The 922,746-nt window shown below is 71.9% G+C and carries 756 protein-coding genes, 7 tRNA genes, 3 rRNA genes, 10 pseudogenes and 2 riboswitches (2 of these 778 cut by a window edge); of the genes and pseudogenes, 317 read left to right on the top strand and 459 right to left on the bottom strand.

Annotation, left to right across the window (positions count from 1 at the left end; translation table 11 throughout):
- Window positions 1-895: the 3' portion of an FAD-binding oxidoreductase gene (locus ACMXN5_RS29025; RefSeq protein WP_439677715.1), read on the top strand. It extends 533 nt beyond the left edge of the window; only the last 895 of its 1,428 coding nucleotides appear in the window; the start codon falls outside the window, past its left edge; its stop codon occupies window positions 893-895.
- Between the two features lie 51 nt (window positions 896-946).
- On the opposite strand, the gene nirD is transcribed toward ACMXN5_RS29025, so the two are convergent.
- Together nirD and nirB are read right to left on the bottom strand one after the other, a co-directional pair.
- Complete coding sequence (gene nirD, locus ACMXN5_RS29020; RefSeq protein WP_439677714.1) at window positions 947-1,318, bottom strand: nitrite reductase small subunit NirD; 372 nt, start codon at window positions 1,316-1,318, stop codon at window positions 947-949.
- Window positions 1,319-1,374: 56 nt separating this feature from the next.
- Window positions 1,375-3,885, bottom strand: coding sequence for a nitrite reductase large subunit NirB (gene nirB / locus ACMXN5_RS29015; protein ID WP_439678109.1), 2,511 nt, complete (start codon window positions 3,883-3,885; stop codon window positions 1,375-1,377).
- Window positions 3,886-4,164: 279 nt separating this feature from the next.
- Between nirB and ACMXN5_RS29010 the strand changes: the two genes are divergently transcribed.
- Together ACMXN5_RS29010 and ACMXN5_RS29005 are read left to right on the top strand one after the other, a co-directional pair.
- The gene (locus ACMXN5_RS29010; RefSeq protein WP_439677713.1) at window positions 4,165-5,292 is read left to right on the top strand and encodes a uroporphyrinogen-III synthase; all 1,128 of its coding nucleotides are present in this window, start codon (window positions 4,165-4,167) and stop codon (window positions 5,290-5,292) included.
- Between the two features lie 277 nt (window positions 5,293-5,569).
- Window positions 5,570-7,456, top strand: a complete 1,887-nt coding sequence (locus ACMXN5_RS29005; RefSeq protein WP_439677712.1) for a helix-turn-helix domain-containing protein — start codon at window positions 5,570-5,572, stop codon at window positions 7,454-7,456.
- A gap of 32 nt (window positions 7,457-7,488) precedes the next feature.
- Here the strand turns inward: ACMXN5_RS29005 and ACMXN5_RS29000 are convergent, their stop codons facing one another.
- The 3 genes from ACMXN5_RS29000 to ACMXN5_RS28990 all read right to left on the bottom strand — a co-directional run bounded on the left by ACMXN5_RS29000 (window position 7,489) and on the right by ACMXN5_RS28990 (window position 9,658).
- A complete protein-coding gene (locus ACMXN5_RS29000; RefSeq protein WP_078974137.1) occupies window positions 7,489-7,713 on the bottom strand; it encodes a hypothetical protein in 225 nt (74 codons plus the stop codon).
- Between the two features lie 400 nt (window positions 7,714-8,113).
- Window positions 8,114-8,959, bottom strand: coding sequence for a DUF4097 family beta strand repeat-containing protein (locus ACMXN5_RS28995; protein WP_439677711.1), 846 nt, complete (start codon window positions 8,957-8,959; stop codon window positions 8,114-8,116).
- Between the two features lie 156 nt (window positions 8,960-9,115).
- A complete protein-coding gene (locus tag ACMXN5_RS28990; protein ID WP_439677710.1) occupies window positions 9,116-9,658 on the bottom strand; it encodes a hypothetical protein in 543 nt (180 codons plus the stop codon).
- Window positions 9,659-10,637: 979 nt separating this feature from the next.
- On the opposite strand from ACMXN5_RS28990, the gene ACMXN5_RS28985 reads away from it, so the two are divergent.
- Window positions 10,638-11,486, top strand: a complete 849-nt coding sequence (locus ACMXN5_RS28985; protein WP_439677709.1) for a helix-turn-helix domain-containing protein — start codon at window positions 10,638-10,640, stop codon at window positions 11,484-11,486.
- 52 nt (window positions 11,487-11,538) lie between these two features.
- Here the strand turns inward: ACMXN5_RS28985 and ACMXN5_RS28980 are convergent, their stop codons facing one another.
- The 3 genes from ACMXN5_RS28980 to ACMXN5_RS28970 all read right to left on the bottom strand — a co-directional run bounded on the left by ACMXN5_RS28980 (window position 11,539) and on the right by ACMXN5_RS28970 (window position 14,152).
- Window positions 11,539-12,222, bottom strand: coding sequence for a L,D-transpeptidase family protein (locus ACMXN5_RS28980; protein ID WP_395790507.1), 684 nt, complete (start codon window positions 12,220-12,222; stop codon window positions 11,539-11,541).
- A gap of 203 nt (window positions 12,223-12,425) precedes the next feature.
- Window positions 12,426-13,889 (bottom strand): MFS transporter, encoded by a 1,464-nt coding sequence (locus ACMXN5_RS28975; protein ID WP_439677708.1) that lies wholly within the window; start codon window positions 13,887-13,889, stop codon window positions 12,426-12,428.
- Window positions 13,886-14,152, bottom strand: coding sequence for a hypothetical protein (locus ACMXN5_RS28970; RefSeq protein ID WP_439677707.1), 267 nt, complete (start codon window positions 14,150-14,152; stop codon window positions 13,886-13,888). The genes ACMXN5_RS28975 and ACMXN5_RS28970 overlap by 4 nt, the downstream gene beginning before the upstream one ends.
- A gap of 121 nt (window positions 14,153-14,273) precedes the next feature.
- Between ACMXN5_RS28970 and ACMXN5_RS28965 the strand changes: the two genes are divergently transcribed.
- From ACMXN5_RS28965 to ACMXN5_RS28955, 3 genes are all read left to right on the top strand, one after another.
- Window positions 14,274-14,960 (top strand): TetR/AcrR family transcriptional regulator, encoded by a 687-nt coding sequence (locus ACMXN5_RS28965; RefSeq protein WP_439677706.1) that lies wholly within the window; start codon window positions 14,274-14,276, stop codon window positions 14,958-14,960.
- Between the two features lie 459 nt (window positions 14,961-15,419).
- On the top strand, window positions 15,420-17,198 hold the full coding sequence (locus tag ACMXN5_RS28960) for an LCP family protein (RefSeq protein WP_439677705.1): 1,779 nt from the start codon (window positions 15,420-15,422) through the stop codon (window positions 17,196-17,198).
- 505 nt (window positions 17,199-17,703) lie between these two features.
- Entirely contained in the window at window positions 17,704-18,147 is a 444-nt protein-coding gene (locus ACMXN5_RS28955; protein ID WP_439677704.1) for a CBS domain-containing protein, read from the top strand.
- A 151-nt stretch (window positions 18,148-18,298) separates the two neighbouring features.
- Here the strand turns inward: ACMXN5_RS28955 and ACMXN5_RS28950 are convergent, their stop codons facing one another.
- A complete protein-coding gene (locus ACMXN5_RS28950; RefSeq protein ID WP_439677703.1) occupies window positions 18,299-19,414 on the bottom strand; it encodes an alkene reductase in 1,116 nt (371 codons plus the stop codon).
- Window positions 19,415-19,464: 50 nt separating this feature from the next.
- Entirely contained in the window at window positions 19,465-19,926 is a 462-nt protein-coding gene (locus tag ACMXN5_RS28945) for a RidA family protein (protein ID WP_439677702.1), read from the bottom strand.
- 130 nt (window positions 19,927-20,056) lie between these two features.
- On the opposite strand from ACMXN5_RS28945, the gene ACMXN5_RS28940 reads away from it, so the two are divergent.
- The gene (locus ACMXN5_RS28940) at window positions 20,057-20,482 is read left to right on the top strand and encodes a MarR family winged helix-turn-helix transcriptional regulator (RefSeq protein ID WP_395790522.1); all 426 of its coding nucleotides are present in this window, start codon (window positions 20,057-20,059) and stop codon (window positions 20,480-20,482) included.
- 70 nt (window positions 20,483-20,552) lie between these two features.
- On the opposite strand, the gene ACMXN5_RS28935 is transcribed toward ACMXN5_RS28940, so the two are convergent.
- Window positions 20,553-21,605 carry an alpha/beta hydrolase family protein gene (locus tag ACMXN5_RS28935; RefSeq protein WP_439677701.1) on the bottom strand — a complete coding sequence of 351 codons (1,053 nt, stop codon included), beginning with the start codon at window positions 21,603-21,605 and terminating at the stop codon, window positions 20,553-20,555.
- A 161-nt stretch (window positions 21,606-21,766) separates the two neighbouring features.
- Here ACMXN5_RS28935 and ACMXN5_RS28930 point away from each other — a divergent pair, with 161 nt between their 5' ends.
- The 8 genes from ACMXN5_RS28930 (at window position 21,767) to ACMXN5_RS28895 (ending at window position 30,995) form a co-directional block, all read left to right on the top strand.
- Window positions 21,767-22,420 carry a GNAT family N-acetyltransferase gene (locus ACMXN5_RS28930; RefSeq protein ID WP_439677700.1) on the top strand — a complete coding sequence of 218 codons (654 nt, stop codon included), beginning with the start codon at window positions 21,767-21,769 and terminating at the stop codon, window positions 22,418-22,420.
- A gap of 38 nt (window positions 22,421-22,458) precedes the next feature.
- The gene (locus ACMXN5_RS28925; protein WP_439677699.1) at window positions 22,459-23,328 is read left to right on the top strand and encodes a PaaX family transcriptional regulator C-terminal domain-containing protein; all 870 of its coding nucleotides are present in this window, start codon (window positions 22,459-22,461) and stop codon (window positions 23,326-23,328) included.
- Between the two features lie 100 nt (window positions 23,329-23,428).
- Window positions 23,429-24,001 (top strand): GNAT family N-acetyltransferase, encoded by a 573-nt coding sequence (locus ACMXN5_RS28920; protein WP_439677698.1) that lies wholly within the window; start codon window positions 23,429-23,431, stop codon window positions 23,999-24,001.
- Between the two features lie 27 nt (window positions 24,002-24,028).
- Window positions 24,029-25,411 carry a PLP-dependent aminotransferase family protein gene (locus ACMXN5_RS28915; RefSeq protein ID WP_439677697.1) on the top strand — a complete coding sequence of 461 codons (1,383 nt, stop codon included), beginning with the start codon at window positions 24,029-24,031 and terminating at the stop codon, window positions 25,409-25,411.
- A gap of 215 nt (window positions 25,412-25,626) precedes the next feature.
- A complete protein-coding gene (locus ACMXN5_RS28910; protein ID WP_439677696.1) occupies window positions 25,627-26,544 on the top strand; it encodes a branched-chain amino acid transaminase in 918 nt (305 codons plus the stop codon).
- 123 nt (window positions 26,545-26,667) lie between these two features.
- Entirely contained in the window at window positions 26,668-26,868 is a 201-nt protein-coding gene (locus ACMXN5_RS28905) for a hypothetical protein (protein WP_395790536.1), read from the top strand.
- A 477-nt stretch (window positions 26,869-27,345) separates the two neighbouring features.
- Window positions 27,346-29,079, top strand: a complete 1,734-nt coding sequence (locus ACMXN5_RS28900) for an ABC transporter ATP-binding protein (RefSeq protein ID WP_395790538.1) — start codon at window positions 27,346-27,348, stop codon at window positions 29,077-29,079.
- Complete coding sequence (locus tag ACMXN5_RS28895; protein WP_439677695.1) at window positions 29,076-30,995, top strand: ABC transporter ATP-binding protein; 1,920 nt, start codon at window positions 29,076-29,078, stop codon at window positions 30,993-30,995. Before ACMXN5_RS28900 ends, ACMXN5_RS28895 begins: the two co-directional genes overlap by 4 nt.
- 43 nt (window positions 30,996-31,038) lie before the next feature.
- Here the strand turns inward: ACMXN5_RS28895 and ACMXN5_RS28890 are convergent, their stop codons facing one another.
- A complete protein-coding gene (locus ACMXN5_RS28890) occupies window positions 31,039-32,307 on the bottom strand; it encodes an MFS transporter (protein WP_439677694.1) in 1,269 nt (422 codons plus the stop codon).
- A 177-nt stretch (window positions 32,308-32,484) separates the two neighbouring features.
- Here ACMXN5_RS28890 and ACMXN5_RS28885 point away from each other — a divergent pair, with 177 nt between their 5' ends.
- Window positions 32,485-33,225, top strand: a complete 741-nt coding sequence (locus tag ACMXN5_RS28885; protein WP_439677693.1) for a FadR/GntR family transcriptional regulator — start codon at window positions 32,485-32,487, stop codon at window positions 33,223-33,225.
- An 11-nt stretch (window positions 33,226-33,236) separates the two neighbouring features.
- A complete protein-coding gene (locus tag ACMXN5_RS28880) occupies window positions 33,237-34,478 on the top strand; it encodes a threonine synthase (protein WP_439677692.1) in 1,242 nt (413 codons plus the stop codon).
- A gap of 22 nt (window positions 34,479-34,500) precedes the next feature.
- On the opposite strand, the gene ACMXN5_RS28875 is transcribed toward ACMXN5_RS28880, so the two are convergent.
- The 3 genes from ACMXN5_RS28875 to ACMXN5_RS28865 all read right to left on the bottom strand — a co-directional run bounded on the left by ACMXN5_RS28875 (window position 34,501) and on the right by ACMXN5_RS28865 (window position 36,576).
- On the bottom strand, window positions 34,501-35,115 hold the full coding sequence (locus ACMXN5_RS28875; RefSeq protein ID WP_439677691.1) for a DJ-1/PfpI family protein: 615 nt from the start codon (window positions 35,113-35,115) through the stop codon (window positions 34,501-34,503).
- 101 nt (window positions 35,116-35,216) lie between these two features.
- Window positions 35,217-35,618, bottom strand: coding sequence for a pyridoxamine 5'-phosphate oxidase family protein (locus ACMXN5_RS28870; protein WP_439677690.1), 402 nt, complete (start codon window positions 35,616-35,618; stop codon window positions 35,217-35,219).
- A 130-nt stretch (window positions 35,619-35,748) separates the two neighbouring features.
- Entirely contained in the window at window positions 35,749-36,576 is an 828-nt protein-coding gene (locus ACMXN5_RS28865; RefSeq protein ID WP_439677689.1) for an isocitrate lyase/PEP mutase family protein, read from the bottom strand.
- Window positions 36,577-36,732: 156 nt separating this feature from the next.
- On the opposite strand from ACMXN5_RS28865, the gene ACMXN5_RS28860 reads away from it, so the two are divergent.
- Window positions 36,733-38,313 (top strand): class I adenylate-forming enzyme family protein, encoded by a 1,581-nt coding sequence (locus tag ACMXN5_RS28860; RefSeq protein WP_439677688.1) that lies wholly within the window; start codon window positions 36,733-36,735, stop codon window positions 38,311-38,313.
- 1 nt (window position 38,314) lies between these two features.
- Here the strand turns inward: ACMXN5_RS28860 and ACMXN5_RS28855 are convergent, their stop codons facing one another.
- Both ACMXN5_RS28855 and ACMXN5_RS28850 read right to left on the bottom strand, forming a co-directional pair.
- Window positions 38,315-39,016 (bottom strand): helix-turn-helix transcriptional regulator, encoded by a 702-nt coding sequence (locus tag ACMXN5_RS28855; protein ID WP_439677687.1) that lies wholly within the window; start codon window positions 39,014-39,016, stop codon window positions 38,315-38,317.
- A 106-nt stretch (window positions 39,017-39,122) separates the two neighbouring features.
- Complete coding sequence (locus tag ACMXN5_RS28850; RefSeq protein WP_078974164.1) at window positions 39,123-39,731, bottom strand: superoxide dismutase; 609 nt, start codon at window positions 39,729-39,731, stop codon at window positions 39,123-39,125.
- A 138-nt stretch (window positions 39,732-39,869) separates the two neighbouring features.
- Here ACMXN5_RS28850 and ACMXN5_RS28845 point away from each other — a divergent pair, with 138 nt between their 5' ends.
- The 3 genes from ACMXN5_RS28845 to ACMXN5_RS28835 all read left to right on the top strand — a co-directional run bounded on the left by ACMXN5_RS28845 (window position 39,870) and on the right by ACMXN5_RS28835 (window position 42,128).
- Window positions 39,870-40,919 (top strand): questin oxidase family protein, encoded by a 1,050-nt coding sequence (locus tag ACMXN5_RS28845; RefSeq protein WP_395790558.1) that lies wholly within the window; start codon window positions 39,870-39,872, stop codon window positions 40,917-40,919.
- 131 nt (window positions 40,920-41,050) lie between these two features.
- Window positions 41,051-41,329 (top strand): hypothetical protein, encoded by a 279-nt coding sequence (locus ACMXN5_RS28840; protein WP_439677686.1) that lies wholly within the window; start codon window positions 41,051-41,053, stop codon window positions 41,327-41,329.
- 157 nt (window positions 41,330-41,486) lie between these two features.
- Window positions 41,487-42,128, top strand: a complete 642-nt coding sequence (locus ACMXN5_RS28835) for a uridine kinase (protein ID WP_439677685.1) — start codon at window positions 41,487-41,489, stop codon at window positions 42,126-42,128.
- Window positions 42,129-42,146: 18 nt separating this feature from the next.
- Here the strand turns inward: ACMXN5_RS28835 and ACMXN5_RS28830 are convergent, their stop codons facing one another.
- Window positions 42,147-42,980: an aldo/keto reductase gene (locus ACMXN5_RS28830; protein WP_380001398.1), complete on the bottom strand. Its 834-nt coding sequence runs from the start codon at window positions 42,978-42,980 to the stop codon at window positions 42,147-42,149.
- Between the two features lie 56 nt (window positions 42,981-43,036).
- Complete coding sequence (locus ACMXN5_RS28825) at window positions 43,037-44,308, bottom strand: MFS transporter (protein ID WP_439677684.1); 1,272 nt, start codon at window positions 44,306-44,308, stop codon at window positions 43,037-43,039.
- Window positions 44,309-44,457: 149 nt separating this feature from the next.
- Here ACMXN5_RS28825 and ACMXN5_RS28820 point away from each other — a divergent pair, with 149 nt between their 5' ends.
- Window positions 44,458-44,904: a MarR family winged helix-turn-helix transcriptional regulator gene (locus ACMXN5_RS28820; RefSeq protein WP_439677683.1), complete on the top strand. Its 447-nt coding sequence runs from the start codon at window positions 44,458-44,460 to the stop codon at window positions 44,902-44,904.
- A gap of 112 nt (window positions 44,905-45,016) precedes the next feature.
- Here ACMXN5_RS28820 and ACMXN5_RS28815 read toward each other — a convergent pair whose 3' ends face one another.
- Together ACMXN5_RS28815 and ACMXN5_RS28810 are read right to left on the bottom strand one after the other, a co-directional pair.
- Complete coding sequence (locus tag ACMXN5_RS28815; protein ID WP_439677682.1) at window positions 45,017-46,066, bottom strand: lactonase family protein; 1,050 nt, start codon at window positions 46,064-46,066, stop codon at window positions 45,017-45,019.
- Between the two features lie 178 nt (window positions 46,067-46,244).
- Window positions 46,245-46,901: a TetR/AcrR family transcriptional regulator gene (locus ACMXN5_RS28810; RefSeq protein WP_439677681.1), complete on the bottom strand. Its 657-nt coding sequence runs from the start codon at window positions 46,899-46,901 to the stop codon at window positions 46,245-46,247.
- A 79-nt stretch (window positions 46,902-46,980) separates the two neighbouring features.
- Here ACMXN5_RS28810 and ACMXN5_RS28805 point away from each other — a divergent pair, with 79 nt between their 5' ends.
- The gene (locus ACMXN5_RS28805) at window positions 46,981-47,766 is read left to right on the top strand and encodes an ABC transporter ATP-binding protein (RefSeq protein ID WP_380001392.1); all 786 of its coding nucleotides are present in this window, start codon (window positions 46,981-46,983) and stop codon (window positions 47,764-47,766) included.
- A gap of 15 nt (window positions 47,767-47,781) precedes the next feature.
- Entirely contained in the window at window positions 47,782-48,561 is a 780-nt protein-coding gene (locus ACMXN5_RS28800) for an ABC transporter permease (RefSeq protein WP_439677680.1), read from the top strand.
- Window positions 48,562-48,602: 41 nt separating this feature from the next.
- Here ACMXN5_RS28800 and ACMXN5_RS28795 read toward each other — a convergent pair whose 3' ends face one another.
- On the bottom strand, window positions 48,603-49,580 hold the full coding sequence (locus tag ACMXN5_RS28795; RefSeq protein WP_439677679.1) for a helix-turn-helix transcriptional regulator: 978 nt from the start codon (window positions 49,578-49,580) through the stop codon (window positions 48,603-48,605).
- Window positions 49,581-49,751: 171 nt separating this feature from the next.
- Here ACMXN5_RS28795 and ACMXN5_RS28790 point away from each other — a divergent pair, with 171 nt between their 5' ends.
- Entirely contained in the window at window positions 49,752-49,985 is a 234-nt protein-coding gene (locus ACMXN5_RS28790) for a hypothetical protein (protein ID WP_439677678.1), read from the top strand.
- 91 nt (window positions 49,986-50,076) lie between these two features.
- Here the strand turns inward: ACMXN5_RS28790 and ACMXN5_RS28785 are convergent, their stop codons facing one another.
- The gene (locus tag ACMXN5_RS28785) at window positions 50,077-50,814 is read right to left on the bottom strand and encodes a DedA family protein (RefSeq protein ID WP_439677677.1); all 738 of its coding nucleotides are present in this window, start codon (window positions 50,812-50,814) and stop codon (window positions 50,077-50,079) included.
- A 157-nt stretch (window positions 50,815-50,971) separates the two neighbouring features.
- Between ACMXN5_RS28785 and ACMXN5_RS28780 the strand changes: the two genes are divergently transcribed.
- Window positions 50,972-51,445 carry a GNAT family N-acetyltransferase gene (locus ACMXN5_RS28780; protein ID WP_439677676.1) on the top strand — a complete coding sequence of 158 codons (474 nt, stop codon included), beginning with the start codon at window positions 50,972-50,974 and terminating at the stop codon, window positions 51,443-51,445.
- Window positions 51,446-51,672: 227 nt separating this feature from the next.
- Here the strand turns inward: ACMXN5_RS28780 and ACMXN5_RS28775 are convergent, their stop codons facing one another.
- The gene (locus ACMXN5_RS28775; protein ID WP_439677675.1) at window positions 51,673-52,077 is read right to left on the bottom strand and encodes a PPOX class F420-dependent oxidoreductase; all 405 of its coding nucleotides are present in this window, start codon (window positions 52,075-52,077) and stop codon (window positions 51,673-51,675) included.
- 114 nt (window positions 52,078-52,191) lie between these two features.
- Between ACMXN5_RS28775 and ACMXN5_RS28770 the strand changes: the two genes are divergently transcribed.
- Window positions 52,192-52,707 (top strand): GNAT family N-acetyltransferase, encoded by a 516-nt coding sequence (locus tag ACMXN5_RS28770; RefSeq protein WP_395790580.1) that lies wholly within the window; start codon window positions 52,192-52,194, stop codon window positions 52,705-52,707.
- Here the strand turns inward: ACMXN5_RS28770 and ACMXN5_RS28765 are convergent.
- Entirely contained in the window at window positions 52,691-53,362 is a 672-nt protein-coding gene (locus tag ACMXN5_RS28765; RefSeq protein WP_439677674.1) for an SDR family oxidoreductase, read from the bottom strand. The genes ACMXN5_RS28770 and ACMXN5_RS28765 overlap by 17 nt on opposite strands.
- A 191-nt stretch (window positions 53,363-53,553) precedes the next feature.
- On the opposite strand from ACMXN5_RS28765, the gene ACMXN5_RS28760 reads away from it, so the two are divergent.
- Both ACMXN5_RS28760 and ACMXN5_RS28755 read left to right on the top strand, forming a co-directional pair.
- A complete protein-coding gene (locus tag ACMXN5_RS28760) occupies window positions 53,554-54,060 on the top strand; it encodes a GNAT family N-acetyltransferase (protein ID WP_439677673.1) in 507 nt (168 codons plus the stop codon).
- A gap of 179 nt (window positions 54,061-54,239) precedes the next feature.
- The gene (locus tag ACMXN5_RS28755) at window positions 54,240-55,562 is read left to right on the top strand and encodes a hypothetical protein (RefSeq protein ID WP_439677672.1); all 1,323 of its coding nucleotides are present in this window, start codon (window positions 54,240-54,242) and stop codon (window positions 55,560-55,562) included.
- Between the two features lie 45 nt (window positions 55,563-55,607).
- Here ACMXN5_RS28755 and ACMXN5_RS28750 read toward each other — a convergent pair whose 3' ends face one another.
- Window positions 55,608-56,930 carry a bifunctional folylpolyglutamate synthase/dihydrofolate synthase gene (locus ACMXN5_RS28750; protein WP_439677671.1) on the bottom strand — a complete coding sequence of 441 codons (1,323 nt, stop codon included), beginning with the start codon at window positions 56,928-56,930 and terminating at the stop codon, window positions 55,608-55,610.
- 1,027 nt (window positions 56,931-57,957) lie between these two features.
- On the opposite strand from ACMXN5_RS28750, the gene ACMXN5_RS28745 reads away from it, so the two are divergent.
- Both ACMXN5_RS28745 and ACMXN5_RS28740 read left to right on the top strand, forming a co-directional pair.
- On the top strand, window positions 57,958-58,854 hold the full coding sequence (locus ACMXN5_RS28745; RefSeq protein WP_439677670.1) for a polyprenol monophosphomannose synthase: 897 nt from the start codon (window positions 57,958-57,960) through the stop codon (window positions 58,852-58,854).
- 4 nt (window positions 58,855-58,858) lie between these two features.
- Window positions 58,859-59,419, top strand: coding sequence for an FxsA family protein (locus tag ACMXN5_RS28740; RefSeq protein WP_439677669.1), 561 nt, complete (start codon window positions 58,859-58,861; stop codon window positions 59,417-59,419).
- A 148-nt stretch (window positions 59,420-59,567) separates the two neighbouring features.
- On the opposite strand, the gene ACMXN5_RS28735 is transcribed toward ACMXN5_RS28740, so the two are convergent.
- The 5 genes from ACMXN5_RS28735 to ACMXN5_RS28715 form a co-directional block, all read right to left on the bottom strand.
- Window positions 59,568-59,942, bottom strand: coding sequence for an RNA polymerase-binding protein RbpA (locus tag ACMXN5_RS28735; protein ID WP_126640085.1), 375 nt, complete (start codon window positions 59,940-59,942; stop codon window positions 59,568-59,570).
- Between the two features lie 265 nt (window positions 59,943-60,207).
- On the bottom strand, window positions 60,208-62,727 hold the full coding sequence (locus ACMXN5_RS28730; protein ID WP_439677668.1) for an ATP-binding SpoIIE family protein phosphatase: 2,520 nt from the start codon (window positions 62,725-62,727) through the stop codon (window positions 60,208-60,210).
- Window positions 62,728-62,928: 201 nt separating this feature from the next.
- Complete coding sequence (locus ACMXN5_RS28725; protein WP_439677667.1) at window positions 62,929-64,512, bottom strand: ATP-binding protein; 1,584 nt, start codon at window positions 64,510-64,512, stop codon at window positions 62,929-62,931.
- 216 nt (window positions 64,513-64,728) lie between these two features.
- Entirely contained in the window at window positions 64,729-64,923 is a 195-nt protein-coding gene (locus ACMXN5_RS28720) for a DUF2304 domain-containing protein (protein ID WP_439677666.1), read from the bottom strand.
- A 23-nt stretch (window positions 64,924-64,946) separates the two neighbouring features.
- Window positions 64,947-65,324, bottom strand: a complete 378-nt coding sequence (locus ACMXN5_RS28715; RefSeq protein ID WP_439677665.1) for a hypothetical protein — start codon at window positions 65,322-65,324, stop codon at window positions 64,947-64,949.
- Between the two features lie 264 nt (window positions 65,325-65,588).
- Between ACMXN5_RS28715 and ACMXN5_RS28710 the strand changes: the two genes are divergently transcribed.
- The 3 genes from ACMXN5_RS28710 (at window position 65,589) to ACMXN5_RS28700 (ending at window position 66,880) form a co-directional block, all read left to right on the top strand.
- Window positions 65,589-66,047 (top strand): flavodoxin family protein, encoded by a 459-nt coding sequence (locus ACMXN5_RS28710; RefSeq protein WP_439678107.1) that lies wholly within the window; start codon window positions 65,589-65,591, stop codon window positions 66,045-66,047.
- 106 nt (window positions 66,048-66,153) lie between these two features.
- Complete coding sequence (locus ACMXN5_RS28705) at window positions 66,154-66,714, top strand: hypothetical protein (protein ID WP_439677664.1); 561 nt, start codon at window positions 66,154-66,156, stop codon at window positions 66,712-66,714.
- Window positions 66,715-66,730: 16 nt separating this feature from the next.
- A complete protein-coding gene (locus tag ACMXN5_RS28700) occupies window positions 66,731-66,880 on the top strand; it encodes a hypothetical protein (RefSeq protein WP_439677663.1) in 150 nt (49 codons plus the stop codon).
- Window positions 66,881-66,926: 46 nt separating this feature from the next.
- Here ACMXN5_RS28700 and ACMXN5_RS28695 read toward each other — a convergent pair whose 3' ends face one another.
- Entirely contained in the window at window positions 66,927-67,340 is a 414-nt protein-coding gene (locus ACMXN5_RS28695; protein ID WP_395790602.1) for a winged helix-turn-helix transcriptional regulator, read from the bottom strand.
- Window positions 67,341-67,443: 103 nt separating this feature from the next.
- Between ACMXN5_RS28695 and ACMXN5_RS28690 the strand changes: the two genes are divergently transcribed.
- Window positions 67,444-68,295, top strand: a complete 852-nt coding sequence (locus tag ACMXN5_RS28690; protein WP_439677662.1) for an alpha/beta fold hydrolase — start codon at window positions 67,444-67,446, stop codon at window positions 68,293-68,295.
- A 406-nt stretch (window positions 68,296-68,701) separates the two neighbouring features.
- On the opposite strand, the gene ACMXN5_RS28685 is transcribed toward ACMXN5_RS28690, so the two are convergent.
- Window positions 68,702-70,189, bottom strand: coding sequence for a PLP-dependent aminotransferase family protein (locus ACMXN5_RS28685; protein ID WP_439677661.1), 1,488 nt, complete (start codon window positions 70,187-70,189; stop codon window positions 68,702-68,704).
- Window positions 70,190-70,358: 169 nt separating this feature from the next.
- On the opposite strand from ACMXN5_RS28685, the gene ACMXN5_RS28680 reads away from it, so the two are divergent.
- Window positions 70,359-70,982 carry a YczE/YyaS/YitT family protein gene (locus ACMXN5_RS28680; protein WP_439678105.1) on the top strand — a complete coding sequence of 208 codons (624 nt, stop codon included), beginning with the start codon at window positions 70,359-70,361 and terminating at the stop codon, window positions 70,980-70,982.
- Between the two features lie 40 nt (window positions 70,983-71,022).
- On the opposite strand, the gene ACMXN5_RS28675 is transcribed toward ACMXN5_RS28680, so the two are convergent.
- Window positions 71,023-72,639, bottom strand: a complete 1,617-nt coding sequence (locus ACMXN5_RS28675; protein WP_439677660.1) for an amidohydrolase — start codon at window positions 72,637-72,639, stop codon at window positions 71,023-71,025.
- Between the two features lie 124 nt (window positions 72,640-72,763).
- Entirely contained in the window at window positions 72,764-73,204 is a 441-nt protein-coding gene (locus ACMXN5_RS28670) for an Lrp/AsnC family transcriptional regulator (protein WP_020549917.1), read from the bottom strand.
- 199 nt (window positions 73,205-73,403) lie between these two features.
- Here ACMXN5_RS28670 and ACMXN5_RS28665 point away from each other — a divergent pair, with 199 nt between their 5' ends.
- The 3 genes from ACMXN5_RS28665 (at window position 73,404) to ACMXN5_RS28655 (ending at window position 75,998) form a co-directional block, all read left to right on the top strand.
- Window positions 73,404-74,369 (top strand): hypothetical protein, encoded by a 966-nt coding sequence (locus ACMXN5_RS28665; protein WP_439677659.1) that lies wholly within the window; start codon window positions 73,404-73,406, stop codon window positions 74,367-74,369.
- Between the two features lie 131 nt (window positions 74,370-74,500).
- Window positions 74,501-74,872, top strand: coding sequence for a hypothetical protein (locus tag ACMXN5_RS28660; protein WP_439677658.1), 372 nt, complete (start codon window positions 74,501-74,503; stop codon window positions 74,870-74,872).
- 199 nt (window positions 74,873-75,071) lie between these two features.
- Entirely contained in the window at window positions 75,072-75,998 is a 927-nt protein-coding gene (locus ACMXN5_RS28655) for a nitroreductase/quinone reductase family protein (protein WP_439677657.1), read from the top strand.
- 4 nt (window positions 75,999-76,002) lie between these two features.
- Here the strand turns inward: ACMXN5_RS28655 and ACMXN5_RS28650 are convergent, their stop codons facing one another.
- On the bottom strand, window positions 76,003-76,425 hold the full coding sequence (locus ACMXN5_RS28650; RefSeq protein ID WP_439678104.1) for a MarR family winged helix-turn-helix transcriptional regulator: 423 nt from the start codon (window positions 76,423-76,425) through the stop codon (window positions 76,003-76,005).
- Between the two features lie 217 nt (window positions 76,426-76,642).
- On the opposite strand from ACMXN5_RS28650, the gene ACMXN5_RS28645 reads away from it, so the two are divergent.
- Window positions 76,643-78,118, top strand: coding sequence for an MFS transporter (locus tag ACMXN5_RS28645; RefSeq protein ID WP_439677656.1), 1,476 nt, complete (start codon window positions 76,643-76,645; stop codon window positions 78,116-78,118).
- Here ACMXN5_RS28645 and ACMXN5_RS28640 read toward each other — a convergent pair.
- The 6 genes from ACMXN5_RS28640 to ACMXN5_RS28615 form a co-directional block, all read right to left on the bottom strand.
- Window positions 78,087-79,235: an acyl-CoA dehydrogenase family protein gene (locus ACMXN5_RS28640; protein ID WP_439677655.1), complete on the bottom strand. Its 1,149-nt coding sequence runs from the start codon at window positions 79,233-79,235 to the stop codon at window positions 78,087-78,089. The genes ACMXN5_RS28645 and ACMXN5_RS28640 overlap by 32 nt on opposite strands.
- Window positions 79,236-80,030: 795 nt before the next feature.
- Window positions 80,031-81,158: a M24 family metallopeptidase gene (locus ACMXN5_RS28635; protein WP_439677654.1), complete on the bottom strand. Its 1,128-nt coding sequence runs from the start codon at window positions 81,156-81,158 to the stop codon at window positions 80,031-80,033.
- A 39-nt stretch (window positions 81,159-81,197) separates the two neighbouring features.
- On the bottom strand, window positions 81,198-82,046 hold the full coding sequence (locus ACMXN5_RS28630) for a DUF3050 domain-containing protein (RefSeq protein ID WP_439677653.1): 849 nt from the start codon (window positions 82,044-82,046) through the stop codon (window positions 81,198-81,200).
- Window positions 82,047-82,249: 203 nt separating this feature from the next.
- Entirely contained in the window at window positions 82,250-83,359 is a 1,110-nt protein-coding gene (locus tag ACMXN5_RS28625) for a CaiB/BaiF CoA transferase family protein (protein ID WP_439677652.1), read from the bottom strand.
- Window positions 83,360-83,555: 196 nt separating this feature from the next.
- Window positions 83,556-85,298 (bottom strand): pyruvate dehydrogenase, encoded by a 1,743-nt coding sequence (locus tag ACMXN5_RS28620; protein ID WP_439677651.1) that lies wholly within the window; start codon window positions 85,296-85,298, stop codon window positions 83,556-83,558.
- 116 nt (window positions 85,299-85,414) lie between these two features.
- The gene (locus ACMXN5_RS28615) at window positions 85,415-87,211 is read right to left on the bottom strand and encodes an AAA family ATPase (protein ID WP_380002053.1); all 1,797 of its coding nucleotides are present in this window, start codon (window positions 87,209-87,211) and stop codon (window positions 85,415-85,417) included.
- Window positions 87,212-87,893: 682 nt separating this feature from the next.
- On the opposite strand from ACMXN5_RS28615, the gene ACMXN5_RS28610 reads away from it, so the two are divergent.
- Window positions 87,894-89,042 carry a PucR family transcriptional regulator gene (locus tag ACMXN5_RS28610; RefSeq protein WP_439677650.1) on the top strand — a complete coding sequence of 383 codons (1,149 nt, stop codon included), beginning with the start codon at window positions 87,894-87,896 and terminating at the stop codon, window positions 89,040-89,042.
- A gap of 1,490 nt (window positions 89,043-90,532) precedes the next feature.
- On the opposite strand, the gene ACMXN5_RS28605 is transcribed toward ACMXN5_RS28610, so the two are convergent.
- The 8 genes from ACMXN5_RS28605 to ribD form a co-directional block, all read right to left on the bottom strand.
- Window positions 90,533-91,000: a PH domain-containing protein gene (locus ACMXN5_RS28605; RefSeq protein WP_380001320.1), complete on the bottom strand. Its 468-nt coding sequence runs from the start codon at window positions 90,998-91,000 to the stop codon at window positions 90,533-90,535.
- A gap of 64 nt (window positions 91,001-91,064) precedes the next feature.
- Window positions 91,065-91,928, bottom strand: a complete 864-nt coding sequence (gene hisG / locus ACMXN5_RS28600; protein ID WP_078974258.1) for an ATP phosphoribosyltransferase — start codon at window positions 91,926-91,928, stop codon at window positions 91,065-91,067.
- Between the two features lie 120 nt (window positions 91,929-92,048).
- Entirely contained in the window at window positions 92,049-92,312 is a 264-nt protein-coding gene (locus ACMXN5_RS28595; RefSeq protein ID WP_371863190.1) for a phosphoribosyl-ATP diphosphatase, read from the bottom strand.
- Between the two features lie 55 nt (window positions 92,313-92,367).
- Window positions 92,368-92,859: a 6,7-dimethyl-8-ribityllumazine synthase gene (gene ribH, locus ACMXN5_RS28590; protein WP_126642970.1), complete on the bottom strand. Its 492-nt coding sequence runs from the start codon at window positions 92,857-92,859 to the stop codon at window positions 92,368-92,370.
- Between the two features lie 192 nt (window positions 92,860-93,051).
- Window positions 93,052-94,362, bottom strand: a complete 1,311-nt coding sequence (locus ACMXN5_RS28585) for a bifunctional 3,4-dihydroxy-2-butanone-4-phosphate synthase/GTP cyclohydrolase II (protein ID WP_439678102.1) — start codon at window positions 94,360-94,362, stop codon at window positions 93,052-93,054.
- Window positions 94,363-94,415: 53 nt separating this feature from the next.
- Window positions 94,416-95,078, bottom strand: a complete 663-nt coding sequence (gene pnuC / locus ACMXN5_RS28580) for a nicotinamide riboside transporter PnuC (RefSeq protein WP_380041995.1) — start codon at window positions 95,076-95,078, stop codon at window positions 94,416-94,418.
- Window positions 95,075-95,701, bottom strand: a complete 627-nt coding sequence (locus tag ACMXN5_RS28575) for a riboflavin synthase (RefSeq protein ID WP_439677649.1) — start codon at window positions 95,699-95,701, stop codon at window positions 95,075-95,077. Before ACMXN5_RS28575 ends, pnuC begins: the two co-directional genes overlap by 4 nt.
- A gap of 3 nt (window positions 95,702-95,704) precedes the next feature.
- Window positions 95,705-96,781 (bottom strand): bifunctional diaminohydroxyphosphoribosylaminopyrimidine deaminase/5-amino-6-(5-phosphoribosylamino)uracil reductase RibD, encoded by a 1,077-nt coding sequence (gene ribD, locus ACMXN5_RS28570; protein ID WP_439678101.1) that lies wholly within the window; start codon window positions 96,779-96,781, stop codon window positions 95,705-95,707.
- Window positions 96,782-96,946: 165 nt separating this feature from the next.
- Window positions 96,947-97,091, bottom strand: a riboswitch (FMN riboswitch).
- 187 nt (window positions 97,092-97,278) lie between these two features.
- On the opposite strand from ribD, the gene rpe reads away from it, so the two are divergent.
- On the top strand, window positions 97,279-97,953 hold the full coding sequence (gene rpe, locus ACMXN5_RS28565) for a ribulose-phosphate 3-epimerase (protein WP_380001312.1): 675 nt from the start codon (window positions 97,279-97,281) through the stop codon (window positions 97,951-97,953).
- A 108-nt stretch (window positions 97,954-98,061) separates the two neighbouring features.
- On the opposite strand, the gene ACMXN5_RS28560 is transcribed toward rpe, so the two are convergent.
- The 5 genes from ACMXN5_RS28560 to def form a co-directional block, all read right to left on the bottom strand.
- Complete coding sequence (locus tag ACMXN5_RS28560; protein ID WP_439677648.1) at window positions 98,062-98,895, bottom strand: class I SAM-dependent methyltransferase; 834 nt, start codon at window positions 98,893-98,895, stop codon at window positions 98,062-98,064.
- Window positions 98,896-98,931: 36 nt separating this feature from the next.
- On the bottom strand, window positions 98,932-99,657 hold the full coding sequence (locus ACMXN5_RS28555) for a hypothetical protein (protein WP_439677647.1): 726 nt from the start codon (window positions 99,655-99,657) through the stop codon (window positions 98,932-98,934).
- Window positions 99,658-99,830: 173 nt separating this feature from the next.
- Window positions 99,831-101,225 (bottom strand): RsmB/NOP family class I SAM-dependent RNA methyltransferase, encoded by a 1,395-nt coding sequence (locus tag ACMXN5_RS28550; protein WP_126642974.1) that lies wholly within the window; start codon window positions 101,223-101,225, stop codon window positions 99,831-99,833.
- A 5-nt stretch (window positions 101,226-101,230) separates the two neighbouring features.
- Window positions 101,231-102,163 carry a methionyl-tRNA formyltransferase gene (gene fmt, locus ACMXN5_RS28545; protein ID WP_395790637.1) on the bottom strand — a complete coding sequence of 311 codons (933 nt, stop codon included), beginning with the start codon at window positions 102,161-102,163 and terminating at the stop codon, window positions 101,231-101,233.
- Between the two features lie 6 nt (window positions 102,164-102,169).
- Window positions 102,170-102,715, bottom strand: coding sequence for a peptide deformylase (gene def / locus ACMXN5_RS28540; protein ID WP_380001302.1), 546 nt, complete (start codon window positions 102,713-102,715; stop codon window positions 102,170-102,172).
- A 336-nt stretch (window positions 102,716-103,051) separates the two neighbouring features.
- Between def and ACMXN5_RS28535 the strand changes: the two genes are divergently transcribed.
- Window positions 103,052-103,660 carry an RNA polymerase sigma factor gene (locus ACMXN5_RS28535; protein WP_439677646.1) on the top strand — a complete coding sequence of 203 codons (609 nt, stop codon included), beginning with the start codon at window positions 103,052-103,054 and terminating at the stop codon, window positions 103,658-103,660.
- On the top strand, window positions 103,657-104,856 hold the full coding sequence (locus ACMXN5_RS28530) for a hypothetical protein (RefSeq protein ID WP_439677645.1): 1,200 nt from the start codon (window positions 103,657-103,659) through the stop codon (window positions 104,854-104,856). Before ACMXN5_RS28535 ends, ACMXN5_RS28530 begins: the two co-directional genes overlap by 4 nt.
- A 262-nt stretch (window positions 104,857-105,118) precedes the next feature.
- Here the strand turns inward: ACMXN5_RS28530 and ACMXN5_RS28525 are convergent, their stop codons facing one another.
- Both ACMXN5_RS28525 and ACMXN5_RS28520 read right to left on the bottom strand, forming a co-directional pair.
- Window positions 105,119-107,347, bottom strand: coding sequence for a primosomal protein N' (locus tag ACMXN5_RS28525; protein ID WP_439677644.1), 2,229 nt, complete (start codon window positions 107,345-107,347; stop codon window positions 105,119-105,121).
- A gap of 176 nt (window positions 107,348-107,523) precedes the next feature.
- The gene (locus ACMXN5_RS28520; RefSeq protein WP_439677643.1) at window positions 107,524-109,602 is read right to left on the bottom strand and encodes a restriction endonuclease; all 2,079 of its coding nucleotides are present in this window, start codon (window positions 109,600-109,602) and stop codon (window positions 107,524-107,526) included.
- A 255-nt stretch (window positions 109,603-109,857) separates the two neighbouring features.
- Between ACMXN5_RS28520 and ACMXN5_RS28515 the strand changes: the two genes are divergently transcribed.
- Entirely contained in the window at window positions 109,858-110,271 is a 414-nt protein-coding gene (locus ACMXN5_RS28515) for a hypothetical protein (RefSeq protein WP_439677642.1), read from the top strand.
- A 53-nt stretch (window positions 110,272-110,324) separates the two neighbouring features.
- On the opposite strand, the gene ACMXN5_RS28510 is transcribed toward ACMXN5_RS28515, so the two are convergent.
- Window positions 110,325-110,837 (bottom strand): excalibur calcium-binding domain-containing protein, encoded by a 513-nt coding sequence (locus ACMXN5_RS28510; RefSeq protein WP_439677641.1) that lies wholly within the window; start codon window positions 110,835-110,837, stop codon window positions 110,325-110,327.
- A 163-nt stretch (window positions 110,838-111,000) separates the two neighbouring features.
- On the opposite strand from ACMXN5_RS28510, the gene ACMXN5_RS28505 reads away from it, so the two are divergent.
- The 3 genes from ACMXN5_RS28505 to ACMXN5_RS28495 all read left to right on the top strand — a co-directional run bounded on the left by ACMXN5_RS28505 (window position 111,001) and on the right by ACMXN5_RS28495 (window position 114,192).
- Entirely contained in the window at window positions 111,001-112,413 is a 1,413-nt protein-coding gene (locus ACMXN5_RS28505) for a WS/DGAT/MGAT family O-acyltransferase (RefSeq protein ID WP_439677640.1), read from the top strand.
- A 222-nt stretch (window positions 112,414-112,635) separates the two neighbouring features.
- Window positions 112,636-113,331, top strand: coding sequence for a hypothetical protein (locus tag ACMXN5_RS28500; RefSeq protein ID WP_439677639.1), 696 nt, complete (start codon window positions 112,636-112,638; stop codon window positions 113,329-113,331).
- Between the two features lie 84 nt (window positions 113,332-113,415).
- Window positions 113,416-114,192 carry an alpha/beta hydrolase family protein gene (locus ACMXN5_RS28495; protein ID WP_439677638.1) on the top strand — a complete coding sequence of 259 codons (777 nt, stop codon included), beginning with the start codon at window positions 113,416-113,418 and terminating at the stop codon, window positions 114,190-114,192.
- Window positions 114,193-114,220: 28 nt separating this feature from the next.
- Here ACMXN5_RS28495 and ACMXN5_RS28490 read toward each other — a convergent pair whose 3' ends face one another.
- A complete protein-coding gene (locus ACMXN5_RS28490; RefSeq protein ID WP_439677637.1) occupies window positions 114,221-115,204 on the bottom strand; it encodes a DMT family transporter in 984 nt (327 codons plus the stop codon).
- A 99-nt stretch (window positions 115,205-115,303) separates the two neighbouring features.
- On the opposite strand from ACMXN5_RS28490, the gene ACMXN5_RS28485 reads away from it, so the two are divergent.
- On the top strand, window positions 115,304-115,864 hold the full coding sequence (locus tag ACMXN5_RS28485; protein WP_439677636.1) for a CGNR zinc finger domain-containing protein: 561 nt from the start codon (window positions 115,304-115,306) through the stop codon (window positions 115,862-115,864).
- Window positions 115,865-115,942: 78 nt separating this feature from the next.
- Here ACMXN5_RS28485 and ACMXN5_RS28480 read toward each other — a convergent pair whose 3' ends face one another.
- Both ACMXN5_RS28480 and ACMXN5_RS28475 read right to left on the bottom strand, forming a co-directional pair.
- Entirely contained in the window at window positions 115,943-116,446 is a 504-nt protein-coding gene (locus tag ACMXN5_RS28480; RefSeq protein ID WP_439677635.1) for a MarR family winged helix-turn-helix transcriptional regulator, read from the bottom strand.
- A 72-nt stretch (window positions 116,447-116,518) separates the two neighbouring features.
- A complete protein-coding gene (locus ACMXN5_RS28475) occupies window positions 116,519-118,498 on the bottom strand; it encodes a hypothetical protein (RefSeq protein WP_439677634.1) in 1,980 nt (659 codons plus the stop codon).
- A 309-nt stretch (window positions 118,499-118,807) separates the two neighbouring features.
- Between ACMXN5_RS28475 and ACMXN5_RS28470 the strand changes: the two genes are divergently transcribed.
- Window positions 118,808-119,536 (top strand): ZIP family metal transporter, encoded by a 729-nt coding sequence (locus tag ACMXN5_RS28470; protein ID WP_439678099.1) that lies wholly within the window; start codon window positions 118,808-118,810, stop codon window positions 119,534-119,536.
- 43 nt (window positions 119,537-119,579) lie between these two features.
- On the opposite strand, the gene ACMXN5_RS28465 is transcribed toward ACMXN5_RS28470, so the two are convergent.
- Window positions 119,580-119,984, bottom strand: coding sequence for a VOC family protein (locus ACMXN5_RS28465; RefSeq protein ID WP_395790663.1), 405 nt, complete (start codon window positions 119,982-119,984; stop codon window positions 119,580-119,582).
- Window positions 119,985-120,189: 205 nt separating this feature from the next.
- Between ACMXN5_RS28465 and ACMXN5_RS28460 the strand changes: the two genes are divergently transcribed.
- Together ACMXN5_RS28460 and ACMXN5_RS28455 are read left to right on the top strand one after the other, a co-directional pair.
- On the top strand, window positions 120,190-120,717 hold the full coding sequence (locus ACMXN5_RS28460) for a hypothetical protein (RefSeq protein WP_439677633.1): 528 nt from the start codon (window positions 120,190-120,192) through the stop codon (window positions 120,715-120,717).
- Window positions 120,718-120,914: 197 nt separating this feature from the next.
- Entirely contained in the window at window positions 120,915-121,265 is a 351-nt protein-coding gene (locus tag ACMXN5_RS28455) for a YrdB family protein (RefSeq protein WP_439677632.1), read from the top strand.
- Between the two features lie 28 nt (window positions 121,266-121,293).
- On the opposite strand, the gene ACMXN5_RS28450 is transcribed toward ACMXN5_RS28455, so the two are convergent.
- Complete coding sequence (locus ACMXN5_RS28450) at window positions 121,294-122,292, bottom strand: aminoglycoside phosphotransferase family protein (protein WP_439677631.1); 999 nt, start codon at window positions 122,290-122,292, stop codon at window positions 121,294-121,296.
- A 251-nt stretch (window positions 122,293-122,543) separates the two neighbouring features.
- Between ACMXN5_RS28450 and ACMXN5_RS28445 the strand changes: the two genes are divergently transcribed.
- On the top strand, window positions 122,544-123,380 hold the full coding sequence (locus tag ACMXN5_RS28445; protein ID WP_439678098.1) for an undecaprenyl-diphosphate phosphatase: 837 nt from the start codon (window positions 122,544-122,546) through the stop codon (window positions 123,378-123,380).
- A 130-nt stretch (window positions 123,381-123,510) separates the two neighbouring features.
- Here ACMXN5_RS28445 and ACMXN5_RS28440 read toward each other — a convergent pair whose 3' ends face one another.
- The 5 genes from ACMXN5_RS28440 to ACMXN5_RS28420 all read right to left on the bottom strand — a co-directional run bounded on the left by ACMXN5_RS28440 (window position 123,511) and on the right by ACMXN5_RS28420 (window position 128,336).
- Window positions 123,511-124,248, bottom strand: a complete 738-nt coding sequence (locus ACMXN5_RS28440; protein WP_439677630.1) for a hypothetical protein — start codon at window positions 124,246-124,248, stop codon at window positions 123,511-123,513.
- Window positions 124,249-124,396: 148 nt separating this feature from the next.
- On the bottom strand, window positions 124,397-124,834 hold the full coding sequence (locus tag ACMXN5_RS28435) for an ATP-binding protein (protein ID WP_439677629.1): 438 nt from the start codon (window positions 124,832-124,834) through the stop codon (window positions 124,397-124,399).
- Between the two features lie 451 nt (window positions 124,835-125,285).
- Entirely contained in the window at window positions 125,286-125,927 is a 642-nt protein-coding gene (locus ACMXN5_RS28430) for a hypothetical protein (protein ID WP_439677628.1), read from the bottom strand.
- Window positions 125,924-126,739 carry a hypothetical protein gene (locus tag ACMXN5_RS28425; protein WP_439677627.1) on the bottom strand — a complete coding sequence of 272 codons (816 nt, stop codon included), beginning with the start codon at window positions 126,737-126,739 and terminating at the stop codon, window positions 125,924-125,926. Before ACMXN5_RS28425 ends, ACMXN5_RS28430 begins: the two co-directional genes overlap by 4 nt.
- Before the next feature lie 142 nt (window positions 126,740-126,881).
- Entirely contained in the window at window positions 126,882-128,336 is a 1,455-nt protein-coding gene (locus ACMXN5_RS28420; protein WP_439677626.1) for a benzaldehyde dehydrogenase, read from the bottom strand.
- 159 nt (window positions 128,337-128,495) lie between these two features.
- Between ACMXN5_RS28420 and ACMXN5_RS28415 the strand changes: the two genes are divergently transcribed.
- Window positions 128,496-129,302 carry a GNAT family N-acetyltransferase gene (locus ACMXN5_RS28415; RefSeq protein ID WP_439677625.1) on the top strand — a complete coding sequence of 269 codons (807 nt, stop codon included), beginning with the start codon at window positions 128,496-128,498 and terminating at the stop codon, window positions 129,300-129,302.
- Window positions 129,303-129,319: 17 nt separating this feature from the next.
- Here ACMXN5_RS28415 and ACMXN5_RS28410 read toward each other — a convergent pair whose 3' ends face one another.
- Entirely contained in the window at window positions 129,320-130,120 is an 801-nt protein-coding gene (locus ACMXN5_RS28410; protein ID WP_439677624.1) for a family 1 encapsulin nanocompartment shell protein, read from the bottom strand.
- The gene (locus tag ACMXN5_RS28405) at window positions 130,117-131,250 is read right to left on the bottom strand and encodes a Dyp-type peroxidase (RefSeq protein WP_439677623.1); all 1,134 of its coding nucleotides are present in this window, start codon (window positions 131,248-131,250) and stop codon (window positions 130,117-130,119) included. The genes ACMXN5_RS28410 and ACMXN5_RS28405 overlap by 4 nt, the downstream gene beginning before the upstream one ends.
- Window positions 131,251-131,401: 151 nt before the next feature.
- Here ACMXN5_RS28405 and ACMXN5_RS28400 point away from each other — a divergent pair.
- The 3 genes and pseudogenes from ACMXN5_RS28400 to ACMXN5_RS28390 form a co-directional block, all read left to right on the top strand.
- A pseudogene (locus ACMXN5_RS28400) lies at window positions 131,402-131,479 on the top strand (DivIVA domain-containing protein); the annotation flags it as partial.
- Window positions 131,480-131,506: 27 nt separating this feature from the next.
- Window positions 131,507-131,620 (top strand): annotated as a pseudogene (locus ACMXN5_RS28395) (DivIVA domain-containing protein); the annotation flags it as partial.
- Window positions 131,621-131,893: 273 nt separating this feature from the next.
- Window positions 131,894-132,037, top strand: coding sequence for a DivIVA domain-containing protein (locus tag ACMXN5_RS28390; protein ID WP_439678096.1), 144 nt, complete (start codon window positions 131,894-131,896; stop codon window positions 132,035-132,037).
- A 473-nt stretch (window positions 132,038-132,510) separates the two neighbouring features.
- On the opposite strand, the gene ACMXN5_RS28385 is transcribed toward ACMXN5_RS28390, so the two are convergent.
- On the bottom strand, window positions 132,511-133,248 hold the full coding sequence (locus ACMXN5_RS28385) for an SDR family oxidoreductase (protein WP_439677622.1): 738 nt from the start codon (window positions 133,246-133,248) through the stop codon (window positions 132,511-132,513).
- 71 nt (window positions 133,249-133,319) lie between these two features.
- Here ACMXN5_RS28385 and ACMXN5_RS28380 point away from each other — a divergent pair, with 71 nt between their 5' ends.
- On the top strand, window positions 133,320-134,264 hold the full coding sequence (locus tag ACMXN5_RS28380; protein WP_439677621.1) for a LysR family transcriptional regulator: 945 nt from the start codon (window positions 133,320-133,322) through the stop codon (window positions 134,262-134,264).
- A gap of 25 nt (window positions 134,265-134,289) precedes the next feature.
- Here ACMXN5_RS28380 and ACMXN5_RS28375 read toward each other — a convergent pair whose 3' ends face one another.
- From ACMXN5_RS28375 to ACMXN5_RS28345, 7 genes are all read right to left on the bottom strand, one after another.
- Window positions 134,290-135,438 carry an alcohol dehydrogenase catalytic domain-containing protein gene (locus tag ACMXN5_RS28375; protein ID WP_439677620.1) on the bottom strand — a complete coding sequence of 383 codons (1,149 nt, stop codon included), beginning with the start codon at window positions 135,436-135,438 and terminating at the stop codon, window positions 134,290-134,292.
- Window positions 135,435-135,734, bottom strand: coding sequence for a putative quinol monooxygenase (locus ACMXN5_RS28370; protein WP_439677619.1), 300 nt, complete (start codon window positions 135,732-135,734; stop codon window positions 135,435-135,437). The genes ACMXN5_RS28375 and ACMXN5_RS28370 overlap by 4 nt, the downstream gene beginning before the upstream one ends.
- 18 nt (window positions 135,735-135,752) lie before the next feature.
- Window positions 135,753-136,418, bottom strand: coding sequence for a glycerol-3-phosphate responsive antiterminator (locus ACMXN5_RS28365; RefSeq protein ID WP_439677618.1), 666 nt, complete (start codon window positions 136,416-136,418; stop codon window positions 135,753-135,755).
- Between the two features lie 29 nt (window positions 136,419-136,447).
- A complete protein-coding gene (locus tag ACMXN5_RS28360) occupies window positions 136,448-137,989 on the bottom strand; it encodes an FAD-binding oxidoreductase (protein WP_439677617.1) in 1,542 nt (513 codons plus the stop codon).
- Entirely contained in the window at window positions 137,986-139,701 is a 1,716-nt protein-coding gene (locus ACMXN5_RS28355; protein WP_439677616.1) for a glycerol-3-phosphate dehydrogenase/oxidase, read from the bottom strand. The genes ACMXN5_RS28360 and ACMXN5_RS28355 overlap by 4 nt, the downstream gene beginning before the upstream one ends.
- A 66-nt stretch (window positions 139,702-139,767) precedes the next feature.
- A complete protein-coding gene (locus ACMXN5_RS28350) occupies window positions 139,768-141,291 on the bottom strand; it encodes an FGGY family carbohydrate kinase (RefSeq protein ID WP_395790701.1) in 1,524 nt (507 codons plus the stop codon).
- A gap of 82 nt (window positions 141,292-141,373) precedes the next feature.
- Window positions 141,374-142,837, bottom strand: a complete 1,464-nt coding sequence (locus tag ACMXN5_RS28345; RefSeq protein ID WP_439677615.1) for an MFS transporter — start codon at window positions 142,835-142,837, stop codon at window positions 141,374-141,376.
- A gap of 174 nt (window positions 142,838-143,011) precedes the next feature.
- Here ACMXN5_RS28345 and ACMXN5_RS28340 point away from each other — a divergent pair, with 174 nt between their 5' ends.
- Window positions 143,012-144,004, top strand: coding sequence for an aldo/keto reductase (locus ACMXN5_RS28340; RefSeq protein ID WP_439677614.1), 993 nt, complete (start codon window positions 143,012-143,014; stop codon window positions 144,002-144,004).
- Window positions 144,005-144,071: 67 nt separating this feature from the next.
- Here the strand turns inward: ACMXN5_RS28340 and ACMXN5_RS28335 are convergent, their stop codons facing one another.
- Window positions 144,072-144,440 carry a VOC family protein gene (locus ACMXN5_RS28335; protein WP_439677613.1) on the bottom strand — a complete coding sequence of 123 codons (369 nt, stop codon included), beginning with the start codon at window positions 144,438-144,440 and terminating at the stop codon, window positions 144,072-144,074.
- A 63-nt stretch (window positions 144,441-144,503) separates the two neighbouring features.
- Here ACMXN5_RS28335 and ACMXN5_RS28330 point away from each other — a divergent pair, with 63 nt between their 5' ends.
- A complete protein-coding gene (locus tag ACMXN5_RS28330; RefSeq protein ID WP_439677612.1) occupies window positions 144,504-144,962 on the top strand; it encodes a MarR family winged helix-turn-helix transcriptional regulator in 459 nt (152 codons plus the stop codon).
- A gap of 125 nt (window positions 144,963-145,087) precedes the next feature.
- On the opposite strand, the gene ACMXN5_RS28325 is transcribed toward ACMXN5_RS28330, so the two are convergent.
- Together ACMXN5_RS28325 and ACMXN5_RS28320 are read right to left on the bottom strand one after the other, a co-directional pair.
- The gene (locus ACMXN5_RS28325) at window positions 145,088-145,279 is read right to left on the bottom strand and encodes a DUF397 domain-containing protein (protein ID WP_439677611.1); all 192 of its coding nucleotides are present in this window, start codon (window positions 145,277-145,279) and stop codon (window positions 145,088-145,090) included.
- On the bottom strand, window positions 145,276-146,133 hold the full coding sequence (locus ACMXN5_RS28320; protein ID WP_439677610.1) for a helix-turn-helix domain-containing protein: 858 nt from the start codon (window positions 146,131-146,133) through the stop codon (window positions 145,276-145,278). Before ACMXN5_RS28320 ends, ACMXN5_RS28325 begins: the two co-directional genes overlap by 4 nt.
- A 527-nt stretch (window positions 146,134-146,660) precedes the next feature.
- Here ACMXN5_RS28320 and ACMXN5_RS28315 point away from each other — a divergent pair.
- From ACMXN5_RS28315 to ACMXN5_RS28300, 4 genes and pseudogenes are all read left to right on the top strand, one after another.
- Entirely contained in the window at window positions 146,661-146,864 is a 204-nt protein-coding gene (locus ACMXN5_RS28315) for a hypothetical protein (RefSeq protein WP_439677609.1), read from the top strand.
- Between the two features lie 246 nt (window positions 146,865-147,110).
- A complete protein-coding gene (locus ACMXN5_RS28310; protein ID WP_439677608.1) occupies window positions 147,111-147,899 on the top strand; it encodes a phosphotransferase in 789 nt (262 codons plus the stop codon).
- A gap of 422 nt (window positions 147,900-148,321) precedes the next feature.
- A pseudogene (locus ACMXN5_RS28305) lies at window positions 148,322-149,180 on the top strand (IS5 family transposase).
- Between the two features lie 61 nt (window positions 149,181-149,241).
- Window positions 149,242-149,541 (top strand): hypothetical protein, encoded by a 300-nt coding sequence (locus tag ACMXN5_RS28300; protein WP_439677607.1) that lies wholly within the window; start codon window positions 149,242-149,244, stop codon window positions 149,539-149,541.
- A gap of 34 nt (window positions 149,542-149,575) precedes the next feature.
- Here the strand turns inward: ACMXN5_RS28300 and ACMXN5_RS28295 are convergent.
- The 6 genes and pseudogenes from ACMXN5_RS28295 to ACMXN5_RS28270 all read right to left on the bottom strand — a co-directional run.
- A pseudogene (locus tag ACMXN5_RS28295) lies at window positions 149,576-150,376 on the bottom strand (IS481 family transposase); the annotation flags it as partial.
- A gap of 87 nt (window positions 150,377-150,463) precedes the next feature.
- Window positions 150,464-151,129 (bottom strand): HAD family hydrolase, encoded by a 666-nt coding sequence (locus tag ACMXN5_RS28290; protein WP_439677606.1) that lies wholly within the window; start codon window positions 151,127-151,129, stop codon window positions 150,464-150,466.
- Between the two features lie 162 nt (window positions 151,130-151,291).
- On the bottom strand, window positions 151,292-152,377 hold the full coding sequence (locus ACMXN5_RS28285) for a WD40/YVTN/BNR-like repeat-containing protein (RefSeq protein ID WP_439677605.1): 1,086 nt from the start codon (window positions 152,375-152,377) through the stop codon (window positions 151,292-151,294).
- Window positions 152,378-152,484: 107 nt separating this feature from the next.
- A complete protein-coding gene (locus ACMXN5_RS28280) occupies window positions 152,485-152,847 on the bottom strand; it encodes a DUF2203 domain-containing protein (protein ID WP_439677604.1) in 363 nt (120 codons plus the stop codon).
- Window positions 152,848-152,971: 124 nt separating this feature from the next.
- Complete coding sequence (locus ACMXN5_RS28275; RefSeq protein ID WP_439677603.1) at window positions 152,972-153,232, bottom strand: hypothetical protein; 261 nt, start codon at window positions 153,230-153,232, stop codon at window positions 152,972-152,974.
- A complete protein-coding gene (locus tag ACMXN5_RS28270) occupies window positions 153,220-154,419 on the bottom strand; it encodes a helix-turn-helix domain-containing protein (protein ID WP_439677602.1) in 1,200 nt (399 codons plus the stop codon). The genes ACMXN5_RS28275 and ACMXN5_RS28270 overlap by 13 nt, the downstream gene beginning before the upstream one ends.
- Window positions 154,420-154,632: 213 nt before the next feature.
- On the opposite strand from ACMXN5_RS28270, the gene ACMXN5_RS28265 reads away from it, so the two are divergent.
- From ACMXN5_RS28265 to ACMXN5_RS28250, 4 genes are read left to right on the top strand one after another with little or no spacing between them, the layout of a single operon-like run.
- Window positions 154,633-157,299, top strand: coding sequence for a nitrate- and nitrite sensing domain-containing protein (locus ACMXN5_RS28265; protein ID WP_439677601.1), 2,667 nt, complete (start codon window positions 154,633-154,635; stop codon window positions 157,297-157,299).
- On the top strand, window positions 157,296-157,754 hold the full coding sequence (locus tag ACMXN5_RS28260) for a roadblock/LC7 domain-containing protein (RefSeq protein WP_078974301.1): 459 nt from the start codon (window positions 157,296-157,298) through the stop codon (window positions 157,752-157,754). The genes ACMXN5_RS28265 and ACMXN5_RS28260 overlap by 4 nt, the downstream gene beginning before the upstream one ends.
- Window positions 157,751-158,185: a DUF742 domain-containing protein gene (locus ACMXN5_RS28255; protein WP_439677600.1), complete on the top strand. Its 435-nt coding sequence runs from the start codon at window positions 157,751-157,753 to the stop codon at window positions 158,183-158,185. The genes ACMXN5_RS28260 and ACMXN5_RS28255 overlap by 4 nt, the downstream gene beginning before the upstream one ends.
- Window positions 158,166-158,783 (top strand): GTP-binding protein, encoded by a 618-nt coding sequence (locus ACMXN5_RS28250; protein WP_126643058.1) that lies wholly within the window; start codon window positions 158,166-158,168, stop codon window positions 158,781-158,783. The genes ACMXN5_RS28255 and ACMXN5_RS28250 overlap by 20 nt, the downstream gene beginning before the upstream one ends.
- A 22-nt stretch (window positions 158,784-158,805) precedes the next feature.
- On the opposite strand, the gene ACMXN5_RS28245 is transcribed toward ACMXN5_RS28250, so the two are convergent.
- A complete protein-coding gene (locus ACMXN5_RS28245) occupies window positions 158,806-161,127 on the bottom strand; it encodes a terpene synthase family protein (protein WP_439677599.1) in 2,322 nt (773 codons plus the stop codon).
- Window positions 161,128-161,315: 188 nt separating this feature from the next.
- Here ACMXN5_RS28245 and ACMXN5_RS28240 point away from each other — a divergent pair, with 188 nt between their 5' ends.
- Both ACMXN5_RS28240 and ACMXN5_RS28235 read left to right on the top strand, forming a co-directional pair.
- Window positions 161,316-161,741, top strand: a complete 426-nt coding sequence (locus tag ACMXN5_RS28240) for a RidA family protein (protein WP_439677598.1) — start codon at window positions 161,316-161,318, stop codon at window positions 161,739-161,741.
- 109 nt (window positions 161,742-161,850) lie between these two features.
- Entirely contained in the window at window positions 161,851-162,222 is a 372-nt protein-coding gene (locus ACMXN5_RS28235) for an effector-associated constant component EACC1 (protein WP_439677597.1), read from the top strand.
- A 100-nt stretch (window positions 162,223-162,322) separates the two neighbouring features.
- On the opposite strand, the gene ACMXN5_RS28230 is transcribed toward ACMXN5_RS28235, so the two are convergent.
- The 3 genes from ACMXN5_RS28230 to ACMXN5_RS28220 form a co-directional block, all read right to left on the bottom strand.
- Window positions 162,323-163,594, bottom strand: a complete 1,272-nt coding sequence (locus tag ACMXN5_RS28230) for a VWA domain-containing protein (RefSeq protein WP_439677596.1) — start codon at window positions 163,592-163,594, stop codon at window positions 162,323-162,325.
- A gap of 140 nt (window positions 163,595-163,734) precedes the next feature.
- Window positions 163,735-165,066, bottom strand: a complete 1,332-nt coding sequence (locus ACMXN5_RS28225) for an aspartate aminotransferase family protein (protein WP_439677595.1) — start codon at window positions 165,064-165,066, stop codon at window positions 163,735-163,737.
- 515 nt (window positions 165,067-165,581) lie between these two features.
- Window positions 165,582-166,004, bottom strand: a complete 423-nt coding sequence (locus tag ACMXN5_RS28220; RefSeq protein ID WP_439677594.1) for a secondary thiamine-phosphate synthase enzyme YjbQ — start codon at window positions 166,002-166,004, stop codon at window positions 165,582-165,584.
- A 145-nt stretch (window positions 166,005-166,149) separates the two neighbouring features.
- Between ACMXN5_RS28220 and ACMXN5_RS28215 the strand changes: the two genes are divergently transcribed.
- The 3 genes from ACMXN5_RS28215 (at window position 166,150) to ACMXN5_RS28205 (ending at window position 168,794) form a co-directional block, all read left to right on the top strand.
- Entirely contained in the window at window positions 166,150-166,518 is a 369-nt protein-coding gene (locus tag ACMXN5_RS28215) for a winged helix-turn-helix transcriptional regulator (RefSeq protein WP_439677593.1), read from the top strand.
- Between the two features lie 190 nt (window positions 166,519-166,708).
- Entirely contained in the window at window positions 166,709-167,899 is a 1,191-nt protein-coding gene (aroB, locus tag ACMXN5_RS28210; protein WP_439677592.1) for a 3-dehydroquinate synthase, read from the top strand.
- Window positions 167,892-168,794 carry a carbohydrate kinase family protein gene (locus ACMXN5_RS28205; protein ID WP_439677591.1) on the top strand — a complete coding sequence of 301 codons (903 nt, stop codon included), beginning with the start codon at window positions 167,892-167,894 and terminating at the stop codon, window positions 168,792-168,794. Before aroB (ACMXN5_RS28210) ends, ACMXN5_RS28205 begins: the two co-directional genes overlap by 8 nt.
- On the opposite strand, the gene ACMXN5_RS28200 is transcribed toward ACMXN5_RS28205, so the two are convergent.
- Genes ACMXN5_RS28200 through ACMXN5_RS28190 form a run of 3 tightly spaced genes read right to left on the bottom strand, consistent with a single transcriptional unit; the run spans window position 168,760 to window position 171,955 of the window.
- Window positions 168,760-169,869: a sugar phosphate nucleotidyltransferase gene (locus tag ACMXN5_RS28200; RefSeq protein WP_439677590.1), complete on the bottom strand. Its 1,110-nt coding sequence runs from the start codon at window positions 169,867-169,869 to the stop codon at window positions 168,760-168,762. The two genes, ACMXN5_RS28205 and ACMXN5_RS28200, sit on opposite strands and share 35 nt — an antisense overlap.
- Window positions 169,866-171,005, bottom strand: a complete 1,140-nt coding sequence (locus ACMXN5_RS28195) for a sugar phosphate isomerase/epimerase family protein (RefSeq protein ID WP_439677589.1) — start codon at window positions 171,003-171,005, stop codon at window positions 169,866-169,868. Before ACMXN5_RS28195 ends, ACMXN5_RS28200 begins: the two co-directional genes overlap by 4 nt.
- Window positions 171,006-171,040: 35 nt before the next feature.
- Window positions 171,041-171,955 (bottom strand): BadF/BadG/BcrA/BcrD ATPase family protein, encoded by a 915-nt coding sequence (locus ACMXN5_RS28190; RefSeq protein WP_439677588.1) that lies wholly within the window; start codon window positions 171,953-171,955, stop codon window positions 171,041-171,043.
- A 133-nt stretch (window positions 171,956-172,088) separates the two neighbouring features.
- Between ACMXN5_RS28190 and ACMXN5_RS28185 the strand changes: the two genes are divergently transcribed.
- The 6 genes from ACMXN5_RS28185 to ACMXN5_RS28160 are packed head-to-tail and all read left to right on the top strand — an operon-like array spanning window position 172,089 to window position 178,588.
- Window positions 172,089-173,426 carry an MFS transporter gene (locus ACMXN5_RS28185; RefSeq protein WP_439677587.1) on the top strand — a complete coding sequence of 446 codons (1,338 nt, stop codon included), beginning with the start codon at window positions 172,089-172,091 and terminating at the stop codon, window positions 173,424-173,426.
- Window positions 173,423-174,385: an SDR family oxidoreductase gene (locus ACMXN5_RS28180; protein WP_439677586.1), complete on the top strand. Its 963-nt coding sequence runs from the start codon at window positions 173,423-173,425 to the stop codon at window positions 174,383-174,385. Before ACMXN5_RS28185 ends, ACMXN5_RS28180 begins: the two co-directional genes overlap by 4 nt.
- Window positions 174,385-175,821, top strand: coding sequence for a trehalose-6-phosphate synthase (locus ACMXN5_RS28175; protein WP_439677585.1), 1,437 nt, complete (start codon window positions 174,385-174,387; stop codon window positions 175,819-175,821). The genes ACMXN5_RS28180 and ACMXN5_RS28175 overlap by 1 nt, the downstream gene beginning before the upstream one ends.
- The gene (locus tag ACMXN5_RS28170) at window positions 175,814-177,160 is read left to right on the top strand and encodes an aspartate aminotransferase family protein (protein WP_439677584.1); all 1,347 of its coding nucleotides are present in this window, start codon (window positions 175,814-175,816) and stop codon (window positions 177,158-177,160) included. The genes ACMXN5_RS28175 and ACMXN5_RS28170 overlap by 8 nt, the downstream gene beginning before the upstream one ends.
- Window positions 177,157-178,167, top strand: a complete 1,011-nt coding sequence (locus ACMXN5_RS28165) for an alcohol dehydrogenase catalytic domain-containing protein (protein ID WP_439677583.1) — start codon at window positions 177,157-177,159, stop codon at window positions 178,165-178,167. Before ACMXN5_RS28170 ends, ACMXN5_RS28165 begins: the two co-directional genes overlap by 4 nt.
- A gap of 10 nt (window positions 178,168-178,177) precedes the next feature.
- The gene (locus ACMXN5_RS28160) at window positions 178,178-178,588 is read left to right on the top strand and encodes a PPOX class F420-dependent oxidoreductase (RefSeq protein WP_439677582.1); all 411 of its coding nucleotides are present in this window, start codon (window positions 178,178-178,180) and stop codon (window positions 178,586-178,588) included.
- Between the two features lie 27 nt (window positions 178,589-178,615).
- On the opposite strand, the gene ACMXN5_RS28155 is transcribed toward ACMXN5_RS28160, so the two are convergent.
- A complete protein-coding gene (locus ACMXN5_RS28155) occupies window positions 178,616-179,200 on the bottom strand; it encodes a histidine phosphatase family protein (protein WP_439677581.1) in 585 nt (194 codons plus the stop codon).
- A 263-nt stretch (window positions 179,201-179,463) separates the two neighbouring features.
- On the opposite strand from ACMXN5_RS28155, the gene ACMXN5_RS28150 reads away from it, so the two are divergent.
- From ACMXN5_RS28150 to ACMXN5_RS28140, 3 genes are all read left to right on the top strand, one after another.
- Window positions 179,464-179,676: a CbtB domain-containing protein gene (locus ACMXN5_RS28150; protein WP_126643036.1), complete on the top strand. Its 213-nt coding sequence runs from the start codon at window positions 179,464-179,466 to the stop codon at window positions 179,674-179,676.
- A gap of 95 nt (window positions 179,677-179,771) precedes the next feature.
- Complete coding sequence (locus ACMXN5_RS28145) at window positions 179,772-180,530, top strand: CbtA family protein (protein WP_439677580.1); 759 nt, start codon at window positions 179,772-179,774, stop codon at window positions 180,528-180,530.
- Between the two features lie 436 nt (window positions 180,531-180,966).
- Entirely contained in the window at window positions 180,967-181,461 is a 495-nt protein-coding gene (locus tag ACMXN5_RS28140) for a topology modulation protein (protein ID WP_439677579.1), read from the top strand.
- Between the two features lie 18 nt (window positions 181,462-181,479).
- Here ACMXN5_RS28140 and ACMXN5_RS28135 read toward each other — a convergent pair whose 3' ends face one another.
- The 3 genes from ACMXN5_RS28135 to ACMXN5_RS28125 all read right to left on the bottom strand — a co-directional run bounded on the left by ACMXN5_RS28135 (window position 181,480) and on the right by ACMXN5_RS28125 (window position 185,324).
- A complete protein-coding gene (locus tag ACMXN5_RS28135; RefSeq protein WP_439677578.1) occupies window positions 181,480-182,082 on the bottom strand; it encodes an Lrp/AsnC family transcriptional regulator in 603 nt (200 codons plus the stop codon).
- A gap of 44 nt (window positions 182,083-182,126) precedes the next feature.
- Window positions 182,127-183,524, bottom strand: a complete 1,398-nt coding sequence (locus ACMXN5_RS28130) for an NAD(P)/FAD-dependent oxidoreductase (protein ID WP_395790775.1) — start codon at window positions 183,522-183,524, stop codon at window positions 182,127-182,129.
- 351 nt (window positions 183,525-183,875) lie between these two features.
- Window positions 183,876-185,324, bottom strand: coding sequence for an aldehyde dehydrogenase family protein (locus tag ACMXN5_RS28125; protein ID WP_380009892.1), 1,449 nt, complete (start codon window positions 185,322-185,324; stop codon window positions 183,876-183,878).
- Window positions 185,325-185,617: 293 nt separating this feature from the next.
- Here ACMXN5_RS28125 and ACMXN5_RS28120 point away from each other — a divergent pair, with 293 nt between their 5' ends.
- Complete coding sequence (locus ACMXN5_RS28120; RefSeq protein ID WP_439677577.1) at window positions 185,618-187,078, top strand: APC family permease; 1,461 nt, start codon at window positions 185,618-185,620, stop codon at window positions 187,076-187,078.
- 67 nt (window positions 187,079-187,145) lie between these two features.
- Here the strand turns inward: ACMXN5_RS28120 and ACMXN5_RS28115 are convergent, their stop codons facing one another.
- A complete protein-coding gene (locus ACMXN5_RS28115; protein ID WP_439677576.1) occupies window positions 187,146-187,751 on the bottom strand; it encodes a CGNR zinc finger domain-containing protein in 606 nt (201 codons plus the stop codon).
- Window positions 187,752-187,822: 71 nt separating this feature from the next.
- Window positions 187,823-192,451, bottom strand: coding sequence for a HEAT repeat domain-containing protein (locus ACMXN5_RS28110; protein ID WP_439677575.1), 4,629 nt, complete (start codon window positions 192,449-192,451; stop codon window positions 187,823-187,825).
- A gap of 202 nt (window positions 192,452-192,653) precedes the next feature.
- On the opposite strand from ACMXN5_RS28110, the gene ACMXN5_RS28105 reads away from it, so the two are divergent.
- Entirely contained in the window at window positions 192,654-193,553 is a 900-nt protein-coding gene (locus ACMXN5_RS28105; RefSeq protein WP_439677574.1) for a GNAT family N-acetyltransferase, read from the top strand.
- Between the two features lie 34 nt (window positions 193,554-193,587).
- On the opposite strand, the gene ACMXN5_RS28100 is transcribed toward ACMXN5_RS28105, so the two are convergent.
- Window positions 193,588-194,763: a chitinase gene (locus ACMXN5_RS28100; protein WP_380010404.1), complete on the bottom strand. Its 1,176-nt coding sequence runs from the start codon at window positions 194,761-194,763 to the stop codon at window positions 193,588-193,590.
- A gap of 654 nt (window positions 194,764-195,417) precedes the next feature.
- Between ACMXN5_RS28100 and ACMXN5_RS28095 the strand changes: the two genes are divergently transcribed.
- The 3 genes from ACMXN5_RS28095 to ACMXN5_RS28085 all read left to right on the top strand — a co-directional run bounded on the left by ACMXN5_RS28095 (window position 195,418) and on the right by ACMXN5_RS28085 (window position 198,511).
- Window positions 195,418-196,164, top strand: a complete 747-nt coding sequence (locus ACMXN5_RS28095) for a GntR family transcriptional regulator (RefSeq protein WP_078974328.1) — start codon at window positions 195,418-195,420, stop codon at window positions 196,162-196,164.
- A gap of 112 nt (window positions 196,165-196,276) precedes the next feature.
- Window positions 196,277-197,440: an ROK family transcriptional regulator gene (locus ACMXN5_RS28090; protein WP_439677573.1), complete on the top strand. Its 1,164-nt coding sequence runs from the start codon at window positions 196,277-196,279 to the stop codon at window positions 197,438-197,440.
- A gap of 117 nt (window positions 197,441-197,557) precedes the next feature.
- Complete coding sequence (locus ACMXN5_RS28085) at window positions 197,558-198,511, top strand: IS481 family transposase (protein ID WP_439677572.1); 954 nt, start codon at window positions 197,558-197,560, stop codon at window positions 198,509-198,511.
- Window positions 198,512-198,582: 71 nt separating this feature from the next.
- Here ACMXN5_RS28085 and ACMXN5_RS28080 read toward each other — a convergent pair whose 3' ends face one another.
- Window positions 198,583-199,221, bottom strand: a complete 639-nt coding sequence (locus tag ACMXN5_RS28080; RefSeq protein WP_439677571.1) for an NAD(P)-dependent oxidoreductase — start codon at window positions 199,219-199,221, stop codon at window positions 198,583-198,585.
- Window positions 199,222-199,322: 101 nt separating this feature from the next.
- Between ACMXN5_RS28080 and ACMXN5_RS28075 the strand changes: the two genes are divergently transcribed.
- On the top strand, window positions 199,323-199,724 hold the full coding sequence (locus ACMXN5_RS28075; protein ID WP_439677570.1) for a winged helix-turn-helix transcriptional regulator: 402 nt from the start codon (window positions 199,323-199,325) through the stop codon (window positions 199,722-199,724).
- A gap of 44 nt (window positions 199,725-199,768) precedes the next feature.
- Here the strand turns inward: ACMXN5_RS28075 and ACMXN5_RS28070 are convergent, their stop codons facing one another.
- From ACMXN5_RS28070 to ACMXN5_RS28045, 6 genes are all read right to left on the bottom strand, one after another.
- Window positions 199,769-200,818 (bottom strand): SIS domain-containing protein, encoded by a 1,050-nt coding sequence (locus ACMXN5_RS28070; RefSeq protein ID WP_439677569.1) that lies wholly within the window; start codon window positions 200,816-200,818, stop codon window positions 199,769-199,771.
- A gap of 215 nt (window positions 200,819-201,033) precedes the next feature.
- Window positions 201,034-202,098, bottom strand: a complete 1,065-nt coding sequence (locus ACMXN5_RS28065; protein WP_439677568.1) for a hypothetical protein — start codon at window positions 202,096-202,098, stop codon at window positions 201,034-201,036.
- Between the two features lie 627 nt (window positions 202,099-202,725).
- On the bottom strand, window positions 202,726-203,961 hold the full coding sequence (locus tag ACMXN5_RS28060) for an ABC transporter permease (RefSeq protein WP_395790799.1): 1,236 nt from the start codon (window positions 203,959-203,961) through the stop codon (window positions 202,726-202,728).
- Window positions 203,955-204,725 (bottom strand): ABC transporter ATP-binding protein, encoded by a 771-nt coding sequence (locus tag ACMXN5_RS28055; RefSeq protein WP_439677567.1) that lies wholly within the window; start codon window positions 204,723-204,725, stop codon window positions 203,955-203,957. Before ACMXN5_RS28055 ends, ACMXN5_RS28060 begins: the two co-directional genes overlap by 7 nt.
- Window positions 204,722-206,173 (bottom strand): peptidoglycan-binding protein, encoded by a 1,452-nt coding sequence (locus tag ACMXN5_RS28050; RefSeq protein ID WP_439677566.1) that lies wholly within the window; start codon window positions 206,171-206,173, stop codon window positions 204,722-204,724. The genes ACMXN5_RS28055 and ACMXN5_RS28050 overlap by 4 nt, the downstream gene beginning before the upstream one ends.
- 10 nt (window positions 206,174-206,183) lie before the next feature.
- Window positions 206,184-206,771: a hypothetical protein gene (locus ACMXN5_RS28045; protein ID WP_439677565.1), complete on the bottom strand. Its 588-nt coding sequence runs from the start codon at window positions 206,769-206,771 to the stop codon at window positions 206,184-206,186.
- 243 nt (window positions 206,772-207,014) lie between these two features.
- Here ACMXN5_RS28045 and ACMXN5_RS28040 point away from each other — a divergent pair, with 243 nt between their 5' ends.
- The 4 genes and pseudogenes from ACMXN5_RS28040 to ACMXN5_RS28025 all read left to right on the top strand — a co-directional run bounded on the left by ACMXN5_RS28040 (window position 207,015) and on the right by ACMXN5_RS28025 (window position 211,732).
- Complete coding sequence (locus ACMXN5_RS28040) at window positions 207,015-207,668, top strand: response regulator transcription factor (RefSeq protein ID WP_395790807.1); 654 nt, start codon at window positions 207,015-207,017, stop codon at window positions 207,666-207,668.
- Window positions 207,665-208,987, top strand: coding sequence for a sensor histidine kinase (locus tag ACMXN5_RS28035; RefSeq protein WP_439677564.1), 1,323 nt, complete (start codon window positions 207,665-207,667; stop codon window positions 208,985-208,987). The genes ACMXN5_RS28040 and ACMXN5_RS28035 overlap by 4 nt, the downstream gene beginning before the upstream one ends.
- A 260-nt stretch (window positions 208,988-209,247) precedes the next feature.
- Window positions 209,248-209,673 (top strand): annotated as a pseudogene (locus tag ACMXN5_RS28030) (SDR family NAD(P)-dependent oxidoreductase); the annotation flags it as partial.
- 343 nt (window positions 209,674-210,016) lie between these two features.
- Entirely contained in the window at window positions 210,017-211,732 is a 1,716-nt protein-coding gene (locus ACMXN5_RS28025; RefSeq protein ID WP_439677563.1) for an FG-GAP repeat domain-containing protein, read from the top strand.
- 52 nt (window positions 211,733-211,784) lie between these two features.
- Here ACMXN5_RS28025 and ACMXN5_RS28020 read toward each other — a convergent pair whose 3' ends face one another.
- Window positions 211,785-212,126 carry a VOC family protein gene (locus ACMXN5_RS28020; protein ID WP_439677562.1) on the bottom strand — a complete coding sequence of 114 codons (342 nt, stop codon included), beginning with the start codon at window positions 212,124-212,126 and terminating at the stop codon, window positions 211,785-211,787.
- 41 nt (window positions 212,127-212,167) lie between these two features.
- Window positions 212,168-212,602, bottom strand: a pseudogene (locus ACMXN5_RS28015) (transketolase-like TK C-terminal-containing protein); the annotation flags it as partial.
- Between ACMXN5_RS28015 and ACMXN5_RS28010 the strand changes: the two are divergent.
- Window positions 212,586-212,936 carry an FCD domain-containing protein gene (locus ACMXN5_RS28010; RefSeq protein WP_439677561.1) on the top strand — a complete coding sequence of 117 codons (351 nt, stop codon included), beginning with the start codon at window positions 212,586-212,588 and terminating at the stop codon, window positions 212,934-212,936. The pseudogene ACMXN5_RS28015 and the gene ACMXN5_RS28010 overlap by 17 nt on opposite strands.
- An 89-nt stretch (window positions 212,937-213,025) precedes the next feature.
- Here the strand turns inward: ACMXN5_RS28010 and ACMXN5_RS28005 are convergent, their stop codons facing one another.
- Complete coding sequence (locus tag ACMXN5_RS28005) at window positions 213,026-213,412, bottom strand: hypothetical protein (RefSeq protein WP_439677560.1); 387 nt, start codon at window positions 213,410-213,412, stop codon at window positions 213,026-213,028.
- 161 nt (window positions 213,413-213,573) lie between these two features.
- Entirely contained in the window at window positions 213,574-213,780 is a 207-nt protein-coding gene (locus ACMXN5_RS28000; protein WP_078979074.1) for a DUF2191 domain-containing protein, read from the bottom strand.
- 263 nt (window positions 213,781-214,043) lie between these two features.
- Here ACMXN5_RS28000 and ACMXN5_RS27995 point away from each other — a divergent pair, with 263 nt between their 5' ends.
- The 4 genes from ACMXN5_RS27995 to ACMXN5_RS27980 are packed head-to-tail and all read left to right on the top strand — an operon-like array spanning window position 214,044 to window position 217,265.
- Window positions 214,044-214,790, top strand: a complete 747-nt coding sequence (locus ACMXN5_RS27995; protein ID WP_439677559.1) for an amino acid ABC transporter ATP-binding protein — start codon at window positions 214,044-214,046, stop codon at window positions 214,788-214,790.
- A 13-nt stretch (window positions 214,791-214,803) separates the two neighbouring features.
- Complete coding sequence (locus tag ACMXN5_RS27990) at window positions 214,804-215,799, top strand: glutamate ABC transporter substrate-binding protein (RefSeq protein WP_439677558.1); 996 nt, start codon at window positions 214,804-214,806, stop codon at window positions 215,797-215,799.
- 15 nt (window positions 215,800-215,814) lie between these two features.
- A complete protein-coding gene (locus ACMXN5_RS27985) occupies window positions 215,815-216,459 on the top strand; it encodes an amino acid ABC transporter permease (protein ID WP_439677557.1) in 645 nt (214 codons plus the stop codon).
- Window positions 216,456-217,265 carry an amino acid ABC transporter permease gene (locus ACMXN5_RS27980; RefSeq protein WP_439677556.1) on the top strand — a complete coding sequence of 270 codons (810 nt, stop codon included), beginning with the start codon at window positions 216,456-216,458 and terminating at the stop codon, window positions 217,263-217,265. Before ACMXN5_RS27985 ends, ACMXN5_RS27980 begins: the two co-directional genes overlap by 4 nt.
- Before the next feature lie 18 nt (window positions 217,266-217,283).
- On the opposite strand, the gene ACMXN5_RS27975 is transcribed toward ACMXN5_RS27980, so the two are convergent.
- Together ACMXN5_RS27975 and ACMXN5_RS27970 are read right to left on the bottom strand one after the other, a co-directional pair.
- Complete coding sequence (locus ACMXN5_RS27975) at window positions 217,284-218,537, bottom strand: MFS transporter (protein ID WP_439677555.1); 1,254 nt, start codon at window positions 218,535-218,537, stop codon at window positions 217,284-217,286.
- 283 nt (window positions 218,538-218,820) lie between these two features.
- Complete coding sequence (locus ACMXN5_RS27970; RefSeq protein ID WP_439677554.1) at window positions 218,821-220,425, bottom strand: alpha/beta fold hydrolase; 1,605 nt, start codon at window positions 220,423-220,425, stop codon at window positions 218,821-218,823.
- Window positions 220,426-220,632: 207 nt separating this feature from the next.
- Between ACMXN5_RS27970 and ACMXN5_RS27965 the strand changes: the two genes are divergently transcribed.
- Entirely contained in the window at window positions 220,633-221,961 is a 1,329-nt protein-coding gene (locus ACMXN5_RS27965; protein ID WP_439677553.1) for a CHAT domain-containing protein, read from the top strand.
- A gap of 200 nt (window positions 221,962-222,161) precedes the next feature.
- On the top strand, window positions 222,162-223,529 hold the full coding sequence (locus ACMXN5_RS27960) for a purine-cytosine permease family protein (protein ID WP_439677552.1): 1,368 nt from the start codon (window positions 222,162-222,164) through the stop codon (window positions 223,527-223,529).
- Between the two features lie 24 nt (window positions 223,530-223,553).
- Here ACMXN5_RS27960 and ACMXN5_RS27955 read toward each other — a convergent pair whose 3' ends face one another.
- Window positions 223,554-224,192 (bottom strand): NADPH-dependent F420 reductase, encoded by a 639-nt coding sequence (locus ACMXN5_RS27955; protein ID WP_439677551.1) that lies wholly within the window; start codon window positions 224,190-224,192, stop codon window positions 223,554-223,556.
- 60 nt (window positions 224,193-224,252) lie between these two features.
- Window positions 224,253-225,065, bottom strand: coding sequence for an inositol monophosphatase family protein (locus ACMXN5_RS27950; protein WP_439677550.1), 813 nt, complete (start codon window positions 225,063-225,065; stop codon window positions 224,253-224,255).
- A 115-nt stretch (window positions 225,066-225,180) separates the two neighbouring features.
- Between ACMXN5_RS27950 and ACMXN5_RS27945 the strand changes: the two genes are divergently transcribed.
- Window positions 225,181-226,092: a LysR family transcriptional regulator gene (locus ACMXN5_RS27945; RefSeq protein WP_439677549.1), complete on the top strand. Its 912-nt coding sequence runs from the start codon at window positions 225,181-225,183 to the stop codon at window positions 226,090-226,092.
- A 151-nt stretch (window positions 226,093-226,243) separates the two neighbouring features.
- Here the strand turns inward: ACMXN5_RS27945 and ACMXN5_RS27940 are convergent, their stop codons facing one another.
- Window positions 226,244-227,425, bottom strand: coding sequence for a hypothetical protein (locus ACMXN5_RS27940; protein ID WP_439677548.1), 1,182 nt, complete (start codon window positions 227,423-227,425; stop codon window positions 226,244-226,246).
- 720 nt (window positions 227,426-228,145) lie between these two features.
- Here ACMXN5_RS27940 and ACMXN5_RS27935 point away from each other — a divergent pair.
- Window positions 228,146-228,403: a S26 family signal peptidase gene (locus tag ACMXN5_RS27935; RefSeq protein WP_439677547.1), complete on the top strand. Its 258-nt coding sequence runs from the start codon at window positions 228,146-228,148 to the stop codon at window positions 228,401-228,403.
- Window positions 228,404-228,537: 134 nt separating this feature from the next.
- On the opposite strand, the gene ACMXN5_RS27930 is transcribed toward ACMXN5_RS27935, so the two are convergent.
- Together ACMXN5_RS27930 and ACMXN5_RS27925 are read right to left on the bottom strand one after the other, a co-directional pair.
- Window positions 228,538-228,732, bottom strand: coding sequence for a DUF397 domain-containing protein (locus ACMXN5_RS27930; RefSeq protein WP_439677546.1), 195 nt, complete (start codon window positions 228,730-228,732; stop codon window positions 228,538-228,540).
- Window positions 228,639-229,676, bottom strand: coding sequence for a Scr1 family TA system antitoxin-like transcriptional regulator (locus tag ACMXN5_RS27925; protein ID WP_439677545.1), 1,038 nt, complete (start codon window positions 229,674-229,676; stop codon window positions 228,639-228,641). The genes ACMXN5_RS27930 and ACMXN5_RS27925 overlap by 94 nt, the downstream gene beginning before the upstream one ends.
- 176 nt (window positions 229,677-229,852) lie before the next feature.
- On the opposite strand from ACMXN5_RS27925, the gene ACMXN5_RS27920 reads away from it, so the two are divergent.
- Both ACMXN5_RS27920 and ACMXN5_RS27915 read left to right on the top strand, forming a co-directional pair.
- A complete protein-coding gene (locus tag ACMXN5_RS27920; protein WP_439677544.1) occupies window positions 229,853-230,260 on the top strand; it encodes a PPOX class F420-dependent oxidoreductase in 408 nt (135 codons plus the stop codon).
- Between the two features lie 67 nt (window positions 230,261-230,327).
- Window positions 230,328-230,702, top strand: a complete 375-nt coding sequence (locus ACMXN5_RS27915; RefSeq protein ID WP_439677543.1) for a VOC family protein — start codon at window positions 230,328-230,330, stop codon at window positions 230,700-230,702.
- Between the two features lie 18 nt (window positions 230,703-230,720).
- Here the strand turns inward: ACMXN5_RS27915 and ACMXN5_RS27910 are convergent, their stop codons facing one another.
- The 4 genes from ACMXN5_RS27910 to ACMXN5_RS27895 all read right to left on the bottom strand — a co-directional run bounded on the left by ACMXN5_RS27910 (window position 230,721) and on the right by ACMXN5_RS27895 (window position 234,963).
- Window positions 230,721-231,863: an FAD-dependent monooxygenase gene (locus ACMXN5_RS27910; protein WP_439677542.1), complete on the bottom strand. Its 1,143-nt coding sequence runs from the start codon at window positions 231,861-231,863 to the stop codon at window positions 230,721-230,723.
- A 67-nt stretch (window positions 231,864-231,930) separates the two neighbouring features.
- Window positions 231,931-233,376, bottom strand: a complete 1,446-nt coding sequence (locus ACMXN5_RS27905; protein ID WP_439677541.1) for a hypothetical protein — start codon at window positions 233,374-233,376, stop codon at window positions 231,931-231,933.
- A gap of 118 nt (window positions 233,377-233,494) precedes the next feature.
- Complete coding sequence (locus ACMXN5_RS27900; RefSeq protein WP_439677540.1) at window positions 233,495-234,058, bottom strand: ATP-binding protein; 564 nt, start codon at window positions 234,056-234,058, stop codon at window positions 233,495-233,497.
- The gene (locus ACMXN5_RS27895; protein ID WP_395790859.1) at window positions 234,055-234,963 is read right to left on the bottom strand and encodes an MEDS domain-containing protein; all 909 of its coding nucleotides are present in this window, start codon (window positions 234,961-234,963) and stop codon (window positions 234,055-234,057) included. Before ACMXN5_RS27895 ends, ACMXN5_RS27900 begins: the two co-directional genes overlap by 4 nt.
- A gap of 452 nt (window positions 234,964-235,415) precedes the next feature.
- Between ACMXN5_RS27895 and ACMXN5_RS27890 the strand changes: the two genes are divergently transcribed.
- A complete protein-coding gene (locus ACMXN5_RS27890) occupies window positions 235,416-237,641 on the top strand; it encodes an SDR family oxidoreductase (RefSeq protein ID WP_439677539.1) in 2,226 nt (741 codons plus the stop codon).
- Between the two features lie 85 nt (window positions 237,642-237,726).
- On the opposite strand, the gene ACMXN5_RS27885 is transcribed toward ACMXN5_RS27890, so the two are convergent.
- Both ACMXN5_RS27885 and ACMXN5_RS27880 read right to left on the bottom strand, forming a co-directional pair.
- On the bottom strand, window positions 237,727-238,305 hold the full coding sequence (locus ACMXN5_RS27885; RefSeq protein ID WP_439677538.1) for a maltokinase N-terminal cap-like domain-containing protein: 579 nt from the start codon (window positions 238,303-238,305) through the stop codon (window positions 237,727-237,729).
- 57 nt (window positions 238,306-238,362) lie between these two features.
- The gene (locus ACMXN5_RS27880; RefSeq protein ID WP_439677537.1) at window positions 238,363-239,583 is read right to left on the bottom strand and encodes a hypothetical protein; all 1,221 of its coding nucleotides are present in this window, start codon (window positions 239,581-239,583) and stop codon (window positions 238,363-238,365) included.
- A 245-nt stretch (window positions 239,584-239,828) separates the two neighbouring features.
- On the opposite strand from ACMXN5_RS27880, the gene ACMXN5_RS27875 reads away from it, so the two are divergent.
- Window positions 239,829-240,047: a hypothetical protein gene (locus ACMXN5_RS27875; RefSeq protein WP_439677536.1), complete on the top strand. Its 219-nt coding sequence runs from the start codon at window positions 239,829-239,831 to the stop codon at window positions 240,045-240,047.
- A gap of 41 nt (window positions 240,048-240,088) precedes the next feature.
- Here the strand turns inward: ACMXN5_RS27875 and ACMXN5_RS27870 are convergent, their stop codons facing one another.
- Window positions 240,089-240,514: an EboA domain-containing protein gene (locus tag ACMXN5_RS27870; RefSeq protein WP_395790869.1), complete on the bottom strand. Its 426-nt coding sequence runs from the start codon at window positions 240,512-240,514 to the stop codon at window positions 240,089-240,091.
- 238 nt (window positions 240,515-240,752) lie between these two features.
- Between ACMXN5_RS27870 and ACMXN5_RS27865 the strand changes: the two genes are divergently transcribed.
- The gene (locus tag ACMXN5_RS27865; RefSeq protein ID WP_439677535.1) at window positions 240,753-241,187 is read left to right on the top strand and encodes an SRPBCC family protein; all 435 of its coding nucleotides are present in this window, start codon (window positions 240,753-240,755) and stop codon (window positions 241,185-241,187) included.
- Window positions 241,188-241,197: 10 nt separating this feature from the next.
- Here the strand turns inward: ACMXN5_RS27865 and ACMXN5_RS27860 are convergent, their stop codons facing one another.
- Window positions 241,198-241,485 (bottom strand): VOC family protein, encoded by a 288-nt coding sequence (locus tag ACMXN5_RS27860; RefSeq protein ID WP_439677534.1) that lies wholly within the window; start codon window positions 241,483-241,485, stop codon window positions 241,198-241,200.
- A 223-nt stretch (window positions 241,486-241,708) separates the two neighbouring features.
- Between ACMXN5_RS27860 and ACMXN5_RS27855 the strand changes: the two genes are divergently transcribed.
- Complete coding sequence (locus ACMXN5_RS27855; RefSeq protein ID WP_160161830.1) at window positions 241,709-241,864, top strand: hypothetical protein; 156 nt, start codon at window positions 241,709-241,711, stop codon at window positions 241,862-241,864.
- A 342-nt stretch (window positions 241,865-242,206) separates the two neighbouring features.
- Here ACMXN5_RS27855 and ACMXN5_RS27850 read toward each other — a convergent pair whose 3' ends face one another.
- Window positions 242,207-243,151: a hypothetical protein gene (locus tag ACMXN5_RS27850; protein WP_439677533.1), complete on the bottom strand. Its 945-nt coding sequence runs from the start codon at window positions 243,149-243,151 to the stop codon at window positions 242,207-242,209.
- A 322-nt stretch (window positions 243,152-243,473) separates the two neighbouring features.
- On the opposite strand from ACMXN5_RS27850, the gene ACMXN5_RS27845 reads away from it, so the two are divergent.
- The 3 genes from ACMXN5_RS27845 to ACMXN5_RS27835 all read left to right on the top strand — a co-directional run bounded on the left by ACMXN5_RS27845 (window position 243,474) and on the right by ACMXN5_RS27835 (window position 246,227).
- Window positions 243,474-244,061: a hypothetical protein gene (locus ACMXN5_RS27845; RefSeq protein ID WP_439677532.1), complete on the top strand. Its 588-nt coding sequence runs from the start codon at window positions 243,474-243,476 to the stop codon at window positions 244,059-244,061.
- Between the two features lie 142 nt (window positions 244,062-244,203).
- The gene (locus tag ACMXN5_RS27840) at window positions 244,204-245,532 is read left to right on the top strand and encodes a sensor histidine kinase (RefSeq protein WP_439677531.1); all 1,329 of its coding nucleotides are present in this window, start codon (window positions 244,204-244,206) and stop codon (window positions 245,530-245,532) included.
- Window positions 245,529-246,227: a response regulator gene (locus ACMXN5_RS27835; protein ID WP_439677530.1), complete on the top strand. Its 699-nt coding sequence runs from the start codon at window positions 245,529-245,531 to the stop codon at window positions 246,225-246,227. The genes ACMXN5_RS27840 and ACMXN5_RS27835 overlap by 4 nt, the downstream gene beginning before the upstream one ends.
- A gap of 8 nt (window positions 246,228-246,235) precedes the next feature.
- On the opposite strand, the gene sigJ is transcribed toward ACMXN5_RS27835, so the two are convergent.
- Together sigJ and ACMXN5_RS27825 are read right to left on the bottom strand one after the other, a co-directional pair.
- Window positions 246,236-247,129, bottom strand: coding sequence for an RNA polymerase sigma factor SigJ (sigJ, locus tag ACMXN5_RS27830; protein WP_439677529.1), 894 nt, complete (start codon window positions 247,127-247,129; stop codon window positions 246,236-246,238).
- Between the two features lie 264 nt (window positions 247,130-247,393).
- Window positions 247,394-247,642, bottom strand: coding sequence for a hypothetical protein (locus tag ACMXN5_RS27825; RefSeq protein ID WP_439677528.1), 249 nt, complete (start codon window positions 247,640-247,642; stop codon window positions 247,394-247,396).
- A gap of 481 nt (window positions 247,643-248,123) precedes the next feature.
- Between ACMXN5_RS27825 and ACMXN5_RS27820 the strand changes: the two genes are divergently transcribed.
- Window positions 248,124-249,761, top strand: a complete 1,638-nt coding sequence (locus tag ACMXN5_RS27820; RefSeq protein WP_439677527.1) for a TROVE domain-containing protein — start codon at window positions 248,124-248,126, stop codon at window positions 249,759-249,761.
- Between the two features lie 92 nt (window positions 249,762-249,853).
- On the opposite strand, the gene ACMXN5_RS27815 is transcribed toward ACMXN5_RS27820, so the two are convergent.
- The gene (locus ACMXN5_RS27815) at window positions 249,854-250,318 is read right to left on the bottom strand and encodes a hypothetical protein (protein ID WP_439677526.1); all 465 of its coding nucleotides are present in this window, start codon (window positions 250,316-250,318) and stop codon (window positions 249,854-249,856) included.
- The gene (locus ACMXN5_RS27810; RefSeq protein ID WP_439677525.1) at window positions 250,315-250,881 is read right to left on the bottom strand and encodes a hypothetical protein; all 567 of its coding nucleotides are present in this window, start codon (window positions 250,879-250,881) and stop codon (window positions 250,315-250,317) included. The genes ACMXN5_RS27815 and ACMXN5_RS27810 overlap by 4 nt, the downstream gene beginning before the upstream one ends.
- Before the next feature lie 341 nt (window positions 250,882-251,222).
- Here ACMXN5_RS27810 and ACMXN5_RS27805 point away from each other — a divergent pair, with 341 nt between their 5' ends.
- A complete protein-coding gene (locus tag ACMXN5_RS27805; RefSeq protein ID WP_439677524.1) occupies window positions 251,223-252,140 on the top strand; it encodes an NAD-dependent epimerase/dehydratase family protein in 918 nt (305 codons plus the stop codon).
- A 25-nt stretch (window positions 252,141-252,165) separates the two neighbouring features.
- On the opposite strand, the gene ACMXN5_RS27800 is transcribed toward ACMXN5_RS27805, so the two are convergent.
- Window positions 252,166-252,930: a GNAT family N-acetyltransferase gene (locus tag ACMXN5_RS27800; protein WP_439678095.1), complete on the bottom strand. Its 765-nt coding sequence runs from the start codon at window positions 252,928-252,930 to the stop codon at window positions 252,166-252,168.
- 183 nt (window positions 252,931-253,113) lie between these two features.
- On the opposite strand from ACMXN5_RS27800, the gene ACMXN5_RS27795 reads away from it, so the two are divergent.
- Window positions 253,114-253,335 (top strand): hypothetical protein, encoded by a 222-nt coding sequence (locus tag ACMXN5_RS27795; protein WP_439677523.1) that lies wholly within the window; start codon window positions 253,114-253,116, stop codon window positions 253,333-253,335.
- 40 nt (window positions 253,336-253,375) lie between these two features.
- On the opposite strand, the gene ACMXN5_RS27790 is transcribed toward ACMXN5_RS27795, so the two are convergent.
- Window positions 253,376-254,647 (bottom strand): PrsW family intramembrane metalloprotease, encoded by a 1,272-nt coding sequence (locus tag ACMXN5_RS27790; protein WP_439677522.1) that lies wholly within the window; start codon window positions 254,645-254,647, stop codon window positions 253,376-253,378.
- Window positions 254,644-255,282 (bottom strand): hypothetical protein, encoded by a 639-nt coding sequence (locus tag ACMXN5_RS27785; protein ID WP_439677521.1) that lies wholly within the window; start codon window positions 255,280-255,282, stop codon window positions 254,644-254,646. The genes ACMXN5_RS27790 and ACMXN5_RS27785 overlap by 4 nt, the downstream gene beginning before the upstream one ends.
- A 243-nt stretch (window positions 255,283-255,525) precedes the next feature.
- On the opposite strand from ACMXN5_RS27785, the gene ACMXN5_RS27780 reads away from it, so the two are divergent.
- Together ACMXN5_RS27780 and ACMXN5_RS27775 are read left to right on the top strand one after the other, a co-directional pair.
- Window positions 255,526-256,551: an alpha/beta hydrolase gene (locus tag ACMXN5_RS27780; protein ID WP_439677520.1), complete on the top strand. Its 1,026-nt coding sequence runs from the start codon at window positions 255,526-255,528 to the stop codon at window positions 256,549-256,551.
- A 40-nt stretch (window positions 256,552-256,591) separates the two neighbouring features.
- Window positions 256,592-257,686: an alpha/beta hydrolase gene (locus ACMXN5_RS27775; protein WP_439677519.1), complete on the top strand. Its 1,095-nt coding sequence runs from the start codon at window positions 256,592-256,594 to the stop codon at window positions 257,684-257,686.
- Window positions 257,687-258,408: 722 nt separating this feature from the next.
- On the opposite strand, the gene ACMXN5_RS27770 is transcribed toward ACMXN5_RS27775, so the two are convergent.
- The 3 genes from ACMXN5_RS27770 to ACMXN5_RS27760 all read right to left on the bottom strand — a co-directional run bounded on the left by ACMXN5_RS27770 (window position 258,409) and on the right by ACMXN5_RS27760 (window position 261,476).
- The gene (locus tag ACMXN5_RS27770; RefSeq protein ID WP_380010080.1) at window positions 258,409-259,218 is read right to left on the bottom strand and encodes a PaaX family transcriptional regulator; all 810 of its coding nucleotides are present in this window, start codon (window positions 259,216-259,218) and stop codon (window positions 258,409-258,411) included.
- A gap of 37 nt (window positions 259,219-259,255) precedes the next feature.
- On the bottom strand, window positions 259,256-260,908 hold the full coding sequence (locus ACMXN5_RS27765; RefSeq protein ID WP_439677518.1) for an AMP-binding protein: 1,653 nt from the start codon (window positions 260,906-260,908) through the stop codon (window positions 259,256-259,258).
- Between the two features lie 115 nt (window positions 260,909-261,023).
- Window positions 261,024-261,476 (bottom strand): PaaI family thioesterase, encoded by a 453-nt coding sequence (locus ACMXN5_RS27760; RefSeq protein WP_439677517.1) that lies wholly within the window; start codon window positions 261,474-261,476, stop codon window positions 261,024-261,026.
- A 94-nt stretch (window positions 261,477-261,570) separates the two neighbouring features.
- On the opposite strand from ACMXN5_RS27760, the gene ACMXN5_RS27755 reads away from it, so the two are divergent.
- Window positions 261,571-262,044 (top strand): hypothetical protein, encoded by a 474-nt coding sequence (locus tag ACMXN5_RS27755; RefSeq protein ID WP_439677516.1) that lies wholly within the window; start codon window positions 261,571-261,573, stop codon window positions 262,042-262,044.
- Between the two features lie 113 nt (window positions 262,045-262,157).
- Window positions 262,158-263,249 carry a Gfo/Idh/MocA family protein gene (locus ACMXN5_RS27750; RefSeq protein ID WP_439677515.1) on the top strand — a complete coding sequence of 364 codons (1,092 nt, stop codon included), beginning with the start codon at window positions 262,158-262,160 and terminating at the stop codon, window positions 263,247-263,249.
- 13 nt (window positions 263,250-263,262) lie between these two features.
- On the opposite strand, the gene ACMXN5_RS27745 is transcribed toward ACMXN5_RS27750, so the two are convergent.
- Window positions 263,263-263,895: a hypothetical protein gene (locus tag ACMXN5_RS27745; protein WP_439677513.1), complete on the bottom strand. Its 633-nt coding sequence runs from the start codon at window positions 263,893-263,895 to the stop codon at window positions 263,263-263,265.
- A 231-nt stretch (window positions 263,896-264,126) separates the two neighbouring features.
- Entirely contained in the window at window positions 264,127-266,274 is a 2,148-nt protein-coding gene (locus tag ACMXN5_RS27740; RefSeq protein ID WP_439677512.1) for a heavy metal translocating P-type ATPase, read from the bottom strand.
- 175 nt (window positions 266,275-266,449) lie between these two features.
- Here ACMXN5_RS27740 and ACMXN5_RS27735 point away from each other — a divergent pair, with 175 nt between their 5' ends.
- The gene (locus ACMXN5_RS27735) at window positions 266,450-269,179 is read left to right on the top strand and encodes a hypothetical protein (protein ID WP_439677510.1); all 2,730 of its coding nucleotides are present in this window, start codon (window positions 266,450-266,452) and stop codon (window positions 269,177-269,179) included.
- 220 nt (window positions 269,180-269,399) lie between these two features.
- Here the strand turns inward: ACMXN5_RS27735 and ACMXN5_RS27730 are convergent, their stop codons facing one another.
- Window positions 269,400-269,828, bottom strand: a complete 429-nt coding sequence (locus ACMXN5_RS27730) for a DUF5709 domain-containing protein (protein WP_439677508.1) — start codon at window positions 269,826-269,828, stop codon at window positions 269,400-269,402.
- 730 nt (window positions 269,829-270,558) lie between these two features.
- Here ACMXN5_RS27730 and ACMXN5_RS27725 point away from each other — a divergent pair.
- From ACMXN5_RS27725 to ACMXN5_RS27710, 4 genes are all read left to right on the top strand, one after another.
- Window positions 270,559-270,837: a hypothetical protein gene (locus ACMXN5_RS27725; protein WP_395790925.1), complete on the top strand. Its 279-nt coding sequence runs from the start codon at window positions 270,559-270,561 to the stop codon at window positions 270,835-270,837.
- Between the two features lie 90 nt (window positions 270,838-270,927).
- Window positions 270,928-271,590 (top strand): nitroreductase family protein, encoded by a 663-nt coding sequence (locus ACMXN5_RS27720; protein ID WP_380010113.1) that lies wholly within the window; start codon window positions 270,928-270,930, stop codon window positions 271,588-271,590.
- A gap of 135 nt (window positions 271,591-271,725) precedes the next feature.
- Window positions 271,726-272,253, top strand: a complete 528-nt coding sequence (locus tag ACMXN5_RS27715) for a hypothetical protein (RefSeq protein ID WP_439677506.1) — start codon at window positions 271,726-271,728, stop codon at window positions 272,251-272,253.
- Between the two features lie 75 nt (window positions 272,254-272,328).
- Complete coding sequence (locus ACMXN5_RS27710; RefSeq protein ID WP_078974389.1) at window positions 272,329-272,559, top strand: hypothetical protein; 231 nt, start codon at window positions 272,329-272,331, stop codon at window positions 272,557-272,559.
- Window positions 272,560-272,711: 152 nt separating this feature from the next.
- On the opposite strand, the gene metK is transcribed toward ACMXN5_RS27710, so the two are convergent.
- Together metK and coaBC are read right to left on the bottom strand one after the other, a co-directional pair.
- Window positions 272,712-273,905: a methionine adenosyltransferase gene (gene metK / locus ACMXN5_RS27705; RefSeq protein WP_380039436.1), complete on the bottom strand. Its 1,194-nt coding sequence runs from the start codon at window positions 273,903-273,905 to the stop codon at window positions 272,712-272,714.
- A 234-nt stretch (window positions 273,906-274,139) separates the two neighbouring features.
- The gene (gene coaBC / locus ACMXN5_RS27700) at window positions 274,140-275,348 is read right to left on the bottom strand and encodes a bifunctional phosphopantothenoylcysteine decarboxylase/phosphopantothenate--cysteine ligase CoaBC (protein WP_439677504.1); all 1,209 of its coding nucleotides are present in this window, start codon (window positions 275,346-275,348) and stop codon (window positions 274,140-274,142) included.
- A gap of 206 nt (window positions 275,349-275,554) precedes the next feature.
- Here coaBC and ACMXN5_RS27695 point away from each other — a divergent pair, with 206 nt between their 5' ends.
- A complete protein-coding gene (locus tag ACMXN5_RS27695) occupies window positions 275,555-278,947 on the top strand; it encodes an SCO7613 C-terminal domain-containing membrane protein (RefSeq protein ID WP_439677502.1) in 3,393 nt (1,130 codons plus the stop codon).
- A gap of 18 nt (window positions 278,948-278,965) precedes the next feature.
- On the opposite strand, the gene ACMXN5_RS27690 is transcribed toward ACMXN5_RS27695, so the two are convergent.
- From ACMXN5_RS27690 to pyrR, 13 genes are all read right to left on the bottom strand, one after another.
- Complete coding sequence (locus ACMXN5_RS27690) at window positions 278,966-280,024, bottom strand: TIGR03617 family F420-dependent LLM class oxidoreductase (protein ID WP_395790933.1); 1,059 nt, start codon at window positions 280,022-280,024, stop codon at window positions 278,966-278,968.
- A 102-nt stretch (window positions 280,025-280,126) separates the two neighbouring features.
- Window positions 280,127-280,390, bottom strand: a complete 264-nt coding sequence (rpoZ, locus tag ACMXN5_RS27685) for a DNA-directed RNA polymerase subunit omega (protein ID WP_020551792.1) — start codon at window positions 280,388-280,390, stop codon at window positions 280,127-280,129.
- A gap of 91 nt (window positions 280,391-280,481) precedes the next feature.
- Window positions 280,482-281,054 (bottom strand): guanylate kinase, encoded by a 573-nt coding sequence (gmk, locus tag ACMXN5_RS27680; RefSeq protein ID WP_439678094.1) that lies wholly within the window; start codon window positions 281,052-281,054, stop codon window positions 280,482-280,484.
- Between the two features lie 13 nt (window positions 281,055-281,067).
- Window positions 281,068-281,391, bottom strand: a complete 324-nt coding sequence (mihF, locus tag ACMXN5_RS27675) for an integration host factor, actinobacterial type (protein WP_026218483.1) — start codon at window positions 281,389-281,391, stop codon at window positions 281,068-281,070.
- Window positions 281,392-282,312: 921 nt separating this feature from the next.
- Complete coding sequence (gene pyrF, locus ACMXN5_RS27670) at window positions 282,313-283,008, bottom strand: orotidine-5'-phosphate decarboxylase (RefSeq protein ID WP_439677500.1); 696 nt, start codon at window positions 283,006-283,008, stop codon at window positions 282,313-282,315.
- 151 nt (window positions 283,009-283,159) lie between these two features.
- Window positions 283,160-284,197, bottom strand: a complete 1,038-nt coding sequence (locus tag ACMXN5_RS27665) for a dihydroorotate dehydrogenase (protein ID WP_380010137.1) — start codon at window positions 284,195-284,197, stop codon at window positions 283,160-283,162.
- Window positions 284,197-285,048, bottom strand: a complete 852-nt coding sequence (locus tag ACMXN5_RS27660) for a dihydroorotate dehydrogenase electron transfer subunit (protein ID WP_380039426.1) — start codon at window positions 285,046-285,048, stop codon at window positions 284,197-284,199. The genes ACMXN5_RS27665 and ACMXN5_RS27660 overlap by 1 nt, the downstream gene beginning before the upstream one ends.
- An 8-nt stretch (window positions 285,049-285,056) precedes the next feature.
- On the bottom strand, window positions 285,057-288,368 hold the full coding sequence (carB, locus tag ACMXN5_RS27655) for a carbamoyl-phosphate synthase large subunit (protein WP_439677498.1): 3,312 nt from the start codon (window positions 288,366-288,368) through the stop codon (window positions 285,057-285,059).
- On the bottom strand, window positions 288,361-289,494 hold the full coding sequence (carA, locus tag ACMXN5_RS27650) for a glutamine-hydrolyzing carbamoyl-phosphate synthase small subunit (protein ID WP_395791119.1): 1,134 nt from the start codon (window positions 289,492-289,494) through the stop codon (window positions 288,361-288,363). Before carA ends, carB begins: the two co-directional genes overlap by 8 nt.
- A 5-nt stretch (window positions 289,495-289,499) precedes the next feature.
- Window positions 289,500-290,123 (bottom strand): PH-like domain-containing protein, encoded by a 624-nt coding sequence (locus ACMXN5_RS27645; RefSeq protein ID WP_439677496.1) that lies wholly within the window; start codon window positions 290,121-290,123, stop codon window positions 289,500-289,502.
- Complete coding sequence (locus ACMXN5_RS27640) at window positions 290,120-291,406, bottom strand: dihydroorotase (protein WP_380010149.1); 1,287 nt, start codon at window positions 291,404-291,406, stop codon at window positions 290,120-290,122. Before ACMXN5_RS27640 ends, ACMXN5_RS27645 begins: the two co-directional genes overlap by 4 nt.
- The gene (locus tag ACMXN5_RS27635; protein ID WP_380010152.1) at window positions 291,403-292,437 is read right to left on the bottom strand and encodes an aspartate carbamoyltransferase catalytic subunit; all 1,035 of its coding nucleotides are present in this window, start codon (window positions 292,435-292,437) and stop codon (window positions 291,403-291,405) included. The genes ACMXN5_RS27640 and ACMXN5_RS27635 overlap by 4 nt, the downstream gene beginning before the upstream one ends.
- A 3-nt stretch (window positions 292,438-292,440) precedes the next feature.
- Complete coding sequence (gene pyrR, locus ACMXN5_RS27630; protein WP_380039416.1) at window positions 292,441-293,076, bottom strand: bifunctional pyr operon transcriptional regulator/uracil phosphoribosyltransferase PyrR; 636 nt, start codon at window positions 293,074-293,076, stop codon at window positions 292,441-292,443.
- 386 nt (window positions 293,077-293,462) lie between these two features.
- Between pyrR and bldD the strand changes: the two genes are divergently transcribed.
- Window positions 293,463-293,966, top strand: coding sequence for a transcriptional regulator BldD (gene bldD / locus ACMXN5_RS27625; protein ID WP_126643439.1), 504 nt, complete (start codon window positions 293,463-293,465; stop codon window positions 293,964-293,966).
- Window positions 293,967-294,077: 111 nt separating this feature from the next.
- On the opposite strand, the gene ACMXN5_RS27620 is transcribed toward bldD, so the two are convergent.
- Window positions 294,078-295,094, bottom strand: a complete 1,017-nt coding sequence (locus tag ACMXN5_RS27620; protein WP_395790942.1) for a LacI family DNA-binding transcriptional regulator — start codon at window positions 295,092-295,094, stop codon at window positions 294,078-294,080.
- A 407-nt stretch (window positions 295,095-295,501) separates the two neighbouring features.
- On the opposite strand from ACMXN5_RS27620, the gene ACMXN5_RS27615 reads away from it, so the two are divergent.
- On the top strand, window positions 295,502-296,863 hold the full coding sequence (locus tag ACMXN5_RS27615; RefSeq protein WP_439677494.1) for an MFS transporter: 1,362 nt from the start codon (window positions 295,502-295,504) through the stop codon (window positions 296,861-296,863).
- Between the two features lie 2,590 nt (window positions 296,864-299,453).
- Here ACMXN5_RS27615 and ACMXN5_RS27610 read toward each other — a convergent pair.
- Entirely contained in the window at window positions 299,454-300,113 is a 660-nt protein-coding gene (locus ACMXN5_RS27610; RefSeq protein WP_439677493.1) for a TetR/AcrR family transcriptional regulator, read from the bottom strand.
- 142 nt (window positions 300,114-300,255) lie between these two features.
- Between ACMXN5_RS27610 and ACMXN5_RS27605 the strand changes: the two genes are divergently transcribed.
- Window positions 300,256-301,887, top strand: a complete 1,632-nt coding sequence (locus ACMXN5_RS27605; RefSeq protein ID WP_439677492.1) for an MFS transporter — start codon at window positions 300,256-300,258, stop codon at window positions 301,885-301,887.
- Between the two features lie 228 nt (window positions 301,888-302,115).
- Complete coding sequence (locus tag ACMXN5_RS27600; protein WP_161500608.1) at window positions 302,116-302,616, top strand: MarR family winged helix-turn-helix transcriptional regulator; 501 nt, start codon at window positions 302,116-302,118, stop codon at window positions 302,614-302,616.
- Window positions 302,617-302,628: 12 nt separating this feature from the next.
- Here the strand turns inward: ACMXN5_RS27600 and ACMXN5_RS27595 are convergent, their stop codons facing one another.
- The 6 genes from ACMXN5_RS27595 to ACMXN5_RS27570 all read right to left on the bottom strand — a co-directional run bounded on the left by ACMXN5_RS27595 (window position 302,629) and on the right by ACMXN5_RS27570 (window position 306,447).
- Window positions 302,629-303,381: a class I SAM-dependent methyltransferase gene (locus ACMXN5_RS27595; RefSeq protein ID WP_439677491.1), complete on the bottom strand. Its 753-nt coding sequence runs from the start codon at window positions 303,379-303,381 to the stop codon at window positions 302,629-302,631.
- A gap of 45 nt (window positions 303,382-303,426) precedes the next feature.
- Window positions 303,427-303,774: a DUF202 domain-containing protein gene (locus tag ACMXN5_RS27590; RefSeq protein ID WP_439677489.1), complete on the bottom strand. Its 348-nt coding sequence runs from the start codon at window positions 303,772-303,774 to the stop codon at window positions 303,427-303,429.
- The gene (locus ACMXN5_RS27585) at window positions 303,774-304,148 is read right to left on the bottom strand and encodes a YidH family protein (RefSeq protein WP_439677487.1); all 375 of its coding nucleotides are present in this window, start codon (window positions 304,146-304,148) and stop codon (window positions 303,774-303,776) included. Before ACMXN5_RS27585 ends, ACMXN5_RS27590 begins: the two co-directional genes overlap by 1 nt.
- Before the next feature lie 104 nt (window positions 304,149-304,252).
- On the bottom strand, window positions 304,253-304,681 hold the full coding sequence (gene nusB / locus ACMXN5_RS27580) for a transcription antitermination factor NusB (RefSeq protein ID WP_078974409.1): 429 nt from the start codon (window positions 304,679-304,681) through the stop codon (window positions 304,253-304,255).
- Entirely contained in the window at window positions 304,681-305,247 is a 567-nt protein-coding gene (gene efp / locus ACMXN5_RS27575) for an elongation factor P (RefSeq protein WP_380039400.1), read from the bottom strand. The genes nusB and efp overlap by 1 nt, the downstream gene beginning before the upstream one ends.
- Before the next feature lie 72 nt (window positions 305,248-305,319).
- Window positions 305,320-306,447, bottom strand: coding sequence for an aminopeptidase P family protein (locus tag ACMXN5_RS27570; protein WP_439677485.1), 1,128 nt, complete (start codon window positions 306,445-306,447; stop codon window positions 305,320-305,322).
- A gap of 217 nt (window positions 306,448-306,664) precedes the next feature.
- Here ACMXN5_RS27570 and ACMXN5_RS27565 point away from each other — a divergent pair, with 217 nt between their 5' ends.
- Complete coding sequence (locus ACMXN5_RS27565) at window positions 306,665-308,608, top strand: trypsin-like peptidase domain-containing protein (RefSeq protein WP_439677484.1); 1,944 nt, start codon at window positions 306,665-306,667, stop codon at window positions 308,606-308,608.
- Window positions 308,609-308,684: 76 nt separating this feature from the next.
- On the opposite strand, the gene aroQ is transcribed toward ACMXN5_RS27565, so the two are convergent.
- The 12 genes from aroQ to rpsD form a co-directional block, all read right to left on the bottom strand.
- A complete protein-coding gene (aroQ, locus tag ACMXN5_RS27560; protein ID WP_439677482.1) occupies window positions 308,685-309,128 on the bottom strand; it encodes a type II 3-dehydroquinate dehydratase in 444 nt (147 codons plus the stop codon).
- Window positions 309,125-310,219, bottom strand: coding sequence for a 3-dehydroquinate synthase (gene aroB, locus ACMXN5_RS27555; protein ID WP_439677480.1), 1,095 nt, complete (start codon window positions 310,217-310,219; stop codon window positions 309,125-309,127). Before aroB (ACMXN5_RS27555) ends, aroQ begins: the two co-directional genes overlap by 4 nt.
- Window positions 310,216-310,842, bottom strand: coding sequence for a shikimate kinase (locus ACMXN5_RS27550; RefSeq protein WP_439677479.1), 627 nt, complete (start codon window positions 310,840-310,842; stop codon window positions 310,216-310,218). Before ACMXN5_RS27550 ends, aroB (ACMXN5_RS27555) begins: the two co-directional genes overlap by 4 nt.
- Before the next feature lie 4 nt (window positions 310,843-310,846).
- Window positions 310,847-312,031: a chorismate synthase gene (gene aroC, locus ACMXN5_RS27545; RefSeq protein ID WP_380010196.1), complete on the bottom strand. Its 1,185-nt coding sequence runs from the start codon at window positions 312,029-312,031 to the stop codon at window positions 310,847-310,849.
- A gap of 185 nt (window positions 312,032-312,216) precedes the next feature.
- On the bottom strand, window positions 312,217-312,951 hold the full coding sequence (locus tag ACMXN5_RS27540) for a prepilin peptidase (protein ID WP_439677477.1): 735 nt from the start codon (window positions 312,949-312,951) through the stop codon (window positions 312,217-312,219).
- Window positions 312,952-313,084: 133 nt separating this feature from the next.
- Window positions 313,085-313,930 (bottom strand): shikimate dehydrogenase, encoded by an 846-nt coding sequence (locus tag ACMXN5_RS27535; RefSeq protein WP_439677476.1) that lies wholly within the window; start codon window positions 313,928-313,930, stop codon window positions 313,085-313,087.
- Entirely contained in the window at window positions 313,927-315,087 is a 1,161-nt protein-coding gene (gene mltG, locus ACMXN5_RS27530) for an endolytic transglycosylase MltG (RefSeq protein WP_439677475.1), read from the bottom strand. Before mltG ends, ACMXN5_RS27535 begins: the two co-directional genes overlap by 4 nt.
- Window positions 315,084-315,581 (bottom strand): Holliday junction resolvase RuvX, encoded by a 498-nt coding sequence (gene ruvX, locus ACMXN5_RS27525; RefSeq protein WP_439677474.1) that lies wholly within the window; start codon window positions 315,579-315,581, stop codon window positions 315,084-315,086. Before ruvX ends, mltG begins: the two co-directional genes overlap by 4 nt.
- Before the next feature lie 133 nt (window positions 315,582-315,714).
- A complete protein-coding gene (alaS, locus tag ACMXN5_RS27520; protein ID WP_395790970.1) occupies window positions 315,715-318,384 on the bottom strand; it encodes an alanine--tRNA ligase in 2,670 nt (889 codons plus the stop codon).
- Window positions 318,384-318,743, bottom strand: coding sequence for a DUF6167 family protein (locus ACMXN5_RS27515; RefSeq protein ID WP_395790972.1), 360 nt, complete (start codon window positions 318,741-318,743; stop codon window positions 318,384-318,386). Before ACMXN5_RS27515 ends, alaS begins: the two co-directional genes overlap by 1 nt.
- Window positions 318,744-318,746: 3 nt before the next feature.
- Window positions 318,747-319,181: a DUF948 domain-containing protein gene (locus ACMXN5_RS27510; RefSeq protein ID WP_126643356.1), complete on the bottom strand. Its 435-nt coding sequence runs from the start codon at window positions 319,179-319,181 to the stop codon at window positions 318,747-318,749.
- Between the two features lie 185 nt (window positions 319,182-319,366).
- Window positions 319,367-319,978, bottom strand: coding sequence for a 30S ribosomal protein S4 (gene rpsD, locus ACMXN5_RS27505; RefSeq protein ID WP_439677473.1), 612 nt, complete (start codon window positions 319,976-319,978; stop codon window positions 319,367-319,369).
- Window positions 319,979-320,211: 233 nt separating this feature from the next.
- On the opposite strand from rpsD, the gene ACMXN5_RS27500 reads away from it, so the two are divergent.
- The 3 genes from ACMXN5_RS27500 (at window position 320,212) to ACMXN5_RS27490 (ending at window position 324,857) form a co-directional block, all read left to right on the top strand.
- Window positions 320,212-320,985, top strand: a complete 774-nt coding sequence (locus ACMXN5_RS27500; protein WP_439677472.1) for a DUF2470 domain-containing protein — start codon at window positions 320,212-320,214, stop codon at window positions 320,983-320,985.
- Between the two features lie 312 nt (window positions 320,986-321,297).
- Window positions 321,298-322,797 (top strand): threonine/serine ThrE exporter family protein, encoded by a 1,500-nt coding sequence (locus ACMXN5_RS27495; protein WP_439677471.1) that lies wholly within the window; start codon window positions 321,298-321,300, stop codon window positions 322,795-322,797.
- A 1,322-nt stretch (window positions 322,798-324,119) separates the two neighbouring features.
- A complete protein-coding gene (locus ACMXN5_RS27490) occupies window positions 324,120-324,857 on the top strand; it encodes an alpha/beta hydrolase (protein ID WP_439677470.1) in 738 nt (245 codons plus the stop codon).
- 19 nt (window positions 324,858-324,876) lie between these two features.
- On the opposite strand, the gene ACMXN5_RS27485 is transcribed toward ACMXN5_RS27490, so the two are convergent.
- The 8 genes from ACMXN5_RS27485 to ACMXN5_RS27450 all read right to left on the bottom strand — a co-directional run bounded on the left by ACMXN5_RS27485 (window position 324,877) and on the right by ACMXN5_RS27450 (window position 336,812).
- The gene (locus tag ACMXN5_RS27485) at window positions 324,877-327,402 is read right to left on the bottom strand and encodes an ABC transporter permease (RefSeq protein WP_439677469.1); all 2,526 of its coding nucleotides are present in this window, start codon (window positions 327,400-327,402) and stop codon (window positions 324,877-324,879) included.
- A 963-nt stretch (window positions 327,403-328,365) separates the two neighbouring features.
- The gene (locus tag ACMXN5_RS27480; protein ID WP_380010239.1) at window positions 328,366-329,727 is read right to left on the bottom strand and encodes a replication-associated recombination protein A; all 1,362 of its coding nucleotides are present in this window, start codon (window positions 329,725-329,727) and stop codon (window positions 328,366-328,368) included.
- 1,163 nt (window positions 329,728-330,890) lie between these two features.
- Window positions 330,891-331,706 carry a vWA domain-containing protein gene (locus tag ACMXN5_RS27475; RefSeq protein ID WP_380010242.1) on the bottom strand — a complete coding sequence of 272 codons (816 nt, stop codon included), beginning with the start codon at window positions 331,704-331,706 and terminating at the stop codon, window positions 330,891-330,893.
- A 105-nt stretch (window positions 331,707-331,811) separates the two neighbouring features.
- Window positions 331,812-332,324, bottom strand: a complete 513-nt coding sequence (locus ACMXN5_RS27470) for a hypothetical protein (protein WP_380010245.1) — start codon at window positions 332,322-332,324, stop codon at window positions 331,812-331,814.
- A complete protein-coding gene (locus ACMXN5_RS27465; protein ID WP_439677468.1) occupies window positions 332,321-332,815 on the bottom strand; it encodes a hypothetical protein in 495 nt (164 codons plus the stop codon). The genes ACMXN5_RS27470 and ACMXN5_RS27465 overlap by 4 nt, the downstream gene beginning before the upstream one ends.
- 213 nt (window positions 332,816-333,028) lie before the next feature.
- A complete protein-coding gene (gene aspS, locus ACMXN5_RS27460; RefSeq protein WP_439677467.1) occupies window positions 333,029-334,846 on the bottom strand; it encodes an aspartate--tRNA ligase in 1,818 nt (605 codons plus the stop codon).
- Window positions 334,843-336,102, bottom strand: coding sequence for a histidine--tRNA ligase (hisS, locus tag ACMXN5_RS27455; protein ID WP_395790988.1), 1,260 nt, complete (start codon window positions 336,100-336,102; stop codon window positions 334,843-334,845). The genes aspS and hisS overlap by 4 nt, the downstream gene beginning before the upstream one ends.
- 14 nt (window positions 336,103-336,116) lie before the next feature.
- Window positions 336,117-336,812 (bottom strand): MBL fold metallo-hydrolase, encoded by a 696-nt coding sequence (locus ACMXN5_RS27450; protein ID WP_439678093.1) that lies wholly within the window; start codon window positions 336,810-336,812, stop codon window positions 336,117-336,119.
- A gap of 315 nt (window positions 336,813-337,127) precedes the next feature.
- Here ACMXN5_RS27450 and ACMXN5_RS27445 point away from each other — a divergent pair, with 315 nt between their 5' ends.
- Window positions 337,128-337,970: a peptidylprolyl isomerase gene (locus tag ACMXN5_RS27445; RefSeq protein ID WP_439677466.1), complete on the top strand. Its 843-nt coding sequence runs from the start codon at window positions 337,128-337,130 to the stop codon at window positions 337,968-337,970.
- Between the two features lie 106 nt (window positions 337,971-338,076).
- Window positions 338,077-339,306, top strand: a complete 1,230-nt coding sequence (locus tag ACMXN5_RS27440) for a DUF349 domain-containing protein (protein WP_439677465.1) — start codon at window positions 338,077-338,079, stop codon at window positions 339,304-339,306.
- Between the two features lie 605 nt (window positions 339,307-339,911).
- Here the strand turns inward: ACMXN5_RS27440 and ACMXN5_RS27435 are convergent.
- From ACMXN5_RS27435 to ruvC, 8 genes are all read right to left on the bottom strand, one after another.
- The gene (locus tag ACMXN5_RS27435) at window positions 339,912-342,611 is read right to left on the bottom strand and encodes a RelA/SpoT family protein (protein ID WP_439677464.1); all 2,700 of its coding nucleotides are present in this window, start codon (window positions 342,609-342,611) and stop codon (window positions 339,912-339,914) included.
- 153 nt (window positions 342,612-342,764) lie between these two features.
- Window positions 342,765-343,313 carry an adenine phosphoribosyltransferase gene (locus ACMXN5_RS27430; RefSeq protein ID WP_395790996.1) on the bottom strand — a complete coding sequence of 183 codons (549 nt, stop codon included), beginning with the start codon at window positions 343,311-343,313 and terminating at the stop codon, window positions 342,765-342,767.
- On the bottom strand, window positions 343,313-344,476 hold the full coding sequence (secF, locus tag ACMXN5_RS27425) for a protein translocase subunit SecF (protein WP_439677463.1): 1,164 nt from the start codon (window positions 344,474-344,476) through the stop codon (window positions 343,313-343,315). The genes ACMXN5_RS27430 and secF overlap by 1 nt, the downstream gene beginning before the upstream one ends.
- The gene (gene secD / locus ACMXN5_RS27420; RefSeq protein WP_439677462.1) at window positions 344,476-346,179 is read right to left on the bottom strand and encodes a protein translocase subunit SecD; all 1,704 of its coding nucleotides are present in this window, start codon (window positions 346,177-346,179) and stop codon (window positions 344,476-344,478) included. The genes secF and secD overlap by 1 nt, the downstream gene beginning before the upstream one ends.
- Window positions 346,180-346,415: 236 nt before the next feature.
- The gene (gene yajC, locus ACMXN5_RS27415) at window positions 346,416-346,880 is read right to left on the bottom strand and encodes a preprotein translocase subunit YajC (protein ID WP_439677461.1); all 465 of its coding nucleotides are present in this window, start codon (window positions 346,878-346,880) and stop codon (window positions 346,416-346,418) included.
- Between the two features lie 150 nt (window positions 346,881-347,030).
- Window positions 347,031-348,119 carry a Holliday junction branch migration DNA helicase RuvB gene (ruvB, locus tag ACMXN5_RS27410; protein WP_439677460.1) on the bottom strand — a complete coding sequence of 363 codons (1,089 nt, stop codon included), beginning with the start codon at window positions 348,117-348,119 and terminating at the stop codon, window positions 347,031-347,033.
- Window positions 348,120-348,228: 109 nt separating this feature from the next.
- The gene (gene ruvA, locus ACMXN5_RS27405) at window positions 348,229-348,828 is read right to left on the bottom strand and encodes a Holliday junction branch migration protein RuvA (protein WP_439677459.1); all 600 of its coding nucleotides are present in this window, start codon (window positions 348,826-348,828) and stop codon (window positions 348,229-348,231) included.
- 55 nt (window positions 348,829-348,883) lie between these two features.
- A complete protein-coding gene (ruvC, locus tag ACMXN5_RS27400) occupies window positions 348,884-349,432 on the bottom strand; it encodes a crossover junction endodeoxyribonuclease RuvC (protein WP_439677458.1) in 549 nt (182 codons plus the stop codon).
- 330 nt (window positions 349,433-349,762) lie between these two features.
- On the opposite strand from ruvC, the gene ACMXN5_RS27395 reads away from it, so the two are divergent.
- The gene (locus tag ACMXN5_RS27395) at window positions 349,763-351,064 is read left to right on the top strand and encodes a mannosyltransferase family protein (protein WP_439677457.1); all 1,302 of its coding nucleotides are present in this window, start codon (window positions 349,763-349,765) and stop codon (window positions 351,062-351,064) included.
- Window positions 351,065-351,218: 154 nt separating this feature from the next.
- Here the strand turns inward: ACMXN5_RS27395 and ACMXN5_RS27390 are convergent, their stop codons facing one another.
- The 7 genes from ACMXN5_RS27390 to pgsA all read right to left on the bottom strand — a co-directional run bounded on the left by ACMXN5_RS27390 (window position 351,219) and on the right by pgsA (window position 357,104).
- Complete coding sequence (locus ACMXN5_RS27390; protein ID WP_439677456.1) at window positions 351,219-351,974, bottom strand: YebC/PmpR family DNA-binding transcriptional regulator; 756 nt, start codon at window positions 351,972-351,974, stop codon at window positions 351,219-351,221.
- 75 nt (window positions 351,975-352,049) lie between these two features.
- A complete protein-coding gene (gene pdxT, locus ACMXN5_RS27385; RefSeq protein ID WP_439677455.1) occupies window positions 352,050-352,661 on the bottom strand; it encodes a pyridoxal 5'-phosphate synthase glutaminase subunit PdxT in 612 nt (203 codons plus the stop codon).
- Window positions 352,662-352,751: 90 nt separating this feature from the next.
- On the bottom strand, window positions 352,752-353,696 hold the full coding sequence (gene pdxS, locus ACMXN5_RS27380; protein ID WP_078974445.1) for a pyridoxal 5'-phosphate synthase lyase subunit PdxS: 945 nt from the start codon (window positions 353,694-353,696) through the stop codon (window positions 352,752-352,754).
- Window positions 353,697-353,783: 87 nt separating this feature from the next.
- Entirely contained in the window at window positions 353,784-354,320 is a 537-nt protein-coding gene (locus ACMXN5_RS27375) for a hypothetical protein (RefSeq protein WP_380010413.1), read from the bottom strand.
- A 38-nt stretch (window positions 354,321-354,358) separates the two neighbouring features.
- Window positions 354,359-355,480, bottom strand: a complete 1,122-nt coding sequence (locus tag ACMXN5_RS27370; RefSeq protein WP_439677454.1) for a glycosyltransferase family 4 protein — start codon at window positions 355,478-355,480, stop codon at window positions 354,359-354,361.
- Entirely contained in the window at window positions 355,477-356,403 is a 927-nt protein-coding gene (locus ACMXN5_RS27365; RefSeq protein WP_439677453.1) for a phosphatidylinositol mannoside acyltransferase, read from the bottom strand. The genes ACMXN5_RS27370 and ACMXN5_RS27365 overlap by 4 nt, the downstream gene beginning before the upstream one ends.
- Window positions 356,400-357,104, bottom strand: a complete 705-nt coding sequence (gene pgsA / locus ACMXN5_RS27360) for a phosphatidylinositol phosphate synthase (RefSeq protein ID WP_439677452.1) — start codon at window positions 357,102-357,104, stop codon at window positions 356,400-356,402. Before pgsA ends, ACMXN5_RS27365 begins: the two co-directional genes overlap by 4 nt.
- 236 nt (window positions 357,105-357,340) lie before the next feature.
- Here pgsA and ACMXN5_RS27355 point away from each other — a divergent pair, with 236 nt between their 5' ends.
- On the top strand, window positions 357,341-359,500 hold the full coding sequence (locus tag ACMXN5_RS27355; protein WP_439677451.1) for an elongation factor G-like protein EF-G2: 2,160 nt from the start codon (window positions 357,341-357,343) through the stop codon (window positions 359,498-359,500).
- Window positions 359,501-359,601: 101 nt separating this feature from the next.
- Here ACMXN5_RS27355 and ACMXN5_RS27350 read toward each other — a convergent pair whose 3' ends face one another.
- From ACMXN5_RS27350 to thrS, 5 genes are all read right to left on the bottom strand, one after another.
- A complete protein-coding gene (locus ACMXN5_RS27350) occupies window positions 359,602-360,897 on the bottom strand; it encodes a hypothetical protein (RefSeq protein WP_439677450.1) in 1,296 nt (431 codons plus the stop codon).
- Window positions 360,898-361,096: 199 nt separating this feature from the next.
- Window positions 361,097-362,368 (bottom strand): glycosyltransferase 87 family protein, encoded by a 1,272-nt coding sequence (locus tag ACMXN5_RS27345; protein WP_439677449.1) that lies wholly within the window; start codon window positions 362,366-362,368, stop codon window positions 361,097-361,099.
- A complete protein-coding gene (locus tag ACMXN5_RS27340) occupies window positions 362,365-362,769 on the bottom strand; it encodes a thiol-disulfide oxidoreductase DCC family protein (RefSeq protein WP_439677448.1) in 405 nt (134 codons plus the stop codon). The genes ACMXN5_RS27345 and ACMXN5_RS27340 overlap by 4 nt, the downstream gene beginning before the upstream one ends.
- Window positions 362,770-362,833: 64 nt before the next feature.
- A complete protein-coding gene (locus tag ACMXN5_RS27335; RefSeq protein ID WP_380010319.1) occupies window positions 362,834-363,394 on the bottom strand; it encodes an HIT family protein in 561 nt (186 codons plus the stop codon).
- A 100-nt stretch (window positions 363,395-363,494) separates the two neighbouring features.
- Window positions 363,495-365,474, bottom strand: coding sequence for a threonine--tRNA ligase (thrS, locus tag ACMXN5_RS27330; protein ID WP_439677447.1), 1,980 nt, complete (start codon window positions 365,472-365,474; stop codon window positions 363,495-363,497).
- Window positions 365,475-365,756: 282 nt separating this feature from the next.
- Between thrS and ACMXN5_RS27325 the strand changes: the two genes are divergently transcribed.
- From ACMXN5_RS27325 to ACMXN5_RS27315, 3 genes are all read left to right on the top strand, one after another.
- Window positions 365,757-366,167: a hypothetical protein gene (locus tag ACMXN5_RS27325; RefSeq protein WP_395791028.1), complete on the top strand. Its 411-nt coding sequence runs from the start codon at window positions 365,757-365,759 to the stop codon at window positions 366,165-366,167.
- A 62-nt stretch (window positions 366,168-366,229) separates the two neighbouring features.
- Entirely contained in the window at window positions 366,230-366,949 is a 720-nt protein-coding gene (locus tag ACMXN5_RS27320) for a DUF3105 domain-containing protein (protein WP_439677446.1), read from the top strand.
- A gap of 23 nt (window positions 366,950-366,972) precedes the next feature.
- The gene (locus ACMXN5_RS27315; RefSeq protein WP_439677445.1) at window positions 366,973-367,638 is read left to right on the top strand and encodes a DUF305 domain-containing protein; all 666 of its coding nucleotides are present in this window, start codon (window positions 366,973-366,975) and stop codon (window positions 367,636-367,638) included.
- 109 nt (window positions 367,639-367,747) lie between these two features.
- On the opposite strand, the gene ACMXN5_RS27310 is transcribed toward ACMXN5_RS27315, so the two are convergent.
- The 7 genes from ACMXN5_RS27310 to ACMXN5_RS27280 all read right to left on the bottom strand — a co-directional run bounded on the left by ACMXN5_RS27310 (window position 367,748) and on the right by ACMXN5_RS27280 (window position 377,310).
- On the bottom strand, window positions 367,748-368,368 hold the full coding sequence (locus tag ACMXN5_RS27310; RefSeq protein ID WP_395791032.1) for a DedA family protein: 621 nt from the start codon (window positions 368,366-368,368) through the stop codon (window positions 367,748-367,750).
- A 278-nt stretch (window positions 368,369-368,646) separates the two neighbouring features.
- A complete protein-coding gene (locus tag ACMXN5_RS27305; protein WP_439677444.1) occupies window positions 368,647-369,675 on the bottom strand; it encodes a LacI family DNA-binding transcriptional regulator in 1,029 nt (342 codons plus the stop codon).
- Window positions 369,662-371,158 carry a GH1 family beta-glucosidase gene (locus ACMXN5_RS27300; RefSeq protein ID WP_439677443.1) on the bottom strand — a complete coding sequence of 499 codons (1,497 nt, stop codon included), beginning with the start codon at window positions 371,156-371,158 and terminating at the stop codon, window positions 369,662-369,664. The genes ACMXN5_RS27305 and ACMXN5_RS27300 overlap by 14 nt, the downstream gene beginning before the upstream one ends.
- 51 nt (window positions 371,159-371,209) lie before the next feature.
- Window positions 371,210-372,103 carry a carbohydrate ABC transporter permease gene (locus tag ACMXN5_RS27295; RefSeq protein ID WP_439677442.1) on the bottom strand — a complete coding sequence of 298 codons (894 nt, stop codon included), beginning with the start codon at window positions 372,101-372,103 and terminating at the stop codon, window positions 371,210-371,212.
- Window position 372,104: 1 nt separating this feature from the next.
- Window positions 372,105-373,139 (bottom strand): carbohydrate ABC transporter permease, encoded by a 1,035-nt coding sequence (locus ACMXN5_RS27290; RefSeq protein WP_439678092.1) that lies wholly within the window; start codon window positions 373,137-373,139, stop codon window positions 372,105-372,107.
- A gap of 1,535 nt (window positions 373,140-374,674) precedes the next feature.
- Complete coding sequence (locus tag ACMXN5_RS27285; protein WP_439677441.1) at window positions 374,675-375,979, bottom strand: ABC transporter substrate-binding protein; 1,305 nt, start codon at window positions 375,977-375,979, stop codon at window positions 374,675-374,677.
- Between the two features lie 338 nt (window positions 375,980-376,317).
- Window positions 376,318-377,310 (bottom strand): protein NO VEIN domain-containing protein, encoded by a 993-nt coding sequence (locus ACMXN5_RS27280; protein ID WP_439677440.1) that lies wholly within the window; start codon window positions 377,308-377,310, stop codon window positions 376,318-376,320.
- Between the two features lie 661 nt (window positions 377,311-377,971).
- Here ACMXN5_RS27280 and ACMXN5_RS27275 point away from each other — a divergent pair.
- Window positions 377,972-378,235 carry a hypothetical protein gene (locus ACMXN5_RS27275; RefSeq protein WP_439677439.1) on the top strand — a complete coding sequence of 88 codons (264 nt, stop codon included), beginning with the start codon at window positions 377,972-377,974 and terminating at the stop codon, window positions 378,233-378,235.
- Window positions 378,236-378,255: 20 nt separating this feature from the next.
- Here the strand turns inward: ACMXN5_RS27275 and ACMXN5_RS27270 are convergent.
- A tRNA-Val gene (locus tag ACMXN5_RS27270) sits at window positions 378,256-378,330 on the bottom strand.
- Window positions 378,331-378,433: 103 nt separating this feature from the next.
- Window positions 378,434-378,922, bottom strand: coding sequence for a TIGR02611 family protein (locus ACMXN5_RS27265; protein WP_439677438.1), 489 nt, complete (start codon window positions 378,920-378,922; stop codon window positions 378,434-378,436).
- A gap of 365 nt (window positions 378,923-379,287) precedes the next feature.
- Here ACMXN5_RS27265 and ACMXN5_RS27260 point away from each other — a divergent pair, with 365 nt between their 5' ends.
- Complete coding sequence (locus ACMXN5_RS27260) at window positions 379,288-379,701, top strand: SsgA family sporulation/cell division regulator (protein ID WP_026218464.1); 414 nt, start codon at window positions 379,288-379,290, stop codon at window positions 379,699-379,701.
- A gap of 498 nt (window positions 379,702-380,199) precedes the next feature.
- Here the strand turns inward: ACMXN5_RS27260 and ACMXN5_RS27255 are convergent, their stop codons facing one another.
- The 5 genes and pseudogenes from ACMXN5_RS27255 to ACMXN5_RS27235 all read right to left on the bottom strand — a co-directional run bounded on the left by ACMXN5_RS27255 (window position 380,200) and on the right by ACMXN5_RS27235 (window position 384,840).
- Entirely contained in the window at window positions 380,200-380,739 is a 540-nt protein-coding gene (locus ACMXN5_RS27255; protein ID WP_439677437.1) for a hypothetical protein, read from the bottom strand.
- Window positions 380,740-380,951: 212 nt separating this feature from the next.
- The gene (locus tag ACMXN5_RS27250; protein WP_439677436.1) at window positions 380,952-381,692 is read right to left on the bottom strand and encodes a GNAT family N-acetyltransferase; all 741 of its coding nucleotides are present in this window, start codon (window positions 381,690-381,692) and stop codon (window positions 380,952-380,954) included.
- Window positions 381,693-381,832: 140 nt separating this feature from the next.
- Window positions 381,833-382,657 carry an aminotransferase class IV gene (locus tag ACMXN5_RS27245; RefSeq protein WP_439677435.1) on the bottom strand — a complete coding sequence of 275 codons (825 nt, stop codon included), beginning with the start codon at window positions 382,655-382,657 and terminating at the stop codon, window positions 381,833-381,835.
- Window positions 382,658-382,929: 272 nt separating this feature from the next.
- Window positions 382,930-383,943, bottom strand: a pseudogene (locus tag ACMXN5_RS27240) (chorismate-binding protein); the annotation flags it as partial.
- A gap of 597 nt (window positions 383,944-384,540) precedes the next feature.
- On the bottom strand, window positions 384,541-384,840 hold the full coding sequence (locus ACMXN5_RS27235; RefSeq protein WP_439678125.1) for a hypothetical protein: 300 nt from the start codon (window positions 384,838-384,840) through the stop codon (window positions 384,541-384,543).
- On the opposite strand from ACMXN5_RS27235, the gene ACMXN5_RS27230 reads away from it, so the two are divergent.
- From ACMXN5_RS27230 to ACMXN5_RS27210, 5 genes are all read left to right on the top strand, one after another.
- The gene (locus ACMXN5_RS27230) at window positions 384,806-386,371 is read left to right on the top strand and encodes a DUF4328 domain-containing protein (RefSeq protein WP_439678091.1); all 1,566 of its coding nucleotides are present in this window, start codon (window positions 384,806-384,808) and stop codon (window positions 386,369-386,371) included. The genes ACMXN5_RS27235 and ACMXN5_RS27230 overlap by 35 nt on opposite strands.
- Window positions 386,372-386,658: 287 nt before the next feature.
- A tRNA-Gly gene (locus ACMXN5_RS27225) sits at window positions 386,659-386,731 on the top strand.
- A 49-nt stretch (window positions 386,732-386,780) separates the two neighbouring features.
- A tRNA-Cys gene (locus ACMXN5_RS27220) sits at window positions 386,781-386,854 on the top strand.
- A gap of 36 nt (window positions 386,855-386,890) precedes the next feature.
- Window positions 386,891-386,962 (top strand) — tRNA-Val (locus ACMXN5_RS27215).
- Window positions 386,963-386,994: 32 nt separating this feature from the next.
- Window positions 386,995-387,066 (top strand) — tRNA-Val (locus ACMXN5_RS27210).
- A 48-nt stretch (window positions 387,067-387,114) separates the two neighbouring features.
- Here the strand turns inward: ACMXN5_RS27210 and ACMXN5_RS27205 are convergent.
- Complete coding sequence (locus ACMXN5_RS27205; protein WP_439677434.1) at window positions 387,115-388,104, bottom strand: helix-turn-helix transcriptional regulator; 990 nt, start codon at window positions 388,102-388,104, stop codon at window positions 387,115-387,117.
- A gap of 104 nt (window positions 388,105-388,208) precedes the next feature.
- Here ACMXN5_RS27205 and ACMXN5_RS27200 point away from each other — a divergent pair, with 104 nt between their 5' ends.
- Window positions 388,209-389,798: an MFS transporter gene (locus ACMXN5_RS27200; protein WP_439677433.1), complete on the top strand. Its 1,590-nt coding sequence runs from the start codon at window positions 388,209-388,211 to the stop codon at window positions 389,796-389,798.
- A 77-nt stretch (window positions 389,799-389,875) separates the two neighbouring features.
- Here the strand turns inward: ACMXN5_RS27200 and ACMXN5_RS27195 are convergent, their stop codons facing one another.
- On the bottom strand, window positions 389,876-391,699 hold the full coding sequence (locus ACMXN5_RS27195; protein WP_439677432.1) for an MDR family MFS transporter: 1,824 nt from the start codon (window positions 391,697-391,699) through the stop codon (window positions 389,876-389,878).
- A complete protein-coding gene (locus ACMXN5_RS27190; RefSeq protein WP_439677431.1) occupies window positions 391,696-392,136 on the bottom strand; it encodes a MarR family winged helix-turn-helix transcriptional regulator in 441 nt (146 codons plus the stop codon). The genes ACMXN5_RS27195 and ACMXN5_RS27190 overlap by 4 nt, the downstream gene beginning before the upstream one ends.
- A 1,556-nt stretch (window positions 392,137-393,692) precedes the next feature.
- On the opposite strand from ACMXN5_RS27190, the gene ACMXN5_RS27185 reads away from it, so the two are divergent.
- The 4 genes from ACMXN5_RS27185 to ACMXN5_RS27170 all read left to right on the top strand — a co-directional run bounded on the left by ACMXN5_RS27185 (window position 393,693) and on the right by ACMXN5_RS27170 (window position 399,676).
- On the top strand, window positions 393,693-394,949 hold the full coding sequence (locus ACMXN5_RS27185) for a CaiB/BaiF CoA transferase family protein (protein ID WP_395791121.1): 1,257 nt from the start codon (window positions 393,693-393,695) through the stop codon (window positions 394,947-394,949).
- A gap of 143 nt (window positions 394,950-395,092) precedes the next feature.
- Complete coding sequence (locus tag ACMXN5_RS27180) at window positions 395,093-396,550, top strand: OB-fold domain-containing protein (RefSeq protein WP_439677430.1); 1,458 nt, start codon at window positions 395,093-395,095, stop codon at window positions 396,548-396,550.
- 2 nt (window positions 396,551-396,552) lie between these two features.
- A complete protein-coding gene (locus ACMXN5_RS27175) occupies window positions 396,553-397,746 on the top strand; it encodes an acetyl-CoA acetyltransferase (protein WP_439677429.1) in 1,194 nt (397 codons plus the stop codon).
- A gap of 289 nt (window positions 397,747-398,035) precedes the next feature.
- Entirely contained in the window at window positions 398,036-399,676 is a 1,641-nt protein-coding gene (locus ACMXN5_RS27170; RefSeq protein WP_439677428.1) for a PP2C family protein-serine/threonine phosphatase, read from the top strand.
- Between the two features lie 281 nt (window positions 399,677-399,957).
- On the opposite strand, the gene ACMXN5_RS27165 is transcribed toward ACMXN5_RS27170, so the two are convergent.
- Together ACMXN5_RS27165 and ACMXN5_RS27160 are read right to left on the bottom strand one after the other, a co-directional pair.
- A complete protein-coding gene (locus ACMXN5_RS27165; RefSeq protein WP_439677427.1) occupies window positions 399,958-401,376 on the bottom strand; it encodes a DNA-binding protein NsdB in 1,419 nt (472 codons plus the stop codon).
- Between the two features lie 230 nt (window positions 401,377-401,606).
- Window positions 401,607-401,828: a hypothetical protein gene (locus tag ACMXN5_RS27160; protein WP_143657823.1), complete on the bottom strand. Its 222-nt coding sequence runs from the start codon at window positions 401,826-401,828 to the stop codon at window positions 401,607-401,609.
- Here ACMXN5_RS27160 and ACMXN5_RS27155 point away from each other — a divergent pair.
- Window positions 401,827-402,714 (top strand): aminoglycoside phosphotransferase family protein, encoded by an 888-nt coding sequence (locus tag ACMXN5_RS27155; RefSeq protein ID WP_439677426.1) that lies wholly within the window; start codon window positions 401,827-401,829, stop codon window positions 402,712-402,714. The two genes, ACMXN5_RS27160 and ACMXN5_RS27155, sit on opposite strands and share 2 nt — an antisense overlap.
- A gap of 58 nt (window positions 402,715-402,772) precedes the next feature.
- Here the strand turns inward: ACMXN5_RS27155 and ACMXN5_RS27150 are convergent, their stop codons facing one another.
- Together ACMXN5_RS27150 and cspE are read right to left on the bottom strand one after the other, a co-directional pair.
- Window positions 402,773-403,255: a hypothetical protein gene (locus ACMXN5_RS27150; protein ID WP_126643306.1), complete on the bottom strand. Its 483-nt coding sequence runs from the start codon at window positions 403,253-403,255 to the stop codon at window positions 402,773-402,775.
- 224 nt (window positions 403,256-403,479) lie between these two features.
- The gene (gene cspE / locus ACMXN5_RS27145; RefSeq protein ID WP_020557813.1) at window positions 403,480-403,683 is read right to left on the bottom strand and encodes a transcription antiterminator/RNA stability regulator CspE; all 204 of its coding nucleotides are present in this window, start codon (window positions 403,681-403,683) and stop codon (window positions 403,480-403,482) included.
- A gap of 1,662 nt (window positions 403,684-405,345) precedes the next feature.
- On the opposite strand from cspE, the gene ACMXN5_RS27140 reads away from it, so the two are divergent.
- Window positions 405,346-406,728, top strand: a complete 1,383-nt coding sequence (locus ACMXN5_RS27140) for a hypothetical protein (RefSeq protein WP_439677425.1) — start codon at window positions 405,346-405,348, stop codon at window positions 406,726-406,728.
- A 173-nt stretch (window positions 406,729-406,901) separates the two neighbouring features.
- A complete protein-coding gene (locus tag ACMXN5_RS27135) occupies window positions 406,902-408,584 on the top strand; it encodes an acyl-CoA synthetase (RefSeq protein ID WP_439677424.1) in 1,683 nt (560 codons plus the stop codon).
- A 102-nt stretch (window positions 408,585-408,686) separates the two neighbouring features.
- Here ACMXN5_RS27135 and ACMXN5_RS27130 read toward each other — a convergent pair whose 3' ends face one another.
- Together ACMXN5_RS27130 and ACMXN5_RS27125 are read right to left on the bottom strand one after the other, a co-directional pair.
- The gene (locus ACMXN5_RS27130; protein ID WP_439677423.1) at window positions 408,687-410,228 is read right to left on the bottom strand and encodes an acyl-CoA synthetase; all 1,542 of its coding nucleotides are present in this window, start codon (window positions 410,226-410,228) and stop codon (window positions 408,687-408,689) included.
- A gap of 141 nt (window positions 410,229-410,369) precedes the next feature.
- Window positions 410,370-411,221 (bottom strand): oxygenase MpaB family protein, encoded by an 852-nt coding sequence (locus ACMXN5_RS27125; protein ID WP_439678090.1) that lies wholly within the window; start codon window positions 411,219-411,221, stop codon window positions 410,370-410,372.
- Window positions 411,222-411,575: 354 nt separating this feature from the next.
- On the opposite strand from ACMXN5_RS27125, the gene ACMXN5_RS27120 reads away from it, so the two are divergent.
- Both ACMXN5_RS27120 and ACMXN5_RS27115 read left to right on the top strand, forming a co-directional pair.
- Window positions 411,576-411,728 carry a hypothetical protein gene (locus tag ACMXN5_RS27120; RefSeq protein WP_439677422.1) on the top strand — a complete coding sequence of 51 codons (153 nt, stop codon included), beginning with the start codon at window positions 411,576-411,578 and terminating at the stop codon, window positions 411,726-411,728.
- Window positions 411,722-411,997 (top strand): hypothetical protein, encoded by a 276-nt coding sequence (locus tag ACMXN5_RS27115; protein ID WP_439677421.1) that lies wholly within the window; start codon window positions 411,722-411,724, stop codon window positions 411,995-411,997. Before ACMXN5_RS27120 ends, ACMXN5_RS27115 begins: the two co-directional genes overlap by 7 nt.
- Before the next feature lie 1,739 nt (window positions 411,998-413,736).
- Here the strand turns inward: ACMXN5_RS27115 and rrf are convergent.
- From rrf to ACMXN5_RS27090, 5 genes are all read right to left on the bottom strand, one after another.
- A 5S ribosomal RNA gene (gene rrf, locus ACMXN5_RS27110) occupies window positions 413,737-413,853 on the bottom strand.
- A gap of 126 nt (window positions 413,854-413,979) precedes the next feature.
- Window positions 413,980-417,107, bottom strand: a 23S ribosomal RNA gene (locus ACMXN5_RS27105).
- 345 nt (window positions 417,108-417,452) lie between these two features.
- Window positions 417,453-418,976 (bottom strand): 16S ribosomal RNA (locus tag ACMXN5_RS27100).
- The 16S, 23S and 5S rRNA genes sit together here, the layout of an rRNA operon.
- 679 nt (window positions 418,977-419,655) lie before the next feature.
- Window positions 419,656-424,422, bottom strand: a complete 4,767-nt coding sequence (locus ACMXN5_RS27095; protein ID WP_439677420.1) for a DUF4082 domain-containing protein — start codon at window positions 424,420-424,422, stop codon at window positions 419,656-419,658.
- Between the two features lie 204 nt (window positions 424,423-424,626).
- Window positions 424,627-427,860 carry a DUF4082 domain-containing protein gene (locus tag ACMXN5_RS27090; RefSeq protein ID WP_439677419.1) on the bottom strand — a complete coding sequence of 1,078 codons (3,234 nt, stop codon included), beginning with the start codon at window positions 427,858-427,860 and terminating at the stop codon, window positions 424,627-424,629.
- Window positions 427,861-428,086: 226 nt separating this feature from the next.
- Here ACMXN5_RS27090 and ACMXN5_RS27085 point away from each other — a divergent pair, with 226 nt between their 5' ends.
- Complete coding sequence (locus tag ACMXN5_RS27085) at window positions 428,087-429,022, top strand: NAD-dependent epimerase/dehydratase family protein (RefSeq protein ID WP_439677418.1); 936 nt, start codon at window positions 428,087-428,089, stop codon at window positions 429,020-429,022.
- Window positions 429,023-429,038: 16 nt separating this feature from the next.
- Here the strand turns inward: ACMXN5_RS27085 and ACMXN5_RS27080 are convergent, their stop codons facing one another.
- Window positions 429,039-429,650, bottom strand: coding sequence for a NeuD/PglB/VioB family sugar acetyltransferase (locus tag ACMXN5_RS27080; RefSeq protein ID WP_439677417.1), 612 nt, complete (start codon window positions 429,648-429,650; stop codon window positions 429,039-429,041).
- A 153-nt stretch (window positions 429,651-429,803) separates the two neighbouring features.
- Between ACMXN5_RS27080 and ACMXN5_RS27075 the strand changes: the two genes are divergently transcribed.
- From ACMXN5_RS27075 to ACMXN5_RS27065, 3 genes are all read left to right on the top strand, one after another.
- Window positions 429,804-430,829 carry an O-antigen ligase family protein gene (locus tag ACMXN5_RS27075; protein WP_439677416.1) on the top strand — a complete coding sequence of 342 codons (1,026 nt, stop codon included), beginning with the start codon at window positions 429,804-429,806 and terminating at the stop codon, window positions 430,827-430,829.
- Between the two features lie 581 nt (window positions 430,830-431,410).
- Window positions 431,411-433,423, top strand: coding sequence for a hypothetical protein (locus ACMXN5_RS27070; RefSeq protein WP_439677415.1), 2,013 nt, complete (start codon window positions 431,411-431,413; stop codon window positions 433,421-433,423).
- 31 nt (window positions 433,424-433,454) lie between these two features.
- A complete protein-coding gene (locus ACMXN5_RS27065) occupies window positions 433,455-438,008 on the top strand; it encodes an FtsK/SpoIIIE domain-containing protein (RefSeq protein ID WP_439677414.1) in 4,554 nt (1,517 codons plus the stop codon).
- A 69-nt stretch (window positions 438,009-438,077) separates the two neighbouring features.
- Here the strand turns inward: ACMXN5_RS27065 and ACMXN5_RS27060 are convergent, their stop codons facing one another.
- From ACMXN5_RS27060 to ACMXN5_RS27050, 3 genes are all read right to left on the bottom strand, one after another.
- Window positions 438,078-438,404 (bottom strand): hypothetical protein, encoded by a 327-nt coding sequence (locus ACMXN5_RS27060; RefSeq protein WP_395791964.1) that lies wholly within the window; start codon window positions 438,402-438,404, stop codon window positions 438,078-438,080.
- 44 nt (window positions 438,405-438,448) lie between these two features.
- The gene (locus ACMXN5_RS27055; RefSeq protein WP_078974492.1) at window positions 438,449-438,760 is read right to left on the bottom strand and encodes a hypothetical protein; all 312 of its coding nucleotides are present in this window, start codon (window positions 438,758-438,760) and stop codon (window positions 438,449-438,451) included.
- Between the two features lie 79 nt (window positions 438,761-438,839).
- Window positions 438,840-439,646, bottom strand: coding sequence for a hypothetical protein (locus tag ACMXN5_RS27050; RefSeq protein ID WP_439677413.1), 807 nt, complete (start codon window positions 439,644-439,646; stop codon window positions 438,840-438,842).
- 196 nt (window positions 439,647-439,842) lie between these two features.
- On the opposite strand from ACMXN5_RS27050, the gene ACMXN5_RS27045 reads away from it, so the two are divergent.
- The 3 genes from ACMXN5_RS27045 to ACMXN5_RS27035 are packed head-to-tail and all read left to right on the top strand — an operon-like array spanning window position 439,843 to window position 450,922.
- Window positions 439,843-447,162 (top strand): hypothetical protein, encoded by a 7,320-nt coding sequence (locus tag ACMXN5_RS27045; protein WP_439677412.1) that lies wholly within the window; start codon window positions 439,843-439,845, stop codon window positions 447,160-447,162.
- Complete coding sequence (locus ACMXN5_RS27040; RefSeq protein WP_439677411.1) at window positions 447,159-449,783, top strand: right-handed parallel beta-helix repeat-containing protein; 2,625 nt, start codon at window positions 447,159-447,161, stop codon at window positions 449,781-449,783. Before ACMXN5_RS27045 ends, ACMXN5_RS27040 begins: the two co-directional genes overlap by 4 nt.
- Before the next feature lie 2 nt (window positions 449,784-449,785).
- Window positions 449,786-450,922, top strand: a complete 1,137-nt coding sequence (locus ACMXN5_RS27035; protein ID WP_439677410.1) for a hypothetical protein — start codon at window positions 449,786-449,788, stop codon at window positions 450,920-450,922.
- 141 nt (window positions 450,923-451,063) lie between these two features.
- Here the strand turns inward: ACMXN5_RS27035 and ACMXN5_RS27030 are convergent, their stop codons facing one another.
- The 5 genes from ACMXN5_RS27030 to ACMXN5_RS27010 all read right to left on the bottom strand — a co-directional run bounded on the left by ACMXN5_RS27030 (window position 451,064) and on the right by ACMXN5_RS27010 (window position 457,173).
- On the bottom strand, window positions 451,064-451,828 hold the full coding sequence (locus ACMXN5_RS27030; protein WP_439677409.1) for a sugar transferase: 765 nt from the start codon (window positions 451,826-451,828) through the stop codon (window positions 451,064-451,066).
- A gap of 90 nt (window positions 451,829-451,918) precedes the next feature.
- Window positions 451,919-453,076 (bottom strand): glycosyltransferase, encoded by a 1,158-nt coding sequence (locus ACMXN5_RS27025; RefSeq protein ID WP_439677408.1) that lies wholly within the window; start codon window positions 453,074-453,076, stop codon window positions 451,919-451,921.
- The gene (locus ACMXN5_RS27020) at window positions 453,069-453,884 is read right to left on the bottom strand and encodes a polysaccharide deacetylase family protein (protein WP_439677407.1); all 816 of its coding nucleotides are present in this window, start codon (window positions 453,882-453,884) and stop codon (window positions 453,069-453,071) included. Before ACMXN5_RS27020 ends, ACMXN5_RS27025 begins: the two co-directional genes overlap by 8 nt.
- Window positions 453,881-455,452 (bottom strand): GNAT family N-acetyltransferase, encoded by a 1,572-nt coding sequence (locus ACMXN5_RS27015; protein ID WP_439677406.1) that lies wholly within the window; start codon window positions 455,450-455,452, stop codon window positions 453,881-453,883. Before ACMXN5_RS27015 ends, ACMXN5_RS27020 begins: the two co-directional genes overlap by 4 nt.
- The gene (locus ACMXN5_RS27010) at window positions 455,452-457,173 is read right to left on the bottom strand and encodes a GNAT family N-acetyltransferase (RefSeq protein WP_439677405.1); all 1,722 of its coding nucleotides are present in this window, start codon (window positions 457,171-457,173) and stop codon (window positions 455,452-455,454) included. Before ACMXN5_RS27010 ends, ACMXN5_RS27015 begins: the two co-directional genes overlap by 1 nt.
- Window positions 457,174-457,564: 391 nt before the next feature.
- Between ACMXN5_RS27010 and ACMXN5_RS27005 the strand changes: the two genes are divergently transcribed.
- The 3 genes from ACMXN5_RS27005 to ACMXN5_RS26995 are packed head-to-tail and all read left to right on the top strand — an operon-like array spanning window position 457,565 to window position 460,746.
- A complete protein-coding gene (locus ACMXN5_RS27005) occupies window positions 457,565-458,479 on the top strand; it encodes a polysaccharide deacetylase family protein (RefSeq protein WP_439677404.1) in 915 nt (304 codons plus the stop codon).
- A 48-nt stretch (window positions 458,480-458,527) separates the two neighbouring features.
- Window positions 458,528-459,604: a GNAT family N-acetyltransferase gene (locus ACMXN5_RS27000; RefSeq protein WP_439677403.1), complete on the top strand. Its 1,077-nt coding sequence runs from the start codon at window positions 458,528-458,530 to the stop codon at window positions 459,602-459,604.
- The gene (locus tag ACMXN5_RS26995; protein WP_439677402.1) at window positions 459,601-460,746 is read left to right on the top strand and encodes a glycosyltransferase family 4 protein; all 1,146 of its coding nucleotides are present in this window, start codon (window positions 459,601-459,603) and stop codon (window positions 460,744-460,746) included. Before ACMXN5_RS27000 ends, ACMXN5_RS26995 begins: the two co-directional genes overlap by 4 nt.
- Window positions 460,747-460,802: 56 nt before the next feature.
- On the opposite strand, the gene ACMXN5_RS26990 is transcribed toward ACMXN5_RS26995, so the two are convergent.
- From ACMXN5_RS26990 to ACMXN5_RS26965, 6 genes are all read right to left on the bottom strand, one after another.
- On the bottom strand, window positions 460,803-460,946 hold the full coding sequence (locus ACMXN5_RS26990; protein ID WP_439677401.1) for a hypothetical protein: 144 nt from the start codon (window positions 460,944-460,946) through the stop codon (window positions 460,803-460,805).
- Between the two features lie 65 nt (window positions 460,947-461,011).
- Window positions 461,012-462,091 carry a glycosyltransferase gene (locus ACMXN5_RS26985; RefSeq protein ID WP_439677400.1) on the bottom strand — a complete coding sequence of 360 codons (1,080 nt, stop codon included), beginning with the start codon at window positions 462,089-462,091 and terminating at the stop codon, window positions 461,012-461,014.
- Window positions 462,088-463,350, bottom strand: coding sequence for a glycosyltransferase family 4 protein (locus tag ACMXN5_RS26980; protein WP_439677399.1), 1,263 nt, complete (start codon window positions 463,348-463,350; stop codon window positions 462,088-462,090). The genes ACMXN5_RS26985 and ACMXN5_RS26980 overlap by 4 nt, the downstream gene beginning before the upstream one ends.
- A gap of 6 nt (window positions 463,351-463,356) precedes the next feature.
- On the bottom strand, window positions 463,357-464,580 hold the full coding sequence (locus ACMXN5_RS26975) for an ABC transporter ATP-binding protein (protein ID WP_439677398.1): 1,224 nt from the start codon (window positions 464,578-464,580) through the stop codon (window positions 463,357-463,359).
- Entirely contained in the window at window positions 464,570-465,691 is a 1,122-nt protein-coding gene (locus ACMXN5_RS26970; RefSeq protein ID WP_439677397.1) for an ABC transporter permease, read from the bottom strand. The genes ACMXN5_RS26975 and ACMXN5_RS26970 overlap by 11 nt, the downstream gene beginning before the upstream one ends.
- Window positions 465,692-465,844: 153 nt before the next feature.
- Complete coding sequence (locus ACMXN5_RS26965; protein ID WP_439677396.1) at window positions 465,845-466,978, bottom strand: glycosyltransferase family 4 protein; 1,134 nt, start codon at window positions 466,976-466,978, stop codon at window positions 465,845-465,847.
- A 122-nt stretch (window positions 466,979-467,100) separates the two neighbouring features.
- Between ACMXN5_RS26965 and ACMXN5_RS26960 the strand changes: the two genes are divergently transcribed.
- From ACMXN5_RS26960 to ACMXN5_RS26930, 7 genes are all read left to right on the top strand, one after another.
- Window positions 467,101-468,300: a glycosyltransferase family 4 protein gene (locus ACMXN5_RS26960; protein ID WP_439677395.1), complete on the top strand. Its 1,200-nt coding sequence runs from the start codon at window positions 467,101-467,103 to the stop codon at window positions 468,298-468,300.
- A 147-nt stretch (window positions 468,301-468,447) separates the two neighbouring features.
- On the top strand, window positions 468,448-470,352 hold the full coding sequence (locus ACMXN5_RS26955; protein WP_439677394.1) for an AAA family ATPase: 1,905 nt from the start codon (window positions 468,448-468,450) through the stop codon (window positions 470,350-470,352).
- Window positions 470,352-471,455 carry a glycosyltransferase gene (locus ACMXN5_RS26950; protein WP_439677393.1) on the top strand — a complete coding sequence of 368 codons (1,104 nt, stop codon included), beginning with the start codon at window positions 470,352-470,354 and terminating at the stop codon, window positions 471,453-471,455. The genes ACMXN5_RS26955 and ACMXN5_RS26950 overlap by 1 nt, the downstream gene beginning before the upstream one ends.
- Window positions 471,452-472,540 (top strand): GNAT family N-acetyltransferase, encoded by a 1,089-nt coding sequence (locus tag ACMXN5_RS26945; RefSeq protein WP_439677392.1) that lies wholly within the window; start codon window positions 471,452-471,454, stop codon window positions 472,538-472,540. Before ACMXN5_RS26950 ends, ACMXN5_RS26945 begins: the two co-directional genes overlap by 4 nt.
- Window positions 472,541-472,637: 97 nt before the next feature.
- The gene (locus tag ACMXN5_RS26940; protein ID WP_439677391.1) at window positions 472,638-474,131 is read left to right on the top strand and encodes a hypothetical protein; all 1,494 of its coding nucleotides are present in this window, start codon (window positions 472,638-472,640) and stop codon (window positions 474,129-474,131) included.
- On the top strand, window positions 474,122-475,303 hold the full coding sequence (locus tag ACMXN5_RS26935) for a DegT/DnrJ/EryC1/StrS family aminotransferase (RefSeq protein WP_439677390.1): 1,182 nt from the start codon (window positions 474,122-474,124) through the stop codon (window positions 475,301-475,303). The genes ACMXN5_RS26940 and ACMXN5_RS26935 overlap by 10 nt, the downstream gene beginning before the upstream one ends.
- Before the next feature lie 1,067 nt (window positions 475,304-476,370).
- On the top strand, window positions 476,371-478,545 hold the full coding sequence (locus ACMXN5_RS26930) for a hypothetical protein (RefSeq protein ID WP_439677389.1): 2,175 nt from the start codon (window positions 476,371-476,373) through the stop codon (window positions 478,543-478,545).
- A 144-nt stretch (window positions 478,546-478,689) separates the two neighbouring features.
- Here the strand turns inward: ACMXN5_RS26930 and ACMXN5_RS26925 are convergent, their stop codons facing one another.
- Both ACMXN5_RS26925 and ACMXN5_RS26920 read right to left on the bottom strand, forming a co-directional pair.
- Complete coding sequence (locus tag ACMXN5_RS26925) at window positions 478,690-479,352, bottom strand: hypothetical protein (protein ID WP_439677388.1); 663 nt, start codon at window positions 479,350-479,352, stop codon at window positions 478,690-478,692.
- A gap of 34 nt (window positions 479,353-479,386) precedes the next feature.
- Window positions 479,387-480,136, bottom strand: a complete 750-nt coding sequence (locus ACMXN5_RS26920; RefSeq protein WP_439677387.1) for a PIG-L deacetylase family protein — start codon at window positions 480,134-480,136, stop codon at window positions 479,387-479,389.
- A 116-nt stretch (window positions 480,137-480,252) separates the two neighbouring features.
- Here ACMXN5_RS26920 and ACMXN5_RS26915 point away from each other — a divergent pair, with 116 nt between their 5' ends.
- The 3 genes from ACMXN5_RS26915 to ACMXN5_RS26905 all read left to right on the top strand — a co-directional run bounded on the left by ACMXN5_RS26915 (window position 480,253) and on the right by ACMXN5_RS26905 (window position 483,582).
- Complete coding sequence (locus ACMXN5_RS26915) at window positions 480,253-481,890, top strand: ABC-F family ATP-binding cassette domain-containing protein (protein ID WP_439677386.1); 1,638 nt, start codon at window positions 480,253-480,255, stop codon at window positions 481,888-481,890.
- Between the two features lie 117 nt (window positions 481,891-482,007).
- Window positions 482,008-482,895 (top strand): CAP domain-containing protein, encoded by an 888-nt coding sequence (locus ACMXN5_RS26910; protein WP_439677385.1) that lies wholly within the window; start codon window positions 482,008-482,010, stop codon window positions 482,893-482,895.
- Between the two features lie 195 nt (window positions 482,896-483,090).
- Window positions 483,091-483,582: a hypothetical protein gene (locus tag ACMXN5_RS26905; RefSeq protein ID WP_395791906.1), complete on the top strand. Its 492-nt coding sequence runs from the start codon at window positions 483,091-483,093 to the stop codon at window positions 483,580-483,582.
- 274 nt (window positions 483,583-483,856) lie between these two features.
- Here ACMXN5_RS26905 and ACMXN5_RS26900 read toward each other — a convergent pair whose 3' ends face one another.
- The 5 genes from ACMXN5_RS26900 to hppD all read right to left on the bottom strand — a co-directional run bounded on the left by ACMXN5_RS26900 (window position 483,857) and on the right by hppD (window position 488,945).
- On the bottom strand, window positions 483,857-484,321 hold the full coding sequence (locus tag ACMXN5_RS26900; RefSeq protein WP_439677384.1) for a hypothetical protein: 465 nt from the start codon (window positions 484,319-484,321) through the stop codon (window positions 483,857-483,859).
- 84 nt (window positions 484,322-484,405) lie between these two features.
- Window positions 484,406-485,635 (bottom strand): fumarylacetoacetase, encoded by a 1,230-nt coding sequence (gene fahA / locus ACMXN5_RS26895; protein ID WP_439677383.1) that lies wholly within the window; start codon window positions 485,633-485,635, stop codon window positions 484,406-484,408.
- A gap of 40 nt (window positions 485,636-485,675) precedes the next feature.
- Window positions 485,676-486,560: a hypothetical protein gene (locus ACMXN5_RS26890; protein ID WP_439677382.1), complete on the bottom strand. Its 885-nt coding sequence runs from the start codon at window positions 486,558-486,560 to the stop codon at window positions 485,676-485,678.
- Complete coding sequence (locus tag ACMXN5_RS26885; RefSeq protein WP_395791900.1) at window positions 486,557-487,759, bottom strand: homogentisate 1,2-dioxygenase; 1,203 nt, start codon at window positions 487,757-487,759, stop codon at window positions 486,557-486,559. The genes ACMXN5_RS26890 and ACMXN5_RS26885 overlap by 4 nt, the downstream gene beginning before the upstream one ends.
- Window positions 487,760-487,865: 106 nt before the next feature.
- Window positions 487,866-488,945 carry a 4-hydroxyphenylpyruvate dioxygenase gene (hppD, locus tag ACMXN5_RS26880; protein ID WP_439678089.1) on the bottom strand — a complete coding sequence of 360 codons (1,080 nt, stop codon included), beginning with the start codon at window positions 488,943-488,945 and terminating at the stop codon, window positions 487,866-487,868.
- Window positions 488,946-489,145: 200 nt separating this feature from the next.
- On the opposite strand from hppD, the gene ACMXN5_RS26875 reads away from it, so the two are divergent.
- Window positions 489,146-489,724 (top strand): Lrp/AsnC family transcriptional regulator, encoded by a 579-nt coding sequence (locus ACMXN5_RS26875; protein WP_439677381.1) that lies wholly within the window; start codon window positions 489,146-489,148, stop codon window positions 489,722-489,724.
- A 398-nt stretch (window positions 489,725-490,122) separates the two neighbouring features.
- Window positions 490,123-492,582 (top strand): Tex family protein, encoded by a 2,460-nt coding sequence (locus tag ACMXN5_RS26870; RefSeq protein ID WP_439678088.1) that lies wholly within the window; start codon window positions 490,123-490,125, stop codon window positions 492,580-492,582.
- Between the two features lie 125 nt (window positions 492,583-492,707).
- Here the strand turns inward: ACMXN5_RS26870 and ACMXN5_RS26865 are convergent, their stop codons facing one another.
- Together ACMXN5_RS26865 and ACMXN5_RS26860 are read right to left on the bottom strand one after the other, a co-directional pair.
- Window positions 492,708-493,283, bottom strand: coding sequence for a Clp protease N-terminal domain-containing protein (locus tag ACMXN5_RS26865; RefSeq protein WP_439677380.1), 576 nt, complete (start codon window positions 493,281-493,283; stop codon window positions 492,708-492,710).
- Entirely contained in the window at window positions 493,283-493,492 is a 210-nt protein-coding gene (locus ACMXN5_RS26860; RefSeq protein ID WP_026218136.1) for a helix-turn-helix domain-containing protein, read from the bottom strand. Before ACMXN5_RS26860 ends, ACMXN5_RS26865 begins: the two co-directional genes overlap by 1 nt.
- A gap of 97 nt (window positions 493,493-493,589) precedes the next feature.
- On the opposite strand from ACMXN5_RS26860, the gene ACMXN5_RS26855 reads away from it, so the two are divergent.
- Window positions 493,590-494,546, top strand: coding sequence for an NAD-dependent epimerase/dehydratase family protein (locus tag ACMXN5_RS26855; protein ID WP_439677379.1), 957 nt, complete (start codon window positions 493,590-493,592; stop codon window positions 494,544-494,546).
- Between the two features lie 68 nt (window positions 494,547-494,614).
- Here ACMXN5_RS26855 and ACMXN5_RS26850 read toward each other — a convergent pair whose 3' ends face one another.
- Genes ACMXN5_RS26850 through ACMXN5_RS26835 form a run of 4 tightly spaced genes read right to left on the bottom strand, consistent with a single transcriptional unit; the run spans window position 494,615 to window position 502,984 of the window.
- Window positions 494,615-495,874, bottom strand: coding sequence for a TIGR02679 family protein (locus ACMXN5_RS26850; protein ID WP_439677378.1), 1,260 nt, complete (start codon window positions 495,872-495,874; stop codon window positions 494,615-494,617).
- Window positions 495,871-500,001 carry a TIGR02680 family protein gene (locus tag ACMXN5_RS26845; protein ID WP_439677377.1) on the bottom strand — a complete coding sequence of 1,377 codons (4,131 nt, stop codon included), beginning with the start codon at window positions 499,999-500,001 and terminating at the stop codon, window positions 495,871-495,873. The genes ACMXN5_RS26850 and ACMXN5_RS26845 overlap by 4 nt, the downstream gene beginning before the upstream one ends.
- Entirely contained in the window at window positions 499,998-501,320 is a 1,323-nt protein-coding gene (locus tag ACMXN5_RS26840; protein WP_439677376.1) for a TIGR02678 family protein, read from the bottom strand. Before ACMXN5_RS26840 ends, ACMXN5_RS26845 begins: the two co-directional genes overlap by 4 nt.
- Window positions 501,317-502,984, bottom strand: coding sequence for a TIGR02677 family protein (locus tag ACMXN5_RS26835; protein ID WP_439677375.1), 1,668 nt, complete (start codon window positions 502,982-502,984; stop codon window positions 501,317-501,319). The genes ACMXN5_RS26840 and ACMXN5_RS26835 overlap by 4 nt, the downstream gene beginning before the upstream one ends.
- A 179-nt stretch (window positions 502,985-503,163) precedes the next feature.
- Between ACMXN5_RS26835 and ACMXN5_RS26830 the strand changes: the two genes are divergently transcribed.
- Window positions 503,164-503,247: transfer RNA gene (locus ACMXN5_RS26830), tRNA-Leu, on the top strand.
- Window positions 503,248-503,919: 672 nt separating this feature from the next.
- Here ACMXN5_RS26830 and ACMXN5_RS26825 read toward each other — a convergent pair.
- From ACMXN5_RS26825 to ACMXN5_RS26815, 3 genes are all read right to left on the bottom strand, one after another.
- Window positions 503,920-504,618 carry a sigma-70 family RNA polymerase sigma factor gene (locus ACMXN5_RS26825; protein ID WP_439677374.1) on the bottom strand — a complete coding sequence of 233 codons (699 nt, stop codon included), beginning with the start codon at window positions 504,616-504,618 and terminating at the stop codon, window positions 503,920-503,922.
- 172 nt (window positions 504,619-504,790) lie between these two features.
- Window positions 504,791-507,565: a helix-turn-helix transcriptional regulator gene (locus ACMXN5_RS26820; RefSeq protein WP_439677373.1), complete on the bottom strand. Its 2,775-nt coding sequence runs from the start codon at window positions 507,563-507,565 to the stop codon at window positions 504,791-504,793.
- A 44-nt stretch (window positions 507,566-507,609) separates the two neighbouring features.
- On the bottom strand, window positions 507,610-508,524 hold the full coding sequence (locus ACMXN5_RS26815; RefSeq protein ID WP_439677372.1) for a sigma-70 family RNA polymerase sigma factor: 915 nt from the start codon (window positions 508,522-508,524) through the stop codon (window positions 507,610-507,612).
- Between the two features lie 102 nt (window positions 508,525-508,626).
- On the opposite strand from ACMXN5_RS26815, the gene ACMXN5_RS26810 reads away from it, so the two are divergent.
- Window positions 508,627-509,739 (top strand): PP2C family protein-serine/threonine phosphatase, encoded by a 1,113-nt coding sequence (locus ACMXN5_RS26810; protein ID WP_439677371.1) that lies wholly within the window; start codon window positions 508,627-508,629, stop codon window positions 509,737-509,739.
- 154 nt (window positions 509,740-509,893) lie between these two features.
- Window positions 509,894-512,662 (top strand): helix-turn-helix transcriptional regulator, encoded by a 2,769-nt coding sequence (locus ACMXN5_RS26805; RefSeq protein ID WP_439677370.1) that lies wholly within the window; start codon window positions 509,894-509,896, stop codon window positions 512,660-512,662.
- 97 nt (window positions 512,663-512,759) lie between these two features.
- Here ACMXN5_RS26805 and ACMXN5_RS26800 read toward each other — a convergent pair whose 3' ends face one another.
- From ACMXN5_RS26800 to ACMXN5_RS26790, 3 genes are all read right to left on the bottom strand, one after another.
- Window positions 512,760-513,482, bottom strand: a complete 723-nt coding sequence (locus tag ACMXN5_RS26800; protein ID WP_439677369.1) for an alpha/beta fold hydrolase — start codon at window positions 513,480-513,482, stop codon at window positions 512,760-512,762.
- A gap of 58 nt (window positions 513,483-513,540) precedes the next feature.
- On the bottom strand, window positions 513,541-515,331 hold the full coding sequence (locus ACMXN5_RS26795; protein ID WP_439677368.1) for a ferritin-like domain-containing protein: 1,791 nt from the start codon (window positions 515,329-515,331) through the stop codon (window positions 513,541-513,543).
- A 215-nt stretch (window positions 515,332-515,546) separates the two neighbouring features.
- Window positions 515,547-516,296, bottom strand: a complete 750-nt coding sequence (locus ACMXN5_RS26790; protein ID WP_439677367.1) for an SDR family oxidoreductase — start codon at window positions 516,294-516,296, stop codon at window positions 515,547-515,549.
- 180 nt (window positions 516,297-516,476) lie between these two features.
- Here ACMXN5_RS26790 and ACMXN5_RS26785 point away from each other — a divergent pair, with 180 nt between their 5' ends.
- Window positions 516,477-517,679 carry a low temperature requirement protein A gene (locus ACMXN5_RS26785; RefSeq protein ID WP_439677366.1) on the top strand — a complete coding sequence of 401 codons (1,203 nt, stop codon included), beginning with the start codon at window positions 516,477-516,479 and terminating at the stop codon, window positions 517,677-517,679.
- Between the two features lie 77 nt (window positions 517,680-517,756).
- Window positions 517,757-519,487 carry an L-aspartate oxidase gene (locus tag ACMXN5_RS26780; protein WP_439677365.1) on the top strand — a complete coding sequence of 577 codons (1,731 nt, stop codon included), beginning with the start codon at window positions 517,757-517,759 and terminating at the stop codon, window positions 519,485-519,487.
- 31 nt (window positions 519,488-519,518) lie between these two features.
- Here ACMXN5_RS26780 and ACMXN5_RS26775 read toward each other — a convergent pair whose 3' ends face one another.
- From ACMXN5_RS26775 to ACMXN5_RS26720, 12 genes are all read right to left on the bottom strand, one after another.
- Window positions 519,519-521,066 carry an MFS transporter gene (locus tag ACMXN5_RS26775; protein WP_439677364.1) on the bottom strand — a complete coding sequence of 516 codons (1,548 nt, stop codon included), beginning with the start codon at window positions 521,064-521,066 and terminating at the stop codon, window positions 519,519-519,521.
- A gap of 202 nt (window positions 521,067-521,268) precedes the next feature.
- Complete coding sequence (locus ACMXN5_RS26770) at window positions 521,269-522,600, bottom strand: serine hydrolase domain-containing protein (RefSeq protein WP_439677363.1); 1,332 nt, start codon at window positions 522,598-522,600, stop codon at window positions 521,269-521,271.
- Window positions 522,601-522,713: 113 nt separating this feature from the next.
- Window positions 522,714-524,228 (bottom strand): histidine kinase, encoded by a 1,515-nt coding sequence (locus ACMXN5_RS26765; RefSeq protein WP_439677362.1) that lies wholly within the window; start codon window positions 524,226-524,228, stop codon window positions 522,714-522,716.
- A 179-nt stretch (window positions 524,229-524,407) separates the two neighbouring features.
- Window positions 524,408-525,205, bottom strand: coding sequence for a maleate cis-trans isomerase family protein (locus ACMXN5_RS26760; protein WP_379997119.1), 798 nt, complete (start codon window positions 525,203-525,205; stop codon window positions 524,408-524,410).
- An 83-nt stretch (window positions 525,206-525,288) separates the two neighbouring features.
- A complete protein-coding gene (locus ACMXN5_RS26755; RefSeq protein WP_439677361.1) occupies window positions 525,289-526,194 on the bottom strand; it encodes a fumarylacetoacetate hydrolase family protein in 906 nt (301 codons plus the stop codon).
- Window positions 526,195-526,270: 76 nt separating this feature from the next.
- Window positions 526,271-527,386 (bottom strand): cupin domain-containing protein, encoded by a 1,116-nt coding sequence (locus ACMXN5_RS26750; RefSeq protein ID WP_439677360.1) that lies wholly within the window; start codon window positions 527,384-527,386, stop codon window positions 526,271-526,273.
- On the bottom strand, window positions 527,383-528,441 hold the full coding sequence (locus ACMXN5_RS26745) for a carbon-nitrogen hydrolase family protein (protein ID WP_439677359.1): 1,059 nt from the start codon (window positions 528,439-528,441) through the stop codon (window positions 527,383-527,385). Before ACMXN5_RS26745 ends, ACMXN5_RS26750 begins: the two co-directional genes overlap by 4 nt.
- A gap of 56 nt (window positions 528,442-528,497) precedes the next feature.
- The gene (locus tag ACMXN5_RS26740) at window positions 528,498-530,888 is read right to left on the bottom strand and encodes an FAD-dependent monooxygenase (protein WP_439677358.1); all 2,391 of its coding nucleotides are present in this window, start codon (window positions 530,886-530,888) and stop codon (window positions 528,498-528,500) included.
- Window positions 530,889-531,014: 126 nt separating this feature from the next.
- On the bottom strand, window positions 531,015-531,515 hold the full coding sequence (locus ACMXN5_RS26735) for an acyl-CoA thioesterase (RefSeq protein ID WP_439677357.1): 501 nt from the start codon (window positions 531,513-531,515) through the stop codon (window positions 531,015-531,017).
- Between the two features lie 11 nt (window positions 531,516-531,526).
- Window positions 531,527-533,185, bottom strand: coding sequence for an AMP-binding protein (locus tag ACMXN5_RS26730; protein ID WP_439677356.1), 1,659 nt, complete (start codon window positions 533,183-533,185; stop codon window positions 531,527-531,529).
- A 312-nt stretch (window positions 533,186-533,497) separates the two neighbouring features.
- Window positions 533,498-535,327 carry a glutamine--fructose-6-phosphate transaminase (isomerizing) gene (gene glmS, locus ACMXN5_RS26725; protein WP_439677355.1) on the bottom strand — a complete coding sequence of 610 codons (1,830 nt, stop codon included), beginning with the start codon at window positions 535,325-535,327 and terminating at the stop codon, window positions 533,498-533,500.
- Window positions 535,328-535,447: 120 nt separating this feature from the next.
- On the bottom strand, window positions 535,448-535,777 hold the full coding sequence (locus ACMXN5_RS26720; protein ID WP_439677354.1) for a hypothetical protein: 330 nt from the start codon (window positions 535,775-535,777) through the stop codon (window positions 535,448-535,450).
- Window positions 535,778-536,043: 266 nt separating this feature from the next.
- On the opposite strand from ACMXN5_RS26720, the gene ACMXN5_RS26715 reads away from it, so the two are divergent.
- A complete protein-coding gene (locus ACMXN5_RS26715; protein ID WP_439677353.1) occupies window positions 536,044-536,403 on the top strand; it encodes a hypothetical protein in 360 nt (119 codons plus the stop codon).
- 36 nt (window positions 536,404-536,439) lie between these two features.
- Window positions 536,440-536,664, top strand: a complete 225-nt coding sequence (locus tag ACMXN5_RS26710) for a DUF6247 family protein (protein ID WP_439677352.1) — start codon at window positions 536,440-536,442, stop codon at window positions 536,662-536,664.
- A gap of 21 nt (window positions 536,665-536,685) precedes the next feature.
- Here ACMXN5_RS26710 and ACMXN5_RS26705 read toward each other — a convergent pair whose 3' ends face one another.
- Complete coding sequence (locus tag ACMXN5_RS26705; protein WP_439677351.1) at window positions 536,686-537,375, bottom strand: nitroreductase; 690 nt, start codon at window positions 537,373-537,375, stop codon at window positions 536,686-536,688.
- 91 nt (window positions 537,376-537,466) lie between these two features.
- On the opposite strand from ACMXN5_RS26705, the gene ACMXN5_RS26700 reads away from it, so the two are divergent.
- Together ACMXN5_RS26700 and ACMXN5_RS26695 are read left to right on the top strand one after the other, a co-directional pair.
- A complete protein-coding gene (locus tag ACMXN5_RS26700; RefSeq protein ID WP_439677350.1) occupies window positions 537,467-538,057 on the top strand; it encodes a TetR/AcrR family transcriptional regulator in 591 nt (196 codons plus the stop codon).
- A gap of 237 nt (window positions 538,058-538,294) precedes the next feature.
- Window positions 538,295-539,107 carry an SGNH/GDSL hydrolase family protein gene (locus tag ACMXN5_RS26695; RefSeq protein ID WP_395792020.1) on the top strand — a complete coding sequence of 271 codons (813 nt, stop codon included), beginning with the start codon at window positions 538,295-538,297 and terminating at the stop codon, window positions 539,105-539,107.
- A gap of 49 nt (window positions 539,108-539,156) precedes the next feature.
- Here ACMXN5_RS26695 and ACMXN5_RS26690 read toward each other — a convergent pair whose 3' ends face one another.
- Window positions 539,157-539,948: a GNAT family N-acetyltransferase gene (locus tag ACMXN5_RS26690; protein WP_439677349.1), complete on the bottom strand. Its 792-nt coding sequence runs from the start codon at window positions 539,946-539,948 to the stop codon at window positions 539,157-539,159.
- Window positions 539,949-540,231: 283 nt separating this feature from the next.
- On the opposite strand from ACMXN5_RS26690, the gene ACMXN5_RS26685 reads away from it, so the two are divergent.
- Both ACMXN5_RS26685 and ACMXN5_RS26680 read left to right on the top strand, forming a co-directional pair.
- Window positions 540,232-543,747, top strand: coding sequence for an indolepyruvate ferredoxin oxidoreductase family protein (locus ACMXN5_RS26685; protein WP_439677348.1), 3,516 nt, complete (start codon window positions 540,232-540,234; stop codon window positions 543,745-543,747).
- Window positions 543,748-543,804: 57 nt separating this feature from the next.
- Window positions 543,805-544,953 (top strand): acyl-CoA dehydrogenase family protein, encoded by a 1,149-nt coding sequence (locus ACMXN5_RS26680; protein WP_395791828.1) that lies wholly within the window; start codon window positions 543,805-543,807, stop codon window positions 544,951-544,953.
- A gap of 52 nt (window positions 544,954-545,005) precedes the next feature.
- Here ACMXN5_RS26680 and ACMXN5_RS26675 read toward each other — a convergent pair whose 3' ends face one another.
- The 5 genes from ACMXN5_RS26675 to ACMXN5_RS26655 form a co-directional block, all read right to left on the bottom strand.
- Entirely contained in the window at window positions 545,006-545,239 is a 234-nt protein-coding gene (locus ACMXN5_RS26675; protein ID WP_379997087.1) for a hypothetical protein, read from the bottom strand.
- Window positions 545,236-545,562: a DUF6247 family protein gene (locus ACMXN5_RS26670; protein WP_379997085.1), complete on the bottom strand. Its 327-nt coding sequence runs from the start codon at window positions 545,560-545,562 to the stop codon at window positions 545,236-545,238. Before ACMXN5_RS26670 ends, ACMXN5_RS26675 begins: the two co-directional genes overlap by 4 nt.
- Before the next feature lie 93 nt (window positions 545,563-545,655).
- Window positions 545,656-546,624 (bottom strand): non-homologous end-joining DNA ligase, encoded by a 969-nt coding sequence (gene ligD / locus ACMXN5_RS26665; RefSeq protein ID WP_439677347.1) that lies wholly within the window; start codon window positions 546,622-546,624, stop codon window positions 545,656-545,658.
- Window positions 546,625-546,816: 192 nt separating this feature from the next.
- A complete protein-coding gene (locus ACMXN5_RS26660; RefSeq protein ID WP_439677346.1) occupies window positions 546,817-547,578 on the bottom strand; it encodes a thioesterase II family protein in 762 nt (253 codons plus the stop codon).
- 46 nt (window positions 547,579-547,624) lie between these two features.
- Window positions 547,625-548,407, bottom strand: coding sequence for an AfsR/SARP family transcriptional regulator (locus tag ACMXN5_RS26655; protein ID WP_439677345.1), 783 nt, complete (start codon window positions 548,405-548,407; stop codon window positions 547,625-547,627).
- A 186-nt stretch (window positions 548,408-548,593) separates the two neighbouring features.
- Here ACMXN5_RS26655 and ACMXN5_RS26650 point away from each other — a divergent pair, with 186 nt between their 5' ends.
- Together ACMXN5_RS26650 and ACMXN5_RS26645 are read left to right on the top strand one after the other, a co-directional pair.
- Window positions 548,594-549,493 (top strand): metallophosphoesterase family protein, encoded by a 900-nt coding sequence (locus tag ACMXN5_RS26650; protein ID WP_439677344.1) that lies wholly within the window; start codon window positions 548,594-548,596, stop codon window positions 549,491-549,493.
- 2 nt (window positions 549,494-549,495) lie between these two features.
- Window positions 549,496-550,143 (top strand): 4'-phosphopantetheinyl transferase family protein, encoded by a 648-nt coding sequence (locus tag ACMXN5_RS26645; RefSeq protein WP_439678087.1) that lies wholly within the window; start codon window positions 549,496-549,498, stop codon window positions 550,141-550,143.
- 63 nt (window positions 550,144-550,206) lie between these two features.
- Here ACMXN5_RS26645 and ACMXN5_RS26640 read toward each other — a convergent pair whose 3' ends face one another.
- The 7 genes and pseudogenes from ACMXN5_RS26640 to ACMXN5_RS26610 form a co-directional block, all read right to left on the bottom strand.
- The gene (locus ACMXN5_RS26640) at window positions 550,207-550,689 is read right to left on the bottom strand and encodes a nuclear transport factor 2 family protein (RefSeq protein WP_439677343.1); all 483 of its coding nucleotides are present in this window, start codon (window positions 550,687-550,689) and stop codon (window positions 550,207-550,209) included.
- Window positions 550,686-551,150: a nuclear transport factor 2 family protein gene (locus ACMXN5_RS26635; RefSeq protein WP_439677342.1), complete on the bottom strand. Its 465-nt coding sequence runs from the start codon at window positions 551,148-551,150 to the stop codon at window positions 550,686-550,688. Before ACMXN5_RS26635 ends, ACMXN5_RS26640 begins: the two co-directional genes overlap by 4 nt.
- Before the next feature lie 79 nt (window positions 551,151-551,229).
- Window positions 551,230-556,149: pseudogene (locus ACMXN5_RS26630) on the bottom strand (acyltransferase domain-containing protein); the annotation flags it as partial.
- A 346-nt stretch (window positions 556,150-556,495) separates the two neighbouring features.
- Window positions 556,496-564,823 (bottom strand): annotated as a pseudogene (locus tag ACMXN5_RS26625) (type I polyketide synthase); the annotation flags it as partial.
- A 163-nt stretch (window positions 564,824-564,986) separates the two neighbouring features.
- Window positions 564,987-574,541: a type I polyketide synthase gene (locus tag ACMXN5_RS26620; protein ID WP_439677341.1), complete on the bottom strand. Its 9,555-nt coding sequence runs from the start codon at window positions 574,539-574,541 to the stop codon at window positions 564,987-564,989.
- A gap of 140 nt (window positions 574,542-574,681) precedes the next feature.
- Entirely contained in the window at window positions 574,682-584,269 is a 9,588-nt protein-coding gene (locus ACMXN5_RS26615; protein WP_439677340.1) for a type I polyketide synthase, read from the bottom strand.
- 388 nt (window positions 584,270-584,657) lie between these two features.
- Window positions 584,658-587,624, bottom strand: coding sequence for a helix-turn-helix transcriptional regulator (locus ACMXN5_RS26610; RefSeq protein ID WP_439677339.1), 2,967 nt, complete (start codon window positions 587,622-587,624; stop codon window positions 584,658-584,660).
- 648 nt (window positions 587,625-588,272) lie between these two features.
- Between ACMXN5_RS26610 and ACMXN5_RS26605 the strand changes: the two genes are divergently transcribed.
- Genes ACMXN5_RS26605 through ACMXN5_RS26590 form a run of 4 tightly spaced genes read left to right on the top strand, consistent with a single transcriptional unit; the run spans window position 588,273 to window position 593,617 of the window.
- Entirely contained in the window at window positions 588,273-589,937 is a 1,665-nt protein-coding gene (locus ACMXN5_RS26605) for an ABC transporter substrate-binding protein (RefSeq protein ID WP_439677338.1), read from the top strand.
- Entirely contained in the window at window positions 589,934-590,965 is a 1,032-nt protein-coding gene (locus ACMXN5_RS26600) for an ABC transporter permease (RefSeq protein WP_439677337.1), read from the top strand. The genes ACMXN5_RS26605 and ACMXN5_RS26600 overlap by 4 nt, the downstream gene beginning before the upstream one ends.
- A 4-nt stretch (window positions 590,966-590,969) precedes the next feature.
- Complete coding sequence (locus ACMXN5_RS26595) at window positions 590,970-591,830, top strand: ABC transporter permease (protein ID WP_439677336.1); 861 nt, start codon at window positions 590,970-590,972, stop codon at window positions 591,828-591,830.
- The gene (locus tag ACMXN5_RS26590; protein ID WP_439677335.1) at window positions 591,827-593,617 is read left to right on the top strand and encodes a dipeptide ABC transporter ATP-binding protein; all 1,791 of its coding nucleotides are present in this window, start codon (window positions 591,827-591,829) and stop codon (window positions 593,615-593,617) included. The genes ACMXN5_RS26595 and ACMXN5_RS26590 overlap by 4 nt, the downstream gene beginning before the upstream one ends.
- Here the strand turns inward: ACMXN5_RS26590 and ACMXN5_RS26585 are convergent.
- Window positions 593,595-594,341 (bottom strand): TetR/AcrR family transcriptional regulator, encoded by a 747-nt coding sequence (locus tag ACMXN5_RS26585; RefSeq protein WP_439677334.1) that lies wholly within the window; start codon window positions 594,339-594,341, stop codon window positions 593,595-593,597. The genes ACMXN5_RS26590 and ACMXN5_RS26585 overlap by 23 nt on opposite strands.
- Before the next feature lie 80 nt (window positions 594,342-594,421).
- On the opposite strand from ACMXN5_RS26585, the gene ACMXN5_RS26580 reads away from it, so the two are divergent.
- The gene (locus tag ACMXN5_RS26580; protein WP_439677333.1) at window positions 594,422-595,909 is read left to right on the top strand and encodes a DHA2 family efflux MFS transporter permease subunit; all 1,488 of its coding nucleotides are present in this window, start codon (window positions 594,422-594,424) and stop codon (window positions 595,907-595,909) included.
- Window positions 595,910-595,960: 51 nt separating this feature from the next.
- On the opposite strand, the gene ACMXN5_RS26575 is transcribed toward ACMXN5_RS26580, so the two are convergent.
- The 3 genes from ACMXN5_RS26575 to ACMXN5_RS26565 all read right to left on the bottom strand — a co-directional run bounded on the left by ACMXN5_RS26575 (window position 595,961) and on the right by ACMXN5_RS26565 (window position 597,994).
- Window positions 595,961-596,284: a hypothetical protein gene (locus tag ACMXN5_RS26575; RefSeq protein WP_439677332.1), complete on the bottom strand. Its 324-nt coding sequence runs from the start codon at window positions 596,282-596,284 to the stop codon at window positions 595,961-595,963.
- 18 nt (window positions 596,285-596,302) lie between these two features.
- Window positions 596,303-596,848, bottom strand: a complete 546-nt coding sequence (locus ACMXN5_RS26570; protein ID WP_439677331.1) for a UGSC family (seleno)protein — start codon at window positions 596,846-596,848, stop codon at window positions 596,303-596,305.
- Window positions 596,849-596,911: 63 nt separating this feature from the next.
- Entirely contained in the window at window positions 596,912-597,994 is a 1,083-nt protein-coding gene (locus ACMXN5_RS26565) for a hypothetical protein (RefSeq protein WP_439677330.1), read from the bottom strand.
- 124 nt (window positions 597,995-598,118) lie between these two features.
- Here ACMXN5_RS26565 and ACMXN5_RS26560 point away from each other — a divergent pair, with 124 nt between their 5' ends.
- From ACMXN5_RS26560 to ACMXN5_RS26530, 7 genes are all read left to right on the top strand, one after another.
- Window positions 598,119-598,958: an amidohydrolase family protein gene (locus ACMXN5_RS26560; protein WP_439677329.1), complete on the top strand. Its 840-nt coding sequence runs from the start codon at window positions 598,119-598,121 to the stop codon at window positions 598,956-598,958.
- 270 nt (window positions 598,959-599,228) lie between these two features.
- Window positions 599,229-600,845 (top strand): hypothetical protein, encoded by a 1,617-nt coding sequence (locus tag ACMXN5_RS26555; protein WP_439677328.1) that lies wholly within the window; start codon window positions 599,229-599,231, stop codon window positions 600,843-600,845.
- Between the two features lie 109 nt (window positions 600,846-600,954).
- Entirely contained in the window at window positions 600,955-601,383 is a 429-nt protein-coding gene (locus ACMXN5_RS26550) for a GNAT family N-acetyltransferase (RefSeq protein WP_439677327.1), read from the top strand.
- 167 nt (window positions 601,384-601,550) lie between these two features.
- Window positions 601,551-603,068 (top strand): CYTH and CHAD domain-containing protein, encoded by a 1,518-nt coding sequence (locus ACMXN5_RS26545; protein WP_439677326.1) that lies wholly within the window; start codon window positions 601,551-601,553, stop codon window positions 603,066-603,068.
- A gap of 211 nt (window positions 603,069-603,279) precedes the next feature.
- The gene (locus ACMXN5_RS26540; RefSeq protein WP_439677325.1) at window positions 603,280-604,809 is read left to right on the top strand and encodes an ATP-binding protein; all 1,530 of its coding nucleotides are present in this window, start codon (window positions 603,280-603,282) and stop codon (window positions 604,807-604,809) included.
- A complete protein-coding gene (locus tag ACMXN5_RS26535; RefSeq protein WP_439677324.1) occupies window positions 604,806-605,867 on the top strand; it encodes a PD-(D/E)XK motif protein in 1,062 nt (353 codons plus the stop codon). The genes ACMXN5_RS26540 and ACMXN5_RS26535 overlap by 4 nt, the downstream gene beginning before the upstream one ends.
- A complete protein-coding gene (locus tag ACMXN5_RS26530) occupies window positions 605,864-608,785 on the top strand; it encodes a Z1 domain-containing protein (protein WP_439677323.1) in 2,922 nt (973 codons plus the stop codon). Before ACMXN5_RS26535 ends, ACMXN5_RS26530 begins: the two co-directional genes overlap by 4 nt.
- Before the next feature lie 85 nt (window positions 608,786-608,870).
- On the opposite strand, the gene ACMXN5_RS26525 is transcribed toward ACMXN5_RS26530, so the two are convergent.
- Complete coding sequence (locus ACMXN5_RS26525) at window positions 608,871-609,092, bottom strand: hypothetical protein (RefSeq protein WP_439677322.1); 222 nt, start codon at window positions 609,090-609,092, stop codon at window positions 608,871-608,873.
- Between the two features lie 267 nt (window positions 609,093-609,359).
- Between ACMXN5_RS26525 and ACMXN5_RS26520 the strand changes: the two genes are divergently transcribed.
- Window positions 609,360-609,746 carry a DUF427 domain-containing protein gene (locus tag ACMXN5_RS26520; protein ID WP_439677321.1) on the top strand — a complete coding sequence of 129 codons (387 nt, stop codon included), beginning with the start codon at window positions 609,360-609,362 and terminating at the stop codon, window positions 609,744-609,746.
- Here ACMXN5_RS26520 and ACMXN5_RS26515 read toward each other — a convergent pair.
- The 6 genes from ACMXN5_RS26515 to ACMXN5_RS26490 form a co-directional block, all read right to left on the bottom strand.
- Complete coding sequence (locus ACMXN5_RS26515) at window positions 609,709-610,824, bottom strand: amidohydrolase family protein (RefSeq protein ID WP_439677320.1); 1,116 nt, start codon at window positions 610,822-610,824, stop codon at window positions 609,709-609,711. The two genes, ACMXN5_RS26520 and ACMXN5_RS26515, sit on opposite strands and share 38 nt — an antisense overlap.
- A 73-nt stretch (window positions 610,825-610,897) precedes the next feature.
- Window positions 610,898-611,482, bottom strand: a complete 585-nt coding sequence (locus ACMXN5_RS26510; protein WP_395791782.1) for a 3-hydroxyanthranilate 3,4-dioxygenase — start codon at window positions 611,480-611,482, stop codon at window positions 610,898-610,900.
- Window positions 611,479-611,988 (bottom strand): RidA family protein, encoded by a 510-nt coding sequence (locus ACMXN5_RS26505; RefSeq protein ID WP_439677319.1) that lies wholly within the window; start codon window positions 611,986-611,988, stop codon window positions 611,479-611,481. Before ACMXN5_RS26505 ends, ACMXN5_RS26510 begins: the two co-directional genes overlap by 4 nt.
- Window positions 611,985-612,770 (bottom strand): 2-keto-4-pentenoate hydratase, encoded by a 786-nt coding sequence (locus ACMXN5_RS26500; protein WP_439677318.1) that lies wholly within the window; start codon window positions 612,768-612,770, stop codon window positions 611,985-611,987. Before ACMXN5_RS26500 ends, ACMXN5_RS26505 begins: the two co-directional genes overlap by 4 nt.
- Window positions 612,767-613,564 carry a 2-keto-4-pentenoate hydratase gene (locus tag ACMXN5_RS26495; protein ID WP_439678086.1) on the bottom strand — a complete coding sequence of 266 codons (798 nt, stop codon included), beginning with the start codon at window positions 613,562-613,564 and terminating at the stop codon, window positions 612,767-612,769. Before ACMXN5_RS26495 ends, ACMXN5_RS26500 begins: the two co-directional genes overlap by 4 nt.
- A 109-nt stretch (window positions 613,565-613,673) precedes the next feature.
- A complete protein-coding gene (locus ACMXN5_RS26490; RefSeq protein ID WP_439677317.1) occupies window positions 613,674-615,137 on the bottom strand; it encodes a 2-hydroxymuconic semialdehyde dehydrogenase in 1,464 nt (487 codons plus the stop codon).
- Between the two features lie 247 nt (window positions 615,138-615,384).
- Between ACMXN5_RS26490 and ACMXN5_RS26485 the strand changes: the two genes are divergently transcribed.
- The 3 genes from ACMXN5_RS26485 (at window position 615,385) to ACMXN5_RS26475 (ending at window position 618,022) form a co-directional block, all read left to right on the top strand.
- Window positions 615,385-616,254 (top strand): alpha/beta fold hydrolase, encoded by an 870-nt coding sequence (locus ACMXN5_RS26485; protein ID WP_439677316.1) that lies wholly within the window; start codon window positions 615,385-615,387, stop codon window positions 616,252-616,254.
- Between the two features lie 134 nt (window positions 616,255-616,388).
- A complete protein-coding gene (locus ACMXN5_RS26480) occupies window positions 616,389-617,540 on the top strand; it encodes a cytochrome P450 family protein (protein WP_439677315.1) in 1,152 nt (383 codons plus the stop codon).
- Between the two features lie 248 nt (window positions 617,541-617,788).
- The gene (locus ACMXN5_RS26475; protein WP_380038116.1) at window positions 617,789-618,022 is read left to right on the top strand and encodes a hypothetical protein; all 234 of its coding nucleotides are present in this window, start codon (window positions 617,789-617,791) and stop codon (window positions 618,020-618,022) included.
- A gap of 69 nt (window positions 618,023-618,091) precedes the next feature.
- Here the strand turns inward: ACMXN5_RS26475 and ACMXN5_RS26470 are convergent, their stop codons facing one another.
- Complete coding sequence (locus ACMXN5_RS26470) at window positions 618,092-618,706, bottom strand: TetR/AcrR family transcriptional regulator (protein ID WP_439677314.1); 615 nt, start codon at window positions 618,704-618,706, stop codon at window positions 618,092-618,094.
- 83 nt (window positions 618,707-618,789) lie between these two features.
- Between ACMXN5_RS26470 and ACMXN5_RS26465 the strand changes: the two genes are divergently transcribed.
- Both ACMXN5_RS26465 and ACMXN5_RS26460 read left to right on the top strand, forming a co-directional pair.
- Complete coding sequence (locus tag ACMXN5_RS26465; protein ID WP_439677313.1) at window positions 618,790-620,271, top strand: MFS transporter; 1,482 nt, start codon at window positions 618,790-618,792, stop codon at window positions 620,269-620,271.
- A 203-nt stretch (window positions 620,272-620,474) separates the two neighbouring features.
- Window positions 620,475-621,203 carry a polysaccharide deacetylase family protein gene (locus ACMXN5_RS26460; RefSeq protein ID WP_439677312.1) on the top strand — a complete coding sequence of 243 codons (729 nt, stop codon included), beginning with the start codon at window positions 620,475-620,477 and terminating at the stop codon, window positions 621,201-621,203.
- A 105-nt stretch (window positions 621,204-621,308) separates the two neighbouring features.
- Here the strand turns inward: ACMXN5_RS26460 and ACMXN5_RS26455 are convergent, their stop codons facing one another.
- The gene (locus ACMXN5_RS26455) at window positions 621,309-621,773 is read right to left on the bottom strand and encodes a Fur family transcriptional regulator (protein ID WP_395791765.1); all 465 of its coding nucleotides are present in this window, start codon (window positions 621,771-621,773) and stop codon (window positions 621,309-621,311) included.
- A gap of 101 nt (window positions 621,774-621,874) precedes the next feature.
- On the opposite strand from ACMXN5_RS26455, the gene ACMXN5_RS26450 reads away from it, so the two are divergent.
- From ACMXN5_RS26450 to ACMXN5_RS26440, 3 genes are all read left to right on the top strand, one after another.
- Window positions 621,875-623,173, top strand: a complete 1,299-nt coding sequence (locus ACMXN5_RS26450) for a cobalamin biosynthesis protein CobG (RefSeq protein WP_439677311.1) — start codon at window positions 621,875-621,877, stop codon at window positions 623,171-623,173.
- A 110-nt stretch (window positions 623,174-623,283) separates the two neighbouring features.
- The gene (locus ACMXN5_RS26445) at window positions 623,284-623,910 is read left to right on the top strand and encodes a precorrin-8X methylmutase (RefSeq protein ID WP_379997013.1); all 627 of its coding nucleotides are present in this window, start codon (window positions 623,284-623,286) and stop codon (window positions 623,908-623,910) included.
- A 68-nt stretch (window positions 623,911-623,978) separates the two neighbouring features.
- On the top strand, window positions 623,979-625,523 hold the full coding sequence (locus tag ACMXN5_RS26440) for a precorrin-2 C(20)-methyltransferase (protein ID WP_439677310.1): 1,545 nt from the start codon (window positions 623,979-623,981) through the stop codon (window positions 625,521-625,523).
- A 56-nt stretch (window positions 625,524-625,579) separates the two neighbouring features.
- On the opposite strand, the gene ACMXN5_RS26435 is transcribed toward ACMXN5_RS26440, so the two are convergent.
- The gene (locus ACMXN5_RS26435; protein ID WP_439677309.1) at window positions 625,580-626,371 is read right to left on the bottom strand and encodes a cobalt-precorrin-6A reductase; all 792 of its coding nucleotides are present in this window, start codon (window positions 626,369-626,371) and stop codon (window positions 625,580-625,582) included.
- Window positions 626,372-626,388: 17 nt separating this feature from the next.
- Between ACMXN5_RS26435 and ACMXN5_RS26430 the strand changes: the two genes are divergently transcribed.
- On the top strand, window positions 626,389-627,483 hold the full coding sequence (locus ACMXN5_RS26430) for a cobalt-precorrin-5B (C(1))-methyltransferase (RefSeq protein ID WP_439677308.1): 1,095 nt from the start codon (window positions 626,389-626,391) through the stop codon (window positions 627,481-627,483).
- A gap of 14 nt (window positions 627,484-627,497) precedes the next feature.
- Here the strand turns inward: ACMXN5_RS26430 and cobM are convergent, their stop codons facing one another.
- The 6 genes from cobM to ACMXN5_RS26400 form a co-directional block, all read right to left on the bottom strand.
- Window positions 627,498-628,262, bottom strand: a complete 765-nt coding sequence (gene cobM, locus ACMXN5_RS26425) for a precorrin-4 C(11)-methyltransferase (RefSeq protein WP_439677307.1) — start codon at window positions 628,260-628,262, stop codon at window positions 627,498-627,500.
- Complete coding sequence (cbiE, locus tag ACMXN5_RS26420; RefSeq protein ID WP_439677306.1) at window positions 628,259-629,560, bottom strand: precorrin-6y C5,15-methyltransferase (decarboxylating) subunit CbiE; 1,302 nt, start codon at window positions 629,558-629,560, stop codon at window positions 628,259-628,261. Before cbiE ends, cobM begins: the two co-directional genes overlap by 4 nt.
- Window positions 629,553-633,200, bottom strand: coding sequence for a cobaltochelatase subunit CobN (gene cobN, locus ACMXN5_RS26415; RefSeq protein ID WP_395791751.1), 3,648 nt, complete (start codon window positions 633,198-633,200; stop codon window positions 629,553-629,555). The genes cbiE and cobN overlap by 8 nt, the downstream gene beginning before the upstream one ends.
- 219 nt (window positions 633,201-633,419) lie before the next feature.
- Window positions 633,420-633,521, bottom strand: a riboswitch (cobalamin riboswitch).
- Window positions 633,522-633,668: 147 nt separating this feature from the next.
- Window positions 633,669-634,796: a threonine aldolase family protein gene (locus tag ACMXN5_RS26410; protein WP_439677305.1), complete on the bottom strand. Its 1,128-nt coding sequence runs from the start codon at window positions 634,794-634,796 to the stop codon at window positions 633,669-633,671.
- A 92-nt stretch (window positions 634,797-634,888) separates the two neighbouring features.
- Window positions 634,889-635,089 (bottom strand): cold-shock protein, encoded by a 201-nt coding sequence (locus ACMXN5_RS26405; protein WP_439677304.1) that lies wholly within the window; start codon window positions 635,087-635,089, stop codon window positions 634,889-634,891.
- A 239-nt stretch (window positions 635,090-635,328) separates the two neighbouring features.
- Window positions 635,329-636,528: a CaiB/BaiF CoA transferase family protein gene (locus ACMXN5_RS26400; RefSeq protein ID WP_439677303.1), complete on the bottom strand. Its 1,200-nt coding sequence runs from the start codon at window positions 636,526-636,528 to the stop codon at window positions 635,329-635,331.
- A 95-nt stretch (window positions 636,529-636,623) separates the two neighbouring features.
- Here ACMXN5_RS26400 and ACMXN5_RS26395 point away from each other — a divergent pair, with 95 nt between their 5' ends.
- Window positions 636,624-637,406 (top strand): ArsR/SmtB family transcription factor, encoded by a 783-nt coding sequence (locus ACMXN5_RS26395; protein WP_439677302.1) that lies wholly within the window; start codon window positions 636,624-636,626, stop codon window positions 637,404-637,406.
- Here ACMXN5_RS26395 and ACMXN5_RS26390 read toward each other — a convergent pair.
- Entirely contained in the window at window positions 637,393-638,358 is a 966-nt protein-coding gene (locus tag ACMXN5_RS26390; RefSeq protein ID WP_439677301.1) for a GlxA family transcriptional regulator, read from the bottom strand. The genes ACMXN5_RS26395 and ACMXN5_RS26390 overlap by 14 nt on opposite strands.
- 119 nt (window positions 638,359-638,477) lie before the next feature.
- On the opposite strand from ACMXN5_RS26390, the gene ACMXN5_RS26385 reads away from it, so the two are divergent.
- Window positions 638,478-639,407, top strand: coding sequence for an NAD-dependent epimerase/dehydratase family protein (locus tag ACMXN5_RS26385; protein ID WP_439677300.1), 930 nt, complete (start codon window positions 638,478-638,480; stop codon window positions 639,405-639,407).
- A 68-nt stretch (window positions 639,408-639,475) separates the two neighbouring features.
- Window positions 639,476-640,024 (top strand): NUDIX hydrolase, encoded by a 549-nt coding sequence (locus tag ACMXN5_RS26380; RefSeq protein WP_439677299.1) that lies wholly within the window; start codon window positions 639,476-639,478, stop codon window positions 640,022-640,024.
- Window positions 640,025-640,097: 73 nt separating this feature from the next.
- Here ACMXN5_RS26380 and ACMXN5_RS26375 read toward each other — a convergent pair whose 3' ends face one another.
- Window positions 640,098-640,739, bottom strand: coding sequence for a DUF4240 domain-containing protein (locus ACMXN5_RS26375; RefSeq protein ID WP_439677298.1), 642 nt, complete (start codon window positions 640,737-640,739; stop codon window positions 640,098-640,100).
- 115 nt (window positions 640,740-640,854) lie between these two features.
- Here ACMXN5_RS26375 and ACMXN5_RS26370 point away from each other — a divergent pair, with 115 nt between their 5' ends.
- From ACMXN5_RS26370 to ACMXN5_RS26345, 6 genes are read left to right on the top strand one after another with little or no spacing between them, the layout of a single operon-like run.
- Complete coding sequence (locus ACMXN5_RS26370) at window positions 640,855-641,283, top strand: TOBE domain-containing protein (RefSeq protein ID WP_078974592.1); 429 nt, start codon at window positions 640,855-640,857, stop codon at window positions 641,281-641,283.
- A gap of 33 nt (window positions 641,284-641,316) precedes the next feature.
- Window positions 641,317-642,153, top strand: a complete 837-nt coding sequence (gene modA, locus ACMXN5_RS26365) for a molybdate ABC transporter substrate-binding protein (RefSeq protein ID WP_439677297.1) — start codon at window positions 641,317-641,319, stop codon at window positions 642,151-642,153.
- Window positions 642,150-642,980 carry an ABC transporter permease gene (locus ACMXN5_RS26360; RefSeq protein WP_439677296.1) on the top strand — a complete coding sequence of 277 codons (831 nt, stop codon included), beginning with the start codon at window positions 642,150-642,152 and terminating at the stop codon, window positions 642,978-642,980. The genes modA and ACMXN5_RS26360 overlap by 4 nt, the downstream gene beginning before the upstream one ends.
- A complete protein-coding gene (locus tag ACMXN5_RS26355; RefSeq protein ID WP_439677295.1) occupies window positions 642,977-644,089 on the top strand; it encodes an ABC transporter ATP-binding protein in 1,113 nt (370 codons plus the stop codon). Before ACMXN5_RS26360 ends, ACMXN5_RS26355 begins: the two co-directional genes overlap by 4 nt.
- Before the next feature lie 39 nt (window positions 644,090-644,128).
- Window positions 644,129-644,560, top strand: coding sequence for a very short patch repair endonuclease (locus ACMXN5_RS26350; protein WP_395791733.1), 432 nt, complete (start codon window positions 644,129-644,131; stop codon window positions 644,558-644,560).
- A gap of 9 nt (window positions 644,561-644,569) precedes the next feature.
- On the top strand, window positions 644,570-645,673 hold the full coding sequence (locus ACMXN5_RS26345; RefSeq protein WP_439677294.1) for a DNA cytosine methyltransferase: 1,104 nt from the start codon (window positions 644,570-644,572) through the stop codon (window positions 645,671-645,673).
- Between the two features lie 50 nt (window positions 645,674-645,723).
- Here ACMXN5_RS26345 and ACMXN5_RS26340 read toward each other — a convergent pair whose 3' ends face one another.
- Entirely contained in the window at window positions 645,724-646,386 is a 663-nt protein-coding gene (locus ACMXN5_RS26340) for a hypothetical protein (protein WP_439677293.1), read from the bottom strand.
- 130 nt (window positions 646,387-646,516) lie between these two features.
- Window positions 646,517-647,893 carry a tetratricopeptide repeat protein gene (locus ACMXN5_RS26335; protein ID WP_439678085.1) on the bottom strand — a complete coding sequence of 459 codons (1,377 nt, stop codon included), beginning with the start codon at window positions 647,891-647,893 and terminating at the stop codon, window positions 646,517-646,519.
- A gap of 292 nt (window positions 647,894-648,185) precedes the next feature.
- Here ACMXN5_RS26335 and ACMXN5_RS26330 point away from each other — a divergent pair, with 292 nt between their 5' ends.
- From ACMXN5_RS26330 to ACMXN5_RS26315, 4 genes are all read left to right on the top strand, one after another.
- Window positions 648,186-650,711, top strand: coding sequence for an ABC transporter permease (locus ACMXN5_RS26330; protein WP_439677292.1), 2,526 nt, complete (start codon window positions 648,186-648,188; stop codon window positions 650,709-650,711).
- A gap of 85 nt (window positions 650,712-650,796) precedes the next feature.
- The gene (locus ACMXN5_RS26325; protein ID WP_439677291.1) at window positions 650,797-652,005 is read left to right on the top strand and encodes a sensor histidine kinase; all 1,209 of its coding nucleotides are present in this window, start codon (window positions 650,797-650,799) and stop codon (window positions 652,003-652,005) included.
- Window positions 652,002-652,652, top strand: coding sequence for a response regulator (locus tag ACMXN5_RS26320; RefSeq protein WP_439677290.1), 651 nt, complete (start codon window positions 652,002-652,004; stop codon window positions 652,650-652,652). Before ACMXN5_RS26325 ends, ACMXN5_RS26320 begins: the two co-directional genes overlap by 4 nt.
- 259 nt (window positions 652,653-652,911) lie before the next feature.
- A complete protein-coding gene (locus ACMXN5_RS26315) occupies window positions 652,912-653,139 on the top strand; it encodes a hypothetical protein (protein ID WP_439677289.1) in 228 nt (75 codons plus the stop codon).
- Between the two features lie 7 nt (window positions 653,140-653,146).
- On the opposite strand, the gene ACMXN5_RS26310 is transcribed toward ACMXN5_RS26315, so the two are convergent.
- The gene (locus ACMXN5_RS26310) at window positions 653,147-653,710 is read right to left on the bottom strand and encodes a hypothetical protein (protein ID WP_439677288.1); all 564 of its coding nucleotides are present in this window, start codon (window positions 653,708-653,710) and stop codon (window positions 653,147-653,149) included.
- A 220-nt stretch (window positions 653,711-653,930) separates the two neighbouring features.
- Between ACMXN5_RS26310 and ACMXN5_RS26305 the strand changes: the two genes are divergently transcribed.
- From ACMXN5_RS26305 to ACMXN5_RS26295, 3 genes are all read left to right on the top strand, one after another.
- A complete protein-coding gene (locus ACMXN5_RS26305) occupies window positions 653,931-658,886 on the top strand; it encodes a tetratricopeptide repeat protein (protein WP_439677287.1) in 4,956 nt (1,651 codons plus the stop codon).
- 159 nt (window positions 658,887-659,045) lie between these two features.
- Window positions 659,046-659,468, top strand: a complete 423-nt coding sequence (locus ACMXN5_RS26300; protein WP_439677286.1) for a hypothetical protein — start codon at window positions 659,046-659,048, stop codon at window positions 659,466-659,468.
- 486 nt (window positions 659,469-659,954) lie between these two features.
- Entirely contained in the window at window positions 659,955-660,746 is a 792-nt protein-coding gene (locus ACMXN5_RS26295) for an SDR family NAD(P)-dependent oxidoreductase (RefSeq protein WP_395791703.1), read from the top strand.
- A gap of 66 nt (window positions 660,747-660,812) precedes the next feature.
- Here ACMXN5_RS26295 and ACMXN5_RS26290 read toward each other — a convergent pair whose 3' ends face one another.
- On the bottom strand, window positions 660,813-662,402 hold the full coding sequence (locus tag ACMXN5_RS26290; RefSeq protein ID WP_439677285.1) for a PucR family transcriptional regulator: 1,590 nt from the start codon (window positions 662,400-662,402) through the stop codon (window positions 660,813-660,815).
- Between the two features lie 252 nt (window positions 662,403-662,654).
- Between ACMXN5_RS26290 and pruA the strand changes: the two genes are divergently transcribed.
- From pruA to ACMXN5_RS26275, 3 genes are all read left to right on the top strand, one after another.
- Window positions 662,655-664,283: an L-glutamate gamma-semialdehyde dehydrogenase gene (pruA, locus tag ACMXN5_RS26285; protein ID WP_395791699.1), complete on the top strand. Its 1,629-nt coding sequence runs from the start codon at window positions 662,655-662,657 to the stop codon at window positions 664,281-664,283.
- Between the two features lie 31 nt (window positions 664,284-664,314).
- Window positions 664,315-665,244 carry a proline dehydrogenase family protein gene (locus ACMXN5_RS26280; protein ID WP_380038195.1) on the top strand — a complete coding sequence of 310 codons (930 nt, stop codon included), beginning with the start codon at window positions 664,315-664,317 and terminating at the stop codon, window positions 665,242-665,244.
- A 132-nt stretch (window positions 665,245-665,376) separates the two neighbouring features.
- Window positions 665,377-665,850, top strand: coding sequence for a GNAT family N-acetyltransferase (locus ACMXN5_RS26275; RefSeq protein WP_439677284.1), 474 nt, complete (start codon window positions 665,377-665,379; stop codon window positions 665,848-665,850).
- A gap of 37 nt (window positions 665,851-665,887) precedes the next feature.
- On the opposite strand, the gene ACMXN5_RS26270 is transcribed toward ACMXN5_RS26275, so the two are convergent.
- Window positions 665,888-666,637, bottom strand: coding sequence for an SDR family NAD(P)-dependent oxidoreductase (locus ACMXN5_RS26270; RefSeq protein WP_439677283.1), 750 nt, complete (start codon window positions 666,635-666,637; stop codon window positions 665,888-665,890).
- A gap of 103 nt (window positions 666,638-666,740) precedes the next feature.
- On the opposite strand from ACMXN5_RS26270, the gene ACMXN5_RS26265 reads away from it, so the two are divergent.
- Complete coding sequence (locus ACMXN5_RS26265; protein WP_439677282.1) at window positions 666,741-667,352, top strand: TetR/AcrR family transcriptional regulator; 612 nt, start codon at window positions 666,741-666,743, stop codon at window positions 667,350-667,352.
- Between the two features lie 288 nt (window positions 667,353-667,640).
- On the opposite strand, the gene ACMXN5_RS26260 is transcribed toward ACMXN5_RS26265, so the two are convergent.
- On the bottom strand, window positions 667,641-668,828 hold the full coding sequence (locus ACMXN5_RS26260) for an MFS transporter (protein WP_439677281.1): 1,188 nt from the start codon (window positions 668,826-668,828) through the stop codon (window positions 667,641-667,643).
- Window positions 668,829-669,046: 218 nt separating this feature from the next.
- Between ACMXN5_RS26260 and ACMXN5_RS26255 the strand changes: the two genes are divergently transcribed.
- Entirely contained in the window at window positions 669,047-669,379 is a 333-nt protein-coding gene (locus ACMXN5_RS26255; protein ID WP_439677280.1) for an ArsR/SmtB family transcription factor, read from the top strand.
- Window positions 669,380-669,527: 148 nt separating this feature from the next.
- Here the strand turns inward: ACMXN5_RS26255 and ACMXN5_RS26250 are convergent, their stop codons facing one another.
- The 4 genes from ACMXN5_RS26250 to ACMXN5_RS26235 form a co-directional block, all read right to left on the bottom strand.
- The gene (locus ACMXN5_RS26250) at window positions 669,528-670,691 is read right to left on the bottom strand and encodes an acyl-CoA dehydrogenase family protein (protein WP_379996934.1); all 1,164 of its coding nucleotides are present in this window, start codon (window positions 670,689-670,691) and stop codon (window positions 669,528-669,530) included.
- Window positions 670,692-670,790: 99 nt separating this feature from the next.
- A complete protein-coding gene (locus ACMXN5_RS26245) occupies window positions 670,791-671,813 on the bottom strand; it encodes a hydroxymethylglutaryl-CoA lyase (protein ID WP_439677279.1) in 1,023 nt (340 codons plus the stop codon).
- Complete coding sequence (locus ACMXN5_RS26240; RefSeq protein ID WP_439677278.1) at window positions 671,810-673,810, bottom strand: acetyl/propionyl/methylcrotonyl-CoA carboxylase subunit alpha; 2,001 nt, start codon at window positions 673,808-673,810, stop codon at window positions 671,810-671,812. The genes ACMXN5_RS26245 and ACMXN5_RS26240 overlap by 4 nt, the downstream gene beginning before the upstream one ends.
- Before the next feature lie 12 nt (window positions 673,811-673,822).
- The gene (locus ACMXN5_RS26235) at window positions 673,823-675,427 is read right to left on the bottom strand and encodes a carboxyl transferase domain-containing protein (protein WP_439677277.1); all 1,605 of its coding nucleotides are present in this window, start codon (window positions 675,425-675,427) and stop codon (window positions 673,823-673,825) included.
- A gap of 77 nt (window positions 675,428-675,504) precedes the next feature.
- On the opposite strand from ACMXN5_RS26235, the gene ACMXN5_RS26230 reads away from it, so the two are divergent.
- Together ACMXN5_RS26230 and ACMXN5_RS26225 are read left to right on the top strand one after the other, a co-directional pair.
- The gene (locus ACMXN5_RS26230) at window positions 675,505-676,065 is read left to right on the top strand and encodes a TetR/AcrR family transcriptional regulator (protein ID WP_439677276.1); all 561 of its coding nucleotides are present in this window, start codon (window positions 675,505-675,507) and stop codon (window positions 676,063-676,065) included.
- Between the two features lie 354 nt (window positions 676,066-676,419).
- Entirely contained in the window at window positions 676,420-676,668 is a 249-nt protein-coding gene (locus ACMXN5_RS26225; protein WP_439677275.1) for a hypothetical protein, read from the top strand.
- Between the two features lie 1,234 nt (window positions 676,669-677,902).
- On the opposite strand, the gene ACMXN5_RS26220 is transcribed toward ACMXN5_RS26225, so the two are convergent.
- On the bottom strand, window positions 677,903-678,094 hold the full coding sequence (locus ACMXN5_RS26220) for a DUF397 domain-containing protein (protein ID WP_439677274.1): 192 nt from the start codon (window positions 678,092-678,094) through the stop codon (window positions 677,903-677,905).
- A complete protein-coding gene (locus ACMXN5_RS26215; RefSeq protein WP_439677273.1) occupies window positions 678,091-678,900 on the bottom strand; it encodes a helix-turn-helix domain-containing protein in 810 nt (269 codons plus the stop codon). The genes ACMXN5_RS26220 and ACMXN5_RS26215 overlap by 4 nt, the downstream gene beginning before the upstream one ends.
- A gap of 333 nt (window positions 678,901-679,233) precedes the next feature.
- Here ACMXN5_RS26215 and ACMXN5_RS26210 point away from each other — a divergent pair, with 333 nt between their 5' ends.
- Window positions 679,234-679,413, top strand: a complete 180-nt coding sequence (locus ACMXN5_RS26210) for a hypothetical protein (protein WP_439677272.1) — start codon at window positions 679,234-679,236, stop codon at window positions 679,411-679,413.
- A gap of 286 nt (window positions 679,414-679,699) precedes the next feature.
- On the opposite strand, the gene ACMXN5_RS26205 is transcribed toward ACMXN5_RS26210, so the two are convergent.
- A complete protein-coding gene (locus ACMXN5_RS26205; RefSeq protein WP_439677271.1) occupies window positions 679,700-679,903 on the bottom strand; it encodes a hypothetical protein in 204 nt (67 codons plus the stop codon).
- 9 nt (window positions 679,904-679,912) lie between these two features.
- On the opposite strand from ACMXN5_RS26205, the gene ACMXN5_RS26200 reads away from it, so the two are divergent.
- Window positions 679,913-680,119 (top strand): hypothetical protein, encoded by a 207-nt coding sequence (locus tag ACMXN5_RS26200; RefSeq protein WP_439677270.1) that lies wholly within the window; start codon window positions 679,913-679,915, stop codon window positions 680,117-680,119.
- A gap of 16 nt (window positions 680,120-680,135) precedes the next feature.
- Here ACMXN5_RS26200 and ACMXN5_RS26195 read toward each other — a convergent pair whose 3' ends face one another.
- Together ACMXN5_RS26195 and ACMXN5_RS26190 are read right to left on the bottom strand one after the other, a co-directional pair.
- Window positions 680,136-680,615: a polyketide cyclase gene (locus tag ACMXN5_RS26195; RefSeq protein WP_439678084.1), complete on the bottom strand. Its 480-nt coding sequence runs from the start codon at window positions 680,613-680,615 to the stop codon at window positions 680,136-680,138.
- 93 nt (window positions 680,616-680,708) lie between these two features.
- Window positions 680,709-680,897: a nuclear transport factor 2 family protein gene (locus ACMXN5_RS26190; RefSeq protein WP_439677269.1), complete on the bottom strand. Its 189-nt coding sequence runs from the start codon at window positions 680,895-680,897 to the stop codon at window positions 680,709-680,711.
- A gap of 30 nt (window positions 680,898-680,927) precedes the next feature.
- Between ACMXN5_RS26190 and ACMXN5_RS26185 the strand changes: the two genes are divergently transcribed.
- Complete coding sequence (locus ACMXN5_RS26185; protein ID WP_439677268.1) at window positions 680,928-681,257, top strand: hypothetical protein; 330 nt, start codon at window positions 680,928-680,930, stop codon at window positions 681,255-681,257.
- Here the strand turns inward: ACMXN5_RS26185 and ACMXN5_RS26180 are convergent.
- Complete coding sequence (locus ACMXN5_RS26180) at window positions 681,217-681,879, bottom strand: alpha-ketoglutarate-dependent dioxygenase AlkB family protein (protein WP_439677267.1); 663 nt, start codon at window positions 681,877-681,879, stop codon at window positions 681,217-681,219. The genes ACMXN5_RS26185 and ACMXN5_RS26180 overlap by 41 nt on opposite strands.
- A gap of 52 nt (window positions 681,880-681,931) precedes the next feature.
- Window positions 681,932-682,771, bottom strand: coding sequence for an enoyl-CoA hydratase family protein (locus ACMXN5_RS26175; protein ID WP_439677266.1), 840 nt, complete (start codon window positions 682,769-682,771; stop codon window positions 681,932-681,934).
- A 376-nt stretch (window positions 682,772-683,147) separates the two neighbouring features.
- Here ACMXN5_RS26175 and ACMXN5_RS26170 point away from each other — a divergent pair, with 376 nt between their 5' ends.
- Together ACMXN5_RS26170 and ACMXN5_RS26165 are read left to right on the top strand one after the other, a co-directional pair.
- Complete coding sequence (locus tag ACMXN5_RS26170) at window positions 683,148-683,879, top strand: response regulator transcription factor (protein ID WP_439678083.1); 732 nt, start codon at window positions 683,148-683,150, stop codon at window positions 683,877-683,879.
- Window positions 683,879-685,288 carry a sensor histidine kinase gene (locus ACMXN5_RS26165; RefSeq protein WP_439677265.1) on the top strand — a complete coding sequence of 470 codons (1,410 nt, stop codon included), beginning with the start codon at window positions 683,879-683,881 and terminating at the stop codon, window positions 685,286-685,288. Before ACMXN5_RS26170 ends, ACMXN5_RS26165 begins: the two co-directional genes overlap by 1 nt.
- Before the next feature lie 190 nt (window positions 685,289-685,478).
- On the opposite strand, the gene ACMXN5_RS26160 is transcribed toward ACMXN5_RS26165, so the two are convergent.
- From ACMXN5_RS26160 to ACMXN5_RS26140, 5 genes are all read right to left on the bottom strand, one after another.
- Window positions 685,479-685,787 carry an antibiotic biosynthesis monooxygenase family protein gene (locus ACMXN5_RS26160; protein WP_439677264.1) on the bottom strand — a complete coding sequence of 103 codons (309 nt, stop codon included), beginning with the start codon at window positions 685,785-685,787 and terminating at the stop codon, window positions 685,479-685,481.
- A gap of 147 nt (window positions 685,788-685,934) precedes the next feature.
- Window positions 685,935-686,732 (bottom strand): peptidase, encoded by a 798-nt coding sequence (locus tag ACMXN5_RS26155; protein ID WP_395791662.1) that lies wholly within the window; start codon window positions 686,730-686,732, stop codon window positions 685,935-685,937.
- Window positions 686,729-688,003 carry a VWA domain-containing protein gene (locus ACMXN5_RS26150; protein ID WP_379996898.1) on the bottom strand — a complete coding sequence of 425 codons (1,275 nt, stop codon included), beginning with the start codon at window positions 688,001-688,003 and terminating at the stop codon, window positions 686,729-686,731. The genes ACMXN5_RS26155 and ACMXN5_RS26150 overlap by 4 nt, the downstream gene beginning before the upstream one ends.
- 67 nt (window positions 688,004-688,070) lie before the next feature.
- Window positions 688,071-690,206, bottom strand: coding sequence for an ArnT family glycosyltransferase (locus ACMXN5_RS26145; RefSeq protein ID WP_439677263.1), 2,136 nt, complete (start codon window positions 690,204-690,206; stop codon window positions 688,071-688,073).
- A complete protein-coding gene (locus ACMXN5_RS26140; RefSeq protein WP_439677262.1) occupies window positions 690,203-691,510 on the bottom strand; it encodes a glycosyltransferase in 1,308 nt (435 codons plus the stop codon). Before ACMXN5_RS26140 ends, ACMXN5_RS26145 begins: the two co-directional genes overlap by 4 nt.
- A gap of 214 nt (window positions 691,511-691,724) precedes the next feature.
- Here ACMXN5_RS26140 and ACMXN5_RS26135 point away from each other — a divergent pair, with 214 nt between their 5' ends.
- Entirely contained in the window at window positions 691,725-692,621 is an 897-nt protein-coding gene (locus ACMXN5_RS26135) for an alpha/beta fold hydrolase (RefSeq protein WP_439677261.1), read from the top strand.
- Between the two features lie 75 nt (window positions 692,622-692,696).
- Here the strand turns inward: ACMXN5_RS26135 and ACMXN5_RS26130 are convergent, their stop codons facing one another.
- The 3 genes from ACMXN5_RS26130 to ACMXN5_RS26120 all read right to left on the bottom strand — a co-directional run bounded on the left by ACMXN5_RS26130 (window position 692,697) and on the right by ACMXN5_RS26120 (window position 695,606).
- Window positions 692,697-694,118 (bottom strand): selenium-binding protein SBP56-related protein, encoded by a 1,422-nt coding sequence (locus ACMXN5_RS26130; protein WP_439677260.1) that lies wholly within the window; start codon window positions 694,116-694,118, stop codon window positions 692,697-692,699.
- Between the two features lie 66 nt (window positions 694,119-694,184).
- Window positions 694,185-694,694 (bottom strand): hypothetical protein, encoded by a 510-nt coding sequence (locus ACMXN5_RS26125; RefSeq protein ID WP_379996888.1) that lies wholly within the window; start codon window positions 694,692-694,694, stop codon window positions 694,185-694,187.
- A gap of 120 nt (window positions 694,695-694,814) precedes the next feature.
- Window positions 694,815-695,606: a dioxygenase family protein gene (locus ACMXN5_RS26120; protein ID WP_439677259.1), complete on the bottom strand. Its 792-nt coding sequence runs from the start codon at window positions 695,604-695,606 to the stop codon at window positions 694,815-694,817.
- Between the two features lie 126 nt (window positions 695,607-695,732).
- Here ACMXN5_RS26120 and hrpA point away from each other — a divergent pair, with 126 nt between their 5' ends.
- A complete protein-coding gene (gene hrpA / locus ACMXN5_RS26115) occupies window positions 695,733-699,686 on the top strand; it encodes an ATP-dependent RNA helicase HrpA (protein WP_439677258.1) in 3,954 nt (1,317 codons plus the stop codon).
- 18 nt (window positions 699,687-699,704) lie between these two features.
- On the opposite strand, the gene ACMXN5_RS26110 is transcribed toward hrpA, so the two are convergent.
- The 3 genes from ACMXN5_RS26110 to lon form a co-directional block, all read right to left on the bottom strand.
- Window positions 699,705-699,995, bottom strand: coding sequence for a YiaA/YiaB family inner membrane protein (locus tag ACMXN5_RS26110; RefSeq protein ID WP_078974632.1), 291 nt, complete (start codon window positions 699,993-699,995; stop codon window positions 699,705-699,707).
- A 107-nt stretch (window positions 699,996-700,102) separates the two neighbouring features.
- Window positions 700,103-700,720: a hypothetical protein gene (locus ACMXN5_RS26105; protein WP_439677257.1), complete on the bottom strand. Its 618-nt coding sequence runs from the start codon at window positions 700,718-700,720 to the stop codon at window positions 700,103-700,105.
- A 264-nt stretch (window positions 700,721-700,984) separates the two neighbouring features.
- Entirely contained in the window at window positions 700,985-703,402 is a 2,418-nt protein-coding gene (gene lon, locus ACMXN5_RS26100; RefSeq protein WP_439677256.1) for an endopeptidase La, read from the bottom strand.
- A 548-nt stretch (window positions 703,403-703,950) separates the two neighbouring features.
- Here lon and ACMXN5_RS26095 point away from each other — a divergent pair.
- The 3 genes from ACMXN5_RS26095 to ACMXN5_RS26085 all read left to right on the top strand — a co-directional run bounded on the left by ACMXN5_RS26095 (window position 703,951) and on the right by ACMXN5_RS26085 (window position 706,203).
- Entirely contained in the window at window positions 703,951-704,082 is a 132-nt protein-coding gene (locus ACMXN5_RS26095) for a hypothetical protein (RefSeq protein WP_439677255.1), read from the top strand.
- The gene (locus tag ACMXN5_RS26090) at window positions 704,079-705,743 is read left to right on the top strand and encodes a hypothetical protein (protein WP_439677254.1); all 1,665 of its coding nucleotides are present in this window, start codon (window positions 704,079-704,081) and stop codon (window positions 705,741-705,743) included. The genes ACMXN5_RS26095 and ACMXN5_RS26090 overlap by 4 nt, the downstream gene beginning before the upstream one ends.
- Before the next feature lie 142 nt (window positions 705,744-705,885).
- A complete protein-coding gene (locus tag ACMXN5_RS26085; RefSeq protein ID WP_439677253.1) occupies window positions 705,886-706,203 on the top strand; it encodes a hypothetical protein in 318 nt (105 codons plus the stop codon).
- Between the two features lie 290 nt (window positions 706,204-706,493).
- On the opposite strand, the gene ACMXN5_RS26080 is transcribed toward ACMXN5_RS26085, so the two are convergent.
- From ACMXN5_RS26080 to ACMXN5_RS26060, 5 genes are all read right to left on the bottom strand, one after another.
- Window positions 706,494-707,102, bottom strand: coding sequence for a dihydrofolate reductase family protein (locus tag ACMXN5_RS26080; RefSeq protein WP_439677252.1), 609 nt, complete (start codon window positions 707,100-707,102; stop codon window positions 706,494-706,496).
- A gap of 91 nt (window positions 707,103-707,193) precedes the next feature.
- Window positions 707,194-707,631: a DUF488 domain-containing protein gene (locus tag ACMXN5_RS26075; protein ID WP_439677251.1), complete on the bottom strand. Its 438-nt coding sequence runs from the start codon at window positions 707,629-707,631 to the stop codon at window positions 707,194-707,196.
- Window positions 707,628-708,218 (bottom strand): DUF488 domain-containing protein, encoded by a 591-nt coding sequence (locus ACMXN5_RS26070; RefSeq protein ID WP_439677250.1) that lies wholly within the window; start codon window positions 708,216-708,218, stop codon window positions 707,628-707,630. The genes ACMXN5_RS26075 and ACMXN5_RS26070 overlap by 4 nt, the downstream gene beginning before the upstream one ends.
- 10 nt (window positions 708,219-708,228) lie before the next feature.
- Window positions 708,229-708,972, bottom strand: a complete 744-nt coding sequence (locus tag ACMXN5_RS26065; protein WP_439677249.1) for a dual OB domain-containing protein — start codon at window positions 708,970-708,972, stop codon at window positions 708,229-708,231.
- A gap of 85 nt (window positions 708,973-709,057) precedes the next feature.
- Complete coding sequence (locus tag ACMXN5_RS26060) at window positions 709,058-709,435, bottom strand: hypothetical protein (RefSeq protein ID WP_439677248.1); 378 nt, start codon at window positions 709,433-709,435, stop codon at window positions 709,058-709,060.
- A gap of 185 nt (window positions 709,436-709,620) precedes the next feature.
- Here ACMXN5_RS26060 and ACMXN5_RS26055 point away from each other — a divergent pair, with 185 nt between their 5' ends.
- From ACMXN5_RS26055 to ACMXN5_RS26045, 3 genes are all read left to right on the top strand, one after another.
- On the top strand, window positions 709,621-710,850 hold the full coding sequence (locus tag ACMXN5_RS26055) for an MFS transporter (RefSeq protein ID WP_439677247.1): 1,230 nt from the start codon (window positions 709,621-709,623) through the stop codon (window positions 710,848-710,850).
- Between the two features lie 139 nt (window positions 710,851-710,989).
- Window positions 710,990-711,616, top strand: a complete 627-nt coding sequence (locus tag ACMXN5_RS26050) for an NADPH-dependent FMN reductase (protein ID WP_439677246.1) — start codon at window positions 710,990-710,992, stop codon at window positions 711,614-711,616.
- Window positions 711,617-711,684: 68 nt separating this feature from the next.
- On the top strand, window positions 711,685-713,199 hold the full coding sequence (locus ACMXN5_RS26045; protein ID WP_439677244.1) for a DHA2 family efflux MFS transporter permease subunit: 1,515 nt from the start codon (window positions 711,685-711,687) through the stop codon (window positions 713,197-713,199).
- A 79-nt stretch (window positions 713,200-713,278) separates the two neighbouring features.
- Here the strand turns inward: ACMXN5_RS26045 and ACMXN5_RS26040 are convergent, their stop codons facing one another.
- Both ACMXN5_RS26040 and ACMXN5_RS26035 read right to left on the bottom strand, forming a co-directional pair.
- Window positions 713,279-713,992: an HdeD family acid-resistance protein gene (locus ACMXN5_RS26040; protein ID WP_439677242.1), complete on the bottom strand. Its 714-nt coding sequence runs from the start codon at window positions 713,990-713,992 to the stop codon at window positions 713,279-713,281.
- Window positions 713,993-714,131: 139 nt separating this feature from the next.
- Window positions 714,132-715,973 (bottom strand): class I adenylate-forming enzyme family protein, encoded by a 1,842-nt coding sequence (locus ACMXN5_RS26035; protein WP_439677240.1) that lies wholly within the window; start codon window positions 715,971-715,973, stop codon window positions 714,132-714,134.
- 377 nt (window positions 715,974-716,350) lie between these two features.
- Between ACMXN5_RS26035 and ACMXN5_RS26030 the strand changes: the two genes are divergently transcribed.
- Together ACMXN5_RS26030 and ACMXN5_RS26025 are read left to right on the top strand one after the other, a co-directional pair.
- The gene (locus tag ACMXN5_RS26030; protein WP_395792006.1) at window positions 716,351-717,523 is read left to right on the top strand and encodes an acyl-CoA dehydrogenase family protein; all 1,173 of its coding nucleotides are present in this window, start codon (window positions 716,351-716,353) and stop codon (window positions 717,521-717,523) included.
- Window positions 717,520-718,665, top strand: coding sequence for an acyl-CoA dehydrogenase family protein (locus ACMXN5_RS26025; RefSeq protein WP_439677239.1), 1,146 nt, complete (start codon window positions 717,520-717,522; stop codon window positions 718,663-718,665). The genes ACMXN5_RS26030 and ACMXN5_RS26025 overlap by 4 nt, the downstream gene beginning before the upstream one ends.
- A 79-nt stretch (window positions 718,666-718,744) precedes the next feature.
- Here ACMXN5_RS26025 and ACMXN5_RS26020 read toward each other — a convergent pair whose 3' ends face one another.
- The 6 genes from ACMXN5_RS26020 to ACMXN5_RS25995 all read right to left on the bottom strand — a co-directional run bounded on the left by ACMXN5_RS26020 (window position 718,745) and on the right by ACMXN5_RS25995 (window position 725,169).
- Window positions 718,745-718,891 carry a hypothetical protein gene (locus tag ACMXN5_RS26020; RefSeq protein WP_379996862.1) on the bottom strand — a complete coding sequence of 49 codons (147 nt, stop codon included), beginning with the start codon at window positions 718,889-718,891 and terminating at the stop codon, window positions 718,745-718,747.
- Between the two features lie 107 nt (window positions 718,892-718,998).
- A complete protein-coding gene (locus ACMXN5_RS26015; RefSeq protein ID WP_395791620.1) occupies window positions 718,999-719,523 on the bottom strand; it encodes a hypothetical protein in 525 nt (174 codons plus the stop codon).
- Between the two features lie 59 nt (window positions 719,524-719,582).
- Window positions 719,583-720,326 (bottom strand): ABC transporter ATP-binding protein, encoded by a 744-nt coding sequence (locus ACMXN5_RS26010; protein WP_395791618.1) that lies wholly within the window; start codon window positions 720,324-720,326, stop codon window positions 719,583-719,585.
- Entirely contained in the window at window positions 720,323-721,084 is a 762-nt protein-coding gene (locus tag ACMXN5_RS26005) for an ABC transporter ATP-binding protein (protein WP_395791616.1), read from the bottom strand. Before ACMXN5_RS26005 ends, ACMXN5_RS26010 begins: the two co-directional genes overlap by 4 nt.
- Window positions 721,074-723,302, bottom strand: coding sequence for a branched-chain amino acid ABC transporter permease (locus ACMXN5_RS26000; protein ID WP_439677236.1), 2,229 nt, complete (start codon window positions 723,300-723,302; stop codon window positions 721,074-721,076). Before ACMXN5_RS26000 ends, ACMXN5_RS26005 begins: the two co-directional genes overlap by 11 nt.
- A 295-nt stretch (window positions 723,303-723,597) precedes the next feature.
- On the bottom strand, window positions 723,598-725,169 hold the full coding sequence (locus ACMXN5_RS25995) for an ABC transporter substrate-binding protein (RefSeq protein WP_439677235.1): 1,572 nt from the start codon (window positions 725,167-725,169) through the stop codon (window positions 723,598-723,600).
- A 470-nt stretch (window positions 725,170-725,639) separates the two neighbouring features.
- Here ACMXN5_RS25995 and ACMXN5_RS25990 point away from each other — a divergent pair, with 470 nt between their 5' ends.
- The 7 genes from ACMXN5_RS25990 to ACMXN5_RS25960 all read left to right on the top strand — a co-directional run bounded on the left by ACMXN5_RS25990 (window position 725,640) and on the right by ACMXN5_RS25960 (window position 735,237).
- Window positions 725,640-726,320 carry a spermidine synthase gene (locus ACMXN5_RS25990; RefSeq protein ID WP_439677233.1) on the top strand — a complete coding sequence of 227 codons (681 nt, stop codon included), beginning with the start codon at window positions 725,640-725,642 and terminating at the stop codon, window positions 726,318-726,320.
- A gap of 159 nt (window positions 726,321-726,479) precedes the next feature.
- On the top strand, window positions 726,480-726,965 hold the full coding sequence (locus ACMXN5_RS25985; RefSeq protein WP_439677232.1) for a nuclear transport factor 2 family protein: 486 nt from the start codon (window positions 726,480-726,482) through the stop codon (window positions 726,963-726,965).
- Window positions 726,962-728,449 carry an MFS transporter gene (locus tag ACMXN5_RS25980; RefSeq protein ID WP_439677231.1) on the top strand — a complete coding sequence of 496 codons (1,488 nt, stop codon included), beginning with the start codon at window positions 726,962-726,964 and terminating at the stop codon, window positions 728,447-728,449. Before ACMXN5_RS25985 ends, ACMXN5_RS25980 begins: the two co-directional genes overlap by 4 nt.
- A 94-nt stretch (window positions 728,450-728,543) precedes the next feature.
- Window positions 728,544-729,755 (top strand): sensor histidine kinase, encoded by a 1,212-nt coding sequence (locus ACMXN5_RS25975; protein WP_439677230.1) that lies wholly within the window; start codon window positions 728,544-728,546, stop codon window positions 729,753-729,755.
- Complete coding sequence (locus ACMXN5_RS25970) at window positions 729,752-730,423, top strand: response regulator (protein ID WP_439677229.1); 672 nt, start codon at window positions 729,752-729,754, stop codon at window positions 730,421-730,423. The genes ACMXN5_RS25975 and ACMXN5_RS25970 overlap by 4 nt, the downstream gene beginning before the upstream one ends.
- Before the next feature lie 3,108 nt (window positions 730,424-733,531).
- Window positions 733,532-734,443 (top strand): ABC transporter ATP-binding protein, encoded by a 912-nt coding sequence (locus tag ACMXN5_RS25965; protein WP_439677228.1) that lies wholly within the window; start codon window positions 733,532-733,534, stop codon window positions 734,441-734,443.
- On the top strand, window positions 734,440-735,237 hold the full coding sequence (locus ACMXN5_RS25960; protein ID WP_439677227.1) for an ABC transporter permease: 798 nt from the start codon (window positions 734,440-734,442) through the stop codon (window positions 735,235-735,237). Before ACMXN5_RS25965 ends, ACMXN5_RS25960 begins: the two co-directional genes overlap by 4 nt.
- Window positions 735,238-735,379: 142 nt before the next feature.
- Here ACMXN5_RS25960 and ACMXN5_RS25955 read toward each other — a convergent pair whose 3' ends face one another.
- Window positions 735,380-736,141: a DUF4239 domain-containing protein gene (locus tag ACMXN5_RS25955; protein WP_439677226.1), complete on the bottom strand. Its 762-nt coding sequence runs from the start codon at window positions 736,139-736,141 to the stop codon at window positions 735,380-735,382.
- A gap of 166 nt (window positions 736,142-736,307) precedes the next feature.
- Between ACMXN5_RS25955 and ACMXN5_RS25950 the strand changes: the two genes are divergently transcribed.
- The gene (locus tag ACMXN5_RS25950; protein ID WP_439677225.1) at window positions 736,308-736,799 is read left to right on the top strand and encodes a hypothetical protein; all 492 of its coding nucleotides are present in this window, start codon (window positions 736,308-736,310) and stop codon (window positions 736,797-736,799) included.
- Window positions 736,800-737,133: 334 nt separating this feature from the next.
- Here the strand turns inward: ACMXN5_RS25950 and ACMXN5_RS25945 are convergent, their stop codons facing one another.
- The gene (locus tag ACMXN5_RS25945; RefSeq protein ID WP_439677224.1) at window positions 737,134-738,822 is read right to left on the bottom strand and encodes an amidohydrolase; all 1,689 of its coding nucleotides are present in this window, start codon (window positions 738,820-738,822) and stop codon (window positions 737,134-737,136) included.
- A gap of 222 nt (window positions 738,823-739,044) precedes the next feature.
- Here ACMXN5_RS25945 and ACMXN5_RS25940 point away from each other — a divergent pair, with 222 nt between their 5' ends.
- The 4 genes from ACMXN5_RS25940 to ACMXN5_RS25925 all read left to right on the top strand — a co-directional run bounded on the left by ACMXN5_RS25940 (window position 739,045) and on the right by ACMXN5_RS25925 (window position 742,977).
- A complete protein-coding gene (locus ACMXN5_RS25940; RefSeq protein ID WP_395792004.1) occupies window positions 739,045-740,016 on the top strand; it encodes a FecCD family ABC transporter permease in 972 nt (323 codons plus the stop codon).
- Between the two features lie 173 nt (window positions 740,017-740,189).
- Window positions 740,190-741,149 (top strand): FecCD family ABC transporter permease, encoded by a 960-nt coding sequence (locus ACMXN5_RS25935; protein ID WP_439677223.1) that lies wholly within the window; start codon window positions 740,190-740,192, stop codon window positions 741,147-741,149.
- Entirely contained in the window at window positions 741,146-741,943 is a 798-nt protein-coding gene (locus ACMXN5_RS25930; RefSeq protein ID WP_395791588.1) for an ABC transporter ATP-binding protein, read from the top strand. The genes ACMXN5_RS25935 and ACMXN5_RS25930 overlap by 4 nt, the downstream gene beginning before the upstream one ends.
- 77 nt (window positions 741,944-742,020) lie before the next feature.
- On the top strand, window positions 742,021-742,977 hold the full coding sequence (locus ACMXN5_RS25925) for an ABC transporter substrate-binding protein (protein ID WP_439677222.1): 957 nt from the start codon (window positions 742,021-742,023) through the stop codon (window positions 742,975-742,977).
- A gap of 161 nt (window positions 742,978-743,138) precedes the next feature.
- On the opposite strand, the gene ACMXN5_RS25920 is transcribed toward ACMXN5_RS25925, so the two are convergent.
- Together ACMXN5_RS25920 and ACMXN5_RS25915 are read right to left on the bottom strand one after the other, a co-directional pair.
- Entirely contained in the window at window positions 743,139-744,005 is an 867-nt protein-coding gene (locus ACMXN5_RS25920; protein WP_439677221.1) for an ATP-grasp domain-containing protein, read from the bottom strand.
- Window positions 744,006-744,021: 16 nt separating this feature from the next.
- Window positions 744,022-744,963, bottom strand: coding sequence for an ATP-grasp domain-containing protein (locus ACMXN5_RS25915; protein ID WP_439677220.1), 942 nt, complete (start codon window positions 744,961-744,963; stop codon window positions 744,022-744,024).
- A 1,057-nt stretch (window positions 744,964-746,020) separates the two neighbouring features.
- On the opposite strand from ACMXN5_RS25915, the gene ACMXN5_RS25910 reads away from it, so the two are divergent.
- Window positions 746,021-746,872: an acyl-CoA thioesterase gene (locus ACMXN5_RS25910; protein WP_439677218.1), complete on the top strand. Its 852-nt coding sequence runs from the start codon at window positions 746,021-746,023 to the stop codon at window positions 746,870-746,872.
- A 66-nt stretch (window positions 746,873-746,938) separates the two neighbouring features.
- On the opposite strand, the gene ACMXN5_RS25905 is transcribed toward ACMXN5_RS25910, so the two are convergent.
- The gene (locus ACMXN5_RS25905) at window positions 746,939-747,553 is read right to left on the bottom strand and encodes a zinc ribbon domain-containing protein (protein ID WP_379996810.1); all 615 of its coding nucleotides are present in this window, start codon (window positions 747,551-747,553) and stop codon (window positions 746,939-746,941) included.
- Between the two features lie 347 nt (window positions 747,554-747,900).
- Between ACMXN5_RS25905 and ACMXN5_RS25900 the strand changes: the two genes are divergently transcribed.
- Both ACMXN5_RS25900 and ACMXN5_RS25895 read left to right on the top strand, forming a co-directional pair.
- Window positions 747,901-749,325: an aminopeptidase P family protein gene (locus ACMXN5_RS25900; RefSeq protein ID WP_439678081.1), complete on the top strand. Its 1,425-nt coding sequence runs from the start codon at window positions 747,901-747,903 to the stop codon at window positions 749,323-749,325.
- Window positions 749,322-752,378, top strand: a complete 3,057-nt coding sequence (locus tag ACMXN5_RS25895) for a LuxR C-terminal-related transcriptional regulator (RefSeq protein WP_439677217.1) — start codon at window positions 749,322-749,324, stop codon at window positions 752,376-752,378. The genes ACMXN5_RS25900 and ACMXN5_RS25895 overlap by 4 nt, the downstream gene beginning before the upstream one ends.
- Here the strand turns inward: ACMXN5_RS25895 and ACMXN5_RS25890 are convergent.
- From ACMXN5_RS25890 to ACMXN5_RS25835, 12 genes are read right to left on the bottom strand one after another with little or no spacing between them, the layout of a single operon-like run.
- Window positions 752,368-753,621, bottom strand: coding sequence for a hypothetical protein (locus ACMXN5_RS25890; RefSeq protein ID WP_439677216.1), 1,254 nt, complete (start codon window positions 753,619-753,621; stop codon window positions 752,368-752,370). The two genes, ACMXN5_RS25895 and ACMXN5_RS25890, sit on opposite strands and share 11 nt — an antisense overlap.
- A complete protein-coding gene (locus ACMXN5_RS25885) occupies window positions 753,608-755,119 on the bottom strand; it encodes an amidase (protein WP_439677214.1) in 1,512 nt (503 codons plus the stop codon). The genes ACMXN5_RS25890 and ACMXN5_RS25885 overlap by 14 nt, the downstream gene beginning before the upstream one ends.
- Window positions 755,112-755,324, bottom strand: coding sequence for a hypothetical protein (locus tag ACMXN5_RS25880; RefSeq protein ID WP_439677212.1), 213 nt, complete (start codon window positions 755,322-755,324; stop codon window positions 755,112-755,114). The genes ACMXN5_RS25885 and ACMXN5_RS25880 overlap by 8 nt, the downstream gene beginning before the upstream one ends.
- Window positions 755,321-756,796, bottom strand: a complete 1,476-nt coding sequence (locus tag ACMXN5_RS25875) for an aminopeptidase P family protein (RefSeq protein WP_439677211.1) — start codon at window positions 756,794-756,796, stop codon at window positions 755,321-755,323. The genes ACMXN5_RS25880 and ACMXN5_RS25875 overlap by 4 nt, the downstream gene beginning before the upstream one ends.
- Window positions 756,797-756,841: 45 nt before the next feature.
- A complete protein-coding gene (locus ACMXN5_RS25870; protein WP_439677210.1) occupies window positions 756,842-757,729 on the bottom strand; it encodes an ornithine cyclodeaminase family protein in 888 nt (295 codons plus the stop codon).
- The gene (locus ACMXN5_RS25865) at window positions 757,726-758,952 is read right to left on the bottom strand and encodes an aminotransferase class I/II-fold pyridoxal phosphate-dependent enzyme (protein WP_439677209.1); all 1,227 of its coding nucleotides are present in this window, start codon (window positions 758,950-758,952) and stop codon (window positions 757,726-757,728) included. Before ACMXN5_RS25865 ends, ACMXN5_RS25870 begins: the two co-directional genes overlap by 4 nt.
- On the bottom strand, window positions 758,949-759,869 hold the full coding sequence (locus ACMXN5_RS25860; RefSeq protein WP_439677208.1) for an alpha/beta hydrolase: 921 nt from the start codon (window positions 759,867-759,869) through the stop codon (window positions 758,949-758,951). The genes ACMXN5_RS25865 and ACMXN5_RS25860 overlap by 4 nt, the downstream gene beginning before the upstream one ends.
- Window positions 759,866-760,768 (bottom strand): hypothetical protein, encoded by a 903-nt coding sequence (locus ACMXN5_RS25855; RefSeq protein ID WP_439677207.1) that lies wholly within the window; start codon window positions 760,766-760,768, stop codon window positions 759,866-759,868. The genes ACMXN5_RS25860 and ACMXN5_RS25855 overlap by 4 nt, the downstream gene beginning before the upstream one ends.
- Window positions 760,769-760,813: 45 nt before the next feature.
- Complete coding sequence (locus tag ACMXN5_RS25850; protein WP_395791558.1) at window positions 760,814-761,662, bottom strand: HpcH/HpaI aldolase/citrate lyase family protein; 849 nt, start codon at window positions 761,660-761,662, stop codon at window positions 760,814-760,816.
- A complete protein-coding gene (locus ACMXN5_RS25845) occupies window positions 761,659-762,612 on the bottom strand; it encodes an isopenicillin N synthase family dioxygenase (RefSeq protein ID WP_439677206.1) in 954 nt (317 codons plus the stop codon). Before ACMXN5_RS25845 ends, ACMXN5_RS25850 begins: the two co-directional genes overlap by 4 nt.
- Complete coding sequence (locus tag ACMXN5_RS25840) at window positions 762,609-763,112, bottom strand: MaoC family dehydratase (RefSeq protein WP_379996786.1); 504 nt, start codon at window positions 763,110-763,112, stop codon at window positions 762,609-762,611. Before ACMXN5_RS25840 ends, ACMXN5_RS25845 begins: the two co-directional genes overlap by 4 nt.
- Complete coding sequence (locus ACMXN5_RS25835; RefSeq protein ID WP_439677205.1) at window positions 763,109-764,749, bottom strand: 2-isopropylmalate synthase; 1,641 nt, start codon at window positions 764,747-764,749, stop codon at window positions 763,109-763,111. The genes ACMXN5_RS25840 and ACMXN5_RS25835 overlap by 4 nt, the downstream gene beginning before the upstream one ends.
- A 325-nt stretch (window positions 764,750-765,074) precedes the next feature.
- Between ACMXN5_RS25835 and ACMXN5_RS25830 the strand changes: the two genes are divergently transcribed.
- Together ACMXN5_RS25830 and car are read left to right on the top strand one after the other, a co-directional pair.
- A complete protein-coding gene (locus tag ACMXN5_RS25830; RefSeq protein ID WP_439677204.1) occupies window positions 765,075-766,499 on the top strand; it encodes an MFS transporter in 1,425 nt (474 codons plus the stop codon).
- A gap of 67 nt (window positions 766,500-766,566) precedes the next feature.
- Window positions 766,567-770,106 (top strand): carboxylic acid reductase, encoded by a 3,540-nt coding sequence (gene car, locus ACMXN5_RS25825; RefSeq protein ID WP_439677203.1) that lies wholly within the window; start codon window positions 766,567-766,569, stop codon window positions 770,104-770,106.
- An 18-nt stretch (window positions 770,107-770,124) separates the two neighbouring features.
- Here car and ACMXN5_RS25820 read toward each other — a convergent pair whose 3' ends face one another.
- The 9 genes from ACMXN5_RS25820 to ACMXN5_RS25780 form a co-directional block, all read right to left on the bottom strand.
- A complete protein-coding gene (locus ACMXN5_RS25820; protein ID WP_439677202.1) occupies window positions 770,125-771,105 on the bottom strand; it encodes an NADPH:quinone reductase in 981 nt (326 codons plus the stop codon).
- Between the two features lie 260 nt (window positions 771,106-771,365).
- The gene (locus ACMXN5_RS25815) at window positions 771,366-772,502 is read right to left on the bottom strand and encodes an IS701 family transposase (protein WP_439677201.1); all 1,137 of its coding nucleotides are present in this window, start codon (window positions 772,500-772,502) and stop codon (window positions 771,366-771,368) included.
- A gap of 968 nt (window positions 772,503-773,470) precedes the next feature.
- A complete protein-coding gene (locus ACMXN5_RS25810; RefSeq protein ID WP_439677200.1) occupies window positions 773,471-774,856 on the bottom strand; it encodes a class-II fumarase/aspartase family protein in 1,386 nt (461 codons plus the stop codon).
- Window positions 774,853-776,838, bottom strand: a complete 1,986-nt coding sequence (locus ACMXN5_RS25805) for an FAD/NAD(P)-binding protein (protein WP_439677199.1) — start codon at window positions 776,836-776,838, stop codon at window positions 774,853-774,855. Before ACMXN5_RS25805 ends, ACMXN5_RS25810 begins: the two co-directional genes overlap by 4 nt.
- Entirely contained in the window at window positions 776,835-778,787 is a 1,953-nt protein-coding gene (locus ACMXN5_RS25800; RefSeq protein WP_439677198.1) for an anthranilate synthase family protein, read from the bottom strand. The genes ACMXN5_RS25805 and ACMXN5_RS25800 overlap by 4 nt, the downstream gene beginning before the upstream one ends.
- A complete protein-coding gene (locus tag ACMXN5_RS25795) occupies window positions 778,784-779,485 on the bottom strand; it encodes an isochorismatase family protein (protein WP_439677197.1) in 702 nt (233 codons plus the stop codon). The genes ACMXN5_RS25800 and ACMXN5_RS25795 overlap by 4 nt, the downstream gene beginning before the upstream one ends.
- Window positions 779,486-779,498: 13 nt before the next feature.
- Entirely contained in the window at window positions 779,499-780,269 is a 771-nt protein-coding gene (locus ACMXN5_RS25790; RefSeq protein ID WP_439677196.1) for a 2,3-dihydro-2,3-dihydroxybenzoate dehydrogenase, read from the bottom strand.
- Window positions 780,266-781,507: a 3-deoxy-7-phosphoheptulonate synthase gene (locus ACMXN5_RS25785; RefSeq protein ID WP_439677195.1), complete on the bottom strand. Its 1,242-nt coding sequence runs from the start codon at window positions 781,505-781,507 to the stop codon at window positions 780,266-780,268. Before ACMXN5_RS25785 ends, ACMXN5_RS25790 begins: the two co-directional genes overlap by 4 nt.
- A 334-nt stretch (window positions 781,508-781,841) precedes the next feature.
- Window positions 781,842-782,237: a YybH family protein gene (locus ACMXN5_RS25780; RefSeq protein WP_379996762.1), complete on the bottom strand. Its 396-nt coding sequence runs from the start codon at window positions 782,235-782,237 to the stop codon at window positions 781,842-781,844.
- 201 nt (window positions 782,238-782,438) lie between these two features.
- On the opposite strand from ACMXN5_RS25780, the gene ACMXN5_RS25775 reads away from it, so the two are divergent.
- The 3 genes from ACMXN5_RS25775 to ACMXN5_RS25765 all read left to right on the top strand — a co-directional run bounded on the left by ACMXN5_RS25775 (window position 782,439) and on the right by ACMXN5_RS25765 (window position 784,524).
- A complete protein-coding gene (locus ACMXN5_RS25775; RefSeq protein WP_439677194.1) occupies window positions 782,439-783,107 on the top strand; it encodes a flavodoxin family protein in 669 nt (222 codons plus the stop codon).
- Between the two features lie 77 nt (window positions 783,108-783,184).
- A complete protein-coding gene (locus ACMXN5_RS25770) occupies window positions 783,185-783,982 on the top strand; it encodes a VOC family protein (RefSeq protein WP_439677193.1) in 798 nt (265 codons plus the stop codon).
- Between the two features lie 182 nt (window positions 783,983-784,164).
- Window positions 784,165-784,524 carry a transposase gene (locus ACMXN5_RS25765; protein WP_439677192.1) on the top strand — a complete coding sequence of 120 codons (360 nt, stop codon included), beginning with the start codon at window positions 784,165-784,167 and terminating at the stop codon, window positions 784,522-784,524.
- 151 nt (window positions 784,525-784,675) lie between these two features.
- Here ACMXN5_RS25765 and ACMXN5_RS25760 read toward each other — a convergent pair whose 3' ends face one another.
- The gene (locus tag ACMXN5_RS25760) at window positions 784,676-785,476 is read right to left on the bottom strand and encodes an arylamine N-acetyltransferase family protein (RefSeq protein ID WP_439677191.1); all 801 of its coding nucleotides are present in this window, start codon (window positions 785,474-785,476) and stop codon (window positions 784,676-784,678) included.
- Window positions 785,473-786,489, bottom strand: a complete 1,017-nt coding sequence (locus tag ACMXN5_RS25755; RefSeq protein ID WP_439677190.1) for an amidohydrolase family protein — start codon at window positions 786,487-786,489, stop codon at window positions 785,473-785,475. The genes ACMXN5_RS25760 and ACMXN5_RS25755 overlap by 4 nt, the downstream gene beginning before the upstream one ends.
- Before the next feature lie 264 nt (window positions 786,490-786,753).
- Between ACMXN5_RS25755 and ACMXN5_RS25750 the strand changes: the two genes are divergently transcribed.
- The 4 genes from ACMXN5_RS25750 to ACMXN5_RS25735 all read left to right on the top strand — a co-directional run bounded on the left by ACMXN5_RS25750 (window position 786,754) and on the right by ACMXN5_RS25735 (window position 791,509).
- Window positions 786,754-787,776, top strand: coding sequence for a 3-oxoacyl-ACP synthase III family protein (locus ACMXN5_RS25750; RefSeq protein ID WP_439677189.1), 1,023 nt, complete (start codon window positions 786,754-786,756; stop codon window positions 787,774-787,776).
- Window positions 787,777-787,854: 78 nt separating this feature from the next.
- On the top strand, window positions 787,855-788,394 hold the full coding sequence (locus ACMXN5_RS25745) for an SRPBCC family protein (protein ID WP_439677188.1): 540 nt from the start codon (window positions 787,855-787,857) through the stop codon (window positions 788,392-788,394).
- 53 nt (window positions 788,395-788,447) lie between these two features.
- On the top strand, window positions 788,448-790,034 hold the full coding sequence (locus ACMXN5_RS25740; RefSeq protein WP_439677187.1) for a class I adenylate-forming enzyme family protein: 1,587 nt from the start codon (window positions 788,448-788,450) through the stop codon (window positions 790,032-790,034).
- A complete protein-coding gene (locus ACMXN5_RS25735) occupies window positions 790,031-791,509 on the top strand; it encodes an FAD-dependent monooxygenase (RefSeq protein ID WP_439677186.1) in 1,479 nt (492 codons plus the stop codon). The genes ACMXN5_RS25740 and ACMXN5_RS25735 overlap by 4 nt, the downstream gene beginning before the upstream one ends.
- A gap of 107 nt (window positions 791,510-791,616) precedes the next feature.
- Here the strand turns inward: ACMXN5_RS25735 and ACMXN5_RS25730 are convergent, their stop codons facing one another.
- From ACMXN5_RS25730 to ACMXN5_RS25700, 7 genes are all read right to left on the bottom strand, one after another.
- A complete protein-coding gene (locus ACMXN5_RS25730) occupies window positions 791,617-792,561 on the bottom strand; it encodes a hypothetical protein (RefSeq protein ID WP_439677185.1) in 945 nt (314 codons plus the stop codon).
- A 250-nt stretch (window positions 792,562-792,811) separates the two neighbouring features.
- Complete coding sequence (locus ACMXN5_RS25725) at window positions 792,812-793,681, bottom strand: transposase (protein WP_439678080.1); 870 nt, start codon at window positions 793,679-793,681, stop codon at window positions 792,812-792,814.
- Window positions 793,682-793,726: 45 nt separating this feature from the next.
- Window positions 793,727-794,455, bottom strand: a complete 729-nt coding sequence (locus ACMXN5_RS25720; RefSeq protein ID WP_380030005.1) for an NAD(P)-dependent oxidoreductase — start codon at window positions 794,453-794,455, stop codon at window positions 793,727-793,729.
- Between the two features lie 70 nt (window positions 794,456-794,525).
- Window positions 794,526-795,290, bottom strand: coding sequence for a class I SAM-dependent methyltransferase (locus tag ACMXN5_RS25715; RefSeq protein ID WP_161500628.1), 765 nt, complete (start codon window positions 795,288-795,290; stop codon window positions 794,526-794,528).
- Between the two features lie 91 nt (window positions 795,291-795,381).
- Window positions 795,382-796,377 carry an isopenicillin N synthase family dioxygenase gene (locus tag ACMXN5_RS25710; RefSeq protein WP_379996738.1) on the bottom strand — a complete coding sequence of 332 codons (996 nt, stop codon included), beginning with the start codon at window positions 796,375-796,377 and terminating at the stop codon, window positions 795,382-795,384.
- 335 nt (window positions 796,378-796,712) lie between these two features.
- Complete coding sequence (locus ACMXN5_RS25705) at window positions 796,713-797,720, bottom strand: isopenicillin N synthase family dioxygenase (protein ID WP_379996736.1); 1,008 nt, start codon at window positions 797,718-797,720, stop codon at window positions 796,713-796,715.
- A 39-nt stretch (window positions 797,721-797,759) separates the two neighbouring features.
- On the bottom strand, window positions 797,760-799,259 hold the full coding sequence (locus ACMXN5_RS25700) for an MFS transporter (protein WP_439677184.1): 1,500 nt from the start codon (window positions 799,257-799,259) through the stop codon (window positions 797,760-797,762).
- Between the two features lie 433 nt (window positions 799,260-799,692).
- Between ACMXN5_RS25700 and ACMXN5_RS25695 the strand changes: the two genes are divergently transcribed.
- Entirely contained in the window at window positions 799,693-800,421 is a 729-nt protein-coding gene (locus ACMXN5_RS25695; protein WP_439678079.1) for a TetR/AcrR family transcriptional regulator, read from the top strand.
- A 167-nt stretch (window positions 800,422-800,588) separates the two neighbouring features.
- Here the strand turns inward: ACMXN5_RS25695 and ACMXN5_RS25690 are convergent.
- A tRNA-Leu gene (locus ACMXN5_RS25690) sits at window positions 800,589-800,672 on the bottom strand.
- Between the two features lie 244 nt (window positions 800,673-800,916).
- Between ACMXN5_RS25690 and ACMXN5_RS25685 the strand changes: the two genes are divergently transcribed.
- The 5 genes from ACMXN5_RS25685 (at window position 800,917) to ACMXN5_RS25665 (ending at window position 804,618) form a co-directional block, all read left to right on the top strand.
- The gene (locus ACMXN5_RS25685; RefSeq protein WP_439677183.1) at window positions 800,917-801,084 is read left to right on the top strand and encodes a hypothetical protein; all 168 of its coding nucleotides are present in this window, start codon (window positions 800,917-800,919) and stop codon (window positions 801,082-801,084) included.
- On the top strand, window positions 801,081-801,743 hold the full coding sequence (locus tag ACMXN5_RS25680) for a hypothetical protein (RefSeq protein ID WP_439677182.1): 663 nt from the start codon (window positions 801,081-801,083) through the stop codon (window positions 801,741-801,743). The genes ACMXN5_RS25685 and ACMXN5_RS25680 overlap by 4 nt, the downstream gene beginning before the upstream one ends.
- Window positions 801,740-802,090 (top strand): hypothetical protein, encoded by a 351-nt coding sequence (locus ACMXN5_RS25675; RefSeq protein ID WP_439677181.1) that lies wholly within the window; start codon window positions 801,740-801,742, stop codon window positions 802,088-802,090. Before ACMXN5_RS25680 ends, ACMXN5_RS25675 begins: the two co-directional genes overlap by 4 nt.
- Window positions 802,091-802,218: 128 nt before the next feature.
- Window positions 802,219-803,334 (top strand): FAD-dependent oxidoreductase, encoded by a 1,116-nt coding sequence (locus ACMXN5_RS25670; RefSeq protein ID WP_439678077.1) that lies wholly within the window; start codon window positions 802,219-802,221, stop codon window positions 803,332-803,334.
- A gap of 168 nt (window positions 803,335-803,502) precedes the next feature.
- The gene (locus ACMXN5_RS25665; protein ID WP_439677180.1) at window positions 803,503-804,618 is read left to right on the top strand and encodes a terpene synthase family protein; all 1,116 of its coding nucleotides are present in this window, start codon (window positions 803,503-803,505) and stop codon (window positions 804,616-804,618) included.
- Between the two features lie 54 nt (window positions 804,619-804,672).
- On the opposite strand, the gene ACMXN5_RS25660 is transcribed toward ACMXN5_RS25665, so the two are convergent.
- Genes ACMXN5_RS25660 through ACMXN5_RS25640 form a run of 5 tightly spaced genes read right to left on the bottom strand, consistent with a single transcriptional unit; the run spans window position 804,673 to window position 811,724 of the window.
- Window positions 804,673-805,575: a DUF4231 domain-containing protein gene (locus ACMXN5_RS25660; protein ID WP_439677179.1), complete on the bottom strand. Its 903-nt coding sequence runs from the start codon at window positions 805,573-805,575 to the stop codon at window positions 804,673-804,675.
- The gene (locus ACMXN5_RS25655) at window positions 805,572-806,906 is read right to left on the bottom strand and encodes a TIR domain-containing protein (protein ID WP_439677178.1); all 1,335 of its coding nucleotides are present in this window, start codon (window positions 806,904-806,906) and stop codon (window positions 805,572-805,574) included. The genes ACMXN5_RS25660 and ACMXN5_RS25655 overlap by 4 nt, the downstream gene beginning before the upstream one ends.
- A complete protein-coding gene (locus ACMXN5_RS25650; protein ID WP_439677177.1) occupies window positions 806,903-809,788 on the bottom strand; it encodes a hypothetical protein in 2,886 nt (961 codons plus the stop codon). The genes ACMXN5_RS25655 and ACMXN5_RS25650 overlap by 4 nt, the downstream gene beginning before the upstream one ends.
- A complete protein-coding gene (locus tag ACMXN5_RS25645; RefSeq protein WP_439677176.1) occupies window positions 809,785-810,786 on the bottom strand; it encodes a hypothetical protein in 1,002 nt (333 codons plus the stop codon). The genes ACMXN5_RS25650 and ACMXN5_RS25645 overlap by 4 nt, the downstream gene beginning before the upstream one ends.
- The gene (locus ACMXN5_RS25640; RefSeq protein ID WP_439677175.1) at window positions 810,783-811,724 is read right to left on the bottom strand and encodes an AAA family ATPase; all 942 of its coding nucleotides are present in this window, start codon (window positions 811,722-811,724) and stop codon (window positions 810,783-810,785) included. Before ACMXN5_RS25640 ends, ACMXN5_RS25645 begins: the two co-directional genes overlap by 4 nt.
- Before the next feature lie 145 nt (window positions 811,725-811,869).
- On the opposite strand from ACMXN5_RS25640, the gene ACMXN5_RS25635 reads away from it, so the two are divergent.
- A complete protein-coding gene (locus tag ACMXN5_RS25635; protein ID WP_439677174.1) occupies window positions 811,870-812,436 on the top strand; it encodes a prepilin peptidase in 567 nt (188 codons plus the stop codon).
- Window positions 812,437-812,514: 78 nt separating this feature from the next.
- Here the strand turns inward: ACMXN5_RS25635 and ACMXN5_RS25630 are convergent, their stop codons facing one another.
- The 12 genes from ACMXN5_RS25630 to ACMXN5_RS25575 all read right to left on the bottom strand — a co-directional run bounded on the left by ACMXN5_RS25630 (window position 812,515) and on the right by ACMXN5_RS25575 (window position 826,886).
- On the bottom strand, window positions 812,515-817,314 hold the full coding sequence (locus ACMXN5_RS25630) for a LysM peptidoglycan-binding domain-containing protein (RefSeq protein ID WP_439677173.1): 4,800 nt from the start codon (window positions 817,312-817,314) through the stop codon (window positions 812,515-812,517).
- Window positions 817,311-817,778, bottom strand: coding sequence for a pilus assembly protein TadG-related protein (locus ACMXN5_RS25625; RefSeq protein WP_439677172.1), 468 nt, complete (start codon window positions 817,776-817,778; stop codon window positions 817,311-817,313). Before ACMXN5_RS25625 ends, ACMXN5_RS25630 begins: the two co-directional genes overlap by 4 nt.
- Window positions 817,779-817,783: 5 nt before the next feature.
- Window positions 817,784-818,233 carry a TadE family protein gene (locus ACMXN5_RS25620; protein WP_439678076.1) on the bottom strand — a complete coding sequence of 150 codons (450 nt, stop codon included), beginning with the start codon at window positions 818,231-818,233 and terminating at the stop codon, window positions 817,784-817,786.
- 5 nt (window positions 818,234-818,238) lie between these two features.
- Window positions 818,239-818,598, bottom strand: a complete 360-nt coding sequence (locus ACMXN5_RS25615; protein ID WP_439677171.1) for a TadE family protein — start codon at window positions 818,596-818,598, stop codon at window positions 818,239-818,241.
- Window positions 818,599-818,698: 100 nt separating this feature from the next.
- Window positions 818,699-818,995 carry a hypothetical protein gene (locus ACMXN5_RS25610; protein ID WP_078974721.1) on the bottom strand — a complete coding sequence of 99 codons (297 nt, stop codon included), beginning with the start codon at window positions 818,993-818,995 and terminating at the stop codon, window positions 818,699-818,701.
- A 44-nt stretch (window positions 818,996-819,039) separates the two neighbouring features.
- Window positions 819,040-819,915, bottom strand: coding sequence for a type II secretion system F family protein (locus ACMXN5_RS25605; RefSeq protein WP_439677170.1), 876 nt, complete (start codon window positions 819,913-819,915; stop codon window positions 819,040-819,042).
- Window positions 819,912-820,883, bottom strand: coding sequence for a type II secretion system F family protein (locus ACMXN5_RS25600; protein WP_439677169.1), 972 nt, complete (start codon window positions 820,881-820,883; stop codon window positions 819,912-819,914). Before ACMXN5_RS25600 ends, ACMXN5_RS25605 begins: the two co-directional genes overlap by 4 nt.
- A gap of 4 nt (window positions 820,884-820,887) precedes the next feature.
- Complete coding sequence (locus tag ACMXN5_RS25595; protein WP_439677168.1) at window positions 820,888-822,795, bottom strand: ATPase, T2SS/T4P/T4SS family; 1,908 nt, start codon at window positions 822,793-822,795, stop codon at window positions 820,888-820,890.
- Window positions 822,785-823,777, bottom strand: coding sequence for a hypothetical protein (locus tag ACMXN5_RS25590; protein WP_439677167.1), 993 nt, complete (start codon window positions 823,775-823,777; stop codon window positions 822,785-822,787). The genes ACMXN5_RS25595 and ACMXN5_RS25590 overlap by 11 nt, the downstream gene beginning before the upstream one ends.
- Window positions 823,774-824,526 (bottom strand): SAF domain-containing protein, encoded by a 753-nt coding sequence (locus tag ACMXN5_RS25585; protein WP_439677166.1) that lies wholly within the window; start codon window positions 824,524-824,526, stop codon window positions 823,774-823,776. The genes ACMXN5_RS25590 and ACMXN5_RS25585 overlap by 4 nt, the downstream gene beginning before the upstream one ends.
- A gap of 520 nt (window positions 824,527-825,046) precedes the next feature.
- Window positions 825,047-826,336: a cytochrome P450 gene (locus ACMXN5_RS25580; protein ID WP_439677165.1), complete on the bottom strand. Its 1,290-nt coding sequence runs from the start codon at window positions 826,334-826,336 to the stop codon at window positions 825,047-825,049.
- Window positions 826,337-826,502: 166 nt separating this feature from the next.
- Window positions 826,503-826,886: a hypothetical protein gene (locus tag ACMXN5_RS25575; protein WP_439677164.1), complete on the bottom strand. Its 384-nt coding sequence runs from the start codon at window positions 826,884-826,886 to the stop codon at window positions 826,503-826,505.
- A 302-nt stretch (window positions 826,887-827,188) separates the two neighbouring features.
- On the opposite strand from ACMXN5_RS25575, the gene ACMXN5_RS25570 reads away from it, so the two are divergent.
- The 4 genes from ACMXN5_RS25570 to ACMXN5_RS25555 all read left to right on the top strand — a co-directional run bounded on the left by ACMXN5_RS25570 (window position 827,189) and on the right by ACMXN5_RS25555 (window position 828,864).
- Window positions 827,189-827,698, top strand: a complete 510-nt coding sequence (locus tag ACMXN5_RS25570) for a SigE family RNA polymerase sigma factor (RefSeq protein WP_439677163.1) — start codon at window positions 827,189-827,191, stop codon at window positions 827,696-827,698.
- Between the two features lie 8 nt (window positions 827,699-827,706).
- Entirely contained in the window at window positions 827,707-828,177 is a 471-nt protein-coding gene (locus ACMXN5_RS25565; protein ID WP_439677162.1) for a hypothetical protein, read from the top strand.
- Between the two features lie 154 nt (window positions 828,178-828,331).
- Window positions 828,332-828,622: a hypothetical protein gene (locus tag ACMXN5_RS25560; RefSeq protein ID WP_126639535.1), complete on the top strand. Its 291-nt coding sequence runs from the start codon at window positions 828,332-828,334 to the stop codon at window positions 828,620-828,622.
- Window positions 828,619-828,864 carry a hypothetical protein gene (locus ACMXN5_RS25555; protein ID WP_078974732.1) on the top strand — a complete coding sequence of 82 codons (246 nt, stop codon included), beginning with the start codon at window positions 828,619-828,621 and terminating at the stop codon, window positions 828,862-828,864. The genes ACMXN5_RS25560 and ACMXN5_RS25555 overlap by 4 nt, the downstream gene beginning before the upstream one ends.
- Here ACMXN5_RS25555 and ACMXN5_RS25550 read toward each other — a convergent pair.
- Entirely contained in the window at window positions 828,833-829,132 is a 300-nt protein-coding gene (locus ACMXN5_RS25550; RefSeq protein ID WP_379996684.1) for a hypothetical protein, read from the bottom strand. The genes ACMXN5_RS25555 and ACMXN5_RS25550 overlap by 32 nt on opposite strands.
- Before the next feature lie 983 nt (window positions 829,133-830,115).
- Between ACMXN5_RS25550 and ACMXN5_RS25545 the strand changes: the two genes are divergently transcribed.
- The gene (locus tag ACMXN5_RS25545; RefSeq protein ID WP_439677161.1) at window positions 830,116-830,676 is read left to right on the top strand and encodes a restriction endonuclease; all 561 of its coding nucleotides are present in this window, start codon (window positions 830,116-830,118) and stop codon (window positions 830,674-830,676) included.
- A 216-nt stretch (window positions 830,677-830,892) separates the two neighbouring features.
- Window positions 830,893-831,975 carry a hypothetical protein gene (locus ACMXN5_RS25540; protein WP_439677160.1) on the top strand — a complete coding sequence of 361 codons (1,083 nt, stop codon included), beginning with the start codon at window positions 830,893-830,895 and terminating at the stop codon, window positions 831,973-831,975.
- A 1,010-nt stretch (window positions 831,976-832,985) separates the two neighbouring features.
- On the opposite strand, the gene ACMXN5_RS25535 is transcribed toward ACMXN5_RS25540, so the two are convergent.
- The 3 genes and pseudogenes from ACMXN5_RS25535 to ACMXN5_RS25525 all read right to left on the bottom strand — a co-directional run bounded on the left by ACMXN5_RS25535 (window position 832,986) and on the right by ACMXN5_RS25525 (window position 835,025).
- Window positions 832,986-833,582: a pentapeptide repeat-containing protein gene (locus ACMXN5_RS25535; protein WP_439677159.1), complete on the bottom strand. Its 597-nt coding sequence runs from the start codon at window positions 833,580-833,582 to the stop codon at window positions 832,986-832,988.
- A gap of 56 nt (window positions 833,583-833,638) precedes the next feature.
- Window positions 833,639-833,875: pseudogene (locus ACMXN5_RS25530) on the bottom strand (hypothetical protein); the annotation flags it as partial.
- 664 nt (window positions 833,876-834,539) lie between these two features.
- Complete coding sequence (locus tag ACMXN5_RS25525; protein ID WP_439677158.1) at window positions 834,540-835,025, bottom strand: hypothetical protein; 486 nt, start codon at window positions 835,023-835,025, stop codon at window positions 834,540-834,542.
- A 116-nt stretch (window positions 835,026-835,141) separates the two neighbouring features.
- On the opposite strand from ACMXN5_RS25525, the gene ACMXN5_RS25520 reads away from it, so the two are divergent.
- The gene (locus ACMXN5_RS25520; RefSeq protein ID WP_439677157.1) at window positions 835,142-835,882 is read left to right on the top strand and encodes a maleylpyruvate isomerase family mycothiol-dependent enzyme; all 741 of its coding nucleotides are present in this window, start codon (window positions 835,142-835,144) and stop codon (window positions 835,880-835,882) included.
- A gap of 403 nt (window positions 835,883-836,285) precedes the next feature.
- Here the strand turns inward: ACMXN5_RS25520 and ACMXN5_RS25515 are convergent, their stop codons facing one another.
- Entirely contained in the window at window positions 836,286-837,032 is a 747-nt protein-coding gene (locus ACMXN5_RS25515) for a DUF7873 family protein (protein ID WP_439677156.1), read from the bottom strand.
- Window positions 837,033-837,122: 90 nt separating this feature from the next.
- Entirely contained in the window at window positions 837,123-837,446 is a 324-nt protein-coding gene (locus tag ACMXN5_RS25510; RefSeq protein ID WP_439677155.1) for a hypothetical protein, read from the bottom strand.
- A 246-nt stretch (window positions 837,447-837,692) separates the two neighbouring features.
- On the opposite strand from ACMXN5_RS25510, the gene ACMXN5_RS25505 reads away from it, so the two are divergent.
- Window positions 837,693-838,055 carry a YbjQ family protein gene (locus tag ACMXN5_RS25505; protein WP_379996666.1) on the top strand — a complete coding sequence of 121 codons (363 nt, stop codon included), beginning with the start codon at window positions 837,693-837,695 and terminating at the stop codon, window positions 838,053-838,055.
- A gap of 56 nt (window positions 838,056-838,111) precedes the next feature.
- On the opposite strand, the gene ACMXN5_RS25500 is transcribed toward ACMXN5_RS25505, so the two are convergent.
- Window positions 838,112-838,705 (bottom strand): TetR/AcrR family transcriptional regulator C-terminal domain-containing protein, encoded by a 594-nt coding sequence (locus tag ACMXN5_RS25500; RefSeq protein ID WP_439677154.1) that lies wholly within the window; start codon window positions 838,703-838,705, stop codon window positions 838,112-838,114.
- Window positions 838,706-838,708: 3 nt separating this feature from the next.
- Window positions 838,709-839,407 (bottom strand): TetR/AcrR family transcriptional regulator, encoded by a 699-nt coding sequence (locus ACMXN5_RS25495; protein ID WP_439677153.1) that lies wholly within the window; start codon window positions 839,405-839,407, stop codon window positions 838,709-838,711.
- A gap of 253 nt (window positions 839,408-839,660) precedes the next feature.
- On the opposite strand from ACMXN5_RS25495, the gene ACMXN5_RS25490 reads away from it, so the two are divergent.
- Entirely contained in the window at window positions 839,661-841,946 is a 2,286-nt protein-coding gene (locus tag ACMXN5_RS25490) for a hypothetical protein (protein WP_439677152.1), read from the top strand.
- A 66-nt stretch (window positions 841,947-842,012) separates the two neighbouring features.
- Here ACMXN5_RS25490 and ACMXN5_RS25485 read toward each other — a convergent pair whose 3' ends face one another.
- Window positions 842,013-842,741 (bottom strand): hypothetical protein, encoded by a 729-nt coding sequence (locus ACMXN5_RS25485; protein WP_439677151.1) that lies wholly within the window; start codon window positions 842,739-842,741, stop codon window positions 842,013-842,015.
- 463 nt (window positions 842,742-843,204) lie between these two features.
- On the opposite strand from ACMXN5_RS25485, the gene ACMXN5_RS25480 reads away from it, so the two are divergent.
- A complete protein-coding gene (locus ACMXN5_RS25480; RefSeq protein WP_439677150.1) occupies window positions 843,205-844,959 on the top strand; it encodes an MFS transporter in 1,755 nt (584 codons plus the stop codon).
- A 90-nt stretch (window positions 844,960-845,049) separates the two neighbouring features.
- On the opposite strand, the gene ACMXN5_RS25475 is transcribed toward ACMXN5_RS25480, so the two are convergent.
- Window positions 845,050-845,253, bottom strand: coding sequence for a cold-shock protein (locus tag ACMXN5_RS25475; protein WP_078974744.1), 204 nt, complete (start codon window positions 845,251-845,253; stop codon window positions 845,050-845,052).
- 1,202 nt (window positions 845,254-846,455) lie between these two features.
- Between ACMXN5_RS25475 and ACMXN5_RS25470 the strand changes: the two genes are divergently transcribed.
- Window positions 846,456-847,865 carry a VWA domain-containing protein gene (locus tag ACMXN5_RS25470; protein WP_439677149.1) on the top strand — a complete coding sequence of 470 codons (1,410 nt, stop codon included), beginning with the start codon at window positions 846,456-846,458 and terminating at the stop codon, window positions 847,863-847,865.
- Here ACMXN5_RS25470 and ACMXN5_RS25465 read toward each other — a convergent pair.
- Window positions 847,858-849,087: a DUF418 domain-containing protein gene (locus tag ACMXN5_RS25465; RefSeq protein ID WP_439677148.1), complete on the bottom strand. Its 1,230-nt coding sequence runs from the start codon at window positions 849,085-849,087 to the stop codon at window positions 847,858-847,860. The two genes, ACMXN5_RS25470 and ACMXN5_RS25465, sit on opposite strands and share 8 nt — an antisense overlap.
- Before the next feature lie 178 nt (window positions 849,088-849,265).
- Window positions 849,266-849,880 carry a TVP38/TMEM64 family protein gene (locus ACMXN5_RS25460; protein WP_439677147.1) on the bottom strand — a complete coding sequence of 205 codons (615 nt, stop codon included), beginning with the start codon at window positions 849,878-849,880 and terminating at the stop codon, window positions 849,266-849,268.
- 272 nt (window positions 849,881-850,152) lie between these two features.
- Between ACMXN5_RS25460 and ACMXN5_RS25455 the strand changes: the two genes are divergently transcribed.
- Both ACMXN5_RS25455 and ACMXN5_RS25450 read left to right on the top strand, forming a co-directional pair.
- Window positions 850,153-851,967 carry a glycoside hydrolase family 3 protein gene (locus tag ACMXN5_RS25455; protein ID WP_439677146.1) on the top strand — a complete coding sequence of 605 codons (1,815 nt, stop codon included), beginning with the start codon at window positions 850,153-850,155 and terminating at the stop codon, window positions 851,965-851,967.
- Window positions 851,968-852,115: 148 nt separating this feature from the next.
- Window positions 852,116-852,694 (top strand): hypothetical protein, encoded by a 579-nt coding sequence (locus ACMXN5_RS25450; protein ID WP_439677145.1) that lies wholly within the window; start codon window positions 852,116-852,118, stop codon window positions 852,692-852,694.
- Between the two features lie 45 nt (window positions 852,695-852,739).
- Here ACMXN5_RS25450 and ACMXN5_RS25445 read toward each other — a convergent pair whose 3' ends face one another.
- On the bottom strand, window positions 852,740-853,327 hold the full coding sequence (locus ACMXN5_RS25445; RefSeq protein WP_439677144.1) for a DUF1707 and DUF4870 domain-containing protein: 588 nt from the start codon (window positions 853,325-853,327) through the stop codon (window positions 852,740-852,742).
- A 268-nt stretch (window positions 853,328-853,595) separates the two neighbouring features.
- On the opposite strand from ACMXN5_RS25445, the gene ACMXN5_RS25440 reads away from it, so the two are divergent.
- Window positions 853,596-855,881, top strand: coding sequence for a beta-propeller domain-containing protein (locus ACMXN5_RS25440; protein ID WP_439677143.1), 2,286 nt, complete (start codon window positions 853,596-853,598; stop codon window positions 855,879-855,881).
- A 93-nt stretch (window positions 855,882-855,974) separates the two neighbouring features.
- The gene (locus ACMXN5_RS25435) at window positions 855,975-856,433 is read left to right on the top strand and encodes a MaoC family dehydratase (RefSeq protein WP_439677142.1); all 459 of its coding nucleotides are present in this window, start codon (window positions 855,975-855,977) and stop codon (window positions 856,431-856,433) included.
- 157 nt (window positions 856,434-856,590) lie between these two features.
- Here ACMXN5_RS25435 and ACMXN5_RS25430 read toward each other — a convergent pair whose 3' ends face one another.
- From ACMXN5_RS25430 to fxsA, 9 genes are all read right to left on the bottom strand, one after another.
- A complete protein-coding gene (locus ACMXN5_RS25430; protein WP_439677141.1) occupies window positions 856,591-857,763 on the bottom strand; it encodes an NADH:flavin oxidoreductase in 1,173 nt (390 codons plus the stop codon).
- On the bottom strand, window positions 857,760-858,374 hold the full coding sequence (locus ACMXN5_RS25425) for a TetR/AcrR family transcriptional regulator (protein ID WP_439677140.1): 615 nt from the start codon (window positions 858,372-858,374) through the stop codon (window positions 857,760-857,762). The genes ACMXN5_RS25430 and ACMXN5_RS25425 overlap by 4 nt, the downstream gene beginning before the upstream one ends.
- A gap of 91 nt (window positions 858,375-858,465) precedes the next feature.
- Complete coding sequence (locus ACMXN5_RS25420; protein ID WP_439677139.1) at window positions 858,466-859,359, bottom strand: universal stress protein; 894 nt, start codon at window positions 859,357-859,359, stop codon at window positions 858,466-858,468.
- A gap of 135 nt (window positions 859,360-859,494) precedes the next feature.
- Complete coding sequence (locus tag ACMXN5_RS25415; RefSeq protein ID WP_379996634.1) at window positions 859,495-859,689, bottom strand: DUF2304 domain-containing protein; 195 nt, start codon at window positions 859,687-859,689, stop codon at window positions 859,495-859,497.
- A 335-nt stretch (window positions 859,690-860,024) separates the two neighbouring features.
- Window positions 860,025-863,915, bottom strand: a complete 3,891-nt coding sequence (fxsT, locus tag ACMXN5_RS25410) for an FxSxx-COOH system tetratricopeptide repeat protein (protein ID WP_439677138.1) — start codon at window positions 863,913-863,915, stop codon at window positions 860,025-860,027.
- Between the two features lie 4 nt (window positions 863,916-863,919).
- A complete protein-coding gene (locus ACMXN5_RS25405) occupies window positions 863,920-864,678 on the bottom strand; it encodes a hypothetical protein (RefSeq protein WP_439677137.1) in 759 nt (252 codons plus the stop codon).
- Between the two features lie 130 nt (window positions 864,679-864,808).
- Entirely contained in the window at window positions 864,809-866,170 is a 1,362-nt protein-coding gene (locus ACMXN5_RS25400; protein WP_439677136.1) for an HEXXH motif domain-containing protein, read from the bottom strand.
- Window positions 866,167-867,324, bottom strand: coding sequence for an FxsB family cyclophane-forming radical SAM/SPASM peptide maturase (locus ACMXN5_RS25395; RefSeq protein WP_395791438.1), 1,158 nt, complete (start codon window positions 867,322-867,324; stop codon window positions 866,167-866,169). The genes ACMXN5_RS25400 and ACMXN5_RS25395 overlap by 4 nt, the downstream gene beginning before the upstream one ends.
- 14 nt (window positions 867,325-867,338) lie before the next feature.
- A complete protein-coding gene (gene fxsA, locus ACMXN5_RS25390) occupies window positions 867,339-867,605 on the bottom strand; it encodes an FxSxx-COOH cyclophane-containing RiPP peptide (RefSeq protein ID WP_395791436.1) in 267 nt (88 codons plus the stop codon).
- Between the two features lie 298 nt (window positions 867,606-867,903).
- Between fxsA and ACMXN5_RS25385 the strand changes: the two genes are divergently transcribed.
- From ACMXN5_RS25385 to ACMXN5_RS25375, 3 genes are all read left to right on the top strand, one after another.
- Complete coding sequence (locus ACMXN5_RS25385) at window positions 867,904-868,959, top strand: TIR domain-containing protein (protein ID WP_439677135.1); 1,056 nt, start codon at window positions 867,904-867,906, stop codon at window positions 868,957-868,959.
- A gap of 137 nt (window positions 868,960-869,096) precedes the next feature.
- Entirely contained in the window at window positions 869,097-870,185 is a 1,089-nt protein-coding gene (locus ACMXN5_RS25380) for an effector-associated domain 2-containing protein (protein ID WP_439677134.1), read from the top strand.
- A gap of 70 nt (window positions 870,186-870,255) precedes the next feature.
- Window positions 870,256-871,218, top strand: a complete 963-nt coding sequence (locus ACMXN5_RS25375; protein WP_439677133.1) for a TIR domain-containing protein — start codon at window positions 870,256-870,258, stop codon at window positions 871,216-871,218.
- A gap of 27 nt (window positions 871,219-871,245) precedes the next feature.
- Here the strand turns inward: ACMXN5_RS25375 and ACMXN5_RS25370 are convergent, their stop codons facing one another.
- The 7 genes from ACMXN5_RS25370 to ACMXN5_RS25340 all read right to left on the bottom strand — a co-directional run bounded on the left by ACMXN5_RS25370 (window position 871,246) and on the right by ACMXN5_RS25340 (window position 878,511).
- Window positions 871,246-871,908, bottom strand: a complete 663-nt coding sequence (locus tag ACMXN5_RS25370; protein WP_439677132.1) for a hemerythrin domain-containing protein — start codon at window positions 871,906-871,908, stop codon at window positions 871,246-871,248.
- Between the two features lie 185 nt (window positions 871,909-872,093).
- Window positions 872,094-872,771, bottom strand: coding sequence for a uracil-DNA glycosylase (locus ACMXN5_RS25365; RefSeq protein ID WP_395791426.1), 678 nt, complete (start codon window positions 872,769-872,771; stop codon window positions 872,094-872,096).
- Window positions 872,772-872,906: 135 nt separating this feature from the next.
- Window positions 872,907-873,485: a DoxX family protein gene (locus ACMXN5_RS25360; protein ID WP_439677131.1), complete on the bottom strand. Its 579-nt coding sequence runs from the start codon at window positions 873,483-873,485 to the stop codon at window positions 872,907-872,909.
- 786 nt (window positions 873,486-874,271) lie between these two features.
- Window positions 874,272-875,081, bottom strand: a complete 810-nt coding sequence (locus ACMXN5_RS25355; RefSeq protein WP_395791422.1) for an ABC transporter ATP-binding protein — start codon at window positions 875,079-875,081, stop codon at window positions 874,272-874,274.
- Between the two features lie 81 nt (window positions 875,082-875,162).
- The gene (locus ACMXN5_RS25350; protein ID WP_439677130.1) at window positions 875,163-876,173 is read right to left on the bottom strand and encodes a hypothetical protein; all 1,011 of its coding nucleotides are present in this window, start codon (window positions 876,171-876,173) and stop codon (window positions 875,163-875,165) included.
- A 994-nt stretch (window positions 876,174-877,167) separates the two neighbouring features.
- Window positions 877,168-877,683 carry a putative immunity protein gene (locus tag ACMXN5_RS25345; RefSeq protein ID WP_439677129.1) on the bottom strand — a complete coding sequence of 172 codons (516 nt, stop codon included), beginning with the start codon at window positions 877,681-877,683 and terminating at the stop codon, window positions 877,168-877,170.
- 348 nt (window positions 877,684-878,031) lie between these two features.
- Window positions 878,032-878,511, bottom strand: a complete 480-nt coding sequence (locus ACMXN5_RS25340; RefSeq protein WP_439678074.1) for a MarR family winged helix-turn-helix transcriptional regulator — start codon at window positions 878,509-878,511, stop codon at window positions 878,032-878,034.
- 289 nt (window positions 878,512-878,800) lie between these two features.
- On the opposite strand from ACMXN5_RS25340, the gene ACMXN5_RS25335 reads away from it, so the two are divergent.
- Both ACMXN5_RS25335 and ACMXN5_RS25330 read left to right on the top strand, forming a co-directional pair.
- A complete protein-coding gene (locus tag ACMXN5_RS25335) occupies window positions 878,801-880,240 on the top strand; it encodes an MFS transporter (RefSeq protein ID WP_439677128.1) in 1,440 nt (479 codons plus the stop codon).
- Between the two features lie 233 nt (window positions 880,241-880,473).
- A complete protein-coding gene (locus ACMXN5_RS25330; RefSeq protein WP_439677127.1) occupies window positions 880,474-881,163 on the top strand; it encodes a PIG-L deacetylase family protein in 690 nt (229 codons plus the stop codon).
- A gap of 482 nt (window positions 881,164-881,645) precedes the next feature.
- On the opposite strand, the gene ACMXN5_RS25325 is transcribed toward ACMXN5_RS25330, so the two are convergent.
- Together ACMXN5_RS25325 and ACMXN5_RS25320 are read right to left on the bottom strand one after the other, a co-directional pair.
- Window positions 881,646-882,533 carry an RNA polymerase sigma factor SigF gene (locus ACMXN5_RS25325; RefSeq protein ID WP_379996598.1) on the bottom strand — a complete coding sequence of 296 codons (888 nt, stop codon included), beginning with the start codon at window positions 882,531-882,533 and terminating at the stop codon, window positions 881,646-881,648.
- 414 nt (window positions 882,534-882,947) lie between these two features.
- A complete protein-coding gene (locus ACMXN5_RS25320; protein ID WP_439677126.1) occupies window positions 882,948-886,322 on the bottom strand; it encodes a pyruvate carboxylase in 3,375 nt (1,124 codons plus the stop codon).
- A gap of 440 nt (window positions 886,323-886,762) precedes the next feature.
- Here ACMXN5_RS25320 and ACMXN5_RS25315 point away from each other — a divergent pair, with 440 nt between their 5' ends.
- Both ACMXN5_RS25315 and ACMXN5_RS25310 read left to right on the top strand, forming a co-directional pair.
- Window positions 886,763-887,317, top strand: coding sequence for a DUF3558 family protein (locus ACMXN5_RS25315; protein ID WP_439677125.1), 555 nt, complete (start codon window positions 886,763-886,765; stop codon window positions 887,315-887,317).
- A 390-nt stretch (window positions 887,318-887,707) separates the two neighbouring features.
- Window positions 887,708-888,292, top strand: coding sequence for a sigma-70 family RNA polymerase sigma factor (locus tag ACMXN5_RS25310; protein WP_379996593.1), 585 nt, complete (start codon window positions 887,708-887,710; stop codon window positions 888,290-888,292).
- Between the two features lie 71 nt (window positions 888,293-888,363).
- Here ACMXN5_RS25310 and ACMXN5_RS25305 read toward each other — a convergent pair whose 3' ends face one another.
- The 3 genes from ACMXN5_RS25305 to ACMXN5_RS25295 form a co-directional block, all read right to left on the bottom strand.
- Window positions 888,364-888,945 (bottom strand): TerD family protein, encoded by a 582-nt coding sequence (locus ACMXN5_RS25305; protein ID WP_439677124.1) that lies wholly within the window; start codon window positions 888,943-888,945, stop codon window positions 888,364-888,366.
- Between the two features lie 164 nt (window positions 888,946-889,109).
- On the bottom strand, window positions 889,110-889,961 hold the full coding sequence (locus ACMXN5_RS25300; RefSeq protein WP_439677123.1) for a hypothetical protein: 852 nt from the start codon (window positions 889,959-889,961) through the stop codon (window positions 889,110-889,112).
- A gap of 2,048 nt (window positions 889,962-892,009) precedes the next feature.
- Window positions 892,010-893,281 carry an IS256 family transposase gene (locus ACMXN5_RS25295; protein ID WP_439677122.1) on the bottom strand — a complete coding sequence of 424 codons (1,272 nt, stop codon included), beginning with the start codon at window positions 893,279-893,281 and terminating at the stop codon, window positions 892,010-892,012.
- A gap of 267 nt (window positions 893,282-893,548) precedes the next feature.
- On the opposite strand from ACMXN5_RS25295, the gene ACMXN5_RS25290 reads away from it, so the two are divergent.
- From ACMXN5_RS25290 to ACMXN5_RS25280, 3 genes are all read left to right on the top strand, one after another.
- Complete coding sequence (locus ACMXN5_RS25290) at window positions 893,549-894,880, top strand: acyl-CoA synthetase (RefSeq protein WP_439678073.1); 1,332 nt, start codon at window positions 893,549-893,551, stop codon at window positions 894,878-894,880.
- Window positions 894,881-895,084: 204 nt separating this feature from the next.
- Window positions 895,085-895,408, top strand: coding sequence for a hypothetical protein (locus tag ACMXN5_RS25285; protein WP_439677121.1), 324 nt, complete (start codon window positions 895,085-895,087; stop codon window positions 895,406-895,408).
- On the top strand, window positions 895,405-896,529 hold the full coding sequence (locus ACMXN5_RS25280) for an NUDIX hydrolase (RefSeq protein WP_439677120.1): 1,125 nt from the start codon (window positions 895,405-895,407) through the stop codon (window positions 896,527-896,529). The genes ACMXN5_RS25285 and ACMXN5_RS25280 overlap by 4 nt, the downstream gene beginning before the upstream one ends.
- Window positions 896,530-896,544: 15 nt before the next feature.
- Here the strand turns inward: ACMXN5_RS25280 and ACMXN5_RS25275 are convergent, their stop codons facing one another.
- The gene (locus tag ACMXN5_RS25275) at window positions 896,545-896,949 is read right to left on the bottom strand and encodes a hypothetical protein (protein ID WP_439677119.1); all 405 of its coding nucleotides are present in this window, start codon (window positions 896,947-896,949) and stop codon (window positions 896,545-896,547) included.
- A gap of 194 nt (window positions 896,950-897,143) precedes the next feature.
- Here ACMXN5_RS25275 and ACMXN5_RS25270 point away from each other — a divergent pair, with 194 nt between their 5' ends.
- The 4 genes from ACMXN5_RS25270 (at window position 897,144) to ACMXN5_RS25255 (ending at window position 899,257) form a co-directional block, all read left to right on the top strand.
- A complete protein-coding gene (locus ACMXN5_RS25270) occupies window positions 897,144-897,548 on the top strand; it encodes a hypothetical protein (RefSeq protein ID WP_439677118.1) in 405 nt (134 codons plus the stop codon).
- Between the two features lie 17 nt (window positions 897,549-897,565).
- A complete protein-coding gene (locus ACMXN5_RS25265; RefSeq protein ID WP_439677117.1) occupies window positions 897,566-898,432 on the top strand; it encodes a helix-turn-helix domain-containing protein in 867 nt (288 codons plus the stop codon).
- A complete protein-coding gene (locus tag ACMXN5_RS25260) occupies window positions 898,429-898,605 on the top strand; it encodes a DUF397 domain-containing protein (RefSeq protein ID WP_439677116.1) in 177 nt (58 codons plus the stop codon). Before ACMXN5_RS25265 ends, ACMXN5_RS25260 begins: the two co-directional genes overlap by 4 nt.
- A gap of 82 nt (window positions 898,606-898,687) precedes the next feature.
- Window positions 898,688-899,257 (top strand): DUF6879 family protein, encoded by a 570-nt coding sequence (locus ACMXN5_RS25255; RefSeq protein ID WP_439677115.1) that lies wholly within the window; start codon window positions 898,688-898,690, stop codon window positions 899,255-899,257.
- Window positions 899,258-899,264: 7 nt separating this feature from the next.
- Here ACMXN5_RS25255 and ACMXN5_RS25250 read toward each other — a convergent pair whose 3' ends face one another.
- Window positions 899,265-899,750, bottom strand: coding sequence for a nitroreductase/quinone reductase family protein (locus ACMXN5_RS25250; protein ID WP_439677114.1), 486 nt, complete (start codon window positions 899,748-899,750; stop codon window positions 899,265-899,267).
- Between the two features lie 50 nt (window positions 899,751-899,800).
- Entirely contained in the window at window positions 899,801-900,697 is an 897-nt protein-coding gene (locus ACMXN5_RS25245) for a LysR family transcriptional regulator (RefSeq protein WP_439677113.1), read from the bottom strand.
- A 164-nt stretch (window positions 900,698-900,861) separates the two neighbouring features.
- Here ACMXN5_RS25245 and ACMXN5_RS25240 point away from each other — a divergent pair, with 164 nt between their 5' ends.
- Both ACMXN5_RS25240 and ACMXN5_RS25235 read left to right on the top strand, forming a co-directional pair.
- Window positions 900,862-901,752 carry an NAD(P)H-binding protein gene (locus tag ACMXN5_RS25240; protein WP_439677112.1) on the top strand — a complete coding sequence of 297 codons (891 nt, stop codon included), beginning with the start codon at window positions 900,862-900,864 and terminating at the stop codon, window positions 901,750-901,752.
- A gap of 112 nt (window positions 901,753-901,864) precedes the next feature.
- Entirely contained in the window at window positions 901,865-902,590 is a 726-nt protein-coding gene (locus ACMXN5_RS25235; RefSeq protein ID WP_439677111.1) for an SDR family NAD(P)-dependent oxidoreductase, read from the top strand.
- 45 nt (window positions 902,591-902,635) lie between these two features.
- Here the strand turns inward: ACMXN5_RS25235 and ACMXN5_RS25230 are convergent, their stop codons facing one another.
- Complete coding sequence (locus tag ACMXN5_RS25230; protein WP_439677110.1) at window positions 902,636-904,915, bottom strand: MMPL family transporter; 2,280 nt, start codon at window positions 904,913-904,915, stop codon at window positions 902,636-902,638.
- Between the two features lie 175 nt (window positions 904,916-905,090).
- Between ACMXN5_RS25230 and ACMXN5_RS25225 the strand changes: the two genes are divergently transcribed.
- The gene (locus ACMXN5_RS25225) at window positions 905,091-906,263 is read left to right on the top strand and encodes a sensor histidine kinase (protein ID WP_439677109.1); all 1,173 of its coding nucleotides are present in this window, start codon (window positions 905,091-905,093) and stop codon (window positions 906,261-906,263) included.
- Window positions 906,238-906,900 (top strand): response regulator, encoded by a 663-nt coding sequence (locus ACMXN5_RS25220; protein WP_439677108.1) that lies wholly within the window; start codon window positions 906,238-906,240, stop codon window positions 906,898-906,900. The genes ACMXN5_RS25225 and ACMXN5_RS25220 overlap by 26 nt, the downstream gene beginning before the upstream one ends.
- 33 nt (window positions 906,901-906,933) lie before the next feature.
- Here the strand turns inward: ACMXN5_RS25220 and ACMXN5_RS25215 are convergent, their stop codons facing one another.
- The 9 genes from ACMXN5_RS25215 to hpnC form a co-directional block, all read right to left on the bottom strand.
- A complete protein-coding gene (locus tag ACMXN5_RS25215; RefSeq protein WP_439677107.1) occupies window positions 906,934-908,172 on the bottom strand; it encodes an amidohydrolase family protein in 1,239 nt (412 codons plus the stop codon).
- Window positions 908,172-909,047 (bottom strand): amidohydrolase family protein, encoded by an 876-nt coding sequence (locus ACMXN5_RS25210; protein ID WP_439677106.1) that lies wholly within the window; start codon window positions 909,045-909,047, stop codon window positions 908,172-908,174. The genes ACMXN5_RS25215 and ACMXN5_RS25210 overlap by 1 nt, the downstream gene beginning before the upstream one ends.
- A gap of 93 nt (window positions 909,048-909,140) precedes the next feature.
- Window positions 909,141-910,520, bottom strand: coding sequence for an aspartate aminotransferase family protein (locus ACMXN5_RS25205; RefSeq protein WP_439677105.1), 1,380 nt, complete (start codon window positions 910,518-910,520; stop codon window positions 909,141-909,143).
- On the bottom strand, window positions 910,501-911,130 hold the full coding sequence (locus ACMXN5_RS25200; protein WP_439677104.1) for a phosphorylase family protein: 630 nt from the start codon (window positions 911,128-911,130) through the stop codon (window positions 910,501-910,503). Before ACMXN5_RS25200 ends, ACMXN5_RS25205 begins: the two co-directional genes overlap by 20 nt.
- Before the next feature lie 11 nt (window positions 911,131-911,141).
- Window positions 911,142-913,055, bottom strand: a complete 1,914-nt coding sequence (shc, locus tag ACMXN5_RS25195) for a squalene--hopene cyclase (RefSeq protein ID WP_439677103.1) — start codon at window positions 913,053-913,055, stop codon at window positions 911,142-911,144.
- A gap of 4 nt (window positions 913,056-913,059) precedes the next feature.
- Window positions 913,060-914,088 (bottom strand): polyprenyl synthetase family protein, encoded by a 1,029-nt coding sequence (locus ACMXN5_RS25190; protein ID WP_380042064.1) that lies wholly within the window; start codon window positions 914,086-914,088, stop codon window positions 913,060-913,062.
- Entirely contained in the window at window positions 914,085-915,458 is a 1,374-nt protein-coding gene (gene hpnE / locus ACMXN5_RS25185; RefSeq protein WP_439677102.1) for a hydroxysqualene dehydroxylase HpnE, read from the bottom strand. Before hpnE ends, ACMXN5_RS25190 begins: the two co-directional genes overlap by 4 nt.
- Window positions 915,459-915,548: 90 nt before the next feature.
- Window positions 915,549-916,430, bottom strand: a complete 882-nt coding sequence (gene hpnD, locus ACMXN5_RS25180; protein WP_395791374.1) for a presqualene diphosphate synthase HpnD — start codon at window positions 916,428-916,430, stop codon at window positions 915,549-915,551.
- 10 nt (window positions 916,431-916,440) lie between these two features.
- Window positions 916,441-917,340 carry a squalene synthase HpnC gene (hpnC, locus tag ACMXN5_RS25175; protein ID WP_439677101.1) on the bottom strand — a complete coding sequence of 300 codons (900 nt, stop codon included), beginning with the start codon at window positions 917,338-917,340 and terminating at the stop codon, window positions 916,441-916,443.
- Window positions 917,341-917,912: 572 nt separating this feature from the next.
- On the opposite strand from hpnC, the gene ACMXN5_RS25170 reads away from it, so the two are divergent.
- Window positions 917,913-918,353 carry a pyridoxamine 5'-phosphate oxidase family protein gene (locus ACMXN5_RS25170; protein WP_439677100.1) on the top strand — a complete coding sequence of 147 codons (441 nt, stop codon included), beginning with the start codon at window positions 917,913-917,915 and terminating at the stop codon, window positions 918,351-918,353.
- A 49-nt stretch (window positions 918,354-918,402) separates the two neighbouring features.
- Here ACMXN5_RS25170 and ACMXN5_RS25165 read toward each other — a convergent pair whose 3' ends face one another.
- The 4 genes in view from ACMXN5_RS25165 to ACMXN5_RS25150 are tightly spaced (each overlapping or abutting the next) and all read right to left on the bottom strand, a layout consistent with a single transcriptional unit that may run on beyond the window.
- Window positions 918,403-919,380: an oligopeptide/dipeptide ABC transporter ATP-binding protein gene (locus ACMXN5_RS25165; protein ID WP_439677099.1), complete on the bottom strand. Its 978-nt coding sequence runs from the start codon at window positions 919,378-919,380 to the stop codon at window positions 918,403-918,405.
- A complete protein-coding gene (locus ACMXN5_RS25160; RefSeq protein ID WP_439677098.1) occupies window positions 919,377-920,345 on the bottom strand; it encodes an ABC transporter ATP-binding protein in 969 nt (322 codons plus the stop codon). The genes ACMXN5_RS25165 and ACMXN5_RS25160 overlap by 4 nt, the downstream gene beginning before the upstream one ends.
- On the bottom strand, window positions 920,345-921,928 hold the full coding sequence (locus ACMXN5_RS25155) for an ABC transporter substrate-binding protein (protein ID WP_439677097.1): 1,584 nt from the start codon (window positions 921,926-921,928) through the stop codon (window positions 920,345-920,347). Before ACMXN5_RS25155 ends, ACMXN5_RS25160 begins: the two co-directional genes overlap by 1 nt.
- Window positions 921,925-922,746 carry the 3' portion of an ABC transporter permease gene (locus tag ACMXN5_RS25150; protein WP_439677096.1) on the bottom strand. 111 nt of this gene lie beyond the right edge of the window, so the window shows 822 of its 933 coding nt (coding positions 112-933); its start codon lies beyond the right edge, outside the window; the stop codon is at window positions 921,925-921,927. The genes ACMXN5_RS25155 and ACMXN5_RS25150 overlap by 4 nt, the downstream gene beginning before the upstream one ends.

Genomic DNA, 922,746 nt, shown 5'->3' with positions numbered 1-922,746 from the left:
CACCGCCGACGCCACGCTGCGCCACGTCACCGCCGAGAGCGACCCGGATCTGTTCTGGGCGCTGCGCGGCGGGCGGGACAACTTCGGCATCGTCACCTCGATCGAGGTCGAGCTGGTGCCGGTGGCACGGGTGTACGGCGGCTCGCTGATCTTCGACGCCGACCTGGTCGAGGCGGCGACCGCGGCGTATCTGGCCTGGACCGAGACCGTCCCGGAGGAGCTGACCTCCTCGATCCTGTTCATCGGCCTGCCCGACATCGAGCAGGTGCCGCCGCCGCTGCGGGGCCGGCACACCGCGGCGATCAAGATCGTGTACAGCGGCGACGCCGCCGACGGGGAGCGCCTGGTGGCCCCGCTGCGGGCGGTCGGCCCGCGCCTGGTGGACAACCTGGCCGACCTGCCGTACGCCGACTCGCACACGATCCACGCCGACCCGACCTACCCGCACGCCTACCTCGGCGACAACGTCCTGGTCCGCGACCTGGACGCCGCCGTGGTGGGCAAGGTGTACGAACTGACCGGTCCGAACGCGCCGATGATGGTCGTGCACGAGGTGCGCCACCTCGGCGGCGCGCTGTCCCGGCAGCCCTCGGTGCCCAACGCGGTCGGCGGGCGCGACGCGGGCTACATCGTGCGCGTGGTGGCGATGGTCGAGGGCCCGGGGCCGGACGCCGCGCGCGCGTTGCTGGCCGACGTCCACGCCGTGCTCGACCCGCTGTCCGTCGGGCGCAACCTCAACTTCGTCTACGGCGACGGGGTCCCCAGCGACCCGGACAAGGTCGCGTCGATGTACGACCCGCGGAGTTGGACCCGGCTGCGCGACCTCAAGGCGGCGCACGATCCGGGCAACCTCTTCACCGGCAACCACAACATCGCGCCCGCCGACGCGTCGTGACACCGGGCCGCCGGGCGAGCGCGCGACGCTGCGCCCTCGCCCGGCGGCGATTCAGGAACGGGCCCGCACCCGCCACGTCGGCAGCGCCGCCGGCGTCCCGTCCGGGGTGGTCGGCTCGTCCAGGCACTCGCCCGTGCGCAGGTCGAACGCCTGCTGGTACATCGGCGACGTGACGATCGGCACCCCGCCGCGCCGACCCACGATGCCGCGCGACATGACGTAGGCGCCGCTGAACGGGTCGCGGTTGCCCAGCGCGTACAACTCGCCCGCACGCGTACGGAAGACGGCGACCTGCTCGCCCTCGATCAACGCCGCCACGCCCCGCCCCGGGGTCAGCCGGTCGTACGGGCAGATCGTGACCCACCCGGTCCCGGCGGCGATCTCGACCGTCGTCTCGAAGGCGGCCCCGGTCGTACCCGTCACCCGCACACCTCCCATGTCCCCGACGCCACGGATCCGCCCCGCTCCCGCTCGGCCGCTCATCGCCCGCGCACCTCCAACCTCTCGAACAACACCGGCTTGATCTGCTCGCGCTCCGCGGTGAACCGCACGGTCGGGTCCGGCACGCCCGGCGCGTTGGCGAACGACACGAAGCGGCGCACCCGTTCCGGGTCGGCCAGCGTCGCGGCCCATTCGTCCTCGTAGGTCTCCACGTGCCGGGCCATCAACTCGTCCAGGTCGGCGCAGATCCCCAGTGCGTCGTCCATGACCACCGCGCGGACGTGGTCGAGGCCGCCCTCGATCCGGGTCAGCCACGACGCGGTGCGCTCCAGCCGGTCGGCGGTGCGGATGTAGAACATCAGGAAGCGGTCGATGGTGCGGATCAGCGTGTCGTGATCGAGGTCGCTCGCGAGCAGTTCGGCGTGGCGCGGGGTGGTGCCGCCGTTGCCGCCGACGTACAGGTTCCAGCCCTCGGCGGTGGCGATCACCCCGAAGTCCTTGCTCTGCGCCTCAGCGCACTCCCGGGTGCAGCCGCTCACCGCGGACTTGAGCTTGTGCGGCGAGCGCAGGCCCCGGTAGCGCAGTTCCAACTCGATCGCGAGCGCCACCGAGTCCTGCACGCCGTAGCGGCACCAGGTCTGCCCCACACACGACTTCACCGTGCGCAGCGCCTTGCCGTACGCGTGGCCCGACTCGAATCCGGCCGCCACCAGGCGCTGCCAGATGCTCGGGAGCTGGTCGACGGTGGCGCCGAACATGTCGATGCGCTGACCGCCGGTGATCTTGGTGTAGAGGCCGAAGTCCCGGGCGATCTCACCGATCGTGATCAGCCCTTCGGGGGTGACCTCGCCGCCGGGGATGCGCGGCACCACCGAATAGGAGCCGTTGCGCTGGAGGTTGGCCAGGAAGTGGTCGTTGGTGTCCTGGAGCGCGGCCTGTTCGCCGTCCAGGATGTGTCCGCCGGACAGGCTCGCCAGAATCGAGCCGACGGCGGGTTTGCAGATCTCGCAGCCGTCCGCGTCGGGGCCCTCGGCGCTGCCGTGTTCGTCGATCAGCCGGGCGAAGCTGCCGATCCCCTTGACCCGGACGATCTCGTACAGCTCGGCCCGGGTGTGCCGGGCGAAGTGCTCGCACAACCCGCGCCGGGTCTCGATGCCCGCCGCGGCCAGTTCCTCCGTGACGATGCTGCCGATCACCTTCACACAACCGCCGCAGCCGGTACCGGCCTTGGTGCACCGCTTGACGCCGGGTACGTCGACCACGTCGTGCTCGGTGACCGCGGCCCGGATGGTGCCCTTGGCGACGCCGTGGCAGGAGCAGACCACGGCCGTGTCGGGCAGCGCGAGTCGCACGCGCGGGCCGGCGGCGGCGGGCAGCACCAGCTGTTCGGGCGGGACGGGGAGCGGGCTGCCGGTGAGCGGGCGCAATTGGGCGTACGCGTCGGCGTCGCCGACCAGGACGCCGCCGAGCAGCCGGCCGTCGGCGCCGATCACCAGCTTCTTGTACACGCCGGCGAGCGGGTCCGAGTACAGCACCTCCACACAGTCCTCGGCGACTCCGTGCGCGTCGCCGAAGCCGGCCACGTCCACGCCGAGCAGTTTGAGGCTGGTGGACAGGTCGGCGCCGGTGAAGGTGCGGTCCGGGTCGGGCGGGCCGGCGACGAGTTGTCGGGCGGCCACCTCGGCCATCGCATAGCCGGGCGCGACCAGGCCGTACACCCGCCCGTCGACGGCCAGCGCGCATTCCCCAATGGCCAGCACGTGCGGGTCGTCGGTGCGGCAGTACTCGTCCACCACGATCCCGCCGCGTTCGCCGACCGCCAGTCCGGTCGCGCGGGCGAGTTGGTCGCGGGGGCGTACCCCGGCGGAGAAGACCACCAGGTCGGTGGCCAGTTCGGTGCCGTCGGAGAGCACCATGCCGGCGACCCGACCCGCCCGGTCCACGATCGCCTGGGTGCCGGCGCCGGTGTGTACCGTCACGCCCAGGTCCTGGATCTTGCGGCGCAACACCCGGCCACCGCCGTCGTCGATCTGCAACGCCATCAGGCGTGGCGCGAACTCGACCACGTGGGTGTCCAGGCCCATCGCGGTCAGCGCCCCGGCGGCCTCCAGGCCGAGCAGCCCGCCGCCGACCACCACGCCGATCCGGGCCTGCTCGGCGGCGGCCTTGATCGCCTCCAGGTCCTCGATCGTGCGGTAGACGAAGCAGCCGGGGGTGTCGTGTCCGGGCACGGGCGGTACGAACGGGTAGGAGCCGGTGGCCAGGACGAGCGTGTCGTAGCCGACGGTGTGGCCGGCCCTGGTGGTCACCGTGCGGGCGTCGCGGTCGATCGTCTCGACCGGGTCGCCGAGCCGGATGTCGATCCCGTGCTCGGCGGCGAACCCGTCGCCGCACAGGGACAACTCCTCGGCCGTGGTGCCGGAGAACCACGACGTCAGGTGCACCCGGTCGTAGGCGCGCCGGGGCTCCTCGGCCAACACCGTGATGCGCAGCCCCGGCGGTCGCGGCTCGGCCTCGGTCAGCGCTTCGAGGAAGCGCTGACCGACCATGCCGTGGCCGACCAGGACCACGTGCGTCTGTTGGGCGTCGGTCACGAATGGACTCCTTCGAGGCGGGAACGGGGCGGGCGACTGCTGCTCACCGAAGCGTCCCGAGCCGCTGTTACGGGTCCTGGTCCCCGATGTTGCGCGAGCGGTACGGCCGGCTCACCCGGGGCGCCGGCGACGGTGAGAAGCCCGACACGATCGGGTGCCATTCGGGCACGCGGCCTTACCCCGGGGTGATCGCCCGGCAATACGTCCGTAACACCGGTCCGTCAATCTCACGACATGGTTACTCGTACAGGTGCGACCGAACCCCTCGTCGGGCTCACGGTCGGGGTCACGGCGGCCCGGCGGCGCGACGAACTCGTCGCGCTCCTGGAGCGCCGGGGCGCGAAGGTCGTGGGCACGCCGACGATGAGCATCGTGCCGCTGCGGGAGGACAAGGAGTTGCGCCGGGCGACCGAGCGCTGCCTGGTCGAGCCGCTGGACTACGTGGTAGCCACCACCGGGGTCGGTTGGCGCGGGTGGATGAACGCGGCGGAGGGGTGGGGGCGTTCCGGCGAGGTGCGGCGGGTGTGCGCGGCGGCGACGGTGATCAGCCGTGGGCCCAAGGCCACCGGCGCGGTGCGTGCGTCGGGGCTGCGCGAGATGTATTCGCCGGGTTCGGAGGCCAACGACGAGTTGCTGCACTGGTTGTTGGCGCGCGATCTGCGCGGGCGGCGGATCGCGGTGCAGGAACACGGCGCGCCGCTGGAGGGTTTCGCGGCGGCGCTGCGCGAGCGCGGCGCCGAGGTGATCGAGTTGCCGGTGTATCGGTGGGGGCCGCCGGAGGATCCGGCGGCCGTGCGGCGCCTGGTCGAGCAGGTGGTCCGGGGCGAGGTGCACGCGATGACGTTCACCAGCGCGCCGGCGATCGACGCGTTTTTGGCCGCGGCGGCCGAGTCGGGTCGGCGCGAGCAGGTGCTGGCCGCGCTGCGCGCCGACGTGTTGCCGGTGTGCATCGGCGCGATCTGCGCGAAGCCGCTGTCGGAGGAGGGTGTGCCGGCGTTGTGGCCGGAGCGCGGGCGGCTGGGGTCGATGGTGCGCACGGTCACCGAGACGCTGCCGGCGCGGGTGCGGCGCGAACTGGACACCGGGACGGACCGGCTGGTGCTGCAGGGCAACGCGGTGCTGGTCCGGGGCGGGGTGATCGCACTGTCTCCGGTGCCGGCAGCGGTGTTGCGCGCGCTGGCGGAAAAGCCGGGATGGGTGCTCAGCCGCGCCGAACTGCTGCGCCGCGTCTGGCAGGGCGCGAGTGCGGACGAACACGCGGTCGAGGCCGCGGTGGCCCGGCTGCGGAGCGCCCTGGGGCCGCACAAGGGGCTGGTCAAGACGGTGACGAAGCGGGGATATCGGTTGGCCGTGCCGGTGTGATGGGCGGCGGGGCCGGCGCGCCGTGGGGGCGTTTTTCGGCCATCGCCGGGAGCGGGCGCGGTCGTCGACGCCACGTTGTATTCCCTCGGACGGCCCGGCGACGATCGGCCCGAGAGCCGCCTGCCGTGGCGGCCGAGCCGGCTGTCGGCATCGGCCGGATCCGGCCGAAGGGTGGAAGGCCCCTATCCGGAGCGCCGCGTGTTCATACGATCATTCGAACGATATGGACGGCGACGGGCTTGGGGGCACGGCGGTGCGGGTCGAGGATTTGTTGGGCATGCCCGAGCTGCGACTGGCCCTGCTGGCGGGTACGGGGCGGCTCGGCCGCGAGGTGCGGCGCGTGTCGGCGTACGATCCCACCGCCCCGGGCCGGGGTCTGGCCGGCGGCGAACTCGTGGTGGCCGGCGAAGTGCCCGCGTCCCCCGCCGAGTCCGCACACCTCGTCCGCGCCCTCGCCACGAACGGCGCGGCGGCCCTGGTGCTCTCGCCCCGGCCGCCGGTGGCCGAGCCCGGTCCCGACGATGTGCCGTATCCCCTGGTCGAGGCCTGTGTTCGGGCCGGCCTGCCGCTGTTCCTGGCGCCGCACTCGATCCCGGCGGTCCGCATCGCCGAGGTGGTCGCCCACCGCATGGCCCGAGAGTCCGACCCCACCACCGAACACTCCCCCAGCCGCCAAACCCGCCTGCTCACAGCCCTGACCAACGGCGCCGACACCCAGGCCTTGCTCACAATACTGTCCACCGAACTCGCCACCCCCTGCCACGTAATCACCCCTGCGGGCCGCCTCTTGGCCACCGCAACCCCAACGCCGGAGGGCACGACGGCGACGGGGTGGAACGGGTCGGCCGACGCCGGCGGGGCGGGGTCGGGCAGGGACGTCGGGGCGAATGGGGCGGTCCGGCCGAGCGAAGGGCCGAGGGCGGGTGGGTCGGCCGAGGTGACGCCGTTGGAGCGATTGCCTCGAGGGGCATCGGGCGAGGCGGGCGGGATCGCGGGACCGCCCGACGGCGCAGGGGGGCGCGCCTCGATCGCGCCGCCCGAAACGACGGGTTCGCGCGACGTCGTGGGAGCGGTCGGGGCCGGTGCGGCGGTGGGGGTCCGCGTGGCGGGTCGCTCCGGCGCGGTTGCCCGGTCGGAGGGGGCGGCGCTCGGGGAGGGCTCGCCGGGGGGCCGTTCTCTCGGGAGGTCTGGGTGCCGGGAGGTGGCTCAGGTTATGGCCCGGGGTGGTGGTGGGGTGCCGGTTCTGGTGGGTGGGGACACCGTGTTTGCCGTGGGGCGCGGGGCCGGGCCGGTCGGGTATCTGGTTTGCGGTGGGGATCGCCGTACCGACGAGGCCCTGGCGCGTGTGGCCGACCTGTTCGTGCTCGGCGATGCGCGGCGCGCCGAGCGGGCGGCCGTGGAGGCGGCCCACGCGTGGGAGTTGGTCGACCTCGTCGAGTCGGATGCGGCCCCGGACACGATTCGGGCCCGCCTGAGTGCGGCCGGCCTCCCGCCCGACGCGGCGCCGATCGTCTGCTCGGCCGCAGGCCACGGCGCCGACGCCGCAACCGCACGCCTGGTCATCGACCTGATCGAGCACGCACTGGACGAGGAGCCGACCGCGCGGTGGGTGGTGGCCGTCGGCAAGGCCGAGGTGGTCGTGTTCGCCTCGGCCGGAACCGGCCCCGGCGGCGCGACGCGCGTCGCTCGCGCGCTGGAGCGGGCGGCCGACTGGTGGGAGCCCCTCCTCGGGGCCGAGCGCCTGGCGATCGGCATTGCCGGGACGTCACCCACGTGGGGGACGGCATTGGCCGAGGCCAGGGGCGCGCGGGACCTCGCATGGACGCGCCCCGGCCGGCTCACCGTGGCCGAAGGCCCCGAGATCGACGCCTACCCGGCACTGCTCACCACGGTCCCCTCACCCGTGCGCGCCGCGTTCGCGGAGCGGGTGCTGGGCGGGCTGCGGGCGTACGACGCGGAACACGGCACCGACCTGATCGACACCCTGGCCGCGTTCCTGGCCGCCAACGGCGCCTGGCAGCGCTGCGCCGGGGCGCTCGGCGTACACGTCAGCGCACTGCACCAACGCATGGGCCGGGTAAGGGATCTGACGGGCCGTGACCTGTTCTCCGCCCGGGATCGGGTGGACCTGCTCCTGGCCCTGGAAACCGACCCGGCCGGCTGACCCCGGGCCGAGCAACGGCGCCGACGGCTCGGCTACTTGGCGCCGCTGTCCTGGAGGTCGGCGAGCGACGCGGCCCAGCGGAAGTACTTGTTGCGGCCCAGGTCGCCGATGGTGGTGATCTTCAACGACGCCAGGTGCTCGGCGTGCGCGTCGGTGATCCCGGCCAGTCCCGCGACCGGCGCGGCCAGGACCTCGCTGAGCGTCTTGTTCTCGTATGCCTTGTCGAGCAGCTTGTCGAGGTCGGCGGTCACGGGCATGAGTACTCCCTGCGGGTTCGTCGCGGCCGTTCGCCGCGATTCGCCCCCATGTTCCGTCGTAATTGTCATTGATTCCGACATTTGCCCGATCACGCGTGTCGCAGATCGAGCACCGGACCGAGTATGGGATCGAGCGCCCGATCGCGCATCCGACCGCATGGCGCCACATGGCACGGCAGATCGGGCACCCACCGGCGCAACCTCCCGACCGGCGAGTCGATCGGCGCGACGCTGCGCGATCTCCCGCTGCCGACGCCACCGCTCCAACGGCGCCAGGGCCGCGAGGATCAGTACCGCACACAGCAACGGAATCGGCACCGGATGCGGCAACGGCCAGACGCCGCCGGACACTTCGGGTGCGGCCCACATGAGCTGTCCTCTCCGCTGCGCGCTTCGGACGTCAGGACCGACGAATCACGATGTCGCCCGAAAGCGTGCGGGCACGCACCTCGACCGTGTCGTCGGTCGGCGCCGGGCCGTCGACCGAGTCCAACGAGGTGTGCACCTTGCCGGCCATGGAGTTCAGGTCGAGCCAGGCGGCGGTGCCCTCGCGGATCCCCACCTCCAGCTCGCCGGACGCGGTCTCCAGCCGGATCGCGCCGTGCACCACCTCGCCGATCCGGACGCTGCCGGACACGGTCTTGGCGCCGACGGTGGTCAGCGCCCGGTCCACGGTGATGTCGCCGAGTGTGCTGTTCAGGCGCAGGTCGCCGCTGACCGCGCCGAGCGAGATGCCGCCGGCGGTGTTGCGGACCACCGCCGTGCCGTCGATCTTGCCGACCCGGATCTCGCCCGTCGCCGCGCTGATGTCGGTGTGGCCCACCGAATGCGCCACCGAGACGTCACCGGAGGTGGAGTTCAGCCGCAGTGCGCCGGTGCGATCCAGTCGGATGTTCCCCGAGGCGACCGAGAGCCGGGTCTCGCCGACCCGCCCCTCGACGTGGATGTCCGCGGCGGCCGCCTGGCCCTCGATCCGGGAGCCGGTCGGCAACTCGATCGTCACGTCCACCGAGGCACTGCGCCCGAAGAACGAACGGCTCTTGTTCCTGGGCACGCGCACCGACAGGCGCCCCGAGGAGCAGGTGACCGAGGTCTGCTCGGCGGCCTGCACGGACGCGGTGTGCGACGGGTCGGTGGGGCGTACCTCGACGACCGTGTCGACGCGGTCGCTCGCGCTGACCCGAAGGCTGCCGACGACCAGGTCGACGGTGGCGAAGATCGGCTTGGGAGTATCGAAAGTAGGCATGACATCCCGTCCTGGGGAGTTGAAGGTCGTACTCCGTAGGGGCGTACTCGGTTGCGCGCACACGCCGCCCGCAGGACGCGTGCGGCGCGCGTCTCGCGGCAGCCGCCGTCGGGCGCCACCTGCCGGCGCGTCCCGGGGCGCCGGCCGCGCATCGGGTCAGCGCACCCAGCCCGTGTACCGCTGCCTGCTGCGCGACGTACCGCGTCGTTCGCGTCCGCGCTCCTCGGCGGGGTCGAGCGCGGCGGTCACCGTACGGGCCAGCCAGGCGTTGACGGACAGGCCCGCCCGACCGGCGGCCTGTTCGATCCGAGGCTTGATGTGCTCGGCGAGCCGCAGTGTGATCCGCGCCGTACCGCCCTCCTCGGGCCCTGGCGCGGACGCGACCGGCGGCGGCTCGGGGGCCTCGTCCGGCTCGTCGTCGAAGGCTCCTCCGCCGGCCTCCTCGAACGAGCGCGCGACCGCCGGCGACACCACGAAGTCCGGGTCGAGCCCCCGCAATCGCATGTCGACCGACCCCGGCGCCAGGTCGCGGCTGATCTCGTCGGCGGCGGCGGACAGCGCACTCAGCAGCGCGAGCCTGGTCGCCGATTCGAGCGGCCCGATCAACCGCTCGGCAAGCGCCCGCGCCTCCGCACCGTTCGCCTCGGCGGCAACCGCCAGTTCACGGCAGAGCTTGTCGACATACGGCGTGAGGTCCATGACGTCATCATGACGCCATAATGACGTCATGGCAAGCAGGCCACGCCACAACTTGACGTCACGTGACATCAAAGCTCCCCAGACGCCACCCCAAAGGCTCGGCGGTATCGCCGCCCGCACCCCCCTTCGCTCCGCCACAGCCGACGCCACGACCCCAACGCGCCACCCCGGCCCCTTTCCCACTCACCCGCCACCTCGGCACCCTGACCACCCCGCCGAACACCGGGCGAACGCCACCGAGCCGAGTCGACACGCCCGGGAGCCGAACCGACGGGCAACGCACGGGCAGAACCGGCCCGACAACCTGAACGCCCGTCCCGCATCGACCCACGACACCGCCGACACCTCGCACGCACACGTCGGCACGTCGGCACGTCGGCACGTCGGCCACGAAATCGCCCGCCGCCGGGGACCGGACAAGCCGTAACACCGCCAACTCCCTCCGGGTCGCCGACGACGACACCGAGGCGGCGATCAAGCCCGAACAGAACCGCACCAACGCAGCGCCTCCACAACTCTGGCGCGCCGACGCCCCGCCCGGCTCAGCAGGCAGCCCCGCCAGAAAACGGCTACCAGGCAGCTCCTCGCCGAGTACCGCCACCACCGACCGGCCAACCGCGCCGAGGCGCCCCGTCACACGCCCACCACCGCCCCGACGCCGCCCACGACTTCGTGCGAACCCGTCGTTTCACGCGGCCCCGTCCGAGGCACGCAGCCCCGCGCAACCGGGCCGCCCCACGGCCCCACCCGCCTTGCCCGACGCCCCCGACCGACCCACCGCAGCTCCGGCCCGTCCCGGTCGCCGGCAACTCCCGCTTGCAGCACCCCACTCGACCTCACACCCCCGGCGCCCCGCCCCGCTCACCCCATGCCTCTCCGCCGCCCCACGCAACCCACCGCGCGCGCCGGCCCCACCCCCGCGCGCCATCGGCAACAAGCGGCAACCGCCCCGGTGTCGGCGCGCCTTAGACTTCGGGCCGTGAGTGAGAACGAGCTTGGTGGCTTCCTCCGTGACCGTCGCGCGGCGGTCACGCCTGCCGAAGTCGGGCTGCCCGACGGGCCCCGGCGCCGTGACCCGGGGTTGCGGCGGTCCGAGTTGGCGGGCCTGGCGGGGGTCAGCGTGGAATACCTGACGCGGTTGGAGCAGGGGCGCGACCGACGCCCCTCCGGCCAGGTACTGGCCGCGCTCGCCGACGCGCTGCGGTTGACCTCGGAGGAGCGGGTCCACGTGCGCCTGCTCGCCCGGGCCGCCGGCGGCAACGCGTTCTCGTACGCGGCGGTCGAGCCGCCCACACGCACGATCCGGCCCACCGTTCGCGCTCTGCTCGACCGGCTCGAACCGGCCCCCGCGCTGCTGGTCGACCGGCTCGGCGACGTCCTGGCGTTCACCAACGGCTACGAGCGGCTGGCCCGCCCCCTCGGCATCCTCGACCCGGACCAACCCAACCTGGTGCGCTACGTGTTCACCGATCCCCGGGCCCGCGCGGCCTACCCCGACTGGGAGCGGATAGCCGACGAACACGCCGCGATCCTGCGCACGGCCGCCTCGTTCGCCGATCCCTACGTCCAGGACTTCCTGGACGGCCTCGCGATCACCGCCGGCACCGTGTTCAGCCGCCGACTGGCCGCGCCGGCCACCCCGCCGCGCCGGGTCGGCGTGGAGCGGCTGGCCCACCCGGAGGCGGGCGAACTGCGCCTGGAGCGCGAGATCCTGGATCTCGCCGACGTCGACCAGACGCTGGTCGTCTACCTCCCCTGCGACGAACCCACCTCCGCCGCCCTCGACCACCTCACCGGCCGCCACCCGGGCGCGCTGCGCGCGGTCTGACCACCGCCACCGCCTTCCCCGCCAGGCACTCGGGGAAGGCGCAACGCAGCGATCAGGTACCGGACTTGCGGCCGTACACATACACCTCGTCACCGGTGTGCAGCAGGTCCCAGTAGGCCTTCGCGTCCGCCGGCCGCATGTTGACGCAGCCGTGCGAGCCGGGCGGCGAGGTGACCGAGCCGTCGATCGCGTGGAAGGCGATGCCGCCGTCGAAGAACTGGCTGTACGGCATCGCCACGTCGTAGAGCGTCGACCAGTGGTTCAGCGCCCGGTAGTAGACCTTGTGCAGCCCGGTGCGGGTGGCGAAGTCGGCCCGCCCCGAACGGATCTGCACCGGCCCGTACACCCGCTTCGCGCCGTCCTGGATCCAGCTGACCTGCCGGCCGAGGTCCACACACGCGATCCTCCCGACATCGGTCGGACACCCGCCCTCCCCGCCGGCGGACCGCCGCTTGAGCGCCGTGTAGGTGACCGGACCGGCGTAACCGGCCGCCGGGCGAATGCCGTTGTCGGCCTGGTACGTCCGGATGGCCCGGCAGTCGGCCGCGGACTCCCACCCGTCCACGGGCAGTCCGAGCGCCGCCTCCACCTGCCGCTGATACGGCCCGGTCCGCGAGGTACACGCCGTAGGCGCCGCACTCGTCGGCGCCGCGACCACCACCCCCAGCGGCATCACGACCCCGGCCGCGACCACCACCGTCCCCACCCGCCGACACACCCGCCCGAGCACACCCATCGCCGCCCCCTTCGCAGTCGACTCCGCCCGCCCGCACCGCCGTTCGACCCGCGGACGTCCCGGTCACCGGCAGGTACGCGACCTGCCACACTCCGTCAATCCTGCCCGCGCCCGACGGTGCCGCACACCCACCAACAGGTCTTTTCACCACGACCCGGCAGGACCACGCACCTCGACGACCCCGGCGTGACGCCCGAACTCTCCTACGTCACCGTCGACTTCGTCGGCACCAGCAGCACCGCGACCACCGCGGCGACCAGCAACAATCCACCCGCCGCACCGAGCGATACCGCGTAGCCGTGGGCGAGTTCCCGCTTCGACGCGCCCTCGTCGGGTCCGGTCACCGAAGCGGCCAGGGTGACCAGCGCGGCCAGCCCGATCGAACCACCGATCTGGCGCGAGCTGTTGATCAACCCGCCCGCCATGCCCGCCTCGTGCGCGGCCACGCCGGAGGTGGCGGCGGTACCCAGCGGTACGAAGCACAGGCCCGCGCCGATGCTCGCCACCAGCGACGGCCCCAGGATCGAGCGCAGGAACGTACCGTCCGCGTCGAAGGCCAGACCGAACCACCCGAAGCCGACCCCCACCAGCACCCCGCCCAGCGCGAGCAACCGCCCGAGGCCGACTCGGGCCACCACCTTGGTGGCCAGCACCGAACCGATCAACACCCCGAGCGAGAAGGGCAGGAACGCCACCCCGGCGGCGGCCGGACCGTAGCCGAGCACCTGCTGGAGATACAGCGAGGTGAAGTAGAACGCGGCGAACTGCCCGGAGAACAACAACATCATGAACAGGTTCGCACCCACCACCGGCCGACGCCTCAACAGTCCCATCCGCAACAGCGGTGTGGGGACCCGTAGTTCGACCAGGACGAAGGCAACAAGCAACACCACCGCGGCCGTGAGCGTAGCGATCGTGACCGCCGAGCCCCAGCCCTGCCGTTCGGCCCGCACCACACCCAGGACCAGTGTGGTCGCCCCGGCGGTGACCAGCAGCGCCCCCGCCGGATCGAGCCCGCCGCCGGCGCCCCGCGTGGGCCGGTCGCCGGGCAGTCGCCGGGCGGCGAGCAGCGCGAAAGCCACGATCGGCACGTTGATCAACATCACCGCCTGCCACCCCGCCGACTCGGTCAGCAGTCCGCCGATCAGCACCCCGCACGCACCCCCGGCCGCCGCCGTCGCACCCCACAGGCCGAGCGCCCGGGAACGGGCCGGCCCGGCCGGGAAGGTCACCGTGATCAGCGCGAACGCCACCGGCGCCAGCGCCGCGGCGCCGACCCCCTGTACCGCACGGGCCGCGATCAGCGCCGCGGGCGAGGAGGCGAAGCCGCCCGCCAGCCCGGCCAGGCCGAACACGGTCAGGCCGCCGATCAGCGTGCGCCGCCGACCCACCAGGTCACCAACGCGCCCGCCGAGCATCAACAACCCGCCGAAGCTCAGCGCATACGCGTTGACCACCCACGGCAGCCCGTCTACGCCGAAGCCCAGGTCGTCACGGATGTCCGGCAGCGCCACATTGACCACCGACATGTCCAACGCGACGGTGAACTGCACGGTCAACACGACCAGCAGCAACAACCGGGTACTCGGCTGCCCCCGCCCCGCCCCACCCGAAGCCGCGATCGTCCCGGTCGCCCCGGTCGCCGTCCCACCCCTCGCCCCGGTCATCCCCGCACCCCGACCCCGTCGGCGCGCGGCTCCAGGCACGTGCCGGCACGCACCCCGATGGACATCACCTCGGCGGGCCCGTCCGCCTCCAGTCGGTGCCACCGCCCCCGCAGATCGGCATGCAGGTCGGCATCGGTCTCCACGCGGAAGACGGCCACCTGCCGGCCTGCCGCGTCCCCGGTCATCCGGCGCTCCCCGACCTCGATCCGGCCACCGACTTCGACCAATCGCACCGCGGATTCGAACAGGTCGACATACGTCATCGAAACTCCTTGCCCCAGGGAAAAGCGCGCCGGGAAACACACCGGCAGCGCATTGACGTACTCTGTACGTGAACAGCCTCAGTCGAACACGTACGCCGTACGTACGTCAAGGAGGAGCAGCATGCCCGCGCCCCGAAAGTTCAGCCGCGAACAACTGCGGACCGCGGCCCTGACCCTGGTCGACACGCACGGCCTGGCCGCGCTGACCATGCGCAGCCTCGCGGCGGCACTCGGCACCGGGGCGATGACCATCTACAACTACGTGGACGGGCGCGAGGGCCTGGAGGGACTGCTCGTCGAGGCCGTCCTGGCGGACGCGCTCCCCGCGACCGAACCCGGCGCCGAGGCGGACGACTGGCAGGCTGAGGTCCGCCGGCTGGCCGAGGCGAACTGGCGCGCCGTCCGCGCCCACCCGGACGTGATCCCGCTGATCCTCACCCGCCGGATCACCGACGAGGCGACCCTCGTACACGGCGAGGCCCTGCTGCGCGCCCTGGCCCGCAGCGGTCGCCGAGGCGTCGAACTGCTGTACGCCTTCCGCACCGTGACCGGCTTCGTCACCGGCTTCGCCCAAGCCGAACTCGCCGGTCCGCTCTCCATCGCGCCCGACGAGGACGTGCGGGCCATCACCGACCGGGCCCGAGCGCTGCCCGCCGACCGTTTCCCGTACCTGATCGAGATCGCCGGCGCGGCGGCCGAGAGCTCACCGTCCGACGAGTTCCGGGCGGGCCTGGACCTGCTGCTCGCCGGCCTGGAGCAGCCCTCGGCCGGATCGGACGCCCGCCGACTCGACCCCGGCGCCGCATAGGGCGTGTCTTCCAACCCCGCCGAATACGCACCGAAATCGCCGGGAATGACCCCGGCGGCTCGCTCGTTGTACGGAGCAGTCGGTGAGCGGGTGTCCCCGGGCCCAATCATTGCCGCCGCGAGTTACCGTTCGGCTGGAATCGCGGTGTGCCACCCGCCGAGAGGTGATCCCGTTCACCGACCCGAAGACGACGGCGTCGCCCCCTCCCCCCGAGGGCGGCGCCGTCCCTCGTCTTTCCGGCCCCGCGCAACCGGCGCCCGGGCCGACCCCTCCCCGGCATCCGGGACAATCCGCGCTGCAACCGTCCCGCGCCCGGGATCGTCCGTCTTCCCGAAGGCCACCGGCGCACAATGATCCGCGACCGGTACATGTACGGTCCGTTCCGGCCGCCCGATACGGTGTCGAGCCAGTCTGCGGCAACGCGACGCCGGTCCGACGACAGCACTCTCGGGGGTTGGTTTGAATTCCGTTCCGGAGCACGGCGGGCGCCGCCGGCGTACTCCCGAGTCCGCGTCCCCCGACCCGGTCGTGCCCACCGGTTCCGCGGTCGAGGGCGACCCCGGGACGGCCGGAGCCGACGACACCGGTGCGGGCGTACCGCGCCCCCGGCGCGCCGACGGCCGGGGCCGCTCCCGCGCCCGCTCCGGACGCAAGGCCAAGTCCACCGGCCACGGCAAGCCGCGCCGCTTCCGCAAGCTCAAGATCACCGCGATCGTCTTGTCGTTGGCGCTGGTCGCGATCGGGATCACCGGCTTCGTGATCTATCAGAAGCTGAACGGCAACATAAAACACAGCAAGCTCAACATCAGCGATGTGGACGTGCCCAAGGAGGCCCCGGACGCGTTCGGGCGCACCCCGATGAACATCCTGATGATCGGCTCGGACGGCCGGGACAACCCGAACGACTGCAAACTCGGCGGCGCGTGCGACGGCGGACCGCCGCGCGCCGACGTACAGATGTTGCTGCACGTGTCCGCGGACCGGAGCAACGCGTCGGTGATCAGCATCCCGCGCGACACCCGGGTGCAGGTCCCGACCTGCACCGACCCGAAGACCAAGCAGCGGTTCAACCCGATCAACACCACGATCAACGAGTCGCTGGGCCGCGGCGGACCCGGCTGCGTGGTCGGGACCTGGCAGTCGCTCACCAAGATCCACATCGACCACTTCATGATGGTCACCTTCTCGGGCGTGGTCTCGATGGCCGACGCGGTCGGCGGGGTCGAGGTCTGCGTGCAGTCCAACATCCAGGACGAGCAGATCGAGTACGTCAACGGCGTGCGGCACGAGTACGGCTCGCACCTGAAGTTGACCGCCGGCAAGCACAACATCCAGGGCGAGGACGCACTGAAGTGGCTGCGCACCCGGCACGCCTTCGAGGACGGCGGCGACGTCGGCCGCACCCACGCGCAGCACATGTACCTCAACTCGATGGTGCGCACGCTCAAGTCCAACAGCACGATCACCAACCCGATCAAGCTGTTCAAGGTCGCCGACGCGGCCTCCAAGGCGCTGACCGTGGACGACGGCCTCAACGGGATCCCCAAGCTGACCTCGCTCGCGAACACGCTGAACAAGGTGAACACCAACCGGATCACCATGACGACGATGCCGCACACGCCGGACCCGCAGGCGCCGAACGAGCACCTGATCCCGGCCGCGTCCGCGGAAACCCTGTTCAAGATGGTGCGTTCCGATGTGGCCTTCGACAAGAACGGGCCGCCGCCCGGTAGCGAGACCAACCCGCCGGCCACGCCCGATGCGCCGCCCGCCCCGACCCTGGACAAGGCCGCGGTCCAGGTCACGGTGGTCAACGGCACGACCAGGACGAGCCTGCCGGGCCTGGTCACCGACCGGCTGATCGCCCAGGGCTTCACCAAGGCAGTCCGGGACTCGACCCCGCTCAAGCGGCAGACCAGTACGGTGATCCACCCGGCCGACGCCAAGGACCAGGCCCAGGCCGTCGCGGACTCGCTCGGCCTGCCGGCGAGCGCCCTGTCCGCGCAGCCGAACGCGACGCACATCACGGTCCAGATCGGCACCGACTGGGGTTCGGAGGCGACCTTCAAGGGCGGCAAGGGCAGCACGACCTCCGCGCCTCCGTCCGCCCCGCCGCCTCCGCCGGCGGGCGAACTCCCCAAGGATTCGGCCGCGTTGAACGGTGCCGACGAGGGTGCGTGCATGAAGGTCTACACCGACGCCAAGGACCGCAACGGAAAGCCGATCTACACCTGGTGATCCGGCGACCCCGGTGACCCGACGGGCCGGTGGCGAATCGCCGCCGGCCCGTTCGTCGTATGGTCGCGCCCGGCCCCGACGCACCGGCCCGATCGCGCCGTTTCTTCGTTCGCCATCCCGAACACGGCTGCACATAAAGCCGGTTCGGGATGTTTTGTACCGACGCCATGTCGGCCTCCCGTCGAAATGACGGTAAGGTGGTTCCACCGAAGACATTCAGTACGTCGGCTTCCTTGTCGACGCCGTCCTCGGTGGGCGACGACGCCGGCCGTGCCGGCGGGTCCGAAGGCGAGTGCACCGACTGTCCGTGCAGCCCGCCTTGCGTCCGCCGACCAGCGCACAGCGCCATCACCCGGCGCGGGCCCGGCCGCCCGCATCGAGTCCCGTGACCTCGCCGCCTCTTCGGCCCCGCGCGCCTTCGCGCGGCCGTGCGACGACACGGGCCCGGGTGCCCCGCCGCCCGACTCCGGTCCCACCGGACGACTCGAAACCAGGTGCATACCCGATGATCAACCGCCCCCACCATCCCCACACCGCCCCCGGCATGCCCACCGTCGCCCACGCCATGCGACCTGCCGTGGTGCGGATCTACGCGAACACGATGGTCGACAAGGCAATCGACCTCGTACACGCCGCCGACGCCGACCACGCGATCCTGCACGCCGAGGACGGCCGCTGCCTGGGCATCGTGCGCCGCGCGCAACTCGCGCCGTACCAGACCCGTTCCTGGTACACCGCACGTACGCCGATCCGGAACATCACGCACGAACGCGGCCCCTTCGCCCGGCCCACGACACCCGCCGCCGAGGCGCTGGCCACGATGCGCGCCCGCGGCCTGCGGGTATGGGCGGTGACGGACCCGGAGGGCCGAGCCGTCGGCGTACTGACTCCCGAGTCCCTGCGCGCCGTGCTCGCCGACACCGACCGCTCGATCGGCGCGGCGGCGTAACCCCCAGGCATCCGACGGCGGTTCGTTCGGTACGGCTCCCGTACCGGCCGAACACCCGCCCGCCGCACCGCGATCCGCCATCGATGCGCGCATCGCCCCCCGGACCGTGCGCTTTTGCGAACTCCGAGCCCGACTCCGACCCGACCCGTCCCTAGACCCGCTCCGGGACGGTGATCGCCGGATAGTCCACGTAGCCGCGCGCACCGCCGCCGTACACATCCGCCACCGGCGGCGGGGCCGGCGCCAAGCCCCGGGCGATCCGCTCCGGCAGGTCGGGGTTGGTGATGAACAACCGGCCGAACGCCACCACGTCGGCGAGGCCGTCGGCGATCAGTCGCTCGCCGGTGGCCGGATCGACCGGGGTGGGGCCGTTGTGGTTCGCGATCAACATGCCGGACCAGCGCGGCCGCAGGTCGGCGAGCGCCGCGTACGCACCACGTTCGAGGATGTGCAGGTAGGCCAGGCCGATCGGGTCGAGCGTGTCGACCAGCGCCCGGTAGGTGCCGCGCGCGTCCGGCTCCACGAGTTGGTTCTCCGGGTTGTCCGGCGAGATCCGCAGCCCCACCCGGTCCGCGCCGATCTCCGCCGCGACCGCCTCCACCACCTCGAACACGAAACGCAGCCGGTTCTCCCGCGAGCCGCCGTAGCGGTCGGTGCGCAGGTTGCTGTTCTCGGCCAGGAACTGCTGGAAGAGGTATCCGTTGGCGCCGTGGATCTCGATGCCGTCGAACCCGGCCTCGATCGCCCGGCGTGCGGCGTGCGCGAACGTGGCCACCACCTCGGCGATTTCGGCAACGGTCAGCGCCCGCGGGACGACATGCGGGAGCAGGCCCTCGCGGGTGTAAATGGGCGCCTCGGTAATCCGCACCGCCGACGGCGCGGTGGGCGTCTCGCCATCCAGCGTCACCGGGTGGGTCATCCGGCCGACGTGCCACAGCTGGGCGAAGATCCGCCCACCCGCGTCGTGCACGGCGGCGGTGACCTCGCGCCACCGGGCCACCTGTTCGTCCGTACGCAGCGCCGGAACGCCCGGTCCGGCCTTGCCGAGCGGGTGCACCGAGATGCCCTCGGTGATCAACAGCCCGGCGCCGGCGCGCTGTCGGTAGTAAGTGGCGGCGAAATCGCTCGGCACGCCGGTGGCGTCGTCGGCGCGGCCTCGGGTCATCGGGGCCATCGCGATCCGGTTGGGCAGATCCAGGCGGCCGTGGCGATAGGGGGCGAGCAGCGGGTTGGCGGTGCGGGTCGAAGAGGTCAACGCGGTATCCATTCCTGTGGTGGGCGTGGGTCGGGTGGGCCGGTGGCGGCGGTTTCGCGGACTCAGCGGTCCAGCGCGGTGACCTCGACCTCGATCAGCCAGTCGGGCCGAGCCAGCGAGGAGACCTCGACGAGGGTGTCCGCCGGATACGGCACGGACAGGAACTCCTCGCGCAGCCGGATCACCTCGTCCAGGTTCTCGGCCATGTTCCGGACGTAGATGCCGACCTTGACCACGTCGGCGAAGGTCACCCCCGCCTCGGCGAGCACCCGCTCCACGTTGCGGAAGGCCTGCCGGCCCTGGGCGAGGAAGCCGCCGTCGACGGTGCCTCCGCTCTCGTCGAACCCGGCCTGCCCGGATACGAAGATCAGGCCGCCGGCGCGGATGGCCTGGGAGATCCGGTACGGCTCGTACCAGTCGGGGGTGGTCGCGATGCGCTCGATCCGGGCGCGGGTGGTGTCGCCGGCGGCGTCGTGGGTGGTGGTGACGGTCATCGCATACTCCAGGGTGAAAAGAATCTGCATGCACATGCATGATTTGCTTGCGCATGCATAATCTGGCACTGCATGTAATCTGCTGTCAACAGCGGATCGATCCGCGCTCGGCCCACAACGGCCGGACACGGGTTCGACCGACCGGAGAAAGGACGGGGTCATGGACGCGAAGCTCTGGGAGCAGGTCGTCGTGCTGCACGCGCGCGTCGAGCACGACCTCGGCCGGACACTTCAGCGGCGACACGGCATCGGCCTGTCCGAGTACCGCGCGCTGTCCCGACTCGCGGTGGCGCCCGACGGCGAGCTGCGCATGCAGGAGCTGGCCGACTCGATCGGCCTCAACCAGAGTTCGGTCAGCCGCCTCGCGGTCCGCCTGGAAACCGACGGCCTCACCCGACGCGACCTGTGTCCCAAGGACCGCCGAGGGGTGTACACGGTAATCACCGACGACGGCCGCACCCGCCTGACCGAGGCCGCCCAAACCTACGCCCAGGCCCTGACCACAGCCCTGGAAAAGGCCGCCGGCGACCCCCAACTGACAGAAATCGCCACAGCCCTGGGAGCCATCCCAACCCCGGTGGGCTGAGCACCCGGCGCCCGCCGGGCCGGGAGGCACCTTCTCGGCGCCCGGCTCCGCGCCCACCCCCGCACCGGGCTCAGCGGCCCACTCGGCGTCCGGCCAAAAATCGCCGCTGGTCGGCGAGATAGCCGTCGACGAACAGGTCGCGCGGTGCGAAGACCGCGGTGAGGAAGGTCTTCGTCTCCGAATCCTCGATGTCCGCGTCGACCATCGAGTGCGCCGCGTCCGGGTAGTGACGTACCGTCAATTCGGCCCGCCCGGCGAGCAGCTTGCGATACTCCGCCTCGGTCTCGACCACGTCCACGTTCACGTCGCGCCCCCCGAGCATCAGCAGCACCGGCACCCGCACCCCGGCCAGGTCCGCACTCGCGTCGGCTCCGGCGTTCTTGCGGACGAAGCTCCACCGGTCCGCCGACATGGTCGCCGCCGAGCCCAGCGCGGCGCGGTACCGCTCGTACCCGGCGCCCTGCACGATCAGCCGCCGAATCTCGTCGCTGCGCCGGACCTCGGTGTCGATCCGGGCCTGCGACGCATGCTCCGCGCGCAACTCGGCGAGCAGGTTGAACCGGCCCTGTCGCAGCCAGTTGATCGCGGGCGACACCGCGATCACGAATTTCACGTCGGGCGTGCGCGCGGCCACCTTCGGCAGCACCCAGCCCGCCTGACTGGCACCCCACAGGCCGACCCGCGCATGATCCACGTCCGGCCGCGACCGGCTCCAGGCGATCGCCGCCTCGGTCTCCCGGGCCCGATCCTCCATGCTCTGGTCGAGCCAGTTGCCCGGCGACCCGGACACGCCCGGCTTGTTCCACGAAAGCGTCGCGTAGCCGGCCCGCGCGTACGCCTCCATCTGCGGCCGATAGAAGCCGTCGTTGGTGGCGTTCCGCGCACCGTCGCCATGCACGAGGACCACCAGGCCGTACGGTCCCCGCCCGTCCGTGGGCTTGGCCAGGACGCCGTCCAGCCGCTGCGCGCCTTCATGGAAGGCGATCCGCTCCTCCTTCAGGTCATAGGTGTTGGCCTGGTCCGCGTACACCACCGCGCCCAGTCCCACCGTGAGCAGCAGAGCGAGGATCGCCGCGCACGTACTCAGCACCCGATGGCGTCGAACGAACCCGCGGATCCCCAAGTCGTCATCTCCCTTCGAACAACGTCTGCGGTATCGTAGCTATCAAATCATAAACGCTCGTTACAGCAACGAACGTTATCGTTTGCATATACTGCTCTCGGACAACCCGGCCGCGGCCCCGCTCGCCCGCCGGGCGTCACCCACCGGCCTCGGAGGCGGCAATGGACCAGGAACAGGCAGCACCCGCGCACGACAGCCCGAAGCCCCCGGCCCCGGTCATCGGTCGCGGGCTGCCGGAGGGTGCGCGGCGGCGGGCGGCCGAGCTGTACTGGGAGGCGTTCGGTCGCAAGTTGGGCGCCGGGCTGGGTCCCGCCGAGGCCGGGATCGGGTTCCTGGCCGAACACATGCACCCGGACCGCGCCGTGGTCGCGACCCGGGACGGCGAGCTGGTCGGCCTGGCCGGCTACGCCCACGGTGGCCGCGGCCTGACCGGCGGAACCGCGGGCGACGTGCTGCGCGCCTACGGCGGCATCCGCGCGCTGCCCCGACTCGCCGTCCTGACCCTGTTCGAACGTCGGCCGGGGCGTGGGGAGTTGGTGATGGACGGTATCTGCGTCGATGCCGCGCAGCGCGGCACGGGCATCGGCGGCCTGCTCCTCGACGAGGTCGCCGCCGTGGCCCGCGAGCTCGGCTGTCGGCGGATCCGGCTCGATGTGATCGACGTCAACCCACGAGCCCGGGCGCTCTACGAGCGACACGGCTTCGTAGCGACCTCGACCCAGCGAACTCCCTTTCTGCGCGGGCTGATGGGCTTCGGCGCAGTGACCACGATGGTCCGCCGGGTCGGGCCCGCGCATCCGGGCGGGCGCGGGTGAGCACGAGGGCGCGGGTGCCGCGCTCGTATGCTCGGGACATGCCAGGAACGCCGGACACGGGCCGCGTCGAAATCCCCACCCGCACCCTCGTACACGCGCTCGTACGCGGCGACGGCAGCGTCGACACCGGGGAGCTGTACACCGTCGCGGGCGCGCTCGGCATGTCCGACCAGCAGGTGCGGCTGTGCGTCAAGCGCCTGGTCGCCGAGGGCCGCTTCACCCACGAAGGGCGCGGACGCAGGGCGGTGCTCAGGGCGACCGAGGATGCCCGACGCACCCTCGAACCCAACGTCGAGTTCGTACGGCACGCGTTCCGCCAGGACCGGGGCGAGGTGCCGTGGGACGGCGCATGGCGGCTGGTCGCGTTCGCGATCCCGGAGTCCGCACGATCGGCGCGCGACGCGCTGCGCGACACCATCGTGTGGCTGGGCGGCGCGGCACTGCACGGCGGGCTGTACGCGTGCGCCAACGACTGGACGGAGCTGATCTCGGCCGAGGCACACCGCCTGGGCGTCTCCGCCGCGGTCACCCAGCTCACCAGCCGAGACCTGCGCATCGGCACCATCGACCAACCACGCGCCCTGGCCGCGAAGTTGTGGCCCCTGGACGAAATCGCCGGACGCTACACCCGGTTGCTCGAAATCGTCCGCCCCCGCCTGACCCGCCTGGAGTCCGGCACCGACTTCACCGACGTCGAACTGCTCACCATAGGCGTCGAGTTGGGCGTCGAATTCACCCGCGCCATCGAACCGGACCCCCTCCTGCCCCCGGAACTCCTACCCACCCCATGGCCCGGCCGGCAGGCCCGCACCCTGCTCACCCAAACCTGGTCAACGCTGTCCGAGCAGGACCAAACAAACACAACAAACCGGCTGTACCGCCTCTACGAGAACCTGTCCCACCCCTGACGCACCACGCGCTTCGTGGCCGTCGAGTCCGTATCCGGCACCGGCATCCGGGTCGGATATTCGGTGTCTGTGCGTGTCGTGAGGACACAGGATGGGGCGCATGACTTTGGCCACCCCCGTGCTGCATACCGCTCGCCTGCGGCTGCGGCCGTTCACCGATGGCGACGCGGACTCGCTCTTCGCACTGCACAGCAGCACCTACGTGATGCGCTACTGGGACTCCCCACCGTGGACCGAACGGGCCCGTGCCGAGCGGTTCGTCACGATGTGCCGGACGATGGCGAACGACGGCACCGGGGCCCGGGTGGCCATCGACCGTGCTTCCGATGGGGCCTTCGTCGGCTGGTGCGGTCTGACCGCGTGGGACGAGGACTGTCGCAGCGCGTCGTTGGGCTACTGCCTCGGCGACGCGATGTGGGGCCACGGCTTCGCGACGGAGGCCGCGCACGCCGTGCTGCGGTGGGCGTTCGACACGCTGGACCTGAATCGGGTTCAGGCCGAGACCGATACGCGCAACGTGGCGTCCGCCCGGGTCCTGGAGAAGATGGGATTCGTGCGGGAAGGGACGCTGCGGGAGGACTGCGTCGTGAACGGCGAGGTGTCCGACTCGTGGATATTCGGGTTGCTCAGGCGAGAGTGGCAGCCGTCGGCCGTGCAACCATCGAGGCCGTGAGGCCCCGGTGCAAAGGGAGTAGTGGTCGTGGACGTCGAGCAGTTCGCCGTGGTGCTCGGGGAGCGTATGGGGCGTCCACGACGCAACGAGCGCCGCTCCCGTGGTGAACGGCTGTCCGACGCGCTGCGCGACCTGGTCGAGGGCGGCGAGTTGCTGGCCGAGACCCGACTGCCGTCCGAGCGGGCGCTCGCCGACGCCCTCGGGTTCAGCCGCGGCACCGTCGCGACCGCCTACCTCTCGCTGCACCGGATCGGCCTGGTCGAGCGCCGCCACGGCAGCGGGTCCTACGTGCGCGCCGGCGGCCGGCCGACCTTCGCCCGCTGGCTGCGCGAGGGCACCATCGTCGTGGACCTGGCCAAGGCCGCCGTACCCGACACCACGCTCCTGCCGCACACCGCGCTGCGCGTCGAGGACCTGCTCGACTCCCGTCCCCCGGACGGCTACGGCCCCACCGGCGACCCGCGGCTGCGCGAGCTGATCGCGGCGCACGAGTTGCCCGCCGGCTTCACCGCCGACGACGTCGTGGTGACCTCGGGGGCGCAGCAGGCGATCCACCTGATCGCCGACGCGCTGCTCGTACCCGGCGACCGGGTCCTGGTCGAGGCGACCACGTATCCCGGGATGCTCGCGGCGGTGTACCGCTTCGGCGCCGAGGCGATCCCGGTCCCGGGCGATCGCCACGGTTTCGACCCGGAGGCGCTGCGCGCCGCGATCCGCCGGCACCGGCCCGCCTTCGTGTTCTCGCTGCCGGTGCACAACCCGACCGGTGCGGTGGTCTCGGCCCGACGGGCGAAGGCGATCGCCCGAGTCGCCGCCGAGGAGGGCGGGCTCCTGGTCGAGGACCGCACGCTCGCGAGCCTGGCCGAGGGGCCGGTGGCCTCGGCGATCGAGCACGTGGCGGACCGTACGGTCTGCCTGGGCTCGTTGTCCAAGACCACGTGGGGCGGCCTGCGCCTGGGCTGGATCGCCGCGCCCCCGAGCGTGCGCTCGCTCCTCGTCGAGGCCAAACAACGCACCGACCTGGCCACCTCGACCCTGGACCAGCAACTGGCGATCCACCTGCTGCGCGACCCGGGCCGCCCGGCCCGGGTCGGCGAGTGGTTCGCCGATCTGACCCGGCGCCGCGACCACTTCACCGCCGAACTCGCCGAGCGCCTGCCCGAATGGGAGTGGACGACGCCCCTCGGCGGCCTGTCCCTGTGGGCCCGACTGCCCGGCGTGGACGGCGAGGACTTCGTCGCCACCGCGCTGCGCCACGGCGTCGCGGTCTCCCCCGGCGCGGTCTTCGCCCCCGCGCCGCACACCGCCGGCGACCGCATCCGGCTCAGCTATGCCTGGCCCGAACCGGTCCTGTCCCAGGCGGTGGACCTCCTCGAAGCCGCCTGGCGCGAGACCCCCAAGAAAGCCTGACCCGCCCGTTCCGACGCGGACCACGAACGCCCGTACCCCCGGCGCTCCTTCGGGCTGCCCGAACCGAATCGGCGCCCGCCCGTCCGATCCGTGAACATCCCCTAGTGGACCAATATCGATACGGCTAATGTGCCACTTGGCAAGTGGCACATCGACATGCTTGCCAACGATCCACTTTCTCGGCATCGAGTCGAGCGACCCCGGTGGGAGCAGCCATGGCACTGATCGAAGCGGACCGGATCTGGATGAACGGCACGCTCGTGCCGTGGGCCGACGCCAAGGTGCACGTACTCAGCAACGGTCTGCACTACGGCACGGGCGTGCTCGAAGGCACCCGCGCGCACGCCACCCCGCGCGGCCCCGCCGTGTTCCGCCTGGACGACCACCTGCGCCGGTTCCGGGAAAGCGCGCACATCCTGGGCTTCGAACTGCCCTACGACCCGGCCGCGCTGCACACCGCGACGCTGGAGTTGATCGCGGCCAACGGACACGACGAGTGCTACCTGCGCCACCTCGCGCACCTGGGCTACGGCGAGATGGGTCCGGGCTTTCGCCCCGGGCTTCCGGTCGAGGTGAGCATCGCGGGCTGGGAGTGGCACGCCTACCTCGGCGACAGCGCCGAGCGCGGCATCCGGCTCGCCACCAGTTCGTGGCGGCGCAACGACCCCAACGCGATGCCGCCGGCGGCCAAGGCCACGGCCGGCTACCTCAACTCGGCGCTGGCCAAGACCGCCGCGCTGCGCGCCGGTTACGACGAGGCGCTGCTGTTGAACGCGGACGGGTACGTCAGCGAGTGCAGCGCGGCCAACGTGTTCGCGGTGCGCGAGGGCGTGCTCTGCACTCCGCCGCCGAGCGCCGGCGCGCTGCGCGGGATCACCCAGGACACCGTGCTCACCCTGGCCCGCGACCTGGGCCTGGAGGTGCGGGTGCAGAACCTGCTACGGAGCGATCTGTACACCGCCGAGGAGGTGTTGGTCACCGGCACCGCCGCCGGGGTGATCCCGGTGGCGTCGCTGGACGACCGCGAGGTGGGCAGCGGTCCGATCACCCGCAAGATCCAGGCCGCGTACACCGCGGCGGTCACCGGCAGGGACGAGCGGTACGCGCACTGGCTCACCCTCGTGGACCAGTGACGGCGACCGAACGGGTCGCACCCGGCGGTCGACACACCCCCAAATAGGGGAAATCTCCCATGATGTGCAGTTTTTCGGATATTCATACCTCGCCCCGCTCGCGCACACTCCATGGGAGATGACATGCGTATCCGTACCACCCTGGTAGCCGTCGCCGGCGCCGCCCTCTTCGCGTTCGCCGGTGCCGGTACCGCCCAGGCCCACGAAAGCGGCGTCGAGGTCGACCACACCACCGTCTCCGGAGTGCTCATCGGGCACGGCTGTGGCCACGGCGGCAAGGTCGCCGCGTTCCACGCCTCGCACACGCACGTCTCGATCCGCTGACATACGCCCGCAGCGAACGCGGAAAGCGGCCCGTCCACCCCCAAGGTGGGCGGGCCGCTCTGCTGTGTACGGTGCACAAGGGCCGGCGACGACCCCAGGGCATCGACGCATCCCGATCGCCCGCACCTTGACTTCAAGTCGACTTGAAGTTCTACGGTTCGAACCGAAGTCTCCACGGTTTCGACGTGTCGCCCGGGCACCGTCGCCGGCCCGCGTCCGGCATCCTGGACCACCCACGGGGAGATCCGCCATGCAGAGCCCGCCGTCCACCGACGTCCGCCCGCGCCGCCACCCGACCGTCGTGCACAATCCGATCGACCGTTCCGGCCACGGGCACTACCGTCGGGAGCAGGACCCGCCCCGACGACGCGCGCCCGACCCATGCCCCGGACCGGCGCCCCGCACGAGCCCCGGCCCGAGGTCGCTCCCGGCCGCCGCCTCCTGTCGGCCGCGCTCCCTTGACCCGAAGAGGACATCGTGCTGATCCGACTGCTGCGCGCACATCTGCGCCCCTACGCCAAGCCGATCGGCCTGGTGGTGCTGCTGCAACTGGTCCAGACCCTCGCCACCCTCTACCTGCCGACCCTCAACGCCGACCTGATCAACCACGGCGTGGTCGAGGGCGACACCGGCTACATCCTGCGCGTCGGCGGCGCGATGATCGGCGTCACCCTGGTCCAGATCGTCTGCGCCGCGGTGGCCGTGTACTTCGGTGCCCGCATCGCCATGGGCGTGGGCCGCGACATCCGCTCCGCCGTGTTCGACCGGGTGCAGACCTTCTCCGCGCGCGAGGTCGGCCGGTTCGGCGCCCCGTCGTTGATCACCCGCACCACCAACGACGTGCAACAGGTCCAGATGCTGGCGCTGTTGTCGCTGACCCTGATGGTGTCCGCGCCGATCATGTGCTTCGGCGGCATCCTGATGGCGGTCAACCAGGACGTCCCGATGTCCCTGCTGTTCCTGCTGATCGTGCCCGCGCTGATCCTCGCCGTGGGGTGGATCGTACGGGCGATGCCGCCGCTGTTTCGCACGCTGCAGGGCCGGATCGACAACGTGAACCGGATCATGCGCGAGCAGATCACCGGCATCCGGGTGATCCGCGCGTTCGGCCGCGACGGCCACGAACAGGCCCGCTACGCGGACGCCAACGCGGACATCCGCGACGTGTCGCTCTCCGTCGGCCGGCTGATGGCGTTCATGTATCCCTCGGTCCTGCTCGTGTGGGAGACCTCGGCGATCGTCATCGTGTGGATTGGCGGACACCGGATCGGCGACGGGTCGATGGACATCGGCGCACTGGTCGCCTTCCTCAGCTACCTGATGCAGATCCTGACCTCGGTCATGATGGCCACCTTCATGACCATGATGATCCCGCGCGCGGCGGTGTGCGCCGACCGGATCACCGAGGTCCTGGACACCGAGACCAGCCTGACCGTGTCGAAGGCACCGGTGACCGCGCTGCACGCGCACGGCCGGCTCGAACTGCGCGACGTGAGCTTTTGCTACCCCGGCGCGGAGGAGCCGGTACTGCGCGGCATCGACCTGATCGCCCGGCCCGGCGAGACCACCGCGGTGATCGGCAGCACCGGCGCGGGCAAGACCACGCTGCTCGGACTGATTCCGCGCCTGCTGGACGTGACCGGCGGCTCGGTGCTGATCGGCGGTGTGGACACCCGCGAACTCGAGGCCGGGCTGCTGTCGCGCACGGTGGGCCTGGTCCCGCAGAAGCCGTACCTGTTCTCCGGCACCGTCGCCTCCAACCTGCGCTACGGCAATCCGGACGCCACCGACGAGGAGTTGTGGCGGGCCCTGGAGATCGCCCAGGCCCGCGACTTCGTCGAGGCCCTGCCCGAGAAGCTGGACGCGCCGATCGCCCAGGGCGGCGGCAACGTCTCCGGCGGCCAGCGGCAACGCCTGGCGATCGCCCGGCTGTTGGTGGTCAAACCGGAGATCTACCTGTTCGACGACTCGTTCTCCGCGCTCGACTACGCCACCGACGCGGCGCTGCGCGCGGCGCTGCTCGCGGAAACCGCCGAGGCCACCGTGGTGATCGTGGCCCAGCGGGTGGCCACCATCCGGCACGCGGACCGGATCGTGGTGCTGGACGAGGGCCGTGTGGTCGGCACCGGCACCCACGCCGAGTTGATGGCCGACAACGACACCTACCGCGAGATCGTGCTGTCCCAGCTCACCGAGGAGGAGGCGGCGTGACCACCACCGACGAGGGCACCGGCCCGCGCGAGACCGAGACCGAGAGCGACACCGGGACCGAGGCCGCCGTCCCCGCCCGCCGCCCGGGACCGCAGGCCGGCGGTGGGCCGATGACGCGGATGATCGGCGGCCCACCCGTCGAGAAGTCGATGCACTTCAAGGCCAGCAGTCGGCGACTGCTGCGCATGATGGCCCCCGAGCGCGCCCGGCTGTACGCACTGCTGTTCTGCGGCATCGCGGGCGTCGGCCTGTCGGTGCTCACCCCCCGGCTGCTCGGCAAGGCCACCGACACGATCTTCACCGGCGCGGGCCGCGGCGGAGGCATCGACTACGACCACGTCCGCGACATCCTGCTCGTCACCTTCGCCGTGGTGGCCGGCTCGGTGCTGTTCGCCTTCCTCCAGGGCCGACTGACCGCGACCATCGTGCAGCGCACCACCTACCGGCTCCGCGAGCAGGCCGAGACCAAACTGTCCCGGCTGCCGCTGAACTACTTCGACAAGCAGCCCCGGGGCGAGGTGCTCTCGCGCACCACCAACGACATCGACAACATCGCCCAGACCCTCCAGCAGGCGATGGGCCAGATCGTGCGCTCGCTGCTGACCATCGTCGGCGTGCTGGTGATGATGTTCTGGATCTCCCCGCTGCTCGCGCTGGTCGCGCTGATCAGCGTGCCCACCTCGATCCTGGTCACCGTGGTGATCGGCAAGCGCGCCCAGCCGCAGTTCGTCAAGCAGTGGTCGAGCACCGGCAAGCTCAACGCGCACATCGAGGAGATGTACACCGGCCACGCGCTGGTCAAGGTGTTCGGCCGGCAGAAGGAGTCCGCCGAGGTCTTCGACAAGCACAACGAGGCGCTGTACACGGCCGGGTTCAAGGCCCAGTTCATCTCCGGCCTGATCCAGCCGGCGATGTCCTTCGTGGGCAACCTCAACTACGTGCTGGTCGCGGTGATCGGCGGGCTGCGGGTGTCCTCGGGCGCGATGACACTCGGCGACATCCAGGCGTTCATCCAGTACTCGTACGAGTTCAACGGACCCGTCACCCAGGTCGCCGCGATGTCCAACCTGCTCCAGTCCGGGGTGGCCTCGGCGGAGCGGGTGTTCGCGCTGCTCGACGCCAAGGAGCAGTCCCCCGACCCGGAGCCGGCCGTACGCCTGGAGAAGGTGACCGGGCACGTCGCCTTCGAGGGGGTCTCCTTCCGCTACGAGCCGACCAAGCCGCTGATCGAGAACCTGGACCTGGAGGTGCACCCGGGCCAGACGGTGGCCATCGTCGGGCCGACCGGCGCGGGCAAGACCACGCTGGTGAACCTGCTGATGCGGTTCTACGAGGTCACCGAGGGACGGATCACCGTCGACGGTGTGGACATCGCCACGATGACCCGCGAGGACCTGCGCGCGCCGATCGGGATGGTGCTCCAGGACACGTGGCTGATCGGCGGCACGATCGCGGACAACATCGCGTACGGCGTCGGCGACGTCTCGCGCGAGCGCATCGTCGAGGCGGCCCGGGCCACCCACGCCGACCGCTTCGTGCGCACCCTGCCCGACGGATACGACACCGTGCTCGACGACGAAGCCGGCAACCTCAGCGCCGGCGAGAGGCAACTGCTCACCATCGCCAGGGCGTTCCTGACCGAGCCGCAGATCCTGGTGCTCGACGAGGCGACCAGTTCGGTGGACACCCGCACCGAGGTGCTGATCCAGAAGGCGATGAACTCGCTGCGCCGGGGCCGGACCAGCTTCGTGATCGCGCACCGGTTGTCCACGATCCGCGACGCGGACGTGATCCTGGTGATGGAGTCGGGATCGATCGTCGAACAGGGCACGCACGAGGCGCTGTTGGCCTCGGACGGCGCCTATGCCCGGCTGTACGCGTCGCAGTTCGCCCAACCGGCGGCGGAAGTCCTGTAGTCCTGTAGTCCTGTGACCCGGTGGGCGGTCCGGTGCCGGTGGGTCAGGCGCCGGGCCGCCTGGCGGGTTCGGGGGCGGCCGGGGCGGCCGCGCCGCGGCCGCCGGACAGCACCAGGCCGACCAGGAGTTGGCCGACGGCGGTGACCACGAGGGCCGCCATCGGCACCGTCCAGCCGCCGGTGGCGCCGTGCATCAGGCCGAGCGCGAACGGGCCGGTCGCGGCGACCCCGTAGCCGAGCGATTGGGCCAGCGTGGACAGCGCGGTCGTCTCGACGGCGCCGGCGCCACTGCCGCCGATCACCGAGAGCACCAGCGGGAACGAGCAGAAGCCCACCCCGACCGCCACCGCCCACACCACCGGCGCCGCGACCGGCGCGATCAGCAGGCCGGTGAAGCCGATCAGCATGCTCACCGAGACCAGCACGAACGCCGGCCGCAGCCGCCCGGTGGCCCGCACGAACGCGAGCAGCGCGAACGTGGCCGGGATACCCGCACCCTGCGTGATCGCCAACATCGCACCCGCGCCGCCGTGGCTCATCCCCCGGTCCGACAGCAGCGTGGGCAACCACCCCACCAGCGCATAGCAGTTCAACGCCTGCAACGCGAAGTAGGCGGTGACCAGGCGGCCCAGGCGGGTGCGCGCCATCGCCCACGGCGACACGTGCCCCGGGGCCCCGGTGCCGCCGGCCGCCGCGTGCGGGGCGCGGACCAGCGACCACACGAGCAGCGCCGCCACCGCCGGGATCGCCCACACGGCCAGGCCCAGCGAGGGCGAGTCGAGCCCATCGGCCACCGGCACGGCCACCGCCGCGGCCAAGGTCGCGCCGAGCGCCATCACCGTGGTGTACACCCCGGTCAGCACCGACACGCGGTGCGGGAAGTGTCCGCGCAGCAGGGCGGGCAGCAGCACATTGCCCACGGCCAGCCCCGACATGCCCACGACGGTGCCGGTCAGCAGCGCCCAGGTGGCCGGCACCATCCGCAGGCCCAGCCCGGCGGCGAGCGCGACCAGCGCGACCAGGACCGCGTGCTCCGTGCCGAACCGGCGGGCCAGCGGCGAGGCGGTCAGCCCGGCGGCGGCGAAGCACAGGGTCGGCAGGGTGGGCAGCAGCGATGCGGTCACCGAGCCGAAGCCCAGCGTGTCGCGCAGCGCCTCCAGGAGCGCCGCCGCGCTGCTGATGCCGAGCCGCAGGTTGAACGCGATCAGCACGATGCCCACACCGGCCAGCCACGCGGCCCGCCGACGGGCGGCCGAATCGGCGGCGGCGGTCGGCGCCGCGAGCGAGGTGGGGGTGGGGGCGGCGGAAGTCATGGGTCAAAGGTAAGACGTCTGATGAATCCTGTCCAGGTGACGTCCGATCATCGGACGTGTGCGGAGGTATCCTGAGGTCCGGCGACGGTATCGGGGCCGGTCGTCGGATTCCCGTCGTCGCCCGAGGGGCGGCCGTCCCGCCGGCCGCCGAAGTCCCAGGTCAGGAGCCCGCGCGCGATGAGCAGTCTCGAATCCGTGCGCCGGCCGGCGTTGTCCGCCGAGGTGATCGCCCGGCTGCGCGAGCGGATCACCTCCGGTGACTGGCCGGTCGGCGGCCGCATCCCCGCCGAGCCCGAACTGATGACCCAGCTCCAGGTGGCCCGGGGCACGCTGCGCGAGGCGGTGCGCGCGCTCGCTCACGCGGGCCTGCTCGACGTGCGCCAGGGCGACGGCACGTACGTCCGCGCGGTCAGCGAACTCTCCGGCGCGGTCGAACGCCTCTACGGCGGCAGCGACATCGGCCAGGTCCTGGAGGTCCGCCAGGCGCTCGACCTCCAGGCCGCCCGGCTCGCCGCGATCCGCGCCGAGGAGGGTGACCTGGCCGCGCTCGACGACGCGCTGCGCCGGCGCCGGGCGGCGTGGGACGCGCGCGACTTCGACGCGTGGATCGCCGCCGACTGGGAGTTCCACCTGGGCGTCGCCGACGCCGCGCACAATCCGCTGCTGGCCGAGCTGTACCGCAACCTGTCCGGCCCGGTGCGGGCCTCGGTGGCCGACTCCTGGACCGACCCGGGCTACCAGGGCGCGGCCCCGGCCGGCCACGAGGACCTGCTCCGCGCGCTGCGCGACCGCGACCCGGCCGAGGCGGCGCGCCAGGCCGATGCCAACCTGACCGACACCCACGACTGGCACGCGGTGCGCTCGACGAACCACCCGGCGCCGCAGGCGAGTCGCCCGGAGGCGGAGCCGCGGCGTTAGGCTCGACGGTCATGATCTCCGAAGACTCCTCGCCCCGGTCGAGCCCGGCCGGCCCGGGGGAATCGCTGGCCACGGTGCAGCGTTCGCTGGGCGATCCGAGTGTCGAGTTTCCGCTGTGGCCGCCGCTGGTGTCCGGGTGTCCGGTGACGAGCACCGACGAGGTCGCCTATCCGGTCGAGGTGGACTACGCCTACGATCGGGTCCGGCCGGAGCTGTTCGCGCCGGGTGGCCCGCGCGCCGGACTGGCCCGCTGGGCACCGCTGTTGCCACCGCTGCTCGGGTCCGGTCTGGGCGAGGGCGACACGCCGCTGATCGAGCTCGGCGACGGGGTGTACGTCAAGGACGAGTCGCGCAACCCCACCTGGAGCCACAAGGACCGGATCAACCGCTGTACGGTCTCCGCCGCGCTCGCCGTGGGCGCGCCCGGCGTCGTGGTGTCCTCCTCCGGCAACCACGGCGCGTCCGCGGCGGCCTTCGCCGCCCGGGCCGGGCTGCCGGCGGTGGTGTTGGCGTCCTCGGACGCGCCGCCGGCGGTGCACTCGTTCCTGGAGGCGTACGGCGCGAACGTGCTGCCCGTACCGGCCGAGGCGCGGTGGGGGCTGATGCGCGAGATCGTCGACCGGCTCGGCTTCCATCCGCTGAGCAACCTCACCACCACGCACACCGGCCACGCCTTCGGCCCCGAGGGCTACAAGACCATCGCGTACGAGATCCACGCCGAACTCGGCACCCCGGCGGCGGTGTTCGTCCCGACCGGCTACGGCGAGCTGCTGTTCGGGGTGTGGAAGGGCTTCGCCGAACTGCGCCGCCTCGGCCTGACCGACCGCACACCCCGGCTCTTCTCGTGCGAGCCGGCCGCCGGCGGACCCCTGGCCGCGGCGGTGCGGGCGGGCCTGCCGGCCGCACACGTCCCGGTCGGCCGGACCACCGCGTACGCGATCGACTGCCCCGTCGGCGGCTACCGGGGCGTCCTGGCCCTGGAACACGACGAACGGCGGGCCCTGCTCCTCACCGACGCCCAACTGGCGGCGGCCCGCGCGGAGTTGAGCCGCCAGGGCATCTGGGTGGAAACCTCGGCCGCGGCGGGCCTGGCGGGCCTGCGGGCACACGGGCCGATCGACGGCCCGGTGGTCTGCGTGACCACGTCCAGCGGCTTCAAGGACCTCGACGTCGGCACCCACCGACCGGACCCCGTGGAGCCGACGTGGGCGGGGGTCGAGGCCCGCCTGCGGGCGGCGGGAATCGCGGCGTAACGGCGGCGGCGCCGGGGCCGGGTCAGCCCGTCGGCACACGCTCGCCCGCGCGCAGGACGCGGAACACGTGCTCCACGGTGGACTGCTTCTCGCCGACCGGGGCCACGTAGTCGATCGCCGCCCGGGCCGCCGCCTCGCCCAGTGTGCGGGAGATCGTCCAGGCGGCCAGATACTGCGAGGCCATGCAGCCGCCGGCGGTGGCGATCGGGCCGGACGCGTGGAACGGGGCATCCAGAACCTCGACACCGGCCGCCTCGACCCACGGCCGGGAGGTGGCGTCGGTACAGGCGGGCAGGTCGGTCAGCAGGCCGAGTCGGGCCAGGACCAGGGCACCGGAGCACTGGGAGCCGACGAGTTGCCGGCCGGGGTCGAGCGGCAGACTCGCGAGCAGCGTGTCGTCGGCGACCACGTCGCGGGTCCTGATGCCGCTGCCGATCAACACCACGTCGGCCTCGGGGATGAAGTCGAACGCGCGTTGCCCGGTGATCTCCACGCCGTTCATCGAGGTGACCGTCGGCGTGGGCGTGGTGATGTATGCCGTCAGACCGTCGTGTCGACAGCGGTTGACGATGGCCGCCGCCACGAAGCTGTCCAGTTCGTTGAAGCCGTCGAAGGTGACCACGGCAACCTGTGTCATCGACCCATCCCCGTTCGCATCGTGGTACCCACACTCTCCCGGCAGGCTACGCCTCGACGGCCCGTACACCCCCACGACCCCACGGCGGTCGAGCGCGCCCCCTACACGGTCCCCATCCGCCGAGTCACCGCGATCTCGATCACCACCCGCTCCGGATTCACCCTCGGCTCGCGATAGCGCTCGGTGTACCGCCGCACCGCCTCGGCGACGGCCTCCGGATCACGGTTGACCGTCGCGATCCCCTCCAGCGTGGACCAGCGCCGCCCGGCGACCTGGGAGAGCGAGACGCGGGCGCCCGCAGCCGCCGCGAGCACGTTGCGGACCTTCTTGCTCGCGCCGTGCGAGATGACCCGGGCGATCCCGGACACGTCGTCGTACGTGGCGCCGACGGGCACCTGGTGCGGCGTGCCGTCGGGGCGATGGGTGACCAGCAGGCACAGGTGTCGTTCCCGCCAGAAGTCCCGGAAATCCGCGGTGATGGTCGGCGGAACGTGCAACGTCATCGAAATCAGGTCTTTCACGATCGAACCGGCCGAATCCGGCGAAGCCGTCCCGACCCCACCGCCCAGCAGTATGCCGCCCACCGCATGGGCCCGCGCCCGGGGTGGGCCCGCACGGCCATACGACGCGGCCTCAGTCCGTTCGGTAGACCTCCGACATCGCCTGGGCCTGCGCGTACGTCGGCGCGTCGCCCGCCGTCGCCTCCCCGTCGCGGGCGACCGACCACGCCAGGTCCACCGCGCTCTGCACCGCGACCCGGAACAGCAGCGACCCCGTGCTGATCCGCCGCACGCCGAGCTGCGCGAGGCGGGCCCGGGACAGGCCGGTGGGGCTGTAGAGGATGTTCAACGGCGCGTCGGTGGCGCCCACCAGCTTCTCGATCACGGCCTCGTCCTGGACACCCGGTACGAACACGCCGTCGGCTCCCGCCGCCCGGTAGGCCCGGATCCGCCGCACCGTCTCGTCGAGCGAGGCGCCCGGGCCGCCCACCCAGTACGTATCCGTGCGCGCGTTGACGAACAGCGTCGGCGCGGCCTGCTTGATCGCGGCGATCACCGCGACCTGGTGGTCCGCGTCGGTCAGCGTCCCGTCGGCCCGCCCGTCCTCGATGTTGATCCCCGCCACCCCGGCCCGCACCAGCTCGGCGCCCAACGCCGCGACGTCCTCCGGGCGCTCGGCGAAGCCGCCCTCGACGTCGACGCTGACCGGCACCGGCAACCGCGCGATCCCGACCCCCAGGCGCATCGTCTCCTCGCGCGTGCCGCCGACCCCGTCGGGCTTGCCCACCGCGATCGCGACGCCCAGACTCGTCGTCCCGATCGCCGGGAACCCGCGCTCGACCAGCGCCGCCGCCGAAGCGTGGTCCCACGCGTTCGGCAACACCAGCGGCGTGCCGGCCCGATGCAGGGCCAGGAATTCCGCGTAACGATCGGCGTTGGCGGCCTGGTTCACAGTACTCATCGAGCATGCCCTCCGGATCGACGACGACCGCCCGATCGCGGCCGGCCCCGATGATCCTCCCCCACCTCCCCGGGTCCCGATAGCCGAAATCCCGGCCCGCCCCCCGAACCCGCCGCCCACCTGCGGTAGCGTCCCGGCGAGAAGGTCGGAGGCCCCATGCTGCTGCACGAGATCCTGGTCGCCGCGGCTCGGGAGGTACCCGATCGCACCGCGCTGATCGTCCCCGGACACCCGTTCCGCACCACAGCGGCCGCGGCGATCGCCGACCCGCCCACGACGTCCTGGACGTTCGCCGAGCTGGCCGCCCGCTCCCGAGCCCTGGCCACGACCGCGGCCGAGCGCACGTCGCCCGGCGCCCGGGTCGGGATCCTCGCGCACAATCGGGCCGAGTACGTCGCCGCCTACTACGGCGTCCCGTGGGCCGGGCGCGTCCTGGTCCCGCTCAACCCCCGGCTGCACCCGCGTGAATGGGCCGACCAACTCGCCCGCTCCGGCGCGGAACTGCTCCTCGGCGACGCCGATCTGCTGGCGACACTCGCGTGGCCGGGCGGCCCGAGCCTGGAACTGGCCGCGGCCGTCACCGCCGAGCACACCGGTGCCGGCGACCCGCGGGCCGACGCCGCCTTCGCCCCCGCCGCCGACGAATCCGCCCTAACCTGGCTGCTGTTCACCTCCGGCACCACCGGCCGGCCCAAGGGCGTCCGGCTCACCCACCGCAGCCTGACCGCGGCCATGCGCGCCTCGCTGGCCTGCCGCCCCGTCGACCCGGACACCGTCGTACTGACCCCCTTTCCGCTCGCGCACGTGGCCGGCTACCAGGTGTTGGCACACCACCTGGCCCGCCGCCCGGTGGTCGTGCTGCGCCGCTATCTCCCGGCCGAACTGGCCGCCGTGGCCCGCGAGTTCGAGGTAACCAGCCTGTCCCTGGCGCCGACCATGATCGACGCGCTCCTCGACCACGTGCGAGAGGGCGACGGGTTGCGCGAGCGCATCCGCTCGATCAGCTACGGCGCCTCGCCGATCACCCCCGAGCTGATCCGCCGGGTCGACGGCCTGCTCGACTGCGGCCTGGGGCAGGGGTACGGGATGACCGAGTTGTCGGGAAACGCGGTGTTCCTGAACGCCGCCGACCACCGCAACGCCGCGAACGATCGCCCGCACCTGTACAGCGCCGCCGGGCGCCCCGGCCCGGGAGTGGAGATCCGGATCGTCGACGACGCGGGCCGCCCGCTGCCCGCCGGCGCCGTCGGCGAGATCTCGGTCCGCTCCGAGCAGGTCGCGGACGGCTACTGGCAGGTGGACACCGGCGAGTTCGCGGCGGGCTGGTTCCGCACGGGCGACCTGGGCCGCCTCGACGCCGAGGGTTATCTGTACGTCCTGGACCGCAAGAAGGACGTGATCATCACGGGCGGCGAGAACGTCAGCGCCCGCGAGGTGGAGGCGGTCCTGCGCGAACACCCCGGCGTACGCGAGGTCGCGGTGGTCGGCGAACCCGACACCCGGTGGGGCGAACGGGTGGTCGCCGTGGTGGTCCAGGCCGCCGGACACACCGTCGACCCGGACGAGTTGGTCACGCTGTGCCGCGCGCACCTGGCCGGCTTCAAGGTCCCGCGTCGGGTGGTGTTCACCGACGCGCTGCCGGTCACCGGCACCGGCAAGATCAGCAAGCCCGCCCTGCGCGAACGCGTCGTGGAATGGAGCCGCGCCGACTCCCCGGTCGGGCCCAGGGGCTCCTGAACTACTCCGTGCCCGACGACCCCGCGTCGGCCCGCGTCGACCCCGCCTCGGGCCAGGTCCCCCGCGGCCGGATCTCGTACGCGCAGTGCGGCGCGCCGGCCACCATGTGGCTCACCCGCCGCACCTCGGTGTCCGGCAAAGCCTCGCGCAGGAACGCCAGTTCCGACGAGCACGCGGTGCCGCAGCGGATCGCCACGTCGAAGATCGCGCAGTTCTGCTCGACGATCAGCCAACCGCCGCCGTCCGCCAGCGGTCGCGCGGCGGCCAGGTAGCCGTCCTCGTCGAGGATGGCGGCGATCGCGGCCACCCGATCGGCGAGGTCGGGCGCGGTGGTCCGGGTCCGGGCGCGCTCCAGGCGCCGCTCCCGGCGCCGGTCGAACAGGCGGTCCACAAAGCCGGGTTCCTCGGCCTGCGCGGTCTCCAGGAGGTCCCCGACCAGGTCGCCGTAGCGCCGGGGGAACAGGTTCTCGCCGGCCGTGGTCAACCGGTACACGTGCTTCGGCCGGCCCGGCCCCAATCGGGCCTGCCGGTGGGTCACATACCCCTCGGCGACCAGCCCGGACAACTGCTGGCGCATGCCGCTGGCGGTCATCCCGACCGCCTCGGCCAACTCCTCCGCGCGCAGCTCGCCGGCGCCCTTGAGGCGCCGCAATATCTCCCGCCGGGTCTCGGGCAACAGTGCGAACGCGTCCTGCTCGCTCACCCCGCTCGCCTCCCTCGTTCGTCCCGAGTACCCCGAGTGCGTGTCACCTCCACCGGACGGGGCCGCACGGGAAACCCCCGCGCGGCCCCGGACCGGACGTCGTTCCTCAGGCGCCCTTGGCGGCCGAGAGGCGCGCGGCGACGTCGTCCCAGTTGAAGACGTTCCACACGGCCTTGAAGAAGTCCGCCTTGACGTTCTTGTACTGGAGGTAGAACGCGTGCTCCCACGCGTCGATCGCCAGCAGCGGCACGGTGCCCTGCGGGATGTTGCCCTGGTGGTCGTAGACCTGGGTGACCACGATGCGCTGCGACAGCGGCTCCCACGCGGCGACGGACCAGCCCGACCCCTGCACGGTCATCGCGGTCTGCGTCATGTGCGCGCGGAACTGCTCGAAGCCGCCGAAGTCGACGCCGATCTGCTCGGCCAGGTCGCCGGTGGGCTCACCGTTGCCGGTCGGGCCCAGGTTGGTCCAGAACAGGCTGTGCAGCACGTGGCCCGAGACGTGGAAGGCCAGGTCCTTCTCCAGCTTGGAGATGGTGCCGTACGCCTCCTTGTCGCGGGCGTCGGCGAGCTGCTCGAGGGCGGTGTTGGCACCGGCCACGTACGCCGCGTGGTGCTTGTCGTGGTGCAGCTCCATGATGGCGCCGCTGATGTGCGGCTCCAGGGCGGCGTAGTCGTAGGTCAGGTCGGGGAGCGTGTAGACCTTGTCGGCCACGGGAGTTCCTCCTGCGCAGTGGTTGCGGTGACAGAGTCGACCCTATGCTTCTCCCGGGAATACCGGCAAGTTAGGCAAGACTTAACTGTCCTAACCGGAAGTCCCCGGTCCACACTCGGCACACGAAGGAAACGAACGATGCGACAACAAGCCGCCGACGCCTTGGACGAAGCATTCGCACGTCTGCACCGCACCGGCTCCGAATTCGACGACAAGCTGTCCAATCACGGGCCGATGGCCGTCGAAGCCCTCGTGCACGCGGGCCAGTGGGAAGCCGTGCCCGCTTGGCTCGACTCCTACACCCGCCGGCTCGAACCGGTTTCGCGTCCCACCGAGCGCATCGCCCGCGACGCGTGGCGCGAGGCGCTGGGCGACCGCGCCCGGGACGGCGACTGGATCGCCCTGTTCACCGACGAGATCGCCGAACGGCCGTGGCGCGAGGTGCTCGCGCTGTGGTGGCCCAGGCTGCTCCCCGGACTGCCCGGCGGCGCCACCCACGGGGTGATCCGGGTCGGACACGCGGTCCGCGCCCTGCTGGACCTCGGCGAGAGCCCGGTCCGCCTTGCCGAGTTCGCCCACGCCATGGCCTACTTCGCGTCCAGCAACCAGGCCCTGCCCGAACTGCCGCGGCTCGCGGGGGGCCGCACGCCGTTCGAGGCCCTGGACGCCGTCCCGCCCCTGCCGATCGAGGAGAAGGACCACATCAGCCGCCGGCTCGACTTCCTCGCCGGATGGGACGCGTGGCTGACCCCGACCCTGTCGGTGCAGGAGGCCACGACCCCCGAGCAGGCGCAGGCGCTGCTCGCCGACACCGTGCACGCGGCCACCCTGCGCTACCTGCGCCGCGGACACGGCAGCGGGGTGATGAACGTGCACGCGGTGACCGCCCCGAGCGCGGTGTTGCGGGTGCTGCCGGCGCTGCCGCGCGAGCAGTGGATCCCCTCGTACACCACGGCCTGGGCCACCAGCAGTGCGGTCTTCGCGGTCTACTCGGGCCGCGAGGACGCGACCGGTACGCCCGCTCCCGCGCCCGATCCCGTCGAGGCCGGACAGCGTGCCCTCGCGCACGGCGACGAGCACGTGATCAAGCTCGTGGACACCGCGGTGGACGTGTTCGCCCGCTCCGGCGACACCCGCGCGCTGGCCGCCGGCACGCTCGCGGCGGAGTTGATCACGCCGGAGCACTGACCGGTCGCGCCGGGCAAGGCGACACGCCCTCGAACGGGTGAGATTCCCCCACTCGGCGCAGCCGATTGCGTTCGCTGGTGCCGCGCACACGCCGTGCGGCACCAGCGAACCATCCAGTGAACGGAGCCCCCATGCGCATCACACCGCTGCTCACCGCCGCGACGGTCGGCGCCCTGCTCGCCCTGACCCCGGCCGCACCCGCGCTCGCCGACGGCAACGCGGACACCGTCACGAGCGAGACCAGCCGCATCGGCCCGGGCGGCCCGGTCGGCATGATCGGCGAGGACGACGTGCTGCACGACCTGCGGCCGGCCGTGGTGGGTGTGCACCAGGGCATCTCCGGCGGCTTCGTGGAGGTGCCCGCACCGGTGGTCCAGGCCCCGCAGATGCCGCCCATGCCCACCTTCTGAGGCCCGCCCGCCTTCCCACGCGCACCACCCGGACGGCCGCCGCCGGCCCGAACCGCGCGGACCGGCACGCCGCGACCCGGGTCGGGCGCACCCGCTCGATCGGCGCGGTCGACAATGGCCCCATGACCGCACCGAACGCACCCCGCCCGGCGCGCCGATGGTGAGCGTACGACCGATCACCCCGACCGCCCTGGTGGACGAACTGGTCGAGGCGATCGCCCGGCGCGCCGCCGACCGGCCGTGGACCCGGGTGGCCCTGGACGGCGCGGACGCCGCCGAACCGGGCACGCTCGCCGACGCGTTGGTGGCGCCGCTGCGCCTGCGCGGGCATCCGGTGTTGCGGGTGGGGGCCCGCGACTTCCTGCGGCCTGCGTCGGTGCGCCTGGAGTACGGGCACACCGACGCCGAGTCGTACCTGTGGGGCTGGCTGGACGACGCCGGGCTGCGCCGCGAGGTGTTGGAACCGCTGGCGCCCGGCGGCACCGGGCGGGTGTTGCCGAGCCTGTGGGACGCGGCCCGGGACCGGGCCACCCGCGCCGACTACACCGTGCTGCCCGAGGGCGGGGTGCTGCTCCTGGACGGGCCGCTGCTGCTCGGCAAGGGCCTGCCGCTGGAGTTGACGGTGCATCTGTGGTTGTCCCCGGGGGCGCTGCGCCGGCGCACCCCCGCCGAGGACGCCTGGACCATCGAGGCGCTGACCCGGTACGCCGAGGAGATCGTGCCCACGACCGAGGCGGACCTGACCGTGCGCTACGACCATCCCGCGCATCCGGCGCTGGTCGAGCCGCAACGCCGCTGACCGTCGGCGCGGTCGGCCTCAGTCGACCTCGTCCGGGTCCGGGCCGAGCCGCTCGCCCCGGTCGAGCCGGCCGATCGCGTCCAGTTCGGCCGCGTCCAGGTCGAAGTCGAACACTTCGAAGTTCTCCCGGATCCGCGCGGGCGTGACCGACTTGGGGATGACGATGTTCCCCAGGTGCAGGTGCCAGCGCAGCACCACCTGGGCGGGCGATTTGCCGTGCGCGCGGGCCGCCTCGGTGATCACCGGGTCCGCCAGCAGCGCGCCGCCCTTGCCCAGCGGGCTCCACGCCTCGGTCGCGATCGCGTGCGCCCGGTCGTACGCGCGGACCCGGCCCTGCTGGAGGTAGGGGTGCAGTTCGACCTGGTTGACCGAGGGCATCACGGCGGTGTGTTCGAGCAGTCGGGTCAGGTGCTCGGGTTGGAAGTTGGACACCCCGATCGTGCGCACCCTGCCATCCGCGAGCAGCTTCTCGAACGCGCGCCAGGTGTCCAGGTAGCGGTCCCGGCTCGCCGCCGGCCAGTGGATCAGGTACATGTCCACGTAGTCCAGGCCGAGCAGCCGCGCGCTCTCCTCGAACGCGGCGAGCGTCGAGTCGTATCCCTGCTCGGTGTTCCACAACTTGGTGGTGACGAACAGTTCCTCGCGCGGGACGGAGGAGGCGGCCAGGGCCCGACCCACACCCGCCTCGTTGCCGTAGATCGCGGCGGTGTCGATGCTGCGGTAACCCACCTCGATGGCGTTCGTCACCGCGGCGGTGGCCTCGTCGTCGCCGACCTGGAAGACCCCGAAGCCGAGCTGCGGGATGGTGACGCCGTTGTTGAGGGTGACGTCGGGTACGGGGGTGGAACTCATGATGGGGACGGTCCTTCGTGATGGGGGGTGGGGATGGGGGATGGGAGGGCTCGCGGTCAGCCGGGAAGCCGGATGGGCCGAGGGGTCGCCGACTCCGGCACGCCGGAGCCACCCTGCCCGCTCTGCCCGCCGGCGGCCTCGGCCACACCGGGGAGGTGTCCGGCGACCGTGCGCGAACGGGTGGGCGTACGCCGTTCCAGCGCCCGGGCCAGTACCGCCAGGGCCAGTGCGCCGAGCGCCAGCCCGGCGCCGACCCAGTTCGCCGACGCGTAGCCGTGGCCGGCGTCGATCACCAGGCCGCCCAGCCACGCCGCGATCGCGTTGCCAAGGTTGAACGCGCCGATGTTGACTGCGGAGGCCAGGGTCGGCGCGCCGGCGGCGTTGTCCATCACCCGCTTCTGCAGCGGTGGCACGGTGGCGAAGCCGAGCGCGCCGATCAGGAACAGGGTGAGCACGGATCCGACCCGGTCGTGCGCCGTCACGGTGAACAGAGCCAGGACGCCGGCGAGCGCGATCAGCGAGCCGAACAGCAGCGACATCGGGTGCCGGTCGGCCAGCCGGCCGCCCACCGCGTTGCCGACCATCATGCCCAGGCCGACCACCACGAGCAGCCACGTGACGGCGCCCTCGGAGAAGCCCGCGACGTCGGTCATCATCGGCTTGACGTAGGTGAGCGCGGCGAAGACCCCGCCGAAGCCGAGCACCGTCATGCCCATCGCGAGCAGTACCTGGACGTTGCGGAACACCGCGAGTTCGTGCCGTAGGTGTACACCCTCGGGCCGGGGTTGTTCGGGCACCAGGCGGGCGATGCCCACGGCGCCGAGCACGCCGACCGCGGCGACCAGGAGGAAGGTCAGCCGCCAGCTCACCGACTGCCCGATCAGCGTGCCCAGCGGCACGCCCACCACGTTGGCCAGCGTCAGGCCGGTGAACATGGTGGACAGCGCCGCCGCCTTGCGGTCCGGCGCGACCAGGTCGGCGGCGACCACGGAGCCGATCCCGAAGAACGCGCCGTGGGTGAAGGACGCCACTACCCGGCCGAGCAGGATCACCCCGAAGGCCGGGGCGAGCGCGGTCAGCACGTTGCCGAGCACGAACAGACCCATCAGCAGGATCAGCATGCGTTTGCGGGAGACCCGGGTGCCCAGGACGGTCATCAACGGGGCACCGAGGAGCACGCCGATCGCGTATCCGCTGACCAGGAGGCCCGCAGTGGTGATCGAGACCTCGAAGGTGCCGGCGACCTCGGGCAACAGGCCCAGGATGACGAACTCGGTGGTTCCGATGCCGAAGGCTCCGATGGCCAGGGCCAACAGTGCGAGAGGCACGACGTACCCCTTTCCGGGGAGAGCGTGTGGACGGTCGGCGGGGAAGGCCCCGCGAAACCTTGCAGGAACGACTTACGAGCGTCGACAATAATTGCAGACGCCGATCCATGCAAACGCGGGCTATTTCGATTCGGGGGTATCCTCGGGCCATGGGACAACAGAGGCAGGCGATCCAACCGAGGCTGGCGCAGGGCTGGTGCGCGCTCGCCGCGCTGCACAATCGACTCGAGGCGCACATCGAGCGCGCGCTGCAGAGCGAACACGACCTGAGCGTGCGGGAGTTCTCGGTCCTGGACGTGCTCGACCGGCAGGACGGCTTCCACCTGCGGATGAACGAACTCTCGGACGCGGTGGTACTGAGCCAGAGCGCGACCACGCGCCTGGTCACCCGGCTGGAGGAGCGCGGACTGCTCTCGCGCTATCTGTGCGACACCGACCGTCGGGGCATCTACACCGAGGTCACCGCCGCGGGCTGCACACTGCTCTCCGCCGCCCGCCCCACCCACGACCGAGCCCTGCGCGAAGCCCTCGCCAAGGCCGAGGAGCACACCGAACTGGCCCCACTGGTCGACGTGGTCAAGTCGCTCGGCGCTTAGCGCGTGGGCGCGGCACGGAACCGGGGCACATCCGGCCCGACGCCGGACGGATCGAGGCGACCCGTCCGGCGGCCAGGCGGGCCCGGGAGCGGCCGGGCCCTGTCCGGCGGACCTAGGCCAGCACGCTGGTCGGGCTTCCGGTCGCGAGCGCGACGCCGAGGGCGGTGAGCCGGCCCGTGCCCGGGTCGCAGCGGAATGCGGTGATCGTGTCGCCGCGCTGGTTCGCCACGTACAACACGTCGCCGACCAGGGTCAGATCACGCGGCCAGGCCCCGCCCGTCGGGATCTCCTCGACCAGGGACAACTCCGTGCCGTCGACGGCGAGCACCGAGATCGTGTCCGGCCCCCGGTTGGCCGCGTACACGAAGCGCCCGTCCGCCGAGGCCACGATCCCCGACGGCGCGCCTTCGCCGCCGGACAACACGAACGGCTTGCCCGCCACGGTCAGCGCCCCCGTCCGCGGATCGCCGCGCAGCGGGGTGACCGTCGTGTTCAACTCCCCCGCCAGCCAGGCCAGGTCCTTCGGCCCGTACGCGATGTGCCGAGGCCCGGTCCCCGGCGGCAGGGTCACCTTCGGCCCCTCGGCGATCGTCCCCGCCTCGGCGTCGAAGTTCAGGTGGTACACGGTGTCCGAACCGAGGTCACACACCACCAGCCACCCGCCGCCGGCGGCGAACGTCACCTGGTGCGCGTGCGAGGACGCCTGTCGGTCCGCCACCGGCCCGGACCCGGTCAGCCGTACGTGCGTGGCGGCCTCGCCGAGCGTGCCGTCGTCGGCGATCGGGTGCACGGTCACACTGCCGCCGCCGTAGTTGGCCACCACCACGAACCGCCCCGTGGGGTCGGCCGCCAGATGACACGGTCCGGCGCCGAGCGTGGAGACCTCGCCCAGCGGCACGAGCCGTTCGTCCTGCACCGAGTACGCGCCGACCGCGCCCTCGCCGGCCCGCTCGCTGACCGCGTACAGGAAGCGGCCCGAGGGGTGCCGGGTCAGATACGACGGCGAGATCGCGGGAATGGCCGCGGACGGCGTACCGAGCAGTCCGCTCTCCGGGTCCTGCCGGCACACGGTGATGCCGGTGCCGTGCCCGTCCATGTCGGGGGTGTACGAGCCCACGTACACCAGCGGTCCGCGTCGGTCGGAAGCATTTGGTGAGGTCACACGGTTCTCCTGTGGTCCGGCCGGTGGCGGCCGATCATCGGTCGACTCCTGATCCATCGACCGAGCCGGCGACGCCGACCACGCAGATCATCGCGGATCGAACGCGCCGCCGCGGCCGATGTCATGCTCCTCCCCGACCCCACCGCCGGCACACCCCCGCCGAAGCGCCGGAGCCGGCTCACTCGGATCCGCGAACCGCGTAGCCCAGCACCTCGGCGCTCAACAACGTTTCGACCGCGTCCAGTTGCTCCAGCGCGCGGTCGGCCGTCTCGTCCGGATCGACGCCGTCGGCCAGGCGGCGACCGATCCCCCGGAAGACGGCCTGCTGGATTCCGGCGAGTTGGCCGGCGATCAACTCCGGTACCGGGTCGGTGGGCGCCACCCCGGCCTCCTCGGCGAGGGTCCGCGCCAGCGCGTCGGCGCCGGCCTGCTGCATCCGCCACAGCCGGCCCACCAGCACCGGCGATTCCAGCATCACCCGCGCCCACCGCTCGTAGCCCGGAACCAGCCCGGCGTAGGGCGAGCGCTCCTCCACGTCCCGGCGCAGCACCGCCAGCACCGCGCGCGTGGCCGACTCGCCCACCGCGCGCTCGCGCACGATCCGGGAGAGGCGGTCCACCAGTTCCGACTCGCGGTCGAAGAACAGGTCCTCCTTGGCCGGGAAGTAGTTGTACACGGTGTTCACCGAGACCTCGGCGGTTTCGGCGATCTGCGCGACGGTGACCGCGTCGAACCCGCGTTCCATGAACAACCCGGTCGCGATGTCCGAGATGTGCGTCCGGGTGCGGCGCTTCTTGCGCTCACGCAGACCCTCGGCGGGTTCGGTCTCCGTCATGTCGCCATTGTAGTCATCTTGGGGGTTCTTAAATTTTGGGGTCGTTGCAAAAATTAAGCGACTGTGTTTCGGTGGTCCCATGACACCGGTCATCCACACCACCGGGCTCGCCCGGACCTTCCGAACCAAGCGCGGCACGGTCGAGGCCGTCCGCGGCATCGACCTGACCGTCCCCGCCGGCGAGATCCTGGGTTTCCTCGGGCCCAACGGCGCCGGGAAGACCACCACGCTGCGCATGCTCACCACGCTGCTCGCCCCCACCGGCGGCAGCGCCACGGTGGCCGGTCACGACCTGCTGCGCGATCCGGCGGGCGTACGCAGACGGATCGGCTACGTCGCCCAGTCCGGCGGCCTCGACCCGGGCGTGTCCATGCGCGAGGAACTCACCACCCAGGCCCGGCTGTACCGCCTCGACCGGGCCGCCGCCCGGGCGCGCACCGCCGAACTGGCCGCCGCCCTGGACCTGGCCGACCTCCTGGACCGCCCCTGCGCCGCGCTCTCCGGCGGCCAGCGCCGCCGGCTCGACATCGCGATGGGCCTGCTCCACCGCCCCGAGGTGCTGTTCCTGGACGAGCCGACCACCGGCCTGGACCCGGGCAGCCGGGTCGACCTGTGGGACCTGGTCCGACGGATCCGCGACGAGTGGGGCACCACGGTCTTCCTGACCACGCACTACCTCGACGAGGCAGACGCGCTCGCCGACCGCCTCGTGGTCGTCGACCACGGCCGGGTCGTCGCCGAGGGCACCGCACACGCGCTCAAGACCGAGTACGCCGGCTCCCCCGACGCCTCGCTCCAGGACGCCTTCATCGCCATCACCGGCCGGCGCGCCCCCGCGCCCGCCGAGACCCCGATCGCCGTCTGACCCGCCGAGGTGAGCATGTCCACGCCATCCGCGCCTTCCGCGCCGGCCGCGTTCCTGGCCGACACCCTGCTGATCTTCGGCCGCTACTTGCGCCAGACTCTGGCCGCCCGGGTCGGGTTGGTGTTCGGGCTGTTGCAACCCCTGCTGTTCCTGGTCCTGTTCGGGCCGCTCCTGCGCGAGGTCCCACTCGGCGGGAAGGGCGACTCCTGGCAGACCCTCGTCCCCGGCCTCCTGGTGCAACTCGGGCTGTTCAGCGCCGCGTTCGCCGGTTTCGGCATCCTGATCGAAAAGCAGCAGGGCATCCTGGAGCGAATGCGGGTGACCCCGGTGAGCCGCGTGGCGCTGCTGCTCGGGCGGGTGCTCAAGGACATCGTGCAACTGCTGGTCCAGTCGCTGCTGCTGGTCCTGGTCGGGGTGGCCTTCGGGCTGCGCGCGCCGATCCTCGGGATGCTGGTCGGATTCGGCTTCGTCGCGCTGATGACCGCGTCGATCGCGTCGCTGTCCTACGCGTTGGCGATGCGGGTGGACAGCCCGCAGGAGTTCGCCCCGGTGGTGAACTCGGTCAACCTGCCGGTGATGCTGCTGTCCGGGATCCTGCTGCCGATGTCGCTGGCCCCGGACTGGCTGGACGGACTCTCCCGGGCCAACCCGCTGCGGTACGTGGTCCTGGCGGTGCGCTCGGCGTTCGTCGGGGACTACGGGGGCACGGTCGGCACGGGGGCACTGGCCGCGCTGGGCCTGACCGCGGTGTCGGTCCCGGTGGCGGTACGGCTGTTCCGGCGGGCCGGGGCGTAGCGGTCGGCCGGTCCGGGGCCTCGGCGGCGCGGCGCGGGTGCCTACCCGTACCGCGCCGCCGTCGCGCGTGCGCCGGCGGCGATCGCGGCGCGCAGCTCGGGCGGGCCCAGGACCTCCACCTCCGGCCCCAGTCGCAGCAGTTCGGCCACCCCCACCTCGATCGTCTCGATCGGGAGCCGGGCCCGCACCCGACCGTCGGGCAGCGGCTCCCCCGCGCTCGCCTCCACGACCTCGGCGACGTGCGCACCGAACAGGGGCCGCACCATTCCCCGCGCGCCCTCGGTCAACAACACCTCGGCGTCGATCGGCCGCAACCGCGCGGCGAACTCCCGGGACGAGTCCTCCCAGTAGGCCGCCAGATCGAAGTCCGGATCACGCTCGAACACCTCGTCGAGCACGTGCAACTCCTCGATCCGCACCACCCGATAGGTGCGGTCGCGACGCTCCCCCGCCCCGGCCGAGCGCGCCACCAGGTACCACTGCCCCGCCTTGAGCACGAGCCCGTACGGTTCCAGCTCGCGGGTGACCTCGCCGGCCCAGCGCCGGTAGTGCACCCGGATCCGTCGGTCGGTCCACACCGCGCCCGCGATCCGGGAGAGCTCGGGCGAGCGGTCCGCCTCCCGGTACCACCCCGGCGCGTCCAGGTGGAAGCGCGGTCGGGCCCGCTCGACGCGCTCGCGCAGTTCGGCGGGCAGTCCGGCCCGGACCTTGAGCTGCGCGGAGGCGACCACCGCACCCAGACCCAGTTCCGCCGCCGGGCCCGGCAGCCCGGCCAGGGACAGTGCGTGGGCCTCGTCGTCGGTGAGCCCGTTGATCCGGGTCCGAAAGCCCTCCAGGAGCCGATAGCCGCCCGCGGGGCCGCGCTCGGCAATGACCGGCACCCCGGCCGCCGCCAGCGCCTCCACGTCCCGGTAGACGGTCCGGACGGACACCTCCGACTGCTCGGCCAACTCGGTCGCGGTGACGAGCCCCCGGTTCTGCAGGGTCAGCAGGATGGTCAACAACCGACTCGCACGCATGGTCGCAATTGTGGCGGAGCGGACCCCGGCGGCGCCGAACGGGTGAAATGCCCGGCCGAACCGGTGCACTCGGCTCCTGGATCCTCGATCGTGCGCCGTTCGTTGATCGAATATCGAGTGGACTCTGCACGACTGGGATCTCGGGGCCGGAACGAAACGGAGAACGGCGCCATGAGCGGCTTCCTCGACAAGGCCAAGAAGATGGCCGAGGACACGATGAACACCGGCAAGCAGAAGGTCGAAGAGGTCCAGGTCGGCCGGGACGCGTCGGCACTGCTGAAGAAGTTGGGCGCCGCGTACTGGAAGGAGCAGCGCGGCGGCGGCTCGCACGAGGAGGTCACACGGGCCCTGGCGGCACTCGACGAGCACGTGGCCAAGCACGGCGATGCGGCGCTGCCCGGCTGAACCGCCGTCCGGGCCGGGGCCCGGGCACAACGAAGGGGGCCGGGTCCACGACCCCGCCCCCGCTTGTCCGTCGCGTATGCCCGCCGGCCGATCAGGCGACGCTGTCCTCCCGGGTCGCCGACGTGGCCCCCGCGAAGTCGCGGCGCGCGTCACCCGACGCGGCGTCGGCGGTGGGGTCCGCGAACGCCGAGGAGCCGTCCTCCTCGGCGCTGCGCCGCCGCCGGCGCCGAATGAGGGTGACGGTCCCGGCGACGATCCCGATCGCCACGATCGCGGCCCCTATCCAACCGGGCACGCTCGCCGCCGACGGGTACGCGCTGCCCGCGAGCCGGCCCAGCATGATCGAGCCCGGCACCCACACCACGATGCCGACCGCGTTCCACGGGGCGAACCGTCGATAGGGCATCCCCGCCGCCCCGGCCAGTCGCGGCAGCAGTGTGCGGGCGAAGGCGACCCAACGACCCAGCATCACCGTCACGCCGCCCGCGCCCCGGCCGCGGGTGAACATCTCCTCCGCCCGTTCCCACCGATGTTCACCCACCCTGCGCCCGATGCGCCCGGTTCGTATGCGTTCGCTGCGATGTCTGCCGGAGAGGTAACCGAGAGTGTCCCCGGCGAGCGCGGCCGAGGTCGCGATGATCAGTACCGGCACCAGTGCCAGGTGTCCGGTCGAGGTGAGCAGTCCACCGAGTAGGAGTACCGGTTCCGCGGGGGCGAAGACGCCGAGCAGCAGACCCGTCTCGATGATGGCGACCAGTGCGATCACGACATAGGCGTATAGCGGCGGGAGATCCCCCAGCCGATCCACCCACTCGTGCACGGCATCCACGTGGAACCTCCCCGTTAGGCCGCTTGCCATGTGGCCTGACAAGCATCCGCCTTCAATGGTGTCAACGGATCCTGCGCGCGGCCGAATTCCCGCCTACTCCCCTGGCGGTATGGACCTGACAAAAGTCATCCGATCCCGCACGTCTACGTTGGGCACCATGAACGACATCCAAATCCGGCCGGCGAACCGCGACGACCTGGCCGCCATAGTCGGCCTCCTGGTGGACGACACCCTGGGTTCGGGACGCGACTCGCAGGAGGACATGACCCCATACCTGGCCGCCTTCGACCGCCTGTCGGCCGACCCGAACCAGGAGGTGGTGGTGATGACCCGCCCGGACCCGGAAACCGGCGCCCCGAAGGTGATCGGCACCCTACAACTCACCATCATCCCGGGCCTGTCCCAACGCGGAACGACCCGGGCCCTGGTGGAAGCGGTCCGCATCCACAGCGCCGAACGCGGCAACGGCCTCGGCACAACGTTGATGCACTGGACCATCCAACGCGCCCGAGAACGAGGCGCCACGCTGATCCAACTAACCTCCAACAACACCCGAGAAAACGCCCACCGCTTCTACCGAACCCTGGGCTTCACAGACTCCCACGTAGGCTTCAAACTCCCCCTGCGATAACCCCAAAAGCCCCACCCGCCAACCCACCCCCAAAACCAAGCCCCCACCCCAGCCCACAAGCCCACCCAGCCAAGCCAACACGCACCCAAGCAGCCCAACCGCCGCTGGAAGCCCCCAGCCGGGTCAACGCTTGAAGCCAGACAGCCCGGCCGGCGCTTGAGGCCAAAGGCCGCCGCACGGCCCGAGTGCGCTCAAGGCCGACCCGGGGTGCCACCAGGCTCGGGCGCCTACTCGCGCTCCCCAAGCACAATTCGCACGCCCACCGTCCCCGCCACCCCCCGCCGCACCCGGCTCCCGAGCAGCGTCACCCACCCCACCACGCCGAACTTGCGCCGAATCAACCCCCGATACCGCTCCGTCCCGGCCGCATCCAAGAGCGACGCGGTCCCCGGCACCGCCTCCCCCCGCACGCGCCCCCGCGCATCACACTCGGCGACCGTGACCCGCCCGCTGTTACGGATCCGCTTCACCTTCCCGGACGACCGCGCCGTCCACACCCCGAGCGCATCGCCGTCGCGGAACACCCACACCGGAGTGCCCACCGCCCGCCCGTCCCGGCGAAACGTGGTCAGCAGGACGTATTTGCCCGCCGCGAGTCGATCCAGATCCTCGGGCGTTCCGGGCGAAGTCATGCGCGCGAGTCTAGGGCGCACGCGCGGCGCGGAGGCGGCGCACACGAAGCCGTAGCCAAGATCGTCCGCCGCCCGACCTGCCCGGCGCGCCGCCGCGGATGGGACGATGATCCGATGTCGCGCACATCGGAGGAAACCCGCGTCCAGGTCCGCCCCGCCGTCGAGGCCGACGGGACCAGTCTTGCCGAGATAGACCACCTCACGTGGTCCCCCGACGTCACGCCCGCCCCCCGCTGGGCGGTCGACAAGGTCTTCTTCCGCGACGCCGACCACGTGCGCGACACCCTCGTCGCCCACGAGGACGACATCGTCGTCGGCTATGTGCAACTCGAACGCTCGACCCTGTGCCCGGCCTCCGGCCACGTACAGATCATCAACGGCCTCGCGGTACACCCCGACCACCAGGGCCGCCGGATCGGCCGACTGCTGCTGACCGCGGCCGAGGCCGAGGCGCGCCGGCGCGGTGCCCGCCGCATCACCCTGCGGGTGCTCGGCGGCAACGCGTCCGCGCGCGCCCTGTACACGGCCTGCGGCTATCGCATCGAGGGCGTCCTGGAGGGCGAGTTCCTGCTCGCCGGGCGTTATGTCGACGACGTGCTGATGGCGCTCGACCTCACGAACGAGGCCTAGCCGCCGCGTACTTGACCGCCTCGGCGACCGGCACGTCGCCGCCGACCGCTTCCAGCGTGCGGCCGATGGTCCCGGGCTCGTCGAGCAGTTCGGCCAGGATCGCCGCCACGTCGTCCCGACGGATCGCGCCGCCACCCTCGCGTTCGGACAGCGCGATCAGTCCGGTGCCCGGGTCGTCGGTGAGCCGGCCCGGGCGCAGGATGGTCAGATCCAGCGCGCCGCGCGAGCGCAGGTCCTCGTCGGCCTCGCCCTTGGCGGTCAGGTAGAGCGCGAAGTCCGGGTCGGTGTCGGGCGGCGGCGCGGTCGAGGCGCCCATCGACGAGACGATCACGTAGCGCCGCACCCCCGCGTCCTCGGCCGCGTCCGCCAGCAGGACCGCGCCGCCGTAGTCGACGGTCATGGTGCGCTCGCGGGTGCTGCCCGGGCCCGCGCCGGCCGCGAACACCACCGCGTCCGCGCCCGCCAGGTGCTCGGCGACCTCCTCGACCGGGGCCCGCTCCAGATCGCACACGACGGGCTCGGCACCGGCCGCGACCAGGTCGTTCGCGTGATCGGGGTTGCGAATGAACCCGACCACCGTGTGTCCGCGATCGGCGAGCAGGCGCTCCAGCCGAAGGGCGATCTTTCCGTGTCCACCCGCGATGACAATGCGCATGTATGACACGGTAAATTCACAAACCGGGACATTCACCACCGCCGACCCGCGACACGTCCAGGTTCCACTGATCGGCCGCGCCCCGGACCACGCCCCGGACCCACACCCCCACCCAGGCCCCCGCACACTCACGCCCGCACCGCACCACCCTCGGCCGGCGCGACTCCCATCCGCCCCTACAGTCACATGCCATGACAATCACCCCGGGCCCGACCATCGACACCGACCTCACGCACACCCGCGACCTGCTCTTCGCGTACTACAACGCGACCGCCGAGGAGGTCGGCCACGCCGGCTGGGCGTCCCCCGACCTGCTGCCCGAGTGGTGCCGCACCGATCACGACGACCCGGCCGACTACTACGCGCACCCCGGCGCCTACTTCACCGCGCACCTGGCCGGCCGGCCCGCGGGCGGCGTCGGCGTACATCTGCTCGACCCGGGAACGGCGGAGGTCAAGCGCCTGTACGTGCTCCCGCACGCCCGGGGCTACGGCACGGCCCGGGCGCTGATGACCCGCCTGCACGCACACGCCCGCGCCGTCGGCGCCGACCGCTGCGTCCTGGACTGCCTCCCGCAGCGCACCGGCGCGATCGCCCTGTACGAAGCCCTCGGCTACCGGCCCATCCCGCCGTACCGGGAGTACACCGCCCACGCGCCGCTGTCCTGCTTCGAACTCCGCCTCGACGCGCGGGGGTGAACCCGACTTCAGGTCGACGCCCGCCGACTGCCGAAGTCGCCCATGATCCCCCATTTGCCGTAACTTGCCACGTCGCTTCCCCGCACGATCGGGCGGATTTCGCCCTTTGACCTCCCCCGCGCCCCGCAGCCGTTCTATCGTCGCCCCGTTCGGTGTCACCCGTACGGAAGGGGCCGGTCGTGACCCGAGGAGGCATCGGTGCGGCGCGCGTCGGCAAGGCACTGGGGCTCGTCCCCCGCCAGGTCCGCCTCGCCGCCAGAACAGGACTGCTCGCCCAACACCAGGACGGCACCTTCGACGCGGACGCCGTCGCCCGCGCCGCCGCCGACCCGGGCCCCTTCCTCACCGCGCTACAACGCGAGGAACCGCTGACCGCCACCGAGGCCGCGCATCGCCTCGGGATCAGCCGCGAGCGCTTCCGCCGGGTCGCCCGGGCCGCCGGGCTGGCGGTGGTCGACCGGGTGCGGGTCTCGCGCTACGGCCGCGACCTGGAGGTGCGCTACTACCGCACGGCCGACGTGGACACCCTGCACCCGCACATCGCCGCCGACCGCGAACTGCGCGAGGCCGCCCGTACCGTGTCCCGCTCGCTGGCCGCCACCAAGGCCGCCGCGACCCGCGCGCACAACCGCGAACGGGCGCACCACGCGCGCGGCTACCTGGCCACGCTGTCCCCCGACCAACAGACCGACCCGGCCGACGTGATCGCCTTCGCCTGCGCGCTGGCCCGCCTGCACGGCACCGCGCCCGCCCGGCTGCGCCGCTTCATGGCCGACCCGCGCGTACGCGACATCGCCGAGATCGCCGACCAGTGCCGCTACAAACCGGAAGAAATCGCGGAACTGCTCACCGCCGCCACCCCGCGCGCGATCGCCGCGCTGCGCGCCCTCGCCCGGCCGCACCGGGTCTGGGCCACGCTCGGCGTGCCCGCCGAGGACATCGCCCACCGGGTGCCCTCGATCGATCACCACATCAGCGTCGACCTGCTGCACGAACTGGCCACCGACCCCCCGCGCTGGCTGCTCGAACTGCACGCCGACCGCGAGCTCGAACACGCCTCCGCGGCGGTCACCCGCTGGTTGGACCGGGAGTGGCACGCCCAGCAGCGGCGCGCCGAGGCGGTGTGTCGCGCGGCCGAGGCGGTGATCGACCAGCTCGCCGACGACGCGGTCGCCGAGCTGTTCGCGCTGCCCGTGGAGGTGGTCGTGGAACTGCGTCCGCGCAGCAACAAGTGGACGACCGCGTACGTCGAGGAACTGCTGCACACCCGCCCGCTGTGGTTGCGCAGCCTGGCCCTGGCCCATGCCGAGATCGCCCGCCGCGCCGCCGCCCGCACGCGCCGCGAGGCGGCCCGCACCCAACGCCGCCTCAACTGGCGCCGCACCTGGGCGAGGGCCCTGTCCGTCCCCCTGGACACCGTGCCCGACACGGTGGAACGCCCCACACCGGCAGCCCTGCACACCGCGCAGACCGACCCCCCGCCCTGGGCCCGCCCCCACTGACCGACCCGGAACCGGGCCGGCCGGGCCGCTGCGAGCCGTAGCGGTTCAGGCGGGGGCCAGGCCCAGCGCGGTGCGGGCCTCGCCGACCAGTTTGTGCGAGCCCAGGACCACCACCAGGCCACCCTCCCCGGCCAGCTTCCCGGCGCGGCCCAGCGCCGCCGTCAAGTCCGGCTCGACCCAGTCCGAGCGCGCCGCCCCGGCCGCCGTGCGCAGCGCGAACAGCGCCGCCGGGTCGGCCGCGTCGCCGGAGCCGCTCCGGGTCATCACCACGGGCCACTCGACCGGCAGCGCGGCCAACATCCGCGCCGCGGGCTTCTCCCGCATGACGCCGAAGACGACCACCGGCGGCACCCGATCCGCGGCGCGCGCGTGCCGGGCGATCTCCGGCGCGACGGTGGCCAGCCCCTGGACGTTGGTCGCCCCGTCCAGCAACACCCGCCCCGACCACTGCCCCACGCGCGCCGACGCGACCAGTTCGAGCCGTCCGGGCCAGCGGGTCGTGGCCAGCCCCGCGCGCAGGCGCTCGTCGCGGTACGCGGGCACATGGCCGCGCTGTACGAGCGCGTCCACGCCGGCCACCGCGAGGGCGAGGTTGTCGTACTGGTGCGCGCCCGGCAGCGTGCACACCAGGTCGCGATGCACCCCCAGCGGCGTCCGTACGTCGAGGAGCGGCGCACCGCCCGGGCCGCCGTCCCGCGCCTCGACCAGGATCTCCCGCCCCAGCCGCCACACGGTCAGCCCCGTGTGCCCGGCCAGCACCTCCTCGGCCGCCGCGGCCGCCTCCGCCGACAGGCGGCCGAGCAGCACGTGATCCCCGTCCACGGTCGCGCCGACCTTGGCCCGGGCGATCTCCGCCTCGCTTCCGCCCAGCCGCTCGGTGTGGTCCAGGCCGACCCCGGTGAGCACCTTCACGTCGAGCCCGAACTTGCGCACCACCGTGCGCTGCCCGCCGATGTTGGCCTCGGCCGCGACCAGTTCGACCCCCGCCCGCCGAAAGTGCGCCGCCGCCGCGGCCGCGTGCAACGACGAGGCGTTGTAGGCCAGTCCGGTGGCCCGGATCGCGTCCACCGCCTCCGTACAGGCCGCCGCGTACTCCTCCTCCGAAACCGGCACCCCGTCGACCCGGATCCGCTCGCGCGGTTCCTGCAGATGCGGACTCGGCATGCTCCCCACCCGCAGCCCCATCCCGTTCAACGCCGCGACCGCGAACGCGCAGGTGGACCCCTTGCCGTTGGTCCCCACCACCTGCATCCCGCGCAGCGCCCGCTCCGGATGCCCCATCGCCGCCAACAGCTCCGGAAAGTGCCGCCCGTTCCCCCGTACGCGGTGATACTCCTCGACCACGTGCGCGCACTCGCGATAGTCCATGACCCCCGATCGTGTCACCCCGAGCCACCCCTCGGCCACCCACCGTCGCGGTCCTCGGCGACCCGCAACGGCCGGGCCCCGTCCGGCCGCGGCTCGATCCCGGCGCCTTTCGAGGCTCCTCGTCGGTGTGGCAATGGAGGGAGGCCGCTCGCGTGGTGGGGCCTCGTACGTGTACAACTCCTACAGCACCCCCGTACGGCCCGCGCGCACGACACGCCGGGACTCCGGACGAGCACGGTGCCGCGCCGCGACGCCTCGAAGCGGTGTCGTCGGCGGGGGCGAAATGGTGCGACGCGACCCATTGGGGGAACGATTGCGCCACCCGGCGGGCGCACACCACCCACACCCGTGTCACACCACCCCGGGGCCTGACCTGCACCGATACCACGTTTGCCCAGGTCAGTGCATTGTTGACACCGCGCCCGCATCGCCCAGTACGTTCGACCCGGTCCACCGCAGGACGACCGGCAGGAGAACACCCTCCCCGAGCACGCGCACGCCTCCGGGCCACAGGTGGCACAGCCACCGGGCGCCAGGTCCGGAACCGACGTGACACGCGCCCGGGAGGCCGCCCCACGCGGCCACGAACGGCAGAGCGGCACCCGTGCAGCCGCCCCGCCGGACGCGAGCACACCCCACGCCGGAAGGTGAGACCGCGGCAGAGCCCGGTCGCCCAGTAGACAACGACCACCGCGACCGACAGCCAGCCGGTCCGGGGCCGGCCCGAAGGGCGACCGGGTTCCCGCTGCCATCCACCCCTACCGTCGAGCCACCCCTACCGTCGAGCCACCCGCGCCGTCGAGCGGGCCACGGGTCTGTCCCAGGGCGAAACCGAATGGCCGGCTCGTCCGTTGTACCGTCACTGCATCACCCGCCCGGCGCACCACCGTGTCGAGCACGACCGCAGCGATCCACGACGACCCGGCGAGGGGGCCACACGGTGCCGCAGTTCGACCGCGACGCGGCGCCCCGCGCCGGCCACGCGGATCGACAACGCCATCGAAGCCAACGCCATCAAGGAGATGATGTGACCGACCGCGAGCAGACCAGCTTCGCCGATCTCGGCAAGGTGCTCGTCATCATCCCCACCTACAACGAATCGGAGAACATCGAGCCGATCGTTGCGCGCCTGCGCGCCGCGGTGCCCGACGTCGACGTGCTCATCGCCGACGACAACAGCCCCGACGGTACCGGCGACATCGCCGACACCCTCGCCGAGCACGACCCGCACGTCCAGGTCATGCACCGCGCGGGCAAGGAGGGGTTGGGCGCCGCCTACATCGCCGGCTTCCGCTGGGGCATCGATCGCGGTTACGACGTCCTGGTGGAGATGGACGCCGACGGATCGCACCAGCCCGAGCAACTGCCCCGACTGCTCGAAGCGGTCCGGGACGCGGACCTGGTGCTCGGCTCGCGCTGGGTGCCCGGCGGCGGCGCGGTCAACTGGCCCGGCCACCGCAAGCTCATCTCCCGGGGCGGCAGCACCTACTCGCGGCTGATGCTCGGCGTCGACATCCACGACGTCACCGGCGGCTTCCGGGCGTTTCGCCGGGACACCCTGCTGGGCATCGGCCTGGACGAAGTCGCCTCGCAGGGCTACTGCTTCCAGGTCGACCTGGCCTGGCGCGCGATCCGCAAGGGCTACCGCGTCCTGGAGGTGCCGATCACCTTCATCGAGCGCGAACGCGGCAACAGCAAGATGAGCAACACCATCGTCGCCGAGGCGCTGTGGCGGGTCACCGCGTGGGGCGTCGGCCGCCGGGTCGGCAAGTACGCGGACGAGCCGACCCCGGAACCCGCCCCGGGCAAGGCCGCCGATCGGGCCCCGGACGCCGCCCCCGTGCCGGCCCCCGCCGGCCCGACCGACGCCGAAGCCGCCAGTACCTCCGGCACCACCACCGGTGCCACCCCGCCGAGGACGTGATCTCGTGAGTACCCCGCTGCGCCGAGCGGTCAAGCTCCTGCCGATCGTCGTCCTGCCGCTGGCCGAGATCTACGTGATCACCCTGGTGGGCGGCGCCATCGGCGCGAGCGAGACCTTCCTGCTGATCCTGGCCGGCATCGCGGTGGGCTCGCTGGTGATCCGGTACGAGGGCCGCCGGGTGCTGAACCGGCTTCGCGCGCTGGGCGAACGGGCGCAGCGCGAGGGCCAGTCCGACCCGGCCGTGATCGCGGCCCAGGGCAAGGAGGCGACCAAGGCCGCCGCCGACGCCGGTGTGGTCATCCTGGGCGGCGTGCTGCTGATCATCCCGGGCTTCATCAGCGACGCGCTGGGACTGCTGTGCGTGCTGCCGTTCACCCGGCCGCTGGTCCGCCGGCTGATCGGCACCGTGGTGGCGGCGAAGGTGGCGAGCAGCACCCGGTTGAGCGGCATGACCCGGCAGGCCCGGATCCATCGCCCCGACGGCAAGATCATCCAGGGCGAGGTGATCGACCCGGACCCGCGGCGGGACGACGAACCACCACCGCCGCCGCGCCCGCTGCCCTGAGCGTGCCCCGGGCGGTCGGCCGTTCGAAGACACGCGCCAACACGACGCCCGGGGCGCCACGACCGTGAAGGTCGTCGGCGCCCCGGGCGTCGGTGCCACCTGTCGACGGGATCCGCCCGGGCCCGGAGCGGGCTCGCGCGGGGATCGCTCAGGCGCTCTTGCGGTTGTCGCGCGGATCGTGGTGGAGGTTGATCCCACCCGACCGCAGTACGGCGAGGCGCTCGGCGAGCACCTCTTCCAGCTCTTCCCTGGTCCGCCGCTCCATGAGCATGTCCCAGTGCGTGCGTGTCGCCTTGTTCTTCTTCTCCTCGGGCGGCGCGCCGTCCACCAGCTGCGCCACGGCGCCGCAGCTGCGGCACTCCCACGTCGACGGGATCTCCGCCTCGACGGAGAACGGCATCTCGAAGCGGTGCCCCCGGGGGCATTCGTATTCCACGGTGCGACGCGGCGCCAGATCGATACCGCGATCGGTCTCGTAGCTGGTGGCGCCAAGGCGTGTGCCGCGGAGAGCTCGCTCACTCATGAATCGTGCCTCCTGGCTGGTAACCCACATCGACAGGTCTTGCTGTCTCGTCCGATTGCAGAACGCGTGACGGGCCCCGAAGATTCCCGACCGAGGGGTCGACGGGGACGGCTCGGGGTCCGTGACGGTGGGTAGCTACCCGAAAACGGATGATTCATCACATCGCCGGGAGAAAGTGACATAAAACTCGCTCGGTCCACCGGAATCGCCCCGCGAACGCGCCGTCGGCGACGTATACCGCCACGCAGCGAAACCCCACGGGGTGTCACCGGTCGCGGATCTCCGCCCAGACGATCTTCCCGGTGTCGGTGGGCCGTACTCCCCAGTCGGTACTGAGGCCGGCCACGATGCACAACCCGCGATGCCGCTCGTCGTGGCCGGGAGAGGCGATCTCCTTGGGCAGTCGCCCGTCGTGGTCGACCACCTCGACGATCAGCCGGCCCGGATGGTGGCGCAGTCTCAACTCCATCGGCGTGCGGGCGTGTTCGGCCGCGTTGGAGACGAGTTCGGTAACCACCGAGCAGGTGGTGTCGCTGTGGTCGACCAGGCCCCAGCGGGCCAGCGTGGCGCGGACGAAGTCGCGCGCCTCGCGGGCCGAGCGCGGGGTGGGCGGCAGGTCGAGGCCGGCGGTGCGCTCGACGCTGTGCCGGGCGCGCACCAGCAGCAGCGCGACGTCGTCGGGCTCCTGGCCGGTGAGCATCGTCTTGGCCAGCAGGTCGGCCACGTCGGCGACGGTGCAGGTGCCGCCGGTGGTGCCGTCGATGTGCTCGGTGAGTTCCTGGAGCCGGTCGGTGAGCGAGGCGTCGTGCGATTCGACCAGGCCGTCGGTGTACAGCAGCAGCTGGTCGCCGGCGTCGAAGCCGACCATCGCGTCCTCGAAGGTGGTGCCGTCCAGGCCGAGCGGGACGCCGAGGTCGTCCTCGAGGAGTTCGACCTTGCCGTCGGCGCTGATCAGCGCGGGCGGCAGGTGTCCGGCGTTGGACCAGTGCACGGTGGCGTCGCCGGGGTCGTAGACGGCGTAGACGCAGGTGATGATCTGGTCCTCGCCGCCGAGCCCGGTCACCAGCCGGTTCAGATGGCGCATCACCTGCGCCGGCGGCAGGTCCATGACCGCGTACGCCCGGACCGCGGCGCGCAGTTGGCCCATCACGGCGGCGGCCTGCAGGCCCCGGCCCATCACGTCGCCGACCACCAGGGCGATCCGCCCGGCGGACAGCGGGATCACGTCGAACCAGTCGCCGCCGACCTGCTGGCCCTTGGCTCCGGGCAGGTAGCGGAAGGCGATGTCCAGCTCGTCCAGGTCGGGCGGGACCTGTGGGAGCAGGCTGCGCTGGAGTTCCACGGCGGTGTCGCGGACGCTGCGGAACAGCCGGGCGTTCTCGATCGCGGTGGCGGCCTGGGCGGCGATGCCGAGGGCGAGTTGTTCGTCGCGTTCGGTGAACACGTCGGGCCGGGTGTGGCAGAAGGAGAACGCGCCCAGGTCCTCGCCGGTGGCGGTGGTCACCGGGATGGTCAGCAGGCTGCGGACCGGGGGTTGCCCGGCGGTGCTGACCCGGTAGGGCAGCAGTCGGGCGGCGCCCGGGTCCTCGGTGAGGTCGCCGCGGCGCACGGTGGCCGGCGGCACGACGGTGGTCTGCGGGCGGGTCCGCGCCGCGAGGGTGGGGCGCGGGCGCGGGAGACGGTCGATCAGGGTGGGGTCGGGGCTGGTGACCGCGTAGCGTGTGTCGGCGACGCCGCCGGTGTCGTAGTCGATGTAGCGGAAGATGCCGTGTTCGGCGGCGATCACCGAGGTGGCGGCGTCGGTGGCGGCCTGGACCAGGCGTTCGAGGTTGAGTTCGCGGGTGAGCTTTTGGCCGACGCGGTAGAGCGTCTCGACGATCCGGGTCTCCTGGTCGAGCCGGCGCTGCTTGTAGGCGAGTTGTTCCTGCTGCGAGCGCACCCGGTCGCGGGCGTCGGCGGCGACCAGGGCCGCCTGCGCGGAGGTGTCCTCGTGGGCGGCCAGGAGTTGTTCGAGCGCGTCCAGGCGGGCGGCGGCGAGGTGTGTGACGGGGGTGTGCCGTCCCGGGCCGCCGGCGAACAGGGGCGCGGTGTTGAGCGGGAGCAGGGCCAACCGGGTGGAGACGGCGACGGTGCGGAAGAGTTCGGCGATCCGGGCCGGGACGTATACGCGGGTGAACATCAGGACGGTGAACAGTTCGCCGTCGGGAAGCTTGCCGGCGTAGCCGACCACGGATTTTATGCCGTGGCTCCGGATGAACTCCTTGTCCGGGACGGCGCTGCCGGCCAGTGCGTCGGGGATGTGGGTGATGTCGTGCCGGTCCCATTCGGTGTCGCCGCTCAGCGGGCCGGCCACGATCTCCTCGGCGGTGACCCCGAGTTGGGCCAGCATGGCGCTGATCATCGGCGCCCGGCGAACCGCCTCGGCGCTGGGGAAGGCGACCACCTGGTGCTGGCGCGAGCGGGTGCGGTCGCACCAGTCGGGGTGGTCGCCGGTGGTGGCGAGGAGGGTGAGGCAGCGCAGGTCGGGGTGCGGGACGAGGTCGGGTTGCCGACGCAGGGCGCGCTGTTCCAGGTCCGGGGTGAGGTTGCGCCAGGGCATGGTCTGGAACAGGCGGGTGAGGACGAGTTGGGACCGTCCGGTGTCCGGGTCGCGAAAGGTGGTGCGCAGGTGCTGCACGATCGCCCGGGCGGCGTCCTCGGTGGTGGCCGATTCGGCGGTGACCCGGCGCAGTTCGGAACTGCACACCACCATGTCGCTGACGGTGAAGTTGGCGAGGTCGAACACTGGGCGTCCACGTCCTCCGTGGGGGTGCGGGGCACCATCATGGCGCGGCGGTGCGGGTGAAGTGATGTGTTTTGTGTATTTGGTGGCGTGCCGGGCGAAGACCGGGTACACGTCGAGGCCCTCCGAGCCGTGGTCGCTCGGAGGGCCTTCGGAAGCGTGGGGGCGGCGCGGCGTCCGGGGCAGGGGGCGCGCGCCGGGTGGTCAGGCGGTCGGTTCGGGCTCTCGCCGGCGTTCCTTGGCGAGCGAGATGGTGGGGTCCTCGACGGTGAGCGTGTCGGCGTGGTGCGGCAGCAGCGCGAGCAGGCGCCGGCGTTCGGCCTCGGGGGTGTCCTCTTCGAGCGGATCCGGGGTGTGCGGGACCTGGATGCGCACCACCGGGCCGTTGCCGATCCGTACGTAGCCGCGCCCGGGTGGCATGTCCTCGCCGCCGGAGACGCCGGGGCCGGTGCCCAGGACGGTCCGGATGGTCTCGGGATCGAGCGGGCCGAGGACGACGCGCGCGTGGGTGTCGGCGATCAGCGCGGGGCGCAGCCGGTCCAGGTGGGTGGGGCGGGTGCTGGTGATCACGCCGATGTGGGTGGCCCGGCCCAGGCGCAGCGGCAGGTCGAGCAGTTCCTGGGGGTCGGTGGTGCCCTGGCCGGCGGCGAGGTCGCTGAGTTCGGTGATCTCGTCCAGGATCACCCACAGCGGACGCCGGGCGTTGTCCGGGACCGGCGTGCCGTGTTGTTTGGCGTGGGTGACGGCGGCGATCCGGCGCTCCGTCTCGTGCCGCAGCCAGGTCAGCGTCTCCAGGGCGCCGTGGTAGCCGGTCTCGATGCGCAGGATGTTGCGGCGCCCGGCCAGGCAGGCGTAGTCGCCGGAGCCGCTGCCGTCGATCACCACGATGTCGCCGTCGCGGGCGGCCTGGAGGGCGATGGTGCGCAGCAGGTTCGACTTGCCCGCGCCGGGGGCGGCGACGGCGAGCAGGTGCGGGTCGGTGCTGCGGTTGCCGGTGCGCCAGATGACCGGCGGGAGTTGGTGGGTGGCTCCGTCGACCCGGATCGGGGTGCGGCGGTTGGTGCTGTCCGCGTCCGTGATGCCGAGGAGGATCTCGCAGGGCGCGGTGACGAACTGCTGGGCCGGGACGGCGGGGGGCAGCGGAGGCAGCGCGGCGACGGTGAGGCGGTTGTTCTCGGTGTCCCAGTCGTGGAAGTACTCGCGGCCGCGGCCGAGCTTGGCCTGGAGCACCCGCTCGATCCGGGCACGGGCGCCGGGGTCGTCGTCGGTGAAGTAGGGGCTGTAGGTGAGTTCGAGGCGGGTGATCCGGTCGCCGTCGAGTTCCCAGTCGCGGAAGGCGTCGCGGTAGGCGCCGCCAGGGCGGAAGAACCTGGCCGGGTCGTGGTCGTCGGCGAGGTGCGGTACGAGGCCGTTGTAGACGGCCTGGAGCCGGAGTTCGGTGGGGTCGGGGCCGGGCTCGGCGGCGGGGGGCTTGTCCGCGTGGCCGAGCCAGGCGGCGGCGGCCAGGATCAGCAGCAGGGCGATCAGCGGGGCATACGGCAGAAAGTAAAGGGCGAGCACCGCGCCGGCGACGACCGCGGCCCCGGCCTTGCGCTTGTCCGCGGAGGCGTTCTTCCACCAGGTCCGGGCCCAGGCGAGTTGCCGGTTCAGGCCGCGGCCGAGAGTGAGCACGGGCGAGAAGGTGTCGCGCGTGTGCTGCTGGATCCGCGTGGCGCGCGAGCGGGTGGTGCCGATGCCGTCCTTGGCGCGCTGGGCGATGGCGGCGAGGGATTTGGGGCCGGGGGACATGAGGTCTCCGTGGGGGGTTGGTGCGGGTAGGCGGGAGGCCCCGGTTCGGGGGACGATCCGGGGCCTGTGCGTGACGTTGGGAGCGGTCCGCCCGCCGCGCTCGCCTCGGCGCACGGGTGAGGCACTCGAAGGCGGCGCCTGTGCGAGGGCTTCACCGGTGCGCCGAGGCGCGGCGCCGGGGGTGCGGGCGCGGCGGCGGACCGGCGGGGCGGCGGTTCAGAAGGTGATGCCGCTGAGGAGGTTGGCGATGCTGTTGGTGCTCGCGGTGATGTGGGGGGCGATCGAGCTGCCCGCCAGATAGAACCCGAAGAGGGCGCAGACGAGGGCGTGCGGGATTCGCAATCCGTCCTTGCGGAACAGGACGTAGGCGATGACGCCGAGCAACAGGACGCCGGAGATGGACAGAACCATGGGGACTCCTTCGGGCGGTGCACTCAATGCGTGGGGGTTGGGGTGAGGATCCCGGTCCGGGCGATCCCGTAGAGGACCAGAACGGTGACGCCGAGGCGACCGGGGGTGGACAACGCCCAGAGGGCGAGGTGCAACGCGATCACCAGCGGGAGCGTGGCGATCGCGTAGACGGTGTGGAACGCGCGGGACTGCGCGTTCGTGGCCCGGACGGCCGGGGCGACTGTGCGACGGACGACCGAGACGAGGGTGGGCGCCGCGGGGGCGGCGGGGGCGGGAACGGGCGGTGGGACGGGGGTGGGGGCGGGCGCGGGCGTGTGGCCGGCGGTCTCGGGGGCCGGGTCGGCCGGGGACGTGGTGCGGGGGTAGGGCAGTAGTCGTTGCCGCAAGGGGGTGAGGCGCATGTGGGTGGTTTCTCCCCGAGGTGCCGGGCGGTTGGCCTATCGATGTATTACTTAAAGTCCTCTTATCGTGACAAATGGTGCGCACGTGTCAAAGCATCAAACGGGTGGAATCACCATCTTTTCCTTGACGAACCACCCGTATGGAGGACGCGCGGAACCGCTGGACGCGGGGACGCGGCGGCGCCGCGGCGCGGGGCGCGGGGCGCGGGGCGCGGGGCGCGGGGCATGCCCGCCGGCGCGGCCGGCTTCTGGCAGCGTGTGGCCATGGCCATCCTGCTCGTGGTGCACCACACGCCCTCGCCCACGCTCGCCGAAATGCTGGAGGCGACCCTCGCGGGCGCCCGCGATCCGGAGATCGAGGGGGTGGAGGTGCGGGTACGAGCCGCCCTCACCTGCTCGCCGGTGGAGGTCCTGGAGGCGGACGGCTACCTCCTCGGCACACCCGCGAACCTGGGCTACATGTCGGGGGCGTTGAAGCACTTTTTCGACACTGTTTATTACGTGTGTCAGCAAGAGACGACGCGGCGGCCGTATGGGCTGTACGTCCACGGTGGCAGCGACACCACGGGGGCGGTGCGTTCGGTCGAGGCGGCGGCGACCGGTCTGCAGTGGCGTCGGGTGCGGCCACCGGTGGAGGTGGCGGGGCCGCCGACGCGGGAGTCCCTGGCGGGCTGTACGGAGTTGGGCGCGGTCGTGGCGGCCGAGTTGATGTCGCAGGAGTAGCGCGGCCCGCCCCGGGAGGCGTCCTCCCCCGACCCGGTCGCGGGCTACTCGGGGATACCCCGACGGGCTATCGACCTTGGGGCGGCGCGGGTGGGAGGTTGATTCGGTGGCAGATTTCGCGAATCCGCACAAGACGACGGCCGACGACATCGCGCGGGCGCTGCGCCGCGCGGAGGCGGAGCGGCTTCGTGGGGTCGAGGCGGCTCGGGGGGACGGGCCGGGGGTGGCGCGGGAGGCGTTGCGGCGTGTATTGGTCGCGCGCGAGCCGGCTCGGATCGCGGGGAGGCGACGCGACGGGGGGACGGCTGCGGGCGCCAACGCGACGGCGGGTGGGGCGACCGGGTCGACGGGCGCGGCCGGGGGCGGTGTGCGCCACGGCGGCGGGGCCGTACTCGACGCGCTGCGTGGCCGATCCGCGGCCGCCGCGCCGGGCAAGGCCCGCAGCCGGCCCGGCCGGCAACCCGCCGCCGTGCCACAGCCCGCGCGGCCGGCCGGCAAGTCGCCCGCCGGGCCGCGGCACACGGCACCCGCCGCGCCACACCCGGCCGCGCCGCAGCCCGCCCCGGCGGGCGACGCCACTCCCGATGCCGGAGTGCCGTGCGTCGACCTGGCCGAGACGGTACGCACGGCCCCGAGCAAGGCCGCCGTCATCGAGCGCGCACGGTGAGGGCAATTCCCTGGGCATGTACGCCCCGGTCCCCACCTCCGCCCGGCAGGGCGCGACCACCATCACCGTCGAGGTTCCGGAATTCCCGACGAAGGCGGCCCTGGACCAGGTCACCGCAGCCCACGCCGAGGCGATCGACGGAATCATCCTCCGCAACCCCACCTGACCATTCCCACCCCACCCCACCGCGACCGGCACATTCGGTCCACGCGCTAATCGGGGGGCGACTCGTCGGCGAGCCGGTTGTTGCGGTCGATCTCCGCCATGTGCGTCTCGGCCCAGACCCGTAGGACGGAGAGCGGTCCTTCGAGGGACAGGCCCAGCTCGGTGAGCCGGTAGTGCACGGCGGGCGGCACGGTGGGTTCCACGCGGCGCGCGACCAGGGCGTCACGGACCAGGCTGTGCAGGGTGACGGACAACATCTTCTGGGAGATGCCCGGGATACGGCGCCGCAGTTCCGCGAAACGGAGCTCACCCGGAGCCTCCTCGGCCAGCACCTTGACCACCATCGACGTCCACTTGGTGCCGATACGGTCCAGCAACCGGCGGGTCGGGCAGCCCGGATCCAGCAGGTCCCCGCGCTCACCGGGTCGCGGGTCACGTGCGCCGGGCCTCGACGTGGTCACCTGGGGCTCACCACCTGAAGCGAAAGTGCCGTCTTGGGCGGACCAGCGTAGTTCCCTAGCGTGACCTGGTCACCATCACTCACCAAGTACCCGGAGTTCCGCCATGCCCGAACTGCGCCGCGTCCTCGCCAACGGTGTCGAACTGAACGTCGCCCTCTGCGGATCGGGCCCGGCCGTCCTGCTGCTGCACGGTTTCCCGCACACCTGGGAACTGTGGACGGACGTCATGGCCGATCTGTCCGGCCGCTACCGCGTCATCGCGCCGGACCTGCGCGGGTTCGGCGCGAGCGGCCGGGCCGCCTCCGGGTACGACGCGGGCACCCTGGCCGAGGACGCCGCGACGCTGCTCACCACGCTCGGCGTGTCCTCGGCCGCGGTGGTGGGCATCGACGCGGGCACCGCGCCGGCCTTCCTGCTCGCCCTGCGCCGCCCCGATCTCGTCCGGCGCCTGGTCGTCATGGAATCTTTGCTGGGCAGGCTGCCCGGCGCCGAGGACTTCCTCGCCGACGGGCCGCCGTGGTGGTTCGGCTTCCACTCCGCCGCGCCCGACCTGGCCGAGACCGTGGTGGAGGGCCACGAGGCCGCCTACGTCGACTGGTTTCTCAATGCCGGCACGCTCGGCGACGGTGTGCGCCCCGCCCTCCGGGACGCATTCGTCCGCGCGTACACCGGCCGCCAGGCGTTGAGTTGCGCGTTCTCGTACTACCGGGCGCTGCCCGAGAGCGCGGAACAGATCGAGCAGGCGGTCGCCGGCTCGCGCCTGACGGTGCCGACGATGGCGCTGGGCGCCCGGCCCGTCGGTCCCGCGCTGGAACGCCAACTCCGCCCGATCACCGACGATCTCACCGGACACGTCATCGAGGGCTGCGGCCACATCATCCCGCTGCACCGACCGCACGCCCTGCTCACGCTGCTGCACCCGTTCCTGGCCGGCGACGCCGCGCAGACGGCGTGACCGGGGCGGGGCCGACGTCGGCCCAAGTCACGGGTCCCGGCCGGGGGAGTCGGTGTGGCGGCGTGGGCCCACGCGCGGTTGAGGGCGGGGGCGGGGGCGCGGGGTGGGACGTCGCCGGGCGGCCGTGGCGCGGCGGGTGGGGTCGTGCCCGGGGCGGGGTGGGCGGCGTGGGCGGTGGCCCCTGGTCGAGCCGGCGCGGCCGTGGGTTGCCGCCAGGGCCGCCGCGACCGAGCCCATCGCGCCGACCAGTGCCGCCAGCACATCCCGCATGACCCCTCCCGAGGTGCGGAACCGGGTGTTCCGCACAGGGCCCACAGTGCCGAGGGTCGGCGGTGAGGCGCGGAGGGGGCGGGCCGGCTGTGGACAAGTCGGGGGTTGTGGAAACGCGCTTTGGGTGTGGCCCGGCTCAGGCCATGATGGCCGCGCCGGAGAAGCCCGCGTAGGTGGTGGGGCGGGTGCGTTCGGTCTCGGCCACCGCGGCGGACAGGCGGCGGATGGCTTCGGTCAGGGTGGCCGGGTCGTGCGCGTAGGGCAGACGGACGTGGTGTTCGAAGGTACCGTCGGTGCCGAAGTGGGTTCCCGCCGCCACCCGCACCCCGTGTCGGGCGGCGGTTTCGGCCAGGGTCAGGCTGGAGGTGCCGTCGGTGCGTACCCACAACGACAGGCCGCCCAGGGGCATCGAGAAGGTCCAGTCGGGCAGGTGCTCGGTCAGCGCGTCGGCCAGCGCCCCCCGGGCGGCGCGCAGCGCGGGCAGGCGCGTCTCCAGGATGGCGTCCTCGTGGTCGGTGATCAGGTGGTGGGTGACCAACTGGTCCAGCACCGGGGCGCCGACGTCGAAGGACGCACGGGTGGCCGCGATGCGCCGGACCAGGTCCGGGGTGGCCCGGATCCAGCCGATCCGCAGGCCGCCCCAGAAGGTCTTCGAGGTGGATCCGATGGTGACCACGTTGTTGGTCCGGTCGAACGCGGCCATCGGCAGCGGCCGGTCCGCCGGGGCGAGGTCCAGGGCCAGGTCGAAGCAGGTCTCGTCGATGATCAGCGTGGTGCCGGTGTTGCGGGCCAGGTCCGCCAGCGTGCGCCGGATCCCGGGGTCGGCGAGGTGGCCGGTGGGATTCTGGTAGTCCGGGATCAGGTAGGCCAGTCGCGGCGCCGCGGTGCGCAGCGTGTCGCGCCAGGTCTCCACGTCCCAGCCGGTGTCCGTCATCGGCACCGGGACCGGACGGTTCCCGGCCTGCCGGATCGCGTCCAACACATTGGCGTAGGTGGGTGATTCGACCGCGACCCGGTCGCCGGGGCCGGCCAGCGTACGCAGCACCAGGGTCACCGCGGCGAGGGCGCCGGGGGTGACCAGGATCTGGTCGGGCGTGGTGGGCACGCCGCGGCGGGTGTAGCGCTGGGCGAGCGTGTCGCGCAGCACCGGCAGGCCGCCGGGGAGGTAGCCGTGGCCCGTGGTGTAGGTGGGCAGCGAGTCGGTGGCGTCGGCGACCGCCTGGTGCAGCGCGCGGCCGGGGCCGGGCAGGGCCGCCACGCCGAGGTCGATCACGCCGGTGGTGGTGCTCGGGCTGAGGCCTCGGGTGGGGATCTCGGTGTGCGTCCCGGGCAGGGTGGTCCAGCTGCCGGAGCCGCGGCGGCTGGTCAGGTAGCCGTCGGTGCGCAGCAGCTCGTACGCGGCGGCGACGGTGGTCCGGCTGATCCCGAGCCGGTCGGCGAGGCCGCGTTCGGCGGGCAACCGCGCGGTCAGCGGGATCCGACCGTCCAGGAGCAGGGCGCGGATGCGGTCGGCGAGCGTGCGGTACGCCGGGCCGGTGCGCGCGGCGGACTGGGTCGCGGTGGTCCAGGGGTGCAGGAGGTCGGCGAGGCGGGTGCTGCTGACGGTCAGGTGAGGCGCGCTCATCAGTCCACTCCTGTCGAATTGGCTATGGATCCGTGATCCGGTGTCCGCGATTCTTTCACCGTTGGCTCTTTTTTGGCAGTCAGGCGCGGAACAGAGGTGCACGGTGGCTTGGTCGTGGGTCCGACGTTTGGTCCAGTTGTACGCGGGGCTCACGCTGTACGGGTTCAGCATGGCGTTGATGATCCGGGCCGAACTGGGCCTGGACCCGTGGGACGTGTTCCATCAGGGTCTCGCCGAGCGCACCGGGTGGAGCTTCGGCGTGGTGACGATCGTGGTGGGCGCCGCGGTCCTGCTGCTGTGGTTGCCCATGCGGCAGCGTCCGGGGCTCGGCACGGTGAGCAACGTGGTGGTGATCGGCCTCGCGGTGGACGCCTCGCTGCGGTGGTTGCCCTCCCCCGACGCGTGGGCCTGGCGCGCGGCCTTCCTGGTCTCGGGTGTGGTGCTGAACGCGGTCGCCGGCGGCGCGTACATCGGCGCCCGGCTCGGGCCGGGGCCGCGCGACGGCCTGATGACGGGGATGGTGCGGCGGACCGGGCGTTCGGTGCGGTTGATCCGGACGAGCATCGAGGTCGCGGTATTGGCGGTGGGCTTCGTGCTCGGCGGCTCGGTCGGGCTCGGCACGGTGTTGTACGCGCTCACGATCGGCCCGCTGGTGCAGGTCTTCCTGCCGCTGCTGACCGTGCCGGAGCGCGCGACGGATCGCACGGTCGCGGCGGGCGGATCCGGCTCGGGTGAGCCGGCCGAGCCGGCGCCGGGGTCTTCGGGGACCCCGGCGCCGACGCCGGCCTGCTGACCTCGGTCGCGCCGGGGTGCTCGCTCACGCCGGTGTTCGCTCACGCCGGGTCGAGCGCTCCCTCGGCCGCGTACACCGTGGTGCCGCGTACGGCGGTGCGCAGGCAGCGCGGCAGCGGCAGTTCGGGATCCAGGTCGGGCAGGCCCGGGGTGCCCGAGCGCGGGTCGGTGGACCAGCCGGAGAGCCGGGTGTCGGGGGCCTGGACGACCAGCTCGGTGGTGTCCCACACCGCGTAGGTGGCGGGCGCGCCGGGGACGAGCACACCCGCGTCGTCGCGCCCCGCGGCGCGGTGACCGCCGCGCGTGTGGGCGGCGAACGCGGCGCGCACGCTGATCCGTTGCCCGGGCGTGCGGTGGAAGGCGGCGGCGCGGATCGTGCCCCACGGGTCGAGCGGGGTCACCGGCGCGTCGGAGCCGAAGGCGAGCGGGACGCCGGCGGCGCTGAGCGCGGCCAGCGGGTTCATCAGCGCGGCGCGTTCGGCGCCGAGGCGGCGCGCGTACATTCCGTCCGGGCCGCCCCACGCGGCGTCGAACGCGGGCTGTACGGACGCGGTCAGGCCGAGTTCGGCGAACGCCTTCACCGCGTCGGCGTCCAGGAGTTCGGCGTGTTCGACCCGGTGTCGCAGGGCCCGGAACGCAGCCGCGTGCGGTCCTGCGATGAGGTCGCGCGCGGCGGCGAGGATCGCGCCGATCGCGGCGTCGCCGATGGCGTGGAAGCCGGCCTGGATCCCGGCCCGGGTGCACGCGGCGAGGTGTGTGGCCACCTGCTCGGCGTCCAGATGGGTCAGCCCGGTGCCGGGGTCGTCGGCGTAGGGCGCGTGCAGGCACGCGGTGTGCGAACCGAGCGAGCCGTCGATGAACAGGTCGCCGCCGAGCCCGTGCGCGCCCAGGTCGGCACGCAGCGCGCGGGCGTGCTCGGCGTCGTGCGCGAGCGCGCCCCAGTAGCCCACGACGTCGGGGCCGGCCTCCTCGGCGGCCAGCGCGGCCAGCGCGCGGAAGTCGGCCTCGCCGGCGATCTCCGGCCCACCGCACTCGTGCAGCGTCCCGATCCCGAGCGCGGCGGCCCGCTCCCGCGTGACGCGCTGCGCGGCGAGCCGGTCGGCCGGGGTCAGCGCGGCGTAGGCGGCGGCCCGCGCGACGTGGTGCGTGGCACCGGTGAGCGGCGTGTCGCCGTGTTCGCCCGGGACCAGCGCGAGCAGCGCGGGCGAGCAGGCGGCGGAGTGCACGTCGGTCCGGGACAGGTACACGGTCGCGCCGCCGGCGGCCCGGTCCAACTCGGCGGGCGTGGGCGGGCGTCCCTCGGGCCAGCCGGTGTCGTCCCAGCCGTGCCCGAGCACGACGCGGCCCGGCCCGTACAGCCCGCGCGCCTTCGTGTACTCCGCCAGCGCGGTCAGCGCGTGGGCCAACGACGGGGCGCCGGTCAGGTCGAGCCCGGTCGCGGCGAGGCCGGTCGCGGTGGCGTGCACGTGCGCGTCGACGAACGCCGGGGTGACCAGCGCGCCGCCGAGGTCGAGCACCGCGTCGACGGCGTCGACGTGCGCCGCGGCCGCCCCCTCGGCGCCGATCCAGGCGACGGTGTCGTTCTCGACGACCATGGCGGTCGCGAAGGGATCGGCGGGACTGTGCACGGCGCCGTTGCGCAGGAGGAGCGTGGTCATGCCCCCCAGTGTGGCCCGCCCCGAGGCAACGCCGAGCCGGAGGTCACCCCTTCGAGCGGCGCGGGCCTCGCCACGAACCGCGTCCGGGGCCGCCCGGACCCGCCCCGCCGCCGTCGGGGTCGGCTCAGAAGCGGGGGGCGCGGGCCTCGTACGGGGTGGACAGGACCACCGTGGTGCGGGTCGATACGCCTGCCTGAAGGCGGATCCGGGCCAAGAGCGTCTCCAGGTCGCCCGGGGTCGGGACGCGGACCTTGAGGATGTAGCTCTCGTCGCCGGCCACGCTGTGGCACGCCTCCAGCTCCTCGAGGTCCGCCAGCCGTTCCGGGGCGTCGTCGGGGGCGCTGGGGTCGATGGGTTTGACCGAGATGAACGCGGTCAGCGGCAGGCCGATGGCCTCGGTGTCGACCACGGCGGCGTAGCCGCGGATGATGCCGCGTTGTTCGAGTCGGCGTACGCGCTGGTGGGCGGCCGAGGTGGACAGGCCGGTGGCCTTGCCCAGGTCGGTGTAGCTCATCCGCCCGTCCTGCAGCAGCAGTTTGACGATCTGTCGGTCCAGGTCCTCCACATGAGGAACCTATGGCATCGGAGGTGGGAAGTGCCGCCCCGGTGCGGTTCGGGCGCGCTCCGGGCGCGGTGCCGGTCGTGCTCCGGGCGCGCTCCGGTGTCGGCGCGTCGCCGCCGAGTGCGCCCCTCGCGCCGCGAGTCCCCCGTCCGGCGGTGGTCGACGCGGCCGGTTCGTCGGTGGCGCCGGCTACAGTGCGGACATGGCCACCGAGGAGCGCGCCCCCGCGCTCGATCAGCTCGACCGGGCTCTGCTGCGCGTCACCGCACGGGCCGACACCTCGGCCGCACGCGCCCGGCAACTGCGCTGGGTGGTGGGTGAGTTGCGCCGCGCACTGGTACAGGAGGGCTTCCCGGCCGAGGCCCGTGCCTCGCTCGCGGCGCTGCTGTCCGCCGAGCCGACGCGGTGCTATCTGGAGCTGGCCCGACGCGGCCGGCTGCGCACCCGCGCGGTCGCGGGCGCCGGCATCTCGACCACGGCCAGCATGCGCGTGCGGATGGACTGCCTGGAGATCCTGGCGCGGGCCGGATCGGTGCCGGTGGAACTGCCGGAGCGGCCGGCGATGCCCGAGCTCAAGACGCCGGTGGGCGCCCGGCAACGCTCGCTCCTCCTGAACTGGCTCGGCGAACACGCCGACCGGGCGGGTGCGGACGCGGGCCGAATCCGACTGTTCGCCCTGATCGGGGTGGTCCTGGACACCGGCGCGCGGGCGGGCGAACTGTGCGCGATGCGACTGGACGACCTGGGGCCCGACGAGCGCACCGTCACGATCGTGCGACACCCGCAGGCCCGCACCGTCAATCCGGCCGTCACCGAGGTACTGCCGCTGTCCGGCCCGACCCGCGCGGCACTGCGCCGCTGGTTGGACGTACGCGCCGACCTGGTGTGGCCGCTGCGCGGCGAGGTGGCCGCCGTGTGGGTGTCGGTGCGGGGCAACCACTCGGGCATCCCCGACGAGGACGGCAACTCCCGGCCCCGCCCCGCCGGAATGCCGCTGATGCCGCGCGGCCTGGCCCGGGCGTACACCCGCACAGTGGTGCGCCTGAACGTGGACATGGTCGGCCGCCCCGGCTGGGAACCCCTCCCCTATCGCCTGGAACAACTGCGCCGCGCGATCGACGCCGCGCCGATAGCGGCCACCGTGCCCGACACGGCGGCGGCCACGTAGCCGACACGGGTGTGCAACGCGGCTCGTGAGCGCGGAAATCGACCCGGATCAGTACTGCAACGTTCCGGTCGGGCGGACTATCGTCGGCGGAGCGCGCCGTCGCCTCGGCGCCGTGGCGACAGGGGGAGCCCATGAGCATCGCCGTCGACCCATGCTCCGCAACGGTGCAGCGGGACCTCGTCGAGGACTTCGACGACACGACCCACCCCGACCGGTCCTCGGACACCCCCGCCGCCCCGAGCGTGCGGCGCGCGTGCCCGGAGTGCGGCGTCGTACTGGTCCTGGACCCGGTCGCCGACGGCGCGACGGTGCCGGACCACGTGGTGTGCCCGAGCGTGCGGGACCCGTTCGGCATCCGCCCCTGCCCGGGCTCCGGCGCGACCGCCACCACCCCGGCCGACCGCCTCGTCGCCGGACCGCCCCCGGCGCTCCCGAAGCCACCGATCCGGACGCTGCCCCCGGGCCTGGACTGGCGCGCGCAACCCTTCTCGCACACGGCCTGACCCACCCGGGCACGCGGCCGACTCGGGCGCCGGCACACACCACCACCTCCGCCGGGCGTGGCACACCGTCGCCCGGCGGCCGTGGCATGCCCGCGCCCACGCGGCGTTGACAGTGCTTCGGAGGCGTTACTAACCTTCAAATAGATTTGCTTTCAAAGCAAAGCTACTTACGAAGCCTGCGCCGATCCCGGAGACACCCATGCCCGAAACCACCACCCGCACCGACCCGAACGCGCCGATCATCGCCGAGTTCCGAGCCCACAACGGCCGCGTCGGCGGCATGTTCGAGGGCGTCACCCTGGTCCTGATCGCCACCGCCGGCCGGCACACCGGCAAGCCGTGGACCACCCCCGTCGTCGCCGAGCGGGACGGCGATCGGTGGCTGGTCTTCGCCTCCAACGCGGGCGGCCCGCGCGACCCACACTGGTACCTCAACCTGGTCGTCAACCCCCAGGTGACCATGGAGATCGGCACCGACGAGGGCCGCGTGAAGCCGTTCGCCGCCCGGGCCGTCCCGCTCACCGGCGACGAACGCGATCACCAATGGGATCTCCAGTGCACGCGAAACCCGGCCTTCCGCGACTACGCGGCGGCGACCACCCGAACCATCCCCGTGGTCGCCCTGCATCCCCTCGACCTGACCGGGGACCCGGCCCGCGCGCGGCTGATCGCGGAGCAGTTGATCCGTCACCACGAGGATCTGCGGGCCGAGATCGACCGGGTCCGGAGGCGGTTCGAACACGCCCTTGCCGGCGAACCGGTGCCGGACGCCCCCGACAACGACACCGACGACCCCGACGACCCCGCCCGCCGACTGCGCCGCCACTGCCTGGCCTTCTGCCGACACCTCCAGCTGCACCACATCCGCGAGGATGGCGCCTTCTCCGCCTTCGAACGCGAATACCCCGAGCTGGTCCCGGCGATCACCCGCCTGCGTGCGGAACACGCGGTCGTGGAACGGGCGTTGGCCGCCTTCGCGGCACTCCTCGAACGAGCCGCCGGGCCGAACCGGGGGCCGGACGCCGAACCGGCCCACCTGCGCGCGGAGTTCGAGGCGGTGTCGGCCGGCCTGGAGGAACACTTCGCCTACGAGGAGGCCCACCTGCTTCCGGCGCTCCGGGGCTGACCCCTCACCCCTCCTCGCGCGCGGCCCCGTTCTCATAGGCCCCGATCGTCCGCACGAACATCGCCCGATCGGCCGGCGACAGCGGGTCGAAGGCCCGGCGCCAGGCGTCGGCGCCGTTCGCGAGCCAGTTCTCGATCGCCATCCGGGTCTCCGGGTCGTCGGTGATCGCCACGATCGACCGCCGGCGGTCGGTCGGATCCGTACGTCGTTCCAACACCCCCTGGCGGCCCAGGTCGCTGACCATCAGGCTCACCGTGGTCGGCGCAACCTCGAGGCGCGCGGCCAGCTGATTGACCGGCATCGGGCCGTCGAAGAGCAGGTACGCCAGCAGCGACAGGTGTCGCGGCGCCAGGTTCATCGACCGCAGCCGCTCGGGGATCCGGGTGCGCTTGAGCCGGGCGGCCACCCGCGGCATCAGCAGCAACATCGCCCGAATCGCCTCGTCGGTGCTGAGCCCCGCGTCGGGCCCCTCGCCCGCCGCCGACCCCGCGTCGGCCGCCGGCTCGGACCCCGCGGCGTGCTCCGTCGTCATCTCCGCGGCCTCCTCGCCTCGACCCGTCCGGCTTCGAATGCGAAGCGCGACCCCCCGGATCCCGCCACCGTACCCGACCCCCGCGACCCGATCCCGAAAGGCGCAAACCATCATGCCCGGATCACCCCCACCGGCCCCGAGCGACTACTCTCCCCGCCGCCTGGCGGCCTTCGTCGTCACTCTGGCCGCGACCTTCGTGGACCTGGTCGACGCGAGCGTGCTCAACGTCGCGTTGCCCGCGCTGCGCGCCGACCTGCACGCCTCGACCACCCGACTGGAGTGGGCGATCGCCGGGTACACGCTCGCCTTCGCGGCAGGCCTGATCACCGGCGCGCGCCTGGGCGACCGGCTGGGCCGGCTGCGGGTGTTCCAGGTCGGCCTGGCCGCGTTCACGCTCGCCTCGGCGCTCACCGGCGCGGCCGGCGCGCCCGGTCCGCTGATCGCCGCCCGGGTCGCCCAGGGCGCGGCGGCGGCGTTGATGGTGCCGCAGGTGTTGGCGATGTTGCGGGTGGAGTTCCCACCCGAGGAGCAGTCCCGCGCGGCCACGCTGTACGGGCTGGTGTTCTCCGTCGGCGGGATCGGCGGCCCCCTGCTCGGTGGAGCCCTGTTGCACGCCGACCTGTTCGGGCTCGGCTGGCGGCCGATCTTCTACGTCAACGTGCCGATCGGCGTCGCCGCGCTGATCGGTACGGCCGTGCTCGGTCGCGAGTCGCGGGCCGAGCGGGCGGCCGGCGCGGACGGGCGCGGCCTGGTGCTCTCCACCGCCGCGCTGCTCGCGTTGCTGTTCCCGCTGGTGGAGGGTCGGGCGCTGGACTGGCCGTGGTGGTGTGCGCCCGTGGCCGCGCTGTGCCCGGTCCTGCTGTACGCACTGCTGCGGCACGAGCGCGCGCTGGCCCGCCGGGGTGGGGCGCCGCTGTTCGAAGCGGCGTTGTTGCGGCTGCGCGCCGCCGCCGGCGGGGTGGCCGCGGCGACGTTGTTCTTCGCCGGTACCGCCTACACCCTCGTGCTGAGCGTGCACCTCCAGACCGGGGTGGGTCTGTCGCCGCTGCGGGCCGCGCTGGCCATGGCGCCGTTCGCGGTGGGGGTGGGCCTGTTCTCGCCGTTCGCGACCCGCCTGCGGCCGCTGGGGCGGCGGTTGGCGGTGTCGGGCTCGCTGGTCCTGGCCGGGGCGATGGGCGCGGTGCTGGTCGTGGTCGGGCACGAGGGCGAACGTTTGCGGCCCTGGCATCTCGCCCCGTGGCTGCTGATCGGCGGCGTCGGCATGTCGATGGCCTCCGGCGTGCTGGTCGCCACCGTCCTGGCCCGTACTCCCGCCCGACACGCCGGCGCCGCGGCGGCGCTGGTCGGAACCGCGATCCAGGTCGGCGTGGCGGCGGGCGTGGCCCTGGTCGGCACGGTCTACTTCGGCCTCCTCGACGCGGGCCACTCGCCCACCGAGGCGGCGGTCGGCGGTCTGTCGACCGTGGTCGCCCTGTACCTGCTCGCCGCACCGGCCGCCCTCATCCTCCCCGGCGGCCGGCTCACCTTCACGACGGCCGCTGCCGAGCCGCCGCCGCTCACCCGTTCCGCAGCAAGTCCTTCGCGATGACCATGCGTTGGATCTGGTTCGTGCCCTCGACGATCTGCAGGCATTTCGCCTCGCGCATGTATCGCTCGGCAGGGAAGTCGGTGGTGTAGCCGTAGCCGCCGAGGATCTGTACCGCGTCGACGGTCACCCGCATCGCCGTGTCGGTACAGAAGAGCTTGGCCATCGCCGCCTGTCGGCCGAACGGCAGCCCCGCGTCGCGCAGGCGGGCGGCGGCCAGGTACAGCGCGCGGCCCGCCTCGATCGTGGTGGCCATGTCGGCGAGCATGAACCGGATGCCCTGCTTGTCGGCGATCGGGCCGCCGAACTGGGTGCGGTCCTGCGCGTACTCGGCCGCCACGTCCAGCGCGGCCTGGGCGACACCCGTGGCACACGCGGCGATGCCGAGCCGGCCGCAGTCGAGGGCGGCGAGCGCGATGGAGAATCCCTGGCCCTCCGCGCCGATCCGCCGCTCGGCCGGAACCCGGGCGCCGTCCAGGTGGATCTGCGCGGTGGGCGAGGAGCGCATGCCCATCTTGTGCTCCGGCGCGGCGGCGGCCAGGCCCGGGGTGCGCGCGTCGACCAGGAACGCGCTGATCCCGCGCGCGCCTTCGGGCGAGGTACGGGCCAGGACGGTGTAGAAGTCGGCGACCCCGCCGTGGGTGATCCATGCCTTGGTCCCGGTGAGCGTGTACCCGTCGGCGTCGGCCGCCGCCCTGGTGCTCAGCGCCGCCGCGTCGGAGCCGGAGTGCGGCTCGGACAGGCAGTAGGCGCCGAGCAGTTCGCCGCCCAGCATCGCGGGCAGGTGCGCGGCGCGCTGCTCGGGCGTGCCGAACGTGGCGAGCGGATGGCAGGCCAGCGTGTGCACCGACACGCCGAGGCCGACAGCCAGCCACCCTGCGGCCAGTTCCTCCAGGACCTGGAGGTAGACCTCGTAGGGTTGCGCGCCCCCGCCGTACTCCTCCGGATAGGGCAGCGACAGCAGTCCGGCGGCGCCGAGGGTGGCGAACACCTCGCGGGGGAACCGTCCGTCGGCCTCGTCGTGGGCGGCACGTGGCGCGATCTCCCGGGCGGTGAGGTCCCGGGTGAGGTCGAGCAGGGCACGGGACTCGTCGGTGGGCAGCGTGCGCGGGACAGCCATGGGAGACGTCCTTCCGTGCGGTCCGGGGGTGGCCGGACCCGGCGGGTGGCCGGCGGCGGACCGGGTGGGGTTCGCCCCCCGGCCGTTGCGCACGATCGTACGGTGACGCCGCGCGCCCGCCGGGCACCGACGCGGCGCACCCGCGTGATGGGCTCGCCGAGCGCGTCGGCCGCGCCCGAGCCCGACCACCGGCGCCGGCAACCGGCCTCCGGCCCGGGGTCCGCAAACGCCGGACAGGCTGATGTCACCCGGACCACGCACACCGGCCACCCACGCAGCAGCAACCGGCCTCCGGCCCGGGGTCCTCAAACGCCGGACGGGCTGATGTCGCGTGGGCTTTGCAGGTCGGGCTGATGTCGCATGGGGTGTGCACACCGGGCTGTTGTCGCGTGGGTCATGCACGCCGAGTTGATGTCACGAGGGCCTTGCGTGCCGAGCTGATGTCACGAGGGCCTTGCATACCGAGCTGATGTCGCGTGGACCATGCGCGCCGGTTGCCCATCACGCTCGGTCTCCGGCGGAACCCACGATCTCCAGCCCGTCCGGCGTTTGAGGACACCAGGCCGGAGGCCGGCCGAAGCGACATGGCCGCGCACCACGAGTGTGCCCCGAACCCGGCCGGCCCGTCCTCGGCGTCCGTCCCCGGACGCCGGGCCGCCGTGCCCGAGCGGCCGGAGTCCGGGGACGGTGGGCCGAGTGGACCGGCCCGCCTCGGAAAGGTCTGAACCGCTTCGAAAGCCCGTCGGATCTGCGCGGAGCACAGGCGGCCCCGAAGCCCCGAAGCCTCGGCGGAGCCTAAAGCACCGTCAGGCCGTGCGGCCGCACGTTCATCGGGTCGCCGCCGTTCTCCCCGCAGATCACGATGTCCTCGATCCGCGCCCCGTGCGTGTCGGGGATGTAGATGCCGGGCTCGATCGAGAAGGCCATGCCCGGCTCCAGGGGCAGCTTGTTGCCCTGGACGATGTACGGGTGCTCGTGGCTCTCCAGCCCGATGCCGTGACCCGTGCGGTGGATGAAGTACTCGCCGTAGCCGGCCTCGGTGATGATGTCGCGGCCCACCGCGTCCAGTTCCTCGCAGGTCAACCCGGGCCGTACGGCCGCGAGTTGGGCGGCCTGGGCGCGCTCCAGGACGTCGTAGTAGGCGCGGAACTCGGCCGGCGGCTCGCCGACGGCGTACGTCCGGGTCTCGTCCGAGCAGTAGCCGTCCTCGGTAGTGCCGCCGATGTCGACCACGACCACGTCGCCGGTCTCGATCACCCGGTCGGACAACTCGTGGTGCGGGCTCGCGGCGTTGGGGCCGGAGCCGACGATCACGAAGTCCACCCGGATGTGCCCCTCGGCGATGATCGCGTCGGCGATGTCCGCGCCCACCTCACGCTCGGTACGACCGGCCCGCAGCCACTCGCCCACCCGCGCGTGCACCCGGTCGATCGCCGCGCCGGCCCGGCGCAGCGCCTCGACCTCGGCGGCCGACTTGCGCATCCGCAACTCGCGCAACACGTCGCCCGCCAGGCTCTGTTCGGCGGTGGGCAGCGCGGTGCGGAAGGCGAGTACCTTCTCCGCCCACATGTGGTTGTCCAGGCCGACCCGGGCGACCTGCGCGGGCAGTCGCTGCGCGATCAGCGCGTACGGGTCGTCCGTCTCGGCCCAGCCGAGCACGTCGATCCCGAGCGCGCCCGCGGGTGACGCGAGGGCGGCGGGTCGTTCCAGGCCCGGGACGACGAGGAAGGGCTCGGCGGTGACGGGCACCACCAGGCACGTGAGGCGTTCCAGCGGAAGCGCCTCGTAGCCGGTGAGGTAGCGCAGGTCGGCGCCGGGCGAGACGAGCAGGGCGTCGAGTCCCGCGTCGGCGGCTGCCTTTTGAGCGCGGCCGAGGCGGTCGGTGGGGTAAAGGTTCGGGTCGTGGGTCACGCGCCCAAACATATGACATATCACCGGGCGTCCGGCAGACCCGACGCGGGTTCAGTGCGCGGCGGCGCGTCCCGCCGCGACCGCGTCGCGCACCGCGTCCCACAGATCGGCGCGGGCCCGCAGCGACACCGTGACGGTACCCGCGCTCTCGCGCCAGGCGCGGACCGGGTCGGGGCCGGCGGCGCACAGTTGGGCGAGCAGGCGCAGCGCCATCGGGCCGTGGTCGTCGCCGTCCACCTCGATGTGCCGGGCGAGGTATTCGCGGAACACCGCGAGCCGGCCGTCGTGCATGTCGTCGAGCGTGGTGAGGTGGTCGAACATGCGCGGGATCAGCTCTTCGCGGCCGAGCGCGAAGGACGCGGCGACGCAGTGCAGCGGAGCGTGGGCGACGACCTGCCAGGTACGGCACACGAACGCGGCGGCGCCGGCGGGCGCGCCGCACGCGCCGACCGCCTCGGGGACGGGGACGCCGTCGGCGATCAGGCCGAGGAAGCGGCGGGCCGGGCGGGTGTCGGCGCCGGCGCCGTCCATCGCGGCGAGGTAGAGCTCGAAGTGGCTGAGCGGGCCGAGCGAGGTGGTGTCGCTCTCCTCGCCGAGCACGATCTCGTTGACCATCCGCCGGATCTCCGCGTCGCCGCGCGGCACCCACGGCACCTCGACGCAGGTGAGCCGCCGCTGCAGGCTCTTGAGCAGGGACATGAAGTCCCAGACGGCGAAGACGTGATGCTCCATGAACACCCGGATCGCGGCGAGGTCGGTGAGGTCGCGGTAGACCGTGTGCCGGAGCACTCGTTGCCGTACGGGGGCGGTTTCGCCGAGCAGCCGCGCGATGTGGTCGGCCGGGAGGGTGTTCGCGCGGGCGCGCGGGAGGGTGGTGTCGGTGAGCGCGGTGGTGTCCATGACGACCGATCGTAGAGATTTCACCACTCGGTGAAACATTTGTGCCGGAATGCCGGACACGCCGGGGGTGCGCGTGCCACGATGTGCGGTTGCGCGGGCGTGCGTTGCCGGCTGGGCGCGGTGGGATGCCGGGGCCCGGCGCCGAGGCCGATGCCGGGCGCCGGGTACGTCCGTCCGGGTGACGGCCGAACCGCCCGCCGGGATCAGTCCTTCGGCGCGAGTGCGGCGGCCTGCTCGGGGGTCAGCCCCCAGCCCTCCAGGAGCGCCGCGTCGACGCGGCCGGACGCGTCCCGGGCGACCGAGGGGGTCTCGGAGAGCCGGGGCGCGGCGGCGGGCTGGAGGGTGCCGTCGGGGCGGACGAAGGTGGATCGGGCCCGGTTGTGCGGGTGTTCGACCGCCTCGTCCCAGGTCAGCACGGGCGTTACGCAGGCGTCGACGGGCTCGAAGATCGCGGTCCACTCGTCCCGCGTGCGGCCGGCGATCACCTCGGCGAAGCGTTTGCGCAGGAGCGGCCAGCCGGCGCGGTCCGACTGTTCGGGCAGGTCCTCGTCGGCGAGGCCGAGGCCGGCCAGGAACAGGGCGTAGAACTGCGATTCGATCGCGCCGACGGCGAGGTGGCGGCCGTCGGAGGTGGTGTACACGTCGTAGAACGGCGCGCCGGTGTCGAGCAGGTTGGCGCCGGGCTCGCCGTCCCAGCTACCCATGCCGCGCATGCCGTGGATGAAGGTGCTCAGCGTCGCCGAGCCGTCGGTCATCGCGGCGTCGACGACCTGGCCGCGTCCGGTGGTTCGGGCGGAGATCAGCGCGGCGAGGATGCCGAACGCGCAGAACATCGCGCCGCCGCCGTAGTCGCCGACCAGGTTCAGCGGCGGCACCGGGCGCTCTCCGGCGCGGGCGAAGGAGTGCAGCACGCCGGAGATCGAGATGTAGTTGATGTCGTGTCCGGCGCGCGGCGCGAGCGGGCCGTCCTGGCCCCAGCCGGTCATCCGGGCGTAGACGAGGCGGGGGTTGGCCGCGAGGCAGACGTCCGGTCCGAGGCCGAGCCGTTCGGCCACGCCGGGCCGGTAGCCCTCGACGAGCACGTCGGCGCCGGCGATCAGCCGCAGTACGGCCTCGCGCGCGGCGGGGTCCTTGAGATCGGCCTCGATCGTGCCGAGCCGGCCGCGCCCGACCGCCATCGAGGGCATCGAGGCGCCGCCGGGCCGGTCGACCCGGACGACCCCGGCACCGGCGTCCGCCAGCATCATCCCGACGAACGGCCCGGGCCCGATTCCGGCCAACTCGACCACTTTGACGCCATCCAACGCACCCATGCCGACTCCCAGCCCGAGCCCCCACCAAGAATTACGCGGCACAGTCAAGCAGATCGGTCATGATCTGTCCCGAGGTCGGCCACACCGAGATGCGATTCGGGCCGTCCCGCGCCGGGCCGCCCTTCTCCGAGCCGCCGCTCCGGGGTGTCTTCCGTGCCGTTCGGGCGCGGGCTCGGGCGGCGGGCTCGGCTTGGCCCTACGGCCTCGGGATGTTGCGGAGGTTGGTCCGGGCCATTTGGATCATCTGCCCCACGCCGCCGCTGAGGACCGTGCGACCGGCGCTCAGGGCGAAGCCCTGGATCTGGTCGGCGGTGATCTTCGGCGGAATGGACAGCGCCTTCGGGTCGGTGACGATGTCGACCAGGGCCGGGCCCTTGTGGGCGAACGCCTCGCGGAGCGCGCCGCGGACCTTGTTCGGCTTCTCCACCCGCACCCCGAAGGCACCGGCCGCGCGGGCGATCGCGGCGAAGTCCGGGTTCTTGTTGGTGGTGCCGAACGGGGTGAGGCCGGCGACCATCATCTCCAGCTCGACCATCCCCAGCGACGAGTTGTTGAACAGCACGATCTTCACCGGCAGTTCGGACTGCACCAGGGTGAGCAGGTCGCCCATCAGCATGGAGAATCCGCCGTCGCCGGACATCGACACGATCTGCCGGTCCGGGTACGGGAACTGCGCGCCGATCGCCTGGGGCAACGCGTTGGCCATCGAGCCGTGCGAGAACGAACCGATCACTCGGCGCCGCCCGTTCGGGGTCAGGTAGCGGGCCGCCCACACGTTGCACATGCCGGTGTCGACGGTGAAGATCGCGTCGTCGTCGGCCTCCTCGTCCAGGATCGAGGCGACGTACTCCGGGTGGATGGGCACATGCTTTTCCACCTTGCGGGTGTACGCCTTGACCACCCCTTCGAGGGCGTCGGCGTGCTTGTTCAACATGCGGTCCAGGAATCGGCGATCGGTCTTGGCCCGCACCATCGGGGTCAGCGCGCGCAGCGTCTCGCGCACGTCGCCCCACACCGCCAGGTCCAGCTTCGTGCGCCGGCCCAGGTGTGCGGGCCGTACGTCCACCTGCACGGTGGCCACGTCCTGCGGCAGGAAGGCGTTGTACGGGAAGTCGGTGCCGAGCAGGATGAGCAGGTCCGCCTCGTGCATCGCCTCGTACGCCGCGCCGTAGCCGAGCAGCCCCGACATGCCCACGTCGAACGGGTTGTCGTACTGGATGTGCTCCTTGCCGCGCAGCGCGTGCCCCACCGGAGCCTTGACCCGCTCGGCGAACGCCATCACCTCGGCGTGCGCGCCTGCCGTGCCCGCGCCGCAGAACAGGGTGACCCGCCGGGCCTCGTCGACCATCCGGGTCAACGCGGCCAGATCCGCGTCGCCGGGGCGCACCGACGGCAGCGAGGTGGGCAGCGTCACCGGATAGCCCCGCTCCGGCGCCGGCCGCGCGGCCACATCGCCCGGAAGGGTGACGACGGACACCCCGCCCAGGCCCACCGCGTGCTGGATCGCGGACTGGAGCACCCGGGGCATCTGCTCGGGTGTACCGATCATCTCGCTGTAGTGGCTGCACTCGACGAACAGCCGGTCCGGGTGCGTCTCCTGGAAGAAGGCCGTGCCGATCTCGCCGCCCGGGATGTGCGACGCGAGCGCCAGCACCGGCGCGTGTGAGCGGTGCGCGTCGAACAGGCCGTTGATCAGGTGCAGATTGCCCGGACCGCAACTGCCCGCGCACGCGGTCAGCCGACCGGTCAACTGCGCCTCCGCGCCCGCGGCGAACGCGGCCACCTCCTCGTGCCGTACGTGCACCCAGTCGATCGCGGCATTGCGGCGCACCGCGTCCACGATCGGGTTGAGGCTGTCGCCCACCACGCCGTACAGCCGGCGCACCCCGGCCTGGGCGAGGATGTCCACGAACTGCTCGGCGACGCTCTGCTTGGCCACGGGGAGACCCTTCCGTCCGGCGACGACCGGGTCGGACCGGATCGGGCCGGGTCGGACCGCATCCGCCCGCCTCGGTGCGAGTGGTGACCGAATACGCCTACCCGTGCCGCGCCGGGCTATCCACGGCCGTCGGCCAGATCCCCGTACGCCTGGAACAGATCGGACAGCCGCAGCGTGGTCAGCTCGGCCAGATCCGGGCCCTCCGGCAACTCGACCAGGCGCACGTCCCGATACATGCAGCACTTCTCGTACAGGGTCCGAACGAATCGGGCGTTGCCCAGTTCGTCGATCCAGCCCTGCTCGCGGACGTGCCCGGTGATGCTGCGCAACTCGGCCGCCGCGTCCTCGTCCCAGGTGTCGCCGCCGCCGGCCGCCATCACCTCGGCGATCCGGGCCAGGTCCTCCGCGCCGTAGGAGGGGAACTCGACCCGGGTGGTGAAGCGCGACGTCAGGCCGGGGTTCGAGGTGAGCAGCCGGTCCATGCCCTCGGGGTAGCCGGCCAGGATGATCACCAGCCGGTCGCGGTCGTCCTCGGCCCGCTTGAGCAACACCTGGAGCGCCTCGTCGCCGTACGCGTCGCCCTTGGAGTAGCCCACGTTGGTGAGGCCGTACGCCTCGTCCACGAACAACACGCCGCCCAGCGCCGAGTCGATCAACTCGCTGGTCTTGACCGCGGTCTGGCCCAGATACTCGCCGACCAGGTCGGAGCGCTGCGCCTCGACCAGGCGATCGCTCTCCAGCAGGCCGAGCGCCGCGAAGACCCGGCCGAGGAGGCGGGCCACGGTGGTCTTGCCGGTGCCGGAGGGTCCGGAGAAGACGAAGTGCCGCTTGGGCGCCTGCGCGGGCAGGCCCTGCGCCTCGCGCAGCCGGGCCATCCGCATTTGCGCGGACAGCGCCCGGACCTGGCGTTTGACCGGCTCCAGGCCGACCATCGACTCCAATTCGGCGAGCACGAGGGCGAGTTCCTCGGGGGCCGCGGCGGGGCGCATCGGCGCCGCCCGGTCGGCCGCCCGCGCGTCGACGTCGGCCTGCGGGTCGGCCTCGCCGTCCGGGACGGGCTCCGGCTCGCGCTCGGTCTCCACCGCCGGCGGCGGCCCCGCGGGCGGGGGCGCGGTCGCGGGTATGGGCGGGAGCACGTCGGGCAGCGGGCCGCGACCGACCACGGGGCCGGCCAGGCGCGCGGTCATCCCGCCGTACTCGTCCAGCGGCTCGCCCGCCGCCAGCGAGGACAACCTCGCGGCGGTGTCCATGAACGACGGGTCGGCCTGGTGCACCGCGCGGTACAGGGGCAGCGCGGCCGGAGTGCGGCCGGTCTCCTCGTACGCGCGGGCGAGCCAGTAGCGCAGCTCCTTGCGCTGCGGGTGCTCCGAGCGGCAGCGCACCAGGGCGGTGGCGAGCACCTGTTCGGCCTTGGCGTACAGCCCCAGGCGGACCCGGGCCATGCCGGCGAACAAGCCCGCCTCGACGCCGAGCAGCGCGTCGTCGTCCAGACCCGCGGTGTGCCGGAGCAACTGCTGCCAGTCCTTGCCCAGATAGGCCCGACAGGCGAGCAGGAAGCGGGTGGCGGCGTCCTGTTCGGCGGGCGGGCACAGGGCGAGCGCGGCGTCCAGCTCGGGCAGGTGCCGGCCGTCCAACCAGTGCGAGGCGTGCGCGAGCGCGAGGTCGCGCGGGGTCTCAAGCACGAGCTGGACCCACCAGCCCAGCCAGTACCAGGAGTTGAGCGGCCGGCCGTACTTCGCGCGCTGCTCCCCGAAGCGCTCGCGATGGGTGTGCATGGCGACCACCGCGGTGGCCACCTCGACCTTGAGCGCGTGCAGCCCCAGCCACGCGTCGGCCATTCCCGGGTCGGCCTCGACCGCGGCCCGGAACTGCACCTCCGCCTGGCCGTACTCGCCGGCGACATAGGCGTCCATGCCGCGCAACCAGGCCAGTTCGGCCGGACTACCGGTGCGTGCGCCACGTTCGGTCTGTCCCACGGTGGACCCCCCTTCCCCCGGCCGGTCCTCTCCGCGTGCCCGTGTCCCCGAGGGGACTTCGAGAGGATGTCGGCCCGCTGCCGATGAATCCCGGTGCGCCCATTCCGCTCGATCGGCGACGCCCCTTAAAGCCTCTCCCGTTCCGCTGTCCGTCACGCACGCATCGGTCACGGATGGTGTCCGTTTCGCCACGCGTTCGCCCCCCCCGGGGCATCGTACCGAGCGGGGGCGGTCAAGCCGAGGGGCGAATGAGACTCGAGGTGGTGAGTCGCGGCCGGCGGATGCGAGCCGGGGTTGCGGCGGGGGCGGTGAAGTCCCCCGGGGCGGACGCGAGTCGGCCCGGCGCACACGAGGAAGCCCCCGGTCGCGGGGGAACGACCGGAGGCTTCGTCTCGGCGCGGGACCCGGGGCCGTCCCCGGTGTCGCCGCTGTACCGCAAGCTATGGCGATCCGGACACAACGGTCAAGCGCGCCACGCGGGTAAATCCCGGGACGGAATCCGATGTTGCCGGGACGGCCTTCGCAGGGGGATCGTGCGCCGGGCGCACTCCGGGGGTGCACTGCCCGCACGCTCTCGGTGGTGCTGACGCGCTCGTGTTCGTAACGCTACGGTCGGTATATGGGCAACCTCGGGGACGCGGGCGGAACGGCAACCGGGGGCGAACCGCAGTTTCGTCCCGGGGACAAGAGCGGCGGAGCCGGCCGCGCGACGGTGGCCGGAGCGGCGCCGCGCCGGTTGCCGCCACGGCGCCGCAAGGTCGTCGGGGGCGGCGCGAGCGCCCCCGAGTCCGACTCGACCCCGCGCGCCCGGGTCGCGGGCGCCTCGACCGCGTGGGAGGCGGGCAAGGACCCGCGCCCGCTGCCCACGGTCCCGGCACCCGCCGCGCCCCCGGACGCGGGCGGCCCCGGGCAGGCGGTACGGCCGGGCGGGCGGCCGCTCGTGGACACCGCGATCGGCTTGGCGGGGCGGCTGGCGCAGGCCGCCGCCGACGCCAAGTACCGCAGCGACCTGATGCGCGACCTGCTGACGGGGCGCGGCACGGACCTGACGGGCTGGGCGGTACTGCCGACCGGACCGCTCCTGGTCGTGGTGGCCGAGACCGACCCGCCGGCGGCCGGCCGCGACCCGAGGGCGATCCGGGCCGGGCAGGAGGCACTGGCCCTCGCCTGGTCCGGCGCGGTCGGCGCACGGGCCCCGGAGGCGGCGGTCGCCGCGTATCCGCGCGAGGTGGTCACCCTGCTCGGCGCACCCGCCGACGGCCAGGCCGCCCGGCTGGTGACCGAACTCGCGGCCGTGGTGCACGCGGATTGCGGCCCGGCGATCCGCTCGTTCACGACGGGGGTGAGCCGACCGGCGGAGTCACTCGACGCGCTGCCGGCGGCGTACGAGCAGGCCCGCCGCGCGGTCGCCGCCGGTCGGCGCATCCACGGCCCCGGCGCGGTGGCCGACTTCGACCAGCTCGGCGTCTTCCGACTGCTCAGCCTGATCCCCGATCCGAGTGAACTCGACCGCTTCGCCCGCGAGGCCCTGCGCACACTGGCCCACCCCCGCGACCCGGAGGCAGCCGACCTGCGCAACACATTGCAGGCGCTGCTCGACACGAACCTGAACGTGGCCGAAACGGCACGGCGGCTGTACGTGCACTACAACACGCTGCGGTATCGAATCACCAAACTGGAGCGCCTGCTCGGCCCGTTCACGCAGGATCCACATCTGCGCCTGAACCTGATGATCGCACTACAAATCGTCCGCATGCAGGGTCGCTGACGCTCCGGAGGGGCGGGGGCAGGCTCGCGGTACGCGTCGGCTGCGCCGGGCCTGGAACGGGGGCGGCCGGCCTCCGGCCCGGCTGTCCTCAAACGCCGGACGGGCTGAGGGGGTTCGGGCGCGGGCGGGCGCGGCACGGTCCGTTGCGGGTGCGGGGGCGGCAGCGTCCGGTCGGGTCGAGTGCGTCCGGCGGCGGTTGCGCAATTGGTTGCGCGGCCCGGTCCGGAACCGATCTGGGTCGCGAGGTGAGCCGCCGCCGACGCGCGGGGCTCCGAGACCGGGGGCTCCCGACGAGACGGGCATGTTGGTCGGCGAAAACCGGCCGGTAACGGCCGAGCGCGGACCGGGTCGGGTCGGGTCGGGTCTGCCGGGGCCTTCCCAGGTGGGTCAGGTGGTTTCCGGCGAGCGTTGCGCCTCGGTCGGCTGCGGGGGCCGGTCAGAGTCTCCGGGTTGGCCGCCGCCGGCGTGCGGGGCTCTGGACCCGAAGCCCCCGACGAGACAAGCGCTTTGCTCGGCAAAACCCGGCCGGCAGCGGCGGGCAGGGTGAGGGGTCGGGTCGAGTCGCCAGGGGGCGTCCGGAGTGGGTCGGGTGCTTCCGGCGGGCGTTGCACTTGTTGTTGCGTGGGCTGGTCCGGGGCCGGTCAGAGTCGCCGGGTCGGCCGCCGCCGGCGTGCGGGGCCCCGAGACCAGGGCTCCCCACGAGATGGCTGCGTTGCTCGGCGAAAACCGGCCGGCAGCAGGGGAACGGGAGGGTGGTCGCGTCGAGTCCTCCGAGGGGCCTTCCCCGGTGGGTCGGCTGCTTCCGGCGGGCGTTGCGCTCTTGGTTGCGTGGGGTGGTCCGGGGCCGATCTGAGTCGCGGGGTTGGCCGCCGCCAGCGTGCGGGGCTCCGGACCAGCCACCCGCAACCAAAGGCGCAACCCCCGCCGAAAGTGTCCGGCCCACTCGCGAAGGCTCCCCGGCGGACTCGACCCGAGCACCCACCCGCTCCCCCGCTGCCGGCCGGTTTTCGCCGAGCAACACACCCGTCTCGTCGGGGGCTTCGGGTCTCGGAGCCCCGCACTCCGGCGGCGGCCGACCCGGCGACTCTGACCGGCTCCTCAGCCGACCGACGCGCGACCCTCGCCGGAAGCGCCCGGCCCACTCGGGAAGGCACGTCGGCGAACACGACCCGAGCGCCCCTACCGCCGCTGCCGGCCGGTTTTCGCCGAGCAACACACCCGTCTCGTCGGGGGCTTCGGGTCCCAGAGCCCGCACGCTGGCGGCGGCCAACCCCGCGACTCAGACCGCTCCGGACCAGCCCACGCAACAACGGCCCCCCGGACGACTCGACCCGACACCTCACCCTGCCGGCCGGTTTTCGCCGAGCAACATGCCCGTCTCGTCGGGAGCCCCGGTCTCGCCGCCCCGCACGCCGGCGGCGGCTCACCACCGACTCTGACCCGCCCCGGTGAGCCCCACGTGACCAGCCTCCCCCGTGCCGCGCGTCGCGCTACCGGGCCTCGGGGGCTGTGCCGTAGTGGTCGGCCAGGGTTCGGAGTTCGCGGGCTGCGGTGATGGCGGCGGATTTGCCGTTGGAGGTTTGGATGCCCATTACCGGCAGCGTGTCACCGTTGGACATGTCGATGTAGACCCACGGGTCGCCCTGGCGGAGGTACACCCGGACGATCTGGGCCCATTCCAGATGCGTGGTCCGCAGCAGGTTGACCACCGTCACGCCGTCCGCGGCGGCGACCACCTTCGGGCGGCCCAGCATCACCATCGCGCCGAGTCCCAGGACGCCGGTGGCCGCGACGCCCATGCGTGAGCCGAATCCCCAGCCGCCCTTCTCCGGCAGCATCACCGCCAGCACGCACAGCCCGACCAGGATGATCGCGCCGAGCACGCCGGTGATCAGCCGACTGCGCCTGGCATACCAGGTCCGCGGGAGCGGGGGGTCGACGGGGGTGGGCTCGCTCATAGGGAAACGGTTCTCCGGAGGTGGCGGTGGTCGGCCCGCCGGGTGACGGGCCGACCGGACGGGGTCAGAGGCGGCAGGCGTGGATACCGGTGACCAGGATCGCCCGGGCGCCGATCTCCCAGAGGTCGTCCATGATCTGCTGGGCGTTCTTGCGCGGCACCATCGCCCGCACCGCGACCCAGCCCTCGTTGTGCAGCGGGCTGACCGTCGGCGACTCCAGGCCCGGGGTCAGCGTGACCGCCGCCTCGACCCGCTCGACCCGGATGTCGTAGTCCATCATCACGTAGCTGCGCGCGACCAGGACGCCCTGGAGTCGGCGCACCAACTGCTCCAGCGCGGGCGAGGTCTCCGCGCCGGCGCGGCGGATCAGTACCGCCTCGGAGCGCAGGATCGGCTCGCCGAACACCTCCAGGCCCGCCTGGGCCAGCGTGGTGCCGGTCTCCACCACGTCGGCGATCACGTCGGCGACGCCCAGCTGGATCGCGGTCTCCACCGCGCCGTCCAGCTTGACCAGTGCCGCGGCCTCGATGCCGTGCTCGGCGAAGTCGCGCTGGACGATGCCGATGTAGGAGGAGGCCACCCGCAGCCCGGCCAGCCCCTTCTTGCCCTGCTCGGCCAGCTCGCGCGCGATCGGCGCGGGCGCGGCGTAGCGGAACGTGGCCGGGGCCAGGCCCAGTTGCAGGATCTCCTCGGCCTCGGCGCCGGAGTCCATCAGCAGGTCGCGCCCGGTGATCCCGGCGTCCAGCCGGCCGGAGCCGACGTAGATCGCGATGTCGCGCGGGCGCAGAAAGAAGAACTCGACGTTGTTGTCGGGGTCGGTGAGGACCAGTTCCTTGGAGTGCTTGCGCTGGCGGTAGCCGGCCTCATGCAGCATCGCCGACGCAGGCTCGGAGAGGGAACCCTTGTTGGGGACGGCGATGCGCAGCATTGGATGACCCTTCGGGATGGTGCTGAACCGAGTGGAGCTGAACCGAGTGGAGCGGAACCGGTGGATCTCAGGGGTACGGCTTCGCCCCCGGCCCGGGCGGTGGGCCGGGGACGGCGGCTGTCACAGGTGAGCGTATACGTCCTGGAGGGAGATGCCGCGGGCGACCATCATCACCTGGAGGTGGTAGAGGAGCTGGGAGATCTCCTCGGCGGTACGGTCGGCGCCCTCGTGCTCGGCGGCCATCCACACCTCGGCGGCCTCCTCCACGACCTTCTTGCCGATCGTGTGTACGCCGGCGGTGACGAGCTCGACCGTGCGCGAGCCCTCCTGGCCCGATTCCGCCTTGGCCCGCAGCTCGTCGAAAAGCTGTTCAAACGTCTTCATGGTGCCCATCGCGTGGTTGTGGGTGGCGTCCCGAACGGCCCGGCCGACCTGCCGGTCAGGCCGAACGCCACGGTTCGGAGAGCGTACGCAACGCCATCGCGGTCGCGACGGCCGCCTCTACCGCTTCGCGGCCCTTGTCCTCGCGCGAGTGTGGCAGGCCGGCCCGGTCCAGGGCCTGCTCCTCGGTGTCGCACGTGAGCACGCCGAAGCCGATCGGCACGCCGGTGTCGAGCGCGACCCGGGTGAGGCCGTCGGTGGCGGCGGAGCATACGTACTCGAAGTGCGGAGTGCCGCCGCGGATGACCACGCCGAGCGCGACCACCGCGTCGTAGCCGCGGCCAGCCAGCGCCTTGGCGAGCACGGGCAATTCGAACGCGCCGGGGGCGCGGATCAGCGTGGGTTCGGTGATGCCCAGCTCGCTCAGGGCCTTGACGGCCCCGTCCACGAGGCCGTCCATCACGGCGGTGTGCCACTGCGCGGCGACCACGCCCACGCGCAGGTCACGGCAGCCCTCGACGGTCAGTTTCGGGGCTCCTGCGCCACTCATGTCTGTCGTTGTCCTTCGGCTGGAACGGCTCGATGCCCGGTTTGTGCTGCCCGGTTTGTGCACGACTGCGAGCCTGGTTGCGAGATGAGGATGGAGCGGTTCGAACGAGACGAACCTATCGGCGCGGCCGGGACCGCACCGCGCCCGTGTCACCGGTACGGGTGACGTCGGCGGCTCGGGAGAGCCGAGGGGTCACGCGCTGCTGACCGCGCGCCCCTTCGCGTCGACGGCCTCCGCGACCTCGGCGACCGACGGCAGGTCCGCGGTCGGGTCGCTCGGGTCCAGCCAGGGCAGGTCGTGGCCCATCCGGTCGCGCTTGGTCTGGAGGTAGCGCAGGTTGTCCGCGGTGGCGTGCACCGGCAGGGCGACCCGGCCGGTGATCTCCAGGCCGTAACCCTCCAGGCCCGCCCGCTTGGCGGGGTTGTTGGTGAGCAGCCGCATCGAGCGCACGCCCAGGTCGACCAGGATCTGCGCGCCGGTGCCGTAGTCGCGGGCGTCGGCCGGCAGGCCCAGTTCCAGGTTGGCGTCCACCGTGTCGTGGCCGGCGTCCTGGAGTTGGTACGCCTGGAGCTTGTGGATCAGCCCGATCCCGCGCCCCTCGTGCCCGCGCATGTACAGCACCACGCCCCGGCCCTCGGCGGTGACCCGGTCCAGGGCGGCGTCCAGCTGCGGGCCGCAGTCGCAGCGCAGCGAACCGAACACATCGCCGGTCAGGCACTCGGAGTGCACCCGGACCAGGACGTCCTCTCCGTCGCCGATGTCGCCGGCGACCAGCGCGATGTGCTCGACGTCGTCGACCGTACTGCGGTAGCCGATCGCCCGGAACGTGCCGTGCTCCGTGGGCAGTCGGGTCTCGGCGGCGCGCTCGATCGTGCGCTCGGTGCGGCGGCGGTAAGCGATCAGGTCGGCGATGCTGACGATCTTGAGGCCGTGTTCGCGGGCGAACGGGATCAGCTGCGGCAGCCGGGCCATCGTGCCGTCGTCGTTGACCACCTCGCAGATCACCCCGACCGGCGCCAGACCGGCCAGCTCGGCGAGGTCCACGGCCGCCTCGGTGTGCCCGGGGCGCACCAGCACGCCGCCCTCGACCGCGCGCAGCGGGAAGATGTGGCCGGGTCGGGTCAGCTGGGTGGGCAGCGTGTCCGGGTCGGACAGCAGTCGCACGGTGTGCGTGCGGTCGGCGGCCGAGATGCCGGTGTCCACGCCGTCCTTGGCGTCGACCGAGACCGAGTAGGCGGTGCCCTTGCGGTCCTCGTTGACGGCGGTCATCGGGGGCAGCTTGAGCCGGTCCAGGTCGGCGCCGCGCATCGGCACGCAGACCACACCCGAGGAGTAGCGGATCATGAAGGCCATCAACGCCTGCGTGGCCAACTCGCCGGCGAAGATCAGGTCGCCCTCGTTCTCCCGGTCCTCGTCGTCCACGACGACGATCGCCTCGCCGGCGGCCATCGCCTTGATCGCGTCGTCGATGGTGTCGAGGGCCGACTCGGTGGGCGCGCCCATCTGCGCCGGCACCTCGATGGTTTCGCTGCTGGTCTTGGTTTCGCTGCCGGTCTTCACGCCGTTGCCCCTTCCAGGTGCCGTTCTGCCCCGCGGGCAGCCCCCTTGTCCCGGTACCGCCGGGAACGGTTCCACCAGTCGACGAGTCCGGCGACGCACATCACGAGGAAGACGCCGTAGACCAGTCCGCTGAACACCAGACCGTGCTGCCAGGCGAGGGGGACGCCGACCAGGTCGACCGCGATCCACACCAGCCAGAACTCGAACAGCCCTCGGGCCTGCGCGAGCATCGCCACGACCGAGCCGACGAAGATGTACGCGTCCGGCCAGGGCGCCCACGAGATGCCCGTGTGTTCGAGCAGTTGCGCGAAGCCGACCGTGCCCGCCGCCATCAGCGCGACCAGTGCGATCCGCTCGTGGGTGGTGCCGAAGCGGATCTCCACCTCGCCGGTGTCGCGCCGCCCGCGCGCCCAGCGCCACCAGCCGTATGCGGCGGCAACGATGATCACCACGTTGCGCATCGCGCTGCCGCCCAGGTGCACGGAGGTGTTGGCGGCGATCAGCAGCGCCGCGCCCACGATCTGTACCGGCCACGCCCACAGGTTGCGGCGCAGCGCGAGCCAGACGGTGGCCAGGGACGCGATCTGGCCGAGCAGGTCGGACCACGGCACCGGCTTGTTCGCGACGGTGAACGCGGCGTCGTTGAGCCAGCCGGTCACGATGCCCTCACCCCTGTGCCCGGTCCGTGGGTGCCCAGCCGCTCGACGTACTTGGCGATGATGTCGACCTCGAGATTGACCGGGTCGCCGACGGTTTTCACGCCGAGGGTGGTGAGCGCGAGCGTGGTGGGGATCAGGCTGACGGTGAAGCTCGCGTCGTGCGCCTCGACGACGGTGAGGCTGATCCCGTCGACGGTGATCGAGCCCTTGTCCACCACGTAGCGGGCCAGGTGCGCCGGGAGGGCGATCTCGACGATCTCCCACTCCTCGCCGGGGGTGCGGGCCAGGATCTCGCCGGTGCCGTCGACGTGCCCCTGGACCAGGTGTCCGCCGAGCCGGCCGCCGAGCACCATGGGGCGCTCCAGGTTGACCCGCGAGCCGGTGCTCAGCGCGCCGAGGCTGGACTTGTCCAGCGTCTCCTGCATCACGTCGGCGGTGAAGGTGGCCACCTCGGGGTCGACCTTGTCGTCCACGACGGTCAGACACACACCGTTGACGGCGATCGAGTCGCCGTGTCGGGCCCCGGCGGTGACGACGGGGCCGCGGATGGTGATCCGGGCCGAGTCGGTCAGCCGCTCGATGGCCACGATCTCGCCGAGTTCCTCAACGATTCCGGTGAACATGCGTCAGGACTCCTTCGTACGGCCGGCGGAGTGCGGCCGTGGGCGGGCGGTGATGCGGATGTCGGTGCCGAGGCGCGTGACGTCGTCGACGTCCAGTCGCAACATCTCGGAGATGGTGCCGATTCCGGCCGGGCCCAGGGCGGTGGGTCCGGCGCCGAGCAGGGCGGGGGCGAGATAGCCCACGACGGTGTCGATCAGGCCGGCCGCGGCGAACGCGCCGGCGAGGGTGGGGCCGCCTTCGAGCAGCACGGCGCGCACGTCGCGGGCGTAGAGCTCCTTGAGCAGCGCGGGCAGGTCCAGGCCGGCGTCCGCGAGCGGTACGCGCAGTACGGCGGCCTCGGGCAGGTGTGTGGCGACCGCGTCGGGGCCGACCGCGATCAGGGTCGGCGCCGCGTCGTCGAGCACCCGGGCGTCGGCGCGGGTGCGGGCGTGGGTGTCCACGATCACCCGCAGCGGTTGCCGGGCGCCAGGTACGTCGCGCGCGGCCAGGTGCGGGTCGTCGGCGAGCTGCGTACCGGAGCCGGCCAGCACCGCGTCGACGCTCGCCCGCAGCAGGTGGGTGTCGGCACGGGATTCGACGGAGCTGATCCAGCGGGCGCTGCCGTCGGCGGCGGCACTGCGGCCGTCGAGCGTGGCCGCGTACTTCCAGGTCACGTGCGGGCGGCCCAGGCGGATGGCGGTCAGCCAGGCCCGGTTGCCCGCCTCGGCCTCGGCGGCGAGCAGGCCGCCCTCGGCGTCGATGCCCGCCGCGCGCAGCACCGCTCCGCCGCCGGCCGCGGCCGGGTTGGGGTCGGCGACGGCGTAGCGCACCCGGCGGATGCCGGCGTCGATCAGGGCCTGCGTGCAGGGGCCGGTGCGGCCGGTGTGCGAGCAGGGTTCGAGGGTGACCAGGGCGGTGCCGCCGCGGGCCGCCGAACCGGCCGCGCGCAGTGCCTCGACCTCGGCGTGCGGGGCGCCGGCGCGGGTGTGGAAGCCCTCGCCGACCACGGTGCCGTCGGGGCCGAGCACGACACAGCCGACCAGCGGATTGGGACTGGTGTGGCCGAGCGCACGGCTCGCCAGCGAGATGGCCCGGCGCATCGCCGAGGTCTCCTCGACCGGCGGGGTGGTGTTGCCCTCCACCTCGTGCCTCCTCGCGTTCGACGCGGGGCAACCGGGGTGTTTTCGGGCACAACGACACGACGAATCGACGCGCGGGGATGTCGGCGCACCTTGGGGTACGCGGGCATGCCGCAGTCGCTCGCCGCGCGCCACCTCCCATCCGGACTTTGACCGTCGGTACCGGAATTCCACCGGTTCAGCCGGCCGTCGCTCCACGTGATGCGGGGCGTCGACCGGGTCGCGGACTGTAACCGCCGGTTCGGATTTTCACCGACCCCGGAGCGCGCGTACGTGACTTTCGTACACCTCGAAGTGTGCCACGGCGGCCGACAACGTTGACCGTGGGCAACCTGTGCCGTCCGTCACGGTGCGTTCGTATATCCGAACGCGACTGCGGCGAGGATGATCTGACGATTCGTCAGGTCACTGGTCGAGGCGGTGCCCGCGGCGGGCCGCTTCGATGAGATTCTGTGCGCATGACCGTGCAGATCAATCCGAGCATCCTGTCCGCCGACTTCGCCCGCCTCGCCGACGAGGTCGCGCAGGTGCGCAACGCCGACTGGCTCCACGTGGATGTCATGGACAACCACTTCGTACCGAACCTCACCCTCGGCCTGCCCGTGGTGGAGAGCCTGATGAAGGCCACCGACACCCCCATCGACATGCACCTGATGATCGAGGACCCGGACCGCTGGGCGCCCGCCTACGCGGAGGCCGGCGCGGGCAGCGTCACGTTCCACGTGGAGGCCGCGACCGCCCCGATCAAGCTCGCGCGCGACCTGCGGGCCAAGGGCGCGCGGGCCTCGATGGCGCTGCGGCCGGCCACGCCGATCGAGCCGTACGAGGACCTGCTGCCCGAGTTGGACATGCTCCTGGTGATGACGGTCGAGCCGGGATTCGGCGGGCAGAGCTTCCTGGACGTGATGTTGCCGAAGATCCGCCGGACCCGGCAGCTGATCGCCAAGCACGGTCTGCAGATGTGGCTGCAGGTGGACGGCGGGGTCTCCGCCAAGACGATCGAGATGTGCGCGGAGGCCGGGGCGGACGTGTTCGTGGCGGGCTCGGCGGTCTTCGACGGGACGGACCCGGGTGCGGCGGTGGACCGGCTGCGGGCGCTGGCGACGGGGGCGGCGGAGCGTTGCGCCCATTAGGGCGAGGTTGTTGTGCCCACCCGCCCACCCGCCCCACCCGTTGCGCTGCGTGAGCACGCCGCGGTTTTGCGCACTCGGGCGGGGCCCGACAGGGCCCGTCGATCTTCGTCACAACGAGTGAAGAGCTGAGCCGTTGGGGTCTCTCGTCGTCCTCGCCGGGACGGGAGACCTCGCGGACCAGACCGTCCAGTGGTCGACCTCGTGGATCGGGCCCTCGTCGGGCAGTCTGGCCTCGATGTAGGCCGCCAGCGTGTCGAGTTCGCTGTCGGTCAGTTCGTGCAGGATCGAGCGGCCCGTGCGGGCGCGCAGGTCGGCGCCGACCTCTCGGGCGTCGGTGTAGGTGCGGCGGGTTTCGGCGAGCGCGGTGGTGCGTACGGCGGTGAAGCCGGCCTCGCGCAGTGCCGCCTCGACCGTGGCGCCGGTGGGGCGCCGGGCGGTCTCGACCGTGAGCAGCGCGGGGAACCGCTCGAAGAACCAGCCGCGCAGGTGGGTGGGCGTGCCGGGGCGGGCTACGTCGGCCGGGGTGCGGTCCTGGACGATCAGCGTGCCGCCGGGCGCGAGCAGCCGCCGGGCCTCGCGGAAGCATCCGGGGAGGTCGTCGAGGTGGTGGATCAGCGCCCGCTCGAACACGATGTCGGCGCCGCCGTCGGGCAACCCGGTGGCGTATGCGTCCCCTTCCCGAAACGACAGCCCTTCCCGCGGCGACAGCCCGGCCCGCTCCCGGGCGCCGGAGAGGATCGCGGCCGAGAAGTCCACCCCGACCGCGCTCGCCGCCCCCAGATCCAGCCACGCGGTGGTGTACACCCCGCCGCCGCAGCCGACGTCCACCACCCGCGCCCCGACGGGGTCCACGAGGTCGCCGACCAGCCGCGCCCAGTCCGCGCCGGCGGTGCGGTGGGTGTACGTGAGGCGGTTGGCGTGGCTGTGGAAGTCGATCGGCATGGCGGCCTCCCGGAGGCATGGCAAACTATCTCGACATCAAGATACTTCACGACGAGAGGACGCTTCAAGGTCTCGCCGGCGCCGCCGGATCAGGTACACGCCGGTACACAGGGTGACCCCGGTCAGCGCGGCGATGTGCTCGCGGCCGGCCAGATTCGGCTTGACCACCACCTCGGCGATCATCAGCGCCCACACCCCCACGAACAGGATCGGCGCCCGGCGCACCATCGCGATGCACACCACCAGGCCGACCACCGCGGCCGAGGGGCCGGTGTCCATGATGTCGCCCTGGTGCGCGTCGATGCCGAGCAGGTGGTCCGGGCCGAGGCCGACCATCACGCGCGCGGCCAGCGTGCCGGACAGCGTGGCGACGTACGCGATCACCAGGGTCCGACGGGCGCCCAGGTCGAGTTCGGCCAGTCCGAACAGGATCAGCACCTGGATCAGCGCCCCCCACACCGGCAGGTCCGGCGCGGGCACGAACAACGACACGGGGGTGCGCAGCAGCGCGAGCGGCAGCGGGATGCCCGCGCTCACCCCGCCCAGCACCCGCACCACGTCGCCGCCCCACGAGGTGCGCCAGGCCAACCAGAAGCCGAGGCTCAGGAGCACCGCACACACCGTGAGCGGAATCGCTTTCGGCCCGTGCGCGCGCAGTTCGCGCACGGGCCGCGCGGTGAGCCTGGTCCATTCGCCGCGCACCGCCGCCCCCGTGCGGACGAGCAGGCCGGGACGCGGGGTGCTGCGGGCGAGCGTGGACATGGGTACGGCGGCTCCTGCGATGGCGGGATGTCGCGACCGCCCGCGGTGCGCGTGGAACCCGAGGGACGGCCGGTGCGGCCGAGCCCGAAGTGACGACCACCCTCGCCGTTATGCCCCATTCAACCGGATTCAGCCGCGCATCACCCCATTCGGCGGGGCAACCGTCGACCCGGTCATCCCCTCCGACGCAGCAGGGCCAGATACATCGCGTCCGTGCCGTGCAGGTGCGGCCACAGTTGTACGTCCGGCCCGCTGCCCAGGTGCGGTACACCCGGGAACAGGGGGCGGGCGTCGATCAGCTCGGCCTCGTCCGCGCGCAGGATGTCGTCGACCACCACACGGGTCTCGGCCGGGTGCGGTGAACAGGTGACGTAGGCGATCACCCCGCCGGGACGGGCCGCCGCGACCGCCGTGCGGAGCAAGGCGCGCTGGAGTTCGCCCAGTTCGGGGATGTCCTCGGGCTTGCGGCGCCAGCGCGACTCGGGGCGGCGGCGCAGCGCGCCCAGGCCGCTGCACGGGACGTCGGCGATCACCCGGTCGAAGCTGCCGGGTCGCCAGGCCGGCCTGGTGCCGTCGGCGGTGATCACCTGATGGTGGGTCAGGTGACCGATCGCGTTGCGGACCAGGCGGGCGCGGTGGTGGCGGCGTTCGACCGCGAGCAGCGACACGTCGCGGCCCGTGGCGATCGCGGCGAGCAGGCCCGCCTTGCCGCCGGGGCCGGCGCACAGGTCCAGCCAGCGGCTCTCGGCGCCCTCGACCTCGGCGTTCGCCAGCGCGGCGGCGACGAGTTGGCTGCCCTCGTCCTGGACGGCGGCGCGGCCGTCGCGGATCGCCTTGATCGCGGCGGGGTCGCCCTCGGGCAGCGTGGCGGCGTACGGCGACCAGCGCCCGGGGGTGGCCCCGGCCTCGTACAGCTCGGCCAATTCCACCCGGCCCGGGCGGGCGACCAGGGAGATCACCGGGGCGAGGTTGTCGGCGGCGAGCAGCGCCTCCATCGCGGCGCGGTCGTGCGGGTTGCCGCGCGCGCCCAGCGCGTCCCACAGCGCCTGCACGATCCAGCGCGGGTGCGAGTGCAGGACCGCGAGGTGGCCCTCGGGGTCGTCCTCGTAGGGCGGCGCGATCTGCCGCAACCACGTGTCCAGGTCCTGCTTGGACACCCGGCGCAGGATCGCGTTGACGAACTTGGCCCGGCCGTCGCCGAGTACCGCGCGGGCCAGTTCCACGGTGGCCGAGACGGCCGCGTGTACGGGGGTGCGCATGCTCAGCAGCTGGTGCACGCCGAGCGCGAGCACGTCCAGGACCGGCGGGTCGATCTCCTGGATCGGCCGGTCGGTGCAGGCCGCGACGATCCGGTCGTAGGTGCCCTGGCGGCGCAGCGTGCCGTGTACCAGCTCGGTCGCGAAGGCGGCGTCGCGGGGGATGATCCGGCGCTCGCGCAACAGCGCGGGCAGCACCAGGTTGGCGTAGGCGTCGCGTTCGCCGACCGCGTGCAGGACGTCGTAGGCGGCCAGGCGCGCGGCGTCGGGACGCGGGCGGCGGTAGGGGCGTGCGGCGGGGGCGTTGGTCACGGTGCTCAGTTCGTGCCGAGGGTTTCACCGGGCTCGGGGTGTGCGCCCCGGGCCCAGTCGGTGGCGGCCATCATGCGTTTGCCCTGGGGCTGGACCCGGGTGAGTTCGACCGCGTGGCTGCCGGTACCCACGCGGACCACCTTCTTCTCCACCGCGATCTCGCCGGGGGCCAGCGCGTTGTCGCCGGCGCGCAGCCGGACCGGGGCGAGCTTCAGCCGCTCGCCGCGGAAGGTGGTCCAGGCGCCAGGGGCGGGGGTACAGCCGCGCACCACGCGGTCCACGCGCAGCGCGGGTGCGGTGAAGTCGACGCGGGCGTCCTCGACGCCGATCTTGGGCGCGAGGGACACCCCCTCCGGGGACTGCGGGCGCGGGGCGAGGCTGCCGTCGGCGATCCCGTCCATGGTCGCCACCAGCAGGCGCGCGCCGGAGCGGGAGAGCCGGTCGAGCAGGTCGCCGCTGGTGTCGGTGGGCCGGATCTCGTCGGTGACCATGCCGTAGACCGGACCGGAGTCCAGGCCCTGTTCGATCTCGAAGGTGCACGCGCCGGTGATGTCGTCGCCGGCGAGCACGGCGTGCTGCACCGGCGCCGCGCCGCGCCAGGCGGGCAGCAGCGAGAAGTGCAGGTTGACCCAGCCGCGCGCGGGGATCTCCAACGCGGCCTTGGGCAGCAGCGCGCCGTAGGCGACCACGGGGCAGCAGTCGGGGGCGATCTCGGTGAGCCGGGCCAGAAATTCCGGGTCGCGCGGCTTGGCCGGGCGCAGGATCTCGATCCCGGCCTCGGCGGCCCGCTCGGCCACCGGACTGGCGACCAGCCTGCGACCGCGACCGGCCGGGGCGTCGGGGCGGGTGACCACCGCGACCACCTCGTGCCGGGACTCCAGGAGGGCTTCGAGTGCGGGGACGGCGACCTCGGGGGTGCCGGCGAAGACTAGGCGCATGGGGTTTTAGAGGGCCTTCCCGAAGGTGGAGTGGGGGGAGAACTTCACCTGGGGCGGGGCCTGCCCCGCCCACTCCGCCTCGCGTAGCGCACGCAGCGCGGACTTGCGCTGTTCGCGGTCGAGCCGGTCGATGAACAGGATGCCGTCGAGGTGGTCGGTCTCGTGCTGGATGCAGCGCGAGAGCAGCCGGGTGCCCTCGATGACGACGGGGTCGCCGTGCATGTTGAAGCCCTTGGCGACCACGCCGTACGCGCGCTTCGTGTCGTAGCGCAGACCCGGCAGGGACAGGCAGCCCTCGGGGCCGTCCTGTTCGTCCTCGGACAGGTCCAGGTCCGGGTTGATCAGGTGGCCCACCTCGCCGTCCACCTGGTAGGTGAACACCCGCAGGGCGACGCCGATCTGCGGCGCGGCCAGGCCGCTGCCGGGCGCGTCGCGCATGGTGTCGGTGAGGTCGGCGACCAGTCGACGCAGTTCCTTGTCGAACACGGTGACCGGGTCGGCCTTGCTGCGCAGGACGGGGTCGCCGAACAGGCGGATCGGCTGGACTGCCACGGGTGTGCTCCCCCATCGGTGGTCGGTCGGTGGTCGGTCGTACGGCTGCCGGCCGCCGGCGACCGCCGCGCGTGGTGGCGCGGCACACGAGGTGTGCCGCTCGGCGGTGTCGGTCGATCGGAACCGGAGAGCGGCAAGTCTACTGAGCGGGCGCGGCCCGGCTTCCGCATCCCGGGCGCGGGTCGCGGGCGGGGCGGGGCGCGGTACGTGCGGCGACCGTCCGCGTCGGCTTCCGGTCGTGGACGGGGCGGGGTGGGCGTACCTGCGGCGACCCCGGCGGGGCGGGGCCGGCGTACCTGCGGCAACCCCGTTGGAGGTGGCGGACACTCTCCGGGTGTGACGACCGAACAGGAACATCAGGACGGGGACCACGTGTTGTGGGCCCGGGTCCGCGCGGGGGATCGCGACGCGTTCGCGGTGGTGTTCGACCGGCACGCGGGGGCGGTCTACGGCCACGTCCTGCGGCGGACCGGTGACGGCGGTGAGGCCGAGGACCTGACGTCGGCGGTGTTCCTGACCGCCTGGCGCCGCCGTGCGGAGGTGACCTTCGACCGGGACAGCGCGCTGCCGTGGCTGCTCGGCACGGCGAACCGCACGGTGGCCAACCGGCGGCGCGCGCTCAAGCGTTATCGGGCGCTGGCCGCGCGCGTGCCGCTGCCCGACCACGAACCCGACCACGCGGACGAGGTGGCCCGGCGGATCGACCGCGAGCGGACGGCGCAGGCGTTGCGGCGTTCGGTGGCGAAGCTGCCCCGGCACGAGCGCGACGTGGTGGAGCTGTGCGTGTGGGGCGGCCTGGATCAGCAGGCGGCGGCCACCGCGCTGGGCGTGGCGCTGGGCACGGTCAAGGCGCGGATGCATCGGGCCCGGAAGCGGTTGAGCGGCCTGCTGGCCGAAGAGGGTGTGCACGCGAGCACGCACACAGGCATCGAGGAGGCACGATGAGCCCGTACGACGAGGACCGGCTGCCCGGACACGACCGGCGCCGGCGCGAGTTGCTGGCCATGCTCGACACGGAGCCGTCCGGCCGGCATCGGGCGCTGGTACCGGGGATCGCCGCCGGCGCGGTGCTCGCGATGTGCGCCGTGGGGGTGCTGGCCGCACAACCGTGGCGGGGGCTGGAGAACCTGTCGGCCGCGGGGCCGGTGGCCGGCCAGGACTCGTCCCAGGGGGTGCCGAGGGAGTCGGCCAAGGCGGGCGACCCGGTGCCGTGGGACGTGGCGAGCCGAACGCTGGCGACGTGTCTGGACAACGGCCGGCAGGCCGCGGTCCCGCCCGCGCCGCCGACCGGATTCGGGACGTCGACGCCGACGTGGCGACCGCCGGGGGCGACGATGTCGCCGGGGTCGGGATGGTCGCTGCCGCCGGGGATGCCGTTGTCGGAGGCGACCGTGCCGCCGTGGTCGGGCAATCCGGTGCCGCCGGCCGGAACGGGCCGGCCGACCGGGCCGGACGTGTCCCCGCCGTCGTCCGGGGGGCCCGCGATCGGGTCCGGGTCGCTGTACTGGCCGGACAAACCGGCCACGTTCCCGCCGGGCGCCACGGTGGACGGGGGGCCGCCGCCACCGCTGACGGCGAGCCCGACGGCGCACGGGACGCGGACGCCGAGTCCGGCCGGGCCCGACGCGGTGATGTGGAAGGTGCGCGAGCCGGATTCGGCGTTCAAGCCGTACTTCACCGCCTGGGAGGAGGTCGGCGGCGGCGTGCTGCGCCCGATGGTCGTGGGCAAGGCGACCAAGCCGGGTCTGGTGGTCTGCCACGGAGAGGCACCACCGGACTTCCCGGCCCCGACGGCGGCCGACGGCACCCTCGCGGGCCCGTTCGAAGTCCGTCGCAGCATGCTCATCGGTCCGGTGAACGACCCGCCTCCGGCCCCCGAGGTGTCGACATGGTGGGGCAGGACCACGGCCTCGGTGGCCCGGATCGTGGTGGAACTGCCGAACGGAAGCACGATCGGCGCGGTGGTCCGCAACGGCGTGTGGTTCGCTGGCATCCCCGGCAACCTCGACGCCCCACCGCACATCCGCGCCTACGACGCGGCCGGCACCCTCCTGGCCGACCGCACGGGCGACACGGAGTCGCTGCGCTGCGCCATGACGCCGACGACGAAGGGCTGCGGAAGCCGCACGCGCTGGGGGTAGCGCCACCACCCGCGAGACGGGCGAACGCCCGAGTGCTCGCGGGTCTGCGGGGCGGGGGGGCGGGGGCCGCGGGTTTGCCGGGCCGCCGGGCCGCAACCGACGAGAAACCCGCGCGGGCATGGCGTCACTCGCGTCGGCGGGTCACACCGGGTGGGCTCGTGGCCACCCGGCGCGGCCTCCGGAGCCGGGCCACGAGCCGGGCGCCCGGGGTGCCGCCGGGGCGCGCGCCGTCCGGGCGTACCCGGCGCCGCGCGCGACCGCGTCAGCCGATGTCCGGCGGATCGACCCTGATCAGTACCGGATCGGCGGTGCCCCGGGCCAGACGCAACGTCTGTGCCGCCTTCAGCGCGTGTGCCAGTTCCGCGCCGCGGCCCGGTTCGATCCGGAGCAGGACCCGTTCGTGGCGCGGCGGTTCGGGCGTCGGCCGGGCCGACGCGGGGGGCGGCGGCGTGGTGCCGAACAGGGCGCGGGTGAGTTCGGCGCGGGTGTCGGCGGCCCTGGGGTCGGGCCGGGCCGGCGCCGGCGGCGGGGTGCGGGCGACGGTCGGGGCGACCGGGACGGGCCCCAGTACGTCCACCCCGTCCGGCAGCCGCAACACCGCCAGGAAGTCGGCGATCCCGGCGGGCGGCCCGGTGACCGACGCCATCCGCGACACCGGCGGCAGGTTCAGGTCGGCCCGCTCGCCGAGCTCGGTCAGCGCGTACCCCTGCGGGTCCCACCGCACCAGCGCCTGCACCGGGCGCAGCGTGGACTCGGCGACCACGACCAGCGTGCCGCCCTCCCCCGCCGGGCGGACCAGGCTCGCCGCGTCCAGCCAGCGGCGCAGGGCCTCCTCGCCGGCGCGCAGGTCGGGGCGGGTGAGCAGGGCCCAGCCGTCCAGGAGCAGCGCCGCCGCGTAGCCGCTCGGCGCGACCGGTTCGGCTCCGGGCGTGGCGATGATCAGCGCCGGCAGGTCCGGCACGGTGGTCAGGATCGCGTCCCGACCGGAGGTACGCACCGGCACGGTCGGGAACGCGCGGCCCAACTCCTCCGCGGTCCGTCGCGCGCCGATCACGCCCGCCCGGATCCGGTCCCCGCCGCACACCCGGCAATGCCAGTTCGGCGCCGGCCGGGTACACCAGCCGCAGGTCAACACCCCGTCCCCGGAGGGCAGTTCGAGCGGCCCGGAACAGTGCACGCAGCGCGCCGGCTCACGGCAGCGCTGACACGACGTGCGCACCAGGTAGCCGCGTCGGGGCACCTGGACCAGGACCGGACCGCTGCGCAACGCGGTGCGCGCCACGTCCCAGGCCAGGCTCGGCAACCGCGCGGCGCGCGCCGCCTCGTCCCGGGCCAGGTCGAAATCGCTGCCGATGGTGCGTACGAGCGGCGCGGCGGCGCGGACGGCGGCGCGGTCGGCGTCCAGCGGCCGGGCCCAGCCGGTGCGGACCAGTTGCGCGGCCTCGACCGTGGTCGAGTGCCCGCCGACGGTGAACGCGGCGTGCTCGCGGGCGGCGCGCATGGCCAGCACCTCGCGCACGTGCGGGTGCGGCGCGTTCTGGTCGGCGTGCGAGTCGTCGCCGTCGTTCCAGACCAGGGCCAGGCCCAGTTCCACCACCGGCGCGAACATCGCCGCGCGCGTGCCCACGACGGCGCGGACCGTGCCCCGGTTGACCGCCAGCCAGCGTCGGTAGCGCTCCTCCGGTCCCAGTCCGGCGGTCAGCGCGACGTGCCGGCCCGGACCGAGCAGCGCGGTCAACGCCGCGTCGACCCGGTCCACGGCCTTGGCGTCGGGGACGACCGCGAGCGCTCCCCTGCCACCGGCCAGGGTGGCGGCCAGCGCGCGGGCGATCTCGTCCGGCCAGTGCGGCCCGGGCAGCGCGGTCCACACCGTGCGCGGCGACTCCCCGGCGACGAGCGCGGCCAGGTGCGCGGCGCCGGCCGGGTAGCGCGACCACGGCCCGGGCGCGGGGGGCCCGGGACGCGCCAACGGCTCCCCCGAGGATTCCGCCTCGGCGCGCGCGTGCCGGGCCGGCAGCGCGAGCTGCACGACGTCGGCGAGGCTGCCCGCGTACCGGTCCGCCACCGCCCGGGCCAGCTCGACCATCGGCGGCGCGAGCACGATCTCGGGCGAGACGACGCTCGCCAACGGGGCCAGCGGCCCGGCATAGGTGCTGCGCTCGACCCGCTCGACGATCACCCCGTCGATCAACCCGCCACCGCGCCGCCGCCCGTCCACGACCTTGGCCCCGAACCGCACCCGCACCCGCACCCCGGGCTGGGCCTGCTCGTCCAGCTTGGCCGGCACCGAGTAGTCGAACAGCCGGTCCAGGTGCACGAGCCCCTTGTCCACGACGACCCGGGCCACCGGTAGCCGCTCGGCCTGCGCCGGCGGCTTCGGCTTGCGCCCCCGCGCAGCCCGCACGGCCCGCCGAGCCCCCTCGACCCCGAGCGCCAGCTGCCCGTCCTCGCCGCTACCCCCACCAGGATCGTTCGTCGCCACATCGATCATCCTGACAGACGGGTACGACGCATCCACGCGGGTACGACGACAGCCGGGCCGCGACCGAAACCACAGGTCGCGCCCGGAATCGCGCCGGACTGGAGCACCCGACCCGCATCGATCGCGCCAGTGCCGCGACGACACCGCCGATCAGCGCGTGGCGCCGCAGTGCCTGCGGCCGGTGGCTACTCCACCTCCACGCCGTGTGACTCGGCGACGCCCAGTAGGCCGTTGCGGAAGCCGTTCGTGGTGGGCGAGAAGGTCCAGCCCGTGTCGGTGCGGACGAAGGCGCCCAGGACCATGGCGGTTTCGCCGGGGCGGCGGGTCGGGATCGGGTTGGTGCCGAGGTTGCGGCCGTTCGCCTGGTCGAGGCAGGTGAGTTTGGTGCCGCGCAGGGTGCTCAGGTCGCGGCCGGGGGCGTGTTCCTCGTCGACGGCCGCGGCCAGGACCAGGCGGTCGGCCTCGCGGGGCAGCAGGGCCAGGTCGATCAGAAAGGCCACCCCGTCGCCGATCCGCACCGCCCCTTCCGGACTGGCCGGGTTGTTGAAGAAGACGAAGTGCTCGTCGCCGAGCACCCGTCCGCGTCGGCATACGAACGCGCACGGGTCCAGCGGCGGCGCGGTCCCCGCGTCCCAGGCCACCTGGACCAGGAGCCGGCTGCCGGGCGCGGCGGCCGTGCCGGTGCCCGGGCCCAGCCGACCGCGCAGGCCGTGTCGGGCGAGCAGGCCGACCAACTCCGGCCCGGTGACCAGGCCCAGGGGCTTGTTGCGGATGAACTCGTGGCTGCCGGGCCCGAATTGGGACGTGGTGACCAGCAGGCCCTTGTTCGCGCCGTGGTGCTGTACGGTCCCGGCCAGGTCGCGTACGGCGGTCGGCGGGACGGTGTGCCGGTAGCGCTTGACCTGCACCACGATCGTGCCGCCGCGGATCGGGTCCGGGTCCACCGCGACCACGTCGACGCCCTGGTCGCCGCTGCGCGCGGTGGTCGCGACCTCCATGCCCATGCGCTGGAACAGCTCGGCGATCAGGTTCTCGAACTCGATCGGGTCCATCACGAACAGGTCCGGATCGTCGTCGGCCCCGGGCCGCGCGGGCAGCGTGGGGGTGGGCGCCGGCGTCGGCGCCGAGGCGACACTGTCCGCGAGCCGGGTCGTGCGTACCGGGGTGGGCCGGTCCGGGCGCGTCGACAGCGTGCCCTCCATCGCCTCCAGGCACGCGACGGCGTCCACCCGGTCCAGGCTGATGTGCCGGAAGTCCTGCGCGCGGGCGGTCACCGTCACCAGGTACGTGCGCCCGGGTCGGCCCGTCGCCGGGTCGATCGCCTGGACGAAGCCGTTCAGCACCACCGAGTCGAGGATGCCCTCGTGGTCGGCGAAGAACAGCTCGGCGAGAATCCGCAGCGCGCTCTGCGCGAGCACGTCGCGGTGGATCGTGCGCCGGTCGGTCGCCGTACGGGCGACCTCCTTCTCCTGGTCGTCGGTCTTCACGTAGCGCATCCGGGCCACCGCCGGCACCACGTCGACGGTCGGGAGTTCGTGGTCGACCACGAGTTGGCGCCGCGCGGCGTCGAAGGCCACCGTCGACTGGTCGGAGAAGCCCTCGGGCCAATCCGGCGAGGCGAGCAGGACCCCCTCGAAGTAGTCCTCGATCGCCTCCGGATCGCGCGCCGCGAGCCGGCGCACCAGGTCGTCGACCTGCTCGTTGCGCTGCGCGGCGAGCGCCCGCTGACCGTGGGCCCACTCCTCGAACTGTCGGCGGTAGTCGTTGTATCGCTGCTGCCGCTCGTATTCGGCGGCCTGCGCGGCCCGCAGGTCGTGCTCGTAGCGGGCCTGTGCCTGCGCCCGGTCCTGCTCGTAGCGCGAGTGCGCGCCGGGCGCGAACGAGCCCAGGCCGGACGGTGCGGCGACCTGATAGCGCGCCGGATCGGGCATCGGGATCGGCCGGGCCAACTCCCCCGGCTGGAACGGCGGGATCTCCACGGCGGCGCGCAACCGGTCGATCCGGAATCCCGGCGCGCTCAGCCGGGCCCGGAGCACGCCCTGGAGTTCGGCGACCCGCTCCTCGATCTCGGCGGTCCGGCGGGCCACTTCGGCCTCGCGGGCCTGCTGGTAGGCGCGCTGCGCCTCCCGGTCCGCGCGGGCGGCGGCCTTCTGCGCCTCACGGCGATTGCGCTCCTCCGCCCGCAGCTGTTGCTGCCGCGCGCGCAACTCGGCCTCGCGCTGCCGCTGTTGCTGCCGCTGTAGTTCGGCCCATGTCCCCAGCACGCCGGTGCTCCGCCGACTCGCCACGCTATCGCCCTTCCGCCCTGCACCCGTCCGCCCCCACGCCGGATGCCATCCTGCCGTGTCCGGCCGGTCGGCGCGAAGGCGGTCGGCGGGTCGATCCGCAGGTGGTCGGGCGAGGGGGCGGGCGGGCGGCGGAACGGGGCCGGACCGCCCCCCTCACGCGCCCGGGTCACGCCGAGCCGTTACCGGCCCCCGCGTGAACCGCCACCCCTCGAACCGCTGGACGAACCGCCCTTGGAGCCGCTGCCGGACGAACTGCCGCCCTTGGACCCGCTGGTCGAGCCGCCCGTCGAACCGCCGGACGAGATGCCCGACGTGCCGCCCGTGGCCGAACCGCCCGTGTTTCCCGTCGTGGCCGATCCGGAGCTCGTGAAGCGCGCGGGATCGGGCGTGTCCGTCGCTCCGGTTCGGGAGGCGGTCGGCAGCGCGGCGCCGGGGTTCGTGGCCGTCGCGCTCGGGACGGAAACGTTCGTGCGCTTCGGCGGTTTCGGCCGCTTCGACGACTTGCTCCCACCGCCGCCGCATCCCGCCAGGACCAGTACGCCGGCGGTGGTCGCCGCGACGGCGACCGTCCCGGCCCGGAAGATTCGTTTCTTCGTACGTCGCATGCTGCACACGCCCCCGTGGTCGACTGTCATAGGACTGTAGCCGGCCCGACCGGCCGCCGCCGGCATCCCCCTCCCCACGGCGGCCGATTCGGCTCATTCGCAGGCGATACCGTCCCCGTCCCGGTCCAGGTGCGCGCCGTAGCCGGGTTCGCCGCGATGGATCGGCGCGGCGCCGGCGGCCCGAACCGCGGTGCAGTTCTTGTAGTAGACCGGCCCGTCGCCACCGGTGCTGCTGCCGCCCGTCGTGCCGGAGGTGCCGGAGCCGCCCGACGAACCCGTCCCCGCCGAACCGCCGCTCGACCCCGTGCTCTTGCTCCCCCCGGTGCCGACCGAGTCGCCCGCCGGCGTGGCGGGTGCCTTCGACGGTGTCGGCGTGGAGTTCTTCGACGCCGCCGACGGCGACGGCGACGAGGACGGCGGCGCGGAAGGTGTCGGCGAACCCGACGCGGTGGCGGTGGCCGTCCCGCCGCCGCTCTGCGAGGGCTTCGGCGAGCCGGACTTGCCGCCCCCGTCCCCGTCGCACCCCGCCAGTGCCAGGGTCAGCACCACCGCCAACGCCGGCACGACCACCCCCGCACGCCGCCGCGTGGATCCTATTTTCGGCATGCCTGTACCCGATGTGCCCATCTGCGAGTTCCCCCCTCGATATGTGCCGCCCGGACTCTAGCCGCCATCCCCGCCGCTGTCCGCCGGACCCGGGAGCCGGCACCGCTTATCACGTTTGGCCGGGTATCTGGACCGGGCCCCGGAACGCACCTACGGTGCCTGGATGGACCGATTGAGCGCGATGGATGCCGGGTTCTACTTCGTCGAGGACGAGAACGTGCCGATGCACGTCGGATCCGTGCTGATCTTCGACGGGCCCGCCCCGTCGTACGGCGACGTGATCCGGCTGTTCGTCTCGAAGTTGCCGGACGTACCGCGCTACCGGCAGCGGGTACGCACACTGCCGCTGCATCTGGGCCGCCCGGTGTGGGTGGACGACGAACACTTCCAGATCCTCTACCACGTGCGGCACACCGCGGTCCCCGCGCCGGGCGGCGCCGATCAGGTGCGCAACCTCGCCGGCCGGCTGTTCGCGCAGCGGCTGGACCTGACCAAGCCGCTGTGGGAGGTCTGGCTGGTGGAGGGCCTGGCCGACGGCCGCTGGGCGATCATCTCCAAGGTGCACCACTGCCTGATCGACGGCATCGCCGGCACCGACCTGCTACAGATCCTGCTCGACTGGCGCAAGGACCCGGAGCCGCCCGGAGCCGACGAGTCGGCGGACCTCGACCCGTGGCTCCCGGAGCCCGCGCCGAGCACCATGGATCTGATCGCGGACAGCCTGCGGGACACCGTCGCGGCCCCGATCAAGCACCTGGCGGCGGTACCGGCGCTGGCCCGGGAGATGCGCAGCGGCTCGGAGGTGACCGACATCGTCCGGGCGCTGGCCCGCAGCCTGCCCGGCACCGCGCATCGACTCCTGGAGACCTCGGCCGGCTCGCTCAACGGCTCGATCGGGCCGCATCGGCGCTGGGTGTGGGCCGATGCGGAGATCGCCGAGATCAAACGGATCCGGAAGGAGTTCGGCGGCACCGTCAACGACGTGATCCTCACCGCGATCACCCGGGGCTTCCGCGATCTGCTGGCCGGGCGGGGTGAGTTGACGTCGGATCAGGTGGTCCGCTCGCTGGTCCCGGTGTCGGTGCGAGCGCCGCGCGAGCGCAAAACGCTCAACAACCGGCTCAGCGCGATCCTGGTGAACCTGCCGGTCGGCGAGGACGATCCGGCGGCCCGGCTCCGCTCGATCCGCGAGCAGATGGACGACCTCAAACGCAGCCGACAGGCGGCCGGCGCCGATGTCCTCACCAATCTGGGCAACTTCGCCGCGCCGACCCTGCTGGCCCTCGGCTCGCGCACCGCGCTGCGCTTCCCCCAGCGCTTCTTGCAGACGCTCACCACCAACGTCCCGGGCCCGCGCGTCCCGCTGTACATGCTGGGCCGCCCGCTGCGCGAGCTATACCCGTACGTCCCGATCGCCAGCACGATGCGCATCGGTGTCGGCGTCTTCTCCTACCTGGACCACGTCACCTTCGGCATCACCGCCGACTTCGACGCGGTCCCCGACGCCCAATCCCTCGCAGACGGCATCCGCGCGGGCATCGACGAACTCCTCACGGCGGCCGGCGATTCCCCGTGAACTACGCACCGGCGCTGCGCCCGTCCCCCGCCCGCGCCCACCACCCGAGGCACCGCCCGGGCGACCCGCTACGGTACCGAACGGGGTGGAACGGCGGGGGGCGGCACGGTGCGACGCGACGTGGAACCGGCAAGCGCGGCGACGGAGGCCGACGCGCCACGGGAGACGACACCCGAGGGAAGACCGGGGCCGAGCGGACGTACATCCGCCGCGCGCCGTCGCGTGTGGGGCATCGCGGCCCGCGCAGTAGCCGCCGCGGTGCTCGTACTCACCGTCGTGATGGCCCTGATCGCCCGCGATCCCACCCCGGGCGACACCGACGACCTGCTGAGCGGCCTCCGCTCCGGGCGGGTCGACGCGGTTGCCTACGACGCCGACCCGCGCGGCTTCACCGTGCGCTGGTCGGACGGGTGGTTCTCGCTCCGGGAGACGGAGTTCGACTTCGCGGCGCCTTTGTCGCATGGATCCGACGCTCACGTCCCGGAGCCGGGATTCGATCCGGCGACCGAGTTCCGTCGGGTGGTCGAGGCCGCGACACCGGCGGGTGGGCACGTCTCCGTCGACACATACACCAGTGCCCGCCGTCGTGGACCCGACGATCTGCTGCTGATCCCCGCGCTCCTGGGCTATCTCCCCTGGTTGTGGTTGACCCTCGCCGCATTCCTGGTCGGCTTCGGTCTGCTCGTGTCGATGGTGTACGGCGGCCCGCCGCAACTGATGGGCCGGGGCTGGTGGTTCTGGCTGTCCGTACTGACCGGGTTCGGATTCCTGGCCTATCTGCTGTTCGAACGGCGTCTGGGCGGCATGGCGCGCGCCGCGCCGCGTGAGGACACGATCGGGCGCCGGCCCACCGTCGCCGGGTGGGCGATCGTCGTGGGCTGTTGGGGCGTGGCGATCCCGTTCGTGTGGTGCACCTGATCGGTCGTGACCGGCGGGGCGATCACCCGGTGGCGTGTGGGTGGCGGTACGCCGGGGAGTTCGCGGGAACGGCACAATGCCGGGATGAGTGCTTCGCGGGACATTCTTGATCGGTCGGCTGCCGGGCCGGATCGTACTTTGCGGTATGGGTCCGGAGAGGAGCAGGTTGTCGATCTCTGGCAGGCGGCGGGTGGGTCGCGTGGGCTTGTCGTGGTGTTGCACGGGGGGTACTGGCGGGCGCGGTACGACCGGGGGTACACGTACTCGATGTGCGTCGCGTTGGCGGCCGAGGGGTATACGGCGGCGACCGTCGAGTATCGCCGGGCCGGGCAGGCGGGGGGTGGCCGGCCCGGGACGTTCGAGGACGTGGCCGCCGCCGTCGATCTGCTGGCGGCGCAGGTCCCGGAGCCGATGCTGCTGCTCGGCCACTCCGCCGGCGGGCACCTCGCGGTGTGGGCCGCGCTCCGCGATCGGGTGCCGGCGGGTGGCCCGGGTCGGCTGTCCGCGCCGCCGGCCCTGGCGGGGGCGATCGCGCTGGGCGGCGTACTGGACCTGGACGCGGCGCTGAAGCTGAACCTGGACGACGGCGCGGCGGCCGAGTTCCTGCCCGACCACTCCGAGCCTGTGCTCGCCGAGACCGACCCGGTCCGGCTGGCGGCGGGCGGGGTCGGCGGGCGCCGGCTGATCCTGCTGCACGGCGACGCCGACGAGCAGGTCCCGATCGCGCTGAGCCGAACGTTCGCGGCCGTCTCGGGAGCGGACCTGCGCGAACTCCCGGGAATCGGCCACTTCGAGCCGGTAGACCCGCTCTCGACGGCCTGGCCGGAGGTCACCCGAGCGGTCGCCGACGTGCTGGGCTGATCAACAGCGGCCCCGAGCCCAAGGCTCGTCAGCCGCGATTCGCCAGCAACACCCCGACGCCGCCGATCGCGATCCCGGCCAGCGTGGTCACCCGCAACGACTGGTCGAGCAGGAGCCACGCGAGGAGCGCGGTCGCGGCCGGCGTCAGGAAGAACAGCGTGCCGACCCGACTGGCCGAGGACCGCCGCAACATCAGGTTGAGCAGCGTGAACACCCCGATCGAGTTGACCAGCACCATCCACGCGAGCGTGCCGAGGAACGGTCCCCACGCGCCGATGTGCGGCGTCTCGAACAGCAGCGACCCCAGGCCGATGAACGGCGCGCTGACCAGGAACTGCACGGCCGTACCGGTGCGCAGGTCGACGTCCTGCACATAGCGCTTCTGGTACACCGTGCCCACGCTGAGCCCGAGCAGCCCGACCACGGCCAGGACCAGCGCCGGGATCGACGTACCGGCCGGACCGGAGACGGCGAGCACGACCCCGATCGTGCCCAGGCCGAAGCCCAGCCACTGCCGCACGCTCACCCGCTCGCCGAGGACGCGCCCGGCCAACAGCGCGATCAGCACCGGATTGAGCCCCTGGACGAGGGCCGCCACCGCTGCGGACATGCCGAGCGACAGCGCCGTGTACAGCGCGCCGAACTGGACCGCCTGGAACAGCAGTCCGGCCACCATCACGTGCCCGAGCCGTCGACCGCGCGGCCACGGCGCCCGCACGACCAGGGCGAATACCCCGAGCAACGCTCCGGCGAGCACGAACCGGAAGAACATCAGCAACAACGGCGGCGCCGCGTCCACCCCGATCGCGGCGACGATGAACCCGCTGCTCCACAGCAGCACGAACAGCGGCGGAACCGCCTTCCCGGCCGCGTCCCTCCGCCGCTCCCGCCCGGCTTGCCGCCCGGGTTCCCGCCCGGTCCGATCCGGCGGGTGACCGACGGCCGTGGGTGCCGACCGGACGCCCGGAGCGACGTGCTGCCTGCTGTCCTGGGTGGTGTCTGCGACGGTCACTGGGACCCACTCCCGATCGACGAGAAGAATAACTGCCCAATCCGGTTACTCAGCCTGACCCGTCCGACACTAACCTGTCAAACGGGTTATCCTGAGGGGGTGGCCTACACCTTCAGCGGCGGCGACGTCGCACTCGACCTGATCGGCACCGTCCAGGCGCGCCGCACCGAGGCGCGCGACCTTCTCGACACGCCGACCTCGCTCGCGTCCTGGACGGTCGCGGCCGGCCTCGTGGACACGCTTCCGGCGGTGGACGAACGCGGGCTCGCGGACACGATCGAGTTGCGCGAGGCGATGTACCGACTGGCCCTCGCCCGCGAGACACCGCAGGGGTACCCCGGGCCCGACCGCGCGACGCTCAACCGCTTCGCGGCCGGCGAGCCGGTCCGAGTCGCGCTGACCGCGGAGGGCCGAGTGGAGCGCACCGGCGACCTCGCGGCGGTGCTGGCCGAGATCGCCCGCTCGGCGATCACGTTGTTCGGCGGCCCGGACGCGGACCGCATCAGGGAGTGCGGGGCGCCGCTGTGCACCCGGCTCTACGTGGACACCTCACGCCACGGCAGCCGCCGCTGGTGCGACATGCGCGGCTGCGGCAACCGGGCCAAGGCCGCCGCGTTCCGCGCCCGCCACCGCGGCGAGCCGGAATCCGCCGACGCCTGAGCGGAGTCGGCGCGCGCCGGCTCCGCGGGCGCGCACGCGACCGGCCGGGTCAGGCCCGAGCGCGCGACCGCCCCCGCGTCAGCGCCCGCCGAGCGTCGACGCCAGGATGCGCAGCGCCCGGTCCACCACGTCCCGATCCGCGCCCGCGATCGGCTCCAGGAGCCCGTCGAGCGCGTCGATCCGCGCCCGCATCGCCGTCCGGGCACAGCGCCGGCCCGCCTCGGTGAGGCAGACCAGCACCGAGCGGCCGTCCTCGGGGTTGGGCCGGCGCTCGACCAACTCCTTGCGCGCGAGCCGGTCCACGCAGTGCGTCATGCCGCCGGAGGAGTACATCACCAGCGGCCGCAACTCCCGCAGTGTCAGGCCCGGTTCGTCCGGCCGGGTGGCCAGCACGGCCAGCACCATGTACTCCGGCGCGGTCAGGTCCAGCGCGCCGATGCTGCGCCGGTCGAACTCCTCCATCGCGATCATCGCCTGATGCATCCGCACCACGAACCCGACCGAGGACGCCTGCACGTCCGGCAGCACCGCCGACCACGCGGCCACCACGGAGTCGGCGTAGTCGGCCTGTGCATCGCTCACGTCGTACTCCCTGGCAGCGCAACCCCACTCGGTCCCGGCCGCCACGGTAGCGGCGAAGGCCCCGGGCCGGCGCTAAGCGGCCGGTGCCGTGCACGGCGCGCCGCCGCACACGTCGACGACCCACCCGCCGGCCAGGAAGATCGCCTTCTGCTGCCGCGCCACCGGCGAATTGCGCGGGTCCGAGTGCGGATCGTGCCCGTACTCGGGCCCGATCGGCGGCGTATTGGTCACCGGCGGAGCGGGCGAACGGCTGTCCCAGACGACCAGCGCGGAGCCCCGGTACCGCCCGTGCGGCAGCGGCCGGATCCCCCAGTACGGGTCCCGGTCCGGGTTGCGCCCGGCGGCGATCGCGGGTTCGTGGATCCGCGCGCCGATCGTGCGCGCCTCGACCTCGGCGGTCACCGTGGAGACCTGGTGGTCTCCGAACGCGATCTGCATCAGCACGTCGTGGCGCGGCGTACCGGGCAACGATCCCCGGCCGAGGCCGCTCGCGTAGCCGTTGGTCTCGCCTCGGTCCCAGAGCATCTGGAACAGCGAAAGCACCACCTGCTGATCGAGCCTGTCCGGATAGGTCGCGTCCAGGATCCGTCCGTACGGCCCGAAGTCGGAGCTGCGGTTGAGCAGCACGCTGTAGTTCATCCCGGTGACCCCGAGCACGCCGCGTTTGATGTCCCGGGACACCGCGACCAACGATCCGCCGAGGATGCCGCCCTGGCTGTTGCCGTCGAAGACCAGCCCCTTCGAGGTGTCGATCAGCGGTCGGCCGGCATCGGTACGAAACGCCGGGTCGGCACTGAAGCCGCGCTCGTGGATCATGTCCCGGCCGAGGAACAGCGCGTTCAGGAACCCCTGTTGGGTGCGATCCGGCACCGCGCCGAAGCTGCCGAGGTCGGCCAACGCCCGGGCTACGGTGGGCAGATCCTCGTCGGCCATGCCGATCCACTTGGTCGCGCAGAACGTGATGCCGTGCTCGGCGGCCATCGCCTTGACGTTGCCGCCGCCCACCTCGTTGTTGCTGCCGAGCAGGCCGTGACCGTACAGCGACGCCTGCGACGGGGTGTCGAACGCGCTGCGCGGAATCTCGCAACGGAACTGTGCCTGCTGGGTGTTGCCCGGCAGTTGGCGCGGCAGCCCGTCCCGCCCGAGATTGAGCGTGGAACCGGTGGGCCCGCCGGGGCGGTCGAGGTAGCTGGGCACGGTGACCGTCCCGGTGACCTCGCGCGCGATCCGCGAATCCTCCTGCGGCGTGGTGTTCTTGACACCCGTTACGGTGAACCGCGGAGCCTGGTCGCCGAGTCGGCCGAAGGCGTCGTCGCGCATCCGCAACATGCCCGCGGTGAGGTTGTGTTCGCTCGCGACGGTGAAGTCCCAAGCCAGGTACAGGTCACGGCGCTCGACACCGGCCCGGTCCAGCCGGTCGAGGACCGGCCGCAGGCGCGCCTGGCGAGCCGCCAGGGGGTCGCGGCGCGGGAGGGTGCGGCCGGCGACCTTGGCGAACGTCTCGGGCGCGGCGAGCGGTCGGCCGTCGGCGCCGCGCAGGTTGCGCAGGCCGACCACGTAGTGGTGGCCCGGTACGAAGTTCCGCGCGGGGTGGACCAGCAGCGCCTGCCGGGTCGGTTCGACGGCGTTGGCGTCGAGTTCGGCCCAGTACGGCCACCGTTCGCCGGTATCGGTGTCCAGGACGACGATCGGTGCGTCGTGGGCGAGCGAGGCGCCGACGTCGGTGACCGGGGCCGCGCCGCTTCGGCCGAGGTCGACGCCGGGGACCCGGGTGGTCAGCGTCGAGCCGGGCGAGAAGCCGTCGTTGCGATTCCACGCGTCGGGGGTGGCGCCGTGCGGCATCATCGCCGCCGAGAAGGCGACCCGCCGCCCGGTCTCGGTGTGCCGATCGGCTTGCGTGTACCAGCCGTTCGGGAACGGCAGCAAACACGCCCCCGGGTCGATCGGGTCGCACCCCGGTTCGCCGCCGGGGCCGTCCGGATGGGCCTCGGCGGCCGGTGGCACCAGGAACACCAGGAGCAGCGCGGCCACGGCGACGATCGTCGCGGGCATCCGGCGTCGGGAACGCACGCGGGGGCGGGGCAAGGTTCGGCTCACTATTCCTCCAACTCCTACGGCGAGGGCTGTGCAGGAATATCAACCGACATCTTGCAGGGCGGGCGGCACGAGGGGAACGGGCAACGCGGGACCCGGCGATCGGCGCGTGGGCATCGCCGATCCACACTCGTACGGCGCAGCCCCGAGCGCGGTCGCCCATCCGCTCGACGACGATGGTTCGATGACGCCGTCCCGGACGCAGCCGCGCAGGCCAGGGCAGGCGCGGGCGTGACCGCCGTACTGGTCGCCGCCGGCGCCTTCCTGATGACCCTGCTCGGCGGCTGGGTGGCGCAGCGCATCGGCGATCGCCGGCATCTCGTACTCGGCCTCGCCGCCGGACTGATGCTCGGCGTGGTCGCGTTCGACCTGCTGCCCGAGTCGTTGTCGGCGGCGGGTGGGCGGATCGGCGGGGTGCCCCAGGCGCTGCTGATGTTCGTCCTGGGCTTTCTCGTGCTGCACGTGGTCGAGCGTTCGGTGGCGATGCACCGGGGCCACGAGAGCGAGTACGCCCCGCACGCCCATCACCACGGCCCGACCATGGGCACCGACGGCCGGGTCAAGGGCATCGGACTGACCGCCGGCATCGCGCTGGTCGGGCACAGCGTGATGGACGGCTTCGCGATCGGCGCCGCGTTCCAGGCCGGCACCACCGTCGGCACGACGGTGGCGATCGCGGTGGTGGCGCACGACTTCGCCGACGGCTTCAATACGTTCACCGTCACCCGCATGTACGGCAACGGCCGCCGCCGGGCCCTGACCCTGCTGGGCGCGGACGCCCTCGCGCCGGTGGCGGGCGCGGCCCTCACGCTGGCGTTCACCATCCCGGAGCACGCGCTCGGCCTGTACCTGGGTTTCTTCGCCGGCTTCCTGCTCTACCTCGCCACCGCCGACATCCTCCCCGAGGCGCACAGCCCACACCCGTCGGGCTCGACGCTGCTGTGCACGGTGGCGGGTGTGGGGTTCCTGTGGCTGGTCATCTCGTTGGCGCAGTAGGCGGCGCGGAGGGCGCGGGTCGGCTCGCCGCCCGCCCCCGTGTTCAGCGGATCGGGCCCATCCGTTCGATCAGGTCCCAGCGGTTTCCGTACAGGTCGCGGAAGACGGCCACTATCCCGTACTTCTCCCGGCGCGGCGGCTCCTCGAAGACCACGCCCGCCGCCAGCATGCGGGCGTGCTCGCGCGCGAAGTCGTCGGTGTACAGGAACAGTCCGACCCGGCCGCCCGTCTGGTCCCCCACCCGGGAGCGCTGCTCGTCGTCCACCGCCTTGGCCAGCAGTACGGCCGCCTCGTTCGGTCCCGTGCCGGGCGGGGCGACCACGACCCAGCGCTTCCCGTCCGCCATCGGGGTGTCCTCGCGCAGGTCGAACCCGAGCGCGCCGGTATAGAACGTGATCGCCTCGTCGTAGTCCCGCACCACCACCGCGACCAGCCCGAGCCGATTCATCGGCCCACCCCGACCGGTACCCGTGTGGCAACGCCCTCGATGGTCATGCGGCCCAAGCTACCTTCCGGGTCTGCCATCCGACCGGGACGGGTCGTCGACACACCGGCGGGTTGGTCCCGGCGGGCGCGGGACCGGGCGCTCCCCTCGGATTCCGCTGTGGGCGGACCTTCTTGCCTTCCCCTCGTATCGGCGTAACTTGAATTACATGATTACAACGAAGCAGGAAGCAGTGCGCGGCTGGTTCACCGGACGCCTGCCGGAGGGCCTGTTCACCGCACTGGTCGAGGTGACCGTGGACCGCGAGGAGATCACCGTCATCGGCCGCATCCCCGAGCCGGAACTCGCCGAGGAGGTCTCGGCCGACGAGCGGGAGGCCGCGCTCGACGGGCGGATCGCCGAGTTCCGCGAGCGCACCCGCGAGGACCGCATGGCGGTGGCCCGCGAGGCCGAACGCCGCTTCGGCCGCAAGGTGTCGTGGGGCGTCGAGTGCGGCGGCACCCGCGCCCTTTACACCAACGTCTCCGTACCCGTGATGACCCGGCTCCGCCAGCCCGAACGTCAGGTCCTGGACACCCTGGTCGCGGGCGGCGTCGCGCGCAGCCGCAGCGACGCGCTGGCCTGGTGCGTGCGCCTGGTGCAGCGCAACACCGACACGTGGCTGACCGACCTGCGCGACTCGCTGGAGCACGTCGAGCGGGTCCGCTCCCAGGGGCCCGACACCCCCGGCGAGTAGAGCCCCCGGACCCACGCGCGCCGTGCCCGTCGCCCACCCGCGACGCGGCACCGGGTATGGCGCGCGGCGGCGGCTTCCCTCGACCCGAGTGAGATCGGCGCTCGCAAACGAGAGCAGTGCTCTTGACTTGGAGCACGGGACGCAGAATGATGCTCTCGGGTGAGAGCGGTGCTCTCGCAAGCCACGGGGAGGCTCGCATGATCGTGCTCTATTGGACCGCGATGTTGTTTCTGTTCCTGGCCGAGTTGGCCGCCGTCGCGGCCACCGCCTACTGGGGCTTCACGCTCGCCGCCGGGTGGGCGGTGCGGATCCTGGTCGGGTTGGCCGCACCGACCGTGATGATCCTCCTCTGGGGTCGGTTCGCCGCCGCCAACAACGCCGATGCGCTGACCGGGCTTCCACGCGTGTTGTTCGAGATCGTCTGGTGGGGCGCCGGCATCGTCGCCTTCGTCGCGGCGGGCCTGCTCCCCGGCGCGATCGGCGTCGCCGTCGCCCGCCTCACCGGCCTCGGCGCCCAGCGCGGCAAGGCCCACGCGGCACGCCGCTGAGCCGCGCCCCGGGGCCCTGTCCGGCGGCTCAGGCCAGGCGCCGGCGCAGCCAGTGCAGCGCGCCGTGGGCCTGGGCGCGTTGGAACGGACGCAGGGTCGGGAGGCCGTCCGGGGCCGGCCGCAGGGAGTTCGCGGCGAAGAATCCGGCGGCGGCGGCCAGTACGGCGGTGACCCGGTCCGGGTCCACCCCCCGGCGGGCCAGATGGGCCTCGATCGGGTCGACGGCGGTGTCGCCGTTGTGCATGATCACGCTCGGCGCCATCAGGACCACGTCGATCCAGGACGCCCCGCGCACGGCCCACGGCCAGTCGACGAACACGACCCGGTCCGGGGTCAGCAGCATGTTGTCCGCACGCAGGTCGCCGTGCACCAGGGCGGTGCCCTCGGCGGCGGTCGGCCAGTACGCCTCGTGCGCGGCGATCCGGTCGACGTTGGCGCACGTCCACGCGCCGAACGACTCGGGATCGAAACCGCGTCGCCACGCCCCGAAGGTGACACCCAGCGCCTCGGCGACGGTGGGCACCTCGATCGGGGACGGGTCCAGGACGGCGCCCAGGTCGGCGCAGGCGGCCAGGACCCGGGTCAGGTCCTGCGGGCGCCACGGCTGAGCCGGCGTGTGGCCGTCGATGTCCTCGAAGGCCAGCGCCACCCAGCCGTCGAGGTCGACGTCGGCGAGCAGGCGCGGCACGGGGGCGGCGGGCGGGAGGGCGGCGGCGACCCTGGCCTCGGCCCGGTGCAGGCCGGGCGCGTCGGGGTTCGCCTCGGCGCCGACGGCCTTGACGAATGCCCGCCGGCCGTCCGCGAGTTCGACTCGGGCGGCGATGCCGGGCGAGAATCCGCCGACCTGGGTAACGGCCCGCACGACCCGGGCGCCGAGCCGCGCCTCCACCGCCGCGCGCAGCCCCTCCGGTGCGGCCTCCCACGGCACGCGCACCCCGGAGGCCACGGGCGCGGCCTCGGACATCCCGGGCGCCTCCGCCTCGGGCGACCTTGTACCGGCCCGCTGCGCGCTGCTCTCGCTGGTCATCGGACCAGGATTTCCGTCCGCCGGCGCCCGGGCAAATCGTTATCCATGTCCGCACCGCGACCGGAATCGACGACCCGGGTCCGCGCCGGGCCCGATCCGTGTCGTTCCGCGCCCGGATCCGCGCCGGCGGCTCCGCCGTTACCGTTCCGTCCAACTTCGGACATGTGATGTCCACCTGGCACACCGTGGGCCGCCGCTACCGTGACGGCCATGATCCGCATCCCTGTTTCCCACCCCGGAGTCGTCCGGTGATCGGTTGGTTCGAAGCCGTCGTACTCGGCTTGGTCCAGGGACTCACCGAGTTCCTGCCGATCTCCTCCAGCGCGCATCTGCGCATCGTGTCGGCGTTCGCCGGCTGGGAGGACCCGGGTTCGGCGTTCACCGCCGTGACCCAGATCGGGACGGAAAGCGCCGTCCTGATCTACTTTCGCAAGGACATCGGCAACATCGTCGGCACGTGGGTGAAGTCCCTCTACACGCCGTCGCTGCGCGGTGAACTCGACGCGCGCATGGGCTGGTACATCATCGTCGGCACGTTGCCCATCGGCGTACTCGGCCTGATCTTCCAGGACACGATCGAGACCACGTTCCGCGATCTGCGGCTGATCGGCACCACGCTGATCGTGTTCGGTCTGATCCTGTTGGTCGCGGACCGAATAGCGCTGAACAACCGGGGCATGGAGAAGCTCAACGGCAAGGAGTCGCTGATCTACGGCTTCGCCCAGTCGCTGGCGCTGATCCCCGGTGTCTCGCGCTCGGGCGGCACGGTCACGGCGGGTCTGCTGATGGGGTATCGCCGCGAGGTCGCGGCGCGCTACTCGTTCCTGCTGGCCATCCCGGCGGTACTGGCCTCCGGCGGCCTGGAGCTGTTCAAGATCGGCGAGGGGCCGGCGCCGGCGTGGGGGCCGACGATCGTGGCCACGCTCGTGGCGTTCGTGGTCGGCTACGCGGCGATCGCCTGGTTCCTGAAGTTCATCAGCACGCACAGCTTCACCGTGTTCGTGGTGTACCGCGTCGTCCTGGGGCTGGTCGTGCTCGGCCTGGTGATCTTCGGCGCCCTCGAACCGACGGCGGGCGCGGCGAAGTAGGTCCGCGCCGATCCGGAGAGCCGTCCGGCCCCGCCGTGTCCGCCCGTACGCCGGAATCGAACATCGTGTTCGAACACCACCGCCATACACCGCGCACACGGCGAGGCCGAACGGGCCGGCGTCGCTCGCGTCACTCGTCCCCGAGCATCGCGAACACGAAGGCCAGCCGTCGGTCGACCCACGGCGCCAGGATCCGGACCGGCTTCCCGCGCCCGTCCGTCGTCATCACCAGGTCGCCGGCCGCCTTCCAGGCGAGGACGCGCGGGCGTACCGGACCGATCGAACCGTCGGGGCCGCCGAGCACCGTGTCGAAGGTCAGGCTCAGCGCGGTGTCCGCCGTGTGGGCGGCCAGGCGGCGCGGATCGGTCGTCGCGAAGAGGTTGCGGCCGACGATCTCGGGCCGGCCGGGCTGGTCGATCCGCCACGTGTGCTTGAGCGGTCGCCGGGTGGGCGGAATGCGCCGGATGGTGCCGACGGGTTCACCGTCGGCGGCGCGGACCCGGTCGTGTCGTACGTCGTCGATCGTCTCGGCGGGGTCCACCGTGCAGAGCAGGTCGCCGTTGGGGAGGTACAACGAGCGGCGGTCGTTCCCGGCGAGCGCACACGGGGTGAAGAAGTCCTCCGGGCCGCCGCCGCGCAGGATCCGCACGCCGACCGCAGAGCCGGCCGCACGCTTGTTTGTCCCGTCGCTCGACAACGAGCCGTAGCGGAACGCGGTGACGCGCTGCCAGTCGGGCGCGTCGGGGTCGAACCCGGCACCGGAGTCGGTGTCGAGACCCGGTTCGGCGTCGGCGCCCGGTTCGGAGTCGCGACCCGGATCGCCCGTCGCGACGGGATCCTCCGAGCCCGGTACCGACGCCGTATCCACCCCGGCCGTCGGCTCCGCCTCGCCCCGTCCCCTGCGCCGCCCGAACACCATCCGACCCCCGGTCCTCCTCCGTCACGACACGTCGACCCGCGCGCCGGTCGCACCGTCGTACGACCGGACCATCCGCGCTCGACCGTATCGGGCGGGCTCAGTCCACCCCGAAGTCGTCCCCCGCGTCGTCCTCCACCTCGTCGCCGAAGTCGTCCTCGAAATCCGCGCCGTAGTCCTCGCCGAAGTCCTCCTCGAACCCGGCGCACACCGCCTTGCGGCCGCCGCTGCGCAACTCGACCCGGAAGCGCCGGCTCAACGCGGCGACCACGAGCAGACCGCGCCCGGCCTCGGCGTCTTCCAACACCTCCACCGGGGACGGCAGCGAACACGGCAGGTGATCCAACACCTCGACCCACAACATCCGGCCGTGCAGCGAGGCGGACACCTCGTAGTCGCCGTAGTCGCCGGCGTGTTCGACCGCGTTCGAGGCCAGTTCGGAGGTGACCCGGACCGGGTCGTCGGACTCGAACCCGACCCGCTCGCAGAAGCGCCGCACGTGGGCCCGCGCGGCGGAGACGGTCTGCGGTTTCGACACGAGCCGTACGGTCGAACGTGTCCTGGACACGGTGGTGGCCACGTCTCCCCCTCCAGTCGGTCGGGCTGCTGAGAGCACCGTGATCGAATACTTCCTGGAAACGGGCCCGAACTGCGATTTCCGGTCACCGACCGACCGCGATCTGGTAGAAACCGCGGCAAGATCGATGGACTACTTGGAAGTTACCGAATCCGAGGCGCTTCCGGGCGGATCGTTTGGCAAAGAAAACCGCGCGTCGGACCGGACATCCCACACCCGGGCCGGCAACCAGCCGTCGTACCCCGGGAGTTCGTCGAAATCCCAGGTCAGCCTACCGAGCCGAGGGAGGTGGGCGCGGCGAAACGCGGACAACGACGCGTCGACGGAGCATCGAATCGCCGACGACGAACGACCCGACCCCCGCTGGGGATCGGGTCGTTCGTCATCCGGGCGAATGTTCGAGGGGCCGGGCTCAGAAGCGGATCGAGCGCTCGATCGACTCGAGGTCCCGCAAGCGTTCGGTCGCGCTGCTCGGGGCCGAGGACAACATGTAGATCGGCACCACGCCGGTGTCGATCACGGTGACCCGGAGCCGGAACGGCGCCACGTCGCGGTCCTCGGGGGTGCTCTCGATGTCCATCAGCCACGCGTTGCGCCCGTCGAGGCGGGTCGCCTCGCTGGAGCGCACCACGTCCTGGGCCTTGGCCGGGTAGATCAGTTCGAGTTGGGCCCGGCCGACGGTCTCCGCCGTCTCCGGCATCGATCGCGGCTTGGCGGTCACGTACGCCTTGGTGTCGACCACGCCGACCATGAACGTGCCGAGCGGGTTGTTCGGGTCGGGCGTGGGCTTGGCCGTGGGGTCGCTCGTCCTGGGGTCGACGGTGGAGGCGACCGAGGAGTACAGGCCGACGTACGGGTCCGGGGGCTTGGCGTACCAGCCCTGGGGCAGCACGTACGACACGTGCGCCTTCTCGTCGCGGATCTCGCCGGGCCGGGCCGAGCGGGTGGCCGCGGGGGGCGCCGACTCGCCGTCGCCGGCGTTGTCGTCGCCCGGTCCGCACGCGCCGACCGCGATCAGCGCGGCCAGCGTCGCTCCGAGGGCCGCGCGCCTCATCCCAGGACCTCCGCGTCGCCCCCGTCGACCTCCACGTCGCCCGCCTCGACCGCGGCCCGGTAGGCCGCCTCGACCTCGCTCGTGGCCGCGCCCTCCCGGTCGAGCAGGTGCGCGTACAGCAGGCGCGAGCCGGCCAGGTCGGCGTCGAGCGCGCGCCGGATGTGCTCCCGGGCGGCCTCGGTCCGGCCCGCGTCCAGTTCGGCGTCGCCGAGGTCGACCAGCGCGTCCTCCTGGCCCGCCTCGACCGCGCGGGTCAGCCAGGCGATGCCGTCGTCGACGGCGTCACCGTTGAGCAGCAGCCGGCCGAGGTTGGCCATCGCGAACTCGTCGCCCGCCTCCGCCGCCGGGCGCAGCAGCGCCTCCGCCTCGGCGGCCCGGTCGAAGTCCTGGAGGAAGGCCGCGAAGTCGTTCGACGCGTCGGGGTCGCCGGCCTCGATCGCCGAGACGTACCAGCGCTCGGCCGCCTCCGGCTCGTCGAGCGCGTCGGCAAGCAGGTTGGCGATCGGCAGCGCCCAGCGCGTCTCGCCCAGCCGGTGCCGGTCGATCAGCAGGTCGACCGCCGCCTCCGCCCGGCCGGTGACCTCCAACAACTCGCTCAGCGCGTCCACAGCCTCCGCGTCGCCCTCGGCCAGCGACTGGCGCAGCACCACCTCGGCGGTCTCGTCGCCGCCCGCGAACATCAGTTCGCCGGCCTTGCGCCGGGCTTCGGGCGCACCGGCGTCGGCGGCTTCGAGGTAGAGCTTGACGGCGACGTCCATGCGTCCCTCGCGCACTGCTTGGTCGGCCTGGGCGAGGTGGTTCGTGCCGGACATGGTCCTGCTTTCGGATCGCGGGGCGTAGGCCCACGAGCCTGCCACATCACCGGGCTTTCGACGTGGTCGGCACGGACGGCGCCCGCCGGGGCCGGGCACTCGGCCGGTGCGTGCCGCCGCTCGGAGACCGGCGTGCCTGCGCTCAGAACGGATGCGGCGCGATCTCCCCCCGCATCGTCACCCACTGCGTCTCGGTGAACGCCTCGATGTTGGCCTCCGGGCCGCCGAACCGGGCGCCCGTACCCGATGCCGCCTGGCCGCCGAAGGGGGCGTTGGCCTCGTCGTCGACCGTCTGGTCGTTGATGTGCACCAGGCCGGTGGGGATCGCGTCGGCGACCCGCATCGCCTGCCCGACGTCGCCGAGGATGCCGAGCGAGAGGCCGTACTCGCTGTCCCGGGCCAGCGCGATCGCCTCCTCGACGGTGCCGAACGGGACGACCGGTGCCACCGGTCCGAACACCTCGTCGGCGTACGCGGGCATCGTCGGCCGCACGTCCGCCAGCACGGTCGGCCGATAGAACAGCCCCTCGTACGTGCCACCGGCGGCCAGGCGCGCGCCCGCGGCCACGCTGTCCCGGACCAGGCCGTCGATGCGGCGCAGTTGCCGCTCGTCGATGATCGGGCCGAGCGCCACGTCCTCGGTCGCGGGGTCGCCGACCGGCAGGTGGTCGGCCTTCGCGGCCAGGGCGGCGACGTAGTCCGGGTACAGGCTCTCGTGGACGAGGTGCCGGCCGGTGGCCATGCAGATCTGGCCCTGGTGCAGGAACGAGCCCCAGGCGCCGGCCGCCGCGGCGCGGTCGAGGTCGGCGCCGGGGAGCACGATCAGCGCGTTGTTGCCGCCCAGTTCCAGGTGGGCGCGCTTGAGCAGGCGTCCGCAGGTCTCGCCGATCCGGCGGCCGGCGGCGGTGGATCCGGTGAACGAAACGATCCGTACCTCGGGGGCGGACACCAGGGCCGCGCCCGTATCGGCTCCGCCGGGCACCAGGTGCAGTACGCCGGCGGGCAGTCCGGCCTCCTCCAGGATCCGGGCGAGCACCACGCCGCCGCCGATCGCCGTGCGCGGGTCCGGCTTGAGCAGGACGGCGTTGCCGAGCGCGAGCGCGGGCGCGACCGAGCGGATCGACAGGATCAGCGGGTAGTTGAACGGCGCGATCACGCCGACCACGCCCGCCGGACGGCGGCGGGCCAGGCTCCAGCGCGGCTGGGTCGACGGGAGCACCAGGCCCTGCGGATGCGCCGCGAGCGCCGACGCCTCGAAGCACTCGGCCGCGGCGAAGCCCACCTCGACGGCCGCCTTGGCCGGGACCGATCCGGACTCGCGGACCAGCAGGTCCCGGATCTCCTCGGCGTGCCGCTCGAACAACAGCCCCGCGCGACGCAGTACGGCGGCGCGCTCGTCGTACGGCCGGGCCGCCCAGTCGCCCTGAACCGCGGCGGCGGCCGTCGCCGCGCGGGCGACGTCGGCGGGGTCGGCCGCGCCGACCACACCCAGCACCTTCCCGGTCGCGGGCGCGACCGCCTCGTACGTCCCTCCCGACCCGGGCGTCCACCGCCCGTCGAAGATCTTCCCGGTCCACGTGCCGTCGGCAAGCAACATGCGGCGTCCTCCCAGGCGATCGGCCGCGCGGGTCGCGGCGGACCTGCTCGCGACCTCGACGTGCCGGATACGCCCGGATGTTGCTACGGATTCCTCGCCCGCGAACCGATTCCTTCCACCCACCGGAAGGGTGGACGTGTCGTGTGATGGGGTGTCCTCATGACCACCGCGACCTCGCCCGTGATCTCCCTCGGCTTCCGCACCGACCTGATGCTGCTCACCCTCCAGGGCAGCCGCGTCGAGGAGCGGGACGGCTACCGGGTCGTCCATACGCCCGCCAACCCCACTTTCCACTGGGGCAACTTCCTCCTCCTGCCCGCTCCCCCGGCCCCCGGCGCCGCGGCCCGCTGGGTGGACACCTTCCGTCGGGAATTCCCCGACGCGGACCACGTGGCGCTCGGCGTCGACGGCACGGACGGTGCCGCCGGCGACCCGGCCGACCTCGCCGGCGCCGAGCTGCACGTCGAGCGCGGCACGGTCCTGACCGCCGCGTCCCTGCGCCCGCCGGCCCGCCCCAACACCACCGCGACCTACCGCGTCGCCTACAGCGACGACGACTGGGCCCAGGCGCTCGCGCTCAACGAGGCCGGCAACACGGACTTCGAACCCACCGCCTACCGCGAGTTCGCCGCCCGCCGCCTGGCCGGCTTCCGCGCGCTGCAAGAACGCGGCCACGGCGCCTGGTTCGGCGCCTTCGAGGACGGCCGACTCCGCGCCGGCCTCGGCCTGTTCACCGACGGCCGGGGCCTGGCCCGCTACCAGACCGTCGGCACCCACCCGGATCACCGCAACCGCGGCCTGGCCTCCGGCCTGGTACACGCCGCCGCCGAGCACGCCGCGACCCACTGGTCCGTGACCACCCTGGTCATCGTCGCCGATCCCGACTACGTGGCGATCGACCTCTACCGCCGCCTGGGCTTCGCCGGCACGGAAACCCAGATCCAACTCCAGATCGTCCCCACCTGAGCCCGCCGGGCATTGCGTCAGGGGCGGGCGAAACCGATGGCGGCTTCGCCGGTGTACATCAGGAACGTGAGGGTTTCCTGGAAGTAGAGGTGGATGCCCGCGTCGTCGTGGGACAGGTAGCCGATGGACAGGTCCTGGCCCAGGCGCAGTTCGTAGTCGCCGCCCCGGGTGGACAGCACGAACGCGCCGTCGATGGCCGGAGCCCAGATCGGTTCGCCGGCCAGGATTCGGGTCAGGTGTTGGCGGATCGGGTAGCCGTGGTCGGCGGCCTCGTTGACCGCGGTGTACGCCTCCGGGCCGAGCACCAGGTGGTACGGGCCGTTGACGCCGGCCAGGCGCAGTTCGGTCAGCGCCCGGCTGACCGCGTCCGGATAGTCGCGGGCGTCGGTCGGGAGCGATACCGGCACGTTCGTGGACGCCCGGCGGATGCCCTCGATCGACGCCGCCGGGTAGCCCTCGAAGATCAGCCGGTCCTCGGTGAACCCCATCTTGCGCGCCGCGTCCTTGACCGGCTGCCAGTCCGCGTCGGCGGCGCCGCGCTCGACCGCGTCGACGGCGCTGCGGGCCACGGTGAACGGCACGCGCAGTTCGATCAGGGGGCGGGATCGGCGGCTGCGGGCGAGGACTCCGTCGGCGGGCGGCTCCAGGTCGGTCAGGTGGCCGGTGCCCACGCCGGCCGCCGCGCTCCCGTCCGGCCCGGTCACGTCGACGACGCGCCGGCCCGCGACGTGCTGCTTGAACGTACGCCTGGCCTCGTCCTCGAGGTCGGCCCACGCGGCGTCGGAGATCGGGGCGAGTTCGCGGTGGAGGTTGTTCATGGGGTGAGGCTCCTGGTTTCGGGGGCTGGTGCGGGGTGGGCTGCGGGGTCGACCGAGTCGTCCGGATCCGGGTCGGCCGCGCCGAGTGCCCCGATGCCGAGCGAGCCGTCCGCGCGCAGCGCCGCCGGTGCCGGGTCGGCCGGGGCCGCGCGCTCGATCAGCGCGTCCGGCGGGCCCGGCGGGTCGTCCAGGAAGTCCGCCGTCGGCACGAAGAACAGCCCGCCGGTGACCGCCGTCGAGAAATCCAGGATGCGGTCGTAGGTGCCGACCGGGCGGCCGATGAACATGTTCTCCAGCATCTGCTCGGTGACGCTCGGCGTGCTGGAGTAGCCGATGAAGTAGGTGCCGAACTCGCCGCTGCCCACCGACCCGAACGGCATGTTGTCGCGCAGGATGTCGCGCTCGGTGCCGTCCGGGTCGGTGATCGTGGTGAGCGCGACGTGCGAGTCGATCGGCTTGACGTCGTCCGGCAGTTCGAGGTCGGACAGCTTGGTCCGGCCGATCACCTTCTCCTGCGCCTCCACGGGCAATGCGTTCCAGGCCCGCATGTCGTGCAGGTACTTCTGGACCATCACGTAGCCGGCGCCGACGAAGTTCGGGTCCTCCTCGGCGGTGATCGTGACCGCCTCGAACGCGTCCCGCCCCTCCGGGTTTTCGGTGCCGTCGACGAAGCCCATCAGGTCTCGCTGGTCGAAGTAGCGGAATCCGTGCACCTCGTCGACCACGGTCGCCGCACCGGCCAGCCGGTCGGTCAGCACGGTGGCCAACTCGAAGCACAGGTCGATCGACCGCGCGCGCAGGTGGAAGAGCAGGTCGCCGGGTGTGGACACGGCCCGGTGCTTGGCGCCCACCAGTTCGCGGAACGGGTGCAGTTCCGCCGGGCGCGGGCCCGCGAAAAGCCGATCCCAGGCGTGTGAGCCGATGCCGACGACACACTTCAGGTCGCGCTCGGGGAGCCGGAAGCCGACCGAGCGGCGCAGTCCGGCCAAGTCGGCGAGCAGGTCGCGGACGGTGGCCTCGGCCGCAGGGTCGGTGTCGATGGTCAGGACCAGGAACATCGCCGTCGTGGCCGGCAGGCCCAAGATCTCCTGCGGCCGGGGCGGCGGCGTCGCGTCGGTCTGTACGCACATGCCGTGGCAGATCGACGGATCGCGCGCACGGCAAACCTGATTCGGCCGAGGCGATCATGGGTGGGGCGCGCCCGCGTGGGGGCGGGTGGGGCGACGATAGCCTTCCCGAGCGGGTCGAAAACGGGTGCGGCGGCGAGTGGTTGGGGGCGGGATGGAGTGGAGTTTCACTCGGACGCGGCTGCGTGAGGGGTACGCGATCGCCGAGGTGGACGCGTTTTTGGCGCGGGTGCGGGGCAGCCTGGACGGCACGGCGGCGGTGCCGGTGACGGCGGCTCAGGTGCGTGAGCAACGATTCGCCACGGTGCGGCTGCGTGAGGGGTACGACGAGCACGAGGTGGACGCGGCGCTCGACGAGATCGAGGCGAGGTTGGCCGCGCGGGCGGGGTCGTGGGGGTCGGCGGGGGCGGTGGTGGACGCGGGCGCGGGCGCGCCGGCGGCGGGCGGGGCGGCTTCGGGTTGGGCTTCGGCTTCGGCGGACACCCACGTGGGGGTGAACCGGTTCGCCGAGGCTCGGGCGGAGGCCGATGTGAAGGCGGTCGCGCTGCGGCCGGCGGGCGAGCGGTTCGACGTGGTTCGGCGCGGCTACGGCCGGGACGAGGTGGACGCGCTGGTGGGTCGGGTCGATGCCGCGCTGGGGGGGCGGATGCGGCTGGCCCCGGAGCAGGTGCTGGCCGACCGCTTCGACATCGCCCGACGCGGCTACGACCGCGCGCAGGTGGACGCGTGGCGCGACCGGGCCGCGGACCTGCTGGTGCGCCGGGGGCTCGGCGAGACGACGGCGGGCTGAACCCGGTGCGGTGGCCTCAAGCGCCGGCCGGGCTTTTTGGCCTCAAGCGCCGGCCGGGCTGAGTGACCCGGCCTCCGGCCGAGGTGGCCTCAAGCGCCGGCCGGGCTGATTCGCCTCAAACGCCGGCGGGGCTGATTTGGCTTCAAGCGCAGGCCCGGCTGTTCGCCTCAAGCGCCCGCCGGGCTGAGTGACCCGGCCTCCGGCCGAGGTGGCCGCAAACGCCGGCCGGGCTGATTCGCCTCAAACGCCGGCGGGGCTGATTTGGCTCAAGTGCCGGCGAGGGTGATTTGGCGCCCGGTCGGGCCGATTTGGCTTCACGTGCTGGTTGGGTTGATTGGTGGGCTCGGGGTGTTGGCGGCGTCGTTCGGCGAGTTGTTTTGGGGGATGAGGTAATGGTCCCGGCCGGTGCCGAGTCGTGCGTCGGCGGTGAGGTGGGGGCTGCCGCAGGTGGGGTGGGTCGGGGTGGCTTGGGGTTACCAGGGGATTGGGCCGTTTTCGGTCAGGAAGGTGGCTGTTGGGCCGTACTTGTCCGCCGTTGCCATGTCGACCGCGATGGTTGCGCCCTCTTCTGCCGTGCGTGTACCGGTGTGGCGGTTGAGGTCGGTTGCGCAGTAGCCGGGGCTTACCGCGTTGACCAGGATCCCTTCGGTGCGCAGTTCGTTGGCGTAGAGCGCGGTGATCGCGTTCAGGGCGCTTTTCGAGGTGCAGTACGGGAGGAGCATCGAGGAGTACGGGGACCATGGGCTGCCCGGGTCGGCCAGGTGGGTGAGGGAGCCGAGTTCGCTGGACATGTTGACGATCCGTGCGGCGGCGGAGCGGCGTAGCAGCGGGAGCATCGCGTGGGTCACCGCGATGACGCCGAACACGTTGGTCTCGTAGACCTGCCTGACGGTGGCGGCGACGGTTTCACTCGGCTTTTGCGGTCCGGCGGCGATCGCGGCGTTGTTGACGAGGATGTCGAGGCGGCCGAACGTGGCGTCGATGTACTTGGCGGCGGACTCGACCGACATCTCGTCGGTGACGTCCAGCGGTATGAACCGTACGTCGGCGCCGTCGGCGCGAAGCTCCTCGGCCGCCGCCTCGCCCCGCTCGGCATCGCGGGCGCCGATCAGCACGGTGATGCCGAGGGCCGCGAGCCTGCGCGCCGTTTCCTTGCCGATGCCCTTGTTCGCGCCGGTGATCAGGGCGGTCTTCTGCGAAGTCGTCGTCATGACACCCAGCCTCCCCTGGCCCATGGGCGGCAGGGAAAGACCGGGCGACTCTGGATCTATAGTCCACGGATATGAATGAGCTGGAGGTGCGGGAGCTGAGGTACTTCGTCGCGGTCGCCGAGGAGTTGAACTTCAGCCGGGCCGCGGAACGCCTTGGCATGGCACAGCCCCCGCTGTCGAAGGCGATCGCTCGGATGGAATCCCGGCTCGGTGTACGCCTGTTGGAGCGCACCACCCGGCAGGTGCGGCTGACCGCCGCCGGTGGGGTGCTGCTCGACCAGGCCCGGATCGCGGTCGACGCGGTGCACGCGGCGGCCCGGCGGGCACGTCGGGCCGGTCAGCCGACACCCCGGCTCGTCGTGGCGGTCAAGCCGGGAGGCGATGCGGGGTTGTTGCGGGAGATCCTCGACGCCTACCGGGGAACGGGTGCGCATCTGCCGCCGCCCGAAGTCGTCGTCGGCGGCAGCGGGGAGCCGATCGCCATGCTGCGGGACGGCCGTGCCGATGTGGCGCTGCTGCGCAGCCCGTTCGACGGCCGGGGGCTGGATTCCCAGACGCTCGTGGTCGAGCCGCGGCTGGCCGTACTCCCCGCCGCGCACCGCCTGGCCAAACGCCGGCGACTGCGGCCGGCCGACCTGGCGGGCGAACCGATCCCGCGCTGGAAGGGGGCCGCCCCCGCCGCCCTCGCCTACTACACGGGAAGCGACGAAGCGGAAGCAGGCGATGGCCGCGCGGCCTCGGCGCCGGCCGACCCGCCCGAGGGGCCGCTCGTGGCGAGCGTCGAACAACTCCTGGAGGTGGTCGCGCTGGGCCAGGCGGTGGCGTTCCTGGCGCTGTCCACCACGAAGCGGTACCAGCGCCCGGACATCGCATACCGGCCGGTCACCGGCCTCAGCCCCAGCGCGGTCGTGGTCGCCTGGCCGGAGACCTCACGATCCCCGGCCGTCGCCGCCTTCGTCCGAGCCGCCCACGACGTCGCCGCCGACCACCCCGACCACCTGAGCGCGCCGGCGTAGTGACCGGGGCACTCACCCCCGGGGCTCACCGCTCAGCCGCCACCGCCGCTCCCGTGCGGATCACCTGGCGGATGGCCTCGCCGCTTGCCAACGCCTCCATCGCCTCGTTCAGGTCGTCCAGTTCGACCGTGCCCGTGTGCAGCAGTTCGACCGGCATCTGCCCGGCCCGCCACAGGGCCAGGTAGCGGGGGATGTCGCGGCGGGGCACCGCGTCGCCCATGTACGAGCCGATCAGGGACTTGCCCTCGCCGGCGAAGGCCAGCGCCGGCACCGCGTCCAACCGCCGACCCGGCGCGGGCAGGCCGACCGAGACCACCCGGCCGCCTCGGCCCACCGCCGCCAGGCAGTCCGCGATCACGCCGGCGCTGCCGACCGCCTCGATCACCACGTCCAGGCCGTCGCCGACCAGGTCGCCGATCGCGCCCACCGCCTCGTCCGGGTGGTACGCGTGCGACGCGCCGAGCCGCAGCGCCAGGTCGCGCTTCGCCGGGACCGGGTCGACCGCGACGATCGGGTACGCCCCGGCCGCCCGCGCGCCGAGCACGGCGGACAGGCCGACCCCGCCGAGGCCGAACACCGCGACCGACTGGCCCGGACGTACCGCCGCCGTGTTGATCACCGCACCCGCCCCGGTCAACACCGCGCAGCCGAACATCGACGCCACCTCGAACGGCACGTCGCGCGGGATCGGCACCACCGACTCCTGCGCCACCACGGCCAATTCGGCGAACGCGGACACCCCGAGCTGGTGGTGCACCACCGCGCCGTCCGCGTCCCGGAGCAGGGCCGGCCCGTGCAGCAGCCCGCCCGAGCCGTTGGCCGCCGCGGCGGCCGAGCACAGCGCCGGCCGGCCCTCGTCGCACCGCACGCAGTGGCCGCAGCTGGGCACGAACACGAGCGCGACGTGCTCCCCCGGCGCGACCCGGTCCACGCCGGGCCCGACTGCCTCGACCACGCCGACCGCCTCGTGCCCGAGCGCCATCGGCAGCGGCCGGACCCGGTCGCCGTTGACCACGGACAGGTCGGAGTGGCACAGGCTCGCGGCGGCGATCCGCACCAGCACCTCACCCGCACGCGGCTCGCCCAGTTCCACGTCCTCGATCGCGACCGGCCGGCTCGTCCCGTACGGCCGGGCCTGCGAGGTCGCGCGCAGCACGGCCGCCCGCATCCTCACGGCGCGACCTCGCGCGAGGTGAGCCGGACCACGTCCCGGCTCACCAGCAGCGGCACCACCTTGCCGAGCACGATCTCCCGAAAGTGCGCGGAGGCGCAGTGCGCGGTGAAGTCGGCCTCGGCGTCGTACTCCTCGACGAGCACGATCGTCCGAGGCTCCTCCGTGCCCTGGTGTACGCGATAGCTCCGGCAGCCGGGTTCGGCCAGCGAGTGGCGGGTCATCTCGTCGAGCAGGGTCAGTACCTCGTCCTGCGCGTCGGGGTGGGTGAGATAGCGGGCGACGACTACGTAACTCAAGGGTGGTTCTCCTACGGACTACGGAGCGGAGGAAGCAGAGGAAGCAGGGGGCGGGGGCGGCGCGGTCGCGCCGAGCCGGTCGCGCCGCAGGTCCCACAGCCGGGGGTCGGACGTGGCCACGGCGACCGCGCCGAGCGCGAGCGCGGCGGCCGCGTCCTCGGCGGTCTCCACGAAGCCGGCCGCGACGAACGGCGACATCGCGCGTTTGGCCTCGGGGGTCATCCGGGCCACGATCGGCGACGGCATGATCTCGACCAGGTCGGGACCGCCACGCGCGATCGCGTCGGTGCTGCGGCGCATGTTGGAGCGGTCGGTGACGAACACCTTCTGCATGGTCAGCAGCCCGAGCGGGCGGCCCTTCTCCATCAGCGAGAGTCGGGTGCTGACCATGCCGTGAGCGCCCATCGCCTTGAGGAATTCCAGCGCGCCCTTGTCCTGGGCCAGGCCGGGGCAGCTGTCCACGTTGACGAACACCGTCTTGCCCGCCCTGCCGAGCAGCTGCACGATGTTCGGCAGCTGCCCGACCGGGATGGACGCGAGGATGCACACCTGTGCGGGCGCGCCGAGGAAGTTCTGCAGTCGCTGGGGTCCGATGATCGACGCGATCACGGGTACCTCGGCGAAGGCGGACGAGAGCACGGAGGACATCCGGGGCGCGCTCGCGGGGCGTCGGCTGGCGTTCATGACCTACCTGGGACTGGGTCTCGGCCGCCTCACGCGTCGAAGCGGTTGGGCAGGCCCAGTTTGCCAGGATTGAGTATTCCGGCCGGGTCGAGGGTGGCCTTGACCTTGGCGAACGTGTCGAACCCGGCACCGAGCGCGGCCGGCAGATACGGGCCGCGCAGCAGTCCGCAGCCGTGGTGGTGGCTGAGCGCGGCGCCGTGCCGGATGAGCACCTCGTTGGCCGCGTCCCACACCGCGCGGTACCAGTCGCGGCGCCGAGGCCGGTCCACGTCGCCGCGCAGCGAGAAGTAGACGCAGGCGCCGTCGGTGTACGCGTGCGACTGGTGCGCGGAGGCCGCGAGCGTGCCGGGCACCGCCTGGATCGCCGCGACCACCTCGTCGTACACCTCGCCGAGCGCCGTCCACGACCCGGCCATCTCCAGCGTGTCGGCGACGAAGCCGGGCCCCGGAGTGAAGCCGTCGGAGGACTTGCCGACCAGCATGCGGTCCCGCAGCCAGCGCTCGAACACCGCGTCGCTGTCCAGTTCGGGGCCGTAGCTCAGGCAGACCTCCTCGCTGACCTTGAGCATCGCGTCGACCAGGATCGGGTCGCCCTCGTCGGCGATCAGCAGGAGGTTGGTCTCGGGGTGGTCGAAGTGCACCCCGCTCTCCAGCTTGTCGTACAGGCGCAACACCGCCGGGGTGGCGCCGCGCTGCATGATCTTGCGGCACGCGTCCAGGCCCTCGGCGAAGGTGTCGAAGCCGAACGCGAGCGCCTTGGCGTAGGTGGGCAGCGGGTGTACCCGGATGCGCGCGGAGACGATCACGCCGAGCGTGCCCTCCGAGCCGATGAAGATCTGCCGCAGGTCGGGGCCGGTGGCGGCGCGCGGGTAGTCGCCGTAGGTGGCGCGGGTGCCGTCGGCGTGCACCACGTCGATGCCGACGACCATGTCCTCGATCTTGCCGTAGCGGGTGGAGAGTTGGCCCGCGCCGCGGCAGGCGATCCAGCCGCCGACGGTGGAGACGGCGAAGGCGGACGGCCAGTGGCCGGTGGTGACGCCGTAGGTCTCCTGGAGTTCCTTTTCGAACAGGTCGCCGAACATGCCGGCCTCGACGTCGACGACGAGCGATTCGGCGTCGAAGGAGACGATGCGGTTCAGGCCGCACAGGTCGAGCACGACGCCGCCGTGCACGGGCAGCGCGGCGCCGGTGACGTTGCTGCGGCCGGCGGAGGCGGTGACCGGGATGCCGGAGGCGTGGCAGATCCGCAGTACGGCGGCCACCTGGTCGGCGTCGACGACCTCGACGATCACCGCGTCGGGGGTGGCGGGGCGGCCGTCGGTCTCGCCGATCATGGTGCCGGCCCACCAGTCGCGGGTACGGGCGACCACGTCGTCGCGGTCGGTGTACACGGCCTTGGCCACGCCGCGCAGGTCCTCGATCACGGGGGCGGGCACCTCGACCACGGTGCCCTGGAGCGACGCGTCGCCGGTGCCGATCGGGGTGTTCCGGGCCCACTTCGCCGGGGTGGGCGCGCCCACGATGTAGTCGCCGCGGTTGAACGGGTTGGTGATGGTCTGCCTGCTGATCACTTCGCGGCTCCTTGGGATGCGATCACTGTGGATGTGGGTTCTTCGGGCTCGCCGAGCAGGACCGCCTTCTCGTGCCGCACGGCGGCGAGGTAGTCGGCGACCTGGCGGTCGATCTGCGCGGCGGTCAGGCCCAGTTCGGCGCCGAGCAGCCGGCCGACCTCGGGGGCCGCGGCGGCCGAGGCGTCACGGGCGAACAGGCGCGAGCGGGTGCGCCGGGAGAGCACGTCGTCCACCGAGCGGGCCATCTCGGAGCGGGCCGCGTAGACGACCTCGGCCCGGATGTACGGCATGCCGGCGACCACCGGCTCGGCGAGCGTGGGGTCCTCGGCGAGCAGGTCGGAGACGAAGCGGGCCTCGGTGCCGTAGCGCTCGCCCAGGTGTGCGGCCAGGCCGCCGGACGCGGCGACCGCCTCGGCGTCGTAGCCGGCGCCGCCGATCAGCGGCAGGTTGGTGGTGCGGCTGCGGCCCTTGCGACCCAGGACCTGCATCACCTTGTCGATCACCAGTTCGCCCATGTGCCTGCTGGTGGTGAGCTTGCCGCCGGTGACGGTGACCATGCCGCCGGGACCGACCGAGATGTGGTGGTCGCGGCTCATGTCGAGGGTGGCGCCCTCCTTGCCGCCGACCAGCGGACGCAGGCCGCCGATGCTGCCGATCACGTCGTCCGGGGTGAGCCGGCCCTCGAACGCGGTGTTGGCGCCTTCGAGCAGGAACTCCATCTCCGGGCGGGTGCAGTGCACGTCGTCGATCGAGCCGCGGTAGTCCTCGTCGGTGGTGCCGAGCACGACCGCGTCGCCCCAGCGGGTGCAGGTGGCGCGGCGCGCCCGGCCCGGGATGGGCACGGTGACCGTGCAGTCGATCCGGACCTTGTGCCACGGCACCACGATGTGTACGCCCTTGGCGGGTCGTACCTGCGGCCGGTGGTCGTCGTCGGCCAGTCCGTCGACGGTGTCGCTCCACACGCCGGTGGCGTTGACCACCGCGGAGGCGCGCACGTCGAAGCGCTCGCCGTCGACCTCGATCCGGGCCCCGGCGGCCCGGCCGCGCTCGGTCAGGATCCGGTCCACCGTGGCGCCGTTGAGCACGGTGGCGCCCAGCGCGGCGGCGGTGCGCACGATGGTCAGCACCAGGCGGGCGTCGTCGGCGCGGCCGTCGAAGTACATCAGCCCGCCCTGGAGGTGGTCCGCGCGCAGCGTCGGCGCGTGGGCCAGTACCTCGTCGACGGTCAGCCGCTGGTGCAGTTTGCCGATCCGCCAGCCGCCGACCAGGTCGTAGGTCCACAGCAGGCCCTCGAAGCCCTTGGCGAGGCGGGCGTCGAAGACGCCCTCCTTCTCCAGGATCGGGAACAGGAACGGCAGGCGGTGCACCAGGTGCGGCGCGTTCTTGCGGAAGCGGTGTCTTTCCAGGAGCGAGTGGCGGACCAGGTTGACGTTGCCCTGCTCGATGTAGCGCAGGCCGCCGTGCACCATCTTCGACGACTTGGAGGAGGTCCCGGAGGCGAAGTCGTCCTTCTCCACCAGGGCCACGTCCAGGCCGCGCGAGGCCGCGTCCAGCGCGGCGTAGGCGCCGGTGACGCCGCCGCCGACGACGAGCACGTCGAAGCGGTGGTCCGCGAGTCGGTGCTTGGCCCGGCCGCGGTCGAGAAGCAGCGGAGTGCCTCTCGTGGCCGCCGCCGACGCCCGTCGTGGCTTGCGGGCGGGCATCGAAATCACAATCAACTCCTGGGGTCTGTCCGGCGGTTCACGGTTCGCGCCGCCGGGTCGTACGGGCGGTTCGGCTCAGGCGGGGTAGCCGGCGAGCACGCTTCGCCAGGCGGCGCGCTGTGCGGCGCGCCGGTCGGGGGTGGTGGTCGGTTCGAAGATCCGGCCGCGCGGTTGGGCCTCGACCACCTCGTCGAGCGAGGACCACAGGCCCTCGCGTACGCCCGCCAGGTAGGCGGTGCCGCGCAGGCTGGCGGTGGCCGAGTCGGCGGCGCGCTCGATCGGCAGGCCGACCAGGTCGGCCTGGATCTGCATGAGGGTGTCGCTGCCGGCCACCCCGCCGCCCACCCGAAGGCGGGCGAACGGGGCCTGCATGGTGGCGGCGACGCCGTCGATCAGGTCGCACACGGAGTGCGCGATCCCGTCCAGTACGGCCCGGGCGACGTCGGCCCGGGTGGTGGCCAGGGTCAGCCCGCCGAGCGCGGCCCGTGCCTCGGGCCGCCACTCGGGAGTGCGGATCCCGGCCAGCGCGGGCACGAACCACTCGCGCGGGCCCGCGCCGGAGACGCTCGCGGCGAGTTCGCCGATCTCCGCCGGCGAGGCGAACAGGCCCAGGTCGTCGCACAACCAACGCAGCGCGGACCCGGTGGTCGAGCAGTACGCCTCCAGGCTGAAGTGCGTGGTGTCGCCCTGGCGCCAACCGGGCTGGGCAAGCACCCCGGCGATGCCCGGGATCGGCATCGCGGGGGTGCGGCCGGTGGCCGCGTCCACGAAGGTGCCGGTGCCGTACATGCACATCCCCTGGCCGGCGGCCAGTCCGCCCAGCGCGATCAGCGCCGCGTGCTGGTCGCCCATCACCGCCGCCAACGGCAGTTCCACGCCGAGCAGTTCGGGGTCGGTGCGGCCGTAGCCGAGGTCGTCGTCGGCGAACAGGTCCGGGAGCAGTTCGAGCGGGTAGCCCAGGTGCTCGATCCACTCGCGGTCCCAAGCGTGTTCGCGCAGCAGGTAGGCGCCGATCGAGCCGGCGTTGCTCGCCGAGACCGCGTGCGCGGCCCCGCCGGTGAAACGCCAGGCCAGCCAGGTGTCCACGGTGCCGAACACGAGCGTGCCGGCCTTGTACGCCTCGGCCACCTCGGGCCGCTCGGCGATCTGCCGCGCGGCCCAGTGGAACGGCGCCCTGCTGCCCACCGGGCGGCCGAGCCGGGCGAGCAGCCGCTCGTCCCACTCGGCCTCGTAGCCGAGCAGGTCCCGGGCGTAGCGCCGGTCCTGCCACACACACGCCGGCACCAGCGGCAGGCCGGTGCGCCGGTCCCACAACATGGCGGTGGCCCGCTGCGTGGACAGCGCGAGCGCGACGATCTCCACGCCGTCGGCACGGGCCCCGGCCAGGGCCTCGCGGCACACGTCGAGGGTGGCGGACCAGATCTCCATCGGGTCCTGCTCGACCGAGTCCTCGTCGGGGTGGTCCACCGCGATCGTGCGATACGCCAGGTGGGTGACCGCCCCGGAGTCCTGCACGACTCCGGCGCGGGTCCCGGTGGTGCCCTCGTCCACGGACAGGATGCCCAGGCGCCGGCCGGGGTGGTGCAACGTCTTCGTCATCACAGCCCTTTCGGTGCGATATCTCCGCTTGATCCGCTTGATCCGCTTGATCCGAATGCGAGTCTCGCGTAACGGACCGACTTCAGCGGGTGACCAGCGCGGGGTTCGCGGGCCCGGCCGACGGCGCGGCGATGATCGGCACGTTCGGGTCCTCGTCGGGCGAGACGGCCCGGGTCGGGTCCCACCGGATCGCCAGGCAGGTGAGCAGGCCGAGCAGCGGGACGACGGCCAGGACCATGAAGGTCTTGTCCAGCCCGATGCCGTCCTTGATCTGCGGGAACAGGTACAGCCCGGCCACGCTGCCGAAGCTGCCGATCATCCCGGTCACGCCGGTGCCCAGGGTGCGCACCTCGCTGCGGTAGGACAGCGCGGCGATCGACTTGCCGTTGGCGCCGGGACCGGCGGAGTGACAGAAGATGAACAGCGCCGGGAGGATGAACGCGATCCAGGTCGGCACCCGGTCGAACGTCAGCCCCATGCCGAGCAGCATCACGAACACGCCGCCGAAGCCGATCGCCGAGCTGATCCGCAGGCCGAGCCGGCGGGCGAAGTACGCGGAGAGCAGGCCGCCGACGATGCCGAAGGCGTTGAACACCATCGAGCCGATGGTGGCCTTCTCGAAGCTGTTGCCGAAGATGGCCAGGCTGATCACCGGCAGATACCAGCCGACGGCGAAGTACTGCATGGACTGGCCGAGCGAGATCGCCGAGGACAGCAGGGTGCGCGGCAGGTACGAGCCGCGGAACAGGATCCCGGCCTGCTTGATCCCCACGTTCGGCGGCGCCTCCTCGGCGTCCGCCTTGTCCGGCACGGCGCCGGCGACGGTGGGGGCGGCGGCGACCGCCTCGATGCCGTAGATGCGGCGCAGGTTGCGGACCGCGTCCTCCAGCCGGCCCTTCGTGGCCAGCCAGGTGGGGCTTTCCACCAGGAACGCCCACTGGAGCAGGAACAGGGCCAGCGCGATCACCCCGGCCGAGCCGACCGACCAGCGCCAGATGTCGGCGCCGACGTCGAACTTGAAGCAGATCAGGGTGAGCAGCAGGTTGCCGGTGGTGGCGATGTACCAGATGCCCTGCCACAGGTTGAGCCGGCCGCGCAGCGACTTGGGCGTGTATTCGGCGAGCAGCGCCATCGCCACCGCGAAGTCGACGCCGTAGGCCACGCCGACCAGGACTCGGCCGATCCACACCACGAGGAAGTCGTCGGCGGTGGCCGCGATCACCGCGCCGGCCAGCGCGAACAGCTTGGCCAGCAGCAGCGGGGGCACCCGGCCGATCCGGGTGGCCAGCCAGCCGCCGATGGGGTTGAACAGGATGGCCAGCGCGGGTGCGGTGGCGGTGAGGATGGAGACCTGGGTGCTGCTCAGGTCCATCTGCTTCGTCATCGGGGCGAGCCCGGCGCCCAGTGCGGCGTTGGAGTACGCGTCGAGGAAGAGTCCCCCGAACACGAGGAACCAGATGACCCGGGACCGGCCGGAGATGGTCCCCTGCCGGTCGATGAGCGCGACGACGTCCTTGACGCCTCTGACGCTCGGCTGCTGTGCCATGTTCCCGTCCTCGGAAAAAAGGACCGGTCGGTGACACGCGAGCGCTAACGCGTAGGAGGGCACAGCGAAGCCACCGACAGGTGGTCTTCGTCTGTTCCTGCCAAAGAATGCTCTGGACCCTAGGAGGGACATCCGGGGGTGTCAAGGGTGGCGGTCGAGGGCCAAGATGGGGAAATGATCCACTCTGCCGCCGAGAACCGTTACCAATCCATGCGCTATCGCCGTGCCGGACGCAGCGGGGTCGAGTTGCCCGCGGTGTCGCTCGGGTTGTGGCACAACTTCGGGGACACCCAGCCCATGGAGGTCCAGCGCGCGGTGTTGCGACGCGCCTTCGACCTCGGGGTGACGCACTTCGACCTGGCGAACAACTACGGGCCGCCGTACGGGTCGGCCGAGGCCAACTTCGGGGTGCACTTCCGGGCCGACTTCCGGCCCTATCGCGACGAGCTGTTCATCGCCTCCAAGGCCGGCTGGGACATGTGGCCCGGGCCGTACGGCAACGGCGGTTCGCGCAAGTACCTGCTGGCCAGCCTGGACCAGTCGCTGGGTCGGATGGGGCTCGACTACGTCGATGTCTTCTACTCGCACCGCTACGACCCGGACACCCCGTTGGAAGAGACGATGGGCGCGCTGGACACGGCCGTTCGGTCCGGGCGCGCGCTGTACGCCGGCATTTCCAACTACGGTCCGGAGGAGCACCGCCGGGCCGTGCGGATCCTGCGCGACCTCGGCACTCCGGTACTGCTCAACCAGTCGGCGTACTCGATCCTGGACCGCGAGCCGGAGCGGGGCGTGCTGGACGCGGTCGGCGAGACCGGGACCGCGCTGATCGCGTATTCCCCGTTGGCCCAGGGCCTGTTGACGGACCGCTACCTGAACGGCGTGCCGGCCGACTCGCGGATGGCGGTGGGCCACTTCCTCACCGAGGACGCCCTCACCGAGGAGCGCGTGACCCTGCTGCGCGCGCTGAACAAGCTCGCCGGCGACCGCGGCCAGACCCTGGCCCAGCTCGCCCTCACCTGGATCCTGCGCGACCCGAGGGTGGTTTCGGTCATCGTCGGAGCAAGCAGCGTGCGGCAGTTGGAGCAAAACCTGTCCGCGGTCGGTCAACCCGACCTGACCGAGGCGGAGATCGCCGAAATCGACCGCCTCTGCGCACAGCTCTGACCGAGCCCGACCCCCGCTGCCCCGACTCGTCGGCCGCCCGCCGTCGGGTCGGGGCGTCGGCGCCTTGTCAGGTGCGGTCGTGGAGGGTGACGTGGTAGCCGTCGGGGTCGGCGAAGGTGAACGTCCGCCCGAAGGGGCCGTCGATCGGCGCGGCGACGATGGGGCGACCGTCGGCGACGAGGGCGTCGTGGATGGCCTGGACGTCGGTGGCGTGCAGCCAGATCGCGGCACCGATGCCGGGCCGGGCGGCGGACGCGAGATCGGTACCGGGCACGATGTCGCGCAGGGCGAACGCGATCGGCTTGGTCTCGAAGACGACGGCGTGCGGAGGTCCGGCCGGCGAGCGGACGAGGCCGAGGTAGTGCTCGTAGAAGGCCTGCGAAACGTCGAGGTCACGCACCTGGAGCGAGATGAAGTCGGGGCCGGTGGCGGGCATGGCGATACTCCTTCGTTGCATGTCAGATTCCTGACACGCACCAAGGTATGTCAGAATCCTGACATGAGTCAAAGCGGAGCGGGCGTCGACCTGGACACATCCCTGGGCTACCTGCTGAAAGAGGCTTCGAGCGCCCTGCGCACGGCCATGGAGGAGGTACTGCGCCCCCTCGGGATGAGCGTGACGCACTACTCCTGCCTCGAACTGCTGGCCCAACGCCCGGGCCTGTCCAACTCCGAACTCGCACGCGGCGCGTTCGTGACCCGCCAGACGATGAACGTCCTGCTCCAGGCCCTGGAACGAGACGGCTACGTCACCAGGCCGGCGGAGGCCCCCGTCGGCAAGGCCCTCCCCGCGAGACTCACCCCCCGAGGCCGCCAAAGCCTGGAAAAGGCGACCACGGCGGTGCGCTCCGTCGAACTCAAAATGCTGACCGGCATGACCGAGCAGGAACAATCAGCCGCATTCCGCAGCTTGCGAAGCATGATCAACGCCCTGAACAACCCCACCGAAGCCCCATAGCCCACCCGACCCCACACGACCCACCCGAGGCAAGCCAAGCAACCACGCGACGCGTCGCGCGTAACGATGCCCCGACTCGACGGCGGCTCTCCATCAAGTCGGGGCACGTCGCGTCCCGGGACGCTTCAACCACTCACCGTGGCATCCAACAACGCCCGCCAGGCCCCGGGCGGCACGCTGATGTACCCCCGGCCGGGATCCTTGCTGTCACGAACAACGGTTATCGCGCAATCGAACGGCGCAACCTCGACACATTCGGCGTTGGTGGCGCTGTAGGACGATGTGCGCCACTGCAAGGAACGAACGTCGGCGTTCATTTCGTACTCATCTCTGCGTGATACTTGATTATCTGCATGGACTCGACGTAGGAAGCCGCCGCTGCCGAAAGCGTCCGGAACTGCTCTTCGTAGATCGCGACTTCCGACGGATCCTCGATGTACAGCGTGCCGCTCAGGCTGTCCACGTAGGCCACATCCGTTTCGGGTGGGTCCAGGAAGCGCAGCATCTGGAACGACCCGATCACTGCGGCGTGCATGGCAGCGTCCTCACGCAGAATCTGCACATGCACATTCGGCATACGCGCCATGTCAGCGAGGTGTTCCAACTGCGCGCGCATGACCGCGCGACCGCCGACCACGTGCCGCAAGGCCGATTCAGAGATCACGGACCACACTCTGAGCGGATCGCGTCGAGTCAGAACCGATACTCGTTCCTGCCGAACCTTCGTCAACAGGTCGATGCGATCCGGTGCGACATCGGGCCGTTGAATCTCCACCACGGCTCGGGTGTAGTCCTCGCTTTGCAGGAGTCCCGGAATCAGTATCGTTTCGATGCTGTACTGATCGGAAGCATCGGATTCCAAAGCGATGTATTCCGCGTGCGTATGCGTGAGTTCATATTGGTCCCACCATCCACGACGCCGTCCATTGCGTGCCAAGTCCTCCAAGTGGGCACGGTGCGCTGAGTCCTTGACGTTGTACGCGTCCAGGAGCAACCGGAGATCAACAACTCGCACACCCGATTGCGCACTCTCGATCCGGCTCACCTTGGCATCCGAACAGGCCAGAACTTCCGCCGCTTGCACGAGCGTCATTCCGGCAGCCACTCGGTACTGCTTCAGCGTCCGTGCAAGTCTCCGCTGCCGCACGGTCGGATTCTTGTTGACCGCCACCCGTCCCCCTTCTTCGACGTGCCCCAGGTGGGCGTGGCACCGGCCAGTCTGCCCGTCATCAGGTGCAGTCGCCAACGAGGGGAAACCTAGCCCATGTCGCCCTACAAGGTGATGCACTTGCACCTAGTGGAGCTACAAGTGCTGACTACGTAGTGCGACAATGTCGATACTCACTGGTGATCGTGGGATTGCCGCGTCCTGCCGAGCGGCTGTTTCGTCGCGTCTTGAACTGCCCCGGCGTCGGTCTCGACCGCGCGTGGTCCCGGCGCCGGGGCGCTTGGTCCCGACGGGAGTGGCATGGCGAAGTCGACGCAACCGCCCGGTGTGCTGCGGACGTTGAGCCCGGATCAGTACACCATTCGGGGGTGGATCATCCGCCGGGTTCGGGCCCGGTATCCGCGCCTGACTGTTCGGCCCGTCCCCTGCGGGCGGGGGCCGTGAGGCGCGAAGCGGGGTTCGTCGTCCGGGCGGACGGGGAGGCCGTCCGGGTTGTCACGGCGCGTGAACTGCCGTCGCGTGAGCGGCCCTTGCCACTGAGGTATGCGCTCGGTGAATGGGTCGCCTCGCTGCCCGGGCACGGCCACGACGCCTGCCCCGCCGGGCGGGTCGAACGGGCAGAGGACCGCGCGGGGCTCGCGGACGACCAGGTCGTCATGGTGCTTCCGCCCGGCGGCATGCCGTATGTGCTGAAGGGCTCCGAGTTGTATCGGGTCAAGCCGCCGCCGCGTTGACTCCCGCGTTCGTCCTGTCCGGCTGCCGGGGGAAGAGCGGCGGGCGGGGTCCGCACCATCCGAGCACTACCGACACGAGAGGTAGGGCACATGGCACGCGACGAGGAATACGAGATCACCGGCGGTACCGCCGGGTGTGAACACGAGTGGTGGCACTGGTCCGGCGAGGACAGGTGCAGGAAGTGCCCGGCGGTCCGCAAGCAGAAGTAGGCGGCACCGACCCGTGACCGACGCGAAAGGCAACGCATGGAACGCCGCTGGACGTGGGGCGAACTGCCCGAACCGGTCCGCGTGGAAATCGAGTCGGTCACGGGTGCGGTGCGCGAGGCGGAACCGCTCCCCGATGGGCTGACATCGCCGTTCGCGGCCGTGCTTCGGGCGCCGGGGCGAAGGGTGTTCGTCAAGGGCACGCCGACCACGAACGGCAAAGCCGTCACCCACCAGCGGCGGGAAGCACTGGCGGCTCCGTCGGTCGGTGGTCGCGTGGCGCCGACCCTGCTCGGCCACCTCTCGCCTCCCGGCTGGGACGTGCTCCTGTTCACCCACGTGGCCGGACGGCATGCCGACCTGGCCCCCCACGGGAAGGACCTGTGCTCCTTCGCGTACGCCCTGAGTCGAGCGGGCCGTATCCGCGCGCCACACGGGCTCGAACTGCCGCCGCTCGCCGACCGATGGGCCGAATACCTCACCCCGGGCGAACGTTCGCTGCTCAGCGGAACACACCTGCTGCACACCGATCTGAACCCGTGGAACGTGATCGTCGGAGACCACGGAAACGGCACACAAACCTGCTTCGTGGACTGGGGCATGTCCGCCATCGGACCCGCGTGGTCGGAACTCGCCTACGTCTACATGTTGTTGCTGTGGTCCGAACACACACCGGATTCGGCACACACGTGGTTGCGACAGTTCCCGGCATGGCGGGCCGCATCCAACGCGGGCATCAGAGCATTCGTCACCGGCGCAACCGCCGAGGCACACGCCCGCGACCTACCCGACCAGGCCGCCCGGTGGACCTCGCTACTCACACGGTGACCCACGAATAAAGTTCGGCCGACAGCTTGTAGGAGTTGCCGCGTGACCCGCTTTATCGCCGCCGTCTTCGAAAGGCTGCGCCGATCGCCCACCCCGCCGAAGCCAACAGACAAGCCCCCTCGGCCCGCCGAACCGAACCGACCGACCAGGCCCAAGCCCCGGGCACACCCCGCATGGCGAGACTTCGTACCGCCCACCCCCGCAGCCGACACCCCACCGACGCAGGATTCGGCAACGGTCGTAGGGCCTTACCTCATGACCCCAAAAGAACTCGCCGAACGCCGCCGACATCGCCGCACCGAGGCCCCAATCAGCCCGGCCAAATCAGCCCCGCCGGCGTTTGAGGCGAAACAGCCCGGCCGGCGTTTGAGGCCAACTAGGGTCTGTTTCATAGGTGGATCAAGGTCTGCCATGATCCACTCGTGGGGCGTGGAGATCTGACGAGCGAGCAATGGACCAGACTGGCGCCGTTGTTGCCGGTGGGCAAGAAGCCGGGTCGGCCTCCGATCTGGTCCAAGCGGCAGCTGATTGACGGCATACGCCGGCGGACTCGAACCGGCGCCCCCTGACGCGACGTTCCCGCACGCTACGGCGAGTGGGAGACCGTCTACGGCCTCTTCCGCCGTTGGCAGCGCGACGGCACCTGGAGCCGGATCGTCACCCGGCTGCAGACTGAGACCGACGCGAAGGGCCTGATCACCTGGGATGTGAGCGTGGACTCCACGATCGTGCGAGCGCATCAGCACGCGGCCGGTGCCCGCAAAAAGGGGATCTGCAGCGGGACAAACCAGGCGGAGTCGTAGACGAGCCCGCCGACCACGGACTCGGGCGCTCACGCGGTGGACTGACCACGAAGGTGCACTTGGCGGTCGAGCATGGACAGAAGCCGCTGTCCTTCCTGGTCACCGCCGGCCGGCGGCACGACAGTCCCCAGTTCCAGCAGGTCTTGGAGCGCATCCGGGTGCCCCGCGTAGGCGTCGGCAGGCCACGCTGTCGACCGGATCGGGTGCGGGCCGACAAGGCCTACGGGCCCCGGGCCAATCGCCACTACCTGCGCAAACGAGGAATCTGCTGCACGATCCCGGAGATCCGCAACCGCAGGAAGCTGGGCGCCCACGGCGGCCACCGAAGTTCGACAAGGCCGACTACCGCGAGCGCCACGCTGTCGAGTGCGGGATCAATCGTCTCAAGCGCCACCGAGCGGTGGCCACGAGATACGACAAACTTGCCGTCCGCTACGAGGCCACGGTCACCATCGCGGTCATCAACGAGTGGCTGTGACCCACCAGCGTGCTCGGGAAACGAAGTCGCTGTACGTCGTGGCGGACACTACGGTGATGCCATGCCGATCAGCGTGAACGTGCGGACCTATACCGGCGAGACCCTGGCAATCTGCACCCACCCGGCGATCGGCGACCTGTGCCGGCGAGCCGAGACTTTGGCCTTGCCGATGCTCGGCTACGTCGACCCCTATGACGACACTTGGTTCAACAAGTCACAGATGCGGCTCTTGGTCCCTGAGTTGGAGGCGCTGATCAACAGCGCCTCGGTACCCGAGGCCGATGCCGCAGCCGAAGTGCTTGCCCTCGCCGAACAGCTCGAACACAAGCCACACCGCTATCTCATCTTCGTTGGCGACTGAAGATCACTTCTGAAACACGGCCTAGCTGTATTCACCCGTTGGTCTGCGGTCGATACGGACGCTTGTGCTTGTGTGAAATCTCTTGTCCCGCAAGGGCGTTGCGCCAGTCGTGCGATTTGTAGCAGGAGCCGTTGTCGGTCAGGACCCGTCGGACGGTGATGCCGCACGAGGCGAAGTAGGCGTGTGCCCTGGCCCGGAAGGCGACGGCGGTCTCCTTCTTCTCGTCGGTGAGGATTTCGGTGTAGGCGAGGCGGGAGTGGTCGTCGACGGCGTTGTGGAGGTAGGCATATCCGGCGCCGGAGCGGGTCTTGCGTCCGGCGGCGCGGCCGAGCGTCTTGTGGCCGCCGCCGTCGGGGATGTTGCCGAGCTTCTTGATGTCGACGTGGACCAGGTCGCCGGGGGCCGCGTGTTCGTAGCGGCGGATCACCCGTCCGGTCGCCCGGTCGAGGTGGGCCAGGCGGGCGAGGCCATAGCGGGTCAGGACGCGGTGGACGGTCGCCGGGTTCAGCCCGAGGAGGTACGCGATCCGCGCCGGGCCCCAACGGCGCAGGACGCGGACCTTGACGATGCGGCGTTCGGTGCGGGTCGGGGTGCGGCGCGGGCTGCGGTGCGGCCTGGAGGAGCGGTCGACCATCCCGGCCTCGCCGGACTCGCGGTAGCGGGCGGCCCATCGGGCGGCCGTGGGGACCGACACCTGGAAGCGTTCCGCGGCCCGTCGCAGCGGCCATCGGTCGTCGACGACGCAACGAGCCAGGCGCAGGCGTCCGGTCTCGGTCAGCGGTGCATTACGGTGGGGCGTGAGGGCCTTCTGATCGTTCGGTGGAGATGTCGCAATCCACACCGAACCCGGAAGGCCCTCACTCGTTCAAGATCAAGCCCGGCCGGCGTTTGAGGTCGTCGTGGTCGCGCCGGGGGCGCGCCCTCACGCCCTCGCGAGCGCCGCCGGGCGCAGGTCGGTCAGGTCGACCGCCGCGAGCGAGGCGACCACGCGGCGGCCGGGTGCGGGGTGGATCGGGGCGGTCGTGCGCACCGCGACCACCGCACAGCCGGCCGCTTCCGCCGACGTGACGCCGACCACCGTGTCCTCGACCGCGACGCACGCGCTCGGCTCGACCCCGAGCGCGGTCGCCGCGGCCAGATAAGGGGCGGGGTCGGGCTTGGTCCGCGCGACGTCCTCCGCCGCGACGGTGACCGCGAAACGCGCCGACCCCAACGCGTCCCGCACCAGGTCCACCACGTGCCGCGGCGACGCGGACACGATGGCCAGCGGCACCTCGGCCTCGGCCAGCGCGTCCAGCAGCGCCACGACGCCCGGCAGCGGCTCGATCCGACCCCGTACCCGGTCGGTGAACGCCGCGTCCAACGCGTCGGACAACTCGTGGACGCACGGCCCCTCGGGCACCACCGCGTGCAGGTAGGTCGCGGTGTGTCCGATGGCGTGGCCCACCACGTCGGCCGTGTCGGTCGGTCCCAGCGCGTAGCCGACCCGGCCCGCCACGTCCTCGACCGCCTCCCACCACAACTGCTCGGTGTCGACGAGGGTGCCGTCCATGTCGAACAACACGGCGGCGGGCAGAACGCTGGACACACGGACTCGTTTCGACGCACGATTCGCTGCGTGGAGCGCGGACGTCCCGACCCTCTCAGCCCGACGTGAGCGCAGTGCCAAGGCCGGGTTGCGGGCGCGTGAACGTGTGCGAACCCCGCCGTCACAGAGCGCGAGCGCCAGCGCGCGGCGATCACACCGCCGCTACACCACCGCGGCGCGCAACGACAGGACGTCGGGCAAATGCTGGGCGATGCGCTCCCAGTGGTCGCCGCCGTGGTGCCCCCGGTAGATCTCGCCGCTGCGCGAGCCGAAGTACAGGCTGGTGACGTCGGCGTCGTCGGCGCACATCGCGTCGCGCAGGACCGCCGTCCAGAACCCGTCGGGCAGGCCGTCGGACAACGCGGTCCACGTCTCGCCGGCGTCGTCGCTGCGATAGACCCGACAGCGCCCGTCGATCGGGAAGCGCATCGCGTCGGCGGTGAGCGGGACCACATACACGGTGTCCGGTCGGCGCGGGTGCACCACGATCGTGAAGCCGAAGTCGGCGGGCAGGCCCTCGGCGATCGACTGCCACGTCGCGCCCGCGTCGTCGCTGCGGTAGACCCCGTGGTGGTTCTGCAGGAACAGCCGGTCGGGCCGCTCCGGATGCCGGGCCACCTTGTGGACACACTGGCCGTATTCCGGATACTCGTCCGGCTGGAAGGTGACGCGGATCCCGGTGTTGGACGGATGCCAACCGGCCCCGCCGTCCTCGGTGACGTAGACCCCGCCGGTGGACATCGCCACCACGATCCGGCGCGGGTCGGTGGGGTGCGGCAGCACGGTGTGGATCGCCTGACCGCCGAATCCGGCCCCCCAGTGCGGACGGTGCGGGTGGTCCCACAACGCGCGGACCAGTTCGAAGGAGCGCCCACCGTCGGCGGAGCGGAACAGCGCGGACGGCTCCACGCCGGCGTAGACCACATCGGGCTCGGAACTCGCCCCCGGCACCAGTTGCCACACCCGCTCGACCGACGCGCCGGCGTCCGCCGGGAAACCGACCCGCCCCAGATCCGGCTCACGCCACGTCGCGCCGAGGTCGTCGCTGGTGACCACGACCGGGCCGAAGTGCTCGTTCACCACGCCCGCCATCACCCGGGGCGCCGACCCCCGCGTATCGATCGCGACCGAGTAGACGCCGGTCATCGGATGGTGCGGCCCGGTGAACTCCCAGGGCTCGGCGCCGTGCGAGCGACCGATCCACAGACCCTTGCGAGTGCCGACGGCAAGCAGGACGGACTTCGTCACGATGACCTCCAGGCAGCGATTCCCAGGTGGGAAACGCTACGCGCCACCGGTGACATTCGCCCGATTCGACGCTCTTGTCGGCCTGATTCCCCTACCCGAGCGCCGCACTACGGCAGCGGACGCCGGCCCGCGAAGCCCAGGTCGGTGCGGTGGTACCAGCCCAGTTCCCGGTCCCCCTCCAACCAGCACAACAACACCGGTACACCGTCCAGGTCGGCGGGGAAGTCGACGAGCAGCGGCGCGAAGCCCTTGAGTTCCGCGCCGGTCTGCTGGATCCGGGTCATCAGGTCGTCGAGCCGCGCCTGCATGCCCTTCAGCTCCGGCAAACCGCCCAGTTCGGTACGGGTCCCGCCCGGCTCCAGCGCCGCGGCCAACTCCGCCGCGTCCGCGCGGACCGCGATCAGTTCGTCGAGTACCGGCATCAGCCGGGCCAACTCCGCGCGTGCCTCGTCCACCGTGAACAGACCCATGGCGCACAGCCTCCCATGCCCGCCGGGGACCGACGTCGGCGCCGGGTCACCGCTCGGCGCGACCAGGGGTTCGGCCCACGCACGCGCCACGCGCCCCGCGCCCCGCCGTTCCGTCGGACGGAAGCTAGACGCCCGGCCAGGAACCGTGGTTGGTGTGCACGCCGAGCACGCCGCCGGCGGCTTCGGCGCGCATCGTGTTGTCCCGCTCGATGCGCAGACCGTCGTGCGTCGCGGTCCGGGTGCGCGCACGATCGCGCAGATTGAGGAAGACGATCAGCGCACCTACGACGAGGAGCAGGTCGGTGACGAGAAAGACGGTGATCACGGCGGCTCCCGAGGAGTGGATCGGCGGCCCGGCAACCCGGACCACTCCTACATGATCCATGCCCGCTCCGACCGGGTCGACCCCTGTCCCGTACAGCGTGCGGCCAGCGCGCGCAATCGGGCCTCGTCGCCGTCCACCGACGAGTCCAGGCGCAGGATCTCCTGGACGAAGGTCCGGTTGATCGGCCGGCAGCGGATCTCCTGGGCCGCCGTGACCTCGGCGTCCAGCAGCGCGGTGACCGCCTCGCCGCGCCGGCCCAACGCGGCCAGGGCCCGGGCGAGGTCGATCAGGTGCCGGGCCTGCCTGCCGCGCGGCAGCACGGCGAGCGCGGCCGGGTCCAGCCGACCGTCGACGGCCCGCCCGTACTCGCCGAGCAGCACCTGCGCGGTGACCCGGCACAGCGGCACCTGGATCGCGCCGGGATCGATCCGCTCCGCCGCGTCCAGGAGGTCGCGCGTGCCCGAACGGTCGCCGAGCCGCGCGGTGGCCAACGCGGCGCCCAGCCGCAGGGTACGCAGCGCCGCCCGCCCGGCCGCGCCGCGCGGGCCCAACGCGGCGGCCAGATCCGCCCCCACCTCCAGGGCGAACTCGGCGGCGGCCCCGGCCCCTTCGTGCCCCACCATGGCCGCGGTCAACCGATCGGCCGCGCGCGCGAGCACCACCGCGTCGCCGCTGCGCCCGGCCGCGGTGACCGCCCGGTCGGCGGCGCGCCAGGCCAGATCGGCGTCGCCGAAGACCTGCGCCGCGGCGGCCGCCAGGGTCAGCGCGCCGGCGCGCACCACCATCGTCGCGAGCGGATCCGCCGCCTCTCCCACCGCCGCGGCCCCGGTCCCGACCAGCATCGGCGGCACCACCCGGTCCAGGCACAGGTAGTCGGCCGCGGCGTACGCGGTCCAGCCGTACGCCAACTCCCGCCGCATCACCGCGAGATCGGGCGGCTCGACGGGAGCGCCCGTGGTCGGCGCGAGGTCCGCCCGGCGCAGCGCGACCCGGACCGCCGCGAGCGGATCGTGGTCGACGCCCTCCCGGTTCGGCTCGGGAGGCAGCAGGCGGTCGATCCCGATGCGCAGGACCACCGCTGCCCGGGCGAGTACCGACAGCCGTGGGTCGGCCTGCCGGTGGCCGGCCTCCACGTCCTCGACCCAGCGCACCGATCGGCCCATCAGACGCGCGAATTCGGCCTGGGTCAGGCCCCTGCGCGTGCGCCAGTACGCGATCTGCCGGCCGATCCCACCCACCGTGTGCATGCCGTACCCACTCCTTTGGGTAGCGCCGAATGCGCGTTCGGTAACCTATGTACGGAATTCGCTCCGCCGCCCGCCGCTTGTGCGCTGTATGTGACGCACGGGTAGGAAGTTCCCCACGCACACTGCGTGGATTGTGTCGGGTGCCTCACCGGTACCTTCGGCCGGGTCGCGGCAACCGCAATTTCGGGCCCGGTTGCCCTTGCGGGAGAGTCGATGAGAAAACTGATGCGCGCCCCTCGGGCCGACCGGACCGGGGCGGCTCGCTCGCGGCCGCGTCGGACCTTCACCATTCGGACCCTGCTGGTCCTGCTGACCGTGGTGCCGCTGGTGTCGATGGTCGCCCTGTGGGCGATCGCGACCTATCGGCTCGCGGATCACGCGAGCGGTTTGGACAACGAGGTCTCCGTGGCCGAACGGGCGGGCACGCCCAGCTACAACACGATGATCTCGCTCCAGGCCGAACGGCGGCTGACCGCGGCCTGGATGGGCAAGCCCACGCCCGCCGCGGCCGACGCGCTGCGCGGGCAGCGGGTCAAGACCGACGAGGCCGTGAAGCAGTTCGTCGCCTTCGCCAAGAGCGGCGCGCGCGAGACCCCGGGCAACGCGGTGCGCCGCGCCCGCGAGGTGGCCGCGGAGTTGGCGCAACTCCCCGACGCGCGCCGCCAGGTGGATGCCATCGGCGCGATCGGCCGGGACCGCTGGATCAAGTTCTATACGAGCCAGATCGCCGATCAGATCTCGGTGGTCCAGGCGTTGGCCGAGACCTCCGACACCGACGTCACCTACGCCGGGCAGTTCCTCGTCATCCAGTTCCGCGCCGGGGAGGCGCTGGCGCAAGAGGACACGCTGGTGTCGTTCTCGTTGCCCGCCGGGCGGCTGAGCCAGCCGGACTACGCCGCGTTCGTACAGAACGTGGGTGTGCGGCGGCACTCGATCGACGACGAGATCGAGCCCTTCCTGCCGCCGGCGTCACGGGCCGGCTATCTGGCGCTGACCCAGACACCGGCCTGGCACGACCTGGTCTCGATGGAGAACGCGATCATCGCGACCGTCGACGCGCCGCGTGAGGCGCGCGCCACCGGCAGCGGTATCCCGATCCCGGCCGAACTGGCCAGCTGGCGCAGCGTGCTCGACCGACTCGCCGAGCCGGCCTCGGCCTTCGACTTCGCCCGTGTGGACCAGGTGTTCGCGGCCGGCGACGACGCCACCTCGGACACCTGGAACCAGGTGTACCTGCTCAGCGCGATCGGCCTCGCCTTCGTGGTGCTCGGCGGCGTGTTGTGCTGGCGGATCACCCGGGCGGTGCGGCGGCGGTTGTTCCTGCTGCGCGACGCGACGGTGGAACTGGGCACACAGCGACTGCCGATGGTCATCGAGCGGCTGCAACGCGGCGAGCGGGTCGACCTCGCGGTCGAGGCGCCGGAGGTGGAGGCGGGTCGGGACGAGATCGGCCAGGTCGCCTCCGCGTTCAACGCCGCGCAGCGCGCGGCGCTGGACGGCGCGGTGCAACTGGCCCGACAGCGCGAGGGTTTCGCGAAGGTCTTCGTCAACACGGCGTTGCGCACCCAATCGCTGGTGAACCGTCAGATCGGCGAGTTGGACACGATGGAGCGCCGGCACCAGGACCCGGAGCTGCTGCGCGAGTTGTTCACCATCGACCATCTGGCCACCCGACTGCGGCGATACGAGGAGAACCTCGTGGTGCTCACCGGCAACCGACCGGGCCGACGCTGGAGCCGCCCGGTCCGCATCGTGGACGTGGTGCGCGGCGCGGTCGGCGAGGTGGAGGACTATCACCGGGTCGAGGTGTACTCGGATCCGGATGTGCTGCTGTCCGGGCCGGCCGTCGGCGGGGTGATCCACCTGCTGGCCGAACTCGTGGAGAACGCCACGATGTTCTCGCCGCCGGACACGCCGGTGCATGTGCGCGCGGCGGCGGTGGCCAAGGGGTTGGTCATCGAGATCGAGGACCGCGGCCTGGGCATGGCCGAGACGGAATACGAGGCGGCCAACCGGCAGTTGGCGGTGCCGACCACGTTCGACGTGATCGCGCTCGCCGACGACGTGCGGATGGGCCTGTTCGTGGTCGCGCAGCTGGCGGACCGGTTGGGCGTCGGCGTGACGTTGCGTCCGTCGCCGTACGGCGGCACGCTGGCCATCGTGTTCCTGCCCGACGAGCTGATCACCCGCGAGGGCGGCGTCCCCGACGAAGCGGACCGCGCGGCGGGGCCGTTCGAGTCGGCGACGGCGATCGGGGCGGCGGTACAACCGGCTTCGGTGCCGGATTCGGCCTCGACGCACGAGGCGGACGAAGGCCCCGATTCCGTACCGGAGTCGCCGGGCCGGCCGCACCCCGAGCCGGTGGTGCGCTCACTGGACCGGGTACCGATGCCGGCCGAACACGCCGAGCCCGCGCCCGCCGAACCCGACGTGTCGGTACGCCCGACCGCGCCGACGGGCACCGACCCCGGCCCGGTCGCCGCCCCGGAGCCGGTCTCGACCCCGGCTCCGTCTCCGAGGCACGCACGCGCGGCGACCGCACCCGCGACCGCGCCCGCCGTCGAGGAGACCACCCCCGACGGCCGCCGCGCGCTGCCCCGCCGGGTGCGCCAGCGCAACCTGCCGATGCCACTGCGTACCGAGACCGCCACCACGAGCGAGGGAGGGACCCGAACCGAGACGAAGCCCTCCTCACCGCGGGAAGCTGCGGCTACCTTGTCCTCGTTCCGATTCGCGAGCCAACGTGCGCGCGAGGCATCCGAACCGACCGCGGCCGACGACGAGTCCGCGATCGCGACCGAACCCGGAACCGGGACCGAGCCCGCTCCGGGCGCGCGCCCCGCCGCCGGAAGCACCACGCACCCTGGGGAACCGTCATGACGAACACGCACGATCTCGCCGGCGGCATGGCCACCACCGCGACCGACAGCCGCCTGGACTGGTTGTTGACCGACCTGGTCAAGCGCGTCCACCAGACGCGGCACGCGATCGTGCTGTCCGAGGACGGCCTGCTGATGAGCCGGTCCGAGACCATCCCGCGCGACGACGCCGAGCAGTTGGCCGCCGCCGCGGCCGGCCTGCAGAGCCTGGCCCGCAGCATCGGCCGGGGTTTCGCGGGGGGTTCGGTGCGCCAGACGCTGGTCGAGATGGACGACGCCTTCCTCTTCCTCACCGCCGCGGGCACCGGCGCGCATCTGGCCGTGCTGGCCGAACAGAGCGCGGACGTGGGCGTGGTCGCGTTCGAGATGAACATGTTGGTGAAGAAGGTCGGTGAATACCTCGGCACCCGACCACGCGGTGACGAGGGCGGCACGCGAACCGGCGGTCGAGCGTGAGATCCGGGTGGGATCAGTCCTGGGACGAGGACGCGAGCCCGGTGGTGCGCCCGTACACGCTCACCCGGGGGCGGACCAAGGCGGTCCGCGACGCGGACCTGACCCTGATCACCCTGGTGACCACGGTCGACCCGGACGAGCCCGCGGTCCGGGCCCCCGGGTCCGACGAGTCGTCCCCGGGGCCGCGGCGCAAGCCCCGCGACGGGCGCGGCCGCCAACCCGAGCATCAGCGGATCCTGGAGCTGTGCCGGGAACCGCAGGCCGTCGCCGAGGTGGCGGCCCTGATCGATCTGCCGGTGAGCATCACCAAGGTGCTCGTCGACGACCTGCTCCGCGACGGCCTGGTGACCGTGCGCGCCCCGCTGGCCCTGGCCCGCACCCCCGATACCGCCCTGCTGAAAAAGGTACGTGATGGTCTCCTTCGGCTCTGACCGACTGCCCGAGCGCGCGGCGGCGGTCAAGATCCTGATCGCGGGCGGATTCGGGGTCGGCAAGACCACGCTGGTCGGCACGGTCAGCGAGGTTCCGCCGCTGCACACCGAGGAGATGATGACCGAGGTCGGTGTCGGCGTGGACGACACCGTCGGCATCGAGGCCAAGTCGCGCACCACGGTCGCGCTCGACTTCGGCCGCATCACGCTGTCCGAGGAACTGGTGCTGTACCTGTTCGGCGCGCCCGGACAGGAGCGGTTCTGGTCGTTGTGGCACGACCTGGCGATCGGCGCGCTGGGCGCGATCGTGCTGGTGGACACCCGCCGCCTGGAGGCCGGTTTCGGCAGCATCGACTTCTTCGAGCGGCGCGGCATCCCCTTCGTGGTCGCGATCAACCGCTTCGACGAGGCGGTGGAGTACACCGTCGACGAGGTCCGCGACGCGCTCGACCTCGACCCCGAGGTGCCGATCGTGCCGTGCGACGTGCGTACGCGCGGGTCGGGGCGCGACGTACTGCTCGCGCTCGTCGACCACCTCCTCGGCGTTCCGGTGCCGGCCGGTGCCGGTCGGGCACCGGCCGGCGCGGCCGGCGGGTGAGATGTGATCGATCGCGTCGGGGTCAGTGCACCGTGACCCCGACGCGGAAGACCGGTCGGGCGGCCGAAGTGCCCAGCCCCTTGGGCCCGTAGCCCAACCGGGGTACCGCGGCCGGTTCGACCGGCGCCCGGGCCGCGCCCGACCGCACGCCCTGTGCGATCGCGCCGATACCCGGCCGCGGCGCGGTCGGCAACCCCGTCCCGACCTGCCACGGGAACGGCACCAGCGGCCTGGGGTCGGCATAGCGCTTGCACTCCCGATGCCACTTCAGGATCGCCGCGTTCCAGTCGCCGAGCGCCACGGCGTAGCCGTCCAGCGCTTCCCTGGCCGCCGAACTCAACTCCAGGTCCCGGTACATGGCGGGGAGTTCGGTCGCCACCACCCGCTCGAACTCGCGCATCCGAGAGGTCATCAGGTCGTTGACGATGGTCAACGCGTGGTCGAAGTCGCAGCCGAAGAAGTTCTGCACGACCAGGAGCAGGTTGTGCAGCTCCCCCTCGACCTCGATCTCCTTGCGGTAGGAGAACACGTCGTTGATCATCCAGCCGAAGTCGGCCGCCGAGTTCTCCATCGCCCGCACCGCCCGTGAGCGGTAGGCCTGTTCGGGCACCACGTCGCCATGCGTCAGCCGGGACAGGCTCTTGGTCAGGTCGGCGCCGAACGTGAGCCGACGCATCTCGATGTAGTCGACCGGATCCGGGATGCGGTTCTGCGCGGTGTTGGCCAACTCCCACAACCAACTGTCCAGCATGTCGTCGACGGTGCATCGGAACCTGCGTCGCGACGCGAGCGGCATCGGGCCCGCCGTGCGTGACCACAGGTCGGCCAGGGCGCGCTCGAGCGCGTCCGTCGGCGCGGGCGCGGCCTCGCCGTCGACCGGCATCAGGGTCTTCAGCCGTTCGGTGTAGGCCTTGGCGCGGGCCTGGTCGCCCGAGCGTCCGAAGACGATCGGGTAGTAGTCGTCGCCGTAGGTCCCCCACGCCAACCACTGGGCACCGAGGTCGAGTTGCTCCGGTGAGGCGGCCGGCGCGATGCCCGCCGCACACAGCGCCAGATCGAAGTCGCGCAGTGCCCGCTCGTCCCAGATGCCCTCGTCGAGGATGCCGGTGCGCCGACTCCACTCGACGAGGTTGTCCCGGGCGCCGTCCAGGTGCGGGTTCAGGCGCGCCTCGAACGGGATGTGGAAGTCCGGGATCTCGTACGGCGCGACCGGCTGGAACGGTACGTGCGTATAGCCGCGCAGGCCGCTGTTCAGTCCGGCCACCAGGCCCGGCACCAGGCGCGCCGCCGAGGTGCCGATGCCCTGCGGGCCGGCCAGCACCCCGGGGACCGTGGGGGTGCCGCCCACCTCGGTGGCGCCGTTCATGTACCGGCTGGAGCGCATGTGCCACTCGTGGCCGCCGGACTGCCAGTCCTGGAGGCCCTTGACGTAGGCCATCACATCGATGCGGGACTGCGGGTCCAGGCCGTATTCGGCGAACAGCGGTGGGAGTTCGGTGAAGGTGGTGTGCTCGAACTGGTGCAGGCGCGAGGTGAGCAGTTCGTTGACCGAGTCGGCCGCCTCCTGGGTGGCGCAGTCGAGGAACTTCTCGAAGACCAGGACGGCGTTGGCGTTCTCGCCCTCGTTCTCCACCTCGCGCTGATACGAGAACAGGTCGTTGCGCAGGTGCACGGCGTCGGCGAAGGTGTCCTTGAGCACCCGCATCGGCCGGCTCGCGGCGATCACGGCGGGCACCTCGGCGTTCGCGGCGTATTCCACCAGGTTGGCCGACCACGGCGCGCCGCCCACCTTGCGGCGCATCTCGATGTATTCGACCGGGTTGGCCACCCGTCCCTCGTTGATGTTGGCCAGTTCCCACAGCGACTCCTCGAGCAGCGCCTGCGTGCTCGCGGCGAACCGCTCGCGCCAGGCCGGCGACATGCTCGGCACGGTCCGCGCCCACAGATCGGCCAGGCCCTCCTCGACCTGGTTGATCGGCTCGGGGATCGGCGTGCCCGGGTCGACCGGCATGAACGCGCGCAGCCGCTCCAGGTATGTCTTGGCACCGGCCGTGTCGTGGGTGCGCTTGAACACGTCCAGGAAGTGGTCGTCGAAGAAGAAGACCCAGACGTACCAGTCGGTGACCAGGTCGAGCTGCGGGCCGCCGCAGTCGGGATGGGTGTACGCGCACAGCAGCGCGTAGTCGTGCGAGTCGAAGTCGTGCTCGTCCCAGATGTTCGAGCCCTCGATCATCCGCATCCTGCGGGCCCACGCCTTGGAGTGCACGCGCGCGCCGTCGAGATGCGGATTCAGTCGTGCCGGATACGGCACGTAGAACTCCGGGAGTTCGAAGGGTTGTGACATCGATGCGCCCCTTTCGCCAGGGCACACCGTAGGGTCACGCGCGGTCGAACGGGCCTTCGTCACGCCGGTTCTCCCTCGATCAGGTGAAACCGGAGCGGCACAGGATTGACGATCTTCACCGGCAGGCATAGGGCGCGCACGCCGGGGCGCGTGGCGGGTGCACGGCGCGGCGGGTGAGGATGGGACGCATGACGACATCGCAGCGGCTCACCCGTATCCCCGCGCCCGAGGGCGTCGCACCGGGCCGGGGGTACACCAACGTGGTCATCGGCACCGGCCGAGTGGTCGCGGTCTCCGGACAGATCGCCCTGGACGAACACGGCGACCTGGTCGGCAAGGACGACCCGGGCGCGCAGGCCCGACAGGTGTTCGAGAACCTGCGCCGCTGCCTGGCGGCGGTGGGCGCGACCTTCGACGACGTGATCAAACTGACCTACTTCCTCACCGACATCGCCGACCTGCCGGCCGTTCGGGCGGCCCGGGATGCGTACATCGATCCGGAGCGGCTGCCGGCGAGTTCGGCGATGCAGGTCGCGGCCCTGGTCCGGCCGGATCTGCTCCTGGAGATCGAGGCGTTCGCGGTGCTTCCCGAGCCCGAACCGGCCGCCGAATAAAGCTCGGCGCCGGCCCGCGGCCGGGTGCGAATCGATGCCGGCATCATGGCCGGGCAGGTCGGCCCGCCGTGCGCGCGGGCTCCCGGCGGTTCCCGAAGGGTGGCGGCAAGTGCTCGTGCAGGTGCGCGTGGTCGGCGACGAAGGCATCGAAGTAGCGGCGTTGCAGCGGTGGTTGGCGATGGACCCCGATCTCCGTGGCGGCGCCGTGACCAGCTACGCCGAGGACGACACGACCGACACCATGGGCGCCACCCTCGACGTGGTCAACGTCGTGCTGAGCAACGGCATCGGCCTGTCCGGCCTGCTGGTGGCGATCGCCGGCTGGCGCCGCTCGCGCGCACCGATCACGGGCGCGGGCGGCCCCGACATCGTGGTGCGCCGGGGCGATGTGGAGGTCGTGCTGTCGGGGGCGACGGAGGACGACATCGCTCGGGCCGTACGGGCCCTGGAGGCTGCCGACGGCTCCGGAAGCCCCGCGTGACGGCGCGCTCCGGCTCCTGACGGGCCATCAAAAACGCCCGACGGCCGACCGTTCGGCCGACCGTCGGGCGTGCTCGGGGATACGCCCGGCGCAGACGCGGCTAGACCAGCGCGTCCACCGGGTCCGCGGCCAGGACGCCGGCCGTGATCGCCTCGTTCAGCCATTCCGGGAATTCCAGGAGGAGTTGGTCGTACAGCTCCGCGTCGCCGAGCGTCCGCGGATCCTGCCCGGCGTGGAAGAAGCCCGCGTTGTCCACCACACGCTGCTCCGGCACGGTGAGTTCGTCCAGCTTGCGCAGGAAGTCGAAGCCCTTGGACTCGGGGTCGCCGAAGCCGAGGAACTGCCAGAAGATCGGCAGCCCGGCCGCGTCGCACAGCGCCTTCGCGGCGGCCGGCCGGCTCGTCGGCGCGCCGTCGGTCTGGAAGATCACCAGGGCCGGGTCGGTGCTGCCGGACGCGCGGTAGTGCTCGACCACCCGGGCGATCGCCCAGTGGTAGTTGGTCCGGCCCATGTGCCCGTAGGAGCCGTGCAGTTCCTCGATCCGGCCCACGTGGTTGCCGGGGTCGAGGTCGGCGACGCCGTCGATGTCGGTGGAGAAGAACACCATCGGGACGACGGCCTCGCCCAGTTGCCCGGACAGCGCCAGGGTCTGGTCGGCCAGGTGCTGGACGGTGCCGTCCTTGTAGTAGGAGCGCATCGAACCGGAGCGGTCCAGGACGAGGTAGACCACGACGCTGCGGCCGGTGAGGCCGCACTTGGCCACGGCCGCCGCGGCGGCCTCGGCGCGGCCCGAGGTCGCGGGCGCGGGCTCCTCGGCGCGGGCGGACGGGACGGGGGCGACCGCGGTGGGCGTCGCGGCCGGGGTCGGCTCGGTCTCGGCGGCGGGCGCGGCGGGCGTCGCGGCCGGGGACTCGACCTCGGCGGTCGGCGTGACGACCACCTCGGCCTCGGTCGGCTCCGCCTCGTCACGGGTGGTGATCGACTGTGCCGGTACGGGAATCGACACCGGGGCGGGCTCGGCGGCGACCGACTCCGCCCGGGACTCGGGGATGACCACGGGCTCGGCCACGACGGGCTCGGGCTCGGGTACGTGTACCCGCACCGACTCGGGCTCGGGGACCCGCACGGGCTCGGGTTCCGGCGCCGGTTTCGTCAGGGCCGGTGGTTCCGGGACGAACTCCGGCTCCGGCGTGGTCGGCGCGTCCGTCGTGTGGTTCGCCTCCGCTGCCGTGCTCGCCTCGACCGCCGTGGCCGGCTCCGGTGCGGGGCGTGCCGCCGGCTCCACGACCGCGTCCGTCGCCCGGGGTGTCTCCGCCGTCTCGCGGGACGCCCGCGAACGAAAGACGTTGCGCAGCAGACTCCTCAAACCCATCGGCGAATCCTTACCTGTGTGAGGGACGCCGCCCCGATCATCAGGACGGTTACGTAAGGCTAGTCATGGCGTCCGCCGCCCGGCGGCCGACCCGCGCGTACGACACCCGACCGCCCCCCGAACAGCCGAAGGATTCCCCCTCACACGCCGGCGAGCAGCACGAACGCCGCGTCCACGGCGGCGCAGGCGGCGGCCACGTCGTCGTCGGTGAGCGCCGCCGAGACGAACCAGCACGCCGAACCGGCCGCGTTGACATGGATTCCGCGCTCCAACAACGCGTATCGGAACAGCGCGTAGCGTGCGTCGTCGTTCGCGGCCGGGCCCCCACCGGCCCGGGTCGACGCACCGTCGGCAAGAAAGACCACCTGGAACATCGCGCCGACGCCCTGCACCACACAGGGAATTCGCCGATCCCGGGCGGCCCGTCGGATCGCCTCCATCACCCGGGCACCGGCCGCGTCGATGTGCGCGGTCACCGCCGGATCCCCGAGTTCGCCGAGCGTGACCAGCGCGCCCGCCGCGCACAGCGGCGAACCGTTGTACGTGCCACCGTGCTTGATCCGATTGGCGCCGATCTCGCTCATCACGTCCTGTCGGCCGACGAACGCCGCGATCGGCAGGCCGCCGCCGAGTGCCTTGCCGTAGACGGCGAGATCGGGGATCACGCCGAACAACCCCTGGGCTCCGCCGGGTCCGGTGCGAAAGCCGGTACACACCTCGTCGAAGATCAGCAGGATCCCGCGTCGGGTGCACTCCTCGCGCAGCGTCTCCAGGTATCCGGGCACGGGCATGGTGCACGCGTTGTTGGCCATGATCGGCTCGCAGATCACCGCGGCGAGTTCACCCCGATGCGCGTCCAGCACCTCACGCAGGATCTGCGGGTCGTTCCAGGGGCAGACCACCACGTCGGCGAGCACGCCCTTCGGCACGCCCGGCGAGTACGGGTGGGCGCGCGGCCGCGCGTACGGTCCGGCCTCGGCGGCGGGCGGCTCGGTGGAGACCGCGAGCGTGTCGGCCCATCCGTGGCAGTGGCCCTCGAACTTCAGCACCCGGTCCCGGCCGGTGAAGCCGCGCGCCGCGCGGATCGCCCCCTGGATCGCCTCGGATCCCGAGTTGGCGAACCGGACGAGGTCGGCGCACGGGATCATCGCCCGCATGGTTTCCGCCAATTCGATCTCGGGCACGGTGCCCGCGCCGAACATGGTGCCGTTGGCCAACACCTCGGCCACCGCCGAGGCGATCCGCGGATTGGCGTGCCCCACCACCGCACAGCCGTACGAAATCAGGTAGTCGACATACTCGTTCCCGTCCACGTCCCAGATGTGCGCACCCTTTCCGCGCGCGATATACAGCGGATAGGGATAGGACCCGGTGGTGGTGATCCGGCCGGACGAGGCCGTTCCGCCCGCCAGGGATCGTCGGGCCCGATGGAAAAGCGCCCGGCTGGTTTCGGTCGACTCGGCCGAGATCACGAAATTCGCCACCTTCGCTCGCGACGCCCGCCGGGGACACCGCGTGGGTTTTCTCCGCCGCCGCCGGCGCTCTCGGGAGCCCGGGATCCCGCGCTCGCCCGGTCCGAGCGCGCGCGGTCCGGGATCCGCCCGGCGGTCGGCTTCGAGCCGGGACATCGGCCGGTCCGGCGAAAAGCCCGGTGTCTCCGGATATTCGGGCTCGGCCCATCCGTCGATTCGGTGTTCGGCATATGGAATTCCCCCGCGTCGGTCGTGTCTCTCGGTCGGCCGGGCGGGTGGTCGCGGAAAGCGGAGGGTCATCTCGCATTTCCTGGTGAAAACCACGTGACCGAACGGAAAACGGAGCCTGATCGAACCGATACGAGAAATATCCAGAAGGGGACCGATCCATGCGCGGGTCGGACGGATTGGCCGGATCACTCCCCCGGCCGGCCGCGCCGACCGCGCGCCCCGGGGCGGATTCACGCCACGCGGCGAGGACCCGCCACCGGCCGTCGGGCCCGGCCGGCGGGGGTTCAGCCGAGGAAGGTCAACCGCACCGTGCGGTCCGGGTTGTCCCGGTTGGTGTCCACCATCGTGACCGACTGCCAGGTGCCCAGCGCGAGTTCGCCCGCGATCACCGGCAGGGTCGCGTGCGGCGGGACCAGCGCGGGCAGCACGTGATCGCGTCCGTGGCCGGGGCTGCCGTGTCGGTGTCGCCATCGGTCGTCGGCCGGCAGCAGATCCGCGAGCAGTGCGAGCAGGTCCTCGTCGCTGCCCGCGCCGGTCTCCAGGATCGCCACCCCCGCGGTCGCGTGCGGCACGAAAACGTTCAGCAGTCCGTCCCGCCCCGCCGCCGTCTCGCGCAGGAATCGCGCACACATCCCGGTCAGGTCGTACACCCGCTCCCGCTGCCCGGTACTGACCTCGAACACCCGCGACACATTCGTCTCCGCCATCCCCCCATGCTCACCCGAACCCCGGCCGCCGCCGCGCAGCCACACGCTCTCCCGGCGGATTCCTTTGCTTTCGGCCGAATACGTACGGACAATGTGCGGCAGTACCTACCTGTCGGTAAGGAACTGTCCGAGGAGGGGGAGGCGCATGGTTCGGCGCTACCAGTGCGGTCTCGACGCCGCCATGGACGTCATCGGCGGCAAGTGGAAGGCGCTGATCCTGTGGGCGCTGCACACCGAGGAGCGGCGGTTCGGGGAGTTGCGGCGCGCGGTGCCCGGGATCAGCGAGAAGATGCTGATCCAGCAGTTGCGCGAGATGGAGACGCGGGGCATCGTGCACCGCGAGGTGTATCGGGAGGTCCCGCCGAAGGTGGTCTACTCGCTGACCGCGCTGGGCGAGTCGCTCAACGAGGCGCTGTTGCCGCTGGGCGTGTGGGGGCAGGACCACGAGGAGCACATCACCGCCACCGCACGCTCGGCCACCGCGGCGCCGGATCCCGCGCGGCCCGCCGCCTAGCGGTTGTTTCCGGGCGAAGTTTCCGGAATCGGCGAATGCCCGGGAATGGCGTCGAACGGTCTGCTATACCCGCGCGGGCGCACTCTGGGTGAGTCGTTGTTGACTTTTCGTAGCACCCGCCGTAATTATTTCGGCAGCGAATATCCGGATTGTCTGCGACGTCTTCGTTGAGCCGCCGGGGTGTGAATATATGACCGAATACGTCCGAGTGTCCGAACAGCTGGCGCTGCCTCGCGGCCGGGTCGATCCGATCATGGCGACCGCTCGGCGGCTCGACACATATCCGGTCCATGTCTGCCTCGACGAGAGCACCGCGCTCGCGCGCCTGTGCGCCGAGATCGACGGCCGCCGGGTCGCGCTGGTCACCGACGACACCGTGCTCGCGTTACACGCACACCGCCTGACCGAACGACTGATCGCCGCCGGACTCGACGTGGTCGCCACCTCCTTTCCGGCCGGCGAGGCCAGCAAGAGCCTGCGCACCGCGAGCACGCTGCTCGACTGGCTGGCCGAAACCTCGCTGGTACGCCGGGACATCCTGCTCGCGGTCGGCGGCGGCGTGGTGATGGACACCGTCGGCTGGGTGGCCAGCGCGTACATGCGCGGACTGCCGTACATCAACGTGCCCACCACGCTGCTCGCGCACGTGGACGCGGCCCTGGGCGGCAAGGTGGCCATCGACCACCCGTCCGCGAAGAACCTGATCGGCGCCTTCTACCAACCCCGCGCGGTGGTCTCCAACGTCGGCTATCTGAGCACCCAGGACGATCGTGGGCTGCGCGCCGGACTGGCCGAGGCGATCAAGACCGGGATCATCGCCTCGCCCGAGTTGTTCGAGCTGATCGAGCACCGGCACGCGGCCTTACTCGCCGCCGAACCCGGGCCCACCGCCGCCCTCGTGCATGCCTCCAGCGTGATCAAGTGCCGCCTGATCGCCCGCGATCCGTACGAGCGGGACCTGTGCCGGCCGCTGAACTTCGGGCACACCATCGGACACGCGGTGGAGACCGCGACCGGCTACGGGCCGGTCCTGCACGGCGAGGCGGTCGCGTTCGGGATGGCCTGTGCGGCGCGCATCGCCGAACGCCGTGGGCTGCTCGACCCGGCCCTGCTCGCCCGGGTGATCGCACTCCTCGACCGGGTGCGGCTGCCCACCACGCTCGCCGCGTTGCCGGCGCCGCTCGATCCGGGGCCCACCGTCGAGGCGCTGGGGCAGATCCGCAAGATCCGGGACGGCCGGCTGCGTTTCGTGCTGCCCACCGCGCTCGGCGAGACCGTGATCACCGACGACGTCACCGACGAGGAGATCCACGCCGCGCTCGTGGTCTCCACCGGATCCGAGGCCACCCTGGCGCGCACCCACGGAGGTACCGATGGCTGAACCCGCCGGGCTGGATGTGTTCGTGGTCGGCGGGGTCGGCGTGGACGTCATCGTTCGGGTGCCGGAACTCCCGTTGCCGATAAGCGATTTCAAGGTGCCGCCGATCCGCAGCTATGTCGCGCACACCGGCAACGGCGTGGCCCTGGGCTGTCGGGCGTTGGGGCTGCGCACCCATCTCGCCGCCGTGCTCGGCGAGGACCCGGAGGCGGACTTCGTGCTCGCGCACTACGCGCGACACAGCCTGTCCTTCGCGCATGCCACCGACCCCGCCGGCACCCCGCGCAGCGTGAACCTGGTCGGCCCGGACGGCGAACGACTCTCGCTGCACGACAGCCGGCTGCCGAAGGAGCTGGTGGTCGACCCCGATCTGTACCGCCCCGCGCTGGCCCGGACCCGGCACGCGCACGTGTCGATCGGCGGCTGGTCGCGGACCGCGCTGGCGGAGGCGATCGAGGCGGGCGTGTCCACCTCGACCGACCTGCACGGCTGGGACGGGAAGGACCCCGACCGGGCCGACTTCGCCTACGGCGCCGAACTGGTGTTCACCTCCACCAACCGGCTCGGCGACCGGGTCGAGGAGGCCGCGCGGGACCTGCTCGCCCGGGGCCGGGCGAAGATCGTGATCGCGATGGCGGGCGGTCGGGGCAGCTATCTGGTGGTGCCGGATCGGCCGCTGTGGCACGTACCGGCGTTGGCCATGCGGGCCGACGAGGTGGTGGACACCAACGGGGCCGGGGACAGCTACGTCTCCGGATTCCTGTACGCCTACCTCGCCGGCCGCGACTGGGCCGCGTGCGCCGCCGCAGGCACCCATGCGGGGGCGCACGCGGTCCGCACGGCCGGTACGCACACGTCGTTCATCACGGCGGAAGAGCTGGATCGTGCGGTGTCCTGACCGGCGAGGCCGGGGTCAGGATCCCGCCCGGGGTGACGATGGCGTCGCGGACCGTACTGCCGGCGGCGACGGTGGCGCCCGGCAGCACCACCGAGCGCAGTACGGTCGCGCCCGGTTCGAGGTGGCAGCCCGGGTGGAGCACACTGCCCTCGACCCGCGTCCCCGGTGGTATCCCGGTGCCCAGCAGACTCCCGCCGGAGTACCGGGGGAACCCCTCCCCCAGGCCCGCGAGGGTGCGCGGCAGCAGGTCGGCGGGGATCGGGTGCGGCGGGTCGAGCAGCCGCAACTGCTCGTCCCGGTAACGCTCGACCGTCCCGATGTCGGCCCAGTGGTCGGCCACCCGATACGCCGTCACCCGGTCGCCCCTCGCGATCATCGCGGGCAGTACGTCGCGGCTGATGTCGTGTTGCCAACCCGCCTCGCCACGCGCCGCCAGTACCGCCAGCACCTCGCGCAGCGCGGCGATCCGGAACACGCAGAACGCGGTGAACACCAGGTCGGAGGTCGGCCGCGCGGGCTTCTCGACCAGCGCTCGGACCCGGCCGTCGGGATCGGTCTCGACCATGCCGAACAGGTGCACCCAGCGGCGCTCGATGCGCTGTACGCCGATCGTGCAGTCGGCCTCGGCGGCACGATGCGCGGCCAGCATCGGCGCATAGTCGAACACGTAGACGTGGTCCGCGTGTTGGATCAGCAGATCGCGCGCGCCGGGGGCGAACAGGTATTCCGCGTTGGCCAGCAGCGCGTCGGCGGTGCCGCGTTCGGCGGGCCGGGCGGGCAGGATCGCGCCGGGGCCGGATCGGGCCAGGGCGTCGTGCGGGCCGAAGTGCAGCCGGGTACCCGGGTGTTCGTCCCAGTGCGCGATCAGGTGCCGGACCAGGTCGGACTCGCGGTGCTGGGAGAGCAGGACCAGCTCGGGCAGGCCGGAGCGGATCGCGTTGGCCACGCTGAAGTCGACCAGGCGGCAGCTCGCGGCGTACGGGACGAGCGGTTTGCAGACGGTCGCGGTGAGCGGGCCCATACGCTCGCCCAGGCCGCCCGCGAGCAGCCCGCCGCGTACTCCGTCGAGCGTCACCAGGTCCGCCCCGGAGCGACACCGGCGGGGATCAGCGTGCGCAGCAGCGTCAGCGAAGTGGTGATGCCCTGCTCCGTCGGCAGTAGGGCGTCCTCGTGTTCCACGTAGATCACTCCCCGGTAGTCGTCGTCGAGCAGCGCGGCCACGATGGCCGGCCAGGGCAGGGCGCCGGCGCCGAGGGCACGGAAGCGGATCGCCGGGCCCGGGCCGTAGCGCGACCAGCCCGCGCCGCGCGGCGGTTCGGTGTCGGCCCAGCGCTGGAGGTCCTTGGCATGCACCGCGGCCAGTCGCCGACCCCAGCCGCGGACACAGGCCACCGGGTCGTATCCGACGGCGGCGAGGTTGGCGGGATCCACGCACACATGCACCCCGCTCGCGGCGGACAGCAGCGCCCGCGTGCTGGCCGGGTCGTACGCGACCTGCTTGGGATGCGGCTCGATCACCACGCGTACGCCCAGCGTGTCCGCCAATTCCAGCGCCGGGCGCGCGGCGTGCACCCACGCGTCCACGTTGTCCTGCCAACTCACCTCGCTGCCCGACCAGGACAACCAGCGGGCCAGATCGGGCACGCCGAGCATGAGCCGCACCAGCGGTGCGCCCACCCCGGCGGCGAAGCGCACCGTCCCGAGCGCGGCGCGCAGCCCGAACGCCCGCTTGGCCTCGGCACCGCCGACCAACACCGCGTCGGTATGCGGCCCGTGCGGCCCCAGTACGAGCTGGGTGTCCCGGCTGTTGCTCACACACCCGACCTCGATGCCGGCCGCGGCGCAGCGCTCCCGCACGTCACGCTGATGGCGCGGATCCTCGAGGCGGGCCGCGTCCACGAGCGCGAAGGCGCGGTCGACGGGCAGGTCGACGATGTCCACCCCGACGTCGCGGGCCACCGCCAACGCCCCCGCCAGTCCGGAGGGCGCCAGCGCGGCGAGACAGATCCCGAGCCGAATGGGCGCGGTGGCCGGGGCGTTTCGGGCCGTGAGCGGAGCGGATGGGGCCGGTGGGGTGGGGTTGTGGTGCTCGGCTCCGGTGGGGCTCCGGTCCTCGGGTCCGGTGGGGCTCTGGTCCTCGAGTCCGGTGGGGTTTCGGTCCTCGGCTCGGGCGGCGTTCCGGTCCTCGGCTCCGGTGGGGCTTCGGGTCATCGGCGGTCCCCCTCGTTCGGTTGCGGCTCGCTTCCTCACAGGTGGCGGATGTGTGCCCAACCCTTGGGCGGTGAACCCTCGTTCGCCCGCAGGGCGGCGTACACCGCGTCCACGGGATCGGCGATCACGGTCGGCGATTCGGCCGCGCCGAGTTCGGTGACCACGCGCCGGCTCAGCTCGGCCGCGTACGGCGGACACCCCCGGAACACGCCGCCGTTGAGCACGACGCGCCAGGTGCCGCTCAGGCCCGCCGCGTCCCGGGCCGCGCGGACCCCGTCGACCAGATCGTCGAGGCCGGCCCGCACCACCTCGCCCGCGACCGCGTCGCCCGCCTGCCACGCCGCGCACACCTCGGGCGCCAACGCGGCCACCGCACTCTTGGGAAACGGCTCCGCGGCCAGCCGGCGGGCCAGTTCGCGCGGACCCCGGGCGGCGAACAGCGTGGTCGGCCGCCCGCGCCCGTCCGCGCCGCGTACGGCGGCCCGCAATCCGGCCGCGCCGAGCGCGTACGCGCTGCCCTCGTCGCTGCCCAGGTACTCGCAGCCCCCGATCACCACCGGCGGCCCCGCGTCCGGCCCGGAGCCCGCCACGCAGGCCGATCCGGTCCCGGCCACCACGACCACCCCTCGCCCGGCCGTCGGCGGCGCGAGCAGCAGCGGCGGTACGTCCCCGGAGACCACCAACCGCCCCGCCAGGCCCTGTTCGCGCGCCAGCACCGCCAATCGATCGATCTCCGTCGGCGCGGTGTCCATGGTGATCGTGGAGCTCGCGAACCAGCCCAGCGCGGGTGCCCCGGCCAGGTCCGCGGCGATCTCGGCCAGCAGCCGCGCCAGCGTCTCCTCGGCCGCCGCGCCCGCCGACGCGGGGTTCACCGACTCCCGGGTGTACCGCGCGTCGCCCACCCTGGCCGTGGTGCGTGTGCCGCCGGCGTCGATCGCCCAGTACTCCACCGTCGAAAGCCTCCGCAGTCCGTCGAAATCGCCCGCCGCCGGTCACGCTATCGGTGCGGAAGGCCGGCTCGGGGTAGTGGTGGGGAGATACGGTGGGCGACACTCTCGGTCACCTGTGACGGACGGAGTGTGCATGCGATACGGCGGCGGTGTGCTCGGTCTGCTTGCCCCGGCGACGAGTTGGGGGCTGTTCTGGGGTGGTTGGGCCGCGCTGCTGCCCACCCTCCAGGACGAACTCGGGTTGGACGACGGAAATCTGGGCCTGGCGCTGTTCGCGGTCCCGGTGGCGGCGGTGCCCGCGATGTTGCTGACCGGGCCGCTCGCACGGCGGCTCGGCCCGCGTACTTTGCCCCTGGTCACCCTCGGGTTCGCGCTCGGCACGCTCGCGGTCGCGGTGGCCGGGTCGCGCTGGACGTTCGCCGCCGCGCTGTTGCTGGTCGGCGCGACCAGCGGGGCGATCGAGGTGGCGCTCAACGCCACCACCGCGGCGCGCGAGGCGCTGACCGGCGAGCGGCTGTTCCACCGGGTCCAGGCGGCCACCCCGCTCGCGATGGTCCTGGCCGCCCCGGCGGTCGGTCTCGCGCTGCACGCGGGGGTGTCGGCGCGGGCGATCCTGGTGACGATCGCCGTACTGGTCGCGCTGAGCGCGGCGGCGGCGATCGACCGCCGGCACTGGCAGGAGGAGGCGGCCGGACCACCCGGATCGGAGCGCGCCGAGCGGGCGAACGGCCGTCTCCTGATCGCGCTTTCGGTGGTCGGCGCGGTCGGCGGCACGGTGCTGCTGATGGAGAACACCGTCGAGCAGTGGGGCGCGATCCACCTCACCGACAACCTCGGCACCGGCCCGTTCCTCGCCTCGTGCGGCCCGGCGGTCTACATGGCGGGCCTGTCCGCCGGCCGCCTGCTCGCCCAGTGGCGCGGCGAACGGGTCGGCGACGCCCCGCTGATCGTCGGCGGCGGCGCGCTCGGGGGCCTGGGCCTGGCGCTCGCGGCGGCGGCCTGGTCCACCCCGACCACCCTCGCCGGCTTCGCGCTCGCCGGCGTCGGCCTGGCGCCGGTGGTGCCCACGCTGCTCGCCGCGACCGGTCGCGCGGTCGCCCCGAGCCTGCGCCCGCAGGCGATCTCGCTGGTCACCACCGTGTCCTATGCCGGCTTTCTCGGCGCCCCGCCGCTGGTCGGCACCCTGGCCGGCCGGCTGGGCCTGGGTACGGTCCTCGGCATCGTGGCGCTGTGCGGGGTGGTGGTGATGGTGGGCGCGCGGTCGTTGCGGCTGCTGCCCGCCGAGACCGGCCCGGACGGCGATCCCGGTGATCCCGACGATCCGGGCGGCTCCGGCGGCTCCGGCCGTCCCACCGACGGTGATCGCTCCACCGAAGGTGACCGTTCCACCGAAAGTGACCGTTCCGAAGGTGACCAGTCCGACCCACCGCACCGCCCACGTCCGCCGCACCGGAAGGGAGTCGCCCGATGACCCGGGTCCTGCTGTTCGGATCGGGGTACATAGCCGGCCACGTCGGCGCCCGGTTGACCCGCCTCGGCCACGGCGTCGTGCTCGGTTCGCGGCGCCGCCCCCGCACCCCGGAGACCCGGGGGCTGCGCTGGCTTCCGGTGGACGTGGCCGATCCGCGCGAGGTGCGCACGGTGGTCGACGCGGTCCGCCCCGACGCGGTGGTGGCCGCGCACGGGCCCTCGGACATCACCCGGTGTGAGGCCGATCCGGCGGGCGCGGCGGCGGTACACGTCGCCGGGGCCCGACACGTGGTGGCGGCGCTGGCCGGGCGGGCCGCGCGGATGGTGCTGATCTCCACGGACAACGTCTTCCCGGGCCACGCGGACAGTTGCGCGGAGTCCGCGCCGACCTCGCCCGCCAACGCCTACGGGCGGGCCAAGCTCGCCGCCGAGGCCGCCTACCTGGCCGGCGGCGACGCGCTCGTGTTGCGGGTCAGCCTGGTGTACGGCTGGGACCGGGCCGGACTGCGGCCGAACTTCTTCACCACGTGCGCCGAACGGCTCGGCGCGGGCGAGCCCGTGGCAGTGCCGGACGAGCACTGGAACACCCCGGTGCTGATCGACGACGTCGCGGCCTGGACCGCCGCGCTGCTCGACTCGCCGCACACGGGCGTGGTGCATCTGGGCGGGCCGCGGCGGCTGTCCCGGGTGCAGTGGGCCCGGCACATCGCGGCGGTGCACGGCGTGGACCCGGCGCTGGTGACCGCCGTGCCGCAGCGGGACACCGGGTACGCCTGCCGCCCGCGCAACGCGTGCCTGCACAGCGAACGCGCCGCGCACCTGCCCGAATTGCACGGCCTGGACCCGGTCGACGTGTTCGCGGCCGACGCGGCGCTGATCGCGGCCGTGGTCGGGCCGACCGGATCGATCCCCTCAGCCGCTCTCGACGCTTCAGCCGCTCTCGGAAGGGACCAGCCCTGATGGACCGTCATCTGTTCCTGGCCAGCAAGCGTGCCGCAGTCAGCTTCGCCCCCGATCCGGTGACCGGCGCGCTGCGTCCCTGGCTCGCGCCCGGCGGCACCGGCAACGTGGTCGCCGAACAGGCAGGCGTGCTCGACGTGACCTGGATCGCCAGCGCGGACACCGACGACGATCATCGGGCGGCCCGGGAGAACCCGAACGGCCTGAGTCTGCGCCTGCGTTCGGGCCGCGACATCCGGGTCCGTCTGCTGCGGCACGACCGGGAGACCTTCGACGTCGTGCAGAACTTCATGACCGCGCAGCTGATGTGGGCCGCGAACAACTACGGCTGGGACCGGTGGACCACGCCGACCTTCGGCGCCGAGACCTATTCCGCTCTGGAACGATTCACCGAGTTCACCGAGGACTTCGCCGGTGCGCTGCTCGCCGACTCGGCCGATGTCGCCGATCCGGTGTACCTGGTGCACGACTACCAACTCGTCGGCGTACCGGCCCGGTTGCGCGCCGTGCGGGCGACCGCGCCGATCCTGCTGTTCGTGCACATCCCCTGGCCCTCGCCCGACTACTGGCGGATCCTGCCCCGGGCGCTGCGGGTGGGCCTGCTCGAAGGCATGTTGCCGGCGACCACGATCGGCTTCTTCGCCGAGCGGTGGTGCCGCAACTTCCTGGACTGCGTGGCGGATCTGATACCCGACGCCGACGTGGACCGCAACGCGGGCGTGATCCGATGGCGCGGCCGGCGCACGGGCGTGCGCACCATGCCGCTCGGCTACAGCCCGCGCGCGCTCGACGCGGACCATCCGCGCCTGCCGGCGGGGATCGCGGAGTGGGCGGGCGACGCGCCCCTGGTGGTGCACAGCGGCCGGACCGACCCGATGAAGAACGCCGAACGCGCCGTCCGGGCCTTCGTGGCCGCCCATCGCCGCGAGCCCGCGGTGCGCTCCTCCCGGATGCTGGTCCGGATGAATCCGAACCGGCTCTACGTCGAGGCGAACGCCGACTACGTCCGGCGTGTGGAGTACACGATCGCCGAGGCGAACGCCGAACTGGGCCCGGACACCGTGCGATTGCACTGCGACAACGAGGTGGAGCACACCATCGGCTGCTTCCGCCGGGCCGACGCGCTGATCTTCAACTCGACGGTGGACGGCCAGAATCTGAGCACCTTCGAGGCCCCGTTGGTCAACGAGCGCGACGCGGACGTGATCCTGTCCGAGATGTGCGGCGCGGCGGAGATCCTGGCCCCGGTGTGCCGCACGATCAACCCGTTCGACCTGGTCGAGCAGGCCGACGCGCTGATCGGCGCGTTGACCGCGTCCCCCGCCGAACGGGCGGCGGCGGCCGAGCGGCGACGCAAGGTGGCCGAACCCTGGACGCTCGAAGCCTGGGTCCGCACCCAGTTGGAGTGGCTCGACGCGGACCACCGCGATGACTGAGTCGGCCGAGGAGCGCACCGCCGCGACCGCCCGGGTCGCGCAATACCGGCTGGGCGACGAGCAGTTGGTGCGCGGCGAGGGCATCCGCTCGTGGGACGCGAGCGGCCGGGAATACCTGGACTGCGTGTCCGGGACGTTCAACCTGATCCTCGGCCACCACCATCCCGAGGTGATGGCCGCCGTCCGGGCGCAGACCGAGGAACTGGTCTTCGCCTCCTCGTCGTTTCGCACCGAGTCCACCGACCGCCTGATGCGCGACCTGGCCGCGCTGGCCCCGGCCGGTCTGACCCGGGTGAACCTGCGCAGCAGCGGCGGCTCGACCGCCAACGAGGGCGCGATCCGGATCGCCCAGCACCACACCGGTCGGCGCGACGTGATCGTGCCGTTCCGGGGCCACGTCGGCCAGACCATCGCCGCCGCCGGGTACAACGGCAGCAGTCGGATGCGGGCGCCGTTCCACATGCCGCCGCTCGGCGCGGTACACGTGCCCGACGCCTACTGCTTCCGCTGCTTCTACCGGCAGACCCCGGACAGTTGCGGCATGTTGTGTGTGAGCCGGATCGAGGACTTCATCACGTACGCCAGTTCGGGCAGCGTGGCGTGTGTCCTGATCGAGCCGATCAGCGGAATGGGCGGCAACATCGTGCCTCCGCCGGACTACTTCCCGGCCCTGCGGGCCCTGTGCGACGAGCACGGGATCGTGTTGATCTTCGACGAGATCCAGACCGCGTTCGGCCGCACCGGGCAGATGTTCGCGGCCGATCTGTTCGGCGTGGTGCCGCACATGATGACCGTCTCGAAGGGGCTGACCGGTAGCGGACTGCCGCTCGCGGCAATTCTGACCGAGGAGCGCATGGCCGACTGGGACCGTTCGTTGCACGGCTTCACCTACGGTGGCCACAACCTGGCCGCCGCGGCGGCGGTCAAGACGCTGGAGATCGTCCGACGGCCGGGTTTCCTGGAGAACGTACGCCGGACCGGCGCGATCCTGACCGAGCGGCTGTGCGCTCTGCAACGGGAGCACCCGATGCTCGGCGACGTACGCGGGCCCGGGCTGATGCTCGGCCTCGAACTGGTGCGCCCGGACGGGGGCAAGGCCCCGGAACTCGCCCACACGTTCCAGCGCGCGCTGCACGCCCGGGGTGTACTGACCCGGGTATCCGAGCACGGGCTCGGCAATGTCATCGAGTTGCGTCCGCCGCTGATCCTGACCCCCGCGGAGGCGCATCTGATCGCCGACCGATTCGGCGAGGCGCTCGCGATGGTGGCCGCCGAAGCGGTCGGGCGGACCACACCCGCGCCCCGCGTCGGCACCGCTCGCCCGGATCGGGCGGGATGAGGGTCGAGTTGGGCCCGCACGGCCCGCACCTGCGGCTCGGCCGACCACACCCGCCGGCGGGCGAACACCGGGTGCGGATCCGGATCGCGTTGGCCGGTCTGTGTCGCTCCGACCTCAAGGAGGTGGCCCGCGAGCGGCACGGTCCCAGTCAGTTCGGCCACGAACTGGTCGGCGTGGTCGCCGAGTCCACCCTGCCCGAGGCGCTGCCGGTCGGGGCCCGGGTGGGCCTGGATCCCAATGTGCCGCTCGCGCGCACCAGCGGCTTCGCCACCGAGATGTACGCGGCCGGCCCGGCCGGCCGGCTGACCGCCGCGCTGCCCCGGATCCCGGCCGAACTCTCGGACCGGCAGGCGGTCTTCGCCGAACCGCTGGCCTGCGCCGAGCACTGCGTCGCCGCCCTGGTCGGGCACACCGGCATCCCCCTGCTCGGTCGGCGCGTGGTGGTGTTCGGCGCGGGCGCGGCCGGACTGTGGATCGCCCGCCTTGCCGAAGTCGCGGGCGCCGAGGTCACGTTGGCCAATCGCAGTGCCGACCGCACCGAATTCCTGCGGGCGCGCGGCTTCGAGGTGCGGCCGAGCGCGGGGCTGCCGTCGTCGGCCTTCGCGCTCGCCGTGATCGCGACCAGCTTCGTGCGCCCGGAGATTCTGACCGAGGCCCTGCGCACACTCGTCCCCGACGGGCTGGTTCTGCTCTACGGCGGCACCGCCCCGGGCGATCGACTCCCGGACCTGGCCTGCGATCTGGACCGGGTCCGACGCCGCGAGCAGGCGGTGCGCACCACCTGGGCGGGCCGGCCGGTCACCGTGGCCGGCAGCTACGGCACCGGCCGCGCCGACTTCGCCGCCGCGCTGGCGGTATTGCCGAAGCTGCCCGTGGAGCGCCTGGTGACCGCGGAGATCACCCTCGCCGAACTCCCGGCCGTACTGCGCGAACAGGTGAGTGGTCGGCCGCTGGGCAAGACGCTGATCCGACCGCGAGCCGCGACCGCTCCCACGAACGCGACGTAGGATCCGGGACATGACGATCTCTCTGGGTGATTCCGCCCGCAAGCTCCTCGACGCGGCGCACCCGGCCGTACTGGCCACCGTGAACCGGGACGGCAGCCCGCAGACCTCCGTGGTGTGGGTGGGTCGCGACGGCGACGACGTCCTCGTCTCCACCCAGGCCGGCCGGCTCAAGGACCGCAACCTGCGCCGCGACCCGCGCGCGAGCCTGACCATCTACGACCCCGCCGACTCCGAGGTCTACGTCGAGATACGCGGCACCACCACGATCACCGAGGACGTCGGCCGCCGGCTCGCGGTCGAGTTGGCCGAGAAGTACGAGGGCCCGGGCGCCGGCGACGAATACCTGAACCTCCCGCCGGAGTCGGTGCGCGTGGTCGTGCGCCTGACCCCGACCCGGATCACCGGCACCGCGACCGACTGAGTACAGCTCAACGGCCCCGCGCGGGTTTCACGCCCGGCCCGGCACGCCGAAGCCGCGCAGGGCCCAGCGGGGGCCGTTGCGGGTGAGGTCGACCCGGGCCAACGGGCCGGCGTCCAGGTGCCAGAGCACGCTCGCGGGGGCCCGCAGCGCGTGCACCGCGACGGCGCGCGCGACGGTCGGGTGGGTCACCGCGATCACCCGCGCGTGCTCCGCCGCCCGGCCCAGCTCGTCCAGCCACTTCCCGGCCCGCGCCGACACCGAGGCCAGGGACTCACCGCCGTGCGGGGCCGCGTCCGGATCGGCCAACCACGCGGCCACCCCGGCCGGATCCGCGGCCAACACCTCGTCGAGGGTGCGGCCCGCCCAGTCGCCGTGGTCGCAGTCGCGCAGTGCCGGCTCGACGCGTACCTCGGCCAGACCGAGCGCGGCGGCGGTCTCGGCGCAGCGCAACTCCGGCCCACGCAGCGCCCGCGGCGCCCGTCCACTCGGCGGCCGGGCCTGTTCCCGGGCCGCCGCCAGGCCGGCCGCGGTCGGCGGCTCGTCCAGCGGGAAGGCCGCGCGCGCGGTGGCCGCGGTCGCGGCATGGCAAACCAAGGTGACCCGTGTACTCATATCCGTGTACTCACCCCAGTCCGCCCGGTTCAAGACTTGCACAAGTCTGCCGTCCGGAGCCCCGCGCCCGTTGACCCGCTCACGCGGCGGCCCCTAGATTCCGATCGACCTCGCGTCGCGACGAGGAAGCCGGTGAGACCCCGGCACGGACGCGCCACTGTGATCGAGCCGTCGACCCGCGCAAGCGGGGTTCCGGCGGCCGTGAGTCAGACCCTCCCGCGACGCACCCCGCACACGGGCGCGTTGCCCCGAAGGAGGATTCCGTGGCTCAGGCTGCCGTTCCCCGCCCCGCCGCCACACCGATCGCGATCCCGGTCCGGGCGATCGTGCCCTGGGCCGCGTTCGCCGGGGCGTTCCTGCTGTTCCTGATCTACTTCGTCGCCTCCGAGCAGGGCGCGGTCGCGCTCTTCTCGGGTACCGGAGTGCACGAGTTCGTGCACGACGGGCGCCACCTGCTCGGCTTCCCCTGCCACTGACGGCCGCGCGATCGTGCGGCCGCACGGTCGCGCCGTGAGGCACGTTCGGCGCGGCCCTCGGTCGAGGGCCGCCGCACAGGGAGTCGACATCACGCATGGTGCGAAATCTGTTGATCCGCGGCATGCTCACCGGCGTTCTCGCCGGGGCACTGGCGTGGGTGTTCGCGTGGGTCTTCGGTGAGCCGCAGATCCGCGACGCGATCGCGTTCGAGGAGCACGGGCACGAGGGCGGCGCGGCCGGCGATCATCCCGAGGAGGAGGTCGTCGGTCGGGGCGTGCAGAGCACGATCGGCATGCTGACCGGGGTCGGTGTGTACGGGATCGCGATCGGCGGCCTGTTCGCGCTGGTCTTCGCGTTCGCGTACGGCCGGATCGGCCCGTTCCGGCCCAGGGCCACCGCCGGGTTGTTGGCGCTGCTCGGCTTCGTGGCGGTGATCGTGGTGCCGTTCCTGAAGTATCCGGCGAATCCGCCGGCGGTCGGCGACGCGGACACCATCGGGCGGCGTACCGCGCTGTACTTCGGCATGCTCGCGCTGTCCGTGCTGTTCGCGGCGGCGGCGGTGATTGTGGCCCGGCGGCTGACCGACCGGCTCGGGGCCTGGAACGCCGTCCCGCTCGCGGTGGCCGGCTTCCTCGTCGCGGTGGGCATCACGATGTGGGCGATGCCGACGGTGAACGAGGTGCCGGCCGAGTTCTCGGCCACGCTGCTCTGGCGTTTCCGGGTGGCCTCACTCGGCGTGCACGCCATCATCTGGACCACGTTCGGCCTGGTCTTCGGCCTGTTCGCGGAACGCGTTCTGCGGCCCGCGGCCGATCCCAGGCCCGAACCCCGAGTCCCGGCCGCCGCCGGTTGACCGGGCCGGTCCACCACGGTGTCGCGACCGAACCCCGGCCGCGACCCCGGCCGCCGGTCGGGCCATCCACGGCCCGACCGGCGACCCGCCGTCACCCCCGCCAAGCTCCGCCGGACAAGACCGGTCCCCTCCCGGCCCGCACACGCCGGCCGGGCAGCCAACGGCGGCCCCGCGAAATCCAGCCCGGCCGACACTTGACGCCACCTCGGCCGAAGGCCGGGCCACCCAGCCGAGCCGGGCGCACGACACCAAGAGCCGAGCGGGACCGGCCCGCGAAATCCAGCCCGGCCGGCGCTTGAGGCCACCTCGGCCGAAGGCCGGGTCACCCAGCCGAGCCGGGCGCACGACACCAAGAGCCAGGCGGGACCGGCCCCGCCCGGCAAACTCCCGGTAATCCACGCGCGTGGCGCCCGCCGCCTCCGTACGCTGCGAGACCATGCGCAAGATCGTCGTCGTCGGCGTCGGCGGAACCGGCAGGCCCGAGTTGGCCGACGCCCTGGGTACCCGACTCGACCTCCCCGTCACCCACCTGGACACCCTGTACCACCGCGAGGATCGAACCACCGCTCCGGCCGAGGAGTTCGCCGACGCGCAGCGCGCGCTGGTCGCCCGGCCCGGGTGGATCGTGGTCGGCAACTACGCCTCCACACTGCCGATCCGGCTGCGGGCGGCGGACACCGTGGTCTTCCTCGATATCCATCCGCCGGCCGCGATCACCGCGATACTGGCCCGCCGCCGGCATCCCGAAGCGGGCGATCACGACCGGCTCGACCCGAGCGTGCTGCGCTCGGTCCTGGCCTACCGGCACTCGGTCCGCCCCCGGGTGCGCCGACTTCTCGCCGCCCACTCCGCGCCGGACGTCCCGGTGCACACCTTCACCACCCGTCGCGCCGCCGACCGCTGGCTCGCCGGCCTGCCGGCGAGCGGCTGAGCCGCAACGGGCGGGCGGTCAGCGGCTGTCCCGCTGGTCCAGGCCCGACCCCGGCGCTATCTCCGGCGCGTCGAGCAGCGAGGACTCGACGCCGCCGACGCCCCAGCCGTACGCGAGCTTGTGCACCTCCAGTACGAAGAAGGAGTCGGTGGAGAGCACCCCGTCGATCAACAACAGGCGCCGGTTGAGCAGATCGGTGAAGTGGTCGGTGTCCCGGCAGATCACCTCCACCATCACGTCGTACTGTCCCGCGACCATCACCACGTACGACGTCTCGGGCAACTCGCGCAGCTCCCGGCACACTTCCCGGGCGCTGCCGGGCCGTACCCGCATGCCGATCATCGCGAGCCGGTCGAACCCGATGGTGAGCGGGTTGGCGATGCCGACGATCTGGAGCGTCCCGCTCTCCTCCAGGCGCTGCACCCGATAGCGCACCGAGGACGCCGGGATGCCCAGGTCCTCGGCGATCTGCTTGTACGCACGCCGGCCGTCGGCCTGGAGGATGGCGATGATGCGCCGGTCGATGTCGTCCAGCGGGCCTGCAGGGGTCATGCGGCTGCTCCGGGTCTGCTGCGGCGCCGGGTTCGGCGCGTGTGCCTGGTCCTGTTCTCCGGCGGCCATCTTCCCCTGTTCCTCCCGGCCTTCGGGTCCGGCACCCGGGTGGTTCACGAGTCGAAGCCCAGTCCGAGTCGGTCCAGCGAGCGCAGCCACAGGTTGCGGCCGCCGTGCGCGTCCTCGCGGGCCATCGACCAGCGGGTGGCCTGGATGCCGATCCAGCGCGCGGGCTCGGGCGGGAACGGGATCGGCTTGCGCTTGATCATGGTGAGTTCGGTACGTTCCGACCGGGTGCCGGCGAGCAGGTCCAGCATCACCTCGGCGCCGAACCGGGTGGCCCCGACGCCGAGTCCGGTGAAGCCGAGCGCGTAGCCGACCCGGCCGGCCGCGGCGGTGCCGGCGAACATGCAGAACCGGGTGGTCGAGTCGATCACGCCGCCCCACGCGTGCGAGAAGGCGACGTCGGCGAGCGGCGGGAAGGTCGCGGCGAACTGCTCGGCGAGGATGTCGAACGTCTCCGGGCGCTGGGTCAGCGCCTCGTCGACCCTGCTGCCGAACGGGTAGATGGCGTCGTAACCGCCCCACAGGATGCGGTTGTCGGCGGTCTTGCGCAGGTAGTGGAACTGGTTGCCCGCGTCGGTGACGCCGTGTTCGCCGGTCCAGCCGATCGCGGCGAGTTGTTCGTCCGTCAGCGGCTCGGTGGTGAGCGCGTAGTCGTACACCGGGACCATGCTCAGGCCGAGCCGGCGCAGCAGCGGCGGGTAGATGTTGGTGGCGAGCGCGACCCGACGGGCGGCGACGAGCCCGTAGGCGGTGCTCAGCCGGACCGCGTCGGCGGGCTTGGTGTCGATCGAGGTGACCTCGGTACGCTCCACGATCCGCACACCGGCGTCCAGGCAGGCTCGGCGCAGCCCCCAGACCAGACGCGCGGGATCCAGGAGCGCGTAGTCGGGCTGCCACACGCCCGCCGCCCACAACGGCGAGTCGACGTAGGCGCGCAGCGCGTCCCCTTCCAGGTATTCGGCCTTCTCCCCGTAGCGATGGGCAACCCCCACCGACGCCCGCAGGGACTCGGCCTGCCAGGGGGTGGCGGCAACGGCGACCTTGCCGAAACGCCCGAACCCACAGTCGATCCCATGCGTGTCCAAGTCACGCTCGAACGCATCGAGATTGCGCGCACCCAGGCGCTGCAACGTATCGATCTCATCCGGCCACCGTTGCAGCCCGTTGGCCAACCCATGGGTAAGACTCGGCGAGCAGAACCCCCCGTTGCGCCCACTGGCGGCATGCCCACAGGTGCCCTGCTCCAACACCAGTACATCCCGCCCGGGATCCCGCTGCTTGGCGATCAACGCGGTCCAAAGCCCGGTGTACCCGCCACCAACCACGGCCAGATCAACCCGAACATCCCCCACGAGCCGCGCCAACGGCTCGGGACACTCGATCCGATCCAACCAAAACGGCTCCTGGGCAGCATTACGCAAGGCAATGCGGTGACTCGGGGTCATGCGGTTCCCTACGGGGTAGTGACCGGTATTCGTAAAGGCAAGCCAACAATCGGCCTCAACCGCCGGCCGGGGCTTTCGGCCTCAAACGCCGGCCAGGCTGACTGGGCCCGGCCTTCGGCCGAGTGGCCTCAAACGCCGGCCGGGCTGGATTTCCCAAACCAAGCCATCGACAGCCCGGCCGGCGTTTGAGGCCAACTAGCCGGGCCGGCGCTTGAGGCCACCTCGGCTGAAGGCCGGGTCACACCCAGCCCGGCCGGCGCTTGAGGCCAAGCAGCCCGGCCGGCGCTTGAGGCCACCTCGGCTGAAGGCCGGGTCACACCCAGCCCGGCCGGCGCTTGAGGCCAACGGCGGCTACAGGTTGATCACGCCCGTGCGGAGATCGGACATGTCCAGGAGCGTGTGCTTGCCCCCGATCCGCCCCCACCCCGTACCCCGATTCCCGGCCCCGCCGAACGGCATGTTCACGTCCCAAAAACACGTGCTGTCGTTCACCACGACCTGCCCAACCGCCATCTCCTCCACAAACCGATACGCCGCCCGCATGCTCCGCGTGAACACGGCCCCCTGAAGCCCCAACTTGTCGTCGTTGGCCAGCCGCAGCGCATCGTCCTCGTCCACGGCAGTGATGATCGGCACGACCGGCCCGAACGACTCCTCCCGCGACAACAGACTGTCCACGGGAACCTCGTCCACCACGGTGAACTCGTAGTACAACTCCGTCGGCATCCCCACCCGGCGCTTGCCGCCCAAAAGCACCTTCGCGCCCCGCTCGTGCGCATCCGCGATGTGCCGATCCATCTTCGCGGCGACACCCTCGTTGTTCAGCGACCCCAAATTCGTGGCGGCATCGAACGGGTCACCGAGCACCACGTCCTCGGCGGCCCGCAACACGGCTGCCACGAACGCGTCGTGTACCGCGTCGACCACGATCACCCGCTCGGTGGCGCAGCAGACCTGCCCGGCGCACAGGTACGCGCCGTACACCGCGGCCTTGGCCGCCGCGGCCAGGTCGGCGTCCTCCAGCACGACCAACGGCCCGTTGCCGGAGCACTCCATGATCGAGCGCTTGAGCCCGGCGGCGGCCTGGATCTTGGCGCCGGTCGCGGAGGACCCGATGAAGCCGATCGCGTCGATGCCGTCGTGCCGCACGAGCGCGTCGCCCGTGGCGCCCTCGCCCGGAAGGATGTTGATCAGACCCTCCGGCACCCCGGCCGCGACGAACGCCTCCATCGCCTTGAGCACCGTCAGCGGCGTGTTGGCCGGCGGCTTGACCACGTGCGCGTTGCCCGTGGCCAGCCCCGGGGCGACGAACTCGGCGAGCATGAGCAGCGGGAAGTTCCAGGGGGTGATGATGCCCCAGGTGCCGACCGGCGCGTAGAAGGTCCACATGCGCTTCGTGCCGTCGGTGGAGGGCATCGTCTCGCCGTGCAGCCGGACCGCGTCCTCGGCGTGCAGGTGGAAGAGCTGCGCGGCCTCCTCGATGTCGGCGACCGACTCGGCGAGCGGCTTGCCCTGCTCCAGGGTCTGGAGGCGGGCCAGCTCGTCGACCCGCTTGGTGATCTCGTCGCCGATGCGGTGACACAACTCCGCGCGCTGCCAGACGTTGACCCTGGCCCACGCGCGCTGCGCGGTGTTGGCGGCGGCGACGGCCCGGTCCAGGTCGGCGGCGGTGGGCACCGGGACGGTGGCCACATGCTCGCCGGTGACCGGGCTGATCACGTCGTAGCCCTCGGTGCCGGAGCCGTCGACATAGGCGCCGTTGATGAAGAACTGGTGGCGGGCGGGGCCGTTGCTGCTCATGCGGGGGGATCCCTCTCTGTCCTCGGGCGGCGTGTGCTCAGACTTCATCAGCAACTTTGACCTGTCAATAGATCTCAATGAGCAACTTCGACAGCTCTCATTTGTCGAACGAACAAAGAAGAACCCTTGACGTGGTTGAAAACCCGGATCTATAACAGGGCCATCAGCAGGGCCACCGGCAGGGCCGACGACGGCGTCGACAGCAGCGCGTCCGGAGCCCGCGACCCCCTCCCCCAAGCGGCCGTCCCCCGGGAACCTCCACCGGCCGCTCCCACCCCGCGAAGGGGAAACGTATGTCCGCAGCACCTCACCCGGCCGCCCCCGGCTCGACCGGTACCGCCGCCGACACTGTGGCCGGCCCGCCCGCGCTCGCCAAGAAGATGCGCTGGTACGACGGCTTCGCGATGTCCCTGACCATGCCCGCCGCGCTGATCGCCTCGCTCGGCGCCTCGATCGGCGGCCTCGGCGCGTGGGGCGCGATCGCCCTGTGGGCCGGTTCGATGCTCCTGGCCACGATCGCCAACTGGATCTACACCGAGTTGGCCGCGATGTTCCCCGAGTCGTCCGGCGGCATCGCGCACTACGCGACCGAGGGTTGGAAGAAGCGCGCGCCGTTCGTCGGCCCGCTGGCCAGCATCGGTTATTGGTTCCCGTGGACCACCGCGCTGTCCGTGTACGCGGGCATCATCGGCTCGCTGGTCCAGGCCCAGTGGTTCCAGGGCCAGGACTGGACCCTGGACCTGGGCTTCGCCGAGCTGACCTTCCCGATCGTGGTCGGCATCGCGGTGATCGTGCTGCTCTTCGGCGCGGCCATGTTCGGCCTGCACGTCGCGATGTGGGTCGTCTACGTCACCGGCGGCATGCTGCTCGTGCCGCTCGTGGTGTTCATCGTGCTGCCGTTCGCCAGTGGCGACTGGAGCGCGAGCAACCTGCACTGGAACCTGCACGGCGCGGCCGGCATCCGCGAATCGTTGGTGTGGCTGTACGTGATGGCCTGGACGTCGTTCGGCGTCGAGGTCTGCGCGACCTTCGCGCCGGAGTACAAGGACACCGTCAAGGACACCTCGCGGGCGCTGCGCGCGGGTGTGCTGTTCTCGCTCGGCGTGTTCATCCTGCTGCCGCTGGCGCTGGCCGGCTATGTCGGCGAGGAGAAGATCGGGCTCGACCCGACCACCTTCTACGTCGGCGCGTTCAACGACCTGGTGGGCGGCGCGGCCGACCTGATGGTGGTCTTCCTGATCGCCTCGCTGCTGCTGATCATGATCACCGGCCTGGCCGACGGTTCGCGTGTGCTCTACAACATGGGCAAGGAGGGCACCACGATCAAGCAGGTCGGCGTGCTCAACCGGCGCGGCGTGCCGGCGCGGGCGCTGATGATCGCCCTCGTGGTCAATGTGGTCATCCTGATCGCGCTCAAGACCCCGCTCGCGATCATCGTGACCGGCAACCTGGGCTACATCCTGACCCACGTACTGGCCATCTCGGGCTTCGCGATGTTGCGCCGGGACCGCCCGGACCTGGCCCGGCCGATCCGGCTGCCGAACTTCTTCGTGCCGCTGGCCTGGCTGCTGGCCGCGTTCCTGGCCGTGGTGTTGGTGGTCGGCGCGACCGGGTTCTCCATCACCGGCTACGGCGGCTTCAAGGAACTGGGCATCGCCTGCGGCGTGTTGGTCGTCGGCGTGGCGCTATGGCTCTACCGCACGAGGGTCCAGGACCCCCGCGACACAGCGCGTGTGGACACGGGCAATCACTAGATCCGCAAGGCGTTGCCGGGTACGGGGTCATCGCGCACGTCGCGGTGGCCCCGTGCTCGCTGCCGGGCTACGAGCCGGTGTGCAGTTTTTGTTTTGCGGCTCGGTTGGTTTGCTTCTTCGCCCGGTTGCCGCAAGTGTTCATCGAGCACCAACGGCGGGTGCCGGGGCGGGATTCGTCCAGGAACAGCACGCCGCAGAGCGGGCCGGCGCAGGCCCTGACCCGGGTGATCGCGGCGGAGTCGACCAGGTCGATCGCGTCCCGGGCGACCAGCGACAGGGTGGCGGCGACCGGGTCCGGCGCGCTCCAGCGCACTCGGCCCCACGCGTCCACCGCCGGGATCGGCGTCGGGGCGGCGGCGGCGCGGTTGACCCGCTCCCGGGCCAGGGATCGCCAGGCGGCCAACCCCTCGCCCCGGCAGGCCACCACGATCAGTTCGTGGATGGCCTCGCGCAACTGCCGGGCGTCGGCAACCGATACGGCGGCGAAGGGGGCGACGGCGACCACCCCGCCGCCCGGGCAGAACTGCCGTACCCATGCGAATAGGGCTTCCGCGTCCGGTAGTTCCTCGTTCTCCTGCGGTGTGCCCCGGCGGTTGAGCGTGCGGATGAAGTCCAGGGCGAGCCTGCCCGCTCCGTGGCGGAATCGACGGGTGTCGGCGGCGGATCGCGGCATACCCGCCAGCGTACTCGCGAACCGGTTTGACCAATATGGCCTGGAACGACGGCGCGGGGTGCCGTGGCCCGCTATTCGGGGGCCGCCGCGATCCGGTCGCGCAGTTCCAGATAGCGGCCGCGGCGGTCCGGGCGGGCGTGCGCGGCGGCCTTGCGCAGCGCGGGCAGGACCGCGACGCCGATCCGGGCCAAGCCCTCGCCGGCGGCTTCGCGGATCACCGGGTCGGCGTCCGTGAACAGGACGATCAGGGACGGTACGGCCGGCTGCCAACCGGCGTGCGACAACGTGCGGATCGCGCCCCGGACGACGTCCCGTCGCGGGTCGTCGAGCAACTGCTCGGTGTGTCGCAGGTATTCGGCGCGGTCGAGCACGCGTCGCGAGATCCGGTGTGCGTGCAGACGCACACGCGGGTGTGCATGGCCGAGCAACTCGGCCACCAGGGCGCGCACTTGTGGATCGGCGCCGTGTTCGTCGGCGAGCCGGGACAGGGCCCGTCGGGCCTGCTCGGGCGCGTCCGCCCGTACCGTCGCGATCAGTTCGTCGCGGGTGGGGCGCTCGGCACCGGGCGGCAGTGTCCGGGTGCGCAGGGACACCAGGGCAAGGCCGTTGCGATCGGGGCCGGGTGCACGGAGTACCCCGCCGACCAGGGTCAATCGGTCGGCGAGTGCCGTGCGCCCTTCGACGCGCAGCCGACGTACGGTCTCGGTCAGTTCCGGGGTGCGCCGCATGGTGCGGTCGAGCAGCAGGTCGAGGCAGCCCAGGGCGCCGGCGTCCAGGCGGGTCCGGAGGGCTTCGGCGAGGACGTCGGCGGACATGGCGCGGGTGGCGGAGAGTACCGCCGCCCGGGCCGTGGGTGTGCCGTGCTCCCACCACGAGACGAGGTGCGGGGCGGCGCGTTCCAGGTGCTCCGGGGCCATGATCGCGCACAGCTGCGCGGCTCGGGTGCGGGCGAGGTCGGCGTCCGGGTGGGCGAACACGCCTGCGGGGTCGGTGTCGTCGGCGAGGTTGATCAGGGTGGGGGCGAGGGGCCGCAGGAGGTGCGCGGGCAGGTCGACGGCGCCGCGCAGGTGGGCGTCCAGGACGACGCGTCGGGTGGCCGGCTCGGCCCAGGTGCACAGGATCTCGGCGGCGGCCCTGCGGCGGCGCGGGTCGGCGGCGGCGAGCAGGGTCACCAGACGCTCCCGTTGCGGGGTCGAGCGTGGTTGGTCGAGGTCTTCCGCGTGCGGGAGACGGGCTGCGGGGCCGGTGCGGTCGAACCGGCGGGCCCGGGCGGCCCGTTCGGCGGACACCCACGGCGGCGCGTCGATCGGTTGGAGTTCGGTCAGCCAGTCGAGCAGGGGCACGCGGGTGTCGGGCGCGGCACTCGGGAAGACGTCGATCAGGGCGGCGATCCGCGCCCGGGAGTCCGGGACGGCGCTGGCCTCGGCCTCGGCGCCGGCGCCGGCCTCGGTCGCGGCCCGGAACGCGGCAAGCGCCTGCGGCGAGCGCACGGCGGCATCGAGCCCGGACCGCCAGGCGTCCAGCAGCGCGACCCGCTCGGGATCCTCGGCCTCGGCCCCCTCGGCATCCGCCCACCCCTCCGGCCGGAACGCCTCGCCGAGCACCGCGACTTCGGCCTCCCAGGGGTTCGGCCCCGGACGCACCCCGGCCAGTGCGCGCTCCACGTCCTCGCGGGTGCGAACGGCTCCGCAACAGCGCAGTACGGCCAGTGGGGTCGGGCCCGCGAAGGCCGGGCCCGGCAAGGCGCGGATCCGGCGGGCGAGGTCGAAGGCGGCGATTTCGGCCGACGAGCCCGCGATCGCCTCCAGGATCGCGCCGACGCCGTCCACCGTGCCGAGTTCGGCCGCGAGCACGTCGTACGCCTCGGCAAGGGCGGCGCGCTCTGCGTCCGACCACGGTGCGGCACAGACCGCCACCACGAACCGCAACACCGCCGCCCGATCGGCCGGCCGCCACCGCGCCAGCCCGAGCAGCTGCGGCAACGCTCCACGCAGGGCGCCGTGTTGATCGGGCGGCGACGCCTTCGGCCCGCGCCGGACCAACCGCAACACGGCCGGCAGGTCGTAGTCGGGCCGAGCCCGGCGGGTCATGGTGAGCAGATCGGCCCGGAGCTCCCGGTCCTCCTCCGACGCCTCGGCCACCGGCTTCGGCACCGCGATCCCGTGGGCCGCGAACTCCTCGGCCAGATCCGGGATCCCGCCGTCCCGCACGGCGAAGTCCCCCCGCGCCAAACCGACAAGCATCGGCTCCGCGACCACCGAACCTCGACGAACCAGCGCCGCCATGGCACCGGTGGACCACTCCCGGTCCAGGGCCTGGATCAGCAGCGCACGCTCCCGCGCGTCCGTCGCCCGCTCCGCCGCCGCCAGGACCCGCGCCCGGTACGCCGGTCCGAGCAACTCCCGGAGCGCCGCCGTCAAGGAGTCGCGCAGACCCGGATTGTCGTGCCGCCCGAGCCACCCCAGCAGCACCGGAATCTGCCTCGGCGTGCCGGCGTCGATCAGTGCCTCCGCCGCCGACTTCCCGACGTTCATCACCGGGTGCTCCAGGCACGCCGCGATCGCCTCCCCCGCCCACCGGGCCCGCATCCGGCCCAGCGCGCGCAGGGCCTGACGCACGGTCCGGGGATCCGGGGAGGTCGTGAGCGGAATCAGGCTCGCGGACAACGAACGGGCCGCGTCCGGGTCCCGGGCGATCAGCGCGATGGCGTGCTTCCGCACGTCCGGGTCGCGGTGCCGGATCAGGTGGTGGATACGGTCCTTGACGCCGGGCTCCGCCTGACGTGTACCGCACCCGGTCGCCTCCTGGCCTCGGGACAGGAGTTCGAGCAGGACGACCAGTTCGGCGTCGGTGACGCCTTCGCGGTCGATCAGGTCCAGGGTGATGTCGCGGACGAGTTCGGCGCGCGCCGCCTTCGGGTCGGTCGCGGCGAGCAGGCACACCGGGCGCAACACGCGGCGCCGGTAGAGGCGTTCGCCGAGCGCGCCGATCGCCTCGACCACCTCGTCCGGCACCACCGGCTCGGCGATCTCCTCGCCCCGGTTCGCCACCAGGTCGCTCACCACCCGCAGCAGCAGGTCGGCAAGCGCCGGAAGGGTCCGGGCGTCGCCGTTGCGGGCGAGCCGGCACAGGGCGGCGACCGGGTGGTCGGCGTCGATATCCGCGGTGAGCAGGGCGAGTTCGTCCGGGTCCGGCATCCCGAGGTCGGCCGCGATCCGCTCGGGCAGTGCTCGTCGGTCGAGCCGGGCCCGCAACTCCCGGCGCCGGTGCGGGTCGTCGGTGAGGTGCCACAACACCTCCAGCGCGAGGTCGGCCACCCCGCGCAGATGCGGCACCACCACGCCGCCCGGGTCGGCCACCCCCAGCCCGTCGCGCAACACCGCGACGGTACGCGGCCCGCCGATCGCCTCCAACGCGCGCAACGCGGCCCGAGGCGCCCGGGGCAACGCGGCCAACACGGCCTCCTCCGCGCCCGTGTGCCGCAACGCGCGAAGGGCGGCCAATACGGGCTCCGGCTGGCCGGCACCGGCCAACCGAGCGGCCAACACCTCGCCGACCGGCAGATCGGGGGCACCCTGCGCGGCCAGCGCGGACAGCAGTTCCACGCATCGCGGCCAGTCCGGGTGGTCGTCCGCAACCGAGACCAGCACGCGCAGCGCCTCGTGCCGCACCGTGTACAGCACGACCGCCACGTCGACCGCGGCAACGCGGTGGTCGGCGAGCGCCATGGCGATCACGGTGGGCACATCCTCGTCCCGGACGAAGTGCCCGCGCCGATGCATCGCCCCCAGGCAGGCCACGATCGACTCGGCGAACAACAGCTGATCCGCCTCGGCGATCACCAACAACCCGCCCACATCGCCCCGTTCGGCAAAGTCGCCGATCGCGGCGAGGGCCCGCTGCCGCTGCCGCCCCGGCAGTCCGGGATCCGCGGCCACCTCGCGCAGCAGCCCGATCGCCCCGAACCGCGCGGCGACCTCCACCGCGTCCGGAAACTCCGGCAGCAGTCGGCGCAACGCCCGCTCCATCCCGGCTGGGATCTCCTCGGCGGCCCACGGCGCGGCCAACTCCGCCAACGCCCCCGCCACCACCTCGGCACCGGCGGCCGTATCCAACAACTCGACCAACCGGTCGCGGGCCTGCCCCGGCCCGATCAACGCATCGGCCAACGCCCGCCGCACCACCCGCAACGCCGCCGCGCGCAACACCGAATCCGGCCGCGCCGACAACCCGTCCAGCAGGGCCTCGACGTCGTCCACCGCACCGGCGTCGATCCCCTCGACCGCCCGGTACAGCTCCTCCCCCGCCGGCTCGGCCCGCGCCGTCGCCTCGGGCCGGGCCACGATCTCCGCCCGCAGCCAGGCGATCCGCACCCGAGCCGGCCACCCCGCAGTGCGCCATTCCGGGACGGGGACACGCAACCGCGCGTACACCTCGGCCAGCACCAGGGCCGCCTCGGCCGATCCGGCCGGCACATGCGGCAGCAGAGCAGCCGCGTCGCGATCCGCACCACCCCCGCGTCGCCCGACCCGTTCCCGCAGCAACACCACGCCGAGGTGTCGCAACGTCGGATCCTCGTGCGCGACCAGACCCCGAAGCACGGGGATCGGGCACGGCACCCCGTCGAAGTACGCCGAGAGCCACGCGGCGTCGGCCCGCGCCACCGCATCCGACACGGCGTCCTGCTCCGGGATCGTCATCGCTCGATCCTAGGCAGGCCCCACGGCACGCGACGAACGGGTTTTCCCACCCACCCCGATGCTTGCCGTCGACACACCGGGCCGGCTAGGTTCGCCGTCCGACCGCCGAAAACCCGCATCACCACGCACAAAGCACACCCACCAAAACACCAAGCACGAAGCACCGAGCACCGAGCACCGAGCACCACTCCATGGAGCCCCCTTGCCGACGACCTACCTCACCCCGCTCACCGACCCGAAGCGGAGCCCCAGCGCCCACCGCCTGGCCTGGCTGGCCGCCGACACCCACGGCATCCCACGCGGCTCCGCCTTCCTGCGGCTGTTCGACAAACCCGGCCAGGACCACCTGGCCGAGGTGGAGGTGCACGTACACCCGGCCGAACGCCGCGACGGCGTCGGTACCGCTCTGCTCCACGCGGCCGTCGAAGCCGCCCGGGAGGCGGGCCGCCGCTCACTGCTCGCCCAGGCCAAGGCGGACTCGCCGGGCGCGGCGTTCCTGTCCGAGCGGGGATTCCGGGACGTGCTGACCCTGATCTACACCCGGCTGCCCCTGACCGACCACGAGCCGGGCGACGCGGCGTGGGCCGCGATCGCCGAGCGGGACCACCCCGGCTACCGGCTGCACTCCTGGGACGGCACCGTCCCGGACGCACTGGCCGAGACCTTCGCCGCCTCCCGCCGCGCGATGGACGACATGCCGATGGGCGAGACCGACTACGGAACGGTCCTCTGGGACGTGGAACGCCTCCGCGCGGCGGCCCAGGCCATCGCCGATCGCGGCGAGCTGCTGCACACCGTCGTTGCGATCGACACCGCCGACGACACCATCGCCGGCTTCACCGAACTGGTCGTTCCCGGCGACGGCAAGGGCGACGGTCAGCACTACAGCACGGGTGTCCTGCCCGAACACCGAGGCCACGGCCTGGGCCTGTGGATGAAGGCCGAGGCCATCCGGCAGGCCCGGGAACGCCACCCGAACCTCACCGCGCTGCTGACCGACACCGCCGACGCCAACCACGCGATGCGCGCCATCAACGACGCTCTCGGCTACCGACCGACCCACCGGTCGACCGAGTACCAACTCGACCTACCGGTGGGTTGATCACACCGACGAGCACAGCCGGCGCGGCGGAGAATCAGCAGGGCCCCAGGTCCTGCCACACCCCCCACTGCCCGGTCGTCCCCGGCTCCTCACCCTGCGTCCACCACTTGGCCTTCCACGAATGGCCCTTGTGGGAAACGGAGTTGCCGCTCTGGTAGACCGCCGCCCGATCCCACGCCGCGATCGTGCAGTTGCCCGGCGGGGTGGTCGTCGGAGGGGTCGTGGTCGGCGGTGTCGTGGGCGGCGTGGCGCCCGCGAACCGTACCGAGAACTTGGTGAAGTCCCAGGGCGCCTGCGGAACGCTGCTGCACACGCCCGACGTTCGCCCGCCGTTGTCCGGTGGCGTGCACTGCCGGTCGCGGTTGACCGACCAGTTCGTGAAGCGCGCCATGTGGTGGCTGATCGCGTAGTCGTAGACCGTCTGGAAGTCCGCCTGGTAGAAGTACTCGCCGGTGTCGCTGCGCCCGTTCATCTGCGAAATGCCCTCGTGGGCATAGGCGGTGGCGGCGTCCCAGCCGAACGTGCTGCGCAGGACGGAGTTGAAGTTGGTCAGCGCGGAGGTCTGCGCCGCCGCTCCGTTGAAGCCGCCGTCGAACGGCATGATCGAGAAGTTGTCCGGCGTGAAGCCCTGCGCCTTGGCCTCGTTGAGCATCTGCTTGCCGAACCAGCCGGTGCCGTCGGCGGTACCGGCCGTGGTCACCGAGATGTAGATGCCGGGATTCTTCTGCTGGAGAATCTTGGCCGCGCCGATCTCGTTGTGGATGGCCGCGCTGTTCTCGTACTCCGGCTCCTCGAGGTCGAAGTCGAGCGCCTTGAGGCCGTACTTGTCGACCACCTGCTGGTACGCGGCGGCGGTCGCCTCCGGTGTGCCGCAGGTCTGACCGAGCTTGGTGCCGCCGTAGCCGCCGATGGAGACCGAGACGTCACCGCCCTTGGCCCGGATCGCGGCGATCACGCCCGCCACCGCGGTATCGGTGGAGACCGGCTTCGTTCCGTCCCAAGTCGGCGTACAACCACCGCCGTTGGGCGCGAGGACGAATGCGAGCTGGAACGCCTTCAGGCCGGTGGCGTCCATGACCGCACCGGCGTCCGGCGGGTCGTTGTCGAGCGGCATGAGGTAGGGGGCGGCGGCATACCAGTTGCTCCCGACGCCGCCCGGCGCGGACGCGGCGGGCCCGGCGGCGGTGGCTCCACCGGTGAGCGCGAACATCGAAAGCAACCCGGCGGACGCGGCGGCAGCGGCAAGTATGGGGACGAAACGACGTGCCACGGGGGACTCCTGTGGGGGACTTGGTATAGACCAATGGCCAAAGCGTGGCCCTCCCCTCCCGCACCGTCAATACATTGGACTGGACCAATTTTGCCGCCGCCCGCCGCCCGCGCCCGCGCCCGCCGACCGTCGGGGCCGCCGAGGCAGACGGAGGCGGACCGACGCGACGCCTGGCGACGTGCTACGCGCGCCTCGGCCTCGACGGCTCGTCCCCGAATGTTCGTCCGGGCGTTCCCGGCGTGAGCAAACCAAGTCGTCGGGTGGTTCCCGCCGTGCCGCAGGGTGGGGGCGTGAGGCCGCGTCGGGGGTGTGGCCCGAGCGTGCTGCCCGCCGGAATCCGACCCGGCCTTCGGCTCCCCCGCGATTCCCTCACCCCCACGCCCACCCCGGCGGGGTGCGTGCTTCGCGCAGGTCGAGCAGGAGGTATCGCGTCGCATGTGGCGATGTGAGACAGGTCACCGGGAAGTTCATCCGACTTGGTCTGGACCTTTCGTGGTCCGACGCGGTTATATTCAACCGTCTTTAGTAAACCGAGCATGCAATAAATCCGCGCCGAGCAGGCGTCGGAGAGCCGAGGGGGCGTCCGTGAGCAGCATGGCGACAATGCCGGACGAGACGGCGGTCTTCGGCGAACCCAAGTACTGGCAACTGCGCACCTCCCTGCTCAAGGCGATCGACGAGGACTTCAACTCCGGCGACATCCTCCCCAACGAGCGCGACCTCGCCGCGCGCTTCGGGGTCGCCCGGGCCACCCTCCGACACGCCCTGGAGCAGCTCGAGCTGGAAGGCCGCCTGGTCCGCAAGCGCGGCGCGGGCACCACGGTCGCCGGCCCTCGCGTCGACGTCTCCCTCGGCGCCGACGGCGAGGGCTGGCCGGGCGTGGACCTGCGCGACCGCGAGGTGATCGACTGCGCCACCGTGCCGGTCACCGAGGAATTCGCCGACACCCTCAAGGGCCGCCCCTCGGCCCTGGTCCACCGCCTGCGCCGGCGCCAGTTCTCCATGCGCCAGGTGGTCGGCCTGGAGTGCCTCTACGTCTCGCGAGCCGTCGTGCCCTCCCTCTCCACCCGCGTCCCGAACTTCGAGCGGGCCTCGCTGATGTTGCGTCAGCTGCGCGGCCACCGCCTCGAAGGACGGCACCGCGCGGTCGAGTTGGCCGTGGCCGAGGCTGAGGAGGCGCGCTACCTGGAGCGTCCGCCGGGTACCGCCGTCCTGGTCGTGACGACGACGTACACCGCGCTCGGCCGCACCGCCGCGGTCACCGTGGCCACCTACCGCGCCGACACCTGCCGGCTCGCCTTCGCCGAGGCCGGGCCGACCGCGCTGCGGCCCGCGTCCTGATCCCGACCCGAAATCTGGGTACCATCCGCGCCTGAGCGACGACGGCGTGCATGACGGGCGCGGCGGCCCGGACGAACGTCCCGTGTGACGACGCGGGGAGAGGACAAGAGCTGTGGCACAGGCGACCGGCGGGGATTCCTCCGTGGTCCGGCGGATCAATTCCGCGGCGACCCTGCGTGCGTTGCGCGGCGGCGAGGTGCTGACGGTGACCGCCCTGATGGAGGCCACCGGTCTGTCCCGACCCACCGTCGAGGGCGTCGTCGACGGTCTGCTCGCCGAGGGCCTGGTCGTGGAGACCACCACCGCCGAGGGCGAGGACGGCAGCCGTCCGCGCGGCCGTCCCGCACGGCGCTTCCGGTTCCACGCGGAGGCCGGCCACCTGCTCGGCATCGACGTCGGCGTACACCGCATCCGGGTCGTCCTCGCCGACCTCGGCGGCACCATCATCGGCCGCGCCGCCCGCACCGTCGAGGAGGGCTGCGAGGCCGAGGACCGCCTGGAACGGGTCCGCGCCACGGTCAGCGAGACGCTGCGGCGGGCCCAGGTCTCGCGCAATTCGCTCTGGGGCGTGGGCGTCGGCACCCCCGGCATCGTGGACACCGAGGGTGTGGTCACCCTGTCGTCGGCGATGCCCGGCTGGACCGGCCTGGACCTCGGCGGCCGGCTCGGCCGCTCGTTCAGCTGTCCGGTCCAGGTGGAGAACGACGCCAACCTGGCCGCGATCGGCGAGCGCTGGAAGGGCGTGGCGGTCGGCTCCGACGACATCGTCTACGTGATGGCCGGCCTCAGCCCCGGCGCCGGCTCGTTCATCAACGGTCGGCTGCACCGCGGCTTCGGCGGCGCGGCCGGCGAGATCGGCGCGCTGCACCTGCTCGGCCGCCAGGTCACCCCGGAGAACCTGCTCTCCACCACCGGCACCCCCCTGCCGCCGCTGGACGAGGCGGCCGTCGGCGAGGTGTTCCGGCACGCGGCCGAGGGCGACCGCACCGCGGGCGAGGCGGTGGACCGGTTCGTCCAGCGCCTGATCCACGACGTCACCGCGCTGGTCCTGGCCCTCGACCCGGAGATCGTGGTCATCGGCGGCTGGGCGGCCGGCCTCGCCGACGCCGTACCGCCCCTGACCGCCGAACTGGAACGCCTGTGCCTGCGCATGCCGCGCGTCGAACTGTCCGCCCTCGGCGCCGACGGCGTGGCCCTGGGCGCCGTCCGCGTCGCCCTCGACCGCGCCGAACACCGCCTCTTCGCCGTCGAACACACCGGCTCGGCAAGGGCCTAGGTGTATTGCCCACGGAGGTTGGTGACGGATCGCACGTCGTTGTGATCTTGAACGAGTGAGGGCCTTCCGGGTTCGGTGTGGATTGCGACATCTCCACCGAACGATCAGAAGGCCCTCATGCCCCACCGTAATGCACCGCTGACCGAGACCGGACGCCTGCGCCTCGCTCGTTGCGTCGTCGACGACCGATGGCCCCTGCGACGCGCGGCCGAACGCTTCCAGGTGTCGGTGACCACCGCAGCCCGATGGGCCGCCCGCTACCGCGAGTCCGGCGAGGCCGGGATGGTCGACCGCTCCTCCAGGCCGCACCACAGCCCGCGCCGCACCCCGAGCCGCACCGAACGCCGCATCGTCAAGGTCCGCGTCCTGCGCCGTTGGGGCCCGGCGCGGATCGCGTACCTCCTCGGGCTGAACCCGGCGACCGTCCACCGCGTCCTGACCCGCTATGGCCTCGCCCGCCTGGCCCACCTCGACCGGGCGACCGGACGGGTGATCCGCCGCTACGAACACGCGGCCCCCGGCGACCTGGTCCACGTCGACATCAAGAAGCTCGGCAACATCCCCGACGGCGGCGGCCACAAGACGCTCGGCCGCGCCGCCGGACGCAAGACCCGCTCCGGCGCCGGATATGCCTACCTCCACAACGCCGTCGACGACCACTCCCGCCTCGCCTACACCGAAATCCTCACCGACGAGAAGAAGGAAACCGCCGTCGCCTTCTGGAGCAGAGCGCACGCCTACTTCGCCTCATGCGGCATCGTCGTCCGACGGGTCCTGACCGACAACGGCTCCTGCTACAAGTCGTACCTGTGGCGCAACTCCCTTGCGGCACAAGGGATATCGCACAAGCGCACGCGCCCGTATCGGCCGCAGACCAACGGCAAGGTCGAGCGGTTCAACCGCACCCTCCTCGACGAATGGGCCTACGCGCAGCCCTACCGCACCGAGACGGAGCGACGCGAAGCCTTCCCCGCCTGGCTCCACTCCTACAATCACCACCGCGGACACACCGCACTCAAGGGCCAACCACCCGCCAGCCGCGTCACCAACCTCACGGGTGAATACACCTAGGGCGTGTCTTCAATCCCCACCCGCCCACGGGTCGGGGCTGTCCGCCGCCCGCTCGCCGAGCGCCCGCCCGGTCATCGGCCGTCCGCGATCCCGACGTGCACGCCGTGCAGGGTGGGGGTGTCCAGCTCGTCGAGCAGCGCGATGGCGAAGTCGGGGTAGGAGACCCGGCTTTCGGCGTCACCGTCGGCCCGCCGCCACACGCCGGTGCGCGTACCGGCGTGATCGAAGTCGCCGGCCGGACTCAACACGACCCAGTCCGGCCCGCCGCCCGCCTCGCGCAGCACCGCGTTGCCCTCCCCGTGTGCCAGGTAGAACTGCCGGTGCTCCTGCGGATATCCCGCCGTGTCCATCAACAACACACCGGACGCCGTCGGCAACACCGAGGCCAGCCCCACCCACACCAGCCGCCGCACGCCCGCCCGGTCGAGCCCGTCGCGCAGCGCCCGCACGGCGCGTGTGAAGAAGTCCGCCGTCGGCGCCGCCGGGTCGTACACCGCCGCGATCGCCCCGTCGTGACCCGCCGCGAGTTCGGCCACCGCGTCCGCGTCCGTCACGTCACCGGCGACCACGCGCACCCGCGCCTCGGCCAGGTCCCCGTACTTCGCCGGTTCACGCACCACCGCGGTCACCCCGTACCCGCGCCGCAACGCCTCCGCGATCGCGGCCCGACCGGTTCGACCACCTGCGCCGAAGACGATGATCTCGCTCATCGAAAACACCCCGTATCCCCGGGTCGATCCCTGTGTCGACCACCGCCGCGCACGCTATCCGGGGTCGTGGTTACCTCCTGGGTACCGACTACGGTGCACACATGAGCGAGGCCACGAGGGAACTCACAGGGGAACCACTGCGCGCGGACATGTTCGACCCGGTCTGCCCGTCGAACCTGCCCCCGATCCGGTTCGGCGACAAGTGGGCGGGGATGATCATCCGCTGCCTGGAGGGCGGTCCGCGCCGCTTCTCCGAGTTGCGCGTACCGATGCACGGCGTCACCGCGAAGGTGCTCACCCAGTCCCTGCGCGCGCTCGAACGCGACGGCCTGATCAGCCGTACCGCGTCCGAGACCCCGGTCCGTCGGGTGACCTACGCCCTCACTCCGCTGGGGCGCGGCATGCTGGTCCCGATGGCCGCCGCCTGCGAGTGGGCCGCGGCCCACTGGGACGAACTCCTGGACGCCCGCGAGGCGTCGATGAACCTGGACCGCACGGCCTGACAACGGCGCGGGCCCGGGGTAGCGCCACCCGAGCCCGCCCCCGACTACCGCGTCTCCGTCACCTTCGCCAGCGCCCGCGGCGCGTCCGGGTCGCACCCGCGCCCCAACGCGATCTCGCGCGCGAGCAGTTGCAGCGGCAGGATCTCCAGGATCGGCAACACCTCCTCGGCCACCCCGCCCGGCAACACGAAGCCCCGGCCGTACTCGGCCACCGGCTCGGCCGCGCCGACCACGAACAGGTCCGCGCCGCGCTCGCGCAGCCGGTCCAGCACCGGCCGCAGCGCTCGGCCGCCCGCACCCTCCGGCGCCACCGCCAGTACCGGCCAGCCCCGGTCCACGATCGCGAGCGGCCCGTGCATGAGGTCCGCGCCGGAGAACGCCTGGGCGCCGATGTAGCTGGTTTCCATGATCTTCAACGCCGCCTCGCACGCGGTCGGATACCCGTAGCCGCGCGCGGTCGCCACGAGCCGGTCCGCGAACCGGTACCGCTCGGCCGGCGCCTCGATCTCCGCCTGCCGCTCCAGGATCGCCCGAGCCGCGGCGGGCAACCCGAGAGCCGCCTCCCCCGTACCGCCCCGGATGTGGTCCACGAGCAGGAACAGCGTGAGCAGTTCGGCCGTGTACGTCTTGGTCGCGGGCAGCGCGAGTTCGGGGCCGGCCAGCACGTCCAGGTGCAGATCGGACTCCTGCGCCAGCACCGAATCGGCGTTGTTGGTCACCGCCAGGGTGAACGCGCCGTCCTCGCGGGCCTGTCGGGCGGAGGCGATCAGGTCCGGCGAACCCCCCGACTGGCTCACCGTCACGACCAGGCAATCGGCGAGCCGTTGCCGAGCACGGTACGCGGTCGTGGTGGACATCGAGGTGAGCCCGGCGGGCAGGCCGAGCAGGACCTCGGTGAGGTAGCGCGCGTACAGCCCGGCGTTGTCGGACGTCCCGCGCCCGGTGAACAGGACGAACCTCGGGTCGCGGGCCCGGATCTCGGCCGCGGCGGCCCGGATCGGCCCGAGCCCGTCGGCCAGGATCCGCGCCAACCCCTCGGGCTGCGCCGCGATCTCACGGGCCATCACCGACCCGGGCACGGGGGAATCGAGCATGCGGGTGCTACCTCCGGACTGCGGCGACCCGCCCCGGAACGGCCTCCGGCGCGGTGTCCCGAAGGTATCCACCGCGCCGAGCACCGGGCAATATTGGTCTAGACCACTATCGAGGGCAGCCGAAAGCCACACGAAGGCCATACGAAGGCCACACGAAAGGCAAACGAAAGGCGGGCACGCGCCCCGCGCATGCCCGCCGCTTTCGCCCGATCCGGCTACGCGTTCTCGCGCGCCCGCCCGGCGACGACCCCGTTCAGGTCGGCCTTGCGCAGGTCCACCGTGCCCACCGGCACCGGCACCGCCGTCGCCTCGCGTCGCACGTCCCGCCTGGCCCGCAGCCACACACCCGGCATCGCGCCGAGCATGCGCACCTTGGCCACCGGTACCGCCAGCACGGCCCGCACCCGCTCCCGGGGCCCGTCCGTCCAGGCCAACCACCCCGGCCGGGTCCGCCCCGCGAGCAGACCGAGCACGATCGCCGCACCCACCGCGATCAGGTGCTCACGGCCGGCGAGGTTGGGCAGGATGATCGACTCCAGGACCATCGACCCGCCGGTGATGGTGAAGAGTATGGGCGCGCGGTGGATGATCGAGAGATACGTGAACAGGCCCACCACGGCCGCCGACGGACCGGTGTCCAGCACGTGCGCCGCCGAGGACGGCAGGCCGAGCGCGTGGTCCGGGCCGATCGCGATCATGATCCGGGCGCCCATCGTGCCCGCGAGCGTGGTCACGTAGGCGACCATCAGCGTGCGGCCCGCGCCGAGCGAGAGCTGGGCGATCGCGAACGCCAGGAAGAGCTGGGTGATGCCGGCCCACACCGGCAGGTTCAGCGCGGGCACGAACAGCGAGATCGGCGTGCGCAGCAGCGCCAACCACAGCGGCAGGTCGGCGCTGACGCCACCGACGAGCCGGACCACGGTCTTGCCGGCCGGGGTCTGCCCGATCGCGTGGAAGAAGATCACCGCCGAGCTGGCCACCACGGCGAGCGCGAGACCCTTGCCGCGACTGCGCCACAACTGGCGCACCGGGTCGGCCACGATGCCGCGCCACTCGCCGCACAACGTCCGCCACAGGAACAGGAGCAGTTGCCACGGAGCGGACCACAACACGCCGCGGACACCGCCGCGGTCCACCTTCGAGGGGGTCGTCGTCTCGGTTCCGCCGGTCGTCTCCGCCGCGTCGGGCCGCCGTGACTCGATGAGGGTGCCCGCAGGCGCGGACCCGCCGGCGGCGATATCCTCGCCGTCGTCCCGGCGATCGTCGAGAACGCGCAACACTGCTGATCAACCCCCAACGACTCGTCGAGTCCGACAGCACCGGACCCGAGCCGGTGGTGATGTGGTGTTCACCACGCCCTGCCCTCTGCTGCGTCATCGTAGGACGAGGACACGACACACCGGTCGGGTGGGTTGACGCAGGGCGGGCGCTCCGCGGTTGCGACAGATTCCGGTCGACCGGGCGATGCGGGGGTGGTGAACCGCTTTTCCGTCTCAAAGATTACCGACTTTCGCCGTCGGCCACTGTCAACCGAATCGATGACATGACCGGGGCGACGTCATCATCTGGTCGTACGTTGCGCCTCCTCTCCCGCTCCCACCTGCACTGATGCGGAACGCACCGCTTCGGTAACGCCGGAATCGACCGACCCATCCGATCGGTTGGCCGGCCTCCGGCAGCACGGGAATCACCAACTCGGGCCCACACATGGCGAAACCGTCCGAACGCGGAGGGTGATATCCGCAGTCGGACGGTCTCGTCGACGGTCGGTGGCTCGAGTCTGTGGGAGCGGGGGTGAAATCTTGCCCAGCCAACACTCAGGAATTGCCCAGCCTTTGCCCAGCTCCACCCGATCGGCGGCCGGCCCGGGCCGCGTCCGCACCTCCAGGCTCCGTTCAGCGCCTCCGTCAGGCCCCGTTCAGCGCCTCCGTGGGTGGCAGCCGCGCCGCGCGTCCGGCCGGGTACAACCCCGCCAGTGCGCCGATCGCCACCGATGCCGCGACGCCGCCCAGGATGGCCGGCCACGGCAGTACCAGCGGCCACCCCTTCGCATGCGCGTACCCGCTCGTCACGATCAGCCCGAGCAGCACGCCGGCCACCCCGCCGAGGCCGGACAGGGTCACCGCCTCGGTCAGGAACTGGAGGCGGATCTGCCCGCGCCCGGCGCCCAGTGCCCGCCGCAGACCGATCTCCTGGCGGCGTTCCAGTACCGAGATGACCATCGTGTTGGCCACCCCGACCCCGCCGACGAGCAGTGCCACCGCGCCGAGTCCGACGAACAGGCCGGTGAAGGTGTTCTTGGCGGCCAACTGCGCCTCCAGCGCGTCCGACGGACGGCTCACCTTGACCGCGCCGGGATCGGCCGGGTTGGCCGTCGCCGCGAGCACGTCGCGGACGTTGTTCACCGCGTTCTCGTCGGAGCGCTCGTAGATCCGGGTCGGGTGCCCGTCGAAGCCGAGCAGGTCCTTGGCGCCCTGCCAGCCGACCAGCGCGGACCGGTCCACCTCGGGGGCCAGCGGTACCGGCTTCAGCACGCCGATCACGGTGAACCAGCGGTCGCCGATCCACACCTGCCGGTTCGGCCCGTCGACCCCGAGCAGTTCCGCCGCCCGTGCGCCGAGCACGACCGTGGGGTAGCGGGAGGTGGCCGCGTTGAACCACTGCCCCTTGCCGACCCGGCCGCCGATCGTGCCGAGCAGATCCTCGCGGGCCGCCGCGACGGTGATGCCCTTGGTCTCGCGCGGGTCGATCCGATCGGTGCGGCGTACGCTCCGGCCCTCGAGTTGGGCGGTCGCGCTCGCCGAGGTCACCGGACCGATCCGGCGCACCATGTCCACGGCCTCCTCGGGCAGTTGCAGCCGGGTACCGAACATGTTCTCGCCCGGTCCGACCGAGAGCATGTTCGTGCCCAGGCTGCGGATCTGGTCCATCAACCGGGCCTGACTGGCCGCGCCGATGCCCAGGACGGCGACCATCGCGGCGATCCCGATGGCGATGCCCAGACCGGACAGGATCGCGCGCATCGGCCGACCGCGCACACCGAGCAGGCCGACCCGGACCACGTCGACCGGACCGAGCCGGGCGGTGTCCGGCAGCGGGACGAGTGTGGACCGGGGGCCCCGGTCCCGGCCGAGGATCACCATCCGGCCACCCCCGCCGGCTGCGCGCTCGGCACGCCGCTGTCCGCGTGGATCCGGCCGTCCAGGATCTCCACCCGCCGGGGCAACGACCGGGCGATGCCCGGGTCGTGCGTGATCACCACGATCGTGGTGCCGTCCGCGTGCAGTTCGTGCAGCAGCCGCATCACCGTGGCGCCGGAGCGCGAGTCCAGCGCACCGGTCGGCTCGTCCGCCAACACCAGCGCGGGACGGGCCACCAGCGCGCGGGCGATCGCCACCCGCTGCCGCTCGCCGCCGGACAACTCCCGTGGCACGTGGTCGAGTCGACTACCGAGACCGACCCGGTTCAGCGCCTCGGCCGCGCGTTCGCGCCGCTCGCGGACCGGAATCCCGTGGTAGTAGAGGCCGTTGGCCACGTTGTCCACGGCGGTGAAGTGTTCGGTGAGGAAGAACTGTTGGAACACGAAGCCGATCCAGTTCGCCCGCACGCCGGAGAGTTGACGATCCGTCAAGCCGGCGATGTCGTGGCCGAGCAGGCGCACCACACCCTCGGTCGGCCGGTCGAGGGTGCCCATCAGTTGCAACATCGTCGACTTGCCGGACCCGGACGGCCCCACCACCGCGAGCAGTTCGCCCGCCTCGATGGTCAGGTTCGCGTCGATCAGGGCATGCACGCCACCCGGGTAGGACCGGCCGACGCCGTCGAGTTCGATCACGGGCGCCGCGCCGCCGGGGCCGGGGGCCGTCGACTCGGCCCCGCCCGGCGAGCTTTTGCGGTACCTCCTCATGCCTTGGGCACCCCGACCTTCAGTCCCTCGGTCACGCCGTCGCCGGTGACCTCGACCCGTCCGTTGGCGAACATGCCGAGTTCCACCTTCAACAGCCGGGTGCCGCCGTCGGGTTCGACCGCCTCGACGGCGTAGCCGCCCTCGGCGAGGGCGAGCAGCGCGTTGACCGGGACGGTGAGCACGCCCTTCTTCTCCTTGCCGGTGAACCCGACGGTGACCGGCGCGCCGTCCAACGTGCCGGCGTCCTTGGGCTGGTCGAGCGCGATGTCGACGGGAATGGTGGCCTTGTCGCCGCCCGAGGGCGCGCCCGGGGACTGGTCGCCCTCCTTGGCCACCGTGCCGACCTGGGTGATCGTGCCGCTCGCGGTCTTGCCGCCGGGCAGGGTGACCTGGACCTTGGCGCCCTTCGTGGCGAGCGTCTGCTTGTTCACGGGCAGGTTCACGGTGACCCGGCGGCCGGTACCACTGGCCTTGAGCAGGGATCCCTGCGAACTCGCGCCGAGCGTGGCGTTGACCTCGCCGACCCGGACCGAGTCGGGCAGCACCACCGCGTCACCGGGATCGAACCGGCCGGTCTGCTTGTGACCCATGTCCTTCTGCCACTTCTTCAACGCGGCGGCCGTCGCGTCGGTGAACTTCTCGTCCACGGTGAAGCCACCGTAGCCCAGCGCCTGGAGGTTCTGCTCCAGTTCGCGGACGTCCACGCCCTTGTCGACACCGACCGACAACGCCCGCCAGAACGGCGTCTCGCCGTAGAACAGCGGCACCTTGGTGCCGTCCCGGCCGTAGACGCGGTCGCCGCGCACAAGGGTGTCGCCGACGCCGGGAAGCCAGGTGATGGTGCCGGGGCCGGGGTTGTTGCCGCCGTCGGGGGGTGCGTTGCCGGTGCCGGAGGAATTGCCGGTGCCGGGAGCGTTGCCGGTTCCGGACGAGTTTCCGCCGCCGGTCGACGAGTTGCCGCCGCCGGTTGCGGAGCCTCCACCTCCACCTGAGGTCGAGCCTGTGCCGGGGCCCTTGCCCGTGCCCGGGTTGGCGCCGGGGTTGTTGCCCGTGCCCGCGTTCTGGCCGGAGTTGCCCCCGTTGCCGCTCTGCGGCTTGTTCGCACCGCCGCCCGGCGTCTCCGGGTCCGCGCCGGGCGGCGCCGCGTTCACCGAGTAGGTGCCCGCGTAGCCGAGCTTGCCGTCCACGTTCTGCCGGTCGACCAGATCGGCGCGGGTCACCGGTACGGCGTCCAGTTTCGTGCGGTTGGCGGATGCGTCGGAGCCATCACCGCCGTCCGACAGCAGTACCGCGGCCGCGCCGCCCGCCGAGGCCAGGACCAGCGCCGCCGCCAGTGCGCGCCGCCGCCGGCGCCGGCGCCGCTCGCGCGGGTACGCCGTACGATCCGGGGCCACCGGCTGCGACGTGCTCTCCTCCTCGAACTGCTGCGGGGTGTCGATCGAAACCACGAGGCGGCCCCTACTTCTGCTTCTCGAACGGCGGGACCTTCTTGCTGCATATCTCGATCGCCTTCATGACCTTGTCGTCACTCCCGTCGATCGTCACCGCGACACCACCACCACCGCCGTCGTCCATGTTCTCCACGCCGTTCTCCCGCATGCAGGCCGCCCGCTTGGCCTGCCACTCCTTGTACTTGGGGTCGTTGGGGTCGAAGTCCTGCTTGGGCTGGAACTTCTCGCACGCCTTCATCGCGTTCTCGGTCTTGCCCATGTCGCCGTTCACGGTCATCGCCGGCATCCGCATCGCGCCGCCCTCGCCCTGCTCCGGGTCGGGCATGTCGATGCCGTTCTCGCGCATGCAGCTCGCGAACTTGACCATCTGCTCGTAGCGCGCCTTGGCGTCCTCCTTGCCGGCGCCCGGCTGACCGCCCGCCTTCTGGTCCTTGCCGCCGGCGCCGCCGCCCGAGGCCACCTTGTTCTTCGCCGACCCGCCGTCGTCGCCCCCGCACGCGGCCGTGGTCAAGGCGAGGCCGCCCACCAGAACCATGCAGGCCGCCCACCGCAACACCAGGGGCCGTCCCGATCCCGTGCGCCCGAACCTCGTCATCACTGCCGCTCCCGCCTGTGGTCCCGCCGTCGTCCGGCCCGATGGTCCGGACGTCCGGTCGCACGCACCGCCCACGGCGTCGTGGACGGGATGTGTGCGACAGCAGGTCTACGTGGCGGCGGGTTTCCCGGCCGTCACCCGAATTGGTTATCCGGAGCTAACACGGGGTCGCGTATAAACGGTGGGGGTCGATTCGAAGTCGCCCATTTCCCCCCATCGGCCCCGAAGCGGAGCGACGAAACCTTGCGAGTCCTGGTGACCGAGGACGAGGAACTGCTGGCCGACCTGGTAGCCCGAGGGCTGCGCCGGGCGGCGATCGCGGTCGATGTGGCGTACGACGGCGAGAGCGCGTTGGAGCGGCTGGCGGTCAACGACTACGACGTACTCGTGCTCGACCGCGACCTGCCCGGCACGCACGGTGACGAGGTCTGCCGGCGGGTGGTGGCCGGGCGGCTGCGTACCCGGATCCTGATGCTGACCGCCGCCGGGACCGTACCCGAACGGGTGGCCGGGCTGCGCCTCGGCGCCGACGACTACCTGCCCAAGCCGTTCGAGTTCGCCGAACTCCTCGCGCGTGTACAGGCATTGGGACGCCGGGCGACGCCGGCGGTGCCGCCGGTGCTGGAGAAGCACGGCATCGTGCTGGACAGCGCGCGGCGCCAAGTCACTCGCAACGGCGAGTACGTTCGGCTCGCGCACAAGGAATTCGCCGTGCTGGCCACGCTGATGGCGGCCGACGGCGCGGTGGTCAGCGCCGAGGAACTGCTGGAGCGGGTCTGGGACGAGAACATCGACCCGTTCTCCAACACCGTACGGGTGACCATGTCCAAGCTGCGGGCCAAGCTCGGCGACCCCCAGGTGATCCGGACCGTGCCCGGCGCGGGATACCTGATATGAGCGGCGTGGTGACGGTGCGCGGCCTCGCGGGCGATCTGCGACTGCTCCGACGGGCGGTGTTCCGGCGGCCGTCGGCGCGGGCGCGGCTGGCGCTGATGTACGGCGGCATGTCGCTGGTGGTCGGGACGGTGCTGTTGGGCATCGTGTACTGGTTCGTCGATCAGCGTGTGTCGCAGCGGCTGCCGACGGCGATGGCCAGGACGTTGTCGATCGACGCCTCGGGCAACGTGGCCCCGTACAGCCCGGGCACCTCCATCCAATACGCGCCGGCGCAGGTGGCCGAGCCGGGGGCGTACGCCCAGTACGCGCTGCCCGTGGAGCGGATTCGCCGGGCCAGCTCGGTCGGCCAGGAGGTGACGATGAGCCAACTGCTGACCGTACTCGGCGCCGCCCTGCTCCTCCTCGCGGCGGCCTCGATCCTGGTCGGGTGGTGGATGTCGGGCCGCGTACTGCGCCCGGTGCACGGCATCACCGCGACCGCGCGCCGGTTGTCCGAGCACAATCTGCACGAGCGGATCGCGATGTCCGGGCCGGACGACGAACTCAAGGAACTCGCCGACACGTTCGACGGGATGCTGGATCGACTGGAGAAATCCTTCGACAGCCGGCGGCTGTTCGTCGCCAACGCCTCACACGAGTTGCGCACCCCGCTCACGATCCAGCGCACGGCGATCGAGATCGGCCTCGCCGATCCGCACTCGCCGGCGGACATCGTCGAGACCCGCGAGCACCTGCTGGCGCTGAACCGGCGCACGGAGCGGCTGATCGACGGCCTGCTGAACCTGGCGGTGAGCGAGCGCGGGAACGTCCGGGCGTCGCCGGTCGCGCTGGACGAACTGACCGCCGACGTCCTGCGCCAAACCCGCCCGGCGGCCGAGCGGGCCGGGGTCCGGGTGGACGCCAACCTGGCCGAGAGCACGGTCGCAGGCGACCCCCTGCTCCTTCGCCAACTGGTCACCAATCTCATCGAAAACGCGGTCCGCCACAACCACGCGGGCGGCTTCATCACGATCGGCGTCTCCCCCGGCTCGTTCCGAATCCGCAACACGGGCCCGGTAATCCCCGCCGCCCGCATCCCCGACCTCTTCGAACCCTTCCACCGCTTCCGCCCCAACCGCACCGGCTCCGCCAACGGCTCCGGCCTGGGCTTGTCCATAGTCCAAGCCATAGCCCACGCCCACGCGGCCCAAATAACCACAAAAGCCAACCAACACGGCGGCCTGTCCATAGCAATAGCCCTCCCCACACCCCCAGCCCGGCAAGCACCCCCAGTCGGCCCACTCACCACGCAACCCACACCCAGCCCGGCCGCCGCTTGAGGCCACCCCAACACAACCAGACACCCGACGCCGGACGAAGCGCCCAGCCCGGCAAGCACCTCCGGCCGGCCCACTCACCACGCAACCCACACCCAGCCCGGCCGGCGCTTGAGGCCACCCCAACGCAACCAGACACCCGACGCCGGCCAAAACCCCCAGCCCGGCAAGCACCTCCGGCCGGCCCACCCACCGCGCAACCCCATCCAGCCCGGCCGGCGCTTGAGGCCACCCCAACGCAACCAGACACCCGACGCCGGCCGGTCACGCGCGAGGCCCTGCCCGCGCTCCTGGAGACCGGCAACGGCGTCGTGGTCAACTTCAGCTCGACCTCCGCGGCCTTCGCCCACCCGTACATGGCGGCCTACGCCGCCAGCAAGGGCGGCATCCAGTCCTTCACGCACGCCGTCGCCCTGGAATACGGCAAGCAGGGCCTGCGCGCGGTCCATGTCGCCCCGGGCAGCATCAAGTCCGGTATCACCGACGCGACTTCGGGCTACTTCCCCGCGGACACCGACTGGGAACTGTTCGCCAAGCTCTCCCCGATCCTGGCCACCGACCTCGAATCGGGCGGCGCCCCGATGGCCGGCCCCGACACCATCGCCGGCGTCATCGCGATGCTCGCCTCCGACGACGGCGCATTCATCACCGGCACCGAAATCCGAGTGGACGGCGGCACGCACGCCTGACGGCCCACGCGTCGGCTCAGCCGTCCACGCCCACGCGCCGCGCCACCGCTGGCAGGGGGTACAGCTTCTCCGGCGGCAACAGGCGCCGCGCCTGGGCGACCCTCCCGTAGCCCACCTCGATGTGCCATCTCTCACTACAACCTTCGGCCCGCCTCGAATGTCCAACGCACCGGCAAATCAATCGAATCAGCCGATCCCGCCTCCCTTGCGGCACCCAGCGAACCCATCTCACCACCCTCCGTGAAACCGCGGATCAACGCCGGCTCTATTCCCGTTGCGGGTGTCCCAGTCGACTGGTTGCCTTCCTTCGCCCGGTGATCCCGGCGACACGAGGAGTGCATCCATGGCCATGTTCCGAAGGAAACCCACACACGACCGCCGCCGTCGACGCCCCGCCCTGGTGGGCGGCATCGCCATCGCGGTCCTGGCCGGCGGCCTGCTGACGGTTTCGGCGACCCCCGTGTCGGCGGCCGGCGGCCCGACGAACCTGCGGATGAACCCGGTGCCGATCAACGGCTCGACGGGAACGTGCGGTTACGTCGGCGCGATCAACCCTGTCAGCACCCTGGACCTGTTCGCGACGGTCGGCGAGGCCAACGGTCCGCTGATCGGCGCCCGCTTCGAACTGCACGAGGTCGGGAACGGCGACCAGACCACCTTCGACAGCGGATGGGTGTCGGAGTCGTCCGGCACCCACGAGGCCCAGGCGTACATCCCGGCCACCCTGCTCTCCGACGGCAAGACCTACGCCTGGAGCGTCCAATCCGGCCGCGCCGACGCCCCCGACCCGGACCGCGCCGCCGGCTGCACGTTCACCTACGACGCCACCGCCGCCGCCCCACCATCCGTCACCAGCACCGACTTCCCGGTCAACGGCGGCGGCAAATACGCCGGACAGGCAGGGGTGTTCGTCTTCGGCACCGGATCCGACACGGACGTGACCGCCGTCGAATACTCCCTCAACGGCACCATCCCCGTCGGCGGAGCCGCACGAGCCGTCTACGACGCGGCCTCCGGCACTTGGCGCACGCCGCCGCTCACGGTGGCGCAATGGGGAGCCAACCGCCTCTACGCCCAAACGGTGGACCGCGCCGGCAACCGCTCGCAACAAACGACCTACACGTTCTCGGTCCCCAGCGATCCCAACCCGCCCGCGCCGAAGCCCGGCGACATCTCCGGTGACGGCAAGATCGACGTGCTCAGCGTCGACCCGACCGGAGCCCTGCGGTTCCACAGCGCGGGAGACGATCCGGCAGCGGGCGGCAGGGTCGCCTCCTCGAACATCCACGGCCCGATGACCGATTACACGTGGACCGGCGCCCTGGTCAGCCACCGTGGCGGTGGCTCACGCGCGGACAACCTGTACGCCTTCAACGGCACGGGCATCTCGATGTATCGCAACACGTCGAACCCGGACACGGGCTACTTCCAGCGGGGTCAGAAGTCGGTGGTCAACCGGCCTTCCCGTTGCGCGGATCCCACCCAGCCCGATGGCAAGTGCGTCGGCTACGCGCCGACCTGGTCTCGGGTCGGGCAACTCGTGGCCGCCGGCGACGTGGACGGCGTCGCGACAGGGGGTGAACTCGGCGTATTCACCAACGATTTGTTCACCATCGAAGACGACGGCGCCGGAAACGTGCGCCTCTTGCTGTTCATCGGCACAGTGAGCTCCAGCTCCTTCGACCGGGCCGTCGCCGTCGGCCCCGCCACCCGGCAAAACCAGGACATCATGGTCCCCGGCGACGTCACCGGAGACGGTCTGCCCGAGCTGTGGGTCCGTGACCGCACCAACGGCAACGTCTACCAATACGCCTCCGTGAAGAAGGCCGACGGCACCGCCGACCTCGACGCCTACACCGCCACGCCCACCCTCATCGGTACCGGCTTCGACACCACCGCCTACCCCCAGGTCTCCACCGACGGCGACTTCGACGGCGACGGCAAAGCCGACCTGTGGGCCCGCACCCCCAACGGCAACGTCCACACCTTCCCCGGCGGCAACACCCCCGACGCCACCGGCAACACCTTCGGTCCCCCACAACTGATCGCCGGCAACTGACCCGCCACCGGGGCCGCCCCCAACCACGGAGGCGGCCCCGGTCGCGTCGGCGTCAGATGCCGACGTACTCGAATACCGCGCCGTCCGGGTGCCGCAACACCGCGCGGCGGCCGTTCGGGGTCGGGGTCGGGGCGGCGATCGATTCGGCGCCGGCGGCGATCAGGTCGGCGATCGTGGCGTCCAGGTCGGCGACGCCCAGGGTGGCGGCAACGGCGCTGAAGCGGGCCGCCGGCTCGTCCGGGCCGGTGAACACCAGGAACGGGCCGGTCGCCGCCAACTCCAGGCCGGCGAAGGCGAACCGGGTGGCCGGTTCGCCGCTCAGCCGCTGGTAGAACTCGATCGCCGCGTCCAGATCCGGAACGTGACGCCGCACTGTCACCGATGTGATCGTCATGCCCACAGTCTCCCGTGCGGGCAGGACGACCACCTCACCGGTCACCCCGACGACCGGCCGTAGCGCCGCATCGCCTCCTCCGGCGCCTCGGGCTTGACCCTGCCCCGGCGGGCCAGCATCCGCAGGGTGCGGATCACGATCGACGGCGCGTCCACCGCGAAGTGGGCGCGGGTCGCGGCCCGGGTGTCGGACAGGCCGAACCCGTCCGTGCCGAGCGAGGTCCACTCCTGCCGGGCCCACGGCGCGATCTGGTCGGGGACGGCGCGCATCCAGTCGCTCACCGCCACCACCGGCCCGGTCGCGTCCGCCAAGGCCCGCGTGATGTACGGGACTTGGCCCTCCCCGCCGGCCAGCGCCTCGCGGCGCAGTTCGGTCCACGAGGTCACCGACCACACCTGGGCCCGCACGTCCCAGTCCTCGGCGAGCAGCCGCCGCGCCTCCAGCGCCCACCGCACCGCCGTGCCACTGGCGAGCAGTGACGACGAACGGCTCGCCGCGCTCGATCGCCACGTCGCCGCGTTGCACGCGGCCTCGACGGCCGGTGACGCCGCCGCGCAGGTCCGGCACGGGGTGGCCTTCCACCGCGAGATCGTCGCCGCGTCCGGGAACGCGCTCCTCGGCTCGGTATGGGAGGCGCTGGGCATCGAGGTCTGGACGACGCTGTCGATCCGCGTGTACCGCATGGACCTGCACGAGAACGCGGCCGACCACGAGCCGATCGTCGCCGCCTTCCGCCGCCGCGACCCGGCCACGGGCGAACTACTGCGCGAACACGTACTGGGCTACGGCGGCTGCGCGTTGTTGCCGTAGGCACAGCCGGGTACAGCGCGCCGGGGCGCGTCGGGTCCGCGCGGGCCCGTCCGCCCCCAGGCGCCCGCCCCCGAACCCGCCCCGCGCCCTCACCCCAGGACGCCGCGCTCCGCGCGCATGTGCGGCGCGACCACATTGCGCGGCCGGTTGAACAGGATCACCGTCAGCTCGACCACGGCGACCGCGAGCGCCACCACGAACGCGACCAGCGACAGGTAGCCCCCGAACGCCGCCGGGCTCTCCCCGTCCGCCGAGAACCAGGGCGACACCGCGATCACTATGGACATGCACCACATCTGGATCGCCACCAGCGCCATCGCCCGCACCAGCCCGCGCCGCGCCGGGTCGCCCAGCGGCAGCGCCCGGAACGCGAGCACGACGTCGTCGGCCACACGCGCGCTGCGCCACAGGTCGCTCGTACGGTTCGTCAGACCCACCGAGGACATGAACGCGAAATAGGTCAGCCACAGCCGCATGCGCACAACCTCTTCCCCCGCGACCCGACGTGTGGCTTCGTGTCACACGTGTCACCGCCATTCTCGCCCAGCCCCTTCGGCCCGTGTACGGGGCCTCCGGTCATAAAGGACAACGATGCGGTGGGTGAGGGTGGTGAGGCCACCGCCGGGAGCGGTGCGCGCTACTCGGTGACCGGGTTGCGCCGCTCGCGCTCCTCGACCGTACGCCGGTGCTCCTCGACGTTGCCGGTCAGCGCCTCGGTGCGATGTCCGCGGGCGATGTAGTCGAGGACGACCGCCTCGATCGCGTCCTGTGCGTTGCGGACGCCGGACAGGACCATGACCTCGATCACGGCGTTCGCGTCCAGGCTGATGTTGACCTTGGCCATCGACGGCTCCCTCGACTCGACCCGCTCCACACGATCGCACCTCTGCCCGCCCGTCGGCGCGACCGCTCCGCCGCCGAACCGCCGCGGATCCCCGGGGTATCGCACCGCACGACCGTCGGATCACCCGCGAGAGGGGACTCTATCGGCCGTTAGGGGGGTTGGCGTCGTCGGCGCGACTGAATTCGTCCCGAACAGGTGGATCCTCCGGGCATGTGCGCTTGCGTACGGTCCCTGCCCCCGTGTCGAAGGCGAGTCGGATACCTGTGACCTCGGAAGACCCCCTCGTCGTTCTCTCCGGCGTGAACAAACACTTCGGGTCGCTGCACGTGCTCCGCGACATCGACCTGACGGTGGCCCGCAACGAGGTGGTCGTCCTGATCGGCCCCTCCGGCTCCGGCAAGTCCACGCTGTGCCGCACGATCAACCGGCTGGAGCCGATCGACTCCGGCACGATCACCATCGACGGCCGGCCACTGCCCGCCGAGGGACGCGGACTGGCCCGGCTGCGGTCCGAGGTCGGCATGGTGTTCCAGTCCTTCAACCTGTTCGCGCACAAGACGGTGCTGGAGAACCTGACGCTCGCTCAGCTCAAGGTGCGCAAGCGCAGCAAGGCCGAGGCGGAGAAGAAGGCCCGCGAACTCCTGGCCCGGGTCGGACTCGCCGACCAGGCGCCCAAGTACCCGGCGCAACTCTCCGGTGGCCAGCAGCAACGGGTCGCGATCGCACGGTCGTTGGCGATGGATCCCAAAGTCATGCTGTTCGACGAGCCGACCTCCGCACTGGACCCGGAGATGATCAACGAGGTCCTGGAGGTCATGCGCACGCTCGCCGTCGAGGGCATGACGATGGTCGTGGTCACCCACGAGATGGGCTTCGCGCGCTCGGCGGCCAATCGGGTCGTGTTCATGGCCGACGGACAGATCATGGAATCGCGTACGCCCGAGGAGTTCTTCGACCACCCGGAGACCGACCGGGCCAAGGACTTCCTGTCCAAGATCCTCAAGCACTGACGGGGGATCGGACATGCGCACCCACACCGCCATCGCGACCGGCCCCGACACCGGCACCGGCACCGCAGCCCGCACCGGCACCGCAGCCCGCACCGGCGCGCCGCCGCGCCGCCGGCCCCGGTCCGCCGTGGTGCCGCTCGCGGCCCTGTTCGCCGTCGTGTTGCTCGCCTCGTGCGGCAAATCCGGTACGCCCCCGCCCAAGGGCCCCAAACCCAAGGACCTGCCGTCGTATCAGGTCGCCACCGACGTGAGCATCGACTCGCCCACGTTCCGATCGGCCAAGTCGCGCGGCAGGTTGGTCGTCGGCACCAAGGCGGACCAGCCCTATGTCGCGGCGCAGGACCCGGCGACCGGCTACTACTCGGGCTTCGACGTCGAGATCGCCAAGATGATGGCCGCGTCACTGGGCTTCGGGGTGGACCGGATCGAGTTCAAGACGATCACCTCCGCCAACCGCGAGACCTCGTTGCAGAACGGCGATGTCGACTACTACGTCGGGACGTACACGATCAACGACAACCGCAAGAAGCTGGTCGGCTTCGCCGGGCCGTACTACATCGCCGGTCAGGCGCTGCTGGTCCGCAAGGACGACAAGTCCATCAACGGCCCCCAGGACCTGGCGGGCAAGAAGGTCTGCTCGGTCGCCGGTTCCACGCCGTACCAGCGGATCAAGGCCAACTACCCCAAGGCCACCGCCGTCGCCTACGACAGTTACTCGGTCTGCGTGGACAACCTGATCAGCCTTCAGGTCGACGCGGTGACCACCGACGACACCATCCTCAAGGGTTATGCCGCGAAGGTGCCGGACCAACTCCGTCTCGCGGGCGAGCCGTTCTCCAAGGAGCCGTACGGGATCGGCGTACCGCGCGGGGACCGCACCTTCCGGCTCGCGCTGGACGACGCGATCGTCGCGCACGAACAGAACGGCGACTGGAAGCGCGCCTACGACTCGACTCTCGGCCTCTCCGGCGTACCGGCACCCCCGCCGCCGCCCGTGGACCGGTACTAGCGGAAGGCGTCGACCATGAATGTCCTGCTCGACAACTTCGCCCTGTTCCGCAAGGGCTTCGTCGGCACCGTCGAACTGACCCTGGCCGCCGGGCTGATCGCACTGGTGGTGGGCGTGCTGATGGCCGGGTGCCGGGTCTCGCCGGTGCGGCCGATGCGGCTGATCGGCGGCGCGTGGGTGACCGTGCTGCGCAACACCCCGCTCACCCTGCTGTTCTTCGCGGTGGTCCTGGGGCTGCCCCGATTCGGCGTGGTGCTCCCGTTCTTCACCCTCGCCGTGCTCGCCCTGGGCTGCTACACCTCGGCGTTCATCTGCGAGGCGGTGCGGGCCGGCATCAACACCGTGCCGGTCGGTCAGGGCGAGGCGGCCCGGAGTCTGGGCATGAACTTCGGCCAGACGCTCAGCCTGATCGTGCTGCCGCAGGCGGTGCGCGCGGTGATCCCGCCGGTCGGCAGCACGCTGATCGCACTCGCCAAGAACACCGCCATCGCCGGTTCGTTCAGCGTGGTCGAACTGCTCGGTACCTACCGCACGCTCAACGAACTCGGCTACGACATCGTCGTCACGTTCCTGTGGATCGCGGTCGGCTATCTGATCATCACGCTGACGATCAGCGCGGTGTTCCGGTTCCTGGAGAAGCGTCTGGAGGTGGCCCGATGAGTGTCGAGACATCGGCGCTGTACGACGTCCCCGGCCCGAAGGCCCTGGCCCGGCACCGGACTTACGGCTTGATCGCGACCGCCGTGCTGCTCGGCGTGCTGGCCTGGGTGATCTACAAGCTGATCGACACGGACCAGTTCGCGGCCGACAAGTGGGCGCCCTTCCAATACGTGGGCGTGCAGAAGCTGTTGCTGCGCGGTCTGTGGCACACGCTCCAGGTATTCGCGTGGGCGGCGGTGTTGTCCCTGGCGTTCGGCGCGTTCTTCGCCGCCGGGCGGCTGTCCGAGCATCGGGCGATCCGCTGGGTCGCGGGCCTGGTGGTGGAGTTCTTCCGGGCCATGCCGGTGCTGGTGATGATCTTCTTCATCTTCATCGCGATGAAGGTCGAACCCCGCCTGGCACTGATCGCCGGCCTGACCCTGTACAACGGCTCGGTACTGGCCGAGGTCTTCCGGGGCGGAGTCAACGCGGTCCCCAAGGGCCAGAGCGAGGCGGCCTACGCGCTGGGGATGCGCAAGACCTCGGTGATGATCCACGTGCTGATCCCCCAGGCCGTGCGCACCATGCTGCCCACGATCATCAGCCAGTTGGTGGTCACGCTCAAGGACACCTCGCTCGGATACCTGATCTCCTACGAGGAATTCCTCTACGCCGGCAAGCAGATCGCCACCAACCTCGACTACAGCCTCCCATTCATCCCGGTGGTCATGGTGATCGCCCCCATCTACATCGGCATGTGCATGCTCCTGTCCGGCCTGGCCCGCTATCTCGAAAGCCGCCGGCGTCGACAGCACAAAGGCACGTGACACCAGCGAGCCGGTGGCTCAACGTGCTCCGGAGCCTTTCAGGACGGCGGCTTCCTTCCCCACGGGCGATGGGTGTGCCTGCTGATGGTGCTGGTGGCGTTGCGCCCAGCGGACGGCGAATGGTGCTGCCAGGCCCGTCAGGGTGAACAGCGCTCCCACGACGTACCATCCGGGGCGGCCCCACGTAATGCAGAGTGAGATGAGCAGAGCCGGGCCGAGGGCTTCGGCCAGTCCTGCGCCGAGGCCGAACACACCGAGATACTGACCTGTGGCGTGCTGCGGGGCCAAGGCGAAGGACACTTCGAAGCCTGCGGCGGAGTGCCACAGTTCGCCGATCGTGTGGATCACCATCGCGGTCACGAGCAGCGCGGCGGCGGCCCACGCCGGTATCCCTGCGGACAGGGAGATCAGCGAGCAGGAGACGAGAAAGGCCACGCCCGCTCGACGGTATGCGGCTCCGCCTGCCGTTGGGGAATTGATGCTGCGGCCGGCTCGCATCTGGAACGCGATGACGATGACGGTGTTGGTGAGCATGACGCCCGAGAGGAGCCAGCGCGGGGCGGTGGTGGCTGTGACCAGCCAGAGTGGGACGGCCACCGTGAGCACCTTGAACTGGACAGCCATGATGCCGTCGAGAACGGTGAGCAAGAGGTAGGGCCGGTCCCGCAAGGCAATCCAGCGGGGACCGTCGGTGGTGGGGACCGGTGCGACCGACGGCAGGTGGATCAGGATCGCCGCGGAAGCCGCGAAGGCGACCGCGTTGCCGATGACCAGGAGTCGATAGGCGGGGAGGGTGCCCACCTGGACGGCCCAGCCCGCCAACAGCGCGCCGAGCGAGATCCCCACGTTGGTCACGGCTCGGAGATAGGCGCGGAACGCCTGCGGCCGGTCCCCTCCGTAGTGCCTGATGAGTGGACTGCGTGCGGCCAGTCCGGCTGCTTTGGCGCCCATGGTCGTGCCTACCGCAAGGGCGAACAGCCAGAAGCTGTCTGCCAGCAAGAAGCCGGCAGTGGCCAACGCCTGGACGACAAGGGTGACCGCATAGACACCACGTGCTCCATGCCGGTCCGCGAGATGACCGACAGCGATGCCCGCGGCCAGCGAGAGGACGCCGGCGATGCCGAGACCGAGGCCCACCTGGGTTGCCGGTAGCCGGACGGCCTCGGTGAAGTACAGGACTCCAGCGGTCAGATAGAGCCCGCTGCCGAGCGTGTAGACGAAGTTCGAGGCGGCGAGGACGCGCTGTGGTCCGGGTTCCGGCATCAGGGGCATGAGGGCGGCTCCGCATCCCGAGTCGACAGTATGGGCCGGCCCAGCTTTCTGCCTACAACTCGCAATTGCAAGATCTATGCAATAGGGAGGGCGCGGATACTGTCCACCTTGGGAGCGGGGCGCGCTCCGGCTGCCCCGCGCAGGGCGATCGGCCGGCGGCACCACCACGGCTGAAACGTCGGCGACCCGGCCCGCTCGGGCATCGGCCGGCACCCGGGTCGGGGCTGTTCCGGTGCCCTCGGGCGAAGCGCGCCGGGGGCACCGGAACCGTCGGGATGTGGCCTCAGTCGCGGGTCGGGATGCTCAGCGTCGAGGGGTCGTTCCGGGGGGATGTGAAGGTGAGTTGGCTGCCGAGGGGGTTGTGTTGGAGGTAGAGAGGGTCGACCGTGTCGATTACTACGGCCAGGCTGTGGCCGGCCGGGACGTCGTAGGACGTGGCGGTCAGGTCGAGGTCGATCGGGAACGGGGTGCCTGGGGTTTTGGCGTGGAAGGTGTATGGGGCGTGGGTGACGAGTTTGCCGATGCCCAGCGGGCCTACGTCGTACAGGTAGGCGAAGATCGTTCCGCTTTCGTGGGATGCCGTGATCGTGGTGTGTAGCTTGGTGGTGCCGCGGACCCTGGTTGCCGTGGGGTGGCGGTCGGATTGCCAGACGGCGGCGAAGGCCCTGGGCAGGAGCGGGATCGAGGCGGTCGGTGGGGTCCGCAGGAACTGGTCGAGGATGCTGGACAGGAAGATCGTGCCGCCGTCGGCCCCGGAGTCGATGCCGGTCAGGATGCGGCGGGTGTCGGTGAGCGCGAGGGTGCGGGTCGCGTTCGCCGCGGCGGGCCAGTTCGGGTAGCCCTCGTAGCCGCCGCCGGTGCGGGACTTCAGCTGTACCGCCGGCTCCCGGTCGATGCCGTTGTCGATGCCCCTGAGGTGGTGGTCGAGCCAGCGGGTCGAGTCGGCCCAGACGTCGTTGGGCAGGCCGAACAGGCCGCCCGCCTCGGCGGTGGCGTGGTCGCCGGGGCGGAATTCGAGGCGCTTGGGACCGGTCAACCCCCCGAAGAAGTCGGCGTATTGGTCGGGCGGGAAGAGCGAGTCGCCCCACGCGTTGCCGAGCATGATCGCGGGGGCGTTGGCGTTGATCCGGTCGAGGTAGCCGGCCGGGGAGCGTTTGGCGCCCCACGCCAGCATCTCGGGCTCCTTGGCGAGATTTCCGGAGAGGAAGTCCTTCAGGATTTCGGTGAGTTCGGCGCTGGGTCGGCCGGTGAGGAAGCCGGCTCCGCCCAACAGGGTTGCGGCCTGGGCGTGTTCGGTCCGGCCGGCGTAGATCGACTGGATCAGGTCGGCCCAGCCGCTCATCGCGACGACGGCCTTGATCCTGGGGTCGAACGCGGAGGCGAGGAGGCTGATTCCGGCGCCGTAGGAGACGCCGGCCATGCCTATTCGGGTCGGGTCGGCGGACGTGTTGGCCAGCGCCCAGTCGATCACCCTGGACGCGTCGGCGATGTCCGGCGGCCCGGCGGTCTCGATCTCGCCGCCGGATTGCCAGAATCCGCGCGAGTTGTAGCCGATCACGACGTAGCCGCGGTCGGCGAGCTGTTGTGCGGGGACGACGTATTCGATCTGGGGCATCGCCCAGCTGGTCGGCAGTACGACCACCGGGTAGCGGGTGCCGGGCGCGCCGCCGATGGGGGTGATGACGTTGGCGGCCAGCTTGGTGCCGCCGTCGCCGGGGATGTCGACGAAGCGCAGGGAGGAGCCGGCGGCGGACTGCACGACCGTCGCCGCGGTGGGGATGGGGACGGCGCCGGCCGAGGCGACCGGGCCGAGGGCGGTCCCGGCGAGGACCGCGGCCGAGACGACGGCGGCCGCACGAGCGCGTGGGCGCAGGCGGAATCGACCCATCAGGGTCTCCTGACGTCATGGTCGGGGCGTGACCCGACCCGCGAGAATGCATGGTGAGACGACGCCAGGGGACGGCGTCGGGGGGTGACTCACGAGTAAGTTACGCGCCGGTAAACCAAGACGGAAGTGCCACGCGGCGATCGACTGAGGCACCGCCCCGCACCCGAGTACGGTGGTCCCGGCACGTGGGGGCAAGCGGGGGTGAACGTGGAGCGTGCGCAACACACCGAACGCGCAGCGCGGGTCGAACACATCGACACCGACGCCGACACCGAAACACGCCGCGCCCGGGACCGAGGCGAACGCGGCCTGCTCCGCTGCATGGAGGCCTTGGCGGACGACGCGGCCCGCCGCACCCTGCCCGGGGCCTCGGAGGCGACCGGCGGGCCGGCCCCGGTCGGCGGGCCGCACACGACCGTCCGGCGAACCACACCCGGCAGGGCGGACCCGAGCGCCGGCCCCCACGCCCTCCCCGAAGCTCTCACCCTTCTCACCGAAGCTCTCGCCGCGCTCCCCGCCACTGATCCGCGCTGGCCGGAATTCGCCTACGCGGCCGGCGTCGCCCATGGCGCTCTGGCGGACCACGAGGGCGATGCCGACGCCCGGGACCAGGCTCGGGTCTGCTTCCGGCGGGCCCGTCGTGCCGCGGCGGCGGACGCCCACCTCTTTCGGGCCGCCACCCACGTGGGTGACGCTCGCGTCGGCGCCGGCCCCGCCGCCGGCGAGTGGCGTGCCCTCCTCGACCCGCCCCCCGCCGCCGAGATCGCCGTCGCGCTGCGCCGCCTCGGCGCCGACGCGCTGGTCCAACTCGTCCCCGGGGCCGCCGTGGTCAGCGGCGTCGACGGTTCGACCCGGCTGCTCGACCTGCCCGAACTCGACTACGGCCTGGACCTGCCCGACGGCGACCGGGAGCACCTGTCAGACTTCCTCGACGCCCTCTGTGCCTGGGCCTGGGATGCGGTGATGGCCCCCGTACTCGCCGCCGTCACCGGCACGTTCGGCCGCACGCCGTCCCTTGTTCTGCTGCCCACGGGCCCGTTCGCCTCGGTGCCCTGGCACGCCGCCTGCTCGACCGTCGACGGCCGCCGCCGATACGCGCTCCAGGTCGCGCAGATCTCGTACACCGCCTCGCCCCGCCTGCTGTGCGACATCGCCGCGCGCCCGACGGCCGACCCGTACCGGAACCGGCACCACCCGATCGAAATCGGCCACACCGCCGGCGACCCGATCGTGTTCGCCCCCGACCGCGCCGCCGGATCCGCCGCCGAGCACCTGGCCGCCGGCGCCCACACCGTGGTGTCCACCCTCTGGCCCGTGGACCCGACCACCGCCGCGCTGGTCCTGTACATGGCCCACCACTACCTCAACCGCCGCGACCTCCCGCCGGCCCAGGCGCTCCGCACCGCCCAGCTCTGGATGCGCGACCCCAAACGCGGGATCCCCACCGCGATGCCCGCCGAACTCGCCGCGCAGGCCCGGGAGATCACCCCGAACGACCTCACCGGCTGGGCCGCCTTCACCCACTCCGGCCAGTGAGCCGCCGCACGCCGACCCCCACCCCGCCTTCCCAAGCCCCCCGCCGGGAGCGTACTGTTCGCCACGCCATCGCGGGAGCTCGGACCAACCGGGCTGAGAGGGCGGCATGGGGTGTCGGCGGCGAGCCGGCGCGCACCCCGGGGCCACCGACCGCTTGAACCTGTCCGGGTAATGCCGGCGTAGGGAGAGCAGGTAGAGCCATGTCGGCTCCAGCAGTGGACGACGCACGCCCCGCCGCGACACACCCGGCGACCGAGGCCCCGCTGGTCCTGGACACCGCGCCGCCGCGCACCCTCGGCTTCCGCGACCAGGCCGCGTTCTGGGCCAACCTCGGGGTGAGCCTCCTCGGCTTCTCCGGCGCCCTGTTCGTGCTGGCCCCGGCGGGCTATCCGCAACTGTCCATGGTCGCCGCGATCGTCGCGGCGATCGGCGGCACGCTGCTCGGCACGCTCATGGTCGCCGTCGCCGGCATCCCCGGCGCCCGCAGCGGCGCGCCCGCGATGACGGTGCTGCGCGGGTTGTTCGGCACGAAGATCTCGTACGTGCCGACCGTGTTCAACATCGTCCAGTGCATCGGCTGGGGCACCTTCGAACTTCTGGTCATCTCGCTGGGCATCGAGGCGATGACCGACGGCGACGGCCCGCACTGGCTCTACATCGTCGCCGCCGGCACGGTCACCACCGCGATGACCCTGCGCCCGCTCGGCATGCTGCGCATCCTGCGCCGCTACGTGACGATCGCGGTGGGCATCGCGATGCTCTACTTCTCGGTCCAGCTGTGGCGCGAGGGGCTGCCGCCGATGACCGAGGGCTCGTGGTCCGGGTTCTTCCCGGCGATGGACGCCGCGCTCGCGGTCGCGGTCTCGTGGGTACCGCTGGCCTCCGACTACACCCGCCATTCGCGCGGCACCAAGCCGGCGTTCTGGGCCGCGCTGAGCGGATTCTCCGTCACCAGCATCTGGTGCTACCTGCTCGGCCTGGTCGCCCTCGCCCAGGTGGGCGGCGACGCGGACAAGATCTTCGACTCGTTCCTGGGCGTCACCGCCGGTTGGGTCTTCTTCGCTGTCCTGGTCATCCGCGAGGTCGACCAGAGCTTCGCCAACGTCTACAGCACCGCGATGTCGATCCAGAACCTCGCGCCGCGCGTCGACCGCCGGATCCTCTGCCTGGGCGTGGGCGCGCTGGTCACTGCGTTCGCGCTGATGGTGAACGACTTCGACACCTACGCGAGCTTCCTGTCCCTGATCGGCTCGATCTTCATCCCGCTGCTCGGAGTGCTGGCGGTGGACCTGTTCGCCGGTCGCGGCCGCGCCGGCTGGGATCTGGGCGACCACGCGCCGGCCCGCTGGGTGATGCTCGCCCCGTGGCTGCTCGGCTTCTGCATGTACCAGCTGATCAACCCCGGCACGGTCGAGTGGTGGGTGGACTTCTGGACCCCGATCCAGGACACGCTCCACATCCACGCCCAACGCTGGACCTCGGCCTCCCTGTTCTCCTTCGCCCTCGCCGGCGCAACCGCGTACATCGCGGTCGCGTGGGACCGTCGGCGAGCGCCCGCCACGCGCTGAGCCAAGCCGGCCGGGTCGACCGGGTCAGCGGGCGATGGCAACGGCGAACGGCCGGAAGCCGTGTCGGCGTATGACGTGCGGCACCACCAGGATCATCGCCTCGGTGGCACGAGCCGTGCCGATGCCACCGAGGTCCTCGATCCATCCGGACCGCCATCCCAGGTCGCCGAGCAGACCCGCCACGGTCTTCTTCGCCTGCTCGTCGTCGCCCGACAGATAGGCGGTCGGCGGAGTGGCCAGGGTTTCGGGCGCGGTCATGACCATGAACAGCATGGTGTTGAGCGTCTTGACCACCCGCGTGTCGGGCAGCGCGGCCTGAAGTCGCTCGGCGAGGCTGCCGTCGGGATAGACCAGCTCACCGGGCAGCCCGTCGTCGGCATCGCGGGTCGCGTTGGAGACGTCGACCAGGATCTTTCCGGCGAGTTCGGCGCGCAGGTCGGACAGCCGCCTCAGGGCGGTGTCCCCGGGCGTCGCGTTGATCACGACATCGGCGGTGCGGGCAGCGGTGCGCTGGTCGGCGAAGGAGATGCGGGGGTCGGCGGCGCCGGCGGCGTCCTCCGACGGGCTCCGGTGGCCCAGGGTGACGCGGTGCCCGGCCGCGGCGAACTTGTGGGCCAGGTTCGCGCCGACGCGGCCGGCGCCCAGGATGCCGATGTTGGTCATGAGGTGATGCTCCTTGCGGTATTGGTGGGAAACGAACAGCAGTGATGCCCGGGGACCCGCTCAGGCGACCGCCGACAGCACCCCAAGCGCCGCAGCGTGAATACCGGGCGCAGCGGCCAGGAAGTCCGGACTGCCCGTCGTCCACGGCTCACCCGCCAGGTCGGTGACGACACCCCCGGCTTCGGCGACCAACAGAGCGCCGGCGACCAGCCCGGACCGAACATCGGAGAACTGCCAAAACGCGTCCATGCCCCCGCCGGCAACGTGGATGAGCTGCAACGTCGCGGGCACGGACACCCGTACGACAAGGCCGTTGACCAGCATCGCGGTAACCGATTCACCGATCCGCCGGAACGTGTTCCCGTCCTCCCCCGGCCTGGCCTGACCGGTCCCGGTGAGCGCGGCGCCGAGGTCGGTCTTGGCGGACACCTTCAAAGGACGCCCATCGAGCCACGCGCCACCGCCCGCGGTGGCGGTGTACGTGTCACCGGTCAGCGGCAGGTGGACCACGGTCAGCACCGGCCGGTTGTCGCGCACCAGGGTGGCCGTGACGCCCCAGTCGGACATCCCGTGTACGTGGTTGATGTTGCCCTCGGCCGGATCGACGACCCACCACTCCCCGGCCGGGAGCGGACCGCCGGCCAGCTCGTCCTCGGCCCACCGCGATCCGGGCCGCGCCCGCAGCAGCGGTTCGCGCAGCACGTTCAGCACCGCGTCGTCGTTGGCGTGGATCTCCTCGACGATCTCGCTCGGGCTCACGGCCCGGGCGTGCGGGGTGTACCGGTCGCGCAGGATCGCACCGGCGGCCCGCACCGCGGCGGTCACCGCCGGCATCAGCGTCGTGTCGGCGTCGAAGGGCAGGGCTGTACTCATGATCGGCTCCCGGGTCTCGGTGGTTGCGGCGCGGCTTCCGCTCGCCCGCACTTCGAAGCTAGAACCCCCACCGATTAACAACAAGTGCATGCTTATCACTCGTAGAGTTACTCTCATGCAACTGGATCTGAACCTGCTCACGGCCCTGGACGCGCTCCTCGAAGAGGGCAGCGTCGCCGGCGCCGCCGCCCGCCTCCACGTCACCGCGCCGGCGATGAGCCGCTCACTCGGCCGTATCCGCAAGGTCACCGGCGACCAGATCCTGGTCCGCACCGGCCGCAGCATGGTCCCCACCACCCGCGCGCTGGCGATGCGTGCCCAGGTCCACGTCCTCGTGCAGCAGGCCCACCAGTTGCTGTCCGCCCGGCAGGAACTCGAACTGCCGGCCCTGCGACGGGTGTTCACCGTGCGCTGGCACGACGCCCTGACCGACGCCTGCGGTACCGACCTGATCACCGCCGTACACCGCCAGGCCCCCGGCGTGCAGGTGCGGCTGTCCGCCGAACCCGGCACGGACACCCCCGAACTGCGCCGGGGCGAGGTCGACCTCGAATCCGCCTCCGCCCGGCCGACCCTGCCCGACATCCGCGATCGGCTCATCGGCCGGGACCGGCTCGTCGTCGCCGTCCGCCCCGGCCACCCGCTCACCGAAGGCCCCGTGAGCGTCGAGCGCTACTCGGCCGCCGACCACGTCACCGTCTCGCGGCGGGGGCGCCTGCGCGACCCGATCGACGACGCCCTGGCGACACTCGGCCACGAACGACGCGTCGTAGCCGCCGCGCCCACCGCCGCCCTCGCGATGCGGCTCGCCCTGGACACCGGCCTGGCGGTCTGCCTCCCGGACGCGGTCACCCACACGGCCCGCGAGCGACTCGGCCTGATCACCCTGCCGCTACCGATCCCGATGCCGGCCACACCGCTGTACCTGCTGTGGCACCAACGCCACGACGACGACCTCGCCCACACCTGGCTGCGAGACCTGGCCACCGAAACCATCCGGGCGCTGTTCCCGCCGACGACGGATTAGCGGCACGAAACACGGCCGCCCGGCGCGAAGCCGTCGACGCCTGCCACCGCTACCTCACCGGCCACCTCGACCCTCCGGACCACGACGCCGCCCTCGAAGCCGGCCGGCCGATCGCCACCGGCGCCGGACGGGGGCGCCGCTGCGCGCGGCGTCACATGGGGGCGTACATGGTGATGATGCCGACGCGTTCACACCCGACGAGTACAAGCATCCCGTAGTCGTTCATGTCAGAGGCGTCATCGTCGGCGTCGCAGCCGCTCATGGGCAGGCCGACGGCATAGGCCAGCAGCGGCGTGCGATCCGTGCCACCGAGCACACGAGTGGTCCATTGTTCGACGACATCGCGGATGAGCCAGGGAACGAGATGGTCATCGTCCGTGTCGACGTTGCCGTCTTCCGCGGTCCAACCTGCCGCGTCCAGGAACCCGCGGACGGTGTCGCCTTCGCTGTCGGCGAGGAGTTCGGTCAGTGCCGATCCCTTGAGTCGGCTCTCGGGAGCGACCGGTTGCCCCTCCCCTTCCAACCAGTCGACTTCGTCGCGAAGCCGGTCCCCCACGCTCGAGGTGTTCAGCCAGGCACGGAACATCTCGTCGGCGGCGTCGGGGTCGACAGGCAGGTCGAGCCGGTGGCGTCCCACGATGACGCCGAAAGTCATGCGGTCGCCGTTGGTGAGGCACAGGAACTCGCCGAGCAGACCGGTGGCGCATGCCACCCGGGTACGGAAGACCGCCCCGTCGAGATCCTCGCCGGTCAAGGAGGCGCAACCACGGTGGCCGGCGAGGAGGCAGGCCGGATCGGGGCTGGGCGTTCGTGCTTCGGGGGCAACGGCTGCCATTGCCAGGCGTACCGTCCGGTCCCTGCGGAAACGCAGCAGCAGGTGGTGCTCGTGCTCGATCGGTTCACCGTCGGGCTCGGCGGCGACGCGAACGTTCCAGGCTTCCTGACAGCCGTCACGGACGAGCAGCCAGGCGACGTGTTCGACCAACAGGCGAACCCTGGGCGGCAACGCGGCACCGTCGGGCGCGAGCGCCGCGGTGAGCATGCCGGCCACGTGGTCGACGAGCCGGCGCTCGAGGTGCCCGGTGTCCGGCCCCGGCGACGCGGGGACAAAGGCCTCCGCCCGGACCGGGTACCGGTTCCCGTCCTCGCCGTCGGCCGTCCACACGTGCGGGTAGCGGCCCCGGCGCCGAACCTCCGCCATGGAAGGCGCGTCGGGCCCGTCCTGGCCGGAACCGGCGGGCCTGCCCGCGGCCGCCGCGAAACGCCACACACGACTTTCCCCGCCCGGAGCCGGCGGCGCCCACGCCTCCAGCAGGCCCAGGCCGGCCGGCACCTCCTTGTCCCAGTCCACCCACCCCGGCACCGCCGTCTCGATCTCCGGACTTCCGCACACATGACCGAGCTGCCGACACACTCCCCGGCATGTGGACACTGTCGGTATCGCGCCATGCTCGGGTTGCCGCTCGCCGCCTTGATCCGCCAATTTGCTTGTGGCCATACCGTGTTCGGGGATCGCGTCACGCATCCCGACAGCGTAGCCGGGGCTGTCGATGACGCGCGGGGCGCGATCGCCAGCGCGAACGGGACCTCGGGACGTCAGGACTCGTTTTGCCTCTTCCCTCGAGAAGAACCACACCCAACGCCTTTGTCAGGACCCCTTGATCCACGCCTGATCGACCGTTCTTTCGTCATCGATGAACCGAGCCCACAGGTGGTCCGGTCCTGTGGGATGGGGTCGACCTGCGCGACCTGGATCCGGTCGCGCTGCGGACCCGGATCGGCGCGGTGTTCCAGAACTACATGGAGTACGAACTCACAGCCCTCGACAAGGGCGTATTGGGCGTTCTCGTGCTGGTCCGGACGCGGGGGCGGGTGTTGCGGGTCAGGGTGGTCGGCTGGAGTATGCAGCCGACGATCGAACCGGGGGACGAGGTGCCGGCCCGCCGGGTCCCGCCGGAGAGCTTGGCCGTCGGCGACATGGTGGTCCTGGCCGGACCGCACCTGGCGCCCGACCTGCGGATCGCGCTCGCCGAGGGCCGCCCCGCCCGGGAGCATGGTGTGGGATCCACCGAACGGGTCGGCCCGTCGGCGGATCGACACCGTCGGCGGCCCGCGACCGTCGGGTGCCGACGGCGAACACCCGCCGCCGGCGCACCTGTTCCTGCTCGGCGACAACCCCGAGTGCAGCGTCGATTCCCGGCACTACGGCAGTGTTCCCGCCGATCGCATCCTGGGCCGGGTGGTACGCCACCTGGGATCGGTCCCGACCGACCCGGGGGCGGCCGGCGCCGGGCCGAGCTTCGGTGGATGAGGCTCCGCTTCCCCAATCGGCCGCTGCGGCAGTGCAACCACTCGGGTGTCGACACCGGCCACATGGCGGAGGCCAAACAGGTCCCCGCGGACCTCACCCGGACATAGCCGATCCACGGACCGACACACCAGCCATCACAAGGCGCGCGCCGGGCTCAGTGGCCGGCGCGCTATGAGGTGGGCCCAGGCCGCCGGGTGGACGGCGATCGTCGGAGAGTCGACGACCTTGGTGTCCCTCACTCCGATGGCGTGTCCCAGGGATGCAACCGCGACGCAGTTGTTTCCACCGCTGTAGCTGCTGGTTCGCCATTGCGCGATCCCACCGACCATGCCGTCTCCACCTCTACGAGCCTCTGCGCAATTCGCGCGATCGACGCCTCGGCGCCAAGCGCCTCGGCTTGCAACCGATCGTAGGCGAGGGAGTAGGCGGCCAGGCAGGACGGCCGGCAAGTCCACGAATCTCCGGTCAACCCTTCGCACGCAACTACGCGGCGTCCACCCAGGTCATAGACGGTGAACATGCCCGCCATTCCCGGATGCGCGCCGACGTCGCGCGGCAGAACCTGCACGGTGATATCGGGCCGGCGGGTCAATGTCACCAGGAGCTGGGCCAGTTGGGCATGCAATACGCCCGGCCCTCCCACTGGACTGTACAGCGCGGACTCGTCGAGGATGCACCAGAAGCTCCGCGCTCCATTGCGCCGGGCTTCCAACTCGCGCTGTCGCTTCATGCGCAGATCCGCGCGACGGATGATCTCTTCCTCGGAAACCGCCGGACAGTACGCCCGAAGCACGGCGCAGGCATATTCAAAGGTCTGGAGCAGCCCCGGCACGAGCCCAGCCGTGTAATCGCGAATCGATATTGCCGCACACTCGATAGTGACGAGCCGTTCGAATCGCACTCCCGTTGTGCCCCCGTGCGGTGTGGCACGCCACCAACCCGGGACGTCGTGCTGCTGCAGTCCGTGGATGATGTCATCGGCGACGTCGTCCATCTCGTCCTGATCGGGTTCCGGAGCCGCTTCCATGCGGAATCCGAGTTCGTTCAGGGGACGCTGGAACAACTCCTCCAAGACGAGTTGGTAGTCAGGAGTAGGCCGTGGTGGCGTCGCGCTCTCCCAACGGCGGACCTGACGGACACTCACCGCCAGACACAGGCCACACTCCCGCGCCTTCGCCTCGAATGCCTCGGCGAATTGCCGCTGCGAGTGCAGTTGAAGGGCCTTGCGGGCCGCGACGAACGTCGGGTTCCCGGGCTTGATCGGGCGGGTCATCTCACCCCCAGGGTGGTCACTGAGCCCAAGCTAGCCATACCGGCCGGCGATATTCCCCGGTTTCGGATGGATCACCCATGGCGAACGGTGGCGTTCGGCCCTTGACATCAAGTTTGCTTGAAGTTCTACGTTCGAGACGAACGCTCCCAGCGGGGGAGCCTCCGGACGGAGCGGTGATGGCGAGCTATACCGAAGTCGAACGTGCGTACCTGGTGGGGCAGAGCATCGGACGACTGGCCACCGTCGGCCCGAAGGGCACCCCGCATGTGCGGCCCGTCGGGTTTCGGCTGAACGACGACGGGACCATCGACATCGGTGGGCCCAACCTCAGCTCCAGCCGGCGGTGGCGCAACGTCGAGCGCAATCCGGGCGTCTCCTTCGTCGTCGACGACATGACGCCGGACGAGCCGGGTGCCTACAAGCCGGGCTGGGGGCGCGGCGTCGAGATCCGGGGCCGCGTCGAACTGCTGCGCGATCACGAACCGCCGCTGCCCCTCGACTTCTTCAGCAACGAGGTGATGCGCATCCACCCCGAACGCGTCATGGGCTGGAACCTGGAGGACCCGCCGGGCGACCACTCCTGACTGACCGGACGCGCCGACATCGCCCGCTTCCACGTGCGATGTCGGCGCTCGCATCTACCCTGGCCGCATGAAGATCCGCCGCGTCGTACCCAGCGTCACCGCCACCGATCTCGGCCCCAGCCGGGCGTTCTACCAGGACTTCCTCGGCTTCGAGGCCGGCATGGACGAGCCCGGCTTCCTGATGTTGCGCTCGTCGAGCAACGCCACCGCCCAGGTGATGGTGGTCGTCCCCGACGAGTGCGACTGGGACGCGCAGTCCGGCCGCACGGCGATGTCCATCGAGGTCGAGGACGTCGACGCGGCCTACGCGCAGGCGCGCGAGCGGGGCTACGAGATCGTGTACCCGATCACCAACGAACCCTGGGGCGTACGCCGCTTCTTCGTCCGCGACCCCAACGGCAAGGTCCTCAACATCAACATGCACATCGAGCAGCCGAGCTGACGCGGGCCAGACCCCGCATCACCGCGCGCCGATCGCCGCCCCCAGCGCGTGGCCGCCGAAGCCGTCGTCGGCATGCTGGGCCGCCCACCAGTCGACCATGCGTTCGGGGGTCATCGTGGTCCAGTCCGGGGTGTCCTCGACCATCGCGTAGCCCATCGAACGGGCGACCCGCACCAGGTCCGCGCCCGCCGGGTGGCGCTCGGCCTCATAGCGCGCCAACACGTCCTCCCACGAACCGGCCGGCCCCACCTCCCGGCACGCCGCCTCGAACGCCACCGCGTCCTGGATGCCCTTGACCGCGCCACTGGCCACATGCGGCCGGGCGATCGCCGCCGCGTCCCCGGCGACCAGCATGCGTCCGCTCGTGAACCGGTCCACCACGAGGTCGTTGATCGGCTGGATCAGCGTGTCGCTCTCGGGCGTCGAGGTGACCAGGTCGGCCCAGAACGGCGGAAAGTACTTGCGGGTCAGCGCCAACAACGCCGGACGCGGGTCGGCCGTGCCGCCCACCGCGCTGTACAGGCCCCACGAGATCCGGTCTCCCCCACTGCTCGGGATCCGGTACATCACGCCCTGGCCGTTCGGGATGCAGATCGAGATCAGGTTGTCGATCGGCTCGTGGTTCCACGCGCAACTGCCGCGCCACATCGCATAACCGGCGTACTGCGGTTGGATCTGCGGGAACACCGCCGCACGCACCGCCGAGCCGTAGCCGTCCGCGCCCACCACCACGTCGTAGCGCTCGCTCGTACCGTCGGGCAGGTAAATCTCGCCGTCCGTACCGACGGTGACCGGTGTACCGCCGCGATAGTCGACCTCGGCCGGCACCCGGCGGCGCAGTCCGGCCCACAGCTGGCCCCAGTTGTACATCCGGAACGCGGCGGGCTGATCCCACAACGATCGCCCGCGTGCCGACTCGCCGTCGTCGAGCAGCCAGGTGCGCCCGTTGACGTCGCGCCAGGGCGTGGTGTCGTCGAGGTAGCCGGCCGCGACCAGTTCGGCGTAGCGGTCCACGTGCAGCGCGATACCCACTCCCCGATCGGCGAGTTCGCCGGTGGTGCGCTCGTACACGGTGACCTCGGCCCCGCCGCGCGCCGCCGCGAGCGCGAAAGCGCAGCCCGTGATGCTTCCGCCGACCACTGCGACCCGACCTATCGGCATGCCCATCTCCCTTGGTTCACGTCCGACTTCGCACAGACGTCCGGACCGGGCCGGACCCCGAAGGACCCTACGGGATGGCGGTCGCGATCCGATCACGTACACCGACCAGTTGTGCCCGGCGCGTCTCGTCGAAGGCGATCTCCGCCTCCGCGCTGCCCTCGTACGCGGGCAGTCGGGCGTGGTCGTCGATCAACGCGGTCAGGCGCGGCAACGCACCGATGGCGTGTGCGCCCATGTCGGCCAGCACCTGGAGCGCGAGTTCGCCGACGAATCGATCGCCCGCGACGGCCGACATCTCGGCGACCAGGCGCGCGGTGAACTCGGCGTCGTCGGGCCCCAGATGCCGCCACAACACGCCGGCCACCTCATACTTGCGCTTCGATTCCCGCTCGAACAGGAACATCGCCTGCCGGCCCTGGCGTTCGGTCGGACCACCGTGCGCGACCAGCCCCATCAGCGTGTGTGCCTTCCGGCGCCCGGAGGCGTCGGCCTCGACGGGCTGTGCGGCCAACCAGGCGTCGGCATCGGCGCGCCCCTCGGGCAATCGACGCGCCGCGAAAACCACCTCCAGATCCGGCAGGGGCAACAGTCCACCGGGTGAACCGAGTTCGTCCGACAGTCGCCGCCCGACGCCGTCGGTGCGCCCGGCCCAATGCCCGGCCGCCGCCCCCCACATGTCACGCGACAGGCGCAACACCCTCAGGCTTTCGGCACGCAGCGCGCTGTCAGCGTCGTCGGCCTCCTCCGCCACCCCCACCAACGCAGGCAGCAGTTCCGTCGGCCCGGTACGCCACAGCCTGATCGCCTCCGCCGCCATGTCCAGGCCGATCCACCGCACGTCCCGATCCTCGGCGGCCAACAACGACCGCGCGATCTCGTGGCACGCCTCCTCGTCCCCGAGCAGCCGCCAGGCCCACACCGAGCCCACCCGCACGTCCATCGGCCCACCATCGCGCCGCAACCGCCGCACCGCGTCCCCGAGATCGGCCAGGATCGCCTGGCACAACGCCTGCCGCCAGGCCCAGGGAAGGTCCCCGTCCCCGAGCAGGATCAGCGCCGCCGTCACCCGCACCGCCGGATCGGCGTCCTCGGTCAGGACCATGGCCGAGTCGTCGAACTCCCGCCCACGGCCGAGCAGCGCGATCGTGCCCGCCACCCGCACATCCGGATCGGCCGCCTCCGGCAACCACGCCGCCACGGCCTCGACCTCGGCCGTCGCCACGAACAGCCGGGCCGCCGCGACCCGAACGGCCGGCTCGGCATCGGTCAGCCACGACCACGCCCGCTCGGCCACCGGCGGCCAGGCCACCGCGAACTCCACCACTTCAAGCAGCAGTTCGACCGCGAGCAAACGCGTCCCGACCGGTCCCGCGTCGGCAAGTCCCAACAGCAGCCGCGCCGTCGGACCGTCAGGGTCGGCCCCTACCGCGTCGAAGATCGCCGCCCGCTCCGGCCCGAAGCTCGCCGCAGCCCCCGAGGTCACCGCCCGCACGCACGCTTGTTCGTCGATCACCGGCCGACCGTGTCACACCACCCCGGCCGAGCCAAGCCGTTTCCGACCATGAACCCCCGCACGAGTCACGGCCGTTCAGGCATCCAACGACACCCGACGTCGCCCGACCGCCGCCCCCTCAGTGCAACTCACCCTCCGTCTCCACGTGCCCCACAACCTCGCTCGCCACCACCCCCGTCGACGTCGACGCCGTCAAATGCATCGTCATCCGCACCACCACGCCCTCCGCGCACTCGGCCACCTCGACCTCGTCGCACAGCGCACGCGCTATCCACAGCCCCCGCCCCGGCGTCTCCTGCTTGTCGGTCAGCCGAGGAAACGCGCGTCGACGGCAACCACCGTCGGCATGGCCGCCGTCGGCACGGCCACCGTCGACACCGCCGCCGTTCGCCCCGCCCCCGTCGTCCCCGGCCGCGTGGATCTCGCAGACCACCTGCCCGGCCCTGGGCACACAACGCAGCAGCGCGGGCCGGGAGTCCGAGGTGACGGCGCACGCGGCGATCTCGTGTACCGCGAGCACCAGGCAGTCGGGGCGGTCGTCGCCCAGGCCGACGGCGTCGGCGTGCCGGCGCACCACGGCACGGACCAGGCACAGGTCCGACGCGCCGAACGGCAGTACCTCCACCGGTCCGGCACCGATCCGCGCACGGGCGTGGGCGCGATCACGGTTCGGGCCGGTCACTGCACTCCCCCACTGCACTCCCCGGAAGGTCGGTCCTCGTCCACGATCAGGCCGCCGACCCCGCTCCACCCGAGCAGGTCGACCACCTTGCGGACCGCCGGTCCCGCGGCGCGCAGGACCAGGTGCCGGTCCGGGCCGAGGGCGGTGGCGGCCCGATACAACGATTCCATCGTGCCGAGGTCGGCGAACTCCAGTGCGGACAGGTCGACGACCAGGTCCCGGCCCGAGTGGGCCATCGCGCGCCGCAGCGCGTCCTCCAGCAGGTCCCGGGTGCCCACGTCGGCCTCGCCGACCAGGCGCAACCCCTTGGTGGTGTCGGTGACCTGGAGGGTGGGCGGACGTGCGCGACCGGTGCCGGCGACGAGCGGGTGCAGCCGTTCCTGGGCGTCGATCTGTACCGAACTGAACTCGCGCGGATCGTACAGGCAAATGCCCATCGCCCGGCGGCTCGGCAGGCCGAGGCCGGCGAGGCGTTCGAATTCGAGCAGGTCCGCGTGTTCGACGCCGCCGGCCCGACCCCACGTCATGTCGCCGCACACGCGCAGGCCGCGAAAGCCGTCGGCGAGGGCCTGATCCACGGCCGCGAAGAACGTCTCCGCCATCCCCTCGGGCGTGAACTCGCCCTCCCACAACGGCGTTCGGCCGACATCGACGACCACGAGCGAGCCGTCGGCCTCGCGGTCGTCGGGCCGGGTGGGTCCTTCGGACAGCGCACTCATCAGCCAGGCCCGGTCGCGCCTGCCGAGCAGGCACATCACCCGGTCCTCGGCGGACAGTCCGTCCCTGATGTAGCTGTGCACCGCGAGCCGCGTGACGGCCTCGTCGGCCGACACGAAACAGCAATGGCTGCCGTACTCCATCGCTCCCACCGCGGCCACCGTGGCCCCGGCCTGGGAAGTGTCCATCTGCGTATGCCCCCTGGTCGTGACACGCCTCGGGCCGGACCCGGGCCCTCGTCTCGCACCAGACCGTAGTACCCGAAGACCACATCACCGGGCGCAAACGGTCAAGAAAGCTTCTTTGGGGGGTACCAACCCACCGGACAGGGCACAATTTTTGGTTTCCGGCCGGGGCCTCGGCCCTCCCGGACCGCCCGGCGGCCGTCGCGTCGTCGAGCGCGCCGGCCGGCCGATCGTGAACCCGATCGGGTGACACCGGCATCGGTTGGCCCAATACCGCGTGGGTGATGGTCGTACGGCGACTAGCGTCCTGACGAAACCCACTCGTCCCAGGGAAGACATTGACCACGCGTGCCCCGGCGCAGCGCGCCATCGGGCCCGACTCGCCGCGCGTCGACACCGTCGACGCGACGTCCCGTCAGGCCACTTGTGAACACCTGCAAGGAGTTGGCTGAGCCATGCGCGTCGCCATCACCGGAGCCACCGGATTCCTAGGTCTCCATCTGCTCCGCGAACTGCTGGACCGCCACCGCACGATCACCCTCCTGTCCCAGGCGGGCTCGCGCGGCGTCCTCGACCGGATCCGGGCCTTTCTGGAAGCCACCGCCGCTCCCGACGAGTTGGTGCGGCGACTCCCCGAGCGGCTGCGGATCGTCGAGACCGATCCGAGGTTGCCGCGACTGGGCCTGGCCGGGCCCGAGTTCACCTCGCTGGCCGATTCGATCGACGTGATCTGGCACTGCGCGGGCGACCGCCGACCCGACGCCACGATGGCCGAGTTGTGGCCCGACACGGTCGACGGCACCCGCCATCTGCTCCAGCTGGCCGAGGCGGGTCGGCGGCGACCGCGCGTGTTGCACATCGGATCCGCATTTGTCGCGGGCGCCCGTCGCGACGGCACGATCAAGGAGCAACCGGCCGACGACTCGGCGGGTTTCGAGAACGACTACGAGCGGGCCCAGTACGAGGCGGAGACGCTGGTCCGGGACTGGGCGGCGCGGCTGGGGCGTTCGGCGTTGATCCTGCGGCCGACCACGCTGGTCTCGGATCGTCCCGGGGTGCCGGCGAACTCGCTGCGGCACGTGGTGGAGCGGGCCGCGGTGACCAGCGGGTGTGCGGCGTTCGGCTGGGCGGCGCGGCTGCCGGGGCGGATGCGACCGGTGTTGCGGCTGCCGGCGGCGCCGGACGGCCGGCTCAACTTCATGCCGGTGCACGAGGCGGCGCGCATGATGACGCGGCTGGCCGATCTGACCGGCTCCGGCGGCGTGGACACCTACCACGTACGGCATCCGCACGACGTCCCGGTCGAGGTGGTGCGCGAGGTGCTGGCCGAATTCCTCCCGGTACGCCTGCGGTTCGTCGCCGAGCCGCCCGCGCGGCCCACCGGCGTGGAACGGCTCGCGGAGGCACACGCGGCGTGCACGCCGTATCTGACGCACCGTCGGGGCTATGACGACTCAGGGGTACGGGCGTTGCTCGGCGAGCCGAGGTCGGCGACCGCGGTGGATCGGGACTACCTGGTGGACTGTGTCCGGCCGGGGCGCGGCGGGCGGCGCGACACCGCGTTGGAGCGGGCGTATCGCGATCCCGGTCGGGCCGGCCGGGCCGGGTCGGTCGAACTCGGCGCCGTACTGCGGTTTCGCGGCCTGGCGCCGACCGTGGCGGACCTGCGTCAGGCGGTGGCGGCCCGGTTGTGGCGGGTGCCGGTCCTGGCCTACCGCTCGGATGGCACGTTCCGGCGGCGCGGGCCGGTGGACCCCGATCGGCACGTGCACGTGTACCCGGTCGGCCCGGGACGACTCGGCGCGGCGGTCGACGCGTCGTTGGCGGATCGGCTGCCCCGGGACCGCCCGGCGTGGGAGGCGCGTCTCGTACACGGCTACGCGGGCGACGAGTGGGCGGTGGTGTTCAAGGCGCACCACACGCTGCTCGACGACGCGTCGGTGGTCGAGGTGGCCCGGCGGTTGTTCGGGGTGGAGCCGATCGAGGCGGCGGCGGTGACCCCGCACGGGCCCGCCGTGCTCGGCGTCCGCGACCACGCGCGCCGCCTGTCGCCGCCGTCCACCCGGCCGTTCACAACCCGGGGGGCGACCGGCACGCGGCGGATGGCCTGGCTGGACCTGGACCCGGAACGCCTGCACGCGGCGTCACGGCACGGTCGCGGGGTCGGTCCGGACGACGTCTTCCTCGCCGCGCTCGCGGGCGCGCTGCGCACCTGCCCCGGCGTACCGTGGCGGCGCGGCGTGCGGCCGGTCTGGGCGCTGGTGCCGTCCCCGTCCGGCACGATGGGCGCCCCGGAGCCGGGCAACCACGCCCGGCCGGCCCGGGTCCGCCTGCCGTGCGATCAGGCCGACCCGATCCGTCGCCTGCACCTGGTCGCGCAGGACAAGGCCCCGCCCGTCGACCGCTGGGGCCTCCGTACCGCCATGTCCCCCTGGCAGATCGACCTGGCCGCCGGCTCCGCCCACCACTGGCCCCGCCACTCGTACGCCTTCCGCGGCTCCCCGGTGTTCGACGCGATCCCCCTCGGCGGGGTGCCGCACAGCGCCCCGATCGGCGTCTTCCTCGGCTCCTTCGACGACACGATGCACATCACGGCCCTGGTCGACACGTGTCTCCCGGCCGGGTTGGCGGACGATCTGTGCGCGGCGTGGTCGGACTCCCTGGCCGAGCTTGCCCCGTAGACACCGCGCGCCGGGTTCGACGGCACCGACCGGGTCGGTGCCGTCGAACCCGGTGGTCCCACGCCGTGGCCCGGTCGTCCCGCGACTACCGCGACGCGAAGGTGGCCAGCACGCCCCGCACGGTCGTCCCGTCCGGCCGGGTCCAGCCCGCGACCAAGCGCCCCGGCGCCCCCTCCTCGGCCCCGACGGGCCGCAGCACCCGGTTCACCCGAACATCGAGCACACCGGCCGCGCCACCGCCGTACACCGTCACCGTCGGGTCCGGCGTGTCGCTCTCGGTCTGATGCTGCGGCGTCGCCTCCCCGCGCAGCACCGCGTGCAACTGTCCCATCACCACCGGGTCCCGCACGCCGTCGTAGATCCACCGGGTACCGAGCACGCCATGCTCGGAGACGCCGATCAGCGCGTCGTCGGAGGCACCGTCGAGCGCCGCGCCGCGATAGGCCATCGGCACGAGATACGCGGCCGACTCCGGGGCGCCGGCCTCCACCACGATCATGAACTCGATCCCGACCTCGCCCGCCGGGTCGTCCAACCGGAATCCACCGGCCCGGATCCGCTCCGGCGCTTCGGCCCCGCCCGCGTACCAACTCTGCCGGGGCAGCCAGTCGGCGAGCAGTTCCAGTTTCCCGGGCGTCATGGTGGTGTGGTGGATCGAGGCCATGCGTACTCCCTCACACATCGGTTCGTGATCGAATCCGATCGAATCTATCCGGCCCCGCTACACCAGCAATCGCCACACGTCCCGGTCGGCGGTGCCGCTCCAGGCCGGGTCACCGTGGCCGTAGTCGGGGATCACCGTGAAGGTGACCTTCGGATTGCCGCCGTCGCGGATCAGGTTCGCGCCCTTGGGGTGGTCGCCGCGTCCCAGGGCGGTGTTGATCCAGGTGACCTCGGCGGTGATCGCCGGCCAGTCGACGCGGTACACCGATTCCTCGCCCGCCCAGATCGCGGCGAGGTCGCGCAGCAGTGCGATCGGGATCAGACCGCTGCCGAGACGGGCGGTGGCGTCGGCCCAGGTCGCGAGTGGGCTGTGGGTCAGCGTGAACCGGTCTTCGGACGGTGTCGCGCCGAAGGCGAAGGTGCCTGCGGCGAAGCCCTGTTCGTAGATCCAGTTGGTCGCCCCGGGCAGCTTGGCGGTGTGGATCAGGGCGAAGTGCGCGAGCGCGGCGTTGGTGAACCGACTCGTCGGATCGACCGGTCGCGGGACCGCGGAGGCGCCGTTCGGGTCGCCCACGGCACGCGCCAACAGCCCTTTCAGACCCGGGTCGTTCGTGTACACCCCGCCCGCGAGCTGCGCGTCCGACGCCGCCCTGGTCTGCGCGGCGCGGACCGCGAGGTCGCCCTCGTACGGCCCGGTCGTGTCCAGCACCATGACCCGGCCCGGCCTCGGCGCCCGATCCGCCGCCAGGTCCAGGGCGAGCGCGGCGCCGGCGGAGTGGCCGAGCAGGTCGTACGGCACCCGCAGCGCCGCGTCGACCGCGTCGATCACCGTGCGGGCGTCCCGCTTGTGCGCGGCCAGGCCCCACTCGGCGGTGAGGTCGGCGGCGGTCGCGCCGTTCTCGCGCGGCGAGATGCCGATCACCAGGTATCCGTGCGTGCGCAGGTGATGGGCGAGGTTGTGGGCGGTGGGGGTGAAGAAGTTCGACGCGAAGTCGAGGCCGCCGCCGGGCAGCAGGTAGGCGACGCGCCGTGGCACGTACCCGGTGTCCGCGACCACGTCGACCACCAACGGCACGGCCGCGTCCCGCAGTTCGAGGGTGGTACGGATCCAGCCCGGCCCGTGTTCGCGCCCGCGCACGACGATTTCGCCGCCCGAGTCGCCCAACGCGCCCCCGATCCGCTCGACCGCGGATGCCGCCGGATCCCGCGTCCCGGCTCGTGCGCTGCCCATGCCCAAACCGAGCAGCACCGGTGCCGCCAACACTGTTCTTCGCCGCATGTGGGTCCCCCGACTCCCGATCCGACCTGCCCGCCCGCGCGCGGGCCGGCCTTCAGCCTGCCGACTGCACCCGATCGTGGTCAACGACCGGGCCCGGGACATCCGCCCGGCGGGCCGGCATCATCACCACCATGGACAGACCTGGTGACGGGTGGTTGACGATCACGGCGTATCGGAACGTGCGGGGCTGCCTCGGACCGGCGGCGGCCGTACGCGCTTGACTGCGTGAACGCGGCATCGACTGGATGCCCTTCGCCGACGAGGAGATCTACATCGGGCTCCTGTGCGGGGCCGGTCCCGACGGCGGTCGGCAATGCTGGTACGACATCCGCGTACCCCCCGAGGCGCTGCGCCGGCTCGGCCTGCATCCCGATCAGCCGTCGGCCGAGGTCATCGGCCCGTCGCCGCCGCGCTGGTGGCACGCGGCGGCCGAACACCGCGCCCGGGGGCACGGCGGCTGGTAGGTGGAGACGGCATCCCGGGCCGGGTCACGCGACCCCGCCGGCTACCCCGGCTCGTGGCCGTCGTCCGTCCCCGCGAAGCGGGCCGCAGCGATCAGGTGGGGGTCGCCGGTGCGGAGGGCGTCGGCGACCAGGGACGTGGCCAGCGCCGGATCGTGCCCGGTGACCTCGAGGTAGGGCAACGCGCGCAGTACGGCGCGGCGTTCGTGGGCGTCGCCGCGCCAGTACAGGGTGCGCAGGTGGGCGGACAGATCGTGGTGGGGCGTACGCGCCGCCAGTTCGGCCAGGGCCAGGACCCGTGCCGCGTCGTCGCAGGTCCAGCCGGGCAGGCCGATCAGCGGGGCCCGGCCGCAGGTGCGCCCGGCGGCGGCGAACACGGTGAAGTCGGCGAGGCTGGGCCAGTCCTGACTGCCGGGTTTGGCGGAGGCGGTGAACGCGCTGCGCAGATCTGCGATCGGCGGGTGCGGCATGGGCGGATCCTCCCGAGGGCCGGTGACGCGGGGTACGCACGTGTCCTGTGCAGTGCGTTCCCCATCCGGGAAGCTCCCCAATCGACAAACCCCGGGATCCCCGCGCCCACGATGTCGCCCGCCGGAGTCGGCTCACCTTCCGGGGGGCGCGCGGGGGCGCTCGGGGGTGGTGCAGTCTTGACCTTCAGCGGACCGTTCGTGGGCTGACGTGGGCGTTCGTGAGATCTACGGTTGGTTCATGGTCCGTGAACCGCTCGTCGAGGTCAGTGTCGTGATCGCCGCGCCCACCGAGGCCGTGTGGCATGCCCTCGTGGATCCGGACTCGCGCGCCATGTGGTGGAGCTATCTCGACCTGGACGCACGCGTGAACGGCCGGCTCTCGGAGCGCTGGAGCGGGGCCGACGGCGAGGCGCGGTTGACCACCGGTCGGGTCGAGGCGCTCGATCCCTGTCGGCTGTTGCGCTTCACCTGGGCCGACGACGACTGGGCCGTGTCCACGACGGTGACCATCGAGCTGACCAGGGCCCGCCCCGGCACCCAGCTCCGGGTCCGCGAGACCGGCTGGAGCCGCCTGCCCGACGGGCCGAACCTGGCCGCCGCCCACCGCGACGGCTGGGGTACGCACGTCGAGGACCTGCGCCGCTTCGCCGAGGCCACCGGCGGCCCCCGCTGACCCGGTCGGTTCACCCCACCCGTACGTCCACGCTCCGCCCGTCGGGATCGGTCAGCAGATGGCGCCCCCTCGGGAGCGGCGAGTCGGCGGTCAGCACGAGCCCGATCCGCAGATAGCCGGTCAACCGGTCCGGCCGCGCCGGATACAGCTCCATCACGGTGCCGTCGTCGAGGGTCGCGGCGTAGTGCTCGGGGCCGCTCCCGTGCCGCTCGCGGACCAGGGCCAGGCCGAGCGACGCGTAGAACTCGCGGCACGCGTCGAGGCGCGACGTGTAGACAACGATGAGGCCGAGCGACACGCCGGCGAGTCAATCACGATCGTGGCCCGCCCGGTAGCCGGGGCTCGCGCGCCGGACCGGGTCCTCCGTCCGAGGTACACGGTCGCCGGTGGTTGACGCGAGGACGGGCGGTAGGGTTGTCCCGCCGCTCGGACGACGAACGGCGGAGCGAGCCGTCCCCGGTTCGTGCCCTCGGTGCTGCCGAAGGCGCGGTCGGCCGGCTGCACCACCCTTGGGAGTCATCGTGTTGGACGCACTCGGCGCATTCGCCGAACTCACCCCTTTCCTCGCGGTCGCGGTCGGCTTCACGTTCGTGATCCGAGGCATCCTGCGCGCGGATCGGCGCGAGCGCGAGCACTACGCGAAAAAGGACGCCGAGACCCGCGCACACTCCTCCTGACCGTCGGGAGGGCCGCGCCCGTGGGGGCCGCCGTGTCGGGCCACCGTGTCGCCCCTACACATCGGCCCCGTCCGCGCCCGGGCGGATAATCCGCGCGCGCCGGATCGCACACCCGCGCTACGGTTTCGCCCGACCCCCGGTGCGCAGGTCGCGGATACTCCATGGAGCCCGCAAGGGCGGTGAAATGTACGGGACTTCGAGTCCCGGTCTCCGCTGCCGCCTCGATCTCGGCGGGTCATCCACTCTTCCGGTATCGGCGGCCTGAGGCCGAAACCGACCGCGGCCGCCGGGTCAACCGACCCGGCGGCCGCGTGCGTTTTCGCGATGACACCCGGTCCCGGGTCAGGCCGCCTCGGCGCCGCCCCGCTCCTTGTCGATGAGCTCCCGGAAGTCCACCGTCGCGCTCGCCGGCGGCGGCGTCACGTCGACCTTGGTGCCCCAGTCCCGGTAGTCCACCGTGCTGCCCACCTCGCCGACCTTGGTCGGCGTGCGCACCGACTGCCGGACCGGGAGGTCGGTCTTGGCGTCGATCCACACCTCGATGGTCGACGACGTGGCGCCGATCGCCTCGTTCGCCGCGCGCAGGCTCTCCAGGGTCTTGGGGCTCAACCCGAGTGCGTCCGCGCCCAGTTGATTGGCCTTGGCCATGTCGACCGTGCCCTTGTAGTGCACGGTCGGCCGACCGTCCACGTCCTCTTTGCCGACCTCGGCGATGTCGCCGGACCCCTTGAGCAACGACAGTTGGCTGGTGGGGTCCTGCTGGCCGAAGCCCTTGTTCATCAGTTCGCCCACCGCCGAGAGGGCACCGGTCTTGTCCAGCGAGCCCAGCGCGGTGAAGTCCATCTTGAGCCAGGACTTGCCGCCGGATTCGGCGGCGAGCGCCGAGCCCATGTTCATGTACATCGCGGTCGGCGTCACCAGCGTCTCGATCTTCGCCGGCATGCCCGGGGTGCCCTGTGGCATCGCCATGGTCATCCGCAGTCCGCCCGCGTCACCGAACCTGATCGCGCCCTGCGCGCTCGAGCCCTTGCCGCCGGGCAACTTCTGCTGCACCGTGATCGCGACCGATTCGGTGCCGTGCACCTTGTCCACCGCGGCGAAGACCGCCGCCGCGGCTCCCGCGTAGGCCTTGGTCCCGCCCCCGTCCCCGTTCGACCCCTCCGCGACCGGGCCCCGATCGCCGGATCCCGACTCGTTTCCGCATGCGGCGGTCACCAGCAGCAGCGCCGCGCCGCCGATCGCCGTACCCAGCCCCCGCCGCAAACGTGGTCGCGTGCGTCCGCTCATGTGTTCATCCCCCTGATGATCGACTACACCGATCAACCTACCAACGTGTTCGCCGGATGGTGCGGGATAGGTACCGGGGTCACCGGGGCCGGGTGCGGCGGACCGGCGCCCGCGTGACGAGCGGCACCCCGCGGCGGGCCGTCGACCCCCTACCCCGGTATCACTCGCGGGTTGGCGCCGCGGTGTGATGCCCACCCGGTGGCCCGCCTCCTAGCGTGGAGTCCACGGCGCCCACCGAGCGCCCGCCGGCAACGAACCGGTACCCCCGGCCCCCGCCGAAGCCCACGTGCCCGGCTCCCGGCGCCCACCCCAAGGACCCGCCATGGCATCCACCGTCGTCCGTCCCGCCCCCGGCACCCGGCCGGCCGCCTCGACCCCGGCCCGGCGCCGTCGCCCACTCCGCCGGTTCGCGCCGGCCTCGGTGTCCGAGGCCGCCCGGCGCTCCGCGTACGCGTTCCTCGCGCTGCCGCTCGGCCTGATCGGCATCGCCTCGACGCTCGGCGGCCGTTCGTCCCGCGTCGCGCGCCTGCAACTCGCCGCGGCCCGCCGATTCCTGGACCCGCACACCGGCGACGGCCGGCACAGCGGCGCCACGACCGACCGGGGCGCCTCGCCCTGCGCCGTCCGGGTGCTCCGCCACGCCGTCCTCGACACGGCGCTGGGTGTGCCGATGCTGGTCCTGGCCGGGTACGCCTACGGCAACACGATCCGCAACCTGACCTACCCGATCCGGTACGGCGACACCGACTACCACGACGCGTGGGGCGGACCCTCCTTGGCCGGCGTCTGGGCCGTACACGCGATCGGCGGCCTCGCCTTCTTCGCCGTCTGCCTGTGCCTGATCCAGGGCCTCACCCATCTCCGGGCAGCCGGTGCGCGTCGCACCTTCCGCACCGAAAGCCGAGCCTGAACCCACCCGAACCAACACAACCCCCATCCGGCCGCCTCTCCCGCGCCGACCCCCGGACGCCACCATGCACAACACCCTCGACGCCGACTCCACCCCCGCCCCGTCCCACCGACCACCCGTTCCCGGCATACCATCACCAACCGTGAAGATCGTTCGGCCGGCGACGATCCGGTCCGCGCTGCGCGAGGCGGTGTCGCCCTCCTCGGTGGCCCCGCTCCCGCCCACGCGCCGCACGGTGCGGGTGCTGACCCTGGCCGCCCTCGTGCTCACGGTCGTGGGGTGGCTCGACCTCCACCAGCACTACGACATGGGTGCCGCCGGGACGACGATCGCCGCGATCGCCCGCGCCGTCCCGGTCCTGCTGTGCCTGTATCGCCCGCTGCCGGCCTGGTGGTTGGCCCTGGCCGCGGCGATCGCCACCGCCGTACCCACCCACCCGGTGTCCTCCGCCGAACCGTGGCCGTGGGCCGTGACGTCGGTGTTCTCCCTCGTCGTGGTGCTCACCGTGGTCGCCCTGCGCGCCCCGCGCCGCGTGCTCCTCGTGTTGTGGCTGGCCCTGCTCGCGTCGGGCACCGTGCTCGCCGCGACGCGCGGCCCGATCCGGATCGACGAACTGCTGCCGATCACGATCCTGTCCGCACTGGCCCCGCTCACCGCCGAGGCGATCGGCAGCCGGGGCGACGCGCAGCGCCGACTGGTCCTGGTCGAGGAGGTCGGCCGGGCCGAACACGCCCGGCGCGCCCTCCTGGAGGAACGCGCCCGCATCGCCCGCGAGTTGCACGACGTGGTCGCCCACCACATGTCGGTGATCACCGTGCAGGCGGACAGCGCGCCCTACCGGATCGCCGACCTGCCGGCCGCCGCCGTCGACGAGTTCGGCACGATCGCCGCAGAGGCACGTCGTTCGCTCACCGAGATGCGCCGACTGCTGCACGTGCTGCGCCAGGACGCGGACGCCGGCGCGGGAGACGGCGGCCCCGCGGCGGAGCACAGCCCGCAACCCGGCCTGGCCGACCTGCCCGTACTGATCGAGACCGCACACCGCGCCGGCCTGGACGCGCACCTGTCCATCGCGGACACCGTGCCCGCGCCGGACCGGGTCCCGGTGGGCGTACAACTGTCCGCGTACCGCCTGGTCCAGGAATCGCTGAGCAACGTGGTCCGGCACGCGCCCGGCGCCACGGTGCGGGTGACCCTGTCCGGCGACGCCTCGGCGCTGCGCATCGACGTCCGCAACTCCGCGCCCACGCACGGCGGTCGGCCCGTCGAACCCGCCTCCGCCGAGGCCGACTCGGACCGGGGGCCGGCCGCCGGCGGCCAGGGTCTGATCGGCATGCGCGAGCGAGTCGCCATGCTGGCCGGGGAGTTGCGTACCGAGGCGCTACCCGACGGCGGCTTCCACGTCGCCGCCATGCTACCCCTGCCGCCGGCCGGCACCGGCTCGGCCCCGTCGACCCCTGGAGTGGCATGACCACCGTATTGATCGCCGACGACCAGTCGATGATCCGCGCCGGCTTCGCCGCGTTGCTCGCGGCGCAGCCGGACCTGGAGGTGGTCGGCGAGGCGGCCGACGGGCGCGAGGCGATCCGGCTGACCCGCGAGACGCGGCCCGACGTGGTGTTGATGGACGTACGCATGCCGGTCCTGGACGGCCTGGCCGCGACCCGCGAACTCCTGCGCACGCCGGGCGAGTCCGGCCCGCTGCCGAGGGTGCTCATGCTCACCACGTTCGACATCGACGACTACGTGTACGAGGCGCTGCGCGCGGGCGCCAGCGGCTTCCTGCTCAAGGACGCGTCCCCGGCCGACCTGATCGCGGCGGTGCGCGTCGTCGCGGCCGGCGACGCGCTGCTCGCGCCCTCGATCACCCGTCGGCTGATCGAGGACTTCGCCCGCAACCGTCCGATCACCCGGCCGAGTTCGACCCGCCTGGGCAAGCTCACACCGCGCGAGACCGAGGTGCTGGGACTGGTCGCGCAGGGGCGCTCCAACGGCGAGATCGCGGCCCACCTCTTTCTCGCCGAGCAGACCGTCAAGACCCACGTCAGCCGCATCCTCGACAAACTGGACCTGCGCGATCGGGCCCAGGCCGTCGTCTTCGCCTACGAGAGCGGCCTGATCGCCCCCGGCGGCACGGGCCTGTCCCGGCCGCCGCAACAGGGATAGCCGGCCCGCTACTCCGACTGCACCCCCAGGTCCCGAAGTTCCGGGCGCTCCAGTCGCCCCGGGTCGGCGAGGATGTTGATCTCGACGATCTTGTCGCCCACGATGGTGAAGTCCATGACCCCCATCGGCCGGCCCTTCGGCGCGGTGAACAGCCCCGGTGAGCCGTTGACCAGCACCGGGCGCGCATACTGCGCCATGCGGGCGAAGGAGAGCGCCTGGGCGACCACCGCACGGGCGCCGCGGACGAGTTGCGACACCCCGAGCGCGCCGTCCCCGGTGTCGGCGCGCAGCAGCACGTCGGGGTCGAGCAGATCGAGCAGGGCCTGGAAGTCGCCGCCGCGCGACGCCGCGAGGAACGCGTCCACCACCCGGCGCCGGCGCTCCAGATCGGGCTTGGGCGGCGCCGCGCCCTGGACCCGACGGCGGGCCCGGCTGGCGAGCTGGCGCGTCGCGGCGGTGGACTTGTCCACGATCGGCGCGATGTCGTCGAACGGCATCGCGAACATGTCGTGCAACACGAACGCGAGCCGCTCGGCCGGCGGCAACGTGTCCAGTACGACGAGCATGGCCAACCCGACCGAATCGGCCAGCACGGCCGAATGCTCGGGGTCGGCGCCGTCCGCATCGGTCACGATCGGGTCCGGAACGTGCGTGTCCCACTCGTCCTCGCGCCGCGACTTGCGCGAGCGCAACATGTCGAGACACACCCGGCCGACCACCGTGGTCAACCAGCCCGCCAGGTTCTCCACGCCGGAGATGTCGGAACGATCCAGCCGCAGCCACGCCTCCTGCACGGCGTCCTCGGCCTCGCTGAGCGAACCGAGCATGCGATAGGCCACCGCCCGCAGATGCGCCCGGTTCTCCTCGAACCGCTCGGCCACCAATCCCTGCTCCGTGATCATCCGCTTTCTCCCGTCCGGTTCCACCGCCATCACGATCACCGATTTCCAGACGATATGACACCAGCCCCCACGTCCCGAACAGCCCTCCCAACCCCCCACGAATGCCGCGTCGGCGCCGCGCCCAACCCACGCCCCGACCCGGGCGCGCCGATGCACGGACGAAGGTACGCCCGCCACCGGAGGCCGCTCCGCGCAAACGGGACCACGGGGCTGCCAGAGCCGGCCGGGCCGGGTGCCACGCCCGACGGTCGAACCCCACCCGGCTCAGCCGATCCACACCAGGTTGATCACGCTCACCATCACCCGCTTCTCCTGCACGATGTACGTCGCGAACCCGTGCGCAGCGAAGGCCGCCTCCAGGGTGTCGCGCAACCCGCCGCTCATCCGCGCCCCCACGGTCCAGGGGTCGGACCGCAGCCGCCGCTCCAACTCCGCCCAGGCCCGCCGCGCGGCGGCCGGGAGCGTACGCCGGATCGCCTCCGCCTCGACGTGGTACTCCACGCCGTAGCTCACCCCCGCACCCGCAACCACCGGCCGTCGGGGCGGATCGCGCGGCCGGCGGCACCCGGATCTGCGGAAACGCTCATACACCCAAGCGTCGCACCACCCACACGGTCGCCCACCCGAGACCCGGAATCCCATCCGGCACGCCTCCGCGCCGCCGCGAAAAATGGATGTCGCCCACCCGGCCCGCACCCTTAGGCTCCGGACACGAAGAAACGCACCTCCCGGTGCGCAGACGAGCGGCTACTTCCTTTCCAGAAGTGGGACCTGGTCCCACCGCCGCGCGTCATCTCGATCTCGGGAGGTTCAACGTCGGGGTGCCCGGTGCGCAGACCGGGAATTCTTCCTTTTGTTGGGGTGGTCCCGGGTTCGAATCCCGGTCGCCGGTTCGCCGGTGGTAGCTCAGCGGTAGAGCACCTTGAAAGCCCGGTCGCCTCGATCTCGGGCACCTCGGCGTTGTCACCTCCCCCACATTCCACGGGGGATCACCATGTCTCGATTCAACCGGCTCCGAGGCCGCCCGGCCGCCGTCTCGCCGGTGCGCAGCACGGGCTCGAAGACCGTCACCCACCAGGGCGGCACCGGCTACACCCGCGACGCGCGCAGTGAGTTGTTCCTGCTCGCGGTGGCGAACTTCGTCGGCACCGACACGTTCTACGAGAGCGGCGGCACCCGCGACGACCGCTTCACCCAGCTCGTCCACGAACTGGCGGTCTACGACGGCGAATGGCTGCTCGGCCTGCTCACCTGGCTGCGCCGCGACGCCAACATGCGTACCGCCGCCATCGTCGGCGCCGCCGAAATGACGCGCGCCCGCCTGGAGTTCGGACTGCCGGGCCTGTCCCGCCGGGCCGTGGACGCGGTGTTGCGCCGCGCCGACGAGCCCGGCGAACTGCTGGGCTACTGGACCTCGCGCTACGGCCGGGCCATTCCCAAGCCGATCAAGCGCGGCATCGAGGACGCCGTGCGCCGGCTGTACACCTCGCACGCGCTGCTCAAGTACGACACCGCGAGCAAGGGCTATCGTTTCGCCGACGTGCTCAACCTGACCCACCCGCGCCCGGCGGCGGACAAGCCGTGGCAGGGCGCGCTGTTCGGCTACGCGCTCGACCGCCGGCATCACCCCGACACAGCGACCCCGCCCGCGTCGGACCCGGTGCTCACCGCGCGCGCCGAGCTGATGGCCGTGCCCGCGGCCGAGCGCGCGGCGCTGCTGCGCGCTCCCGACGCGGCCGAGCGGCTGCGCGCCGCCGGCATCACCTGGGAGGCGCTGGCAGGTTGGCTCCAGGGGCCGATGGACGCGGCGGCGTGGTCGGCGGTGATCCCGTCGATGGGCTACATGGCGCTGCTGCGCAACCTGCGCAACTTCGACGAGGCCGGTGTCGACGACGTCCTCGCCGCGCAGGTCGCGGCTCGGCTGGCGGATCCCGAAGAGGTCGCGCGTTCGCGGCAGTTGCCGTTCCGGTTCCTGTCCGCGCACCGCGCCGCGCCGTCGCTGCGCTGGGCGTACCCGCTGGAGCAGGCCCTCGGTCACGCACTGGCGAACGTCCCGAAGCTGCCCGGGCGCACGCTGATCCTGGTGGACACCAGTTCCAGCATGGAGTCGGGCTTCTCCCGCGACGGCACGCTGATGCGCTGGGACGCGGCGGCACTGTTCGGCATCGCGATCGGTCAGCGCTGCGGGTTCGCCGACGTGGTGTCCTTCTCCAGCACCCGGCGGTACTGGGAGGACCAGCCCGGCGCGCACACGAAGACCTATCCGATGCGTCGCGGCGAGTCGTTGCTGCGCTCGCTGGATCGTTGGAAGCAGGACGGCTACTTCCTGGGCGGCGGCACCGACACCGCGCTGGCGCTGCGTCGGGAGTACCGGGCGCACGACCGGGTGCTGATCGTCACCGACGAGCAGGCCGGGCACGACACCCAGGAGGTGACCAGGTCCATCCCGGAGAACATTCCGCTGTACACCTGGAACCTGGCCGGCTACCAGGCCGGGCACACCCCGTCGGGCAGCCGCAACCGGCACACGTTCGGCGGCCTGACCGACGCCGCGTTCACCATGATCCCGCTCCTGGAAGCGGGCCGGGACGCGCGGTGGCCTTGGGAGGCGACGGCCGGCACCGCCGGCTGAGCCGTGCCGGGCGTCGCACGACACAACGCCCGGCCCGGCCCGATCCGACACGCGGCGTCCGCGCGCCCACCTCGGGCCCGCGGACTCTTCGTTCACGCGCGCAACTTCGCCCGCGCCCCGCGCAGTTGCTCCAGTTCCCGACGCGGGAAGGGCCGTCTCCAGTCCGCGTACCACCCGTCCTCGCCACGATCGGCGTGCACCCGGTCGAAGCCGCGCAGCACGCAGCGGGCCAGCACCTCGATCGGGTGCCGCGCCTCCCACAACACCGTGCCCTGCCGCGAGCGCCGCGAGGTGTCGGGGTATTCGACGATCCGGATCTCGACCGCGTCGCCGTCCGGACTCAGGTGCCACAGAAAGCCGTTCGGCTCGGCCTCGAACATCACCTTGTGGTCGCCCGACTCGCCGAGTGCGAGCCGGGTCACCGCACCGATCAACTCCTCGGGAGCGGGGCTGATGTACGAGACGAGCATCTGCGCCTCCGCATCCGCGTCCGCGATGACGCAGTCGGCCCAACCGGCGCCCGACAGGGTCCACGTGAACGACAGCGATGCCTTCATTCCGGACATGTTGCCGGCCACCGGGGCACCGGGGCGCGAATCGCTCGAATCCGACCCGCGCCATCGGTCTCGCCGCGGATCCGTACGTCGAGCACCGCCGCCGCGCCCACCCGCGCGTCCCGAACCGCCTCGGCCCGCACCGCCGCGTAGTACAGCCCGGACACCGCGTCGGCGGCCCCACCCGACCCCGCCGCGGCCTGCCCGGCGGCCAACGGGCCCGGGTCGCGCGGGACCCGATACCGAACCGTCCACACCACCTCGGCCCCCGGCCCGATCGGCGCGCCCGGCTCCGGCTCGGTGACCGCGACCCGTTCCGTGTCGAACACCCGGATCCGGAAATGCTCGGCCCGCCGGCCCCGGTTGCGCACCAATAGTCGTGCCTCGACCACCTCCCCGGGCCGAGCCGCCACCCGCGCGCGCTCGAACCCGACCTGCACGGCGACCCCCGGATCGCCCACCCGCTGTCCGGCCAGATCGGCTCCGCACAGCGGCCCTTCGCAATAACCGTGACGCTCGTCCGGGACCTCGGTCCCGCACAGTCGGCAGTGCCCCGTAGCACTCATCGCTGCCCCCGAAAAGTCGATCCCCCCGTCCGCAGAGACGGCCGCCCGACCATCCCCGTTCCGTGTCCACCCCCGGATAAGGGAAGGCCCTCGTTCCCTCACCCGTTCCCGCACGGTTCCGGCCCGTTCCCCGCCGGTTCCCTTCCCGCCCGCCGGGCCCTTCCCGCTCCCCCTTCCCCGCTTTCTCTCCCTTCCACCTGATCGCAACCTGCACTAACGTGCCGCCACGCCCGCCCCGACCACCCCCACGGCCCCGGCCGGACCGGCATTTCCGGCCGTACGGCGCCCGGCGAACCGCCGGCCGCGGGACACGAAGCACCAGACACGACAACGGAGTCCCCATGGCAACCCCCCTCAGCGGCGCCAAGATCGTCGTCACCGGCGTCACCGGCCAGGTCGCCGAACCCGTCGCCAAGATCCTCGCGCGCGACAACGAGGTCTACGGCGCCGCCCGCTTCCAGGACGACGAGGCCCGAGCGCGCCTGGAGGCCGCGGGCGTCACCTGCGTGCGGATCGACCTGGCCGCCGGCGACGTCGCCGCCCTGCCCGCCGACGCCGACTACGTGGTCAACTTCGCGGTGGCCAAGAACGGCGACTGGAACCTGGACCTGGACGCGAACGCCGGCGGCGTACTGTCGCTGATGGAGCATCACCAGGCGGCCCGCGCGTTCCTGCACTGCTCGTCCACCGCCGTCTACCAGCCCGCCGGCCACAAGGAGTTGGCCGAGCACGCGGCGCTCGGCGACAACCACCGGGTCTGGTCGTTCCTGGAGACGTACAGCATCTGCAAGATCGCCGCGGAGGGCGCCGCGCGGTGGGGCGCGCGCCGATTCGCGCTGCCGACCACGATCGCGCGCCTGTCCGTGCCGTACGGGGACAACGGGGGCTGGCCCGGCATCCACCTGGAGATGATGCTCGGCGGCGTGCCGATCGACGTGCACTCCAACACGCCCAGCATCTACCACCCGATCCACGTCGACGACATCGCCGGCACCCTGCCCGCGCTGTTCGCGGCGGCGACGCCCGAGGTCACCACCGTCAACTGGGGCGGCAGCGACCCGGTGAGCATCGAGGAGTGGTGCGGCTATCTCGCCGAACTCACGGGTGTGAAGCCCGAGTTCAACGCGACGAACGAGACCATCGACTCGGTCACCCTCGATCTGACCGCGATGCACACGATCACCGGCCGCACCACCGTGCACTGGAAGGACGGGATGCGCCGGATGGTCGAGGCACTGCACCCGGAACTGCTCGCGTAGCGCCGGGCGGCTCCCGCCGCCGGGATCAGGTGACGATCGGATGCTCGGTGACGGGCCCGAGTACTTGGAAGCCCAACTTCCGGTACACGGGCTCGCCTTCCGCCGACGCCTGGAGCACCGCGACCGAGTGCCCCTCCGCGACCGCCGTGTCGAGCGCGGCCCGGGTCAGCGCCGCGCCGTAGCCGCGCCGGCGCTCGGCGGCCACGGTCGCGATGTTGTACACACCCGCGACGCCGGCGTGCGGGAACACCTCGGCGGTGGCCACCGGACGGTCGTCCACGTAGCCCACCAGGTAGCGCGCGGTGGACACCAGGGCCGCGTCGGCGGTCAGTTCGGCGAAGCGCACCACGTCCGGCACGGCCGGTGTCCACAACGACGCGAGCACCCCCGCGTAGTCCAGCAACCCCGCACGCGTACGCACCGCTTCGATCCGCAGCCCCGCCGGCCGCTCCGCCGCGCCGGGCTCGCTCGGAGCCAACGCCGCCCACATCGCCACCTCGCGCTCGCTCACCGGCAGCCCGTACGCCGGCAACCGCTCGGCCAGATCCCCCGGCCGCGACCCCTGGGTGACCCACCACGAGAACGGCCGCCCGGTCTCGGAAACCCGGCGGACCGTGCGTTCGACGACCGCCCCCACCGTCTCGGCGCTCGCGCGCGTGCCCGCGACGATGTTGTACGTGTCGTGCCCCAGACCGCTGTCCGCGACGATCACCTCGTCGTCCTCGAACACGCGCATCCCCGGGGTGACCCGGTGCAGGTGGCACGCGTGCTCGGCGAGATTGCGATCCATGGCTTCGATGTGCGCATGCATGCGAGCATTCTCGCCGGTCCCGAATGCCGCACGGTGATCCGATGCCCGCTATTCATCTCCGGTCGGTTCACATTGCCCGCCGCACACGGGACGATAGAGAGCAACTGCCTCATGGCGGCTGCCCGATGGCGACCGCCCTACAGGCAGGTAGGGAGGAGCACCATGGACGGACTCGTCGTACTCGCCGTGTCCGTGTGTCTGCTCGGCCTGACCGTGCTCCTGGTGGTGCGCTCGCTCGGCCGACGCGACCTCGGCACCGCACCCCCGGATCTGCTGCGCGAGGACGCACTCGCCGACCTCGAAGAGGCCGAGTGGACACCGAGGGACGAACAACCCCGACGGACCGACACCGCCGTCACCCCGGACCCGCGCACCTGCCGGTGATCGCGGGCCCGGGGCCGGTCCGGCGGTTCGCCACGACCCGCTACGGCACCTCCGGTACCTCCGGTACCTCCGGTACCTCCGGTTCCGGGGGTGTCTCGGGTCGGGTCTGGGCCCGGCCGGTCGGGGCGTTCGGCGGCGGTTCCGCGTCGGCGGCCACCACCTGGGCCCGGGCCCGGTCGATCCGCCGATGCCAGCGCGCCACCCCGGGGTCGTGGGCCGGGTCGGCGGACCGGGACAGCGCCACCCCGTAGCCCAGTTGCGCGCGCTGGAGCCGACTGCGCGCCCGGGCCGCCTTGCGCCCGTGCTCGCGCCGGGCCGCTTCCACCGCGTCCTTGCGGGTCTTGTTCGACGCGAGCGCGGCCAATTCGCCCAGCGGCAGCAGCTCCGGCTCGTCGCCCACCGCGCGGGCGAACCGCCGGAACTCCTGCCGGGCCGCGAGCCGGTAGACGTAGCTCGCCACCGCCAGCACGACCAGGCCGTTGAGCACGATCTGCACGATGGTCAGGTACCAGTCGGTGCGCCGCAGCACGATCTCCACGAGCGGCGAGTTGTTCACGAAGTGCAGGCCCCAGGCGACCACGTACAGCGCGATGGCGGCGGCCACGCGCACCGGCGGCGACCGCCGCACTCCGACCAGCACGTACGCCACGCCCGCGCCGGTCATCGCGGTGAACGCCGCGTGGCTCCACAACCCGTTGACGACGGCCCGGACGAAGAAGCTGGCCACGACGCCGCCGGTCCAGATCTCGCCGGACTGGATCGCCGCGTTCAGCCCGTACAGGATGTTCTCCACGACCTGGAAGCCCAGGCCGACCAGCGCGCCGATCACGAAGCCGTCGAGCACGCTCTCGAAGACCCGGCGGTTGATCAGGATCAGCGTCACCACGCCGAGCAGTTTCAGCGTCTCCTCGACGATCGGCGCGGAGATCGAGGCGCCCCAGTCGGTGGAGAACTCCGGGTCCAGCTTGGCCAGATAGCTGAGCAGGTTGTCGTTGGCCACCAGGGCGAACCCGGTCGCCACCAGGCCGCCCCACAACACCGCCGCCACACAGAACGACAGCGGCTCGCGCTCGAACAGGTCCAGGTGGGTGATCACCGCGAGCGCCGGGATCAGCCACAGCGTGTTGATCACCACGCTCAGCACCAGCGCGCCCGACGGAGCCGCCGAGGACAGCCGGACGAAGTTGGGCACCACGCTCGCCGCACCGAGCGCGAGCACGATCGGATACAGCCAAAACGCCGCCCGCCTGGGCTGCACGATGCCGCCCGCGTCCCGGCGACCGCGCCGGTCGGTCAGCGGAGCCACACTCACGACGCGGTCACCTCCACCGAGTCGAGCATGGTCACCACGTCGTCGGCGATCGCGGCGGTCAGCGGCGCGGTGTGCCGGGCGGTGAGCGACACGCCCAGTCCCTGGCCGCCGGCGACCAGGACGGTCAGCGTGCCGGCCACGGTGTGTCCGGTGATCGGCGCGACCAGGCCGGTGAGGCCGCGCGCGGTGGTCACCTTGGCGGGGTCGCCGCCGACCCGCCCGCGCCCGGTCGCCGCGTAACGGCGCGCCGCCGCCCGGAACGCGCCCGCCGCCGAGGACTGCCGGCCCAGCGGGGTCAGCCGATACGTGGTCGCCCCCTTGACCAGCACGCTGACCAGATCGGCCTGGGACGCGCCCCGGTCCACCTGCCAGCCGAGCGCGGGTTGGTACCGGAAGGTGCCCAGCGTGACCACCTGCCCGGCCCGCACCGGCGCGGCGCCGACCACGGAGCGGTTGAGCAGGTAGGGAACCGCGATCAGGATCACCATCACGACGGCGACGACGCACGTCGCCCGCAGCCCGTGCGGCCCCCGCATCAGGCGTGACCACAACCTGCCGGGATCCGGTTTCGAGGAGTTCGACGAGTTCGCGGAGTCGGGGGAGGGCGGTCGCGGGACCGGTGCTGTGACGGACAAGCGCGGCTCCTGTCGGTGGGAAACCTGCGGGGGCAGGGTCTGCGCCGGTACCCCCACCACTTCGGAAAGTCACTCCGCCATCGGCCGAAGGAGTGATCCGGGCACGGGGAAATCACGACAACGCTGTTTACGTCCCGCCGATTGATGGACGGCTGTTACAGAGCAGCCCGATCACCGTTTCGCCGCCCGGTTAAGGTCGTTTTTGTCAACAGCACCCCCCTGACGCCTGCCGGAGCTCTTCCTTTGAACCCCCTTTCCGCACGCCGTCCTCGCGCGACGGCGCTGCTCGGCGCCGTACTGCTCGCGGTGACCGCGGTCGCGTGCGGCTCCTCGTCCGGCGACTCCACGGTCGACCACGCCAAGAGCACGGCCACGCCCCGGCAGTCCGGGCAGTCCTCCGGTCAGCCCGCGAAGCCCGCCGCCCCCAGCAAGGTCGTCATGCCGACCGGGCCCACGACGAACTTCACCACGGCGACGAACACCACCGTCGGGCCGATCATGATGACCAGCTACACCGGCCCCAAGTCGGGCGTCACCGGCAAGGTGTGGGTGTGGCTGCCGCCGGAGTACAACGACCCGGCCTTCGCCAAGCACGGCTTCCCGGTCCTGACGCTCTACGCCGGCGGACAGAGCAACGGCTACAACACCTGGACCGACAACCAGCTGCCGATCCAACAGATGGCCGTAGCCGAGACGAAGGCGGGCAAGACCCACCCCTTCATCATGGTGATGCCGGTGCAGAACCTGGAGAAGGACGAGAAGCGCAGCCTGGAGTGCAGCGACATCCCCGGGCAGCCGAAGATGGGCACGTGGATGTCACAGGACATCCCCGACCTGGTCAAGGCCAACTTCCGCACCCTGCGCGACCCGGCGGGCTGGGGTCTGATGGGTGCCTCCACGGGCGCGTTCTGCAGCGTGAAGCTCGCACTCCAAAACCCCCAGCAGTTCAAGGTCGCGGTGCCGATCGACGGCTACTTCAACCCGGACAGCCCGCTGTGGAAGGGCCACGAGGCGGAGCGGCTGGCCAACAGCCCCGATCACATGATCGCGGAAGGCAAGGCGAACATCGACGTGCTCGCGACCGCGGGCGGCGGGGACCCGGCCGAGGTACGCCTGGTCAAGGCCTTCGTCGCCAAGGCGGCGGCACCCGTTCGCATCGAGTATTACGAGCAGCCCGCCGGCAGGCATCTCACTTCGCACTTCAAGAAGATGATCCCCGACCTGCTCGGCTGGCTCGGCCGGCACATGTCCCCACCCACCGCCGACTGACCGTGTCCGGATCGTCGCTGAATCACCCTGGAAGACGACAGTGAGTCTGACCGGTACCCCCTTCTACATAACGACCATCGTGCTGGCGATAGCGGCCGTGGTGCTGGCGCTGTTCGCGTGGAACCACATCCCGGGCCCCAACCCGGTGAAAATCATCGCCCGGCTGTTCATGCTGGTCACCTGCCAGTTCACCGCCATCCTGATGGTCTTCGTCATGGTCAACAACGCGAACAGCCTCTACGACACGTGGGACGACTTCCTCGGCACGGGCGGCAGCCACGTGGTCGAGGCGCGCGAGCCCGCTCCGCCGCCCGCGCCCGAGCAGAAGCTGCTCACCAAGTTCGATCCGGCCGGTGACGGCAAGATGGGCGAGGGCGTCCAGGAGACCACCCTCAAGGGCCCGCAGTCGGGGGTCGAGGCCGAGGTCTACGTGTGGCTGCCGCCGCAGTACAAGGACCCGGCGTTCGCGGACAAGAAGTTCCCGGTCGTCGAATTGCTGCCCGGCTACCCGGGTTCGGCCAAGGCCTGGTTCGGCACGCTGGACGTCAACAAGCAGCTCAAGAGCATGATGGCCAAGGGCGAGGTGGCCCCGTTCATCCTGGTCTCACCGCGCACCAAGCTGCTCGCGGGCCAGGAGGACACCGGCTGCGCGGACGTCCCGGGCAAGGCCAACGCCGACACCTGGATCTCGGGCGACGTGCGGCGCATGGTGATCGACAACTTCCGCGCCGAGTCCGACCCCAAGCACTGGGCCATCGCGGGCTACTCGGCCGGCGCCCACTGCGCCACCCGAATGGCCCTCCTCCACCCGGACCGCTACGGCGCCGGAGTCAGCCTGTCCGGCTACAACGACCCCAAGGGCGAGTCCGACTCGGTCACCTCAAAAGACCCGGCCCTGCGAGTCTCCTCCAACCCCCTGACCATCCTCAAAAACGCCCAACAACCCCCCAAGATCGCCCTCTACATGGCCGGCGAAAAGGGCGACGGCTTCGGCGACGCCCAAGCCCTCAAAGCCGCCGCCAAGCCCCCCACGGCCATCACAGTCGCCGAAATCTCCGGCGGCGGCCACGGCACAGACGTCTGGCGCCGAATGGTCCCCGACGTCTTCCGCTGGCTGACCAAAACGATGGTCTGAACAAAGTCAACGTAAACTCAGCCCGGCCGGCGCTTGAGGCCAAACAGCCCGGCCGGCGCTTGAGGCCAAACAGCCCGGCCGGCGCTTGAGGCCAAACAGCCCGGCCGGCGCTTGAGGCCAAACAGCCCGGCCGGCGCTTGAGGCCAAACAGCCCGGCCGGCGCTTGAGGCCAAACAGCCCGGCCGGCGCTTGAGGCCAAACAGCCCGGCCGGCGCTTGAGGCCAAACAGCCCGGCCGGCGCTTGAGGCCAAACAGCCCGGCCGGCGCTTGAGGCCAAACAGCCCGGCCGGCGCTTGAGGCCAAACAGCCCGGCCGGCGCTTGAGGCCAAACAGCCCGGCCGGCGCTTGAGGCCAAACAGCCCGGCCGGCGCCTGAGGCCAAACAGCCCGGCCGGCGCCTGAGGCCACACAGCCCGGCCGGCGCCTGAGGCCACACAGCCCGGCCGGCGCCTGAGGCCACACAGCCCGGCCGGCGCCTGAGGCCAAACAGCCCGGCCGGCGCCTGAGGCCACACAGCCCGGCCGGCGCCTGAGGCCACACAGCCCGGCCGGCGCCTGAGGCCACACAGCCCGGCCGGCGCCTGAGGCCACACAGCCCGGCCGGCGCCTGAGGCCACACAGCCCGGCCGGCGCCTGAGGCCACACAGCCCGGCCGGCGCCTGAGGCCACACAGCCCGGCCGGCGCCTGAGGCCACACAGCCCGGCCGGCGCCTGAGGCCAGGCGTTACACCTCGCGTACGTGGACCCCCGCCCCCTCCGCCAGGAGCGAGTGCAGGGACAGGAACACCTTCCGCGCCTCCACCGCGTTCCAGTCCGCCGGCAACAACTCCGCCGGCAACCCCGGGTCCAGATACGGCAACCGCCGCCACTGGGTGAGCATCGGCACATAGGCCCGAAACGCCTCCCCCGGCGAAATCACCGCCCGCCCCCCAAGCTCCGCCGCAACCGGCCCATACGCGTCCGTGAACAGCGCGTACTGCTCCTCGATCGCCTCGAAGTCCCACCACTCCCCGACCGCCTCGCCGAGCCGCGTCGCACTGGCCGCATCCCCCGTGAACAGGTGTACGTAGTCCGCCAGTTCAACCCGCTCCAGCGTCCGCCGAGCGTCCTCCAACAACCGCGCCGGCGCGATCCACACCCCCGGCGACACATTGCCGAACCCCAGCCACGTCAACCGCGACCGCAACTGGTGCCGATGCGCCCGCTCCGACTCCGGCACCGAGAAGATCGCCAGCACCCACCCGTCCGACAGCCGCGCCGGCTCCAGATTGCCGAAGATCCGCCGATCGCCCTCGTCGAAGATCGACTCCATCGCCGGACTCAGCCGATAGCCGGTCCCCTCCCGCCGCTCCTGGATAAGCGTGCCGCGCTTCTTCAGCCGCGAGATCGCCGACCGCACCGCCGGTGCGTCCACGCCGAGTTCGCCCATCAGCACGATCAGGTCGGCGATCGAGATCCACCCGCCGAGCCCACGCACGAACGCGCCGTACACGGTGTTGATCAGGGAACTGGGCCGGGCCGAGGTCTCCGCCATGGTCGCCTTCCTCGCGGAGTCTGGTTCGGCGGTGATCCTATCCGGGCGCAGGCCCCGCCCCGGCGACCGGCGTACCCTCGGCCGCGCGCCGCCGCAGTTCCCCGCGCCGCAGCTTGCCGGTGTTCGTACGCGGCAACTCGTCCACGAACTCGACCAGACGCGGGTACTTGTACGGAGCCATCGTCTGCTTCACGAACCCCTGCAACGCCCGCGCCGTCGCCTCGTCCGGGCTCACCCCGGGGTGCAGCACCACATACGCCTTGACTACCAGCCCCCGCCGCACATCCGGCGCCCCGACCACGCCGCACTCCGCGACGTCCGGATGCGCACCGAGCACCGCCTCGACCTCGGGCCCGGCGATGTTGTACCCGGAAGAGACAATCATGTCGTCACTACGCGCCTGATACCAGAAATAACCATCCTCATCCCGCACATACGTATCACCGGTGATATTCCACCCATAACACACATAATCCACTTGCCGAGCGTCATCGAGATAGCGACACCCCGTCGGCCCCTTCACCGCCAGCCGTCCCGGCGTCCCGTCCGGCACGGGCGAGCCGTCCGACCCGAGCACCACGGCCCGAAAACCCGGCACCGGCAGCCCGGTCGCCCCCGGCCGGATCGCATCGTCGGCCGCGGAGACGAACACGTGCAGCAGTTCGGTGGCGCCGATCCCGTCGATGATCCGCGTCCCGATCGCGTCGTGGTACGCCTGCCACACCCCGACCGGCAACGCCTCCCCCGCCGACACGCACCGCCGCACGCCCGCGAGCAGGTCGACGAGCCCGGCGCCGAGGATGGCCCGATACGCGGTCGGCGCGGTGAACAGTACGGTGACCCGCCGCTCGGCCACCACGGCCGCCAGCTCCTCAGGCGTCGCCCGCTCCAGGAGCAGCGTGGCCGCGCCCACCCGCAGCGGGAACACCACCAGCCCACCGAGCCCGAAGGTGAAGCCCAGCGGCGGCGTCCCGGTGAACAGGTCGGTCGGCTCGGGCCGCAGCACATACGCGGAGAACGTATCGGCGATCGCCAACACGTCCCGATGGAAGTGCATCGTCGCCTTGGGCCGCCCGGTCGTCCCGGACGTGAACGCGATCAGCGCCACGTCGTCGCACGCGGTGTCGACCGCCTCGAACACGGTGCTCTTCGCGGCGCAGCGGGCGGCCAACGTACCCTCCCCCGCCCCGCCGTAGTCGATCACGCGCAGCCCGGGGGTGTCGGCGGCCTCCAGCTCGGCGGTGAAGCGGTGGTCGCACAGGGCCACGACGGGTCGGGCGATCCGGTGGATGGTGTCGAGTTCGTGCGCGCGCAGCAGTGGCATGGTGGTCACCACGACCGCGCCGGCCTTCAGCGCGCCGAACCAACTCGCGACCAGCCAGGGGTTGTTGGGGCCGCGCAGGAGGATCCGATGACCGGGCAGCACGCCCAGGTCCTCGGTCAGCACGTGCGCGATCTGGTTCGCGCGGGTGAGCAGGTCGCCGTAGGTCCAGGTCTCCGTCGCGGTGACCAGGCACCGCCGTTCGGCCCCGTGTCGGGCGATGGTGTCGTCGAGCAGGGCCGAGGCGCAGTTGAGCCGGTCGGGATAGCGCACCTCCGGCACATCGAAGACCAGTTCGGGCCACTGCTCGGCGGGCGGCAGCCGATCCCGGCAGTACGTGTCGACGTGCGCGGAGGGACGGAGCTGCATGAGGGCACCTCATCCTGTTGCCATCGTGACGACAGTCAACGGTACGCGACACCCGCACGGGATGACATCCCCTCGGCGCACCCGCAGCCGCCTCGGCCCACCACCCGCCCCACCCTCAGGCCGACCCCCCGTTCACCACCAGCACCGTGCCGCGCCCGATCGCACAGACCGTCTCGGTGCCATCCTCCGCGCACATGATCAACGTGCAGTCGCACACCGCCTGCCGCCGCCCCGCATGCACCACGTGCGCCTCGGCCCGCAACATCACCCCCTGCGCCGGCCGCAGATATTGGACCTGGACACTGCCGGTCAGCACCGCCGCCCCCAGCGTGCTGCCCGCAGCGAACGTGATCGTGTTGTCCGCCGCATACGCCAGCACGCCGCCGTGCAAGTAGCCGTTCTGCTGCCGGAGTTCGTCCCGCACGTCGACCTCCAGGACGGCCCGCCCGGCGCCGAACCCGGTGACCCGGGCACCGACGAGCCGGCTGAACGGCTGGGCCGCGAGCACCTTCTCGGCGAAGTCGAGCCCGAGGGGGCCGGTCGACGGGCCGGCGGGGGTGTCGGTCATGGCGCTACCACCGTTCGTTCGGGAGCCGGATGCCCGACCATCGATATCAGAGTCGGCCCGCCCGCCACCGTGCGCCCTCGGGCACAATCGGGACGTGTTCGAACTGCTGCCGGGCGTGGGCGTGGTGCTGCCGCGCGGCGCCGGCATGTTGCGCTTCGGGATGAGCGAGCAGCGGGCCCAGTGGACGTTGTCCACGGTCCTGGACGTACGCGCCTACTGGTCCTGCGCCGGCACCCGCTACCACGACGACGGCCACCGGAGGTTCTGGAGCTTCGGCGGCTCCCTGGGCACCCTGCGCGTGGACGTGACCGGCTCCGAACACGGGTGCCGCACCATCGCCTTCGAACGACTGCCGGGCACGACGACGGATCCGGTGGTGTGGCGGGACGTGGACCTGTTCGGGTATCCGGCCGACGAGGTCGAGGCGGCGCTGCCGGGGGCGGCGGAGCGCGAGCGGATCGGGCTGCTGCTGGACCCGCCCGCCGCCGGGACGGCCGCGTCGACCGACGACCGGCCGACCCGGGTGCGCCTGACCACCGAGGACGTGTCGGCGTACCGCCCCGGCTGATCGCCCCCACCCGCCGGATGCGCTTCGTCACACGGCACCACGATGGCGAATTTGGACAGCTTCCCTTACCGTAGGCCCCCGTTTCGGCCCGGCCCACAACAAGGAGCGACGTCATGGCGCAGGAAAAGCTGGGTGTGGCGATCGTCGGGACCGGATTCGGGTGCATCACCCACCTGCCGGCGTTCCGGGACGCGGGCTTCGAGGTACGCGCCCTCGTCGGCCGGGACCCCGCCCGCACCGCCGAGCGCGCCGAGCGCTTCGGCGTCCCGCACGCGTACACCGACCTCGACGCGGCGCTCGCCCTCGACGGCGTGGACGCGGTGAGCGTGGTCACTCCCCCGCACGCCCACGCCGAGATCGTGCTCGCCGCGATCGCGGCCGGGAAACACGTGGTCTGCGAGAAGCCGTTCGCGAGCGACGCGACCGAGGCGGCCCGGATGCTGGCCGCCGCCGAACAGGCGGGCGTGGTGCACCTGTTGGGCACCGAGTTCCGCTGGCAGTCGTCCCAGGCGCTGCTCGCCCGGCTGATCGCCGCCGGTGCGATCGGCGAACCCCGGCTCGCCACCTGGCTGTTGCACATCCCGGTACTGACCGGCCCGGCCGCCGAGGTGCCCGCGTGGTGGGGCCGGGCCGAGGACGGCGGCGGCTGGCTCGGCGCGCACGCCTCGCACTGGATCGACCAGATCCGGCACACGCTGGGCGAGTTCGAGGGGGTCAGCGCCGGCCTGCCGCTGGTCGCGGATCGGCCGGGGCAGAGCGCGGAGGACACCTTCAATGTGCGCTTTCGCACGGTGACCGGGGTGGAGGGCACGCTGCAGAGTTCGGCCGGCGTCTACGGTCCGCCGCTGATGACCACGCGCGTGGCGGGCACGCACGGCACGGCCTGGGTCGAGTTCGACGACGTGTGGCTCGGCGACGCCGGCGGCGACCGCCGGGTGGACATCCCCGAGGACCTGGCCAACCCGGACCCGATCGCGCCGCCGTCCGACCTGATGCACACCGCGTACGACCTGCTGCACTCGATGGGCATCGACCGCGCGCCCTACGCCCGCCTGGCCGGCACCTTCGCCGCGCTGATCGCCGGCGACCCGATCCCCGACCACCCGCGTCCCGCCGACTTCGCCGACGGCGTGGCCGGCCAACGTGTCCTCGACGCGATCCGCGCCTCCGCCGCGTCGGGCGGCGCGTGGGTGGCCTGCGGCTGAGCACGCCCGCGGCTCAATCGCCCCGGGTGTGCGAGTTCAGCGGAGTCGGGTGGGCGTGATGCAGCGCGGCCAGGCCGTACAGCACCCGTACGTCCGGCCAGTCGACCTCGACCAGGTACCGGTTCTCGAAGTCGTCGTCGAAGAAACGGAACACGTCCGCTCCACCGCGCGTCCACCGGGTCTTGATCGGCATCCGGGGAAACTCGCCGCCGAACAGGATGGCCGCCGCCATCACCGCCCACACCGGTGAGAACAACCACCACCAGCACCAACCGACCACCTCGCCCTTGACCGCGTACAGCGTTCCCCCGTCGGGCAGTTCGACGTGCCACGAGGTCCGCCGCGGGGGCAGCACGCTCCCGCGGCGACGGGTGACCCGCCCCAGCGGCTCACCCGCCGGGCCGAGGATGCGGTAGACGGCCCCGGTGTCGTCGGCCGACTCGGTCTCGACCGTGATCGCGGCCGACTCGCGCCGGGGGTCGGCCCACAACGTCAGGTGCCGCCAGTCCTTGTGCCGCCCGCCCCCGTCCGGCCGGGCGTCGTCGATGTACAGCAGGTCCTCGAAGCTGTCGTGCCGCCCGGAATCCCGCCGCATCCCCAGCGCCGAACCCCGCCAGACGTCCTCCGGCAACTTACGAAGCGCCATCGAACCGTGCCGTCCCCGAATCCCGAACACGGCACCTCGCGCGACACCGACCGCAGACCTCATCCGCTCCCCCGAAAAGCCCCGGCGACCCGCGCCGACCCCATGGCGACTCCATGGCGCCAGACGGATGGTACGGCCTACGGAATCGTTCGTTCCGACCGGAGCGGGTCGGGTCCGCCCGACCCGCCTTTCGAGCCAACAGGCCCTCGGCGTGCCGGAGAAGGAACGGTTTCACTCCTCCAGTGCCTCCGGGCGCAGGTCCAGCCGGCGCAACAGCTGGGCGTTGAGGGCGACCACGACCGTGGACAGGCTCATCAGGATGGCTCCCACCTCCATCGGGAGCACCACGCCCGCCCAGGCCAGCACGCCGGCGGCGAGTGGGACGGTGACGATGTTGTAGCCGGCCGCCCAGACCAGGTTCTGCCGCATCTTGCGGTAGACCGCGGTGGACAATCGGCGTACGCCCAGCACCGCGCGGGGGTCGTCGGAGGCCAGCACCACGCCCGCCGACTGCACCGCGACGTCCGTGCCCGCACCGATCGCGATGCCGACGTCGGCCCGGGCCAGCGCCGGGGCGTCGTTGACACCGTCACCGACCATGGCCACCCGCAGGCCCCGGGACTGGAGTTCGGCCACCTTGGCGTCCTTGTCGCCGGGCAGCACCTCGGCGAAGACCTCGTCCACCCCGAGATCCCGGCCCACCCAGGCGGCCACCTGGCGCGCGTCCCCGGTGAGCATCCCCACCCGTACCCCGGCCGCATGCAACTCCCGTACCGCGTCCCGGGATTCGGGCCTGATCTCGTCCTCCAGGGCCAACGCCCCGACGACCTCGTCGTCGGCCGACACGTACAACACCGCCGCACCGCGCTCGACCCACTCATCGGTGGTCGCCGCCACCTCGTCGGGCACCCGGACCCCCGTCTCGCGCAGCAGTGCGGGCCCGCCGACCCGGACCCGGGCGCCACCCACGTCCGCCTCGACCCCGCGCCCGGTCATCGACCGGAACCCGGTCGCGGCGTCCGGCCGCCCGCGCTCCTCGGCGGCCCGTACGATCGCCCGGGCGAGCGGGTGTTCGCTCTCCCGCTCGGCCGCACCGGCGAGCAGCAGCACCTTCGATTCGTGCCATCCGGGCGCCGCGACGGCCCCGGTCACCGCCGGCGCGCCGCGCGTGAGGGTGCCGGTCTTGTCGAACAGCACCACATCGACGTCACGCATCCGTTCCAGCGCGATCCGGTCCTTGATCAGGATGCCCTGCCGCGCCGAGAGTTCGGTGGAGATCGCGATCACCAGCGGGATGGCGAGGCCGAGCGCGTGCGGGCAGGCGATCACCAGGACGGTGACCGTACGCTCGATCGCCGATCCACCTTCCCCGAGCAACGACCAGGCGAGCAGGGTCAGTACGGCCGCGCCCGCCGCGTAGTAGAACAGCAGCGCCGCCGCCCGATCGGCCAACGCCTGGGCGCGCGACCGGGATTGTTGCGCCTCGGCGACCAGCCTCCGGATCCCGGCCAGTTGGGTGCCCTCGCCGGTCGCGGTCACGGTGACCCGTACCGCGCTGTCCATTGCCACCGTGCCGGCAACCACGGTGTCCCGCACCTTGTGCGGCACCGGCCGGGATTCGCCGGTGATCATCGACTCGTCGAACTCGGCGGCGCCTTCGGTGATCGTCCCGTCCGCCGGTACGCGCCCACCGGAACGCACGAGCACGGTGTCACCGATCTCCAGTTCGGCCGCCGGGACGCGCTCGAACTCCCCGTCCGGGCCCACTCGTTCCGCTTCGTCGGGGAGCAGTGCGGCGAGCGCGTCCAGGGCTCCCGAGGCGGCGCCGAGGGCCCGCATCTCCAGCCAGTGGCCGAGCAGCATGATGTCGACCAGCAGGACCAGTTCCCACCAGAAGTCCAGGTCGTGCGAGGCGATCCCCAGGGTGGAGGCCCAGGACGCGCCGAACGCGACGGTGATCGCCATCGCGATCAGGGTCATCATCCCCGGCTGTCGCGCGGCCAGTTCGTCGCGGGCGCCGGTGAGGAACGGCCATCCGCCGTAGCCGAACACGACGGTGCCGAGCAGCGGCGGAATCCAGGAGGATCCGGTGAACGAGGGCTCGTGGTAACCGATTACGTCCGCGAGCATCGGGCTCAACACGAGCACCGGGACGGAAAGCAGCAGACTCAGCAGAAACTTCCGCCGAAACATCTCGGCGTGCCCGGCGTGCCCGGCGTGCCCGCCATGCCCCTCGTGCTCGGCGTGCCCGCCATGCTCGGCGTGCCCGGCACCATGCGTAACGTGCCCCACCCGCCCCGCCCCGTCGGCGAGTTCCGCGTCGCTCGGATCCCCGTCCCGGCTCGCATGCTCGTCCCGGTCGATCCGCCCGCGCTCCATCGTGATCCCTTCCCTCGACTCCTCGGCCGCCACCCATCCGTCACATATACCACCCAGGGGTATATACAACACCGACCGACCCGCGCTGATTCCTTGTGATTCCGACAGAACCGTCCGCATCTCGGGCCCGCGGCGGTATAACCAGAGACCAGCCCCTCTCCCCCGGGAGGCCAAAATGGTGCGTCAACCCCGGTCCCGCAGCGTCGACTGGTTGTGGTGGGCGACCTCGTCGGGTGAACTGCAGCCCTTCCTGGACCATCCGGACCACGATCAACAGGAGATAGCCCGGGAAAAATCGGCGGTCGCCGTACAACTGGCCCGCCTCGGCGACCCACTCGTCGACTGTCTGGCGGCAATCGCCCCCGACGTCCTCGCCGACGCCCTGTGGCGGTTGCCGAACCCCACCCGTACCGACACCCTGCGTGCCCTGCGGGTGCCGCCCGCCCGGCGCCCCACCCCCGCGATCGCGGAACACGCGCTCAAGCGGCTGCGCAAGCAGACCGCGAGCGTGCGCGGCTACACCGCCCAGGTGGTCACACTGCCCGTACTGCGGGTGTTACTGCCCGCGACCCTCGACACCGATCCGGGCGCCCTTGACGGCGAGATCCTGGAGAGCCTGAAGACCTCGGGGTTCACCCCCGACCTGGTGCGGCTCACCGCGCTCGCCGACTGGGGCTTCAGCTGCCAGGCCGCCGCGCTGCTGCGTCTCGCCCTCACCGAGGCCGATCTCGCGCTGCCCGGCTGGCCCGCCGACGTGATCACCGACATCGTGGCCGCCTGCCGCCGGTTCGAGGAGTTCTGCCGAAACCGGATGTGTGGCGGCGAGGAACCCCCGTCCCCGCTGCGCTCGCTCGACGACGCGCTCGGCCGGGCCCGGGCCGCCGCCGACTCGATCACCGCCGCCGTCGCCGCCGGTCGGGCCCCGGAGGACGCCGACCTGACCATGCTCACGCACGTGGGCCCGGCGTTGACCGAGGCCCGCGAGGCGGTCGGCGCGCTGGTCGGCGCCGAACCGGACACCCTGCCCGAGGACCGACCGGGCCTGGCCGCCACGATCACCGCGCACGAGGCCGCCGTACACGCTCGCGAACTCGCCGACGTGGATCGCTTCCGACACCTGGCCGGCCCACCCGCGCACGAGCCGGCGATCAACGAACTCCGCGAGCTGGCCGCCGACCTGAGCGAGCGTCACGAGAACTGGGAACCGGACGACCGACGCCGCGTGTGCGCCCTGGCCGACCTCGGCGCGCTGATCGACGCGATCGCGGCCGACCGGGACGACGGCGTGGACGAGTTGGCCGAAACGGTCCGCCCCCACCTGCCCGACCCGACCATCGTCAACGCCGCGTTACGCGGCCGGTTGTCCTGGCACCGGACATCGGACCCCACCCCGAACACCGAGGCCGAGACCGAGGCCCCCTCCGAACCGGCCGGCGACACCGAAGAGCCGCCGCAAGCCCCGCCCCCGGCAGCCGACACCGCGTCACCCGAAACGGAGGACACCCGGGAGGACCGGGTCGACCCGGTCGAGCGAGACGAGAAAGCCGCATCGGGCGCCGGCACTGACGAGACGACGGCGCGGCCCGACGAACCCGAGCACACCGAGGGGACCGGGCAGCCCGGCCGAACCGGCCCGGTCCCACACAGCGACTCCGCCGACCCAGCACCTCCGACCACCCCCGACCCCGAATCCGTCGTCCTGCTCGGCGAGCTGATCGGTCGCGGCGACTACGCCTCCGCGCACGCCCACGGCGCCGACGATCCGGAACGCCTCTCCGCGCTGCGCGCCCTCGCCCTCGCCGACGGCGCGCGTTCGGACACCGGCGCGCTCGCGATGTCGCTGCGGGACGAACTCGACGAGATGGCGATGCGCTCGCCCAGCCACGACCGCGCGACCCAGCTGCTGACCGTGGCCGCCGCCGCCCGCGCCGCCGTGTTGTGTGGGCACAGCACGTACGGCCTGCTCCAGGAGGCCGCCGCCGGCCTGAGCGACCTGCCCGCCGTGGCCGGCCTGGCCCGACACATCGCCACCGGCTCCGCCCAGGGCCTGCTCGGCGGCTCGCGCAACCTCGGAGCCCTGGCCGCCCTGGCCGAGGCCGAGGCGGGCGCCGCGACCTGTGCCGCCGACGCCGCCGAGGCCCTGCGGCATCCGCGCCACCTGCGCTTCCCGCGTGCGACCTCGATCGCCCAGCTGTGGTGGCGTCCCGAGGACGGCCTGCTCGGTCGCATGTTGCGGCTCGCGGGCGGCAACGACCGGCGCGATCTGGAGGAGGTCGCCGAGACGTTGCGCCGGCTCACCAAGCATCACGAGCTGGAGAACCGGCTGTCCGCGATCGACGAGGAGTTCCGCAACGGCAAGGGCCACCGCCTGGAGGGCCCGGCCCGCCGGCGACTGCTCGAATACGCGCGCGAGTCGCTGGGCACGATCGGCCGCTGGGTGGACGCGATGCGACGGGTGGTCGAGACCGAGGCGGAGGCCGAGTCGTGGATCGCCGGCCCGCTCACCGATCTGCGCCACACCCTGATCGCCGACCGCCCCGAGGCCGAACGCGAACTCGCCGACCTCGCCGCGCACACCGGCGACCCGGTCGTCGCCGGCGCCGCCCGAGCCGCCGCCGCCAGCCTGGCCGCAACCCTGGACCTCCTCGACGGGCGTCCGCTCACCGGCCCCGAACCCGCTCCTGCCTCGATCCTCGGCACTCCTCCGGAGCCCGCCACGTCCGCGGACCACCCCACCGAGCCACCACCCACATCCGCGACCCTCCCCCGAACAACCCTCGACCCCGGGCTCGACGAAACCCCGCCCACGGGACCGGCCGCGGCCCGAATACCACCCCGCCCCACCGACCCCCCACCGTCCAACCCGACCGCCGCGACCCAGCTACTCCCCCCGGACGCCCACTGACCCACGAGGACGCCGGGCCGACCAGCACACAACCCCGAGCCCGCACCACACCGAGCACGCACGTCCGGGCCCGCGCCCCCATCAGGCGCATCCCACCCTGGGCCCACACCACATCCGCACCACCGCACGCAGCCACACCATCGGTCCCAGGGGTCCCGCCCACCCTTGGCTCACCGATCACCGACCCCGGCCGCCCGAGCGCAGCCGCCCACCGGCGGCCCTACGGGACCTCTTCCTCCGGGATGATGTGCATCGCCGCCTCCTCGGCCCCGGCCGCGCCGCCGTCGATGCCGACATCGTGGGCGATCGCCTCCGACTCGGTGTCCTCGTGCGCGCCCTCGTCCGCCGCGACCAGCCGGCCCGCCCTGGGATCGGGGCCGCCCTCCCACTCGTCCGACACCGCGTCGTCGTCGGCGATGTCCGGCTCCTCCTCGGCCAGCAGCTGGTCGAGCGATTCGCCGCGTCGGGACTCCTCGGGCGTATTGCCGTACCGCTCCGCCGCCGACCAGCGGTCGGGCGGCACGATCCCGGTGTCGAGCGGGTCGTACGACAGGTCGTCGGTGGACAGTGTGTCCTCGGGGCCGAGGACGCCGTCGTCGCCGGGAGTGTCCGGGGAATCCTCGACCGGGTCCCACGTGTCGTCGCTCATGGCCTGTCACCTTCCCTGATGTGCTCGTGCCCGCGTGCCCGGGACACAACCCTGTCCCCGGCGATCCGAGTACGGTGCCCAGCGTCCGCCGGTTCATTCGAACCTGTCCGGCGACGCCCCCGCCTGGCAGCATCTACCCGTGCCAACGAGTCGGGGACGTATCGCCATCGCCGGCCGCCGCCTGGAGACGAGCCGGACGGCCGGGGCCGGGTCGACCCACCCCCTGTTCGCCAAGTCCGGCCTGGTGGTGCGCGGCGGCACGGCGGTCGACCTGGAGGTGGTACCGACCCCCGGCCGCGGCGCGGCGATCGGCTGGGGCAATCGCGACACCATGGCCGGCGCGATCCGCATCCCGTACTGCGCCGACGGCACAAACGTCGCCGGCGAACCGGCCTGGGTCGCCTTCGCCGGCGGTTTCCACGTCGACCGCCCCGGCTGCGTAAACGCTGATCGTGCGCTCGCGCGGCCTCCAGACCGGGGCCCACGTCCCGGTCGGCGCCGACTGCTGAGCGGACCACACCCGTCCGGCCGGTTGGAGACGGCTCGCGAATCCATGGCCTACGGCCCACCCGAGCGCTCGTTCCAACGAAGTAGGCGGCTTCACCCGTCTCATGCCTGAGGCTGATTTTTCCTGACGGATTTGGACGATCTTTGACCGCCGGCGCAGGGTGGTCCCGGGGGTCAGGGACGGAAGGCCCGGTCCTGCACGGCCGGGGAGGGAGCGGACACGATGCACGAGGCAGCGAACGGGATGCACGAGGCGCAGACGCGCGAGACGAACCGCGACGATTGGCGGACCCTGCACACCGGGACCCGGGAGTCGGCGGCCCGAGCGCTGCGCGCCGACCTGCTGCACGCGGGCATCAGCGAGGCCGACCTGTCCCGACGGGTGACCGAGGCCTGGGCGGGCTCCGTGGTGACCGTCGCGAGCACCGGCCGGCAGTTCCGCGTCACCCGCACCGTCGCCGCCGCGCCGACCGTCTCACTGGGCGACCGCGGATCGAACTGACCGGACGGGGCCACCCGAAGCCGAGACGGTCCGAGACGATCCGAGGCGGGACCTTCCACCGCACCCCCCTGCCGTGCTGTGCTGTGCGCCATGGTCGATGAACCCACATACCCCACGGTTCCGCACCGGCACCGAGGCGTCCCCGCTCACGAGGCGGAAGCCCGCAGCCGTGCCTTCCACGACGTGATGGCCGAGCGTCGAACCGTCCGCGACTTCTCGTCCCAACCGATCCCGGACAACGTGGTCGAATGGGCGATCCGTACCGCCGGCACCGCGCCCAGCGGCGCGAACGTCCAGCCCTGGCGCTTCGTCGTGCTCACCGATCCCGAGCGCAAGCGGCGGCTGCGCGAGGCCGCCGAGCAGGAGGAGCGCGAGTTCTACGCACATCGCGCGTCCGAGGAGTGGTTGGCCGCGCTCGCCCCGATCGGCACCGACTGGCACAAGCCGTTCCTGGAGGACGCGCCGGCGGTGATCGTGGTGTTCGAGGTGCACAAGGGACCCGACTCGCCGCGCCCGTACTACACGAAGGAGTCGGTCGGCATCGCCGTCGGCCTGCTGCTCGCCTCGCTGCACCAGGCCGGACTGGCCACGCTGACCCATACGCCGAGCCCGATGCGCTTCCTCAACGAGGTGTGCGACCGCCCGCCGGAGGAACGGGCCGCGGTGGTCATCCCGGTCGGCTACCCGGCCGAGGACGCCCGCGTCCCCGACATCCACCGCAAGCCGCTGGACCAGGTCCTGGTCCGCCTCTGACCGCGGGCGCGGTCCGGTCCGAACCATCCCCGGGAGCCCTCGGCGCGACCCGAACACCTGCGCCGAGGGCCGCCCCTCTGCGATCCTGAACCGGCACGTTCGGGTCCGGATCAGCCGTACGAACGGGGGGCGTTGATGAGTGTCGTCGCGGGGAAGATCATCGACGAATCGATCGTCGTGGCCGCCGACTCCCAGGTGACCTGGGGCCAGGCCAAGACCGAGGGCACCAAGCTGTACAAGATCGGCGAGAACCTGATCTTCGGCGGTGCCGGACTGTTGCGCGACATCAATCTGATGCGCCTGTTCCTGGACACGCACACCCCGTCGTCCGCCGAGGAGCGCGACGTCCTGGAGTTCTACGCCGAGTTCGTCGAGTGGGGCAAGCGCAAGCTGTCCAGCTTCGAGCCCAAGTCGGAGTTCATGTTCGCCTTCGACGGCAAGCTGTTCGAGACGGGCGGCGACTTCGACGTCTTCTACTACGACTACGGCGCGATCGGCTCGGGGTGGGAGTACGCCCGGGCCGCACTGCACCTGGGCCACACCCCCACGCAGGCGGTCGGCGTCGCGTGCGACCTGACCATCTTCTGCATGCCGCCGGTGACCGAGTTCCGCATACCGCGCCATCCGCAACAATCCGCCGGTCGGGAGCACGAGGTCATCTGAGGACGATCTTCCGTGGGGCCCGCCGCAATCCGGAGCTAACCCTGTGTTTACGTGGACTCTCGTAAGCTCTTACACATGTCCGAACAGCCCATCCCGGCGGACCTGATCGAACTGCAACGCGCGCGTGACGCCGCTTACGAGGCGATCGCCCGATCCGCGGGGCAGGTGTCCGAACACGAGCTCGCCCGCCTGTGGGCCGCGGCCCACGACGCGGTCGCGGCCCTGCACGCCCATCCGGCGATGATCACCAACGCCGACCGCACCCACCTGATGACCCGCCTGCGCCGCGCCGCCCAGGCCGCCTGACCCACCGGCGCGCCCCTGGCCATCGCCGCCCGAGGACGCGGCCGGCTCACCGCGGCCACGCTCGGCGCCGAGCCCACAAACGCCGCCGGCCGCGACGCCGACCCCCGAAAGGGTCGGTGTCGCGGCCGGCGGCGTGCGAGAAATCCCCGGGCTCAGAGGCCCGCGGCGGCCTTGAGCGCGTCCACGCGGTCGGTGCGCTCCCAGGTGAAGTCCGGGAGGTCGCGGCCGAAGTGGCCGTAGGCCGCGGTCTGGGCGTAGATCGGGCGGAGCAGGTCCAGGTCGCGGATGATCGCGGCCGGGCGCAGGTCGAACACCGTGCCGACGGCGGCCTGGATGGTCTCCACCGGCACCGCCTCGGTGCCGAAGGTCTCCACGAACAGGCCGACCGGAGCGGCCTTGCCGATCGCGTACGCGACCTGCACCTCGCAGCGGCGCGCCAGTCCGGCGGCCACCACGTTCTTGGCCACCCAGCGCATCGCGTACGCGGCGGAGCGGTCCACCTTCGACGGGTCCTTGCCGGAGAACGCGCCGCCACCGTGGCGGGCCATGCCGCCGTAGGTGTCGATGATGATCTTGCGGCCGGTCAGCCCCGCGTCACCCATCGGGCCGCCGATCTCGAACCGGCCCGTCGGGTTGACCAGGAGCCGGTAGCCCTCGGTCTCGATGCCCAGTCCGGTCAGCTCCGGCTCGACCACGTATTCGCGGATGTCCGGCGCCAGCAGCGAGTCCAGGTCGATGTCGGCCGCGTGCTGTGAGGAGACCACGACCGTGTCCAGGCGGATCGGCCGGTCGCCGTCGTACTCGATGGTGACCTGGGTCTTGCCGTCGGGACGCAGGTAGGGGATGGTCCCGTTCTTGCGCACCTCGGCCAGGCGCTTGGACAGCCGGTGGGCGAGCGTGATCGGCAGCGGCATCAGCTCGGGCGTGTCGTCGCACGCGTAGCCGAACATCAGGCCCTGGTCGCCCGCGCCCTGGCGGTCCAGCTCGTCCTCGTCGCCGTCGACCCGGTTCTCGTACGCCGTGTCGACGCCCTGGGCGATGTCGGCCGACTGCGCGCCGATGGACACCGAGACACCACAGGAGGCGCCGTCGAAGCCCTTCTTCGAGCTGTCGTAGCCGATCTCCAGAACGCGCTCGCGCACGATCGTGGGGATGTCGGCGTAGCCCTGGGTGGTGACCTCTCCGGCCACATGCACCTGACCGGTGGTGATCAGCGTCTCGACGGCGACCCGACTCTTGGGGTCTTCCTTGAGGAGAGCGTCCAGGATGGAATCGCTGATCTGGTCGGCGATCTTGTCCGGGTGACCTTCGGTCACGGACTCAGAGGTGAACAGGCGGCGGGACACATCGCTCCCTGGGGTTGCAGCGGCTGCTGGCTCTGACAAGTGGGCCCGACCATCCCGACGAGTCCGCACCGGAAGACACGGACGGGAAGGAACGGACGGGTCCACCGAAATGCTGGAGCCGAGTTTATCCCCCCGACCCCCGCAAGCGGGCGGGGTGCCCCCCGAGAACATGGGCGTGGCGTTGCTCACTTTGTGTCAAATTGCAGCCATCAAGCGTAGGGATCGACCGGCGAACTAGCCGAAACGGGACACGACGAGGTCCCAGACGACCTCCGCCAGGTCCTCCTTCGGGCCGTGCGGAACGGGTGTCTCGGCGCCGTCGGCGGCCAGGATCACCGCCTCGTTGACATCCGTGCCGAACGTCAACTCCTCGCCGACCCGGTTGACCACGAGCAGGTCGCACCCCTTGCGCGCGAGCTTGGCGCGCCCGTTGGCGAGTACGTCGTCGGTCTCCGCGGCGAAGCCGACCACCACCTGGCCGGCCCGGGACCGGTCCCGGGAGATCTCGGCGAGGATGTCGGGATTCTTCACCAGCGCGATCGGCTCCGGCTCCGCGTCGGTCTTCTTGATCTTGCCGCCCACCCGGTTCGCCGGGCGGAAGTCGGCGACGGCCGCGGCCATCACCACGCAGTCGGCGTTCTCGGCCGCCTTGGTCACGGCCTCACGCAGCTCCACGGCGGTGCCCACGTGCACCACGTCGGCGCCCGCGGGGTCCGGCAGGCCGGTGTTGGCCTCGATCAGGGTGACCCGCGCGCCGCGGGCGATCGCGGTGCGGGCCAGCGCGTACCCCTGCTTGCCGGACGAGCGGTTGCCGAGGAAGCGGACCGGGTCCAGCGGCTCGCGGGTGCCGCCGGCGCTGACCACCACGTGCCGCCCGACCAGGTCGGGCGCGGTGACGCCGCGGGCCAGGGCGCGCCGGACCACCTGGAAGATCTGCTCCGGGTCGGGCAGCCGGCCCTTGCCGGTGTCCTTGCCGGTCAACCGGCCCACCGCGGGCTCGATCACGATCGCCCCGCGTCGGCGCAGCGTCGCGACGTTGTCGACGGTGGCCGGGTGCTCCCACATCTCGGTGTGCATCGCGGGCGCGAACACCACCGGACATCGCGCGGTGAGCAGCGTATTGGTGAGCAGGTCGTCGGCCAGCCCGTGGGCGGCCTTGGCGAGCAGGTCGGCGGTGGCGGGCGCGACCACGACGACGTCGGCGCTCTGGCCGATCCGTACGTGCGGGACCTCGTGCACCGCGTCCCAGACACCGGTGGCCACCGGCTGCCCGGACAGCGCCGACCACGTGGCCGCGCCGACGAAGTGCAGCGCGGACTCGGTCGGCACGACCCGGACCTCGTGGCCCGACTCGGTCAACCGGCGCAGGAGTTCGCATGCCTTGTACGCGGCGATGCCGCCGGCGACGCCGAGGACGACGCGGGGTCGGGGTCCGCTACTCATCGCTGCTCCTGCTCCTCCGACGCGGCCGGCCCGGGTGCGACCGGCACGGCGAGCCTACGTCACGGCCCGGGACGGCCCGATCTCGCCTCGCGCGGGCCGGTGTTGCGGCCGCGATGCCGGGCGGGATCCGAGTACGAAAGCGGATGTCCCGCCGGGAATCCGCTGCCGGCATCGGTGGCCACGAACCCATCGGGGAGACGACGTCGATGCTGAACGAACAGGTCCTGGACGACCCGACACGGTGTCCCGGCTGTGTGGTGCATCTGGACGATCCGCGCACCGAGCGCTGCCGGCAGTGCGCGATCCTGCTCACCGGACCGGCCGCCGATCAGCTGTGGCAGATCAGCGTGTCGGCCGCACGACTCCTGCGCCAACGCGAGGCCCTGCTGACCCGGATGCGGGCGAAGGCGCGGCGGACGCGGCACACGCCGGCGCCGGCGCGGTCGACACCGGCGGGCGCGCCGACGGCCGTCGCCCCGGATCCGGCGCTCCCGGCCCAGCGCACCCCGGCGCCCGCATCGCCCGCCGCCGCGCCGACGCCGACGCCGGCTCCGACGCCCGTCGGTCGGGTCCGGGAGAGTGCCGAGGTCGGGCGTCGACGGGTCGCCCGGATCGTGCTGGGCTCGGGAGTACTGCTCGTGGTGCTGGCCGCGCTGGTGTTCGTGGCCGTCACCTGGAACCACACCGGGACGGCGGGTCGCGCGCTGGTGATGGGGCTGGCGCTGGTCCTGGCCGCGGCCGGCACCGGGCTCGCCGAGCAGCGCGAACTGCCCGCCACCGCCGAGGCGATGGCCGCGCTGACCGTGGCGATGGGACTGCTCGACGGGTACGCGGCGTGGACCGCCGACCTCGCGGGTCTGCGCAGCGGGGACGCGCTGCTCGTGTCGGCCGGCTCGCTGGTCGCGCCGCTGCGCGCGTTGCGGATCTCCGCCGCGCTGCTGTTGCAGGGGCCGCTGCCGCTGGTGATCGCCTGGTTCGGGGTGGAGCGCGGGTCGGTGCTGCCGCTCGCGATCGGGCTCGGGGCGCAGGCCGCGGTCGATGTCGTGCTGCTGCGCCGGACCTACTCCGACGCCGCGCGCGGGTTGCGGATCGTGGCCGAGGTCGGGGTGCTGTGCTACTGGCCGGCCGCGGTCGGGCTGACCCTGGACGAGGACGCCGGCGGGGCACCGGCGGGCACGATGCTGGCGCTGGCCGCGCTCGCCGGCGGGATCGCGTACACGCTGCGCGAGGCGCCGGTGGTGCGGCATCTGGCGTCGGGGAGCGCGATGGTGGGCGCGCTGGCGGCGGCCGTGCTGCTGCTCGCGTCGCTGCCGGGGCGCGACTCGGGCGAGTCGGACACCCCGGTCGCGTGGGTGGGCGTGGTGCTGCTCGCGGTGGTCCTGGTCGCGATGGCGCCGCTGTTCGCGGTGCCGCGCGAGTTCCGGGCCGGGCCGCTCGCGGTGCTGGTGCCGCTCACCGTGGTGCCGGCGTTCTGGGTGGCCGCGGCGCCGCTGGTGGCCGTGTTCGGCCCGATGACCTGGCTCGGCCGGCCCTGGAGCCTGTACCCGGTCGACGCGCACGCCCGGGACGCGCTCCTGTCCGGCACCGCCGGCTGGAGCTTCGGCGCGGCGCCGCTCGCGCTGCTGCCCCTGGCGGCGCTGACCGGGTTCACCGCGCTGACCCTCCTGCGCGGCCGGCCCGGTGCGACCACGACCCGCATGATCGGCGCGATCGCCGTCGGGGCGCTGCCGGTGGTCGTGCCGCCGGCGCTGGACCTGCCGCTGTGGGCGGCGCTCGGCTGGCACGTGGCGGTCGCGATCGGGTGGGCCTGCGCGGGGCGGGTGCGGCCGTGGTTGCCGCTGCTCGCCCTGGGCCACGGTGTGCTCGCCCTCGTGTGGGCGACGGCGTACTGGCAGACGTCGATCGTGGTCTGGGCCGTGGGCGCCGCCGGCCTCACTCTGGTCGCCGTCCTGTCACCGGGACGCCGCGCGAGCGAGCCGAACGCGGCGCCGCAGCCGGCGGATTCCACGCCGACGAGTGAAACGAACAACTCGGATGAACCAGCACAAGCGGGCGTCGACTTCGACAAAGAGCCACAAGCGGCTCCATCCGCCGCACCCGCCGGCACCCGCACCTCCTCCGGCTCCGGCTCCGGTCCCGGTTCCGCCGTCGTCCTGTGCGTGCCCGCGCGCCGGCTCGTCCGTCCGCTCGCGGCCGGGGCCGCGCTCGCCCTCGCCCTGTCCGACGTGGCGATGGCGACCGGGCACGCGGGCGTCCGGACCACGCTGGTCGCTCTCGCCCCCGCCGTGCTCGGCGCGCTGGTCACGCTGATCGCGGTGGCGCTGCGGCCCACCGCGCGGACCACCCGGGCACTGACCCTGGTCGGCGGCGTCGGCTGGATCATCGGCGGCCTGGTCGCGGCCCGCGCCCCGGGCCCGTTGGCCGTCGTGCTCGCCGCGGGCCTGGCGACGTGCCTGGTCGGCGCGCTCCGCGACCGGCCGGTGCCGCGCACCGCCTGGGCCGCGGTCGCCGCGCTGTGCTGGGCCAGCGCGAGCGCGGCCGGCGCAGCCGCCTTCGGCGCGGATCGACCCGCCGTGGCAGTCGCCGCCGTGCTCGCCGCCGCCCTGCTGTTCCCGCTCGCCGCCACGCTCGCCGGCCCCCTCGCCTGCCCGTCCCCGATCGTGCTCGCCGTCGAGGCCGCGGCGGGTACGACCCTGCTGGTCGCGCTGTCGGCCGGCGCGCCGACCTCGCCCGTCGCGTTGGCCGTCGCGACGGCGGCGGCCCTGTGCGGCGCGCGGTTCGGCCACGCGGCGCTGCGGCCCGTCTGGCCGCCCGCCGCCGTCGTGCTGTTCACCGCGACGGTGCCGGCCGCGCTGTACCGGCTCGACGCGTCGAACGGCGCGACCGCCCTGGCCGCGGCCGGCACGGCAATGCTCCTGTACCTCGCCGGCGCCCGGCTCCCCCGCCTCGGCATGGCCGTCCCGATCGCCGCCGCCGCGGCCGGGTGCGCCGCCGGCACCGCGACGCTGTCCATGGCCCCCGAGCTGATCTGGCTCGTCCTGGCCGGGGCCGGCCTCACCGCGCTGACCACGCCGGCCGGGCCGCTGCGTGGGCCGGCCCGGATCGCCGCGGTGCCGCTGCTGTTCGTCGCCTACTGGGTCCGGCTCGCCCTGTTCGACGTGCCCCACCCGGAGGCCTACACCGTGCCGCTCGGCCTCGCCCTGCTGGTCGAGGGGCTGCGCCGGCGGCGGGCCGACCCCGACACCACGTCGTGGGCGGCCTACGGCGCTCCGCTGGCGGTGCTGCTGCTGCCGTCGTTTCCGCTCGCGGTGGGGCAGGGCGAGCCGGTCCGGCCGAGCCTGCTCGGGATCGCCGCGATCGGCACGCTCCTGGTCGGCGCCCGATTCCGGCTCCGGGCGCCGCTGTTCCTGGGCGCGGGGGTGCTCGCGATCATCGGCCCGGTGCACCTGGCGCCGCATCTGGCGCCGGTGTACGACGCGGTACCGCGCTGGGCGGTCCTCGGCACGGCGGGGCTGCTGCTGATCGTGGTCGGCGCGGGCTACGAGCGCCGGGTCCGCGACCTCAAGCGGCTGCGCCGCGCGGTGGGCCGGCTCCGGTAGCCCGGGGTCCGGTCCGGCTCAGGTCCGGGCGCGCAGTTCGTCCAGGACCTCCGCCACACACGCCGGGTCCGCCCGGTACGGCAGATAGAAGCCCAGTCGATCGGCGACCCCGTAGGCGCGCGAGGCCAGTTCGGCCGCGACGTCCTTGGGTTCGCCGATCGCCACCACCCGGCTCAGCAACGTGTCGTCGACCGCGTGCGGGATGTCCGACCAGCGGCCGGCCCGGATCAGCGCGTGCAGTTCGACCTGGAGCGCCCCGTATCCCTCGACGTCGAGCACCGGCCGATAGGCGGGCGTGGAGGCGTAGAACGCGACCATCGCCCGCGCGCCCTTGATCGCGGCGCGCATCTCCTCCTCGGTGCGCCCGGCGGCGACGATCACGTCGAGCATCACCGAGAACCGCTCGCGGGTGCGCTGCGACAAGACCAGGCCGTCGTTCACCGCGTCGGTGAGCGGGCCGCGCACGAACAGGTCGGTGTTGAGCGGGTGCACGAGCAACCCGTCGGCGTGCTCGGCGACCGTGGTGATCATGCGCCGACCCACCCCGCCCGCGAGCAGCGGCGGCAGCCCGTACGGGTTCGGCCCGGGGCGCAGTGTCGGCGGCATCAGGGTCAGGTCGAAGAACTCGCCGTGGAAGTCCAGCGGCGTCTCCCGCTGCCAGCAGGTGAGCACCGCCCGCACCGCGCGCAGCGTCTCGGCCATCCGGGCCGCCGGGCGCGACCACTTGGCACCGTAGCGGCGTTCGATGTGCGCCTTGATCTGGGTGCCCAGGCCGAGCCGGAAGCGGCCGTGCGAGGCCAGGTGCAGGTCGTACGCGGTGTGCGCGAGGTGGGTCGGGCTGCGCGGGAAGGCCACCGCGATGTTGGTCATGATGTCCACGCCCGCCGCGGCGGCGGGCACCAGCGGCAGGAAGACGTCGTTGGGGCCCTCGAAGGTGAAGACTCCGTCGAAGCCGGCCTCGCGCAACTCCCTGGCCCGATCGCCGGCACGGGCCAACGGCGCGTCCAGGAGGGTGTCCACCGCCAGTCGGCGCGGGTTCGGTTGCGGCGTCGGCGTGTCGCCCTCGATCCGGTCCACCCTGCTCCCCCACCCTCCGGCTCACCCGCGTGTGCGGGCCGAAATACACCGAGGGCCCGACGGTTTCCCGTCGAGCCCTCGGCGATGCGTCGCGTGACGCGCTCAGCCCTCGATGGGCTCGGCGGTCAGCATGCCCGAGTTGATCTCGCGAAGCGCGATCGACAGCGGCTTCTCGTGCACGTGCGTGTCGACGAGCGGACCCACGTATTCGAGCAGGCCCTCGCCGAGCTGCGAGTAGTAGGCGTTGATCTGCCGAGCACGCTTCGCCGCGTAGATGACGAGGCTGTACTTGGAGTCGGTCGCCTCCAGAAGCTCGTCGATGGGCGGGTTGATGATGCCCTCGGGTGCGGTGGAAGAAGCTGACAAGGCAGGGGCCCTTCGAAAAGCTGTGAAAGCTGTGGGTGAAAGTCGGGCTGCCTGGTGCCGTCTGGCGACTACTGCCGGGCAGCCCGAACGATCAAGATACGTTCATCAAGGCTAGCAGTTCGCGTACGACGTCTTCGACGGACGTGTTGACCAGCGTCATGTCGAATTCGGATTCCGCGGCCAGCTCGACCTTCGCGGCGGCCAGGCGCCGCTCGATGACCTCGGGGGATTCGGTCCCCCGGCCCACCAGACGGCGGACCAGTTCGTCCCACGAGGGCGGGGCGAGGAACACCAGGCGTGCCTCGGGCATCGCCTGCCGCACCTGCCGGGCGCCCTGCAGGTCGATTTCCAGCAGGGTCGGAACATCGGCGTCAAGCCGTTCGAGCACGGGCTGTCGCGGGGTTCCATAACAGTTCCCGGCGAATTCGGCCCATTCGAGCAATTCATCCGAGGCGATCAGTTTGTCGAACTGATCGCCGTCGGTGAAGTGGTACTCCACACCGTCGGTTTCCCCGGGACGGGGTCTACGTGTGGTCGCGGACACAGACAGCCAAACCTCGGGGTGACGGCGGCGCAGGTCGGCGACCACCGTGCTCTTGCCGACCCCGGAGGGGCCGGAGAGCACGATGAGTCGACGGGTGCCGTGCACGGTACGGGGATCGATGCCGGCGCCCGCGTCAGGACGCGGAGCCACCGAATTCCCGTTCGAGTGCTGCGATCTGGTTCGTGCCGAGACCGCGGACGCGCCGGGTCTCGGAAATGTTCAGCTTCTCCATGAGCTGCTTGGCGCGCACCTTGCCGACGCCGGGGAGGGATTCCAGGAGGGCGGAGACCTTCATCTTGCCCACTACCGGATTGTCCTTGCCCTCCTTGATGACGTCGCTGAGCGAAGCACCGGAGTTCTTGAGCCGGTTCTTCACCTCGGCGCGCTCCCGCCGAGCCGCAGCGGCTTTGGCGAGCGCATCCGCGCGTTCTTCGGGGGTCAGGGGTGGGAGAGCCACGCCGTGTCACCTCGGACTTCGTTGCGATCCTCAAGGCCGCCCGGCTCGGACGGCCACCAACAAACAGTGGAACCTAGCTGGTCAGAGCGTCCGCGGCAACGCGCGACACTCCACCGGGCCGGCTCACGAGGGAGCCTAGTCGGCGAATCGGTCTGCGTCGCCCGAATCGATGGGAAAAGCCCGGCTACCTGCACCAAAACCCAAACCTGACGGAGCGTCGAACGAATCCGGGCCCCCGAGAAGCACATCCACGCCCCCGCACCCCCTCCCACCACCCTTGCGCAACGGCACCACGATCGACCCCATGCAATCGACGAGCCATCCGGCCGGTCGGCGGAGCAAGCGGGTCGACGCGCACGAAGCCGGTCGGCGCAGAGGAAGCGGACCGACGCGGCGGGAGCCGGACGGCGCGGTCGACGCGGCGGGAGCCGGACGGCACGGCGGGAGCCGGACGGCACGGACGGGGGTCGGTCGGCACGGACGGGGGTCGGGAGTGGGAGCCGGTCGGCACGGCCGGCGCAGGCGGCGGGCGCCGACGCGGGCTCGCGCGGACGGATCGGCGCGAACAGGAGCGGCGCGGACGGAGCGGGTCGGCGCGGAGAGAGCCGGTCGGCACGGACGGCGGGCGCCGACCCGGGCGGGCTGCAGGCGGCGGCGCGGCCGGCCCGCAGCGCGGGGGTACTTCACGCCGAGGTGGGCGTGCTCGGCCGGCGCAGGCGTCCGGGGCGGCCCTCGGGGGCCCGGTGGCCGGGTTCGGTGCCCTGGGGCCCGGAGGGGTGGGCGGGCTCCGCACGGCCGTCCCAGTGGCATCCGTGGGCCATCCCACGTTTGAGCTCCGTCCACCGGGTGCCGGTAGGGGGCGACGAGTGCGGACAAGCGGGACGAACGGGGCTCCGCCGCCCCCGCCGCCCCGCCACGCCGCTACCGCGCCGCCAGGCCCGCCGCGATCGTGCGCGCCGCCTCGGCGACGTCCGCCGCACCGGTGATCGGCCGGCCGATCACCAGCAGGTCCGCACCGTCCGCCAACGCCCGCTCCGGCGTGGCCACCCGACTCTGGTCGCCGAGCGCCGCCCCGGCCGGTCGTACGCCCGGCGTGATCAGCACGATGCCCGCCCCCACCTCGGCCCGCACCGCCGCCACCTCGCGCGGCGAGCACACGATCGCCCGGGCGCCCGCCGCGACCGCGAGCCCCGCCAGCCGCCGGGCCGCCTCGATCGAGGGACCGGCCAGCCCGACCGCGGCCAGGTCGGCCTCGGCCATCGAGGTCAGCACGGTCACCGCGACGATGTTCACGTCGGGCGCCGCGTCCGCCGCGGCCCGGATCATCGCCGTCCCGCCGCTCGCGTGCACCGTCAGGTAGGTCGGCGCCAGCCGGGCCACCGAACGCACCGCGCCGGCCACCGTGTTCGGGATGTCGTGCAGCTTCAGGTCCAGGAACACGTCCCGGCCGCCGCTGGCCTCCCGGGCGCCCGCCACCGCGTCCGCACCATCGCGCAGGAAGACCTCCAGGCCGACCTTGACCGTGCTCACGTACGGGCCCGCGGCCTTGGCCCACGCGAGCGCGCGGTCCAGGTCCGGGGCGTCCAGGGCCACCGCCACGGGTGCGAGGTTGCTCATCGGAATCCCACTCTCCTCGACATCGAAAATTCGTCCGCCCACAGGTCCGGACACGGACCACGCCCGGGGCCGGACCACACCCGGGCCCGGACACGGCGATGCCGGCACGAACCCCGTCCGTACCGGCATCGCCCCCACCCACGTCTCGCGCTCAGCGGTGCGCGTACCCGATCGCCGCCTCCAGCGATCCGAAACCGCGGGCGATCAACGCCGCCCGCAACTCGTCCAGGATCCGCACCGGCGAGGACGGATCGTTGAAGATCACCGTGCCCACCGACACGGCCGCCGCGCCGGCCAGGATGAACTCCAGCGCGTCCAGACCGGTCCGGATGCCGCCCATGCCCACGATCGGCACCTGCGCCATCTGCCCGTCCAGCATCGCCGCGTGCACCTGGTAGACGCAGCGCACCGCGACCGGCCGCACCGCCGGGCCGGAGAGCCCGCCGGTGATGCCCGCGAGCACCGGCTTCATCGTGTCCGGGTCGATCGCCATGCCGAGCAGCGTGTTGATCATCGACAGGCCGTCGGCGCCCGCCTCGACGCACGCCCGGGCGATGTCCACGATCGACGTCACGTCCGGCGAGAGCTTGGCCAGCACCGGCACCTGCGGGTCCGCCACGTCGCGGACCGCCCGGATCACGTCGTAGGACGTGGCCGGGTTGCAGGCGAACACCTGGCCGCGGTTGGCCACGTTCGGACACGAGATGTTGGCCTCGATGCCGACCACGCCGGGCGCGCCCTTGAGCCGCTCGGCCAGCGCCACGAAGTCGTCCACGTGCCCGCCCGCGATGGACACGATCGTGCGCCCGCCGCGCGCCGCCAACCACGGCAGGTCGCGCTCGACGAAGGCGTCGATCCCGGGGCCCTGGAGGCCGATCGAGTTGAGCATCCCGGACGGCGTCTCGGCCATCCGCGGGGTGGCCCGACCCGAACGCGGGTACGGCATGATCGTCTTGGTGACCACCGCGCCGATCGCGGCCGGCTCGAAGAACTTGGCCAACTCCTTGCCGTACCCGGCGCAGCCCGAGGCCGTGGTCACCGGGTTCGGCAGCAGGGTGGAGCCGATCCGGGTGGCCAGGTCGATCCCGCCGCCCGGCAGCATGATCGTGGACGGCGGCGCGTCGTCGAAGTCGCCCGCGTCCTCGTTGTCGGCGAAATTGTCGGCGAAACCGCCGTAGCCGTCGGTCATCAGTGCGCTCCCATCGCCGCTGCGCCCTCGATGTCCGCCGGAATCGTGCCGGCGTCGTCCCAGCGCACCTTGGTGCCGTCGAAGCACGGGCCGTCCACACACGAGCGGACGAACCGGCTGACGCCGTCGTCGCCGACCACCGGGAGCACGCACGTCATGCATACCCCGACGCCGCACGCCATCGACTCCTCGACCGCGGTGAACACACGCGCGTCGTGCGCGCTCGCCACCTCGGTGACCGCGCGCAGCATGCCCATCGGCCCGCACGCGTAGACGACGTCGGCCTCCACCGCGGTCAGCACCTCGGGCAGCGGCCCGGTGACGAAGCCGCGCACACCCTCCGAGCCGTCGTCGGTGGTGACCACCACGTCCTCGGTGATCGCCTGCGCCTGGTCCACGCCGTACAGCCGCTCCGCCGTCGCCGCGCCGAGCACGAAGGCGACCGAGCCGCCGTCGGCGACGATCCGCTCGGCGAGCGCGAACATCGGCGCGCTGCCGTAGCCGCCGGCCACCATCACCGCGCTGACCGGCTCGGCCGGAAGCGGGAACGGCGTGCCCAGCGGCGCGACCACGTTCACGCTGTCGCCCACCCGAAGCCGGGCCAACTCGCGGGTGCCGCGCCCGGCCTCGGCGAAGACCACGTCGATGGTCTCGGCGGCCGGGTCGGCGCGGTGGATGGAGAACGCGCGGCGCAGCAGCATCGCCGAGTCCACGCCGCCGATCGCCACGGCGACGAAGTGACCGGGTTCGACGCGGGCGGCGATCCCGGGGGCGCGCAGCACCAGGCGGTGGTACGCGCCCGCGGGTTCGCGGCCGACGATCTCCGCCTGCACCTGCAGGGGAAGTGCCATCGGTGTCGTCAGCCCTTTCGGTGGGACGTGATGTGGTCGGCGTGCTCCTGGAGCGAGCGGACCCCGATGTCGCCCGCGATCAGCGACTGGATGCCCTGGACCGCCGCGGCGAAGCCCTGCACCGTGGTGATGCTGGGGATGCCCCGGGTGACCGCGGCGGTGCGGATCTCGTAGCCGTCGAGTCGACCGCCCGTGCCGAAGGGGGTGTTGACGATCAGCTCGACGTCGCCGTCGTGGATCAGCTGCACGATGGTGCGCTCGCCGTCCGGGCCCGGGCCCTCGCTGTGCTTGCGCACCGAGGTGGCGGGCACGCCGTTGCGGCGCAGCACCTCGGCGGTGCCCTCGGTGGCCAGGATCTCGAAGCCCATGTCGTGCATGGCCTTGACGGGGAAGACCATGGAGCGCTTGTCCCGGTTGGCGAAGGACACGAACGCGCGCCCCTTGAGCGGCAGCGAACCGTACGCGCCGGCCTGGGACTTGGCGTAGGCGGTGCCGAACACCGCGTCGATGCCCATCACCTCGCCGGTGGAGCGCATCTCGGGGCTGAGCACGGTGTCCACGCCGCGGCCCTTGGTATCGCGGAAGCGGTTCCAGGGCAGGACCGCCTCCTTGACCGCGATCGGCGCGTCCATCGGCAGCGTGCCGCCGTCGCCCTCGGCCGGAAGCAGGCCCTCGGCGCGCAGTTCGGCGATCGTGGCGCCGAGCGAGACGCGCGCGGCGGCCTTGGCCAGCGGCACGGCGGTGGCCTTGGACACGAACGGCACGGTCCGCGAGGCGCGCGGGTTGGCCTCCAGGACGTAGAGGATGTCGCCGGAGAGCGCGAACTGGATGTTGATCAGGCCGCGGACCCCGACGCCGTGCGCGATGCCCAGGGTGGCCGCGCGCAGTCGCTTGATGTCGTGCGCGCCCAGCGTGATCGGCGGCAGCGCGCAGGCCGAGTCGCCGGAGTGGATGCCGGCCTCCTCGATGTGCTCCATCACGCCGCCGAGGTACAGGTCCTCGCCGTCGTAGAGCGCGTCCACGTCGATCTCGATGGCGTCGTCGAGGAAGCGGTCGACCAGGACCGGGTGCTCGCTGACCAGGCCGGCGTTCTGCTCCAGGTAGGTCGCCAGGGAGGGTTCGTCGTAGACGATCTCCATGCCGCGCCCGCCGAGCACGTACGAGGGGCGCACCAGCACCGGGTAGCCGATCTCGGCGGCGATGGCGCTGGCCTCGCCGAAGGAGAACGCGGTGCCGTGCTTGGGCGCGAGCAGTCCGGCCTCGGCCAGCACCCGGCCGAACGCGCCGCGCTCCTCGGCGAGGTGAATCGCCTCGGGCGAGGTGCCCACGATCGGCACGCCCGCGTCCTTGAGCTTTTGCGCCAGGCCCAGCGGGGTCTGCCCGCCGAGCTGGACGAGCACGCCCGCGACCGGTCCGGCCTGGGTCTCGGCGTACACGATCTCCAGCACGTCCTCCAGGGTGAGCGGCTCGAAGTAGAGCCGGTCGGAGGTGTCGTAGTCGGTGGAGACGGTCTCCGGGTTGCAGTTGACCATCACGGTCTCGTAGCCCGCGTCGTGCAGCGCGAAGGCGGCGTGCACGCACGAGTAGTCGAACTCGATGCCCTGCCCGATGCGGTTGGGCCCCGAGCCGAGGATGATCACGGCCGGCTTGGTGCGCGGCGCGACCTCCGTCTCCTCGTCGTAGGACGAGTAGTGGTACGGGGTGCGCGCGGCGAACTCGGCGGCGCAGGTGTCCACGGTCTTGTACACCGGCCGCACGCCGAGCGCCTGGCGCACCTCGCGCACGACCTCCTCGCGCATCCCGCGGATCGCCGCGATCTGCCCGTCGGACAGGCCGTGCCGCTTGGCCAGGCGCAGCACTTCGGGGGTGAGTTCGGCCGCGTCGCGGACCTCGCCGGCGATCTCGTGGATCAGGTACATCTGGTCCAGGAACCACGGGTCGATCCCGGTCGCCTCGAACAGCTCCTCGGGCGTGGCACCGGCCCGGATGGCGTCCATGACCACGTTGATGCGGCCGTCGGTGGGCTTCTCGGCGGCGACCAGCAGCTCGTCCTTGGCGCCGACCTCGGAGACGAAGTCGAACTGCGAGCCCTTCTTCTCCAGCGAGCGCAGCGCCTTGTTCAGCGCCTCGGTGAAGTTGCGGCCGATCGCCATCGCCTCGCCGACCGACTTCATGGTCGTGGTCAGGCGGTCGTCGGCGGCCGGGAACTTCTCGAAGGCGAAGCGCGGGACCTTGACCACGACGTAGTCGAGCGTGGGCTCGAAGCTGGCCGGGGTCTCCTTGGTGATGTCGTTGGGGATCTCGTCGAGCGTGTAGCCGATGGCGAGGCGGGCGGCGATCTTGGCGATCGGGAAGCCGGTCGCCTTGGAGGCCAGCGCCGAGGAGCGGGAGACGCGCGGATTCATCTCGATCACGATCACCCGGCCGTCGTCCGGGTTGACCGCGAACTGGATGTTGCAGCCGCCGGTGTCCACGCCGACCTCGCGGATGACCGCGATGCCGATGTCGCGCAGGTTCTGGTACTCGCGGTCGGTCAGCGTCATCGCCGGCGCCACGGTGATCGAGTCGCCGGTGTGCACGCCCATCGGGTCGAAGTTCTCGATGGAGCAGACGACCACGACGTTGTCGTGCTTGTCGCGCATCAGCTCCAGCTCGTACTCCTTCCAGCCGAGGATGGACTCCTCCAGGAGCACCTCGGTGGTCGGCGACAGGGTCAGGCCCTGGCCGGCGATCCGGCGCAGGTCGTCCTCGTCGTGCGCGAAGCCGGAGCCGGCGCCGCCCATGGTGAAGGAGGGGCGCACCACGACGGGGTAGCCGCCGAGGGTGTCCACGCCCGCGAGTACGTCCTCCATCGAGTGGCAGATCACCGAACGGGCCGACTCGCCGTGTCCGATCTTCTCCCGCACCCGCTCGACCACGCCCTTGAACAGGTCGCGGTCCTCGCCCTTTTGGATCGAGTCGAGGTTGGCGCCGATCAGTTCGACGTTGTACTTCTCGAGCACGCCGTTCTCGCTGAGCGAGACCGCGATGTTGAGCGCGGTCTGCCCGCCGAGGGTGGGCAGCAGCGCGTCGGGGCGCTCCTTGGCGATGATCTTCTCGACGAACTCGGGGGTGATCGGCTCGACGTAGGTGGCGTCGGCGATCTCCGGGTCGGTCATGATCGTGGCCGGGTTGGAGTTGACGAGGATCACCCGCAGGCCCTCGGCCTTGAGGATGCGGCACGCCTGGGTGCCGGAGTAGTCGAACTCGGCGGCCTGGCCGATGACGATCGGGCCCGAGCCGACGACCAGGACGGACTTCAGGTCGTTGCGCTTAGGCACTCTTGGTCTCCATCAGCGTGACGAAACGGTCGAACAGGTAGGCGGAGTCGTGCGGTCCGGCCGCGGCCTCCGGGTGGTACTGCACGCTGAACGCGGGCCGGTCGAGCAGCCGCAGGCCCTCGACCACGTCGTCGTTGAGGCACACGTGGCTGACCTCGGCGCGCCCGTACGGGGTGTCCGAGACGGTGTCCAGCGGCGCGTCCACGGCGAAGCCGTGGTTGTGCGCGGTCACCTCGACCTTGCCGGTCGTGCGGTCCTGCACGGGCTGGTTGATGCCGCGGTGGCCGTACTTGAGCTTGTAGGTGCCGAAGCCGAGCGCACGCCCGAGCAGCTGGTTGCCGAAGCAGATCCCGAAGAACGGGGTGCCCTGGTCCAGGACCGCGCGCAGCAGCTCGATCTGGTGGGTCGCGGTGGCCGGGTCGCCGGGGCCGTTGGAGAAGAACACCCCGTCGGGGGCGACGGCGTTGACGTCCTCCAGGGTCGCGGTCGCGGGCAGCACGTGCACCTCGATGCCGCGCTCGGCCATCCGGTGCGGGGTCATACCCTTGATGCCCAGGTCGAGCGCGGCGACGGTGAAGCGTTTGGCGCCGATCGCGGGGACCACGTAGGCGGCGTCGGTGCTGACCTGTTCGGCGAGGTCGGCGCCGGCCATCTCGGGGCTGGTGCGCACCCGCTCGAGCAGCGCGGCCTCGTCGGCGTGCGCGGCGTCGCCGGAGAAGATGCCGACCCGCATCGCGCCGCGCTCGCGCAGGTGCCGGGTCAGCGCGCGGGTGTCGACACCGCTGATGCCGACCACGCCGTAGCGCGTCAGTTCGTCGTCGAGTGAGCGGCGCGAGCGGTGGTTGGAGGGCACCCGGGCGGGGTCGCGGACGACGTAGCCGGAGACCCAGATGCGCGACGACTCGGGGTCCTCGTCGTTGACGCCGGTGTTGCCGACGTGCGGGGCGGTCATCACCACGACCTGGCGGTGGTACGAGGGGTCGGTCAGGGTCTCCTGGTAGCCCGACATGCCGGTGGAGAACACCGCCTCGCCGAACGTCTCCCCCACCGCGCCGTAGGCGCTGCCGCGGAATGTGCGTCCGTCCTCGAGGACGAGCACCGCAGGCGTCGTGGCCCGTCCGGTCATTGCGGTCACGTGACCGATCCTTCCTGGTGGTTCATTACAGCCGCGCCGGCGGTCGCCGGCGGATCCCCGGCGATCAGCCGGGTGATGGTCTCGATCCACGCGTCGTGGTCGTCGGGGTGGTCGCCGCGAAAGCCCGAATCGAGCGTGGTGTCGCCGTGCGTCCAGGTGATCACCAGCAGGCCGCCCTCGGGCAGCACCTTCCCGGCGATGCCCTTCTCGTGCCGCACACCGGTGAGCGCGGCGGCGGGGACGAAGAAGTCGGTCGCGGCGGGTCGCTCGACCACCAGGCCGTCGGCGCGCAGGGTCAGCTCGACCGGGCTGCGGGTGCCCAGACCGTGAGCGACCACCCGGTCCAGCCAGTCGCCGGCGGTGGTGCTGCCGAAGTAGCGGCCGACCAGCGGCGGCAGCAGCGGCGCGGCGCCGGACTCGGGCGCGGTGTGCAGCTCGGGAAGCGCGGCCTGGCGTTGACCGCGCTTCTTCCAGGCGCGCCACATCAGCAGGTAGATGCCGAGGACGAAGACGAGGCAGATGCCGATCCAGAGGATGCGACCGCCCCAGTCCGTCACCTCCGCCGACTTGCGGTCGGCGGCGAGCAGCAGCAGGTCGTGGTGGGCGTTGCCTGAGGTCACGCGAGCTTCCCGTCGATCACCGTGGGTACGCCGCGCAGAAACGTGGCGACCACCTTGCCGGGCAGGACCAGACCGGCGTAGGGGGTGTTACGGCTGCGCGAGGCGAGTTCGGACGGTTCGACCGTACGCCGTGCGCCCGGGTCGACCAGCACCAGGTTGGCGGGCTCGCCGACGGCGATCGGGCGGCCGTGCCCGTCGAGCCGGCCGATGTCGGCGGGGCGGGTGGACATGCGGTCGGCCACGCCCGCCCAGTCGAGCAGGCCGGTGTCGACCATGGTCTCCTGCACGATCGACAGCGCCGTCTCCAGGCCGAGCATGCCCATCGCGGCGACCGCCCACTCGCAGTCCTTGTCCTCGCTGGGGTGCGGGGCGTGGTCGGTGGCGACCGCGTCGATCGTGCCGTCGGCGAGGGCCTCGCGCAGCGCGGTGACGTCGGCGGCGGTGCGCAGCGGCGGGTTGACCTTGTAGACCGGGTCGTAGCTGCGCACGAGTTCGTCGGTGAGCAGCAGGTGGTGGGGGGTGACCTCGGCGGTGACGTTCCAGCCCTTGGACTTGGCCCAGCGCAGGATCTCCACGGAGCCGGCGGTGGAGACGTGGCACACGTGCAGGCGCGAGCCGACGTGCGCGGTGAGCAGCACGTCGCGGGCGATGATCGACTCCTCGGCGACGGCGGGCCAGCCGCGCAGGCCCAGTTCGCCGGAGACGGTGCCCTCGTTCATCTGGGCGCCCTCGGTCAGCCGGGGCTCCTGCGCGTGCTGGGCGACCACGCCGTCGAACGCCTTCACGTACTCCAGGGCGCGGCGCATGATGACCGCGTCGTCGACGCACTTGCCGTCGTCGGAGAACACCCGCACGCGGGCGGCGGAGTCGGCCATCGCGCCGAGTTCGGCCAGGCGCTTGCCTTCAAGGCCGACGGTGACCGCGCCGACCGGGTGCACGTCGCACCGGCCGCTCTCCTGGCCGAGCCGCCACACCTGCTCGACGGTGCCGGCGGTGTCCGCGACGGGGTCGGTGTTGGCCATCGCGTGCACCGCGGTGAAGCCGCCCAGGGCCGCGGCGTTCGCGCCGGTGGCCACCGTCTCGGCGTCCTCGCGGCCGGGCTCGCGCAGGTGGGTGTGCAGGTCGACCAGGCCCGGCAGGAGGATCTGCCCGGCGGCCTCGACGACGGTGGCGCCCTCGGCGGTGAGGCCGGCGCCGATCCCGGCGATCAGGCCGTCGCGGATGAGCACGTCCTGCGCGTCGCCGCCGAGGACCTTGGCGTCCTTGATCAGGTAGGTGCTCACTGGGCGATCTCCTCGGTGCCGGTGCCGCCGTTCGACGCGCTCGCGGCGCCGGGGGTGCTGGGGGTGCTTGCGGTGACGCTGCTGGGGGTGCTCTGGGCGGGTTCGTTGCCGCCCAGGAGCAGGTACAGGACCGCCATGCGCACGCTGACGCCGTTGGTGACCTGCTCGACGATGGTCGAGCGGGTCGAGTCGGCGACCTCGGCGGCGATCTCCATGCCGCGGTTCATCGGGCCGGGGTGCATCACGATGGCGTGCTCGGGGAGCATCGCCATGCGACGCAGGTCCAGGCCGTAGCGGCGGGAGTATTCGCGCTCGGTGGGGAAGAACGCGGCGTTCATGCGCTCGCGCTGCACGCGCAGCATCATCACCGCGTCGGACTTGGGCAGCGGCGCGTCCAGGTCGTAGGAGACCGTGCAGGGCCAGGTCTCCACGCCGATCGGGAGCAGCGTGGGCGGCGCGACGAGGGTGACCTCGGCGCCGAGGGTGGCCAGCAGGAGCACGTTGGAGCGGGCCACGCGGCTGTGCAGGACGTCGCCCACGAGGGTGATCCGGCGGCCTTCGAGGTCGCCCCGGCCGCCGGCCAGCCTGCGGCGCATGGTGAACGCGTCGAGCAGGGCCTGGGTGGGGTGCTCGTGGGTGCCGTCGCCGGCGTTGACCACCGAGCCGCGCAGCCAGCCGGAGCCGGCCAGGCGGTGCGGCGCGCCGGAGGCGTGGTGGCGGATGACGACGGCGTCGGCGCCCATCGCCTGCAGGGTCAGCGCGGTGTCCTTGAGCGATTCGCCCTTGGAGACCGAGGAGCCCTTGGCGGAGAAGTTGATCACGTCGGCGGACAGGCGCTTGGCGGCGGCCTCGAAGGAGATCCGGGTGCGGGTGGAGTCCTCGAAGAACAGGTTGACCACGGTGCGGCCGCGCAGCGTCGGCAGTTTCTTGATCGGCCGCTCGGCGATGTGCGCGAGTTCTTCGGCGGTGTCGAGGATCAGGATGGCGTCGTCGCGGGTGAGGTCCGCGGCCGAGATCAGGTGGCGCTTCACTGGCTACTTCTCCGCGTCGGTGTGGGCGGCGGGGTCGGCCGCGCGGGTGCCGAGCAGGACCGCGTCGCGGCCGTCGTACTCGGCGAGGTGGACCTTGACGGTCTCGCGCTGTGAGGTGGGCAGGTTCTTGCCCACGTAGTCGGCGCGGATCGGGAGTTCGCGGTGGCCGCGGTCGACCAGGACGGCCAGTTGCACCGCGCGCGGGCGGCCGATGTCATTGAGCGCGTCCAGCGCGGCGCGGATGGTGCGGCCGGAGTAGAGCACGTCGTCGACCAGGACCACGAGCTTGCCGTCGATGCCCTCGGCGGGGATCTCGGTGCGCTCCAGCGCGCGGGCCGGGCCCAGGCGCAGGTCGTCGCGGTACATGGTGATGTCGAGTGCGCCGACGGGGACCTTCGTGCCGTCCTCGATGGAGGCGAGTCGTTCGCCGAGCCGGCGGGCCAAGGCCACGCCGCGGGTCGGGATGCCCAGGAGCACCACGTCGTCGGCGCCCTTGGCGCGTTCGACGATCTCGTGGGCGATGCGGGTCAGTGCCCGGTTGATGTCGGAGGGATCCAGGACCGTACGGGCGGTGGCCGGGTCGAGGTCCTTCGGACGGGCGGCCGACGTGCCGCCAGGGGTGTTTCGGGGTGCTGTCATGGAAAACAGACCTCCTTCCCCGTCTCACAGGACGGGCTTTAAAGGACGCCGGGGTACGTCCCTCACAGTATCAGCCAACATCATCAGTCTTTCGGCGGCCCGGACCGGCGGATCGAGCCGGGGCATATGCCGTGGAAGCTCGCGTAAAGGTGCCTCTCACCTGCATGAATCCGGCTTTGTAGGCCGTTCGGCTTGACGGACGCAAATTACTCTGCGTAACCTCACAATGAGTCACCACCGGGCCAAACGCGACAGTCGCGACGTGCCGAACCTCGCAGCTTCGGGGAGAGTTCGAGGTACAGAAAGCCGGCCCGGAGGTAGCCACCCCATCGGTTCGGCCAACCACCGGTGGACCTTCACGGTCAGTCACCTGTTTTGGGAGCGAGATGTCCAGCGACTACGCCAAGCAGCTCGGGGCGAAGCTCCGCGCGATCCGGACCCAGCAGGGCCTGTCCCTGCACGGCGTCGAGGAGAAGTCCCAGGGCCGCTGGAAGGCCGTCGTCGTCGGTTCGTACGAACGCGGCGACCGTGCGGTAACCGTGCAGCGCCTGGCCGAGCTCGCCGACTTCTACGGCGTTCCCGTGCAGGAGCTGCTGCCCGGCGGCACTCCGAACGGCGCCGCCGAGCCGCCGCCGCGCCTGGTGCTCGACCTGGAGCGGCTGCAGACGGTCCCGTCGGACCAGGCCGGCCCGCTCCAGCGCTACGCGGCCACCATCCAGAGCCAGCGCGGCGACTACAACGGCAAGGTGCTGTCGATCCGCCAGGACGACCTGCGCACCCTGGCCGTGATCTACGACCAGTCGCCGAGCGTGCTGACCGAGCAGCTGATCGGGTGGGGCGTGCTCAACCCGGAGGCGCGTCGGGCCGTGGAGCACCAGAGCAACGCGTGACGATGTGACGGCGGAGCGTGACTTCGCCGGGCGGGAAACCTTGCGGGAACCTCGAAGGGTCCCGGAGCCGATCGGCTCCGGGACCCTTCACCTTTTGTACGCTCGGCGGCCTCAGCCGGATTCGCGGACCACCACGCGCGGGTGCACGACCATGCGCCCGCCGGGCCGGTAGTCACGGCCCCGGATCAGCGTGGTGATCGCGTCCGAGGCGCCGGAGCCCATCGTCCGGGTGTGCATCGAGACGCTGGTCAGCCGGGGCCAGACCAGGTCGCAGAACGGCAGGTCGTCGGCACCGACCACGGCCATGTCCTCGGGCACCGACCAGCCGCACTCGCGCAGCGCCGAGATGATCATCAGGGCGAAGTCGTCGTTGCCGGCGAAGACCGCGGTGGGCGGCTCGCTCTCGCGCTGCCACTGGCGCACGATCGCCAGTACGTCATCGCGCACGTAGCCCACGTCCACCCGGCGCAGCGACACACCCGCGTCCTCGGCGGCGGCCTGGGCGCCCGCCCAGCGCTCCTCGCCGAGGAAGGCCAACGGTCCGGACGGGACCAGGCAGGCCAGTCGGCGGTGGCCGCGGTCGATGAGGTGGCGGACCGCGACGCGGCCGGTGTCGCGGTTGTCGAAGATCGCGGTGGGCACGTCCGGGTGTTCCTCGCGCCCCCACGCGAAGATCGCCCGCACCCCCGCCCGCTTGAGCACGTCGACCGCGCCGCCGGTGAGCCGATTCGATTCCGCCATCACCGCGAGCGGGCGCAGCGCGGCCCACTGACGGGCCGCGTCCGCGCCGCGCGAAGTGCGGTCGGCGTGGATGAGAAGGCTCAACTCGTGCCGGTTCAGCGCCTCGGTGAGTTCGTCGATGAACGCCTCGAGGAGTTGCCCCATGGGTTGCAGCGGCAGCGGGAAGAGCACCACGTCGCTGTTGCCCGAGCGCAGCGACCGGGCGGGCGCGCTGGGCGCGTAGCCCAGTTCGCGCACGGCGAGCATCACCCGCTCGCGGGTCTGCGCGCTGACCCGGACCCCGGGCGGCGAGTTGAGCACGTAGCTCACGGTGGACCTGGACACGCCGGCGAGTCGGGCGACGTCCGAACTGGTGGGGGGTTTGGCCCCCGCCTCCGGCACGCTCATCCGCGACCCCCCGGGCGGCAAGTGACCGACTTCGTGCTCGTCATCTCGACGACACCCCCTACCGCACCCGCGCGCGGGGCCGGCCCGCGCGCAACCGATGACCACCGGATCACGGGGACGCGCGATCCGTTACCGCTTGGTTAGCCGGCACAACCTTGGCCGTAATCGCTCGAATGCGCTACTGACACGTGTCGGTCGTTACAAGATCACTCGCAGTGACGATTCGCTGCACAGCGCACTTCGTTCACCTCTTGAACGATCAAATCGTTATCTAGTCGGGCTGATTTCACGTTGTGGACCCATTCCCCTGCTTATTCGTGTCACCTAGGCTCCGATCCCAACACCACGTCAAACGATTCGGGACCTCCGTGCAGGGAGGTTCGAGTCCCCTCCATCGGACGGTCCACATGAGTTCGACCACCACAGAGGAGCCCGGCTCCTCGTCGCCGGCACCGGTGTCCGCCGCGAAGTCCGCGGACGCCGGGACCACCGGGTACAAGGTCGCTCCGCTCTACGCGACGTTGCCCATCGCCAACATCGCGCTCTACATGTTGTGGCTGGGCGTGGGGGTGTACCTGCTCCCGATCCAGGTCATCCACATCAAGGGCGTGCCCGACCAGGAAGCGCTGAAGTGGCCGATCTTCTGGGGCGCGCTGTTCGCCACGGTCGGCAATCCGCTGTTCGGCAAGCTCTCCGACATCACCCGTTCGCGGTTCGGCCGGCGCTCGCCCTTCATCCTGTTCTGCGCGCTCGTCGGCGCCGCCGCCCTGTGCTTCCAGGCCAACGCGAACTCGATCGCGGTGGTGGGGCTGACCTGGGGTCTCATCCAATTCATCATGAACGGCTACCAGGCCGCGGTGACCGCGGTCATGCCGGACCGGGTGCCGGCGAGCAAGTACGGCCGGCTCTCCGCGATGATCGGCCTCGGTATCCCCGTGGGCACGATCGTGGCCTCGTTGCTCCTTGCCGGCGTCGACCTGAGCATGATCGGGATCGACGCGCAGATCGGCGGCTTCGACGGCCGCTTCGCCGACCCGTCCGACGGCGGGGCCAAGGGCTTCTACCTGATCGCCGCGATCCTGGTGGCCGCCGCGCTGATCTTCGTGATCGTCAGCCCCGACCGCTCCACCAAGGACCTGCCGCGCGAGCCGTTCGCGTTCGTCGCCTTCGTCAAGGGCTTCTGGGTCTCGCCGCGCGAGCACGCCGACTTCTTCATCGCCCTGCTCTCGCGCCTGGGCGTGATGCTCGGGTACATGGTGGTGCTGCAGTTCAACTTCTTCATCCTGCTGATGTACGTGAAGATCCCCCAGGACGAGGTCGTCTCCAAGCTGGGCACCCTGACCGTGATCAACGCGGTGGTGACCATCGTCGCGGCCGTGGTGATCGGCCCGATCGTGGACCGCGTCGGCCGCGTCAAGCCGTTCGTGATCGCCTCCGGCGCCGGCGCGGCCCTGTCCCTGGCCATCCCGATGATCTGGGCCACCGAGGACGGCATGATCGCCTTCCAGGTCGCCAACGGCCTCTTCTTCGGCATGTACATGGCCGTCGACATGGCCCTGATCACCCAGGTCCTCCCCCGCCCCCAGGACGTCGGCAAGGACATGGGCCTGATCAACATAGCCAACGCCGGCCCCCAGATCGCCGCCCCGTTCCTGGCCCCCTTCCTGGTCGACGACCTGGACTTCGGCTACAAGGGCCTCTTCGCCTTCGCCGCCGCGATCTCACTGATCGGCGCCCTGCTGGCCCTGCTGGTGAAGCGCGTGCGGTGAGGGGGCGGGGCCGGGGCTGCCGCCGGCAGGCGGCGGGAGCGGCTGCGGGCGGAGGGGTGAGCCGGGCAAGGGGTGGGCGGGCCGGCCAAGGGGGCGGGCCGGGCAAGGGGGCGGGCCGGGCAAGGGGGCGGGCCGGGCAAGAAGCGGCCCAGCCGAGGGGCGGCCCGGCCAAGGAGCGGGTCGCCCAAAGGGCAGGCCGGCCGAGGGCCTGCCCGGCCAAAAGGCAGCCCGGCCAAGGAGCGGGTCGGCCAAAAGGCAGCCCAGCCGAAGGCAGCCCGGCCGAGGGCAACCCCCGGTCAAGGAGCAGCCCGGCCGAAAGGCGGGTCGGCCGAGTGGCAGCGCGGCACCGCCGAACCCCCGGCCCTCCCCGACCCGGCCGAGCCACATCCCCCGTCTGCCCCAACCCGGCTGCTGCGGCCGACGATCGGTTGGGCGTCGGGCCGGGCCAGGCGGGCCGGCCAAGGGCAGCCCAGCCGAGAGGCGGCCCGGCCGAGGGGCAGGCCGGCCGAGGGGCAGGCCGGCCAAAGGGGGCAGGCTGGCCGAGAGGAAGCCCGGCCAAGGGGCGGAAGGGCCGGCCGAGGGGCAGCCGGCCGAAGCCAACCCAGCCAAGAGGCGGCCCAGCTGCGAGTCTCGGCCCAGCCGAGAGGCGGATACCAACTGGGCTTGCCGACCTCGCCGAGGGTGTCGGCGAGGGGGTACAGGAACGCCTCGACCAGGCCCCGGGCGTCGTATCCGCCCCCGGTGGGGCCCAGTCGAAGGGCACCGGCCGAGGACAGTGCGGCACAGCCGAACCCCAGGTCACCCCGACCCGGCCGAGCCACATCCCCCGTCTGCCCCGACCCGGCTGCTGCGGCCGACCATCCGTTGGGCATCGGGCCGGGTCAGGCGGGCCGGCCAAGGGGCAGCCCAGCCGAGGGGGCCAGCCGAGGGGGCGGGCCAGCCGAGAGGAAGCCCAGCCAAGGGGGCGGAAAAGCCGGCCGAGGTGCAGCCCGGCCGAAGCCGGCCCAGCCGAGAGGCGGCCGAGTCAAAGGGCACCCGGCCGAGGGCAGCGCGGCACAGCCGAGCACCGGGCCGCCCAGACCTGGCCGAGCCACATCCCCCCGTTGCCCGATCCGGCCCCCCAACCCGGCTGCGGCTGACCATCGGTTGGCAGTCAGGCCGGGTCCGGCGGGCCGGGACAGCGGAATACCGTGGCGATCTCGCTCCGGACGGCGTGGGACGCGGGCCCATCGACGCGCCTGGCCCTGCGAAGTGCGGCAGGACCGCTGAGGATGACGCGGGCCCACGGGCGGGCCCTGCGCCACGAAGTGCGGCAGGACCACCGAAGGTGCTGCGGGCCCATCGACGGGCCTGGCCCTGCGAAATGCGGCAGGACCGCTGAGGATGACGCGGGCCCACGGGCGGGCCTTGCGCCACGAAGTGCGGCAGGACCACCGAAGGTGACGCGGACCCATCGACGAGCCTGGCCCTGCGAAATGCGGCAGAGCCCCCGGGCGTGATGAAGGTGAGTAGTGGCGGGCGTGATGGAGTGGTTTCTCCTCCGCTGCGCTCCGTCGGGGGGCGGAAGGGGGAGAGGAGGTTGCCGCTGCGCGGCGCCCGGGGTGGTTCCGGCTCCGCTGCGCTCCACCGGTGTCGGAGGGAGTTGCGGCTCCGCTGCGCTCCACCGTTGCCTGGGTCGGCGCGGCCATGGGTTGTGAGTCGACCCCGGCCGGGGAGCGGGTCGCGGGAGCAGCGCCCTCCAGACGCCCCACTTCCGCGCCCAGGAGCTACGTGCAGGCTCTAGACCGATGACCGGGTCTGGACCACTTCCGGGTTCCGGACCCACTGCTGCGTCCTGGACTCGCGCCTGTGCCTTGGACCCGCCTCCGGGCTCATGGCCCACCGCTGTGCCCGGGATCCACTTCTGCGCCCTGGATCCACTCCGGGCTCTGAGCCCACCCCTGTGCCGTAGACGCACCTCCGGGCTCGAGGTCCACTGCTGTGCCCTGGCCCCATCTCCGTGGGCAAAACATCCAAGCCCACCACTGCGCTCTGGACCCGCTACCGCGCGGGCTCACCCTGCTCCGTCCCCGGCCTGGCCCACTCCTCGACCCGGCCCGGAGGGTCCAGGCAAGCGGTGGAGCGCAGCGGAGCCGCAACTCCCTCCGACACCGGTGGAGCGCAGCGGAGCCGGAACCACCCCGGGCGCCGCGCAGCGGCAACCTCCTCCGCCCCTTCCGCCCCCGACGGAGCGCAGCGGAGGAGAAACCACTCCATCACGCCCACCCCGCGACTCGGCCCCCAGCGACTCGCCCCCAGCCACCCGGCCACGCCCCCCGGCCCGGCCCATTCCTCGACCCGGCCCGGAGGGTCCAGGCAAGCGGTGGAGCGCAGCGGAGCCGCAACTCCCTCCGACACCGGTGGAGCGCAGCGGAGCCGGAACCACCCCGGGCGCCGCGCAGCGGCAACCTCCTCTCCCCCTTCCGCCCCCGACGGAGCGCAGCGGAGGAGAAACCACTCCATCACGCCCACCCCGCGACTCGGCCCCCAGCGACTCGCCCCCAGCCACCCGGCCACGCCGCGCCCCCGACGGCCCGCCCCCGGCTCCGGCTCAGCCCCCGTGCAGTTCGCCCGCCGTCCAGCGGTCGGCGAGCAGGGTGGCCATGTCGTCCCAGGCGGCCTCGACGATTCGGGACAGGCCGGCGGTGTCCATGACCTCGCGCTCGGTCCATTCGTCCATCGCCACCCGCATGACCGAGTGGTACAGGGTCACCAACAGCGCCGGGCGACGGTCGAGTTCCGGGTTCAGGCCCTCGCGGCGGGCGATCTCCGACGCCATCCGCCGCTCCAGCTCGATCGCGTTGCGCAGCGAGGCGGCCAGTAGTACCGGGGTGCCCTCGATCAGTCGGCGCATCCGCAGGAACTCGTGGCCCCCGCCGTCGTCCGGCTCGTCGCCGAACTCTGACAAGACCTCGGTACCCGCGCGGCGCAGCGCGGTCAGCGGCGCCTCGTCCGCCGGTCGGGTGGCCAGCGCGGACAGGAACAGCTGCTCGAACTCCATCGCCCGGGCCAGCGCCACCTCCTCCTTGCCCGCGAAGTAGCGGAAGAAGGTGCGCCGGGAGACCTCCACGGCGGCGACGATCTCGTCGATGGTCGTGGCGTCGTACCCCTTGCGCAGGAACAGCTCCTGCGCGGCGTCCACCAGGGCCTCGCGCGTGCGTTCCTTCTTGCGCTCGCGCAAACCCGTCGCGGCGCCGGCCGTGTCCCGCACGTTGCGTCTTCCTCTCCTTGGTCCCTGCACAGTATGGCACTTGTCACTGCGTGCAACTTGAGTGATTTGGCTACTTGGCACACAGTGCCATATCGTTCGATGGTTCGATACGACGCTGAACACGGATGGATGTAGGGGACGTATGAGCCAGACTTCGACGGCGGCGACACCGGACGCACCCCCTCCGGATCCCTCCGCACCCCCCGCCCGCAAGGGCATGCAGGGCCACCCCTGGCTCACCCTCCTCGCGGTCGCCTTCGGCGTGATGATGGTGGCCCTCGACGGCACCGTCGTCGGCATCGCCAACCCGGCCATCTCCAAGGACCTCGACGCCTCGCTCGCCGACCTGCAATGGGTCACCAACGGCTACCTGCTCGCGCTCGCGGTGTGCCTGATCCCGGCGGGCAAGCTCGGCGACCGCTACGGGCACAAGACGATCTTCCTGATCGGCGCGGCCGGCTTCGCCGCCACGTCACTGCTCATCGCGTTCTCCCAGTCGGTCTCGATGCTGATCGCCTTCCGGGTGCTCCAGGGCGTGTTCGGCGCGCTGCTCCAGCCCACCGCGCTCGGTCTGCTGCGCAACAGCTTCCCCGGCAACAAGCTGAACATGGCCATCGGCATCTGGGGCGCGGCGATCTCCACCGCCACCGCCGCCGGTCCGATCGTCGGCGGCCTGCTCGTCGAACACGTCAGCTGGCAGTCGGTGTTCTACATCAACGTGCCGATCGGCGTACTGACGCTGGTGGTCGGCATCTGGGCACTGGCCAACAGCCGGGTGGCCGGTGCGAGCAACCGGATCGACTATCTCGGCGTGGTGTTGTTGTCGGTGGCGATGTTCTGCCTGGTGTGGGGTGTGATCAAGAGCGGCGAGAAGGGTTGGGGCAGCGCCTACACGCTCGGCTTCATGGCCGCCGCGGTGATCCTGCTCGTGCTCTTCGCGCTGTGGCAGACCCGGGCGGCCGAACCGCTGATGCCGATGGGGATGTTCCGCAACCGGTCGTTCTCGATCGGCATCGTGCTGATGATCTTCATGGCGTTCGCGATGTTCGGCGCGATGTTCTTCATCACCTTCTACCTCCAGGGCGTCAACGGGCTCAGCCCGACCGAGACCGGCGTACGGATGTTGCCGATGTCGGTGGTGATGATGATCGGCTCGCCGATAGGCGGCCTCGCGATCACCAAGCTGGGCCCGCGTATCCCGATCATCGCCGGCCTGGCGCTGTCCGCGACCGCGATGGCGCTGCTGGCCCGGCTGGGCGAGGACGCGAGCTTCGGCGCGACCATGGTGCCGTTCGTGCTGCTCGGGTTCGGGCTCAGCCCGATCATGGTGGGCGCCACCGACATCATCGTCGGCAACGCCTCGCTCGAACTCTCCGGCGTGGCCTCCGGGATCCAGCAGGCCGCGATGCAGGTCGGCGGCGCGCTCGGCACGGCCGTGCTCGGCGCGGTGGTGGCGGCCAAGGTCTCCTCCGTACTGCCGGACCGGTGGCCCGCGGCGGCCGGCGACTACGCCACGATGCCGCACGGGCAGCGCGAGGGCATCGAGGGTTCGGTCGCCCAGGGATTTCCGCCGCTGCGCCCGGACCTGCTGGGCGACAAGCAGCTCGACGGCCCGGCGATGGCGGCGATCCGACACGCCTCGGACACCACGTTCCTGGACGGCATGCAACTGGCCTTCACCATCGCCGCGATCACGATGGCGGTCGGCATCGTCCTGGCCCTGTTCGTGCGCCAGGGGGAAAAGCGCGAGGGCGCGGTCGCCGTACACGTGTAGCGGCCGGCCACTCCTCCCGTGCCGGTGGCCGCCCATGGGCGCCGGCAAGCGGCGGCCGCGCTCGGCGTACCGGGCGCGGCGTGCCGATCGGCATGGCCTGCCCTGCCCCACCGGCTCGTTGCGGCATGATCCATGGGTAACGGTCATTCGACCTGCGCGCCGCTCCCGACCTCGGTCGGGGGCGGCGTCGTGGGTTTCCCCGGCAAATTAGACAGGTATTCTTACTTCGTGCAGCAAGACACCTCCTCCGGGCCCGAACTGGTGACGTTGCTGGTCACCGCCGTGCGCGGGATCAGCCAACTGTTCTCCGACCGCATGACGGCCGCGGGCTTCGACGAGATCCGGCCCACGCACGGCTTCGCGCTGACCCTGATCGGCGAGGACGGCACCACCGCCACCGAACTGGGTCGCCGACTCGGCATGACCAAGCAGTCGGCCGGCGAGGTGGTCTCGCACCTGGCCCGACACGGCTACGTCGACCGCAAACCCGACCCCGCCGACCGCCGCGCCCGCCGGATCACCCTCACCGAACGGGGCCGCGAATGCCTGCGGGTGATCTGGGCCGAGCTGTCCTGGATCCAGGGCGCCTGGACCAAGGCGGTCGGCGACGACGGGGTCGAGGTGCTCAAGGACGGCCTGCGCGCGGGCATGCGCCAACTCGGCGCCTCCGGCGAACTGCCCGACAACCTCAGCCAGGCGTGGTGGTGGCGCGACGCCCGCAGCCTGTAGCCCGCGCCGCCCTCACCCCGACGCCGGCACCTTTCGGCGCCGGGCCAGGTATGTGTCGGTGACATGGGCCAGTTCCACCGGCTCCGCGTACTCCCCGACGAACTCCCGTACCCGCGCCAGCACTTCGCCGCGCTGCCGGTCCCCCATCGCGCTCACGTAGCTGAACGTGGCGATCCGCTCCACGATCGCGTCGTGGGTCAACGACTCGCGGCGCCGGAACAGGGTCCGCTTCGCGGGCTCGAACCAGGGGCTGCGGGCGATCGCCGGGCGGTAGTCGCACAGGCCGCCGAACGGCCACTCGGCCACCTCGTACAGCCGGTCCACCAGCGCGTTCTCCTGATCCCGCTCGTTCCACAGCAGCGCCAGCACCCCGTCCGGCCGCAACACCCGCGCGATCTCGCGCAGCGCCGGCTCCGGCTCGAACCAGTGGAACGCCTGGGCGACGGTGACCACGTCGACCGCGCCGTCCGGCAGCGGTATCGACTCCGCCGTACCGGCCAGCACCGGCACCCCCTCGACCACCCGGGCGAACGTCTCGCGCATCGCGGCCGACGGCTCCACCGCCGTCACCCGCGCCCCGCGCTCGGCCAGCAACCGGGTCAACTTGCCGGTACCGGCGGCCAGATCGAGCACCGGGGTGCCCGGACCGATCCCCGCGCCGGCGCACAGATGATCCATCGCCTCGTTCGAGTAGGACGGTCGCGCCCGCTCGTACCGATCGGTGCCACGGGCGAATCCACGGATGCCGAGATCGTCGGTCGTCATGGCGCGCATTCTCGCCGCGGCCCCGCGCCGCCGACAAGGGCTCCGTCAGGGCCGGCCGACCAGCACCACGGCGGCCAGCACACACGCCGCCAGCACCGTCAGCAGCGTCGCGCGAATCGCCCGATCGCCGACCGCGGCGGTGCCGCCCCGAACCGCGTGGTCGACCTGTCGATGCCGCAGCAGCCCCACCACGTACACCCCGAAGCCGGCCGCCATCACCACGAACCCCGGCACCATGAACCACCAGCGCCCCGGCACATGGCCGGCCCGTACCAGCAGCGCGCCGTTGGCGACGAACGCCAGCGACGTGCGCGACCACGCCATCCGGGTGCGTTCGGGCTGCAGCCCCGGATCCAGGGGCGCGCCCGGCAGCGCGACGGGGCGGCGGGCCATCAGGACACGAGCATGAGCACGACGCTCACCACGATCACGATCGCCAGACCCGTCGAGACCACCAGCGGCAACGCGGAGAACGGCAGCGCGCGGCCCAACCGCATCGCCCGCTCGACCTGGTACCAGCGCCGGTACGCGGTGGCCGACAGGGTCAGCGCCAAACCGACCAGGGCCAGGCCGAGCACCAGGCGCTGCGCCCTCGGGGCCAGGTCCGGCACCAGCTGCACCACCGCCACGCCGCCCGCGAGCAGGGAGAGCGCGGTGCGGATCCAGGCCAGGAACGTGCGTTCGTTGGCGAGGGTGAACCGATAGTCGGGCTCGTCGCCGATGTCCCGCAGCCGGGAGCCCTTCCGATCGGATTTCATGATCTTCATTATCGGCACAGGACACCGGCCGCCTCATCCGGGCCGGCGCGAACGCAGCGAGCCGCCCACCCGGGCGGGGTGGGCGGCTCGACGGGTCCGGCGGCGGACGCCGGCTAGCGCAGCAGCGTCGGCTTGAGATCCTTTATCCGGGCCAGCAGGCCGTTGACGAAGGCCGGCGACTCGTCCGTGGAGTATTCCTTGGCGAGTTCGACCGCCTCGTCGATGGCCACGACATCGGGGACGTCGCTCTCCCAGAGCAGTTCGTAGATGCCCAGGCGCAGGACGTTGCGGTCCACGCCGGGCATCCGGTCCAGCGTCCAGCCCACGGCGTAGGTGCCGATCAGGTCGTCGATGCGCTTGCGGTGCTCCTGGACGCCCTCGACCAGTCGCATCGTGTATTCGGCGACCTGCGGCTCCGCCTTGTCGGCCCGGAAGCGGCCGACCCAGTCCGCGAGGATGGTCACCGGATCGACACCGCGCTGGTCGGCCTCGAACAGGATCTGCAGCGCGCGCTTCCGGGTCTTGCTGCGGGCACCGGCCACTAGCTGTTCACGCGGCCCAGGTAGTCACCGGAACGGGTGTCGACCTTGACCTTCTCGCCCGTGGTGATGAAGAGCGGAACCGCGATCTCGAAGCCGGTCTCCAGCTTCGCGGGCTTGGTGCCACCGGTGGAGCGGTCGCCCTGGACACCCGGCTCGGTGTACTCGATGAGCAGTTCGACCGAGGCCGGCAGCTCGACGTAGAGCGCGGCGCCCTCGTAGATCGCCACCGTCGCGTCGAAGCCCTCGAGGAGGTAGTTGGCGGCGTCGCCGACGGTCTCGGGCGAGATCGGCAGCTGCTCGTAGGTGTCCGTGTCCATGAACACGAAGTCGGCGCCGTCCTTGTACGAGAACTGCATGCCGCGCTTGTCCACGGTGGCCGTCTCGACCTTAGTGCCGGCGTTGAAGGTCTTGTCCACGACCTTGCCGGAGAGGACATGCTTGAGCTTCGTACGAACGAACGCGCCGCCCTTGCCGGGCTTGACGTGCTGGAACTCGACGACGGACCAGAGCTGGCCGTTGTCGAGCTTGAGCACCATGCCGTTCTTCAGGTCGTTGGTCGTGGCCACGAGTGTGGTGTCTCCTGCGTGCTTCTGGGACCGGATTCTCGCTCGTCGGACGAGGCGGCGGGCGCCGGCCCGCTACAGGACGAGCAATTCCTTGGTCGTGATGGTGAGTAGCTCGGGCCCGCCGTCTTCGAGCGGACGAACCACAAGGGTGTCCTCGATGCGGACACCGCCGCGACCCGGGAGATAGATCCCCGGTTCGACGGTGACCGGCATGCAAGCGTCCAGCTTACCGGTCGCCGTCGGACCCAGATGCGGGTCCTCGTGGATCTCCAGGCCGACGCCGTGTCCGAGGCCGTGTCCGAAGAAATCCAGGAAGCCGGCCTGCGCGATCACATCGCGCGCGGCCTTGTCCACCGCGACCGCCTCGACCCCCGGCATCAGCGCCTCGCGGCCCGCCTTCTGGGCGGCGAAGACCACACTGTAGATCTCCTGCTGCCAGGCCGCGGGCTCGGTGCCGATCACGAACGTGCGGGTCATGTCGCCGTGGTAGCCGCGGTAGCGCGCGCCGAAGTCGATCTTGAGGAAGTCGCCGTCCTCGACCCGGCGGTCCCCGGGGTCGTGGTGCGGAATCGCCGAGTTCGGACCGGTGGCCACCACCGTGGGGAAGGCCACCGCGTCGGCGCCGTGGTCGGCCATGCGCCGCTCCAGCTCCATCGCGATGTGCCGCTCGGTCCGGCCGACCAGGATCGACTCGATCATCTCGCCCAGCGCCCGGTCGCCGATCTCACAGGCGATCCGCAGCGCGGCGATCTCCTCGGGATCCTTGATCCGACGCAGGTCCTCGACCACCCGGCCCAGGTTGACCAGTTCCCCGGCGGCGCTCTCCTCGGCGAGTACCCGACCCAGCTCGCGGTACAGCTCGACCGTGACGTGCTGCTCCTCGATGGCCAGGCGGACCGCGCCGGAGCGGGCGGCGCGGGTGGTCAGCGCCTGCGCGCAGGACCGCTCGACCAACAGTTCGACGCCCGGCGACTCCTCGGCCGCCTGGGTCGCGTAGCGGCTGTCGGTGCACAACACCGCGCCCGGGCCGCTCCCCTCGCCCGGTGCGCCCGGTGTGTACACGAGCAGCGCGGCGTTGGAGCCGGTGAACCCCGTCAGGTATCGCACGTTGACGAGGTTGGTGATCAGGGCGACGTCGGCGCCGGCACCGGCCAGGCGGGAACGCAGTCGATCACGGCGTCGATCATGGGCCTCGGGCATGGGAACAGCGTAGTCCCGTGAGGTGGGGGTAGCCCGGTGTGACTCGGCGGGACTGCATCCTTCGGGCTCGGGTCTGCGTCCCGCGGGCGCGGACCAGCGCAATCGCCCGTTATCCGGACAGCGGCCGGGGCCCGGTTCTACCCTTCCTGCGAGGGGGTGGGCTTCTGTGGAAATCAGCGGAAATGACGGAACTGCCACATCTGCGGCGGATGAGCGGTTGGCGGGTCGACTGCGCGCCGCCGCGGCGCGCTACGCGGCGGCCGAGGCGGACCGGACCACGATCGAGCGGCGGCGCGCCGACGGTCGGCGATTCCCCGACGACGACCACCGGCTGCAACTACGCGCGGCCCGGCTGGTGGAGCAGCACGAAGTGCCCGGGCAGGTGCTGCTGGCCACGTCGCCGCAGGAGAGCGGGCCCGGGCTCGCCGAGCGCATCATCGGCGCCACCAACGATCTGCAGAGCCTGAACTTCCTCGCCCGCGGCATGCGCGCCGCCGCGTGCGTCGCGCGGATCTGGTACGCCACGGGCGGGCCGGTGCAACCGCAGGCGACCGGCTTCCTGGTCTCACCGCGCCTGCTGCTGACCAACCATCACGTCTTTCCCGACGCGGCGACCGCGCGCGGCGCGTTCGCCGAGTTCGGCGCGGAGATGGGCATCGACAACGACCTGCCCTTGCACACCACCCGCTTCACGCCGGACCCGGACACGCTGTTCCTGACCGACGAGGATCTGGACTTCGCCCTGGTGGCGCTGCGTCCGGGCGGCGACGGGCGGCCGGCCGGGCAGGTCTTCGGGCATCTGTGGCTGCTCGCGGCCGAGGGCAAGCTGGTGATCGGCGATCCGGTGAACGTGATCGGGCACCCGGACGGGCGGCTCAAGGAGATCGCCATCCGGCAGAACCGCTTCACCCAGCGCTTCGACGACTTCATTCAGTACGAGACCGACACCGAGCCGGGCAACTCCGGCTCGCCGGTGTTCAACGACCAGTGGGAGGCGGTCGCGCTGCATCACAGCGGGGTGCCCGCGCACGACGCGTCCGGGGCCGTGCTGAACCTGCACGATCAGCCGTGGGGGCCCGAGCAGGGGCAGGCCGAGATCAAGTGGATCGCCAACGAGGGGGTGCGGATCAGTGTGATCCTGGCCCGCCTCGCGGCGCTGACCACGAGCGACGCGCAGCGGGCGCTGCTCGCCGAGCTGGGTCCCGGCTCGGGCCTGGGCTCGGCGCCGGCGCTGCTGTCCACGGTGCCCGCTCCCCGGCCGCCGATCGAGGTCACCGAGGCGGTTCCGGTCGCCGGGGCGACCGGGCGGCCGGAGGCGTTCGGGGGCCGGCTGCGTCTGGTGTTCGTCCACGGGCGCAGTCAGCAGGGGCGCGATCCGGACGAGTTGCGGCGCGGCTGGGCGGCGGGGCTCAACAGCGGGCTGACCCTGGCGGGGCTGGCGACCGTCGATCCGGCCGACGTGTGGTTCCCCTATTACGGCGACCGGCTCGTGCAGGTGATGGAGTCGGCGCTGCCGGGCGAGGCGCCGCTGTCCGCGTCGGCGCAGGAGTTGTACGACCGGCTGCTCGACGAGGCCGCGCGGCGGGCGGGCATGCCTCCTCCGGAGGCGGCGGAGCCGGCGACCGAGAGCATCTGGGACCACGTGGTGCGCACCACGCGTGAGCCGCTGGGCTGGATCGCCGCGCACACCGGGGTGGACCGGCTGGTGATCAAGGCCGCGTTCAAGGACGTCGCCGCCTACCTGGATCAGGACGACACGCGCACGGCCGTGCTCGACCAGGTGCTGGCCGGGATGCCCGCGGACGGTCCGGTGGTGCTGGTCGCGCACAGCCTGGGCACGGTGGTGGCGATGGATCTGCTGACCCGGCTGGGGCCGGCGGTGCCGGTGGCCGGGTTGATCACCGTGGGCAGCCCGTTGGGGATGGACACCGTCTATTCGCGGCTGCGGATCGGCGGGCCGCATCTGCCGCCAATCGCGGGGCCGTGGTTCAACGCGTGGTGCCCGACCGATCCGGTCGCGATCGGGTGTCCGCTGGCGGACGACTGGAGTGGGCTGGTCGCGGAGTGCGCGGTGGCCAATCCGCTCGATCGTGCGCACGACATCGGCGCGTATCTGGGGCACCCGGAGGTGGCGACGGCGATCGGGCGGCTGCTCGGGTGAGGTCTGCGCGGGCGCGGCGCGGCGGCCCTGCCCGGGGTGTCACCCACGTGGGTGACACCCCGGCCGGGAGCGGTGCTCAGCTGTCGAGTTCCTCGGCGAGCGCGCGCAGCGCCAGGCGGTAGGAGCCGAGGCCGAAGCCGGCGATCGTGCCGCTGGCGACCGCGGCGACCACGCTGGTGTGCCGGAAGCTCTCGCGCGCGTACGGGTTGGAGATGTGCACCTCGATGAACGGCGCGGTGCGCTGGGCGACCGCGTCGCGCAGCCCGTAGGAGTAGTGGGTGAACGCGCCGGGGTTCATCACCACCGGGATGCGGCCGTCGGCGGCCTCGTGCATCCAGCGGATGATCTCACCCTCGTCGTTGGTCTCGCGGACCTCGACGGCGAAGTCGAGTTCCGCGCCGAGGCGTTCGCACTCGGCGACCAGGCCCTGGTACGAGGTCGCGCCGTAGACGTCCGGCTCGCGGCTGCCGAGCCGGCCGAGGTTGGGGCCGTTCAGGACCAGCACCCGGCGCGCGCTCACGCCGAGACCTCGGCGTAGGCGGCGACCAGGAGCGTCGGGTCGGGGGCCTCCAGGACGACCGGCTTGGCCAGGCCGTCCAGGACGATGAAGCGCAACATGTCGCCGCGCGACTTCTTGTCCACGCGCATGGTCTCCAGGAGCCGGGGCCACGCGTCGCCGCGGTAGGTCAGCGGCAGTCCGACCGCGGCCAGCACGGTGCGGTGCCGGTCGGCGGTGGCGTCGTCGAGGCGACCGGCGAGCCGGCCCAGCTCCGCGGCGTAGACCATGCCGACACTGACCGCCGCGCCGTGCCGCCACTTGTACCGCTCGGCCTTCTCGATCGCGTGCGCGAGGGTGTGCCCGTAGTTCAGGATCTCCCGGCGGCCGGCCTCCTTGAGGTCGCCGGAGACCACGTCGGCCTTGACCCGGATGGCCCGGGTGATCAGCTCGGCGGTGTCCTTGCCGAGCGGGTCGCGGGCCGCCTCGGGGTCGGCCTCGATCAGGTCCAGGATCACCGGGTCGGCGATGAATCCGGCCTTGATCACCTCGGCCAGGCCGCTGACGTAGTCGTTGCGCGGCAGCGACTCCAGCGTGGCCAGGTCGGCGAGCACGCCGGCGGGCGGGTGGAACGCGCCGACCAGGTTCTTGCCCTCGGCGGTGTTGATCCCGGTCTTGCCGCCGACGGCCGCGTCGACCATGCCGAGCAGCGTGGTGGGCATCGCGATCCAGCGCACGCCGCGCAGCCAGCTCGCCGCGACGAAGCCCGCCAGGTCGGTGGTGGCGCCGCCGCCGATGCCGACGATCACGTCGGAGCGGGTGAAGCCGGTCTGGCCGAGCACCGACCAGCAGTAGGCCGCGACCGCGACGTCCTTGGCGTCCTCGGCGTTGGGCACCTGGATGGCGATCGCCTCGTAGCCCTGCGCGGCCAGGTCCTCGCGGACCGCCTCGCCGGTGGCGGCCAGCGCCTCCGGGTGCAGGATCGCCACCCGGCGGGCGGAGGTGCCGATCAGCGCGGCGAGTTCGCCGAGCAGGCCGGTGCCCACGAGCACGTCGTAGGGCTCCGAGGTGCCGCCGACACGGATCCGGACGGGTTCGACGGGGGTGCCGCTCATCGCTTCACGTCTTTCTCGGGCGTGGTGGGCTCGGGTCGGGCCCGGTGGGATGCGGTCTCAAGGGTGCGCCCGATCTCGGCGGCCACGTCCTCGGGAGTGCGGCCGGCGGTGTTCACCGTGACCGCGGCGACCTCGGTGTACAGGGGGCGGCGCGCGGCCATCAGCTCGCGCCAGCGGGCCCTGGGGTTGCCCATCAGCAGCGGGCGCGGCGCGTCGAGGCCGACCCGCTTGACCGCGTCGGCCAAGTCGACGTCGAGGAAGACCACGTGGTGGCCCGCCAGGAGGTCGCGGGTGGCCGGGTCCAGGATCGCGCCGCCGCCGAGGGCGAGCACGCCGGGGTGGCCGGCCAGCGCGTCGGCGACCGCCCGGTGTTCGAGCGCGCGAAAGTGCGGCTCTCCCTCGTCGACGAAGATGTCCGGGATCGGCTTGCCCGCCCGCGCCTCGACGTCGGCGTCGGTGTCGCGAAAGCCCACCCCGTGCGCCGCGGCGAGCAGCAGACCCACCGTCGTCTTGCCCGCGCCGGGCGGACCGACCAGGACCACCAGTGGGCGCTCGCCCCCGTCCCGGCCGTGCGTGGTGTTCACGCCGTCGGCGATGTCCCCGGCGTCCCCGATGTCTGCCATGGCGCTACCGAATCTCCAGCGCGTCCAGGTAGCCGCGCACGTTGCGGGCGGTCTCGTCGACCGAGTCGCCGCCGAACTTCTCGGTGACCAGGTCGGCCAGCACGAGGGCCACCATCGCCTCGGCCACGATGCCCGACGCGGGTACCGCCGCGACGTCGGAGCGCTGGTGGTGGGCCTGGGCCGGCTCGCCGGTGCGCACGTCGAAGGTGGCCAGGGCGCGGGGCACGGTGGCGATCGGCTTCATCGCCGCACGCACGCGCAGCACCTCGCCGGTGGACATGCCGCCCTCCACGCCGCCGGAGCGGTGCGAGGTGCGGCGCGCGCCGTCGGCGGTGTTGACGATCTCGTCGTGCGCCTTCGAGCCGCGCACCCGGGCCAGCTCGAAGCCGTCGCCGAGTTCGACGCCCTTGATCGCCTGGATGCCCATCAGCGCGCCCGCGAGGCGCGAGTCGAGCCGGCGGTCCCAGTGCACGTGGCTGCCCAGGCCCGGGGGCAGTCCGTAGGCGAGCACCTCGACCACGCCGCCGAGTGTGTCGCCGGCCTTTTGCGCGTCGTCCACCTCGGTGACCATCGCGGCCGAGGCCTCGGGATCGAAGCAGCGCACCGGATCGGCGTCCAGGCGGGCGGTGTCGTCGGGGCCGGGGAACACGCCGGCGGGCGCCTTGGCCGCGCCGAACTCGACCACGTGGCTGACGATCCGGATGCCGGCGACGCGCTCCAGGAACGCCTTGGCGACCGCGCCGAGCGCGACCCGGGCGGCGGTCTCGCGGGCACTGGCCCGCTCCAGGATCGGCCGGGCCTCGTCGAAGCCGTACTTCTGCATGCCCGCCAGGTCGGCGTGGCCGGGGCGGGGGCGGGTCAGCGCGGCGTTGCGGGCCTGCGCGGCCAGCACCTCCGGGTCCACGGGGTCGGCCGACATGACCGTCTCCCACTTGGGCCACTCGGTGTTGCCGACCATGATCGCGACCGGGCCGCCCTGGGTGAGACCGTGCCGGACGCCGCCGAGGAAGGTGACCTCGTCGCGCTCGAACTTCATCCGCGCGCCGCGCCCGTAGCCCAGTCGGCGGCGCGCGAGCGCGTCGGCGACCAGGTCGGTCGTGACGGGCACGCCGGCGGGCAGCCCCTCCAGGGTGGCCACGAGTGCGGGGCCGTGCGACTCCCCGGCGGTCAGCCAGCGTAGGTTGCCCACGAATGCTCCTTCTTGCGCGTCACGCGTGCCTGCTCCGGACGGCGGCACGAAGGCCCGGCACGATGCATCGAGCACCACCGGACAGGATCCGCCCGGCGAATCTCCACCCGAATCCTTTCATGCCCGAGGCGGGCCCCCATCCCCGCGTCCATCTTCCGGACAGCGCCGCATGGACCGGCGCCGTCTCACCAGGCGAGATGCAATCGGGACAACTCGGCGCCGCACAACACGCCGCCGAGCGCGCCGAGCAGCAGCCAGGGGCCGAACGGCAGCCGGCTGTCCCGGCGGGCGCGGCCCACGAGTATCAGCGCCCCGGCGGTCAGCCCCGCGAGCAGCACGGCCAGGAACGCGCCGGTGACCAGCACGCCCCAGCCGAGCCAGGTCAGATGTATGCCGAGCACGCCGGCGAGCTTGACGTCGCCCATGCCCAGGGCGCCGCGGAAGAGCGCGGCCAGGCACAGGTGGTAGCCGGCCAGCGTGACGCCGCCGAGCAGCGCTCTTCGGTAGGCGGTGAAGTCGCCCAGGGCCAGCGACTCCATGCCGAGCAGGGTCAGGCCGGTGGCCAGGGTGACCAGCAGCACCGGGTCGGGCAGCCGCAGGGCGCGCACGTCGACCACGGCGAGGGTGACCCCCGCGACGGCGAGCACCAGGAACGCGAGCAGGTCGAGTCCGGGCCCCAGGCGCCAGGCGAGCAGGGCGCAGACGAGCCCGGTCAGCGCCGCGAGCGGCAACGCGCCGAACCGCCCGCTCGCGGCCGACACGGGCTCGACGGGCAGGACCGGTGGGCGACCGGGCGGGGCGATGCCGCCGACCGAACCGGAGCCGGGGCTTCGGGCGAGCAGGAGATGGATGGGACGGGGCAGCCCGAGCCCGGCAACAAAGCCGAGCAACGCGCACAGGAGAGTGAGTCCGAGGAACACGCCTGCGACGATACGCAGGATCGTACGCCGGTCACGTTCCGTCGTCCCCAACCCCGGTCGGACGATCACACCACATCCGAAACCTGGGGACAACGCGTCGCCACGCCCACCCGGGCGCGGCTCGCCGCGTCCGTCAGCCCCGGCCCGCCAGGGCCGCCTCGCCGGCTGTGCGCATCGCGGTGAGGGGGCCCGGGTGGCCCGTCATCAGTTCGACCTGGAGGACCGCCTGGTGTACGAGCAGGTCCAGACCGCCCACCACCGTGCCGCCCGCGTGTCCCCACGCGCCCGCGAGCGCGGTGGGCCACGGGTCGTAGAGCACGTCGAAGAGCACGCCGGGATCGGCCGGCACCTCGATCGCGAGATGGTCGACCGCGCCCTTGGGCGTCGTCGCCACCACCAGCGGCGCGGCCAGCGCCTCGGCGGCCTCCGTCCATGGGCGCACGGTCACCGCGACGCCGAGCCGTTCGCCGGCCGCGTACATCTCGCGCTCCCGCTCCGCGCCCCGCACGTACACCCGCACCGGCCCGTCCGTGACCTCCCGCAACGCGGCAAGCGCCGAGGCCGCGGTGGCACCTGCGCCCAGCACCGCCGCCGACCCGACACGCTCCACGCCGCGCTCGCGCAACGCCGCGACCAGGCCCGGCACATCGGTGTTCTCGCCCACCCGGCGGCCGTCGGCGGTGCACACCACGGTGTTCACCGCGTCCACGTCCCGCGCGACCGCGCCGATCTCGTCGAGCAGCGGCCGGATCGCCCGCTTGAGCGGCATGGTCAGCGAGAGCCCGGCCCACGACGCGTCCAACTCGGCGACGAAGCCCGGCAGGGCCGCCTCGTCGATCTCGAACGCGCCGTAGGACCAGTGGGTCAGACCCAGTTCGGCGTACGCGGCCCGATGCAGGACCGGGGACAACGAGTGCCGGATCGGCGAACCGAGCACGGCGGCGCGGCGCGGGGGCAGGGGTGGGGTCGAGGGCGTCACGAGGTCGGATGTTCCTTGATCCACTTCGCCAGCTCGGCCTTGAAGTCCTGGAACTCGGAGTCCTTGTCGGTGAACTTGGTGGTGCCCACGATCGGGTCGACGGTGACGAAGTAGAGGTACTTGCCCGCCGGCGGCGCCAGCGCCGCGTCGATCGCGGCTTTGCTCGGGCTGCCGATCGGCCCGGGCGGCAGACCCTTCTTCACCCGCGTGTTGTAGGGGTTGCTCGCGTCGGTGAGTTCCTTGTTGGTGAGCTGGATGTTGCTCTTGCCGAGGTAGTAGTTGACCGTCGAGTCCAGACCCAGCGACATGTTCTTGCCGAGCCGGTTGTAGATCACCTGGGCGACCTTGCCCTTGTCATCGGTCGTCTTGCCCTCGGCCTCGACCAGGCTGGCGATGATGATCACGTCGTACGGCTTCTTGCCCATCGCCTGCGCCTTCGCGGCCAGACCTTCCTTGTCGTACTCCTTCACCGCCCGAGCCACCATGTCCTTGAGCACCACCAGCGGGTCCATCCCGGGCGCGGCGATGTAGGAGGCGGGGAACAGGAAGCCCTCGATGTTGCCGCCGGCGTAGTCCGGCAGTCCGAGCGAGGGATCCTTCGCAGCCGCCTCGACCTTCTCCTTCGGCACCTTGAGCGTCTTCGCCAGGGACTCGAAGACCTGTGCGGAGCGCATGCCGGGCCGCAGGATGAAGTCCTGCTTGTTCTTCGGGTTCACCAGGATCTCGAAGGCCGACTTCGCGGACATGTGCTTGGCCATCGTGTACGCGCCGGGCTGGATCTTGGACGCGCGCTGGTCCTTGTCCTCCCGGGCGACCTTGGTGAACGCCTCGACGCTCTTGGTGACCCCGACCCGCTTGAGTTCGTTGGCCATCTGCGGGGTGGCCCACCCCGGCTTGATCTCGACCACGAGCGAACCGGAACCGTTGCCGCTGTAGTCCGGCGGAGGGCCGAAACGGTCCTTCAGGAAACCGTAGGCCCAGTAACCGCCGCCGCCGAGGATGGCGAGCACGACCACGAGGGCCAGGGAGACCGCACAACCGCTGCGGTTCTTCTTCTTGCGGCCCCGACCGCCGCGCCGCCCGCCGCGCGAACCGTCGTCCTTGCCCCGTCGCCGACTGCGCGGCTCCGACTCCATGCGCAGTCCGAGATCGCTCATGCCATGGGCCTTTCAGAGTCGGAGACGGACCCGGCCGGAGCGGGAGGCACGGCCTGGCCCGGAGGACGTCCGGAACCTCGCTCGGTGTCGAGCGCGTTTTGCAGGATCACGATCGCGGCCGCCTGGTCGACGACCCCGCGGGCCTTCTTCGCCTTGACGCCGGAGGCCTGGAGCCCTCGGGTCGCGGTGACGGTGGTCAGTCGCTCGTCGACCATGCGCACCTCGATCGCCGGGTCGAGCCCGGCCACGAGCCGGCCGGCGAACAGCCGTGCCTTGGCCGCGGCCGCGCCCTCCTTGCCGGAGAGCGAACGCGGCAGCCCGACCACGACCTCGATCGCCTCGTACTCGGCGACGATCTCCAGGACCCGGGCCACGTCGCGCCGCCCGGCGGGCACGGTCTCCACCGGGGTGGCGATCAGTCCGTGCGGGTCGCTGGCCGCGACGCCGATGCGAACGTCTCCCACGTCGACCGCAATTCGTACTCCGCGTCTCAAGGTCGGCTCTCCGTCACAGACTCTGCGTCACTGACTATTCGGGCATGACGCCCCGGCATGCAAGTCCCCCGGGGGTGCGGGAGTCCGGTTCCAGACTTCCACACCCACCGGGGGAACGAGGGTAGGGGACGACTCAGGATGTACGTTCGGCGACTGTCCGGGTGACCGCGGCCAGCGCGTCGGCCACCTTCGTCGGGTCCGAACCGCCGCCCTGGGCCACGTCGTCCTTGCCGCCGCCGCCTCCGCCGAGGGTCTGCGCCGCGACACGAACCAGCTCGCCGGCCTTGACGCCGCGCTCGCGCGCGCCGTCGTTGGCGGCGACCACGACCATCGGCTTGCCGTTCACGACCGACACGACCGCGACCGCGGCCGGGCGGGTCGCGAGCCGGCCGCGTACATCCAGCGCCAGCTTGCGCAGGTCGTCGGGCGTGGTGCCGTCGGGCAGCCGGCCGACGGCCAGCGCCACGCCGTGCACGTCCTGCGCGCCGTCGACCAGACCGGCGGCGGCCTGGAGCACTTGGGCACCGCGCAGCGCGGCGATCTCCTTCTCCGCGTCGCGCAGCTTGGCCATGATCGAGGCGACCCGCTCGGGCAGCTCCTCCGGCCGGCCCTTCACCACGTCGGTGAGCTGGTTGACGATGGTGTGCTCGCGCGCCAGGAACTTGTACGCATCGGCGCCCACCAGCGCCTCGACCCGACGCACACCGGCGCCGATCGAGGACTCGCCGAGCAGCTTGACCAAGCCCAGCTGCGCGGTGTTGTGCACGTGTGTGCCGCCGCACAGCTCCTTGGAGTAGTCCCCCATGGTGACCACGCGGACCCGGTCGCCGTACTTCTCGCCGAACATCATCACGGCGCCCTGCTTCTTCGCCTCGTCCATCGACATCACCTCGGCGGTGACGTCGAGGTTGCGCGCGAGCACCTCGTTGATCTTCTGCTCGACGTCGGTGAGCACGCTGCCCGGCACCGCGCCCGGCGCGCCGAAGTCGAAGCGGAAGCGGCCCGGCGCGTTCTCCGAGCCGGCCTGCGCCGCGGTGGGGCCGAGCGCGTCGCGCAGCGCCTGGTGGGTCAGGTGCGTGGCGCTGTGCGCGCGGGCGATGGCGTTGCGCCGGTCGGTGTCGATCTGCGCCAGCGCCTTGGCGCCGACCACGACCTCGCCGACCTGGACCCGGCCGCGGTGCACGGTGACACCGGCGACGGGGGTCTGTACGTCGCGGACCTCGACCACGGCGCCGGTCTCGAGCCGGATGCGGCCGGTGTCGGCGAGCTGGCCGCCGCCCTCGGCGTAGAAGGGGGTGTGGTCGAGCACGACCTCGACCTCGTCGCCCTCCTGCGCGGCGGGCGCGGGCACGCCGTCGACGAGCAGGCCGACCACGGTCACCTCGTTGGCGGTGTCCAGGTAGCCGGTGAACACGGTGCCGCCCGCCGAGTCCGCGACCTCGCGGTACACGGACAGGTCGGCGAGGCCCTGCTTGCGCGCCTGCGCGTCCTTCTTGGCCCGCTGGCGCTGCTCGTTCATCAGCCGGCGGAAGCCGTCCTCGTCGACCGCCAGGCCCTGTTCGGCGGCGATCTCCAGAGTCAGGTCGATCGGGAAGCCTTCGGTGTCGTGCAGCAGGAACGCCACCTCGCCGGGGAGCACGCGCGAGCCGGCGCTCTTCGCCTTGACGATCGACTCGTCGAGCAGCGCGGTGCCCTCCTGGAGCCGGGCCAAAAAGCGCTTCTCCTCCGCCACCGAGACCGCGTCGATGCGCTCGGCGTCCTCGACCAGGTTCGGGTACTGCGGACCCATCGCCTTGATCGTGGTCTCGACCAGGTCGTGCAGCGTCGCGCCCTCGGCGCCCATCAGCCGCATGTTGCGGATCGCCCGGCGCATCATCCGGCGCAGCACGTAGCCGCGGCCCTCGTTGCCCGGCACCACGCCGTCGCCGATCAGCATCACGGCGGTGCGCACGTGGTCGGCCACCACACGCAGCGACACGTCGGTGGTGTGGTCCTGCCCGTAGACCTTGCCGGTGAGTTCGGCGGCGCGGTCCAGGATCATCCGCGAGGTGTCGATCTCGTACAGGTTGTCGACGCCCTGGAGGATGCACGCCAGGCGCTCCAGGCCGAGCCCGGTGTCGATGTTCTTCGCGGGCAGGTCGCCCAGGATCGGGTAGTCGTCCTTGCCGGTCCCGGCGCCGCGCTCGAACTGCATGAAGACCAGGTTCCAGATCTCCAGGTAGCGCTCGCCGTTGACCGCCGGGCCGCCCTCCTCGCCGTACGCGGGGCCGCGGTCGTAGTTGATCTCCGAGCACGGGCCGCACGGTCCCGGCACGCCCATCGACCAGAAGTTCTCCGACTTGCCCAGGCGTTGAATGCGCTCGGGGGGCACGCCGATGACGTCGCGCCAGATGCGTTCGGCCTCGTCGTCGTCGAGGTAGACGGTGATCCACAACTTCTCGGGGTCGAGCCCGTAGCCGCCGTCGGCGACCGAGTTGGTCAGCAACTCCCAGGCGAGCGCGATCGCGCCCTCCTTGAAGTAGTCGCCGAACGAGAAGTTGCCGCACATCTGGAAGAACGAGCCGTGCCGGGTGGTCTTGCCGACCTCCTCGATGTCCAGCGTGCGCACACACTTCTGCACGCTGGTGGCCCGCTTGAAGCTCGGCTTGACCTCACCCAGGAAGTAGGGCTTGAACGGCACCATGCCGGCGTTCACCAGGAGCAGCGTGGGGTCGTCCGCGACCAGCGACGCCGACGGGACGACGGTGTGTCCGCGTTCTTCGAAAAAGCGCAGCCAGCGCTTGCGGATCTCTGCCGACTCCATCAGGTGCCGTCCCTTCGGTCGTACCGTGCCTTGCCTTCGTACAGCTCGCGCGGGTCGTAGTGGTCCCGCCCGTCGTGCCGGTGCTCGTGCGGCTCGCGCGCCCCGGGCAGTATCCGCCGGCTCGGGGCGGGCGGCAGGGCCGCGGCGGCGACGTCGGCGCCGATCGCCCGGTACAACTCCTGCTCGCGCTCCGCCATGCCCGCGCGGACCTCGTCCGCGAAGTACTTGATCGCCTCGCCGATGCCTGTGACATTGTCGGCGACGCCCTCGGGCGTGTACTTGTACGCCTTGTCCTTGACCTTGCGCGCGGCCCAGACGCCGGCGCCGGCGCCGACCGCGATCCAGAACAGTCTCGCCATCGGTCAGCCCCTCCCGCGCATGCTGCGCTGTCGCGCGACCTTCTGCGCCTTCGCCGCGGTACGCACCCGGCGGCTGAGCTCGGCGCGCTGCTGCGCGGACAGCGCGCGGCGCACACCGTAGCTGAACGCGGCGGTCTTCACGAGTGGCCCGCCGAGCGTGGCGGCGACCGTGGAGGACAGCGCGGTGGCGTTCGTGGTCATGGTCTGCACGTTGCCCGCGATCTGGTCGACGCGGCCCATCTGGGCGTTGGTCGCCCGGACCGTCTCGGTGACCTCGTCGAGCAGCGGGACCGCCCGGTCCGCCACCCCTGCGACCAGGGTCGTGGCCTCCTTGAGCACCTTCGCCAGCTTCACCAGAGCCACCGCGAGAAAGGCGACCAGGATCGCCCAGAAAACGGCGATGATCATCAGCGCGACTTCGCCACCCGACACCGTCATGCGCTCCTTGATGAGTGGGATCAGTCGAGGCGGCGGATACGCGTCGCCCACCTCGGAAAACCCGACCCTACCGCGACCGCGCGGGTCCCCTCGTCCGAGGAAACCCGCGCGGTGGGCGTGGCGTGTGTCGCGACCCGGCGTCGTGTGGGGATCGACCTTCGGTGTCGGTTTGTCGACGTCGTCGATCAGCGAGAGTAGTACTCCACGACCAACTGCTCGTCGCAGATCACCGGGACCTCGCGGCGCTGCGGGAGGCGGTCGAGGCGGGCCATCAGCTTGTCGAGGCGGGCCTCGATGTAGCGCGGGGTCTCGGCGGCGGCGAAACCGCCGGCCTGGACCACCTGGAACAGCGGCTTGGCGCGGCTGCGCTCGCGCACGGCGACCACGTCGTCGGGCTTGAGGCGGTAGGAGGGCTTGTCCACCTTGCCGCCGTTGACCTCGATGTGGCCGTGGGTGACCATCTGCCGCGCCTGGTAGACGGTGCGCGCGAAGCCGGCCCGGAGCACGAAGGCGTCCAGGCGTCGCTCGAGGTCGACCACCAGCTCGTCGCCGGTCTTGCCGGCGTGCTTGTTGGCGCGGTCGAACGCGGCCCGCATCTGGACCTCGGAGATGTCGTACTGGAAGCGCAGGCGCTGCTTCTCCACCAGCCGGGTCTTGTAGTCGGAGGTCTGCTTGCGACCGCGGCCGTGCTCGCCGGGCGGGTAGGGCCGGTTCTCCAGGTACTTGGCGGCCTTGGGGGTGAGCGCCACTCCGAGCGCGCGGCTGCGGCGGATCTTGGGGCGCGTCTGGTTGGTCAAGGTCGGGTCCTCCGTGCGGGGCCGTTCGGGCGGTTCGGGTGGTCGGGGCGATGCGGGTGTGGCCGGTCCGGTCCCGGGTCGAGGCGCCGGGCCGGGGTGGTGGGCCGCCGGTCGGGCCGTCTTGCCAAGATCGGGGTACTTAGGTAAGCCTAACCTTAACGAAGACGCGGCCGGTAGCCCACTCGGGGGTCGCAAACGAGCGCCGTACCTGAGCGCCACACCTGGAGGACGCCATGTCTGTTCCCACCGAGGCCAACGCCGGGCGCACCGATGTCTCTTCCCGGCGGCCGCGCACCGCGGAGCGGGCCCGCACCCTGGCCGCCCACGCCGGGTCGGCCACCCTGGACCTGCCCGGCGACCGGGAGGAGCATGTGATCCCCGCCGCACGGGCCGTCGAGGCCGACGGCTCGCTGCTGCTGCTCGTCCCGAGCGAGACCGCCGCGGTGGTACTGACGTCCCGGGACGACGTGGCCGCCGTGCTGCACCTGGTCGACGTCGCGCCGGTCGCCGTGCCGCACCGGGTCCGCGCGCACTGCTGGATCGCGGGCTGGCTGAGCATCCCCACCGGCCCCGACGCCGAACGGGCCTCCGCGCTGTTGGCCGAGGCGGCCCCCGACCCCACCGCGTCCGAGCGCGCCGGAACGGTCCTGCGGCTGGAGGTCGGCGAGGTGCTGGTCGACGACCTGTGGGGCACCGGACACGTCGAACCCGACGACTACGCCGACGCCGCGCCCGACCCGCTGGCCGGACACGAGGCCGAACTGCTCCAGCACCTGGCCGCGGCGCACGGCGACGACCTGTGCCGGTTGGCGAACGTGGCGGGCGCGCCGGCCTGTGCGGACCGGGTGGCGCCGGTGTCGCTGGACCGACACGGCATCCGGCTGCGCACCGGCGGCCCGGACCGCACCTGTGACGTGCGCTTCGAATTCGAGCACCCGGTGGCCGACCCGACGGAGTTGGGGGGTGCGCTGCGCCGGCTGCTGCATGGGGTGCACGGGGAGGGCTGAGGCTTTCGGCCGCTTCGGGGCGGGCGCGGGGGGCGGTCGTCCGGCTCACGCGTCTCGCACGAGGTGATTCGGCTCGGGCTTCGTCCGCCGATACCGCCCGGCCGTGGCCTCGCATGATGCGGCGCCCGCCGGGCAGTCTCCTCCTCCGTGATCGACTGTGCCGGGCCCGGGCCCGGGTCGGGAACCGGCTAACGTTTCCGGTCGCGGCACCGGGTGGCGATCCACCCGGACGGATCGCCACGGCGGACCGGTCGACGGTGCCGCCGCGCGCGGGCCGGATCGCGGCGGGAACGGCGGAAGGGACGACACGGGGTGTCGGAGCAGCACTCGCGACACGAACCGGAGGGATCGGCGGACGAGGTCGGCCGCGCCCATCCGGGCCCTCGCGCACCCTGGGAGCCGGAGCGGCCGGCGACGCCGCGATCCGGCGCCAGCCCGTGGCAGGACCGGCTGCGCACCCAGCTGCGGTTCAGCGGGCACACCGCGAGCATCCCGATCGTGCCCGCCCCGGAGAAGCCCGAGGCCGGCCCCTCGGTCCCACGCGTACTCGATCTCGCGCTGCGCACCGGCGAGTTGCTGCTGGCCAGCGGCGAGGGCGGGGAGGACGTCGAGGCGGCGATGCTCGGCATCACCGACGCGTACGGCCTGGAACGCTGCCAGCCCAATGTGACCTTTGTCGCGATCACCCTGTCCTACCAGCCCTCGCTGGTCGAACCGCCGGTCACGGGCGAGCGGGTGGTGCGCCGCCGCGCCGTCGACTACACCCGGCTCGACGAGGCACACCAGCTGGTCGAGGCGATCACCCGGTCCGAGTTGACCCTGGAGGAGGCGTACCACCGCCTCGCCGACATCCGCCGCAACCGACACCCCTACCCGCGCCCGCTGTTGCTGCTGTCCGCGGGGCTGATCGCGGCCTTCGCGAGCGTGATGGTCGGCGGTGGACCGATCGTGGCCGTCGCGGCCTGTGTCGCGGCGCTGATCGGCGAGCGGTTGGCGCAGCTGCTCGCCGAGCGCGGCGTCCCGGAGTTCTACCAGTTCGTGCTCGCCTCGATGCCGGCCGCCGCGATCACGGTGGTGATGATCAAACTCGGCGCGGGGATCAACCCGTACGCCGTGGTCACCGGCGGCCTGTTCGCGCTGCTGCCGGGGCGGGCCCTGGTCGCGGCCGTGCAGGACGGGCTGACCGGCTTCTACATCACCGCCGCGGCCCGGTTGCTGGAGGTCTTCTACCTGATCGTCGGCATCATCGTGGGCATCTCGATCGTGCTGTACATCGGCGACCAGGTGGGCGTGAAGTTCACCGTCGAGGGGACGTTCAACCCCAACGGCAATCCCCGCATCGTGCAACTCCTCGCGGCGGGCGGGGTGTCGCTGACCTTCGCGGTGCTGGTCCAGGTGCGTCGGGTGCTGCTGCCGATGGCGGCGGCAGGCGGCGCGGTCGGCTGGGCGGTGTTCCAGGTGCTGCGCGAGGCGGGCGCCGCGCCGGTCCTGGCCACGGCGGTGGCCACCGGGCTGCTGGGGCTGCTCGGGCAGTTGCTCGCCCGGTGGGGCGGGACGTCGGCGCTGCCGTACGTGATCCCGGCGATCGGCCCGATGTTGCCGGGCAGCGCGATGTATCAGGGCATGCTCGGCCTGGCCCTCGGCCACACGGACAGCGGCTGGCGCAGCCTGGTGAACGCGGCGTCCCTGGCCCTGGCGCTCGCGGCGGGCGTCAACGTCGGCTCCGAGGCGGCCCGCTTCGTCCTGCCTTCCCCGCCGCCGCGCACGGGCCGCGAAATGCGCCCGGCATCGAAGCGCACCCGGGGCTTCTGAACGACGGAGGCGGCGGGGGTGCGGGCGGCCGGGGGCGGGCGGCCGGCTCGGCGACACCCATCGGCGCCCGCGCGATTCAGGCAATCGGGGCCACAGCCGCAGGTGCCACAACGTGAACCCCGGCAATATGAAGGCGCGGCCCTGCGGGCCCGTCAGGCATCTCGACGGACGCGGGGAGCGGTTAGACCGGTTCGGCGACGGTGGGTGTCGGCCATGACGACGTAGCAGGCTCCGAGGCGCTCGGCGCAGGGTCACCGGCCGGCGACCACAGGGCCCGTGCACTCGGTCGCGGTCGCAGGGGGTGGGGCGCAGGCGCTATCCCGGTCGCGGTCGCAGGTGCAGGCGCTCGGTCGCAGGCGCTGCCCCGATCGCGGGCGCGGTCGCACGGTCGCAGGCACTGTCCCGATCACGGGCGCGGGCGCGGGGTCGCAGGCGCTGCCCCGATCACGGGCGCGATCACGGGTGCGATCACGGGCGCGGTCGCACGGTCGCAGGCGCTGCCCCGCTCGCGAGCGCGGGCGCAGGGTCGCAGGCACTGCCCCGATCACGGGCGCGGGCGCAGGGTCGCAGGCACTGCCCCGATCACGGGCGCGGTCGCGGTCGCGGGCGCAGGCGCACGGTCGCAGGTGCAGGCGTCGACCTGGTCGCGAGCGGGGGCGGCCGAAGGCGTGGTGCGCGCGATTGCACTCGCGGGCGGGGGCGCCCATGCGGGCCGGGCTCGGGTGAACAGGGACGTGCTCCTGGAGAGCGGGGGCGGAGGCGGGGGCAAGTCGTGTACACGTGCGTGGACGTTGGCGGAGCGTGGACGTCGGCGCGGGCACAGACGTAAGCGTCGGCGTGGGCATGCCCATCGGCGCGGACCTGGACGTGAGCACGTACCAGGCGTCCGCATTCGCGTTGGCGTTGGCGTCGGCGCCCGTGACCGCGTCGGCGCTCGTGTCTGCGTCGTAGCGCGCGTCTGCGTCCGCGTCCGCGTCCGCGTCGTGGCGCGTCGGCGTCCGCATTGGCGCCTATGACCGTGTCCGCGTTGGCTTTGGCGCTCGTGTCGGCGTCCGCATGGGCGCCCGCGACCGTGTCCGCGTCGACGTGGGCGCCCGCGCCCGTGTTTATGTCGACGTGGGCGCCCGCGCCCGCGACCGTGTCCGTGTCCGTGTCGGCGTCGGCGTGGGCGCCCGCGACCGTGTCCGTGTCCGTGTCCGTGTCCGCGGGAACGACCCGGGTGGTGGGGGCGTTCGGGTTTTGGGGCTGTGGTCGTGGAGGCCCCGTTTCGACGCGAGTGGGCCTGGGTGCCGGGGCCACGCCGACAGCATGGAGGGCTCCGCATGCCGGACGCGCACGCATCCACCGGGCCGTTCGCCGCGCTGCGCAGCTGGTCGCCGCCGCGCGACACGCCCGTGCGCGCGGTCGTCCTGGTCCTGCCCGGTGGCCGCGCGCACGGTCGGCAACCCGCCTCCCCCCGCAACCTGGCCTATCGACGCATGGTGCCGATAGCTCGCTCCATACACCGCGCGACCCACGCGGCAGGCGCCGAGACCTGGCTGCTGCGCTACCGGGTGCGCGGCTGGAACGAACCCGATCGCGATCCGGTCCAGGACGCGTGGTGGGCCCTCGACGGCATCCGTACCCGATACCCCGACGCCGAGGTCACCCTCGTCGGCCACTCGATGGGCGGCCGCACCGCGTTGCGGGTGGCCGGCCACGAGAGCGTGCGTACGATCTGCGCGCTGGCGCCCTGGATCGAGGACGACGAACCGTACGCACAACTCGGCGGCCGGGACCTGGTCGTCGTACACGGCACGGCCGACCACACCACGAGTCCGAAGGCCTCGCAGCGCTACGCGCTGGCCGCGCGCGAGGTCTCCGACCGCGTCTGCCGATTCGAACTCCCCGACGGCCACGCGATGATGCGCCGCGCACCGGCCTGGACCGAACTGATCCGCCGCACCGTGGTGGGCGCGGTCACCGGCCGCCTGGACCCCGAGATCGCCCGCGCCATGCAAACGCCGGCCCCGGACGGCCTCCGCGCCCCCGCCATCGGGGCGATCGGCGCGAGCAGCTAGGACCTGGCTTCAGGCCCCGTCATTCGGCACCGATAGCGGTCAGGATGTCGGTGCGGGCCGCGGTGCGGGCCGGCCAGACGGCTGCGACGACGCCCACGACGACCCCCAGAGCGAGGAATCCGGCGACGCCGGCCCAGGGCACGACCAGCACCAGATTCGGCAACTTGTCGCGCAGCGTGCCCAGGATCCCCCAGGCCAGGAACGCCCCGACCAGCAGACCGAGCACCGCGCCGAACACCGAGATGACCGTCGACTCGACCCGGACCATCGTGCGCACCCGCGAGCGGTCCAGTCCGATCGCGCGCAACATGCCGATCTCCCGGCGCCGTTCGAACACCGACATGGCGAGGGTGTTGATCACCCCGAGCACCGCGATCAGCACCGCCATGGCCAGCAGCCCGTACATGATGTTGAGCAGCAGGTCGACCGTGCGGCTGAAGGAATTCCGGATGGCCGCACGATCCTCCACCTGCACGAGCGGGTTGTCGCCGATCGCGCGCTCGATCGCCCGCGCGGTCGCGGCGCTGCCGCCGCCCTCGACGCGCACCATGATCGAACGGATGTCGCGGTCGACCGTGTGCCGCTCCAGCAGCGCGGCCGGCACCGTCACCTTCGTCAACTGTTCGAGGTCGCCCTGGATGCCGCCGACCTTGACGGTGCCCCGGGCGCCGTCGGGGTAGCCGATCGGAATCACCGAGCCGACGCCCCATCCCCGCCGCTTCGCGGTGTCCGCGCTGATCAGGATCTCGCCGCGGCGCAGCGCGTCGGCGGCGGCGGTACGACTGCCGGCCTCCGGAGCGGCGAGGCCGTCGAAGTCGATCAGGTGCTCGATGCCCTTGGGGTCCACTCCGATCACCGCCGCCTCGTGGCCGTCCAGCAGCACCGAGTCCCGGATCAGTGGCGAGATCGCGGTGATCCCGGGCACGCGGGCGACGGCGGCCGGCACGCCGGCGTCGAGCGAGGCGCCGTTGACCGTGCCGATCCGGTAGTCCGCCGCGATCTCGGCGATCGCCCGTTCCTCGACGGCCTGCCGGATCGACGCGCCGAGCATGGTCAGGCCCGCGATCAGGGACAGGCCGATGGTCAGCGCGGACGCGGTGGCGGCGGTACGTCGGGGATTGCGTACCGCGTTGCGCCGGGCCAGCCGACCGGCCACGCCGAACACACGATCCAGCAGCGGCGCGCCCACGGCGATGGCGGGGCGGGCCAGCGACGGGGTGAGTACGAGGACGCCGATCAACAGCAGGAACGCACCGAGCGCGACCGGGATCCGGCCGCTGTCGCCGGCCGCCGAACGCCCGTACACGGTGAGCGCCGCACCGACCGCCGTCACCAGCGCCCCCAACGCACCGCGGCCGCGCAGTCCGCCGCGGCCGGCCGGTCGCTCTACCGCGTTCAGCGCGGCGACCGGGGGGATCCGGGACGCCCGCCGAGCGGGCAACCACGCGGCGAGGAGGGTGACCGCACCGCCGACGAGCAACGCGACCGCGATCGTATGGCCCTCCACGATCAGCGGGCCGGCGGGCAGGTGTGCGCCGAACCGCTCCAGTAGCGCCCGGAGCGCACCGGCGAGCGCGATGCCGGTGGCGAAGCCGAGCAGGGAGGCGATCACGGCGACGGCCGCGGCCTCGAACAGCACGATCCGGGTGACCTGTCCGCTGCGGGCGCCGACCGAGCGCAACAGGGCCAGTTCGCGGGTACGTTGGGCGACCAGCATGGTGAAGGTGTTGGCGATGATGAAGGTCGCGACGAACAGCGCGATGCCAGCGAACGCGAGCAACGCGATCGTCATCTGCCGGGTGCCGGCCTCGATCATGTCCACCTGCTCGCGCGCGAGCGTACGTCCGGAGGCGACCCGCAGATTGTCCGCGTCCGGCACCACCCGCCGGGCCGCGGCGCGCAATGCCGCCTCGCTCGTACCGGGGACCGGGACCAAGTCGATCTCGGCGTAGCGCCCCGGCTCGAGCAGCAGCCGCTGTGCGGTCGCGGTCTCGAACAACACGAGCGAACCACCCGACGACACGCGCGGATCGTCGGTCGTGAACACCCCGGTCAGCCGGGCCGCGATCATCGGCCCGCCGAGCGCGACGCGCACGGTGTCGCCGACCCGGAAGCCGCCCTTGTCCGCGGTCCGCACGTCGAGCGCGATCTCGGCGGCGGCGGCCGGTCCGCGCCCGGACCGCATCGGAAAGCGGGGATCGGTGCCGTCGCCGAGCGGCACGAAGTTCGTCCCGATCGTCGTCCACCCCGACCCGAGCAGGTCACCGTCCCGGTCCACCACGCCGGTGAACCCCTCCAGCACACCACGCGCCCGCGCGACACCGGGCAGCGCGCGCAGCCGGGCGAGGGTGTCGTCGGTGAGCGTGGGCTCGGGCCGACCGTGCGCGCGCGAGCCGGTGCGGTCGACGTTGTCGTCCAGGACGGCGACGGACACGTCCGCGAAGCTCTTGGAGGCGGTGTTCTTGAACGCCCGCCCCAGGGTGTCCGACAGAACGAGCGTGCCCACGACGAACGCCACACCGAGCAACACCGCGACGGCGGTCATCGCCAATCTGGTCCGGTGTGCAACGACATTGCGCAGCGCGAAACGAAACACGGGCAACTCCAGGAGGACCGAGCACGAACAGCGGAATCCCGCTCATCCTCACCCGCCCCCACCAGCACGGACGTCCCCCACGGGTAGCCCTTCGCACCCCCCGATCCATCCCCCTGAAGCCCGACCCGACCCCCACAAGACGGACCCCACACACACCGCCCGAACGCCCGTCCCGAACGCAGGTCCCGACGCCGGTACGGGGCCACCGAAGCGGCAAACGCGAGGCGACCAGCACGACGCGCGGTCGCGTAGACCCGAAGCGGGCCGCCGCACACCGGTGTCCCACGACAGCCCGCCCGCAGTCCGGGCGGACCGCGTGCGCCGGCACGGGCCTTCTCCGCGAGATCCGCACCATCCGGGACGCCCCACCCGGAGTCATCACCTCGCGCAACCACCTCCACCACACCGACCACCCGACGCGCATCGCCCCACGCGTATGGGGCGGTCGCGAGTCGGTCCAAAGGCACCCACGAAGGCACACGCCCACCGTCGCGGACGCGGACGCGGGGCGGGGCGGACGCGGACGCGGGGCGGGGCGGACGCGGCGCGGAGCGGGCGCGGCGCGGGGCAGGCGCGGCGCGGGGCAGGCGCGGCGCGGAGCGAGCGCGGCGCGGGGCAGGCGCGGCGCGGGGGCGAGCGCGGCGCGGGGCAGGCGCGGCGCGGGGGCGAGCGCGGCGCGGGGCAGGCGCGGCGCGGGGGCGAGCGCGGCGCGGGGCAGGCGCGGCGCGGGGGCGAGCGCGGCGCGGGGCAGGCGCGGCGCGGGGGCGAGCGCGGCGCGGGGCAGGCGCGGCGCGGGGGCGAGTGCGGAGGCCCGCCGCCCCGAGTGGGGGCGCCTTCACCTCTGTCAGGGCGGACGCGGGCCCCTCCCGCCGCGCCGAGGGGGCGCGGCGTGGGGTCGGGTCCTCGCGTCGGTCAGGACTTCGGCGGGGTCGGCGTGTTCAGGCGGGTGCGGAGCCACGTGGTGATGTCGGCGTAGCGGGCCTCGGCGCCGTGGCGGGTGGGCTCGTAGTAGGTGCGGCCGTGGATGGCGTCGGGCGCGTATTGCTGCGCCGCCACGCCGTCGGGGTCGTCGTGCGGGTAGAGGTAGCCCTGCGCGTGGCCGAGTTTGGCGGCGCCCTTGTAGTGCCCGTCCCGCAGGTGCGGCGGGACGGGCCCGGCGAGTCCCTTCCGGACGTCGGCGAGCGCGGCGTCGATCGCCAGGTAGGCCGCGTTCGACTTGGGTGCGAGGGCAAGGTGGATGACCGCCTGGGACAGCGTGATCCGCGCCTCGGGAAAGCCGATCAGCGCAACCGCCTGCGCGGCGGCCACCGCGACCTGGATCGCGGTCGGATCGGCCATCCCGATGTCCTCGCTCGCCGAGATCATCAACCGCCGGGCGATGAAGCGCGGGTCCTCCCCCGCCTCCACCATCCGCGCGAGGTAGTGCAGCGCCGCGTCCACGTCCGAGCCCCGGATCGACTTGATCAGCGCGCTCGCCACGTCGTAGTGCTGATCCCCGTCCCGGTCGTACCGCACCGCCGCCCGGTCCACCGCGCTCTCCAGCGTGGCCAGGGTGATCGATTCCTCGCCCTTGTCGGCGGCCGACCCCGCCCCCGCCTCCAACGCGGTCAGGACACGCCGCGCGTCACCGCCCGCGATCCGCAGCAGGTGCTCCTCGGCGTCCGAGTCGAGGGTGAGCGTCCCGGCCAGGCCTCGTTCGTCGGTGAGCGCGCGCTGCACCACCTCGCGCAGGTCGTCGTCGGTCAACGACTCCAGGGTCAGCAGGAGCGACCGGGACAGCAGCGGGCTGATGATCGAGAAGTACGGGTTCTCGGTGGTCGCCGCGATCAGCGTCACCCATCGGTTCTCCACGGCCGGCAGCAACGAATCCTGCTGGGCCTTGGAGAAGCGGTGGATCTCGTCGAGGAACAGCACCGTGTCCCGCCCCTGGGAGCCGGCGTGCCGACGCGCGTCCTCGATCACCGCGCGCACTTCCTTGACGCCCGCCGTGATCGCGGACAGTTCCACGAACCGCTGACGGGTGACATGGCTGACCACATAGGCGAGCGTGGTCTTGCCGGTACCGGGCGGCCCCCACAAAATCACCGAACTCGGCGCGGTGACCCGACTCTCCGACGCCACCAGCCGACGCAACGGCGACCCTTCACCCAACAGGTGCCGCTGCCCGACCACCTCGTCCAGATCACGCGGCCGCATCCGCACGGCAAGCGGCGCAAGCGAGGGGTCCTTGGCCTGCCGCGCCTCGGCGGCAGCAGTAAAAAGATCGGCATCCACCCAACGACCCTAACCCCCACCCCCGACCCCGCCCCCTCACAGCAACCACCCACGAAAACCCACCGGCCGGCCAGAATGCCGCTCCGGGGCCTGCCCGAGTCGATGATGACCCGCCGCCGGCGTGCGGGGCTCCAAGACCCGGGGCCTCCGGCGAGACGAGTGCATTGCTCGGCGAAACCCGGCCGGCAACGAGGGCACGGAGGTGGTCGAGTCGAGTCGAGTCGAGTCTGCCAAGGACCGTTCAGGAGTGGGCCGGGCGTTCCCAACGCGCGTCGCACCTTTGGTCCCGGGTAGCCGGTCCGGGGCCGGCCCGAGTCGACGATGAGCCGCCGCCGGCGTGCGGGGCTCCAAGACTCGGGGCCTCCGGCGAGACGAATGCATTGCTCGGCGAAAACCGGCTGGCAGCGGGGAGCGGGAGAGCGCTCGGGTCGGGTCTGCCGGGGAGCGTTCCCGAGTGGGTCGGCATTTCGGGGGCGTTTGGAAGGAGGGTTGGGGTCCGGAACCGGATCTCGGCGGGTGGTTGGTGGGCCTCGAGCTTCGGTGACCTGCGGTTTTGCGTAGCCGGGGTGAACGGTCGGGCGCCGAGTGCCGGTTTCGTGTGCTGCGCCCCCCAACGCCGGAGCAGAGACCGGAAGCACCCGATCGGAGCCGGCTTCGGGTGCCGCAACCCCCATAGATGCCATCGAAGAGACCGAAAGCGCCAAGCAGAGGCCAAACCCGGGCCCCAAGGCACCCCAAACACTCCCCCGCCCGCACTGACCTGCGGTTTTCTCTCACACCGAGGCAACAGCACCCCACGCAATCCAGGTTCGTGAACCTCCGTCACCCACACGCCCACCGCCCGCCGGAAACACCCGGCCCCACGGGAAGGCAGCCCGGAGAACTCAACCCGACCACCACCCTGCCCGCCGCTGCCGACCGGTTTTCGCCGAGCCACACACTCGCCTAGCCGGAAGCCCCAAAAAATCGCGGAGCCCCGCACGCCGGCGGCGGCCCACCGCCGACTCTGACCAGCCCCGCACCAGCCACCCGCAACCAAAAGCACAACGCCCGCCGGAAACGCCCCGACCCACCCGGGAAGGCTCCTCGGAGGACCTGGCCTGTCGCGATGGCCCGCCGCCGGCCCGGCCCGGCGTTGGGCCGGGGGGTCGCCGGCGGCGTGGTCAGCGTAGGACGCCGGCTGATTTGGCTGTTTGGAGCCATTCGGGGAATTCGTTCATCAGGTTGTCGTAGAGGGTGGCGTCGGGCATGCGGCGGGGGTCGGCGCCTGCTTCGAAGAAGCCTGCGTTGTCGACGACGCGGTACTTCGGGGCGGGCAGGTCGTCGAGGCGGTGCAGGAAGCGGAATTCGTCTCGGCCGAAGCCGATGAACTGCCAGAAGATGGGCAGTTCGGCCGCCTTGCACAGAGCCTTCTCGGCGGCCTTGGCGTTGTTCGGCGCGCCGTCGGTCTGGAAGATCACGAAGGCCGGGTCGGTCGCGCCGCACGAGCGGTAGTGCGCGATCACCGCCTCCATCGCGGACACGTAGTCGGTGGTGCCCATGTGGCCGAGCTTCTTGTGCAGCGCGGCGATGCGGCCCCCGTAGTTGTCCAGCGAGATCTCCTCGGCCGCGTAGGCCTTCGTGTCGAAGAAGATCACCGGCACGGTGCCGTCGTCGTCGAAGTGCGCGGCTGCGGCCAACACCCGGTCGGCGAGCGCTTGGACGCTGCCGTTCTTGTAGAACGGCGCCATGCTGCCCGAGCGGTCGAGCACCAGATAGACCGCCGCCCGCACGCCGGCCAGCCTGTTCTTCTCCAGGCTGACCCCGGCCGCCTTGTAGAGGCTGACCAGGCCGGGCGCGGAACGCTCGATCTTGTCGAGGCTGACCGCCGAGCCGCTGCCGCTGCGCACGGTGGCCGAGGGTGTCGCGCCGACCGGGGGCGGGGCCGCCGGGGCCGGTGCGGGCTTCGACTTCTTGCGACCGAACAGCGAGAAGGGCATGGCGAGGCTCCCAGCAGTCGAACGAGTCGGGTGGCCGCCCCCTCCCGGGGGCTTCCCGCGCCTACGCTCCCAGATGCCCCGCCCCCACGAACAGGGGCAGATCCCTCACGAATCGGCCATGTCGCACCCCGCCCGCCCGCGCCGAACCCGGTCGGCCGTCCACCCCGGCGGTACCACCACCACCTCGCCCACGTCCCCGGCCCACATCACCTGCGGCCCGAACGCCTCGGCCAGCGCGACCACCGCCCGCTCCACCGCGCCCTCCCCCGGAGCCCGGCAGGTCAGCCCGGACGCCGGCTCGTCGGCGCCGATCCGCTTGCGCTCACCCGCGACCGCCAGCGCGAGCCCGCCCAGATGATCGCCGTCACCACCCCCGGGCCGCTCCGGGAGCGGATCGGCCACCTCTGCGCCGTCGACCCACAGACTGAACCAGCAGCGCGCCGACAACCCTTCGCCACGCAACACGCCCAACAGATCGCCGACTTGCGGATACGACGCGGCGCGCGCCTCCTCCAGGAGGTCGGCCGGCACCGGCGTGCCGAACGACTCGACGAACTCCAGGCCCCCCTCGCCGTCGGTGAACCACCGCAGCGGATTGATATGCACGGTGTGGCTCATGCGACCTCCCGATTCGAGCCCCGACCTCGACCCGCTCCAGCATCCCGCCCGCCTCCGACATGCGAGGCGACCCGAACTCCCGCCTCGGCCTCGGTCCCGGCCCCCGCCCCGACGGCAACGGGCGCACCACCTCCGCCCGTTGCACCGTCGCCGGCCCCGCCGCTCGCCGCCCGCTCCAACGCCGCCGCGCGCCGCCGCCGCGACGCGTAGAACCACTCCTGCCATTCCCGCGTGCCCTCGATCGCCTGCACGCGCGCCATCGCGTACAACCGCACCGGCGGCGAGCCGCGATATCGCATGTTGGCCATCGTCCCGTCGGGCTCGGTCAGGAAGCGCCCGATGGCGCCCTGCGTCCAGCCGCGCCCCAGCACGGTCGACCGCGTCACGTACTCCGCCGGCACCCGCCGCTTGGTCAAGTCCACCGCCGTGTCGGCCTCCCCGAGGTAGTGCGAACCGATCCCGACGACCGGCTCGACTTCCAAGGTAGGCACCGACGCCCGCGCTTGCTTCTCCCCTGTGCAGAAGCGTTTTTCCTACGCCCGCTCTCGTCTCCACATGCCCCGTCTCGTCTCCACATGCCCCGTCCCATCTCCACATGCCTCGCCCGGGCCTCCACACACCCCGGCCCCGCCCCACACACCCCCCAACGCCGAAGGGCGGCCGAGCCATTGGCCCGACCGCCCCACAACATCCACCGACAGGCGTTACGCCTTCTCCGCACCCGCGTCAGCAGCCGCGCCCGCGCCCTTGGCACCGGCGTCCCCCGCCCCCGACTTCGGCTTCGCGTCGATCCCCGCCTCCCGCCGCTGCTGCACCGTGATCGGCGACGGCGCCCCGGTCAACGGATCCCCACCGGAAGCCGTCTTCGGGAACGCGATCACATCGCGAATCGACTCCGCCCCGCCCAACAACGCCACCAACCGGTCCAACCCCAGCGCGATCCCACCATGCGGCGGCGGCCCATACGCGAACGCGTCCAGCAGGAACCCGAACTGCGACTGCGCCTCCTCCTCCGACATCCCGATCGCCGCGAACGCGCGCTCCTGCACGTCCCGACGGTGGATACGGATCGAACCGCCGCCGATCTCGGTGCCGTTGAGCACGATGTCGTACGCGTTCGACAGCGCCTCGCCCGGGTTCTTGTCGAACCCGTCCAGCCACTCCGCCGTCGGCGCCGTGAAGGGGTGGTGGATCGCGTGCCAGCCCTGGTGGTTGCCGGCCGCGTCCTCGATCGGCTCGAACATCGGGAAGTCGACGACCCAGAGGAAGTTCCACTTCGACTCGTCGATCAACGACCCGCGCCGGGCGATCTCCAACCGCGCCGCGCCCAGCAGTTCGAGCTGCGCCGTGCGCCGCCCGGCCGCGAAGAAGATGCAGTCGCCCCTGCTCGCCCCGGTCGCCTCGACCAGCCCGGCCAGGTGCTCCTCGGACAGGTTCTTGGCCACCGGGCCGCGCAGTTCGCCCGTCTCCGCGTCGACCAGCACATAGGCGAGCCCGCGCGCCCCGCGCGCCTTGGCCCAGTCCTGCCAGCCGTCCAACTCCTTGCGGGTCTGCGCGGCGCCGCCGGGCATCACCACCGCGCCGATGAACTCGGCCTGGAACACCCGGAACGACGTGCCCTCGAAGTAGGCCGTCAGGTCCACCAGTTCGCACCCGAAGCGGGTGTCCGGCTTGTCCGAGCCGTAGCGCGCCATCGCCTCGGCGTAGGGCAGCCGGGGCAGCGGCAGCGCGATCTCCACGCCGTGCACCTCGCGCCACACCCGCGCGATCAGCTTCTCGGTCAGCGCCAGGATGTCCTCTGCGTCGCAGAACGACATCTCGACGTCCAGCTGGGTGAACTCCGGCTGCCGGTCGGCCCGGAAGTCCTCGTCCCGGAAACAGCGCGCGATCTGGTAGTAGCGCTCCATGCCGGCCACCATCAACAGCTGCTTGAACAGCTGCGGCGACTGCGGCAGCGCGTACCACGAACCCGGCTGCAACCGCACCGGCACCAGGAAGTCGCGGGCGCCCTCGGGGGTGGAGCGGGTCAGGTACGGCGTCTCGATGTCGAGGAAGTCGTGGTCCTCCATCACCTCGCGGATCACCCGGGTGACCTTCGAGCGCAGCCGCAGGTTGCGCGCCATCGACGCGCGCCGCAGGTCGAGGTAGCGGTGCTTGAGCCGCACCTCCTCGTTGACCGTGCCCGGGGTGTACTCCTCGATCGGGAACGGCAGCGGCGCCGCCTCCGACAGGATCTCGAAGTCGTCCACGACGACCTCGACCGCCCCGGTGGGGATCTCGGTGTTCTCGTTGCCGTCGGGACGCACCCGCACGTCGCCGGTGACCCGTACGCAGAACTCGGAGCGCAGGTTGTGCACCGTCTCCAGGTCGCGGAAGACCACCTGCACGGTGCCCGAGGCGTCGCGCAGGTCCACGAACGCCACGCCGCCGTGATCGCGCCGCCGGGCCACCCAGCCGGCGAGCGTCACGGTGTGGCCGGCGTGCTCGGCGCGGAGCGTCCCGGCGTCATGGGTGCGGATCACTGAAGCTTCTCCTTCAAGACGGTGACGACCTGGTCGAGCGGAACCGGGGTCTGGTCCCCGTTCGACAGGTCCTTGATCTGGGCGACGCCCTCGGTGAGGTCACGATCGCCGACGACGATGGCGTAGCGGGCGCCGGATTGCGACGCGGCCTTCATGGCGCCCTTGAGCTTCTTCCCGCCGAACGCCATGTCGGCGGGGATGTCCTCGATCCGCAGTTGGGTGACCATGGCGAACACCGCGCGGCGGGCCGCGTCGCCGATCGCCACGCCGTAGACGTCGCAGTCGGCGGGGGTCTCCACGGTCTGGCCCTCCGCCTCCATCGCGAGCATCGTGCGGCCGATGCCCAGCGCCCAGCCCACCGAGGGCAGGTCGGGGCCGCCGAGGTCCTCGGACAGACCGTCGTAGCGCCCGCCGCCGCCGATCGCCGACTGCGCGCCGAGGCCGTCGTGCACGAATTCGAACGTCGTGCGGTTGTAGTAGTCGAGGCCCCGGACCAGCCGCGGGGTGTCCTCGTAAGCGATCTCCAACTCGTCGAGCATGCCGCGCACGAACGTGTGGTGTTCGGCGCACGCCTCGCACAGGTGGTCGGTGATCAGCGGGGCATCGGCGATCAGCGCCTGCACCTCGGGCCGCTTGTCGTCGAGCACGCGCAGCGGGTTGATCTCGATCCGCGCGTGCGTCTCCGCGTCCAGGTCGAGCGCGCGCAGGAACTCCTGCAGCTTGGCCCGGTAGACGGGGCGGCACTCGCGGCAGCCGAGCGAGTTGAGCAGCAGCCGGAAGTCGCGCAGGCCGAGCTTTTGGAAGCCCTCGGTGGCCAGCGCGATCATCTCGACGTCGACCAGCGGGTCGTCACTGCCGATCGCCTCGGCGCCGACCTGGGTGAACTGCCGGGTGCGGCCGGCCTGCGGGCGCTCGTAGCGGTAGTACGAGCCGAAGTACCACAACTTCACCGGCAGTCGGCCCGCGTACAGGTTGTGCTGGAGCACCGAGCGCATCACCGCCGCGGTGCCCTCGGGGCGCAGCGTCAGCGAACGGCCGCCGCGGTCCTCGAAGGTGTACATCTCCTTGGTCACGATGTCGGTGGACTCACCGACGCCGCGCAGGAAGAGGCCGGTCTCCTCGAAGGTGGGGGTCTCGATGTACTGGAAACCGGCGTCGCGCAGTTCCAGGCCGAACTGGATCCGGATCCGGTTGAACGTCTCCGAGTACGGCGGGAGCATGTCGAAGGTGCCCTTGGGGGCGTTGAAGGTACTCACGGTATGAAAATCCGTCACATTCCTCGGTGCGGTCCCGCGGGCGGCGTCAGCTCTTGCAGATACGGATTGCTCGCGCGCTCGCGGCCGATCGTCGTCTGGGGGCCGTGGCCGGACAGGACGACGGTCTCGTCCGGCAGGGGCAGACACACCCGGGACAACGAGCGCAACATCTGCGCGTGATCGCCGCCGGGCAGGTCGGTGCGTCCGATGGAGCCGGCGAACAGCAGGTCACCCGAGTACAGGATGGGCGGGACGTCCGCGCTTCCCTGGGTGCCGAAGGCCACCGACCCCTGTGTATGGCCGGGCGCATGATGGACCGTCAGCTCGAGGCCCGCGAGTTCGAGCACGGCGCCGTCGGTGAGCAGGCGCACGTCCTCGGGTTCGGTGAAGGTCATCCCGCCGAACAACTGCTGTCCCACGCCGAGCGACAGGCCCTTGGCCGGGTCGGAGAGCAGGTCGCGGTCGTCGGGGTGGATCCACGCGGGCACCTTGTGCTCGGCGCACACCGGCACCACCGAGAACATGTGATCGATGTGCCCGTGGGTCAACACCACCGCCACCGGGCGCAGCCCGTGCTCGCGGACGATGTCCTGTACGCCGTCGAACGCGTCCTGCCCGGGGTCGACGATCACGCACTCCTCGCCGGCGCCCGGAGCGACCACGTAACAGTTGGTCTGGAAGGACCCTGCGGGGAACCCGGCGACGATCACGTTCGTCCTCTCGGTCTCGGGGTCTTCCGGCGACGGGGGCAAGCACGGAAGTATGCGGCGGACGTGGGAATCGGATACGAGACTACCGGCGCGCGGGGGCGGATCGCGAACCGGTTCCGGGGGTGCGTGCCTAGACTGTGCGCGAGCTGCGGCCGGTTCCGCACGTGTGGGATCACCGCAGGTCGGGACCGGTGCACCGATCCCGTCACGGTGCCGGAAGCCGTCGTCCGGCGCAGGCTCGGTCGCACGGCCGTCCGGGTCGAGTCCCATCCACATCGAGTCCGTTCGAACCATTCGAATCCAGGAGAGCACGCGGTGGTCACCAAACAGCAGCGCCAGCGACAGCTCGCGCGCGAGAAGTTCGAGCGCCAGCAGCAGCGACGCGGGACCGCGCACGCACGCCGGCGCCGACGCAATCAGGTCGTCGCCGCGGTCGCGGCGGTGGTCGTGGTGGCGGGTGGCGGGGCGTGGCTCGCGGTGGCGACGAGTGACGACGACAAGGACGACAAGAAGACCAACGCGGCCAACACTCCGCCGAGCACGCAGCCCTCCGCGCCGCAGTCGCCGCCGCCCGCCGCCAAGCCGAAGACGTGTGCGGCGCCGGCGCCGGGCGAGCCGACGAAGGAGCAGTTCACCGCGGAGCCCGCGATGTCGATCGACACCGCCGGCGCGTACACGATGACGCTCAAGACCACCTGCGGCGAGGTCAAGGTCGCCCTGGACGCGGCCAAGGCGCCGCACACGGTGAACTCGTTCGCGTTCCTGGCGGGCAAGAAGTTCTTCGACCACACCAAGTGCCACCGGCTGACCACGGGCGGCCTGGCGGTGCTCCAGTGCGGCGACCCGACCGGCACCGGCACGGGTGGTCCGGGATACAAGTTCGTCGACGAGAACCTGGGCACCGCCGGCGCGGACGGCACCGCGGCCTACCCCGCGGGCACGGTGGCGATGGCGAACTCCGGTCCCGGCACCAACGGCAGCCAGTTCTTCCTGGTCACCGGGGACAGCAAACTGCCGCCGAACTACACCCCGTTCGGCAAGGTCACCGGCGGGATGGACGTCCTGCAGAAGATCGCCGCCGCGGGCACCGAGGACGGCGGCAGCGACGGCGCGCCGCACGAGAACGTGGTCCTCGACAGCGTGACCGTGGCCAAGTAGCAACCGACCGCACGCGTGTTCCACCGCGACTCCCCGGGCACGGCCCGGCCCGTGCCCGGGGGGTCCTGTGTAGAGTGCGCCGCATTCAGCATCGAAGGAGGCCGCTGTGAGCAGCGACCCGTGGGGCCGCGTGGACGAGCAGGGAAACGTCTTTGTCAAGACGGCGGACGGTGAACGCTCCGTCGGTTCGTGGCAGGCGGGTTCCCCGGACGAGGCCCTGGCCTACTTCCGGCGCAAGTACGAGGGACTCGCCGTCGAGGTGGAGTTGCTCGCGCGGCGGGTACGGACCACCGACCTCGCGCCCAAGGACGCCCACCACGCGATCGAGCGCCTGCGCGCGAGCATCGTCGACGCGAACGCGGTCGGCGATCTGGAATCGCTGGTCAAGCGCCTGGACGCGCTGGTGACCGTGGTGGATTCCAAGCGCGAGGAGCGCAAGGCCACCCGCGCGAAGGCGCAGGAGGAGGCGCAGGGCGCCAAGGAGCGGATCGTCGCCGAGGCCGAGCAGCTGGGCCAGAGCACGGACTGGCGACCGGCCGGCGAGCGGCTGCGCGCGCTGGTGGACGCCTGGAAGGCCGTGCCGCGCCTGGACCGCAAGGCCGACGACGAACTGTGGCACCGGTTCTCCCAGGCCCGGTCCAACTTCGCCAAGCGCCGCAAGGCGCATTTCGCGGAGCTGGACGGTCAGCGCGACAGCGCCAAGCGGGTCAAGGAGAAGTTGGTCGAGGCGGCCGAGGCGCTGTCCACGTCCACCGACTGGACCGACACCGCCGCGCGCTACCGCGACCTGATGAACGACTGGAAGGCCGCCGGCCGGGCCCAGCGCGACGTCGAGGAAGAGCTGTGGCAGCGCTTCCGGGCCGCGCAGGACGTGTTCTTCGCGGCGCGCAGCGAGGTGTTCGCCGAGCGCGACTCCGAGCAGCGGGAGAACCAGGCCGCGAAGGAGCTGCTGCTCGTCGAGGCCGAGACGATCCTTCCGGTGAAGGACGTCAAGGCGGCCCGGGTGGCGCTGCGCTCGATCAACGATCGCTGGGAGGCCATCGGCCACGTCCCGCGCGATGCCCGGCCGAGGATGGAGGCCCGGCTCCAGACGGTCGAGCGGGCGATCCGCGAAGCCGAGGAGGAGCTGTGGAAGCGCACGAACCCGGAGGCCCGGGCTCGCGCGCAGGCGGCGGTGGACCAGATCCAGGCGTCCATCGACAAGCTCACCCAGCAGGCGGAGAAGGCCCGCGCGGCGGGCAACGAGCGCAAGCTGCGCGAGGCCGAGGAGTCGATCGCGGCCCGCGCGGAGTGGCTGGCCGAGGCGAACAAGGCGCTGGAGGAGTTCTCCGGCTGAGCGGGTCGAACGGCCGGCCCACCGGGCCGAGCGGTTCGAGTCGCGCGGGCGCGCGCGTACGCGGATCCCTCGCGTAGGCGCGGCCGGCGCCGCGACGCGGCGACGTACACCAGGCACGGGCGGACCCGGATCGGCGATCAGCCGGTCCGGGTCCGCCCGTGCCTGGTGTCGGCCCGTTATCGAGCCGACCACGTCCGACGCGCGGGTGCCGTACCGACCTGCTGCTCGCTCGCGCGGCGAGGCACGGAGCCTCGCGGCGCGTGCACCCCCAGCGCGTGGTCTCGGCCGTCGAGACGACGCACTCGCCCGTGTCCCTCGCAGGTCCGCCTCACCGGTCGGCGCGCGCCAAGCGGTTCGACCACGCGCCGGCACCCCGGGCACCTCGCGGCCGGCGATCTTGATCCGCAAGTCCCGGCGCGACCGAACCCACCGCGCTCGCGGCCCGCCTGCGGTCACACCCCGATCGACCGCTCCCAAGCCGCCTCGCCCGCAGGCATCGCTGCGGCCCCGAGCGGCGCCCACAGCCCCCCGCCCCGCTCCCCCGGATGACAAGACCGAGCGGCGCCGGAAAACCCTCCCGACGCCGCCTCCCGCCCCGTGACGGGCTACTGCTGCCGCCCGCTGGTCACCCGGTACGCGTCGAACACGCCCTCGACCCCGCGCACCGCCTTGAGCACGTGCCCCAGGTGCTTCGGATCGCCCATCTCGAAGGTGAACCGGCTGACCGCGACCCGGTCGCGCGTGGTGGCCACCGACGCGGACAGGATGTTCACGTGCTGGTCGGACAACACGCGCGTGATGTCCGACAACAACCGGGACCGATCGAGCGCCTGCACCTCTATCGCCACCAGGAACACCGAGGACGCGGTCGGCGCCCACTCGACGTCGACGATGCGCTCCGACTGCCGGGACAACGACTCCACGTTGCCGCAGTCCTGGCGGTGCACCGAGACGCCGTTGCCCCGGGTGACGAATCCGATGATCGGATCGCCGGGCACCGGCGTGCAGCAGCGGGACAGCTTGACCCAGATGTCGTCGACACCCTTGACCACCACACCCGGATTGCCGGTCGAGCGCGGCCGGCGCCGGGTGGTGGTCGGCCGGGTCGCCTCGGCCAGGTCCTCGGTCGCGCCCTCCTCGCCGCCCAGCGACTCGACCAGGCGCTGCACGATGGTCTGCGCCGAGACGTGCCCCTCGCCGATCGCCGCGTACAGCGAGGAGATGTCGGAGTAGCGCAACTCGTGCGCCAGCGTCACCAGCGTGTCTCCGCCGCCCGACATCAGCCGCTGCAGCGGCAGGCCCTGCTTGCGCATGGCCCGGGTCAGGCCCTCCTTGCCCTGCTCGATCGCCTCCTCGCGGCGCTCCTTGGAGAACCACTGGCGGATCTTGTTGCGCGCCCGGGGCGACTTCACGAAGCCGAGCCAGTCGTGGCTGGGCGCCGCGGTCTCGCTCTTGGAGGTGAACACCTCCACCAGGTCACCGTTGTCCAACCGGCTCTCCAGCGGCACCAGCCGCCCGTTCACCCGGGCGCCGATGGTGCGGTGCCCCACCTCGGTGTGCACCGCGTAGGCGAAGTCGACCGGGGTCGAGCCGGCCGGCAGCGCTATCACGTCGCCCTTGGGCGTGAAGACGAAGACCTCCTGGCTGGAGAGGTCGAAGCGCAGCGACTCCAGGAACTCGCCCGGATCCTCGGTCTCCCGCTGCCAGTCCAGGAGTTGGCGCAGCCACGCCATGTCGTTGGCCGGGTCCTCGCCCTTGCGCGCGGACTTGGTGTCGGTCTTCGCGGCGCCCTTGGCGCCGACCGCCTCGGCCTTGTACTTCCAGTGCGCGGCGATGCCGTACTCGGCGCGGCGGTGCATGTCGAAGGTGCGGATCTGCAGTTCGACGGGCTTGCCCTCGGGCCCGATCACCGTCGTGTGCAACGACTGGTACATGTTGAACTTGGGCATCGCGATGTAGTCCTTGAACCGCCCGGGCACGGGGTTCCAGCGCGCGTGGATCGTGCCGAGCGCCGCGTAGCAGTCGCGGACCGAGTCGACCAGGACCCGGATGCCCACCAGGTCGTAGATCTCGGTGAACTCGCGGCCGCGCACGATCATCTTCTGGTACACCGAGTAGTAGTGCTTCGGCCGCCCGGTCACCGTCGCCTTGATCCGCGCCGAGCGCAGATCGCCCTGCACCTGGTCGGTGACCAGGGCCAGGTATTCGTCCCGCTTGGGCGCGCGCTCGGCGACCAGGCGCACGATCTCGTCGTACATCTTGGGGTAGAGGATGGCGAAGGCCAGGTCCTCCAGCTCCCACTTGATCGTGTTCATGCCCAGGCGGTGCGCCAGCGGGGCGTAGATCTCCAGCGTCTCGCGGGCCTTGCGCTCCTGCTTCTCCCGCTTGAGGTAGCGCATGGTGCGCATGTTGTGCAGCCGGTCGGCGAGCTTGATCACCAGCACGCGCGGGTCCTTGGCCATCGCGATGACCATCTTGCGCACGGTCTCGGCCTGCGCCGCCTCGCCGAACTTGACCTTGTCCAGCTTGGTCACGCCGTCCACGAGCATCGCGACGGTGTCGCCGAAGTCGCGGCGCAGCGCGTCGAGCCCGTAGTCGGTGTCCTCGACGGTGTCGTGCAGCAGTCCGGCCATCAGCGTCGGCGGGTCCATGCCCAGCTCGGCCAGGATGGTGGCGACCGCGAGCGGGTGGGTGATGTATGGGTCGCCACTCTTGCGCCGCTGGCCGCGATGCCAGCGCTCCGCGGTGGTGTAGGCGCGCTCGATCTGGCGCAGGTCGGCCTTGGGGTCGTTGACCCGAACCACCCGCAGCAGCGGCTCCAGGACCGGGTTGTAGACGCTGTTGCGCTGCACACCCAGGCGGGCCAGGCGGGCGCGGACCCGGCTGGGCCCGTCCACCCGCAACGAGCGCGAGCGCTCGCCGGTGCGCGAGGCGCCCGCCGCGCCGGGTGCCGCCTTGGCGACCGGTCGCGGGCCTCGAGCCTCGGGTCCGGCCGCACCGGCGGCGGGGCCGCTGTGGCCGTCGCTGCCGCGGGGACCGTCGGCGCTGTCCTCGGACGCGGGGCCGCGGGTGTCACCCGCGCCGGGCCGGTTCGCGGGCGGCTCGGCCGAAGCCGCGGGCCGCTTCTGCGGCGGTTCGGCGTGCGCGTCGGCGCGGGCCCGGGCGGGAGCCTCCTCGGCTCCTCCGGCGCTCACCGGCGGATGACCCGCGGGTCCCGGTGTGGCACGTGTGGCGTCGTCCGAGGGAGCCGCGTGTTCGACGGCATCCCCCGAGGACGACGCGACGGGCGCGACCTCGTCCGGCAAGGGAACTCCTCCCACAGATGACGGAAATTCCATCGTACTGACCCGCGCCGTCGACACTCGGCCATCCGGTTCGGCGGCCGCCGAAACGGCGGAGGCCGGAGGCTCCCCACCTGGGGCGCCTCCGGCCTCCGGACACCGGCCGCGGGCGGCGTGTCACACGACGATGAACGACTCCAGCGCGCCGTCCGGCAACACCGGCGCGAGCCGGGCCCGGCCGGCCAGGAAGCCGAGTTCGAGCAGGACCTCGACCCCGACCACCTCGGCTCCGGCGCGCCGGATCAGGTCGATCGTGGCCTCGACGGTCCCGCCGGTGGCGAGCACGTCGTCGATCACGAGCACCCGGTCACCGGCCTCGAACGCGTCCTGGTGCACCTCGAGGGTGGCCGAGCCGTATTCCAGCTCGTAGGACTGCGCGTAGGTGGCGCACGGCAGCTTGCCCGCCTTGCGCACCGGCACGAAGCCGGCCCGGGCCCGCAGGGCGACCGGAGCGGCGAGGATGAAGCCGCGGGCCTCGATCCCCACCACCTTGTCCACCCGGCCGGCGCAGCGCTCGGCCAGCGCGTCGACCAGCGCCGCGAACGCGACCGGGTCGGCGAGCAGCGGCGAGATGTCCTTGAACACCACGCCCGGCTTCGGCCAGTCCGGCACGTCCCGGATCCGGCTGTCGAGCAGCTTGCGCAGCTCGTCGGGGTCGGTGGCCATCAGCGCTTCCTCTTGCCGCCGGGACGGGTGCGCGCCCGGCCGCGCGCGGCGCCGGCGCGAGGCGCACCGCCCTGCGCGGGTACGGTCTCGTCCTCGTCCGCCTCGGTCTCCTCGTCCACGTCCGGGTGACCCTCGGCCTGGTCCGCGGGGATGCCCGCGGCCTCGGCGGCCTTGGCCGCCTTCGCCTCGGACGCCCGACGCTGGGCCACCTTCTTCGCGAGCAGCCGCATCTCCGGCGACCGCTCCTTGAGGTCGGCCAGTATCGGCGTGGCGATGAAGATCGACGAGAACGCACCGGCGGCCAGACCCACGAACAGCGACAGCGCGATGTCCTTGAGCATGCCCGCGCCCAGCAAGCCGCCACCGACGAACAGCAGCGAGGCGACCGGAAGCAGGGCGACCACGGTGGTGTTGATCGAGCGCACCAGGGTCTGGTTCAGACCCGCGTTGGCCGCTTCGCTGTAGGTGCGCTTGGTCTGCTTGGTGATGTTCTTGGTGTTCTCCTTGACCGTGTCGAATACCACGACCGTGTCGTACAGGGAGTAACCGAGAATCGTCAGCAGACCGATCACCGTGCCCGGCGTCACCTCGAAGCCCACCAGGGCGTACACGCCGATGGTGATCACGATGTCGTGGATGAGCGCGACCAACGCCGCCACGGCCATACGCCACTCGAAGGCGAAGGTGAGGTAGATCACCACCAGGATCATGAAGATCACCAGGCCCTGGAGGGCCTTCTTGGAGATCTCCTTGCCCCAGCTGGGACCGACCACCTGCGTGTTGATCTTGTCGGGCGCGACCTTCAGATCCTTGGCGATGGCCGCCGCGATCTGCTTGGTCTTGTCCGCGTCGGACTCGGCGAGCTGGATCCGCAGGCCGCTGCTGCCGAGCTTTTGCACTATGGCCTCGGTGCCGTCGGTGAACGGCTCCACCGCCTTGCGCGCGTCGCTCTGCGAGGCCGGGGTGTCCTGGATGGTGTAGACGGACCCGCCCTTGAACTCGATGCCCTCGTGCAGCCCGCGGCCGAGCAGGCCGCCGACCGCGAGCACCAGGATCAGCGCCGAGATCGAGTACCAGATCTTCTTGCGACCGACGAAGTCGAACGAGACGTCACCGTGGTGCAGCCGGACGCCGATGTTCTTGATGTCACCGAAGCGACTCATCACGCCTCCTTCACGCCGGCGGCGCGCCCACGGGGGCGACGACCGCGGTACGACTGGCGCTGATTGGCGCCGAGCGCGACGGGGTCGAGGCCGGACCACTTGTGGCCGTCCGCGAAGAACCTGCGCCGGGCGAGGATCGTCATGAGCGGCTTGGTGAACAGGAACACCACCACGACGTCGAGCAGCGTGGTCAGGCCGAGGGTGAACGCGAAGCCCTGGACCTTGCCGACCGAGACAACGTAGAGCACCGCGGCGGCCAGGAACGACACCGCGTCGGACACCAGGATGGTGCGCCGGGCACGAGGCCACGCCTTCTCCACGGCGGGTCGCAACGTGCGACCCTCACGGATCTCGTCCCGGATGCGTTCGAAGTACACGATGAACGAGTCCACCGTGATACCGATCGCGGCGATCGCGCCGCAGACCGCCGGCAGGTTGAGTGCGAAGCCGATGCTTCGGCCGAGCAGACACATGATGGCGTAGGTCAGGGCCGCCGAGACCACCAGACTCGCGATGCTCACCAGGCCGAGGCCGCGGTAGTAGAACAGCGAGTACAGGATGACCAGGACGATGCCGATCGCACCCGCGATCAGACCGCCCCGAAGCTGGTCGCCTCCGAGCGAGGCGGACACCGTGGTCACGTCGCTCTTGGTGAAGGACAGCGGGAGCGCGCCGTACTTGAGCACGTTCTCCAGGTCCTTGGCCGAGCTGCGCGAGAAGTCGCCCGAGATCACCGCGCTGCCGCCGGGGATCTCCGACTTCACCGACGGCGCGGAGACGACCACACCGTCCAGGTCGATCGCGAAGCGGTTGGTCGGGTACTTGCCCTGCGCCAGGTCACCGGTGATCTTGGTGAACTTGCCGGTGCCGGAGTCGCTGAACTTCAGCTCGACTTCCCAGCCGCCGACGGAACCGTTCTGCGGCAGCTGCGCCTTCGACGAGGACACGTCGGTGCCGGGGATCAGCACCGGGCCCAGGATGTACTTCTCAGCGTTCTCGCCCTGGGTGCGGCTGCACGCCACGGTGGGCTTGTCCTCCGGAATGGGCTCCGTACCCAGGCCCCGGTTCTCCGGGAGGTTGCAGTCCAGATTGGTGTACTTCGCGCGCAGCTCGGGCGTGATGCCGTTCGCGTCGGCGCCGGCCGGTGGGGTGTTCGCCGGAGGCGTCGCGGGCGGAGTGGTCGCGGGCGGAGTCGTCGGCGGCGGCGTCGGGGCACCGGACGCGTCCTTCAGGTTCGGGATCACCCGACCCTGCGGCTTGTTCGACTCGGCCGCCGGCGGCGTACCCGCGGGCGGGTTGCTCGCCGGCGGCGCGCTCGCGGGCGGCGTCGACGGCGGGGTCAGCGGCAGCTTGGTCCCGCTCTGGGGAGCGACCGGCCCCGCCTCGAGCACGGGACGGAAGAACAGCTTCGCGGTCTGACCGACCTGCTCCGCCGTCTCCTTCTCGTTCTTGCCCTTGGGGATGCTGATGACGATGTTCTTGTCGCCCTCGGTCTGCACCTCCGCCTCGGACACACCGAACGCGTTGACGCGCTGGCGGATGATCTCCACCGCGGTCTGCATGTTCGTCTTGTTGACCGCGCCGTTACGGCCCTGGTCGGCCTTTGCGGTGAGCGTGACACTCGTGCCGCCCGCGAGGTCGATGCCCAGACGTGGGGTCTTGTCCCCGGTCGAGAACATGATCGCGTACAACGCCACGATCACGACCCCGATGAAGGCAAGGACCCGTCCCGGGTGCCCTCGGGAACTCGATTTCGGTGCTGCCACCTTCGCCCAATCTCCCTCTCGATGCCGCCGCGTCGGGATTGCCCCACGGTCGCCGGCACGGCACGGCGCCCGACGGATGGTCGGGCGCTCTCGTATCCGGGGTGTCACCCCCGGTCACATGACTGTATTGCTCCGCGGCGGCCCTGGGACCACCGCGGCCACCACGAGCCGAGCTAGTCCTGCTTGTCGTCCTTGCGCAGCCGGTCGCCGGTCTCGGGCGCCTTGCTCGCGCCCTCGGCCTTGGTCACGTCCACGGTCTTGCCGTCCGCGGCGTCGGCGTCCTCGCCGACCTCGGGCTTCTTGTCCAGACGTACGGCGTCGTCGCCGCCCTCGGCGGCGTCGTCGTGCTCGTCGTCGGCGTCGTCGTCCTCGGGCTCGTCGCCGGAGGACAGGACCGCCGCGATGGCGCTCTTCACGAAGCGGCAGTGCACGTCGGGGGCCACCTCAAGGATGACGGAATCGTCCTCGACCTCGGTGACCGTCGCGTACAGACCCGCGATCGTACGGACCTCGGCCCCCGGAACCAGCGAGTTCTGCGTTTCCATGGCCTGTCGCTGGCGTGCCTTCCCGGGCTTGATGATCAGGAAGTAGAACACCACGACGATGATTACTGGCAGGAGGAGGGTAAGCGGGTCCACGGCTTGAAACGATTCCTTCCCAAGGCCGCGCGGCGGCCCGGACGGTGACACTCGGCCGGCCACGGCGCGGCAGCCTCGGCGGAGTCTAGACGGGTACTTACTACAGGAACAACGACTACCGGCCGCGTGCGTTCCCGACACGCAGCGGCCTCACTCGGTTGCATCCTTACCGGTCACGGCGCCGTTGTCGAACAACACGCTCTGTTGTGCGCCGTGCCGATTGGGCAGCGCCCCCTGTGGGGGGTTGAGTCCCAGATGCGACCACGCCTTGGCGGTGGCCACCCGGCCGCGGGGCGTGCGGGCCAGGAAACCGCTGCGGACCAGGAACGGTTCGGCGACCTCCTCGACCGTCTCGGTCTCCTCCCCCACCGCCACGGCCAGCGTGGACAGGCCCACCGGACCGCCGCCGAACAACGTGGTCAGGGCCTGGAGCACGGCCCGGTCCAGCCGGTCCAGGCCCAGTGCGTCCACCTCGTAGACGTCGAGCGCGCGGGCCGCGATGTCGCGGTCGACCTTGCCGTTCGCCCGCACCTGCGCGTAGTCGCGGACCCGGCGCAGCAGCCGGTTGGCGATCCGCGGCGTGCCCCGCGAGCGGCCGGCGATCTCCGCCCCGCCCTCGGCGGACAACTCGACGTCGAGCAATCTTGCCGAACGATTCAGCACCCGTTCGAGTTCGGCGGGCGCGTAGAAGTCCATGTGTCCGGTGAAGCCGAACCGGTCGCGCAGCGGCGGCGGCAGCAGTCCGGCCCTGGTGGTCGCGCCCACCAGGGTGAACGGCGGCAGGTCCAGCGGGATGGCGGTGGCCCCGGGTCCCTTGCCGACGATGATGTCGACCCGGAAGTCCTCCATCGCCATGTACAACATCTCCTCGGCGGGCCGCGACATGCGGTGGATCTCGTCGAGGAACAACACCTCGCCCTCGGACAGCGAGGACAGGATCGCGGCCAGGTCGCCGGCGTGCTGGATGGCCGGGCCCGAGGTGATCCGGATCGGTACGCCCATCTCGGCCGCGATGATCATCGACAGCGTGGTCTTGCCGAGCCCGGGCGGGCCGGACAGCAGCACGTGGTCCGCGGTCGCGCCGCGGCCGAGCGCCGCGGTCAGCACCAGGGACAACTGCTCGCGCACCCGCTCCTGGCCGATGAACTCGTCCAGGTTCTTCGGGCGCAGCGCGGCCTCGACGGCCTGCTCCTCGCCGTCCGCCTCGGCGGTCACCAGGCGTTCGCCGTCCTGCGTCATCGTGTTCCGCCCAGGGTCGTGGTCGTACGGCCTGCGTTCATCCTGCCGGACGCCGGCGACATCCCCGGCACCGCGCGTGCCGCGTCGTGGCCGGCTCGCCGGGCGGGGTTCATCGGCGGTTCAGGCCGCGCAGGGCCGATTTGAGCAGGGCGCCGATGTCGGGGGTCGCGGCGCCGTCCGCCTCGGGGGCGACCGCGTCGACCGCCTCCTCCGCCTCGCGGGCGGCGTAGCCCAGGCCGACCAGCGCGGCGTGCAGCTGGTCGCGCCAGCCCGCGCTCACCGGGCTGCCGACGCCGACCGCGCCGGTGGGCGCGCCGAGCTTGTCCTTCAGGTCCAGGAGCAGCTTCTGCGCGCCCTTGGGGCCGATCCCGGGCACGGCGGTCAGCGCCTTGGCGTCCTTGGCGGCGACCGCGGCGCGCAGCGCGTCGGGGCTGTACACGGCGATCATCGCGAGGGCCAGCTTCGGGCCCACCCCGTTGGCGGTCTGCAGTACCTCGAACGTGCGCTTCTCGTCGTCGTCGGCGAAGCCGAACAGGGTGAGCGAGTCCTCCCGGACCACCAGCGACGTGGCCAGTCGGGCGGGTGTGCCGACCCGCAGGCCGGCGAGCGTGGTGGGCGTGCACTGCACGGCCAGCCCGACCCCGCCGACCTCGACGACGGCGGTGTCGGGGCCGATGCCGGCCACCGTTCCGGAGACGAACGCGATCACCCGAGTGCTCCTGCGTGGTTGGTGAGGTGGGGCGGTACGGCCGGGGCGGCCCCGGTCAACGGCGGGTGCCGCGCGGGAGCCGGCCGGCCGGGGTGCGGGCCGCGGCGACCGCCGCCGCGAGCCGGTCGGAGGCGCCGCCGCGCCAGATGTGGCAGATCGCCAACGCCACCGCGTCGGCGGCGTCGGCCGGTTTCGGCGGACCGTCCAGGCGCAGGATACGCGTCACCATGGCGCCGATCTGGGCCTTGTCGGCGCGCCCGCTGCCGGTCACCGCGGCCTTGACCTCGCTGGGCGTGTGCAGCGTGACCGGCAATCCGCGCCGCGCGGCGCACACGATGGCCACGGCGGAGGCCTGCGCGGTGCCCATCACGGTGCTCACGTTGTGCTGACTGAACACCCGCTCGACCGCGACACAGTCCGGGCGGTGCCGCTCCAGCCACTCGTCGATGCCCTGCTCGATACCCAGGAGCCGGGCGTCGATCGTGGCATCGGCGGGTGTGCGCACGACACCGGCCTCGATCATCCGCAGCGGTTTGCCCACCGCGCCGTCGACGACCCCCACGCCGCATCGGGTCAGACCGGGGTCGACCCCCAAGACCCGCATGCCGCGCCCCTCTCGTGTCGTACTCGCGTCGCGTTCGCGGCGTTCCCGTGTGGTTGCCGCGTCGGTGCCGGTCGCGCCGCGGCGACCGACACCCGATACGAACACGTGTTCGCCCGAGGAAACCCTAGTGCAGCCGCGCCGATCCCCTCGGTATCGCCACTCCGTGATCACTCGTTCGAGCGACACGTAGGCTTGTCCCGGTCGATAACGCCCCGATGACAGCCCTGTGACGATCGTTCCCCAAGCGGCCCGGTCGCCGACGGGGAGCCCGCACGGGCAGCGCTAGGGTCGCTTGCAGACTGCTCCCCGCTCGCCGCCCGGAAGGTTTTCATGCCGTCGCCGTCCATGCCGGTCGTGGTGACCCCGCCGGCCGCCGAGAAGGGTGCGACCAGGATGCCGGCGGCGCCCGACACCGTGTTCGCGGACGGCTTCGCCGAGCGTGTGCGACTCGGCGGCGCCGAAGTGCTCGGCCGTGCGCGGGCGTCCTTCCGCCCGGCCCGCACCGCGGTGTTCGGGTATCTGATCGCGCGCGCGATCAACCTCGTGGTGCTCGCCCTGATGGCGCTGGCGACGGGCAAGCCGTTCTGGTCGAAGCTCGGTTCCTGGGACGGTGCGTGGTTCCGCGACATCGCCGACTTCGGCTACGTGGACAAGATCCCGGTCTCCCCGACCGGCAAGCCGTACTGGACCAACGTCGAGTTCTTCCCCGGCTATCCCTGGGCGATGCGCCTGGTCTGCGACCTGACCGGGCTGTCCGCGCTCAACGCCGGGATGGTGGTCACCGGGGTCGCCGGCGTGGTGGCCGCGTGGGGGTTGTACGCGCTCGGGCGCGAACTGACCGGCAGCCACCGGGTGGCCACCTTGTTCGCGTTGCTCTGGGGGGTGGCGCCGGGGTCGATGGTGCTCACCATGGTCTATTCCGAGGCGCTGTTCGTGGCGTTCGCCTCGTGGGGCCTGCTGGCGGTGGTGCGCCGGCAGTGGACCCTGGCCTGTGTGTTGTGCCTGTTCGCGGGGCTGACCCGCAACACCGCGTTCGCGCTGGTCGCGGCGCTGGGGGTGACGGCGCTCGCGATCGTGCTGCGGCGGCGGGAGGACGGCGCGCGGGTGGGCCTGTTGGCGCCCGAGGCACGGCGCCCGGTGCTGGCCACGCTGATCTCGCCGCTGGCCTGCGTGGGCTTCATCGCGTGGGTGGGCTGGCTGGCCGGGCGCCCCGACGGGTGGATGTGGATCCAGGACAAGGCGTTCAACCTGCGGTTCGACGCGGGCATAAGCACCGTCCAGTGGATGAACAAGTACCTCACCCACCTGGGCCGACCGATCTACGTGGTCTGCACGTTCGTGATCATCCTGTCGGTGGCGCTGATGATCTGGTCGTTCCGCGACCGCCGGATCCCGCTGTCGGTGCACGTCTACGGCGCCGTGGTGATGTTCCTGGCGCTGACCACGAGCAACGGCTGGTTCTTCCACTCCAAGCCGCGCTTCATGCTGCCGGCCTTCACCATCCTGCTGCCGCTGGCCCGCCTGATGGTCAAGTGGCCGCGCGGGGTGGTGATCTCGATCCTGGTGGCCGGGGCGGCGTTCTCCGGGTGGTACGTGGGCTTTTTGCTGTACGTGATAAACACCAACCCGTAGCCGGCGGTCGCGCCCGAACGTGCGTGGGGCCGACGGCAACCGCCGTCGGCCCCACGCACGTTCGGGAAAATCCGACTACTCGTCGATCCTCGCCATGACCTCGTCCGGCACGTCGTTGCGATCCCCGCCGGCCGTACGACCGGCGCCACCGCCCCTACTCGGCGTTCAGATTCTCCAGGACCTCGTCCGGCACGTCGAAGTTCGCCCAGACCTCCTGGACGTCGTCGCTGTCCTCCAGGGCCTCGATCAGCCGGAAGATCTTGCGCGCGCCGTCCTCGTCCAGCTCGACCGAGACGCTGGGCAGGAAGTTGGCGTCGGCCGAGTCGTAGTCGATCCCGGCGTCGACGAGCGCGGTGCGCACGGCGACCATGTCGGTGGCCTCGCTGACCACCTCGTAGGTCTCGCCCAGGTCGTTGACCTCCTCGGCGCCGGCATCGAGCACCGCGCCCAGGATGTCGTCCTCGCTCAGGCCGTTCTTCGGCACGATCACGACGCCCTTGCGGGTGAACATGTACGACACCGACCCCGGGTCGGCCATCGAGCCGCCGTTGCGCGTCATCGCGACCCGCACGTCGGACGCCGCGCGGTTGCGGTTGTCGGTCAGGCACTCGATCAGCACCGCGACACCGTTCGGTCCGTACCCCTCGTACGTGATCGACTGGTAATCGGCGCCGCCGGCCTCCGCACCGGAGCCGCGCTTGACCGCGCGGTCGATGTTGTCGTTCGGGACCGAGGACTTCTTGGCCTTCTGAATGGCGTCGTAGAGCGTCGGGTTGCCGGCGACGTCACCGCCGCCGGTGCGGGCCGCCACCTCGACGTTCTTGATCAGCTTGGCGAAGAGCTTTCCGCGCCTGGCGTCGATGACGGCCTTTTTGTGCTTGGTGGTCGCCCACTTCGAGTGGCCGGACATCCGCCTCTACTCCTTCGGGTCGCGGGTGCGCTGCACGGACCTGTACAGGCTGGAAGATCCTACCGGCGCGCGGACTCAGAGCGTGGCACGGACCATGTCGACGAAGTACGCGTGCACGCGCCGGTCGGGGGTGAGCTCGGGGTGGAAGGACGTGGCGAGCAGGTTGCCCTGGCGAACGGCCACGATCCGGTCGCCGTACGGCTCGGCGCTCAGCCGGGCCAGCACCTCGACCTCGGCGCCGACCGACTCGACCCACGGGGCCCGGATGAACACGCCGTGGATGGGGTCGTCGCCGTCGAGGCCGGCGAACGGGACGTCGGCCTCGAACGAGTCGTTCTGGCGCCCGAACGCGTTGCGCCGCACGATCATGTCGATCCCGCCGACCGTCTCCTGGTCCTCGCGGCCGTCCAGGATCTTGTCCGCGAGCATGATCATGCCCGCGCACGAGCCGTAGACCGGCATGCCCTCGGCGACTCGCGCGCGCAGTGTCGGGAACAGGCCGAAGGAGACCGCGAGCTTGGACATCGTGGTCGACTCGCCACCGGGTATGACGAGCGCGTCGAGGTCGGCGAACTCCTCGACCTTGCGCACCGGGCGCGCGATCGCGTCGAGTTCGGCCAGCGCGATGGCGTGTTCGCGCACGTCACCCTGGAGGGCGAGGACACCGATGATGGGAGTGGTGGACACGTCAACCTCGTCCGGTCGTAGGTACCGAGCCGGGCCCGAACGCGGATCGCGTTCGGGCCCGGCCCACGGCATGTGCGAAGTGCTGCGGGACTACCAGCCGCGGCCGGCGTAGCGCTGCTCGGCGGGGAGGGTGTCGATGTTGATGCCGACCATCGCCTCGCCCAGACCGCGCGAGACCTTGGCGATCACGTCCGGGTCGTCGAAGTGCAGGGTGGCGTCCACGATCGCCTTGGCGCGCTTGGCCGGGTCGCCCGACTTGAAGATGCCGGAGCCGACGAACACGCCCTCGGCGCCGAGCTGCATCATCATCGACGCGTCGGCGGGGGTGGCGATGCCGCCCGCGGTGAACAGCACCACCGGCAGCTTGCCGGCCTCGGCGACCTCCTTGACCAGCGCGTACGGCGCCTGGAGGTTCTTCGCGGCGACGAACAGCTCGTCCTCGTCGAGGACCGAGAGCGCCTTGATGTCCTTGAGGATGGTGCGCATGTGGCGGGTGGCCTCGACCACGTTGCCGGTGCCGGCCTCGCCCTTGGAGCGGATCATCGCCGCGCCCTCGGTGATCCGGCGCAGCGCCTCGCCGAGGTTGGTCGCGCCGCACACGAAGGGGGTGGTGAAGCGCCACTTGTTGATGTGGTTCGACTCGTCGGCCGGGGTGAGCACCTCGGACTCGTCGATGTAGTCCACGCCGAGCGACTGGAGCACCTGGGCCTCGGCGAAGTGGCCGATGCGGGCCTTGGCCATCACGGGGATGGACACGGCGCCGATGATGCCGTCGATCATGTCGGGGTCGGACATGCGCGCGACGCCGCCGTCCTTGCGGATGTCGGCCGGCACGCGCTCGAGCGCCATGACGGCGACCGCGCCCGCGTCCTCGGCGATCTTCGCCTGCTCGGCGTTGACGACGTCCATGATCACGCCGCCCTTGAGCTGCTCGGCCATGCCGCGCTTGACCAGGTCGGTGCCGGTCTGGGGGGTTGCGGGGGTGGTGGACACGGATGACCTCACACAGATGCGATCGACGACGGTTGGCTCCATCGTACGGGTGATGTGGATCCTAATGTCATGCCACCCCGGCGAATTACCCGGGCCAATCTGTCCATGGTGGCCTGCACGTGGCTCCTGTCAGGACCCACCGGGCTGCAATGTGCGGGGTTCCTCGTCGTCCATCTCGAAGGTGACGGGGTACGGGGCGTGGCCGGCCAGCCGCAGGTAGCGCACCAATCGGTGCCGGCGCACCGCCCGCGCACCGCGCACCGCGTCGTTGTGGAATCGCCGCGCCATCGGCACGCGGCGCACCGCGGTCTGCAGTTCCGCGACCAGTTCCTCGCCGCCGGGTCGGGCCCGGAGGTCGTCCGCCTGGGCCGGGTCCTCGAACAGGAACCGCAGCGCCCGGGTCAGATCGCTTTCGGCGACCTCACGCTCCTCCTCGGCGGCGTTGCGCGCCTCGTGCGCGGCGCCGGCCAGCACGAGCGAGGACGCCGGATCCAAAAGCCCCGAGGTGGCGATCTCCTGCGCCACGGCCGAGCGCCGCAACAACTGCGCGTCCAAGGCCGCCCGACTGGAGTCCACCCGCGCGTGCAGCCGATCGAGCCGCCCGGCGGTCCAACTCAGGTACACCCCGACCGCGAGCACGGCGATCAAGATCCAGATGACAGTCATCACCCGGCGACCCTAGTACGCGCCGCCGGGGGCGCTTACTACGCCGCGGGTGCTCCGGCGGTGACGGTTTCGTAGACGCCGAGGATGTCCGTGCCGACGGTCTCCCAGTCGTAGCGCCGCACGTGCTTGCGCCCGATCTCGCGCAACTCGTCGCGTCGCGCCGGATCCCGCAACAGGCCCACCGCGGCGGCGGCGAGCGCCTCGGCGTCCTCCACCGCGAACAACTCCCCCGCCCGCCCGCCGTCCAGCACCTGGCGAAACGCGTCCAGGTCGCTCGCCAGCACGGGCGCCGCCGCCGACATCGCCTCGACCAGGATGATCCCGAAGCTCTCGCCGCCGGTGTTCGGCGCCACGTACACATCGACGCTGCGCAACAGCCGCGCCTTGTCCAGGTCGCTGACCATGCCGAGGAAGGTGACCTGCCCGCGCAGCGCCTCCGGCAGATCCTCCACGGCCTCCTCCGCGTCGCCGCGCCCCGCGACCAGCAGCCGCACGCCGGGAAACGCCTCGACGATCCTGGGGAACGCCTCGATCAGGGTGGGAAGTCCCTTGCGCGACTCGTCGATTCGCCCGATGAAGCCGATGGTGGGCGCCTCGGGCGTGCCCTGCCACGCGGGCTCGACGGGCGCGTCGGCGAAGAAGCCGACATCGACCCCGTTCGGGATCACCACCGCGTCGCCGCCCAGGTGTTCGACCAGCGTGCGGCGCGCGTACTCGCTGACCGCGATCCGCGCGCTGATCTTCTCCAGCGCGGGTTGCAGGATCGGGTAGGCCGCGATCATCGCGCGCGAGCGGGCGTTGGAGGTGTGGAATGTGGCCACCACCGGCCCGGACGCCGCCCAGCACGCGAGCAACGACAGGCTGGGGGTGGCCGGTTCGTGGATGTGCAGCACGTCGAAGTGCCCGTCGTGGATCCACCGCCGTACCCGCGCGGCGGACAGGAACCCGAAGTTGAGCCGGGCCACCGAACCGTTGTAGCGCACCGGCACGGCCCGCCCGGCCGGCACCACGTAGTCCGGCAGCGGGGTGTCGTCGTCGGCCGGCGCCAGGACCGAGACCTCGTGGCCCCGGGCGATCAGGTTCGCCGCCAGGTCCCGCACGTGGTACTGGACACCGCCCGGCACGTCCCACGAGTAGGGGCAGACGACGCCGATCCTCACTTGGCCCCCTCGATCCGGGCGAGCCGGCGTCGGTCCAGGTCGGCGAGCCACAGCGGCTGAAGCATGTGCCAGTCCTGCGGGTCGCGCGCGATCGCCCGCGCGTAGGCGTCGGCGACCTGCTGCGTCATCACCGCGATCTTCTCCCGGCGGGTGCCCTCGGCCGGCACCTCGATCTCCGGGTGCAGCGTGCCGCGGATGACCTTGCCGTCCCACGGGAGGGTGACCGGGATCAGCGCCGCGCCGGTCTGGACGGCCAGCGCGGCGGGCCCCGCCGCCATCCGGGTCGGCTCGCCGAAGAACGTCACCGGCACCCCGGCGGCGGTCAGGTCGCGGTCGGACAGCAGGCACAACAACCGGCCCTCGCGCAGCCGGCGCGCCAGCGTGCCGAACGTATTGCCGTCGCCGCCGGTCAGCGGCAGCACCTCCATGCCCAGCGACTCGCGATAGGCCACGAAGCGCTGGTAGAGCGACTCGGGCCGCAGCCGCTCGGCGACGGTGGTGAACGGGTAGCCCTTGAGCGTGATCCAGGCGCCGGCGTGGTCCCAGTTGCCCATGTGCGGGAGCGCGAAGATGACGCCCTTGCCGCGCGCGCTGCACTTGTCGAGCAGCGTGACGTCGCACTCCATGCGGGACAGCACCGTCTCCTGGTCCCATACCGGCAGGCGGAACGCCTCCTGGTAGTAGCGCAGGTAGGACCGCATGCCCTCGCGCGAGACCTCGCGAACGCGCTCTGGTGTGGCGTCGGGCCCGAGCACGCGGCGCAGGTTGGCCTCGAGTTGCCGCACTCCGCCGCCGCGCCTGCGCCACGCGACGTCGGCGATGCGACGGAAGATCGCGGTGGCGACCGGTTCGGGCAGCCGCTTGACCACGGACCAGCCCAGGGCGTACCCGGTGTCGGCCAGTCGCTGCCCGACCTCGGTCATGCCTTGTCACCTCCGGGCAGCGCGTTGTCGATCGCGGACGCCGAACGATGCACCGCGATCATCCGCTGGAAGACGGTGATCACGCTGCCCACGGCGATGAACCAGAGCGCCGCCTCCTGGATGTACGGCACACCGAGCCCGTCGAGGCCGGTCGCCACCAGCGAGATGACCAGCCGTTCGGCCCGCTCGATCACTCCGGACACATCGCACGCCAGGCCCAGGCTCTCGGCGCGGGCCTTGCAGTACGACACCACCTGGCCGGAGCCGAGGCAGACGATGGCCAGGATCGACATCCGCAGGTTGTCGCCGTCGCCCGCGAACCAGATCGCCAGCGCGCCGAAGATCGCGGCGTCCGCGACCCGGTCGAGCGTGGAGTCGAGGAACGCCCCCCACTTGGTCGAGCGCCCCAACTGGCGCGCCATGTTGCCGTCGACCAGGTCGGAGAAGATGAACGCGGTGATGACGAGCGTGCCGGTGAGGAACCAGCCGATCGGGAAGAACACCAGCGCCGCGACGACCACCCCGAGGGTGCCGATCAGCGTCACCGTGTCCGGACGCACGTTGTGGCGCAGCAGGAAACTCGCGAACGGGGTGAGCACACGCGTGAAGAAGGCACGAGCGTATTTGTTGAGCATCGCCTTCCCGAAGGATTGCCGGGGCGGCGGGGGATCCGAGGGACTCGACCCGCCTGGTGCGCCCATCGTACTGACGCGGTCGCACGTCCCGAGCCCCCCGTCGTCCGGGCGTGCCCCACCCGGGCGTGCCGCGTTGGAGAAGGGCGCGTACGGCGAGGACACTTGTACTCGGTCCGGCGTCGGGGCAATGCTGCCGTTCAGGAATCGATTTGCGGACGTTGGCGTACCGACGACCGACTTTGCACCTGCGCGTCCGGGACGTCTGCGACGACCGCACCAGATGGACAACCAGGAGGTGGCACATGGCGGATAAATCCGGAGCTAGCGCCGGAACCGTCGGCAGGGTAACCGCACCCGCGGGCCCGAACGCGGTACGCAACGTGGTGCTGGTGGGCCACACGGGGGCGGGCAAGACGACGTTGGTGGAGTCCCTGCTCGTGGCGACCGGGACGATTCCCCGGGCCGGTCGCGTCGAGGATGGGACGACCGTCTCGGACTACGAGGACATCGAACACCGCCAGCACCGGTCGGTGGCGTTGTCGCTGTGCCCCGTCGAGTACGAGGGTGTCAAGATCAACCTGCTCGACACCCCGGGCTACGCGGACTTCGTCGGCGATCTGCGGGCCGGTCTGCGCGCCGCGGACGCGGCGCTGTTCGTGGTCTCGGCCGCCGACGGTGTGGACGGCTCGACCCGGATGATCTGGGACGAGTGCGCCTCGATCGGCATGCCGCGCGCGATCGTGATCACCAAGCTCGACCAGGCCCGCGCCGACTTCGACGAGATGGTGCTGATCTGCCAGCGCGTGTTCGGCGACCCCGACTCGGACACCGTGCTGCCGCTCTACCTGCCGCTGCACGGCGAGGACGAGAGTGTGGCCGGTCTGATGGGCCTGCTCACCCAGCGCGTCTACGACTACTCCTCCGGCACCCGGCAGAGCCTGGACCCCGATCCGGAACACCTGCCGCTGATCGAGGACGCCCGCAACCGGTTGATCGAGGGCATCATCGCGGAGAGCGAGGACGAGTCCCTGATGGACCGCTACCTCTCCGGCGAGCGGATCGATGTGGACACGCTGATCGGCGACCTGGAGACGGCGGTCGCCCGCGGCTCGTTCTATCCGGTGCTCGCGGTCGCGCCGGACGGGCTGGGCACCATCGAGCTGCTCGAGGGCATCATCCGGGCCTGTCCCGCACCGCCCGAGCACGAGGTCCTGCCGGTCACCACGCCCGACGGCAAGCCGCGCGACCCGCTGACCTGCGACCCGGAGGGCCCGCTTGCGGCCGAGGTGATCAAGACGACCTCCGACCCGTACGTGGGCCGCATCTCGCTGGTCCGGGTCTTCTCCGGCACGCTGCGCCCGGACATGACGGTGCACGTGTCCGGACACGGGATGGCCGATCGCGGCCACGAGGACCACGACCTGGACGAGCGCATCGGCGCCATGTCCGTGCCGCTGGGCAAGCAGCAGCGCTCGTTGAACCGGGGCATCGCCGGCGACATCGTCGCGATCGCCAAGCTGACCCGGGCCGAGACCGGCGACACCATCTCGGACAAGGACGATCCGCTGCTGATGGAGCCGTGGATGATGCCCGACCCGCTGCTGCCGGTCGCCATCCGCGCGCACAGCAAGGCCGACGAGGACAAGCTCTCCCAGTCGCTGGCCCGCCTGGTCGCCGAGGACCCGACGCTGCGCCTGGAGCACAACACCGACACCCACCAGCTGGTCCTGTGGTGCATGGGCGAGGCGCACGTCGAGGTGCTGCTCGACCGGCTGCGCAGCCGCTACGGGGTCGCGGTGGACGCGGTGGCGCACCGGGTGTCGCTGCGCGAGACGTTCGCGGAGAAGGCGAGCGGGCGCGGTCGACACGTGAAACAGTCCGGCGGGCACGGGCAGTTCGCGATCTGCGAGATCGACGTGGAGCCGCTGCCGGGCGGGAGCGGGTTCGAGTTCGTGGACAAGGTCTTCGGCGGCTCGGTGCCGCGCAACTTCATCCCGTCGGTGGAGAAGGGCGTGCGCGCGCAGATGGACAAGGGCGTCGCGGCCGGCTATCCGATGGTGGATCTGCGGGTGACGCTGACCGACGGCAAGGCGCACTCGGTCGACTCCTCCGACATGGCCTTCCAGATGGCGGGCGCGCTCGCGCTGCGCGAGGCCGCCGCGAGCACCCGGATTCACCTGCTGGAGCCGGTCTCCGAGGTGCGGGTCACCGTCTCCGACGAGTACGTGGGCGGCGTGCTCAGCGACCTCAGCTCGCGTCGCGGCCGAGTCGTGGGCACCGAGCCGATCGGCTCGGGCCGCACCCTGATCCGGGCCGAGGTCCCGGAGATCGAGATCAGCCGCTACGCGATCGACCTGCGCTCGATCAGCCACGGCACGGGCCAGTTCGCCCGCACCTACTGCCGCCACGACCCGATGCCCCCGCAGTTGGCCGCGAAGGTCACGGAGGACGCGGAGTCCTGACGCTCGACCGCGCGCGGCACGACCGGCCGGTACGACGGGCCGGCCGGTCGGGTCGGCGCGCTGCCTTGGCACCCCGCCGCCCGCCGTCCCGCCCGCTCCCGTCAGGGGATCGGCAGCGGGCGGTCCAGGGCGGTCAGGGTCAGCAGTACGCCGGCCGACGTCCAGGCCAGGGGGGCCACCGAGGCGGGTTTGCCGTCGGCGGAGACCTTCTCGGGAAGGGAGCCGGCCGCGGTGCGGTGGTCGGCCAGCCAGTCGAGCCGCTGCCGCGCGCCGGCCCGGTCCCCGCTCGCCGCGCTGAACAGCGCGAACGACGCGGTCTCCGGGGTCCACGCCGCCGTCGGGTCGCCGGCCCAGTGCTCGCCCGGCAGGATGCCGCCGTTGGGCAGCGTCAGCCGTTGGGCGGCGCCGCGAACCGCGCTCGCGACCCCGGCGTCGGCCGGCGCGAACGGCGGGCCCAGCCACGTCACCGCCGTGTCAGCGCCGCCCTTGGCCGAGGCCGTGCGCGGGTAGTCGTGCCGACCGAAGGTGTCCCGGATCGCGCGGTCGAGCCGTTGTGAGGGTGCGGCCCAGCGTTCGGCCGCGACCGGGTCGGTCCGGCGGGCCAGGTCGACGGCCGCCCGCAACCCGGCCGACAGCGGCGCGGCGGTGCCCAGGGTGACCTGGTCGGTCCGGGTCTCCCAGTAGTCCGGGCCGCGTGGCGGCAGCCCGTTCGGCCGCAGCCGCCCGGTCACCGCGTCGCCGGCCGCGCGCACCATGGGCCACAGCTCGGCGAGCGCGGCGGTCGTCTCGGGGGCCTTCGGGTCCTGGTGGACGTACCAGAACCAGACCGCCCACGGCACCCAGCCGTTGCCGTCCAACTGGGCGGCGCGCTTGTCCCCGACGGGGCCGCCGTCCAGCCGATAGCGCGCCTCCCAGGTGCCGTCGGGGCGTTGCAGCGTGGCCAGTCGGCGCAGTACGTCGAGCGCTTCGCGGCCGTGCCCGGTGGCGGTGTAGGCCGCCGCGACCCACGCGGCGTCGCGCGGCCAGACGTACTTCCAGATGCCGTACCAGGCGGCGGCGACCGACCCGTCGGGCTGGGTCAGGACACGCATGTCGAGCAGTGCGCGCTCGGCCATCTCGCGGTCGCGCGGCGTCGCCCCGGGGACGGTGCCCCGGGCGAGCCAGGCGCCGTCGGCCTCGGTAGGCGCGGCGCGCGGCGCGTCGGTGGGCAGTGCGATCGGCCCGTCGGGGCCGGATATGACGCCGCCGAGGAGCAGCGGCCGGGTAGTGGGCGGGGGTGGGGCCGCGCCGCCGACGAAGACGACGATGCCGGTGGCGAGCAGTACGCCGATCACGGCGATGCCGAGGGAGCGGGCCCTGCCGAGCGAACGCCCGAGTCGGGGCCTCCTGTTCGCCACGTTCGCCGTCTCCGCCCCCGGGCCCCCCGTCGCCTTCGTGGCAACCGGGCCGTTACTCGTTCGGCCCAGTCTAGGCATCGTCGGATCATCGTTCGAACACGCGTCGGCAGACGTCCCGACCCTCCACCGCGCCCTCGCCCGCATCGCGCCCGCCTCGCCGTACGACCCGTGACCACGAGCCGGAGCGGGCGGGTACGGATCAGCTGAAAGTACGACGAGTGTACGAAGTCGGATCCGGGTCGGGCTCGGCGACCGGCGTCAAACCGGTCGAACAGGTGATTCGTCGGCGTTCCGCGACCAGGGACCAGACGCCGGCGACCAGCACGGCCAGGCCGACCAGGACATATGCGTTGCCCACGAGCAGCTGCCACCCGTGCAGGTTCAGCTCCCCACCGTCACCGAACGGCACCGTCCACACGATCCCGCTCGGCAGCACCCCGGAGACCCGGGCCCGGTGCATCGGATAGGCGGCGGCCACGGCGAGCACCGCGACCAGCGCGAGCGTGGCGGCCGGGGCGCGGGTGCGCCGGACCCGTTCGATCAGCACCACGACCAGCGGCAGCGCCCACGCCCAGTGATGGGTCCAGGAGATCGGCGACACCAGGAGCGCGGTCAGCGCGCACAGGCCCACCCCCGTGAGCGCCGCCCCGCGCCGGGCCGCCCGCACCGCGAGCGTCATCCCGACCGCCGCGACTGCCAGCGCGAGCAGTGGCCACAACCACCCGGGCGGCGACTCGGCGCCGAACTGCCGGGTCACCGCGCCGTGCACGGACTGATTGCCGGGGAACTGGGCCAGTCCGATCCGGGTGTCGTCCAGGAACAGGCCGCCCCAGTAGTCCGCGCACTCCCGGGGCAGTACCGCGAACGCCGCCGCGAAGGTGGCGACGAACACGCCCAGTGCGGTCAGCCCCTCACGGACCCGGCCGGTCAGCAGCAGATACGGGATGAAGATCGCCGGCGTCAGCTTGAGCCCGGCCGCCAGACCCACCCCCACACCGGCGAACCGGGCCCCGCGCGCCCGCGCGAAGTCGGACAGCACCAGGACGAGCAGCAGCAGGTTGATCTGGCCGAAGCGCAGGTTCTCCTGGACCGGCTCGGTCCACAACAGCACGGCGGCGGTCAGCGCGGTCGCCTTCACCCGGTCCACGCTCGACCCGACGATCCCCCACGCGAGCCACGTCGCAACCACGAGCAGCACGAGGTTGCCCGCCACCCCGATCACCTCGACCGCGCCCCACGGCAACCACGCCAGCGGGGTGAACGTCAGCCCGGCCCACGGCGTGTAGGTGAACGGCAACCGGCCGGGCCGGATCGTGTACAGCTCGCCGTCGCCGGCCAGCACCTCCAGGCCGCCCTGGCGATAGACCTTCAGATCGCCCAGCCACCACATGTCGGCGGACCCGAACGTGCCCAGCAGCAGATACGCGGTGATGGAACACGCGGCCACCGCGAGGGCCGTCCGGCGAGTCACCCTGCGGCGTTGACGGTGTCCGGCCGCAGGTGGGCCGGCATCGCACACGCGGGCGTCCCGCCGGGCATGCGGTCGCGGTTGTCGGCCACCAACCGGTACACCCCGTGCGCCGCGATGCTGACCGGCTGCACGCGCAGCGCCGCGCCGGCCAGGGCCCACGGGCCGCCCGCGTTCATCAGCAGCTTGGCCACCGCGTGGTGGCCGCCGTACACGGTGCCGACGGGGGTCACCCACAACACCTCGTGCTCGGCGCGGTGCTGCTCGACGCCCAACTCCTCCAGCTCGGCGAACTGCCAGGCCACCACGTCGGCGTCGAACGGAATGTGCTTTCGCGCGAACTCCACCGACCGGGTGCAGAAACCACAGTCGCCGTCGTACACGAGAACCGGTCGTGCGCTCAAAGCTCTTCTCCTCAACAACCGCTGACAACCACTGACAACCGCTCGGATCCTGCGGGTGGACGGGTCAGTCGACCGGCCAGGCGGTGGCCAACATCTCGCGGGTGTCCGCGAGCAGTTGCGGCAGCACCTTGGTATGCCCGACCACGGGCATGAAGTTCGTGTCCCCGCCCCACCGGGGCACCAGATGCTGGTGCAGGTGCGCGGCGATGCCGGCCCCGGCGACGTGGCCCTGGTTCATCCCGATGTTGAAGCCCTGCGCCCCGGAGACCTTGCGCAGTGTGCTCATCGCCAGCTTGGTGAACCGGGCGAGCTCTATCGTCTCGGCGTCGTCGAGGTCGGTGTAGTCGGCGACGTGCCGGTAGGGCACCACCATCAGGTGACCGCCGTTGTACGGGTACAGGTTCAACACCGCGTAGACCTGCTCACCCCGGGCGACGACGAGCCCGTCGACATCGCTCAGCGAGGGAATCCGGCAGAACGGGCACCCGTCGTCGGGCGTCGGCCCCGACGGCTTGTTCTCACCCTTGATGTACGCCATCCGATGGGGAGTCCACAGCCGGGCGAAGGCATCCGGCCCCCCAACCCCATCCTGGATCTCGGGCTCGCTCGTCATGCCAGGAAGCATATGCCGTGGGCACACACCGACCACGACCCGGTGACGGGCCGGCGGCGGCCCGGTGATCGCACTGCCGCGCGATCACCGGGCCGCCGCCGACGACATCGCGTCAGACCTGGACGCGCTCCCGGACGGCCTTGACGATCTCGGCCACCGCGGCGTCGACCGGGACGCCGTTGTTCTGCTCGCCGTTGCGGTAGCGGAAGCTCACCGCGCCGGCCTGGACGTCCTCGTCACCCGCGAGCAGCATGTACGGGATCTTGTCGCGGTTCGCGTTGCGGATCTTCTTCTGCATGCGGTCCGCGGAGTCGTCGATCTCGACCCGGATGCCCTGCGCCCGGAGCTTGGTCGCGACTTCCTCCAGGTAGGGCACGTGCTCCTCGGTGATCGGGATGCCGACCACCTGGACCGGCGCGAGCCACGGCGGCATCTTGCCCGCGTAGTGCTCGAGCAGGACCGCGAAGAATCGCTCGATCGAGCCGAACAGCGCACGGTGGATCATCACCGGCTGCTGCCGCGTGCCGTCGGCGGCGGTGTACTCCAGGTCGAAGCGCTCGGGCAGGTTGAAGTCGACCTGGATGGTCGACATCTGCCAGGTCCGCCCGATCGCGTCCTTGGCCTGGACCGAGATCTTCGGCCCGTAGAACGCGGCGCCGCCCGGGTCGTCGACCAGTTCCAGGCCCTGCTTCTGCGCGGCCTGGCGCAGCGTCTCGGTGGCCTCGGTCCAGTTCTCCTCGGTGCCGATCGACTTCTCCGGGTTCCTGGTGGACAGCTCCAGGTAGAAGTCGTCGAGGCCGTAGTCGCGCAGCAGGTTGAGCACGAACGTCAGCAGCGAGTCCAGCTCGCCCGCCATCTGGTCGCGCGTGCAGTAGATGTGCGCGTCGTCCTGGGTGAAGCCGCGCGCGCGGGTCAGCCCGTGCACCACGCCCGACTTCTCGTAGCGGTAGACGGTGCCGAACTCGAACAGGCGCAGCGGGAACTCGCGGTAGGACCGGCCCCGGGCCCGGTAGATCAGGTTGTGCATGGGGCAGTTCATCGGCTTGAGGTAGTAGTTCTGCCCCTCGTCCAGCTCCATGGGCGGGTACATGCCGTCGGCGTACCAGTCCAGGTGGCCGGAGACCTCGAACAGCTTGCCCTTGGTGGCGTGCGGCGTGTAGACGAACTGGTAGCCCGCCTCCTCGTGCCGGCGCCGCGAGTAGTCCTCCATCGTGCGGCGGATGATGCCGCCCTTGGGGTGGAAGACGGCCAGGCCGGAGCCGATCTCCTCGGGGATGGAGAACAGGTCCAGTTCGGCGCCGAGCTTGCGGTGGTCGCGCTTCTCGGCCTCCTCGAGGAAGGTCGTGTAGGCCTTGAGCTCGTCCTTGCTCGGCCATGCGGTGCCGTAGATGCGCTGGAGCTGCTTGTTCTTCTCGCTGCCGCGCCAGTAGGCGGCGGCCGAGCGCATCAGCTTGAACGCGGGGATCAGCCGGGTGGTGGGCAGGTGCGGGCCTCGGCAGAGGTCCTTCCAGCACAGCTCGCCGGTCTTCGCGTCCAGGTTGTCGTAGATGGTCAGCTCGCCGGCGCCGACCTCGGCGGACGCGCCCTCGGCGGCCTCGGCGGCGGAGCCCTTGAGGCCGATCAGCTCCAGCTTGTACGGCTCGTCGGCCAGCTCCGCGCGCGCGTCCTCGTCGGTGGTGACCCGGCGGGCGAAGCGCTGCCCCTGCTTGACGATCTCCTGCATCTTCTTCTCGATGCGCTTGAGGTCGTCGGGGTGGAACGGGGTCTCGACGTCGAAGTCGTAGTAGAAGCCGTCCTTGATCGGCGGGCCGATGCCGAGCTTGGCCTCGGGGAACAGCTCCTGTACGGCCTGCGCCAGCACGTGCGCGGCGGAGTGGCGCAGGATGTTCAGGCCGTCGTCGGAGCCGATCAGGACGGGCTCGACCTCGTCGCCGTCGACCAGGACGTAGGCCAGGTCGACCAGTCGGCCGGCCACGCGCGCGGCGACCACCGAGCGGTCGCCGTCGAAGAGCTCGGCGGCCGTCGTGCCCGTGGTCACCACCCGCTCGTCCCGGTCCGGGTCGCGGCTGATGGTCACTCGGGCTTCGGACACCGTTCGTCTCCTGACGTGTGGTTGGCGGATGTCGCGCGGCGCGGCTCGGCTCGCTGGTACGCCGATGCGCTCGCTCGCACACCGATGCTATCGAGCCGGGAGCGGGAACCTTGCCTCGGTTTCCCCATGCCGGGCGGGCGCCGGCCCGGCGTGGGGGCGCCGGGGCGAAGGTGTCGGCGGAGGCACCTGCGCAGTCGTGTCGCCGTCGCGGCGCGATCGCGACGACGAAAGATCGCGCCCCGACTTCCCACAGGGTCACTCCTTCGGGTGAGAATAGGGCCCGTGACGCAACGGATGGCCTCGCTGGCAGTCCCGCTGCGGCCGGTCATCCGGCTGTTGGCCGGGGCTGTGCTGGCGTGCGCCGCGCTCCTGGGCAGCGCGTTCCCGGTCCACGCCGAGTCGCTGCCGTCGACCGCGACCATTCCGACGGTGTGTCCCTTCCATCACTCGGCGCACGAGCAGCGGGACGCGGGCGGTCCGGACGACAAGGGCGACGGTTCGGGACGCTGCGGGGATCGCTCGCACGCGTGTGTGCCGGCCACCGTCCCGCCACTGCCGCCGGTTGTCGCGCCCTCGCCGTGCTCGATGTTGCCGCCGTGGTTGGCCGATCCGGACGCCGTAGGCATCGCGCTCGCGCCCACGCCCGCCAAGGACGCCCCCGATCTGACGGTGCTCTGCGTCAGTCGTACGTGATCCGCGCGGCACACCCTCGCACGGTCCACAGACGTATCCCGGAATCGGAATAAGGCGGAGCCATGGGGCAACAGTCCCCCAACACCTCGAAGAAGCAGAGCAAGGCACAGCGATCCGCCAGGATGGCGGCGACGCGTGAGCGGGTGGCCGCGCAGCGCGAGGCGGAGCGCAAGGCCGCCAAGCGTCGTTCGGCGATCATCTTCGGCGCTTCCGGCATCGCGGTCCTCGCCCTGGTGGCGGGGTTGACCGCCGTGGTCATGTCGTCGAGCGACGACGACAAGAAGTCGAGCGCGAACAACGTCATCGCCGACGTGCGGCCCAACCCCAACGAGAAGAGCGACATAGCCGGGGTGAGCACCTACACCGCGGCGCAGGGGCACATCTCCAAGCCCAAGGAGGTCACCTACCGGCAGGTTCCGCCGGTGGGCGGCGAGCACGACCCGGTGTGGCAGAACTGCGGGATCTACGACGCGCCGATCCCCAACCGCAACGGCGTGCACTCGCTGGAGCACGGCACGGTCTGGATCACGTACCAGAACAACCTGCCCGCGGACCAGCTGGAAGTGCTGAAGTCCAAGGTCAAGGGCAAGACGTACATGATGCTGAGCCCGTACGACGGCATCGACAAGCCGATCGTCGCCTCGGCGTGGGGTCTGCAGCTGAAGCTGGACAACGCGAGCGACCCGCGCTTGGACCAGTTCATCAAGGAGTACAAGGAAGGCAAGCAGACTCCGGAGCCCGGTTCGCCGTGCACGGGCGGGGTCGGGAAGCCGACCTCGTGAGGCCGCGCGCACGTGTCGCGACGATGATCGCGACCGGGTTGCTGGCCGTTCCGGTCCTGGCCGCCTGTTCCTCGGACGACTCCGGCACGCCGGCCGCCCCGCCCGCGCCCACGCGCGCGCTGGGTCCGGCGCCGGCGGCGGTGCCGAATCCGCCGGCGGACGACTCGGTGGACGCGGGGTTCGCGCGCGACATGCGCACGCACCACGCGCAGGCCGTGCAGATGGGGATGATGATCCGCGATCTGACCCAGGACGACGCGACGCGCAAGCTCGCGTACGACATCGCGCTGACCCAGCAGGAGCAGATCGGCCGGATGGCGTCGTGGCTCCAGATGTGGGGCCTGACGCTCGGCTCGACCCGGCCGGTCATGCAGTGGATGACGCCGGGTTCGATGCCGGGCCACTCCGGGCACGGCACGCCGGCCGCCGGTGCGGACACCCAGCTGATGCCGGGGATGGCCACGCAGGCGCAGTTGGACAAGCTGGCGACGTTGCACGGCAAGGACGCCGAGGTGATGTTCCTCCAGCTGATGATCGCGCACCACGAGGCGGGTGTGGCGATGGCCCGCGAGGGCCAGGCGCGCGCGCAGGTCCAGCAGGTGAAGGATCTGGCGAACACGATGGTCGTCGGGCAGAGCTCGGAGATCGACCTGATGCGCTCGATGTTGACGGAGCGCGGGGCGGGTTAGGCGCGGTGCGGGTGGGACGAGCCGCGGTGTACGCCCGGCTCGTCCGCCCGCCCGACACGCGTGCGGGGCACGGGATGTGCGTCCCGTGCCCCACACGTGTCGGATCGGGTCACGCCTCGGCGGTCGCCTCGCCGGCGTGGCGTCGGCGGCGGACCTCGCGCACGACACGTGCCGGTACGCCGACGATCAGCGGGACGGAGGCGCCCAGCGCCATGCCGCCGAGGGCGACCAGGAGCGGGCTGTCCTCGACGATGTGGCCGGCCAGCGTGCCGACCGTCATCGCGTACGACACCGAGATGATCGCGCCGACCAGGGTGGCCGCGCGGAACTGCGGCGGCGGGTAGCCGAGTCGGCCGGCGAGCATGTTCACCGCGGTCCGCCCGCCGGGCAGGAATCGGGCCGCGATCAGCGCCGACATGCCGCCCTTGGCGAGCGCGTTGCGGGCCAGGTCCATCGCCTTTTGTCGGCGCGGTCCGAGTACGGCGTCGCCCCCGCGGCGAAGTCGTGCGCGGCCGACCGCGTAGGCGCACTGGTCCCCGACGAAGGCACCGATCGCGGCGGTCAGCAGGACCATGGCCACATAGCGCACGTCTCCGTCGGCGACCGCCGCGGCGGCCATCACGAGTTCGTCGCCGGGCACGATGGGCACTACGGCGTCGATGGAGACGATCAGTGGCATCACCAGCCACAACCAGGGCGAGAACAGCAGCCCGGTCCCGGCGCCGGTCACTGGAGTACCCCCGACCACGCGCAGCGGATCGGGGGACGGGTATCGGTCACCGGGAGATCATCGCGCGATCGCCCATCCGGTGGAACATCGGGTCCGGGTCACCGACGCTCACGGGACGTGATACGGCCGGAAAAACACCGATCTCGGCCCTCGGTTCGCACCGAAATTCGGGTCCTCACCATGTCGACTTCCCGACATCGGCGCGCTTCGGGCGTTCGGGGTGGGACCCCGTCACGACGCCGCGGCGTCGCGGCCCGATGGCATCACGGCGTCACGGCTCACGACGAACGCCGCTCGACCAGCGTCGTGCCCAACACCGCGGAAGTCCCCGGACCCCCGCCGCCGACCCGTTCCAGCAGCAACCGCGTCATCAACCGACCCTGCTCCGCGACCTGTTGCCGCACCGTCGTGAGCGCGGGCTCGGCCCATCCCGCGATATCCGCGTCGTCGAAGCCGACCACCGCGACATCGTCGGGCACGCGCCGACCCGCCGCCGCCAACGCCGCCATCGCGCCGACCGCCATCAGGTCGGACGCCGCGAACACCGCGTCCAGGTCCGGCGCCTGGGCCAACAGCGTGCGCATCGCGGCGGCCCCGCCGGCCCGACCGAAGTCCGCGTGCGCGACCAGCGCCGGCCCGGGTACCGCGTCCAGATAGCCGCGCAGCCGGTCCACGCCCGCACACATGTCCTGAGGGCCGGCGATCGTGGCGATCCGCCGTCGTCCGCGCGCACTCAGGTGCTCCACCGCGGCGCGCGCACCGCCCACGTTGTCCGCGTCCACGTAGACGAAGTCGGCATCCGGACCGAGCGGTCGCCCGCCCACCACCACGGGCATGCCCGCGTCGTGCAGCCGACCCGCCAGCGAGTCGTCGCCGTGCAACGACACCAGCAGCGCCCCGTCCACGTGGCCGCCGCGCAGATACCGCTCCAACCGGTCCTGCTGCGCGGCCGTGCGCACCATCATCAGCACGAGCTGGTTGTCGGTGTCGGCCAGTTCGGCGCCCACGGAACGCACGATCGCGGACAGGTACGGATCACCGAAGAGCCGGGTCTCCGGCTCCTGGACGACCAGCGCCACCGAGTCGGTGCGCCGGGTGACCAGCGTGCGCGCCGCGCGGTTGGGTACGTAGCCGGTCCGCGCGATCGCCGCCTCGACCACCTCGCGCACCCGCGGGCTGACCTTGGGTGAGCTGTTGATCACCCGGGAGACGGTGGCGCGGGACACCCCGGCCACCGCCGCCACCGTCTCCAGGGTCGGCGGTTCGGCCGCCGAGGCGACCTTGCTCCGACCGTCAGTCCTGGTCAATGCTCCCCAATCCGTCCGAGGCCGGCTCGGCTTCGGGCACCCGATCGCCGGCGATCAACGCCGCGTACCAGCGTGCGCTGTGCTTGGGCGTACGCCGACCGGTCGCGAAGTCCACGTGCACGATGCCGAAGCGTTTGGCGTAGCCGTACGCCCACTCGAAATTGTCCAACAAGGACCACACGAAGTAGCCCCGGACGTCCACCCCGTCGTCGACGGCCCGGCCCACCGCCGCGATGTGCGCCGCGATGTAGGCCGTGCGTTCGACGTCCGCGATCGTGCCGGCCGGGTCCATGCGGTCCTCGTAGGCCGCGCCGTTCTCGGTCACCATCAGCGGCAGCCCCGGCGCCTCGGCCCGCAACCGGCTCAGCACGTCGTACAGCCCGCTCGGGTCGACCCCCCAGCCCATCGCGGTGCGCTCCCCCGGCACCTGCGCGAAGCGCACATCCGCGCACGCGGGCCACGGGGAGTACGCGCTCGCACCGTGCCCGTCGTCCCGGCCGGCCTCGGTGCCGCCGTCCTCGGCGGCACCGACCAGGAGCGGCGTGTAGTAGTTCACCCCGAGCACGTCGATCGGCCGGGCGATCTCGGCGAGATCGCCGTCGCGCACGAACGCCCAGTCGGTCACCGAGGCGGTGTCGCGGAGCACGTCCGCCGGGTACTCGCCGCGCAGCAGCGGGCCGAGGTGGATCCGGTTGGCAAGGCCGTCCACCCGACGCACCGCGTCCAGGTCCGCGGGCCGGTCCGAGAGGGGGCGCACCGCCGCCGGATTGAGCGTGATCGCGATGCGATGCCCGGCGGGCAGTTCGGCCCGCAACGCCGCGACGCCGAGCCCGTGGGCGAGCAGCAGATGGTGGTTCGCACGCAGCGACAACTCCTGGTCGGTCGCCCCCGGTGCGTGTACGCCCGACCCGTGGCCCAGGAACGCGGAGCACCAGGGCTCGTTGAGCGTGGTCCAGTCGCGCACGCGGTCGCCGAGCCGCGCCGCCACCAGCCGCGCGTAGTCGGCGAACCGGGCCGAGGTGTCGCGCGCGCCCCATCCGCCCGCGTCCTGGAGCGCCTGGGGCAGGTCCCAGTGGTACAGCGTCGCGTACGGATCCACGCCGTGCGCGAGGAGTTCGTCCACGAGCCGATCGTAGAAGTCCAGCCCGGCCGCGTTGACCGGTCCGCTTCCGGTGGGCCACACCCGCGCCCAGGCGATGGAGAACCGGTAGGCGCCCAGGCCGAGTTCGGCCATCAGGGCGACGTCCTCGCGATAGCGGTGATAGTGGTCGGTGGCCACGTCGCCGGTGTCGCCGGCGTGCACCCGACCCGGGACCCGGCTGAATGTGTCCCAGATCGACGGCGCCCGTCCGTCCTCGGCCGCGGCCCCCTCGATCTGATAGGCGGCGGTGGCGGCGCCCCAGACGAATCCGGGCGGGAAGCGGTCGGCGAACCGGGTCGACGAGGTCGGGGCGTGGTCGGTGGTGAGGGCGTGGTCGGTCATGATCGGATTTCCTTACGTAGGAGATGGGTCGGCCGGCTCGACGGCGTGTCCTCAGCCCTTGACCGCGCCCTGCATGATTCCGCCGACGATCTGCCGGCCGAGCAGGCCGAAGACCACCAGGACGGGCAGGGTGCCCAGCAACGTCCCGGCGAGGATGATCGATTGGTCGTGCACGTATCCCCCGCCGAGCGAGTTGATCGCGACCTGCACGGTCGGATTGCTCGACGACAGGGCGATGATCGGCCAGAAGAAGTCGTTCCACGTGGTCATGAAGGTGAGCAGGCCGAGGACCGCCATCGCCGGACGGGCGATCGGTACGACGATCGACCAGAAGATCCGCGCGTAGGACGCGCCGTCCACCCGGCCGGCCTCGATCAGTTCGTCGGGCAGCGCCTCCATCAGGTACTGCCGCATGAAGAACACGCCGAACGCGGTGACCAGCGTGGGCAGTACGACGGCCTGCAACTGGTTCACCCACTGCAACTTCGCCATGATCATGAACAGCGGGATCAGCCCGAGTTGCGGCGGGATCATCATCGTCGCGACGGTGATTCCGAGCAGCGCGCCGCGCCCCCGGAACCGCAGCTTGGCGAAGGCGAACCCGGCCAGCGTCGAACACAACACGGTGCCGGCGGCGACGGTGACCGACACGATCGTCGAATTGATCAACGCCTGGACGATGTCGGCCTCGTCGAGGGCCTTGTCGAAGTTGGAGAGCAGGTTGCCGCCGGGTGTGAAGGGCGGCGGCACGTGGTTGATGTCCGCGTTGCTGCGGGTGGCGGCGACGATCGACCAGTAGAAGGGGAAGATCGAGAGCAGGGTCGCGAAGCCCAGGATCAGGTATACGAGCGGCCCGCCGTGGAGTTGACGCGAGCGCCTGGACCGACGGACGCGCCGGACCCGCCGGGTGCGATCTCGCGGCGTGGCAACCGATGTACCGGCCATGTCAGCGGCCCTCCCGGATTTCGCGACGCGAACGGCGCCCGGCGACAAGCGCGTTGGCCCCGATGACGAGAAGAATGATCAGGAACGTGGTCCACGCGATCGCGGACGCCTTGCCGAGCGCGTAGTTGCTCCACCCGGTCTCGTACATGTAGAGCCCGATGGTCTGGTACTGGTGCGAGGCCCCGCCGCGCACCCCGATCGGGCCGCCTTGGAGCAGCAGCGGCTCGGCGAAGATCTGCATCGCGCCGATCGTCGAGACCACGACGGTGAACACGATCGTGGGCCGCAGTCCGGGAATGGTCACGTGCCGGAACTGATGCCAGGACTTCGCCCCGTCGAGCGCGGCGGCCTCGTAACGATCGTGTGGAATGGCCTGCATCGCGGCGAGATAGATCAGCGCGTTGTAACCGACCCAGCGCCAGGTGACGATGGTGGAGATGGCGATCTGCGAGGTCCAGGTGCCGTTGTACCAGTCGACGTTGTCGACGCCGAACAGGCCGAGGAACCAGTTGACCATGCCGTAGTCCCGCCCGAACAAACCGCCGAACACCATCGTCGCGGCGGCGACGGACGTCGCGTAGGGCATGAGGATCGCGACCCGGAAGAAGGTCCGCCCCCGCAACCGACGGTTGAGCAGATGCGCCAGGCCGAGCGCCATGCACAACTGCGGCACGGTCGAGATCACGCCGATGGTGAAGGTATTGCGCAGCGCCTTCCAGAAGAAGGGGTCGTGCCAGAGGTTGGTGTAGTTCTCCAGCCCCAGCCAGGTCATCTCATCCGGGTTCTGCAACCGGACGCGGTGCAGCGAGATGTAGCCGGTATAGAGCAGCGGGAACAGCCCGAAGGCAACGAAGAGCACAAAGAACGGCGCAACGAACCCATACGGGGACGCGGCATCGACCCGCCGCCGCCAAACCTGACGGGACGTCGGCAAATCGCCGGCCGCCCGAGAACGCGAGCCGGACCGGTATCGGGCCCCGGACCGACGCGGGGATCGAGTCGAAGCCGCAGGAGCGGAAGGTGGTGGAGCCGCCATCAGGATCACTCCGGACAGGGTGAGGTGGGTGGGCGGTCGTGGGGGCGAGTGGGTCGGGGTCGGGCGGGGGCGAGCGAGCGTCGAACGGGCGTCGGGCGCGGGATCGTCGGGCCAGGCGTGGAGGCGGGCGGGCGAGACGGGTGTGCGGCGGGCGCCGGGAACGGGCGTGGGAGCGGGCAGGCGTCGGGAACGAGCGTGGGTCGGGTGGGCGTCGGGAACGAGCGTGGGTCGGGTGGGTGTCGGGGACGGGCAGTGCGGGCGGGCGGGTGTCAGAAAGAGGTGTGCGGGCGAGTGGCCCGACCGAGGAGGGACGGCCGGGCCACCGAAGGGAGCAGACCCCGCAGCGACTCCAACTCGGCGCACACCCGCGAGCGCCACACCGCCGCCCCGCGATCCGACGCGGAGCCACCCACCCACCTCGGCGCGAGGGCCGACCGCAGACTCAGCGCGGCTGACGCCTCGGGGCTCAGCGCGAGCCTCGACCACCGGCCGGGCCCGGCGGGGGGCCACTCACTCGACACGGGAACCCACTACCAACTCAGCACAGGTGGTGCCCTCTGTCTCAGCGCGGGACCGACCCCCAACTCGGCGCAAAGGTCGGCCACTTGCCTCGGCACCGGGAACCGGCCGCCTATTCCACACGGGACCTGCCCCCCGACGCGTCGCGGCGGGCGCCCACGCCTCGGCGCGGGGGCCGGCCACCCACCCGGCACGAAGGTCAACAACTCACTCGACATGGGCACCCCCTGGCTCAGTACCGACGTCGCCCACCCGCGCAGCGCGGAGGTCGGCCACCCGCTCAACAGGCGAAGCCACCACCAACCCGACATGGGCACCCCCTGGCTCGGTCCGGATGCCGACCACTCGCTCAACACGGCAACCGGCCACCCACTCGACGCGGACGCGCACCCCTCGCTCGGTTCAGCTACCGACCACCCGCTCCGCACCGACGTCGACCACCCGCTCGACACGGAAACTGGCCACCAACTCGACAAAGGCACTCCCAGGCTCGGTACAGGGGCCGACCACCCACTCAGCCCGAAGGTCGACCACCCACTCGACACGGAAGCCCGCCACTGACTCGAGGTGGGGGCGCTCCTCTAGCTCGGTGTGGGGGGCGACCGCCGGATCAGCGCAGAAGTCGGCCACCCGCCTCGGCACCGGGCCCGGCCGGCCGCTCGACGCGGGACCGGCTGCCGATTCGACGCGAAGGACGTCGCGCCCCGGCTCGGTACGGGTCCGCCGGCGGCCGGGCACGGTGGTCGGCCACCCCCGCTCGGTGCGGGGACTGGCCACCTGCCTCGGCGACGGGGTCGGCCGTCGCTCGGCGTAGGGGCCTGCCACCGGCTCGGCGCGAGGATCGGCCACCGACCCGCCACGGCGGTCGGCCACCCCGCTCGGCGCGGGAATCGCCCACCGGCTGGCCGTGGCGGTCGACCACCCGGCTCGGGTGCCGGGGGGGTCGGCCGCCGCCCGGGGTCGGCCTTCGTACCCGGCCCCCGCCGCGCGCACGTCGCCGGGCGTTGCCGCCGTCGTCAGCTTGCGAGGGCGTTTTTGACCGCGTCGCGTGCCCGCTTCCACGCGTCGTCCGGTTTGACCCCCTGGGCCTCCACGGACGTCAGCGCGGTGGTGATGTTGTCCTTGATGTCGTTGTGCCGAACCCCGGTGACCTGTACGGGCATCCGCTCCGCCGCCGCGCTGAAGATCGCACCGATGGGCGCGTTGTTGAAGTAGGGATCCATCGTCGCCTTGACGCTTTCGATCGCCCCGGTCTTGGACGGGAAGTTCCCCTGCTTCCGGAACATCTTCGCCTGCTGCTCGGGCGCGGTCAGCCAGGCGACCAGTTCGGCCGCTTCCTTGTGGTGCTTGCCACCCTTGGGGACGGCGAGGTACGAGCCGCCCCAGTTCCCCGTACCGCCGGGCCCCGCGGCGACGTCCCACTTGCCCTTGCCCGCGTCACCGGCCTGGGTCTTGATGTACCCGATCATCCACGCCGGGCACGAGAGCGAGGCGAAGCCGTCGGCCGAGAACGCCTGGTTCCAATCACTCTGGAACTGCTGCAAAGCGGCCGACAGTTTCCCGTCGGCGGCCTGCGCGGCCAGGTCCCACGCATGCTTCACGGTCGGATTGGTGTCGTAGATCGGCTTGCCGGCCGCGTCGTAGTAGGACTCCTGCTGCTGCCCGATGATCGCGTTGTACAACCCGGTCACACTGTCCAGGTAGTGCGTCTTCTTCGGCGCGTTCGCCTGGAACTGCCGCCCCAGTTCGACGTATCCCTCCCACGTCGACCAGCGCCGCGCCAACTCCTCCCGATCGGTGGGCAGTCCGGCCGCCCGGAACAGATCGCTGCGATAGCAGATCGCCATCGGCCCGATGTCCGTCCCGGCCCCCAGTACCTTCCCGTCGGCGGTGGTCGCCGCCTTGCTCTTCCACGGCAGGTACTCGGCATTGCCACCCGCGAGGCCCAACGAGTTCAGATCCACCCACTTGTCGGCCTGGTTCCGCACGACGTCGGCGATCCGCCCGACCTCGATGCCCTGGATGTCGTCGATCCCGCCCCCACCGGCGAGCCGGGTCTGCACGGTACGCCAGTAGTCCTCCTCCTTCTCGGTGTCGTGCTGAACGATCTTGATGCCCGGGTGCGCCTGCTGATACTCGGCGTACAACCCGGCCTCCTCGAAGCCGAACGTGCCGAACAACCCGACGTTCAGGGTGACTTTGCCGTCCCCCGAACCGGACCCCCCGTCACCCCCGCACCCGGCGAGAACGGATCCGACCAACAGCGCGGTACACAGAGCGGACAGGGCTCTGACTCGACCACGAACGTAGCGCGTGCGCATGGAAAGACCTCCTGGTGACCCTGCGTCCGGGACGGCGATGAGCGAGGTACATCGTGCGGCGGTACGAAAAACTGCGGCGGTGCGGTCGTCCATGGCGGCCCGACACCAACGGCACGGCAACACGGAACACGCGTCATCGACGCGGCCGGGCCCACGCCGTGAGAGCGCTCTCACAACGTGCTCAGGAGCCTGTCCTGCCCCATCACCCTTGTCAATACTCCAAAGACCCCACACCCACCCGAGCCCACAAACCCACCGAACGCCCGGAGCCCCGGGCTGCCTTCGTGATCCGGGACCTCTCGGCCCCGCACGACACGGTCGACTTGGACCACAGGAGCCTAGGCAGGGCCGTCGAGGCTGTAGTGGTACTGAGTCGCTGTGGCTCGCTCGAGAGCGATGACCCAGGGGTCCCACCACAGTTCGGTGCCACCGTCGGCGGTGACGTCGTCGCCGGAGCGGTCCACGACGATCCCGTGAACGACGAAGAGAGCGGGATTCGGGTAGGAGAGCGCGTGCCGGACTTCGTTGGCGGTCAAATGGACACCTTCAGGGGCGCCGGTCATGCCCTTGACCTCGACGTGCTTTTCGATGCCGTCCTTGTGGCACGTGAGATCCCAACTGCTGGTGTTCGCGACTACGCTCACAACCCAGCCCTCAGCGCGATAGTGGGCCTCGGCCAGCAGCATCGCCCGCATCTCGACAGCTCGATTCGCCGCACTGTCCGACGAACGCCCCTGCCCTCGAGCCGACTTACGCCCCGGGGCATCCGGTTCCCCCGATCGGTACGGTGCGGGGTCGGGAGCAACAGCGGCCCCGACGCCTGCCTCGACCTCCACTTCGAGCGGCTCCGAGATCTCGACGGTCTCCGGCCGGATGAGCATCTGCTCGAGCCGTTCGGCGTCCCCGGCAGCCGGGACGTTCACAGTGAGTCGGAGACGTCGGCGCTCGTTGCCCCCTTTCGCACCCGGCTTCGCTCCGATCCTCTTCTGCGGACCCGTCAGAGACAGACGCAGTCCCCTGAAGTCTTTGACGGTGTACAGGTCGACGGCACGCCAGGCAGGCGAGAGCACACGCCGCTCTTCCAAGGGAAGGTTCTTGAGCGCGGTGTTCCTGCTGTCGACCGCAGCATCGAGCAGTCGGCCGTGTAGACCGCCTAGTCGGCGAAGCAGTATCTCGAGCGCCTGGGTGTAGTCCCGGTTCCGAGGAACGCCCTTGCCGCCACCCGCCGAAGCAAGCACCACGTCGTAGTGGTGAGGCTCCGCATGTCCCGGCGTTGGTTCGACGCTGAAGCCGGCAACGAGCGGACGACCGAAGTCGTCGAACACGGCCATGTTGTCTCCTCCGAAACTGCCAGGCGATACGTCCCTCGGCTATTCGACACGACGGCTCCGACAGCCCTCACGGCTCCGCATGCCTCGACACCGGCAAAGCCACGCCTCATCACCCTCCTGGTGCGGCGGAACCGGCCCCGGCCGGCAAGCACGTCAACGCCCGGCAGCGCATGCCTGAACTCACGCAGGACAGCGCCCGGAACACCCGAACCGAACGGTGGTCCGGCAAGTCGCCGAGACGCCGATACTTCCGCTGCGGGCCGGGAGGCTCCCGTTCGGCAACCGCCTCACCTGCGCGCGCTCGGACTGCGGCGGCCGCCCGCACATACCGGCCGCCGGGCCCTGCACGTGCCCCCGGGTTTGCCCTGCACGGCTGCCTCAACCACCGACCGGACCGGCAGCGCCCCCGCCCTGGGCCCGGGCCCAAGCGCACGCAGTCGCCGTTGCCCCGCCCTCGTAGCCGCCACCACGCGCGGCGAGCACCCCGACGGCAGACCTGACGGACGCCCGAGGTCGCCACCGGACACCGCCCGCGCGGTCGTCCAGCACCTGGAGCAGACAAAAAAGCCGTCGCAGTCGGCATCGACGGGGATCCCGGGCCATCGTGAAGCGGGTCCGCCTGGCTGCGGAGTGAACCCCGCGCGAGCTTCGACCGAGCTTCGTGGCGCTGCTGTCCGAGCACGGTATCTCGCTGGAGGTGATCGCCCTGATGGCCGGTCGCGGCAGCACAACCACCACCGAGCCGGTCCACCGCAAGCAGCCGACGCCGGATATTGCGCAAGGAGCCGAAGCCATGGATGCCATCTTCGGCGAGGCTTCGGAGGACGCGTCGGACGAGGGCGGCGCGGCACACGACAAGGGCTGGCCTCCGCCTCGGTGGCTCCCTGTTCGGCTCCCGAACACGCAGAAGGGGTATCCGCTTTGACGCGTATACCCCTTCTGAGCTGGTGGGCGATACTGGGATCGAACCAGTGACCTCTTCGGTGTGAACGAAGCGCTCTCCCGCTGAGCTAATCGCCCGGGTGCAGGGAGAACATTACCGCATGGGTGGGGGCGGTTGTGACCGCCCTCCGCGGGTGGGGTGCGGGGGCCGCCCGGGGTCTGGGGGCGGCTCGCTCGGGGGTCAGAACGGGAGGGCCATGCCGTATTTCCACAGGTACAGGGCCACCGCGGCGGCGATCAGGAGCAGGCCGATCGCGAGCATGATCATGTTGCGGCGGCGGGTCTTGGGGTCGAGGGCGCGGGTGGCGGCCCTGGTGACCTTGTCCTTGGTCCACAGCAGCGTGCGCTGGGCCCAGACGAATTCGGTGCCCAGGACGGCGAGGCCGAGGAAGATGACCGCCCAGCCGGGGCCGGGCAGCGGGAGCATGATGATGCCGCCCACGATGATCGCGAAGCCGATGATGGCGACGCCGATCTGCCAGGTCATGTGCAGCGGCTTGGAGCGCTTGATGAAGGCCGGCGCGCGGGAGCCGAATGGTTTCGCCTCGGGCGCCCCGGTGGGTGTGCCGGCGTTCGTCGCGCCCTCGGGTGCCGCCGCGGCCGGGTCGTCCCGGTCGGCGGTGGGCTTCCCGGCGGCGTGCGCGCTGTTCTCCGCGACCCCCGTGTCCATCGTGCGTCTTCCTCTCTCGTCGTACCGGCCGTCGTCCACCGGATGCCTCCGTTCGCCCGGGGCCGGCGCCGACCTCGGCCCGGCCTGGCTTGACAACGCTACAAGGGGGCAGAGGTTCGGTGCAGACCTTACGGCCGGGGACCGACCCGGGCGGGCCGGTCCGGGCGATCGGAGCGACCCGATCCGATCGCCTGTTCCCTTCCGGAAATCATGCGGGCGAACGTTACACCTCCGCATCGCTCTTAAGGAGTACCCAGACGCCCGTATATCGGGCAGAGACGTTTACAAGAGGTCCGCAGGTGGGATGTTGCGAACGCCGACGTGCGAATCCCCGAGCGCACACTGAGCGAAAGGCCATGGCGCTTATGAACACCACGGTCAGCTGTGAGCTGCACCTGCGCCTCGTCGTCTCGAGCGAGTCCTCATTGCCGGTCCCCGCGGGACTGCGCTACGACTCGTCGGACCCGTACGCCGTGCATGCGACCTTCCACACGGGTGCCGATGAGACGGTCGACTGGGTCTTCGCCCGCGACCTTCTCGCCGATGGGCTGCGTCAGCCCTCGGGCACCGGCGATGTTCGTGTGTGGCCCTCTCGGAGCCACGGACAGAGCATCGTCTGCATCGCCCTCAGCTCTCCGGAGGGCGAGGCCCTGCTCGAAGCGCCCGCACGGGCCTTGGAGTCGTTCCTGAAGCGTACGAACGCTGCCGTGGCCCCCGGCAACGAGCACCGCTTCTTCGATCTCGACCGGGAACTGTCGCAGATCCTCGCCGAGAACTGAGCTCTGGCACGGCGGACACGCCCCTGTCCGCGGCGCCGGGTTCACACGTCAGCGCTCCGCCGCACCCATCGTCCACACGGTGGGAGCGGCGGAGCGTTTTCACGTCCCGACCGGTGGAACGGCCACGCCGACGACCCCGGACCGTCCCGCCCGCCCGACGAACGAACGGTCGGACGAGCGAGCAGACGAGCAAACGAGCGCACGAGCGGCCCGGCGATCCGAATACGCATCCGACCCGGGCGCGCCACAAAGAAAGCGCGCATTCGAACACATTTTCCGGCACGGCGCGCGCCGCATAGGCCGCGACTCGGGCAGGACTATCCCGCCGCATAGGCATCGCATCGGCACGGCCACAACCGCACACAACCGCATGGGAATGCGTTCACATTCACCATGCCCGACCGCTCCCGTTCTGCGCGGACACGGATTAGCACCTCACGCTGACCCGCGGTAACCGACGGTATCCCGAGGAAATCCGCAAATCGGGATTCCCCGACTTCAGATCCCGCGCCTGCGCAACAGTTCCTCGATCTCCGCGAACTCGTCGTCGCCCCCGCTCGCGCGCGACGATCGCCGTGAGCGCGGCGCGGCGGCCGGCTTCGGCTCTCGGCTGCGCGGCGGCGCACCGCCCGAACCGCCCGCTCCCGCCGCCGGACCGCCGTCGCCGAGCAGCGCCGCCAGGTCGGACGAGATGGCGGAGGTGGTGGACGCGGTGCCGCTCGACTCCGGGGACTTCTTCTTTCCGCCGACCATGCGGGTGATCATCAGCAGGATCACGGCGAACGCGAGGATCGCGACGCCGCCCCACGCCTTGAGGCCGAAGGCGAGGTCGGTCGCCCAGTCGGCGACCGCGCTGCCCACCCGGCGGCCCAGTGTGGCCAGGCCGGTCAGGTACAGGCCGATCGGGAACAGCGCCGCGGCGGTCCACCGCGTCGCGCTCAGGAAACGTCGTTGGCGAGCCTTTTGTACCGCGGTGACCAGGCCCAGGCCCGTCAGCGCCATGCACAACGCGCCGGTCACCACATCTGCGCCGGACATGCGCTCGGCCTCCTCGTTCGAAACCTACGAAGCTTCGTTGTCGGTCGGCGTCGATCGGGATCGGTCGACGGCCGTTGCCGTCCTGTCTCCATCGTGGCCGTCTCGCTCCTCGAACACCACGATCGACGGTCGGTTCGGTACTCGGGGAGGACTCCGACCGACTCGTCTCCTCCCCGTGGAGTAGACCCAGGATCAGGGATGTTCCCGACTTCTCACAGGATGGGTTTCCCCCAATAACGCGTACGCGGCGCGAATCGAGCCCCGGTGAGCACCTTCGTGAACTCCGGGGTACGGGCCTCGTCGGGCAGGTCGATGGCCAGCTCGGGCAGTCCCTGGGTCGCCGCCACGTGGCCGGCGGCGCGCAGGAGCGTCGCGGCGGCCTCCGGGTTGCGCGCGGTCAGGGCCAGGACGACGCCGTGCGCCACCCACACCGCCGCACCGTCGCCCAGCGTGTACGGGGCGGGCGCGGTGGGGTGGTCGAGGCGGGCGTGCGCGCGGGCCCTGGCGGCGGGTTCGGACCACCCGGCCGCGCGCAACGTCGCCGCGCAGCGGTGCAGTTCCGCGCGGCACCACGCCTCGCGTTCGTCGGTGTCCATCATCCGCACCCCGTGCGGCAGGCCGGTGGCGCGCACCGGGGCCACCAGTCGGGTGCTGTCGGGCGCGTAGCCCAGGGCCGAGACCAGGCCGGTGGCCGCGCGGTTGCCCTCGGGCACCGCGGCGGCCATCCGGGTACAGCGCCGGCCGCGCATGATCTCCTCGGCCGCGAGCATCGCCACGCACCCGTGTCCTCGGCGGCGGCGCGACGGCAGCACCTGGATGTGCAGGATCCATCCGGTGCCGGTGCCCCACGGGCCGAGCGGGGTCAGGTGTACGCCGCCGACGGATCGGCCGTTGGCGCAGATCGAGTACACGCCGTCCCGGCCCGGTCCGGCCGGTCGCAGAGTGGTGGTCATCGCGTCCCCCCGCCTTGCCGATGTCGCGCCCCGTCATCGGCAGTGCTGCCCGCGCGCGGACCCGGTCAACCTGCGCCGGAGCGCCGACCGCGAGATCGGCGCACCGGCGCGGCCGGGGCCGGGGCGGGCCGGCGTCCGGGTCAGGGGTCGATGTCGGCGGCGGCGCGGGTGGCGAAGATCTCCATCGCCTTGCGGGTGAACGGGCCGGGCGCGGTGCGGGTGTGCTCGTCGATCCGGTGCACCGCCTGGATGTCGCGCAGCGACGAGGTCAGGAACACCTCATCCGCGTCGGCGAGCGCGGTCAGCGGCAGGTCGGTCTCCTCGGCGCCGACCCATTCGAGGACCAGCGCGCGCGAGACGCCGGCCAGGCAACCGGCCGACAGCGGCGGGGTGACCAGGCGGCCGTCGAGGACCACGAACACGTTGGAGCCGGTGCCCTCGCACAGGTTGCCCGCGGTGTTCGCGAACAGCGCCTCGCTCGCGCCGTGCCGGGCGGCGTGGCCGAGCATCACCACGTTGTCGGCATAGCTGGTCGTCTTGAGCCCGGTGGTCGGCGCGTTCTCGTTGCGGGTCCACGGGACGGTGACCACGGCGGTGCTCTCGCCGCGCGGTTTGGCCGGGGCGAGGGCGACCACCAGGGTCGGTGTCGCCCCGCCGCGCTCGGAGCCCAGCGGCGAGCGGCCCCCCGTGTAGGTGATCCGCAGTCGAGCGATGCCCGGCAGCGGGTTGGCCGCCAGCACCTCGGCGCACGCGTGGCGCAGCAGGTCGAGGTCGGGGTCGGGCAGCCCGAGGCCGCGCGCGGAGCGGGTCAGCCGGTCCAGGTGCCGGGTCGTCGCGAATGCCTGTCCGTCCCGCGCCTTCAGCGTTTCGAAGACGCCGTCGCCGACGGTCAGCCCGTGGTCGTCCACCGGGACCACCGCGTGTTCGTCGTCGACGAGGCGGTCGTTCAACCAGATTCTGCTCATGCGCCCTCCGAGGTGTCCGCGGGGTTGTGTCCGACGCGATCCCGCGCGGCCCGATCCTGCCCGGTTCCGGACTCGGGTGGGTAGCCGAGGGCGGCCGGCGCCGTGGACCTCGGGCGCTCGCCGGGGTGCTCCGGGGCCGTCGCGCGCTCGCGGGCGCCGATGTGCTCGGGGCTCGCGGGGTGCTCCCGGCCGCCGGCGTCCGCGGAGGCCGGCGAGTGCTCCGCCGCGGTGTCGGGCCGGTCCCCGGCTCCGGCCGGATCCGCCCGGCACTCCCCCTCCGCCCGGTACTCCCCCGTCGCCACCGCGAGCAGGTTCCGCGCCTTCAGGCGGGTCTCCTCCCACTCGCGCTGCGGGTCGGAGTCGTACGTGATGCCCGCACCGGTGCCGAAGCACAGTCGGCCGTCGCGGACGAAGAAGCTGCGTATGCCCACCGCGAGCGAGCCCTCGCGGCGGTCCGCGTCCACCCAGCCGATCGCGCCGCAGTAGGGGCCGCGCGGGACCGGCTCCAGCTCCTCGATGATGCGCAGCGCGCTGCTCTTGGGGGCGCCGCTGACCGAGCCGGGCGGGAACGTCGCGGCGAGCAGTTCAGGCCAGCCGACGCCGGGGGCCAGCGTGCCGGCGACGGTGGAGACGAGGTGGACCAGGCCCGGATGCCGTTCGACCACGCACAACTCGGGCACGGTGACCGAGCCGATCGCGGCGGCGCGGCCCAGGTCGTTGCGGACCAGGTCGACGATCATCACGTTCTCGGCGTGGTCCTTGGGCAGCAGGTCGGCCTCGGTTCGGCCGGTGCCCTTGATCGGGCCGGAGCTGACCCGGTCGCCGACGCGGTGCAGGTACAGCTCCGGCGACGCGCACGCGACGTGGACGCCGTGTTCGGGCAGTCGGATCACCCCGGCGTACGGGGCGGGGTTGCCCAGCGCGAGCCGGCCGGCCAGGCCGACGATGTCGGCGTCGGCGGGCAGCGGGGCGCTGAGCATGCGGCACAGGTTGACCTGGTACACGTCGCCGGCGGCGATGTACTCGCGGATGCGGCGCACCCCCGCGCGGTACGCGTCGGCGCCGAGCGAGTCGGTCCACGTGTGGGCGGGCGGCCCGGTCCACGGGGCGGCGGGCAGCGGGGCCGGGCGCACGTGGTCGAAGCGGGCGCAGATCGGGTCGCCCTCGAAGTCGGCGACCACGGCCCAGAAGCCGTGCGAGTCCAGGGCTGCCGGGTCGCGGGTGACGTCCCGCAGTCCGGTGGCCAAGCGCCCGCCGAGGTGGGCGATGGGGGGAGGCTGGCTCACGTGTTCGTTCCGGGGTCGCGACCGCGGCACCTGCTTGAGGATCGGCGCGCGGGTCAGGACGCCATTGTAGGAGGCGGCCGATCGGCGCGGCCGGCCCGGGCGGCCCGGCGTCGGCCGCCGCGAGCGCCCCCCGCGCGCCGGTGCGACGCGCCCGGAAGTGCCCCGAATCGATTCCGCGTTCCCGTGTGACGCTCGGGCACGGCATGATGCGGCACGGGTGGATGGAACCCGGTGACCCCGAGACCGGTGACCACCCCTCCCGGTCGGTTCGCCCGACCCGTCGAAGTCTCCACCGCATCACGCGATCGAAGGACGTTCATCCGTGCACTGTTCCGCCTGCGACACCTGGTCTACGCGGGCCGACCGCTGTTCGTACTGCGGCGCCGTCCCGGCCGTCGCGCCGCAGCAGGCCGGCGCCGTGTCGGCCCCCGTGGTCACCGGGTCGACCGCGGCCCCGGCGGCCCCGGCGGCGCCTGCGGCGCCCACGCCGCCGGATCCGTACGCTCCGCCCGCACCCGCGCCCACCGGGGTGTATCCCGCCGGGGTGTATCCGGGCGCCTATCCGCCCGCGCCGGGTGCGTTCGCGCCGCAGGCGCCCTACGGCATGCCCGGGGCGTATCCGGCCCCGCCCTTCGGGGGCTGGATGCCGCAGCCGTTCCGCTCGCTGCGCGGGCTCGCCGTGACGTTGTACATCCTGCTGCCGCTGTCGGCGGTGTTCGCGGGGCTGTGCGCGGCGGCGTTCTTCCACCGGGCCGACGTGCTCCGGCAGATCGTCGACGCCGGCGACCTCGGTGTCACGGACTCGCTGCGCACCCGGGCCGAGGACTCGGACTCGCTGGTCGCGGCGGCGATCACGTTCCTGGTGTTGTCGATGATCGCGACGGCGGTGCTGTTCATCATCTGGATGTATCGGGCCCGTGCCAACGTGGACCTGTTCGGCCCGTCGAAGCAGCACCTGTCCACCGGGTGGGCGGTCGGCGGTTGGCTGGTGCCGGTGGTGAGCCTGTGGTTCCCGAAGCTGATCCTGCACGACGTGTGGCGCGCGAGCGATCCCCGGACCGCCGAGCGCGGCGGTCGTACGCCCGGGCGGCTGCCGCTGTTGTGGACCTGGTGGGTGCTGCTGGTCGGCGCGTCGGTGTTGTTCTTCGCGAGCCGGCTGTCCTACCCGCTGGGTGACGACATCGACCTGTCGGACGCCGATCGGCTGCAGACCATCGACATCCTGTCGGGGGCCGCGGACATCGTGCTGATCCTCGCGGCGGTCGCGGCGATCTTCGTGGTTCGGAAGATCACCACGTTCCAGCACGAGCGCGAGGCGCTGGCGTTCGCGTCGGGGCTGGTCCCGGCTCCGGGAGCGGCGGGCGGTTTCCCGGCGGGGGCGCCGACGCCGTGGGCGGCCTATCCGGCGCAGGCGCCGACCGGGCAGTACTTCGCTCCGCCGGTGCCGGCCGCGCCCGGTGCTCCCGGCGGGTTCGCGCCGCCGGCGCAGACCGCGCTCGGCGCGCCGCCGGTCCCGCAGACTCCGGTGGAGGGCACGACGGCAGCCGCGCCGGCCGCTCCCGCCCCGGTCGCTCCCGCGCCTGCCGTGGCCACGCCGGTGGCCGCCCCGCCGCCGCGCCCCGCGGCGCCGCCGACGGCGGGGACCGAGACTCCCGACGCCGCACCGGCTGCCGAAGCCGAGTCGAGCGACGCGAACGAATCGGCAGAAGCGGCACCGGCCGTTGTCCCGGCCGCCGAAGCCGAGCCGGTGGAAGCGGCCACAGCGGTCGTAGCGGCCGCCGAGGTCGGGTCGGCCGACGCGGCGACAGCCGTTGTACCGGCCGTTGAGGTCGAAGCGGCGACAACCGTCGTGCCGGCTGTGGAGGCCGAGTCGGTCGAAGCGGCCACAGCGGTCGTGCCGGGGGTCGAGGTCGAAGCGGTCGAAGCGGCGACAGCGGTCGCGCCGGCCGTTGAGGTCGAACCGGCTGATGCGGCGACGGCCGTCGTACCGGCTGCGGAGGTCGAAGCGGCGACAACCGTCGTGCCGGCTGTGGAGGCCGAGTCGGTTGAAGCGGCGACAGCGGTCGTGCCGGCCGCCGAGGCTGGGTCGGCCGATGCGGCGACAGCCGTCGTACCGGCTGCCGAGGCCGAAGCGGCGACAGCCGTTGTGCCGGCTGCCGAGGGCGACGCGGCGACTGCCGTCGTGGCTGCCGTGGATGTCGAGGCGGCTGCCGTGGGGACGTCTGGCGAGCCTGTTTTGTTGGGGAAGCCGAGCGCGGGCGGGTCCGATGTGGTGGCGGGTGAGGCTGGGGCTTCCGAACTGCCGCAGGTTCCCGCTCAGTCGCCGGCTGCGGCGGTCGATCGTGCGTCCGACGCGAGCGCGGACGAGGTGCCGGCTCCCTCCGGTCCGGTGGATGCACCGGCGCCCTCCGGGGAGCGGCGCGGGTGATCTCGGGGTGCCCGGCGCTCGCCCGATGGGGCGCGGAGTCCGGCCGCCGGGTGCACAGCGGCTGAACACCTGCCGTCGTGACGGTGGTCCAACGCGCCGGGCGGCTCCCCGTCGGCGCTCGCCGAAGGCCGGTTCGAACCCTCGCGGTTCGGGCCGGCCTCGGTCGTTTTCGCAGGTTGCGCGGGTCGCGCGGCGGGGTGCGCGGGGAATCGGTTTTTGTGATGGCCCTCGGATCCGCTAAAGTTCTCAACGTCGCCGGGACGCGGAAGCGCAACCCGGGTCGACAAGCGGACGTGGCTCAGTTGGTAGAGCATCACCTTGCCAAGGTGAGGGTCGCGAGTTCGAATCTCGTCGTCCGCTCGGAAGAAGTAGAGGAATGTGGTGGGCAACCACTATGGTTCCTTCACTTGGTGGAGTGGCCGAGAGGCGAGGCAACGGCCTGCAAAGCCGTCTACACGGGTTCAAATCCCGTCTCCACCTCCAAGAGAACCCGGGCCTGGTGCCGAGGGTGATCTGCCCGCGCGATTAGCTCAGCGGGAGAGCGCTTCCCTGACACGGAAGAGGTCACTGGTTCAATCCCAGTATCGCGCACGCCGCACAACCGTCGTACCGCTACACCACCCGCGCGATTAGCTCAGCGGGAGAGCGCTTCCCTGACACGGAAGAGGTCACTGGTTCAATCCCAGTATCGCGCACGGGCAGTACCCAAGGGCCGGAGGATCTCGATCCTCCGGCCCTTCGGCTTACCTCGGCGAATGTTCGTGCGGCGGGCTCGGTACGAAGTCGGGCGCGGCCAGCCGGGCCAGTCGCTCGCGCGTCGGCTCGTCCTGCGGCACATAGACGCTCATCCGCTGGCCCGGCGAGGTGGCGAGGTCGGTGGGCATCCCCCGCACGTGCAGCACCCCGACGTCGAGGTGGCGGAAGAGTTTGGTCCGGGTGCGGGTGAGCGAGACCGGATGGGCCGCCCAGGTCGTCGCGAACTCGGGACTGGCGTCGATCAGTTCGTCGACGAACGCGGTCCACAGCGGATCGCCGACATTGCGCGCGTAGCTGCCGCGCAACACGCCGACCACGCCCGCGCACTCCTCCCGCCAATCGTGGAAGGGGTTGCAGCACGCGGGCCGGGTGAACAACTCCCAGATCACATTGCGCCGCTGCCTCGGCGCCGCCACCAGGCTCGGGAACATCCGGGCGTAGAGCGCGTTGTAGGCCAGCACGTCGTAGCGGCCGTTCAGCACCACCGCCGGCAGCGTGGCGAAGTCGTCGAGGACGGTCTGGGCGTCCGAGTCGACCTCGTCCTCGGCGCGCAGCGTGGCCAGGCTGGGCACGCAGGCCAGCCGCTTGACGTGTTCGTACTCGACGGCGTCGAGCCGCAGCGTGCGGGCGATGCCGCCGATGACCTGGGCGCTGACGTTGATCAGGCGGCCCTGTTCGAGCCAGGTGTACCAGGTCACCCCCACGCCGGACAGTTGTGCGACCTCCTCGCGGCGCAGCCCGGGTGTGCGGCGCCGGCGGCCGGCGGGCAGGCCGACCTGTTCCGGGCTGATCCGCTCGCGTCGGCTGCGCAGGAAGGCGCCCAGCTCGGCTCGGGAGGCGGCGCGTTCGGGGCGGACGTATTCCGGCGCGGCGCGCCCGGCGTCGGCGATCGGGGCCGCTGCCGGCCCGATCGGCGGGTCGACCCGCTGCGGGGCGGCCGGGCGGTGGGTGGCGTCGGTGCGCGGGCTGCCGGTCATCGAACCATCCTGCGCCGATCGTCGCCCCGGTTGCCAGGTGCCTGGTGATACCAGGATAACCAGGCTACTGGTCCGGGTACCCGGCGCCGGGCAGAGTCGCTGCCATGAACGATACGGATGTGAAGTCGGGCGGCGGCGCCCGGCACGGGGACGGGGAGCGGGTGACGACGCCGGCGGCCGGGGTCCTCGGATCGACCGCTCCCGACAAGGGAGGCTCCCGGGCGCCGACCGCCCGGGAGCGGCGACGGGCGGCGAAGGGTCGCCGGGAGGACGGGAATCGGGTCGGGGGCGCGGGCACGCTGCTGCTCGTGGTGCTGGTGGCCGGGCAGTTCATGGCGGTGCTGGACTCCTCGATCGTCAACGTGGCGGCTCCGGTGATGCGTTCGGACCTGCATACGTCGGGCGCCGGGCTGCAGTGGGTGATCGCGGGCTACACGATCGTGTACGCGATGTTGCTGATCACCGGATCGCGGCTGGGCGCGATCTTCGGGTTCGGGCGGGCGTACCTGGCCGGGCTCGGGTTGTTCACGGTGGCCTCGCTGGCCTGCGGGCTGGCCGGTTCCACGGGGGAGTTGGTGGCGTTCCGGTGCCTGCAGGGCGCGGGAGCCGCGTTGTTGGTGCCGCAGGTGCTGACGCTGATCCAGCGCCGGTTCGAGGGACCGCGGCGGACGGCGGCGATGGGGCTGTACCAGACCGCGATAGCCGGCGGCGCGGTCGTCGGGCAGATCGTGGGCGGGGTGCTGGTCGACGCGGATCTGTGGGGCACGAGTTGGCGGCCGGTGTTCCTGGTCAACGTGCCGCTGGGGGTGTTGTTGCTCGCGGTCGGGTGGCGTGCGCTGGGCGGCGACCGGCCGGGGCCCGACGAGCGCCCGGGCTGGGGGCGGCTGGACGTGCCGGGCGTGCTGGTCTTGGCGCCGGCGATGTTGGCCCTGGTGGTGCCGCTGGTGATGGGGCACGAACAGGGCAGGCCGGTGTGGGGGTGGCTGGTACTCGCCGCGGGGCTGGTCGGGATGGGCGCGTTCGCCCTGGTGGAGCGCCGGGTGTCGGCGCGCGGCGGGTCGCCGCTGGTGCCGGGCGCGGTGTTGCGCTCCCCCGGGCTGCTGTCCGGCGGGATCATGCTGCTGGTCGGGGTGGCGAGCTACAACGGGTTCCTGTTCACCCTCGCGCTGCACCTGCAGTCGGGGCTCGGCGACAGTCCGCTGCGGGCCGGTCTGACGTATGTGCCGTGCGCGCTCGGGTTCGCCGTCTCCGGGTTGTGGTGGGGGCGGTTGCCCGAGCGGATTCGGGAGCACCTGGGATATCTGGGCTTCGCGCTGGTGTCCGTCTCGTACGTGGGCATGGCGGCCTCGGTGCACGGCGGGCGGGACGGCGGCGTGGCGCTCGCGGTCGGCCTGGCCGGGATGGGCCTGGGTCAGGGCGCGGTGCTCGGGCCGCTGATGTCGAGCGCGCTGGGGCGGGTGCGGCCCGAGTACGCGGGTGACGCGAGCGGGGTGCTGGTCACGCTGATGCAGTTCGGCGGCGTGGTGGGGGTGGCCACGTTCGGCACCATGTTCCTGTCCATGACGGGCGCCGGTGCGCATGCCTCGGCGCACGCGGCGGTGCTCACCTTCGTGGTGCTGGCCGTGGTGAACCTGGGCGTGGCGCTGTGGATGGGACTCGGCGTGGTGCGGCGGCGGGCGCGTCGGCTCGCGTGAGCCGACGGTGTGCCCGTACCCGAACGTGCGTGTGCCGGACGGACCCGACCGGGTCCGTCCGGCACACGCAACCGGGGTCAGTCGTTCTCGGGCCAGCGTCTGCCCGCCGCGCGGCGGGCGTCCTGTTCGGGTGAGGTCTGCGCTCGGGCGGCCGCACCGGAGCCGGTCGCGGCGGGCTCCCGGGACGCCTCGGCGTCGGCGGCCCCCTCGGCGGCGCGCTCCGCCTCCTCGGCGGCCTTCGCCTCCAGGCCGGACATGGTGCGCAGCGGCACTTCCTTGATGAAGAAGACCAGGACGAACGCCACCGCCATCACACACGCCGCGATCAGGAACACCAGCTGCATCGCCTCGGAGAAGCCCTCCTTGAACGGCGCGGCCAATCTCGGGTCGAGGTGCTGGATGAACGACGAGTCGCTGAGCACGCCGGAGCCCTGCGCGCCGCCGGGACCGGGATGGCGGACCATCTCGATCACCGGCCCGTTGGCCGGATCGGCGAGCACGGCGGGGTCGGAGAGCGCCGACTTGAACGCGGGCGTCTGCGCGTCGCGGGTGAACGCCTCGGCGATCTCCCCGGAGACGTTGCTGAACAGCACGGACAGGAACACCGCGGTACCGGCGGTGGCGCCCATCTGCCGGAAGAAGGTGGCCGCCGAGGTGGCCACGCCCATGTCCCGGGGCGGTACCGCGTTCTGCACCACCAGGATCAGCGTCTGCATGCACTGACCGAGGCCGATGCCGAGCAGGACCATGAACATGCTGGTGGTCACAAGGGAGGTGCCGGCGTCGACGTAGAGCGCGAACAGGCCCATCGCTATCGCCGCGATGCCGGTGCCGAGGATCGGGAAGATCTTGTACCGGCCGGTCTTGGAGGTGATCTGACCGGACAGGATGGACGAGCCCATCATGCCGACCATGACCGGGATCATCAGCAGGCCGGCCTTGGTCGGACTGGCGCCCTTGACGATCTGGAAGTATTGCGGGATCAGCATGAACCCGCCGAACATCGCCATGCCGAAGATGACGCCGATGAGCGACGCCAGGCTGAAGATGCGGTCGGAGAACAGGCGCATCGGGATCAGTGCGTCCTCGCCCATGCGGCGCTCGACGAGGATCCAGCTGATCACGCCGACGGCGCCGATCAGGTAGCAGGCGAGCGAGACTCCCGAGCCCCATCCCCATTCGCGGCCCTGTTCGGCGACGATCAGCAGCGGGACCACGCCCATGGCCAGGGTGATCGCGCCGAACCAGTCGATCCGGTGCGGCCGGCGGGTGTGCGGGATGCGCAGCACCTTGCCGACCACGAGCAGCGCGACGACGCCGACGGGCACGTTGACCAGGAAGACCCAGCGCCAGCCCGCGATGCCCAGGATCTCGTCCTGGCCCGCGAAGAATCCGCCGACCAGCGGTCCGAGCACGCTGGAGGTGCCGAAGACGGCGAGGAAGTAGCCCTGGTAGCGGGCACGTTCGCGGGGCGCCACGACGTCGCCGATGATCGCGAAGGCGAGCGACATCAGGCCGCCGGCGCCGAGGCCCTGGAGCGCGCGGAAGCCGGCCAGCTCGTACATCGAGGTGGAGAACGTACAGGCGGCCGAGCCGACCACGAAGATCGTGATGGCCGCGAGGTAGAACGGTCGCCGGCCGTACAGGTCGGAGAGCTTGCCGTAGAGCGGCGTGGCGATCGTCGAGGTGATGAGGTAGGCGGTGGTCGCCCACGCCTGCTGGCTGAGCCCGTGCAGGTCGTCGGAGATGGTGCGGATCGCGGTGGAGACGATCGTCTGGTCGAGCGCGGCGAGGAACATGCCGGCCATCAGGCCGTACATGATCGTCATGATCTGACGGTGGGTCAGGCCGCTGTCTCCCGCTGCGGGCTGTGGCCGGACCTGCGGTTTCGTGTCGGTCATGCGGTGGGGCCTTCCGGCGCGCCGGGCGCGACGTCGCGCGCCGGCGCCTGTTCGCGTTCGAGGTCGTCGTTGAAGCGGGCCAGGAGGTGTACGAATGTCCGGCGTTCGTCGGTGGACCAGTCGCGGGTGACCCGATCCAGCTCGGCCTGGCGGCGGCTGCGGTACACCTCGAATGCCTGCTCGCCGGTGTCGGTCACCGCGAGCAGCGTGCCGCGACCGTCGTTGGGGTCCGGGCGGCGCTCGACGAGACCGCGTTGGACCAGCGAGGCGATCTGTCGGCTGACCGTGGACACGTCCAGGTAGGTCATCGCGGCCAGGTCGGTGACCCTGCGGGGTCCCTCCATGACCAGATAGGCCAGCAGCAACCGGTCTCCCCCGTCGGGAATCGGACCGCTTTCGGCGCGACTGCGCGCCTTGGCCGCGGCCGTGAGCCGCATGAGGCGCGCGAGTTCGCGTCCCAGTTCGTCGGGTGCGCGGCCGGCTGTCGGCTCGTCACACGGTGTCGTCGCGGTATCGATGACCGCCCCCCTTGTCGCTCGCCGTGCGTTACCTGCATGGCTCAACCAACAATACCGTGATTCGCCGTCGGGACCGATTCGGCGGGGCGGAGCGCGGAGCGGGGGCGCTTGCGCGCGCGCCGGGTGGTCGGCTATTCGGCGGCGCTCGGGCGGGTGGACGCGGGCGGGGGCGGGGACGGTACGGAGCTTGCGCGTGCGGGCGGCAGTGGCCCCGGGCTCGGCCCCGGGCCCGGCCCCGGGCGTGGGACGGACGAGGCGGTCGGACGACCGGTGCCGCTCGCGGGTGCCGTCGCGACCGCACCCGTCGGCTGCGCGCCGGCCGATCCGGGCTCGGCCCCATCCACCGGCGCCGGCTTGCGCCCGGCCGCGTCTCCGGGCGCCGAACCACGCCCGGTCGCATCCCCGGATGCCGAGCCACGCTGGGCTGCGTCCCCGGATGCCGAGCCACGCCCGGTCGCGTCCTTAGGTGCCGAACCGCCCGAGGTCGCACCCTCAGGTGCCGAGCCATGCCCGGTCGCGTCCCCGGGTGCCGAACCACGCCCGGTCGTATGCCCGGGTGCCGAACCACGCTCGGTCGCATCCCCGGGCACCGAGCCATGCCTGGTCGCGTCCTCGGGTGCCGAACCGCGCCCGATCGCATCGTCAGGTGCCGAACCGCGCCGGGTTACGTCCCCGGGGGCCGAGCCGTGCCTGGTTACGTCCCCGGGGGCCGAGCCGCGCCCGGTCGCGTCCTCGGATGCCGGGCCGCGCCCGGTCGCGTCCCCGGGGGCCGAACCGGGCCCCGTCGCGTTCGGCGAGCCCGAGGGGGTCCCGGCCGCGTTCGGGTGGTCGAGTGGCGAGTCGGGGATTGGGGGTGTCTCGGGGGTCGGGGTGGGCGGCGGGGGCGTTGTGGTGGGGGGTGTGCGCTTTGTGGTGGGCTTTTTGGGGCTGGGGCGTTTGTCCGGGTCGCGGTAGCCGAGGTGGCGGAGTTCGTCGAGGGTCCAGCCGCCGGACAGGGCATCGGACCAGGCCTGGAGTGCGCGTTGTTCGCCGGCCGCCGCGGCCTGTAGCAGGGGCTCCAACTCGGCGGTGGATGCGGCGAGTTCGCGGATCAGGTCGATGCGCCGATCGAGCAGGGCACGGGCGGCCGACTCCGCGTCGCGGATCACAGCGTCGTCGATCATGCGCGCACCGTAATGGAGTCGGGCTCGCCCCGGCCCGCCGACAAGCCGACGAGCCCTCGCGCGTCACCCGAACCGGGCGCCCCGCGCGAGTGCGTGACGAGCGGCACGGAACTCGACCCATGCTCATCTGACTGCCCGTCAGCTATGGTGACGAGGTGCCTGTCTCGCGACTATTGGGCACTCGTGCGGGGTGCCCTGTCGGCGCCGCGCCGAGGGTCCGGGTGCCGGGGCCGGCCGCACGGCTGCAGCAGGCTCGGCCGGCCGGTCGACCGCGCGGCACATGTACGACCGCACGACAGGGAGTGAGTGACCATGCGCTTGGGCGAGGTGGCAGGCGCCGACCTGCAACGCTTCGGAAAGCCGCTCGACGGGATCCGGGTCCTGGCCATCGAACAGATGCAGGCGCTCCCCTACGCCACCCAGATGCTGGCCCGTCTGGGCGCCGAGGTGGTCAAGATCGAGTCGCCGGGCGTCGGCGAGTCCGGGCGCGCCGCGCTGCCGACGATGACCGATCCGCTCGGCCGCAACGTCGGCGTCACCTTCCTGCGCAACAACCTCGGCAAGCGCAGCGTGACGGTCGACCTCAAGCATCCCGAGGGCCGCGAGATAGTGCTGCGCCTGGCCGAGAAGGCGGACATCGTCTGCGAGAACTTCAAGCCCGGTACGGCCGGCCGGCTCGGCCTCGGCTTCGAGGACATCGCGGCCGTCAATCCGCGCGCGATCTACCTGTCGGTGTCCGGCTTCGGCAACACCACCGAGTCGCCCTACGCCTCCTGGCCCGCGTACGCCCCGGTCGCCGAGGGCATGGCCGGACTGTACGACTTCAAGCGGGACCCGAACACGGCGCCCGTGGTGTCCCCGCTCGGCGCGCTCGGTGACTCCGGCTCGGCGCTGTTCGCGGTGATCGGGGTGCTCGCCGCGCTGCGCCACCGCGACGCCACCGGCGTCGGCCAGTACGTGGACATCTCCATGTTCGACGCCATGGTCGCGCTCAACGACGCGGGCATCAGCTACTGGTCGATGGGGCTCAAGGACCCGGGCCTGGCCCCGCTGATCAACCACTCGTTCCGGGCCTTCGACGGCTACTTCCTGATCCAGTGCGCCCGTCCGCACATGTTCGCGGCGCTGGCCGACCTGGTCGGGAAGCCGGAGTGGCGCACCGATCCCCGGCTGGGCGGACCGCAGGCGTGGTTCGACCACATCGAGGACATCCTGCGCCCCGGCATCGAGGAGTGGGCCGCGGACAAGTCGCGCCTGCAGGCGTGCGCGGCGCTGAGCGGCGTCGGGGTCGCGTCGGGGCCGGTGTACAACCCGGGCGACGTGATCGACGACGAGCACGTGCGCAATCGCCACATGCTCGTCGAGATGGAGCGCACCGACGGGGAGCCGGCGCCAATCCTGTCCCCGGGCAACCCGGTCAAGCTCTCCCGTGTCGCCGAGGGTCCGGAGAGCCGGGTGCCGTGGGTGGGCGAGCACACCGCCGAGGTCCTGGGCACCGAACTGGGCATGTCCCGCGAGGAGATCGACCGACTCGCGGCCGCCGGGGCGATCGGACTGGAGACGCCGTAGCCGACGGCCCGACCCACCGGCCACCGCGGCGGCGACCCGGACACCCGGCGCCGCCACGGCACCACGCAGCAACCGAGCAACCGAGCAAGCCAGTAACCCCAGCAACGCGACGAACCCGAGTGGAACGAGGCGGAAGCGGAGAAATGACGACTGACGGAACCGCAGTTTCGACGGGACGCGGCATCCTCGGATACGGGGCCTACCTGCCCTACCGGCGCCTCGACCGCAAGACCATCGCCGCCGTGGCCGGCACCGGGGGCGGCAAGGGCACCCGTACGGTCGCGTCCTTCGACGAGGACACCACCACCCTGGGCGTGGAGGCCGCCCGCAACACGCTGCGCGCCACGCCCCGGGCCGACCCGCGCGCGCTGCTGTTCGCCACGGTCGCCCCCGCGTACACGGACCGCACCAACGCGACGGCGATCCACGCCGCGCTGCGCCTGGACGGGTCGGTGCCGGCGATGGACGCCACCGGCTCGGTGCGCTCCGCGGCCGGGCTGCTCCGGCTCGCCCTGACCGGCGCCGACACCGCGCTCGTGGTCGGCGCGGACATCCGGGTCGGCCTGCCCGGCAGCCCTGACGAGGCGGCCGGCGGCGACGGCGCCTCCGCGCTCCTGGTCGGCGGCCCCGCCGACGGCCCGGTCCTGGCCGAGTATCTGGGCGGCGCCGCAGCCACGGCCGAGTTCGTCGACCGCTGGCGCACCCCCGGCGACGTGCGGTCGAAGCTGTGGGAGGAGAAATTCGGCGAGAACAACTACCTCGCCGCGGGCCGCCGGGCCTGGACCGACGCGCTCAAGGCCACCGGCCTGACCGCCGACCAGGTGGACCACGCGGTGATCGCCGGCCTGCACGGGCGCGCGGTCGCCGGCCTCGGCCGCCGACTCGGGCTGCGCGAAGGCGTGCTCGGCGACGACCTCTCGGGCACCGTCGGCAACACCGGCGCGGCGCACCCGGGCCTGATGCTGGCCGCCACGCTGGAGGCCGCCGCCCCGGGCGCGGTGATCGCGCTGGTCGTGTTGTCCGACGGCGCCGACGTGTTCCTCTTCCGTGCCGGCGACGCGCTCGCGGCCTACCGGCCCACCCGCACGGTCGCCGAGCAGATCGCCGGCGGCGCGCCGCTGCCGTACGGGAAGTACCTGGCCTGGCGCGGGCTGCTGCCGGTCGAGCCGCCGCGCCGCCCCGAGCCCGCGCGTACCTCGTCCTCGGCCGCGGTGCGCTCGGTGGACTGGAAGTACGGCTTCGTCGGCGCCCGGGACCGGGAGAGCGGCGCGGTGCACCTGCCGCCGCAGCGGGTGTCGATGACCGGTGGCAACGTGGACGACATGGAGCCGGTGCCCACCGCCGATGTGCTCGGCACGGTCAAGACGTTCACCGTGGACCGGATGGCCTACTCCCCCAGCCCGCCCGTGGTGTTCGCCGTCGTGGACTTCGACAACGGCGGCCGGCTGCCGATCGAGTTGACCGACATGGACGCGGGCGAGGTCGCCATCGGGGACCGGGTCGAGCCGACCTTCCGCCGGCTGGGCACCGCCGACGGGATCCACAACTACTTCTGGAAGGCCCGCCCCGTGCGGACCGCCCGAGCCGCCGAGGAGGCATAGGCATGGGATCGCACGGCATCAAGGACCGCGTCGCCATCGTCGGGATGGGCTGCACACCCTTCGTCGAGCACTGGGACCGGGGCACCGACGACCTGCTGATCGAGGCGACCGCCGAGGCGTTCGCCGACGCGGGCGTGCGCAAGGAGCAGGTCGACGCGTACTGGCTGGGCACCGCGCAGTCGGGCATGTCCGGGCTGACCCTGGCCAAGCCGTTGCAGCTCCAGGGCAAGCCGGTCACGCGCGTGGAGAACATGTGCGCGACCGGGTCGGACGCGCTGCGCCAGGCCGCCTACGCGGTCGCGTCCGGCGCGTACGACGTGGCCATGGCGGTGGGCGTCGAGAAGGTCAAGGACGGCGGGTTCCAGGGCCTGAACGCCTTCCCGATCCCCGGCGACGGCACCGCGCGCACCCTCACCGCGGCGGCCATGTTCTCGATGGTGGTGCCCGCGTACGGCGAGAAGTACGGGGTCTCCGAAGCGGAGATGCGCGAGGTGCTCTCGCACATCGCGGCGAAGAACCACTACAACGGCGCGCGCAACCCGCGCGCGCAGTTCCGCAAGGAGATCGCCGCCGAGAAGATCTCCGCGATGCCCAAACTCGCCGGGCAGCTGGGCGTGTTCGACTGCGCGGGCGTCGCGGACGGCGCGGCGGCGGCGATCGTGGTCCGGGCCGAGGACGCGCACCTGTACACGGACAAGCCGCTGTACATCAAGGCGCTGTCCCTGGTGGCGGGCAACGGCTCGGGGGTGATCGACCCGGAGTACGACTACACCACGTTCCGGGAGATCGCCGCCTGCGCCGAGGACGCGTACCGCCAGGCCGGGATCACCAATCCGCGCGAGGAGTTGGCGATGGCCGAGGTGCACGACTGCTTCACGCCGACCGAACTGGTCCTGATGGAGGACCTGCGGTTCGCCGATCGTGGCACCGCGTGGAAGGACGTCCTGGCCGGCGCGTTCGACCTGGACGGTCGGCTGCCGGTCAACCCGGACGGCGGGCTGAAGAGCTTCGGGCACCCGGTGGGCGCGTCCGGGCTGCGGATGATGTTCGAGGCGTGGCTGCAACTGCGCGGCGCGGCGCCGGCGGAGCGGCGGATCCCGGCGGACGGGCGCAAGTTGGCGTTGACCCACAACCTGGGTGGGTATCCGGGCGACATGGTGTCGTTCATCTCGATCCTGGGGAACGAGTTGGGCTGATCCGCACGGCGGCGGGGCCGACGCCGCGGACCGGTGCTCGGTGTCGCGACACGCCGTGTCGCGCCGCCGCTGTTCGAATCCGGTCGGGTGGGGTGTCCGGTTCTGTTCGCGTGGCCCGCAAGGGGCTCGATCGTGGTCGCGATCGAGCCCCTTGCGCCATCTCCGGACAGCCGAAATGGGCAATCCGCCACAAGCATGCCGGTTACCGTGGTTTCATCCGCGTCCGGGCCTTTGATGTGCGACAGTTCATTGCACCCCTGCCAGGTCATGTCCGGAGGAGCGCGAGCGGATGCGCGAACGGCCCGAACACCCCGTGGACGCAGCCACCGTGGCGGATCCGTCCCGGTGGCGTGCGCACATCGGCCGGATGCGGGCCGAACTCGACGCCCTGCGGCACGAATTCGGCCCCGGCGCGGGACCGGGCGGCCTGCCGGGCCCGATCCTCGCGGGTGAGGATCCCGCGGCCGGCGAAGACGCGTATCGGCGCGGCCTGCTGTGCGATCTGCTCGCGTGCAGCCTCGGACAGGCGGCGGAGTACCTGGCCCGCCTGAGTCCGGACATCGACGACCCCGAGCACCGGCAGGCGGACGACCCGGGGCCGGCGGCCTGTACGCCGGCGCGCAGCGCGATGCGGCCGTCGGATGTCGGGCCGGCGGCACCCTTCACCGCCTCCACCACCTTGACGCCCTTCACCGTCGACGACGTCGAGGACGCCGCGCTGCCCTGGCGGCACCTGCGCCGGTTGTTCGTCGAGCCGGATCCGAGTGGCCTGCTGCCCGAGCAGCGCGGGACCGGCGCGCCGCGCGAGCCCGCACCCGGCTCGGGTCCGGTGGCCAGCGCCGAGTGGCATCTCGATCGCGACGACGTGCGCTGGTCGGCGGAGATGTACGCGCTGTTCGACCGGGACCGGGCGCTGGGACCGCTGCCGCTGGCCGCGTTGGCCGAGCACGCGGCGGCCGAGGACCGGGCGTTCGTGGCCGACCTGGTGCGTGAATTGCTCGAACAGGCGAACGGCGTCGAGGGCGAGTTCCGGATCGTGCGCCGCGACGGCACCCGGGTGTCCGTGCAGTTCGTCGGCGAGCCGGTCCTCGACGCCGACGGCACCCCGCACGCGATCTGGGCGCTGCTGCGCGACATCACCGAACTCCGACGCACCCAGCAGGCGTTGACCGAGACGCGGGCGCAACTGCTGGCCCAGCGGCGACTGTTGCGCTCGGAGCATCGCATCGCCGCCGAGTTGCAGCGGGTGGTGATGCCGTGGTGGACCCGGCCGATCGAGCTGCCCGGGATCGAGGTGGCCACCCGCTACTTTCCCGCCGAGCAGGACTCGAAGGTGGGCGGGGACTGGTACGACGCGCTCGCGCTGCCGGACGGGGACGTGCTGCTCGCGGTCGGCGACATGTCCGGGCACGGGGTCGCGGCGGCGTCCGGGATGACCACGCTGCGCGGGGCGCTCCAAGGGGTGGCGATGACGGGAGCGGGTCCCGCCGCGATGCTGGCGGCGCTGAATCGGATCGTGGTGCATACGCTGCCCGCGGACAAGGTGGCCACCGCCGTGTGTGCGCGATTCGCGCCGGCGACGCGGGTGTTGACGTGGGCGCAGGGCGGGCATCCGCCGCCGCTGCTGTACCGGGAGGGGGCCGGGCGGGCGCTGGCGGCGCCGTTCGGGGTGTTGCTCGGCGCGTTGGACGAGCCGGAGTTCGTCGAGGACCGGGTCGAACTCCGTTCCGGGGACGTGCTGTTGATCTTCACCGACGGGCTGGTCGAGCGACGTGGGCGCGGTACGGAGGAGGCGGTCCGCGCGCTCCTGGGCCTGGGGCCGCTGGTGCTCGGAGCGAGCGCGCGGACGTGCGTGGACGTGGTGCTCAGTCGGCTGGGGCACACCCGGTACGAGGACGACGCGTGCGTGATGGCGATGTGCGTGCGGTGAGGGTCGACGGTCGGGGACGGTCGGGCGGGCGTGCGGTGGCGGTCGGTCGTCGGGGCGTCGACCGTGCGGGGGGGCGGGCGGTGGCCGTCGGTCTTCGGGGCGTCGACCGTGCGGGTCGGCCGCCGCTGTGTGACGGCCCCGCGCGGTGACGGCCACCCGCCGGGTGACACCCGCCGTGCGGTGACGGGCGCGCGTCGGGTGACGGCTCGTCGAGCGGTGTGGGGTGACCGTTCGAGGGCGGTCGACCGATCGGTGGCCGGCCGGGTGGTGGTGGGTGGCGTTCAGGTGCCTTCGGCGAGCTCTCGGCGGAGCGCGTGTACCTCGGGGACGTCGCGGTAGCGGTCGGTGAGTTTGCGCAGCACCTCCAGGCGGTCCCAGGTGCGCTTGGAGCTGACCTCGCCGGCCGCGCGGACCGCGAGCCGGGCGTGGTGCGCACCCCGGTCCGGTTGGCCGTCCAGAAGGCATGCCGAGGCCAGCGAGATCAGATCGAAGGTCTTCGCTCGCTCGTGGCCCCTGGTGCGCAACTCCAGGGCCTTCTCCGCGTGTTCCTGCGCGCGTCCGGCCGCCGTCGGGTCCACCTCGGCCAGCGTGCGGTACACCAGCGCCTGCATGCCGTGCAGGTCGGCCGAGTCGAAGAAGGCCACCCAGTCCGGGTCCTGCTCCGGGCGCGACCGGCCGAACTCGGCCTCGGCCCGACCCAGCGTGCGCCGACAGTCCGCGGCCCGGCCGAGCGCGGCCTGCGCCCACGCCTCCACGGTGTGGAACATCGCGCGGGTGGTCGCGCCCGCCCGATCGCCCGCCGTGCGCTGCGCCAGTTCGATCAGCGCGAGCGCGTCGGCCGGGCGCTCCAGATGCACCATCTGCCGCGCCGCGCGCGACAACGCCTCGGCCGCGCGTGGGAGATCGCCCGCCTCCCGGGCCGCGTGCGCCGCGATCACGAAGTAGTTCTGCGCGGTGGGGTCGAGTCCCACGTCGTGCGACATCCAGCCGGCCAGCGCGGCGAGGTTGGCCGCCACGTGCCACAGCCGGCGGGTGACCGGCAGCGGGTTGGGATAGGTCAGCAGATTGCCGACCTCGTTCAACTGGCCGATCACCGCCTTGCGTTGCAGCCCGCCGCCGCGATCCGCGTCCCAGGTGCGAAAGACCGTGACCGCGTTCTCCAGCGCGGTGACCTCCTCGGCGCCGATCGGGCCGGCGTCCGCGAGGCCGTAGGACACCGGATCGGCGGGCGCGCCGCGCGGGTTGGGCACCCCGAGCCCCGGGCTGAGCCAACGATCGAAGTTGGCCACCAGTGCCGGACCGGCGACCAGCGCGAACCCGCCGCCGGTGAAGCCGTGCCGGTTGAGCATCAGGTCCATGCCGGTGAACTCGGTCAGCGCGGTCACCGTACGGTCCGTACTCCACGGCAGGTCCTCCTGGACGACCTGCGCGTTGTGCCGGGGGCGGCCGGTGAGGCCGAGGTCCTCGGAGGTGACCACACGCCCGAGCCGCTCGGTGAAAAGGGCGGCCAGGACCCGGGGAACCGGGTCGCGCGGACGCTCGCCATCCTCCAGCCAGCGCCGGACCCTGGAGGTGTCCGTGGCAAGCTGGGGATGGCCCATCGCGGCGGCCCGCCGGTTGACGAGCCGGGCGAGTTCGCCCTTGGACCACCCGGTCAGGGCGAAGAGGTCCACCAGTTTGGTGTTGGGTTCCCGGCGCATTGCAAACCGCCCGTTGATGTGGGGACCGTGGCTCGAAAGCGTCCTCGGGAGGCCGCCTGCCGCACCGAGGCTAGCCGGGTCCGGAGCAGCCGGCTCCGATTCGCCAGGGTTCGCCAGGGTGCGCCACGTGGATCACCACCCGGATTCGGGAGTGTTGTGGATGGTGGATCCGGCACGTGGGCCCCCACCCGTCGCGCGGCCGGATCCGACCCTCGGCAGCGCAGGAAGGTTTACATGTCATCCACGACGTCCACCACCCCGGGCCGCTCGACCACCCCAGGATCCGCCGCCTCACGACCGGGCATTCCCGGGCCGAACAGGCGTATGCCCACCGGTGGTTCGGCACCCGCCGGCACGGTGGCGGCGTCGAACACGGCGATCTCGGCGAACGCCGCGGTCGCGACCGGCGCGGCCGTGGCCGCCGGTGGAGCGGGCCCGGGAGTACCTCGCATGTTGCAACAGGGTCCGAGTCCGGAGGCGGTCGCCGCGCTCGCCGCGCGGGTGTGTCCCGGCTTCACCGCCGGAGCGGTGCTGCGGCGCACGCCGCGCTCGTTGTTGCTGTCCGGCTCGGTCGGGCGCGGCCCGGTCGTGGTGAAGTACCTGACCGACCCCTCGCCGCACTGGCTCCAGCGTTTCCGGCACGAGGTCAACGCGTATCGCACCTTCACCCGCCAGCGGCCGCCGGTGCGGGTGCCCAGGCTGATCGCCGCCGATCCCGAGCGGCGCATCCTGGTGATGGAACACGTGGCCGGCCGGCCGGCGGCCAACGAGCGCCATCCGGGCACCGCGCTGGCCCGGGCCGATGTACGCGCCGTCCTGCACACGTTCGCCACCCTGAACCGGTGGAAGCCCCCGCCCGGGTCGTTCCCGCTCGCGTTCGACTACCCGGCCCGGGTCGACCGGTACCACAAGCTGGGCCTGCTCACCGATCGCGACGCCGGCGACCTGGCCCAGCTGCTTCGCGGCCTCAGCCGGGTGCCCGCGCAGTTCTGCCACGGCGACGCGGTGTTGTCCAACGTGCTGCTGACCGCGCAGGGCGCGGCGCTGGTCGACTGGGAGTCGTCCGGCTACCACCTGCCCGGCTACGACCTGGCCGTGTTGTGGACTCTGCTGGCCCGGGATCCGATGACCCGCCGGCAGTTGATCCAGACCGCCCAGCAGTCCGGCTCGCTCGCGCGCGACGCGTTCCTGGTCAATCTGATGCTGGTGCTGGTCCGGGAGATCCGGCTCAACGACGTGGGCCCGGTCGGCGAGGAGCAGCGCCGGTTGTTGCGCCGGCTGCACGACGACTGCGGGATGGTCCGCCGAGCGGTGCGCGCGGCGATCGGCACCCGGTAGCGCGGGCGGCTCGCGGTGCGCGGTGCTGCCCGCCCCGCGAGCCCGCGACCCTGCGGCCTCAGCCGCCGAAGGTGTCCGCGTCGATCGGCTTGAGGAGTTGGAAGACGTCGTCGGTGATCGGGCGGTCCCAGGTCACGATGCGCACCAGGACGTTGTCGCTGCGGTCGAACTCCACGCAGGCGAGCCGACCCTCGGCGTACTTGACCTTGCGCACGATCAGCAGGTCGTCGCCGAGCATGATCGGGGTGTCCTCGGTGGACAACTCCTCCGGCATCTCCTCGTGGCCGAGGGCGGCGACGAGTTGCTGGGCCTCGATCCGGCCGACGCCTTCCTCCCGCGCGGGCGAGCCGGGCGGCAGGTTGCCGATCAACATCGCGGGGCCGCGGTTGGCCAGCAGGTCGTAGCGGACGAAGATCCCCTGGCAACTGCCGTCCTCCCCGGGCAACATGGCCACGACCACGGAACCGGGCCAGTCACCGAACGGGATGGCGAGAACGTCGAAATCCGGCCCGGACGGGGGGCGGCGGCGCAGGAAACCCATACAGACATGCTAGTGGCCCCCTACCGTGCCGCCGGCCACACCCACCGCCGCACGCGCGCCGGTTGCGGCGGGGCGGCTTCGGGCAGCCGGGCCGTTGCGGCATCGAGCGGGGCGGGGCACCGTACCCGCCGGGAATCGGCGCCGGAAAAGCCCCAAGGCCCGCACCCTGCACGGGCGCGGGCCTTGCTAGGTCTGCGGTCCGTTGCCGGAGCCGCGGGACCGATTCAGAGCGGGCGAACCATCTCGGCCTGCGGGCCCTTCTGACCCTGCGTGACCTCGAACTCCACGCGCTGGTTCTCCTCCAGCGAACGGTAGCCGTTCGTCTGGATGGCGGAGAAGTGGACGAAGACGTCAGCGCCGCCGTCGTCCTGCGAGATGAAGCCGTAGCCCTTGTCGGCGTTGAACCACTTGACCGTACCGGTGGCCATGTCTTGATTCCTTCACGTAACCCACGGACACCACACCTCGTGATGCCCGGGTCGCGAACCGTCGAGTGGTCCCACTCCCCGCGTTACCCCGGGATGCCCTCGCTGTGAGGAGCGAAAAACGCCCACGGCCGTTGATGTCCGCAGGCGTTGGACGTGCGAGGGAACTACATCTACTGCTGCAACCGCGGACAACGCTACATGCCAAAGACTGCTCCGCAACAGCCCTTCGCAGTGCGAATCCGCCCGTCACCAAAGCGGTTAACGGGGGGCATAGCCGGCACACGCCGCACGGTTCATCCGCGTGGGTGACACAACTGGGCGCAACCGAGGGCTGACCAAGCGTCAGTCACGCGCACGCTCGGGACGGGGCGCGCAACCGCGCAAAACGCACGCCGGCGGAGCGCACGCCGGCGGAGCAACGGAGCGACGCGGCGCGCCGAAAGCCCCCGAAAGCCCCCGAAGCGCAGCCGGCGGAGCCGAGGGGTCGGGCGGGGGTCGGACTCGGGGACGAGGCGGGGTTGGGGCCGGGTCGGGGTTGGGGTCGGGTTGGGGTCGGCGGGGCCGGAGCCGGGACCGGAGCCGGAGCCGAAGCCCGAGCCGAAGCCCGAGCCGAAGCCGGAGCCGGAGCCGGAGCCGGAGCCGAAGCCCGAGCCGGAGCCGAAGCCCGAGCCGAAGCCCGAGCCGAAGCCCGAGCCGAAGCCCGAGCCGAAGCCCGAGCCGGAGCCGGAGCCGAAGCCCGAGCCCGAGCCGAAGCCGAAGCCCGAGCCCGAGCCCGAGCCGGAGCCGGAGCCGGGAGGACGGGGGATCGGCGGGGCCAGGGGGCTGGCGGCCCGTGGGCAGGGAACCTGGGAATTGGGGGCCACGGAACCTGGGAACCAGGGGCCGCAGAGCCGGGGGCCGGGACTGGACAACCGAGAATCCGAGAGCCAGGGCTCAGGGAACCGAGGAGTCGGAGGTACTCGGGCCCCGGATCCCGCAGGGCGGCGCGGAGACCCCAACCCACGATGCCGGGAGAACGGAGGAACCCGGGGAATCGAGCAACTCGAGGCACGAAGCACCGCAGGCACCCGCGGATCCGAAGAACCGGGGGGCTGAGCAACCCGAGCACCCGAGCACCTGAGCACCCGAGGGCCCGAGGAACCGAGGAACCGAGGAACCCGAGTACCCGAGGAACCAGGGGCCCGAGCAGCCCCCGGACCCGAGAACCCGAGGACCCGGCGGCCCGAGCACCTCACGGACCCGAGGAACCCAAAGACCCGGGGCCCGAGGAACCGGGGCCGAGCACTCCGGGCCCGAGCACCCCGGGCCCGAGCACCCCGGGGCCCGAGCACCCCGCGGACCCGAGGAACCCGGAGACCCGGGGCCCGGGGACCCCGGGGGTCCGAGCGCTCCGGGGGCCCGAGCACCCCGAACACCCCGAGCACGCCGGGGAACCGGGGACCCCGGGACCGGGGCCGGAGGGTGCGGGGACCCGGGCGGCACGCGGGGGCGCGAGAGTCGAGGGGGCGAGGGGGTCGGGCGGACCGTCGGGCTCCGAAGGGGTCGTGGGGATCCGTCGGAATCGCTCGAACGCCCCTCGAGCACACGGATGTTCACGTGATTTTCGTGTCCGCGCCATCGTTTTCCCGTTGGGCCTTCTCAGCCCGTGCCTACCGTTTCGTCATGGCTGCATCGACTGCCCCGCCTGCGCCCCCGGCCCCCGCGTATGTGCCCTCGCCAACGCAGGTCGCGCCGGTTGCGCCGAGTTCGGACGGGGCGGTGGCCCGAATACCGCTGCGGCTGCCCCGGGGGCTGCGGCCGGTGGGGGCGGTGCCGGCGCGGCTGTACGGGTTCGTGGCGCTGGTCCTGACCGGCATCGTCGTACTCGCCGCCGGGATCGCGGTCGGCACCGGCAACGCCAGGTCCGGCCTCGACGAGGTCGCGCACACCTCGGCCCCCCGCGCGCGGGCCGCCGCCGACCTGTACTTCGCGCTCGCCGATCTGGACGCGCAGGTGGCCAACGTGCTCCTGGTCGGCTCCGACGAGCAGATCGGCAACCGGCAACTGGCGCTGCGGCAGATGCGCCAGCGGCGCGCCTCCGTCACCGAGAACATCCAGAAGCTCGCCGCGGGCGGCGCCTCCTCGCGGACCGTGCAAGCGCTGATCGACGGGCTCGGCAAGTACGACGCGTACGTCGCGCAGGCCCGCCTGGAGGACGATCAGGTCGAGAACCGCGCCATCGCCCGCCCGCCGGTCGTCGCCCTCAACTACTTCGTGAACGCCACCTCCCTCCTGCACGACGAACTGCTGCCGGCCGCCGAGGCGCTCGGCCGCGGCGCCGGCGAGAAGCTGGCCGCCGACGCGGACGCGGACCGTACGCACGCGCGCTGGGCGGCGCTGGCGATCGGGCTCGTCGGCCTGGTGCTCGTGGTGATCCTGGTCGTCGGCCAGGTCTGGTGGGCCCGCCGCTTCCGCCGGGTGGTGGTGCCGGGGCTGGCCGCGGTGACCATCGCGGTGGCCGCGCTCACCGGCACGGCCGCCGTCCTGTTCACCGACCACGCGTCCCGGCTGCGCGACGCGGAGACTCAGGCGTTCGATCCGTTCCTGACGCTGGCCCGGGCCCGGGCGACGGCGTCGGAGGCCAACGCGGACGAGAGCCGGTTCGTGATCCTGCCCGAACGCGCCCGGGCGTACGGCCAAGCCTTCAAGGACAAGTCGGTCGAGCTCGACAAGGCCGTGCCGAACCGGCAGGTCGCCACCCGCCTGGAGGCCTTCAGGCGCGACGATCAGGCACTGCGGGCGGCGGTCGCCGGGGGCCGGCTGGATGTCGCCGTCGGGCTGGCCACCAACGTCGGCCGCGGCAACCTGGCCTTCGACTTCTACGACTACCAGACCGCGCTGGCCGTGGCCGCGGAGGCGGAACACACCGACTTCGAGAACCGCACGAACAATGCCGCCGACGCGCTGACCGGCTGGCCGTGGGTGCCGATCGGGGTCCTCGGGGTGTGCGTGGTCCTGGTCCTGGCGAGCGCGCGACCGCGGCTGCGGGAGTACGCGAAGCGCTGAGCCCGCGCCCGCGGCGGTCGCGGCGCGAGCCTGGGCGGCCCGCGCGGCGCCGCCGGCTCATATCTTTGCCACAGTCAAGTGTTGGCGACGGTCGCGGGCATCACAGTTTCCCGAGGGCATCCAAACGATATTGCCTCTGGAATATCGACCGGCCCACGCCTTACGCTCCGCCCATGGAATTCAACCTTGCCGACCTCTTCGAGCGCGCGGCCGGGGAATACCCCGAACGCGAGGCGATCGTCGCGAACGGTGAACGCCGTACATATGCCCTTCTGGAGGAACGGGCGAATCGCCTCGCCCACCACCTTCAGGACTCCGGGGTCCGGCCGGGCGACCATGTCGCGGTCTACGCCTTCAACATCATCGAATGGGCGGAGGCGATGCTCGCGATCTACAAGATCCGAGCCGTCTGCATCAATGTGAATTTCCGTTATGTCGCGGACGAGCTGGCCTACCTCCTCGACCAGGCGAAGCCCGTCGCCATGGTCTTCCAGCGCCAATTCACCGGGCGGGTCGCCGAGGTCGCGCCCAAGGTCCCCTCGCTGCGCCACCTGCTCGTGGTCGAGGACGGCACCGAGGGTGACGCCGCCGACCCGGTCACCGCGGAGTCCCTGGGCGCGCTGCGCTACGAGGACGCGCTGGCGGCCGGCTCCCCCGCCCGCGACTTCGGCCCGCGCTCCGGCGACGACCTGTACCTGCTGTTCACCGGCGGCACCACCGGTCTGCCCAAGGGTGTGGTGTGGCGTCAGGAGGACGTCATCTTCGCCCTCGGCGGCGGCATCGATCCCACCAACGGGCAGCGCATCTCGCGGCCCGAGGAAATGGTCGAGAAGGGCCGCAACGGGCAGATGACCACCTTCCCGATCGCACCGCTGATGCACGGGGCCACCCAGTGGGGGGTGCTGCAGAACCTGTCCAAGGGGCACCGCGTGGTGCTCATCGACAAGTTCGACGCGCACAGCGTGTGGGAGCGGGTCGAGGCGGAGAAGGTCAACGTCGTCCTGATCACCGGCGACGCGATGGCCCGGCCGCTCCTGGAGGCCCTGGACGAACCGCGCGACGGGCACGCGGCGTACGACCTGTCCGCCCTGTTCGCCCTGTCCTCCAGCGCGGCGCTGTTCTCGCCGTCGCTGAAGGAGGAGTTCATGGAGCGCCTGGGGATCGTGGTCAGCGACGCGATCGGCGCCTCCGAATCCGGCGCCAACGGGGTCGGCGTCGCCGTCAAGGGCCAGACCGAGCAGCAGAGCGGGATCACCGTCAAGGCGGTCCCCGACTCGGTCGTGCTCGACGAGGACCTGAACCCGCTGCCCGCCGGCGTGATCGGCCGCCTGGGCCGCAAGGGCAACATCCCGCAGGGCTACCTGGGCGACCCGGTCAAGACGGCCGAGGTCTTCCGCACCGGCCCCGACGGCACCCGCTACGTGGTCCCGGGGGACTACGCCCGACTGGAGGGCGACGGCCGGATCACCCTGCTCGGCCGCGGCTCGGCGACGATCAACTCGGGCGGCGAGAAGATCTTCACCGAGGAGGTCGAGGGCGCGGTCAAGGCCCACCCCGAGGTCTACGACGCGATCGTGGTCGGCATCCCGGACCCGCGCTGGGGCCAGACGGTCGCGGTCGTCGTCCAGCCCCGCGAGGGCCGCACCCCGAGCCTGGCAGCGATCCAGGAGCACTGCCGAACGAAGATCGCCGGTTACAAGGTGCCCAGGGTGATGCGCGTGGTCGAACAGACCCAGCGCACACCGACGGGAAAGCCGGACCTGCAATGGGCGCTGGCGATCGCGTCGGCACCGGAGGAAAGCAATTCCGCTTCCGCTTCCGCTTCCGACTCCCCTTCCGCTTCCACTTCCGGATAGACCCACTACTGCCGTCGCCGCGACCCGAAAGGTTCGTGGCACGAAAATGAAACGCCGAATACACCGCCCGGGATTTCCCGGGCGGTGTATTCGTATCTCGGCTCAGACCGCCCGCTCGCGCCCCTCCCAATAGGGATCCCGAAGTCGCCGCTTCTGCAACTTCCCATTCGGATCGCGCGGCATCGTCTCGACGAAGTCCACGCTCCGGGGCCGCTTGTAGCCGGCCACCTGACCGGCACAGAACTCGAGCAGTTCCTCGGCCAGGGCGGGACCAGCCGCGAAGCCCTCGTTGGCCTCGACGACGGCCTTGACCTCCTCGCCCCAGTCCTCGTGCGGGATGCCGAACACCGCCGCGTCGCCGACGGCCGGGTGCCGCAGCAGCGCGCCCTCGATCTCGGCGGGATAGATGTTCTGACCACCGGAGATGATCATGTCGATCTTGCGATCGCGCAGGTACAGGTAGCCGTCCTCGTCGAGCAGGCCCACGTCGCCGACGGTGAACCAGTCGCCGATCCGGCCCTTGCGGGTCTTCTCGTCGTCGCGGTGGTACTTGAACGTCCCGGCCCGCATGAGCATGTACACGGTGCCGACCTCGCCGGCCGGCAGCCGGTTGCCGTCGTCGTCGAAGATGCCGATCTCGCTGATCGGCCAGGCCTTGCCGACCGTCCCGGGCCGATCCAGCCACTCCTGCGCGGAGCAGAACGTGCCGCCGCCCTCGCTGGCGGCGTAGTACTCCTCGACGCACGGCCCCCACCACTCGATCATCGCCCGCTTGACGTGCTCGGGGCAGGGCGCGGCGCCGTGCACGGCGTGCCGCAGGGACGACACGTCGTACTTGGCTCGCGTCTCCTCGGGCAGTTGCAGGAGCCGGTGGAACTGGGTCGGCACCATGTGCGTGGTGGTGACGCGGTAGCGGTCGATGAGCCGCAACATCTCTTCGGGCCGCCACTTGTCCATCAGCACCACGGCGTGGCCGATGTGCAGCGACTGCTGCGCGTGCTGGAGCACGGCGGTGTGGTAGAGCGGCGAGCCGACCAGGTGCACGTTGTCGTCGTACGGCTTGACGCCGTAGATCAGCAACGTGCCGCCGTAGCGGGCCTCTTCGGGCGAACCCCCGGACAGCGGCCGACGCACGCCGCGGGGGCGGCCGGTGGTACCCGAGGTGTAGTTCATCGTCACGCCCACGCTGCGCTCGGTCGGCGGTTCGGCCGACTGCCCCTCGCTCAGCTCCGCGAACGCCCGAAAGCCCGGCACCGCCCCGACGGCGAACCGCGCCGCCGCCGGCACCCCGGCCTCGTCGGCTGCGGCCACGATCGTGCCCGCGAAGCGCTCGTGCCCGATCAGCACCTTGGCTTCGCTGTCGGCGAGGATCCAGGCGATCTCGGGACCGACGAGGTGATTGTTGACCGGCACCAGGTACATCCCGGCCTGCGCCGCCGCCATGTAGGCCACGATGTACTCGGCACAGTTCGGCAGGATCGCGGCGAACACGTCGCCCGTCCCCAGCCCGGCCGCCCGCAGACCGTGCACGAGCCGGTTCGACGCGGCGGCCAACTCCCCCGCGGTCCACTCGGCGCCATCGGGATCCACCAGCGCGAGCCGGTCCGGATTGGCCTGCGCATGGGCCCAGAAGCCGTTCGCCACGTGCGGTTCCCTTCGAGCTGCCCGGTTACTTGACAATGTCTGACATTGTGACGGGAGCAGGCCCAGAAAGAAAGGGTGCCTTACTGATTCCTGACGAAGCCCGGCCGTGGCAGGGGCCCGGGACCCGGGAAATCGGGAACCTCAGTCGCCGGAACCGAGCTTCGGCAGCCGGTCGGGCGACGGCTGAACCTCCGGACCGAGCCGTTCCATCGCCCCTCTGATGTGCGGCGACGGGTACACCGCACGAATCACGGGCGTCGCGGCCCCGACGACCCGACGCAGCGCCTTGAGCCCGGGCCGAGCCACCACCGACGGCAGACCACGCGTGCCGTACAGCTCCTTGGCCCAGTCGGGCAACGCGGCGTACGCCAACTCGGCGACCTGCCGCCACAACACCTCGCGGCCGAGCACCAACATCAACGGCACCGGCGGTCGCCGCAGGAAGTCGAACACGTCCTGTGCCTCGTCCGACATGGCGAGCTCGGGCCGAATCCCGTCGAAGTAACGATCGAGGTCGGCCGAAGACCCGGGCACGTCGTCCGCGGCGAGCCCGACCAGTTCGGCCGAACGACGCTGCTCGTCGACGTAGCGATCGGCGAGCGCGTCGGTGAACGGGAACCCGGCCTGCCGGGCCACGGAGAGGTAGGACCCCACCTCGGCGCAATGTATCCAGCGCAGCAACTCCGGGTCGTCTATGCGGTACTTCTCCCCCGTGACGGGGTCAACGGCCCGCAACCCGGCATGAATCCGCCGCACCCGGGTCCCGGCCCGCTCCGCCTCGACCCGTGTCCCATAGGTGGTCACCCCGACGAAGTCCGCCGTCCGGAACAGCCGCCCCCAGGGGTCCTTCCGAAAGTCCGAGTTCTGCACCACGGCCCGCACCGCCCGAGGATGCAACGCCTGCAGGTAAAGCGCCCGCACCCCGGCCACCCACATCACCGGATCCGCATGCAACTGCCAGGTAACGGAGCCCGGCCCGAACAACCCGGCCACCTCGGACCCGTAGGCCGCGTCGGACCCGTAGGTCGCCTTGGACCCATGGGCCGCCTCGGGCACACCGGCAACCTCGGACCCAGCCACCTCGTCAACGCCCCACCTCACGTCGCCCACCGACCCGCCTTCCCGTACCCGACCCGAAATCCGAACCCCGCCTGGCTCTACGAGGGTACGACCCCGGCCGCACGCCCCCGAGCCCCGATTCGGTCGGGTCCGCCGAGGAGCCTTCCCGGGTGGGTCGGGGCGTTTTGGGCGCGCTCTCGGAGGAGTTGGGGTCCGAAACCGGATCGCAGCGAGTGCTCACGCACTTGAAAGTGCCTTTTGTAGGCCCACGGCGGAACCGCCGCCCGGTTGATCGCGGCAGAGCGCGGGATCCAGGCGATCGCCCACGAGGAGGGCCTCGGGTTCACGCTGGATCGTCTCAGTGCCAACACCTTCGACCTGCACCGCGTAGTGCAGTACGCCAACGACGAGGGGCTGGGGTTCGAGTTCCGGCCGTGGTGATTTCGGCGCGCGGCGGCGGCTACGGTCCCGGCGCGCCCAAGCACGGCCTGGACTGCGTCGTGCCCACCCTCGAATCCGTGCTCGGCCACGAGGACATGCCCGGCCTCGACGTCACCACCGTCATCCCCGTCATCCCCGAACTGACGATGGTGCCCCACGCCCCGGCCCTGACCGTCCTGCTGCCGAAGCACGAGGCATCCATGGCCGGCGCCCACCACCAAGCCCGCGAACTCACCGCCACAATCACCGACAGCACGACCGCCACCTGACCCCAAAACGGCCGAGACGGCCGAGGAGCCTTCCCGGGTGGGTCGAGCGCTTCCGGAGCGCGTTGCGCTTTGGGCTGCGGGTGGCAGGTGCGGGGCCGGTCAGAGTCGGTGGTGGGCCGCCGCCAGCGTGCGGGGCTCCAAGACCCGAAGCTCCCGACGAGGCGGGCGCCTTGCTCACCGGAAAACCGGGCCGGCAGCGAGGGAGCGGGTGGGGGCTCGGGTCGAGTCCGCTGGCGGGCCTTCCCGGGTGGGTCGGGCGTTCCCGGCGCGCGTTGCGCTTCTGGTTGCGGCTGTCCGGTCCGGGGCTGGTCAGAGTCGGCAGGTGGGCCGCCGCCAGCGTGCGGGGCTCCGAGACGGAGGGTTCCCGACGAGACGGGCGCCTTGCTCGCCGGAAAACCGGGCTGGCAGCGAGGGAGCGGGTGGGGGCTCGGGTCGAGTCCGCCGGTGAGCCTTCCCGGGTGGGTCGAGTGCTTCCGGCGTGCGTTGCGCCTTCGGCTACGGGTGGCCGGTGCGGGGCCGGTCAGAGTCGGTGGTGGGCCGCCGCCGGCGTGCGGGGCTCCAAGACGGAGGGTTCCCGGCAAGACGGGCGCCTCGCTCGGCGAAAACCGGCCGGCAGCGGAGAGCGGGTGGGTGCTCGGGTCGAGTCCGCCGGCGAGCCTTCCCGAGTGGGTTGGGGGCGTTGAGGAGAGGTGGGGGTTCGAAACCGGATCTCGGCGGGTGGGTGTGGGCTTCGAGCTTCGATGACCTGCGGTTTTGTGGTGTCGGGGCGGAAAGTCGGGCGTCGAGTGCCGGTTTCGTGCGCTCCGACCTCCTCAACGCCGCTGTAGAGACCAGAACCGCCCACTCGCAGCCGACTTCCGGCGCTGCAACCCCACAGAGGCCGTCGAGGAGACCGAAAGTGCCCAGCGGGCGCCGAAACCGGATCCCGAGACGCCTCAAACCCTCCCACTCCGCACTGACCTGCGGTTTTCCCTCACACCGAGGCCACGCCACCCCACGCCATCCGGTTTCGTGAACTCTCGCCGCCCACACGTCCACCGCAGCTCGAAATGCCCCGCCCGACCCACTCGGGAAGCCTCCCCGGCGGACTCGACCCGACCCCCCTCCCTCCCCGCTGCTGCCAGCCCGGTTTTCCGGTGAGCACGGCGCCCGCCTCGTCGCGAGGCCCGGGTCTCGGAGCCCCGCACGCCGGCGGCGGCCCACCCGCCGACTCTGACCAGCCCCGCACCAGCTGGCCGCAGCCAAGAGCGCAACGCGCGCCGGGAACGCCCGACCCACTCGGGAAGGCTCCTCGGCGGACTCGACCCGAGCACCCACCCGCCCCTGCTGCCGGCCGGTTTTCGGTGAGCAGGGCGCCCGTCTCGCCGGAAGCCCCGGTCTTGGAGCCCCGCACGCCGGCGGCGGCCCACCACCGACTCAGACCAGCCCCGGACCAGCCCACGCAACCACAAGCGCAACCCCGGCCGAAAGCACGCGACCCACTCGGGAAGCCTCCCCGGCGGACTCGCCCCGAGCCCCCTCTCAGCCCTGCTGCCGGCCGGTTTTCGCCGAGCAACACATCGCCTCGCCGAAAGCCCCCGGCCTCGGAGCCCCGCACGCCGGCGGCGGCCCATCATCGACTCTGACCGGCCCCGCACCGGCCACCCGCAGCCAAAAGTGCAACGCCCGCCGGAAATGGAAACGGCATCCGGAAAACGCAAAAGGCCCGCCCCTTTCGGGACGGGCCTTTCACACGTAAATTCCGGCGGCGTCCTACTCTCCCACACCCCTTCGAGTGCAGTACCATCGGCGCTGGAGAGCTTAGCTTCCGGGTTCGGAATGAGACCGGGCGTTTCCTCTCCGCCAAGACCACCGGAAAACCATCGAACCCACAAAACAGGGCTACTCGGTGAACCAGAAATCACATGCGGTGATTCAATTATCAAACAGGTTCCCCGAAACCGATTGCGGTTCGGGAACCACACAGTGGACGCGTAGCAACTGAGGACAAGTCCTCGGCCTATTAGTACCGGTCAGCTCCACCCCTCACAGGGCTTCCACACCCGGCCTATCAACCCGATCGTCTCTCGGGGGCCTTACCCAACCGAAGCTGGTCGGAGTCCTCATCTCGAAGCAAGCTTCCCGCTTAGATGCTTTCAGCGGTTATCCCTCCCGAACGTAGCCAACCAGCCATGCCCTTGGCAGAACAACTGGCACACCAGAGGTTCGTCCGTCCCGGTCCTCTCGTACTAGGGACAGCCCTTCTCAAGACTCCTACGCGCACAGCGGATAGGGACCGAACTGTCTCACGACGTTCTAAACCCAGCTCGCGTACCGCTTTAATGGGCGAACAGCCCAACCCTTGGGACCTACTCCAGCCCCAGGATGCGACGAGCCGACATCGAGGTGCCAAACCATCCCGTCGATATGGACTCTTGGGGAAGATCAGCCTGTTATCCCCGGGGTACCTTTTATCCGTTGAGCGACGGCGCTTCCACAAGCCACCGCCGGATCACTAGTCCCTGCTTTCGCACCTGCTCGACCCGTCGGTCTCACAGTCAAGCTCCCTTGTGCACTTACACTCGACACCTGATTGCCAACCAGGATGAGGGAACCTTTGGGCGCCTCCGTTACCCTTTAGGAGGCAACCGCCCCAGTTAAACTACCCATCAGACACTGTCCCTGATCCGGATCACGGACCCAGGTTAGACATCCAGCACGACCAGAGTGGTATTTCAACGACGACTCCACGAACACTGGCGTGTCCCCTTCACAGTCTCCCACCTATCCTACACAAGCCGAACCGAACACCAATATCAAACTATAGTAAAGGTCCCGGGGTCTTTCCGTCCTGCTGCGCGAAACGAGCATCTTTACTCGTAGTGCAATTTCACCGGGCCTGTGGTTGAGACAGTCGAGAAGTCGTTACGCCATTCGTGCAGGTCGGAACTTACCCGACAAGGAATTTCGCTACCTTAGGATGGTTATAGTTACCACCGCCGTTTACTGGCGCTTAAGTTCTCAGCCTCGCCCCGAAGAGCTAACCGGTCCCCTTAACGTTCCAGCACCGGGCAGGCGTCAGTCCGTATACATCGTCTTACGACTTCGCACGGACCTGTGTTTTTAGTAAACAGTCGCTTCTCGCTGGTCTCTGCGGCCACCACCAGCTCACCCTGCAAGAGGGATCACCAACAATGGCCCCCCTTCTCCCGAAGTTACGGGGGCATTTTGCCGAGTTCCTTAACCACAGTTCACCCGAACGCCTTGGTATTCTCTACCTGACCACCTGAGTCGGTTTGGGGTACGGGCCGCCACGACACTCGCTAGAGGCTTTTCTCGGCAGCATAGGATCATCCACTTCCCCACAATCGGGTCGGCATCAGGTCTCAGGCTATATGTCGTGCGGATTTGCCTACACGACGCCCTACACCCTTACCCCGGGACTACCACCGCCCGGGCTGGACTACCTTCCTGCGTCACCCCATCGCTCACCTACTACCCGATTGGTTCGGCGGCTCCACCCATCCGATCACCCGAAGGATCCCGGCGGCTTCACGGCCTTAACATCACGAGGTTCAGCGCTGGCGCATCGTAGCGGGTACGGGAATATCAACCCGTTGTCCATCGACTACGCCTGTCGGCCTCGCCTTAGGTCCCGACTTACCCTGGGCGGATTAGCCTGCCCCAGGAACCCTTGGTCATCCGGCGCACACGTTTCCCACGTGTGATTCGCTACTCATGCCTGCATTCTCACTCGTGCAGCGTCCACCACTGGTTTCCACCGCGACTTCACTCGCTGCACGACGCTCCCCTACCCATCCGTACACCTGAACCACGAAGGCTTGGCTAACATACGAATGACACGACTTCGGCGGTGCGCTTGAGCCCCGCTACATTATCGGCGCGGAATCACTTGACCAGTGAGCTATTACGCACTCTTTCAAGGGTGGCTGCTTCTAAGCCAACCTCCTGGTTGTCTCTGCGACTCCACATCCTTTCCCACTTAGCGCACGCTTGGGGGCCTTAGTCGGTGCTCTGGGCTGTTTCCCTCTCGACCACGGAGCTTATCCCCCGCAGTCTCACTGCCGCGCTCTCACTTACCGGCATTCGGAGTTTGGCTTATCTCAGTAACCTGGTGAGGCCCATCAACAATCCAGTGCTCTACCTCCGGCAAGAAACACACGACGCTGCACCTAAATGCATTTCGGGGAGAACCAGCTATCACGGAGTTTGATTGGCCTTTCACCCCTAACCACAGGTCATCCCCCAGGTTTTCAACCCTGGTGGGTTCGGGCCTCCACACGGTCTTACCCGCGCTTCACCCTGCCCATGGCTAGATCACTCCGCTTCGGGTCTTGGGCGCGCGACTCAATCGCCCTGTTCGGACTCGCTTTCGCTACGGCTACCCCACACGGGTTAACCTCGCCACACACCGCAAACTCGCAGGCTCATTCTTCAAAAGGCACGCAGTCACGGCCACCACACGACAAGCGCGGATGACGACGCTCCCACGGCTTGTAGGCACACGGTTTCAGGTACTATTTCACTCCCCTCCCGGGGTACTTTTCACCTTTCCCTCACGGTACTAGTCCGCTATCGGTCACCAGGGAATATTTAGGCTTGGCGGGTGGTCCCGCCGGATTCACACGGGATTTCTCGGGCCCCGTGCTACTTGGGAAATGCGCAAGCAAGCCGTACATGTTTCGTCTACGGGGGTCTTACCCTCTACGCCGGACCTTTCGCATGTCCTTCGACTACACATACGGTTTCTGACTCGCCGACCGGCCGGCAGACCGATCAAGCACACTCCCACGACCCCGATCACGCAACCCCTGCCGGGTATCACACGTGACCGGTTTAGCCTCATCCGATTTCGCTCGCCACTACTCTCGGAATCACGGTTGTTTTCTCTTCCTGCGGGTACTGAGATGTTTCACTTCCCCGCGTTCCCTCCACACACCCTATATATTCAGGTGCGGGTGACAGCCCATGACGACTGCCGGGTTTCCCCATTCGGACACCCCCGGATCACAGCTCGGTTGACAGCTCCCCGGGGCCTATCGCGGCCTCCCACGTCCTTCATCGGTTCCTGGTACCTAGGCATCCACCGTGCGCCCTTAACAACTTGGCCACAGATGCTCGCGTCCACTGTGCAGTTCTCAAACAACAACCGATTCCCACGGACTCAACGACCGACGCCTACCGGCAAACACCGGCGGTTCATGGATCATCCGAGGATCGGAACCTTCCCGAGACAACAGACCAGCCCCACCAGCCACGACTGGCTAGTAGGGCCGGGCCCGTTCCCTCAGGACCCAACAACGTGCCCGAACCGATCTCCTCCACGACCACGCTTTCCACGCTCTTGCGAGCAGTACTTGCGATCCCGTGTCGAATCACGATCCGAATAGTCAACGTTCCACCCATGAGCAACCCCTTCGATACATGCGACCGAAGCGGGCTATGTGCTCCTTAGAAAGGAGGTGATCCAGCCGCACCTTCCGGTACGGCTACCTTGTTACGACTTCGTCCCAATCGCTGGTCCCACCTTCGACGGCTCCCCCTCTTGCGAGTTGGGCCACCGGCTTCGGGTGTTACCGACTTTCGTGACGTGACGGGCGGTGTGTACAAGGCCCGGGAACGTATTCACCGCAGCAATGCTGATCTGCGATTACTAGAGACTCCGACTTCACGGGGTCGAGTTGCAGACCCCGATCCGAACTGAGACCGGCTTTTTGAGATTCGCTCCACCTTGCGGTATCGCAGCTCATTGTACCGGCCATTGTAGCACGTGTGCAGCCCAAGACATAAGGGGCATGATGACTTGACGTCGTCCCCACCTTCCTCCGAGTTGACCCCGGCAGTCTCCTGTGAGTCCCCATCACCCCGAAAGGCATGCTGGCAACACAGAACGAGGGTTGCGCTCGTTGCGGGACTTAACCCAACATCTCACGACACGAGCTGACGACAGCCATGCACCACCTGTACACCGACCAAAAGGGGCACCTGTCTCCAGATGTTTCCGGTGTATGTCAAGCCTTGGTAAGGTTCTTCGCGTTGCGTCGAATTAAGCCACATGCTCCGCCTCTTGTGCGGGCCCCCGTCAATTCCTTTGAGTTTTAGCCTTGCGGCCGTACTCCCCAGGCGGGGAACTTAATGCGTTAGCTGCGGCACGGACGACGTGGAATGTCGCCCACACCTAGTTCCCAACGTTTACGGCGTGGACTACCAGGGTATCTAATCCTGTTCGCTCCCCACGCTTTCGCTCCTCAGCGTCAGTATCGGCCCAGAGACCCGCCTTCGCCACCGGTGTTCCTCCTGATATCTGCGCATTTCACCGCTACACCAGGAATTCCAGTCTCCCCTGCCGAACTCTAGCCTGCCCGTATCGAATGCAGGCTCGGGGTTAAGCCCCGAGTTTTCACATCCGACGCGACAGGCCGCCTACGAGCTCTTTACGCCCAATAATTCCGGACAACGCTCGCACCCTACGTATTACCGCGGCTGCTGGCACGTAGTTAGCCGGTGCTTCTTCTGCAGGTACCGTCACTTTCGCTTCTTCCCTGCTGAAAGAGGTTTACAACCCGAAGGCCGTCATCCCTCACGCGGCGTCGCTGCGTCAGGCTTTCGCCCATTGCGCAATATTCCCCACTGCTGCCTCCCGTAGGAGTCTGGGCCGTGTCTCAGTCCCAGTGTGGCCGGTCGCCCTCTCAGGCCGGCTACCCGTCGTCGCCTTGGTAGGCCACTACCCCACCAACAAGCTGATAGGCCGCGGGCCCATCCTGCACCGCCGGAACTTTCAACCCCCCACCATGCGGTGGAAGATATTATCCGGTATTAGCTCCGGTTTCCCGAAGTTATCCCAGAGTGCAGGGCAGGTTGCCCACGTGTTACTCACCCGTTCGCCACTCATCCACCCCGAAGGGCTTCAGCGTTCGACTTGCATGTGTTAAGCACGCCGCCAGCGTTCGTCCTGAGCCAGGATCAAACTCTCCATTGATGTTCACCGGTAATCCGGTGGAACACAATAAGTGAGCGGCGACTCTCCCGGAGGAATGATCCGGGTATGTCGCCCGCGTCCTTGCTGTGACCTGGGCCCACTGACAGGACCCAGGATTTTCTTCAAAGGAACCACCAACACTGACCGCGACTCCCCGAATGGAGAGACGTTCAGCGCCGGGGGTGTTTCTTTGGCGTTGACTTTTGGCACGCTGTTGAGTTCTCAAGGAACGGACGCTTCCTTCGGTGCGGAATCAACCGCGCCCTCCGGGCGTTTGACGTTCAGTTTGTGTTGCTTTTGTGTTTCTTGTGTTTCGCTTTCGCGTCTCCAGCTTAGCACACCGTTTCGGCCGCTTAGCTTTCCTCGCTTTCGGCATCCGGCGCGTTCCCGCGCTTTCCGCCTTTCAGACTCTAGCAGATCTTCCGACCCGCTTCGTCCCGCCGCTTCGGGCATCGGGAATTTGCATTTCCGAGGCATTTGGCGGCGCCCGCCGACTTTAGCGGAGCGCATTCCGATCGCCTAATCGGTGATCGGGGATTGTGCTCGCCTCCCGGGCGGACTTCGCAACAGTACACGGCCGGGCCCGGAGCGCCAAATCGCTCCGGGCCCGGCCGCTCGTACGTCTCCCCACGGCCTCGGCGGCGGGTCACCGTCGCCTGGCCGCAGGCTCAGCGCAGCCTCAACGCCCCTTCCCCGGCCGCGTGTTCGGCCCCGGCGCGGTGTTCGGGCCCGCCTCCGTCACCGGGGCCGTCGAGGTCACCTTGCCGTCGTGTGTGAAGCCGATGCCCTTCAGTGTCGGCATTGCCGTGCCGTCGCCGGTGAGCTCCACCTTGTATTGCAGGAATCGCGACGACGTCCCCACCGTGTCCCCCGGCTTGGCCAGGTCCTTCCACGGTGTCCAGCTCGCGTCGGGAATCGCGGTAGTGCCGGTTCGGACCGATACCCGCAGCGTCGTGCCCTTGGGAATGTCGGCCTGCCAGTCGCTCGCCAGCCATGTGACCATTTGGCCGGCGTCCAGGGCCTTGGATACGTATGTACCGGTGCGGGCCCGGTCCAGGGTGAGGGCGTCGGGGCGGTCGCCGCTGACCGCTCCGCCCGAGACCGTGCCGTTGGTGAAGTCGAAGGCGCCGGTCTCGGCGACGCCCGGCCTCGGCATGACCAGGCGGGCCGTGTCCTTCTTCTTTCCGCCGCCGCCCGTCCAGGTCCCCTCGTTCCCGGCCGCGTCGATGCCCGCCAGGCGGAAGGCGTATGTCGCGCCGGCGCCGAGGTGGCCGAGCTTGGCGTGGTGGGTGGTGGTGCGCTGCTTGGCATCCGTGTACACCGGGCGCATCGCGGCTGCCGTGTCGCCGAGCAGGACCGACGTCGTGGTGGGCTTGTCCGTCTTCCAGGTCAGGTCGGCGCTGCCGTCCGGCCAGGTCTTGACCGCGACGTCGCTGATCACCGGGGCCTTGCGGTCGGCCTTGGGGGTGCGGAACTCGGCGGGCTTGGTGTTCGGGGCGGGCCAGGTGGTGCGGTCGCCCTTCGCGTTCACCGAGGTGAGTCGGTAGTAGTAGGTGGTGTCGGGCTTGAGTGCGCCCAGGGCCACCTTGTGCTCGCCGGCCGTCTCCACGTTCTGCTGGGTGATGGGCAGCTGGTCCGGCTGGGTGCCGAGCTGCATCTCGGTGGTGGCCGGGACGTCCGTCGTCCAGGTCAGGGTGCCCGAGCCGTCGGGTGCCGGGGCCGCCTCGGCCCGGGCGATCAGCGGGGCGACCGGGGTGGCGTAGGTGGCCGTGTACGCGCCGGAGGTCCCGTCGAAGACGGCGTACTCGATGCCCTTGATCGTGGTCTTCTGGAAGGTGACCGGGGCGCCGCCGCGGGACAGACCGGTGAGCGTGGTGCCGCCGGAGCCGGTGGTCGGGAGCATCGTCATCAGGTTCGTCGCGGCCGCGTTCTGGTTGACCGTGAAGGTGACCGTGTTGCCGACCCGGTTCAGGCCGGTGACGGTCGAGGCGTTGCGGGCGTCGGTCCAGTCCAGGAGTTGTTTGGCGGAGACGATCGGGACGTTCTTCGCTTTCGCCGAGGCGATCAGCGCGGCCTCGATGTCGAGCTGGCCCACGTTGCCGACCCCGCCGTTGGCGTTCGCCGAGTCGGTGTGGTTGTTCATCACGAACGCGCCGTAGAAGCCGTCGTTGTTGGCACCGCTGACGAGTTGGTCGAACGTGTCCGGATAGACCTGTTGGAATTCGTCGTTGATCTGCGTGGTGCCCTGGTAGATGTCGATCATCTGACCGCTGGGATCGGTGAAGCGCATCGGGAATCCGGAGCCGGTGAAGAATCCGGGACTGGCCTTCATCAGCGACCCGCCCCAGGTGTTCTTCCAGTAGTCGGGCATGTAGTAGTAGTTCGTGTCGAGCCGGATTCCCTTGGCCCGGGCGATCGTCGCGTTGGAACTCCAGTCCGGCCAGATCAGGCAGTGGGTCCGGTTGGTGGTCGGCTTCAGCGGGGCGTAGCGGGTGAAGTCGTCCAGGCTGTTCTCGTACACCGCGGAGAGTTCGGCGTTGATGTCCGTCTGCGACGCGCCGGCGCGCAATTGCGGACAGCTGCCGTTCTCGTCGACGTGTCGGGCGATCTCGAAGCCCTGGGCGGTCCAGCTCTGTACGTCGGACACCGGGGGTGCCTGGGTGCCCTGGGGTCCCGGGCCCCAGACGTAGATGGTGCCGCGCATACATTTCCAGTTCCGGACCGCGGCGTCGCGCAGGGCCGCGATGGGGCTGGAGCAGTTCGGGTCGGAGCTGTTGTTGTTGTAGCGGGTGACCCGGCCCTGCATGTCGCTGAGGTTTTGGCCGTGGTTGTCGCCGGTGGAGACCATCACGACCTTGAGCAGGTCGGGGGCGGCGGTGGCGGCGTTACCGGGCAGGTACCAGGTCCTGGGGATCGGGGCCTTGGCGCGGTTGCCGATCTCGATCAGGTTGGCGAACAGGCGCTGCTGTTCGTCGGCCTGCGGGACGCGGACGCGGCTGAGGTCGATCCAGTCCGGGTAGAACATGTCGTCGGCGCGCATCAGCGGGCCGCCGCTGTCCGAGAAGTTGTCGTTCTCGACTCCGGCCTGGGCGGGGTTGCCCTGGCGGGTCTGCACGATGGAGCGGGCCAGGTCGTAGGTGAAGGCGGAGGCGGTGCCGCTGCCGACGGTGCGGGTGGTGACGGCCGGGCCGAGTGGGCTGGTGCCGGTGCGGGTGTACAGGTCCGCGACGCGGATCGTGCCGACGCCGCCGGGGACCGTCCATACGTCGGCGGGGCCGTGGTACTGCATGCTCAGTTGGCTGTAGATGCCGGCGCCGGGCGCGGTGCCGCTGTCGACCTTCATGTATTGGTTCGCCTGGAAGCCGCCGGAGGTGCCGAGGCCGAGCAGGCCGGCCAGGGCGGCGCGCGGGTGCATGGCGATCAGGTTGCCGCCGGCGTTGACCCACGTGGTGAGGTCGGCGACCAGTTGCGCGGAGGGGGCGAAGTCGCCGAGGACGACGGTGGTGTAGCCGTTCAGTACGGTCGCGGTGACGGTGCTCGCGTCCTTGACCGCGAAGGAGTTCAGGCCCTCGGCCCGCAGGATTTCGGTGTAGTAGCAGCTGAAGGGGTTCGAGTCGGCCTTGATCACCAGGATCGGGCCGGTGTTCGGCGCGTCGCACGGCGGGGTGGGCGGTGCCTGGCCGGTGGTGAAAGCCCAGTTGGCGTCGGGCATCGCGTTGTCGGAGCGGTCCTTGACCCCGCCGACGGTGAGTGTGTACGGCGTGCCGTAGGCCAGTTCGGCGTTCGGCTTGAGGGTGAGCTGGGTCGGGTTGGTGGGGTTGTCGAATTCGAGTTCGGCGGGTACGACCGTGCCGTTGCGCTTGAGTTCGAAGGTCAGGCCGGTGGTCTTGAGCGGTTCGCTGAAGGTGACCGAGGGTTGTACGCCGGCGAGTACGCCGTTGGCGTTGGGTGTCGGCGACTGGTCGGTGATGGCGGGGGCGACGGTGTCCTCGGCGTTGGTGCTGAAGACCACGTCGACCCAGTAGTTGCTGCCGTTCCAGCTGTCGGTCGGGTAGATGCTGCCGGCGTTGTACTTGTAGACGCCGTTGCCGCCGTCGACGCCGTCGGCGAGTGCGCTGATCATCGTGTTGCCGACGGCCTGGGAGAACGAGGCGGTGTTGGCCGGGTAGTTGCCGTTGGGCGCGAAGTAGGACGCGACATAGGTGACGCCGGCGTGCACGGTGATCGGGGTGGGCAGGTCGACGGTCTGCCAGCCGGTTCCGGTGCGGTTGACGTTGGGTACGGTGGCGAGCCGGGTCTGGGTGTTCTTGTCCCACAGACTGACCGCGTAGGGGCCGGTGCTGCCGGCGAGTTTCCAGAACCTGATCGACTTGATCTGGCCGTCGGCGGTGGTGCGGAACTTGACGCCGACCTCGACGCTGTTGTTGTCGGTCTGGTTCGGGGTGGTCGGGCTGACCGGGCCGGTCCAGATGCTGGTCTCGATGTTCTGGGTACTGCCGTTGCCGGTGGTGAAGGACCAGGACTTGGTCGCCGCGGTGTTGCCGGCGGCGTCCTTGGCGCCGGACACGCTCACGGTGTAGCCGGTGGACGCGGCGAGTGCCGAAGTGGGGGTGAACGTGGCGGTGTTGCCGTTGTAGGACGCGGCGCCCGGGACGGCCGGGCCGCCGGTCCGGGTGACCGCCCACTGCACGGTGGCGGGTTGGACCGGTTCGCTGAAGGTGACGGACAGCGGTGCGGCGGTGGCCACTCCGGTGGCGTTGGCGGCCGGGACGGTCTGGGTGGCCGTGGGCGGCGTGGTGTCGGCGCCGGGGACGAAGGAGACGTCGACCCAGTAGTTGCCGGCCCGGTAGGAGTCGGTCGGCATGCCGCCGCCTGGGTTGTACGTGTAGACGCCGTTGCCCTGGGTGCCGTTGCTCGCCGGGGCGAGGAGTTGTTCGACCGTGCGGTCGGTCGCGAAGTAGTCGGCGGTGACCGTGTAGCGGCCGACCGGCGCGACGTAGGAGGCGATGTACTCGGTGCCGGCGGTGACGGGGATCGGCGCGGCGAACGTGGCGCTCTGCCAGCCGGACGTGCTCTCACCGGTGAAGGTCACCGAAGTCGCGGTGCCGGTCGCGGTGTTCCAGATCCGGCCCGTGTGGGTGCCGGTGTTGGCCGCGTCCTTCCAGAACTTGACCTGGGTGATCGTGCCGTCCTGGGCGGGCTTGAAGCGCACGCCCAACTCGACGGCCACCGCGTCGGTGTCGGTCACCGCGCCGCCCGGGGTGGCGCCCGCGAACAGCGAGCACGGACTGCATGGCGCGGCCTGGGCCGCGGTGATCGGGGCGAACAGGGTGAACAACAATGCGCCGATCGCGGCGAACGTGATGCTCGCCCATGTCCCTCGGCGTTGTCGAAGTCCCGGTCTGGTTCTGGCGCAGGCGGCCTTCATCGAGTTGGTGCTCCTCAATGGCATGACGGTCGGTCGTCGGTTCGTGGGTTCGGGCGGGTGTGGGCGCGCCGGAGCTCGGGCCGCCGCGCCGGTCCCGGAGACCGGGCCGCCGGCGGCGTGTTGCCGCCGGCCGCGCGGTTTCCGTGTGTCGGCGCCGGCCGGTGCCGGTTGCCGGCGCCGGGACCGGGCTGGGACTGGTTGTCGGGGACTGGTCGGCGGCGACTAGTTGGTGGTGAAGACGACGTCCGCCCAGTAGTTGCTGTCGTTCCAGGTGCTTGTCGGGAAGCCGGTACCGGTCGTGTACACGCCGTTGCCGCCGACGGTGCCGGAGGCGGGGGCGGTGATCGGTCCGGTTCCGGCCGCCGCCGTCAGGCCGCCCTCGGTGGAGGAGTAGCGGCCCACGGGTGCGTAGTACGAGGCCACGTAGGTGGTGTTGGCGGCGATCACGACCGGTTGGGCGAAGTTCACCTGTTGCCAGCCCGACGCGCTCTCGCCGGTGAAGGTCGCACTGGTCAGGATGCTGCCCGTGGCGGACCAGATGGTCCCGGTGTGTGTGCCGGTGTTGCTCGGGCCCTTGTAGAACCGCAGGCCGGTGATCTTCCCGGGCACGGTGGTGCGGAATTTGACGCCGAGTTGCATGCCGGCGGTGTCGGTGTCGGAGAGTACGGCCGGCGTCGCCGTCGCGGGCCAGATGGTGCAGGACGGATTGCAGGTGGGCGGCGGGGTGCTGCCGGCCGTGGTGAAGGACCAGTATTTGTCGGCCATCGGCGTGCCGTCGGCGGATTGTGCGCCGCTGAGGGCGACCGAGTAGGTGGCGCCGGGTATCAGGTCGGTGGTCGGATCGAACGTGGCGACCCTGGTCGTGGCGTTGTAGCTCGCGGTTCCGGTGACCCGGCCGCTTTCGCCCCGGTCGATGGTCCAGACGATCGTCGCGGGCTGGACCGCCACGTCGAACGTGGCGGTGATGTTGCCGCCGACCGGGGCGAAGCCCTCCCCGTTCGCCGGGACGGTCGTGGTGACCTGCGGCGCGGTGCCGGTCGGGCCGCCGTTGGTGGTGATGAACACCGGGTCGACCCAGAAGTTGGAGTCGTTCCAGGTCGAGGTCGGGAATCCGGTGCCGTAGCGGTACACCCCGTTGCCGCCGGCGGCGTTGCTCGCCGGCGCGGTGAGCGGGCCGCGGATGTGCGCGGTGGTCAGGCCGCCCTGGTCGGCGGAGTATCTGCCGTTGGGGGCCAGGTAGGACGCCACGTAGGTGGTGCCCGCGGTGACCGCCACGGGCTGAGCGAACGTCACCTGCTGCCAGCCGGACCCGGTTTCGTTGCCGAACGTGGCGGTGGCGAGTCGGGTGCCGGTCGCGGACCACAGGGTCCCGGTGTGCGTACCGGTGTTCGCGGCGTCCTTCCAAAAGCGCACGCCGGTGATGAAGCCGGCCCGGTCGGGTTGGAACTTGACGCCGAGTTCGGTGGCGGCGGTGTCCGGGTCCGGTCCGGCCGAGGGTTGGTCGGTCGGCGCCCACAGGGTGCATGGACACGTGACGGGTTGCGGTGGGCCGCCGAGGGTCACGGTGACGCCCGCCGACGGGGTCTCGGTACGGGCGCTGTCGTCGGTGGCACGGGTCTTGATGGTGATCGTGCCGCCGGCGCCGGTGGTGAACACGTAGGTCCAGTTGTCCCGGCCGGTGGTGGCGGGGTGCCAGGTCGCGCCGTTGTCGACGGAGACCTCGACGCCGCCGACCCGGCCGCCGGTGTCGGTCGCGGTGCCGGTGATGGTGACGTTGGAATTGGTGGGCAGGCTGCCGCCGTTGGTCGGCGCGGTGATGGTCGAGGTGGGCGGCGTGGTGTCGGTGCTCTGGGTCGCGGCGACCATGCCGCTCATCAGCGTGCCCGGTTGTACGCCCATGTCGGCGAACAGGTTGATCGTGGCCTGCTGCATCGCGGTGTCCACGGTGCCGTTCGCGCCGACCCGGTACACGTCCAGGCCCCAGGCCCACTGCACGGTGCCCGCGCCGAAGACGAGGGCGCCGCTGGGCGCGCGGTACAGGGTCAGGCTGTGCGTGGAACTGCCGTCGGCGTAGGTCGAACCCTGGTCCTGGAGCACCGACATGCCGGACTTGACCGTGGTGGACAGGCGGATCAGGCCCGCGGGTCGGGCGCCGTTGTCCAGGTCGGAGTCCCACTCGTAGCCCAGCGTGCCGCTGCCGAGGGTGGTCTGCGCGGTGAGTCCGAGGGTGGCCAGGCGGGTGTTGCGCCACAGGCGCAGCCGCCCGTCGGCGCCGTTGGCGTTCATGTCGGTGGTGCAGCAGTTGACGGTGAAGATGGTGCCGGTGACGTTGTTCTCCGGTCGGCCGCCGTCACCGGGTGGCGAGAAGCGCGGGTCGCGCCAGGTGCCGGTCCACGTGCTCGGGCCCAGCGGGTCGATCGACTGGTTGGCGTGGGTGTCCTTGTAGGCGACCAGGTTGCGGTGGTCGGGGCCGTTGCCGTTGATCCCGCCGTTCTCCCAACGGGTCTTCCAGAACATCTCGTTGCCGGAGAAGAAGGCGAGGTTGACGCCCGCGTCCCGGGCCGCCTCGACGTTGGCGCGTTGTGGGCCGGACCAGTATTCGTCGTGGCCGACGGACAGGAACACCTTGTGGTTCTTGATCAGTTGGCCGCGTCGATCGGTGTCGACGCCGGTCGTGTAGGAAACGTCGTAACCATTGCGTTCGATGAAGCGCAACATCGCGAACTCGGCGTTGAACAGCGAGTCCTCGGGATTGTCGGCGCGCGTGGTGAACGGCCGGTTGTAGCTGACCTTGTAGGCGCGCCCCACCGGTTGTCCGGTGTACAGGTCGTTGCCGCCGTAGGCGTTGTACGCCTGCCATGTGGTGTCGGAGGACTGCATCAGCAGTGCCGAGTGCGACGCGTCGTTGCGGACGATGAACGGGATCTGGCTCGCGCCGGAACTGCCGTCGGTGCGGGTGGGTTTGGCGATGTAGTAGCCGGATACCGCGTCGGCGGGCACGGTCCAGGACGCGGAGTCGGTCCAGTTGGAGCAGTCGATCAGACCGGTCACCAGGTTGTCGATGTCGCAGTCGTCCTGCCGCTTGGGCGTCGTGGCGGAGGCCGGAATCGTGTAGACCTTGCGCGCGCCGTTGCCGTTGTACCAACCGAGTCGGTAGATGTCGACGCGGTAGGAGCTCGCGGTGGTGTCGATCCGGAACTTGATCTGGCCACCGGCGTTGACGCTGATGTCCGTGGAGTAGCCCTGGATGGCGTTGCTGCCGGCGCCGCTGACGTCCCATTCGGTCCGCGGGTTGCCGGTCTTGCTGTTCTCGCAGGCGATGGCGTTGGCGACCGGCGCGTCACAGGGACCCGCGGCCGCCTTCGGTGTCTCCGGTGCCGCGACGGTCAATGCGAGCAGCAGCGCGAACAGTGTCGGTATCGTCGCTCTGCGCAGCCTTGGCCTGGGTATCTTCATGAGTGTCCCCCACCCGAATATCGGTCCCCGGGGCGGTGTCCCGGGGCCGAGATACGGGAAAGTGTGGCGTACGTTCCGGCCTGTTGTCCGGGTTTTGCCCTCTCGTGAAGCGGGCCGTGGGTACAGTGCGGGGGGCCGGGGGTGGGGCGACTCCGGGCCGAGCCCGGGGAGTTCGAATCGGCGACTCGGGTGGGGACGGTTGGGCGCGACGGTCCGGGGGGACTTTGTGAAGGTAGTGATCACCGGCGGTGCCGGTTTCATCGGCGCGAATCTGGCCGCTTCGTTGCAGGGCCACGACGTGGTGCGCGACGTGCACGTGGTCGACGATCTGTCCACGGGATCGCTCGCGAATCTCACCGGCTTGAAGGTGACGTTCCATCAGGGCTCGATCCTGGAACCGGAGTTGCTCGACCGCGCGTTCGTGGGTGCGGACGCGGTGGTGCACCTGGCCGCGTTGCCGTCGGTGCCCCGGTCGGTGGAGGCGCCGCTGGCCAGCCACCATGCCAACGCGACGGGCACTCTAGAGGTGTTGGAGGCGGCGCGGCGGGCCGGGAACATCCACGTGGTGGCCGCGTCCTCGTCGTCGGTGTACGGCGCGAATCGCGAGTTGCCCAAGCGGGAGGACATGCGCACCGCGCCGCTGAGCCCTTACGCGGTGAGCAAGTTGGCCACCGAGGCGTATCTGATCGCGTACGGCAACTGCTACGGGCTGCCGGTGTTGCCGTTCCGGTTCTTCAACGTCTTCGGCCCCGGCCAGCCGGCCGATCACGCGTACGCCGCGGTGATTCCGCGCTTCGTGGACGCGGCGTTGGCGGGTCGGCCGCTGTCGGTGCAGGGTGACGGCGAGCAGACGCGCGACTTCACCAACATCGACAGTGTGTGTGCGGTGTTGACCGACGCGGTGTTGCGCCGGGTGGTCTCGGACATCCCGGTCAACCTGGCCTTCGGCTCCCGGACTTCGTTGAACGCGCTGATCACCCTGCTGGCGGAGGTGCTGGGGCATGCGGTCGAGGTGGAGCACACCTCCCCCAGGCCCGGTGACGTGCGGGACTCCCAGGCGGACGGGTCGCGGTTGCGCGCGTTGTTCCCGGCGGCCGAGCCCGTCGAGTTGCGTGACGGGCTGGCCCGGACGGTCGAGTGGTTCCGGTCGCGACTCGGCTGAGGCGCGGTCGGGCGGGTCAGTCGTCGGCGGGTGTGCGGAGGGGGCGGGCGGGTGCGCCCACCACGGTGGTGCGGGCGGGCACGTCGCGCGTGACCACGGCGCCCGCGCCGACGAAGGCGTCCGGGCCGATGGTCAGGCCCTGGAGGACGACGGCGTTGCTGCCGACGGTGGCGCCCGCGCACAGGTGCACGTTGCCGGAGATGTTGGCGCCCGGATACACGGTGGCGCGCGTGTCGAGCACGGCGTCGTGGCCGATGGTGGCGTTGTAGTGGACCTGTGCGTGCGGGCCGAGGGTGACGCTGCTGGAGACGTACGCGTTGGCCTGGACGAGGCAGCCGGGCGCGAGCACCGTCTCCGGCGCGATCACCGCGCGCGGATGTACGAGGGTGGCCGGGCGCAGTCCCCGCCGCTCCATCAGGAGGGCGAGCCGGGCCCGGGCGGCGGGGGCGGCGATGCCGACCAGATATTCGCCGCCGACGGCCTCGTCGGGACGCAACACCGGCAGTCCGCGGACCTGTTCGCCGGCGCGGGCGTCGTCGAGGAACGCGGTGACGGTGAGCGCGGCGGCGAGCGCGGTATCGAGGGCTTCGCGGCCGACGCCGCCGGCTCCGCAGATGTAGAGCTGCATGGGGGACATCCTGGCACCGCCGGGCGGTCGGGGTGGGGCACACACGAACGCGAGCGTGGGCACGAACGCGGTCGCGGGCGCGGCAGGGCGGGCCCGGATCGTCGAGTGGAAGCGAATGGTGCGGTGAGTGCTGACCGAGAAGGCGACCTTCGGGTGCACGACAGGGCGCGATATCTGTCCCGACTGGATCCGCCGGGTGCCGCGCTGATCGCGGTGGCGGCGTTGTGGGCTCCGGTGGCGGCGGCGAACCGGGTGGGTGCGCCGGGGAGGTATCTGCTGGCGCTGGCGGTGGTGGCCGGGGCGTACGTGCTGGGGCGGTTGTGCGGCGGGCGGTTCGCGTTACCCGTGCCGGCGATGCTCGCCGGCGCGGTGACGGTGATGTTGGTGGTGTGGCCCGACGCGGTGAGTGGGGACGCGACGGCGCCGCCGTTGGATTATGGGAACGCCGACGGGGCGCTGGTGGCGCAGGGGGTGGGGGCGGCGTGTCTGGCCGCGCTGGCCGCCGGGTCGGGTCGGTGGCGGGCCGGACTCCTGGTGTTGGCCGGGGTGTTGGTGGTGGGTACGTTCGCGACGCGGTCGGTGGCCGCGGCGGCGGGTGCGCTGGCGGTGTTGTCGACCGCGCTGCTGGCGCCGCTGGTGCGGCGGCGGGGCACGGTCGTGGCGCTGTCGGCGCTGTGTGCGGCCGGGGTGGTGCTGGGCACCGTGGTCCTCGGGGCGCTGGGTACGCGGACGGAGGGCGTCGAGGGCGCCGCCCGGGCGGGGTTGACCGAGCGTCGGGTGCAACTGTGGGGCGACGGCGTGCATCTGACGAAGCGTTTCCCGGTGCGCGGGACGGGTCCCGGCACGTTCGTGGAGAACAGTCCGACCGTGCGTTCGGACGCGGATGTGCACTCGGCGCATTCGATGTGGCTGCGGCAGAGCGCCGAGCAGGGCGTCCCCGGGGCGCTGTGTCTGGTCGCCGTGGTGGGATGGGTGTACGTGCGGTTGTGGCGCTCGGCGCGGTCGCCGGCGGTGGTGGCGGTGGGGTCGGTGACCTTCACGGCGTTCGTGGTGCAGGCGTCGATGGACTATGTGGCCGAGTTTCCGGCGGTGTTGGCGGCGGTCGGGGCGCTGGTGGGGGTGGCGACGGCGGGGCCGGACGCGCGGGCGCGGGCGGTCCCGGCGGTGGGGGTTTCGTAGCGCTGGCGGGGTCGTTCCCGGCGTGATCGGGTGAACGAGGCGGCCGGTGGTCCAAGTTGACGGCCGGAGTTGCCGGGGGCGCGGTTTGTCCGGATCGGCGAGCTTGAGGGCTTTGCTCAAGCTTTGGCCGCTTCACCCGATCTACGCTCGGGAAACCTCAGATGAAGCTCAGATCCGTCACGTCGAGGCGGGTCCCCGTCTATTTTGTGGAATCGCCGCACCACGGGCGCACCTATTTCCCAGGCAAGGGGAATGTCACGTCGATTCGCAGGTTTGTCGATCTGCGTGCAGGATTGCCGGAATCCCGTTTCGAGTTCGTTGCGGGATTTTCCAGAGAATGAGAACAGTCGGGACGGACGGTCCGGGGGGCCGTCTGCCGTTCGGGTGGGTACGAGCCCCGGCATCCCGTTGTACGTGCAGGTCACTGCCCTGTCGTCAGGCGGGCGTCGGACCGGCCGGCCGCCGGGCCGGCGCGGTGAACCGACGTCTCGCCATGCCCCCGAAACGGTGTCGGATGGTTCCGAAAAGCCCAACTCGAAATTCTGCGCCGGCTCTTTCGAATACGCTGCGCGGCTGCTTCAATGCCCACTGATCTCCGGGTGACCCCGGTATCACCTGTTCAGTGGGAGGGCACGATCAGCAGCACGACGGCCGCCAAGCCTTTCGGCGCGGACTTCTGGAGCGGCAACCGGGGCGTGGGCTGGCTCGCCCTGCTCGAACTCGTGATCCTCGTCGTGGTGTTGCTGCGGGTGTTGTCCCGACGGGCCGGTCCGCGCGGCCTGTTCCGCGGGTTCGGGCATCAGGTGGCCGCGACGGGGCGGGCGTTCGCCGCGCCGTTCGTCGCCTGGCGGCGGGATCGCCGCGGGGTCGCGGTGCTGGCCCGGCATCTGGGTGCGCCGGAGACTTTCGAACACGCCACGCGGGCGCTGGGCGCGGCCCGGGCGGCGGGGGCGCGGCCGTGGGCGGTGGTGCTGACGGGCGAGCGCGTGGCGGTACGGCTCGCGGCGGTCCGGGCGCCGGAGGCCGCAGAGCCCTGGGTGGTGGACCCGGACGACGCGCTGGTGTGGACGGCCGCGGTGGCCGATCTGGGTGTGCCCGAGCCGACGGAGGCCGTGCCGCTGCCGATCGTGGTCGGGTTGATCGGGGCCGATGTGGTCCTGCTGGATGCGGCGGCGGTGGGGCCGGTGCTCACCGTGACCGGGGACCGGGCGGGCACGGATCTGGGTCATGCGTTGACCGCGCAGCTGGTTCGGCGGTTGCCCTCGGGTGTGGTCGGCGTGGCTCACGGTGTGCATCCGGGGTTCCCCGGGCGGTCGACGGCCGAACTGGCCGCCGATCCGGCGGTACGCGTCCTGGTGTGCGCCGAGCCCGCTCCGGAGGCGGCGGGTGAACCGGCGGCGTTCGCGGCGCGGCCGGGGCGTACGGTGCTCGTCCTCGGGGAAGTGCGGGGGCGGCGGCTGAGCCTGCGTCCGGACGCCTTCGGGGTGTTGCCCGCCGCGGACGGCCTGGGCCCGGTCGAAACGGCCGGCCTGGCGCGTGCGGTGGCCCGCGTGATTCGGTCCGGGCGCCCGACGGGGCCGGCGGCGGACACGGCTCGGACGGTGCCGGGGGGCGTGGGCGGAACGGGTGCGGCGCGGGCAGGAGTTGCGGACGTCGCGCCCGTGCGGGTCGGTGCGGGAGCTTCGTCCCGAAACAGTACGGATGTCGGCGGCGGCGCGCTGGACCGGGCGGACGGTGTGATCGCGCCCATCGGTGGGCAGCGCGCGGCCGGCTTGGGAGGCGGTACGGCCGGCGCGGGCGGGGCCGGCCGAGTCGGCGATGTGGTCACGGTCGGTGCGGTCGGGCGTCCCGCGCGGACGGGCGGTGACGGTGGCCCGGTCGAGGGTGCCGCTCCGGCGGTGGAGCCGGGCGCGGCGGAGTCCGTGGACGGGCGGCGGGATGGTTCCGGCTCGGCGGACGGGGTGGGCCACGGGCGGGTGAGCACGCGGGCCTCCTCGGGCAGTGCCGCCACGGCCACCGCGTCGGCATCGGGCCCAGCGAGTACCGGCGCGTCGGCGTCGGCTGCCCCGCCCGCATCGGGTCCTGCGGGTGCCGGGGCGTCGCTGAGCGCGTCGGCGTCCGCGACCGCCGCTGCGGATGCGGGAGTTCCGGGTCTGGCTCGATCGCGCGTGTCGCCGTCAACGGCCGGGCAGCGGCGATCCGACGCCGATCTCCGCTCCGAGGGCGGGGCCGAGCCGGCCTCCCCCACACCCGAAGCGACCCACCGCCCGACTCCGGCAGCCTCGCAGCGGCACACGACCGCAACCCCCGCGGCATCCGCGAACACGGGATCGCCAACCCCGCCGCCAACCCCCGAAAGGCCACCGGCCGCAACCACCGCCGGCCGCCGGCCCCCGGCCTTCGCCTCGGCCCGCCAACCCCACCAACCCACCGAACCGCCCACGGCAACCGGCGTACCCCAGCCGCCCGTTACGCCGTCGGCGACCGCCGTGTCGACCGCGTCCACGCCCACCACCCCCGAGCCCCCCGTCGCGTCCGACGTGCTCGGGGTGGGTGAGTCCGCCGCCCCGACCATCGACCCCGCCCGGCCGTGACCGTCGTCCGTGTGCTTTTGGAGGCGATCCCATGCGATTGACCATCACCGTGTCCGAGCCCGCGCGGGGGCGGCGGGAGTCGATCCTGGTCGACGCGCCGGCCGAGAGCACCGTTCGGGATCTGCTCGAACACCTCGCCGACACGCATGACCTGGGCGCGCCCGGGTTGCCCTGCCGGCTCGGGGACACCGTGCTCGACCCCGACGACGCCCTTTCGGCCTGCGGCATTCGCGAGGGCGGCGAACTCACGCTCGGGGCGGCACGCGTCGAGCCGCCCCCGTGCCCCGATCCGCCGCTCGTCGAGCTGCACCACGCGGCGGGGCCCGGGGCCGGGCGGATCTGGCCGCTGCCGATGGGTACCTACGACATCGGCTCGGCCCCGGAATGCGCGATCCGGATCGATGAACCCGGCGTACCGACGCACGGGATCCGGGTCACGGTCGGCCCGAACGGCAAGGTGCGGGTCGCCGCGCCGGCCGGGAGCGAGATCCGGCTCGGGCGGGTGTACCGGACCAAGGAGGACACGCCCGAGCGGCCGGTCGATCCCAAGGACAAGGAGTTCGCCGACGAGCCGCCGCCGGACCCGGAGGCGCCGATCGTCGACGAGGTCGCCTGGGACCTCGGCGTGGGCCTGACCGTGGGCCCGGTACTGCTGCGCCCCGCCGCGCCGTTCGACGCGGGCGCGGACATCGTGCCCTCGGCCGACGGCGCGGGCCTCGACTTCAACCGGCCGCCGAGGATCGTGGAGCCGGTCCAGGGCGGCCGGTTTCGGATCCCGACCCGGCCGCGCGGCTCGTTCCGGCAGCCGTTCCCGATGCTGGTCACGCTCGCGCCGATGTTGCTCGGGCTGGTCATGGTGAAGGTCTTCCACTCCTACTTCTTCCTGATCTTCGCGATCTTCAGCCCGATCATGGCGCTGGCCAACTGGATCTCCTCGCGGCGCAGCGGACGCAAGCAGTTCGTCAAGGACCTGGCCGCCTACCGGGTGCGCAAGGCGGAGGTGCTGGCCGAGGTGGCCGCGAGCACGGAGGTGGAGCGGCAGGGGCGGGTTGACGCGATCCCGGACCCGTCGACGACCGGTCTGTTCGCCACCGGTCCGGGGCAGCGGTTGTGGGAGCGGCGTCGGGTCGATCCGGACCATCTGGTGTTGCGCGTGGGCACGTCGGCGCACACCTCGCTGAACGAGGTCGAGGATCCCGATTCGCAGTCGTTGGAGCGGCGCGCGACGTGGACGGTACCGGACGTGCCGACGGCGGTGGATCTGCCGCAGCAGGGTGTACTCGGCGTGGCCGGGCCCGGTGGGCCGGCGTTGCGGATGGCCGGGTGGCTGGTCGCGCAGGCGGCGATCCTGCACAGTCCTCGGGATGTGCAGGTGCGGTTGCTCACCGGGGCGGCGGGGGCCGAGGAGTGGGGGTGGCTGGCCTGGTTGCCGCATGCGCGCGGCACGGTGCCCGGTGGGCCCGAGGTGTTGCTCGGCAGCGATCCGGAGACGATCGCGGCGCGGGTCGCGGAGTTGGTCCAGGTGGTACGGGCGCGCCGGGCCGCCGCCGAGACGTTGTTGCGCAACGCGGTGTTCGCCGAGCCGGACATCGTGCTGGTGGTGGACGGCGCCCGGCGGCTGCGGGAGATCCCGGGCATGACGCAGGTGTTGCAGGAGGGCCCGCAGGTACGGGTGTTCTCGATCTGCGTGGACACCGAGGAGCGTTTCCTGCCGCAGGAGTGCACGGCGGTGATCGGCCTGGCCGACGCGGGGCAGGGGCGTGGTCCGGTCGCGACGTTGCGCCGGCACGGCACGCCGACGGTCGCCGATGTGCGGCCGGATCTGCCGACGCCGGCGTGGTGCGAGTCGATCGCGCGGGCGTTGGCGCCGGTGCGGGACGTGACCTCGCCGGACGAGGGCGCGCTGCCCGATCGGGTGTTGTTGCCGGAGTTGTTGGCATTGGATCCGCCGGACCCGGCGACGATCGGCGAGCGTTGGCGGCGGCGGCCCGCGTCCACGCGGGCGTTCCTGGGCGCGGGCTACGACGGCCCGGTCTCGTTCGACCTGGTCCTCGACGGTCCGCACGCGTTGATCGCGGGTACCACGGGATCGGGCAAGTCGGAGCTGTTGCAGTCGTTCGTGGCCGCGCTTGCGGCGGCGAACCGACCGGACGAGTTGACCTTCGTGCTGGTCGACTACAAGGGCGGCTCCGCGTTCAAGGACTGCGTCGAACTCCCGCACACGCTCGGCATGGTCACCGACCTCGACGCCCAGCTGGTGCATCGGGCGATGGCCTCGCTCGGCGCCGAACTCACGCGCCGTGAGCTGCTGTTGGCGATGGTGGGGGCGAAGGACCACGCGGAGTATCGGGGCAAGCGCATGCGGGACGCGGAGTTGCCCGCGCTGCCGCGACTGCTGTTGATCGTGGACGAGTTCGCCACGCTGGTGCGTGAGGTGCCGGACTTCATCCCGGGTCTGGTCGGGATCGCCCAGCGCGGTCGTTCGCTGGGGATCCACATGGTGCTCGCCACGCAGCGTCCGGCCGGGGTGATCACGGCGGACATCCGGGCCAATACGAATCTGCGGATCGCGTTGCGGGTGACCGACGCCGGGGAGAGTTCGGACGTGATCGACACCAAGGACGCGGTGGCGATCTCCTCGTCCACGCCGGGTCGGGCGCTGGCCCGGACCTCGCATCACACGGTGATCCCGTTCCAGACGGCGTACGCGGGCACCGAACGGGTGGACAGCAAGGCCGATCCCGACGCGATCCGGGCGCTGCCCGCTCCGGTGGAGCCGGTACGCCCGCAGACCTCGGTGTTGTCCTGGAGCCGGCTGGGTCGACCGCGTCCGCCCGCCGTCGAGGTGGACATCGAGCCACAACCACAGCCGGGGGACGCCGAACCGACCACCGATCTCAAGGAGTTGGTCACCGCGATCTCGGCGGCGGCCGCGGCCCTGCCGGACTTCGTCAAACCGCCGAGCCCGTGGCTGGACCCGCTGCCGCATCGGGTGCTGCCGGCGGATCTGCCGCCGGCCGCGCCCGGTGCCGAACGGCCGCCCGGCGCGCTGGAGCCGGTGGCGTGGGCGATGGAGGACGTACCGCATCTCCAGGCGCGCAAGCCGGTGTTGCTCGACCCGAGCACGTTCGGCCACCTGTTCGTGGTGGGCGCGCCGCGCACCGGGCGCAGCCAGTTGTTGCGCACGATGGCGGCGGCGCTGGCCCGGCGGCACTCGTGCGGTGTGGTGCACATCCAGGCGATCGACGCCGGCGGTGGGGCGTTGGCCGCGCTGGCCGATCTGCCGCACTGCGGCACGGTGGTGCCGCGCAACGACCTGAGCCGGATCGACCGGTTGATCTCTCGGCTCGGCGAGGAGTTGAGCAGCCGTCAGGAGCTGTTGTCCCGGCAGGCGTGCGCGAATCTGACCGAGTTGCGGGCGAGCGACGCGCGGGGATGTCCGGCGCATGTGTTCCTGCTGATCGACGGGTGGGATCCGCTGGCGCCGACGTTGTACGAGTACGACGACGGCCGGGTGATGAACGAGGTGGTGCGGTTGTTGCGCGAGGGCGCGGCGGCGGGGATCCATCTGGTGATGACCTCGGAACGCACGTTGATCAACGGGCGGTTGTCCTCGGTCAACGACGACATGGTGCTGTTGCGGCTGGCCGATCGGGCCGAGTATTCGGGCGCGGGGGTGCCGCGGACCGCCATCCCGGGGTCGATGCCGCCGGGGCGCATCCTGCTGTCGGGTTCGTGGACCGAGGCGCAGGTGTGTCTGCTCGGTCCGGGTGAGAGCGGGCGCGAGCAGGTCGAGGCGCTGCGCCGGATCGCGGCGGACGCCCGCGAGCGGGACGCGGGGGTGGATCCGGCGCGGCGGCCGTTCGTCCTGGCGCCGCTGCCCGCCTCGATCACCTTCGCCGAGGCGTACGAGGCGGTGACCGAGGAGCAACGCCGCCCGCTGTGGGGGCTGTTGGGGATCGGCGGTGACGCGGTGGGCGCGGTCGGCGCGGATTTCGCCGACGCGCAGCACACGTTCGCGGTGGTCGGGCCGCCCGGCAGCGGGCGCAGCAACACGCTCGCGACGATGGCGGTGTCGCTCCTGGCGAGCGGGACCCGGGTGGTGGCGATCACACCGCGCGATTCGCCGCTGCGTCTGTTGCGGGCGCATCCGCTGGTGACGCTGGTGGAGGGGGCCGACTCGGACGGGTCGCGGACCTCGGCGGCGGTGGCGGAACTGGCGGGGCCTGCGGTGGTGTTGATCGACGACGCGGATCTGCTGTCGGAGATGGGGTCGATGGTCGGGTACGCGCTGCGCGATGTGATCGGTTCCGGCCGCGACCGGGGCATCGGGTTGGCGTACGCGGCGACGGCCGAGACGTTGTTGCAGTCGCTCAGCGGGTGGTTGGGCGATGTCCGGCGCAACCGGCAGGGCATCCTGCTGTCGCCGCAGCTCGGTGGGGAGGGTGATCTGATCGGTGCCCGGTTGCCCACCGAGCGGGTTCGGCAGCCGCTGCGGATCGGCCATGCCTGGATCCGGGACCGGAAGGGTTTCCTGGCTCCGGTGCTGGTGCCGGAGACACAACTGCGCCCCGCCGCCGAATGACGGCGGGGGGCGCGGGAGGGCGGCGGCGCGGTTCCCGGTGGTCGATCCACGCGGGAACCGCGGGCCGGGTCAGGTGGTGTGCGCGGGCGGCGGCTTGACGTCCTCGCCGTCGAGGCTGCGCAAATTGCTCACCACGACCTGGAAGGTGTCGCTGAACTGCTTGATCGAAACCATTGCCTTGTCGAGTGAAGTGGTCAACTCGTCATAGGACTGGGTCATCTGCGGGCTGGTCTTCCGCAGATAAAGGCCACCGTCGGGGTTCAGCAATGCCGTCACGACGCCCCGCAGACTCTGCAATGCGTCCTGTGTGCTCTTCGCACTGGTCACCATGTCGGTGGCGACGTGTTCGACCTCGGCGATATTGACATCGACATCCGTGCCGGTGGGAGTGGTCATGCCCATCCTTTTCGTGGTGCGGGAGCGGGGGGTGGTGGATTCGGTCAGCCGGACTTCTGCAGCGCCGCCTTCATCGACGAGTCGAGCTTCTGCGCCGCCTCGACAATCTTGTCGAATTGCTGGGAGAAGGTGATGATGTTGAGGATCGCCTTTTCCAGGTCCGCGCTCAGCGTCTTGTATTTGGTGTTCAGCTCGTCGCTGCTGAGCTTGAGCCACAGACCGGATCCGGGCTTCAGCAGCGCGTCCACCTTTCCCTGGAGTCGGCGAATCTCCAGGACCGCCGCGTCGGACACCTTCTTCATTTCCAGCTGGGCGGTGTGCACCTGGTCGTAGGTAATCTTGAAATCGCTCGCCATGGAGAATCCTCACTGCGCCGTGATGATGTTTCGAAAATGCCGCGCGAACCTGCGCGGACGGGTGCGGACGTGTGTCGGGCTACCTCGGGTCCCGGCCGTGGCCACCGATCGGCGGTCGGTACGGGGGCTCCTTGACGACCTTGGTCCACGAGGACTCGGGGGCCTTGATGTTCGGGTTGGTATAGACCGTGGTGCCGTCTTTGTCGGTGATCGTCTTGGTGCCCCGGCCGGCCCCGTCCACCTCGACCTTCTCGGTGCTCACCGAGCCGTCCCGACCTGTGGTGACGGTGTTGTAGGCACCGTTGTCGCCGTAGGTGGTGTGCTCGGTGTAGGTGGTGCCGTGATCGGTGATGGTCACGGTCTGCTCGGTCACGTTGTAGTTGCCGTCGACCTTGACCGTGACGTCGGTGGTGACGCCGTTCTTGTCGGTGTTCGTGTAGTGCAGGGGCGGTTGGTCGCTCGGTTTCTCCGGCGCCGTCTCACCCTCCTTCGGCTTTCCGTCCGGGTGGGTCTTGAGCCATTCGTCCCAGGCTTTCTTCTGCTGGATCCATCGGTCCAGCGGATTTCCCCCCGGCGTTGCCGCGAATTGTGCCGCGACGCCGTCGTCCCACGCTTCCGCGCCGTCCGCGACATAACCGAGGAGTTTCGACAGCGCGCCCAATCCGTCGACCGCCTTGCCCATGGGTGCGGACCACGCGGTATAGAAGGAACCGAGCGGCGCGGCCACGCCGCCGATGTCCGCGGCCGGGATAGTACCGTATTGGCCGGGCACCTGGCTGCCATGGGTACGGAACTTCGCCGCGTCCTCCTTGAACGTATTGGCGAGCAGCGTCAGCGCGCTCGCCATTTTGCGAAGCTCGGTGTAATCGAGGGAAATATCGGGCAAAGCGAACTCCATTCGACAGATCGGCGTCGGGTTCGGTCCCGCACCGCGTCCGAACACTGGCGCCGTGTCTCATCATCGGCCAAGATTGCCGGAGAATAAAGAGCCGCAGCGTCCCGTCCCGATATCGCCGATGCGCTGCACCGCCGTCACGAGAGCATCGACATCCGACGCGATCGAACTTCCGCCCGGAGGGCCCATGCCACGCAATGTCGATACCACGACGTTGAAAAAGCTGGGGTACACGGTCGATCAGACGCCGGGTGATCCCGACTCGATCCGGGACGCCTCGCTGTATCTGGCCGCGTTGGCCAAGAAGGCCTCCGACGCCTCGCTCAAACTCGCCGGGCTGGTCCAGGACGACGCGAACGCGCCGCTGATGGGCGAGGCCGCCGCCGAGTTGCGCGGGCACGTCAAGGACCAGTTGAAGCTGTTCGTGGACAGGCTGGCCCAGGCCACCCAGATCGCGAGCACCGCGCTGTCCGCCTACGGGACGGAACTGCTCGCGGCCCAGCAGAAGGGCCAGGAGGCGCTGAACGCGGCGGCCCCGCTGCCCGAGGGCGACCCGGGCCTGGCGGCGGCGAAGTCGACCATGGCCACGGCCCGGACGATGTACCTGGAGGCGGTGGAGAAGGCCCGCAAGGCGCTGGCTCCCGCGACCGCGCTCAAAACCAGCCCGAAGACGGTGGCCGAGGAGTTCTGGGACTTCTTCAAGATCTTCACCATCGTGCTGACCGTGCTCGGGGTGCTCTTCGGCGGGCCGCTGGGACTGCTCGCCTTCGGCGCCAACCTGATCGTGCTGGGCAAGACCATCGCGGACTTCGCCAACGGCAAGGCCACCGGGCTCGAACTGTTCCTGAACATCCTGGGCGTGCTGTTCCCCTCCACCAAGGCCCTGCTGCCGGCGCTGCTCAGCGGCCTGAAGAACCTCCTGGTGGGTCTGGGCAAGGGCGCGGTCAACCTGTTCAAGGGCGCCGGCAACCTGCTGTCGCTACTGAGCACCGGCCTCAAGGGATTCAACCTGTCCGGCTGGCGGTTCGCGCTCGCCTACGCGGGCCTGCTCACCGGCGCGCTCGCGTTCAAGGGCGGGGTGCTGGTCGGCAAGTTGCTGGTGTTGCCGTTCAAGGCGATCGTGTGGGTGGGCAAGACCGCGTGGGCGGTGGGCAAGAAGGGTTTCGCGGAGCTCAAGGGCTGGGGTTCGCTCGGCATCCTGCTGCCGGTGGCCGGCGACGAGATCGCCAAGCTGGGGCTGGCGCGGGCGCTGAAGATCGGCTTCTGGGAGCGCGGAGTCCTGGGCAGCCAGAAGGACTTCATTCGGGCCGGGCTGGCCGTGCCGCCGGCCGCGGCGGGGACCGCGGGCAAGATCGGCGGGCACACCCTGGACAAGCTGCCGATGCCGCCGGGGCTCGGCGCGGGCCGGGACCTGTCCCCGTTCACCGGCTTCGGGCTGCACGACATGCCCAGGCTCGGCAGCTCGTTCGACACCGCCGTGTTCGTGCCGGCCGCGAGCGGGCTGTACACCGCGCACCACGGGCTCGGCGTGTACAGCTTCGGCAACACCCTGCTCGGACACGAGGGCCTGCAGACGCTCGGCACCACGATCGGGCACGGCGTCACGCCGCAACTCCAGTGGAACTCGCTGCACGACGTGCTGAACCAGGCCGTGGGCGGGACGTCCGCACTGCACGGCCTGGACGTGGGCGCCCTGTCGCCGCACACGCTCGGCGGCGCCGTGGAGAGCACCCAGTCGTTCGCGAAGAGCGCGATCGGTGTCGGCGAGGAGGTGCGGATGACGCCGCTGCCGGAGATCCGCCGGCTGACCCACGGCGACACCACGCTGACCACGTCCGGCATGGACCGGTTCGTCGCGACGCACACCGACGCGCTCACCAACAAGGTCACGGTCGCGAACGCGGTGCCGGCGCCGACCCTGCCGAACGCGGTACACGCGCCGGGCGCACCGACGTCGGTGCACGCGCCGAACTCCGTGCAGACGCCGGGTTCGGTACACACGCCGAACGCGGGGGCCGGAGTCGGCGCGGGTGCGGTCAAGGTCGACGTCTTCGACCTGCTCGCGCCGGGCGCGGGCAAGGGCGGCTCGACCCCGCCGCCGCCCCCTTCCGTGCCGCCGGCCACGCCGATCGGGCCGGGTGTGTCCGCTCTGCACCAGGACAACGCGCTCAACCTGCTCGCCGGCGGATCCCGCACCGGGGATCAACTCCCGGCCGCGTCCGCCCGGTTCACCCCGGTCGACCTCGCCGGCGGCAACTCCGCCGGCGCCCTGCGGCCGGACCTGGCGGGTGGGCAGAAGGCAATCGACACGGTGTCGGCGCTGGTCGGCGAGAAGATCCCGATGCGGGCCGACCCGCCGCCGGTCGGCCACACTCCCCCGCCGCCGGCCACACCGACCACCCCGCCTCCGCCGCCGGTCGTGCCCGGCCGCGAACCGCTGCCGCCGAACGCACTGGCGAACTTCGGCGCGGAGCAGCGCACGGTCGTCACCAAGGCCCTGGACGACGTGGCGACCGGACCGGGACCGGGCGACAAGTCCACGCAGGGGTTGCCCGGTTCGCGGTTCGAGGCATGGCACGACTACTCCCGGGCCAAGCAGGCGTTCGACCAGGCCGCGACCACCGAGCAGGGGCTGCGGACCCGACTGCTCACCGGCGACACCAGTTCCGGCACGGTGCGGGCCCAACTGATGGTCGCCACCGCGGAGCGGGCCAACGCCCGTCTGGCCCTGGACGACGCCACCACGGCGTTGAAGGCGTGGGGCGTGGATCCTCTGCACGCGGCCCCCGCCGTCGCCGAGGCGATGTCGAAACTGCGCAGGTTGCCCGGTGGGATGCCGCCGGTGGATTACGCGCTCGACGCGCGGATACGGGTGCCCGATTCGTGGCCGCAGGGCGGCGGCGCCGTCGGACACGACGATTCCGTCGTGCACATGTTCCGCACCGGCGACACGATCGACCACTTCGAGGTGCTGGGTCCGATGGGCCCGGGCGGGACACGGCCGCTGCTGCACGACGGCCATCTCCTGCCCGACGGCACCTACCAGGTGTTCCACGGGAGATTCGGGGCCGACAGCCCCTTCGAGATCTGGGCGGACACCGGCGGCACGCGCCTGGCCACCGGCGAGCTTCGCGGCGGGGGACCCAATTTCACGGTCACCACGGATCACGGCGACTTCCGAATCTGGGGGCCTCGCGGCGCCGACGGCGCCCATCCGCTGCTCGCCGACGCACGGCGGCTGAACGACGGGACCTTCCGGGTCACCGACGGCGCGCCGGGCGACCGCAACGGCTTCGAGATCTGGGCGCACGCGGACGAGCAGGTGCTCAGGACCGGGTACCCGGGACCGGACGGCACGTTCCACGTCCACGAGGGCCCTCGCGGCAGCAGCGACGACTTCGCCATCTGGGGACCCCGCGACCCGAACACCGGCCTCCATCCGGTCCTGGGCGAGGCGCACCGCCTGCCGGACGGCACCTGGCGGGTCGAGAACCTGGCGAACCGCCCGGCAGGCGACTTCCGGATCCTGGGACCGCGCGGCGCCGACGGCGCCCACCCGGTCCTACGCGACGTGCACGTGCCGGGCAACGGCACGCATCACGTCTACGACGGGCCCCCGACCGACCCCGGACGCGACTTCGAGATCCGCTCCGCCGCCGACGACACACTGCTGGGCCATGCCGAATTCCGCTCCGGCACCGGCGACTTCCACGTCACCAACACCGGCGACGACCACTTCCAGATCTGGGGACCCCGCGACCCCGACACCGGCGCCCACCCCCTCCTCCGGGACGCCCGTGCCCAACCCGACGGCACGTACCACGTCCATGCCGGCCCCCACTCCACCCCCGGGCAGAGCTTCGAGATCTGGTCCGACACCAACGGCACCATCCTCAAGCACGCCCAATACCGCGCGGCCACCGACGACTTCCACGTCACCAACGTCGGCGACGAGCACTTCCAGACCTGGGGACCGCGCCACCCCGACACCGGCGTACACCCGGTGCGCGAGGACGGGTACGCGCTCGGTGGGGATCGTTTCCAGGTGTTCGAGGGGCCGCGCGGGAGCGCCGAGCGGTTCCGGATCCATGGGCCGGCAGGCGCGAACGGTGTCCGGCCGCCGGCCACGCAGCACGGGTACGCGCTGGGCGACGGCACCTGGCAGGTGTACGAAGGGGCCGTACACGGCCGGCTGGACGACTTCCGGGTCTGGGGCGCGGACAACGCCCCGCTCCGGACCGGGACCCGCATTCGGGCCACGGAGCGTTTCCGAGTCACCAACGACGGCGACGACCACTTCCAGATCTGGGGCCCGCGCGGCGCGGACGACGCGGCGCCCGAGGTGTTCAGGGACGCTCGCCGGCTGACCGACCGGCGATACCAGGTCTTCGAGGGTCCGCCCACGGCCGGCAACCGCAACTTCGAGGTATGGGCGAACGATTCCTACCGGATCGACCGAAACGGCGCCGTCCACGGCGGGAAGGTCACGCACGTCGGGGAGCGGGTCGGCGAGACCAACCACTTCCGGGTCACCGATCGGCTCCGTGACACCTGGGAGAAGTGGGACGGCGCCGACCTGGCGAACCATAGGCTGCTCGAATACCCGGTGAACGGCCCCATCCCCGGAGTCGTTCGGCGGATCGATCACACGAACGGCACCTGGCAGGACGTACGTCCCCCGAACGCCCCGCTCGGCCACAACCTCGGCTGGGAGCACATGCCCTTCCGCAAGGGCACCGTCGAGCAGTGGCCCGCCGGGCCGAACGGCGAGTACAAGGGCATTCGCACGCTCACCGACGGCAACGGCACCATCGTGTACACCCGCGACCCGTCGATCGTCGACGGCCACTGGATCGAGGCGATGCGCGACCACGCGGGCAAGTGGCGGTGGGTGGAGAAGACCGGCGAGGGTCGCACGATCGCCACCGGCCGGCGATACGTGCGCTGGGACACCACCGCGTACGACGTGATCGACGGCGTCTTCGATCTCAATGCCCGGCACCTGTTCGGCGGCAAGGTCCGGGACATCTTCCCGCAGCTCGACGGCGGCCGCTTCGTCGCCGAGAAGGGCGGCCTACGGGACTGGCGGTGGCAAAAGTGGGACGCCGACGGCGCGCTTCAGGCCAAGGGACGGCTGGAATACCGGGTGGACCCGAACCTGGGCTTCCGGGCCCGGGTCACCGAAATCCGGCTACCCGACGGCAGGTTCCACCGGCTCGTCGACGCCGACCGCCCCCTCGTCGCCTTCGAGCGGTTCGCGCCCATGCGCGGCAGCATGAAGGGCGACAAGTTCTTCTCCGCGCCCGACAAGGCCCGAGGCACCCGGCAGTTCACGTTCGACGCGAACGCGCAACCGGCGGACCAGTTCAAGTACTCCATCGAGCGCAACTACGTGAACGAGGAGGCGGCGACCTTCTCGAAGTTCGGCGAGACCGAGCTGAAGGTCCGGCGGATCTGGCAACAACGTTTCAACACCCCGTTCTTCCCCGGGCACGTGGACTTCCCCGGCAACCCGGTCACCGGCGACAGTCGGCTGTACCGGTATTGGACCGTCTCGGAGAAGAGCGGCGCGGAGACCACCGCCCGCACGCTGCGCGCGCAGCGTCTGGACGGCGCCTGGCAGGACTTCACCGCGAACCGCGAGTTGGTGCGGGAGAGTCGGGTCCTGGCAGACGGGCGCAAGATCGAGTTCACTGCGGATGTCCCGGGGCGCAGCGGCACCTGGCGGGAGGTGGGCGGCACCGGCACCGGGCCGCGGGTCTTCGACGACAACCGGGGATGGATCGACTACGCCGACGAGGCCCGCACGATCGAGGTCCGCAAGACCATCGACGCCAAGGGCACGGTGCGCGAGTATCCGGGCACCGCGGGCGACGCGGGCGCCTGGGTGGATCGCAACCGCTTCGGCCAACTGGTCGCGCGCCGGGACGAGATCCCCGGCGGCTTCCTCGAGGCCCACATGCGCAAGGGGCCGGACGGCGAGTTCACCTGGACCAAACAGGCCGGCCCCGGCCACCCACCCTTCGAGGGGCCGACCACCGGTACCCGCACCACCAATCGCGCCGGCGCGCAGATGTGGGGTGAGGGATTCGACGACGCGTTCAAGGACTTCGCCCGGATCGACGGGCGGGACGTACTGGTCTACGAGCGCAAGTCGCTGGCCGACGGCCGCACCGCGATCATCGAGCGAGACGGCGCCGGCAACTACCGGACCACGGTCAAGGGCCGGGACGGCGCCGTCGAGGCGGCCCCCGGTGTCGGCGACGTGCGGCACGTGGACGCCGGCGCGAAGGGGTGGCACGACGAGTTCACCGACGCCGACGGCAACGTGCACACCCTGCGCGAGGGGCGCGGCGACGCGATCCGCGAGTATCACGTCGCCGACGGCGGGGCCGATCCGCGGCACTGGGACGACGTGCGCAACGGCACCAGGATCCGCTCGTACGAGCCGATCATGCACGGTGGGCAGCCGGTCGGCTACCTGGAGAAGGACATCGCCTACCTCCAGCAGCGCATCTACGACGTCGACGGCAACCTCGTGGTCCACCAGGGCCTGTCCACCCGGATCTTCGAGAAGACGCAGGCCGCGGACCCGAGCCTGGTCAACCGGATCGAGTCCAAGCTGCATCCCGACAAGGCCCTGGCCAAGGGCGTCGACTCGCGGTTCAAACTGGTCGGGCGCGGGGTGGACCATCCCGGCGCGCTGAACGACTTCCGCGGCTACAACCGTGCCCTGGCGGATACCAACCGGCGGCACTGGGGTGCGTACGACCGGGTCACCGGCTCGACGGAGTGGACCTTCGAGCAGAAGGTATGGACCAAGGTCGGCATGGAGTTCATGCAGGACTTCGGCTTCTCCGTGCTGGCCGGCATGATCACCGAGTGGATCAACGACGGGAGCATCTCCGGTACCGACTGGGGGAAGATCTTCCTCAACTCGGCGGTCTCCGCGTCGTTCGCCGGACTCATGGCCCGCTTCCACGAACTCAAGCTGAAGCCCGGGTCGTTCTCCCCCAAGCAGTTCAAGGACGGGCTCACCGCCAACGACTTCGGCAAGCCGTTCAACACGAACCCCTACTTCGGCGACAACTGGAAGACCGACTGGTCCAACTTCGACACCGCGTTGCGCTGGCGCTCGGGGATGTACAAGTACAGCCTGGGACTTGCGGTCAACCCGATCGTCGCGTTCGTCAACGGGTCGATCAACGCCGCGGTGTTCGGCGACAAGAACGGCGTCAAGCACTACGGCCTGGACGCGCTGAAGTTCGGCGGGGTCGCGGCGCTCGGCTCGCTGGCCGGTTCGGCGTTCGGGCCGGGGGCGTTCAAGTTCGCCTACGACGCCTATGCGGCGGGGCGGTTCTGGCGCAAGTCCGGGATCCTGGACCTCGGCATCAAGTTCGGTGAGAAGTTGATCGACGCCCAGCTCAACAAGCTCTTCCAGAAGGCGCTCGGGCTGAACGAGAAGTATCTCTACCCGCCCACGCCCGAGAACGGACAAAAGCCGTGAGTGTGTTCGGCAACCGCGGCAATCGCGGCCCCCGCGGCGACCGCCCCCAGCGTGGTGGTCGACCCGTCACCACCGGTCGCACCATCGCGGAACTGATCGGTGCCGCGCCCGACGGCGCCCGCGTCCTGGTCGCCCCCGGCGAGTACCGCGAGCATGTCGTGCTCGATCGCGGTGTGGTCCTGGTCGCCGAACAGGGGCCCGGCAGCGTGCGCCTGACGGGTGCTCACGACGTCGCGCTGACCGTCCGCGGCGGGGTCGGCGTCCGGGTCGAGGGGGTGGTCCTGATCGCCGCCGACGCCGCCGCCCCGGCCGTGCGGGTCACCGGCGGCGCCGAGGTCGCCTTCGACGACTGCCGCGTGCTGGGCGGCCGGGTGGAGATCGCCGACACCGCCCGGGTCCGGCTGAACGACTGCCGAATATCGGCCGCCGGGGTGGCCGGGGTGGCCGTGGCCGACGACGCGCGCCTGTCCATGACGGGGTGTCGGATCTGCGCGGTGGACGGCGCGGGTGTGCTCCTGACCGGGTCGGCCACGGTGACCCTCGCCGATTCGGTGGTCACCGAGGCCGGCGTCGGCCTGAACGTGCGGGACACCGCGAGCGTGCAGGTGCGCGGCTGCGCCTTCGTGCGCTGCACGCACAACGCCGTGCTGGTGGAGAACGAGGCGACGGCCCACCTGGACGCCTGCCGGTGCACCGACAGCGGCGAGGACGCCGTACTGGTGCGCTGCGTCGCGAAGTTGACCATGCGAGGCAGTGCGGTCGAGCGCGCCGGGGCCTCCGGGGTGGCCGCGATCGGGCAGGCCTCGGCGAACGTGCTGGACTGCCAGATCGTCGGTGCCGCGCTCAGCGGCGCGGTCGCCGACGAGGAGTCCCGCCTCGACCTGGTCGGCGGCCTGATCCGGGCCACCGGCGCCAACGGCGTCTTCGCCCGCGGGTCGGCCCGGGTCGGCCTGGACGGCGTCGTGATCGCCGACACCGCGTTCACCGCCGTACACCTGGACGAGCACGCGCACGGCGAACTGGCCGCCGTCGTGCTCGGACCGACCCCCGAGCACGGCCTGTGCGTCGCGGGCGCGGCGGGCGTGACCGCGACCGGCCTGCTGGTGCGCGCCGCCGAGATGACCGGGATCCACCTCGGCGGCACCGGCACCGCTCGGCTGCACGCGTGCGCGGCGCACCGCTGCGGGATCGGGCTGCACGTGGACGAGGGGATCGACGCGGAGGTCGAGGACGCCACGTTCGCCGCCACCGGGCGGGCCGGGATCGAGGTGGGACCGGACGCCCGGCCGACGCTGCGCCGGGTCCGGGTCGCGCGCGCCGGCACCGCCGGGGTGGTCGTGCACGAACGCGCGGCGCCCGTTCTGGAGGACTGCGCGGTCACGGACAGCGCGGGTTCGGCGATGGTGGTGTGGACGGACGCGGCGCCCGTGGTCCGGGCCGGCGCGCTGACCGGTGCGGGCAAGAACGGCGTGTACCTCAAGGGCGGCGCCGGCGGCGAGTTCACCGACTGCGTGCTGGGCGGCTCGGCCTATCCGGCGGTCTACGTGGCCGCCGGCGCGGCACCCGTGCTGCGCGCGTGCACGTTCCGCGACTGCCCGGGCGACGCGACCATCGAGGATCCGGAGCAGACCTCGGCGGTGTTCGCGGACTGCGTGGCCCACGGGGTCGCCGAGGTCCTGGTGTCGGGCCGGGGCACAGCGCCGGCGGCGGGCCCGAACGGCCACGCCGAGGGCTCCGGCGCGGCGAACGACACGGCCGAGGCGCCGGCGGATCTGGACACGCTGCTCGCCGAATTGCACGAATTGGTCGGGCTGGCCCGGGTCAAGCACGATGTGGCCACGCTGGTGCAGTTGATGCAGCTGGTCCGCCGCCGCGAGGAGGCCGGGCTGACCCCGCCGCCGCTGAGTCGACACCTGGTGTTCGCCGGCAATCCGGGTACCGGCAAGACCACCGTGGCACGTTTGTACGGGCGGATCCTGGCCGCGCTCGGCATGCTCTCGCGCGGTCACCTGGTGGAGGCCGATCGCGGTGCGCTGGTCGGCGAGTACGTCGGGCACACCGCACCACGCACGACGGCGATCTTCCGCAAGGCGCTGGGCGGCGTGTTGTTCATCGACGAGGCGTACTCGTTGACGTCGGCGGGCGGCAGCGACTTCGGGCAGGAGGCGATCGCGACACTGGTCAAGCTGATGGAGGATCACCGCGACGACATCGTGGTGATCGTCGCCGGCTACCCGGACGAGATGCATCGTTTCATCGACTCCAATCCCGGACTGGACTCGCGGTTCAACCGCACCGTGGTGTTCGAGGACTACGCGTCGGCGGATCTGGTGCGCATCGTCGAACACCAGGCCGCGGCCTACGAGTACACCCTCGACGAACCGGCACGCGCGGGCCTGTTGGCCTACTTCGACTCGGTCCCGCGCGACCGGCGCTTCGGCAACGGGCGTTCCGCGCGGCAGGCCTTCCAGGAGATGACCGAGCGGCATGCCCGACGCATCTCCGCCATCGCCGAGGTGACCCCCGAGGATCTGGTCTCCCTGCGCGCACCCGACCTCCCCGATCTCGTTCCGACCGCCGGCGATCCCGCCCTGGCGGCCGAACCGACTCCGAAAGGCTGAACATGGCCGAACCACCCAACCCGAACGCGGACTTCCAGCGCGCGTTCGCCCGCTCGGTGCGCACGCCGATGCGACCGCTGCGGCCCGGCCGTCGGGTCTGGGCCGTAAGCCTGGGCATGCCGGTGCTGGCCGCGGCCGGTCTGGCGGCGGTGACCGTCGTCTCCGCGATCGACCTCGGCGGCGACGACGGCGCTCGGCGCAAGCCGGTGGCGCAGGCCGCGCCCATGCAGGACAAGCCCGTGGAAGTGCTGCCGAGCGGCGGCGGGGCGGCACCGCAGAGCGGTCCGAGCGCCGGGAGCGGCACCGGCGACTCGGCCGGCGACCCCGGCCCGACCGGCGCCGGCACACCCGGCGGCGGTTCGGCGTACCCGCCGGGCTATCCGTACCCGAACGGCGGCTCCTCCGGCGGGGGCGCTTCGGGTGGCGGCGGGTCGGCGGCGGGCGGCTCGACCGGCACGTTCGGCGGCGGCGGTTCGACGCCCGACGCGCGCAACCCGGCCACGGGTTCGCCCGGCGGCGGGGGCGGCACGACGCCCACGCCCGGTGGCGGCAGCCCTGGCGGATCCGGCAACAAGCCGGCGCCGCCGCCGGTGCAGCCCGATTCGTTGGCCCCGAAACAGACCTTCCTGGGCACCTCGGGCTACGGCTGCGCGAACAACGGCGCGAGCGGTTTCGCCGAGGTCGGCCGCTACAGCGACGGCTCCAAGGGCTGGTACACCGTGGGCAGCGGCGGCTGGAACAAGGACGGCTGCAACGGGAAGTTCGACGCGGTGCCGATGTCCGGGGACAAGAACAAGGACGACGCGAGCGCGCGCGTGTTGTGGTGGTTCGACGTCGGCAACGCCTCCAAGCGCTGCCAGTTGAGCGTGTACGTGCCCTCGGGCAACGGCCGTGACGTGGGCGGGAACCCGGCGCAGTACTTCGTGCTGCGCTCGCGCGACGACGACAAGACCGGTGCCTGGTACGCCCAGTTCCAGGTCAACCAGGTGAACAACAAGGGCCGTTGGGTGAGTGCGGGCACCTTCCCGGTGGCCAACGGCAAGGTCGCGGTGAAGCTGGTCACGCGCGGCGTCGACTGGGGCGGCACCGCGGGTGCGCACCTGGCGGCCGGTCAGGTCCAGGCGAGCTGCACGGGCTGACCCGAAGCCGCGGCCGGCGCGCGGCAGTCGGCGCCCGACGCTCGGCGCTCGGCGCTCGGCGCTCGGCCGGAAACGACGATGTCCGTGCTCGATCCCCACGATCGGGCACGGACATTCGTGCGTCTCGGTGTCGCCTCGGCCTCAGGACACCTCTTCTGCCAGGGAGTCCCCCGCGTGCCGCTGCGGGGGCAGCAGGCGGGTCGGGTCCACCGGCGAGTGGGTGATCGGCCCGCTCCAGACGATGGGTCTGGGCAGCGGGAACGCGTCGGTGCGCGGGGTACGCACGGGCCCGGGGCGCGGCTGCGTCCCGGACTCGCCCGCCTCGACCGAGGCCGGCACCGGGAAGCCCGGGTTGACCCCGCCGGCGGCGGTGATCCCGGACGGGCGCAGCAGTACCCCGACGGTGCGCCACAGGATGACCAGGTCGACCCGGGCGCCGCGGTTGCGCACATACCACAGGTCGTACTCGATGCGTACCGGCCAGCTGAGCGCGTTGCGGCCCTGGACCTGTGCCCAGCCGGTCAGGCCGGGGCGCACGTCCAGTCGGCCGCGCTGGCGCGGGGTGTAGTGCACGACCTGGCTCGGCAGCGTCGGCCGGGGGCCGATGATGCCCATGTCCCCACGCAACACGTTGATCAGTTGCGGCAGTTCGTCCAGGCTGGTGGTGCGCAGGAGTTGCCCGACCCGGGTGATCCGGGTGGCGTCGGGTTCGTCCGGATGTCGCGGGTCGAGCATGGTGCGGAACTTCAGGATCTCGAAGTCGCGGCCGTGCAGGCCGCTTCGGGTCTGACGGAACAACGCGGGTCCACCCATGGTCGCGCGGATCATCACGTGTATCGCGAGCAGTACCGGCCCCAGTAGAACCAGTGCCACCGCGGCCACGGTGATGTCGAACAGTCGTCGCATGCCATGCCCCTCCCCTGGTGTGGCGTTGAATTGTGGTGTTCCACGGGCGCCGGTGGCGTCTCCCTCACCGGCCGGCGCCTTGTGTGTGCCTCACGTCCAGCCCAGACCGCGGCGTGCGGCCACGGCCCGGTAGGTGTCGATCGAGACGCGGGCCACGCGTCGTTGGTCGAACTCGGCCAGCGCGCGGCTCCGGGCCGCGGCGCCGAGTGCGGCGCGCAGGTCCGGTTCGCTGATCAGGCGGTCCATCGCGGCGGACAGGGAGTGCGGCTCCCCGGCCGGCGCGAGCAACAGGTGTTCGCCGTGGGTGCCGATCTCGCGGCAGCCTCGGATGTCGCTGAGCACCATGGGCAGCGCGCAGGCGGCGGCCTCCATGGCGGATCGTGAGAAGCCCTCGCGGTGCGAGGGCAGGACGAAGACGTCGAGCGCGTTGTAGACGGCGGGCATGTCGGCGCGCGCGCCGACGAATTCGACGGGCGAGTCGTGCGCGGCCCGGGCGATCGCGTCGGGCTTGTCCGGGTCCTCTGGTCCGATCCAGACGAATCGGGCCTTGCCCGCGAGCAGTCCGGCTGCTTCCACGTATTCGAGGATGCCCTTCTCCGCGACCTGCCGCCCGACTCCGCCGACGAGGAGTTCGTCTTCGGCCACCCCGAGTTCGGCGCGGATCGTGGCGCGGGCGGCCGGATCGGGGCGAAAGCGGGTGAGGTCGGTGCCGTTGCCGACCACGCGCGAGCGCCATCCGGGCACGGCCCGGCGCAGCGTGGCGTGGTCGGTGGCGTTTTGGTACAGCTCGGCGTGCGAGGCGCGGGCGGCCAGGCTCTCGGTGCCGAGGACGAACGCACGCCGGGCCCACGGGTCGCCGGGGCGGATCCACAGGCCGTGGCAGGTGTTGACCACGACGGGCACGCCGGCGGCGCGGCCGAGCAGGCGGCCGAGCACGCCGGTCTTGGGGTTGTGCGTGTGCAGCACGTCCAGGCGCAACCGGCGGAGCGTGCGCACGAGTTCGCCGGCCGCGGCGGCGTCGCGGCGCGGATTCCAGGCGCGGGTGAGCGAGTTCAGCGGGACGTGGGTGACACCCAACGCCTCGATCCCGGGCACGTAGGGGCCGGCGGCGCTGATCCCGAAGGTCTCGAAGCCGGCGGCGACGTCCTCTTCCAGTTCGGTGCGAAGCAGCAGCGCCAGGCTCATGTCGACGGTGGTCAGGTGGGCGATCCGCAGCGGGCGCCCGCCGGGTCCGCGTGGCTCACGCATGCGCACCGGCCTTCTTGCCGAGGCCGACCACGGCCGCGTAGGCGCGTTCCTGGCCGAGCCGGCCGCCGAGCTTGGCCCGGAAGAACGCGGGCGGATCGGTGCGCCGGACCGGGACCCGGCGCAGCCGGATCGGATCGCAGCCGGGCCGGTTGCGGCCGAGCACGCCGGTGGCGGCGCTGCGGAACCGGCAGCGCAGCGCGTGTTCCATGTCCGGGACGGCGACGCCCCACGTGTAGGCGAAGTGCGCGGGTCGGCGGCCGAGTCGGCGTTCGATGTCGTCGGAGGCGTCGTCGAGTTCGGTCGCGGTGAGCGCTTCGGGGCGGGCGTGGCTGCGGGTGTGGTTGCCGATGGTGGCCAGCCCCGAGTCGGCCAGTTCGGCCACCTGGTCCCAGGTCAGCGCGGCGGATCCGCGGCTGGTTCCGGTGGAGCCCTCCCAGCGCATCTCGGCGTCGATGCAGCCGGTGGCCAGGTAGAGGGTGAACGGCAGCTTGCGGGCCCGCAGTTCGGGCCAGGCGTTGGCGTACACGTCGGCGAAGCCGTCGTCGAAGGTGAGCACGATCGACGGGGTGGGGTCGCCGGCCGCGAGGCGGTCCACGGCGGTGTCCAGGGAGACCACGTGCCGGGTGGGCAGCAGGTCGAGCTGGGTGCGGAACGCGTCGGCGGGTAGGTCGAGTTCGTCCCGGGTGCCGCCGCCGACGCGGTGGTAGATGAGCAGGGTGGCGCCGGGCGCGGGATCGCGGGCGAGGGCGGTGGCGGCCAGGCCGCGCTTGAGCGTGGTGCGCACGCGGTCGCCGCTGATGGCGGTCATCGGGTGGTGCCCTTCGGGGTGAGGCGGGTCGGGCCGGTGCGGGCGACCGGCCACGGAACCGGTTCCGGTTCCCGGCGCAGCGGGGTTCCGGGGGTGCCGGCGGGGTCGGGCAGGTACAGGCGCAGCGTCTCGCCGAGGGCGGTGGCCACGCTGCGTGCGGCCTCGTGCAGTTGCCGGTCGCGCGGCAGGGTGCGGTCGGTGCCGAGGGCGGCGACGGTGTGCACGGTCCGGTCCGGGGCCAGGTGTACGAGGGTGTGCGGTTCCTCGCCGACCAGCCACCAGGTCTCGCCGCGGGAGCGGCCGGCGTCGACCGCGTCGGTGCCCCGGTAGCCGCAGGCGAGCGCGATCGCGCGGTTGTCGGCGAGGCCGGCCTCGTGTACCGGGTCCGGTTTGTCGCCGCCCTCGTGCGGATTGATCGCGGGTGGGATCACCGTCTCGGCGACCGGGGTCGGTTCGACCGGGGCGGCCTTGGCGCGGCGCACCCGCAGGTGTTGCTCGACCGACATCCGGGTGGCCCGGGCAAAGCCGCGGGCGGGCAGGGTGACGGCGAGCAGGCGTCGGTCGCGGACGGCCTCGATGTCCCACAGGGCGGGGCGTTCGGGGGCGAGTCGCAACTTCTGCGGAGTGCGGGTGGGCATCAGGTCGACCAGGCGCGGCTCGGTGCCCGCGGGCCAGGGTTCGGCCAGGACGAGTTCCTGGGCCTGCCACTGCACCACGGTGCCGATGCCCAGGGCGGCGAATCGTTCGTCGTAGGCGGTGGAGTGCCAGGTGGCCACGTCGCCGAGGCGGAACCACAGGTGCATCGCGGCGGGCACGCCGTCCACGCGCAGGATGTACAGCCGGGCCCAGTCGTGGCGCGCGGCGCGGGCGATCAGGTCGCGCCGCGCGTCGGCGGCGGCGGGCTGGAGCGGGCCCTTCCAACTGCGGGCGAACAGGTCGGTGTAGACGGCGAAGCCGGCGTCGAAGTCGTCTTCGCGGGTGCCGGGGCCGCCGATCCGGTCGACGGTCAGGTCCCACTGTGCGCGGACGCGGGTGGCGAAGCGGTGCGCGTAGCGGTCGAAGCTGCGGAAGCGGGCCCGGTGGCCGGCCCAGCCGCCCTCGACGCCGGCGAGCATGTCGCAGGCCTTCTCCCGGGCGTCGACGGTGTAGCCGCAGGCGCGCAGCCCGGCGATCAGGCGGTGCGTCTCGGGGTCGCGGCTGGGCATGCGGTGCAGGCGCAGTTCGCGTACGCCGGTGCGGGCGAGGGCGTCGGCGATCGAGTCGGCGCCGTGCGGCTCGTCGGGGTGTACCACCACGTGGCTGCGGGGGCGGCGGTGTGCGGAGAAGACGCCCCAGCGGTCGGGGCCGATCCGCTCCAGCGGGAGCAGTGCGCGCGGTTGGTCGGCGTCGTCGAGCACGGAGACCACGCGGATGTCGTCCAGCGGGTCGTGGTGGCCGTGCAGGGTGGAGGCGAACCAGGCGTGCGTGTCGAACGGGTCGGCGTGTACGCCCCGCGCGGCGACCAGGCGGTCCCAGGAGCCGGCGAAGGCGCCGTCGATCTCCAGGGGGTGCATCGGGCGGGCCCGCATCAGGCCCCCTCGGCCCGGCTGAGCGCGCCGTGCGCTCCGGGTGTTCCGGGTGCCTCGTGCGGTCCGGGTGCTCCGTGCGTTCCGGGTGCTCCGGGTGCCTCGGCGGCCCCGTGTTCGTCGTGTTCCCGGCCGCCGGCGTCGGCTTCGGTGACCGGGGCGGCTGGCGCATGGTCGGCGGCATCGGGGTCGGTGACGGCGTGACCGAGCGCGGCGTGGTCGGCGGCACCGGGATCGGGCCCGGTCCAAGTGCGCGGCCAGCGCAGGCGGGGGTCGCGCACGGGTACCTCGTCCAGGTAGCGGACGGGCGACGCGAGCAGGTCGGCGAGCATCAGTGCGATCGCCTCCAGGGTGTATGCCGGGTCGTAGCGCACGACCTCGCGCAGGGTGGGCACCGGCTCACCGAAGTCGACCCGGGCCACCGCGAGGGGGCCCGCGCCGATCCGGTACCAGCGGTCGTCCGGTCCCCAGTCGGCTCGCATCTCCTGCGGGCCCCGGCGCGCGCAGGCCACGGTGAGCAGGCGCAAGGTGGGTTGGTCCAAGGTCAGTTCGGGGCTGGGTCGGGCCGGTACCTCGGTCGCCGGTCGCGCCTCCAGCCGGCGGGCGGTGCCGGCGTGGCCGGGCGGGGCGGCGCCGACCCGGGCGCGCAGCCGGCCCATCCGGGCGCGGGTGGCGATCGGCACGGCGCGCTGCACCTCGCGGGCGCCGCGCAGCAGCGGCAGCACCCGGCGCGGCACCCGGGCCGCGCACACGTCGAGCAGCGCGGGTCGTTCGCTGCTGATCCGGTCCTTCAGCGGGCTCGCCCCCGGCAGCAGATCGATCAGCGTCAACCCACCCTCGGCGAACGCGAGTTCCTGGGCGCGCCAGTGCACCACGTTGCCCGGCGACAGCAGCGCGGCGGCCGGGTCGTAGGCGACGGTGTGCCAGTGCATCACCGGGCCGATCCGCACGCCGAGGCAGGACGCGATGGCGCGGTCCTCGGCGTAGAGCACGTACAGCCGGGCCAAGCCGCGTTCGTCGAGCGCGCGGGTGAGCAACCGGCGGCGTTCCGGGGCTGCGCCGAGTCGGCCCTTCCAGCTCAGGTCGAACAGCTCTTCGTGGTCGTCCAGTCCGGCCGCGAGCGGCGGGCCGCCGGGGGCGCCGTACGCGACGACCCGCAACTTCCACAGCCGGCCGGCGCGGCGCGTGGCCTGTCCGACGGCGCTGTCGAAGCCGCGATGGCGGGCCCGGTAGCCGGACCAGCCGTCGGGGGTGGACTCGATCATGTCGGTCATCCGCTCGCGCACGTCCACCGCGTAGCCGGCCTCGCGCAGCGCGCCGAGCAGCGCGTGTGTGGCCGGGTCGCGGCTGGGCATGCGGTGCAGCGTCAACTCGCGGATGCCGAGCCGGCGCAGTTCGCCCGTGAGCGCGCCCAGCACGTCGGGGCGTGGTTCGGGGGTGCCGATGACGACACGTGTGCGTTCGCGCTGGCCGCGGCCGAGTTCGTGGGCGCGACCGGTCGAGTCGAGTTCGAGCGGCAGCAGGGCCAGCGGCCGATCCCCGCCGAACACGGCGGGTACGCGGACGTGTTCGGCGCGCTGCGGTCGGGTCGCCAACCACGACGACGCCCATGCGTGGGTGTCGAAGACGTCTGCCTGAACCCCCCTCCCGACCACCAATTCGTCCCACGCGCGAGCGAGATCGCCATCGATCTCCTCGGCGCGCAGGGTCGATGCACGATTCATCGCCCGGCCCCCACCTCGCGGTCCCGATGTGAGCAGCATCGGAACGTTTGTGCCCGACCGGCACCGCCGCCCCCACACGGTCGGGGCTCGGGTCGCCCGCCGACCAGATTAGGCCGGATGGGTCACGCGTGAAGGGTGTTTCGCGATCCGTCCACGAGTCGGGGGTGATGTTCCGCGATATCCGACGTTGACGACCTTGCCATGACCTGGCGGGAGTTCGGGCGGATGTGCGGTGTCGGCCGGGTTGACGTTCGGTGTCCGGCTGACGGGAGGTGACCCCGCTGTTACGGTTCCGGCAGCGGGAGCCGAGAGGCTGGGGAACCGCGGGACCGGGGAGGCGCGGGTGGGCGGTTCGAGGGTGGGGACGTTGCGGTCGTCGGTGGGGTCTTCGGTGCGGTCCTCGCTGCGGGGCGGTGGTGACGCGCTGTTGCGGCGGTCGCCGGCGCAGATGTGGTTCGTCCGCCGGTCCCGGCTGCGGCTGGCCGTGCTCGGGTATCACGGGATCTCCGATCCGGCCGTGTTCGCCGGGCAGTTGGACCGATTGAAGCGGATCGCCCGGCCGGTGTCGCTGGACGAGGTGGAGGCGGCGCTGGGCGATCGACGTCCGCTGCCCGCCCGGGCGGTGCTGTTGACCTTCGACGACGGCGAGCGCAGCATCCTGGAACACGGCCTGCCGCTGCTGCGCGAACGCGGCATCCCGGGAGTGGCCTACGTGGTGGCCTCGGCGATCGACTCGCGCGCGCCGTTCTGGTGGCACGAGGCGCACCGGTTGGTCACCGCCGGGGCGCGGGTCGCGGGCGAACCGGAGAGGTCGCCGAGCGGGTGGGTCGCGTATCTCAAGACCGTGCCGCAGGAGCGCCGACTGCACCTGCTCGCCGCGCTGCGCGAGGGACACGAGCCGGTGCTCGGCGAGCAGTTGACCGGCGCGGATCTGCGCACCCTGGAGTCGGGCGGGATCCGGGTGGAGAACCACTCGCTCACCCATCCGCTGCTCGACCGCTGCTCCGACGCGGACGTGCGGGCCGAAGTGGTGGACGCACACGCGCGGTTGACCAAGCTCCTGGGCCGGGCGCCGAGTTCGTTCGCGTATCCGAACGGGAACTGGGACGTGCGCGCCGAGCGGTTGCTCGACGAACTGGGCTACCGTTCGGGCTTCCTGTTCGACCACCGGCTCGGGCCCCGACTGCCCGATCACCCGTTGCGGATCTCCCGCCTGCGGGTCGGCTCGAACACCCGCACGGATCGGTTCGCCACCATCGTCTCCGGGCTGCATCCGGCCGTGCACGCGTTGCGCGGCGGGCGGTGAGGGGTCGGGTCCGGTTCGGCGTCGGTTTCGAGGTCCGGGGGGATCGTCGTGCTTGCTCTGCCCACGTTGTTGCGCTCGCCCGGGGAGCTGGCGGCGCTGGTGCCGTCCTGGCGCGCACTGGTCGCCGCGACGCCCGGGACGTCGTACTTCGCCACGCCCGACTGGGTGCTGGGCTGGACCGAGTCGCTGGGCCGGGAGCAGGCCGGCCGCGTGCTGGTCGCGGTGTGGTGCGGGGACGACGGCGCCGCCGAGGCGGTCGTACCGCTGCTGCGCACCCGTGAGCGGCTGCACCCCCGGCTGCCCGGCGGGGTGCCGGTCTGGACCGTGCTCGGCAGCGGGATCGGCGCCGCGGACCACTGCGGTTTCGCCGTCGCGCCGCACCGACACGAGGACGTACGGGCCTGGCTGGCCACACTCGCCCGGCGGCGCAGCATGCTCTTCCCGCACCTGGATCCGGGCACGGGCGATCCGTATCTGCCGCCCGGCGCCCGGGAGATCGAGCGCACGGCCTGTCCGGTGATGCCCGCCGACCCGGACGCCCTGGGCTCGGCCCGGCACCGCCAGGGGGTGCGGCGCAAGGCGCGCCGGCTCGCGGCCGAGGGGGTCGTCTTCACCTGGGCCGGGCCCGGCGAGCTGACGTCGGAGGTGTTCGACGACCTGCTGCGGCTGCATCGGCTGCGCCGGGACACGATCGGCGCGTCCAGCGCGTTCGACGCCTCCCGGCGTCCGCTGCACGCGGCGCTGGCGGCGCGGGCCGAACCCGGGCGCGGGCCGTGCGCGTTGGTGGCACGGGATCCGGCGGGCGCGGTGGTGGGGGTTCTGTACGGGTTCTTGTGGCAGGACACGTTCGCGTACTACCAGTTGGGGTGGGATCCGGCCTACGCGAAGGCGAGCCTGGGCACGGTGTTGTTCCACGAGACGCTGGCCGCGCTGGCCGAGCGCAAGGTGGCAACGTTCGACTTCCTGCGCGGCGCCGAGGAGTTCAAGCATCGGTTCGGCGCGACCGATCGATACGACACGACATGGTTGGTGGCCCGCGGTGCGGCCGGCGCGCTCCTCGGCGCGAAGGCCGCGGCCCGCCGGGCCCGGGATCGCCGGCGGCGACCGGCGCGGGGGGAATCGTGAAGGAGCGGATCAGGCTCGTCCACGTGGTGTGGCGGCTGAGCATCGGCGGCGGGATCCCGCAGGTGAGCCGGCAGGTGCTCGCCGGGCTCGACCCGGAGCGCTTCGACTGCCACGCGATCAGCGCCCGACCCGCCTGGGAGGAGGACGAACTCGGCGAGCTGGGGCCGAATGTGACGGTGCATGCGCTCGACCACACCGGGCCCGCCGGGCCCCGGGACGAGGTGCGGTTGGGGCTGCGGATCGCGGCGAAGGTCCGGGAGTTGCGTCCGGACGTGCTGCACGCGCACAGCGGCACGGCCCGCCTCTCGCTGCCCGCCGCGCTGGCCTGCCCCCGACTGCCTCGGGTGATGGAGGTGCACGAGCCGTTGAAGGACGGCCTGCACTCGCGGTTGACCAACGGCATCGAGGTCGCCATGGTCAAGGCGGCCGGGTTCCGGCCGTTCGCCCACTCGACCCACGTGCGCGACGCGACGGCGGCGATCGTGCGATGGCGGCCCGAGCGCATCCCGCTGGTGCCGCTGGGCGTGCGGGTCCACGAACCGGATCCGGCCGCCGGGGCCGCGCTGCGCGCCGAGTTGGGCATCGCGCCCGAGGCGCTCGTGGTGGTCGGGGTGGGCCGGGCCGCGCAGAAGAACATCCCGCTGATGGTGCGGGTCGGCGCCGACGTGGTGCGCAAGCTCGGCGACGCCGGACCGCCGGTGGTGTTCCTGATCATCGGCCGCCAGGAACCGGAGATCCCGGCGCTGATCGAGCGGTTGGGGGTGGGCAAGCACGTGCGGGTGGTGCCGCCGCTGCCCCGGCTGGGCGACGCGTTCGACGCGGCCGACCTGTTCCTGTCCACGTCCCACTACGAGGGCTTCGGGCTCGCGGTCGCCGAGGCGATGGTCGCGGGCGTCCCGGTCGTGGGCACGGCGGTGGGCGGGGTCACCGACGTGGTCGCCGACGGCGTCACCGGGCGCCTGCTGCGCGCGGGCGATCGGGGCGGACTGGTGATGGCCTGCCGGGAATTGCTCACCAACGCGGACACGCGGGCCCGGATGGGCGCGGCGAGCCGGGAACGGGTCCTGGCCCGCTTCACCCGGCAACACATGCTCGACGGCTTCGCCCGGGTGTACGAACGCGCGGCGCGACGCGGGGATTAGCCGCCCGGCGGATCGGACCGGGCCCGGCGGCGAGGGGAACGTCGCCGGGCCCGGCTTCATGCGATCGGCGGCCAGTCCCAGTGCGGGACTTCGCGCAGCGGGTGCAGTTCGTCGTCGGTCTCGGCGTGCGAGTTCTGCTTGGCCACGTGGGTGCCGAACTCCACGTGCGAGCGCAGCGCCTCCTCGAAAAGCGTCTCCATGCCGCCTCATCCCAGACCGGGACGAAGCGGCTGTCAACGGCCGGCGCCCGGCCGTCATCGAACCGCTATCCGCGCAGTTCCGCCAGAATGTGCGCGGCCACCGTCGGCCACGTCATCGTCGCTCGCAACTCCTCGCCCCGGACCACGGCGCGTTTGCGGAACGAAGGGTAGTCGGCGGTCAATTGGCGCAGCGCGACGACCAACGCGTCCTCGTCGCCCGGGGGTACGGTCAGGCCCGCGTCGCCGATGATCCAGGGCTGGTTGCCGACCGTGGAGACCACGCACGGCAGCCCCCGGATCAGGCCCTCGATCAGGGCTATCCCGAACGCCTCCATGTGCGTGGGGATGACCACCGCGTCGGCGGCGTCGTACGCGGCACCCATCGCGGTGTGCGGCACCCGGCCCAGCGCGGTCACCCCGACCGGCAACTCCCCCGCCGGACCGCTGCCGACCAGCGTCAGCCGGTGGCGCGGGTCGCGGGCGTGGAGCCGGGCGAAGGCGGCGAGCAGGAGCGGGCCGCCCTTGAGCTCCCACTGGGTGCCCACGAACAGCAGCCGGGGCGGATCCGCGCCGCCCGGCCCGGGATCGGCGTCCGGCGCGGGTTCGGCGTTGGTCCCGGAGCCGACCACGTGCACCCGATCCGCGGCCAGGCCGTACTCGCGCACCAGTACATCGGCGGTGCTGGGCCCCATCACGAACACCCGGTGTGCGCCGAGCAACAACCGCCGCTCCCGGGCCAACCATCCGTCGGAGTACCGGGATCGATGCACCCCGCCGACCGCCGCGCCCTCCAGGCCGACCCGGTCGGTGTACACGCCGTAGCGCACGCCCGGCGGCGGGGTCAGCGCGGGCAGCGTCTGCACGATCAGCACCGGCCGCCCCGGGTCGAGCAGTCCGCGCGAGCGCACCCTGCGGTCCAGCGCCGCCGTCCATGCGCCGGTCTTGGTCCACGGCGTCCCGGGACCGGCCAGCCGCGCCTCGTGCACCGCCCGCAACCGGGCGGCTGCCAGCCCCGGCGCGCGGGCCAGCGGCATCAGGTCGTGCGCGGCCACCTCCGTGCGCTCCGCGAGCGCCCGGCACAGCGCCGGCACCGACCCGGAGAAGGCCCCGACATGCAGCAGGGTCAGCCCCGCCGGCCCGGTCATCGGGCCGAGGCTCCGCGCCCGCCCCGGGTGCGCCGGCGCAGTGCCTGACCGCGCTGCCCGGCCTTGAAGCCGACCAGTCGTCCGCCGACGCGCACCGCCTCGCCGACCCGACCACGGGCGGATGGGTGTTCGGCGCGGGCCTGTTCGTACCAGTCGACGAGCCGCAGCGCCTGGCTGTCCAGCGCGAAGCGCTCGCGGACCAGGCCGAGCGACCAGGCGCCGATGCGCTCACGCTCGGCCCGGTCGCCCAACAGCGTGACCAACTGGTCGACCAGCGCGTCCTGTTCGACGGGCACCCGGCCCGCGCCCAGGCCGTAGAAGCCGAGGCCGTCGAATTCGCCGATCGTCTCGGGCGTGACCGGTTTGCTGAAGCCCTGCTCGCCGACCACCACGGTGGGCTTGCCGAAGGCCATCCCGCGCAGCACCGAACTGCCCATCCCGACCACCACGTCGGCCAGCGCGTACGCCGGTCGCGGGTCGGCCATCTCGCCCGTCAGCACGATCGCCCGCCGGCCCAGTTCGGCGTTCGCCGCCGCGGCCCGGGCCTGGAGTTCGCTCTCGATCGAGCCGCCGCCGACCAGCACCAGACGCAACCCGGGCAACTTCGGGGACAGTCGGGCCACCGCGTCGACGGTGCGTTCCAGGTGTTCCTGCTTGAGGTGGCGGGCCAGGCGCGAGACCAGTACCACGGTGGGCGCGGGCCCCCGCAGCCCGTGTTCGGCGGCGAAGGCGTCCACGTCCACCTCGGTGTCGGCCCCGTCCGCGATCGGGTGATCGATCGCCGTGTCCACGGGCGGTTCGAGGAGGTGCACGCGGGCACCCTCCAGGCCGCGCACCTCGCCGGTCTCCTCGTACAGGTCGCCGTAGCCGAGGGTGAGCGGCACGCCGGTACGCGGGAAGTACGGCGGCAGGCTGCCCATCGACATGATCGTGCCCAGCACGGGCGTGCCGCGCGGGACGAACGCGCCCAGGAACGCCTCGACCAGCGGCCAGTATTCGTAGGTGTGCACGACGTCGATGCGATGCCGGCGCACCGCCGCCGCGATGGCGCGCGAGACGGCGGGCGAGGGACGTACGTGCGCCCGCTCGGGCAGCGCGAGCAGCGGCAGGCCCGCGGCGGCGACCCGTTGTCGCAGCGGGCCCTGACGGCCCATCACCCACACCTCGTGGCCGAGGTCGCGCACCGCGCGGGCCAGGTCCACCGCGTTGATCGAGCTGCCGCCCAGTTGCATGTCGTGCGGACACACCAGGATGCGCACGGCCGTTCACCCCTCCCAGGTGTGGTCGACGTAGACCGGCGCGGCGAGCACGACCGCGCGCGGCGGGGTGTCGAGTTCGGGACCGGCCACGTCGAACTGTTTGGCCGGATGCCACGCGGTCAGCGGATGTCCGTCGCCGTCGTAGACGCCGATCCACAGCGCGTAGCGCCCCCGGGGCAGCGGCAGTCGGTCCAGGGTGCACTTGACCCGGGTACCCGACGGGCCGAACCGCACGTCGCGGCGCGTGGTGAAGACCGGGCTCGCGGTGCCCTCGGTGACGCCGATGTGCACGGTGGCCGAGCCGCGGAAGTCGCCGACGAAGTCGGCCTCGACGACCATCGACCGGTTGGTGGTGGGACCGGCGGTGTCCACGCCGCGCACGTCGACGTAGGTGGTGCGGATCGCCTCGTCGGTGCGGGTGCGCGCCTCGGTCTCCTCCTCGACGCTGTCCCGATATCCGCGCAGCGCCTGCCGGATCGGGCCGTCGGTGCGGATCTCGCCCTGCTCCAGCCAGATGCCGCGCGTACAGATCGACTCGACCGACGCAAGGTCGTGCGAGACCAGGACCAGCGTGGTGCCCTGTTCGAGCACCACCCGCATCCGGTCCAGGCATTTTTGCTGGAACAGCGCGTCGCCGACGGCCAGTACCTCGTCGACGAGCAGCACGTCGGGCTCCAGGAACGCGGCGACCGCGAAGCCCAGGCGCATCTGCATGCCGGAGCTGTACCACTTGACCTGCCGGTCGATCGCCGTGCCCAGTTCGGCGAAGTCGACGATGTCGTCGAAACGTTTGGCCACCTCGGCCCGCTTCAGGCCGAGCAACGAGCCGTACAGGAAGGCGTTCTCACGACCGGTCAGGTCCGGGTGGATGCCCGCGCGCACCTCGATCAGCGCGCCGACCCGGCCGCGCACCTGGAGCCGGCCCGCGTAGGGGTACATCACGCCGGTGAGCATCTTGAGCAGCGTCGACTTGCCCGACCCGTTGGAGCCGATCAGGCCGACCGCCTCGCCGGGGTCGATGTGGATGTGGATGTCGCGCAACGCCCAGCGCCAGTCGGCCTGGTCGCGGCCGGACAACTTGCGCGCGATGCGGCCCAGGTTGTCCCGGAGCAGCATGCGTTGGCTGTCCGCGCGAAAGCGTTTCCACAGGTGTTCGGCCCGGACCGTGCCCGGCGCGAGGGTGCCCGGCTCGGCCGGTGCGAGCGTGGTCGACGTGCGGTCAGGCGACATCGGCGATCCCCGCTTCGAGCTTCTTGAAGATCTTGTAGCCGACGATCAGCAGCACGGTCGCCGACGCACCGGCGGCGCCGGTGAGTTCCCAGTCGGGTTGTTGTCCGTACAGGATCGAGCGCCGGTAGCCGTCGATCACCGCGGCGAGCGGGTTGCTGATCACGTAGGGCAACAGCCAGTCCTTGGTGATCTGGTCCATTCCGTAGGCGACCGGGGTGGCGAACATGCCCATCTGCATGAGCAGCGGCAGCACGTGCCGAATGTCGCGGAAGTAGACCACCGCCGCGGACAACACGAGCACCACGCCGAGGGTGACCTCGAATTGGATGAGCAGCAGGATCGGCAGCGCCCACATGGTCGCGGCGGGCGGCGTGGTGTAGGCCGCGAACAGCACCACCAGCACGCTCGACGCGATCAGCATGTCGACGGTGGCCACGATCACGGTGGCGAACGGGAAGACCTCGCGCGGGCAGTAGACCTTGTTCAGCAGCGGCCCGTTGGACACCAGCGAGGACGAGCCCTGGGTGACCGAGGACATGAAGAACGTCCACGGGAGCAGTCCCAGGTAGCTGAACAGCGGGTAGGGCACGTCGTATTTGTGCGCGGTCTCGCTGAGGTTGCCCACCCGCTGGAAGACGATGGTGAACACCAGCATCAGCAGGACGGGCGTGATGATCGCCCAGGCGAAGCCGAGAACGGCTTGTTTGTAGCGGGCCTTGAGGTCGCGCTCGGCCAGCGTGCGCACGAGCTCGCGCGAGTGCCACAACTCCCGGATGCCGCGGAACAGGCTGGTGCGGCGCTTGAAGCGCAACTCCGGCGGTGGTCCCTTGACCTCCGGGTCGGGCGCCTGGGCGGCGGCGATGCGGCCGGTGCCGCTGCCGACGCCTGCCGTGGGCGCGGCGTGTCGTCCGGTGCCGGTGCGACTGTCGATGGTCGGCGTGGTCGCTCCCCCGTGGCCCGCGAGGGGCGCTCCGTTGACGTGTGTTCGGTGATCGGCCGGTTCGTCGACGCTGCCGCCGGGCCGGGCATGCCGCGCCGCCCGGCCGAGATCGCCGATTCTGCTCATGCCGTCGCCGGGCATGCCGACGGCACCCCCCACAGACTCCCCCACGGACTCCCCCTCCCTGGTTCGACAACAACCTTGGCACATGCGATCTCCCCACGAGTCGCATTCGGCCGTACGGGAATCGGGGCTCGCGCCCCGTCCCGAGTCCTGCGTTCGACGCCGAGGCGTCGTCCCGATCCTTCCCTCGACGCCGCGGTGTCAGCGCGTGTGCTCGTCGAGCAACGCGGTCCACGCGTCCACCACGGTCTCCATCGCGTGTCGTTCCAGGCAACGGGCCCTGGCCGCCAGCCCCATCGCGTCGCGGTCGGCCAGCACCCGGCGGATCGCGGCGACCAGCGGGGCCGGATCCCCGGCGCCGGGGCCCACCTCGGCGAGCGCCCCGGTTACCCCGTCCACGACCACGTCGCGGACGAACCCGACGTCGGTCACGGCGGCCGGGATCGCGGTCATGCCCGCCTCGACCAGGACTCCCGGCACGCCCTCGCTGGTGCTGGAGAGCACCAGCACGTCGCCGGCGCGGTACACCGGGCCCAGGTCGGCGAGGTTGCCGGTGAAGGTGACCCGCCCCGGGGCGCGGCGCGCGGCCAGCGCCTCCAGGGCCGCGCGCTCGGGGCCCTCTCCGGCCACGAGCAGGTGGTAGGTCGGGAGTTCGGCGTGTTCCGACGCCGCCTCGGCACGCTCCGAATCCCCCTCCACGAGCTGTGCGAATGCCTCGATGGCCAGCGCGACCCGCTTCTCCACGGCCAGCGCGCCGACCACGACGAGCACCGTCGCTCCCGTCGGCAGCCCCAACTCGGCGCGCGCCTTGGACCGATCGGTCGCGGCCGGTGGCGGGAACCGCTCCGGACGCCGCCCGTTCGGGATCGCCCGTACCCGACTCGGCGCCAACCGGTAGGTGTGCAGCAGGATTTCCCGGCCCGTCGGCGACACCGAGGCGATCGCCGCCGCCCGGCGCAGCAGCAGCCCCACCCGCGCCCGGCGCACCGCGTCGCGCGCCCAGTGCCGGGGATCGCCGATGTTCACGTAGACGAACGGCGTCCCGGTGCCCGCGAGGGCGATCCCGCACGCGTCCAGCGTGGTCGAGCCGTGCGCGATCACCACGCCCGCGCCCGCCGCCCGTCGGCGCAGTTCGCGCAGCGTGCTCGGGTGCAGTCGCCCCGGTCCGAGCACGGGGAAGTCCATCTCCCCGCTGCCGGCCAGCGCGACGACCGTCGATGACCGCCCTCGATCGCGCAGCGCCGCGTCCAGATCGTGGGCGAACGCCTGTGAACCCCGTCGTCGGGGGTCGGTCACGACGTGCAGGACCCCACGCCGATCGGTCGTTGTCCCCATGGGGTGACAGGTTGTCACGAATCCCGCCCCGCCGGGGGCGTATCGATGACATGCTCGGCGTTGTGGGGTGGGGGCGTCCCGTGACCGACGGCCGCGTCGGGAGAGCGCGGGGGATGGCAGGGGTGAGGCAAGTGCACGTGCTCCAGGTGATCGACAGCGTGGATCGGGTCGGCGGCGCCGAACGCGCGGCGGTGGCGATGGCTCCCGGACTGATCCGGCGCGGCATCACCCTCGATGTCGCGTATCTCCTGGATCTCGACGGTTTTCAACCGGAGTTGGTCGAGGCGGGCGCGTCGTTGTTCGGGGTGCATCGCGGCTCGCGCGCGGGTTCGGTGCGCGGGCTGGCACGGGTGATCCGCGACCGCCGGCCCGATCTGGTGCACACGACCCTGTACGAGGCGGACATCGCCGGGCGAATCGCCGCGCTGGCGACCGGTGTTCCGGTGGTGTCGAGCCTGGTCAACACCTCCTACGGGGCGGAGATGCGGACCCAGCCCGGGATTCGGCCGTGGAAGCTGCGCGCCGCTCAGGGTCTGGACGCGGCCAGCGGGCAGGGGGTGCGCCGGTTCCACGCGTTGACCGAGCATGTGGCCGAGGTGATGTCGCGCCGGTTGCGCGTGCGCCGGACGCGGATCGAGGTGGTGCCGCGCGGGCGCGACCCCGAGGCGCTGGCCGCCGCGCGGGAGCGACGGGCGTACACCCGGGCCGACTTGGGTCTGGACGCCGACGTGCCGGTGCTGGTGACCGCGGCCCGGCAGGAATACCAGAAGGGCTTGGACGTGCTGCTCGCGGCGTTCGCGTCGGTGCGCCGCGAGGTGCCGGACGCGGTGCTGCTGCTGGCCGGTCCGCCCGGTGGGCAGACCGAGTCGTTGCGGAAGGCGGCGGCCGGCCTGGCCGGGGATTCCCCGGACGGGGCGGAACCCGTACGGTTCCTGGGATATCGCGACGACGTGCCCGATCTGATGGGCGCGGCCGATGTGTTCGTGCTGCCCTCGCGTTGGGAGGGCCTGGGCAGCGTGCTGATCGAGGCGATGGGGGTGGGGACGCCGATCGTCACCAGCGACCTGCCCCCGGTGCGCGAGATCACCGGGGCGGGCGACTGCGCGGCCCTGGTGCCGCCGGATTCGCCCGAGGCGCTGGCGACGGCGCTGGTCTCGGCCCTGACGGAGCGGGAGAAGACCGCGATGCGCGCGGAAGCGGCGTATCGACGTTTCGGCGAGGAGTACACGATCGACAGCGTTTGCGACCGGATGGTCGCGTTCTATGCCCGGGCGCTCGGTCCCGGAGCGGGCCGTGACGGGTTGTCAGGTCCGGTGCGGTGACGGCCCCGCGAACACGGCGGGTCGGATCTCGACGGAATCTCCACACTTCCGGCACAGTCGAGGGGTCGTTCGGCACCCCGCGTGCTCTACGTTTGGCCTGCCCCGCGGTCCCATCGCGCGGTGGCACCTCGAACCGGAGGGGGACCGGTGGAAACCTCTAGCTACTTCTCCGTTCTCCAGCGTCGTTGGCCGCTGGTGCTCGCATGTCTGGCGATCGGACTGCTCGCGGGGCTGATCCTGACCCCATCGGACCCCAAGGGCACGGGCAACCAGTGGACCGCCTCGGTCAACGTGCTGCCCGCGCCGAACTCGGCGAAGGAGTTCAACCTCGCACCGGTGCAACTGATGACCGACGGCGGCGAGGTGGCCCGCCGGGTGGCGAAGCGGCTGAACAACCCGGACCCGGCGGTGCTCGCGGCCAAGGTCACCTCGCAACTGAACCCGAATCTGGGCCTGGTGACCATCTCCGCGAAGGCGCCCGGCCGCAGGGCCGCCGAGGACCTGGCGAGCGCGTGGGCCCAGGAGACGGTGGCCGCGTTCGCCGACTCGCAGCGCAAGACCCGGCAGGGCCAGGCCGACAGCATGACCGTCCAGTTGGACAAGCTCAAGACCGACATCGACGCGCTGGACAAGAACACCACCAAACGCGCCACCCTTCAGGCCGAGTTCGACGCGAAGCGGACCCAGTACACGACCCTCGTGGGGCAGCAGCAGGAGTTGATCAACCCGCTGAACGACCCCAAGATCGAGGTGATGGACGGCCTCAAGAGCACGGCCGACTCCACCACCAGCATTCTGGCGCCGACCTCGCGGCCGTTGCGGATCGCGCTCGCCGCGGCGCTGGGCCTCGCGCTCGGGTTGATCGCCGCGCTCATGGTCGACCGGATGGACGTGCGGCTGCGCGGGCGGATCCAGTTGGAGGACGCGTTCGGCCTCCCGGTGATCGCCGAGGTGCCCAGGGCCCCGCGCCGGCAGCGCGCCGGGCACGCGGTGCTGGTCGCGGGGCGCCCGGACAGCCCGGTCGCGGAGGCGTATCGCACGCTGCGTTCGGCGCTGTTGCTCACCGGCCCGCCCGGGCTCGCCTATCGGCTCGGCGGCGCCGACCCGCGGCAGACCCGGGCCACCGCGATGCCGGTGCGCCGGGTCAGCGATCCGGCGCCGGTGATCCTGGTGGTGTCCTCGAAGCCGGGCGACGGGCGTACCAGCACGGTGGCCAACCTGGCCGCGGCTCTGGCCGAGGCGGGCCGCTCGGTGCTGGTCCTGGACTGCGACTTCCGCAACCCGGCCACCCATCTGTACCTGGGCGCCAAGCCGGGCAAGGGCATGTCGGAAGTGCTGCTCGCCGAGCAGGAGATCGACCTCGGCGACGTGGTGCGCGGGACGAACATCCCGAACGTGCGGCTGATCACCGCCGGGGCGCCGGCCGCCTACCCGGCCGCACTGCTCCTGCGCGCCGGCGAGGTGGTCCAGCGCGCCCGGCACCACGCGGACGTGGTGCTGGTGGACAGCGCGCCGCTGATGTACGCGAACGACACCAACGACCTGGTGCAGCACGCCGACGCGATGCTGGTGGTGGCCCGCAGCGGCAACCTGACGGCCGATCAGGCGTCCCGAGTGGGCGAGCTGTTGACCCGGACCGGGGTACCGATCGCCGGCGTCGCGCTGCTCGGCGTGGATCCGACCGGGGCGATGGGCGGCGGCCTGGGGCGCGGGTCGCGGATCGGCTCGGTGGGCCGAACGGGCGCGGCCGGCGGCCTGGTGCTGCGCGGTCGCTCCGGCGGGACGCCGGCCGAGCCGGAGGAGGACGCCGAGCGGCCCGCGCCGAGTTGGGCCAAGCGCAACCAACTCACCGACGGTGAGCCGGAGTCACCCGAGCACGGTCACGGCTCGCAGCGCACCGACCCGCCCGCCCCGACCGAGAACGGCGCGGCCGGCTTCCGGGTGCAGTCGGCCGCCGAGCGAGCGCTGCACAACGGCGCCGATGACGGCGCGCGGTTGGGCCCGCACTTCGACACGTGGTCCACCGTCGAACTCGGCTCGGAGGATCGCTGATGGGAGGGCGCGTTCGTGTCCTGTGGCTCGCCAAGGGCCTGGGGCGCGGTGGTGCCGAGCAGTTGCTGGTCAACTGCGCCCGTCACCTGGACGACGAACGCTACGAGGTCGAGGTCGCCTACGTGTTGCCGTGGAAGGACGCGCTGGTGCCGACGCTGCGCGGGCTCGGCATCACGGTGCACTGCCTGGGCGGCGGGCGGAGTTGGCCGCTGCGACTGCGCACGCTGGTGCGGGCGCGCGGCTACGGGCTGATCCACACGCACATGCCGGTCCCGGCGGTCGCCGCCCGCGTGGTGGGGGCCGGCGTACCGATCGTGCACACCGAGCACAACATGTGGCCGCGCTATCGGCGGCCCACCCGGCTCGCCAACGCGTGGACGTACCGGCGCAACAGCGGCGTGATCGCGGTCTCGTCGGCGGTGGCCGAGAGCATCGTCCCGGGCCGGCTGCGGCCCGGGGTCAGCCCGACGGTGATCCACCACGGCCCGGACCTCGGCGACGCGTTCGCCGGGCCCGGCGCCCGGGAGCGGGCCCGCCGGATGCTGGACCTGGACCAGGACGCCTTCATCGTCGGCACGGTGGCCAACTTCACGCCGAAGAAGGACCAGCTGGGCCTGCTGGACGCGCATGCCCGGGTCCGCGACCGGCATCCGGGCGCGCTCCTGGTGCTGATCGGCTCGGGGCCGCTGGAGGCGACCCTGCGCGAGCGGGCCAACCGGGCCGACCTCAAGGGGTCGGTGGTCTTCACCGGCTCGCGCGGCGACGTGCCGACGCTGCTGTCCGCCTTCGACGTGTTCGCGCTGAGTTCGCGTCAGGAGGGGCTGCCGGTCTCGTTGATGGAGGCGATGACGGTGGGCCTGCCGTCGGTGGTGACCGCCGTCGGGGGGATGCCGGAGATCGTCACGGACGGGATCGAGGGCGTGGTGGTGCCGCCGGGCGACCCGCGGGCGTTCGGCGACGCGCTGGCGTCGTTCGCCGCGGACCCGGCGCGCCGGCGGGCGTGCGGCGAGGCGGCGCACAAGCGTTCCGCCGAGTTCGACGTCGCGGGCGCCCAGCGGCGGATCGAGGATGTGTACGCGAGAGTGCTGGAGGAGTCGCGGTGAGTGGGCAGGAACGCGGGAATTCGCCTTTCACCGTCCGGGAGTTGGGCAAGCACGACGAGCCCCGGGTGTTGGACCTGCTGGGCACGGCGCTGTCCGGCGGGCCGACCGGCGAGCGCACCTCGGAGTTCTTCCGGTGGAAGCATCGGGACAACCCGTTCGGCGCCAGCCCGGGCCTGGTCGCGGAGGGCGCCGACGGTCGGGTGGTGGCCGTACGGCTCTTCCTGCGCTGGGAGTTCGTCCTCGGCGGCGAGGTGATCCGGGCGGTGCGCGCGGTGGACACCGCCACCCATCCCGACGTGCAGGGCCGCGGCCTGTTCCGCCGGCTCACCACGGATCTGCTGGAGCGGATCGAGGCGGACACATCGCTGGTGTTCAACACCCCCAACGGCAACAGCCTGCCCGGCTATCTGAAGATGGGCTGGCAGGAGGTCGGGAAGGTGCCGATCTCGCTGCACCCGATCCGGCCGCTGGCCTTCGCGCGCGGGCTCAAGGAGTTGCGGGCCTCGGGTGACCTGACCGGCACCTCGCAGACTTGGAACGCGGTGGATCCGGGGGCCCGTTGCCGCTTCCCCACCGCCCGTCAGTTCTTTTCCGATCCCCGGGCCGCGATCGGCTTCGACGAGCTGGTCGCCGAGGCCGACGCGGGCGACGCGGCGATCGGGCACGACAAGCTGCGCACCGCGCTCACCGGCGACTTCCTGCGCTGGCGCTACGGGGAGGCGCCGGGCCTGGACTACCGGATCGTCGCCTCCTACAAGAACGGCGAGTTGACGGGCGTGGTGTTCGGCCGGCCGCGCCTGCGGGGACCGTTGGTCGAGTTCACGCTGTCCCAGATGGTGGTCCGTCCGGGCGATCGGGACACCGCGCGCACCTTGTTCTCCGGGGTCGCCATGTCCGGGTGCGACCACGTCGCGACGCACCTGGCGCGCGGCTCGGAGGCGGCCCGCGCGGCCCGCTACGCGGGCTACGCCACACCGCCGCGCACCGGCATGCTCCTGGTCGCGCGGCCCGTGCACCCGCATCCGATCGACGTCCACGACCTGCGCTCGTGGCAGCTCTCCCTGGGGGACTTGGAGGTGTTCTGACCCCGCGGCCGATGCCGCGCCGGACCGGTCCGAGCCGGTTCCGCGCGCCACCGCCGTCCTGCGTCGCGCCGGTTCGCCGTTCCTGCAAGGAGTTCCGTTGTCGTCCCGACTTGCGTGGTTCACCCGGTGGACGGGTCGTTCGCCGCGGCTGCCGTGGGGTTCGCTGCTCGCGCTGGCCGCCGTGGGTGTCTACGTCTCGGTGTTCGCGTGGGCGATGGAGTATCGCCCGTACGACACCTGGGGCGCGCTGATCGTCTTTCCGCTGCTGCTGACCGTCAGCGTGCCGCTGCTGTCCCGGTTCTCCCGCGACGAGCCGCCGTGGGTACGGCGGTTGGTGATCGGCGCGCTGGTCGCCAAGCTGCTCGCGTGCTTCGCCCGCTACTGGATGTCCTTCGTGCTCTACGAGGGTCGCGCCGACGCGGCGACCTACGACCTGGTCGGGCGGGCCATCGCGCCGCACTTCCGGGACGGCGACTTCACCGTGGACATCGGCCGCAAGGTGATCGGCACCGGCTTCATCATGATCGTCACCGGGATCGTCTACGCGATCGTCGGCCAGTCCCTGCTCGCGGGCTACCTGGTCTACTCGTGGCTCGGGTTCTGGGGGCTGTACCTGTTCTGGCGCGCGTTCAACGTGGCCTACCCGGACGGCGATCGGCGCCGCTACGGCAAGCTGCTGTTCTTCCTGCCGTCCCTGCTGTTCTGGCCGTCGGGGATCGGCAAGGACACCTGGATGATGTTCACGCTGGGGATGGCCGCCTACGGCGTGGCGCTGCTTCTGGTGCGCAAGCGCGGGGCGTTCGTGTTCCTGATCCTGGGCGCGGTGGGCACCACGATGGTGCGACCGCATGTGACGGTGCTGCTCCTGTGCGGGTTGTGCGTGGGGTATCTGCTGCGCAACCGGCCGCAACAGGCGTCCGCGCTCGGCCCGTTGCGCGCGGCTTTCGGCATCGTGGTGCTCGGGGTGGGCTGCGTGCTCGCGCTCCAGCAGGTGGGCACCTTCTTCGGTACACCCGGCATCGGCGCCGCGCAGGCCAACCAGGTGATCGCCAAGACCCAGACGCAGACCGCGCAGGGCGGTTCGGCCCAGGCGGTGGACGACCAGGCGGCGCTGGCGATCTCACCTGCCGCGTTGCCGCAGTCGCTGGTGACCGTGCTGTTCCGGCCGTTCCCGTTCGAGGCGCACAACATCCAGGCCCTGGTCGCGTCGCTGGAAGGCGTGGTGTTGATGGGCCTGTTCGTGGTGGCGCTGCCCCGGTTGAAACGTATTCCGGGTCTGCTGATCCGAAGACCCTACGTGGCCTTCGTGATCGTCTACACACTGGTGTTCGCGCTCGCGTTCGCGAACATCCGCAACTTCGGCATCCTCACCCGCGAACGGGTCCAGGTGTTCCCGTTCGTGCTGGTGTTGCTCGCGGTGTCGAAACCGGAACGGACCGAGACCGCGAAGGGCGGCGGTTCGGAGCGGAGACGGCGGCGTGTGCCCGTGCGGCAGACGATGCCGGTCGCGGCCGATTCCGGGTCGGTGGGGACAGGTTCGACGGATCCGGGGTATCCCGGGGAATTCAGGGGGGATGGGACATGGCGGTGACCGGCAAGCCGGCGGTGCTCGGCGGAACGGCGCTGTTCGCGGAGGGCCTGCCGTTGACGCGGGTACGGGTACCCGAGCGGGAGGAGTTGGCGCGGCGCCTGGACACGATTTTGACGAGCGGGCAGCTGACCGACGGGTCCACGGTCCGCGAGTTGGAGGAGGCCGCGGCGGCGCAACTCGAAGTGCCGTATGTGGTGGCGGTGTCCAACTGCACGAGCGGGCTGATGCTCGCGCTCCAGGCGATGGGGGTCAACGGCTCGGTGGCGATGCCGGGCTTCACCTTCTCGGCCACCGCGCATGCGGCGCACTGGGCCGGGGCGGTGCCGGTGTTCGCCGAGGTCGATCCGGACACGCTGACCCTGGACCCGGCGGACGCGGCGAAGTTGCTGGCCGAGTCCGGGGCTTCGGCGCTGATGGCCACGCACGTGTACGGAACCCCGTGCCGGGTCGAGGAGTTGGCGCAGGTCGCCGACGACGCGGGGGTACCGCTCCTCTACGACGCGGCACACGCACTGGGCAGCCGGCGCGCCGGCACCCCGATCGGCGGCTTCGGCGCGGCGGAGGTCTTCTCGCTCAGCCCGACGAAGGTGGTCGTCGCGGGCGAGGGCGGCCTGATCGCGACCCGCGACGAGGGCTTGGCCCAGGCGTGCCGACTGGGACGCGGGTACGGCAACCCGGGCGACTACGACTGCGTCTTCCCGGGCCTGAACGCCCGAATGTCCGAACTCCACGCGGCGTTGGCCCTGGTCTCCCTGCGGGGCCTGCCGGAGCGGGTACGCACGCGCACCGACCTGGTCGCGGCATTCGCGACGGCGATCAGGGACGTCCCGGGCGTGCGGTTGCCGGTTTTGGCCGAGGGCGACGTATCGACGTGGAAGGACCTGACGCTGGTGATCGACCCGGAGCCGTTCGGCCTCGACGTCCCCACGTTGGCGCGGGCGCTGAAGGCGGAAGGCATCGACTCCCGCCGCTACTTCCACCCCCCGGTACACCGCCAAAAGGCCTACGCCCACCTGCCGGCGCGGAACCTACCGGTAACGGACGACATCGCCGACCGGGTCCTGACGCTGCCGCTGTGGTCGCACATGGACACGGCCACGGTCGACACGGTGGCGGAGGCGGTGATCCGCCTGCACGAGCACGCGGCGGAGGTGCGGGGGGCGGCCGGGTAGGGGGTGGGCGGCGGGTCGGACCGGCGGCATTCGCCGGTCGGCCCGGTCAGCCCCGGCGCGGGCTGGGCGCGGGCCGGGCCGGGCCGGGCCGGGCCGGGCCGGTCAGCCTTGCACATGGCCGCCGGATCAGTCGGCCTTACGCGCCAACCGGGCCGACTCGGCACACGAGCCGGGCCGGCCCGACCGGCGTCGCATACGACTCGGCTCCGCCGAACCCGCAGCTCGGCGCCCCGGGTCGGGCTCGAACACCGGCCGCGACGCACGCGGGATCACGCTTCGGGCTGGGGGTCCGCCCGAGTGGCTCGGCTGCTCCCGGCACGCGTTGCGCTCCTGGTGCCGGGGAACCGGTGCGGGGCCGGCCCGGGTCGTGGGGTGGCGCCGCCGCTGGCGTGCGGGGCTCCGAGACTCGGGGTGCCCGGCGAGGCGGACGAGAAGTCGGGTCGAGTCCGCCGGGGAGCCTTCCCGGGTGGGTCGGGCGTGTTCGGCGCGCGCGGCGCCTGTGGTTGCGCGGGCCGGTGCGGAGCCGGCCAGAGTCGCCGGGTCGGCCGCAACCACAAGCGCGACGCCTGCCGGAAACCACCCGACCCACCCGGGAAGGCCCCCCGGCAGACCCGCCCCGGCCGCCCACCCTCCCCACCGCTGCCAGTCGGTTTTCGCCGACCAACACACACGCCTCGCCAGGCGCCCCGACTTTCGGAGCCCCGCACGCCGGCGGCGGGCCGCCCGGCGACTCAGACCGGCCCCGCACAGGCCCACGCAACCAAAGACGCCACGCCCGCCGAACACGCCCGACCCACCCGGGAAGCCCCCCGGCAGACCCAACCCGGTCGCCCCCGCTGCCTGCCGCCCTTCCGCCGCGCAACGCACCCGTCTCGTCGGGCCCCCACGCCTCCGAGCCCCGCACGCCGGCGGCGGCCTGCCCCACGACCCACGCCCCGCCCCCTCCCCCGATCCAACCCCCCGAGGGCTTCCCCGTCGCCTCCCCGCCCCGCTCCCCCGGATGGGTCGCCGGGATCGCGGGGGTGTTGTGGGCGGGTGAGCGTGGGGGGATGGGTGTTGGTCGGTGGATGGTGGTGCTTCGGGGGGTTGCCGCGCTGGTTTTGGTGCTTGCCGTGGTCGTGTTGGGCTCGGCCGGGATTGCTCGGAGTACCGTGCTCAATCGGGCCTTCTATCAGGGCGCGCTCGACGACGAGCGGGCCTACAACCGGATGTACGACGAGATCCTGGTCGATCCGGCCGCCGCCCAGGTCACCCGGGACCTGTTGGCGCGGATGCCCGTGCCGCCGTCGGTGGTGACCGCCAACCTCAAGACCGTGCTGCCGCCCGCGACCCTGCGCGGCATCGTCGACACGCAGATCGCCAACACGATCGGCTACCTGCGCGGCGAGCAGCCCGAGTTGCGGCTGATCCTGGATCTGCGGCCGATCCTGGCCAACGTCGGCGGCGTCGCCGAGTTGTACCTCGGGGACCTGATCGCCAACGTGCAGGGCCGCCCCTCCGCCGACTTCGCCGCGTTTCGCGAGGGCCTGGACGCCACCCTCGACGACCTCGCCGAGGGCCGCCGGCCGGCCGACTTCCCCACCTTCGTGCTGGATGCCCCGAGCATGGCCGCCACCACCGATGCCCTGGTCGCGGTGGTGCCCGCCGACGCCCGGTCCGGGGTGCGCGTCCAGGTGACCGCCGCGCTGGCCACCGGCGACATCGCGGGGGCGCTCGCCGTGGTCGGGCCGTACGTGCTGGGCGGCGGCGCCGGTTCGGCCTCCTCCGACCTGGCCGAGCGCACCGACGACGGGCAGTGGGACGTGCTCCCGGACCTGCGCCACGCCGGCCTGAACTTGAGCAGCGTCTCCACCGCCCGCAGCTTCACCAAACTGGCCCTCGGCCCGATCCAGACGCTGGCCACCGTGCTCGGCATCGCCGCCGTGGCCCTGCTGTGGCTCACCGGGCCGCGTTCGTGGACCCGCCGCGTGCCCGTGTTCGGCTGGTCCCTGGCCGTCGGCGGCGTGCTGACCGGCGCGCTGGTCCTGCTGGTTCGCGGCCGGCTGCCGGACGTACTGGCCCAGCCGTCGCCCGCCTGGCCGCATTCGGTGAACACGCTGGTCACCGACGTCCAGAGGTCCGCGATCTCCTCGCTCGCCGGCGTCGGCCTGTTCGTCGCGCTTGTCCCCCTCGTACTCGGCCTGCTCCTGGTCGCCGGCGCCTGGAGCTGGCGTCGCGCCGCCGCCCGCCGGGCCCTGGACCTGCCCCCGCGCCACCGCATCGCAATCGCCGCGACCGTGGCCGCGCTCACCGTCGCGGCCCTGGTCCTGGGCGCCACCGTGGTCCCCGTCGCGGCGGGCAAGAGCGAGGAGCCGCACTGCCTGGGATCGATCGAGCTGTGCGAGCTGCGCTACGACGAGGTCGCGTACCTGACCACGCACAACGCCATGGCGAGCACCGCCGACCGGTTCATCGGCCCGCTCCAGGACCCGAACATCACCGCGCAGCTCAACGCGGGCGCGCGCGGCCTGCAACTGGACACCTACACCTGGGAGCAGCCCGACCAGGTCCAGCCCCGGCTCAGCGTCTCCAGCTTCGCGCCGGACATGCAGGCCGAGGTGTTGCGGCTGATCGACCTGGCCAACCCGCCGCGCCCGGGCCTGTGGTTGTGCCACGCGCTGTGCCGCGCGGGCGCGATCCCGCTGGCCCCGACCCTGCGCGAGATCGGCGCCTGGCTCGACGACAACCCGGGGGAGGTGGTAACGCTGATCCTGCAGGACGACATCACCGGGGAGCAGACCGAACAGGCGTTCCGCGAGGCGGGCGTGGAGCGGCTGCTGTTCACGCCGTCCGCGGACCCGGCGGCGAAGTGGCCGAAGCTGGGCGACATGGTCCGCAACGGGAAACGCCTGGTGGTGTTCGCCGAGCGGGCCAGTGGTCCGGCGCCGTGGTACCGCAATTTCTACCAGTACGGCATGGAGACCCCGTTCACCTTCCTCACCCCCGCCGACATGTCCTGTGTGCCCAACCGGGGCGGCACCGACAAGCGGCTGTTCCTGATGAACCACTTCATCACCAACCTGGGCGGCAGCCGGTTGGACGCCGGGCAGGTCAACGCGCGCCAATACGTGCTCGACCGGGCCCGCGCGTGCGAGGCGCAGCGCGGGCGACCGGTCAACTTCGTCGCAGTGGACTACGCGACGATCGGCGACGCGGCGGGGGCGGTCGAGGAGATGAACGCCGCCCGCGCCCGGTCACGGTGACCCGCTCCCGGGGCCCCGCGGGACCCGACGAAGTCCCGCGGGACACGCGCCGCCGAGCCCTGCAAAACCCCCTCGCGGAGCCCCGCGGGACACACCTCACGGTGCCCCACAGCACGCCCCTCGCGAAGCCCCGCGGGACCCGCGTCAGTCGAGTTGCCCGGCGAGGGCCTCGGCGAGGTCGGCGACGCGCTCCGGCGTCAGCGTCTCCGACGAGACGTACATCGCCGCCGAGCCCGGCCCGCTCACCCGCAGCCGTACGGCCGCGACGTGCCCGTTGCCGACCGGGATCACCCGCTGCGGCTCGCCCGCCCCGATGTCGTCGGCGAACGGACCCAGGACCGCCGCCTTCGCCTCGGAGTCGCGCTGGATCACCGGCAGCGCGATGTTGAGCGGGAAACCCCGCCGGGCGCCGTACGTGCCCACGTCGATCTTGTCGGCGCCGATGCGGTAGGAGCAGGTCAGGGCGACGCCGTTGACCCGCTGGACCGGCGTGAGGTTCGACTGCGGGTCGCGGGCCGCCGCCTCGTCGTCGGACCATCCCTCGGCGCCGGACGCGGCCGGTTCGCCGGGGGTGACCGCGCCGTCGAGGTGCGCCTTGCGGGCCGCGGCGGCGAGGTCGTACCGGACCGGGCACACGGTGCCGTGCTCTCCGATCGGCCGGACCTGCTGTCGGAACTTCTCCACGTTCAGGCGTTTGCCGGACCCGCCGGGACCGTCGCCGCCGCACGCGCTCGTCGCGGTGATGACCAGTGCCCCCGTTGCGAGCACGGCGAGGGTACGACCTCGGATGTGCTGCCAATCGATCATGCGGGCAGCGTACCGACGCCGAACACGCCCTGGGTCAGCTCATCGGATAGACCTCGAAGGCGGCGCCGAACCGGGTGCCCAGGCGCGCGCCGGCCGCCCGGCCCATGCCCTCCAGGAACTCCGCCGCGTCGGCCATCTGATGGTCCTGCCCCAGGCCGGCGAGGTAGGCCGTGTGCGCCTCCAGCGAGGCCACGCCCGCGGCGAAGTCCTCGGTGGTGTCCACCGCGTGGCCGGACTCCGGCGACCCGCTCGCCCACACCGCACGCACGCCGCCCCACGGCTGGTGTCCCTCGTCGAGCAGTTCGCGGAAGACCCAGCGGTTGCCCGCGTCGCGCACCGCGTCCACCACGGCGCGGCCGACCGCGATGTGGTCCGCCTGGTTGAGGAACGCGCCGCCCCAGGTGTCCCGGAAGTTGCCGGTGATCACGATCTCCGGGCGGTGCCGGCGGATCACCCGGGACAGGTCGCGGCGCAGCGGCAGCCCGTACTCGACCACGCCGTCGGGGTGGCCGAGGAATTCGACCGTGTCCACGCCGACGATCCGCGCGGATTCGACCTGTTCGGCCTCGCGCAGCGGGCGACACTTGTCCGGCTCCAGGCCGTCGATGCCGGCCTCGCCGCTGGTGACCATGACGTACGTGATCCGCTTGCCCTGTCGGGCCCAGCGGGCGATCGCGGCGGCGGCGCCGTATTCGAGGTCGTCGGGGTGCGCGACGATGGCCAGCGCGCGCTCCCAGTCCTCGGGCAGCGTCTCGTACGGTTCGGGCCGGGATTCGGTGGTCATTCGGATCGTCCTTCCGGGGTGGCCGTTTCGGCCGGGTGGTACGCGGACCGGGCCATCTTCACATCGGGCGGCCTGCCACGGCCGGCTTCGCGGCGGCCGATAGGATTCGTATCCTCATGAGCGCCACGATCGTCGTCAAAGAGCTTGCCGCCGGACACGGTGACCGTGTCCTGTTCTCCGGACTGGACCTGGTGATCGCCCCCGGCGACGTCGTGGGCCTGGTCGGGGTCAACGGCGCGGGCAAGTCCACCCTGTTGCGGCTACTGGCCGGCCTGGCCGCGCCGGAGGCGGGTTCGGTACAGCTGTCGCCGCCGACCGCGTCGGTGGGCCACCTGCCGCAGGAGCCGGAGCGGCGGCCGGGCGAGACGGTGCGCGCGTTCCTGGCCCGCCGTACCGGCGTCGCCGCCGCGCAGGCCGCGCTCGACGCCGCGACCGAGGGGCTGGTCGAGGGTCGCGCGGGGGCGGACGACGAGTACAGCGTGGCGCTGGATCGTTGGCTGGACCTGGGTGGCGCCGACCTGGAGGAGCGGGCCGAGGAGGTCGCGGCGGAACTGGGCCTGGCGGTGGACCTCGATCGGGAGATGACCGCGCTGTCCGGCGGCCAGGCGGCCCGCGCGGGGCTGATGTCGCTGCTGCTCAGCCGCTACGACGTGTTCCTGCTCGACGAGCCGACCAACGACCTGGACCTGGACGGTCTGGACCGGTTGGAGAAGTTCGTCACCGGGCTGCGCGCGGGCACCGTGGTGATCAGCCACGACCGCGAGTTCCTGGCCCGCACGGTGGACCGGGTGGTCGAGCTGGATCTGGCCCAGCAGCAGGTGCGCAGCTTCGGCGGCGGCTACGACGCCTATCTGGCCGAGCGCGAGGTGGCCCGCCGGCACGCACGCGAGGACTACGAGGAATACGCCGACAAGCGCGGCGACCTCGAGGCCCGGGCCCGGATGCAGCGCGGGTGGATGGACAAGGGCACCCGCAACGCGCGGCGCAAGTCCACGGACAACGACAAGATCAGCCGCAAGACCCGGGCCGAGGCGAGCGAGAAGCAGGCGTCCAAGGCCCGGCAGACCGAGCGCATGATCGAACGCCTCGACGTGGTCGAGGAGCCGCGCAAGGAGTGGGAGCTGCGGATGGAGATCGCCGCCGCCCCGCGCGCGGGCGCGGTGGTGGCCACGCTGAACGGCGCGGTGGTCGAGCGCGGCGGGTTCACGCTCGGGCCGGTGACGCTGCAGATCGACTGGGCGGACCGGGTCGCGATCACCGGCGCGAACGGCGCGGGCAAGTCGACGCTGCTCGCGGCGCTGCTCGGGCGCACCGAGTTGACGGCGGGGCAGGGCTCGCTCGGCTCGGGCGTGGTGGTGGGCGAGGTGGACCAGGCGCGCGGGTTGTTCCTGGGCGACCGGCCGCTCCTGGACGCGTTCTGCGCGCTGGTCCCGGATCTGTTGCCGGCCGATGTCCGCACGCTGTTGGCCAAGTTCGGGCTCAAGGCGGCGCATGTACTGCGTCCGGCGGCGACGTTGTCCCCGGGTGAGCGCACCCGGGCGGCGTTGGCGCTGCTCCAGGCCGAGGGGGTCAACCTGCTGGTCCTGGACGAGCCGACGAACCACCTGGACCTGCCCGCGATCGAGCAGTTGGAGGCAGCGCTGGAGTCGTACGCGGGCACCCTGCTCCTGGTCACCCACGACCGCCGGATGCTGGACGCGGTCCGCACCACCCGCCGGTTGCGGGTCGCCGACGGCCGGGTCACCGAGCTCTGATCCGGCGTCGGGGCGGGGTGTCGGCCCCGGGTCGGTCCGCGGCTCGACGCGGTCGTGGACCGGCTGTCGATCCGTGGCCCGCCAACCGCCCGTGATCCATCGTTAGAATCAGCGGCCATGAGCGAACTGCCGCCGGGCGCGAACCAATCCTTGCCGGTCGGCGTCGTGCGGGTACGGGTGCCCGGGCCGTTCGACATCTCCGCGCTGATCACGGGTGAGGACCGACGGGTGTCCGGCGACGCCGACTTCGTCTTCTTCAACCAGGTGTCCGCGCCCGGGGTACGGCTCGGCGGCGACACCGTCACCGTGGATCCCAGCGGACTGCGGGCGGGCGCGACGCGGGTGACCGTGGTGGTCAGTCCCGCCGACACCACACACACCCTCGGCGAGCTGCCGCCGCCGGCGATGACGCTCACCGGTGCGAGCGGCACGCTGCTCGCGCGGTTCACCCCGCCGCGACCACGCACCGAGACGGTGTTGTTGCTCGCCGAGATCTATCGGCGCGGCGCGCAGTGGAAGGTGCGCGCGCTCGGCCAGGGCTACGCGGACGGCCTCGCGGGCATCGCCCGGGACTTCGGTGTCGATGTCGAGGAGGAGACGCAAACCCCGTCCGGTCTCTCCGAGTTCCAGCACGGCGTGGTCGAGCTGACCAACGTCGAGCGGGCCCGGCACGGTCTGCGTCCGCTCGCCCCGCAGCCACAACTGACCGCGTGCGCTCAGGCGTTCAGCACGGACATGATCACCCGGGCGTTCTTCTCGCACACCGATCCGGACGGCCGCGAGCCGTGGGACCGGGCAATCGCGGCGGGTTACCTGTACAGCCGGATAGGGGAGAACATCGCCTGCGGCCAGCGCAGCCCGGCCGAGGTGGTGCAGGGGTGGATGGACAGCCCCGGACATCGCAAGAACATCCTCACCGCGGAGTTCACCGAAATCGGTGTCGGATATGTCACCGGCGGCACGTACGGCACGTCCTGGACCCAGGTCTTCGGCACCCCGCGCTGACCCGTTCCGGGGTGGGCCGGCGGTCTCCGCGTTGACCCGAATGGGTATAAAGACGATGCCGGGATCGACGTCGGCGGGAGTGGTGCGCTCCGTGTGCGGGCACCGGGGCACGCTCTCGGGTCGAACCGGCAACCGGGTGCGAGGAGGCCCGATGACGGTGCGTCATACTCGGTTGTTCGAGGCGAGGGAGATCACGTGCAGCTTGAGTTGGATCCGCCGTACGGCGTAGGGCCGATCAAGATCGGCATGTCCATGGACGAGGCAGAGACCGCTCTGCGCGAACTCGGAGGAGATCTGTCGGGACGCACTCGTGGGTTCGCCCACTTCGGTGCGGACCTCTCGATTCATGTGGTGAGCGACAAGGACGGACTGGTCGAGGCGATCGAGGTACACCGGTCCGAGGACGATTTCGCCGACACTGTGCTGTGTCTGGGTATCGACGTCTTCGGCACACCGGCCGTCGACGTCACCCGACTGCTCGGCGAACTGACACCCATCCGGGTGGAGACCGAAGGCGCGTCGCTGGTGGCCCCGGAACTGCTGGTGGCCCTGTGGCAACCGTTCGTGCCCGGACACGGCAACAACAACGGCGTGGTCGGCGAGGGCCTGTACTTCCGCACCGCCCTGGTCGCCGGCCCCGGATACTACGACAAGAGCGGGCAACACCGGGCGATCCACGCCGGGTGAGCCCGACCCCCTGAGCGATCGGCTCGCAAGACGGGAACACGACGAGCCGAAGTCGTGGATCCTCGCCGAGAAGTGGCTCGGCGGGGTCCACGACCTCGTCGGCCGACGCTACGGCCGCCCGAACTCCGCCGCCCGGTGTGTGAACTCGCCACCCGGGCCGACAGGGCGGCCGTGACGCGGTGGACAGGGGTCTGCGGCGGTAGGCGGGGCCACGGCCCTTCCGGGCCCGCGCCGCAACCCCGGGACCCTTCGTGGACCCGGGGGGCCGCCTCGCTCAGACCCGGTTGCCCAGCAGGCCGTTCAGGACCGCGGCACCCTGGGGCGCGTCGGACACGGTGACCACGAACTCGCGTCCGGAGACGAGGGTGAGCGTCAGGGCCTCGCCGGAGCGCTGCACGACCCCGGTCGCCCTCGACTTGATCCGGTATCCCCAGCCGCCGAACTCGCGCAGCGCCCGGACCTCGCGGTATCCGGCCCTGCGGATCTCGCTCAGCGGTACCCGCTTGCGCGGCCACGGCAGCAACCCGAACTCGACGGTCAGCCCGCGTTGGTCGGCGTGCACCCGGACAACCGACAGGAACGCGCACAACACCGCTCCGCCCAGGAGCCCGATGCCCGAGCCGATGAAGCCGTACATGACGCTGACCACGGCAGAGGCCACCACGAAGGCCCCGGTCAGACCCACCATGACGGGTGAAACGGCGGTTTTGCTCCAGGACGAATGTACGAACGACGACATGGGATCCCTCTGCTGCCCGGTATCGCTGCCCTTGCCGTCTCGACGATATGCCGGCTCCCGCAAGCTGCGGGAGCCGGCATCAGGTCAGCGCGCCGCCAAGATCCGGCCGCTGACCTCACCGAATCCGAGACGCGTGCCGTTCGGGCCGGGGGCGGTGGCGGTGATCGTGACCTCGTCGCCGTCCTCCAGATAGGTCCGGCTGGACCCGTCCGGGAGCTTGAGCGGGTTCTCGCCGTTCCAGGTGATCTCGATCAGCGCCCCGCGCTCGCCGACCTCGGGCCCGCTGACCGTGCCGGAGGCGAACAGGTCGCCCGGGCGCAACGACGCGCCGTTGACGGTCATGTGCGCCAGCTGCTGCGCGGCGGTCCAGTACATCGACGCGAACGGCGGCCGGGAGATCACGTGTCCGTTGAGCCGGACCTCCATGCTCAGGTCGAGGCCCCACGGCTCGGCGGCGCGGTCGTCCAGGTAGGGCAGTGGCTCGACGTCGCGCGCGGGGGGTGCCACGCGCGCGGCGTCGAGTGCTTCGAGCGGCACGATCCACGGCGACACCGAGGTGGCGAACGACTTGCCCAGGAACGGGCCCAGCGGGACGTACTCCCACGCCTGGATGTCGCGTGCGGACCAGTCGTTGAGCAGGCACACGCCGAACACGTGGTCCGCGAAGTCGCCGAGGCCGACCGGGGTGCCCAGCTCGGAGCCCGCGCCGACGACGAAGCCGACCTCGGCCTCGATGTCGAGCCGCCGGGTGGGCCCGAAGGACGGCACCGCGTCGGTCGGGGCCTTGCGCTGTCCGCGGGGGCGCACGATCGGGGTGTGCGAGACCACGACGGTGCCCGCGCGGCCGTGGTAGCCGATCGGCAGGTGCTTCCAGTTCGGGCTCAACGGCTCGGTGCCGGGCCGGAAGATCCGGCCGAGGTTGCTCGCGTGGTGCTCGGAGGCGTAGAAGTCCACGTAGTCGGCGGGCTCGAAGGGCAGCCGCAGCACCACGTCCCGGCGCGGGATCAGGTGCGGTTCGACGCTCGCCCGCAGGCTCGGGTCGGTCAGCCACGTGGTGATCGCGGCCCGTACGCCGCGCCAGGTCGGTCGCCCGGCGGCCATCAGCGCGGTCAGGCTCGGCGCGTCCAGCACGGCCGACACCTCGGCGCTCGCGTCGACCGCGTGCGCGGCGGCACCGGCGTCGAGCACGAAGTCGCCGATGGCCACCGCGACGCGCGGCCGGTCCGGCTCGTGGTCGGTGGTGAACACGCCGTAGGGCAGGTTGTCGATGCCGTAGCCCGAGTCGGTCGGCAGCGGGACCCAGGTGCTGGGCATGAGGTGCGGCTCCTCGTGGGATCGGTCGCGGTGGTGCGGGCTAGCGCGTGTGCGGGGGTTGGCCGAGCAGGCCGAGCGTGAGCGCGTCCTGGAGCGGCTCGGCGACGCTACAGGTTCCGTACGAGGTCAGGTAGCCGCGCAGGCGGGTGCGCTCGGGCACGGTGAGTCCGTGTGCCATGCGGGTGAGTTCGGCGCTGTCGCGGATGGCCAGCAGGTCCGCGAGCGCGTCCGGTTCGGCGCCGGCGACGGCGTGGTGGGTGGCGAGCATCAGGTTGAGGTAACCGTGGTGCTCGAAACCCGTGGTCGGGTCGGTGTGCCGCACGGCGTTGTGCAGCCCGGCCGTGACCTTGAACGGCATTTCGCGGACCCGGCACGCGTGTACGAACGCGGCCAGTTCGGCCTCGTTCGGGAACGCGTGCGCGGCGGTGCCGCCGGTGCGGAACTTGGGCCGTCCGTACGTGCCGGCGAGATTGTCCAGGTCTGCGTCGAGGCCCGCGCCTTTGAGGACCTCGACGTAGCCCGCCGTCATCTCCGGCAGGTGTTCGTGCAGCGCCGCGACCGCCTTGCCGATCTCGCCGTCGCCGGCGACCTCGATGCCCTCCAGGAGCAACCCGGGGGTGTCCATGATGGTGCGTACCGCGGGCCCCACCGTGGCCGGCCCGCCGGGCGCCACGAGCACCACGCGCAGCGGCGCCTCGGGGTCGGCGAGCGCGATCAGGTCGGGCAGGTGCGCGACGCCGACCAGGAAGTGCCGGACGAAGTCGGCGAACCATTCGGTGCGGTAGACGCGGTGTGCGGGTACCGCCTCGGCCATCGGGGCGTTCCCGGGCGGGAACAGCGCCGCGTCGTCCCACAACCCCGCGAACAGCGGCAGTTCGGGTCGTTCGGTGTCCGCGCTCGTGCCCGCGTTCGTACCCGTGCTCATGTCCGCGGCGCCTTCCCGGCCCAGGTCCACGCGTAGGCCGGGTCCTCGCTCGCGAGGCCCCCCTCGCCGACGCCCAGGGGGCGGAACGTGTCCACCATGACCGCCAGTTCGTCGAAGAACTCGACGCCGATGCTGCGCTCGTAGGCGCCGGGCTGCGGTCCGTGTGCGTGTCCGCCCGGATGCAGCGAGATCGACCCCTGGCCGATCCCGGAGCCCTTGCGGGCCTCGTAGTTGCCCCCGCAGTAGAACATGACCTCGTCCGAGTCCACGTTGGAGTGGTAGTACGGCACCGGGATCGACAGCGGGTGGTAGTCCACCTTGCGCGGCACGAAGTTGCAGATCACGAACCCCTGGCCCTCGAACACCTGGTGCGCGGGCGGTGGTTGGTGGATCCGGCCGGTGATCGGCTCGAAGTCGGAGATGTTGAACACGTACGGGTACAGGCACCCGTCCCAGCCCACCACGTCGAACGGGTGGGTGGGGTACACGTAGCGGGTGCCGGCGATCTCGCCGCCCAGGCCGCGGTGCTTGACCAGTACCTCGACGTCGGTGCCCTCGGCCAGGAGCGGCTGTACGGGCCCGCACAGGTCGCGTTCGCAGAACGGCGCGTGCTCCAGGAGCTGGCCGAACCGGGAGAGGTAGCGCTTGGCGGGCGCGATGTGCGAGTTGGCCTCGATGCAGTACGCGCGCAGCGGCTCGTCGCCGCTCGGCACCCACCGGTGGGTGGTGGCGCGTGGCAGGATCACGTAGTCGCCGGGGCCGACGGTCAGCGCGCCGAAGACGGTCTCCACCGTCCCCGAGCCCGACTCGACGTAGACGCACTCGTCACCGAGCGCGTTGCGGTACAGCGGGGAGGTGCTGCCGGCGACCACGTAGGAGATCCGCACGTCGGCGTTGCCGAGTACGAGCCGGCGGCCGGTGACCGCGTCGACGGCCTTCCACTCGTTGTCCGCGAACAGGTCGTGCAGCTTGAGGTGGCGGGGCTTGAGCGGGTGGTTGGCGGTGACCGTCTGGTCCGGGACCTCCCACACGGTCGCGTCGGCGATGGCCGAGGGGATCGCGCGGTGGTAGAGCAGGGAGGAGTCGGACGTGAAGCCCTCCTCGCCCATCAGCTCCTCGTAGTACAGGCCGCCGTCCGGGCGGCGGTGCTGGGTGTGCCGCTTGGGCGGCACCTCGCCCACGCTGCGGTAGTACGCCATGACTGCCCGACTCCTCCGTCCACTCCCGCGCCCTGTGCGCGGCGCCGCCGTCCCCGCCCGTGTCCCGGTCCGCCCGGCCGTGTCGGCCGGGCGGACGCGTCGCGGCCTAGAGGTTGCCGCGGCGCTCCTGCTCGCGCTCGATCGCCTCGAACAGCGCCTTGAAGTTCCCCTTGCCGAAGCCGAGCGAACCGTGCCGCTCGATCAGCTCGAAGAACACGGTGGGCCGGTCCTGGACGGGCTTGGTGAAGATCTGGAGCAGGTAGCCGTCCTCGTCGCGGTCGACCAGGATCTTGAGTTCGCGCAGCGTCTCGACCGGTACCCGGGTCTCGCCCGCCCACTCCCCCAGGGTGTCGTAGTAGCTGTCCGGGGTGGACAGGAACTCGACGCCCATCTCGCTCATCGCACGCACCGAGGCCACGATGTCGTTGGTGGCGAGCGCGATGTGCTGCACGCCGGGGCCGCCGTAGAACTCGAGGTATTCGTCGATCTGCGACTTCTTGCGGCTGATCGCGGGCTCGTTGAGCGGGAACTTCACCCGGTGGTTGCCGCTGGTGACGACCTTGGACATGAGCGCGGAGTATTCGGTGGCGATGTCGTCGCCGATGAACTCCTTCATGTTGGTGAAGCCCATGACGCGGTTGTAGAAGGACACCCACTCGTCCATCTTGCCCAGCTCGACGTTGCCCACGCAGTGGTCGATGGCCTGGAAGTAGCGCTTGGGGTGCGTGGCGGGCTTGCCGCGGAACAGCGGCTCGGCGGCGACGAAGCCGGGCAGGAACGGGCCCTTGTAGGCGGAGCGGTCCACCAGCGTGTGCCGGGTCTGGCCGTAGGTGGCCAGGACCGCGCTGCGTACGGTGCCGTGCTCGTCGCTGTCGTCGTGCGGCTCGACCAGGACGGTGGCGCCGTGCTCGCGGGCATAGGCGATCGCCTTGTCCACGTCCGGGACCTCGATGGCCAGGTCGGCGACGCCGTCGCCGTGGGCGTGGGTCGCGGCGCCGATCTCGGTGCCGGCGTGTACCTCGCCGGTGATCACGAAGCGGGCCTTGCCGGAGACGAGGACGTACTCGGCGGCGTCGCGGGAGCCGGTCTCGGGGCCGCGGTAGGCGACGCAGGTCATCCCGAACGCGGTGGAGTAGTAGTGCGCGGCCTGTTTGGCGTTGCCCACGAAGAACCGGACGTGGTCCATCGCGATGACGGGGAAGGGGTCGCCCGCCGGGTCGTGCTCGACGGCGCCGACGAGGACGTCGGTGTCTTCCAGGGTGTTGAAGGTGCTCATGACGGGCGATCCCCTCGGGAAGGAACGGATGCCGGAAGTACACTTCCGCTGACAACATCTGACAACATCTCGGCCGGGAGCTATACAGATTGCTTAGGTGAGAGAGCGATATGCGAGACGATCTTCAGGATTCGCGCATCACACTGGACGAGTTGGACGTACGTCTCATTCGGGCGGGCCGGCAACATCCGCGCGCCGGCATGCTGGAGCTGTCCCGGTTGATCGGGGTCTCCCGCGCCACCGTCCAGGCCCGGCTGGACCGGATGGAGGCGGCCGGAGTGATCACCGGCTACGGCCCCGAGGTGGATCTGGTCGCCGCCGGATACCCGGTCCTGGCCTTCGTCACACTGGAGATCGCCCAGGGCGGCCTGTCGGGCGTGGCCACCGCGCTGGCCGCGGTCCCCCAGGTGCTGGAGGCGTACGGCACCACCGGCATCGGCGACGTGCACTGCCGCATCGCCGCCACGTCGAATCAGGACCTGCAACAAATCCTGATCGACATCAACCGCATCCCCGAGGTGGTCCGCACCACGAGCGTCATCGCGTTGTCGGAGGTGGTCCCCATGCGCACCCTCCCCTTGCTCGAAGCCCAAAACCGCCCCCGCCCCAGCCGAGTCCCCGCCTTCCGCGACCACTCGGCGCAGCCGGCGATCGGCGGCCGGGATCAGCGGCCGGAACGCGGGGAGTGATCTTCGGGCAGCACGCTGACCACGGGGTTTCCCCGACCGCGCCCTCTGCCATCCGAAGGAAGTACGGCGGCGACTGCGAATCGGTCCGGTCTCCTCGAGTGCCTTCGGAACCTGCCCAGCGGCGTCGGCGCACGCCGCGAACCTCTCCGCCGATCGGTCGAGCCGGTCGAGATCGGCCACGAATCGCTCGGACACGTCGAACCTCGATTCCATCTCGGACATATCTCCCCCGGGCGTGCCCACTCGTCGACAGAACTGACGAGATGCAGACGGTGGTCGATCGCACACGCGTGCGTGAGGACGACCTCGCCTTCCCGGTGGGGCTGCGCGACAGCGGGGTGGGTGGGACGGGAGAATGGTGGGGGATGGTTGGTGATGATGTGGATCGGGACGTGACGATGTCGGTGTCTGGGCAGCAGGGTTCGGAGCAGGGTGCGCAGGAGGATGTGCATCGGCTGATCGCCGAGGAGCTCGGGGTTCGGGAGGGGCAGGTCAGGGCGGCCGTCGAGTTGCTCGACGGGGGTGCGACCGTGCCGTTCATCGCCCGCTACCGCAAGGAGGTGACCGGGACCCTCGACGACACGCAGTTGCGTACGTTGGAGGAACGGCTGCGCTACCTGCGGGAGTTGGCCGAGCGTCGGGTCGCCGTGCTCGCCGCGATCGAGGCGCAGGGCAAGTTGGACGACGCGCTGCGGGCGCAGATCATGGCGGCCGATTCGAAGGCCCGCCTCGAGGACATCTACCTCCCGTACAAGACCAAGCGCCGGACCAAGGCGCAGATCGCCCGCGAGGCCGGCCTCGAACCGCTGGCGCTCGGGTTGCTGGGCGACCCGTCGCGCGATCCGGTCGCCGCGGCCGGGGCGTTCGTCGACCCGGACAAGGGTGTCGCCGACGCGCAGGCGGCGCTGGAGGGTGCCCGCGCGATTCTGGTCGAGCGGTTCGCCGAGGACGCCGACCTGATCGGCGCGTTGCGCGAGAAGATGTGGACGCGCGGGCGCGTGGTGGCCAAGGTGCGCGAGGGCAAGGAGGAGGCGGGCGCCAAGTTCGCCGACTACTTCGACTTCGCCGAGCCGTTCACCCGGCTGCCGTCGCACCGGATCCTGGCGATGTTCCGGGGTGAGAAGGAGGACGTCCTCGACCTGACGCTGGCCCCCACCGCGGACGCGGCCGAGGAGGGTGACGGTCCGACCGAGTACGAGCGGGCGATCGCGCACACGTTCGGGATCACCAACCGCGACCGCCCCGCCGACAAGTGGCTCGCGGACACCGTGCGTTGGGCCTGGCGCACTCGGATCCTGGTGCACCTGGGCATCGACCTGCGCGGTCGGCTGCGCCAGGAGGCCGAGGACGAGGCGGTCCGGGTGTTCGCCGCCAACCTGCGCGACCTGCTGCTGGCCGCGCCGGCCGGCACCCGCGCCACGATGGGCCTCGACCCGGGCCTGCGTACCGGGGTCAAGGTCGCGGTGACCGACGACACCGGCAAGGTGGTGGCGACCGAGACGATCTATCCGCACGAGCCGCGCCGCCGCTGGGACGAGTCGATCGCCACGCTCGCGCGCCTCGCCGCCGCCCACCGGGTGGACCTGATCGCGATCGGCAACGGCACCGCCTCACGCGAGACCGACAAGCTGGCCGCCGAACTGATCGCCAAGCACCCCGAGTTGGGCCTGACCAAGGTGATGGTCTCCGAGGCCGGCGCCTCCGTGTACAGCGCCTCTGCCTTCGCCTCGCAGGAACTCCCGGACCTGGACGTGTCATTGCGCGGCGCGGTGTCGATCGCCCGGCGACTCCAGGACCCGCTGGCCGAGTTGGTCAAGATCGACCCCAAGTCGATCGGCGTGGGCCAGTACCAACACGACCTGTCCGAGCTGAAGTTGTCGAGGTCGCTCGACGCGGTGGTCGAGGACTGCGTGAACGCGGTCGGCGTGGACGTCAACACCGCCTCCGCGCCGCTGCTCACCCGGGTGTCCGGGATCGGCGCGACGCTGGCCGAGAACATCGTGCAACACCGGGACGCGAACGGGCCGTTCAAGACGCGACGCGACCTGAAGAACGTGGCGCGGCTCGGCCCGAAGGCGTTCGAGCAGGCGGCCGGCTTCCTGCGGATCCCGGCCGGCGACGACCCGTTGGACGCCTCCTCCGTGCACCCCGAGGCCTATCCGGTGGTGCGCCGGATCGCGGCGGCGGCCGGTGGCGACGTCCGCACCCTGATCGGCGCGGCGCCGAAGTTGCGCGCGCTGGACCCGAAGGCGTTCACCGACGAGAAGTTCGGGCTGCCGACGGTCACCGACATCCTGCGCGAGTTGGAGAAGCCGGGGCGCGACCCGCGACCGGCGTTCAAGACGGCCACCTTCAAGGAGGGCGTCGAGAAGTTGTCCGACCTGCGGCCCGGGATGCTCCTGGAGGGCGTGGTCACGAACGTGGCCGCGTTCGGCGCGTTCGTGGACGTCGGCGTGCACCAGGACGGCCTGGTGCACGTGTCGGCGATGTCGAAGACCTTCGTGAGCGACCCGCACGACGTGGTCAAGTCGGGGGACGTGGTGCGGGTCAAAGTGCTCGACGTGGACATCCCGCGCAAGCGCATCTCGTTGACTCTGCGGCTGGAGGACGAGACGGCCGAGCGCGGAGGGCGCGATGGGCGGTCGTCCGGGGAGGGGCGGTCCGGGGACGGGCGCCAGGGTGGTTCGCGGCAGGGCCAGGGTCAGGGAGGCTCCCGGCAGGGTCAGAGCGGCGGCGGGGCCGGCGGTGGCCAGGGGCGCCGGGGCGCGCCGCCGAAGCAGAGCCGTGGGTCGCAGCCGCCCGCCGGCGGTGGCGGCGCCATCGCGGACGCGCTGCGGCGGGCCGGACTGGTCGAGTAGGCGCGGTTGTTCGGTTGATCGTGCGTGCGCGCCGGGTGGGCTTCCGGGCCTGCCCGGCGCGCACGCGGTTCGCCGGCCCCGGCCCGCTCGCAGGTGCCTCGCACCGCGTACGGGCGCGCCGGGCGTCAACCCGCCTGGGCCGCCGGCGGCACCAGCGCCCGGAGTACCGACACGCGGGTCACCCCGTATTCGGCGAGCAGGTCGGCCACCACCCCCGGGCCGGACGTGAGCGCGAGCAGGACGTGCTCGTCGCCGATGTGCTTGTCCCCGCGCTCCAGCGCCTCCCGCAGCGACTTCTCCAGCACCCGCTTGGCCCCCTCCGTGAACGGCCCGGGTGCCGAGCGACCGCCGAACGGCCACACCCGCCGGCGTCGCGGCGCCATCGCCAACGCGCCCTCGCCGTGCACCTGTTCGACCCTGGCCACGATCTCGTCCACGTCGATTCCGAGGTCGGCGAGCGCGGCTTGGTCGGCGGACGACACCCCGCCGCGCCGGCGCGCCCGGGCCAGCGCCTCCATCACCTCGTCGCGATGGGCGACGAAGCCGATCGTCGCCAGCGCGACGGCCGCCGACGTACCCTGCCCGTCCAACAACGCCGCGAGCATGTGCTCCTCCCCCACCTCGCCGGCCTCGGCCCGTCGCGCGTGCTCGCCCGCGCCGCGCACGACGGCGCGGGCATCGTCGGTGAACCTCTCGAACATCAGTTCCTCCCGTGCTTCTTGTGCACCGCCTGACGGCTTACTCCCAGCTCGGCGGCGATCTCCTGCCACGACCAGCCCTGCACGCGCGCGCTGCGCACCTGCACGGCCTCGAGCTGTTCGAGCAGCCGCCGCAGCGCGGCCACGGCCCGCAGGCCCACACGCGGATCACGGTCCCCCGCCCTACTGGCGAGGTCGGTTGCTTCGGTCATGTCTGTCAACGTACGTTGACGCACACCGCATGTCAACCGTGGTTGACAATCGAATATTCGACACACGACGGCGCCCGAGCCGATACTGTCGCCGACCATGCGCATTCTTGTATTGGGCGGCACCGCGTTCGTGGGCCGGGCGATCGTCGAGGACGCACTGCGCGACGGCGCCGACGTGACCCTGTTCGGGCGGGGACGAACCGGATCACACCTGTTCCCGGACCTGCCCCGGCTGATCGGCGACCGCGACACCGGCGACTATGCGGCGCTGCGCGACGGCGAATGGGACGCGGTGGTCGACGTCAGCGGCTACGTCCCGCGCCACGTGAACCAGGCCATGGACGCACTCGGCGACCGGGTCGGCCGCTACCTGTTCGTCTCCAGCCACGCCGTATACGTACAGACCGGCGTCGGCCCCGGCTCGGACGAGGACACCCCGCGCCGGCCGCCCCGTCGCGACACCGAGGAGCTCGACAACGACACGTACGGCCCGTGCAAGGTCGCCTGCGAGGACGACGTCCTGGCGCGGTACGGCGACCGCGCCACGATCGTGCGCCCCGGCAAGGTCGTCGGCCCCCACGACGTGCAGGAAACCTTCACCTACTGGGTCCGCCGAGCCGCCCGCGGCGGCCGAGTCGCCGTCCCGGGCGACCCCGACCAGCCCGTACAGGTGGTCGACTCCCGCGACCTGGCCCACCTGGTCACCCGTCTGCTGACCGACAACCGCCCGGGCGCCTTCCACGCGGTCGGCCCGGCCGAGCCCACCACGCTGGGCACCCTGATCGAAACCTGCGCCAGGGCGGCCGGCACCGACATCGAACTCGTCCCGATCCCCATGGACGCGGTCCCGGCCCACTTCCCCTTGGTCACGCCGAAAGCCCAATGGCCCACCCGCCAACGCAGCGCCGCCCGAGCCCGAGCCGCCGGCATGCCCGCCACTCCCCTCCCGATCACGGTGGCCGACGTCCGCGCCTGGGACCGACAACGCGGTGAACCCCCGCTGTCACACGGCCTGTCGGTGCGGGAGGAGGCCGACCTGCTCGCCGGCGCGTAGCCCGAGCGGCCTGGCGGCGCGGTCTCGACCCGGCCGGCACCGACCGCCCCGGCGGACACGGTCGCCGATCAGCCCGGCAGGCCCGTTCGCCCCGTCGCACGAAGGTCGGCGAGCAGATCGTCCAGTACCGCCTCCTCCTCGACCCGGCGACCCACGTCCCGCATCGCGTCGGCGAGTTCGGAGTCCCAGGCCGCGGTCGTCGGCGCGCCCGTCAGCGCGGTACCGGGCCGCGCGGCGACGGCCGTAAGGTAGTCCGACGCGCGATATCGCCACGGCCGGACCCGGACGCGCGCGGCCAGACCGGACACGATCCGCAGACCGCCCCAGTCGAAGTCGCCGTGCGCCCGCACCACCGCGCCATCGGCCGTCAGCGCCGCCAACAGCCGCACCGCGGCCGTTCCGGGCTGACCCGATACGCACACCAGCGGCGGGCAATCGGCGCCGATCCCGTGCGCCGCCGCCGCGACCACGGCCGGGTTCTCGCACACGAACACCACGGCCGTCGCGGGCAGCGCCGCAGGCGGGTCACCGGCGAGCTGACGCAAGGTCAACACCGCCGGCTGGCCGGCCGCGCTCAGGATGGCGAGCGCCCGCCCGGTGGGTGAGGCGTCGTCGCCGGGCAGCCCGAGGGTGAGCACCGTGCTGGACAGATCGTCCTTGAGCAGCCCGACCGCCGCCCAGACCGTCCGCCGCCACTCGGCGCCGCCGCCGGCCGGGATCCCGCCGAGGACTCGCGCCGCGCCGAACACCAAAGTGGTCAGCGGACGATCCTCGTCGAGCGCGTGCGCGTCGGCACGGACCCGGGCCGCGAAGACCCCGATCGGCTCCCCCTCGACCGGCAACTCGCCCAGTACCGCGGCGACATCCGTCAACGTGCGATGGGCCGCCTCGGGCCCGCCGCACACGCGCCGAACCAACCCGGACGCCCGGATGTCCGCCGCCCAGACCGCCAACTCGGGCCGGCGGTACACCAGTTCGTCCAGCGGCCCGAAGGCGCGCGCCCAGGCGTCGCGCTCCGCCGAGGCGACCTCGTGGCGCGGCACCACCCGGCCGACCAGGATCTCGACGGCCGCCGCGAGGCCCTCGGGGCATGCGCCCGATGCGCGCAGGATTCGATCGACCGCCGGCAGCGCGACCGACAACGACCCACCGGAACGCGCCGGTCGGCCCAACAACCGTTCCACCGCCTCCCGTTGTCCGGCGGTGGGCGCCTTGAGGGTGACCGATCCGTCGAGATCGCGGGCGTGTTCGAGGCGGTGTCGCGCCCGGTCCACCAGCCAGGCGAGGTCCGGGCCACCGAGCAGACGTTCCAGGTGTGTTCCGCTCACGTCCACAGCTCGTCCTGGGTGGCGCCGTCCGAGCCGCCGGACCGCGGCGCCGGCACCGTCGCGGACAATCCCATGGGCTCGGGATCGACGGCGCGGAACCTGTGTTCGCCGTTCCATTCCCAGCGCGTCACCAGCACCGCCGCGATGTCGTCCACGCGGGACAACTGGGCGATGGCCAGACCCGGCACCTCGGGATAGCAACCCCATTCGCGTTCGCTGGTCATGACAACGTCCAAGTCGAAGGCCGCGAGCAGGCCCAGACATTTGGCCCGCGAGTCGTCGTCCACTCCCGCGAACGCCTCGTCCAGCGTGACCAATCGAGGCGCGTACGGGTTGGCCGCCGAGGCGTAGTGCGAGGACGCCGCCGCGAACAGCGGGACCGAGGCGGCGAGCACCCGTTCGCCGCCGGAGGCCGGGCCGGTCGCGGTGCTCCACTGACCGTGCTGATGCCGCTCGATGCCGAACTCGTGCCACGAGCGGTAGTCGAGGGCCGTGCTGAGCTGTTCGACCCAGGTACCGCCGGCGTCCCGGCTGCGCACCCGCGCGATCTCGGCCTGGAGGAACTCGCCGACCGCCGCGCGGTCCTCGGCCGTCCAGGCATCCGCGGTCTGGCGCAGCAGCCGGGCGCGGGCGGCGGCCAAGCCGGTCGGCGCCTCCTTGGCCGGGCGCCACACCAACCGCAGTTTCATCCCGGTGCTGGTCGGGCGGGCCGCCAGTTCAGCGTTCATCACGGCCACCCGGCGCTCCGCCGCGCCGATCAACTCCTGGAGGGTGCCCGCCACTTCGGAGATCAGGTGGTTCTCCAGGATCTCTCGCTCCCGGGCCGAGAGCAGCCGCCGTCGCGCCTCCACCTCGGCGGCCAGCGAGGTCGCGAGCCCGGCCACGGTCGAGGTGCGACCCTGGAAGACGACGTCGACGACGACGCCGTCCTCCAGCATGTGTCCGGAGGCGGTGTGGCCGTGCCGGCCCAGGGCGTCCTGGAGGTTCTTCAACTCCTCGGCGACCCGCCGCTGCACGCGCTCCCACGCCTGGTCCGAGTCGTCGATCTGCTCCAACTCGCGCTCGATCCGGCGCGCGAAGCGCACCGACGGATCGGCGGCCCACGCGGAGTCCGGTGCGGGCACCTCCAGTTCCGGCAGCGCCACGGTGAGCAGGCCCGTGCTCGCGAACCGGCGCAGCGCGGCCACCGCCTCGTCCCGGGTGCGCGCGGACTCGGCGACGTCGCGCTCCAGTTGTTGCCGACGGCCCTGGGCGACGCCGCCGGCCTTGACCGCGTCGGTGTGCTCGCGGTGGGCGCGCCGGGTCGCGTCCTCGCATCCTCGCAGGGCCAGGCGGGTCGCGGTCAGTTCGCGTTGGAGTTCGGCGACGGCCGCGCCGACGGTGGCGGCGATGGTTTCGTGACCGCTCTCGGCGGCGAGCGCCCGACGTCGTGCCGCCGCGGCGCGCTCGCGCAGGCCGCCCGCGTGTACGGCGACCCGTTCGGCCTCCACACGTTCGCTCACGGCGGCGGCCGAAGCGGCTGTGTGTTCGCGCAACGCGGGCCACAGCGCCGCCAATGCCTCGCGGTACCGGGCCAGGCCGGCGGACACCGAGGCGAGTTCCTCCGGGGCGGTGGGCAGGCCGGTGTCGACGGCGGCGCGGCGGGCCTCGTCGGCGGCCTCGTCGGCACGGGTCGCCGCGGTCACCACGTGTCGCTCCTGTTCGGCGCGGCGGGTGTCGAGGGCGGCCAGCCGGGCGCCGGCGGCGGCGACCTGCGCGTGTGCCCGGCGCAACGCCTCGTCGCCCGGTCGGCCCGCCAGTTCGTCGTCGAGTCGGCACTGACGCGTGGTCACCGCGGCGGCTCGTTCCACGATGTCCGCGCGCCGGACGTCGAGTTCGGCCAGTTCGGCGACGACGGCCCCGATCCTGGCCCGACGTGCGCGCTCGCGTGCGCCCGCACCCAGGTATTCGGCGTTCGGCTTGGTCCAGCGGCCGGTCAGCATGCCGAGGGTGAAGGTGCCGTCCGCGGCGACCCGGGTGGTCGCGGCGCTGTCCGGCCCCCAGCCGATGGCGGCGAGCAGGCGGCCCACCGTCGCGTCGGGCACCGCCGCGGCCCGCTCGTCGGCACGGTCCACGGCCGGGCTCAGCACGTCGCCGAGGGTGGGCCCGGCAACGGGCGGCCCGGGCCGGGCCAACAGCTCGCCGGTGCGCAGCGAAATGGCCGTACCGTCCGGATCCACCCACGCGTCGAGGAGGCCGGATGCCTCCAGGGCCGCCTCGAGGCCGGCCCGGGCCGCGCCGTCCGGCACCGCGTCGGTGAAGTCGACGAGGCGCCACAGGGGGGCGCCCGGGCGCGCCGTGCGCTTGGTGTCGTCGCGGGTGTGCGGCGGGCGCGGCGGCCGGGTCCCGCCCGCGCGCAGGTCGGCCAGTTCGGCCCGGAGCCGCTCGGCCTGCCCGTCGACGTCCCGCAGTTCGCCGGCCACGGCGGCGGCCTGCGCCGCGAGCACGGCGTGCCGCTCGCGCGCCGCCGCGTCGGTGGCCACGCGGACCGGATCGGAGCCGACCAACGTGTCCGCCCACACCGTGAGTTCGTCCAGCAGGCCGAGCGGATCCGCCGGTCGCAGTTCGGCGCACTCGGCCAGGTACGCCTGCACGGCCGCGACGAAGGACCGCTTCTCGGCCCGCGTCACGTCGGCGCAGCGCTCGTGCTCCTCGGCCTGGGCCGCGAGTTCGGCCTCGATGTCGGTGAGTCGCTGCCGGGCGGCGGTGCGTACGCCGGCGAGCCGCTCGGCGTCGCGGTGCAGCCCGGCCAGGAGTTCGACGGTGCGTCGACGGCGGTCCACCAGGTCGTCGGCGGCCCGACGTACCCGGGGTTCGTCGGCCGGCGCGGCGGCCACGTGTTCGGAGTGTGCGGCGGTCAGTATCGCCTGCGCGGCCGCGTCGGCGGCCTCGCGGCGCACGGCGTCGACTTCACGGACGGCGACGGTCAGTCGGGCGCCGGCGGCGTCCGCGCGCTCGCTCGCGCGCCGTTCGTCCTCGCTCGCGCGCCGTCCGTCCTCCTCGGCCTGGGCCGCGTCCGCCCTGGCGGTGCGCGCGGCTTCGGCGGCCCGGTCGAGTTCGCGGGCGCTGCGCATCTCCGGTCCCGCGCGCAGTGCCTCGTCCTTGGCCTGGAGCCGGGCGGCCTCGGCGGTGCACTCGGAGATCAGTTCCTCAGCCGCCGCCACCCGTAGTTGGGCCTCGGCCTCCTCGTCGCCGGCCCGGGTGAATTCGGCGCGCAGCGTGTCGTGGCGGGCGTGTTCGCTGCGCGGTGCGCGGGCCCGGCGACGCGAGGCGACCTTGGCGTAGCGCTGATAGTGGGTCAAGAACGTGGTCGCTGCCTGTTCGGTCTCGGCCATCGCGGCGAGCCGGGCCTGGTCCTCGTCGAGACTGCGGAACGCCTCGGCGACGTCGGCGACCACCGCCTGGTCCATCGGCGCGAGGGCTTCGGTGAGCGCCTTGGACAGGGCCTTCTCGCTGGGCCGCTTGGACAGTTGCGGTTGGCGCAGTTGGATGAGCAGGTCCACCAGCGCGGCGTAGCGCTGTTCCCCGAGGCCGAACAGCGCGTCGTCCACGGCCCGGCGGTAGCTGCCCGCCTGGTCGTGGACCAGTCCGTGGCCGGCCAGTGCCTCGGTGAGGCGGTCCCGGGTCAGTGCGGTGCGGGTGCCGTCGATCAACGACAGGCCCTCGCCGACGCGTTGTGTGGTCACGAAGTACCAGTGTCGGACCACCCCTCGGCCCGCCACCGCCTTGAGCCCGCAGCCGAGGGTGCGGAATTCGACGGTGCCGTCGTCGGCGCGCCTGCCGAATTCGATCCAGGTGTAGCCGAGCCGTTCGCTGTGCGGGTGTTCGCCGCCCAGGAGCAGATTCCATTCCATCCGCTTGCGCGGATCGCCGTCGGGTTCGACCCGATGCGCGGACAGGTCGCCGTCGAGCAGGAACGGCAGGGTCAGGGCGAGCACCTTGGACTTGCCGGTGCCGTTGTTGCCGCGCAGCAGCAGCCGTCCGTCGCGGAAGTGGAACTCCTCGACGTCGTAGTGGAACAGGTCCACCAGGCCGGTGCGCAGCGGTTGCCACCGCTCGCGGGTGGGGTGCGGCAGGATCGGGCTCATCGGCGGCTGCCCTTCGGTGCGGTTCGCCGGGTACGCGGGCCGGGTGCCCTGGCTCCTGGTTCGAGGAGGACGGTCTCGCCGACGGCGTAGCGGGCGAGGGCCGGCAGTGCGACGACGGCGGGGGCGCCCTCGTGGTCGTGGGTTCGGGCGAGCAGGCCGAGGGCGGTCAAGCGGCCCACGGCCTGCTCGACCAGTTCGTGCTCAGCGCCCGGTTCGGTCGCGGCCTTGCGCCAGTAGCCGCCGTGTTCGCGGGCGAACTCTCGTACCAGAGCGTGGAGTTGGGTGAGGGGGACGATCGGGGCCGATGCGGGGTCGGCTGCGGGGTCGGTGTCGATACCGGCTCCGGTACCGGCGGCCAGGCGTTCGGCGAGCAGGAGCGTCACGTGCCCGTCGGTGCCGGTGTCGGGCATTTTGACGTCGGTCAGTTCGTCGTCGGGGTCGACCATGGCGATGCCCTCGGCGCGTACTTCGGCGACGAGGCCGGTCAACTCCGTGATGGCGCCGGTGATGTGCGGACGCTGCTTCTGGAGATAGGCGAGTTCGGCGTCGGGCAGGTCCGCGTAGTACAGGACCGGGTCGTCCAAGAGCGTACGGGTGAGGTGATGGCGGATGCGTTGGTTGCGCAGGTCGTCGTTGTCGAGCACGGAGTCGTCGGCGAGCGCCGCGAGTCGGTCCTCGAAGTCGGTGGCGAAAATCGTGGAGGGTCCTTGTCGGGAGCTGAGCAGCCCGGCCAACACGCGGCGTTCGACGTCGTACAACGCGTCCCCCGTGGCTTTGAGATACGCCTCCTCGTCACCGGCCACCAGGGTCAGCACGCCGAGGCGGATCAACAGCCGGACGACGGCCACGAGGTCGGCGCGTTCCTCGCGGTTCTCCAGCGTGAACTCCACACCGGCCGCGCCCAGCGCCGGATCGGCCGCGCCGATCACGATCTGTCCGGCCAACCGCCCGAGTGCGATCTGGTGATCCGATCGCTCCAACGCGGCCAGCGCGAGGCACACGAGCACGTACCGGCGGGCCCCGAAGGGCAGTTTCGTGCGTGGGTCGCGCGCCGGATGGGTGGCCGACCGGGAGTCGGCGGGGACTTTGTACAGGCGCGCCACCTCGGCGTCCACGTACAGCCGCCAGCCGGTGTTGCGTTCGAACCAGGGCCGCAGCTCGGCGGCGAACTGCTGCACGAGCCGGAACTCCTCGCCGCCTTCGCCCCGAGCACGCAGCAGGGGCGTGCGCAGCAGGGCTCGCGCGGCCCGGCGCCGCTTGACCCGGCGGTCCTCGTCGAGTGCCGATCCCAGCGCGGTTGTTCCGGGTGGCCTGCTCATGCGCCGATCTCTTCCGTATCGGGGTCGGTCATACCGGGGTCGGTCATACCGGGTTCGCCGACCGGGCCGAGGTCGCCGGGCTCACCGGGTTCGCCGGGTTCGCCGAGGTCGATGATCTCGATCAGGAAGTCGGGGCCGCTGAACACCCCGACGGTGGTGCGTACTTCGGCCCGCGCGTCGTCGTCGGGCAGGGTGAGGTGGATCTCCATCGAGCCGTCGTGGCCGGTGGCGACCACATGTGTGGTCTCGGGGCGCCAGAGCGCGAGCGCGTCACCGAGGAGGTGCAGGAACAGGCCGAAGGTGACGGGATCCAGTTCGGGCAGCCGACCGAGCCGGGTCACCCCGTGGGTGGCGAGCAGGGCCCGCGCCGCCGCGAGTTGCACGCGTTCGCGGTGCGCGTGTTCGGCGAGGAATCGGCGTGCGTCGGATCGGTCCGCGACGCGGTTGGGCTTGCCGCGCCGCTCGTACGATCCGGTCTTGCGCAACTGCGGACTGATGTGGATCGGCGGGGCATCGTGCCACGGGGTGCCGGCGGCGGGCGGATCCTGCTCTCGCGCCGCCAGGCTCTGCGCGTCCACCGTCAGGTGCCGGGCCGCGTGCAATCCGAAGGCCGAGCGCCACAGTCGATGCCGGGACGCGTCGTCGGGAGCCTGGGCGAACCAGAGCGCGAGGGCCCGAAAGTCGGCCGACCGATCGGAACGGCCCGCGCGGCGCTCGTTGAGCACGCCGACCACGGTGAGCAACTGCGGCACCGCGCTGCGCGCACGACTGCGCAACAGTCGTGCCTGCGACTCGTGCCCGCCTTCGGCGATGAACCACGCCCGCAGGCCGAGCCAGCGCCCGACCCACGTCTCGTACAGCGCGAGGCGCACGGCGGCCTCCGCACCCTCCGGTTCCGCGTCCACGAGGGTCGGATCCGGCGCGGCGTCCCCCGCCTCGCGCTCGGCGGCACCGACCAGGAGTCGCCGCAGCGGCCCATCGTCCCGGCGCGGGTCGCCCAACTCGTCCAGCAGGCCGGCGATCTGCGCACCGCGCGTGACCAGATCGGCGATGAAGCGCTCCAGGTAGTCGATCAGGCGATCCTTGTAGGCCAGGAACACCTCGACATCCGCGTCGTGCAGGTCGATCGTGCGCTGGAGCGACCCCATGAAGGCCCGCGCGTTGTCCGCGAGGTCGTTGAACCGGTGCGTCAGGGTGATCAGCGCGAGGTGAACCTTGCCCTCGTCGAGCCGCTCCGCCGCACCGAACCCGATCAGCGCCCGCAACTGCGTCGCGATGTCCGCCAGCGCCACCGCCTGGAGCGCCCCACGCCGTCCGAGCGCCGCGTCGTACGCGCTCAGCGCCTCCTCGACCGCCTCACCCTCACGCGTGAGCTGGTACAGGTACCGATGCCGATAGAAGTCCTCCACGGACGTCACCCGCCCGGTATCGGCGTCCGCCCGCAGATTCCCCCACCCGGCCAGACTGTCCAGCGCCGCGGCCACCGCCGAAAGCTCCACCCGGTCCACGAGCGCGGCCTGTACGTCCTCGGGCCGCAAATGCACCAGGAACCGCTGCTTGGCCTCGACGAAGACACCCATGATCGCCCGATACAACGCACTGTGCTGCTGCGCGGTCAGGTAGCTGAACGGCCTTCGACTCACGACCCCGTCGTCACTCGACATCGCCAACCATTGTGCCGCACGCCATCCCCCGAACGGCCCCTGGCGCACCCTGGCGAACCCGCCCACCCACCCAACACCCCCCAAGCCCCAGGTCAGCCCCACATCCGCCCCGGTCCGGCCCCCCTGCGGATCTTTGATATGGTTCTCCACGTCGCCGCGCGAAACAGGGCGACCACCCGGTCCGGGTGGCGGAATTGGCAGACGCGCTAGCTTGAGGTGCTAGTGCCCGAAAGGGCTTGGGGGTTCAAGTCCCCCCTCGGACACCGCTTAAAAGGCCCCTGACCAGGGGCTTTTTGCATGTCTGGGCTGTGGCGTGACCAACCACGTGACCAACAGCCGAGCGATTTTCTTCCTGGTCGGACCGGGATCGACAGGGATCCGAGGTCCACACGGTTTGCCGTTGCCGCAGCCGGCTTCTTGGCTCCCTCGGCGCGACGCCTGCCGTAGCGGGTCATCGTGTAGCCCGCGCTGGCGTGCCGAGCGTTGGCGGAGACCTCTACGGGATTTTCGTGGCTGTCGAGATCATTCGTGATCTTGCTTGCCCGAAGGTCGTGCAGCCGGAAGTTCTCGGGCAGGCCAAGCCGGCGCCGGAGTGTGCGCCGCCGGCCAGACACCTTCTCGGGGTCTTGCGGTCCCCCCGCTCCGGGTCCCTCCTTGCGCAGCTTGAAGCCGTCACGAGCGAACACGAGCCCGTGTTCTGTCCAGGCCGAGCCGAGAAGCGCCACCTCGGCCTGTTGGCGTTCCCGTTGCCACTTGAGCACGTTCATCAGGGCTTGATCCACATAGATCACGGCGTTCTTGTCGCCGTCCTTGGTGAGCTTGCGCAGCTCGTGGCCGTTCCCGGCCTCGACCACGTTCCGCCCGCCGAGCGCCCTCGCCGCGTTTCTCGTCGCGGTTGTCCTGCGGATTCGACCGCGGCGGCAGCCCGCGCCGTCTCATGCGCACGCCGCCTCGTCCCACGGGGGAGCGTCGGCGGCGGTGAGTACCGCCTCCAGGCGGCGGAGGTCCCCCGTCCGGGCCGCCGCGACGATCGCCTGAACCAGTCGCCGATGGGCGGCCGGGTCGACGTGCTGCCGGTGACGCCGGTTTCGCAACCTCTCTTGTGCGCGTGAGACCTGCTGTCGCGCGTTCGCGACCGTCAAGCCCAGGAGTTCACCGATCTCGTCGTAGGAATAGTCGAACGCCTCCCGAAGCACGTACGCGGCACGCTGCTTCGGCGTCAGAGCCCGAAGCAGCAGCAGCGCGGCCTGCTCCACACCCTCCCGCTGCTCGACGAGTACCTCCGGCGCCATACCCGCGTGCGCCGAGTCCGGGAGCCAGGGGGTGGCGCTGGACTCGCAGCGTCTCCGCGCCGAATTGACCAGGTTGATGGACAGCCGAACGGTCGTCGTCCTGAGCAGCGCCAACGGATTCGCGACAACGGCGCGGTCCGTGCCCTGCCAGCGCAGCCACGCCTCCTGGATGACGTCCTCGGCTTCACCGGGATCTCGGAGGATCCGGCCGGCGATCCTGAGCAGCCCGGGGCGGGCGCTGACGAACACGAGGGTCGCGTCGCTCGGTTCGGCCGGCGCGTCCGTGGCGGAGACCGTCGCCGTCTGCGGGCTCTGCCGGGTTGCGATCACGGATGTGCTCACGATCGGCTCCTTTGCTCCCTTGGTATCGGCGGCCTTGAGGCCCGCCGATACCAAGTTCGCGCCTGCGGTCGACCGGTCGCGCCCCTGAACGGCCGTAGGGGACCACGTGGTCATACCGTGGCCACCACGTGGTCCGGACCCGTGCCCCCGGGAAGAGGTGAGCGGCCGAAGGTCAGGCAGGCACCGGCGTACCGCCCGGCAGCACCGCGCCGAGCTGTTTGCGGGACTTGACCCCGAGCTTCGTGAACACCTTCCGCAGATGCCACTCCACAGTGTGGGAACTGAGGAAGAGCTGCGCGCCGATCTCGTGGTTCGTCAGCCCTTCGGCCGCCAAACGCGCGATCTGCGCTTCCTGCGGCGTGAGCGCCGCGTCGCCGCGCGTCGTCCGCCTGGGCACCGTTTCTCCGGTCGCTTCCAGCTCCCGGCGGGCACGCCGGGCGAAAGCCTCCATGCCGCCTTCGTCGAGAATCGCGTGTGCGGCGGCGAGCCGGCCCCGTGCGTCGACGGGGCGGTTCTCACGCCGCAGCCACTCGCCGTACAGGAGCAGCGTGCGCGCCAGCGCCGTGCGCACCCGGGTGCCCTCGAGCGCCTCGATGGCCTCCCGGTACAGGGCCTCGGCCGCCGCCCCCTCGCTGACCAGCGCACGCGCGGCCGCAGCGGTTCCCGACGCCCACGGCGTACCGGCGGCCCGCGCGATCTCCGTGAGGCGGTCGGCGGTCTCGGCCGCAAGGTCGTGCCGTCCGCTGCGTGCCGCGGCCTCCGCCAGTTCGCCCAGGGAGGACAGGGCGAGTCCCAGCTCCTGCGGATATGCGCAGCCTCGCACGGCAGCGGCGCACGCCTCCTCGTACCGGCCGAGGCCGTTGTACAGAACCGCCAGCGCCCACTGCGACGCGGTGAGCACCTTCCCCTCGCCGTTCAGGTTGCCGTCGCGGGTGACCGTTTCGATCGCCCGCAGTGTCTCGACCTCGCGTCCCCTCCAGGGCTCGATCACCAGAGCCCCGTAGTGGGCCAGAAAACGACTGCCGGTTGCTTCCGCGATCGTCGCCGCCTCCGCGGCGAGCGAGTCCGCATCGGCGAGATCCCCGGCGAAGACCCGGGTCGCCAGATGAAGCAGGAGGGCCGAGGGCAGCACCGAAAGGGCCCCGGTCTCGCGTGCCAGATGGACCAGTTTCTCGGACAGGATGCTCCAGACGTCGAAGTCCCACACGTTGTGCGCCATGCGACAGGCGAACGGGAGCCAGCTCAACGCCTTGTCCGAGGAAAACCCGCCGCAGCGCAACGTGCTCAACGCGTACCGCAGTTGCGGGGCGCCCGCGGCGTATCCGTCCGTGGTCGCCACGGCCAGGCCGTCGAGCAGAAGGTCGGTGGTCCCGGGGTGGGCAGGCCGCGGTGCGGTGCGCACGGCGGCGGCGACCTCCTCGAGCCCGGGGCCGGTCGAGATCCGGCCCGCGGTGAGGGCCGCGTAGAAGGCGTCGCGGTAGGTCTCGCGTGCGGCGCCGACATCGAGTGGCTCGAGTTGCTCGGCCGCCGTGAGCAGCAACGGCACGGTGGCGCTGCCGCCGCGGGATCCGAAGGTGATCTGTCCGCGCAGCAGGCCGGCTCGGGCGCGCTGCCGGTCGTCGAGGGTGTCCAACTCGGCCACGCTCAGCAGCTCGAGCGCGGCGTCGAACGCGCCCGCCAGGTACTTGGCTCGGGCCGCTGCCAGCGCTCTGGTCCTGCGGTGGGAGGGATCGGGCGTCAGCTCGACGGCTCGTTGCAGGAAGGCCGCCGACGCGGCGATCCCGCCGCGCGCCTGGGCCCGATCGGCGGAGCCCACCAGCTCTTGGGCCGCGGCCTCGTCGGGCCCCTCCGTCGCCCGTGCCAGGTGCCATGCCCGGCGATCCGGGTCGGACCGGGCGTCTGTGGCCTCGGCCAGTGCCCGGTGCGCTTCTCGGCGTTCCGGGGGCTCCGCCGCGTAGTAGGCGGCCGTGCGCACCAGCGGATGCCGAAACTGCGCACGGGTGCCTATCGTGAGCAGTCCTGCCGCGAGCGCGGGGGACGCCTCGTTCATGGACATGCCGAGAACGTCGGCGGCGCGGCGGAGCAGGGAGACATCGCCGGTGGGTTCGGCGGCCGCCAGCAGCAGAAAACGACGGGTCCGGGCGGGAAGCGCCCGAACCCGCAGCGTGAAGCCGTGCTGCAGGGTGCCGGCGAGCGGCCGCAACGCCGGCGAGGCGAAGCCCCCCGCGATCTCCGCCGGGGAGGAGGCCCGCGGCAGCTCCAGCAGAGCCAGCGGGTTGCCGCGGGCCTCGGCGAGGAGTCGGCTCCGGATCGTTTCGTCGAACCCGCCGGGAAGCACCGACTTGAGGAGGGCCCGAGCGTCGGGTTCGCTCAATCCGCCGAGGGTCAGCTCGGGCAGTCCCTCGAGAACACGCTCACCGTCGGGCTCGCGCACGGCGAAGATCAGCCCGACGCGCTCCGCCATCAACCGCCGGGCAACGAATGCGACGACCTGCGCCGAAACACGATCGAGCCATTGCACATCGTCGACCAGGCAGACGAGCGGCATCTCCTGAGACACATCGGCGAACAGGCTGAGGACCGCCAGGCCGACGAGGAAACGGTCCGGGGGTGTGCCGGCGCTGATGCCGAAGGCGGTCTCGAGAGCTGTGCGTTGCGGATCGGGGAGACGCCCGAGGTGGTCGAGGAAGGGCGCGCAGAGTTGGTGGACACCACCGAAGGCCAGCTCCATCTCGGCTTCGACGCCCGCTGCTCGCACCACTCGGAAGCCCTCGGCGTGGTCGCCCGCGTACTCCAGCAACGCGGTCTTGCCGATGCCGGCTTCGCCCCGCAGCACGAGGGCCGCGCTCTGCCCGGCCCGCACTGTGGCCAAGTGCCGCTCCAGCGCCGTACGTTCGCTCTGTCGCCCTTGCAGGTGGGAGCCCGGGTTCTTACCTTGCACGAACACTCCTGTGAGCGTATAGGCACTCGGTGGGTTGGCAAATTCGTCCGTTACCGAGGCGCGGTCGCGAAACGATCGCGCGAACCGATGAAGGCTGCGATCTTGCTCGGGTTGAACACCCACAGGACCTGGTGGACGCCCTGCTTCGAGGCCGCGATCGTCATGAAGACGATCGGCTGATCCTCCTGGTACAGCAAAACCGCGCGTCGCCCGTTGGCCTCGACGAAGCGGACCTCGCCCGGCCACAGCCGCGGAAGCGCGGACGCGATATGTGCCACGCGAGCGCGGCCGATCACCGGGACGCGAGATGCGCCACGCAGCCCGTTGCCGTCGGACAGACTGACGGCGTCGGGCGCCAGGAGCGCCTCCAACGAGGCCACGTCCCCTTCTTGGGCGGCCGCGATGAAGGCTTCGAGCAGCCTCGTGTGCTCGCGGGTGTCGACGCTCTCACGCTGGTTGTCCGCGAGGTGCCCGCGGGCACGGCTCACGATCTTCCGGGCGTTGACGGGTGTGAGACCCAGGATCTCCGCGATGTCCGCATAGCCGTAGTCGAAGGCTTCCCTCAGCACGTACGCGGCCCGCTCCGTCGGTGTGAGCCTTTGCAGAACAAGGAGGAGCGCGAGCTCCAGGGCATCGGTCGGTTCCGCGTCGGCGATCGGATCGATGCCGGTGTCGACGGGTTCCGGCAGCCACGGTCCGACGTAGGTCTCACGGCGGACGCGGGCCGATTGGGCCACGTTGATGGCCAGCCGCACCGTGGTCCTCGACAGAAACGACGCGGCGTCGACCACCACGGAACGGTCGGTTCGCTGCCACCGCAGCCACGCTTCCTGAACCACGTCTTCGGCTTCCACCGTGCTGCCCAGCACGCGATACGCGATGCCGAACAGGCGTGGCCGCAGCTTCGTGAAGGCGGCAACGGCCTCGCCGAGGTTCTCCTCGGTCACGGATGCCTCTGGACGCATGCTCCTGCCGACTCCGTTTCTCGGTCCACCGGGTTGCCTCGGAACGCGATCACAAGGTGCGCGAAAGCCTCGCATTCGTCCGGCCCACGACGGACCGAGCATATGCGTGGCCACGAGACGTCACACGACCCCGACGCCCGAAAGCGCACGCCGTGTCACACATCCGGCACGCTCGCTGTCTTTTGGTCGGCAGGCCGATCCGGACAGGAGCAAAGGGTGAGCGTTGCGAAAACCGCACCGAAACTCGCGCATGGCGCCGCGGCATCCATTCGCCAGAGAAAAGAACCACACATGGGCAGTCCCATTCCGCGACCGAACGCTCCCGGCGCGCGGTCGCACGGCTTCGTCGATTCCGCCGTCGACGCGATACCGGTCCGGCGAGGCCACAGCCGGTCCGGTCCGGTCACGAGAGCGGAATACGAAATGATCGCACGGGACAAAACGGTGCTGGAACAGGGCCTGCGGCCCCGGCCGGCGCGGCACGGCGACGGCTTCGCAACCGCTTTCCACTACGCGCCCGGCAGCTCGCACACGCTCTTGGGCGGCGACTTCTGCGATGTCGTGCAAACCGAGGACGGCACTGTCCACGTCGTGATGGGTGACGTGTCCGGGCACGGTGCGGCCGAGGCCGCCTTGGGTATCCATCTGCGCCTGGCGTGGCGCGCCGCCGTACTGTGCGGGCAGGCACAGCCGGACCAACTGCGCCTGCTCGAACGGGTCCTGGTCAAGGAGCGGTCGAGAGAGGACGTCTTCGCCACGGTCGCGTCCCTGGTCTTTCGCCCCGACGCGCGTTCCCTTCGGATGATGAGCGCGGGCCATCCCGGTTTCCTGCACAGGCATCGCCGGAAGGTGCGGTGGGTGAATCCGCGGCCCGGTATCGCGCTGGGTCTGTTCCCCGGGCTCGAGGACTGGCACGAGAACGAGATGGCCCTGGCGGACCGGGACGGTGTCGTTCTCGTCACCGACGGTCTCTACGAGGGCCGAACCGCATACGGGCGGCTCGGCGAAAAGGGACTCCTCGATCTTGCGGCCCGGTACGCGAGCCGCCCGCCCCAGGCGTTCGTCGACGCGCTGGTGGGCCACGTGTCGCTGTTGGCCGCTCCGTTCGGCGGATTGGCCGATGACGTCACCGTCCTGCACCTGTCCTGCGACCGCCGGATCCGGCGTGACGGTGCCCTGACGGGAACGGCGACCGGACAGGGCCGCGTTTTGTGACGCCCGCCGCGCGTTTCCCGGCGTGGAAGTGATCACAGCTTTTCCATGCGGAGCGTCGGGGAAGTCGCGGGTACCGTTGCTAAGGCCGTCCCAAAACCGTCGGGGATTACCCGGATTCCCGGATTCCCCGGATTCCGTCAAGGAGTCGCGTCGCATGCGCGCCAGCCCGCTTCCCGAGCTCGTCGGCCGGCATCGTGAGTGTGCGGAGCTCGACAACCTGCTGTCGGGTCTGCACAGGGGCGGGCTTCGTGTCCTGGTGGTTCGCGGGGAAGCGGGCATCGGCAAGTCGGTACTCCTGGAGTACGCGGCCGTCCGGGCCGAACGGGTGCAGGTGACGTGGGCGCGCGGCATCGAGGCCGACATGGAGCTGCCCTACGCGAGCCTGCACCAACTGTGCGCGCCGTTCCTGGACCGGCTCGACGAGTTGCCCAAACCCCAACGCGACGCCCTGTGCGTGGCGTTCGCAATGGCGGCCGGTGACCCACCCGACCGCTTCCTGGTCGGCCTCGCCGTGCTCACACTGCTCACCCGGGTATCGGAGACCCGGCCGGTGCTCGTCCTGGTCGACGACGCGCACTGGCTGGACCAGGTATCCCTGCAGACCCTGGAGTTCGTGGCCCGGCGCCTGCTCGCGGAACCGGTCGCGATGGCGTTCGCGGTCCGTGATCCCGAAGGACGTGCCGCCCTGGGCGGTCTACCGACGCTGCAAGTCGGCGGCCTCGACACCGCCGCGGCCGGGGAGCTTCTCAACAGCACCGTCGGCGGGCGGCTGGAGGAACGGGTCCGGGATCGTTTCGTGGCCGAGATGCACGGCAACCCGCTCGCCCTGCTCGAATTCTCCCGTGGCCGCAGCGCCGCCGAACTGGCCTACGGCCTGGACTCGTCGAGCCTTCCGGGCGTGCGAGAGCCGGTTGTCGGGCGGGTGGAGCGCGACTTCGCCGACCGACTCGGTGCACTGCCGTCGGCGACGCGCACACTGCTGCTGATCGCCGCGGCGGAACCGATCGGCGACGTACGCCTGTTGACCCGGGCCGCCGCGTCCTTGCACATCGTTCCGGACGCCGCGCCGGCCAAGGCGGCCGGCTTGATCGAGTTCGGCGAGTCGGTCCGGTTCCGGCATCCGCTGGTGCGTTCGGCGGTCTACCGTCGCGCGGAATCCGAGGCACGCCGGGCGGCCCACCGGGCGCTGGCCGAGGCCACGGACCCGGTCCTGGACCCCGACCGACGCGCCTGGCACGCCGCGCAGGCGGCCGACGGACCGGACGAGGCGGTGGCCGCGGGGCTGGAACAGGCCGCCGACCGCGCGCGGCAGCGCGGCGGTATCGCGGCCGAGGCGGTACTGCTGGAACGCGCGGTGGAGCTGACCCCCGACCCCGGACCGAAGGGGCGCCGCGCCCTCGCGGCCGCCGAGGCGCACTTCTCCGCCGCGGCACCGGAACGGGCCACGGAACTGGCGGCGGTGGCCGACCTGTATGCCCTCGGCCCCCTGGACCAGGCCCGCCTGGCCCGGCTGCGGGCCAGAATCCTCTTCGCGCGCAGTCGCGGCGACGAGGCGGCGCCGCTGCTTCTCGACGCGGCCGCGCGATTCTCCGCCGCCGGGTCGCCGTTGGCGCGGGAGACCTACCTGGAAGCGATCAGCGCAACCATCTTCGCGGGCCGGGTCCATGGTCCGACAGGTGCGCGCGCCGCGGCGATCGCGGCGCGCGCGTCGGGGGCGCCGTCCTCGGGCTCCAAGGCCGCCGACACACTCTTGGACGGTGTGGCGGGACTTCTCGCGGACGGACGCGAGACCGGCGTTCCGGCCTTGTACCAAGCCCTGGACCTGCTCACCCACGAGCAACTGGGCACCAGGGAGGCGGCCGTGCGTTGGCTTCTGCTGGCCCCGGTCGCGATCGAGGCATTCATCCACCACGCCTGGGACCTTCACGCGTGGGACACGTTGTCGAGTCGCGCGGTACGCCTGGCACGGGACATCGGGGCGCTCGGCGTGCTGCCGCCGGCCCTGATCTACGCCGGCGGGGTGCATATCCACTACGGCGAGTTCGCCGAGGCGGACCGGATGATCGAGGAGGCCGACGCGATCGCCGCCGCGACCGGTCACGCCCCGCACAAGTACGCCACGCTCGTGTTGGCCGCGTGGCGAGGGGAGGCCGACATCGCCGCCGCCATCGTCGAGGAGACCAGGCGGAGCGCCGTGCAACGGGGCGAGGTGTCCCTGCTCGGCGCGATGGGCTACATCCAAGGCGTGCTGTTCAACGGCCTGGCACGCTATGAAGAGGCTCTGGAGGCCGCTCGTACGGGGATCGAGCACGACGGGTTCAACTTCACCGGACTGTCGCTGGTCGAACACGTCGAGGCGGCGACCCGATGCGGTGAGTTCGAGCAGGCCCGCGCCTCCCTGACCCGACTGATGGAACTCACGCGTGCCGCCGACTCCGGTTGGGCCCGGGGAGCACGCGCCCGCAGCCAAGCCCTCCTCGCCGACGGCGCCGAGGCCGATGGCCTCTACCGCACGGCGATCGAGGATTTCGGTCGTGGTGGTGTGGTCGTGGAGGTCGCGCGCACCCACCTTCTGTACGGCGAGTGGCTGCGTCGCGGCGGGCGCCGTACCCTGGCCCGGGACCACCTGCACACGGCCCATGAGATGTTCGACAGGATGCCGGCGCGGGCCTTCGCCGAGCGGACCCGCCGCGAGCTGCTCGCCGCCGGCGAGCACGTCAGGGCACGGGAGACCGGGGCCGAGGGCGCCCTCACGCCCCAGGAGTCGCAGGTCGCGGCCCTTGCCGCGGACGGCATGACGAACGCGAGGATCGGTGCGGAGCTGTTCCTCAGCCCCCACACGGTGGAATGGCACCTGCGCAAGGTGTACACGAAACTCGGGATCAGCTCACGTCGAGCGCTTCCCGAGGCATTGGGCAGATAGGAGCCGTACGTCGTCGGTCTCCGCGATGCCGAGCAGGACGTACCGGACGGGACGTACCGGGCGGGACCCGTCCGCACGGCACGTCCCGGCGCGCTGCTCAGCCCTGTTCTCCCCCGACCGCTTCGAGGATCGTCGCGGCCACTGCCTCCGGTCGGCTCACCGCGATCGCGTGGGAGGCGCCGGCGATGGCTCGGGTTCCGTGCGAGCCGGCGCGTTCGGCCATGAACCGCAGTGCCTCGGCGGGAATGTTGCGGTCCATTCCGCCGAAGACGAACCACGATGGCACGGTCCGCCAGGCCGGCGCGCCGGTCAGCCCGTCCGTCAGCGCGCGCTCGGTGACCGGGCGCTGCGTCGCCGCCATGAGGTCGGCTTCCTCGGCGTCCACGTCGGCGCAGAACTGGTGGTGGAAATGGTCGTCGGCGATCCGGAACTCGATTCCGCCCGGGGGGACGGGGTAGGCGGTCAGCACTTCGCGCAGCGTGCTGCCGGGGAATTCGGCGGACAGATGAAGGGCGGACTCGCCGGTCTCGGGGGCGAACGCCGCGACGTAGACAAGGGATCGCACCGCCGGGAGGTCGGCCGCGGCCTGGCTGATCACCATGCCGCCGTAGGAGTGGCCGACCAGGACGACCGGCTGGTCGAGACCCTCGACGACATCGCGTAGGTAGGCCGCGTCCTCGGCGAGGCCGCGCAGCGGATTGGCGGCCGCGACGGTGCGCAGCCCGCTGTCGTTCAGCAGCCGGATGACGCGGTTCCAGCTCGCCGATTCGGCGAAGGCCCCGTGCACCAGGACGATCACGGGCTCGTCCGTGCTCTTCACGACGCGTCCTTTCCGTAGCGGGGTGCGCACCGCGCCGACTGCTCGAGGACGTGGTGGGTCATGGCGTCTTTCCTTCCTTCGGGGTGGCGGGGGTGGCGGGATCCTCACGGAAGCCGATCTCGCGGTGGGTGCCGTCGCACAGGGGCTTGCCGGCGGAATGTCCGCACCGGCACAGGGTCGTGCGGTTGCGCGTCTCCAGGGGTTTGCCGTCCGCGCGGTACACCGGTACTCCGCCGGTCACCCACAGCGCGCTCGCGAGACCGTGCTCTTCTTCGAGCACCGACACCGTCTGCGGCAGGTCGACCTCGACGGTCTCGCCGCCGCGTTCCAGGGCGTAGGTGTACGACCCGGAGGGACAGTGGTCGATGCGTCCCATGATGTTCGCGCGCATGTCCGGGTCGTCGGTGTCGTCGAGCATCTTCGCGATCGGCCGCGTGGCACCGATGCAGAACGCGGCGTGGACGCACAACTCGCCGACGCGCTGCGCCGAGATGCCGATGCCGTCGTGCACGTGCCGGAGTTCGCGGTAGGGCGTGACGACGGCGTTCTCGCCGCCGTCGAAGCCGACGAAGGCATGCGTGCCGTCGCAGAACGGCTTGGCCGACGAACGGCCGCAACGGCAGAGCGCGTAGGTCGGCTCGGTGTCCAGGTCGGGGCCGGTCCGCCAGGTCAGCGCGTCGTCGTTCTCGGGGGAGACGATCTTGGTCTTGCGACGGAGCGGGACGTCACCGTGAACGAGGTAGGGGCCGTCGGGCAGGACGACGATCCGCCGCCCGCCTTCGGGCCTGCGGCCGCCGCCGCGCCGCTCGGGCGGGACGTAGTCGAAGGTGGGGCCCGCCGCGGTGCCGTCCCCGTCGGGCATCGCCAGCAGGGCTTCGGCTTGTTTCCGCAGGCGGTACATCGTGCCGGTCGCGACCGCGAGCAGCCGCGGGCTGCCGTTGAACGCCTCCTCCAGTTGGTACAGGAGGTCGCCGTAGGTGCGGTTGAACTCCTCCTGCGCGTCGCGGATCGGGCTGCCCGGCGGGTGGTCGTCGAGACGCGGGTTGGGCCGCATCCTGCGTATGCCCTCGGGGTCCACGCGCAGGGGCTCGCCGGTGGGGCCGGACCGAGGGGTGTCGCCGCGCTGGTATCGGCGGCCGATCAGCAGTTCCCGAAAGCGGTAGTAGTGCGCGACTTCCGCCCGGCCGGGGTCGTGGACATCGCGATCACCGTCCCAGACCTCGCCGCGCGACAGACCTTCGCCCTGGTCGACGATCTCGTCGAGTGCGGTCGAGGCGGAAGCGAGATCGGTGACTTCGACCATCCGTCCGGCCGTGTTCCGAAAGTGCCGATCCCGCACTTGGCGGGCGGGGTCGCCGGAGAACACCGCTTCCTCGCCCAACTCGGCGCACAGGTCGCGCAGACCGTCCTCGACGGCGGCGTAGAACTGGCCGATCGTCGCGTACCCGTCGGCTTGGGCGGGGGCGTCCGGCGGAGCCGGCTGCTCCAGCCGCAGGAACTGGTCGAGGGCTGCCGGACCGAACGGGAGCAGGGACAGTTCGAAGGACGGGTCGCCGTGCGGCAGGCGCCGGGGGTGCGGCGGCAACATCCTCGGCGTGTCCAACCTCGGTCGGCCGCCCACCGCGTTGAGCAGGTTCGCGGCCAGGGCCAGGTGCAACATTTCCTCGACGAACACCCCGGTCACGGCCCGGACGGCTTTGGGGTTTCTTTCCTGGTCCAGCGAGTACAGCGCGCACAGGTACTGCGGCAGCGTCGCATGCTCCAACTCGATCGCCCACTGCAGGTGTTCACGCAGATCCTCGAGTGTGGCAATCGGCGATGTCGCGGTGCCGCGGGCGGCGGGGGCCATGTCGCCTCCAGGTGGGTCGGGCAGGCTTCCGGTCGCCCGGTCGCCGACGGCGAGCCTGACTGCTTCGCGGAATCGGCGCCCTGCCCGGCGTTCTCTTTGCGGAGAACGCGGGGCAGGGCGGCCCTGATGCGAGTCAGGCGGGGGTTTCGGGCGATGCGGCGCGCGAGCACCGCCGCATCACGACGTTCGACAGGGGGCGGCGGGCGCGGGTGTGGTTAGGCGCCGGACCGCTGCAGCCAGTCCCGGTAGGCGATCTCGCCCAGGATCGCGTCACCGGCCGGGACGAGAGTGGACTCGTCGGGTACCGCGCCGAAGTAGTGCGCCTGCGGGTCGGTGACGACCTCGCGCGGGTCGCCCCACGCCGCGAGGGCCTTCCGGAAGAATTCGTCCATCCGGTACCGGTTCGGGCCGGCGATCTCGACCAACGCGTTGAGCGGCGCGCCGGCGGCGGTCCGGGCCACGGTCCGCGCCACGTCGTCGCCGGCGATCGGCTGGAACGCGACGGGGGCGATGTGTACCTCGTTCCCGGTCGTCGCCTCGTCCGCGATCCGTCGGCCGAACTCGTAGAACTGCGTCGCGTGCAGGATCGAGAACGGGATCGACGACTCCCTGACCAGTCGTTCCTGGGCGGTCTTCGCCCGGAAGTAGCCGATGTCGGGTCGCCGGTCGCTGCCGACCACCGACAGCACCACGTGGTGCCCCACCCCCGCTTCGTTCTCGGCGGCCAGCAGGTTGCGGGTGGAGGTGGTGAAGAACTCCATGACGGCCGCGTCCTCGAACGACGGGGAGTTCGACACGTCGACGACGACGTTCGCTCCCTTCATCACCTCGGCCAGCCCTTCGCCGGTGAGGGTGTTCACTCCTGTGTTCGGTGCCGCGGCGACCGCCTCGTGTCCGTGCTCGCCCAGCAGGGCGACGACTTTCGAACCGATCAGGCCGGTGCCACCAATAATCACGATCTTCATGCCGGCTCCTCGTTATTCCGGGGACACCGTCGTCACCCGGACGACAGGTATGACCGAAGACCCCCGGGGGCTGTGACAGCTCCGTCGAAATTCCGGGCGGACACGGTTCGTGTCACAGGCGCGGGCCGTGTCCGGTCTTGCATACCGGCAGCCCGACCCGAGGACCCGAGGAGCGAGAACGTGCCCCCAGCAGCCGACGAGTACCGGATCCGGAAACGGATGACCGGGCGCGCTGCCGATGAACCGCACCGCACCGCGAGCCCGCTCGAACTGCTCTTCGACCTCACGTTCGTCATCGCGGTCGCCGCCGTCACCGCCCAGTACGCACACGGGATCGCCGGAGGACATGTACTTTCCGGCCTCGTCCCGTTCCTCGAGGTGTTCTTCGCCGTGTGGTGGGCGTGGATGAACTTCACCTGGTTCGCGTCGTCATACGACACCGACGACATCGCCTACCGGGTGCTGACGATGGTGCAGATGGCGGGCGTGCCGGTGCTCGCCGCGGGCATACCGGCCACCGGCGCGGACACGGACCTTCGGCTCGTCACGACCGGCTACGTCGTCATGCGCGTCGCGCTCGTCGCGCAGTGGCTGCGAGCCGCGGTCGAACACCCGGCAGGACGCCGCACCGCGGTGCGGTACGCCGCGGGTGTCGCGCTCCTCCAAGTCGGCTGGATTGTGCGCTTGGCCCTCGACGAAGCGCAGGCCCTGCCGTCCGGGGCCGAAATCCCGTCGTTCGCCGCCCTGGCGCTTCTCGAACTGTGCGTACCGTGGTGGGCGGAACGCGTCGGCGGCACCGCCTGGCACCCGCACCATATTGCCGAGCGCTATGGCCTGTTCACGCTCATCCTCTTCGGTGAAAGCGTGCTCGCCGTGTCCAACGGAGTCAGGACCGCCTTGGACACCGCCGACGTCGGAGGCGAGACCGTCGTCATGGCCGGGTCCGGGCTCGTGCTGCTGTTCACGCTGTGGTGGCTCTACTTCCGTCTCCCGGCCGGACGCGGACTCGTCGATCGGCGGGAAGCGTCATACCTGTGGGGCTACGGCCACTACGGCGTGTTCGCCGGGCTCGCGGCGCTCGGCGCGGGCCTGGAGGTCGCGGTCGAGCAGTCCGGGCACCGGCTCGCGGCATCACCACTCGCGATCGGCTACGCCGTGACCATCCCGACGGCCGTCGTGGTGGTGCTGCTGCAAGTGATCCACTCGCCCATCGTGCCCGAGTACGTGATGCGGCCACGCGCACTGTCGGGCGCCGTGGCCGCGGTCCTGCTCCTGCCGTCGGCCGCACCGCACGTCGGGGTCACCGCCGTCGTGGGCGCGCTGGCGGCCGTCGGGGTCGCGATGGTCGTCGCCACCCTTCCCGCGGTGACCCGGCAGCGCTGAACTGCGGCCGGTCCCCGACGGCCGGTTGCGGGCTCCCGTGCGGGAGCCACACGAATCTTTCGACGAAGGAGCACCTGATGAACGGCCTCGAACGGCAGCTCTCCACCCCGGTCCTGGTGATCGGCACCGGCGGTGCGGGCCTGCGCGCCGCGATCGAACTGGCCGAACGGGGCGTGGGGGTGCTGGCCGTCGGCAAGCGACCGAAGTCCGACGCCCACACCACGTTGGCCGCGGGCGGCATCAACGCGGCGCTGGGGACGATGGATCCGCAGGACGGTTGGCAGCAGCACGCCGCCGACACGATCCAGGAGAGCTACCTGCTCGCCCGCCCCGACGTCGTGCGGATCGTCACCGAGAATGCCGCCCGTGGGATCGACGACCTCGTCCGTTACGGCATGCCGTTCGCCCGCGAAGCGGACGGGCGGATCTCCCAGCGGTTCTTCGGCGCGCACACGTGGCGGCGCACCGCGTTCAGCGGCGACTACACGGGCCTGGAGATCCAGCGCACGCTGGTCCGCCGGGCCGCGGAACTGGCCGTCCCGATCCTGGACACCGTGTACATCACCCGGCTGCTGGTGCGGGACAACGTCGTCTTCGGCGCCTACGGCTTCGACCTGCGGGACGGCGGGCGGTACGTGATCCACGCGGACGCGGTGATCCTGGCCACCGGCGGCCATACCCGGATCTGGCGGCACACGTCGTCCCGCCGGGACGAGAACACCGGCGACACGTTCCGGCTGGCCGTCCTGGCCGGCGCCCGGATCCGCGATCCCGAACTCGTCCAGTTCCATCCGTCGGGCCTCGTCGAACCGGAGGACGCGGCCGGAACCCTGGTCTCGGAGGCCGCACGGGGCGAAGGCGGACGCCTGCTCAACACCCTCGGCGAACGCTTCATGGCGCGCTACGACCGCGAGCGGATGGAGCTTTCCACGCGCGACCGGGTGGCACTGGCCGCCTACACCGAGATCAAGGAGGGGCGCGGCACCCCCAGAGGCGGTGTCTGGCTGGACGTCTCCCACCTCCCGCGCGAGACGATCATGGAGCGGCTGCCGCGCGTCCATCAGACCCTGCTGGAACTCCAGATGCGCGACATCACGCAGGATCCGATCGAGATCGCACCCACCGCGCACTACTCGATGGGCGGTGTATGGGTGCGCGCCGAGGACCACGGCACCGACGTCGAGGGCCTGTACGCGATCGGGGAGGCGGCGAGCGGCCTGCACGGCGCCAACCGCCTCGGCGGGAATTCGCTCATCGAACTGCTTGTCTACGGACGGATCACCGGCGAGGCCGCGGCCGCGTATGCGGGGGCGTTCCGATCCCAGCAGCGCTCGGCGCACGCGGTCGCCGAGGCACGCGCCGAGATCGACGGATTGCTCGCCCGCGACGGACGGGAGAACGTCCGCGTCCTGCAACGCGCCATCCGCGACACCATGACCGAGCACGCGGGCGTGGTCCGCGACGAGAGCGGCCTGCTCCGGGGCCTCGGGGAACTGGCCGAGACCGAGAGCCGGATGGTCGACCTCGGCATCCACCCCGACATCGCCGGGTATCAGGATCTGGCCCACGCCTTCGACCTGCGCGGCACCGCATTGGCCGCCCGGGCCACGCTCGAAGCCGCCCTCGAACGCCGGGAAACCCGAGGCTGCCACAACCGCTCCGACCACCCCGCCACCGATCCGGCCCTGCGGGTCAACCTGGTGTGGTCCGGCCCGGGCAGGCTGGAACGTGAGGAGCTTCCGCCGGTGCCCGCCGACATCGCCTCCCTCATGCGTGAGGTCTCGGCCGCGGGGAAGCTCGTGGAATGACCGCGGACCGTGTTTCCGTGTTCCGCGTCGGTCAGCCGGGAGGGGGTTGGCCGGAGCCCTGGAGGCGTTCCAGGTCGGAGGCGCGGACCTGGATGACGAACAGGGCGATCACCGCGGCGACCACCGCGAAGATCGCGGCCACGATGAAGGCCGCGGAGACACCGCTCGTGAGCACCTGGTCGCTCCACGGCGCGGGCAGCACACCGGTGCGGTCGAACTCGGCCCGCTGCGTCGGGGTGGCCTGGGCGAGGAAGGCCGGGACCTGGTCCTTGGCCTCGTTGCGGTTGGCCGTGCCGAAGACGGTGACCAGGATCGACAACCCGAGCGAACCGCCCACCTGCTGCATCGCGTTGAGCAGCCCGGAGGCCGCGCCCGAGTCGCGGGCCCGCACACCGGAGACCGCCATCAGCGTCAGCGACACGAACTGCATGCCCATGCCCACGCCGAACACCAGCGTCGGTCCCAGGATGCTCCCCAGGTAGGTGCTGTGCACATCGGTCCGGGTGAGCCAGCCCAGCCCCGCCGCCGCGAGCAGCGCGCCGACGACCATGAACGGCTTGGGCCCGTAGCGCGGCAGCAGCTGCGAGGCGAATCCCGCGCCGACCGCGATCACCGCGCTGATCGGCAGGAACGCGAGCCCGGTCCGGAGCGGGCTGAAGCCCAGCACGTCCTGGACCCACAGGGTCAGGAAGAAGAACATCCCGAAGATCGCCGCCGCCAGGCACAGCATGATGCCGTACGTACCGGCCCGGTTACGGTCGGCGAACATCTTCAGGGGGGTGATCGGCTGCCTGGAATTGCGCTCGATCGAGATGAAGAGCGCGAGCAACACCACGGCCGCCGCGAACGCACCGAGCGTGAACGCGTCGCGCCACCCCTCCTGCGCGGCCCGGATGAAGCCGTACACGAGCGAGCTGATGCCCAGCGTGGAGGTGAGCGCGCCGAGCAGGTCGAAGTGCCCCGGATGGCGCTCGGATTCCCGGATGTAGCGCGGCGTGGCCAGCGCCAGCATCACGCCGATCGGCACGTTGACGAAGAACACCCACCGCCAGTTCAGCCACTCGACCAGCACCCCGCCCGCGAGCAGCCCGATCGCACCACCACCGGCGGAGACCGCCGCGAACACCCCGAACGCCCGGTTGCGGGCCGGGCCTTCGGGAAACGTGGTGGTGATCAGGGCGAGTGCGGTCGGCGACGCAATGGCGCCGCCGACGCCCTGCAGCGCGCGGGCGGCGAGCAACTCCGGGGCGCTCTGCGCGAGTCCGCCGAGCAGCGAGGCGACCGCGAACAACAACACGCCGAAGATGAACACCCGGCGCCTGCCCAGGATGTCGCCCGCGCGCCCGCCGAGCAGCAGCAGCCCGCCGAAGGTCAGCGTGTACGCGTTGAGCACCCAGGACAGGCCGGTCGTGGAGAAGTCCAACGACCGCTGGATGTGCGGCAGGGCGATGTTCACGATGGTGATGTCCAGGACCACCATCAACTGGCAGGAGGCGATCACCGCGAGCGCCGCGCCGTTGCCGCCGCTTCGCTTCGGTGCGGCGGTGGTCTGCGAGGGTGTCGCGTGCGAGTGCGCCATGGAATGTCCCGCGGAGGCTTGCGGTCGCCCGGGCGTCGCTACGGCCCCGGCGGCCCGTGCGGGCCATCCGGAACAGGCCCACTCGTTCGACCGTAAACCCGCGCCGACCGCCCCACCACCGGGCGCGGACGACCCGCCTCGGGCCGGTCCGCCCCCGGCACCACGCGGGATCGGGGTGGCGAACCCGCGCGGTGGAATGGGGTCAGGACGTCCTGGGGGTGGCCCGCACGCCCATGTGCACGTACTGGGTGCCGTCGGCGATGCGATAGAAGACCACGCTGTCCCACAGCGTGCCGCCCTCGCGCTTGCCGACGAACGTGGTCTCGTCGACCGGGGTGAGCGTCAGCTCCATGTCCGGCGAGATGTCGGCCAGCTCGCCGGTGGTCTGGATGAGCATGTGCAGTCGGCCGTCCCGGACCGAGACGGTGGTGCGACAGCCCACCCGCTCGTAGATGCCGGCGTACCGCTCGACGTCCACCTCGACCGGGGTCTTCGGCGGGCCCAGCTGCGGCGACATGGTGATGCCGGCCAGTGTGGCGAACAGCTCGCCGCCGAGCGCGCGTTGCAGTGCCGAGGTCTCGCCGCCGTTGGCCAGCAGGCACACCACGGTGCCGGTGTCGGGCACCACCCACAACATCGCCGACTGGCCGATGGTGTTGCCCGCGTGCATGATCACCCGGTGGCCGGACCACTCGTCGAGGATCCACCCGATCCCCCACTGCGGCGCGAGGGTGTACGGGTTCGGCAGGTCCACCTGCGGCTCGGTCATCCCCGTCGGCTCGGCCAGCAGCTCGGTACCCAGGTGCGCCCGGCCGAAGGCGACGACGTCGCTCGCCCGCGCGCAGATCAGGCCGGCCGGCCCCATCGCCCGCGGCAGACCCCACACGGAGGTCGCCTTGCCGCCCTCCACGTGCCCCGTCGCGGCGCTGAAGCGCAGCACGTCCTCGGGCAGCGTCCAGGTGTGGGTCAGGCCCAGGGGCTCGCAGATCTGCTCGCGCAGCGCCGCGTCCCAGGTCTTGCCGGTCAGCCGCTCGACGATCCGGCCGGCGATCACGAAGCCCGTGTTGCAGTAGGAGAAGCTCTCCCCGATGGGGTGGTTCTGGGTCAGGTCCGCGCAGGCCGCGACGTACTTCTCCAGACAGTCGTCGCCGCGCCCGGTGTCCAGGAACAGGTCGCCGTCTATGCCGGAGGTGTGCGTCAGCAGCTGCCGCACCGTCACCGACTTCGTCACCTCGGCGTCGGCGACCTTGAACTCGGGGAGCAGGTCGACGACCGGGGTGTCCAGGGTGAGCCGGCCCTGCTCGGCGAGGAGCATCAGCTGGGTGGCGGTCCAGACCTTGCTCACCGAGCCGATCTGGAACAGCGAGTCGATCGAGACGGGCGTACCGGTGTCCCGGTTGAGCACACCGGCGGCGAAGCTGTGCACCTCGCCGCCATGCCAGAACGCGAGGCTCGCACCCGGCACGTCGTATTCGGCGATCAGCTCGGCGAGGCGGGCGTTCCAGTGCGCGGTGTCGACGGCGGTTCCGGTCATGGGGCCTTCTTTCACGGGAGTCCGGAGGCGTACGGGCACGCTACGCGGACGGCGCCCCGCTGCTGATGGCCGCGACGACGAACCCGAGCGCCGGTGTTCGTGCGAACGCACAATCAGCGGGCGCGGTCGCCCTGCCCCGCCCGGACGAGGCCGGATTCGTACGCCACGACCACCGCCTGGGCCCGGTCCCGCACGTCGAGCTTGGTCAGCAGGTCCGCCTCCCGCCGCTCCAGACCGGCCGGCTCCACCCGCATCGCCGCGGCGATCTCGCCGTCGGCCTTTCCGGTCGCGAACAGGCGCAGCAGCGCCACCTCGGCCGGACTGAGCCGGGCCAGCCGCTCGGGCTCGGACGCGGGGCCGACACCCGCCACCGGCGTCGGCGCGGGCACCGGCTCCGGCTCCTCCCCCGCCAGCGGCAACATCGCCGCGACCCGAAACCCGCCGTCGGCGACTCGCCCCGCTTCGAACGACCCGCCGTGCACGGCCACCCGCTCACGCATCCCGACCAGCCCGTGCCCACCACCGGTCATCGCATAGTCCCCGACGACCACCTCGCCGCCCCCGTCGTCGCGGATCTCCACGGCCACCGCCCCCGGCAGGTACTCCAGCCGCACCGTCGCCGTCGCCCCGTCCCCCGCGTGCTTGCGGGCGTTGGTCAGCGCCTCCTGGGTGATCCGGTACACCGCCAGCCCCACCGGCAGCGGCAACACGCGCGGCGCGCCCAGCACGCGCAGCTCGGTGGGCAGCCCGGCCAGGCAGGATTCGGCGATCAGCCGGGCCAGGTCGTCCACGCCGGGCTGCGGCGCCACCGAGGCCGCCTGGTCCGGGTCGTGGTCGCTGCGCAGTACCCCGAGCAGCTGCCGCATCTCGCCGAGCGCGACCCGGCCGGACGCCTCCAGGGTGAGCAGCGCGGCGCGGGCCGCCTCCGGGTCGCGGCCCAGGCTGGCCCGGGCACCGCCGGACATCAGGTGCATCGTGGTGATGTGGTGCGCCACGATGTCGTGCAGTTCGCGGGCGATCCGGCGGCGCTCGTCGGACAGGGCCCGGTCGGCCAGCAGCACGCGGTTGACCTCGACCTGCCCCAGCCAGTGCCGTACCGCCACGCTCACGCCGAGCACGAGCAGGACCGCCACGAGGTCGCCGCTGAACAGCCAAAGGAAGGACTCCGAAGAGTTGGGATATCCCGTCGCCTGGGCCGCCAGCGTGGCCAGCGCCGCGAGCGCCACCGTCCGGGTCCGACCGGCCAGGCCGACCGTGTACAACGCCACCGCCAGCGCGATTCCGAAACGTTGCGGCATCGCCAGGAGCAGGTTGAGCATCACCACCAGCGTCAGTACGAACGCCAACACGCCGATCGGCGACCGACGGCGCGCGAGCAGACTCGCGGCCGACGCGATCATGAACAGCGTGCCGATGACACGCTCCCACGGTCCGGCGGAGGGAAGGGTGATGAAGAACCCGAAGGTGTCCACGGCCACCGCCACCAGGCAGATCACGAGGTCGGCCCGGGTGACGCCGAGGAATGTCCACCGGCCGGGGGGCGATCCCGGGGTAGACGTCGTGACTGCGAGGTCACGCCCGGTGACGGCCCTGCCGAGCGCGGCCCAGGAGTCGGGGCCGAAGCCCATCCGGGGTCTCCTTCCATGGGGAACGGCGTGCCAGTATTCCATCGTGGTGGAATAGTCACGAATCGCCGCAATAAACGCCTATCGCGTGCAGCGCTCGCATCCCCATGGATACGCCCTCGTCGGCCCGGACCCGCATCTCGCGGGTTCGGGCCGACGAGGGCTCGCGGAAGGCACGCGAATCAGGCCCCCGCCGCCGCGCTGCCCGCCCCCAGGGGCGCGTCGGCGAACGCCCCCGACAGCAGGTGTCCGGCGCCCGGCGCGAAGGCCGGCAGGTCGAGGGCGCGGAGCATCTGGTGCACCGTGCACACCGCCGCCGAGACGACCGGCTTGCCCAGCCGCTGTTCGGCGTCCTCGATCGCGGCCAGCGACGGCATCTGTACGCACGCCGACAACACCACCGCATCCGCGTCGGCATGTTCGAGCCGGTCCGCGATGTCGGGCAGGCGCAGCGGGTCGTGCGCGGCCACGTCGAGGTTGTCGGGGATCTCCAGTGCCTCGAAGTCGAGCACCTCGATCCCCTCGTGCCCGAGGTACTCCACCACCGTGCGGGTCAGCGGCAGCATGTACGGCGCGACCAGCGCGACCTTGCGCGCGCCGATGGTGTGCAGCCCGTGCACGAGGGCGCCGGCGCTGGTGACCACGGGCGCGGGCGCGCCGTTCTCGACGGTACGGCCGTGCAGGCGCTCCTCGGAGACCCGGTGGTAGCCGAGTCCCATGCTCATGATCGCCACCAGGCACGCGTAGCCGAGCACGTCCACCCGCGCGTCGGACAGTTCGACGGCGCACCGGTCGGAGTCGGCGTCCATCGCGGCCAGTTGCTCGGGGGTGACGTGGGTCATCCGCATCCGGCTGGAGTGGAACGTGAAGCGCTCCGGGGCGACCGTCTCGCGGGCCCGCAGGATCGCGGGCACCTCGGTTTCCATCGTGACATTGGAACTCGGCACGATCTGGCCGACGCGGTAGGGGTGTTGACGCACGGGAAGGGCCTCCTGCTGGTGCCGGGAAAGCCGGTGCCGGGCATTCCGGCGCCGAAAAAGGGAGCGGGCTGGGCGGATTCGCGTCAGCGGGCGTCGATCACCGGGTTGGTCAGCGTGCCGATGCGCTCGACGGTCGCCTCGACCACGTCGCCCGGCCGCAGGTATTGCGGCGGGACCTGGGCCGCGCCGACCCCGGACGGCGAGCCGGTGGAGATCACGTCGCCGGGCTCCAGGGTCATCCCGGAGGAGATGTCGGCGATCAGCCGGGGGATGTCGAACAACATGTGCCGGGTGTTGGACTTCTGCTTGACGTCGCCGTTGACCCGCAGCGACAGGTCGAGGTTCTGGGCGTCGGGGATCTCGTCGGCGGTGACCACCACCGGGCCGAACGGGGCGTAGGAGTCCTGGCCCTTGGAGAAGAACCATTGCCCGGAGCGGCGTTGGTCCCGGGCGCTGATGTCGTTCATGATGCTGTAGCCGAACACGTGGTCCCACGCGTCGGCCTCGCTCACCTTGTAGGCGGTTCGGCCGATCACCACGGCGAGTTCGCATTCCCAGTCGAGCTGTGCGGTCAGGTCCGCGTTGTGCAGGATCGGCGCGCCTGGGCCGGTCACCGCGGTGGCGGGCTTCCCGAACAGCACCGGACGGTCCGGGAGTTCCTTCGCGGTGTCGAGGGTGCGGCTGGACTCGGCCACGTGCTCGACGTAGTTGAGCCCGATGCCGATGATCTTCCCGGGGCGCAGCGGCGCGAGCAGCCGCACCTCGCCGGCGGCGTGCACGGTGCCGACCGGGCGGTCGGCGGGCGCGCCGGCGAGCAGTTCGCGCGCGGTGTCGAGCGCGTCAGCGCCCGCCCGGACGAACGACAGCAGGTCGCCGGGGAGTTCGACGCCCGCGGCGGCGGCCAGGGCGGCCAGGTCCGTCACGTGCGCGCCGTCCTCGGCGCCCAGGCGGGGCGACGAGTCGCCGACGGTGTAGGTGACCAGGCGCATGGGGTGTCCTCACTGTCTTGCGTCCGGGCGGCGCGGTCGCGGCGCCTCGGGTGGTGGGTTTACGGGATGAACCGGCTCAGCCGGCCGGCGTCGGCTGGTGGCCGTCGTTGTCGACGTACGCCTCTTCGCGGAAGAAGCCCAGCGAGCGCATCACGGGGAAGTCGTTGAACGAGAACAACACCGCGTCCTCGCCCGGGTCGAGGTTGGCGTGCTCGTGCCAGGCCCACGCGGGCACCGCGAAGACGTCGCCCTCGTGCCATTCGAACCGCTGTCCGGCCACGATCGAGACGCCGTGGCCCTTGGCCGCGGTGTAGACGACCGAGCCGGTGTGCCGGTGTGCCTTCGTCGCCTGACCGGCGCGCAGGAGTTGGATGTGCGCGCTCATCGTGGGCATCACCGAGCCGCCGGTGGCGGGGTTGGTGTACTCCATGATCAGGCCGTCGTACGGCGATCCCTCGCTCGCCTTCGCCAGGTCGAGCAGCGCCTGGTAGGTGGGTTCCCACGGCCAGGCGAGCAGCGGCGAGTAGGGCCGGGTCCACCGTTCGACGCCGTACGGCACGAGGTTGCCGCCGTAGGTCAGGACGGAGGAGTTCACCACCTTGCCGGGCACCTGGTAGACGTCCGGGTGGACCTCGTAGAAGCCCGCGTCGAGCGCGTTGACCAGCGGGATGTCCAGGCCGTCCTGCCAGATCACCGGCGTGTCGTCGGACTCGTTGCCGTGTTCGTGCCAGGTCCCGTTCGGGGTGATCGCGAAGTCGCGGGCGCCGACCCGCAGTTTCTCGCCGTCGACGATCGTCCAGGCGCCGGTGCCCTCCAGGACGAAACGCAGCGCGGCGGCCTGGTGGCGGTGCGCGGTCATCGACTCGCCGGGGCCCATGATCTGCAGGCCCGTGTACAGCAGGCCCGCCGCGGCGCTGATGTCCCGGCGGCCGGGGTTGACCAGCATGACCACGCGGCGGCCGGCGTCGTCGGCCTTGACCAGGTCGAGCGCCTTGCGGACCAGCGGGCGCAGTTCGCTGTAGCGCCACAGGGTGGGTACCGACTTGGGCTGCGGGTACCAGGGTTCGATCTCGTTCGCCACGGTCCACAGCGCGCCGGCCTCACGTTCGGCCAACTCGGCGTAGTAGGCGCTCAGTTCCGGGGTGTCGGTGACTCGGGCCCGGCCCAGCATCTTGTCGTCCTGGGTGGTCATGTCTCCTCCTCGGGTACGGGGGCGGGGGCGAGGGGCGGCGCGGCGGCGGGGTCGTGGGTGAACGTGATCGGGGACCGGGGCCGGTTGTCCACGTTCAGCGCGAAGACGTCGAAGCGGTTGTAGTGGCCGACGATGTCGTGCATCTGCTTGGGCTGGATGCACCTGGCGAGGTCGATGTCGGCGTAGACGATGCCCTCGTCGTCGATCAGCGGTTCACCGATGGGACGCCCGTCCGGGCCGAACACGCCCGAGTAGGCGCTGCGTTCGCGGCCCAGCTGTTTGCGCACCTCGTCGTCGTCGCCGGCGATGGCGTCGACGATCTCGGGCGAGATGGTCGAGCAGGCGACTACCGAGAAGACCTTGCCCTCGAAGCTGTGCGCGGCGGTGCGGACCGCGATCGCGTCGGCCATGTCGTAGTCGGCGGGCGCCACGGGCAGCGCGATGTAGCTCGCGGCGTGCACCAGTTCGCCCTGGGCGAGCAGGGTGAAGCGGGCCAGCGTGTTGGTGTTCTCGCCGCACGCGAGCACACCGAGCGGGCCGATCCCGGTCGGGTGCACGCGCAGCGAGCTGCCGTCGCCGCCGGTCCACGTCAGCTTCTCCGCCCAGGTGGGCACCAGCTTGCGGTGCACCCCGATCAGTTCGCCGTCGGCGTCGATGGTCAGCATGGTGTTGTAGAGCACGCCCATACTGTGCGGGCCGCGCTCGTTGACGCCGATCACCACCACCGCGCCGGCCGCCCGGGCCGCCGTGCGCAGCGTTTCCACGTGCGGGCCCGGCACGTCCACCGAGGACCGGTACAGGCGTTCGTACCAGGGCGAGCCCTGGACCGGGTTCATCGTCCAGTTCCAGTACGGGTATCCGGGGACGAACGCCTCGGGGAAGACGATCAGTTCGGCGCCGTTGCCGGCGGCCTCGCGGATCAGCGCGACCGCCTTGGCCACGGTGGCGGCGGCGTCCAGGTAGATCGGCGCGGCCTGGACGGCGGCGGCCTTGAACCGGGGCGGGTTGTCGCGTTGTGCGCCGGTGAGCACGATCGGTGGGGTGGGACCTGTCATGGCGGGCTCCTCGTGGTGCGCTGTTCGGTCGGCGGATACGAGGTCGGGGTGTCGGGTCACCCCCGGCCGGGTGCGGCGAGCAGGCGGGGGTCGGTCTCCGGTCGCCACCGCCGCGGTACGGTCTCGACCCTTTCGCGCGACAGGTGCAGCCGCGGCGGCACCCGATCACTACCCGCGCCGGGCGGTTTGTGACTGCCCGGCCGCCAGGCACTCGGCCAGGGCGCGCCCGGCCCGGTGTAGCCCTGTTCGGCGGCGGCGTGCAGCGTCCACAGCGGGTCGTACAGGTGCGCGCGGCCCACCGCGCACAGGTCCGCCCGGCCCGCGAGCAGGATCGAGTTGACGTCGTCGTAGGTGGAGATCGCGCCGACCGCGATGGTCGGCACGCCGGTGGCGTTGCGGATCAGGTCGGCGAACGGCGTCTGGTAGCCGCGTCCGTAGGCGGGTCGCTCGTGGGGCACGACCTCGCCCGAGGACACGTCGATGGCGTCCGCGCCGGCCGCCGCGAGCGCCCGAGCGATCCGGACCGCCTCGTCCTCGGTGGTGCCGCCCTCGGCCCAGTCGCTCGCCGAGATCCGCACCACCAGCGGCTTGTTGCTCGGCCACACCGCCCGCACGGCGGACAACACCTCGATCGGGAAGCGCAGTCGGCCGGCGAGCGAGCCGCCGTATTCGTCCTCGCGCAGGTTGGTCAGCGGGGACAGGAAGCCGGAGAGCAGGTGGCCGTGGCCGTACTGGAGTTCCAGCGCGTCGAAGCCCGCCCGGTCGGCGCGTGCGGCGGCGGCGGCGAACGCGGCGGTGATCGTGTCCAGATCGGCCCGGTCCGCCTCGCGCGGGCGGAAGTCGCCTTCGGCGTCCCAGGCGATCGCGGACGCGGCCACGGTCGGCCGGCCCTTCGGGCCCAGCGGCGCCCATGTGCCGTCGGTGTCCGGCACCGAACCGGCCGCGCGGCGTCCGGCGTGTGTGAGCTGGATACCCAACAGGGGCCCGTTCGGGACCTGTTCGCGTACCCGGGCGACCACGTCGCGCCAGGCCGTCTCCTGCGCGTCGGACCACAGGCCCGGACAGGCCGCGGTGGCCCGGCCGTTGGGCAGTACGGCGGTCATCCCGGCGAAGACCAGGCTCGCCCCGCCGAGCGCGAGCGCGCCCAGGTGGGCGGCCTCGAACGGGCCGGGGAAGCCGTCGACGGCCGCGTAGGTGGCCATCGGCGGCACCACCACGCGGTTGCGCAGCCGGACCGAGCCGAGTCGGAAGGGCTGGAACATCGGCGCCGCGTCCACCCGGTCCGCCCGCCCGGCGGTGAACGCCGCGTCCACCTGCGCCACGAACGCCGGGTCGCGCTCGGACAGGTTGGCGTGGGTGACCCGGCGGCTGCGGGTGAGCAGGTTGAAGGCGAACTGCTCGGGCGCTTGGCCGACCGCCCGGTCGATGTTCTCGAACCATTCCAGGCTGGCCTGCGCGGCCCGCTGCGTGGAGGCCACGACCGGCTTGCGCTCGGCCTCGTAGGCGGTGAGCGCGGCCGGGATGTCGGCGTGTTCGTTCAGGCACGCGGCCAGCGCGAGGGCGTCCTCCATGGCGAGCTTGGTGCCCGAGCCGATGGAGAAGTGCGCGGTGTGCGCGGCGTCGCCGAGCAGGACCACGTTCTCGTGGTGCCAGGTGGCGTTGCGCACCGTGGTGAACCGGATCCACCGCGAGTTGTTCGGGATCAGCCGGTGTCCGTCCAGGTGTTCGGCCAACAGCGCCTCACAGCGCGCGATACCCGCCTCGTCGCTGGCCCCGCGCGGCAGCTCGCGACCGGCGAACTCGGCGAACCCGCCGCGCCGCCAGGCGTCTTCGGCCAGCTCCACGATGAACGTGCTGCGCCGGTCGTCGAACGGATACGCGTGCACCTGCACCACGCCGAAGTCGTGCTTGTCGACGATGAAGGTGAACGCGTCGAAGACCTTGTCCGTACCCAGCCACATGTAGCGGCAGCCGCGCTCGTCCAGATCGGGCCGGAACACGTCGGCGTAGCGCTCGCGCACGTTGGAGCGCACCCCGTCGGAGGCGACCACCAGGTCGTGTGTGCGGGCCAGTTCGTCCACGGGCGGGGCCTCGGTGCGGTAGCGCAGGTCGATGCCGAGCGCCGCGCAGCGCTCCTGCAGGATGCGCAGCAGCCGCTCCCGGCCGAGTGCGGCGAACCCGTGCCCGCCGGAGGTGAGCGTGCGTCCGCCGTAGCGCACGTCGACGTCGGTCCAGCGGGCGAAGCCCTCGGACATCGCGGCGAAGATCTCCGGGTCGGCCTGGGCGATGCCGTCCAGGGTCTCGTCGGAGAACACCACGCCGAAGCCGAACACGTCGTCGGGTGCGTTGCGCTCCCACAGGGTGATCTCCGACGCCGGCGAGAGCTGCTTGGCGAGGGCGGCGAAGTACAACCCGCCCGGCCCGCCGCCGATGACTGCTATGCGCACAGCGTCCTCCAATGTTCCCGGCCTATCCGAGCGTATGTAATAAATTCCACGGTCGTCAACATCACGCGATATCTGAGGGGTCGGATCGGGGGTGCGATCCGCCCGGCCTCGCAAAGCGCGCGGGGGTCAGGTGTAGGACTCCGGACGTTGCGCGCCGCCCTTGGACAGCGCGGCCCTGACCTCGTCCGGCCACGGCGACGCGCCCTTGTGGTCCGGCGGGCAGTGCACGACGGACAACCGGCCGGTCGCGGCCACACCGTGCTCGCCCCGCACCTCGAACGAGTAGTGCAGCGAACTGGTACCCACCCGGTCGATCCGCAGCAGGATGTACGCGGCCTCGCCGAACCACAGGCGTTCGAGGTAGTCCGCCTCGAAGTGCACCCGGGGGATCCGGCCGAACAGGTCGCCCACGCCCAGTCGGCGCAGCAGCACCGCCTCGGACGCCTCGACCCAGCGCTGTACGGCCGAGTGGTGGTAGTGGCCGGCCGCGTCGGTGTCCTGCCACTCGACGCGGCGCTCGACCAGGACCGAGGGCAGGCCGGTGGGGTCGTCGACGGCCGGGTCGGTGGGGTCGCTCACGTCGGGCCGGATCGGGCCGGTCGAGCCGAGCGGGCTGTCTTGGGGCATCGTCGCGCCTTTCACGAGGCTTCCGGGGCAAGGGAGTTCGGGGCCGGTTCGCCGGTATTGGCGGCCCAGGCGCGCAGTTCGGCGCGGCGCAGCTTGCCGTTGCCGGTTCGGGGCAGGGCGGCCACGAACTCGACGGCGCGCGGGTACTTGTACGGCGCGATCGTGTTCTTGACGTAGGACTGGATGCGCTCGGCGGTGTTCGCGTCGGCCGCGACCCCCTGGCGCAGCACGACGTACGCCTTGACGATCAGCCCGCGGCGGGGATCCGGCGCGCCGACCACGCCGCACTCGGCGACGTCGGGGTGTGCGGCCAGGGCCACCTCGACCTCGGGGCCGGCGATGTTGTAGCCGGAGGAGATGATCATGTCGTCGCTGCGCGCCTGGTACCAGAGATAGCCGTCGGCGTCCCGGATGTAGGTGTCGCCGGTGATGTTCCAGCCGTCGCGCACGTAGTCGAGCTGGCGCGGGTCGTCCAGGTAGCGGCACCCGGTCGGGCCCTTGACCGCGAGCTGTCCCGGCGTGCCGTCGGGAACCGGCTTGCCGTCGGCGTCCAGGACGGCGGCCTCGAAGCCGGGTACGGCCCGCCCCGTCGCGCCGGGCCGGATGTCCTGGTCGGCGGCGGAGACGAACACGTGCAGCAGCTCGGTCGCGCCGATGCCGTCGATCAGCTCGATCCCGGTGGCCGCGTGCAGGTCGTGCCAGGTCTCCGCGGGCAGCGTCTCGCCCGCCGACACGCAGCGCCGCAGGCCCCGGAGGAGATCGGCATGGCCCGCGGACATGATCGCCCGGTACGCGGTCGGCGCGGTGAACAGCACGGTGACACCGTGGTCGGCGACGATCCGGGCCAGCCGCTCGGGGGTGGCGTGTTCGAGCAGCAGGGTGGCCGCGCCGACGTGCAGCGGGAAGACCACCAGGCCGCCGAGACCGAAGGTGAAGCCGAGCGGCGGGGTGCCCGCGAACAGGTCGTCCGGGGTGGGCTTGAGGATGTGCCGGGAGAAGGTGTCGGAGTTGGCCAACACGTCGCGGTGGAAGTGCATGGTGGCCTTGGGCCGACCGGTGGTGCCGGAGGTGAACGCGATCAGCGCAACGTCGTCGGCGGCGGTGTCCACGGCCTCGAAGTCGGCGCTCTTGGTCGCGCAGCGCCGGGTCAGGTCGTCGGCCGCGTCGCCACCGTAGGCCACGGTGGTCAGGCCGGGCACGGCCGCGGCGGTCGGTTCGTCCATGAAGCGGTGGTCGCACAGCGCGATCGTGGGTCGGCCGATCTCGCACAGCGTGGTCAACTCGTGCGCCCGGAGCAGCGGCATCGTGGTCACCGCGACACCGCCCGCCTTGAGTACGCCGAACCAGCAGGCGACCAGCCACGGGTTGTTCGGACCGCGCAGCAGCACCCGGTTGCCCGGCACCAGGCCGAGGTCCTCGGTGAGCACCCGGGCGACCTGATTGGCCCTGGTTCGCAGGTCGCCGTAGCTCCACCGCTCGTCCAGGGTGACCAGACACCGTCGCTCGGCACCGAGCCGATCGATGGTGTCGTCGAGCAGGACCCGGGCGCAGTTCAGCCGGGTCGGGTAGCGCAATTCCGGTAGTTCGAAACGCAGTTCGGGCCACTGCTCGGCAGGTGGCAATCGATCACGACAGAACGTGTCGACGTGAGCGGAACGGGACAGCTCCATGTGCGCGCACCTCATCCTGGTGTCAGCGGGAGTCGCGGAGCCAGTATCTATCAATTATGACGACAGTCAACGTTGCGCGATATATTTCCTGCGGCCGGGCCGGGCGGAACGGGGAGCGACGGGCAGCGGGCAGACAAACGCCCACCCCAGCGGGTGGTGTCCGGGCCGAGGCCGGGACACCGGGGTGCCGAGGTGGGCGTGGTCGGCGGGAGCGGTGGGATTGTCGGGGCATGGTCGCGAGAATCCCCCACTCGGGGGCTCGTGCCACCGCGCTTGGACCTTTCGGGTGAGCCGAGCGGCGCCGACGTCGGGCTATTCGACCGTGACCGACTTGGCCAGGTTGCGGGGGCGGTCGATGTCCTCGCCGAGGGCTCGCGCCGCGTGGTACGCGAGCAGCTGGGTGGGGATGGTGAGCAGGATCGGGTCGAGTTCGCGCTCGTTGCGCGGCACGGTGATCCGGTCGGCCTCCAGGTCGCCGAGGTCCACCCCCGGGTGGGTGATCACGGTCAGCCGGCCGCCGCGCGCGCGGATCTCGTGCGCGGCCGCGAGGTTGCGTTCGACCAGGTCGTCGTCCGGGATGACGGCCACGGTCGGCAGGTCGGCGTCGATCAGCGCGAGCGGCCCGTGCTTGAGTTCGCTGCTGGGGTACGCCTCGGCGTGCCGGTAGGTGATCTCCTTGAACTTCTGCGCCGCCTCGCGCGCCACCGGATACCCCCGGACCCGGCCGATGAAGAACAGGCTGCGCGCGTCCGCGAGCCGCCGGCCCGCCTCGGCGATGGCCTCCTCGTCCGCCAGGATCTCGGCGATCTGGCCGGGCAGCGCCTGGAGGCCGGCCAGGATGCGTGCGCCGTCCGCGTGTGAGAGGTCGTGTACCCGGCCGAGGGCGAGCGCGAGCAACGCGAAGCCGACCGCCATGTGGGTCAGCGCCTTGGTCGAGGCGACCGAGACCTCCGGCCCGGCATGCAGATAGATTCCCCCGTCGCACTGGCGCGCGATGGACGAGCCGACCACGTTGACCAATCCGACCACCCGGCCGCCCTTGCGCTGGATCTCGCGGACCGCGAAGAGCGTGTCGGCGGTCTCGCCGGACTGGCTGACCGCGACGTACAGCGTGTCCGGCTCGATCACCGGATCGCGGTAGCGGAACTCCGAGGCGGGCTCGGCGTCGGCGGGCACCCGGGCCAGGTCCTCGATCAGCGTCGCGCCCAACTGGCCCACGTAGTACGCCGATCCGCAGCCGAGCACCTTGACCCGGCGAAATCCCCGCAACTCGCGCAGTTCCATCCGCAGGCCGTCGAGGCGGGCCGAGCCGAACCGGTCGTCGAGCCGGCCGCCGAGCATGCGCTCGACGGAGGAGGGCTGTTCGTGGATCTCCTTGTGCATGAAGTGGTCGTGGCCCGCGAGTTCGAGTTCCTCGACGGTGAGTTCGACCGTGGTGGGCGTCTTGGCGACGTCGTCCCGCTCGCGGGTGAAGGTCCGGAAGCCGGTGGCGGTCACACTGGCCAGTTCGCCGTCTTCCAGGTGTACGACCGAACTGGTGTGCCGGACCAGGGCGGACACGTCGCTGGCCACGAACATCTCGCGCTCGCCGACCCCGATCACGAGCGGCGAGCCGTTGCGGGCCACCACGATCCGGTCCGGCGTCGCGGTGTCCACGACAGCGATCGCGTACGTCCCGGTCACCTGCGCGAGCGCGGCCAGGACGGCGGTTTCCAGGGTGTCCCGCGTCCGGGTCGCGCCGGCGATCAGGTGGGCCAGGACCTCGGTGTCGGTGTCCGAGGCGAGGTCGACGCCCTCGGCCGCGAGGCGGGCGCGCAGTTCGGCCGCGTTGTCGATGATGCCGTTGTGCACGACCTGGATCCGGCCGTCGGCGGAGGGCTGCGGGTGGGCGTTCGCCTCCGAGGGCGCGCCGTGGGTGGCCCAGCGGGTGTGCCCGATGCCCACCCGCCCGGCGGTTTTGGCCGGCACGGCGGCGGCGAGCGCGTGCACGCGGCCCACCCGGCGGACCACCTTGACCGTGCCACGCGCGCCGAGCACGGCGATGCCGGCCGAGTCGTAGCCGCGGTACTCCAGTCGTCCCAGACCTTCGAGCAGGATGGGGGCGGCCTGTTGGGCGCCGATGTATCCGACAATTCCACACATACTGCTGCGCTCCTCGGCAGGTCGACGGACCGACCGGCGGGGCGGTCGGGGGTGGATGGTGTGCACGGGGCCTGCGAGCGCCGCAACGGCGGTCGCGGTCGCGACCGTCGCCCGGTCGGCTCAGCCGTAGATCACGCGGCGCAGTTGACGTTCGGTCAACTGCGGTGGCGCGACGAGGCGTTCGCCCAGTTCGTCGGCGATCAGGCGATAGATCTGCGCGTTGCGCCGACCGTAGACCTTGTGATGGCGATGCCGGCGCCGCACATAGTCCTCGACCGGCTCGCGATACCAGGCCAGCACGTCGTCGACGATCCGCGCCACCTCGCCGGGTGCGAGGCCGGTCGTCGCCACGATGCGCTCCACCAATTCGCCGTCAGCCACTCCCCGATCCTGGCCCCATGCCGCCCCTACGGCAAGAATCTGCCCGAATTCGGGCAGATCCAAGGTCACGCGGCCGGGTCGGCGGTCGCGGCATGGACCGTGGACGGGTCCACGGCCCATGCCGATGTCCGAACCGTCTTCACCGATGGCGCCCTCGCCCCCGAATGGACCCGCACCCTCGTCGTCCGCCTGCCGCCGGACCGACCACGTCCGCTCGCGCACCTGTCCGGCCGTCCGAGTGGCGCACTCCGGTCGTGGGAGCGCGCGGAAGCGGGGTGTGTCCTGCTCCGCGCGCCGGGTGTCGGGGCGGGGTGTCACGGTGCCACGCTGGGGGGATGGATCGCGCACCCGACATCCACCTCGTCGTGACCGGTACCGGCCTGAACGCGCGGATCACCGATCAGGCCCTCGCCGTCGTCGACGACGATCTCCGCGCCGACTACGAACGCGCGGTCAGCCAGGGCCTGAAGGCCGCCGCCGCGGCCTGGGACGCCCACCGCTACGACGACTTCGCCGTACACCTCGCCGCGGCCGCCGACACCCTCACCGAGATCCAACGTATGGCCGTCACCTGCAAGGACCGCGCCGGCTACGAGGCCCTGACCGCCCGAGCCCGCCGCCTCGCCACCCTCGACCCGGACGCCCCGGAAGCCGCGGAAGCCCTGGACGCCCTTCACGCCCCGGAAGCCGACTGAATCGCCGACGCCCCCGCCATGCGCCACCCTGTCCCCATGAACGACCGGACACCCCACCGCACCATCCACATCGGCGGCCCGACCCACCCGACTCCCGCCGAACTCCGCGCCGAACTCCCCGACGACCTGCGCATGGACTTCGAGGAGGCGTATCAGGACGCCTTGGCCGAGGCCAACGCCAACGGCACCCCGCATCCGTTGGCCGACACCCTCGCGACGTGGCAGGCCGAACTCGCCCGCCGGCGCGCCCGAGCGAACTGACATCGGAACACCCGCGGCGGCCTACACGTGGAAGGTGGTGGTCGATTCCAGTGCGGCCCGCTTGGTCCTGACCCGGTTCACCGGAGCGTGTTCGTCGGCGTGACCGAAGGAGATGCCCACGAGCAACTTGCCTTCGGTGACCCCGAGTTCGGCGCGAATGGTGTCGGCGTAGAAGCCGAGCAGGCCCTGCGGGCAACTGGCCACACCGTACGCCGTCATGGCCAGGAGCAGCGTCTGCATGTAGGCACCGACATCGGCGGCCAGTCGCGCCCCGCCGTCTCCGGTGACGAACAGGAACGCGGCATGCGGCGCTCCGTAGAAGCGCAGGCTCTCCGCGTCGTAGGCGGTACGCGCCGCGTGGTCGTCGGGACCGATGCCCAGGGCTCCGTACAGGTCGGCGCCGAACGCCGCCCGCCGCTCCTGGTGGACGGGCGCGTACATGCCCTCGGAGTACGGGAAGTCGGCCGACGTGCGCCGTTCGGCGTGGGCGGCCTGCAACGCCGCCGCGAGGCGTTCGCGCCGGGCACCGCCGGCGACCTCGACGCGCCACGGTTGTGCGTTGGAGTTGGACGGCGCGGCGCCGGCCAGGGCGAAGATCGCGCGCACGGTGTCGTCCGGCACCGCCTCCGGGCGGAACGCGCGGGTCGCACGGCGGCCGCGGATCAGCTTCTCCGCGTACTCGCTCGATTCGATGGAAACCGGCCCGCTCATGGAGCACCCCTCGAAGGTCCGTCAGGTAAACGTTCGCGTCTACCTAAGCATGCGTCCGTGCTTAAGTAAACGAGAACGTATACTTCCCGCCATGACCACGGTGCCTACGACGTCTCGACGGCAGGGGCGCGGCGGACGCGAACGCATCCTGGCCGCCACCGCCCGGCTGTTCGCCTCCCAGGGGATCAACGCGACCGGCATGGAACAGGTCGCGGAGCACGCGCCCGTGTCCAAGCGCACCCTCTACGCGCACTTTCGGACCAAGGACGACCTGGTCATCGCGCACCTGCAAGACCTCGCGGCGACCGGGCAGACCCTGGAGAGCGCGCTGACTCGCGAGGACGTCCCCGCGCGCGAACGTGTCCTCGCACTGTTCGGCCCGTTCCCGACGGGCGCGGCTCCGGTGCGCGGATGCCCGTTCATCGACGCCGCCGCGGAGTTCCCCGACCCGCGCAGCGCGGTCCACTCCCATGCCCGCGAGCAGAAACTGCTGATGCTGCGACTGGTCACCACCCTGGTGGCCGAACTGGGCTGCCACGAACCCGCCGCGCTCGCCGAGCAACTGGTCACCCTCGCGGACGGGGCCGCCGGCCGCGCCATGGTGCTCAACGACCCGGACTACGGACGCCACGCGCGGGCCGCGGCGGAGGTCCTCCTGGAAAACGCCCTGCCGGGGTCGTGAACGACGGTGCGGCCGCGCTGCCCCGGTATCGGCTTCGGGGCCTGTTCTACACGTGTCAACCGGCCGAAATCCGCCTAGGCACAGGGGAGATCGGGGCGGGACGATGTGTGCGCAAAGCCGAGTGTCAAGGGTGACGACTGCGGTAGAGGCGGACGAGGCAAGGCCGTTCCGGCTCGGGCATCCCAACGTGGGACGCGGCGTCCCCACGTCTTCCGAGGAGACCCGCCCGTGCTTCCCATGCCTCGCACCATCGCCGCGGTGGCCGCCGCCGTGGCCGCCGCCGCCATCGGCGTCGTCGCTCCGAGCGCCCAGGCCGCGCCTGCGGCGAGCTACGCCACGAACTACGCCGCCCTGGGCGACTCGTACAGTTCCGGGGTCGGTACCGGCTCCTACCTTCCCGACAGCGGCTCGTGCAAGCGCAGCGCCAAGTCCTACCCCGCCCTGTGGAATCAGGCCCACCCGGGCGGCACCTTCGCGTTCGCCGCCTGTTCCGGTGCCAAGACCGCGGACGTACGCAACGGTCAACTGTCCGTCCTGAACAGCGCCACGCAGTTGGTGACCATCAGCATCGGCGGCAACGACGCCGGATTCGTCAGCACCATCACCACCTGCGTGCTCAGTTCGGACAGCGAGTGCGCCGCCGCCGTGAACAAGGCCAAGACGTACGCGACCACCACCCTGCCCGGCGATCTCGACGCCACCTACGCCCAGATCCGGGCCAAGGCCCCCAACGCCCGCCTCGTCGTGCTCGGTTACCCGCGCCTGTTCGAACTCGGTTCGTGCTTCCTGGGCTTGAGCCAGGCCAAGCGCACCGTGATCAACCAGGCCGCCGACACCCTGGACGAGGTCACCCACCAGCGCGCGAGCGCCGCCAACGCCGATTTCGCCGACGTACGCTCGCGGTTCGCCGGACACGGGGTCTGCGCGTCGAACCCCTGGGTCAACGGCGTCTCCTTGCCGATCGAGGAGTCGTACCACCCCACGACTTCCGGCCAGAGCCAGGGCTACCTGCCCGCGCTCCAGGCCGTGGTGGGTGTGCGCGCCCACTAGGTAGGCGACACCGTCCGGGGCGGCCCCAGGTCGCCCCGGACGCGCGTCGTCACCCCCGGCGCGCCACCAGGTAGCCGGCCTCCCGGTCGAAGTCGAGCACCCGCGCCCCGGCGTCGAGCAGCCCGCCCAGCACCTCGCGCAGCGCCGACCGCCAGGCCCCGGCCGCCTCAGGGTCGGTCCGGCGCATCGCCTCGATGTCGGCGGGCACCGCGACCCGTACCACCTCGGCATCGGTCCACAGCGACACCGGCCGGCCGTCGCGCTCCACCAGGGCCGGCTCGGCCCGCGCCACCGCGCCCGACACCGCCGGCTCCGCCTCCCCCACGGCCGCCCGCGCCCGGGCGTCGTGCAACCGCCACACGGCCAGCACCCGGTCGCTGCGATCCCCGCTGTTGACCGTGTCGACCATGTCGTCGCCGTAGAAGTTCGGCAGGTACTCCTCCGGCCGCGCGCCCAGCTTGACCAGGTTGAAGTAGGCGTTGCGGCGGACCAGCGGGTCGAACGTCCAGGTGATCCGGCGCAGCCCGCGCGCGAGCGCCCATTCCCGCTGGTGCCGCTTGAGTGCGAAGCCCACCCCGCTCCCGGCCACGGCGCCGGTCGCGTGCGAGTGCAGCGTCTCGCCGATCGGCGCGCCGAAGAAGGCCACGGACGCGCCGACGAGCCGGCCGTCGCGATACGCCCCGGCCACATAGTTCCCGGCATGATCCAGCGCCCGCATCAGCTCGACGGTCAGCACCCGGCCGCCCTGTCCCGCGACGTGCGGCCAGATCTCGTCGTACAGCCGCTCGACCTCCCGGAACTCGTCGAGTTCGTGCAGTTCGCGCACCACCGGATCGCCCATCCCGCCGCCGCCCTTCGCCCGCCGACCACCGCCGTCGCGGTCATGGGCTACCCCGGCCCCGCGTCCGCCGAACGGAGCCCGTCACTCCATCGGCCGTCGGACGCCCGCCCGGACCACCCCTCCGGTGACGTGCTTCACACGCAAAGCACTGCGTCCCAGAACACCTCGGCAGCAATATCTTTGCGTCTTTCGAGGGAAATCCCGCAAGGTACTTGCGTCGAGGGCGAGCCGTTGGTGTGCTTACCGCACCCCACCCCACCATCCGGTTTCGACGGAGGCTCCCGTGCGCGCAGATCAGGCTTCTCCGTCGGTTTCGTTGGACGACAAGTACGCCGCCGACCAGGGCCGCGTGCTGATCTCCGGCGTACAGGCGCTCATTCGCCTGACCCTGGAACAGCGTCGGCTCGACACCGAGCGCGGACTGGACACCCGGGTCTTCGTCAGCGGCTATCAGGGCTCGCCGCTGGGCGGTGTCGACCTGGAGATGGGGCGCGCCAAGCGGTTCCTGGACCCGGCCGGGGTGGTGTTCCAGGCCGGACTCAACGAGGAGCTGGCCGCGACCGCCGTGGCCGGGACCCAGCTGGTGGACCAGACGCCGGGCGCCCGGTACGCCGGGGTGACCGGCTTCTGGTACGGCAAGAACCCGGGCCTGGACCGCGCCGCCGACGCGATTCGACACGCCACGATGGCCGGCACCGCACCCCTCGGCGGTGCCGTCGCGTGGATCGGCGACGACCCGGGCAGCAAGTCGTCGACGGTGCCCAGCTCGTGCGAGCCGATGATGGAAAGCCTGTCGATGCCGCTGCTCGCCCCCGGCACGGTCGGCGAGATCGTCGAGTTCGGGCTGCACGCGGTGGCCATGTCGCGCGCCTGCGGCCTGTGGACGGGCCTGAAGATCGTCGCCGACATCGCCGACGCGTCGACCACGGTGGACGTGTCCGGGTGGGGCAAGGACATCCCGGTCCCGGCCGCGACCAAGCGCGGCACGCTGCCGACCCTGGTCGGTCCGGCCGCGCTCGACGCCGAGCACGACCTGATCACCCGCCGGCTCGACCTGGCCCGCGCGTACGCCCGTGAACACGGCCTGAACAAGGTCGTGCACGACACCCCCGACGCCCGGCTGGGCATCCTCGCCGCCGGCGTGTCGTTCTCGGTGGTACGCCGCGCGCTGACCGACCTCGGTCTGACCGACGACGCGGTCCCGGACGTCCGGCTGATCCGCATCGGCATGCCGTTCCCGCTGGACGACGCGGAACTCGCCGAGCTGACCGACGGCCTGGACGAGGTCCTGGTGGTCGAGGACAAGGTGCCGTTCCTGGAGGCCCGGCTCAAGGAGGCGCTGTACCGCCGCCCGAACGCGCCCCGCATCGTCGGTCGGCGCGACGACACCGGCCGCCCGCTGCTCACCGCGCGCGGCACACTCGGCGCCGACGACGTGGCCCGCGCGATCGCCGCCCGGCTCGGCGCGGACCGGCTGCCCGCGTCCGCCGCCGCCTACCTCGCCACGCTCGCTCCCAAGCGCCGCGCCCGGATCGCGCTGCCGATGCTGGCCTCGCGCACCCCGTACTTCTGTTCCGGCTGTCCGCACAACGCCTCCACCCGCACCGCCGACGACACCCTGGTCGGCGTCGGCATCGGCTGCCACGTGATGATCGCGCTCGACGGGAAGGGCCGAGGGCACCAGCTCGGGCTGACCCAGATGGGCGGCGAGGGCGCGCAGTGGATCGGCCTGGCGCCGTTCACCGACGACAAGCACTTCGTGCAGAACCTCGGCGACGGCACCTTCCACCACTCGGGCTCGCTGGCGATCCGCGCCGCCGTCGCGGCCGGCACCAAGATGACCTACAAGCTGCTGTACAACGACGCGGTGGCGATGACGGGCGGCCAGAAGGCCGAAGGCCGGTTGGACGTACCGGCGTTGACCCGACTGCTCGCCGTCGAGGGGGTGCGCCGCGTGGTGGTCACCACCGACGACCCGCGCGGCTACCGGGGAGTTCGGCTCGACCCGATCGCCGGCGTCCGGCACCGCGACGAACTCCAGGATGTGGAGCGCGAGTTGTCCGCGCTCGACGGGGTCACCGTGCTGATCCACGACGACCGGTGCGCGGCCGAGGAGCGCCGGCTGCGCAAGCGCGGACAGTTGCCGACCCCGGCCGAGAAGGTCGTGATCAACGAGCGCGTGTGTGAGGGTTGCGGCGACTGCGGCGACAAGTCGTCGTGCCTGTCGGTGCAGCCCGTGGACACCGAGTTCGGCCGCAAGACGCACATCCACCAGGGTTCGTGCAACTCCGACTTCAGCTGCCTGAACGGCGACTGCCCGTCCTTCCTGCTGGTCGAGCCGGGCACCCGCAAGGCCCGGGCGATACCCGATCTGCCGCTCGAACCCGCCCTGCCCGAGCGCCGGTTCGGCGCGGACGACCTGCTGGTGCGGATGCCCGGCATCGGCGGCACCGGCGTGGTCACCGTCTCCTCGATCCTACAGATGGCCGCGCACATGGACGGGCTGTACGCGGCCGGCCTGGAGCAGACCGGCCTGGCCCAGAAGGGCGGGCCGGTGGTGTCCGACCTGCGCCTTTCCACCCGGCCGATCACCGGCGCGCTGCGCGCCTCGCGGTCCGGCGCCGACGTGCTGATCGGCTTCGACCTGCTCGGCGCGGCGGCGGAGAGCAACCTGGCCACCGCCGACCCGGAGCGCACCGTCGCCGTGGTCAACACCGCGATCGTGCCCACCGCCGCGATGGTCACCAACCAGATCGCGCTGCCCGGTTCGCCGACCGAGACGCTGGAGCGGATCGACACCGCGACCCGGCGGGCCGACAACCTGTACGTGGACGCGCTCGGGTTGTCCGAGGCGCTGTTCGCCGACCACATGCCGGCCAACATGATCCTGGTCGGCGCCGCGTTCCAGCACGGCTGCCTGCCGCTGAGCGCGGCGGCGATCGAGCAGGCGATCACGCTCAACGGCGCGGCGGTGGACAAGAACCTGGCGGCGTTCCGGTGGGGTCGGGCGCTGGCCGTGGACCCGGCCGCGGTACTGGCCGCCGCGGTCGCCGCGCCGCCGCTCGCGGTGGTTCCGGTGGACGCGGCCTCGGTGGCCCTGGCCGACCGCTCCGGCGGCGAAGCGGCGCTGCGCGAGGTGCTCGGCACCCGGATCGCCGATCTGACGGGGTACCAGGACGCGGCCTACGCCCACCGTTACGCCGACGACGTGCGCGCGATCCGGACCCTGGCCGTCGAACGGGCGGGGGCCGAGGGCGGCGAGCGGGTCGCGGTGGCCTATGCGAGGGCGCTGCATCACCTGATGGCCTACAAGGACGAGTACGAGGTGGCCCGCCTGCACCTCGACCCGGTCGAACAGGCGCGGCGCGACGCCGAGTTCGGCCCCGACGCGGCGGTCTCGGTACTGCTGCACCCGCCGGTGCTGCGCTACCTCGGGATGAAGCGCAAGATCCGGCTGCGGCGCACGGCGGTGCCGGCTTTCAAGGCACTGCGCGCCGCGCGCGGCCTGCGCGGCACCCGCTGGGATGTGTTCGGCTACGCCGAGGTGCGTCGGGTCGAGCGCGAACTGGTCGCCGAATACCGGACGTTGGTCCGGACGGCGCTGCGCGAGCTGACCGCCGACAACGTCGACGCGGTGATCGCCCTGGTGGCGCTGCCCGAGACGATCCGGGGCTACGAGGACATCAAGCTCGCCCGGGTCGCCGAGTACCGCACCGCCGCGCGCGCCGCGCTGGCCGAACTCACCGCGCCCGCCGCGGTCGCCGCCCCGGCCGGCCCGCCGCTGGTCCCCGCGAGCTGACCTCGGCCGCTCCCGCTCCACCCCCCACCCCCGACCTCCCCGACCTCCGGAGCAGCCGTGACCGTCGACCGCCTCCTGCCCACCCGGGACGCCGAGGACCTGCTCGACCTCACCCGTACCGTGGCCGACCGCGAACTGGCGCCCGTGGCCGCCCGGCACGAGCGTGAGGAGTCGTACCCGGAAGGGTTGTTCGCCGTCCTGGGCGAGGTCGGCCTGCTCGGCCTGCCCTACTCGGAGGAGGAGGGCGGCGGCGGTCAGCCGTACGAGGTCTACCTCCAGGTGCTGGAGGAGTTGGCCGCGCGCTGGGCGGCGGTCGCGGTGGCCACGAGTGTGCATACGCTGGCCTGCTTCCCGGTGGCCACCTACGGCTCGGCCGAGCAGCGGGAGCGTTGGTTGCCCGACATGCTGGAGGGCCGCCTGGTCGGCGGCTACAGCCTGTCCGAGCCGCACGCGGGCTCCGACGCGGCCGCGATCGTGTGCAAGGCGCGGCCGATCGCCGACGGATACCGGATCACCGGCACCAAGGCGTGGATCACGCACGGCGGAAAGGCCGACTTCTACGCTCTGTTCGCGCGTACCGGCGAGGGCGGCCGGGGCATCTCGTGCTTCCTGGCGCCGGGCGAGGCGGAGGGGCTGGCCTTCGGTCGGCCGGAGGCGAAGATGGGCCTGAACGCGGTCCCGACGACCAGTGCGTTCTGGGATGGCGCGGTCCTGGAGCGGGATCGGCTGATCGGCGCGGAGGGCCAAGGGCTGGCGATCGCGCTCAGCGCCCTGGACTCGGGTCGGCTGGGCATCGCGGCGTGCGCGACGGGTCTGGCCCAGGCCGCCCTGGACGCCGCGGTCGAATACGCCAACGAGCGCACCACGTTCGGCCGCCGCATCGTCGACCACCAGGGCCTGGGCTTCCTCCTGGCCGACATGGCCGCCGCCGTCGACTCGGCCCGCGCCACCTACCTCGACGCGGCCCGCCGCCGCGATCTGGGTCGCCCGTACAGCCGCCAGGCCAGCGTGGCCAAGCTGATCGCCACCGACGCGGCGATGAAGGTCACCACGGACGCGGTCCAGGTCTTCGGCGGCGCGGGCTACACACGGGAGTTCCCGGTCGAGCGCTACATGCGCGAAGCGAAGATCATGCAGATCTTCGAGGGCACCAACCAGATCCAACGCATGGTCATCGCCCGGGGTTTCACCCACCCGGAGAAGTAGCCGGCGGGTCGGTCCGCGAGCCGCCGGCGGCGCGTACGGGCCGGCCGAACGATCAGCTGATCTGCACGATCGTGACCGTCACGCATCGATCCTCGATGACGAAAGTCGCGGTGCCCTCCACGCAGAACGCGTACTCGCGCATGTTCGCGGACCTGGTCGGCGAGCCCACTCGCCATGGGTCGGAGGCGAGTCGGGAGACCATGTCGTTGTAGGCACCGATCGCATGCGAGGGCGCGCCCTTCAGCCACCGCTGCACGGTGTAGGTGGACTCGACGGTGTAGCTCATGGGGGGCTCTCCCATTCGTCCGTGTGAGCGGGCACCGTGTCCACGGGCAGACCGGCGTTGAGCCGTCGGATGGTTTCCTCGGTCTCCGGCCAGTCGGGGCTGCGGCGCATGCGAACCTCGGCCTGCCAGGGCCCGAGCATTTCGGCAAGCGGAATGAGGTCACCGTCGCGGGCGGCGTCGAGGGCCTTGCCGTACTCGGCCTCGAACTCCTCGCGGAGTTCGGCGGGAAGCTCCGCACGAATCTCGGCCGGCGTGGCGTGGTGGGTCCCGCCGACGCCGATGATGTGCCGGGGCCGGCGTGGGTCGGCGTTCTGCTCGTCCATGTCGGTCAGGATGCCATCAGTGGGGCAGCGGACGGTAGTCGGCGTGCGCCGGTGCGTCATCGTCCCCGTGTGCGCCCCTCGTGAGGGGGTCCGCTACCCGCCCGGCAGGTCCGGGCGCAGGCGTTGCCAGGTGGGGTGGCGCAGGCGGCCCTCCGGGGTCCAGCCCGAGGCGGTGACCTCGGCGACCAGCCGGGGGTCGACCCACTGGGCGCCGGGCACGTCCACCACCCCCGCGAACGGCGAGTCCGCGCGCGCCAGCGCACCCAGGTATTCGCCCAGTTCGCCGCGCTCGGCCAGGGTCGGGCCGTCCTCGACCGTGCCGACGTAGCGCAGGCCGTCGGGTGCGGCGACGCCGACCAGCAACGCCCCCGGCAGGCCCCGCAGCTCGCCCCGGCCCTCGATCCAGCCGCCGATGACCACGTCGTGGGTCTCCACGTGCTTGGCCTTGATCCAGTCCGGGGAGCGTTGTCCGGGTTGGTATTCGGAGGCCAGGCGTTTGGCGACGACGCCCTCGTGGCCCTGGTGCAGGCTGGTCGCCCAGGCGCGCCGCGCGTCGCCCTCGATCCATTCCGGGGTGGACCAGCGCGGGCCCGCCAGGTCGAGGCCGGCCAGCAGCATCCGCCGTTCGCGGTACGGGGTGTGCAGCAGCGGCCGGCCGTCCAGATACATCACGTCGAACAACATCAGGTGCACCGGCGCGTCGATGGTCAGCCGGGCCACCTTGCGCGGGTTGACCACACCCATGCGCCGGCGCAGCTGTGCGTGGTCCGGGCGCCCCCGGTCGTCCAGGACCACGACCTCGCCGTCCAGCACGGCCTGGCGCTGTCCGTGCTGGACGGCCAGGCCGGCCAGTTCCGGGTACACCCGGGTCACGTCCGCCCCGTCGCGCGCCAGCAGGCGCAGCCCCCCGTCCCCCGCGCAGTACGCCACCGTACGGACCCCGTCCCACATGACCTCGAAGCCCCAGTCGGACTGGTACTCCTCCCCGGGCAGCGGCGCCGCGGTGGCCAGCATCGGCGGAATCTCGGGCAACACGGCATGAACGTGATCGTGACCGGCCATGCCTCGATCATCGACGGGCCCCGACACCGCCGCCGGCCGAGCCGCTGCGCCCGAATACACCCGGATGGCCGATATATCCGGGTGGTCACCCGCCGAACCGCGTGTTCCGGACCGCCCGACGCCCCTCGAACCCGGGCCCGCGCGGAACCCATTCGAGCGAGCGCCCGGCCGACGGCCGCGCCCCGGGCGGCGCTATCCCCGTCCGGTCACCGCGTCGATGGCGTCCGCGATGCGCGCGGTGACCGCCGCCTGGTGGTCGGTCAGATAGAAGTGGCCGCCGGTGAAGGTGTGCAGCGCGAACGTGCCGTTCGTGTGGTCGCGCCAGGCCGTGGCCTCATCCAGGGTGACCTTCGGATCCCGGTCGCCGATCAGCACGGTGATCGGGCACTCCAGCGGCGCGCCGGGGGTGCACCGGTACGTCTCGATCGCGCGGTAGTCGGCGCGCAGCGCCGGCAGCACCATCTGCAGCACCTCGTCGTTGGCCAGCAGGCTCGCGTCCGTGCCGCTCATCGAGCGCAGTTCGGCGGCGAGCCCCGCGTCGTCGAGCAGGTGCACCCGCTCGTCACGCTGTCGGTCGGGGGCCCGACGCCCGGAGGCGATCAGTGCGGCGGGCGGGATCCGCAACCGCCGGGCCACCTCGAAGCCGAGGACCGCGCCCATGCTGTGCCCGAACAGGATCAGCGGAAGTTGCTCGTCCAGCCAGGGATCCAGGGCCTCGGTGATGCGCTCGGCCAGGGTCTCGATGTCGTCGATGAGCGGTTCGGTGCGCCGGTCCTGGCGCCCCGGGTACTGCACGCCCAGCACCTCGACGCGCTCCTTGAGCGCCGCCGACAGCGGGAACCAGAAGCTCGCCGAGCCGCCCGCGTGCGGCAGCGCGACCAGGCGCGGCACCCGATCGGCGGCCGGATGGAACCGGCGGATCCAGGTGTCCGATACGGAGGAGGCGGTACTCATGGCAGGGCCCTTCTGATCGTCACCGAATGATCGTGCTGCGTGACCGTCAGCCTGCCATCGAGTCCTTGCGCGCGCCCAGTGGTTCGGCCCCGGTGAGCACCGCGTGCTGGATCTCACGCAGCGCCCGGGACGGTTCCAGGCCCAGCAGTTCGCGCAGCGCGGTGCGGGTGTCGCGGTACACCGCGAGCGCGTCGCCGCGCCGGCCGCAGTGGTACAGCGCGACCATCAGGTGCCGGGCGAAGTTCTCGTGCAGCGGATACTCGCCGGTCAGCGCGTACAGCCGGGCCACCGTCTCCCGGTGCCGGCCGAGCGCGAGGTTCGCCTCCACCAGCAACTCCAGGCACTCCAGCCGGGACGCCTCCAACCGCGCGGCGTGCGCCCGGACGATCGGCCCGAGGCTCACCCCGGCGTAGGCCGGTCCGCGCCACAGGTCGAGCGCGCTCGTGTACACCTCGGCCGCCTCGTGGTACCGGCCGGCCCGCGCGCCCGCGCGACCACGTTCGACCAGGCCGTGGAAGGTGTCGGCGTCGAGGCGGTCCGGACCGGTGTGCAGCACGTAGCCGCCGGCGCAGGTGGCCAATGGGCCGGTGCGGGCCGGTCCCGGCGCGCCGAGCATCGCCCGCAGCCGGGAAACGTACACATGCACCGTCGACTTCGCCCGCTGCGGCCCGGCGTCGGTCCAGATCTCCGCGACGATCTGGTCGACCGTCAGCAGTTGGTCCCGCCGCGCGAGCAGGGCGGAGAGGAGCGTTTCCGGCTTGGGCGCCGCGATCGTGCGCGGCGTTGCGCCGTCGACGATCCGCACGGGGCCGAGAATCTCGTACCGCAACGGCTCTTCCCTCTCTGTGGCGCTGCCTGTGGCGTCCGGTCCTGCTCTCTCACGACGGTGACATATGACGGGCGTATGGCGTACCCCTGACCAACCCCTACGCCGCCTTGCGTCGGGCTTGCGCAGGCCCTCCACTCGGCCGCGTCGGCCTTCCCTCGGCGGCCCGGATCCGCCTATGGTCGATCGATGAGCACTGCCCGTTCGCCCGAGCGCGCCCTGTACGCCGTCAGCGACCTGCATTCCGCCATTCCGTCCAACCGCAGACTCGTCGAGGGCATCCGGCCGGGGCACGACGAGGACTGGATCCTGGTCGGAGGCGACGTGGCCGAGCACGTCGAGGAGACCGCCTCGACCCTGCGCCTGCTCGCCGAGCGTTTCGCCCGGGTGATCTGGGTGCCGGGCAACCACGAGTTGTGGTCCACCAACGACGACCCGGTGCAACTGCGCGGCGAGGAGCGCTACCGGCATCTCGTGGCGATGTGCGGGGAGTTGGGGGTGCTGACCCCGGAGGATCCGTTCCCGGTCTGGGACGGCCCGGGCGAAACCGTCACGGTGGCACCGATGTTCGTGCTCTACGACTACACGTGGTGGCCGCCGGGCGCGGCCACGCAGCAGCAGGCGTTGGACGCCGCGTACGAGGCCGGCGTGGTGTGCAGCGACGAGTTCATGCTGCACCCGGATCCGTATCCGACCCGCGGCGACTGGTGCCGGGCCCGGGTGGCGTACACCGAGGAGCGGCTCGCGGCGGCGGCCGATCCGGCGGCGCCGTTCCTGATGGTCAACCACTTCCCGCTGGTCCGACAGCCCACGGACGTGCTGTGGTACCCGGAGTTCGCCCAGTGGTGCGGCACCGACCTGACCGCCGACTGGCATCGGCGTTTCCCGACCGCGGCCGTGGTGTACGGCCACCTGCACATCCCGCGCACCACCTGGTACGACGGGGTGCGTTTCGAGGAGGTCTCGCTCGGCTATCCGCGCGAGCGCAAGAACGGGCTGCGCAGGCCGATTCCGCGCCGGATCCTGCCCGCCGAGGTCGCCGGGACCGCCGGAGCCGGCCGTTCGGGGCAATCGGCGGGTGCCCGATGACGATGATCGACCGCATCCTGCCGCCCGGGGTGTTCGCCGAGGAGTGCTTCGACGACCCCGACGGGCCGCCGCTGTACCCGGCCGAGGAGGCGCTGCTCGCAAACGCCGTGGACAAGCGGCGCCGCGAGTTCACCACCGTCCGACGGTGCGCGCGGCGGGCGTTGGCCCGGATGGGCGTGCCGGCCGCGCCGTTGTTGCCGGGGCTGCGTGGTGCGCCCGGTTGGCCGACCGGCGTGGTCGGCAGCATGACGCACTGCGACGGGTATCGGGCCGCGGTGGTCGCGGACGCCGCCGCGGTGCTGACCCTGGGCATCGACGCGGAGCCGGCGGGGCCGCTGCCCGACGGCGTCCTCGAGGCGGTCTCGTCCGAGACCGAGCGCAAACACCTGCGCGAACTGGCCGCCGATCGGCCGGAGATCCCTTGGGACCGGCTCCTGTTCAGTGCCAAGGAGTCCGTCTACAAGGCGTGGTTCCCGCTCACCTCGCGCTGGTTGGACTTCGCCGAGGCCGAACTCGAATTCGACCCGGCGGCGGGCACGTTCGACGCCCGGCTGCTGATCGAGGATCGACCGCTGGACGGGTTCGCGGGACGGTGGCAGGTGGATCTGGGCATCGCGGTGACGGCGATCGTGGTGCGGCACGGCGACTGATGCGCTCGGGGCGGGGCCGTCGCCGGCCCCGCCCCGGTCCGCCCGTCGGCGTCGGTATCGCCGTCAGTTCGGCGTGAAGCGCACCAGGTTCTCCGCCGTGGGCCGCCACGCCTCGGCGAATTCCGCCGGCAGCTCGACGGCGTCCAGGATCGGATGCCTCGGTACCGAAACCCGATAGCGGATCCGCCAGCCGCGCGGCGTGTGTTCGAGGATGTCGTAGTAGTCCCCGCCGTGTACCTCGCCGTCGATCAGCGTCGCGATGTAGCGGCTGCGGGCCCGGACCGTACCGCCCGCGTCCACCAGGAGCACGGTGTCGAGTGTCTGGTGGTCGGGGGTGTCCGGACTGCGTCGGCCGGTGAACTGCCGGGCCGAGGCGATGCCTTCGATGGTGTAGCCGGCGCCGATGGTGTTCTCGATGACCGCGTTGTCCGTGAACACCCGGTGCAGGTCCCCGACTTCGTCGTTGTCGAAGACGTGCGCGAACTGCGCGAGGGTGTCGTGGATCTCCGCGACGTCCGCCGCGCTCAGCACGGGGCCGCCGGTCACGGCGCGACCACCTCGGCGAGCCGGACCGCGAGCGGGAAGGCGACCCTGGTCACGCCCGCCCCGGCCTCGCGGGGGGCGCGCGGCAGGCTCAGCCGATAGGCGATCCGCCAGCCGGCCGGGGTCTTTCGGAGGATGTCCAGGAATTCGCCGCCGGTGATCCGACCGGCGGGGTTGATCCCGATGTAGCGGCTGCGCGTCTGGACCTGGCCGTGCTCGTCCACCTCGACGGTCGTGTTGACCGTGTGGTGGTCGGGCGTCGCCGCGCTCTTGCTCCGGGTGTACTCGGCGAACTCGGCGATGCCGTGGAAGGCCCGCTTGGGTCCGCGGCCGATCTCGACCACGACGTCCTCGGTGAACACGAGGTCGAGTCCGTCCACGTCACCGTTGTCGAAGACGTGCGCGAACAGCGCGAGCGTGCGGTGGATCTCGGCGAGGTCCACCGGGGTCAATACCTTCGTCATGAATGTCCCAGCCTCGAAGTGATGTCGTATCGCAGTGGCAGTGGCAGTGGCGGTGAAGGGGGCGGTGAAGGGGGCGGGCTCATCGGGCCAACCCGGCGGCCCAGTCGACGATGGTCGCCGCGGTCAGGTCGGCGTGGTCCTCCAGGACGGTGAAGTGGTCGCCGGTGATCTCGATCAGGTCGTGCGGCAGGGGCCAGTACGCCCGCCAGTCCCACCGGCCCTCGGGGTCGATCACGGTGCCCGCCACCGGCGTATCCGCCTGCGCGACCAGCGTCGGGGTGGCGATCGGCCGCGGCTTCCAGTCCGCGAACAACCTCTGGTAGAGCCCCATCGTGCTGAGGTTGGTGTCGTCGAGCGTCATGTCGTACTGCGCGACGCGCCCGAGCATCCCCTCGATCATCGCGGGCAGCCACCAGTCCATGCCCGGCACCAGGGCGGTGTCGATCGGGAAGGTGTCGACCAGGCCGAGCCCGACCGGGTACACCCCCTCGGCCTCCAGACGTCGGGTCACCTCGTGCGCGATGCATCCGCCCATCGAGCGGCCGACGACGAGGAACGGCTCGTCCCCCACCGCGGCGCGTACGGTCTCCACGTGCATCCGCAGCAGGGCGTCCGCGTGGTCCGGCAGCGACTCGTCGGCCACGAATCCCGGCGTCTGGATCACGAACACGTCCCGCTCGCCCTGGAACACCTGCCCGAACCGGGCGTATTCGTGCGGTCCGGAGATCGCGCTGAGCGACGGGAAGCAGACGATCTTCGGTCCGGCCTCGCCGGTCGCCAACCGCAACACCGGCTTGACGTGCCGATCCCGTTCGGACTCCGCGAAGGACGGCCGCAACCCCGCCGAGGCCATGATCACCTCGGCGGCCGTGGTGTACTTCTCGGCCGCGCACAGTTGCACGTAGAACGACGCGAGCGCGCCCTTGACCCGGTCGGACCCGGTGGGAGTCGCACTCGGCTGTTCGTCGCGCGACGTGCCCCGCTCCGCGAGCGCGGTGCCCAGGTGCCTGGCGAGGGCACGAGGGGTCGGATGCGCGATGGTCACCGTCGCCGGCAACCGCAGGCCCGTCGCCGTGGCGAGCCGGTTGCGCAGTTCGACGGCGGTCAGCGAGTCCAGGCCGACCTCCAGGAACGCCTGTTCCGCGTCCACCGATTCGTCGGCGGCACGGCCCAGGACCACACCCAACTCGGTCCGGACCAGGTCCACCAGGATCTCGTCCCGCTCCGCTTCGCCGGCCGCCGCGAGCCGCCGACCGAGCCCCGACTCGGCAACCGCCGGGGCGGTACGCGCCACACGCCGCTTGCGCCGCCCGGCACCGGCGTCGGCCGCCCGGGCGCGCGAACCGGTGGGCCCGTCCGCGAGCCGCCCGGCGGGCACCGGACGCGACGTCAGCGACCCGACCGAGAGCACCGGCGCGCCGGTCTCGTCCCAGGCCGCCACCGCCACCGTGTCCGGCCCGGCGAGGGTGAGCCGAACCCGCAGCCGGGCGGCCCCGGTCGCATGCAGCCGTACCGCGTTCCACGCGTAGGCCAGGCTCGTCCCGACCTCCTCGCCGGCCGCCTCGGCCCGCCGCAACGCATCGACCACCGCCACATGCAGCGCGGCATCCAACAGCGCCGGATGCAACCCGAACTCCCCGGCCTGCTCCGTCCCTTCCCCTGCCGATCCGACCTCGGCGAACAACGCCTCGTCGGTCCGCCAGGCGGCCCGCAGCCCCTGGAACACCGGCCCGTAGTCGATCCCGGCCGCGGCCAGCACCTCGTACGCGTCCTCGACCGGCACCGACACCCCGTCGGCGGGCGGCCAACTGCCCACCTCCGGCGCGGTGTCGTCCTCGGCGGACTCCGGTGCCAGGAAGCCGCCGGCATGCCGCGCCCACTCCGCGCCGTCCCCCGCCGCCTCGTCCCGGGAGAACACCGCGAACCGCCGCCGCCCGTCCTCGCCCGCCGAGCTCACCGCGACCTGGATGTGCACGCCGGCATCGGAGTCGGCGGCTTCGGCGTCGTCGGCGGCTTCGGCCTCGTGGGCAAGGATCAGCGGCGCCTCGATCACGAGTTCGTCCACCACGCCGAGACCGACCTCGTCACCGGCCCGCACGGCCAGCTCCAGGAAGGCCGACGCGGGCAACAACACCGTGTCGCGGACCGCGTGATCGGCCAGCCACGGATGTGTACGGAGCGACAGCCGTCCGGTCAGCAGGACATCGTCCCCGTCGCCGGTTCCCACCGAGGCCCCGAGCAAGGGATGCCCCACCGACCGCAGGCCCAACGACGACGCACCGGCGGCGGGGCGGTCGAGTGTCTCGCGCCAGTACCGCCGACGCTGGAACGCGTAGGTGGGCAACGCCACGCGCCGGGGCTGGTGTTCGGTGAAGGCGGCGGCCCAGTCCACCGGGACTCCCCGTACGAAGGCTTCGGCAAGCGAGGTGTACAGGCGCTGCGCGCCGCCCTGGTCTCGGCGCAACGTACCGACCACCACGAGGTGTTCCGGGCCGGACTCCTCCAATGTGGCCTCGATCGCGGCGGTCAGCACGGGGTGCGGACTCGCCTCGACGAACACGCCGTGCCCGGATTCGGCCAGCCCGCGTACCGCCTCCTCGAAGCGCACGGTCTCGCGCAGGTTGGTGGCCCAGTACGCGGCATCCATCCCGGCGGTGTCCAACCAGTCCCCGGTCACCGTCGACCACAGCGGCACCGACCCGGGAACCGGCACAATCTCGGCCAAATCCGTAACGATCCTCGCGCGAATCTCCTCCACCTGCGCCGAATGCGACGCGTAGTCCACCGGGATCAACCGCGCCCGACCACCCTCGTCGGTCACCACGGCCACCAACTCGGCCAACGCGTCCGGTTCACCGGACACCACCACCTGCCCCGGGCCGTTCACCGCCGCGACCGAGATCCGCCCGTCCCACGCCGAGAGACGCTCCCGAAGCACCTCCACCGACTCCGCCACCGACGCCATCCCGCCACGCCCCGACAGCGCCACGATCGCCCGACTCCGCAGCGCCACCACCCGCGCACCGTCGTCCAGCGACAACCCACCGGCCACCACGGCCGCCGCGATCTCACCCTGCGAATGCCCCACCACCGCATCCGGAACGACCCCGAACGAGCGCCAGACCTCGGCAAGCGACACCAACACCGCCCACAACACCGGCTGGACCACATCCACCCGATCCAACGACGGCGCACCCTCCACCCCGGTCAACACATCCACCGCCGACCAGTCCACGAACGGCTCCAAAGCCTTCGCGCACTCACCGAACCGAGACGCGAACACCGAAGACTGGCCATACAGTTCCGCAGCCATACCGACCCACTGCGAACCCTGACCCGGAAACACGAACACGGTCCGACCCACCGGACCGACCGACCCCGAGACCACTCCGGCCGCCGATTCGCCGCGCCGCACCGCGTCCAGGTTTTCGATCAACCCGCTGCGGTCGCCGATCACCACCGCGCGCTCCGCGAACGCCGCCCGTGTGGTGACCAGGGAGAAACCGACGTCGGCGGTCGATGGCGAGGAGTCCCCATCGAGCCGATCGAGCAACCGCTCCGCTTGAGCGTGCAACGCCTCGGGCGTCTTCGCCGACAACACCCACGGGAGCACGTCGTCCGACACCGGTCGCCCGTCGACCGGTTCGCCCTCGGTCGAGGGCTGTTCGAGAATGACGTGCGCGTTGGTCCCGCTCACCCCGAACGCCGACACCGCCGCCCGCCGAGGCCGATCCACCTCCGGCCACGGCCGAGCCTCGGTCAACAACCGCACCCCGCCCGACGACCAGTCCACGTGCGGCGTCGGCTCGTCCACATGCAGCGTCTTCGGCAACACCCCGTGCCGCAGCGCCTCCACCATCTTGATCACCCCGGCCACCCCGGCGGCGGCCTGGGCGTGCCCGATGTTCGACTTCAACGACCCCAACCACAACGGCCGATCCGCCGGCCGATCCCGCCCATACGTCGCCAACAACGCCTGCGCCTCGATCGGATCACCCAACGTCGTCCCGGTCCCGTGCGCCTCCACCACGTCCACCTCGTCGGCGGACAGTTCGGCACCGGCCAACGCCGCCCGGATCACCCGCTGCTGCGCCGGGCCGTTCGGCGCGGTCAGGCCGTTGGAGGCGCCGTCCTGGTTGACCGCGCTGCCGCGCACCACCGCGAGCACCTCGTGGCCCAGGCGTTCGGCGTCGGAAAGCCGTTCCAGGATCAGCACGCCGACCCCCTCGGCCCAACCGGTGCCGTCGGCCGACGCGGCGAACGCCTTGCACCTGCCGTCCACGGAGAGCCCGCGTTGCCGGGAGAACTCGACGTAGCCCATCGGCGAGGCCATCACCGTGGCCCCGCCCGCGACCGCGAGATCGCTTTCCCCGCTGCGCAGCGACTGTGCCGCGAGGTGCAGCGCGACCAGCGACGACGAGCACGCGGTGTCCACCGTCACCGCCGGACCCTCGAAGCCGAAGGTGTACGAGATCCGGCCCGACGCGACGCTGCCGAGCGTGCCCGTGCCGAGATAGCCCTCCAGCTCCGGCGGCACCCGGTCGAGCGCGGGCGCGTAGTCGATGCCCGCGATCCCGGTGAACACCGCCGTGCGACTGCGGCGCAGGCCGGTGACGTCGATCCCGGCCCGCTCGAAGGCATCCCACGCGGTCTCCAGGAGCAGCCGCTGCTGGGGGTCGGTGGCCGGTGCCTCGCGCGGCGAGATCCCGAAGAACGCCGCGTCGAAGTCGCCCGCGTCCGGGAGGAAGGAGCCCGCCACGGTGTAGGTGGTGCCCGGCCGGTCGGGATCCGGGTCGTAGAGGTCGCGCAGGTCCCAGCCGCGATCGGTGGGCGCCTCGCCGACCGTGTCGGCGCCGGATTCGACCAGCCGCCACAGCTCCTCGGGCGAGGTCACCCCGCCCGGAAGCCGGCAGGCCATCCCGACGATCGCGATCGGCTCGCGCCGACTCGCCTCCACTTCGCGGACCCGCTTGCGGGCCTCCCGGACATCGGCCAGCGCGCGTTTGAGATATCCCCGGAGCTTGTCTTCGTCGGACATGGAGCTGCCTTTCCTGAGTGATGGGCCTGGGGTGGTCGGTCGGGGGTCCGGGGGATCAGAAGGATTCGACGTTGCCGTCGAGCAGGCCGAACAGTTCCTCGTCGGTGGCACTGTCCAGATCGATCTCGTCCGGGTCGGCGGACGCCGAACCGGGTACCGCTTCGTCCCACTTGGCGGTCAGCACCCGCAGTCGCTCGATGATCGCCAACCGCTGGGCGGAGTCGCCGAGATCGGCGGTCAACGTGGCGTCCAGGCGGTCGAGTTCGGCCAGTGCGTCGGGCAGGGGCAGGCCGGGGCCGGCGGCGGCAAGCCGCTCGGCGAGGAATTCGGCGACGTCGGCCGGGGTGGGGTAGTCGAAGATCAAGGTGGCGGGCAGCTCCAGACCCGAGCCGGCCTTCAGCCGGTTGCGCAGCTCCACGGCGGTCAACGAGTCGAACCCCAGTTCCCGGAAAGCGCGTTCGGGCTCGACCGAGGCCGCGTTCCCGTGCGCGAGCACGACCGCCGTCTCGGCCCGGACGAACTCCAGTACGGCGGCCACTCGTTCGGTGCCGACCAGACCGGCGAGGCGCCCCGGGAGCACCGGGCCGGCCGCCGAGTCGGCGCCCGATTCGGCCGCACCCGGCAGCCCGAGCGTGCTCGTACCTCCACCCACGGCCGTCCGGCTCCCGTCCAGCCAGAAGCGTTCGTGCTGGAAGGCATAGGTCGGCAACTCCACCGGCCGGGCACGGAATCCCGCATAGGCCACGCTCCAGTCGACCTCCACCCCGCGCACCCAAACCTCGGCCAGCGAGGTGTACAGGCGCTGCGCGCCGCCCTGATCGCGGCGCAACGTTCCGACGACCAGGGAGCGGCTCGACGTCGTGACTTCCAGGGTCTCCTGGATCGCCGCCACCAGGACGGGGTGCGGGCTCGTCTCGACGAACACGCCGTGCCCGGATTCGGCCAGCCCGCGAACGGCTTCCTCGAAGCGCACGGTCTCGCGCAGGTTGGTGGCCCAGTACTCCGCATCCATCTCGGCCGTGTCCAGCCACTCGCCGGTGACCGTCGACCACAGCGGCACCGATCCGGACACCGGCACGATCCCCGCCAGGTCCGCGACGATGCGGTCCCGGATCTCCTCCACCTGCGCCGAATGCGACGCGTAGTCCACCGGGATCAACCGGGCCCGGCCGCCCTCGTCGGTCACGGCCGCCACCAACTCGGCCAAGGCATCGGGTTCGCCGGACACCACGACCTGTCCCGGGCCGTTCACCGCCGCGACCGAGATCCGCCCGTCCCACGCCGAGAGACGCTCCCGAAGCACCTCCACCGACTCCGCCACCGACGCCATCCCGCCACGCCCCGACAGCGCCACGATCGCCCGACTCCGCAGCGCCACCACCCGCGCACCGTCCTCCAGGGACAACCCGCCGGCCACCACCGCCGCCGCGATCTCACCCTGCGAATGCCCCACCACCGCATCCGGAACGACCCCGAACGAGCGCCAGACCTCGGCAAGCGACACCAGCACCGCCCAGAGCACCGGCTGGACCACATCCACCCGATCCAACGACGGCGCACCCTCCGCCCCGGTCAACACATCCACCGCCGACCAGTCCACGAACGGCTCCAAAGCCTTCGCGCACTCACCGAACCGAGACGCGAACACCGAAGACTGGCCGTGGAGTTCGGCAGCCATACCGACCCACTGCGAACCCTGACCCGGAAACACGAACACGGTCCGACCGAGGGTGCCCGTCGCGGACCCGGTCACCACACCGGCCGCGGAGTCGCCCCGGGCCAGCGCGCCCAGTTCTTCGGGCAGCGTGTCCGAGGCGCCGATCAGCACGGCGCGCTCCTCCAGGGCCGCGCGCGAGGCGATCAGCGCCGCGCCGACGTCCACCGGGTCGAGGTCGGCCTCCGCCAGCGTGTCGATCAGCCGAGCGGCCTGGCCGCGCAGAGCCGGTGCCCGCTTGGCCGAGATCAGCCACGGAAGCACCGCGTCGGGGTTCCGGTGCGGGTCGGCGGCCTCGGGGGCGGCGTCCGGCGGAGCCTGCTCCAGGATCACGTGCGCGTTGGTCCCGCTGACCCCGAAGGACGAGACTCCGGCCCGGCGCGGGCGCCCGGTCTCCGGCCAGGGACGGGCCTCGGTCAGCAGTCGTACCCCGCCCGACGACCAGTCGACATGTGGCGTCGGCTCATCCACATGCAGCGTCTTGGGCAACACCCCGTGGCCCAGCGCCTCCACCATCTTGATCACCCCGGCCACCCCGGCGGCGGCCTGGGCGTGCCCGATGTTCGACTTCAACGACCCCAACCACAACGGCCGATCCGCCGGACGATCCCGCCCATACGTCGCCAACAACGCCTGCGCCTCGATCGGATCACCCAGCGTCGTCCCGGTCCCGTGCGCCTCCACCACGTCCACCTCGGCCGCCGGCACGCCCGCGTTCGCCAACGCCGCCCGGATCACCCGCTGTTGGGCCGGGCCGTTGGGCGCCGTCAACCCGTTCGACGCACCGTCCTGGTTGACCGCCGAACCCCGGACGACCGCCAGTACCCGATGCCCGTTGCGCCGCGCGTCCGACAGCCGCTCCAGGAGCACCAATCCGACGCCCTCGGCCCAGCCGACGCCGTCCGCCGCGCCCGCGAACGCCTTGCAGCGGCCGTCCACGGACAGTCCGCGCTGCCGGGAGAACTCGGTGAACGCCCCGGGCGAGGCCATCACCGCGACCCCACCCGCGACCGCCAGGTCGCTCTCGCCCAGGCGCAACGACTGTGCGGCCAGGTGCAGGGTGACCAGGGACGACGAGCACGCCGTGTCGATCGTGACCGCCGGGCCCTCGAAGCCGAACGAGTACGAGATCCGGCCCGACGCGACACTGCCCGCATTGCCGTTGCCGACGTAACCCTCCAGGGCGGCCGGTACGTTCCCCGGGTGCGGCGCGTAGTCGTGGTACATCACCCCGGCGAACACACCCGTCCGGCTGCCGCGCAGCGTGGTCGGGTCGATCCCGGCCCGCTCGATCACCTCCCAGGTCGTCTCCAGGAGCAGCCGCTGCTGCGGATCGGTGGCCAGCGCCTCCCGGGGCGAGATCTCGAAGAAGCCCGCGTCGAACTCTGCGGCGTCGTAGAGGAATCCGCCATGCCGGGTGTACGACTTGCCGGACGCCTCCGGGTCCGGGTCGAACAGCTCCTCGACGTCCCACCCACGATCCTCGGGGAACGCCCCTACCGCGTCGGTCCCGGACGCCACCAACCGCCACAGGTCGCCGGCGGACGAGACACCGCCCGGCAGCCGGCAGGCCGTGCCGACGATCACGATGGGATCGTCCGTACCCGGCAGGGGTGTTGCCACGGCCGGGCTCGGCTCGGCCGCTTCCGCCGCCTCGCCCAGCAATTCGCCGCGCAGGAACTCGGCGAGGGCGGCCGGGGTGGGGTGGTCGAAGACCAGCGTCGCGGGCAACCGCAGACCGGTGGTCACACCCAGCCGGTTGCGCAGCTCGACCGCCGTGAGCGAGTCCATGCCCACGTCGCCGAACGCACGTCGTGCACCGAGCGTTTCGGGGTCGGCGCCGAGTACGCCCGCGACCTCGGTGCGGACCAGGTCGAGCAGTTCCCGCTCCCGATCGCCCGGACTCAGGCCGGCCAGTCGGGCGGTCAACGCGCCGCCGCCCGCCGACCGGGCCGCCGCCGTGGCGACGCGTCGGCTCGGCCGGACCAGCCCGCGCAGCAGCGCCGGTACCGCGTCCGGCCGGGCCCGCAGGCCGGCCAGATCCAGCGGCGCCGGAATCGGCACCGCCGAGTCCGGCCCGTCGGCGCCGCCTCGGGGCCGCACCACGTGATCGAACAGGCGCAGTCCATCCGCCGTGGCCAGCGGCCGGATGCCGGCCCGGGCCGCACGCCGCCGGTCCGCCTCCCCCAGCCCGGCGGTCATCCCGCCGGCCTCGGCCCACATTCCCCACGCCAACGACACCGCCGGCAGCCCGAGCGCCCGCCGGTGCAGCGCGAGCGCGTCCAGGAAGCCGTTGGCCGCCGCGTAGTTGCCTTGTCCGGGCCCGCCGAGCACACCCGCGACCGAGGAGAACAGCACGAAGCCCGCCAGGTCCTGATGCCGGGTCAACTCGTGCAGGTGCCATCCGGCGTCGACCTTGGGCCGCAGTACCGCCGCCAGCCGCTCGGGCGTGAGCGCATCGACCACGCCGTCGTCGATCACGCCCGCCGCGTGCACCACGGCGGTGAGCGGATAGGCCGCCGGCACGCTCGCGATCAGTGCGGCCAGCGCATCCCGGTCGGCCGCGTCGGCCGCCGCGACGGCGACCTCGGCGCCGAGGTCGGCCAGCTCGGCCAGCAACTCGCCCGCGCCCGGCGTGTCGAGGCCGCGACGGCCGGTCAACAGCAGCCGCCGCATGCCGTGTTCGGTCACCAGGTGACGGGCGACCAGGGCACCGAGCACGCCCACACCGCCGGTCACCAGGACGGTCCCGTCCGGATCCCAGCCGCGCGTGTCCTCGACCGACCCCGAGCCGACCGCTGCCGAACCGGCCGCCGCCGAGCCGACCGCCGCCGACTCGATCCGCCGCAATCTCGGCACGAACAAAGCCCCGCCACGCACCGCCAGTTGCGGTTCATCGGCGTCACGCGCACCCGCATGGGCCGCGCCGAGCGCGGCCTCCGAGGCCGGCTCCCCGTCGTAGTCGATCAGTACGATCCGGCCAGGCTGTTCCGCCTGCGCCGACCGCACCAGACCGGCCACCGCGGCGGCGGCCGGGTCGGGATCCTCCCCCGCGGCCACCGCGAACGCGCCGCGCGTGAGCACCACGATCCGTTCGGCCTCCGACCGCAGGACCTCCAGCACCCGCGTGGTCTCCCGATGTGCCGAAGCCGACGAGTCCTGCTCCGTCGGCCGCACCGCCACGACCACCGCGCCGGCACCGAACTCCCGGCCGTTCTCGCCCGGCGCCCCGATCGGAGCCGCTCCCTCGACCCACTCCACCTCGAACAGCGCGTCCCGCTCGGGCGTTCGGGCCCCCTCCAGCTGATCCGCCGTCACCGTCCGGGTGGCCAGGGACTCGATCGAGACCACCGGCGTGCCGTTCCCGTCGGCGGCCGTGAAGGTCAGCTCGCCCGGGCCGGTCGAGCCGATCCGGATCCGCAGCTCGGTCGCGCCGGACGCGTGCAGCCGTACCCCGTTCCAGGCGAACGGCAGTCGGCGCCCTTCGGCCGCGTCCGGGTCGGCCAGGCTCCGCACCGAGGCGATGTGCAGCGCGGCGTCGAGCAGGGCCGGGTGGATGCCGAACCGGGCCGCGTCCCGGTGTTCGTCGGCCGGCAGCGCGGCCTCGGCCAGGATCTCGCCGCCGAGCCGCCAGGCGGCGCGCAGGCCGCGGAAGGCCGGGCCGTAGTCGATACCCGCCTCGGCCAGGGCCGCATACGCCTGAGAGACGTCGATCGGGCTCGCGCCGGCGGGCGGCCACGCCCCGGCGTCGCCGGACCGGGCCGGCGCCTCGCCGGCCTGCCCCGGGTCATCCGACGTGCTCAGGAAGCCCACCGCGTGCCGGGTCCAGGGCGCGTCCGCATCGGCGTCGGCCGGTCGCGCGTACACCGCGATCGGCCGACGGTTGGCGGACTCACGCGCCCCGACGACCACCTGAAGCTGTACCGCGTCGCGCTCGCGCAGGATCAGCGGCGCCTCGATCACCAACTCCTCGACGGCGTCCAGGCCGACCTCGTCCCCGGCCCGGATCGCCGCCTCCACGAAGGCCGTTCCGGGCACCAGGACCGATCCGAACACCACATGCCCGGCCAACCACGGATGGCTGCGCAGGGACAATCGCCCCGTCAGCACCACCGTCTCCGCGCCGCCGTCGGCCGCACCGGCCGCCACTCGCAACGACGCGGCGAGAAGCGGGTGATCGGACGCGCCGAGCCCGAGCCCGGACGCGTCGTCGGCGCCCACGGCGGGCTGGTCGATCCAGAACCGCCGGTGCTGGAAGGCGTACGTCGGCAGGTCGACCCGCCGGGCTCCGGAACCGGCGTACCACGCGGGCCAGTCCACGGCCGCGCCGTGCACGTGGGCCGTGCCGAAGGCAAGCAGCGCGCTCTCGCTCTCGGGCCGGTCCCGGCGCAGCGCGGCGGCGAACGCCGGTGCGTTCCCGCCCTCGTCCGCGTCCGCCAGGCTGTCCTGGGCCATCGCGGTCAGCACCCCGTCGGGGCCCAGTTCCAGGTAGGTGGTCACGCCCGCGTCGGCCAGGTGGGCGATCACGTCCCGGAATCGCACCGCCTCCCGAACGTGTGCCACCCAGTGCGCGGGGTCGAGCGGTCGCCCGGCGTCGGCGGGTCGCCCGGTGAGGTTGGAGATCACCGGGATGCGCGGCGCGTGGTGGGTCAGACCGGCCGCGATCCGGCCGAACTCGTCGAGCATCCCGGCCATGAGCGGCGAGTGGAAGGCGTGGCTGACCCGCAGTCGTTTGGTCTTGCGGCCCTGTGCGGCGAACTCGGCGGCGACCGCGAGCGTAGCCTCGGCGGCCCCGGACAGCACGATCGAGCGTGGCCCGTTGATCGCCGCGACCGCCACCTCGCTCTCGCGACCGGTCAGCGCGGCGGCGACCTCCTCCTCCGTGGCCTGGACGGCGACCATCGCGCCGGTCGTGGGCATCGCCTGCATCAGCCGGGCCCGGGCCGCGACCAGGGTCGCGGCGTCGGGCAGGGTGAGTACGTCCGCCACATGTGCGGCGGTCAGTTCGCCGAGCGAGTGTCCGGTGACGAAGTCCGGCCGCAGGCCCCAGGACGCGTACAGCCGGTACAGCGCCGCCTCGATCGCGAACAGCGCCGGTTGTGCGTACACCGTCCGGTCGAGCTGTTCGGCCGCGTCCTCGACCAGGCCGAACACCACATCGCGCAGCGGGTACGGAACGTACCCGGCCAGCTCGGCGTCGAGCGCCGCGGCGACCTCGTCGAAGGCGGCGGCGAACACCGGTTGCGCGGCGTGCAGTTCGCGGCCCATACCGACACGCTGGCTGCCCTGCCCGGTGAACAGGTAGGCCAGCGGCCCCGATCCGCCCGCGCCGCCGCGCACGACGCCGGCCGCGGGCGTGTCGGCCGCGAGCGCGTCGAGGCCGGCCAAAAAGCCCGCCGGGTCGTCGGCGACCACGATCGCGCGTTCGTCGAACCGGGCCCGGGCGGTGGCCAACGAATAGCCGACGTCGAGCACGTCGGCACTCCCCAGCGCCGCGCCGCGCACATGCGCGGCCAGTCGGGCCGCCTGGGCGCGCAGCGCGGCGGGGGTCCTGGCGGTGAGCAGCCACGGCGTCGTGCCCGACGCTCGCCGCGCACTCGTCTCCCCCGGTTCGGCCGGCAGGCCCCGATCGGCGGCCTCGGGCTGTTCGAGGATCAGGTGCGCGTTGGTCCCGCTCGCGCCGAACGCCGAGATCCCCACCCGTCGGGGCCGGCCGGTCTCCGGCCAGGCCCGGGCCTCGGTGAGCAGCCGGACCGCGCCCGCCGACCAGTCCACGTGCGGGGTCGGTTCGTCGATGTGCAGCGTCCTGGGCAGTACGCCGTGCCGCATCGCCTCGATCATCTTGATCACGCCGACGATCCCGGCGGCGGCCTGGGTGTGGCCGATGTTGGACTTGGCCGAGCCGATCCACAGCGGCCGGTCCGCGGGCCGGTCCCGACCGTAGGTCGCGATCAGCGCCTGGGCCTCGATCGGGTCGCCCAGGGTGGTTCCGGTGCCGTGTGCCTCGACCGCGTCGATGTCGGCGGCGGTCAGCCGGGCGTCGCGCAGCGCCTGGCGGATCACCCGCTGCTGCGAGGGCCCGTTGGGCGCGGTCAGGCCGTTGGAGGCGCCGTCCTGGTTGACCGCGCTGCCGCGCAGGACCGCGAGGACCCGGTGGCCCAGGCGGCGGGCGTCCGCGAGCCGTTCGACCAGGACCAGACCGGTGCCCTCGGACCAGCCGGTGCCGTCGGCGGCGCCGGCGAACGCCTTGCAGCGCCCGTCCGCGGCCAGTCCGCGCTGTCGGGAGAACTCGACGAAGCCCAGCGGCGACGCCATCAGCGTCACCCCGCCGGCCAGCGCGAGGTCGCATTCGCCGCTGCGCAGCGAGTGGGCCGCGAGGTGCAGCGCGACCAGCGAGGACGAGCACGCGGTGTCCACCGTGACGGCCGGGCCCTCGAAGCCGAACGAGTAGGCGATCCGCCCGGACGCGACACTGGCCGCGTTGCCGTTGCCGATGTAGCCGCCGACCTCGTCGGGGACCCGGCTCAACCGGGCGGCGTAGTCCTGGCCGTTGAGGCCGGCGAAGACCCCGGTGCGGCTGCCGGCGAGGGTGGTGGGGTCGATGCCGGCCCGCTCGAACAGCTCCCACGCGGTTTCCAGGAGGAGCCGGTGTTGCGGGTCGGTGGCCAGTGCCTCGCGCGGCGAGATACCGAAGAACTCGGCGTCGAAGCCCGCGATGTCGGGCAGGAACGCACCCTGGCGGGTGTACGACTTTCCCGGTCGATCGGGGTCGGGATCATACAACTCCTCGACGTCCCAGCCTCGATCGGCGGGGAAGTCGCCGACCACGTCGATGCCTTCGGCCAGGACGCGCCACAGCTCCTCGGGGGATTCCGCGCCGCCGGGCAGCCGGCAGGCCGCCGAGACGATCGCGATCGGCTCGGGGGTCGGGTTCCGCGCCTCCTCCAACCGGGCCTGTGTGTCGTGCAGTTCGACGGTCAGCCGCTTGAGCAGGTGGCGGATCTGCTGGTCGCTCATGGTGGTTGTGCCTTTCGCGTGGACCGGCCGGTCGGGAGCTACCGGCGGGTCGGGGAATGCCGGCGGATCAGGAGATGCCGAACTGCTTGCCGATGAATTCGATGAGTTCGGCGTCGGTGGCCGCGTCGATCTCGTCGTCGATCGCGCCGACTTCCGGGCCGTCGGGCCCGGCGCCGGGCGCCGCGGCGGCGGCCCAGCGGGCGGCGATCGTGGTCAACCGCTCGGCCGAGGCCGCGTGTTCGGCCGGATCAACGGCCGGGTCGCCGGCCGCGTGCGCGAGCAGCGCCTCCAGACGGTCGATCTCGGCCCGCACGGTCTCGGCGTCCACGATGGTCCGCGGCACGAGTTCGCCGCGCAGGAACTCGGCGAGCGCGTTCGGGGTCGGGTGGTCGAAGACCAGCGTCGCGGGCAATTTCAGACCGGTCTCGGCGGTCAGCCGATTGCGCAGTTCGACGGCGGTCAGCGAGTCGAATCCCTGGTCCCGGAACGGCTTTCCGGCCTCGACCGAGGCGGCCGAGGCGTGCCCGTGCACGATCGCCGCCTGGGTCCGGACCAGGTCGACCAGATGCGGACGGCGCTGCTCCTCGGGGAGTTCGGCGAGCATTGCGGTCAGCCTGCTCGCGGGCGTCTCGGCACCGGCGGCACCGTGCGTCGCGGCCGATCCGGCCGCCGGCACCCGAAGCAGCTCGGCGACCAGGGGGTGTGCCCGGTCCCGGAACAGCACGTCCCAGTCGATGTCGCAGACCGTCAGGTGGCTCTCGTCGGCGTCGAGGACGTGTCCGAGCGCCTGCACCGCGCGGGCCGGGTCGAGCATGGTCAGACCCTGTCGGCCCAGCCGTTCCTCGATCTCCGGCGCGGCGATCCCGCCGCCGGCCCAGTGTCCCCAGGACACCGAGGTGGCGACCCGCCCGGCCTGCCGGCGGCGGGCCGCCAGCGCGTCCAGATAGGCGTTGCCCGGCGCGTAGTTGCCCTGCCCGGCCACGCCGCAGATCCCGGCCACCGAGGAGAACAGCACGAATGCCGACAGGTCGAGATCGCGGGTGAGTTCGTCCAGGTGCCGGGCGCCGTCCACCTTGACCCGCGACACCCGCTGCTGCTGCTCCGGAGTCAGGTCCCCGATCACCGCGTCGTCCAGGATCGCCGCCGCGTGCAGCACCGCGGTCAGCGGGAACGGATCCGGGACCCGGTCCAGTACGGCCGCCAGCGCGGCTCGATCGGCCACGTCGCACGCGGCGAACGAGACCTCGGCGCCGAGCGCGGTGATCTCCTGCGCGAGCCGCGCCGCGCCGGGCGCGTCCGCGCCACTGCGGCTGACCAACAACACATGCTCCGCGCCGCGTTCGGCCACCCAGCGGGCGACGTGTCCGCCGAGCGCGCCGGTGCCCCCGGTGATCAACACCGTGCCGGACGGCCGCCAGGTCGCGGCCGGCCGCGCCGGGCCGAGCGGCGCACGCACGAGTCGGCGGCCCCGAAGCCCGCTCGCCCGTACCGCCACCTCCTTCTCGTCCGCCGCCCCGGCCAGCACGGCCGTCAGTCGCGTCCACACCGGTGCCGTGGCATCCCCGGTCGGGTACTCGCCCGGCAGGTCGACCAGGCCGCCCCACGACCCGGGACTCTCCGCCGCGACGACTCCGCCGAAGCCCCACACCTGCGCCTGCTCGGGTACCCGTACCGGATCCCCCGCCTCGACGGACACCGCACCGTCGGTCGCCACCCACAGCGGCGCCGACACCCCGGCGTCGTCCAGCGCCTGGACCACCGCGACGGTGGCCGCCGAGCCCCACGGCACCGCGTCGAACCCGGGCGCCGTGCCGTCGGCGAGCGCCAACAACGAGAGCACGCCGGCGATCGGCCCGCGCGGTCCCGCCACCAGGTCCCGCAGCGCGGCCCGTTCACCCGCTCCACGCGCCACCGGGATCGGCTCCACCCGGGCCCCGGCGGCCGTCAGGACCGCCGTCAGGAAGTCCGCCCAGGCCGTCGCGGCCTCCGCCTCCGGGACCAGGAGCAGCCAGGTGCCGGCGAGCCTGCCGGGCCCGGTGCCGCCGACCGGGCGCCAGACGATGCGGTGCCGCCACGCGTCGATCGTGGCGTCCGAGCGCCGCCGGTCCCACCACGACGACAACGCGGGCAATACCTCGCCCAACGACTCGGCCGAGGCGTCCGCCCCGAGCGCCGCCGCCAGTTCGACCCGATCGCCACGCTCCACCAGGTCCCAGAACGCGACGTCGATCGACGCCGTCGACGCCGACGCGGAACCGGTCGCCGAGACCCCCTGTTCGCTGTCCCGAATCCAATACCGCCTGCGCTCGAACGGGTAGGTGGGCAGTTCGACGACCCGCGCCCCAACCCCGGCGAAGCCGGCCGTCCAGTCGACCGCGACCCCGCGCACGAATGCCTCGGCAAGCGAGGTGTACAGGCGCTCCGCGCCACCCTGGTCGCGCCGCAACGTGCCCACCACAACAGGGTGTTCCACGCCGACCTCGTCGAGCGTGGCCTCGATCGCGGCGGTCAGCACGGGGTGCGGACTCGCCTCGACGAACACCCCGTGCCCGGTGGCGGCCAGGCCCCGAATCGCCTCTTCGAAGCGCACGGTCTCGCGCAGGTTGGTCGCCCAGTACGCGCCGTCCATCTCCGCGGTGTCCAGCCACTCCCCGGTGACCGTCGACCAGACCGGAATCGTTCCGGAAACCGGCACTATCCCGGCCAGATCGGCGACGATCCGGGCGCGTATCTCCTCCACCTGCGCCGAATGCGACGCGTAGTCCACCGGGATCAGCCGGGCCCGGCCGTCCTCCTGGGTCACCGCCGCCACCAACTCGGCCAACGCGTCGGGCTCGCCGGAAACCACCACCTGCCCGGGGCCGTTCACCGCCGCGACCGAGATCCGCCCGTCCCAGGCCGCGATCCGCTCGCGCACCGCCACGAGCGGCTCGGCCACCGAGGCCATCCCGCCCCGACCGGACAGCGCCACGATCGCCCGACTCCGCAGCGCCACCACCCGCGCACCGTCGCGCAGCGACAACCCGCCGGCCACCACGGCCGCCGCGATCTCCCCCTGGGAGTGACCCACGAGTGCGTCCGGGACGACCCCGTACGCCCGCCAGACCTCGGCCAGCGACACCAACACCGCCCAGAGCACCGGCTGGACCACGTCCACCCGATCCAACGACGGCGCACCCTCGACCCCGGTCAACACCTCCACCGGCGACCAGTCGACGAACTCGGCGAGCGCGGTCGCGCACTCCTCGAACCGGGCCGCGAACACGGGTGACTCGCCGTAAAGTTCCGCCGCCATACCGGCCCACTGCGAGCCCTGTCCCGGGAACACGAACACGGTCTTGCCGACCGGCCCGGCCGTCCCGGTCACCACGCCCGTCGGGCGATCACCGCGTGCCAGTGCCTCCAGGTTCGCCGATCGATCCGCCGAGCCGACCAGTACCGCGCGCTCCGTGAACGACGCCCGCGAGGCGACCAGCGAGAACGCCACATCCACGGGGTTCTCGTCGAGCACGCCCCGCGCCCGGACGGCCTGTGCCCGCAGCGCGTCCGGTGTCCGGGCCGACAACACCCACGGGAACACGTCGTCGACGGGCGGGCGTTCGTCGGCCTGCTCGCTCTCCGGCGGGGCCAGTTCGAGGATCACGTGCGCGTTGGTCCCGCTCACCCCGAAGGCGGACACCGCCGCCCGCCGGGGCCGATCCACCTCGGGCCAGGCACGGGCCTCGGTCAGCAGGCGCACCCCGCCCGAGGACCAGTCCACATGCGGCGTCGGCTCGTCCACGTGCAGCGTCTTCGGCAACACGCCGTGCCGCAGCGCCTCCACCATTTTGATCACCCCGGCCACCCCGGCGGCGGCCTGGGCATGCCCGATGTTGGACTTCAACGAGCCCAGCCACAACGGCCGATCCTCGTCCCGGCCCCGACCGTAGGTGGCCAACAACGCCTGTGCCTCGATCGGATCACCCAGCGTCGTCCCGGTCCCGTGCGCCTCCACCGCGTCCACCTCACCGGCGGACAACCCGGCGTTGGCCAGCGCCGCGCGGATCACCCGCTGCTGCGACGGGCCGTTCGGCGCGGTCAAACCGTTCGACGCGCCGTCCTGGTTCACCGCCGAACCACGCAGCACGGCGAGCACCCGGCGGCCCGCGCGCCGCGCGTCCGACAACCGCTGCAACACCACGAGCCCGACGCCCTCGGCCCAGCCCGTGCCGTCGGCCGCGCCGGCGAACGCCTTGCACCTGCCGTCGACGGACAGGGCGCGCTGCCGGGAGAATTCGACGAGCATGTTCGGCGACGCCATCACCGCGACCCCGCCGGCCAGCGCGAGATCGCTCTCGCCCGAGCGCAGCGACTGGGCCGCCAGGTGCAGCGCGACCAGCGACGACGAGCACGCGGTGTCCACCGTCACCGCCGGACCCTCGAAGCCGAGGGTGTACGAGATGCGGCCCGAGGCGACACTGCCCGCGGTGCCGGTGCCGAGGTAGCCCTCCAGGCCCTCCGGGGTCTCGGTCAGGTCGCGCAGGTAGTCCTGGCCGGCCAGGCCGGCGAACACCCCGGTCCGGCTGCCGCGCAGCGTGTCCGGGTCGATCCCGGCCCGCTCCAGTGCCTCCCACGAGGTCTCCAGGAGCAGCCGCTGCTGCGGGTCCATCGCCAGCGCCTCGCGCGGCGAGATGCCGAAGAAGGCGCCGTCGAACTCGGTCGCCTCGGGCAGGAAGGCGCCGTTGCGGGTGTACGACGTGCCGACCCGGTCCGGATCGGGGTCGTACAGCCCCTCGACGTCCCAGCCGCGGTCGGTGGGCAGCCCGCCCACCGCGTCCGTCCCGGCCGTCACCAGGCGCCACAGATCGGCGGGCGAGGCCACCCCGCCGGGCAACCGGCAGGCCATCCCGACGATCACCACGGGATCGTCGGTGGTGTCCGGCCCGGAGGCCGTCTCGACCACGTCCGCCGCCTCGACTCCGCCCAGCAGTTGGCCGCGCAGGAACTCGGCGAGCGCGTTCGGGGTCGGGTAGTCGAAGACCAGCGTCGCGGGCAACTTCAGGCCGGTCTCGGCGGACAGTCGATTGCGCAGTTCCACCGAGGTCAGCGAGTCGAATCCCTGATCCCGGAAGGGTTTGGCGACGTCCACGGCAGCGGGGCTCGCGTGCCCCTGGACGACGGCCGCCTGGGCCCGCACCGCCTCCACGAGGAAGCGCGGGCGGTCGGCCGTACCGAGCGCGGCGAGTCGGGCGGCGAAGCCGTCGGCGGACGGGGTGTCGAGCGCGGCCGGGCGAGCACCGGTGCCGCCGCCGGTCGCGTCGAGCAGTTCGGTGACCAGCGGGGCGCGGCGGTCGCGGAACAGCACGTCCCAGTCGATGTCGCAGACCGTCAGGTGGCTGTCGCCGGCGTCGAGAACCCGGCCCAGCACCCGGATGGCGAGTTCGGGATCGAGCATCCGCAATCCCTGGCGCCCGAGTCGTTCCTCCACCTCGGGTGCGGCGATGCCGCCACCGGCCCAGTGGCCCCAGGAGATGGCCGTCGCGGGCAGTCCGGCGGCCCGGCGGCGGGCCGCCAGCGCGTCCAGATAGGCGTTGCCCGGCGCGTAGTTGGCCTGTCCCGGCACGCCGCAGATGCCCGCGAGCGAGGAGAACAGTACAAACGCCGACAGGTCGAGATCGCGGGTGAGTTCGTCCAGGTGCCGGGCGCCGTCCACCTTGACCCGCAACACGCGGTCGAGTTGATCGAGGGTCAGATCGGCGATCACCGCGTCGTCGAGCACCGCGGCGGTGTGCACGACGGCGGTCAGCGGCAGGTCGGCCGGGATGGCGGCCAGTACGTCGGCCAGCGCCGCACGGTCGCCGACGTCGCACGCGGCGAACGAGACCCGGGCACCGAACGCGCCCACCTCGGCCGCGAGCGCCGCCGCTCCCGGGGCGTCCGCTCCGGACCTGCTCACCAACAACACGTGCGGCGCGCCGCGTTCGGCCACCCAGCGGGCCGCGTGCCCGCCCAGCGCGCCGGTGCCGCCGGTGACGAGCACGGTCCCGGTGGGCTGCCAGGGCGTCGGGTCCGGGCCGGCGTCCGGCGTCGCCCGGACCAGCCTGCGCGCCCAGATCGCCGCGTCGCGCACCGCGATCTCCGTCTCGCCCGTGGCCCCGGAGAGCACGGCGACCAGTCGGTCGGCCGCCGCCCCGGTCGGGATCCGCGCCGGGAGGTCTATCAAGCCGCCCCACAGGTCGGGCAGTTCGGCCGCGGCGATCCCGCCGAAGCCCCATACCTGGGCCTGTTCGGGCACCCGCACCGGGTCTTCGGCGCCGATCGACACCGCACCGCCGGTCACGGCCCACACCGGGGCGACCACACCCGCGTCCCCCAGGCCCTGGACCAGCGCCAGAGTCGCCGCCGCACCCCACGGCACCGCGGCGAAGCCGGGCACCGGGCCCTCGGCCAGGGCGAGCAACGACACGATTCCGGCGACGGGTCCGCCCGCCGCCGCGACCGCGTCCGTCAGCCGGTCCCGCAGCGCCTCACGATCCGCGTCCTCCCGGGCCACCGCCAGCGGCACCACCCTGGCGCCGGCCGCCGCGAGCGCATCGCCGAACCAGTCGGCCCACGGCGCGGCCTCCGAGTCGTCCGGCACCACGAGCAGCCAGATCCCATCCGGCCGCGACCGCCCCGGATCGGCCACCGGACGCCAGACGATCCGGTGTCGCCAGGACTGCGTCACCGCGCCGGACCGCCGCCGCTCCCACCAGGACGACAGGGCCGGGAGTACCGCGCCCAACGGCTCGGCCAGATCCCCGTCCACGTCCCCGAGGGCAGCCGACAACCCCGCCGGGTCGCCACCCTCGACGAGTTCCCAGAAGGCCGAGTCCGCCGCGGCCTCCACCGGTTCGGTGTGCTCGCCGGTGTCCAGCCAGAACCGCTCGCGCTGGAAGGCGTAGGTGGGCAGCGAGACCCGCGGCAGGGTGCCCTCGGCAAACGCGAACGCGGCCTCCCAGGACACCGGCACCCCGCGGACGAACGCCTCCGCGAGCGAGGTGTGCAGCCGAAGCAGATCGCCCTGCTCCCGGCGCAGCGTGCCGACCACGACCGGGTCGACCGCGCCGGCCGCCTCCAGGGTGTCCTGGATCGCGGCGGTCAGCACGGGGTGCGGGCTCACCTCGACGAACACACCGTGATCGGCCTCGGCAAGGCCGCGTACCGCCTCCTCGAAGCGCACGGTCTCGCGCAGGTTGGTCGCCCAGTACGCGGCGTCCATCTCGGCGGTATCCAGCCAGTCCCCGGTCACCGTCGACCACACCGGGACCGTCCCGGACACCGGCGCGATCCCGGCCAGATCCGCGACGATCCGCGCCCGGATCTCCTCCACCTGCGCCGAATGCGACGCGTAGTCCACCGGGATCAACCGGGCCCGGCCGCCCTCGTCGGTCACGGCCGCCACCAACTCGGCCAAGGCATCGGGTTCGCCGGACACCACGACCTGTCCCGGGCCGTTCACCGCCGCGACCGAGATCCGCCCATCCCACGCCGAGAGACGCTCCCGAAGCACCTCCACCGACTCCGCCACCGACGCCATCCCGCCACGCCCCGACAGCGCCACGATCGCCCGGCTGCGCAGGGCGACGACCGTGGCGCCGTCCTCCAGGGACAACCCGCCGGCCACCACCGCCGCCGCGATCTCGCCCTGGGAGTGCCCGACGAGCGCGTCCGGGGCGACCCCGTAGGCCCGCCAGACCTCGGCCAGCGACACCAACACGGCCCACAACACCGGCTGGACCACGTCCACGCGATCCAACGACGGCGCACCCTCGACCCCGGTCAGTACGTCGACCAAGGACCAGTCCAGATGCGGTTCGACGGCCTTGGCGCACTCTTCGAAGCGGGCCGCGAACACCGGTGCCTGGGCGTACAGGTCGGCGGCCATGCCGGTCCACTGCGAGCCCTGGCCGGGGAAGACGAAGACGGTGCGGCCGGGTGCGCCGGCCGAGCCGGTGACCACGGTCGGGGTCTGCTCGCCGCGCGCCAACGCGGCGAGCCCGGCATCCAGTTCCGTACGGTCCGTGCCCAGGACGACGGCACGCTCGCCGAAGACCGAGCGGGAAGAGACGAGCGCGAAGCCGACCTCGGCCGCGCCGGGCACGTCGGTCAGTCGAGCCGCCTGCTCGCGCAGCGCCGGTACCGACTTGGCGGAGAGCACCCACGGAATCGACGGCGCCGACACGGTCGTCGGCGGCTCGGCGACCTCCCGGTCCTCGTCCGGCAGTTCCAGGATCACGTGTGCGTTGGTCCCGCTCACCCCGAACGCCGACACCGCCGCCCGACGGGGCCGATCCACGTCCGGCCACGGCCGGGACTCGGTCAACAACCGCACCCCGCCCGACGGCCAGTCCACATGCGAGGTGGGCTCGTCCACGTGCAACGTTTCGGGCAGCACGCCGTGGCGCAGCGCCTCGATCATCTTGATCACCCCGGCCACCCCCGCGGCGGCCTGGGCGTGCCCGATGTTGGACTTCAACGAGCCCAGCCACAGCGGCTGTTCCGGCGTGCGGTCGCGGCCGTAGGTGGCGAGCAGGGCCTGGGCCTCGATCGGGTCGCCGAGCCGGGTGCCGGTGCCGTGTGCCTCGACCGCGTCCACGTCGGCCGGGGTCAGGCCGGCGTTCGCGAGTGCCCGGCGGATCACCCGCTGCTGCGATGGGCCGTTGGGGGCGGTGAGTTGGCTGCTGGTGCCGTCCTGGTTGACCGCGCTGCCCCGAAGGACGGCGAGCACCCGGTGGCCGGCCTGACGGGCGTCCGAGAGCCGTTCCAGGACGAGCAGGCCGACGCCCTCCGCCCAGCCGGTGCCGTCGGCGGCGCCGGCGAACGCCTTGCAGCGGCCGTCGGCGGACAGTCCGCGCTGGCGGGCGAACTCGACGAACATCCCGGGCGAGGCCATCACCGTGGCCCCGCCCGCGAGGGCGAGGTCGCACTCGCCCGAGCGCAACGACTGTGCTGCGAGGTGCAGCGCGACCAGCGACGACGAGCACGCGGTGTCCACCGTCACCGCCGGACCCTCGAAGCCGAAGGTGTACGAGATCCGGCCCGACGCGACGCTGGTGGTGCTGCCCGTCAACACGTAGCCGTCGACCCGGTCGGGCGTGGACTTGTACAGGCGTGGCGTGTACTCCTGCGCGATCACGCCGGCGAAGACGCCGGTGGCCGAGCCGCGGACCGCCGCCGGGTCGATCCCGGCGTCCTCCAGCGCCTCCCAGGCGGTCTCCAGGAGCAGTCGCTGTTGCGGGTCGGCGGCCAGCGCCTCGCGCGGCGACACGCCGAAGAACGCGGCGTCGAACTCGGCGGCGTCGTGCAGGAATCCGCCCTGTCGGGTGTACGTCTTGCCGACCGCGTCCGGGTCCGCGTCGTAGAGGCCGTCCAGGTCCCAGCCCCGGTCGGTGGGGAAGCCGCCGATCGCGTCTCGGCCCTCGGCCACCAGCCGCCACAGGTCCGCCGCCGAGCGCACGCCCCCGGGCAGCCGGCAGCCGATGCCGACCACGGCGATCGGCTCGTTCCGGGCCTCCTCGTTCTCCCGCAACCGGCGCCGGGCCTGGTGCAGGTCGGCGGTCACCCGGGTCAGGTAGTCACGCAGCTTCTCTTCGTTCGCCATGGGGTATCAGCCTTTTTCCGTGCGGCGGCTTCGCCGTGATGTGGTGCGCGTCGGGGTGCCCGGCCGGCCCGCGTGGATCCACGCGGGCCGCTCGGGCGTGCTCGGTCCTGCTCCTGCCTGGGTGAGCGCGCTGTGCCGGCTCAGGAGATGCCGAGTTCGTTGTCGATGAAGTCGAAGAGTTCGTCGTCCGTGCCCGCGCCGAGTCGGACGATCACCGCCGAGGTCGGATCCTCCGGGGTGTCGACGCCGAGCCGGCCGAGCAGCCCGTACAGCCGGGCGACCGCATCGGTGCGAAAGCCCTCGTCGGGACCGGCCCCGGCGTCCAGCAGGTCGGTCAACGACACGTGCCAGCGGTCGAGTTCGGCGAGCAGTCGGCCGCCCTCCGGGACGGCCGGGGCCGGGACGAGCAGGTCACGCAGGTGCTCGGCCAGCGCGATCGGGGTGGGGTGGTCGAAGGCCAGCGTGGAGGGCAGGTCCAGGCCGGTGCCGGCGTTGATCCGGTTGCGCAGCTCGATTGCGCCGAGCGAGTCGAACTCGGCTTCCAGGAAACCGCGTTCGGGTGAGATGGAGGCGGGTCCGTCGTGGCCGAGCACGGCCGCGGCGGTCTGGCGCACGAACAGCAGGAGTTCGCGACGCTGTTCGTCGACCGGGCGACCCGCGAGGCGATCGCGCAGGCCGACGGCGGGTTTGCGGCTGCTCCGGGCCGCGCCGCGCTGGGCGGGCACCCGGGCCTGGCCGGCCGCGCGGGTCAGGCCGGCGAGTACGCCGGCGGCCGCGTCCGGGCGCAGTGTGCCGGTGTCGATGCGGGCCGCGATCGGTGCGGGCAGCGGGGTGTCCAGGGCCCGGTCGAGCAGGTCGAGGGCGGTGTCGGTGGGCATCGGGGTCAGGCCGCTGCCCGCGAGCCGGCGCCGGTCGACGTCGGTCAGGTGTGCGGCCAGGCCGCCCGCCTCGGCCCAGTGGCCCCAGCCGATCGAGGTGGCGGCCAGGCCGAGGCTGTGCCGGTGGTGGGCGAGCGCGTCGAGGAAGGTGTTGGCCGCGGCGTAGGCGCTCTGCCCGGGGTTGCCGAGTACGCCGACGGCGGACGAGTAGAGCACGAAGGCGGACAGGTCCAGGTCGGCGGTGAGCGTGTGCAGGTGCCAGGCGGCATCGACCTTGGGCCGCAGTACGGCGTGCAGGCGGTCGGGGTCGGTGCCGGTGAGCGCGCCGTCGGCGACCACACCGGCGGTGTGCACGATCGCGGTCAGCGGGTGTGCGGTCGGGATGCCGGCCAGCAGCTCGGCGAGCGCGGTCGGGTCGGCCACGTCGCACGCGGCGATCTCGACCGTGGCACCGGTGGCGGCCAGTTCGGCGCGCAGTTCGGCCGCGCCGGGGGCGGCCGGGCCGTGCCGGCCGACCAGGAGCAGGTGTCGGGCGCCGTGTTCGGCGACCAGGCGGCGGGCGGCGAGGGCACCGAGGGTGCCGGTGCCGCCGGTGATCAGGACCGTGCCGGCGGGGTCGAAGGGGGTGGGAGTGGGCGCGATGGTGAGGACGAGTTTGCCGGTGTGGCGGGCCTGGCTCAGCCGGCGCAGCGCCGGGATCGCGTGTCGGGCGTCCCACGCGGTGACCGGCAGCGGGGTGAGCGTGCCGTTCGTGAACAGCGGGGCCAGGGCTCGCAACATGCGGGCGATGTGCGCGGGGTCCAGGGTCAGCAGGTCGAAGGCCCGGTAGTCGACCCCGGGGTGTGCGGCGCGCACCTGGGCCGGGTCGCGCGGGTCGGTCTTGCCCAGTTCGACGAATCGGCCGCCGGGGGCGAGCAGTCGCAGGGAGGCGTCGGTGAACTCGCGGGCGAGCGCGTTGAGCACGATGTCGACGCCCCGGCCGGCGGTGGTGTCGCGGAAGCGGTCCTCGAAGTCGAGGGTGCGGGAGGAGGCGATGCGCTCGTCGGGCAGGCCCTGGGCGCGCAGCGTGGGCCACTTGGCCGGGCTCGCGGTGCCGTGTACGTCGGCGCCCAGGTGTCGGGCGAGTTGTACGGCGGCGGTACCGACCCCGCCGGTGGCGGCGTGTACCAGGACCGATTCCCCGGCGTGCAGCCCGGCCAGTTCGACCAGGCCGTGGTAGGCGGTCAGGAACGCCACGGGGACGGTGGCGGCCTGGGCGTACGTCCAGCCGGTCGGGATCGGGGTGAGCAGGCGGTGGTCGACCACGGCCCGGGACCCGAGGACACCGGGCAGCAGGCCCATCACCCGGTCGCCGACCGCGAGTTCCGTGACGTCCGGGGCGACTTCGAGGACCCGGCCGGCGCCCTCCGCGCCGATCCGGGCGGCGCCGGGGTAGACGCCGAGGGCGATCAGCACGTCGCGGAAGTTCAGCCCGGCGGCGCGCAGCGCGATCCGGACCTGGCCGGGCGCCAACGGCGCGGCGGCCTCGGGGGCCGGCCGCATCGCGACGTTGTCGATCGTGCCCGGTTCGGTGACGTCGAGCCGCCACGGTTCGTCGGCGCGCGGCGGCTCCAGCGCGTCGTCCGGGCGCACCCGGGCCAGCCGCGGAGCGAGGATGTCGCCGCCGCGCAGCGCGAGTTGCGGCTCGGGGCCGGCCAGTGCGGCGGGCAGCGCGGCGAGCGAGTCGGGATGGGTGTCCAGGTCGAGCACCCGCAGCCGGCCCGGGTGTTCCCCGGCGGCGGCCCGGACCAGGCCCCACAGACCGGCGGTGGTCGGGTCGCGCACATCTTCGCCGGGGTGGGTGGCGATCGCCTCGCGGGTGATCAGGACCGGTGTGATGTCGCCGAGTTCGGGGTCGGCCAACCAGGTACCCAGGAGCGTTGCGGCCCGCTCGGTGACCGCGTGTGTGGCCACGACGGTGCCCAGTTCCGGGATCGGCCGGGCGAACGGCACCAGCACACGGGCGGGGCGGGGCGCGCCGGCGGCCAAGGCGGCCCGCAGCGCGTCGAGGTCGGGGTGGAACACCACGGACCGATCGTCGGCTTCGGCGAGCGCGGTGAGACCGAGCGGGTCGGTGGGCTCGCCGAGGATGACCCAACGGCCGTGCTCCGCCGCCGACTCGCCCGGCGGCACGGGCATCCAGTCGACCCGGTACCAGGAGTCCGCGGCCGAGTCCGGGCCCGAACCCGGGTCGGAGCCCGGTCGGGTCGCGAGGCGGTCCGCCGGGATCGCGCGCAGCGTGAGCCGGTCGATCGTCACGACCGGCGTGCCCCGGTCGTCGGTGGCGGTCAGGGCGATCGTGTCCGGGCCGATCGGGCTGATCCGGACCCGCAGTTCGCGAGCGCCGTCGATGTGCGCGGTGGCCCCGGCCCAGGCGAACGGCAGCCGGGTGGGCGCGGCCGGGTCGGCGCCGGGCAGCAGTGCCACCACGGCGTGCAGCGCGGCGTCGAGCAGCGCGGGGTGGACCCGGTGGCCGATCTCCTCGACCTGTTCGGGCAGTTCCACCTCGGCGAGCAGGTCGTCGCCGGCCTGCCAGGCGGCGATCAGGCCCTGGAATGCCGGGCCGTAGTGGTAGCCCAGGGCGGCAAGGCGGTCGTAGACGTCGTCGACGTCGATCGGGCTCGCCCCGGGCGGCGGCCACGCGGTGTCGTTCGGTGCGGGGGACGTGTCCCGGGCCGGGTCCAGTCGGCCGGTGGCGTGTCGGGTCCAGGTCTCGGTGTCGGCGGCCCGCGAGTGTACGGTCAGCGCCCGGGTGCCGTCCGGCTGTTCGGCGCCGACGGCGAGTTCGATCCGGACCGGCTCCGCGTCGGGCAGCACCAGCGGTGCGGCCAGCACGAGTTCGCCGATGCCGCCCGCGCCGGTCAGTTCGGCGGCGTACAGCGCGAGGTCGACGAAGGCGGTGCCGGGCAGCAGGACCGTGTCCTGGACCGCGTGGTCGGCGAGCCAGGGTCGGTTCTTGGTGGACAGCGTGCCGGTCCAAACCCGGCCGGAGCCGTCCGCGCGGGTCAGATCCGCGCCCAGGAACGGGTGTTCGCTCGGGTCGAGACCGGCCGAGGTCGGGTCGGTGCTCGCCCGGGACGTGTCCAGCCAGTACCGGCGACGCTGGAACGCGTAGGTGGGCAGGTCTACCCGGCCGATCTCGCGCCCGTCGCGGGGTGTCGCGCTCCAGTCGACGGGTGTGCCGGTGACGTGCAGCCGGGCCAGCGCGTGGGTGAACGTCGCCGGTTCGGGGCGGTCGGCACGCAGCGCGGCGACCACGACCGCCGACGGGTCGTCCAGGTTCGCCAGGGCGAGCGCGGTCAGCACGGCGTCGGGGCCGAGTTCGAGGAAGGTGGTGGTGCCGAGGTCGGCGAGTCGGCGGATGCCGTCGCGGAAGCGCACCGCCTCGCGGATGTGCCGGACCCAGTAGTTCGGATCGGCGAGTTCGGCGGCGTCGGCAAGGTCCCCGGTCAGGTTGGACACGATCGGGATGCGCGGCGCGCCGAAGCGTATGCCCGCCGCCACCGCGCGGAACTCGTCCAGCACGGCGTCCATGTGCGGGGAGTGGAACGCGTGGCTCACCCGGAGTCGTTTGCTCTTGCGACCGGCGTCCCGCCATCGGTCGGCGAGCGCTTCGACGAGGTCGGCCGTACCCGAGATCACCACCGAGTCGGGGCCGTTCACCGCCGCGATACCGACCTCGGTGGGGTGTTCGGCGATCAGGGCGGCGATCTCGTCCTCGGTGCCCTGGAGCGCGATCATCGCACCGGTGGCGGGCAGTTGGCCCATCAGACGGCCCCGGGCGACGACCAGTGCGGCCGCGTCCGGGAGGTCGAGCACGCCGGCGATGTGGGCTGCGGTGAGTTCGCCGATCGAGTGGCCGATCAGGTGGTCGGCGCGCACTCCGTACGCCTCGGCGAGGCGGTACAGCGCGGTCTCGATCGCGAACAACGCGGGCTGGGTGTACGCGGTTTCGCCGAGCAGCGCGGCCTCGGCGCTGCCCGGTTCGGCGAACATCAGGTCGCGCAGCGGGCGTTCGAGGGCCGCGTCCAGGTGTTTCAGCGTCTCGTCCAGGGCGCGGGCGAACACCGGTTCGGCGGCGTAGAGTTCGCGGCCCATGCCGACACGCTGGCTGCCCTGGCCGCTGAACAGCACGGCGAGCGGCGCGCTCGGGCGGGCGGCGCCCTCGATCAGGTTGGCCGCGTCGAGGCCGTCGACGAGCGCGTCGAGCCCGCGCAGCAGATCGTCCCGGCCGTTGCCGGTGATCACCGCACGGTGCGCGAGGGTGTCCCGGGTGCCGGCCAGGGCCAGGGCCAGGTCGCCGAGCGCGAGGTCGGGACGCTCGGCCACGTGTGTCCGCAGCCGGGCGGCCTGGGCCGGCAGCGCGTCCTCGCTCGCGGCGGACAACGTCCACGGCCCGGCGTCGTCCCGGACCGCCGGGGTCGGCGGCGCCTCGATCGGGGCCTGCTCCAGGATCACGTGCGCGTTGGTGCCGCTGATCCCGAACGAGGACACCGCGGCGCGGCGCGGCCGGTCGGTATCGGGCCAGGGGGTGGGCTCGGCGAGCAGACGCACCCCGCCCCGGGCCCAATCCACGTGCGGCGACGGTGCGTCCAGGTGCAGCGTGCGCGGCAGTTCGCCGTGCCGCATGGCCTCGATCAGCGCGATCACGCCGGTGACGCCGGCGGCGGCCTGGGTGTGTCCGAGGTTGGACTTGACCGAGCCGACCAGGAGCGGTCGATCGGCCGGCCGGTCCGCGCCGTACGTGGACAGCAGCGCCTCGGCCTCGATCGGGTCACCCAGAGTGGTGCCGGTCCCGTGCGCCTCGACCGCGTCGACCTCGGCCGCGCTCAGCCCGGCGTCGTGCAGCGCGGCGCGGATCACCCGCTGCTGCGCGGGCCCGTTGGGCGCGGTCAGGCCGTTGGACGCGCCGTCCTGGTTGATCGCGCTGCCCCGCAGCACGGCGAGTACGGGATGCCCGTTGCGGCGCGCGTCGGAGCGGCGCTCAAGGAGAACCAGGGCCGCGCCCTCGGCCCACGCGGTGCCGTCCGCGGCGGCGGCGAACGGCTTGCAGCGGCCGTCGGGGGCGAGCCCGCGCTGCCGGCTGAACTCGGTGAACATGCCGGGCGTGGACATCACGGTGACGCCGCCGGCCAGCGCGAGGGTGCACTCGCCCGCGCGCAGCGAACGCGCCGCCAGGTGCAGCGCGACCAGGGACGACGAGCACGCGGTGTCGATGGTGAGCGCCGGGCCCTCCAGGCCGAGGGTGTACGCGAGCCGCCCGGACGCGACGCTGGTCAGCGCGCCGGTGAGCAGGTATCCGGCGTGGTCCTCGGATGCCTCGTGCAGGCGCGGCCCGTACTCCTGCGGCATGGTGCCGACGAAGACGCCCGCCCGGGTGCCGCGCAGCGTGCTCGGGGCGATGCCCGCCCGCTCGACCACCTCCCACGCGGTCTCCAGGAGCAGCCGCTGCTGCGGATCCATCGCGGCGGCCTCGCGCGGGCCGATCCCGAAGAAGCCCGCGTCGAAGGTGTCGGCGGCGGGCAGGAATCCGCCCGCGCGTACGTAGGTCGTCCCGGGTCGGCCGTGCTCGGGGTCGGGGTCGTGAAGCGCGTCCAGGTCCCAGCCCCGGTTGGTCGGGAACGGGCCGATGGTGTCGGTGCCGGTCGCGAGCAGGTTCCACAGCGCCTCGGGGGTGTCCGCGCCGCCGGGCCACCGGCCGCCGGCCGCGACGATGACGATCGGATCGTCCTCGGGCGCGGCCGGCGCCGGGCCGGTCCCGGGCCCGCCGGCATCCGCGGGCACGGTGCCGGCCGTGCGGTGCGCGAGATGGCCGGCGACGGCCCGGGGGGTCGGGTGGTCGAACGTCAGCGAGGCGGACAGCGCGGTCCCGCTCGCGGCGGCCAGCCGGTCGCGGAACTCCAGCGCGCCGACCGAGTCGAAGCCGAGGTCCTTGAAGGTGCGATCGGGGTCGACCGCACCGGGGCCGGCGTGGCCGAGCACGACGGCGGCGGTGGCGCGGACGAGGACGAGGGGGTCGGGGGCGGCGCGGCCGGGGTCGTCGCTGTGGTGCGAACCGCCGTTGCCGCTCGGGGAGTTACCGGCGCCGATGCCCTCGGTTCGCGCGGATCCGGCTGCCCCGCCCGACGGCGCCGCCGTCGGTTCCGCGATCCAGTGCGGTGTCGGCAGGAAGGCGTACGTGGGCAGTTCGGTCCGTCGGGCGTCGGCCGGCAGCGCGGCGGTCCAGTCCACGGGAACGCCGTGGACGTACGCCTGGGCGAGCGAGGTCAACAACCGGCGTGCCCCGCCGTCGTCGCGCCGCAGCGTGCCGACCGTCAGCGTGGCGGTGGCATCCTCGGCGCCGGCTCCGTCGAGGATCTGCCGAAGTCCCATGGTCAACACGGGGTGCGGACTCGCCTCGACAAAGGCGCGCCGGCCGTCGGCGAGCGCGGCGCGGACCGCGTCCTCGAAGCGCACGGTGCCGCGCAGGTTGCGATACCAGTAGTCGGCGTCGAGCCCGGCCGTGTCCAGCGGGCCGCCGGTGACCGTGGAGTAGAACGTGATGTCGCTCGATACCGGTGCGAGCCCGTCGAGTTCGCGGGCCAGGTCGACGCGCAGCGGCTCCACGTGGGCCGAGTGCGAGGCGTAGTCGACCGGGATGGACCGGACGTCGACGCCCGCCTCGGTGTAGTCGGCGAGCAGCGTGTCCAGCGCGTCGCGGTCACCGGAGACCACGGTGGACGAGGGGCCGTTGATCGCGGCGATCGCGATCCGGCCGGCCTGTACGGCGGGCGCGGCGCGCACCTCGTCGGCCGGGAGCGGTATGGAGGCCATGCCACCACCGGGCGCGAGGCCGGCCAGGAGCCGGCTGCGCCGGGCGACCAGGCGCGCGGCGTCGGCCAGGGTGAGCGCGCCGGCGATGTGCGCGGCGGCGATCTCGCCCTGCGAGTGGCCGATCACCGCGTCCGGGCGCACGCCGAACGCCTCCCACAGGCGGGCCAGCGACACCATCACGGCGAACAGCGCGGGTTGTACGACGTCGACGCGGTCGAGCCCGGGTGCCCCGGGCACGTCCCGCAGGACGTCGTGCGGCGACCAGTCGACATGCGGCGCGAGCGCGTCCGCGCAGGCGTCCAGGTGTGCCGCGAACACCGGGGAGTCGGCGCTGAGTTGCCGGGCCATGCCGATCCACTGGGATCCCTGGCCGGGGAAGACGAACACGGTGGAGGTGTGCGGGTGGGCAACGCCGGTCACCGCGCCGGCATTGGGCAGCCCGGCGGCCAACGCGGCGGCCGCGTCGTGGAGTTCGGTCGCATCCTCGCCCAGGAGCACCGCCCGGTGGGCGAATGCGGTGCGGTGGGCCGCGAGGGTGAGTGCGACGTCCCCGGGCACGGCGTCCACCGTCGCGAGCCGGCCGGCCTGGCCGGGCAGCGCGCGCGGGTCGCGGGCGGACAGCGGCCACGGCACCACGGGCGCGACCAGCGCACGGGGGCCGTCGGGTGCGGACGCCCGGCCCGCCGGCGCGAGCGCCTCACCCGCCACCGCGGGTGCCTCGCCCACCACCACATGGCAGTTCGTACCGCCCATCCCGAACGAGCTGACCCCCGCGAGGAGCGGCCGGTCCGGGTGCGGCCACGGTCCCGCTTCGGTCTGCACCCGCAGTCCGTTCTCGGCCGGGTCGATCGCCGGGTTCGCGGTGGTGTGGTGCAGGCTCGCGGGCAGCGTGCGTCGGCGGATTCCGAGTACCGTCTTGAGCAGTCCGACGATGCCGGAAGCGCCCTCCAGGTGACCGATGTTGGTCTTCACCGAGCCCACCGCGAGCCGGTCCGCGTCGGTGCGGCCGGCGCCGTAGGCGGTGCCGAGCGCGGCGGCCTCGATCGGGTCGCCGACGCGGGTGCCGGTGCCGTGCAGTTCGACGTACTGGATCCGGTCGGGCGCCACCCCGGCGGCGGCCGCGGCGCGGCGCAGCACCTCGGTCTGGGCGCCGACGTCCGGCACCGTGAGGCCGTCGGTGTCGCCGTCGCTGGTGATCGCGCTGCCGTGGATCACCGCGTGGATCGGGTCGCCGTCGGCCAGCGCCCGGTCCAGCGGCTTGAGCAGCAACACCGCGCCGCCCTCGCCGCGTACGAAGCCGTTGGCGCGGGCGTCGAAGGTGAACGAGCGGTGGTCCGGGGACAACGCGCCGAAACGTTCCGCGGCGACGGTGCTCTCCGCCGCCAGGTTCAGGTGCACGCCGCCGGCGAACGCGACGGTGGACTCGCCGCTGCGCAGGCTCTCGCAGGCCAGGTGTACCGCGACCAGCGAGGAGGACTGCGCGGTGTCGACGGTCAGGCTCGGGCCGTGCAGGTCCAGGGCCCAGGACAGGCGATTGGCGATCAGCGCTCGGGCGACACCGGTGAAGGTGTGCCGGGTGATCGCGTCGGTTCCGTACCGGTGCACCACGGTGGACCAGTCGCCGGCGATCGCGCCGACGAACACGCCGGCCCGGGTGCCCGCGAGGGATCCGGGCAGGAGGCCGGCGTCTTCGGCGGCCTCCCACCCGAGTTCGAGGGCCAGCCGCTGGTGCGGGTCCATCGCGTCGGCCTCGCGTGGCGAGATGCCGAAGAACGCCGCGTCGAAGGTGTCGACCCGGTCGAGGTAGCCCCCGGGCCGCAGGTCCGCGCCGCGCCGGCGCTCGGTGCCCGCCTCGCCGACGGCGTCCACACCGTCCGCGAGGAGCCGCCAGAACGCGGCGGGGTCGGCGGCGCCCGGCAGCCGGCAGGCGGTTCCGATGACGGCGATCGCGGCGCCGTGCCGATCGCGGTCGCCGGCGGTGTTCTCACTGGTCGTCATCATCGCGGAGTGTCGCCCCCCATGCCGAACGGTCCGATCCCGAACGGCGACGAGTGCGCCGAACGACCTCAGGATTCGTCCGGCGCACCCCGCCCGAATACCCCTGTCGATCCCCTACCGACCCCATAGCGGAAGGGGTCCGAAGCGACCCCTGTCGGGGCATGCCCAGCGCGTGTCTTCAGGCCCCCGTCGGGCTCCGCGGCGTTCGGTGCCGTGCGTCGGCGCGCCGGAGAAGCAGGTGCATAGTGGTTCTATTCGCCTGTTTCTCCGGGGCGGCGAGGTGCGGCGCCGGGCGTCGTGGAGCTCGGCGGGGGCCTGAAGACACGCGCTGGGACCGCCGCGCATCCGGCGCGGCGGCCCTCGGTCGTGCTCCCCGATCGGGGTCGCTTCAGCCCGCGATCTCCTCCTCCAGCCAGGGCGGCAGGTCCAGCCGGCGGGCCACCCCGAGCTTGCGGTACACCCGGGTCAGGTGTTGTTCGACGGTGCTGACCGTGATGAACAGCCGGCGGGAGATCTCCCGGTTGGTCTGGCCCTGGGCGGCCAGCGCCGCGACGCGGCGTTCGGCGTCGCTCAGGCCCGCGCCGGGCTGCTCGTCGGCGCCCGGGGAGGCGCCCGGCGAGGCGCTCGGGGACACGGCCGGCAGCGGGATACGCGCCGTTTCGCGGTGTTCGGGCCGCCCGGGGCGTTCGGCGATCCGGTCCGCCTCGCGGTTCGTCGCGGGTTCGTGGATCGGCGCCGGCTCGGGTGTCGTGCCGCGCAGGCGCGATATCGCACCGTCCCGGTCGGGTACGGCGGCCAGCCGGTCGGTACGCGACAGGGTGTGCGGCAGCTCGGCCCGGCACACCTCGGACAGGTGTCGAGCACGTCGGGCCGCCCGTCGGGCCCGGCCGAAGTCGCCCAGTTCGCGGTAGGCGTTGCCGAGTTGGGCGAACACCAGGGACAATTCGAAGCGGTCGCCGCAGGCCTGGAGTTCGCGGATCGCCTCCCACAACAGCGCCGGGCGGCGCCGCAGTTCGACCACGGACGCCTGCACGCCGAGCGCGAGCCCCCGGGTGCGCGACGGTTCGTCCGCGAGCCGGTCGAACTGTTCGGCCAACAACTCGCGGGCCGCGTCGTGGTCGCCGAGGTGCACGTGGGCCCGGGCCGCCTCGACCCGCCAGGGCACCAGGCCGGGCAGGTCGATCCGCCACGCCGTCATCAGCTCGCCGCAGGACAGGAAGTCGTGCAGCGCCGCGTCGGCGCGGCCGGTGGCCAGGTTGTACCGCCCGCAGGCGTGCAGGTAGTGCAACCCGGCCGGGGTGTGGAACATCGCCCCGGGGACCGGGAGTTCGAGCAGCCGGGCGGCCTGGTCCCGGTCACCGCGCGCGACCGCGGCGACGATCCGGGCGGCCAGCGGAACCCCTACCGCCACTCCCCAGCCCTCGGGGGCGATCCGGGTCAGCGCGGTCGCGGCGCTCTCCTCGGCGCCGAGCAGGTCGCCCTGGCGCACGGTGATCTCGCCGAGCACCGCCGAGAACAGCGCGTGGGCGATCGGGCTGCGCCGACCGGCCGCCCGCTCGATCAGCGCGACGCACCACTCCTGGGCCTCGGCGGCGCGGTCGGCGTAGACCAACGCGGTCAGCGCGGAGGTGAGCGACTCCACCGTGGCGTCCTCCAGGCGCGCGCCGCGCAGGATGCGTTCGGCCCGGTCGCAGACCCGGTCGGCGTCGAGCCGGCCGGCCAGGACGTCGGTGAGCAGGTCCAATCCCTCGATCCGGCCGATGGTCGCGGGCAGCGGGGACACCTCGGTCCCGTATTCCGGCAGGCCCGCGTCGACGGCCGGGTACCAGTACTTGAGCCAGAACCGGGCGGCCCGGGTCTCGGCGGCGGTGACCCAGTCGGCCGACTCGCCGGGCGCGCACGATTGCCGACCCGCCTCGATCACGATCCTGGCCTCCTCGAGCCGGCCGTACCAGGCGAGGTAGCGCACGCACGCCAGGGCGTCCCGGCCGCTGAGCCGCCCGTCGCGCACTGCGGCGGCCAGCCACGGCACGTGTCGCGCGGCGGCGGCCGGGTTGACCAGCCACTCCAGTCCGATCAGGAAGGCCTTGATCGACACCCGGGTGCATTCGTCCGGGGCGATGCGTTCGGCCAGCTTGAGGTAGTCGACGGCGAGGCGCAGATCGCCCTCGGCGACCACCGCCTCGGCCGCCTCGCGCAGCGTGCGCACCGCCCACGGCGCGCGGAACTCCCCGGCGCCCGCGAGGTGTTTGGCCACCGCCTCGGACGGCGCGCCGTCGATGTGTCGCAGCGTCGCGGCCCGGCCGTGTCCACGTTCGCGCTCCGGCCGGGTCATCGTGTTCAGCACGGCCGCACGGGCCCGATCGTCGCGAAATCGTCCGCAGGCGACCAGTCCGGCGTCGTTGAGGGTGCGGGCCGCCCGGGTGGCGGTGGCGGGTTCGAGGCCGACCAGTTCGGCCAGGCCCTCGCTCGTACCCGACTCGCCGAGCAGGGCCAGGCCGCGCGCGACCTCCACGGTGGCCGGGTCCAGGCGGTACAGGCAGCCGACCAGGGCTCGGCAGTAGGCGTCGGCCGCGGTCGCCCGGAGCGGGCGCCGGGCACTGTCGGAGCGCTGTCCCGCGCCCATGTCCTCCAGTAAGGCTCGGATCAACAGCGGGTTTCCGCCCGTGAGTTCGAGCACATCGGCGGTCAGCCGGGCGGCGGCGGTCGGGCCGACGGCGGGTTCGAGCAGTTCGCCGACCGAGGCGCGGCCGAGCAGGCCGAGTCGGATCCGCCCGTGGTGCGGCTGGCGTTCGACGTCGGCGGAGAAGGCGGCGAACGCCGCCGAGGGGGCTGCGGCGTACTCGCGTTCGCCGAGCAGGACCAGCACCCGAGCGGTGCGGATCCGCCGGATCAGGTGGGCCAGGAACTGCAACGACACCGGGTCGGCGTGCTGGATGTCGTCCACGACCACCACGACCGGCCGCGACTCGGCCAACGTCAGTACCACCGCCGACAGTTCGTGCACCGCCCGAACCGTGGTGGCGTCCAACGCGTCGGTGCCGCCGAAGGCGGCGGTATGGGCCCCGTCCTCCAGGAGCCGGTCGATCCGGGCCGGATCCTCGTCGGCGAGCGGGACCGACTGGAGCAGTTGGCGCACCACCCCGAGCGGAAAGTCCTGCTCCATCGGGGTACCGATGGCACGCAGGAACAGCGCCTCGTCGGCGGCGGGCCGCTCGGCGAAGGCGTGCAGGAGCGCGGTCTTGCCGACCGCCACGGGCCCGCAGACAGTGGTCGCGCCGCCGACCCCGGTCGCGCAGCGGGCCCGGGCGGTATCCAGTCGGCTGAGTTCCTCGGTTCGCCCCACGAAAAACACGTGCCACTCCCCCGGCGGAAATCCAAGTGTTTCCGCTTGTTGAATTAGCTATTGCCTCTGATTAACATTTGCGCACGCCGGGGACACGTCGGGGCCGCGGCGTCGCGGAATATCCCGGTTCGGCGGCTCGTCGGCACACGACGGCCGAAACAGGTGTTATCGGGCCCGATCCGCGGGGGCCGCCGGGCCTGCCGACGCGCCGAGGCGACCTCGGCCGTCGGGGTGGGGTCGATCCGACCCCGATCGAGTCACGGAGGATTCAGCGACACAGCCCGCTGGACATGCGGGCGAGGTCCACATCGAGGCGGGACACCAGCGCGAGGCGCCAGGCGCTCGCTCCACGGGTCCCCTGCACGGCCGTCTCCGAAAAAGAAGTGGAAGAGTCCGGAATCGGTGATTCGGACTTTCGCTCCATAGCTGACCGGCAGTCTAGAAATCTGCCCGCGTCGCGTCAACACGAAGGTCTCGCGAAAGAAAGGCGACATGCGGACGCGAGGATCGCCCCGTCCGCACGCGCAAGGGTCGGTAGGGGTCCGCTAGGGGTGCTGGGCGTCCCGACGGCGCGACTAGTTTCCTCAGGGCCGGGGCCGGTGTTCGCCCCGCTCTGCGCCGCTTCGTGGCATCCCCGACTCTCGACAGGACTCGACCATGCGCGTCATCCGACCACGCCTACCCAGAATCGTCGGTGCGGCCCTGGCCGCCGCGTTCGTCCTGTCGGCCTGTTCCTCCACCGCGAAGACGGGACCGAACGCGGCAGAGCCGGCGGCGGGACCGCCGGTCAAGGGCGGCTCGGTGACGGTGGCGATCAACACCGAGCCCACGTGCTTCGACATCCACGTCAGCCCCCAGGACATCACCGCGTCCATCCAGCGCAACGTGTTCGACTCGCTGGTCGCCGAAGACGATCAGGGCAACTTCCAGCCCTGGTTGGCCACTTCGTGGGAGGTCGCGCCGGACCTGACCGGCTACACGTTCAAGCTGCGCACCGATGTGAAGTTCACTGACGGCACCACGTTCGACGCGAACGCGGTCAAGGTCAACTTCGACCGGATCGCGGCCAAGACCACCAAGTCGCAATACGCGGCGAGTCTGCTCGGCCCCTACGCCGGCACCGAGGTGCTCGACCCGGCGACGGTGAAGATCTCCTTCACCAAGCCGTTCGCCCCCTTCCTCCAGGCCGCGAGCACCGCCTACCTGGGCTTCTACTCGCCGCAGACGCTCGCCGCCAACGGCGACAAGCTGTGCGCGGGCGGACCACAACTGGTGGGCACCGGTCCGTTCCGCTTCGCCGCGCACACCAAGGGCCAGAGTCTGACCCTGGAGAACAACCCCGCGTACAACTGGGCACCGGCCGGCGCCAAGCACCAGGGCACCGCCTACCTGGACAAGCTGACGTTCCGGTTCCTGACCGAGGACTCGGTCCGGGTCGGCGCGTTCTCCGGCGGCCAGGTGGACATCGCCGGGTCGATTCCGCCGGTCAACGTCAAGGGCCTGGAGGGGCGTTCGGACGTACGGGTGCTGCGCCACGACTTCGCGGGCGCGGTCTACAGCCTGTTCCTGAACACCACCCGGGCACCCTTCGACGACGAACGGGTGCGGCGGGCCGTACAGCGCGCGATCAACATCGGGCCGAACGTCCAGTCCATCTACTTCGACCAATACCGGCGGGCCTGGGGCCCGTTGGGGCCGGCCACGCCCGGCTACGACAAGGCGCTGGAGAACTCCTGGCCGTACGACCCCGCGCTGGCGGGCCGGTTGCTGGACGAGGCCGGGTGGACGGGCCGGGACGGCGACGGATACCGGACCCGCGACGGCAAACGTTTGAGCGTGCAGTGGCCCAGCGCGCCCGCCGCGGTGCGCGAACAGCGCGACATCCTGGCCCAGGCCGTGCAGTCGGACCTGAAGAAGATCGGCGTCGAGGTGCAGCGGCCGGCCCTGGACCTGGGCGCGTTCACCACGAACGCCTACGCGGGCAAGTACGACGTGCTGGACATGAGCTGGGCCCGCTTCGAACCGGACGTGCTGCGGCTGTACTTCAACTCGGCGAACCTGCCCAGCACCGGTGGGCAAAACGCGGCCTGGCTGAGCAATCCGCAGATCGACCAGTGGACCGACGCGGCGGCGGCGACGCTGGACCGGCCCACCCGCGACCGGCTGTACGCGCAGACCCAGGGCTGGGTGATCGAACACGCGGCGGTGGTCCCGCTCTACGCGGCCACCACGATCTTCGCCACCGGCAAGCACGTCAACGGACTGCGCCTGGACCCGAACGCCTGGCCGCTGTTCCACGACGTGTGGAGCACGCGGCGATGAGTTCCCCACCGACGATGGCGGACGCGCCGACCCCGGTCGACGCGTCCGCCCCGGCCGAGGCCGCGTCGTCCGCCGATCCGCCGGGCCCGCCTGGCGCTCTGCGGCCGCTGCGCGCGATCGGCGCCCGGCTGGTGGCCGTCGCCTCCGTACTGCTGGGCGCGGCGACGCTCGCCTTCGTCGGGCTCAAGCTGCTGCCGGGCGATCCGGTGGCCACGCTCCTGGGCCCGCAGACCACCGCGTCGCCCGCCGTACGGGCGCAGATCCGCGCCGACTACGGCTTCGACGAACCGGTCTTTCGGCAATACCTGCACTATCTGGGCGAGTTGCTGCACGGCCGACTCGGCGAGTCCTATCAGCTCCAGCAACCCGTCTCCGCGCTGATCGGCGAGCAGTTCCAACCGACCCTCGAACTGGCCTCGGCAGCCCTCGGGTTGGCGGTGGCGATCGCCGTGGTCTCGGCGATCACCACCGCCGGGCGCCGGTCCGGGCTGCGTGCGGCGTTGAGCGCGTGGGAGTTGGTCGCGGTCTCCACGCCGTCGTTCTGGCTGGGCATCGTGTTGCTCACCGTGTTCTCGTTCCGGCTCCAGTGGTTCCCGGTGGCCGGCACCGAGGGTGTACAGACCCTGGTGCTGCCGGCCGTGACACTCGCGCTGCCGATCGCGGGGGTGTTGGCCCAGGTGTTGCGCGAGGGCCTGGAGACGGCGCTGGCCGAGCCGTTCGTGGTCACCGCACGAGCGCGCGGGCTGAGCCGGATCGCGGTGCGCGTGCGGCACGCGTTCCGGCACGCGGCGATTCCGCTGCTGACCCTGTCGGGCTGGCTGACCGGCACCCTGCTCGGCGGCACCGTACTGGTCGAGAAGGTCTTCGCCCGACCCGGGATCGGCGCGCTGACCCTGCAATCGGTGAACACCAAGGACATGCCGGTGGTGATGGGCGTCGTTTTGCTCGCCGCCCTGGTGTTCGTGGTGATCTCGCAGGTCACCGATCTGCTCTACCTCGTCATCGATCCACGGCTGCGGAAGGGGTGACCCGATGGCCCAGGCAACGATCGAGAGCGTGCGGCCGGTACGGATCCGGCGACGCGGCCGAGTCGGCCCCGGCGTGGCGTGCGCACTCTCCGTCCTCGTGCTGTTCGCGCTGATCGGCCTCGCCCCGGGGTGGTTCACCGACACCTCGCCGATCGGGACCGACCCGCTCGCCGCGCTCCAAGGGCCCGGCGCCGACCACTGGTTCGGCACCGACCAGCTCGGCCGGGACGTATTCGCACGGGTGCTGCACGGCGCCCGCCCCTCGCTGCTGCTCGGCCTGGGCGCCACCGTGTTCGCGCTGATCGGCGGCACGCTGTGGGGACTGGCCTCGGCCCTGGGCGGGCGGGTCGCCGATCAGGTGGGGATGCGGCTGGCCGACATCATGCTCTCGCTGCCCGAGTTGTTGCTCGCGCTGTTCGTGGTCACCCTGCTCGGGCGCGGCACGGTCGACGTGATGATCGCGGTGGCGGTGGCGGCCATGCCCGGCTATGCGCGGCTGGTCCGCGCGGAGGCGCTGGTGGTGCGCCGATCGGGCTATGTGGAGGCAGCGGCCGGCCTCGGCCTGCGTCGCGGGGTGCTGATCGTCCGGCACGTGTTGCCGAACGCGATCGGGCCGCTCCTGGTGCTCGGCACGGTCGGCTTCGGCACCTCGCTGATCTACGCGTCCGGGCTCAGCTTCCTGGGCCTGGGCGCCCAACCGCCGTCCCCCGAGTGGGGCGCGATGCTCTCCGAGGGGCGCGGCTTCCTGGAGACCGCGTGGTGGATCGGGGTGTTCCCCGGCGCCGCCGTGACCTGCGCGGTGATCGCGGTGAACGTGGCCGGACGACACGCCCGCGCCCGCTTCGCCGGAGGGACTGCCCGATGAGCACGCACACCGAGGACTCCCCGACGACGACCGACCTCGCCCCCACCTCGAACTCGCACTCGGCCTCGGCCACGCCCCTCCTGGTCGTGGATGGGCTCGACGTCGCCTTCCCCGGCCGCGAACCGGTGGTGCGGGACGTGTCGTTCACCCTCGACCGGGGCGAATGCCTGGCCGTGGTGGGCGAATCCGGCTCCGGGAAGAGTGTCACCGCCCGCACCCTGGTCGGACTCACCGGCGGCGGCGCCCGGGTGACGGCCCGTCGGCTGTCCTTCGACGGCACCGACCTGACCGCGTTGTCCGAGAAGCGGTGGCGTGCGCTGCGCGGGCAGCGGATCGGTCTGGTGCTCCAGGACGCGCTGGTCTCGCTCGATCCGCTGCGCACCGTCGGTGCCGAGGTCGCCGAGGCACTGCGGACGCATGCCGTGTTGCCGCGCGGGCAGGTCGGTGCCCGAGTGCTCGAACTGCTCACCGACGTCGGCATCCCGGATCCGGCCCGGCGGGCCCGGCAGTATCCGCACCAGCTCTCCGGCGGCCTGCGTCAACGTGCGCTGATCGCCTCGGCGCTGGCCGCAGGGCCGGAACTGCTGCTCGCCGACGAGCCGACCACCGCGCTCGACGTGACCGTGCAGGCCCAGGTCCTCACACTGCTCGGCCGGCTCCGGGACGAGGGCACGTCGGTGCTGATGATCAGCCACGACCTGGCGGCGGTGGCCCGGCTGGCCGACCGGGTCGCGGTGATGTACGCGGGTCGCGTCGTCGAACACGGGCCCACCGAGCAGGTCTTGGCCGAGCCGGAGCATTCGTACACCCGGGCGTTGCTCGCGGCGGTGCCGACCGGTCGGGCCAAGGGCACCCGGCTGTCCGCGCCGGTCGGCCCCACCCGGCCGGCGACCCCACCCGCGCCCCCGGTCGGCGACGTCCTGCTCGACGTGACCGGCATCGGCAAGAGTTTCCGCGGCCCGGACGGGACCCGGCACCACGCGGTCCGCGACGTGTCGTTCGCCGTTCGTGCCGGCGAAACCCTCGGGGTGGTCGGCGAGTCCGGCTCCGGCAAGACCACGGCCGCGCGGATCGTATTGGGGTGGGAGCGCCCCGACACGGGGGCCGTGCGTTTCCGGGACGCCCCGTGGAGCACGCTGCCGGAGTCCGCGCGAAGGGCCTCGCGCGGCCGGATCCAGGCGGTGCAACAGGATCCGCTCGGCTCGTTCGACCCCCGGTACTCGGTGGCCCGCATCCTCGGCGAAGCGGTCGCCGCCGCCGGGCTGCCGGGCGGGCGGCTGCGCCCCACCCGCGCCGCGCATCGGGCCCGGGTGGCCGAACTGCTCGATCTGGTGGGCCTGTCCACGGACCTGCTCGCACGTCGGCCGCGCGACATGTCCGGCGGTCAGCGGCAACGCGTGGCGATCGCTCGCGCGTTGGCGCCCTCGCCCGAGTTGATCGTCTGCGACGAGCCGGTCTCCGCGCTGGATGTGTCCATCCAGGCGCAGATCCTCGACCTGCTCGCCGACCTGCGGGCCGAACTGGGCCTGGCGCTGCTGTTCATCTCGCACGACCTGGGCGTGATCCGGCACGTCAGCGATCGCATCCTGGTGATGAAGGACGGCCGGGTGGTGGAGAGCGGGGACGCCGAGCGGGTGTTCACCCGGCCCGAGGCGCCCTACACCCGGGAGTTGCTGGCGGCGATACCGCGTCCGCCCGGACCCGTCGACGGCGCGGCACGAGACGCCGCGCCGGGACCGGCGAAGCGTACGGCCGGGCGGGTGCTCAGCGGCGGGGCGGTGCCGTGACCGGGGCGGACGCGCGGGTGCCCGCCCCGGCGACGGACGCGGGTGGGCCGGCGGGTTCCGCGCGCGGGGTGAACGCGCGCAGGAACGTGGTCACCCCGGCGGTCACCGCGCGATGCAGGGCCGCGTCGTCCACGGGCCGGGTGCCGAGCGCGGTGAGCGTGGGCAGGTCGCCGGAGATCAGCGCGAGGAACTGGTTCGCGGCGGTGACCGGGTCGTCGATGTCCAGGTGTCCGCCGTGCGCGAGCCGGGCCAGTCGACCGGCCAGGGCGTCGACGATCCGGACCGTGCCGCCCTCGCGGATCGTGTCGTACAGGTCCGGGAAGCGTGCCGCCTCGGCGTACACCAGGCGCTGCAACGCCCAGCCCTTCTCGCCGGCCTGGCACTGCACCACGCGATGCGCGATCGCGGTCAGGCGCGGATGCAGTTCCTCGGCGTCGGTCGGGAACGCCTCCAGGGCGGTCAGGATCCGGCCGCTGGATTCGATCGCGGCCTCGACCACGACGGTGCGGAAGAGGTTCTCCTTGCCGCCGAGGTGGTTGTAGATGGTCGGCTTGGACACGCCCGCCTCGGCGGCGATCGCGTCGATCCCGGCGAGTGTGTAGCCCTCGCGCGTGAACACCGCCTCGGCGGCGGCCAGGATCGCCCGCCGCTTGTCGATCCGGCCGCGGGTGGCGGCGGGGGCGGCGGGTGGCGGGGTCGTCGACCGTCTCGTTTCCTCGACCATGTTGCGACGTTACCAGACGTGCTGTTAATTTTTACTCGCGAGTTTAGTTAACTGATCTCATCGGTAACTTGGAGGCGTACATGCCCGCCGCACCCCCCGATCCAGAGACCAAGATCGACGGACCACTCCTGCGCCTGATGCTGGTGATGCTGCTCGGCGGCGTGATGGGCATCCTCGACACCACGATCGTCAACGTCGGCATCGACACCCTCGGCGCCCACTTCGACGCACCGCTGGAAACCATCGAATGGGTGGCCACCGGCTACCTGTTGGCCCTCGCCGCGACCGTGCCGCTGGCCGGTTGGGCGGCGGGCCGCTTCGGCGGCAAAACCGTCTGGCTGACCGGCCTGATCGTCTTCCTCGCCGGCTCCGCGCTGTCCGCCCTCGCCTGGAACGCGGGCAGCCTGATCGCCTTCCGGGTGATCCAGGGTGTCGGCGTCGGCGCCCTGGAGCCGACCCTGCTGACCATGCTGGCCGTCGCCGCCGGACCCAAGCGGGCCGGAAAGATGATCGGCATCGTCGGCGCGGTGGTCACCCTCGGTCCGATCCTGGGCCCGGTGCTCGGTGGTGTGCTGCTCGAACACGTCGACTGGCGCTGGATGTTCATCATCAACCTGCCGATCGGCCTGGTCGCCCTGGCGCTGGCGTACCGGCAGATCCCCGCCGACCCGCCGCGCGAGGGCGACCCGCCGCCGCTGGACGCCCGGGGCATCGCGCTGCTGTGCCCGGGATTCGCGGTGGTCGTCTACGGCCTCTCCCAGGCCGCGGGCGACAGCGGCTTCGGGGCACCGCGCGTGCTCGCGGCGCTGATCGCGGGTGTAGCGCTGATCGCCGGCTACGTCCTGCACGCGCTGCGCGCCGAGCACCCGTTGATCGACGTACGGCTGTTCCGGATCCGCGGCTTCGCCGGCGGCATCGGCGCGGTGTTCCTGACCGGCATCCTGCTCTTCTCGCTGCTGTTCCTGATCCCGCTCTACTACCAACTGGCCCGGGACCGGGGCGTGATGGCGGCCGGTCTGCTGCTGGTGCCGCAGGGGGTCGGGGTGTGGATCGGCATGCCGATCGCCGGGCAGCTGTTCGACAAGGTCGGTGCCCGGGCGCTGATCCCGTTCGGCGGGGTGTTGGCCGCGCTGGGCATCCTGGGCTTCAGTACGGCCGACGGCGGCACCAACACCGCGTTGCTCGTGGGCTATTCGGTGGTGACGGGAGCGGGGCTCGGCTTCGTCGGGGCGCCCGCGATGTCGTCGGTGTTCGGCTCGGTGGCGCCCGAGTCGGTGCCCAGTGCCACGGCAGCGGTGTACCTGAGCAACCAGATCGGCGGCACGCTCGGCATCGCGATCGCCGCGCTGGTCCTGCAGAACCGCTCCGAGGCGCACACGGTCGTCCCGGCCTTCCAGGGCACGTTCGGCTATCTGATCGCGATCGCCCTGGTGGTCGGCGCGGTCGGTCTGGTGCTGCGGCGCGGTCCGGCGGCGGACGCGGCCGGCGCCGCCCCCGAGCCGGCACTCGCCGAAGCGGCGGAGGAAGGCGACGCGGCCCGGCCCGAACCCGCGCGCCAGGAAGCCTGATCGGCACCGGGCCCGGTTCGCGTCACCACGATTCGGCGACGCGAACCGGGCTCAGGGTCCGATCGGGCGGCTCGACCCACTCGGGCCACCCGACCCACTCGGGCCACTCGGCCCCGCCGCGTCTTGGGCATCGTTCGGGTAGCCGATCTCGATCGTCCAGTCCCGTCGCGCCAGCGCGTCCAGCTCTCGGCGCGCCATCCGTCGGGCAACGTCCTTGGGCACCAGGCACGTCGGGCAGGCGGACGGGCCGGCCGTGACGGTCAACGTGACGGTGTCCTCGGCGGGCCGCGCGATCAGCAGCCCGAAGTCGTCCGCCGCCAACATCGCGCCCAACGGCGCGAGCGCGTCCGCCACCGCCGAGTCGGACGGTTGCATGGGTATCACCCTCCTCGGTCAGCCGGTGGTGGCCAGGTGTAGGGCCTGTTCGATCGCCTCGCCGGCCATGGCGGCCAGTTCCGCGTCGGTGGAGCCGCCGAGGGGCCCGCGTACGGTCAGGATCCGGGCCTGGGGCAGGCCGTAGAGCGCGCAGATGTGATGGGCGATCTCGGTGAAGCCCTCGGTGACGAGCAACAGCGTGGGCAGCCCCAGGCGTTCGAGCTCGACCGTGTCGTGGGCGCTCCACGACGTGCACGAGCCGCAGTCGGCGGATCCGGTCAGCACCACGTCGGCCTCCGCTCGCAGCCGGGCCACCAGTTCCGGCTCGGCCGGGAGCGCCGCGCTGACCTTGGCGATTTCCAACACCACGGTCGCGCCGGTGCGGGCGGCCAGGGCGTGGGCGATGGTGCCCATGATCCGTCCGGCGTGTGGCTTGAGGTTGTCCAGGACCGCGATGCGTTTGCCGGTGAGTACGGCCGGCGCGGGGGCGAGTCGGGCGGTGGGGGCACCGACCCGGCCGGTCGGGTCGAGGATTGTGATGGGGGTCGGGGTGGGGGTTGCCATGGGTGGACTCCCTGGATGGAGGCGGCCGTTCGGGTGGCGCGGGTCGGTGTCCCGGCCGGCGGGTCAGTCGACCGGGACCGTCACGCTCCGGGTCAGGCCCCAACTCGGAATCACCATCGAGTGTTTGCCCGGGCCGCCGGCCACCAGGGCCCGGATATTGTCCGCGCTGTCCGTCATCGGCTGGAGGTCGTCGTCCGCGAGTGCGCGCATCCAGGGCCGCCACAACGTCGCGTCGAAGTGCGCCCGGAACTCGCGGGCCGGACGCCGGGCCTTCTCGAACAGGTATGCCTGAACGTCCCGGCGGGCCCACCCGGCCGCGGCGAGCGTGGCCGCGTGTTCGGGGCCGAGCACCACGAAGTACTCGGCACTGGAGACGACGGCGTTGTTGGTGCCGAGCGTGGCCATCACCGAGGCGGCCTTGGCCAGGATCGGCGCCGGGTCGTCGCGCGTCTCCATGTCGTGCACGTTGTGCGGGTTCTCCATCCCCGCCACCGTCACCGCGCTCGGCGCGGTCAGGCCCAGGCTGCGCGGGTACGTCGGCCACGGACTGGCCGCGTCGTGTTCGGCGAAGCAGAAGCCGTACTTGGCCGGTTGCCCGTGTGTGGCCGCGTCGCCCAGACCCGCGTCGCCGAGGCCGTGCGGGGTGCCGCCCGCCACGTGCAGCAGCACCAGTCGCAGCGCCCGCCCGAGGGTGGCGTTGGCCCGATTGCCCGGTCCCGCCGTCCCGGTCCCGGCGTTGAATCCGCAGCGGCGCACCGCCTCGCCGTGGACCACGACCATGATCGAGACGGGGTGGGTGGTCGAGTTGACGCCGCGCAGGTTGAACTCGTCCGCCGTGATCCCGCGCACGGCGGCCACCAGGAGCGGCAGCAGTTCGGGTGAGCAGCCGGCCAACACCGCGTTGACCGCCGGCACGCGCGGGGTGGCCTCGCCGAGCCGTGGCGGGAGCACGCCGATCACCTCGTCCGGGTCGCCGTCGTACCCGGCCGGCATCGTGTGCACCCGGGCCGGCGTCGGCGCGACGACGGGAAGGCCGTCGCCCCAGCCGCGTTCGGCCGGCAGCGCGTACAGGGCCTCGGGCGATTCGTCGGCGAGCACGATCGGCTCGGGAGCGGCGGCGGCGTCCGGATCGGCGGTGGGGGTCATGGCCGAACCCTTCGACGGGGGTGGCGGGCGCTCGGACCATAATCGTGTTCGAAAAAGCAATCAATAGTGGTCGAATATTCGAACATCCAGGGACACGGGTCGGTCGGGACGAGCGGAGCAGCCGGTGATCGTCGACGCACATGTACACATCGCCTCGGCGGACCGGCGGCGCTATCCGCTGTCGCCCACCGGCGTCGGCAGCGCCTGGTTTCGCGCGGACGACGTGGGGGCGGACGCGCTGGCGACGGTCCTGGAATCCGCCGGGGTGGCGCGGGCGGTGATCGTGCAGGCGGTCGGCGCGTACGGGCACGACTGCGCTTATGCGCGGGACAGCGTGCGGGCGGATCCGGAACGCCTCGCGTTGGTCGGCTCGGTGGACCCGGACGGGCCCGATCCGGGCGCGGCCCTGGTCGAGTTGGCCGGGTCATGTGGCGGACTGCTGCGCGGTGTGCGGATGTTCGGCGTCTCGGGCGCGCCGCCGCGGTGGCTCGACGACGGTCGGGCGGACGAGGTGTGGGCGGTGGCCGGCGACCTCGGGCTGACCGTCGTCCCGGTCCTGTTCCCCGACGCCCTGGACCGCTTGGGCGCGTTGGCGGCCCGGCATCCGGACGTCCCCGTGGCCCTGGACCACTGCGGCTTCGCGGACCTGTCCGGCGGCACGCCTTTTCGCGCGGCGGGGCCGCTGTTCGCGCTGGCCGCGCTGCGGGCCGTATGGGTCAAGGTGACCTCGCATGTGTTGCGCGTCGCGGCGGAGGCGGGTGATCCGGCCGACCTGGTGGACCGATTGGCGGACACGTTCGGCGCGGCGCGCCTGGCGTGGGGTTCGGATCATCCGCAGACCACCGGTTCGACGTATCCGGCGATGCTCGACCTCGGCCGGGGCGCCGCCCGCCGCCTCTCCCCCGCCGATCGGTCCCGCTTCCTCGGCGGCACCGCGCTCTCCCTTTGGTGGCCCACCGCATAAGCGACCGTCAGCCCCTGGACCCGGAAGCGGTCCCGCTGGGCCGCCGACTCGTGGCCGCCGGTGCCGCGATCACCCGGACCACCGGAGGGCGGTACACGGGGCCGGAGTGACGCGGGTCACTCGCGTCCAGCCGAAAATCTTTGCGAACGGACCGTGAGCACGCGCCGTTCGGCGTGTCCCAAGAGCACGTGAGCCGACGGGAGTCGGCGCGACGCGACGGTGCACACGGGGGACACGGGGGACACGATGGGCGATGGCAGACAAGCGGAAGTGGTCGTTCCGGTCGATCTGAGCAAGGACCGCCCGGCGGCGGCTGCTCGCACGGGCACCGACGCGGAGCCGGCCGATCGGCGCGTCGAGCGGTCCGGCGACCGGTCCGGCATGCAGCCCGGCGACCGTCCTGGGAGCGCCGCATCGGCGGAGGAGCCGACCGGGCTGCTCTATCACCTGATCCGCTGGCCGATCCGCATCGTCGCGCTGATCGTGCTGTTGCCCGCCCGCCTGGCGTGGGAACTGCTGAAGGTGGCCGGGCGCGCGGTCCGGGACTGGGTGCTGGTCCCGGCGGGGCGGCTGGTCGCGGTGATCGGGCGCGGGTTGCGGTGGTTGTTGTGGGACCGGCTCTTGGTACCGATCGCGTATGCGCTCGCGGTTGTCGGCCGGGGGCTGCGCCGACTGGTCGAGAACGTGCTGTGGCGCGGGCTGACGGCGGTTGCCCGGGTCGTGTGGCGTGGGTTGCGCTGGGCCGTGATGGGGCTGTGGCGCGGGGCGGCGGCGGTTGCCCGGGTGGTGTGGCGTGGGCTTCGCTGGGCCTTGATCGGGCTGTGGCGTGGGCTGCGGCTGGTCGGGAACGGCCTCTGGCGGGGGCTGCGGCTGCTCGGGCGATACGGGATCGTGCTGCCGCTGCGGTGGCTTCGGGACGCGGTGTTGCGGCCCCTGGCCGCCGGGCTGGTCACGGCCGGTCGGTGGGTCGCCCATGCGCTCGGGCGCACGCTGTACTACCTCGTGCTGGTGCCCGGGCGGTGGTCGTGGCGCGTGGCTCGGGTGCTCGCGCGGGGATTCGGGCGGTGGCTGTACTACGTCCTGGTCGTGCCGGCGAAGGCGCTGTGGCGTGGCCTCGTCGCCTGCGGTCGGGTCGCGCTGCGCGGGGCGGGCGCCCTGCTTCGGGGTCTGGCGCTGGTGGGGCGCGGTGTCGTCGTCGTGCTTCGGTGGCTGGTGTTGATCCCCGCCCGGTGGGTGTGGCGCGGCGCGGTGGTGGTGACCCGGGCCGTCGGGCGGGGCCTGTACCACGGCGTGTTCGTCCCCGCGCGATGGCTCGCTCGCGGCTTCCTGCGCGGACTGCGCGCGACCGGGCGCGGAATCCGCGTCGGGTTCGTCGTGCTGGTGGCGCGGCCGGCGGCCTGGGCCTGGCGCCGGGGCATCCGCGTCGGCCGCGCGACCGGGCGGGGACTGTACGTCCTGACCGTGCTGCCGGCGCGATGGGCCGGCCGCAAGGTCGTGCTTCTCGTCCGCCTGCTCGGCCGGGGCCTGTACGTCCTCGCGGTGCTTCCCGCCCGGTGGGCCGGCCGCAAGGTCGTGCTCGTGGTCCGGTTCCTCGGCCGGGGGCTGCGGTTCGTGGTCGTGCGGCCCGCGCTGTGGGGTGGGCGGCGGGCCCGGTCGGGTGCCCGGATGGCCGGTCGTGGGCTGCGGGCGACGGTGGTGCGGCCTTCGGCGTGGGTCGGTCGGGCGATTCTGGCGCCCGCCGGTCGGGCGGCCCGGCGCGCCTGGGGGCACACCGTCGTCCCGGTTCGGGCCGTGTTCCGCACCGTCTGGGAGCAGACGCGCCTGGCCGGCCGCGACGTACGCCGCGCGTTTGGCTTCCGCGGCCGCGGCTCCTCCGACGGCAGGTAGCTCGATACCGCCATTTCGCCCCGTACCATCCCGAGAGGTCCCCCAATCATGGGGGGTCCATTGCCGACAGCGGCTTCTGGAATGGGACCAAATCTCGTTGAATGTCGTCGTGGATACGAATGTGGCGTCGATTCGGCGTGTGACGACGGTGGCCGATGTGCTCGCGGCCGGGGACCTGTTCGACGAACCGGTGCGCCCGGACTGGGCGGCCCGCTTCCTGGGCGAGGCGGGCCATCACATATTGCTCGCCTACGTGGCCGCCACCCCGGTCGGAATGGTCACCGGCGTCGAGACGACCCATCCCGACAAGGGCACCGAGATGTTCCTGTACGAACTGGCCGTCGCCGACAGCCACCAGCGCCTCGGCATCGGCCGTGCCCTCACCGAGGCCCTGGCCGAACTGGCCCGCAAACGCGGCTGCTACGGCATGTGGGTGCTCACCGAACGCGACAACGTGGCCGCCATGGCCACCTACCGCTCCACGGCCCCCGCCACCGAATCCGACCACACCATGTTCGGCTGGACCTTCGACACCTGACCCCGCCCCGCCCGGGTGATCCGTGTCGGACCGGCCGATTCGGGCACACGTATCCGCGAGCCCGGTCGGCGAGCTCCGGTCCCGGACGTGCCGACCATCCGCCCCCGAGGGTCGTTCGACCACCCGGTCGAACGCCTCGTGCCGCCCCCAGGAAGCAGGTGCGTGCCATGGCAGAGGTCGTACGTGAGGTCGAGCGGAAGTATGTCGCGCCGGACGGGGTGGGCGTGCCGGACTTCGTCGGGGTGGCGGACGGGGTGCGGGTCGAGGTCGGGGACACCGTCGAGTTGGACGCGATGTATTTCGACACGCCCGGCCTGGCGCTGGCCGCGCGCGGCATCACACTGCGGCGGCGGACCGGGGGCGGGGATGCCGGGTGGCATCTGAAGTTGCCCGCCGGGGTGGACGCGCGCGACGAGGTACGGGCGCCGCTGGGTGCGTCCGAGCGGGTGGTGCCGGACGACCTCGCGGTGCGGATCCGGGCGTACACGCGCGGCGCGGAGCAGGTGCCCGTGGTGCGCCTGCGGACCGTGCGCGAGCTGCGGATCGCTCGCGCGGACGGACCCGCGCTGGCCGAGATCGCGCACGACACGGTGACCGCGGACGTCTTCCTCGGGTCGAAGGTGACCACCACCTCCTGGTCCGAGCTGGAAGTCGAACTGGTGGACGGCGACGCGGCGTTGGCGAACGCGCTGGAGCGGCGGCTGATCAAGGAGGGCTGGCGGCGCTCCGAGTCCGCGTCCAAGCTCGGGCACGCGCTGGCCGAGGCGGGAGCGCGGCCGGAGCGGCGGATCGCCAAGCCGCGGGCGGGCAGCGCCGGGGCGGTGGCGCTGGACTACGTCCGGGAGCAGGTCGACACCCTGTTCGCGTACGACCCCCGGGTCCGGCTCGACGAGCCCGATTCGGTGCACAAGATGCGCGTCGCCACACGGCGGCTGCGCAGCGCGTTCCGGGTGTTCTCGCGGGTGCTCGACGAGCGGGTGACCGGGATTTTGGGCGCCGAACTCAAGTGGCTGGCGGCCGAGTTGGGTCGGGCCCGGGACCAGGAGGTGTTGGCCGCGCGGCTGCGCGAGCGGGTCGCCGCGCTGCCGGCCGAGGCGGTGCTCGGGCCGGTGGAGGCCCGCCTGACCACCTGGGACGCACGGCGGCGCAACGACGCGCGGGCGCGGATCCTGGCCGATCTCGACGGCCCCCGCTACTTCGCGCTGCTGGACGCGCTGGACGCCCTGGTCGCGCGTCCGCCGTTCACCGTCAAGGCGAACCGCCCGGGCCGGCGGCCGGCCGCGGCGGCCCTGCGCCGGGCCGACCGCCGCACGTTCCGGCGCGCCCGCGTCGCCCTGCGCACCCCCGCCGGCCGGGCCCGGGACACCGCCCTGCACGAGGTGCGCAAGGCCGCCAAGCGGGTCCGCTACGCCGGCGAGGCCACCGGCCCGGCCCTGGGCAAGCCGACCAAGCGGCTCACCAAGCGGGCCAAGGCGATGCAGGGCCTGCTCGGCACGCACCAGGACAGCGTGCAGACGCGCAAGGCGCTGCGGCGGCTTGCGATCGCCGCGCACGCCGCGGGCGAGAACGCCTTCACGTGGGGTCTGCTCTACGGCGAGGAGGTCGCGCTCGCCCGGCGGGTCGAGGCCGACTTCCCCACGCACTGGGCGGACTTCGCCCGTTCCCGGCTGCGCCGCGACCTCTGACGGCGGCTTTCGGGCACGCCCTTCGGCCATGAACTCCGGCCGTGTTTTCCGGCCATGATCGCGGCCGGCACATCTCCGCTCGGGCACCACCCGGTCACGACTCGGGGGTTCCGCTTTCGGCGCGTCGGTCCAACCGCTACGGTCGGTCCGGCGCAAGTGGGGGCGGGCGCGTGACAGCGCGCACCGAAGGTGTGGGGATCCAGGGGTGGGCATGGACGACTGGCGTATCGACGTACCTACGAGCGGCAGCAAGCACCTGCCTCCGGATCCCGGGTACATCAAGGGACTCGCCAGTCAGGGCTATCGCTTCGAGGAGGCGGTGGCCGACCTCGTGGACAACTCGATCGACGCCGGCGCGTCCGAGGTCGTGGTGCATTTCCGGCGCACCGGCGACCTGTTGACCTCGCTGGTCGTGGTGGACAACGGACGCGGCATGACCGAGGCCGAGTTGGACACCGCGATGACCGTCGGCAAGCGGCGGGCGTACGACGACACGTCGCTCGGCATGTTCGGGATGGGCCTGAAGGCCGCGTCCTTCAGCCACGCCGACAGCGTCACGGTGATCAGTCGGGCCAAGCGCGCCGGTACCGTCGGGCGCCGCTGGCGGACCGAGTCGGCGCAGGAGAGCTTCCAGTGCGACATCGTCGAGCTGGAGTTCGCCAAACGTTTCCTCGACCTGTACGACGAGTACGTGGTGTGGAACGGCACGGCGGTGCGGTGGGACGGCGTCCGCGACTTCCCGGCGCGCGGTGACGCCGGGCAGACCGACATCTACGTGACCAAGACGATGCGTTCGCTGGCCGACCACCTCGGTCTGCACCTGCACCGGTTCCTCGCCGACGGGCGGATCCGGATCACCATCGCGGTCTCCGGGACCGACGACGAGGTGCCGCCGATGACCTGGCAGGTCCAGGCCGTGGACCCGTTCGGCTACGCCGTGTCCGGACTGCCGGGCTATCCGCGCGTGTTCACCACCGAACTGGAGGGCGTCGGCCCGCTGACGCTGACCGCGCACGTATGGACGCCGCGCTCGAACGCCGAGCAATTCCGCCTGCCCGGCGGGATCCTGGCCCGTCAGGGCCTGTACGCGTACCGCCACGACCGGCTCGTCCAGGCCGGCGGCTGGTACGGCCTGCGCCAGAGCGAGCAGCACCTGTCGCTGGCCCGGGTCGCGTTCGACCTGCCGGCCGACTCCGAGCATGCGTTCGGGCTGACCGTGAAGAAGGCCGAACTCCAGCCCGTACCGGGCTTCGTGGACGCGGTCGAGCGGGCCGTGGACGCCGACGGGCACACCTTCCTCGACTACCTCAAGGACGCCGAGGGCGCCTATCGGCAGGCCCGGACCACCACGCGCGAGCGCAAGGCGGTACTGCCGCCAGGGAAGGGCTTCGCGCCGGAGCTGCGCACGGCGATCGAGGAGGAACTGCCGTTCGTCCCGGGCGAGGAGCCGATCGAGGTGCGCTGGGTGCCGCTCGGCGGGGACGTGTTCTTCTCGATCGACCGGGACGAGCGCCGACTACTGCTGAACAAGCAGTTCCGCGCCGCGCTGCTCGGCGGCCGGCGCGGCGGGCTCAACGACGTGCCGGTGCTCAAGACGCTGCTGTACCTGCTGATGAACGAGGCGTTCACCGGCGAGCGCATCGGCCCCCGGGTCAAGGACAACCTCGACCTGTGGCAGTCGTTGCTGCTCACCGCGGTCAAGAGCGAGACGGCGAAGTACGGCTCGGAGGGCGGCGCGTGAGCGGCGCGGACGGGCGGAGCCGACACCTGGGCTGCGAGGCGCTGCGCGACCATCTCGACAACGGGGCACCGATGTTGATCCCGGTCGAGGGCGATCCGCCGCTGTACTGGCACCTGGAGGCGGGCGGCCGGCGACCCGCACTGCGCATCCCGGTCCCGGCCGGCACGAAGGCACCCCGGCTTGGCACGCAGGGCGTGCGCGCGGTGTGCGTCCTGGACGGCGGCGAACAGTTCCTGCACGTGTACACCGAACAGATGGACCTGCTACGCGAGTTCCACATCGTGTGCTGCGAGATCGCGGATCGGGTGCAGGTGATGAAGACCCCGCCGGTGGTGGCGGTTCGCACCACCGTCCTCCTCTGGCGCAAGCTCCTGGCCCGGGGCCGGCGTATCTCGCTGGAGGCGGAGATCGGCCTGTTCGGCGAGTTGCTCACGCTGATCGGCCTGGCCGAGGCGCGCGGGTGGCACGCGGCGGTCCGGTCGTGGCAACACCCGGACTGCGCGGACCACGATTTCACCGTCGGGCCGTACGACGTCGAGGTGAAGACCGTGACCGGACGCGCCCGCGTACATACGGTCCACGGGCTGGGCCAGCTCGCGCCCCATCCGGACCGACCGTTGTGGTTCGTCTCGCACATCCTGGACGAGAGCGACACCGGCCGCTCGGTGCTCGGCTTGATCGAGGGTATTCGTTCGACGATCCGCGTACACGCGCCGGACGTGCTGGACGATTTCGACACGCGCCTCAAACTGGGCACGGACAACGAGGCCGAGATCCCTCGCGAACGTCGGTGGGCTTCGGCCGGGAATCCGTTGGCGTTCCCCGCCGACGCCGATTTCCCGCGCCTGACCGAGAGCATTCTCACCACGCTGCCGGAGGCTCTCGTTCGGCGCATCGTCGACATCGACTACCGCATCGACGTCGCCGACCTGGTCCCCTCGATCGCACCCGCCCCGGACGGGATCGACCACGCCGTCGACCTCTCCCGGGTGCTACCGCCCGACGTCGCGTCGGACCTGTCCGAGTCGAACCCATCGAAGGACGGCGGCCGGTGGTGACCGACGATCTCGCGCTCCTCGCGCTGCACCGCGCGGCATTCGGCGGCATGTCCGCCGGTCCCAGGAATCTGGCCAAGGCACTCGCCTACCACGCCGACGAGCACCCCGGCCCGCTGCCCGACCTCGGCGAGGCCGCGTTGCGGCGGCGATTGCACCACGCGCACCCGGACGACGCGCTGCTCATCCTGTGGCGCGATCGACTCAGCCGCTGGGACTTCGCCGACGGCGACATCCCACCCAACACCCAGGCCCGGCGCACGGCCACCTATGAGGCCCTGGGGCTGGCCCCGCCGACCCGTGAACTCCTGGACCGACGCGCGCCGTTCGCCCGCAGCTCGGGCGCGGTGGTGATCACCGACGACGGCTGGGACCCCTGGTACACGGAGGCGGTCGCCCGGCACCACAGCCACTACTGGGAGGCATACCGGGAGACCCTGCTCGGCAAAGGATGGGCGCCCGAGGCCGTCACCGCCCTGGACCGTAACACCACCCGCGTCGTCGAGCGCCTGGCCGATCCCACGTGGGAGCAGCCCTATCAGGCCAAGGGGTTGGTGGTCGGCTACGTGCAGAGCGGCAAGACCGCCAACTTCACCGGCGTCGCCGCGAAGGCCATCGACGCGGGCTACCGCCTGGTCATCGTGCTCACCGGCACCATCGAGGCACTGCGTGCGCAGACCCAGCGCCGCTTGGACATGGAACTCGTCGGTGTCGAGAACATCTACTACGGCCAGGACCCGGACTCCGGCACCCTCGCCTTCCGCGACTACGACTATCTCGACGACCGGGATCGGCTGGACGGCAAGTTCCTGCGCCACGGAGCGTTGCCGTCCCGACTGGGCGGGTTCGACATCGTTCGACTGACCCGGCATCAGGACGACTACCAGGCGCTGCGTCAGGGGCTCAGTGCGCTGGAGTTCGAGAAGGCGGACCGGTTCACGCCGCTGTACGCGCCGGAGAACCTGCATCGCAGTTCGGCCCGGCTGATGGTGGTGAAAAAGAACGCGTCGGTGCTGAAGAAGCTGGTCAAGGACCTGGCCCGGATCAAGACCGAGCGCGGCGAGATCCCCGCGCTGATCATCGACGACGAGTCGGATCAGGCCTCGGTCAACACCTCCGACCCGAAGAAGTGGGCGCAGGACCAGGTCCAGCGCACGGCGATCAACGGGATCATCTCGGAACTGCTCGGCATGCTGCCGCGCGCCCAGTACATCGGTTACACCGCGACCCCGTTCGCGAACGTGTTCATCGATCCGGCCGACTCCGAGGACATCTTCCCGAAGGACTTCGTCATCTCGCTGGACCGCCCGGACGGTTACATGGGCGTCGCCGACTTCCACGACATCGACTCCACGATCCCCTCGGCCGAGCGCACGGTGGCCAACTCCGCCGGGCTCGCGCACGTACGCTCGGTGCGGCCGGCGCATGACGACGACGACAGCGACCTGTGCACCGCGATCGACATGTTCGTGCTGACCGGCGCGATCAAGCTGTTCCGCGAGGACCACGGGCTGGGCGCGGACCACTTCCGGCACCACACGATGCTCGTGCACGAGTCGGTACGCACCCACGTGCACCGGGACCAGGCCGAATTGATCAACGGGATCTGGCGTCGTGCGGGATATCTCGGGGCGGGGGCGCACAAGCGCCTGCGCGCGCTGTACGACGAGGACGTGTGCCCGGTCAGCGAGGCACACGCGGCGGGTGCGTCGATCCCCGACTCGTTCGCCGACATCGCCCCCTACATCGGCATCGCGGCGATGCGGATCGAGGACTCGAACGGCAGTCCGGTCGTGGTGGTCAACGGCGACAAGGAGATCGAGCAGCGCGCCGCCGACTTCGACCGGGACAAGGTCTGGCGGATCCTGGTCGGCGGCGCCAAGCTCTCGCGCGGCTTCACCATCGAGGGCCTGACCGTCTCCTACTACCGCCGCAAGACGCTGACGGCGGACACGCTCATGCAGATGGGCCGCTGGTTCGGTTTCCGCAAGAACTACCGGGACCTGGTCCGGCTCTACATCGGCCGCGACGAGGGTGGTCGCAACGGGGACCTGTACGAGGCGTTCGAGGCGATATGCCGGGATGAGGAGGAGTTCCGCGACCAGCTCCGGCTGTACGCCGAACTCGTGGACGGCGCGCCGCAGGTGACGCCGGCTCAGATTCCGCCCCTGGTCACCCAGCGACTGCCGTGGCTCAAGCCGACTGCGCGGAACAAGATGTTCAACGCGGAACTCGTGGAGACCCGGTCGCCGGGGTTGTGGGTGGAACCCTCGGCCTATCCGAGTAAGCCGGTCGAACTGCGCAACAACGTCGAGCGGTTCGAACCGGTGATCCGATCACTGGGTGCGGAGCGCACCGAGCTGGCCTATCCGGTCGAGGATCGCCTGCTTCGCTACCCGGCCTACATCGGGCGCATCGCGCACACTCCACTGCTGGCGGTACTGCGCGAATTGCGCTGGGCGGAACCCGCCCAGTTCCGGCCGGATCTGGCCTACCTGGAGAACCCCGAGATCGCCGCCAAGATCGACGACTGGGTGGTAATCGCCCCGCAGTTCCAGAACCCCAGCCTCGCCCCGGTGACCCTGCACGGATTCGGCCCGCTCGACGTGGTGAGTCGCCGTCGGCGCGAGGGAGGGCGAATCTCCCGAGTCAGCGTCCCGCCACACCGCTACGCGGCCCGACGGATCGTCGGTACCGACGCCTCGATCGGCGATTCGATCACAGACGGATTGGTCAGCCCCCGCCGGGGGTGCCTGCTGGTTTATCCGACCATGGACCCGGAGGAAAACGAACTCGTCATGGCCTTCGCACTGGTCGCGCCGAGCAAGGCGGTCGCCGCGGACCGGCGCCTCGTCGCCTTTCGGGCCAAGGACTCCTCCCGGGGCGCGGCCGCGATCGTGGCGGCGCCGGCGGTAGTGTGACGCCGTGGGGCGGGGCGGCGTCATCCCGCGATGACGTCGCCCCGCCCGACGAGCCGGTGGGTAGCCGTCCCTGGCTACCGATCCGTCAGTGCACCCAAAGGGCGTAGACGGTGCCGCCGTTGTTCAGACACAGGTACACCGGTCCGTGCGCCGGGACCGTGGCCTTGCCCGCCGCGTCGCACGACTCGGCGTTCGGGTAGTAACCCCAGAGGTAGAAGCCGCTCGGATCCGCCATCGCGGGTTGCGCGGCAACCCCCACACCCACCATTGCCGCGGCCAACGCGATACCCGCCATAGCCTTGCGCATCTGCTCGACTCCGTTCTCGCCCCGAGGGCAACTCGGGGCGTTGGAAAGGTCGTTCGGGCTGAACATGTGGAACATGTGGTGCCGGCGCGCACGCGGAAAACGCTAACCGGTGCCATCGGCACGAGCAATAGGTCTATACCAATTGAATCGATCCATGCATCGATCCACACGTTGCTCACACGTTCGGCCCGTGCTCGGCCGGAATGCACCCCGGGTTCGGGCGGTTGTATCGAATAAGGACCGCCCCTGCCCGCCGGAGGAGAGCCCATGCCGACGTCCACGCCCGGCCACGTCGTGACCACCGTGCACAGCACCCAGACCGTGACCGTCGAGATCGACGGCGAGGTGGTGGCCCGGTCCACCCGCCCCGTCGTGCTCTACGAGACGGGTCTGCCCATCCGCTACTACCTGCCGCCGGACGACGTCGACCTGACCCGCTTCGAGTCCACCGACACGCACACCACGTGTCCGTTCAAGGGCGAGGCGTCCTACTGGAGCTACCTGGGCGGCGCCGACTCCGCCCCGCGCCCGGACGTGGCATGGGAATACCCGAAGCCGATCGAGTCGGTGCCCGACATCGCCGGTCACCTGTGCTTCTACGACTCGGTCGCGCGCGTCACGATCGAGGGGGAACCCCCGGCCCCGCCGGCCTGATCGCGGCGGCCGGCACCGATCCACCGGCCCGGCCCGGCCCGAGGTCCGCCGACGCCCGGCCGACGGCGCGATCCGCGGCCGGGTCGGCGAGGCCGAAGAAGCGCGCCGCGTTGCCGCCGAGGATCAGCGCCCGCTCGTCGGGGCTCAGCTCCGGGCAGCCCCGAACCACCCCGCCGGGGTCCGACTCGCCCAGCGGGAACGGGAAATCGGTGCCGAGCATCACCCGGTCCGCACCCATCACCTCGACCAGCAATCGCAACGCGCGCGGGTCGAACACGGCCGAGTCGACGTAGAACCTGCGCACGTACTCCGACGGCGGTCTGGGCGAATCGGCCCGCACCAGATCCCGGTTGTGCCACGCGTTGTCGGCCCGCCCGAGCAGGAACGCGAAGCTGCCGCCGCCGTGGCAGAAGCACAACTTCAACGACGCGGGCAGCCGTTCGAACGCGCCCCGCAGGATCATCCCCAGGATGCTCAGCTGGGTCTCCGCGGGCATCCCGACCAGCCACGGCAACATGTGGTCGCGCATCCGGTCGCCGCCGAGCATGTCCCACGGGTGCACCAGGACCGGGATGCCCTCGTCCCCGCAGTGCGCCAGGAACTCGGCGATGCCGTCGTCGCCGAGGTAGCGCTCGCCGACGTGATTGCCGATGTGTACGCCGCGATGCCCGGCCGCGACCGCCCGCGACACCGTCTCCCGGGCGGCGCCGAGGTCCTGCAACGGCACCTGGCACAGCGGCAGCAGCCGCCCCGGGTCGGCCGAGCAGTAGTCGAGGATGCGGTCGTTGACCAGGTCGCACCACTCGACCGCGCGCGCCGTCTCGGCCGCGTAGCCGAACATCAGCGGGGTCGAGGAGATCGCCTGGACGTCCACGCCGAGCGTGTCCATCTCGACCAACCGGCTCTCGGCGTCCCACAGCGGCGCGCGCACCGGGCGGTACTCGTCCGGGCCGCTCATCATCATCCCGGTGCCGTCCCCGCGCACCCGCAACCACGGCTCGCCCGCGCCCGCCAGCACGCGGCTCTCGGCGCGCGAGATCCTGGGGAAGACGTGCGCGTGGACGTCGATGACAGTCACGGAACCTCCGTGGTCCACCGCCGGACTCGGCCGACGGTCGGGGCGTGGGGGGAGCGGGCGGCGCGATCGGGGCTCATTCGGCCGCCCCGGGCCGGGGCAGGATCCTCGGCCGCATCGCCTCGGGCCAGACCCGGCCCGGGTGGATCGCGCCGCACCGCGGGCAGGCGCGGTCGCCGGCGTAGAACGCCTCGAACAGCGGCGGCAGGTCGTCCACGATCGAGCGCACCTGTACCGGCGAGCGGTGCACCAGGTGGTGGCACTCGACGCAGTACCACTCGAACGCGTCGACCTCGCCCTCGGCCCGACTGGACTCGATCACCAGTCCGACGCTGCCGGGTTCCGGTCGTTGCGGGGAGTGGCGGACGTGCGGCGGCAGCAGGAAGACGTCGCCCTCGTGGATCGGGATGTCGACCGGCGGCCGGCCCTCCTCCTCCATCACCCGCAACACCATGGACCCCCGGAGCTGGTAGAAGAACTCCTCCAGCGGGTCGTCGTGGAAGTCGGTGCGCTGGTTGGGGCCGCCGACCACGGTGACCACGAGGTCGGTCCCGGTCCAGATCTGGACGTTGCCGACCGGCGGCCGGAGCAGGTCCCGGTGCTCGTCGATCCAGGCGGTGAAGTTGAACGGCAGGCCGTTGCTCGGCTTCGGCAGATTCATCTCGCCCTCTCAGGACTCGACGACGGAGGCAGCGGAGGAGACGGTTCGGATCGCGGCGGCGTCCCCGGACGTTCCCCGGACGGGACGGGCCGCGGGATGTGGGCGACGCAGGAGATCTCGATCAGCAGGTGCGGGTGCGGGAGTTGGTGCACGGCGACGGTGGTGCGGGTGGGGCCGGTCTCGTCGAAGTACTCGGCGTAGACCTCGTTGTAGCCGCCGAAGTCGTTCATGCTCACGAGGTACGTGGTCACCGAGACCGCGTCGGCGAGCCCGCCCCCGGCGGCGGCGAGCAGGTCGGCGATGTTCTCGATCACGGCCCGGGTCTGCGCGCGGATGTCGAGGTCGGTGGTGCCCGCCGAATCCACCCGGACGCCGACGAAGCTGCCGTCGGGGCGCCGCGAGCTGGTCCCCGACACGTAGACGAAGTCGCCGGCCCGGCGCACGTGCGGGAACCGGCCGCGCGGGGCGGCCTTGCCCGCGACCACGATGGCGTCGTCGGCACTCATCGGGTGCTCACCTCGGCCCGGCCAAGCCCCGCCGCGGACACCCGTACATGGACGCCCCTCGGCAGCGGCAGCGCGGCGGTGGCGGCGCCGGCCAGCACGATCCACCCGGGCCGCAGTTCCAGGCCGGCCCCGGCGGCGAGCCGGGCGGCGGCGATCAGCGAGCGCAGCGGGTTGCCCAGGATGGCCGCCGACGACCCGGTCGCCACGGGCCGGCCGTCGATCTCGACGAGCAGGCCCAGGTTGGCCGGATCAACCGTGCCCGGGTCCTGCCACGGACCCACGCCGAAGCCGGCCGCCGACGCGTTGTCCGCGATCACGTCGGGCAGGGTGAAGGCGAAGTCGGCGTAGCGCGAGTCCAATACCTCGTAGGCGACCGCGACGCCGGCGATCGCGCGCACCGCCTCGGCCGGGGTGACCGCGCCGGCGAGCGGGCGGCCGATCAGGAACGCGATCTCCGGCTCGATCCGCGGCTGGATCAGGCCGGCGGTGTCCAGGACCCCGCCCTCCTCGATCAGCATCGCATCGGTGAGCAGGCCCCAGATCACGTCGTCGACGCCCATCTGGATCATCTTGGCGCGGCTGGTGAAGCCCATCTTGACGCCGAGCGGCGCCTCGCCTCGGGCGATCCGCCGCTCGATCACGGCGCGTTGGACCAGGTAGGCGGTCGCCGGGTCGAGGTCGGCGGTGTCGGTGGGGCGCCGGGCGGTCCGCCCGGCGAGCGCGGCCTCGTCCAGCCGGGCGGCGAGCGCCGCGACGAGGTCTGCGTCGTGCGAACCGCTCATCGGTCGTTCTCCTTGGTGTCGTTCGCGGCGAACGCGACCCGGACGTCGCCCAGTCCGTCGATCCGGGCCTCCAGCACATCGCCCGGGACGACCGGCACCATCGGGCCGAGCGCGCCGGTGAGCACGGTGTCCCCGGCACGCAGCGGGCGGCCGAGGCGGACCAGGCGGTCGGCGAGCCACAGGGCCGCGTGCAGCGGATGGCCCAGGCAGGCGGCGCCGACGCCGGTGGAGACCGGTTCGCCGCGCCGCTCCAGGACCATGCCGGCGAGCCGCAGGTCGACGTCGGCGAGCGCCACCGGGCGGTTGCCCAGCACGTACATCCCGGACGAGGCGTTGTCCGCGATCGTGTCCGCGATGGAGATGTCCCAGTCGCGCACCCGGCTGCCGCACACCTCGATCGCGGGCAGCACGAACGCGGTGGCCCGGATCAGGTCGGCGACGGTGTGCCGCTCGTGCGTGAGGTCGGCGGCCAGCACCAGGGCCACCTCCGCCTCGGCGCGCGCCTGCGGCACCGCGCCGACCGGGATCTCCGCCCCGTCGGGCACCGCCATGTCGGCGTACAGCATGCCGAAGTCCGGCTCATGCACCCCGAGTTGGCCCTGCACGGCGGCGGAGGTCAGGCCGATCTTGCGACCGACGAGCCGGCGGCCTTCGGCGAGCCGGGCCAGGGTGAGTCGTTCCTGGACCGCGTACGCCTGCTCGACGCCGTGGATCAGGTCGCGAACCGGTGCGCATGGCAGGCCCGTTCGCTCCGCGTCGAGCAGTCGTGCGGCGGCCGCCTCGACGGCTCCCACGTCGGCTCTCCCGTCGGCCGCCTCGCCGGCCGTCCCGCTGGCATTCGTCACTGTTCCGGACCCTCCAGAGCCTTCGGTGTCCTCGATGTCTTCGATGTCTTCGACGCCTTCAGACGGCGATGCAGATGTTGACCGGCTCGGAGAAGAAGTCCAGCGAGTATTCGCCGCCCTCTCTGCCGATGCCCGATGCCTTGATCCCGCCGAACGGGGTGCGCAGGTCGCGCAGGTTCCAGCAGTTGACCCAGACGATCCCGGCCGCGACGCGCGGGGCCACCCGATGCGCGCGGGACAGGTCGCGGGTCCAGACCGTCGCCGCGAGGCCGTACGGGCTGTCGTTGGCCAGCGCGACCGCCTCGTCCTCGGTGTCGAACGGCGCCACGTGGCAGATCGGCCCGAAGACCTCCTCCCGCACGGTGCGCGCGCTCTGCGGCAGGCCGGTCAGCACGGTCGGCTCGACGTGGAAGCCCCGATCGCGCTCGTCGCCGAAGCTCGGTACCCCGCCGCCGGCGACGACCGTCGCGCCCTCCTCGACCGCGAGCCGGTAGTAGGACAGCACCTTGTCCCGGTGCGCGGCCGAGATCATCGGCCCGTAGTCGGTCAACGCGGCGGCTCTGCGGCCCAGTTCGGCGACGAAATCGGCGTGGATCGAGCGCTCGACGTAGACCCGCTCGGTGCACAGGCAGATCTGCCCGGAGTGGGTGAAGGCGGAGCGCAGGGTGCCCGCCACGGCCTGCTCGAAGTCGGCGTCGGCGAACACGATCGCCGGGTTCTTCCCGCCGAGTTCGAAGGAGACCGGGGTGATGTGTTCGGCGGCCACGCGCATGATCGCGGTGCCGGTGGCCGACTCGCCCGTGAATGCGATCGCGTCGACGTCCGGGTTCGCGGTCAGGAACTCCCCTGCGGCGCCCGCGCCGTGACCGTGGATCAGGTTGAACGTGCCGACCGGCAGGCCGGCCTCGTGGATCACCTCGGCGAGCAGCGTCGCGGTGGACGGCGTCTCCTCCGACGGCTTGGCCACCACGGTGTTGCCGGCCGCGAGCGCGGGCGCCACCTTCCAGGTGAGCAGCAGCAGCGGGAGGTTCCACGGCGAGACGATCGCGACCACGCCGAGCGGCCGGCGCACGGTGTAGTTGAGCGCCTGCCCGGTGCCGCCGCTCCATCCCGGCACGGCGGTCGAGTGGGCCCGCTCGGGCCGGCCGTACAGCAGGTCGGCGTAGGCCCGGAAGTTGCCGATCGCACGCGGGATGTCCACGCTCGCGGCCAGGTCGCGCGGCTTGCCGGTGTCCGCGACCTCGGCGTCGACGAACTCCTCGAAACGGGCCTCGACGCCGTCCGCGATCCGCCGCAGCGCCGCGGCCCGCGCCTCGACCGAGGAGCCGCCCCACGTGGCCAGCGCCGCCCTGGCAGCCGCCACGGCCGCGTCCACCGTCTCCCGGTCGGCCTCGGGCACCTCGCCCACCACCGTCCCGTTCACCGGGTCCACCAGCGGAAACCGCGCGGCGCCTGCGGGCCGGAACTCCCCCGCCACGTAGTGCGCGGACCGGACCGCCTTCCCGACCACCGATCGTGCCATCGCCGATCCCTTCGCCGCAGTGACGATCGCCGTCGCCATCGTTGTCAATCATCCGCCCCCGGGTTTGTCACCTCGGGCTTTCCCACCCCGAGCCTCCCGCGCCACGGCATGCCCGTCCAATACCTGTTGGAGGCTCGCACATATCGTTTCGGATATACCGCATTGCTAATGCTCATCTTCTCCTTGACTCATTAGATCGAACATCGATAGAACTGACCCACCAGCCCGACGACGAAGGCGGAAGATCATGAACATCGCCGCGATTCCGCAGGTGGCGCACCGGTTCGTGGAGGTCGACGGGGTTCGGGTCTTCTACCGCGAGGCCGGACCCGCTGACGCGCCCACGCTGCTCCTGCTGCACGGATTCCCGTCGGCCTCGCATCAGTTCCGCCGGCTGATCGACGTGCTCGGCAACGACTTCCACCTGGTCGCGCCGGACTACCCCGGCTTCGGGCACACCGAGGTGCCGGACGGGTTCACCTACTCGTTCGACCGGCTGGCCGACGTGGTCGAGGGGTTCGTGGACGCGCTCGGCCTGACCCGCTACGTGCTCTACACCTTCGACTTCGGCGGGCCGGTGGGCATGCGGCTGGCCGAGCGGCGGCCTGCGGCGGTCGCCGGGCTGATCGTGCAGAACGCGAACGTGTACGCCGAGGGCCTGTCGGAAGTGGCCCGCGACTTCGTCGCGCTCACCCCCGAGGTCGCCGGTGCGCGGGATCGGGCCGCCGAGTTGCTGGTCCTGCCGGTCACGCGCGGCCAGTACGAGGGCGGTACGGCCGACCCGACGCTGGTGGCCCCCGACGGCTGGACGCTGGACCAGCACTTCCTGGACCTGCCGGGGCGCAAGGACGCCCAGGTCGACCTGGCCCTGAACTACCACACCAACGTCGCGCTGTACCCGAGTTGGCAGGCGTGGCTGGCCGAGCACCGCCCGCCGACGCTGATCGTGTGGGGCCGCAACGACATGTTCTTCCCCGAGGCCGGCGCGCACGCCTACCTGGCCGACCTGCCGGACGCCGAGGTGCACGTGCTGGACACCGGCCACTTCGCTCTGGAGGACAAGCTCGCGGAGGTGGCCCCACTGATCGCCGACTTCCTGAGCCGACTCCCGCGCTGAGCCGGGCGCGGGCAGTGCGGACCCGGGCGGAGCGGCCCCGGGCCGGCGGTTTGGCTTCGCCCGGTGGCGTCGATAGGTTGGCAAAACGTGTTGTCGCCGATCGAAAGCGGTTCCCGGTGGATGTCGCCCGCGCCATGGCCCACGATCCACACGGTGTCTTCGCCCGCATGCGCGAGGCCGGTCCCGTACACACGATCGTCGCGCCCGACGGCAGCCCGGCGTGGCTGGTCACCCGGCACGCCGACGTACAGGCGGCGCTCGGCGATCCCCGGTTCTCGCTGGACAAGTCCCATGCGAGGCCCGGTGGTTACAAGGGGTTCGAACTTCCGCCCGCCCTGGACGCCAACCTGCTGAACATGGACCCGCCCGACCACACCCGGCTGCGCCGACTCGCCGGCCAGGCGTTCACCGCACGGCACACCGCGAGCCTGCGCCCCGAACTGGAGCGTGCGGCCGAGGCCTTGGCCGACGACCTCGCCGGCCGCGAACGGGTGGATCTGGTCCGGGACTTCGCCACCCCGTTCGCGGTCGGCGCGATCTCCGAACTGCTCGGCGTACCGGCCGAGTCCCGAACCGACTTCCGCACCTGGACCAACGCGGTGCTCGGCGCCGACGCCACGCGCGAGGGCATCCGCGCGACCGTGCGCGAGATGTACGCCTTCTTCGTCGCGCTGCTCGCGGCCAAACGGGCGAATCCCGGCCCCGACCTGCTGTCCGCGCTGATCGCCGCGCGGGACGCCGACGATCGGCTGAGCGAGGACGAACTCACCTCGCTGGCCTTCCTGCTGCTGTTCGCCGGCTACGAGAACTCGGCCAATCTGATGGCCGGCGCGCTGTACGCGATGGTGGACGACGAGGTGTTGCGCGACGCGTTGCGGGCCGACCCGGAGGCGGTGCCGACCCTGGTCGAGGAGGTGGCCCGGCACATGTCCCCGGCACTGCTCGCGATCCGGAGATTCCCGCTGGAGGATCTGGAGTTGGGCGGAGTGACCATTCCGGCCGGCGACACGGTCTTCCTGTCCATCGCGGCGGCCAACCGCGATCCGCGCCGCTACCCGCACGCGGACCGCATCCGGCTCGATCGGCCCGACCCGGCCCGCCACCTGAGCTTCGGCCAGGGCATCCACTACTGCATCGGCGCGCCACTGGCCCGCCTGGAGGGCGAGATCGCGGTCCGTACCGTGCTGACCCGCTTCCCGAAGGTCCGGCGGCACGCGCCGATCTCCTGGCAGCCCTCGATCCGGGTGCGCGGACTGAGCAGCCTGCCGGTCGAACTCGGCGGCTGACCCGCGCGATCCGCCGCCCACCGCGTGCCGTTCCGTGGCGGGAATCCCCATGGTCGGTGTTGCCGGGACCAATGGACTGTCACAAGTCTGTGAGAACCCTGTGCGAAGGGGTTCGCGCCCCGTGACGTCCGGGCGGAAAAGGACGAGAGTGGAGGCAGCACGGCAGGGGATCGACGGCGCGAGGCCACAACCGTCGAAGGGTGGCGTGCGATGGATGGGGAGTCGGAGAGATGGCTGTTCGTCGAGCGATGGCAACACGAACGCGCAATGACAACGAGCGGGCACCCGGCCGGGCGGCGGGCGTGCGCTGGTGGACCCGGCGGACCACGCAGGCCGCCGCGATGCTCGTGCTGATGGTGGTGGCACTGGCGGTCGGGCCGTCGCTCGGCGTGCTGCCGTCGTTGTCCGAGCGGGTGAACGGGGTCAGCCGGATCACCGACGTGGTGCACGACTCGGACTCGCACGGCCACCACCGGCACTGACCGTCGGACGGCTTCGGCGCCGGCTCGCGGGGCCGGCCCGTCGCGGGCCCCGACGCGCCCCCCGGGGCCTCAGTACCGCACCGACTCGATCGCCCGGCGCAGGCCGACCTCCAGGATCTCCGGGTCCTCCCAGTCGCGGGTGACGTGGTCGAACAGCAGTCCCTGGAGCAGGGCGAGCAGGACGTGCCCGTCCAGGCGCGCGTTCGTCGATCCCAGGGCCAGCGCGACCAGTTCGGCGAAGCCGCGGAACTCGGCCTGACAGCGGATCATCTCCTCGCGGATCAACGGCTCGCGCGCGCCCGCGAGTTCCAGCTCCAGCCGGGCCAACTGCACGTCCCGGCCGTCGTTCCACCACTCGCGCAGGGACCGGGCGATCCGCGGGTAGTCGATGGCGATCGGGCGCACCGCCGTCATCCGCATCAGCTCGTGGGTGATCTCGTTGGCGTACATCTTGTCGAGGGTGGCCATCCGGTCGATCACGGCCAGGATCAGCTGATCGCGCGTCTTGAAGTAGTACGTCACCGAGCCGTTGGGCAGCCCCGCCTCCTCCTGCACCGCGCGATGGGTCAGCCCGCGCAACCCCTGTGAGGCAAGCACCCGGATCGACGCGTCGAGCATCAGCGTGCGGCGGTCGGCCCGTGCGGGGGGCGGGGACGACGTGGCGGGTTCGTTGTCGTGCGGCATGGGTCCATTATCCCCGAGCTTGACGCTTGTAGAGATTTTCTCTACAACTATAGAAACTACTTCTACGAACGTAGGAATGGCCGATGGCTGCCTCAGGGATACCCGTCACCGCCGCGCCACGGGGGATCGACACTTCCGCGTCCAAACGATCCGGCCGCCCGACGAACCCCAAGCTGGTGCTGCTGCTGGTGTGCGTCGCCCAGTTCGTCCTGCTGGTCGACGACACGATCGTCAATGTCGCCCTGCCGACCATCGGCGACGACCTCGAGTTCGGCGAGAGCTCGCTCTCCTGGGTCACCAACGCCTACTTCCTCACCTTCGGCGGCTTCCTGCTGATCGGCGGCGGGCTGGCCGACCTGCTCGGCCGGCGCCGGCTGTTCGGGATCAGCCTGGCGGTGTTCGTCCTGGCCTCGGCGGTGTGCGGACTGGCCCCCAACGCCGGGGTGCTGATCGGCGCCCGTGCGGCACAGGGCATCGCCGGCGCGATGCTCTCCCCCGCCGCGTTGTCGATCCTGCTGGCCACCTTCCGCGACCCCGCCGAGCGGGCCCGCGCACTCGGCACGTGGGCCGCGCTCACCGGACTCGGTGCGGCCACCGGGCTGCTCCTGGGCGGCGCGCTCGTCGAATGGACCCACTGGCGCTGGATCTTCCTGATCAACCTGCCGATCGGCGCGCTCGCGCTGTTCGCGCTGCCCCGCACGATCGGCCCGGACGACCGCGACGCGCCGCGCCGGGTACCGGACTTCGCCGGTGCGGCGCTCGGCACCGCCGCCGTGCTGACCCTGGTGTACACGGTGGTCGAGACCGACAAGCACCCGTGGGGTTCGACCCGGACCCTGGTCGGCCTGGGCGTGGCCGTCGTCCTCGCCCTCGGCTTCATCGTGCGCCAACGCGCGGCGGCCGAACCGCTGTTGCCCCGGGCCCTGTTGCGGATGCGGCACGTGGTGCTCGCGGACGTCATGGTCCTGGTCGCGGCCGGCGGGCTGTTCGCGATGTTCTTCTTCCTGACCCTGTACATGCAGCGCATCCAGGGCTGGTCGCCGATGCGCACCGGCCTGTCGTTCCTGCCGTTCAGCGTCGGCATGGGCGCGGGCGCGGCGGTGTCCACCAAGCTGCTCGCGCACCGGGGACCGCTGCTGCCGGTCAGCGTGGGTCCGGCGGTGGCGGCGGGCGGCATGTGGTCGCTCAGCCGACTGGACGCGCACAGCTCGTTCGCCGCGCACCTGCTGCCCGCGCTGGTGATCACCGGCCTGGGTCTGGGGGTGGCGTTCGTCGCGATCATCAATACCGCGACCGGCGGTGCGGGCGAGGGTGAGGGCGGGGTCGCGTCGGCGATGGTGACGACGTGCCAGCAGATCGGCGCGGCGATCGGCATCGCGGTACTCGTCACGGTCGCCACCGATCACACGAGGAACCAGGTCGAGTCGGGCGTGGAACGGGGCCGGGCGGCGATCGACGGATTCGCCCGGGCATTCGAGATCCAGGCGGGCCTGATGGCCGCCGCGGCGGTGATGGGCGTCGTGGTCGGACTGGCCGCCGAGCGACACCGGACCGCGCGAAAGTAGGCCGCGCGTGTGACGCCGGTTCGGGTGGATCACCCGGGCCGGCGTCGGGGGTGGTGGGCCGGCGTCGGGGGCGACGGGCCGGCCTCGGCGGGTTCGGCGGGGCGATCCGCGCCGGTGTGATCATGTGCTCCGAACCGGTGAACTCCGCCCGACTCGTGCGTGTCCGCACCGAAGTGATCACAAACGTATGCCAGACACACGACATGGACACCACTTCCGTCACGTCGTCGCGTCGCACGTTGCTGATGGGCGCCGCCGCAACCACCACTCTCGGTCTCTTCGCCGCCGCTCCGTCCGCCTCCGCGACGGACAAGCACCCCACCCCCCGTCCCGCCTTCGTCCCGGAACCGGTACGCACGGTCGACGCCGGCCCCCAACGCGTCGCGGTGACCTTCGACGACGGGCCGCATCCCGACTACACCCCCGGGGTGCTCCGAGTGCTGCGCCGCCATCGGGTGCGCGCGGCGTTCTGCGTCGTGGGCAGCGAGGTCGAGAAGCATCCCCAACTGGTGCGCGCGATCCACGACGCCGGACACATGATCGCCGGTCACTCGTGGTCGCACCCGGACCTTCGGCGGCTGAACCCGGACGAGGTGGCCGAGGAGGTCGACCGCAACCTCGCCGCGATCGCGCGGGTGTTGCCCCGGTATCGCGTCCAGTGGTTCCGCGCGCCGTACGGCGGCTGGTCGCCGGAGGTGATGGGCGCGCTGAGCGCTCGCGGGCTGCGTCCGCTGGGCTGGTCGGTCGATCCGCTGGACTGGTCGCGCCCGGGTGCGGACGTGATCGCCGAGCGGGTACGGAGCGCGCTCACGACCGGCTCGATCGTGCTCAACCACGACGGCGGCGGGGACCGCGACCAGACGATCGCCGCGCTGGAGGTATGGCTGCCCGAGGCGCTGTCCGACGGGTACCGCTTCGTGCACCCGGCCTGACCCGCACCCGATGCGGGCCGCCGCCACCGCTGCCGCCGCCGGGCCCACGTCGACTTCCGTACGCGACCTGGGCCCGGACCAGGCCGGGCCGGAGGGCCCGGCGGCTCAGGTCGGCTTGGCGCAGCGTTCGCAGCGGCCGGTCAGGGCCACGGCGGTCGGGTCGAGGGCGAAGCCCTGTTCCGCGGCCAGCCGGAACGCCACGTCGTCCAGCAGGTCGCCCGGGGCGTGGCCGACCGTGCCGCAGACCCGGCAGCGTACGTACACCCGCGCGCCGCCGACGAGATGGCCCGCCAGGTGGTAGGTGGCCGCGTCGTGCCGGAGCCGGGTGAAGGCGACCAGGTCGAGGCGTTCGAGGGCGTCGAGCGCCCGGTAGATGGTGGTCCGGTGTACCCCCGGCGCGGCGCGGGAGACGGCGGCGAAGATCGCGTCGGCGCTCAGGTGTTCGTCGGCGTCGGCGAGGACCCGCAACACCGCCGTACGCGCCACCGTGACCCGCTCGCCGTGCGCGCGGATCTGCCGCACCGCCTCGGCCACCGGGTCGGGGGTGGGGTGCTGTACACCGTCGTCCATATGCAACAGTGTCGCATCTGGCCGGTGCACGATCCGGCCCGGGGCGACCGACCGGACACCCCGACGCAGGCCGGCGAGGCGGCACGAAGGGGGTGGGGGCGGTGCCGATCCGAGACCGTGACGACGCCTGCCCCGGGGTCGTGGACACCTCCCCCGCCGACGACGGACTGATCGCGCGCGTACGCCTGCCGGGCGGCCGGCTCGGACCCCGCCAAATACGCGAACTCACCGCCCTGGCCGGGCGGTTCGGCACCGGTTCGGTGGATCTGACGGCCCGCGCCAACATCCAGCTGCGCGGTCTGGCCGAGGCCGACCTGCCCGGCTTCGCCGACGCCGTCGCGGCGGCCGGCCTGATGCCCTCGCGCAGCCACGATCGGGTACGCAACATCATGGCGAGCCCGCTGGCGGGTCGCGATCCGCGGGCCCTGCTCGACGCCGACCCGATCCTGACCGCCGTGGACGAGGCCGTGTGCGCGGCGCCGGACCTGACCGCGCTGTCCGGCCGCTTCCTGATCGGCATCGACGACGGCGGCCTCCCGATCGCCTCCGCCCGCCACGACCTGGACCTGGTGGCCCGGTCGGCGAGCACCGTCGCGCTGTACGCCGCCGGCCACGACACGGGATGGCGCTTCGCCCCGGCCGACGCGGCGACCGCGATCGTGCGCGCGGCCCGCGCGTTCCTGACCGCCCGCGCCGACAGCGGCGCCTGGCACGTCCGCGAACTCCCGTACGGCGCAGTGGCGTTCGCCGCCGAACTGGGCGACGACCCGGGGCGTCCCGGACCGGTCGCGGACGGCGCGGCGACGCACCCGGATACGCGGCGGCGCGACGCGGGGCCGCCGATCGGGGTGCTGCGGCAAAGCGACGGCCGGTATGCCGTCGGGGTCTCGGTGCCGCTCGGGCGGTTGACGCCGGAACAGTTGCGCGCGCTGGTCGCGACGGGGGCCGAGGTACGGATCACCGGCTCCCGGGGCCTGGTCGTGCGGGACCTGGCCGACCCGGCGGGCGTGACGGCCGGGTTGGCGGCGGCCGGCCTGTCCGCCGACCCCGCGTCGCCGTGGCGCGGGGTGAGCGCGTGCAGCGGCCTGGGGGCGTGCCGCCGAGCCCTGGCCGACGTCCGCGCGGAGGCGACCCGCCACGCGCTGGGCCACTCCCGGGCCACCGCACTCGTCCTCGACGGCGACCTGGACGAAGACCTCTCCGGCGACGCCGGTCCGGCATCGCCCACCCGTGTCGCCACACACTGGGTCGGTTGTGCCCGCGCCTGTGGCACACCCCCCGGGGCGACCGTGCTGGTGGCCCGGGAGGACGGCGGCTACCTGGCCCTCCGGCCGGATGCCGCCGGGCCGCCGGATGCCGAGGGGGCCACCGCGCCGACCGGGCCGCCGAGCCGGACATGAGCGCCCACGCCCACCCCCCGACCCACCCCCGCCGTGGCCGACCGCCACGTACCCCGATCACCATCACCCCGACCACCATCACCCCGCTCGCGGGCGAAGGAGCAGCCGACGTGGACGACTGGATCAAGGACGGCCCCGAGATCTATCGGCGTTCGTTCGCGACCATCCGGGCCGAGGCGGACCTGTCCCGCTTCCCCGAGGACGTCTCCCGCGTCGTCGTCCGGATGATCCACGCCTGCGGCATGACCGACCTGCCGCAGGACGTCGGCTTCCATCCCGACGTGGCCCGCGCCGGCTCGGCCGCGCTGCGCGACGGGGCGCCGATCCTGTGCGACGCGAACATGGTCGCGTCCGGGGTGACCCGCAAACGGCTGCCCCGGGACAACGACGTGCGCTGCCTGCTCGCCGACCCCCGTACCCCCGTGCTCGCCGCCGAGCAGGGCACCACCCGCAGTGCCGCCGCCGTGGACCTGTGGGTGGACGACCTGGGCGGCGCCGTGGTGGCCGTCGGGAACGCGCCCACCGCGCTGTTCCGGCTCCTCGAACTGATCGACCAGGGTGCCCCGCGCCCCGCCGCGATCATCGGCATCCCGGTCGGCTTCATCGGCGCGGCGGAGTCCAAGCAGGCCCTCGCCGAGCACCCCGCCGGCATCCCCTACCTCGTCGTGCACGGCCGCCGCGGCGGCAGCGCGATGACCGCCGCCGCGCTGAACGCGCTCGCGAGCGAGCAGGAATAGCCGATGCCCCGCACGAGCAGCCCGCGGACCCGCGGCACCACCCCCACACCCACCCCCAGGAGCACAGCGTGACCACCACCGGCCGCCTGTACGGCATCGGCCTCGGCCCGGGCGACCCCGAGCTGATCACCCTCAAGGCGCATCGCCTGATCACCTCGGCCGACGTGGTCGCGTACCCGGTCAAGAAGGGCGCCCGCGGCGTCGCGATCACCATCGCCGAGCCCTATCTGACCGAGAACCAGCTGCGCCTGCCGCTGGAATACCCGGTGACCACCGAGAGCACCGATCACCCCGGCGGTTACGACGGCGCGCTCGCCGACTACTACGACACGACCGCCGCCGAGATCGCCGCGCATCTGGACGCCGGTCGCGACGTCGCGGTGTTGTGCGAGGGCGACCCGTTCTTCTACGGCTCGTACATGTACTGGCACGAACGGCTCGCCGACCGCTATCCCGTCGAGGTGGTCCCCGGGGTGACCTCGGTCAGCGGCGCGGCGGCGGTGCTGGGCCGCCCGCTCGTCCAGCACGACGAGGTGCTGACGATCCTGCCCGGTACGCTCCCGCCCGACGTGCTCGCGGCGCGGCTGCGCACGGCCGACTCGGCCGCGGTGATCAAGCTCGGCAAGCGGCATTTCCCGGCCGTCCGGGGCGCGTTCGAGCGGGCCGGACTGGCCGATCGCACGTGGTACGTGGAGCGCGCCACCACCGAGCGGCAGCGGGTGCGTCCGCTCGCCGAGGTCGAACCGGCCGACGTCCCGTACTTCTCCCTGGTGATCACCCCCTCCACCGCGCCCGGCGGCGAGTTCGCCACCAACCGCACCCCGCGCGAGCCGGAGCCGGACTACGCCATCCCCGAACCCACCGGCGAACTCGGCTCGATCGACGTGGTCGGCCTGGGCCCGGCCGGCCCCGAATGGCTCACCCCCGACGCGCACGCCGCGCTCGCCGCCGCGGACCACGTGGTCGGCTACGGCCCGTACGTGGACCGCGTCCAGCCCCGCCCGAGCCAGAAGCGGCACCGCACCGACAACCGGGTCGAGGCCGAACGCGCCCGCCACGCCATCGCGTTGGCCGAGGCGGGCGGCCGGGTCGCGGTGGTCTCCTCCGGCGACGCGGGCGTGTTCGCGATGGCCTCGGCCGTGCTGGAGGCCGCGCACGAGACGGCCACCGAGGTCCCGGTCCGGGTGGTCGCGGGGCTGTCCGCGATGCAGGCCGTGGCGGCGCGCGCGGGTGCGCCGTTGGGCCACGACTTCTGTGTGATCAGCCTGTCCGCGATCCTCAAGCCGTGGGACGTGATCGAGCGCCGGTTGACCGCCGCCGCCGAGGCGGACCTCGCGGTGGCGATCTACAACCCGGCCTCGAAGACCCGGCGCACCCAGGTCGCCGAGGCCCGCGACCTGTTCCTGAAGCACCGCTCGCCGGACACCCCGGTGGTGGTCGGCCGCGACGTCGGCGGTGCGACCGAGTCGGTACGGGTGGTCCGCCTCGCCGACCTGGACCCGGACGTGGTCGACATGCGCACACTGCTGATCATCGGCTCGTCCCAGACCCGCGCCTACCCGCGCCCCGACGGCGGCACCGGCGTGTACACGCCGCGTCGCTACCCGGCCTGAGCGTCCGGGGCGGGGCCGCCATGCGGGTTTGTGTCACAGTGACTGATATGTACGACTCACGCCCCGCCCGGCGTCCCGCCGGCGACCGCCCTGGCCAGGACCCAGCGCGCGGCGCTCGCGGCGTCGGCGACCTGTTCCGGCGCGGTCGCCTCGGGACGGCGGATCAGCACCACGGGCAGGCCGAGTTCGCGCGCCGCGGTGAGCTTGGCCGCCGTCTGGGTGCCGCCGCTGTCCTTGGTGACGATCGCCTCGACGCGGCGGTCGCGCATCAGCGCGATCTCGTCCTCGACCGTGAACGGACCTCGGGCCAGCAGCACTTCACAGGCCCGGGGCAGTGCGCCGGTGGGCGGCTCGACGCTGCGCAGCAGGAACCACAGATGGTCCAGGTGCGCGTACGGCGCGGTCTCCAGGCGCCCGGTGGTCAGGAACACCCGACGGGCCAGGCCGGGCAACACCCGCGCGGCGTGCTCGGCCGAGTCGACCGGGTGCCAGTCGTCGCCCGGCACGGCCGTCCAGCCCGGCCGTTGCAGCCGCAGGAGCGGTACGCCGGCCTCGGCGCAGGCGGCGACCGCGTGCGCCGAGATGCGGGCCGCGAACGGGTGGGTGGCGTCGACGACGCCCGCCACGTCCCGGGCCCGCAGCCACGCCACCAGGCCGGGTATGCCGCCGAAGCCGCCCACCCGGGACTCGCCGACCGGCAACACCGGCGCCCGGGTCCGCCCCGCCAGCGACGACACGACCCGCAGTCCGGGCGTGTCCGCGACGAGTGCGGCCAGGGTCCGGGCGTCGGAGGTGCCGCCGAGCACGAGGAGCACCCGACCGTCGGCGGATGGTGCCCTCCCGCTCATGACCGGCTCCTGCTCCGATGACACGCCCCGATCGCCCGCTGCGCCGCGGCTGGACCACCGGGGCGTGTGCCACGGCTGCCACGACGGCCGCCTATCAGGCACTGCTGACCGGCGAGTTCCCCGATCCGGTGACGGTGTACCTGCCCGGCGGGCAGACGCCGGCGTTCGCCCTCGCCGTCGAGGAGCGCGGCGCGGACGTGGCGATGGCGGGTGTGGTCAAGGACGCCGGGGACGATCCGGACGCCACGCACGGGGCGTTGATCCGGGCCACCGTGCGGCACGCGGCGGCCGGGTCCGGGGTGACGTTCCTGGCCGGGCCCGGGGTCGGCACCGTGACGCTGCCCGGCCTGCCGCTGCCGGTCGGCGAACCGGCGGTCAATCCCGTCCCGCGCATGCTGATGCGCGAGGCGGTGGCGCGGGTGGCCGGCACGTACGGCGGCACCGGTGACGTCACGGTCGAGCTGTCCGTGGACGACGGCGAGCGCATCGCCGAGCAGACCTGGAATCCGCGCCTGGGCATCCTCGGCGGCCTGTCCATCCTGGGCACCACCGGCATCGTGATCCCCTACTCGTGCTCGGCCTGGATCGACTCGATCCGCCGGGGCATCGACGTCGCGGCGGCCACCGGCGAGAGGCACGTGCTCGGCGCCACCGGCACCACGTCGGAGCGGGTCGGCGCCGAGGTGCACGGGTTGTCCGGCACGGCACTGCTGGACATGGGCGACTTCGCGGGTGCGCTGCTCAAGTACCTGCGCAGGCACCCGATTCCGCGGTTGACCATCGCCGGCGGCTTCGCCAAGCTCTCCAAGCTCGCCGACGGCCATCTCGACCTGCACTCGGGCCGCTCGCAGGTGAACCTGGACCACCTCGCCGAGCGGGCCGCGGCGGTGGGCGGGGACGCGGAGTCGGTCGCGGACATCCGCGCCGCGAACACCGCGCTGCACGCCCTGCAACTGGCCCGCGCCGCCGACCTCCCGCTCGGCGACGCGGTGGCCGAGGCCGCCCGGGACGCGGCGCGCGACCTGCTGCGCGGCAGCGAGATCCCGATCACCGTGGACGTGATCGCGATCGACCGCGGCGGCACGATCGTCGGCCGCGCCGAACCCGCGTAGCGGCGCCCGCCCGGTCATCCGGCCGGCTGCGACTCGGCCGCCCGGTCGCGCGCCTCGCTGTACAGGTGGCTGTCGCAAAAGCCCGGTTCGCCCAGCACGCGGCCGACCATGATGACCGCCACCGCCCTGATCCCGTTGTCGCGCACCAGCGATACCAGGTCGGCCAGTTCGCCGCGCACGATCAGCTCGTCGGAGCGCGACGCGCGGGCGACCACCGCGACCGGGCAGTCCGGGCCGTACAGCGGGGTCAACTCGGCCACGACACGCTCGACTTGGCCGATCGCCAGGTGCAGCACGAGCAGCGCGCCGGAGCGGCCGAGGGTGGCCAGGTCCTCGCCGGGCGGCATCGCCGTCGCGTTGCCGGCGACCCGGGTCAGGATCACCGTCTGGCCCACCGTCGGCAGCGTCAACTCCCGACCCATGGCCGCCGCCGCGGCGGCGAACGCCGGTACGCCCGGGGTGATGTCCCACGGGATGCCGAGCGCGTCGAGGCGGCGCTGCTGCTCGGCCACCGCGCTGAAGAACGAGGTGTCCCCCGACTGGAGGCGGGCCACGTCGTGCCCGGCGGCGTGCGCCGCCCGCAGTTCCTCGACGATCTGATCCAGGTTCAGGTCGGCGGTGTCCACGAGGCGGGCGCCGGGCGGTGCGGCCTCGACGAGTTCGCGCGGGACGAGCGCGCCCGCGTACAGGCACACCGGCGACGCGGCGATGATGCGCAGCCCCCGCACCGTGATCAGGTCGGCCGCGCCGGGGCCGGCGCCGATGAAGTGCACGGTCATGGGTGGGTTACTCCTGGTTCGGGGCCGGCCGGCTTGACGGCCACCCATTGGGTGACCGGCATCGCCGGTCGCCATCCGGTGAAACGGCCCACCGGGGTGGCTCGGGTGATCTGTAGCCGGGTCAACTCCCCGCCGTGCGAGGCCCGATGGCGCACCAGCTCGGCCTCGGTCTCGGCGACCACGGCATTGGCGACCAACCGGCCCCCCGGACGCAGCGCGGACCAGCAACGTTCGACCACACCCGGCACGGTCAGCCCGCCGCCGACGAAGACGGCGTCCGGGGCCTCGCCCTCCGGGAGCACGTCCGGCACCCGGCCGCGCACGATCCGCAGACCCGGTACACCGAGCGCGACCGCGTTGGCCCCGGCCCGCTCGGCCCGATCGGCACGCGCCTCGAAGCCGATCGCCCGGCAGGACGCGTGCGCGCGCATCCACTCGATCCCGATGCTGCCGCTGCCCGCGCCGACGTCCCACAACAGTTCGCCGGGACGCGGCCCGAGAGCGGCCAGTGTGACCGCCCGGATCTCCCGCTTGGTCAACTGCCCGTCGTGCGCGTAGGCGTCGTCCGGCAGACCGGCCAACCGGCTCAGTCCCGGGCCCGGCCCACACGCGACCGCGACCACGTTCAGGTCCGCGAACCGCCGCTCCGGGGCCGCCGCGAGCGCGTCGGCGGTACCGCGCCACATCGACTCGGCCGGGCCGCCCAGGTGTTCCAGCACGGTGACCTCGCTCGTACCGAAGCCGCGCGCCACCAGCAGCGCCGCCGCCCGCCCGGGGGTCAACCCGTCCGCGCTGAGCACCAACACCCGTCGGTCGGCGGCCAGTTCGGCGGACAGGGTGTCGAGCGGTCGGCCCACCGTGCTGACCACGGCCACGGTCTGCGTCGACCAGCCGAGCCGCGCGCAGGCCAACGACGCCGACGAGGCCACCGGCAGCACGGTGACCCGATCGGCGCCCAACCTGCGGACCAGCGTGGCCCCGACGCCGAAGAACATCGGGTCACCGCTGGCCAGTACGCACACCCGTCGGGACGCCGCCAGGTGGGCCACGAAGCCCACCTGGAACGGCGACGGCCACGCGACCCGCTCGGATCCGGTGTCCGGCACCATCGCCAAATGCCGTGCCCCGCCGACCACTACCTCGGCCTCGCCCACCAATGCCCGCGCCGCCTCGGACAGTCCGACCCACCCGTCGTCCCCGATCCCGACCACGGACACCGGACCGGTGCCGGTGAACGGTGCCCCCGCCAGAGACACCGCGTCCGACACCGGCCGCGACACGGGATTCCCGTCAGCCATCCCCCGCGTCCTCGCCGCCTTCGAGATCGCCCTCGACATCCAGGTACACCTCGCGCAGCCCGTCGAGCGTGGCCGCCTCCGGCTTCTCCCACATGCCCCGGTCGGCCGCCTCGAGCAGCCGCTCGGCGATCCCGCGCAGCGCCCACGGGTTGGACGTGCGCATGAACTCGCGGTTGGTCTCGTCCAGGACGTATTCGCCCGCGAGCTTCTCGTACATCCAGTCCGCCACCACGCCGGTGGTGGCGTCGTAGCCGAACAGGTAGTCCACGGTGGCCGCCAGCTCGAACGCGCCCTTGTAGCCGTGCTTGCGCATCGCCTCGATCCAGCGCGGGTTGACCACCCGGGCGCGGAACACCCGTGCGGTCTCCTGCTGGAGGGTGCGGGTGCGGACCGCGTCGGGCATGGTCGAGTCGCCGATGTACGCGGCCGGCGCGGTCCCGGTCAGTGCGCGCACCGCGGCGACCATGCCGCCGTGGTACTGGAAGTAGTCGTCCGAGTCGGCGATGTCGTGCTCGCGCGTGTCGGTGTTCTTGGCCGCGACCGCGATCCTGCGGTACGCGTCCTCCATGTCCTCACGCGCGAACACCCCGTCCAGGCCCCGCCCGTAGGCATAGCCGCCCCACGTCGCGTACACCTCGGCCAGGTCCGCGTCGTCGCGCCAGGTGCGCGCGTCGATCAGCGGCAGCAGGCCCGCGCCGTACGCGCCCGGCCGCGAGCCGAACACGCGCGTGGTGGCGCGCCGCGCGTCGCCGTGCCGCGCGACGTCCGCCCGCACGTGTGCCCGGACGTAGTTGTCCTCCTCCGGCTCGTCCGCCTCCGCGGCCAGCCGCACCGCGTCGTCGAGCAGCAACACCACGTGCGGGAAGGCATCCCGGAAGAAGCCGGAGATGCGCACCGTCACGTCCACGCGCGGGCGGCCCAGTTCGGCGGGCGGGATCGTCTCGATCCCCGTCACCCGGCGCGACGCGTCGTCCCAGATCGGCCGCACGCCCAGCAGCGCCAGCACCTCGGCGATGTCGTCGCCGCTGGTCCGCATCGCGCTGGTGCCCCAGACCGAAAGGCCGACCGAGCGCGGCCAGTTCCCGTCGTTGTCGGCGCGGTAGCGGGCCAACAGCGAGTCGGCGAGCGCCTGTCCGGTCTCCCAGGCCAGTCGGCTGGGGATCGCCTTCGGATCCACCGTGTAGAAGTTGCGGCCGGTCGGCAGCACGTTGACCAGCCCGCGCAGCGGCGAACCGCTGGGCCCGGCCGCGACGTAGCCGCCCTCCAGGGCATGCAGCACCGCGCCGATCTCGTCCCCGGTGCGGTCCAGGCGCGGCACGATCTCGGTCGCCGCGAACGCCAACACCTCGGCGACGGCGGGCGATTCGCCGCCCAGCACCTCGGCGGTGACAGCCGCCGCCCGAGTCGGATCCCAGTCGGCCGCCTCCATCGCCGCGACCAGCCGGTGCGCCCGGTCCTCGGCGTCGTCGGTCTCGGTGCGCGAGGCGCTGCCGCCCTCGACCAGACCGAGGGATTCGCGCAACCCCGGCAGCGCGGCGGCCCGTCCGCCCCACACCTGACGTGCCCGCAACATCGCGGTGACCAGGTTGATCCGGCCCTCGCCGGTGGGCGCGCTGCCCAGGATGTGCAGGCCCTCGCGGATCTGCGCGTCCTTGACCTCGCACAGCCACCCGTCCAGGTGCAGGATCAGGTCGTCGAACTCGGCCTCGTGCGGCCGGTCGGTGATGCCGAGGTCGTGGTCCAGCTTGGTGGCCTGGATCAGCGTCCAGATCTGGCTCTGCAGGGCCGGGCCCTTGGCGGGGTCGAGCGCCTGCACGTTGGCGTATTCGTCGAGCAGTTGCTCCAGGCGGGTCAGGTCGCCGTACGTCTCGGCGCGCGCCATCGGCGGCACGAGGTGGTCGACGATGATCGCGTGCGCGCGCCGCTTGGCCTGTGCGCCCTCGCCCGGGTCGTTGACCAGGAACGGGTACACCAGCGGCAGATCGCCCAGCACCGCGTCGGGACCGCACTCCGCGGACAGCCCCAGGTTCTTGCCCGGCAGCCACTCCAACGTGCCGTGCTTGCCCAGGTGTACGAGGGCGTGTGCGCCGAAGCCGCCCGGCCCGGCGGGCGCGTCCAGCCACCAGTAGGCGGCCAGGTAGTGGTGGCTCGGCGGCAGGTCCGGGTCGTGGTAGATGGCGACCGGGTTCTCGCCGAAGCCGCGCGGCGGCTGGATGATCAGGATGACGTTGCCCGCGCGCAGCGCGGCGAGCACGATCTCGCCCTCCGGATCGCGCGAGTGGTCCACGTACAGCTCGCCGGGCGGCGGGCCCCAGTGCTCCTCGATGTTCGCGCGCAGCCCCAGCGGCAGGGTGGCGTAGCGCTCGCGGTAGGCGGCGGCGGAGATCCGGACCGGGTTGCCTTCGAGCTGCCCCTCCGTCAACCACTCGGGGTCCTGGCCGCCGGCCGCGATCAGCGCGTGGATCAGCGCGTCGCCGTCCGGGGGTTCCAGACCCGGCAGCGCGTCGGCGCCGTCGAGCGCGCCGACGTCGTAGCCGGCCGCGCGCATCGCGCGCAGTAGCGCGACCGCCGAGGCGGGGGTGTCCAGGCCGACGGCGTTGCCGATCCGGGAGTGTTTGGTCGGGTACGCGGAGAGCACCACGCCGACCCGGCGCTCCGCGGCCGGTACGTGCCGGAGCAGGGCGTGTCGTACCGCGATCCCGGCCACCCGGGCGGCCCGTTCGGGGTCGGCCGCGTAGTGGGTGAGCCCGTCCGCGCCGGTCTCCTTGAACGAGAACGGGACGGTGATCAGCCGGCCGTCGAACTCCGGTACGGCCACCTGGGTGGCCGCGTCCAGCGGCGACAGGCCCGCGTCGCCGGCCTCCCACTCGGCCCGGCTGGTGGTGAGGTTGAGCGCTTGGAGGATGGTGATGTCGAGTCCGGCCAGCGCGCCGACGTCCCACTGCTCGTCGTCGCCGCCGGCGGACACCTCGGCGGGCTTGGCCCCACCGGCGCCGCCCGCCGCGAGCACGGTGACCAGGAGCGCGTCCAACTCGCCGAGCGCGGCGAACAACGACTCGTCGGCGCCGCGCAGCGAGGCGCACCAGATCGGTACCGGCCGCCCACCCGCGTTCTCGATCGCCGTGCACAGGTCGGCCACGAACGCGGTGTTCCCGGCCAGGTGGTGCGCGCGGTAGTACAGCACGCCCACCGCCGGACCGTCGCCGCCGGACGCCGTGCGGTCGAGCCGCCCCCAGGAGGGCACCTCGACGGGCGGCTCGAAGCCGAAGCCGGTGAGCAGCAGCGTGTCGGACAGGAAGCGGTACAGCTGGGTCAGGTTGGCCGGGCCGCCCTGGGCGAGGTAGGCGTGCGCCTGCGCACTCACCCCGGCGGGCACCGTGGCCAGTTCCATCAGCGCCGCGTCGGCGGCGAGTTCGCCGCTGACCACGACCACCGGGCGCGGTCCGGCGAGCAGCGCGTCCAGGCCCGCCTCCCAGGCGCGCCGGCCGCCGAGCAGGCGGACCACGACGAGGTCGGTGCCGTCGAGAAGCGCGGGCAGGTCGGCCACGTCCACCCGGGAGGGGTTGGCCAGGCGCCAGTCGCCCTCGCTCGCCTTGGCGCTGAGCAGGTCGGTGTCGGAGGTGGAGAGGAGGAGGATCACCGGGAGCCTCCGGCGGGGACGATGCCGAGGGCCGACCGGCGGGGCGGGTGGCCGCCGGGCGTGGAGTGGACGGGCGTGTGGCCGCCGGGCGTGTGGTCGCCGGGCGTACGTCGGCCGGGTGTACGTCGGCTGGGTGTGCAAGAACGCCGGCAGGACGAAATCGTCACCTGGAAGCGCCTCTCCGGGGTCCGCGCCCCATCGGACTCGGGGTGAGACGCGCAGTTCCTGACTCCCGGTCGCGCCGTGGTCGACGTCGGTCGACGTCGTACGGCGGAGCCGGTCACAGTGGCGGGACCGTCCCGGGATCGCACCGGGTTCCTGCCACGCCCTCCCCGCGCCGGTAGGGCCGGCGCGGGGCCAGCATTGCTCAGTGGCCCGCCTTGACGCAACATGCCCGGATCGGCGTGGGCGGCGGGGGTGACACATGTCACCGACGCCCGCCCGTCGGCTCGCCCGCCGCGCCCGCGCTCAGCCGCTCTTGCGGACTCGCTCCACGAACGCGCCGAACTCGTCGGCGACCTCGTCCTCGGTCCACTCCAGGGCGGGTTCGGCGACGGTGATCTCCGTGTACGACAGGCCCGGCAGCCCCGGCTCGGTCCAGCGGCCGGTGAGCCACACGCCACGCTCGACGGCGTACTCGACGTTCACCCGGTTGAGCAATTCGGCCGGGTACGGCAGCCACGCCTGGAACTGGTGGGTGTGCGGGACCGCCGGGAACACCCTGGTCCGCGGCACCCGGGCAAGGCCGGCCGCCACCGTTGCGGCATGCCCGACGCAGGTCGCCAGCCGGGGCAGGGTCTCGGTGAGCGCGGCCAGCGCCTCCAGCGCCATCGGCCAGGCCTGGAACGGTCGCCCGCCGTAGCGGTGGCGCCACGCGTGCGCCTCCTCGATCAGCTCGGCGTCGCCCGCGAGAGCGGCCCCGGCGCTCGCGCCGAGGCCCTTGTAATAGGACACGTACACCGAGTCGAACAGGTCGACGATCTCGGTCAGCCCGTGTCCGAGCCCCGTGGTGCTCTCCCACAGCCGGGCACCGTCCAGGTGCAGCGCGGCGTCCCGATCCCGGGCGGCCTGTACGACGGCGATCAGCTCGTCCCAGGCGGGCAGTACGAAGCCGTGGTCGCGCAGCGGGAGTTCGTAGAAGAGCGTGCCGAATCGCTCGGCGCTGCTCCGGACGTCGTCGGCGGTGATCTGCCCCGGCCCCTGGGCGAGCACGAGCGGCCGGAGCCCGGACAGGACCGAGATCGCGTCACGCTCGTAGGTCAGCGGGTGGGCGCGGGGGTGGATGCCGACCACGTCGGATCCCGTGGCTCCGGCATGGATGCGCAGCGCGGCCTGCTGGGCCATCGTGCCGGTGGGGAAGAGCAGCGCCGCCTCGGTGCCGAGCAGCTCGGCGGTCCGGGCCTCCAGGCGGGCAACGGCGCCGCCGTCACCGTAGGTGTCCGGCCATTCGTCGGGGTCGACGTTCTCCCGCGCGTAGGCGTCGAGCCGGGCCAGCCGCTCGGCGACCGTGGCGGGCCGTACCCCGGACAGGATCCGGCCGCATGCACGGATCACGCGCATGCGGCCGACGTGCTCGTCGTTGCCGATGTATGCCATGGGGGCATCATGCAACGCGCGGGGATCGCTCCGGTACGCGCACACGGCCCGCCCCCTGAAGGGGACGGGCCGTGCGGGTGGTGCGGCGTGGATCAGACGGTGATGTTCTCCGCCTGCGGGCCCTTCTGGCCCTGCACGGAGTCGTAGCTGACCTTCTGACCTTCGGTCAGCTCACGGAAGCCCTGCGACTGGATCGCCGAGTAGTGCGCGAAGACATCCGGGCCGCCGTCGTCCGCCTGGATGAAGCCGAAGCCCTTTTCCGCGTTGAACCACTTCACGGTTCCAGTAGCCATACAAATCTCCTTCGTGGTGCCGAATGCGGACGTGCACACACGCACATCCACAGGCCGCAACAGCAATTCACTCTTCACACGAATCCGGTCTGGATAAACAAAAAGCGCCCGACGGTCACGACCGTAAGGCGCTCACAAAATTCATGGGAACCACTACTGCAACTGCCTCGAGGCTAGCACGGAAATGTCGCGGGGCTCGGGAGGCGGAGAAATATTTCCGGTCGAGGGCCGCGTGTCGGCTACTCGCGGGGCGCCTTCGGCTCGGGTTCCGGCTGTGGTTCCGGCTTCGGCTTCGGCTCGGTGAACCCCAGCTCCGCGAGGATCGCCGCCGTGTGCTCGCCGACCGCCGGGATCGGGCCCATCGCCGGTTCGCGGCCGGCCACCGTGACCGGCGGCAGCAGCGCGCGCAGCGGGCCGGCCGGGGACTCGACGGTGCGCAGTCGGTCACGGGCGGCGAGTTGCGGGTGGTCGGCGAATTCGGCGACGGTGCGCATCCGGGCGTTGGCGATGCCGACCGCGTCCAGGCCCGCCACGATCTCGTCGGCCGTACGGTCCGCGAAGGCGGCCTCGATCAGCACGGTCAGCCGCTCGTTGGCCGCCACCCGCAGCGAATTGCTGCGAAAGTCCGGATCCTCGACCAAATCCGGCCGCCCGAGCACCCGTTCGCAGAGCGCGGCCCACTCGCGATCGTTCTGCACACCCACGAACACCTGCCCGCCGCCGCCCACGCGGTACGGCCCGTAGGGCGCGATCGCCGCATGCCGGGCCCCGGTTCGTGGCGGGGGTGTGCCGCCGTAGGTCGCGAAGTAGTACGGGAACCCCATCCACTCGCCGAGCGCATCGAGCATCGAAACCTCGAACGAGCTGCCCTCGCCCGTGAGTTGCCGCTCGTAGAGCGCGGTGAGCAATCCGGTGAAGGCATACATCGCGGCGGCGATGTCGGCGATCGGAATCCCCGCCTTGGCCGGCTCCTCGGCGGTACCGGTGACCGACAGCAGTCCCGCCTCGCACTGCACGAGCAGGTCATACGCCTTCTTGTCCCGATAGGGTCCCGCGGTCCCATAACCCGATATTCCACAAACGATCAGCCGAGGAAATCTGGCCCGCAATTCCGCCGCGCCGAGCCCGAGCCGATCGGCCGCGCCCGGAGCCAGGTTCTGCACGAACACATCGGCCCGGGCCAGCAGTCGATCCAAAATCTCCGGCGCCCGCTCGTCCTTCACGTCGAGCGTCAGACTTTCCTTCCCCCGATTGGCCCAGACGAAGTGGCTGGACAAACCCTCGACGGTCTCGTCGTACGCCCGGGCGAAATCCCCCGCCCCGGGCCGCTCGATCTTGATCACCCGGGCGCCGAGATCCGCCAGTTGGCGTGTGGCGTACGGCGCGGCGATGGCCTGTTCGAGCGAGACGACGGTGACACCCGTGAGCGGTAGGAACACGCCCCCATCCTGACAGAGCCGGGCCCGCGCACGGCCGCTCGGCGGCGGCGAACCCTTCGGTCCGGGCCGAAGCGTCCCGGGGTGATGATGGCGGCATGGACTCGATCGCACGTGCCTCCGATCCGGATTCGGTGCCTCGCCTCGCCGCGCTCGCCGCGTTGCTCGCGGACGAGACGCGGGCGGCGGTGTGCCTGGCCCTGCTGGATCGGCGGGCCTGGACCGCCGGCGAGTTGGCCCGGCACTGCGGGGTCGCGCCGTCCACGATCAGCGAGCACCTGAGCCGCCTCGTCGAGGGTGGCCTGCTGGTCGGGGAGCGGCAGGGGCGGCACCGGTATGTGCGGTTGGCCGATGCGGGGGTGGCGCGGCTGGTCGAGGACCTGGCCGCGTACACGACGCCGGCGACCCCTCGGCCGGCGGCGTCGCTGCGGGCGCACTCGGCCGGCGCGGCCCTGGCCCGGGGGCGTACCTGCTACGACCATCTGGCCGGCCGGCTCGGTGTGGCGATCACCGACGCGCTCACCGCCCGGGGTCTGCTCCGCCAGGACGCCGGCTTCGCGATCACCGACGCGGGCCTGGCCTGGCTCACGGAGCTCGGCGCCGACCTCACCACCTCCGGCAAACGCCCCCTGGCCCGCCCCTGCCTGGACTGGACCGAACGCCGCCACCACCTGGCCGGCACGGCCGGCGCCGAACTGTGCCGGCTGTTCCTGTCCCGGGGCTGGACCGAACGTGTCGGTACGGGCCGCGCGGTCCGAGCCACCGAGGCCGGCCGCACCGAACTGGGCCGGATGTTGGGCATTCGGGCGGAGGAGTTCGAGGTGACGGCGGGCGGCACGGCTCCGGCCCGAGCGGAAGTCGGCGGCCTCACATGCGCGTGAACGCCGCTCGATAGCCGCTGGGCGTCAGGCCGGTGCGGCGGAGCAGGTGTTTGCGCAGGGAATCCGTGGTGCCGATGCCGCTGTTGTGGGCCACCTGTTCCATGGTCAGGTTCGTCGATTCCAGCAACTCCCGGGCCCGGTCGATGCGTTGGTGGAGGAGCCATTGCAGGGGGCTGAGGCCGGCCTCGGCGTGGAAGCGGCGGGTGAGGGTGCGCACGCTGGTGTTCGCGTGGGCGGCGAGGTCGGCCAGGGTGAGCGGGTGGTCGAGCCGGGCCAGGGCCCAGGCGCGGGTTTCGGCGAGCGATACGCCGTTCTCCGCCGGGAGGGGCGTTTCGATGAACTGGGCCTGGCCGCCCGGGCGGACCGGGGCCGCGACGACCAGGCGGGCGACGGTGTTGGCGATCGCCGCGCCGTGGTCGGTGCGGATCAGGTGCAGGCACAGGTCGATACCGGCGGACAGACCGGCGGAGGTCAGGATCGGCCCGTCCTCGACGTACAGCACGTCGGGTCGCAGGTCGACGGCCGGGAAGCGGCGGCGGAACTCGTCGGTCATGGTCCAGTACGTGGTGGCCGCGCGCCCGTCGAGCAGGCCGGCCTGGGCCAGCACGAAGGCGCCGGTACAGATCGACGCGACGCGTTTGCCGGCCGCCCCGGCGGTGCGCAGCGCGGTCAGGATCCTCGGGTCGGCGTCGGCGCGAGCTCCGGTGCCGGTGACCACGACCGTGTCGGCGGTGTCGATCGTGTCCAGGCCGTGCGGCACCACGATGTCGAGGCTGCCGGTGCCGACGACGGGGCCGGGATCGGCGGTGCACACCCGCACCTCGTACCCGGGCGCGCCGTCGGCCAGTTCGACGGCGCCGAGCACCAGTTCCGGAATGGACAGGTCGAAAGTGGTCACCGGCGGCACGGCCACGACGGCTATTCGATGCATGGCCCCCGACGTGACCCCCATGGCCCGAACCTCCGGATGTTTGGCATTCCGGCCACTACCGTACGCCCGGGCGGAAGCGGAAGGCTGGGCACGTCCGTTCGGACATCCCCCGCCACCCCCCTTTCCCTCCTGGAGTGATCATGTCCACATCCGCCGTGTTCCACGTCGTGGTCGGCGCCGGCACCACCGGTACCGCCACCGCCCTGCTCCTGGCCGAGTCCGGCGAGCGGGTCCGTGTCGTCACCCGGCGCGGCGGCGGCCCGGAGCATCCCTTGATCGAACGAGTCGCCGCCGACGCGTCCGACGCCGCGCGCCTGACCGAACTCACGCGTGGCGCCGCTACGTTGTTCAACTGCGCGATGCCGGCCTACGACCGCTGGCCCACCGACTGGCCACCGTTGGCCGCCGCGCTGTTGACGGCGGCGGAGCGGACGGGGGTGCGCTATGTGATGCTCGGCAACGTATACGGCTACGGCCCGGTGGACGGGCCGATGACCGAGGACCTGCCGATGGCGCCGACCACGGTCAAGGGCCGGGTCCGGGCCGACATGTGGACCGACGCGCTGGACGCGCACGAGGCGGGCCGGGCCCTGGTCACCGAGGTGCGCGCAAGCACGTACCTCGGCGTGGGCGTGGCCTCGCTGTTCAACTTCGTGGTCGTCCCGAACGTGCTCGCCGGCACCCCGGCCGCGGTCCCCGACGACCTCGACGCGCCCCAGAGTTGGTCCTACAACGGCGACGTCGCCCGCACCCTGGTCGCGGCGGCCCGCTCCCCCGAATCCTGGGGCCGCGCCTGGCACGTCCCGTCGTCCACCGCCTCCATCCGCACCCTGACCACCCACTTCGCCACCCTGACCAACTCCCCGACCCCGACCCTGACCCGAATGTCGATCAACGAACTACGCGCGCTGGGCCGGGAAAACCCGATCATCGCCGAGTTCGAGGAAATGCTCTACCTGACGGACGGCACCTCCCACCTGGACGCCACGACAACCACCGAACACCTGAAAATCACAGCCACCCCCACGAAGACCACCCTCACCGAACTGGCAACCGCCGCAAGCAAGTAGCCCAGCGGACGGCGCGGTGGCGAGGGAAGCCGTTCGGCCCCGGGAGCCGAGTCGCGATACTGAGCGCCATGACACAGACCCCGGACCCGGACCCGACGGCGGTCCCGTTCTCCCGGATCAAGGTCCGGGTCGGCGCCCTCGTCTTCTGCGGCGCCGAGATCGCCCTGATCCGACGTGACCGTGGCGGCTCCCCGCTCTACGTCCTGCCCGGCGGCAACGTCGAGGAGGGCGAGGATTTCGCGACGGCCCTACGCCGCGAACTCGTCGAAGAACTCGACCTCGACGTAGAGCGGGTCGAGGGCGGCGAGCTGTTGTGGATCCTCGACCAGCGCGTCAGCCGCCCGGGTCGCACCCCGCCGCCACGCAAAATCCACCTGATCCACCGCCTGCACATCACCCCCGAAATCCGCGCCCGCCTCGCGGCGCACGAGCGGGACGAACTCCCCGACGGAAGCCACGAAGTCGGCACGATCGTATGGATCGACTACCGCAAAACCGCCGAACTTCTCGTCTTCCCACCGATCACCGGGCCTCTCACCGCCCTACCCACCCCACATGCCCCCACCACTGACGCCGCCTTGCCCCCGGTGACCGACGAGACATACACCTGGCGCTGAAGGACCTCGCGCCCATCCTCCGCCGATAGCGTCGGCGACCGATCGCAGCCGTCGCCCGCCGCGCCGTCTCGGGTCAGGGGAAGAGGGCGTGCAGCTTGGGGAGGAGTCGGGCTCGGGCGGTGTCGGTGAGGCCGTCGTCCGGTGGGCTCGGATCGGCCGGGAGGTCGATGTCCAGGGCGTCCAACGCGTTTTCCAGGCCGTCCTCCAGTCCCGTTCGCGCCTCGTATGCCTCTGCGGCGACGTAGGCCAGTTCCTCCCACTGCGGCCATTCCGCGTCGGACCAGGATTCGAACGGCCGGCCGGCCAGGCACCGCACCTCCGGCAGGTCGGCGAGCGCGTCCGGGTCCGCGACCACCCGCTCGTAGGCGTCGCGGCCCAGGCCGATCACCCAGGGTTGGAAGTACCAAAAGCCGTCGTCGGAGCAGAAACCACCCATGATCCGCGCGGCGGCGGCCCACGACATCCACGTGTCCAGCGGCCGGCGCACCTCGTCCAGGCCGACCTGGAAGCCCACGATCTCCGGCAGCGGAAGGCCCGAGAGCCGATCGCACAACACGCGCAGGCGTTCGTTCGGGTCGGCGCCGGTCCGGCGGGCTTCCTCGATCAGGTTCCACACGTCGTCTCGATGCACGATCGCCACCCTGCCGGCCGGGTCCGACACAGCCGCCACGACGCCGCTGCGGATGGCCGACCGGATCGAATCTGCGAGGCCCATGGCGGAAACATCCTGGCATCTGCAAGGATGACGCTCCGCAGGCGACGGCCCGGCCGCCGCCTGCGTACATCGGCTTCGCTCCGGCGGGAGAGACGCGCGTGGCTAGGATCCGGCCGTGAACACGTTCGGAATCGGTGACGCGGCGGCTCTGCTCGGTGTGAGCGCGGACACGGTGCGGCGATGGGTGGACTCCGGTCGACTCGACGCGCGGCGGGACGAGAACGGTCGGCGGGTGGTGGACGGTGCGGCGTTGGCCGCGTTCGCCCGCTCGACGGCCGCCGGCGACGCCCGCGCGGACAGCGAACGGCTCGGCTGGTCGTCGGCGCGCAACCGCTTCCGCGGCATCGTCACCGACGTCCGCAAGGACACGGTGATGGCCCAGGTCGAGATCCAGGCCGGGCCGTACCGGGTGGTCTCGCTGATGAGCGCCGAGGCCGCGGACGAACTCGGCCTCCGGGTCGGCGTCCTCGCCACCGCGGTCGTGAAGTCGACGAATGTCATGGTGGAGCGGACCGAGGGCGCGCGCGAGCACTCCCTCGAATAGCTGGGAGTGGGCACAGTGGGCGCAATCGGGACGGTGCGAGCCAGGCGGGCGATCGCGGCGACGCTGCTCGCGGGGGCGATGGTGACCCTTGCCGCGTGCGGCGGCGACGACGACGGGAAGAAGAGCGACAAGGACGCCCCGAAGGCCGCCCCGCAGGCCCCCGGCAGCACGCCCGCCGCCGATGCCAAGCCGCTCAAGGGCACCGTCACCGTGTTCGCCGCCGCCTCGCTGACCGAGACGTTCACCGCACTGGGCAGGCAGTTCGAGACCGCCCACCCCGGCGTCACCGTCAAGTTCAACTACGGGGGCAGCTCGGCGCTCGCCGCGAGCATCAACCAGGGTGCGCCCGCCGACGTGTTCGCCTCCGCCGACGAGAAGAACATGAAGCTCGTCACCGACGGCAAGAGCGCCGACGGCACACCCACCGCGTTCGCGAAGAACACCCTCCAGATCGCGGTGGCCCCGGGCAACCCGAAGAACATCAAGTCGCTCGCCGACCTCAAGCGGGACGGCCTCAAGGTCGCCCAGTGCGCCCCGCAGGTCCCGTGCGGCGCCGCCGCCAAGACCGCGCTCGACGCGGGCGGCGTCAAGTTCACCCCGTCGACGCTCGAACAGGACGTCAAGGCCGCGCTGACCAAGCTCACCCTCGGCGAGGTGGACGCCGCGCTCGTGTACCGCACCGACGTCAAGGCCGCGGGTGCCAAGGTGGTCGGCGTGGACTTCCCCGAATCCGCCCAGGCGGTCAACACGTACCCGATCGTCCCGCTCGCGAAGGCGCCCAACGCCGACGCGGCCAAGGCGTTCGTCGCCTTCGTCCTGGCCGAGCCCGGCCGCACCGCGCTGACCGCGGCGGGTTTCCAGGCCCCGTGATCGGCTCTCCCCGGGTCCGCCGCCGCGTGCGGGCCGAACGTCCGCGCCGCGGCGGCGCGCCCCTGGCCCTGCTCGTCCCCGGCCTGATCGGCCTGGTGTTCCTGGTGCTGCCGCTGCTCGGACTGCTGATCCGGGCGCCGTGGAGCAACCTGGGGAGCCAACTCGGCAGCGGCGAGGTCCGCGAGGCGCTGAAGCTCTCCCTGTTCACCGCGACGATGGCCACCGGCATCGTGCTTGTGCTCGGTGTGCCGCTGGCGTGGCTGCTCGCCCGTACCGACTTCCCCGGGCGACGCCTGGTCCGGGCGCTGGTCACCCTGCCGCTGGTGCTGCCGCCGGTGGTGGGTGGCGTGGCGCTGCTCCTGGTGCTGGGCCGCAGGGGCATCGTCGGCGAGTGGCTGGACGACACGTTCGGCTACACGCTGCCGTTCACCACCACCGGGGTGATCGTGGCCGAGGCGTTCGTGGCGATGCCGTTTTTGGTGATCAGCGTCGAGGGCGCGCTGCGAGCGGCGGATCCGCGGTACGAGGAGGCCGCGGCCACGCTGGGCGCGTCCCGCTGGACCGCGTTCCGCCGGGTCACCCTGCCGCTGATCGCCCCTGGCGTGGCGGCGGGCGCGGTACTCGCGTGGGCCCGCGCGCTCGGCGAGTTCGGCGCCACCATCACCTTCGCCGGCAACTTCCCGGGCAAGACCCAGACGATGCCGCTCGCCGTCTACCTCGCGCTCGAAACCGATCCGGAGGCGGCGATCGTGCTCTCCCTGGTGTTGTTGGCGGTGTCCGTGCTGATCCTGGCGGGCCTGCGCGAGCGTTGGATGACCACGTCGTGACCGGCCTCGACAAGACACCCGACGCGGCGCCCGACCCGGCACCCGACGCGACCTCCGGTCTCGACGCGCATCTCGTGGTCGCGCGCGACGCGTTCCGCCTGGACGTACACCTGACCGCCGCGCCCGGCGAGGTGGTCGCGCTGCTCGGCCCCAACGGCGCCGGCAAGACCACCGCGCTGCGCGCCCTGGCGGGCCTGACCCCCCTCGGCGGCGGGCACACCCGGCTCGCCGGCGTCGACCTGGACGATCCGGGGCGACGCCGCTACACCCCGCCCGAGCGGCGGCCGGTGGGCGTGGTGTTCCAGGACTACCTGCTCTTCCCGCACCTGTCCGCGCTGGACAACGTCGCCTTCGGCCTGCGCTGCCAGGGCGTCGGCCGGCGCGAGGCGCGCGCGCGGGCGGCCGAATGGCTGGAGCGGGTCGGCCTGGCCGAGCACGCCGGCGTCAAGCCGGGTCGGCTCTCCGGCGGCCAGGCGCAGCGGGTCGCGCTCGCCCGGGCGCTGGCCACCCACCCCCGGTTGCTGCTCCTGGACGAGCCGCTGGCCGCCCTCGACGCGCGCACCAGGGTGGAGATCCGCGCCACGCTGCGCCGGCATCTCGCCGACTTCGACGGCGTCGCGGTGGTGATCACCCACGATCCGCTCGACGCGATGGTGCTGGCCGACCGGCTCACCGTGATCGAGGCGGGCCGCGCGGTCCAGGACGGCACCCCGGCGGAGGTGGCCCGGCATCCGCGCACCGACTACGTGGCCCGCCTGGTCGGCCTGAACCTGTACCGCGGCACCACCTCCGCCGGCGGCGTCGAGCTGGCCGCCGGGCAGCGGCTGGTGGTCGCCGAACTCCCGGACGCGGCCGAGGTGTTCGTGGCCTTCCCGCCGTCGGCGGTGACGCTGTACCGCAGCCGCCCCGACGGCAGCCCGCGCAACCTGTGGCAGGTCGAGGTGGACGGCATGGAACTGCACGGCGACACGGTGCGCGTCGAGTTGACCGGCCCGGTGCCGCTGCTCGCCGACGTCACGCCACTGTCCGTCGCCGAACTCGAACTCGCGCCCGGGAAGCCGGTATGGGCGGCGGTGAAGGCCACCGAGGCGCGTGCGTACCCGGCCTGAACACCGTTGCCGCGCGCGATGACGGTGCGAGCGTGCACCATGGTCCCCGTGACGAGCCTGACCACCACCGACGCGACCCGTGCCCGGATGAGTCGCCAACGCAGCAAGGACACCGACGTCGAGGTCGCGCTGCGCCGTGTCCTGCACGGCATGGGACTGCGCTACCGGGTGCACCGCCGCCCGCTCAAGGGCATCCGCCGCGAGGCCGACGTCGTCTTCGGCCCGGCCAAGGTCGCCGTCTACGTCGACGGCTGCTTCTGGCACGGCTGCCCGGTGCACGCGACCTGGCCCAAGCGCAACGCCGAGTTCTGGAAGACCAAGATCGAGGGAAACCGCACCCGCGACGCGGACACCGACAGGCGGATGGCGGAAGCCGGCTGGTTGGTCGTGCGGGTCTGGGAGCACGAGGACGCGGTCGTCGCGGCGGCCAGGGTTCGGGATGCGGTGATCGCCAGGCGCGCGGCCGGCTAACCTGTCCGCATGGCACGACCCATCACCATGATCGACCTGTTCGCGGGCTGCGGTGGAATGACGTCCGGGTTCGCCGCCGCGAAGGGCTTTCGGCCGGTCATGGCGGTCGAGTGGAACCTGCACGCGGCCGCGACCTACGCCGCCAACTTCGGCGAGGCGCACATGCGCTGGGGCGACATCGCGGAGATCCCGGACCGGGACATCCCGCGCGCCGACGTGATCATCGGCGGCCCGCCCTGCCAGGGTTTCTCCAACCTCGGCAGCCGCAACGTGGAGGATCCGCGCAACAAGCTCTGGAAGGAATACCTGCGCTTCGTGCGTCGGGCCAAGCCCAAGGTGTTCGTGATCGAGAACGTGGACCGCTTCCAGAAGTCCGCCGAGTTCGCGCTGTTGCTCGCCGAGGCGCAGCCCGGCGGCCTCCTGGAGGGGTACGAACTGACCGACGCGCTGCTCCCTGCGGTGGACTACGGCGTTCCGCAGCGCCGCAAGCGGGCGATCGTGATCGGCTCGCGGATCGGCCGGATCAAGGCGCCCGAGCCGACCCACGGCCCCGGCCGGCGGCTGCGCTGGAGCACCGTCCACGACGCGATCGCGGATCTGCCGCGCGTGCCCGGGACGACCAGCCTGCCCACGTCGAAGACCGAGTTCTTCGGCCGCCCGGTGCCCGGCGTGTTCAAGGAGGCCGACCTGCACCTCGGCCGCACGCCGACCGAGCGCTCGCTGCTGCGCTACGACTGCGTGCCGCCCGGCGGCGGCCGGTTCGACCTGCCCGACCATCTGCTTCCCGACTGCTGGCGGAACAAGAAGACCGGCACGACGGACGTGATGGGCCGGATGCGCTGGGGCCACCCGTCGCTGACCATCCGGACCGAGTTCTACAAGCCCGAGAAGGGCCAGTATCTGCACCCGCAGTGGAACCCGGACGACCCGGCCGACCGGGTCAACCGGCCGATCACACACCGCGAGGCGGCCCGGCTCCAGTCCTTCCCGGAGACCTTCGTGTGGTGCGGGTCCAAGACCGAGATCGCGCGGCAGATCGGCAACGCGGTGCCGCCGGGGTTGGCGGAGGCGATCGCCCGGCAGCTGAAGCCGAGGTTGCGCGAGGCGGGGTGATCGGCGGTCGGGTGGTCGGCGGTCGCGGGGGGATCGGTGCCCGCGACCGGTCAGGAGGGCGTTTCCTCGTCCAGGGCGTACATCCGGGGCGGTAGTTGCTGCTCGGCCCGGTCCAGGTCGGTCCCGTCCAGGTCGAGCCATACCCGATCGCGGCGCTCGGCGGGGCGGTCGAGGCCGCTCGCGGCCCAGGTGAAGATGCCGCATACGGTGGCCCGCTCCCGGTCCGGCGCCTCGATCTGCGCGGCGAAGCAGACGGCGAGCGCGGTGCGGGTGGGGATCAGGTACCGCTCGTTGTCCGGGTCGGGCCGGCCCGTGGTGGCCGCGCGTGGGGGTTCGAGGACCTTCATCCAGGTCAGCGTCGCGCCCGGGGCCTGACCCGCGAAGCAGTCGGTGACCGCTTCGCGCAGCGCGGCGGCCGGGTCGTCGCCGAGCCAGTCGAACCAGGCGTCCTGGTCGAGCAGTTTGCCGAAGTCGTCCCGCGGCCGCCCGTGGTGCGGGTTCTCCCGGTACTCCCCGGTGAGCACCCCGTCGGGACCGACCAGCCACGCGCCGCGGATCGCCTCGCCGGGCACGTAGCCGTTCGGGTCGTCGGCGTAGGCCGGGTCGATCTCGGCGACCGAGCCGCCGGGCGACTGCGCGGCGGCGGCGGCGAGTCCGGGGTCGTCCGGAGGCTCGCGTCGTACCACGGAACCGGTCACCGGGGGCTCACCCATGCCTACCACTCTCCAGCGCTCGTCGACGGTGTCGGAGCGCTCGGCTCATCCGCGCGGCCCCGGACAAGTCGGCCATTCTCGCGCACGGCCGTGGGCGGTAGGCCCCCGGGCGACCCGCTCCGGCCCGCCGTCAGCGCCCCCAGGCGACGGTGATCGCCTTCGTATGCTCGGCCGCCTGCTCCCGGGCCGTGGCCGCCTCGGCCGCCCGGCCCAGTTCCTCGGCCAGCCGGGCCCGGCCCAGCCAGTTGTACGGGCTGCTCGGTCGCAGGTTGACCCGCTCGCTCAGGAGGGTGCGGGCCAGGTCGTGCCGGTGTGCGCGCAGGGCCGCCTCGACCAGGGTCTGCTGGATCGCGTCGCGTTGCGCGTGACTGCCGCCGAAGGTGTTCAGGCGGTGCCGGATCGGGACGAGGATGTCGACGGTGTCCGGGTAGCGTCCCTGTTCGAAGGCGACCAGCGCGCGGCACACCGGCAGCCCGACCTCGGCGGTCATGGCGTGGTTGCTCACCCCGGGATGCGGGTCGGCCAGCCACCGCTCCCGGTCGCGGACCACCGCCTCGGCGTCGGCGATCCGGCCGGCGCCGAGATGGGCCATCACCGCGTGCACGTCGTTGAAGGCGTAGTACGGGCCGTCCGCGCGGGCCGCCCACGCGTCGGCCAGTCGGGCCCAGCGCTTCGGCTGTTCGCCGCCCGCGAGGTGGATGCGCCACAACAGGGCGGAGGCGTCCAGGAGTTCCATCGCGGCGCCGATCGAGCGGTCGTTGTGCAGCACGGCGTCGTAGATCGCCAGCGCCCGGTCGATCGCGCCGGCCTCGATCGCGTACAGGCCGTAGTGCCACCAGTTGTGCACGTTGAGGTAGTTGCCGCCGGACCAGTCGCCGACCCGGGCGTCCAGGAAACGGATGCCCTCGGCGAAGCGGCCCTGCATCTCGTACGTGTGCACCACCGCGTGGATCGCCCACACATCGCGCGGGTGCGCCGCCACGGCGGCCAGTCCGGCCTGTTCGGAACGCTCGTAGTGGCCGGTCTCCTCCAGGCCGAACGCGGACATCCCGAGCAGGGGCCCGTAGTGCGGATCGTCCGGATCCCACGCGCTCAGCGCGCCGCCGACGCGGTCGCGCAGCCGGGTCGCGTCGCCGGTGAAGAAGTCGATCTGATGGCCGATCGCGAGCGCGAGCGTGTCCCGGGGATGCGCCACGACCAGCTCGCGCAGGATGTCGCCGGCCCGGTGGATGTCACCCGCCAACCACGCCTCGGCGGCCCCAAGGTGGGCCGACTCGCGCGCATCCCCCCGCACCCCGCCGGCCGCGAACGCCGCAAAACGCTCCCGCGCGGCGGCGGCATCGCCCGGCTCGGTACCGAGCAGCCCGAGATAGGCGGCGAACGCATGCCCCATCGGCGCCTCGGGAGCCGCCGACAACACGGCCTCCACCTCGGCGGACACCTCCGCCCGAAAGAACAGCAGCGCATCGAGCCCACGCTCGAAGTGCCCGGCCGCCTCGACGCCCATCCCGGACAACCCGAGCTCCTGACGATCCACCAAGCCCACCGAGGTTCCTTCCGCCACACCCGAGCCCGCCCCCACCCCCGATTAAACACGCCGCGCGTACCCGGGCCGGGGCTCGTCGGGCGATTTGTCGGGATCGATGCCTTCGTTGATTCGGGTGGGACGATCGGATCGGCCTCGGGTGAACCGGCGAGACCGGTGCCCACCGTCGGCCGTATCGGACGGATCGTGCGCGCGGCGAGGCTGGGGGTGACCCGGTGTCGGCCGGGACCAGGACGGCCTCGGGACGTTGCCCATGTTCAGGAATGCTCTTCGTACGCTTGCCGCGCAGCGCATGCGGTTGGCGCTCACCGTGCTGGCGATCGTCTTCGGTGTCGCCTTCGTGGCCGGTGTGCTCACGCTCAAGGACACCATCACGGAGGCCGCCGCCACCTCGGCCGCGGACGACTTCGCCGGGGTGGGCGTGGGGGTTCGCGCCGACTCGGAGCACGGCGCCGGCGATCCCGCCGCCCTGGGGCCCCGGCTGGTGGAGCGGCTGCGTGGGCTGCCCGGCGTGGCGGCCGTGCGCGGCTCCGTCACCGGACCCGCCGTGGTGGTCGACCGCGACGGGGACCTGGTCGGTCGGGTGGAGGAGTCCGCCGGTAGCAACTACGCGCCCGGGCCGGAGGGTTTCGATCCGCTGTACCGGCTCGCCGAGGGCCGCGCGCCGAGCGCCGCCGGCGAGGTCGCCCTGGACGAGGCCGGAGCCCGGGCGGCCGGCTACCGGATCGGCGACCGGCTGCGTGTGGTCGCCGGCGGCGGCACCCTGGACGCCACCCTCGTCGGGACCGTGCACGCCGTCGACGCCCGGATCCGGCTCGGCGCCACCCTCACCCTGTTCGACACCCCCACCGCACAGCGGCTGTTCGCCGCCCCCGACACCTACGACCTGATCACCGTCGCCGCCCGCCCCGGCACACCCGACGCCGCGCTCCTGGACGCCGTCCGCCCCCTCGTCCCCGCCGGCGCCGAGGCGGTCACCGGTGCCGCGCTCACCGCGGAGCGCCGCGACCTGGCCTCGGCCGGGACCGCCGGACTGGCCACCGGGCTGCTGGTGTTCGCGGGTATCGCGCTGTTCGTCGGGACGTTCATCATCACCAACACCTTCACCATGCTCATCGGCCGCCGCACCCGCGAACTCGCGCTGCTGCGCGCGGTCGGCGCCACCCGGCGGCAGGTCACCCGCTCGGTGCGCCTGGAGGCGCTGATCACCGGCCTGGTCGGCGCGCTGCTCGGGCTGCTGCTCGGGGTCGCGCTGGCCGCCGGTCTGCTCGCGCTGCTGCGCGGCACCGACGCCGCACTGCCGCGCGGCCCGCTCGTGGTGCGGCCGGGCACGATCCTGTGGTCGCTCGTGGTGGGCATCGGGGTGACCGTCGCCGCCGCGTGGCTGCCCACCCGCAAGGTGGCCCGGATCGCTCCGATGGCGGCGCTGCGCGCGAATCCGCCGAACCCGGCCGGGCTGTTCCGGCGCAATCTGGCCGGCCTGCTCATGATCGGCGGGGGTGTCGGCGGCGGTTATGCCACGGTCAAGGCCGCTCCCGGCGGCAACGGCGAGCCGGTTCTGGTCACGGTGTGCGGCGTGCTGGCCGTCACCGGCGTGCTGATGCTGATCCCGCTGCTTTCGGTCGGCGTCATCGGGGTGCTCGCGCGACCGCTGACCCGGGTGTTCGGGGTGACCGGGACGCTGGCGAGCCGCAACGCGCTGCGGGATCCGCGCCGCACGGCCGCGACCGCCTCCGCACTGATGATCGGCCTGTTCCTGGTCACCGGCCTGACCGTGATCGGCGCGTCGCTCAAGGACAGCCTCGACCACGCGGCGGCGCGCGGGCTGACCGCCGACTACGCGGTGTCCACCACGCTGCGCGACCCGATGGCCGCCGCGACGGTGGACCGCATCGGCCGGTTGCCGCACGTCGAGGCGGCGAGCGTGTACCGCACCGTGACCGCGCGGATCGGCGACGCCGAGCAGGAGGTCGCCGCGCTGGACCCGGTCGCGGGCCCGAAGGTGATGCGCCTCGACTTCGTCGCGGGCGGTCCCGAGGCGCTGGGCACGGACCTGCTCGTGGAGCGGGTCGAGGCCCAGTCGCGGGGGCTGGGCATCGGCGCGAGCGTGCCGGTGACGTACCCCGACGGCACGTCCGGCACCCTGCGCGTCGGCGGGATCTACCGGGCCAATCCGATCGTGCTCCCCTACCTCGTCTCCACCCGCACCCTCGACCCGCACCTCGAACGCCCGCTCGGCCGCCAGGTGTTCGTCAAGAGCGCACCGGGCGAGGCGCGGGCCCTGGAGGCGACCCTGAAGGACGTCTTCGGAGCCGATCCGGCCCTGCGCGTGCAGTCGAAGGACGAACTGCGCCGGGGTCTGGGCGCGGCCATCGACCTGCTCCTGAACGTCGTCTACGGCCTGTTGGCGATGGCCGTGCTGATCGCGGTCATCGGCATCGTCAACACGCTGGCGATGTCGGTGCTCGAACGCACCCGGGAAATCGGCCTGTTGCGCGCGATCGGCCTGGATGCCCGCCGGGTGCGCGCGCTGATCCGCCTGGAGGCGGCGCTGATCTCGCTGTTCGGCGCGCTGCTCGGGGTCGGGCTCGGCACCACGGTGGGGGTGCTGGCGGTGCGCGGGATCGACCTGGGCGAGGTCCCGCTCGGCGCGACGATCCCGTGGTCGCGAATCGCCCTGTTCGTGCTCGGCGCGCTCGGCGTCGGGCTGCTCGCGGCGGCCTGGCCCGCGCGGCGCGCGGCGCGCATGTCGGTGCTCGGCGCGCTCGGGTCCGAGTGAGGTGCGCGTCCGCCCCGGGCGGCGTGCCTCCTCGACTCCCGCCGACTGGCCGGACGCCTGGACGGCTGCCGGTACCTTGGCGAACGTGCACCCGCCACCACCCGCGACGATCGCCCGCGCCGTCGTGTTCGACGTCGTCCTGGCCGCCTCGGTCGCCGTGGTGTCCGGACTGCTCCGCGCGCTCGGCTCGTTCGACGACGACGGGATACATCCGCCGGATGCGCTGCCGTGGTGGGGCGTACTCGTCCAGGTCGCCGCCGGCGCCGCGCTCGTACAGCGGCGGCGCCGACCGATCGCCTCCGCCGGCGTCGTCTTCGTACTCTCCCTCGGCGACCCCGTGCTGGCCGGGCCCTTCGCGGCCTACGCGCTCGGCGCCTACGCCCCGACCCGGCGCGCCGCGTGGGCGCTCGCCGCCGGGCTCGCGGTGACCATGTGCGAGCCGTGGCGGGCGCAGTCGGGGTCGGACGTGTTCGTGGAGCTCCTGGCCGTCGTCACGCCGCTGCTGCTCGGGAAGTACCTCGCGTCGCGGCGCGGCCTGATCCTCGCGCTGGCCGAACGCGCCGAGCGGGTCGAGCGCGAACAGGCCGAACGGGACCGGCAGGCGCGGATCGAGGAACGCCGCCGGTTGGCGGGCGAGATGCACGACATGATCACCCACCGGGTCAGCCTGATGGTGCTTCAGGCGGGCGCGTTGCGCACCATCGCCGAACGGGACAACGTGCGTTCCGCCGCCGAGGAGTTGCGGCTGACGGGCTGTCAGGCGCTGTCCGAACTGCGCGAGTTGGTGGCCATCCTGCGCGACCCCGACGACCCGACGCCGACCGGTACACCCGGGCGGGACGCGGAGCCGGCCGGTCTGGATGTGTCCGACCTGGTCGCCGACTCGCGGGCGGCGGGCGTCGAGGTCGACCTGACGGTGACCGGATCGGCGCCCGCCGACCACGCGCCGGCCGCGGTGCGCGGCGCGCGGCGGGTGGTCCAGGAGGCGCTGACCAACGTGCACAAGCACGCCCCCGGCGCACACGTGACCGTGGCCGTGCGGCACGAGCCCGAGGGCATCGCGGTGACCGTCGCCAACACCGCCGGTACCCGGACCCCCGACGTCGACCTGGGCACGGGCGGCACCGGCCTGCTCGGGCTGCGCGAGCGGGTCGAACTGCTCGGCGGCCGGTTCCGGGCCGGGCCGGGCGACACCGGCGGGTTCACCGTCGAGGCCCTGATCCCGATCGGCGAATCCGCCGATGCCCCGCCCCGTCCCATCGCCCACCCCGTGCTCGACGAAGGTGCCGCATGATCCGACTGCTGCTCGTGGACGACGAACGTATGGTGTGCGCGCACCTGCGCACCATCCTCGGCGGCGCCGAGGACATCGACATCGTCGGCGAGGCCTACGACGGCGCCGAGGCCCTGGAACACGTGGTCCGCCATCGGCCCGACCTGGTGCTGCTCGACCTGCACATGCCGGGCGTGGACGGGCTGACCGCGCTGCGCCGGATGGTCCGGCTCGACGCGCCGCCCAAGGTCGTCGTGCTGACCACGATCGACACCGACGACCACGTGCTGCGGGCGCTGCACACCGGCGCGGTGGGTTTCCTGCTCAAGGACACCCCGCCCGAGGATCTGGTCGCGCTGCTCCGGGTGGCCGTCGACGGCAACACCGTGTTGTCCCCGGCGGCGGCCCGCAACCTGATCGGGGCGAGCGCGGCCCGCGAGACCGCCCGCCTCGAGGCCCGCCACACGATCCGCGACCTGACCGAACAGGAGACCCGAATCCTCGCCTGCCTGGGAGAGGGCATGTCCAACGCCCAAATCGCCGCGCGCCTGTACCTCACGGAACCGACGGTCAAGGCCTACGTCTCCCGCACCCTGACCAAACTCTCCTGCACCAACCGCACCCAGGCCGGCCTGATCGCCCACAACGCGGGCCTGACCCCCGACTGAGCCCCAGCCGCCGCGCGGGGCGGGACGGGCGCGTGGGGCGGGGCAGGGTGCGCGAGACAAGGCAGGTGCGCGAGGCCGGCCGGGTACGCGAGGCGAGGCAAGCCGGGTACGCGGGGCGGGACGCCGCGCCGGGCGGCGGAGGCCGGGTGTGCGGGCCGGGGCGGGGCGTGGAGGTGCCGGGCGGAGGGCGAGGGTCTGGGCCGCCGGACCATCGCGCGCCGATGACTACCGTCGGCGTGCAGCCAGTCCGCATTTCTGGGTGTTGCAAAGGAGGTGGTCGCCGTGGGGGATCAGCAGGACCTCTGCTTCGGGGGCGTCGCTGGTCGCGCCCACCCCGCTGTACGCGTGGTCCCTGCTGTGGCACCCGGACCGCCCACACCCGCGGCTGGACGCCCTGCTCCGCGGGTTCGGCCGGGTCGGCACCGCCAACCGCCGGCTCGACCACGACCCGTCCCGGGACTGGCTCCCGGGACCCGACCTCGCGTGAACCCGCGTCAGGACACCAGGTCGCGCCAGAACGGCACGGTCGGCTCCGCGTACTCGATGCTCCCGCCCAAGAACTCCGCGGTGAGGTAGTTGGTCAGGTTCGCGCCGTACACCACGATGTCGGTCTGCATCATCGACAACACCGGGTGACCCCACTGGCCCTCGGTCCCGGGCAGGTAGCGGTGGCCGTACACCGGCACCATCCGCGGCACCCTCGCCAGGTGATACCGCGCCGACTTGAGCGCGTGTTTGGGCTGCGCCGGCCGGGCGCCCCACGCCTCGGGCCAGAACGCGTTGTGCTCGACGTCGAACAGCACACCCTCGGCGGGCAGGGCCAGTCGGGCCTTCAGGTCGCGCGCGCCGCCGTAGCGCCAATTCGGCCACCCCTTGCCGGTCGGCAGCGCGGCCGACAACATCGACCTGTGGTCGGCGGCGAAGCGGAACCCGAGGTCCTGCGCCACGGTCTCGAACTCGGCCCCGGTCAGGCCGGGCAGGAGGTCGGCGCCGGTCCGCTCCAGAAGCAGGCGGAAGTCCCGCTCGGTCGGTCGATCCGGGGACGGTGTGCTGGTCATGGCCACCGAGCGTAGTCGGCGCCGGTGGCCGCGTCGGGACCACCGGGGCGGCACGCGGCCGGATTTTATCGGAACCGGCCCGGCAAGCACCTGAAAGTCGGCTGACCGGTGTTCTAGCATGAGCGCTCGATGCTGGGATGAAGTGCTGATTGAACGGTGCTGTTGAACGGTCGGGGGACCCGTTGATCGACGAAGTTCGGCATGCCCCGCGGGCCGCCCGATGACGGTCCCGCTTCTCGCCGCCGTCGCGGCCCTCCTCGCCTTGGTGGCCGCGCTGATGTGGTTCGGATTCCGGCGCAGGCCCGCCTCCGTGGCGGCCCGTGCCGACACGTTGTTGGCCCAGGCCGAGGGGGCGCATCGGGCGGGACGGCTCGCCGCGGCCGATCGCGGCTATCGGCGCGTCGCGGACGCGCTCGGCAAGCCGGGCGCGCCGACCGGCCTGGCCGCGACCCGGGGCCGGGCGCTGGTCGGTCTCGGCGAGGTGGCGAGCCGCCAGGGGCACTCGGCCGACGCGCTCGCCGCCTTCCGGGCCGCGTTCGCGCTGACCACGCTGCCGCCAGGCGCGCTGGAGCTGACCGCGGCCGACGCGACCCGGCGGCCCGATCCGGGGCCGTTGGAGGTCGCGTTGTGCGTCGACCTGGTCACCCGCACCGACACCGACCCAGACCATCCCGCCTACGACTTCCTGGAGGCCCGGTGTGTGGTCGCCCCCGGGGCGTCCGAGGCCGAGCTGATCGCGGTGGAGGCGCTGGCGGCGCGGATCGAGGCGGGCGCGCCGCGGCTGGAGTGGGCGGTGTACGGCCGCGCGTGCGCCCTGCGCGACCTGGGCCGTAGCGCCGAGGCGATCGCCGCTTTCGAGCGGGCCGACCGGCTGGTGCCGCGCGCGGCCACCGGGTACGAGCTGGGCCGGCTGCACCGCGACGCGGGCCGCCCGGACGAGGCGCTGGCCGCGTTCGAGCGTTCGCTGACCATCGAGCCGGAGCGGCCCGAGGTGCTGTACGCGATGGCGCTGACCCATCTGCGCCGCACGCCCGCCGACAAGGCGCAGCGCGTCGCCGCCCTGGAGGCCGCCGTCGGCCTGCTCACCCGCACCTGCACGCTCTCCCCCACCCACGCCCAGGCCTGGCTGGGCCTGGGCCGGGCGCAGCACGCGCTCGGCCACGACGACGCGGCATTCGAGCCACTGCGCCGGGCCTGCGAGTTGATGCCCGAACACGTCGACGTGCAGATGGAGTTCGTCGATTTGGCGCTGGCCCGGGGGCAACGGGCTGCCGCGATCCCGGTGTTGCGCCGCGTGGTGGCCGGCCGGCCCCGGCATGTCGCGGCCAACCTGATCCTGGGCACGCTCCACGACGAGGACGGCGACTTCGTCGCCGCGGCGCCCTGTTTCGAGCGGGTGGTCGCGGTCGAACCGGGCCATGCGCGGGCCCGGTTCGGTCTGGGCCGGGCGCTGTTCGAACAGGGCGAGGCGCGGCGGGCGATCCCGCACCTGGCCGCGGTGCCCGAGCGGGACGCGGCCCAGCACCACCTGTTGGCGCGGGCGTACAGCGCGGCGGGCGAACCGGCCGCGGCCGACGCGGCGTTCTCGGCCGCGATCGAGGCGGGCGACGACAGCGCGATCGCCCACCACCGGCAGGCATGTGTGCGGTTGCGGCGCGAGTTGCGGCAGGACGCGATCGCCTCGTTCTGGCGGGTGTTGGACCGGGCGGACGACGATTCGCCGTTGGCCGCCGAGGCGTTGCTCTTTCGCGGCATCGCATATCGCGAGGAGGGCGATCTCGGCGCGGCGCGGGCCGACGCGGACGCCGCGGTGGCCGCCGCGCCGCGCGACGCCCGGGCCCACTACGCGCGCGGGCAGTTGGCCGTCCTGGAGGACGAATGGGCCACCGCCCGGGGCGCGTTCGAGACCGCCGTGCGGCTCGACCCGGACTACGCGCCGGCCCGGTTCGGGCTGGGTCTGGTCCGGGAGCACGCGGGCGAGCACGAGGACGCGGCGGAGGCGTACGAGCAGGGGTTGGCGCGCCGGGCGGACTGGACGCCGGCCGTGGTGCGCCTGGGGGCGGCCCGGATCGCGGCGGGGCGGCTCGCGGACGGCATCGAGGTGCTGGGGCGGGTGCGCGGCGAGCCGACCGGGTCGGCCCGCTTCCATCTGGCCCTGGGCTACGCCCGGCAGGGTCGGGTGGAGCGCGCGGACGAGTTGTGGGCGGCGCCGGGCGGGATCGACGACGCGATACGCGCGCACAATGTGGCCACCGCGCGTGATCTGCTGGCCCGGGCGGCGCTGGCCGCCGGGGACCACGCGCTCGCCCGGGAGCACTGGCAGGCCTGTCGGGACGCGTTTCCCGAGCACGACGGCTACCGCACCGCGCTGGCCGAGACGTTGTTCCGCGAAGGCGCCGAGTTGTTGCGGTTCGGCCGCGACGGGGGCGCGCACCTGGCCACCGCCCGGGACCGACTCGGCGCGGCCGGCGCGCTGATCCCGGGCGATCGCCGGGTCCGGCTGCACCTGGCGGTCGCGGCGTTGTACGCGGGCGAACCGGCGCTGGCGGTGCGGTTGTCGGCGGCGCTGGATCCGCTGGCCGATCCGCGCGTGGGGCATCTGGCGCCGCTGGCCCGGCTGGCACTCGGCGCGGGCACCGTGTCGCTGGGCTCGCTGGTCGAGGCGGAGCCGGCGGCGTGGGCGGTGCGCGGGATGCACGCCGCGCGGGGTCGGCGGTGGGCGGACGCGGCGGAGGCATATCGGCAGGCGCTGGTGGTGCCGGGGCCAGTCGAGCCGGAGCCGCACGCGGCGGTCTGCGAGGCGGCCGAGTGCACGGCGTCGGCGCGGGCGGGGTGTGGGCAGTGCGGGCGGGCGTACTGCGCCGAACACGGCGTCCTGCCGGCCGCGTTGCCGGCCCGCTGCGGGAGTTGCGTGGACGCGGTCCTGGCCGCGTTGGCGTCCTGTGCGCACCTGGCGGGCACGGGAGCGGCGGCGGAGGCCGAGGCGACCCGGTGGGCGGGCGACGGTGGGCGGGCGGCCGCGCATCACCTGCTGGCGCTGTTGCGGGCGCAGCGGGGCGACCACGACGCGGCGCTCGCCGGTCTGGAGCGGCTGTTGGCCGGGCCCATGGCGAGTGACGAGGGCCGACTGATCGCGGCCCGGGTGTACCTGCATCGGGCCGCGGCGCACAGCGAGGACCTGGTCGCCGCGTCGGCGGACGTGGAGCGGGCCGCGCGACTGGTACCGGAGTTGCCGGAGGTGCGCCGGGCCCGACCGCTGCTGCGCTCGTGGCAGGCGCTCGCCCACGCGCTGGCGGGCAGGCACGGGGCGTCGATCGAGATCCGCCTCGAGTCGGAGCGGATCGACCCGACGGATGTGCGCAACCTGCAATGCCTGGCGCTGTCCGCGCTGCGCGCCGGGCAGGCGGGCGACGCGGGGCACACCACCGGGCTGTGGCGGCTGGTCTGCGGGACGTGGGCGACGGTGTTGTACAGCCCGAGGTTTTGGATCGACCTGGAGGCGCGGACCGGGCGGGAGATCTCCGCCGAGCAGATCCACGCCGCGCGCCAGGGGCAGATCGAGCGGGTGTACCGGGAGTTGCGCGAGCGCGCCGCGCACAGCGAGGGCTCGGTGGCCGCGCTGTATCGCAGGCTGGACCTGCACTGGGCGTGGGAGGTGGCCGCGACCGAGCGGGTGGCGGCGCTGGATCCGGCGCCGGCGCCGATCGTGTGCGGGCCGCTGTTCCTGGCGCGGGTGGCCGATCCGGAGCAGGGCTCGGACGCGGGTCGGGCGTTGGCCGAGACGGTGCGCGCCGCCGCCGATCCGCATACCGGCGACCTGCTCGGGCCGCTGGGGATGTACCACCACCTGATCGATGTGGGCCGCTTCGACGAGGCGGTGGCGGGGCTGACCGGACTCGCGGGACTGGCCGGGCCGGACGCGACGCCGGGGGTGGCCGCGCTGTTGGCGCGGGCGCATCTGGCCAAGGCGCGGGATCTGGGCGGGCGCGGGGAGTGGGCGCAGGCGCTGGGATGTCTGGAGCAGGCCGCGCCGATCCCGGCGGAGGCGGTGGAGTTGGCGGCCGAGGTCGGAATTCGCGCGGCCGAGACGGTACTTGCCGCAGATCCGGCCGAAGAGGACCAGGCCGCCCGGCTGTTGGAGCGCGCATGGGCACTGGCTCCCGACGGTCCCGGCCTGCGCGGGGAGTTGGCCGGAGCGTACGCGCGACTGGCCCGGCGGGCGCACGAGGGCAGGCGGCATCGGGACGCGATCGCGCTGGTGCGACAGGCACTGGAGCTGACCCCGGCGGATCCGGCGACCCGGGCGCTGGCGGGCGCGGCGTTGCGCGGCTTGGTGATGGAGTTGCTGGCGGCCGACACCGACGCGGCGGCGGCCGAGGCGGTCGGGGCGATGCGCGAGGCGTTCGCGCTGGATCCGGGCGAGGCGAGCCGGATCGGGCTGACCAACGCACTGTTCCTGAGCGCGGAGCGGCTGGCCCTGCGCGGGGGCGCGCGCGAGCAGGCGGTGGCGGCGATGGCCGAGGCGATCGCGCTGGCCGACCCCGACTGCGAGACCGACTCCGTGGCCGCCGAGGCCCGCCGGCGGGTGGCCGCGCTGTTGGTGGAGACGGCGGGGGCGAGCGAGCGGGACGAGGACTTCGACCGCGCGATCACGCTCCTGGAGGAGGCCCGGCACTACGGCGACGACCCGCCCACCCGCCGGGCACTGGCGTTCAACCACTACTACGCGCGGCACTACGAGGTCGCGGAGCGGTTGTTGCGGCAGGAGATCGGCACCGGCCTGGAAATCGACACGCTGCGCGAGGCGTGGGTGGTGGTGGCCGTCGACTGGGGCTACGACCTGCTGGCCAAGGGCCGCGCGTACGACGCGATCGAGGTCCTGTCGGCGGCGCTGCGCGAACACGAGGAGCCGAGGCTGCGGGACGCGCTGGTGGCGGTGTACCTGGGCGAGGAGCGCTACCAGGACGCGATCCGCACGCTGGAGGCGATCGAGCTGACCCCGGAGAGCACCCGCCTCCTGGCCCTCGCACTACACAACGAGGGGGTACGGCAGGCAAACATGGGCCACAACCACACCGCACTGGTACACCTGGAGCGGGCCCACGAGTACCACCCGACGGACGGCACGCGGGAAATCCTGGCCGAGGTCCGCTCCCGAATCCACGGCTACTACTGACCGACAGCGCACACTTATCGCACCGAGGCACCCAGGCACCCATCACGCCATCTCACCAGTGCCATCGATGCCATCGATGCCATCGGTGCCATGGCACCCACCGCCACCGCCCGCCACCGCCCGCCCCCTCCCCCTCCCCACCCTCTCGGAGCCCGGAGCATGCCCGCAGCCGAACCCTCCCCATACGACGTCCTCGGCATCACCCCGGCCGCCACGCCACCCGAGGTACACGCCGCCTACGAGCGCGCGTTGGCGGCGGCCACGGGCGCCCCCGCCCGCGAGGCCTGCACCACGGCCTACCTACACCTGCGCAACACCGGCCGCCGCCTGGGCGCCGACATCCTGGAGTACGCCGCCCCGGACCCGTCCACCACGGCGCGCGAGGCCTTCGCGGGCGTCGCCGAACAACGCTTCCTCCCCCAGGACGCCCCACCCCCACCGATCACGACCCTGGTCGTCCTGCGCCGCTCCGCGACCGCCGAGGACCACCGCGAACCCCCACCCACCGACACCACCTTCGCCACCCCGTCCCGCTTCACCGCCACGGCGGAGGTATTGCCCCCGGTGGACATCCCCCGCTGAGGCGGGGCGGGGACACCCATCGCCGCCGCTGGTGCGTGCGGGGGGCGGGCGGTCCGGTCGGGTTCACCGGATGCGGTTTCGAGTGGGCCGGGCGCTTTCGGCACGCGTTGCGCTTTGCGCTGGGGATGGCCGGTCCGGGGCCGGTCAGAGTCGGTGGGGGCGCCCGCAACCCAAGACGCAACGCGCGCCGGAAACACCCGACCCACTCGGGAGTGCACACCCGGCGAACCCAACCCGAGCACCCTCCCTGTCCGCCGCTGCAGGCCGCTTTTCGCCGAGCAACACACCCGCCTCGCCGGAAGCCCCGGTCCCGGAGCCCCGCACGCCGGGCGGCGGCCCACCCGCCCCGCCGGCCCGCCCGATCCGCGGCCCGGATCATCCCTCCTCTCGACCTCCAACGGGTGGGATTTCGCGTTCTGATGGTTGACCTAGTCCACTGTTGTGAGGATGGTGGCAGGCAGTTGTCCGGAGCAGGGGAGGGACGCCGTGGCCAAGCGGTTCGAGGGACGTAGGGCATTGATCACCGGGGCCAGCAGGGGAATCGGGGCGGCGTTGGCGGTGCGGCTCGCGGCCGAGGGAGCCGATGTGGCGGTGACCGCGCGTACCGTGCGGCAGGGGAATCTGGCCGGGTCGTTGGAGCGGACGGAGACGCTGATCGCCCGGCACGGTCGCCGCACCGCCGTGGTGCCGGCCGACCTGTCCGACGAGACGCAGCGGGCCAAAATCGTGCCCGCCGCCGAGGAGGGGCTGGGCGGGCCGATCGACATCCTGGTCAACAACGCGGCGATGGCCTCGTACGCCTCGCTTCGGGTGTACCCGCAACGCCGCGCGCGGCTGCACTTCGAGGTGAACGTACTGGCCCCGATGGAGTTGTGTCAGGCCGTGATACCGGCCATGGCGACGCGTGGCGAGGGCTGGATCGTCAACGTGACCAGCGGTACCGCCCGGCCGTGGGCGGGGCCGCCGTTCGAATTGGGGGTGCTCGGGACCAAGAGCGCGGTGTACGGGGCGTCCAAGGCGGCGCTCAACAGGATCACCAACGCGCTGGCGGCGGAGCTGTACGGGACCGGGATCCGGGTGAACACGATCGAGCCCCGGGCCGCCGTACTCAGCGAGGGCGCCGAGGAGTTGGTCGGCGGGCAGTTGCGGCCCGATCAGATCGAGACCATGGATCAGATGGTCTCCGCCACGCTGGAGTTGTGCGATGGGCCGGCGGCGCGCACCGGCGGCGAGTACGTGAGCCTGGACCTGCTCTCCGAGCTGGGCATCAAGGTCTGAGCCGACGCCGCCGACCCCGCCGACCCCGCCGGGCGGACGGCCGGACAGCCCGTCCGCCCGGCCCGGTCACCCCGGCAGGCGCAGCAGCAGCGCGGCGAGCAGGCGGGTCTTCGGGTCGGCCCAGTCCAGGCCGGTCAGTTCACCCGCCCGGCGGATCCGGTAGCGCAGCGTGTTCGGGTGGATGTGCAGCGCCGCGGCGGCGGCGCGCACATCGCCCAGCGCGTCCAGCCAGGCCAGCACCGAGTCCGCGTACTCCGTGTCGTGCTCGCCGTCGTGCGCCCGCAGCGCGATCAGGCGCGGGTCGCGGATCTCCCGGTGCTCGGCCAGCAGCGCCTGGACCTCCCCGTGCAGCACCTCCGGCCGTACCTCCGACAGCGCCGCGACGTCGGCCGACACCCCGCCGGTCGCCATCGCGTCCAGGACCCGGTCGGCCGACTCCCGGGCCGCGACGGTACGCGCCAGGCTCGGCGCCGGATCGCCGACCGCGCCGCGCACCACCAGGTCGAGGTGGCCGTGCGCGGCGGCGGCGATCTCGTGCGCCCAGCCGAGCGCGACCGCCTCGGTCGGCGGCGCGGACAGCAGCACGTAGACCCTCGGGCCCAGCGGCGCGACCCGGGCGTGGCTGTGTCGCGCCGCCGCGTACACCGAGACCAGGTTCGCCAGTTCGGTCCGGGCCAGCTCCTGCGCCGACTCGTCGGGTACGTCCGCCCGCACCGCGAAGCCGAGTACGAGCACCGGCCGCACCGGGTCCAGGCCGAGCTGCGCGGCGGCGGCCCGAGCCGCGATCGAGCCGCCGAGCAGGCCCGCCACGCTCTCCCGGGTCGGCCCGGCCTCCGCGGCCGACCTGGCCCGCCGGCGCACCAGGTGCAGCGTGGCCACCCGCGCCGCGCCGACCAGCACCTCCTCGGCCCGATCGGCGAGCGGCCGGCGGCCCTCCTGGACCCAGATCGTGCCCAGCCACCGCCCACCGGCGTGCACCCCGACCGCGAGCCGGCGCCGAATGCCCAGGTCGGGCCGCTCCTCCACGGCGACCACCTGCGTGGTGGTGCGGAGCCGGTGGAACACGCCCCAGTCGCGCAGCCGGGCCATGTACTCCTCCGGCCCCTGCCACCCCAGGATGGACAACCGCCGCAACTCGTCGGCCTCGTCCGGCCCGGTCGCCCGCGAGTAGGCCAGCACCCGGTTGGCGCTGTCCTCGATGCTGACCCCGCCGCCGGTGAGCATCGCGGTGGTCTGGGCGAGCGAGAACAGGTCGCCGCCGTCGGGCGGTTCGGTGTCGGGCCGCTCGTCGAGGGCGGCGTGCGCGAGTGCGGCCACCTGTTCCCAGCGGGCCTCGGGGCGCACCGACAGCAGCACCACGCCCGCCGCGTCGGCCACCTCGCGCAGCGCCGCGCTCTCGCCCTTGACCGCGATCGCCGTCGCGCCGGCCGTGCCCGCCGCACGCACCGTGCCGGCCGCGGCCCGGCCGCGCAGGCCGACCGCGAGCAGCAGGTCGCCCGGCATCACGTGCGGCTCCTCCTCCGGATCCAGGATCGACACGTGCCGGACTGCCGCCTCCAGGCCGCCGGCCGCCGCCGCGACCCGGATCGGGCCGTCACCGACCGGGCCGCCGAGGGCGGCGAGCAGTTCGCGCAGCGGGACGCCGGATTCGGGCACGTTCGGCCCCTTCGTGGATGTCGCGGGTGTTGGCCGATGGGCCAAGCGGGGAGTTTCGAGTTTAAACGATCGGATAAACACGCGACGGCGGTCGCGGCCTACCGTTGAGCGCGAGATCCGTGTCCGCCCCCGGCCGTACGGCGTCACCCGGCACCACCCGGCACCACCCGGCACCATCCGGCACCATCCGGCGCCGTACCGCACCGCACGGCACCCGCACCCCGCCGCAGATCACCGAACAGGAGCGCCGTCTTGGACGCTGTGACCCAGGTTCCCGTCCCGGTCAACGAGCCGGTACACGACTACGCCCCCGGCACGCCCGCCCGGGCCCGCCTCGAAGCGAAGCTCGCGGAACTGGCCGCGGCCCCGATCGACCTCCCGATGACCATCGGCGGCAAGCGGCGCATGGGCGCCGGCAAGCGCGAGGACGTGGTCCAGCCGCACAACCACGCCGCGCGCCTGGGCACCTTCGCGCACGCCGACACCGCCGACGCGCAGGACGCCGTCGACGCGGCCCTCGCCGCCGCGCCGGGCTGGCGCGACCTGTCCTTCGACGACCGGGCCGCGATCTTCCTCAAGGCCGCCGACCTGCTCGCCGGCCCGTGGCGCGAGACGCTGGCCGCGGCGACCATGCTCGGCCAGGGCAAGAACGCCCAGCAGGCGGAGATCGACTCCTCGTGCGAGCTGATCGACTTCTGGCGCTTCAACGTGCACTTCGCCCGCCGCGCGCTGGCCGAGCAGCCGATCAGCAGCCCGGGCGTGTGGAACCGCACCGACCACCGCCCGCTCGAAGGCTTCGTGTACGCGATCACCCCGTTCAACTTCACCGCCATCGCGGGCAACCTGCCCACCGCGCCCGCCCTGATGGGCAACGTCGTGGTCTGGAAGCCGTCGCCGACGCAGACCTTCTCGGCCGTACTGCTGATGGAACTGCTCGAAGAGGCCGGGCTGCCCCCTGGCGTGATCAACCTGGTCACCGGCGACGGCATCGCGGTTTCCGAGGTGGCGCTGCGCCACCCGGACCTGGCGGGCATCCACTTCACCGGCTCCACCGCCACCTTCCAGCACCTGTGGCGCACGGTCGGCGAGAACATCGCGAACTACCGCACCTACCCGAGGATCGTCGGCGAGACCGGCGGCAAGGACTTCGTGGTCGCCCACCCCAGCGCCGACCCCGCCGTGCTGCGCACCGCCCTCGTCCGCGGCGCGTTCGAGTACCAGGGCCAGAAGTGCTCGGCCGCCTCGCGCGCCTACATCCCGCGCTCGATCTGGGAGTCCGACTTCAAGGCCGACTTCCTGGCCACCGTGGACGGGCTGTCGATGGGCGACCCGACCGACCTGAGCCACTTCCTGGGCGCGGTGATCGACGAGCGCGCGTTCGCCAAGAACAAGGCCGCGATCGACCGGGCGCACGCCGACGAGACGGTGGAGGTCGCGGCCGGCGGGACCTACGACGACAGCGTCGGCTGGTTCGTCCGCCCGACCGTGCTGGTCTCCGCCAACGCCGACCACGAGATCTTCAAGGACGAGTACTTCGGCCCGATCCTGGCCGTACACGTCTACGAGGACGACGCCTACGACATGATGCTGGCCCAGATGGAGTCGGTCTCCGCGTACGGCCTGACCGGCGCGATCATCGCCCAGGACCGCGAGGTCATCGCGCACACCGCGCACGTGTTGCGGTTCGCGGCGGGCAACTTCTACATCAACGACCGACCCACCGGTGCGGTCGTGGGGCAGCAGCCGTTCGGCGGCGGGCGCGCGTCGGGCACCAACGACAAGGCCGGCGCGATGCAGAACCTCACCCGCTGGATCAGCTCGCGCTCGATCAAGGAGACGTTCGTCCCGGCGACGGACCACCGCTACCCGCACATGGGCTGACCCCACCCCACCGGTACTTCGGGAGAAGAAGATGCTCCGCAGCCCCATCCTCGCGGCGGCCCGCTCGCCGCGGACCCGCTCCCTGGTCGAGCACCTGCCGCCGACTCGGGCCATCGTGGACCGCTTCGTCGCGGGCGACGTGCTCGACGACGCCGTCCGGGTCACCCGCGAACTCGTCGAGACCGGGCGCAAGGTGACGCTCGATCACCTCGGCGAGGACACCACCGACCGCGCGCAGGCGGACGCCACCGTGGACGCGTACGACGCGCTGCTCGACACGCTCGGCGAGACCGGCCTGGCCCGCGACGCGGAGGTGTCGGTCAAGCTGTCCGCGGTGGGCCAGTTCCTGCCCGGCATCGGCGAGCGGATCGCCCTGGAGAACGCCCGGAGGATCTGTACCGCCGCCGCGCGGGTGGGCACCACGGTCACCCTCGACATGGAGGACCACACCACGACCGACTCGACCCTGGGCATCCTGCGCGAGTTGCGCGTGGACTTCCCGTGGGTGGGCGCGGTGCTCCAGGCCTACCTGCGGCGCACCGAGCAGGACTGCCGGGACCTGGCCTACGAGGGCTCGCGGGTGCGGCTGTGCAAGGGCGCCTACCAGGAGCCGGAGTCGGTCGCGTTCCAGGACAAGGGCGACGTGGACCGGTCGTACGTGCGCTGCCTGCGGATCCTGATGGAGGGCAAGGGCTACCCGATGGTGGCCTCGCACGACCCGCGCCTGATCGCCATCGCGAGGCACCTGGCGGACCGGGCGGGGCGGGCGCCCGGCAGCTTCGAGTTCCAGATGTTGTACGGGATCCGCCCCGAGGAGCAGACCCGGATCGTCGAGCAGGGCGACCTGATGCGGATCTACCTTCCCTACGGCGCCGAATGGTACGGCTACTTCATGCGCCGACTCGCCGAACGCCCCGCCAACCTGACCTTCTTCCTGCGCGCGATGGCCACGAAGAGCTAGGCAGGGCCGGGCAGGGCGGTTCGCACGGGCGCCGGACGGGAGCAGTTTCTCCCGTCCGGCGCCCGCCGTCGTTTCGTGCATCGCGCGACCTCCGCGGGATCGGCGTCCGGGGCGGGCCGGCAGCATGGGCGCATGGATGCAGTGGGCCTCGGCGACTTCACGGTGCGGCGGGCGAACGAGTCGGACGCGGACACGTTGGCCGGGATCGACGTGCTCGCGAGCGCGGGTGACGCCGAGCGGCGGACGAACATCGCCAGGTGGTGCCGGCAGGGCTCGACGACCGTGGCGGAGGACGCGTCCGGCCTGCTCGGCTACTGCGTCGTGGAGTACACCTTCTTCGAACAGGGCTTCGTCGCGATGCTGATGGTGACGCCGTCGGCGCGCGGCAGGGGTGTGGGGCGCGGGTTGTTGGACGCCGCGGCGGCTTCGTGTACGGCCCCGAAGCTGTTCACGTCGACCAACGTTTCCAACCAGTCGATGCAGCGACTCCTCGGGCGAGCCGGATGGAGCCCGGTGGGGCTGGTACACGGTCTCGACGAGGGCGACCCCGAGTTGTTCTATCTCTGCGGGGCCGCAGGTCGCGCCGACGCATCCGTGAATCCGTAACCCGAGGCGGGCGGCGCGCCGAGCGACCGATCGTGGATCAGACCTGGTTCTCGCCGCCGTCGACGTACAGGTTGGCGCCGAGGATGAAGCTGCTCTGCTCGGAGGCGAGGAACGCCACCACGTCGGCGACCTCGTCCGAGCGTCCGATCCGACCGAGCGGAACGCCCGCAGTGAACTCCGCCTTGCTGACGGGCGTGGTCCCCGTGGCCGCCAGGGTGTCGAGCCCGGGGGTGTCGATGGTGCCCGGGGAGACCGCGTTGACCCGGATGTTCCGGCCCTTGAGTTCGTTGGCCCAGGTCCGGGCGAAGGAGCGGATCGCCGCCTTGGAGGCGGCGTAGGTCCCGAACGCCGGCACGCCGTCATCGGCGCGCACCGAGGAGTTCAGGATCACCGACGCGCCGTCGTTGAGCAGGGGTAGTGCCTTCTGCACGGTGAACACCGTGCCCCGGACGTTGACGCCGAAGGTCTCGTCGAAGTGCTCCTCGGTGGTCTGCTCCAGCGTCGCGAACGACGCGGCGGCGGCGTTGGCGAACAGCACGTCCAGGCCGCGACCCCGGGCACGGACCGCGTCGTACAGCCGGTCCAGGTCGGCCGGATTCGCGATGTCGCCCACCACCGCGGTGGCCCGCGCCGAGCCGATGGTCGACACGGCCGCGTCCAGTACGGCGCCGCGCCGACCGGTGACGAACACATGCGCACCCTCGGCCGCCAACCGCACGGCGGTGGCCAGGCCGATCCCGGTGCCGCCGCCGGTGACGACGGCGGTCTTGCCCTCGAACTGCCCCATGTGAACGCCCTCCACGAAGTGCGATAGAGATCAGTACCGATCGGTACTGAAGTGGACGCTAGCACATCTGTACCGATCGATCCCGAAGGGTAGGGTGGGCGACATGGAGGAGACGCGGGAAAAGGCACCGATCGGCCGGCCGAGAGGCTTCGACACCGACGAGGCCCTCGAACGCGCCATGCGGATCTTCTGGGAACAGGGCTACGAGGGCGCGAGCCTCACCGACCTGACCGGCGCCATGGGCATCACCCGCACCAGCATGTACGCGGCCTTCGGCAACAAGGAGGACCTGTTCCGCAAGGCCCTGGAGCGCTACACGGAGGGCCCCGCCTCGTACGCGGCCCGGGCCCTTTTGGAGCCGACCGCCCGACAGGTGGCCCGCGCGATGCTCGACGGCGCGGTCCGGGCCACCACCCGCCCTGGCTGCCCCACCGGCTGCTTCGGCGTACAGGCGTCGTTGGCCGCCGGCACCACGGCCCGGGACGCCCGCGACGCCCTGATCACCTGGCGCGAGGAGGCCATCGCCCGCTTGCGCGACCGCTTCCACCGAGCGATCACCGAGGGCGACCTCCCCCCCGACGCCGATCCAACAACCCTGGCCCGCCACGTAATGGCCCTGGCCAACGGCATCGCGGTACAGGCCACCGGCGGCACCCCGCGCAACGAACTACAGCAAATCGCCGACGCGGCAATGCGGAGTTGGCCGCCGATCTGAGGGCTGGGGTGGGGGTGAGCATGGCGCTGACCACGGACCCGCGCGGCAGCCCAGTGGTCGGTCGGCGTTGCCGCGAGAGTCGGTCTCCAGGTTGCGGGACCGGGTTCCTTGACTCGCAGCGCTGAGTAACCCGCATCCGCCCCGGCTCCGATCGGACGGCGGCGGGGCGGATGGCGGGGCCGAGGTCCCTCGCCGGAACGCCCTCGCCGAAGGTCGACCGACTCGACCGTGCGGACTCCTGATGGCGATCTCGGTTGCGTGCTCTGGGGAACTGGCTTGGTGGGGGCGTCAGATGGTGGATGGGTGCCTGTCCTGGGGCGGTGTTGTGGAGGCTTGGGTGCGGGTTCGGTGGGTGGTGGTCAGGTGGTGGAGCAAAGTGAGGGCGGTGAGGGCTGCTGCCGGGTAGCCGAGTTGGGGTGGGGACAGGGACGGCCATTGTTGGGCCAGGCCGCCGAGGGCGCCGCCGAGGGCGATTCCGGTGTAGATGGCGCAGGAGTTGAGGCCGAGGAGTATGGGTGCGGCGGTGGGGTGGAGGGCGATCAGACGGTGTTGTTGGGGGACGACGATGATGCCGACCGCGCCGCCCCAGATCACGGCCCACACCATTGACCCGGGCAGGGTGTGTACCGCGACGGGCGTGAGGGCCAGCGCGACCGTGGCCAGCGCGAGTGCGACCGTGAGGACTCGGGTGGGGTCGCGGCGGTCTACCAGGCGGCCGGCGGTGAGGTTGCCGGCCAGGGTGCCGGTGCCCCAGGCGGTCAGGATCAGGGTCAGTCGTCCGTCGGAGCCGTCGGTGGCGTCGTCGAGTGCGGGTGCGATGTACGTGTAGAGCGTGTAGGAGGCCAGGAACGTCATCGCCGTGATCGCCAGCAGGCTCAGGACACGACGCTGCCGCAGCGGGCGTAGGCGGTCGGCCAGGGATGCCGCCGGCAGGACCACCTTGGGCAGGCCGAGTGCCACGCCGGCCGCGGCGAGCAGGCCGAGGGCGGCGACGGCCCACAGGGTGATGCGCCAGTCGGTGCGGCCGATCAGCGTGCCCAGCGGCAGGCCGATGGCGGTGGCCAGGGTCAGGCCGCCGAGGACGAACGCCAGTGCCCGACCCCGGCGTTCGGGCTCGACGATGGCGGCGGCCGTGCTGGACGCGGTCGAGGTGATCGTGCCGGCGCCGATCGCGGTGAGGACGCGGGCGGCCATGACCACCTCGTACCCGGTGCCGACCGCGGTGAGGGCGTTGCCGACGACGAACACGCCGAGTGCCACGAGCAGGGCCGTACGGCGGTCCAGCGCCCCGGCCACCGCCGCCATGACGGGTGCCGATACGGCGAGGACCAGGGCGAAAACCGTGACCAGCTGCCCGGCGGCGGGCGTCGAGACATCCAGGTCGTCGGCTATGGACGGGAGCAGACCGGCGATCACGTAGCTGTCGGTGCCGACGGCGAAGGTCGCCAGCGCCAACGGCGCGAGACGTTTGAACATGGGCGGCGCTGCCTTCCGGTGCGGCGGATCGCAAAACGGATCGCAAAAGCGGCTCGCAAGAGCGGACCGCAAGAGCGATCCGCAGGAGCGATCGCAAGGGCTGACGAGTCGGCAGCGTAGGCAATGCATGGATGCTTGTCCATGTATCAATGTGTCGGATAGACTCGCCCCGACGCGATGAGCATCAGCAGCACGAGGCAGCAGGCAGGAGGCCGACAATGCGCGAGGTGTCACAGCCGACCCGGGAGGCCATCCGGCTCGTGGACGTGTTGCGGGCGCTCGGCGACCCGGTGCGCCTGGAACTGGTGCAACGGCTCGACCGCACCGGCCCGGACAACTGCTCCGCGGCCGGCGAGGAACTCGACGTCCACCAGACGACGTTGTCCCACCACTACCGGGTGCTGCGCGAAGCCGGGGTCACCTGGACGACCATCGAGGGCCGGACCCGCCTCGTCCGGGTGCGCCGCGACGACCTGGACGACCTCTTCCCCGGCCTGCTCGATTCGGTCCTGGCCGGAGCACGCCGAGGCCGGCCGACCGTCGACCGCTGAGCCTCACCCGGGCGGGGCGCCCTCCCGCGTCGTGGGCATCACCCGCGCTGTCGCACGGTGAACGCGTTCATTCGCCCGGAAAACCGAAACCGACCCTCCCGGACGGGTGTCGTCCAAAAGGGTCGGTACCGAAAGAGCCGTCGTCGGTTCAGCGCGGCAGGCCCAACTCCCGCGCGATCAGCATGCGTTGCACCTCGCTGGTGCCCTCGCCGATTTCCAGGATCTTGGCGTCGCGCCAGAAGCGGGCCACCGGATACTCGTTCATGAAGCCGTAGCCGCCGTGGATCTGGGTGGCGTCACGGGCGTTGTCCACCGCGCTCTCCGAGCTGTACAGCTTGGCCAGCGCGGCCTCCTTCTTGAAGCCCTCGCCGTGCACGAGCAGCGATGCCGCGTGCCGCCAGCCCAACCGCGAGTTGTGCGCCCGCAGTTCCATGTCGGCGAGCTTGAACGCGATCGCCTGGTTGGCCCCGATCGGCCGGCCGAACGCCTCGCGCTCACCGGCGTAGCGCACCGACTCGTCCACGCAGCCCTGGGCCAACCCCGTGGCCAGCGCCGCGATGGCCACCCGGCCCTCGTCCAGGATGGACAGGAACTGGGCATAGCCGCGCCCGCGTTCGCCGAGCAGGTTCTCCGCCGGGACGCGCACGTCGGTGAACGACAACTCGCGGGTGTCCGAGCAGTTCCAGCCGACCTTGGAGTAGGGCGGTGCGACGGTGAAGCCCTTCGTGCCCGCCGGCACGATGATCGTGCTGATCTCCTTGCCGCCGTCGCCCTTGGTGCCGGTGACCGCGGTGACCGTGACGAAGCCGGTGATGTCGGTGCCGGAGTTGGTGATGAAGCACTTGCCGCCGTTGATCACCCACTCCCCCGTCGCCTCGTCCAGACGGGCGGTGGTGCGCGTGGCGCCCGCGTCGGAGCCGCCGCCGGGCTCGGTCAGGCCGAAGGCGCCCAGCATCTCGCCGCTGGTCAGCTTGGGCAGCCAGGTCTGCTTCTGCTCCTCGGTACCGAAGCGGTAGATCGGCATCGCGCCCAGCGAGACCGCCGCCTCCAGGGTGATCGCCACGGAGGAGTCGACCCGGGCCAACTCCTCCAAGACCAGGCCGAGCGCGAGGTAGTCGCCGCCCATGCCGCCGTACTCCTCCGGGAACGGCAGGCCGAACAACCCCATCCGGCCCATCTCCCGGATGATCGTGTACGGGAACTCGTGCTTCTCGTACAGGTCGCCGATCGCGGGCGCGATCACATCCTTGGCGAACTCGGCGACCGTGCGCCGCAATTGCTCGTATTCCTCGTCGAGGCGGTGGTCCAGCATGATCCGGGCTCCCGGGTTCGGTGGCGGGGGACGGACCGGGCCGCTCGTGGCGGCTTCGGTGCGTCGGAAGTAGTTCGGTCGGCGGCCGGGCGGTCGCGGCTACGCGTCGGCGGTGGTGCCGGCGGCGGTCGTGGTGGTCGGGTCGACGAGCACCAGGCCGTGCGCGTCCACCCGCTTGCCGATCAGCGCCTGGACCGCGCGCGAGGGGCTGGGGCGGCCGAGCAGGTCGGCCATCCAGGCGCTGGTGGCCACCAGCGCGCCGAGGTCCACGCCGGTCTCGATGCCGAGGCCGTGCAGCATCCACACCAGGTCCTCGGTGGCGAGGTTGCCGGTCGCGCTCTCCGCGTACGGGCAACCGCCCAGGCCGCCCGCCGAGGCGTCCACGGTGGTCACCCCGAAGCGCAGCGCGGCGAGGGTGTTGGCCAGCGCCTGGCCGTAACTGTCGTGGAAGTGCACCGCGATGCGCGACGCGGGTACGCCCGCCTCAGCGAACGCGGTCAGCAGCGCTGTGACGTGTCCGGGGGTGGCCACGCCGATCGTGTCGCCCAGGCTGAGCTGCGAACAGCCCATGTCCACCAGGGCCTTGCCGACGCGCACCACCTGGTCGAGCGGGACGGGCCCCTCCCACGGGTCGCCCCAGCACATGGACAGGTAGCCGCGTGTGTCGATCCCGGCGGCGCCGGCCCGCTCGACCACGGGGGCGAACATGGCCAACGACTCGGCCACCGTGCGGTTGAGGTTGCGCCGGGCGAAGGTCTCCGTGGCGCTGCCGAACACCGCGATGCGGTCGGCGCCCAACTCGACGGCGCGGTCGAAGCCGCGCTCGTTGGGCACCAGGACCGGCAGACGGCGATCGCCGGCGGTGATCTCGGCGTCGGCCCGGACCGCCGCGAACACCTCGGCGGCGTCGGCGAGTTGGGGCACCCACTTGGGCGGTACGAAGCTGGTCACCTCGATCGTGCCCAGACCCGCGCGGGCCAGCCGGCGGACGAACTCGATCTTGGCCTCGGTGGGCACCACGCCGGACTCGTTCTGAAGTCCGTCCCGGGCACCCACCTCGTGGATGAACACCCGCTCCGGCAGCCCGGGTTCGCGGCGCACATCCGGCAGTCGACGCGTCATCGTTCCGTCGCCTCTCCTTCGGCCCCCGCCGCCGCTTCCGTGTCGTCCCCGTCGGGGTCCGGCTCCACCACCGCCAGCGTCTGGTCCATCGCCACCGACGCGCCGACCACCGCGCCCAGTTCGGCGACCACGCCGGCGAACGGCGCGGTCAACGCGTGTTCCATCTTCATCGCCTCCACCACGACCACGGTCTGTCCGCGAGCGACCCGGTCCCCGACGGCGGCCTTGACCACCGTCACCGTGCCCGGCATCGGCGAGGTCAGCGCGCCGGTGTGCGCCGCGCCGCCCGCCGCCTCGGCCCGTACCGTGTCCACCTCGCTCACCCGCCAGGTGTCCGGGCCGTAGGCGAGCCAGCGCACGCCCGACGACTCGGCGACGTAGTCGAAGCGCCGGGTCAGCCCGTCGTACCCGACGGAGAGCCCGCCCGGCACCGCCGACACCGAGGCCGACACGGCCGGGCCGCCGTCGACCGAGACCTCACCGTCGCGCACCCGCACCTCGATCGGCTCGCCCGGCCCGATCCGCAACACGTGCGTATCCCAGGCCGGTCCGCCCACCCGCCAGCCGGTCTGCGCCGCGAACGGATCCGCCCAACCGTCGGCCGGCACCCGCTCGGCCCGCGCCGCGAGCGCCGCCGCGACCGCCACCTCCGGCGGCGCCGGATGCCCGGTCAGCGCGTCCGTCCTGGCCTCGACGAGACCGGTGTCCAGGTCGCCCGCGAGCACCGCCGGGTCGCCCAGCAGGCGGTACAGGAAGCCGAGGTTGGTGGTCACCCCAAGGACCCGGGTCTGGGCAAGTGCCGCCCGCAGTCGGCTGATCGCCGTCGCCCGGTCGTCGCCGTAGGCGATCACCTTGGCCAGCATCGGGTCGTACGAACTGCCGACCTCGCCGCCCTCGCGCAGCCCGGAGTCGACCCGGACGCCTTCGAGTTCCGGCTCACACACCGTCAACACCCGCCCACCCGTGGGCAGGAAGCCCCGATCGGGGTCCTCGGCGTAGATCCGCGCCTCGACCGCGTGCCCGTGCATCGACACGTCCGACTTGCCGATCGCGGCGCCCGCGGCGATCCGCAGTTGGCTCTCCACCAGGTCGACGCGGGTGACCAGTTCGGTCACCGGGTGCTCGACCTGGAGGCGGGTGTTCATCTCCATGAAGTAGAACGAGCCGGGATCCTCCGACGGCACGATGAACTCGATCGTGCCAGCGCCGACGTACCCGCAGGCCCGGGCGGCGCGCACGGCGGCGGCGCCCATCGCGGCGCGGGTGTCCGCGTCGAGCAGCGCCGACGGCGCCTCCTCGATGATCTTCTGGTGCCGGCGCTGCAGGCTGCACTCGCGTTCGCCCAGGTGTACGACCGTGCCGTGGGTGTCCGCGAGCACCTGGATCTCGATGTGCCGGGGGCGGTCGATCCAGCGCTCGATCAGCAGCGTGTCGTCGCCGAAGGCGCCCTTGGCCTGGCGCCGGGCCGCGGCGATCTCGTCGGCGAGCAGCGCGCCGTCGTGCACCAGGCGCATGCCCTTGCCGCCGCCGCCCGCCGACGGCTTGATCAGCACCGGGAAGCCGATCTCCCGGGCGATGTCCACGAGTTCGGCGTCGGTCATACCCGCCGCGCCCCCGCCGGGAACCACCGGGACGCCGTACGCGGCGACCGTCTCCTTGGCCCGGATCTTGTCGCCCATCAGCTCGATCACGCCCGCCGGCGGGCCGACGAAGACCAGCCCGGCGCGCGCCACGGCGGCGGCGAACGCGGCGTTCTCGGACAGGAATCCGTAGCCGGGGTGAACCGCCCCGGCCCCGGCGCGCACGGCGGCCGCGACCACCGCGTCCACGTCCAGGTAACTCGGCACCTCGACCGCCGCGTCGGCCTCGCGCACGTGCCGCGCGGCGGCGTCGCCCGGCCCGTACACGGTGACCGCGCGCACGCCCAGACGGCGCAGCGTGCGGATGACCCGGACCGCGATCTCGCCTCGGTTGGCGACCAGTACTGCGTCGAACACGTCGTGACCCCTCTACATCCGGAACAGACCGAAGCGCGGCTCGGCCAGCGGCGCGTTGGCGCACGCCGTCAGGGCCAGGCCCAACACGGTGCGGGTGTCGAGGGGGTCGATGATCCCGTCGTCCCACAGGCGCGCGGTCGCGTAATAGGCGTTGCCCTGCCGCTCGTACTGCTCGCGGATCGGCTGCTTGAACTCCTCCTCGCCGTCCCAGCTCTCGCCGCGCGCCTCGATCTGGTCGCGCTTGACGGTGGCGAGCACGGTGGCGGCCTGTTCGCCGCCCATCACCGAGATCTTGGCGGTGGGCCACATCCACAAGAAGCGCGGACTGTAGGCGCGGCCGCACATCGAGTAGTTGCCCGCGCCGTGCGAGCCGCCGATGACGACGGTCAGCTTGGGCACGCGGGTGGTGGCCACCGCGGTGACCATCTTGGCGCCGTGCTTGGCGATGCCGCCGTGCTCGTAGTCCTTGCCGACCATGAAGCCGGTGATGTTCTGGAGGAACAGCAGCGGGATGCCGCGCTGGTCGCACAGTTCGATGAAGTGCGCGCCCTTGACCGCGGATTCGGCGAACAGGATGCCGTTGTTGGCGACGATGCCGACCGGGTGGCCGTGGATCCGGGCGAAGCCGGTGACCAGGGTGGTGCCGTATTCGCCCTTGAACTCGTGGAAGCGCGAGCCGTCGACGATGCGGGCGATCACCTCGCGCACGTCGTAGGGGGTGCGCGCGTCGGGCGGCACGACCCCGTACAGCCCGGCCGGGTCGACGGCCGGCGGCTCCACTTCCCGTACGTCCCAGGGCAGTTGCGGCCGGGCACCGAGGGTGCCGACGATGTCGCGGACGATCCGCAGCGCGTCCTTGTCGTCGGCCGCGAGGTGGTCGACGACACCGGAGATGCGGGCGTGTACGTCGCCGCCGCCCAGCTCCTCCGCGCTGACCACCTCGCCGGTGGCGGCCTTCACCAGCGGCGGGCCGCCGAGGAAGATGGTGCCCTGGTCACGCACGATCACCGTCTCGTCGCTCATGGCCGGCACGTACGCGCCGCCGGCGGTGCACGAGCCGAGCACGGCGGAGATCTGCGGGATGCCCCGGGCGCTCATCTGCGCCTGGTTGTAGAAGATCCGCCCGAAGTGCTCCCGGTCCGGGAAGACCTCGTCCTGCATGGGCAGGAACGCGCCGCCGGAGTCGACCAGGTACAGGCACGGGAGTCGGTTCTCCAGCGCGATCTCCTGGGCCCGCAGGTGCTTCTTGACCGTCATCGGGTAGTAGGTGCCGCCCTTGACCGTCGCGTCGTTGGCCGCGATCACGCACTCGCGGCCGGCGACCCGGCCCACGCCCGCGATGATCCCCGCGGCCGGTGCGTCGCCGCCGTACATCCCGTCGGCGGCCAGCGGCGCGATCTCCAGGAACGGCGTGCCGGGGTCCAACAGGGTCTCCACCCGGTCGCGCGGGAGCAGCTTGCCCCGCGCGGTGTGCCGTTCCCGGGCCCGTTCGCCGCCGCCCAACGCGGTGGTCGCCAACCGGGCGCGCAGTTCGCCGACCGCGCGTTCGTGGGCTTCCGCGTTGGCCCGGTAGGTCTGCGACCCCGGGTCGGCGGCTGTGCCGAGCACGTTTTCCATGACACCGCCTCGAGTTAACCTTCGTTCACCTGCCCCCGAGGTTAACCACGGTTAATCCGAGTGTCTAGCATGGACACATGACCGTGAGCCGTCGAGACCAGATCCTGCAGGTGGCCGCCCGGCTGTTCGCCGAGCGCGGTTATCACAGCGTGGGCATGGACGACATCGGCGCGGCGGTGGGCATCAGCGGCCCCGCGCTGTACAAACACTTCCGGGGCAAGGAGGCAATGCTCACCGAGTTGCTGGTCGACATCAGCGAGCAGTTGCTGGCCCGGGGCGAGCTGCGGGCGTCGATCGAGGATCCGGCGCAGGCGCTGGCGGCGCTGATCGAGGGCCAGGTCGAGTTCGCGCTGCGCCACCCGGACCTGATCACGCTGCACGACCACGCGCTCAACCAGGTCCCCACGGCCGAGCGGCACCGGATCCGCCGCGTCCAGCGCGCCTACGTGGAGATCTGGGTCGAGGTGGCGATGAAGGCCCACCCGAACCGCTTGGACGACCGAGAGGCCCGCGCCGCGGTCCACGCCGCCTTCGGCCTGATCAACTCCACCCCCCACACACTGCGCACCCCCCAACGCATCCTGGCCCCGATGCTGAGTCGGATGGCGTTGGCGGCGTTGGCGGCGGCGACGGGGTGACACGAGGACGTCCGGTCACGATGCGACGGACGGCACGATGTTTCCGGTGGTGCGCACCCGAGCGCGGCCCGCGCAGGGAGCGGCCCACCCCGACCACTCCGGACGCGTCGAGCCCGGAAAGCCGCCGCCGCTGTCCGCACCTCGTCGCCCGGCTGAGGGGGAGGCCCACCGCACCAACTCGACCAGACGGCCGGACAGTCAGAGCGGCCGTGCTCGTACGCCACCGCGTCCGCCGCCCGATACACCGACGCGAGCAACCCCGCCGCCTCGCTCCGCCCCGGCTCCGGCAGCACGCACACCGCCGGGCGAGTTCCGTCAGCAGATCGGGCAGAGTCAGCGCCGGCAGGCCGAGTGGTGAGCTGCACCATCGAGTACCACCCGAAGGCCGAGCTGGTCCGGCGGGCCCTGCCGCGCGCGGCCCTCAGTGCTCTCGACACCCTGGAGTCTCGGTTGCAGCGGGACCCTTGGGGTGGCGGGCGGCGTATGGCCGGTGGGCTGAAGGACACGCTGGAGGCGCCGTTCGGCAGCTACGGCTTCGCCGCCTACGTGGTCCGGGACGCGCGGGTGATGGTCAGCGTCATCAGCCTCACCTGGACCGGCTGACCATTCGACCACCGGCCGCGCCCACCGCCGCGGCCGTCCGCACCGGCAGGACCAGCCGGGCCAGGCTCGCCCGCCGGGCCGAACGGACCCGCAGGACCCGGGATGCCGGCCGCGCCGCCGACACCCGCCGGGCCGGCAACCGTCTCGCCCAACGCACCGGGCCGACCTCCAGGCCCGGCCGGACCGACGATCGACCCCCCGTCCCGACGGGGCGGTCCCGCCGGGCCTCGCTCGCCCGCACGGGCCGGCAGGTCCGGCACGCCCGGTGTCCCGCCCGTCGCCTGCCCCTGGGCACGCATCGCCCGGACATCGTCCGCGAGCGTTGCGACCGCCCCGGCCCGGCGGCTGCTCTCCGCCGCGATCCGGTCCACACGACCGGCCTTGGCCAACACCCGGATCCACACCACCAGCACCGCGCCGGTCAGGGTCAGCAGGACGGCGGCGAGCGGCGTCCACCACCTCCACTGGCGCGCAAGAACGCGTTGTGTCCACGTCCCGGGCCACCGCCCAGCGCCGGCAGCCGCGAACGCGGTTGGCTGCACTCGGCCTCCAGCGCGGCCTTCGCCGCCCGCTCCGCCGCAGGCTCACTCCGCAAGTGTGGCTATGGGCGTCGGTACCGGCGGCGTGGCGCTGTGTGGTGAAGGCGGCTGCCGGGGCGGTGGTCTGGGACGTGTGCCCATTCGCGCCGGGCAGGCCGTGCTGGGGCGGGATGGCCCGGCAACCCGTCGCGTCGGTCGGCGACTCCGACGTGATGGCGCCGGGGAGTTCTGCGGGGGCGGCGCTCGCGTGGCGGTGACACTTTGGTGGGCTGCGGACAGGGCGCGCGGTTGCGGGAATGGTGGTGCCGGCAGTACCTCGTGCAGAGCCAAGAGGCCACTCCGGGCGGTGTCGACCCGGATCAACAGGACGGCCACCGTTGCGGCACGGGCGGCCGACAGAGGTGGCAGCGTCGAAGCGGTCGATGGGGCGGGCGAGTTGGGGCCTGAACAGGGCCTCGGTCACTATCGCGATGCGCCGTGGCCGGTGGTAGCGGTCGCGAAGACGGCTGCCGCACCGGGAGTGCACAGCAGGGTGCGGTGAGGGCCAGGTGGGGCCGCTTGGCGCCGCCGGTGTGGATGTCCACGTCGAGGATGTGGCCATGCGTGCGCCTGAAGGCGCTGTTGCGGTGCGGCCGTTCGTCGCCCCGATCCGAGCCCGCCTTCCGTTGTTTCGGAGGCGGGCTCGGATCGCGCGTTCAGCGAGTGGCGTCGAGGAGCGCTGTCCATGCTTCGGCCCCGGCTCGAATGATCGGCGATTCACCGACCTTGCTGTCACGGATGCCGACCATGTCGGTCAGTTCGGCGACCTCGACGCAGTTCCCGCCCTGACTCCCGCTGTAGCTGGACTTGCGCCACAACGCTGTGTGAGCTGCGGTGGGTACGGTCATAGCTCCCCTGCAATCTGCTCGATCCGCTTGAGCGATTCCCGAACGTTGAGCGCCTGCGAACGCAGGATTCCATACCGCTGAATCACGGCCCGTACCCCGTCCGGATCCGAGATCCAGTAACTGCCGCCCTGGCCCTCGACGTAGCCGAGCCTGCGCCCGTCCCTGGTCTCCAAAATCGTCATCGGGCCGTCCATTCCGGCGTGTTCCTCGCACTCCATCGGCATGAGCTGAATCGACACGTTACGCATCGCAGCCACCTCGTGGACGCGCCGAATCTGTTCGCGTTGGACCTCTCGTCCTCCGAACGGCCTCCGGAGGACCCACTCCTCCAGAATGAAGCCCAGATCGGCCGCAGGCTTGCGGGCCAACAGCCGTTGGCGCTCCAGCCTGCCCGTCACCCACCGTTCGATGTCCTCGTCGTCCAGAGCCGGTCGGTAGGCGCTGATCATGCGCTGCGCGTAATCGGGCGTCTGGAGAAGACCCGGAACGGCCACGTTCTCGTAGCTGTAGAGCGAGTGAGCCGTCTCCTCCTCCTCGGCAAAAACAGCGAAGAAGCCTGGGAAAGTGGGGTCTTTGAGGTGCTTGGCACCTACGAGCAGGATGCCCTGCCCGCCAAGGAGCTTGCTGAGAGTCGAGACCGTGTCCACCTGTGGAATGCGGGCCCCGCGCTCCCAAGCGGTGATGGTGTGTGGGCTGTTGCCGATCTTGTCGCCCAACGCCTCCTTGCTCAAGCCCGCCTGTTCGCGAAGATGTTTGAGCTGAGCGCCGAACATCTCCGCAAGGGGGTTCGAGTTGCTGCCGTCCACTGCGTGCGCCTTTCGATTGCCGCCCATAGAGAGCGAGACCGGCCTGTATACGGGGTGTACAGGCGCGGGCGGTTCTGTATTTTGCGAACCCCGAGAAGTACACGCTGTGTGCAGGCGCTACTCCTGGTAACGGTAGACGTTGGGTCGCAGACTTATGGGCATGACAAGAAATCGCCCCTCGATCGCGGTATTTATGCGCAACCGCCGCGAGTCGATGGCGAACTACCAGCCGGCATCGCTCGTTTCCAGCCATGCCCAGTGGGCAACGTTCCGTCCCCGTGGCTCCCGGTGCGGTTGCGGGGCCCGGCGTTCACACCCTTGTTGGAGGTCCACATGATTTCCGTGTCCTCGTCCGGCGACGAGGTTCGTCCGATCCGGATTGCCATGCCCGGTGGTCCCGTCCTCGATGTGACGCGGGCGGAGTTGACGGCTCTGGTGCATGAGTCGCGGGTGTATTTGATGCGCACGTTTCCGGCGCCGTTGGGCGGGCGCGGTTTGGACTCGGGCGGCTGAGCCCTGCCGATGCCGCCCGCCCCGACCGCTTCCTGCGGGCGGCGCCCCCGGTCCTGCGGCCACAGACGCGCGGCTGCGGGACCGGGGACTTGATCCATTGTCCGGTCGGGTCCCTGAAGACCCCCGCACGCCCGGTCGGGCAAGGCCGAGTCGAGCCGGGCTGGGCCGGGGCCGCCGAACCACCACCGAAAGCAGGTCCGTGAACCCGCCGCTTCTTGAACGTCTCGGGGCAATTGCCGTCGAGCGCCATCGACTTGAGGGCCACCGGCCCGACCCCGCGACAGTCTCACCGCACCGGCGGCGCGCCCACCATCTGCGCTGCCGCGCCGCCGGGGTCGCCCTGCGGGCCGCCGTCGCCGATGCGCACCGGGGTGGCATACCGGCCGAGGTCATTGCCCGCGCCACCGGGTTTTCCCCGGGCTACGTCCGCCTGATCGCCCACCGCGCGCGTGTCGAAGTCCCCACCCCGATCGTCCCGTTCCATACACAAGGAGAGATCATGATCGGCACACCCCCGTGGGCCGTCGGCGAACACCTCTGGCGCAAGCTCGATCACGGCCTGCACCACCTCGGCACCATCACTCGCGTCTGGCACGACGGCACCCGGTGGATGGTCGCATACAACTACGGCGCCCTCGCCGACAAGACCACCACCGCCCCCGCCGCCGAGATGTACCGGGCCGATCCCATGACCCGTCCCGTCTGACCACCGGACGGCCTCGTCACCTCGCGGCGGCGATCTCGGCCAAGTGGTGCAGGGAGTTGGGGAGGTGTTCGGGGCCGAAGGGTGGGAATCGGAAACGCTCCCTGATCGGACCCGACGTTGCCGACCAGTCGTAGGTGAGGGTGACCTCGGTGTGGGACGTGTCGAGCGGCTCGAGGTCGTATCGCCACGTCCAGCCGCCGAACTCCAGCTCGCCGTCGGCCTGTTCCATCCCGGGTGCCCAGCCGATGGTGTGTGGCGCGTCGAGGACGCGGACCTGGTTGGCCATCCGGTAGTCGCCGTCCGGGTGCTTGGCGTGATACATGGCCATCCGGAAGACCTGCCCCACCTCGGTCAGCGGCGCCCGGTCGACGCACTCCTGGACCCAGCCGGTGCCGTCGATGGAGGCATGGGTCGTCGGGTCGGCCAGCACCGCGAACACCTTCGCGGCGGGCAGGGCAATGGTCAGGGTGTCGCTCACGGATTCCGCCTGCTTCATGGTTTCCACGCTCCGCACGCTCCTCGTCGCCTCATGTCGTGTCGTGTCGCGTCGTCTCCCATGGAGACCGTGCGGCGCGGGGAAACTCATCGGTCACGCGTCGTGTGTCCAGGCGAGGGTGATCCGCACTTCGCCGAAGCGCAGGCCCTCCCGGGTCCGCACGGCCGCGCCGGCTACGTGCAGGCCGCCGGCCCGGTGTGGCGGTTCGCCGCCGTGGTGGAAGTACACGAGTTGGTTCGCGGTGCCCTTGGCGCGGTCGCCGTGGACGTGTTGGGTGTGCACTCCCTCGACGCGGCTCCTTCAGGAGGGTCAGTGCATCGAGCCGCGCTGTTCGCCGTGCGGCCCACGCAGCACGGGGCGGCGGTCAACACCCTGACCGAGGAAGGCTTCTTCGACCGCTCCCCCGACCCCGACCACGGCCGGCGCAACCCGGTCACCCTCACCAACCACGGCCTGCGCCGACTACGCCGCATGGACAAACTGCCCGACCGGCCCCGGGACGGCCTCCTCGCCCCGCTGTCGCCCGAGGACCGGCAGACCCCGACCGCCTGCTCGGGCAGGTGCTCGCCCACCACGAACCGCGATCAAACCCGCCCCGGCCCTACGACCCGGTGGGAGGCCGGCCCGAGGCCCGGATGGTGATGTTGAGCCGGCCGCCCGCCAGGCCCGTCGCCGGGTCGCCCGTGCCCGGGCGGATCCTCGGGACCCCGTGGTAGGCGAGTCGGGACGGGCCGCCGAAGACGATCAGGTCGCCGCCGTGCAGTTCCACGTCCGTCCACGGGCGGGTCCGGGTCTCGGTGTTGCCGAAGCGGAACACACACCTGTCGCCGATGCTCAGCGACACCACCGGCGCCGGCGACGCCTCGTCCGCGTCGCGGTGCAGGCCCATGCTCGCCTTGGCGTCGTAGTGGTTGACCAGGCCGATGTCGTACGGGTCGGCCGGAACGGACCCGTACACTTCGACCACCGCCCGCCGCGCCAGCGCCCCGAGCAGCGCCGGGAACGGCTTGACCGGCGTACCGTCGGGCAGGAACTCGCTGTAGCGGTACGGCTCCCAGTGCAGCCCGAGACACACGGTGCGCACGCTCATCACCCCGCCCGAGGGCATCACCGTATGGCGCATGCCGGCCGGCGGCGCGGCCCACGCGCGGGCCGCGACCACCAACTCCCGCTGCTCGTCGAGCGAAAGCCAGTCCGGCACGTGCCAGGCCCCGGGAGCGAGTTCGACCCGCTCCCGGGGTACGGGGAAGAGCTCACCGGTCACGTCGCGGCAACTCCCGCCCAGCCACCATCGGTTACGCACCGCACAGGATTCGTCACCGCCTCACTCCGCCCTCGCTCACCCACTTCGGCGCCCGCTTCTCCCGAAACGCCGCCATGCCCTCCGTCGCGTCGGCGGAGGCGAACAACTCCGCCGAGCGCCGGGCCAACTCCCGCCCGTCCCGGTCGAAACCGGCCTGCAACGCGCCGATCGTCAACTTCTTCGACTCGACCAACCCCTGCCGCGAGCACAGCCGGAACGACGCGACCAGCGCCGCCACCGCCTCGTCCGCGCCCTCGGGCCCGTCCACCGCGCGGGTGAGCAGGCCGATCCGCTCCGCCTCCGCGCCGTCGAACACATCGCCGGTGAGGTAGTACCGCGACACCGACCGCGGATCCATCCGGGGTGCCGTGGTCAGCGAGATCACCGCCGGGCTCAACCCGAGCCGCGCCTCGGTGAACGCGAACGTCGCCTGCGCCGGCGCGATCGCCAGATCCGCCGCGCCGACCAGGCCGATCCCGCCGGCGCGCGCGTTGCCGCGCAGGTGTGCGACCACCGGCACCGGCACCTCGACCACCAGGCGCAGCAGAGCGAGCAGTTGCTCGGCGCCCTGCGCCATCCCGCCCGCCGCCGCCTCGCGCAGGTCCATGCCCGAGCAGAAGGTCGGCCCGGTGTGCGTGAGCACCACCGCCCGCACCCGCTCGTCCACGCCCGCCTCGGCGAGGTGGTGGCGCAGCCGGGCGACCAGGCGCGCGGACAGCGCGTTGCGGTTGGCGGGCGAGTCCAGCGTGATGGTGGCGATGCCGTCGTCCACCGTCATCCGGACCGGATCGTCGGTCGAGTGCGGGTGGCCGGGCTTGTCGTCCAGGCTCGTGCGTACCGGCTCGGGCTCCACGGTGTACCTCCGGGTTCGAGGGCGATCGGCGCGGGGTTTCGGGGGTGGCCCGGACCGCGCGCCCGGTGCCGCGTATGTTGCCGGTCGCGGCACCCGCGCGTGTCGTCGGCCCCCCGTTCGGTCGACCGAGGCCACCACCTCGATCGGCGCGCGCGAGGGCCCGCGGCGCTACCTCGATCCTCACATGCGAGGGTCGGCTTCGATCGAACCGCGTCGCATTCATGTTCCTTTCATGTCGAGCGCGCACATTGGCACGACACGCTTTGTACCGAGTCCACACGGAAGGTGTCCGCGTGCGACCGTGGGGCGACCCGGAGTAACCGGATCCCCCGGGATTCGCCGCCGAATGAAGGAGTCGCCCGCCATGACGCCCGCGATGACGCCCGCCGCCGACACCGGAACGCCGCCGCACATCCTCGTCGTGGACGACGAACCCGCCGTCCGCGAGGCCCTCGAATCCAGCCTGCGCTTCGAGGGCTACCGGGTCACCCTCGCCGACGAGGGGGTGGCCGCGCTCACCGCGATCGCGGGCGACGAGCCGGACCTGGTGCTGCTCGACGTACTGATGCCCCGCATGGACGGGCTGACCGCGTGCCGCCGACTGCGCGCCCGGGGCGACACGCTCCCGGTCCTGATGCTCACCGCGCGCGACGCGGTCGGCGACCGGGTCACCGGGCTGGACGCGGGCGCGGACGACTACCTGGTCAAGCCGTTCGAGCTGGACGAGTTGCTGGCCCGGGTACGCGCGCTCCTGCGCCGCAGCGCGATGGCCGGCGCGCGCGAGGAGGCCCGCGACGACGCGCTCGCCTACGCCGACCTGCGGATGGACACCGCCTCGCGCGAGGTCACCCGCGCGGGCCGGACGATCGACCTGACCCGCACCGAGTACACCCTGCTCGAACTGTTGCTCACCCACCCGCGCCAAGTGCTGACCCGGGAGCAGATCCTGCACAACGTATGGGGGTTCGACTTCGAACCCGCGTCCAATTCGCTCGACGTGTACGTGATGTACCTGCGGCGCAAGACCGAGGCCGGCGGCCTGCCCCGGCTCGTGCACACCGTTCGCGGCGTCGGCTACGTCCTGCGTACCGCGGAGGCGCCGTCCTGATGAGCCGTCATCTGCCGCTGCGCGCCCGCCTGGCGCTGCTCACCGCGCTCGCCGTCGCCCTCGCGGTCGCGGCAGCGGCGGTCACGTGCTGGGTGCTGACCCGCAATCAGCTGCGCGAACAGATGGACCGCACCCTGGCCACCACCGGGACACCGTTCCTGAACCCGCGCGGCGGCCAGGCGACGACCATCGCGGACATCTGCCTGCGTCCCGCGCCGCCGTTCCAGCGCGGCCTGTTGACGTATCAGGTGGTGCGCGGCGACGGCTGGTTCTGCACCCAGCAGGGCAGCAGCGCGGTGCCGGTCAGCCCGGTCCCGGTGAACAAGGACGACAAGGCGGTGGCGGCGGACGCGTCGGGCACGAAGAAGGTGGTCTTCCACGACGCCACCACCAAGAGCGGGCAGCACGTACGGGTGATGACGCAGCACGTCAGCCGGGACACCGCGGTGTCCGTGTCCCGGCCGCTCGACGAGATCGAGAGTTCGCTGGACAGCCTGGCCACGTGGCTCGTCACGGTGAGCGCGATCGGCATCCTGGGCGCGGCCACCCTGGGCCTGCTGGTCGCCCGGGCCGCGCTGGGGCCGGTGGATCGGCTCACCGAGGCGGCCGAACACGTGGCCCGCACCGAGGACTTGGACACGGTGATCCCGATCGCGGGCAAGGACGAGATCGCCCGCCTGGGACGCTCGTTCAACGCGATGACGGCCTCGCTCAAGGCGTCCCGGCTGCGCCAGCAGCGGCTGATCGCCGACGCGGGGCACGAACTGCGCACTCCGCTCACCTCGTTGCGCACCAATACGGACCTGCTGCTGCGCAGCGAACAGACCGGCCGCTCGATCCCGCCGGCCGACAAGGAACGCCTGCTGCACAACGTGAAGGCGCAACTGGTCGAACTCTCCGACCTGGTCGGCGATCTGCTGCTGCTGGCCCGCCCGGACCACGTGGCCGGCCAGCCGCCGGCCGAGCCCGCCGCGCTGCACACCGCGGTCGAACGCGCCGCGGATCGGGCCCGGTTGCGGGCGCCCGACGCGCGGATCGAGGTGGACGTCAGCCCCTGGTACGTACGCGGCGAGCCGGCCGCGCTGGAGCGGGCGGTGGTCAACCTGCTGGACAACGCGCTCAAGTTCGGCGGCCCGGAGGGGGTCGTGACGGTCCGGCTCGCGGACGGCCGGCTCACCGTGCGCGACCACGGCCCGGGCATCGCCGCCGCCGACGCCCCGTACGTGTTCGAACGCTTCTGGCGCGCGCCCGCCGCCCGCGGCCTGCCCGGCTCCGGGCTGGGCCTGTCCATCGTCGCCCGCACGGTGGCCGACGGCGGCGGCACGGTGGCCCTGGAACCGGCCGCCGACGGCCCGGGCACGGTCGCCAGGATCCACCTGCCGGGGACCCGCGAGACGCCGCCGGACTGACCCGGCCAAGACGCACCGAGGCCCCCGCCCCGAAACGGGGACGGAAGCCTCGGGAGACCAGGCGCCCGGGAGACCAAGCCCCGGGAGGCGCGGGTGACCGGGTGACCGGGTGACCGGGAGATCAGGTGCCCAGGTGCCCAAGAGACCGGCCAACCGGGCAACCGGGTGCCCGGCCGACCGACCACCCGCCTCAGCCCTCGTCCACCGGCGTCAGGTCGCTCTCGTAGTGCACGATCGTCGGCGGCACCGCGAAGAACTCGCCCACGATCCCGCGCCACTGCGGGAACAGCTCCGACTCGCGGAAGCCGACCGTGTGCGCCTCCAGCGTCTCCCAGCCGATCAGCAGCAGGTACGACGTCGGCGACTCGACCTGGCGCACCAGCCGGGCCCAGCGGAACCCGGCCGACTTCGCGACCACCTCGCGCCCGCGCAGGAACGCGGCCTCGAATTCGGCCTCGCGGCCGGCGGTGACGGTGATGTCCGCGTGTTCGATGATCATGATGGCTCCCTGCGTCGTCGGATCGGGGTCCGGCTCGGATTCGGTGTCGGCACGTCTCCCGAATCATGGCGAACCGCCCCGGCGCGGGATGCGCCGGGGCGGTTCGCCACGCGGGTAATACGGCCGGGATGACCGGGATCAGCGGAATCAGCTGAACCAGTGCCGCTTCTTCCGGGTGAGCTGGTAACCCAGGATCCCGAACACGACCGCGACGAACGTCGCCATCGCCGTCCAGAACCACCGCGCGTTCGGACCGTCCATCCAGTCCCACTGGTACCAGTGGTCCTCTTCCTGGTCCCACGCGACCGACCGGGTGTCCGCGGTCTGCCCGCTCTTGAGCACCGCGCCGGCCTTGGTGATCGGCACCAGCGGATCGGCCAGCTTGCGGTCCGAGGTCGGCACCTGGTCGTCGCCGTCCTCGGTGTCCACCCGCACCGCGACCTTGACCGCGGCGCCCGCGTCCAGGTCCGGCACGTCCATCGCGGCGATCCGGACGAAGTACATCCCGGGCAGCGGGTCGGTGGACCACGGCTCGGCCCAGTCGCGCACCACCCTCGGCACGCACGTGAGCGCGAGCTTGGTGTCGGCCTTCTGCGCGGTGGCGACCTGCTTGCCCTCGACGCACGGCTGGCGCCGACGCAGGCCGTCGTAGATCTCGATCCGGTAGGTCACCGGACCGGTACGGGCGTTGCCCGACGCCAGGTCGAGATCGACCTTGGCATGGATCTCCTTGCCCGCCTTGGCCGGGAACTGCCAGTACAGGTACTCGCCCTCGGACGCCGACCAGCGTGCGTCCTGGCCCAGCTTGAGCGTGCCAGCGGCCAGGAACGTGGTCCCCGGCGGCACGTCCTGATCGGCCGCCGCCGCGCCCGCGAACAGCGTCACCCCGACGAACGCCGCGGCGACCGCCGCGAGTGCCCGCCTCATCGTACGGATCGCCGTCATGACATCGCCTTCCCGAGAGCCTTGAACGCCCGGCGCAGCCAGCCCGCCAACAGGCCCGAGATCAGGCCGAATCCGGCAAGCACACCCAGGAACACCCAACCGCGGCCCAGGCCGTGCACATTGGCCGCCTTGCTGTCCGTGGCCTTGACCAGGTCCACCGTCAACTCCAGCGGCAGACCGGGCTTGGTGGCCACGTTCGGCTGCGCGGCGAACGCGTTGGTGACGACCAGACAGACCGTCTTCGTCTTCGCGTGGTCCTTGTCCGTCTTGTACGGGTAGCGGAACCCGGCGGACTGCACGTCCGTACGGCCGTTGCCCGCACCGGCGTTGCCGACCAGTTCGCGGCCGTCCTCGCCGAACGCAGTGACCGTAACGTCGTAGTCGCGCGCCACCTTGCGGTCGGCGCCGACCGTCGCGGTGGTCCGCAACTCCTGGTTCGGCTTGACCGGGACCTTGTACCAGAGGTGTTGGCCGAACTCCTCGCGGTCGCTGTACACCCCGGGGCCGAGCAGCGGGGCGTCCTGGCAGCCGTTCGGGCTGCCCTTGACCGGCGCGGGCGTCTCGTCCACCTCGCGCACCGCGCGCTTGACGATCTGCTGGACCTTCTGCGACAGCTCGTCGGCGTTCAGCACCGAGGTGTACGTACCGCCGGTGGCCTCGGCGATGCAGGACAGCTGCCGGCGGGTGTTCTCGTCGGGCACCAGACCGAGGGTGTCCACCACGAGGTTGAGGCCGGAGGCGGCCAACTCGCGGGCCACGTCGCACGGGTCGGGCGGGGCGCAGGTCTCCTCGCCGTCGGTGATCAGCACGATGCGCCGGGTACCGGTGCCGGTGCCGAGGTCCTTGGCGGCCTCACGCAGGGACAGTGCGATCGGCGTCCAGCCGGTCGGCTGCAGCTTGGCGATCTCGTTCTTGATCACGACCTTGTTGGGTCTGCCGACCGGGGCCAACTGCTGGGTGTCGACGCACCCCTTGGCCTTGTCGTTGCCCGGGTACGTCGCACCCAGCACCCGGACGCCGAAGTCGGCCGGTTCCGGGACGCCGTCCACGACCTCGTTGAAGGCCTTCTTCGCCGCGTCGATGCGGGTCATCCCGCCGGCGTCGTTGGCCTTCATCGAGCCGCTCACGTCGAGGATCAACTCGACCTTCGGTGGCGGCGCGGTCGAATTCGTCTCGTCGGCCATCGCGGACGGCGCGGAACCGCCCACGACAGCCAAGGTCGTCAGCAGGCCGATCAACCCGGCCCCGACCTTTCGCATCTTGATCGTCACGGGGAGGGATCCTACGGATCATCCGGGCCCGCCGTTTGCCGCACGCGGCAGGTCGATTGACAACCCGTCAGGCGGTTGGTGACGATTCGTCGGTAACGTTCCCTTCCGGCGCGGTCAGGTCGTAGAGGGTGACCCCGTCGACGGTGGTCGCGATGAACGTGCGCTCGACCCAGGTCGCGATCTCCTGTGCGGTGTTGCCGCCGCCCATGGCACGCATCCCGCCGAGGCCGCCGCCGATGAAGTAGTGGATCCGGCCGTTTCGCACCAGCTTGCGGAACTCGTCCAGGGTCGGCGACGGGTCGCTGCCGTTGAAGCCGCCGATCGGCATCACCGGGTCGCCGGTGGCCAGTTGATAGCCGGAGGCGCTGTTCGAGCCGACGGAGGCGGCCACCCAGGTGTAGCGGCCGGCGTCCCGCTTCAGCGTCGCGACGACCTCCTTACCCGGCGTGCTGCCGTTGAGCAGGCCGCCCATGCCGCCGCCGCCCGCGCCCGGGCGTTGCCCCCGGGTACGGCCGGCGCCGTCGGGAGCACCGGGGAACACCGGCGCCCCGGCGCCGGGTTGCCCACCGGGCGCCCGACCATCCGGAACCTGCCCCGGCACCTGCCCGAGCGGCGCACCCGGAAAGCCCCGTGGCCCACCAAAGCCCCCCGGACCACCCGGCCCCGCCCCACCCGGAAACCCCCGCCCGAAGCCCGCCCCCGCCGGCCCCGCACTCGGGATCGACCCGCGCTGCGCCGTGGTCACAGTGGCCCAGGTATAGCCCGCCGGGCCGCCCAGCAACGCCACCACGGACACCCCGGCCGCCACCGGCGCAAGCCCGCGCAACGCGGTGAGTCCGACGGCGAACACACCCAGCGCGCCGACGACTCCGCCGATCAGCACGGCGTGCCGCAACCACGGATGCCACTCCGGCGTACGGCCCAGCAGGTGGTACGACCACCACGCGCTCACCGCCACGGTGAGCGCCACGACCGCCGCCGCCCGCAATACCCGACGCCGCTCCCACAACAGCGCCGCACCCATCGCGACCAGCGCCGCGATCGCCGGCGCGAGGGCGATCGTGTAGTAGGCGTGGAAGATGCCCGCCATATAACTGAACGTCAGCCCGGTGCCCAGCAACCAGCCGCCCCACAACACGATCGCCGCCCGAGCGGGATCGGTGCGTGGCGCCTGCCGGGTCGACCACAGGCCCACCACCAGCAAAATCAGCGCGGCGGGCAACAACCACGAGATCTGGCCGCCCATTTCGGGGTTGAACATCCGGTCCCAGCCGGTGGCGCCCCAGCCGCCGCCCCGGGGCCCGCCGCCGCCCACACTGCCTGCCTCGTCGCCGTTGAGCCGACCGAGTCCGTTGTAGCCCAGCGTCAGTTCGAGGATCGAGTTGTGCTGCGAGCCGCCGATGTAGGGGCGCGAGGATTCCGGCCACAGTTCCACGATCGCGATCCACCACCCACCCGCGACCAGCAACGCCAGGCCCGACCAGAGCAGTTGCCGCACCCGCCGCCAAAAGCCCACCGGCGCCAGCACCAGGTACACCGCCGCAAGCACCGGCACGACCAGGAACGCCTGAAGCATCTTGGCCAGGAACCCGACCCCCACACACGCCCCGGCCAGCACCAACCAGCGGGTGGCGCCGCTCTCCTGCGCCCGCAGCACCGCGTACGCGGCGACGGTGAGCAGTAGGACAAGCAGCGCGTCCGGGTTGTCGAACCGGAACATCAGCGCCGCGACCGGCGTGAGCGCCAGCACCGCCCCGCCCAACAACCCCGCCCAGGCCGGGAATCGGCGCCGGATCGCCAGATACAGCACGCCGACCGTGGCCATACCCTCCAGCGCCTGCGGGATCAGGAGACTCCACGCGTTGACCCCGAAGATCCGGGCGGACAGGCCCATCACCCACAGCGCCGCCGGCGTCTTGTCGACGGTGATCGAGTTGCCCGCGTCGGAGGAGCCGAAGAAGAACGCCTTCCAGTTCTCCGTCCCCGCCTGAACGGCCGCCGCATAGAACGAGTTGGCCCACCCGGAGGCACCCAGGCCCCAGATGTAGAGCACGCCGGTACCGACAAGCAGCGCGAGCAACGCGGGGCGCACCCAGGGCGCGTCCGCCTCGCGTCCGCGCACCAGTCGGACGTACCAGGGTCGATCGACCGAACCCCCGACCCCGGGAGCGGGGATCGGCAGCGGAACCACCACGGCGGTCATGCGTCCTCCTCGCGGGACGTGCTCTCGGCCACGCTCACCGACGTGACGGAAATCACCGAAGCCATAGGTGCGTTCGGGCCTGTCGCATCCGCTGCGGCTGTGCCGGAGGGTGGATCAGCCACCGTCGCGCCCGACCGGTGTCGGAAGACCCAGGCCCGCAGCAGCAGAAAGCGCACCACGGTGGCGACCACGCCGGCGCCGACCAGCGCGGCCGCCTCGACCCTTCGGGACGGATCCGCGACGGCGGCGTGCAATCCGGCCAGTACGGCGCTACTCAGGCCCAGGCCCACCACGAACGCCAGACCGCCCTGGGCCTGATGGCGCCAGGCACCGGCGCGCCCGCGTACCCCGAAGGTGAAGCGCCGATTCGCCGCCGTGTTGGCGATCGTGGTGACGGTCAGCGCGAGGGCATTCGCGGCGAGCACACCCAAGAAGTCACGAAGCAGGACGTACAGCAACAGATGGGCCAGCGTGCTGAGTACGCCGATCGTCGCGAAGCGCGGGAGCTGGGCACGCATCCCGTTAGGCAGCCGCGCCTCGCGCACCCGGGCCGGGACCGGCACCCGAAACGTGCCGGCCGCGATGCGCCGGGCGACGCGGGCCATGCCGCGCAGATCGTCGATCGCGGTGTGCAGCACGTCGACCCGGCTGTCCGGATCGTCGACCCAGTCCACCGGCACCTCGTGGATCCGCAGCCCGTTGCGCTCGGCCAACAGCAGCAGTTCCGTGTCGAAGAACCACTCCTCGTCGTGCACATGCGGCAGCAGCGCCTGGGCGACCACTGTCCGGGCGGCCTTGAACCCGCACTGGGCGTCGGAGAAGCGCGCCGCGAACACCCCGCGCAGCAGCAGGTTGTACGACCGGGAAACCACCTCCCGGCGCGGCCCGCGCACCACTTCGGCGGAGCGGACGAGGCGGGTGCCGATCGCCAGATCGCTGTGTCCGGTGACCAGCGGCGCGACCAGCGGCAGGAACGCGTCCAGGTCGGTGGACAGATCGACGTCCATGTAGGCCACCACGTCGGCGTCGGACTCGGTCCACACCTTGCGCAGCGCCCGGCCGCGCCCCTTGCGGTCCAGGTGCACCGCGCGTACGTGCGGGAGTTCGCGCGCCAGCTCGCGCGCCACCGCATGGGTGCGGTCGGTGCTGGCGTTGTCCGCGACGATGATCCGGAAGGCGTACGGGAATCCGCGCAGGAGGTAGGCGTGCAGGCGCCGGATGCTCGCGGTCAGCACGTGCGCCTCGTTGTACACGGGCACCACCACGTCCACGATTCGGGTGCGCGTGGGTGTCGTCAGGCTCATGGTCAGAAGGTCTCGGGGCGGCCTGGGAGTCGGATGAGGCGTTTCTTAAGGTGCGATGAGAAACGCGCGACGGCGAGCGCGCGGCGGGCCGGACCGGGATGTGGCCGAGGGGGGCTGGCGCGGGACGTGCGTGGGATGCGAATCTCGCGTACCGAGACGCCTATGCTGCCGATCGGAAGACCGGCACAGCGCGACACAGCGATCCGGAGGTCGGATGAACACCTCGGCGGGCAGATCAGTCGGCGCGGACTCCCCGCAACCGTTCGTGGAGGCGGCCGAGATCACGGCCGGCGGTTGGGTCTTCAACGCGCGCGTGGCCGGACCGGCGGCCGGGCGGCCGGTGTTGTTCCTGCACGGCTTCCCGCAGACCTCCGCCTCCTGGACCGCGCAACTGCTGGGCCTGGCCCGGGCCGGCCACCGGGCGATCGCCTTCGACCAGCGCGGCTACTCGCCCGGCGCCCGGCCGCCGCAGGAATCGGCCTACGGACGCGACGAGTTGGTCGGCGACGTGCTCGCCGTACTGGACGCCCTCGGCCTGGACCGGGTGGACCTGGTCGGGCACGACTGGGGCGGCGCGCTGGCCTGGCAGGTCGCGGGCCTGGCGCCGGAGCGGTTGCACACGCTGACGGTGGTCTCCACGCCGCATCCGGTCGCGCTGGCCTCGGCGGTCCGGGACGAGGCGTCGGGGCAGCGGGAACAGTCCTCGTACATCCGGCTGTTCCGCACGCGCGGCGCGGCCGAGGAGAAGTTGCTCGCCGACGACGCGGCCTATCTGCGCGAGGTGTTCGCCTCGCTGCCCACCGAGGTCACCGAACGCTACCTCGCGGTACTGCGCGAACCGGGCGCGCTCACCGGCGCGTTGAACTGGTACCGGGCGATCGACCCGAAGGTCCTGCGCGACATCGGCGGCATCGACATCCCGACCCTGTACGTCTGGAGCGACCACGACCAGGCGTTCGGCCGCGCCGCGGCGGAGGCCACCGCCGACTCGGTCATCGGCCCGTACCGCTTCGAGGTGCTCGCGGACGTGGACCACTGGGTCCCGGAGAACGGCGCGCAGGCCCTGACCGGGCTGCTCCTCGAGCACTTGGCGGCGTTCCCGGCGCGGTGAGGCGTCCGTTCGAGTTCCGGGGCAGGCGGCACGAACAGCGCCCGCCCACCCGCGCCGGGTGGGCGGGACGCGGGCTCAGGGCCGGGAATCCGACGGGTGGCAGTAGGAGTCGGACGAGGCGTCGCCGCCCTGGAGCCGGGTCTGGTGCACCCGCCGGCCGCGGAACTCCTCCCCGTGCGGGAAGAAGCGCTCGTCGACCGACAGGCCGCCGTGCGCGGTGTCCGCGTCCAGCTTGACCAGCCACGGCTCGACGCCGTCCGGATAGAACTGGTCGTCCCACGAGCCGTACAGCGAGTTGGTCAGGTAGACCCGCCGTCCGTCCCGGCTGATCTCGACCATCTGCGGCCCGCCGGTGAGCGGGACCTCGGGCGCCCGGGGGTGCGGCACGCGGCCGGCGATGCCGCCGAGCCGGACGGACGCGGTGCGCCGGGGGTGGAACGGGTCGGTGACGTCGTACTGGATCAACTCACCGGTCCCCCAGGCCGATATGTACAACCAGCGGTCGTCCACGGACAGGTTGATGTCGGTGATCAGCGGCGGCACCGCGCCGAACGGCCGGATCACCGGCGGGAGTCGATCCGGGTCGGCGGCCTCGGCGGGGATCGTGATCACCTTCCGGACGGTGAACTCGTCGCCGTCTCGGTGCCACAACCACACCGACGCCGACAGGTCCGTCACGTCCACCACGACGCCGACGAATCCCCAGGTCGCCTGCGGGTCGTGGGCCGGCCGCAACTCCAGCACCATCTGGTGTTGATCGCCCAGCTCCAGCCGCTGGAGATGCCGGCCGGAATCCAGTTCCCAAAAGTGCAACGCATGGCCGTAGTGCCGCCCGAGCAGCAGTTCGGCGTCGACGCCGTTCTCGATCATCGAGGGGGTGCCCCACTCGCTGGTGATCGCGACGTTGTGGTTCAGATGCCACCACACGTCGTACGCCAGGTGTTGCGGGCCGCGATCGCTCTCCCAGGCCCGCCGCACCTCGAACGTGTCGTGGTCGAGCAGGGCGACCCCGCCGGGGCCGTCGGCTCCGCCCGCGCCGCCCAGGCAGGACAGGAAGACCCCGTCGGGACCGCAGTGCAGCGTGTGCGGGCGTGAGTAGCCGGCCCGGTCGGCGAGTTCCTTGGCCTCGATGGTCCGCAGCAGGGTCGGACGGGTCGGATCGGGCTGGGTGTCGAACACGTGCAGGCGCGAGGATCGCAGCCCGGGCGCGAGCAGGTAGCGCCGTTCGGGATGCTCGTGGCAGACGTGCGCGAGTGCGCTGGAGCAGGCGTTCCAGCCGAAGTGGTGCAGTTCGTCGCCTGTCCCGCTCACCTCGACCAGGCTCAACACCCGCCCGTACGAGGCGGATTCGGGGTCGGTGTCGACGGTGAACAGCGCGTCGGGGCGCTGTTCGGTGCGGTCGAAGCCGACGATGTAGGCGAGTTTCTCGGGCGGCGCGGCGATCGCGTCCGCCGGTGTGCGGTAGAGAGTGGGGTCACCGTGCTCGGTCTCGGTCATGCCTTGTCTCCTCGGTGCATACGTCGAAGATGGACACGCAATTCCTCGGCGGGGCGGGACTCTTCCTCACTCCTCCCACAGGCCCGCCACCGTCAGGCCCGGGTCGATGTCGGCGAGCGCGCTGGTCGGGTCGAGGGTGGGCAGGACGCGGTGGGTCGCGGCGGCGTGCGCGTAGACGAGCAGCAGGTCCTCGGCGGTCCAGCGGACCGAGGGCCAGACCGCGTCGCGGCCGGGGCACAACCGGGTCAGGCGGGTGTGGAACTCGTCGAGCTCGGCCGGGTTGGTGAAGCTCCGGGCGGCCTCGATCGCATCCCGGTCGGTGCGCAGGAGGGCGTGTGTGGGGACCACGGGAACGCGCATCACCGCGTCGGGATCGCCGTCCGACATGCCCATGCCGCGCGCGACGCGGTGCAGCGCCGAGGCCATCAACAGCGCGACCAGCAACCCGCTGTCCTCGCGCACTCCCCCGGACGGAAAGAACCTCGCGTCCCAGAAGTGTTGTTCGGCGTTCAGGTGCTCGCGCACGAGCATGCAGCCGACGCCCACGCAGCTCTGCGGCAGGGTTCTGGCAGCCATGCCGCTACGGTACGGCTCCGGTGGCGCGCCGTGGCGCAGTTTCGGTTATTTACGACAATGGCGCCTTTATGACGACGGTACGCCCGTACGACCATCACCTTCGGGCCGGCCTCGCCCGGCTCAGCCCAACTGGATCGATCGTTTCGACAACCCGAACCAGAAGCCGTCGATCACCTGGCGCAGTGTGTCCAGGTCCTCGTGCCCGGCGCCGAGCGAGACGAACAGCGGGGCCAAGTGCTCGGTGCGCGGATGGGCCAGGCGCGCGGCCGGCGCATTGTGCGCGAAGTCGAGCAGCGCGTCCAGATCGCCCGCGCGGAACGCCTCGTCGCCCCAGTGGTCGAACTCGGCCGACCACCCGGGCACCGGCGCCTCGGCCCGGGGGTCCAGGCCGCGCAGGTTGTGCGTGAAGAAGCCGCTGCCGACGATCAGCACCCCCTCGTCGCGCAGATCCGCGAGCCGACGACCGACCCGGTACAGCTCCACCGGGTCGAGCGTGGGCAGCGACATCTGCAGGACGGGCACGTCGGCGTCGGGATACATCTCCACCAGCGGCACGTAGGCGCCGTGGTCGAGGCCGCGCTCGGGCGCGTCCCGCACGTCCGGCCCGAGCAGCGCCCGCACCCGCGCCGCCAGCTCCGGCGCGCCGGGCGCCGGGTAGGTGACCCGGTAGTAGTGCTCGGGGAAGCCGCCGAAGTCGTACACGAGCGGGACGGTGCGGGTGGCCCCCAGTGCGATCGGGGCGTCCTCCCAGTGCGCGGACACCATCAGCACGGCCGTGGGCCGAGGCAGGTCGGCGGCCCACGCGGCCAGCTGGCCGGTCCACAACGCGTCGTCCGCGAGCGGCGGCGCGCCGTGACCGAGGTAGACGACGGGCATGCGCGGCGCGGCGGGCCGCGACGGGGTGGTCTCCATACGCCCAGGATACCAAGTAGTTCTACGTTCAATAATTGATCCGACAGAGGGATCGGCGCTGTCAACACCCCCGGGAGTAATCCACTGGCCGTCGCCCCCGGGGTGCCACTTATCCTTGACCCCGTAATGGGAACGCCAGTAGCCACATCTCAGCTCGCCGACCTCCAGGCGCGCCTGCCCCACCTGATGCTTCGGGATCAGGACCGTCTGCGCCGTCGCCTGGACCGGACCCGCAAGAGTCGCAAGGGCCCGCAGCAGGTCACCGAGACCGAGAGCCTGATCGCCGCGTTCGACGCCGCCGAGACGCGGGTCGCGAACCGGCGCGCCGCCGTGCCCACGATCGGCTACCCCGAGGCGCTGCCGGTCAGCCGGAAGAAGGACGACATCCTCGCCGCGATCCGCGACCACCAGGTCGTGATCGTGGCGGGAGAGACCGGCTCGGGCAAGACCACCCAGATCCCGAAGATCTGTCTGGAGCTGGGCCGGGGCGTCCAGGGCCTGATCGGCCACACCCAGCCGCGCCGGATCGCCGCCCGCACCGTCGGCGACCGCATCGCCGAGGAACTGGGCGGACAACTCGGCGACGTGGTCGGCTACAAGGTCCGCTTCAACGACCAGTCGAGCGACAACACCCTGGTCAAGCTGATGACCGACGGCATCCTGCTCGCCGAGGTGCAGAACGACCGGCTGCTGCGCCAATACGACACGCTGATCATCGACGAGGCGCACGAGCGCAGCCTCAACATCGACTTCCTGCTCGGCTACCTCAAACAGCTGCTGCCGCGCCGCCCCGACCTCAAGGTGATCATCACCTCGGCGACGATCGACCCCGAGCGCTTCTCGCAGCACTTCGACGACGCGCCGATCATCGAGGTCTCCGGCCGTACCTACCCGGTCGAGGTGCGCTATCGCCCGCTGGTCGCGGAGGTCGACGAGGACGAGGACGACGAGGAGGGCGGCGGCGGGCGCCGACCCGACGACCGCGACCAGGTCCAGGCGATCAGCGACGCGGTCGACGAGCTGCTCGGCGAGGCGTCCGGCGACATCCTGATCTTCCTCAGCGGCGAGCGGGAGATCCGGGACACCGCCGAGGCGCTGAACAAGCGGCAACTGCGCAACACCGAGGTGCTGCCCCTGTACGCCCGGCTGTCCGCGGCCGAGCAACATCGGGTCTTCCAGCAGCACACCGGCCGGCGGATCGTACTCGCGACCAACGTCGCGGAGACCTCGCTGACCGTGCCGGGCATCAAGTACGTGATCGACCCGGGCACCGCGCGCATCTCCCGCTACAGCCTGCGCACCAAGGTACAGCGGCTGCCGATCGAGGCCGTCTCGCAGGCGTCGGCCAATCAGCGCAAGGGCCGCAGCGGGCGCACCTCCGACGGCATCTGCATCCGGCTGTACTCCGAGAAGGACTTCGAGTCGCGGCCCGAGTTCACCGATCCGGAGATCCTGCGCACCAACCTGGCCTCGGTCATCCTGCAGATGACCGCGCTCGGCCTGGGCGACATCGCCGCGTTCCCGTTCGTGGAGCCGCCGGATCGGCGCAACATCAAGGACGGCGTACAACTGCTCCAGGAGCTGGGCGCGCTCGACCCCGACGAGCCGGACGTGCGCAAGCGGCTGACCCCGATCGGGCGCAAGTTGTCCCAGCTGCCGGTGGACCCCCGCCTGGCCCGGATGATCCTGGAGGCGGACCGCATCGGCGTGGTCCGCGAGGTGCTGATCATCGCCTCCGCGCTGTCCATCCAGGACCCGCGCGAGCGGCCCACCGAACACCAGCAGCACGCCGACCAGTTGCACGCGCGGTTCGCGGACAAGGAGTCCGACTTCCTCGCGTATCTCAACCTGTGGAACTACATCAGGGAACAGCGCGACGAGCTGTCCTCCAGCCGGTTCCGCAAGATGTGCAAGAGCGAGTTCCTGCACTATCTGCGCATACGCGAATGGCAGGATCTGCACAGCCAGTTGCGCTCCGCCGCCAAGTCGCTGGGGATCGAGGCGACCGGCGAGCCCAAGGAGCCGAACACCCAGCACATCCACACCGCGATCCTGTCCGGCCTGCTCTCGCACATCGGCCTGATGGACCCGGCCAAGCGCGAGTACGGCGGCGCGCGCGGCACCCGCTTCTCGGTCTTCCCCGGCTCGGCGCTGTTCAAGAAGCCGCCGCGGTGGGTGATGGCGGCCGAACTCGTCGAAACGTCCCGGCTGTGGGCCCGGATCGCCGGCCGGATCGAGCCGGAGTGGATCGAACCGCTGGCCGGGCACCTGATCAAGCGCACCTACAGCGAGCCGCACTGGGAACAGAAAATGGCCGCGGTGATGGCCTTCGAGAAGGTCACGCTCTACGGCGTGCCGATCGTGGCCGCGCGCAAGGTCGGCTACGGCAAGGTCGATCCGGAGCTGTCGCGGGAGTTGTTCATCCGGCACGCCCTGGTGGAGGGCGACTGGCGCACGCACCACAAGTTCTTCGCGGCCAACCGGCGACTGCTCGCCGACGTCGAGGAGCTGGAACACCGGGCCCGGCGCCGGGACATCATGGTCGACGACGAGACCCTGTTCGACTTCTACGACGAGCGGGTCCCGGCCGACGTGGTCTCCGGGCGGCACTTCGACGCGTGGTGGAAGAAGGCCCAACGCACCGATCCGGACCTGCTGAGCTTCGAGAAGTCCATGCTGATCAACGCCAAGGCCGGCGGGATCACCGAGGAGGACTACCCGAACACGTGGGTCGAGGAAGGTCTGGAGCTGGCGCTGACCTACCAGTTCGAGCCCGGCTCGAACGCCGACGGGGTGACCGCGCACATCCCGGTCGCGGTGCTCAACCAGCTCTCCGGCGAGGGCTTCGAGTGGCAGATCCCGGGGCTGCGCGAGGAGTTGGTGACCTCCTACATCCGGGCCCTGCCCAAGGGCATCCGGCGCGGCTTCGTGCCGGCGCCGGACTACGCGCGGGCGATCCTGGGCCGGCTCACCCCGCGCAAGGGCTCCCTGGTGGACGGCCTGGAGCGGGAGTTGAGCCGGATGGCCGGGATGCCGGTCAAGCGGGAGGGCTGGGACCTCACGAAGGTGCCCGAGCATCTGCGGATGACCTTCCGGGTGCTCGACGACGACCGGCGCGTGCTCGCCGAGGGCAAGGACCTGGACGCGCTGAAGCTGAAGCTGCGCGAGCGTATGCGGGCGGCGGTGTCCGAGGCGGCGAGCACGCTGGACATCGAGCGCGCCGGCGTCACCGCGTGGGACCTGGGCGAGTTGCCGCGCGTGGTCGAGCAGCGGCGCGGGCCGCTGGTGGTCAAGGCGTATCCGGCGCTGGTCGACGAGGGCGGCTCGGTCGCGGTGCGGCTGTTCGACAGCGAGCCGGAGCAGTTGCGCGCGATGCGGGACGGGACGCGGCGCCTGGTGCTGCTCAACGTGCAGTCGCCGGTCAAGCAGATCCAGGGCCGGCTGCCGAACATGGCCAAGCTGACGCTCAGTCACAACCCGCACGGGGGTATCGACGCGCTCTTCGAGGACATCCTCGCGTGCGCGACGGACATGCTGATCCGCGACGCGGGCGGGCCGGCGTGGGACGAGGCGGGCTTCGTACGGCTGCGCGATCGGGTCAAGGCGGGGCTGCCGCGGCTGACCGAGGACACGGTGGTCAAGGTCGAGCGCATCCTGGGCGCCTCGCACGGGGTGGCCGGGCGGCTGAAGGCGACCCGCAGTCCGGCGCTGGCTCCAGCGCTGGCCGACCTGAAGGCGCAGTACACGGCGCTGGTGCACAAGGGCTTCGTGGCCGAGGCGGGGTGGCGCCGGTTGCCGGACGTGCACCGCTACCTCCAGGCGATGGAGCGCCGGTTGCAGCGGCTGGAGGCGGACCCGGTGCGCGATCGCGAGCGCATGCAGAAGGTCCATCAGATCCAGGCGGCATACCGGGATTTGATGGACCGTCAGGCAAAGGGTGCGCCGATTCCGGCCGAGGTGGCGGCGGTGCGCTGGCAGATCGAGGAGCTGCGGGTGAGCTACTTCGCCCAGTCCCTCGGCACCCCGCAGCCGGTGTCGGACAAGCGGATCCTGAAGACGATCGAGGAACTGGGCGGGTAGCCGGGCCGCGTTCGGCGTTCAGACCAGGTCGTTCTTGAACAGGTCGTGGTCGGTCAGCAACTTCTCCAGGCGAGCCTGGTCGACCCGGTTGACCACGGCCTCGCTCTCCTGCCGGTCCCGGACCACCTTGGCGAGGGTGATGCTGGAGGTCACCACGTAGAGCACGCCGATGCCGAGGAAGGCCCGGATCCAGCGGTCGACCGGGAGATAGACGATCCCGATCAGAACCGCGCTCACGGACACCCCGAAGGACAGTGCGGCCTGGACGAAGAACCCTTGGGTGTTGTTGGTGCGCAGCGGCGAAGTCATGACGACAGTCTTGGGCCGGACGGGTGTCGCGCACATGAGTAGATGTACTCAGGTAGTCGGCCCCCCGGCGGAAGCCGAGGGGCCGGGTGGATGCGGGATGTACTCGGTCAGGCCGCGCGCCACCGCGCACGGGAGTCGCCGGCCTTCACCGAGCAGACCATCGCCGTGCCCTTGTCGGTCACACCCATCGCTCCGACCGGTGAACAGAACGCACCCGGGTGCACGATGTTGCCGCTCGCCGGAGGCGGGTCGTTCTTCGGCGGGTCCGCCTTGGGCGGATCGTTCTTCGGCGGGTCAACCTTGGGCGGGTCGGCCTTCGGAGGATCGGCCTTGGGCTGGTCCGCCTTCGGGGGATCGGCCTTCGGCGGGTTCACCTCGTCCTGCGCCGGTGCCGCCGGCGGCGGCGGCGGTTCGACGGGAGCCGTGGTGGCGGCCGGCGGCGGTGTACCGCTCTCGGGCGGCGCGCTCGTCGGTGGCGTCGTGGTGGCGGCGGGCGGGGGCGTCGTCGCGCCGGAGGGCGTCGGGGTCGACGTCGAGGCCGGTGTGACCTTGTCCGCCTCCGAGCCGCCCTTCGAGTCGGACAGCGAACCCGTCGCGGCGGCCAGGAAGAACACACCCGCGACGATCGCCACACCGATCTTCAGGGGGCGCTGCCAGTTCGTGTACTTCCACATCAGGAAGATGCCCACCGGGGCGAACACGATCAGCAGCACGACGATCCACACCGTGCGTCGATACCAGGGAAGTTGCGGCTGAGGTTGCGGCGGAAACCCGGGTTGTGGCGGAACGTACGAACCGTTTCCCCACCCCGGGCCCCCACCCGTTCCATATGACATGCGCGAATACTGACAGCAACCAAACGAAGATTCCGCCGCGTGATCGAATCGAGATTCGGCGCCAACCGGGTTGTCCTCGTGTAGCCGGAAAATGCCGCACGAGCCGCCCCTTCGGACGGCTCGTGCGGCGGGTTGTCAGAACCTGACGGAGGATCAGGCAGCCACCGCGTGCTTGGCGTTGGCGGGTTCGAGGGCCAAGAGCAGGACCTCGCGGACGTCGGCGACCGCGTGGACCGTGAGCCGGCTCAGGATCTCCTCGGGCACGTCGTCCAGGTCGGCCTCGTTGCGCTTGGGGATCAACACCGTGGTCACACCGGCGCGTTCCGCGGCGAGCAGCTTCTGCTTCACGCCGCCGATCGGCAACACCCGGCCGGTGAGCGAGACTTCACCGGTCATCGCCACGTCGGAGCGGACCGGCCGCCCGGTCAGCAGCGACACCAGCGCGGTGGTCATCGTGACACCGGCGCTCGGGCCGTCCTTCGGGACCGCTCCGGCCGGGACGTGGATGTGCACGCCCCGGTCCTTGAGGTCGCCCACCGGCACCTCCAGCTCCGCCCCGCGCGAGCGCAGGTAGGACAGCGCGATCTGGGCCGACTCCTTCATCACGTCGCCGAGTTGGCCGGTCAGGGTCAATCCGGTGCCGCCGGTCTCGGCGTCCGCGAGCGAGGCCTCGATGTAGAGCACGTCGCCGCCCGCGCCGGTGACCGCCAGGCCGGTGGCCACGCCCGGCACCGCCGTGCGCTGTTCGGCCTTGCTCAGCAGCGACTCCGGGGTGTGCCGGGGCCGGCCGAGGTAGTCGCGCAGGTCGCCCGCGTCCACCGTGATCGGCAGCGGGTGCGAGGCGGCGTCGAGCGCCTGCCGGGCCGCGACCTTGCGCAGCACGCGGGCGATCGAACGCTCCAGGGTGCGAACGCCCGCCTCACGGGTGTACTCGCCCGCGAGCAGCCGCAGCGCGTCCTCGGTGAAGGACACCTCGGTGGCGTCCAGGCCCGCCTTGTCCAACTGACGCTTGATCAGGTGGTCCCGGGCGATGACGACCTTCTCGTCCTCGGTGTACCCGTCCAGGCGGACCAGCTCCATCCGGTCGAGCAGCGGCTCGGGGATGGTCTCCAGGACGTTGGCGGTGGCCAGGAACACCACGTCGGACAGGTCGAGTTCGACCTCCAGGTAGTGGTCGCGGAAGGTGTGGTTCTGGGCCGGGTCGAGGACTTCGAGCAGGGCCGCGGTCGGGTCGCCGCGGTAGTCCGAGCCGACCTTGTCGATCTCGTCGAGCAGGACGACGGGGTTCATGCTGCCCGCCTCCTTGATCGCCCGGACGATCCGGCCCGGCAGCGCGCCGACGTAGGTGCGGCGGTGGCCGCGGATCTCGGCCTCGTCGCGGACGCCGCCGAGGGCGACCCGGACGAACGAGCGGCCCATCGCGCGGGCCACCGACTCGCCGAGCGAGGTCTTGCCGACTCCGGGCGGGCCGACCAGGGCGAGCACCGCGCCGGAGCGCCGGCCGCCGACCACGCCCAGACCGCGCTCCTCGCGGCGCTTGCGGACCGCCAGGTATTCGACGATGCGCTCCTTGACGTCGTCCAGACCGGAGTGGTCCGCGTCCAGGATCGCGCGCGCCTCGGCGATGTCGTACGCGTCCTCGCTGCGCTCGTTCCAGGGAATCTCCAGGACCGTGTCCAGCCAGGTCCGGATCCAGCCGCCCTCGGGCGACGCGTCGGAGGCGTGCTCCAGCTTGTCGACCTCCTTGAGCGCGGCCTCCAGGACCTTCTCCGGCAGGTTCGCGGCCTCGACCCGCGCCCGGTAGTCCTCCTCCTCGCTGTCCGGGGTGCCGTTGAGCTCGTTCAGCTCCTTGCGCACCGCGGCCAACTGCTGCTTGAGCAGGAACTCGCGCTGCTGCTTGTCCATGCCCTCCTGGACGTCCTTGCGGATCGTCTCGGCCACGTCCAGCTCGGCGAGGTGGTCCCGGGTCCAGCCGACCACCTTGGTCAGCCGCTCCTGGACGTCGATCGTCTGGAGCACCTCGATCTTCTGCTGCAGGCTCAGGTACGGGGCGTAGCCGGAGTTGTCCGCCAGGTCGCCGGCGTCCTCCAGAGCCTGGACGTGGTCCACCACCTGCCACGCGCCGCGCTTGCCGAGCACGGTGGTGACCAGGGCCTTGTACTCCCGGGCCAGCTCCAGGGTGCGCTCGTCGGCCTCGACGTCCGGCACCCGGGTCGCCTCGACCCACAGCGCCGCGCCGGGGCCGGTGGTACCGCTGCCGATCCGCACCCGGCCCTCGCCGCGCACCACCACGACCGACTCACCCCCGGGCAGCCGGCCGACCTGCTCGATCACGCCGAGTGTGCCCACCGCCGGGTACTGCCCGTCGTCACGCGGAACAAGCAGCACCCGCGCCTTGCTCTCACTACGGACGCCGGGCCCGGTGGCCCGCCCCGCGGCGGCCCGCGCGGCATCCACGGCGGCACGGGTCTCCGCGTCGTCGAGTTCGAGCGGGACCACCATGCCGGGGAGGACGACGACGTCGTCCAGCGGAAGAACCGGCAGGGTCAGGGTCCCGATGGTCTCGCTCATGTCATGCCCCTTCAGTGGCCACAGTCGAAAAACTTGCGCTGTACCGACTCAAGAAACACGAGCCCCGCTTTGTTCCCCCACCCACCCCAACCCCTGTTCGCCCTGGGCGAAGTTGTCCTGCGACCCGGATCACCTCGGGGTCGCGAGGCGTGGCATGTGCGTCGGGAGTGCTGCCGGGCGGAGTCGCCGGGCCACCTACGGAGGGGGCCGAGGTCCCGTACGCCGCCTGGGACGGGTCTGAGTTCCGTCAGTCGTTGGTGGATGCCTGGGCGGTGCGGTTCGAGGACGTCGCGCCGGTACGTCGGATGCGGACAAAAGCGTCTCGCACGCGCCGGACTACTTCGCCCGCCGGGAGGACGGCACGGCGGTCGTGATCGACCGCCGTCCAGCGGATCGGCGCAAACCCTGGGATATGGCGAAGTTCGAGGCAGCGCAGGCAGCCTGCGCTCAGGTGGGATGGGGCTTCCGACTGGTGGGGGCGCCGGACCCGATCGTGGTGCGCAATGTGAACCGCCTGGCGGGTTACCGTCACCCACCGGCTGGAACCCGTGGCCGCCGAGCTGCCGGCGGCGTTCGTCGAGCCGCAGCCGCTTCACCTGGTGTGGTCACACGAGTTGACGGCGGATGTGTCGGTGCCGCTGCATGCCTTCTCGCCGGTGTCGGCAGGTGTGCGGCTGTGACGGCTGGGCGGGGCAAAGCGGTGTTGCGGCCCGGGGACTGGGTCACCTACGACGACGGGGAGCACCAGGTGGTGGCCCTCGCCGGCACGTCGGTGCGGCTGCGGTCGACAGCCGGGGCGGAATCGGTGGTGCCGGCCTCGCACCTGATGGCAGCACCGGACTTCGCCGTCACGGGCACGGAGCCGCTGCCCGCAGTGGAGCCGTCCGGATTGCTCGCGACCCTGCCGGGGCCGGTACGGGAGGCGGCACACGAGTGGGAACGCCACATGGTGGAGATCGAGACGGGACTGCCGCCCGGCAGCGCACCGGGCACACCGCCACGTCCCGGATATGCCCCGGCCGTCTTCACGTTGATGGAACGGATGGCCTCGACGGCGCGAGAACTCGATGTGACGGTTCGGACGATGCAGAGCCGACGGTCGCGCTTCGTCCGGCAGGGGGTCTGGGGGCTGGTGGACCAGCGGGCGATCCAGACCTGGGAGGCGACGGGGCGGGCGGATGCCCGCCTGGTCGCGGTGGTCCAAGAGGCCCTGGACGCGGAGACGCACATCTCGACGGGGACCCGGTCGCGGCTCATCCGCCGGGTGATCAAGCTGGTGGAGGCCACCCACGGGGAGGGGGCGGTTCCGCTGCCGAGTCAGCGGACGCCCTACAAGCTGATCGACGCGCTCTCCACCGGGCGGCACACCTTCGATTCGGCGGTCACGCGTCGGCAGACGGCGAACCGGCCGCAGGGGCCGTTCACGCCGACGTTCGCAGACCGGCCCGGGGAACAGGTGCAGATCGACTCCACCCCGCTGGACGTGATGGTGGTGCTCGACTCGGGGCTGACGGCCCGCGCGGACCTGACGATCGCGGTCGACGTCGACCACCCCGCCGTCGACCTCACCCGGCTGCCCGAAGTCGTCGACGCCCAGCGCAAACACCTGCGCATCCTGAGCCGATACGGCTGGGCGGCCACCTACGACGCCGTGCTGAGCGGCCTCATGCTCTGCGCGCACATCTGGTCCGTGGACGGACGTCCGTCCGAGTTCGGCACCTGGGACCGGTGGGAGGATCGCATCGAACTTCTCATCCCGTTCAGCCGGGAGAAGCAGGACTACACCGGCTACAGCACCTCGCGGTTGTTCGCCGCCATCTACCCCGAGGCCGTTGCCCTGGCACCGCTGATCGCCTCCCGCCACTGGCGGCAACTGGCCGACGGCACCGAAACCGACCAAGCCCGGTTCCTCACGGAGATCGGCAAGCGCGTCACCTACCCCTACTTCCCGCCCGACCACGACGGCGACGCCATCGCGCACTGGTCCCTCGCCGACTCCTGGCGCCCGCCCAGCCGCCCATTGACGACCTACACTCCCGGCCGGGTGCACGGCACCCTCCCCGGCCTCTCAGCGAACCGGCTCGCCCGACACGAGAAAAGCGCGATCTGGTTCGGCCGCAGCCAACGGGACCACGGCCGCACACTCCTGTTCCACAGCCACCTCAAGTCGGTCCTCCTACGCGACCGCAAACCCCAGTACGCGAAGTGGAAGGAAACCGTCTGGCACAGCACACGCACCGACGACCTCATGCGCCAAGAAGTCGCGAGGAAACGCCAAGCTCCTGACTGCGTAGGCAGCGATGGAAAACCCTTGTCGGCGGGTCTCGAGAGCGGACGATGACCTGGCACCGGGAGAGTGTTGTCGAGATCCCGCAGCCCCGGCGGCCCGGCTGCCTTGCCGAGGAAGCAGGTCGAGCAGTCATCCGAAGGCCCTGAAGGGAGCTCCGTCCCGTGAAGTCCGGCCGTGGGGCATGATCGTGAACATGAGCGAATCGAAACGGGACCTGCTCTCACGGATGTGGCAAGAGCACATGCGCGCGCCATTCCCGCCGCACATGCGCGGCCGAGAGATCGAAGGCGAAGACATGGTGTTGCTCGACTCGTACCTCGCCGGCGGTGTCATCTCGTCGTTGTCGGGACACTTTGACGAGGAGTGCCGCAGGATCCATCTCGACTGCCTCGCGGCCGTTGAGAGGGTTTTGCCGTCGATCCCTGATGAGGACGACGCTGGCAAGTACTACAAACACCTGCGGGACACGGCTGCGTTGGCTCTCGAACTCGGGAACACCGACGCACGGTAACGCCGAGGATGCCCCGCCGACTCGGCCGACGGCATACCCCTCTGCGCGTGCTCGGGTCGTGGCCGACCGGAGGGAGTCGGTGCCGTTCTCGACGATGTCGCCGCCGAAGGCACAGCGGATGGAAAACGAAGAGTCAATCTGCACAGAATCCGATGCCGCCGCGCAACCCATCTCTTCGCCTCGCAGCTGGGACGTCGGAGCCAACGCAACACAAACCGGCACGCGACAAAGCCGTCGCGTCCCGCCCTCGGGCCTCGGCGGGGTTCGGGGCGGCGGAGGCGGTCTGTGGCCTACTGGTAGCTGTCGTAGGTGGGCTTGCCCTTCGGTCGGTAGATGCCGAGGACGGTGCCGCTCTTGGTCGTCGAGACGCTGACCGGCTCCAGCGCGGTGGGGATCGCTCCGTCGGCGAACAGCCGCTTGCCGGTGCCGATGATCACCGGGTGGATGGTCAGCCGGTACTCGTCGACGAGGTCTTGCCGCATGAGGGTCTGGGCGAGGTCGCCGCTGCCGACGACGTTGATGTCGCCGCCCTCGGATGCCTTCAACGCGCGGACGGCAGCGGCGACGTCGCCCTCCAACAGCGTGGAGTTCCGCCAGTCGACGGACGTCAGGGTCCGAGACGCCACGTACTTGCGCATGCTGTTCATCCGCTCGGTGAACGGGTTGTCGGGGTCGGCGGTCGGCCAGTACGACGCGAAGATGTCGTACGTCTTGCGGCCCAGCAGCATCGCGTCGGAGTCCTCGTACCATTCGGCGATGCCCGCGCCGACCTCCTCGTCGGCCACCGGCTTCTGCCAGCCGCCGTGCTCGAAGCCGCTCTCCGCGTCCTCGTCCGGACCGCCCGGCGCCTGCATGACGCCGTCGAGGGTCAGGAACGTACAAACGATGATCTTGCGCATGATGTGCTCCCTATGTCGTCGACGGGTAGACCCCACCACCGCCGAAAACTCATCGGCACACCGGGACCCTCCGGGAGCCACACGCCGCCGCTCAGGCCAGGTGCTCGATCGTGACGTCGTCCCAATGCCGTGCGAGGTACTCCGCGACCAGTCGGCGGTGGCAGTGGTGCGCCGTTTCCTCGCTGCAGAGCAGGACCGCGTTGTCGAGCGCTTCCCGTGGGACGACGTCCTCGATCCGGCGAACTTTCATCAATTCGAGGAAACGTTCTTCGTAGGCCGCCCAGCCGACACCCTGTTTCTTGTAGGCGTCGAGCATCTCCTGGGTCGGCGCCAACTCGGTGCGATGGCTGTAGTGCGCACCGCAGAGCGCGCTCAGGAAGTACCTCAGATCATCACGCTTGGCGAAACCCGACAGCTGCGAGACATTGTTGAGGCGAACGTCGACGAGAGCCGTCACGCCGGCTTCCTGCAACAGTCCGAAGAACTTCTCGGCGGACTTCTTCGTGAACCCGATGGTATAGAGCTTCATTGATCCTCGTTGACATATGCGATCCGTCGCTCCTGACGCTCGAGAGCCTCCTGGAGGCGCATCACCGAGGTCCGGAAGAGATCTTCCCGGTCCAGTCCGAATTTGGCCATCAGGCGCAGCATCGCCGCGTCATGGTTCTCAAGGTGCCCATCGCCGTGAATGTGTTCGACGGCGATCCCGTGCTCGTCGAGGACTCGCGCGACGAGCACACAACGATGACAGTCGAGCGGCTCCTGTTCCGCGCACATGACGGCGATTCGCTCGCTCTGTGAACCCTTCCGCAGACGTTCGATACCGTTGACGAATTCCGGGGTCCGAGCCAGCAGGTCGTACCGCACTCGTCCGTCGACATAGCAGGTGAGGTCTTCGGTGCGTGCACCCAGTTCTTTCCCCAGGAAGACGTATTTGATATCGCTGTCGCGCAGGCTGCGCTCGACGGCGTAGCGGTTGAACTGGGGTGTGAATCGGCTGACCGGCATCGACCGCACATCGGCGACCGCCGTGACTCCATGCTTTTGCAGCAGGCTCAGAAAACCTGAGATGCTGTGTGTGGAGTGGCCGACAGTGAATAGTTTACTTGCTGTCACAGCTTGCCGCCTACGCTTGGACCCGCGCTCGTTCGATGATGGCTGCCACTAATTTGTAGGCATGATCTCCGAATGGTTCTCCGAGACTTATCGTGAGGAAGGATTCGCCCAGTTTGTAGGTACCTTCCGGTCGGATCAGATATTTCTGCTCATACGTGGGATCGGTGACTCGCAATATATACGCGTGCCCGGCGTGGGAGAAGCAGGCGCTCAGCGCCTTGCTCGGATCTCCGAACCTCGCTCCGGGAGTGTTCACTCGTAACGTCAGGTCGGTGACGCGTATCAGCTTGAGCGAGTCCCGCAGAGCGACCGTCTTTTCGGTCGGGATGCAATCATTGGCGCCGTGGAAGGTGCGGGATCCGTTGATCCACAACGTGTCGGGGCGCTGCTCCAGCGTCAGCAGCTCACTCCACCCGATCCGGCCGGTCCTTCGCCAACGACAGTCGGGGTCGAGGAGCCAGTTCTCGGTCTGGAACCGGTACGGCCGAGGCCGAAGCAGCGACACCGAGACGACATCGAGGACATTCGGCTCAGTGCCGTCTCGGTACCGTCGTTCGCGCTCGGAGACCTCGCGTTTCGGGCGGTCGCCGACAGGGCGTATCCACTCCCCCGAGCCGTCGTCGACGATGCCTGCCACGCACCGGGCCGAATGCTTGCGGGAATTCGCCAAACATACGAGCGTCTTGTTCGTCCGTTCCACGTTCGTCCCCCGATCCGAACGGATTGTCGGTCGTGGGATCGTCTCGAAGCCCATGGCGGAGGCACAACCCCCCCGCCCGTTCTTCAAGCAGGCACGAACTCGGCGCATCGTAGGTGCACTTCGCGCGCACCGCCCACGATCAGGGCTGTCGAACGGTCCGGGGTCGGAGGTGGCGTTGGGCGGCTTCGACGATGGTGTTCGCGGTGGTGTTGAACGCTATGGCCGCGCCGGGGGCGTGGGTGCGGACGAGGTTGACGGTCTGTTCGAAGAGCAGGAGGAGGTCTTCCGACTTGCGGATGCCGCCGCCGATCAGGACCACGTTCCAGGCGCGCTCGGTCAGGGCGGCGACGATCGTGGGCTCGGCGGTCTCGTCGGCGCCGAACACGGTCATGGATGCGTGGATGCCGTGGTCGGCGAATCGGGCCACCTCCGCCTCCAGGGTGGCGAGTAGGGCGGCGCCGTTGGTGCCGGGGACGAGGTGCGGGTCGATGCCGAGAACAAGTACCGAAGAGGTCATGCGATCAACCTACGAAATGGGGTCCGGCGGCCGGAACAGCGGTCCTACGTGGGCCGGTTGGGCTTCGGGCGGGTGACGGCGCGGCGTTGAGGGCGGGTTTCCGCCAGACCCCGGGTGGCGGGGGTGGCTGTACTGGATACGCCCCGGCTTCCGGGGCTCCCCCCACATCGCCGAAAGGGACACCCATGTCCGTCATCGCCCGAGCCGACGAACGTGCGGCCGCATCACCCGAGCCCGAGCCCGGGTCCGAGCCGCCGCGACAGTACTGGCCCGCCGTTGTGTGTCTGTTCCTCGGGATCTTCGCGATCGTGACGACCGAGATTTTGCCGATCGGGTTGTTGACGCCGATCGGGGACGACTTCGGGGTCTCCGACGGGACGGCCGGGTGGTTGATGACCGTGCCCGGGTTCCTGGCCGCGATCTGTGCGCCGCTGGTGACGGTGTCCACCGGGCGGCTGGATCGGCGGAGCATGCTCGTCGCGCTGATCGTGCTGCTCGCGGTGGCGAACTTCCTGGCCGCGCTCGCGCCAGCGTTCTGGGTGGTGCTGGTGGCGCGTGCGCTGGTCGGGGTCACCATCGGTGGCTTCTGGTCGATCGGGGCGGGCCTGGCGCCCCGGCTGGTACGGCCCGAGGCGGTGGGTACGGCGACCGCCGTCATCTTCGCCGCCGTACCGGCCGGATCCGTACTCGGCCTGCCCGCCGGCACCCAACTCGGCGAACACCTCGGCTGGCGGGCCTCGTCCGTGGTCATGGGCGCCCTCGCACTGGCCGTGTCGATCGCGCTGCTCGTCCTGCTGCCCCCGCTGCCCGCGACGACCGTGACCCGGGCCCGGGTACTGCGCGGCCTGCTTCGCGGCGCCGACGTGCGGATCGGCCTCGCCGCCACCGCCCTCGTGGTGATCGCGCACTTCGGGGCCTACACGTACGTGACGCCCTTCCTCGAGGAGGTCACCCACGTCGACCGAGGCCGGATCGGCCTGTACCTCCTGGCGTTCGGCGTGGCCGGCATCGTCGGGAACTTCGTCGCGGGCACGACCCTCGCCCGCCGGCTGCGCGCCACCTTCGCCGGCTGCGCCGCGCTGATCGCCTCGGCCACCGCGCTCTTCCCGGTCCTGGGCCGGTGGGACGCGGGCGCGCTCGGCCTGCTCGTGGTGTGGGGATTGGCCTACGGCGCGGTCCCGGCCTGCTCGCAGACCTGGTTCGCCCGCTGCGCGCCCGAGGCCCCCGAGGCCGCGACGGTGGTGTTCACGTCGTCCTTCCAACTCACCTTCGCCGTCGGCGCCCTCCTCGGCGGCGGCGTCGTGGACGCGACGTCCCCCTCGACGGTCATGGTGTGCGCGAGCGCGGTCGCCCTGACGATGGTCGCCGTCCTCGCACTCCTCGGCGCGCCCGGCCGCGACAGGGCTTCGAGGTAGCCGGACACCTGCCCCGAAACACGCCGAAAGGGTTCGGGAAAGCGGCAGTTGACTTCAAGTCGACTTGAACTTCTACCGTTTTCCTCGTCGCCCGGAGCAACCGCTTCCGAGGCGCAGCCGAACTCTTCTTGGGGACGCCATGACCACGCTCACGCACACCGTCGCGGACATCGACACCACCACCGCCGGCGCCGGCACGTTCCGGCTCGCCGTCATCGTCGGCAGCACCCGGCAGGGCCGGTTCGCCCCGGTCGTGTCGAACTGGTTCGCCGGCGCGGCCGAGGAGCACGGCGACTTCGAGGTCGACATCATCGACCTGGCCGAGGACCGCCTGCCCGACGTATGGGCCCCGCTGCACGGCGAGCCCGCCGCCGTGGTCGCCCGGGTCGGCGCCCGACTCACCGCCGCCGACGCGTTCGTCGTGGTCACGCCGGAGTACAACCACAGCTTCCCGGCCGGGCTGAAGAACATGATCGACCTGTTCCGGAACGAGTGGCAGGGCAAGCCCGTCGGCTTCGTGTCCTACGGCGGCATCTCCGGCGGCCTGCGCGCGGTCGAGCAGCTGCGCCTGGTCTTCGCCGAGCAGCACATGGTCACCACCCGCGACGGGCTCGCCTTCCCGATGGCGTGGGAGAAGTTCGACGCCGACGGCAAGCCGGTCGACGCGGCCGGTACCGCCGCCGCCGCCAAGGTCATGCTCGACCAGCTCGCCTGGTGGACCGAGACCACGCGGTCGATGCGCGCGCGCCGCCCGTACGGCGTCTGACCCCGAGCACCGACGCCGCGCCCGTCGCCGCACGGCGTACCCACCCCGTCGAACGCCAGGAGCCCGCGATGGCAACGACCACCGCCCCGGCCGCGAACTCGCGCGCGGCCACCACCCCCACCGACACCCCGTCCCGCGGCATCGCCGCCATCGCCCTCGTCGTCGTGCTCGGCTCGGTCATGTCGGTCCTGGACGTGACGGTCGTCAACGTCGCGCTGAACCACCTCGCGCAGGACTTCGACGCCCCGCTGGCCACGATCCAATGGGTCGCGACCGGGTACACCCTCGCCCTGGCCACAGTCATCCCGATGGCCGCGTGGGCGATGGGCCGCTTCGGCACCAAACGGCTGTACATGTTCTCGATCGCCACCTTCGCCGCCGGATCGATCCTGGCCGGCCTGGCCTGGTCGGCCGAATCGCTGATCGTCTTCCGGGTCCTGCAGGGGCTCGGCGGCGGCCTGATCATGCCGGTCGGGATGACCATCCTGGCCCGCGCCTCGGACCCGAGCCGGATGGGCCGCACGATGGCCATCCTGGGCATCCCGATCCTGATCGGCCCGCTGGTCGGCCCGATCCTGGGCGGATGGCTGGTGGACGACGTCTCGTGGCGCTGGATCTTCTTCATCAACGTACCGATCGGCGCGATCGCCCTGGGCCTGGCCGCCAAGGTCTTCCCGCGCGACACCGCGCAACCGACCAGGCCGCTGGACGTGCCCGGACTGCTGATGCTCTCCCCCGGCCTGGCCCTGCTCATCTACGGGCCGGCCACCGGCGGCGAGAAGGGCGACTTCGGCGCCGCCGGGGCGCTGGTGCCGGCCGTGCTCGGTGCGCTCCTGGTGATCGGCTTCGTGGCCCGGGCGTTGCGGGTCCAGCACGCGCTGATCGATCTGCGACTGTTTCGCAGTCGGCCGTTCGTGGCCGCCGCGGGCACGATGTTCCTGTTCGTCTGCGCGTACTTCGGCTCGATGATGCTGGCTCCGCTGTACTACCAGCTGGTGCGCGGGGAGAGCGCCACCGCCTCCGGGATGCTGGGCGCGCCACAGGCGCTGGCGACGGCGCTGTCCATGCAGGTGGCCAGTCGGCTCAGCGACCGGATCGCGCCGGGGCGGATCGTGTTGATCGGGATCGTGGTCGCCGCGTCCGGGTTCCTCGCGTTCACCACGCAGGTGGCGGCGGATACGCCGTACTGGGTGCTGATGGCGTGCATGTCGGTGACCGGGGTCGGGGTGGGGATGACGCTGATGCCGACCACCGCCTCGGCGCTGCGCACGATGTCGCACGAGCAGGTCGCGGTCGCGGGGACGACGTTGACGATCATCCAGCAGGTGTCGGCGGCGATCGGTGGGGCGTTGATGTCGGTGCTGTTGGCCGGGTCGATGCGGGATGGCCTGCCGGCCGGGCAGGGGGCCGGCGGGCTGGGCGAGCTGCACACGTTGTCGCCGGATGTCGTGGTGGCGGTCGGGCCGGCGTTGGCCGAGGCGTTTCAGGGGACGTACTGGTGGGCCGTGACGTTGATGGGGCTGGCGTTCCTGCCGGCGCTGTTGATGAGCCGCGGTCGGCCCACGGGGCCGGTGGGCGAGTAGGCCGGGGTCGGGGCGGCCGTCCTCAAACGCCGGACGGGCCATATGGCCCGTCCGGCGTTTTGTGGTTGATTCTTGGCTGTTATTGGTCTTCGGTCGGTTGCTTGGTCATCGTGTCCGGGCCCTTGTATGTGCCCTCCCTCGTGGGGGGCTTTTCGGCTGTCCATTCGGTCGGGCGGGTGGGCTCGGGGACTTCCGCGTCTCGGACCATGCCTACGATTCGGCGGCCGGTGAGGCCCAGGCTGACCAGGCTCAGGCCGTCGAAGAGCAGGGCCAGGGAGATGAACGTGCCGATCACGTAGCGGCTGCTGCTGGGCCATTCGGCCAGTACCAGCAGGCCCAGGACCAGGTCGACCACGCCGACGACGATGGTCCCGATCATCTTGGCCGACATGCTCGCCACGCCGCCGACGATGCGGAACATGCCCGCGCCCAGCAGCAGCAGGGCCACGAACAGGGTGAGCGCCTGCGCCCCCACGTCGGGTCGGCGCAGCAGCACCACGCCCGCCGCGATGTTCAGCGCCGAGACCGCGACCACGAGCCAGAACGCGTTCTCCTTGCGCGCCTGGATGGCCTGGACGAAGCCGACCACGCCGCCGATCAGCAGCAGCCAGCCGAACAGCACCATCGTGGTGAGCGTGGCCAGGCCCGTGTAGATCAGGCCGACGACCCCGCCGAGCATCAGGACCACGCCGAGCACCACGAGCAGACCGAACCCGAATCCCTTGCCGCTGCGTCGATGCCGCCCCACGCCGGATTCGGCGGAGGGACCGGTGACGCCCTTCGTGCTCTCCATGGGTGCCGCTCCTCGGATCCGTCCCGCGCCCGCGAAATCGCGTGCGTGGTACGCCTTCCCGCTGGAAAGCGACATATCCGCACGATCGGCTGTTCGCATGATCGTTACGGACCGGGGGCGGCCCCGCGCGGCGCACCGCTCAGCGACCCGCCCCCGGGGGCAACGACGGCGGCAGCGCGGAGCGCACCGGGGACAGGGCCGGGGCGAGCGCGGGCCGGGCCGTGGGCATCGGCGTGGCGGTCGCCGTGGTCACCGTGACCCCGCGCACCGCCGCGCCCGGCCGATCCGTCAGGCCCAGGAAGTGCCGGCGCAGCCGATACTTCTCCACCCGCCCGTTCGGCGTCCGCGGCATGCGGGCCACGATCCGCACATACGCCGGCCGCATGTACGCGGGCAGCGACTGGGTGCACCACGCGCGTAGCTCGTCGGGGTCCAACGGCCGACCCGGCTCCGGCTCGGCGTACAGCACCACCTCGTCCTCGTCGTCCCGGTCGGCGGGCACCCCGAAGACCGCGCCGACCGCGATGTCGGGGTGCTGGTTGACCAGGTCCTCGATGTGGTACGCCGACACGTTCTCGCCGCGGATCCGGATCCGGTCCACGACCCGGTCGACGAAGTGCAGCAGCCCGTCCTCCTCGTCGAACACCGCCGCGTCGCCGGTGTGGAACCACAGGTTGCGGGTGGCCTCGGCGATGCTCAGCGGGTCGCCCACGTACTCCTGGACCAGCAGCCCCGGCAGATGCGGACGCATCGCCAGGTGGCCCACCACCCCACGCGGCACCGGCCGGTCGTGCTCGTCCAGGATCGCCACCCGGGTGAACGGCAGCGGCGCGCCCAGACAGCCCCGGCGCACGATCCGCGACGCGGGCAGCACCGGTACGCCCAGGCGGTCGCACACCCGCTTGACCTCCTTCGCCCCCAGCCCGCGCCGCAGCGCCTCCGGGGTGCCCTCGCCCGGCTCGGCGCCGATCAGCACGGCGGCGATCGGCAGCCCCGTCTCGACCTGCCCGTAGCCCGCGACCACGGTGTCGATGCCGTAGCGGCGCGCGAACGAGTGGTGGATCGCGGGCAACGGCTGCATCAGCACCTTGCTCAGCGGGTTGTCCCGCTCGCCGCGCCGCTCGGGCGCGCCGGAGAGCCAGCCCACCATCGTCTCGGTGAGCACCGCGCTGGTGGCGCCCGCGGCCGTCACCCGGCGCCAGAAGTCGACCGGGTGGAACCGGTCCCACAGCGACACCCCGGCGCCCGTCCAGGCCGCCCGGGCCAGCCCGGCGAACGCGCCCTGGAGCGAATGCATCGGCAGGTCCACATGCACCACGTCGTCCGGCGTGGTCAACCGGCGCAGCAGCAGGGTGTACGCCGCCAGCCAGCGGTGCGGCAGCACGGCGGCCTTGGCCCGGCCCGTCACCCCTGCGGTGTGCACGATCATCCCGACGTCGGCGGGGTCGTTCACCACGCCCGGCGGCTCGGCACGGGCCAGGAAGTTGGCGTAGGCGATCTCGGGATAGCCGTGCGGCGGACGCGGACCGACCGCGTCGTGCACGGTCAGCCGGGGCAGCCGGTCCAGGTGCGGGCGCACCGCCTCCAGCGACTGCACCAGCATGCGCTCGGTGACCACGAGCAGCGGTGCGGTGGACTCCAGTTGCTCGACCAGGGGGTCGCCGATCAGGTCCGGGTCGATCGGGCAGTAGACCGCGCCCGCCTTCCAGATGCCGAACATCCACAGCGCGGCCGCGTACGAGCTGCGGCAGTGCACCGCGATCCGGTCGCCGCGCCGCACGCCCGCGCGGGCCAGGTTGCCGGCGATCGTGTCGGTGGCCCGCTTGGCCTCGGCGTAGCTGAGGTCCAGACCGTGCTCGCCGTAGTGGATGAAGACCCGCATCGGGGTGTGCGCCGACCACCGGTCCAGTGCTTCGGTGACCGACTCCCCGTCCGCGGCGAGTTCGGCGGCGAGACCCGCCTCGAGTTCTTCGGCGGTCATGGCTTGTGACAACCCCCTTGCGACACGCGAAAACCCGGAAGCCGGCGGCTGGAGACCGTGCGTGTACTCGATCACACGGGGACAAGAACATATCGCCTGGGCGTGCGGCTTGGGGGCCCGGGCACGGGCTTCCTACCGGTGAGTTCAGCACTTAGCATCCAGGTGGCCCGGTTGTCGACGGTGTGTCGTGCGACGGGAACAGGGCGTCATGGTGGCGAACGGAGGCACCTCCTGTGCGAGAGCGGGGCGGCGTGAGCGATACGGACAACCAGCCCGACAAGGGGCACGACGACGGGCCCGGCAACGAACCCCGGGCCGCATCGGGCACCGCTCCCGACGGCCCACCGGCCGCGGACGGCCCGCTCGACGCGGCGGAACTGCGGCGGCGGGTGGCCGACTTGGTCGCGGCGCACGATCCCACCACGATGTCCTCGGTGGAATTCCTCGGGCACCGCTTCGACGCGGGCCTGGCCTGGGTGCACTTCCCCGTCGGCTGCGGCGGCCTGGGCGCCTCGCGGGCGCTGCAACAGGTGGTCGAGGACGCGTTGATCGCGGCCGGCGCCAAGGTGGTGAGCGCGTACCGCAATCCGATCGGCCTCGGGATGGGCGCGCCCACGATCGTCGCGCACGGCAACGCCGAGTCGCGCGCGCGGTTGTTGCGCCCGTTGTGGACCGGCGAGGAGGTCTGGTGCCAGCTGTTCAGCGAGCCCGGCGCGGGATCGGACCTGGCGGGGCTGGCCACCCGGGCGGTGCGCGACGGCGACGGCGACTGGATCGTGACCGGGCAGAAGGTGTGGACCTCGCTCGCGCACAAGGCGCGCTGGGCGATGTTGCTCGCCCGGACCGATCCGGACCTGCCCAAGCACCAGGGGCTGACCTACTTCTTCCTGGACATGACCTCGCCCGGGGTGGAGGTGCGCCCGCTGCGCCAGGCCACCGGACAGGCCGAGTTCAACGAGGTGTTCCTGACCGACGTACGCGTGCCCGACGCGCATCGCGCGGGTGAGGTGGGTCAGGGCTGGGCGGTGTCGAACACGACGCTGATGAACGAGCGGGTGGCCATCGGCGGCGGCGCCGCGCCCCGCGAGGCGAACGCGATCGGCGCGGTGGCGCGGATGTGGCGCGACCGGCCGGAGTTGCGCACTCCCGGCCTGCACGACCGGCTGCTTCGGGCCTGGGTGGAGTGCGAGGTTGCCCGGCTCGGCAACGAGCGCATCCGCCAGCAGCTCGCGGTCGGGGCGCCCGGGCCGGAGGGGTCGGCGGCCAAGATCGCCTACGCGCGGCTGAACCAGGACGTGACCCGGTTGTGGCTGGAGCTGACCGGCGAGGAGGGCCTGGGCTACGACGAGTGGACCATGCGCCGCAGCGACATGGGCCAGGCCACGCTCGGCGCGCGCGCACCGGGCTACTACTACCTGCGGGCCAAGGGCAATTCGATCGAGGGCGGCACCTCGGAGGTGTTGCGCAACGTGATCGCGGACCGGGTGCTGGATCTGCCGCGCGAGCCGCGCACCGATACGAAGGTGGCGTGGAAGGAGATGCCCCGGTGAGCGAACCCACGATTCCCTCGCTGCTGTACGGCGAGATCGAGGAGGAGTTGCGCGCGACGCTGCGCGAGCTGCTGCGGGACCGGTGCGGGTGGCACGACGTGCTGGCCCGGATCGACACCGACGAGGCGTACGACGAGGGCCTGTGGAAGGCGGTGGCGGCCGAGTTGGGGCTGGCCGGGCTGCTGATCCCGGAGGAGTTCGGCGGGGCCGGCGCGGGGCCTCGGGAGGTCGCGGTGGCGCTGGAGGAGCTGGGCCGCGCGGTGGCGCCGGTGCCGTTTTTGGCCAGCGCGGTGCTGGCCACTTCGGCGCTGCTCGCCTGCCCGGCCGGTGCGGCGCGCGATGCCGCGCTGCGCGCGCTGGCGGAGGGGACCCGTACTGCCACCCTCGCGGTGACCGCGACCACTTGGCCGGAGGCGGGCTTCCCGCTGTCGGTGACGGGGGCGTGGGACGGCGAGGAGTTGTCCCTGACCGGCGCGGTGACCGGGGTGTTGGCGGTGGATCGGGCCGAGTTGTTGGTGCTGCCGGTGATCGTGTCCGGCGAGCCGCATCTGGCGTTGGTGGCGGGTGACGCGGCGAGCCTGTCGCGCGGCGCGGTGACCTCGTTGGACGCGACGCGCCCGGTGGGCCAGGTGACGCTGGATCAGGTCCGCGGCCGGGTGGTGGCCGGCCCCGAGCACGCCGAGCGGGCTCTGCGGCTGGCGGTGTGCCATGGCGCTGCTCTGCTCGCGTCCGAGCAACTGGGCGTGGCCGAGCAGGCGTTGGCCGAGGCGGTCGGCTATCTGAAGGTGCGTCACCAGTTCGGCCGGCCGATCGGCTCGTTCCAGGCGCTGCGCCATCGTGCGGCCGACCTGTGGTCGGACCTGGCGTCGGCCCGGGCCGCGGCCCGCTATGCGGCGGCGTGCCTGGCGGAGGACTCCCCCGACGCGGCGGTGGCCACCGCGCTGGCCCAGGCGTACTGCTCCGAGGTGGCGGTGCGCACGGCGGAGGAGTGTGTGCAGATGCACGGCGGGATCGGCTTCACCTGGGAGCACCCGGCGCACCTGTACCTCAAGCGGGCGATGTCCTCGGCGCTGCTCCTGGGCACCTCGGACCGACACCGGGCCACGCTCGGCGTGCTGGTGGACCTGCCGCCGGCGATCTGAGCACCCCGCGCACGTGCGGATGGCCGGCCCCGTTCGAGGCCGGCCATCCGCACGTATGGGTGCGCTGCCGGAAACGGCTCTAGCTGCGCAACATCAGGACGATCATCACGATCGCGAGCGCCATCAGCACCGCCCACACCGTCGTGACCAGGCGCAGGCGGCGGCCGTCGCGCGGTGTGGTCGTGTCGGGCGGGGCGGCATCTCCCGGCGGTGGGTTCTCGCTCATGTCCTCGCTGCCCTCCACGGGTGCTGCGCGCGGCGTCCGTCCCGTTCAGGATGACACCGCGCGCGGCCCGTTGAGGAGCCCCCGAAGCGGTCGAGGGCCACGATCGTTCAGTGCTTCGCCGGTGTGGTCGGCAGTACCGCCGTGGTGTCCGTGCCCGCGTCCGCCGGCCCCTGCTGCGGGCTCTGCTGGGCGGCGATCAGCCGGGCCAGCCAGAACCGCATGAAGGTGGACAGCGAGAAGCGCAGGAACAGGGCGAACCCGAGGAGCGAGACCGGGATCGCGGAGATGCCCAGGGTGATGGCGTCGTTCTGGGTCAGGATCAGCGTCGTGCCGTGGGACATGAAGTAGGCGCCGAAGCCCATCCCGATCCCGAGCACCATCAGCCCCACGCCCAGCCACATCAGCTGGGTGTCGAGCATGGTCTTGGGCGCGCGCAGCTTGAGGGCCCCGACGTCGGCGGTGAACTGCCGGGTCCGGTCCTGGGTGGCCGCCGGGACGGCCGCGTGGCGCGGCGGTGCGTACGCCGGTGACCCGGCGGTCGGCACGCCCTGCGGAACCGTCGGCGGCACGCCGGGGGGCGGGCCCGCGGGTGCGGGTGGCTGCCCGTCGGCGTTCACGCTGTTCATACTCATATAAGTGCTCACCTCGTGGGTCGCCGTGAGGTTGATGCGTACCCGACGGCCATGTGCGATCAGCCGCCCAGGTACGCGCTGTGCAGGTCGCCGGCGATCTCGTCCGGGGTGCCGACCTGAAGGATCCGGCCACCGCTCATGACCGCGGCGAGGTCGGCGACGGCCAGGGCCGTGCGCGCGAACTGCTCGACCAGGAGCACGGTGACACCGGTCTCGGCGATCTTGCCGACCACGTCGTACAGCTGGTCGACGACGAGGGGCGCGAGGCCCATCGACAACTCGTCGAGCAGGATGATGGCCGGGTTGGTGGCGATCGCCCGGGCAACGGCCAGCATCTGCTGCTCGCCGCCCGACATCGTGCCCGCGGCCTGGTTCCGGCGCTGTTCGAGGCGGGGGAAGATCGGGAAGACCTTCTCCTCGATCTCCTTGCGGGAGACTCCTCGATAGGTCGCCATCCACAGGTTCTCGGACACGGTGAGATTGGGGAAGACGCCGCGGCCTTCCGGGATGCTGCACAGGCCGATCCGGGCCAAGTCCACGGGCGCGGCCCCGGTGACGCACCGGCCGGCGAGGTGGATGTCGCCGGCGGTGGGCGGGTGCAGCCCGGTGATCACCTTGAGCATCGTGGTCTTGCCGGCGCCGTTGGGGCCGAGCACCGCCATCACCTTGCCGGTGGGGACCGCGAGGTCCACCTTGTGCAGCACCTCGACCTGCTCGTACGCGGCGCTGATCCCGCGCAGTTCGAGCAGCGGCGGGGCGCTCGGCGCGCCGGCCGGCTGCGCGTCGGCCACATTCAGGGTCATACCGTCTCCTGAAGGACTTCGTCGGCCTCCGCCGCGTCCGCGGTACCGAGGTAGGCCGCCTGGACGGCGGCGTTGTTGCGGATCTCGTCGCACGTACCGTTGGCGATTTTTTTGCCGAAGTCAAGTACGTGCAGTTCGTCGCAGGTGTTCATCACCAGGTCCATGTCGTGCTCGACCAGAAGTACCGCGACGCCGTCGGCGGCGATCTCGCGCAGCAGTTGGCCGAAGCCGCGCGTCTCCTCGTCGTCCTGGCCCGAGGCGGGCTCGTCCAGGAGCAGGATCTTGGGCCGGCAGGCCAGCGAGCGGGCCAACTCGACCACGCGGCCCTGCCCGGTGGGCAGTTGGTCGGCGCGCACGTGCGCGATCGCGGTCAGGTCGAGGCGGTGCAGCAGGCGCGCGGCGGTGTCCTGCGGCGTCTCCTTGGTGCCCCGGTGCAGCCGGCGGTACTGCGCGGCGGCGACCTGGATGTTCTCCCGCACCGACAACGAGCCGAACAGTTCGAGGCGTTGGAAGGTGCGGGCCATACCGAGCCGGGCCCGGCGGTACGGCGCCAGTTTGCTGACGTCGCGCCCGTCCATCCGCACCTGTCCCGAGGAGGGCGGTTGCAGGCCGGTGATCACGTTGAAGATGGTGGTCTTGCCCGCGCCGTTGGGCCCGATCAGGCCGGTGACCTTGCCCTCGTGGGCCCAGATGTCGACGTTGTTCAGGGCCGTGTGGCCGCCGAAGCGGACCGTGACGCCCTCGACCTCAAGCCCCATGACGTGCTCCCGGCAGGATGGGTGACGGTGCCGCGGCCGTCGCCGCCGCGGGCAGCGAGGGCAGCGCGATGAGTTTGTCCAGCGCCTCGATGTCGGCGGCCCTGAACCGGTTTCCGTTCAGGCCCAGGCCCTCGGGTTGCCCGGACAGGCCCTCGGGCACCTCCGGTTCGGTCCGCGGCGCCTTGATCATCACCTCGATCTTGAGCGCGGCCGGGATGCCGATCACCGCGAGCAGGATGCCGATCACGAACGGCCAGTTGCCGATCACGTCGGTGAACCGCAGCACGATCAGCGCCAGTTGGGCGACGGCGCTTCCGGCGAGGACGACCGGGCGGCGCAGCGCGGGCTCCCACTCGGGGCGGATCTTGGCGGCGATGAAGCCGTTCGGGTTCTTGCCGAGCGCGATGCCGTTGAGGCCGATCAGGATGGTGGTGAGCTGGGCGTAGTCGGGGAAGAGGTTGGTCATCAGCGGGGTGCCCAGGAAGATGCCCGCGAACAGCGCGGCGCCCGGGGAGGTGAGCCCGGCGATCACCATCAGCATCAGCACCGAGAGCCCGGCGGTGAAGTCGAAGTTGACCGGGGACAGGGTGCCGGCCGCGCCGCCCAGGATGCCGCCGCCGACGCCGGCCATCGCGGCGGAGAGCCCGAAGACGGTGAGCGTGGTCAGCTTGTGGTTCATCCCGATCGTCGCGCAGGCCGCGGGGCTGTCCTTCATGGCCAGCAGCCTGCGGCCGAACTCGCCGCGCCGGATCCACACCACGACCAGCGAGGACAGCGCGAAGAAGACCGCGCCGAAGATGAAGTAGGCCCGGTCGGAGGAGATGTCGATGCCGGGCCAGTCGAAGCGCTCGAAGTTGAGCGTGCCGCTGTTGAACAGGTCGATCTTCGTGTCGCCCCAGGTGAAGGCGGGCAGGCCGAAGATCCACCGGTCCAGCATCACCGCGAACGCGGCGGTGGCCAGGGCCAGATAGATCCCGGACAGGCGCAGCGCGGGCAGCGCGACGAGCACGCCGATGCCGGCGCAGATCAGCGCGGCCCACAACAACCCCAGCGGGTTGCCGCCCGAGCCCAGGTGCGAGACGCAGATCGCGCCGATGCCGGCGAAGCCCAGTTGGGCCAGCGACATCTTCCCGGCGTAGCCGACCAGCGGGATCACCGACAGGCCGATCAGCGCGAAGCCCCACATCCGGGTGCTGGCGAACAGGTCTGCGGGGGCGAGGGAGTTGGCGGCGACCACGGCGCCCGCGATCACGATGGCGGCGAAGACCAGCGAGCCGGTCCAGGTGGGGCGGTGCGAGATCTCCCGGGTGCGGGAGGAGGCGTGGCCGCGCAGCCGGGAGGTGGGCAGCAACATGATCGCCACGAACAGCACCAGGACGGGCATCGAGTCGCTGAGGCCGGACAGGTACGGGCCGGCCGTCGGGAAGCGGGTCTCGGTGAGGTAGCCCTTGCCGTACTCGGTGACCAGGCCGATGATCATCGCGCCGACGAACGTCCACGGCAGGCTCTTGAGCCGGCCGATCACCGCCGCGGCGTAGGCGTTGACGATCAGCAGCGTGAGCGGCAGCGCGGCGAAGGAGAGTTTGGGGGCGATCAGGATGCCCGCGACCGCGGCCAGCATGGTGCCGGTGGCCCAGGCCAGCATGCCGGGCACCTCGGGGCGCGAGCCGTTGAGCACGGCCAGGTTGCGGTCGTCGACGGTGGCGCGCATGGCCACGCCCGCGCGGGTGGAGCGCAGCAGCACCCACAGGCCGACCGCCACGATCAGCGCGACGGCCAGGGTGATCAGGTCGTGGTAGGAGACCCGGGTGCCGGCCATGTCCACGGACTCGCCGGGGAAGAAGTTGACCACGTTGCGCGGGGTCTGCGGATCCCAGATCCACATCACTGCGGCCAGCAGGCTCAGCAGCACCGCGACGGTGACCATCAGGCGGGTGGTCTCCGACGTGCCCTCGAGCCTGCGCATGATGGCGAAGTGCAGGAACACCCCGAACGCGGGGGCCAGTACGCCGAGCACGACCAGCAGGGACAGCCACACCGGCCAGCCCCAGTCGAAGTGCAGCTGCCAGTAGGTGAAGGCGGCGAGCGCGCCGGTGGCGCCGTGGGCGAAGTTGAAGATGCCCGTGGTGGTGTAGGTCAGGGTCAGGCCGCCGGCGGTGATGGCATAGATGCCGCCGGTGACCAGGCCGCTGATGGTGAGGATGATGAACTCGTGCACGCGCCCTCCGTTCGGGCCGGGCCGTGTCGCGGGGCGATCGGTCTCGGAGACTGGTGCGGCACGGCGCCTGACAGGTCGTCAGGGCCGCGGGGCCGCCCTCCCGCCCGGTGCGGGGCGAGAGGGCGACGGGGTGTCGCGGGTGGTGCGGGTGCTGCCGGTCCTTCGGGTGCTTCGGGTGCTTCGGGTGCTTCGGGTGCTGCGGGTACTTCCGGTGCTTCCGGGGCTTGCTTCCGGTGACGCGTGGAGTGGGGGTGTGCTCCCCGCCCGGTGGGCTCGAGGTCACCGCGGGCCGGGGCTAGGAGGTCACTTCCTCCGGCGGCGCGGCCGGCGGCGGCTCGCCCCCGTCGGCGGGCGGCGGGTTGCCGGTGCCCGAATCGCCGGCCGGCGGCGGAGTGGTTCCCCCATCGCCGGGCGGGGTCGTGGCCGGGGCCGACGGCGGCGCACTGGGCGCGCCCGCGGCGACGGCGACCACGTTGCCCGGGTCGCAGTTGAAGAACTCGGCCTTGTTCGGCTTGGTCAGCGCGGCGTCGTACTCGAAGCCCTTGGCGGTGGCCTTGACCATGGTGAAGCAGTCCGAGGCGCGTACGTCCTTGGTCTCCACGATCGGACCGGGGGCGAACAGGCCGCCCGCGTCCCAGTTCGCCCGCTTGCCCTTGGCCAGCACACACTCGGTGGTCAGCTCGGTACCGCACTCCTTGACCGCGCTCGCCCACAACAGCCAGGAGTTGATCCCCGACATGTGGAAGAACTCCAGGTCCTTGCTCGGCTCGGCGAGGTGCAGGATCTCCAGCGCCTTCTGCACGGCCGGGTTCTTGTCGCCGAGCGACTGCGGCACGTAGGTCGGGTAGATGTAGGTGTCCGGGATCTTCGAGTTCTTGGCGGAGGCCAGGGTGTAGCGGTTGTACGCCGAGGCGTCGCTGACGATGACCTTGGGGTGCCAGTTCATCGCGTCCATCTCGCGGAACATCGACGCCGAGTCCACCGCGAGCCAGGTGGTGATCAGCATCTCGACGCCGGCCTGCTTCATCTTCTCCAGCGTCGTGCGCCCCGGCGGCGGCATGACGGGGACGTCCTCCTTGTAGACGACGGTGCCGCCCGCCGCCTCCACGCCGGCCTTGTAGCGGGCCATCGCGGGCCGCAGCGAGGCCATGTTCTGCCCGAGCAGGCCGACCTTGGCCTTGACCTCGGGACGCGCCGCGAAGACCGCCTTGTACGCGCCCACCACGGTGGTCGTGGTCGGCAGGCCCACCGCAAGCACCTGCAGGTCGGCCTTGGCCGACTCCTCGCCCACCACGTAGGCGGGGAAGGCGCCGAGCTTGCACCCGGTACGGGCCTTGACGCCGTCGTTGTCGAACGGGTTGCCGCCGCCGACGACCATGAAGTCGCTCTGGCAGGCGGCGGTCATCACGGTGCCCACGTTGCTCAGCGCGGCGTCACGCTGGGTCAGCTTGATGGTGCGGCCGTTGATCCCGCCGAGGCCGTTGCACCACTTGGTGAAGCCGTCGGCCATCTCGAAGAACTCTTTGCCCAGGCCCGGTTGTGCGGGAGCGCCCGGGTCGCCGGTCACGCTCACCGAGATCTGCTTCTCGGTCACGCCCCGATCGGCCTTCTTGGTCAGCGGCTTGCCGTCGCCCTTGCCGCACACGTCCTTGAGCGTGCCGAAGTCGCCCGGCGCGCCGGTGCCGACGGGGGCCTTGCCGTCCTTGGTACCGGTGGCCGCGGGGCCGCCGCCACCCGATCCCGGTCCCTTGGCCACCGCGTCCTCGCCCGAGCGGCTACAGCCGACCGCCACAAGGAGCGGCACGACCAGCAAGCCGGCCGCCGCTCGTCGGCGCATCCCACGCCGCCCGGCGGAAGTTGATGCCATCAGCCCTCCCGACACTTCGTTTCCGCGGGCCGGGCCGAGGGCCCGGTGCGCTCTCACGTACTTCTCCTGCGCTGTGCTCGCGTTGTTCACGTCTTGTGCTTCCGCCCCGTCTGCGAGGCATCCTCGCGACTGGATCTGACATGCCATCAGTTAATGGGCCATGAAGCAATGGCCGGGACCTTAACCGGGTGTCCTACAGGGTGCAAGGGTCACCGAACCGGCGAAAACCGCTGGCCGGCAGCCCTGACGAAGCCGGATACGAGGTGGCGTGCACGAGTACACACGTGTCACCGATCGGACCGTACGGACGGTCGTTTCCGGGCTTCGTGATGGCACTGTTACGAGGTACGGAGAATTGGTGCCGGGAGATACCCGAGGGGTTCGTGAGGCATTCGAAGCGATACGGCGGCATGGAAAAGGCGACACGACGACACCCGTTCTCCATAAAGCGACAAGGAGTCAGTGAACCGATGCATACGTTCGAGTCGACCACCGGCGCGGAAGAGATCGAACGCGTTCCGGCGGCGGACGGCGAACTCGCCCTGCGTCGCACGGGCGAGCACTACGAAATCATCAGCAACGGGTGCTTTTTGATGGACACCCGCGCGGGCGCCTCCGAGCGCCTGCTCGCGCGCACCGCGCTCGCGGCCGTGACCGCGCCGGGGGACCTGCGCGTGCTGGTCGGCGGCCTGGGCGTCGGCTTCACCCTGCGCGAGACGCTGGCCGACCCGCGCGTCGCGCACGTGCGCGTGATCGAGCGCGAACCGGCCGTCGTGCGCTGGGGGCGCGGACCGCTGGCGCCGTTCTCCGGCCACGCGCTGGACGACGCGCGGGTACAGGTGGTCACCGCCGACCTGGTGGCCTGGGTGCGCTCCGGGGCCGGCGACGAGCGTTTCCACGCGCTGTGCCTGGACATCGACAACGGGCCGGACTGGACGGTCACCGACGGCAACGCCTCGCTCTACGACGACGCCGGACTGGCCGCGCTGCGCGAGCGATTGGCGCCGGGGGGCGTACTGACGGTGTGGAGCGCGACCGCCTCCCCCGGCTTCGCCGACCGGCTGCGGGAGCACTTCGGGCGGGTGCGGGTGGAGCGGGTGCCGGTTGTTCGGGGCGAGCCGGATGTGGTGTTCGTGGCGCAGGAGGGGTGAGGCGGGCCGGGAGTCGGGGGATTCCGGGGATTCGGGGCCGGCGTACCGCCGCGACGTGGTGCGATGGCGCGGGGAGTGTAACTGACGCAACGTCAGATTAACTTGCGTGTGTCATCCAACTGCTGCCAGCATGCGAACACGGTTGCCGAAAGGGTGGACATGCACGACGACGAGGCGGATTCGCCCGCTGCGCACACGCCGAGCCGACTGCGCGATCGCAGCGAACTCCGCAATGTGGTGCAGATCTATGCACACGGCGCGGACCGCCGCAAGCCCGACCTCGTCGCTTCGATGTTCACCCCCGAGGGCCGCCTGGTGATCCACCGCGACCCCGGATCCACCGAACCCCCCGCGGTACGCGCCGGCCGCGCCGAGATCGCCCGGGCGCTGGCGAGCCTGGACCGCTACCTGGTCACCACCCACCTGATCGCCAATCAGCTGATCACCTTCACCCCCGACGGCAACCGCGCCGACGGCGAGACGTACTGCACCGCGCACCACATCTACGAGTCGGACGGCGTGCGCCGCGACCGGGTGATGTCCATCCGCTACCTGGACACGTTCGTGCGCACCGACGAGGGCTGGCGCATCGAGACCCGCACCCTGCACTGTGACTGGGTCGAGGACCGGCCGCTGACGGCATGAGCACCGATCCGAAGGGGGCCGGGCGCACATCGACCAAACGCCACGGCCCGACCACGATCCTGGTCGCCCTGTCCTTCGCCGCGACCACGATGGCGGTCATGCAGACCGTGGTCTCGCCGATCCTGCCCCAACTGCAGAACCGGCTCGGCGTCTCCAGCTCGGCCATCGCCTGGGTGCTCACCGGCAACCTGCTCGCCTCGGCCGTGGCCACCCCGCTGCTCGGCCGGCTCGGCGACCTGCGCGGGCGCAAACGTTTCCTCCTGTACGCGCTGGCCGCGGTCGCGCTCGGCTCGATCCTGGCCGCGTGCACCACCTCCTACGTGATGCTGATCGCCGGGCGCGTACTCCAGGGCATGGGCGGCGGCGTGGTCCCGCTCGCGCTCAGCGTGGTCCGCGACGAGTTCCCCAAGGAACGCTCCGCCGGCAGCATCGCCACCATCGGCGCCACGATCAGCGTCGGCGCCACCTTCGGCTCGGTCAGCACCGGGCTGATCGCCGACCGCTGGGACTACCACCTGCTGTTCTGGCTCTCCGCGCTGGTCGCGCTGCTGTCCATGGTCATGGTGTGGCGCGTCGTGCCGGACACCGCCGAGCGGCGGCAGGGTCACGTGGACCTGATCGGTGCGCTGACCCTGTCCGGCTGGCTGGCCGCGCTGCTCGCCGCGGTCAGTACGGGCAGCCGATCCGGGTGGGGCGATCCGCTGGTCGTCGGCGGGCTGACTCTGGCCGTACTGCTCTTCGCCGCCTGGATCGGCTGGGCCCTGCACCACCCCGAACCCCTGGTCGACCTGCGGGTGATGGCCCGCCGTCCGGTCCTGCTGGCCAACCTGTCCGGGATCTTCACGGGCATGGCGATGTACGGCTCGTCGCTGCTGTTCCCGCCGTTCATCCAGGCGCCGTCGGCGCTCGGCTACGGCTTCGGCAAGTCGGTACTGATCGCGGGCCTGATCATGCTCCCGGGCACCCTCGGCAACCTGGCCGCCGCGCCGGTCGCCGCCCGGATGACCAATCGCCACGGCCCCAAACCGGCGCTGGTCCTGGGGCCGGTGCTCAGCGGCACGGCGTTCGCCCTCCTGCTGCCGCTGCACGGGCACTGGTGGGCGTTCTCGATGGTCGGCGTGCTGTTCGGGTTCGGCCTGGGACTGGCCTTCTCGGCGATGCCGGCGCTGATCAACGACCACGTGCCGGCGGACATGACCGGGGTGGCCAACGGAATGAACGCGGTGCTGCGCACGGTCGGCGGCGCGACCGGGACGGCGGTACTCGGCGCGATCCTGAGCGCGAGCCCGGCAGGCGTGGCCACGGCCCGGGCGGCGGGCATCGCCCACGCGCCGGGGTTGACGGGCTACCTGGTCTGCTTCGGCATGCTCGGGGCTGGTTGCCTCCTCGCGGCCGTGCTGGCGTGGTCGATCCCGGGGGCGCGGCGAAGCGTACGGGGGGCGCCGACGGTGGTGGAGCCGGATCGGGTGGAGGCGGGGCGGTAGCGGCCCGACGGCGGGCGAACTGCCGACCAAAGTCGATGGCGGCGTCGACTCCCGGTCACTGCCGGAACACCGACGGCGCTGCCTAGGCTGGAGTGTGATCACGAGCCACGACAGCCGAACCGTCCCCGGCGCGCCCCCTACCGGTCTCGTCCGCGGCCTCGTCCCGCAACGCACCCGCCGGGAATGGAACGTCGACCTCGGCTACGCGCTCGGCGCCCTCGGACTCGGCTCGCTGATCCTCGCAACCGCCCTCCAGGAGGCCAACCCGCCGAACGTCCCGGTCGAGATCATCCTCGGCGGCGTCATGTTCGTGGCCATGCTGTTGCTGCGCCGCAGCCGACCGACCGGGCTCGCGGTGACCTGGATACTCGTCGGCTTCTTCTCGGCCGCGCTCACCGGATCCGCGCCGGTGGCCCTGCTCGGCCTGGCGATCCACCGGCCCTGGCGGGTCGTCGCGTCCGTCGTCGTCCTGGACCTCACGCTCATCACCGGCACGTTCTGGGTGGGCGCCGAATCGGCCCGCGCCTACTGGACGTCGGTCCTGGCCATGACGCTGCTGATCACCACGGCCGTGGCCACCGGCATGCTGATCCGTTCCCAGCACGAATTGACCGCGTCCTGGCGCGAGCGGGCCCGGCAGGCCGAGGAGGGCCAGCGGCTGCGCGTGGAGGAGGCCCGCCACCTCGAACGCGAGCGGCTGGCCCGGGAGATGCACGACGTGCTCGCGCATCGGATCTCGCTGCTCGCGATCCACGCGGGCGCGCTGGAGTACCGGGCCGGCGCCTCGCCGGAGGAGGCCCGCGCCGCCGAGGTGATCCGCCAATGCGCGTTCGAGGCGCTGGAGGACCTGCGCGAGGTGATCGGCGTCCTGCGGGCCCACCCCGACGACGACGGCGACGGCGAGCCCGAGCGGCCCCAGCCCGTGCTGAACGACCTGCCCGCGCTGATCGAGGAATCGCGACTGGCCGGCGCGACCGTGGCTCTGGACCTGGCCGACCTGCCGTCGGTATCGGGACGCACCGGCCGACACGCGTACCGGATCGTCCAGGAGGGGCTGACCAACGCCCGCAAACACGCCCCCGGCGCCCGGGTCCGGGTCCTCGTCGCCCCCGCCCCCGACGACGGCCTCGCCATCGAGGTGGTCAACCGCCTCCCCCACGGCCACCGCCCCACCGCCATCCCCGGCGCGGGCGCCGGCCTGATCGGCCTGCGCGAACGCGTCGCCCTGGTCGGCGGCCGCCTCGACCACGGCCCCACCGCCGACGGCGACTTCAGCCTGCGCGTGTGGCTACCGTTGGCCAAGTGAAAAGCACCGACGGCTGTGTCCGGGTCCTCGTCGTCGACGACGACGCGCTGGTTCGGGCCGGACTGTCCATGATGTTGTCCGGGCTGCCGGACATCCGCGTCGTCGGCGAGGTGTCCGACGGCGCCGACGTACTCGGCGCGGTCGACGAACACCGGCCCGACGTGGTGCTGATGGACATCCGGATGCCCCGCGTGGACGGCCTGGCCGCCACCGCGACCCTACGGGCCCGCCCCGAGGCGCCGGAGGTGATCGTGATGACGACCTTCGACACCGACGACCACATCCTCAAGGCGATGCGGGCCGGCGCCGGCGGCTTCCTGCTCAAACACACCCCTCCGCCGGACATCGTCGAGGCCATCCGTCGCGTCGCAGCCGGCGAACCGATGCTCTCCCCCGACGTGCTGCGCCGCATGATGACCTACGTCGCCGCAACGACCATCGACCCCCGCCGAGCCCGAGCCCAATCCGCCCTCGCCCACCTGAGCGACGGCGAACGCGCCGTGGCCACGCTGGTCGGCAAGGGCCACACGAACGCCGAAATCGGCAAGGAACTCTCCATCAGCATCGCCACGGTCAAGGCGTACGTCTCCCGACTACTCACCAAGCTGGACCTCAACAACCGCGTACAGATCGCGCTGCTGGTACACGACGCATCGAACGACACGTAGCGCAGCGGGCGCGGGGCGGGGTGGGCGGGCGGGCGGGTGGTCGGTCGGGTCGGGTCGGGTTCTCCGGGGGTCTCCCTGGGTGGGTCGGGTGATTTCCGGCGTGCGTTGCGCTTGTGGTTGCGGGTGGCTGGTCCGGGGCCGGTCAGAGTCGGTGATGGGCCGCCGCCGGCGTGCGGGGCTCCAAGACTGAGGCTTCCGATGAGGCGAGTGCATTGCTTGGCAAAAACCGGCCGGCAGCGGGGGCGGAGTGGGTGGTCGGGTCGAGTACTCCGGCCGACCTTCCCGAGTGGGCCGGGCGCTCTCGACGGGCGGTGCGCTTGTGGCTGCGCGTGGCTGGTCCGGGGTCGGCCAGAGTCGATGGTGGGCCGCCGCCGGCGTGCGGGGCTCCGAGACTCGACGCTCCCGGCGAGACAGGTCTGTTGCTCAGCAAAAAACCGGCCGGCAGCAGCGGGCAGGGAGGGGCTCGGGTCGAGTCCGCCAAGGAACCTTCCCGAGAGGGCCGGGCGTTCCCGACGGGCGGTGCGCTTGTGGCTGCGGGTGGCTGGTCCGGGGTCGGCCAGAGTCGGCGATGGGCCGCCGCCGGCGTGCGGGGCTCCGAGACTCGACGCTCCCGGCGAGACAGGTCTGTTGCTCAGCAAAAAACCGGCCGGCAGCGAGGGAGCGGGTGGATGGTCCGGTCGGGTTCCCCGGGGGCCTTCCCGAGTGGGTCGCGTGCCTTCGGCGAGAGTCGCGCTTGTGGTTGCGGAGGGCTGGTCCGGGGCTGGTCAGAGTCGGGCGGTCGGCCGCCGCCGGCGTGCGGGGCTCCAAGGCGGGGGCTCCCGACGAGATAGGTGGGTTGGTCGGCGAAAACCGGGCCGGTAGCGGCGGGCAGGGAGGGCGGTTGGGTCGAGTCCTCCGGGTGGCCTTTTCGAGTGAGTCGGGCGGTTCCGGCGCATGTTGCGTCTTTGGTTGCGGGTGGCTGGTGCGGGGCTGGTCAGAGTCGGTGGTGGGCCGCCGCCAGCGCGCGGGGCTCCAAGACCTGAAGCTCCCGGCGAGGCCGGCGTGTTGGTCGGCGAAAACCGGCTGGCAGCGGCGGGGGAGGGGGCTCGGGTCAGGTCTACGGGGAGGCGTCCCGGGTGGGTCGGGTAATTTCGATGGGCGGTGGGTGGCGTCGGTTCACAAAACCGGATCCCGTGGGGGTGCCGCAGCCCTTGAGTGAGAGAAAACCGCAGGTCAGCGTTGCTGGGAGTGGTTTGCTGGTGCCTCGGGATCCGGTTTCGACCTCCACCGGGCACTTTCGGTCTCCTCGACGGCCTTTGTGAGGGCGCAGCACGCGAAGTCGACCCCCACTGAGCAGTTTCGGCCCCACACCGACGTCGAGGGGTCGGAGCGCACGAAACCGGCACTCGACGCCCGACTGTGCCCCCCGCCCCCGCAAAACCGCAGGTCACGGGCGCTCAAAGCCCGAAACCACGCACCGCGATCCGGTTCCGAACCCCAACCCTGTCCAAACCCCCCAACCACCCCGGCCCACTCGGGAACGCTCCCCGGCGAACTCGACCCGAGCGCCCTCTCAGCCCCCGCTGCCGGCCGGTTTTCCGCCGACCAACACGTGTGCCTCGTCGAGAGCTTCGGGACTCGGAGCCCCGCACGCTGGCGACGGCCCACCACCGACTCAAACCCGCCCCACACCAGCCACCCGCAACCAAAAGCGCAACGCCTGCCGGAAACCAGCCGACCCACTCGGGCAGGCGCCCCGGCAGACCTGACCCGAGCACCCTCTCTGCCCGCCGCTGCCAGCCGGTTTTCGCCGGGCAACACGCCCGTCTCGTCGGGAGCTTCGAGTCTTGGAGCCCCGCACGCTGGCGGCGGCCCATCGTCGACTCTGACCAGCCCGGACCAGCCACCCGCAACCACAAGAACGACTCTCGCCAAGACACGCAACCCACTCGGGAAAGGCCCCGGCGGACTCGACCCGAGCCCCCTCCTTCCCCGCCCGCTGCTGCCAGCCGGTTTCCACCGACCAACGCGCCCGCCTCGTCGGAAGCCCCGGGTCTCGGAGCCCCGCACGCTGGCGGCGGCCCACCACCGACTCAGACCAGCCCCGCACCAGCCATCCGCAACCCATGGCGCAACCCCGGCCGAAAGCACTCGACCCACTCGGAAAGGCACTCCGGCGGGTCAACCCGGCTGCCCTCCCGCTCCCTCGCTGCCGGCCGGTTTTCGCCGACCAACGCGCCCGCCTCGTCGGAAGCCCCGGGTCTCGGAGCCCCGCACGCTGGCGGCGGCGCATCGTCGACTCTGACCAACCCCGGACCGGCCACCCGCAACCAAAGACGCAACAGGCGCCGGAAACGCCCGACTCACCCGAGAAGGCCACCCGGACGACTCGACCCGACCACCCTCCCTGCCCGCCGCTGCAAGCCGCTTTTTCGCCGAGCAACACGCCCGTCTCGTCGGGAGCTTCGAGTCTTGGAGCCCCGCACGCCGGCGGCGGCCCATCACCGACTCTGACCAACCCCGCACCAGCCACCCGCAACCAAAGACGCAACCCCAGCCGAAAGCACCCGACCCACTCGGAAAGGTGCCCCGGCGGACTCAACCCGGCTACCCACCCGCTCGCCCGCTGCCGGCCGGTTTTCGCCGACCAACGCGCCCGCCTCGCCGGAAACCCCAGGTCTCGGAGCCCCGCACGCCGGCGGCGGCCCATCACCGACTCTGACCAGCCCCCGGACCCGCCACCCGCAACCAACAGCGCAACGCCCGCCGGAAACGCCCCACCCGCTCGGGGACGCATCCCACGGCGCTCGACCCGGCCGCCCGCCCAGCCTGCCGCTACCGCTACCGCTACCGCCGGCGCCCTTCCCCCGGGGCAACGCCGCCTCTCGCCCGTGGACCCCGGCCGCTCAGCGCCCGCGCCCCGCTTCAGGCCGCCCTGAGCTCGCGCTCTCGAGGTCTTCTGGTCACGCCCTTCCTTCATGCCTCCCCCTCCCCCGCCCCACCGGCGCAACCGACCGCGCCATCCAGCAGTTTCCGGTGTGTCCTTGGTTGGGTGAGGTGTAGACCAAGGCCGGCGAGTGTGGACCGTTGGGCGCTGTGGGGGCCGTCTGGGGTGGTCAGGCTGGGGGCATGATCAGTGTTGAGCGATTGACCAAGCGCTACGGGGAACACGTTGCCGTCGATGGGGTTTCCTTTCGGTGTGAGCCGGGGACCGTGACCGGGTTCCTGGGGCCCAACGGGGCGGGGAAGTCCACCACGATGCGGATGATCTGCGGGCTCACGCCGCCGAGCGGCGGGGGCGCGACGATCCACGGTGTCCCATATCGGCAACTGGCCAATCCCGGGCGCCACGTCGGCGTGTTGTTGGACGCCAGTGCCCAGCACGCGGGGCGCAGCGGGCGCGAGACGCTCGCCCTGTGTGCCCGCATCCTGGACGTGGACCGGGCCCGCGTCGGCGAACTGCTCGCCCTGGTCGGCCTGTCCGGACCCGCGGCGCGGCGTCGGGTCGGCGGCTATTCGTTCGGGATGCGTCAGCGGCTGGGCGTCGCCCAGGCCCTGCTCGGCGACCCCACCGTGCTGATCCTGGACGAGCCCACCAGCGGCCTGGACCCCGAAGGGGTCTTCCAAATGCGCACCCTGCTCCGCGACTTCGCCGACCGCGGCGGCACCGTCCTGCTGTCCTCGCACCAACTGCGCGAGATCGAGGCGGTGGCGGATCGCATCGTGATGATCGCCAAGGGCCGCGTCGTGGCCGACGGCACGAAGGGCGATCTCCTCACCGCCCCGGCCGGCACCCTGGTGGCCGCCCTCGACCCGGCCGCGCTGCACGCCGCGCTCACCGAGGCCGGCCTGTCCCACCACCCGACCGCCCCGGCCGACCCGGCCGGCGCCTTCCTGGTCGACGCCTCGGCCGAGGCGGTCGGCCGCGCCGCCGCGAGTGCCGGCGTCGTACTGCGCGAACTGCGCCCCGCCGAACACGAAGGACTCGAGGAGATGTTCCTGAGCCGACTCGGCTCCGCCCCGCAGGAGGCCGGGTCGTGACCTTCGCCGCCGCACCCGTTACCGCACCCGATACCCCAACCATCGCCGCGCCCGTCGCCGCACCGACCCTGCTCCGGCTGACCGAGGTCGAGCTGCGCAAGATGACCGACACCCGCGCGGGCCGTTGGCTGCTCGCCGTGGTCGCGTTCGCCGCCGTTGCCCTCGTCGTCGTGACCCTGACCGCCGCGCCCCGCGACGACCGCACCTGGGGGTCGTTCCTCACCTCCTCGCAGGCCGGCGTGGCGGTGTTGTTCCCGGTGGTCGGGATCCTGGCCGTGACCTCCGAATGGTCCCAGCGCACGGCACTGACCACCTTCGCCCTGGTCCCCGATCGACGTCGGGTGCTCGGTGCGAAGGTCGCCGCCGGGGTGATCCTGGCCCTGTTCGGCGTCGTGTTCGGGCTGCTGTGCGCCACGCTGGGTCGGGGGGTCGCCGGCTTTACCGACCGAGGCGCCGGCAACTCGTCCATCCCCGGCCCGATGCTCGCCTCGGTGCTGCTCGCCGCGATCCTGAGCATCACCCTGGGTGTGGGGTTCGGCGTGCTGTTCCTCAACGCCCCGCTCGCGATCGTCACCTTCTTCATGGTGCCGAGCGTGTTGGGGATCCTGGCCGGCCTCGTCTCCGCGATGGAGTCCGTCAATCGCTGGGTCAACCCGGGCCCGGCTCTCGACCCGCTCTACGACACCGGTATCAGCGGCGTCGAGTGGGCCAGGCTGGCCACCACGATGGCCATCTGGCTGCTCACTCCACTGGTCATCGGTACCTATCGCGTCATCCATACCGAGGTGGACTGACCCGCCGAACGATCGACGGCCCCGCCGAGCAGGTGATCGCGCCGCGCGGCGGGTTTGTCGGCGTGGCGGCGGACCTCGGCGTGGCAGCGGACCTCGGCGAATTCAGTGGGCCCGTTATCAGAGCCCTCCTCCCCCTCCGCCCCTACTTCGCCCCAGGGAACAACGACACGAACGCGTCCGAGGCCGCCGTCATCCCCTGCCCGAAGGGTGCGTCCAGGTCCCAGATCAGGAACAGCAGGAACGCGATCAACGCACTGAACAACCCCGCAACGATCAACTCCGGTGCGGATCTGCGGATCTGCAGCGTGAAGATCATCCCGACGGTGACGATCGCCCCGGTAATCAGGCCGAACCACACCAGCCCCGGCATCGACGTGCCCGCCTGCCCACCCCGCGCCTGCCGCGCGTCGTCCGCGATCGCGACCTGGTCCAGGATCGGCTGGTACATCTGCGTTTCCTGGTCGCCCTGCGGCGCGTAGTCCGTCACCTCGTTGCGTACGGTCTCGAACAGCTGCGAAGCGCGCGGGGACAATTCGCCGTGGTCGGCCATATAGCCCCACTCGTCCTTGACCACGTACTTCACATAGGCGTCGATGTCCGCTCGGATCTGATCGCGCACCTGCGGCGGATAGACCCGAACTCGCTCGCTGACCTCGTGCAACGCCTGGGCCTCGCGCCGCACTTCGTCCTCGGCCGCGCTCCGCCCCTCCCACACGGCGGCGATCGCGAGACCGAGCACGATCGCGTAGACGACACCGATCATCATCGTCATGTATTCGAGCACGTCCGGCGTGGCCGACGGGTCGTCGTCGTCCGGCAACCGCCGCTGCTTGAGCACGACGACGGAGAGGACGACCGCGCACACCGCGACCATCGCGAGTGCCAGTACAACCCAATGCGTCACGGATGACCTCCGGGGCAAAAAAGGCAAGAAATCCAGGGAGTCGGAAGCCGGGGAGGCGGCAAACCCGGCGCCTCAGCCGCGGCCGCCGCCGCCACCGCCGCCCGATCCGCGCGCCCCTGCCCGGCCGCGCGGCTTGAGCGCGGCACCGGCCAGAATCGCGGGCGCGGTGATCAGCAACGTCGTGGTGACGAGCGAGTTCCCCCGCACCGGAGGCGGCGCCGGAGCCGGCCGCGCCAACGGCCGCCGCACCGCGATCGGTTGCAGCGGCGGCGGGGCCACCACCGGCGGGGTCGTCGGCGGCGGAGTGGTCGGCGGCGGTGGTGGCGTCGTCCGCACCGGAGGCGGCGTCGCCTTGGGTACGACCACCGCCATCGGCGTCGCGCGCTCCACCGGCGGAGCCGGCGTACTCCGCACCGGTGTCGGCTTCGTCGGAGGCGGCGTCGGCTTGGGCGTGGTGGGCCTGGGCGTCGTGGGCGTCGGCGACGGCTTGGGGCTTGCCGTGGGCCGGCAGGACCCGTTGCGCACCAACCGGAAATCGACCGTGAGCCCGATCCCCCCGGTCGGCGGCCCGGTGGCCGGCGTCACATCGACCCGAACGCTCGCCCCGGGCGACCCACCGATCGAAACGCACACATCCGCATGCGCACCGGGCGTATGACCACCGCCGGCACCCGACCCCGACCCCGCCCACGCGACACTCGCCGGAGCGGCCAACAAGGCCCCCGCCCCGACCACGCACCCCCACCGGCGCGCCCGACCCCATGCGCTCATGGGAGCGATCGTCTCGTCAAATCACCGGCTTTGGCCCGAATAGCCCTTCGATTCACTCGAACGGGTCATCCACCGACCAAATATGCACAGCCATCCGAAAGTTACCCAACAACCGGTTGATTGGGAAGCGGAAGTCGTAACGCAGAAGGGCAGAGTTGGGGCGCCCCAAGGCAGAAGGGCACAGGTAGGGCGACCCGCTCAGAGAGGCAGGGCAACCCCGCTCAGTACGTCCGCGCCCCCGCCAACCACGTCCCCCACACCGCGATCTCCCCCAGCGTCATCGGATCCGCCCCACGCGGATCCGCGCTCAGCCACACCACATCGGCCGCCGCGCCCACCACGAGACCCCGCCGGTCGTCCGCGAACGCCTGATAGGCGACCCCGTCGGTATACGCGTCCAGCGCCTGATCCACCGTCAACCGCTCGTGGGGCGCCCAGCCCCGCTCCGGCGCGCCCTCGAACGTCCGTCGGGTGACCGCGACTTGGATGCCCTCCATCGGCCGGTGCGAACTCACCGGCCAGTCGCTGCCGAACGACACCGGCGCACCCGAATCGAGCAGGCCGCGCATCGGGTATTGCCGTCCGCCCCGCTCGACGCCCACACGCGGAATGGACAACTCCACTTGCAGCGGGTCGAGTTGGGCCCACAGCGGCTCGAAGTTGGCGATCACCCCGAGCCGGCCGAACCGGGCCAGGTCGGCCGGGTCGACGATCTGCACGTGTGCGATCACCGGCCGCCGGTCCCATTCCGGGTTGGCCGACGCGGCGGCCTCGATCGCATCGAGCGCGGCGCGCACCCCCGCGTCGCCGATCGCGTGGATGTGTACCTGGAACCCGTCCGCGTCGAACGCGGTGACCGCCTCGGCCAACGCGGCCGGCGCCCACACCGGCATCCCACAACTGTGCGGCGCGTCGCAGTACGGCGCCAACATCGCCGCCGTGCCGCCCTCGATCACCCCGTCGGCGAAGAACTTCACCGTCCGCGCGGACAACAGCGGCCCGCCCTCGGCCGCCACCGTCGCCCGCGCCGCGACGAACTCGGCCCGCTGCGCGCGCCAACGATCCGGATCGGCCCGGAACGCCAGGGTGGCCCGGAACGCCAACGCCCCACGCCGCGCCGCCTCGACATAGGCCGGCACCATCTCCGGTTCCACCCAGGCATCCTGAACCCACGTCAGCCCCGCGCTCGCGTACGCCTCGCCGGCCACCCGCAGCGCGTCGACCAGTTCGTCCAACGGCCGGCCCGGCACCCGATCCAGCACCAGGTCGCACGCGTGCCACTCGCGCAGCGTGCCCATCGGCGAGCCGTCCGGGCGTCGTACGATCCGGCCCAGTCGCGGCTCCGGCGTCGCGTCGCCGATCCCGGCCCGGCGCAGCGCCTCGGTGTTGCACCACACCGTGTGATAGTCGTACGCCCGCAACACCACCGGCCGGTCGGCTACCACCGCGTCCAGCCAACGGGCGTCGAACTCGCCGTCCGGGACCAGGGTCGGGTCGTAACTGGCGCCGACGATCCACTCCTCGTCCGGGTGTTCGGCGGCCCAGCGCCCCACCTCGGCGGCGATCGCCTCGACACGGGTGAGCCCCTTGATCCGCGGCCCGAAGTGTTCGAGGCCGCCGAAGAGGGGGTGTGCGTGCCCATCCCCGAACGCCGGGAGCAGCAGGCCGTCGCCGAGGTCGACGATCTCGTCGGCGACAGCCGCGAGGGCGAGCGCATCCGCACCCAGCGCAACGACCCGCCCGTCCCGCACCGCCAGCGCATCGGTGTCGCCCGAGCCCGAGCCGGCTGCGGCTCCGGCGCCGGAGCCGCAGCCGGACCCCGTGCCCGCGCTCGTACCCGCGCCGGTACCCGCGCCCGTACCCGCGCCCGCGCCGGTGCGAATGGTGCCGCGGAACAAGGTCGTCGTCATGACGCCCACTCCTAGGCGTTCACACCGCTCGACGCAACCCCTCGCCCACGATCCGCGCGCACGCGTCGGGCGCAGTCGTCCGGCGCAGTCGTCCGGCGACCCTGCGTAAGACCCGCGCCGAACCCGCCCCCCGCCTGGGGCGGACATATTAGGCCAGCCTAACCTGCTCCAGTGAACGTCCTCCCGACGCGGGGTCGAACGACGCGGCGCCGAGCCCTCCTGATGGTCTCGGTGCTGCTCGTGTTGGCCGCCGCGTGTCTGCTCAGCCTCGCCGTGGGCAGTCGCGGCATCGCCCCGAGCGTGGTGCTCGACGCGCTCGTGCACGGCGGCGACTCCACCGACGCCATCGTGGTGAACTCGATGCGGGTGCCGCGTACCGTCGTGGCCCTGCTCGTCGGCGCCTCCCTCGGTATCGCCGGCGCCTGCATGCAGGGGCTGACCCGCAATCCGATCGCCGAGCCCGGGATCCTGGGCATCAGTACCGGCGCCGCCGCCGGCGTGGTGACCGCGATCGCGGTGTTCGGGGTGAGCAGCCTGACCGGCTACGTCTGGTTCGGCTTCGCCGGTGCGCTGTGCACGGGGGTACTGGTGTACGCGGTCGCGGCGCGGGGGCGCGGTGGTGCCACGCCGGTGAAGCTGGCGCTGTCCGGGCAGGCCCTGGCGGCCACGCTCGGCGCGGTGATCACCATGGTGCTGACCACCGATCAGGGCACGCTGGACCAGTACCGGTTCTGGCTGGTCGGCTCGCTGTCCGGGCGTACCGACGAGGTGGCCTGGCAGATGTTGCCGTTCTTCGGCGTGGGCGTGCTCCTGGTGGCGGCCACCGCGCGTGGTCTGGACGCGCTCGCGCTCGGTGACGACGTGGCCAAGGGCCTGGGCCACAAGGTGAACCGGATCCGGGTGCTCGGCGGCCTCGGCGCGACCGTGCTGACCGGCGTCGCGGTGGCCGCGACCGGCCCGATCTCCTTCGTCGGCCTGGCCGTTCCGCACGCCGCCCGGGCCCTGGTGGGCACCGATCACCGGTGGGTGCTGGCCATGTCCGCGCTGCTCGCGCCGATCCTGCTGCTGGTCGCCGACGTGTTGGGGCGGGTCTTGTTCCCGCCCGCCGAGGTCGAGGTGGGCGCGATGACCGCGCTGATCGGCGTACCGATCCTGGTCGCGCTGGTGCGCCGCAAGCCGGTGGTGTCCGGATGAAGCAGCCGAGCACCCAGAGCAGCCGGAGTCGCCAGGGGAATCCGGGCCGCCCGAGCCGCCACAGCAACCCCGGCCACCCGAGTCGCCCCGGCCACCCGAGCTACCGCCCCTACGGTCACCTTCTGGTCCGTCGCCCCGGCTTCTCCTTCCTCCTGCATCGCCGTTCCGTCGTCGTGACCAGCATCGTGGCGGTGCTGCTCGCGGCCGGATTCCTGCTCAGCCTCTGTGTGGGCGAGCGCTTCATCCTTCCCGGCGACGTGCTCAAGGTGCTGGTCGGCACCGACGACAGCTTCGTGGTCGAGACGTTGCGGCTGCCGCGCGCCACCGTCGGGCTCCTGGTCGGGTTGTCCTTCGGCATCGCCGGCGCGCTGATCCAGACCGTCGCGCGCAACCCGCTGGCCAGCCCGGACGTGATCGGCGTCTCGCACGGGGCCGCCGCGGCCGTGGTGTTCGGCCTGGTCTTCGGCTACGGCGGGCCCACGGCGACCCCGCTCACCGCCGTGGCGGGCGGCACCATCGCCGCCTTCCTGGTGTACGTGCTGGCCTGGCGTCGCGGGCTGAACGCGCAGCGGTTCGTGCTGATCGGCGTGGGCGTGTCGGTGGCCCTGTACTCGGTCACCAACCTGCTGCTCACCAAGGCCGACATCGCCCTCGCCCAGCAGGCCAAGGTGTGGATGTCGGGCAGCCTGAACGGGCGCGGCTGGTCCCAGGGCGAGCCGCTGTTCTGGGTGTTGCTCGCGCTGACCCCGGCGATCGTGTGGGCCGCGCGGGCGTCGCGGTCGGCCGGGTTCGACGACGACACCGCGATCGCCCTCGGCATCCGGCTCGGTCGGATCCGGCTCGGCCTGGTCGTGGTCGGCGTGTTGCTCGCGTCGGTGGCCACCGGGGCAGCCGGGCCGGTGGACTTCGTCGCCCTGGTGGCGCCGCAGGTGGCCCGCCGGCTGACCCGAACCCCCCAGGTACCGCTGGTGTGTTCGGCGCTGCTCGGCGCGCTGATCGTGGTGGTCGCGGACATCGGCGCACGCATGTTGATCTCCGACGCCGAGTTGCCGGTGGGTGTGCTCACCGCCGCGGTCGGCGGCCCGTACCTGCTGTGGATGTTGACCCGATCCCGTTCCGGAGGCGCCTCGTGACCACCCATCAGCTCGCCGCCCGGGAGCTCACCCTGGGCTACGAGGACCGGATCGTGGTCCGCGACCTGGACCTGGACGTGCCCGCGGGCAGGGTCACCGTGGTGGTCGGCCCGAACGCCTGTGGCAAATCCACCCTGTTGCGCTCGCTCGGCCGGCTGCTCAAGCCGGTCGGCGGCAGCGTGCTGCTCGACGGCGCGGCGCTTCGCGACCTGCCCACCCGGGAAATCGCCCGGCGGATCGGCGTGTTGCCGCAGAGCCCGGTGCCGCCGGAGGGAATCACCGTCGCCGATCTGGTCGCGCGCGGCCGGCAGCCGTACCAGCGCTGGTGGCAGCAGTGGTCGGACGAGGACGAGGACGTGGTGGCCGACGCGATGCGGCGTACCGACGTGGTCGAACTCGCCGACCGCTACGTGGACGAACTCTCCGGCGGGCAGCGCCAGCGGGTGTGGATCGCGATGGCGCTCGCCCAGGGCACCGGGATCCTGCTGCTCGACGAGCCGACCACGTTCCTCGACATCGCCCACCAGGTGGAGGTGCTCGACCTGGTCCGCGAGCTCAACGTCACACGCGAGCGCACGGTGGTCGCCGTGCTGCACGACCTCAACCAGGCGTGCCGCTACGCGGATCACCTGATCGCGATGCGCTCCGGCGCGATCGTGGCGCAGGGCGCGCCGGGCGAGATCGTCACGGCCGATCTGGTCGGCGAGGTCTTCGGGCTCGACTGTGTGGTCATCCCCTGCCCGGTGACGGGTGCTCCGATGGTGGTTCCGGGGCAACCCCGAAAGATCGGGTAGCGAACGCGCTTCCCGTTCGGCCCGCCGGTCGTGCGCGATCACGGTCGCCGCCCGCCGCCGTTCTTCGAGGAGTTCCGATGAGATCCGCCTCCCTGTCCCGCGTCGCCGCCGTCTTGGGCGTGGTCGCCGCGCTCGTCCTGACCGGGTGCTCCTCCGAGGGCGCCGACGGCGGCAAGGGCACCGAGTCCGGCTCGGCCGACACCCGCGAGGTGCGCACCGCCAAGGGCGTGGTCAAGGTCCCCGTCGCGCCGAAGCGTGTGGTCACCCTCGACATGGGCGAGTTGGACACCGCACTCACCCTGGGCGTCAAACCCGTGGGTTCGGTGGTGGGCAGTCCCGGCGCCGGGTTCCCGAGGTATCACGGCGACAAAACGGCGGGGATCAGGGAGGTCGGCGCGATCGGGGCACCCAACCTGGAGGTGATCGCGTCGCTGAAGCCGGATCTGATCCTGGGCAGCCTGGTCCGCGACGCCGATCGTTACGACGCGCTGAGCCGGATCGCCCCGGTGGTCTTCTCCGAGCAGGCCGGCACCCAGTGGCGGCAGAACTTCCTGCTCGACGCCGACGCGTTGAACAAGAAGGCCGAGGGCGACCGGGTGGTGGCCGCGTTCACCGCGCGGGCCAAGGCGTTGGGCAGCGCACAGGGCGACCCGGGTGCGGTGAAGGTGAGCGTGTTGCGCTTCGTCGCGGGCCAGAACCGGCTGTACGGGAAGGCCACGTTCGTCGGCGCCATCCTGAGCGAGATCGGCCTGGGCCGCCCGGCCGCGCAGAACGTCGACACCTTCATGGTCGAGGTGAGCGCCGAGCGGATCGAACAGGCGGACGGCGACGTGATCTTCGTGGCCACGTACGGTCCGAAGGACAAGACCGACCACGACAAGGTCACCGGCGGCCCGCTGTGGAAGACGCTCAGCGCGGTCAAGGCCGGTCGGGCGCACGAGGTGGACGACGAATACTGGATGGTCGGCACCGGCTACACGGCCGCCGACCATGTCCTGACCGATCTGGAACGGCTGCTGCCGAAGCGCGGTTGAGGCCTCGGGCCGTGTCGGGCGTCGACGACCACGATGCTGCGCGCCCCGGCCGACGAGCGCGGGCGCCTGGACGCGTTGGCCCCGGACGGCGACCACACCGTCGGGGCTGGGCGTTGGACGTCTCGGCGCACCGTCTTTGACACGTGTGCAGTGGCCGGGGATCAGCGGATGGGTTCTGCCCGCTCCAGGTGCGTTGCGCCGGTCGGACAGGAGGCGGACAACTCCGCCTCGGCCGACATTCGGGTACTCGGCTGCATCCCGGATCCGGTGGCCAATTCCGCCAGGGCCTCGGGCGCGCCGCGCATGTTGCGCATGCCGGGGAAGGCGTTGACGTCGATGATCGACGGAACGCCGTCGACCTCCAGGATGTCCACGCCGTAGACGTCGAGACCGAACGCCTCGCCCACCCGGCGGGCGAGCGCGGCCCAGCCGGTCGGCAGGTCCTGCGGGGCGATCGGCTTGGTCTCGGCGGGGCCGTCGAGCGCGGTGCGGCGCAGGCCCGCGAAGACGTGCCCGTCGACCACCCACAACTTGTGATCCCAGCCGCCGTTGTCGACGAACTCCTGGGCCACGATGGGCTCGTTGGGCCACTCCCGGGCCATCGCCCGCAGTGCCGGCGCGTCGTCGACCCGCGCCACCAGGTCGTCCCTGCGGCTGTGTCGGCTCTTCACCATCAACGGGAACGCCGGTCCCGTGTCGAGCAGTTCGGCGGGTGAGGCGAAGGCGGTGGTGTCCGGGAACGGCAGTCCGGCGGCCCAGGCGAGTTCGGCCATCCGGACCCGGTCCTGGCAGGCGCGGGTGGCCGCCGCCGAGTTGAGCACCCGCGCACCGTGCCGCTCGGCCCGTTCGGCGAACGCGAGCGCCCGGGCGGTACGGGCCTTGAGCAGGTAGACGTCGGCGGTGATCGGGTGGTCGGCGGTGACGGTGTCCGGGTCGACCGCGACGACCTCGTGACGCGGCGTCAACAGGACGCGGGTGTCCGCGAGAAGCGGGTGGTCGGGGCGGTCGGTGACGAGGCAGATCCGCACGTGTGCACGCGCCCCGTCAGCCGACGTACGCGGCCGGCGCGGCGTCCACGATCGGGCTCGCGGCGGCGTGGGCGGCGGTGACCACGGACCTGGCGCGCAGCGGCGGACGCACGGCGGTGACCAGGCCGGTGCCGTGGGCCGCCCCGGTGCCTCCGGCCGCGAGGTCGAGTACCGCGCGAGCGACCCGGGCGACGCCGTCGGGCACACACCGGAAGCTGGGGAAGTCGTTGACGTCCACGACCATCGGACCGTCCGGCCCCTCGATGATGTCGACCCCGAACAGGTCGAGGCCGAAGGTGGCGCCGATTCGCTGCATCAGCGCGGCCGTTCCGGGCGGCAGCGGCACCCGGCTCTCCCGGACGGGCTGCTGCGGATGCAGCGGCGAGCGGCGCACGGTCGCGTGCAGCTCGCCGGCGACGGAGTACACCTTCAGGTCCTGCCCGGAATTGGGTACGTATTCCTGGGCCAACAGCGGGCCCTCGTCGACCAGTTCGGCGGCAAGGGCGGCCAGGTCCTCGGGGCCGGACACCAGGTGCACGGCCCGGCCGGAGCTGCCGTCGGCGGGCTTGACCACGAGCGGGTAGCGGTCGGCGGGGATCGCGCCGAGCAGGTCCGGGATCGCGGCGAACCAGGTGTCCGGCATGGGCAGCCCGTGTGCGCGCGCGATCACCGCGGCCACCGCCTTGTCCCGGACCGACCGGATCGAACGCGCGTCGTTGATCGTGGTGAGCCCGAGCGCCGCCGCGGCCTCCAGCAGACCCAGTCCCGGGCCGCCGGAGACGGTCTTGAGCACCCACGCATCGTGCGAGCCGGCCCGGATCAGGTCGGACAGGCCGATCAGCGAGCTGCCGGGACGCACGATGTCGACGTGGTGCCCCCACGCGTCGAGCTGTCGGATCACGTCGAGCGGCATGCCGTCATGGCGGTAGTGCTCCTCGACCAGGAAGGCCAGTTTCATCGATTTCCCCCCGGGACGGCCGCCGTTCCCCCATCCGGCAGAACTTTGACGGCACAGCATGCCACGCGTGCCGCGGACGACCGGCACACACCCCACCAAACTCCGCACGTGACCACCATCATGGGCCATTTGGGGGACGATTCCTCATCGCCCCAGACTAGAGAGGAATCCAGCCCTCCGCTCGCCCCCCGGCATAGAGCAGGTCAAACCCCACACAGCCGAACCACCCACTGTCCGATTCGTGCACAAGGGGACGGTCGGCGGCACGAATGCCTGCTGCGCCGGGTCGCGGCCGTCGACGCGGTGTGGGTCGGCCAGGCCGGCAGTGGGCGCCGCAGGAGGTCGAGGGCCGCCTCCGTGCCCGGCGCGGACCATGCGGCGGCGTGTACCGGGTTGCGGAAACGGTCGGTCGCGGCGAAGCGCGTCGCCGCCGTGTCGTGGGTACGGGCTCGGCGGTACACACGGCCGAGCGGGATCGGCGACCGCGAGGGTCGAGCAGGTCGCGGACGTGTGGGCGCCACCCTGCGGGCGCCCGTCAGTGGAGTGTGGTGATCGCGACGGCCGTGATCACCACACCCGGTGGCCCTCGCCGAGTCGGCATCGGGATCAATAGGGCATCGGGCGCCCGGATGGTGTGCGCAGATCCGCCGGCGGCTGCGGCCGCGGGGAAACGGGACGTTTGACGATCCTGATCCGTGTCATGGCCGCGTCCTCCTGGTCGTTCCCGGTCCGGCGCAGAGGCCGCGGTGTACGCCACGCGCGCCACCTGCTCCTTCGATACCCACCCGGACGCCCCGAACCCTCCGCCGACGGCGAACAACCCGTCACTTTGCCCGCCACGACCCCAATTCCCCGACCCGGAGGGCGAAATCGGGCCGTCGGACCGGGCCGGCGGCACGTTCCGCCCGACCGATCCGGGCAACTCGACTGCGAAGGGGAGCAGTTCGTGCAGCCCAGGCGGGTGGCGAACCGCGTACGACCCCCGATCCGACCTGGTGGGCGCGCCCATGGATATAGTGAGTTTGGATTTCCAACCCAGCTGTCGGGAGGTGCCGGTATGGAGCAGGCAGGGGCGGCGGTGGCGCAGGCGGCCTCCTCGTCGGTGCGCGAGTTCACCGTGGACCGGTCGTGGTGGTCGTGGGAGGGCGCGCACGGCGGGAGCCTGGTGGCGCTCGCGCTGGAGGCGATGCGGGACGACGTGGTCGCGTGGTCGGGCGCGGACCGGTCCGTGCGGACGATCAACACGCACTTCCTCAGGCCGGTGGACGAGCGCCCGTTCCGGCTGACCGGCACGGTGGAGCATGCCGGCCGGGGCAGTTCGGTCGCCTCGTTCCGCGCCGCGCAGGAGGGTGCCCCGGTGCTGTTCGGCTCGGCCGTCTTCGGCGCCCGGCGTCCCGGGCCGGACGAGGCCGGCTCCCCCGCGCCCGCCGTGCCGCCGCCGGACCGCTGCGACCTGCTCGCCCTGCCGCCCGGTCTGGTCGCGTTCGGGGACCACCTGGAGATTCGCCCGGCCGGGCCGAACCTGCCGCTGTCCGGCGCCGCCGACCCGGAGTTGCTCGCGTGGATCCGGTTCGCCGACCGGCGCGCACTGGACGCGGCGGCCGTGGTGATCCTGGCGGACGCCCTGCCGCCCGCGTTGTTCGCCCGGTGGACCCGACCCAGGGCGGCCCCGTCGGCCGAGTTGACGGTGCACTTCGGCAACGCACTGGACGACGGCCCGGTGTCCGGCTGGGCGCTGGTCCGGATGCGTACCGAGCACGCCGGCAACGGCTGGGCCCTGGACGACAGCGCGGTATGGACGGCGGACGGACGCCTGCTCGCCCTGGGCCGCCAGGCCCGCCGGGTCCTGGCCGATCGGGGCGCGCCGGAGCCGGCCGGCGGACGCGCCCGACCGCCGCAGCCCCGTTGAACGTCGAGATCCCGCCTGCCCGTTCGTCGGGGCAGGCGGGATCTCGGTGGTCGGGCGAGAGTGCGGTCAGCCGCGCGGCACGTTGCGCTGCGCGGTCTCGACGACGCCGGTGACGTGGGCCGGGGTCATCTGGAGCAGCCCGCCGACCTGGTCCAGCAGGGCCCGCTCGGCGGAGCCGATGCCGCCGTCGGCCGCGGCGATCAGGGCCGCCCGGGAGAGCAGCCATTCCCGGCCCTGCGGCTGGAGTTGGTCGCCGAGCGGGACCAGGATCGGCGGCAGGTCGACCGGCGCGCCGGCCAGGTCGGCGTCCAGTTGGGCGACCGTGTACCCGGCCACGCCCGCCTCGGCCACGGCACCCGCGGCCACGGTGCGGGCCGCGGTGGACGGCATGCCCGTCACCCGCAGTACGGCCACCGCCAACGCCCGCATGCCCTGCGCGAGTTGCGCGGAGATCTGGGCGCTGGTCGCGCCCTGCAACACGGTGTCGTGGAAGGTGCCGCCGCACGTCGCGCACTCGACGTGGGTGCCCTGCTGCTTGAACGGGAAGATCGGGATGAAGAACAGGGTGAACCAGCGGCGGGCCTGCTTGAGGTGATACTGCCGATCACCTCCGCACTGCGGGCAGTGGAAGACGCCCCCCGAAAGTGTTCTGAATATGGTCTTGAAACCCCAGATGAGCATGTTCTCGATTCCCCGTCGTCGCGTTGGCCGGCACGATGCTCCCACACCGCCACGACAGGTCTCCGATGGGTATCCGACCGCACCGGACCGGACCGCGTGGGCCGAACACGCACGCGCGCGTCCGCGCACCCGCGCGCCACGCGCCCGACGAACCGGGTGCGCCGCCGCACGCCCACCCGGGCAACCGCTCCATCGCTCGACGCACCGCCCCCGATCGACCGCCGTGTCGGCCTCGCGGCAAAGCCTTCAAGGCCCTAGAAGTGTCACATGTGAAATGGTACCGTCCTTCGAAACCAGGCGACGACGATTCGGGGCACACGGTGGAGCGGCAGCAGGAGACCGACGGGATCGAAAGTCACGACCGTGAGGTGTCGGCCGCGCTGGCCGAGTCCTTCCGGCAGGGATGGGCGGATACCAGCCGGAAGTTGCCTCCCCTACCCGGGGCGGCGTACGCGGCCAAGCGGCGCGCGGCGCTGTCCGAGCGTTTTCCCGGCGAGCGCATCGTGGTCCCGTCGGGCGGGTTGAAGACCCGCAGCAACGACTTCGACTACACGTTCCGTCCGCACTCGGCGTTCGTACACCTCACCGCCGAGCAGGGCACCCAGGCGGTTCCCGACAGCGTGCTGGTCTTCGAGCCCACCGGGACCGGACACTCGGTCGTGTTGTTCACCCGGCAGCGCTCCCCGCGCGGCGGACCCCACGGCGCGGAGCTGTACAGCGACCGGCATCACGGCGAGTTCTGGGTCGGCCGCCGGCGCACGCCGGCGGAGACCTCGGACGCGCTCGGGATCGAGGCCGCCCCGCGCGAGAACCTGGAACGTGCCCTCGGCGCGAACGTGCCGACCCGGGTGGTACGCGGCGAGGACACGCTCGTCGACGCGCTGATCCCGGCGGTGCGGCCGGCCGAGGCGGAGGCCGAACTGCTCACCTGGCTGTCGGAGTCGCGACTGGTCAAGGACGAGTGGGAGATCGAACAGATGCGCGCGGCCGTAAACTACACGGTCGCCGGATTCCACGACGTGGTCGGCGAGCTGCGGCATGCCACGACCCTGGCCCGGGGCGAGCGCTGGGTGGAGGGCACGTTCAACCGGCGGGCCCGCCTGGAGGGTTACGGCCTGGGCTTCGAGACCATCGCGGCGGCCGGCGCGCACGCGTGCGTCCTGCACTGGATGCACAACGACGGCCCGGTGCGCGATGGCGAACTGCTGCTCCTGGACGCCGGGATCGAGGCCGACTCCTTCTACACCGGCGACGTCACCCGCACCCTGCCGGTCAACGGACGCTTCAGCGACGTGCAACGCCGGGTCTACGACCTGGTGTTCGCCGCCCAGTCGGCCGGCATCGCGGCACTGCGCCCGGGCGCGCCGTTCGGCGACTTCCACGACGCCGCGATGCGCGTGGTCGCCGAAGGGCTGGACGACTGGGGCCTGTTGCCCGGCGGGGCGGAGGCCGCGCTCGCACCCGGCTCGGGGTTGTACCGCCGCTTCACCATCTGCGGCTCCGGCCACATGCTCGGCCTGGACTGCCACGACTGCGCGGCGGCCCGCCGGCAGAACTACCTGGGCGGCACCCTGGAGGCCGGCCACGTGCTCACCGTCGAGCCCGGTCTGTACTTCCAGCCGGACGATCTGACCATCCCGGAGGAACTGCGCGGCATCGGGGTCCGGATCGAGGACGACTTCCTGATCACGGCCGACGGGGCGCTGTGTCTGTCCGCCGGACTGCCGCGCGGCGCGGACGAGGTCGAGTCCTGGATGGCGTCGCTGCGATGACCACGCGCCGCCCGCTGGTGGATCAGGTAGGCGGACAGTTACGGCGGGCCGGCGCGGTGGCGGTGGTCGGGCCCACCGGGTTCGGCAAGTCGCAGGTCCTGGACGACGTTTGCACCGCGTGGCAGGCGGCCGGGGATCCGGTGGTGCGGCTCAGTTCGGCCCGCGCCGACGCGCAGATCGCCTACGCGCCGCTGATGGACCTGTTCTCCGCGTGTCCGGCCGAGGTGCGCGGCGAACTGTCCGATCTCCAGCGGTCGGCGATGGACTGGGTGCTGCGCCGGGTGGGCGGGCCCGAGCCGGACACCACCACCTTCCGGGTCACCGTGTTGTCCTGCCTGCATGCCTGGGGGCGGCGGGCCAGGCCGCTGCTCGCCGCCGACGACGTGCAGTGGTGGGGGCCGGGCAGCCTGGACGTGTTCGGGTTCGCGGCGCGGCGCAGCCGGGGCAGTGTCTCGCTGCTCGCCGCGTTGCGCCCGGACGGGCCGTCGCCGCACGACGTGCTGGGCGGCGGCGCGGTCGAGATCGGCATCCCGCCGCTGGGGCCACAGGAATCGGTAGCGGTGGTGCGCTCGTTCGGCATCCCGCTGCGTGCCGCCGCCCGGATCCACACGGCGACCGGCGGCAGTCCGCGCCTGGTCTCGGACATCGCCGCCGGGCTGGCCCGCGCCGGGATCGCGATCAGCGCCCTGGACGCCACGCCGCTGGCCCCGTACGCGCGCCACGCGATGCGCGCCCGGTTGGCCGATCTGGCCGAACCGGTGCGCCGGGTACTGCTGTTGGCCGCGCTCGCGGCGGATCCCACGCCGGCCGGTGTGCGTCGCGCCGCGGGGTCGTCGGCCGAGGCCGCGCTGGCCGCCGCAGAGGCCGCGGGGGTGGTTCGGGTAACGGCCGGGGCGGTGGTCTTCGCGGCGCCGGTGGTGCGGGAGGGGATCGTCGCCGAGGCGGGCGGCGAGGCGGTACGCCGGGCGCACCGGGTGTTGGCGGCGGCCTCACTCGCGGCCGACGACCGGGCCTGGCACGCGGCGTGCGCGCTGGGCGCGACCGAGACCGCGCCGGACCTCGTGCCGGGCCTCGCCGACGCCGCCGCGACCGCACGGGGGCGCGGCGACCATATCCGGGCCGCCGAGTTCGCACTCCTCGCGGTCGACCGGGCCGGCGGCAACCGCCCGGACCTGCTCGTGACCGCCGCCCGGGACGCCGAGGCGGCCGGGCGCTTCGACCTGGCCCGCACGGCCCTGGACCGCCTGGTCCGCACCCGGGCCGGACCGGCGGCACGCGCCCGGGCCCGATTCGCCGTCCTCGACGCCGCCGGGCGAGGCGCCGCCCTGCTCGCCGACGTCGCCGCGCAGGCCCTGGCCGATGCCACCGCCGCCGCCGAGCCGGCGCTGGTCTCGGCGGCCCATCTGCGGCTGGCCTGGAGCGCGCACCTGGACCGGGGATATCCCGCCGACGCCCTCACCCACGCGGAGCACGCGGTGGCGTGGGCCGAACGCGCCGGGGACCCGGCGGGCCGAGCCGCCGCACTGACCATGGCGGCCCGGATCCAGCAGGGCCGGGGCACCCCGGACCACGTCGACACGCTGCGCCGCGCCCTGGCGGCGGGCGCGGAGGCAGAGGCTGAGGCGACCAGCGGGCGCAACCCGCAGGGAAGGCGGCCCCCGCCCCTGCACCGGACACCGGAACGCGGTGGCGAGAACAGTCCGGAGCCGCGGGGCAGCATCGCCCCGGCCCCGGGCCCGGGCAGCGTCCGCCGGACACCGGAGCGCGGTGGCGGGGACGCTCCGGAGCCGCAGGGCGGCATCGCCCCGGCCCCGGGCACCGGGCACGGCCCGAACCCCGGCCCGGACGCCTCCCCCACCCCGGGCCCGGCCTCCACCACCGCCGACCACGGCCCCGACCCGGCCACCGCCGGAGCCCGGATCATCCACGACCCCCGGCGCGTGGCCCTCTGCTTCGCGCTTCTGGAGGGTCGCCCCGCCGAGGCCGAGCGCCTGCTCGCCCAGCTCCGCCCGCTGGTCGGCGACGGCAACGGCCCCGCCGACCTGGTCCGGCTGCTCGGCAGCGCGGTGCAACTCCACGCGCACACCGGCGACGGCCGCACCGCCCGGGAGGAGGCCGCCCGGCTCGTGGCGCTGGCCCGGGACGTGGGCGCCTCCCCCGGCCCGCCGTGGTACGCGGCGGCCACCGCCGAACTCGCCGGCGGCACCCTGGAACAGGCGCTCGGCTACGCCGAGTTGGGTCTGGCCGCCTCGGAGGAGGAGACGGATTCGGTATTCGCCGCGCACTGCCTGCACCTGTCCGGCGCCGTCCGCCTGTTCCGGCGCGACACCGCCGGCGCATTGGCCGATCTGCTCCGGGTCCGGGACCTGACCCGGGAGTTGTGCATCGGGGACCCGGCCGCGATCCCCTACCACGCCGACCTCGCCGAGGCCCTGGTCGCCGCCGGCGACGTCGAGGCCGCGACCCGGACGGTGGCGGAAGTGCGGGACCACGCAAAGAAGTTGGCGCGGCGGAGCGTACTGGCCGCGCTGGACCGGGCCGAGGCGCTGTGCCACGCGGCGGCGGGCCGGTTCACACCCGCCGAGGAGTCGTTGACCGCGGCGCTCGCCGGCTTCGAGCGCCTGGCCTATCCGCTGGAGTGCGGCCGGGTCCTGCTGGCCCGGTCGGCCGTCGAACATCGGCGCCGCCGCCCGGCCCGGGCCCGGGAGTCGTACGCCGCGGCCGAGGCGGTCTTCCGCGCCGCGGGCGCACCGCTGTGGGCGCCCGCCCCGCCGGACCGCGCCGGCGCGCCGGCCGGGCTCGCGGGGCTGACCGAGGCCGAGCAGCGGATCGTCGACCTGGTCGCCGACGGCCGCGGCAACCGCGACATCGCGAACTCCCTCTACGTCAGCGTCAAGACCGTCGAGGCGATGCTGACCCGGATCTACCGCAAGCTCGGGGTGCGCTCCCGGGTCCAGATGGTGGCGCTCGTACATCGGGAACTCACCGAACTCGGACACCGGGACGGGCGTCGGACCCCGAACGACCCACCACCGTCCGCGGTCAGTCGGTGAAGGCCCAGGACACCGCCCCTCGGGAGGCGTTGACCACCGTGGACGCGGCCGAGGCCCGAACCAACGCCCCGTTCGTACGGTCGCCGTAGGCGTAGACGCCGAGCACGAACCGGTGTGTGGCGGTGCCGCCGTCGGCGGTGGGCAGGTCCAGCGTGGCCGCGCGCACCATACGCTGCGCGGTCCAGGTGCCGACGCCGTCGGCCACGATCCGGGCGCGCAGCGCGGGCTCGGAGTGTTCGGCGCCGATCAGCACACCGTCGCCGCCGTAGCTGTAGCTGTGCTTGAAGACGTAGTCGGCGCGGGCGGCCAGCACGTCGTCGAGAATGTCCGGGTCGAGGTCGAAGGTGGTGGGCACGTAGCGGCGCACCGTCTCGCGTTCGTCGGCGTCCAACAGGTGCGCCAGGCCGGGATCGCACAGCAGCGAGAACCACCGGCGGTGCATGCCGAGTTCGGCCTCGAACAGGGACGTGACGGTGGCGCCGCTGTCGGCCACCGACTTGAGGAAGGTGCCCTCGTCGTCGGTGTCGCCGAAGGTGATCAGCCGGTGCACGAGGATCTTGCGGGCCTGCTCCGGGCGCAGCCACTGCGCCGGATAGGTGGTCTCGTCGCGGTAGGCGACCTCGAGATCGGGCGCGAGCAGCCGCAGATAGTCCACCAGGGGCTGGTCCCGGCCGTAGCCGCGTCGGGCGTGCCGCACGCAGTCGAGCACGACCACGCGTTCCAGGCCCAGCCGGTTGCAGCGGTCCACGTAGTGCAGGGCGAGGTCCAGAAACGGCGATCCGCCCGCGACGGGGCGGCCGAGCAGGTCGGCGTACAACTTCGCGCTGTGGTGACACTCGCCGGCGCCGACACCGGAGAAGGTATTCAACTCGCAGAAGGCGTATCCGGATTCGGTGGGGATGATGTCGGCGCGGGCCAGCGCGAGGCCCGGGCCCAGCCGGGCGCAGTCGATGTGTTCGGCCATCGTCGCCGGGATGTGGAAGGTCTCGGCCAGTTCGGTGGGCGACAACGTCGCGCATACGTGCCGCATCACCTTTTCGTGCGCCGAGACCAACCGAGCGGTGGCGGTGTGCAGTTCGTCGTGGGTGTCGCGGTCCATCCGGAAGTGTGTGGGCAGGGTCGGGAAGAGGAAGCCGAGATCGCGCAGGTGCCGGTCGGAGGCGGCGCGGGCCAGGGCGAGTTCGTCGGGTTTGTGGGCGGCGGACAACTCGGTCAGGAAGGGGCGGTTCTCAGCGGCGAACATCGGCGGGCTCCGCATCGGGGTCGGGTCGAGGGCGCGTGGCGTCCGGGCCGGTCCCGAACGCCGGCGGCCGAACGTCGCGGCGGCCGAACGCGGCCTCGATCGCCGCGCCCGCCCGGAACAGGTCCGCCTCGCCGAACTCGCGTCCCACCAGCTGCAATCCGATCGGCAGGCCGTTGCCGGCGAACCCGATCGGCAGCGACATGGCCGGATGCCCGGTGACGGCGAACGGGATCGTCTGCATGTCGTTGGCCAACCTCGGTGGCGGCCAGTCGGTGGGAAAGTCGTCGAACCGCGACGCGGTGGCCTGGCCACAGGCGGTGATCAACACGTCGTGCTCGGCGAACACCCGGTGCCGGAACTCCTCGACGAGTTGCCCGCGCACCGCCAAAGCGCGCAGCAGGTCGCTCGCGCCGATCCCGGCTCCGGGCATCAGCTTCTGGTAGGTGTACCGCCCGTACGACCAGGGGAAGCCGCGCAGATTGTGCTCGTGTACGGCGAAGCCCTCAGCCGCCAGGATGATCCGGCCGCAGGCGTTGAGCGTTTCGTAGGGCGGGAGTTCGCACTCTTCGACGATCGCGCCCAGCCGGTCGAGGTGGGTCAGGGCACGTTCGATGCCCGCGACGATCTCCGGGCGGGTGGCCGGGTCGGCGGCGTACCAGGCGGTCGAGTACGCCACCCGCAACCCCTTCACGTCCCCGTCGAGTCGATCCGGCTCCCCCACCGGCGCGTCGCGGGTACGTGGATCACGGGCATCGGGGCCGGCCACGGCCCGGAACGCGGCGGCGGTGTCGGCCACCGTCCAGCCCAGCGGCCCGAAGTGGTCCATGGTGTACGACAGCGGGGTGGCGCCGTGGCCGGAGACGCTGCCGTAGGTCGGCTTGAGGCCGACCACCCCGCAGTGGAACGCCGGCCCGCGAATCGAGCCGGCGGTGTCCGACCCGAACGCGACACGCAGGAACCCGGCGGCCACCGCGACCCCCGCGCCCGAGGACGAACCGCTCGGGATGTGCTCGGGGTTCCACGGATTGACCGCCGCCGGGAAGGGCAGGTCCCGGCTCGGACCGCCGAGCGCGAACTCGTAGGTGGCCAGCTTGCCCAGCAGTACCGCGCCGCCGGCCCGCAGCCGGGCCTCGACGGCGCTGTCCTCGACAGCCGTGTCGGACACGGTCAGCCACGACTGATTGGTGGTCGGCACTCCCTCGGCCGCGAAGATGTCCTTGAGCGCGTACGGGATGCCGTGCAGCGGGCCGCGGTCGAGGCCCGCGCGCAGGTCCAGGTCGGCCTGCCGGGCGCGGCGCAGCGCCTGCTCGCGCAGGACCAGGACGAAGGCGTGCAGCGTCGCGTCGTGCGCCTCGATCCGGCTCAGCGCGTGCTCCACGAGGTCCACCGAGGAGAGCCGCCCGGCCCGCAGCAGGGCGCCGGCCTCCGCGACGGAGAGCGCGGCGAGCCCACCGGGACGGGACGGGACGGTGTCGGGCACGGTCTCGGGTTCAGACATCGGCGCTCCCCCTTTCCCTTTCGCGCAGCAGCTCCATGTGCGCCCGCAGCGAGCGGTAGCCGGCCAGGACGCCCGGGGCCAGATCCGGCGGCATGTCGATACCGAGCCGCGCGAGCACGACGGCGAACTCCCGATCGGCGACCTCGGCGGCTTCGGCGGCTTCGGCGCCGCGCTCGGCGCCGGCTGCGACGGAGTCGGCGCTCACGCCGCGCGGCCGTCGTCGCCGGGCAGGCGCGGGCCCGCCTCGCGTTGCGCGGCCAGCCACGCCTCGACGTCGGCCGCCGCGACCGGCAGCGCGTCCGACATCACCCGCGCGCCGTCGGCCGTCACCCGTACGTCGTCCTCGATCCGCACGCCGATCCCGCGCAGCCCCTCCGGAACCAGTTCGTCGTGCGGTTGCAGGTAGATGCCCGGTTCCATGGTGAGCACATGGCGCTCGCGCAGCACACCCTGGGCGTAGTGCTCGGGCCGTGCGTGGCCGCAGTCGTGCACGTCCAGGCCGAGCATGTGGCCGAACGCGGCCAGCGTCCACCGCCGGTACGGCTGCCGCTTGTCGGCGAGCGCCTCCTCCACGCCGACCTTGACCAGGCCCAGGTCGCGCAGCCCCTCGATCTGTACCCGCTTGCAGGCCAGATCGATGTCCTCGAACGCGACCCCGGGGGCGATCGCGGCCAGGCCGGCGTCGCGCGCCGCGTGCACGATGTCGTAGACGTCCCGCTCGGCGGCGCTGAACCCGCCCGACACCGGCCAGGTCCGGGTCACGTCGGCCGTGTAGCAACTGCGCGCCTCGGCGCCCATGTCCATCAGCAGCAGCCCGTCCGGCCGCACCTCGCCGTCGTTGCGGACCCAGTGCAGGGTGGTGGCATGCGTGCCGGCGGCAACGATCGAGGCGTAGCCCACACCGTTGCCGTCGTGTCGCGCCCGGGTGGCGAAGATCCCCTCCAACAGCCGCTCGGAGACGGCGCGTTCGCTCGGCAACACGCGGGCGACGTCTTCGAAGCCGCGCACGGTGATGTCGACGGCCTCCTGAAGTTGTGCCAGCTCCCAGTCGTCCTTGGGCAACCGCAGTTCGGCCAGCACGCTCGCCAACAGCGCGTCCCGGACGGCGTTCTCGGCGGTCGCGGGCAACAGCTCCCGGTCGATGCCCGTGTCGTAGCCGCGCAGGACCCGCACGGGGCCGGTAATCCGGCCCAGCACCGTCGGGAGTTCGCCGATCGGGCGCGCCTGTACGCCCAGTACCGCGGACTTCTCCTCCGGCGACAGGCAGCGCCCCTGCCAGACCTCGCCGAGGATGCGGTCCAGGTAGCCGACGCCCGACGCCGGGCCGTGCCGGGGGTCGACATACAACACCGCGTCGTGGCCGCCGCTGATCGGGTGGAGAACCAGTACCGAGTTCGGATCCTGATCCGCCGTCAGCCAGATCAGGTCGCTGCCGCCCCGGAACGGGTAGGGCGCGCCGTAGCTGCGCCATTGGATGCGCCCGGTCGGCACCACCAGGGTCTCGCCCGGGAAGGCGTGCGACAGCGCGGCGCGCCGGGCGGCGGTTCGCTCCGCGTGCGGCACGGGGGCGAGTATCGTCTCCTGCTCTCGCCAGTTGCCCGTCATGTAGTCGACGAACGCGGCGGGGATGTCGTTGTCGTGCGCCCCGGTGAGTTCTTCCTTGCCGACGTTTCCCACGTGCGGTCTTCCCTTCGAAACGATCGGGCGATCGGTGATCGGCGATCAGCGGTACGGGCGCGCCAGATGGGCGCAGGTGATCAGGTCGAGTGAGGCGTGGCCGGTGGAGCTGAACACGGTCGGGCGGTCGGCCAGGCCGGGGTGGTCACCGGTTTCCAGGGCCTCCAGGTCCAGCGCCGTACGGTGGATCACGCCGGCTTCGGCGACGGCGGTCTCGATCGATTCGACGACGACGGTGGCGGAGGCGAGCAGTTCGCGGGAGACCTCGCGCGAGGTCGTGGTGTGCGCGCCCATGCAGTTGACGTGCACATGCGCGGGGAGGTCCGCGGCGATCGGCAGCGGGTCCACCGAGGTGGTCGCCGTGGCCACCACGTCGGCCCCCGAGGTGGCCTCCGCCGCCGACGCGCACACCAGGGCCCGGGCCCGCCCGGCAGCCCGGATCCGCGCGCACAGCGCCTCGGCGTGCGCGGGGGTGCGGGAGTGGACCCGTACGAGTGCGATGTCGCGTACGGCACGGACGCCGAGGTATTGCTGCCACGCCTGGACGCCGGCGCCGACGATGCCGAGCACGGCCGCGTCGGGAGTGGCGCAGCGGTCGGTGACCACGGCGGTCACCGCGGCGCACTTGAGGTTGGTGACGAGCGCGCCGTCCAGGACCGTGAGCAGTGCGCCGGTCGAGGTGGCGAAGACCGGGACCACGGAGGTCACGGTCGATCCGGGTCCGTGCGCGATGGTGGCGACCTTGGCGATGTAGAGGCCGAGGTCGGTGGAAACGGCGGGCATGGACAGGTACTTCACGCCGCGTGTGTCCTCGACGGTCTGCCGCAGCGGTACGGTCATCCGCCGTACCGCACCGCTGTGCAGCGCCTCGCGGATCAGCCCGGCCACGGCGGTGACGTCGGCGGTCGCGACGTCGGTGTGCACGCGGGTCATCCCAGCCCCGCCAGGATGTCCGCGAGGTCGTCGGCGAACCGCTCGGTCAGCGCCGTCGGCATGTCCCCGCGCAGCATCATCCGCACGCCGGCCTGGTTGCGCGGCACGATCGGGAAGAACATCGCGGAGCAGTAGTAGCCGCGCCGGTACAGCTCCGTGGACAGCCGGACCGCCCGGTCGTTGTCGCCGACGGTGACGAACTTGATGTGTGATCCGGTGCCCCGCAGGTCGTGTCCGCGCAGGCGCTCGTCGAACAGGGCGATGTTGCGGGACAGTTGCCGCTGTCGGCGGCGAAGTTCCGGGCTCCGGTGCAGGTCCAGGGCGCCCAGGGTGGTGCCGACCGCGGCCGTGCGCAGCCCCTGTGACCAGGCCAGCGGTCCGGACCGGTAGAGGAATTCGAAGACGTCGCGCTCGCCGATCATCGCGATGCCGCCGGTGCTGCCGAAGGCCTTGGCGATCGAGGCGACGATCAGGGTCCGGGAGCCGAGGTCGGGAAAGACCGGGCGTGCGTGGCCCTCGCCGCGATCGCCCAGCGCGGACAGTGCGTGTGAGTCGTCGAGGTAGACGAACATGCCGTAGCGGTCCTGGAGTTCGCGGATCCCGGCCAGGTCGGCCTGCCCGCCGACCGAGTAGACGCCCTCGCAGACGTAGGCGACGCGCGGGTGGCGTTTGCAGACGTCCTCCAGGAACTGCATGTCGTTGTGCGGGCAGGTGAGCACGAGCGTCTCGTCGGCGACGATCGGCTTGAGGAAGTTCATCGAGAAGTGCGCGAACCGGTCGAAGACCACGACCAGCGGTTCGCCGTCGGTGAGATGGCCGGAGGCGAGCAGCGGCAGGATCGCCGCGCTGAGCACGCCGCAGGACACCGACGGCAATACGTGCGCACCGAAGTGCTCGGCCAGTTCCGCTTCGAGGCGTTCCAGGATGCCGAGTCGGATGCGGAACTCGCCCATGGACAGGCCGGTGATGCGCTCCTCGGCGAGCGCGGCGCGGCCCGCCTCGATCACCGCGGGGTGGCTGTTGAACCCCAGGTACGAGCACGACGACAGGTTGGCGAACTCGTGCCCGGAGCTCAGCTCGCGCAGCCGGTTCTGGCCGTCGACGGCCTCGACGACCAGGCCGAGCATGCCGTTCTTCTCGGACAACCCCCAGGCGGCCTCGGCCGCGGGCACCATCGTGCGGTTGTTGCGGAAGCGGTGTGGTCCGACGACGTCCTCGCTCACCGGCCCGCCCCGCTTCGGGAGCGAAGCCAGTCCCCGAGCCGGTCGATGGCCTCGCGTGCCTTGGCCAGGCGGGCGTAGTGCAGGTGCCACACGTGCACCATGCCGGGCCACACTTCGAGCACCCCGGTGGAGCCGGCCCGGTCGAGCGCGGCGACGAAACGCTGCGCGTCGCTGAGCAGGATCTCCCGGCTGCCGACCTGGACGAGGATCGGCGGCAGTCCGCTCGGATCGGCGTACAGGGGTGACGCGTACGGGGTCGTGGGCGCGGCGCCGGCCAGGTAGGACCGGGTGACCAGGGCGACCACGTCCGCGCTGACCAGGGGGTCCTCGGCGGCCAGGGTGCGGTAGGTCTCGCCCGAGGCGGTCAGGTCGGTCCACGGCGACACGCACGCCGCCGCGGCGGGCAGCGGCAGGCCCAGGTCGCGGGCCTTGAGCAGGGTCGTCAGGGTCAGCCCGCCGCCGGCCGAGTCGCCCGCGAACACCACGTCCGAGGGGGCCACGCCGTCGGCGAGGAGTTCACGATAGGCCGCCACCGCGTCGTCCAGCGCGGCTGGATAGGGGTGTTCGGGGGCACGCCGGTAGTCGACGAAGAACATCCGGCACCGGGTCGCCCGGGCCAGCTCCGCGACCATGCCGCCGTGGCTGCGCAACGATCCGTACACGTAGCCGCCGCCGTGCAGGTAGAGACCGGTGCGGGTGCCCTCCGCATTCGGCGGGGTGAGCAGGTATCCGCCGGCTCGCACCGTCACCTCGACGTCGGCGGCGATCGGCGTGCCCCAGGTGTCGTAGTGCACCCGGGCCTCGTCGATGTCCTCGGGCCAGTCGCGCTCCGTGAGCACCGCGAGCAGCGCCTCCAGCTCGCTCGTGTCCCGCTCCGACATGGCGGGCACGCCGGTCGCCGTCCGCTCGGCGGTCATCGCGGGTTCCCGCCGTCGGCGCCGACCGGTTCCACGCCCCGGTGGTAGCGCTCGTGCGCGGCCTCGTCGGGAACCTCCAGACCCGGCGCGGGCACCTCCAGGCGGTAGTGGGCGTACCACTTCGCCAGTTCGTCGGCGTCCGGGAACTGGTACTCCAGGTGCCGGATGGGCCGGCGCGAGGGCTGCTGCGCGTCGACCGGTCGCGGGGCCGAACCGGCATGCGCCAGTCCGCCGTCCACCTCGTTGAACAGCACGATCATCACCAGGTCGGCGTCCAGGTCGACGTCCGCGGCGGCGGCGTAGTCGGCGAGGATGCGCTCGGCGTGCTCCTCCTTGACCGCCACGTTGAAGCTGTGCGGCATGAGCTCGATCAGATCCGCGGGCGAGACCTCCGCGTCGCGGAGGTAGGCGCGGGTGTCGCAGATCACCGGCAGCCCGCCCGCGATGTTGAGGTTGGGTCCGTAGATGTTGGCGATCAGCGGGGTCGCGGCGTCGAAGTGCACACACTTGGTGGTCAGGAACTCACGGGCGGTGGTGTGGTCGTCGTTCGGGGTGAAGTGCCGGTTCTTGTTGAATCCGTCCACGTCCATCCCGGCGATCCGGTCGTAGCCGATCGACACCGGACTGAACGCGGCCACGTCCACCCGTTCGCCGAAGGCGCGGAACAACGATTCGAGGTAGTCGCGGGCGACCGCGGCGTGGTGCTCGTCGTGGACGTCCAGACCATGGGCGGCCAGGGTCCGCGCGACGCCGCGGCAGACCGCGACACCGTGGCCCTCGGCCACCAACTTCACGAGCTCGTCGACGAGTTCGTCACCGACGGCGCGCAACCGGCCGTCCACGTACTCCGTGCGGTAGGCCGACACGTCGACGATCGTGTCCTGCGGCAGGATCTTCACTGGGATCTCCCGATTCACGAGTGCGGGTTACAAGGCGGCGTCGGGTTACGACGCGGCGTCGGCGTCGGCCGTGTGCAGGGCGAGCATGCGGCGCGCGCGCAGCACGAACGGCGGGGCGAGCACGCGGTCCTTCTCGACCGCGAAGCCGTAGGGCGTGCTGTCGTAGTCCGCCACCACACGCCGGTATTCGGCGAGTTCGTCCGCGCCGACCGCGAAGGTCGCGGCGATCACGTCCACCTGGCGGGGGTGGATCGCCGCCTTGCCGGTGAATCCGATGCTTCGGGCGGCCCGGCACTGGGCCTCGACCAGGTCCAGGTCGTGCAGTTCGAAGGAGTTGGTGTCGATGGCGGGCACCCGGTAGCGGGAAGCCGCGGCACACAACCGGGCCCGTGCGTGGTCGAGGTAGACCTCGCTCGGGGCGTACAACTCGGCGGTCAGATCGGCCTGTCCGAAGCACAGGCCGTCGCTGACCTCGGCGATCTCCAGAGCGTTCTCCACCGCGTCCACGGTCTCGATGAAGCTGCACACACTGGGCGGGCGCGAGGTGTGCGAGAGCAGTGAGCGATACACCGCCACGTCGCCCGCCCCGGCGATCTTCGGGATGAAGACCACGTCGACGGGGACGCCCCCGATCATCGCGTCGGCGTCGAGCAGGAACCGCATGTCCGCCAGGCCGTCGTACGTGGCGATGGTGTTCACCCGCAGGCCGAGGGCGGGCAGTTCGGCCCGGGTCAGGTCGGCGCCGGCCAGGGCCTCGCGCGCCTCGACCTTGCGGGCCGGGTGGATGGAGTCCTCCAGGTCCAACACCAGCATGTCCGCGCGCATCCGACCCGGTTCGGCCACCGATGCCACGCGCAGTGCGGGGGTGTAGAGCAGGCTCGCGTGCGCTCTCATCGCGCGCTCTCCCTTCCGAACAGCAGATTCATCTTCCGCAGCGAGAACTCCTCGTAGCGGATCGGTTCGTACCGCGCGGGTCGGTCCTTGACGAACGCGGGGAAGCAGTCGATGACGGTGTCGTCGTTGGCCAGCTTGAAGAACGCGATCGACTGCCTACGGCGCACGTCCAGCCGGACCCGGTGCGGCGTGGAGACGTACTCGTCGTTGGACCAACGGGCCATCAGGTCACCGATGTTGACGATGAACGTGTCCTGTTCGCGCACGTCCACATCCAGCCACTCGCCCGCGCGGTCGCGGATCTGCAGGCCCGGGCCGTCCTGGGTGAGCAGTGTGATCAGCGTGCCGTCGGTGTGCTGCCCCATGCCCTGGTCGTTGACGAACTCCGGGGCGATGCCCGGGTACAGGTGCGAGCGCAGCGAGTCGTTCGAGGTGTCGGTGCGGATCGCGAAGAAGTCGCGGGGCAGGTCCAGGGCCAGCGCGAGGAGTTCGGCGATCCGGTCGGACACGCTCTCGCAGGCCGCGAAGTACCGCTTCAGCGCGCCGCGCAGCGCCACGCCGTCCGGGTCGGCGGGGAACGGCAGTTCCTCGTCGTCGTCCAGGATCAGCCGGCCGACGCTGAACTTCTCCACGTAGTCGGACGGCATGCCGGCCCGGCCCGTGTACGCGTAGGCGTTCTCGGACAGCAGCGCGCTGTATCCGTAGGGGCTGTAGTCGTTGTCGCCGCGCACCGTGCTGGTCCGCATCGCGAACTCGTGTTTGGTGTCGAGCGGGAGCCCGAAGAAGCGCAGCGAGGCGGCGTAGGCGTCGGTGAACACGTCGGTGGCGATGCCGTGGCCGCGCACGATGAAGAAGCCCGTGCCCTTGCATGCCTTGGAGATCTCCTCGGCGACGGCGCGTTCGGCGTCGGCGTCCGTGCGGGCTGCCGTCAGGTCGACGACCGGGATCATCGGTCTTCCTTCCGTCGGGGGACGAGGATGGTTCGGTCGAAGGCGATCACGGTCACGCCGTCCTGGTTCAGGCCCGTGGTGTGCACGGTGACGATCCCCTCGTCGGGGCGGGTCTTCGACTCGCGTTTGGCGAGGATGCGGGTCCGGGCGTAGAGCGTGTCGCCGACGAACACGGGTGCGGACAGGCGCACCTTGTCCCAGCCGAGGTTGGCCACGCCCTTGGCGCTGATCGTGGCCACGGTCATCCCGTTGACGATGCCGAAGGTGACCAGGCTGGAGACCACAATGCGGCCGAAGCCGGTTTGTTCCGCGTATACGGCATCGATGTGCAGCGGGTGCTGGTTGAGGCAGAGCAGCGAACTCCACACGTTGTCGGTCATGGTGATCGTGCGGCCGGGTCGGTGTTCGACGACCTCGTCGGGGACGAAGTCCTCGTACTCCAGGCCGCCGTCCTCCCGGTAGGTCCCGGGGGCGACGGTGTGGAAGGCGTTCGTCCTCATCGCGATGCTCCTCGTCCGCTCTCGGTGCGGCCGGTGTCGGGGCGGGCTCCCCCGCCTGTTTCCGCGTCCGCGCCCGCGCGGCGCAGCGCGGAGCGGCCCGCGCGCAGGGCCGCGTCCGTGGCCCCGGCGGCGAGGCCGACGCCCCAGAACGCGGCGGTCGCCGTGGCGAGTTCCACGAAGCAGACGGTCGAGTCCGTCGCGTCGGCGACCAGCACCCGGGTGAACTCGACGCCGTACGCGGCTGCCAGTTCCTCGATCACCTCGTGCTCGTCGGCCGCGCCCCGGGAAACGGCGCTCGGGTCGGCGCAGTAGGTCTCCCGGAACAGCCGCCAGATGTCCTGCGGGTCCAGTTCGCGCCCGGTGGCGTCGGTGACGTCCTGCACCACGCCGGCGAAGTCGCGGCGCAGGCCGACCGGCAGGTCCAGCCCCCAGCCGGCCTTGAGGACGTAGGCGATGCCGCCCTTGCCCGACTGGCTGTTCACCCGGATGATCGCCTCGTAGTCACGGCCGACGTCCCGGGGGTCGATCGGCAGATACGGGACCTGCCACGGCGCGTTCGCCGGGTCCCCACCGGCCCGCGCGGCCAGGGCCGCCAGGCCCTTGGCGATGGCGTCCTGGTGGGTGCCGGAGAAGGCGGTGTAGACGAGGTCGCCGGCGTACGGGTGTCGCGGGTGCACCGGCAGGCGGTTGCAGTCCTCGACGATCTCGCGGACCGCGTCGATGTCGGAGAGTTCCAGTTCCGGATCCACGCCGCGGCCGAAGAGGTTGAGCGCGAGGGTCACCAGGCACACGTTTCCGGTGCGCTCGCCGTTGCCGAACAGCGTGCCCTCGACCCGGTCCGCCCCGGCCATCAGGGCCAGTTCGGCGGAGGCGACGGCGGTGCCCCGGTCGTTGTGCGGGTGCACGGACAACACGATCGAGTCGCGGCGGTCCAGGTTGCGGTGCATCCACTCGATCTGGTCGGCGAAGACGTTGGGCGAGTGGGTCTCCACGGTGGTCGGGAGGTTGAGCACGAGCGGCCGGTCCGGGCACGCGCCGACGACGGCGGCCACCCGGTCGGCGATCTCCAGGGCGAAGTCCGGCTCGGTGACGTTGAACGTCTCGGGCGAGTACTCGAAGCGGATGTCCGCGCCGGTCTCCCGCTCCGCGAGCCGCACCAGGTCCTCCGCACCGGTGACGGCCATCCGCAACACCTCGGCGCGCGACATGCCGAACACCACGTCGCGCCACAGGCACGCCGTCGCGTGGCACAAATGCACCACCGCACGTTCCGCGCCGCGAATGGCGGCGAAGGTGCGCTCGACGAGTTCGGTTCTGGCCGGGGTGAAAACCGATACGGTGACGTCGTCCGGAATTCCGTTCTTGATCACCAGTTCGCGGACGAAGTCGAAATCGTCGACGCTCGCCGCCGGATATCCGATCTCGATGTCCTTGAAACCGAGCCCGACCAGCAGGTCGAACATGCGCTTCTTCCGGCGCAGGTCCATGGGCTCGGCCAGGGCCTGGTTCCCGTCCCTGAGGTCGACCGAGGCCCACACCGGCGCACGGTCGAGCACCCGGTCCGGCCATGCCCTCGCCCCACCGTCCCGGCCCGTCGGCAACACCGGGTCGTCCCGCGTGTAGCGGTGAAACGGCATCGACGAGGGGCGCTGCGGAAAACCGGGGTTTCGGCTCGGCGCAGAAAATGGTGAGCCCGTTCCACTCACTCCCACGATGAATTCCTCTCGCAGTTGGCGGCGCCCCGAACGTAGCCGGCGGCGGGCCCCGCGGAAATCAGAGGAACCTCTAGAGCGAACCCTGGAATCGGATCAATGGCGCGCATTCGGGCGGGTCCGACAGATTTCCCGGTTGACGTCCCCGGTTTGCCCCCGGATAGGATTTCGGCGCACCGATCGACCCTGCCCGGCACCGCTCGGCGGTCCGCGAGACCGCGTCGGTTCGCACGCCCGCACTCGTCGCCTCATGCGAAACGGCAACCTCATGGCCAACTCGACCGGTTCCGACCACCGCACGCCCAGGACGGCTCACGCACCGCCGCGTCCCGGCCGCGTACTGACGGTGGTCAGCCTGGGCTACGGGATGATGGTCATCGACATCAGCATCGTGAACGTGGCGATCCCGGCGATCCGCACCGACCTGCACGCGAGCCTGGCCACGATGCAACTCGTGGTCGACGCGTACGTGATCGTGCTGGCCAGTCTGGTATTGGCCGGCGCCGCGGCGGTCGGGCGCTACGGGTCGGTGTCCGTGTTCCGCGTGGGTACGGCGGTGTTCGGGGTGGCCTCGGTGTTGTGCGGACTGGCTCCGAACGGTGCGGTGTTGGTCGCGATGCGGGCCGGGCAGGGACTGGGCGCGGTGTTGCTCGTGCCCGCGTCGTTGGTGATGCTCAGCGATACCTACAAGGAGCCGAACGAACGCGCCAAGGCGGTCGCCGTCTGGGCGATGGTGGCCGGAAGTCCGGTCGCGTTCGGGCCCGTTCTGGGCGGGGCGCTGGTCGGCGCGATCGGCTGGCGGAGCATCTTCCTGGTCAATGCGCCGATCGTGGTGATCACGCTGTGGCTCGCGGCCCGCCATATGCCCGGTCGCGAGAAGGGGCCTGACGCAGCGCCTTCGACCAGGGAACCCCAGGATCTTCCGGGGCAGTTGCTGGCCATTGTCGTACTGGGCGGCATCGCGTTGGCGCTGACCGAGGGACACGAGCTGGGTTGGACCCATCCGCTGCCCCTGACGGCGGCCGGCATCGCGCTGGCAGGGCTCGTCGCCTTCGTGGTGTGGCAACGGGCGTGTGCGTCCCCGATGATTCCGGGAGATCTGTTCCGGGCCCCGGGGTTCCGCGAGTTCGTGCTGGTGGGTCTGCTGCTGTTCGTCGGCTACTACGGACTGGTCTTCGCGATCAGCGTGTTCCTCCAGCAGGTGCACGGCTACGGACCGGTCGCCACCGGACTGTGCTTCCTGCCCTCCGCGTTGCCGATCACCTTCATGCCCCTGGTCGCCGGGCGGGTCAACGCCCGGCTCGGCGCCTTTCGGGTGCTGGCCATCGCGACCGTGCTGACCACAATCGGCGGCGTGTTGCTGATCCTCCTCGGCGGCGAGACCCCGATCGGTGTCGGTGTCGGGCTCACCTTCATCGGACTCGGCTTCGGTCTGGCGACCGTGCCGCAGATCACCCTGGTCATGGCGACCGCCCCGGAGCACCGCACGGCGATCGCCAGTGGCCTGCTCTCGGCGGCGCGCAGTTCCGGAACCATGATCGGCGTCGCGCTGATCGGCGGTCTCCAGTCCGGCAACACGATCGCCGCGCCCGCGACCGCGGCCGTGGTGGTCTACCTGCTGATGGCGGTGGCCACGGCCGTCGGCGGGCGGCGACTGCCCGCACACACCGGCTAGCCGAAACCGCGTCCTCCCCGCCTCTCGGGCCGCCGATTCATCCGACTCGTCACCCATCGGAGCACTCATGCCTGAGCATCAGACGGATCACGACCTCGCGGCCCGGGTCACCGCACTTCGGGCGCACGACCCCGAATTCGCCCGCGCGATCCCCTCGTCGAGCATCGCCGACGCCATCGCCGGGTGCGACGGCAGCCTCGTCGGCACGATCGCCGCCGCGATGCACGGCTACGCGGACCGACCGGCGCTGGCCCGACGTACCGAACGGCTCGTCCACGATCCCGACACCGGCCGCACCACCCTCGAACTGCTGCCGGAATTCATGATGTTCAGTTATGCCGAGGTGTGGCGGCGGGTGGTGGCGCTGGCCGGTGCGTGGGCCGGGTGCGTCGAAGGCGGCCTGCGCATGGGTGACTTCGTCGCGGTGGTCGGGTTCACCGGCGTCGACCATGCGACGATCGACCTGGCCTGCATGTACCTGGGCGCGGTCGCGGTCCCGTTGCCGACCGGCTCCCCCGCCGCGCGGCTGGCGCCGATCGTCGCGGAGACGGCGCCCCGGATCCTCGCGGCCGATCTCGACGCGATCGACGTGGCGGTCGAGATCGTACTGCGATCCGCATCCGTCGAGCGCCTGGTGGTCTTCGACCACGATGCCCGCGTGGACGCGCATCGGGAAGCGCTGCGCGCCGCCGCGGACAAGCTGGCCGGGCGCGCCGCGGTGGTCTCGCTCGCCGACGAACTGCGGCGCGGGGAAACGCTGCCCACGGTGCCGGCGCGGGACGACGGCGATCCGGATCGGCTGGTCGGCCTGATCTACACGTCCGGCAGCACCGGCACGCCCAAGGGCGCGATCTACACCGCGTCGATGATCACCCGGATGTGGCAGAACGGGCGCGGCGGCATGATCAACGCCGGGGCGAGCCCCGACACCCCGCTGCCGACGATCGTCCTGCACTACATGCCGATGAGCCACGTCAACGGCCGGGCCTGGCTGATCTCCGGGCTGTCCTCGGGCGGCATCGGGTTCTTCGCCGCGCGCGGCGACATGTCCACCCTGTTCGACGACATCCGGCTGTCCCGGCCCACCGTGCTGAGCCTGGTGCCGAGGATCTGCGACATGGTGCACCAGCGCTACCTGCTCGAAGTCGACCGCGTCTCGCGCGCCGCGACCGAAACGGGTGCCGACACCGACGCGTCGAGCGCCGAGACGATCGCGCGCGACCGGATCCGGGACGGCATGCTCGGCGGCCGGATCGTCAGTGCCCTGTGCGGCAGCGCGCCGCTGTCGGCGGCGATGCACACGTTCATGGCCCGGGTGCTCGGCACCCGCATCGTGGACTGCTACGGCTCGACGGAGACCACCCGGGCGGTGGTCGTCGACGGGCGCGTACGGCGGCCACCGGTGCTCGACTACCGACTGGTGGACGTCCCGGAACTGGGCTACTTCGGCACGGACAAGCCCCACCCGCGCGGCGAACTGCGGCTCAAGTCGGTGGGGATGGTGCCCGGTTACTTCAGGCAACCCGAGGTCGACGCCCAGGCGTTCGACGCGGACGGCTACTACCGCACGGGCGACGTGTTCGCCGAACTCGCCCCGGATCACCTGGTCTACGTCGACCGCACGAACAACGTGGTCAAGTTGTCCCAGGGCGAGTTCGTGGCGATCTCCCGGCTGGAGGCGCTGTACGCGACCAGCCCGCACATCGCGCAGATCCACGTCTACGGCAGCCCGGAACAGGCGTTCCTGCTCGCCGTGGTGGTCCCCGCGCAGAGCGGCTCCGGGCCGGCGGACGACGACACGACCCGGGCGAGGATCCTCGACGGGATGCGCGAACTCGCCCGCGACGCGGGGTTGGCGGCGTACGAGATCCCGCACGACGTGATCCTCGAACCCGAGCCGTTCACGGTGGCCAACGGGCTGCTGTCGGGGATCGGCAAGCCGCTGCGCCCCGCCCTCGTCGCCCGCTACGGCGCCCGGCTTGAGCGGTTGTACGCGGACATCGCGGCGGGTCGGGCCGGTCGGTTCGCGGCGCTGCGGGCCGCCGGGCCGCACGCGGCGCCCCTGGATGCCGTCCTCGCCGCGGTACAGGTCACCCTCGGGCATCCCGCTTCGGCGTTGCGCCCGGACGCGGGATTCGCCGAGCTGGGCGGTGACTCGCTGTCCGCGCACACGTTCGCGACCGTGCTGGAGCAGATCTTCGACGTGGAGGTCCCGGTACAGCTCGTCCTCGGCCCCACCGCGACCCTGGCCCGCATCGCGGACCATCTCGGCGCGGCCCGGGAACCGCACCCGGTCCGGCCCACCTTCGCCTCGATCCACGGCCGCGACGCGGTCGAGGTGCGCGCGAGCGAGCTGACCCCGGAGCGGTTCATGGACGCGGGACTGCTCCGCCGCCCCGCGAGCCGGCCGGCCGCGGCGCCGGCCGGGAACGTCCTGCTCACCGGCGCGACCGGCTATCTGGGCGCGTTCCTGGCCGTCGAGTGGCTGCGGCGGATGGCCGACACCGGCGGCCGGCTGATCTGTCCGACCCGCGCGGACGACGACGCGGCGGCCCGGGAGCGCGTGGTGCACTGCCTGCGTGCCGCGTCGGCGGATCGGCCGGGCTGGTTCGACGAGGTCGCCGCCCGGCATCTGGAGGTGCCGGCCGCCGACATCTCCGCGCCGCGCCTGGGCCTGGACGCGTCGACCTGGCGGCGGCTGGCCGCCGAGACCGATCGCATCGTGCACGCCGCGGCCCTGGTCAACCACGTGCTTCCGTACGGCCGGTTGTTCGGCCCGAACGTGGTCGGCACCGCCGAGCTGATCGAACTCGCGCTCACCGGCCCGGCGAAGCCGTTCACGTTCGTGTCCACCATCGCCGCCGCGCTGGAGCCCGACGGATCGGTGCTCGACGAGACGGTCGACGTACGCACCGCGGCACCGATCCGCCGGCTGGACGGCTCCGACGCGAACGGGTACGCCACCGGCAAGTGGGCCGGCGAGGTGCTGCTGCGCGCCGCCCATGAGCGAACAGGGCTGCCTGTCACGGTATTTCGGCCGGACATGATCCTGGCCCACCGCCGGCTGCCGGGCGTGGTCAATCTGCCCGACCGCTTCACCCGGCTGATCCTCAGCGTGGTCGCGACCGGCATGGCGCCGCTCTCCTTCCATCACCTCGACGCGGACGGGCGCCGCCGCCGGGCGCACTACAGCGGACTGCCCGTCGACTTCACCGCGGCGGCGATCGCCACGCTCGGCGCCGACGCCTCGGACGGCTACCGCACGTACCACGCGGTCAACGCCAACGACGACGGCGTCTCCCTGGACGAGATGGTGGACTGGCTGATCGCCGCCGGGCACCCCATCCGCCGGTTCGCCGACTACGAGCAGTGGCGCATGCGCTTCGAGGCGGCCCTGCGCGGGCTGCCCGAGGAGCAACGCCGGGGTTCGCTGCTCCCGCTGCTTCCGGCCTACGCCCGACCGAGCGAACCGCGACCGGCCGGCGCCGTCCCCAACGCTCGCTTCACCGCCGCGCTGGCCGCCGTCGGCGGCGAGCCCGTCCCGTCGATCACGCCGGACTACCTCGCCAAGTGTGTCGCCGACCTGCGCGGCCTCGGCCTCCTGTGAGGTGGGGCGGCGACCGGTTCAGCCGCCGGGCAGGAGTACCACACGTCTGCCGTGCAACCGGCCCTGCTCCATCCGCCGGTGCACCTCGGCGGCGGCGCTCAGCGGCTGTCGTTCGAGTGTGCGGGCCCGGAGCCGGCCGTTCGCCAGGAGGCGGTTGATGGTGCCGGCCGCCTCGGCGAGTTCGCCGGCCGTGGCATGCGAGATGACGAAGCCGGCGATCGAACAGTCCTTCATGTAGAGGCGGCGCACCGGCAACACCGGATCGGTGCCGGTCGCCGCCAGGAGCACGATCCGGCCGCGCGGGGCGAGTAGTTCGACCGCCTCGGTCAGATCGTTGCGGCCGGAGCAGTCCAGGTGGGCGTCGACCCCGTCGGGGCAGGCGGCGGCGATCAGGTCGACGAGTTTCGGGTCCCGGTAGTCGAAGGCCGCGTCGGCGCCGAGGGCCCGGCAGTGGTCGAGATCCGCGGCGGCGGCGGTGGCGACCACCCGGGCCCCGGCGTTGACGGCCAGGGTCACCACGGCGCTGCCGACGTTCCCGGCCGCGCCGAGTACCAGGACCGTGTCGCCGGCGGTGACCCGGCCGTGGGTGAACAGGGCCAGGTACGCGGTGGCGGCGGGATGTACCACCGCGACCGCCGCCGTCGGATCGACGCCTGCCGGGAGGTGGTAGAGCCGGTCGGCGGCCACCACCGCCTGTTCGGCCGCCGCGCCCGGCCGACCGCCGTGGCCGAGGCTGTTGGCCCACACCGGGTCGCCGACGGCGAAGCCCGGCGCGCCCGGCCCGGCCGCGGCCACGGTGCCGACCAGGTCGCGGCTGATCACCAGCGGGAACCCGACGGGCGTGCGGAAGGCCCCGGAACGGAGCAGGATGTCGACCGGGTTCACGGTGGTGCCGAGGACGTTCACCAGGACATCGGTCGGTCCCGGTGTGGGCGCCGGGAGTTCGCCGTATCGGATGTTCTCCGCCGGTCCCAGCGAGTCGATGAAGGCTGCGCGCATGTGCTCGAATTCTCCGGTCGGTTCGGGGTGGTTCGGGCTCGCTTGGCGGTCTGGCTCGCCCGGTGGCGTGCGGTTCGCCCGGTATTCCTGCTCGCCTGGTGTCCGCCCGCGCGCCGTTCCATGCCGACGCGCCGGCGGCGGGACGTGTGCCGTGGCCGCCTGCGCGCCGGCGGCGCCGGTGACTTCCGCGGGGCCGCCTCGGGAGCGAACGCGTGGAAGCACCGGCACCGGCACCGGGGGCGCGGCGGATCGGCCGTATGTCAGGCGATGCTCAGCTTGTGCTCGGCGAGTTCGGTGACCGCATGCGCGACGGACGCGAGGGTGGCATGGCGGTGCCAGCCCGCGAACGATCGTCCGGCGAAGTCCCGAATCCCCACCTGCTCGGCACGCGGCATGCCGAGGCTCTCCACCCGCCGACTGAGCCGGATCAGGCGCAACAACGAGGCGTGGTCGGCGTTGGTCAGATCGGTCAGCCACAGTTCCGCCGGCCACTGTCCGCCGATACCGCCGACGCCGAGCAACAGGAAGTCCCCGATTCCGCTGCGGGAACGACGGGTTCCGTCGGGGACGGCCGGCAGTCGGACCCGGACGGTGGCGACGAGTTCGGCGGCCTCGTCCGTGCCCGACGGAATGAGGAACATACGCTTCCGGCCGACCTTGACGAGCCGAGCGATCCGACTCGCCTGGAGGGGTTCGTCGCCCCACCCGGGTAAAGCCGGGTCGGCGGGCAGCAGCCACGTGTCGTCGGCGATTTTGGATATGTGCGACACACCCGCCGCACTCAGCTTCGACACGACCCCGATGCCGTCCAGCCGCTCCGCATTCAACACCACCGGACAATCCGGTATTCGGTGCCGCATGGCGGTTTCCAGATATGCCCGGACCATCGAATCCTCCGGCGTGTCGTAGCCCGTCTCGGGCCCGGACGGGTCACGTTCGCCCCGGCCGCGCGACCGCGTCGGGGGCAGGTGCAGCCGCCAGTTGACCGGGCTCGCCGTGGTGGCGGACACCGCCCACACGCCGACCACCTGCTGCGCGGTCACCGCCTGGCCCCGCTCCCAGGAGAAGGTTCTGGCAACCCCGACGGAGTGGGTGCCCGACTTCGGGATGATCATCGGCTGCAACACGCAGGCATGGGGTGAGGTGTGCCGGGCGAGATATCGCCCGAGCGCCTCCCGCATCGGTTCCCAGTCCCAGGTGGAGTCGTTGATGAAGTGATGCAGTCCCTGGTCGTTCACCTGCTTGCCGAGAAAGGCGGCGATATTCCGTACCGACTTCCGCCCCGGGGCACCGAGCAACCCACGGAGATACATGACGCCTTTACGTCGTTGATCAGCCCTCGGCAGGGAGGCGAAAATAATCGGGGAAAGCTCGGCGACCAAACGATCGAGGGTCACCTTTCTGGCCGCCTCGGAATCCGCGCCACCGTCGGCGAATTTTGGCAGACACGCATGATTGGGGCTGCCGTTGGCGAGCGCCATTACCACTCCTGTTGTTGGACGAACGGTTCACTTCCGAAAGAAATCGGCAACGAAAAACGGCAGCCTGAAAAAGAACGACGAGGCATGGCTGTGACACGCCGCGTTGGGGGCGTCGTTGGGGGCGATATCCGATGCGAAAGGCGAGAGCGAGGGGTGGGGTGGGGTGGGGTGGATTCGCGGGATACGGCGGGATACGGGGGACGCGGCCGACCGAGATCCCGGCGTACGTGGACCCGGCGGCGCGCGTCGGGGCGCCGGGCACCCGGCCACCGCGGCGGACTGCACGTCAGGCGGCACGGGATCGTCGGGCGGTACGACCGCCGGTACCACCGGCGGTGTACGGGGGTCCGGGGCGGTGCGCGGACTCGACCCGGGGGAGCGGCTAGCGCGTCCGAATTCTTCCGGGGATCATGGCTCGACAACCAATACGGGTCGTTGGGGGAAATAAACCGACGGGTTTCTGGGCCCCGCCGCCACGATCGGGCCCGACGACCTTTCCGAGTCGTGGAGCCGTCCGCTCGTATTCATTGATCCCCCTTCATCCGGCCGACCGATCGAGGGCCGCACCGGGACTCACGACAAAGCCGGGGTGCCGCGGACCCGCATCCGCCGCACCCGACCTGCTGCCGTTTTCAGGTCAATGCGGTTCGAATTTAATCGCACGGTAGTTCGCCGGCAAGGTCGGGGCGCGGTCAGACTGGTCATCACCGGGTCAGGCCGGTCAGCGTTGCGGTCGGATGCGCGCCGATAGTGCACGGCCGGTAATTTTCCCGAAACACGCGAGCCGAGAACCGGGATACCGGGAATATTGTCGCGGGGAAGATATCGGGTACCGGGTGGGTGCCGGGCCGCTCGGCGGGGGGCACCGACCGGCCCGGGTCCGCTCAGTCCCCGGGGTCCGCGCGCAGGGAACGCTCGACCAGGTCGGCGGCGGCGCCGGTGTAGCCGGCCGGGTCGCAGAGCCGGGTCAGCTCGGCGGCGTCGAGATGCTCGGCCACCTCGGGCATGCCCGCGAGGTGGTCGGCGAGCGGGCGGCCCCGCCGGTCGGCCGCCTCGACGGCGCGGGTGAGCAGCGCCGCGGCGGCGGGCTTGCCCAGGTGCGCGGCCAGCACGCCGGCGACCCGTTCGGCGACGATCGCGCCGCCGGTGAGGGCGAGATTGGCACGCATGCGCTCGGGCCGCACGACCAGGCCCTCGGCCAACTCCACGGCGGTGTGCGCGGCGCCGCCGGTCAGCCGCAGGCACTCGCGCAGCGGTTGCCACTCGGCATGCCACGCGCCGCCCGAGCGCTCGTCCTCGGCGAGCATGCACTGAGTCAACACGGCGGCCTGCGCGGGCACTTGCAGCGCCGCGCTGCGAATCAGCGTGGCCAGTACCGGATTACGCTTCTGCGGCATGGCCGAGGAGGCGCCGCGCCCGGGCACGTGCGGCTCGACCACCTCGCCGACCTCGGTCCGGGTCGACGACTGCACGTCGACCGCGAACTTGCCCAGGGCACCGGCGGTATGCGCCCACGCCGCGCCGACGTCGGCGATCGGCGTCCGCAGCGCGTGCCACGGCAACACCTGGGCGCACAGCCCGGTTTCCGCGGCGAACGCCGCCACCAGCCGCTCCGGGTCGGCGCCCGCCTCGACGTACCCGGCCAGGGTGCCGGCCGCACCGCCGAGCGAGACCGGCAGCCCGTTCGCCACGGCGGCCACCCGCCGATCGGCGTCCAGGACCAACCGCCGCCAGCCCGCCGCCTTGAGCCCGAACGTGGTCGGCACCGCGTGCAGCGCGAGCGTACGCCCGGCCACCGGCGTGTCGCGGTGGCGCCGGGCGAGGGCGCCCAACGCCTCGGCCACCCGGGTCAGATCCGCGCGCAGCAGCGCCGCCGCGCGCCGCACCACCAGCATCGCGGCGGTGTCGAAGATGTCCTGGCTGGTGGAACCCAGGTGCACGTGGCGCGCGGCGTGCGGATCGATCGCGGAGACCACCCGGGTCAGCGCCCGGACCAGGGCGACCACCGGATTGGCGCTCTCGCGCGCGTCCACCGCCAGCGCCCGCAGGTCGAACCGGTCGGCGTGCGCGGCGGACGTGATCACCTCGGCCGCCGAGGCCGGCATCAGGCCGAGCGCGGCCTGCGCCCGGGCCAGCGCGGCCTCGGCGTCCAGCATCGCCTGCAACCACGCCGCGTCGCCGACCGCCGCCTCCACCGGCGTGCCCGCGCGCACCGGCGACAACAACCCGGCGTCCGCGAGCGGGAGTCGCCCGGCCGCGGTGTCGGTCATACCACGACCTCGATGTGCTCGCCCTCGGTCGCCGCGTCGATCTCGCGCCGGCTCGGGCCGAGCGCGAGCACCGCGCGGGCGATCGCGTCCGCGTCGGCGATGGTCACCGAGTCCACGCCGGGTCGGATCCCGGCCGCGGTGACCCAGTGCACCGCCTCGGTGGGCACGCCGTACGCGAAGCGCCTGGGGTGCGCCCGGCCGTGCGCGTCGATCACCCGGTACGGCCGTTCGGTCACCGCCAGCCCGCCGGTCTCGTAGTCGTACTCGTCCTCTCCCGAACTCGGGATGCGGAAGGTCGTGCACGCCTCGGTGTGCAGCAGATGGCGCAGCAGCGGATCCGCCGTGCGCCGCAGGTCGGGTTCCGGCAGCCGCGCCTCGATCAGGATCTGCGCCCGCACCGTGGGCCCGGGGACCGTGGTGGAGTCGGCGATGAAGGAGGGAGTGCGGGTGTCGATCCGGATCCGGGTGTCCGGGCCGGTCAATTCGAGCACGCCGGCCTCGATCAACGCGATCATCTGCTCGATCCGTCGTGGTGGCGGCCCGATCGACAGGAACGCGTTCAGGGGGGTGTACCAGCGCTCCAACTCGTCGCGGTGCGACGCCCCGTCCAGGCCGCCCTGGTCGACCGCCAGGCGGACCTCGTTGCGCAGGTCGCGCAGTACGTCGAGGGCGGCCTTGAACGGGCCGCTGACGTTGCCCTGGCGGGCCTGGCGCACATCCTCGGTGAGGTGTTCCAGGAGCCACTTGCGGAACGCGTCCCGGTCGGCGAACTCCCGTCCCCGGAGCGGATCGGCGATCGTGTCCCAGCTCCAGCGGTCCGCGAGCGTGATGCCCCGGTCGGTCAGGACGGTGTCGCGCTCGGCCGGCCCGGCGGTCAGATATCGCTCGGCGAACTCGGCGCACTCCTCGCCCCGCCCGCCCCGCCGGAGCAGCGTCTCGTAGTAGACCGTCTCCACCTCGCGGGCGATCAGCGGCCACAGGTCCTGCTTGAAGGAGATCGGCGCGCCCTGCCGGGACCGCGCACGCAGCCCGGCCACGTAGTCGGGGGTCAGCAGGCGCGGGAAGTAGCGGCCGTGCGCGCCCTTCTCGTTTTCGCCGCGTGCCTGGTAGGGCAGGCCGCGCCGGGAACTGGCGTACAGGATCGGCTCGTTGCCGCTCGGCCGGTACACCGTGCGTTCGTCGACCCGCTCGAACCGGCCGCCGCGGCCCAGGGTGAACAGCGCGAGGTAGTCGAAGAAGCACAGGCCCAGGCCGCGCAGCAGTACGGGCCGGCCGGGTGCGACGCCGTCGAGGTCGGCGTCGGCCGGGTTGGTCGGGGTGAGGTAGGTCAGATGGTTGATCCGCGCCAGGCTGGCCGTGCGCTCCTCCCGGGGCGTGGGCCGCGCCGCGACGTGGCCCTGGGCGAGCACGACCGCGTCGAGGTGGTTCAGCCGGGTCCCGTTGGCCAGGCGCACGCCCTGCGGCCCGCCGGTGAATCCGTGGGTGTCGGCCATCGCCACGGCACGCGAGCGGTGCTCGCGGATCTCCACGTGCGCGGGCGCGCCGTCCCGGATGCGCCGGAAACAGTCGGCGAAGTACCAGCCGCACAGGGTCCGCGTGGGGTAGTCGTTCGGCCCGAGCCGGCCCGCCTCGGCGAGCGTGGCCGGGTCGTACCGGTCCGCCTCGAGGCGCCCGGTCGCGTGCCGCAGCGCGAGATCGGCGGCCCATCCGTACAGGCTCGGGCCCGGCTCGATCGGCCCGTCGATCCGCGACGCCGCGTCGGAGAAGACGGTGGTCTGCGAGGCGACCGTGTTGGTCAGCAGATGCCGAGACTGTTCGATCCGCCAGACCGCGCCGGCGCCGGGCGCGGCCGGGTCGACGACGTGCACGACCAGGCTCTCGTGCGTCGGCCGGGCACGTTCGTTCGCGCACAGCCGCTCCAGCACGGACAACCCGCGAGGACCGGTACCGATGATGGCGATCTCGTGTGGCGTGGTGTTCACGGGTGCACCCCCTCCGCGCCTCGGGCCGACGCGGTCGCGCGGTGTTGTCCGGCGTCGAGCACGGCGGCGATCAACGTGCCCAGGATGCGCGCGCCGTCGCGGGTGAGCACCGACTCGGCGTGGAACTGCACGCCCGCGAAGTGTGGTCCGCGCAGCGCGTGTACCTCGTTGGCGCCGTCCTCGCGGCAGATCTCCACCGGGCCGACGTCGGGCAGATATGCCCGGTCGAACGCGCTGCGGGCCACGAAGCTGTTGTAGAACCCGACCCGTTCGGGGCGGCCGAACAGGTCGATGGTCTTTTGAACACCCTGATGCGGCGTCGCGCGGCGGCGCAGATCCAGGCCCAGTTGGTGGCTGAGCACCTGGTGGCTCAGGCACACCGCGAGGAACGGGAGCCGTTCAGCGAGCAGTTGCTTGATGCCGTCGTGCAGACGCTGGATCCGCGGATCGCCGTGGTCGAGCGGATCGCCGGGTCCCGGGCCCATCACCACGAGGTCGTGCTCGGTGAACGAGTACGGCTCGTCGTAGCCGCGTACGCTCACCCGCAGTCCGAGCGAGCGCAGTTGGTGCGCGATCATCGCGGTGAACGCGTCCTCGGCGTCGATCACCAGGACGTGCCTGCCGGCCAGGTTCGGGAACTCCCCCGCGTCGCTCCCGGGTCCGTCCAGCCAGAAGCGGGCCAGGTCGGCGTTGCGCTCGCGCAACGCGGCCCGTACCCGCGCGTGTCCGCCCAGCGAGCGGGCCGGCGCCGGCGCCGAACGCCGCGCGCCCAGCAGGCCGTTGGCCTTGACCCATGTCTCCGCGACCTCGGCGGCCGGTTGCGAGTCGCGCACCAGGGTGGCGCCGACCGCGATGGCCATCCGCCCGGAGGCGTCGATGTCGGCGGTGCGGATCAGGATCGACGAGTCCAGGGTGTGTCGTCCGGCGCCGTCCCGGCCGAACAGCGCGATCACCCCGGAGTAGTAGCCGCGGCCCTCCGGTTCGTACCGGGCGATCACCCGGGCGGCGCTTTCCACCGGACTGCCGGTGACGGTCGGCGCGAACAGCGTGGTGCGCAACACCTCGCGGACGTCGCGGTCGGTGCGCCCCTCGATGAGGTACTCGGTGTGCGCGAGCCGGGCCATCTCCTTGAGGAACGGCCCCACCACCCGCACGCCTTGGTCGCAGACCCGGGACATCATCTTGAGTTCCTCGTCCACGACCATGTACAGCTCGTAGGTCTCCTTGCGGTCGCGCAGGAAGTCCATGACGCCGGTCAGCGTGGGCCCGGAGGTGGGATACCGGTAGGTGCCGCTGATCGGGTTCATCACCGCGACGCCCTGACGCAGGCTCAGGTGCAGTTCCGGGCTGGCGCCGACCAGGGTGCGGGTGCCGGTGTGCACCAGGAACGTCCAGTAGGCGCCGGATTCGTGCGCGAGCAGGCGGCGCAGGAACGCCGCGGCGGTGGCCGGGGTGTAGTCGGTGATGTCGGCGAGGAAGCGGCGCTTGAGCACGAAGTTCGCGCCCTCGCCCGCGCTGATCTCATCCGTCAGCACGTCGGCGACCAGCGCGGCGTACGCGTCGTCGTCGATGTCGAAGTGCCCGTCCGTCCAGTCGATTTCCGCGTCCGGCAGGCGGTCGAGCACGTCGGCGCGGGCGAGCGTGGCCTGCTCCCGGACGGTCAGTGTCACCAGCGGTGCGCCGTCGTCGGGCGCGGGCAGGCCGCGCTCGGCGAGTTGCCGGTACGGCAGCAGCGCCAGCACGTCCGGGCCGGCCGGTCCGTAAGGGGAGTCGGGGATGGGGATGTCGGCGACGCGGTCCACCGCACCGATGTCCCCGGTGAGGATCTCCACCCGGTCGCCGGCGGTGACCGTGGGGCGGTACAGCAGCGCGAACGGCGGCGGGTCGGCGGCCAGAACCCGTTCCAGGAGGGCCCGGGCCGCGTCCTCGGCCGGGGGTGTACGGCTCATCTCGCGGCCCCGATCCTCGTCGCCTCGACCCCGGCGGGCGGCGCGCCCGCCACGACCGGGACGAGCGGGCCGTCGGCGGTGCGCAGCCCTCGGGTGGTGGCGACCACCGCGCACTGGCGGGCGGCGTATTCCAGGGCGAGGGCGTGGTCGGCCGCGGAGAAGTCGGCGACCGCGTCGGCGACCAGGAAGGTGCGGATGTCGTTGGTGAACGCGTCGACGGCGGTCGTCAACACGCCGACGTGCGCGTAGATCCCGCAGACGACGAGCTGATCGCGGCCGCACGCGCGCATGCGCTCCAGCAGGTCGGAGCGGAAGAAGGCGCTGTAGCGCCACTTGGTGAGCAGCCAGTCGTCCCGGCGCGGGGCCAACTCGTCCACGACGGCCCGGTCCTCGGCGGACACCCGCATGCCCGGTCCCCAGAAGTCCAGCAGCAGGCCGCGCTGTTCGGCGGTCATGGAGCCCGGCTGGGCGGTGAACGCGACGGGCATCCCGAGGTGGGCGCAGCGTTCCCGCAACAGCGCGATGTTGTCGATCAGTTCGCGGCGCTGGGCGGCGGCGAACGGGCGCACGAAGTAGCGCTGCATGTCGTGCACGAGCAGGACCGCACGGTCCGGATCCACCGTCCACCGGGCGGTGTTGGCCGGCAGATCGCTCTCGCCGGGCAGCGGATATGGGGCAATGTCCGGGATACCGGGCATGATCGCTTTCCTTTCAGGCGCCGAGCGTGGCGCCACCGTCGACCGTCAGCTCGTGCAGCGTGATGTGCCCGGCCTGGTCGGACAGCAGGAAGAGCACCGCGGCGGCGACGTCCTCGGGCCGGGCGAGCTTGCCCAGCGGGATGCCGACGCGGAACGCGTCGGGGTCGCCCTCCAACGTGTGCGTACGTCCGCTGTCGTCGTGCCACATCGACCACAACATCGGCGTGTCGGTCGACCCGGGCGCGACCACGTTGCAGCGGATGCCGTACCGGGCCACCTCCAGGCCGAGCGACTTGGTGAACATCGTGGCCGCGGCCTTGGAGGCGGCGTAGCCGGCCATCTTCGCGCGCGGCGTACTGCCGCCGTTCGAGGACACCGTGACCAACGCGCCCTCGCCGCGCGGCGCCATGCGGTCGACCACGGCGCGGGACATGTGGAACACCCCGCCGACGTTGACCGCGAACATGTCCGCCCAGTCGCGGTCGGACATCTCGCGGACCGGGCCGAGCCGCAATACGCCGGCCGCGTTGACCAGGAAGCGCACCGGGCCCAGCTGCGCCTCGACCGCCGCCACGGTGGCCTCGACCTCGTCCGCGTCGGTGACGTCGGCGGGGAAGGCGGTCACGGGCAGGCCTTCGGCGACCAGCTCCGCGACGTACTTGCGCAGCCGGTCCGCGTCCCGGTCCACCGCCGCCACCATCGTGCCGCGCTCGGCGAGCGCGCGCACCACCGTGCCGCCGATCCCCCCGGCGGCGCCGGTGACCACCGCGACCTCGTTCGTCATGTCGATTGCCCTCCTGTCGCTTGATGTGCCGAGCCCGACCCGGCCTCGGCCGCCGTCCACGCGTCGGGCGCGACCTCGGCGTCCCAGGCGGCCAGGACGAGCAGTGCCTGCTCGACCGTCAGGCGCGGATCGCAGAAGCTGGTGTAGACCTCGCCCGCCCGGTCGGCCTCCCACGTGTCGAATACGCACTCCGTGACCTGGTCCGGGGTGGTCTCCAGGTGCACGCCGCCCGGGTGTTCGCCGGCCTCGGCGAGCACCGCGCGAAACGCGGCGACCTCGCGGCGGAGCGTGCGTACGTAGCGCGTCTTGTAACCGCGTTCGGTCACCACGGTGTTGCCGTGCATCGGGTCGTTCAGCCACACCACCGGATGACCGGACGCGCGCACCGCGCGGACCAGGGCGGGCAGCCGTTCGGCGATGGTGTCCGCGCCCATCCGGATGATCAGGGTGAGTCGGCCCGGCACACGGTCCGGGTCCAACCGCAGGCACAGTTCGATCAGTTCGGCCGGGTCGATGTCCGGGCCGACCTTGACCGCGACCGGATTGACCACCTTCGCGAGCAGCGCCACGTGCGCGCCGTCGACCTGGCGGGTGCGTGCGCCGATCCACGGCCAGTGCGTCGAGGTCAGCAGCAGATCACCGGACTCGGTCCGCCGCACCAGGGGCAGTTCGTAGTCCAGGACCAGCGCCTCGTGGCTGGTCCACACCGGCACCCTCGGGTGGGCGGCCCGGTGCCGATCCAGGTGTCCCATGATCTCGGACGCGGCCAGATAGCCGGTGACCAGACGCAGCGGATCGGGCTGCCGCTCCTCCGCCACCGGCTTGGGGCCGTTGACCAAGTGGCCTCGGTAGACCGGAAGTTCGATGCCGCCGACATACTCGGTCGGGCGGGATCGGGGCTTGGCGAACTGGCCCGCGATGCGACCGACGCGCACGACGGGGCGGCGGCCGAGCCGTTCCATCGCACCGGCGAGCAGGTCGAGGACGGCGATCCGCCGGGCGACATCGGCCTCGCCGCACTCCCCGGGATCCTCGGCGCAGTCGCCGGCCTGGATCACCTCCGCCGCGCCCGCGCTCACCTGCGCGAGGCCGCGGCGCAGCGTACGCACGTCGGTTTCGCCGACCAGGCCGGGGCGTCCCGCCAGCGTTTGTCGAACACTGTGGATCTGGGCGTCGTCCTCCCAGTCCGGCTGTTGCGCGGCCGGTCGCCGCAGAATTGGCAGCAGGTCACTGGTCAATGCCGGCTCCAGCGATTGAATGCCCACCCGGACGGCCGCGGTTATTCGGCGCGGCCGTCCGGTCTCGGAATTTACTTGGACGGTGATCCGAAACGACTGAAGAGAACACGCCCCCACCCTCGCTCTTTTGTCCGAACGCGCCAAGGGCGGGGGTTCCGGTTCGTCAGGTCGGTGCGAGTCTGTCAGCTGGCCGGACATCTGACAGATTCGCGGAAATCGGCTTGGCCGAGGATTTAGCGTCTGCGAGGGTGCCGGTACGGGCCGAAATCCGGGATCGAAAAGCGGGCGTGGATACGCACCGGGAAATGAATTCGGACCCGGTGTCGGGGATCGTTCAGCTCGTGCCCGAGGGGTTGGAGATCACGTACCGCCAACAGCCGTCGGCCCCCCGCCGGGCGACATCGGTCGCGGTGCCCTCGATGTGCACGTGGACACCGTCCGGGCCCACCCCGTCGTGCACGTAGTCGTTGATCACCAGGGCGATGTCGCCGACGACGTAGACGTTGCGCAGCGAGACGGCGATCGGGATGCGATGGCGCAGCACCGTCGGGAGCGCGGCCCGCCGCTGCGCGCCCGCCGTGGTGACCCCCGGCTCGCGCACATGCATGCCCTCCGGTTCGAAAAGCTCCTGGAGCAGTTCGAGGTTCCGGTCGTTGAAGGCACCCACGAACGTGTGCAGGAGCTCGGCCGGCTCGGCGGGAAGGCGTACGTCGTTTCGAATGGCAGACATGGTTCGAGTACAGCATCAGGCGGCGGAGTCGGACAGAACCGAGGGGCATGTCTGTCACCTCGGGTTTTCCGGCCCCGGCAATACCTCGGCGGACCTGACAGATCCCGAAATCATATCTGGGCCGATCTTTTGTCGGCCCGGCATGATGTCGGCGATATCCGCCCACGCCGAGACGATATCGGCTCACCGGGAGCGTACCCCTTGACCAACATCACCATCATCTTCCATTCGCGCAGCGGTAACATTTACCAGCTCGTCGAAAAGGCCGCGCAGACGGCTCGGGCCGCGGGCGCCGAGGTGCGCGTGCGCAAGGTGGCCGAGTTGCCCGATCCGATGATCCTGGACAAGCAGGCGTATCAGGATCTGGCGACCGTCACGGCGGACATCCCGGAGGCGGGCCTGGACGACCTGGTGTGGGCCGACGCGATCATGATCGGCACGCCGGTCCACTACGGACTGCCCGCGCCGCAGATCCTGAACTTCTTCGACCACACCGGACCGGTCGCCATTCCGGGCAAGTTGATGAACAAGGCGGTCTCCGCGTTCGCCTCGGGGTCGATGCCGCACGCGGGCCAGCAGGCGACGATCCTGGCGCTGCACAACGCGTTCTGCCACTGGGGTTCGGTGATCGTCTCCAACGGTTCGGCCGCGGCGGTGCTGCACCAGCCCGGCAACGGCGCGCCGTACGGTACCGGCACCATCTCGCGGCACGAGGCGAACAGCGTCACCGACGACAACCTCGGCGCGATCGAGTACCAGACGCTGCGCACCCTCCAGGTCGCGGGCGCGCTCAAGCGCGGCCTCGAACCGGAGCCGGGGATCACCCTGGTGAGCGAGGAACGGCTGCGGAAATTCGGCCTCGACATCTGAGGCGAGCACGATCCGGCGACGGGCGCCGTCCGGCCTTGGGCGCCGTCCGGCGACACGAACGAACCGAGGAACCCCGCATGACATTTCGCGACACCGCGTGGCCGGAGGGTACGCCCTGCTGGGTGGAGGTCCGGGTCTTCGATCCCAAACACACGAGCGAGTTCTACGGGGCCCTGTTCGGGTGGGAATTCCTGGACCGGGGCGAGGAGTACGACCACTATCTGACGGCGAGTCTGGCCGGTCGCACGGTCGCCGACATCGGTCCCCGGTTCGAGGGGCCGGCGGACGCGCCGTCGGCGTGGCTGGTCTGCATCGCGGTCGAGAGCGCCGACGCGGTGGCGGAGCGGATCGTCCGGGCGGGCGGGACGCTGACGGTCGAGCCGACCGACGTCGGCACGCACGGCAGGTTCGCGGTGGCGGCCGACCCGGGCGGGGCGGTGTTCGGGATCTGGCAGGCGGACGAGTACTTCGGCGCCGAGGTCGCGGACGTACCCGGCGCGGCGGTGTGGCACCGGTGCCTGACCCGGGATCATGCGGCGGCGCAGGCGTTCTATGTCGAGGTGTTCGGCTACACGGTCACGTCCGGGCCCGATGGGCCGGACGGCTCGGGCGGTGGCCCGGACGCGGCGGCCGGCGTCGTGTTGCGGCTCGACGGCCGCCCCGTGGCCGGCCTCGCCGAGGCGGGCGCGGGGGCGGCGTCGCACTGGTTGGTCACGTTCGGGGTCGCCGAGTTGGCGACCGCGGTGACGACGGTGACCGCGTCGGGTGGGTCCGTCGTGACCGGTCCCTACGACACGCCGCGCGGCCCGAGCGTCCTGGTCGCCGACGAGCAGGGCACCCCGTTCGAGGTCGTCGCGGTGAACGCGGCGACCTGACGGAGCGGCACCCGAAAATCGTCCCGAAGTCCGCTGCGTGCGGGCTTCGGGACGATGTCGTGTCCGGGGTTCGACGGTGCCCCCAACCGCTGTGTCCACACGCGGGCACGAAGCGTGAACAGGGGGCGGGAGTAAGGGAGTTGCCCACATCCGGGGGCGCCTGTCATGGCATGCTGCGCGTCATGGTGGGTGATGCGCTGTCGGGGCGGTTGGTGCCGGACCGTCTGTGGGAGTTGGTGGTTCCGTTGTTGCCGGGGTTCGGGGTGCGGCGGCAGGGGGGTGGTCGGGCGCCGGTGGAGGAGCGTGCGGTGTTCACGGCGGTGGTGTTCGTGCTGACCAGTGGGTGTGCGTGGCGGCAGTTGCCGAGGTGTTTCGGGGTGGCGTCGCCGACGGCGCATCGTCGGTTCACGGTGTGGACGAACGCCGGGGTGTGGCCGCGGCTGCACCGGGCCGTACTCGACCACCCGCACTCCCGCGACGAGATCGAATGGGGCGAGGCGATCGCCCTGGCCGCCACCGCCCGCCGCACCCGAGACTCGTGAGCGCAGGGGTCGCACACGTGACCCCGCGCGGGCCCGGACACGACGAGGGGCCCGCGCGCCGACATGCCCGCCCGGGCCCCGACCACGTACCGATCCGCGTCCCTGGGGCGTGTCTTCAATCTCCCGTCGGGCGGGAGATTGAAGACACGCCCTAGTCGAACGCGATCTGCACCGTGCCGTCGGTGATCACCTTGACCGGCAGCCGGTCCAGCTTGATGCCGAACCACTTGTCGTACGCGGTCAACAGCTCCTGCTCGTCGGTGATCGTCACGCTCTCCCGACGGTCGCCCTCGACCCGGCTGAACCGGTCCTCCTTGAGGGTGACCCGGCCGGTCTCGGTCGGCAGCGAGCAGAACAGGTTCTGCAGGAACGGCGAGTCCGGCGCGGTGCGGTACCACCACAGCGTGGGCGCGAAGTCGGACAGTTCGCACGGCACGTCGTAGACCCGGTACAGCGCCGTGTCGTTCGCCACGACGTCGATGCCGCCGTCGTCGGCCCGCTCGATCCGGAACGCGCCGTTCGGGTCGTCCTGGACCGCGTCGGTGTCCAGGGACAGCGGATACCTGCTGTTGCGACCGAAGCCGACGTCGACGAGCCATTCCCCGCCGTCGATCCGGACCTTGAGCGCGAGATGGCACAGCGGGGCGGTGAGATTGCCCTTGATCCACACCCGGCCCGGCATTATCGATACCTCGTAACCGAGGCTTTGCAGCAGGAAGGAAAGTGCCGGATTCACCTCGTAACAACCGCCGCCCCGACGCTCGTGGACGACCTTCGCGACCACCCTTTCGTCCATCAGGATGTCTTCGCCGAGGTGATAGCTCAAATTCTCGAAGGGAACCGCGAAGAGGTGCCTCCGGTTCAACTCGCGCAGCGACTCCAGGTCGGCCCGCTCCGGCCGTTCCGCGGCGATGCGATCCAGGTATGCGGATACCATGGCGTCGTCGATCACGTCAGCGATCCCCTTTCTGATTCCGAGTGGTCCGCGAATCGCGGGAAGAGTTCGGCCGCATTGCCCAACTGGATGCGGGTCAGCTCGTCCGGCGAGAACGCGCCGTGGTCGACGATGAATCGGCCGTTCTCCGCACTGAACGATTCCGGCATGAACGGGAAGTCGGAGCCGACCAGGATCCGGTCCGGTCGGGCGAACGAGCGCACCGAGGCGAACGCGTGCGGATCGCCGATCATGGCGGTGTCCGAGTAGAGCTTTTGCAGGTACCCGATCGGGTCCTCGGGCAGCCGCTCGGCGAGGTCGGACACGATCAGCGGCCCGAGCGCGAGGCGGCCGGCGAAGTACGCCATGCCACCGCCGCCGTGGGACAGGATCAGCCGCAGCCCGGGGTGCCGCTCCAGCGTGCGGTTGTACAGGAGCTGCGCGGTCAGCCGGACCGTCTCGAACGGGAACTCGCAGAGCGAGGCCGGGAGTCCGAAGGCGGGCTGGCCGGTGGACGGGGGCACCGTCGGGTGCACGAACATCGGCACCCGGCGGCGCGCCGCCTCGGCCAGGAACTCGTCGAGCGACGGGTCGCCGAGGTAGACCCCGTTGTAGTTGGTGATCAGCCCGACGCCGTCGAGGCCGAGCACGTCCTGGCAGTACTCCAACTCGGCCAGGGCCGCGTCCACGTGCGGCAGCGGCAACACCGCGAAGGCGCCCAGCCGACCCGGGTGCCGGGACACCAGCTCGGCCATGAACTCGTTGATCCACCGGGCCAGATGGGCCCCGGTGTCCGCGTCCACCGCCGGCACCCCCGGCCAGACGTTGACCACGGCCGCCCGGATTCCCTGCCGGTCCATCATGTCCAGGCTGGTTTCGATTTTCCACGCCGGTTTGTCGACGCCGGGCAACGTCGATGCGAACCCGAGTCTCCGCAGTTCCTCGACATAGAATTCGGGAACGATGTGGTGATGTACGTCGATGGCGTTCGACCAAGGCGTGCCCACGGCCACGGAAGCGCTTGTCCGCATGAATTTCCTTCGTCCAGACGGTCCGGCACAGCAATGCTCGACCCTACTTTCGGCGTCGGGGAGTGTCGATGTGCCGGCGGTGAGTCTGTCACCTTCTGCGGACCGGTCGGTTTCCGCGCCGCCGACCGAGATGACAGTTCCCGATGCATTGTCTGGAAATCCCGCGACACCGCTGCCAATCTTTCCGGGCAGAGCAGCCGCACCGGGCGTCGATCGTGTCGTCGGCCCGGATTGCTGTTCCGCGCCGACACGAGATGGGTGAATATGACTACGCACGCAGTCGGAGCACCGGGTGGGGACGCGGTCGGGATCCTCGGTACCGGCTCCTACCTCCCCGGCGACGTGGTGACCAATACCGACGTCGGCACACCGGCCGGAGTGACCGACGAGTGGATCACCCGCAAGACCGGGATCCGCGAGCGCCGTTGGGCCAAGGCCGACGAGGCCACCTCGGACCTGGCGGCGATGGCCGCGCGAGCCGCCCTCGGCAACGCCGGCGTCCGGGCCGAACAGGTCTCGCTCGTGATCGTGGCGACATCCACGCCGGACTCGCCGCAACCCCCGACCGCCGCCGCCGTCGCGGCCGAACTCGACGTCCCCGCGGGCACCCCGGCGTTCGACCTCAACGCCGTGTGCAGCGGCTTCGTCTTCGCGCTCACCACCGCGGAGCGGATGATCCGGGGCACCGGCGGCCACGCCGTGGTGATCGGCGCCGACATCTACTCGCGCACCCTCGATCCGAGCGACCACCGCACCTCGGTGTTGTTCGGCGACGGCGCGGGCGCGGTGGTGCTCGGCCCCGGTACCGGCCGCGGGGTGCTGGCCACCCGACTGGCCACCTATCCGGCGGAGCGCCAGTTGATCCGGGTGCCCGCCGGCGGCTCCCGGATCCCGGCCTCGCCGGCGTCCCTCGATCAGGGCCTGCACTACTTCCGGATGGACGGGCGGGCGGTCCGCGACTTCGTGGCCGAGCAGGTCGGCCCGCTGATCCGCGCCTTCCTGGCGGAGCACGCGCCGAACCCCGCCCGGCCGCCGCACTTCGTGCCGCACCAGGCCAACGGCCGGATGATCGAGGCCCTCGCCGACGACCTCGGCTTCCCGATCGAGCGCACGCACACCACCGTCGAACGTTTCGGAAATACCGGCGCGGCGTCCATACCCATTTCCCTGGATGCCGCCGCCGACCGCTTCGAAGCCGGCGATTCGGTACTGCTCGCCGGTTTCGGCGGGGGCATGGCCGTCGGTCTGGCACTCGTCGAATGGGACGGGCCGCGCGGCGCGGATTGACGGACATCCGACGACACCTGACGAATCCGACCACCGTTTCGTTGTACCGGGCGGCCGGTGCCCGGGATGATTTCATCCATGAGTGAAAGCAGCGTCACCACCCCCCTGTTCGAGGTCGATTTCGAAACGCGCGTGGGGAAATCGCCGGCGGCCGTCTACGCCGTGCTCAGCGATCTGCCGCGCTGCCGCGAGTGGAGCGAGGAGTGCACCGGCGGGGAATGGGTCGAGGGCGCGCCGGGCGCGGTCGGATCCGTCTTCCGCGGCGAGAACTTCCGTCGTACGGACGTGGTTTCGTGGGCTCCCGTGGTCCGCGGCGTCTGGCACACGCACGCCGAGGTGGTGGCCGCCGAACCCGGGCGCCGCTTCCGCTGGGCGATGCGGACCAACGACGGGCGGGCCCAGGACAGCGTCTGGGGATTCGACATCGCCCCGGCCCCGGGCGGATCGAAACTCGTGCACACCTTCCGGATGGGCACCGCCACGGAGGGAATCCGGGGCATCACCGCCGAGATGACCGAGGACGAGAAGAAGAGATTCTTCGCCGAATGGGGAGCGAAGCTCGAAAAGGACATGGCGGCCACCGTGGCGCGGCTCAAAAAGGTCATCGAGGCCGACTGAGCGCACCTCGACCGGCCGGCGCCGATATGACACAGGTGAATCGAGAATGACACATGCTTCTGCAGCGCATAGGTAATCGCGGTATACGCCTGGGCACGCTGTTCGACCGGGCCGCCGCCAAATACCCGTCGAACGTGCTGATGCTCGACCACGACCTGGACATCGCCCCGGAACGCGGCCGCAGCATGACGATCGCGGACGCCGCCGAACTGGTGAGCGACCTGGGCACCCGGTTGTGGCGCGCGCGGGTACGGCCCGGCGACCACGTGGTGGTGTACAAGGGCAACGCGTTCGACATCACCCTGCTGGCCGTCGCGGCCGCGCGGATCGGTGCCGTTCCGGTACTGCTGTCCCCGTACCTGGACGGCGAGACGGTGACCGCGCTGCTCGACCGGGTCGAGCGGCCGGTGCTGATCACCGACGCCGCCAAGCTCGAATCCGCGCTCCCCGACACCGTGTTCACCCACGCCGACCGGGTCCTGCTGGCCGCGGGCGAACACCCGCGCGCGACGAGCCTGGCCGAGCCCGCCGCGGCTCCGCACGTCCCGGCGCTGTGGATGCCGCCGGAGCACCCGACACTGGTGACGCACACCTCGGGCACCACCGGGATCCCGAAGCTGGCCGTGCACACCGGCTACAGCCTGGAGGCCCGCTACCGGCCGCAGGCGCTGGCGACGACGCTGATGCGCCGGCGCGAAACGGTGGCCATGCACGTCTCGTTCGTGCACTCCCGGCTGTTCACCGCGCTGGCCATCTCGCTGCTTCGCGGCTTCCCCGTCGCGGTGCTGGCGAACCCGGACCCGGAGCACGCCGCGACGTTGTTCGCGCGCTGGCGGCCCGCCGTACTGGAGGCGCACCCGAACACCTACCTCAGCTGGGAACGACTCGCGGACGACCCGCGCGCGCCGCTGTCCAACGTCAAGTTCTTCAGCAGCACCTTCGACGCGCTGCACCCGCGCACGGTGCGCACCCTGATCGGCGCGTCCCGGCGCCGCGCGCCGAAGTTCGGGCAGATCTACGGACAGAGCGAGGTCGGCCCCAGCGTGGCCCGCTCCTACGGGCGCAACCGCTCGCCGGAGGCCGACGGACGGTGTGTGGGCATCCCCTTCCCCGGGATGACCGGGGTCCGGGTGATCAGTCGGGACGGCAATCCGCCCTCGCCGACCTCGCCCGGGTTCATCGAGATCAGCAGCGACGGTCGTATCCACACCTACCTGGGCGAGCAGGAGCGGTTCCACAAGCAGGCCGATCGGGAGTGGTGGCGGATGGGCGACCTCGGCTACCGCACCCGGTGGGGTTGTCTGCACCTGATGGACCGGGAGGTGGACGAGATCCCCGGCTTCGGCAGCACGCTGGACGTGGAGGACCGACTGTTCACCCGGCTCGACGAGTTGGCCGAGGTGGTCATCGTGCCGATGCCGGAGGGCCCGCCCCGGCCGGTGGTGTGCACCAAGGACGACCGGCCGCTGGACCACGCCGCCTGGCGCGCCGCGGTGGCCGATCTGCCGCGGATGGCCGAGCCGACGCAGTGGCGCAAAGCCGACCTGCCGCAGACGGCCACCACCAAGATCAAGCGCCTGGAGCTGATCCGACTGCTCGACGGCACCTCCGGCGGGTCGCAGTTCGGGGAACCGGCGTGAGTACGATCGCCGTCGCCGGCGGCGGCATCGGCGGCCTCGCCTCGGCGCTCGCCCTTGCCGCCCGCGGCCACGACGTCGTGGTGTGCGAACGCAACGCCGGATTCACCGAGTTGGGCGCCGGCATCCAGCTCGCCCCCAACGGGATGCACGCGCTCGACCGCCTCGGCCTGGCCGAGGCGGTCGGCCGGATCGCCGTCCCCGTGGGCGAACTGCGCTTCATGGACGGGGTCACCGGGGAACACGTGGTGGCCATGCCGCTGGACCGGCACTACCGCGACCGCTTCCGCAACGCGTATGTGGTGGTGCACCGGGGCGAGTTGTACCGGCTGCTGCTCGACGCCTGCCGAAGCCACGCGCGGATCGACCTGCGGGCCGCGCACGCGGTGGTCGGCTACGCGCACGAGGCGGACGCGGTACGGGTGTTGCTCGCCGACGGGGCGAGCCTGGGCGCCGACGCGCTGATCGGGGCCGACGGGTTGCACTCCGCGGTCCGCGCGCAGTTGGTCGGCGACGGCGCGCCGCGCAACGCCGGCATCACCGTGTACCGCTCGATCGTGCCGATGGAGCGGGTGCCGACGCAGCTGCGCCACATGTCGGTGACGTGGTGGGCCGGACCGGGGCGGCACTTCGTGCACTACCCGATCGCCGGCGGGCGCTTTCTCAACCTGGCGCCCAGCGCGGAGAACACGCCCGCCGAGACCTTCTCGGGGGTGTCGGTGCCGGCGTCCGAGGTGCTCGGCGAGTTCGGCGCGCTCTGCGCGAGCGCGCTGCGGTTGCTCGAACTGGGCGCCGACTGGAAGGCGTGGGTGCTGGTCGATCGGGAACCGGTGGACGGTTGGACGGACGGGCGGGTCGCCCTGCTCGGCGACGCGGCGCACCCGATGCTCCACTACGCGGCCCAGGGCGCCTGTATGGCCCTCGAGGACGCCGTGGTCCTGGGTGACCTGTTGGACTGCCCGGCAGGGTGGTTCGCGGCCCGTCTGGGCCGGTACAACTCCGTCCGCCGGGAGCGCACCGCCCGGGTGCATCGGCTGGCCCGGGACAGCATCGCGCTGTGGCACGCCGCGGACGCGGCGGCGCAGGCCCGCAACGAGGCGCTGTCCGCGATGTCGCCGGGCGAGCTGTACGACTTCGTCGCGTGGCTGCACGGCACACGGGACTTCGCCGGCTCGCCGTCCGTCACCCCGGCGATCCCGGATCCTTCGGAGAACTCCGTGTACACCCTGGGCGGTCGGCTGGACCCGACCGAAGCGCCGACGTCGAGGACACCATCCCGGTCGCCCCGAAATGCGGCGATCGGCTCACCCGGGTCGTCCGTGCGAAGTGCCGGTACCTACACCCTCGGCGGCTGGCTCGAACCGGCCGAGGACCCGCAACCGGCGACGCCGGCCCGGTCGCACCGAAGCCCGGCCGCCGGTTCACCCGCGTCCCCGCGCAGCGCGGCGGGCGCGAAGGAGTCGCCGAAGTCCCTGTGATCCACACGATTCATGTGCCGCACGTGCTGCGTGCGAGGCATGTGTTCCCTCCGCGGCCGCGGCCGTGCCCGGCGCCGGCGGGCCCGGGGAGCCGCCGAGCGCACGGGTCAGGCCGAGACGCGCTTTTGTGCGGGATACACGTAGGGCGCCTTGTTCCGTCGTTGGGCCAACTGCGCGCGCCCCGCGCCGGCGGCCAGGTGTCGCTTGGGTCCGACGGCCCACGGCGGATCCGTTTCCGCCCCGGACGCGTCGAACAGCGCGGCGGCCTTCGCGGACAACCGTCTACAGGCCGCCTCGTCGCCCAACTGGGCGTGCGCGCGCGCCTCGTGCGAGGCCAGCAACGAGCGCAGCACGGTCGGCGCCGAGGCGTTGGCCCCTGCGTCGGCGAGCCGGATCAAGCGCAGCGCGTCCAGGCCGTTGCCGGCGCGCATGAGGTGATAGCTCAGGCAGGACAGGATGTACGCGCCCAGATTCGGGTCGCCCGCGAGGCCGGCCGCACGCAGGCCGGCGAGCAGGTATTGCTGGCCCTGCGCCCGCTTGCCGTGATCCGCGGCCAACCAGCCCGCGAGTTGGGCCAGTTCGGCGATGGCCCCGTACAGCCGCCTGGCGGTCGGTGCGTCGAAGGACGCGTTTCTGGTCAGGTGTCGGGCCCAACGCAGCTCGTGCACCACCCAGTTCAGCACGAGGGCGCTGTTCTGCGCGTCGCCGAGGCGGCGCAGCCGGGCGATCCGGCCGAAGAGCATGTCGATCATCTCGGGATCCAGCTCGGCGCCCTCCGTCCGGGCGGAAGCCGGCCTGCTCTCGGCGGTCAGCCAGTCCACGGCGAGCAGGACCAGGCCCGCTCCGGGCACCAGGAAGGGCGCCTGCAGTTGTTCCTCGTCGTCCTGCTCGACGAGCGGGCGGAGGATGCGGTCGACGTGCTCCTCGGACCACGGCGGGCTCAGTCGGAGGTCGCTGTCGTTTCCCGTCGATTCCGCCTCGGGAAAACGCTGCGGCCAGATATGGCGGATTTCGACGACTCGGCCGAGACTCTCCGATAAAATGGTTGCCACGAAGCCGGGTACCCGCCCCCGCGGATATGCTCCCTTGATCCAACCGTACGGCGCCTTGAGGCTGACGGTGCCATCCCCGTACCGTCGATTGATTTCTCGGGCCAAACGCTCCGGAGTCCACTGCAGGATTTCCAGAGATATTGCGAGTCGAGAATCTTTCCCCATCGGTGCATCTCCCCCTTGAAACGCTCCTTTGAGTGTGCGGCCGGATGCCGCCATGATATGGATCAAGATTGTCACACCTGTGGCATCAAAACGCCACAGCGCGCTTCCGCGTCTTATATGGTTCGGCCGGCCGGCCGGCGGCCGACGGGGGGTCGCGCCCCCTGCGGAGAGTCGCGAAGAGCGGGTCGGCGGGCCGACGCCGCAGGTGCCCGGACCCGCCGCGACGGGCCGCCCGGGTGGGGCCGCCGCCCACTCGCTCGGGCTCCGTCGATACCCCTGACCTGCACGGGAATCGGCTCGTCGGGAGTCGGTACGCGGCGGGCCGGAGCGCTCGACCGGGGTCGACGCCGCGGTTCGCGAACGTCACCCAGCGGGGCCGGCACGGGGGTGTCGAGGGAGTCGCCGGCTCATTCTCGCTCTGAGACGAACGGCCGGATCCCGCCGGTCCGGATCCGGGTGCCCCGGTCCGGCCGGCGACCGGAAGGACCGCCTCGCACCGCGCGATTGCCTCGCGCGAGTGCGGGTGGTCGAGTACCGCCCGGTGCAGCCGCGGCCACACCCCGGCGTTCGTCCACACCGTGAACCGACGATGCGCCGTCGGCGACGCCACCCCGAAACACCTCGGCAACTGCCGCCACGCACACCCACTGGTCAGCACGAACACCACCGCCGTGAACACCGCACGCTCCTCCACCGGCGCCCGACCACCCCCCTGCCGCCGCACCCCGAACCCCGGCAACAACGGAACCACCAACTCCCACAGACGATCCGGCACCAACCGCCCCGACAGCGCATCACCCACCACCACGGGCGGGCGCACCACCGGACAGGTGACCCCATATGAGACACAAGCCCGCCGTCGCGGACGCAACTCGGCCCGTTCGGAGGTGCTTTGGGATCCGGGGGTGATTTTCGGAGACGATGTCACATATAGGTAGATGACGGCACCATCCATTTCGGATGGTGCCGTCATCTCCCGTCTACGGGCCTGCTCCCGTGGCTACTTGCTGCCCCAGGAACCGATCCGCATAACTTCCTTCACGAGCACGTCACGAAAGGTCGGAACACCCTTCGTGGTGAACACCGCGGTGACCGTTCGGACATGCTCGTTCTCGGTCACCTCGCGCAGGAGGGAATGCGCCAGGTCGATGCGCGAGGTATAAAGCCCCGGCGTCTCCGGTGCGGCGAAGTGGTAATCGGTGAGCGTGTCCGTGTTGTAGAGCGCCGACGGCCGGATGATCGTCCAGTCCAGATCGGTCGCGCGCACGATCTGCTCCATGCGAAGCATGTCCGCGTAGAGCGTGCGGCCGATCCTGGTCAGCGTCGGATAGATCATCCGCCGATAGAGGAAGGACTCCTGGAGCGGCTTTTCCCCGGCCGAGGGAGGAGAGCTGACCGCAAGCAGTCGAGAACTCACACAGGCCAACCGCTTGACGCCGTGCGCGGACATCGCGTCGGTGATATTGGTGAGCCCCCGGGAGAGCACCGTGACGGGCTCTCGCCCATAGGGTATTCCCAGGATGGAAATGATCGCGTCCTGCCCGATCACCGCCTGCTCGACCGCGTCCTTGTCGAATACGTCCGCGCCGACCGTCCGCAACAGCGGGTCGCTCAGCGGAAAACTGTCGGGCCGGCGGACGACGGCGGTCAGCTCGTGACCATCGGCGATCGCCAGTTCGGAGAGGCGTCGTCCGGTCGAACTATTCGCTCCGAATACAGCGATCTTCATAGGCTTTTCTCCATCTCGGCGGGGTGGGCGCGGCTCCGACTTTCGTGGATTTCCGGCGGATGCCGGCGGACTACGGCTTGGTGGCCGTGAACAGACCGAACGGCGGGTTCGCCACGAAGTCCGCCCAGTAGCCCTTCGTCGACACGCCCGCGACGTGTCCCGGGGCCAGGTTCGGCCGGCGCCGGATGTCGACCAGACCGGCTCGGGCCATGGCCTCCTCGGTGATACCCGCGGGCCAGAAGAATCCGTCGAAGCCGACCGGCGGTTCGACATCCATTTGGATGTGGATGACCTGGAGGTCCCCGTGCTTTTCCTTCGGGGTGATGGACAGGCCGTAACGCGGGTAGACGGACATCTTCTCGATGTCGATGTCCGGGTTGGAGCACAGCGCCACCATGGTGCCGCCGGACTTGAGGTTCCGGGTGCAGCGCAGAACCATCTCGTAGTACTCCTCGACGTCCTTGGCGTGCACGAACGCCCAGATCGGCGCGACGACGTCGAACTCGCCGAGCACGGGCAGCCGCGCGGCGTCCCAGACGTCGAACGTGATGCCCAGCGGGTCCTTCTCCTCGACCTCCCGGGCACAGTCGATCATGCTCTTCTCGATGTCCACACCGACTACGTGCTCGGCGCCCAGACGCTTGAACAGGCGCGAGTAGTAGCCGGTGCCGCAGGCGACGTCCAGCACCGACTTCCCGGTCAGATCGGGAAGGCCCCCGAGCAGTGTCTCCCGTTCGACGAAGGCGTAAGGAAGGTTCTTCACGCTGTCGTACTGGGTGCTCGAGGCCTGGTACTGCTCGCTGATCCTGTCGAGGTGGACGGTCTTCTGCATCATCCTTGACCTTTCTTGGGAACAGCACGGTTCTTGGGCACAGCACGGTGAACCGACCGGAGTCGGGCCCCCGACCTCCATGGCGCGGAGGAGATCAGGAGAAGATCTTCTGGACCTTCCGGGACACCCATTCGCTCACCGTCACGGTGTCGAAACGATCCACCGCGGACGATTCGGAGAACGGCTGCATGGGCTCGATCGAGGCGTCGTAATTGGGCAGGTAGAAATACGGCATGGTCAGCCGGGAAGTGGTGTCCCCGGGCTCCGGATTGACCACCCGGTGCATCGTCGACACCCAGCGGCCACCGGTCCACAGGGCCATCAGGTCGCCGAGGTTCACCACGAAACTCCCCGGAATGGCGGAGACGTCGCGCCATTCGGTGCCCTGGAGCACCTGGAGTCCCTTGCGGTCGTCCTCCATGTGCAGGACGGTAACGCTGCCGAAGTCGGTGTGCGGGCCCCGGCGCAACTGTCCCGGCAACGGCGGCTCGATTTGCGGCGGGTAATAGTTGACCGCGACCGACGAACCGTGGTGGTCGTGCTTGTCCTCGAAGAAGTCCTCGTCCAATTCCAGGGCCAGGGCCATCAGTCGCATGAGATCCGCGCACAGATCCCCGACCACCCGCATGTATTCCTGCCAGGTGGACCGGAAGTCCGGCGGATTCTTCGGCCAGATGTTCTTGTGGGTCCAACTCGCCCACTCGTCGCCGAGTTGCCCGCGTTCCTGGTCGCTCAACTCGCCGGTGACATGTGCGGCGAAGGTCTCGCACAGGTCCGGCGGCGTCTGCAGATCCAGACTGCGGGCGAGGGTGCCGCCGGCGCGGCGATATCCGGAGACCCCGGGGCGATTCGCGATGAGGTCCTTCTCCTCCTCCGGGAGTTTGAAGAAGGAATTGGTTCGGTCGAACATACGGTCGATGAGTTCCCGGGGCACCCCGTGACCCACGATGATGAAGAACCCGGAACTCGAACACGCATTGCCGATCGCCTTGGCGATGGCTGCCCGCCCGCGAGCCGTGTCCCTGGACGATAGGTCGATGACCGGCACGAAACCGTCGGCCACGGTGACGGTCGACTCGTCACTACCCACGGGATACTTCCTCTCTGACTCAGTGACTCTCCGCCTCTGTGCGTCTTTGGCTTCGATGACTCCGACGCGGCGAATCCTTGACGTTTCCATGATGTTTCGCCGACTTTCCCGAACACTCGGCCGCGATCGGCGCCACGCTTTGACACTAGGCGGGGTCGCCGGTGCCGGCCATGTCCGGCAGCAAAATCTGTCAACTCATCCGGACGCGGCCGAATTTCGCGCTCGATTTCGCGAAAAGCCAACGACAGATGGCCGATCCGCGCGATGAACAACCCCCGCGAGGGAGCGGTTCATCGGCGGATCGGCCGCTGGAAGGAATGGGCCCCTCCTATGCGCTACGCGTCGGTGGCGAACAACTTCTGTATTTTTCGTGACATCCACTGCCCGGCCGTCACCGTGTCGTATCGGTCGATGGCGCGCGTTTCCCGGAAGGGACGCATCGGCTCGATCGGCGCGTCGTGGTTGGGCATGTAGAAGAACGGGATGGTCAGTCGGGACGAGGTGTCCCCGCGCGCCGGGTTGACCACCCGGTGCATCGTCGACACCCAGCGCCCGCCGGTCCACAGGGCCATCAGGTCGCCGATGTTGACGACGAACGTGCCCGGGATCGCCGGGACGTCACGCCACCTCGTCCCGCCCTGGAGCACCTGGAGGCCGCCGCGTTCGTCCTCCTGGTAGAGCACGGTCAGCCCGCCGAAGTCCGTGTGCGGACCCCGGCGCAGCTGACCCGGCAACGGCGGTTCCAGTTGCGGCGGGTAGTAGTTGACCGTGACCGACGAGCCGTGGTGGTCGAACTTGTCCTCGAAGAAGTCCTCGGCCAACCCGAGGGCCAGGGCGAACAGCCGCATGAGGTCCGCGGACAGCTCCCCTATCACCGCCATGTACTCCTGCCAGACCGGCTTGAAGTCGGCGGGTTCCTCGGGCCAGATGTTGGCCAGCGTCCAGGTCGCCCACTGATCGCCGAGCCGACGACGCTCCTCGTCGCCCAACTCGCCCGTGGTGTGCGCGGAGAAGGCTTCGCACAGGTCCGGAGGCGACGTTCGACCGATGCTGCGCGCGGTCGTGCCGCCCATCCGGCGGAAGCCGGATACGCCGGGGCGATTGGCCACCAGGTTCTTCTTCTCGTCCGGCAACGTGAAGAAGCCGTTGGTCGCCGTGTACATGCGATCGACGAGATTCGCCGGGACACGGTGGTTGACGATTATGAAGAACCCGGAATCCTCGCACGCTCCGCCGATGGCGTCGGCGATCGCGGCGCGCCCCCGGGCGCTGTCCCTCGAAGACAAGTCGATGAGCGGCACGTAGCCGTCCACCACGGTGACCGGTGACCGATCACAGTCCATGACCAATCTCCTTCCCAGCCGCTGCTCTCTCGGTATTCCTCAGGAACCCACTTCGACGCTCGGGACCGCCGTCTCCGGCTGGGGGCTCGGCGCCGTCCGCCTGCCGCGGGAGATCAACCCCACGGCGAGCGCACCGACGGCGAGCACACCGAAGGCCACCCAGAGCGCCACCGAATATCCGTGCACGATCCCGGACTTCACCGCGGCCTTACCGTTTCCGTGGTCGTCCAGGTAGGACGAGGTGACACTGGTCTGAATCGAGTTGAACAGCGCCGTACCGAGCGCGGCGCCCACCTGCTGGACCGCGTTGTACGCCGCGGACGCGATTCCCGCCTCGTGCCAACCGACGTCGACCATGGCCAGGTTCGTGGCCACCGCGAGCAGGCAGCCGAGGCCGATCCCGGTGAGGATCTGCGCGGGAACCAGGTACGCCATGAACACGTGCGAACTGTCCGCTTCGAGCTGGGTGAGGATCAACAACCCGGCCGCGGCGGAGAGCAGGCTGAAGACGATCAGGAATCGCGGGGCGACCCGATTGTGCAGCTTCGCGGCGATCAGCATGGAGCCGATGATCGTGCTGACCGCGTTCACGAGCAGCGACATGCCGGTCTTCACCGGCGAATACCCGAGAATCGTCTGCGAGTAGTAGCTCATGAACAGGTAGAAGCCGTAGATCGAAATGAACATCACCCACACCGACACGAAGGCCGCGCCGCGCACCTTGTGCAGGACGATGTGCAGGGGCATCAGCGGGTTCTTCGACTTCGTCTGCACGCCCACGAACAGGGCCAACAGCACGATGCCGCCGAACAGCAGGAGCAGGACCAGCGGGTCGTCCCAGCCGCGCGGCTCGGCCTGGGTGAACGCGTAGACCATCGCGACCAGACCGGTGGTGCTCAGCAGTACGCCGGGCACATCGATGGTGCGCAGGCTGCCGCTGGGTTCGTCGCGCAGGATCAGCGGGACGCCGGCCAGCGCGATCAGGCACATCGGGATGTTGATGTAGAGGCACCAGCGCCAGTCGGCGTATTCGGTGAGCAGACCGCCGGCCACCACGCCGAGGGCCGCGCCGCCCGCGCCGACCGCGGCGAACACGCCGAAGGCCTTGCCGCGTTCGACCGCGTCGGTGAACGTCAGGGTCAACAGCGAGAGCGCCGCCGGGGCGAGCAGTGCGGCGAACAGCCCCTGGGCGGCGCGTGCCCCGACCAGGGTGCCCACGTTCTCGGCGAGGCCGCCGACGGTGGAGGCGATCGCGAAGCCGAGCAGGCCGATCGCGAACGACCTGCGGTGGCCGAGCACGCCGCACACGCGTCCGCCCACGAGCAGTAAGCCGCCGAAGGCCAGCGCGTACGCGGTGATCACCCAGTGTCGGTTGGCGTCCGACATGCCCAGGTCCTGCTGTGCCGAAGGAAGCGCGATGTTCACGATCGTCGCGTCCAAAACGATCATCAGCGTGGCCAGGCTGATTACCGGGAGGGTCCACCATCGCTTGTTCGACTGCGCTGGGGACTCGAAGGCTTCCTGCTGAATGTCCGTCACAACCAACTCGCACTTCGGTCTAGGTACTCGAACATTGGTCTAGTAGTCGACGAGCGTACTACAGCCCGACGCGCGGTAACGCTCCGAATCCGCGCGCCCGACGGCCCGCGCGGCGCCGTCCGGAAGCCCCAACTGCCCCTGAAATCAAGAGGGTTCGCGATCGACACCAATTTTCGAATCGACCCGACGGCAGCGCGGGTCACCCCTTCGCGGGGGAGCCGGTTCGTCCTCGTCGGTGGCGGGCCGTCACCATGGAGAGGCGGTGCGCGGTCGGACCCGACCGCCACCACACCCGGGCCCGCACCCGCGCGAATCGGGGCTTCGGCTTCCGTTTCCCGGGGCGTCGACTCCGGAATGCACGACAGCGGAGCGGAAGCGGGCACGACCCGCAGTGATACGTTGTGCGCACCTTTATCGAGGCGGCCACGTGAATATGGAGGTGAAGGTCATCGTAGATAAAGAGCAGAATTCGGGTAGCCACGCCGGCCGGAGCGTAGGCAATGTCTGGCTGCGCCCCTCGCGCGGAAACAAAAGCGGCGAGCCACCACTCACCCGGGCCCGCATCATTCAGGCGGCCGTCGCCCTGTTGGACGAAGAGGGAATGGAACGGCTGACGATGCGTCGGCTGGCCGAAAAGCTTCAGGTGGGCGCGACCACGCTCTACTGGCACGTGGCGACGAAGGACGACGTCATCGACCTGGCCGTGGACGCGATTTTCGGCGAGGCACCGGTCCCGACCGGCCACACCGCAAGCCCTCGGGACGATATCGCGGCACTGATCAACGATTGGCGCCAGGCCATGTTGCGCCACCCGTGGGCGGCCACGGTGCCCTCGCGACAGCGCCCGCTGATAGGCCCGAATTTCCTGACCTGGATGGAATTCCTGCAATCGGCACTGCTCCGTGCCGGGCTGGCCGAGAACCGACTGAACCCGGCGACCTGGGCACTCTATAACCATGTGATGGGCGCGACCGCCACCCAATCCAGCCTCCAGCTTTCACCGGAGGAGACCCGGATCGGCCAGGAATACCTGGAAAGCCAACGCGACTGCTATCCGACCGTCGCCGCCCACAACTACATCGCCGACACCGACTGGGACCACAGTTTCGCCGTCGGCCTCGAATTCCTACTCGACGGAATGGCAACCCACGTCAACCCCTGACCGCAACCGGCCGGCCCGTCCCTCGGCCGCCCGCGCCCCACCCAGTGCCCCCACCCAAAGGGCACCCTCGCCACGCCCCCGGACATACGACAGGTGCGGACCGAGACAAGTCTCGATCCGCACGTCGTATACAACCTGTGGGCGATGAAGTTCGCCATGTTCCTCGGTGTCCGAGGGGGGACTTGAACCCCCAAGCCCTTTCGGGCACTAGCACCTCAAGCTAGCGCGTCTGCCAATTCCGCCACCCGGACGAGTGGAGTGCGGGGGTTGCGCCCCGCGTGCATGGCAAAGGATAGCAAGGTTCGGGAGAGCTTTGCGACACGGTTACCTGTTGGTTGGTTTGGCCGGATTCGATGGGTGGTTTGTGCCGATCGGGTCGTGGGGTGTGGGTGTGGGCGTGGCGGGTGAACATTCCTGGGAAGCGTGCACAGCGGTGCCGCCGGGCGGCTCGCCGGCGGTGTCGATGGGCGGTATCCATCCCGGGAGGGGAACCCCATGCAGCTCGGCAGGCCGGTGGCGACGGGTGAGGTCGTGGAGCGGACACGACGGGACGAGGGGGTGGTCGGCGCGGCGGCGACCGGGTCCGGGGACGGGCGGGAGCGCGGCGAACGCGTCGTCTCGGCGCCGCCGGCCGAGGTGCCGTCGGCGGCCGGCGGGCGATGATCGGCCGGCGGCGGCTGCCCGAGGAGCGGCCGGGCGTCGCGCCCGTGGGGTACAAGGTCGCCGGGCTGCTGCTGTCGGTGGACGGCGATCGGGCCGCCTTCGCCGGGGTGTCGATCGGGCGGAGCCGGGCGTACGAGGTCGACGCCGAGGCGCACTGCGCGTACGGACGGCGGCACGCCCCGCCGGCGCCGCGCTGCGACTGCGGGTTCTACAGCCTCGCGGACCGGGCGGAGGCGCGCGCCCTGATGTGCGTCACCGAGTATCGGCACGCGGCGCTGCTGCGGGTGGACGTGCTCGGCCGCTACATCCGGTACGAGCGCGGCTTCCGGTCCGGCCGGCAGCGGGTCACCTCGGTGTGGGTGGGCGCGTGCCGGTGTGGCAATCCGGCCGAACTCCTCGTCGACGCCGGCACCGGCGTGGTGGGTCGGCGCGGCCTGGTCGGCAGCTGTACCGGGTGCGCGGTCGGGCGGGTCGGCCTGTCGTTCGGCTCGTACGCGCGCCTGGCCGGCGTGCCGGTGGCCGCCGACGCGAGCCCGTACGTGCCGCGCGGCGAGGACGACCTCGTCCCGCAGCTGGTCGCCGAGGTCACCCTGCTCCAGGCCCGACTCGACCGCTGCCAGGAACAACTCGGCCGGCTGCTCGGGGCGGATCCCGAGTGATCGGGCCCGAGGAGGCGCCCGGCCCCGGCCTGCGCGCGCTGCTCGTGGGCTGGGCGCTGTTCCTCGGCACGGTGGTCCTGGTCGTGGTCGACTGCACCGTCGTGCTCGCCGGCTACTGGAACGCCACGAACGACTGCATGGAGCGTTGGGGCTGCCGGGAGCCGACCGTCGGTCCGGCCGACGGCTCGCTGGTGGCGTTCGGCACGAGTCTGCTCGCACTGCTTCTGGCCACCCTGTCGATGGCGCTGCCGGGATGGACGCCGAGCGCGGTACGGCGGTGGCTGGGCCTGGTGACCGTGGCCGGCCAGGTGATCGGGATCGTGGTGGTGGTCGACGCCACGGGCTGATCGGGAAGCAACCACCCGGCCCGTCTGTTCTCGCTCGTGTGACCGAGACGGTGAACGCGACGAGGACATCGGCCGAGGCGGCTGCCCGGCCCGGGGGCGGGGCTTCGGCCGGGACGGCACGCGCGGCGGTGGACGTCGTGGTGATCGGCGCCGGACAGGCCGGTCTCGCCGCGGCCTACCATCTGCGTCGGTCGGGGCTGTCGTTCGTGGTGCTCGACGCCGACGAGGGGCCGGGCGGGGCGTGGCGGCACCGCTGGCCGACCCTGCGGATGGAGGCCGTACACGGCATCCACGAGCTGCCGGGGATGGCGGTGCCGGACATCGACCCGACCCGGCCCGCGTTCGAGGCGCTGCCGGAGTATTTCGCGGCGTACGAGGCGGCTTTCGAGCTCGCGGTCGTCCGGCCGGTGGTGGTGCGCGCGGTGCGGTCGGGAGTGGGCGGCGAGGGGGCGTCCGGGGGCAAGGCCCGCGAAACCGCCGCCTCCGAGCCCCGCTCCCCCGCCGAGTCACTGACGGTCGAGACCGATCGCGGCGTCTGGACGGCGCGGGCCCTGATCAACGCCACCGGGACCTGGCGGCATCCGTTCATCCCCTACTACCCGGGAGCCGGCGAGTTCCGGGGCCGGCAACTGCACATGGCCGACTATCGCGGCCCGGCCGAGTTCGCCGGGCAGCACGTGGTCGTGGTCGGCGGCGGCACGTCGGCGATCCACGCGCTCGCCGAGATCGCCGAGGTCGGCACCACCACGTGGGTGACCCGACGGCCACCGGTGTTCCGCGAGGGCGACTTCGACGCCGAGGTCGGCCGGGCCGTGGTGGCCCGGGTGGAGGAGCGGGTCCGGGCGGGGCTGCCGCCGGAGAGCGTGGTGAGCGTCACCGGGCTGCCGCCGACCGCCGCCGTGCGGGCCGCGCGCGAGCACGGAGTGCTGACCCGAATGCCGATCTTCGACCGCGTCACCCCGCTCGGCGTGGCCTGGGCCGACGGCACCGAGATCCGTGCCGACGCGATCGTGTGGGCGACCGGATTCCGGGCGGTACTGCGGCACTTGGCGCCGCTGGACCTGCGCGAGCCGGGCGGCGGCATCCGGATGGAGGGCACCCACACCGCGCGCGACCCGCGCATCCACCTTGTGGGGTACGGTCCTTCGGCGAGCACGATCGGCGCCAACCGGGCCGGCCGGGCCGCCGTACACGACCTGAAGGCACTGCTCTCCACCGAGAGCAACGCTCACATCGCGGCCTGACCCGGAGCCGGTCCGCGAGCCCGGGGCACGTGCCGGCACAGGTGCTCGTACACGTATCACCGTACGTGTCGAAGCTCCCGTCGACGTCACCCTCCGCACACACAAAGGATCTTGCGCCGGCGACGCCGATGCGGCATAACAATGATCACGCAACCGGTGGGAGACCAGGTGCCGCAGGATGTGCTGTTCTCGATACCGTTCGAGGCCCCGATCAGTCCGTACCTGGACCACGCCCGAAGCCGCCACCTCGACTGGGTCCGCGAACGCGGGCTGATCCGCACCGAGGACGGCATGCGCGAATACATCGCGTGGGACCTGCCGGAAGCGGTCGGCCGCACCTACCCGCACGCGTCCGCCGACGACCAGTTCCTGTTGATGAACTGGTTCGCGCTGGCCTTCCTGTTCGACGACGACTGCGACACCGGCCCGGGCACCGAGGCATATTCGCGCACCGACGCCAAGCCGAGCCCGGCCGGCGCCGCCGCCCTGCGCGCCCGCTCCCCCGAACGCCCGGACCGCGTCGCGGAGATCGCCCGCGAGTTGATCACCATCCCGTTCCGCGAACCCGGCACCCCGCCCGACCTGGTCTCCCCGATCACGCTGGCCTGGTCCGAGGTGTGGGCGTCGATGTCCGAGGGCACCTCGGTGACCTGGCAGAACCGATTCGCGGCGAATTGGGCAAGATTCCTGGCCGCGCACGCGTCCGAGATGCGGATGAGCGAGTCCCGCGCGGTGCCCGACCTCGACTCCTACCGGGTGATGCGCCGCAACACCGCCGGGATCCCGCACTCGCTCGACGCGATCGAGCGCAGCCGCCGCTTCGAGGTGCCCCCGCAGATCCAGGCGCATCCGCTGATGCGCCGGCTGCGCGAGGCGGCGACCGACACCATCGCGTACATCAACGACATCCAGTCGCCGGGCCGTCGGGGCCGTCGGGTCGCCTCGCACAACCTGGTCGCGGTGCTGCGCGATCGGCTCGACTGCTCGTACGACGTCGCGCTACGCGAGGCGACCCGGATGACCTACGAACAACTCGACACGTTCATGACGCTCCAGGCGTACATGCCGCAGATCTGCGGCGAACTCGGCCTGGGCACCGCCGATCGCATCGCGGTGGAGATGAGCGTCGAGGGCATGCGCAACTGGATCCGCGGCTACTACGACTGGGGCCTGCACTCGGGCCCGTACACCGTGCCGGACGTCGTCCCGGACGAGCCGATGCACGGCCGTGCCGAGGAGTCGGCCGACCCGACGATCGCTCCGCTCCGTAGTCGAACGGCCTGACGCTCCGTCACCAACCGTCAGCGCCGGGCCGGTTGCCCGCACCGCCCGCCCGGGTCACTGCGCCGGACCCGGATCCGCGCTCGCCGCCCGGGCCATCCACCCCTGCGTCTCGATCGAGAAGACGTTCTCGCACCGCTCCACGAACCGAGACTCCTCGACCGGATCCAGCGGCATCCGGGCGACACGATCGTCACGCAACCGCCGCAACTGCTCGGCCGTGCGGGCGAACGAGATCAGGTTCTCCTGATAGCGCATGCCGTACCCGTACAACATCACCGAGGCCGACACGGTGGTCACCACGGGCACCCACGCCCCCGCCCCGGCGCCGCCGCTCGTACCCGCCACCACCGCGAGGGCCATGCCGGAGATCGCCAACACGAACTCGGCGAACTGGATCCGGACCAGCCCGCGCCGCATGCGGATCACCTGCGTGCCGTAGTAGCCGTCCGCCTGGTCGTCGATCCGCTCCCGCACATAGCCGTCCACGTCGTGCACGGGCGGCGGCGGGTGCGCCCCCGGCACCGACTGCGGGAGCAGCGCGAGCAGTTCGGCGGTCGCGTCCTCGAGGGCGGCGCGCCGCGCGGTCAGCGTCGTCCGGCGCTCGGCCTCGGTGCCCGCATAGGGCCGACTCGCCGTCAGATACAGGTAGACCTCGCTTTTGAGCGCCTCGCTGACCGACCTCGTCCGGGTCCACGCCTCGATCCGCTCCGGTTGCAGGCGCAGCGACGTCACCAGCGGCACCAGCCCCACACACAGCGCGCCGACCAGCGACAACACCGTGCCGAGGTCACCCGACGCCTGGGTACCGGCCGTCACCAGGACCGCGCCCGCCACGCCCAGGATCAACCGGACCAGGCGCCAGCGCCGCACCGAGTCCTTGGCCGCCGAGGCCGCGAGCGACCACCGTCGTTGTGCGCGCCAGGTCTGTTCGAGCACCGGATCCGTACCACCGGTCACGCGGGCCTCCAGGGCGGGTTCGGTGCCTCCGCACGCCCGGCCAGCTGCATCGCGCGGCCGTGCGTACGCTTCAACTCCCCTTCGCCGGACCGGGACAGCGGTGCCAGCTCGATCGCCTCGACCGCCACACCGGTGCCGGCCCGGGCGGTGACGAACAGCAGCAGCAGGCGAGGGAAGCACGCCCGCAACTCCCGTACCAGCGCCACGTCCGGCAGGTGCCGGATGACCACCACGATCGGCCCGGTCTCCAAGGCGTGCGCGTCGAGCACGTCGCGGAACCCGGCCTCGCCGGCCAACTCGGGGTCGTCGTAACCGTCGTAGCCGAGATACCCCGCCACCACGTCCCGGATGGCGGCGACCAGGTCCGCCGCCATCCGCGCCCCGGCGGGCACCGTGACCTCCAGGTGCGGCCACGGACGCGGGCGACCGCTGGCGCGCAGCAGGTAGGCCCGCAAGGTACCGTCCCGGGTCGCCGCCAGCACCGCGACCCGCCCGTCGGCGCAGGCCCCCAACTCGCCCAACTGCGCGGCGGCGAGCGCCGGAACCCGGGCGTACACCACACTCAACTCGGCCACCGTGTACGCGGGATCCGGCCGCAGCACCGGCAGCACCTCGCCCAATGCCCGGACCAGCGGGTCCGGTCGCGGTGGCGGCACCGGGACACGCTCGGTCAGCAGCGCCTCGCTCAGCCGCTCGCGCAGCACCTCGCGGTCCAGCGGGCCGCACACCTCCAACACGTCCGCCGCGGCCCGCAGTCGGTCCTCGTAGGCCCCGTCCAGGGCGGCGGTGACCGCGTATCGCGTGGGCGAGGAACGGTCGAGGTGCCACAGCCGGATCTGGTCGAGGTCGGCGCGCAACTTGGCGGGCAGGTGGCCTCCGGTGATCTCGTCGTCGGCCCAGTCGCACATGTCCACCTCGCCGAGGTGGATCGCCTTGAGCGCACTCGTGGGCAGGTCCGCGCGCCGTACGTCCGGCAACTTCAATGCGATGAACCGGTATCGGGCGTCGACCCGCCGCCGGCCGTCCGCGATGCCCGCCTCGTAGCCGACGTTGGCCGACTCCATCGCGTGTCGCGACAGCAGCAGCACGGTGGCCTGACTGCGGTGCAACTCCAGGGCGATCTCCTGCTGCCAGGCGTCGCCGCTGCGCAGGAAGTCCTTGTCGTACACGGCCTCGAAGCCCTCGGCCGCCAGCTGCGCGACCAGCGCCTCGCGCGCGTCCAGGCAGCGGCAGCAGACCGCATCGGGCTTGGCGCGGGTGCTGTGGCTGACGAAGATCCGGGGTCGCGGCGGCGACGCGCCGTACGGATCGGGAAAGTGCCGGATGGTCACGGGCCGCTCGCATACAGCTCGTCGGGGTCGAGCAGGCGGAACCAGCGGTATTCGTACGGATCCAAGGCCAGCATCGTGGGTGATCCGGTACGGATGCCCAGAGTTCGCGGCGTCTCCGCGTCCAGGAGGTCCACCAGGGTGCCCTGCGGCGTGCCGGGCGTGGTCAGCGCGACGGCGCGGCGCGTGTCGCCGAGATTGGCCGCGCAGAGCACGAACTCGTCCTCGTGGCGGCGCTGAAGCACGACGACGTCCTCGTGCAGCGAGGGCAATCGGGTGGCCGTGCCCCGGACGAGCGCCGGCTCGTCGCGATGCGCGCGCAACATCGCGGCCAACCGGGCATTCGTCGGGCCGGGCGGCAGCGTGGCGACAGCGCGAAGTCCGGGCCGGGCGAGCAGGATCGACGCGCACGCCCAGGTGAGCGGCGCGGCGTCCTCCGTCAGGTCGGACAGGGACACGCTCCGGCCCAACGGGCCTTCGTAGGGCGCGATGGAGCGCATGCGGACATCCTCCTCCGAGGGGTCCAGGACCAACGACGCCTGAGCGACCCGTAGCGCCCGACCGCCCTGCGGAGGTGGGCTCCTGGTCATCGCAGGCGGGTATCCGTCGTTCTCGTTCCACCCGGTGGGATCGTGCGGCAGGTCGTGGTCGAGCACGAGGATCCGTCCCGGGTACTCGTCCACCGGTGCGCGGAAGATGCCCAGCAGTTCGCTCGCTCTCGCCGTCGGCGGATCACCCCGCTCCACCAGACTCCACCAGTACCGCGACTGCACGATTCGGATACCGACGGCCCCCGCGGCCAGCAACGCGCGGCAATACCGCAGCACATTCGCCGCTTCGATCTTCCCCCTGACGCGGGCCACATGCTCGGTGGGCACGTCCACCAGCGCCCGCAGCCCCGCCGCGCCGGCCGCGCGCATCCACGCCCACGCCTCGGCGTCGGGCACGCCGTCTCCCGCGGCGATCGACTCGGCCCGGAACGGCAGACACACACAGCCGATCCCGTAGCCACGGATTCGGGCGAAGTCGGCGCCTCCCGGGCCGAGGGGCATCGTCGCGATGAGGGTGTCCGCCGCCGGATCGGTCGCCGGCTCGTCCCTGTGCCGTGGGGTGACCAAGACGGATCGGCCGTCCCCGGTGCGCAGTTCGACCGGACCGCCCCGGCCGACGACGGTGAACGTCGAGTGATCCCCCGGCGATACGCTCATCGGTCGAAACGGCAGCGGCACTTCGTCGGGTGGGTCGATCGGCAGGTCCCCGTCCCACCGCAACAATCGTCCGTCGGCGTCCACCGCCAGCGACGTGTCGCCGACGATCGCGAGCGAGGTGAGGTCGGCCCGAAGGGCTTCCCCCTCGACGGTCTGGGCAGGCCCGGAACTCGGCACGCGCACGAGCCGTGGGCCGGTCTGGGCCAGGACCAACGCACGGCCCGGCGCGCCGCCGGCGATCGCCGTGATGGGTCGTGGCTCGAAGCGCGAGTCGAGCCGGGTGCGCGCGCCCGTGGAGAGGTGAACGATCTCCACCTCGCCGCCGGCGGATGCGATCAGGACATCCTCGTGCCCGTACGCGGCCTGGATCCGGGTGCCGGGCTCGGCGGTCCGGGACAGTTGCATCACCCGGTCGGAGCGTGCGCCCACCGGGGTTGCCCAGACCCCGCGTTCACTCACGACGATCACGCGAAAGCCCACGATCGCCACCTCCCGGATCTCGCCCGGACGCAGTCGACGGGCCCCGGCGAGCGAAGTCTGTTCCACCATGATCACCTCGTCGCCCACCCTGAGCAGCACGATTCCCGACGTACCGTCCAGGCCCGACAATTCGGCGGTCTCCTCCAGCCGCTCGGTCGACCACACCTCGCCGCGGAAGGACCGCAGCAGTTCCGTCCCGCCCTCCGTCGGCCGCACCGCCGCCCGGCGGTTGCCGTCCGCCAGCGCCGCCGTGGCCCCGAACACCGTCTGGGTACGCAGTAGCCGCCTCCGCTCGTTCGGGGGCTTCGGCCCGACCCGACTCGCGGCCAGGTCCGCGAACACCACGATCGGCACGTGCTTCGACTCACCCGCCGCCAACTCCACCGGGTATCCACCGGAATCCCGATCCCCGGGCGGGGCCAGTTCCACCCGCACCCTTTGCCCACCGGGTACTTCGAGCACCCGATCACCGGGCTCCGGCGGTCGACTCAGCGTGAGCCCGTCGTCGTCGAACCGCACCCCCAGCCGCACCCCTCGGCGCACCGCCGCACCGAAACCCGCCGGGGTGCCCGCACTCGTCGGCGGCTCGACATGCAACCGGGCCGCCGCCGAGTCGACCAACGTCCGGGCGAGTGCGCTGGTTTCGAGGACACCCGGCAGCCTCGGCAGGAAGTGCACGAGCCAGCGGGCCAGATCGTCGCCCGTCGTGCCGTCCGGGATCAGCGCGAACCGAAAAGCCGTCAGGTCTGGTTCCACGTCCCGGGCTTCGGCGCCCATCGTCTCCGCCACCGCCAACCTGGTGTACCGCCGTACCAGTTCGGGGGCCTGCTCCTGCATGTGCTCCGTGAGCCGAAGCACGCGCGCCCATCGCTGCGGGTCACGCGCCAGCCGGGTCCGCAACACGGCCGCGACGTCCGGTGCCAGGACCAGCGCGTTCGCGTCGGCCGACTCGACGAGCAGGGAGAACCACAGGTCCGCCTCCAGGCTCGCCGTGCTGTTCGGGACGAACTCGATCCGGGCACGTCGTACGAACGCCGGTGCGGCATGGGGCGCCAGACACAACACCTCGGCCAGCAGCGGCAACGCCGGTTGGCGCTCGGCCACGGCGCGCAGCAACTCCTCGACGCCCAAGGGCTCGTCGGCGGCGTCCGCCCACCCGTCCCGCGCCGGACCGGGCCGGTCCCACCCCGCCGTCACCGCCGCACCTCCCCCCGCACCCGCCGGGTCTCACGTCGGGCCGAGCGGATCGAGGTTCGACGGTCCAGCGGCACCAGCGACACCCGCTGCCGCAACGACCACGGATGTGCCCGCGCCGGGTACGGCGTCACACAGACCACCGGGCAACCGGCCCGGCGCACCGCGTCGATCCAGTCCCCCCACTCGCCGGGGCCCGCCGCCGCGTCCCCGCTGAAGGGCAACCGGCGCAACCCCAGGTCCGAGATCAGCACCACGGGCGTACCCGCCGCCGGCGGCCGGTAGGCCGCACGTTCGCGCCGCCCGACCCACCGCACACCCCGCGCGGGTGTGCCCCAAAACCGCAGCACCTCAACCCGGTCCCGGCCGACCACACCGCCGGCCAACTCACGCAACCAGCGCTGATCGCCCCGAAACGGCGACATGGACTCGCCTGCGTCCAGCAGTAGTTGCACACCCAGGCGGGTGGTCGGCCGGGCCCGCCGGGGAAGTTCGCGCAGGAAGGATCGAGCCGCCACACGCCGCACGAGGGCCCGCTCGTCCACGGAACGACCGACCACATCCGTCGAGCCGACCGCGAACATCACACCCGGCGCCCAACGGCCCACCCACGGCGGCTCCGGAGGGCCGGCGCGATCGTCCGTGCCCGCCTCCAGCAGGCGATCCACCTCGCCGGGCAGCTCCGCCGCCGGCGCTTCCGGCGACTCGGCCGGCTCTTCGGTCGCCTCGCTCGACACGTGGGGGCCGCGCAACACCAACAGCGAGCAACCGGCGTCGGGCAACACCGGCATCGGGACGACCTCTCCCGGAGCCGGCGGCCCGGCCGGTTCGTCGGTCGGCGGCGTCTCGTCGAGGCCGTCGACCGACTCCAACATGTCCACGTCCCCGGCGATGCCGACCATGCGGGCGATCTCGGCCGCCGTGTCCGCGTCGGTCACGTCGAGCGCGACGATCGCCCGAACCAGGTCGCCCAGATGGATCCGCCCCCGTGCGGTGCTCACCCGCGCAGCCTCGCACTCCCTCGGCCCTTGTCCAGGGCGACCTCCAGGACCAGGTCCCAGGTGCGGCTCCCGGGCTCGACGCCGAGTTCGTGGCAGGCGCGGAGGGTGTCCAGGAACTCGGCCGTGCTGGGCCCGGCGGCCCACTCGGACTCGGCGGCGACCTTCAGCAGGTGCTCCGCCACCCGATCCGCCGTCGACTCGTCGTAGCCGGCGCCGAGATGGCCGCGGGCCACCTTCAGCAGGTGCTCCTTGTCCGGGGCTTCCAGCGACAGCACGATGCAGCGGCGGACGAACGGCGCGGGCAACTCCCGTTCGTTGTTGCTGGTGATCACCACCAGCGGCTCGACACCCGGAAGCGCGGTCACCTCCTCGCCGTCCGGTCCGGGGAAGCTCAGCGTGTCGAGCGGTACGAGCAGGCTGTTCGGCAGGTCGGGATCGGCCTTGTCGATCTCGTCGATCAGCACCACGGACCCGGGCGCGGGCCCGGTCTTCCGGCCGGCCCCGGGCACCGCCGCCGGCTTCCCGTCCCGTGCCGGCGGGGTCCGGTACGGATCGAACGCCTTCCACAACACCCCGGACGCACAGTAGGCGCCGATCGTGGGCGCGACCTCGCGGGTCTGGGCGTCGTTGAGCCGGCGCAGCGCGTCGAAGCGCCAGAGCAGGTCCTCGGGTTCGGTCCGCGCGGTGATCACCTCGGTGTGGCACAACCGGCCGAGGTGCCGGGCGACGATCGGCGCCAGCGTGGACTTTCCGGACCCGGGCGGCCCGAACACCAGGAGCGGTCGCCGGGTCGCGAGCGCGACATTCACGGCGAGCACGATCCGCTCGTCGTCGAACACGTATACCCCGTCGTCCGGGACGGCGCCGGCGCCGGCGAACTCCGAGCCGGGCGCGGGAGGAAGCTCGCGGGAGGGGTCGAACGCCATGGCTGTGGGCACCTGTCCAGTGTGCCGTCCGGCCCCGCGCCCGGGTGGGGATTCCGGTACAAGCGGGCCCGTCCGGGCCCGATTCGATCCGGGATCGGTCACCGGTTCGCCCCCATCCGGCGCCGGGCCGGTCGCCGGTCTGACAGGATCCGATGCCGTGCGGAAATCTCCGATCCACCTCGACCCGGACACCTCGGGTGTGCTGCGGCGCGACCGGGTCGTGATAGCGGCAGGGTTCGTCGGCTACGCGGCCGTGCTGGTCTGGCGGGTCGGCGTGCAGGCGGTGTTGCCCGCGCTGCTGGTCTTCGGGTTGCTCGCCGCCGCGCTCGTGGTGTGCGACATCCGGCTGCTCCGGCTGCCCGACGCACTCACCCTGCCCGGATACCCGCTGCTCGCCGCGCTGTTGCTGATCCCCTTCGACGGGGATGCGTACGGGCGGGCGCTGATCGCGATGGCGGCCTGCTACCTCGTGCATCTCGCGCTCGCCCTGGCCGGTGTGGGGGTGGGCCTGGGCGACGCCAAGGCGGCAGGCCTGGTCGGGCTGGTGGTCGGCTGGTCGTCCTGGGCGGCGCTGATCCAGGCGCTGGTGCTCGCGTACGTGGCCGTCGGCCTGTTCGCGGTCGTCCTGGCGGTCACCCGGCGGGCCGGGCGGGGCAGTTCGGTACCGTTCGGGCCGTTCCTGCTTGGCGCGGCGCTGGCGGTCGTACTGGTACATGGTGCATGACGCACCGTCACGAGGTGTCTTCGTCCGGCTCGACGCGCCGCCGGCCGGGGGGCTCGTGCCCGCCCGGCCGGGCGGCGCTCAGTCGTCCAGCAGGTCGCGTAGCAACTCCACGGTGAGCGGCTCCGGTTCGGCGCCAAGTCCGGCAAGCAAGCCGTCCAGGCGGTCCACGTAGTAGTCCAACTCCGCGCGGTCGCCCGTTATGTGCGTCGCCCGGAACATGGTCCGGTAGAGCATCTGCGACTCCGGGCACACCACCAAGCCGACCGAGCAGGCCCGCTTGGCGGCCTGCGGGTCGTGGTTGTCCAGGTGGTACTCGGCCAGCCGGGCCGCCACGTCGACGATCTCGGCGATCATCTGCTGACGGAACGGCTCGGCCCACACGTAGCGGCGCGGGCCCACCCCGTCGAACGGCGCGTCGCGCACTATGTCCAGCGCACGTGCGTAGTCCATCGCCACCTCGTGGCTCCCGTACAGGCCGGGCGCGACCAACTCGCGGAAGCGGAACCAGTCGCAGGCGAAACCGGGCCCGAACGCGTAGCCCTCGCCGCCCGCCGCGGCGGGCAGGTGGCTCGTGCCGTCCTGGCTCGTGCCCACCCAGCGGCGCAGTTGGCTGATCGCCGAGTTGCGCGCGGTCGCGGTGACGCCCAGCGGCCAGACGGCGGCGTCGAGTTCGCTCAGCGGGCGCCCCGGGTGCAGGGCGATCCACGCGGCGAGTTCGGTCAGTCGGGCACGGCGGCCGTGCTCGACCTCCTCGCCGACACCGATCAGATCGACCTGACCCAGTATCCGGATCTCCGGGTACGTCGGCGCGAAGCCCTCGGCCGCCTGTCCGATCGCGGCCGGCGCCTCGGCCGGCAAAGCGGCCACCGGCGGCGCCACATCCCACGCCGAGCCGACCTCGGGCGCGTCCGCCGCAGCCGGTTCGGCCTCCGGCGCGACCACCAGGAACGTTCCGGAGTCCTCGGCGGTCGGGGCCTCCTGCACCTGCCCGGGGGCGCCCCAATACTCGGCGGACGGCATCTCGACGCCACCGACCGCGCCGGTCGCCGACGAACCGGAGTCCGCCGGCCCGAACGCCGCCGGGTCCGCGACCTCCGGGCCCGGTTCGTCCGGCGCCGGGGTGATCCGCTCGCGTCCCCGGCCCTGCATCAGGTCGACCTCGTCGTCCGGGCCCAACACGTGGACCCCGGGGGCGGCGAGCACGTCCGCCCGCACGCCTCCGTGCCCGTTGGCGGCGTGCGCCGCGTAGGTCTCGTAGGTACCCTCCGGGGCGTCGGCGACGTCCCACGACGGGGTTTGCTCACCGGTGCTGGTCCGAGCGTCGATCGGCACTGCCGTTCCCTCGTCCGGGGCCTCTGCGGCCGCCACCGGTTCTGCCGACTGCCCGGCGTCCCCGGCGGATGCGTGGGGGTGGTCCTCGGGATCGTCCACCCCTTCGAGTCCTGTGTCGTCGTGCCCGTCGTCCCCGAACGAGAGCTCCGCAGGCGGGGTCACGGGACCCGGTACGGAGCCCGCCTCGGGCGCGGCGGGCGCGCCGAAGACCGGCTCACCGAGCGTCGAGTCCGCGAGGTCCGGTGTCCCGAACCCCGGCGCCTGCGCCGCATGGGCCACGAACTCGGCCGACTCCGGGGCCGGTTCCTCGTGGCCCGGGGCGACGACGACCGCCTCGTCGGCGGTCGGCTCGGCATGGGCCGACCCGGCACGGACCGATCCGTCGGCGATCGGCTCCTCGAAGGATGGCGGCACCGAGGCTTCTCCGCCATATGCCGGATGCGGATACGGCGGTTCCGCATAGGGCGGTTCGGCATACGACTGTTGGGCGTATGCGGCGTCCGCGGCGACCGCGTGTCCCGGTTCCCCGGCCGGCCCCGAATCCGGGCCGGTCACGGGGGCTTCGTACTCCCGGGTCGGCACCGAGGGCGGGCCGTCCGAGTCGTTAGCCGGCTGGAACAGCTCGGGCTCGGCAACCCGTTCGGCCTCCGCGGTCGCGTGCGCGGTGTCGCCGGATCCGGGTCCGGTGTCCTCGTGCTGGTCGTCGGGCAACCACGGCAGCGGCAACGAGCCCGTGTCCTCCGGCGATCCGCCGCCGCGCTCGATCCGCTCCGGCGGGGCCAGCGGCATGCCCGCGACGGGGAATACGGCGGCCCCCCACGAGCCGGTGTCGGCAGCCGACCCCGACCCGCCGCGACCGGCCCGGCGCGTGGTCGGCGCGGGCCGCCCGGGTGCGCCGAACACACGCTCGTCGGGCTCGGGATCGGTGGGGTCGGGCTGGTAGTACCCGGGCGAGACCTCGAACTCGGCCGCCACGTCGGCCACCGTCGCCCCGCCGACCCGGGCCGGTCGCTCCATCCCGCCGACCGCCGACCATGCGGCGGAGGACATGCTCCCGCCGCCGGAGCCGACGCCCACCTCGACCGACTCAGGTTCACGCTCCGGCCGTTGGCCGGGGATCAGCGCCTCGTCGGCGGGCACGCCGTCCAGGTCCTTGGAGACGGTGAACATGCTCACCAACGCCTGGTACTGCGGGTCCTCCAGGCGCTGGACGTGCACGTCGGCGTTGATCCGACTGGGCGTCACCACGCCCGGCACGGTGGGCAGTCGGGTCACCCCGAGCCCGCTGAGCCACGGCTCCGAGTGCACCGGCGCGACGATCGCGGCGGCGGCACGCGGGTAGGTGTTGGTCAGCCGCTGGATGTGCGGGACGTGCGCCTCGGTCAGCGGCTCCAGGGACAGTACGATCTCCGGCGGCCAGGTGTCGGGCAGAATTCCCTTGGTCCGGGCCTGCCGGGGCGAGGTCAGTTTGGCGTCGTCGAGCAGGCCGACCACCTCGTCCGACCAGGTCGCCAGCCGACTCAGTGCCTCGTCGAGCGAATAGGCGTAACGCAGTTGTTGGCGCCCCTCGCGTTCCACGTCACGCAGTTCGCGACCGAAGCCGACCACCGTCACACACAGGTCGTCGCTCCACACGTTGGACAACAGCTCGACAGCGAGCGCACGCAGCACCGCGAGGTTGTCCTCCCCGGAACCGTCGGTCAGGCCGATCACGCCGAGCGATTCGAGATCGACCAACAGCTGGCGTCCGTCGTCGGTTTCGCCGAGCACCGCGAGGGCCGGATACGGCGCCGGTACGTTGGCCGCCGCGCTGGTGTGCAGCAGCTCGGCGTCGGCCGGGCACGTCCAGTGCATGTGGTCGCCGTGTACCGCCTCGAACGGGTACAGCGGCGGGGACGGCGCGGCCAGGTGCAATTCGAGCTGTTGGTCGGTGAGTTGCACCGAGTCGATCAGCGGCAGCGTGCGGCCGGTGTCCGACATCCGGGCACACAGCGTGCGCAGCGTACGGTCGAACAGGTCCAGCGCGTCGGGCGATTCGGTCGCCCGCAGCTGCTGTTCCAGGTCGGCGGCGGCCGGTGCGGGCATCGCGATCCGGCGCCCGTCCCGGCGCACCGACTGCTGTAGTCGACGGCGTACCAGCAGCGCGCCGAGCACCGCCGCGGCGCCGACCGCGCCCAGGGCGAGCGCACCCACCGGTACCGAACTCTCGTCCCCACCCGGGCTCGGCGCCTCGGCCCGGCTGCCGGTGGGGTTGGTGTTGTCCGTCTTCTTCGGCGTCTCGGTCGACGCCGCACCGGGCGCGCCCGCACCGTCGGGGGCGTTCGGGACCACGATCGGGTCCTGCTTGGCGATCTGCGGCGGGGTCTCGACGAACGGCTTCTGCGGCTCGGCGGGCGGTTGTTGGGCGGGGGGTTGCTGCTGCTGCGGAGGCTGCTGCTGCGCCGGCGGTTGTTGTTGCGCAGGCTCCTGCTGGGGTGGTTGTTGCTGCGGAGGCTGCTGTTGCGGCGGCTGTTGTTGCTGCGGTGCCGGGTCCGCGCCCCCTCCGCCCGGGATGGACAACGTCCAACCGGGCTGGATCGAGTTCGGGTCGGTCAGTGCCGCGCCACCCGACTGCGGCTGGTCCTTGTTGGCGGCGAAGATCTCGGGGTAGCGGTCGCCGTCACCCAGGAGTTCCTCGGCGATGTCGGACAACGTGTCGCCCGGCTTGACGGTGACCGTCTTCGGCAGCGCCTTGTGCTCCTCCCCCGGCAACTCCGGCGCGTGCGCGGCCTTGACCTCGGCGGGCGGCCCGGCGTTGGCGGGCAGCGCGAGCACCCAGCCCTCCTCGACGTAGTCCGCCGAGTCGAACCGCTGCCCGTTCGCCATCGTCTTGCCGTCGTTGAGCCTGGCGATCTCGTTCCAGCGTTTGCCGTCGCCCAGCCGCTCCTCGGCGATCGTCCACAACGAGTCGCCGCGTTGCACGGTGTGCGTGGGTCCTGCGGTCGGCCCGGGATCCTGTACCCGGACCGGGATATCCTGCTCCACGGCTCGACTCGGCGCACTCGACACGTGTTCCGGCAGCTGCGGCGCGGCGTGCGCCTCGCCGGCGGCCAACGCGGTACCGGCGGGGAGCATCAGCATGATGCCGCCGATCAGCGCGCCCGCCGCCTTCTGGCTCCAGCCCAGGCCGCGAATGCGCGGCGCGGACAACCCGCGGAGCTGGGCCGGGATTTCCACGATCACCGAGACGGCGAAACACAGCCAGGCGCCCCAGAAGACGAGGGCGAGTGCCGCGAGGAAGCCGCGTCCGTCGTCGGGTTGGGTGAGGATCTTGCCGATCTCGTCGAGCGCGGGCAGCCGGTGCGGCAACACGTCGGTGCTGGCCACGACGAGCGAGGCGGGCAGTCCGACGAGCAGCGCGAGCAGCACCACGAGGCTGAGCAGGCCGCGTATCAGGTCGAACAGGAATCTTCCGGGTCCGCGACGCCTGCCCCGGTCGGCACGATTTCGTGCGTGTGCCCCGGTGCCCGGACCGGCGCCGGAACGAGGGCCTTGGGTAACGGTCACGGTGCGTCCTCCGGGTTTCGGATCCCATGGACGAGCCCGGCACGGGCATGGCCTTTGACGGTGACGGTGGAGACGCCGAAGAAGGCGGCCACCTTGGTCTTGTATTCGATGGTCACGTAGACGTCGATCTCGCGACCGCCTTTGGTGACCTCGGCTTTTCGGCTCTTCACCAGGGTGTGGGTGTCGAGATAGTTCTCCGCGGCGCGCTCGGCGTCCGCTTCCGTGACGATGATCGCCGTCCCCGGGATGGCCTTGGTCGGATCGATCGCCTGCCCGGCGGCCCGGGCCGCCTCCTGGGCGAACGCGTCGGCCTTGGAGTCGGCGCGCAACTTGCCGCCGCCGTCGATGACCAGGCCGACGAGCAGGATGATCACCGCCATCATGATCGCGAGCATGATGGCGAGGCTGCCACGATCACCGGGGTCGGGATCGACGTCGGGGCCGCGGACGCGCGTGCGCGCCATGGATGTCATCCGTTCCTCCCCCGGTAGGTGTCCAGCACCGAGGTGAAGGTGCCGTGCAGGGTCTTCGAACCCGGGATGCCGGGGAAGGCCACGTCGGACAACGACACGGTGCACGTGACCGAGACGGTGACGATTCCGGGCGTACCGGGAGCGGTCTGGAAGCCCGGCAGCTTGACCTCGGTGAGTGGGGTGCAGTGAATCCCGTCCTGGGCAAGCGAACTCTTCACAGCCGCCCTGGCGTTTGCGTCCGCCTTCCCCGGGTCCCGGGCGATCGACGCCTCCCGGGCCCCCGCCTTGGCCGCCGCGTCCACACCGTTGCCGGCCACCGAGGTTCGGCCGAACGCGATGATCAGGCACAGGAACGCGATCAACACGGGCGTGAGTATCGCTGCCTCCAGAGCGAACGACCCCTCGTCCGCTCGCAGGCTCCCCCTGTACACCCTCGCCCCCCACATGTTCATCAGCCCGGACTCGTCCACCGCTCGACGACGCCGTCCGCGTGCTGCGTGATGGTCAGACTCCCGAGGCCGGGCACAATCGACAACGACGTACCCCGAACGGTCACGCGGATCCGCCCCTCGCCGGTTCGTTCCGGAATCACCTTCGGATCCTTGAGCATTCCCCCGCCGAGGTCCTTGACCACATTCCGGCCGCGCTCTTCCGCCTTCCCGCGGTCCCCCTCCGTCGCACGCCCCACCTCGACGCCCTCCTGGGCCGCCTGCAACGCCACCTCACGGGCGTACCACCACAGGCAGACCTGGATCACCGACAACAGCACGAGGATGAACACCGGGAAGATGATCGCCATCGAAATGGACATGCTGCCGCGATCCGACCCGCCTGCCTGGCGCAGGCGGCGTCGGATCGCGGCGATGGGTCGGCTTCGTCGCACGTCGGTCATCGAGAGGTCGTCGGCGCCGTCAGCCCGGGTCCGGCTTCTCGTACTTGTCGTCGGACGTCTTCAAGTCGTCGCGATACTTCTTGTACATCGTGATGATCACCGCCGCGATGCTGACGGCGGCGACGATCAATACGGCGACGATGATCGCCGTCTCGATGCTCACCGCGCCGTGGTCACGCTCCTTGCGCAGTCGCCGATAGCGGTCCACCAGACCGCCGGTGACGACCAACACGAAGGCGACGGGAGCCGGGGCGACTCTGTGCACGGCGGTCTCGACACGATCGAGCACCGCTGGGGACGAGGAACCGGTTGACATTGCCTGTACTCCTTCCGGAGAACGGCTCGGAATCCGAAGGTCGTTCATACCGAGAACATCCGGGAAATTGCCGGGAATCCGAGCAGGATTCCCATGATCACCACGAGCATCGTCCCCGGAACGGTGAGCCGTTCCGAGTCCGCGTTCGCCTTTTCGTGTTCGTTCGCGAGCAGTTCCACGCGCAGCGACTGGGATCGGGCGCGCAACGTGCCGTACACGGCGGCGCCTTCGGTCCCGGCCATCTCGATGATGTCGGCCACGTCGGCCAGTTCGGGCAGGTCCAGGTCCTTGGCCAGGTCGCGCAGTCCGTCCCAGGGGTCGGCGCTGCCCACTCGGGCCCGGGCCAACGCGTCCTGGATCCGGGCGAAGGCCCAGCCGTCCCCCACGGCCGCGGCCCGTTCCAAGGCCTCCGCCGGGCCCGCGTCGCCCGCCCGGCCCAGCGCCACCAGGTCCAGGTAGGCGGCGGCCGCGTGCTGGAACTCGATCCGGGCCGACTTGGCCTGGTCGCGCAGCGCGTAGTCGGGGATGAACCACATCCCCGCCGCCACCGCCAGGGACAGGAACAGCGGTACGTAGAACGCGATCCCGATCCCGGCCGCGGTCAGCACCGCCGAGAGCATCGCGGGCAACAGCAGGCCGAGTAGGGCCAACAGCGCCTTGGTGCGCACGAAGTGCGCGACCGTCTCGCCGACCAGGTCGAGTTCGCGGTGCGGCACCCTGAAGCCCGGGACGTGCCGAACCATGGCGACCAGTCGGTCGTCGTACTTGCTGCCCGTCTGCTCCGTGCGCCGCTTGGGCATCCCGGACAGGCGGTGCAGCGCGTTGCCCAGGTCCGGCGGCGCGGGCCACAACTCGCGGACCAGCACGGCCACTCCGGCGCCGAGCACACATCCGCTGACGATCACCATGGGTGGGATCACGACCACTCACCCCGCAATACGGGCGCGGTGTGCACACCCTGCTCCTGCTGCACGTCCACCGCTCTGGCCGCCTTGACCACGCTGCGCGGATCCGCCACCAGGAAGCGGGGCTTGACCCGGTCGGCGGCCAGCGAACGCATCCAGACCAGGGTGCCGACGTAGGCGATCGCCATCAGCAGCAGGACCATCTGCCCGAGCGCCGTACCGTACGGCGCGGCGTAGTCGCGGTTGATCACCACGACCAGGGAGGTGACCCCCAGGGTGATGTAGGTGATCCAGCGCACGGCCATCCGGGCGCCGGCGCGGTCCGCCTCGATCGCCCGGCGCTGGCGCACCTCTTCGCGCACGGTCGTGGCGAGGTCCTTGAGCGCCATCGCCAGGCCCGGCCCGCGGTCCGAGGAGCGCAGGATCAGCGCCGCCGCGATCTTGTCCGCCGTGGCGTCGCCCAGATCGGCGGCGAACGCCCGCAGCGCCTCCTCGGGCCGCCACCGGGACTGCAATCGGCTGACCAGGTCGCCGACTTCCTCGACGATCGGCTCCGGGCAGGTGGCCCGCGAGGTGAGGATCGCGTTCTCCAGCCCGGCGCCCAACTCGATCAGGTCGGCGATCCGTCGGGTCCACTCGGCGAGCGCGTCCAGGCGTTTGATCACGCTGTGGTCGCTCTTGGTGGGCCTGAGCAGCCAGGGCAGTCCGGCGAACGCGGCGATCACCAGGAGTCCGGCGCCGAGGAATCCGGTGAACAGCCAGACCAGCGCGGCCACCACGACACCGACGGACAGGCGGATCCGTCGGGCGGTGCGCTGACGGGCCGTCACCGGTCCGGACCGCATCCGGCGGATCGCCGACTCCATGCGGCCCGGCGGCTTGGGGGTCGGGTCGTCGTAGGTGCCGACGAGCCCGACGATCAGCCCGATCACACCGCCGACCAGCAGGCATCCGCACACCGCGACCAACAACGCGTCACCCATACGATCACCCGGCCTGGTGCAGCTTGAGCCGCAAGGGGCGCCAGCCGTGCGGTTCGTCCAGCAGATGCGGACTGAACCCGGCCCGGATCAGATCCGGCATGTCCGAGGGGTACATCCGGGCCGTGGCGCGCGGATCGTCGGCGGTCGGCGCGAAGATCGTGTTCACGGCCGGGCGGCGGTGTTCGCCCATCCCGGTCACCTCCAGGACGTGCGAGACGAAACGATGCCGTTTGCCGCCGATGGCCGTCTCGTCGATCATCCGCACGAAGACGACGTAGTCGACGGCGTTGGAGGCAAGCCGGTAGGCCAATTCGGGACTCATGTGCGCGCCGTACTCCAGGCAGAGTTCGGCGATCCGGTCGAAGATCATGTCCGGCTCGCGCACGTGCAGCGTGCACATCGAGCCGCCCTCGCCGTTGGTCATCACGCGCAACATCGGCACGATCTCGCTGGAGCGCACCTCGCCGACGATCATCCGCGACAACGACATGCGCAGCGCGGAGGGGATCAGTTCGCCGATGGTCAACTCGCCCGCCGACTTGCCGTCGATGCCGCGTTCGCCGTTGCCCTCGCGGGCCTCGATCGCCACCACCTGGCGCAGGTGGCCCAACTCGTGAAGGAAGAGTTCCAGTTCGGTTTCGAAGGTGCCGATCCGCTCGTCCCGGGGGATCTCGTGGGACAACGCGCGCAGCAGCGAGGTCTTGCCGACACCCTGGGTGCCGCAGATGATCAGGTTCTTCTTCGCCCGGACCAGCGAACCGAGGAAGGCGGCCAACGTGCGGTCCAGGGTGCCGAGTCCGATCAGCTCGGCGAGGCGCACGTCACGCACCCGGTGCCGGCGGATCGTCACGTAGGTGTGCGGGGTGACCTCGGTGATCGCCTGGAGCCGGGAGCCGTCCGGCAGCCGCAGGGCCAGGGTGGGCTGCGCGGTGGACAGGGTGCGCTCGCCGCTGCCGTGCCGGCGGGCCAGGTCGCGCAACAACTCGCGGAGTTCCTCGTCGGAGGCGGTCAGCGGGGGCACCTGGACTCGGGGGCGGTCCGCGTAGTCGACCCAGACCGTGTCGTAGCCGTTGACGAGGATGTTCTCCACGGCCGGGTCGGTCAGGTACGGCTCCAACGGCCCGGCGCGGAACAGCCAGTCCCACACCGCGCGCGCCATCGCCCGGTCCTCGGCGGGCGTGGTGGAGATGCCGCGCTCGCGGGCGGTGACGTCCGCCCACTCGGCGACCACCTGGGCGACGATCGCACGGCCGCGCTGCTCCCGGTCGCCGGTGGTCATGCCGGGCGCCGACTTGTCGAACTCGTGCAGTTGTTCGGCCGCCCGGTCCTTCAGTATCCGCACCACGGCCGGGTCCACGACCGGTTCCCCGGACGGGTTGCGGGGCGGCGTCGGGGCGGTGGTGAGCGGGGCGTGCGGGCCGGTGCCGGTGGGGGCGGGCGCGGCGGACGGGCGGCGGCTGACCGTGCCGACGCCGTTGGCGCTCACGCTCGCGGTCGGCGGCACGGTGAACATGCCGTCGCGCGAACCGGGCGGGCGGGCAGCGCCGTTGACGTGCCCGTTCACGCCGGGCACGGCGTGCGGTGGGGCCGGCACGGCGGTCGGCGCGGACATCGCGGTCGGCGGAAGGGGCGTGCCGTTGGCGGGAGTCGGCGGCGGGACGTGGCCCACGGCGGGCGTCAGCGAGCCCGCGCCGGCCGACCAGGTGTGCTCCGGGCCGGTCCCGGGATCGGAGCCGGCCCGCTGGAAGCCCTCCGGCCAGGTGCGCAGTGGGGGCGGCGCGTAGAACACGTCCTCCGTCTCGGGGCGCCCCGGGACGACGTGTATCTGCGGGTGGCCGCCGGTCTTGGCGGGGGGCTCGGGTTCCGGTTTGTTGTGCGGATCCGGGTGCAGGGGGCGGGCGTTATCGAACATGGCCGGCCTCCTCGCCGGCCGGGCGGTGCGCCGGTTCGGCCTCGGCGGGTGACTCGGGGTGGGGCTCGGGACGCGACTCGGGGTGGGGCTCGGCGTCGGAGCGGCGGATGTACGCCGCCGCCTGGGCCCAGCCGTCGCTCGGCGCCGGCGCCTCGGGGCCGGTGGGCAGTTGCCCGCCGGACGTGGGGCGCGGAGCCAGGCGCATGCGTCGCTGTGCGGCCAGGTTGATCACCGCGTCCGCGGTGGTCCGCGCGGCCCGCATGTACCTCGAACGCAGGAACCGTTTTCCGGTGTCGCCCTCGCCGTCGGACAACACCCGCGCGCGTTCCGGGTCGAACGGCACCAGGCCGAGCACGGGCGCCTCGAGGTGTTTGCCGATCTCCTGCCGGGAGTAGCGTCCCTGTTCGATCACCACGAGGGCGATCGAATCGGATCCGGTCCCGTGCGTGTCGAGGTCGTTGCGCAGGGCGGTCAGTCGGGGCTGGGCCTGGGCGAGCGAGGGCAACGTGCCGCGGACGACGGGGAGTACCAGGTCGGCGCGGCGCGCGACGATCGCCGACGCGCCCGTGGTGCCGCGCCGGCCGAGGTCGACGATCACGTCGTGCGGAATCTGCTGATTGCCCAGCCCGGCGGCGAGTTGCGAGATCGGATCCCACGTGTAGGCCAGTCCCGACGCCTGGGTGGGGTCGACCAGGCCCGGCAGCAGCAGGCGTTCGCGGCGGCCGTCGGACAGGTCGACGAGTTGCCGGAAGAAGGCGTCGACGAGATTTCCCTGACGGTGTGCCACGCCCAGTTGGTGCAGCCCGTATTCGGCCGAAACCCGACCCTGGAGCGCGCCCGCGAGGATCGAACCCCCGTCCGGATCGGCTTCTATCAGGATCACCCGGCGGCCGGCGGGCAGCGGCCAGGTGAGCAGGAGTGCGAGCGCGGTCGAGGTGGCACCGGGCGCGCCCGTGCCGCCGGTGACCGCGACGACGGTCATGGGGTGCCTCCGGCCTTGCCCGGCGCGGGGTTGGGCGCCGCGTCCGCGTTCCCGGTGTTGAGCACCACGATGGAGAACCGACCGTCGACCACCTGCAGGGCGAGCGTGGGGCCGTCCTTGGCGGGCACGGCCACGTCCAGGACCGCCTTGCCGGAACCGGAGTTCGGGTCGGCGGCACTGGCTCGGATCACGGTGGCCGCGATGGTGACGGGCTGCGCCGGCACGGCGTTGGCCCCGGCGGGCGCGGTCACCGAGGTCACGACCAGGATCCGGGTGCCCGGGGTGACCCGCTGGACCGGCATCCTGGTGGCGTCCACGGCGATCGGGACCAGCGTCTCGCCCGGTTGGATGGCGATCTTCTCGGTGACCTGATCCGAGGTCAGCAGCGAGCCCGCGCGCAGCTCGACGGCGGCGCGTTTGCCCACGATGACGCCCTTGGAGCCGGATCCGATCGGGCGCAGACCGGGCGCGTCGTTGATCTCCACGACCCGCAGGTCCTCGGCGGCGATCGTCTGGCCGTAGGGCACCGTACGAGCCACGGCCAGCACCGGCACCCGTTTGTCGCCCATCTGATAGAACGCCGCCGAGCCCAGTCCGCCCGCCGCGATCAGCGCGACCGAGAGCGCGATGAGCGCGGGCCGCCGACGTCTGGCGCCGAGGCTGCGCGTGGGCGTGACCGGCATCGCGCCGGCGGTCGCGCCCGGTGTCGCGACGCCGTTGCCCGATGGCCGTTCCGTAGCTGCCTTCACCACCGGCTCCGCCCCCTTGCTCTGCCGGGTCCACCCAGGTTCCGCGCGGACCGTGATCCACTTCGGAGCTACCGCTCGTATCTTCCACCACACACACTGTCAGGTGAATGGTGAACGGCTCGAAAACCGCCGCCGAAGTTGATCATTCGATGCATTCCGTGACCTCGACGCACCCCGTCAACCAGCACGATCGCGGACGCCATGTGACGAACCCGACCCCACCCAAGATCACGGGCAAGCATCTCGTTCCGGACACCGAACGGGCCCCACGATGGTCCCGAAACGAGCCCCGCCGCAAGCACTTTCGGGCAATTGTTGGCCGGCCGGGTTCGGACCGCACCGCGCGCGCTCGAACGTGATATCGCGCGGCCGAGCCGACGCCGGGCACGGTACTCGATCCGATGTACGAGGAACTCCCGGGTGCCATGGGCCAATCCGGCAAAACGGCAGATGTGTCGTCATGTCGATGCGGTGACGATCGGGTGTCGAGACGGCGAAGCCCGCACCCGTCGGCGGAGTTTCAGACCCGTCGGCGGATGGCCCGTACCGGCAGGTGTCCGGGGCGCGGGAGCGCGCTCGTCCGCGGCCGGGACGGCTTGCCGGGTACCGGCTCCAGATGCCATCGCGCGCACACCACCGCCACGGTGGTCACGATCTGGGCCAGGAACAGGTATTCGCCGACGCACCGGTGCACGCCCGCGCCGAAGGGCATGTACACGCCGCGCGCACGCCCCCGGAAGCCGGGCTCCGCCCAGCGGTCCGGGTCGAAGCGCTCGGGGTCGGGGAACAGCTCAGGGTCCCGGTGCAGCGCGTGATGGCTGTACAACACGTCGCCGCCGCTCGGGATGTGATGCCCCATCACCTCGACGTCGCGATTGGCCCGACGCACCACCAGCCAGGGCGCGTACAGCCGAAGCGTCTCGTCGACAACACTCCTTGTATATACGAGGTCGCCCAGGTTCTCCGCGGTCGGCGGCCCGCCGGCCAGTACCTCGTCCAGCTCGGCGTGCAGCCGCTTGCGGACGTCCTCGTCGCGGCCGATCTCGTGAAAGGCCCACGAGAGGGTGGCGTTGGTGTTGTCGTTGCCGGCGATCAGCATCGACACCACCTCGTCCCGCACCGCCTCCGGCGACATGCCCATCCCGACGAACTCGCCGAGCAGCCCCTCCCCCGAACCCGCGTCCACCGCCGCGGCGATCGTGTCGCGCAACCGGGCGCCGGTCTCGGCGAAGCGCCGGTTGCCGGGAGTGGGCAACCACCGCGCCCATTCGGGCAGCACCGTGCGGGTGAACACCTCCTGGATGAACACCGGCAACGAGCGCCGCACTTCGGCGACAGCGGCGTCCGCGGCCGGGTCCTCGCCGAAGATCAGCCGACCGAGTGTGGCCAGGCCGAGTTCGCTCATCTCCCGATCGAGCGCGAGCGTGGATCCGGGCAACCACTGCGCGCTCGCGTCCTCGGCCCGACGCCGGACCACCTCCACGTACCCGCCGATCCGGGACCGCTGGAACGCGGGCTGCACGGCACGCCGCCGGGCCCGATGCAGCGGCCCGTCGGAGGCGGCCAGCCCGTCGCCGATGTGCAGCCGGGCCTGCTTGAAGAAGCCGTCCCGCTCGACGGTGTCCGCGTGTTCGACCAGCACGCAGCGCACGAGCGCGGGATCGTTGAGGACGTACAACTCCTTCGGCCCGACCCGGATCCGCACGATCGGCCCGTGCGCCCGCAACGAGGACACGAAGTCCCACCGCCCGCGCAACAACGCCGGGGTATGACCGAGCAACGGCACTGCGCCCGGGGCGATCGGAACCACGCGGCAACTCCTCGACGGGGATGGGGACGAGACGACGCGGTCCCCGAAGCGGCCGGGGCCCGCGGCCGGCATCCGCGCCGTGCGCCGGTTCGGGAGTGGTCCCGGGCCGGTGCGCCGACGTGATTTGCGGCGGGCTCGAGCGTATTCGCCGCTTGCCGCCCCTGCTTCACCGCCTCGCGTCCGGCTCGCGCCCCGTGCGCGGGAGCACTGCCGTTTCGGGCCCCCGTCTGTGCGCCGCCGGTTTCGGGTCCACGCGCGCGTTCCGCTCCAGGTCCGACTTCCTGGCCACGTACGGCTTCCCCGGCGTGACCACCGTGGGCCGGCCCGTGACCGCGCGCGGCCCGGGCGTCGTGTGCGTCGCGTTCGGGTCCGGGGTCGGGTCGACCACCGAGGTCACCGAGGCGGGTACCGACTTCGGCTCCCCGGCGCCCGAAGCGGACGCGATGCCCACCCAGGACCCCACCGCGATCCCGACGGTGGCCAACACGGCGGCGACCGGCCCCACCAGACTCATCGCCTGCCCGGGCGGCCGGCTTTGACGATTCGTCATGTGCGTACCCCTTCACTGGACAGTGGGACATTCGGACCCTCCACAAGAGAAATACGTCCGCCGACCGAGCCGCGTTGCACCGCCGGCCCACGCCGCCCACGTGCGGAACATCTCCGAACCGCCGTGCAACCCGGGGCCGCCGGCGCGCGTATCCCCTGTGACAGGCCCCTCGACATGCAGGCAACCGCACGCCTCGGCAACGGCCGAGCGCTCTCGAGCCATGCCCACGGGGGGCCCGGTGAGGAGGAGATCACGGTGCGCGATTCCCGCGACCACCCCCTGGCAACCGCGCTGCCGACCGCGTGAGGGAGGCAGCCCGTGAACGGGAGTTCCGCGAGTACGCCGAGGCCCGCCAGGCCCAGCTGCGTCGATCCGCGTACCTGCTGTGCGGCGACTGGTACGAGGCGCAGGACCTCACCCAGACCACACTGATGAAGATGTACACGGCGTGGGGCAGGCTGAACCGCGACGGCAATGTGGACGCGTACGCCCGCGTGGTGCTCACCCGCACCTACATCGACCAGCACCGCAAGGGCCGTTGGCGCGAGGAGCCGGTCGACGAACTCCCGCAGCGGCCGAGCGACGAGTCCCCGTCGCCGGACCTGCGAATGACCCTCCAGGCGGCGCTGCTCCGGCTGCCGCCTCGCTATCGGGCCGTGCTCGTGCTGCGCTTCTGGGAGGACTGGAGCATCGAACAGACGGCGGAGGCCCTGCGGATCAGTACCGGCACGGTCAAGAGCCAGAGCGCGCGCGGCCTGAACCGGCTGCGCGAACTCGTCGGCGAGCAGATGTGGGAGCTGTCCGAACGGTGAGGCCGACCATGAACGATCGCGACCTGTTCGCGCTGATGCTCGATCAGCCCGAGCCCGACTTCCCGAGCGTGGTGGACGCGGCCGTGGCGGGTGGCAAGCGGATCCGCCGGCGCCGCCGCGTGGCGGCCCTCGGCGCCGGGGTGGGTGTACTGGTGATCGCCGGCGTGGGGCTGTTCCTGGCGCCCTCGCGGCAGGCAACCGTGCGGCCGGCGACGGATGTTCGGCCCGCGACGACGACGGGGGCCACGGAGACGATCCGGCCCAACCCCGCCGTGGACGCACCGGCCTCCGCCGAACCCGCCTCCGCGACACCGGAGTCCGGCGCTGACCGGCCGACGGCCCGGGCGGAGACGCGACAGGAGCAGGCCCCTCCGGAGACGCAGCCGAGGAGTGGCGGGCGCACGACTCCGCCGGCCACCATGCCCGAAGGCGAGCGCAAGGCCAAGTGCTTGGCGGTCAAGGCGACCAAATGCTGGTGAATGGCCGGAAATTGAGGGATTGTCACCTATCGATGCGGATCACCGTCCACCGTATGCGGATTGTCATCCGCTGATCACGTCGTAGCCCCCCGCACCCGCGCTCGGCCCCTAATCTGATCCCGGATCATTCGTCCGGAGTGAGGAGAGGGCCGGCGTGAACAGCACTGACCCGTGGACCGTGGATCGCATCGCGCATGCGCTCCCGCACCCCGAAGCCCGCCACGAATTCCTGCGCCTGGTGAATCTGACGCCGATCGGCGATCTGCCGGGCCTGCTGGCCCGCTACGTACAGGCGGCGGAGGAACTCATCGCCGGCCTGCCGCACGCACGCGCCCTCGCGGCGCAGGTTCGGGCCACGGGCCTGGACCCGGACCTCGACGAGGTGGACGAGGAAATCGTCCGCAAGTGGATCTCCCGCGGCCGAGCGCAAAGCAGTGCCGCGTGACGTGGCGCCCGAGGATCGGCATCGAGCACCAAGAGGTCATCGACCGCTTCCCCGAAACCACGCTCAACCACTGGGGAATGCTGCTGTACAAACTGGTCTGCGACCCGTACACGGCCACCGTCCGCTACGGCGAGGACGACCGAATCGTCCGCACCGCAGCGGCGGGGCCCCTGATCGTGGTGGTACTGCTCAACGAGGGGACGACAACCGTCACCGTGCTGCAGGTCGTGCACCTGGGTTGACCTTGTGGTGCTTCCCGCCACCCGGTACGCAGTAGTGATCGGCCACTTCACCCATCACACCGTCGTGTCGCTGCCGGTGAACCTTCGGCTCACCGGTGCGACCGACGTGGTTGCCGCGCTTGGCCTGCTTGACCTCGGGGTCGAGGACGCGACACACCTTGCGCACCTGCGGATGCTGACCGGGAATCGCATACGCGGAGGCCACGCCCGCGAAGGCGAGGCCGAAACATGCCACAACCATGATCGCTGTCTTACGGATCCTGCTCATTCGGCAGAAGATAGCGGAGCCGGCCCCGGCACACTAACCACGTTCCGAAACCATTTCCCGAACCAAGCCCCAAAGCCCCCCCACACACACATCCACCCCGCCCCTCACCCACACCCAACCTGAATCCCCGGACCAGCAAGCCCCCAGAACCGGGCCAGCCAACAGCCCCAGCCGAAAGCCCAGAACCCCCAAGCCCCCAGAACCGGACCAGCCAGCGGCCCCAGCCGAAGGCCCCAGACCACATCGGGGCGACCAACGGCACCCCAGCCGGAAACCACAGACCACCAAGCCCCCAAAATCGGGTGGATCAACGGCACCCCAGTCGGAAACCACAAACCACGAAGCCCCCAGATTCGCGCCTGCCAACGGCCACCAGTCGGGAGCCACAGCCCCCCGGGCCACCGCACGCAAGCGGAAGCCGCACACCACCAAGCCCCCAGATTCGGGCCTGCCAATGGCCCCAGCCGGGAGCCGCAGACCCCTCCTGGCCACGGCACGCAAGCGGAAGCCGCACGCCACCAAGCCCTTGATAGTCCCCCCAGAGTCGTGACGGCCAACGGCACGTCAGGCGGGCGAGCGGGCGAGCGGGCGAGCGGGCGAGCGGGCGAGCGGGCGAGCGGGCGAGCGGGCGAGCGGGCCGCTCTCAGGGCCACGGGGTCCCCGTGTCAAGAGCCCCATGCCTCTCAACCATCCGATCCCCGCACCCCGCACCTGACACCTCGACCTCGCATCCCGCACCCCGCCCTCCGCGCCCCCGCCGCATCACCCACACGGCCCCACCCCCACACACCCCGCCGCCACCCCACCCAAACGCCACCCCACAACCCCAACACCCGCCCCCACAAGGGCGATCCCACCGCACCGCCCCCCACCCCCGGCTCGCCCTCCCACCACATCCACCATCCAGTCGGGTGGTTGACCGCCCACCCCTCCGCCTAAGCTGCCGCCCGCTCCGCCGTCGGCAGCCCACGGAGGGACCCCACATGCCCCGAACCCGCACCCGCGCCAAGTTCCGCGGCTGGGCCATAGCCCCGTTGGCCGCCGTCCCGGCCATCGCGCTGCACGACCTCTTCGACTCCCTCGGCATCAACGGCGTCGACGCCTGGCTGGCCACCTCCGCCGCCCTGGCCCTCCTGTGCGCGACCGTGCACCTCGCCACGTCGACCCTCAACCAACGCCCCGACCCCCCGGACGACCGCGACTTCGAGCTCCACATCGCCGACCTCTGCCGCCGCGACGGCCTCCTCGCCGTCCAGGTGGCCCCCGACGCCAACGTCAAGGCCTACCTCCCCAACGGCAGCCTCGTCCTCATCCGCTGCGCCCCCCTCACCCACGAGGCCCGCCCTCTGGACCTCCACGCCTTCATCGGCACGGCCCACCACAACCACCAGGCCGACATCCCGGTCTTCATCACCCGCCACGGATTCACCACCGAGGCCCGCCGATTCGCCCACCACCACGGCATCGTCCTACTCGACCAGTCCCGCCTATACCAATGGCAACAGGGCCACGGCCTGACCACTCTGGTCACCACAGCCCCATAACCCCACCCGCCGGCTCCCCACGAACACCCCCACCACCAGCCCGAATCCCCCCGAAGCCGCCCCACCAACCAACCCCGGCCCCACCCCCACCAAGTGGCCGAATCCCGCTACCCGCAGTGATCTCCCGAAGACGCTTACGACCCACCCGATCAAGTGCAATGATGCTTCGGCAGATCAATAGCGCACCGAACTCCGAAGATCGCACCTGCTGCGGGGGTGGCAGTTTTGGCCCGATCCACCAACACCCAACTCCCGGCAACCCTGCTGGCAGCCCTGGCCACACTCACCCTCCTGACCACGGCCTGCTCCTCGGACAAAAAGGCGAAAGAGCCAAAAATCAGCCAAGCGGCACCCAAAACGGCGGCTGCTCCGCTCCCGACACCGCCTCAGAGCACGGCAGCGGCAGGCCCGCCGATCAGCGAGGCCGATGCCACAAGCACTTCGCAGGCCTACTTCGATGCCAGCAAAAAGGCCCGAGCAGCACGTGATATTCATTCAATCTCGGAAATCGAAGCGGGAGCCCTGCTCGAGGTATCCACCGCTCGCCTCGAGCGTATTTTGAAGTACGGCGACAATATCGGCAACGACGAGGATTTGGCCGCGAATAGCAATATACACGTCGCTTCACCCCAGGGGGCCCCCGGTGGTGAGGACCGGTGGCTTCTGTCCCTGGGTCGACAAACCATCGGAAAGCAATCCCGTGGATCCCTCGGAATCCTACGCCAGGACAAAGGGGCCGGGCCTTGGAAAATGTCATTTCTTGCATTCACGGAGGTTGGCAAGGATTTCCCTACCGTCACGCAAATAGCGACGGTCGACAACAAAGAAAGCACAGCATCCGGGAACATCTACTACGGCCAGGAGATCTGCCGAGATTTCGCCAACTATTTGGACGGAGGTTCGACCACAACCAATTGGGGGTCCAGGGCAAAAGCAGTCATTCAAGCAGACCGCAACAACAAACGGGACACAGAAGGGCTGGCGAAGGGCGGATCGGTCACCTTCAAGACCGAGATCCGCGACAGTGAAAAATCGCCGGCCTGGAAGACGTCAGACGGCGGCAAATTGGTCATGTGCACCACACGATCATCCTCCAACCTCACGGCGGGTTCATCCCCGATATCCGTCACCAATAGCCAGAGCTTTCAGAACCTGAACGGCCGCACCACCAAATGGAAGACACTAAACGTAGTAAATGTCGGCATGACCGTATTCAAGATCCCGGCAACCCCGGATTCTCCGATCGACATCGTCGCGGACTCTGTTCGGGCACTCTCGAGCGACGGCACGCCCGCCTGAAATCCATCCCCACTGCCACGTGAAGATGCCCGCCAGGGAGGACTCATGAATAGATCGAAAGTTCTACGAAGTGTCGCCTTGGCCTGCACAGCCGGCTCCATTGGCGCCTTCTTCCTTCTTCCACCGGCTTCTGCGGGTGTGACGAATTGCGGAGACCTCATCATCTGCATCGAAGTACCCGGCCCGGGAGGAAGCAGCGGCGGGGCCGGTGGCGGCGGAGGCGCGGGAGGTGGCAGCGCCACAAGCGGCAGCGGGGGTGCCGAACCCGGCTTCACCCAAGGCAACGGAGAACACACTGCCGTTGGGGCCACGGCTACCGGTGGCGGCGGAGGCCCCGCTCCCCAACTACCTGCCCCTACCGACGCTCAAGTCGCGACCCTCGCCATGGCCCAGCTCGAGCTTCGCAAGCCCAAGGTCTTCATGACCCCGGAACCCGGAAAGATGGGTCTCGTGGGCCTCCCGGTTTGGCTGTGGATCGATGCATCCGATCCGCACCGCTGGTCACCGGACGGAATCTCCAAGACGGTAACCGAACGAGGTGTAACCGTTACGGCCATCGCTCGATCCAAGTACGTCCTGTGGTCCATGGGCGACGGGTCTACCGTGAAGTGTCTAACTCCGGGCACAAAGTACGACCCGTCCTCCCCGAGTACTTCGTCACCCGACTGCGGCTACGTGTATAAAACTACATCCGCAAAGCAGCCGGAAAGTCGGTTTACAGTCACCGCAACCGTCCACTGGGAAGCGAGTTATGTAGGGGCGGATGGCATACCTATTCTACTCCCGGCCATGGAGGGGCAAACCGAAACAACCGCTCGCGTAGGTGAACTTCAAGTCATCAACTAGCGACTCGAGATTCACATGCGGTGCACGCGAGGACGCCGAACAGTGGCTCGGGTCGACAAGGCACGGAAGATTTCCCGGGGAAGGTCCGCCTCGCCGCTGACCGGATGGCATGAGCACTCGAAAGCCTCTGCGCTTACGCCTTTTCAATGCAGCGCCAATATGGCTCAGGCGATGGTCCAGCCTGTGGTTTTGGCTATTGTGGTGGCTTGGGATGGGGTGATTTTTGCGCCCTGGAAGTCGACTGTTCGGGGGTCGAGGGTGGATACGTTGCTGTCTCGTAGGTCGGCGTTTTTGAGGGTTGCGCCGTGCCAGATTGCGCCGGATAGGTCGCAGGTTGTTATCACGGCCTTTTGCAGGCGGGCGGTGGTCAGGTCGGCCTCGCGCATGCGGACGCCGGTGAAGGTTGCCTGGGTCAGGTCGGCTCCCGGTAGGCCGACGAACGACCAGTCTCCGCCCGTTACTTCGAACAAGGTGTAGGTGCATTGCCGGAACGCGCTGCCGACCAGTTTGCAGTCGACGAACCTGGTGTCGAAGAACGTGCAGCGTTTGAATGTGCAGTTCGTGAATGCCGCTCCCGTGTGCCGCGACGCGTTGAATCGCACGCCCGCGAACGTGCACTCGTCGAACACCGCGCCCTCGTTGACGACCTCGGTCCAGTCCGTGTCCAGGAACGAACAGCGCGTGTATTTCGCGGTGTCCGTCAGCTCCTTCCCGTACCAGTCCTCGTCGCGGATCACGAGTGCCTCGTCGGGGATGGCCATCTCTCCATTGAACACGCCGCCCCCGACATGCGCCCGCCCCGCCGTCGCGGGCCCGCTCAGTCCGGCGAGGCGATGCCCGCGACCATTCCCTGCGCCAGTGCTCGGGCCGCGGGGCCCGGGGGCTGCCCGGCCTGTCCGGTGACCAGGGTGTAGAGGGCGCCGGCGTAGAGCGTGATCAGCGTGGCGACGTCCGCGCGCGACGTGTGCAGGCCGAGGGCGCGGTGCTGGGCCAGGGTGAAGTCCACGGCCTCTGTCTGCATGTGGTCGAGCGTGCGCTGGAGTTCGGGACGGCGGGTGGCCTCGAGGTCGGTTTGTACAGGCCAGAGAGAGCGCCCGGTGCATCGTGGCCGAGAACGCCAGCGACATCGCGATCAGGTCGACCAAGCCGCCCCGGTCGATCGGACCGGCCACCGTCTCGTGCGCGGCGGTCATGTCGGCGCGGTGCAGTTCCAGGACGCGCTCCGCCGCAGCGCCGAGCAGGACGCCGCGGCTGCGGAAGTAGTTCGACGTCGTACCCGCCGGCAGTCCCGCCGCTTCGTCCACCGCGCGGTCGCTGAAGCCGTGAACCCCCGGCCCGGGCCAGGACCTCGATCGCACCGTCCGCGATGGCACGTTGACATCGACGTGGTCCGCGAGCGTCGCGGGCTGGTGATCGCCGGCGCCGAGGGCATGTGCGGCCTGATGCCCGCCGGCAACGGGCTGCTCCAGTGGTGGTCCGACGTCCGCCGCGACCCGTCCGAACCGCCGCCGACGTCGCCGATCGCCGCACTGCGCAAACGTTTCGGGCGCTGGACCGCGCCGATCCCCCACGTACTGGCGGCGGTCGCGGACGCGGACGTCGAGTACTTCGCCCACCGCCGGCACAAGGTCCCGCGCACCTGGTCGACGCCGTTTCCACATCCGCATCCGCGTAGCGCCTGCACAACGCCGCGGCAACGAACGCCCCGCCCCCGCCCGCTACCCCTCGTCCACCACCACGAACCGAAAACCCAGCGCATCCAGAAACGCCCGCAGCAGCTCGTCCGGCGTCCCCTCCGCGCGCAACGTGGTCTCCAACGCCGCCTCGTCCGGGGTGAGTCCGGCCTCGCGCGCCCAGCCCACAGCACGCGGCAACACCCGCTCCGGCGGCGGCCCGAGTTCCGGATCCAACGCGTACGACCTGGCCGCACGCGGTGCCAGCGCGCAGTGCCATACGTCGCCCCCACCCGGACTCTGCGCGTCGATCATCGCGAAGTGGCCGGACACCACGTCGGCCGTCAACACCGGCGCGTCCGTGTCCGCCATCAACGTCGGCCCCGGATCCAACCCCGACGCCAACAGCAGAACCTGCCAGTCGCCGTCGCGAGCCGACCACCGCGGTTCGCCGCCGGCCTGCTGAACGGCCGGCAATTCCAACAGGGGCCACGCCGATCGGGCGACGACATATACACCGAAGTTACCCATCACCCCCCAGCATAGGACGCACCGACGACCCGTCGCCGCGATTCCTCCCAGGCGACCGGTTGCCCGCGGCCCGGCGAGCCTGTACCCCCGCCGATCCCCCATGAGAACGTGGCCCCATGGACAATGCCACGCACCTCGACATGCTGCGCGCCGACGGCGAGGCGCTCGCCCGTTCGGCCGAACGGGCCGGCCTCGACGCGGAAGTGCCGTCCTGCCCCGACTGGCGGGTACGTGATCTCCTCGAACACCTGGGCGGCGTGCACCGATGGGCCGCCTACATCGTGGAATCCGGCAGCGTCGAACGGCCGAGCCGGGAGGACACCGCCGAGTTGTTCCGCGCCCCCACCGACCGGGACCTCTTCGAGTGGTACCGAAGCACCCACTCCGACCTGCTGAAGACACTCGGTACGGCGGCCCCCGACGCCCCGGGGTGGACCTTCTTCGAGGCGCCGTCCACGGTCGGCTTCTGGACCCGACGCCAGGCACACGAGACGGCCGTTCATCGAGTCGACGCGGAACTCGCGGCCGGTCTGCCCTCCACCGTGCCCACGGACTTCGCCGCTGACGGAATCGACGAACTGCTGTGCGGATTCCTCGCCAACGCCCGGAGGAAGGCGGTCACCGACCCGCCGCTGAGCATCGCGATCACTCCGGACGACGCCTCGGCCGCCTGGACCATGCGGCTCGGCACTGCCGATCGACGCGTCGTACGCGCCGCCGAACCCGCCGACCTCACGGTGTCCGGCCCGGCCGAAAGGCTGTACCTGCTGCTGTGGAACCGGGCCGACACCACCGGCTGCCGCCTCGACGGCGACCCCGAAGTCCTCACCCGCTGGCGCGAGGCGACCAAGATCTGAGTCCGAACGAGAGGGTGGGCCTCCGCGGGGCTAGCCTGCCCGCGGAGGCCCGCTGTGCCGCCCTATCGGGCACGCCGGCACGTTTAAGGACCGGGGTCGTCTTGAAAGTCGTCGCGTTCTACCTTTGAACTACCAGGCCACGAGCGGCCCGGGCTGGAGTCGAACCAGCAACCGACGACTGGAGCCCCGTCCGGTCGATCCGGCGATGGGCGGCGATGCTGAGTCTGGAGCAAGAGTCTGAGATTGATCGCGGGCTGCCTCTGCCGACTTGGGCCACCCCGGCTCGTGGTGCCGGGGGAAGGATTCGAACCTCCACCGTTACCCGCGTTCGTCACGACAAGCTTCAGTTTCAGCTTGCGCTCCTCGCGCACCCCCGACCCTCCGGTCGGGGGATTCTCGAAGCCTACTCGCCCTGGCTGTTGCCGAGCAGGTAGGCGAAGACGGCGTCGCCGATCCGACGATCCGTCACTTCCGCGCCGTTGGCTTCCTCGCGCGCGAACTTGACCGCCCGCTGCAGCTTTTCGACCCGCTCGACGAGTTCGTTCACGCGCCGGGCAGGCAGCGCGCCCGAGAACTTGACGGTGGTCCAGTAGCCGGCGGCGATGTCCTCGAAGTACATCTCGACCTGGGCCGGGTGGTGTTCCGTCGCCTCGGCCTTGACGTGGTTGCGCGGGACCTTCTTGGTCCGCACGGTACGCACCGGCTCGGTGCGCCAGGAGTCTGTGGAGGGGTCGAGCGTCCACGTCTCGGCGGCATCCAGGATCGGCAGCTTGCGCACGAAGGTGTGCACGTCGACCAGTTGCTTCTCCAGGAAAAGCAGGTACGACACCGGGACGTCGCGCAGCAACGGCGTGCCGTCCACGACCACGTCGGCGCGCGCCTCGCAGTTGGCCCAGTCCTTGGTCGCGGTCACGTCGAAGAGCCGGGTCAGCGTGCCGGTGACGGAACGCAGCACTTCCTCGCCCTTGACCTGCACCCGGGTCGACTCGGGCGGCAGTTGCTCGCCCTCCTCGTCCTTGGGCTGGTAGGTGCGCGAGATACCCGACAACAACGCGCCCTTCTGGACCCGCTGGTGAGCATCCGTCAATTCCTGGAAGGACTTGGTCTTGACGCCCTTCTCCACCGCGATGATCTGGTTCAATTTCGCCACGCGGCGACGTTAGCAGGGGAATACGACTGCGGGACAAAGGTTTTCGGGTGGATGCGCCGGGGCGGGCAAAGCGCACCGGGACGCGGGCCGTCAGTGCGCGACCGCTCCGGCGGCGAGGTCGTCGTCGCCGACGATCCGGTAGGTGGCGTTGAGTTGCCACGGACCGACGAGCCCCTTGATCCGCTCCGCCCGGCGCTGCTCGCTCGCCCCGATCCGGGCCACCCACCCGGGGATCTCCTCGGGCGTCGCGTCGATCATCGCGACGGTCAACAACTGCTGCGGATCGGCCAGGTCGATCGCGCTGAGCACCCGTCGGGGGTCCCCCTCGAACCGCTCGTCCGGGAGCCATGCGTCGCGGAAGGTCGCGTAGTCCACACCGTCGTTGAGCCGCCGCACCATCGCACCGATGAGCATCGCCGCGTTCCCCCTCGTTTCCGTGCTTCCGTGCTTCCGTCGTCTTGTCCGACCGCCTCTTACAGCGTAAGAAGCGGCGCGACCACAGCTTGTCTTACAGCGTAAAAATGGTCAAGGCCCGGACGCGGGCCCATCCGCCGAACCGGTGGCATCACGTGTGGGACGGCCGCCACGCGGCCACCTGCCACAAAGAGCGAACCCGTCCCGATTCCCCGACTCCCCGACTCCCCGACCCCGGAGGCCGACATGAGCGATCTCGACGCGTACGGCGGCGCGCCCAACGACCCGGGCGTGCTCGTGGTCACCACCAACGACGTACCGGGCTACCGCGTGCAACGGGTGATCGGTGAGGTCTTCGGCCTCACCGTGCGCTCACGCAACATCGGCAGCCAACTCGGCGCGGGCCTCAAATCGATGGTCGGCGGCGAACTGCGCGGCCTCACCAAGACCCTGGTACAGAGCCGAACCGAAGCGGCCGAGCGCCTGGTGGAACAGGCCCGCGGTCGCGGCGCCAACGCGATCCTCGCCATGCGGTACGACGTCACCGACGCGGGCAACGGCACGGAAATCTGCGCATACGGCACAGCCGTCGTCCTGGTCCAGGACTAGCCCGAACGCCCCAAGCCCCACGCGCCCCGCGCAAGACGCCCGTCCCCCGGAAGCGCCTACCCGATCCCCGCCAACAGAGCCCTGATCGCCGATTCGAAACGCTCGTCGTGGTCGGCCCGCGTACCCAGCCCCTCCGCCAACGCCTCTGCCAGACAAGGCAGTTGCGCCGTATCCACCGCCGGTTCGTCCCGGGGCTCCCCGCCCTCGGGATCCAACTCGGCCAACGTATGCCCGATCACGAACGTGGTGACCGCGTTGAGGAGTTGGAACGCCCGCAGCGGCGCCAGCCCCTCCCCGACCAGCGCCGCCGCTGCCCGCTCCACGGCGGCCAACGCCTCCGGAGTCGCGACCGGGCGCGTCGCGACGAGCGGAACGACCGCCGGGTGGCGCAGCAGTTCGGCGCGGAACGCGTGGGCGAACTCGCCCAGCCACACCGCCCGCGGCCCGCTCGGCCGAGGCGCCACACTCGCCACGATCCGCTCGACCAGGCCGTCCAGCACGGCGTCCTTGTTCGGCACGTAGTAGTACAGCGTCATCGCCTCGACCCCCAGCTCCGCGCCGAGCCGCCGCATCGACAACTTGGCGATGCCGTCACGATCGGCGAGTGCGAGCGCCGCGTCCAGGACCTGCGCGCGGGAGAGCCGGCCCATCGGTCAGGCCAGCCCGAGCAGGTCGGCATGCCGGTCGACGGCATAGGCGAAGAACGGATCGGCGGGATCGGCACTCCCGGCGAGTTGTCCGAACAGCTCGAAGCTCACGATCCCGAACACGCCGGTCCAGGCGAACACCGCCCGCGCCAACGTCGCCGGCGAGACCTCCAGACCACCCGCGGCCACCACGGCCTCGAACTGCTTCGCCAGCGGCCCGGGCAGATCCACCTCCCCGAAGGGCCGAGCAGGATCCGGCTCGGAGTCGCGAAGGATCCCGAGCAGCGCGAACGGCACCCGCGAGAAAGGGGCCAGAGTGTCGTCCGGCGCCTGATAGCCGGGGACCGGCGAGCCATAGATGAGCGCATACTCGTGCGGATGCTCCCGAGCCCACGCCCGCACCGCGCCGCACAGCCCACGCCAGGCGGCACGCGGACGCTCGGCCGGCCCCGCCGCCTCGACGGCACGCTCGACCCGCTCGCCCACCGCGTCGTAGGCGTCCACGATCAGCGCGGTCAGCAACTCGTCCCGGCTCGGGAAGTATCGATACAGCGCGGACGAAGCCATCCCCAGCTCACGGGCCACCGCACGCAACGACAACCGCTGGGCACCCTCGGCGGCGAGATGTCGTCGCGCGACATCCTTGATCTCGTGAGTGAGTTCGGCCCGGGCGCGATCACGCGCGGTACGGGGAGCTGCGGTCATGCGGCCAGTCTGCCAGACACCAGAGCACTGCACCCAAACAAGAGCACCGCTCTCGCCACACAGCCGCATGATTCCCGCCGCCGACCGGCCGAGGGTGCGCCCCTCGTGCGCCCCGGTTTTGCTTCGTTGCGACTGCGTGCGGGGGCGCGGCTGAACGGCCAACCGGTCCGATATGTCGACCATGGTCGGTCGATAGCCCTAATCTTCAGGTGCGTGGTGGACCACCCAAGAAGGCTCGGCCGGGGAGGCACACATGAGCGAACGTGGGGGGCGGGTCATCCGAGTTCCGTCCGAGCGTGGCCAGTTGCTGCTCGTGGAGGGTGGAAGAGCCGGGCGCGGGCGGCGGTCGGACAGCGGTGGGAACCTGGTCGCGATGTCGGCGCTGACGCCGCATCAGCTCTTCCCCGACGCCGCCGCGGACGTGATCCAACTGCCCGACGCCGTGCAACCGCACGCGGTACGCGCCTACCTCCAGGCCGCCGGCACCGTGGACGGGCCGGTGATCGTATACCTGACCGGTCGTCTCCTGATCGACCGGCGGCGGCGCGAACTGCACCTGGGGCTGCGTGATTCCACGCCCAACTCGGTGCGCTACGACGGCCTTCCGTGGTCCTGGGTGGTCGAGCTGCTCGGCCCGCGCCCGGCCGAGAACACCCTCGTGATCTGTGATCTGACGGCCGGTCGGGAGGCCTGGGAGGCGATCCGCGAACGGGCCCACGAAATGTGCACGGGTATTCCGCTGTGGGGCGTGGTGAACCCTCCCGACGTCAAGGGTCCGCCGAATCCGTTCACCCGCACCCTCGTTGCCGCGCTCGGGCAGGGCTTCGCCGAACTGCCCGACCCCGTACCGGCCGAGGAGATCCACCCGCTCCTGGCCGAGCGGGCCCGACTGGCCGAGGACACCGTCGAGTTCGCGCCGTCCGCCGGGTCGCTCGCACTTGCCAATTGTTCGCCCGAGGCCCGTCCGCCCACCCTGCGTACGGCCGTTCGCCGGCTGAAGGCGGTCTCCCCGCGCGGCGGCAACACCGGCGCGGCCGGGACGGGAATATCGGCGTTGTCCGCGGTGCCGCCCAACGGGATGACTCCGGCGCAACGTTCCGGCCTGCGCGGCTCGGGCGTGGTCGGCGGCGGCGCGGTCGGCGGCGGCCTGATCGGCGACGGTGTGGTCGAGCCCACCCACCGCGAGCCATCCGGGACGGCGTCGGCCGCCGCCGCCCGGCAGCGCGAGGAACCGGGCGTCGGCCGCAGGGCGTTGGGCCTGGTCCGCTCGGCGCTCTCCTCCGGCCCGGACGACGAGCCCGAGGTTCCGGGTACCAGCCTGCGCGACGCACTCCGCGCCGGCGCCGCCCGACCCGGCAGCCCACCCCTGCGCCCCCCTGCCGGCAAGGACGGTACGCCGACGCCGAACACCCGCACCGGCGGCGCCCCGTCCGGCCGGCCCCAACCCCGTCCACCGGCCGACGCCGCCCTCCTGGACCGCGAACCGGAGTTCCCGGGCCCGGCGCCCGGCGCCGGCACGCCCGACATCGGCCCGCAGGCCGCCGCCCCACACGCCGCCGGCGGCACCGGCCCGTCGGGCGGCCTGATGCGCCGTGCGACCACCGCCGGCTCGCCCGGCACGACGTCGTCCCGTCCCCCGACCGGTGCCAAGCCGCAGCAGCGCCGGACCGGCCCCGCGCCGCACCCGCGGTCCGAGGCGCCGCCCCCGCCGCTCCCGCCTCGGATAACCGTGCGGATCCAGACCGACGCGGGCGCCCTGACGCCGACTCCCGCGCGCCGCCCGCCGACCACGAGTCCCACCCAGCTGCCCCCGGCGCTGGCCCCGCAACGCGGAATCGGGCCCCATCGACCGGTGTCGATGCCGGTACGCGGCCGAGCCGTCGATCCCACCCCCGCCCGCCGCGCACTGGCGCAAGGGGCCACGGCGGCCGGGGCGTTGATCCGCCCGGCGGACATCCTGCCCACGTACTGGAACGAGTTGGCCGCCATCCGGCACGCGGCGGACACCGGCCGCGGTATGGAGGCGTGGCAGAAGGCCGCCGAACTCAGCATGCGCATGGAGAAGTTGGTCGGCCCCACGCACCCGGGCACGCTGGACGCGCAGGCGATGTTGGCGTTCGTCAGCGCCGGTCTGGGCCGGGTCGCGGACGCGATCCTGATCTACTGCCAGGTCGCCGAGCGCGGCGCCGAGGCGGTCGGTCCGCAACACCCGAGTACGATCGCCGCCGCCGACAACGCGCTCAAGGTGTGGCTGCGGGTGACCGATGCCCGGGAGGCGGTCCGCCTGGGGCCCGCCGTGGTGGCGATGCGCGAACTCGTCCCCGGCCCGGCCGAACGCGGCCTGCACAGTGCGCGGGCGCACCTGGACCGGATGCGCTTCATCGTCGACCCGACCTCGGCGGAGCCCCGACCCCACCCCGAACCGCGCCCCGAGGCCCCGGCCGACCCGCGCGCCGAGGACCGCCCCGAGCCGAATCCGGACCGCCGGCCGAGCACGGTCCGGGGCGCACCGGTACGCCGCAGGCACGCGAAGACCTGAAAGCGGCCGGGACGACCCGCCCCGACCGCCGCAGGCCGCAACAACCCGACCCCCGCCCACCACCCCTCAGCCCGGCGGCCCGCCCGCCTCCCCGCCCTCACCCGCGCCATCCACCGGCCACACCGACCCCGACCCCTCGGCCCCCTCGGGGTCACCCCCCATCACCCATCCCCCCGAGTACTCCGCCGGCCCGAGCCGGAAGGGACCGTCGAGCCCGTCCACCCCTTCCCCCAGCACGATCACGCCGTACCCGCCCCGCCCGCAGCACCCACCGCGCCCACCCGAACCCGAGCCCGAGCCCCCGCCCTCGCCCGACGCATCCGGGCCGTCCAGGCCGATCCGCCGGGCCTCGGCGTACCACTGCCCGATCGAGCGGGCGAAGTCCGGATCACGCTCGGCCCGTAACGCCAGCGCGCCGGCGAGCGCATACGCGCGGGTGTACGCCCGCAGCCCTCCCGGCGCCTCGTGCCCGAGCAGCGTCAGCTCCAGCTCGCCCGTGGGCACCGGCGCCGACCGATGCGGCACGTCCCCCTCACACCGAGCCCCCGACGCGGCCGACTCCCCAGACACGCCCGGCCCACCCGGTCCGCCGGCCCCCAACGCCGCCGCATCCGACGCCCGCGACTGCGATATGCCCTCGGATCCGGCCGCCCGCGAGCCCTCCGTGCCGGGCCGGGCCGTCTCCGGCAGCGGCATGCGGACAAGTTCGACGAGGCGTGTCCAGGCCAGTCGACCGGCATCGCCGCCGGCCCCTGCGGCAAGCCCGCTGAGCAGGTCCACCGAGATCGATTCCACGCGATACCCCTTGCATTGGGCGATAACGGTGGCTCCACCGTAGAACGCGACCGCGAGCCGCGGGCCCGAACCGTGTGCGCAAGTATTTCCCAATCGATCACCCAAGTTCGGCGATATCATCCAGCTTTGTCCCCTACACCGCGCCGCACGCGCGCCACGCTCTGCGAGCCCCGCCAGTCGCGTGCCACCGGCACCCCCCGCAAATCCGACCTTGGGGTCACCTCCACCCCACTCCGCCCCGCCGCCCGGCGCGTCCGCCCAGGTACGGCCCCCTCCCCGCCCCGAAATCGAAACCCGTTCCATTTCTTGCCGATCGCTCTGGTAGCGCGCTACCGGCCGGTACTAAGGTCACTCCACGCGTTGGCCCAGGGGGGCGTCCCTTCCCCCTGGCCCGACGTCCGCGCACGGCCGTGTTCCCGCACCCCAGTACCTCGATAGACCCACGCTCGTCGAGGAGGCCGCCATGTCATCCAGCACGTCCCCGTCGGATGCGCCCGCCGACAGAGATCCCGAACCCCCGCCCCCGCCGCCCCCCGCCCGGCTGCCCGCGATCGTGCACGGCCTGTGGTACCGGCAGTTGCACCGCTACCCGGCCAACGGGCCGCGGATCCTCTACCTGTCCATCGTGGTCGTCGCGTCGGTGATCCTGTACTACGAGCTCTACATCCAGTACGCGGTCTCCACCCTGCTGATGCACGAGTACGGCATGACCTTCATGTACGCGACGATGATCTCGGTCGTCGGCAACGCGGTCGGCGCGTTCGCCTCGTTGCTCGCGGGGCTCGCCGACCGGTGGGGGCGGGCCAACCTGGTCGTGTACGGCCTGCTGCTCACCGGCGTGCTCGTCCTGTTCGCGCTGCCCAACGCGCAGAGCAAGGGCTGGTTCATGTTCTTCATGGCCCTGGTGAACGTGGTCGAGGGCATGGCCCTGGTCGCCACGCCCGCGCTGATCCGCGACTTCTCGCCACAGGTCGGCCGGGCCGGCGCGATGGGCTTCTGGACGCTGGGGCCGATCATCGGCAGCCTGGTGGTCACCACGGTCAGCAGCAACACGCTGGACTCCAGCAGCTGGCAGACCGAGTTCCGGTACGCCGGCATCACCGGCCTGGTCGTGTTCGTGGTCGCGCTCTTCGGCCTGCGCGAGTTGTCCCCGGCGCTGCGCGACCAGCTCATGGTCTCGCTGCGGGACAAGGCGCTGATCGAGGCCAGGGCGCGCGGCCTGGACGTCGAGGCAGCGCAGAAGAACCACTGGCGGCAGATGATGCGCCTGGACATCCTCGCGCCGGCGCTCGGGATCAGCCTGCACCTGATGTTCTACTACACGGTCGTCGGCAACCTGGTCGTCTACTACTCGACCGTCTACGGGTACTCCGAGCAGCGGACCAACGCCCTCGCCAACTGGTACTGGGGGGCGAACGCGATCGCGCTCGTCGTGGTGGGCGTCGCGTCCGACCTGGCCCGGGTGCGCAAACCGTTCATGATCATGGGCGGCGTGGGGACGGTGGTGTTCACGTACCTGTTCGCGCTGACCACCGACCACCCGGACACCGGCTACTACACGTTCGCCTGGCTCCTGGTCGGCATCGGCGCGAGCAGCGGGATGGCCTGGGCGCCGTGGATGGCCGGGTACACGGAGACGGTCGAGAAGCACAACCCGGCGGCGACCGCGACGGGGTTGGCGGTGTGGGGCTGGATCATCCGGATCGTGGTGTCGGTGTCCGCGGTGTTCACGCCGGTCATCGTCACCTCCGCGACGCCGCTGGTGAACCACGGCGAGGAGGTCGTCGCGGCGCAGGCGGACGCGGGGGCGGCGCTGGAGTTGGTACAGAAGGACCCGGCACTGTTCATCCAGATGTCCAAGTACCCCAACCGCGCGGCGATCCCGATCGAGCTGCAGGTCAAGGCGTTGCAACTGGCCGGGGGCGACCTCGCCAAGCTGAATCTGGTCGAGCAGAGGCAGCGGTCGCTCGCCGTACTGATCGACCACGGCGAGGAGGTGCGGAAGGCCAAGGACCGGACGAGCGACGAGTGGATGCGCTGGTGGTGGCTGACGCTTGCGTGCCAGGCGCTGTTCGTCCCGAGCGTGCTCGTGATGGCCGGGCGCTGGAGTCCGCGCAAGGCGCGGGAGGACGAGGCGGCGCACGCACGTCGGGTGGAGGAGGAATTGGCCGCGCTCGCCGCAGCCGGCGCGCCGGGGGTGGCGCGGCAGCGGACCTGATCACCCGTTAGACCCGCCCGAAACGCCGAGGGCCGGCACGCCGCACTCGAAGTGCGGCGGCCGGCCCTCGGTCGTGCCGATCAGTGAAGATCAGAGGCGGTTGATGTTCTCCGCCTGGAGGCCCTTCTGGCCCTGCACGACGTCGAATTCGACGGCTTCGCCCTCGATGAGCTCACGGTAGCCGTTGCCCTGGATCGCGGAGAAGTGAGCGAAGACGTCGTCGCCGCCACCGTCCTGCGCGATGAAGCCGAAGCCCTTTTCCGAGTTGAACCACTTCACGGTTCCGGTAGCCATATTTTTCTCCCTACATGTGGGCCGATGAACGAATCCACACTTCGTGAATCCGGGCGTCGCCGCGTTTTTCGCCCTCATTTCGGAAGCTACCGAAATGCAAAATGCGCCCGTAGTGAACAGCTCTACAGGCGCACTCAGAAGATGATGCGAACCACAACTGCAACAGGCTTCAGACTAACACAGAACGAGACCGAGATCGAGTCCCACCACAACCCGCCCACCCAAGACCACTCCAAGCCACACCTTGCCCACCCCCACACCAGCTTGTGATCACACCCCAGCAACCCACCCCGCCCAAAGCCCGGTCCCGGGCACGAAGCGCGGGACCGGGCACGAAACGCGGGACCGGGCAGGAGCGGCGAGCGGCGCGGGACCGGGCAGGGGCGGGCACGAAGCGCGGGACCGGGGCAGGGACGGGCGCCAAGCGCGGGACCGGGCAGGGGCGGCGAGCGGCGCGGACGGCGGGGCGCAGCGAGCCGAAGCCCGGGACGCAAGCCAATGCCGATCTGACGGAGGCCGGCGCGCGGCAGGGGACGGGACCGGCGGGACGGGGCCGAACGAACAGCGGCGCGCAACGGCGGCGGCCGGGTGGGGCGCGTGGCGGGGGCGACACGGAGTCGAAGCACGGAGAGCAGGCCGATCACGGCCAGGCGTGAGGCGGCAGGGGCAAGCCAGCGTGGGCAATCTGTGGCACGGCGGGCACGGCGGGCACGGCCAGACGGGCGGGGGCACGGCACGCGCAGGTGCGGCCGCGTGGGCAGGGGCGCCACACCGCGCAGACCGATCGGGGCAGCCCCCGCCATCCCGCTCGACCGTGCCGATTCGCCCCCCGCGCTCCCGCCTTCGTCCCGCCTCACCTTCGTCCCGCCCCGCGCTCCCGCCTTGGTCCCGCCCCGCCCTCGTCCCGCCCCGCGCTCCCGCCTTCGCCCCGCCCCGCCCTCGTCCCGCCCCACCTCCGTCCCGCCCTGCGCTCGTCCCGCCCCGCGCTCCCGCCCGCGTCCCGCCCCACCTTCGTCCCACCCCGCGCTCCCGCCCTCGTCCCGCCCCGCCCGCGCTTCCGCCCTCGTCCCGCCCCGTCCTCGTCCCGCCCCCGCGCGCTCCCGCCCTCGTCGCACTCGTTGGGGTGCGTGGGGGTGGGTGGGCCCGTGGGCTTTGGTGGGCGGGGTCGTACGGGAGGTCGGTGGCGCGGGCAAGATGGGCGCATGGCGAAGATAAGCAAAGGTGGGAACACTCCGGTACCGACCGCCGAGTTGCGTGCGGTCCTGACCTGGCGCGCGGCGGGAGCCCCCGACGTGGACGCCTCGGCGCTGCTCCTGAACGCCGCCGGCAAGGTGCGCACGGAAGCCGATTTCGTCTTCTACAACCAGCCCTCCGACGCCACCGGCGCGGTACGGCACGAGGGGAAGCGGCCGACCGCCGGCGGCGTCGTCACGGACACCATCCGGGTCGACCTCGCGGCGATCCCGGCGGACGTCGAGCGCGTGGTGATCGGCGCGTCCGCCGACGGCGGCAGCTTCGGCCAGGTGCCCGGGCTCGCGTTGCACGTGGTGACCGCGCAGGGCGGCCCGATCGCCGAGTTCGACATCGACGAGGCGTCCACCGAGACGGCGTTCCTGTTCGGCGAGTTCTACCTGCGCAACGGCGCCTGGAAGTTCCGCGCGGTGGGCCAGGGGTACGCGTCCGGGTTGTCCGGCCTCGCCACCGACTTCGGCATCGAGGTCGCCGCCGACGACGCGGCCGGCCCACAAAGCGCCCCGCCCGCCCCCGGCGCCCCCGCCCCGACCCCGTTCGCCCCACCCGCCGCCGCGCCCGGCTCCCCCGTACCCCCGCCGCGGCCCACCGCTCCCCCGCCCGCCGCCCCCGCGATCAGCCTCAAGAAGCGGACCCTGATCGACATGGAGAAGCGGCTGGCCGACGAGGGCCACCCGCAACTGCTCAACCTGACCAAGCAGGCCGCGGTGAGCCTGGAGAAGCGCGGACTCGGCGAGCACACCGCGCGCGTCGCGCTCTGCCTGGACATCTCCTACTCGATGCAGTCGCTGTTCAAGAAGGGCAAGGTCCAGGCGCTCGCCGAGCGCGTGCTCTCGCTCGGTCTTCGCTTCGACGACAACGCGGCCGTGGACGTGTTCCTGTTCGGCTCCCAGGGACACGTGGCCGGGCAGCTCGGACTCGGCCAGTACAACGGCTGGGCCGAGCGGATCCGGCGCAGCCCCGGCCTGGAGGGCTCGACCGACTACGCCGGCGCGATGCGCCTGGTCCGCGAGCACTACTTCGGCAGCAGCGCGCCCCGGTACCAGCCGCTGGCCAACGACCTGCCCGTATACGTCATGTTCATCACCGACGGACAGACCACCTCGCGCGAGGCGACGCGCGAGCAGATCACCTACTCCAGCTTCGAGCCGATCTTCTGGCAGTTCATGGGGCTGGGTCGGCCGGGCGGCTTCTCGTTCCTGGAGGAGCTGGACGACCTGACCGGCCGCTACGTCGACAACGCCGACTTCTTCTCGGTCCAGGACCCGGCCAACGTCCCCGACGGGCAGCTCTACGAGCTGATGACCAACGAGTATCCGACCTGGCTGAGCCGCGCCAGGGCGCAGGGCCTGCTCATCTGACCGGCGCGTCCGAGGCCGCGACCGGGCGAGGCGACCCACCCCCCGCGGCTCCCCGCACCCACCGTGCGGGGAGCGCGGAGAGCAGATGCAGCGCGGCCTCCATCGGCCCCTTGCGCAGCGTGTGCCGCCAGGCCCAGCAGAGCAGCATCGTGACCACGAAGAAGCCGATCAGCCGCCGCCAGGTCTCCCCGGACGCGAGCGGGAACCAGCGGTCGATCACGATCAGGTGGGCGGTGTACACGGTGAGCGCCATCGAGCCGACCGAGATCAGCGGGTCGAGCACGATCCGGCCGAGCCAGGGGCGGCAGGCGAGCAGGGCGAGGCCGAGCAGTCCGAGGGCGACGCCGATCGCGCCGACGATCTCGAACGGCGTACCGGTGTGGCCCTCGGCGACGGTGAGCCACGCGGGATCGGACACCGGCACCGAGCCGACCCGGCCGTGGATCACGTCCGACACGCGGTCCGGCTCGGCGATCCGCGCCAGCCGATCGCCGGTGAACAGTCGGACCACGACCCAGGATCCGCCGTAGCCGAGCACGGCCAGTGCGGTCCCGATCCCGACCAGCGCGCGCTGTACCCGTCTTTCGCCCAGCCGCAGCCGCCCGACCGCCGTCCCGGCGAGCACGAACGGCATCCAGGTGATCGCCGGATAGCTGCCGGTCAGGAACAACGTCTCGAACATGTGGCCCGGACCCTGCCGCCAATCGGCGAACCCGGGCGCGGCATAACGAACATCGCCGGTGTCACCGGCCCGGCGCAGCGCGAACGAGGCGATCGGCCCGAGCAGCGCCCACCCCGCGGCGATCCACACGAGGGTGCGCGTGCTCAGCCACAGCGCGGGCCAGGCGAGCATGAAGTAGAGGCCGTAGAAGGCCAGGATGACCAGTACACCGGTGTCCAGGTCGGCCAGCCACATCCCGAGCGGGAGCAGCAGCACCGCCCGGATCAGCATCCGGGTGACCACGGCGGCATTGCCCCGATCCCAGCCGCGCAGCGGCGCCCGGCCGCTCATCAGCACCAGCGAGACGCCGGCCAGGAACGCGAACAGCGCGGAGGCGCGGCCGGTGACGCCCTGGATCAGCGTGTCCACGCCCCCGTCGTAGGGGTCGGGCCCGACATGCGAGGCGAACATGCCCAGGACCGCAAGCGCGCGCGCGACGTCCACACCGACTATCCGGTCCGCTCTCCGCGCGGCCCGCCGCTCCCCCGTCTTCGCCCACATGCGCCCACCCTAGGGCGTGTCTTCAATTCGCCTGTTTCTCCGGGGCGGCGAGGTGCGGTGCCGGGCGTCGTGGAACTCGGCGGGAGATTGAAGACACGCCCCAGGCTTCGGATCCGACCCACGCGTGGGTACGCGGCGCCGAGCCGACGCCATCGCCCGTCCCCGCGGACCGACCCGCCTACTCGGCCCCGTCCGCTGCCGGCGGCGCCACCGTCGCCGACGGCTCGCCGCCCCGGCGCCGCACCGCGACCATGCCCAGCGCCAGCAGGACGCAGCCGACGAACACGCTGACCACCACCGGCGTGGACAGGCCGTGTCGGACCGAGGCCCCGGCGGCGCACTGGACCAGCGTCATCGGCAACATGCCGAGCGCCGTCCCGATGGTGAAGTGGCTCGTGCTGATCCGCGTGGCCGCCGCGCCGTAGCTGACCACGGAGGAGGGCAGGACCGGGATCATCCGCAGGACCGTAATCGGCACCAGCCCGTTGCGGGAGAGTTTGCGATCGAGGACGGCCAGCGCCTCGCGCTTGTGCAGCCAGCCGCCGATCCGTTCCCGGCCGAGCCGGCGGCCGAGGTACAGGCTGATCAACGCGCCGAGCGTGGCCCCGATCAGGGTGACCACCGTGCCGCCGATCGCGCCGAACAGGGCACCCGCCACCGGGGCGAACAACGACTTCGGCACCAGCGCGGTGACGCCCACCGCGCAGACCAGGACGAACACCGCCACCGAGGCCGGCAGCGGCCACTGCGTCCACGCGCCGTGGTCGAGGAAATCCCGGAGCGCGTCGAGCAAGCCCCGCACGGTGTCCAACCTGCGTCCGCCCCTCGTGCCCATGATGTGAATTCGCCGAAGCGCCGACCGCGCCGAATGCGCCGGAACCCGACGGATCGGGCGACCCACCGCGCATCCCCGGCGGCTGCGCCGAGGCACGCCGATACCCCCCGGCGCGCATTCGGCCCATTGTACGGAGCCTTCGCGACCCCCGGGTGAACCGCGGCGGGCGCTGGAGTCCGCGGCCTGCCCCGTGCTAAAAACCTACTGACCACTAGGTTTTTGGAGGACTCATGACCGAGACCACCGCGCGCACGCGCTTCCGGGCCGCGACCTGCCCCTACGAGGACGCGTCGTTGTCGATCGAGGAGCGGGTGGAGGACCTGCTCGGCCGGATGACGGTCGCCGAGAAGGCCGGTCTGATGTTCCAGACCATCGCGGTCATGGGCCCCGAGGGCACGCTGCTCGACGACCCGGACACGCTGCCGTTCGGCTTCACCGTCCGGCAGATGATCGCCGACAAGGGGATGAACCACTTCAACCTGATGGGCGGCGGTCGCCCCGAGCACATCGCGCAGTGGCACAACCGGATCCAGGAACTGGCCCTGGAGACCCGGCTGGGCATCCCGATCACGCTGTCCACGGACCCCCGGCACCACTTCACCGACAACCCCGGCACCGCCGCGTACGCCGAGGGCTTCTCCCAGTACCCCGAGACGCTGGGTCTGGCCGCGATCGGCGACGCGGACCTGGTCCGCGAGTTCGCCGACCTGATGCGGCGCGAATACCTCGCGGTCGGCATCCGGCTCGCACTGCACCCGCAGATCGACCTGGCCACCGAGCCGCGCTGGTCGCGGATCAACGGCACGTTCGGCGAGGACGCCGAACTGACCGGCAAGCTCGTCGCCGCCTACATCCGGGGCGCGCAGGGCGAGACGCTGAACACCGCGTCGGTGGCCTGCATGACCAAACACTTCCCCGGCGGCGGCCCACAACTCGACGGCGAGGACCCGCACTTCGCGTACGGCCGTGAGCAGGTCTACCCGGGTGACCACTTCGACTACCACCTGGCGCCGTTCAAGGAGGCGCTGGCGGCCGGCACGTCGCAGATGATGCCCTACTACGGGATGCCGATCGGGACCGAGCACGAGGAGGTCGCGTTCGGCTTCAACCGGGGCGTCATCACCGGCCTGCTCCGGGAACGACTCGGCTTCGACGGCATCGTGTGCACCGACTGGGGCCTGATCTCCGACGCGAACATCATGGGCCAGGCCATGCCCGCCCGGGCCTGGGGCGTGGAGGAGTTGTCCGTCCCCGACCGGGTGCTCCGCGTCCTGGAGGCGGGCTGCGACCAGTTCGGCGGCGAGCACATCCCCGAGCAGATCGTCGCGTTGGTCGAGGCGGGCCGGCTCACCGAGGAGCGGCTCGACGTGTCGGCGCGGCGCCTGCTGCGGGAGAAGTTCGTACTCGGCCTGTTCGACCACCCCTTCGTCGACCCGACCGGCGCCGCCGCGTCCGTCGGCGCGCCCGCCGGCATCGCCGCCGGGCTGCGCGCGCAGAGCAGGTCGGTCACCGTACTGAAGAACGACGCGCCCGAGCGCGACACCCGACGCGGCGAGCCGATCCTGCCGTTGGCCGAGGGTTCGCGCGTGTACGTCCGGGGCCTGGACGCCGAGGTGGCGGCCGGCTACGGCACGGTCGTGGCCACGCCCGAGGAGGCCGACGTGGCGATCGTCCGGGTCAAGACCCCGTTCGAACCTCGCGAGGGCGGTTTCGAACAGTTCTTCCACGCGGGTTCGCTGGAGTTCGACGCGGTCGAGCTGGCCGCGATCCTGGAGCTGTGCGCGACGGTACCGACGATCGTGGACGTGTATCTGGAGCGCCCGGCGGTGCTCCCGGACATCGCCGAGGCCGCCGCCGCGCTGGTGGCGAACTACGGCTGCGCCGACGGTCCGCTGCTCGACGCGCTGTTCGGTCGGGTACGGCCCGAGGGCAACCTGCCGTTCGAGCTGCCGCGCTCGATGGCCGACGTACGCGCGCAGCGCTCGGACGTACCCCGGGACGGTAAGGACCCGGTCTTCGTGTTCGGGCACGGGCTGCGCTACTGACCCGTCCGCGCCGGGCCGGGCCGACGCCCGTGGGGGCCGGCCGACGCACCCCGTCGGCCGGCCCCCGCCCGCCCCGATCGACCCGTACCGGAAACGCCCGACACGCACCGGTTCACCATTGCCGCCCGCGCCTGCTTAGGGTGCTGCCATGGGTAGCGAGCGGCGGGAGTGTGTGGCGCTCTCCCTGCACGCGACCGCCCGGGCACTGCGGCGGTACCGGCTTCGCGCCGTGGCGGTGACGGTCGTGGGTCTGGCGTGCACCGGGGCGTGGTTCGTGATTCTGTCCGCCGGCAGCGACGGGGGCGACGGCGCGGCCCTGGGCGGCTGGGGCATGGTCCCGCTCGTGGTCGGCGCGGCGGCCCTGGTGATCGGAATCGGCGCGCTCGTCCTGGCCCGGCGCATGCGGCGCACACTGACCCGGCATCCCTGGGTCGCCTGCTCCTGCCGGTTCCGCGATCCGGCCGACGGGGACGGCGCGTGGGGACCGCCGCTGGTGATCGGCGACCGCGCCGGCGACGGCACGCAGTACGCGCTGACCGTGGTGTCCATGTCGCACCGCTGGTGGCACCTGCACAAGTGCGACGGCGGTGACGTGTGGTTCGCGGGCGACCCCGCGCACGGGGGTGTGGTCTCCCCGCCGGGCGGCGAACTCCTGCTGTGGACCCGGCCGAGCCGACTCGGCCGCAGCAGCCGACCCGCACGCCGGGCGAACCCGGCGGGGGCCTGACCGACCCCCTCTATCCGACCCCCCGCCCACCGCCGACCGGCCGCGTCACTTCACCACCCGCAGGCTGATCGGGTAGCGCATCACCTCGCCGCCCGCCGCCCGCGCCCCGCCGATGATCGCGCAGACCGCGATGGCCGAGTACATGGCGCCGATCAGCACACCGCCCACGTCGCCGAGCAGGGACAGGAGCGGGGTGAGCACGAACGAGATCAGACAGGTCAGTTGGAAGTTGAGCGCCGCGCTCGCGTTGTCCCGCACGAACGGCGACTGTTCGCCCACGCTCCGGCGGATCAGGAACGGACCCAGTACCGGAGCGCAGAACCCGCTCCAGTGCGCCGCCGCGCTCCACCCCCGCTCACGCCCCGGCTGCATGCGCGCGAACCCCGCCGGCCGGTTGAGCCACCACGGCGGCGGCCCGGCCATCGGGCGCGGCACGAGCGGCGGCGGAGCCGGCATCGGCATCAGCAGGTCCTCGAGCAGCGTCTCCAGGTCCGCCCGGGTCTTCCCGGCCAACGCGGAGGCCACCCGCTCCTCGAACTCGTCGGCGGTCAACCGGCCTTCGCCGAACGCGAACTTCAAGTGCTCGATCGTGCGTTCACGATCCGCGTCACCCACCCGCATGTGCGGGGGCATGCCGTACCAATGGGGTGGGTGAGGACCGGAATTCGGGTGCATGCGCGGCTCCTCTCGCTGTGCACACGGCTCCGTACAGCATGCGCCGTGAACGGAGCGTGGTCCATCAGGGATAACCCTTGGCCCGACCCCGAGACAACAGCCGCAAGGATGACCCGGATCCGCCTCACGGCGGCCGTCCCGCAGCCGGCAGTGGCCCGTCCGGGCCGGTTTCCGACCCCTTTCGGCGGCGAGGGAACCGTTCCGCGAGCCGCTCCGTCACAGGGCCATGCGAATCCACGACGGTTCCACGCGCGGGGCCGCGGCCCTGCCGATATTCGTGCTGGCGGCGGGACTCGTCGTCGGCGGCTGCACCTCTTCCGGCGGTTCCAAGCCGGACCCGCAGCGCACGACCGCCTCGAACACCGAGTCGGTACAGCTGACCGCGTTCGACTCGTGTGGCGCGCTGGTCGACGACTTCCGCGCGGCGGCGCTGCAGAGCATGGACGAGAACACCCGGTCGGTGCCCCTCGACGGGAAAGACGCCGGCGCTCCGGCCGCCGCGCCCAGGGCGGCGGAAGGCATGTCGGCGGATCTGGCCGCGCCCGCCGCGCCCACCACGCCGGAGCACTCGACCACGAACACCCAGGAGGCCGGAGTCGACGAGCCCGACCTGGTCAAAACCGACGGGCGCCGGGTGCTGACCGTGGCCGACGGGCGGTTGACCGTGGTCGACACCGCCACCCACAAGGTCACCGGGTCGCTGGCCGTGCCGGGGGCGCGTGCGACCGAGCTGTTGCTGTCCGGTGACCGGGCCCTGCTGATCCTGGACGCCGGCGCGAACCTGCCGAAGGGCAAGGGCGGTTCGGGCAAGATGGCGCCGATCCCCGGCGTTCCGGGGCTGCCGGGGACGAACATGCAGGCGCGCTTCGTCCTGGTCGACCTCACCGGTGCGCCGCGGACCCTGGGCGACCTGACCGTGGACGGCGCCTACGCAGACGCGCGCCAGGTCGGCAGCACCGCGCGCATCGTGGTTCGCTCACGCCCGCGCCTGAACACGTCGACGTACCGGACCTCGGACAGGGACAAGGCCGTCGACCGGATCCGCCGCTCGACCGTCGGGGACTGGCTGCCGCAGTTCACCCTCGCCGCGAACGGTCGCACCGAATCCGGCAACCTGGTCGGCTGCGACCGGGTCAGCCGCCCGGCGAGCCGAGCGGGCGAGCCGGGACACACCGGCGCCGCGACGCTGAGCGTGTTGTCCTTCGACCTGACCCGCGACCTGGACAAGGGCGACCCGGTGACGGTGGCCGCCGACGTGAACAACGTGTACGCCTCGGAGTCCAACCTCTACCTGGCGACCACCACCTCCCGGCGCGACGTCTCGAAGGACGCGAAGGTGATCGGCGGCGGCCCGCCGACCACGACCACCGCGATCAACCAGCTCGACATCTCCGGCAAGGGCACCCCGAAGCCGGTCGCCACCGGCGTGGTCTCCGGCACGATGGTCAACCAGTACGCGATGTCCGAACTCGGCGGCAATCTGCGGGTGGCGACGACCCTGAGTCCCGGCGACCCGACGATCCCGCAGAGCGGCCCCGGCAACACCCCGCCCGGCGGCACCACCCGAAGCACCACCGCACCGGGCGGTTCCGTGCCGGGCGCGCCGGGCACCGCCAAGCCCGGCACCATCGCGCCGAGCGCCGCCCAGGGCAGCGCGGTGCCGGCCGACTCGGTGCCCGGCAGCGCGCCCAACGGCTCGTCCGGTTCCGCCATCGCGCCGAGCGACGGCACCGACACCCGACCGACCCCGCCGAGCATGCCGAGCGCCCGGCCGCCGACCGCACAGCCCCCGATCGCCCCGCGTTCCAGCAGCGAATCGGCGGTCACCGTCCTGGCCCGCAACGGCGACAAGCTGACCCAGATCGGCCGGGTGGGTGGACTCGGCCGCACCGAGCGCATCATGGGCGTGCGCTTCGCCGGACCGATCGCCTACGTGGTGACCTTCCGGCAGACCGACCCGCTGTACACGATCGACCTGAGCGACCCGCGCAATCCCCGCACGGTCGGCGAACTGAAGATCAACGGCTACTCGGCCTACCTGCACCCGATCGCCGACGGCCGGCTGATCGGCGTCGGCCAGGACGCCACCGACGGCGGCATGCGCCTGGGCACCCAGGTGTCCCTGTTCGACGTACGCGCCCTGGCCGATCCGACCCGGATCGCGCAGTACACGATCCCCAGCGGCAGTTCGCAGGCGGAGCAGGACGCGCACGCGTTCCTGTACTGGCCCAAGGACGGCACCGTGGTGGTGCCGGTGACGGGTGCCTACTCGATGCCCGACCGCACGCAGATCGCCCCCGGCGAGAAGTATCCGGGCACGCGCAGCTCCTACGCGCTGGTGTTGCGCGTCGACGGCACCCGGATCGTCGAGGTGGGCCGGGTAACCCACCCCGACTCCAGGATCCTGCGCTCGCTGGTGGTGGGCGACGAGTTGTGGACAGTCTCGGCCGCGGGCATCTCCGTCGACCGGCTCGCCGACGTGCGCCAGGTGGCCTGGATCCCGATCGGCTGAGCGCCGCCGGGCGTCCCCGAAACGCCTCGTCGGAGGCGGTCTGGTATACCCGGAGCAGCATCTGACAGACCATCAGAAACGATCGGAGCACCCATGGCGGTCACCGTCTTCACCGACCTCCGACAGATCAAGGACGCGGTGGGCAAACACCTGGGCCACAGCGACTGGCTGGAGATCACCCAGGAGCGGATCAACCTGTTCGCCGACGCGACCGGGGACCACCAGTGGATCCACGTCGACGTGGAGAAGGCGAAGGAGGGCCCGTTCGGCGCGCCGATCGCACACGGCTACCTGACCCTGGCGCTGTCCAACCTCTTCCTGCCGCAGATCCTCGAGGTGCGCAACATCTCGATGGGGGTGAACTACGGCATGGAGAAGGTGCGCTTCCCGGCCCCGGTCCCGGTCGGCTCGCGCGTCCGCGGCGGCGCGGAGATCGTGGCGGTCGAGGACATCGCCGGGGGCGTCCAGGTGGTCAACCGGATCACCGTCGAGATCGAGGGATCGGCCAAGCCCGCCTGCGTGATCGACTCGGTCACCCGCTACCTGCTCTGACCGACCGCCGCGACACCGACCGCGGTCGGTGTCCCCGAACGCCGAACGGGCGCGCGTGCGCGACCCGTTCGGCCGTTCCGCTGCCGTGCTCGGCGACGTGTGCCCCGTCGCCGAGCACGGAAGTGGAAGCACGGCCGTGACTCGGCCACACCTTCGGTTACGCCTCCGGCTCGATCAGCACGCAGCGGGTGCGGCTGTAGATCGTCGGCATACATTTGTTGCAGTGCACGCACAACGACCGGGTCTTCGGCTCGGCCGCGATGCGGTTGACCAGGTCCGGCTCGCGCAGCACCGCGCGGCCCATCGCCACGAACTCGAAGCCCTCGGCCATCGCCAGGTCCATCGTGTCCCGGTTGGTGATGCCGCCGAGCAGGATCAGCGGCAGCTTCAGCTCGGCCCGGAACTGCCGGGCGGAGGCCAGCAGATAGGCCTCCTCGTAGGGGTACGACCGCAGGATGCGCTTGCCGAGCAGCTTGACCCCCGTGCGTTGCGGCTGCGGGAAGGTCGCGGCGAATTCCGGCACCGGGGCGTCGCCGCGGAAGAGGTACATCGGATTGAGCAGCGAACTGCCCGCGGTCAGCTCCAGCGCGTCCACCGAGCCGTCCTCCTCCAGCCAGCGCGCGGTCCGGATGCTCTCGTCCAGCCAGATCCCGCCCGGGACGCCGTCCTCCATGTTGAGCTTGGCGGTCACCGCGATCCGGTCGCCCACCGCCTCGCGCACCGCGCGACACACCCCGCGCGCGACCTTGGCCCGGTTGGCGAGCGAACCGCCGTACGCGTCCTTGCGGTGGTTCAGCTTGGGGCTGAGGAAGGCGCTGGCGAAGTAGTTGTGGCCCAGGTGGATCTCCACCGCGTCGAACCCGGCCTCGACCGCGAACAGCGCGGCCTCGGCGTGCGCGCGGGTGATCCGGGCGATGTCCCGCTCACCGGCGGCCAGCGTGGTGCGCATGCCCAGCGGGTTGAACATCCGCCCCGCGGACAGGGCCGGCCGGCCGTTGGAGGCGGCGTTGGCCACCGGGCCGGCGTGGCCGATCTGGGCGGAGACCGCCGCGCCCTCGGCGTGCACCGCGTCGGTGAGCCGGCGCAGCCCCGGCACCGCCTCGGGGCGCATCCAGATCTGGTGCCGGTCGGTGCGGCCCTCGGGGGCGACCGCGCAGTAGGCGACGGTGGTCATCCCGATGCCGCCGGCGGCGGGGCGGCGGTGGTACTCGATCAGGTCGTCGGTGACCAGCGCGTCCGGGGTGGCGCCCTCGAACGTGGCGGCCTTGATGATCCGGTTGCGCAGCGTGAGCGGGCCGAGCTTGGCGGGGGCGAGGACGTCGGGTATCACGGGGCACCTCGTTCGGGAGGGGACGGATCGGCCGGGCGCGGCGCGTCCAGGCCGGCGGTGACGAAGGCGGCGACGGTCGCGGCGGCGGGCGGGGGGACGAACGCGTCGGCCACGGGTTGGCCGTAGAGCTGGAGCAGCAGGTCGAAGGCGAGCCGCCAGCGGTCCGCGATCTCCCGCTCGCCCAGGTCCGGACGGGCGGCGGCCAGCAGCTCGCGCCAGGGCCGGTGCCGGAACCACGGGTCGTCCCAGGGCAGTTCCCGCCCGGACAGCACGGTCCGGGCGAGCAGTTGCAGCAGCATCGGCCCGCTCGGCTCGCGGGCCAGCCGGTCGAACGGTTCGACGATCACCGTGACCACCTCGGCGACGGTGGGCGTCCACCCGGCCGCCCGGGCCCGGTCCAGCTCGGCCAGCGGTTCGGCCCACAGCGGGCCCAGGCGCTGTTGCAGCAGCGCGACCACCAGGTCCCGTTTGGAGCCGAAGTGGTAGTGCACGGCGGCCGGATTCATCCCCGCGGCGGCGTTGACCGCCCGCACGGAGACCCTGTCGTAGCCCTGCGCGAGGAAGAGCCGTTCGGCCTCGTCGAGCAGCCGGGCCCGGGATTGTGCGGTCACGGCAGGCACCAAACCACGAACCGCCGGCATTTTCAATCACTGATTGAATCAATGATGGAACGGCGGCCCGAGCGCCGAAGCAGGCCGGTGGTCAGCGCTGCGGCACCACCAGGACCGGGCACCGCGCGTGTTCGATCGTGGTCGTCGCGACGTGGCCGACCCAGTGACGCAGCGGGCCGCGCCGGCGCCGCACGCCGACCACGGCCAGCGCGCTGCCGGCCGACGCCTCGACGAGCGTGGCCGCGGCGTCCGCCATCACCGAGTCCGCGCGCACCTCGACGTCGGGGAACCGCTCGCGCGCCGTCGCCAACGCCTGCTCGAGCGCCGTCGCGTGCACCTCGGCGACCGCGCGCATGTCCGCCTCGCTCGGCCCGGCCAGGCCCGCGTACCCGGGCCAACTCCACGCGTGCACCGCGTGCACCGGCAGCCCCCGATCCCGGGCCGCCTCGAACGCGGCCGACACCGCCCGGCCGTCGCCGTCGCCCTGGACCCCGAGCAGTACATCCGCGCCGCCCGCCCCGGCCCCGTCGGCCGCCGCCCCGTGCTCACCGCGCACGATCAGCAGCGGACACTCGGTACGCGCCGCCAGATGCCGCGACACCGAGCCGAGCAGGAGCCCGACGAACCCGCCGCGCCCCCGCGATCCGGCGACCAGCAACATCGCCCCCTCGGCCGCCGCGAGCAGCGCGTCGCCCGGCAGGCCGTAGCCCACCCGGGCATCGACCGCCAGATTCGGACAACGGCGCAGCGCCGCCGCCGCGGCATCGCGGACCAGCTCCTCGGCGGCACGCCGGGTCTCCTCGTTCGGCTCCACCGGCTCGAACCCGGGCGTGGCCATCGGCACCCGGATCGCGTGCACCACCCGCAACAGCGCGCCCGCGCGGGCGGCTTCCTCCGCGGCCCGGGCCAGCGCCCGATCACCGTGCTCCGAACCGTCGATGCCCACGACCACCAGGGGTGTCCCGACCGCGCCCGTGTCCGCCATGCCCACCCTCCTCCGTCCATCACCCGAGGTCTTGCCGCCACCCGAGGTCCCGCCGGCGCCCGGGATCCCGCCGCCGAAACGGCGAAGACCGGCCCGGCGGAGCTGCCGCCGGGCCGGTTCGGGTGACCGCCGCGATCAGAAGTTCAGATTGCTCAGCAGGTTCGCGACGCTCTTGCCGCTGCTGTGGATGCTCGGCGCGATCGAGGTGCTCGCCAGATAGAACCCGAGCAGCGCGCACACGATCGCGTGCGGGATTCGCATGCCGCCCTTGCGGATGAAGATGAAGACGATGACGCCCAGCAGGAGGACGGTGGAGATGGACAAGGCCATGGGGGTGACTCCTCGGAAGGCGCGCTCGGGAGCGCAGGGGACGGAACGGCCGCGCCGATTTCGGGACAGCGCGAAGAGTGCCGGTGGGAACGGCGGAACGTGCGTGCATGTGTCACCGGGACAAAAACTAACAGAAAGTGTCGACAAAGGTGCAAAACGTCACACTTCTGCTCGTCGAGTCGCGGCGAGTCGCGCAGCCCGACGGCGTGTCCCCGGCCTGTCCCGGCATGTCGCGGCCCCTCCGAACCGCCCCCCGAACCGCCCCCCGAACACGGCCGGGCCGGCCCGACACGAGGTCGGACCGGCCCGGAGTGTGACCGTGGGAGCTGCGCCGATCAGGTCGGCGGCACCTCGATGTCGGTCTCCAGTCGGCGGTGCTCGCGCAGCCCCTGGATGATCGGGTGATCGTCGCCGAGCTTGCGCCGGCACGCACGCTCGGTGCGGGTGAACCACTCGCGGGACTCCTCCCGACGGCCGATCTCACCCAGGCTGTGCACCCGGTTGCAGGCCGCGACCAGGGTGTGCGGGTGATCCGCGCCCAGCAGCTCCTCGTATCGCTCGCAGGTGACCCGGTCGAGTTCGGCGCACTCGTCGACCTCGCCCGCCCGATAGAGGTTGTTCGCGTGGTTCACCGCGGCCGCGAGGGTGAACGGGTGCTCCTCGCCCAACGCTTCGCGCAGCCCCTCGACGCACCTGCGCCCCAGCGCCAGCGCCTCTTCGAGCCGGTCGACCGCCCGCAGGTAGCTCGACAGGTTGCTGCCGCATCCGAAGGTGAACGGGTGTTGCCCGCCGAACTGCTCGCGATAGCCCTGATAGGTGTCCTGGGCCAGTTCGAGGGCCTGCTCGTTGTTGCCCATCGCACTGTGGTCGGCCGCGAGGTTGAGCGCGCAGGCCAGCATGTCGGGGTGGGTCGGGCTCAGGAAGGCGCGGTACTTCTCCAGCGTGTCGCTGTCCAGCGACCGGGCGTAGCGGGCGTCCCCCGTCTGCCGGATCGTCACCGCGAGGTTCTTGGAGGTGCGCAGCGCGTCCCGGACCCGGCCGTTGGCCTCCTCGATGGCCAGCGTGCGCTGCAACACCGCCCGCGAGCCCGCGTAGTCACCCAGCTCACGGAGGTCCTGACCGACCTGGTTGGCCAGGAAGCAGGTGTGCGGGTGGTCCTCGCCCTGGATTCGCCGCCGCCAGTCGTAGGCGGTCTGGTGCACCTCGCGCGCCTCCTCCAGGCGACCGGTCAGGCGCAGCGAGACGCCGAGGTTGTTGGCCGCGAGCAGGGCGTCGTTGGTGTCCTCGCCGAACACCTCGCTGAATCGCCGGTAGTTCTCCCGGTCCGATTCGAGCGCGGTCTCGAAACGGCCGAGCGAACGCAGGTCGCCGCCGTAGCCGCGCCCGGTGATCAGGGTGTGCGGGTGGTCCGGTCCCAGTGCCGCGCGCTGCGCCTCCAGGGTGGCCCGGTCCAGGTCGTACGCCTTGCGGTACTTGCCCTGGGACCGGTACACGTTCGCCAGTTGGGTGCACATCCGCAGCGTCAGCGGGTCGTGCCGACTGAATCGCGCGCGCCACCGGTCCAGCGCGACCTCGGCGATGTACTGGGCGAATTCCCAGTCGTCGGAGCGCCATGCGAAGCGGACCTGCTCGACGATCCAGCGGCGCACGCCCTCGGAGTCGCTCTCCAGGGCGCGCGAGGGCACGAGGTGCTTGTACAGCTCCTCGTACGCCTCCCGGTTCGCCGGATCGTCCACGTCGCCGGGGGCGTTCGCGGCCAGGATCTCCAGGGTTCGGGCGCGCCGGGCGATGTTGTCCTCGGCCGGCATCTGGTCCCGCAGCACGGCTTGGACCAGGCGGTGCACCTGGATGGTGTCCGCGCCCCGGTCCACCCGGGCCAGCGCGTATCGGCCGAGCTGCTGGAAGATCCGGGACAACAACAGCGTGTCGCCGAGCGAGCTGTCCACCCGGATCAGTTCCTGGAGCACCTCGCGCGAGCGCAGCAGCCGCATCGAGATGGAGTCGGGCGACAGGTAGGCGCACAACTCCAGCAGGCGCACCGCGGCCGGCTGCCGCTCCTTCAGCTCGTCCAGGGAGACGGTCCACGTCGCGGCGGCGGTGGTCGGGTAGTCCGGCGGCTGACCCTCCTCCAGGATCGCGGTGACCCGCGTGTTCACCCGCTCCAGGTAGTCCTCGACCGGCATCGCCGACTCGGCCAGCCAGGCGCCCGCCTGTTCGACCGCCAGCGGCAGGTCGCCCAGCGCGGTGGCGACCTTCTGCGCGTCGGCCTCGGTCAGCGCCGGCACCCGGCGCTGGAGCAGCGCGACGCTCTCGTCGCGGCGGAACACCGGTACTTCGAGCGGGCGGGCGGTGCGCGCCCACAGGTCGTTGCGCGAGGTGACCAGGACGTGGCCGTTGACGCTGCCCTGCGGCATCAGGTTGGCCAGCGAGGCGGGCTCGTCGGCGTTGTCGTAGATCACCAGCCAGCGATCGTAGGGCTCGCCCTGTTGCAGGCTCTGGAGCACCGTGGCCGCCGCGTCGCCCACGTTCTCCCCGGTGGACAGGTCGAGCCGGACGCCCAGTCGGGCGAGTTGCGCGGCGACGCCCTGTGCCTGCTCGGCGGACACCCACCAGATGATGTCGTAGTCGGCGGCGAAGCGGTGCGCGTACTCCAGCGCGACCTGGGTCTTGCCGACGCCGCCCAGGCCGTGCAGGGCCTGGGGCAGCACCGCGGTGGCACCCTTGGCCAACTGGTCGCGCAGGCGTTCGAGGATGTCGTCGCGTCCGGTGAAGGCCGAGTGCCGGGGCAGCAGTTGGGACACCCTGGGCTTGGTGCCGGGGAAGCGGGGGCCCTCCGCCGGCGGCGCCTCCGAGGGGGTGCGGCCGAACGCGGCCAGCAGCGCGGTGCGCGCGTGCTCCTCGGACAGCGCGGAGAGGGAGACCGTGTCGCCCACGCCCGGGTCGAGGTCGAGCCCGTCGTCCACCCGCAGCGTCACCACGGCCACCCGATCCGCCGAGGCGAGCCGGCGCAGCGCGGTGCGCATCGCGGTCCAGGCCCGGCTGGGCAGCGAGTCGGGCGAGGACAGCACCACGACGCTGTCCACGTCCTCCAACCGCTCCAGCGGCGTGTCGCAGCCCCCGGTGCCGACCACCTGGGTGCCGGCGGCGATCAGTTGGGCGCGCACCCAGTCGACCCACATGCGGTCGCGTGCGCTGTAGAGGATGCGCACGGTGACCGGGGCGGTGTACCGGATGCGCTCGAAGCGGCGCAGTTCGCGGCGGCGCTCGCCCTCCTCGACGGGGTCGAGTCGGGTGATCGCGCCTTCGGTGAGCACACCGGTCAGCCGCTCGTACGCGGCGAGCAGGCTGCCCTCCTGGAGCGGGCGGTCGCCCAGGGTGGCCAGGGTCTCCTCGTAGGCGTAGAACGCCTTGTACGGGATCTCCACCTCGCCCCAGTACTTGGTGCGCTCCGCCTCGGAGTATTCCGCGAGGAATTCGGCGAAGCGCTCGCGCGCGTGGTCGCGGCCGGCTTCGAGCTTGTCCTTCTCGTCGTCCTCGACGCGCATCGGCACGGGCAGGATGCGCAGCGGGCGCTCGGCCTGCCGGGCGATCGAGCGGGCCACGTTGACGCCGCCGTCGATGGCCTGCTCGTTGAGGGTGAAGCCGTCCACCACGGTGTCGGGCAGCAGGGTGGTACAGATGCCGGCGATGTCGTTGAGGCCGGTGCGACTGTCGATCAGGGCGTAGTCGTAGGACGCGCGCATGTCCTCGCGCAGCGCGTCCAGGAAGCCGATGCCGTGCGGACTCTCGCAGAAGTCGGCCCAGTTGAAGCCGGCGAGGGTCGCCGCGTATTCGTGGTTCTGCCGGCCCGGGCCGAGGAAGCGGATCAACCCGCCGTCGGGGAAGTCGCGGTCGACCTTGACCGCGCAGCCGTCCACCCGGCTCTCCGCGATCCGGCTCGCCTCGATCATCGCGTCGGTGCTGGCCTCGGAGCCGACCACCTTGGCGAAGGCGCGGATCATGTCGAGTACGCCGCGCGTGTCCTCGAGCCGCTTGTCGATCAGGTAGGGGTGGAAGTAGCGGTGCAGGCCGGGGGATTCCAGGTCCCAGTCCACCACGAGCACACGCTTGCCCCGCGAAGCCAGGATCCAGGCCACGTTGGCCAGCGCCATCGTGCGGCCGGTGCCGCCCTTGTACGAGTAGAACGTGACGACGGTTCCCGGTGGGCCCGCTGGGTTCTCGCTCATCGCTTCAGTACTCCTCAACGTCGCCACCGGGTCCCCACAACAGTGGGCGGCGAGGGTTGTGTCGGGCCGTGATCCAGCGGGGTCGGGCGGCCGAGTCCAAGCCGGCGCGAGCGCGGGCGGGCAGCCCCCGGAAGGCGGTGGCGAACGGCGCGGAGGCCCCGAACGCGATGCGCGCGGGAGGCGGGCTCGGGCTGGGTTCGACACGCACGGTCGGGAACAACTCGCGCGCCTCGGCCGCCGGCAGCGGGCGCAGCGGGGCACGTTCGGCCGCGACCAGCACGCGCGCCAGTTCGGCGACCAGATGCCGATAGTCGGCCGAGTGCCCCTCCAGGCGCATCAGGTCGAACAACCCCTGGCGGGCGTAGATGGGGCCGTAGTCGTTCTCGGCGCCGAAGTCGGGCCTCGGCTGCCCGTCGAGTGGGGAATCGGTGGCCCGCCAGCGCACGGTGACCACCGCGTATACCTGTCGGCCGGTGTGCGCCCGGTGACCGCGCACCCGTTCGGCCAGTACGGCCCATTCGCGCATGGCGCGCGGATCGGCGAGGTAGTCGGGCGACGCCAGCACGACGGCGGCGGGAACCGAGCAGGCCAGTGCCTCGGGCGTGGCACCCACACCGGGACCGGTACACGAGGGCAGCACACCGCGCGCGCCGCCCCCCTGGGAGAGCCGGGCGGCGACCGCCTGTTCGAGATCGGCGTGGAAACGCTCGACATAGGCCCGCTCATCGCCGCACGACCGACTCGTGAAGAAGACTGGTGTCATCTCGACCCCTGATGTCGGCACTTCGTCGCAACGCGCGTGGGCTTGCCCTCCCCCGCGGTTACTCGTTGTTCCCAGGCTACCCGAGTCCATCACGCGACGTTACTCCTCGTTACATCAGGTAATCTCATGTTCATCTTTCGTTTCGTGTCGTTCCGCCCGCGTCCACGACCTGCTCGCGGGTGCCGCGCCGGCCCCGGTCGCCGTTGCGCGCGACCCAGGCCCGATACCCCGAGCGCACCCGTTCGGCCGCACGGCGCGCCGCCTCGGCCGGTATGTCCTCGCGCCACCACGACTGCACCGTGCCCGCCATGGCATCCACCACACGTGCGCCGTCCGGCGTCAGTTCACCGCATTCGCGCAACGTCGCGATCGCCTCGGTGACGTGCTCGCGGTGTACGGCGAACTCGGCCTGTGCCCGATCCTGCTCCTCTCCCGTGACGGCGTGCCGGCGAACCCGCCAGAAATCCGCGATCCCCAGATGCGCGTAGGCGCCTTGCAAGAGCGCGCCCACCGGTCGGGGGTCCAACCGCCAGGGCGCCCGGTACCGGGCGGTCGAACGTGTCGAGAGATTCGTGATGTCCTGTATCGCGCCGAGCTTGTTGTGCTGGAACTCGTGGACGAGCGTGACGGCCAGGGTGGTCGGGCCCACCTCGGGCGTGAGCGCGAGACCCCCGAACGCGTACCGCGACGACGAACTGAGGCTGACGCCGGGCTCGCCCACCACCGGGACCAGCGTGGACAACGCCGCCGGCAGGCCGGCCGCGTAGGCCCGGTGAGAGTGTGCCAGCTGATCCCAGGCGGAGGCGAAATTCCGTTGCAGCAAGGATACTTGGCGAGCCGTCAGACGTGCGCTCGGCTGCCAGCGATGCACGTCGCGATAGGGGTCGACGTCCTCGATCGCCAGCGTCGCGCTCAGCCCGGCGGCGGTGGCGGAGCACCTGCGGTTGGCCTGTCGGCGCGAGACCAGCCGGCTGCCGACCGACCACTGGCGCCCGGTCAGCGCGATCCGACCCGCGTCCGCCGCCACCCGCACCCGCCCCAGCGTGGGCAGGTACACCCAGCCGCCGACCGCGCTCAGCTCGACCCGGCCGGGCGGACCGTGTTCGGGGTCCCCGCGCAGTGCCGCCGCCGCCGCGATCGAGCCCAGGTGGCCCAGGAGTTCGTCGAGATCGGGGGCGGCCGGGTCGAGGTCGGTCCGGCCCAGGCGCAGCAGGCTGCGCATCGCCCACGCGCCGGTGTACGGGTGCATCAGCACGGTGCGCGCCGCGTCCGGCGCGGTGCGCTGGACGTGTGCGAGCAGGTCGTGGGCGTCGATGAGGTGCGCGGTGCGCGCGCTCGGCAACCGCTCGCGGGCGGTGGCGACCACCGCGTACACCTGGAGCAGGCGGCGGCTCTCCTGCGCCCGGGCGAGCGCGGACACGGCCGCGAAGTCGCCCTGTCCTGCGGCGAGTCGATCGAAGGCCGGGCCGGTGAGCCGATGTGTCCCGATCATCCGCGACTCCTCGAATCGGCCACCAGGGCACGGACATCGGCGCGCACGCGGGCGCCGACGTGGTCGATCAGCGCGCGCAGGTCGGCGCAGTACACGGACGGATTGTCGAAGCCGTTGTCCGGGCGATAGCGGTGCGCCCGCAGGCCGCCCCCGCAGGTGCGCACCACCGGACAGCGCCGGCACGTCGCGCTCAACCCGGCCACGCCGACCGCCGCGCGGGCGTACGCGGGGGCGGCCAGCACGGTCGCCGGGTCGTGCCGGAACACGTCGAGCCCGGTGGCCGCCGCACCGTCGTAGGCGGACTTGAGCGAGTCCTCGCGTTCGAACGTGCCGTCGGTCTCCACCACCACCGAGCCCGGCGGGCCCAGGCCCAGGACCTCGCTCTGTACGTCCCGGCCCAGGGTCAGATCCACCAGGTCCTCCAGGATCCGCACCCGCGTCTCCCGCACCGACGCCCCGTACCAGCGGTCGAAGACCGCGATCAGCCAGTCCGCATACGGGGTTTCGCCCTCGCGTGCGCCGGGCGGCGGGAACTCCCAGGTGGCGTGCGGCAGCAGCAGGTCGAGCATCGGCGGGGCGTGCGAGAGCAGTTCCTCGTAGGTGGCCACCGGGTCGTTGCCCAGGTCGATCGTGCACAACAGGCCGCCGTACAAGGGCCGGTAGCGCGGCCGGCGCAACAGCGCGATGCCCCGGACCGCCTCGGCGTGGCTGCCGCGCCCGTCCGCGTGGCGACGGTGCCGGTCGTGCGCGAGCGCGTCGCCGTCCAGCGAGACGCCGACCCGGATCCGGTGCGCGAGCAACACCTCGGCGCAGCGTTCGTCCAGGCGAACCCCGTTGGTCTGCATGGTGATCCGCAACTCGGCCACACCCGCGAGCGCGGCGCGCAACTCGCGCGCGATCCGGTCGATCCGGTCCGGTCCCGCGAGCAGCGGTTCGCCGCCGTGCAGCACGATGTCGAGCACCCGCAGGCCGGCCCGCTCGGCGTGTGCGCGCAACCAGGCGCCGAGCGCGCCGACGGTCGCGTCGGTCGGCACTCGGGGGCGCTCGCGCCAGCTCTGGTCCCGGAGTTCGTACACATAACAGTGATCGCACGCGAGATCGCATCGTGCCGCGATCTTGACCACGAATTGCCGAAACGGAATCGCTTCGTGCATCGGACCTCCCACGGTCAGGCCCGAACGGTGCCGCTCCCGTCCGCCCGGGGACCCCCGGCACGGTCGTTTCCGCCACGGGGATCGAACTCCGCCTCGACGAGAACCGGATCCACCACGCTCGTGAACCCCGCGACCACCGCCTCCGAGGGCTCCTCGGACTCGTGGACCAGGCGGCGCAGCGCCGAGGCCAGCACGGAGGCCGGCAGGTGATCCAGGTCGTCGAGACAGAGCCCGTCGAGGTCGGGCAGCGCCGACTCCACGTCACCGCGCTCTCGTTGCATCCGCAGGACCCCCGTTCCTCCCGCGTCGCCGGATGCCGGGTTCGTCTCGCCCGTCCGGCCCGGTAGCGTTCGGGCGTGCCGTCCGAGTGAAACCGTACATTCGAGTGCGGAACGTATCGCCACGATTACACAAGCCTTCCTATACTAGCCGGGCCGGGTCGATCTGCGCGATGCTCTGTGTGGGCAGAGTCGTACACGCGAACGACCGGCATGGGGGCGGCACTTGCCAGACCCGCGGCGCGGTCGCGGGTGCCGCTGGGCCGTCCTTTTGTCCGGTGCACGATCCGGGGGTCGCTTGGTGGACTACGACTTCTTCACGAGTCACGTCGCCGACCGTGATCCCAAATGGGCTGCCCGCTTCCACGACGACGTCGAGGCGGAACTGCGGCGCGGGATGGACCGGGTGCGGGCGGCGATCCGGCTGCAGCCGACCTTCGGTCCGATCCAGATGCCCGACGGCGATCCACCCGCCCAGGCGCGCGCGATGGTCGCGCTGTGTTCCGACGACTACTTCGAGGACCTGGACTGCGGGCGCGACTGGGCCGTGTTCACCGACCGGCTGCGTCGACACGAGTCGATCGTGGGGGTCTCGGCGCCGAACCTGATCGCCGTACCGTGGACCACGATCGAACAACCCGTGCCGCCCGCGGTCGGCCCGATCGAGTGGCCGGTCGGGATCCCCGCGCCCGGTCACGGGCCGAGCGTGTTCGACATGTTGCGGCTCGGCGGTATCCGCGATCTCGGCTACGTTCGCGCGGTGCGCACCGTGGCCGATCGGGTGGCCGCGGCACTGCGCCATCGCCTGGCGCCGCTGAACGCGGCCGAGGCGGACGAGGTGGAGCCGATGTTCGGCAGCCACGACGGCGCCTCGCGCACGATGCCCGAGGTGCCGCGGCGGTTGCCGATCCTGGAGCCGGTCCCGCCGGCCCGCACCGACCTGGTGATCAGCTACGTCGGCAACGACCTGGCCTGGGCCGACTGGGTCAGCGAGGTACTCACGTTCGAGGACTACCGGGTCTCGCTGAGCCGCTGGGACTGGAGCGCGGGCGAGAGCTTCGGCAAGGCGATGGCCCGCGCGCGCGGGATGGGCGAGCACGTGCTCGCACTGTTCTCCGAGCACTACTTCGAGGCGCGCCGGTTGGCGATGGACGAGTGGGAGGAGGCGCTGGGCGACGGGTACGCGGGCGGTCGGCTGCTGCCCATAGTCGTCGGTCACACCCAGGTGCCGTCGATGTTCCGCGGCGTGCCGCCGGTCGACCTGACCGAGACGGACGCGGTCGGCCAACGCGATCTGCTCGTGGCCGCGGTGCACCGGTTCGCGCCGCTGCCCGCGCGGAATACGGGGTTCTCCTGAGCGTGTCGGACCCGATATCCCCGCCGCCGCGCCCGCCCAGGCCGGACCGGCCGCCCACGAACGCGCCTGCGCCCTTGCCTGGGCCTGCGCCCGGGTCCGCGAACGTGCCGCCGCCCGCGAACTCGTCGCCTCCGCCCGTGATCGCCCCGCCGCCCGCGCCCGGCCCGCCGCCCGTGATCGCCCCGCCACCGGTGATCACCCCGCCGCCGCCCAGGACCGCGCCGCCGCCCCCGCCGCGCTCGCCCACCGACAATCCGCCGGTGTGGCACGTGCCGGGCACCAGGGGGCGGTTCTACGGCCGCGACAACACCCTCGCGGACCTGCGCGCGCTGATGCAGGTCGAACATCGGGTGGTGCTGCGTCCCCAGGACGACCTGCCCGGCCTGGGCACCACGCACCTGGCCCGCGAATACGCCTACCGGCACCGGCACCTGTACGACGTGGTGTGGTGGTTCGACTGCGCCGCCCGCCCCACCGAGAGCGGCGTCGCCTTCCTGCACCGCGTGCTCGAACAACTGGGCAACCTCGGCGGGCGGGTCGGCCAGACCGTCGGCCCGGGGCACGAACTGCGCTCGCGCGAGGGCTGGTTGCTGATCTTCGACGAGGTGGATCGGCCCGGTCTGATCGGCGAGATGATCCCGACCGGGCCCGGCCACGTGCTGATCACCAGTACCGATCCGCTGGCCCGGCACCTGGGCAGCACGGTCGATCTGCCGCCGCTGGACCGGCAGTCGTCCGTCCTGATGCTCCTCGACGCACACCGGGGCTTCGAGCTGGAGCTGGTCACCGCCGAGGCGATCGCCGCGTTCGTCGGCGACCGACCCGCCGCGATCGCCCGGATCGCGGAGCTGTTCGCGACGGGGCTGGTGTCCCCGGAGGTCACCCTCGAACTGCTGCGCTTCGGCAACATGGCCAAGCTGTCCCGGACCATCCCGCAGAACCAGATCGTCTACCTCGCCGACCTGTTCCTCGCGGTGCGCGGGCTGCGCGCGCCGGACACCTGGTCGATCTGGCTGGATCTGTCCGAGGACTACCTCGAACACCAGTTGCTGCACCGGCACATGACCGACGCGCGCTCGATGCTGCTGCACATGTTGCGGACCCTGGTCAACGGCCCGGAACCGATCCACTCGCTGCAGTGCCTGTGCCGTGCGCTGCACGATGTGCTGCCCAACACCCAGGGCGTGGAGGAGGTCTGCCGGGCGATCGACAACCTGCCCGGGTGAGCGGCCGACACGAGGGGTACATCCGGCGACGGGGCCGATTCCGGCCGGCGGGTGCGCCATGCTGATGCGTATGGCGAATGACGGGGAGTACGGGGGCGAGACGGTGCGTTACTTCATCAGTCACGCCGGCTCGGACACGGATTGGGCAAAGTGGGTCGCGGGGCAGCTGGTCCGAGCCGGTCTGGACGTCGAACTCGACGCCTGGGACTGGGCGACCGGCGAGAACCTGACCACGCTGGTCAGCCGTGCGCTGGACAACGCCGGGCACATGATCGCGCTGTTCTCCCCGGCCTACTTCGTCCCGGAGCGCTGGACCACGGTCGAGTGGACCGCGATGTCCGACGCGCTGCGCGGCAGCGGCCGGCGGCTGATCCCGCTGGTGGTGCACGAGGTCCCGCGCGAGCAGATCCCGTCCGTGCTGCGGCCGTTGTTGCGCCGGACGTTGTACGGCAAGTCCGAGGCGGACGCGCAGACGGAGCTGATGGCGGCGATCACCGGGCCGACCCGGCCGACGGAGCCGCCGCCGTTCCCGGGGCCGCGGGGGGACGGGGCGGGGGCGGACGGCTCGGGGTCGGACGGGACGGCGCCGGCGGACCGGGCGGGCCCGGCGGACTCGGCCGACCCGGCGCCCGCGCCGGGCGTCCGCCCGGTGCCCGCGCCGCGCCTGCCCGCCGCGCCGGTGATCCGCCGTACCGTCACCGCCGGGCACACCCGGGCGCTGACCGACGCGATCATGGCGGTGCCCCGGATCGCCCGGACCGACCTGTGGAACCTGTGGCTGGATCTGGCCGAGGACTACTTCGAACGCCCGTTGCCCCGCGAGCAGATCGCCGCGCCGCGGATCATGCTGCTGCGGCTGATCCACGACCTGTCCACGCTCGCCGAGCCCGAACCGGCCCGCGCACTGGACGCGTTGGTCCGCGCGCTCGGCGACGTACAGCCGACCGGCCCGGAGATCGAGCGGGTCCGCGAACTCCTGGCCGAGCTGACCGCGCCGAGCGACACGACGGACCCGGCTCGGGACCGGACCTAGCCGGGCCCCGTCGGCCTCGTCCGGTCGTCAGGAGCCGCCGTACGCGGCACGCCGACGCCGCTCGTAGGAGCGCCGCCAGCCGGCCCGCCACAGCAGCGCCGTCCCCGGCGGGATCCAGCGCAGCACCCGCCGCCGCTCGGCGCCGGTGGCGTGGTGCAGGTGGAAGGCCACGAAGGCCGGGAGGTCGCGGCCCCAGACCCGCACGGTCCGGGTCGGCATGCGCCCGTCGGGTGTGCCGCGCACGTGCCGCCGCATCAGCGGGAACAGCTCGTGCTCCTCGGCCAGGCTGTGCCGGGCGACCAGTTCGCACAGCCGCCCGATCGCGGGTGAACGATCCCGCAGCGGCACGCTCCGGTCGGCGACCAGGCGCATCGCCTCCTCCAGGGTCGAGTGGTCGACCTGGAAGGCGGTCACGGTACGGGCGGCCCGGGGCGAACCGGCGCGCACCGACGGGTACAGGACGATGTGTTCCTCGCGATGGTGCGCGCGCAGGAAGCGCAGCACCAGCGCGAGATGTTCCTCGACCGCGCGCACACGCAGGATGTCGACCGGATCGAGGTGTCGGGTCACCTCGGTCAGGGCGGCCAACTCCTCACGCAGGCCGCGGTGCGCGACATAGCCGGGAGTCAGGTCGAGGGTGGGGGCGGGAGTGGAGGTGGGAGTGACGGGCCGAACTGTGGATGTGGACACGGGGGCCGCCTCGGGAGGCACGGGATGGGGGAACCCCACACCGTAAGGGCACGCGGCACGTATTCCGCACCGATGCAAGGAGATTTCCGGCCATTCCCGAATGGCGTCCGTTTCCGGTCCGATAGCGGCCGAGCCGATACCGAACCGGAACGCCGGATGTCGCTTTTCTTGCGCCCCCGCTTCAGCTACTTCTTCACGTTCGGGATCGTCCAGTCGATCGGCTTGTGCCCCATGGCCGCGAGCGCGGCATCGATCTGCGAGAACGGCTTGCTGCCGTGGAAGAGCTTCGCGGACAGCGGCGAGGGGTGCGCGCCCTGCACTATCGCGTGCTTGGTGGTGTCGATCAGCGAGATCTTCTTCTTCGCGTGCCCGCCCCACAGCACGAACACCACCGGCTCGTCCCGGTCGTTGACCGCCTTGATCACCGCGTCGGTGAACTTCTCCCAGCCCTTGCCCTTGTGCGAGGCGGCCTCGTGCGCCCGCACGGTGAGCACCGTGTTGAGCAGCAGCACACCCTGCCGCGCCCACGGCATCAGGTAGCCGTTGTCGGGGATCGGCAGGCCGATGTCGGCGTTCATCTCCTTGTAGATGTTGCGCAGCGACGGCGGGATGCGCACCTCGGGCCGGACCGAGAAGGACATGCCGTGCGCCTGGTTGTCGTCGTGGTACGGGTCCTGCCCGACCACCAGCACCCGCACGTCCTGGTACGGCGTCGCCTCCAGCGCCGCGAACACCTCGTCCTCCGGCGGGAAGATCTGGTGTTCCTTGCGTTCCGCGTCCACGTACGCGGTCAGCTCGGCGTAGTAGGGCTTCGCCAGCTCCTCCGCGAGCACGGGCTGCCAGGACTCGGGCAACGTCTGCACAGCAAGAACCTCCACACGAAGGCGTTCGAGACGCCCATGGATCAACGAGGACCCCAACGTAGCCGCTCGCGCGGACACCTCGGCCCGCCCGGAGGGGTTCGGGGCGGGCCGAGGTGATCGAGGCGGTCCGAAGTGTTACGCGTCGACCGTCTCGTCCGGCTTGGCCTCCGGCTCCGGTGCCTCGGTCGCCTTCGGCTCCGGCTTGTAGCAGAGCTTCAGCAACAGCGCGGCGTTCGCCACCCCGACGCCGGCGGCGAACAGCGCCGGACGCAGGCCGGATCGCCGGCGACCGACCAGGGCGTCGACCGAGTACTTGCCGTTGCCGAGCGCGGCCAAGGCGACCGCGGCGCCGCCGACCACGGCGGTGTACTCCCAGCCGCCCTTGAACACGAAAAAGCCCTTGCCCTTGTGGTCGGTCGCGGCGGCGACACTCATCAGCCCCACCGTGGCCGCCGACGGCAGCGGATTGGCCACGCCGAGCACGATGCCGACGCCGGCCGCCATCTCGGTCCCGGCCGCGAGGCGCGCGTGCACCTCGGCGGGCTGGAGACCGAGCGACTCGAACCAGCCGGTGGTGCCCGCGAGGCCGCCGGGGCCGGCGACCTTGTTGTAGCCGTGCGCGAACAACATCGGGCCGAGCGTGGCCCGAAGCACCAACGCCGCCACATCCCGGCCCTCGGCCGCCACCGGGGCCTTCTTCTTCCTGCCGAACATCGCCCACCTCATCAGCTGACACATCGTCACATCTCAACAGGCAACCTACCTGTCGCGAAACGCGCACCAAAACGGGGCCGGCGCGCTCGCCCCGAGTCGCGAATGGGCCAAGTGCCCACAGGGCGTCCTCAAACGCCGGACAGGCTGATGGGGTCGGCCACGGCGGTGGGTAAGCCCATCTCGCCTCACCGTCCTCAAACGCCGGACAGGCTGGTGTGCCCGGCCCGCGTCGCGGGGCGAGCCGAGTACCCACTGGCCGTCCTCAAACGCCGGACGGGCTGATCGGGTCGGCCACATCCACAGGTAAGCCGGCCTCGCCTCGCCGTCCTCAAACGCCGGACGGGCTGAAGCGCTCGGCCTCATCCGTAAATGGGCCGAGTCAACCCGCCCCGCAGCCGAATCCCCGAACGCCACCAAAATCAGCCCGTCCGGCGCTTGAGGACGGCAAGCCGGCACCCGGCCCACCAACGATCGGGGCCAAGCACTTCAGCCCGCCCGGCGTTTGAGGACGACAAGCGGCCACGCGCCCCACCCACGCCCAGGGCGGACCCAATCAGCCCGTCCGGCGTTTGAGGACGGCAAGCCGGTCTGGGCGCACCCAAGGATGTGGCCGACCCATCAGCCCGTCCGGCGCTTGAGGACAACAAGCGGGCACGCGCCCCACCCACGACCGGGCGGCCCCGATAAGCCCGTCCGGCGTTTGAGGGCGGCCTGTGGGCACTCGGCCCATCCGCGACCGGGGCCAAGCGCACCAGCCAGGGGCCGGGCTCGGCCGGTGGCGGCGGCTCAGCCGGAGGCGACAGGCGCGATCGTGGCGGCCTCGCCGTCCGGCCTCGGCACCACCACGGGCGTGTCGTCCCCCGGCGCCCGCAGGATGTCCGCGTCCACGTCGTACAACGCCCGCACCAACGCCGCGTCCACCACCTCCCGAGGCGGCCCCGACGCAATCACCCGCCCCGCCCGCATCGCGACCAGCACGTCCGCGTAGCGCGCCGCCGACGCCAGGTCGTGCAGCACCATCACCACCGTGCGCCCACCCGCGGCGACCCGCCGAACCAGCCCCAACACCTCGACCGCGTGCCCGAGATCGAGCGCCGACGTCGGCTCGTCGAGCAACATCACCGGCGCCTCCTGCGCGATCACCATCGCGACCCAACAGCGCTGCCGCTGCCCGCCGGAGAGCCGATCGAGCCGCCGATCGGCCAACGACAGCACGCCGGTCGCGGTCAACGCCTCCCGGCACACCCGCTCGTCCTCGCGCGACCACTGGCGGAACAGACCCTGGTGCGGATGCCGCCCATACCGCACCAGGCCGGATACCGTGACCGCCTCCGGCGCCTGCGGATTCTGCGGCAACAGGCCCACACGGTGCGCGGCTTGACGCGGCTTCAGCCCCCAGATGTCCGCGCCGCCGACCGCGACCCGACCCGACTCCGGCCGGTGCAGGCGCGCGATCGAGCGCAGCAGCGTCGACTTCCCGCAACCGTTCGGCCCGACGATCGCGACCACCGTGCCCGCGGCGACGGACAGGTCGACGCCCGACACCGCACGATGGCCCGGGTATCCGGCATGCAGATCTTCCACGAGCAGTTCCATGGGCGGACCTCCCGGCCGTACACAGCATATGTAAGGCGAGGCTAACCTAATCGAACCCGCTCGCGGCACCGGCGCCCCCGGTCAACGGTTGGTCAACTCCGGGAACCACCGGGCACCGACCCGCCCGGCGCGGTCCGCGAACAGCAGCGCGTCCGTCCCGTGCCACGCGAGCGCGGCCACCGGCGCCGAGACGTGCCGGCGCGCGAGCGGAGTGGCCGCCCTGCGCGCCGACCCCGCCCGTACATCCCACACCACGAGCATCCCGTCACCCCCCGAAGTGGCCAACAGACCGCCGCCGGCCGGCCGCCACCGCGGCGCGCACGCCCGGGGTTGCGCGGGCAGCCGACGCGGGCGCGGGCGTACCCGGCCGCCTCGGGCGGCGAGATCCCACACGGTCAGCCCGGCCCGGTCCTCGACCGCGAGCCGGCCGCCGCCCGCGTCGAGGGCGAGTCCGACGGCGGGCAGGTCGCCGACCGAGTCCAGGTCCTCGTGCGTGCCGCCGGCCCCACGCACCTGCACGCCCGGCACGTCGCCCGCCGCGCACAACCAGGCCCCGCCCGGCGTGCCGGCCAACAGCCGCACCGGGATCGGCCAGGTCCACACGTTCGTGCGTCCGCGCGGTCCGTACATGTGCACCTCGCCGCCGAGCGCGACCGCGAGCCCGCCCCCGTCGACCCAGACCACGTCGTCCACCCGCACCCGCCCGTCCACGGCGCGCCACGACTCGGTCCCGGTGCCGGGCGCGTACACCCGTACGACGCCGCCGAAGGACACCGCGCAACGGCCGTCCTCGGACCACGCGCAGCGGGCGGGCAGGCCCGGCGTCCGCAACACCAGGGCGCCGTCGGTGACCCGCCACAGGGCGTACCCGGTGGGCCCGGCGAGGGCGACCACGGAGCCGTCCGGCGAGAATTCGGCCCGGTACACCCCGCCCGGCACCACGATCCGGGCCAGGAATCGCCCGGTCGCCGCGTCGAGGAGACGCACCCCGCCGGCGACCCCCGCGACCACGCACAATCCTCCCGCGATCGCGACGTCGGACGGTACGTCGTCGATCCCGTGCTCCCAGCCAAGCCCCGTACGTGTCGCCATGACGGTCATCGCGGCCCCCTTGTTCGCGGGCCGATCCTCGCGCGCTCGTGTTTCGTCCAGGAAAACTCTCACCCGGGAAACTCCTGTCCCGGAGCCGGTTTCCCCGCGTTCGCCGCGTCTGCTAGTAAGACGACCGGACCTGTTCACCGATGGATCGGATCACACCGTTGAGGACCCTCGCAGACATGGCGCCGATCACATCGGACATGGCGGGCGCCAGTGGGAACGAGCCCACCATCTTCGTCGCGGGCCTGGTCCTCGTCGCAGCCGGCGCCCTGTTGGCACTCGCGGGCCGCCGCCGATTCGCGGACGACGCGGAAGACGTAGAGGACGAGTACGACGAGGAGCCCATCAAGGCACCCCCAATACCAACCACGGCAACCACGGCAACCACGGCAACCACGGCAACCGAAGCATCCACCAACGCGGCACAACCAGAAGGAAGTTCTCCCACCCCAAAGAAACCCGAACCCGACACACCCCCGAACACCCCCGAGCCAGAGCCGAGTTCCACACCCCCGAAGCCCGCCACCAAAACCACCCCGGCAAACAAGGCCGCAACAGCCGACACCACCACGAAGCAAAGCCCGAAGCCCGAGCCGGCACCTGACGAAACCACCACGCCCGAACCAGCGGCGCCACCGGCACCGGCAGCCGCCGCCAACACCCCCTCAACCCCCGATCCCACTCCGCAGCCCCACCCCAAGCCCACCGCCGAACGCAATCCCGATCCCGACACCAGCCCCGCACCCTCCGCGGCCCCCGAACCCCCCGACCCAGCACCGGACTCCACCCCCGACGCGACCGACAAGCCCACGACAAAACCCGATCCGAGCCCCTGAAACGCGCCTTCGATGCCCCACCACAGGGTTCTTGTCGCCCGGCGTTGAAAATGCCGACGAACTCTGACGGCGACGCCCCGCCCGTGGGTGTTCCGGCGGAGCCATCGTCGGCGAGGTGTCGTTTCCTTCGGCAAGGTGCCGGTGGATCAGCCTCAGCAGGCAAACACCGACCAGCAGATGTCGTTGCGCAATCGCTGGTCGTCGAGTACGAGCCGGCGAATCGCCTCCGGGAGCTGGTCGCGCTGCCACTGGCACTCGAGTCGTCCTGCGGCCTCGCTCTCGTCTTTCGGCGCGGCAGCGCGCGCGGCCTTGATCGCATAGGCAGCCGCTCCGAGTTCGTGCGCGGCGACGTGTGCGACGACTGCGGCCTGGCCGGCGGCGTACGCGGCATGCCGTGCTGCGCCACGCAGGTCTCGAGCGGCACCCATTGCATGGCCGCCCGCCGCGCGGGCCTGCATCATCTTGACCTCGCCGCGCACCCAGGCGCGGGCATGCTCGATCGCCTGGCGCGGTCGCGGGTCCTGAGGCTGAGCCGACTCGAAGAGGTCGAGGACGTGCTCCGCGCAGGCTGCCGCCCAAAGGGCGAGGAGATGGTGATCCGAATCGGTGAGGGTCCCGCCCCGGCGGATCGTCACGAAGCGAGGGTCTCTGACCTTCGGGAGGATCATGGTTGACCTTCCTTCCTGCGAGCATGCGCATCCGCGACCGTGCACACCCCGAGCGAAGCCTGCAAACCCGGTGGTCGATCCGCAAGCTCGGCTGCCGATTCCCGGCCGGACGAGACGAGTTCCCAGTCGCCGACCACCTCGCTCACGCACGCATGGGCGGCAACTCGTCGACGAGGTTCCTGCCGGTGGCGACGAGGGCCCGCAGGAAGAGGTTGTCGACCGCTCGTGGGTAGCCGCGCGAGGTCGTGTCGATCAGCGTGAGGGCATCCTCGGTAAACCCCCGGTCTTCACCCGGCCCACCACGCCCCGACCCCGACTCGGCTCACCGCACCCACCGCCCCCGTCGACTCACCCGCGCGCGACGCCGCCCGTGTGCGCGACGCCGCCCGTGTGCGCGACCTCGCCCGTCACGTCGTCCGTTTCGCGGCGGGGCCATTCGCGGCCCTCCGTGGTCTCGACCGCGCGGTTGAAGCGGGTCAGGACCTCGAACAGTTCGCGGCGTTCGCCCTCGCCCCAGGACGCCAAGACGCGTTCCAGGCCCCGGCAGTGGCCGGTGCGTTCCGCCGCCAGGTGTTCGGTGCCCTCCTCGGTGATCCGCAGTTTGCGGGCCAGGCCGCCGTCCGGGTCTGCGATGCGCTCGGCGTCGCCTGCCCGCAGGAGTGCGGCCACCTGGCGGTTCACCGTCGAAGTGTCGAGCCGAAACGCTTCTGCCAGCGCACCGATCGTCATCGGTCCCTCGACCTCCAGGCGGGTCAGCAGCAGGTAGGCCGACCGCTCCATGCCGTCGCCCCGCCGCTTGCCCATGACGTGGTGCCGAGCGATCAGCATCAGCTCCCGCTCGATGCCTTCCAACACATCCACTCCCGCCTTCACACCCGATGCGCCGTGTACGACCCTAGCGCCGGGCCCAGGCAATGTGCACGATACACATCATGTGTATCGTGCACATTCATTGACCGCGGCAATCATTCCGCCGCTGCCGGCACCCCAGCCCTACGCCACAAGTCCCAGGAGGCAGTCAGTGACCGGTTCGAGCGGCATACCAAAGCCGAGCCCGGCGGGTGCGGGCGCAGGTGCAGGTACGGGTGCGGGCATCCTCCCCCACCCACCCGCCACCGTGGATCGCGCCGGCCGGGTCGTGGCCGTACTCGCCTTCTGCGGCGTCGTCGTCGCGCTGATGCAGACCCTGGTCGTCCCGCTACTGCCGAACCTGCCCCGAATGCTCGACACCTCGCCGGCAGACGCCTCCTGGGTGGTCACCGCCACGCTGCTGTCGGGGGCGGTCTGCACACCCGTGATGGGGCGCCTCGGCGACATGTTCGGCAAACGCCGGATCCTGGTCGTCAGCCTCGGCCTGATGGTCGCCGGCTCGGTGTTGTGCGCGTTGTCCGACTCGCTGCTCCCGATGGTGGGCGGCCGGCTCCTCCAGGGCGCGTCGTTCGGCGTGATCCCGCTCGGCATCAGCATCATGCGCGACGAACTCCCGCCCGCGAAGCTGGGCTCCTCGATCGCGCTGATGAGCGCCACGCTCGGCATCGGCGGCGCGATCGGACTGCCGGTGGCCGCGTTGATCGCGCAGAACGCCGACTGGCACATGATGTTCTGGGCGGCCGGCGCGATCGGCGCGCTGGACATCGTCCTCGTACTGCTCCTGGTGCCCGAGTCGCCGGTCCGGCTGCCGGGACGGTTCGACTTCGCGGGCGCGGGCGGCCTGTCCGTCGGGCTCGTCGCCCTGCTGCTCGCCATCACCAAGGGCGCCGACTGGGGCTGGGGCAGCGCCGTCACGCTCGGTCTGCTGGGCCTCGCGGTCGTGGTCCTGCTCGGCTGGGGATGGCTCGAACTGCGCACCGCGCAGCCGCTCGTCGACCTGCGCGTCTCGGCCCGCCCGCAGGTGCTCTTCACCAACCTCGCCTCGATCGTGGTCGGTTTCGCGATGTTCGCCCAGTCCCTGGTGTTCCCGCAGGTGTTGATGAATCCGGAGAGCACCGGCTACGGGCTGGGCAAGAGCATGGTGGTCGCGGGTCTGTGCATGGCGCCGTCCGGGATCGTGATGATGCTCATCTCGCCGCTGTCCGCCCGGCTTTCGGCCGCCCATGGGCCGAAGGTCTCGCTCCTGGTGGGCACCCTGGTGATCGCGATCGGCTACGCGTGCTCGGTGTTCATGCTCGACGCGATCTGGAAGATCGTCGCGATGGCGGTGCTGTCGGCGGTCGGTGTGGCCCTGGCCTACGCGGCGATGCCCTCGCTGATCATGCAGGCCGTGCCGATCGGCGAGACCGGGTCGGCTACGGGCCTGAACACGCTGATGCGCTCGATCGGGACGTCGACGTCCAGCGCGGTGATCGGCGTCGTGGTCGCGAACCTGACGATGCGTTCGGGTGGGCGGGAGTTCCCCTCCCGCGCCGCGTTCACGACTTCGCTGTGGTTGGGCTGCGGCGCGGCGGTCCTGGGCCTGTGCGTCGCGTTGTTCATCCCCGGACGCAAACCGGTCGAAGCCGCGCAGATCCCGATGCGGAAGCGCAAGGAGGACTCCGAGGCCGTACCGACCGCGACCTGACGGCACATCAATTCCCGTGTCGCGCATGGTCAAACCCGCTCGGGTAACCGATGCTCGTAAGTCTTACCCAGGCGCCGACCACCCCTCCGGGAGATCGTCACCCCTACTCCGCCACTCGACAGGGAGCCCCAATGAGCCTTCCCACCTTCCGCGGATCGCGTACACCGGTACCCGATTCAAGCTCCGGGAGCACGTGGACCACCGCGTCCGAATGGCGACGGCAACCGCTGCCGGTGACCCTCCCGGAGGACTGGCCGGTCCTGGCCGGCGGCCTCGTGGTGGTCGCCGCGCACCCGGAGGACGCGGTGCTCGGGGTGGGCGGATTCATCTCGCGGGCGGTGGCGGGCGGCGCGCCGGTCCGGGTGGTCAGCGTGACCGACGGCGACGCGTCCCATCCGGGCAGCCGCTTACCCGGATCGGTACTGGCCGCCCGACGCATCCGGGAATCCGACCGGGCGTTCGCCACGCTGGTCGGCAATCCCGGCGGGGTGGCCCCGGTCGAGGTGATCCGGCTGCGCATCCCGGACCGCACGGTCGGCAGCCACGAACGCGACCTGGCGGAGCGGCTGATCCCGCTCGTCGCGGGCTTCGCGCTGTGCGCCACGAACTGGCGCGAGGACGGCTTCGCGGACCACGAGAGCACCGGCCGCGCGGCCGACGCGGCGTGCCGGGAAACCGGCGTCGGGCTGGTCGAGTTCCCGCTGCGGATGTGGCAGTGGGCCCGACCGGACGACGCCCGGGTGCCGTGGAGCCGGGCACTGCGGGTCGACCTGACCGAGGTGCAACAGGCCCGCAAGGAACGGGCGTTGTCGTGCCTGGCCTCCCAAATAGCCCCGCTGGTCCCGGGCCGCGACGACCGAATCCCCCTCCCCCCGGAAAAACTCGCCTACTTCCGCCGCCCCTTCGAGGTCCTGTTCCGCTGACCCGACCCGACAGGCCGTACGCACGCCGGGCCCTCCGGGATAGTCGACCACGCGACCGGCGGGCCCGGAGGGCACCGCCGACCCGAACGGCCATGGCGGGCCCGGGCAGACGTGGCAGACCCACGCGATAACGGCGGGCAGAGGCGGTCGCAGCCGCCAGGCGAGCCCGGGCGGTCGGAGGATCCCGGACGACCACGGGCGACAGGGCGGCCAGGAGGGCATCCGGCGTGCGGACGTCCCGCTCAGCGGCTGCACCGGCCCGGCCGCTCGACTCCGGCCCGGCGGCGATACCCGTGCGGCGAGCCCGGCCCGCCCCGCCGACCCGCACGGTCCCGGGCGGCCTGGCCGGCCCGGGCGGCCTCGGCCCCCACTCCGGCCTCGGGAGGCGCGGCCGGCCGGTGGCCGCACGGCGCACCGCACACGGCCTGCGCCACGCCACGCCGCGCCGACCCGTACCCACCCCGAGCCATCAGGCGCCAGGCTCAGCCCGGGATCATCAACCGTTCACGCAACGAAGCCAGCGTGCGGGCCAGAAGGCGGGACACGTGCATCTGCGAGATGCCGATCCGCTCGCCGATCTGCGCCTGCGTCAGGTTGCCGTAGAACCGCATGACCAGGATCGCCCGCTCCCGCTGCGGCAACTCGGCCAGCAGCGGGCGCAGCGCCTCGCGGTACTCGACCAGGTCGAGCGCGTGGTCCTCGGAGCCGAGCCGGTCGCCGACCGTCTCCTGCCCGTCCGCGTCCCCGTAGGCGGTCTCGTCCAGCGAGGTCGCGGTGTACACGGTGCAGGCGTCCAGGCCCTCCAGCACCTCCTCCTCGGTGATGCACAACCGCTCCGCCAGCTCGCGCGGTGTGGGCGTACGCCCGTGCATCGCGGTCAGCTCGTCGGTGGCCCGCAGCAGCTCGGTACGCAGCTCGCGCAGCCGCCGCGGCACCCGCACCGACCAGGAGGTGTCCCGGAAGAAACGCTTGATCTCGCCGATGATGGTCGGCATCGCGTAGGCCATGAAGCTGCTGCCGCGGTCCGCCTCGTAGCGGTCGATCGCCTTGATCAGGCCGATCGTGCCGACCTGGACGATGTCCTCGACCGGCTCACCGCGCCGCCGGTAGCGCCCGGCCGCGTGCCGCACCATCGGCAGGTTCAGCTCGACGAGCAGTCCGCGCAGGTACGAGTGGTCCACGGTGCCCGGCTCCAGCGTGGCGAGCCGGGCGAGCATCAGATCGCCGGCCGCCCGGGCCATCGGCGTGGGCAGCCGGGTGACCAGGTGCGGGTGGGCCAACAGGTCGTCGAGATCTACGGTCGGCGCCGGCGGGGGTGCCGCGACGCGGGGTTCCGCGGTCGTGTCGAGGGTGCTCAGGCGCACGGCCATGCAGGGTCTCCCAATCCGGATGGATGGACACCGATAACCCCGAGCGACATCGAGTCTGTGACCTGAAGCACAGGAAGATCAAGAGCCCTCCGGGGGTACGTCCTGAGGTCAGGATCGCGACATGCGGGCTCACCTCGGCAAACGACGGACCGGCGAAACGGAAAAAACGCACGAAAGCAGCCCATATGGCGCAGCGAAAGCGGACATTCGCTAATCAAACGTCTGCCAAACGTGTCCGTAAAACGCCACGAACCACCACCCGAATGCTCGGGTGGTGGTTCGTGTGGTTCGGGCCGTTTGAGAAAACGACCGGGTCGGTCCGGGATTCGATCGACTCCGCCCCGCGCCCAAACGCGGGTGGGACCGGGTCGGCCCGCCAGGCTCAAGCCGAGGCCCGGCCCGACCCGACCCGGCTCAGCCCAGTTCGAGCAGCAGATCCCCCGCCTCGACCGAGGACACCTGCCCGATCGCGAGCCGGGCCACCGTCCCCGCGCTCTGCGCCGTGATCGACGCCTCCATCTTCATCGCCTCGATGGTCGCCACCGTGCCGCCGGCCTCGACCTCGTCGCCCACGGCCACCTGGAGGGTGACCACACCGCTGAACGGCGCGGCCACGTGCTTCGGGTTCTCCGGGTTGGCCCGCTCGCTCTCCGGACGCGCCGGCTTGACCGAGCGGTCGCGCACCGAGAGCACCCGGGGCTGGCCGTTCATCCGGCAGTACACGGTGCGGAAGCCGCGCTCGTCGGCCTCGCCGACCGCCTCGACCGCGAGGTAGAGCGACACCCCCGTGGCCAACTTGATGGCCAGTTCCTCGCCCTGGACCAGGCCGTACAGGAACGGCACGGTCGGCACCGCGGAGACGTCGCCGTACAACCGCTCGGCCTCGTCGTAGTCCCGGGCCGGGCCGGGGAACAGCAGCCGGTTGAGCGTCTCGCGCAGCCGGTCGCCGTCCAGCGCGGCGTCCTGCTCCGGGGTCAGCTCCACCGTGCGGGTCGAGCTTGCCGTGCGGCCCGCGAGGGCGCGGGTGCGGAACGGCTCGGGCCAGCCGCCGGGCGGGGTGCCCAGCTCGCCCTGGAGGAAGCCGATCACCGAGTCCGGCACGTCGAACGCGCCCGGGTCGGCCTCGAACTTGGCGGGGTCCGCGCCCACCGCGCTCAGGTGCAGGGCCAGGTCGCCGACCACCTTGCTGGACGGGGTGACCTTGACGATGTTGCCGAGGATCCGGTTCGAGGCCGCGTAGGCGTCCTCGATGTCCTCGAACTTGTGGCCCAGGCCCAGCGCGATCGCCTGCTGGCGCAGGTTGGACAGCTGGCCGCCGGGGATCTCGTGCCGGTACACCCGCCCGGTCGGCGCGGGCAGCCCCGACTCGAACGGCACGTACGCCTCGCGCACCGCGGCCCAGTAGGGCTCCAGCGCGCACAGCGCGTCCAGGGACAGGCCGGTGGCCCGCTCGGTGTAGTCGGTCGCGGCCACGATCGCGGACAGCGGCGGCTGGCTGGTGGTACCGGCCAGCGCGGCCGCGGCGCCGTCGATCGCGTCCACCCCGGCCTCGACCGCGGCCAGGTAGGTGGCGAGCTGCCCGCCGGCGGTGTCGTGCGTGTGCAGGTGTACCGGCAGGTCGAAGCGCTCGCGCAGCGCGCCGATCAGGGTCCGGGCGGCGGGCGCGCGGAGCAGGCCGGCCATGTCCTTGACGCACAGCACGTGGACGCCGGCCTCGACCAGCTGCTCGGCGAGCCGCAGGTAGTAGTCCAGCGTGTACAGCTTCTCGGCCGGGTTGGACAGGTCGCTCGTGTAGCAGAGCGTGCCCTCGGCGATCGCGTGCGTGCCGAGGGTGGCCTCGATCGCCGGCCGCATCGCCTCGACGTCGTTGAGCGCGTCGAAGATGCGGAAGATGTCGATGCCGGTGCGGGCCGCCTCCTCGACGAACTTCACGCACACCTTGTCCGGGTACGGCGTGTAGCCGACCGTGTTGCGTCCGCGCAGCAACATCTGGATGTTGAGGTTGGGCATGCCCTCGCGCAGCGCCGCGAGCCGCTGCCACGGGTCCTCCTTGAGGAAGCGCAGCGCGACGTCGTAGGTCGCCCCGCCCCACGCCTCGACGCTCAGCAACTCCGGCGTCAGGCGCGCCACATAGGGCGCCGCGGCGGCGAGGTCGTAGGTGCGTACCCGGGTCGCGAGCAGCGACTGGTGCGCGTCGCGGAAGGTGGTGTCGGTGACCGCCAGCGCGCTCTGCTCGCGCAGGGCCCGGGCGAAGCCGGCCGCGCCCAGCTCCAGGAGCCGGTCCCGGCTGCCCGAGGGCAGCTCGCCGGCGGGCAGTTCGGGGAACTTGGTGTGCGGCACCGCGATGCTCGGCGTCGGGCCGTACGGGCGGTTGACCGTGACGTCGGCCAGGTAGGCGAGCAGGCGGGTGCCGCGGTCGGCGCCGGGGCGGGAGCGGACCAGTTCGGGGTGCTCGTCGATGAACGAAGTGGTGATCCGTCCGTCGCGGAAGGCCGGGTCGTCCAACACGGCCTGCAGGAACGGGATGTTCGTGGCCACGCCGCGGATGCGGAACTCGGCCACCGCGCGCCGGGCCCGGCTGACCGCGTCGCCGAAGGTCCGGCCCCGGCAGGTCAGCTTGACCAGCATCGAGTCGAAGTAGGGCAGCACTTCGGCGCCGGTGTAGGTACCGCCGTCGAGCCGCACGCCCGCGCCGCCCGGCGAGCGGTAGGCGGACACCGTGCCGGTGTCGGGGCGGAAGTCGGCCGAGGGGTCCTCGGTGGTGATCCGGCACTGCAACGCGGCGCCCTGGATCCGGATCTCGCTCTGCACCAGGCCGAGGTCGGTCAGGCTCGCGCCGGCGGCGACGCGCAGCTGGGCCTGGACCAGGTCGACGCCGGTGATCTCCTCGGTGACCGTGTGCTCGACCTGGATGCGCGGGTTCATCTCGATGAACACGTAGCGCCCGCGCTCGTCGAGCAGGAACTCGACGGTGCCCGCGTTGCGGTAGCCCACCGCCTCGGCGAAGCGCACCGCGTCGGCGCAGATCCGGTCGCGCAGTTCGGGGTCGAGGTTGGGCGCCGGGGCGATCTCGATGACCTTCTGGTGCCGCCGCTGCATCGAGCAGTCGCGCTCGTACAGGTGCACCACGCCGCCGTCGGCGCCGGCCAGGATCTGTACCTCGATGTGGCGCGGGCGGATGACGGCCTCTTCGAGGAAGACCGTCGGGTCGCCGAACGCGGTCTGCGCCTCGCGCATCGCGGTCTCGATCGAGGAGCGCAGGTCCTCGCGCCGGTCCACTTTGCGCAGCCCGCGCCCGCCACCGCCGGCGGCGGCCTTGACGAAGATCGGGAAGCCGATCTCGTCGGCCGCGGCCACCAGCGCGTCCACGTCGTCCTGCGGCGGCGCGGTGTGCAGGGTGGGCAGCCCGGCGCCCTTGGCCGCCTCCAGCGCGCGCACCTTGTTGCCCGCGAGCGAGAGCACCTCGGCCGAGGGGCCGACGAAGGTGATCCCGTTGGCCTCGCACGCCTCGGCGAGCAGCGGGTTCTCGGACAGGAAGCCGTAGCCGGGGTAGATCGCGTCGGCGCCGCACGCGATCGCCGCGCCGACGATGGTGTCCACGTCGAGGTAGGCGCGCAGCGGGTGTCCGCGCTCGCCGATCTCGTAGCTCTCGTCCGCCTTCTGCCGATGCAGGGAGTGACGGTCCTCGTACGCGTAGACGGCGACCGTGGTGATGTCGAGCTCGGTGGCGGCGCGCAGGGCGCGTACGGCGATTTCGCCGCGGTTGGCCACCAACAGCTTACGGATCACGAGCTGCGTACCTCCTTGCCCGGGGTGTCCGGGTGCGGGGGAAATCGGACGGGTACCTCGAGACGACGAAGTGCCGGGCCCTGGGTGGAGTCTCGGCAACGGGTCGAACCCTGCGTGACTTTAGGACACGTGTGCAGGTGCCCCGCAGGCCCGGTCCACATGCCGGGCACGGCGGGCGGACCGGGATTCCGTGTCCCACCTGGGGATATCGGGTTCATCGGGGCGGGTGTGACCTTGCTCGCAGCCCGCATCGCGAGACATTTCGACCCGAACGGCGGGGGTGGGCGGGCGTGCCCGCGTGGGCCGGATCGCGGCGCGGTCGCGGCCCGATCGCACCGTCGGCCGGGACATGGCGGATCAAATGTCGGATCATGCGGAAGGCCGGGGACGACCCGGGAGTCGAGCCGGGGACGACCCGGGCAACGGGAACGGGGAACGCCGTGAGGGTTCGGATGGGCGTGGCGGTCGTGGTCGCGGCCGTCGTGCTGCCGCTGGCCGGGTGCGACGACGGCGACGGGGGCGGTACGAAGGCGGCCGGGGACAAGGGCGCGAGTCCGGCCGCGAGCGGCGGCACCGGTGCGAGCGGCGACCTGCGGGCGGTGGACGCGTGCTCGATCCTGACCGCCGACCAGGTCTCGCAGGCGCTGGCGCTGCCGGGCCTGAAGGCCGCGCAGAATCCGCTGGGCTGCGACTACGCGGCGGCCGACGGTGCCCCGGTGGTCAGCACGATCGCCACGCGCTCCAAGGCGGGCGGGGTGGACAAGGCGCTGGAGGCGTACCTGGGCACGCTGGGCGACGCGCGCACCGAGAAGGTGGCGGGGGTGGGCGACGCGGCGGTGTACGTGCAGCCCGACACCATCGGCGGCGTACTGGTCGTCGCGGCCCGGCGGGGCGACGAGACGGCGGTCTTCTCGCTGAACGCGGGCGGCGGCGACCCGCCGCCGAGCAAGGAGCAGTTGGTGTCGCTGGCGAAGCTGGCGGTGGCGAAGATGTGAGGGAGGGGGCTGAGGGGGCCGGCCCGCCGATCGTTGCGCTGTGATCACGATCGTGCGCGTACGGTCACTCATCGTTCGAGGGTACGGGTTGCGGCCGGTTCGGGGAACGGCGGCGAATCGTCATATCGTGTACGGATATTGACCCTCCGTCATCTTCGCGCCGGCTTCGCGGGCCGGTTGGTTCGTCCGGGCCCTCGTACCCCGCGAGGCGGGACCAATGTCACGGCTGATTCCGGCGTCGGCGGGCACATGGTGGGCAGGGGAGCTGTATGACCCTGGCGCGATGAGGGATGAGCCAGGCTGGCGGCGCCGACGGGTTCCTACCCTTCACGCTCTTCATGCCCTTCAGTCCCTCGTCCCCTCCGTACCCTTCGATCCGGGAGCGACGACGTGAGTGATCTGCTGACCACCCCCGGCCCGCGGCTGGACCGCTTCGAGCGCGACGCCGTGCCGTTCCTGGAGCCGCTCTACCCGGCCGCGTTGCGGATGACCCGCAATGCCTCCGATGCCGAGGACCTGGTCCAGGAGACGTTCACCAAGGCGTACGCGTCCTTCCATCAGTTCCGCGACGGCACCAATCTCAAGGCATGGCTGTATCGGATCCTCACCAACACCTTCATCACCTCCTACCGCAGAAAGCAGCGGCAGCCGGTGGTGTCGACCACGCAGGAGATCGAGGACTGGCAGCTGTACCGGGCCGCCTCGCACGAGTCGACGGGGTTGCGCTCGGCGGAGCTGGAGGCGCTGGACCACCTGCCGGACTCGGACGTGGTGGCCGCGTTGCGGGCGCTGCCCGAGGAGTTCCGCGTGACGGTGTACCTCGCGGACGTCGAGGGCTTTCCGTACAAGGAGATCGCCGCGTTCACGAAGGTGCCGCTGGGCACGGTGATGTCGCGCCTGCACCGGGGGCGGCGGCGGTTGCGTGAGGCGTTGGCGGACTACGCGCGCGAGCGTGGGTTCGTCGTCGCGGCGTAGTCCGCCTTGTCGCCGGGCCTGGTCGATGCCGGTGTGGCTACAGGTGCGGTGTGGCTACAGGTGCGGTGTGGCTACAGGTGCTTGAGGATCTCCGGCAGCAGGTCGTGGTACGTGTTGCCCTTGGTGGCCCGGCCGATCGCGGTGGCCTGCCAGCCGTCGGCCACGCGGGCCAGCTTGACCATGATCTGCGCGTCGTGGCCGCCGTGTTCGGACAGTTCGTAGCGCACGATCTCGCTGTCGTCGTGCTCGTCGACGAGCCGGCAGTAGGCGTTGGCGACTCGCGAGAAGGCGTGGCTGGAGTCGGCGCTGACCGTGAAGACCAGTGCCGTCACGCGCGGCGACAGCGCGGCGAGGTCGACGATGATCGACTCGTCGTCGCCGTCGCCCGCGCCGGTGGTGTTGTCGCCGGTGTGCGTGACGGCGCCGTCCTTGGACACCAACTGCCGCGGCCACACCGTGTCGACGAGGTGGTGGTCGGCGTCGAACAGCAGGCAGGACGCGTCGAGGTCGACGCCGGTGAGCGCCTGCAGACCCGGGCGCAGCCCCTTGTGCTTGACCGCGTCCCAGCCCAGCCCCATCCGGACCCGCGCGGCCGAACCGGCCTCGCCCTTGCCGATGGTGACGCTCTCCCCCTGTGCGAGAACGACCGTCATCGCAAACTCCCCTCTACGGTGGTTCCCCGATTGCGCCGGCCCGTCCCGAGACGGGCCGCGTCTGGCTGGAGAGCATCCTAGGGCGAGTGGATCAGTCCGGCGGCGCGAGTGTGTCGTTCGGTCCGAGTCGAGGGATATCCGGTATGGGCCGGCCAAGGGTCGGGTCAGGCCGTGCTGCCCGGTCGGGGCGTGCTCGACGTGGTGCCGCGGTCGGGGATCTCGATCACCTCGGCGGCGGGCGGCGCGGTCACCTTCACCGGGACGTCGAAATCGCCGTAGCTGATCGAGCCGCTGCTCTTGTTGCCCCTGCCGCCCTTGGACACGATCAGCACCGGGTAGGGCTTTCCGCCCTGGGCCTCGATGTAGACCTTGCCGTCGTCGCGTCCGGGCGGGCCGGTGAGCGGGATCATCCGCCGGTTGTTGATCGTCTCGACGGGCAGCTTGACGCCGTCCTCCGGGAAGTCCTTGAGCGCCGCGCCCGGGTCGGCCACGGTGGTGATGTCGCGTACGCCGCGCAGCTTCTCGCTGTTGGCGTCGCCCTTGAGCCACTTCCCGGCAAGCAGCTTGGCGGTGAGTTCGCCGTCCACCGTGCCGACCAGCGAGCGATACGCCTGCTCGTCGCCCCGGACGTACATGGCGTCGCCGATCCGGCGCACCTCCAGGCGTACGCCGTTCTGCTCGACGGTGCCCTGGAAGTCCTCGCTGCCACGGTCCACCTTGAGGTCCAGCTTGGTCGCCTTGCCGTCGGAGACGATGTCCGCGACGACGTGCACAGTCTTGATGTTCGCGGCCGACTGCTTGGCGCGGCGCGCGAGTTCGCCGACGTCCAGGTCCTCGTTGCGCACGGTCTCGTCGAGCCCGGAGGACGCGCTGTCGGTGACCGGCGCGGTCGGCGTGCTCTTCTCGATGGTGGACAGGGGACTCGACTCGCTGCCACAAGCACTCAACGCCGCGAGCGATATGCACACCGCCACCACGGCCCCGACCCGGTGTCTCCCCACACGATTGCGACGCACACCCACTCCTAGCTCCACTGGCTCCACCGAACGAACCCCACCCGACAACCTTGCCCCTCTGACGACCCACCCCGCTTCGCGGTTCCCCACCCGCCACGCTAGGCCCCGCGCCGGAACCTGTCGCGGGGGAAGCCCGTGCTTCCAGGCAACGCCGACTCCGTCTCGGGAGCGGGGGACGCCGGGGAACGTCCGGCGTGACACGGGCCGATCACGATCAGCGGTCGGTGACGGGCCTGTCGGGTCAGACACTCCCAGCCCGTCGCGGCCGGCGGCGCCGGCGTCGGCATCGCGCACCACCTCCCGTTGGCCGGGGGTGGGGCGGGGGCGGGGCTCCGAGGCTCCGGGCTTCCGGCGAGGCGGGCGCGTCGCTTGGCGGAAAGCGGCCGGCAGCGGCGGGCAGGGCGAGGGGTCGGGCGGGATCCGGCGGGTCGCCTTCCCGAGGGGGCCGGGCGTTCGCGGCGAACGTCGCGCCTGTGGTGACGGGGTGCCGGTGCGGGCCGGGCCAGAGTCGCCGGGGCGGCCGCCGCCAGCGTGCGGGGCTCCGGGACCCGGGTTTTCGGCGAGGCGGGGGCGTTGCTCGGCGGAAAAGCCGGCTGGCAGCGGCGGGCAGGGCGGACGTCGGGTCGGATCCGCCGGGTGGCCTTCGAGAGGGGGCGGGCGTTCCCGGCGGGCGTTGCACCTGTGGCTGCGGGGTGTCAATCCGAGCCGGGCCAGAGTCGCCGGGCGGCCGCCGCCAGCGTGCGGGGCTCCGAAACCTGGGCTTTCGGCGAGGCGGGGGCGTTGCTCGGCGGAAAAGCCGGCTGGCGGCAGGGAGGGTGAGGGGGCGGGTCGAGTCCGCCGGAGAGCCTTACTGAAGGGGCCGAGGCGGTGTTTTCGGGGTGTGGTGGGCGTGTGGGTGACGGACGGTTCACGAACCCGGACGGCGTGGGGTGCCGCAGTCTCGGCGCGGGAGAAAACCCCAGGTCAGCAGGAAGAGTAGCTGTTTAGAGGGCCTCGGGATCCGGGTGCGGCCCCCACTGGGCACCTTCGGTTTCCTCGACGGCCTCTGTGAGGTCGCAGCAAACGAAGCTGACTGCCACTGCACAGTTTCGGTCTCCGCACCGGCGTTGAGGGCGTCGGAGCACACGAAACCGGCACTCGACGCCCGACTTCGCCCCCTGAGCACGCAAATCCGCAGGTCACCGAAACCTCGAAGCCCGCAACCACCCACCGAGATCCGGCTCCGAACTCCAACCCTCCCCCAGACGCCGCCCGAAACACCCCAGCCCACTCGGAAGGCTCCTCGACGGACCAACTCGGCCCTCACCCCGCCCGCCACCGCCAGCCGGCTTTTCCGCCGAACAACACCCCTGCCTCGTCGAGACCCCGGGGTCTCGGAGCCCCGCACGCTGGCGGCGGCCCACCCGGCGACTCTGACCCGGCCCGGATTGGCACCCCATCACCACAGGCGCAACGCCCGCCGCGAACACCCGACCCCCACCCGAAAGCCACCCGGCGCAACCGAACCGACCCCTCACCCTGCCCCCCGCTGCCGGCCGGTTTCCGCCGAGCAACGCCCCCGCCTCGTCGAGACCCCGGGGTCTCGGAGCCCCGCACGCTGGCGGCGGCCCACCCGGCGACTCTGACCCGGCCCGGATTGGCATCCCGTCACCACAGGCGCAACGCCCGCCGCGAACACCCGACCCCCTCCCGAAAGCCACCCGGCGCAACCGAACCGACCCCTCACCCTCCCCGCGGCTGCCGGCCGGCTTTTCCGCCGAACAACGCTCCCGCCTCGCCGAAAACCCGGGTCCCGGAGCCTCGCACGCCGGCGGCGGCCCACCCTGCGACTCTGGCCCGGCCCGTACCGGCGACCACACCCACAACGCCCGCCGCGAACACCCGACCCCCACCCGAAGGCATCCGACAGTACCGCGCGGAGCAGCGTCGTGCCCGCTTCCCGGGTGGCGACCGCTCCGCACCGGTCGGTGTCCGGGTGGCCGCCGGTGCCATGTTCCGGTTTCGGCGGGCGCGGGCGTGTCAGTTCCTTTGTGTAAGCCCTGGGGTGGTTACTGAACGTTGATGCGGTCTTCGAAGAACAGCGCGAACGCGTTCAGGGCGTTCTTCCAGTGTGGCGCGACCAGGTTCAGGTCGCGTGCCCGTGGTTCGATCTGCTCGCGAACCGCCGGGTAGAGCACCTTGAGCGCGGCCTGTTCCGTGGGGAAGTGACCGCGATTGCGGGTGGCCTTCCTCAGCCTGGCGTTCATCGATTCGATCATGTTGGTGCTGTAGACGACCCTCCTTATGTCCGGCGGGAGCGCCAGGTAGGGGACGAACTCGGGCCAGGCCCGCTGCCAGGTCTGGACAATGGCCGGGTAGCGGATTCCGAGGTCCGAGGACGCGAACGCGTCCAGGGCCTGTTCGGCGGCCTGTTCGGTCGGGGCCGTGTAGATCGTCTTCAGGGCGGTGACGAGCTTCGCGTGGTCCTTCTTCGAGGCGAACCGCAGCGAGGCGCGGATCAGGTGGATCACGCAGGTCTGGACGGTCGCCTTGGGCCAGGTCGCGGTGACCGCCTCGGGCAGGCCCTTCAATCCGTCGCAGGCGACGATGCAGACATCCTCGATGCCGCGGTTGCGCAGTTCGGTCAGGACGGCGATCCAGGTGGTGGCGCCCTCGCCCCCGTCACCGATCCACAGGCCCAGGACGTCCTTGCGGCCGTCCATGTCGACGCCGACCGCGACGAACACCGGCCGGTTGACGACCTTGCCGGAGCGGATCTTGATCCACAGGGCGTCGATGTAGACGATCGGCCATACCGGGTCCAGGGGACGGTTCTGCCATGCGGCGAGTTCGTCGGCGACCGCGTCGGTGACGCGCGAGATCAGGTCGGGGCTGACCTGGACTCCGTAGATCCCGGCAAGGTGGGATCGGATGTCGCGCACGCTCATCCCGCGCGCATAGAGGGAGAGGATCCGGTCGTCGAACCCGGCCAGGCGTCGGGCATGCCTGGGAACCAGTGCCGGTTCGAAGTCGCCGTTGCGATCACGAGGGACCGCGATGGTGACCTCGCCCACGTCGGTGAGCACCGTCTTGGCCGAGGTGCCGTTGCGTGAATTACCCGAGCCCCGGCCCGCCGGGTCGTGTCGCTCGTAGCCGAGATGTTCGGTCATCTCCGCGTCCAGGGCCCGTTCCAACACGGCCCGGGTGATCTCGGTCAGCAGACCGCCCTCGCCCAACAGAGCGACACCGGAGGCGTCCGCACGGTCCATCAACCGCTCGACGACCTCGCCCACCACATCATCGGCCACACCTGTGACCTGCGGGTTCTCGTTCTCGGTCATGACTCGTCCGTTCCGGGAGGCCGGGATCCGAGACGGTACCCCGGCCCACCTTGCACATCACGGACTTACACGAACTATCTGATATGCCCGGCGGGCGCGCAATGCGGGGCCGAAAGAGTGGGGAATCGCTCGTTGTTGGTGTTCTGGCGCATAGCATCGGTGGGTTGTTCGGTCGGGGTTTGTGGAGGGTGCCGCGTGTCGTTTGTCGTGTCTGCCGACGGGGTCGGGACGGATCGTGGGGATGCGGTTGTCGTCGGTGGGGACGCGATGTCGCGGGAGGGGTTGTTCGGGGCGGCTCGGGCGTTGGCGGAGCGGATCGCCGGGGCGCCGGCCGTGGCGGTGCGGGCCGATGCCTCGTTGGGGACGGTGATCGCCACGCTGGGTGGGTTGCTGGCCGGGGTGCCGGTCGTGCCGGTGCCGCCGGACTCGGGGCCGTTGGAGCGGGCGCACATCCTGTCGGACTCGGGGGCCGCGCTGCTGGTGGCGCCGGGGGCGTGGACGGATACCGGGCTGCCCACGATGGAGGTCGACCCCGCAGCTCGGTCGGCGGGCACGTTGCCGGAGCCGGGTCCGGATACGACCGCGCTGATCCTGTACACCAGTGGCACCACCGGCCCGCCGAAGGGTGTGTTGATCTCGCACGCGGCGATCGCGGCCGGGCTGGACGGGGCGATCGAGGCGTGGGACTGGACGGCGGACGACGTCCTCGTGCACGGGCTGCCGCTGTTCCACGTGCACGGGCTCGTGCTGGGCGTGCTCGGTGCGCTGCGGACCGGGTCGCGGCTCGTGCATACGGGGCGGCCCACCCCGGCGGGCTACGCGGCGGCCGGGGGCAGTCTGTACTTCGGCGTGCCGACCGTGTGGTCGCGGATCGCGCAGGACCCGGACTCGGCGCGGGCGTTGGCCGGCGCACGACTGCTGGTGTCGGGGAGCGCGCCACTGCCGGTGCCGGTGTTCGAGCGTGTCGCCGAACTCACCGGACACCGGCCGGTCGAGCGGTACGGCATGACCGAGACACTGATCACGCTCAGCACCCGGGCCGACGGCGAACGCCGGCCCGGATCCGTCGGATGGCCGATCGCGGGTGTGCGGACGCGGCTGGTCGGCGAGGACGGGTCGCCGTGTGCGCATGACGGCGAGACCGTGGGCGAGTTGCAGGTCGACTCGCCGACGCTGTTCCAGGGATACCTGAATCGCCCCGAGGCCACCGCCGCGACGCTCACCACCGACGGGTGGTTCCGCACCGGCGACGTGGCGGTGATCGACGCCGACGGCCGGCACCGGATCGTCGGCCGGGCGAGTACGGACCTGATCAAGACCGGCGGCTACCGGGTCGGCGCGGGCGAGGTCGAGGGCGCGCTCCTGGCCCACCCGGCGGTCCACGAGGCGGCCGTGATCGGTGCCCCGCATGCCGATCTCGGCCAGGAGATCGTCGCGTTCGTAGTCCTGGCACCAGGCGGCGAGGTGACGGAGCGCCAACTCATCGACCACGTGGCGGCCGGCCTGTCCGTGCACAAGCGCCCCCGCCGCGTCCTCTTCGTCGCCGACCTCCCGCGCAACGCGATGGGCAAAGTCCAGAAGAAACTGCTGGCCGACTAAGGGTCGGCGGGACCTGCGGACCATGGCCGGCCGCAGGCGGGCCGAGCGTGGTCACCGCCCACCGCCAACCCACCAGCCCCCGGTTCGGTTCATGCCGACGCTTTGTCGCACACACCCCGCCCACCTGCAACAACGCCGCCATTGGCGTCAGTTGGGTGCTATCGACACAGACGATCCGCAACCCGCGGCCGGCACCATCTGGTCATGAGTAGTCGCCCGGTAAAGCGCACGATCAGCCCCCTCGCCGCCGGCCTGATCGCCGTGGGGGTCGTCTTCGGGTTTGCCGTCCTGATGGTCTTGGAGCATTACGACCCGGCAGTGATCACCACGGTCGTCACCGGCACCAGCCTCGCTGCGGCCGAACTCGTCCGTCGACTCCAGACGCCGGCAATGCAGGACCCACCCGAGCGATACCGTGTCGGCCCGTCGGACCCGACGTCCGCTCCGGACGAGGCCGCCCCGCCCACCCGCACCTCCTCGCCGGACCACACCTCCGTATCGGAGCGCAGCGGAGAGGATCGGTCGTGATCCCACCGTCGGTCTCCCTGATCGGGAGCTTCCGGCAGCACTACCCTCAAGTCCTGGCGGCTGCACGTGAGTTCGCGGCCGCCGGTGTGGTGGTGAAGTCGCCCCCGATGTCCCGAATCACCAACCACGGCAGCGAATTCGTGCGCTTCGCCTCCGATCCGCCGTTCTCCTCGGACCATGCCATCCAGGCCGCGACCCTGAAGAAGATCTACTCCTCGGACTTCGTGTACGTCGTGGACCCGGACGGATACATCGGCCGCACGACCGCGTGGGAGCTGGGCATCGTGCACGAGCGGGGCCTCGCGGTCTTCTACGCGGAACCGCCGAAGGATCTTCCGTTCGAGGTCCCCCGGGGATCTGTGGTGAGTGCGCGTGATCTGGCGACCTCCATTCGTGGCGGCGCACGGCCCGGACCGGTGAGACGACCGCGAGTCGCGACGCTGCCGACGGCCGACATCGTCATCTTCACGATCCGTTCGGGGCGGTTGCACGTCCTGCTGATCAGGCGCGCCACCGACCCGTTCTCCGGACAGCTCGCACTTCCCGGCGGGTTCGTCCGCCCCGGTGAGTCCCTGGAGGACACCGCGATGCGAGAGCTCATGGAGGAGACCGGCCTGGACGGCTCCGGGATTCCGTTCCAGCAGTTGCACACGTACTCGCATCCGCGGCGCGATCCCCGGGGACGGATCTCCTCGACCGCTTTCCTGGCGATCGCCCCGAACCTGCCCGAGGTGACCGGTGCGACGGATGCCTATCGGGCGGACTGGGTCGAGGTGGAGGAATCCCTGTGGGATCACCGGGGCTATCTCGCCTTCGACCACGGCGTGATCCTGCGACACGGGCTCGAACGTGCGCGCCGGCTGCTGGAACACACCACCGTCGGCATCGACTTCTGTGGGGCCGAATTCACCATCAGCGAGTTGCGCGAGGTCTACGAAGCGGTTTGGGGCGTCAGGCTCAACCCGCAGAACTTTCAGCGCAGGGTGCGGAACACCACCGCGTTCGTGGTGAGGACCAACGAAAAACGGACATCCCGGCCCGGGGCCCCGGCCCAGCTGTTCCGCCGGGGCGCGGCACGGACGCTGGAGCCGCCGATGATGCAACCCAGGCAGCGGGGGTGAACGGTCGGGGCCACGTCAGATCAGGCAGCAGCAGGGGGGGCCGAGGCGGTCGTGGATGTCGCGGTCGATGTCGGCGAGGGTGACGAGGTGCGTGTCGCCGAAGCCGCGTAGGCCGGGGAGGCGGATCTCGAACGGCTCGCCGCCTCGGTCGGGTTCGACGTCGCCGACGTGGAACCACGAGACCGGTCCCCTGTGCGAGATCCACCAGCCGCACTCGTGGTAGGGCCAGTGGCCGCCGAGTTCGAGCGCGACGGCAAGGCCGGATCCGCGCTCGATCCGGCGAGGCAACCGGATCGCGTCGACCTCGCACAGTTCGACGCACACGATCGGCGCCCGGTCGGGAGCGGCTCCGACGACTTCGAGTTCGTAGCGGTTGGCCACCGACCGCCGAACCGCCTCCTCCGCAAGGGCAAAGGCCATGTGCCCGACGTCTTCCCGCCGTTGCCCCACGACCCCGACCTCGTCACACACCCGATGCACGGTCTCCCGCGTGAGCCGAGCCGCCTCCCCATCGGCCACGAGCGGCGTATAGACGACGGCCCGCGCAAACCCCGCCCGCATCACGGCTCCCGCCGAGTGGGGTTGAGCCCGTAGAGCGCCCGAGACAGCCCGGCGTGCAGCAACTCGGCCCGCACACCGTCCAGAAGCAGATTGATCTTCCCGACGGGCTCAGCCTCCGCGTCACAGGCAAGGAGCGGAACAGTGATGATCCCGTTCCCCTTGTCACGCACGACGGAGCGGTCGGGATCGATGGCAGTGAATCGGATATCGGCCATTGGTTACCTGAGCGTGAGTCCGACGTGTTCGAACGACCAAGCAAGCAGCGCACGATCACCCGCAGTAACCGAGCAACCGCACAACGTGCCCTGAGTGGAGTGTGGCACTTAATTTGCCGCCATGGAAATGCCATGGGCGATTTGCCTGAGCAAAAGTGTGCCGAACCGGGCGTGATGCCACTGATCATGGGCCACCTTGCCCGGAGCAGCTCAAGGTCGGGAGACTGGCGACGCGAACAGTGACGGAGGAACCACACACGATGAGTACTGAGCCGACCATGGCCGGTGGTCCGCGTCGACTACAGGTCGCGACGTTGCTCACGACCTTGCGAAAGCGCGCCGCACTGACGAAGGCAGCCGTCGGTGAGGCCACCGGCTTCGGTACCTCCACCGTGCATCGGTACGAGGACTGGCGATCCCCGGTCGGGATTCGCTGGCAGGTCGTCCGCGACATCGCCCATGCTTGCGGTGCCACCGATGACGAAATCGAACCACTGATCCGTCTCGCCAAGGAGACCAGGACGAGCGGCGGTTGGTGGGTGGACAACGGCGCCGTACCGCCGTGGATGTCTCCACTCGTTCTGATGGAAGACCAAGGCGAGTACGAACACGTCTTCGCGCCACTGCTGATTCCGGGCCTGCTCCAGACGCGCGAATACGCGCTCGCGGTGCACCAACGGCTTTCGGTCCGCGTTCCCAGCGGCGAAATCGAGGCCATGGTCGAGACACGCATGCAACGCCAGTCCGTGCTCACCCGGACTCCGCCACTCCATGTCTGGGTGGTGCTCGGCGAGGCAGCACTCCGGCAAGTCGTGGGCGGGCCCGAGGTGATGGGCGCTCAGATCAATCACCTGTGTGAGGTTGCCCAGGAACCGAACATCGACATCCAGATCCTGCCGTTCGCAGCTGGGGCGCACGCCGCAGGCATGAGTCACTTCGTGCTCCTCGGGGCCGGCGGCGGCCAGATGCGCGTCGCCTACGTCGAGACTCTGACGGGCGGCCTGTACCACGACAAGGAAAGCGAAGTCGCCCCACATACGATCGCGTTCGAATATCTCAGGGCCCAAGCACTGAGCCAACACGCATCAGCCGCGTTCATGGCGGCGGCACGTAAGGAGCTCCTGTGACACCCACTCAATGGCGTAAGTCCAGCTACAGCGGCCCCAACAACGAATGTGTCGAGATCGCTCCCGCGCCTGGCGGCGCGGCCGTTCGGGACAGTAAAGACCCCGGCGTCGGGTCGATCCGCGCCACCGGCGCGCCGTGGGCCGAGTTCCTCGCCGCGCTCAAGAACGTCTGACGCTCGACGGTGAGCCGCCCCGCTTGCGGGCGGGGCGGCCTTCGTTGCGCGCATCTTGCGCTGAACCCCGAGGAGTTGCCTGATGCTGCTTACCGAGGCCGAGTTCGACGCCTGCTTCGACGACGCGCGCTTCGAGGCATTTCGCCTCGAAGCGCTGAGTGCCTACGCCGTGCCGGTGGAAACGCCGCGATTTCGCAGCTACCTGGCGGGCGAGCCCTACGACCCGGAGGCCGAACCGGCTGCCTGGTACGACTACATCCGCGAGCGAACCGCCGCCGGGGTCACCTTCCGGAAGGTCCGCATGCTCAAGGGGCCGCTCAGTGAATACGAGCGGTGGGAGTGCGAATGGTCGTACACCGCCACCGAGCGAGTCGGCCAACGCACGCACGTCATCGACCTGGCGGAGATGACCGCCCCGGACGAACTCCCGTCCTACGACTGGTGGATGTTCGACCGCGCGTCGGTCGTGCGCATGCACTACGGCGACGGCGGCGAGTTCATCGGTGCCGAGCGGCTTGGCGACGAAGTCGTCCTCCGGCACGTGCGTTGGCGCGACGAGGCGGTCGCCGCCGCCGTGTCGTTCCCGGACTACTGGGATGCGCATCCGCAGTACTGGCGGCAGAACTGGTCGGCAGCTCCCGGGGGTTCGTGATCGACCCTCAGCCCCGGGTGGCGATCAGGCTCGTCTCCGGGAGGCGTACCAGGGGGATTCGGCGGTCGGTGCGGGTTTGGTAGTTGGCGTAGTAGGCGCGGTCGGCGGTCAGGGCGGCCCAGGTCTTCGTGTACTCGTCGCCGTCGAGGATTTCCGGGACGCTCCAGTACGTGGCGCGCTGCACGCGGACCAGGAGCTGCGGGTTGGCCGTGCGGTCGGACAGGTTCACGTACCAGGACGGGTGCTTGGCGGCGCCGGCGAAGGAGCCGACCACGACGCGGTGGCCGTTCTCGTCCGCCCAGAACGGGAGGGCGACCTTGTGCATCCGACCACTCTTGCGGCCGACGGTGTGTACGAGCACGTGGTTCATCCCGGCCAGCAGCCAGACGTCGTCGCCGTCGGACTGTTCCATCTGCGAGACGTGCTCCTTGGTGAAGAGAACGATCTCCTCGGGCGAGGGCTCGATGAATTCGTCGTTCTTCTGTTCCGCCATGATGGTTTTCGCTCCAGGAAAGGCACGCGCGGCAGTTGGGTTGCGCGACTCTAGTCCGGGTCTCGCCAACCATCAATGCCGGTCTCGGGGATCCGGACGTGGTCCGCGTCACGGCTCCCGACCCCCGTCCGGGCCACCGCCGAGGCCGCTCGGACCAGCGCCGCCACCGCCGTCGAGCGGGACCGTTCGGGCCAGGCGACGGCCAGGACCGAGGGCGGCGCGTCCACGACCGGCCGGAACACGACGCCCGGCCGGGGGTAGCGGGCCGCCACGGACACCGGCAGCAGCGGGGTTCGGCCACCCAGGGCCACCAGCGTCAACAGTTGGGCAAGGTCGCGGCCCGCGCAGCGGTGCTCCTCGATGTACCGGTCCACCTCCTCGGGGCGCAACCCCAGGTCGGCGAGGGTCAACGACTCCTCGGCCGCGAGCGGGTGTGCGCCGGGGAGCGCGGCCACGCGCGGTTCGGCGATCAGCGTCTCGGCGTCCAGGCCGGCGCGGTCGAACGGCTCGTGGACCAGGGCCACGTCCACCTCGCCCCGGCGCAGCAGGTCGGGCTGTTCATGCCAGCCGCACAGCCGGATCCGTACCGGCATCGCTCCCGGTTCGGCCGCGTAGCGCGCCAACATCGGCTCCAGCAGGTCCCCGTCACCGTCCGCCTTCACCGCCAGCACCAGCTTCGGCGAGGCGTCGGCGGCGCGCCGGGCCCGACGTCCGGCGGCCTCCAGCGCGTCCAGCGCGGGCCGCGCCTCCGCCAGGAGCACTGCCCCGGCGGGGGTCAGCGCCACACTGTGCGTGGTCCGCTCGAACAGGACCGCGCCCACTTCCGTCTCCAGCGCGCGGATCGCGCGCGACAGCGGTGGCGGCGAGATCCCCAGCCGCTCGGCGGCGCGCGCGAAGTTCAGCTCCTCGGCGACGGCGACGAAGTAGCGCAGCGGGCGGGACTCCACGTACTCACCCTCTCCCTCTCGCAGTCACACTCACGCTCAACACTCACACGCCTCACCCGGTATTGCCCTGAGGGTAACAACCGGGAGCCGATCGATCCTTCAGCTCAGGGCCGCCGGCCACCAGGCTCGACGACATCCCTTCGAACATCTCTCCTGGAGTATTCGTGATCGTCGTCACCACCCCGACCGGACAGATCGGCGCGCAGGTTCTCACCGGCCTTCTCGACGCCCCGGGTGCCGTCCCGCCCGTCCGGGTGATCGCCCGCGACCCCGCGCGCCTGCCCGCGAACATCCGCGAGCGGGTCGAGGTCGTCGCGGGTTCGCACGCCGACCCCGTCGTACTGAAGGAGGTGTGCGCGGGCGCCGACCGGATCTTCTGGTTGGCGCCGCCGACACCCGGCGCCGACAACGTCGACGGCCACTTCCGCGCCTTCACCGAGCCGCTGCGCGACGTGGTCGGCGGCGACGGCATCCGACGCGTCGTCGCCGTCTCCACCCTCGGGCGCGGCGTGGCCGAGAACGCCGGGCAGATCTCCGCCTCGCTCGCCATGGACGAGGCGATCGCCGCCATGGACGTGCACTACCGGGCGCTGTGTCCGCCCTTCCTGATGGAGAACCTGCTGCACCAGGTCGAGGCGATTCGCCGCACGGGCATGTTCTTCATGGCCACCACCGAGGACCGGGTCCTGCGCACTTGCGCCACCCGGGACATCGCCGCCACGGCGGTCCGACTGCTTCTCGACGACTCCTGGACCGGTTCGGCCGACGTCCCGCTGGTCGGCCCCGACGACCTGACCCCGCTGGGCATGGCGGACGTCCTGTCCGAGGTGCTCGGCCGGTCGATCCGCTTCCAGCGCACGAGCAGCGCCGACTACAAGGCGACCCTGATCGGCCACGGCGCGAGCGAGGCATGGGCCCAGGGGCTCGCCGACATGGTGGACTCGCTGGACGCCCAGGGCTACTACGGCGCCGACGCGGCAAGCACGCCCGAGACCGCGCCGACCACGTTCCGCCGGTGGTGCGAGGAGGTACTGCGGCCCGCCGTCGCGGCCTGACCGAACCCGGCCCGCGCGCGACGCACGTGCCTGTGATCACACCGATATGGGCAGGTCGGGGCGCCCTCCCCCTCGTAGGATCGCGACAAATCCTACGAGGGGACAACGGGGCATGGACGCACGGCGATTCGTGGTGGTCAGCGGCGCGGGCAGCGGCATCGGACGGGCCATCGCACGCCGATTCGCCGCGCAGGGCGACCACGTGACCGTGCTGGGCCGGCGTCCCGGGCCGATCGCCGACGTCGCCGAGGAGATCGGCGGCGTCGCGGTCGCCGTCGACCTGACGGACCCTCATGCGGTGGAGCGGGCCCGGGAGTCGCTGCCCGCGCGGGTGGACGTACTGGTCAACAACGCCGGCCAGCGGCTGCCCGCCCTCGACGAGCCCGACCTGGCCGCCGTCGCCGACCACTGGCGCGGGATGTACGACCACATCGTCCTGCCCACCGTGCTGCTCACCGAGGCCCTGCTCCCCCGCATCGCCCGCCCCGGCGGCCGCATCGTGTCGATCGGCTCGACCGCCGGACTGCGCGGCAACAACGCGTACGGCGCCGCCAAGGCCGCCGTACACGCCTGGAACCACACCCTCGCTGCCCGGGTCGGCCCCGACGGCATCACCGCCAACATCGTCGTCCCCGGCTACATCGCCGACACCGAGTTCGCCTTCGACATGGTCCAGGACGCCGCCGAACACGCCCGCCGCGCGGACGCCACGCTCGTCAAGCGCATCGGCCGCCCCGACGACATCGCCGCAGCGGTCGCCTTCGTCGCCTCCCCCGAAGCGGGCTACATGACCGGCGAGTTCGTCAACGTCAGCGGCGGCCACGTCCTGGGCCGTTAGGCAACACGCCGAGGTGCCGGACGCCGAGGGCGGGCAGGAGTCGAGTCAACGCTCGACCAGTCGCGGACGCGGGGCCTCGCCCGCGGATTCCGCGTCGGTGTCGTCGGCACCATCGGCGCCGACCGGGCCGCCGGGAAGCAGCGAGTCCAGCCACTTCGGCAACCACCAGTTGGCCCGGCCGAGGAGTGTCATGGTCGCCGGTACCAGCACCATGCGGACGACCGTGGCGTCGACGAAGATCGCGGTGGCCAGGCCGAGCCCGAACATCTTGGTGGAGGGGTCGTCGGCGACGGCGAAGGACAGGAAGACCGCCACCATGATGAGGGCGGCCGAGGTGATGATCCGGGCGGTGCCCGAGATACCGTCGACGATCGCCCCGCCGTTGTCGCCGGTGCGCAGGTACTCCTCGCGTACGCGGGAGAGGAGGAAGACCTCGTAGTCCATCGACAGGCCGAACAGGATGGCGAAGAGGAACATCGGGATGAACGACACGATCGGAACCGTCGCTTCCAACCCGATCAGTGCGCCTCCCCAGCCCCACTGGAAGACCGCGACCATGACGCCGTAGGCCGCGCCGATGCTCAGCAGATTCAGCAGCACCGCCTTGAGCGGTACGAGTATCGAGCGGAAGACCAGCATGAGCAGCAGGAACGACATCGCCAGCACGGTGGCGACGAACAACGGCAGGCGTTCGCTGGTGCGTCGGCCCACATCGGACAGGCTCGCGGCGGCGCCGCCGACGTGGGCCCTGGCCGGGCCGTGCCCGACCGCCGTGGGCAGCACGTCGGTGCGCAGCCGGGCGATGGTGTCGGCCGTGGCCTTGTCCTGAGGGCTGGTGGTCGGGAACACCACGAGGGTCGCGATGCCGGTGGCCCGATCGATGTGCGTCGGCGCGACGGACGCGATGCCCGGATCCGCCGCGACCGTCGCGACGAGTCGGTCCAGCACTCCCGGATCACCGGCGGGGTCCGCGGCGATGACGAGGGGACCGTTGATGCCCGGGCCGAACCCCTCGGCGACGAGGTCGTAGGCCCGGCGCTCGGTACGGCTGTGGGGCAGTGAGCCGTCGTCGGGCAGGCCGACGCGCAGGCCGAGCACGGGCAGCGCCGCGGTCAGCAGCAGCCCCGCCGCGCCGACCGCGTACGGCACCGGGTGCCGGCTGACGTGCCCGATCCAGCGACGCCACCCGGCGGCGTGGGCGGCGCCCGCCGCAGGGCCTCGCCGCCGTGCGAGTCGGGCCGACTTCCTCGTCCGCAGAGCCCGTCCGATCCGGCCGGCCCGGGCCAGGCGTGGGCCGGCGGCGCCGAGGAACGCGGGCAGCAGCGTCACCGACGCGAGCACCATGGTCAGGACGACGATCGAGACGGCGAACCCGCCCACCGTCATGAACGGTACGTTCGCGACCGCCATGCCCAGGATCGATACGACGACGGTGCCGCCGGCGAAGACCACGGGCCGCCCCGCCGTGGCCACCGCTCGCCCCGCCGCCTCGCGGGGATCGAGCCCGCGCGCGAGGTACTCCCGGTGCCTGGCGAGCACGAACAGCGCGTAGTCGATGCCCACTCCGAGCCCGACCATGCTGCCCAGGACGGGGGCGAAGGTCGGCACGTCCGTCACCCCCGCCAGCACCGTCATCGTGGCAACCCCGGCGGTCAGCCCGAAAACCGCCATGCCGATCGGCAACGCGGCGGCGACGAGCGAACCGAACGCCAGGAACAGGATCGCGGCCGCGGCAAGGATGCCGATCAGCTCGCTGACGCCGCCGTCGGGGTTGGAGAAGGCGTAGAAGAGGTCCCCGCCCATCTCGATGCGCAGGGGCAGTTCGGCGCGCAGCCGCTCGCCGAGATCGACGAGGGCGTCGAGGTCCTTCGCCGACAGCCGGCTCTGGTCGGGGTACTGCACCCGGACGACCGCGATCCGCCCGTCGGCCGAGACCAGGCCGCTGCGCACGCTGGTGTCACCGGCCGCGTCGAGTGCCCCCGCCGGGTCGCTCGTGCCGAGTACGTGCGGCAGCCGCCGCACCTCGGTCTGCAGCCGCGTCAGGGCGGTGTGCGCGCTGCCGTGGTCGAAGAACGTCGCGCCGCCGTCGCGGGGGGTGACGACCACCTGGGCGGTCATCCCCTCTTGGCCGGTGCCGGCCCGCTCGATCAGTTGCGCGGCCCGTTGGGAGTCCAGTCCCGGAACGGTCATCGAGTCCGCGGTCCGCCCGCCGATGGCGATCGCGGCGAGGACCGCAAGCGTGGCGGCGATCAGCCATGCCGCGATCACCCGCCAGGGATGGCGGGCGGCACTTGTGCCCAGGCGCAACAGGGCTTTCGAGAGCATCGATTTCTCCAACCACCTCGTCGGCCGTCCTTGTCCGGCCGCCGATGCCGAGGTTCGTCGCCACGGCGCTCCGCGGCATCGGCTCGCGGGCCGCGGATCCTTCGGCCCCGGGGCCGAGTGACGCCCCGTCCTTTCGGCCGATGCGCGGCACGGCGCGATCCCTAGGCTGAGAGGCGTGCTGCGAAACGACCTGCGAACCCTGTGGACCGAACCCCGACCGCCCGACGCGCCCACCCGGGTGTGGCGGGACTGGGCGCTGCTCGCCGTGGCCCTGGGCGGTGTGCTGCTGGAGGCCGGCCTGCGCGAGAACGTGGTGTGGCGGCCGGTGGCGGTGGTGTTCGCGGTATGGCTGTGCCTGCTGCCCCTGTGGCGCCGGACCCGGCCACTGGCGATGGTCACGCTGGCGTTCGGCTCGGTGATCCTGCTCCAGTCGGCCTCGCTGGTCGCCGCACCGAGCGAGCCCGTCGGCCTGGACACCGGCGCGATCGTGCTCGTGCTGGTGTATGCGCTGCCTCGGTGGGGGTCGGGACGGGAGATCGTGCTGGGCGGCGCGGTGATCATCACGGCCTTCGCGCTGTGTGCCGTCACGTACGAAACCCCGGCCGCCGAACAGGTCGGGGGCTTTGTCTTCCTGATGCTGCCCGGCTTGATCGGGGCTGCCGTGCGGTTCCTGGTGACCGCTCGCGAGCGGCAGTTGGAGCAGGTACGCTCCCGCGAGCGTGAGCAGCTCGCCCGGGAACTGCACGACACGGTGGCCCACCACGTTTCGGCCATGGTGATCAGCGCCCAGGCGGGCCGGGTGCTCGCGGGCACCGACCCGTCCGCCGCCGTCGAGGCGTTGGAGGGGGTCGAGGAGGAAGGGGCGCGCACGCTGGAGGAAATGCGAGCCATGGTCACCGCGCTGCGCCACCGCGGGGCCGGCGCCGAGTTGGCGCCGCCTGCCGGTGTCGCCGATCTGGAGCGCCTGGTGCGCACCCCGGGTGGTCGGCTCAGGGTCGACCTGGGGCTCGACGGCGAACTGGACACGCTGCCCCCGGCCGTGGACGCGGCCGTCTACCGCATCGTGCAGGAGTCGGTGACCAACGCCATGCGCCATGCGGTCGACGCGACCGAGGTCGTCGTCCGGGTCACCGCGGAACGGCACACGGTACGGGTGAGCGTGCGCGACAACGGGCACCGCACCGGCCGAGGCCGTGCCGGATACGGACTTGCCGGACTGCACGAGCGCGCCGCCCTGCTCGGCGGCGAACTACAAGCCGGCCCCGGCCCCGAACAGGGCTGGCATGTCGAGGCCGAGCTGCCGAGAGGGAGGACCGAGAACGGTGCCCATCCGCGTCCTCGTCGCTGACGACCAGACCATCATCCGCACCGGGCTGCGGATCATGCTGAACGCCCAGCCCGGCATCGAGGTGGTCGGCGAGGCCGCCGACGGAGGGGAAGCGGTCCGTCTGGCCCGCGAACTGCGCCCCGACGTCTGCCTGTTCGACATCCGCATGCCGGTGATCGACGGGCTCGAGGCCACCCGGCTGGTCGCCGGCCCGGGCGTCGCCGACCCACTGGCCGTGGTCGTCATCACCACTTTCGATCTCGACGAGTACGTCTACGGCGCGCTGCGTGCCGGCGCCCGCGGTTTCCTCCTCAAGGACACCGGACCGGACCTTCTGGCCCAGGCCGTACGGTCGGCGTCCGGCGGTGAGGCGCTCATCGCGCCCAGCGTCACCGTCCGTCTGCTCCAGGCATTCGCGGACCTGCCCGTCGGCCGGCCCGTGGCCCAGCCGATCTCCCCTGTCACCGCGCGCGAGGAGCAGGTGCTCCTCGCCGTCGCTCGCGGGCTGACCAACACCGAGATCGCCGACGCACTGCACATCAGCCTCAGCACGGTGAAGACGCATCTGGCCGGCCTGATGGCCAAACTCGGCGCCCGCAACCGGGTCGAGATCGCGATGTGGGCCTACGAAACGCGCCGTATCCTCCCCGGACCCTGAGCCGGGCGCCGGGCCACATCCCATGAGTCCCCGTCAGGAGCGGGTGAACGCCGGGCTGTTGCTGTCCGCGGGGACCGTCGCCAACGGCTCCGCCACCTCCGCGTGCGTCGGTCCGACCTCCGCCGCGAGCGCGTCCAACGCGGCCAGGTCGAAGCCGTACAGCGTCGCCGCGTTGCCGGCCAGGATCGCGCGCAGTTCCTCGGGCGACGCGTCGTGGAAGGAGCGACGCAACGACTCGCGCGTGTACGGGTAAGTCCCCTCGTCGTGCGGGTAGTCCGCGCCCCACATGTAGCGGTCCACGCCCAGTTCGTGCCGCGCCGCGGCCTCCGTCGGCGACGGGAAGCTCGCGCCCACCCAGCAGTTCCGGGCGAAGTACACGCTCGGCGGCTCGGGCAGCCGGTCCGCCTCGGTGTACTTGAGTTCGCCGATCCGCCCCGACGCCATCTGCGCGTGATAGGCGTCCAGTTGCCGCAGCAGCGGCGGGACCCAGGCGGCGCCCTGCTCGGTGATCGCGAACTTCAGCCGGGGAAAGCGCGCGAACGCCCCGGACAGCAGCATGTGGGTGAGCGGCCGACGGGAGAACAGCGTCGCCTCGGCGATCCACAGGAACGTCGCCGCCGGGTAGTCCCCGTAGTCCGGACTTCCGGAGCCGCCGTGGTTGACCACCGCCAACTCCAGGTCCTGGCACACCTCCCACAGCCGATCCCAGTCCGGCGCGTACAGCGGCAGGATCCCGGTCGCGTCCGGCGGGGTGGTCGGGATCAGGATGCCCGCGAGCCCGTTCTCCTTGGCCCACTTCGCCTCGGCCACCGCGTCGTCGACGTCGTTCAGGAACACCTGGGCAAGTCCCGCTCGGCGTACGGCATTCGCTCCGCCGCACCACTGGGCCAGCCAGCGGTTGTGCGCCCGGATCCCGGCCAGCCGGCGGGCATAGGAGTGCGCCGACGACGGTGGGCGCGCGAGCAGTTGGCCGGTCGGGAAGAACGGCGGCACCGTGTTCGGGAACACCACCTCGGCGACGATCCCGTCGGCGGCCAGTTCGGCGATCCGCCGCTCGTCGTCCCAGTTGCGGGTACGCCCGTCGCCCTGGAGGTCGCGGAACGGGTTGCGGTAGCGCCCCCGCCAGGCGTCGAACTCCTCATGCCACGCCGGGTCCAGGAACTCCCGGTAGACGTCCATGCCCGCGCCGGCATGCCCGTCCGCCGAGATGACGGTGTACCGCCCCGAACCGCCCGAACCGCCTGAACCGCCCGCACCGCCCGACCCGCCCATCACCGCTCCCCCAGCTTGAATACCCGCATCGCGTTCTCCCGCAGGAACTTCGCCCGCACCTCGGGCTTGAACGGCACGTCCGGCAACTCGCGGAAGATGCGCTCCAGGGACAACCCCATCGGGTAGTAGCCCGCGTACATCACCTTGTCCGCCCCACGCGTGTTCGCGTAGTCGACGATCGCCTTCGGGTAGTACTTCGGCGCGAACGCCGAGGTCATGTAGTACAGCCCCGGCCACTTGAGCATCAGCTTGACCGCCAGGTCCTCCCACGGCTCCGCGCCGTGCCGCATCACGATCCGCAGCTCGGGGAAGTCGTAGCAGACCTGGTCGAAGTGCATCACGTCCTGGCACGCGGACGGCACCCGCGGACCGGCGATGCCCGCGTTGGATACGATCGGCAGGTCCAGGTCGATACAGGTCTGGTAGATCGGGTAGTAGCGCCGATCGCTGACCGGCACCTGCGGATTGCAGCCCGCCGGGAACGTGGTCACCGCGACGATCCCGTGCTCCTCGTACGCCGCCCGGATCCGGCGCACCGCCTTGGTGATGTCGTTCGGGTCCACCTCCAGCGTCGGCCGGAACCGTTTCGGGTGCGCGGCGATCGCGCGCAGCGCGGTCTCGCTCAGCCCCACCAGGCCGATCTCGACGCCGCACGCGTCCATTTGACCGATCGTCACCTCGACCGGATCGGCTCCTTCGTCCAGCCGGTTCGGCACACCCTTGAACATGTACTCGGCGGGAAACTCCATCTCGCCGCTCTCCGCGTCACGCAGTTGCGGCTTCAGGAAGTCGTAGTGGCTCCTGGCCTGCGCACTCGGGAAGCCGATCATCGGATCGACCGCACCCAAGGCGCCGGCGGCCCCGGCTTCGGACATGGCGAACCCCCTGCCCATCAGTTGATTGACTCCATCAACTTAACAGCAGCAGGGGGCAACGGCCATAGGCAACGAGCGCGTGCGGCGCGGGCGTCAGCGGTTGGTCATCGCCTGCTTGATCAGGGTGCGACCGAAGTCCCACATCAGCCCCGTGCCCTTGTGCGCGTCGTCCATCACGTCCACGAAGCCCGCGACGAAGTGGTCCACGTCCTCCTGCCCGATCACATACGGCGGCAGCAGCTTGATCACGTCCATGTGGTCGCCCGCCACCTGGGTGAGCACCCGGTGCCGCTGGAACAGCGGTACCACCACCATCTGTGCGAACAACCCGTGCCGGGCCGCCTGGAGCGCCGTCCACCCGGCGCGCAACTTCAGCGAGCGCGGCTTGCCGAACTCCAGGCCGATCATCAGGCCGCGCCCGCGCACCTCCGCGAACAGCTCGTACTTGTCGATCAGCGGGGTCAGCGCCGCGGTGAACGCGTCGCCCATCCGCGCGCTGTTCCCGATCAGGTCCTCGTCGTCGAGCACCGCCAGCGTGGCCAGCCCCGCCGCCATCGCCTGATTGTTGCCGCCGAACGTGCAGTCGTGCACGAGCACCCGGTCCATCGTCGAATAGACCTTCTTGAACACCCAGTCACGGGTCAGCGTCGCGCCGATCGGCACATAGCCGCCCGACAACGCCTTCGCGACCGTGACGATGTCCGGCTCGACGCCGTCCTCCCACTGGTACGCGAAGAACCTGCCGGTGCGCCCCATCCCGGTCTGCACCTCGTCGGCGATCAGCAGCGCGCCGTGCTCGCGCAACAACTTCTGCGCGGCGGCCAGCCACCCCGGCGGCGGCGCGAGCACGCCCTTGCCCAGGATCGGCTCGATGATCAGCGCCGCGACGTCACCGCGCTTCAACTCCCGGGCCAGCGCGTCCAGATCGCCCAGCTTGATGCCCACGTCCGGCAGCAGCGGCTCGAAGCCCTTGCGGAACTCGGCCGCGCCGTTGACGGAGAGTGCGCCCGTGGTCAGGCCGTGGAAGGCGTGGTCGATGTAGACGATCCGGCGCCGCCCGGTGGCGAACCGGGCGAACTTCAGCGCCGCCTCGACCGCCTCGGTCCCGCTGTTGCAGAAGTACACCCGGTCCATCCCGGGCGCGCGGGCGAGCAGCCGGTCGGCCAGCGCGGCGGCCAGCGGCGGAGTGTGGAAGTGCACGATGTCCGGCAGGTCGAGCGCGATCACGTCCTGCATCGCCTTGCGCACCACGGGATGGTGCCGGCCCACCCCGTAGGTGCCGAACCCGGAGAGGAAGTCCAGGTACCGGTCGCCCTTGTCGTCGTACAGGTACGGCCCCTCGGCCCGGACGTACTTCCGGTCCATGCCGATCGTCCGCAGCACGCGCGGGAGTTGCGGGTTGAGGTGCTTCGCGTGCAGCTCGAAGCCGCGGTCCGCGTAGGCCTCGTACGTCTCACCCAGGTCGAACGTCATCGCCCGCCGTACCTCCTGACTTGGTTCGCTCGTCGTTGGCCCAGTCAAGCAGGGCCGGGGTGGCGTGGCGCAACGTGCGGAACGCCCGGAACCCGTCCACCGCCAGGCGGGGCCGGAGCAGTTCGCGCTCCGGGGTATCGGTGATCACCCGGATCACCCCGGCCGGCCGCTCCCCCGCCGCCGCCAGCAGCCACACCGACTCCATGTCGGCGGCCAGCACGCCCCGCTCGCGGAGCGTGCCCCGGGCCCGGCCCTTGACCAGTTTGTCCACCGTCTCGATCGGGCCGTGATGCAGCCTCAGCTTCGGCGAGACCCGGTGCATCCACTCCAACAACACGCCGGACGTGGGCAGTTCGACCACGGTCCCGTCCGGGCCGCGCACCTCTGAGGCCACCACCACGTCGCCCACCGCGACGCCGGGACCGACCCCCGCGCCGAATCCCACGACCGCCAACGTGCCGAACTCCTCGGCCGGCAGCGCGGACAGGGCCCGCGCGCGGGCACGGGCCTTGTCCGCTCCCATGCCCGCGCGCGCCACGCGCACGTTGAAGGCCCCCATCAGCCCCGCCTCGACCGCACGCATCTCGATCCGAAGTGGAGCGACCACCATCAAGGGCATGATCAGCCTGTCGTCCTGGCATAGCGGCCGAGCGCCATCACGGGGAAGACGAGCCGGTACATGTGGTACTTGATGTAGAAGTCGCCGGGGAAGCCGGTACCGGTGAACTGCGGCTCGTCCCACCCGCCCAGCTCGTTCTGATGCTCGGTCAGCCAGTCGATCCCGCGCTGCGCGACCTCGCCGAACTCGCCCGCCGCGTGCAGCGCGAGCAGCGCCCACGCGGTCTGCGACGCGGTCGACTCGCCGCGCCCGGACCAGGTCTCGGCCTCGTCGTAGCTGCGCAGATCCTCGCCCCAGCCGCCGTCCGGGTTCTGCCGGGCCTCCAGCCACGCCACCGCGCGCCGGATCGCCGCGTGCCGGGGGTCGACCCCCGCGGTCACCAGCGCCGGCACCACCGCGCCGGTGCCGTAGACGTAGTTCGCGCCCCAGCGGCCGAACCAGGAGCCGTCCGCCTCCTGATGCTCCATCAGCCACTTGACGCCGTCGGCGACATAGGAGCTGTAGCGGGCGCCGCCGTCGGCCAGCATCTCCACGATGTGCGCGGTCACGTCGGCCGAGGGCGGATCGGTGACCGCGCCGAAATCACTGAACGGCAACTTCAGCGGCAGGATGCTGACGTTGTCCGCGTCGAACGCGCCCCACCCGCCGTCCTTGCTGCGCATCCCGGCCGTCCACCGCTCGGCCCGGTCCAGGACCGCGGCCTTGCGCGCCCCGTCGGGGTGGTCGGTGTAGCGCAGGGCCATCACGATCTCGGCCGTGTCGTCGGTGTCCGGGTAGTAGTCGTTGGCGAACTCGAAGGCCCACCCGCCCGGTTCCAGATGCGGCCGGCGCACCGCCCAGTCGCCGACCTCGCGGATCTCCTCGTCCATCAGCCACCCGGCCGCCTTGACCACCCTCGGGTCGCCCGCCGGGACCCCCGCGTCCCGCAGGGCGACCAGGGTCAGGCCCGTGTCCCACACCGGCGACTGGCACGCCTCGAACCGGCGGCGCAGCTCGCCGTCCTCGTCGGTGTCCACGATGGTGAAGCCGTCCAGGCCCTTGATGCCCTGGGCCATCACGGGGTGGTTGAGCGGATACCCCATCAGCCGCAACGCGATCAGCGAGTAGACCCAGGGCGGTTGAATGCCACCCCAGCCGCCGTCGGCCTCCTGGCGGCGGATGATCCACTGCTCGGCCTTGCGCATCGCGGCCTGCCGGATCGGCTTGATCGGCCGCTTCCGGTACTGGTGCAGCCCGGCGTCCAGCGCCCGGAACACCCGCGACCACGGGTCGGATGCGGCGGCCTTGCCCACCACCGGCTTGGTCGGGCGCAGTTCGGCCAGGCCGAACGGCGCGGGCCGGACCGGGCGCATCGAGCTGACGATGGTCAGCGGCACGATGGTCTGCCGGGCCCAGCAGGCGAAGTCGTAGACGTTGAGCGGGAACCACTTGGGCAGATAGACGATCTCCGGTGGCAGCACCGGCAGTTCGTCCCACGACCACCAGCCGAAGAAGGCCAGCCAGAAGCGGGTGAACACCCGGGTCTCGGCCAGGCCGCCGCCGTCGCGGATGAACTCCGCCGCCGCGGCCATGTGCTTGGCGTCGGGGTCGTCGCCCGCCAACTTCAGCGCCACGTAGGCCTCGACCGTCACCGACAGGTCGGCGGGGCCGCCGAAGAAGGTCGACCAGGTGCCGTCGGCACGCTGGTTGGCCCGGATCCACCGGGCGCTCGCCGCGGTCTGTTCCTCGGTGCGGATGCCCAGGAACTCGCGGAAGAGCAGATCCTCGGCGTCCATCGTGACGTTGGTCTCGAGTTCCCCCTTCCACCAGCCCGCATCGTCCTGAAGCTCCATCAGATGAGCGACGGCCTTGTCGAGCGCGTCCCTGACCCGGTCATCACTGACATCGCCGATTCCCGGCTGGGCGGTCACTGTCATCTCTTCACAACTCCCGAGTGGTGGTGAAGGCCGCGAGAGAGGTCAGGTCCGTGTAGGTACCTTGCGGGACGTCCAGGGAGTCCAGGCAGGCCATGGCCTGCTCCAGGCGCCGAGCCGCCTCGGTCTCGGTGCGGGCACGTCCGCCCGCGTCCTCGACCAGGCGCGCGGCCAGGGCCAGTCCCTCCTCGTTGCGCGGTCCTTCGTCCGTGTAGATGCGCGCCAGCTCACGGCCGGCGGTCGTGTCGCTCGCGAGCGCGGCGACGACCGGCACGGACTTCTTGCGCCGGCGCAGGTCGTTCCAGGCGGGTTTGCCGGTCACCTCGGGTCGCCCCCAGATGCCCAGCAGGTCGTCCACCGCCTGGAAGGCGACGCCGAGGTGGTGCCCGAAGCCGTACAGCGCCTGCACGGTGCGCTCGTCGGCGCCCGCGAGGGCCGCCCCGATCGCCGACGCGCAGGCCAGCAGGGCCCCGGTCTTGTTGCCCGCCATGGTCAGGCACTCCTCGACGGTGACGTCGAGTCGGGCCTCGAAGGACAGGTCCTGGGACTGTCCGTCGATCAACCTGGCGGTCGCTTCGGTGAGCAGGCGGGCGGCGCGATCGCCGTCCGCCTCGTCGGCGTCCATCAGGACCTGTTCGGCCAACACGAGCAGTCCGTCGCCGGCCAGGACGGCGAGGCCGGGACCGAAGACCTTCCACGCGGTGGGCCGATGCCGACGTTCCTCGTCGCCGTCCATGAGGTCGTCGTGGATCAGCGAGAAGTTGTGCACGAGTTCGACCGCGACCGCACCCGGCACGCCCACGGCGGTCGGCGCGCCGACCGCCTCGGCGGACAGCAGCGCGAGGGCGGGGCGCAGCGCCTTGCCGCCGTTGCCCGGCAGTTCGCGGCCCGCCTCGTCGGCCCACCCCATGTGGTACGCGGCCACGCGGGCCAGGGGCGGTTCGAGTCGGGCGGTCGCGACCCGCAGCGCGGGGCGGCTCGCCTCGCGCGCGCGATCGAGCACGGCGGGGGCGATCGATGCGTCGGCGAGCGTCATAGCGGCGTCGTCCTCTCCGGAATGGCACGGGTGCGGCCGAGATGCGGGAGGGCCTCGCGGGCGGCGGAAAGGCCGCTGCGAACGGCGCCCTCCATCGTCGCGGGCCATCCGGTGGCGGTCCACGCCCCGGCCAGGGCGAGACCGGGGATCGCGGTCCGGGGGCCGGGACGAAGCCGGCCCGAACCGGGGGCGGGACGGAAGGTCGCGGATCGTTCCTTGGTGACCACGAACCGCTCCACCCGGGCCTGCCGGGCAGCGGGCAGCACGCGGGCCAGCTCCGGGACGAACCTATCCCGCAGCTGCGCGCTCGTCAGGTCGATTTCCCGACCCGCCGCGGACAACGACACCGCCACGTAGCGGCCCGGCGCCAGTCCGTGTCCGGCGCTGCGGTCGAACATCCACTGGACCGGGCTCCCGACGCTCGCGGTGAGCGGGACGTCCAGGACCGGGCGGTCGTAGACCACGTGCAGGTTCACGATCGGCGAGGTGCCGAGGCCGGTGAGCAGGTTCGGGTCGGCGAGCACGTCGTCGAGCAGCAGCGCGCCCGCGGGCAACAACCGGGCCGCGTCGTAGTGCGGCACGGCCAGCACCACCGCCTCGGCCTCGATCCGCTCGCCGCCCGCGTGCACGACGAAGCCGTCGGCGCCGGCGTCGAGCGCGTCGACCCGGGCCCGCAGCCGCACCCGGACCCCGGCCTTGGCGAGCGCGCGGGCGGAGGCGTCGCCGTGCAGTTCCTGGAGCGGGACCAGGCTCCACCCGATGTCCGCGCCGTCGTTGCGGTCGAGCACGCCGGTGCGGAAGACCTTGACCGCCATCGCGAGCGAGGCCTCGGTCGCGGGCAGGTTGAGCGTGGCGATGCCGATCAGGTCCCACATCGCCTCGCGTTCGCGGGCGGTGACGCCGAACCGGTCCAGCCACGCGGCGAAGGTGACCTCGTCCAGGGCGGGGTCGGCCGGGTCGAGCCGGCGCAGGGCGAGCGCGGCGAGGCCGACCCGGGCCCGGCCGGCCATGGTCAGCAGCGGGTAGCGGGCCAGCGCCGAGGACAGGTGCAGCGGGGCGGGCAGGCCGGAGCGGGCGAGCCGGGTCCGGGTGCCCCAGGGGGTGCGGACCGGGACATCCATCCGGGGCTGGAGGTAGACCTTGTCGGCGCTGCCGATGCGCTCCAGGAACGCGATGTATTCGGTACAGCAGCGCAGGAAGACGTGTTGCCCGTTGTCCAGCCACATGTCGTCGCGGCGCAGCGAGAACGTCGCCCCGCCCAGTCTGGGTCGGCCCTCCAGGAGGGTGACCTCGACGCCGGCGTCGGCGGCGGCGAGCGCGGCGGTGATGCCCGCCAGGCCGCCCCCGATCACCACCATGCGTGCGCTCATGCCTTGCTCCGTACCCACGTGATCAATCCCTGTACCGGCCCCTGCGACCGGTTTGTCCCACCGGCTCCGGGCCGGTCAACGCTCGACGTCTCACCGCCCGCGCGCGAGCAGCGAGCGGGCGCCGACCGGCAGTCCGGCCAGCGCGCGCGCGGCGATCTCGGCCTTCTCCCAGCCCGGGAGGGAGAGCCGACCTATCAGTACCTGGCCCGGCTCCTCGCGGATCCGGGTGAGCAGCCGGCGATAGATGCCCGCCATCGCCCCGGTGCTGGCCGCGCTGCGCCGGTCGAGCAGCGGGAGCAGGGTCAGACCCCGCTCGAAGAGCTGCTCGGCGCGCTCCGCCTCGAACCGGACCATGTCGTCGAACGCGCCGCTCTGGGTGAACCGACCGCCCCGGTGCCACGCGTCCTCCAGGCCGAACTTGGCCAGGTCCTCGCGGGGCAGGTAGACCCGGCCGTTGTCCTTGTCCTCCTTGATGTCGCGGAGGATGTTGGTGATCTGGAGCGCGATGCCCAGGGTGTCGGCCAGGTCGGGCGCGTGCAGCGAGTCGCGGGAGCCGAAGATGCCCAGCGAGAGCCGGCCCACCGTACCCGCGACGCAGCGGCAGTAGACCCGCAGCTCGTCGAAGGTCTCGTACTCGGTCTCGCGCACGTCCATCTCGACGCCGTCGATGAGTTCGTCGAGCGCGGACAGCGGGATCGGAAACCGGGTCGCGGCGTCGGCGAGCGCGACCGCGACCGGATCGCGGTCCGCGCTCAGATCCTTGAGCTGCTTGCGCATCCGGGCCAGCTCGGCGACCTTGTGGTCGGCGGGCAGGTCGCCGTCGCCGATGTCGTCGATCTCTCGCGCGAAGGCGTACACGGCACTGAGCGCGAGGCGCTTGGGCTCGGGCAGCAGCCTGATGCCGTAGTAGAAGTTGCGCGCCTGATTGCGGGTCAGGCGCTCGCAATACGCATACGAAGCGTCGACGTCCATGGTTCCCCTTTTACCTCTTTCGTACCAGTACGCCGGACAGCTCGCGCAGCAGGGCGGCCTTCCCGGGCTTGGCCCGGTGGGCCAGGACGTCGAAGCCGACGTCGCCGATCGCGGCCAGGGCCGCTCTTCCGCCGGCCACGAACCCGGCGATCGCGAGGCGCTCGCGCCCTCGCAGTGTCCCCGCGAGCGGTGCGCCGGTGCGCAGCAGCCGCGTCGCGCGGTGAGCCTCGTAGGCGATCAGCCGCCGCACCGAGGGCGTGGCGGCGGGCGCGGCGAGGTCGGCCTCGGTGACGCCGAACCGGTCCATGTCCTCCTGCGGGAGGTAGATCCGGTCACGGGCGAGGTCCTCCGCCACGTCCTGCAGGTGCTCGACGATCTGGAGCGCGGTGCAGATCTCGTCGGAGCGGGCGATGCGTTCCTCGGTGGCGCGGCCGAACACGTGCAGCACGATCCGGCCGACCGGATCGGCGGACAGCGCGCAGTACGCGACCAGGTCGTCGTAGGTCGCGTAGCGGCGGACCACCTGGTCCTGCCGGTTGGCCTCGATCAGACCCAGGAACGGCTCGATCGGCAGATCGAGTTCGCGCACGCTCGGTTGCAGCCGGCGCAGCACCTCCAGGCGCGGTTCGCCGGTGAAGACCCGGCGCAGGTCCTTCTCGAACGCGTCGAGCTGGGCGACCCGGTCCCCCTCGGCCTCGTCGCCGATGTCGTCGACCAAGCGGGCGAAGCCGTAGACGGCCAGCAGGTGTCGCCGGTGGTCGGGGCGCAGGATCCCCATCGCCACGGGAAAGTTCTCGTGGCCGGCCTGACGCATGACCACGTCCGGGTCGATGATCGCGGCGTCGATACCCGCCGTGTCGTCGTCACTCGCGCCGGGTGCGCGCTCGAGACCGCGGGAATCACTCCCCATATCTCTCCCTGGGCCCCCGAAAACTTCCCCAACATTACAGTTGGCCAGGAATTCGTGCCGTCCCGGTCGGTCTGACGGTTCAGCTTGCCCGATCGAAGTCGGATCGATCAAGCACCGAGAACACGCGTGTCATAGCTCACCCGGACTTTTCCTTCGCGAAACACTTTTGTTATCACCACGAACGTCCGGGGCACCCTCGACGATCCCCGTACCACTCAGGACGTCCGGCATGCCCCGGTGGTTTCCGGGCACCTGAGGAGGTTTCGTCACCCGATCCCCTCCTTGCGGAGTAGTGCGGAGTTCCGCCTTCCGCATGAGGAGTACGGCGATTATCCGTGCGCAATGGACCAAGCGGGGTCGATAAAGCGAGTACTCGGCGAAATGTTGATCAACTTTCCGGATTTGCGGAATACCCGGAGGATAGCGGTGCGCGCCGACACGCCGCCGTACACCGAATCGATACCCGAATGCGCGACTCCTCGGCGATCGGCCCCCACCCGGCCGACCGACGGTCCACACATCCGGGACTTTTGCCCCTGCGCGGGCGGCCGGCCCCGGGGCACGCTGGAGGCATGCCGCACGACACGAATCGATACGCGCGGGCCCTGCGCGAGCTCGCGCCCGAGGACGCGCTCGCCCTGATGGCCTCCGTGCCGATCGGGCGGGTCGTGTTCACCCTGGACGCGCTGCCCGCGATCCTGCCGGTGCGCTTCCGGCTCGACCGGGGCACGCTCGCCTTCCGCCTGGCCGCCGACCGGCGGGTACACGCGGCGCTGCACGACAGCGTGTGCGCGTTCGAGGCGGACGCCTGGGACGTGCGCGAGCACGACGGGTGGACCGTCACGGTCACCGGCCGGGTATCGCCGGTGGACGAGTCGCACGAGGGCGCCCGACTGGCCGAGATGTTGCCGCCCACGTGGGAGTCGGAGCACCCGCACCGGTTCTTCCGGATCGTGCCGGAGGTGGTCGCGGGGCGGCTGCTCCGGGCGGCGGGCCGGCCGGTTCCCGCCTGAGCCGCGCCGGGCCCTCTCGGAGCGGGTTCGGGCCGGCCCCGCTCCGGTCTCAGTGCGGGTGGTGGCAGGCGACCTCGACGTCGTCCAGGATCTCCCGCGCCGGCCGCCGCTCGGCGCACACCTCGGTCGCGAGCGCGCAGCGCGGATGGAACGCGCAGCCCGACGGCGGGTCGAGCGCCGACGGCACCTCGCCGATCGCGCCCGCGCCGAAGTCGGCCGCACTCGCCGGGCCGATGCGCTCGGGGTCGGGCACCGGCACGCTCGCGAGCAGCAGGCGCGGATACGGGTGGCGCGGCCGGGCCAGGACCGAGGCGGCCGGACCCAGCTCGACGATCCGTCCCAGGTACATCACCGCGGCCCGGTCGGCGAGCCGGCGGGCGATGTCGATCTCGTGGGTGATCACCACGATCGCCAGGTCCAATTCGGTGCGCAGCCGCAGCAGCAGGTCGACCACGGTCGCCTTGACACTCGCGTCCAGGCTCGCGGTGGGCTCGTCCAGGACCAGCACGCGCGGGCGCACGAGCAGCGCGCGGGCCAGCACCAGGCGGGCCAGTTCGCCGCCGCTCAGCTCGCCCGGAAGGCGGTCCAGGTGTTCCGTCGACAGGCCGACACGCTCCACCATCTCGGCCACCAGCGCGTCCCGTTCGGCGCGGCCGGCGCCCAGGCCGTGCACCCGCAGCGGCTGGTCGAGGGCGTGCCGCAGGGTGCGGCGGCGGTTGAACGCTGCCCTCGGGTTCTGCGTGACGAACTGGATCAGCCGTTGGTCGGCCGGGGTTCGGGCGCCGGTCAGCTCGCGGCCGGCCAGTGCGACGGTGCCCGAGGTCGCGGTGTCCAGACCCGCGAGCACCCGGGCGACGGTGGTCTTGCCGCACCCGGATTCGCCGACCACGGCCAACACCTCACCGGCCGCGACCTCGAACGAGACGTCCTCGACGGCGTGCACCACGCGCGGCGCGGTCCGCCGGCCGAACGGTCGCGGCAGGGTGAACCGACGGGTCAGCCCCTGTACGTCGAGCAGCGCGGTCATGCCCCGACCCGCTCACTCGCGAGGTGGCAGCGCACCATGCCCGCCCCGTGTGCGGTGGGCTCGGGCATGCGCTCCCGGCACACCCCCAGCACCTGGGGGCAGCGCGGCGCGAACGGGCAGCCCGGCAGCAGGTTCGCCCCCTCCGCGGTGCCCTCGATCGCGCGCAGCGGCCGATCCGCCGGCGTGGTCGCGGGCATCGCGGCGAGCAGCGCCCGGGTGTAGGGGTGTCGCGGCGCGGCGAACAACTCCCGCACGGGGGCGGTCTCGACCAGTCGGCCGCCGTACATCACCCCGACCCGGTCGCAGATCGTGGACACCACCGCGAGGTCGTGCGAGACGTAGATCAGGGCCAGTCCGAGCTTGTCGCGCAGAGTCAGCAGCAGCCGCAACACCTGGGCCTGCACGGTCGCGTCCAGTGTGGTGGTGGGCTCGTCGGCGAGCAGCAGCGCGGGTTCGTGCGCAAGCGCGGCGATGGCGATCACCACCCGCTGGATTTGCCCGCCGGAGAAACCGCCGGGCAGGTCGCGCGGGCGGTCCAGGACCGGGCCCAGGCCGATGCCGGTCAGCGTCTCGCGGACCTCGACGTCGTCCAGCCGATCGCCCAGGTACCAGCGCAGTTGGCGCACGACGGGGGTGGTCGGCGCCAGCGAGGTCATCGGTTGTTGCGGTACGAACGCGAGCCGCCGGCCGCGCACTCGGCGCAGGTCGCGCTCGCGCAGCGCGGCCAGGTCGGTGCCCTCGAACTCGATGGCGTCGGCGCGGCGGTGCGCGCCGGCCGGCAGCAGGCCCGTCAGCGCGGTGCACACGCTGCTCTTGCCGCTGCCCGACTCGCCGACCAGGCCCAGGATCTCGCCCGGCGCGACATCGAAGGAGACCCCGCGCACCGCGGGCACCGGACCGGGATAGGTGACGTCGAGGTCGCGCACCCGCAGCAGCGGCGCGGCACTCGCGGTGGTGTCCGCCATCACACGAACCGCAGGTGGTGCGGGTCGAGCCGGCTGATCCGCAACATCGTGGGGTCGAGCGGGGACAACTCGGCGCGCTGGGCCAGCGCGAGCTTGGGGTAGACCGGCGGGGTGATCACCGCGTCCTCGGCGAGCAGCCGGTCCACCCGGGACAGCGCGGCCACCCGCTCGGCGTCGTTCGAGGTCTGCCAGACGGTGTCGATCAGCCGGTCCACCTCGGGATTGGCGTAGCCGCAGGAGAGCACGTTGGTGGACCCGGCGGGAGCGAGTGTGAGGTAGTTCGCCGGGCCGGAGGTGAACCCGGAGGAGAAGGTGTTCATCAGCATGTCGTAGTCGCGCGAGAGCCACTTGTTCGACCAGGGACCGCCGGCCAACTGCTCGATGGTCACGTCGAGTCCGACCTGCTTCCAGCCGGCGACCAGGACCTGGGCCACATCGCGGATGCCCTGGTTGGTACCGATGGTCACGGTGAACGAGCGCTTGCCGGTCTTGGCCCGGGCCAGCAGGTCGCGGGCGCGAGCGAGGTCGGGCGCGGGCGCGAACGGGGCGAACCCGGCGTCCCAGCCGAGTTCGGCGGGCCCGATCGGGCCCTGTCCGATGGTGCCCTCGCCGCCGTACACCCGCTGCAACACGCCCTGGCGGTCCATCGACAGCGCGACCGCCTTGCGGAAGTCCGGGTCGCTGAACGGCTCCTTGCGCATCATCACGTAGCTGAGCACGTCCAGCGGCGCCTCGGTGAGCACCAGCGCGAGCGAGCGGTCCTTGCGGATGGTGTCGAAGGTGGCGAAGGACGGTGCGGTGATCAGGTCGACCTTGCCCTGACGCAGGCTCAGCACGCGCGTGTTGGCGTCGGTGAAGACGGTGTACTGCATGCCGGCGAACGCGGGCGCGGAGCCGGCCGGGTACTGGCCGCCGTGGTAGCGGTCGAAGCGGGAGAGGGTGAAGCTCTGGCCGGCCACGAAGGTGTCGAGCCGGTACGGCCCGGTGCCCATCATGGTGTCCTTGCGGGCCACGAAGTCCCGGTGGGTGATCGGCAGGTTGGTCAGATGCGAGCGCAGCAGGCCGTACGGCTTGCTCAGCACGATCCGCACGGTGTGCTCGTCGACCTTCTCGAACCGGGACAGGTAGCCGAGCATGTAGGTGATCCACTCGCTGCCGGCCGACAGGTCGAGCATGTGCGCGAGGGTGGCCACCACATCGTCCGCGGCGAACGGCGTGCCGTTGTGCCAGAGCACGCCCTGGCGCAGCCGGATGGTCCAGGCCAGCCCGTCGTCGCTGATCTGCGGTTCGCCGTCGGCGAGCAGCGGCACCGAGGCGAGGGTGTTGTCGTAGCGGTACAGGCTCTCCATGATCGGCTCGGCGATCCAGCGGGTGATCTCCGAGCCGGAGTCGAGCGGATTGAGGCTGCTGGGCGCGGAGGCGACGCCGATCCGCAGGATGCCGTCCTTGTGCCGATCGGCCACCCGCTTGGTGCCCGAGGAGCCGGAGCACGCGGTGAGCACGCCGGTGCCGCCGGCCGCCGCGAGCGCCGCGAGGCCGAGAAAGCCTCGACGGTTCAGGCCGACTCTGCGCACCGGGGTCACTGGGTCTCCTTGGGGGTCGGGGTCGGGGTGGAGCCGTGTCGTTGGCGCGGGACGCGAGGGGCGCTCGGGGCCGGTCGCGCGCGGCGGCCCGGCCGGCCGCCGACCGTGTCGCCGAGCAGGTTGAAGCCCAGGATGCCGAGCACCAGGACCGTGCCGGGCAGCGTGGCGTACCACCAGTCGCCGCCGATGATCTGCCCGCCCGCGTCGGCGATCAGATTGCCCAGGGTGGCATGCGGCGGGGCCACGCCCAGACCCAGGAAGCTCAGACCCCCCTCGGCGAAGACCGCGATGGCCATCGCCAGACAGGCCTGGCCGAGCACCGGCGGCCAGACGTTGACCAGCACCTCGCGGAAGAGGATCTCCCGCTCCGGCACCCCCAGGCCGCGCAGGTTGGCCACGTAGTCCTCCTGCATCTCCACCACGGTCGCGGCGCGCGCGACCCGGGCGAAGTAGGGCACGAAGCCGAGGCCGATGGCGAACGCGACCCGGGCCCCGTTGCCCACGGTGAGCGGCCCGAAGTGCATGTCGGCCGTGCCCATCAGACCGATCAGGAACATCACGAAGACGAACTGCGGCAGCGCCTGGAGGGTTTCCACCGCGCGCATCAGCAGCCCGTCGAGCCGCCCGCCGTGCCGACGCCCGGCCAGCACGCCCAGCGGCACCCCGACCACGATCGCGAAGCCGATCGAGGACAGGCAGATCAGCAGCGAGGTCCAGGCGCCCTCGGCGGTCCGGGCCAGCAGGTCGCGGCCCAGGTGGTCGGTGCCGAACGGGTGCCCGAGCGAGGGCGCCTCGGGTCCGGCGGCGACCAGCGCGGC

Source organism: Embleya australiensis (assembly GCF_051903075.1).
GTDB lineage: Bacteria > Actinomycetota > Actinomycetes > Streptomycetales > Streptomycetaceae > Embleya.
This window is presented reverse-complemented; position numbering and strand designations above follow the sequence as displayed.

Bases quoted from the DNA above. Each gene is read 5' to 3' on its own strand.
- nirB (WP_439678109.1), bottom strand. From the start codon at position 3,885: ATGGTCGGTCAGCGCTTCCTCGAAGCGCTGACCGAGGCCGAGCCGCGA.
- ACMXN5_RS29010 (WP_439677713.1), top strand. From the start codon at position 4,165: ATGGTTACTCGTACAGGTGCGACCGAACCCCTCGTCGGGCTCACGGTC.
- ACMXN5_RS29005 (WP_439677712.1), top strand. From the start codon at position 5,570: ATGCCCGAGCTGCGACTGGCCCTGCTGGCGGGTACGGGGCGGCTCGGC.
- ACMXN5_RS29000 (WP_078974137.1), bottom strand. From the start codon at position 7,713: ATGCCCGTGACCGCCGACCTCGACAAGCTGCTCGACAAGGCATACGAG.
- ACMXN5_RS28995 (WP_439677711.1), bottom strand. From the start codon at position 8,959: ATGCCTACTTTCGATACTCCCAAGCCGATCTTCGCCACCGTCGACCTG.
- ACMXN5_RS28990 (WP_439677710.1), bottom strand. From the start codon at position 9,658: ATGGACCTCACGCCGTATGTCGACAAGCTCTGCCGTGAACTGGCGGTT.
- ACMXN5_RS28980 (WP_395790507.1), bottom strand. From the start codon at position 12,222: ATGGGTGTGCTCGGGCGGGTGTGTCGGCGGGTGGGGACGGTGGTGGTC.
- ACMXN5_RS28975 (WP_439677708.1), bottom strand. From the start codon at position 13,889: ATGACCGGGGCGAGGGGTGGGACGGCGACCGGGGCGACCGGGACGATC.
- ACMXN5_RS28970 (WP_439677707.1), bottom strand. From the start codon at position 14,152: ATGACGTATGTCGACCTGTTCGAATCCGCGGTGCGATTGGTCGAAGTC.
- ACMXN5_RS28965 (WP_439677706.1), top strand. From the start codon at position 14,274: ATGCCCGCGCCCCGAAAGTTCAGCCGCGAACAACTGCGGACCGCGGCC.
- ACMXN5_RS28955 (WP_439677704.1), top strand. From the start codon at position 17,704: ATGATCAACCGCCCCCACCATCCCCACACCGCCCCCGGCATGCCCACC.
- ACMXN5_RS28950 (WP_439677703.1), bottom strand. From the start codon at position 19,414: ATGGATACCGCGTTGACCTCTTCGACCCGCACCGCCAACCCGCTGCTC.
- ACMXN5_RS28945 (WP_439677702.1), bottom strand. From the start codon at position 19,926: ATGCAGATTCTTTTCACCCTGGAGTATGCGATGACCGTCACCACCACC.
- ACMXN5_RS28940 (WP_395790522.1), top strand. From the start codon at position 20,057: ATGGACGCGAAGCTCTGGGAGCAGGTCGTCGTGCTGCACGCGCGCGTC.
- ACMXN5_RS28930 (WP_439677700.1), top strand. From the start codon at position 21,767: ATGGACCAGGAACAGGCAGCACCCGCGCACGACAGCCCGAAGCCCCCG.
- ACMXN5_RS28925 (WP_439677699.1), top strand. From the start codon at position 22,459: ATGCCAGGAACGCCGGACACGGGCCGCGTCGAAATCCCCACCCGCACC.
- ACMXN5_RS28920 (WP_439677698.1), top strand. From the start codon at position 23,429: ATGACTTTGGCCACCCCCGTGCTGCATACCGCTCGCCTGCGGCTGCGG.
- ACMXN5_RS28910 (WP_439677696.1), top strand. From the start codon at position 25,627: ATGGCACTGATCGAAGCGGACCGGATCTGGATGAACGGCACGCTCGTG.
- ACMXN5_RS28905 (WP_395790536.1), top strand. From the start codon at position 26,668: ATGCGTATCCGTACCACCCTGGTAGCCGTCGCCGGCGCCGCCCTCTTC.
- ACMXN5_RS28890 (WP_439677694.1), bottom strand. From the start codon at position 32,307: ATGACTTCCGCCGCCCCCACCCCCACCTCGCTCGCGGCGCCGACCGCC.
- ACMXN5_RS28885 (WP_439677693.1), top strand. From the start codon at position 32,485: ATGAGCAGTCTCGAATCCGTGCGCCGGCCGGCGTTGTCCGCCGAGGTG.
- ACMXN5_RS28880 (WP_439677692.1), top strand. From the start codon at position 33,237: ATGATCTCCGAAGACTCCTCGCCCCGGTCGAGCCCGGCCGGCCCGGGG.
- ACMXN5_RS28875 (WP_439677691.1), bottom strand. From the start codon at position 35,115: ATGACACAGGTTGCCGTGGTCACCTTCGACGGCTTCAACGAACTGGAC.
- ACMXN5_RS28870 (WP_439677690.1), bottom strand. From the start codon at position 35,618: ATGACGTTGCACGTTCCGCCGACCATCACCGCGGATTTCCGGGACTTC.
- ACMXN5_RS28865 (WP_439677689.1), bottom strand. From the start codon at position 36,576: ATGAGTACTGTGAACCAGGCCGCCAACGCCGATCGTTACGCGGAATTC.
- ACMXN5_RS28860 (WP_439677688.1), top strand. From the start codon at position 36,733: ATGCTGCTGCACGAGATCCTGGTCGCCGCGGCTCGGGAGGTACCCGAT.
- ACMXN5_RS28845 (WP_395790558.1), top strand. From the start codon at position 39,870: ATGCGACAACAAGCCGCCGACGCCTTGGACGAAGCATTCGCACGTCTG.
- ACMXN5_RS28840 (WP_439677686.1), top strand. From the start codon at position 41,051: ATGCGCATCACACCGCTGCTCACCGCCGCGACGGTCGGCGCCCTGCTC.
- ACMXN5_RS28835 (WP_439677685.1), top strand. From the start codon at position 41,487: ATGGTGAGCGTACGACCGATCACCCCGACCGCCCTGGTGGACGAACTG.
- ACMXN5_RS28830 (WP_380001398.1), bottom strand. From the start codon at position 42,980: ATGAGTTCCACCCCCGTACCCGACGTCACCCTCAACAACGGCGTCACC.
- ACMXN5_RS28820 (WP_439677683.1), top strand. From the start codon at position 44,458: ATGGGACAACAGAGGCAGGCGATCCAACCGAGGCTGGCGCAGGGCTGG.
- ACMXN5_RS28810 (WP_439677681.1), bottom strand. From the start codon at position 46,901: ATGACGGAGACCGAACCCGCCGAGGGTCTGCGTGAGCGCAAGAAGCGC.
- ACMXN5_RS28805 (WP_380001392.1), top strand. From the start codon at position 46,981: ATGACACCGGTCATCCACACCACCGGGCTCGCCCGGACCTTCCGAACC.
- ACMXN5_RS28800 (WP_439677680.1), top strand. From the start codon at position 47,782: ATGTCCACGCCATCCGCGCCTTCCGCGCCGGCCGCGTTCCTGGCCGAC.
- ACMXN5_RS28795 (WP_439677679.1), bottom strand. From the start codon at position 49,580: ATGCGTGCGAGTCGGTTGTTGACCATCCTGCTGACCCTGCAGAACCGG.
- ACMXN5_RS28790 (WP_439677678.1), top strand. From the start codon at position 49,752: ATGAGCGGCTTCCTCGACAAGGCCAAGAAGATGGCCGAGGACACGATG.
- ACMXN5_RS28780 (WP_439677676.1), top strand. From the start codon at position 50,972: ATGAACGACATCCAAATCCGGCCGGCGAACCGCGACGACCTGGCCGCC.
- ACMXN5_RS28775 (WP_439677675.1), bottom strand. From the start codon at position 52,077: ATGACTTCGCCCGGAACGCCCGAGGATCTGGATCGACTCGCGGCGGGC.
- ACMXN5_RS28770 (WP_395790580.1), top strand. From the start codon at position 52,192: ATGTCGCGCACATCGGAGGAAACCCGCGTCCAGGTCCGCCCCGCCGTC.
- ACMXN5_RS28765 (WP_439677674.1), bottom strand. From the start codon at position 53,362: ATGCGCATTGTCATCGCGGGTGGACACGGAAAGATCGCCCTTCGGCTG.
- ACMXN5_RS28760 (WP_439677673.1), top strand. From the start codon at position 53,554: ATGACAATCACCCCGGGCCCGACCATCGACACCGACCTCACGCACACC.
- ACMXN5_RS28750 (WP_439677671.1), bottom strand. From the start codon at position 56,930: ATGGACTATCGCGAGTGCGCGCACGTGGTCGAGGAGTATCACCGCGTA.
- ACMXN5_RS28735 (WP_126640085.1), bottom strand. From the start codon at position 59,942: ATGAGTGAGCGAGCTCTCCGCGGCACACGCCTTGGCGCCACCAGCTAC.
- ACMXN5_RS28725 (WP_439677667.1), bottom strand. From the start codon at position 64,512: ATGTCCCCCGGCCCCAAATCCCTCGCCGCCATCGCCCAGCGCGCCAAG.
- ACMXN5_RS28720 (WP_439677666.1), bottom strand. From the start codon at position 64,923: ATGGTTCTGTCCATCTCCGGCGTCCTGTTGCTCGGCGTCATCGCCTAC.
- ACMXN5_RS28715 (WP_439677665.1), bottom strand. From the start codon at position 65,324: ATGCGCCTCACCCCCTTGCGGCAACGACTACTGCCCTACCCCCGCACC.
- ACMXN5_RS28710 (WP_439678107.1), top strand. From the start codon at position 65,589: ATGGCCATCCTGCTCGTGGTGCACCACACGCCCTCGCCCACGCTCGCC.
- ACMXN5_RS28700 (WP_439677663.1), top strand. From the start codon at position 66,731: ATGTACGCCCCGGTCCCCACCTCCGCCCGGCAGGGCGCGACCACCATC.
- ACMXN5_RS28690 (WP_439677662.1), top strand. From the start codon at position 67,444: ATGCCCGAACTGCGCCGCGTCCTCGCCAACGGTGTCGAACTGAACGTC.
- ACMXN5_RS28685 (WP_439677661.1), bottom strand. From the start codon at position 70,189: ATGAGCGCGCCTCACCTGACCGTCAGCAGCACCCGCCTCGCCGACCTC.
- ACMXN5_RS28680 (WP_439678105.1), top strand. From the start codon at position 70,359: ATGGCGTTGATGATCCGGGCCGAACTGGGCCTGGACCCGTGGGACGTG.
- ACMXN5_RS28675 (WP_439677660.1), bottom strand. From the start codon at position 72,639: ATGACCACGCTCCTCCTGCGCAACGGCGCCGTGCACAGTCCCGCCGAT.
- ACMXN5_RS28665 (WP_439677659.1), top strand. From the start codon at position 73,404: ATGGCCACCGAGGAGCGCGCCCCCGCGCTCGATCAGCTCGACCGGGCT.
- ACMXN5_RS28660 (WP_439677658.1), top strand. From the start codon at position 74,501: ATGAGCATCGCCGTCGACCCATGCTCCGCAACGGTGCAGCGGGACCTC.
- ACMXN5_RS28655 (WP_439677657.1), top strand. From the start codon at position 75,072: ATGCCCGAAACCACCACCCGCACCGACCCGAACGCGCCGATCATCGCC.
- ACMXN5_RS28650 (WP_439678104.1), bottom strand. From the start codon at position 76,425: ATGTTGCTGCTGATGCCGCGGGTGGCCGCCCGGCTCAAGCGCACCCGG.
- ACMXN5_RS28645 (WP_439677656.1), top strand. From the start codon at position 76,643: ATGCCCGGATCACCCCCACCGGCCCCGAGCGACTACTCTCCCCGCCGC.
- ACMXN5_RS28640 (WP_439677655.1), bottom strand. From the start codon at position 79,235: ATGGCTGTCCCGCGCACGCTGCCCACCGACGAGTCCCGTGCCCTGCTC.
- ACMXN5_RS28635 (WP_439677654.1), bottom strand. From the start codon at position 81,158: ATGTTTGGGCGCGTGACCCACGACCCGAACCTTTACCCCACCGACCGC.
- ACMXN5_RS28630 (WP_439677653.1), bottom strand. From the start codon at position 82,046: ATGGACACCACCGCGCTCACCGACACCACCCTCCCGCGCGCCCGCGCG.
- ACMXN5_RS28625 (WP_439677652.1), bottom strand. From the start codon at position 83,359: ATGGGTGCGTTGGATGGCGTCAAAGTGGTCGAGTTGGCCGGAATCGGG.
- ACMXN5_RS28615 (WP_380002053.1), bottom strand. From the start codon at position 87,211: ATGGACGCCTATGTCGCCGGCGAGTACGGCCAGGCGGAGGTGCAGTTC.
- ACMXN5_RS28610 (WP_439677650.1), top strand. From the start codon at position 87,894: ATGGGCAACCTCGGGGACGCGGGCGGAACGGCAACCGGGGGCGAACCG.
- ACMXN5_RS28605 (WP_380001320.1), bottom strand. From the start codon at position 91,000: ATGAGCGAGCCCACCCCCGTCGACCCCCCGCTCCCGCGGACCTGGTAT.
- hisG (WP_078974258.1), bottom strand. From the start codon at position 91,928: ATGCTGCGCATCGCCGTCCCCAACAAGGGTTCCCTCTCCGAGCCTGCG.
- ACMXN5_RS28595 (WP_371863190.1), bottom strand. From the start codon at position 92,312: ATGAAGACGTTTGAACAGCTTTTCGACGAGCTGCGGGCCAAGGCGGAA.
- ribH (WP_126642970.1), bottom strand. From the start codon at position 92,859: ATGAGTGGCGCAGGAGCCCCGAAACTGACCGTCGAGGGCTGCCGTGAC.
- ACMXN5_RS28585 (WP_439678102.1), bottom strand. From the start codon at position 94,362: ATGGGCGCGCCCACCGAGTCGGCCCTCGACACCATCGACGACGCGATC.
- ACMXN5_RS28575 (WP_439677649.1), bottom strand. From the start codon at position 95,701: ATGTTCACCGGAATCGTTGAGGAACTCGGCGAGATCGTGGCCATCGAG.
- ribD (WP_439678101.1), bottom strand. From the start codon at position 96,781: ATGCGCCGGGCCATCTCGCTGGCGAGCCGTGCGCTCGGCCACACCAGT.
- rpe (WP_380001312.1), top strand. From the start codon at position 97,279: ATGACCGTGCAGATCAATCCGAGCATCCTGTCCGCCGACTTCGCCCGC.
- ACMXN5_RS28560 (WP_439677648.1), bottom strand. From the start codon at position 98,895: ATGCCGATCGACTTCCACAGCCACGCCAACCGCCTCACGTACACCCAC.
- ACMXN5_RS28555 (WP_439677647.1), bottom strand. From the start codon at position 99,657: ATGTCCACGCTCGCCCGCAGCACCCCGCGTCCCGGCCTGCTCGTCCGC.
- fmt (WP_395790637.1), bottom strand. From the start codon at position 102,163: ATGCGCCTAGTCTTCGCCGGCACCCCCGAGGTCGCCGTCCCCGCACTC.
- ACMXN5_RS28530 (WP_439677645.1), top strand. From the start codon at position 103,657: ATGAGCCCGTACGACGAGGACCGGCTGCCCGGACACGACCGGCGCCGG.
- ACMXN5_RS28525 (WP_439677644.1), bottom strand. From the start codon at position 107,347: ATGATCGATGTGGCGACGAACGATCCTGGTGGGGGTAGCGGCGAGGAC.
- ACMXN5_RS28510 (WP_439677641.1), bottom strand. From the start codon at position 110,837: ATGCCGAAAATAGGATCCACGCGGCGGCGTGCGGGGGTGGTCGTGCCG.
- ACMXN5_RS28505 (WP_439677640.1), top strand. From the start codon at position 111,001: ATGGACCGATTGAGCGCGATGGATGCCGGGTTCTACTTCGTCGAGGAC.
- ACMXN5_RS28495 (WP_439677638.1), top strand. From the start codon at position 113,416: ATGAGTGCTTCGCGGGACATTCTTGATCGGTCGGCTGCCGGGCCGGAT.
- ACMXN5_RS28475 (WP_439677634.1), bottom strand. From the start codon at position 118,498: ATGCCCGCGACGATCGTCGCCGTGGCCGCGCTGCTCCTGGTGTTCCTG.
- ACMXN5_RS28470 (WP_439678099.1), top strand. From the start codon at position 118,808: ATGACCCTGCTCGGCGGCTGGGTGGCGCAGCGCATCGGCGATCGCCGG.
- ACMXN5_RS28465 (WP_395790663.1), bottom strand. From the start codon at position 119,984: ATGAATCGGCTCGGGCTGGTCGCGGTGGTGGTGCGGGACTACGACGAG.
- ACMXN5_RS28460 (WP_439677633.1), top strand. From the start codon at position 120,190: ATGATTACAACGAAGCAGGAAGCAGTGCGCGGCTGGTTCACCGGACGC.
- ACMXN5_RS28455 (WP_439677632.1), top strand. From the start codon at position 120,915: ATGATCGTGCTCTATTGGACCGCGATGTTGTTTCTGTTCCTGGCCGAG.
- ACMXN5_RS28450 (WP_439677631.1), bottom strand. From the start codon at position 122,292: ATGACCAGCGAGAGCAGCGCGCAGCGGGCCGGTACAAGGTCGCCCGAG.
- ACMXN5_RS28430 (WP_439677628.1), bottom strand. From the start codon at position 125,927: ATGAGGCGCGCGGCCCTCGGAGCGACGCTGGCCGCGCTGATCGCGGTC.
- ACMXN5_RS28425 (WP_439677627.1), bottom strand. From the start codon at position 126,739: ATGTCCGGCACGAACCACCTCGCCCAGGCCGACCAAGCAGTGCGCGAG.
- ACMXN5_RS28420 (WP_439677626.1), bottom strand. From the start codon at position 128,336: ATGTTGCTTGCCGACGGCACGTGGACCGGGAAGATCTTCGACGGGCGG.
- ACMXN5_RS28415 (WP_439677625.1), top strand. From the start codon at position 128,496: ATGACCACCGCGACCTCGCCCGTGATCTCCCTCGGCTTCCGCACCGAC.
- ACMXN5_RS28410 (WP_439677624.1), bottom strand. From the start codon at position 130,120: ATGAACAACCTCCACCGCGAACTCGCCCCGATCTCCGACGCCGCGTGG.
- ACMXN5_RS28405 (WP_439677623.1), bottom strand. From the start codon at position 131,250: ATGTGCGTACAGACCGACGCGACGCCGCCGCCCCGGCCGCAGGAGATC.
- ACMXN5_RS28390 (WP_439678096.1), top strand. From the start codon at position 131,894: ATGCGGCTGGCCCCGGAGCAGGTGCTGGCCGACCGCTTCGACATCGCC.
- ACMXN5_RS28385 (WP_439677622.1), bottom strand. From the start codon at position 133,248: ATGACGACGACTTCGCAGAAGACCGCCCTGATCACCGGCGCGAACAAG.
- ACMXN5_RS28380 (WP_439677621.1), top strand. From the start codon at position 133,320: ATGAATGAGCTGGAGGTGCGGGAGCTGAGGTACTTCGTCGCGGTCGCC.
- ACMXN5_RS28365 (WP_439677618.1), bottom strand. From the start codon at position 136,418: ATGAACGCCAGCCGACGCCCCGCGAGCGCGCCCCGGATGTCCTCCGTG.
- ACMXN5_RS28350 (WP_395790701.1), bottom strand. From the start codon at position 141,291: ATGACGAAGACGTTGCACCACCCCGGCCGGCGCCTGGGCATCCTGTCC.
- ACMXN5_RS28345 (WP_439677615.1), bottom strand. From the start codon at position 142,837: ATGGCACAGCAGCCGAGCGTCAGAGGCGTCAAGGACGTCGTCGCGCTC.
- ACMXN5_RS28340 (WP_439677614.1), top strand. From the start codon at position 143,012: ATGATCCACTCTGCCGCCGAGAACCGTTACCAATCCATGCGCTATCGC.
- ACMXN5_RS28335 (WP_439677613.1), bottom strand. From the start codon at position 144,440: ATGCCCGCCACCGGCCCCGACTTCATCTCGCTCCAGGTGCGTGACCTC.
- ACMXN5_RS28330 (WP_439677612.1), top strand. From the start codon at position 144,504: ATGAGTCAAAGCGGAGCGGGCGTCGACCTGGACACATCCCTGGGCTAC.
- ACMXN5_RS28325 (WP_439677611.1), bottom strand. From the start codon at position 145,279: ATGAACGCCGACGTTCGTTCCTTGCAGTGGCGCACATCGTCCTACAGC.
- ACMXN5_RS28310 (WP_439677608.1), top strand. From the start codon at position 147,111: ATGGAACGCCGCTGGACGTGGGGCGAACTGCCCGAACCGGTCCGCGTG.
- ACMXN5_RS28300 (WP_439677607.1), top strand. From the start codon at position 149,242: ATGCCGATCAGCGTGAACGTGCGGACCTATACCGGCGAGACCCTGGCA.
- ACMXN5_RS28280 (WP_439677604.1), bottom strand. From the start codon at position 152,847: ATGGGTCTGTTCACGGTGGACGAGGCACGCGCGGAGTTGGCCCGGCTG.
- ACMXN5_RS28275 (WP_439677603.1), bottom strand. From the start codon at position 153,232: ATGGATCATGTAGGAGTGGTCCGGGTTGCCGGGCCGCCGATCCACTCC.
- ACMXN5_RS28270 (WP_439677602.1), bottom strand. From the start codon at position 154,419: ATGCACACGGTGGGTGGGATCGGCCGGCAGATCGCGTACTGGCGCACG.
- ACMXN5_RS28265 (WP_439677601.1), top strand. From the start codon at position 154,633: ATGAGAAAACTGATGCGCGCCCCTCGGGCCGACCGGACCGGGGCGGCT.
- ACMXN5_RS28260 (WP_078974301.1), top strand. From the start codon at position 157,296: ATGACGAACACGCACGATCTCGCCGGCGGCATGGCCACCACCGCGACC.
- ACMXN5_RS28250 (WP_126643058.1), top strand. From the start codon at position 158,166: ATGGTCTCCTTCGGCTCTGACCGACTGCCCGAGCGCGCGGCGGCGGTC.
- ACMXN5_RS28245 (WP_439677599.1), bottom strand. From the start codon at position 161,127: ATGTCACAACCCTTCGAACTCCCGGAGTTCTACGTGCCGTATCCGGCA.
- ACMXN5_RS28240 (WP_439677598.1), top strand. From the start codon at position 161,316: ATGACGACATCGCAGCGGCTCACCCGTATCCCCGCGCCCGAGGGCGTC.
- ACMXN5_RS28230 (WP_439677596.1), bottom strand. From the start codon at position 163,594: ATGGGTTTGAGGAGTCTGCTGCGCAACGTCTTTCGTTCGCGGGCGTCC.
- ACMXN5_RS28220 (WP_439677594.1), bottom strand. From the start codon at position 166,004: ATGGCGGAGACGAATGTGTCGCGGGTGTTCGAGGTCAGTACCGGGCAG.
- ACMXN5_RS28215 (WP_439677593.1), top strand. From the start codon at position 166,150: ATGGTTCGGCGCTACCAGTGCGGTCTCGACGCCGCCATGGACGTCATC.
- aroB (WP_439677592.1), top strand. From the start codon at position 166,709: ATGACCGAATACGTCCGAGTGTCCGAACAGCTGGCGCTGCCTCGCGGC.
- ACMXN5_RS28205 (WP_439677591.1), top strand. From the start codon at position 167,892: ATGGCTGAACCCGCCGGGCTGGATGTGTTCGTGGTCGGCGGGGTCGGC.
- ACMXN5_RS28195 (WP_439677589.1), bottom strand. From the start codon at position 171,005: ATGACCCGAAGCCCCACCGGAGCCGAGGACCGGAACGCCGCCCGAGCC.
- ACMXN5_RS28185 (WP_439677587.1), top strand. From the start codon at position 172,089: ATGCGATACGGCGGCGGTGTGCTCGGTCTGCTTGCCCCGGCGACGAGT.
- ACMXN5_RS28180 (WP_439677586.1), top strand. From the start codon at position 173,423: ATGACCCGGGTCCTGCTGTTCGGATCGGGGTACATAGCCGGCCACGTC.
- ACMXN5_RS28175 (WP_439677585.1), top strand. From the start codon at position 174,385: ATGGACCGTCATCTGTTCCTGGCCAGCAAGCGTGCCGCAGTCAGCTTC.
- ACMXN5_RS28170 (WP_439677584.1), top strand. From the start codon at position 175,814: ATGACTGAGTCGGCCGAGGAGCGCACCGCCGCGACCGCCCGGGTCGCG.
- ACMXN5_RS28165 (WP_439677583.1), top strand. From the start codon at position 177,157: ATGAGGGTCGAGTTGGGCCCGCACGGCCCGCACCTGCGGCTCGGCCGA.
- ACMXN5_RS28160 (WP_439677582.1), top strand. From the start codon at position 178,178: ATGACGATCTCTCTGGGTGATTCCGCCCGCAAGCTCCTCGACGCGGCG.
- ACMXN5_RS28155 (WP_439677581.1), bottom strand. From the start codon at position 179,200: ATGAGTACACGGGTCACCTTGGTTTGCCATGCCGCGACCGCGGCCACC.
- ACMXN5_RS28145 (WP_439677580.1), top strand. From the start codon at position 179,772: ATGGTGCGAAATCTGTTGATCCGCGGCATGCTCACCGGCGTTCTCGCC.
- ACMXN5_RS28140 (WP_439677579.1), top strand. From the start codon at position 180,967: ATGCGCAAGATCGTCGTCGTCGGCGTCGGCGGAACCGGCAGGCCCGAG.
- ACMXN5_RS28135 (WP_439677578.1), bottom strand. From the start codon at position 182,082: ATGGCCGCCGGAGAACAGGACCAGGCACACGCGCCGAACCCGGCGCCG.
- ACMXN5_RS28130 (WP_395790775.1), bottom strand. From the start codon at position 183,524: ATGACCCCGAGTCACCGCATTGCCTTGCGTAATGCTGCCCAGGAGCCG.
- ACMXN5_RS28125 (WP_380009892.1), bottom strand. From the start codon at position 185,324: ATGAGCAGCAACGGCCCCGCCCGCCACCAGTTCTTCATCAACGGCGCC.
- ACMXN5_RS28120 (WP_439677577.1), top strand. From the start codon at position 185,618: ATGTCCGCAGCACCTCACCCGGCCGCCCCCGGCTCGACCGGTACCGCC.
- ACMXN5_RS28115 (WP_439677576.1), bottom strand. From the start codon at position 187,751: ATGCCGCGATCCGCCGCCGACACCCGTCGATTCCGCCACGGAGCGGGC.
- ACMXN5_RS28110 (WP_439677575.1), bottom strand. From the start codon at position 192,451: ATGACGATCCCGGAGCAGGACGCCGTGTCGGATGCGGTGGCGCGGGCC.
- ACMXN5_RS28100 (WP_380010404.1), bottom strand. From the start codon at position 194,763: ATGTTCGCGCTCACCGGTGGAGCCACCGCCGCCGGGCCCGCCGCGTCC.
- ACMXN5_RS28095 (WP_078974328.1), top strand. From the start codon at position 195,418: ATGGCGACAATGCCGGACGAGACGGCGGTCTTCGGCGAACCCAAGTAC.
- ACMXN5_RS28085 (WP_439677572.1), top strand. From the start codon at position 197,558: ATGCCCCACCGTAATGCACCGCTGACCGAGACCGGACGCCTGCGCCTC.
- ACMXN5_RS28080 (WP_439677571.1), bottom strand. From the start codon at position 199,221: ATGAGCGAGATCATCGTCTTCGGCGCAGGTGGTCGAACCGGTCGGGCC.
- ACMXN5_RS28075 (WP_439677570.1), top strand. From the start codon at position 199,323: ATGAGCGAGGCCACGAGGGAACTCACAGGGGAACCACTGCGCGCGGAC.
- ACMXN5_RS28070 (WP_439677569.1), bottom strand. From the start codon at position 200,818: ATGCTCGATTCCCCCGTGCCCGGGTCGGTGATGGCCCGTGAGATCGCG.
- ACMXN5_RS28060 (WP_395790799.1), bottom strand. From the start codon at position 203,961: ATGGTGATCCTCGGCCGGGACCGGGGCCCCCGGTCCACACTCGTCCCG.
- ACMXN5_RS28055 (WP_439677567.1), bottom strand. From the start codon at position 204,725: ATGAGGAGGTACCGCAAAAGCTCGCCGGGCGGGGCCGAGTCGACGGCC.
- ACMXN5_RS28045 (WP_439677565.1), bottom strand. From the start codon at position 206,771: ATGACGAGGTTCGGGCGCACGGGATCGGGACGGCCCCTGGTGTTGCGG.
- ACMXN5_RS28035 (WP_439677564.1), top strand. From the start codon at position 207,665: ATGAGCGGCGTGGTGACGGTGCGCGGCCTCGCGGGCGATCTGCGACTG.
- ACMXN5_RS28025 (WP_439677563.1), top strand. From the start codon at position 210,017: ATGGCCATGTTCCGAAGGAAACCCACACACGACCGCCGCCGTCGACGC.
- ACMXN5_RS28020 (WP_439677562.1), bottom strand. From the start codon at position 212,126: ATGACGATCACATCGGTGACAGTGCGGCGTCACGTTCCGGATCTGGAC.
- ACMXN5_RS28005 (WP_439677560.1), bottom strand. From the start codon at position 213,412: ATGCGGCTGTGGCTGACCTATTTCGCGTTCATGTCCTCGGTGGGTCTG.
- ACMXN5_RS28000 (WP_078979074.1), bottom strand. From the start codon at position 213,780: ATGGCCAAGGTCAACATCAGCCTGGACGCGAACGCCGTGATCGAGGTC.
- ACMXN5_RS27990 (WP_439677558.1), top strand. From the start codon at position 214,804: ATGCGCACCCACACCGCCATCGCGACCGGCCCCGACACCGGCACCGGC.
- ACMXN5_RS27985 (WP_439677557.1), top strand. From the start codon at position 215,815: ATGAATGTCCTGCTCGACAACTTCGCCCTGTTCCGCAAGGGCTTCGTC.
- ACMXN5_RS27980 (WP_439677556.1), top strand. From the start codon at position 216,456: ATGAGTGTCGAGACATCGGCGCTGTACGACGTCCCCGGCCCGAAGGCC.
- ACMXN5_RS27975 (WP_439677555.1), bottom strand. From the start codon at position 218,537: ATGCCCCTGATGCCGGAACCCGGACCACAGCGCGTCCTCGCCGCCTCG.
- ACMXN5_RS27970 (WP_439677554.1), bottom strand. From the start codon at position 220,425: ATGGGTCGATTCCGCCTGCGCCCACGCGCTCGTGCGGCCGCCGTCGTC.
- ACMXN5_RS27960 (WP_439677552.1), top strand. From the start codon at position 222,162: ATGTCGGCTCCAGCAGTGGACGACGCACGCCCCGCCGCGACACACCCG.
- ACMXN5_RS27955 (WP_439677551.1), bottom strand. From the start codon at position 224,192: ATGACCAACATCGGCATCCTGGGCGCCGGCCGCGTCGGCGCGAACCTG.
- ACMXN5_RS27950 (WP_439677550.1), bottom strand. From the start codon at position 225,065: ATGAGTACAGCCCTGCCCTTCGACGCCGACACGACGCTGATGCCGGCG.
- ACMXN5_RS27945 (WP_439677549.1), top strand. From the start codon at position 225,181: ATGCAACTGGATCTGAACCTGCTCACGGCCCTGGACGCGCTCCTCGAA.
- ACMXN5_RS27935 (WP_439677547.1), top strand. From the start codon at position 228,146: ATGGTGTGGGATCCACCGAACGGGTCGGCCCGTCGGCGGATCGACACC.
- ACMXN5_RS27930 (WP_439677546.1), bottom strand. From the start codon at position 228,732: ATGGTCGGTGGGATCGCGCAATGGCGAACCAGCAGCTACAGCGGTGGA.
- ACMXN5_RS27925 (WP_439677545.1), bottom strand. From the start codon at position 229,676: ATGACCCGCCCGATCAAGCCCGGGAACCCGACGTTCGTCGCGGCCCGC.
- ACMXN5_RS27920 (WP_439677544.1), top strand. From the start codon at position 229,853: ATGGCGAGCTATACCGAAGTCGAACGTGCGTACCTGGTGGGGCAGAGC.
- ACMXN5_RS27915 (WP_439677543.1), top strand. From the start codon at position 230,328: ATGAAGATCCGCCGCGTCGTACCCAGCGTCACCGCCACCGATCTCGGC.
- ACMXN5_RS27910 (WP_439677542.1), bottom strand. From the start codon at position 231,863: ATGCCGATAGGTCGGGTCGCAGTGGTCGGCGGAAGCATCACGGGCTGC.
- ACMXN5_RS27895 (WP_395790859.1), bottom strand. From the start codon at position 234,963: ATGGACACTTCCCAGGCCGGGGCCACGGTGGCCGCGGTGGGAGCGATG.
- ACMXN5_RS27890 (WP_439677539.1), top strand. From the start codon at position 235,416: ATGCGCGTCGCCATCACCGGAGCCACCGGATTCCTAGGTCTCCATCTG.
- ACMXN5_RS27885 (WP_439677538.1), bottom strand. From the start codon at position 238,305: ATGGCCTCGATCCACCACACCACCATGACGCCCGGGAAACTGGAACTG.
- ACMXN5_RS27880 (WP_439677537.1), bottom strand. From the start codon at position 239,583: ATGCGGCGAAGAACAGTGTTGGCGGCACCGGTGCTGCTCGGTTTGGGC.
- ACMXN5_RS27875 (WP_439677536.1), top strand. From the start codon at position 239,829: ATGCCCTTCGCCGACGAGGAGATCTACATCGGGCTCCTGTGCGGGGCC.
- ACMXN5_RS27870 (WP_395790869.1), bottom strand. From the start codon at position 240,514: ATGCCGCACCCGCCGATCGCAGATCTGCGCAGCGCGTTCACCGCCTCC.
- ACMXN5_RS27865 (WP_439677535.1), top strand. From the start codon at position 240,753: ATGGTCCGTGAACCGCTCGTCGAGGTCAGTGTCGTGATCGCCGCGCCC.
- ACMXN5_RS27850 (WP_439677533.1), bottom strand. From the start codon at position 243,151: ATGAGCGGACGCACGCGACCACGTTTGCGGCGGGGGCTGGGTACGGCG.
- ACMXN5_RS27845 (WP_439677532.1), top strand. From the start codon at position 243,474: ATGGCATCCACCGTCGTCCGTCCCGCCCCCGGCACCCGGCCGGCCGCC.
- ACMXN5_RS27835 (WP_439677530.1), top strand. From the start codon at position 245,529: ATGACCACCGTATTGATCGCCGACGACCAGTCGATGATCCGCGCCGGC.
- sigJ (WP_439677529.1), bottom strand. From the start codon at position 247,129: ATGATCACGGAGCAGGGATTGGTGGCCGAGCGGTTCGAGGAGAACCGG.
- ACMXN5_RS27820 (WP_439677527.1), top strand. From the start codon at position 248,124: ATGTCTCGATTCAACCGGCTCCGAGGCCGCCCGGCCGCCGTCTCGCCG.
- ACMXN5_RS27815 (WP_439677526.1), bottom strand. From the start codon at position 250,318: ATGAAGGCATCGCTGTCGTTCACGTGGACCCTGTCGGGCGCCGGTTGG.
- ACMXN5_RS27810 (WP_439677525.1), bottom strand. From the start codon at position 250,881: ATGAGTGCTACGGGGCACTGCCGACTGTGCGGGACCGAGGTCCCGGAC.
- ACMXN5_RS27805 (WP_439677524.1), top strand. From the start codon at position 251,223: ATGGCAACCCCCCTCAGCGGCGCCAAGATCGTCGTCACCGGCGTCACC.
- ACMXN5_RS27800 (WP_439678095.1), bottom strand. From the start codon at position 252,930: ATGGATCGCAATCTCGCCGAGCACGCGTGCCACCTGCACCGGGTCACC.
- ACMXN5_RS27795 (WP_439677523.1), top strand. From the start codon at position 253,114: ATGGACGGACTCGTCGTACTCGCCGTGTCCGTGTGTCTGCTCGGCCTG.
- ACMXN5_RS27770 (WP_380010080.1), bottom strand. From the start codon at position 259,218: ATGGCGGAGACCTCGGCCCGGCCCAGTTCCCTGATCAACACCGTGTAC.
- ACMXN5_RS27765 (WP_439677518.1), bottom strand. From the start codon at position 260,908: ATGCAGCTCCGTCCCTCCGCGCACGTCGACACGTACTGCCGGGATCGG.
- ACMXN5_RS27760 (WP_439677517.1), bottom strand. From the start codon at position 261,476: ATGACCGACACCCCCGCCGGCCCGTCGACCGGCCCCCTCGGGCTCGAC.
- ACMXN5_RS27750 (WP_439677515.1), top strand. From the start codon at position 262,158: ATGGCGCAGGAAAAGCTGGGTGTGGCGATCGTCGGGACCGGATTCGGG.
- ACMXN5_RS27745 (WP_439677513.1), bottom strand. From the start codon at position 263,895: ATGGCGCTTCGTAAGTTGCCGGAGGACGTCTGGCGGGGTTCGGCGCTG.
- ACMXN5_RS27740 (WP_439677512.1), bottom strand. From the start codon at position 266,274: ATGGAGCGCGGGCGGATCGACCGGGACGAGCATGCGAGCCGGGACGGG.
- ACMXN5_RS27735 (WP_439677510.1), top strand. From the start codon at position 266,450: ATGGTGCGTCAACCCCGGTCCCGCAGCGTCGACTGGTTGTGGTGGGCG.
- ACMXN5_RS27730 (WP_439677508.1), bottom strand. From the start codon at position 269,828: ATGAGCGACGACACGTGGGACCCGGTCGAGGATTCCCCGGACACTCCC.
- ACMXN5_RS27725 (WP_395790925.1), top strand. From the start codon at position 270,559: ATGCACGAGGCAGCGAACGGGATGCACGAGGCGCAGACGCGCGAGACG.
- ACMXN5_RS27720 (WP_380010113.1), top strand. From the start codon at position 270,928: ATGGTCGATGAACCCACATACCCCACGGTTCCGCACCGGCACCGAGGC.
- ACMXN5_RS27715 (WP_439677506.1), top strand. From the start codon at position 271,726: ATGAGTGTCGTCGCGGGGAAGATCATCGACGAATCGATCGTCGTGGCC.
- ACMXN5_RS27710 (WP_078974389.1), top strand. From the start codon at position 272,329: ATGTCCGAACAGCCCATCCCGGCGGACCTGATCGAACTGCAACGCGCG.
- coaBC (WP_439677504.1), bottom strand. From the start codon at position 275,348: ATGAGTAGCGGACCCCGACCCCGCGTCGTCCTCGGCGTCGCCGGCGGC.
- ACMXN5_RS27695 (WP_439677502.1), top strand. From the start codon at position 275,555: ATGCTGAACGAACAGGTCCTGGACGACCCGACACGGTGTCCCGGCTGT.
- pyrF (WP_439677500.1), bottom strand. From the start codon at position 283,008: ATGAGCAACCTCGCACCCGTGGCGGTGGCCCTGGACGCCCCGGACCTG.
- ACMXN5_RS27665 (WP_380010137.1), bottom strand. From the start codon at position 284,197: ATGACCGACGGCTACGGCGGTTTCGCCGACAATTTCGCCGACAACGAG.
- ACMXN5_RS27660 (WP_380039426.1), bottom strand. From the start codon at position 285,048: ATGGCACTTCCCCTGCAGGTGCAGGCGGAGATCGTCGGCCGCGAACCC.
- carA (WP_395791119.1), bottom strand. From the start codon at position 289,494: ATGACCGGACGGGCCACGACGCCTGCGGTGCTCGTCCTCGAGGACGGA.
- pyrR (WP_380039416.1), bottom strand. From the start codon at position 293,076: ATGACAGCACCCCGAAACACCCCTGGCGGCACGTCGGCCGCCCGTCCG.
- bldD (WP_126643439.1), top strand. From the start codon at position 293,463: ATGTCCAGCGACTACGCCAAGCAGCTCGGGGCGAAGCTCCGCGCGATC.
- ACMXN5_RS27620 (WP_395790942.1), bottom strand. From the start codon at position 295,094: ATGAGCGTGCCGGAGGCGGGGGCCAAACCCCCCACCAGTTCGGACGTC.
- ACMXN5_RS27615 (WP_439677494.1), top strand. From the start codon at position 295,502: ATGAGTTCGACCACCACAGAGGAGCCCGGCTCCTCGTCGCCGGCACCG.
- ACMXN5_RS27605 (WP_439677492.1), top strand. From the start codon at position 300,256: ATGAGCCAGACTTCGACGGCGGCGACACCGGACGCACCCCCTCCGGAT.
- ACMXN5_RS27595 (WP_439677491.1), bottom strand. From the start codon at position 303,381: ATGACGACCGACGATCTCGGCATCCGTGGATTCGCCCGTGGCACCGAT.
- ACMXN5_RS27590 (WP_439677489.1), bottom strand. From the start codon at position 303,774: ATGGCCCGCCGCCCCGTCGCGCTGCCGGGCGCGCCCCTGGATCCGGGG.
- ACMXN5_RS27585 (WP_439677487.1), bottom strand. From the start codon at position 304,148: ATGAAGATCATGAAATCCGATCGGAAGGGCTCCCGGCTGCGGGACATC.
- ACMXN5_RS27570 (WP_439677485.1), bottom strand. From the start codon at position 306,447: ATGCCCGAGGCCCATGATCGACGCCGTGATCGACTGCGTTCCCGCCTG.
- aroB (WP_439677480.1), bottom strand. From the start codon at position 310,219: ATGAGCGGCACCCCCGTCGAACCCGTCCGGATCCGTGTCGGCGGCACC.
- ACMXN5_RS27550 (WP_439677479.1), bottom strand. From the start codon at position 310,842: ATGGCAGACATCGGGGACGCCGGGGACATCGCCGACGGCGTGAACACC.
- mltG (WP_439677475.1), bottom strand. From the start codon at position 315,087: ATGAGCGATCTCGGACTGCGCATGGAGTCGGAGCCGCGCAGTCGGCGA.
- alaS (WP_395790970.1), bottom strand. From the start codon at position 318,384: ATGGAGTCGGCAGAGATCCGCAAGCGCTGGCTGCGCTTTTTCGAAGAA.
- ACMXN5_RS27515 (WP_395790972.1), bottom strand. From the start codon at position 318,743: ATGGCGAGACTGTTCTGGATCGCGGTCGGCGCCGGCGCCGGCGTCTGG.
- ACMXN5_RS27510 (WP_126643356.1), bottom strand. From the start codon at position 319,181: ATGACGGTGTCGGGTGGCGAAGTCGCGCTGATGATCATCGCCGTTTTC.
- ACMXN5_RS27500 (WP_439677472.1), top strand. From the start codon at position 320,212: ATGTCTGTTCCCACCGAGGCCAACGCCGGGCGCACCGATGTCTCTTCC.
- ACMXN5_RS27490 (WP_439677470.1), top strand. From the start codon at position 324,120: ATGCCGGACGCGCACGCATCCACCGGGCCGTTCGCCGCGCTGCGCAGC.
- ACMXN5_RS27485 (WP_439677469.1), bottom strand. From the start codon at position 327,402: ATGACCGCCGTCGCGGTGTTGCTCGGTGTGGCGTTCGTCGTGGGCACG.
- ACMXN5_RS27475 (WP_380010242.1), bottom strand. From the start codon at position 331,706: ATGCCCTTCTCGCTGTTCGGTCGCAAGAAGTCGAAGCCCGCACCGGCC.
- ACMXN5_RS27470 (WP_380010245.1), bottom strand. From the start codon at position 332,324: ATGAGCCACACCGTGCATATCAATCCGCTGCGGTGGTTCACCGACGGC.
- ACMXN5_RS27430 (WP_395790996.1), bottom strand. From the start codon at position 343,313: ATGGCCACCGACCCCGACGAGCTGCGCAAGCTGCTCGACAGCCGGATC.
- secF (WP_439677463.1), bottom strand. From the start codon at position 344,476: ATGAGTCGCTTCGGTGACATCAAGAACATCGGCGTCCGGCTGCACCAC.
- ruvB (WP_439677460.1), bottom strand. From the start codon at position 348,119: ATGACGCAGGACGGCGAACGCCTGGTGACCGCCGAGGCGGACGGCGAG.
- ruvC (WP_439677458.1), bottom strand. From the start codon at position 349,432: ATGCGGGTCTTGGGGGTCGACCCCGGTCTGACCCGATGCGGCGTGGGG.
- ACMXN5_RS27395 (WP_439677457.1), top strand. From the start codon at position 349,763: ATGCCGTCGCCGTCCATGCCGGTCGTGGTGACCCCGCCGGCCGCCGAG.
- ACMXN5_RS27390 (WP_439677456.1), bottom strand. From the start codon at position 351,974: ATGTCCGGCCACTCGAAGTGGGCGACCACCAAGCACAAAAAGGCCGTC.
- pdxS (WP_078974445.1), bottom strand. From the start codon at position 353,696: ATGGAGCCAACCGTCGTCGATCGCATCTGTGTGAGGTCATCCGTGTCC.
- ACMXN5_RS27375 (WP_380010413.1), bottom strand. From the start codon at position 354,320: ATGACTGTCATCTGGATCTTGATCGCCGTGCTCGCGGTCGGGGTGTAC.
- ACMXN5_RS27365 (WP_439677453.1), bottom strand. From the start codon at position 356,403: ATGACCGAGGTCGGGCAGCGACTGGCCGACACCGGGTACGCCCTGGGC.
- pgsA (WP_439677452.1), bottom strand. From the start codon at position 357,104: ATGGGCGCACCAGGCGGGTCGAGTCCCTCGGATCCCCCGCCGCCCCGG.
- ACMXN5_RS27355 (WP_439677451.1), top strand. From the start codon at position 357,341: ATGGCGGATAAATCCGGAGCTAGCGCCGGAACCGTCGGCAGGGTAACC.
- ACMXN5_RS27335 (WP_380010319.1), bottom strand. From the start codon at position 363,394: ATGCTTCCTGGCATGACGAGCGAGCCCGAGATCCAGGATGGGGTTGGG.
- ACMXN5_RS27320 (WP_439677446.1), top strand. From the start codon at position 366,230: ATGGGGCAACAGTCCCCCAACACCTCGAAGAAGCAGAGCAAGGCACAG.
- ACMXN5_RS27315 (WP_439677445.1), top strand. From the start codon at position 366,973: ATGATCGCGACCGGGTTGCTGGCCGTTCCGGTCCTGGCCGCCTGTTCC.
- ACMXN5_RS27300 (WP_439677443.1), bottom strand. From the start codon at position 371,158: ATGACCGACCACGCCCTCACCACCGACCACGCCCCGACCTCGTCGACC.
- ACMXN5_RS27295 (WP_439677442.1), bottom strand. From the start codon at position 372,103: ATGGCCGGTACATCGGTTGCCACGCCGCGAGATCGCACCCGGCGGGTC.
- ACMXN5_RS27290 (WP_439678092.1), bottom strand. From the start codon at position 373,139: ATGGCGGCTCCACCACCTTCCGCTCCTGCGGCTTCGACTCGATCCCCG.
- ACMXN5_RS27285 (WP_439677441.1), bottom strand. From the start codon at position 375,979: ATGCGCACGCGCTACGTTCGTGGTCGAGTCAGAGCCCTGTCCGCTCTG.
- ACMXN5_RS27280 (WP_439677440.1), bottom strand. From the start codon at position 377,310: ATGGCCGTGTTCGACGACTTCGGTCGTCCGCTCGTTGCCGGCTTCAGC.
- ACMXN5_RS27265 (WP_439677438.1), bottom strand. From the start codon at position 378,922: ATGGACACGGGGGTCGCGGAGAACAGCGCGCACGCCGCCGGGAAGCCC.
- ACMXN5_RS27260 (WP_026218464.1), top strand. From the start codon at position 379,288: ATGAACACCACGGTCAGCTGTGAGCTGCACCTGCGCCTCGTCGTCTCG.
- ACMXN5_RS27255 (WP_439677437.1), bottom strand. From the start codon at position 380,739: ATGTCCGGCGCAGATGTGGTGACCGGCGCGTTGTGCATGGCGCTGACG.
- ACMXN5_RS27250 (WP_439677436.1), bottom strand. From the start codon at position 381,692: ATGACCACCACTCTGCGACCGGCCGGACCGGGCCGGGACGGCGTGTAC.
- ACMXN5_RS27245 (WP_439677435.1), bottom strand. From the start codon at position 382,657: ATGAGCAGAATCTGGTTGAACGACCGCCTCGTCGACGACGAACACGCG.
- ACMXN5_RS27235 (WP_439678125.1), bottom strand. From the start codon at position 384,840: ATGAACAGCACCGCCGTCGCGATCATCGACAACACCAGGAACGTGATC.
- ACMXN5_RS27205 (WP_439677434.1), bottom strand. From the start codon at position 388,104: ATGACCGGCAGCCCGCGCACCGACGCCACCCACCGCCCGGCCGCCCCG.
- ACMXN5_RS27200 (WP_439677433.1), top strand. From the start codon at position 388,209: ATGAACGATACGGATGTGAAGTCGGGCGGCGGCGCCCGGCACGGGGAC.
- ACMXN5_RS27195 (WP_439677432.1), bottom strand. From the start codon at position 391,699: ATGACCGACACGAAACCGCAGGTCCGGCCACAGCCCGCAGCGGGAGAC.
- ACMXN5_RS27190 (WP_439677431.1), bottom strand. From the start codon at position 392,136: ATGCGGCTCACGGCCGCGGCCAAGGCGCGCAGTCGCGCCGAAAGCGGT.
- ACMXN5_RS27185 (WP_395791121.1), top strand. From the start codon at position 393,693: ATGCGCTTGGGCGAGGTGGCAGGCGCCGACCTGCAACGCTTCGGAAAG.
- ACMXN5_RS27180 (WP_439677430.1), top strand. From the start codon at position 395,093: ATGACGACTGACGGAACCGCAGTTTCGACGGGACGCGGCATCCTCGGA.
- ACMXN5_RS27175 (WP_439677429.1), top strand. From the start codon at position 396,553: ATGGGATCGCACGGCATCAAGGACCGCGTCGCCATCGTCGGGATGGGC.
- ACMXN5_RS27170 (WP_439677428.1), top strand. From the start codon at position 398,036: ATGCGCGAACGGCCCGAACACCCCGTGGACGCAGCCACCGTGGCGGAT.
- ACMXN5_RS27165 (WP_439677427.1), bottom strand. From the start codon at position 401,376: ATGCGCCGGGAACCCAACACCAAACTGGTGGACCTCTTCGCCCTGACC.
- ACMXN5_RS27155 (WP_439677426.1), top strand. From the start codon at position 401,827: ATGTTGCAACAGGGTCCGAGTCCGGAGGCGGTCGCCGCGCTCGCCGCG.
- ACMXN5_RS27160 (WP_143657823.1), bottom strand. From the start codon at position 401,828: ATGCGAGGTACTCCCGGGCCCGCTCCACCGGCGGCCACGGCCGCGCCG.
- ACMXN5_RS27150 (WP_126643306.1), bottom strand. From the start codon at position 403,255: ATGGGTTTCCTGCGCCGCCGCCCCCCGTCCGGGCCGGATTTCGACGTT.
- cspE (WP_020557813.1), bottom strand. From the start codon at position 403,683: ATGGCCACCGGTACGGTCAAGTGGTTCAACGCCGACAAGGGCTACGGC.
- ACMXN5_RS27140 (WP_439677425.1), top strand. From the start codon at position 405,346: ATGGCTGCATCGACTGCCCCGCCTGCGCCCCCGGCCCCCGCGTATGTG.
- ACMXN5_RS27135 (WP_439677424.1), top strand. From the start codon at position 406,902: ATGGAATTCAACCTTGCCGACCTCTTCGAGCGCGCGGCCGGGGAATAC.
- ACMXN5_RS27090 (WP_439677419.1), bottom strand. From the start codon at position 427,860: ATGAAGATACCCAGGCCAAGGCTGCGCAGAGCGACGATACCGACACTG.
- ACMXN5_RS27080 (WP_439677417.1), bottom strand. From the start codon at position 429,650: ATGCAGCTCTACATCTGCGGAGCCGGCGGCGTCGGCCGCGAAGCCCTC.
- ACMXN5_RS27070 (WP_439677415.1), top strand. From the start codon at position 431,411: ATGCCCACTGATCTCCGGGTGACCCCGGTATCACCTGTTCAGTGGGAG.
- ACMXN5_RS27065 (WP_439677414.1), top strand. From the start codon at position 433,455: ATGCGATTGACCATCACCGTGTCCGAGCCCGCGCGGGGGCGGCGGGAG.
- ACMXN5_RS27060 (WP_395791964.1), bottom strand. From the start codon at position 438,404: ATGACCACTCCCACCGGCACGGATGTCGATGTCAATATCGCCGAGGTC.
- ACMXN5_RS27055 (WP_078974492.1), bottom strand. From the start codon at position 438,760: ATGGCGAGCGATTTCAAGATTACCTACGACCAGGTGCACACCGCCCAG.
- ACMXN5_RS27045 (WP_439677412.1), top strand. From the start codon at position 439,843: ATGCCACGCAATGTCGATACCACGACGTTGAAAAAGCTGGGGTACACG.
- ACMXN5_RS27035 (WP_439677410.1), top strand. From the start codon at position 449,786: ATGGCCGAACCACCCAACCCGAACGCGGACTTCCAGCGCGCGTTCGCC.
- ACMXN5_RS27030 (WP_439677409.1), bottom strand. From the start codon at position 451,828: ATGCGACGACTGTTCGACATCACCGTGGCCGCGGTGGCACTGGTTCTA.
- ACMXN5_RS27025 (WP_439677408.1), bottom strand. From the start codon at position 453,076: ATGCGTGAGCCACGCGGACCCGGCGGGCGCCCGCTGCGGATCGCCCAC.
- ACMXN5_RS27020 (WP_439677407.1), bottom strand. From the start codon at position 453,884: ATGACCGCCATCAGCGGCGACCGCGTGCGCACCACGCTCAAGCGCGGC.
- ACMXN5_RS27015 (WP_439677406.1), bottom strand. From the start codon at position 455,452: ATGCGGGCCCGCCCGATGCACCCCCTGGAGATCGACGGCGCCTTCGCC.
- ACMXN5_RS27010 (WP_439677405.1), bottom strand. From the start codon at position 457,173: ATGAATCGTGCATCGACCCTGCGCGCCGAGGAGATCGATGGCGATCTC.
- ACMXN5_RS26990 (WP_439677401.1), bottom strand. From the start codon at position 460,946: ATGGAGACGCTTTTCGAGGAGGCGCTGCGCTCGCACGTGGAGTTCGGC.
- ACMXN5_RS26985 (WP_439677400.1), bottom strand. From the start codon at position 462,091: ATGACCGGGCCGGCGGGGCTGACCCTGCTGCATGTCGGGGCCTTCTCC.
- ACMXN5_RS26975 (WP_439677398.1), bottom strand. From the start codon at position 464,580: ATGTCGCCTGACCGCACGTCGACCACGCTCGCACCGGCCGAGCCGGGC.
- ACMXN5_RS26965 (WP_439677396.1), bottom strand. From the start codon at position 466,978: ATGGGGACAACGACCGATCGGCGTGGGGTCCTGCACGTCGTGACCGAC.
- ACMXN5_RS26950 (WP_439677393.1), top strand. From the start codon at position 470,352: ATGGGAGGGCGCGTTCGTGTCCTGTGGCTCGCCAAGGGCCTGGGGCGC.
- ACMXN5_RS26935 (WP_439677390.1), top strand. From the start codon at position 474,122: ATGGCGGTGACCGGCAAGCCGGCGGTGCTCGGCGGAACGGCGCTGTTC.
- ACMXN5_RS26930 (WP_439677389.1), top strand. From the start codon at position 476,371: ATGGTGGTGCTTCGGGGGGTTGCCGCGCTGGTTTTGGTGCTTGCCGTG.
- ACMXN5_RS26925 (WP_439677388.1), bottom strand. From the start codon at position 479,352: ATGATCGATTGGCAGCACATCCGAGGTCGTACCCTCGCCGTGCTCGCA.
- ACMXN5_RS26920 (WP_439677387.1), bottom strand. From the start codon at position 480,136: ATGACCACCGAATCCCGGCCCGAACCGTACGAGACGCTGCCCGAGGAC.
- ACMXN5_RS26915 (WP_439677386.1), top strand. From the start codon at position 480,253: ATGAGCGCCACGATCGTCGTCAAAGAGCTTGCCGCCGGACACGGTGAC.
- ACMXN5_RS26910 (WP_439677385.1), top strand. From the start codon at position 482,008: ATGAGCGAACTGCCGCCGGGCGCGAACCAATCCTTGCCGGTCGGCGTC.
- ACMXN5_RS26900 (WP_439677384.1), bottom strand. From the start codon at position 484,321: ATGTCGTCGTTCGTACATTCGTCCTGGAGCAAAACCGCCGTTTCACCC.
- fahA (WP_439677383.1), bottom strand. From the start codon at position 485,635: ATGCCCAGCACCTGGGTCCCGCTGCCGACCGACTCGGGCTACGGCATC.
- ACMXN5_RS26890 (WP_439677382.1), bottom strand. From the start codon at position 486,560: ATGAGCACGGGTACGAACGCGGGCACGAGCGCGGACACCGAACGACCC.
- ACMXN5_RS26885 (WP_395791900.1), bottom strand. From the start codon at position 487,759: ATGGCGTACTACCGCAGCGTGGGCGAGGTGCCGCCCAAGCGGCACACC.
- hppD (WP_439678089.1), bottom strand. From the start codon at position 488,945: ATGGACCACGTCCGGTTCTTCGTGGGCAACGCCAAACAGGCCGCGCAC.
- ACMXN5_RS26875 (WP_439677381.1), top strand. From the start codon at position 489,146: ATGCGAGACGATCTTCAGGATTCGCGCATCACACTGGACGAGTTGGAC.
- ACMXN5_RS26870 (WP_439678088.1), top strand. From the start codon at position 490,123: ATGTCGGTGTCTGGGCAGCAGGGTTCGGAGCAGGGTGCGCAGGAGGAT.
- ACMXN5_RS26865 (WP_439677380.1), bottom strand. From the start codon at position 493,283: ATGTTCGAGAGGTTCACCGACGATGCCCGCGCCGTCGTGCGCGGCGCG.
- ACMXN5_RS26860 (WP_026218136.1), bottom strand. From the start codon at position 493,492: ATGACCGAAGCAACCGACCTCGCCAGTAGGGCGGGGGACCGTGATCCG.
- ACMXN5_RS26855 (WP_439677379.1), top strand. From the start codon at position 493,590: ATGCGCATTCTTGTATTGGGCGGCACCGCGTTCGTGGGCCGGGCGATC.
- ACMXN5_RS26845 (WP_439677377.1), bottom strand. From the start codon at position 500,001: ATGAGCCCGATCCTGCCGCACCCCACCCGCGAGCGGTGGCAACCGCTG.
- ACMXN5_RS26840 (WP_439677376.1), bottom strand. From the start codon at position 501,320: ATGAGCAGGCCACCCGGAACAACCGCGCTGGGATCGGCACTCGACGAG.
- ACMXN5_RS26835 (WP_439677375.1), bottom strand. From the start codon at position 502,984: ATGTCGAGTGACGACGGGGTCGTGAGTCGAAGGCCGTTCAGCTACCTG.
- ACMXN5_RS26815 (WP_439677372.1), bottom strand. From the start codon at position 508,524: ATGCGTCCAGAGGCATCCGTGACCGAGGAGAACCTCGGCGAGGCCGTT.
- ACMXN5_RS26810 (WP_439677371.1), top strand. From the start codon at position 508,627: ATGCGTGGCCACGAGACGTCACACGACCCCGACGCCCGAAAGCGCACG.
- ACMXN5_RS26805 (WP_439677370.1), top strand. From the start codon at position 509,894: ATGCGCGCCAGCCCGCTTCCCGAGCTCGTCGGCCGGCATCGTGAGTGT.
- ACMXN5_RS26795 (WP_439677368.1), bottom strand. From the start codon at position 515,331: ATGGCCCCCGCCGCCCGCGGCACCGCGACATCGCCGATTGCCACACTC.
- ACMXN5_RS26790 (WP_439677367.1), bottom strand. From the start codon at position 516,296: ATGAAGATCGTGATTATTGGTGGCACCGGCCTGATCGGTTCGAAAGTC.
- ACMXN5_RS26780 (WP_439677365.1), top strand. From the start codon at position 517,757: ATGAACGGCCTCGAACGGCAGCTCTCCACCCCGGTCCTGGTGATCGGC.
- ACMXN5_RS26775 (WP_439677364.1), bottom strand. From the start codon at position 521,066: ATGGCGCACTCGCACGCGACACCCTCGCAGACCACCGCCGCACCGAAG.
- ACMXN5_RS26770 (WP_439677363.1), bottom strand. From the start codon at position 522,600: ATGACCGGAACCGCCGTCGACACCGCGCACTGGAACGCCCGCCTCGCC.
- ACMXN5_RS26765 (WP_439677362.1), bottom strand. From the start codon at position 524,228: ATGGGCTTCGGCCCCGACTCCTGGGCCGCGCTCGGCAGGGCCGTCACC.
- ACMXN5_RS26755 (WP_439677361.1), bottom strand. From the start codon at position 526,194: ATGCGCCTGGTCACCTACACCGTCGGCGACTCGTCGCCCCGCCTGGGC.
- ACMXN5_RS26750 (WP_439677360.1), bottom strand. From the start codon at position 527,386: ATGACCACCCAGGACGACAAGATGCTGGGCCGGGCCCGAGTCACCGAC.
- ACMXN5_RS26745 (WP_439677359.1), bottom strand. From the start codon at position 528,441: ATGACAGGTCCCACCCCACCGATCGTGCTCACCGGCGCACAACGCGAC.
- ACMXN5_RS26735 (WP_439677357.1), bottom strand. From the start codon at position 531,515: ATGCCCCAAGACAGCCCGCTCGGCTCGACCGGCCCGATCCGGCCCGAC.
- ACMXN5_RS26730 (WP_439677356.1), bottom strand. From the start codon at position 533,185: ATGGAGCTGTCCCGTTCCGCTCACGTCGACACGTTCTGTCGTGATCGA.
- glmS (WP_439677355.1), bottom strand. From the start codon at position 535,327: ATGTGTGGAATTGTCGGATACATCGGCGCCCAACAGGCCGCCCCCATC.
- ACMXN5_RS26715 (WP_439677353.1), top strand. From the start codon at position 536,044: ATGGATCGCGCACCCGACATCCACCTCGTCGTGACCGGTACCGGCCTG.
- ACMXN5_RS26710 (WP_439677352.1), top strand. From the start codon at position 536,440: ATGAACGACCGGACACCCCACCGCACCATCCACATCGGCGGCCCGACC.
- ACMXN5_RS26705 (WP_439677351.1), bottom strand. From the start codon at position 537,375: ATGAGCGGGCCGGTTTCCATCGAATCGAGCGAGTACGCGGAGAAGCTG.
- ACMXN5_RS26700 (WP_439677350.1), top strand. From the start codon at position 537,467: ATGACCACGGTGCCTACGACGTCTCGACGGCAGGGGCGCGGCGGACGC.
- ACMXN5_RS26695 (WP_395792020.1), top strand. From the start codon at position 538,295: ATGCCTCGCACCATCGCCGCGGTGGCCGCCGCCGTGGCCGCCGCCGCC.
- ACMXN5_RS26690 (WP_439677349.1), bottom strand. From the start codon at position 539,948: ATGGGCGATCCGGTGGTGCGCGAACTGCACGAACTCGACGAGTTCCGG.
- ACMXN5_RS26675 (WP_379997087.1), bottom strand. From the start codon at position 545,239: ATGAGCTACACCGTCGAGTCCACCTACACCGTGCAGCGGTGGCTGAAG.
- ACMXN5_RS26670 (WP_379997085.1), bottom strand. From the start codon at position 545,562: ATGGACGAGCAGAACGCCGACCCACGCCGGCCCCGGCACATCATCGGC.
- ligD (WP_439677347.1), bottom strand. From the start codon at position 546,624: ATGGCCGGTCACGATCACGTTCATGCCGTGTTGCCCGAGATTCCGCCG.
- ACMXN5_RS26660 (WP_439677346.1), bottom strand. From the start codon at position 547,578: ATGAGTACCGCCTCCTCCGTATCGGACACCTGGATCCGCCGGTTCCAT.
- ACMXN5_RS26650 (WP_439677344.1), top strand. From the start codon at position 548,594: ATGAGCACTGCCCGTTCGCCCGAGCGCGCCCTGTACGCCGTCAGCGAC.
- ACMXN5_RS26645 (WP_439678087.1), top strand. From the start codon at position 549,496: ATGATCGACCGCATCCTGCCGCCCGGGGTGTTCGCCGAGGAGTGCTTC.
- ACMXN5_RS26635 (WP_439677342.1), bottom strand. From the start codon at position 551,150: ATGACGAAGGTATTGACCCCGGTGGACCTCGCCGAGATCCACCGCACG.
- ACMXN5_RS26620 (WP_439677341.1), bottom strand. From the start codon at position 574,541: ATGGCGAACGAAGAGAAGCTGCGTGACTACCTGACCCGGGTGACCGCC.
- ACMXN5_RS26615 (WP_439677340.1), bottom strand. From the start codon at position 584,269: ATGACGACCAGTGAGAACACCGCCGGCGACCGCGATCGGCACGGCGCC.
- ACMXN5_RS26605 (WP_439677338.1), top strand. From the start codon at position 588,273: ATGCGCGTCATCCGACCACGCCTACCCAGAATCGTCGGTGCGGCCCTG.
- ACMXN5_RS26600 (WP_439677337.1), top strand. From the start codon at position 589,934: ATGAGTTCCCCACCGACGATGGCGGACGCGCCGACCCCGGTCGACGCG.
- ACMXN5_RS26595 (WP_439677336.1), top strand. From the start codon at position 590,970: ATGGCCCAGGCAACGATCGAGAGCGTGCGGCCGGTACGGATCCGGCGA.
- ACMXN5_RS26590 (WP_439677335.1), top strand. From the start codon at position 591,827: ATGAGCACGCACACCGAGGACTCCCCGACGACGACCGACCTCGCCCCC.
- ACMXN5_RS26585 (WP_439677334.1), bottom strand. From the start codon at position 594,341: ATGGTCGAGGAAACGAGACGGTCGACGACCCCGCCACCCGCCGCCCCC.
- ACMXN5_RS26580 (WP_439677333.1), top strand. From the start codon at position 594,422: ATGCCCGCCGCACCCCCCGATCCAGAGACCAAGATCGACGGACCACTC.
- ACMXN5_RS26575 (WP_439677332.1), bottom strand. From the start codon at position 596,284: ATGCAACCGTCCGACTCGGCGGTGGCGGACGCGCTCGCGCCGTTGGGC.
- ACMXN5_RS26570 (WP_439677331.1), bottom strand. From the start codon at position 596,848: ATGGCAACCCCCACCCCGACCCCCATCACAATCCTCGACCCGACCGGC.
- ACMXN5_RS26565 (WP_439677330.1), bottom strand. From the start codon at position 597,994: ATGACCCCCACCGCCGATCCGGACGCCGCCGCCGCTCCCGAGCCGATC.
- ACMXN5_RS26545 (WP_439677326.1), top strand. From the start codon at position 601,551: ATGGCAGAGGTCGTACGTGAGGTCGAGCGGAAGTATGTCGCGCCGGAC.
- ACMXN5_RS26540 (WP_439677325.1), top strand. From the start codon at position 603,280: ATGGACGACTGGCGTATCGACGTACCTACGAGCGGCAGCAAGCACCTG.
- ACMXN5_RS26525 (WP_439677322.1), bottom strand. From the start codon at position 609,092: ATGCGCAAGGCTATGGCGGGTATCGCGTTGGCCGCGGCAATGGTGGGT.
- ACMXN5_RS26520 (WP_439677321.1), top strand. From the start codon at position 609,360: ATGCCGACGTCCACGCCCGGCCACGTCGTGACCACCGTGCACAGCACC.
- ACMXN5_RS26510 (WP_395791782.1), bottom strand. From the start codon at position 611,482: ATGAATCTGCCGAAGCCGAGCAACGGCCTGCCGTTCAACTTCACCGCC.
- ACMXN5_RS26505 (WP_439677319.1), bottom strand. From the start codon at position 611,988: ATGAGTGCCGACGACGCCATCGTGGTCGCGGGCAAGGCCGCCCCGCGC.
- ACMXN5_RS26500 (WP_439677318.1), bottom strand. From the start codon at position 612,770: ATGAGCGGTTCGCACGACGCAGACCTCGTCGCGGCGCTCGCCGCCCGG.
- ACMXN5_RS26490 (WP_439677317.1), bottom strand. From the start codon at position 615,137: ATGGCACGATCGGTGGTCGGGAAGGCGGTCCGGTCCGCGCACTACGTG.
- ACMXN5_RS26485 (WP_439677316.1), top strand. From the start codon at position 615,385: ATGAACATCGCCGCGATTCCGCAGGTGGCGCACCGGTTCGTGGAGGTC.
- ACMXN5_RS26480 (WP_439677315.1), top strand. From the start codon at position 616,389: ATGGCCCACGATCCACACGGTGTCTTCGCCCGCATGCGCGAGGCCGGT.
- ACMXN5_RS26475 (WP_380038116.1), top strand. From the start codon at position 617,789: ATGGCAACACGAACGCGCAATGACAACGAGCGGGCACCCGGCCGGGCG.
- ACMXN5_RS26470 (WP_439677314.1), bottom strand. From the start codon at position 618,706: ATGCCGCACGACAACGAACCCGCCACGTCGTCCCCGCCCCCCGCACGG.
- ACMXN5_RS26465 (WP_439677313.1), top strand. From the start codon at position 618,790: ATGGCTGCCTCAGGGATACCCGTCACCGCCGCGCCACGGGGGATCGAC.
- ACMXN5_RS26460 (WP_439677312.1), top strand. From the start codon at position 620,475: ATGGACACCACTTCCGTCACGTCGTCGCGTCGCACGTTGCTGATGGGC.
- ACMXN5_RS26455 (WP_395791765.1), bottom strand. From the start codon at position 621,773: ATGGACGACGGTGTACAGCACCCCACCCCCGACCCGGTGGCCGAGGCG.
- ACMXN5_RS26435 (WP_439677309.1), bottom strand. From the start codon at position 626,371: ATGAGCGGGAGGGCACCATCCGCCGACGGTCGGGTGCTCCTCGTGCTC.
- ACMXN5_RS26430 (WP_439677308.1), top strand. From the start codon at position 626,389: ATGACACGCCCCGATCGCCCGCTGCGCCGCGGCTGGACCACCGGGGCG.
- cobM (WP_439677307.1), bottom strand. From the start codon at position 628,262: ATGACCGTGCACTTCATCGGCGCCGGCCCCGGCGCGGCCGACCTGATC.
- cbiE (WP_439677306.1), bottom strand. From the start codon at position 629,560: ATGGCTGACGGGAATCCCGTGTCGCGGCCGGTGTCGGACGCGGTGTCT.
- ACMXN5_RS26410 (WP_439677305.1), bottom strand. From the start codon at position 634,796: ATGGCATACATCGGCAACGACGAGCACGTCGGCCGCATGCGCGTGATC.
- ACMXN5_RS26405 (WP_439677304.1), bottom strand. From the start codon at position 635,089: ATGGCTACTGGAACCGTGAAGTGGTTCAACGCGGAAAAGGGCTTCGGC.
- ACMXN5_RS26395 (WP_439677302.1), top strand. From the start codon at position 636,624: ATGGACTCGATCGCACGTGCCTCCGATCCGGATTCGGTGCCTCGCCTC.
- ACMXN5_RS26390 (WP_439677301.1), bottom strand. From the start codon at position 638,358: ATGGGGGTCACGTCGGGGGCCATGCATCGAATAGCCGTCGTGGCCGTG.
- ACMXN5_RS26385 (WP_439677300.1), top strand. From the start codon at position 638,478: ATGTCCACATCCGCCGTGTTCCACGTCGTGGTCGGCGCCGGCACCACC.
- ACMXN5_RS26380 (WP_439677299.1), top strand. From the start codon at position 639,476: ATGACACAGACCCCGGACCCGGACCCGACGGCGGTCCCGTTCTCCCGG.
- ACMXN5_RS26375 (WP_439677298.1), bottom strand. From the start codon at position 640,739: ATGGGCCTCGCAGATTCGATCCGGTCGGCCATCCGCAGCGGCGTCGTG.
- ACMXN5_RS26350 (WP_395791733.1), top strand. From the start codon at position 644,129: ATGGTCCCCGTGACGAGCCTGACCACCACCGACGCGACCCGTGCCCGG.
- ACMXN5_RS26345 (WP_439677294.1), top strand. From the start codon at position 644,570: ATGGCACGACCCATCACCATGATCGACCTGTTCGCGGGCTGCGGTGGA.
- ACMXN5_RS26340 (WP_439677293.1), bottom strand. From the start codon at position 646,386: ATGGGTGAGCCCCCGGTGACCGGTTCCGTGGTACGACGCGAGCCTCCG.
- ACMXN5_RS26335 (WP_439678085.1), bottom strand. From the start codon at position 647,893: ATGGGCGTCGAGGCGGCCGGGCACTTCGAGCGTGGGCTCGATGCGCTG.
- ACMXN5_RS26330 (WP_439677292.1), top strand. From the start codon at position 648,186: ATGTTCAGGAATGCTCTTCGTACGCTTGCCGCGCAGCGCATGCGGTTG.
- ACMXN5_RS26320 (WP_439677290.1), top strand. From the start codon at position 652,002: ATGATCCGACTGCTGCTCGTGGACGACGAACGTATGGTGTGCGCGCAC.
- ACMXN5_RS26310 (WP_439677288.1), bottom strand. From the start codon at position 653,710: ATGACCAGCACACCGTCCCCGGATCGACCGACCGAGCGGGACTTCCGC.
- ACMXN5_RS26305 (WP_439677287.1), top strand. From the start codon at position 653,931: ATGACGGTCCCGCTTCTCGCCGCCGTCGCGGCCCTCCTCGCCTTGGTG.
- ACMXN5_RS26300 (WP_439677286.1), top strand. From the start codon at position 659,046: ATGCCCGCAGCCGAACCCTCCCCATACGACGTCCTCGGCATCACCCCG.
- ACMXN5_RS26280 (WP_380038195.1), top strand. From the start codon at position 664,315: ATGCTCCGCAGCCCCATCCTCGCGGCGGCCCGCTCGCCGCGGACCCGC.
- ACMXN5_RS26275 (WP_439677284.1), top strand. From the start codon at position 665,377: ATGGATGCAGTGGGCCTCGGCGACTTCACGGTGCGGCGGGCGAACGAG.
- ACMXN5_RS26270 (WP_439677283.1), bottom strand. From the start codon at position 666,637: ATGGGGCAGTTCGAGGGCAAGACCGCCGTCGTCACCGGCGGCGGCACC.
- ACMXN5_RS26265 (WP_439677282.1), top strand. From the start codon at position 666,741: ATGGAGGAGACGCGGGAAAAGGCACCGATCGGCCGGCCGAGAGGCTTC.
- ACMXN5_RS26260 (WP_439677281.1), bottom strand. From the start codon at position 668,828: ATGTTCAAACGTCTCGCGCCGTTGGCGCTGGCGACCTTCGCCGTCGGC.
- ACMXN5_RS26255 (WP_439677280.1), top strand. From the start codon at position 669,047: ATGCGCGAGGTGTCACAGCCGACCCGGGAGGCCATCCGGCTCGTGGAC.
- ACMXN5_RS26250 (WP_379996934.1), bottom strand. From the start codon at position 670,691: ATGCTGGACCACCGCCTCGACGAGGAATACGAGCAATTGCGGCGCACG.
- ACMXN5_RS26245 (WP_439677279.1), bottom strand. From the start codon at position 671,813: ATGACGCGTCGACTGCCGGATGTGCGCCGCGAACCCGGGCTGCCGGAG.
- ACMXN5_RS26235 (WP_439677277.1), bottom strand. From the start codon at position 675,427: ATGGAAAACGTGCTCGGCACAGCCGCCGACCCGGGGTCGCAGACCTAC.
- ACMXN5_RS26230 (WP_439677276.1), top strand. From the start codon at position 675,505: ATGACCGTGAGCCGTCGAGACCAGATCCTGCAGGTGGCCGCCCGGCTG.
- ACMXN5_RS26220 (WP_439677274.1), bottom strand. From the start codon at position 678,094: ATGACCGTACCCACCGCAGCTCACACAGCGTTGTGGCGCAAGTCCAGC.
- ACMXN5_RS26210 (WP_439677272.1), top strand. From the start codon at position 679,234: ATGATTTCCGTGTCCTCGTCCGGCGACGAGGTTCGTCCGATCCGGATT.
- ACMXN5_RS26200 (WP_439677270.1), top strand. From the start codon at position 679,913: ATGATCGGCACACCCCCGTGGGCCGTCGGCGAACACCTCTGGCGCAAG.
- ACMXN5_RS26195 (WP_439678084.1), bottom strand. From the start codon at position 680,615: ATGAAGCAGGCGGAATCCGTGAGCGACACCCTGACCATTGCCCTGCCC.
- ACMXN5_RS26170 (WP_439678083.1), top strand. From the start codon at position 683,148: ATGACGCCCGCCGCCGACACCGGAACGCCGCCGCACATCCTCGTCGTG.
- ACMXN5_RS26165 (WP_439677265.1), top strand. From the start codon at position 683,879: ATGAGCCGTCATCTGCCGCTGCGCGCCCGCCTGGCGCTGCTCACCGCG.
- ACMXN5_RS26160 (WP_439677264.1), bottom strand. From the start codon at position 685,787: ATGATCATCGAACACGCGGACATCACCGTCACCGCCGGCCGCGAGGCC.
- ACMXN5_RS26155 (WP_395791662.1), bottom strand. From the start codon at position 686,732: ATGACGGCGATCCGTACGATGAGGCGGGCACTCGCGGCGGTCGCCGCG.
- ACMXN5_RS26145 (WP_439677263.1), bottom strand. From the start codon at position 690,206: ATGACCGCCGTGGTGGTTCCGCTGCCGATCCCCGCTCCCGGGGTCGGG.
- ACMXN5_RS26140 (WP_439677262.1), bottom strand. From the start codon at position 691,510: ATGAGCCTGACGACACCCACGCGCACCCGAATCGTGGACGTGGTGGTG.
- ACMXN5_RS26135 (WP_439677261.1), top strand. From the start codon at position 691,725: ATGAACACCTCGGCGGGCAGATCAGTCGGCGCGGACTCCCCGCAACCG.
- ACMXN5_RS26130 (WP_439677260.1), bottom strand. From the start codon at position 694,118: ATGACCGAGACCGAGCACGGTGACCCCACTCTCTACCGCACACCGGCG.
- ACMXN5_RS26125 (WP_379996888.1), bottom strand. From the start codon at position 694,694: ATGGCTGCCAGAACCCTGCCGCAGAGCTGCGTGGGCGTCGGCTGCATG.
- ACMXN5_RS26120 (WP_439677259.1), bottom strand. From the start codon at position 695,606: ATGGAGACCACCCCGTCGCGGCCCGCCGCGCCGCGCATGCCCGTCGTC.
- hrpA (WP_439677258.1), top strand. From the start codon at position 695,733: ATGGGAACGCCAGTAGCCACATCTCAGCTCGCCGACCTCCAGGCGCGC.
- ACMXN5_RS26110 (WP_078974632.1), bottom strand. From the start codon at position 699,995: ATGACTTCGCCGCTGCGCACCAACAACACCCAAGGGTTCTTCGTCCAG.
- lon (WP_439677256.1), bottom strand. From the start codon at position 703,402: ATGAGCGAGACCATCGGGACCCTGACCCTGCCGGTTCTTCCGCTGGAC.
- ACMXN5_RS26085 (WP_439677253.1), top strand. From the start codon at position 705,886: ATGAGCGAATCGAAACGGGACCTGCTCTCACGGATGTGGCAAGAGCAC.
- ACMXN5_RS26080 (WP_439677252.1), bottom strand. From the start codon at position 707,102: ATGCGCAAGATCATCGTTTGTACGTTCCTGACCCTCGACGGCGTCATG.
- ACMXN5_RS26075 (WP_439677251.1), bottom strand. From the start codon at position 707,631: ATGAAGCTCTATACCATCGGGTTCACGAAGAAGTCCGCCGAGAAGTTC.
- ACMXN5_RS26065 (WP_439677249.1), bottom strand. From the start codon at position 708,972: ATGGGCTTCGAGACGATCCCACGACCGACAATCCGTTCGGATCGGGGG.
- ACMXN5_RS26060 (WP_439677248.1), bottom strand. From the start codon at position 709,435: ATGACCTCTTCGGTACTTGTTCTCGGCATCGACCCGCACCTCGTCCCC.
- ACMXN5_RS26055 (WP_439677247.1), top strand. From the start codon at position 709,621: ATGTCCGTCATCGCCCGAGCCGACGAACGTGCGGCCGCATCACCCGAG.
- ACMXN5_RS26050 (WP_439677246.1), top strand. From the start codon at position 710,990: ATGACCACGCTCACGCACACCGTCGCGGACATCGACACCACCACCGCC.
- ACMXN5_RS26045 (WP_439677244.1), top strand. From the start codon at position 711,685: ATGGCAACGACCACCGCCCCGGCCGCGAACTCGCGCGCGGCCACCACC.
- ACMXN5_RS26040 (WP_439677242.1), bottom strand. From the start codon at position 713,992: ATGGAGAGCACGAAGGGCGTCACCGGTCCCTCCGCCGAATCCGGCGTG.
- ACMXN5_RS26035 (WP_439677240.1), bottom strand. From the start codon at position 715,973: ATGACCGCCGAAGAACTCGAGGCGGGTCTCGCCGCCGAACTCGCCGCG.
- ACMXN5_RS26020 (WP_379996862.1), bottom strand. From the start codon at position 718,891: ATGAGCGAGAACCCACCGCCGGGAGATGCCGCCCCGCCCGACACGACC.
- ACMXN5_RS26015 (WP_395791620.1), bottom strand. From the start codon at position 719,523: ATGAGTATGAACAGCGTGAACGCCGACGGGCAGCCACCCGCACCCGCG.
- ACMXN5_RS26010 (WP_395791618.1), bottom strand. From the start codon at position 720,326: ATGACCCTGAATGTGGCCGACGCGCAGCCGGCCGGCGCGCCGAGCGCC.
- ACMXN5_RS26005 (WP_395791616.1), bottom strand. From the start codon at position 721,084: ATGGGGCTTGAGGTCGAGGGCGTCACGGTCCGCTTCGGCGGCCACACG.
- ACMXN5_RS25995 (WP_439677235.1), bottom strand. From the start codon at position 725,169: ATGGCATCAACTTCCGCCGGGCGGCGTGGGATGCGCCGACGAGCGGCG.
- ACMXN5_RS25990 (WP_439677233.1), top strand. From the start codon at position 725,640: ATGCATACGTTCGAGTCGACCACCGGCGCGGAAGAGATCGAACGCGTT.
- ACMXN5_RS25985 (WP_439677232.1), top strand. From the start codon at position 726,480: ATGCACGACGACGAGGCGGATTCGCCCGCTGCGCACACGCCGAGCCGA.
- ACMXN5_RS25980 (WP_439677231.1), top strand. From the start codon at position 726,962: ATGAGCACCGATCCGAAGGGGGCCGGGCGCACATCGACCAAACGCCAC.
- ACMXN5_RS25965 (WP_439677228.1), top strand. From the start codon at position 733,532: ATGATCAGTGTTGAGCGATTGACCAAGCGCTACGGGGAACACGTTGCC.
- ACMXN5_RS25945 (WP_439677224.1), bottom strand. From the start codon at position 738,822: ATGACGACGACCTTGTTCCGCGGCACCATTCGCACCGGCGCGGGCGCG.
- ACMXN5_RS25940 (WP_395792004.1), top strand. From the start codon at position 739,045: ATGGTCTCGGTGCTGCTCGTGTTGGCCGCCGCGTGTCTGCTCAGCCTC.
- ACMXN5_RS25925 (WP_439677222.1), top strand. From the start codon at position 742,021: ATGAGATCCGCCTCCCTGTCCCGCGTCGCCGCCGTCTTGGGCGTGGTC.
- ACMXN5_RS25915 (WP_439677220.1), bottom strand. From the start codon at position 744,963: ATGAAACTGGCCTTCCTGGTCGAGGAGCACTACCGCCATGACGGCATG.
- ACMXN5_RS25910 (WP_439677218.1), top strand. From the start codon at position 746,021: ATGGAGCAGGCAGGGGCGGCGGTGGCGCAGGCGGCCTCCTCGTCGGTG.
- ACMXN5_RS25905 (WP_379996810.1), bottom strand. From the start codon at position 747,553: ATGCTCATCTGGGGTTTCAAGACCATATTCAGAACACTTTCGGGGGGC.
- ACMXN5_RS25895 (WP_439677217.1), top strand. From the start codon at position 749,322: ATGACCACGCGCCGCCCGCTGGTGGATCAGGTAGGCGGACAGTTACGG.
- ACMXN5_RS25890 (WP_439677216.1), bottom strand. From the start codon at position 753,621: ATGTTCGCCGCTGAGAACCGCCCCTTCCTGACCGAGTTGTCCGCCGCC.
- ACMXN5_RS25885 (WP_439677214.1), bottom strand. From the start codon at position 755,119: ATGTCTGAACCCGAGACCGTGCCCGACACCGTCCCGTCCCGTCCCGGT.
- ACMXN5_RS25870 (WP_439677210.1), bottom strand. From the start codon at position 757,729: ATGACCCGCGTGCACACCGACGTCGCGACCGCCGACGTCACCGCCGTG.
- ACMXN5_RS25860 (WP_439677208.1), bottom strand. From the start codon at position 759,869: ATGACCGCCGAGCGGACGGCGACCGGCGTGCCCGCCATGTCGGAGCGG.
- ACMXN5_RS25850 (WP_395791558.1), bottom strand. From the start codon at position 761,662: ATGAGAGCGCACGCGAGCCTGCTCTACACCCCCGCACTGCGCGTGGCA.
- ACMXN5_RS25845 (WP_439677206.1), bottom strand. From the start codon at position 762,612: ATGATCCCGGTCGTCGACCTGACGGCAGCCCGCACGGACGCCGACGCC.
- ACMXN5_RS25840 (WP_379996786.1), bottom strand. From the start codon at position 763,112: ATGAGGACGAACGCCTTCCACACCGTCGCCCCCGGGACCTACCGGGAG.
- ACMXN5_RS25835 (WP_439677205.1), bottom strand. From the start codon at position 764,749: ATGCCGTTTCACCGCTACACGCGGGACGACCCGGTGTTGCCGACGGGC.
- ACMXN5_RS25830 (WP_439677204.1), top strand. From the start codon at position 765,075: ATGCGAAACGGCAACCTCATGGCCAACTCGACCGGTTCCGACCACCGC.
- car (WP_439677203.1), top strand. From the start codon at position 766,567: ATGCCTGAGCATCAGACGGATCACGACCTCGCGGCCCGGGTCACCGCA.
- ACMXN5_RS25820 (WP_439677202.1), bottom strand. From the start codon at position 771,105: ATGCGCGCAGCCTTCATCGACTCGCTGGGACCGGCGGAGAACATCCGA.
- ACMXN5_RS25810 (WP_439677200.1), bottom strand. From the start codon at position 774,856: ATGACCGACACCGCGGCCGGGCGACTCCCGCTCGCGGACGCCGGGTTG.
- ACMXN5_RS25800 (WP_439677198.1), bottom strand. From the start codon at position 778,787: ATGAGCCGTACACCCCCGGCCGAGGACGCGGCCCGGGCCCTCCTGGAA.
- ACMXN5_RS25795 (WP_439677197.1), bottom strand. From the start codon at position 779,485: ATGCCCGGTATCCCGGACATTGCCCCATATCCGCTGCCCGGCGAGAGC.
- ACMXN5_RS25790 (WP_439677196.1), bottom strand. From the start codon at position 780,269: ATGACGAACGAGGTCGCGGTGGTCACCGGCGCCGCCGGGGGGATCGGC.
- ACMXN5_RS25780 (WP_379996762.1), bottom strand. From the start codon at position 782,237: ATGTCTGCCATTCGAAACGACGTACGCCTTCCCGCCGAGCCGGCCGAG.
- ACMXN5_RS25770 (WP_439677193.1), top strand. From the start codon at position 783,185: ATGACATTTCGCGACACCGCGTGGCCGGAGGGTACGCCCTGCTGGGTG.
- ACMXN5_RS25765 (WP_439677192.1), top strand. From the start codon at position 784,165: ATGGTGGGTGATGCGCTGTCGGGGCGGTTGGTGCCGGACCGTCTGTGG.
- ACMXN5_RS25755 (WP_439677190.1), bottom strand. From the start codon at position 786,489: ATGCGGACAAGCGCTTCCGTGGCCGTGGGCACGCCTTGGTCGAACGCC.
- ACMXN5_RS25750 (WP_439677189.1), top strand. From the start codon at position 786,754: ATGACTACGCACGCAGTCGGAGCACCGGGTGGGGACGCGGTCGGGATC.
- ACMXN5_RS25745 (WP_439677188.1), top strand. From the start codon at position 787,855: ATGAGTGAAAGCAGCGTCACCACCCCCCTGTTCGAGGTCGATTTCGAA.
- ACMXN5_RS25740 (WP_439677187.1), top strand. From the start codon at position 788,448: ATGCTTCTGCAGCGCATAGGTAATCGCGGTATACGCCTGGGCACGCTG.
- ACMXN5_RS25725 (WP_439678080.1), bottom strand. From the start codon at position 793,681: ATGGATGGTGCCGTCATCTACCTATATGTGACATCGTCTCCGAAAATC.
- ACMXN5_RS25720 (WP_380030005.1), bottom strand. From the start codon at position 794,455: ATGAAGATCGCTGTATTCGGAGCGAATAGTTCGACCGGACGACGCCTC.
- ACMXN5_RS25715 (WP_161500628.1), bottom strand. From the start codon at position 795,290: ATGATGCAGAAGACCGTCCACCTCGACAGGATCAGCGAGCAGTACCAG.
- ACMXN5_RS25705 (WP_379996736.1), bottom strand. From the start codon at position 797,720: ATGGACTGTGATCGGTCACCGGTCACCGTGGTGGACGGCTACGTGCCG.
- ACMXN5_RS25695 (WP_439678079.1), top strand. From the start codon at position 799,693: ATGGAGGTGAAGGTCATCGTAGATAAAGAGCAGAATTCGGGTAGCCAC.
- ACMXN5_RS25685 (WP_439677183.1), top strand. From the start codon at position 800,917: ATGCAGCTCGGCAGGCCGGTGGCGACGGGTGAGGTCGTGGAGCGGACA.
- ACMXN5_RS25680 (WP_439677182.1), top strand. From the start codon at position 801,081: ATGATCGGCCGGCGGCGGCTGCCCGAGGAGCGGCCGGGCGTCGCGCCC.
- ACMXN5_RS25625 (WP_439677172.1), bottom strand. From the start codon at position 817,778: ATGGCGCGCACGCGCGTCCGCGGCCCCGACGTCGATCCCGACCCCGGT.
- ACMXN5_RS25620 (WP_439678076.1), bottom strand. From the start codon at position 818,233: ATGTGGGGGGCGAGGGTGTACAGGGGGAGCCTGCGAGCGGACGAGGGG.
- ACMXN5_RS25615 (WP_439677171.1), bottom strand. From the start codon at position 818,598: ATGTCCATTTCGATGGCGATCATCTTCCCGGTGTTCATCCTCGTGCTG.
- ACMXN5_RS25610 (WP_078974721.1), bottom strand. From the start codon at position 818,995: ATGTCAACCGGTTCCTCGTCCCCAGCGGTGCTCGATCGTGTCGAGACC.
- ACMXN5_RS25600 (WP_439677169.1), bottom strand. From the start codon at position 820,883: ATGGGTGACGCGTTGTTGGTCGCGGTGTGCGGATGCCTGCTGGTCGGC.
- ACMXN5_RS25595 (WP_439677168.1), bottom strand. From the start codon at position 822,795: ATGTTCGATAACGCCCGCCCCCTGCACCCGGATCCGCACAACAAACCG.
- ACMXN5_RS25590 (WP_439677167.1), bottom strand. From the start codon at position 823,777: ATGACCGTCGTCGCGGTCACCGGCGGCACGGGCGCGCCCGGTGCCACC.
- ACMXN5_RS25575 (WP_439677164.1), bottom strand. From the start codon at position 826,886: ATGACGAATCGTCAAAGCCGGCCGCCCGGGCAGGCGATGAGTCTGGTG.
- ACMXN5_RS25565 (WP_439677162.1), top strand. From the start codon at position 827,707: ATGAACGATCGCGACCTGTTCGCGCTGATGCTCGATCAGCCCGAGCCC.
- ACMXN5_RS25550 (WP_379996684.1), bottom strand. From the start codon at position 829,132: ATGAGCAGGATCCGTAAGACAGCGATCATGGTTGTGGCATGTTTCGGC.
- ACMXN5_RS25545 (WP_439677161.1), top strand. From the start codon at position 830,116: ATGCCCCGAACCCGCACCCGCGCCAAGTTCCGCGGCTGGGCCATAGCC.
- ACMXN5_RS25535 (WP_439677159.1), bottom strand. From the start codon at position 833,582: ATGGCCATCCCCGACGAGGCACTCGTGATCCGCGACGAGGACTGGTAC.
- ACMXN5_RS25525 (WP_439677158.1), bottom strand. From the start codon at position 835,025: ATGGGTAACTTCGGTGTATATGTCGTCGCCCGATCGGCGTGGCCCCTG.
- ACMXN5_RS25520 (WP_439677157.1), top strand. From the start codon at position 835,142: ATGGACAATGCCACGCACCTCGACATGCTGCGCGCCGACGGCGAGGCG.
- ACMXN5_RS25510 (WP_439677155.1), bottom strand. From the start codon at position 837,446: ATGCTCATCGGTGCGATGGTGCGGCGGCTCAACGACGGTGTGGACTAC.
- ACMXN5_RS25505 (WP_379996666.1), top strand. From the start codon at position 837,693: ATGAGCGATCTCGACGCGTACGGCGGCGCGCCCAACGACCCGGGCGTG.
- ACMXN5_RS25500 (WP_439677154.1), bottom strand. From the start codon at position 838,705: ATGGGCCGGCTCTCCCGCGCGCAGGTCCTGGACGCGGCGCTCGCACTC.
- ACMXN5_RS25495 (WP_439677153.1), bottom strand. From the start codon at position 839,407: ATGACCGCAGCTCCCCGTACCGCGCGTGATCGCGCCCGGGCCGAACTC.
- ACMXN5_RS25490 (WP_439677152.1), top strand. From the start codon at position 839,661: ATGAGCGAACGTGGGGGGCGGGTCATCCGAGTTCCGTCCGAGCGTGGC.
- ACMXN5_RS25480 (WP_439677150.1), top strand. From the start codon at position 843,205: ATGTCATCCAGCACGTCCCCGTCGGATGCGCCCGCCGACAGAGATCCC.
- ACMXN5_RS25475 (WP_078974744.1), bottom strand. From the start codon at position 845,253: ATGGCTACCGGAACCGTGAAGTGGTTCAACTCGGAAAAGGGCTTCGGC.
- ACMXN5_RS25470 (WP_439677149.1), top strand. From the start codon at position 846,456: ATGGCGAAGATAAGCAAAGGTGGGAACACTCCGGTACCGACCGCCGAG.
- ACMXN5_RS25465 (WP_439677148.1), bottom strand. From the start codon at position 849,087: ATGTGGGCGAAGACGGGGGAGCGGCGGGCCGCGCGGAGAGCGGACCGG.
- ACMXN5_RS25455 (WP_439677146.1), top strand. From the start codon at position 850,153: ATGACCGAGACCACCGCGCGCACGCGCTTCCGGGCCGCGACCTGCCCC.
- ACMXN5_RS25450 (WP_439677145.1), top strand. From the start codon at position 852,116: ATGGGTAGCGAGCGGCGGGAGTGTGTGGCGCTCTCCCTGCACGCGACC.
- ACMXN5_RS25445 (WP_439677144.1), bottom strand. From the start codon at position 853,327: ATGCCCCCGCACATGCGGGTGGGTGACGCGGATCGTGAACGCACGATC.
- ACMXN5_RS25440 (WP_439677143.1), top strand. From the start codon at position 853,596: ATGCGAATCCACGACGGTTCCACGCGCGGGGCCGCGGCCCTGCCGATA.
- ACMXN5_RS25435 (WP_439677142.1), top strand. From the start codon at position 855,975: ATGGCGGTCACCGTCTTCACCGACCTCCGACAGATCAAGGACGCGGTG.
- ACMXN5_RS25420 (WP_439677139.1), bottom strand. From the start codon at position 859,359: ATGGCGGACACGGGCGCGGTCGGGACACCCCTGGTGGTCGTGGGCATC.
- ACMXN5_RS25415 (WP_379996634.1), bottom strand. From the start codon at position 859,689: ATGGCCTTGTCCATCTCCACCGTCCTCCTGCTGGGCGTCATCGTCTTC.
- fxsT (WP_439677138.1), bottom strand. From the start codon at position 863,915: ATGAGCGAGAACCCAGCGGGCCCACCGGGAACCGTCGTCACGTTCTAC.
- ACMXN5_RS25405 (WP_439677137.1), bottom strand. From the start codon at position 864,678: ATGACACCAGTCTTCTTCACGAGTCGGTCGTGCGGCGATGAGCGGGCC.
- ACMXN5_RS25400 (WP_439677136.1), bottom strand. From the start codon at position 866,170: ATGATCGGGACACATCGGCTCACCGGCCCGGCCTTCGATCGACTCGCC.
- ACMXN5_RS25395 (WP_395791438.1), bottom strand. From the start codon at position 867,324: ATGCACGAAGCGATTCCGTTTCGGCAATTCGTGGTCAAGATCGCGGCA.
- fxsA (WP_395791436.1), bottom strand. From the start codon at position 867,605: ATGCAACGAGAGCGCGGTGACGTGGAGTCGGCGCTGCCCGACCTCGAC.
- ACMXN5_RS25375 (WP_439677133.1), top strand. From the start codon at position 870,256: ATGGCGAATGACGGGGAGTACGGGGGCGAGACGGTGCGTTACTTCATC.
- ACMXN5_RS25360 (WP_439677131.1), bottom strand. From the start codon at position 873,485: ATGTTCGGCAGGAAGAAGAAGGCCCCGGTGGCGGCCGAGGGCCGGGAT.
- ACMXN5_RS25355 (WP_395791422.1), bottom strand. From the start codon at position 875,081: ATGGAACTGCTCGTGGAAGATCTGCATGCCGGATACCCGGGCCATCGT.
- ACMXN5_RS25350 (WP_439677130.1), bottom strand. From the start codon at position 876,173: ATGGCGACACGTACGGGGCTTGGCTGGGAGCACGGGATCGACGACGTA.
- ACMXN5_RS25345 (WP_439677129.1), bottom strand. From the start codon at position 877,683: ATGATCCTCCCGAAGGTCAGAGACCCTCGCTTCGTGACGATCCGCCGG.
- ACMXN5_RS25340 (WP_439678074.1), bottom strand. From the start codon at position 878,511: ATGCTGATCGCTCGGCACCACGTCATGGGCAAGCGGCGGGGCGACGGC.
- ACMXN5_RS25325 (WP_379996598.1), bottom strand. From the start codon at position 882,533: ATGGCCGTGCGCCTGAGCACCCTCGACACGACCGCGGAACCCCGCGTC.
- ACMXN5_RS25305 (WP_439677124.1), bottom strand. From the start codon at position 888,945: ATGACGGTCGTTCTCGCACAGGGGGAGAGCGTCACCATCGGCAAGGGC.
- ACMXN5_RS25295 (WP_439677122.1), bottom strand. From the start codon at position 893,281: ATGACCGAGAACGAGAACCCGCAGGTCACAGGTGTGGCCGATGATGTG.
- ACMXN5_RS25290 (WP_439678073.1), top strand. From the start codon at position 893,549: ATGTCGCGGGAGGGGTTGTTCGGGGCGGCTCGGGCGTTGGCGGAGCGG.
- ACMXN5_RS25285 (WP_439677121.1), top strand. From the start codon at position 895,085: ATGAGTAGTCGCCCGGTAAAGCGCACGATCAGCCCCCTCGCCGCCGGC.
- ACMXN5_RS25275 (WP_439677119.1), bottom strand. From the start codon at position 896,949: ATGGCCTTTGCCCTTGCGGAGGAGGCGGTTCGGCGGTCGGTGGCCAAC.
- ACMXN5_RS25265 (WP_439677117.1), top strand. From the start codon at position 897,566: ATGAGTACTGAGCCGACCATGGCCGGTGGTCCGCGTCGACTACAGGTC.
- ACMXN5_RS25255 (WP_439677115.1), top strand. From the start codon at position 898,688: ATGCTGCTTACCGAGGCCGAGTTCGACGCCTGCTTCGACGACGCGCGC.
- ACMXN5_RS25250 (WP_439677114.1), bottom strand. From the start codon at position 899,750: ATGGCGGAACAGAAGAACGACGAATTCATCGAGCCCTCGCCCGAGGAG.
- ACMXN5_RS25235 (WP_439677111.1), top strand. From the start codon at position 901,865: ATGGACGCACGGCGATTCGTGGTGGTCAGCGGCGCGGGCAGCGGCATC.
- ACMXN5_RS25230 (WP_439677110.1), bottom strand. From the start codon at position 904,915: ATGCTCTCGAAAGCCCTGTTGCGCCTGGGCACAAGTGCCGCCCGCCAT.
- ACMXN5_RS25215 (WP_439677107.1), bottom strand. From the start codon at position 908,172: ATGGGCGGGTCGGGCGGTGCGGGCGGTTCAGGCGGTTCGGGCGGTTCG.
- ACMXN5_RS25210 (WP_439677106.1), bottom strand. From the start codon at position 909,047: ATGTCCGAAGCCGGGGCCGCCGGCGCCTTGGGTGCGGTCGATCCGATG.
- ACMXN5_RS25205 (WP_439677105.1), bottom strand. From the start codon at position 910,520: ATGACGTTCGACCTGGGTGAGACGTACGAGGCCTACGCGGACCGCGGC.
- ACMXN5_RS25200 (WP_439677104.1), bottom strand. From the start codon at position 911,130: ATGGTGGTCGCTCCACTTCGGATCGAGATGCGTGCGGTCGAGGCGGGG.
- shc (WP_439677103.1), bottom strand. From the start codon at position 913,055: ATGACAGTGACCGCCCAGCCGGGAATCGGCGATGTCAGTGATGACCGG.
- ACMXN5_RS25190 (WP_380042064.1), bottom strand. From the start codon at position 914,088: ATGACGCTCGCCGACGCATCGATCGCCCCCGCCGTGCTCGATCGCGCG.
- hpnE (WP_439677102.1), bottom strand. From the start codon at position 915,458: ATGAGCGCACGCATGGTGGTGATCGGGGGCGGCCTGGCGGGCATCACC.
- hpnD (WP_395791374.1), bottom strand. From the start codon at position 916,430: ATGGACGTCGACGCTTCGTATGCGTATTGCGAGCGCCTGACCCGCAAT.
- hpnC (WP_439677101.1), bottom strand. From the start codon at position 917,340: ATGGGGAGTGATTCCCGCGGTCTCGAGCGCGCACCCGGCGCGAGTGAC.
- ACMXN5_RS25170 (WP_439677100.1), top strand. From the start codon at position 917,913: ATGCCGCACGACACGAATCGATACGCGCGGGCCCTGCGCGAGCTCGCG.
- ACMXN5_RS25165 (WP_439677099.1), bottom strand. From the start codon at position 919,380: ATGACCGCGCTGCTCGACGTACAGGGGCTGACCCGTCGGTTCACCCTG.
- ACMXN5_RS25160 (WP_439677098.1), bottom strand. From the start codon at position 920,345: ATGGCGGACACCACCGCGAGTGCCGCGCCGCTGCTGCGGGTGCGCGAC.